At 56.2% G+C, this 805,820-nt stretch carries 801 protein-coding genes, 10 tRNA genes, 2 other RNA genes, 16 pseudogenes, 2 riboswitches and 2 other annotated features (2 of these 833 running past the window's edge); of the genes and pseudogenes, 530 read left to right on the forward strand and 299 right to left on the reverse strand.

The features are described 5' to 3' along the window. The 6 genes in view from DBQ51_RS09810 to DBQ51_RS09835 are tightly spaced (at most 16 nt apart) and all read left to right on the forward strand, a layout consistent with a single transcriptional unit that may run on beyond the window. Positions 1-830, forward strand: partial view of a replicative DNA helicase gene (locus DBQ51_RS09810; protein WP_107631441.1) — the 3' portion only. It extends 460 nt beyond the left edge of the window; only the last 830 of its 1,290 coding nucleotides appear in the window; the start codon falls outside the window, past its left edge; its stop codon occupies positions 828-830. Between the two features lie 16 nt (positions 831-846). Further along, positions 847-1,188 carry a hypothetical protein gene (locus tag DBQ51_RS09815; RefSeq protein ID WP_107631442.1) on the forward strand — a complete coding sequence of 114 codons (342 nt, stop codon included), beginning with the start codon at positions 847-849 and terminating at the stop codon, positions 1,186-1,188. After that, a complete protein-coding gene (locus tag DBQ51_RS09820; protein ID WP_107631443.1) occupies positions 1,175-1,360 on the forward strand; it encodes a hypothetical protein in 186 nt (61 codons plus the stop codon). Before DBQ51_RS09815 ends, DBQ51_RS09820 begins: the two co-directional genes overlap by 14 nt. Beyond that, a complete protein-coding gene (locus DBQ51_RS09825; protein WP_107631444.1) occupies positions 1,353-1,622 on the forward strand; it encodes a hypothetical protein in 270 nt (89 codons plus the stop codon). Before DBQ51_RS09820 ends, DBQ51_RS09825 begins: the two co-directional genes overlap by 8 nt. After that, a complete protein-coding gene (locus DBQ51_RS09830) occupies positions 1,619-2,422 on the forward strand; it encodes a ParA family protein (RefSeq protein WP_107631445.1) in 804 nt (267 codons plus the stop codon). The genes DBQ51_RS09825 and DBQ51_RS09830 overlap by 4 nt, the downstream gene beginning before the upstream one ends. Continuing rightward, positions 2,406-3,959 carry a ParB/RepB/Spo0J family partition protein gene (locus tag DBQ51_RS09835; RefSeq protein ID WP_107631446.1) on the forward strand — a complete coding sequence of 518 codons (1,554 nt, stop codon included), beginning with the start codon at positions 2,406-2,408 and terminating at the stop codon, positions 3,957-3,959. The genes DBQ51_RS09830 and DBQ51_RS09835 overlap by 17 nt, the downstream gene beginning before the upstream one ends. Positions 3,960-4,132: 173 nt before the next feature. Here the strand turns inward: DBQ51_RS09835 and DBQ51_RS09840 are convergent, their stop codons facing one another. Next, positions 4,133-5,029 carry a DUF2806 domain-containing protein gene (locus tag DBQ51_RS09840; RefSeq protein ID WP_159068141.1) on the reverse strand — a complete coding sequence of 299 codons (897 nt, stop codon included), beginning with the start codon at positions 5,027-5,029 and terminating at the stop codon, positions 4,133-4,135. 173 nt (positions 5,030-5,202) lie between these two features. Between DBQ51_RS09840 and DBQ51_RS09845 the strand changes: the two genes are divergently transcribed. The 22 genes from DBQ51_RS09845 (at position 5,203) to DBQ51_RS09930 (ending at position 19,785) form a co-directional block, all read left to right on the forward strand. After that, positions 5,203-6,039: a rolling circle replication-associated protein gene (locus tag DBQ51_RS09845; protein ID WP_107631448.1), complete on the forward strand. Its 837-nt coding sequence runs from the start codon at positions 5,203-5,205 to the stop codon at positions 6,037-6,039. Between the two features lie 8 nt (positions 6,040-6,047). Further along, positions 6,048-6,200 (forward strand): hypothetical protein, encoded by a 153-nt coding sequence (locus DBQ51_RS16580; RefSeq protein WP_159068142.1) that lies wholly within the window; start codon positions 6,048-6,050, stop codon positions 6,198-6,200. 67 nt (positions 6,201-6,267) lie between these two features. Continuing rightward, on the forward strand, positions 6,268-6,477 hold the full coding sequence (locus tag DBQ51_RS09850) for a hypothetical protein (protein ID WP_107631449.1): 210 nt from the start codon (positions 6,268-6,270) through the stop codon (positions 6,475-6,477). Continuing rightward, positions 6,467-6,841, forward strand: coding sequence for an HNH endonuclease signature motif containing protein (locus DBQ51_RS09855; RefSeq protein ID WP_107631450.1), 375 nt, complete (start codon positions 6,467-6,469; stop codon positions 6,839-6,841). The genes DBQ51_RS09850 and DBQ51_RS09855 overlap by 11 nt, the downstream gene beginning before the upstream one ends. A 212-nt stretch (positions 6,842-7,053) precedes the next feature. Beyond that, the gene (locus tag DBQ51_RS09860; protein ID WP_242977974.1) at positions 7,054-8,310 is read left to right on the forward strand and encodes a site-specific DNA-methyltransferase; all 1,257 of its coding nucleotides are present in this window, start codon (positions 7,054-7,056) and stop codon (positions 8,308-8,310) included. Then, the gene (locus DBQ51_RS09865) at positions 8,285-8,785 is read left to right on the forward strand and encodes a phage terminase small subunit P27 family (RefSeq protein ID WP_107631452.1); all 501 of its coding nucleotides are present in this window, start codon (positions 8,285-8,287) and stop codon (positions 8,783-8,785) included. The genes DBQ51_RS09860 and DBQ51_RS09865 overlap by 26 nt, the downstream gene beginning before the upstream one ends. Further along, a complete protein-coding gene (locus DBQ51_RS16585; protein WP_159068144.1) occupies positions 8,782-8,937 on the forward strand; it encodes a hypothetical protein in 156 nt (51 codons plus the stop codon). The genes DBQ51_RS09865 and DBQ51_RS16585 overlap by 4 nt, the downstream gene beginning before the upstream one ends. 45 nt (positions 8,938-8,982) lie before the next feature. Then, positions 8,983-10,716 carry a terminase large subunit gene (locus DBQ51_RS09870; protein WP_242977889.1) on the forward strand — a complete coding sequence of 578 codons (1,734 nt, stop codon included), beginning with the start codon at positions 8,983-8,985 and terminating at the stop codon, positions 10,714-10,716. 17 nt (positions 10,717-10,733) lie between these two features. Further along, positions 10,734-10,952: a hypothetical protein gene (locus DBQ51_RS09875; RefSeq protein WP_107631454.1), complete on the forward strand. Its 219-nt coding sequence runs from the start codon at positions 10,734-10,736 to the stop codon at positions 10,950-10,952. A gap of 2 nt (positions 10,953-10,954) precedes the next feature. Next, the gene (locus tag DBQ51_RS16590) at positions 10,955-11,122 is read left to right on the forward strand and encodes a hypothetical protein (protein ID WP_159068145.1); all 168 of its coding nucleotides are present in this window, start codon (positions 10,955-10,957) and stop codon (positions 11,120-11,122) included. Next, positions 11,119-12,384 (forward strand): phage portal protein, encoded by a 1,266-nt coding sequence (locus DBQ51_RS09880; RefSeq protein ID WP_107631455.1) that lies wholly within the window; start codon positions 11,119-11,121, stop codon positions 12,382-12,384. The genes DBQ51_RS16590 and DBQ51_RS09880 overlap by 4 nt, the downstream gene beginning before the upstream one ends. Beyond that, on the forward strand, positions 12,381-13,127 hold the full coding sequence (locus DBQ51_RS09885) for a Clp protease ClpP (RefSeq protein WP_107631456.1): 747 nt from the start codon (positions 12,381-12,383) through the stop codon (positions 13,125-13,127). Before DBQ51_RS09880 ends, DBQ51_RS09885 begins: the two co-directional genes overlap by 4 nt. Before the next feature lie 14 nt (positions 13,128-13,141). Continuing rightward, positions 13,142-14,359, forward strand: a complete 1,218-nt coding sequence (locus tag DBQ51_RS09890) for a phage major capsid protein (RefSeq protein WP_107631457.1) — start codon at positions 13,142-13,144, stop codon at positions 14,357-14,359. Beyond that, a complete protein-coding gene (locus DBQ51_RS09895; RefSeq protein WP_107631458.1) occupies positions 14,356-14,694 on the forward strand; it encodes a head-tail connector protein in 339 nt (112 codons plus the stop codon). Before DBQ51_RS09890 ends, DBQ51_RS09895 begins: the two co-directional genes overlap by 4 nt. Beyond that, positions 14,675-15,031: a head-tail adaptor protein gene (locus DBQ51_RS09900; RefSeq protein WP_107631459.1), complete on the forward strand. Its 357-nt coding sequence runs from the start codon at positions 14,675-14,677 to the stop codon at positions 15,029-15,031. Before DBQ51_RS09895 ends, DBQ51_RS09900 begins: the two co-directional genes overlap by 20 nt. Then, positions 15,021-15,443 (forward strand): HK97 gp10 family phage protein, encoded by a 423-nt coding sequence (locus DBQ51_RS09905; protein ID WP_107631460.1) that lies wholly within the window; start codon positions 15,021-15,023, stop codon positions 15,441-15,443. The genes DBQ51_RS09900 and DBQ51_RS09905 overlap by 11 nt, the downstream gene beginning before the upstream one ends. Further along, the gene (locus tag DBQ51_RS09910; protein WP_107631461.1) at positions 15,434-15,868 is read left to right on the forward strand and encodes a phage tail terminator family protein; all 435 of its coding nucleotides are present in this window, start codon (positions 15,434-15,436) and stop codon (positions 15,866-15,868) included. Before DBQ51_RS09905 ends, DBQ51_RS09910 begins: the two co-directional genes overlap by 10 nt. Position 15,869: 1 nt before the next feature. Continuing rightward, entirely contained in the window at positions 15,870-16,967 is a 1,098-nt protein-coding gene (locus DBQ51_RS09915; RefSeq protein ID WP_107631462.1) for a phage tail sheath C-terminal domain-containing protein, read from the forward strand. 13 nt (positions 16,968-16,980) lie between these two features. Further along, positions 16,981-17,409 carry a phage tail tube protein gene (locus DBQ51_RS09920; protein ID WP_107631463.1) on the forward strand — a complete coding sequence of 143 codons (429 nt, stop codon included), beginning with the start codon at positions 16,981-16,983 and terminating at the stop codon, positions 17,407-17,409. Between the two features lie 9 nt (positions 17,410-17,418). Beyond that, positions 17,419-17,823, forward strand: a complete 405-nt coding sequence (locus tag DBQ51_RS09925) for a hypothetical protein (RefSeq protein WP_107631464.1) — start codon at positions 17,419-17,421, stop codon at positions 17,821-17,823. A gap of 74 nt (positions 17,824-17,897) precedes the next feature. After that, entirely contained in the window at positions 17,898-18,035 is a 138-nt protein-coding gene (locus DBQ51_RS16595; protein WP_159068146.1) for a hypothetical protein, read from the forward strand. Continuing rightward, complete coding sequence (locus tag DBQ51_RS09930) at positions 18,022-19,785, forward strand: phage tail tape measure protein (RefSeq protein ID WP_107631465.1); 1,764 nt, start codon at positions 18,022-18,024, stop codon at positions 19,783-19,785. Before DBQ51_RS16595 ends, DBQ51_RS09930 begins: the two co-directional genes overlap by 14 nt. Before the next feature lie 42 nt (positions 19,786-19,827). On the opposite strand, the gene DBQ51_RS09935 is transcribed toward DBQ51_RS09930, so the two are convergent. Both DBQ51_RS09935 and DBQ51_RS09940 read right to left on the reverse strand, forming a co-directional pair. Further along, positions 19,828-20,220, reverse strand: a complete 393-nt coding sequence (locus DBQ51_RS09935; protein ID WP_107631466.1) for a type II toxin-antitoxin system HicB family antitoxin — start codon at positions 20,218-20,220, stop codon at positions 19,828-19,830. A gap of 47 nt (positions 20,221-20,267) precedes the next feature. Next, positions 20,268-20,441, reverse strand: coding sequence for a type II toxin-antitoxin system HicA family toxin (locus DBQ51_RS09940; protein ID WP_107631467.1), 174 nt, complete (start codon positions 20,439-20,441; stop codon positions 20,268-20,270). 119 nt (positions 20,442-20,560) lie between these two features. On the opposite strand from DBQ51_RS09940, the gene DBQ51_RS09945 reads away from it, so the two are divergent. The 12 genes from DBQ51_RS09945 to DBQ51_RS10000 all read left to right on the forward strand — a co-directional run bounded on the left by DBQ51_RS09945 (position 20,561) and on the right by DBQ51_RS10000 (position 28,871). After that, positions 20,561-20,938, forward strand: coding sequence for a hypothetical protein (locus DBQ51_RS09945; RefSeq protein WP_107631468.1), 378 nt, complete (start codon positions 20,561-20,563; stop codon positions 20,936-20,938). A gap of 12 nt (positions 20,939-20,950) precedes the next feature. Beyond that, a complete protein-coding gene (locus tag DBQ51_RS09950) occupies positions 20,951-22,465 on the forward strand; it encodes a CHAP domain-containing protein (RefSeq protein ID WP_107631469.1) in 1,515 nt (504 codons plus the stop codon). Positions 22,466-22,471: 6 nt separating this feature from the next. Next, positions 22,472-22,723 carry a hypothetical protein gene (locus tag DBQ51_RS09955; protein WP_107631470.1) on the forward strand — a complete coding sequence of 84 codons (252 nt, stop codon included), beginning with the start codon at positions 22,472-22,474 and terminating at the stop codon, positions 22,721-22,723. A gap of 667 nt (positions 22,724-23,390) precedes the next feature. Then, positions 23,391-23,849 (forward strand): DUF2634 domain-containing protein, encoded by a 459-nt coding sequence (locus DBQ51_RS09960; protein ID WP_107631471.1) that lies wholly within the window; start codon positions 23,391-23,393, stop codon positions 23,847-23,849. After that, positions 23,833-24,897, forward strand: coding sequence for a baseplate J/gp47 family protein (locus DBQ51_RS09965; RefSeq protein ID WP_107631472.1), 1,065 nt, complete (start codon positions 23,833-23,835; stop codon positions 24,895-24,897). Before DBQ51_RS09960 ends, DBQ51_RS09965 begins: the two co-directional genes overlap by 17 nt. Beyond that, positions 24,890-25,435 (forward strand): putative phage tail protein, encoded by a 546-nt coding sequence (locus DBQ51_RS09970; protein WP_107631473.1) that lies wholly within the window; start codon positions 24,890-24,892, stop codon positions 25,433-25,435. Before DBQ51_RS09965 ends, DBQ51_RS09970 begins: the two co-directional genes overlap by 8 nt. After that, on the forward strand, positions 25,432-26,349 hold the full coding sequence (locus tag DBQ51_RS09975) for a hypothetical protein (RefSeq protein WP_107631474.1): 918 nt from the start codon (positions 25,432-25,434) through the stop codon (positions 26,347-26,349). Before DBQ51_RS09970 ends, DBQ51_RS09975 begins: the two co-directional genes overlap by 4 nt. After that, the gene (locus tag DBQ51_RS09980; RefSeq protein ID WP_107631475.1) at positions 26,349-26,651 is read left to right on the forward strand and encodes a hypothetical protein; all 303 of its coding nucleotides are present in this window, start codon (positions 26,349-26,351) and stop codon (positions 26,649-26,651) included. The genes DBQ51_RS09975 and DBQ51_RS09980 overlap by 1 nt, the downstream gene beginning before the upstream one ends. 12 nt (positions 26,652-26,663) lie before the next feature. Then, positions 26,664-27,284 carry a hypothetical protein gene (locus DBQ51_RS09985; RefSeq protein WP_107631476.1) on the forward strand — a complete coding sequence of 207 codons (621 nt, stop codon included), beginning with the start codon at positions 26,664-26,666 and terminating at the stop codon, positions 27,282-27,284. After that, complete coding sequence (locus DBQ51_RS09990) at positions 27,241-27,675, forward strand: putative ABC transporter permease (protein WP_107631477.1); 435 nt, start codon at positions 27,241-27,243, stop codon at positions 27,673-27,675. The genes DBQ51_RS09985 and DBQ51_RS09990 overlap by 44 nt, the downstream gene beginning before the upstream one ends. Positions 27,676-28,074: 399 nt before the next feature. Continuing rightward, positions 28,075-28,413, forward strand: a complete 339-nt coding sequence (locus DBQ51_RS09995) for a hypothetical protein (RefSeq protein ID WP_159068147.1) — start codon at positions 28,075-28,077, stop codon at positions 28,411-28,413. Between the two features lie 143 nt (positions 28,414-28,556). After that, a complete protein-coding gene (locus DBQ51_RS10000) occupies positions 28,557-28,871 on the forward strand; it encodes a hypothetical protein (protein ID WP_107631479.1) in 315 nt (104 codons plus the stop codon). Between the two features lie 391 nt (positions 28,872-29,262). Here the strand turns inward: DBQ51_RS10000 and DBQ51_RS10005 are convergent, their stop codons facing one another. Then, positions 29,263-29,544 (reverse strand): hypothetical protein, encoded by a 282-nt coding sequence (locus DBQ51_RS10005; RefSeq protein ID WP_107631480.1) that lies wholly within the window; start codon positions 29,542-29,544, stop codon positions 29,263-29,265. A 183-nt stretch (positions 29,545-29,727) separates the two neighbouring features. Here DBQ51_RS10005 and DBQ51_RS10010 point away from each other — a divergent pair, with 183 nt between their 5' ends. From DBQ51_RS10010 to DBQ51_RS10035, 6 genes are all read left to right on the forward strand, one after another. Next, entirely contained in the window at positions 29,728-29,922 is a 195-nt protein-coding gene (locus DBQ51_RS10010) for a hypothetical protein (RefSeq protein ID WP_107631481.1), read from the forward strand. Between the two features lie 42 nt (positions 29,923-29,964). Then, positions 29,965-30,207 (forward strand): hypothetical protein, encoded by a 243-nt coding sequence (locus DBQ51_RS10015; protein ID WP_107631482.1) that lies wholly within the window; start codon positions 29,965-29,967, stop codon positions 30,205-30,207. Further along, complete coding sequence (locus DBQ51_RS10020; RefSeq protein ID WP_107631483.1) at positions 30,185-30,508, forward strand: phage holin family protein; 324 nt, start codon at positions 30,185-30,187, stop codon at positions 30,506-30,508. Before DBQ51_RS10015 ends, DBQ51_RS10020 begins: the two co-directional genes overlap by 23 nt. A 301-nt stretch (positions 30,509-30,809) precedes the next feature. After that, positions 30,810-31,598, forward strand: coding sequence for an N-acetylmuramoyl-L-alanine amidase (locus tag DBQ51_RS10025; protein WP_159068148.1), 789 nt, complete (start codon positions 30,810-30,812; stop codon positions 31,596-31,598). 253 nt (positions 31,599-31,851) lie between these two features. After that, complete coding sequence (locus DBQ51_RS10030) at positions 31,852-32,289, forward strand: Panacea domain-containing protein (RefSeq protein WP_159068149.1); 438 nt, start codon at positions 31,852-31,854, stop codon at positions 32,287-32,289. A gap of 372 nt (positions 32,290-32,661) precedes the next feature. Then, on the forward strand, positions 32,662-33,249 hold the full coding sequence (locus tag DBQ51_RS10035; protein ID WP_107631486.1) for a hypothetical protein: 588 nt from the start codon (positions 32,662-32,664) through the stop codon (positions 33,247-33,249). Between the two features lie 243 nt (positions 33,250-33,492). Here the strand turns inward: DBQ51_RS10035 and DBQ51_RS10040 are convergent, their stop codons facing one another. Further along, positions 33,493-33,792 carry a helix-turn-helix domain-containing protein gene (locus DBQ51_RS10040; protein ID WP_054327386.1) on the reverse strand — a complete coding sequence of 100 codons (300 nt, stop codon included), beginning with the start codon at positions 33,790-33,792 and terminating at the stop codon, positions 33,493-33,495. A gap of 124 nt (positions 33,793-33,916) precedes the next feature. Between DBQ51_RS10040 and DBQ51_RS10045 the strand changes: the two genes are divergently transcribed. After that, positions 33,917-34,198: an AbrB/MazE/SpoVT family DNA-binding domain-containing protein gene (locus tag DBQ51_RS10045; RefSeq protein ID WP_107631487.1), complete on the forward strand. Its 282-nt coding sequence runs from the start codon at positions 33,917-33,919 to the stop codon at positions 34,196-34,198. 33 nt (positions 34,199-34,231) lie between these two features. Here DBQ51_RS10045 and DBQ51_RS10050 read toward each other — a convergent pair whose 3' ends face one another. The 3 genes from DBQ51_RS10050 to DBQ51_RS16870 all read right to left on the reverse strand — a co-directional run bounded on the left by DBQ51_RS10050 (position 34,232) and on the right by DBQ51_RS16870 (position 35,586). Further along, entirely contained in the window at positions 34,232-34,741 is a 510-nt protein-coding gene (locus tag DBQ51_RS10050) for a CarD family transcriptional regulator (RefSeq protein WP_054327388.1), read from the reverse strand. 126 nt (positions 34,742-34,867) lie between these two features. Next, positions 34,868-35,407, reverse strand: coding sequence for a GNAT family N-acetyltransferase (locus DBQ51_RS10055; RefSeq protein WP_107631488.1), 540 nt, complete (start codon positions 35,405-35,407; stop codon positions 34,868-34,870). 11 nt (positions 35,408-35,418) lie between these two features. Further along, on the reverse strand, positions 35,419-35,586 hold the full coding sequence (locus tag DBQ51_RS16870) for a hypothetical protein (protein WP_162838363.1): 168 nt from the start codon (positions 35,584-35,586) through the stop codon (positions 35,419-35,421). A gap of 146 nt (positions 35,587-35,732) precedes the next feature. Here DBQ51_RS16870 and DBQ51_RS10060 point away from each other — a divergent pair, with 146 nt between their 5' ends. Next, the gene (locus tag DBQ51_RS10060) at positions 35,733-36,047 is read left to right on the forward strand and encodes a hypothetical protein (protein ID WP_107631489.1); all 315 of its coding nucleotides are present in this window, start codon (positions 35,733-35,735) and stop codon (positions 36,045-36,047) included. A gap of 46 nt (positions 36,048-36,093) precedes the next feature. On the opposite strand, the gene DBQ51_RS10065 is transcribed toward DBQ51_RS10060, so the two are convergent. Continuing rightward, on the reverse strand, positions 36,094-37,377 hold the full coding sequence (locus tag DBQ51_RS10065) for an adenylosuccinate synthase (RefSeq protein WP_054327390.1): 1,284 nt from the start codon (positions 37,375-37,377) through the stop codon (positions 36,094-36,096). Between the two features lie 169 nt (positions 37,378-37,546). On the opposite strand from DBQ51_RS10065, the gene DBQ51_RS10070 reads away from it, so the two are divergent. The 21 genes from DBQ51_RS10070 to DBQ51_RS10170 all read left to right on the forward strand — a co-directional run bounded on the left by DBQ51_RS10070 (position 37,547) and on the right by DBQ51_RS10170 (position 63,228). Beyond that, positions 37,547-38,674: a cysteine desulfurase family protein gene (locus DBQ51_RS10070; RefSeq protein ID WP_054327391.1), complete on the forward strand. Its 1,128-nt coding sequence runs from the start codon at positions 37,547-37,549 to the stop codon at positions 38,672-38,674. 33 nt (positions 38,675-38,707) lie between these two features. Then, positions 38,708-39,409, forward strand: a complete 702-nt coding sequence (locus tag DBQ51_RS10075) for a hypothetical protein (protein ID WP_107631490.1) — start codon at positions 38,708-38,710, stop codon at positions 39,407-39,409. Between the two features lie 33 nt (positions 39,410-39,442). Further along, the gene (locus DBQ51_RS10080; RefSeq protein ID WP_159068150.1) at positions 39,443-39,730 is read left to right on the forward strand and encodes a hypothetical protein; all 288 of its coding nucleotides are present in this window, start codon (positions 39,443-39,445) and stop codon (positions 39,728-39,730) included. A gap of 70 nt (positions 39,731-39,800) precedes the next feature. After that, complete coding sequence (gene thiI, locus DBQ51_RS10085; RefSeq protein ID WP_054327394.1) at positions 39,801-40,970, forward strand: tRNA uracil 4-sulfurtransferase ThiI; 1,170 nt, start codon at positions 39,801-39,803, stop codon at positions 40,968-40,970. Positions 40,971-41,126: 156 nt separating this feature from the next. Further along, entirely contained in the window at positions 41,127-42,356 is a 1,230-nt protein-coding gene (locus tag DBQ51_RS10090; RefSeq protein ID WP_107631492.1) for a competence/damage-inducible protein A, read from the forward strand. A 245-nt stretch (positions 42,357-42,601) separates the two neighbouring features. Then, positions 42,602-44,719: a 1,4-alpha-glucan branching protein GlgB gene (gene glgB / locus DBQ51_RS10095; protein WP_107631493.1), complete on the forward strand. Its 2,118-nt coding sequence runs from the start codon at positions 42,602-42,604 to the stop codon at positions 44,717-44,719. A 58-nt stretch (positions 44,720-44,777) separates the two neighbouring features. Next, entirely contained in the window at positions 44,778-45,989 is a 1,212-nt protein-coding gene (locus tag DBQ51_RS10100; protein ID WP_054327396.1) for a glucose-1-phosphate adenylyltransferase, read from the forward strand. Positions 45,990-45,999: 10 nt separating this feature from the next. Continuing rightward, the gene (gene glgD, locus DBQ51_RS10105; protein WP_107631494.1) at positions 46,000-47,130 is read left to right on the forward strand and encodes a glucose-1-phosphate adenylyltransferase subunit GlgD; all 1,131 of its coding nucleotides are present in this window, start codon (positions 46,000-46,002) and stop codon (positions 47,128-47,130) included. A gap of 176 nt (positions 47,131-47,306) precedes the next feature. Next, complete coding sequence (gene glgA / locus DBQ51_RS10110) at positions 47,307-48,743, forward strand: glycogen synthase GlgA (protein WP_107631495.1); 1,437 nt, start codon at positions 47,307-47,309, stop codon at positions 48,741-48,743. A 39-nt stretch (positions 48,744-48,782) separates the two neighbouring features. Next, positions 48,783-51,230, forward strand: a complete 2,448-nt coding sequence (locus tag DBQ51_RS10115) for a glycogen/starch/alpha-glucan phosphorylase (protein WP_054327399.1) — start codon at positions 48,783-48,785, stop codon at positions 51,228-51,230. Positions 51,231-51,416: 186 nt separating this feature from the next. Continuing rightward, the gene (locus DBQ51_RS10120) at positions 51,417-53,321 is read left to right on the forward strand and encodes a glycoside hydrolase family 13 protein (protein ID WP_147573794.1); all 1,905 of its coding nucleotides are present in this window, start codon (positions 51,417-51,419) and stop codon (positions 53,319-53,321) included. Between the two features lie 17 nt (positions 53,322-53,338). Further along, positions 53,339-53,878, forward strand: a complete 540-nt coding sequence (locus DBQ51_RS10125) for an NUDIX domain-containing protein (protein WP_107631497.1) — start codon at positions 53,339-53,341, stop codon at positions 53,876-53,878. A gap of 61 nt (positions 53,879-53,939) precedes the next feature. Beyond that, entirely contained in the window at positions 53,940-54,638 is a 699-nt protein-coding gene (locus DBQ51_RS10130; protein WP_054327402.1) for a response regulator, read from the forward strand. Between the two features lie 3 nt (positions 54,639-54,641). Next, positions 54,642-56,423 carry an ATP-binding protein gene (locus tag DBQ51_RS10135; protein WP_107631498.1) on the forward strand — a complete coding sequence of 594 codons (1,782 nt, stop codon included), beginning with the start codon at positions 54,642-54,644 and terminating at the stop codon, positions 56,421-56,423. After that, the gene (locus tag DBQ51_RS10140) at positions 56,420-57,712 is read left to right on the forward strand and encodes a hypothetical protein (RefSeq protein ID WP_107631499.1); all 1,293 of its coding nucleotides are present in this window, start codon (positions 56,420-56,422) and stop codon (positions 57,710-57,712) included. Before DBQ51_RS10135 ends, DBQ51_RS10140 begins: the two co-directional genes overlap by 4 nt. Before the next feature lie 36 nt (positions 57,713-57,748). Continuing rightward, positions 57,749-58,573: a hypothetical protein gene (locus DBQ51_RS10145; RefSeq protein WP_107631500.1), complete on the forward strand. Its 825-nt coding sequence runs from the start codon at positions 57,749-57,751 to the stop codon at positions 58,571-58,573. A 157-nt stretch (positions 58,574-58,730) separates the two neighbouring features. After that, complete coding sequence (locus DBQ51_RS10150; protein ID WP_054327406.1) at positions 58,731-60,026, forward strand: UDP-N-acetylglucosamine 1-carboxyvinyltransferase; 1,296 nt, start codon at positions 58,731-58,733, stop codon at positions 60,024-60,026. 69 nt (positions 60,027-60,095) lie between these two features. Next, positions 60,096-60,905, forward strand: a complete 810-nt coding sequence (locus DBQ51_RS10155) for an MBL fold metallo-hydrolase (RefSeq protein ID WP_054327407.1) — start codon at positions 60,096-60,098, stop codon at positions 60,903-60,905. Beyond that, positions 60,887-61,369: a 23S rRNA (pseudouridine(1915)-N(3))-methyltransferase RlmH gene (rlmH, locus tag DBQ51_RS10160; protein WP_107631501.1), complete on the forward strand. Its 483-nt coding sequence runs from the start codon at positions 60,887-60,889 to the stop codon at positions 61,367-61,369. The genes DBQ51_RS10155 and rlmH overlap by 19 nt, the downstream gene beginning before the upstream one ends. Before the next feature lie 14 nt (positions 61,370-61,383). Further along, positions 61,384-62,154: an esterase/lipase family protein gene (locus DBQ51_RS10165; protein ID WP_054327408.1), complete on the forward strand. Its 771-nt coding sequence runs from the start codon at positions 61,384-61,386 to the stop codon at positions 62,152-62,154. A gap of 132 nt (positions 62,155-62,286) precedes the next feature. Next, the gene (locus DBQ51_RS10170; RefSeq protein WP_107631502.1) at positions 62,287-63,228 is read left to right on the forward strand and encodes a 1-phosphofructokinase family hexose kinase; all 942 of its coding nucleotides are present in this window, start codon (positions 62,287-62,289) and stop codon (positions 63,226-63,228) included. A 670-nt stretch (positions 63,229-63,898) separates the two neighbouring features. Here DBQ51_RS10170 and folD read toward each other — a convergent pair. Genes folD through yfmF form a run of 4 tightly spaced genes read right to left on the reverse strand, consistent with a single transcriptional unit; the run spans position 63,899 to position 68,304 of the window. Further along, positions 63,899-64,750: a bifunctional methylenetetrahydrofolate dehydrogenase/methenyltetrahydrofolate cyclohydrolase FolD gene (gene folD / locus DBQ51_RS10180; protein WP_054327411.1), complete on the reverse strand. Its 852-nt coding sequence runs from the start codon at positions 64,748-64,750 to the stop codon at positions 63,899-63,901. A gap of 30 nt (positions 64,751-64,780) precedes the next feature. Beyond that, on the reverse strand, positions 64,781-65,728 hold the full coding sequence (lgt, locus tag DBQ51_RS10185; RefSeq protein ID WP_107631503.1) for a prolipoprotein diacylglyceryl transferase: 948 nt from the start codon (positions 65,726-65,728) through the stop codon (positions 64,781-64,783). Positions 65,729-65,758: 30 nt separating this feature from the next. Further along, positions 65,759-67,024 carry an EF-P 5-aminopentanol modification-associated protein YfmH gene (gene yfmH, locus DBQ51_RS10190; RefSeq protein ID WP_107631504.1) on the reverse strand — a complete coding sequence of 422 codons (1,266 nt, stop codon included), beginning with the start codon at positions 67,022-67,024 and terminating at the stop codon, positions 65,759-65,761. Beyond that, complete coding sequence (gene yfmF / locus DBQ51_RS10195; protein WP_054327414.1) at positions 67,021-68,304, reverse strand: EF-P 5-aminopentanol modification-associated protein YfmF; 1,284 nt, start codon at positions 68,302-68,304, stop codon at positions 67,021-67,023. The genes yfmH and yfmF overlap by 4 nt, the downstream gene beginning before the upstream one ends. A 196-nt stretch (positions 68,305-68,500) precedes the next feature. Here yfmF and ylxM point away from each other — a divergent pair, with 196 nt between their 5' ends. From ylxM to obgE, 12 genes are all read left to right on the forward strand, one after another. Beyond that, positions 68,501-68,872: a YlxM family DNA-binding protein gene (gene ylxM / locus DBQ51_RS10200; protein ID WP_054327415.1), complete on the forward strand. Its 372-nt coding sequence runs from the start codon at positions 68,501-68,503 to the stop codon at positions 68,870-68,872. A 1-nt stretch (position 68,873) separates the two neighbouring features. Continuing rightward, positions 68,874-70,247: a signal recognition particle protein gene (gene ffh, locus DBQ51_RS10205; RefSeq protein WP_054327416.1), complete on the forward strand. Its 1,374-nt coding sequence runs from the start codon at positions 68,874-68,876 to the stop codon at positions 70,245-70,247. A gap of 71 nt (positions 70,248-70,318) precedes the next feature. Continuing rightward, positions 70,319-70,561 (forward strand): 30S ribosomal protein S16, encoded by a 243-nt coding sequence (rpsP, locus tag DBQ51_RS10210; protein WP_054327417.1) that lies wholly within the window; start codon positions 70,319-70,321, stop codon positions 70,559-70,561. A gap of 14 nt (positions 70,562-70,575) precedes the next feature. Beyond that, a complete protein-coding gene (locus tag DBQ51_RS10215; protein WP_054327418.1) occupies positions 70,576-70,806 on the forward strand; it encodes a KH domain-containing protein in 231 nt (76 codons plus the stop codon). 289 nt (positions 70,807-71,095) lie between these two features. Continuing rightward, a complete protein-coding gene (rimM, locus tag DBQ51_RS10220) occupies positions 71,096-71,602 on the forward strand; it encodes a ribosome maturation factor RimM (RefSeq protein WP_054327419.1) in 507 nt (168 codons plus the stop codon). After that, complete coding sequence (gene trmD, locus DBQ51_RS10225; protein ID WP_054327420.1) at positions 71,599-72,345, forward strand: tRNA (guanosine(37)-N1)-methyltransferase TrmD; 747 nt, start codon at positions 71,599-71,601, stop codon at positions 72,343-72,345. Before rimM ends, trmD begins: the two co-directional genes overlap by 4 nt. Before the next feature lie 109 nt (positions 72,346-72,454). Continuing rightward, positions 72,455-73,132 carry a ribose-5-phosphate isomerase RpiA gene (gene rpiA / locus DBQ51_RS10230; RefSeq protein WP_054327421.1) on the forward strand — a complete coding sequence of 226 codons (678 nt, stop codon included), beginning with the start codon at positions 72,455-72,457 and terminating at the stop codon, positions 73,130-73,132. A gap of 38 nt (positions 73,133-73,170) precedes the next feature. Next, positions 73,171-73,758 carry a hypothetical protein gene (locus tag DBQ51_RS10235; protein ID WP_054327422.1) on the forward strand — a complete coding sequence of 196 codons (588 nt, stop codon included), beginning with the start codon at positions 73,171-73,173 and terminating at the stop codon, positions 73,756-73,758. 185 nt (positions 73,759-73,943) lie between these two features. Next, a complete protein-coding gene (rplU, locus tag DBQ51_RS10240; RefSeq protein WP_054327423.1) occupies positions 73,944-74,255 on the forward strand; it encodes a 50S ribosomal protein L21 in 312 nt (103 codons plus the stop codon). Between the two features lie 4 nt (positions 74,256-74,259). Next, positions 74,260-74,598, forward strand: coding sequence for a ribosomal-processing cysteine protease Prp (locus DBQ51_RS10245; RefSeq protein ID WP_107631505.1), 339 nt, complete (start codon positions 74,260-74,262; stop codon positions 74,596-74,598). Then, a complete protein-coding gene (rpmA, locus tag DBQ51_RS10250) occupies positions 74,585-74,863 on the forward strand; it encodes a 50S ribosomal protein L27 (protein WP_031476960.1) in 279 nt (92 codons plus the stop codon). Before DBQ51_RS10245 ends, rpmA begins: the two co-directional genes overlap by 14 nt. A gap of 347 nt (positions 74,864-75,210) precedes the next feature. Next, positions 75,211-76,485 carry a GTPase ObgE gene (gene obgE / locus DBQ51_RS10255; RefSeq protein ID WP_107631506.1) on the forward strand — a complete coding sequence of 425 codons (1,275 nt, stop codon included), beginning with the start codon at positions 75,211-75,213 and terminating at the stop codon, positions 76,483-76,485. A 38-nt stretch (positions 76,486-76,523) separates the two neighbouring features. On the opposite strand, the gene DBQ51_RS10260 is transcribed toward obgE, so the two are convergent. The 6 genes from DBQ51_RS10260 to DBQ51_RS10285 all read right to left on the reverse strand — a co-directional run bounded on the left by DBQ51_RS10260 (position 76,524) and on the right by DBQ51_RS10285 (position 80,657). Continuing rightward, on the reverse strand, positions 76,524-77,105 hold the full coding sequence (locus tag DBQ51_RS10260) for a hypothetical protein (protein WP_107631507.1): 582 nt from the start codon (positions 77,103-77,105) through the stop codon (positions 76,524-76,526). Beyond that, entirely contained in the window at positions 77,102-77,587 is a 486-nt protein-coding gene (locus DBQ51_RS10265) for an RNA polymerase sigma factor (RefSeq protein ID WP_107631508.1), read from the reverse strand. Before DBQ51_RS10265 ends, DBQ51_RS10260 begins: the two co-directional genes overlap by 4 nt. Before the next feature lie 109 nt (positions 77,588-77,696). Then, the gene (locus DBQ51_RS10270; RefSeq protein WP_054327427.1) at positions 77,697-78,083 is read right to left on the reverse strand and encodes a hypothetical protein; all 387 of its coding nucleotides are present in this window, start codon (positions 78,081-78,083) and stop codon (positions 77,697-77,699) included. Further along, positions 78,067-78,555, reverse strand: coding sequence for a sigma-70 family RNA polymerase sigma factor (locus DBQ51_RS10275; RefSeq protein WP_107631509.1), 489 nt, complete (start codon positions 78,553-78,555; stop codon positions 78,067-78,069). Before DBQ51_RS10275 ends, DBQ51_RS10270 begins: the two co-directional genes overlap by 17 nt. 104 nt (positions 78,556-78,659) lie before the next feature. Next, entirely contained in the window at positions 78,660-79,403 is a 744-nt protein-coding gene (locus DBQ51_RS10280) for a DUF554 domain-containing protein (RefSeq protein WP_107631510.1), read from the reverse strand. 57 nt (positions 79,404-79,460) lie between these two features. Beyond that, positions 79,461-80,657 carry a tRNA(Met) cytidine acetate ligase gene (locus tag DBQ51_RS10285; RefSeq protein ID WP_159068151.1) on the reverse strand — a complete coding sequence of 399 codons (1,197 nt, stop codon included), beginning with the start codon at positions 80,655-80,657 and terminating at the stop codon, positions 79,461-79,463. Positions 80,658-80,813: 156 nt separating this feature from the next. Here DBQ51_RS10285 and DBQ51_RS10290 point away from each other — a divergent pair, with 156 nt between their 5' ends. From DBQ51_RS10290 to DBQ51_RS10355, 14 genes are all read left to right on the forward strand, one after another. Continuing rightward, positions 80,814-82,022, forward strand: a complete 1,209-nt coding sequence (locus tag DBQ51_RS10290; RefSeq protein ID WP_054327431.1) for an acetate/propionate family kinase — start codon at positions 80,814-80,816, stop codon at positions 82,020-82,022. Between the two features lie 63 nt (positions 82,023-82,085). Continuing rightward, complete coding sequence (locus DBQ51_RS10295) at positions 82,086-82,985, forward strand: type II CAAX endopeptidase family protein (RefSeq protein ID WP_107631512.1); 900 nt, start codon at positions 82,086-82,088, stop codon at positions 82,983-82,985. A gap of 10 nt (positions 82,986-82,995) precedes the next feature. After that, positions 82,996-83,793, forward strand: coding sequence for a histidinol-phosphatase HisJ family protein (locus DBQ51_RS10300; protein ID WP_054327433.1), 798 nt, complete (start codon positions 82,996-82,998; stop codon positions 83,791-83,793). 23 nt (positions 83,794-83,816) lie between these two features. Next, on the forward strand, positions 83,817-84,716 hold the full coding sequence (gene ispE / locus DBQ51_RS10305) for a 4-(cytidine 5'-diphospho)-2-C-methyl-D-erythritol kinase (RefSeq protein ID WP_107631513.1): 900 nt from the start codon (positions 83,817-83,819) through the stop codon (positions 84,714-84,716). A 55-nt stretch (positions 84,717-84,771) separates the two neighbouring features. After that, the gene (locus DBQ51_RS10310) at positions 84,772-84,990 is read left to right on the forward strand and encodes a hypothetical protein (protein WP_054327435.1); all 219 of its coding nucleotides are present in this window, start codon (positions 84,772-84,774) and stop codon (positions 84,988-84,990) included. Between the two features lie 77 nt (positions 84,991-85,067). Then, the gene (locus tag DBQ51_RS10315; protein ID WP_054327436.1) at positions 85,068-85,580 is read left to right on the forward strand and encodes a DUF4330 domain-containing protein; all 513 of its coding nucleotides are present in this window, start codon (positions 85,068-85,070) and stop codon (positions 85,578-85,580) included. 4 nt (positions 85,581-85,584) lie between these two features. Then, on the forward strand, positions 85,585-87,189 hold the full coding sequence (locus tag DBQ51_RS10320; protein WP_107631514.1) for an O-antigen ligase family protein: 1,605 nt from the start codon (positions 85,585-85,587) through the stop codon (positions 87,187-87,189). Between the two features lie 266 nt (positions 87,190-87,455). Then, positions 87,456-88,373 carry a substrate-binding domain-containing protein gene (locus tag DBQ51_RS10325; protein ID WP_054327438.1) on the forward strand — a complete coding sequence of 306 codons (918 nt, stop codon included), beginning with the start codon at positions 87,456-87,458 and terminating at the stop codon, positions 88,371-88,373. A gap of 70 nt (positions 88,374-88,443) precedes the next feature. Beyond that, a complete protein-coding gene (gene pstC, locus DBQ51_RS10330) occupies positions 88,444-89,343 on the forward strand; it encodes a phosphate ABC transporter permease subunit PstC (RefSeq protein ID WP_054327439.1) in 900 nt (299 codons plus the stop codon). After that, positions 89,340-90,218 (forward strand): phosphate ABC transporter permease PstA, encoded by an 879-nt coding sequence (gene pstA / locus DBQ51_RS10335; protein ID WP_054327440.1) that lies wholly within the window; start codon positions 89,340-89,342, stop codon positions 90,216-90,218. The genes pstC and pstA overlap by 4 nt, the downstream gene beginning before the upstream one ends. A 12-nt stretch (positions 90,219-90,230) precedes the next feature. Beyond that, positions 90,231-90,986 carry a phosphate ABC transporter ATP-binding protein PstB gene (pstB, locus tag DBQ51_RS10340; RefSeq protein ID WP_107631515.1) on the forward strand — a complete coding sequence of 252 codons (756 nt, stop codon included), beginning with the start codon at positions 90,231-90,233 and terminating at the stop codon, positions 90,984-90,986. After that, complete coding sequence (gene phoU / locus DBQ51_RS10345; protein WP_054327441.1) at positions 90,986-91,633, forward strand: phosphate signaling complex protein PhoU; 648 nt, start codon at positions 90,986-90,988, stop codon at positions 91,631-91,633. Before pstB ends, phoU begins: the two co-directional genes overlap by 1 nt. A gap of 64 nt (positions 91,634-91,697) precedes the next feature. Beyond that, the gene (locus DBQ51_RS10350; protein WP_054327442.1) at positions 91,698-92,384 is read left to right on the forward strand and encodes a response regulator transcription factor; all 687 of its coding nucleotides are present in this window, start codon (positions 91,698-91,700) and stop codon (positions 92,382-92,384) included. After that, positions 92,381-94,036 (forward strand): sensor histidine kinase, encoded by a 1,656-nt coding sequence (locus DBQ51_RS10355; RefSeq protein WP_054327443.1) that lies wholly within the window; start codon positions 92,381-92,383, stop codon positions 94,034-94,036. Before DBQ51_RS10350 ends, DBQ51_RS10355 begins: the two co-directional genes overlap by 4 nt. 34 nt (positions 94,037-94,070) lie before the next feature. Here the strand turns inward: DBQ51_RS10355 and DBQ51_RS10360 are convergent, their stop codons facing one another. Continuing rightward, positions 94,071-94,292 carry a helix-turn-helix domain-containing protein gene (locus DBQ51_RS10360; protein WP_082397158.1) on the reverse strand — a complete coding sequence of 74 codons (222 nt, stop codon included), beginning with the start codon at positions 94,290-94,292 and terminating at the stop codon, positions 94,071-94,073. A gap of 107 nt (positions 94,293-94,399) precedes the next feature. On the opposite strand from DBQ51_RS10360, the gene DBQ51_RS10365 reads away from it, so the two are divergent. After that, on the forward strand, positions 94,400-94,594 hold the full coding sequence (locus tag DBQ51_RS10365; protein ID WP_054327444.1) for a hypothetical protein: 195 nt from the start codon (positions 94,400-94,402) through the stop codon (positions 94,592-94,594). Here DBQ51_RS10365 and nspC read toward each other — a convergent pair. Genes nspC through speD form a run of 5 tightly spaced genes read right to left on the reverse strand, consistent with a single transcriptional unit; the run spans position 94,589 to position 100,149 of the window. Next, entirely contained in the window at positions 94,589-95,719 is a 1,131-nt protein-coding gene (nspC, locus tag DBQ51_RS10370; protein ID WP_054327445.1) for a carboxynorspermidine decarboxylase, read from the reverse strand. The two genes, DBQ51_RS10365 and nspC, sit on opposite strands and share 6 nt — an antisense overlap. A 1-nt stretch (position 95,720) precedes the next feature. Next, positions 95,721-96,980 carry a saccharopine dehydrogenase family protein gene (locus DBQ51_RS10375; RefSeq protein WP_054327446.1) on the reverse strand — a complete coding sequence of 420 codons (1,260 nt, stop codon included), beginning with the start codon at positions 96,978-96,980 and terminating at the stop codon, positions 95,721-95,723. A 23-nt stretch (positions 96,981-97,003) separates the two neighbouring features. After that, entirely contained in the window at positions 97,004-97,861 is an 858-nt protein-coding gene (gene speE, locus DBQ51_RS10380) for a polyamine aminopropyltransferase (RefSeq protein WP_107631516.1), read from the reverse strand. Positions 97,862-97,873: 12 nt separating this feature from the next. Further along, a complete protein-coding gene (locus DBQ51_RS10385) occupies positions 97,874-99,337 on the reverse strand; it encodes an aminotransferase class I/II-fold pyridoxal phosphate-dependent enzyme (RefSeq protein ID WP_107631517.1) in 1,464 nt (487 codons plus the stop codon). Positions 99,338-99,384: 47 nt separating this feature from the next. After that, positions 99,385-100,149 (reverse strand): adenosylmethionine decarboxylase, encoded by a 765-nt coding sequence (gene speD / locus DBQ51_RS10390; protein ID WP_054327448.1) that lies wholly within the window; start codon positions 100,147-100,149, stop codon positions 99,385-99,387. Between the two features lie 526 nt (positions 100,150-100,675). Between speD and DBQ51_RS10395 the strand changes: the two genes are divergently transcribed. The 3 genes from DBQ51_RS10395 (at position 100,676) to DBQ51_RS10405 (ending at position 102,852) form a co-directional block, all read left to right on the forward strand. Then, positions 100,676-101,359, forward strand: a complete 684-nt coding sequence (locus DBQ51_RS10395; RefSeq protein ID WP_159068152.1) for a peptidoglycan recognition protein family protein — start codon at positions 100,676-100,678, stop codon at positions 101,357-101,359. 138 nt (positions 101,360-101,497) lie between these two features. Further along, on the forward strand, positions 101,498-102,517 hold the full coding sequence (gene aroF, locus DBQ51_RS10400; RefSeq protein WP_107631519.1) for a 3-deoxy-7-phosphoheptulonate synthase: 1,020 nt from the start codon (positions 101,498-101,500) through the stop codon (positions 102,515-102,517). After that, positions 102,514-102,852, forward strand: a complete 339-nt coding sequence (locus DBQ51_RS10405) for a hypothetical protein (RefSeq protein WP_054327451.1) — start codon at positions 102,514-102,516, stop codon at positions 102,850-102,852. Before aroF ends, DBQ51_RS10405 begins: the two co-directional genes overlap by 4 nt. Before the next feature lie 43 nt (positions 102,853-102,895). Here DBQ51_RS10405 and DBQ51_RS10410 read toward each other — a convergent pair whose 3' ends face one another. The 4 genes from DBQ51_RS10410 to DBQ51_RS10420 all read right to left on the reverse strand — a co-directional run bounded on the left by DBQ51_RS10410 (position 102,896) and on the right by DBQ51_RS10420 (position 106,178). Further along, positions 102,896-104,017 carry a DUF362 domain-containing protein gene (locus DBQ51_RS10410; RefSeq protein WP_107631520.1) on the reverse strand — a complete coding sequence of 374 codons (1,122 nt, stop codon included), beginning with the start codon at positions 104,015-104,017 and terminating at the stop codon, positions 102,896-102,898. A 134-nt stretch (positions 104,018-104,151) separates the two neighbouring features. Continuing rightward, a complete protein-coding gene (locus DBQ51_RS16600; protein WP_159068153.1) occupies positions 104,152-104,328 on the reverse strand; it encodes a hypothetical protein in 177 nt (58 codons plus the stop codon). Positions 104,329-104,400: 72 nt separating this feature from the next. Continuing rightward, positions 104,401-105,234 (reverse strand): delta-lactam-biosynthetic de-N-acetylase, encoded by an 834-nt coding sequence (gene pdaA / locus DBQ51_RS10415; RefSeq protein WP_054327452.1) that lies wholly within the window; start codon positions 105,232-105,234, stop codon positions 104,401-104,403. Positions 105,235-105,278: 44 nt separating this feature from the next. Next, complete coding sequence (locus DBQ51_RS10420; RefSeq protein WP_159068154.1) at positions 105,279-106,178, reverse strand: DMT family transporter; 900 nt, start codon at positions 106,176-106,178, stop codon at positions 105,279-105,281. Positions 106,179-106,284: 106 nt separating this feature from the next. On the opposite strand from DBQ51_RS10420, the gene DBQ51_RS10425 reads away from it, so the two are divergent. Next, on the forward strand, positions 106,285-108,114 hold the full coding sequence (locus DBQ51_RS10425; protein WP_159068155.1) for a copper amine oxidase N-terminal domain-containing protein: 1,830 nt from the start codon (positions 106,285-106,287) through the stop codon (positions 108,112-108,114). Positions 108,115-108,152: 38 nt separating this feature from the next. Here the strand turns inward: DBQ51_RS10425 and DBQ51_RS10430 are convergent, their stop codons facing one another. Further along, positions 108,153-108,485, reverse strand: a complete 333-nt coding sequence (locus DBQ51_RS10430; protein ID WP_107631523.1) for a hypothetical protein — start codon at positions 108,483-108,485, stop codon at positions 108,153-108,155. Between the two features lie 207 nt (positions 108,486-108,692). On the opposite strand from DBQ51_RS10430, the gene DBQ51_RS10435 reads away from it, so the two are divergent. From DBQ51_RS10435 to DBQ51_RS10460, 6 genes are all read left to right on the forward strand, one after another. Continuing rightward, complete coding sequence (locus tag DBQ51_RS10435; protein ID WP_159068156.1) at positions 108,693-111,161, forward strand: transglycosylase domain-containing protein; 2,469 nt, start codon at positions 108,693-108,695, stop codon at positions 111,159-111,161. Positions 111,162-111,220: 59 nt separating this feature from the next. Continuing rightward, positions 111,221-111,486, forward strand: an RNA gene (gene ffs, locus DBQ51_RS10440) — signal recognition particle sRNA large type. Positions 111,487-111,794: 308 nt separating this feature from the next. Next, on the forward strand, positions 111,795-113,420 hold the full coding sequence (gene dnaX, locus DBQ51_RS10445; RefSeq protein ID WP_107631525.1) for a DNA polymerase III subunit gamma/tau: 1,626 nt from the start codon (positions 111,795-111,797) through the stop codon (positions 113,418-113,420). 14 nt (positions 113,421-113,434) lie between these two features. Then, entirely contained in the window at positions 113,435-113,785 is a 351-nt protein-coding gene (locus DBQ51_RS10450) for a YbaB/EbfC family nucleoid-associated protein (protein WP_054327458.1), read from the forward strand. Beyond that, the gene (recR, locus tag DBQ51_RS10455) at positions 113,785-114,384 is read left to right on the forward strand and encodes a recombination mediator RecR (RefSeq protein ID WP_107631526.1); all 600 of its coding nucleotides are present in this window, start codon (positions 113,785-113,787) and stop codon (positions 114,382-114,384) included. Before DBQ51_RS10450 ends, recR begins: the two co-directional genes overlap by 1 nt. A gap of 281 nt (positions 114,385-114,665) precedes the next feature. Beyond that, on the forward strand, positions 114,666-116,261 hold the full coding sequence (locus DBQ51_RS10460) for a peptide chain release factor 3 (RefSeq protein WP_054327460.1): 1,596 nt from the start codon (positions 114,666-114,668) through the stop codon (positions 116,259-116,261). A gap of 50 nt (positions 116,262-116,311) precedes the next feature. Here DBQ51_RS10460 and DBQ51_RS10465 read toward each other — a convergent pair whose 3' ends face one another. Continuing rightward, on the reverse strand, positions 116,312-116,884 hold the full coding sequence (locus tag DBQ51_RS10465) for a hypothetical protein (protein WP_107631527.1): 573 nt from the start codon (positions 116,882-116,884) through the stop codon (positions 116,312-116,314). Positions 116,885-117,049: 165 nt separating this feature from the next. Between DBQ51_RS10465 and DBQ51_RS10470 the strand changes: the two genes are divergently transcribed. The 5 genes from DBQ51_RS10470 to DBQ51_RS10490 all read left to right on the forward strand — a co-directional run bounded on the left by DBQ51_RS10470 (position 117,050) and on the right by DBQ51_RS10490 (position 120,581). Next, positions 117,050-117,436 (forward strand): GntR family transcriptional regulator, encoded by a 387-nt coding sequence (locus tag DBQ51_RS10470; RefSeq protein WP_054327462.1) that lies wholly within the window; start codon positions 117,050-117,052, stop codon positions 117,434-117,436. Further along, entirely contained in the window at positions 117,420-118,127 is a 708-nt protein-coding gene (locus tag DBQ51_RS10475) for an ABC transporter ATP-binding protein (RefSeq protein ID WP_054327463.1), read from the forward strand. The genes DBQ51_RS10470 and DBQ51_RS10475 overlap by 17 nt, the downstream gene beginning before the upstream one ends. Further along, positions 118,121-118,927, forward strand: coding sequence for a hypothetical protein (locus tag DBQ51_RS10480; protein WP_107631528.1), 807 nt, complete (start codon positions 118,121-118,123; stop codon positions 118,925-118,927). Before DBQ51_RS10475 ends, DBQ51_RS10480 begins: the two co-directional genes overlap by 7 nt. Before the next feature lie 152 nt (positions 118,928-119,079). After that, a complete protein-coding gene (locus DBQ51_RS10485) occupies positions 119,080-119,721 on the forward strand; it encodes a putative ABC transporter permease (protein WP_107631529.1) in 642 nt (213 codons plus the stop codon). 59 nt (positions 119,722-119,780) lie between these two features. Next, on the forward strand, positions 119,781-120,581 hold the full coding sequence (locus DBQ51_RS10490; protein WP_054327466.1) for a zinc ribbon domain-containing protein: 801 nt from the start codon (positions 119,781-119,783) through the stop codon (positions 120,579-120,581). A gap of 485 nt (positions 120,582-121,066) precedes the next feature. Here DBQ51_RS10490 and DBQ51_RS10495 read toward each other — a convergent pair whose 3' ends face one another. The 5 genes from DBQ51_RS10495 to DBQ51_RS10515 form a co-directional block, all read right to left on the reverse strand. After that, positions 121,067-122,350: a TRAP transporter large permease gene (locus DBQ51_RS10495; protein ID WP_107631530.1), complete on the reverse strand. Its 1,284-nt coding sequence runs from the start codon at positions 122,348-122,350 to the stop codon at positions 121,067-121,069. Further along, a complete protein-coding gene (locus tag DBQ51_RS10500; protein WP_107631531.1) occupies positions 122,347-122,871 on the reverse strand; it encodes a TRAP transporter small permease in 525 nt (174 codons plus the stop codon). Before DBQ51_RS10500 ends, DBQ51_RS10495 begins: the two co-directional genes overlap by 4 nt. A gap of 102 nt (positions 122,872-122,973) precedes the next feature. After that, complete coding sequence (gene dctP, locus DBQ51_RS10505) at positions 122,974-124,044, reverse strand: C4-dicarboxylate TRAP transporter substrate-binding protein (protein ID WP_242977892.1); 1,071 nt, start codon at positions 124,042-124,044, stop codon at positions 122,974-122,976. A gap of 52 nt (positions 124,045-124,096) precedes the next feature. Next, positions 124,097-125,122, reverse strand: coding sequence for a zinc-binding alcohol dehydrogenase family protein (locus DBQ51_RS10510; RefSeq protein ID WP_107631532.1), 1,026 nt, complete (start codon positions 125,120-125,122; stop codon positions 124,097-124,099). 46 nt (positions 125,123-125,168) lie between these two features. Then, complete coding sequence (locus tag DBQ51_RS10515) at positions 125,169-126,242, reverse strand: substrate-binding domain-containing protein (protein WP_159068157.1); 1,074 nt, start codon at positions 126,240-126,242, stop codon at positions 125,169-125,171. A 398-nt stretch (positions 126,243-126,640) separates the two neighbouring features. Between DBQ51_RS10515 and DBQ51_RS10520 the strand changes: the two genes are divergently transcribed. From DBQ51_RS10520 to DBQ51_RS10535, 4 genes are read left to right on the forward strand one after another with little or no spacing between them, the layout of a single operon-like run. Beyond that, positions 126,641-127,267 carry an RraA family protein gene (locus DBQ51_RS10520; protein WP_407923250.1) on the forward strand — a complete coding sequence of 209 codons (627 nt, stop codon included), beginning with the start codon at positions 126,641-126,643 and terminating at the stop codon, positions 127,265-127,267. A gap of 29 nt (positions 127,268-127,296) precedes the next feature. Further along, positions 127,297-127,629, forward strand: a complete 333-nt coding sequence (locus DBQ51_RS10525) for a UxaA family hydrolase (RefSeq protein ID WP_107631535.1) — start codon at positions 127,297-127,299, stop codon at positions 127,627-127,629. Between the two features lie 13 nt (positions 127,630-127,642). Further along, entirely contained in the window at positions 127,643-128,860 is a 1,218-nt protein-coding gene (locus DBQ51_RS10530) for a UxaA family hydrolase (RefSeq protein ID WP_107631536.1), read from the forward strand. Between the two features lie 35 nt (positions 128,861-128,895). Beyond that, the gene (locus DBQ51_RS10535) at positions 128,896-129,666 is read left to right on the forward strand and encodes an SDR family NAD(P)-dependent oxidoreductase (protein ID WP_107632170.1); all 771 of its coding nucleotides are present in this window, start codon (positions 128,896-128,898) and stop codon (positions 129,664-129,666) included. A 134-nt stretch (positions 129,667-129,800) separates the two neighbouring features. Here the strand turns inward: DBQ51_RS10535 and DBQ51_RS17625 are convergent. Continuing rightward, positions 129,801-130,705 (reverse strand): annotated as a pseudogene (locus tag DBQ51_RS17625) (IS110 family transposase). Between the two features lie 270 nt (positions 130,706-130,975). Here DBQ51_RS17625 and DBQ51_RS10545 point away from each other — a divergent pair. Beyond that, positions 130,976-132,271 (forward strand): nickel pincer cofactor-dependent isomerase, group 22, encoded by a 1,296-nt coding sequence (locus DBQ51_RS10545; RefSeq protein WP_107631537.1) that lies wholly within the window; start codon positions 130,976-130,978, stop codon positions 132,269-132,271. Between the two features lie 1,217 nt (positions 132,272-133,488). On the opposite strand, the gene DBQ51_RS10555 is transcribed toward DBQ51_RS10545, so the two are convergent. The 4 genes from DBQ51_RS10555 to DBQ51_RS10570 all read right to left on the reverse strand — a co-directional run bounded on the left by DBQ51_RS10555 (position 133,489) and on the right by DBQ51_RS10570 (position 136,779). Further along, positions 133,489-134,142, reverse strand: coding sequence for a YczE/YyaS/YitT family protein (locus tag DBQ51_RS10555; protein ID WP_107631539.1), 654 nt, complete (start codon positions 134,140-134,142; stop codon positions 133,489-133,491). A 1-nt stretch (position 134,143) separates the two neighbouring features. Continuing rightward, positions 134,144-135,181: a threonine aldolase family protein gene (locus tag DBQ51_RS10560; protein ID WP_107631540.1), complete on the reverse strand. Its 1,038-nt coding sequence runs from the start codon at positions 135,179-135,181 to the stop codon at positions 134,144-134,146. Positions 135,182-135,228: 47 nt separating this feature from the next. Beyond that, positions 135,229-135,999, reverse strand: a complete 771-nt coding sequence (locus tag DBQ51_RS10565; RefSeq protein WP_107631541.1) for a GNAT family N-acetyltransferase — start codon at positions 135,997-135,999, stop codon at positions 135,229-135,231. A gap of 69 nt (positions 136,000-136,068) precedes the next feature. After that, positions 136,069-136,779, reverse strand: coding sequence for a helix-turn-helix transcriptional regulator (locus tag DBQ51_RS10570; RefSeq protein ID WP_054327470.1), 711 nt, complete (start codon positions 136,777-136,779; stop codon positions 136,069-136,071). A gap of 273 nt (positions 136,780-137,052) precedes the next feature. Between DBQ51_RS10570 and DBQ51_RS10575 the strand changes: the two genes are divergently transcribed. The 4 genes from DBQ51_RS10575 to DBQ51_RS10590 all read left to right on the forward strand — a co-directional run bounded on the left by DBQ51_RS10575 (position 137,053) and on the right by DBQ51_RS10590 (position 141,395). Beyond that, on the forward strand, positions 137,053-137,430 hold the full coding sequence (locus DBQ51_RS10575) for a RidA family protein (RefSeq protein WP_054328573.1): 378 nt from the start codon (positions 137,053-137,055) through the stop codon (positions 137,428-137,430). A 135-nt stretch (positions 137,431-137,565) separates the two neighbouring features. Next, positions 137,566-139,221, forward strand: a complete 1,656-nt coding sequence (locus DBQ51_RS10580; protein WP_242977896.1) for a tryptophanase — start codon at positions 137,566-137,568, stop codon at positions 139,219-139,221. A 144-nt stretch (positions 139,222-139,365) separates the two neighbouring features. Beyond that, positions 139,366-140,790 (forward strand): sodium-dependent transporter, encoded by a 1,425-nt coding sequence (locus DBQ51_RS10585; RefSeq protein ID WP_107631542.1) that lies wholly within the window; start codon positions 139,366-139,368, stop codon positions 140,788-140,790. Positions 140,791-140,948: 158 nt separating this feature from the next. Then, on the forward strand, positions 140,949-141,395 hold the full coding sequence (locus DBQ51_RS10590) for a phosphate-starvation-inducible PsiE family protein (protein WP_107631543.1): 447 nt from the start codon (positions 140,949-140,951) through the stop codon (positions 141,393-141,395). A 122-nt stretch (positions 141,396-141,517) separates the two neighbouring features. Here DBQ51_RS10590 and DBQ51_RS10595 read toward each other — a convergent pair whose 3' ends face one another. The 7 genes from DBQ51_RS10595 to DBQ51_RS17195 form a co-directional block, all read right to left on the reverse strand. After that, positions 141,518-143,047 (reverse strand): recombinase family protein, encoded by a 1,530-nt coding sequence (locus tag DBQ51_RS10595; protein ID WP_277997741.1) that lies wholly within the window; start codon positions 143,045-143,047, stop codon positions 141,518-141,520. 15 nt (positions 143,048-143,062) lie between these two features. Further along, positions 143,063-143,266, reverse strand: coding sequence for a recombinase family protein (locus DBQ51_RS17185; RefSeq protein WP_242977899.1), 204 nt, complete (start codon positions 143,264-143,266; stop codon positions 143,063-143,065). A 70-nt stretch (positions 143,267-143,336) separates the two neighbouring features. Continuing rightward, positions 143,337-143,459 carry a hypothetical protein gene (locus DBQ51_RS17370; RefSeq protein ID WP_277997734.1) on the reverse strand — a complete coding sequence of 41 codons (123 nt, stop codon included), beginning with the start codon at positions 143,457-143,459 and terminating at the stop codon, positions 143,337-143,339. Further along, positions 143,456-143,614 (reverse strand): hypothetical protein, encoded by a 159-nt coding sequence (locus DBQ51_RS16605; RefSeq protein WP_159068158.1) that lies wholly within the window; start codon positions 143,612-143,614, stop codon positions 143,456-143,458. Before DBQ51_RS16605 ends, DBQ51_RS17370 begins: the two co-directional genes overlap by 4 nt. Before the next feature lie 49 nt (positions 143,615-143,663). Next, positions 143,664-145,028, reverse strand: a complete 1,365-nt coding sequence (locus DBQ51_RS10600; protein ID WP_107631544.1) for a relaxase/mobilization nuclease domain-containing protein — start codon at positions 145,026-145,028, stop codon at positions 143,664-143,666. Between the two features lie 3 nt (positions 145,029-145,031). After that, a complete protein-coding gene (locus tag DBQ51_RS17190; protein WP_407923252.1) occupies positions 145,032-145,313 on the reverse strand; it encodes a plasmid mobilization protein in 282 nt (93 codons plus the stop codon). Beyond that, a complete protein-coding gene (locus tag DBQ51_RS17195) occupies positions 145,204-146,781 on the reverse strand; it encodes an AAA family ATPase (RefSeq protein ID WP_242977902.1) in 1,578 nt (525 codons plus the stop codon). The genes DBQ51_RS17190 and DBQ51_RS17195 overlap by 110 nt, the downstream gene beginning before the upstream one ends. A gap of 101 nt (positions 146,782-146,882) precedes the next feature. Here DBQ51_RS17195 and DBQ51_RS10615 point away from each other — a divergent pair, with 101 nt between their 5' ends. Continuing rightward, complete coding sequence (locus DBQ51_RS10615) at positions 146,883-148,007, forward strand: DUF6076 domain-containing protein (RefSeq protein ID WP_107631546.1); 1,125 nt, start codon at positions 146,883-146,885, stop codon at positions 148,005-148,007. Beyond that, on the forward strand, positions 148,004-148,972 hold the full coding sequence (locus DBQ51_RS10620; RefSeq protein ID WP_107631547.1) for a sigma-70 family RNA polymerase sigma factor: 969 nt from the start codon (positions 148,004-148,006) through the stop codon (positions 148,970-148,972). Before DBQ51_RS10615 ends, DBQ51_RS10620 begins: the two co-directional genes overlap by 4 nt. A 45-nt stretch (positions 148,973-149,017) precedes the next feature. On the opposite strand, the gene DBQ51_RS10625 is transcribed toward DBQ51_RS10620, so the two are convergent. Further along, positions 149,018-149,476: a DUF6550 family protein gene (locus tag DBQ51_RS10625; RefSeq protein ID WP_107631548.1), complete on the reverse strand. Its 459-nt coding sequence runs from the start codon at positions 149,474-149,476 to the stop codon at positions 149,018-149,020. Then, positions 149,473-149,796, reverse strand: coding sequence for a DUF6809 family protein (locus tag DBQ51_RS10630; protein ID WP_107631549.1), 324 nt, complete (start codon positions 149,794-149,796; stop codon positions 149,473-149,475). The genes DBQ51_RS10625 and DBQ51_RS10630 overlap by 4 nt, the downstream gene beginning before the upstream one ends. Positions 149,797-149,976: 180 nt before the next feature. Here DBQ51_RS10630 and DBQ51_RS10635 point away from each other — a divergent pair, with 180 nt between their 5' ends. Next, positions 149,977-152,019 (forward strand): N-6 DNA methylase, encoded by a 2,043-nt coding sequence (locus DBQ51_RS10635; protein WP_107631550.1) that lies wholly within the window; start codon positions 149,977-149,979, stop codon positions 152,017-152,019. A 42-nt stretch (positions 152,020-152,061) separates the two neighbouring features. Here the strand turns inward: DBQ51_RS10635 and DBQ51_RS10640 are convergent, their stop codons facing one another. From DBQ51_RS10640 to DBQ51_RS10650, 3 genes are all read right to left on the reverse strand, one after another. Next, positions 152,062-152,883 (reverse strand): MamI family restriction endonuclease, encoded by an 822-nt coding sequence (locus DBQ51_RS10640; RefSeq protein WP_107631551.1) that lies wholly within the window; start codon positions 152,881-152,883, stop codon positions 152,062-152,064. A gap of 29 nt (positions 152,884-152,912) precedes the next feature. Next, positions 152,913-153,539 carry a MamI family restriction endonuclease gene (locus tag DBQ51_RS10645; protein ID WP_107631552.1) on the reverse strand — a complete coding sequence of 209 codons (627 nt, stop codon included), beginning with the start codon at positions 153,537-153,539 and terminating at the stop codon, positions 152,913-152,915. Between the two features lie 304 nt (positions 153,540-153,843). Continuing rightward, positions 153,844-154,635, reverse strand: a complete 792-nt coding sequence (locus DBQ51_RS10650; protein WP_107632171.1) for an HAD-IIA family hydrolase — start codon at positions 154,633-154,635, stop codon at positions 153,844-153,846. A gap of 176 nt (positions 154,636-154,811) precedes the next feature. Between DBQ51_RS10650 and DBQ51_RS10655 the strand changes: the two genes are divergently transcribed. The 3 genes from DBQ51_RS10655 to DBQ51_RS10665 are packed head-to-tail and all read left to right on the forward strand — an operon-like array spanning position 154,812 to position 157,685. Further along, positions 154,812-155,750 (forward strand): alpha/beta hydrolase, encoded by a 939-nt coding sequence (locus tag DBQ51_RS10655; RefSeq protein WP_107631553.1) that lies wholly within the window; start codon positions 154,812-154,814, stop codon positions 155,748-155,750. Continuing rightward, a complete protein-coding gene (locus DBQ51_RS10660; protein WP_107631554.1) occupies positions 155,740-157,047 on the forward strand; it encodes a hypothetical protein in 1,308 nt (435 codons plus the stop codon). The genes DBQ51_RS10655 and DBQ51_RS10660 overlap by 11 nt, the downstream gene beginning before the upstream one ends. Further along, a complete protein-coding gene (locus tag DBQ51_RS10665; protein ID WP_054327817.1) occupies positions 157,020-157,685 on the forward strand; it encodes a DUF6320 domain-containing protein in 666 nt (221 codons plus the stop codon). Before DBQ51_RS10660 ends, DBQ51_RS10665 begins: the two co-directional genes overlap by 28 nt. Before the next feature lie 36 nt (positions 157,686-157,721). Here DBQ51_RS10665 and DBQ51_RS10670 read toward each other — a convergent pair whose 3' ends face one another. Then, positions 157,722-158,198, reverse strand: a complete 477-nt coding sequence (locus DBQ51_RS10670) for a MarR family winged helix-turn-helix transcriptional regulator (RefSeq protein WP_054327818.1) — start codon at positions 158,196-158,198, stop codon at positions 157,722-157,724. A 224-nt stretch (positions 158,199-158,422) separates the two neighbouring features. Here DBQ51_RS10670 and DBQ51_RS10675 point away from each other — a divergent pair, with 224 nt between their 5' ends. Further along, positions 158,423-159,145, forward strand: coding sequence for an ABC transporter ATP-binding protein (locus tag DBQ51_RS10675; protein WP_054327819.1), 723 nt, complete (start codon positions 158,423-158,425; stop codon positions 159,143-159,145). Beyond that, complete coding sequence (locus tag DBQ51_RS10680) at positions 159,145-160,065, forward strand: SufB/SufD family protein (RefSeq protein WP_107631555.1); 921 nt, start codon at positions 159,145-159,147, stop codon at positions 160,063-160,065. The genes DBQ51_RS10675 and DBQ51_RS10680 overlap by 1 nt, the downstream gene beginning before the upstream one ends. 56 nt (positions 160,066-160,121) lie before the next feature. Here the strand turns inward: DBQ51_RS10680 and DBQ51_RS10685 are convergent, their stop codons facing one another. The 11 genes from DBQ51_RS10685 to DBQ51_RS10735 form a co-directional block, all read right to left on the reverse strand. After that, positions 160,122-161,216, reverse strand: a complete 1,095-nt coding sequence (locus DBQ51_RS10685; protein WP_054327820.1) for a galactose/methyl galactoside ABC transporter permease MglC — start codon at positions 161,214-161,216, stop codon at positions 160,122-160,124. A 15-nt stretch (positions 161,217-161,231) separates the two neighbouring features. Further along, the gene (locus tag DBQ51_RS10690; protein WP_107631556.1) at positions 161,232-162,728 is read right to left on the reverse strand and encodes a sugar ABC transporter ATP-binding protein; all 1,497 of its coding nucleotides are present in this window, start codon (positions 162,726-162,728) and stop codon (positions 161,232-161,234) included. 102 nt (positions 162,729-162,830) lie between these two features. Continuing rightward, positions 162,831-163,946: a galactose ABC transporter substrate-binding protein gene (locus DBQ51_RS10695; RefSeq protein WP_307718892.1), complete on the reverse strand. Its 1,116-nt coding sequence runs from the start codon at positions 163,944-163,946 to the stop codon at positions 162,831-162,833. A 189-nt stretch (positions 163,947-164,135) separates the two neighbouring features. Further along, positions 164,136-165,110, reverse strand: a complete 975-nt coding sequence (locus tag DBQ51_RS10700) for a substrate-binding domain-containing protein (RefSeq protein ID WP_159068159.1) — start codon at positions 165,108-165,110, stop codon at positions 164,136-164,138. After that, positions 165,097-166,809 carry a sensor histidine kinase gene (locus DBQ51_RS10705; RefSeq protein ID WP_107631558.1) on the reverse strand — a complete coding sequence of 571 codons (1,713 nt, stop codon included), beginning with the start codon at positions 166,807-166,809 and terminating at the stop codon, positions 165,097-165,099. Before DBQ51_RS10705 ends, DBQ51_RS10700 begins: the two co-directional genes overlap by 14 nt. Further along, positions 166,806-168,401 carry a response regulator gene (locus DBQ51_RS10710; protein ID WP_107631559.1) on the reverse strand — a complete coding sequence of 532 codons (1,596 nt, stop codon included), beginning with the start codon at positions 168,399-168,401 and terminating at the stop codon, positions 166,806-166,808. The genes DBQ51_RS10705 and DBQ51_RS10710 overlap by 4 nt, the downstream gene beginning before the upstream one ends. Before the next feature lie 123 nt (positions 168,402-168,524). Further along, the gene (locus tag DBQ51_RS10715; RefSeq protein ID WP_107631560.1) at positions 168,525-169,568 is read right to left on the reverse strand and encodes an aldose epimerase family protein; all 1,044 of its coding nucleotides are present in this window, start codon (positions 169,566-169,568) and stop codon (positions 168,525-168,527) included. A gap of 1 nt (position 169,569) precedes the next feature. Beyond that, a complete protein-coding gene (galT, locus tag DBQ51_RS10720) occupies positions 169,570-171,063 on the reverse strand; it encodes a UDP-glucose--hexose-1-phosphate uridylyltransferase (protein ID WP_107631561.1) in 1,494 nt (497 codons plus the stop codon). Between the two features lie 12 nt (positions 171,064-171,075). Further along, positions 171,076-172,065, reverse strand: a complete 990-nt coding sequence (galE, locus tag DBQ51_RS10725; RefSeq protein WP_107631562.1) for a UDP-glucose 4-epimerase GalE — start codon at positions 172,063-172,065, stop codon at positions 171,076-171,078. A gap of 47 nt (positions 172,066-172,112) precedes the next feature. After that, a complete protein-coding gene (locus tag DBQ51_RS10730) occupies positions 172,113-173,399 on the reverse strand; it encodes a galactokinase (protein WP_054327827.1) in 1,287 nt (428 codons plus the stop codon). 167 nt (positions 173,400-173,566) lie between these two features. Beyond that, on the reverse strand, positions 173,567-174,592 hold the full coding sequence (locus DBQ51_RS10735; RefSeq protein ID WP_054327828.1) for a LacI family DNA-binding transcriptional regulator: 1,026 nt from the start codon (positions 174,590-174,592) through the stop codon (positions 173,567-173,569). Between the two features lie 179 nt (positions 174,593-174,771). On the opposite strand from DBQ51_RS10735, the gene DBQ51_RS10740 reads away from it, so the two are divergent. The 4 genes from DBQ51_RS10740 to DBQ51_RS10755 all read left to right on the forward strand — a co-directional run bounded on the left by DBQ51_RS10740 (position 174,772) and on the right by DBQ51_RS10755 (position 178,741). Continuing rightward, positions 174,772-175,533: a GntR family transcriptional regulator gene (locus DBQ51_RS10740; protein ID WP_242977904.1), complete on the forward strand. Its 762-nt coding sequence runs from the start codon at positions 174,772-174,774 to the stop codon at positions 175,531-175,533. A gap of 143 nt (positions 175,534-175,676) precedes the next feature. Beyond that, positions 175,677-177,134, forward strand: a complete 1,458-nt coding sequence (locus tag DBQ51_RS10745) for an NAD(P)/FAD-dependent oxidoreductase (RefSeq protein WP_107631563.1) — start codon at positions 175,677-175,679, stop codon at positions 177,132-177,134. A gap of 3 nt (positions 177,135-177,137) precedes the next feature. Next, on the forward strand, positions 177,138-178,370 hold the full coding sequence (locus tag DBQ51_RS10750) for an NAD(P)/FAD-dependent oxidoreductase (protein ID WP_054327829.1): 1,233 nt from the start codon (positions 177,138-177,140) through the stop codon (positions 178,368-178,370). Continuing rightward, a complete protein-coding gene (locus DBQ51_RS10755) occupies positions 178,367-178,741 on the forward strand; it encodes a DUF1667 domain-containing protein (protein ID WP_107631564.1) in 375 nt (124 codons plus the stop codon). The genes DBQ51_RS10750 and DBQ51_RS10755 overlap by 4 nt, the downstream gene beginning before the upstream one ends. Positions 178,742-179,000: 259 nt before the next feature. Here DBQ51_RS10755 and DBQ51_RS10760 read toward each other — a convergent pair whose 3' ends face one another. From DBQ51_RS10760 to DBQ51_RS10810, 11 genes are all read right to left on the reverse strand, one after another. Next, a complete protein-coding gene (locus tag DBQ51_RS10760; protein WP_107631565.1) occupies positions 179,001-180,041 on the reverse strand; it encodes an Ldh family oxidoreductase in 1,041 nt (346 codons plus the stop codon). Between the two features lie 16 nt (positions 180,042-180,057). Beyond that, entirely contained in the window at positions 180,058-181,356 is a 1,299-nt protein-coding gene (gene rpoN / locus DBQ51_RS10765) for an RNA polymerase factor sigma-54 (protein WP_107631566.1), read from the reverse strand. Between the two features lie 28 nt (positions 181,357-181,384). Next, entirely contained in the window at positions 181,385-182,329 is a 945-nt protein-coding gene (locus tag DBQ51_RS10770; protein WP_054327833.1) for a transketolase family protein, read from the reverse strand. Further along, positions 182,326-183,150 (reverse strand): transketolase, encoded by an 825-nt coding sequence (locus tag DBQ51_RS10775; RefSeq protein ID WP_054327834.1) that lies wholly within the window; start codon positions 183,148-183,150, stop codon positions 182,326-182,328. The genes DBQ51_RS10770 and DBQ51_RS10775 overlap by 4 nt, the downstream gene beginning before the upstream one ends. Positions 183,151-183,160: 10 nt before the next feature. Beyond that, complete coding sequence (locus DBQ51_RS10780) at positions 183,161-183,886, reverse strand: RraA family protein (protein WP_054327835.1); 726 nt, start codon at positions 183,884-183,886, stop codon at positions 183,161-183,163. 28 nt (positions 183,887-183,914) lie between these two features. Continuing rightward, complete coding sequence (locus tag DBQ51_RS10785; protein ID WP_107631567.1) at positions 183,915-184,718, reverse strand: HpcH/HpaI aldolase family protein; 804 nt, start codon at positions 184,716-184,718, stop codon at positions 183,915-183,917. 59 nt (positions 184,719-184,777) lie between these two features. After that, on the reverse strand, positions 184,778-186,061 hold the full coding sequence (locus tag DBQ51_RS10790; protein WP_054327838.1) for a TRAP transporter large permease: 1,284 nt from the start codon (positions 186,059-186,061) through the stop codon (positions 184,778-184,780). Next, on the reverse strand, positions 186,058-186,615 hold the full coding sequence (locus tag DBQ51_RS10795) for a TRAP transporter small permease (protein WP_054327839.1): 558 nt from the start codon (positions 186,613-186,615) through the stop codon (positions 186,058-186,060). The genes DBQ51_RS10790 and DBQ51_RS10795 overlap by 4 nt, the downstream gene beginning before the upstream one ends. 81 nt (positions 186,616-186,696) lie before the next feature. Continuing rightward, the gene (locus DBQ51_RS10800) at positions 186,697-187,761 is read right to left on the reverse strand and encodes a TRAP transporter substrate-binding protein (RefSeq protein WP_054327840.1); all 1,065 of its coding nucleotides are present in this window, start codon (positions 187,759-187,761) and stop codon (positions 186,697-186,699) included. Between the two features lie 20 nt (positions 187,762-187,781). Further along, positions 187,782-189,005 carry an amidohydrolase family protein gene (locus DBQ51_RS10805; protein WP_147573722.1) on the reverse strand — a complete coding sequence of 408 codons (1,224 nt, stop codon included), beginning with the start codon at positions 189,003-189,005 and terminating at the stop codon, positions 187,782-187,784. Further along, the gene (locus DBQ51_RS10810; RefSeq protein ID WP_054327843.1) at positions 188,972-189,937 is read right to left on the reverse strand and encodes a hydroxyacid dehydrogenase; all 966 of its coding nucleotides are present in this window, start codon (positions 189,935-189,937) and stop codon (positions 188,972-188,974) included. Before DBQ51_RS10810 ends, DBQ51_RS10805 begins: the two co-directional genes overlap by 34 nt. Positions 189,938-190,191: 254 nt before the next feature. Between DBQ51_RS10810 and DBQ51_RS10815 the strand changes: the two genes are divergently transcribed. Next, positions 190,192-192,111, forward strand: a complete 1,920-nt coding sequence (locus tag DBQ51_RS10815) for a sigma 54-interacting transcriptional regulator (protein ID WP_107631569.1) — start codon at positions 190,192-190,194, stop codon at positions 192,109-192,111. Positions 192,112-192,390: 279 nt separating this feature from the next. Beyond that, complete coding sequence (locus DBQ51_RS10820) at positions 192,391-193,329, forward strand: 3-hydroxyacyl-CoA dehydrogenase family protein (RefSeq protein WP_054327845.1); 939 nt, start codon at positions 192,391-192,393, stop codon at positions 193,327-193,329. 171 nt (positions 193,330-193,500) lie between these two features. Here the strand turns inward: DBQ51_RS10820 and DBQ51_RS10825 are convergent, their stop codons facing one another. The 7 genes from DBQ51_RS10825 to DBQ51_RS10860 all read right to left on the reverse strand — a co-directional run bounded on the left by DBQ51_RS10825 (position 193,501) and on the right by DBQ51_RS10860 (position 199,464). Next, complete coding sequence (locus DBQ51_RS10825) at positions 193,501-193,719, reverse strand: hypothetical protein (protein ID WP_054327846.1); 219 nt, start codon at positions 193,717-193,719, stop codon at positions 193,501-193,503. Between the two features lie 21 nt (positions 193,720-193,740). Next, positions 193,741-194,265, reverse strand: a complete 525-nt coding sequence (locus tag DBQ51_RS10830; RefSeq protein ID WP_186950023.1) for a nucleoside recognition domain-containing protein — start codon at positions 194,263-194,265, stop codon at positions 193,741-193,743. Then, a complete protein-coding gene (locus DBQ51_RS10835) occupies positions 194,262-194,921 on the reverse strand; it encodes a nucleoside recognition domain-containing protein (RefSeq protein WP_107631570.1) in 660 nt (219 codons plus the stop codon). Before DBQ51_RS10835 ends, DBQ51_RS10830 begins: the two co-directional genes overlap by 4 nt. Next, a complete protein-coding gene (locus DBQ51_RS10840) occupies positions 194,918-196,117 on the reverse strand; it encodes a M20/M25/M40 family metallo-hydrolase (RefSeq protein WP_107631571.1) in 1,200 nt (399 codons plus the stop codon). The genes DBQ51_RS10835 and DBQ51_RS10840 overlap by 4 nt, the downstream gene beginning before the upstream one ends. Positions 196,118-196,150: 33 nt before the next feature. Then, positions 196,151-197,320, reverse strand: coding sequence for a hypothetical protein (locus DBQ51_RS10845; protein WP_107631572.1), 1,170 nt, complete (start codon positions 197,318-197,320; stop codon positions 196,151-196,153). Between the two features lie 279 nt (positions 197,321-197,599). Continuing rightward, entirely contained in the window at positions 197,600-198,520 is a 921-nt protein-coding gene (locus tag DBQ51_RS10850; RefSeq protein WP_107631573.1) for a LysR family transcriptional regulator, read from the reverse strand. A gap of 470 nt (positions 198,521-198,990) precedes the next feature. Then, the gene (locus DBQ51_RS10860) at positions 198,991-199,464 is read right to left on the reverse strand and encodes a GNAT family N-acetyltransferase (RefSeq protein ID WP_107631575.1); all 474 of its coding nucleotides are present in this window, start codon (positions 199,462-199,464) and stop codon (positions 198,991-198,993) included. 381 nt (positions 199,465-199,845) lie between these two features. Between DBQ51_RS10860 and DBQ51_RS10865 the strand changes: the two genes are divergently transcribed. The 13 genes and pseudogenes from DBQ51_RS10865 to DBQ51_RS10920 form a co-directional block, all read left to right on the forward strand. Further along, positions 199,846-200,574 (forward strand): GntR family transcriptional regulator, encoded by a 729-nt coding sequence (locus DBQ51_RS10865; protein WP_054327850.1) that lies wholly within the window; start codon positions 199,846-199,848, stop codon positions 200,572-200,574. A gap of 252 nt (positions 200,575-200,826) precedes the next feature. Next, positions 200,827-202,197, forward strand: a complete 1,371-nt coding sequence (locus DBQ51_RS10870; RefSeq protein WP_107631576.1) for an acyclic terpene utilization AtuA family protein — start codon at positions 200,827-200,829, stop codon at positions 202,195-202,197. Between the two features lie 12 nt (positions 202,198-202,209). Next, positions 202,210-202,536, forward strand: a complete 327-nt coding sequence (locus DBQ51_RS10875; RefSeq protein ID WP_054327852.1) for a DUF4387 domain-containing protein — start codon at positions 202,210-202,212, stop codon at positions 202,534-202,536. Positions 202,537-202,605: 69 nt separating this feature from the next. Then, positions 202,606-203,967, forward strand: coding sequence for a TRAP transporter large permease subunit (locus DBQ51_RS10880; RefSeq protein WP_054327853.1), 1,362 nt, complete (start codon positions 202,606-202,608; stop codon positions 203,965-203,967). 12 nt (positions 203,968-203,979) lie between these two features. Next, positions 203,980-204,300, forward strand: coding sequence for a hypothetical protein (locus DBQ51_RS10885; protein ID WP_054327854.1), 321 nt, complete (start codon positions 203,980-203,982; stop codon positions 204,298-204,300). Positions 204,301-204,360: 60 nt separating this feature from the next. Beyond that, positions 204,361-205,740 carry a sodium:solute symporter family protein gene (locus tag DBQ51_RS10890; RefSeq protein WP_054327855.1) on the forward strand — a complete coding sequence of 460 codons (1,380 nt, stop codon included), beginning with the start codon at positions 204,361-204,363 and terminating at the stop codon, positions 205,738-205,740. Positions 205,741-206,208: 468 nt separating this feature from the next. Continuing rightward, positions 206,209-206,391: a hypothetical protein gene (locus DBQ51_RS10895; protein ID WP_054327857.1), complete on the forward strand. Its 183-nt coding sequence runs from the start codon at positions 206,209-206,211 to the stop codon at positions 206,389-206,391. A gap of 32 nt (positions 206,392-206,423) precedes the next feature. Then, positions 206,424-206,576, forward strand: coding sequence for a hypothetical protein (locus tag DBQ51_RS16610; RefSeq protein WP_159068160.1), 153 nt, complete (start codon positions 206,424-206,426; stop codon positions 206,574-206,576). Positions 206,577-206,796: 220 nt separating this feature from the next. Beyond that, the gene (locus DBQ51_RS10900; RefSeq protein ID WP_107632173.1) at positions 206,797-207,894 is read left to right on the forward strand and encodes an HD-GYP domain-containing protein; all 1,098 of its coding nucleotides are present in this window, start codon (positions 206,797-206,799) and stop codon (positions 207,892-207,894) included. A gap of 37 nt (positions 207,895-207,931) precedes the next feature. After that, positions 207,932-209,281 carry a GGDEF domain-containing protein gene (locus tag DBQ51_RS10905; protein WP_107631577.1) on the forward strand — a complete coding sequence of 450 codons (1,350 nt, stop codon included), beginning with the start codon at positions 207,932-207,934 and terminating at the stop codon, positions 209,279-209,281. A gap of 707 nt (positions 209,282-209,988) precedes the next feature. Next, positions 209,989-210,189, forward strand: coding sequence for a helix-turn-helix domain-containing protein (locus tag DBQ51_RS10910; RefSeq protein WP_054327036.1), 201 nt, complete (start codon positions 209,989-209,991; stop codon positions 210,187-210,189). A gap of 249 nt (positions 210,190-210,438) precedes the next feature. Beyond that, positions 210,439-211,212: a tyrosine-type recombinase/integrase gene (locus DBQ51_RS10915; protein ID WP_107631578.1), complete on the forward strand. Its 774-nt coding sequence runs from the start codon at positions 210,439-210,441 to the stop codon at positions 211,210-211,212. A 12-nt stretch (positions 211,213-211,224) separates the two neighbouring features. Beyond that, a pseudogene (locus tag DBQ51_RS10920) lies at positions 211,225-211,599 on the forward strand (hypothetical protein); the annotation flags it as partial. 160 nt (positions 211,600-211,759) lie between these two features. Here the strand turns inward: DBQ51_RS10920 and DBQ51_RS10925 are convergent. Next, positions 211,760-211,836 (reverse strand) — tRNA-Arg (locus DBQ51_RS10925). A gap of 272 nt (positions 211,837-212,108) precedes the next feature. Here DBQ51_RS10925 and DBQ51_RS10930 point away from each other — a divergent pair. Then, entirely contained in the window at positions 212,109-213,494 is a 1,386-nt protein-coding gene (locus tag DBQ51_RS10930; RefSeq protein WP_407923256.1) for an alanine/glycine:cation symporter family protein, read from the forward strand. 34 nt (positions 213,495-213,528) lie between these two features. On the opposite strand, the gene DBQ51_RS10935 is transcribed toward DBQ51_RS10930, so the two are convergent. From DBQ51_RS10935 to pyk, 4 genes are all read right to left on the reverse strand, one after another. Then, positions 213,529-214,191, reverse strand: coding sequence for a hypothetical protein (locus DBQ51_RS10935; RefSeq protein WP_159068161.1), 663 nt, complete (start codon positions 214,189-214,191; stop codon positions 213,529-213,531). 99 nt (positions 214,192-214,290) lie between these two features. Next, positions 214,291-215,538 (reverse strand): M16 family metallopeptidase, encoded by a 1,248-nt coding sequence (locus tag DBQ51_RS10940; RefSeq protein WP_107631582.1) that lies wholly within the window; start codon positions 215,536-215,538, stop codon positions 214,291-214,293. A gap of 84 nt (positions 215,539-215,622) precedes the next feature. After that, positions 215,623-216,846, reverse strand: coding sequence for an LCP family protein (locus tag DBQ51_RS10945; RefSeq protein WP_054327031.1), 1,224 nt, complete (start codon positions 216,844-216,846; stop codon positions 215,623-215,625). 7 nt (positions 216,847-216,853) lie between these two features. After that, entirely contained in the window at positions 216,854-218,317 is a 1,464-nt protein-coding gene (gene pyk, locus DBQ51_RS10950; protein ID WP_054327030.1) for a pyruvate kinase, read from the reverse strand. Positions 218,318-218,601: 284 nt separating this feature from the next. Here pyk and DBQ51_RS10955 point away from each other — a divergent pair, with 284 nt between their 5' ends. The 4 genes from DBQ51_RS10955 to DBQ51_RS10970 all read left to right on the forward strand — a co-directional run bounded on the left by DBQ51_RS10955 (position 218,602) and on the right by DBQ51_RS10970 (position 220,606). Beyond that, positions 218,602-219,522 carry a sugar phosphate nucleotidyltransferase gene (locus DBQ51_RS10955; protein WP_107631583.1) on the forward strand — a complete coding sequence of 307 codons (921 nt, stop codon included), beginning with the start codon at positions 218,602-218,604 and terminating at the stop codon, positions 219,520-219,522. Positions 219,523-219,539: 17 nt separating this feature from the next. Beyond that, positions 219,540-220,049, forward strand: coding sequence for a hypothetical protein (locus tag DBQ51_RS10960; protein WP_107631584.1), 510 nt, complete (start codon positions 219,540-219,542; stop codon positions 220,047-220,049). Between the two features lie 97 nt (positions 220,050-220,146). Next, entirely contained in the window at positions 220,147-220,383 is a 237-nt protein-coding gene (gene secG, locus DBQ51_RS10965) for a preprotein translocase subunit SecG (RefSeq protein WP_054327026.1), read from the forward strand. 1 nt (position 220,384) lies between these two features. Next, on the forward strand, positions 220,385-220,606 hold the full coding sequence (locus tag DBQ51_RS10970) for a hypothetical protein (protein WP_054327025.1): 222 nt from the start codon (positions 220,385-220,387) through the stop codon (positions 220,604-220,606). 33 nt (positions 220,607-220,639) lie between these two features. Here DBQ51_RS10970 and DBQ51_RS17450 read toward each other — a convergent pair whose 3' ends face one another. The 7 genes from DBQ51_RS17450 to DBQ51_RS11005 form a co-directional block, all read right to left on the reverse strand. Next, positions 220,640-221,497, reverse strand: a complete 858-nt coding sequence (locus tag DBQ51_RS17450) for a GIY-YIG nuclease family protein (protein WP_107631585.1) — start codon at positions 221,495-221,497, stop codon at positions 220,640-220,642. Beyond that, positions 221,494-221,910, reverse strand: coding sequence for a hypothetical protein (locus tag DBQ51_RS10980; RefSeq protein ID WP_054327024.1), 417 nt, complete (start codon positions 221,908-221,910; stop codon positions 221,494-221,496). The genes DBQ51_RS17450 and DBQ51_RS10980 overlap by 4 nt, the downstream gene beginning before the upstream one ends. Before the next feature lie 83 nt (positions 221,911-221,993). After that, positions 221,994-222,323, reverse strand: a complete 330-nt coding sequence (locus DBQ51_RS10985; RefSeq protein ID WP_107631586.1) for a hypothetical protein — start codon at positions 222,321-222,323, stop codon at positions 221,994-221,996. A gap of 29 nt (positions 222,324-222,352) precedes the next feature. Further along, positions 222,353-222,553 (reverse strand): PspC domain-containing protein, encoded by a 201-nt coding sequence (locus DBQ51_RS10990; RefSeq protein ID WP_054327022.1) that lies wholly within the window; start codon positions 222,551-222,553, stop codon positions 222,353-222,355. A gap of 46 nt (positions 222,554-222,599) precedes the next feature. Next, complete coding sequence (locus DBQ51_RS10995) at positions 222,600-223,688, reverse strand: DUF4097 family beta strand repeat-containing protein (RefSeq protein WP_107631587.1); 1,089 nt, start codon at positions 223,686-223,688, stop codon at positions 222,600-222,602. Beyond that, positions 223,685-224,344 (reverse strand): DUF1700 domain-containing protein, encoded by a 660-nt coding sequence (locus DBQ51_RS11000; RefSeq protein ID WP_054327020.1) that lies wholly within the window; start codon positions 224,342-224,344, stop codon positions 223,685-223,687. The genes DBQ51_RS10995 and DBQ51_RS11000 overlap by 4 nt, the downstream gene beginning before the upstream one ends. 4 nt (positions 224,345-224,348) lie before the next feature. After that, on the reverse strand, positions 224,349-224,657 hold the full coding sequence (locus DBQ51_RS11005; RefSeq protein ID WP_054327019.1) for a PadR family transcriptional regulator: 309 nt from the start codon (positions 224,655-224,657) through the stop codon (positions 224,349-224,351). Positions 224,658-224,876: 219 nt separating this feature from the next. Here DBQ51_RS11005 and DBQ51_RS11010 point away from each other — a divergent pair, with 219 nt between their 5' ends. The 101 genes from DBQ51_RS11010 to eno all read left to right on the forward strand — a co-directional run bounded on the left by DBQ51_RS11010 (position 224,877) and on the right by eno (position 306,532). Continuing rightward, a complete protein-coding gene (locus DBQ51_RS11010; protein ID WP_054327018.1) occupies positions 224,877-225,947 on the forward strand; it encodes a D-alanine--D-alanine ligase family protein in 1,071 nt (356 codons plus the stop codon). Next, positions 225,940-226,734: a glutamate racemase gene (murI, locus tag DBQ51_RS11015; RefSeq protein WP_054327017.1), complete on the forward strand. Its 795-nt coding sequence runs from the start codon at positions 225,940-225,942 to the stop codon at positions 226,732-226,734. The genes DBQ51_RS11010 and murI overlap by 8 nt, the downstream gene beginning before the upstream one ends. A 52-nt stretch (positions 226,735-226,786) precedes the next feature. Then, complete coding sequence (locus DBQ51_RS11020; RefSeq protein ID WP_159068162.1) at positions 226,787-227,218, forward strand: DUF1934 domain-containing protein; 432 nt, start codon at positions 226,787-226,789, stop codon at positions 227,216-227,218. Positions 227,219-227,246: 28 nt separating this feature from the next. After that, a complete protein-coding gene (gene argS / locus DBQ51_RS11025) occupies positions 227,247-228,944 on the forward strand; it encodes an arginine--tRNA ligase (protein WP_107631588.1) in 1,698 nt (565 codons plus the stop codon). A 45-nt stretch (positions 228,945-228,989) separates the two neighbouring features. Next, positions 228,990-230,474: a S41 family peptidase gene (locus DBQ51_RS11030; protein ID WP_159068163.1), complete on the forward strand. Its 1,485-nt coding sequence runs from the start codon at positions 228,990-228,992 to the stop codon at positions 230,472-230,474. Between the two features lie 31 nt (positions 230,475-230,505). Continuing rightward, positions 230,506-231,546 (forward strand): hypothetical protein, encoded by a 1,041-nt coding sequence (locus DBQ51_RS11035; protein WP_107631590.1) that lies wholly within the window; start codon positions 230,506-230,508, stop codon positions 231,544-231,546. 75 nt (positions 231,547-231,621) lie between these two features. Then, the gene (prmA, locus tag DBQ51_RS11040; RefSeq protein WP_107631591.1) at positions 231,622-232,584 is read left to right on the forward strand and encodes a 50S ribosomal protein L11 methyltransferase; all 963 of its coding nucleotides are present in this window, start codon (positions 231,622-231,624) and stop codon (positions 232,582-232,584) included. Positions 232,585-232,650: 66 nt separating this feature from the next. Further along, entirely contained in the window at positions 232,651-233,376 is a 726-nt protein-coding gene (locus DBQ51_RS11045) for a 16S rRNA (uracil(1498)-N(3))-methyltransferase (RefSeq protein WP_107632174.1), read from the forward strand. A gap of 25 nt (positions 233,377-233,401) precedes the next feature. Continuing rightward, entirely contained in the window at positions 233,402-234,184 is a 783-nt protein-coding gene (locus tag DBQ51_RS11050; protein WP_054327010.1) for a hypothetical protein, read from the forward strand. Between the two features lie 69 nt (positions 234,185-234,253). Then, the gene (locus DBQ51_RS11055) at positions 234,254-235,033 is read left to right on the forward strand and encodes a transglutaminase domain-containing protein (RefSeq protein ID WP_054327009.1); all 780 of its coding nucleotides are present in this window, start codon (positions 234,254-234,256) and stop codon (positions 235,031-235,033) included. A gap of 91 nt (positions 235,034-235,124) precedes the next feature. Beyond that, positions 235,125-235,201: transfer RNA gene (locus tag DBQ51_RS11060), tRNA-Met, on the forward strand. Positions 235,202-235,209: 8 nt separating this feature from the next. Next, positions 235,210-235,284: transfer RNA gene (locus DBQ51_RS11065), tRNA-Glu, on the forward strand. 3 nt (positions 235,285-235,287) lie between these two features. Beyond that, a tRNA-Val gene (locus tag DBQ51_RS11070) sits at positions 235,288-235,363 on the forward strand. A gap of 80 nt (positions 235,364-235,443) precedes the next feature. After that, a complete protein-coding gene (locus DBQ51_RS11075; protein ID WP_107631592.1) occupies positions 235,444-236,361 on the forward strand; it encodes a magnesium transporter CorA family protein in 918 nt (305 codons plus the stop codon). Positions 236,362-236,710: 349 nt separating this feature from the next. Then, positions 236,711-237,556, forward strand: a complete 846-nt coding sequence (locus DBQ51_RS11080) for a transporter substrate-binding domain-containing protein (RefSeq protein WP_054327007.1) — start codon at positions 236,711-236,713, stop codon at positions 237,554-237,556. 28 nt (positions 237,557-237,584) lie between these two features. Beyond that, positions 237,585-238,337, forward strand: coding sequence for an amino acid ABC transporter permease (locus tag DBQ51_RS11085; RefSeq protein ID WP_107631593.1), 753 nt, complete (start codon positions 237,585-237,587; stop codon positions 238,335-238,337). A gap of 109 nt (positions 238,338-238,446) precedes the next feature. Then, entirely contained in the window at positions 238,447-239,238 is a 792-nt protein-coding gene (locus DBQ51_RS11090; RefSeq protein WP_054327056.1) for an amino acid ABC transporter ATP-binding protein, read from the forward strand. Between the two features lie 65 nt (positions 239,239-239,303). Next, a complete protein-coding gene (locus tag DBQ51_RS11095; protein WP_107631594.1) occupies positions 239,304-240,188 on the forward strand; it encodes a YitT family protein in 885 nt (294 codons plus the stop codon). 117 nt (positions 240,189-240,305) lie between these two features. Next, positions 240,306-241,094, forward strand: coding sequence for a cobalt ECF transporter T component CbiQ (cbiQ, locus tag DBQ51_RS11100; RefSeq protein WP_054327005.1), 789 nt, complete (start codon positions 240,306-240,308; stop codon positions 241,092-241,094). Positions 241,095-241,106: 12 nt separating this feature from the next. After that, positions 241,107-241,940, forward strand: a complete 834-nt coding sequence (locus tag DBQ51_RS11105) for an energy-coupling factor ABC transporter ATP-binding protein (protein WP_107631596.1) — start codon at positions 241,107-241,109, stop codon at positions 241,938-241,940. Between the two features lie 73 nt (positions 241,941-242,013). Next, a riboswitch (cobalamin riboswitch) is annotated at positions 242,014-242,207 on the forward strand. A 155-nt stretch (positions 242,208-242,362) separates the two neighbouring features. After that, the gene (locus DBQ51_RS11110; RefSeq protein ID WP_054327003.1) at positions 242,363-243,106 is read left to right on the forward strand and encodes an energy-coupling factor ABC transporter permease; all 744 of its coding nucleotides are present in this window, start codon (positions 242,363-242,365) and stop codon (positions 243,104-243,106) included. A 3-nt stretch (positions 243,107-243,109) separates the two neighbouring features. Then, entirely contained in the window at positions 243,110-243,442 is a 333-nt protein-coding gene (locus tag DBQ51_RS11115; RefSeq protein WP_107631597.1) for an energy-coupling factor ABC transporter substrate-binding protein, read from the forward strand. An 82-nt stretch (positions 243,443-243,524) separates the two neighbouring features. Then, positions 243,525-244,661 (forward strand): cobalt-precorrin-5B (C(1))-methyltransferase CbiD, encoded by a 1,137-nt coding sequence (cbiD, locus tag DBQ51_RS11120; protein ID WP_242977907.1) that lies wholly within the window; start codon positions 243,525-243,527, stop codon positions 244,659-244,661. Beyond that, on the forward strand, positions 244,658-245,350 hold the full coding sequence (gene cobI, locus DBQ51_RS11125) for a precorrin-2 C(20)-methyltransferase (RefSeq protein ID WP_054327000.1): 693 nt from the start codon (positions 244,658-244,660) through the stop codon (positions 245,348-245,350). The genes cbiD and cobI overlap by 4 nt, the downstream gene beginning before the upstream one ends. Beyond that, positions 245,347-246,102 carry a precorrin-4 C(11)-methyltransferase gene (gene cobM / locus DBQ51_RS11130; protein WP_054326999.1) on the forward strand — a complete coding sequence of 252 codons (756 nt, stop codon included), beginning with the start codon at positions 245,347-245,349 and terminating at the stop codon, positions 246,100-246,102. Before cobI ends, cobM begins: the two co-directional genes overlap by 4 nt. Continuing rightward, complete coding sequence (locus DBQ51_RS11135; RefSeq protein ID WP_107631598.1) at positions 246,099-247,124, forward strand: cobalt-precorrin 5A hydrolase; 1,026 nt, start codon at positions 246,099-246,101, stop codon at positions 247,122-247,124. Before cobM ends, DBQ51_RS11135 begins: the two co-directional genes overlap by 4 nt. Positions 247,125-247,148: 24 nt before the next feature. After that, positions 247,149-248,351, forward strand: coding sequence for a glutamyl-tRNA reductase (gene hemA, locus DBQ51_RS11140; RefSeq protein WP_054326997.1), 1,203 nt, complete (start codon positions 247,149-247,151; stop codon positions 248,349-248,351). Then, positions 248,348-249,076, forward strand: coding sequence for a precorrin-3B C(17)-methyltransferase (cobJ, locus tag DBQ51_RS11145; protein ID WP_054326996.1), 729 nt, complete (start codon positions 248,348-248,350; stop codon positions 249,074-249,076). Before hemA ends, cobJ begins: the two co-directional genes overlap by 4 nt. Continuing rightward, entirely contained in the window at positions 249,073-250,281 is a 1,209-nt protein-coding gene (gene cobK, locus DBQ51_RS11150) for a precorrin-6A reductase (RefSeq protein ID WP_107631599.1), read from the forward strand. The genes cobJ and cobK overlap by 4 nt, the downstream gene beginning before the upstream one ends. Next, complete coding sequence (gene hemC / locus DBQ51_RS11155; RefSeq protein ID WP_107631600.1) at positions 250,274-251,137, forward strand: hydroxymethylbilane synthase; 864 nt, start codon at positions 250,274-250,276, stop codon at positions 251,135-251,137. The genes cobK and hemC overlap by 8 nt, the downstream gene beginning before the upstream one ends. After that, positions 251,134-252,621 (forward strand): uroporphyrinogen-III C-methyltransferase, encoded by a 1,488-nt coding sequence (gene cobA / locus DBQ51_RS11160; protein ID WP_054326993.1) that lies wholly within the window; start codon positions 251,134-251,136, stop codon positions 252,619-252,621. Before hemC ends, cobA begins: the two co-directional genes overlap by 4 nt. 4 nt (positions 252,622-252,625) lie before the next feature. Then, entirely contained in the window at positions 252,626-253,612 is a 987-nt protein-coding gene (hemB, locus tag DBQ51_RS11165) for a porphobilinogen synthase (RefSeq protein WP_054326992.1), read from the forward strand. Next, the gene (hemL, locus tag DBQ51_RS11170; protein ID WP_107631601.1) at positions 253,612-254,895 is read left to right on the forward strand and encodes a glutamate-1-semialdehyde 2,1-aminomutase; all 1,284 of its coding nucleotides are present in this window, start codon (positions 253,612-253,614) and stop codon (positions 254,893-254,895) included. Before hemB ends, hemL begins: the two co-directional genes overlap by 1 nt. A gap of 63 nt (positions 254,896-254,958) precedes the next feature. Further along, the gene (gene cbiT / locus DBQ51_RS11175) at positions 254,959-256,155 is read left to right on the forward strand and encodes a precorrin-6Y C5,15-methyltransferase (decarboxylating) subunit CbiT (protein WP_107631602.1); all 1,197 of its coding nucleotides are present in this window, start codon (positions 254,959-254,961) and stop codon (positions 256,153-256,155) included. Beyond that, entirely contained in the window at positions 256,145-257,503 is a 1,359-nt protein-coding gene (locus tag DBQ51_RS11180) for a cobyrinate a,c-diamide synthase (protein WP_107631603.1), read from the forward strand. The genes cbiT and DBQ51_RS11180 overlap by 11 nt, the downstream gene beginning before the upstream one ends. Beyond that, the gene (cobT, locus tag DBQ51_RS11185) at positions 257,500-258,558 is read left to right on the forward strand and encodes a nicotinate-nucleotide--dimethylbenzimidazole phosphoribosyltransferase (RefSeq protein WP_107631604.1); all 1,059 of its coding nucleotides are present in this window, start codon (positions 257,500-257,502) and stop codon (positions 258,556-258,558) included. The genes DBQ51_RS11180 and cobT overlap by 4 nt, the downstream gene beginning before the upstream one ends. 44 nt (positions 258,559-258,602) lie before the next feature. Next, complete coding sequence (locus tag DBQ51_RS11190; protein ID WP_054326989.1) at positions 258,603-259,133, forward strand: bifunctional adenosylcobinamide kinase/adenosylcobinamide-phosphate guanylyltransferase; 531 nt, start codon at positions 258,603-258,605, stop codon at positions 259,131-259,133. Further along, complete coding sequence (locus DBQ51_RS11195; RefSeq protein ID WP_159068164.1) at positions 259,130-259,915, forward strand: adenosylcobinamide-GDP ribazoletransferase; 786 nt, start codon at positions 259,130-259,132, stop codon at positions 259,913-259,915. Before DBQ51_RS11190 ends, DBQ51_RS11195 begins: the two co-directional genes overlap by 4 nt. Then, positions 259,912-260,247 carry a bifunctional adenosylcobinamide kinase/adenosylcobinamide-phosphate guanylyltransferase gene (locus DBQ51_RS17210; protein ID WP_242977909.1) on the forward strand — a complete coding sequence of 112 codons (336 nt, stop codon included), beginning with the start codon at positions 259,912-259,914 and terminating at the stop codon, positions 260,245-260,247. The genes DBQ51_RS11195 and DBQ51_RS17210 overlap by 4 nt, the downstream gene beginning before the upstream one ends. Continuing rightward, positions 260,238-261,206, forward strand: coding sequence for an adenosylcobinamide-phosphate synthase CbiB (gene cbiB / locus DBQ51_RS11205; RefSeq protein WP_107631606.1), 969 nt, complete (start codon positions 260,238-260,240; stop codon positions 261,204-261,206). Before DBQ51_RS17210 ends, cbiB begins: the two co-directional genes overlap by 10 nt. A 17-nt stretch (positions 261,207-261,223) precedes the next feature. Continuing rightward, complete coding sequence (locus DBQ51_RS11210; protein WP_054326985.1) at positions 261,224-262,285, forward strand: pyridoxal phosphate-dependent aminotransferase; 1,062 nt, start codon at positions 261,224-261,226, stop codon at positions 262,283-262,285. After that, a complete protein-coding gene (locus DBQ51_RS11215; protein WP_107631607.1) occupies positions 262,285-263,787 on the forward strand; it encodes a cobyric acid synthase in 1,503 nt (500 codons plus the stop codon). Before DBQ51_RS11210 ends, DBQ51_RS11215 begins: the two co-directional genes overlap by 1 nt. Next, positions 263,784-264,308 (forward strand): cob(I)yrinic acid a,c-diamide adenosyltransferase, encoded by a 525-nt coding sequence (locus tag DBQ51_RS11220; protein ID WP_054326983.1) that lies wholly within the window; start codon positions 263,784-263,786, stop codon positions 264,306-264,308. The genes DBQ51_RS11215 and DBQ51_RS11220 overlap by 4 nt, the downstream gene beginning before the upstream one ends. Positions 264,309-264,316: 8 nt before the next feature. Further along, the gene (locus DBQ51_RS11225; RefSeq protein ID WP_107631608.1) at positions 264,317-264,940 is read left to right on the forward strand and encodes a precorrin-8X methylmutase; all 624 of its coding nucleotides are present in this window, start codon (positions 264,317-264,319) and stop codon (positions 264,938-264,940) included. Positions 264,941-264,942: 2 nt separating this feature from the next. Further along, the gene (locus DBQ51_RS11230) at positions 264,943-265,722 is read left to right on the forward strand and encodes a sirohydrochlorin cobaltochelatase (protein WP_107631609.1); all 780 of its coding nucleotides are present in this window, start codon (positions 264,943-264,945) and stop codon (positions 265,720-265,722) included. A 174-nt stretch (positions 265,723-265,896) separates the two neighbouring features. Beyond that, complete coding sequence (locus tag DBQ51_RS11235; protein ID WP_107631610.1) at positions 265,897-268,242, forward strand: SpoIIE family protein phosphatase; 2,346 nt, start codon at positions 265,897-265,899, stop codon at positions 268,240-268,242. A 91-nt stretch (positions 268,243-268,333) separates the two neighbouring features. Continuing rightward, positions 268,334-268,597, forward strand: coding sequence for a hypothetical protein (locus DBQ51_RS11240; protein WP_107631611.1), 264 nt, complete (start codon positions 268,334-268,336; stop codon positions 268,595-268,597). A 117-nt stretch (positions 268,598-268,714) separates the two neighbouring features. Further along, positions 268,715-268,873, forward strand: coding sequence for a rubredoxin (gene rd / locus DBQ51_RS11245; RefSeq protein WP_107631612.1), 159 nt, complete (start codon positions 268,715-268,717; stop codon positions 268,871-268,873). 135 nt (positions 268,874-269,008) lie between these two features. Next, positions 269,009-269,515, forward strand: a complete 507-nt coding sequence (locus tag DBQ51_RS11250; RefSeq protein ID WP_054326978.1) for a DedA family protein — start codon at positions 269,009-269,011, stop codon at positions 269,513-269,515. A 107-nt stretch (positions 269,516-269,622) separates the two neighbouring features. Beyond that, entirely contained in the window at positions 269,623-270,594 is a 972-nt protein-coding gene (gene dusB, locus DBQ51_RS11255) for a tRNA dihydrouridine synthase DusB (protein WP_107631613.1), read from the forward strand. A gap of 33 nt (positions 270,595-270,627) precedes the next feature. Next, on the forward strand, positions 270,628-271,230 hold the full coding sequence (locus DBQ51_RS11260) for an RNA polymerase sigma factor (protein WP_054326976.1): 603 nt from the start codon (positions 270,628-270,630) through the stop codon (positions 271,228-271,230). Continuing rightward, entirely contained in the window at positions 271,227-272,183 is a 957-nt protein-coding gene (locus DBQ51_RS11265; RefSeq protein WP_107631614.1) for an anti-sigma factor family protein, read from the forward strand. Before DBQ51_RS11260 ends, DBQ51_RS11265 begins: the two co-directional genes overlap by 4 nt. A 522-nt stretch (positions 272,184-272,705) precedes the next feature. Beyond that, positions 272,706-273,017 carry a 30S ribosomal protein S10 gene (gene rpsJ / locus DBQ51_RS11270; protein WP_054326972.1) on the forward strand — a complete coding sequence of 104 codons (312 nt, stop codon included), beginning with the start codon at positions 272,706-272,708 and terminating at the stop codon, positions 273,015-273,017. 296 nt (positions 273,018-273,313) lie between these two features. Further along, entirely contained in the window at positions 273,314-274,009 is a 696-nt protein-coding gene (gene rplC, locus DBQ51_RS11275; RefSeq protein ID WP_054327053.1) for a 50S ribosomal protein L3, read from the forward strand. An 18-nt stretch (positions 274,010-274,027) separates the two neighbouring features. Further along, positions 274,028-274,651, forward strand: a complete 624-nt coding sequence (gene rplD / locus DBQ51_RS11280; protein WP_054326971.1) for a 50S ribosomal protein L4 — start codon at positions 274,028-274,030, stop codon at positions 274,649-274,651. Continuing rightward, the gene (gene rplW / locus DBQ51_RS11285; protein ID WP_054326970.1) at positions 274,651-274,944 is read left to right on the forward strand and encodes a 50S ribosomal protein L23; all 294 of its coding nucleotides are present in this window, start codon (positions 274,651-274,653) and stop codon (positions 274,942-274,944) included. Before rplD ends, rplW begins: the two co-directional genes overlap by 1 nt. Positions 274,945-275,140: 196 nt before the next feature. Then, positions 275,141-275,974, forward strand: coding sequence for a 50S ribosomal protein L2 (gene rplB / locus DBQ51_RS11290; RefSeq protein WP_054326969.1), 834 nt, complete (start codon positions 275,141-275,143; stop codon positions 275,972-275,974). A gap of 18 nt (positions 275,975-275,992) precedes the next feature. After that, positions 275,993-276,274 (forward strand): 30S ribosomal protein S19, encoded by a 282-nt coding sequence (gene rpsS, locus DBQ51_RS11295; protein WP_054326968.1) that lies wholly within the window; start codon positions 275,993-275,995, stop codon positions 276,272-276,274. A 17-nt stretch (positions 276,275-276,291) separates the two neighbouring features. Beyond that, positions 276,292-276,627 carry a 50S ribosomal protein L22 gene (rplV, locus tag DBQ51_RS11300; RefSeq protein WP_107631615.1) on the forward strand — a complete coding sequence of 112 codons (336 nt, stop codon included), beginning with the start codon at positions 276,292-276,294 and terminating at the stop codon, positions 276,625-276,627. Positions 276,628-276,640: 13 nt separating this feature from the next. Next, on the forward strand, positions 276,641-277,426 hold the full coding sequence (rpsC, locus tag DBQ51_RS11305) for a 30S ribosomal protein S3 (protein ID WP_054326966.1): 786 nt from the start codon (positions 276,641-276,643) through the stop codon (positions 277,424-277,426). Then, positions 277,426-277,854 (forward strand): 50S ribosomal protein L16, encoded by a 429-nt coding sequence (rplP, locus tag DBQ51_RS11310; protein WP_054326965.1) that lies wholly within the window; start codon positions 277,426-277,428, stop codon positions 277,852-277,854. Before rpsC ends, rplP begins: the two co-directional genes overlap by 1 nt. Continuing rightward, positions 277,854-278,054: a 50S ribosomal protein L29 gene (gene rpmC, locus DBQ51_RS11315; protein ID WP_054326964.1), complete on the forward strand. Its 201-nt coding sequence runs from the start codon at positions 277,854-277,856 to the stop codon at positions 278,052-278,054. Before rplP ends, rpmC begins: the two co-directional genes overlap by 1 nt. A 15-nt stretch (positions 278,055-278,069) precedes the next feature. Next, a complete protein-coding gene (gene rpsQ, locus DBQ51_RS11320) occupies positions 278,070-278,327 on the forward strand; it encodes a 30S ribosomal protein S17 (protein WP_054326963.1) in 258 nt (85 codons plus the stop codon). A gap of 12 nt (positions 278,328-278,339) precedes the next feature. Continuing rightward, positions 278,340-278,708, forward strand: a complete 369-nt coding sequence (gene rplN, locus DBQ51_RS11325) for a 50S ribosomal protein L14 (protein WP_054326962.1) — start codon at positions 278,340-278,342, stop codon at positions 278,706-278,708. A gap of 15 nt (positions 278,709-278,723) precedes the next feature. After that, positions 278,724-279,041, forward strand: coding sequence for a 50S ribosomal protein L24 (rplX, locus tag DBQ51_RS11330; RefSeq protein WP_054326961.1), 318 nt, complete (start codon positions 278,724-278,726; stop codon positions 279,039-279,041). A 19-nt stretch (positions 279,042-279,060) separates the two neighbouring features. Then, positions 279,061-279,606, forward strand: coding sequence for a 50S ribosomal protein L5 (gene rplE / locus DBQ51_RS11335; RefSeq protein WP_054326960.1), 546 nt, complete (start codon positions 279,061-279,063; stop codon positions 279,604-279,606). Positions 279,607-279,622: 16 nt separating this feature from the next. After that, positions 279,623-279,808, forward strand: a complete 186-nt coding sequence (locus DBQ51_RS11340; RefSeq protein WP_031475639.1) for a type Z 30S ribosomal protein S14 — start codon at positions 279,623-279,625, stop codon at positions 279,806-279,808. A gap of 449 nt (positions 279,809-280,257) precedes the next feature. Then, entirely contained in the window at positions 280,258-280,656 is a 399-nt protein-coding gene (gene rpsH / locus DBQ51_RS11345; RefSeq protein WP_054326959.1) for a 30S ribosomal protein S8, read from the forward strand. A gap of 15 nt (positions 280,657-280,671) precedes the next feature. After that, entirely contained in the window at positions 280,672-281,217 is a 546-nt protein-coding gene (gene rplF / locus DBQ51_RS11350) for a 50S ribosomal protein L6 (RefSeq protein WP_054326958.1), read from the forward strand. Between the two features lie 18 nt (positions 281,218-281,235). After that, positions 281,236-281,595 carry a 50S ribosomal protein L18 gene (gene rplR / locus DBQ51_RS11355; protein ID WP_054326957.1) on the forward strand — a complete coding sequence of 120 codons (360 nt, stop codon included), beginning with the start codon at positions 281,236-281,238 and terminating at the stop codon, positions 281,593-281,595. Positions 281,596-281,613: 18 nt separating this feature from the next. Beyond that, positions 281,614-282,117, forward strand: coding sequence for a 30S ribosomal protein S5 (rpsE, locus tag DBQ51_RS11360; protein WP_054326956.1), 504 nt, complete (start codon positions 281,614-281,616; stop codon positions 282,115-282,117). 17 nt (positions 282,118-282,134) lie between these two features. Then, positions 282,135-282,317 carry a 50S ribosomal protein L30 gene (rpmD, locus tag DBQ51_RS11365; protein ID WP_031472218.1) on the forward strand — a complete coding sequence of 61 codons (183 nt, stop codon included), beginning with the start codon at positions 282,135-282,137 and terminating at the stop codon, positions 282,315-282,317. Positions 282,318-282,320: 3 nt separating this feature from the next. Continuing rightward, positions 282,321-282,761, forward strand: coding sequence for a 50S ribosomal protein L15 (gene rplO / locus DBQ51_RS11370; RefSeq protein WP_054326955.1), 441 nt, complete (start codon positions 282,321-282,323; stop codon positions 282,759-282,761). Position 282,762: 1 nt separating this feature from the next. Next, a complete protein-coding gene (gene secY / locus DBQ51_RS11375; RefSeq protein WP_054326954.1) occupies positions 282,763-284,052 on the forward strand; it encodes a preprotein translocase subunit SecY in 1,290 nt (429 codons plus the stop codon). A gap of 18 nt (positions 284,053-284,070) precedes the next feature. Continuing rightward, positions 284,071-284,700: an adenylate kinase gene (locus DBQ51_RS11380; RefSeq protein WP_054326953.1), complete on the forward strand. Its 630-nt coding sequence runs from the start codon at positions 284,071-284,073 to the stop codon at positions 284,698-284,700. A gap of 3 nt (positions 284,701-284,703) precedes the next feature. Beyond that, complete coding sequence (gene map, locus DBQ51_RS11385) at positions 284,704-285,468, forward strand: type I methionyl aminopeptidase (protein ID WP_107631616.1); 765 nt, start codon at positions 284,704-284,706, stop codon at positions 285,466-285,468. Next, a complete protein-coding gene (locus tag DBQ51_RS11390; protein ID WP_054326951.1) occupies positions 285,468-285,746 on the forward strand; it encodes a KOW domain-containing RNA-binding protein in 279 nt (92 codons plus the stop codon). The genes map and DBQ51_RS11390 overlap by 1 nt, the downstream gene beginning before the upstream one ends. Before the next feature lie 22 nt (positions 285,747-285,768). Next, positions 285,769-285,987 (forward strand): translation initiation factor IF-1, encoded by a 219-nt coding sequence (gene infA / locus DBQ51_RS11395; RefSeq protein WP_016148769.1) that lies wholly within the window; start codon positions 285,769-285,771, stop codon positions 285,985-285,987. A gap of 99 nt (positions 285,988-286,086) precedes the next feature. Then, the gene (rpmJ, locus tag DBQ51_RS11400; RefSeq protein WP_031472205.1) at positions 286,087-286,200 is read left to right on the forward strand and encodes a 50S ribosomal protein L36; all 114 of its coding nucleotides are present in this window, start codon (positions 286,087-286,089) and stop codon (positions 286,198-286,200) included. A 364-nt stretch (positions 286,201-286,564) separates the two neighbouring features. Continuing rightward, positions 286,565-286,933 carry a 30S ribosomal protein S13 gene (gene rpsM, locus DBQ51_RS11405; protein ID WP_054326950.1) on the forward strand — a complete coding sequence of 123 codons (369 nt, stop codon included), beginning with the start codon at positions 286,565-286,567 and terminating at the stop codon, positions 286,931-286,933. 16 nt (positions 286,934-286,949) lie between these two features. Beyond that, positions 286,950-287,357: a 30S ribosomal protein S11 gene (gene rpsK, locus DBQ51_RS11410; protein ID WP_054326949.1), complete on the forward strand. Its 408-nt coding sequence runs from the start codon at positions 286,950-286,952 to the stop codon at positions 287,355-287,357. 18 nt (positions 287,358-287,375) lie between these two features. Then, on the forward strand, positions 287,376-287,969 hold the full coding sequence (gene rpsD, locus DBQ51_RS11415) for a 30S ribosomal protein S4 (protein ID WP_054326948.1): 594 nt from the start codon (positions 287,376-287,378) through the stop codon (positions 287,967-287,969). An 84-nt stretch (positions 287,970-288,053) separates the two neighbouring features. Further along, entirely contained in the window at positions 288,054-289,001 is a 948-nt protein-coding gene (locus tag DBQ51_RS11420; RefSeq protein WP_107631617.1) for a DNA-directed RNA polymerase subunit alpha, read from the forward strand. Positions 289,002-289,071: 70 nt separating this feature from the next. Continuing rightward, a complete protein-coding gene (gene rplQ, locus DBQ51_RS11425; RefSeq protein ID WP_054326946.1) occupies positions 289,072-289,416 on the forward strand; it encodes a 50S ribosomal protein L17 in 345 nt (114 codons plus the stop codon). A gap of 261 nt (positions 289,417-289,677) precedes the next feature. Continuing rightward, on the forward strand, positions 289,678-290,142 hold the full coding sequence (locus DBQ51_RS11430; RefSeq protein WP_054326945.1) for a ribosome maturation factor RimP: 465 nt from the start codon (positions 289,678-289,680) through the stop codon (positions 290,140-290,142). Positions 290,143-290,160: 18 nt separating this feature from the next. Next, a complete protein-coding gene (nusA, locus tag DBQ51_RS11435; protein WP_107631618.1) occupies positions 290,161-291,225 on the forward strand; it encodes a transcription termination factor NusA in 1,065 nt (354 codons plus the stop codon). 22 nt (positions 291,226-291,247) lie between these two features. Next, positions 291,248-291,526: an RNase P modulator RnpM gene (rnpM, locus tag DBQ51_RS11440; protein WP_054326944.1), complete on the forward strand. Its 279-nt coding sequence runs from the start codon at positions 291,248-291,250 to the stop codon at positions 291,524-291,526. Beyond that, complete coding sequence (locus tag DBQ51_RS11445; protein WP_107631619.1) at positions 291,516-292,001, forward strand: L7Ae/L30e/S12e/Gadd45 family ribosomal protein; 486 nt, start codon at positions 291,516-291,518, stop codon at positions 291,999-292,001. Before rnpM ends, DBQ51_RS11445 begins: the two co-directional genes overlap by 11 nt. A 195-nt stretch (positions 292,002-292,196) precedes the next feature. Further along, positions 292,197-294,560, forward strand: coding sequence for a translation initiation factor IF-2 (gene infB / locus DBQ51_RS11450; RefSeq protein WP_082396991.1), 2,364 nt, complete (start codon positions 292,197-292,199; stop codon positions 294,558-294,560). 108 nt (positions 294,561-294,668) lie between these two features. Continuing rightward, entirely contained in the window at positions 294,669-295,040 is a 372-nt protein-coding gene (gene rbfA / locus DBQ51_RS11455; protein WP_054326942.1) for a 30S ribosome-binding factor RbfA, read from the forward strand. Continuing rightward, positions 295,037-295,996, forward strand: a complete 960-nt coding sequence (locus tag DBQ51_RS11460; RefSeq protein WP_107631620.1) for a DHH family phosphoesterase — start codon at positions 295,037-295,039, stop codon at positions 295,994-295,996. Before rbfA ends, DBQ51_RS11460 begins: the two co-directional genes overlap by 4 nt. Then, a complete protein-coding gene (truB, locus tag DBQ51_RS11465) occupies positions 295,983-296,900 on the forward strand; it encodes a tRNA pseudouridine(55) synthase TruB (RefSeq protein WP_107631621.1) in 918 nt (305 codons plus the stop codon). Before DBQ51_RS11460 ends, truB begins: the two co-directional genes overlap by 14 nt. Before the next feature lie 45 nt (positions 296,901-296,945). Next, positions 296,946-297,851 (forward strand): riboflavin biosynthesis protein RibF, encoded by a 906-nt coding sequence (gene ribF / locus DBQ51_RS11470; RefSeq protein ID WP_054326938.1) that lies wholly within the window; start codon positions 296,946-296,948, stop codon positions 297,849-297,851. A gap of 165 nt (positions 297,852-298,016) precedes the next feature. Then, complete coding sequence (locus tag DBQ51_RS11475; protein WP_054326937.1) at positions 298,017-298,595, forward strand: RNA polymerase sigma factor; 579 nt, start codon at positions 298,017-298,019, stop codon at positions 298,593-298,595. Further along, positions 298,504-299,442 carry an anti-sigma factor gene (locus DBQ51_RS11480; RefSeq protein ID WP_159068165.1) on the forward strand — a complete coding sequence of 313 codons (939 nt, stop codon included), beginning with the start codon at positions 298,504-298,506 and terminating at the stop codon, positions 299,440-299,442. The genes DBQ51_RS11475 and DBQ51_RS11480 overlap by 92 nt, the downstream gene beginning before the upstream one ends. Positions 299,443-299,569: 127 nt before the next feature. Continuing rightward, entirely contained in the window at positions 299,570-300,055 is a 486-nt protein-coding gene (trmL, locus tag DBQ51_RS11485; RefSeq protein WP_054326934.1) for a tRNA (uridine(34)/cytosine(34)/5-carboxymethylaminomethyluridine(34)-2'-O)-methyltransferase TrmL, read from the forward strand. Between the two features lie 10 nt (positions 300,056-300,065). Further along, positions 300,066-300,941, forward strand: coding sequence for a DegV family protein (locus tag DBQ51_RS11490; protein WP_054326933.1), 876 nt, complete (start codon positions 300,066-300,068; stop codon positions 300,939-300,941). A 215-nt stretch (positions 300,942-301,156) separates the two neighbouring features. Further along, on the forward strand, positions 301,157-302,347 hold the full coding sequence (locus DBQ51_RS11495; RefSeq protein WP_107631623.1) for a phosphoglycerate kinase: 1,191 nt from the start codon (positions 301,157-301,159) through the stop codon (positions 302,345-302,347). A gap of 224 nt (positions 302,348-302,571) precedes the next feature. Then, positions 302,572-303,342, forward strand: coding sequence for a triose-phosphate isomerase (gene tpiA / locus DBQ51_RS11500; protein WP_054326931.1), 771 nt, complete (start codon positions 302,572-302,574; stop codon positions 303,340-303,342). 115 nt (positions 303,343-303,457) lie between these two features. Next, complete coding sequence (gene gpmI, locus DBQ51_RS11505; protein WP_107631624.1) at positions 303,458-305,170, forward strand: 2,3-bisphosphoglycerate-independent phosphoglycerate mutase; 1,713 nt, start codon at positions 303,458-303,460, stop codon at positions 305,168-305,170. 42 nt (positions 305,171-305,212) lie between these two features. Beyond that, positions 305,213-306,532 carry a phosphopyruvate hydratase gene (gene eno, locus DBQ51_RS11510; protein ID WP_054326928.1) on the forward strand — a complete coding sequence of 440 codons (1,320 nt, stop codon included), beginning with the start codon at positions 305,213-305,215 and terminating at the stop codon, positions 306,530-306,532. A gap of 341 nt (positions 306,533-306,873) precedes the next feature. Here eno and DBQ51_RS11515 read toward each other — a convergent pair whose 3' ends face one another. Genes DBQ51_RS11515 through DBQ51_RS11525 form a run of 3 tightly spaced genes read right to left on the reverse strand, consistent with a single transcriptional unit; the run spans position 306,874 to position 310,026 of the window. After that, entirely contained in the window at positions 306,874-307,821 is a 948-nt protein-coding gene (locus tag DBQ51_RS11515; protein ID WP_107631625.1) for a hypothetical protein, read from the reverse strand. A 16-nt stretch (positions 307,822-307,837) separates the two neighbouring features. Next, complete coding sequence (locus DBQ51_RS11520; protein WP_054326926.1) at positions 307,838-309,658, reverse strand: hypothetical protein; 1,821 nt, start codon at positions 309,656-309,658, stop codon at positions 307,838-307,840. Beyond that, the gene (locus DBQ51_RS11525; protein WP_107631626.1) at positions 309,658-310,026 is read right to left on the reverse strand and encodes a hypothetical protein; all 369 of its coding nucleotides are present in this window, start codon (positions 310,024-310,026) and stop codon (positions 309,658-309,660) included. Before DBQ51_RS11525 ends, DBQ51_RS11520 begins: the two co-directional genes overlap by 1 nt. Positions 310,027-310,175: 149 nt before the next feature. Here DBQ51_RS11525 and DBQ51_RS11530 point away from each other — a divergent pair, with 149 nt between their 5' ends. Next, complete coding sequence (locus tag DBQ51_RS11530; protein WP_107631627.1) at positions 310,176-310,457, forward strand: hypothetical protein; 282 nt, start codon at positions 310,176-310,178, stop codon at positions 310,455-310,457. Positions 310,458-310,523: 66 nt separating this feature from the next. On the opposite strand, the gene DBQ51_RS11535 is transcribed toward DBQ51_RS11530, so the two are convergent. Genes DBQ51_RS11535 through DBQ51_RS17215 form a run of 6 tightly spaced genes read right to left on the reverse strand, consistent with a single transcriptional unit; the run spans position 310,524 to position 315,395 of the window. Further along, complete coding sequence (locus tag DBQ51_RS11535; protein ID WP_107631628.1) at positions 310,524-311,564, reverse strand: FN3 associated domain-containing protein; 1,041 nt, start codon at positions 311,562-311,564, stop codon at positions 310,524-310,526. 31 nt (positions 311,565-311,595) lie between these two features. Next, positions 311,596-312,108 carry a hypothetical protein gene (locus DBQ51_RS11540; protein WP_054326922.1) on the reverse strand — a complete coding sequence of 171 codons (513 nt, stop codon included), beginning with the start codon at positions 312,106-312,108 and terminating at the stop codon, positions 311,596-311,598. After that, positions 312,086-313,639: a portal protein gene (locus DBQ51_RS11545; protein ID WP_054326921.1), complete on the reverse strand. Its 1,554-nt coding sequence runs from the start codon at positions 313,637-313,639 to the stop codon at positions 312,086-312,088. The genes DBQ51_RS11540 and DBQ51_RS11545 overlap by 23 nt, the downstream gene beginning before the upstream one ends. Beyond that, positions 313,629-313,838: a hypothetical protein gene (locus DBQ51_RS11550; RefSeq protein ID WP_054326920.1), complete on the reverse strand. Its 210-nt coding sequence runs from the start codon at positions 313,836-313,838 to the stop codon at positions 313,629-313,631. Before DBQ51_RS11550 ends, DBQ51_RS11545 begins: the two co-directional genes overlap by 11 nt. A gap of 46 nt (positions 313,839-313,884) precedes the next feature. Then, on the reverse strand, positions 313,885-315,195 hold the full coding sequence (locus tag DBQ51_RS11555; RefSeq protein ID WP_277997743.1) for a phage terminase large subunit: 1,311 nt from the start codon (positions 315,193-315,195) through the stop codon (positions 313,885-313,887). Further along, complete coding sequence (locus DBQ51_RS17215; RefSeq protein ID WP_054326918.1) at positions 315,180-315,395, reverse strand: hypothetical protein; 216 nt, start codon at positions 315,393-315,395, stop codon at positions 315,180-315,182. Before DBQ51_RS17215 ends, DBQ51_RS11555 begins: the two co-directional genes overlap by 16 nt. A gap of 280 nt (positions 315,396-315,675) precedes the next feature. Here DBQ51_RS17215 and DBQ51_RS11560 point away from each other — a divergent pair, with 280 nt between their 5' ends. From DBQ51_RS11560 to ppdK, 5 genes are all read left to right on the forward strand, one after another. Beyond that, the gene (locus tag DBQ51_RS11560) at positions 315,676-316,509 is read left to right on the forward strand and encodes an undecaprenyl-diphosphate phosphatase (RefSeq protein WP_107631630.1); all 834 of its coding nucleotides are present in this window, start codon (positions 315,676-315,678) and stop codon (positions 316,507-316,509) included. 61 nt (positions 316,510-316,570) lie between these two features. Next, positions 316,571-319,078 (forward strand): DNA translocase FtsK, encoded by a 2,508-nt coding sequence (locus DBQ51_RS11565; protein ID WP_147574490.1) that lies wholly within the window; start codon positions 316,571-316,573, stop codon positions 319,076-319,078. 78 nt (positions 319,079-319,156) lie between these two features. Beyond that, a complete protein-coding gene (locus DBQ51_RS11570) occupies positions 319,157-319,660 on the forward strand; it encodes a flavin reductase family protein (RefSeq protein ID WP_054326914.1) in 504 nt (167 codons plus the stop codon). A gap of 87 nt (positions 319,661-319,747) precedes the next feature. After that, complete coding sequence (locus DBQ51_RS11575) at positions 319,748-321,442, forward strand: trypsin-like peptidase domain-containing protein (protein WP_107631631.1); 1,695 nt, start codon at positions 319,748-319,750, stop codon at positions 321,440-321,442. A gap of 243 nt (positions 321,443-321,685) precedes the next feature. Beyond that, positions 321,686-324,319 carry a pyruvate, phosphate dikinase gene (gene ppdK, locus DBQ51_RS11580; protein ID WP_054326912.1) on the forward strand — a complete coding sequence of 878 codons (2,634 nt, stop codon included), beginning with the start codon at positions 321,686-321,688 and terminating at the stop codon, positions 324,317-324,319. Positions 324,320-324,405: 86 nt separating this feature from the next. Here the strand turns inward: ppdK and DBQ51_RS11585 are convergent, their stop codons facing one another. Beyond that, positions 324,406-324,651 (reverse strand): hypothetical protein, encoded by a 246-nt coding sequence (locus DBQ51_RS11585; protein WP_054326911.1) that lies wholly within the window; start codon positions 324,649-324,651, stop codon positions 324,406-324,408. Positions 324,652-324,724: 73 nt separating this feature from the next. Between DBQ51_RS11585 and DBQ51_RS11590 the strand changes: the two genes are divergently transcribed. From DBQ51_RS11590 to glgX, 3 genes are all read left to right on the forward strand, one after another. Further along, positions 324,725-324,925 (forward strand): helix-turn-helix domain-containing protein, encoded by a 201-nt coding sequence (locus DBQ51_RS11590; protein ID WP_159068166.1) that lies wholly within the window; start codon positions 324,725-324,727, stop codon positions 324,923-324,925. 78 nt (positions 324,926-325,003) lie between these two features. After that, positions 325,004-325,861 carry a glucose-1-phosphate thymidylyltransferase RfbA gene (gene rfbA, locus DBQ51_RS11595; protein WP_107631633.1) on the forward strand — a complete coding sequence of 286 codons (858 nt, stop codon included), beginning with the start codon at positions 325,004-325,006 and terminating at the stop codon, positions 325,859-325,861. A 131-nt stretch (positions 325,862-325,992) separates the two neighbouring features. Beyond that, positions 325,993-328,095 (forward strand): glycogen debranching protein GlgX, encoded by a 2,103-nt coding sequence (gene glgX / locus DBQ51_RS11600; RefSeq protein ID WP_107631634.1) that lies wholly within the window; start codon positions 325,993-325,995, stop codon positions 328,093-328,095. Between the two features lie 173 nt (positions 328,096-328,268). On the opposite strand, the gene acrA is transcribed toward glgX, so the two are convergent. The 3 genes from acrA to DBQ51_RS11615 are packed head-to-tail and all read right to left on the reverse strand — an operon-like array spanning position 328,269 to position 331,364. Beyond that, entirely contained in the window at positions 328,269-329,378 is a 1,110-nt protein-coding gene (acrA, locus tag DBQ51_RS11605) for an acryloyl-CoA reductase electron transfer subunit beta (RefSeq protein ID WP_054328584.1), read from the reverse strand. 21 nt (positions 329,379-329,399) lie between these two features. Then, positions 329,400-330,200, reverse strand: coding sequence for an acryloyl-CoA reductase electron transfer subunit gamma (gene acrB / locus DBQ51_RS11610; RefSeq protein ID WP_107631635.1), 801 nt, complete (start codon positions 330,198-330,200; stop codon positions 329,400-329,402). Between the two features lie 21 nt (positions 330,201-330,221). Continuing rightward, positions 330,222-331,364 (reverse strand): acyl-CoA dehydrogenase, encoded by a 1,143-nt coding sequence (locus tag DBQ51_RS11615; protein ID WP_107631636.1) that lies wholly within the window; start codon positions 331,362-331,364, stop codon positions 330,222-330,224. A 571-nt stretch (positions 331,365-331,935) separates the two neighbouring features. Between DBQ51_RS11615 and DBQ51_RS11620 the strand changes: the two genes are divergently transcribed. Continuing rightward, positions 331,936-333,357, forward strand: a complete 1,422-nt coding sequence (locus DBQ51_RS11620) for an MATE family efflux transporter (RefSeq protein ID WP_107631637.1) — start codon at positions 331,936-331,938, stop codon at positions 333,355-333,357. A gap of 175 nt (positions 333,358-333,532) precedes the next feature. Here the strand turns inward: DBQ51_RS11620 and DBQ51_RS11625 are convergent, their stop codons facing one another. Then, on the reverse strand, positions 333,533-334,276 hold the full coding sequence (locus DBQ51_RS11625; protein ID WP_107631638.1) for an SDR family NAD(P)-dependent oxidoreductase: 744 nt from the start codon (positions 334,274-334,276) through the stop codon (positions 333,533-333,535). Positions 334,277-334,291: 15 nt separating this feature from the next. Then, complete coding sequence (locus DBQ51_RS11630) at positions 334,292-335,407, reverse strand: enolase C-terminal domain-like protein (protein ID WP_054328205.1); 1,116 nt, start codon at positions 335,405-335,407, stop codon at positions 334,292-334,294. 135 nt (positions 335,408-335,542) lie between these two features. Between DBQ51_RS11630 and DBQ51_RS11635 the strand changes: the two genes are divergently transcribed. Continuing rightward, positions 335,543-336,205 (forward strand): RraA family protein, encoded by a 663-nt coding sequence (locus DBQ51_RS11635; RefSeq protein ID WP_054328206.1) that lies wholly within the window; start codon positions 335,543-335,545, stop codon positions 336,203-336,205. Positions 336,206-336,260: 55 nt separating this feature from the next. Here the strand turns inward: DBQ51_RS11635 and DBQ51_RS11640 are convergent, their stop codons facing one another. Continuing rightward, positions 336,261-336,905, reverse strand: coding sequence for a GntR family transcriptional regulator (locus DBQ51_RS11640; protein WP_242977913.1), 645 nt, complete (start codon positions 336,903-336,905; stop codon positions 336,261-336,263). Positions 336,906-337,114: 209 nt separating this feature from the next. Between DBQ51_RS11640 and DBQ51_RS11645 the strand changes: the two genes are divergently transcribed. The 15 genes from DBQ51_RS11645 to DBQ51_RS11715 all read left to right on the forward strand — a co-directional run bounded on the left by DBQ51_RS11645 (position 337,115) and on the right by DBQ51_RS11715 (position 353,576). Continuing rightward, positions 337,115-338,209: a mandelate racemase/muconate lactonizing enzyme family protein gene (locus DBQ51_RS11645; protein ID WP_054328208.1), complete on the forward strand. Its 1,095-nt coding sequence runs from the start codon at positions 337,115-337,117 to the stop codon at positions 338,207-338,209. Positions 338,210-338,243: 34 nt separating this feature from the next. After that, complete coding sequence (locus DBQ51_RS11650) at positions 338,244-339,272, forward strand: zinc-binding alcohol dehydrogenase family protein (protein WP_107631639.1); 1,029 nt, start codon at positions 338,244-338,246, stop codon at positions 339,270-339,272. A gap of 31 nt (positions 339,273-339,303) precedes the next feature. Beyond that, complete coding sequence (locus DBQ51_RS11655; RefSeq protein WP_107631640.1) at positions 339,304-340,359, forward strand: C4-dicarboxylate TRAP transporter substrate-binding protein; 1,056 nt, start codon at positions 339,304-339,306, stop codon at positions 340,357-340,359. 35 nt (positions 340,360-340,394) lie between these two features. Then, on the forward strand, positions 340,395-340,892 hold the full coding sequence (locus DBQ51_RS11660) for a TRAP transporter small permease (protein WP_054328211.1): 498 nt from the start codon (positions 340,395-340,397) through the stop codon (positions 340,890-340,892). Positions 340,893-340,894: 2 nt separating this feature from the next. Next, positions 340,895-342,181 (forward strand): TRAP transporter large permease, encoded by a 1,287-nt coding sequence (locus DBQ51_RS11665; protein WP_107631641.1) that lies wholly within the window; start codon positions 340,895-340,897, stop codon positions 342,179-342,181. Between the two features lie 160 nt (positions 342,182-342,341). Further along, positions 342,342-344,486, forward strand: coding sequence for a methyl-accepting chemotaxis protein (locus DBQ51_RS11670; RefSeq protein ID WP_242977915.1), 2,145 nt, complete (start codon positions 342,342-342,344; stop codon positions 344,484-344,486). Positions 344,487-344,757: 271 nt separating this feature from the next. Next, positions 344,758-345,207: a MarR family transcriptional regulator gene (locus DBQ51_RS11675; RefSeq protein ID WP_054328213.1), complete on the forward strand. Its 450-nt coding sequence runs from the start codon at positions 344,758-344,760 to the stop codon at positions 345,205-345,207. Positions 345,208-345,243: 36 nt separating this feature from the next. After that, positions 345,244-345,969 carry an L-2-amino-thiazoline-4-carboxylic acid hydrolase gene (locus DBQ51_RS11680; protein WP_107631642.1) on the forward strand — a complete coding sequence of 242 codons (726 nt, stop codon included), beginning with the start codon at positions 345,244-345,246 and terminating at the stop codon, positions 345,967-345,969. Positions 345,970-345,980: 11 nt separating this feature from the next. Continuing rightward, positions 345,981-347,789 (forward strand): FAD-dependent oxidoreductase, encoded by a 1,809-nt coding sequence (locus DBQ51_RS11685; RefSeq protein ID WP_107631643.1) that lies wholly within the window; start codon positions 345,981-345,983, stop codon positions 347,787-347,789. A 16-nt stretch (positions 347,790-347,805) separates the two neighbouring features. Beyond that, the gene (locus DBQ51_RS11690; RefSeq protein WP_082397373.1) at positions 347,806-348,114 is read left to right on the forward strand and encodes a 2Fe-2S iron-sulfur cluster-binding protein; all 309 of its coding nucleotides are present in this window, start codon (positions 347,806-347,808) and stop codon (positions 348,112-348,114) included. A gap of 46 nt (positions 348,115-348,160) precedes the next feature. Then, positions 348,161-349,423 (forward strand): Nramp family divalent metal transporter, encoded by a 1,263-nt coding sequence (locus DBQ51_RS11695; protein WP_054328216.1) that lies wholly within the window; start codon positions 348,161-348,163, stop codon positions 349,421-349,423. A gap of 78 nt (positions 349,424-349,501) precedes the next feature. Next, on the forward strand, positions 349,502-350,245 hold the full coding sequence (locus DBQ51_RS11700; RefSeq protein ID WP_107631644.1) for an SDR family NAD(P)-dependent oxidoreductase: 744 nt from the start codon (positions 349,502-349,504) through the stop codon (positions 350,243-350,245). A 14-nt stretch (positions 350,246-350,259) separates the two neighbouring features. Continuing rightward, positions 350,260-351,438: a M20 metallopeptidase family protein gene (locus DBQ51_RS11705; protein WP_054328218.1), complete on the forward strand. Its 1,179-nt coding sequence runs from the start codon at positions 350,260-350,262 to the stop codon at positions 351,436-351,438. Continuing rightward, positions 351,435-352,280, forward strand: coding sequence for a nitroreductase family protein (locus DBQ51_RS11710; protein WP_054328219.1), 846 nt, complete (start codon positions 351,435-351,437; stop codon positions 352,278-352,280). Before DBQ51_RS11705 ends, DBQ51_RS11710 begins: the two co-directional genes overlap by 4 nt. Positions 352,281-352,301: 21 nt before the next feature. Continuing rightward, positions 352,302-353,576 (forward strand): L-cysteine desulfidase family protein, encoded by a 1,275-nt coding sequence (locus DBQ51_RS11715; RefSeq protein ID WP_107631645.1) that lies wholly within the window; start codon positions 352,302-352,304, stop codon positions 353,574-353,576. Between the two features lie 708 nt (positions 353,577-354,284). On the opposite strand, the gene DBQ51_RS11720 is transcribed toward DBQ51_RS11715, so the two are convergent. Next, complete coding sequence (locus DBQ51_RS11720; RefSeq protein ID WP_107631646.1) at positions 354,285-354,572, reverse strand: IS66 family transposase; 288 nt, start codon at positions 354,570-354,572, stop codon at positions 354,285-354,287. A gap of 102 nt (positions 354,573-354,674) precedes the next feature. Beyond that, positions 354,675-357,329, reverse strand: coding sequence for a cation-translocating P-type ATPase (locus DBQ51_RS11725; RefSeq protein ID WP_107631647.1), 2,655 nt, complete (start codon positions 357,327-357,329; stop codon positions 354,675-354,677). Between the two features lie 491 nt (positions 357,330-357,820). Between DBQ51_RS11725 and DBQ51_RS11730 the strand changes: the two are divergent. The 6 genes and pseudogenes from DBQ51_RS11730 to DBQ51_RS11750 all read left to right on the forward strand — a co-directional run bounded on the left by DBQ51_RS11730 (position 357,821) and on the right by DBQ51_RS11750 (position 366,233). Continuing rightward, positions 357,821-358,982: pseudogene (locus DBQ51_RS11730) on the forward strand (IS110 family RNA-guided transposase). 310 nt (positions 358,983-359,292) lie between these two features. Next, positions 359,293-359,952 carry a hypothetical protein gene (locus tag DBQ51_RS11735; RefSeq protein WP_107631648.1) on the forward strand — a complete coding sequence of 220 codons (660 nt, stop codon included), beginning with the start codon at positions 359,293-359,295 and terminating at the stop codon, positions 359,950-359,952. A 144-nt stretch (positions 359,953-360,096) separates the two neighbouring features. Further along, positions 360,097-360,219, forward strand: a complete 123-nt coding sequence (locus tag DBQ51_RS17375; protein WP_256435243.1) for a hypothetical protein — start codon at positions 360,097-360,099, stop codon at positions 360,217-360,219. Positions 360,220-360,409: 190 nt separating this feature from the next. Then, a complete protein-coding gene (locus DBQ51_RS11740; protein WP_242977917.1) occupies positions 360,410-360,670 on the forward strand; it encodes a hypothetical protein in 261 nt (86 codons plus the stop codon). Between the two features lie 13 nt (positions 360,671-360,683). Next, positions 360,684-360,947, forward strand: a complete 264-nt coding sequence (locus DBQ51_RS11745) for a phage holin family protein (protein ID WP_054326343.1) — start codon at positions 360,684-360,686, stop codon at positions 360,945-360,947. Between the two features lie 330 nt (positions 360,948-361,277). Further along, on the forward strand, positions 361,278-366,233 hold the full coding sequence (locus DBQ51_RS11750) for an LPD3 domain-containing protein (protein ID WP_159068167.1): 4,956 nt from the start codon (positions 361,278-361,280) through the stop codon (positions 366,231-366,233). 187 nt (positions 366,234-366,420) lie between these two features. Here the strand turns inward: DBQ51_RS11750 and DBQ51_RS11760 are convergent. Continuing rightward, positions 366,421-367,026, reverse strand: a pseudogene (locus DBQ51_RS11760) (site-specific integrase); the annotation flags it as partial. A gap of 508 nt (positions 367,027-367,534) precedes the next feature. On the opposite strand from DBQ51_RS11760, the gene DBQ51_RS11770 reads away from it, so the two are divergent. The 5 genes from DBQ51_RS11770 to panD all read left to right on the forward strand — a co-directional run bounded on the left by DBQ51_RS11770 (position 367,535) and on the right by panD (position 371,593). Next, a complete protein-coding gene (locus DBQ51_RS11770; protein WP_107631652.1) occupies positions 367,535-368,206 on the forward strand; it encodes a helix-turn-helix domain-containing protein in 672 nt (223 codons plus the stop codon). Positions 368,207-368,646: 440 nt separating this feature from the next. Next, a complete protein-coding gene (locus DBQ51_RS11780) occupies positions 368,647-369,540 on the forward strand; it encodes a Rossmann-like and DUF2520 domain-containing protein (RefSeq protein ID WP_009306604.1) in 894 nt (297 codons plus the stop codon). Continuing rightward, complete coding sequence (gene panB / locus DBQ51_RS11785) at positions 369,515-370,342, forward strand: 3-methyl-2-oxobutanoate hydroxymethyltransferase (RefSeq protein ID WP_004847068.1); 828 nt, start codon at positions 369,515-369,517, stop codon at positions 370,340-370,342. The genes DBQ51_RS11780 and panB overlap by 26 nt, the downstream gene beginning before the upstream one ends. An 11-nt stretch (positions 370,343-370,353) precedes the next feature. Continuing rightward, on the forward strand, positions 370,354-371,199 hold the full coding sequence (panC, locus tag DBQ51_RS11790) for a pantoate--beta-alanine ligase (RefSeq protein ID WP_004847070.1): 846 nt from the start codon (positions 370,354-370,356) through the stop codon (positions 371,197-371,199). A gap of 13 nt (positions 371,200-371,212) precedes the next feature. Next, positions 371,213-371,593 (forward strand): aspartate 1-decarboxylase, encoded by a 381-nt coding sequence (gene panD, locus DBQ51_RS11795; RefSeq protein ID WP_004847071.1) that lies wholly within the window; start codon positions 371,213-371,215, stop codon positions 371,591-371,593. A gap of 577 nt (positions 371,594-372,170) precedes the next feature. On the opposite strand, the gene DBQ51_RS11800 is transcribed toward panD, so the two are convergent. Beyond that, entirely contained in the window at positions 372,171-373,229 is a 1,059-nt protein-coding gene (locus DBQ51_RS11800; protein ID WP_054327258.1) for an IS30 family transposase, read from the reverse strand. Positions 373,230-373,463: 234 nt separating this feature from the next. On the opposite strand from DBQ51_RS11800, the gene DBQ51_RS11805 reads away from it, so the two are divergent. From DBQ51_RS11805 to DBQ51_RS17690, 17 genes are all read left to right on the forward strand, one after another. After that, complete coding sequence (locus DBQ51_RS11805; RefSeq protein ID WP_152959444.1) at positions 373,464-373,808, forward strand: hypothetical protein; 345 nt, start codon at positions 373,464-373,466, stop codon at positions 373,806-373,808. A gap of 364 nt (positions 373,809-374,172) precedes the next feature. Further along, positions 374,173-374,448 carry a hypothetical protein gene (locus DBQ51_RS16615; protein ID WP_054327203.1) on the forward strand — a complete coding sequence of 92 codons (276 nt, stop codon included), beginning with the start codon at positions 374,173-374,175 and terminating at the stop codon, positions 374,446-374,448. Next, the gene (locus DBQ51_RS11810) at positions 374,417-375,397 is read left to right on the forward strand and encodes a DUF3991 and toprim domain-containing protein (RefSeq protein ID WP_054327204.1); all 981 of its coding nucleotides are present in this window, start codon (positions 374,417-374,419) and stop codon (positions 375,395-375,397) included. The genes DBQ51_RS16615 and DBQ51_RS11810 overlap by 32 nt, the downstream gene beginning before the upstream one ends. Before the next feature lie 105 nt (positions 375,398-375,502). Continuing rightward, a complete protein-coding gene (locus DBQ51_RS16620; protein WP_390124405.1) occupies positions 375,503-375,811 on the forward strand; it encodes a plasmid mobilization protein in 309 nt (102 codons plus the stop codon). Then, the gene (locus DBQ51_RS11820) at positions 375,811-377,295 is read left to right on the forward strand and encodes a relaxase/mobilization nuclease domain-containing protein (protein WP_054327206.1); all 1,485 of its coding nucleotides are present in this window, start codon (positions 375,811-375,813) and stop codon (positions 377,293-377,295) included. The genes DBQ51_RS16620 and DBQ51_RS11820 overlap by 1 nt, the downstream gene beginning before the upstream one ends. Then, positions 377,189-377,977 carry a PcfB family protein gene (locus DBQ51_RS17220; RefSeq protein ID WP_242977978.1) on the forward strand — a complete coding sequence of 263 codons (789 nt, stop codon included), beginning with the start codon at positions 377,189-377,191 and terminating at the stop codon, positions 377,975-377,977. The genes DBQ51_RS11820 and DBQ51_RS17220 overlap by 107 nt, the downstream gene beginning before the upstream one ends. Positions 377,978-377,995: 18 nt before the next feature. Then, on the forward strand, positions 377,996-379,423 hold the full coding sequence (locus DBQ51_RS11830) for a hypothetical protein (RefSeq protein WP_107631655.1): 1,428 nt from the start codon (positions 377,996-377,998) through the stop codon (positions 379,421-379,423). Beyond that, a complete protein-coding gene (locus tag DBQ51_RS11835) occupies positions 379,344-380,240 on the forward strand; it encodes a class D sortase (RefSeq protein ID WP_242977921.1) in 897 nt (298 codons plus the stop codon). The genes DBQ51_RS11830 and DBQ51_RS11835 overlap by 80 nt, the downstream gene beginning before the upstream one ends. Positions 380,241-380,456: 216 nt before the next feature. Further along, the gene (locus DBQ51_RS11840) at positions 380,457-381,683 is read left to right on the forward strand and encodes a CAP domain-containing protein (protein ID WP_054327209.1); all 1,227 of its coding nucleotides are present in this window, start codon (positions 380,457-380,459) and stop codon (positions 381,681-381,683) included. A gap of 139 nt (positions 381,684-381,822) precedes the next feature. Continuing rightward, on the forward strand, positions 381,823-386,904 hold the full coding sequence (locus DBQ51_RS11845) for a SpaA isopeptide-forming pilin-related protein (RefSeq protein ID WP_054327210.1): 5,082 nt from the start codon (positions 381,823-381,825) through the stop codon (positions 386,902-386,904). 23 nt (positions 386,905-386,927) lie between these two features. Beyond that, entirely contained in the window at positions 386,928-389,156 is a 2,229-nt protein-coding gene (locus DBQ51_RS11850; RefSeq protein WP_107631656.1) for an S-layer homology domain-containing protein, read from the forward strand. Between the two features lie 6 nt (positions 389,157-389,162). Further along, a complete protein-coding gene (locus DBQ51_RS11855) occupies positions 389,163-391,061 on the forward strand; it encodes a VirD4-like conjugal transfer protein, CD1115 family (protein ID WP_107631657.1) in 1,899 nt (632 codons plus the stop codon). A 19-nt stretch (positions 391,062-391,080) separates the two neighbouring features. Further along, positions 391,081-391,428, forward strand: coding sequence for a formate hydrogenlyase (locus tag DBQ51_RS11860; protein WP_242977923.1), 348 nt, complete (start codon positions 391,081-391,083; stop codon positions 391,426-391,428). 27 nt (positions 391,429-391,455) lie between these two features. Continuing rightward, the gene (locus tag DBQ51_RS11865; protein ID WP_054327214.1) at positions 391,456-392,289 is read left to right on the forward strand and encodes a hypothetical protein; all 834 of its coding nucleotides are present in this window, start codon (positions 391,456-391,458) and stop codon (positions 392,287-392,289) included. 26 nt (positions 392,290-392,315) lie between these two features. Beyond that, positions 392,316-392,729, forward strand: coding sequence for a PrgI family protein (locus tag DBQ51_RS11870; RefSeq protein ID WP_054327215.1), 414 nt, complete (start codon positions 392,316-392,318; stop codon positions 392,727-392,729). Further along, complete coding sequence (locus tag DBQ51_RS11875) at positions 392,704-395,037, forward strand: VirB4-like conjugal transfer ATPase, CD1110 family (protein ID WP_107631658.1); 2,334 nt, start codon at positions 392,704-392,706, stop codon at positions 395,035-395,037. The genes DBQ51_RS11870 and DBQ51_RS11875 overlap by 26 nt, the downstream gene beginning before the upstream one ends. A gap of 7 nt (positions 395,038-395,044) precedes the next feature. Further along, positions 395,045-397,456 carry a lysozyme family protein gene (locus DBQ51_RS17690; RefSeq protein ID WP_452039158.1) on the forward strand — a complete coding sequence of 804 codons (2,412 nt, stop codon included), beginning with the start codon at positions 395,045-395,047 and terminating at the stop codon, positions 397,454-397,456. 314 nt (positions 397,457-397,770) lie between these two features. On the opposite strand, the gene DBQ51_RS11885 is transcribed toward DBQ51_RS17690, so the two are convergent. The 3 genes from DBQ51_RS11885 to DBQ51_RS11900 all read right to left on the reverse strand — a co-directional run bounded on the left by DBQ51_RS11885 (position 397,771) and on the right by DBQ51_RS11900 (position 401,250). After that, positions 397,771-398,409, reverse strand: coding sequence for a stalk domain-containing protein (locus DBQ51_RS11885; RefSeq protein ID WP_107631659.1), 639 nt, complete (start codon positions 398,407-398,409; stop codon positions 397,771-397,773). An 18-nt stretch (positions 398,410-398,427) separates the two neighbouring features. Beyond that, positions 398,428-399,615, reverse strand: a complete 1,188-nt coding sequence (locus DBQ51_RS11890; protein WP_054327222.1) for an amidase domain-containing protein — start codon at positions 399,613-399,615, stop codon at positions 398,428-398,430. Positions 399,616-400,119: 504 nt separating this feature from the next. Then, positions 400,120-401,250 (reverse strand): hypothetical protein, encoded by a 1,131-nt coding sequence (locus DBQ51_RS11900; protein WP_054327223.1) that lies wholly within the window; start codon positions 401,248-401,250, stop codon positions 400,120-400,122. Between the two features lie 134 nt (positions 401,251-401,384). Between DBQ51_RS11900 and DBQ51_RS11905 the strand changes: the two genes are divergently transcribed. From DBQ51_RS11905 to rfbC, 5 genes are all read left to right on the forward strand, one after another. After that, positions 401,385-402,656 (forward strand): RecQ family ATP-dependent DNA helicase, encoded by a 1,272-nt coding sequence (locus DBQ51_RS11905; RefSeq protein ID WP_107631660.1) that lies wholly within the window; start codon positions 401,385-401,387, stop codon positions 402,654-402,656. Then, on the forward strand, positions 402,617-403,645 hold the full coding sequence (locus DBQ51_RS11910) for a hypothetical protein (RefSeq protein WP_152959447.1): 1,029 nt from the start codon (positions 402,617-402,619) through the stop codon (positions 403,643-403,645). Before DBQ51_RS11905 ends, DBQ51_RS11910 begins: the two co-directional genes overlap by 40 nt. A 278-nt stretch (positions 403,646-403,923) precedes the next feature. Next, positions 403,924-404,520 (forward strand): recombinase family protein, encoded by a 597-nt coding sequence (locus tag DBQ51_RS11915; RefSeq protein ID WP_082397081.1) that lies wholly within the window; start codon positions 403,924-403,926, stop codon positions 404,518-404,520. 48 nt (positions 404,521-404,568) lie between these two features. Further along, on the forward strand, positions 404,569-405,447 hold the full coding sequence (gene rfbA / locus DBQ51_RS11920) for a glucose-1-phosphate thymidylyltransferase RfbA (protein WP_054327228.1): 879 nt from the start codon (positions 404,569-404,571) through the stop codon (positions 405,445-405,447). Positions 405,448-405,459: 12 nt separating this feature from the next. Then, the gene (rfbC, locus tag DBQ51_RS11925; RefSeq protein WP_107631661.1) at positions 405,460-406,005 is read left to right on the forward strand and encodes a dTDP-4-dehydrorhamnose 3,5-epimerase; all 546 of its coding nucleotides are present in this window, start codon (positions 405,460-405,462) and stop codon (positions 406,003-406,005) included. 212 nt (positions 406,006-406,217) lie between these two features. On the opposite strand, the gene DBQ51_RS11930 is transcribed toward rfbC, so the two are convergent. After that, positions 406,218-407,186 (reverse strand): LacI family DNA-binding transcriptional regulator, encoded by a 969-nt coding sequence (locus tag DBQ51_RS11930; protein WP_107631662.1) that lies wholly within the window; start codon positions 407,184-407,186, stop codon positions 406,218-406,220. A gap of 234 nt (positions 407,187-407,420) precedes the next feature. On the opposite strand from DBQ51_RS11930, the gene DBQ51_RS11935 reads away from it, so the two are divergent. From DBQ51_RS11935 to DBQ51_RS11980, 11 genes are all read left to right on the forward strand, one after another. Beyond that, entirely contained in the window at positions 407,421-408,431 is a 1,011-nt protein-coding gene (locus DBQ51_RS11935) for a sugar ABC transporter substrate-binding protein (RefSeq protein ID WP_054327231.1), read from the forward strand. A 274-nt stretch (positions 408,432-408,705) separates the two neighbouring features. Then, positions 408,706-410,247, forward strand: coding sequence for a sugar ABC transporter ATP-binding protein (locus DBQ51_RS11940; protein WP_054327232.1), 1,542 nt, complete (start codon positions 408,706-408,708; stop codon positions 410,245-410,247). Further along, positions 410,237-411,220 carry an ABC transporter permease gene (locus DBQ51_RS11945; RefSeq protein ID WP_054327233.1) on the forward strand — a complete coding sequence of 328 codons (984 nt, stop codon included), beginning with the start codon at positions 410,237-410,239 and terminating at the stop codon, positions 411,218-411,220. The genes DBQ51_RS11940 and DBQ51_RS11945 overlap by 11 nt, the downstream gene beginning before the upstream one ends. Positions 411,221-411,234: 14 nt before the next feature. Next, positions 411,235-412,059: an SDR family NAD(P)-dependent oxidoreductase gene (locus DBQ51_RS11950; protein ID WP_054327234.1), complete on the forward strand. Its 825-nt coding sequence runs from the start codon at positions 411,235-411,237 to the stop codon at positions 412,057-412,059. Positions 412,060-412,068: 9 nt separating this feature from the next. Beyond that, positions 412,069-413,214, forward strand: coding sequence for a sialidase family protein (locus DBQ51_RS11955; protein ID WP_082397091.1), 1,146 nt, complete (start codon positions 412,069-412,071; stop codon positions 413,212-413,214). 10 nt (positions 413,215-413,224) lie between these two features. Next, positions 413,225-414,196: an aldo/keto reductase gene (locus tag DBQ51_RS11960; protein ID WP_082397093.1), complete on the forward strand. Its 972-nt coding sequence runs from the start codon at positions 413,225-413,227 to the stop codon at positions 414,194-414,196. A gap of 103 nt (positions 414,197-414,299) precedes the next feature. Beyond that, positions 414,300-415,778: a hypothetical protein gene (locus tag DBQ51_RS16630; protein WP_152959448.1), complete on the forward strand. Its 1,479-nt coding sequence runs from the start codon at positions 414,300-414,302 to the stop codon at positions 415,776-415,778. Continuing rightward, positions 415,768-416,859, forward strand: a complete 1,092-nt coding sequence (locus DBQ51_RS11965; protein WP_054327236.1) for a lactonase family protein — start codon at positions 415,768-415,770, stop codon at positions 416,857-416,859. Before DBQ51_RS16630 ends, DBQ51_RS11965 begins: the two co-directional genes overlap by 11 nt. A gap of 1 nt (position 416,860) precedes the next feature. Then, the gene (locus tag DBQ51_RS11970; protein WP_054327237.1) at positions 416,861-417,244 is read left to right on the forward strand and encodes a VOC family protein; all 384 of its coding nucleotides are present in this window, start codon (positions 416,861-416,863) and stop codon (positions 417,242-417,244) included. 14 nt (positions 417,245-417,258) lie between these two features. Continuing rightward, positions 417,259-418,248, forward strand: a complete 990-nt coding sequence (locus tag DBQ51_RS11975; RefSeq protein ID WP_054327238.1) for a carbohydrate kinase family protein — start codon at positions 417,259-417,261, stop codon at positions 418,246-418,248. After that, a complete protein-coding gene (locus DBQ51_RS11980; RefSeq protein WP_054327239.1) occupies positions 418,235-418,660 on the forward strand; it encodes a cupin domain-containing protein in 426 nt (141 codons plus the stop codon). The genes DBQ51_RS11975 and DBQ51_RS11980 overlap by 14 nt, the downstream gene beginning before the upstream one ends. A 135-nt stretch (positions 418,661-418,795) precedes the next feature. Here DBQ51_RS11980 and DBQ51_RS11985 read toward each other — a convergent pair. Continuing rightward, a pseudogene (locus tag DBQ51_RS11985) lies at positions 418,796-419,005 on the reverse strand (IS110 family transposase); the annotation flags it as partial. Positions 419,006-419,260: 255 nt separating this feature from the next. Here DBQ51_RS11985 and DBQ51_RS16635 point away from each other — a divergent pair. The 5 genes from DBQ51_RS16635 to DBQ51_RS16640 all read left to right on the forward strand — a co-directional run bounded on the left by DBQ51_RS16635 (position 419,261) and on the right by DBQ51_RS16640 (position 422,082). Then, complete coding sequence (locus DBQ51_RS16635; protein ID WP_159068169.1) at positions 419,261-419,629, forward strand: hypothetical protein; 369 nt, start codon at positions 419,261-419,263, stop codon at positions 419,627-419,629. Positions 419,630-419,641: 12 nt separating this feature from the next. Continuing rightward, positions 419,642-420,022: a hypothetical protein gene (locus DBQ51_RS11990; RefSeq protein ID WP_054327241.1), complete on the forward strand. Its 381-nt coding sequence runs from the start codon at positions 419,642-419,644 to the stop codon at positions 420,020-420,022. Between the two features lie 323 nt (positions 420,023-420,345). Continuing rightward, positions 420,346-420,900, forward strand: a complete 555-nt coding sequence (locus DBQ51_RS11995) for an RNA polymerase sigma factor (protein ID WP_107631663.1) — start codon at positions 420,346-420,348, stop codon at positions 420,898-420,900. Beyond that, positions 420,887-421,588 carry a DUF4367 domain-containing protein gene (locus DBQ51_RS12000; RefSeq protein ID WP_054327243.1) on the forward strand — a complete coding sequence of 234 codons (702 nt, stop codon included), beginning with the start codon at positions 420,887-420,889 and terminating at the stop codon, positions 421,586-421,588. Before DBQ51_RS11995 ends, DBQ51_RS12000 begins: the two co-directional genes overlap by 14 nt. A 68-nt stretch (positions 421,589-421,656) precedes the next feature. Then, complete coding sequence (locus DBQ51_RS16640; protein ID WP_159068170.1) at positions 421,657-422,082, forward strand: hypothetical protein; 426 nt, start codon at positions 421,657-421,659, stop codon at positions 422,080-422,082. 164 nt (positions 422,083-422,246) lie between these two features. Here DBQ51_RS16640 and DBQ51_RS12005 read toward each other — a convergent pair whose 3' ends face one another. Both DBQ51_RS12005 and DBQ51_RS12010 read right to left on the reverse strand, forming a co-directional pair. Continuing rightward, on the reverse strand, positions 422,247-430,205 hold the full coding sequence (locus tag DBQ51_RS12005) for an LPD25 domain-containing protein (RefSeq protein WP_159068171.1): 7,959 nt from the start codon (positions 430,203-430,205) through the stop codon (positions 422,247-422,249). A gap of 29 nt (positions 430,206-430,234) precedes the next feature. Then, entirely contained in the window at positions 430,235-430,615 is a 381-nt protein-coding gene (locus DBQ51_RS12010; RefSeq protein ID WP_054327897.1) for a TnpV protein, read from the reverse strand. Positions 430,616-431,181: 566 nt separating this feature from the next. Here DBQ51_RS12010 and DBQ51_RS12020 point away from each other — a divergent pair. After that, positions 431,182-431,460 (forward strand): hypothetical protein, encoded by a 279-nt coding sequence (locus DBQ51_RS12020; RefSeq protein WP_054327895.1) that lies wholly within the window; start codon positions 431,182-431,184, stop codon positions 431,458-431,460. 34 nt (positions 431,461-431,494) lie between these two features. Here DBQ51_RS12020 and DBQ51_RS12025 read toward each other — a convergent pair whose 3' ends face one another. The 23 genes and pseudogenes from DBQ51_RS12025 to DBQ51_RS12130 form a co-directional block, all read right to left on the reverse strand. Further along, positions 431,495-431,989, reverse strand: coding sequence for a hypothetical protein (locus DBQ51_RS12025; RefSeq protein ID WP_107631666.1), 495 nt, complete (start codon positions 431,987-431,989; stop codon positions 431,495-431,497). A gap of 440 nt (positions 431,990-432,429) precedes the next feature. Continuing rightward, positions 432,430-433,671, reverse strand: a complete 1,242-nt coding sequence (locus tag DBQ51_RS12030; protein ID WP_107631667.1) for a hypothetical protein — start codon at positions 433,669-433,671, stop codon at positions 432,430-432,432. Positions 433,672-433,685: 14 nt separating this feature from the next. Next, positions 433,686-434,120: a hypothetical protein gene (locus tag DBQ51_RS12035; RefSeq protein ID WP_054327892.1), complete on the reverse strand. Its 435-nt coding sequence runs from the start codon at positions 434,118-434,120 to the stop codon at positions 433,686-433,688. A 50-nt stretch (positions 434,121-434,170) separates the two neighbouring features. Next, positions 434,171-434,902, reverse strand: coding sequence for a single-stranded DNA-binding protein (ssb, locus tag DBQ51_RS12040; RefSeq protein ID WP_054327891.1), 732 nt, complete (start codon positions 434,900-434,902; stop codon positions 434,171-434,173). Positions 434,903-435,046: 144 nt separating this feature from the next. Beyond that, a complete protein-coding gene (locus tag DBQ51_RS12045) occupies positions 435,047-435,439 on the reverse strand; it encodes a hypothetical protein (RefSeq protein WP_054327890.1) in 393 nt (130 codons plus the stop codon). Positions 435,440-435,496: 57 nt separating this feature from the next. Beyond that, positions 435,497-435,655 (reverse strand): hypothetical protein, encoded by a 159-nt coding sequence (locus tag DBQ51_RS16645; RefSeq protein ID WP_153802395.1) that lies wholly within the window; start codon positions 435,653-435,655, stop codon positions 435,497-435,499. Positions 435,656-435,901: 246 nt separating this feature from the next. Then, positions 435,902-436,063 (reverse strand): annotated as a pseudogene (gene nrdD / locus DBQ51_RS12055) (anaerobic ribonucleoside-triphosphate reductase); the annotation flags it as partial. Positions 436,064-436,100: 37 nt separating this feature from the next. Further along, positions 436,101-436,343 carry a hypothetical protein gene (locus DBQ51_RS16650; protein ID WP_159068172.1) on the reverse strand — a complete coding sequence of 81 codons (243 nt, stop codon included), beginning with the start codon at positions 436,341-436,343 and terminating at the stop codon, positions 436,101-436,103. After that, positions 436,336-436,527, reverse strand: coding sequence for a hypothetical protein (locus tag DBQ51_RS16655; protein WP_054327888.1), 192 nt, complete (start codon positions 436,525-436,527; stop codon positions 436,336-436,338). Before DBQ51_RS16655 ends, DBQ51_RS16650 begins: the two co-directional genes overlap by 8 nt. 174 nt (positions 436,528-436,701) lie before the next feature. Continuing rightward, positions 436,702-437,562: a DNA-methyltransferase gene (locus tag DBQ51_RS12065; protein WP_054327887.1), complete on the reverse strand. Its 861-nt coding sequence runs from the start codon at positions 437,560-437,562 to the stop codon at positions 436,702-436,704. 68 nt (positions 437,563-437,630) lie between these two features. Next, a complete protein-coding gene (locus tag DBQ51_RS12070) occupies positions 437,631-438,506 on the reverse strand; it encodes a phosphoadenosine phosphosulfate reductase family protein (RefSeq protein WP_107631669.1) in 876 nt (291 codons plus the stop codon). Then, complete coding sequence (locus tag DBQ51_RS12075; RefSeq protein WP_054327885.1) at positions 438,481-438,762, reverse strand: hypothetical protein; 282 nt, start codon at positions 438,760-438,762, stop codon at positions 438,481-438,483. The genes DBQ51_RS12070 and DBQ51_RS12075 overlap by 26 nt, the downstream gene beginning before the upstream one ends. Beyond that, a complete protein-coding gene (locus DBQ51_RS12080; protein ID WP_107631670.1) occupies positions 438,737-439,315 on the reverse strand; it encodes a hypothetical protein in 579 nt (192 codons plus the stop codon). The genes DBQ51_RS12075 and DBQ51_RS12080 overlap by 26 nt, the downstream gene beginning before the upstream one ends. Before the next feature lie 549 nt (positions 439,316-439,864). Beyond that, a complete protein-coding gene (locus tag DBQ51_RS12090; protein ID WP_174887862.1) occupies positions 439,865-440,767 on the reverse strand; it encodes a radical SAM protein in 903 nt (300 codons plus the stop codon). Positions 440,768-440,878: 111 nt separating this feature from the next. After that, positions 440,879-442,066 carry a ParB N-terminal domain-containing protein gene (locus DBQ51_RS12095; protein ID WP_159068173.1) on the reverse strand — a complete coding sequence of 396 codons (1,188 nt, stop codon included), beginning with the start codon at positions 442,064-442,066 and terminating at the stop codon, positions 440,879-440,881. A gap of 1 nt (position 442,067) precedes the next feature. Continuing rightward, the gene (locus DBQ51_RS12100) at positions 442,068-442,841 is read right to left on the reverse strand and encodes a ParA family protein (protein WP_054328581.1); all 774 of its coding nucleotides are present in this window, start codon (positions 442,839-442,841) and stop codon (positions 442,068-442,070) included. 91 nt (positions 442,842-442,932) lie between these two features. Beyond that, positions 442,933-443,238: a hypothetical protein gene (locus DBQ51_RS12105; RefSeq protein WP_054328580.1), complete on the reverse strand. Its 306-nt coding sequence runs from the start codon at positions 443,236-443,238 to the stop codon at positions 442,933-442,935. A gap of 245 nt (positions 443,239-443,483) precedes the next feature. Next, entirely contained in the window at positions 443,484-443,828 is a 345-nt protein-coding gene (locus tag DBQ51_RS16660; RefSeq protein ID WP_159068174.1) for a hypothetical protein, read from the reverse strand. A 58-nt stretch (positions 443,829-443,886) separates the two neighbouring features. Continuing rightward, positions 443,887-443,962, reverse strand: a tRNA-Lys gene (locus DBQ51_RS12110). A 14-nt stretch (positions 443,963-443,976) separates the two neighbouring features. Then, positions 443,977-444,051 (reverse strand) — tRNA-Gln (locus DBQ51_RS12115). A gap of 78 nt (positions 444,052-444,129) precedes the next feature. After that, positions 444,130-444,206: transfer RNA gene (locus DBQ51_RS12120), tRNA-His, on the reverse strand. A gap of 27 nt (positions 444,207-444,233) precedes the next feature. Continuing rightward, positions 444,234-444,310, reverse strand: a tRNA-Arg gene (locus DBQ51_RS12125). Positions 444,311-444,343: 33 nt separating this feature from the next. Further along, positions 444,344-444,417 (reverse strand) — tRNA-Gly (locus tag DBQ51_RS12130). A gap of 227 nt (positions 444,418-444,644) precedes the next feature. Between DBQ51_RS12130 and DBQ51_RS12135 the strand changes: the two genes are divergently transcribed. From DBQ51_RS12135 to DBQ51_RS12175, 9 genes are all read left to right on the forward strand, one after another. Beyond that, on the forward strand, positions 444,645-445,382 hold the full coding sequence (locus DBQ51_RS12135) for a cyclase family protein (protein WP_054326347.1): 738 nt from the start codon (positions 444,645-444,647) through the stop codon (positions 445,380-445,382). Positions 445,383-445,458: 76 nt separating this feature from the next. Continuing rightward, positions 445,459-447,198, forward strand: coding sequence for a cache domain-containing sensor histidine kinase (locus DBQ51_RS12140; RefSeq protein ID WP_107631673.1), 1,740 nt, complete (start codon positions 445,459-445,461; stop codon positions 447,196-447,198). Further along, the gene (locus DBQ51_RS12145) at positions 447,195-448,793 is read left to right on the forward strand and encodes a response regulator transcription factor (RefSeq protein ID WP_107631674.1); all 1,599 of its coding nucleotides are present in this window, start codon (positions 447,195-447,197) and stop codon (positions 448,791-448,793) included. The genes DBQ51_RS12140 and DBQ51_RS12145 overlap by 4 nt, the downstream gene beginning before the upstream one ends. 97 nt (positions 448,794-448,890) lie before the next feature. Next, positions 448,891-449,895: an ABC transporter substrate-binding protein gene (locus tag DBQ51_RS12150; RefSeq protein ID WP_082396816.1), complete on the forward strand. Its 1,005-nt coding sequence runs from the start codon at positions 448,891-448,893 to the stop codon at positions 449,893-449,895. Positions 449,896-449,971: 76 nt separating this feature from the next. Continuing rightward, positions 449,972-451,498, forward strand: a complete 1,527-nt coding sequence (locus DBQ51_RS12155; RefSeq protein ID WP_107631675.1) for a sugar ABC transporter ATP-binding protein — start codon at positions 449,972-449,974, stop codon at positions 451,496-451,498. Then, positions 451,495-452,481, forward strand: coding sequence for an ABC transporter permease (locus DBQ51_RS12160; RefSeq protein ID WP_054326351.1), 987 nt, complete (start codon positions 451,495-451,497; stop codon positions 452,479-452,481). The genes DBQ51_RS12155 and DBQ51_RS12160 overlap by 4 nt, the downstream gene beginning before the upstream one ends. Positions 452,482-452,491: 10 nt before the next feature. Then, complete coding sequence (locus DBQ51_RS12165; RefSeq protein WP_107631676.1) at positions 452,492-453,472, forward strand: ABC transporter permease; 981 nt, start codon at positions 452,492-452,494, stop codon at positions 453,470-453,472. 15 nt (positions 453,473-453,487) lie between these two features. Continuing rightward, positions 453,488-454,309, forward strand: coding sequence for a sugar phosphate isomerase/epimerase family protein (locus DBQ51_RS12170; protein WP_107631677.1), 822 nt, complete (start codon positions 453,488-453,490; stop codon positions 454,307-454,309). A gap of 17 nt (positions 454,310-454,326) precedes the next feature. Then, complete coding sequence (locus DBQ51_RS12175) at positions 454,327-455,361, forward strand: galactitol-1-phosphate 5-dehydrogenase (RefSeq protein WP_107631678.1); 1,035 nt, start codon at positions 454,327-454,329, stop codon at positions 455,359-455,361. 103 nt (positions 455,362-455,464) lie between these two features. On the opposite strand, the gene DBQ51_RS12180 is transcribed toward DBQ51_RS12175, so the two are convergent. The 17 genes from DBQ51_RS12180 to pheS form a co-directional block, all read right to left on the reverse strand. Further along, entirely contained in the window at positions 455,465-456,859 is a 1,395-nt protein-coding gene (locus DBQ51_RS12180) for a DUF4179 domain-containing protein (RefSeq protein WP_107631679.1), read from the reverse strand. Positions 456,860-456,862: 3 nt separating this feature from the next. Beyond that, the gene (locus DBQ51_RS12185; RefSeq protein ID WP_054326362.1) at positions 456,863-457,360 is read right to left on the reverse strand and encodes an RNA polymerase sigma factor; all 498 of its coding nucleotides are present in this window, start codon (positions 457,358-457,360) and stop codon (positions 456,863-456,865) included. Between the two features lie 173 nt (positions 457,361-457,533). Continuing rightward, positions 457,534-458,088 (reverse strand): hypothetical protein, encoded by a 555-nt coding sequence (locus tag DBQ51_RS12190; RefSeq protein ID WP_054326363.1) that lies wholly within the window; start codon positions 458,086-458,088, stop codon positions 457,534-457,536. A 154-nt stretch (positions 458,089-458,242) separates the two neighbouring features. Then, on the reverse strand, positions 458,243-460,543 hold the full coding sequence (locus tag DBQ51_RS12195; protein WP_107631680.1) for an ATP-dependent Clp protease ATP-binding subunit: 2,301 nt from the start codon (positions 460,541-460,543) through the stop codon (positions 458,243-458,245). A 37-nt stretch (positions 460,544-460,580) separates the two neighbouring features. Next, positions 460,581-461,186, reverse strand: coding sequence for a CvpA family protein (locus tag DBQ51_RS12200; RefSeq protein WP_159068175.1), 606 nt, complete (start codon positions 461,184-461,186; stop codon positions 460,581-460,583). Continuing rightward, a complete protein-coding gene (locus DBQ51_RS12205; protein WP_054326365.1) occupies positions 461,176-462,438 on the reverse strand; it encodes a DUF5711 family protein in 1,263 nt (420 codons plus the stop codon). The genes DBQ51_RS12200 and DBQ51_RS12205 overlap by 11 nt, the downstream gene beginning before the upstream one ends. 98 nt (positions 462,439-462,536) lie before the next feature. Beyond that, a complete protein-coding gene (gene truA, locus DBQ51_RS12210) occupies positions 462,537-463,307 on the reverse strand; it encodes a tRNA pseudouridine(38-40) synthase TruA (RefSeq protein WP_107631682.1) in 771 nt (256 codons plus the stop codon). Beyond that, positions 463,304-464,116: an energy-coupling factor transporter transmembrane component T family protein gene (locus DBQ51_RS12215; protein WP_107631683.1), complete on the reverse strand. Its 813-nt coding sequence runs from the start codon at positions 464,114-464,116 to the stop codon at positions 463,304-463,306. The genes truA and DBQ51_RS12215 overlap by 4 nt, the downstream gene beginning before the upstream one ends. After that, positions 464,116-464,985: an energy-coupling factor transporter ATPase gene (locus DBQ51_RS12220; RefSeq protein WP_054326368.1), complete on the reverse strand. Its 870-nt coding sequence runs from the start codon at positions 464,983-464,985 to the stop codon at positions 464,116-464,118. Before DBQ51_RS12220 ends, DBQ51_RS12215 begins: the two co-directional genes overlap by 1 nt. A gap of 60 nt (positions 464,986-465,045) precedes the next feature. Further along, positions 465,046-465,894 (reverse strand): energy-coupling factor transporter ATPase, encoded by an 849-nt coding sequence (locus DBQ51_RS12225; RefSeq protein WP_054326369.1) that lies wholly within the window; start codon positions 465,892-465,894, stop codon positions 465,046-465,048. 22 nt (positions 465,895-465,916) lie between these two features. Continuing rightward, entirely contained in the window at positions 465,917-466,045 is a 129-nt protein-coding gene (locus DBQ51_RS17380; RefSeq protein ID WP_256435195.1) for a hypothetical protein, read from the reverse strand. Between the two features lie 78 nt (positions 466,046-466,123). Next, positions 466,124-466,990 (reverse strand): class I SAM-dependent methyltransferase, encoded by an 867-nt coding sequence (locus DBQ51_RS12230; protein WP_054326370.1) that lies wholly within the window; start codon positions 466,988-466,990, stop codon positions 466,124-466,126. A gap of 213 nt (positions 466,991-467,203) precedes the next feature. Continuing rightward, positions 467,204-467,701, reverse strand: coding sequence for an MATE family efflux transporter (locus DBQ51_RS12235; RefSeq protein WP_107631684.1), 498 nt, complete (start codon positions 467,699-467,701; stop codon positions 467,204-467,206). 63 nt (positions 467,702-467,764) lie between these two features. Further along, complete coding sequence (locus DBQ51_RS12240; RefSeq protein ID WP_107631685.1) at positions 467,765-469,705, reverse strand: YgiQ family radical SAM protein; 1,941 nt, start codon at positions 469,703-469,705, stop codon at positions 467,765-467,767. Between the two features lie 301 nt (positions 469,706-470,006). Next, on the reverse strand, positions 470,007-470,252 hold the full coding sequence (locus DBQ51_RS12245) for an IreB family regulatory phosphoprotein (protein ID WP_031475480.1): 246 nt from the start codon (positions 470,250-470,252) through the stop codon (positions 470,007-470,009). Between the two features lie 264 nt (positions 470,253-470,516). Beyond that, positions 470,517-472,925 carry a phenylalanine--tRNA ligase subunit beta gene (gene pheT, locus DBQ51_RS12250; RefSeq protein WP_107631686.1) on the reverse strand — a complete coding sequence of 803 codons (2,409 nt, stop codon included), beginning with the start codon at positions 472,923-472,925 and terminating at the stop codon, positions 470,517-470,519. A gap of 328 nt (positions 472,926-473,253) precedes the next feature. Next, positions 473,254-474,273 carry a phenylalanine--tRNA ligase subunit alpha gene (pheS, locus tag DBQ51_RS12255; protein ID WP_107631687.1) on the reverse strand — a complete coding sequence of 340 codons (1,020 nt, stop codon included), beginning with the start codon at positions 474,271-474,273 and terminating at the stop codon, positions 473,254-473,256. A 66-nt stretch (positions 474,274-474,339) separates the two neighbouring features. Further along, positions 474,340-474,579 (reverse strand) — a binding site (T-box leader). Between the two features lie 142 nt (positions 474,580-474,721). After that, positions 474,722-474,935 (forward strand) — a binding site (T-box leader). Between the two features lie 52 nt (positions 474,936-474,987). Here pheS and DBQ51_RS12260 point away from each other — a divergent pair. The 7 genes from DBQ51_RS12260 (at position 474,988) to DBQ51_RS12290 (ending at position 481,659) form a co-directional block, all read left to right on the forward strand. Further along, complete coding sequence (locus DBQ51_RS12260; protein WP_107631688.1) at positions 474,988-477,609, forward strand: valine--tRNA ligase; 2,622 nt, start codon at positions 474,988-474,990, stop codon at positions 477,607-477,609. Between the two features lie 97 nt (positions 477,610-477,706). Further along, positions 477,707-478,168: a hypothetical protein gene (locus tag DBQ51_RS12265; RefSeq protein WP_054326374.1), complete on the forward strand. Its 462-nt coding sequence runs from the start codon at positions 477,707-477,709 to the stop codon at positions 478,166-478,168. Beyond that, positions 478,149-478,844 carry a CatA-like O-acetyltransferase gene (locus tag DBQ51_RS12270; protein ID WP_054326375.1) on the forward strand — a complete coding sequence of 232 codons (696 nt, stop codon included), beginning with the start codon at positions 478,149-478,151 and terminating at the stop codon, positions 478,842-478,844. Before DBQ51_RS12265 ends, DBQ51_RS12270 begins: the two co-directional genes overlap by 20 nt. Then, positions 478,810-480,117, forward strand: coding sequence for a bifunctional folylpolyglutamate synthase/dihydrofolate synthase (locus DBQ51_RS12275; protein WP_159068176.1), 1,308 nt, complete (start codon positions 478,810-478,812; stop codon positions 480,115-480,117). Before DBQ51_RS12270 ends, DBQ51_RS12275 begins: the two co-directional genes overlap by 35 nt. Before the next feature lie 81 nt (positions 480,118-480,198). Next, the gene (locus DBQ51_RS12280) at positions 480,199-480,516 is read left to right on the forward strand and encodes an anti-sigma factor antagonist (RefSeq protein WP_054326377.1); all 318 of its coding nucleotides are present in this window, start codon (positions 480,199-480,201) and stop codon (positions 480,514-480,516) included. 1 nt (position 480,517) lies between these two features. After that, entirely contained in the window at positions 480,518-480,955 is a 438-nt protein-coding gene (spoIIAB, locus tag DBQ51_RS12285; protein ID WP_054326378.1) for an anti-sigma F factor, read from the forward strand. Continuing rightward, positions 480,952-481,659 (forward strand): sigma-70 family RNA polymerase sigma factor, encoded by a 708-nt coding sequence (locus DBQ51_RS12290; protein ID WP_242977925.1) that lies wholly within the window; start codon positions 480,952-480,954, stop codon positions 481,657-481,659. The genes spoIIAB and DBQ51_RS12290 overlap by 4 nt, the downstream gene beginning before the upstream one ends. Before the next feature lie 33 nt (positions 481,660-481,692). Here DBQ51_RS12290 and DBQ51_RS16665 read toward each other — a convergent pair whose 3' ends face one another. Continuing rightward, a complete protein-coding gene (locus DBQ51_RS16665) occupies positions 481,693-482,232 on the reverse strand; it encodes a hypothetical protein (RefSeq protein ID WP_159068177.1) in 540 nt (179 codons plus the stop codon). A gap of 131 nt (positions 482,233-482,363) precedes the next feature. Here DBQ51_RS16665 and DBQ51_RS12300 point away from each other — a divergent pair, with 131 nt between their 5' ends. Next, positions 482,364-482,606 (forward strand): helix-turn-helix domain-containing protein, encoded by a 243-nt coding sequence (locus DBQ51_RS12300; RefSeq protein WP_082396823.1) that lies wholly within the window; start codon positions 482,364-482,366, stop codon positions 482,604-482,606. A gap of 47 nt (positions 482,607-482,653) precedes the next feature. On the opposite strand, the gene DBQ51_RS12305 is transcribed toward DBQ51_RS12300, so the two are convergent. Then, positions 482,654-485,074 (reverse strand): ATP-dependent helicase, encoded by a 2,421-nt coding sequence (locus tag DBQ51_RS12305; protein WP_107631691.1) that lies wholly within the window; start codon positions 485,072-485,074, stop codon positions 482,654-482,656. A gap of 255 nt (positions 485,075-485,329) precedes the next feature. Here DBQ51_RS12305 and DBQ51_RS12310 point away from each other — a divergent pair, with 255 nt between their 5' ends. Further along, on the forward strand, positions 485,330-485,557 hold the full coding sequence (locus DBQ51_RS12310; RefSeq protein WP_054326381.1) for a helix-turn-helix transcriptional regulator: 228 nt from the start codon (positions 485,330-485,332) through the stop codon (positions 485,555-485,557). Positions 485,558-485,615: 58 nt separating this feature from the next. On the opposite strand, the pseudogene DBQ51_RS12315 reads toward DBQ51_RS12310, so the two are convergent. Continuing rightward, a pseudogene (locus DBQ51_RS12315) lies at positions 485,616-486,452 on the reverse strand (nucleoside recognition domain-containing protein); the annotation flags it as partial. 426 nt (positions 486,453-486,878) lie between these two features. Here DBQ51_RS12315 and DBQ51_RS12320 point away from each other — a divergent pair. Beyond that, positions 486,879-488,501, forward strand: a complete 1,623-nt coding sequence (locus DBQ51_RS12320) for a recombinase family protein (protein WP_107631692.1) — start codon at positions 486,879-486,881, stop codon at positions 488,499-488,501. A 109-nt stretch (positions 488,502-488,610) separates the two neighbouring features. Here DBQ51_RS12320 and DBQ51_RS12325 read toward each other — a convergent pair whose 3' ends face one another. The 3 genes from DBQ51_RS12325 to DBQ51_RS12335 form a co-directional block, all read right to left on the reverse strand. After that, on the reverse strand, positions 488,611-489,972 hold the full coding sequence (locus DBQ51_RS12325; RefSeq protein ID WP_054326385.1) for an NCS2 family permease: 1,362 nt from the start codon (positions 489,970-489,972) through the stop codon (positions 488,611-488,613). 40 nt (positions 489,973-490,012) lie between these two features. Further along, entirely contained in the window at positions 490,013-490,537 is a 525-nt protein-coding gene (locus tag DBQ51_RS12330; RefSeq protein WP_054326386.1) for an adenine phosphoribosyltransferase, read from the reverse strand. A gap of 264 nt (positions 490,538-490,801) precedes the next feature. Next, entirely contained in the window at positions 490,802-491,608 is an 807-nt protein-coding gene (locus DBQ51_RS12335; RefSeq protein ID WP_054326387.1) for a MerR family transcriptional regulator, read from the reverse strand. Between the two features lie 87 nt (positions 491,609-491,695). Here DBQ51_RS12335 and DBQ51_RS12340 point away from each other — a divergent pair, with 87 nt between their 5' ends. Further along, positions 491,696-492,322 (forward strand): GNAT family N-acetyltransferase, encoded by a 627-nt coding sequence (locus DBQ51_RS12340; protein ID WP_107631693.1) that lies wholly within the window; start codon positions 491,696-491,698, stop codon positions 492,320-492,322. Between the two features lie 89 nt (positions 492,323-492,411). Next, entirely contained in the window at positions 492,412-493,074 is a 663-nt protein-coding gene (locus DBQ51_RS12345; RefSeq protein WP_107631694.1) for a formate/nitrite transporter family protein, read from the forward strand. Between the two features lie 357 nt (positions 493,075-493,431). Here DBQ51_RS12345 and ilvD read toward each other — a convergent pair whose 3' ends face one another. Next, positions 493,432-495,147 (reverse strand): dihydroxy-acid dehydratase, encoded by a 1,716-nt coding sequence (ilvD, locus tag DBQ51_RS12350; protein ID WP_107631695.1) that lies wholly within the window; start codon positions 495,145-495,147, stop codon positions 493,432-493,434. Between the two features lie 258 nt (positions 495,148-495,405). Here ilvD and DBQ51_RS12355 point away from each other — a divergent pair, with 258 nt between their 5' ends. After that, positions 495,406-496,122: a FadR/GntR family transcriptional regulator gene (locus tag DBQ51_RS12355; RefSeq protein ID WP_054326391.1), complete on the forward strand. Its 717-nt coding sequence runs from the start codon at positions 495,406-495,408 to the stop codon at positions 496,120-496,122. A 36-nt stretch (positions 496,123-496,158) separates the two neighbouring features. Here DBQ51_RS12355 and DBQ51_RS12360 read toward each other — a convergent pair whose 3' ends face one another. From DBQ51_RS12360 to DBQ51_RS12380, 5 genes are all read right to left on the reverse strand, one after another. Continuing rightward, complete coding sequence (locus DBQ51_RS12360) at positions 496,159-496,629, reverse strand: low molecular weight protein-tyrosine-phosphatase (protein WP_054326392.1); 471 nt, start codon at positions 496,627-496,629, stop codon at positions 496,159-496,161. A gap of 78 nt (positions 496,630-496,707) precedes the next feature. Continuing rightward, on the reverse strand, positions 496,708-497,886 hold the full coding sequence (locus tag DBQ51_RS17230; protein WP_242977927.1) for a FeoB small GTPase domain-containing protein: 1,179 nt from the start codon (positions 497,884-497,886) through the stop codon (positions 496,708-496,710). Next, entirely contained in the window at positions 497,883-498,128 is a 246-nt protein-coding gene (locus DBQ51_RS12370) for a FeoA family protein (protein WP_107631696.1), read from the reverse strand. Before DBQ51_RS12370 ends, DBQ51_RS17230 begins: the two co-directional genes overlap by 4 nt. A gap of 173 nt (positions 498,129-498,301) precedes the next feature. Further along, on the reverse strand, positions 498,302-499,570 hold the full coding sequence (locus DBQ51_RS12375) for a 2-hydroxyacyl-CoA dehydratase (RefSeq protein WP_242977929.1): 1,269 nt from the start codon (positions 499,568-499,570) through the stop codon (positions 498,302-498,304). Then, complete coding sequence (locus tag DBQ51_RS12380) at positions 499,545-502,508, reverse strand: acyl-CoA dehydratase activase (protein WP_082396829.1); 2,964 nt, start codon at positions 502,506-502,508, stop codon at positions 499,545-499,547. Before DBQ51_RS12380 ends, DBQ51_RS12375 begins: the two co-directional genes overlap by 26 nt. Positions 502,509-502,791: 283 nt before the next feature. After that, positions 502,792-502,895: riboswitch (SAM riboswitch) on the forward strand. A 79-nt stretch (positions 502,896-502,974) separates the two neighbouring features. Here DBQ51_RS12380 and metK point away from each other — a divergent pair. Then, positions 502,975-504,159: a methionine adenosyltransferase gene (gene metK / locus DBQ51_RS12385; protein WP_107631697.1), complete on the forward strand. Its 1,185-nt coding sequence runs from the start codon at positions 502,975-502,977 to the stop codon at positions 504,157-504,159. Between the two features lie 44 nt (positions 504,160-504,203). Further along, on the forward strand, positions 504,204-504,809 hold the full coding sequence (locus DBQ51_RS12390) for a sugar O-acetyltransferase (protein WP_054326396.1): 606 nt from the start codon (positions 504,204-504,206) through the stop codon (positions 504,807-504,809). An 87-nt stretch (positions 504,810-504,896) separates the two neighbouring features. Here the strand turns inward: DBQ51_RS12390 and DBQ51_RS12395 are convergent, their stop codons facing one another. After that, positions 504,897-506,219 carry a collagen-like protein gene (locus DBQ51_RS12395; protein WP_242977986.1) on the reverse strand — a complete coding sequence of 441 codons (1,323 nt, stop codon included), beginning with the start codon at positions 506,217-506,219 and terminating at the stop codon, positions 504,897-504,899. 748 nt (positions 506,220-506,967) lie between these two features. On the opposite strand from DBQ51_RS12395, the gene DBQ51_RS12410 reads away from it, so the two are divergent. From DBQ51_RS12410 to DBQ51_RS12430, 5 genes are all read left to right on the forward strand, one after another. Next, positions 506,968-507,849 (forward strand): aldose 1-epimerase family protein, encoded by an 882-nt coding sequence (locus DBQ51_RS12410; RefSeq protein WP_159068178.1) that lies wholly within the window; start codon positions 506,968-506,970, stop codon positions 507,847-507,849. Between the two features lie 98 nt (positions 507,850-507,947). Further along, positions 507,948-508,538: a hypothetical protein gene (locus DBQ51_RS12415; RefSeq protein WP_107631699.1), complete on the forward strand. Its 591-nt coding sequence runs from the start codon at positions 507,948-507,950 to the stop codon at positions 508,536-508,538. 208 nt (positions 508,539-508,746) lie between these two features. Further along, on the forward strand, positions 508,747-511,269 hold the full coding sequence (locus tag DBQ51_RS12420) for a heavy metal translocating P-type ATPase (RefSeq protein ID WP_107631700.1): 2,523 nt from the start codon (positions 508,747-508,749) through the stop codon (positions 511,267-511,269). Next, a complete protein-coding gene (locus DBQ51_RS12425) occupies positions 511,266-511,532 on the forward strand; it encodes a metal-sensing transcriptional repressor (RefSeq protein WP_107631701.1) in 267 nt (88 codons plus the stop codon). Before DBQ51_RS12420 ends, DBQ51_RS12425 begins: the two co-directional genes overlap by 4 nt. Beyond that, entirely contained in the window at positions 511,529-512,173 is a 645-nt protein-coding gene (locus DBQ51_RS12430) for a pentapeptide repeat-containing protein (RefSeq protein ID WP_054326402.1), read from the forward strand. The genes DBQ51_RS12425 and DBQ51_RS12430 overlap by 4 nt, the downstream gene beginning before the upstream one ends. A gap of 74 nt (positions 512,174-512,247) precedes the next feature. On the opposite strand, the gene hisC is transcribed toward DBQ51_RS12430, so the two are convergent. Next, a complete protein-coding gene (hisC, locus tag DBQ51_RS12435) occupies positions 512,248-513,303 on the reverse strand; it encodes a histidinol-phosphate transaminase (protein ID WP_107631702.1) in 1,056 nt (351 codons plus the stop codon). A gap of 168 nt (positions 513,304-513,471) precedes the next feature. Here hisC and DBQ51_RS12440 point away from each other — a divergent pair, with 168 nt between their 5' ends. Further along, entirely contained in the window at positions 513,472-514,716 is a 1,245-nt protein-coding gene (locus DBQ51_RS12440; protein WP_107631703.1) for a replication-associated recombination protein A, read from the forward strand. Positions 514,717-514,759: 43 nt separating this feature from the next. Here the strand turns inward: DBQ51_RS12440 and DBQ51_RS12445 are convergent, their stop codons facing one another. Continuing rightward, positions 514,760-515,698, reverse strand: a complete 939-nt coding sequence (locus DBQ51_RS12445) for a S1 RNA-binding domain-containing protein (protein ID WP_054326405.1) — start codon at positions 515,696-515,698, stop codon at positions 514,760-514,762. Positions 515,699-515,840: 142 nt separating this feature from the next. Here DBQ51_RS12445 and DBQ51_RS12450 point away from each other — a divergent pair, with 142 nt between their 5' ends. From DBQ51_RS12450 to DBQ51_RS12460, 3 genes are read left to right on the forward strand one after another with little or no spacing between them, the layout of a single operon-like run. Beyond that, complete coding sequence (locus DBQ51_RS12450) at positions 515,841-516,035, forward strand: DUF951 domain-containing protein (protein ID WP_107631704.1); 195 nt, start codon at positions 515,841-515,843, stop codon at positions 516,033-516,035. After that, positions 516,029-516,793 carry a uridine phosphorylase gene (udp, locus tag DBQ51_RS12455; protein ID WP_054326406.1) on the forward strand — a complete coding sequence of 255 codons (765 nt, stop codon included), beginning with the start codon at positions 516,029-516,031 and terminating at the stop codon, positions 516,791-516,793. The genes DBQ51_RS12450 and udp overlap by 7 nt, the downstream gene beginning before the upstream one ends. Then, a complete protein-coding gene (locus DBQ51_RS12460; RefSeq protein ID WP_107631705.1) occupies positions 516,790-518,181 on the forward strand; it encodes an MATE family efflux transporter in 1,392 nt (463 codons plus the stop codon). Before udp ends, DBQ51_RS12460 begins: the two co-directional genes overlap by 4 nt. A 12-nt stretch (positions 518,182-518,193) precedes the next feature. Here the strand turns inward: DBQ51_RS12460 and ispF are convergent, their stop codons facing one another. The 10 genes from ispF to DBQ51_RS12510 all read right to left on the reverse strand — a co-directional run bounded on the left by ispF (position 518,194) and on the right by DBQ51_RS12510 (position 527,224). Further along, positions 518,194-518,667, reverse strand: a complete 474-nt coding sequence (gene ispF / locus DBQ51_RS12465) for a 2-C-methyl-D-erythritol 2,4-cyclodiphosphate synthase (RefSeq protein WP_054326407.1) — start codon at positions 518,665-518,667, stop codon at positions 518,194-518,196. Positions 518,668-518,669: 2 nt separating this feature from the next. Next, positions 518,670-519,386, reverse strand: a complete 717-nt coding sequence (gene ispD, locus DBQ51_RS12470; protein WP_054326408.1) for a 2-C-methyl-D-erythritol 4-phosphate cytidylyltransferase — start codon at positions 519,384-519,386, stop codon at positions 518,670-518,672. A gap of 47 nt (positions 519,387-519,433) precedes the next feature. Further along, a complete protein-coding gene (locus DBQ51_RS12475) occupies positions 519,434-519,913 on the reverse strand; it encodes a CarD family transcriptional regulator (protein WP_054326409.1) in 480 nt (159 codons plus the stop codon). Between the two features lie 46 nt (positions 519,914-519,959). Continuing rightward, the gene (locus DBQ51_RS12480; protein ID WP_107631706.1) at positions 519,960-520,511 is read right to left on the reverse strand and encodes a zinc metalloprotease; all 552 of its coding nucleotides are present in this window, start codon (positions 520,509-520,511) and stop codon (positions 519,960-519,962) included. Beyond that, a complete protein-coding gene (locus DBQ51_RS12485; protein WP_107631707.1) occupies positions 520,512-521,252 on the reverse strand; it encodes a M23 family metallopeptidase in 741 nt (246 codons plus the stop codon). It abuts the gene before it with no gap. A gap of 161 nt (positions 521,253-521,413) precedes the next feature. Next, a complete protein-coding gene (locus tag DBQ51_RS12490; protein ID WP_159068179.1) occupies positions 521,414-522,433 on the reverse strand; it encodes a zinc-dependent alcohol dehydrogenase in 1,020 nt (339 codons plus the stop codon). Positions 522,434-522,473: 40 nt separating this feature from the next. After that, complete coding sequence (locus DBQ51_RS12495; RefSeq protein ID WP_054326414.1) at positions 522,474-523,874, reverse strand: MFS transporter; 1,401 nt, start codon at positions 523,872-523,874, stop codon at positions 522,474-522,476. 104 nt (positions 523,875-523,978) lie between these two features. Next, the gene (locus DBQ51_RS12500; protein ID WP_107631709.1) at positions 523,979-524,932 is read right to left on the reverse strand and encodes a transketolase family protein; all 954 of its coding nucleotides are present in this window, start codon (positions 524,930-524,932) and stop codon (positions 523,979-523,981) included. Between the two features lie 2 nt (positions 524,933-524,934). After that, entirely contained in the window at positions 524,935-525,786 is an 852-nt protein-coding gene (locus DBQ51_RS12505) for a transketolase (protein ID WP_054326416.1), read from the reverse strand. A gap of 370 nt (positions 525,787-526,156) precedes the next feature. Beyond that, positions 526,157-527,224 (reverse strand): zinc-dependent alcohol dehydrogenase, encoded by a 1,068-nt coding sequence (locus DBQ51_RS12510; RefSeq protein WP_054326417.1) that lies wholly within the window; start codon positions 527,222-527,224, stop codon positions 526,157-526,159. 236 nt (positions 527,225-527,460) lie between these two features. Here DBQ51_RS12510 and DBQ51_RS12515 point away from each other — a divergent pair, with 236 nt between their 5' ends. Then, positions 527,461-527,910 carry a hypothetical protein gene (locus tag DBQ51_RS12515; RefSeq protein ID WP_107631710.1) on the forward strand — a complete coding sequence of 150 codons (450 nt, stop codon included), beginning with the start codon at positions 527,461-527,463 and terminating at the stop codon, positions 527,908-527,910. A gap of 96 nt (positions 527,911-528,006) precedes the next feature. After that, positions 528,007-528,894: an AraC family transcriptional regulator gene (locus tag DBQ51_RS12520; protein WP_054326419.1), complete on the forward strand. Its 888-nt coding sequence runs from the start codon at positions 528,007-528,009 to the stop codon at positions 528,892-528,894. 72 nt (positions 528,895-528,966) lie between these two features. Here the strand turns inward: DBQ51_RS12520 and DBQ51_RS12525 are convergent, their stop codons facing one another. From DBQ51_RS12525 to gdhA, 6 genes are all read right to left on the reverse strand, one after another. After that, entirely contained in the window at positions 528,967-529,389 is a 423-nt protein-coding gene (locus tag DBQ51_RS12525) for a DUF2000 domain-containing protein (RefSeq protein ID WP_107631711.1), read from the reverse strand. A 2-nt stretch (positions 529,390-529,391) separates the two neighbouring features. Next, entirely contained in the window at positions 529,392-530,231 is an 840-nt protein-coding gene (locus tag DBQ51_RS12530; RefSeq protein WP_107631712.1) for an AraC family ligand binding domain-containing protein, read from the reverse strand. 115 nt (positions 530,232-530,346) lie between these two features. Then, positions 530,347-530,697, reverse strand: a complete 351-nt coding sequence (locus DBQ51_RS12535; protein ID WP_054326421.1) for a VOC family protein — start codon at positions 530,695-530,697, stop codon at positions 530,347-530,349. Next, positions 530,697-531,386: a zinc ribbon domain-containing protein gene (locus DBQ51_RS17240; RefSeq protein WP_242977931.1), complete on the reverse strand. Its 690-nt coding sequence runs from the start codon at positions 531,384-531,386 to the stop codon at positions 530,697-530,699. The genes DBQ51_RS12535 and DBQ51_RS17240 overlap by 1 nt, the downstream gene beginning before the upstream one ends. Before the next feature lie 5 nt (positions 531,387-531,391). Next, positions 531,392-532,354, reverse strand: a complete 963-nt coding sequence (locus DBQ51_RS12545) for a helix-turn-helix transcriptional regulator (protein WP_054326423.1) — start codon at positions 532,352-532,354, stop codon at positions 531,392-531,394. A gap of 153 nt (positions 532,355-532,507) precedes the next feature. Further along, positions 532,508-533,851 carry an NADP-specific glutamate dehydrogenase gene (gene gdhA / locus DBQ51_RS12550; RefSeq protein ID WP_107631713.1) on the reverse strand — a complete coding sequence of 448 codons (1,344 nt, stop codon included), beginning with the start codon at positions 533,849-533,851 and terminating at the stop codon, positions 532,508-532,510. 225 nt (positions 533,852-534,076) lie between these two features. Between gdhA and DBQ51_RS12555 the strand changes: the two genes are divergently transcribed. The 12 genes from DBQ51_RS12555 (at position 534,077) to DBQ51_RS12610 (ending at position 545,370) form a co-directional block, all read left to right on the forward strand. Beyond that, positions 534,077-534,385: an MGMT family protein gene (locus tag DBQ51_RS12555; protein ID WP_054326425.1), complete on the forward strand. Its 309-nt coding sequence runs from the start codon at positions 534,077-534,079 to the stop codon at positions 534,383-534,385. 2 nt (positions 534,386-534,387) lie between these two features. Next, the gene (locus DBQ51_RS12560; RefSeq protein ID WP_054326426.1) at positions 534,388-534,894 is read left to right on the forward strand and encodes an HD domain-containing protein; all 507 of its coding nucleotides are present in this window, start codon (positions 534,388-534,390) and stop codon (positions 534,892-534,894) included. A 142-nt stretch (positions 534,895-535,036) separates the two neighbouring features. Next, positions 535,037-535,495, forward strand: a complete 459-nt coding sequence (locus tag DBQ51_RS12565; RefSeq protein WP_054326427.1) for a MarR family winged helix-turn-helix transcriptional regulator — start codon at positions 535,037-535,039, stop codon at positions 535,493-535,495. Further along, the gene (locus DBQ51_RS12570; protein WP_054326428.1) at positions 535,492-537,222 is read left to right on the forward strand and encodes an ABC transporter ATP-binding protein; all 1,731 of its coding nucleotides are present in this window, start codon (positions 535,492-535,494) and stop codon (positions 537,220-537,222) included. The genes DBQ51_RS12565 and DBQ51_RS12570 overlap by 4 nt, the downstream gene beginning before the upstream one ends. Next, complete coding sequence (locus DBQ51_RS12575) at positions 537,222-539,147, forward strand: ABC transporter ATP-binding protein (protein WP_082396845.1); 1,926 nt, start codon at positions 537,222-537,224, stop codon at positions 539,145-539,147. The genes DBQ51_RS12570 and DBQ51_RS12575 overlap by 1 nt, the downstream gene beginning before the upstream one ends. Positions 539,148-539,519: 372 nt before the next feature. Beyond that, positions 539,520-540,707, forward strand: a complete 1,188-nt coding sequence (locus DBQ51_RS12580) for an ABC transporter substrate-binding protein (RefSeq protein WP_054326429.1) — start codon at positions 539,520-539,522, stop codon at positions 540,705-540,707. A 216-nt stretch (positions 540,708-540,923) separates the two neighbouring features. Then, entirely contained in the window at positions 540,924-541,805 is an 882-nt protein-coding gene (locus tag DBQ51_RS12585; RefSeq protein ID WP_054326506.1) for a branched-chain amino acid ABC transporter permease, read from the forward strand. 15 nt (positions 541,806-541,820) lie between these two features. After that, positions 541,821-542,897 (forward strand): branched-chain amino acid ABC transporter permease, encoded by a 1,077-nt coding sequence (locus DBQ51_RS12590; protein ID WP_054326430.1) that lies wholly within the window; start codon positions 541,821-541,823, stop codon positions 542,895-542,897. A 1-nt stretch (position 542,898) separates the two neighbouring features. Next, complete coding sequence (locus DBQ51_RS12595) at positions 542,899-543,657, forward strand: ABC transporter ATP-binding protein (protein ID WP_107631714.1); 759 nt, start codon at positions 542,899-542,901, stop codon at positions 543,655-543,657. Positions 543,658-543,672: 15 nt separating this feature from the next. Further along, on the forward strand, positions 543,673-544,380 hold the full coding sequence (locus DBQ51_RS12600) for an ABC transporter ATP-binding protein (RefSeq protein ID WP_054326431.1): 708 nt from the start codon (positions 543,673-543,675) through the stop codon (positions 544,378-544,380). A 13-nt stretch (positions 544,381-544,393) separates the two neighbouring features. Beyond that, positions 544,394-545,020 (forward strand): cytidylate kinase-like family protein, encoded by a 627-nt coding sequence (locus DBQ51_RS12605; protein WP_054326432.1) that lies wholly within the window; start codon positions 544,394-544,396, stop codon positions 545,018-545,020. Between the two features lie 259 nt (positions 545,021-545,279). Then, a tRNA-Ser gene (locus DBQ51_RS12610) sits at positions 545,280-545,370 on the forward strand. Positions 545,371-545,486: 116 nt separating this feature from the next. Here DBQ51_RS12610 and DBQ51_RS12615 read toward each other — a convergent pair. Then, a complete protein-coding gene (locus DBQ51_RS12615; protein ID WP_107631715.1) occupies positions 545,487-546,674 on the reverse strand; it encodes a tyrosine-type recombinase/integrase in 1,188 nt (395 codons plus the stop codon). Between the two features lie 58 nt (positions 546,675-546,732). Next, entirely contained in the window at positions 546,733-547,731 is a 999-nt protein-coding gene (locus tag DBQ51_RS12620) for a DUF6076 domain-containing protein (protein WP_107631716.1), read from the reverse strand. 158 nt (positions 547,732-547,889) lie between these two features. Here DBQ51_RS12620 and DBQ51_RS12625 point away from each other — a divergent pair, with 158 nt between their 5' ends. The 4 genes from DBQ51_RS12625 to DBQ51_RS12640 all read left to right on the forward strand — a co-directional run bounded on the left by DBQ51_RS12625 (position 547,890) and on the right by DBQ51_RS12640 (position 550,873). Next, the gene (locus DBQ51_RS12625) at positions 547,890-548,084 is read left to right on the forward strand and encodes a helix-turn-helix transcriptional regulator (RefSeq protein WP_107631717.1); all 195 of its coding nucleotides are present in this window, start codon (positions 547,890-547,892) and stop codon (positions 548,082-548,084) included. Positions 548,085-548,423: 339 nt separating this feature from the next. Then, complete coding sequence (locus DBQ51_RS12630; RefSeq protein ID WP_107631718.1) at positions 548,424-549,074, forward strand: DUF6100 family protein; 651 nt, start codon at positions 548,424-548,426, stop codon at positions 549,072-549,074. After that, positions 549,061-550,083, forward strand: a complete 1,023-nt coding sequence (locus tag DBQ51_RS12635) for a hypothetical protein (RefSeq protein ID WP_107631719.1) — start codon at positions 549,061-549,063, stop codon at positions 550,081-550,083. The genes DBQ51_RS12630 and DBQ51_RS12635 overlap by 14 nt, the downstream gene beginning before the upstream one ends. Before the next feature lie 139 nt (positions 550,084-550,222). Continuing rightward, on the forward strand, positions 550,223-550,873 hold the full coding sequence (locus DBQ51_RS12640) for a TetR/AcrR family transcriptional regulator (RefSeq protein WP_159068181.1): 651 nt from the start codon (positions 550,223-550,225) through the stop codon (positions 550,871-550,873). Positions 550,874-551,049: 176 nt separating this feature from the next. On the opposite strand, the gene DBQ51_RS12645 is transcribed toward DBQ51_RS12640, so the two are convergent. Continuing rightward, complete coding sequence (locus tag DBQ51_RS12645; protein WP_159068182.1) at positions 551,050-551,934, reverse strand: LysR family transcriptional regulator; 885 nt, start codon at positions 551,932-551,934, stop codon at positions 551,050-551,052. 340 nt (positions 551,935-552,274) lie between these two features. Here DBQ51_RS12645 and DBQ51_RS12650 point away from each other — a divergent pair, with 340 nt between their 5' ends. The 9 genes from DBQ51_RS12650 (at position 552,275) to DBQ51_RS12690 (ending at position 560,867) form a co-directional block, all read left to right on the forward strand. Next, entirely contained in the window at positions 552,275-553,177 is a 903-nt protein-coding gene (locus DBQ51_RS12650; RefSeq protein WP_107631722.1) for a dihydrodipicolinate synthase family protein, read from the forward strand. A 36-nt stretch (positions 553,178-553,213) separates the two neighbouring features. Beyond that, positions 553,214-554,272, forward strand: a complete 1,059-nt coding sequence (locus DBQ51_RS12655; RefSeq protein ID WP_107631723.1) for an NAD(P)/FAD-dependent oxidoreductase — start codon at positions 553,214-553,216, stop codon at positions 554,270-554,272. A 36-nt stretch (positions 554,273-554,308) separates the two neighbouring features. Continuing rightward, positions 554,309-554,623, forward strand: coding sequence for a (2Fe-2S)-binding protein (locus DBQ51_RS12660; protein ID WP_107631724.1), 315 nt, complete (start codon positions 554,309-554,311; stop codon positions 554,621-554,623). A gap of 3 nt (positions 554,624-554,626) precedes the next feature. Beyond that, positions 554,627-555,754 (forward strand): NAD(P)/FAD-dependent oxidoreductase, encoded by a 1,128-nt coding sequence (locus DBQ51_RS17245; protein WP_107631725.1) that lies wholly within the window; start codon positions 554,627-554,629, stop codon positions 555,752-555,754. Beyond that, complete coding sequence (locus DBQ51_RS17250; protein ID WP_107631726.1) at positions 555,747-556,598, forward strand: (2Fe-2S)-binding protein; 852 nt, start codon at positions 555,747-555,749, stop codon at positions 556,596-556,598. Before DBQ51_RS17245 ends, DBQ51_RS17250 begins: the two co-directional genes overlap by 8 nt. A 133-nt stretch (positions 556,599-556,731) precedes the next feature. Beyond that, positions 556,732-557,061 carry a cupin domain-containing protein gene (locus DBQ51_RS12675; RefSeq protein WP_107631727.1) on the forward strand — a complete coding sequence of 110 codons (330 nt, stop codon included), beginning with the start codon at positions 556,732-556,734 and terminating at the stop codon, positions 557,059-557,061. A 30-nt stretch (positions 557,062-557,091) separates the two neighbouring features. Next, positions 557,092-557,769, forward strand: a complete 678-nt coding sequence (locus DBQ51_RS12680) for a hypothetical protein (RefSeq protein ID WP_107631728.1) — start codon at positions 557,092-557,094, stop codon at positions 557,767-557,769. Between the two features lie 3 nt (positions 557,770-557,772). Then, positions 557,773-559,266, forward strand: coding sequence for a xylulokinase (locus DBQ51_RS12685; RefSeq protein ID WP_107631729.1), 1,494 nt, complete (start codon positions 557,773-557,775; stop codon positions 559,264-559,266). An 80-nt stretch (positions 559,267-559,346) separates the two neighbouring features. Next, positions 559,347-560,867 (forward strand): alanine/glycine:cation symporter family protein, encoded by a 1,521-nt coding sequence (locus DBQ51_RS12690; RefSeq protein ID WP_107631730.1) that lies wholly within the window; start codon positions 559,347-559,349, stop codon positions 560,865-560,867. A 99-nt stretch (positions 560,868-560,966) separates the two neighbouring features. On the opposite strand, the gene DBQ51_RS12695 is transcribed toward DBQ51_RS12690, so the two are convergent. From DBQ51_RS12695 to DBQ51_RS12710, 4 genes are all read right to left on the reverse strand, one after another. Next, positions 560,967-562,652, reverse strand: coding sequence for a cyclic-di-AMP receptor (locus DBQ51_RS12695; protein ID WP_107631731.1), 1,686 nt, complete (start codon positions 562,650-562,652; stop codon positions 560,967-560,969). Between the two features lie 4 nt (positions 562,653-562,656). Then, entirely contained in the window at positions 562,657-563,100 is a 444-nt protein-coding gene (locus DBQ51_RS12700; RefSeq protein ID WP_107631732.1) for a MarR family winged helix-turn-helix transcriptional regulator, read from the reverse strand. Positions 563,101-564,533: 1,433 nt separating this feature from the next. Next, entirely contained in the window at positions 564,534-564,722 is a 189-nt protein-coding gene (locus tag DBQ51_RS12705; RefSeq protein ID WP_107631733.1) for a hypothetical protein, read from the reverse strand. Between the two features lie 140 nt (positions 564,723-564,862). Further along, positions 564,863-565,387, reverse strand: a complete 525-nt coding sequence (locus DBQ51_RS12710; protein ID WP_107631734.1) for a hypothetical protein — start codon at positions 565,385-565,387, stop codon at positions 564,863-564,865. 439 nt (positions 565,388-565,826) lie between these two features. Here DBQ51_RS12710 and DBQ51_RS12715 point away from each other — a divergent pair, with 439 nt between their 5' ends. The 12 genes from DBQ51_RS12715 (at position 565,827) to DBQ51_RS12770 (ending at position 578,566) form a co-directional block, all read left to right on the forward strand. After that, entirely contained in the window at positions 565,827-566,879 is a 1,053-nt protein-coding gene (locus DBQ51_RS12715) for a hypothetical protein (protein WP_107631735.1), read from the forward strand. Positions 566,880-566,908: 29 nt separating this feature from the next. Next, positions 566,909-567,541 (forward strand): hypothetical protein, encoded by a 633-nt coding sequence (locus tag DBQ51_RS12720; RefSeq protein WP_199855200.1) that lies wholly within the window; start codon positions 566,909-566,911, stop codon positions 567,539-567,541. A 10-nt stretch (positions 567,542-567,551) separates the two neighbouring features. Beyond that, the gene (locus DBQ51_RS12725) at positions 567,552-569,834 is read left to right on the forward strand and encodes an AAA family ATPase (protein ID WP_107631736.1); all 2,283 of its coding nucleotides are present in this window, start codon (positions 567,552-567,554) and stop codon (positions 569,832-569,834) included. A 14-nt stretch (positions 569,835-569,848) separates the two neighbouring features. After that, on the forward strand, positions 569,849-570,052 hold the full coding sequence (locus DBQ51_RS12730) for a helix-turn-helix domain-containing protein (RefSeq protein WP_107631737.1): 204 nt from the start codon (positions 569,849-569,851) through the stop codon (positions 570,050-570,052). After that, complete coding sequence (locus tag DBQ51_RS12735; protein WP_159068183.1) at positions 570,045-571,370, forward strand: DNA cytosine methyltransferase; 1,326 nt, start codon at positions 570,045-570,047, stop codon at positions 571,368-571,370. The genes DBQ51_RS12730 and DBQ51_RS12735 overlap by 8 nt, the downstream gene beginning before the upstream one ends. Beyond that, positions 571,367-572,431, forward strand: a complete 1,065-nt coding sequence (locus DBQ51_RS12740) for a DNA cytosine methyltransferase (RefSeq protein ID WP_107631739.1) — start codon at positions 571,367-571,369, stop codon at positions 572,429-572,431. The genes DBQ51_RS12735 and DBQ51_RS12740 overlap by 4 nt, the downstream gene beginning before the upstream one ends. After that, positions 572,421-575,669, forward strand: a complete 3,249-nt coding sequence (locus DBQ51_RS12745; RefSeq protein WP_107631740.1) for an HsdM family class I SAM-dependent methyltransferase — start codon at positions 572,421-572,423, stop codon at positions 575,667-575,669. The genes DBQ51_RS12740 and DBQ51_RS12745 overlap by 11 nt, the downstream gene beginning before the upstream one ends. Positions 575,670-575,726: 57 nt before the next feature. After that, entirely contained in the window at positions 575,727-576,137 is a 411-nt protein-coding gene (locus tag DBQ51_RS12750; RefSeq protein WP_242977934.1) for a very short patch repair endonuclease, read from the forward strand. 321 nt (positions 576,138-576,458) lie between these two features. Next, a complete protein-coding gene (locus tag DBQ51_RS12755) occupies positions 576,459-576,995 on the forward strand; it encodes an SGNH/GDSL hydrolase family protein (RefSeq protein WP_242977936.1) in 537 nt (178 codons plus the stop codon). Further along, positions 576,992-577,438 carry a flavodoxin domain-containing protein gene (locus DBQ51_RS12760; RefSeq protein ID WP_107631742.1) on the forward strand — a complete coding sequence of 149 codons (447 nt, stop codon included), beginning with the start codon at positions 576,992-576,994 and terminating at the stop codon, positions 577,436-577,438. The genes DBQ51_RS12755 and DBQ51_RS12760 overlap by 4 nt, the downstream gene beginning before the upstream one ends. A gap of 12 nt (positions 577,439-577,450) precedes the next feature. Continuing rightward, a complete protein-coding gene (locus DBQ51_RS12765) occupies positions 577,451-578,089 on the forward strand; it encodes a Vat family streptogramin A O-acetyltransferase (protein ID WP_107631743.1) in 639 nt (212 codons plus the stop codon). 15 nt (positions 578,090-578,104) lie between these two features. Beyond that, positions 578,105-578,566 (forward strand): metallophosphoesterase family protein, encoded by a 462-nt coding sequence (locus DBQ51_RS12770; protein ID WP_107631744.1) that lies wholly within the window; start codon positions 578,105-578,107, stop codon positions 578,564-578,566. A gap of 102 nt (positions 578,567-578,668) precedes the next feature. Here DBQ51_RS12770 and DBQ51_RS12775 read toward each other — a convergent pair whose 3' ends face one another. Beyond that, positions 578,669-579,808 (reverse strand): leucine-rich repeat domain-containing protein, encoded by a 1,140-nt coding sequence (locus DBQ51_RS12775; RefSeq protein ID WP_107631745.1) that lies wholly within the window; start codon positions 579,806-579,808, stop codon positions 578,669-578,671. A 59-nt stretch (positions 579,809-579,867) separates the two neighbouring features. Continuing rightward, the gene (locus DBQ51_RS12780; protein ID WP_107631746.1) at positions 579,868-580,200 is read right to left on the reverse strand and encodes a MerR family transcriptional regulator; all 333 of its coding nucleotides are present in this window, start codon (positions 580,198-580,200) and stop codon (positions 579,868-579,870) included. 255 nt (positions 580,201-580,455) lie between these two features. Here DBQ51_RS12780 and DBQ51_RS12785 point away from each other — a divergent pair, with 255 nt between their 5' ends. From DBQ51_RS12785 to DBQ51_RS12795, 3 genes are all read left to right on the forward strand, one after another. Next, on the forward strand, positions 580,456-581,484 hold the full coding sequence (locus DBQ51_RS12785; protein WP_159068184.1) for an SHOCT domain-containing protein: 1,029 nt from the start codon (positions 580,456-580,458) through the stop codon (positions 581,482-581,484). Between the two features lie 94 nt (positions 581,485-581,578). Next, on the forward strand, positions 581,579-583,660 hold the full coding sequence (locus tag DBQ51_RS12790; RefSeq protein WP_107631747.1) for an McrB family protein: 2,082 nt from the start codon (positions 581,579-581,581) through the stop codon (positions 583,658-583,660). Continuing rightward, positions 583,641-584,966, forward strand: coding sequence for a 5-methylcytosine restriction system specificity protein McrC (locus DBQ51_RS12795; RefSeq protein WP_107631748.1), 1,326 nt, complete (start codon positions 583,641-583,643; stop codon positions 584,964-584,966). The genes DBQ51_RS12790 and DBQ51_RS12795 overlap by 20 nt, the downstream gene beginning before the upstream one ends. Positions 584,967-585,284: 318 nt before the next feature. Here DBQ51_RS12795 and DBQ51_RS12800 read toward each other — a convergent pair whose 3' ends face one another. The 4 genes and pseudogenes from DBQ51_RS12800 to DBQ51_RS12810 form a co-directional block, all read right to left on the reverse strand. After that, positions 585,285-586,028, reverse strand: coding sequence for a tyrosine-type recombinase/integrase (locus tag DBQ51_RS12800; protein WP_107631749.1), 744 nt, complete (start codon positions 586,026-586,028; stop codon positions 585,285-585,287). A gap of 214 nt (positions 586,029-586,242) precedes the next feature. Next, positions 586,243-586,389: pseudogene (locus tag DBQ51_RS17630) on the reverse strand (hypothetical protein); the annotation flags it as partial. A gap of 3 nt (positions 586,390-586,392) precedes the next feature. Next, the gene (locus DBQ51_RS12805) at positions 586,393-586,905 is read right to left on the reverse strand and encodes a hypothetical protein (RefSeq protein WP_107631750.1); all 513 of its coding nucleotides are present in this window, start codon (positions 586,903-586,905) and stop codon (positions 586,393-586,395) included. 173 nt (positions 586,906-587,078) lie between these two features. Continuing rightward, positions 587,079-587,393, reverse strand: a complete 315-nt coding sequence (locus tag DBQ51_RS12810) for a hypothetical protein (protein ID WP_159068185.1) — start codon at positions 587,391-587,393, stop codon at positions 587,079-587,081. 98 nt (positions 587,394-587,491) lie between these two features. On the opposite strand from DBQ51_RS12810, the gene DBQ51_RS12815 reads away from it, so the two are divergent. Further along, positions 587,492-587,941 (forward strand): hypothetical protein, encoded by a 450-nt coding sequence (locus DBQ51_RS12815; RefSeq protein WP_107631752.1) that lies wholly within the window; start codon positions 587,492-587,494, stop codon positions 587,939-587,941. Here the strand turns inward: DBQ51_RS12815 and DBQ51_RS12820 are convergent. Further along, positions 587,932-588,471 (reverse strand): helix-turn-helix domain-containing protein, encoded by a 540-nt coding sequence (locus DBQ51_RS12820; protein ID WP_107631753.1) that lies wholly within the window; start codon positions 588,469-588,471, stop codon positions 587,932-587,934. The genes DBQ51_RS12815 and DBQ51_RS12820 overlap by 10 nt on opposite strands. Positions 588,472-588,537: 66 nt before the next feature. Here DBQ51_RS12820 and DBQ51_RS17385 point away from each other — a divergent pair, with 66 nt between their 5' ends. Beyond that, a complete protein-coding gene (locus DBQ51_RS17385) occupies positions 588,538-588,891 on the forward strand; it encodes a branched-chain amino acid transporter permease (protein ID WP_107631754.1) in 354 nt (117 codons plus the stop codon). Between the two features lie 205 nt (positions 588,892-589,096). Here DBQ51_RS17385 and DBQ51_RS12830 read toward each other — a convergent pair whose 3' ends face one another. Continuing rightward, positions 589,097-589,342, reverse strand: a complete 246-nt coding sequence (locus DBQ51_RS12830) for a heavy-metal-associated domain-containing protein (protein ID WP_107631755.1) — start codon at positions 589,340-589,342, stop codon at positions 589,097-589,099. Between the two features lie 211 nt (positions 589,343-589,553). Here DBQ51_RS12830 and DBQ51_RS12835 point away from each other — a divergent pair, with 211 nt between their 5' ends. The 5 genes from DBQ51_RS12835 to DBQ51_RS12855 all read left to right on the forward strand — a co-directional run bounded on the left by DBQ51_RS12835 (position 589,554) and on the right by DBQ51_RS12855 (position 597,436). Further along, positions 589,554-590,180: a TetR/AcrR family transcriptional regulator gene (locus DBQ51_RS12835; protein WP_107631756.1), complete on the forward strand. Its 627-nt coding sequence runs from the start codon at positions 589,554-589,556 to the stop codon at positions 590,178-590,180. Between the two features lie 81 nt (positions 590,181-590,261). Further along, entirely contained in the window at positions 590,262-592,064 is a 1,803-nt protein-coding gene (locus DBQ51_RS12840) for an ABC transporter ATP-binding protein (protein WP_107631757.1), read from the forward strand. Between the two features lies 1 nt (position 592,065). Beyond that, entirely contained in the window at positions 592,066-593,808 is a 1,743-nt protein-coding gene (locus tag DBQ51_RS12845) for an ABC transporter ATP-binding protein (RefSeq protein ID WP_054326438.1), read from the forward strand. A gap of 478 nt (positions 593,809-594,286) precedes the next feature. Next, entirely contained in the window at positions 594,287-596,197 is a 1,911-nt protein-coding gene (locus tag DBQ51_RS12850; RefSeq protein ID WP_107631758.1) for an acyl-CoA dehydrogenase family protein, read from the forward strand. Between the two features lie 24 nt (positions 596,198-596,221). Continuing rightward, a complete protein-coding gene (locus DBQ51_RS12855; RefSeq protein ID WP_107631759.1) occupies positions 596,222-597,436 on the forward strand; it encodes an FprA family A-type flavoprotein in 1,215 nt (404 codons plus the stop codon). Positions 597,437-597,534: 98 nt separating this feature from the next. Here the strand turns inward: DBQ51_RS12855 and DBQ51_RS12860 are convergent, their stop codons facing one another. Beyond that, complete coding sequence (locus tag DBQ51_RS12860; RefSeq protein ID WP_107631760.1) at positions 597,535-598,446, reverse strand: LysR family transcriptional regulator; 912 nt, start codon at positions 598,444-598,446, stop codon at positions 597,535-597,537. Positions 598,447-598,846: 400 nt separating this feature from the next. Between DBQ51_RS12860 and DBQ51_RS12865 the strand changes: the two genes are divergently transcribed. The 16 genes from DBQ51_RS12865 to rbsK all read left to right on the forward strand — a co-directional run bounded on the left by DBQ51_RS12865 (position 598,847) and on the right by rbsK (position 613,729). After that, positions 598,847-599,680 carry a sugar phosphate isomerase/epimerase family protein gene (locus tag DBQ51_RS12865; protein ID WP_054326441.1) on the forward strand — a complete coding sequence of 278 codons (834 nt, stop codon included), beginning with the start codon at positions 598,847-598,849 and terminating at the stop codon, positions 599,678-599,680. A 17-nt stretch (positions 599,681-599,697) separates the two neighbouring features. Continuing rightward, positions 599,698-600,732 carry a zinc-dependent alcohol dehydrogenase gene (locus DBQ51_RS12870; protein ID WP_054326442.1) on the forward strand — a complete coding sequence of 345 codons (1,035 nt, stop codon included), beginning with the start codon at positions 599,698-599,700 and terminating at the stop codon, positions 600,730-600,732. A gap of 14 nt (positions 600,733-600,746) precedes the next feature. Then, a complete protein-coding gene (locus DBQ51_RS12875) occupies positions 600,747-601,190 on the forward strand; it encodes a cupin domain-containing protein (protein ID WP_107631761.1) in 444 nt (147 codons plus the stop codon). Between the two features lie 16 nt (positions 601,191-601,206). Beyond that, positions 601,207-601,773 (forward strand): SIS domain-containing protein, encoded by a 567-nt coding sequence (locus DBQ51_RS12880; protein ID WP_054326444.1) that lies wholly within the window; start codon positions 601,207-601,209, stop codon positions 601,771-601,773. Positions 601,774-601,777: 4 nt separating this feature from the next. Further along, the gene (locus DBQ51_RS12885) at positions 601,778-602,716 is read left to right on the forward strand and encodes an ROK family protein (protein ID WP_107631762.1); all 939 of its coding nucleotides are present in this window, start codon (positions 601,778-601,780) and stop codon (positions 602,714-602,716) included. 24 nt (positions 602,717-602,740) lie between these two features. Then, positions 602,741-603,841, forward strand: coding sequence for a Gfo/Idh/MocA family protein (locus DBQ51_RS12890; protein WP_054326445.1), 1,101 nt, complete (start codon positions 602,741-602,743; stop codon positions 603,839-603,841). Positions 603,842-603,877: 36 nt separating this feature from the next. Continuing rightward, the gene (locus DBQ51_RS12895; protein WP_054326446.1) at positions 603,878-604,843 is read left to right on the forward strand and encodes a sugar phosphate isomerase/epimerase family protein; all 966 of its coding nucleotides are present in this window, start codon (positions 603,878-603,880) and stop codon (positions 604,841-604,843) included. 27 nt (positions 604,844-604,870) lie between these two features. Next, positions 604,871-605,365: a TRAP transporter small permease gene (locus DBQ51_RS12900; RefSeq protein ID WP_107631763.1), complete on the forward strand. Its 495-nt coding sequence runs from the start codon at positions 604,871-604,873 to the stop codon at positions 605,363-605,365. A 15-nt stretch (positions 605,366-605,380) separates the two neighbouring features. Then, positions 605,381-606,697: a TRAP transporter large permease gene (locus DBQ51_RS12905; protein ID WP_054326448.1), complete on the forward strand. Its 1,317-nt coding sequence runs from the start codon at positions 605,381-605,383 to the stop codon at positions 606,695-606,697. An 86-nt stretch (positions 606,698-606,783) separates the two neighbouring features. Then, positions 606,784-607,818, forward strand: a complete 1,035-nt coding sequence (locus DBQ51_RS12910; protein ID WP_054326449.1) for a TRAP transporter substrate-binding protein — start codon at positions 606,784-606,786, stop codon at positions 607,816-607,818. A gap of 190 nt (positions 607,819-608,008) precedes the next feature. After that, entirely contained in the window at positions 608,009-608,776 is a 768-nt protein-coding gene (locus DBQ51_RS12915; RefSeq protein WP_107631764.1) for a sugar phosphate isomerase/epimerase family protein, read from the forward strand. A gap of 107 nt (positions 608,777-608,883) precedes the next feature. Continuing rightward, entirely contained in the window at positions 608,884-609,801 is a 918-nt protein-coding gene (locus DBQ51_RS12920) for a dihydrodipicolinate synthase family protein (protein WP_242977938.1), read from the forward strand. After that, on the forward strand, positions 609,794-610,741 hold the full coding sequence (locus DBQ51_RS12925) for a Gfo/Idh/MocA family protein (protein ID WP_107631766.1): 948 nt from the start codon (positions 609,794-609,796) through the stop codon (positions 610,739-610,741). The genes DBQ51_RS12920 and DBQ51_RS12925 overlap by 8 nt, the downstream gene beginning before the upstream one ends. Before the next feature lie 14 nt (positions 610,742-610,755). Then, on the forward strand, positions 610,756-611,637 hold the full coding sequence (locus tag DBQ51_RS12930) for a sugar phosphate isomerase/epimerase family protein (RefSeq protein ID WP_242977939.1): 882 nt from the start codon (positions 610,756-610,758) through the stop codon (positions 611,635-611,637). A gap of 43 nt (positions 611,638-611,680) precedes the next feature. Beyond that, positions 611,681-612,688 (forward strand): Gfo/Idh/MocA family protein, encoded by a 1,008-nt coding sequence (locus DBQ51_RS12935; protein ID WP_242977940.1) that lies wholly within the window; start codon positions 611,681-611,683, stop codon positions 612,686-612,688. A gap of 24 nt (positions 612,689-612,712) precedes the next feature. Beyond that, on the forward strand, positions 612,713-613,729 hold the full coding sequence (rbsK, locus tag DBQ51_RS12940; RefSeq protein WP_107631767.1) for a ribokinase: 1,017 nt from the start codon (positions 612,713-612,715) through the stop codon (positions 613,727-613,729). Positions 613,730-613,794: 65 nt separating this feature from the next. Here rbsK and DBQ51_RS12945 read toward each other — a convergent pair whose 3' ends face one another. From DBQ51_RS12945 to DBQ51_RS12975, 7 genes are all read right to left on the reverse strand, one after another. Beyond that, entirely contained in the window at positions 613,795-615,714 is a 1,920-nt protein-coding gene (locus DBQ51_RS12945) for a sensor histidine kinase (protein WP_159068186.1), read from the reverse strand. Positions 615,715-615,871: 157 nt separating this feature from the next. Continuing rightward, the gene (locus DBQ51_RS12950; RefSeq protein WP_107631769.1) at positions 615,872-616,282 is read right to left on the reverse strand and encodes an ATP-binding protein; all 411 of its coding nucleotides are present in this window, start codon (positions 616,280-616,282) and stop codon (positions 615,872-615,874) included. Beyond that, entirely contained in the window at positions 616,279-617,754 is a 1,476-nt protein-coding gene (locus DBQ51_RS12955) for a PP2C family protein-serine/threonine phosphatase (protein WP_054326456.1), read from the reverse strand. Before DBQ51_RS12955 ends, DBQ51_RS12950 begins: the two co-directional genes overlap by 4 nt. Before the next feature lie 29 nt (positions 617,755-617,783). After that, positions 617,784-622,049 carry a non-ribosomal peptide synthetase gene (locus DBQ51_RS12960; RefSeq protein ID WP_107631770.1) on the reverse strand — a complete coding sequence of 1,422 codons (4,266 nt, stop codon included), beginning with the start codon at positions 622,047-622,049 and terminating at the stop codon, positions 617,784-617,786. 94 nt (positions 622,050-622,143) lie between these two features. Continuing rightward, positions 622,144-622,449, reverse strand: a complete 306-nt coding sequence (locus DBQ51_RS12965; protein WP_054326459.1) for an STAS domain-containing protein — start codon at positions 622,447-622,449, stop codon at positions 622,144-622,146. A gap of 32 nt (positions 622,450-622,481) precedes the next feature. Then, positions 622,482-622,928 carry a LytR/AlgR family response regulator transcription factor gene (locus DBQ51_RS12970; RefSeq protein WP_107631771.1) on the reverse strand — a complete coding sequence of 149 codons (447 nt, stop codon included), beginning with the start codon at positions 622,926-622,928 and terminating at the stop codon, positions 622,482-622,484. A 66-nt stretch (positions 622,929-622,994) separates the two neighbouring features. Continuing rightward, complete coding sequence (locus tag DBQ51_RS12975) at positions 622,995-623,777, reverse strand: response regulator (protein WP_107631772.1); 783 nt, start codon at positions 623,775-623,777, stop codon at positions 622,995-622,997. A gap of 151 nt (positions 623,778-623,928) precedes the next feature. Between DBQ51_RS12975 and DBQ51_RS12980 the strand changes: the two genes are divergently transcribed. Together DBQ51_RS12980 and DBQ51_RS12985 are read left to right on the forward strand one after the other, a co-directional pair. Further along, positions 623,929-624,642 carry a LytR/AlgR family response regulator transcription factor gene (locus DBQ51_RS12980; protein WP_159068187.1) on the forward strand — a complete coding sequence of 238 codons (714 nt, stop codon included), beginning with the start codon at positions 623,929-623,931 and terminating at the stop codon, positions 624,640-624,642. A 1-nt stretch (position 624,643) separates the two neighbouring features. Beyond that, on the forward strand, positions 624,644-625,387 hold the full coding sequence (locus DBQ51_RS12985; protein WP_107631774.1) for a LytR/AlgR family response regulator transcription factor: 744 nt from the start codon (positions 624,644-624,646) through the stop codon (positions 625,385-625,387). Between the two features lie 66 nt (positions 625,388-625,453). On the opposite strand, the gene DBQ51_RS12990 is transcribed toward DBQ51_RS12985, so the two are convergent. Together DBQ51_RS12990 and DBQ51_RS12995 are read right to left on the reverse strand one after the other, a co-directional pair. Then, positions 625,454-625,939 (reverse strand): hypothetical protein, encoded by a 486-nt coding sequence (locus DBQ51_RS12990; RefSeq protein WP_054326464.1) that lies wholly within the window; start codon positions 625,937-625,939, stop codon positions 625,454-625,456. A 91-nt stretch (positions 625,940-626,030) separates the two neighbouring features. Next, positions 626,031-629,063 (reverse strand): eCIS core domain-containing protein, encoded by a 3,033-nt coding sequence (locus tag DBQ51_RS12995; protein WP_159068188.1) that lies wholly within the window; start codon positions 629,061-629,063, stop codon positions 626,031-626,033. 286 nt (positions 629,064-629,349) lie between these two features. Between DBQ51_RS12995 and DBQ51_RS13000 the strand changes: the two genes are divergently transcribed. The 28 genes from DBQ51_RS13000 to DBQ51_RS16675 all read left to right on the forward strand — a co-directional run bounded on the left by DBQ51_RS13000 (position 629,350) and on the right by DBQ51_RS16675 (position 662,365). After that, positions 629,350-629,712: a response regulator gene (locus DBQ51_RS13000; RefSeq protein ID WP_107631776.1), complete on the forward strand. Its 363-nt coding sequence runs from the start codon at positions 629,350-629,352 to the stop codon at positions 629,710-629,712. 24 nt (positions 629,713-629,736) lie between these two features. Continuing rightward, positions 629,737-630,783, forward strand: a complete 1,047-nt coding sequence (locus tag DBQ51_RS13005) for a hypothetical protein (protein ID WP_054326470.1) — start codon at positions 629,737-629,739, stop codon at positions 630,781-630,783. Then, positions 630,770-631,189, forward strand: coding sequence for a hypothetical protein (locus tag DBQ51_RS13010; protein ID WP_107631777.1), 420 nt, complete (start codon positions 630,770-630,772; stop codon positions 631,187-631,189). The genes DBQ51_RS13005 and DBQ51_RS13010 overlap by 14 nt, the downstream gene beginning before the upstream one ends. Next, on the forward strand, positions 631,176-631,571 hold the full coding sequence (locus DBQ51_RS13015) for a hypothetical protein (RefSeq protein ID WP_107631778.1): 396 nt from the start codon (positions 631,176-631,178) through the stop codon (positions 631,569-631,571). The genes DBQ51_RS13010 and DBQ51_RS13015 overlap by 14 nt, the downstream gene beginning before the upstream one ends. A gap of 166 nt (positions 631,572-631,737) precedes the next feature. Beyond that, positions 631,738-633,510: a phage tail sheath family protein gene (locus tag DBQ51_RS13020; protein WP_107631779.1), complete on the forward strand. Its 1,773-nt coding sequence runs from the start codon at positions 631,738-631,740 to the stop codon at positions 633,508-633,510. A gap of 35 nt (positions 633,511-633,545) precedes the next feature. Continuing rightward, complete coding sequence (locus DBQ51_RS13025; RefSeq protein WP_054326473.1) at positions 633,546-634,025, forward strand: phage tail protein; 480 nt, start codon at positions 633,546-633,548, stop codon at positions 634,023-634,025. Between the two features lie 125 nt (positions 634,026-634,150). Continuing rightward, positions 634,151-634,510, forward strand: a complete 360-nt coding sequence (locus tag DBQ51_RS13030) for a hypothetical protein (protein ID WP_107631780.1) — start codon at positions 634,151-634,153, stop codon at positions 634,508-634,510. A gap of 5 nt (positions 634,511-634,515) precedes the next feature. Further along, entirely contained in the window at positions 634,516-634,695 is a 180-nt protein-coding gene (locus tag DBQ51_RS13035; RefSeq protein ID WP_054326475.1) for a DUF6760 family protein, read from the forward strand. 20 nt (positions 634,696-634,715) lie between these two features. Continuing rightward, positions 634,716-635,201 (forward strand): phage tail protein, encoded by a 486-nt coding sequence (locus DBQ51_RS13040; RefSeq protein WP_054326476.1) that lies wholly within the window; start codon positions 634,716-634,718, stop codon positions 635,199-635,201. 1 nt (position 635,202) lies between these two features. Beyond that, positions 635,203-635,658, forward strand: a complete 456-nt coding sequence (locus DBQ51_RS13045) for a phage tail protein (RefSeq protein WP_107631781.1) — start codon at positions 635,203-635,205, stop codon at positions 635,656-635,658. Beyond that, positions 635,658-638,918, forward strand: coding sequence for a hypothetical protein (locus DBQ51_RS13050; RefSeq protein ID WP_107631782.1), 3,261 nt, complete (start codon positions 635,658-635,660; stop codon positions 638,916-638,918). Before DBQ51_RS13045 ends, DBQ51_RS13050 begins: the two co-directional genes overlap by 1 nt. Before the next feature lie 18 nt (positions 638,919-638,936). Continuing rightward, complete coding sequence (locus DBQ51_RS13055; protein WP_054326480.1) at positions 638,937-639,674, forward strand: CIS tube protein; 738 nt, start codon at positions 638,937-638,939, stop codon at positions 639,672-639,674. A gap of 23 nt (positions 639,675-639,697) precedes the next feature. Then, complete coding sequence (locus DBQ51_RS13060; protein WP_107631783.1) at positions 639,698-640,807, forward strand: phage late control D family protein; 1,110 nt, start codon at positions 639,698-639,700, stop codon at positions 640,805-640,807. Further along, entirely contained in the window at positions 640,804-641,592 is a 789-nt protein-coding gene (locus DBQ51_RS13065; RefSeq protein WP_054326482.1) for a phage baseplate assembly protein V, read from the forward strand. Before DBQ51_RS13060 ends, DBQ51_RS13065 begins: the two co-directional genes overlap by 4 nt. Positions 641,593-641,644: 52 nt before the next feature. Then, positions 641,645-642,064, forward strand: coding sequence for a GPW/gp25 family protein (locus tag DBQ51_RS13070; RefSeq protein ID WP_054326483.1), 420 nt, complete (start codon positions 641,645-641,647; stop codon positions 642,062-642,064). Continuing rightward, entirely contained in the window at positions 642,061-644,952 is a 2,892-nt protein-coding gene (locus DBQ51_RS13075) for a baseplate J/gp47 family protein (protein WP_107631784.1), read from the forward strand. Before DBQ51_RS13070 ends, DBQ51_RS13075 begins: the two co-directional genes overlap by 4 nt. A 30-nt stretch (positions 644,953-644,982) precedes the next feature. Then, on the forward strand, positions 644,983-647,040 hold the full coding sequence (locus DBQ51_RS13080; RefSeq protein WP_107631785.1) for a baseplate J/gp47 family protein: 2,058 nt from the start codon (positions 644,983-644,985) through the stop codon (positions 647,038-647,040). Between the two features lie 29 nt (positions 647,041-647,069). Then, a complete protein-coding gene (locus tag DBQ51_RS13085) occupies positions 647,070-648,167 on the forward strand; it encodes a hypothetical protein (protein ID WP_054326486.1) in 1,098 nt (365 codons plus the stop codon). After that, positions 648,164-649,945 (forward strand): Ig-like domain-containing protein, encoded by a 1,782-nt coding sequence (locus DBQ51_RS13090; protein ID WP_107631786.1) that lies wholly within the window; start codon positions 648,164-648,166, stop codon positions 649,943-649,945. Before DBQ51_RS13085 ends, DBQ51_RS13090 begins: the two co-directional genes overlap by 4 nt. A 28-nt stretch (positions 649,946-649,973) precedes the next feature. Then, entirely contained in the window at positions 649,974-650,702 is a 729-nt protein-coding gene (locus tag DBQ51_RS13095) for a hypothetical protein (RefSeq protein WP_107631787.1), read from the forward strand. A 4-nt stretch (positions 650,703-650,706) separates the two neighbouring features. Further along, positions 650,707-653,289 (forward strand): HAMP domain-containing protein, encoded by a 2,583-nt coding sequence (locus tag DBQ51_RS13100; RefSeq protein ID WP_107631788.1) that lies wholly within the window; start codon positions 650,707-650,709, stop codon positions 653,287-653,289. 15 nt (positions 653,290-653,304) lie between these two features. Then, on the forward strand, positions 653,305-653,721 hold the full coding sequence (locus tag DBQ51_RS13105) for a hypothetical protein (RefSeq protein WP_054326493.1): 417 nt from the start codon (positions 653,305-653,307) through the stop codon (positions 653,719-653,721). 47 nt (positions 653,722-653,768) lie between these two features. After that, entirely contained in the window at positions 653,769-656,099 is a 2,331-nt protein-coding gene (locus DBQ51_RS13110; RefSeq protein ID WP_107631789.1) for an MORN repeat-containing protein, read from the forward strand. A gap of 20 nt (positions 656,100-656,119) precedes the next feature. Then, positions 656,120-657,436 (forward strand): DUF4255 domain-containing protein, encoded by a 1,317-nt coding sequence (locus DBQ51_RS13115; RefSeq protein WP_054326495.1) that lies wholly within the window; start codon positions 656,120-656,122, stop codon positions 657,434-657,436. An 11-nt stretch (positions 657,437-657,447) separates the two neighbouring features. Next, complete coding sequence (locus tag DBQ51_RS13120) at positions 657,448-657,825, forward strand: DUF4280 domain-containing protein (protein ID WP_054326496.1); 378 nt, start codon at positions 657,448-657,450, stop codon at positions 657,823-657,825. A gap of 14 nt (positions 657,826-657,839) precedes the next feature. Continuing rightward, positions 657,840-660,005: an ATP-binding protein gene (locus DBQ51_RS17265; protein ID WP_107631790.1), complete on the forward strand. Its 2,166-nt coding sequence runs from the start codon at positions 657,840-657,842 to the stop codon at positions 660,003-660,005. 15 nt (positions 660,006-660,020) lie between these two features. Then, positions 660,021-661,511, forward strand: coding sequence for a PP2C family protein-serine/threonine phosphatase (locus tag DBQ51_RS13130; RefSeq protein ID WP_107631791.1), 1,491 nt, complete (start codon positions 660,021-660,023; stop codon positions 661,509-661,511). 713 nt (positions 661,512-662,224) lie between these two features. Continuing rightward, positions 662,225-662,365, forward strand: coding sequence for a hypothetical protein (locus tag DBQ51_RS16675; protein ID WP_159068189.1), 141 nt, complete (start codon positions 662,225-662,227; stop codon positions 662,363-662,365). A 150-nt stretch (positions 662,366-662,515) separates the two neighbouring features. Here DBQ51_RS16675 and DBQ51_RS13135 read toward each other — a convergent pair whose 3' ends face one another. The 3 genes from DBQ51_RS13135 to iolN all read right to left on the reverse strand — a co-directional run bounded on the left by DBQ51_RS13135 (position 662,516) and on the right by iolN (position 665,404). Next, positions 662,516-662,740 carry a hypothetical protein gene (locus DBQ51_RS13135; RefSeq protein WP_107631792.1) on the reverse strand — a complete coding sequence of 75 codons (225 nt, stop codon included), beginning with the start codon at positions 662,738-662,740 and terminating at the stop codon, positions 662,516-662,518. Positions 662,741-662,768: 28 nt separating this feature from the next. Beyond that, entirely contained in the window at positions 662,769-663,404 is a 636-nt protein-coding gene (locus DBQ51_RS13140) for a hypothetical protein (RefSeq protein ID WP_159068190.1), read from the reverse strand. An 881-nt stretch (positions 663,405-664,285) separates the two neighbouring features. Further along, positions 664,286-665,404 (reverse strand): 3-dehydro-scyllo-inosose hydrolase, encoded by a 1,119-nt coding sequence (iolN, locus tag DBQ51_RS13150; protein WP_054328598.1) that lies wholly within the window; start codon positions 665,402-665,404, stop codon positions 664,286-664,288. Between the two features lie 317 nt (positions 665,405-665,721). On the opposite strand from iolN, the gene DBQ51_RS13155 reads away from it, so the two are divergent. From DBQ51_RS13155 to DBQ51_RS13200, 10 genes are all read left to right on the forward strand, one after another. Further along, positions 665,722-666,780: a zinc-dependent alcohol dehydrogenase gene (locus DBQ51_RS13155; RefSeq protein WP_107631795.1), complete on the forward strand. Its 1,059-nt coding sequence runs from the start codon at positions 665,722-665,724 to the stop codon at positions 666,778-666,780. Between the two features lie 10 nt (positions 666,781-666,790). Continuing rightward, positions 666,791-667,804, forward strand: coding sequence for an inositol 2-dehydrogenase (gene iolG, locus DBQ51_RS13160; RefSeq protein WP_054328097.1), 1,014 nt, complete (start codon positions 666,791-666,793; stop codon positions 667,802-667,804). Between the two features lie 71 nt (positions 667,805-667,875). Next, on the forward strand, positions 667,876-668,847 hold the full coding sequence (locus tag DBQ51_RS13165) for a substrate-binding domain-containing protein (protein ID WP_107631796.1): 972 nt from the start codon (positions 667,876-667,878) through the stop codon (positions 668,845-668,847). Between the two features lie 124 nt (positions 668,848-668,971). Beyond that, on the forward strand, positions 668,972-670,492 hold the full coding sequence (locus DBQ51_RS13170) for a sugar ABC transporter ATP-binding protein (protein WP_390124573.1): 1,521 nt from the start codon (positions 668,972-668,974) through the stop codon (positions 670,490-670,492). 17 nt (positions 670,493-670,509) lie between these two features. Beyond that, positions 670,510-671,466 (forward strand): ABC transporter permease, encoded by a 957-nt coding sequence (locus tag DBQ51_RS13175; RefSeq protein WP_107631797.1) that lies wholly within the window; start codon positions 670,510-670,512, stop codon positions 671,464-671,466. A 131-nt stretch (positions 671,467-671,597) separates the two neighbouring features. Then, on the forward strand, positions 671,598-672,668 hold the full coding sequence (locus DBQ51_RS13180) for a LacI family DNA-binding transcriptional regulator (protein ID WP_054328092.1): 1,071 nt from the start codon (positions 671,598-671,600) through the stop codon (positions 672,666-672,668). Positions 672,669-672,917: 249 nt separating this feature from the next. Beyond that, positions 672,918-673,148, forward strand: coding sequence for a helix-turn-helix transcriptional regulator (locus DBQ51_RS13185; RefSeq protein WP_054328091.1), 231 nt, complete (start codon positions 672,918-672,920; stop codon positions 673,146-673,148). Next, positions 673,135-673,548: a DUF2178 domain-containing protein gene (locus DBQ51_RS13190; RefSeq protein WP_107631798.1), complete on the forward strand. Its 414-nt coding sequence runs from the start codon at positions 673,135-673,137 to the stop codon at positions 673,546-673,548. The genes DBQ51_RS13185 and DBQ51_RS13190 overlap by 14 nt, the downstream gene beginning before the upstream one ends. A 106-nt stretch (positions 673,549-673,654) precedes the next feature. Further along, positions 673,655-674,323, forward strand: coding sequence for a GTP pyrophosphokinase (locus DBQ51_RS13195; RefSeq protein ID WP_054328089.1), 669 nt, complete (start codon positions 673,655-673,657; stop codon positions 674,321-674,323). Positions 674,324-674,351: 28 nt separating this feature from the next. Continuing rightward, entirely contained in the window at positions 674,352-675,614 is a 1,263-nt protein-coding gene (locus tag DBQ51_RS13200; protein ID WP_107631799.1) for a DNA recombination protein RmuC, read from the forward strand. 332 nt (positions 675,615-675,946) lie between these two features. Here DBQ51_RS13200 and DBQ51_RS13205 read toward each other — a convergent pair whose 3' ends face one another. After that, the gene (locus DBQ51_RS13205) at positions 675,947-676,630 is read right to left on the reverse strand and encodes a response regulator transcription factor (protein ID WP_107631800.1); all 684 of its coding nucleotides are present in this window, start codon (positions 676,628-676,630) and stop codon (positions 675,947-675,949) included. 281 nt (positions 676,631-676,911) lie between these two features. Between DBQ51_RS13205 and DBQ51_RS13210 the strand changes: the two genes are divergently transcribed. From DBQ51_RS13210 to ybaK, 5 genes are all read left to right on the forward strand, one after another. Next, on the forward strand, positions 676,912-678,630 hold the full coding sequence (locus DBQ51_RS13210) for an efflux RND transporter periplasmic adaptor subunit (protein WP_159068191.1): 1,719 nt from the start codon (positions 676,912-676,914) through the stop codon (positions 678,628-678,630). Continuing rightward, positions 678,630-679,352, forward strand: coding sequence for an ABC transporter ATP-binding protein (locus DBQ51_RS13215; protein WP_054328085.1), 723 nt, complete (start codon positions 678,630-678,632; stop codon positions 679,350-679,352). Before DBQ51_RS13210 ends, DBQ51_RS13215 begins: the two co-directional genes overlap by 1 nt. A gap of 2 nt (positions 679,353-679,354) precedes the next feature. Then, positions 679,355-680,530, forward strand: coding sequence for an ABC transporter permease (locus tag DBQ51_RS13220; protein ID WP_242977941.1), 1,176 nt, complete (start codon positions 679,355-679,357; stop codon positions 680,528-680,530). Between the two features lie 117 nt (positions 680,531-680,647). Next, on the forward strand, positions 680,648-682,498 hold the full coding sequence (locus DBQ51_RS13225) for an S-layer homology domain-containing protein (protein WP_107631802.1): 1,851 nt from the start codon (positions 680,648-680,650) through the stop codon (positions 682,496-682,498). A gap of 115 nt (positions 682,499-682,613) precedes the next feature. Beyond that, positions 682,614-683,093: a Cys-tRNA(Pro) deacylase gene (gene ybaK, locus DBQ51_RS13230; protein ID WP_107631803.1), complete on the forward strand. Its 480-nt coding sequence runs from the start codon at positions 682,614-682,616 to the stop codon at positions 683,091-683,093. On the opposite strand, the gene DBQ51_RS13235 is transcribed toward ybaK, so the two are convergent. Continuing rightward, complete coding sequence (locus tag DBQ51_RS13235; RefSeq protein WP_054328082.1) at positions 683,080-683,850, reverse strand: glycoside hydrolase family 18 protein; 771 nt, start codon at positions 683,848-683,850, stop codon at positions 683,080-683,082. The genes ybaK and DBQ51_RS13235 overlap by 14 nt on opposite strands. A gap of 90 nt (positions 683,851-683,940) precedes the next feature. Here DBQ51_RS13235 and DBQ51_RS13240 point away from each other — a divergent pair, with 90 nt between their 5' ends. Genes DBQ51_RS13240 through DBQ51_RS13260 form a run of 5 tightly spaced genes read left to right on the forward strand, consistent with a single transcriptional unit; the run spans position 683,941 to position 687,555 of the window. Continuing rightward, on the forward strand, positions 683,941-684,453 hold the full coding sequence (locus tag DBQ51_RS13240; RefSeq protein ID WP_107631804.1) for a YqeG family HAD IIIA-type phosphatase: 513 nt from the start codon (positions 683,941-683,943) through the stop codon (positions 684,451-684,453). After that, on the forward strand, positions 684,446-685,306 hold the full coding sequence (locus DBQ51_RS13245; RefSeq protein WP_207724505.1) for a TIM barrel protein: 861 nt from the start codon (positions 684,446-684,448) through the stop codon (positions 685,304-685,306). The genes DBQ51_RS13240 and DBQ51_RS13245 overlap by 8 nt, the downstream gene beginning before the upstream one ends. Next, positions 685,303-685,737 carry a type II 3-dehydroquinate dehydratase gene (gene aroQ, locus DBQ51_RS13250; RefSeq protein ID WP_054328078.1) on the forward strand — a complete coding sequence of 145 codons (435 nt, stop codon included), beginning with the start codon at positions 685,303-685,305 and terminating at the stop codon, positions 685,735-685,737. Before DBQ51_RS13245 ends, aroQ begins: the two co-directional genes overlap by 4 nt. A 7-nt stretch (positions 685,738-685,744) precedes the next feature. Further along, positions 685,745-686,809 carry an aminopeptidase P family protein gene (locus DBQ51_RS13255; RefSeq protein ID WP_107631805.1) on the forward strand — a complete coding sequence of 355 codons (1,065 nt, stop codon included), beginning with the start codon at positions 685,745-685,747 and terminating at the stop codon, positions 686,807-686,809. After that, the gene (locus DBQ51_RS13260; protein ID WP_107631806.1) at positions 686,806-687,555 is read left to right on the forward strand and encodes a GNAT family N-acetyltransferase; all 750 of its coding nucleotides are present in this window, start codon (positions 686,806-686,808) and stop codon (positions 687,553-687,555) included. The genes DBQ51_RS13255 and DBQ51_RS13260 overlap by 4 nt, the downstream gene beginning before the upstream one ends. Positions 687,556-687,593: 38 nt before the next feature. Here DBQ51_RS13260 and DBQ51_RS13265 read toward each other — a convergent pair whose 3' ends face one another. The 3 genes from DBQ51_RS13265 to DBQ51_RS13275 form a co-directional block, all read right to left on the reverse strand. Next, positions 687,594-687,851: a hypothetical protein gene (locus DBQ51_RS13265; protein WP_054328076.1), complete on the reverse strand. Its 258-nt coding sequence runs from the start codon at positions 687,849-687,851 to the stop codon at positions 687,594-687,596. 274 nt (positions 687,852-688,125) lie between these two features. Beyond that, positions 688,126-689,508 (reverse strand): hypothetical protein, encoded by a 1,383-nt coding sequence (locus tag DBQ51_RS13270; RefSeq protein WP_054328075.1) that lies wholly within the window; start codon positions 689,506-689,508, stop codon positions 688,126-688,128. Then, entirely contained in the window at positions 689,489-690,028 is a 540-nt protein-coding gene (locus DBQ51_RS13275) for an RNA polymerase sigma factor (protein ID WP_054328074.1), read from the reverse strand. Before DBQ51_RS13275 ends, DBQ51_RS13270 begins: the two co-directional genes overlap by 20 nt. 221 nt (positions 690,029-690,249) lie before the next feature. Between DBQ51_RS13275 and DBQ51_RS13280 the strand changes: the two genes are divergently transcribed. Together DBQ51_RS13280 and DBQ51_RS13285 are read left to right on the forward strand one after the other, a co-directional pair. Further along, complete coding sequence (locus tag DBQ51_RS13280) at positions 690,250-690,852, forward strand: DUF2975 domain-containing protein (RefSeq protein WP_159068192.1); 603 nt, start codon at positions 690,250-690,252, stop codon at positions 690,850-690,852. A gap of 11 nt (positions 690,853-690,863) precedes the next feature. Then, positions 690,864-691,085 carry a helix-turn-helix domain-containing protein gene (locus DBQ51_RS13285; protein ID WP_054328072.1) on the forward strand — a complete coding sequence of 74 codons (222 nt, stop codon included), beginning with the start codon at positions 690,864-690,866 and terminating at the stop codon, positions 691,083-691,085. Between the two features lie 102 nt (positions 691,086-691,187). On the opposite strand, the gene DBQ51_RS13290 is transcribed toward DBQ51_RS13285, so the two are convergent. Together DBQ51_RS13290 and aspS are read right to left on the reverse strand one after the other, a co-directional pair. After that, a complete protein-coding gene (locus DBQ51_RS13290) occupies positions 691,188-693,398 on the reverse strand; it encodes an S-layer homology domain-containing protein (RefSeq protein ID WP_159068193.1) in 2,211 nt (736 codons plus the stop codon). 301 nt (positions 693,399-693,699) lie between these two features. Beyond that, positions 693,700-695,025 (reverse strand): aspartate--tRNA(Asn) ligase, encoded by a 1,326-nt coding sequence (gene aspS / locus DBQ51_RS13295; RefSeq protein ID WP_107631809.1) that lies wholly within the window; start codon positions 695,023-695,025, stop codon positions 693,700-693,702. 188 nt (positions 695,026-695,213) lie between these two features. Between aspS and DBQ51_RS13300 the strand changes: the two are divergent. From DBQ51_RS13300 to DBQ51_RS13345, 9 genes and pseudogenes are all read left to right on the forward strand, one after another. Next, a pseudogene (locus DBQ51_RS13300) lies at positions 695,214-695,330 on the forward strand (helix-turn-helix transcriptional regulator); the annotation flags it as partial. Between the two features lie 189 nt (positions 695,331-695,519). Next, positions 695,520-695,987, forward strand: a complete 468-nt coding sequence (locus DBQ51_RS13305; RefSeq protein WP_107631810.1) for an Rrf2 family transcriptional regulator — start codon at positions 695,520-695,522, stop codon at positions 695,985-695,987. 114 nt (positions 695,988-696,101) lie between these two features. Beyond that, positions 696,102-696,503: a pyridoxamine 5'-phosphate oxidase family protein gene (locus tag DBQ51_RS13310; RefSeq protein ID WP_107631811.1), complete on the forward strand. Its 402-nt coding sequence runs from the start codon at positions 696,102-696,104 to the stop codon at positions 696,501-696,503. Positions 696,504-696,561: 58 nt separating this feature from the next. After that, a complete protein-coding gene (locus DBQ51_RS13315) occupies positions 696,562-697,182 on the forward strand; it encodes a 4Fe-4S binding protein (RefSeq protein WP_107631812.1) in 621 nt (206 codons plus the stop codon). A gap of 4 nt (positions 697,183-697,186) precedes the next feature. Beyond that, the gene (locus tag DBQ51_RS13320; protein WP_107631813.1) at positions 697,187-697,960 is read left to right on the forward strand and encodes a protein-ADP-ribose hydrolase; all 774 of its coding nucleotides are present in this window, start codon (positions 697,187-697,189) and stop codon (positions 697,958-697,960) included. Beyond that, positions 697,911-698,795: an SIR2 family NAD-dependent protein deacylase gene (locus tag DBQ51_RS13325; RefSeq protein WP_107631814.1), complete on the forward strand. Its 885-nt coding sequence runs from the start codon at positions 697,911-697,913 to the stop codon at positions 698,793-698,795. The genes DBQ51_RS13320 and DBQ51_RS13325 overlap by 50 nt, the downstream gene beginning before the upstream one ends. A gap of 437 nt (positions 698,796-699,232) precedes the next feature. Beyond that, a complete protein-coding gene (locus DBQ51_RS13330; RefSeq protein WP_107631815.1) occupies positions 699,233-700,399 on the forward strand; it encodes an XRE family transcriptional regulator in 1,167 nt (388 codons plus the stop codon). A gap of 607 nt (positions 700,400-701,006) precedes the next feature. Further along, positions 701,007-701,279, forward strand: coding sequence for a hypothetical protein (locus DBQ51_RS13340; protein ID WP_431833315.1), 273 nt, complete (start codon positions 701,007-701,009; stop codon positions 701,277-701,279). A 111-nt stretch (positions 701,280-701,390) separates the two neighbouring features. Further along, on the forward strand, positions 701,391-701,582 hold the full coding sequence (locus DBQ51_RS13345) for a recombinase family protein (protein WP_434470607.1): 192 nt from the start codon (positions 701,391-701,393) through the stop codon (positions 701,580-701,582). A gap of 48 nt (positions 701,583-701,630) precedes the next feature. Here the strand turns inward: DBQ51_RS13345 and DBQ51_RS13350 are convergent, their stop codons facing one another. The 7 genes from DBQ51_RS13350 to DBQ51_RS13390 form a co-directional block, all read right to left on the reverse strand. Further along, positions 701,631-703,307, reverse strand: a complete 1,677-nt coding sequence (locus DBQ51_RS13350) for a recombinase family protein (RefSeq protein ID WP_002569190.1) — start codon at positions 703,305-703,307, stop codon at positions 701,631-701,633. A gap of 100 nt (positions 703,308-703,407) precedes the next feature. Then, positions 703,408-703,635 (reverse strand): transposon-encoded TnpW family protein, encoded by a 228-nt coding sequence (locus DBQ51_RS17390; RefSeq protein ID WP_004613661.1) that lies wholly within the window; start codon positions 703,633-703,635, stop codon positions 703,408-703,410. 417 nt (positions 703,636-704,052) lie between these two features. Then, the gene (locus DBQ51_RS13370) at positions 704,053-704,313 is read right to left on the reverse strand and encodes a helix-turn-helix domain-containing protein (protein ID WP_002569189.1); all 261 of its coding nucleotides are present in this window, start codon (positions 704,311-704,313) and stop codon (positions 704,053-704,055) included. Further along, positions 704,294-704,734: an RNA polymerase sigma factor gene (locus DBQ51_RS13375; RefSeq protein ID WP_002569188.1), complete on the reverse strand. Its 441-nt coding sequence runs from the start codon at positions 704,732-704,734 to the stop codon at positions 704,294-704,296. The genes DBQ51_RS13370 and DBQ51_RS13375 overlap by 20 nt, the downstream gene beginning before the upstream one ends. A gap of 101 nt (positions 704,735-704,835) precedes the next feature. Beyond that, positions 704,836-705,021, reverse strand: coding sequence for a hypothetical protein (locus DBQ51_RS13380; RefSeq protein ID WP_009243795.1), 186 nt, complete (start codon positions 705,019-705,021; stop codon positions 704,836-704,838). A gap of 250 nt (positions 705,022-705,271) precedes the next feature. After that, entirely contained in the window at positions 705,272-706,261 is a 990-nt protein-coding gene (rlmN, locus tag DBQ51_RS13385) for a 23S rRNA (adenine(2503)-C(2))-methyltransferase RlmN (RefSeq protein WP_002569187.1), read from the reverse strand. Between the two features lie 23 nt (positions 706,262-706,284). Continuing rightward, a complete protein-coding gene (locus DBQ51_RS13390) occupies positions 706,285-706,464 on the reverse strand; it encodes a cysteine-rich KTR domain-containing protein (protein ID WP_002588768.1) in 180 nt (59 codons plus the stop codon). Between the two features lie 384 nt (positions 706,465-706,848). Here DBQ51_RS13390 and DBQ51_RS13395 point away from each other — a divergent pair, with 384 nt between their 5' ends. The 4 genes from DBQ51_RS13395 to DBQ51_RS13410 all read left to right on the forward strand — a co-directional run bounded on the left by DBQ51_RS13395 (position 706,849) and on the right by DBQ51_RS13410 (position 709,421). Then, the gene (locus DBQ51_RS13395) at positions 706,849-707,202 is read left to right on the forward strand and encodes a helix-turn-helix transcriptional regulator (RefSeq protein WP_002569186.1); all 354 of its coding nucleotides are present in this window, start codon (positions 706,849-706,851) and stop codon (positions 707,200-707,202) included. 267 nt (positions 707,203-707,469) lie between these two features. Continuing rightward, complete coding sequence (locus DBQ51_RS13400) at positions 707,470-707,799, forward strand: plasmid mobilization protein (RefSeq protein WP_002569185.1); 330 nt, start codon at positions 707,470-707,472, stop codon at positions 707,797-707,799. Then, entirely contained in the window at positions 707,760-709,106 is a 1,347-nt protein-coding gene (locus DBQ51_RS13405; protein ID WP_002569184.1) for a relaxase/mobilization nuclease domain-containing protein, read from the forward strand. The genes DBQ51_RS13400 and DBQ51_RS13405 overlap by 40 nt, the downstream gene beginning before the upstream one ends. Before the next feature lie 63 nt (positions 709,107-709,169). Continuing rightward, positions 709,170-709,421 carry a helix-turn-helix domain-containing protein gene (locus tag DBQ51_RS13410; protein ID WP_002569183.1) on the forward strand — a complete coding sequence of 84 codons (252 nt, stop codon included), beginning with the start codon at positions 709,170-709,172 and terminating at the stop codon, positions 709,419-709,421. Between the two features lie 177 nt (positions 709,422-709,598). On the opposite strand, the gene DBQ51_RS13415 is transcribed toward DBQ51_RS13410, so the two are convergent. The 41 genes and pseudogenes from DBQ51_RS13415 to DBQ51_RS13615 all read right to left on the reverse strand — a co-directional run bounded on the left by DBQ51_RS13415 (position 709,599) and on the right by DBQ51_RS13615 (position 748,548). After that, positions 709,599-709,964 (reverse strand): cysteine-rich VLP domain-containing protein, encoded by a 366-nt coding sequence (locus tag DBQ51_RS13415; RefSeq protein ID WP_002569182.1) that lies wholly within the window; start codon positions 709,962-709,964, stop codon positions 709,599-709,601. Further along, positions 709,961-710,167, reverse strand: a complete 207-nt coding sequence (locus DBQ51_RS13420) for a transposon-transfer assisting family protein (protein ID WP_002569181.1) — start codon at positions 710,165-710,167, stop codon at positions 709,961-709,963. Before DBQ51_RS13420 ends, DBQ51_RS13415 begins: the two co-directional genes overlap by 4 nt. Positions 710,168-710,169: 2 nt before the next feature. After that, positions 710,170-711,123, reverse strand: a complete 954-nt coding sequence (locus DBQ51_RS13425; protein WP_002569180.1) for a hypothetical protein — start codon at positions 711,121-711,123, stop codon at positions 710,170-710,172. 3 nt (positions 711,124-711,126) lie between these two features. Beyond that, a complete protein-coding gene (locus tag DBQ51_RS13430; RefSeq protein ID WP_002569179.1) occupies positions 711,127-714,690 on the reverse strand; it encodes a YodL domain-containing protein in 3,564 nt (1,187 codons plus the stop codon). Positions 714,691-714,902: 212 nt separating this feature from the next. Then, the gene (locus tag DBQ51_RS13435) at positions 714,903-716,993 is read right to left on the reverse strand and encodes a DNA topoisomerase 3 (protein ID WP_002569178.1); all 2,091 of its coding nucleotides are present in this window, start codon (positions 716,991-716,993) and stop codon (positions 714,903-714,905) included. Positions 716,994-717,008: 15 nt separating this feature from the next. After that, positions 717,009-717,197 (reverse strand): hypothetical protein, encoded by a 189-nt coding sequence (locus DBQ51_RS13440; protein WP_002569177.1) that lies wholly within the window; start codon positions 717,195-717,197, stop codon positions 717,009-717,011. Next, the gene (locus DBQ51_RS13445; RefSeq protein ID WP_002569176.1) at positions 717,194-717,895 is read right to left on the reverse strand and encodes a DUF4366 domain-containing protein; all 702 of its coding nucleotides are present in this window, start codon (positions 717,893-717,895) and stop codon (positions 717,194-717,196) included. The genes DBQ51_RS13440 and DBQ51_RS13445 overlap by 4 nt, the downstream gene beginning before the upstream one ends. Continuing rightward, positions 717,888-718,166, reverse strand: coding sequence for a DUF4315 family protein (locus DBQ51_RS13450; RefSeq protein WP_002569175.1), 279 nt, complete (start codon positions 718,164-718,166; stop codon positions 717,888-717,890). The genes DBQ51_RS13445 and DBQ51_RS13450 overlap by 8 nt, the downstream gene beginning before the upstream one ends. A 34-nt stretch (positions 718,167-718,200) precedes the next feature. Next, on the reverse strand, positions 718,201-720,270 hold the full coding sequence (locus DBQ51_RS13455; protein ID WP_002569174.1) for a C40 family peptidase: 2,070 nt from the start codon (positions 720,268-720,270) through the stop codon (positions 718,201-718,203). Positions 720,271-720,305: 35 nt separating this feature from the next. Further along, entirely contained in the window at positions 720,306-721,265 is a 960-nt protein-coding gene (locus DBQ51_RS13460; RefSeq protein WP_002569173.1) for a DNA-methyltransferase, read from the reverse strand. Further along, positions 721,262-723,700, reverse strand: coding sequence for a VirB4-like conjugal transfer ATPase, CD1110 family (locus tag DBQ51_RS13465; protein WP_107631817.1), 2,439 nt, complete (start codon positions 723,698-723,700; stop codon positions 721,262-721,264). The genes DBQ51_RS13460 and DBQ51_RS13465 overlap by 4 nt, the downstream gene beginning before the upstream one ends. After that, positions 723,651-724,052, reverse strand: a complete 402-nt coding sequence (locus DBQ51_RS13470; protein ID WP_002569171.1) for a PrgI family protein — start codon at positions 724,050-724,052, stop codon at positions 723,651-723,653. The genes DBQ51_RS13465 and DBQ51_RS13470 overlap by 50 nt, the downstream gene beginning before the upstream one ends. Before the next feature lie 177 nt (positions 724,053-724,229). Then, on the reverse strand, positions 724,230-725,099 hold the full coding sequence (locus DBQ51_RS13475) for a VirB6/TrbL-like conjugal transfer protein, CD1112 family (protein ID WP_002595174.1): 870 nt from the start codon (positions 725,097-725,099) through the stop codon (positions 724,230-724,232). A gap of 19 nt (positions 725,100-725,118) precedes the next feature. Next, positions 725,119-725,214 (reverse strand): annotated as a pseudogene (locus DBQ51_RS17455) (Maff2 family mobile element protein); the annotation flags it as partial. A gap of 86 nt (positions 725,215-725,300) precedes the next feature. Then, complete coding sequence (locus DBQ51_RS13485; protein WP_009255332.1) at positions 725,301-726,914, reverse strand: recombinase family protein; 1,614 nt, start codon at positions 726,912-726,914, stop codon at positions 725,301-725,303. Between the two features lie 110 nt (positions 726,915-727,024). Then, positions 727,025-727,186 (reverse strand): transposon-encoded TnpW family protein, encoded by a 162-nt coding sequence (locus tag DBQ51_RS13490; protein ID WP_286161366.1) that lies wholly within the window; start codon positions 727,184-727,186, stop codon positions 727,025-727,027. Between the two features lie 46 nt (positions 727,187-727,232). Next, positions 727,233-728,075 (reverse strand): ATP-binding protein, encoded by an 843-nt coding sequence (locus tag DBQ51_RS13495; protein ID WP_009255334.1) that lies wholly within the window; start codon positions 728,073-728,075, stop codon positions 727,233-727,235. Continuing rightward, a complete protein-coding gene (locus tag DBQ51_RS13500) occupies positions 728,072-728,818 on the reverse strand; it encodes a phage replisome organizer N-terminal domain-containing protein (RefSeq protein WP_107631818.1) in 747 nt (248 codons plus the stop codon). Before DBQ51_RS13500 ends, DBQ51_RS13495 begins: the two co-directional genes overlap by 4 nt. Continuing rightward, positions 728,808-729,014, reverse strand: a complete 207-nt coding sequence (locus DBQ51_RS17270) for a hypothetical protein (RefSeq protein ID WP_009255336.1) — start codon at positions 729,012-729,014, stop codon at positions 728,808-728,810. Before DBQ51_RS17270 ends, DBQ51_RS13500 begins: the two co-directional genes overlap by 11 nt. Before the next feature lie 188 nt (positions 729,015-729,202). Continuing rightward, entirely contained in the window at positions 729,203-730,825 is a 1,623-nt protein-coding gene (locus DBQ51_RS13510; RefSeq protein ID WP_107631819.1) for a relaxase/mobilization nuclease domain-containing protein, read from the reverse strand. Further along, complete coding sequence (locus DBQ51_RS13515; protein WP_009255338.1) at positions 730,797-731,192, reverse strand: plasmid mobilization protein; 396 nt, start codon at positions 731,190-731,192, stop codon at positions 730,797-730,799. The genes DBQ51_RS13510 and DBQ51_RS13515 overlap by 29 nt, the downstream gene beginning before the upstream one ends. After that, the gene (locus DBQ51_RS16885) at positions 731,179-731,658 is read right to left on the reverse strand and encodes a hypothetical protein (protein ID WP_199855201.1); all 480 of its coding nucleotides are present in this window, start codon (positions 731,656-731,658) and stop codon (positions 731,179-731,181) included. Before DBQ51_RS16885 ends, DBQ51_RS13515 begins: the two co-directional genes overlap by 14 nt. 68 nt (positions 731,659-731,726) lie before the next feature. After that, positions 731,727-732,152, reverse strand: coding sequence for a hypothetical protein (locus DBQ51_RS13525; RefSeq protein ID WP_107631820.1), 426 nt, complete (start codon positions 732,150-732,152; stop codon positions 731,727-731,729). A gap of 42 nt (positions 732,153-732,194) precedes the next feature. After that, complete coding sequence (locus DBQ51_RS13530) at positions 732,195-732,392, reverse strand: helix-turn-helix domain-containing protein (RefSeq protein WP_005946132.1); 198 nt, start codon at positions 732,390-732,392, stop codon at positions 732,195-732,197. Continuing rightward, entirely contained in the window at positions 732,370-732,828 is a 459-nt protein-coding gene (locus DBQ51_RS13535) for an RNA polymerase sigma factor (protein WP_023921375.1), read from the reverse strand. The genes DBQ51_RS13530 and DBQ51_RS13535 overlap by 23 nt, the downstream gene beginning before the upstream one ends. A gap of 158 nt (positions 732,829-732,986) precedes the next feature. Next, on the reverse strand, positions 732,987-733,691 hold the full coding sequence (locus DBQ51_RS13540) for a zf-HC2 domain-containing protein (RefSeq protein WP_054324686.1): 705 nt from the start codon (positions 733,689-733,691) through the stop codon (positions 732,987-732,989). Further along, complete coding sequence (locus tag DBQ51_RS13545) at positions 733,684-734,196, reverse strand: RNA polymerase sigma factor (protein WP_003533443.1); 513 nt, start codon at positions 734,194-734,196, stop codon at positions 733,684-733,686. Before DBQ51_RS13545 ends, DBQ51_RS13540 begins: the two co-directional genes overlap by 8 nt. A 257-nt stretch (positions 734,197-734,453) precedes the next feature. Beyond that, positions 734,454-734,582, reverse strand: a pseudogene (locus tag DBQ51_RS13550) (Maff2 family mobile element protein); the annotation flags it as partial. A gap of 417 nt (positions 734,583-734,999) precedes the next feature. Then, a complete protein-coding gene (locus DBQ51_RS16890; RefSeq protein ID WP_002569167.1) occupies positions 735,000-735,170 on the reverse strand; it encodes a hypothetical protein in 171 nt (56 codons plus the stop codon). After that, positions 735,157-736,002, reverse strand: a pseudogene (locus DBQ51_RS13555) (VirD4-like conjugal transfer protein, CD1115 family); the annotation flags it as partial. The pseudogene DBQ51_RS13555 and the gene DBQ51_RS16890, both read right to left, overlap by 14 nt. Positions 736,003-736,043: 41 nt before the next feature. Next, positions 736,044-736,202, reverse strand: coding sequence for a transposon-encoded TnpW family protein (locus tag DBQ51_RS13560; protein ID WP_081731980.1), 159 nt, complete (start codon positions 736,200-736,202; stop codon positions 736,044-736,046). A 142-nt stretch (positions 736,203-736,344) separates the two neighbouring features. Then, positions 736,345-738,216, reverse strand: a complete 1,872-nt coding sequence (locus DBQ51_RS13565; RefSeq protein WP_107631821.1) for an AAA family ATPase — start codon at positions 738,214-738,216, stop codon at positions 736,345-736,347. An 11-nt stretch (positions 738,217-738,227) separates the two neighbouring features. After that, positions 738,228-738,530 carry a hypothetical protein gene (locus DBQ51_RS13570; protein WP_107631822.1) on the reverse strand — a complete coding sequence of 101 codons (303 nt, stop codon included), beginning with the start codon at positions 738,528-738,530 and terminating at the stop codon, positions 738,228-738,230. Beyond that, positions 738,527-740,023 (reverse strand): MobQ family relaxase, encoded by a 1,497-nt coding sequence (gene mobQ / locus DBQ51_RS13575; RefSeq protein WP_107631823.1) that lies wholly within the window; start codon positions 740,021-740,023, stop codon positions 738,527-738,529. The genes DBQ51_RS13570 and mobQ (DBQ51_RS13575) overlap by 4 nt, the downstream gene beginning before the upstream one ends. Continuing rightward, positions 739,989-740,348 carry a DUF3847 domain-containing protein gene (locus tag DBQ51_RS13580; protein ID WP_002593329.1) on the reverse strand — a complete coding sequence of 120 codons (360 nt, stop codon included), beginning with the start codon at positions 740,346-740,348 and terminating at the stop codon, positions 739,989-739,991. Before DBQ51_RS13580 ends, mobQ (DBQ51_RS13575) begins: the two co-directional genes overlap by 35 nt. A gap of 382 nt (positions 740,349-740,730) precedes the next feature. Beyond that, positions 740,731-741,339 carry an ATP-binding cassette domain-containing protein gene (locus tag DBQ51_RS13590; protein WP_002593328.1) on the reverse strand — a complete coding sequence of 203 codons (609 nt, stop codon included), beginning with the start codon at positions 741,337-741,339 and terminating at the stop codon, positions 740,731-740,733. Continuing rightward, positions 741,336-743,300 carry a hypothetical protein gene (locus DBQ51_RS13595; RefSeq protein WP_102287168.1) on the reverse strand — a complete coding sequence of 655 codons (1,965 nt, stop codon included), beginning with the start codon at positions 743,298-743,300 and terminating at the stop codon, positions 741,336-741,338. The genes DBQ51_RS13590 and DBQ51_RS13595 overlap by 4 nt, the downstream gene beginning before the upstream one ends. Before the next feature lie 215 nt (positions 743,301-743,515). Further along, positions 743,516-743,860: a TnpV protein gene (locus tag DBQ51_RS13605; RefSeq protein ID WP_107631824.1), complete on the reverse strand. Its 345-nt coding sequence runs from the start codon at positions 743,858-743,860 to the stop codon at positions 743,516-743,518. Then, on the reverse strand, positions 743,857-745,743 hold the full coding sequence (locus DBQ51_RS13610) for a DUF4368 domain-containing protein (RefSeq protein ID WP_407923282.1): 1,887 nt from the start codon (positions 745,741-745,743) through the stop codon (positions 743,857-743,859). The genes DBQ51_RS13605 and DBQ51_RS13610 overlap by 4 nt, the downstream gene beginning before the upstream one ends. 174 nt (positions 745,744-745,917) lie before the next feature. Then, a pseudogene (locus DBQ51_RS17635) lies at positions 745,918-746,421 on the reverse strand (type IV secretory system conjugative DNA transfer family protein); the annotation flags it as partial. 249 nt (positions 746,422-746,670) lie between these two features. Continuing rightward, positions 746,671-748,548 (reverse strand): AAA family ATPase, encoded by a 1,878-nt coding sequence (locus DBQ51_RS13615; RefSeq protein WP_107631825.1) that lies wholly within the window; start codon positions 748,546-748,548, stop codon positions 746,671-746,673. An 89-nt stretch (positions 748,549-748,637) separates the two neighbouring features. Between DBQ51_RS13615 and DBQ51_RS13620 the strand changes: the two genes are divergently transcribed. Next, the gene (locus DBQ51_RS13620; protein ID WP_107630382.1) at positions 748,638-749,057 is read left to right on the forward strand and encodes a nuclear transport factor 2 family protein; all 420 of its coding nucleotides are present in this window, start codon (positions 748,638-748,640) and stop codon (positions 749,055-749,057) included. Positions 749,058-749,134: 77 nt separating this feature from the next. Here DBQ51_RS13620 and mobQ (DBQ51_RS13625) read toward each other — a convergent pair whose 3' ends face one another. The 10 genes and pseudogenes from mobQ (DBQ51_RS13625) to DBQ51_RS13675 form a co-directional block, all read right to left on the reverse strand. Continuing rightward, positions 749,135-750,652, reverse strand: coding sequence for a MobQ family relaxase (gene mobQ, locus DBQ51_RS13625; RefSeq protein ID WP_107630381.1), 1,518 nt, complete (start codon positions 750,650-750,652; stop codon positions 749,135-749,137). A 242-nt stretch (positions 750,653-750,894) separates the two neighbouring features. Next, positions 750,895-751,191: a DUF3847 domain-containing protein gene (locus DBQ51_RS13635; protein ID WP_107631826.1), complete on the reverse strand. Its 297-nt coding sequence runs from the start codon at positions 751,189-751,191 to the stop codon at positions 750,895-750,897. A 122-nt stretch (positions 751,192-751,313) separates the two neighbouring features. Next, a complete protein-coding gene (locus tag DBQ51_RS13640) occupies positions 751,314-751,937 on the reverse strand; it encodes a VanZ family protein (protein WP_006861283.1) in 624 nt (207 codons plus the stop codon). Between the two features lie 130 nt (positions 751,938-752,067). Beyond that, entirely contained in the window at positions 752,068-752,364 is a 297-nt protein-coding gene (locus tag DBQ51_RS13645; RefSeq protein WP_107631827.1) for a hypothetical protein, read from the reverse strand. Between the two features lie 134 nt (positions 752,365-752,498). Continuing rightward, complete coding sequence (locus tag DBQ51_RS13650) at positions 752,499-752,714, reverse strand: transposon-encoded TnpW family protein (protein ID WP_107631828.1); 216 nt, start codon at positions 752,712-752,714, stop codon at positions 752,499-752,501. Between the two features lie 79 nt (positions 752,715-752,793). After that, a complete protein-coding gene (locus tag DBQ51_RS13655) occupies positions 752,794-754,668 on the reverse strand; it encodes a recombinase family protein (RefSeq protein WP_107631829.1) in 1,875 nt (624 codons plus the stop codon). A 29-nt stretch (positions 754,669-754,697) separates the two neighbouring features. Then, a pseudogene (locus DBQ51_RS13660) lies at positions 754,698-754,997 on the reverse strand (recombinase); the annotation flags it as partial. Beyond that, the gene (locus DBQ51_RS13665; RefSeq protein ID WP_002569165.1) at positions 754,994-755,470 is read right to left on the reverse strand and encodes a PcfB family protein; all 477 of its coding nucleotides are present in this window, start codon (positions 755,468-755,470) and stop codon (positions 754,994-754,996) included. The gene DBQ51_RS13665 and the pseudogene DBQ51_RS13660, both read right to left, overlap by 4 nt. A gap of 41 nt (positions 755,471-755,511) precedes the next feature. Beyond that, the gene (locus DBQ51_RS13670) at positions 755,512-755,733 is read right to left on the reverse strand and encodes a DUF5348 domain-containing protein (RefSeq protein WP_002569164.1); all 222 of its coding nucleotides are present in this window, start codon (positions 755,731-755,733) and stop codon (positions 755,512-755,514) included. Between the two features lie 23 nt (positions 755,734-755,756). Further along, positions 755,757-756,740, reverse strand: a complete 984-nt coding sequence (locus DBQ51_RS13675; RefSeq protein WP_002569163.1) for a DUF6017 domain-containing protein — start codon at positions 756,738-756,740, stop codon at positions 755,757-755,759. Between the two features lie 255 nt (positions 756,741-756,995). Between DBQ51_RS13675 and DBQ51_RS13680 the strand changes: the two genes are divergently transcribed. Further along, positions 756,996-758,480, forward strand: a complete 1,485-nt coding sequence (locus tag DBQ51_RS13680; RefSeq protein ID WP_456236517.1) for a recombinase family protein — start codon at positions 756,996-756,998, stop codon at positions 758,478-758,480. A gap of 28 nt (positions 758,481-758,508) precedes the next feature. After that, positions 758,509-758,913 (forward strand): annotated as a pseudogene (locus DBQ51_RS13685) (helix-turn-helix domain-containing protein); the annotation flags it as partial. Between the two features lie 48 nt (positions 758,914-758,961). Here DBQ51_RS13685 and DBQ51_RS13690 read toward each other — a convergent pair. Beyond that, entirely contained in the window at positions 758,962-760,407 is a 1,446-nt protein-coding gene (locus tag DBQ51_RS13690; RefSeq protein ID WP_159068194.1) for a lipopolysaccharide biosynthesis protein, read from the reverse strand. A 163-nt stretch (positions 760,408-760,570) separates the two neighbouring features. Between DBQ51_RS13690 and DBQ51_RS13695 the strand changes: the two genes are divergently transcribed. The 17 genes from DBQ51_RS13695 (at position 760,571) to DBQ51_RS13775 (ending at position 779,569) form a co-directional block, all read left to right on the forward strand. Beyond that, positions 760,571-761,062, forward strand: coding sequence for a hypothetical protein (locus tag DBQ51_RS13695; RefSeq protein ID WP_054328067.1), 492 nt, complete (start codon positions 760,571-760,573; stop codon positions 761,060-761,062). Positions 761,063-761,181: 119 nt separating this feature from the next. Continuing rightward, positions 761,182-763,425, forward strand: a complete 2,244-nt coding sequence (gene csaB / locus DBQ51_RS13700; protein ID WP_242977981.1) for a polysaccharide pyruvyl transferase CsaB — start codon at positions 761,182-761,184, stop codon at positions 763,423-763,425. Further along, positions 763,422-764,600 carry a glycosyltransferase gene (locus DBQ51_RS13705; RefSeq protein ID WP_107631832.1) on the forward strand — a complete coding sequence of 393 codons (1,179 nt, stop codon included), beginning with the start codon at positions 763,422-763,424 and terminating at the stop codon, positions 764,598-764,600. Before csaB ends, DBQ51_RS13705 begins: the two co-directional genes overlap by 4 nt. A gap of 309 nt (positions 764,601-764,909) precedes the next feature. Continuing rightward, positions 764,910-765,401 (forward strand): 5-(carboxyamino)imidazole ribonucleotide mutase, encoded by a 492-nt coding sequence (purE, locus tag DBQ51_RS13710; protein ID WP_107631833.1) that lies wholly within the window; start codon positions 764,910-764,912, stop codon positions 765,399-765,401. Between the two features lie 80 nt (positions 765,402-765,481). After that, entirely contained in the window at positions 765,482-766,192 is a 711-nt protein-coding gene (gene purC, locus DBQ51_RS13715) for a phosphoribosylaminoimidazolesuccinocarboxamide synthase (RefSeq protein ID WP_054328062.1), read from the forward strand. Between the two features lie 61 nt (positions 766,193-766,253). Next, positions 766,254-767,675: an amidophosphoribosyltransferase gene (locus DBQ51_RS13720; RefSeq protein WP_107631834.1), complete on the forward strand. Its 1,422-nt coding sequence runs from the start codon at positions 766,254-766,256 to the stop codon at positions 767,673-767,675. A gap of 35 nt (positions 767,676-767,710) precedes the next feature. Beyond that, positions 767,711-768,748, forward strand: coding sequence for a phosphoribosylformylglycinamidine cyclo-ligase (gene purM / locus DBQ51_RS13725; RefSeq protein WP_054328061.1), 1,038 nt, complete (start codon positions 767,711-767,713; stop codon positions 768,746-768,748). A gap of 64 nt (positions 768,749-768,812) precedes the next feature. Then, complete coding sequence (gene purN, locus DBQ51_RS13730; RefSeq protein WP_054328060.1) at positions 768,813-769,436, forward strand: phosphoribosylglycinamide formyltransferase; 624 nt, start codon at positions 768,813-768,815, stop codon at positions 769,434-769,436. 20 nt (positions 769,437-769,456) lie between these two features. Then, complete coding sequence (locus DBQ51_RS13735) at positions 769,457-770,170, forward strand: IMP cyclohydrolase (protein ID WP_107631835.1); 714 nt, start codon at positions 769,457-769,459, stop codon at positions 770,168-770,170. Between the two features lie 10 nt (positions 770,171-770,180). After that, the gene (locus DBQ51_RS13740) at positions 770,181-771,356 is read left to right on the forward strand and encodes a phosphoribosylaminoimidazolecarboxamide formyltransferase (RefSeq protein ID WP_054328058.1); all 1,176 of its coding nucleotides are present in this window, start codon (positions 770,181-770,183) and stop codon (positions 771,354-771,356) included. Beyond that, complete coding sequence (locus tag DBQ51_RS13745) at positions 771,353-771,937, forward strand: hypothetical protein (protein WP_054328057.1); 585 nt, start codon at positions 771,353-771,355, stop codon at positions 771,935-771,937. Before DBQ51_RS13740 ends, DBQ51_RS13745 begins: the two co-directional genes overlap by 4 nt. Further along, positions 771,934-772,488 (forward strand): hypothetical protein, encoded by a 555-nt coding sequence (locus DBQ51_RS13750; RefSeq protein ID WP_107631836.1) that lies wholly within the window; start codon positions 771,934-771,936, stop codon positions 772,486-772,488. Before DBQ51_RS13745 ends, DBQ51_RS13750 begins: the two co-directional genes overlap by 4 nt. Beyond that, positions 772,485-773,735: a phosphoribosylamine--glycine ligase gene (gene purD, locus DBQ51_RS13755; RefSeq protein ID WP_054328055.1), complete on the forward strand. Its 1,251-nt coding sequence runs from the start codon at positions 772,485-772,487 to the stop codon at positions 773,733-773,735. Before DBQ51_RS13750 ends, purD begins: the two co-directional genes overlap by 4 nt. Positions 773,736-773,793: 58 nt before the next feature. Next, on the forward strand, positions 773,794-774,318 hold the full coding sequence (locus DBQ51_RS13760) for a hypothetical protein (protein ID WP_107631837.1): 525 nt from the start codon (positions 773,794-773,796) through the stop codon (positions 774,316-774,318). A 486-nt stretch (positions 774,319-774,804) separates the two neighbouring features. Beyond that, positions 774,805-775,362 (forward strand): RNA polymerase sigma factor, encoded by a 558-nt coding sequence (locus DBQ51_RS13765; RefSeq protein ID WP_107631838.1) that lies wholly within the window; start codon positions 774,805-774,807, stop codon positions 775,360-775,362. Further along, a complete protein-coding gene (locus DBQ51_RS13770) occupies positions 775,355-776,137 on the forward strand; it encodes a hypothetical protein (protein ID WP_107631839.1) in 783 nt (260 codons plus the stop codon). The genes DBQ51_RS13765 and DBQ51_RS13770 overlap by 8 nt, the downstream gene beginning before the upstream one ends. 102 nt (positions 776,138-776,239) lie before the next feature. Beyond that, positions 776,240-779,569 (forward strand): S-layer homology domain-containing protein, encoded by a 3,330-nt coding sequence (locus DBQ51_RS13775; RefSeq protein WP_107631840.1) that lies wholly within the window; start codon positions 776,240-776,242, stop codon positions 779,567-779,569. A gap of 55 nt (positions 779,570-779,624) precedes the next feature. On the opposite strand, the gene DBQ51_RS13780 is transcribed toward DBQ51_RS13775, so the two are convergent. After that, positions 779,625-779,852, reverse strand: coding sequence for a hypothetical protein (locus DBQ51_RS13780; RefSeq protein WP_054328049.1), 228 nt, complete (start codon positions 779,850-779,852; stop codon positions 779,625-779,627). An 83-nt stretch (positions 779,853-779,935) separates the two neighbouring features. Here DBQ51_RS13780 and rlmD point away from each other — a divergent pair, with 83 nt between their 5' ends. Continuing rightward, on the forward strand, positions 779,936-781,288 hold the full coding sequence (rlmD, locus tag DBQ51_RS13785) for a 23S rRNA (uracil(1939)-C(5))-methyltransferase RlmD (protein WP_107631841.1): 1,353 nt from the start codon (positions 779,936-779,938) through the stop codon (positions 781,286-781,288). Beyond that, complete coding sequence (locus DBQ51_RS13790; protein WP_159068195.1) at positions 781,270-781,815, forward strand: hypothetical protein; 546 nt, start codon at positions 781,270-781,272, stop codon at positions 781,813-781,815. Before rlmD ends, DBQ51_RS13790 begins: the two co-directional genes overlap by 19 nt. A 340-nt stretch (positions 781,816-782,155) precedes the next feature. On the opposite strand, the gene DBQ51_RS13800 is transcribed toward DBQ51_RS13790, so the two are convergent. Continuing rightward, positions 782,156-782,584, reverse strand: coding sequence for an RNHCP domain-containing protein (locus DBQ51_RS13800; protein ID WP_107631844.1), 429 nt, complete (start codon positions 782,582-782,584; stop codon positions 782,156-782,158). 377 nt (positions 782,585-782,961) lie between these two features. Then, positions 782,962-783,756: a ZIP family metal transporter gene (locus DBQ51_RS13805; RefSeq protein WP_107631845.1), complete on the reverse strand. Its 795-nt coding sequence runs from the start codon at positions 783,754-783,756 to the stop codon at positions 782,962-782,964. Between the two features lie 335 nt (positions 783,757-784,091). Here DBQ51_RS13805 and DBQ51_RS13810 point away from each other — a divergent pair, with 335 nt between their 5' ends. Genes DBQ51_RS13810 through trxA form a run of 3 tightly spaced genes read left to right on the forward strand, consistent with a single transcriptional unit; the run spans position 784,092 to position 785,600 of the window. Continuing rightward, the gene (locus DBQ51_RS13810) at positions 784,092-784,469 is read left to right on the forward strand and encodes a DUF3783 domain-containing protein (RefSeq protein WP_054328044.1); all 378 of its coding nucleotides are present in this window, start codon (positions 784,092-784,094) and stop codon (positions 784,467-784,469) included. Next, a complete protein-coding gene (locus DBQ51_RS13815) occupies positions 784,466-785,275 on the forward strand; it encodes a DNA-3-methyladenine glycosylase family protein (RefSeq protein WP_107631846.1) in 810 nt (269 codons plus the stop codon). The genes DBQ51_RS13810 and DBQ51_RS13815 overlap by 4 nt, the downstream gene beginning before the upstream one ends. A 19-nt stretch (positions 785,276-785,294) precedes the next feature. Then, positions 785,295-785,600 carry a thioredoxin gene (gene trxA / locus DBQ51_RS13820; RefSeq protein WP_107631847.1) on the forward strand — a complete coding sequence of 102 codons (306 nt, stop codon included), beginning with the start codon at positions 785,295-785,297 and terminating at the stop codon, positions 785,598-785,600. A gap of 74 nt (positions 785,601-785,674) precedes the next feature. On the opposite strand, the gene DBQ51_RS13825 is transcribed toward trxA, so the two are convergent. The 3 genes from DBQ51_RS13825 to DBQ51_RS13835 all read right to left on the reverse strand — a co-directional run bounded on the left by DBQ51_RS13825 (position 785,675) and on the right by DBQ51_RS13835 (position 788,675). Beyond that, on the reverse strand, positions 785,675-787,120 hold the full coding sequence (locus DBQ51_RS13825) for a collagen-like protein (protein WP_159068227.1): 1,446 nt from the start codon (positions 787,118-787,120) through the stop codon (positions 785,675-785,677). 135 nt (positions 787,121-787,255) lie between these two features. Then, positions 787,256-788,338, reverse strand: a complete 1,083-nt coding sequence (locus DBQ51_RS13830; RefSeq protein ID WP_107631849.1) for a glycosyltransferase family 2 protein — start codon at positions 788,336-788,338, stop codon at positions 787,256-787,258. A 79-nt stretch (positions 788,339-788,417) separates the two neighbouring features. Then, positions 788,418-788,675, reverse strand: coding sequence for a hypothetical protein (locus DBQ51_RS13835; protein WP_054328521.1), 258 nt, complete (start codon positions 788,673-788,675; stop codon positions 788,418-788,420). 90 nt (positions 788,676-788,765) lie between these two features. Here DBQ51_RS13835 and DBQ51_RS13840 point away from each other — a divergent pair, with 90 nt between their 5' ends. Both DBQ51_RS13840 and DBQ51_RS13845 read left to right on the forward strand, forming a co-directional pair. After that, entirely contained in the window at positions 788,766-788,990 is a 225-nt protein-coding gene (locus DBQ51_RS13840; protein ID WP_107631850.1) for a helix-turn-helix domain-containing protein, read from the forward strand. A gap of 1,018 nt (positions 788,991-790,008) precedes the next feature. Then, positions 790,009-790,260: a hypothetical protein gene (locus DBQ51_RS13845; RefSeq protein WP_107631851.1), complete on the forward strand. Its 252-nt coding sequence runs from the start codon at positions 790,009-790,011 to the stop codon at positions 790,258-790,260. A gap of 58 nt (positions 790,261-790,318) precedes the next feature. Here the strand turns inward: DBQ51_RS13845 and DBQ51_RS17640 are convergent, their stop codons facing one another. Then, complete coding sequence (locus DBQ51_RS17640) at positions 790,319-790,522, reverse strand: helix-turn-helix domain-containing protein (RefSeq protein WP_082397429.1); 204 nt, start codon at positions 790,520-790,522, stop codon at positions 790,319-790,321. A 1,012-nt stretch (positions 790,523-791,534) separates the two neighbouring features. Here DBQ51_RS17640 and DBQ51_RS17275 point away from each other — a divergent pair. The 11 genes from DBQ51_RS17275 to DBQ51_RS13900 all read left to right on the forward strand — a co-directional run bounded on the left by DBQ51_RS17275 (position 791,535) and on the right by DBQ51_RS13900 (position 801,818). Next, positions 791,535-791,957 carry a hypothetical protein gene (locus DBQ51_RS17275; RefSeq protein ID WP_242977942.1) on the forward strand — a complete coding sequence of 141 codons (423 nt, stop codon included), beginning with the start codon at positions 791,535-791,537 and terminating at the stop codon, positions 791,955-791,957. 271 nt (positions 791,958-792,228) lie between these two features. Continuing rightward, on the forward strand, positions 792,229-792,474 hold the full coding sequence (locus tag DBQ51_RS17280; protein ID WP_242977943.1) for an integrase core domain-containing protein: 246 nt from the start codon (positions 792,229-792,231) through the stop codon (positions 792,472-792,474). Positions 792,475-792,586: 112 nt separating this feature from the next. Continuing rightward, complete coding sequence (locus DBQ51_RS13865) at positions 792,587-793,339, forward strand: sugar phosphate isomerase/epimerase family protein (RefSeq protein ID WP_107631852.1); 753 nt, start codon at positions 792,587-792,589, stop codon at positions 793,337-793,339. Beyond that, positions 793,336-793,806: an alcohol dehydrogenase catalytic domain-containing protein gene (locus DBQ51_RS13870; protein WP_107631853.1), complete on the forward strand. Its 471-nt coding sequence runs from the start codon at positions 793,336-793,338 to the stop codon at positions 793,804-793,806. The genes DBQ51_RS13865 and DBQ51_RS13870 overlap by 4 nt, the downstream gene beginning before the upstream one ends. Before the next feature lie 591 nt (positions 793,807-794,397). Then, the gene (locus DBQ51_RS16680) at positions 794,398-794,550 is read left to right on the forward strand and encodes a hypothetical protein (protein WP_153802410.1); all 153 of its coding nucleotides are present in this window, start codon (positions 794,398-794,400) and stop codon (positions 794,548-794,550) included. Positions 794,551-794,987: 437 nt separating this feature from the next. Beyond that, positions 794,988-795,590 carry a recombinase family protein gene (locus tag DBQ51_RS13875; protein ID WP_054328579.1) on the forward strand — a complete coding sequence of 201 codons (603 nt, stop codon included), beginning with the start codon at positions 794,988-794,990 and terminating at the stop codon, positions 795,588-795,590. Between the two features lie 173 nt (positions 795,591-795,763). Continuing rightward, the gene (locus DBQ51_RS13880; protein ID WP_054328512.1) at positions 795,764-795,964 is read left to right on the forward strand and encodes a carbon storage regulator; all 201 of its coding nucleotides are present in this window, start codon (positions 795,764-795,766) and stop codon (positions 795,962-795,964) included. Between the two features lie 110 nt (positions 795,965-796,074). Next, on the forward strand, positions 796,075-797,775 hold the full coding sequence (locus DBQ51_RS13885; RefSeq protein WP_107631854.1) for a flagellin N-terminal helical domain-containing protein: 1,701 nt from the start codon (positions 796,075-796,077) through the stop codon (positions 797,773-797,775). Positions 797,776-797,873: 98 nt separating this feature from the next. Then, positions 797,874-799,841, forward strand: coding sequence for a hypothetical protein (locus DBQ51_RS13890; RefSeq protein ID WP_107631855.1), 1,968 nt, complete (start codon positions 797,874-797,876; stop codon positions 799,839-799,841). Positions 799,842-799,855: 14 nt separating this feature from the next. Then, on the forward strand, positions 799,856-801,004 hold the full coding sequence (locus tag DBQ51_RS13895; protein ID WP_107631856.1) for an adenylyl-sulfate kinase: 1,149 nt from the start codon (positions 799,856-799,858) through the stop codon (positions 801,002-801,004). 1 nt (position 801,005) lies between these two features. After that, on the forward strand, positions 801,006-801,818 hold the full coding sequence (locus tag DBQ51_RS13900; protein WP_107631857.1) for a PHP domain-containing protein: 813 nt from the start codon (positions 801,006-801,008) through the stop codon (positions 801,816-801,818). A 256-nt stretch (positions 801,819-802,074) separates the two neighbouring features. On the opposite strand, the pseudogene DBQ51_RS13905 reads toward DBQ51_RS13900, so the two are convergent. From DBQ51_RS13905 to DBQ51_RS17285, 5 genes and pseudogenes are all read right to left on the reverse strand, one after another. Next, positions 802,075-803,314, reverse strand: a pseudogene (locus tag DBQ51_RS13905) (IS110 family RNA-guided transposase). Between the two features lie 866 nt (positions 803,315-804,180). Then, positions 804,181-804,537: a transfer-messenger RNA gene (gene ssrA, locus DBQ51_RS13910) on the reverse strand. A gap of 28 nt (positions 804,538-804,565) precedes the next feature. After that, entirely contained in the window at positions 804,566-805,033 is a 468-nt protein-coding gene (gene smpB, locus DBQ51_RS13915; RefSeq protein ID WP_054327199.1) for an SsrA-binding protein SmpB, read from the reverse strand. 132 nt (positions 805,034-805,165) lie between these two features. Then, positions 805,166-805,339, reverse strand: a complete 174-nt coding sequence (locus DBQ51_RS16685; protein ID WP_153802385.1) for a hypothetical protein — start codon at positions 805,337-805,339, stop codon at positions 805,166-805,168. 29 nt (positions 805,340-805,368) lie between these two features. After that, positions 805,369-805,820: the end of a glucosaminidase domain-containing protein gene (locus DBQ51_RS17285; protein ID WP_242977944.1), read on the reverse strand. It continues 1,492 nt past the right edge of the window; 452 of the gene's 1,944 nt are visible here — the last part of the coding sequence; its start codon lies off the right edge, out of view — the gene reads right to left on this strand; it ends in the stop codon at positions 805,369-805,371.

The following is an 805,820-nucleotide window of genomic DNA, read 5'->3' on the forward strand; positions in this document are numbered from 1 at the left end:
GGGAAAAGCGGAAATTTATCAGCTACGGGCTGGACAAGCTGGACCGGCGGCTGTACTCGGATCACGGGGATTTTGTGGTGCTGGCGGGGCGGCCCTCGGCGGGCAAAACCGCGCTGGCGCTGCAGATGGCGGCGCACATGGGGCAGCAGGAGCGGGTCGGCTTTTACAGTCTGGAGACCAGCCCCGCAAAGCTGACCAACCGCCTGGTGGCGAACCGCTGCATCATCGATTTCGCGCGCATCAACCGGCGCGAAATGACCGACGAGGAATGGCAGCGGGCGGCGACGTGGAAAAAGGAGGTCACTGCGACCGATCTGGAGCTGGTCCATGCGCCGGGCTGGGGCGTGCAGGATATCCTGACCACCGCGCTGGCGCGGCGGCAGCGGATCGTGTTCATCGACTACCTGCAGGAGCTGCGCGGGCGCGGGCGCGACCGGTTCGAGCAGGTGACCAATATTTCGCTCGACCTGCACACGATGGCGCAGGAGCACGGCATCCTGGTTGTGGCGCTCAGCCAGTTTTCCCGCGCCGCGGCCAGCCGCGCGGATGCCGCGCCCACGCTGACCGACCTGCGCGAATCCGGCCAGATCGAGCAGGACGCGGACGCAGTGCTGGCGCTGTATCTCGATCCGGACGAGGACGCGCCTGCGGACGACCGCAAACTGCGTGTGCTGAAAAACAAAGAGGGGCGGCTGGGCGAGTTTTCGCTGTCGTTTGACGGCCAGCACCAGCTTTTTGCCGAGTATATGGACGGGCAGCTCGCCGCCGCGCGCCATGTGGCGCGCGTGGAGAAAAGCCACCGCGGGCAGCAGGAAATAGAAAGCGCATAGGAAACGGAGGAGCAAAATGGGACGACTGACATGGAAAACCCCAGACGGGGTATGGGGCGTTAAGGGCGTAGAATGGGGCGAGGTGCCGCAGGCACTGTACGGCCCGCTGTGCAAGCTCAAGGACTACGAGGATGTATGCGATTCGCCGCGTGTGGCGGCATCGTATCTGGACGGCGATCTCGGGCCGGTGCAGTACAGGCTGATTGACAGGGAGCACAATGTTTACCAGTGCGGGGAATGCGGACATATCGCGCGGTTTGAGGCGGACGGACCGCATGAAAACGGCTGGAACACCTGCCCGAGCTGCGCCCGCATGATCGCGGACGCGCCGGAGGAGGACGACGATGAACCTGCGTGAAGTAATCAAAATCCTGCGCTTTGAGCGCCGCCGCGTGCTGGCAATGAGCAGGGTATGCGAGCCGGAATTTGCAGGGGACTACCTGCGCACCGCCCGCGCGCTCGGTATCGCGGCGGAGATCGTCGAGAAGTTCGCGGGAACGCACCGAAGAAAGGATGGTCGGAATGGGTAAGAAAGTTCGGATTTGTCTTGAAATACAGGGACTTTGCATGGATGAAAATGGAAAACCATGTCCCGCAGGCATCTGCCTGACGCTGGGCGATGAGGACGGTGAGGAAATGACCGGCGCGTCATACGAGAGCCTGCTGGAACAGGTAAAGATTGAGGAAGTCCTGGGGCTGACCTGTCTGGATAAGCTGTATAAACCGGCAGACTGCCGCCTGATCACACCGGACGAGTATGATCGAAAATATGGGGAGGATGGGGAAGCGTGAACACTATCTCTATTGTCAATCTGAAAGGCGGCGTCGGCAAGACCGTGACCGCCGTGAATCTGGCGGCGATCCTGGCGACCGAATACGGCGCGCGGGTGCTGCTGATCGACGCGGACCATCAGGGCAACGCGTCGAAATTTTACCGGATACCGGCCGAGCCAGGCAGCCTCGCGGACCTGTTTGAGGGCATGGCGGCCTGTTACACAGAACTGATCCAGCACACGATTTACCGCGGGCTGGATGTGATCCCCGCGGACATGTCGCTGGCGGCGCTCGACCTCGACGGCAGCCTGCCGGACGACGTGCATGGCGGGACGCCGCGCGAGCGTGCGCTGCGTGCGCTCACCGATCTGCGCGACGCGGTGATCGAGGACGACGCATATGATTATATCATTATAGACTGCCCGCCCGCGTTCTCGCTCGCGTCCATCTCAGCGATCGCGGCGAGCACGGATATTGTGATCCCGCTCAAGCCGGGCGGCTTTGAGATCGACGGCATGGCCGAGCTGACGCGGCAGGTGGAAAGCGTGCGGCGCGTCAGCCCGTCGGTACGGATCGCGGGCGTACTGCTGACCATGTGGTACAACGATCCGGACATAATCGGGGTGGAGGACTGGCTGCGGAAAAACAGCGGACAGCGTGTGTTTAACAGCCATATCCGGCTGTCGCGGCCGGTAGATAAGTCGGTTTTGGGAGGCGAGCCGATCTGCCAATGGTCGCCCACCTCGGGCGCGGCACGGGATTACCGCGCATGGGTGCGGGAGTACCTGGGAGGTGTGGACGATGGCGAAACGGCTTGACGTAGGCGCGCTGCTGGGCGCGGCGGTGTCCGATTCGAACCCCATGCAGGTGCATGACATCCCGCTGGCCGAGATTGACGAGAATGAGGACAACCGCTACGACCAGCGGAACATTGACGAGCTGGCAGAGAGCATCCAGGTGGTCGGCCTGCAGCAGCCGCTGGTCGTGCAGGCAAATGGCGAGCGGTATCTGCTGATTGCAGGGCATCGCCGCCGGAATGCGCTGGCCCTGCTGGGCCGCAAAACCGCGCCCTGCATCGTGCTGGCCGCAGACCTCGACCCGTCGCGGCGCACGCTGATCCTGCACTGGACGAATACGTTGGCCCGCGGCGGCGCGGGCCTGACCGGCAGTGAGGTCGCAGGCGCGGCAAGGGAGATCGAGGCGGCGCTGGTTGATCTCAAACAGCGCGGCGTGCTCGAGTTGCCGGGCAAGCTGCGCGCCTACGTTGCGGACGTGCTCAAGGTCAGCGAGGCCGCGATCGCGCGGGCGGATGCGATCAACGCGCACCTGTCCAAGCCGTGGAAAGGCGACTACAAAAAAGGCCGCATCAACGATTCGGTCGCCTACGAGCTGAGCAAGTGCAGCGAGGAACTGCAGCGCGAGTTGTACGACTTATATAAGGGCGATTTCTGGCAGTTGGATGCTAAGGACGTGAAAGCGCATAAAAAGGCTGCGGCTGCCGGATTCGCACCGCTGAAATGCCCCGAGGAAACGTATGGCGTGGAGCCATGCGTCGGTATAGATAAGCGCGCGGCGGCGGTGAAGCACGGGGTATGTCCTGGCTGCTGCCATGACTGTGATAAGGCAGACGGCTGCGAATGGGTGTGCGGCAGGGTGAGCAGGAAGAACCGCACCCGCGCCGAGGCCGAGGAGCAGGAAGCAAAGCGCAGAAAGGAAAACGACGATTTCGAGGCATCGACGCTTGGTAAGCTGCGCCGCCAGCTGCAAGAACGGCTGGCAGCATATGGCGTGCATAGTGCGCGCGACCTTTCGAACGTTGTGTTTTGCGATTGGATATGGACGGACAATCCGGCAGCATATTACAGCGATCTTTCCCTGTCGGCGCTGCTCAAAATCACAGATCAGATTGGCATCGATCTGCAGGAGCTGCTGTTCGGCAATCCGGCGGGTGCGCCGTTGCGGGAGCTGGCGCAGGGGATAGAGCAGGCGGTGGCCGAGCCGCCGCAGGTCAATGTAAACAGCCATGTGTGCGTGACGGGGCTGAGCAAATACGGCGTATGCGGAGCAGCGCAGTGCTGCGATGAGTCTTACGCGTGCTGCATCGCCTGTCCAAAGGATTGTAACGGCCGTTGTGGTTGGCTACCGAAAGCTACGCCGCAGCCCGCGCCGGTCTGGCACCCGTATCCGGCCGAGCAGCCGGACGAGGGGCAGTCCGTGCTGGTTCTCAAAGATAACGGGTATTATGCGGTGCTTTTATATAGGGATGGCACATGGTATGTGCCTGAAATACCGGACTGTCAGATAGCCGTGCGGGCAGAGTGGTGGTCTGCAGAACTTCCGACGGAGGAGAAATAAAAAATCCCTCATCATCTTTAATGCGGGAATGTGATATCGCAGCATTGCATAGGGAATAAAAGGGGGTGATGTAATGAAAATGGTATTTGCATATCTGTTTGCGACTGCGTTATTGGGGCTGGTTGGTTTTTTGTGCTGGCTATTTCATTCTGGATGGCCGTGTTTGCTTTTGCTTATTCTGTTGGGGCTACGCATACCTCGTGGATAGAAATATTGTTTTGGGCTTTCCAAAAGCGCCTACATTCTTCTAAAAAGCCTTCTGGTGGAGTGCGGTCAATAATTGAACATAGGGCTCTACCGTCAGTTGTCAGTAAAACATTTCCCAAACATAGTTCTGAGGAATTTGAGGGGTTCAATATTTTATATTGCTTCTTCCCGATAGAAATCATCGGTGTGGATGGGAATTGATCGAATTGTAGGTTGTGATAATTTGTTGAATAACGAAGTAGTCCCAGTGAGTCTAACTCCAGCAAATCAAAATAACTTAGACCAGCACGAAAGTATATGTTTGATTCATCAAACTCAAAAGAAGTAATGATAGGCATAAAGGGGTATGGGGTATCTTCATCAATAATATAGATTGTAAATTGACATAAAATTCTAAAAGCATTGGCCTGTTCTGGAGAAATAAATGACAAAATATTGAGCAATCGCTTGGGGATACATCCGGCCTCATTGCACTCTTGCGCAAGAACGCGAGACCAAATGATTTGCAACGATTCCGAGTTAACAAGGCGGGCTTTATCTATGAATAGGGCAAGCCAGTCATCGTCAATTTTGGAAGGATCAGCTGTACTATTAAGTTGTGAAATGGCATCAAAAACGATTTTGGATTGGTTGCAGTAATCCTTAATATCACGTTTGGCATGGGATATTTTCACTGCTTTAATGAGCGGATCAAGATCAGAGTTTTGAATATCCTCAATATAATTTTGTATCGCGATACGGTTCGGAGTATTATGTGTCGCGATCCATCCAACAGCTTGAGAGATTTTTTCGATTAAAAGACAGCCTAAGTTTCCCAAAGCATCAGTATTGATTAAACTGTAGCTATTTCCACTTTCAGACATGATTTCCCTCCGCTCGATTTTTTCTCCATTATATACCATAATGAGAAATGAGACAAGGCGTGACTTGACAAACCCGAAATTTGCGGATATTCTGAAAAATCATAAAAACGAGGGGCGGGAGGCTACGGCCTCCCTGAACCCGTTTTAGTGTCCGATTTGAACACGGAGGGCAAATGAAACGACGCAAAACAACGCGCGCGGGTCGGCTGGTGTGGGACATCGCCTACACAGTGCCGCGGCCGAACGCCAGCAAAGAGGAGCGCAAGCGTATCCGCGAGGTGACAGCGGAGCAGATCGCGCGCACCAACTGCAATAACGCCCAGCGCAAATTGGAAATGCTGATGGCTGCCAATTTCGAGCCGGAGGACCTGATGATCACCGCGACATACCGTGACGCAGATCTGCCAGAGAGCGCAGAGGTCACGCGGCGGCGGCTCGGCAAGGTGTTTGCGCAGCTCCGCGCCTACCGGAAAGCGCGCGGCCTGCCGGACCTGAAATATATCTATGTGCTGGAGGGGCGGCACGGGGACCACCGGCCGCACGCACATATTATCCTGAATGCGGTCGGCGGCGACCTCGAACTGTTTAAGTCGCTCTGGATATGGGGAGACGACGTCCAACTGAGTTACATCCGCGAACGCGGGTACGATGGCTGGGCGGGATACCTCACCAAGGAGCGGCGGGAGGCCAGCCTCAATGGCAAAAAGCAGTTCGTCGGCTCGCGGGGCCTCGAGCAGCCTGTCACCACTTATGAATGGGTGGACGACGGCGCAAGCGTGGATGCGCCGCCTGGCGCGCAGGTGCTGGACGAGGGCGGCGGCCGGAATGAGACGGCGAGCTGCCGGTACATTAAATACCTGCTCCCAAGGCGGGAGCCGAAACCATATAAACAACGCGCACGCACGCGCGTTGTTGCTGGCTTGGAATGCCCATTAACATCTCACACAGGCATGGAGAAAAAGCCGCGACCACCTCGACAAACCCGAAAAACAGCGTATACTGGAAGATAGGAGCAACTATGATAAAGAACGGTTGGTACTGTTGCCCTAAGTGCGGGCGCAAGCTGTTTCCGGTCAGCGACAAGACGCTGATCCGCAATCTGGAATACCAGTGCAAGCACTGCAAGGAAAAATTCAACATCGAAATCGAGCCACGAGCCTTGGAGCCATGAGCCTAACACGACACGGAATGTCCGGTCGAGTTAGGCTCTTTTTGTTTGCCCGGAAGGAGGGCGCGCCATGAAAACCATCGCCGAGATCGCGGACGAATACGAGCGCAACCTCGTCCCGCTGCGTCAGCGGCGCGACGCGCTCCGGGAACAGGCCAAGGCCGAGCCGAGCGCCGAGGTGCGCATCCGGCTGTGGCGGCGCGTCGGCGTGCTGGACGGTATGCTCTACGAGGGCGCGTCAGCGATCCGCGCTATGCGGGGTGACCGGCGTGGCAAATAAGCCCCTGCGGCCTTGCCTGCATCCGGGCTGCACGGCGCTGGTGCGCAGCGGCTACTGCGAGCGGCACCGGCCGCCGCGCGTGGAGCGGCGCAGCGAGGACAGCCGCCGCTGGCGGCGCTGGTACAGCCTGCCGGTCTGGACTGATGACCTGCGGCCGGAGCAGCTTGCCCGCGAGCCGTTCTGCCGAGAGTGCGCTGCTCACGGCCTGCGGGTGTACGCCACCGACGTGGACCATGTCGTGCCGCACGATGGCGACTGGTCGAAGTTTATCGACCCAGAGAACCTGCAAAGCCTTTGTCACTCGTGCCACGGCCGCAAAACCGCCGCCGAAAGCAGGGCAAAGGCGAGGACGAAACGCCGGTGACCGGCCGGACGCTCGGACAGGCGCGGCGCGGGCCTGACGCGCCCGAACCCTGGCGGGAAATCCGTGGATTTCCCGTATATCCCCCACCCTGGAAAAGTTTCGGGGCGGGGTGCGTAAGACCGCAGGCCCCCCTCCGCGTGGGATTTTCTCCCCACGGCGGGAAAACGATGGTCAACTGTGTCCCTATAGCGGGAGGAAACGAGGTGAATCGAATGGAAACGACAACAAAACTGGAGCTGCTCGACCCCGCGGCGCTGATCCCGTCCGCGGCAAACCCGCGGGTGCATAGCCAGCGGCAGATCCGCGAGCTGCGCGCCAGCCTGCGCGAGTACGGCGTGGTGTCGCCGGTGCTGGTGGATCAGGAGCGGAACATCATCGCGGGGCATGCGGTGGTGGAGGCGGCGCTCGCGGAGTGCGTGCCTGCCGTGCCGTGCGTGTATGTGGAGCATCTGACGCCCACCCAGCGTAAGGCCTACATGATCGCATCAAACCGCCTTGCTGAGAAATCCCATTGGGACGACGGCCTGCTGGACGCCTGCCTGCAGGAGCTGTTCGACGCGGGCTTTGACCTGCGGCTGACGGGCTTCGGGGAGTACCGGCTGTCCGACGCGCTGGCGCGGGACGCCGCGCCCGACCTGCCCGACGGGGGTCAAGAAATTGACCAGTGCAGGAGGGGCGACCTGTGGGAGCTGGGGAGCCACCGCCTGCTGTGCGGCGACGCGACCAGACCGGAGGACATGCGGCGGCTGATGCGGGACGAGCGGGCGTGGCTGCTGCTGACCGACCCGCCATATAACGTGGACTACCACGGCGGCACGGCCGAGCATCTGACGATCGCAAACGACAACCTGCCCGCGGACCGTTTCCAGGCGTTCCTCACCGACGCGCTGACGGCGGCACGCGGGGCGCTGATGCCCGGCGCGGCGTTTTACATCTGGTACGGCGCGTCCAGCACGATGCAGTTCCTTGCGGCCTGCCAGGCGGCAAAGCTGCCCGTCCACGCTTACCTTGTATGGGTCAAAAACCAGTTTGTGCTGGGGCGGCAGGACTACAACTGGCAGCACGAGCCGTGCCTTGCGGGCGGGCTTGCGCCTGCGGATTACGACGGGTGCCTGTACGGCTGGGACGCGCGGGCGGGCCACCGCTGGTTCGGCGGGGACGGGCAGGGTACGGTGTATTTATGCGACAAGCCGCAGGAGAGCACGGAGCATCCGACGATGAAGCCGGTGGAGTTGTTCGCGCGGCAGATACGGAACAGTACGAAAAAGGGCGAGCTTGTGCTGGACCCGTTCTGCGGCTCGGGTACAGCGGTGCTTGCCGCCGAGACCTATGGCCGCAGGTGCAGGGCGATGGAGCTGTCCCCGCATAACTGCGATGTGATCATCCGGCGGTGGGAGGAAATGACCGGCCGCAAGGCCGTGCTGCTGGAGGGAGGTGCGGCCGATGGCGGGACCGAGACAGCCGATTGACCTGCTGGAATACAAGGGAAACAAGCACCTGACCAAAGCCGAGGCCGAGGCGCGGCGCGCGGCCGAGGTGAAAGCGCCGCCGCCCAAAAGCAAGCGGGTGAAGCCTCCGGCCTACCTGCCGGAGAGCCTGCACAAAAAGTTCCGCACGCTGGCAAAGCAGCTCATCGAGATCGGCATTTTAGCGGAAATCGATTACGACTGCCTGGCGCGCTACCTGCTGGCCGAGCAGGCGTACCTGGCGGTCACCGAGCAGGTCAACCGCGCGATCGCGAATCAGGCGATCTCGCTGCTGGAGGACCTGTCCAAAACGCAGACGCGGTATTTCAACCAGTGCGACCGCGCGGCGGCCGCGCTGGGCCTGACGATCTCCAGCCGGTGCCGTCTGGTGGTGCCGAAGCCGCCCGAGGACGATGCGGCGGGCGACCCGATGGCCGAAATGCTGCGCGAGCGGGCGGAAAGGCGGCGCAGGGCATGAAAAACGGAATCATGTGCAGCCTGCTTTGCCCAATGATCAACAAGTACGGCTTTTGCGAGAGCGCGCTGCGCCGCGTCGAGCGGGTACGGGAGTGTCCACACCGTAAAATGCGCGATCAGATGTCCAAATTGAACACCAGAAAAAAGCAATGATTTTCCGGCGCTGTGACGGGCGGCGAGAGCTGCCTGGAATGTGCTATGGCGGCAGGCGGTGTTCCGACCACCGCCCGTCCGTCACAGCGCCGGAGCGGAGAGGAGGTGCGCCGGATGTTTGACGCCGAGGCGGCGTCGTTTGTATGTGATTTTATCGAGTGTTTGACCTGCTCGAACGGCGCGCCGTTCCGGCTCATGGACTGGCAGCGCGACGCTGTCACCGAGTTCTACGGCCAGCTGATCGAGGCCGAGGGCGTCGGGGCGGACCCCGCCGGACTGTACATCCGGCGGTACCAGTACCTCTATCTGGAGATCGCCAAGAAAAACGGCAAGTCCGAGCTTGCCGCCGCGCTGGGCGTGTACCACCTGTACGCGGACGGGGAAATCAACGGCGAGGTGTATGTCGTCGCGGCGGACCGCGATAACGCGGGCATCGTGTACGCGGCCGCGAAATGGATGGTGGAGCATTCGCCCGCGCTGAAAAAGCGCAGCCGTATTGTGGACAGCACCAGGACCATCTGCGACACGGTGAGCGGCTCCCAGCTCAAGGTTTTGTCCTCGGAGGCATACAGCAAGCACGGCTACAAGCCGTCCTGCGTCATTTTTGACGAGCTGCACGCGCAGCCGAACCGCGACCTGTGGGACGTTATGACGTTCGGCGCAGGCGACGCGCGCGAGCAGCCTGTGTGGATCGTGCTGACGACGGCGGGCGACGATCCGGACCGGAAGAGCATCGGCTGGGAGGTCCACGAAAAGGCGCTGTCCATCCTGCGGTGCCGCGAGGGGCGCGCCCGCGAGGGCGATATGGACGACCCGCGCTGGCTGCCGATCGTGTACGGCCTTGGCCTGATTGAGGACGAAGACGAGCTGAAGAATATCAACATCTACGACGAGGAATTGTGGCGGCGCTGCAACCCCTCGATCGGCAGGACGGTGAAGCTCAGTACCATCCGCGCGGAGGCGCAGGAGGCCAAGCGCAGCGAGGCGGCGGAGCGGCTGTTCCGCTGGCTGCGGCTCAACCAGTGGATTGCCACGCATACGGTGGGCTGGATACCGGTCACGATCTACGACAAAACCCAGTGGAACCCCGAGGGGTGCGCGCACTGGCGCGACGCGGTGAAGCTGCTGCGCGGTAAGCGCTGCTTCGGCGGCGGGGACCTTTCCAAGAGTACGGACCTTACCGCGTTTACGCTGCTGTTCCCGCCCCAGGAGGGGCTGGACAAGTGGGTGGCGCTGTTCACAGGCTGGATACCGCTGGACGACATCGAGGCGCGCGAGCGCGCGGACCACGCGCCCTACCGCGACTGGATACGGGCGGGCTTTCTCCGCGGCTGCGAGGGCGACGTGATCGATTATGAGGACGTGATCGACACCATCATGCAGGCCGCCAAAGACTACGACCTGCGGATTGTTGGCTTTGACCCGTGGCTTTCCACCACGATCACCCAGCGGCTCATGTCGCTGATCGCGGGGGCGGGCAGGCCGACGCAGATCGTGGAGATTCCGCAGAGCATGAAAAGCATCAGCCCACCCATGAAAGAAATGGAACACCTCATCCGCACGCACGAGATGCTGCACGTCCACAACACGGCCGCGCGGCAGTGCTTTGCAAACGTGCGGTGCGATACGGACAGTAATGAGAATATACACCCCAACAAGAAGCGCTCACGCGGGCGCATCGACATTACCGTGAGCTGGATCATCGCGTTTGCGGCGAGCAAGCTCGCGCCGAAGCCAGACCTTGCCGACGCGGTTGCGACCGGCAAATGGACGCTGTGACAGACAGGAGGGAGACAATGGCCGGAAAACGACCGGACTACATCGCCGCGCTGGAGGACATCCGCGCGATCACACAGGGGCGCGGCCGCGAGCCGCGCCTGATGACCTGGCGCGAGGCGGTGGAGGTGTGGGAACAGGAGCACGGCCGCGACGAACGGGCGCGCGCCCGGTTTTTTGTGCATATCGGCATCGCTACGACCGGCGAATGCGTGCTGCTGGATGGCATGGAGGAATAGAAATGAAAAGCATATTGAAGTACCTGCCCGATGCGCTTGCCGCCTGCGGCGCGGTGTGCATCGTGGTGGCGCTGTGGCTGGTGTCGCCGGTGGCCGGACTGCTGGCGACAGGCGCGGCGCTGATCGGCGGCGCGGTGCTGCTCGTCCGGTTGGGGGGTGACAGCGAGTGATTTTGGAAAAGCTGGTGCGCCACGTCAAAAACGAGGGGCGCAGGCTGACGCTGGACGACCCCTCGGGCTGGAACACGGGCGGCCCGCTGTTCGGCGGCAGAGAGCTGCAGGCCATGAAGCTGCCCGCGGTGAACGCTTGCATCGAGATCATCTCGGACAGCGTGGCGAAAATGCCCATCTACCTGATGGACAGCGGCACGCGCGAGCGGCAGACCGATCACCCCGCGCTGCGCCTGCTGACCAGCCGGCCGACCGAGGCGATGACGGCCTTTGACTACCACAAGCTGATGGAAAGCCGCCGCATCGCCTACGGCAACGCCTATGCGCTGATCTGGCGGGACCGCTGGGGCGCACCGGCCGAGCTGCTCCCGATTGCGCCTGGCTATATGCAGCCCTATCTGGATGATAACGGGCGGCTGTGGTACGTCGGCACCAACCCGCGCACGGGCGAGTACCGCAAGTTCTGGCCCGCCGATGTGCTGCATTACAAGGCGTTCTCGACCGACGGGCTGGAGGGCGTGAGCTATCTGCGGCGCGGCGCGGAGACCATCGAGGCCGCGCTGCAGGCGCAGAAATACGAGGTCGGCTTTTATAAAAACGGCGCGAAGCTGACCGGCATTCTGTACACGGAAACCGACCTGACAAACAAGCCGGATATCAAACAGGCGGACGGAACGACGATCTCCATTAAGGACGCGATCCGGCGCGAGTGGGAGAACCTGTACACGGGCGCGGACAATGCTTTCCGCACGGCGGTCATGGATTTCGGCATGAAATACACGCCGGTCACGGCCTCCAACCGCGACGCGCAGTTTATTGAGAGCAAGGCGGCGTCCATTGAGGACGTGGGGCGGCTGTTTAATATCCCGCTGTACAAGCTGGGCGTGGGTAAGCAGACCTACGCGAGCAACGTGCAGGCGGCGATCGAGTACATGCAGCGGACGCTCTCCCCAATCGTGGCCGAGCATGAGCAGGAGGACACCTACAAGCTGCTGCTTGCCAGCGAGCAGCAGCGCGGCCTGCAGCTCCGGCGCAACATGATGGGCGAGCTGCGCGGGGATTGGGCGGCGCGCGCCGCATGGTTCAAGAGCATGCGCGAGATTGGCGCATACAGCATTAACAATATCCTCGCGCTGGAGGATATGCCGGACATTGCGGGCGGCGATGAGCATTACGCTTCGCTCAACTATATTCCGGCTGATCTGTTCCGAGAATTATCGATTAACCGCAACGAACCAAAGGAGGGCGGTGAGAACAAATGAGATACAACCTGAAAGGCACGATCTGTGCGGACGAGGACGCGCCCATCTACCGCTGGTTCGGGCTGGCGGCGGTCAGCCCGTCCGATATCCGGCAGGCGCTTGCGGACAATCCCGCGGGCGAGGAGTTTGTGCTGGAAATCAACTCGGGCGGCGGCTCGGTGTACGCGGGATTCGAAATGTACTCCCTGCTGCGCGGCGCGACAGTGCCGACGCGCGCCGAGGTGCAGAGCCTTGCCGGATCGGCGGCGTCCGTCGTGCTGGCGGGTGCGGATGTGGCCGCGGCCAGTCCGGTAGGGCAGGTGATGATCCACCTGCCGAGCACATGGACCGAGGGCAATCAGATCGTACACCGCGAGAGCGTGCAGATGCTGGAGGCCGTGACCGGCTCGATCATCGCGGCCTATGAGACCAAGGTCAAGGGCAAGACCAGCCGCGACGCGCTGCGCCGCATGATGGACCGCGAGACGTTCCTAACCGCGCAGGAGGCGCTGGACGCCGGACTGCTGGACGAGATCATCGGCGCGGACGCGGGAGCGCCGGTAAACCCGATGAACGTATTTAACGCTGTGGGCGGCGCGCCGGATATTGAGAAGCTGCGCGCGGCCTACCGTGAGGCGCACGCGGACGGCGGCACGCCGCCCGCCCCCGAGGAGATGGACAAACCGGTGTCCAATTGGAACACCGCCCGCGCCCGCGCGATCGCGCTGGCCGAGGCTGAAATGGATTTAACCGAACTGCTGTAAGGAGGATTTACGGAATGAAAAAGAAACTGCTGGACCTGCTGGCCAAGAAAAAGGCCGTGCTGGATAAAATGAAAGCCGCTGACACCGCAAACGACCAGACTGCTTTCGATGCGGCGCAGGCCGAGCTTGCGCCCATCGACGCGGAGATCGCGCGCGTTAAGGCAATCATGCACGCTGAAGAGGGGCTGCCGGAGGGCAACGCAGGCATGGACCCGACGGGCGCGCCGCGCACGCCGGTCAACTCGAACGAGTGCCTCCATGCGTTCTGCGAGTGCATCCGCGCCCAGGCGCGCGGCGACCGTACCCGCTTTCTCGAAAACGCGGAGATCGTGACGCGCGCGGTGCTAAACGAGGGCGCGCTGACCGAGGGTACCCCTGCGGACGGCGGCCTGATCGTGCCGCAGGACATCCAGACCGCGATCAACGAGCGCAAGCGCGCGCTGAACCCGCTTTCCGCGCTGTTCCACGTTGAGACCGTGTCCACCAACACCGGCTCGCGCGTGTACGACACCCAGCCGACCAAGGGATTTACCAAAGTCGCGGAAATGAGTACCATCTCCCGCGACGACAAGCCCTCGTTCGAGCAGGTGAAGTATACAGTGGAGGACTACGCGCTGATCGTGCCGGTATCCAACGACCTGCTGAACGACACCGACCAGAACCTGATCGCGTACCTGTCCCGCTGGCTGGCGAAAAAGGACGTAATCACGGAAAACAATCTGCTGCTGGCGCTGCTGAAGGAGCTGGACGCTGGCGCGACCGCGGTTGCCCCGACCGGCGCGCTCAAATCTATCAAGACCATCGTCAACACGCTGCTCGACCCGATGATCGCGTCCGGTGCGTCGTTCCTGACCAACCAGACCGGCTTTAATTTCCTCGACACGTTGGAGGACGCGCAGGGCCGCCCGCTGCTGCAGCCCAACCCCGTGCAGCCGAGCCAGTACATGATCGGCGGGCGTGCGGTGCATGTGGTGTCCGACGCGGTGCTGCCGAACGCGGACACGCCGACCACGCCGCTCTATGTGGGCGATTTCGCGAGCTTCGGCACGCTGTTCCGCCGCCAGACCATGCAGCTTGACTCCACCACGGTGGGCGGCAACGCCTGGAACACCAACTCGACCGAGGTACGCGCGATCACGCGTCTGGACGCGGTGACGACCGACGAGGATGCGGTGGCGGCGGCGAAAATCTCGCTGACCGACCCCGCCAGTGAAGAGGAGGAAAGCCCGTGATTGACAGGGATACTGTGCTGCAGGAGGCGGACGAGCGCCTCGCCGCCTGCAAAAAATACATGAAGGTGGACTATGACGAGGACGACGAGCTGATCGCCGGTCTGATGCAGGCGAACGACGCCTATCTGAGCGGCGCGGGCGTGCGGCGGGAGGTAAATCCCGCCCAGCACGACCTGATCGTGCAGGCCATGACCTTGCAGATGTACGACGCGCGCGGCGTGGACACGCCCCAGCAGGCGCTGGAAACCGTGCCGCCCGTGGTGCGGCAGATGCTTAACCAGCTTAAAATCCGGTGCAATTACGGAGGTGCGGACGATGGCGGTACAAGCGGGTGACCTGCGGGAACGGGCGGCCGTGTATCGGGCCGCACCCGTGACCGACGAGAACAACGAGACCGATTATGCGTACCAGACTCTGCGCACGATATGGGCGAATGTGACGCCCACAAGCGGCCGCACGGAGAACTTGCCGGGCGAGGCCGAGCGCGCGGAGATCACCCACAAGGTGACCATCCGCGAGGCGTCGCTGCCGGAGATTTGCCGCGGGATGTATTTCGTCGTGCGCGGCCTGCGGCTGGACGTGTTGTACTGGTATCCCATCTACAACCGGCGCGGCTGGCTGGAGATCTTCTGCCGCATGGTGCAGGGCGAGGTGCAGGCGGATGGCGCGTGATGGCATCGACCTGTCCGAGCTGGACGACTACGCGGACTGGGTAGCGAAAATGTCGCGCAACTGGCCGAAAAAAGTCAAAAAAACGATGCAAAAATCTGGCACGGAATTGAAACGCCGCACGCTGAGGCAGATACGGCTGGTCAATCTGCGCACGATCACCGGCAACTACAAAGCAGGTATTCAGCGGGGTAAGTATTACCAGAAACAGGGTCAACATTACATTCGCGTTTACTCCAATGCGCCGCATGCCCATCTGATCGAGCAAGGTCATGATGTGGTTAGGGGAGGCAGGAAAGTAGGCTTTGCGCCTGGCAGAGAAGTATTTGCGAAAGCAGAGGAAGCTTATGAGGACAAGTTCTATCAAAATTGCGAAGAACTGGCGGACGAGGTGATTGACGAGCTATGCAAATAAAAACCGTTCGCAAGGCATTAGCCGCGCTGGTGAGCAATCTCGCGCCAGGTGTGCAGATCACCAAAACGGATAAAGAAAAGCCGATTAAACGGCCGTCCTTTAAGATCGACGTGCTGCCGGTGGGCGGCGGCGCGGCCTGCGGCGGGGCGCGCGAGCGCGAGGTGGACGTGGACATCTGGTATTATCCCAAAGACACGGACCACCCGCGCGACGAGTGCGACGCGGTGGCGGATCAGCTGCTCGCCGCGCTGGACGGGGGCTTTGAGGCGGGCGGCATCTGGCTGCCGCTGGACGAGGACGCGAGCTGCGATACCTCGCAGGACGTGCTGGCGTGCCAGTTCAGCGTCTCGTGGGTCGAGACCGCCGCAGAGGAGGGCGAGCCGATGGAGGAACTTATTTACAACGGGGAGGAGCTGACAACCTGATATGGCAATTACCATGCCGAAAATCGAGGTCACGTTCCGGCAGCAGGCAACGAGCCTGATCGCGCGCAGCGCGCGCGGCGTGGCGGTGCTGATCGTCCGAGACGATACCAACAAGACCTTTACCCATAAACAGTACGCAGACCTGTCTGCGCTGCAGGCGGACGAGGCGCTGTACACGGAGGACAACTACGCGGCGATCGGCGACATGCTGGCGTTCGCGCCGTACCAGAGCCATGTGTTCCGTTTGGACACCACCGGCACGCTGGCGGACACGCTGGCCGAGATCGGCCGCACGGTCAAGACGGGATGGCTTGCGGTAGCGGGCCAGTCTGCTGAGGACGGCGCGGCGCTGGCGAGCTGGGTCAAGGCGCAGGCCGCCAGGAGCCGGAGCTACAAGTGCATCGTACACAACGTGACGCCCCTGCCGGACGATATGCACGTCGTCCATTTTGTCAACGAGAGCGTCACCTTTGCGGACGCGCGTGGCGAGCAGGACGGCGAGGCATACCTGCCGAGCCTGCTGGCGATCATGGCTGTGTGCAACGTCGAGCGCGGCTGCACGGGCTACCACTGCTCCAACCTTGCGGCGGTGGAGGAGGTTGCGGACAACGACGCGGCGGTCGGCGCGGGCAAGTTTATCCTGTTTAACGACGAGGAGGGCGCGGTGCGCATCGGCCAGGGCATCAACAGCCTGACGACGCTGGACGGCAAAACCAAAACCGAGGACATGCAGTTTATCGAGACCGTTGAGGCGATGGACCTGATGCGGGACGATATTACCTCGACTTTCCGCGGCACCTACCTCGGCAGCTACCGCAACACGCGGGATAGCCAGATGCTGTTCATCGCGGCGCTCAACAGCTCGTATTTCCGGCAGCTCGCGGCCGAGAATATCCTCGACCCCGACCACGCCAACGCCGCCGGTATCGACGTGGAAGCGCAGCGCGCCGCGTGGGTGGCGAGCGGCAAGGCCGAGGCAGCGGACTGGGACGACGATACCGTCAAGGCAACGCCGTTCAAGCGCACGGTGTATCTGGCGGGCGACGTGAAAATCCTCGGTAGCATGACCGACCTGATTTTCCCGATCAACCTGTTTTGAGGAGGTGTAAGACATGCCTGATTTTAACCCCAACCGTGTGATGCACGGAAACGGCGGCACGGCCTGGTGGAACGGCAAAAAGCTGACCACCCTGCAGAGCGTGGAGGCAAAGGTCACCGGCGATTTTGAGGACATAAACGTATGCGGCGACCCCGCGACCTACCGCATCTATAACGGCTACTCGGGCGAGGGGACGCTCGTGTGGCTCAAGATCGACAGCGACGTGCTGGTGCAGATGGCCGAGGCGTTCCGCACGGGCATCATGCCGGAGATCACGGTTATCACGGCGCAAACACAGAAAGGCACGAACAAGGTCGAGCGCGTGGCGTACAGCGATATCACGGTGGATGAGTTTATGCTCGCCAAGTTCGAGAAAAAGGCCAAGACCGAGCAGGAGGTGCCGTTCAAGTTCGGCAACTTTGAAGTTTTGGAGACATTGTAAGGAGGACATATGGACAAGAAACTGCTGGAGCAGCTCGCGGCGCGGGCCGAGCAGAAAGAAAAGGACCGGCTGGAGGTCAAGGCGTTTTCGGTAGGCGGCGTGGACATGCTGTTCCACAAGCCCGCGCAGGCCGACCAGCTGGACTATGTCGAGGCGATCAACGAGGCCAGCGGCGCGCGTGATTCGGTTGCGGTGAGCGTTTCCCTGATTTATGACTGCTGCCGCGATCTGCAGGACCCAGCGCTGCACGAGGCGCTCGGCGTGACCGACCCTTACGACACGGTGCGCCGCCTGATGGATATCAGGGAGATCGACAAGCTGGGCGCGGCGCTGGCGCGGTGGATCGGCCTGCTGCCGGACAGCGGCGAGGAGCAAAGCCGCGCCGAGCAACTGGAGGCCGCCGCAAAAAACTGATCGAGCGCGACCCGCTGCTTGACCTTGCGGCGTTTTACGCGCCGCGCGGCATCACGCCCGAGGAGGTTCGGCGCATGAGCCTGGCCGATCGGGCGGTGCTGCGGGTCGGGCGGGCGCGCTATTACGAGGAAACGCGGCTGGTGACCGCATGGGGCATCGCAACGGCATTCCCCGCGGAGGAGAAAAAGGAGGGCGCGCATGGCGAAAAATAAGGTCATCAACACCGTCCTCAACCTGCGCGACAACATGTCCGGCGGGCTGCTCAAGGCCGCGCAGAACGCGAAAAAGAGCGGCGCGAAAATCGATGACAGCATGATCCAGTCCACGCGGAAAGTGATTGCGTTCAAGAACAAGGCGGTTTCCGCGATGCAGGAGTTTGCGAAAAAGTCCGCGCTTGCGGCGGGCGCGGCGGTGGGCGGCCTTGCCGCCGCCTTTGTGGCGTTGGACGGCGCGACCGAGGAATACCGCGTGGCGCAGGGCAAACTGAACACCGCCTTTGACGCGGCGGGCTTCTCGGCCGACGCGGCGCGCAAAAGCTACCGCAATTTTTACGCGATCCTGGGCGACACGGACACCGCGGCCGAGGCGAGCCAGCTGCTCGCCAAGCTCGCGCAGAACGAGCGGGACGTCGGCACCTGGACGCGGATCGCAGCGGGCGTTTCCGGCACATTTGGCGACAGCCTGCCGATCGAGGGGCTGATCGAGGCGGCCAACGAGACCGCCAAGGTCGGGCAGGTGACCGGCACGCTGGCCGACGCGCTCAACTGGGCGGGCATCCTGGAGGACGATTTTAACGAGCGTCTCTCCACCTGCGGCTCGGAAGCGGGGCGCAACAAACTGATTATGGACACGCTGGCGCGCACCTACGAGGGCGCGGCGGAGGCGTTCTACCAGAACAACCGGCAGGTCGTGGACGCGCGGCGCAATCAGGCGACGCTGAGCGAGATAACCGCAAAGCTGGGCGACGCCTCCGCGACGGCTAAAAACAAGCTGTGGGAAATGCTCGGCGCGCAGGCGGACGGCAGCATCCGCGCAGGCTCGGCGCTGGAATGGCTGACCGAGAAAGCAGCCGCCTTTTCCGGCTGGGTCGCGGGACTGGACATGGACGGGCTGGCGGCACAGTTTGACCAGCGGTTCGCAGGTGCAATAGAACGCGCAGGCGATGCGATTGCGTGGTGCAAGGAGAACGGCGATCTGCTGATCGGCGGGCTGAAACTGCTTGCGGGCGCGTTTGTGCTGGTCAAGGTTGGGCAGTTCAATTCAAGTCTGAAAAACGGCATTTCAACGATCGGCGGCTTTATTGGCACGATCGCGGGAATGACTACCGCGACTACGGCGCAAGCTGCCGCAACCGGTACGGCCACGGCAGCGCAGCGCGGATTGAATGCGGCATTCAAAGCTAATCCCATCGGGTTTGTGATCACGTTAGTTGAGGGTTTGATCGCGGTCGGTGTTCTGCTGTACAAGAATTGGGACACGCTTACAAAATGGGCTGGTAGGCTGTGGGACACGGTGAAAAAGGCGTTTGGCGGCATCCGTGACGCCATTGTCGGCGCGTTTGACAGCGCAAAGGACGCGGTCGGCTCGTTTTTCTCCTGGTTGGACGATAAGATCGAGAGCGTGCCGCTGCTGGGGCAGCTATATAAGGGCGCGAAAGGCATCGGCTCCTCCTTCCTGAATTGGTTGGACGGCGCGACACGCATCCAGCCGCGCGGCAACGCGCTCGGCACGAGCTACTGGCGCGGCGGCCTGACGCGGGTCAACGAACGCGGCGGCGAGATCATCAGCCTGCCGAACGGCACGCAGATCATCCCGCACGACGTATCCGTGCGCAGGGCGGGCGGGCCGCAGGTGACGGTAAACGTCACCGTGGCGGGCAACGTGATCGGCAACCGCCAGTATGCGGACGAGCTGGGAGAAACCATTGTGCGGAATATCATCCGCGCGTGGGATAACGTATAAAGCAAAAGCCGCCCCGGGGAGGGGCGGCAGGGGCTTGCAGGATTATTCGACCTGCAGCTCGCGTTTGAGCGCGGCCTGCAGGACGGCGCTGACGTTCAGATCGGACTGGCGCGCCTTTTCGTCCAGCCAGGCGGGCAAGGTGACGTTGCGGCGCACCGTGCGGTTATCGTGCGCGCGGCGGTAGGCGTCGAAGTCTACATCGACCAGCGAGGCGATCTCGCCCGGGGCGCATTCCACTGCGGACAATGCGGACGGTTCAGGGAGCGGCTGTCCGTCGTCCTGCAGGGTAATGCCCATCAGTCCAATTGCGTCGCGCGCCATGAAGATGGCTTCGGCCATGTCCTCCCCCTGCGTATTGAGCGGGAAGTCCGGCACGGTGACCATATAGCCGCCCTCTTCGCAAGGCGTGAAGATCACAGGATAGACCTTTTTCATGTGAAAATTCTCCTTTCAGTATTGCTTCCGGCATATGCGGCGGGGCTTTATTTCAGCCCCCGCCGCCTGATGATCGCTTTTGCAACGGCTTCTTTGATTTCGCGTTGTCGGGAAACCGGCTCGTTATCGGTGCCGTTTGTGTAAATGTCGTGGTTGCCGCCGTCCCGTTTCAGCCACCAGCCGTTACGTTCCAGTAGTTTTATCAAATCCCGTCTTTTCATAAGGTGTCCTCCTTATGATTCTATTATACACATTTAGTGTGTATAAGTCAAGGGATTTTTGAAAGAAGGCGGTAAATATTTATAAGGTTATCCTATCATTCAACAACAACGAGGAGGTCATGGTGCTGCCGCATGTGCCGCCGGACTTTCCGCTGCCCGAGCCGGAGCAGCACAACGAAACCTATGAGGGCCTGAGCCGCGACTACCGCCGGATCGGCACGCTGGGGCTGCGGCCGTATACATGGGAGAGCATTTTCCCCGTGGGCCGCCGTTACCCGTTCATGCCGCCGGAGGCGAGCGACAACGGCTGGGACTATGTGGCGTTCTTCCAGCGGGGGCGCGAGCGTAAAATCCCGTTCCGCATGATCGTGCTGGACAGCGGCGGCGCGTGCCGCCTGAATACGCCTGTCACGGTCGATGCGCTCGACCTCAGCGTGCGGCGCAATGGGGACATTGCGTACAGCATCCGCTGCACCGAGTACCGGTTTGTCGTGTAAGGGAGGGACGGCATGGCACAGGAATATGCAGACGAGCATCGTCTGATCCGCTACCGCGGCGGGCGGGCGCGCGACATCACCGCCTTTGCGGGCAACCTGCAGGCCGTGGACGAGCTGAACGCGCTCAGCGTGGAGCTGTCCTTTGACGTGATCACCGCGCCGTGGGACGGCTATGTGGAGAAAAACCTCGTGACGCCGGGCGACAAGCTGCGCCTGGTCAACCACGACAGGACCGTGTTTGCCGGACAGGTGGAGCGCGTCGGGCTGGACGGCAGCGCGACCGCTTACGACCGCGGCTGGTACCTCAATAAGAGTACGATCATCCTGCAGGCGTCCGGCATAGCGGCGGACGAGGCGATCCGGCGCGCCTGCGCCAAGGCGGGCGTGGGCGTGGCCGAGGTGTGCAGCCTGCCTGCCAAAGTCACACAGGTCTGGACGGGCGACACGCCCGCGGACATCATCAGCGAGATACTGGAGGCGTGCGCGGCCGAGACCGGCAGGCAGTACCAGTATTTTGTGTCGGACGAGGGGCTGACCGTGCGGGAGCTGCCCACGGCGGCGGTCAAGGCGTACCACAAGCCCGCGGACAATCTCGCGGCGTTTGACATCACCTGGGCGCTGGGGCAGGTTTCGGGCGAGGACAGCATCGCGGAGCTGCGCAACGCGGTGGTGATCGCCGCCGAGCAGGACGGCAGGGCGTACATTGGTGCGCAGGCGTCGAACGGCGCGAGCGTGGAGCGGTTCGGCTTTTTGCAGCATGTGGAGACCGTGACAAGCGACCCGGGCGACGCGCGGCTCCGGCAGATAGCAGGCAACCTGCTCGCGCGGCTCGACCGCGTGGGGCGCACGCGCACCATCAGCGAGATATGGGGCTGCGACGAGGTGACGAGCGGCGTGGTGCTGGATTTCAACAGCCCCGCGTTCGGCGTGTCCGGCCGGAACAGGGTGACGCGCGTCACCCACCACTACGGCGGCGCGGGACACACGATGGAGCTGGAACTCGAGGCGCTGGACGAGCCGCGCGCGGCGGGTACAACGGACACGGTGAGCGTATACGGCCTGCCGGACGATATTGGCAGCGCGGGCGGCGCGGACGGTGTGACGGTAGGCGGTGGGGACGGCTCGGCCGCAGCCTTTGTGTCGGCCGCGCAGGGAGAAGTCGGCTACCGCGAGGGCGCGGGCAACCGGAACAAATACGGCCAGTGGGCCGGTATGGACGGCGTTGCCTGGTGCGTGATCTTTGTCTGCTGGTGCGCGGCGCAGGCGGGCGCGCCCATCCCGACCGGATACAGCTATGTCGGGGACATGTCGAGCTATTTCCAGTCGCGCGGGATGTACCGCACGGTGGCGAGCGGCTACATCCCCAAGGCGGGCGACCTGATGATACAGGGCGACCGGCACATCGGCATCGTGCGCAGCGCGTCCCGCGCGGGCGTGCAGACCGTGGAAGGCAACTATTCGGACAGCGTGGCAAATGTGACGCGGTATTACAGCGAGATCAGCGGCTTTTGCACGCCGTGGGGGTAAACAGGCATGGCATATGATTATGAAATGGCGCAGCGGCTCCGGCGGCTCGGCCGGTATCAGCCGCCGCCCGCGTGGCATGAGGCGGTATGCGCGGCGGTTTCGCCGCCGACCTTTTCCGTGATGGAGGGGAACGCCCTCTTTACTGCGGAAAACGGCCTGACCATGACGGCGACCGCCGCCGCGCGGGAGTGGCACAGCGGCGACAAGGCCGCGGCGGTCCTGTCCGGCGGCTTGCTGCTGGTGATCGACAAAATATGAAAAAGCCGCCCCGAGGGGCGGCGAGGATGGACAAGGAACGACGGCGTGTGCTATAATACAGGCGGACGCTGTTACATATGGCGGTCAGCCCACTCCCCATGAAGGGGGTGATGCTTTATGAGACGATTCGTAAGAATTGTGATATGGGCAATCCTGTTGCTACATATTTTGCTTATAAAAGCGCGTTGACCGCTCGGTGGCACCCGAAACGGTCAACTTGTGTTGAGTGTAAGTAGGGGCTGACCGCTGTAACAGCGTCCCTTTGTATCTGTATTATAACGCGCGCGCCCCGTCTTTGTCAAGCCGCCCACAAGGGACGGCAGGCGTAGACAAAGAACGACGGCGTGTGCTATAATACAGGTGGACGCTGTTACATATGGCGGTCAGGCTCATTTTCCCCCGTTCGTCTCGGGCGGAGGGAGGTGAGGCGAATGTGGAGAAAAGCCTTTCGGCTTCTGATATGCGCAAGCGTGCTGCTGCGTATTTTATCCATAAAAGCGTTCTGACCGCTCGGCTGGTACCCAAGCGGTCAGAGGTTTAACTTTGATTGCATAAGGGCCTGATCGTTGTAACAGCGTCCCTTTGTATCTGTATTATAACGCGCGCGCCCCGTCTTTGTCAAGCACGGCAAGGACGGGGCGCTTTTGTTTTGCAGGGAGGTGTATCAATGACGCAGACCATCTTTCCGGTGATCCCGACCGACATCCCCGCGCAGGCGGCGGCCGGCATCGGCCGCGCGCCCGCGTTCCAGTGGGAGGAGGATGGCCGGAGCGGGGCGTTTCAGCTGGTGGACGGGGCGCTGAAAGAGCGGACGGGCGTGGAGGCGGTCAAACAGTGGTTTGAGCTGATGCTGCGGCAGACGCCGGGCGCTGTACCGGTTTACCGTACGGACAGCTCGACCCTGCCGGGCGTGGACCGCACGCTGCTCGACCGCCGCATGCCGGAGGGCTGGGTGCAGGCCGAAATCGAGCGGAACGTCCGCGAGACGGCGGCGTTCTGCCCGGCGGTGCGCACGGTGGACAGCTTCGCGTTTACGCGGCTGCGGCGCGGCCTGCAGGTGGCGTTCACCGCGCGCCTGCACACGGAGGAAACAGTGGAGGTGAGCGCCTATGTCGGCGGCGAGTGATATCCTGCAGGAGTTGCTGGCGGCAATGCCGGACAGCTATCAGAAAACCATCGGCTTCCCCACCTACGACCTGCTGGCGGCCGCCGCGCTGCGCATGGAGGGGACGGACGCCGAGCTTGAGGCGGCGAAAGCCAAGCTCGACCCTGAAAACCTGACGGGGGACGAGCTGGACCGCTATATCTTCCCGCGCACCGGCCTGGAGCGCCGTCAGGCGACGTTCGCGCACGGCGTGGTGCATGTGACCGGCACGGGGACCGTGAGCGAGGGCGACCTGTTTGAGAGCGGGGGCGGCGTGCAGTTTTACGCCACGCAGGCCGTCCAGATCACCGGCGAGGGCGATGTACCCGTGACCTGCCGTCAGGACGGGGCGGCGGGCAACCTGCCCGCGCACAGCGTGACGCAGATGCCGGTGACGATCGCGGGCATATCGGCCTGCGACAACCCCGCACCCATGACCGGTGGCTACGACGAGGAGGACGACGCGGCCTATTACGAGCGGCATCTGCTCAAGGTGCGCACGCCGCCCACGTCGGGCAACATCTACCAGTACCAGAGCTGGGCGCTGGAGGTCGCGGGCGTGGGCCGTGTGAAGGTGTTCCCGCTGGGCCACGGGGACAACACGGTGGACGTGGTGCTGGTGGACAGCACGGGCCAGCCCGCGGCTGAGGAGCTGGTAAAGTCGGTGCAGGACTACATCGATCCGGACAGCACGGGCGAGGGCTACGGGCAGGCTCCGATCGGGGCGCGGTGCTATGTCAGCGCGGCGACGGGAAAGGCCGGTGCCGTCTCCTGCACGGTGTCCAAACTGAACACCGGAGACGAGGACGGGGCAGTGACCGCAGCGGTCAAGGCGGCGATTGCGGACTATCTGGCCGAGATCGCGTTTGAGCAGGATTTTGTCAGCTACGGCCAGATCGCGGCGGCGATCCTGAGCGCGGAGGGCGTACTGGATTTTGAAAACCTTGCGGTAAACGGCGGCACGGCCAACGTTGCCATAGGGGAGCGGGAGTGCGCCGTACTCGGGGAGGTGGCAATTACCTATGCCTGAATATGACGACATGCTGCGCAGCCTGCCGTCCGCATACCGGCGCGACCCGTGGGTGACCGGCCTGCTGGGCGCGGTGGCGGGCGTGGACAGCGCCCAGCGCGCGGACGCTGCCGAGACCGCGGACCAGATGTTTCTGGACAGCATGACCTGGCTGCTGCCTGTTGAGGAGCGCGAGGCGGGGCTGACGCCCGAAAAGGGCGCGTCCATCGAGGACCGGCGCGCGGCGCTGGCCGCGAAATGGCGCAGCCTGTCCGGCAAGTGCGACATTGAGCTGATCCGCACCATCTGCGGGAGCTGGAACGGCATCGCGGCCGAGGTGACCTATGACGGGGTATCGTGCGTTACGATCCTGTTCCGCTCCACGGCAGGCATGCCAGGCAACATGGAGAGTGTGCGGCGCGCGCTGCGCGAGGTCATCCCCGCACACCTGCGGTATGAGATCACCGCGGCGCTGCTGCGCCAGGGCGGGAGCCGGACGTACAGCGCGGCCGCAGGGACGCGGGCCAAACATTACGGAGAACACGAGGTGATGCTATGAGTTGGACAAATGCGGCGGTCACGGCCGCGGGACACGCCCTGCAGGCGGCGCTCGTCGGCACGGGCAAGGGGCTGGTATTCACGCGCGCGGCAAGCGGCGCGGGGCTGGCCGCCGGAACGCTGGAGGAGCAGACCGCAGTCACGGACGAGCGGCAGGCGCTCTCCCTGCAGCCCGCGCAGGTGCTGGAGGGCGCAAAGGTACGGGTGCGGGCGGTACTGGTCAACACCGGCCTTTCGGCGGGCTACACCATGCGCCAGCTTGGCTTTTACGCGCGCGCCGAGGACAGCGGGGACGAGGTGCTGTATGCGCTGGTGCAGGACGAGGCGGGCGACCCCATCCCAGCCGCAGCGGAAAGCCCGGGCTTTTCGGTGGACTGGACGTATGTTTTTAGTTTTGGCAACGCGGCCAAAGTGACGGTGGAGCTGGACCCTGCGGGTGTGATCGGCTGGGGCGCGGTCGGCCAGCCGGACGGCGTGGCGGGGCTTGGGCCGGACGGCAAGGTGCCGGAGGAGCAGCTGCCGGATATGACGGTCGATTTGTCCGGCGACAAGGCGGCCGGTATCCTGCCGCTGGCAAAGGGCGGCACGGGCGCGTCAGCGGCGCAGGGCGCGCGGACTAATTTAGAGGTGGCAAAGCCGGTGCGGACGACGGTGTCGTTCCCCACGGCCGGCTGGACGCTGTCCGGCAGCGTATACACGCAGACGGTGAGCTGCAGCGTGGCGAAAGCGGCCATGAAATACGCCAACATCGGCCCGCAGTACTCCACGGATGCGTCCGCGCGCAAACTGGAGCAGGAGGCGTATGCCCTGATCGCCTATGTCGATACCGCGGACGGGCAGCTTGTGGCTACCTGCTGGGGCAACGAGAAGCCCGCGGTCAACCTGACGCTGATATTCGAGGGAGGGGTGGACTGATGCGGACAATAGCGGGCGGGGGCGGCGTGAAAGAGCCGTCGTTCAAGGTATCCTCTATAAAAAAGGTCGAAGTCCCCAGTGGAGGAAGCCTGTATGTGGGGGACTACCGCATGGTTGCGGCAGCGGCGAGCAGTAACCGGTATCAGGTGCTTTTCCCTGACTATGGATTCTATATTGATGTGGATTATAACAACGGCAGTATTATTTCATCGAGTCAGTTTAATAAGAACCACTATAACCAGAACACCAAAACGCTGACATGGCAATACGGCGATCAATCCCCGATGTATGGCTTCAAATAGGGAGGTGCATCAATGAAGCTGCTTACAAACGATAAGACCTATGAGGGCGTCACGTTCCGGCCGACGGCGGACGGGTGCGTGATCACGGCGCGGGAGGCCATAGAGCCGGGCGGGGTACTGGTGATAGAGGCGGACGACGGCGCGGAGCTGTGCCGCTACACGGTGGCGGACTGGCTGCGGTGCGAGACGGACGGGGGTACGCTGACGCTATCCAACAGCCCGGCGCCGGAGCCGCCGCCCGCGCCAGGGCTGGACACGCTGCGCGAGGCGCGGCAGGAGGCAAACAAGCAGGCGCTCGCGGACTGGCTGGCTGCGCATCCGCTCGCCTGGACGGACGGCCAGACCTACGGCGTGACGCAGGAGGATCAGGATGAGCTGGCGCTCAACCTGATGCAGTACCAGCTTGCGGTGCAGGCGCGGCAGGAGGCGGTGCTGGAGTGGCATGCGCAGAAGCAGGCGTGCAGGGTATTCACGGCGGAGGAGTACACGGCGCTCTCGCTGGCGATTGCCGCGTATGTTTACCCGTACCGGCGGTATCAGGAAACGGTCAAGGCCGCGATCTGGGCGGCGGAGAGTGAGGAGGAGATCAATGCGGTGCAGATCGATTACAGCACGGTCGCTGGCGCTGCATAGCGGCATGGCCGTGCTCGGCGGGCTGGCGTACATGGGCATAGAGCTGCTCTGGCGAGGGCGCACCCATTGGACGATGGGCGTGCTGGGCGGCGTGTGCTTTGTGCTGATCGGCCTGCTGGACGAGGTGCAGGAGCACCCGCCGCTGCCGCTGCAGATGCTGCAGGGCGCGGCGATCGTGACAGGGCTGGAGCTGCTCGTGGGGCTGGTGGTCAACCGCTGGCTCGGCTGGGGCGTGTGGGACTACTCGGACATGCCCTGCAACCTTTGGGGGCAGGTATGCCCGCAGTTTTCGGCGGCGTGGTTCGGGCTGAGCTTTGTTGCCGTAAAGGTGGAAAACCTGCTGCATTGGCTTCTAAAAGGAGGAAAAAGTTGTGAAAACAGCGAAAAATAATCGTGGGGGGTGCTTAAAGCACGGTTTAAGTGCGGATTTTCCCAAAACGGCACAGAGGGGCGGTGCCGCGTATGAGATGCAACATGACGCGGGAGACCGCGCAAGCGGTTTCGCCAATACAATACTTCAAAACAGCGACCGTGGAAATTCCGAATTACAGTACTTCTTATACAATAAACATGGGGTTCACACCAAAAGCTGTGCTTCTGATAACAGACAAACATGTAGCCTTTGGATGCGCGCTGACAGGGTTTTCTGTTACAGTACAAGGTCAAAATCATTGGGACGATATGCTGGAAATCGTATCGAATGGGATCCGGTTGAGCGGCAGCCTTTATCCAAGCTCAAATCTCTGCTATGTCGCCTTTGGATAGCAGGCCGCCGGAAGGCGGTGGCCGTATGAGGTGTATCATGGCGGGGCAGGCTGGCGTTGAGGAGATGCAGTGCTACACATACACAAAGGAGATCTCGACCGCTAACTACACCGAGCCGCTGCGCATCCCGAATCAATTTACGATAGAGGGGGAGCTGAGGCTGTACGGGCATGTACCGCTGTACAATTACGGCGGCAAAATGTCCGGCACGTTTGAAAACACGGTTTACGCTGGTGACGAGATGCCTGGCTCCGCAACGCTGACTATATCAGAAAGCGCGCAGTATATCACAGTGGCCGCGCCCTATGGCTTTATGCATGGGAACACAGTGCGGGTGCTGCTGATGAAAACGCGCAACAGTTAGCGGAAAATGCCGATATGCTGCTGGAAAGGAGTTAAAATGCTTCAAAAAGTTCTGAAAAAGCTCAAAAAATGCGGGGGGGGGGTATCTAAACAGCGATTTAGATACACATATCCCGACATTGGCACCGAAAGGCGGTGCCGGAAATGAGGTGCATCATGCACGGACAGACGGCGGCCGCTGCGCCGCAGATCGTGGAATATGTAAAGGAGAGCTTTGCCGATCAGGAAACCTGGGAGGTGTGCGGCGCACCCAAAAACGATACGCTGATCTCTACTTATTATTCGTACCGGACAGGGACGTATATTTCAGTGTACGCCTACCACGCTGGTACGCAGACCGTATCCAAACTGTTCTCAACATCCACCTATGTCGCAATAAGCGTTCAGAGCGGAAAGATCATTGCAACGCAAAATGCCAACAATTCGGCCGAACGCGGGCGAGTGGTGCTGACCGTATAATCGGCCGCCGAAAGGCGGTGCGGGGATGAGGTGTATCATGCAACAGGCAGGGGTTACCGCAGGGACGGGAGGATGGATGCGGTTTCAGGCGCGGGTGAGCTATACCGGCTCCCAGCTGCGCGGGAAATCGATCACAATTTCCCCGGAGGCAGGGGAGATGATTCGGGTGGAGGACAAAAATGGGATTGTACAGCTCGTAAATCCCGTTGAGGTCGGGAGCAATACGCTGTCGATCGGGGGTAACGTCGCCTCAATACGGGCAAGCCCTGATGATGTATACCGCATCTTATCTGGGTATACCAACGGCGTCTGCGATGAGCGCGTACCTCAGCGCTGTCCAGCTCGGCACGCTGGAAGCGTAGGCAAAACAAAACCGCCCCATAGGGACGGTTTAACGCGGCTGGACAAACCAGCGGCCATCCGCGTGCCAGATCAGAGTCCGGTGCTTGCCGATGAATATGCCGTGTTCGGTGGCGCACAGGTTGGGATCATACCGGCAGCCGAGGTATTTGGTAACAGTATAGGTTTTCCCGTGCATGGTGATGCGGTACGGCTCGACCGCCCCGCCAACGGTGCACGTCTCGACGATCACGCCGGTAAAGTTGCGCGCCCTGCGCGAGATCAGCGCGGGGTTGATCGTGGCGTTGCCGCTGGCCGGATCATCATAAAACATGGCGATCACCTCTCTGCCTTATTATAACGCCGCAGAAAGGGACACGACAACATGCAACTTATGGAAAGGGGGCGGTGCCTATGGGCATTTGACCGGAGCGCGTCAAGATAAGACGCTGCACACCCATAGGGTGAGGACATAAATCAACCACGGACAGGCCGTAAGGCCGGAAAGGATACTGTTATGAACATCTACATTAAAAACGACGCGGAGATTCAGGCCATCGCAGCGGAGGGCAAGGTACACGGCATCGGGAACATCCTCGACGTATATGACAACCGTCACGGCCTCGCGCGCGACTTCAAGGCGCGCAAGGCGTATTACGAGCATAAGGGCTATCCGGTGAACGAACTGCTGGAGGCCGAGGCCGCAAAATAACAGGGAGGAGGTGACGGGGCGGGTAGAACCGCCCCACCATCTATGCCAATAGAGGTAATCGTGGCGGGCATGAGCCTGATCGGGACGCTGGCGGGTACGTTCGGCGGTATCCTGATATCCTCCAACCTGACGGGCTATCGTATCGAGCAGCTGGAGAAAAAGGTGGCCGAACACAACAAAATCGTCGAGCGCACCTATAAACTGGAGGGGCGCATGCTGGAGGCGGAGCATGATATCCGCGACATGAAAGGGAGTTTTGTCTATGAACCTGAAAGTAAGAATTAAGAACCCCGTGTTTTGGGTGCAGATCATCCTCGGCGCGTTTGCGACGGCGCTGGCCTATGCGGGCCTGACCGCCGCCGATATGACGACCTGGGCGGGCGTGTGGGAGATCATCAAAGGCACGGTGAGCAATCCCTACTGCCTGTTCCTGGTCGCGTGCAATGTCTGGAGCGCGCTCAACGACCCGACCACCAGCGGCGTGACCGACAGTGATCGGGCGAAAACCTATAAGCGCCTTTGCAGAAATAAAAAAAGCCGCCCGATGGCGGCAAATATAGACAAAGGGCGGCGCACGATGGTATAATATGTCGGGCGCTGTCGTTCCCAGCGGCGGGCGGTTATAGCCACTCCCTTGCGAAAGGGGGTGATAGCTTGTGTGGTGGAAACTGTTTCGTTTCACTGTATGCACGGCATGTTTGCTTTACATACTGACCATATACGCAAAATGACCGCCCTACCCTTCCAAAAGTAAGCGGTCATTTCACCATTTGCTTTAAGGGCTAAACCGTCTGCCGGCAGCGCCTCTTTGTATAGATATTATACCACAAGCCCCTCCTGTGTCAAGGCGGGGCTTTTTATTGTAGATTGAAACTGAGGTGATTTTTTTGAAAATCCTTTTGATTGCCGGACACGGCGGCACGCCATATGACAGCGGCGCGGTTGGCTGCGGCTATACGGAGGCGGTGGAGACACGGCGCATGGCGAACGCGGTTGCGCCACTGCTGCGGAGTTACGGCTTTGAGGTCGCACTGTACGACCAGAGCAGGGACGCTTACAAGGTAGTGACGCAGGGCGGCAGCCTGCCGCTTTCCGGCATCTCCTATGTGCTGGAGTTCCACCTGAACAGCGCGGCAAACGACCCGAAAGGCAACGGCCGCACGACGGGTACGGAGATCTTCGTGCATACAAACGAGCAGGGCGTGGGCGTGGAGCAGGCGATCCTGCGGCGCGTCTGTGCGCTGGGATTTACCAATCGCGGCATCAAGCGCTCAAGTGGGCTTGCCGTGCTTAAGCATGTGTTTAAGCGCGGCGTGAGCCATGCGCTCGTCGAGACGTGTTTTATCGACGATAAGGACGACATGGAACTGTATGGAGCAAAATTTGACGCTATCGCAAAGGCCATTGCAGACGGCGTGGCCGAGGGCTTCGGCAAAACGGTACAGGATGAGGAGGACGATACCGTGACACAAGCAGAATTTGAGGCGATGTACGACAAGATAAACCCGCTGTACAAGACGATTAGCGACGTGCCGGACTACTGGAAGCAGAAGGTACGGGAGATGCTGGACAGCGGCGCGATCAACGGCGGCACGGCGGATAATCCGGACGACATCAACATGCGCCATGAGGCGCTGCAGGCGGCGATCGTTGCGTATCGTGCGGCGAATAAATAACGGTGTTCATCTTGGACACAGGAAAGCCCCGGCCGGGAGGTCGGGGCTTATTTTTACCAACTTGATCATTTTAAGTCAATAATGGAAATAGATATTAGTATGAGTGATAGATAGGCATTATCTAAAGAGGAAACTGCTGTTTGAGCTTTAATTGATGGGGGAAAGATTCTTTTATAAAATGCATAGAATTTTACAGAGAGTTATTGAAAATTATAGGATTCATGATAAAATAGGGGTGAAAGGAGGTGAGCGCATGTATTCTGCGAAGCAAGTTGCTCAATATATCATCAACAAGTGCTCTATTGAGAAAAGACCGGTAAGCAACCTAAAACTTCAAAAATTGCTTTACTTTGTTTGGATCGAGTATCGCAAGCGCACAGGCAAGAATTTATTTGATGATAAGATCTATGCGTGGCAGTTTGGTCCGGTAGTTCCTGAAGTATATTATGATTACTGCGCTTATGGCGGCATGGATATCGATAGGCGGTATGAAGATGATGAAATAGAAATTAGGGCGGAGGACAAGGCGATTTTGGATGCATCGCTCGCCGGATATCTGAACTGTTCGGTCAGCCGACTGGTCAACATGACGCATGAACAAGGAAAACCGTGGTATAAAGTATATGTCGAACAGGAAGGCGTCAAACAGGAAATTCCTTTCAGCTTAATTGAGCAGATGGAGTGCCAGTAATGCTATCTGAACAAACAAGAGAGCGAGAAAACCAATTAAAGGATCTTATTCGAGAATTGTCAAATAAAGCGATAGATGAGTAAAGCTGTGAAGAAATCACGAGGCGATTCGCGGCAATATACGAGGGTGGTTTTCGGCATCGCTATTCTGTGTTTCACCCGCTGTTACAAGAAATCATGGCTTCATCAGATGCAGAACAAGGAGTTTCGGAGTTTCTTACTGTAAATTTGAATACGATAAGCGCATATATTGAGAACAAATATATCAATAACGGCCAAGGTGAGCACACCAAGATATATCGACCAATCTATAAGCTGTGTGATCATATCAATCTTGAGATGACTAAATGAGCAGCGGACTCAAGAAAGTCGATTGCAGGAGTTGTATGCCAGGATTGGCGCTGCGCAGACCAAGTTAAAGCGCGCTAAGGTAGACGCAGAGAAAGCCCGTAAAAAGGTAAGTAAGGCGCAAACAGATATGCTGGCCATTTTAAGTGTTTTTTCAGCAGTTATACTGGCGTTTATGGGTGGCATGACCTTCTTGGGTGGTGCAATGAGCAGCATCAGCGAAACACGCATATACAAGTTTGTTATCGCATGTTGCATCTGCGGCTTCATCATTTTCAACACAATCTTTTTGTTGCTGTACATTATATCAAAAATTATCGAGAAGCCAATTTACGCACGATGTGAAAGCCTTGATTGCACCTGTGATCATGGTAAGCCAAAGTGTGGTGCATTGAACAGGGTTCGGAAAAGATTGCCCTATGTGTTCTATTTCAATGTTTGTACATTGGCCCTGCTGTTGTCGGTTGTTTTTGTCCAATATGGAATTCCTGCGCTGAAATCGTGGGATGACACGCAAGCAGCAACGGATGTGCCGATGTCAGAGGCTGTTTCCGATAATGGTACAAGCGATGATAGTGGAGTGTGTCCTGAGAATATAAAGGCATCAGAATAAAATAACAGTGTTCAAGTTGGACACGGGGAAATACGGTGATGTACAACTGTTGCAAAATCGTTGCAAGGAGAGTTTTTGCGATGTTGTATATGTGCAGATATATCTGCGTAAAACGGCATAATCTATGCTACTACTCACACGCGAGAGGTCGTGGGTTCGAGCCCCGCCAACCCCACCAGTGAAAAACCGTCACGAAAGTGACGGTTTTTTCGTTTTTTGAGGACGGGGAGCCGCGTCCGGCGTTCATTCGGGACGCTGGTTTTTGCGCCGGAGGTGCGTGACGAGCTGGTGGACCAGGGCGATATCATCGCCCGTCAGGCCATCGATGGAGATGGTCTGCGTTTGCGGTACGCAGAGAATAAAATCGGTCGACACCCCAAAAAGCTGCGCCAGTTCGACGATATACTGCGTGCTGGGGACACTGATGCCCATTTCCCAGGCGTTCACGCTGGAGCGCGTGATATCCAGGCGGCCCGCAAGCTCGGCTTGCGACAGGCCGAAATTTTCACGCAGCGTCTTGATGCGTTCGGCTGTTGCTATCATTTTCATCACCCTTTTAGTATAGGGTAATGTAATCGAATTGATACTGCATTATCAAATAGATGTTTGCAATTGACATATAAAGCCGCGGGCAGTATACTGATACTGGGTGATAAAGGTGATAAATATGAAAGCTACGGGGATTGTGAGAAAAGTGGACAATCTGGGGCGGATCGTACTGCCGATGGAGCTGCGCCGGACTATGGATATCGCGCGCGACGACCTGCTGCAGATCAGTATGGCGGGCGGTGAGATCCGCCTGACCAAATTCCAGCCGGCATGCCTGTTCTGCGGCGAGTCGCTGGAGGTCGTCGATTTCAGGGGCAAACGGGTGTGCAGAGAGTGCATCCGCAAGCTCCAAAAAAGCCTGAAAGTGAACAAACGCCGTCCTGTTCGGGGGCGGCGCTGAAAAAACCCTGCCGCGGCTGCGGCAGGGTTTCTGTTATGCGTGAACGCATGTCTTGTGCGATGCGATTGAGCGGGCGATATAGGGCTGCACCTCCTTGAGCGGGATACCGAGAGCGACCGCCAGTTCGCTATGCAGCAGATCTTCCGCGCGCTTGCGGTAGCGCTGGTCGATCTGGCTGACGCGCCGGCCGTTGCGCCGGGATTTGGCGTACACCGTCTTAATCAGCTGCACCAGCTCATGACAGTCGTGGCTCTGCAGCGCGGCCTGGTAGTGCTCGCTCGCCAGCCGGAGGCTGTGGGTGGTGAAGCTATCCTCCTCAATAGCGGGGATGGATTCGATCAGCGCTTCGGCCTGCTCCCTGGAAATGACCGGACGCATGAACACCGGGGAATCGACCGGTATATAGATGGTTTCCGTGCCGTATACGGGCGTGAGGGTGTAGTAAAGGCGGCCCTCGTCCCTGGCGAAAGCAGGCTGTCCCACCGCGGTCACCTCACAGACGCCGCTGGTCCCGTAAACGATGAATTCGCCCGTGTGATACATTTTATTCCTCCTCGCAAATATGGCTGATGCGGAAGCGTTCCGCACTTCTGCGTTATAAAACTCGGCTGTTCTATATAAGATTATAGCATATTTTGTGGGGAAATGTAAGCGAAAATTATTTTTTGTTCACAGGCCGGCCCGTGCGGCCGCTTCGTGCGTCAGGTAAAAGTGCAGGTGGTCCTTGATCTCGCCGTTATAGAGCAGCTCCGCGCGGTGCAGCGTCCCCTCGTATGCAAAGCCGCATTTTTCCAGCACGCGGCGGGAGGCTGGGTTGTCCGGATAGCAGGTGGCCGAGATCAGGTCGAGCGCCATCTGCTCAAAGCCGAAGCGGAGGACCGCCCGCACCGCCTCGGTCATATAGCCCTGCCCCCAATAATCCACACCGAGCGCGTAGCCGAGCGAGCGGGCCGAGCCGTACTGCCGCGCGGAGTCTGCAATCAGGCCCACCGAACCCATCAGGCGGCGGTCGCCCCTGCGTTCGACCGCCCACACGCTCGGCTGGTCAAGAAAGACAAGGTGCAGGATGTCGCTCGATTCCAGCAGGCTTTCGTGCGGCTTCCAGCCCGCATTCCGGCCGACCGGCTCGTCCTTGGAATAGGCGTAGAGGGCCTCGGTATCGTCCTCACGGAAGGGGCGCAGCGTCAGACGTTCGGTGATCAGCTCCATAAAAACTCTCCTCAGGTTTCATCGGTATCCAGATGGTCAAGCGCGTATTGGCAGCATTGGGTGACGAGCTGGTTGAGGGACACGTCCTTCTGCTGCGCGACCGATTCCAGCTCCTGCACCAGCTCGCGCGGCATGCGAAAGGTTTTGTTGACATATTCCGTCTTTTTGACTTGAAACATTTTTTCACCGCCTTACTCCCTTACTCCATATTATAAGTGCAATGAAGCGGTGAATATACGCGCGCATTTTACATGATTATTTATCTTGCAAAATATCTTGTAAAAATAATTGCAGCATGCTATACTGAAAAAAAGGAGGGGCGCGGATGAACGGCGAAAAGCGGCGTACGCCATGCGGCGGAGCGTTAAAGAGGATACTGGCGGCGGCGCTGCTGGCGGTTTTTGCGTTTTTTGCGGGCCGCTCCTGCGAGCGGGACCATCTTTCCCCAGAGCAGGGCGCGGGCATGCGGGTCACCCTGACCCTGTATGACGGGGCCGGGCGTCCGGTCTGCCGCGCAGACCGCGTGGTGAGGCAGGACGGGCGGCAGGGCCGGTGGGAGTGCCGGGGCAGCATCGCGCCGGAGGAGCGGGACGGCTCGTATGTGCTGACGGTGCAGGAGGAAACGGGCGAAAAACGGTAGGATAAAGAAAACGGCTGCGAAAGCAGCCGTTTTTATTATGCGTCCGTCAGGCCAGCTCGATGACCTGGTCGCGCGCCGGTCCAACGCCCAGCATGGTGATCGGGCAGCCGATCAGGCGCTCCAGCTCGCGGATGTAGCTCTGCACGGTCTGCGGCAGCTCGGCAAACGAGCGGCAGTCCGTGATATCCTCGTCAAAGCCGTCGAACTCCTCGTACACAGGCTCGCAGCCGTCCAGCGCCAGGAAATTGGCGGGCAGCTCGGTGACGGTTTCGCCGTTCTTCAGCCGGTAGGCCACGCACACCTTGAGCTTGGGCAGGCCGCGCAGCGGGTCGATCTTGTTGATTACGGCCTCAGTCATGCCGTTGACACGCACCGCGTAGCGCGCCACAACCGCGTCGAACCAGCCGGTGCGGCGCGGGCGGCCGGTGACCGTGCCGAATTCGCCGCCGGCATTCCGGATGTAATCACCGGTGTCGTCGAACAGCTCGGTCGGGAACGGACCCTCGCCCACGCGGGTTGTGTAGGACTTGAATATGCCCATGATGCTGCGCACCGCGGTCGGGCCGACGCCCGAGCCGATGCAGCAGCCGCCCGCTACCGGATGCGACGAGGTGACGAACGGATAGGTACCCATATCCAGGTCGAGCAGCGTACCCTGCGCGCCCTCGAACAGCACCTCCTTGCCAGCCTGAACCGCTTCCCAGGTCAGGAGCGAGGTGTCGGTCACATAGGGGCGCAGGCGCTCGGCGTAGGCGCGGTATTCCGCGACGACCGCGTCCGCGTCGATCGGCTCGCCGCCGTACACGCCCGTAATCACGCGGTTTTTGTACGCGCACGCCTCGCGGACGACGGTTTCGAACCGGTCCGGATCGACAAAATCATGCATGCGTACGCCGCTGCGCTCGGATTTATCCATATAGGTCGGGCCGATGCCCTTTTTGGTCGTGCCGATGGCGGTGCCATCCTTGGCCTTTTCGGCCTCGCTCAGCGCGTCCAGTTCCAGGTGCCACGGCAGGATACAATGGCAGCGGGCGTCGATGAACAGCTTGTCAGTCGAAACGCCCTTTTCGTGCAGGCCGTCGATTTCGCCCAAGACCGCCTTGGGGTTGACGACCACGCCCGGCCCGATCACATTGACGCACGCCGGATACAGGATGCCCGAGGGGATGAGCTGCAGCTTGTATTTTTCGCCGCCCGCGACGACCGTGTGGCCCGCGTTGTTGCCGCCCTGGCTGCGTACGACCAGATCGGCCCTGCCCGCGAAAATATCGATAAATTTACCCTTGCCCTCGTCGCCCCACTGCGCGCCGAGGATCACCTTACCTGGCATAGGAGTTCATTCCTTTCTTGCACTTGCGCATGCTTTCCGCATGTCATACAGATAAAGTATAGCATAGGGGAGCACGCTTTTCAATCCTGATTTTGCGGGTTTTGGCTTGTAAAAGGCCGGCCGGCGATGTAAAATAATTGCGTAAAGCAATCATAAGGAGTTAACGAGCATGCATTATCTGGACAACGCGGCGACGACGCGCGTGCTGCCCGAGGCGGCTGACGCCGCGCTGCGCGCCATGTGCGAAGCGTTCGGCAATCCGTCGAGCCTGCACAGGATGGGGATAGAAGCGTCGCGTCTGCTGGAGGACAGCCGCAGGACGGTCGCTTCAGCGCTGGGCTGCCTGCCGGAGGAGACGTACTTTACCTCCTGCGGCACGGAGAGCACCAATATCAGCTTGCGCGGTGTTTCCCACCTCAACCGCCACAAAAAGGGGCGTGTCATCACCACCGAAATCGAGCACGCGGCCACCCTTAACACCTGCAGACAGCTTGCGGCCGAGGGGTTTGACGTGGCGTTCCTCGCGCCGGACGCGACCGGCCATATTACGGCTGCGGCGCTGGAAGCGGCGCTGACCGAGGACACGGTCCTGCTGTCCTGCCAACTGGTCAACAATGAGATCGGCACGGTGCAGCCCGTGGCCGAGCTGGGGGCGCTGCTCAAGGTCAAGGCGCCGCAGGCGCTGTTTCACATCGACGCGGTACAGGGGCTGTGCCGCGTACCCCTCGCGCCTAAAAAGTGGAAGTGCGATTTGATGAGCGTTTCCGGACACAAGATTGGCGCGCCCAAGGGTATCGGCGCGCTGTATGTCAGGAAGGGGCTGCGCCTGCCGCCGCTGATGTTCGGCGGCGGGCAGGAAAAGGGGCTGCGTCCGGGGACCGAGGCGCTGCCAAATATCGCGGCGTTCGCCAGGGCGTGTGAGATCCGCATGGCGCGTTTTGACGAGGATTATGCGTATGTGGCAGCGCTCGCGGCTTATCTCAGGGAACAGGTGGCGGCGTCCCTGCCGGACGCGGCGTTCAACGGCGCGGGGGATATCCCGCATGTGGTCAACCTGTCGCTGCCGGGCTGCAAAAGCGAGGTTATGCTGCGCGTACTCGAAAGCGACGACGTGTACGTTTCGAGTGGGTCCGCCTGCTCCAAGGGCAGGCAGAGCGGGGTGCTGCGCGCGCTCGGCCTGCCGAAAGAGCGCACGGACAGCGCTCTGCGCGTCTCGTTCGCGCCGTGCAATACAACCGAAGATGTGGACGCGTTTATCCGCGCGGCGCAGAAGGGTGTGCGGATGCTGCGCCGGTAAGCGCGTCGCCTGGGGAAAAGGGGGAGGACAGCCGTGGCAAAGAAAGGGAAGCTACTTTCCGCGGTCAGTGTGGCGCTGCTGGCCGCGCTGTGTGTTGCGCTTCCGGTGGCGGACCGTGTGTGGTATGGCGGCGCGCTGCTCGGCGGGGGACAGATCGCTTTTGCGATCCTTGTGATATGGGGGGCGGCGCTGCTTGCGGTTGAGCTTCGGAAAAAGCCGGAAAATCGCCGGTGGTCGGCCGCGGTATCGCCCAGAGCCCACATCGCGGGCGCCGTAATCGACGTCGCGGTGATCCTGCTCCAGATCCATGGGGGGATGCATGGCCTGCTGCTGGGCTGCTTGACGATCGGCCTGTTCGCCGCTGCGGGGTTGGAATCGCTGTTGTCCATCCGGAACAGCTCGCGCGTCGGGCGGGGGCTGTTCCTGATTGCACTGAGCATGCTGCTCTGCACAGCGGGCTACTTCCTCGCCGTGCGGCCCATCCCACTGGCGCAGGCGGAGCAGCTCGCGTGCGGGATGGGGTATGAGCAGCTCGCGCACGAGGGCATTTCGCACGGCAACAGTCTGTGGGAGGAGGACGGCCGCGGCCGCATGGGGTTCTACGAGAATGCGACGGTGGCGGACCGAGCGCTTGGCCACTACGCATTTTCCGCGGAGAAGGACGGGCGTCGCTTCATGGTCTATGTGCCGGTCGCCTCGTCCGGCGCGGTCGTACAGTCCGAGGTGGGCGCATGAAAGCGGGGCGGTATCCGGCGCGGCAGTACGGCCTTGCGGCGGTACTGTGGCTCGCCTGCGTGGTTCGGCTGGCTGACATTTGGCGGGCATTACGGCGGCAGGGTTGGATGCAGGGTGCTGTTTCCGATCGTGCTGGGTTCTGGGATCGGCGGGGCGCTGGTGTTGGCGTGCTTTTTTGCGGAGTACCCCTGGCTGCTGGACGCTTGGCTCTGCGTGGGTTACCTGAGCTATATCCTGCTGATGGACCGGAACGGGCGGGAGTATACCCCCAGCGGGATGACAGGGCTTTACGGCGTGTTGCTCCTCATTGCGTTTGTCTAGTTCGCGGCGCTGCGGCCGTTTCCGGTGGACCAGTAGCGGGTTTGATACATAAAAAATAAAAGGAGATCGTATGAAGGAAGTATTATTGCTTAAATGCGGGGAGATCGTCCTCAAGGGCCTCAACCGCAAAACCTTTGAGGACCGGCTGCTCAAAAACCTGTCGCGGCGCATGAAGCACGTCGCGGACTGTGGGATTTCCATGCGGCAGTCGGTCGTGTACGTCGAGGTGCCGGAGGAGGCCGACGCGGACGCGGTCATGGACTGCGCGCGGCATGTATTCGGCTTCGCGACTATCTCGCGCGCAGCCGTGTGTCCGGAAAAGACGCTCGAAAGCGTGATCGAGACCGCGCAGTCCTATCTGGCGCCGCGCTTTGCGCAGGCAGGGACTTTTAAGGTGGAAACCAAGCGCGGGGACAAAAAATTCCCTATGACCTCGACCGAGATCAGCCAGCGGGTCGGGGGCGAGCTGGCCGACCGTTTTCCGGCGGTCAAACCGGATATGCACTGCCCCGACCTGACCGTGCATGTCGAAATGCGTGAAAAGTACGCCTTTGTGCATGCCGGCCCCGAGCCGGGCGCGGGCGGTATGCCGATCGGCTCGAATGGCAGGGCCGCGCTGCTGCTGTCCGGCGGCATCGACAGTCCGGTTGCGGGCTGGATGATGGCCAAGCGCGGCCTGGAGCTGGTGGGCATCCATTTCTTCAGCTATCCCTACACCTCGGAGCGCGCCAAGGAGAAGGTACTCGAGCTGGGGCGCAAGCTGACCGTGTGGTGCGGCCGCATGAGCGTGATGGTGGTGCCGTTCACCAGGATCCAGGAGGAGATCCGCGAAAAGTGCCATGAGGAGCTGTTTACGCTCATCATGCGGCGCTTCATGATGCGCATTGCGGAAAGGGTCGCCGTGGAATATGGCTGCGGCGCGCTGATCACGGGCGAGTCGCTCGGCCAGGTGGCCAGCCAGACCATGCCCGCGATGGCCGTGACCGGCGCGGTGTGCGGGCTGCCCGTGTTCCGCCCGTGCATCGGCATGGACAAGGAGGAGATCGTGACCATCGCGCGTAAGATCGACACCTTTGAAACCTCCATCCTGCCCTATGAGGACTGCTGTACGGTGTTCACCCCCAAGCACCCGAACACCAAGCCCAAAATGCCGAAAATACTCGAGGCGGAAAGCCGCCTGGAGGTGGACGCGCTGGTGGAAGAGGCGGTCGCGGGGGTGGAGATCATCCATCTGCCGTGAGTATAGGGGGCTTCAAAAGCCCCCTATATACGAAAGACGCCGCCCAAGGCGGCTAAGTCGAGGTATCAAAACCCACGCACATGTCGCGGGTTTTGATGGTTTGCGCATGGCGCAAACCGATTTTATGCGCGCTACGGCGCGAAAGGAGAAGCAGTTATGAATGCAGAACTGATCGCCGTCGGAACCGAGATCCTGCTCGGCGACATTGTCAACACGGATGCGCAGCTCATCTCGCAGGGACTGAGCGAGCTTGGCATCAACGTATTTTACCAGACCGTGGTCGGAGACAATCCGGCTCGCCTGCGCCATGTGGTCGAAACGGCGCGCGACCGCGCGGACATCATCATCACCACCGGCGGCCTCGGCCCCACGCTCGACGACCTGACAAAGGAAACGCTAGCCTCGGTCTTCGGGAAAAAGATGGCGTTGCACCAGCCCTCGCTCGACCGCATCAAGGGCTTTTTCCAGACCATTGGCCGAGAGATGACGCCGAACAACGAAAAACAGGCCTGGCTGCCCGAGGGCTGCACCGTGTTCGTCAACGAATGGGGGACCGCCCCGGGCTGCGCGTTCGAGGCGTATGGCAAGCATGTCATCATGCTGCCCGGCCCCCTGCGCGAGTGCAACCCCATGTGGAAGGAATGCGCGATGCCCTACCTGTACAAGTTCGCGGGCGGCTGCATCGTCTCGCGCAATATCCGCGTGTTCGGCCTGGGTGAGAGCAATATGGAAACCATTCTGCACGACATGATGGCCGAGAGCAAAAACCCAACTATCGCGCCCTACGCCAAGACCTCGGAGTGCTTCGCGCGCGTGACCGCCAAGGCGGACACGCCGGAGGAATGCGAAAAGCTGCTCGCGCCGGTTGTGGAAAAGATCTGCGGCCTGCTGGGCGAGGATGTGTACGGCGTGGATGTGGATTCGCTGGAGCAGGTCGTGGGCGACGGACTGCGGGCGCGCGGCCTGACGCTCGCCGTGGCGGAAAGCTGCACGGGCGGGCTGCTGTCCAAGCGCATCACGGACGTGCCGGGCTGCTCGGTGTATTATCTGGGCGGCGTATGCTCCTATGCTAACGAGGTCAAGACGCGCCTGCTGGGCGTCCGGAAGGAGACGCTGGATACGGTCGGTGCGGTGTCGCCCGAGGTGGCCGAGCAGATGGCCGCGGGCGTGGCGCAGGCGCTGGGCGCGGATGTGGGCGTGGGCATCACGGGCGTGGCCGGACCGGGCGGCGGGACTGACGACAAGCCGGTCGGCCTGGTGTACATCAGCGTATGGCACAAGGGGCGGAACTACACCCGTAAGATGAAGTCCATGAACGGGCGCGACCGTGTGCGCATGCAGGCGGCCTCCACCGCGCTGGATATGATACGCCGGAACATTTTCTGAACAGAACATAGGGATATTGTGCATTATCTCAACATTTCCCGACAAAAGCTGTTGAAACCGAACAAAATTTTCATTAAAAAAGTCTGGTAATTGTGTAAAATTGCTGGACTTTTTTTCTCTGTTGATGTATACTATATCCAACTAAAGCCAGGCTTGCTGCGGAAAAACAAGCGAAATAGACAAAAAATCGTAAAAAAATGGAAAAAGGCTTGTTTTAGCGGTTTATAAGAGGGAGAGGATGCAATATGAAGAAGAAAAGCGCATCGCCGGCCGGCGGGAAGCGGAGTAAGCTCTTCTATTCGGGAAGAGACTGCCGCGCGTATGACTATATGGGCGCGCACCCGCTGGTGCAGGACGGCGAACCAGGATACCTGTTCCGTGTTTACGCGCCGGAGGCCGAAAAGGTTTCGGTCATGGGCGAATTCAACGGCTGGGACCGTGAAGTGGATTACATGGAGCGGGACGAGCAGGGCATCTGGGAAAAATTTATCCCGCATGTTCCGGAATATGCCGCATATAAGTATAGCGTATGGGCAAAATCGGGCGATGTGTTCGATAAATCCGATCCCTACGGCTTCCACGCCGAAACCCGCCCGGGCAACGCCTCCAAGGTGTTCGACATCGAGGGCTACGAATGGAGCGACACCTCCTGGATGGAATGGCGCAAAAGCCATCTGCCCTACTCCAGTCCGGTGAATATTTACGAATGCCATCTCGGCTCCTGGAAGCTGCATGAGGACGGGAACTTCTATTCCTACCGCCAGCTTGCGGACGAGCTGGTACCCTATGTCAAGGAAATGGGCTATACCCATATCGAATTCATGCCCCTGACCGAATACCCGTTCGACGGTTCGTGGGGGTATCAGGTCATCGGCTATTTCGCGGCGACAAGCCGCTACGGTACGCCCAAGGATCTGATGTACCTGATCGACAAGGCGCACCAGGCCGGCATCGGCGTCATCATGGACTGGGTGCCGGCGCATTTCCCCAAGGATGGATGCGGGCTGGTCGAGTTTGACGGCTCGTATCTGTACGAATACGCCGACCCGCTCAAGATGGAGCACAAGGAATGGGGGACGCGCGTGTTCGATTACGGCAAGGTGTCCACGCGCAACCTGCTGTTCTCCTCCGCGATGTTCTGGATCGAAAAATTCCATATGGACGGCCTTCGCGTGGACGCGGTCGCCTCCATGCTGTATCTGGATTACAACCGCCAGCATGAATGGCGCCCCAATATCCACGGCGGCCGCGAGAACCTGGAAGCCATCGATTTCCTGCGCCTGCTCAACGAGTATATCCTGACCGACCATCCGGACGTCATGATGATCGCGGAGGAATCCACCGCCTGGCCGATGGTCACCAAGCCGGGCTACGACGGCGGCCTGGGCTTCAATTTCAAGTGGAACATGGGCTGGATGAACGACATGCTGTGCTACTGCTCGGCGGATCCGTTCTTCCGCAAGGATATGCACGACAAGATCACGTTCTCGTTCATGTACGCGTTTTCGGAGAATTATATCCTCCCGCTGTCGCATGACGAGGTGGTGCATGGAAAGTCCTCGCTGATCGGCAAGATGCCCGACCCGTATGAGAATAAATTCGGCGGCCTGCGTGCGCTGTACGGCTACATGGCCGCGCACCCGGGCAAGAAGATGCTGTTCATGGGCGGCGAATTCGCGCAGTTCTCCGAATGGGCCTATCAGCGCGGGCTGGATTGGATGCTGCTGGATTATCCGGCGCATAAGCAGATGCAGACCTATGTTAAGGCGCTCAACCATTTCTATCTGGAAACGCCGCAGCTCTGGGAGCAGGATACCGACTGGCGCGGCTTTGAATGGATCAGTCATGAGGACAACCGCAATAACATCATTGCGTTCCGGCGGATCGCGGCAGATGGAAGCGATATCGTGATCGTGGTCAACTTCTCGCCGGAGATGCAGGAGGTCTACCGCATCGGCGTGCCGTTCGCGGGCAGCTATGAGGAAATCTTTACCTCGGACAGGACGGAATTCGGCGGCAGCGGCCTGTCCAACGGCAGGGTGAGGAGCGAAAACAAGCCGCTGCACGGGCAGGAGCAGTCCATCAGGATCCAGATTCCGCGGTTCGGCGTGCTGTTCTTCAAGGGCAAGCCGCGCGCCAAGCGCCGCACCAAGGCCGAGATCGAAGCGGCCAAGAAAGCCGCGGAAGCCCAAAAGGGCAAAACGTCCAAGGCGGTCGCCAAGACGGGGACGCGCGCAGTGCGGGCAACCGGCACCAGGGCAGTGGCGAAAACGGGCGAAAAAGCCGTTGCCAAGACCGGCACGCGGGCGGTCGCCAAACCGGCGGAAAAGGCGCCGGCTGTCCGTCCGGACGGGGAAAAGTAGGAAAAATGCCGTTCCCACGGCATATATAGAGTAAACCGCAGAAAAAGGAGAGTCATCAATGTATCGGAAAAAAGAATGCGTGGCCATGCTGCTCGCAGGTGGACAGGGCAGCCGCCTGTATGTGCTGACGAAGAACGTCGCCAAGCCCGCGGTACCGTTTGGGGGCAAGTACCGCATTATCGACTTCCCGCTGTCCAACTGCACCAATTCGGGCATTGATACGGTGGGCGTACTCACGCAGTACGAGCCGCATGTGCTCAACGCCTATATCGGTTCGGGCCAGACCTGGGACCTCGACCGCCTGCGCGGCGGCGTGTACGTCCTGCCGCCGTACCAGAAGGGCAAGGCCTCCGAGTGGTACAAGGGTACGGCGAACGCGATCTACCAGAATATCGCATTTATCGACGAGTACGACCCCGAATATGTGCTGATCCTTTCAGGCGACCATATCTACAAGATGAACTACAACAAGATGCTGCAGCAGCACAAGCAGACCGGCGCGGACGCGACCATCGCGGTGCTGGACGTGCCGCTGGCCGAGGCGTCCCGCTTCGGCATCATGAACTGCAAGCCGGACGGCACGATCTATGAATTCGAGGAAAAGCCCAAGAACCCGAAGTCCACGCTGGCGTCCATGGGCATTTATATCTTCTCCTGGAAAAAGCTGCGCCAGTATCTGATCGAGGACGAGGAGAACAAGAAGTCCTCCAACGACTTCGGCAAGGATATCATTCCGACCATGCTGGGCAACGGGGAGAAGATGGTCTCCTATCGGTTCGAGGGCTACTGGAAGGACGTCGGCACGATCGAATCCCTGTGGGAAGCCAACATGGACCTGCTCTCGCCGAATTCCGGACTCAACCTCAAGGACGATAGCTGGAAGATCTACGGCCGCACCACGGGCTCGCCCCCGCACTTTACGGCCAAGGACGCGGTCGTCAAGCACACGCTGCTTTCCGAGGGCTGTGAGATCGCGGGCGACGTTTCCGAATCCGTGCTGTTCTCGGATGTGAAGATCGCAAGGGGGGCAAAGGTCGAGTACTCCATCCTTATGCCGGGCGCGGTTGTGGAAGAGGGCGCGACCGTGCAGTATTCGATCGTGGCGGAGAACGCCGTGATCGCCAAGGACGCGGTCGTCGGAGGCAGCCCGTCGGATGGCGACGTGGAAAAATGGGGCGTTGCCGTTGTCGCAGAGGGCGTGCGCATCGGACGCGGCGCCAAGCTGGCAGCGAAGGAAATGGCAGACGAAGACCTGCCGGACATGATTTAAGGGGGCGGACATGATGAACAGTGTTTTAGGCATCATCATTGCGTTTGACAATGACAACGATCTGCGTGAGATCACCGAGCACCGCACGGTGGGCGCGGTGCAGTGGGGCGGCCGGTACCGCATCATCGATTTTATGCTGTCCAATATGGTCAATTCCGGGATTTACCGCATCGGCGTGCTGATGAAGGACAAGTATCAGTCCCTGATCGACCACATCAGCAACGCAAAGGACTGGGACCTGTCCCGCAAGAACTCGGGCGTCACCCTGCTGCCGCCGTATTCGTATGCGCGCAAGGCCTCGCCGCTCGTCACCGGCGAGTACCGCGGCAAGATCGACGCGCTGGCCGGCGCGGTCGATTTCCTGCAGAAAAACAAGGCGGATTACGTTGTGGTCGCGGACGGCGATATCGTCGCCAACGTCCCGCTGGACGACGTACTCGACCGGCATATCAAATCCGGCGCGGACCTGACCATGGTCTGCACCAAGAAGCAGAAGGATTCCCCGTATGCGACCTATGTTGAGCTGAACCGCAAAAAGGAAGCGGTCGATATCCGCGTGGGCGATTCCAACGAGGGCAAGTGCAAGCACACCTCGCTCGGCATCTATGTGATGAGCCGCCAGTACCTCATCCACATGCTCTCCGACTGCGTTACACACAACTGCATCCACTTCGAGCGCGAGTTCCTGACCCGCGCGCAGATGGACGGCACGGTCGCCGGCTACCTGTTCAACGAATACGCGGTCAAGATCGAGGATACGTTCGATTATTTCCGCTCGAACATGGATATGCTCGATAAGGAGGTGCGGGACGAGGTGTTTCTGCGCACCCGCCCGATCCTGACCCGCATCAAGGACGAGGCGCCCGCGTATTATGGCGACAAGGCCGAGGTGGAGGACAGCCTGATCGCGGACGGCTGTACGATCGAGGGCTATGTGAAAAACTGCATCCTGTTCCGCGACGTGGTGATCGAAAAGGGCGCAAAGGTCGAGGACTGCATCATCATGGAGGGCGGGCGTATCCTGTCCGACGCGTCGCTGCGCCATGTGATCACGGATCGCAACGTCATCGTCCGCAACGGACGCACCATGATGGGCCATGAGAACTACCCGATCACGATTGCCAAAAACGCTACAGTTTGATCAAGAAATTGTTAAAACCATGACAAAAAGGCCAAAATGAGGCTGTAAAGCGAGAAATGTTCGTTGAATTTCCCTATATTGCAGGGAGACAGAATTTAGTATAATGAAAATACCGAGGTACGGAAGCGGGGGCCTCTCCCCGCTTTCGCGCCGCCTATTGGGGAGGCTCGGCTCTTATGAAAATCATGTACGTTACCAGCGAATGCGCCCCGTTTGTAAAAACCGGCGGCTTGGGCGATGTCGCGGGCTCTCTGCCCAAGGCCCTCGCGGCAAAGGGACACGACGTGCGCGTGTTCTGCCCCCTGTATTCGTCGATCGGCCAGGAATGGCGGGAAAAGTTTTATTACCTGAAAAACGCCTATGTGCGTTTGGGCTGGCGTAACCAGTACTGCGGTGTGTTCCGCTATGAGTTGGATGGCGTGACTTTCTATTTCATCGACAACGAGTACTATTTCGCCCGTGGCCAAGTCTATGGCGAGTATGACGACGCGGAGCGCTTCGCCTATTTTTCCAAGGCGGTACTCGAGGTACTGCCCGACCTGGAATGGAAGCCGGATGTCATCAACTGCAACGACTGGCAATCCGCGCTGGTGCCGGTGTACTATAACCTGATGTTCTCCGCGCGCCCCTTCTATGAGAATATCAAGACCGTGTTCACCATCCACAATATCCAGTACCAGGGCCGCTACGGCCGCGAGATCCTCGAGTATGTGCTTGGCATCGACGACGCGCATTTCCGCTCCGGCTTCATGGCGATGGACGGGGACGTCAACCTGATGAAGGCCGCGATCGTGGCCTCCACCGCGGTCACAACGGTTTCGCCTACCTACGCGGCCGAGATACAGACCGAGTATTATGGCTACCGCCTGGATTCCGTGCTGCGCATGAACAGCTACAAGCTGCACGGAATCCTCAACGGCATCGATATGGATGCGTTCAATCCGGAAACCGACCCCAAGCTGTTCAAAAACTACGGGCCGCGCAATCCGGAGGACAAGACGGTCAACAAGCTCGAGCTGCTCAAGCTCTGCGGCCTGGAGGGCGACGAGAACACGCCGGTCATCGGCATGGTCACCCGTTTTGTGGACCAGAAGGGCCTGGACCTGATCGAAGCCGTGCTGCACGATATCCTGTCCGACGACCTGCGGCTGATCGTGCTGGGCAAAGGCGACTGGCGGTACGAGCAGATGTTCCTGGAGGCCAAGCGCCGCTATCCGGCCAAGATCTCCGCGTCCATCATGTTCTCGGGCGACTTGGCCAACCGCATTTACGGCGGCTGCGACATGTTCCTGATGCCGTCCAAATTCGAACCGTGCGGGCTGGCGCAGATGATCTCGCTGCGCTACGGCACCATCCCGATCGTGCGTGAGACCGGCGGCCTGAAGGACACCGTGCAGGCGTTTGTCGATTACGCCGGCACGGGCAACGGCTTCACCTTCGCCAGCTATAACGCGCATGACATGCTGCATGTGATCCGCGAGGCCTGCGGCGTGTTCCGCTATAACAAGCCCGCGTGGAACAAATTGATGCTCCAGGGCATGAAGAGCGACTTCAGCTGGGGCAGCTCGGCTGATAAATACATAGAGGTTTACCACTCTGCCCTGGGGTGGTAAAACCCGCAAAGCAAATTAAGTGAGGAGACAAGAGATACCATGCCAAAGAACCTGTACACCAAGAATGCGCTGAAAGAGGCCATCGCCGGCAAGCTGCAGCGGCATTTTGCCTGCGAAGTGGCGGACGCCACCAAGGATCAGATTTATGAGGCCTGCGCGCTCGTTGTCCGCGACGCGCTGACCGAGCATATGATCCAGACCCAGAACGAGGTCGAAAAATATGGGGAGCGGCAGGTGCATTACCTGTGCATGGAATTTCTTGTCGGCCGCAGCCTGCGCAACAACGCTTATAATCTGGGCATGCTGGACGAATTGACCGCGGCGCTCAAGGAAATGGGCTACGAGATGGCCGATATCTTCGAGCAGGAGGCCGACCCCGGCCTCGGCAACGGCGGCCTGGGCCGCCTGGCCGCCTGCTATATGGACGGTATGGCCACTACGGGCGTGCGCGGCACAGGCTACTCCATCCGCTATGAGCACGGCATCTTCAAGCAGAAGATCGAGGACGGGCAGCAGGTGGAGCTGCCGGATTCCTGGCTCGCTTCCGGCGACGTATGGCAGATACCGGCCATGGACGATACCCGCGAGGTCAGGATCGGCGGTACGATCGATACCCATTTTGACGAAAACGGAAAGCTGGTCGTGGAATACCACGATTACACGCCGGTGCTGGCGGTGCCGTATGATATGCCGATCTCGGGCTATGATACGGGCAACATCGCGCGCCTGCGCCTGTGGGAGGCAAAAAGCCCGATTGCGCTGGATATGAAGCTGTTCTCCTCCGGCGAATACCTCAAGGCGCTGGAAAAGCACGCCATGGCGGAGACGATCTCCATGGTCCTGTATCCGGAGGATAACCATCGCGAGGGCCAGTCCCTGCGCCTGAAGCAGCAGTATTTTCTGGTTTCGGCGACGCTGCAGGATATCTGTGCCAAGCACAAGGCCAAGTACGGCACGCTCGCCAACTTTGCGCACAAGCATGTGCTGCACATCAACGACACCCATCCGACGCTGGTCATCCCCGAGCTGATGCGTATTCTGATGGACGATAACGATATGTCCTGGGAAAATGCGTGGAACATCACCAGCCAGTCGGTCGCCTATACCAACCATACGGTCATGCCCGAGGCGCTGGAGTGCTGGCCGGTATCGCTCGTGCAGGAGCTGATGCCGCGCATCATGCAGATCATCCACGAGATCAACGAGCGCTTCTGTCGGGACCTGTGGAACTACTTCCCGAACGATTTCCAGAAGATCTCCAGGCTCGCCATCGTGTCGGACGGGATCGTCCGCATGGCGCATCTGGCCATCGCCGGCTCGTTCTCGATCAACGGCGTGTCCGCGCTGCATTCAGACATCCTCAAGGAGCGCGTGTTCAAGGATTTCTACACGATCTATCCGGCGAAGTTCCGCAACGTTACCAACGGCATTGCGCACCGCCGCTGGCTGTGCGAGGCCAACCCGAAGCTGGCCGCGCTGATCGAGAGCAAGATCGGCAAGGGCTACCGCAAGCACCCCTCCGAGCTACAGGTACTCGCCAACTATGGCGAGGATAAGGCGCTGCTCGCCCAGCTCGGCCAGATCAAGCGCGACAACAAGCTGCGCCTGGCGGAGTATATTAAGGAGCATAACGGCATCGAGGTCAACATGGACTCGATTTTCGACGTGCAGGTCAAGCGCCTGCATGAGTACAAGCGCCAGATGCTCAACATTCTGCATATTATCTCGCTGTACCACAAGCTCAAGGATAACCCGGGCATGGACTTCGTGCCGCGCACGTTTGTTTTCGGCTCCAAGGCCGCGCCGGGCTATGCGGTGGCGAAAAAGACCATCCAGCTCATCCATTCGATCGCCAATATGATTAACAACGATCCGGATATCGGGGATAAGCTCAAGGTTGTGTTCATCGAGGATTACAAGGTCTCCTTGGCGGAAATGATCATGCCGGCCGCGGAGATCTCCGAGCAGATCTCGATCGCGGGCAAGGAAGCCTCCGGCACGGGCAACATGAAGTTCATGATGAACGGCGCGCTGACCATCGGCACGATGGACGGCGCCAACGTGGAGATCTGCGAGGCCGTGGGCCGCGAGAATATCTTCATTTTCGGCATGGAAACGCCCGAGGCCGAGGCGCTCGCCGCTTCCGGCAACTATGAGCCTATGCTGATCTACCAGAACGATCCGGTCATCAAGCGCGTGATGGATCATATGATCCACGGCTTTGGCGATGGGGTGGATTATACCGACCTGGCGAACCTGCTGCTGCACGGCGGCAACGGCGGGCCGGCCGACCGGTATATGAGCCTGAAGGACTTCTCCTCCTACGCGGTCGCGCAGGAGCGCGTGGGCGAGATGTACCGCCGGCCGGAGAACTGGAACTATATGTCCCTGATGAATATTGCCAATTCCGGCCGTTTCGCCGCGGACCGCTCGGTCGCGGAATATGCGCAGAATATCTGGCGCGTCAAAACAAACTTTGCATTTTAAAAAAACACAACAAGGGAAAGGGGTTGCCTGCGGGCAGCCCTTTTTTCTGTGGGGGAGAGCGCCGCACCTGCGGCAAAACAGTGAAGAGATTGTGAACAAAACGACCGTACAGGCCGTTTTTTGTTTACCGGCAGGCCGTTTTGTGCTATACTATATAAAGAGTTTTTATGTTTGGGGGAACTGTTTTTGAAAGCCATTCCCGATTGTATGTTCCACTCCCGTGAGCTTGCCTGCAAGAAGCCCTACGGCGCGGTAAAGGCAGGGGAAACGGTCGAGTTTTCTGTTTATCCCAGGCGCGAGCGCGGCATCCAGTATGTGACACTGTGGGTCGAGGAGGATGGCGGTCAGCCGGAAGCGTTCCCGATGCGCTGGTATGGGCTGGCTGGCGCGCGGGACCGGTACAGCACGTCGTTCACGCCCGATCACGCGGGGCTGTACTGGTACTACTTCACGGTAGACGGCTCGGACGGTCCGGTGTACGCCATGCGTGGCTATGGCGGCCGCTGCGAGATTCTGGACACCCTGGGGGACAAATATCAGCTCACGGTCTACGATCCGGCGTACCGGCCTCCCTCCTGGTTTGGGGAAGGCATTACCTACAATATCTTTCCGGACCGCTTCTGTCGGGACAGAATGCCCGTCCAGCCCGAGGGCGAGGGCGTCGCGCCGCGCGTGCTGCATGAGAACTGGGACGACATTCCGGTTTATCAGCCGGATGGGAACGGCGAGATCCTCAATAACGATTTTTTCGGCGGCACGCTGCGCGGTGTGATCGAAAAGCTGGATTACCTCGAGAGCCTGCATGTGCGCACGATTTATTTCAATCCGATCTTCCAGGCGTATTCCAACCACCGCTATGACACAGGCGACTACAAGCGCGTCGATCCCCTGCTCGGCAGCGAGGAGGACTTCCAGACGCTGTGCGTGGAGGCGGCGGCGCGCGGCATGCGCGTCGTATTGGACGGTGTGTTCAACCACACGGGCTACGACAGCCGCTATTTCAACGGCCGCGGCCGGTATGACAGCGTAGGCGCGCACCAGTCGCAAGAATCGCCCTATTACCGCTGGTTTGATTTTCAACAGTGGCCGGACCAATACGGCTCCTGGTGGGGCATTTATACGCTGCCGCAGGTGCGCGAGATGGACGAGAGTTATCTCGACTATATCATTGACAACGAGGACAGCGTCATCCGCCGCTGGCTGCGCTTGGGCGCCTCCGGCTGGCGGCTCGACGTGGCCGACGAGCTGCCGGACGCCTTTATCCGGCGCCTGAACGCGGCGGCCAAGCAGGAAAAGCCGGATGCGCTCATCATCGGCGAGGTGTGGGAGGACGCCTCCAACAAAATCGCCTATTCCGAACGCCGCCGGTATTTCCAGGGCGGCGAGCTGGACTCGGTCATGAACTACCCGTTGCGCGACGCGATCCTGGCGTTCCTGAACGGCGGAACGGCCGAGCATTTCGCGGAAACCATGGAGTGCATTCGCGAAAATTATCCGCGCGATGTGTTTTATAACCTGATGAATGTGATCGGCACGCACGATACCGCGCGTGCGCTTACCATCCTCGGTGTGTCCGAAGAGGAGTGGCACATGGACCGCGACGGACGCGCGCATTATGCGCTCCCACCAGACCGGCTGGAAAGCGCGCAGCGGCGGCTGCGGCTGGCCGCGGTCATCCAGTTCACCATGCCCGGCTCGCCCACCATTTACTATGGGGACGAGGCAGGGCGGCAGGGCTTTGAGGACCCATTCAACCGCCGTACCTATCCATGGGGCGCGGAGGACCGCGCGCTGCTGGGCTTTTACCGCAAGCTGTGCGCGCTGCGCGCGGACAGCGACACGCTCGCGCGCGGCGGGCTGCGCTTCCTTCGCTGCGAGGGCGCGCTGCTGCAGTACGAGCGGGAAACCGAGCATTCCCGCCTGCTGATCCTGGTCAACCGCGGCCACCATGCGGTGCGCACCCATGCGCGCGCAGTCTATGCGGTTGATATGCTGGACGGGGCGGAATTCGACCGCGCGGACAGCCGCGGCATCCATGTCACGGTGCCGCCGGAAACCGCCTATATTCTGCGCTGCTTCGGCACGCCGTGAGAAAGGGAGCATAAGAGATGGATATGAGAGAGAAACAGCTTTCCCACCAGTATTTTTTTGAAGGGAAGATCATGAAAGCGCGGCTGGACGAGGTCCTGCTGCCAAACGGCAGGAGGGCGCGGCGCGAGGTGTGCGAGCATGTCGGCGGCGTGGGCGTGCTGCCGGTCGACCGGTCGGGCAACATCATTCTGGTGAGGCAGTTCCGCTATCCGTATGATACCGAGCTGCTGGAGATACCGGCCGGCAAGCTCGACCACGGGGCGGAGGACTTCACCGCGTGCGGCGCGCGGGAGCTGAAGGAGGAGACTGGCTGCACGGCCGGCCGCATCGTGCCGCTTGGCGCGCAGTACCCCTCGCCCGGTTTCCTGACCGAGGTGGTGCATCTGTTCGCGGCGCTCGACCTGACCGAGGGAGAGATGCAGCCGGACGAGGACGAATTCGTCGAGGTGGTGCGCCTGCCCATCGCCGAGGTGGAGGCCATGATCGCGCGGGATGAGATACGCGACGCGAAAACCATTGTTGCGATGTACCGCGCAAGGCTAAAGGGCCTGCTGTAAGAACGGAAACCGGCGGACCGGCGGTTTCCCGCGTAACCCACCCTCTGAAAAGGAGGAATCTATGGAAAAGAAAACGATCCTCGTGGTGGAGGATGAAAAGGCCATCGCGGATATTTTGGTGTTCAACCTGCAGCGCGAGGGCTATGATACCATCGTGGCATACGACGGGACGGAGGGCCTGCGGCACGCGCTGGAGGACGCGCCCGACCTGATCCTGCTCGACGTGATGCTGCCTGGCATGGACGGCTTCGAGGTCTGCAAGCGTGTACGCGAAAAATTCCACAACACGCCGATCATCATGCTGACCGCGCGCGAGGAGGAGACCGACAAGGTCATGGGGCTTGAACTGGGGGCGGACGATTATATCACCAAGCCGTTCTCCATGCGCGAGCTGATGGCGCGCGTCAAAACCAATATGCGCCGCACGGTGTCGGGCGAGGAACGGGAAAAAGCGCCCTTGCCGTCCGGCGGTGGGCTGCGTATTTCCAAGGACAACGGCATGGTGTACAAAAACGGGCGTCCGCTGGAGCTGTCGGCGCGTGAATTCGACATCCTGTGCTTTCTTTCCGCGGCGCCGGGGCGCGTTTTTTCGCGCGAGGAGCTGATGGAGCAGGTATGGGGCTATGAATATTACGGAGACCTGCGCGCGGTGGACGTTGCGATCCGGCGCCTGCGCGAAAAGGTGGAGGATCAGCCCGCAAGCCCGCGGCACATTATGACCAAGCGGGGCATGGGCTACTATTTTGCCGACGGGGAGTAAGCTATGTTTCGATCCTTACACATGAAGCTTGTGCTGATCCTGGTTCTGATGATCGTTTCGGTCATGGCCGTGGTGGGTACGTTCCTGATCAACAGCGTCAGCACGTTCTATATTGACAGCTTTTACGAGGATATGCAGAACGTGTTTAACCAGACGGATGTGATGCAGTCGCTCGAAAACGCGGCCCAGGCAGGAACAACGGATATCCAGACTGTCGTGGACAGCTACGAGGGGCAGCTTGGCATCGATAATTACCGGACCTATTATATTCTGGACAGCCAGGGGCGCGTGCTGGCAAGCTCAAACGCGCTCCGCGAAGCCTCGTTCACGCGGACAAGCAACGTCATCGCGGCGATGGCGGGAGAGACGGGTACCCGCTCGTCGGTCGCGGACAGCGTGATGGACGTTGCGGTCCCGATCCGCGCGGGGGACGGCGACCAGGTCGATTATATTGTGTACATTGCGGATGACAAGCGCGAGGTGTCGGACATGTCCTGGCGGTTCTTCCAGATCGTCATGCAGGCGATGATGTTCGGCCTGCTCGCGGCCATCCTGCTTTCCTTTCTGCTTTCCAAAACCATCACCACCCCGATCGAGCGCATCACCGAGGGCGCCCGTTCGATTGCGAAGGGCAACTTTGATCAGGAGCTGGGCGTGCAGTCCTCGGACGAGATCGGCGAGCTGACACGCTCGTTCAACTACATGGCGGGTCAGCTCAAGAACACGGTCGGCGAGGTGCAGGGCGAACGAGACAAGCTGAACACCCTGTTCCTGCATATGACGGACGGCGTAGCAGCGTTCACGACCGCGGGCCGGCTCATCCATATGAATCCGGCGACCGAAAGCCTGCTGGGCGTGCGGGTGGAGGACGGCCTGACATTCGACGAAATGTTCGCCGACCTGGATATGCCCAATTCGGACGAGACCGCCATGCGGTCGTTCCTGACCAGTGAGATTACGCGCTTCGGCCGCGTGCTTTCGGTCACACTCGCGCCGTACGGCGCGCTGGACGGGGAGGGCGGCGTGATCGCGGTTATCCACGATATTACCGAGCAGCGCCGGCTGGACGACGCGCGCCGTGAGTTCGTGGCGAACGTATCGCACGAGCTGCGCACGCCGCTGACTAATATCCGCTCGTATACCGAAACGCTGCTGGACGCGGCGGGCGACATCCCGATCGATACGGAAAAGCAGTTCCTCGGCGTTATCTCCAGCGAGTCCGAGCGCATGGCGCGCATCGTGACCGACCTGCTGACACTGTCCAAGCTGGACTATGGCCGGATGGAGTTGCGTATGACGCGCTTCCCGCTGGGGGATATGCTGAAAAACGTGGCCAACGCCATGAAATTCACGGCGGAGGACAGCGGGCATGAGCTGACTGTGGATACGCCGGACGACCTGCCGCAGATCGTGGGCGACCGCGAGAGGATCGAGCAGGTTGTGGTGAACATCCTGTCCAACGCGGTCAAATACACGCCGGCGGGCGGCCATGTGCGTCTGTCCGCGCGCATGGCCGGAGCCAACCGCGTGCGTATCACAGTGGAGGACGACGGCGTGGGTATTCCGGCGGCGGACGTGCCGCGCCTGTTCGAGCGCTTCTACCGCGTGGATAAGGCGAGGAGCCGCGAGGCGGGCGGCACCGGTCTGGGCCTGGCGATCGCCAAGGAGATCGTGGAGCAGCACGAGGGCAAGATCGCGCTGGCCAGCGAATATGGCAAGGGTACGACTGTGACCATCACCCTGCCGACCGACCTCATCCCGAATCGGGAGGAGGGGCCGGTATGAACCAGGCCGGACATTCGGTGAAAAACACCGCGAAAAACGTTTCCCTGATCGTGCTGGTTCTACTGCTGGGCGTGCTTTGCGCGGCCAACTGGCTGGCGGGCATGAACATCGACCAGATGCCGGCGGACAACCTGCTGCGGCGCGCGTACGACCATGTGTTCGGCGGCGCGGTCGGGTACGAGCTGCGCTCGTCCGGCGTGGCGGCGGCCGAGCCCGCGCAGCTCGCGCTGACCACGGACGGACAGCTTTACGGCGTGCAGTACAGCCTGACCGACATCGACGCAGGCCTGGAAGCGGTCCGTCCGCTGTGGGCGGCGGTACTGTCGGACGGGGAGCTGGAGCAGGCGGAAGAGGCGGAGCTGGTCGCAGCCCTGCGGGCCGGGGACTGCGCGCTGCTGCGCTATCACGGCGCGATCCCGCTGAGCGTTGCAGCCGGCTGGATGGGCGGCTCCTGGCAGAGCGACCTGGCGGTTGAGACGCTGGTTTATACGGCGGGCAGCGGCCAGCTGTTTGTGCGCACGGATACGGGCGCGCTGTACGCCGCCGCGGCGGACGCGGACGAAAGCGTGCTGCGCGCCGCGCAGCAGGGCTTCCGCGGCCTGTCCTGCCAGTTTTCCGGCGAGGCGTATGCGGTTTATCCGGAAACGCTGCTGTTTGATCGGGAAACGCTGTCGCTCCCCCTGCTCAAAGCGGGGAGCATCGACCTGTTCGACCCGCAGAGCGGCACCGGATTGGAGGACCTGCTCGATGCGTTCGGCTTTACGCCGTATGCGAACTATTATTCCGAGCAGAACGACCGCGTTCGGGTGTTTGTAGACGATGTGAGTACGCTGCGCGTGAACGCGGCCGGCCTGATCCAGTACGCGGCGGGCGCGGACAGCACGGTGCGCGCCTACGACGCGGGGGAGGCCGCCGGCCGTGCCGCGCTGGACGCCCAGCTTGACTGCGCGCGGACGATCCTGGACACGGCGGTGCGCGCGGGGGAAACCGACACCCACGCCTCGCTCTACGCGGTGCAGCACAACGGCAACCGCACGACGCTGGTGTTCCTGCAGATGTACGGCGGCGTCCCTGTGCTGGGGGACAACGATTTCGCAACCTTTGTGTTTGAAAACGGCTCGCTCACCTCCGCGACCATCCGGCTGCAGCGCTTCCACGCGGACGAGGTGCGCCGCACTGTGCTTCCCGCGCGGCAGGCGGCGGCGGGCGCGCAGGGGGAAACGCGCAGTCTGATGGTCGCCTACCGCAGCGACGGAGACTATTTTGCGCCCGGCCGGTTTTATCTGTGATGCGGTGCGCACGGCGGGAGAGGAGGAACGGACGCTTTGCAATGGGGTAAGGTAAAAAATATACTGATCGTCATTCTGGTGGCGGTCAATGCGTTCCTTTTATGTAATCTGGGCGTGAAGCAGTGGCAGGACTGGGAGCGTGTCCGCGAGTTGCAGGCCAATCTGGGCGAACTGCTTTCCGGCTACGGGATAGAGCTGGATGCGTCGTTTCGCCTGCCCGGGGACACGGTGCTGCCCACGCTGTCGGTCGACCGCAGCCGCACCAGCGAGGAGGCGGTCGCCGCGGCCGCGCTCGGCGGCGAGCTGGAGCGTACGGAGCGCGAGGACGGCGCGGTGCTGCTGGAGGGCGCGTCCGGTTCGTTGGAATGGCAGGCGGACGGGAGGCTGCAGGGCGAGTGCGCGACCGGAGAGCCTGCGCCGGAGGAGGAAAAGCAGGCGCAGCGTCTGGCACAGCGGCTGCTGGAAAAATGGGGCCTTGCGTCGGACGACGCGGCGTATACAGCGGATGGCCTGTCCGTGACCATGACAGGCACCGCGGCCGGATTGCCGGTTTTCAACCGGCAGATATCCCTGCGGTTCGACGGGCAGGGCGGCGTCGCCGTTTCCGGCCTGTGGAGCTTTGGCACGCCCTATACGACCGTGCAGGCGAGCGGCACGGTCTGCGTCGCCTCGGACGCGCTGCTTGCATTCGCGGCAAACGGGCAGGACTGCACCCGCATCACCAGCATGACCATCGGCTACCGCCTGCAGTCGGACAGCGGCAGGCGCCTGCAGTTGATGCCCACTTGGAAGATCGGAACGGATTCGGGGGATTATTTGGTGGATTGTGCTAAAAAAACGATACTCGAGCAGGAAAATTGAAAAAGGGCTTTCCTTTATCGGAAATTGTGGTAAAATATATAGGTGAAATTTTGCGCGGATGCACCACGGGGGCGTCCGTTTTCATAAAATAGAGTATGGTATTTGACAGCTGCGGCCGACCGGCCGCGCGGACCAAAGAGTGAGGAGTAGGTGGATTTTGACCAAGTATGTAATCAACGGCGGTAAAACGCTCAACGGCGAGGTTACGATTTCGGGCGCAAAAAACGCGGCGGTCGCGATCGTGCCGGCGGCGTTGCTGGCGGATGGGCCGGTGCGGATTGAAAATGTGCCGAAGATCATTGACGTAACGCTGCAGCTCGAGATCATGCGGGAGCTTGGCGCGCAGATCCGCCTTGTGAACGCGACGACGGTCGAGATCCGCAATTCCCAGCACCCGAGCCTCAAGCCGCATGAGCTGGAGCGCAAGCTGCGCGCCTCGTACTATCTGCTCGGCGTGCTGCTCGGCAAATACGGCTTTGCGGAAGTCGCGATGCCAGGCGGCTGCAACTTCGGCGGTGTGCGCCCGATCGACCAGCATATCAAGGGCTTCGAGGCGCTCGGCGCCAAGGTTACGCTGCCCAAGGGCGGCTATATCCGCGCGGAGGCTCCCGAAGAGGGTCTGCACGGCGCGCACATCTATTTTGACGTGGTTTCGGTGGGCGCGACCATGAATATCATGCTCGCCGCGGTTCTCGCCAAAGGCCAGACCATTATGGAGAACTGCGCCAAGGAGCCGCATATCGTCGATCTGGCGAACTTCCTCAACGCGATGGGGGCAGACGTCAAGGGCGCGGGTACGGACGTGATTAAGATCCGCGGCGTGGAGCGGCTACAGGGCGGCAGCTATTCCATCATACCGGACCAGATCGAGGCCGGCACATTTATGGCCGCGGTCGCGGCGTGCGGCGGCTCGGTGTTGGTAAAAAACGTTATCCCCAAGCATCTGGAGTGCATCACCGCCAAGCTCAAGGAGATGGGCGTGGAGGTCACGGAATTCGACGATTCGGTGCTGGTGCGGAGGGAGAACCGCCTGACGCGCACCAACATCAAGACCATGCCGTACCCAGGCTTCCCGACCGACATGCAGCCGCAGATGACAACCGCGCTTTGCCTTGCGGAAGGCACGAGCATCGTCACCGAGGGCGTGTGGGACAGCCGCTACCGCTATACTGAGGAGTTGGCGCGCATGGGTGCGAGCATCCATGTGGACGGCAAGATCGCGGTTATTGAGGGCGTCGAGGAGTTCAAGGGCGCGCCGGTGCGCGCGCACGACCTGCGCGCGGGCGCGGCCATGGTTATCGCGGGGTTGGCGGCCAAGGGTGTGACCGAGGTTGAGCAGGTGCAGAACATCGAGCGCGGCTACGAAACGCTGGTGGAGAAATTTGTGGCGCTTGGCGCGGATATGTACCGTTCGGAGATACCGGATTCCATGGGCATGGCGGAGCGCGCGTAACACAAGCAGGATGCAGACAGCGGAGGGGGCAACCTCTCCGCTGTTTTGGAAAGCAAAGGGGTTTAGTCAGTGGCGGAACGGTATTATTACAGCATTGCAAGCGGCTCGACCGGCAACTGCGGCCTGTATGTGGCCGGAGGCGCCGCAATTCTGATTGATCTGGGGGTGTCCCTGCGCAAGATCACGGCCGCGCTCACGGCGGTCGGACTGGGGCTGGACGACCTGTCGGCCGTGCTGCTTACGCACGAGCATATCGACCATGTGAAGGGCCTGCCGATGTTCCTGAAGAAAGCGGGCGCGCCGGTGTTTGCCTCGCGCGGCACGGCGGAGGCGCTTGCGCAAAAGGAGCCGCTCTGCCGCGACCGGCTGAACGTATTTGAAAGCGGCGAGGCGTTCTGGGTGCGGGACGTGGATGTTGAGACCTTTGAAACGCCGCACGACGCGGCGGACAGTGTCGGCTACATATTGTCCCACGGTGAAAGCCGGTTCGGGTTTGCGACCGATCTCGGCTTTGTGCCGCGCGATGTGGCGGACAGGCTGCGCGGCTGCGGGACGGTCGTACTGGAAAGCAACCACGACCCGCATATGCTGCAGGCGGGGCCGTACCCGTACCCGCTCAAGATGCGCGTGGCAGGGCCGGCTGGTCACCTGTCCAATCCGGACTGCGCGGCATTTGCCGCCGATCTGGTCAAAAACGGGACAAGGACGCTGATCCTTGCCCATCTGAGCGAGAAAAACAATATACCGGAGCTGGCGTTCCAACAGACCAGGGCTGCGCTGCGCGGTCTGCCCGCCTGTGCGGTCCATATCGCGCCGCGCGAGCGCATGGAGGAGCCGGTCCTGTTCGGGGAGGAAGAAGCATGCTCTCTGTCCGGCTGATTTGCGTCGGCAAGCTGGGCGAAAAGTTCTGGGCGGACGCGGTAAAGGAATATGAGAAACGCCTTGGCGCGTACTGTAGGCTGGAAATCGTCGAGCTGCCGGAGGCACGGCTGCCGCAGGCGCCTTCGGCGGGAGAGGTGCGGCAGGCGCTTGAGAAAGAGGCCGGTCTGATCGAGGAAAAGATCCCGCAGGGGGCGGCGGTGGTTGCATTGTGTGTGGAGGGACGGACGATGTCGTCCGAACAGCTTGCCGACTATCTGGGGCGGCTGACGGTTTCCGGAACCAGCAGGGTGTGCCTGGTGATCGGCGGCTCCTGCGGGCTGTCGGAGCGCATCAAGCAGCGCGCGGCGCTGCGCCTGTCCATGTCTCCCATGACGTTCCCGCATCATTTGGCGCGCGTGATGGTGCTGGAGCAGGTATACCGCGCGCTGAATATTGCCGCAGGCGGCAAATACCACAAATGACAGGAAAAGACGCTATGACGAGATATCCGATTATCCTGGCGCACGGGCTGGGGGTGACCGATCAGGGCGGCCTTTACACGCCGTGGGGGCGTGTGCCGGATCTGCTGCGCGCCCGAGGCGCCGTCGTTTACCTCGGCGGGCAGGACGCTTGGGGCAGCATCGAGACCGGCGCGGCGCAGCTCGCGCGCACGGTGCGCCGCGTCCTCAGGGAGCAGGGCTGCCGACGGGTGAATATCATCGCTCATTCCAAGGGCGGGCTGGAGGCGCGGTATCTGATCTCCAACATGGGATACGGGCGGTATATTGCTTCGCTTTCCATGCTGTCCACGCCTAACCGCGGCTCGCGTGTGGCCGAGCTGCTGCTGTACGCCCGTCCGGGCGTTGCGCTGTGGGCGTGTGGGAACGACGCCTACTGGTCGCGGCACGGCGATGAAAAGCCGGATTCCCTGCGCGCGGGCGAGCAGCTTACGCCGGCATATCTCGTGCGTTTCAATCGGGACAACCCGGATGCGAACTGCGTGTTTTACCAAAGCTGGGGGACACGGATCGGCACGGTGCATCCGGATGGCGCTATGATGCTGACGCGCGGTTTGTTTTACCCCGCGCACGGGGCGAGCGACGGGCTGGTCACGCCGGCCTCCGCGCGGTGGGGCCTGTACCGCGGCACGCTGGACGGGGTTTCCCACCAGCAGGTGGTGGACGTGTTCCGAAAGGACGCGCCGGGCTTTTCCGTGAAGCGGTTTTATATCAGCCTGGCGCGCGGGCTGGCGGAAAAAGGATTATAGGGGCGGCGGCTATCGTTTTTGGATACGTTGCCGCTTTTTGTTTTGCCTCGAATATTTCGAAAAAGCATTTACATTGTCCGTCCGATTCGGTAAAATAGAAAGAAGAGAGAAATTGTTTCAGGAGGGGCTCCTATGATTATCACGATAACGCTCAATGCCGCGCTCGACCGCACGCTGCGCATCGAACAGCCGTTGGTCGTGGGCAAGCTCAACCGGGCGGTGTCCAGTTATCTGGAACCGGGCGGCAAGGGTATCAATGTTTCCCGCGCCGTCAAAGCGCTGGGCGGGGACAGCGTGGCGTTGGGTTTCTCTGCGGGTACAAACGGCCGTATGATGAAAGATATGCTGACTTCTGCGGATATTCACCATGATTTTGTCGATGTTTCGGGACAGATGCGTGTCAACACACAGATCATCGACGCGCAGGGCGGGCATACGGAGGTCAACGAACCGGGCAACAAGCTGGAAGATGCGGATTTCCTCCGTCTGCTGGACCGTATGGATAATTACCTAGATAAGGGCAATATTTTTGTCCTGGCCGGCTCCACGCCGCCGGGCTTTTCTATGCAGAATTACCGTAAGCTGTGCCAGACGATCAAAAAACGCGGCTGCAGGCTGATTATCGACGCGCAGGGCGAGCTGCTGCTCGAAGCGCTTCAGTGCGAACCTGATGTGGTCAAGCCGAATATCTTCGAGTTGGCGGAGGCGGTCGGTGATAAGCCCTCGACCGATCCAGAGGTTGTCTTGGTTTCCGCGCGCAAGATGCTGGATATGGGCGCGGGTACGGTCTGTGTTTCCATGAGTCAGGAGGGCGCGGTGTTCGTTTCCAAAAGCGAGGACGAAGCGCTGTACGTCAACACCAACCCGCGCATCTACGACGAAGGCGCGGTCGGTACGGGCGACGCAATGGTTGGCGCGATCGCCAATTCGATGAACAAGGGCCTGCGGTTTGACGAAATGGCGCGTCTTGCGGTCGCTACCGCGCGGGCGAGCAGCCGGCTGGCCGGAACCGAGATGGCGACGCTCAAAAAGGTCTACGAGGTCTACGAGACGACGCAGGTCTACATACTGTAAATATATAAAAAACGGGGAGGAAGTGGTTTTCCTCTCCGTTTGCGTTTCCGCTTTGGCGAAAGCGGGGAAGCTGCGCCTGCGCGGCGCGGGCGGACAAGAGGGGAGAAACCGACGGTTTCTCCCCTCTTGCCAATCCCCCCTTTTCCCTGATGCGCAGGCCGGAGGCGGGAACGGCTGCGCCGTTCCTATTTCTGACCAGGACCGCTCCGAAAAAATACGGGGGCTGTTGCGGGAGCTCTGTTCGCGCGGAGGTTAGAACGGGACAGCGGGAAAACGGATGCCGCCTGTCCGAAACGGTTCATGCGCGCGTAACAGCGCGCGGGAGGGGGGAGCCGCCGCCCACCCCACCCACCATCCCCTTGGGGTGGAAGCCGTTGCGCTTACCGTGATACAGCAAATGGGCGGCAGATGGAACGCGCGACCTACCTTGCGCGCGGAGCGCGCTCTTATTTGCGGGAGCAAATGCCGTAAACTGGCCCTGTGGAAGCGCCAAAACCTTGTAGCCGTGAAAAAAGGAAAGCAGGGAATTCAAAAGGGGAGGACAACCCATGCGAGTTGTCCTCCCCTTTTGCCCCCGCGCCGGGCGGCGCACTGTCCCCGCACGGAGGGGCGGCATCGTGTTGTATCCACGGATAAAACGTCGTACGCTGGCACGCCTTCTGTTTCCAGCTCAAAGACTGTGCTGAAGCTTTGCGGCCTTGAGCGTGTTCTTCATCAGCATGGTGATGGTCATTGGTCCCGCGCCGCCCGGCACCGGCGTCATATAGGACGCCTTTTCCATGACCTCCGGCGCAACATCGCCGCAGACCTTGCCCTCGGCGTTGCGGTTGATGCCGACATCGATCACAACCGCGCCGTCCTTTACCATGTCCGGCGTGATAAAGCCGGCCTTGCCCACGGCGGCGACCAGGATGTCCGCGCGGCGGCACACCGCCGCAAGGCCGCTGGTGCGGCTGTGACAGATCGTGACCGTGCCGTGCCGGTGCAGCAGCAGCATGCTCATAGGCTTGCCGACGATGTTCGACCGACCGACCACAACGCACTCCTTGCCCTTGGGGTCGATTCCATATTCATCGAGCAGCTCCATCACGCCCGCGGGGGTGCAGGGGACAAAGTCGAAGTTGCCCACCATAATTTTGCCCACGTTGACCGGATGGAACGCATCCACGTCCTTTTTCGGGTCGATCGCGTCGATCACCGCCTGCTCGGAGATATGCTCCGGCACCGGCATCTGGCACAGGATGCCCGAAATCTGGGGGCTTTGGTTGAGCTGCGCGATCAGGCCGAGCAGCTCCTCCTGGGAGGTTTCCGCGGGAAGCGCATACTTCTCGCTATAAAAGCCGCATTCGGCGCAGGCTTTCTCTTTATTGCGGACGTAAATCTCGCTGGCAGGGTCGTTGCCCACGATGATAACCGCAAGGCCGGGCGTAACGCCTTTTTCTTTCAGCGCCTTGGTCTCCGCCAGGATGCTGCCGCGCACCTTTGCGGAAAGCGCTTTTCCGTCCATTCTTACTGCACTCATGTCATATCCTCCTCTTATGATGGAAACGGGTCACTTTTGTTCCGGCGCGCTTTCCGCGGCCGGGCTGCCGTTCGCCGCAGGCTCCTGCGCGGGCGCGGCGCTCTCCTGCGCCGTTTTCGGCTTTTCACTGCCTGCGGGTTGCTCCAACGGCACAGGGGCTTCCGCCGGTACGGGCGCCGGCGGCTGGTAGAATTTTTTGCTGACCGCAATGCGGTTGTATTTGCGAACCAGAATGACGATGGCTGCGGCGCAGCTGATCACGGCCAGGATCTGGGACACGCGCATCGGCCCGAGGTACAGGCTGTCCGTGCGCAGGCCCTCGATCCAGGCGCGCCCCAGGCCGTACCAGGCGACGTACAGAAGTGCGATCTCGCCCTCGAATTTGCGCTTTTTGGAGATGAAATGCAGGGCGATAAAGCCAACCAGGTTCCATAGGGACTCATACAGGAACGTCGGGTGTACCGGACTGCCCGCGTCGATCGTCATGCGCCAGGGGAGCAGCGTTGTGCCGCCGTGCGCCTCGCCGTTGATGAAGTTGCCCCAGCGGCCGATGCACTGGCCGATCAGCAGGCCGAGCGCGGCCATGTCGCACAGGCCGGCAAACGACAGCTTTTTGAAGCGGCTGTAAGCGAACAGGGCGATCAATACGCCGATCACTGCGCCGTAGATCGCGATGCCGCCGTTCCAAACGGCGACGATCTCGGCCGGATGCTGGCTGTAATACTCCCACTCAAAGACAACGTAGTACAGGCGGGCGCAGACCACGCCCACCGGCACACAGATGATCATGCAGTCGATCAGGTTATCCGAGGTGAAGCCGAATTTTTTGACGCGGAAATTCAGGTAGAGCGCGGCCAGGATAAAGCCGACGCAGATGATGATGCCGTACCAGTAGATTTCCTTGCCGAATACCGTGAATGCGACGCGGTTGATGGTGAATTCCAGGCCAAGCCCTGGGAATGCGATGACGTGTTCCATGATGATTGCTTCCTTTGCTGTTTTGTTGATTTACTGCTGCGGCTCGACGACCGAAAGGGAGGAACGGTCGCGCCGCGCCCAGCGGGCGAACATGGCCTGGACGTCGTCCGGACTGATGGTGTCGAATAGGGCCGCGAAATCGAGGTAGTGCTCGCCCGCGAAGAGCGCGCCTACCTCCTGCCGCGCATAGCTTTCGGGCGCGTCCAGCACGCGCAGGTGCAGGCCGTACACGGCTTTTTTCATGCGGGAGAAAAGCGCGTGGTCCGCCCCCTCGTGCGCCAGGCGCGCGACCTCCTGCTCGACCGCGGCACGGACCGCCTCCGGATCGCGGCTCTCGCCGCCGAGAATGGCGGCCGCGCCCTCCGGAATGACCGTATAGTCGGTATCAAAATCCCGTCCGATCAGGCGTTTCTCGTAAAGCGAGGCATACAGCGGGGAATTGTCGCCGCACAGGATGCGCACGGCCAGTTCGCCGAGCAGGCTGCGGCGTAGGCGGCTTTCGTCCGGCTCCAGAGGGATATCCTTGAAGCCGAGCAGGAACTGCGGCTGCGATACCTGCATGCAGCGGGTCACGGTCAGCTCGTTTACCGTCTCGCGGCGCGTGCCGTAGTGCCGCCGGCCGATCTCGGGCGCGTCCTGCGGGGAGAACTGTGCGGCAATCCGGCAGGCTTCGTCAAAATCCGCGGTGCCGCAAATGACGAGCGCCATGTTTTTCGGGCTGTAAAACGCCCGGTGGCAGGCGTACAGCGTTTCCGGCGTGATCTGTGCGATGCTCTCCGTGCTGCCCGCGATGGACACACGGACCGGATGCGTGCGGTACAGCCCCTGGAACAGGCCGACGAATGCCTGCCAGCCAGGGGTGTCGTCCATCATGCCGATCTCCTGCCCGATGATGCCCCGCTCCTTTTGCACGTTTTCCTCGGTGAAATACGGCGTGAACACAAATTTCAGCAGGATCTCGAGGTTTTCTTCAAACCGGTCGGTGCAGGAAAAATGATAGGCGGTCATGGTCTGGCTGGTGAAGGCGTTCGGGCTCGCGCCCGTGCGCGCGAATTTCTGCAGGGCGTTGCCGTCCTGGTCTTCAAACATCTTGTGCTCCAGAAAGTGCGCCACGCCCGCGGGCGTATCGTAGCGCCGGCCCTCGCAGGTGAACGAGGCGTCCACAGAGCCGAAATTGGTAGCCAGGATGGCGAAGGTTTTGCTGAAGCCCTCCTTAGGCAGATAGCAGATGCGCAGGCCGTTGTCCAGCGTGCGCGTTTCCATGCGCTCGCGCAGGGCGGAATATTGCTTGCTCATTGCGCCGCCCCCTTCATAAAGTATACCATGTCGAGCGTGGTCGCTTGCGCCGCGGCGACCACCTGCCCGAGCGTAACAGCTTCGGTTTGCTGGATGCGGTCCTCGGGCGCGGTCAGCGTACCGGCCGCCGCCTGGCCGAGCCAGTAGCGCTCGAGCGCGAGCGGGTCGTCCAGCATGGCGCGCCAGTTGGTCACCAGGGTTTTTCGGGCGGATTCCAGCTCCGGCTCGGTGATATCGCCCTGCCGGCAGGCGTCGAGCTGGCGCAGGATCTCATCCCGCGCGGTCGCGAAATCCCTGTTTTCAATGCCGGAATTGACCTGCATGATACCCTTGGAGGCGATGAACTGCGCACTCGCGTAGTAGCAAAGCGAGTGCTTCTCGCGCACGTTGACAAACAGCTTGGAGCTGGTCGAGCCGCCGTAAATGGTCTGGAACATCCAGTAGGCCGCGGGGTCGCCGCCGGTCAGGCAGCTCCCGCCCGTGCGGAAGCCGAGCGACAGCTTGCCCTGCGTCACCGGCTCCTCCTCCACGACCTCGCGCGCGTCCCCTGCGGGCTGCGCGGCGACCGTGGTGTGCGGCAGATAAAACGGCCGTTCGGTCCGGCGGGCGAGGGGCGTATCCAGGAAAAGATGCGCCACTGCCTCCGGAGCGAGCGTGCCGCAGTAAAACAGCTCGACCTGAGCCTCCTCCAGCGCGCGGAGATACGCGGTATACAGCTTGTTCTCCGTGATGCGGCCGGCCTGCTCCGCGGTGCCGAGCGCGGGCTGTCCGTAGGCCTCCTGCGCGCACATCAGCTCGGTCAGTCGCTTGGGCGCCCAGGTGCGGGGATCGTTTTTCTGCGCGGCGATCCGGTCGATCAGGTTGTCCCGTTCGCCCGTGGTGTAATCCGGACAGAACACGCCGTCCTGCAGATACGGGTCGAACATCAGGTCGGCCAGCAGGCGGACGACACGTCCGGTCAGTCCGGCCGCGCCGGGGGCGTAGGCCTCGTCGATGCAGTCGGACAGAAAGCCGATGACCAGGGTTTCGCCCTCCTTGCGCACGATGGCTTCTATGCGCGCGCCGTACAGCTCGTCGAGCGTCGTGCCGAGCGCGCGCAGGTCGGGAAGCTGCGCCGTACCGCGCCGCAGAACCTGCGGCAGACAGGCGCGCAACGCGGCATCCGGCCCGCCGAGGGGCAGCAGCAAGGCCGCGCGCAGCACCGCCCGTTTGAATTTCGGCGTGGTCACGCAGGTAAGGTTTACCCCCGCGCCCAGCTTTTTTCGGGTCACTTGTTGCATATTTTGCCTCATTTCCGGAAAAAATTTTCTATCGTGTTTTATTATAGCATCATTCATAGTGTGAATCAAACGTAGATTATGTGAACAAATCCGTGCCGGTTGCTATTTTACCCTTGACAGGCCGGCAATTATACGGTAGAATAAGCGTGTTCGATGTAAAGGGATAACGCTTTACAGCTTCAAGGGAGGCCCGCCGATGAAAGGCAAACCGCTCGAAATGAGCCTGCTGTTCGACTTTTACGGCGAGACGCTCACGGAAAAACAGCGCGAGCTGTTCGACTTGTATTATAATGAAGATCTTTCGCTTTCCGAGATCGCGGAGCACGCGGGCATCACCCGTCAGGGTGTGCGCGACGCTGTCAAGCGCGCGGAGCATGCGCTGCAGGAGATGGAGGACCGCCTCGGTCTGGTCAGCCGCTACGGCGATACGGAAAAACGCGCGGAAGCGCTGGCGCGCGAGGTCGGGCGCTTACGCAGCCTGAACGCTGAAAAACTGCACAGCAGCGAGGCGGAGGAGATCGCCTCCCGCATGGCGCTGCTGCTCGCCCAGCTTAGGCAGGAGGCTTAATATGGCTTTTGAAGGCCTTACCGAAAAAATTTCATCCGCATTCAAGGGCCTGCGCAGCAAGGGCCGGCTGACTGAGGCGGACGTCAAGGACGCGATGCGCGAGATCCGCATGGCGCTGCTCGAAGCGGACGTCAACTTCAAGGTCGCCAAGGATTTCATCAAGGCGGTCACGGAAAAAGCGACCGACGCGGAGATCCTGGATAGCCTGTCCCCTGCGCAGCAGGTCATCAAGATCGTCAACGAGGAGCTGATCGCGCTTCTGGGCGGGCAGACCACCCGCCTGACGATCGCGCCCAACCCGCCCACCATTGTGATGATGGTCGGTCTGCAGGGCGCGGGCAAAACCACCAACTGCGCCAAGCTGGCGGGTTTGCTGCGCAAGCAGCAGCAGCGCCGGCCACTGCTCGTCGCGTGCGACGTATACCGCCCTGCGGCGATCGACCAGCTCAAGGTCGTCGGCCGGCAGCTTGACATCACCGTGTTCGACGAGGGCCAGGGCGATCCGGTCGAAATCGCAAAGCACGGCATCGACCACGCCAAACGCAACGGTTATGATCTGGTGTTCCTCGACACCGCGGGCCGTCTGCACATCGATGAAAAGCTCATGGACGAGCTGAAAAATATCAAAGCGGCCGTCACGCCGACCGAGATCATCCTCGTCGTTGACGCGATGACCGGTCAGGACGCGGTGACCGTTTCCCAGACCTTTGACCAGGCGCTCGGCATCAACGGCGTACTGATGAGTAAAATGGACGGCGACGCCCGCGGCGGCGCGGCGCTTTCGGTCAAGGCGGTCACGGGCAAGCCGATCAAATTTATCGGTACAGGGGAAAAGCTCGGCGATATTGAGCCGTTCCATCCCGACCGCATGGCCTCCCGCATCCTCGGCATGGGCGACGTGCTGACGCTGATCGAAAAGGCGCAGCAGACGTTCGACCAGAAGCAGGCGGCGGAAACCGCAAAGAAAATGGCGTCCGGCAAGCTGACGCTGACCGATTTCCTCGGCCAGCTCCAGCAGATGAAAAGCATGGGCTCGATGGAGGAAATGCTCGGCATGCTGCCGGGCGTGGACGCGAAGGCCCTTGCCGGCGCAAAGATAGACGAAAAGCAGATGGCGCATACCGAGGCCATCATCCAATCCATGACGCCCAAGGAGCGGGATAACCCCTCCATCATCAATTTTTCCCGCAAAAAGCGCATCGCGGCTGGCTGCGGCCTGAGCGTGGAGGCGGTCAACAAGCTGCTCAAACAGTTTGAGGCCATGCAGAAGATGACCCGCCAGCTCACCAGCATGGCGCGCGGCGGCAAGGGAAAGAAAAAACGCCGCGGCTTTCCGAGCCTCGGCGGGCTGGGCAACATGAAGCTGCCGTTTTGATTGATAACGGCCCATCCCTTTGTTTGTAAAGAAATTTACAATAGATCAAATTCTATTGAGGAGGTGAAACCATGGTAAAGATCAGACTTCGCCGCCTGGGCGCGAAGAAGGCCCCGTTCTACCGCATCGTTGTCGCTGATTCCCGTTACCCGCGTGACGGCCGATTCATCGAGGAGATCGGTACCTACAACCCCCTGACCGATCCGGCCACCGTCAATGTTGACGCGGATCGCGCGCAGGAGTGGATCAAGAAGGGCGCGCAGCCGACCGATACGGTTCGCGGCATCCTGAAGAAAGCCGGTGTGCTGAATTGAGTGAGGCTAACGAAATGAAAGAGTTATTGACCTATATTGTCAAAAATCTGGTTTCCGAGCCGGATGCGATTGCCATTACCGAGGAGATCGACGGTGATAACGTCACCTATTCCCTGCGCGTAGCGCCGGGGGATATGGGCCGCGTCATCGGCCGGCACGGCCGCATCGCAAAGGAAATCCGCACACTCATGAAAGCGGCAGGCAATCGTGAAAACAAACGCGTGACAGTCGATATCCTCGACTGACGGACTTCGTTTGAAACGGGCGCCGCCCGTTCCAAACGAGGCATGCCCTTGTCAGGCTGCGCCTGAAAGGGCTGCCGCGCCGAAGCTCTGTGAAAGTTTTGGTTTTCGCAGCGCTTCGTCTTGGTATCAAAAGCACGGGAAGCGCCCGCGCTTTTGCGGAAAACCGCAGACGCGGTTTTCTGTTTCATGCGCCTGACGGCGTTTTGAGCTGAAAATCGCCGCGGCGCGGCGATTTTTTGTTATGCGTGTGAGACGCGCGCGGCACACCACCACCAAAGAGGAGAACGTTATGCCGAAACAATTTTTAGAGGCTGGTAAGATCGTCGGCACGCATGGCGTGCGCGGCGACCTCAGGGTGCAGAGCTGGTGCGACAGCCCCGAGGTGCTTTGCGACTTTGACCTGCTGTATCTGGATGAAAACACGCCGGTAACCGTGGAAAAGGCGCAGGTACACAAAAACGTGGTGCTGATGCACCTGAAAGGCGTGGACACGGTTGAGGCGGCGGAAGCGCTGCGCGGGCGCGTGCTGCACCTGGACAGGAACGACGTGGAACTGCCGGATGACCTGGTGTTCATCCAGGATATTCTGGGCTTTCGCGTCCATGACCTGCGGACCGATCGTGCGGTCGGTCGTGTCCGCGATGTGCTGACCTCCAATCCGGCGCACGATATGTATGAGATACAGGGAGAGGATGGGCGGCTGGTCTATGTCCCCGCCGCAAAGCCCTTTTTGAAAGAGATCGATATGGAGGCCGGCGTGATCTACATTGAAAGCATCGAGGGTCTGCTCGAATGAAGATCGATATTATGACGCTGTTTCCGGAAATGGTCAATGCGGTCATGGGGGAGAGCATGATCGGCCGCGCGCAGGAAAAGGGCCTCGTGGAGATACGCGCGGTCAATATCCGCGATTATGCGACCGACAAGCACCATAAGGCGGACGACGCGCCCTATGGCGGCGGGCGCGGGCAGGTCATGCTGGCCGAGCCGCTTTACCTGTGCCATCAGGCGCTTTGCGCCGGGGAACGGGTGCATACGGTGTTCCTGTCCGCGCAGGGCAGGCCCTTCGATCAGGACAAAGCGCGTGAGCTGCTCGCGCGGGAGCATATCATCCTGGTATGCGGCCATTATGAGGGGGTAGACCAGCGCTTCATCGATGCGTGCGTGGACGAGGAAATCTCGATCGGCGACTTTGTGCTGACCGGCGGCGAGCTCCCCGCGATGGCGGTCGCGGACGCGGTGTGCCGCATGGTGCCGGGCGTGTTGCCGGACGAAGAGGCGTTTACCGCCGAAAGCCACTGGGACGGGCTGCTCGAACACCCGCAGTATACCCGACCGGAAAACTGGCGTGGCCGGCCGGTGCCGGAGGTGCTGCTGAGCGGACACCATGCAAATATCGCGCTGTGGCGGCGCGAAATGAGCCTGCGCCGCACCCGTGCCGACCGGCCCGACCTGTTCGCCCGCTTTGCGCCGCGGGACAAGCAGGACCGGCATCTCCTGGCGCGCCTCGAACAGCCGGAGGAAAACGGGGACCGTTAAGAGACGTCAATTTCCTCCGTCTGTGGGACGGAAAACATTGACCTTTCCCAGCAATCATCCTATAATAAAGATACCTGTATAGGTACCATTGCCAGGGGAGGAAAACAAAATGGATATGAAAAAAATGGCCGGCGACAAAGCGGCCGAATATGTCAAGGACGGCATGGTGGTCGGACTCGGCACCGGTTCCACCGCTTACCACATGGTAAACGCCATCGGTGAGCGCGTGAAAAACGGGCTGAAGATCCAGGCTATCCCGACCTCCAAGGCCACGGAGGCGCAGGCGCGCGAGCTGGGCATCCCGCTGCTCACGATCGACGAGGTCGACCACGTCGATCTGGATATCGATGGCGTGGATGAAATCGACCCGCAGTTCAACGCCATCAAGGGCGGCGGCGGCGCGCTCTACCGTGAAAAGGTCGTCGCGACGCTCGCCAAGGAAGTCATCTGGATCATGGACGAAAGCAAGCTGGTCGACCACATCGGCGCGTTCCACCTGCCGGTTGAGATCGCGCAGTACGGCTCCAAGCAGGCGATGGCCAGGATGGAGGAATACGGCTGGAAGCCGGTCCTCCGCGTGCGCGACGGAAAAACTTTCGTTACGGACAACGGCAATTACATCGCGGACCTGCATCTCGGCGCGGGTTTTGACATTGAGGACGTCAGGGAAAAGCTCGGCACGATTGTCGGCGTTCTGGAGCATGGCCTGTTCCTGAATATGTGCAAGCGGATGATCGTCGGCACCTCGTCCGAGGGCGTTCGGGTCATCGAGAACCCGTCCAAGTGACAGGATGCGCGCCGCGCGGAAAGAGTGAGGGATAGGGAATGAACCAGACCAGAAGACCGCACGCCAAACAGCCGAATTACCGGCTGTTGCTCTGCATAGGGCTGCTGGTGTGCCTGGTGCTCGATATATTGTTTTTCGTGCTGTTCCTGAGCCAGTGCAGTCGGGCCGGCGGGCTGGAGGACGAGGTCAAGAAGCTGACCGAGGCCAACCAGGCGCTCACCAGCCAGAACACCATGCTGCAGCAGCAGAGCGACGCGGCGCTGACCACGGCGGTCGCGGCGCTGCCCGACCCGACGACAGCGCAGACGACCAACCTGCCTGATTTGATCCCGCAGCTCACCGATGCCGTTTATGTGGTGCGCACAACGGGAGAAGGCTACCAGTACCTCAAGATCGCGGAAGGCGCGGTGCTGGATAAGCTGAACGCCTACCGCGACGATGCTTCCGGCTATACCGCCGCGGAGGGCGACGCGCCCACCTGCAGCTATTGGGTGCTGTTTTCCGACCGCGTGATCGGCCTGACCGATGGCGGCAACGGCTTTGTCAGCACCGACCGAACCGCAACCGGCAGCGCGACCACGGTCCCGTCCGGCTTCTACGATTTCGTGGTATCGTTGTTCGCATAAAAACGGACGTAAGGGTGCATTTTACCGAAAAAAGGATAAAACACAAGCGGGGGCGCTTGACAAGCGCCCCCGCTTGTGTTATGCTACTAAAAGCCGCATTGTGCATTGGCTTCTGTTAAGCGCGTCCCAAAACGGGCCGCCGCCGTGCCAAGCGTGACTCTACAACGAAAGAGAGGGAAAACCACATGTATGCCATTCTGAAAACTGGCGGCAAGCAGTACAAGGTATCTGAGGGCGACGTGATCTACGTCGAGAAGCTCGGCGTAGAGGACGGCGCGACCGTTACTTTTGACGAGGTTCTGGCCGTAGGCGAGGGCGATTCCATCACCGTCGGCGCTCCTTACGTTTCCGGCGCAGCCGTGACCGGCACGGTCGAAAAGACCGGCAAGGGCAAGAAGATCAACATCTTCAAGATGAAGCCCAAGAAGGGTTACCGCAAGCGTCAGGGCCATCGCCAGCCGTACACCAAGGTGACTATCGCGTCCATCAAGGCGTAAGGCGGTGACAAAGGTCACGTTTTCGTCGCAGGGGGGCAAGCTCCTTTCGGTGGACATCCTCGGCCACGCGGGCTACGCGGAGGAAGGGGAGGACATCGTTTGTGCGGCGGTATCCAGCGCGGTCATGCTGACCCATGCGCTGCTGCTTGACGTGCAGGGTATCCCGATCGACACACTGGTCGAGGATGACGGCGCCCATATCCGCATCACGCTGCCGCAGGGCAGCGGCCTGCTGCGGGGACAGGACGCGCTCAAGGCGCTCAAGCTGCATTTTACCGAGCTGGAGCAGAATTATTCCGATTTTTTGAACGTAATGGAGGTGTACGCAAATGCTGAAGATTAGCTTACAGTTTTTCGCGCATAAAAAGGGCGTAGGTTCGACCAAGAACGGCCGTGATTCCGAGGCCAAGCGCTTGGGCGTCAAGCGTGCGGACGGTCAGACCGTTCCGGCGGGCAACATCCTTGTCCGTCAGCGCGGCACGAAGATCCATCCGGGCCTGAACGTCGGCCGCGGCAAGGACGACACCCTGTTCGCCAAGGTTGAGGGCGTTGTTCGTTTCGAGCGCTTGGGTAAGGACCGCAAGCAGGTTTCCGTTTACCCGCAGTAAGAAAAAACGATGAAATCCCAGACGTTCGTCTGGGATTTTGTTATAATGCCCCATGAAGCGGACGGAGGACGCATGGACTGGCTGACAGAGGCGGAGCGCAAGCTCCGGCATGGGAACCGGATATTGTTTACGCGGGAAAGTCTGCTCTTGCAGGACCTGCGGCCGGCCTTCCTGTGTATGAGCTGACCGCGATCGTGCTGGAGCACGGGCCGGCACATTGCCGCGGGCCGGTGGGGCGCGGAAACAGGAATATATGGAACGGTTGCTGTATTGGCGGGACAATGCTTCGGGGCTAGCGGAGAAATGGGCGCCGTTCCTGTAAACAAAGAAGAAAGGAGGAGCTTCCCATGTTTATTGATATTGCAAAGATCAAAATTGTGTCCGGCAAGGGCGGGGACGGCAAGGTGGGATTCCATCGGGAAAAGTACGTCGCCTCCGGCGGACCGGACGGCGGAGACGGTGGACGCGGCGGTTCGGTCATTTTCCAGGTGGACGACAACCTCTCCACCCTGCTGGATTTCCGCTATAAAAAGAAATACGTTGCCGCGGCGGGAGAAAACGGCGGCAGCAAGCGCTGCAAGGGCAAGGACGGGGCGGATCTTGTCATCCGCGTGCCGCGCGGCACCATCATCCGCGACCAGAAGACCGGACAGGTGATCCGCGACCTGTCGGACGACGAGCCGTTCGTGGCGGCCAAGGGCGGCAACGGCGGCTGGGGCAACACGCATTTCGCAACCCCGACCCGACAGGCGCCGCGCTTTGCCAAGCCCGGACAACCGGGCGTGGAGCGGGACATCATCCTGGAGCTTAAGCTGCTGGCCGACGTGGGGCTGGTCGGCTTCCCGAACGTGGGCAAATCCACGCTGCTGAGCATGGTTTCGGCGGCGCGGCCCAAGATCGCCAATTACCATTTTACGACGCTGGTTCCCAACCTGGGCGTGGTCTCGGTGGGGGAGGAGCAGTCGTTTGTTATGGCGGATATCCCGGGCATTATCGAGGGCGCGAGCGAGGGCGCGGGACTGGGGCATGATTTCCTGCGCCATATCGACCGCTGCCGCCTGCTGCTGCATCTGGTGGACGCGGCGGGCAGCGAGGGGCGCGATCCGCTGGAGGATATCGAGAAGATCAACGCTGAGCTGGCCGGATACAGCGAATTCCTCGCCGCGCGGCCGCAGATCATTGTCGCCAACAAGGTGGACCTGCTGGGCGAAGACCGCGCGCCGGTCGAAGCGCTTAAAGCCTATGCGGACGAGCACGGCTTTCGGTTTGCCGAGCTGTCCGCGGCGACAAATCAGGGCGTAGCCGAGCTGATGCGCATGACGTGGAACGTGCTGCAGGAGCTGCCGCCGGTGTTCATCTACGAGCCGGAATTCGTCGAGGCTGTGGAGGATACAGGAGGAACGCGCGACTGGACGGTGGAAAAGGTGGAGGACTACTATGTTGTTTCGGGCGCATGGGTGGATAAGATAATGGGCTCGGTCAATGTAGACGACTACGAATCCCGCCAGTATATGGACCGCATGCTCAAAAGCGCGGGCGTATACGAAAAGCTGGAGGAAATGGGCGTGCAGGAGGGCGATTTTGTCGTCATCGGGGACCTGGAGTTCGAGTACGTCTATTGAGGAAAAACGGTGCAGGCATCCGTACCTGCACCGTTTTTTTATTCCACCGTATAGTCCTCGACCGTGCCGGAGATGGTCGCGCTTTGCTGCAAACCGTTCTCATCCGTGTAACGGAAGGTGTAGCCAGCGCCGATCCGGTCGGTCACGTCCAGCGGGATGCGCTCATTGACGAACAGCCATAGCCGTCCCTCCTCCACAGACAGCGCGTAGGGCATGCCGTCCAGACGAGTGACAGTGAAGCCCGCGTCCGTTTCGCCGCTCAGCAGGGCCTCGGTGGTCGCGGGCGGGGCGGTGATCACGGTGGGGGCTTCGCCCTCCGCGCCGCTGACCGTAATGGTCGCGGAACCGTCCGCATGCAGCACCATGCGCGCCTCGCTGGGGAGCGGCTGGCCGCTGATGGCCAGGGACGCGCCGGCCTGATCGTACAGCGGCGTGCGGAACAGCCGGCCGCTGGCCGCTCCCGCAGCCGCAACCATCAGCACGGCCGCGGCGCATACGGCAATCAGGCGGCGGGGGAGATGGCGCTTTCCCGCGCGGCGTTTCACGCGGGCCGCCTGCCGCAGCCGGACGGCCAACGCCTGCTTTTCGGTTTCGGTAAACATCATGGGGTTCTCGCTCATATGAAAGCTCCTTTCAGGTCGTTTTTCAGCATGCCGCGCGCCCGCTCCAGGCGTTTGCGCACTGCGTCGGGGGAGATACCGAGCAGACGGGCGGCTTCCTCGGCCGAGTAGCCCTCCCAGCAGCAGAGGGCGACGGCGTCTCGGTACCGGTGCGGCAGGGCGCGTATGGCTTCCAGTATGGCATGGTCCGAGGCTTCCGGTGCAGCGACCGTATGCGCCTGTTCCAGCAAGGCCCGCCGGCTGTGGTGCGGGGCGCGCAGCAGGTTTTTGCAGGCGTTGCCCGCCGCGCGGATCACCCAGGCCTTTTCGTGCTCCTCGCTGGTGAAGGTGCGCTGTGCGGCAAGCAGCTTGAGGAACAGCTCCTGGCAGATGTCCTGTGCGTCCGCCCTGCTGAGACCGTGCGACAGGCACAGGCGGAGAATCAGGTCGGCATAGGTGCGGACAAAGCGCTCCGCGTCCGCTTCATCGTTCCAATCGTACATGGGCTGTCAACTCCTTTCATACGGAATACACACTGGCAGGCGGCTTTGTGACAAAATCATGCTGCGGCAGTAACAAAAAGGAAGCCGGTTTCCCAGCTTCCTTTTCAGACTATTCTGCAGATCTGCTTCTGTTTTTTTCTGCCGCGGCGATTTCATCCTCTGTTGCGTCCTCGAAATACAGCTCTGCGTGATCGGTATCTTTGTTTCCCGTCACAGTATAGTAGGCGCCGTCCTCGACCTGAAATGTGATCGTGCCATCGTCGTTGTAGCTTACATTATCCACTCCACCAGGGATGGTAAAGCTGAGAATGTGCGCGAAAAAAGCGCCGTCTGTCGCGGCGTTGGCCGCGCTGGCCGCCGTTGCCATAAGCGCCGCTGCCGCCGCGCCGATCACCAGACTTTTGCGGATACGTCCTGTTTTCATCTGTCCAGCCTCCTGAAAAGCGTTGCCGGAGGCATGCAGATGGGAAAATGTCTGCTTATAAAGTTCCTTCATCACGAAAACCCTCCAGCGTTTGTTTGAGCTTCTGTCTCGCCCGCAGCAGGCGGGTCTGCACGGCGCTTTCCCGCAGGCCGAGGATCTGCGCGACCTCGCGCACCGAATATTCCTCGTAGTAATACAGGTGGATGGGGACGCGGTATTTCTGCGGCAGCGCCATGACCGCCAGGAAAAGCGAGGACTGCTCCGGCGTTTCAAAGCCGAGCGTCTCCGCGTAGTCCTCGATCGGCGCGGTATACCGCCGCCAGGGGGATACCAGGTAGCGCTTGCATTCGTTCACGGTCACGCGGATCAGCCAGTTGCGGATGTGCTGCTCATTTTCAAAGGGCTTTTCCGCGTGGTAGCATTTGATCAGCGCGATCTGCGCCATGTCGTCCGCGTCAGCCGCGCTTTTGGTATACTGGAATGCAATTGCGAACAGACGGTCCCTGTACCGCTTTGCGATGTCCTCAAACTGTGCCTCGTCCAAGCTGCAACCTCCCTGCTGCAAGATTTGAAAGGCCTTTCATAGATAATACCCTTGGACGGGGGCGGATATCACAAAAATTTTTCCCGCGCGGGCTGGGCGCATGTCTACAGCGTACCCAGCGCGGGGAAGAAACGGGAAAGCAGGAAAAACACGGCCGGCAGGAAGATGGCGGGCAGCAGGTTGCCGACCTTGACCTTTTTATCGAACATCAGGTTGAAGCCAATGGCAAAGATAAGCACCGAACCGATGCAGGACATCTGGCTGATGAGCGCGTCGGTCAGCCAGGGGCGGATGAAACGGGCGAGCAGGGTGATGCCGCCCTCGTATACCAGCAGCGGCAGCACGGACAGGTAAACGCCTTTGCCAAGCGAGGCCGCGAATACGATGGCGGCCACGCCGTCCAGCACGGCCTTGGCGATTAGGATGGAGGGGTCGCCGTTCAGCCCGTCCTCCAGCGCGCCGACAATCGCCATTGCGCCCACGCAGAACAGCAGGGAGGAGGCGACAAAGCCCTCGACGAACTTTCCGTCCTCGCCGCCCGCGAAGCGGGCCTGGCACCAGGCGCCAAAGCCGTTGAGCCGCGTTTCGATATCGAGCGCCTCGCCGATCAGTGCGCCCAGCACCATGCTCAGCACCAGCAGCATGGTGTGCTGGGTAGCGATCGAACCGTCCGCAATGGTCAGCAGGCCGCTCACCGCGCCGCCGATGCCGATGAAAAACGTACACAGGCCGAGCGCCTGCATGATAGTGGTTTCAAACCGGCGTGGCAGGCCGCCCTTGAGGAAAACGCCGAGGGAGGAGCCGGCGGCGATAGCGATACAGTTGATAATGGTACCCAGCCCGATCATAACCTAAAACCTCTTTTGCTTTACTAAACTAAATTGTAAAGCATACGCGGGATAAAGTCAATGCCCGCTGTCGTGCGATGGCGGCGGGCTGAGGATAAACGGCGTCCTGCGGTAATGGGAGCCGCCCGCGCGCAGGGCGGGGGAAGGGCAGGCGAGGGCGTACAGGTCGTCCGCGAAGCAGTCGAGCGTCAGCGCGGGCTGCAGCGCCGCGGGCAGGCGCTTTTCCGAAACCGGCCGGATGATGACCGGCGGGCGGTCAGGCAGGCCGCGGAGCAGCCCGCGGCCCTTCGGTCCGAGGGCGAGGACGCGCAGGTACTGCGGCCGGACGGGCGCGTCCGCGGGCAGCCCGATCGCCGTGCGCAGCAGGGCGCGCCGCACCCTGGCGGCGGGGAAGCGGCGCGTGCGGGCCTGTTCGACCGCGTCGGTGAACGAAACCGCCGCATAGACCGCCCTTTGCAGGCGCTCATCAAAGCCGTCGTCCGCCCCAGTGGACAGCCGCCCTGAGAACAGCGCCGCGCGCAGCAGGGCGAGTAGCATATCCTCCGGCAGATTGACCGGCGCAGCGCCGGCCCGTACCGCACGCTGCCATATCGCCAGCGTGTCCAACGGCAGATAGGGCGCGCAGCGGGCGGTTTCGCCCGCGCGGAGCTGCGCACGCAGCAGGCTGGCGGAAGCGAAGCCCGCGCAGGGCGCGTCCGCATCGTGCGCCGCGCCGCGCCGCGCCACCGCGAGCGGGCGCATGCCATAGGGAAGCATGGCACGGCAGTATTCGATCGCGAGCGTATTGTTGGGCGTATCCAGCAGGGCAGCGGCCCGCTCATCCAGCCGGCGCAGCTCGTCCTGCCGCCGCGCCGCGTAAGACAGCGGGGAAGCGCCGCCGCCCGTGGGAGGGAGCGCGTCGAGTGCCCGCGCCGCCCGCTCGATCAGTGCGGTATCCGGCGTTTCCGCGCCGAACGACACCACGTTGCAGCCAAGCGCCCGCAGTACGCCGATGGCGCCGCGCGCAAAGCCCTCTGCCGAGGAGAGCGCCGCTGCGAGGGGAAGCTCAACCACCAGGTCCGCTCCGCCGCGCACCGCCATCTCGGCACGCGCGTATTTGTCCAGCACGGCGAAGTCCCCACGCTGGACGAAGTTGCCGCTCATCGCGCACACGATGGCCGCCTCCCCGCCGAGCGCGCGTTGCGTTTGGGCGATATGGTGCGCGTGGCCGGTGTGGAACGGGTTGTATTCCGCGACGATGCCGCAAACAGTCATAGAAATCTCCTGAAAATAATACAAAGTTTGGTACATCCTGTGCAAATTATGGCTTGTACAATTGTAAGAAATCGTGTAGAATAGGCTTGTAGAATCATTATATCGATTAATGCGGGTTTGTGCAAGCCGCTAAAAAACTTAAGGGAGTAATGGCAAATGAAAGTTCTGGTCATCAACGCCGGCAGTTCCTCGCTGAAGTATCAGTTGCTCGACACTGCGCAGAACGCGGTCATGGCAAAGGGCCTTTGCGAGCGCATCGGTATCGACGGTGTGCTGACGCATACGGGAAATAAATCCGAGGAGAAATACCGCATCGAAACGCCGATGGCGACCCATTCCGAGGCGATCAAGGCGGTCATCGATATTCTGCTCGATTCGGAAAAGGGCGTGATCGCCTCGATGAGCGAGATCGACGCGGTCGGTCACCGCGTGGTGCATGGCGGCGAGTTCTTCTCGGACAGCGTGATTATCACGGAAAAGGTACTCAAGGCGATTGAGGACTGCGTGCCGCTCGCGCCGCTCCACAACCCGCCCAACCTGATCGGCATTCAGGCATGCCGCGAGGTCATGGGGCCGGATGTGCCGATGGTCGCCGTGTTCGACACCGCGTTCCATCAGACCATGCCGCAGTCGCATTACATGTATGCGATCCCCTATGAATATTATGAGAAGTATAAGATCCGCCGCTACGGCTTCCACGGCACGAGCCACAAGTACGTTTCCCAGCAGGCTGCGGAAATGCTCGGACGCCCGATGGAGGAGCTGCGCCTGATCACCTGCCACCTGGGCAACGGTTCGTCGATCTGCGCGATCAACCGCGGCAAGAGCTACGATACCTCGATGGGCTTCACGCCGCTGGACGGCCTGCCGATGGGTACCCGTGCAGGCAACATCGACCCCGCAATCATCGAGTTTCTGTCCGAGCATGAAAAGCTGTCCGCGCATGAGGTCATCAACATCCTGAACAAAAAGTCCGGTATGCTGGGCATTTCGGGCGTATCGTCCGACTTCCGCGATCTGGACGCGGCGGTAGAGGAGGGCAATTCCCGCGCGGCGCTGGCCAAGGATATGTTCAACCTTTCGGTCAAGAAGATCATCGGCTCCTATATTGCGGAAATGGGCGGCGTGGACGCGATCATCTTCACCGCGGGCGTGGGCGAAAACGACCGCTCGGTCCGCTGGGACGTGTGCGAGCACATGGAGTACCTCGGCATCAAGATCGATCCGGAGAAGAACAAATACCGCGGCCGCCAGATGGATATTTCCATCGATTGGGCGCGCGTGCGCGTGCTGGTCATCCCCACCAACGAGGAACTCATGATCGCAAAGGACACCGAGCGGCTGGTAAACGAAGCGAACCACTAAGATCGGCATAAAACAGGGCGGGGCGATGGCTTTGCCCTGTTTTTTTGCCATGAGGGAGGGCATATGGAGCAAAATCAGGAAAAAAAGCACTGTGCGCGGCTCGGCTGGGCGCTGCTGGCGGTCGTGGTCTGGGCGGCCGTGTGGCAGTTCGCGCTGGCGTTTGCCGACCAGGCGCTCGCCTGGGGGCTTGGTGTCGTGATGCCTTACGGGCTGTACTACCTGCTCGCGCTGGTGGGGCATTATCTCGTGTCCCTGCCCGCGGCGTTCGCGCTTTGCCGCAGCGTACCCCGCACGCCGCTGGCACCCGTGCCCGTCGGCGCGCGCCGGATGGGACGGTGGTTCGTGATCGGCGCGGCGCTGATGTGGCTCTGCTCGCTGCTGGGTTCGTCGCTCAACGACCTGGCCTACCGGCTGTCCGGCCGCGCGCCGGTCGATCTGGTGAGCGAGGCATTCAGCCTGTACCCGACCACGGTCGTGCTGGTGGGGGCGTGTCTGATCGGCCCAGTGTGCGAGGAGCTGCTGTTCCGCGGTCTGCTGGCGGGGCGGCTCGCGCGGTACGGCGAGAAGCCGGCCGCATTTGTGTCCGCGCTGCTGTTCGGGCTGTACCATGCCAATCTGGGGCAGTTCTTTTATGCGTTTGCGCTTGGCCTGCTGCTCGCTTATGCGTATTTCCGGTCCGGACGGCTGAGGGTACCGGTTGCGCTGCACATGCTGTTCAACCTGTATGGTTCGGGCGTCCCGTTGCTGCTACCGGACAGCCTGGGACTGCTGGTGCTGTACGGCCTGAGCTGGCTGGTGCTGACAATCGCCGGCGTCATTCTGCTGGCGCGCGGCTGGAAACGGCAGGCATGGGCGCACGGCCCCTGCGCGCCCTCGATGCGCGCGGTGTTTGGGAACGCCGGCATGACGCTGGCAATCGTCGCGTGCTTTGTCCAGCTCGCGCTGAATTTTGTCTTGGTATAGGAGGAAAACCATGCGTGTAGATTTGCATATGCACACGGAGTACTCGGTGGACGCGGCGCAGGCACAAACGCCGCTGCAGAAGGCGCAGGCCTGTCTGGACGCGGGGCTGGAGATCATCGGCATCACGGACCACCTGGAATATTACCACCGCCGCGGCCCGTCGGAAAACCGCGATGTGGAGGCCTGCCTGCGCGACATTCGGGCGGCAAAGCAGACATTTGCAGGCAAGCTCGAGGTGCTGGTCGGCATCGAAGTCGGGCAGATCTATGCGGATCCCTCGGCGGACGCGTTCCTCCGATCGCACGCGCTCGACATGGTGATCGGCTCGCTACACGTCATGCCGAACGATCTGGATATTTATTTCCATGATTTTGCGCGCATGGACTGCGATGCGTTCCTCAAGGATTATTTCAGCGAGCTGCTCAGGGTGTCCGAGCATGGCGGGTTTGATGTGCTGGCGCATATCGATTATCCGCTGCGCGTCATGCGCCATGGGGAGTATATCCCCTCGTTCGATCAGTACATGGATCGGGTGGAGGATGTTCTGCGCTCCTGCATCTCGCATGGCTATGCGTTCGAGCTGAACGCGGCGGGGCTGGGGAGCTGGCAGAAAAAGGTCGGCCCGCCGCAGAACATCCTGTATGAATACCGGCGGCTGGGCGGCGAACGCATCTCGATCGGCTCGGACTCGCATACGCTGGACACGGTCGGGCGCGGCGTTGCCGACTGCGTGCGGAACGCGCGTGACGCAGGCTTTACCTCCGTGACCGTGTTTCGGGGGCGCAGGCCCGAACAGGTGCAACTATAATATGACATAAGCTGGGAGAAAACATGCTTTTTGGAAAAAAACAAGAGATCACAAACACGGAAACCACGGTATACGCGCGGGCCAAGATCAACCTGGCGCTGGACGTGACCGGTAAACGGGAGGACGGCTACCATACGGTCAAAATGGTGATGCAGTCGGTCGCCCTGCACGACGAGGTGCGGGTCACGGTGACGCACGGGGAAAAAAAGCCGCGCGGCATCGTGGTGCGCTGCAACCTGCCCTACCTGCCGGTGGACGAGCGCAACCTGGCGTATCGGGCGGCGGAGCTGTTCTACGAATCGACCGGTATCCTGCTGGAGACCTGCGAAATCCACATTGAAAAGCGCATTCCGGTGGCGGCGGGGCTGGCCGGCGGCTCGGCCGACGCGGCGGCTGTGCTGCGCGCGCTCGCTTCGCTGCACGCGGCGGGGCTGACCGACGAAGAGCTGTGCGCGATGGGGCTGAAGCTGGGCGCGGACGTGCCGTTCTGCCTGCGCGGCGGCACTATGCTGGCCGAGGGCATTGGGGAGGAGCTGAGCGCGCTTCCGGACATGCCCCATTGCTGGGTTGTGCTGTGCAAGCCGCCGTTCGCGGTTTCTACCAAAGAGGTGTATCAGGCGATCGATGCGGTTGATATCCGGCAGCGGCCGGATACGGCGGGCATGCTCAAGGCGCTGGACAGGGGCGACTTTGCCGGCGTGTGCAGGCGGCTGTCCAACGTGATGGAACTGGTCACAGCGGCAAAACGCCGCCAGATCGGTGAAATCAAGGAGTTCCTTGCGGAAAATGGGGCGAACGGGACGCTGATGAGCGGCTCCGGTCCGACGGTTTACGGGCTGTTTTCCGACGAGGGGCGCGCAAAAACCGCTGCGAAGATGCTCGGCCGGCGCTTTGCGGATACATTTTTGACCGAGACGGTATAACCACGCCGCCTGCCGGACATACTGGGAACACCAGATGACGGGAGGCGGTTTTATTATGAAAAAACAGGGCAGGGAAACGCTGGCGGCGCTGCTGGCCGCGGCCTGCGTGCTGTTTTCCGGCGCATTCTGGCCGGATGCGCCGCGCGGGGCCTGGTGGTGTACGGCGTTTTCGATCGCGGGCAGCGAAACCGTCGCCCGGCAGGAGGACGGGGACGACGGCGCGCTCGAATTCCGCTGGGGGGTCGTGGACTGGCTGCGGGCGCTGCTGGGATAAAGTGCTTGTCCGCCCCGTGCCGCTGTGGTATAATGATGCAGTAAATTGTATCGAAAACATACCAACGGAGGAAACATATGAAGCTGATTAACGAAAAAGGGAAGCTGTTTGGCGTGATCAACGTCGTTGACCTGCTGGTTCTGCTGGCAGTGATCGCCGTGGCAGCGGGCGTGGGCTACAAGCTGTTTGCACCGCAGATCGCGGAAGCGGCGGCGAAGCAGGTCGATATGACCATGATCGTGCGTGTGCGCGGCGCGACGCCGTTCCTTGTTGAGGAGGTTGAGCGTAACAGCCAGGTCGGCAAGCAGATTGTCAGCGGCAATTCGTACACCAGCGCGGTCATCACGGATATGCAGATCGAGCCGTACGACCAGCAGGTGACCACGGCAGACGGCCGCATTGTCACCACGCGCGATCCGGATAAGCGCGATCTGGTGTTCACGATCGAGACGACCGTACCCGAGGGGACCGCCTCCCCGTCGATTGGCACGCAGGAGGTGCGCGCGGGCCGCACCTTTATCGTAAAGACCAACGATTTTGAGACGACCGGCAACATCGACTCGGTCGATATCGCGGCGGACGCGGAATAAGCCTATGAAAGCGATTTTACAAAACAGTCTGCTGGCGCGGGCGCTGCTCCGCCTGCGCGAATGGTACCATGAGGGTGCGATCGCGGGCTTTTTCGGGAAGATCCGCGCGGCGTACCCGAATTCGCGCTTCCGGCGGATGTGGGAAGGCTTTTGCAGCGCGCCAAGCTGTACGGCGGCGAACAGCGGCTATGCGCGTCTGCTCGCGGCGCTGCGGCGCGTGGTCGAGCGTCTGGGCGACGCGGCCGCGCAAAGCCTGGTCTACCGGCTGTGCCTTGCGGTCTGGAATCCGATCGCGCGGGCGGCTTCGGGCGGCGTTGTGGGAAAAGCGTTTCGCTTTGTCGGCATGCGCGGCCTGCTGCTGATTTGCCTGGCGCTGTATCTGCCAATCGACTATTTCCTGCGGTCGGTGCTGCTGGGCTATATCAATATCCCGCTGCTCGCTTCGATTTGGGACGAATGTCTGATGCTCGCGGCGGCAGGCTATCTGCTGTGGCACACGGCGATGCGCCGCGCGCCGCTTGCCTCGCGCGCCACGCCAGTGGACGCCTACCTGCTGCTGTTTATCGGCGTGGGCTTTTTCCTGATGTGCGCGGTGTCGCCCTATCCCTCGATCGCGCTGGACGGATACCGTGCGGTCGTGCAATACCTGTTCTGGTTCTTTCTGGTTACGCGCCTGATTGAAGACGACCGCGACTTCGCGCTTTTTTACGGCGCGCTGGTGGCGATGGCGGTCGTGATCGCGCTGCACGGCATCTACCAGTATATCGTTGCCGCACCGATACCGGCGTCCTGGGTGTCGCAGACCGAAGAGGGTGTGCGCACGCGCGTCTATTCGATCACGGGCAGCCCGAACATCATGGGCAGTCTGTTGGTGCTGTTCGCGCCGCTGGTGGCGGGCATCGCCTATTACAGCAAAAAGCCATGGGTCAAGGCGCTGGCAATCAGCACGACCGGCATGATGTGCCTGTCCATCATCTTCACCTTTTCCAAGGGCGCGTGGGGCGGCCTTGCGGTGGCGGTGCTCGTATTCGCGGTATTTCTGGACCGCCGCCTGATCGCGCTGATGGGCGTAGCGGGTGCAGGTGCGCTGCTTGCGATCCCCTCTATTGCCAGCCGCATCACCTATCTGTTTACTGCGGATTATATGGAGGCCAGCCAGCGCGCGGGTCGTATGGTGCGCTGGGAGACCGGACTCGACCTGCTGCAGGAATCCAACCCGCTGCTGGGCTTTGGCCTGGGACGGTTTGGCGGCGCGGTTGCGATGCAGAACAAGATCATTGAGGAATCGGACACGTTCTCTTACTTCTATATGGACAACTATTACCTCAAAACGCTGGTTGAAATGGGGTATCTGGGGCTGATCTTCTTTATTATCCTGCTGATCGGTATGATTCTGTGGAGCCTGCGCGCGATCGGCCGCACAAAGTTCAATGAAACCGACCGGACGCGGGTGCTGGTGGTATCCATGTTCGCAGGCATGTGCGGGGTTCTGACGCACTGTTATTTTGAAAATATTTTTGAGGTGCCGTACATGATGGCCTATTTCTGGTCGCTGGCGGCGGCGATCCTGTACCTGGGATATTTCCGGAGGAAACGGGTCGGGACGTGACAAACAGCGGACCGCTTTTCGGCGGTCCGCTGTTTTATTGAGGAAAAGGGAAAATATATCCACAGTGCAAAATATAGCGGCGTGCGGGTGGAAACAAGTGAAAAGGACGGCGAAACAGGCGTTTCACCGTCCTTTTTTGCACACTTTACACAAGGATTTTCACTTTACGCGGATTTTACAAACCTTGTCTTTTGGATTTAACATAACTTTTTTAATATGGTCTTGTACCAAAAACCAGAACAAAAACAAAAGGAGAAATAGCAGTTATGAAAAAGAGTATATCCCTGTTGCTCGTCGGCCTGATGCTGTGCGGCGCTCTGGCAGGCTGCGGTGGCAGCAACGATTCCTACGGCGCGGACGGCGCGGCCCAGGCGGACAACGGCGGCGAGGCGTCCGGCGTATCCGGCGCGATCACCGTGATTTCCCGCGAGGATGGCTCTGGCACGCGCGGCGCGTTCGTTGAGCTGACCGGCGTGGAGGAAAAGAATGATGCCGGCGAGAAGGTCGATAACACAACCGCCGAGGCGGAGATCGCCAACAAGACCGACGTTGTACTGACGAGCGTTGCCGGCAACGAGAGTGCGATCGGCTATGTTTCGCTCGGTGCGCTGAACGAAACCGTTAAGGCGGTTCAGGTGGACGGCGTGGAAGCCACGGTGGAAAACGTCAAGAGCGGCGATTACACCCTGTCCCGTCCGTTCAACATCGCAACCAAGGGCGAGCCGACCGGCGTTGCCAAGGATTTTATCAACTTCATCATGAGTGCGGAGGGCCAGGCCATCGTTGAGGAAGAGGGCTACATTAAGATCGACGACGCGGCCGCGGCGTTCACTTCGGACGGTTCCTCCGGCCAGATCGCGGTCGGCGGCTCGTCCTCGGTTTCTCCGGTCATGGAAAAGCTGATCGAAGCGTATAAGGCGCTCAACCCGAACGCGCAGATCGAGCTGCAGACCTCGGACTCCACCTCCGGCATGACCGGCGCGATTGACGGCACGTTTGCCATCGGCATGGCGTCCCGCGAGCTGAAGGACGAGGAGACTGCGGAACTGACTGGCACGGCAATCGCGCTGGACGGTATCGCCGTGGTGGTAAATCCGGCGAATACGGTGGAAGACCTGACCATGGATCAGATCAAGGGCATTTACACCGGCGAGATCACCGACTGGTCCGAAGTCGCGGCGTAAAAGATAACCAAACAAGGGAAAACAGGGCGAAATCCGTTTCGCCCTTTCCCACTGTCTATGGGGTGAAAACATGAACGAATCTGCAATCCGCCGGAAGGGCGGCGCGAACCTGCGCGAAACAGTGATGCACGGCGTGTTCTTCCTCTGCGCGCTGGCCTCCATCCTGGCAGTCGCCCTGATCTGTATATTCCTGTTTGCCAACGGCATTCCGGCCATCAAGGAGATTGGCCTGCTGGACTTCCTGACAGGGACGACCTGGAAGCCGGGCAACGATATTTACGGAATCCTGCCGATGATTGTCGGCAGCATTTACATCACGGCGGGCGCGATCATCATTGGCGTGCCGATCGGCCTGCTGACCGCTATTTTCATGGCGTTCTACTGCCCGAAGCGCATCTACGGTATCCTCAAGCCCTGCACCGAGCTGCTGGCCGGCATCCCCTCCATCGTATATGGCTTTTTCGGCATGGTGGTCATCGTGCCGACTGTGCTGGAGGTGGCGAAGCTGTTCGGCTCGAAGATCTCCTCCGGCTCGACCATCCTGTCGGCGTCCATCCTGCTCGGCATCATGATCCTGCCCACCATCATCGGCGTGTCCGAGGCCGCGCTGCGCGCGGTACCCAGCTCGTATTACGAGGGCGCGGTCGCCATGGGCGCGCGGCATGAGCGGGCGGTATTCTCGGTCATGCTGCCAGCGGCAAAATCCGGCGTGCTGGCCGGTATTGTGCTGGGCGTCGGCCGCGCGATCGGCGAAACCATGGCGGTTATCATGGTGGCGGGCAATCAGCCGCGTCTGACCGGCGATTTCCTCAAGGGCATCCGCACGATGACCGCGAATATCGTCATGGAAATGGGCTACGCGAGCGGCCTGCACCGCGAGGCGCTGATTGCGACCGGCGTTGTGCTGTTCGTGTTTATCCTGCTGATTAATCTGGCGTTCTCTGTACTGAAAAGGAGGAAGGACACATGACTACCGTGAAAACGGCCGCCAAGCCGGCCGTAAAGAGCAAGCCGCAGCCGGAGCGTGTGTATGGCAGGGGCAGGGCAGCGGTGCAGAAAGGGCTGGTATACGGCGCGGCGGTGATTACGTTCGCCATGCTGCTGTTCCTGATCGCCTATATCCTGTGGAGGGGCATCCCGAACCTCAAGCCCTCCCTGTTCGCATGGACCTATAATTCGGACAACGTTTCCATGGTGCCGGCCATGATTACAACGGTGGAGATCACGCTGCTCGCGCTGCTGATCGCAGTGCCGTTCGGCCTGTTTACGGCGATTTACCTAAACGAATACGCAAAGCGCGGCAACAAACTGGTAAACGTCATCCGCATCACGACCGAAACGCTTTCCGGCATCCCGTCCATCGTGTACGGCCTGTTTGGCATGCTGTTTTTCGTCACTTACCTGCACTGGGGCTACTCGCTGCTCGCGGGCGCGATGACGCTGGCCATCATGATCCTGCCGCTCATTATGCGCACCGCGGAGGAAGCGCTGATGGCCGTACCGGATTCCTTCCGCGAAGGTTCGTTCGGCCTGGGCGCCGGACGGCTGCGCACAGTGTTCCGCATCGTGCTGCCGAGCGCCATGCCCGGCATCCTGTCGGGCGTTATCCTGGGGATCGGCCGCATCGTGGGCGAAACGGCGGCGCTCATTTTCACCGCGGGTACGATGGCGCAGATCCCCGGCCTGCTGCAGTCCGGACGCACGCTTGCAATCCATATGTACGTCCTATCGGGCGAGGGACTGCACATGAACGAGGCCTATGCGACCGCGGTCGTGCTGCTGGTGGTTGTGCTGCTGATGAACAGCCTGTCCGCGCTGGTAGCAAAAAAGCTGACCAAGAAGTAATCGGAGGATAGCATGAGCGAAAATAAAATTGAAATACGCGGCATGAATCTGCATTACGGCGATTTCCATGCGCTGCATGATATTGACCTGGACATCAAGTCCAATGAGATCACGGCGTTTATCGGCCCGTCCGGCTGCGGCAAATCGACGCTGCTCCGCTCGCTTAACCGGATGAACGATCTGGTCGAGGGCTGCAGGATCACAGGCGATATCCGCCTGGACGGGGAGGACATTTATCACGACTGCGATGTGAACCTGCTGCGTAAGCGCGTGGGCATGGTGTTCCAGAAACCCAACCCGTTCCCCATGTCCATTTACGACAACATCGCCTACGGCCCGCGCACGCATGGCGTCAAAAGCCGCGTGCAGCTGGACGAGATCGTGGAGCGCTCGCTGCGCGGCGCCGCGATCTGGGAGGAGACAAAGGACTGCCTGAAGAAATCCGCGCTGTCCATGTCGGGTGGCCAGCAACAGCGCATCTGTATTGCACGCGCGCTCGCGGCGGAGCCGGAGGTGCTGCTCATGGACGAGCCGACCTCCGCTCTCGATCCGATCTCCACCTCCAAGATCGAGGACCTTGTATTGGAACTGAAAAAGGATTATACTATCGTTATGGTGACGCATAATATGCAGCAGGCCACCCGCGTATCGGATACGACCGCGTTTTTCCTGCTCGGCGAGATCGTCGAGGTCGGAGACACGGAGCAGCTTTTCTCCATGCCTAAGGACAAGCGCACCGAGGACTACATTACGGGGAGGTTCGGCTGATGAGAAACCGTTTCGACACACAGCTCGTCGAACTGAACAACGAGCTGATCGCCATGGGGGCACTGTGCGAGAACACGATTGCCAGCGCGGTCAAGTCGCTGCTGACGGGCGACGCCAAGCTCGCCGCCTCCGCCATCCGCATTGACCAGGAGATCGACCGCAAGGAGCGCGAGATTGAATCCATGTGCCTCAAGCTCCTGTTGCAGCAGCAGCCGGTGGCAAGCGACCTGCGCCTGATCTCCGCGGTACTGAAAATGATCACGGATATCGAGCGCATCGGCGACCAGGCGAGCGATATCGCCGAAATCGTCACCTACCTGTCCGGTGCGTGCAGCCATAACGAGCATATCGAGCAGATGGCGCAGGCCACCATCAAAATGGTGACGGACAGCCTGGATGCGTTCGTGCGCCGCGACCTGACGCTGGCGTGGAGCGTGATAGAATACGACGACGTGGTTGACGACCTGTTCGCACAGTGCAAGCAGGACCTGATCGCGGATATTGCCAAAAATCCGGAGGAGGGCGAGCGCGTGCTCGATATCCTGATGATCGCCAAGTATCTGGAGCGTATCGGCGACCACGCGACCAATATCGCCGAGTGGGTGGAATTCTCCATCACCGGCGCGCACAAGTCCGCGCACGACTGAGGTCTGCCGGCGCAAGAATCTGTTGGAAATGCGGCCGCGGGCGCGGCCGACAAGGAGGAAACGCATGATTTACTGCGTGGAGGACGACGCCGGCATACGGGAGCTGGTCGTCTATACGCTGCAGAATACGGGGCTGGAGGCGCGGGGCTTCGCCGATGGCGAAGCCCTGTTCGCCGCTTTGCGGGAGCAGAAGCCCGACCTGCTGCTGCTCGACATCATGCTGCCCGGCGAGGACGGCATCTCCATCCTGCGCCGCCTGCGGGCGGTGCGGGAAACCGCAAAGCTTCCCGTAATCCTGCTTACGGCGAAAAATACCGAATACGATAAGGTGGTTGGCCTGGACAGCGGCGCGGACGACTACGTCGCCAAGCCCTTCGGCATGATGGAGCTGGTCGCGCGCATCCGCGCAGTGCTGCGCCGCACCCAGGACAGCCCGCCCGGCGAGGGCGGCGGCCGTCCGCTGGTGGCGGGGAGCATTTGCGTGGACGAGCGGGCGCACAGCGTCCATGTAGGCGCGGACGAGGTGCAGCTTACGCTGAAGGAATACCAGCTCCTCTGCCTGCTGATGAAAAACCAGGGCGCGGTGCTGACGCGCGACGTGCTGCTGGAAAACATCTGGGGATACGGGAATGAGAGCGAGACGCGCACGGTAGACGTGCATATCCGAACGCTGCGGCAGAAGCTGGGCGCGGGCGGCGCGCTGATCGAAACCGTGCGCGGCGTGGGCTACCGGATGGGGGAAACCCGATGAGAAAGCGCGTCTTTGGAAGCATTTTTCTGACCGCGCTGGTCACGCTGCTGCTGACCGCGTCGCTGCTGCTGGCGGCGGTGCATTCCGGCCTGTCGGGTAACGCGCGCGAGCGGCTCGCGGGCGAGTGCGGCTACATCGCGCGCATTGCCGAGCGCGGGGACCGCGCCGCGCTGGAGGAGATCGGCCAAAGCTATACCGACCGCATCACGCTGGTCAGCGCGGACGGCGCGGTGCTTTATGATAACCAGGGCGACGAGGACAGCATGGAGAACCATCGGGAGCGGCCGGAGATCGAACAGGCCCTGCGGGACGGCGTCGGGGCGTCCAGCCGCCTGTCGGACACGCTCTCCCAACAGACCTATTATTACGCGCAGCGCCTGCAGGACGGCACGGTGCTGCGCGTGGCCTCGACTGCGGACAGCGCGTTCGGCGCGCTGTCCGCGGCGTCGCCGTGGATCGTGCTGATCGTGCTGCTGGCGCTGCTGGTGGCGGCGTTGCTCGCAAGCTGGCTGACTCATGTGTTCCTCGCGCCGATCGTGGCGCTCGACCTGCACGACCCGCTCAAGAACGACGCATACGACGAGCTTTCCCCCCTGCTGCAGCGCATGGCCAAGCAGAACCGCAGGATAGAAGCGCAGATGTCCGAACTCAAGCGCCGGCAGGCCGAATTTGACGACGTTACGGCGCGCATGGACGAGGGGCTGGTGCTGTTTTCCGCGATGGGCGACATCCTGTTCGCAAACCGCGCGGTGCGCGCCCTGTTTCCCAAGGACAGCGCCTCCGGCGGCTATCTGACACTGTGCCGCGATCCGGAATACGTCCGTGTGGTTGAGGAAGCGCTCGGCGGCGAGAGCGCGCACGGGCGGATGGAAAAGGACGGCCGCGTGTACTCGCTGACCGCCAGCTCGGTCGCAGGGGAGGGGCAGAGCCATGCGGCGGTGCTGTTCGTGGTGGACAGCACCGAGCGCGACCAGGCTGAGCGCCAGCGGCAGGAATTCACCGCCAACGTGTCGCATGAGCTGAAAACCCCGCTGACCAGCATCATGGGCTATGCGGAGATCATGGAGAACGGCATCGTCAAGCCGGAGGATGTCGCGCCCTTTGCGGGCAAGATACGCGCCGAGGCGGTGCGCCTGCTGACGCTGATCGAGGATATTATCCGCCTGTCCCAGCTTGACGAGGGCGGCGCGCCGGCCCCGTTTGAGCCGGTGGAGCTGCTGGCGCTCTGCGGCACGGTGCGCGACCGGCTGCAGCACAAGGCGGCGGCGCACAAGGTTACGCTGGCCGTGACGGGGAAGCCGGTCACGGCGCAGGCGCAGCGCCGCACGCTCGAACAGATGGTATTCAACCTTGCGGACAACGCGGTTGCGTATAACAGGGCGGGCGGCAGCGTGACGATAGAAGCCGGAGCGGAGGGCGGCGCGCCCTTTATTCGGGTGTCGGATACCGGCATTGGCATTGCGCCCGCGGACCAGGCGCGGGTGTTTGAGCGGTTTTACCGCGTGGACAAGAGCCACAGCAAGATGACCGGCGGCACCGGCCTGGGGCTGTCGATCGTCAAGCACGGCGCGGCGCTGCACCATGCGAAAATTGAACTGCAGAGCGCGCTGGGTGTGGGGACAACCATCACCCTGCGTTTCCCGAAAGCATAAAAAAAGAGCTGCCATGCGGCAGCTCTTTTTTTGGTTATTCAGGAGGGAGCGGCTCGGAATAATCAGTTAAACCGAGCAGGTATTCCAGATTGACATGGTAAAACCGCGATAATTTGATTAGGATAGGAAGCGGAATTTTTCTTACATCATTTTCATAATTGCTGTAAGTGTTTTGCGATATATTTAAATATGTTGCAATTTCGTCTTGCGTGAGGCTACGGATTTTTCGCAATTCTTTAATTCGGTAAAAATACATTTAGAAACTTCTTTCATATGTAATTTATCTCGTGATGAGATATTGACATTTATCTCAATATGAGATAAAATTATATCAGATTCCAAAACAAGAGGGGGTGCCGCAATTTGGAAGCTCCACGGACACCCGATATCTTTTCGTCCTATTCGGAAAAGCAGCGGCAGGAATCCATATACCGGACCATCTATATCAGAAAAGAATATGCCGCCCAAATTGAAAAGCTCGCGGTACGGCACGGCATTAGCTGGAACCGCGCCGCCGTCCTGATCCTGCAAAGCTATCTGGACGGTATAGCCTTATGACAGGCGCCCCTTGAAATCCTCATAATCAAACATCCGTATTACCTCGTCCGTGCCGTCCGCGCGGCGCATGGCGATCAGCGGCAGCGGCACACCGTTGAAAGTGTTGGTTTTGACCATCGTGTACAGCGCCATATCCTCAAATACCACTTGGTCGCCCGGGCGCAGCGTGTTATCGAACGAGTATTCGCCGATCACATCGCCCGCCAGACAGGAACGGCCGGTGAGCAGATAGGTGAACGCCTTTTTGCCCGGCTCGCCCGAACGCCATACCGGCGGGCGGTAGGGCATTTCCAGCACATCCGGCATGTGGCAGGCCGCGGAGGTATCCAGTATTGCGATTTCGGCATGGTTGTGCATGACCTCAAGCACGGTTGAGATCAGCCAGCCCGCATTCAGCACCACCGCTTCGCCCGGCTCCAGATAAATCTGCACGCCGTATTTTTCGCGCAGGCGGTTGACGCACTGGACGAGCGTTTCCACGTCGTAATCGTCGCGCGTAATATGGTGGCCGCCACCGAGGTTGAGCCACTTCATGCCCTCCATGTATTTCCCGAAGCGTTCCTCGAACGCATCAACCGTGCGGACGAGGTCGTCCGCGTTCTGCTCACACAGGGTGTGGAAGTGGAAGCCCTCGATGCCGTCCAGCAGCTCGGGCTGGAAGTTTTCCAGCGTGACGCCGAGCCGCGAGGTCGGGCCGCAGGGGTCGTACATCGCGTGCGCCGCGGGCTGGGTCGAGCATTCGGGGTTGAGCCGCAGGCCGCAGCTTTTGCCCGCCGCGCGCGCTAAATTGCCGTAAGCCTTCCACTGGTGGAAGGAGTTGAACACAATATGGTCGGCGTACTGCAAAAGCTCCTGAAATTCGCCCTCCGCGTAGGCGGGGGAGTAGACGTGCGTTTCGCCGCCGAATTCCTCCCTGCCGAGGCGGGCTTCAAACAGGCCGGAGGCGGTCGTACCCGCGAGATACTCGCGCAGCAGCGGGTACGCCGAAAACATGGAAAATGCCTTCTGCGCGAGCAGGATCTTCGCGCCCGTGCGGTCGGCCACGTCGCGCAGCACGGCAAGGTTCTGCACGAGCCGGTTTTCATCCACAAGGAAGCAGGGCGTGGGCAGTTCAGTAAATCTCATGTCAGTCCACCAAAACGGGGTTGCCGTTTACCTGCCACGGCAGGCCCCACTTGTTCAGGGCCTCCATATACGGGTCGGGGTCAAACTCCTCGACCGTGTATACGCCGGGCTTGGACCACTTGCCGGTCATCAGCATGGCCGCGCCGATCATGGCCGGCACGCCGGTGGTGTAGCTGATGGCCTGCGAGCCGACCTCGCGGTAGCAGGCCTCGTGGTCGCACACGTTATAGATATAGGCGGTCTTTTCCTTGCCGTCCTTCTTGCCGGTGAAGATGCAGCCGATGTTGGTCTTGCCCTTGGTGCGCGGGCCGAGGGTCGCAGGGTCGGGCAGCAGCGCCTTGAGGAACTGGATCGGCACGATCTGATGCCCCTCGAACTCGATCGGTGTGGTGGACAGCATGCCGACGTTCTCCAGGCACTTCATGTGGGTCAGGTAGGACTGGCCGAAGGTCATGAAAAAGCGGATGCGCTTGACATTCGGGATGTTTTTGGCCAGCGACTCGATTTCCTCATGGTGGAGCAGGTACATGTCCTTGCGGCCGACCTGGTCGAAGTCGTACTCGCGCTTGATGGACATGGCGGGGATTTCGACCCAGTGGCCGTCCTCCCAGTAGGAGCCGGGCGCGGAAACCTCGCGCAGGTTGATCTCGGGATTGAAGTTGGTGGCGAACGGGTAGCCGTGGTCGCCGCCGTTGCAGTCCAGAATGTCAATGGTGTCGATCTGGTCGAACAGGTGCTTCTGAGCATAGGCGCAGTAGGCCTGCGTCACGCCCGGGTCGAAGCCCGAGCCTAACAGCGCGGTCAGGCCGGCCTTTTCGAACTTCTCCTTGTACGCCCACTGCCAGGAGTAGTCGAAATAGGCGGTGAAGCCCGCCTCCCTGCAGCGCTTCTCGTAGATCGCGCGCCACGCGGGATCGTCGGTGTCCTCCGGCTCGTAGTTGGCGGTGTCCATATAGTTGACGCCGCACTTGAGGCACGCGTCCATGATGGTCAAATCCTGATAGGGCAGGGCAATGTTCATCACGATGTCCGGCTTGTATTCGTCGATCAGCGCGCACAGCTCGTCCACGTTGTCCGCGTCCACCTTGGCGGTGCGGATTTTGGTGGGGGTGCGCCCCTCAAGCTGTTCCTTGATCGCGTCGCACTTGGATTTGGTGCGCGAGGCGATCATGATTTCTTCAAAAACGTCGCTGTTCTGGCAGCATTTGTGGATGACCACGCCGGCCACGCCGCCGCAGCCGATGATAAGGGCTTTTCCCATGGTGTTGTCCTCCTTGTGAGTCGTTATTCTTCTACTTTTTCCAAAAGCCGTTGCACATAATTGGGCAGGTAGAACGCGCCCTTGTGCAGGTTGGTGTTGTAATAGCGGGTTTCGATGCCGCGGGCGTTCCAGTCGTCCGCCTTGAGGTCGCGCACCGGATGAACCCCGCGCGAGGAAAACCCAAACAGCCAGTGGCCGGAGGGGTAGGTGGGGATGTGCGCCTGGAAAAGGCGCGACAGCTCGAACGAATGCACAATGTTGCGGTGCGCGCGCTGGCAGGCGAGCGCGTCGCCCTTGTAGAACGGGCTTTCGTGCTGGTTGACCAGCACGCCGTGCGCCCTGAGCGCCTTGTAGCAGTTGCCGTAGAACTCCATCGTAAACAGGCCCTCGCCCGGGCCGAAAGGGTCGGTCGAGTCGATGATGATGAGGTCGTACTCGTCCTCGATGCGGCGGATGTACTTCAGCCCGTCCTGATAGAGGATGTGTACGCGCGGATCGTCCAGACTGCACGCCACGGTCGGCAGGTATTCCCTGCACACCGCGACCACGCGCTCGTCGATCTCGACCAGGTCGATATGCTCGATGTGTGGATATCGGCACAGCTCACGCACGCAGCCGCCGTCGCCCCCGCCGATGACGAGCACCTTTCTGACCGTCTCGCCCAGCACGGCAAGCGGGACATGCACCATCATCTCGTGGTAGATGAATTCGTCGCGCTCGGTCAGCATCATATAGCCGTCGAGCGTCAAAAAACGGCCGAACTCCTCGCATTCGAACACGTCGATGCGCTGGAAGTCGCTCTGCTCGGTGTAAAGCTGCCGGTCGACCTGGATTGCCAGACCGACGGTCGGCGCGTGCATTTCGGTAAAGGTCAATTGCATAACACAGACTCCTTAATTGGCTGCGGGGCTGATAATACCGCGGATGACCTGCAGGCTGTCCACATTCGGGTCCTCGGTGCCGAGCAGCATACAGTTTTTCTCCTTGGCGTAGCGGATGTAGTCGAGGATCTCGCGGGTGATGCGCTCGCCCGGGGCGAGGATGGGAATGCCCGGCGGGTAGCACATGACGAACTCCGCGCAGATGCGGCCGACGCTTTCCGCCAGCGGGACGCCCTGCTTTTCCGCATAGAAAGCCTCCTGCGGCGCGGCCACCACCTGCGGGGAGATGTACTCCTGCCGCATGAGCGTGGCCTTGTCGCGCTTGTAGCGGCGGCGGATGTCGGACAGAGCGGCCACAAAGCGCTCGAGGTCGCGCTCGCGGTCGCCGACCGAAACATAGGCCAGCAGGTTGCCAAGGTCGCCGAATTCGGTCTGGATGTCGTAAAAGTCGCGCAGGATATCATATACTTCAATGCCGGCAAGCCCCACGTCCAGCGTGTTGACCGCGAGCTTGGTCACATCGAAATCGAAAACCGTGTCGCCGTTGATCAGCTCGCGGCCGTAGGCGTAGTAGTCGCCGATCTGATTGATCTCATCGCGGGCGTACTCGGTCAGGCGGGTGACCTTGCGGAAGATATCCTTTCCGTACAGCGCCAGGTTCTTGCGCGAGATATCCAGGCTGACCATCAGCAGGTAGGAACCCGAGGTGGTCTGCGTCAGGTTGATGATCTGGCGCACATATTCCGCGTTCACCGACGGGCCGCACAGCAGGAAGCTCGACTGTGTCAGCGAGCCGCCCGACTTGTGCATGGAAACCGAGGCGAGGTCCGCGCCCGCGGCCATCGCGGAGACGGGCATGTCCTCGCCAAAGTAGAAATGCGTGCCGTGCGCCTCATCCGCGAGCACCTTCATGCCCCTGGCGTGCGCCAGACGGACGATCTCACGGATATCCGAGCAGATACCGTAGTAGGTGGGGTTGTTGACCAGCACCGCCTTGGCGGAGGGGTGCTTTTCGATCGCGGCCGCGACGTCCGCGACCGACATGCCCAGCGAGATGCCCAGCCGCTCGTTGGTCTGCGGGTTGACGTACACCGGCACCGCGCCGGTAAGCACGAGCGCGTTGATGACCGAACGGTGGACGTTGCGGGGCAGGATGATCTCGTCCCCGCGCCCCACGACCGAAAGGATCATCGACTGCACGCTCGAGGTCGTGCCGCCGACCATCAGGAACGCATGAGCCGCGCCGAAAGCCTCGGCGGCCAGCTCCTCCGCCTCACGGATGACGCTGACCGGATGGCACAGGTTGTCCAGCGGCTTCATGGAGTTGACGTCCACGGTCATGCACTGTTCCCCGAGGAATTTTGTCAGCTCGGGATTGCCGCGTCCGCGTTTATGCCCGGGGACATCAAACGGGACGATACGCATATCCTTAAAATGTTCGAGCGCCTCCTTGATGGGCGCGCGGGACTGGTCCATAGCTTTGCCTTCTTTCACATACGGAAGCGCGGAAAGCCTCCGGTACGTCAGTAGATGTTTTTGCCGCTAAAGATCTCGATCATCTCGCGGCGCAGGTCGGAATGGATTTTGAGCCGCGTCTTGGGCGGCAGCTCGTAGATATCGGTGTTGAACAGGTAGTTCTGCAGGTCAACCTCCTTGAGCAGCATGCGGGTGTGGAACAGGTTGGCCTGGTACACGTTCACATCGTAAGCGTCGTACAGGTCGAGTGTGTGCGGGTCGATGAAATCCTGGATCGAGGTCATCTGGTGGTCCATGAACAGCTTTTTCCCCTCGATATCGCGGGTAAAGCCACGTACGCGGTAGTCCATGGTGATGATATCCGAATCGAACGAGTCGATCAGGTAATCGAGCGTGGACAACGGCGTGATCTCGCCGCAGGTCGCCACGTCGATATCCACGCGGAACGTGGCAAGGCAGGTGTCCGGATGGTATTCCGGATAGGTATGCACGGTGACATGGCTTTTGTCCAGATGCGCCACGATGGTATCCGGCTCGGGCGCGGGCTTCATATGCTCCTCCGCGATCAGGAAGGTGACGGAGGCGCCCTGCGGGTCGTAATCCTGTTTGGAGATATGCAGCACATGCGCGCCGATCATCTCGGTCACGCGCTCCAGAATGCCGGTCAGCCGCTCGGAGTTGTACTGCTGGTCGATGTAGGCGATATAGTCGCGCTGCTCGCGCTCGGTTTTGGCATAGCATACGTCGTAAATGTTGAACGACAGCGCCTTGGTCAGGTTGTTGAACCCGTACAGTTTCAGCTTGTTTTGCATACCGGTAATCCTCACAATTAAAAAATCCTCAAGCGAGGTGTCCGCGCGCGGCCATCTCAGCTTGAGGAATGCAATCTCTCTTCCGTTCGGGCAAATGCCCGCAACGGCTCTGTCTGTGGAAGAGGAAAGAGTCTATATAGCAAGAATTTACTTTTACTACTCTTATTGATTGTTTCACAAGTGTGATGCGCCCACGGCACACGGCTTTTAAGCAGCCAACTTATAAAATTCAATAAGGCAACAAAGTTGCCATGTTCGGCATTTGACCCGGCTGTCCGTATGGCCTTGGCTCCCCTTTGGGAGAAAGGGGGCGGTCAAAGAATTCTGCTGGTAAAGGCTTTGCCTCTCCGAGTAAATATAATTATATCGCACGAAACGCCGGAATGCAAGTTTTTCTTACAGGAATTCCGCGGGGGAAAGCGAGGTTTTTTATGGGAATAAAAAGTTTACATCCATGCCTTTGAAAAAGCTGTCGAAACGTAGTACAATAGAACCACTGGAACGAGGGATAGGGAGAGCGGACGGATTGAAGATTGCAGGGTTTTACAGTGGGAAAAAAGGGAAAAAGCGGCCGAACCGCCGGCCGCTGCTGCTGGCGGTGCTGCTGCTGGCGTCGTTTGCCGCCGGTATGCTGACGCATCGGGCGATCAGCCGGCCGCCGCAGCCGGACGCGGGGCTCAGCTATATTGAGGACATACCGGTCTATACGGACTTCCTGCCGGAGGGGAGCCGCGCGCGGCCCGGGGAAAAACGCGAGATCAAATACCTCGTCATCCACGAAACGGATAATTTTTCCGCGGGCGCGACCGCTGCCGCGCATAACTCATTCATCCACCAGAACGCCGACGCGCAGGAAAATATCGTTTCCTGGCATTACACCGTGGACGACCACGAAATATACCATCACCTGCCGGACGACGAAACCGCGTACCATGCGGGCGACCAGATGAAAAGGAACGGCGGCAACAAAAACGGCGTCGGGATCGAAATGTGCGTCAACGAGGACGGCAACTATGAGCAGACGTTAATCAACACCGAAAAACTGTGCGCGCGCCTGCTGCTCGAATACGGTCTGGGTCCGAAGGCGCTGCGCAAGCATGAGGACTTTTCCGGAAAAGTCTGTCCGGCCCGTTTGATTGAAGACGGACGCTGGGAGGAATTCTGCACGGCGGTGGAACAGCGCTATGAGGAGCTGAAAGCCGCGCGGTAAAGGTTAGCATTTTACAACCTCGTGCAAAACCCGACCAAAGAAACAGGGCGATTTGTAGTAAATCGCCCTTTCTTTTTGGGCATTTTGGTGGTATACTGCAAAGGCTTATAATTTTAACTGATAAAGGAGTGAACCAAAATGATCGTTATACTCAAGCAGAATAGCGATAAGGAACGTGTAGACCGTTTGATGCAGCATTTTAAGGATATGGGGCTTACGATCCACTATTCTCAGGGCGAGAACACCACGATCTTTGGCCTGGTCGGCGACACCACCAAACTGGACGAAGGGGACATCATGGCCTATGACGTGGTCGAGCGCGTGCAGCGTGTGACCGAGCCGTTCAAGGCCGTCAACCGCAAATTCCACCATGAGGATACGGTCATTGAGGTTGCGGGGCGCAGGATCGGCGCGGGATACTTCAACGTGATGGCGGGACCCTGCTCGGTCGAGAGCGAGGCGCAGATCGTGGAGGTGGCCGAAGCGGTCAAGCGGGCGGGCGCGTCCTTCCTGCGTGGCGGCGCGTTCAAGCCGCGCACCTCGCCGTACTCCTTCCAGGGGCTTGAGGACGAGGGCCTGAAGCTCCTTTTGGAGGCCAAGCGCCAGACCGGCCTGCCGGTTGTAACCGAGATCATGAGCGAAAAGCACCTCGACCTGTTCGCGGATGTGGACATCATCCAGCTCGGCGCACGCAATATGCAGAATTTCATGTTGCTCAAGGAGCTGGGCCGGTCGGATAAGCCTATCCTGCTCAAGCGCGGCCTGTCCGCGACGATGGAGGAATTCCTGATGGCGGCGGAGTACATCTTCGCGGGCGGCAACACCAACGTCATCCTGTGCGAGCGCGGCATCCGCACGTTTGAAAAGATGATCCGCAACAATCTGGACATCTCCGCGGTGCCGCTGGTCAAGATATTCAGCCACCTGCCGGTGATCGTCGACCCGTCGCACGCCGCGGGCCGCCGCGATATGGTACAGCCGCTCTCGCGCGCCGCAATCGCCGCCGGCGCGGATGGCCTGATTATCGAGGCGCATAACGACCCAAAAAACGCGCTGTGCGACGGGGCGCAGTCGCTCGACCTGCCGCAGTTCGACGCGGTCATGCAGGACATCAGATGCCGCGCCGCGTTCGAAGGGCGGGAGATGATGCCGCAGTGAAGGACTTTGTGCGGTTCGGTGTCATTTTAAACCGAATGGCAAGCATGACGGGCTGGGTGCTGTGTCTGGCGTTGCTCCGCGACCCGCGGGAGCGGTCGGCCGTCGGCTTCGTACTGCTGCTCGGCTGGACGTTTTTACAGACCATTGGGGTGCTCGGGTTTGCGGCGCGCTGGCTACTCGGCCGCCTGGACGAAAGCGAGGAAAAAGTGTGGGGTACGGCAGATAAGCTGCGTGCGCATCTGGGTGAGCGCAAAGCCAAAGGCGTATACGCCGCGATATACGCTGCCATGCTGGCGGTAAAGCTCGCGCTGCCCGTCGGATTGAATCAAATATGAAAAAAGCGAGGCGGATGCCTCGCTTTTTGCTTGATGTTTGCGTTTAGATTTTGATGAGTTCATATTCCCGCGTGCCGAGGACGAGCTTCTCGCCATGCTCGAGCGCGGACTGCCAGTTCGTATCCGGATGGGCGGCGTGGAAGTGGTCGTGCGCGTCGTCAATATGGTGCCGCTCGTGCGCGTCGCGGAGCAGGCTGTCCGGATTGACCGGCGCGGCGTTGACCGCGTCCACGCAGGCCTGGTCGAGCGCGATCGGGTCAAAGGACGCAAACATGCCGACATTCGGCACGATCGGCACGTCGTTCTCCGCGTGGCAGTCGCAGTTGGGCGACACGTCGATAACAAGCGAGATATGGAAGCAGGGGCGCCCGTCCACGACCGCCTTGGTGTACTCCGCGATCTTGCGGTTCAGGACGATGTTGGATTCATCATAGCCGCAGCCGATCGCGTCGGTCGGGCAGACGCCGATGCAGCGGCCGCAGCCCACGCATTTGTCATGATCGATATGCGCCTTTTTATCCGTGATGGTAATAGCGTCGTGCGCGCAGATGCGCGTACACATGCCGCAGCCCACGCAGGGGGACGGATCGACCTGCGGCTTGCCCGCGTTGTGCTGCTCCATTTTGCCCGCGCGTGAGCCGCAGCCCATGCCGATGTTCTTCAGACAGCCGCCGAAGCCCGAAGACTCGTGGCCCTTGAAGTGGGTCAGCGAAATAAATACGTCAGCGTCCATAATGGCCTGTCCGATCTTGGCTTCCTTGACGTATTCTCCGCCCTCGACCGGCACATACGCCTCGTCCGTGCCTTTCAGCCCGTCCGCAATGATGACGTGGCAGCCGGTCGTGAACGGGCTGAAGCCGTTGAGGTAAGCGGAGTCCAGATGGTCGAGCGCGTTCTTGCGCCCGCCGACGTACAGGGTGTTGCAGTCGGTCAGGAACGGCTTGCCGCCGCGCTCACGGACAAAATCCGCGACGGTTTTGGCCCAGTTCGGCCGGAGATAGGCGAGGTTGCCCGGCTCGCCGAAATGGATCTTGATGGCGGTGAATTTCTTGTCGAAATCAATGGTTCCCATGCCCGCGGTTTTGAGCAGGCGGGTCAGCTTTTGCTGAAGGTTTTCGGTCAGCGTGGCGCGGAAGTCCGCGAAATAGACCTTGGCCTTTTCCATGATGGAATCATCCTTTCTTGTCTTACTTGCCCATGATGATAGTATAGCACAAAAAGGGGGGCAAAACAAGCGGATGGGGCGCATAGAGGGGAGAATATGGCAGAAAAAGGCGCGCGGCGCGCGCCTTTTTCTGCCTACCGCCCGCCCGAATGCTCCAGACAGCTTTTGAGCAGGGCTGTGACAACATGGTTCCAGCTCGTATTATTTTGAATGGCGATTTGTTCAATCTGGTTCGCAAGGGATTTTTCGATGTAAATGGTTTTATAAATTGATTCTGGGCGGGACGGTAAAGGAGGGATAATAACTTTCAAAGCACTCACCTCAGTCAAGTATAACGCAAAATTGTTGGAGAAGTGCTTTTTGTGTCAAAATGACACCAAAAATCAGGTTAAGTCGGCCAGGCTCCCGAACGTGTACCCCTCGCCCTCCCATTTGGTGAGCAGCTCGTCAAGGATGCGCGCATTCGTCTCGCTCGTCGAGTGCAGCAGGACGATCGCGCCGTTGTGGATGCGCGGCAGCAGCTTAGAGAACGCCTGTTCGTCGGTCGGCTGGTTGTCGGTATACCAGTCAACATAGGCCAGCGACCAGAACACAGTCGTATAGCCCAGCTCCTGCGCCTGCCTGAGGTTCTCCTCGCTGAATTTGCCCTGCGGGGGACGGTAGAACCGCTGCATCGGCTGGCCGGTCAGGGCGGTGAACTTTTCCTCAAGGCCGGTGATCTCCGCCTGGAATGAATCCATATCTGCAATCTTTGACATATCGGGATGGTGCAGCGTGTGGTTGCCCACGATATGCCCCTCGTCCACCATGCGCTTTACCAGATCGGGCGCGGTGTCGATAAAATTGCCCACCACGAAAAAGCACGCCGGCGCGTTGTGCTTCTTCAGCGCGTCCAGAATGGCGGGCGTGTTGCCGTTTTCGTAGCCCGCGTCAAAGGTCAGGTAGATCGTCTTTTGGGAGGTGTCGCCCACATAGTAGGCGTCCCACTGGCGGAGCGTATCCGCGGATACGTTACCGACGGGCGGCTGCCCCTCGGTTTGGAACGACAGACCCCAGTCGCTGACCGACGCGGGAACCGCGGCCTCGGTTTCAGCGTTTGCCTGCGCGGCGGGCGCATCGGCCTGTGGCAGCAGGAAGAACAGCACGGCAAGCGTAACGCATACGCCGGCCGCCGCGCCGATGCGGCAAAGCGTGTCGCGGGTAATGGTAATGAACATAAATAAACGCCCCCTCGGTGTAAAGTATGCCGGGGGGACGCGGCTTATTCCGAATTCTGCGGCCGGAGGCGGCGCACAAAGGCGAACTGCGTTTCGCCCGCGAGAATGCCGGTAAAAATGAGCAGGAAGCCCGTCAGCATGCGGCCAGTGACCGTTTCGCCGTAAAAGACAACCGAGCAGGCCACACCGAACACGGATTCGAGCGAAAGCAGCAGGGAGGCCTGCGGGGGATCGACATGCTGCTGGCCATAGGCCTGCAGGGACAGGCAGAGCGCCGAAGCGGTCAGGCCGAGGACGACCAGGCTCGCCCACGCGCCTGCGGTCGGCGGCGCATAGGGGGCGGCGCCGGTCAGTGCGCACACGCCCCAGCACATCAGCGCCGCCGCGCCGAGCTGGCCGATGGTCAGCGGCACAGGCTCGCAGCCCTGCTCCACCATATAGCCGACGGAAAGGATGTTGAGCGCGAACGCCGCCGCGCTGAGCAGGGTGGCGAAGTCCCCGGGCGAGATGGTCATGGCCTCGGTGACCGAAAGCAGTCCGATGCCGAGGATGCACAGGCCGGCGGCGGCGAACTGCCAGCCGGTCGGCCGGCGGCGCAGCGCGGCCCAGCCGAGGAACGGCACCAGCACGCAGTAAGCCGCGGTCAGGAAAGCGGACTTGCCGGGCGAGGTGTCCCAGTGCAGGCCAAGGGTCTGCAGCAGATAGGCAGCGGTCTGCGTCGCGCCGGTGATAAGGGAGGCGGCCAGATATCTGCGGCCGCGCAGCACGCCCAGCCGCCCGCGGAACAGCAGCGCGAGCGCCGCCGCGCCTACCGTGAACCGCACGGCCATGAGCAGGGCGGGCGGGAAGACGGCGGCGGCTTCCTTCATAACGAAAAACGTGCTGCCCCAGATGAACGCGGTGAGCAGCAGCGCGGATTTTGCTTTGGCCTGTGTGGAGTGCATGGGCATATCGCCTACTTTCGATCGTGAAAAATGGATAAAACGGAAATGGACGCTGCATCGGTTTTGGGGTACAATAAAAATAATAAAAACGCAAGGGGGCTTTCTTTTGAAACGGATCAGGCATTTGCTGAGGCGGCTGCTTGCCGCGGGCTTGGCGGCGGTGCTGTGCGGCGCGCTGCCCGCGGCGCTGGCGGCGGACGGGGAGCCGCCGCTGTATGAGGTTTACGGCTATGCGTCGCCCGAGGAATTCATGGAGCTGTTTTTGGGCGGGGATGAGGGGCTGACCTATGATATGGTCAGCAGCAAATATGCGCTTTATATCCAGGCGCTCGAAGCGGACGAAAGCCTGGCCTGCAATTATTACGGCACGGATTCGGTCGGGGAAGCGGCGGAAGAGTGGGGGACGACGCGGGAAGCGCTGATCGCGGAGTTGGCGGCGTACCTGGCGATCGAGGACGTGTCCGCCATGGAGACGGACGGCGTCTGGGATCCGGACGGGCTGGACGCACTGGTTGCGTTCGGCCTGGTGCCGCGCACGCCACCGGCGGTGAGCGTGCAGTTGAACGGGAAAGCGATCGTGTTCCCAGATGCGCAGCCCGAGAGCCGGAACGACCGGACCATGGTGCCGTTCCGCGCGATTGCGGAGACATTGGGCGCGGCGGTCGGCTATGCGGACGGCGCCGTAACAGCCGAGCTGGCGGGGCGGACGTATGCTTTCGCGGCCGGCAGAGATACGCTGGCGATTTCGGATGCGGAGAGCGGCGCGGTGCTGGAGACGGTCGCGCTCGATGCCGTGCCGTACGAGAAGGAGGGCCGTACCTACGTTCCGGTGCGCTTTTTCGCGGAGGCGTTCGGCCTGACCGTCCGGTGGGACGAGTATGAGCAGGTCGCGGTGCTGTACGACAGGGACGCGCTGCTCGACGCGCTGAACGCGGATTTCTCCATTGTCAACCAGTGGATCGCGGCCCAGCCGGAAATCGATCCGGAGCAGGCGCTGCGCACGGCGGCGGCCATCGAGGTGGCCTATACGGCGTTCAACTCGATCGATGGGGACGAGCATTACCCCATGGAGGGTACGCTGGAGGTCATCAGCCAGGGCGGGAGCGTGCAGCTTGACCTGCGGCTCGACCTGTACGCGCTGGCGGCGCTGTATGCGCAGGAAAGCGGCTGGCTGCTCGGCATGGGTATGGAGGATTTGGCGGAGAAATACCGGACGGAGCTGGAAAACGCCCGCTTTGAAATGATCTATAACGCGGATACCGATATGCTGTACCTGCGCTGTCCGCTGTTGTTCGGGCTGCTCGCGGAGGATGCGCCGGAGGGCGCTGCTGCCGCCGCGGACACGGATAAATGGTTCAGCGTGAGTGGCCTGGCCGAATCCGGCGGCGTTGGTATGATGGATATGAACCCCGTCGTACTGGTCACCGGCAGCTTCCTGCCCCTGGCTGCGGATGCGGAAACCGCCGGCGAGTATATCGTCAGCCGGACCGAGCAGAATTGCGAAACATGGGGCAACTACAGCGAGCTGTGGTACCGCACACACAGCATGGCGCAGAACTGTGCGCTCAAGGCCGGCGACAGCCTGTTCGCCCGCAGCGGGTCGCGCTACACCGCGCCGGTCGGAAGCGAAGAGGTGTGGGAGGACGGCAGCTACTTCAAGGGCTGGTTCACGCTGGACGTGCAGACCGGCGGGATCACGGGCGAGGGTGAGCGCCGCGAAAGAGACTGGTTCAGCGACATGCTGATAACCTACAGCTATCAGGCGGAGGCCTCGTCCGCACGGGTGGAACAAACAATCCACATCAAGAACCAGGGCATTCTCACGATGGCGGTCGAGATGGAGCAGCAGCCCCATGACAGTTCGCCTGCGGCGCAGCCGCCGCAGGAAGAGGAGGTCGTCGACTTCGAACAGTGGGTCGAGGGTCTGTGGGACTGAAGAAAACAGGAAAAGCGGGCGCGTATGCGTCCGCTTTTTTACGAGCTGTAGTCCTCCAGCAGTTTGGCGAGCGCTTCGGCATCCGGCAGGACGACGCCGGCCCCGAGCGCCTCACGGTCGGCCTGCGGCAGCGAACGGGTGTCGATCTCCGTATAGAAGACCGTTTCGCCGCCGCGGGACACGGCGAGCGTCCCGCCCGCATCGTAGGCGACATAAGGCTCGAGCGGCGCGTTTGCCGCAACCGCAGACGGGGCAAAATAGGCGCGCGCGGCAAAAAAAGCGCAGGCCAGCGCGAGGATACAGGCCGCCAGGGCGATGCGCCTTTGGCGGCGCGCCCGCTGCAGGGCGAGCATGTAAAAACCTTGCATCATAGAAAAAACATCCTTTGAAAAAGGGATTTGCTTTGAGTATTCCCGTAAATTTGTAAAATATTCGGGAACGAATGTAAAATTTGTTTGGAATTTGGCGCGCGGTGTGGTATAATACCACCGTATGCTGGGAACAAATCGGACGCCGCCAGCGTCCGACTGGAAAAGACCCTGCGGCGCCCGTCGCCGCCGGGTAAGGAGGAAACCGAATTGTCGACTGGCAAAAGAAAAGGATACGGCGTTGGGTATTTCATATCCCGCGTGCTGCTGACGCTGCTGCTGATCGGCGTGCTCTGCGCCAGCTTCTGCGGCATTGCGTTCGCATATTATGTGCACGCTTATATCAACCCCTCCGCGCAGGAAACGGCAAAGGGAATCAGCCAGGGCCTGGGCCTTGACCTGAATTCTTTCATTTACAACTATGATCCGGAAACCGGCGCGGAACAGCTTTACGAAACAATCAAGGGTACGGAAAACCGCATCTGGGTTGACAGCGAGGAGATTCCGGAGGACCTGAAAAACGCTGCGGTCGCGATCGAGGACGAGCGCTTTTACAAGCACCACGGCGTAGACTGGAGGCGTACGCTGGGCGCGGTCAGGGGCTGGCTGCTCGGCGGCGACCAGTACGGCGGCTCGACCATCACCCAGCAGCTCATAAAGAACGTGACGGAGGACAAGGATTACTCGGTCAAACGTAAGGTCAACGAGATATTCCGTGCGCTGGCGCTGGAAAAGGAGATCGACGACAAGGACCGCATCCTGACTATGTACCTGAACACGATCTACCTCGGCCACACCTGCTATGGCGTAAAAACCGCGGCCACGACCTATTTCGGCAAGGATGTCTCGCAGCTCGACCTCGCGGAATGCGCGGCTCTGGTCGGCCTGACGAACAACCCCTCCATTTACGATCCCTATAACCATCCGGATCGTGTGAAGGAGCGCCAGGAGGCGACGCTCGGCAAGATGCTGGAGCTGGGCATGATTACCCAGGAGGAGCATGACGCGGCCGTTGCGAAAGAACTGGTGTACCGCCCCTATGAGAAATACCAGGAGGAGATCGGCGACCCGTACACCTACTTTACCGACGCGGTCATCCAGGACGTTAAAAAGGACCTGATGGAGCAGAAAGGCTACTCCGAGCAGGTCGCAAGCAATATGATCAACTCCGGCGGCCTCAAGATCTATGCTACGATCGACACCAATGTCCAGAATATCCTGGATACGGTCTGGGCGGACGATTCGGTGTTCCCCAATACGGAGAAGTATGGTGAACGGCCGCAGAGCGCTATGGTCATTACGGACAAGCAGGGCAATATCAAGGGCATTGCAGGCGGCCGCGGGGAAAAGAATGGCAAGTTGGATTTCTCCTACGCGACCGACGCGCACCGCCAGCCCGGCTCGTCTTTCAAGCCGCTGTCCACCTATGGCCCGGCCATGGACAAGGGCATCATCGTACCCACCTCCACCGTGTATGACAAGGCGCTCCGCATGGGCGACGACGGGCGCCCTTGGCCGATGAACGACGGCAAAATGCCGACCGGCAAGGCGATGTCTATCAAAAGCGGTATCACCAGCTCGGTCAATACGATTGCCGTGCAGGTGATGAACATGCTCACGCCGCAGGCGTCCTATGATTTCCTGACGCAGCGCTTGGGCTTTGAAGATTCCCTGGTCGGCACCCGCACCAATGCGGATGGCACCGTGCAGTCCGATATCGACCTTGCGCCGCTGGCTCTCGGCGGCCTGACCGACGGCGTGACCGTGCGCGAAATGGCGGGCGGCTTCTCGACCTTTATCAACGACGGTGTGTTCGCCGGCACGCGGACCTATACCAAGGTGCTCGATTCCGAGGGCAACGTGGTGCTGGAGAACAACCCAGGCACCGAGCTTGGCTTTGAGAACGTGCGCACCGCGTATTATATGCTGGACTGCATGCAGGCGGTTACCGCATACGGCACCGCCTCGGGGACGACGATTTCGGGCGTGGAGACCGCGGGCAAAACGGGTACCACGACCTCGAATACGGATATCTGGTTCTGCGGTGTGACGCCTGAATATTCCGCCGCGGTCTGGGTTGGCTACGAGCATAACTACACGCTTGACGGGCTGTACGGCCGCACGGCGGCGGGCATCTGGAAAACGGTCATGACCCGTGTGCATGAGGGCGATTCCGGCTTGGTCTTTGATTCGCACCCGCAGGATTTCGAGACCGCCTCCTACTGCATGGACAGCGGGCTTGCCCCGTCCGGCGCGTGCCGCGCGGCGGGCCGTGTGGCGACCGGACGCTTCTGGAAAGGACAGACGCCAACCGAGCTTTGCCCGCACCAGGGCTTCAAGACCTATGATTACGGCAAGACGACCGGCATCGAGGTTGAGGAGGAAGAGGAAGAAAAGCCGGAGGAGCAAAAGCCGGAGGACCAGCCGACCAATCCGTCGGTTGATCCGGAAACCGGACTGCCGGTAACGCCGACCGACCCGGAGGGCGGCGGTACGAATTCGGGCGGCACGACCGATCCGGGCGGCAGCACGAACCCGGGCGGCACAACCGATCCCGATGGTACGACCGACCCGGGCGGGACAACCGACCCCGGCGGTACGACGGACCCGGGCGGCACGACCGATCCGGACACATCAACCGAGCCGGAAACGCCGCCGCCGGACGATCCGGAGGCATAAAACGCGGCCGGCCGGTGTAAACTAACAATCGAATACCTTTTGTTCAGCGCCGCACAAGGCCGCACACATCGGGGCGTTAGCGGTGCTCTGTACCCGCAATCCGCTACAGCGGGGATGATGCGGGCAAGGAGGGACGGGCTTTCGGCAAGGTGGTCGCCCACAGAGTGATGAGAGACCGGTACTGCGCAACGGAGGACTGTGAACCATGTCAGGCGGGGAACCGAGCAGCATTAAGCAGAAACCATCGTGTGCCGCAGAGCTGCCGATCTTGAGCTTAAAGTGCGAAGAACGGCCGGGCGTTCGCTTTCGAATTGTCCGCGTGCGGTCTTGTGGGGCGCTGAACGAGAGTGTATGGGACTTCAAAAGTCCCCTATATACGAAAGCAGGTTCCAGCAGAAACCTGCTTTCGATACCCGAACGACGCCGCCCAAGGCGGCTGAGTCGGGGTATCAAAAGTCAGGCGCATGTCCTGACTTTTGATGAAAACCGCGTGGCGGTTTTCTGTGCAAATGGCGCGCATGGCGCGCAGGAGAGACGCTTGGAGGCGGGCTTGCGCCCGCCTCTTTGTGGTGTGTGTGCGGGGCGTTTGCCCACAGGCGCAGCAGAAATTGAGGAAAGGGGTTGCGATAGGACGTGTATCAGGCATTATACCGCAAGTGGCGGCCGCAGACATTCGCGGACGTAATTGGGCAGCAGCATATCACGGATACGCTCCGCGCGCAGTTCCAGTCCGGACGGCTGAGCCATGCCTACCTGTTTACCGGTACGCGAGGCACGGGCAAGACGACCTGCGCAAAAATCCTTGCCCGGGCGGTCAACTGCGAAAATCCGGTCAACGGCGACCCGTGCAACGAATGCGCGGCCTGCCGGGGGATATTGGACGGGTCCGTACTGGATGTGACCGAGATCGACGCGGCCTCCAACAACGGCGTGGACAATATCCGCGACCTGCGTGACGAGACGCGCTACACGCCCGCGCAGGTAAAAAAGCGGGTGTTCATCATCGACGAGGTGCATATGCTCTCGATCGGCGCGTTCAACGCGCTGCTCAAAACCCTGGAGGAACCGCCCGAGCATGTGCTGTTCATTCTGGCGACCACAGAGCTGCATAAGGTACCCGCAACCATCCTGTCGCGCTGCCAGCGGTTTGATTTCCGACGCATCGGTGCGGAGGATATTGCGCGCCGCCTGCTCGATGTGGCGGGGGGCGAGGGCATCGGGCTGACCGAGGGGGCCGCGCGCCTGATCGCGCGCCTGGCCGACGGTGCGATGCGCGATGCGCTGTCCATGCTGGACCGCGCGGCCGCGGCGGGCGCGGTGGATGAACAAACGGTCACCGCAGCACTGGGCGTGATGGGGCAGGATGACAGCCTGCGGCTGGCCGGCAGCCTGAAAGCGGGCGATCTGGCCGCGGCAGTCGGCCTGTTGGATGAATATTATAACGCGGGCCGCGATTTGGCCTCGGTTTACGACCAAATGCTCGGCCTGATACGGGACGCGCTTCTGGTGAAAACCAGCAAAACTGATGTTTCCGCGCTGATTTCCCCCGCCTACAGCGTGCAGACCCTGCAGAAGCTGTGCGACGGACTGGCGGCTTCGACCCTGATCGCGTGGAGCCGTGTGATCGGCGACGCGCTCGACCGGATGCGCAGCGCGGCAAACCGCCGTGTGGAGGCCGAGCTGTGCGCGGTGCGGCTGTGCAGCCTGGACGCGGACAGCTATGATACCTTGGGCGGCCGCGTGGAAGCGCTGGAGGAAAAGCTGAAAAACGGCGTGCCGGTACAGGCCGCGCAGCCGATGCCTGCGGCCGTTCCGGACGCGGGCATCGGCGATGAGCCGCCCCCGCCGGACGACAGCGACGCGCCGGATTGGGCCGGAGGGCAGGAGGATACCCGCGCGCCGGGAAAAAACGAGGCGGCGGCTCCGGCAGCAGCTGACTGGCCGCACTGGCCCGCGCTGCTCGAAGCGTTGACCGGCAAGATCAACACGGGCGCGCATACCAATCTCAAGCTGTCCGCGCGCGGCATCGAGGAGGACGGCGCGCTCGTTATCCTCTGCGAGGATGGGATTACGGCCATGCTCGCCAAGGCGGAGCCGACCATGAAGGTCATCCGCGCGCAGGCGGCGGCGCTTGCCGGCGCGCCAGTTAAGGTTAAGGTGCGGGAGGCAGGGGACGAGCCGGTCCACAAAAAAAATACTGCGGTCGATGAGCTGATTGGCCGCGCGAAAGCGTTTGATATACAAGTGAAAGAGCTTTAAGGAGGACATAACAGATGGCAAAGGGTAAATTTGGCGGTTTTGGCGGCGGCATGAATATGCAGGCCATGATGAAGCAGGCGCAGAAAATGCAGGAAAACATGCTTAAGGCGCAAGAGGAAATCGCCCAGATGGAGACCATCGGCACGGCGGGCGGCGGCATGGTGACCGTGACCGTGACCGGCACGTCGGCGCTGAAAAGCATTGAGATCAAGCCCGACGTGGTTGATCCGGACGATATCGAAATGCTGCAGGACCTGGTGGTGGCGGCGGTGAACGAAGCGCTCAAGGCGGCAACCGAAAAATCCCAGAGCCAGATGTCCGCAGTGACGGGCGGCATGGGCGGTCTGGGCGGCGGCCTGTTCTGATGGACTTTTTCGCGCCGCCGGTCGAAAAGCTGATCGAGGAATTCGCGCGGCTCCCCGGCATTGGACAAAAGACCGCGCAGCGCCTGGCGTTCTATGTGCTCGACCTGCCCAAAGAGGATGCGGAGCGCTTCGCGGATGCGATACGGGATGCCAAGGCAAAAACGTTCACCTGCAAACGCTGCCAGAACCTGACGGACACCGAAACCTGCCCGATCTGCGCCGACCAGGCGCGAGACCAGAAGACCATCTGCGTGGTGACCGACCCGCGCGATGTGATCGCGTTTGAACGGACCAGGGAATATAAAGGGCTGTACCATGTGCTGCACGGCACGCTGTCGCCGATGAACCACATCGGGCCGGACGATATTCGCATTCGCGAACTGGTGCAGCGTGTGGCGGACGAGGAAACCGAGGAGGTCATCCTCGCCACCAATCCGGATACCGAGGGGGAAGCGACCGCAATGTACATTTCCCGCCTGCTGCAGCCGTTCGGTATCAAAATCACCCGCCTGGGCTACGGGATGCCGGTCGGCGGCCATCTGGAACTGGTGGACGAGGTTACGCTGCTCCGCGCGCTGGAGGGTAGGCGGGAGCTGTAACCCGCCGCCTGACGCGGCCGCTGTTCTACACTGTGTTCCTGCCTGCCCGCGTGAAAAGGGGCATAGGCGCGTCCTGTGATGCGCACAGCGCGAAAAAACAGGAACGGCCGGACTTTCGTCCGGCCGTTCCCGCAATAAAAGGTAGGATAGAGAGTAGAAAGCAAGAACATGTGGGGGGATCTTACGCTTTCCACATTTATACTATATCCGGCAATTGTGAAGATTCTGTGTACATTTCGCAAAAATTTATAAGTTTTGCATGATCGGGAGGAAATAAGCCTGTGGCAGACCTGAAGAAAGAAATCGAAAACCGGCGCACATTTGCGATCATATCGCACCCTGACGCTGGCAAAACCACCATAACCGAGAAATTTTTGCTCTACGGCGGCGCCATTCAGGAGGCCGGCATGGTCAAGGGCAAGAAAAACAGCCGCCACGCGGTTTCCGACTGGATGGAGATCGAAAAGCAGCGCGGTATTTCGGTCACCTCGTCGGTGCTACAGTTCCGGTACGAGGGCAAGTGCATCAACATCCTGGATACCCCGGGCCACCAGGACTTTTCCGAGGATACCTACCGCACGCTGATGGCGGCGGATTCGGCGGTCATGGTTATCGACGCGTCCAAAGGCGTGGAGGCGCAGACGCGCAAGCTGTTCAAGGTGTGCGCCATGCGCGGCGTGCCGATCTTCACGTTCATCAACAAGATGGACCGTGAGGCGCGCGACCCCTACGAGCTGCTTGAGGATATTGAAAACGAGCTGGGCATCGGCACCTACGCGGTCAACTGGCCAATCGGCTCGGGCAAGCGCTTCAAAGGCGTGTACGACCGCATGGACGACCAGGTCATCGCGTTCGAGGGTGCGGACTTCCGCCACGAGGTCAAGGCGCAGCGCCTGTCGATCGACGACCCGATCCTGGAGGGAATGCTGCCCGAGGACCAGTACCAGACCCTGATCGACGACGTGGAGCTGCTCTCCGGCGCGGGGGATGAATTCGACCTGAAAGCCGTGCATGAGGGAAAGCTGTCGCCGGTGTTCTTTGGCTCGGCGCTGACCAACTTTGGCGTGGAGCCTTTCCTCAAGAAGTTTTTGCAGATGACCCCGCCGCCGACTGCGCGCACTGCGGATATCGGCGTGATCGACCCATTTGAGGATCATTTTTCCGCGTTCGTGTTCAAGATTCAGGCGAACATGAACAAGGCGCACCGCGACCGCGTGGCATTCATGCGCATCTGCTCGGGCAAGTTTGAGCGCGGGCAGGAGGTGCTGCATGTGCGGACCGGCAAAAAGATGGCGCTCGCCGCGCCGCAGCAGCTCATGGCGCAGGACCGTTCGATCGTGGACGAGGCCTATGCGGGCGATATCATCGGCATCTTTGACCCGGGCGTGTTCGCGATTGGGGACACGGTATGCGACCCCAAGCGCAAATGCGTCTTTTCCGGCATACCGACCTTTGCGCCCGAGCTGTTCGCAACGGTGCGGCAAAAGGATACCTTAAAGCGCAAGCAGTTCGTCAAGGGCGTGGAGCAGATTGCGCAGGAGGGTGCGATTCAAATATTCCGCGAGCCGGGCTCGGGCATGGAGGCGGTCATTGTGGGCGTGGTTGGCGTGCTACAGTTCGAGGTGCTCGAATACCGCTTGAAAAACGAGTATAACGTGGAGATCATCCGCGAGAACCTGCCCTATGAGCATGTGCGCTGGGTGGAGAACGACGAGGAGGATTTCGACATCAAGCGCCTACAGCTTACGAGCGACACCAAAATCGTCGAGGATCTCAAGGGCAACAGCCTGCTGCTGTTCACCTCGCCGTGGAATATCACCTATGCGCTCGACCATAACGAAGACCTCCGCCTGGCGGAGTTTTCGGAAAACGCATAAAAAACGCGCGTCGGAACAAAGCGTTCCGGCGCGCGTTTTTTGGTGTGCCACTACATATGAAGCGGATCGTCCTCGCGGTTTTTGACTGCCCGCAGGTATTGCCAGAGCAGAACAAGCGGTGCAAGCTGGCAGACGAGCTGCACGACCAGCGCGGCCGGGTTTTGATAAAACAGGGTTTGTATGAAAGAGGCGGCCACCGCGCCGATCAGCGGCGTGTAAAAGCACCAGCGGATGCGGCGGGCGGGGTAGGCGTAGCCGCAGGGGATGACACGCTCATCCAGCGCCCAGTACATATGATACTGGCTGATCAGGCTGAACAGCGAGCCGGTCACCATCAGCAGCACCATGAAATGCACCATCATATCCGACGTACCCATAAACGTGCAGGCCAGAGCCAGGATGGAGAGGACCAGCGAGATGAGTTGGCAGGAAAAGGCGCGGCCGAACCTTGCCGATTCCTCCGAAAGACGGTGCAGAATATACAGCACCACGCCGTATGCCGCAAGGTTGAGGATGCTGGCGGCCAGGCTAACGCCGTTTTCAGGAAAGAGGCTGCCGAGGCTCGTGACCGCGGATACCACAAGCGCGGCCCAGAGCAGACGCAGGCTGGGATAGATCTTCATAAAAATTACCCTCCAGTGTACCTGTAATTATAGCATATCACGCGGGATTTTTCAGCAATAATTTAGCGGTCGCGGGGCTGGATAAAAAATTTTTGAAAAAGGTATTGACAATTATGCATTACTGTACTATTATCATAGTACAAAGAAACAGAGAGGAGCGAGCCTATGCAATGGCAACTGCGGGGCGACCGCCCGATCTACCAGCAGCTCATGGAGCAGCTGACCGAGCAGATCGTAAGCGGGCAGCTCGGCGCGGGCGATAAGGTGCCGCCCGTGCGGGAGCTGGCGGCGGAGGCGGGCGTGAACCCGAACACAATGCAGCGCGCGCTGGCAGATTTGGAGCGCGAAGGGCTGATGTACACCAACCGCACCAGTGGACGATATGTTACGGAGGATAAAGAGATGATAGCAAAAATTCGGGAGCAGATCGCAAGCGACCGTATTTCAGAATTTTTAGCCGGCATGAGTCAGCTCGGCTTTACCGAGAAGGAGATCGTGGCGCTTTTGGAAAAGCGCAGGGGGGAGGAGAAGAAGAATGGAACAGAGGAATGATCTGGTTGTATGCGAAGGGCTGACCAAGATTTACGGCAGTATCAGGGCGCTTGACAGCCTGAGCCTAACGCTCGAGCGCGGCCGCTTTATTGGCCTGCTGGGGCCGAACGGATCGGGCAAAACGACAGCGATCAAGCTGCTTAACGGCCTGCTGCAGCCGACCAGCGGCACGGTGCTGATCGACGGGGAAAAGCCGGGCGTGCATACGCACAGCGTGGTCAGCTATCTGCCCGACCGTGCTTACCTGAACGACTGGATGCGCGTGTGCGACCTGTTTGACTTTTTCGCGGACTTCTATGCGGATTTTGACAAGATCAAGGCGAACGATATGCTGAAAACGCTGGATATCAGCCCGTTGGCGCGTCTCAAAACGCTGTCCAAGGGGACGAAAGAAAAGGTGCAGCTCATCCTGACCATGAGCCGCAAGGCCCAGCTCTTCCTGCTTGACGAGCCGATCGGCGGCGTGGATCCCGCGGCGCGCGACTACATCCTCAACACCATCCTGTCCAATTACAGCGAGGACGCCACCGTGCTGCTCTCCACCCACCTGATCGCGGATATTGAGCGCGTGCTGGACGAGGTCATCTTTTTGAAAAACGGCGTGATGACCCTGCACGAGAGCGTGGATACCATCCGCGAGGAGCATGGGAAATCGGTCGATATGCTGTTCAGGGAGGTGTTTGCATGCTGAAACTGCTGAAATATGAGTGGAAAGCGTGCGCGCGCATCTGCCTTCCGATGTACGCGGCGGTGCTGCTGTTGGCCGTGGTCAACCGCCTGACCATGACTGACCAGGTGCAGAACCTGCTGTACGGCATCCCTACGGTGCTAATGGCAATGTTGTATTTCGCTGTGATGGTAGCGGTGTTCGTTGTAACCGCGGTTATCCTGATCCAACGGTTTTACAAAAACCTGCTGGGGGACGAGGGGTACCTGATGTTCACTCTGCCGGTGACGGTTTCTCAGCATATCTGGAGTAAGGTCATTGTTGCGACCGTTATGAGTATTATTGCTACAGTTGCGGCAGTGCTGAGCATAGGCATCATCGGTTCAGGTTCGGGCCTGCTCGTGGGGCTGGGCGATGTGCTGGCCGCCATATGGAAATCTTTTACGAGCGACCCTAATACGCTGTTCTATACTCTGGAGACGTTCGCTTGGCTGCTGATCTGTGCGGTTGTCGGTATGCTGTTCATCTACCTGTGTATCGCGCTGGGACATCTGGCGAAAAAGCACCGCGTGCTGATGGCGGTGGTTTGGTACTTTGTATTGTCCACTGTGTTCCAGTTCCTTTTCATGTTCTTTATCATGGGTGTGGGTAACCTGCCCTTTGACAGCGTATGGATGGCACTGGCAAACTTCTTCCGCGGCATCGGGCCGACTGCGACCATCCATATTGGCATGATAACGCTGTGCGTTGCAACGGCGGTGCCGGGCGCGGCGTTCTTCCTGGCGGTCCGCCATATTCTGAAGAACCGGCTCAATCTGGAATAAACCACATCTGTTTTTCACCACGGGGGACGCGCGGCGCCGCGCGTCCCTTTTTGCACCCCAAAGACGGGAAAATTGCAAAGTCTTAAGAAATTTGCGTATAAAATGAAAAGAAATTTCGGCTACAATGGAATTATGCAAAGGAGGCGGACGTCATGACGGGAAAAATACGGCAGTCCATCGGCCGGCAGTATGCGCCGGCTGAGCTGGCAGGGCTGTTCTTCGCTTTTTCCGCGGCGGGCTGGCTATGGGAGGTTGCGCTCCACCTCGTATTCAACGGTGAGCTGGTCAAGCGCGGCACGATGTTGGGGCCGTGGCTGCCGATCTACGGCGCGGGCGGCGTGTTGGCTGTTTTGCTGCTGCGCCGCTTCGCGGACAAACCGCTGCGGGTGTTTGCGTTGGGTGTCGCGCTCTGCACGGTGATCGAATACGTCACGGGCAGGTATCTGGATAGCCTGTACGGCCTGCGCTGGTGGGACTATTCCATGCTCCCGCTCAATATCGACGGATTGGTCAGCCCGCTGACCTCGCTGGTGTTCGGCGCAGGCTGCTGCGCTGCGGTATATTGGGCGGGTCCCATGGCCGCGGGATGGATGCGGCGGTTGCCTAGGCCGCAGGCGCGGCAGTGCTGCGCGTTGCTGGCGGTGGTGTTCCTGCTGGACTTTGGATGGTCTGCGTTGCATCCCAATACCGGCGCGGGCGTCACCACCAGCCTGCCGTCCGCCCAGGCGGCGGAAGGGCTGACCGTGATCGATCCCGCCCAGGTTCATTTGCTTTTGTGCAGCATGGCAAAATAATCTTGCGCGTGCCCCCTCGCTCTGGTATGATAAAAGCAGGAGAGAGGGGAGGCGTTTTTATGAAATGCCAGCATTGTGGGATCAATTTTGACGACGGCGACCGAGAGTGTCCGATCTGCGGCGCCAGGGCGGGCAGCCGGGGGCGGCTGTCGGTGCGGCGCGGCGCGTCGTTCCGGCCGCACGGAAGCGCCGCGCCCAAAACAACGGAGCCGACCATCCTGAACGGCAAGGTGAAAAAGGACCGCGCGGCCCAGAAAAAGAAAGGGCGCGTCATCGCGCTGGTTTCCGCGGCGGTGGTGCTTTTGCAGTTGGTGCCGGCCGTATTCGGCCTGATCGGTGATTTTGTGGGTGATATCCGCTTCGGGGAGCCGTATGTGGAGCCGGAACCCCCGTATTCGGAGGCGGACGACTGGTATGAGGACGACGGGGGCGCGTACAACGTCATATCCCTTGCGGATCTGCTGGGTCTGCGGTCGGTCGTGGAGTTGCCGGACGGCAGTCTACTGGAGCTGTACGCGGAGGGTGACGAACACTATTCGCTGTATATCGAGGGGCGGTATTCGGAAAGCGGCGACGTATGGATCATGTACAATGCGCCGGACGACGAGTTGTATCCCGACATTGCGCAATACCCGCCGGAGGAATACGACAGCTTTACCATCTGCCTGACGTACGATTCGCTGGAGTGGGAGGAGCCGGCGGTGGATATTTCCTACCATCAGGAGATGGGCGATATGTGGCTGCTGGCGCATATTAGCCGCGATGGGAGCGAGATCGTGCTGGACGACTGGTTCGGCGACGCCGCGTTCCTGTTCGGCGAGGAGCAGTTCCTGCCGGTCAAAGCGGTGGAGACTGCATGAAGAGTGAAAAAAGGAAGCCCTAGCCGTGTATCTACATAAGGATAACAAGACAAACCTGTTTCAGAGCATATACCATATATAAGAATGTCACAGAGCGGTTACTCTGTGACATTTTTTTGTATCCCGTCATACTTTAGCTAAGCTTTGGGGACTGTTCAACTGTTAACAGCCCCATTGTCCCAAAGCTGCAGATGCCCATGTTTCCTATCTATATAAAGTCCCGCTTTTCGTCCGCATCTCCATGAATTTCTGCGAGGCACGGTGCATAAAAGTCATGTTCTGCATGCGGATGCAATCCATATCGGGGGCAGAGGTGGTGGTGTTAGCGCCGCAAGTAATACCCCGTTCAACCGCACACGGCATAGCATCATTGGAGGCAGGCATAGTAAAGGTGTACCCTGCCACCGCCCTTGCTGATGAGTCCAGTTCATTATCATCCTTGTCAATGATGGTAAACTCGTCCAGTTAATAATAGCTGTCCGGCGTCAGTAGATCAGATTAACCAAGAACGTAGACAGTGGCGGGAAGTATGTCAGCAGCAGGATATCGGCCGCGAACAGGATATAAAACGGTACCGCTTCCCTGATAAAGTCCTTGGTCGGACACTTGGTAATACCGCAGGTGACGAACATCAGCGTACCCATCGGCGGGGTGAACGCACCGATTGTGCAGTTGAAGATATAAACCATTGCAAAGTGGACCGGATCAATGCCGAACGCCAGCGCAACCGGATGCAGCAGCGGCCCGAGCACGATCATCGACGCATTACCTTCTACGAACATGCCCACGATGATCAGGAAGATGTTGACAACCAGCAGGAATATGTATTTGTTGTCGATGGCGTTGGTCATCCAGTTGGCAAACGTCTGTGGAATCTGCTCGCGGGTCAGCACCCAGGAAAAGCAGGACGCCGCCGCGACGATCAGCATGATCGAGCTGGTGGTGGTGACCGTTTCCTTGCAGCCCTTGGCAAAGTTCTTGAGCTTCATCTCATGGTACAGCACGCCGAGCGCCAGCGCATAAACGATCGCGACCGTGCCGGCCTCGTTCGCGGTGAACACGCCGATACGCACGCCGCCGATAATGATGATCGGCAGCAGCATGGGCAGGATCGCCGGACGGATCGCATCCCACTTTTCATGCGCTGATATCTTTTCCGTCTGCATCGGCTTGTAGCCTCGCCTTTTGGATACAAAGTGCGTGAAGATCATCAGCGTGGCGGTCAGGAACAGGCCGGGGCCAATGCCAGCGACGAACAACTGGCCGACCGAGATGTTATTGATGCAGGCGTAAATAATCAGGCCGGTTCCGGGCGGAATCAGCGGCACGACCATGCCGGAGGCCGCGGTGATAACGGTCGAGAACGCCTTGGAGAAGCCGTGCGCCTCCATAGAGGGAACGAGCATCTTGGCTTCCATCGCCGCGTCCGCGAGCGAGGAGCCGGACAGGCCGCCCATCAGCGTGGACAGCAGGATGTTAACCTGCGCCAGACCGCCGGGCATGCGCGCGGTCAGAACGGCGCAGCAGTCCATGATGCGGCGCGTAACGCCCGTATAGTTCATGAATACGCCCGCCATGACGAAGAACGGGATCGCCAGCAGGGACAGACCCTGTGCGCCGGCCAGCGTCTGCTGGGCGAAAATCGTTGCGTTGGTTGCCGGATTGCCGAGGAAATAGATCGCCGAGGCCGCCAGCACCGAGATATACACCGGTACTTTCAGGAAAAGCATGACCAGCAAAAGGATGCAGGAGATACCAATGATATTCATTCTTTCTTCGCCTCCTCGAACTCTTCCTCCGTAATCGCTTCAATGGTTTCCTGCTCGGAATAATGGAAGAAATTCACCAGCACAAAGTTGAAGATCTGCCAGATGCAGGATACCGGTACAATGCAGTAAATTAAAATATAGGAAATGTGCAGCACCGCGGTGGTGCGGCCGCTGTTTGCGAACACCATCATGTACTGTATGGACAGGTAGCCCAGGAACAGCAGCGTGACAATGGTCACGAGCAGGATCAGGATGTTGATTATGTTCTTTACCGCTTTGGGGAAAAACTCAAAAAACACCTCGATCGCCGCATGGTTGCCGGTGCGGAACGCAGCGCCGGCCGCACCAAAAATCACCCAGACGATCATGGCCGCCTGAATCTCCTCAATCCAAGTAAAGGGGGAGCCTAAAATATAGCGTGCAACTACGCCGGCAAAGGTAAGACCTACCAGCACGCACATCGCAATGGACGCGATCGCTACATCGATGTTGAGCAGTATTATTTTCCATTTTTGCTTCATGTTTGGTCCTCCGGTTTCCCGCGTTTTATGATGAAAGAGGGGAGGCGGAGAACTCCGCTTCCCCTCTTTTTCAGCAGTATTGCAAAGCTCGCCGGCTCAGCATTATGCAGCGGTACAGATTTCCTTAACAGTGTCGTACAGGCCCTCTGTCCAACCCAGCGCAGCGGTGGATTCGTTGAAGAATTTCTGTGCGGCTTCTATCCACTGCTCCTTTTCCTCGGGAGTCAGCTCGATGAACGTCACGCCGACCTTTTTCATCTCTGCCTCGGCATTGGCATTGGCCTCGTCGATCATCTCGTTGTTGTACAGGCCCGCCTCGTCCGCGCACTCCATCAGGATCTGCTGCTGCTCTTCGGTCAGGGTGCTGAAGAAGGATTCGCCGCAAATCCACATCGAGGTGGCAAGGATATGCTCGTTCTTTACCACATGCTTGGCAACCTCGTGGAACGAACGATTGTACATACAATAAATCGGATTTTCGAATGCATCGATCGTTTTGCCGCTCATCGCCTGATACACATCGGCCAGATCCATGCCGACCGGCGTTGCACCCAGGTCCTCAAAGCTTCTGACCGACAGGTCGTTGGAGGATACACGCAGCTTCAGGCCGGTCAGATCGGACGGAGTACGGATCTCTTTCGTGGAAAGGATGTCGCGCGCGCCATACATCCAGTTGGAGGTCAGGACGCGCAGACCACCGGTAGCGGCCAGCTTGTCGCACAGCTCCTTGTACCAGTCGCTCTCTACCAGCGTCCATACCTCGTCCCAGCTCTCAAACGCATAGGGCGCGTAGAAAATACCGAAATCCGGTACGCCGTAATCGGCAAGGAAAGCGCCGTCCGCGATGGTGATGACGTTTTCGCCCATCAGCATCTGGTCGATCAGGTCGTTTTTCTTACCTAACGTAGAGTTCGGGAACAACTCCATCTGGATCGAGCCGCCCGATTTTTCCTCTACCAGCTGTTCCCACTTTTCCACTGCCATCGCAACCGGCTCTGTGGTCGCGTTTTCAAAGCCCACATTAATAGTAACAACATTATCCACGGACGCAACCTCCGGCGGGGCGGTTTCTTCCTTGGTCTGTGTGTCGCTGTTGCCGCAGGCGGTCAAACTCAATGCGGTCGCGCCGCAAAGCAGCATGGCCAGCAGCCTCTTCTTCATCGTCTGTTTCATTGTAGCAGTCCTCTTTTCTTTTATATATTGTCAACTTCACCCTCACGGTCGTTCAGGTAAAGTCGAGTACAACTTTCAGCATTTTTCCTGCGTTAGCGGAAAACTCCTCAAACGCCTGCGGCGCGTCCGTCCACTTGTAGGTGTTGGTGACGATCTTCTCCAAATCGATGCCGCCCGATTTCACCAGATCAATCAACTCCACAAAGTCCTTTTTCATCGCGTTGCGCGAGCCGTAAATGTTCAGCTCTTTTTTCTGGATGATCGTAAAAAAGAAATTGTCTAAGTTGCGCTTGGATACGCCGATCAGCACCACGCGCGCGCCGAAGCAGGCCGCGTCAATACAGTTCATGAACGTCTCCGGCATGCCGACCGCCTCGATCGTCACATCGAACCCATTCCCGTCGGTCAGCGCGGCGACATCCTTTGTGAACGCCTCCGGCGATTCGTTGAGCAGCTTGTGGTCCAGGCCGAATGTCCGGCAGGCATACTCGAGCTTGTCCGGTGCCACATCGCAGATCGTGACCTCGGCCCCCTTCGCCTTGGCCGCGACTGCGGCCAGCACGCCAATCGTGCCAGCGCCGACCACCAGCACCTTTTCGCCCGCCTTGACGTTTGCCCGCTGCACGCCGTGGTAGCTGATGCAGAATGGCTCGATCAGCGTCAGCACCTTGGGGTCCAGCCCCTTGCCGTCGTAAATGCGCTCGACCGGCATGGTGATGTATTCGGCAAACGCCCCCTCGCGCTGCACCCCCATCGTCTCGTTGCCCGTGCAGGCATTGACCAAGCCTCTCCTGCACGAATAACATGTCCCGCAGTTGAAATACGGATTACAGGTTACGATCATGCCCGGCTTAAGCCCTTCCTCGTTTTCGTCGATCTCCACGATCTCCGCCGAAAACTCGTGTCCTGGTATACGCGGATACGATACATATGCGTTCGCACCCCGATAGGAGCCGAGGTCGCTTCCGCAGATACCCCCGTACAGAAGCTTGAGCAACGCTTCCCCCGGCTTCCTCTCTGGTTTCGCAATTTCTTGGATTTCTACCTTGCCCGGTTCCTTGATGCAGATGGCTTTCATACGCTTTTATTCTACCTCCTGTGTTCCGCAGCAAAATTATACTTTCTTACAGCAGCAGTCCGTTCAGGCCGCCCTGTTCGCCCTCATACATCGGCAGGCTGCTCTGGAAAATGATCTCGCTGCCAACATATACAATTTCGCTTACGGGCTTTTGCTCGCGCAGCAGATATTCTGTCAGATACTTTGCTGCCATATATGATTGTGCATAGGGATTTTTTAAAAACAGATTGGAGAATACACCGTTTTTCAGGAATTCGATGTTCTCAAGGAACAGATCGCTGCCGACAGCCACAATGCTGCCTGCTTTCCCGCTTTGTTCAATTGCCCGTCCCAGCCGCACGCTGCCACGTGTGTTAGCGCTGAAGCAACCTCCGATATCCTCCTTCTGCTGTAACAGCCGAAGCAGTTTTTCAAAGCTCTCCTCGTTGCCATTTTCACTGTCATGCACCTTGTAGACAACACGCTCGGCACGTTTTTCCTTCAGGTAGTTCTCAAAGCCCTCAACAATCAGATAGTGCGATGGGATCATCATATCGCCAGCTGATATCAAAATTGCCCTATCTGCCGGCACTCGGCCGAGCATCAGTTCAGCCAGCACCCGCCCGATCACATCATAATTGGGCTGTACACAGCAAATGCGGCCGGACTGCGGCTGGTCATTGCCAACCAGTACCATGGGGATATGCTTTTGCGTAAACCGTTGAAGTGAGATTTTGCCGCGCATATCCATATAACCAACGGTGATCAGTCCATCGATTTGGTAGTTCTCGAGCAGGTCGATCAGTTCATCATGCTGGTCATTGCCGCTGTCCTCATAATACGGCGCTTCGATCAACTGGATGTTAAAATCCTTCATGCCTCCGATATAATCACGCACGCCCTTCCAAGCGCCTGTATAGTAGTAACGGTTATCTGCTGTTGGACCTGGGAAAGCCACCGCGATCTTGACTGCCTTGCGCTTGAGCGACACAGCAACTGAATTAGGACGGTAGCCCATCCGCTGTGCAGTTTCTCTGATGTACTGACGCGCTTCTTCGCTCACACCCGGCTTGCCGTTCAACGCACAATGAATTGATGCAATAGAATACTGCGTTTCCCGTGCAATATCCTTGATCGTCACTCTTTTTTCCTCTGTCCGGTTCAAGCTGTCACCTCAATCTATTTACAAAACGTTTTTGTTTTTTGTTTGTGCTTAGTCTAAATCTTTCTATCATTTTTGTCAATTATTTTTATAATTTTTGTTTTTTTTCGTTCATTTTTCACTTTTTTTCTTGTTTTATTTTATTTATTATACATAACGTTTTGGTAATTTTGGCTATGCTCTTGCTCTTTGTATATTTATTTTTCACATTTTTTTAGTGATTTTATTGATGAATTATCCAAAATAAAATTATTTTTTTAATTATTATTGACATTTTCTATTTTGTTTCATAAACTTGTTACAACCAAATCGTTTTATATGGAAGGGATTGAGACTTTATGCAGCATCAGGAGAATGAAGCAACACTTTTTCAATTGATGAAAGACAAATTGTATACGCCTGTTGTTGGCGATATTTTGGACGGCATGGGTTATTACCATCAGTTTCTGCCCCAGAGCATCCGTCCGCTGCGTGACGATATGAAGCTGGCAGGCAAGGCGATGACCGTGTTGATGATTGATGTATTCGGCCCACAAAAAAAGCCGTTTGGCCTGTTGACCGAAGCGCTTGATCAACTACAGGAGAACGAGATCTACATCGCCACAGGCGGTACGCAGCGCTGCGCCTACTGGGGCGAGCTGCTCACCGCAACCGCCCGTACCCGCGGCGCAGCCGGCGCCGTGGTAAACGGCTGGCACCGCGATACGCCGCAGGTGCTGGAGCAGAACTGGCCGGTATTTAGCCAGGGCTGCTATGCCCAAGACTCCAGTGTGCGGACGCAGGTCGTTGATTTCCGCTGCCCGATTGAGATCGGACAAGCAACCATCCACGACGGCGACTTGCTCTTCGGCGATGTGGACGGCGTGCTGGTCATCCCGCAGCAGATAGCGGACGAGGTAATCGAAAAGTCACTTGAAAAGGCGGCAGGCGAAAAGGTTGTCCGCAAGGCAATCGAGGCCGGTATGAGCGCGACTGATGCCTTTGCCAAATTCGGCATTTTATAACCCGCTGTCAGCAGAAAGGAGAAGACCCTATGGACGAAGCAATCGCATTCCGTATCGCGCAAAATGATAATGTTGCTACCGCACTTTGTCCGATCGAACCTGGCACAGTTCGCCTCACCGGCGCAGATGGACTGCCCGCCGTGCAGGCGCTCGAGTCCATTCCGATGGGACATAAGCTGGCACTGCGCGATATTGCCGCCAACGAGCCGATCGTCAAATACGGCGTTACGATTGGGCAGGCAACGCAGCCCATCACCACTGGTAGCTGGGTACATCTGCACTGCATGAAAAGCAATTACGACGAGCGCTCGAGCCACCTTGACCCTGTAACCGGCGCGCCGCAGGATATCCGCTATGAATAAGGGGAAAACAACCATGAACTGGAAGGAAACAACATGGCAGGGCTATGGCCGTCAAAACGGCGCAGCCGGTATCCGCAACAAAGTTCTTGTTATCTACACCGTCGAGTGCGCCTCTTTTGTCGCACAGGAGGTTGTGCGACAGACTGGCCGCAGCAATGTCGAGGTGGTCGGCTTTTCCGGTTGCACGGACAACGAATACGCCGTACGTCTGCTAATCGCACTCATCCGGCACCCCAACGTGGGCGCAGTGCTGTCCATCGGGCTGGGCTGCGAGTATGTGCAACCCGAATGGCTGTCCCGCATCGCCACCGAAGAAGGCAAGCCGACCCGCTGGTTTTTCATCCAGAACGAAGGTGGTACGCTGCCCTCGGTGCAGAAAGGCCTGCGGTGTGTGGACGAGCTATGCGCCGCGCTGACGCACACGCCCCGCGTCCCCATGCGCTTTTGCGACCTTGTGATCGGCGCGGAATGTGGAGGCAGCGATTATACGAGCGGTCTTGCCGGCAACGTAGTTGTCGGCCGCCTGTTCGACCAGCTGGTCGACGCAGGCGGCACTGCGATCTTCGAGGAGATCGTCGAAGCTGTCGGTCTGATCGATGTTCTGGCTGCCCGCGCCGCCACGGCGGAGGCGTGCCAGCAACTGGTAGATACCTATGATAAAGCACTTGATTACTGCAAATCCGTCCGCCAGTATTCGGTAAGTCCGGGTAACTTTACAGGCGGCCTGTCTACTATCGAGGAAAAAAGCATGGGCGCTATTGTCAAAAGCGGCACAAAGCCCATCGAGGGGGTAGTCAAGGTCAGCCAGCAGCCAGACCACGCCGGACTGTGGCTGCTCGATTCTACGCCCGATCCCTACTGGATGCAGTTCGGTATTACTAATCCCAACGACAACGAAGGCCTGATGGACCTGATTTCTGCCGGTTGCCATCTGACATTTTTGGTCACAGGCCGCGGCAACGTGGTGGGAAGCGCGGTTGCACCTGTCCTCAAAATCACCGGCAACCATCAGACCTATACGCGCATGGAGGGCGATATGGACTTTGACGCCAGTCCCATGCTGACCGGCCACTGCTCGCAGGACGAACTGACAGGTCAGCTTGCCGGACTGGTCTGTGCAGTCGCTGCCGGACAGCCTAGCAAAAGCGAAGCCCTCGGCCACAAGGAATACTTTATCCCTTACAAATATCAGGAGTGCATTGCACAAAAACGCTGCGCGCAACAAGCTTGACCGCACATTATACCAAACAGAAAGGCATGAATAAAATGATCGATACACAGACACTGTTTTCTCTGGCAGGCCGCACGGCCGTTATCACCGGCGGCGCGTCCGGCCTTGGCCTTGCCATCACCGAATGCATGGTGGCCGCAGGCGCGCACGTTGTCGTGCTGGGCTCGCGCACTCCCGCGCAGGCGGCCGTGTCTTTGGCTGTCTTCGGAGAGCAGGTATCTTTCTGCCAGTTTGACGTGTGCGACACCGACCGCGCCCCGCAAATGGCAGAGCAGATCATCGCCGAGCACGGACCGGTCAGCATCCTGGTAAACAATGCGGGAAACCATTGCAAAAAGCCGATCGAGGAAATGACTGTCGCTGACTACACCCGTGTGCTTGATCTGCACCTGGTTGGTGCCTTCGCGCTGACCAAGGCTTTTGTGCCGCACATGAAAACGAACGGCAGGGGCAGTATTATTTTTCAGGCAAGCATGACCAGTTACATTGGTCAGCCCAATGTATGCGGTTACGCCACAGCCAAGGCCGGCTACCTAGGTCTTGTACATACGTTGACCGCTGAGTGCGCCGCGAGCGGTGTGCGCGTCAATGCGATCGCCCCTGGCTGGATCGACACGCCGATGTTCCATCAGGCCACTGATAACGACCCCGAGCGTCTCGGCAAGATCATGAGCCGCATCCCTATGAAGAAGACCGGCCTGCCCATCGACATCGGCATGGCCGCCGTGTTTTTGAGCAGCGACGCCGCGCAGTATATCTCCGGCGTGTGCCTGCCAGTCGACGGTGGCGCGCTGATCGGTTTCTAAGCCCCAAGCCTGCAAATAAAAAATCAAGCCCTTAGTAGGACTTGGCAGAAGAAAATTTGCAGAGAGAGGCCGGATAGAAATGAGCAACACAAAAAGGCTGCCGTCCAGCGTCGGCCTGAAAAAACAGGAAGAATTTATTGAGGTTTTTGCAACCCGGTGGAGTCCATATCCATCGGCGGCGGCAGATCCTCCAGAGTGGAAAAGCACTCCATGACCTTGCTGAAGTAACGACGGAGGAACTTGTTGGCCCCGCAGTCATGTAGACATAGTAGGGCTTTCCCTCCGTGCGCTTGCGATCCAGAAATTGGAGTACAGGTTCGTCCGCTGGCGCTTTCTGTAAATAGCAGGCCATTACATTGAACAACGCTTTTCGCAGGTAGGGCGAACCTCGCTTGGAGGATTTGTTGCTAAGGACATTTTTCTCCCCAGACTGTGGGCATGAAGTCAACTTCTGCAAAGGCCGCCAGAGATTGTTTCCGCTCAAACCGGCGCACGTCCCCAATCTCCGCCATGAGTTGAGGACCAAGGGAGTCTCCCGCACCGTACATCCCCATCACCACGGGGTATTCCGGCAGTTGGGAAGCAGGGCGATCAGATTGTTGGAAGTGGCGGTTTTCTGTTTGGAGGCTAGATGGAATTAAGGGTTTTCAAGTCATAACGAATTCTGTCCATAGGAGTACAATCCCGTAGATCAGCCCTGCTGTTAAGGGAGTACCGGGTAATTTTCATAGCGTCAGCTTTATCCGTTTTGACTTTGCGAAAAGGAATTGCCGCCATACTCCTTAATGAGCAGTGGATTGACGGCGCTGACAAAGAAACCGGCCTCATACAGCACATTAGCTACTGCTTCGTAGTAACGCCCTGTGTATTCCATGACCACTCGGGTTTCCCCTTTAATAGTTTTCAACTGCTGGACTAAGTGGGCGAGCCCCTCAGCGCTGTGGCTAACCTCAAAAGGGACACGAACCACTTCGCCAAAAGGACGGAGTACTGCCACGGTACTTTTTCTGCTGGAAACATCCATACCTGCTGCGTTCATGTTCAACACTCCCAGAATGAATTTGCAATGGACTAAGGACATCTTTTCCCACTGCCGATTCCATCTGTTTGCCTTAGGCTCAACCTGCACAAATCGAACGCTGCGAACGGGAGGGTAGCTAACTGACTTTGGGACGGGCGTGAAAGCCCTTGGAGGTTTAAGCCAGACCATTACCTCTTCATTCTACAGCTTAGGCAACGAGATGCCTCTTGCCTATGGCTGGCTGCCATATCTTAGGGACAAATTTATTGTAACAGGAGGTTTTGCACCATGTTCATCAATTTTCCTGAAGTTAGCGGTATAATCATGCAGGAAAAAGAGGTCTCTCTGCCACGCATGGTAACCGTTCAACAAAAATATGCCACGCAGAAAATCGAGGATATCACCGTTCACATCCGCAGGGAGATGGAGATTCTCGCGCCAAAGGCACAGCAGTTTTGTGGCAAGCGCATCGCTATCACCTCAGGCTCCCGCGGCATTCCTCATATCGACGAGATCACCTGTGCCGTATGTGACGTACTGCTCGAATGGGGGGCTAAGCCATTTATCGTGCCTGCGATGGGCAGCCACGGCGGCGCAACAGCCAAAGGGCAGGCTGAAGTATTAGCCAGCTATGGTGTGACCGAGGAGCGGGTACACGCACCTATCTTGTCCAGTATGGAGGTCGTGAAGTATGGTACGCTCCCCAATGGCCTGCCACTGTACTGCGACAAGTTGGCTTTCGAGTCGGATGGCATCGTGCTGCTACACAAGGTAAAGCCGCACACCGATTTTCAAAGCAACCATGAGAGCGGTCTGGTCAAAATGATTGGCATTGGTCTGGGCAAGCATAAGGGCGCGACCGCGCTGCACTCACAGGGCTTTGCCGAGTTCGGCAGCTTTCTCAACATGGCAGCCGAACAGTTTATGCAGAAAGCGCCGGTAGCGTTCGGCGTAGGTATTGTGCAGAATGCCTATGACGAGCTGCGTACTATCCGCGTCATCCCGCGAGAGCAAATTTTGGAAGCAGACGAGCAGTTGCTGCAGGAGGCCCGTCAGCAGATCGCGGGCTTCAAGTTTGATGACATCGACGTACTAATCATCGACCAGATCGGCAAGAACATCAGCGGCTACGGCTTCGATCCCAATGTAATCGGCCGCTCAAACAGCAAGTGCTATGGGTTTAAGGACCCGGTACAGATCAAACGGCTGTTTGTCCGCGGCCTGACACCGCAGAGCCATCACAACGGTAGCGGACTGGCCGATGTGGATATCACCACCCGGCGCTGTCTGAATGATGTGGATTGGGCCGAGACCTGGACCAATTTGATCACCTGCACAGAGATCCAAGGTGCCAAGATACCGATGTATATGAACAACGACCGTGACGCTTTGCTTGTCGCTCTGCGTTGCTGCGGCGGTACACCACGGCCGCACCGCGTGGTCCGCATCCGCGATACGCTTTCGCTGTATGAAATTCAGGTATCCGAGGCACTGTACGACTCGATCAAGGACCAGCCTGATATTGAGTATGTGTGCGGCCCTGTAGACCTGTGTTTTGATGGTGAGGGTTTTCTGCTCGACTGAGCCACTGTTCTAATACTGCTTATCTTTCTTTTTTTCTTTCTCCGGCGCTGTTGCGTCAATAGAAGCGGGGATATTCCATCCGGAATATCCCCGCTTTTTCTCTTCTGCCGACCTGCAACGCAAAAAAAGAGCGCCGAAAACCGCATCTTCCCGTGTGACTGGCTGCCCATCAATCGGTACTGCGCCGATATCCGTTTAAGGTACAGATGGTGCTTTCTCCTAGTATTCTTTTCGTGCTCCTCTTTTCCGTGTCCTTGAGCCGTAGACCTTTCGAAGATCTCAAATTATTGCTTGACCTTCTCGGCAGAACTGCAAAATTTCTTTGATGGAGGTGAAACCAGACAGATGTTGAAAATGCAGTTCCGTCTGTATGAGTGGACACAAAAACCGGCGCTGAACTGCGCAACCGTCAGATCTCACTGTTAGATCAGACTTTTTCTGGAATCAACAGGGTATTGCCTTTGAAGAATCCTTAAACACAAAGACTGTGTAAAAAAATCTTATTAAAAGTCTTTTTTGCAGGCTTGCCCTACCGCTGCCAGAGGCGGCGGTGGCTCGCCCTGCTGTTGGTTTTTTCCTTATAAAGCGGATTTCCACTAAATTCTTCTGTTGAATACAAATTTATCTTGTGCCATGCTAAGAGCATGTCATTAAACGTGCAAACTACAAAAGTGCGGAGGGTGTCATTGCGCGTATTCTTACACTATGGGGACGCCTCGCTGGGAAATCTGCGGACTGAAGCTGGAACTGTTCCACATACAAAAGCGCGTTGCGGAATCGGAGTCCATCCTTAAGCGCCTGTATGAGAACTCAGTGTTGGGAGATATATTACGGCTAAACAGCTCCAGCCGTATTCTTCAAGATATGTGGCCGAACAGGAGTATCTGAAAGCTGTAATTCCGTAGAAAGAACAGGTGGTTGCAAAACCGAAAGCAACGGTATCCAACATGGGCAGCTTTATTACCAAGCCAAAGCATTATACCGATATCTCGGAACTGATGCGGTTGCTTTGTTGAGAATACTATGGCATGCAAAAGAAGTAAAGTGGCCCAAGTGCGCGAGACAGATCATGGAGATCACTACATCAATGTTGGCGAGATTGACTCACTGGTTGTTGTAAAAAGTGCATCAGAGCGGGCAGGTATTTCTGCCATAATACCTGCCCATTTCTACGATTCGCGAATATCCTTCTGCGGACACACCCTACGGCTTCCTTTTTATTTTTTTTGCTGCCGGATGAATCGGAGGGTCTCCGCGATGTTTTCCTGATGCAGCTCCGCGGCGCGGAAGCCGAGCAGGTGGAAATTCAGGTTGAACAGCGAGCCAAGGCCGAGCGCGGAAATGACCGTGCCGATGCCCACCTGTCCGCCGAGGAAATAACCAGTCAGGATGACGAGGATCTCGACGGATATGCGGCACAGGCCGACCGAGCGGCCGGTCCGGCGCGCCAGCGCGACCATCAGGGCATCGCGCGGGCCGGCGCCGAGCGCGCTTTTCATGTACATCCAGGTGCCGAGCACCAGCAGCTCCAGGCCGGCGAGCAGCATCAGGACGCCGGAGAGCGTGCCGGACATCTGCGGGACCCAGCCGAGCCACAGCAGCGCGTCGATAAACACGGCGCACAAAACAATATTGATGACCGTGCCGAACCCGAAGCTCTCGCCGAACAGGATGGCAACGCCGATTGCGGCCGCGCCCACGATGACCGAAGCTGTGCCGTAGGTGATGCCAAAGCTCTGCGCCATGCCCTGTTGCAGCACGCTCCATGGCTCGAGACCGATGTTTGCCTGCAGCATCATCACGATGCCGATTGCGCTGACCAGCATGCCGAGCGCAAGCCAGAGCAGGCGGCGGACGTAATTCCGGATCATATCATCCCTCCGCGGCAAAAGCGCGTATGGCTTCGGCGGCGGTCTGGCAGGCGGCGCGCGTAATGTCATGGTGGCAGACCATACGGTATTCGCCGTCCATGCAGCCGGTCACCTTGATGCCGCGGCCGAGCATCCAGGCAGGATACCGCGAGACCTTTTCCGCGTCCCAGTCCGTGGTGAAAAAGACCATATCGATCTGGGTGCGCTCAGCGAACACATGGACGCCGTCCACCGCGCTCAGCAATTCGCCCAGATATTTGGCGTTTTCGTGGTCCTCTGACAGGCGTCCGGTCATATCGCGCAGGGCGACCATGCCGGCCGCCGCAAGGAAACCGACCTGGCGCAGGCCGCCGCCCAGGATGCGGCGGGCGCGGCGGGCGCGCCAGATCACATCCTTTGGGCCGGCGAGTATCGAGCCGACTGGTGCGCACAGGCCCTTGGACAGACAGCACATGACGGTATCGCAGTACTGCGTCAGCTCCCGAACGTCCGCGATGCCGAGCGCGGCCGCTGCGTTGAACAGGCGTGCGCCGTCCAGATGGACGGGGATGCCCTGCGTATGCGCGATCTCGAACACGGCGCGCATGTTGTCGAGCGGTAGCACCGAGCCGGTGGAATGGGCGTTTTCCATGACGACCAGGCCGGCGGGTGCGACCTGCACATCGCTGTCATCCGTCAGGCAGGCGCGCACGGATGCAGGGTCCATCACGCCGTTCACGCTTTCTGGAAAACGGAGGGAGACTCCGGCGAGCTGGCCGTAAGAGCCGGCCTCATGCGCGGCGATATGCGCGGTCGGTGCGATTACGACGCAGTCGCCGCGGCGGGTGTGCGCGAGCAGCGCGCAGGTGTTGCCCTGCATGCCGGAAGTGACGAACAGAGCCGCCTCCTTGCCGAGCCGCTGGGCGGCATAGGCTTCCAGCTCCTTTACGGTCGGGTCATCCTCGAAGACATCGTCGCCCACAACCGCGCGGCACATCGCATCCCGCATGGCCTGGGTGGGCTGTGTGACCGTATCGCTGCGCAAATCAATAAACTGCATAAAATCAAGACCTTTCTCAAAAGAATTATCAGGTGCGCTGTGTCGGGTTAAGGGTAAAGCTCGCCCCACCGTCCGCACGGCGCGAAGCCGATCTCGCAATACAGCTCCGCGACCTGGTCGTAGCCGGCGATCAGGCGCGGCGTTTTGCCTTTCTGCTGAATGCGCTGCACCAGAAAACGGCTGATGCGGCCGCCCAGCCCCTTGTGGCGGTGTTCGGGTACCACGGCGATCGCGCCCAGCACGCCGCATTCGTCGTCCTCGGATATGATGCAGCCCGTGCCGACCGCCTCTCCGTCAAGCTCAAGGTGGTAAAGCTCGGCCAGGCCGCAGGTGATCCTGCGCTGCAGATCCGCCGACCAGGTATCAAACGACAGATGGGTCTGGTAGTATTCGTGGCTGCGCTGCAGGATATTGAACACGGTATGGAAATCCCCGCGGACAAAACCCTCCGTGCTTTGCTCCAGCGGAAGGCCGCGGTACACCATATAATAGGAGCTTTCGGTCGCGCCGCCGAGCAGCTTTTGCAGCGCCGCGCACTGGGGCCAGTTCGTATCGATTTCCCGCACGTTTTCCCGTTTTGCCAGCTCGGCGATGGGAAGCGGGTCGGCGCGCTCGTCGGACGAGATGCTGAGCACGCCGTTGGCTAAGTACAGGGCGGCCGCGGGCTCCCGCCCCTTCCGGCACAGGAAAAACCGTGCGTTTGCGTCGCCTAACCCGTAGGCGCGGAGCGCGGTCAGCGCTCGGGAACCGAACACATGCTCATAGGAGCAGGCAAGGGTAAAATCAGGCACGTCGGCCGCGGTCAATTGGATCAGCATAATAAGAGAAACCTCCGTTCAAATAGTGAAAAAATGAGCGCCCCGCGCTCATTTTTTCACTTGCTTTTTTTACTCTTCCACTTCTTGCGTGGGATCCTCTTTTTTGATCTGCGACAGGTAACGGTAAACGCTTGCCTGCGAGCAGTGCAGGGCGTCGGCAACATCCTTGACCGCGCCCTTGAGCAGGAAAATGCCGCCCGCTTCCAGCGCACCAATGATCTGCACGCGCTCGTCGGGCGTCAGCCGGTCAGCCGTTACGCCGAGGCGGAGCAGCTCGCGACCGACAGCGTCGCCCGCCACGGCGCCGATCGAGTTGTGGAAGCTTTCTGTGGTGGGGGGGATGCTGCGCACGGCGTTCGCCGGCGTTTCCTCGGTCTGGAAGTTGGTTTCGATAAAATTGTCGGGATGGCAGAGTCGCAGAATATCCTCGCTGACGGACTGGTAGCGGCTGTCGTCAAAGTTGATGCAGAGCATCCCGATCAGCTTGCCGTGCTGCTTGATAAACAGCGTGGAGGAGCGCAGTGTTTTGCCAGCGGCGGAAACGCCTGGATAATGCAGCCGGTAATCCTGCGTTTCATAGCTTCTGTCCATCAGGATCTTGAGCGCAACATTGGTCAGCGGTGCGCCGATCTCCCGACCGCTCACATGGTTGTTGGCAATCGCGATGATCGAACGGTTTTTGTCGGTCAGGTCATGCAGTGCAACCTCATAGTCAGGGCCGAGAGCTTGCCCAAGAAACTCGGTCAGTTTGATGTAATGCTGCAATAAGGGATTCGCCATACGCTCACCTCGTTTCTGATAATGAAAGACAGGAATGCAGTGTTATTATTTTTATTATACCGTATTTTCACGCGGATTGTCAAAGAAGATCTAAAGAAATAATCACAATAAAAATAAAAATTTATTATAAATGTTTGCCAATGATTATGTAAAATAGAAACAAATAAGTAGGAAGGAATGTATACAAATATACAAAATAGACAAAAACACCTTGACAAATAATTCTCCTCATAATAAAATAATCTCAGAAAAAACGAAGGAGGAGGGTGAAAGATGAAAAAGGAGATAAATACGGAACGGGCGCCGGCGGCGATCGGGCCGTATGCACAGGCGGTAGCGGTGGATGGGCTGGTGATCACATCGGGCCAGCTGCCGATCGACCCGTCGACAGGAAGCTTTCCGGAAGGGATCGCAGAGCAGACGAGACAGTCTCTGACGAACGTCAAGGCGATACTTGCGGAAGCGGGGGTCGGGATGGACCGCGTGATTAAGACCACGGTGTTCCTGAGCGACATGAACAACTTCGGTGCCATGAACGAGGTATACGCCACCTTCTTTGGTGAAGGCGGTTACCCAGCCCGTTCGGCGGTCGAGGTGGCGCGCCTGCCGAAGGACGCCCTGGTAGAGATCGAAGTCATCGCGGCCCTGTAAGCGTTTTCCCCCTGTTCCCCTTGTAAGGTACTGTCCGCCAGTCGCGACGCCGGAGACGCAGGCCGGCATACGATGACCGGGGTATCCTCTAACAAAAGGCGCATACCGCGCCGTGATCAATTGGAGGTAATAAATATGGACAAAAAAATGGCTCACTATCCGCTGGATGTACCTGCGCCGCATCACTATACGTTCGCTGTTCGTGACATCCCCGAAGTCACGATCGAGCAGCGCGAGCGCGCGCTGAACGCGACGCACTGGAACGAGTTCGCGTTTCCGGCCGCTATGCTGACGGTCGATATGCTGTCCGACTCGGGTACCACCGCGATGACCAACCACCAGTGGGCGTCGCTGTTTCTGGGCGACGAGGCGTACGGCCGCAACACGGGGTATTATGTACTGCTGGATACCTTCCGCGACATTTTTGAGCGCGGGGGCGAGAAGAACTGGAAGAAGATCATCGACCTGGTGCGCACGGACTGCCGCGACGTAGAGAAGATGATGAACGAGGTATACCTGTGCGAGTACGAGGGCGGGCTGTTCAACGGCGGCGCCAAGCAAATGGAGCGTCCGAACGCCTTTATCATCCAGCAGGGCCGCGCGGCGGAGTCCGTGCTGATGGAGATTGTCCGCAATATTCTGGCCCGCCGATACCCGGGCAAGAAGTTCACCATCCCGTCCAACGGCCACTTTGACACGACCGAGGGCAACATCAAGCAGATGGGCTCGATCCCGCGCAACCTGTACAACAAGGAGCTGCTGTACGAAGTACCCGAAGGCGGCCGCTACGAGAAGAACCCCTTCAAGGGCAATATGGACATCGAGAAGCTCGAGCAGCTCATCCAAGGCGTCGGTCCGGAAAACGTGCCGCTGGTATTCTGCTGCATCACGAACAATCCGGTATGCGGCCAGGCGGTTTCCATGGCGAACATCAAGGAGATCAACCGCGTTGCGCATAAGTACAATATCCCGCTGGTATTCGACGTAGCGCGCTGGGCGGAGAACTGCTACTTCATCAAGATGAACGAAGAGGGCTACGCCGACAAGTCCATCGCGGAGATCGCGACCGAGATGTTCCAGTACTGCGACGCGTTCACCATGTCTGCCAAGAAGGACGGCCACGCCAACATGGGCGGCATGCTGGCGTTCCGCGACAAGGGCCTGTTCTGGAAGAACTTCTCCGACTTTGACGAGAACGGCAACATCATCACCGATGTCGGCGTTACGCTGAAGGTCAAGCAGATCTCCTGCTACGGCAACGATTCGTACGGCGGCATGTCGGGCCGTGATATCATGGCGCTGGCGGTCGGCCTGTACGAGAGCTGCGACTTCAACTACCTGAACGAGCGCGTTGCACAGTGCAACTACTTGGCCGAGGGCTTTTACAAGGCGGGCGTCAAGGGCGTCGTGCTGCCGGCCGGCGGCCACGCGGTGTACATCAACATGGATGAGTTCTTCGACGGCAAGCGCGGCCACGATACCTTCGCGGGCGAGGGCTTCTCGCTGGAGTTGATCCGCCGCTACGGCATCCGTGTTTCCGAACTGGGCGACTACTCCATGGAATACGACCTCAAGACCCCTGAGCAGCAGGCTGAGCTGGCGAACGTGGTCCGCTTCGCGATCGACCGCAGCCGTCTGACCCAAGAGCATCTGGATTACGTCATCGCGGCGGTCAAGGCGCTGTATGAGGATCGCGAGTCCATCCCGAACATGCGCATCGTTTGGGGCCACAAGCTGCCGATGCGTCACTTCCATGCCTTCCTCGAGCCCTACCCCAACGAAGAGAAGTAAGCTCATCCGTATGAAAATCTGGGCGTAACCTGCGCCGCGTGGAAAGCGCGCAGGGCAAGTGTGATGAATCGGGCCGCGGATAACTGAATAGTTTCCGCGGCCTTGTTCTTTGGGGGCAACCGAAAAAGAAAAGGGGTGCAAATTATGAGTAATGAAGAGACCAAACGCGATGGCTTTTCAAGCAAATGGGGATTTATTTTAGCTTGTATCGGTTCTGCGGTCGGTATGGGAAACATTTGGCGCTTCCCGATCATGGTGCAGAAATACGGCGGCATGACCTTTTTGATCCCATACTTTATTTTTGTGATCCTGATCGCCTCCTCCGGCGTTATGGAGGAATTCGCGCTTGGCCGCCGCGCGGCGGCCGGACCGGTAGGCGCTTTCGGCATGTGTACCGAGGAGCGCACCGGTAAACGGCGTTCTGGTGAGTTGATCGGTGCGATTCCGATTATCGGCGCTTTGATGCTGGCCATTGGCTATACGGTTGTGCTTGGCTGGATCTTTAAGTATACTTGGCTTGCTATCTCGGGCGGCCTGTTTGCGATGGGGCAGGACATGAGCATCATCGGCCCTGCGTTTGACGCAACCTCGGCCACGCTGACGAACGCAAACGGAGAAGCGTTCTCGTTTGTGCAGTCTGTCGGTGCGATGTTCTCGAGCGGCCTGTTTGGAATCGGTAACGGCGTGTGGCAGCTCATTGGTCTGGTCGTCTCCATGGCGATCATGGCGATGGGCGTTGCGGGCGGCATTGAAAAGGCCAACAAGGTCATGATGCCGGTGCTGTTTTTCCTGTTCCTTGGCTTAGGCATTTACATCGCCACGCTGGATGGCTCGTCCGAGGGCTACAAATACATATTCACGATCAATCCCGCAGGGTTGGCGAGTGTTGAGGTATGGGTGTTCGCATTCGGCCAAGCGTTCTTCTCGCTCTCCGTCGCGGGTAACGGCTCGGTGATTTACGGCTCGTATTTGAGCAAAAAGGAGGATATCCCGGGTTCCGCGCGCAATGTGGCGGTGTTCGATACACTGGCGGCGCTGCTGGCCGCGTTTGTCATCATTCCGGCCATGGCGGTCGTGCTGGGTGCTGGGATCAACGATGTGAATGGCGGCCCTGGCCTGATGTTCGTCTACCTTGTCAACGTGTTCAATGCGATGCCCGGCGGCCGCATCATCGGCCTGATCTTCTTCATCTGCGTGCTGTTCGCGGGTGTGTCCTCGATCGTTAACCTATATGAAGCGCCAGTTGCGTTCCTGCAGGAGAAGTTCAAGTTCAACCGCGTCGCGGCCGTGGCTGCGATCGGTGTGATCGGCGCGCTGGTATCGCTTTCTATCCAGCCGTGGACTTCTCAGTGGATGGACGTTGTTTCGATCTACATCTGCCCGCTTGGCGCGATGCTGGCCGGCATTATGTTCTTCTGGGTACTCAAGAAAGAGACCGCGATGGACGCGGTCAGCGAGGGCGCGAAGAAGCGCGTAGGCGACTGGTTCCACACACTCGGCAAATTTGTTTATGTGCCGTTGGCACTGCTCGCCCTGATTCTGGGCGCATTCTATGGCGGTATCGGCTGATTCACGCCAGCCTTGTTAATCGTTGTTCCCCCCTTTTCCCACGCGAAATCAACCGCCGCCTGTTGCAGACGGCGGTTGATTCATGTTATAATTAAAATGCCGGAACAAAAAAACCAGCCGGAAATGAGGAAAAAGAGAAAAAAGAAAAGGAGAGAAACATGGGATCTGACGTTCGAGACAAGATATCAAATGCGGCAACCGTAATCGAAATCACGCTTGGGCTGATCATCCTGATCGCCTGTGTAGTATCCAGCCTGGGCATTGTTTTCACAACGGACATTCAACTGCTGTTTTCCGTGCCGGATTACTTACAGGCCCGCTTGAGCGACGCCTGCCTGATTATTATTGGCATCGAGTTGATCAAGATGATCACGAGCTATACGATTGATTCGGTGGTTGATGTGATGCTGCTGGCGGTCGCGCGCCAGATGGTGGTGGAGCATACCTCCCCGCTGGAAAATATGCTGGCGGTTCTGGCGGTAGGCGCGCTGTTCGTGATTCGGAAATACCTGTATATTTCCCACCTGGACGGCCCTAAGAAAAAGCGCGACGAAAAAAAAGCAAAGGAAAAAGAACAGGAACACGAAATCGAATATCATATTTGAATTCAAAAATGCCGCGGCCTTGGGGAACCGTTCCATAGGGACAATTTATGAACCTACCCGTATAACTTAATATTTGTTCCTGTGGAGGGAGGCTGTGTTTCGGCACAGCCTCCCTTTTCTGCTCATGCGACCTCATTCGGGATTTCTTCTGACACAGAATCCGCCATACTCTTAGGCAGTTCGTCCACCAGGCCGATGTCACGATAGTAGATGCGTACCTCCTGCGGTGCTGTGCGGGAGTATTTCTCCGCACGCTCACTGACCTCCACTCGCTTGATGAAGATGCGCAGGATCTCAGCAGTCAGCTCCGGGATCTCGCTGTATCGCTTGGCATTCTCAATGAACCGGGCAATATTGGAGCTGGAGTCTTTCAGTTCCTGAAGTCTTCCTTCCGTGGCAGGGAGCTGTTCCTGGATCTCTTTCTGCTCGGCGGTGTACTCCTGAGACAGGATGCGATACTGCTCGTCCGGGATGCGTCCAAGTACACTGTCCTCGTAGAGCCGTTTGAACAGCTTCGTCAGCTCGGCCTGGCGCTTCTGCATGGTGTCGATCTTCTTTTGGAGCATAGCGATCTCCTGCTGTGCCTCCTTGCCCTGCTTCTTGCGGATATGCTCCGCAAACCGCAGCTCATTCTGACGAGCGAAGTGCGTGACACGGCGTATGTCATCCAACAGGATAGCATTGAGTTCCTGTTCCCGGATGTAATGAGCGGAGCAGATGTCTTTGCCTTTCTTCTTGTAGGTGGAGCACATAAAGTTGTTTTTCACCGCATCCATGGTGTGCGCCCGGTGCAGTACCATGGTGCCTCCACAGTCCAGGCAGTAGACCAGTCCAGAAAAGATATTCTGCTCAGCCATATTGGCTCTACGCCGTTTGTGCTTGCGGATATCCTGTACGATCTCCCAGGTCTGTTGTGTAACCAGTGCCTCGTGCGTATTCTCAAAGCGGAGCTGCTCAGTCTCGGGACGCTCAATGCGCTTCTTATTCTTGAAGGACAGGGTGGTGGACTTCAAGTTGATGGTGTGGCCCAGATAAGTCTCATCCTCCAGAATGCCAGCGACAGTGTTGGTGGACCAGTTGTACGGCTGGGTGATATCCACTCCGGTCAGCTCTACTCCGTGCTTCTGGTAGTAGGAATATCCAGGCGTTGGGATTTTATCTTTCTTGAGCTGCTTTGCGATCTGGGCAGGACCCTTCCCAGAAACGCAGAGGTCAAAGATGTACCGCACCACCGGAGCAGTCTCAGGATCAGGTACCATGTGCCGTTTGGGATCTGCCGGGTCCTTCATATACCCATAGCGGGGACGGGAAGAAACTCTGGCGCCAGTCTCTGCCTTGAGACGAACCACGGAGCGGCCCTTTTTGCTGCAGTCTTTGGCATAGAACTCGTTCATCAGATTCCGAAAGGGCGTGAAGTCATTGGTAGACTCGTACAGGCTGTCCACGCCGTCGTTGACGGCGATAAAGCGCACACCATAGCTTGGGAAGATGAGTTCCGTATACTGACCTACCTGAAGGTACTCACGGCCCAGCCGGGACATGTCCTTGACGATCAGTGTTTCCACCTGACCGTTTTCCATCAGCTCCATGACCTGCTGCCAGCCTGGGCGGTTGAATGTCGGCGTGTGATATCCATTATTTTTTCTAAACAGGCAAGTGTGGTTACGTTATCTCACGCTGACTAAGTTCGTTCCAGAGTAACCGTCGTCATACAGGAAAAGCGTATTGGTAAAGCCTTTTTCAGCTGAGTACTTCTCCAACAGAAGTTTTTGATTCTGGATACTGTTCGAGTCATCCGTCTTATTTGTTTTCTGCGTGTCCTCCTGACTCAGTCGGCCATAGAGGACGGTATATTTTTCATTGCTTGCCATTATTACTCCTTTCTGGGCAAGCCGATACGGTAACAACAAACATACCGTATATCCTGCCCAATGTCTATCCTCAAATCGAACCCTTTTCTAAATCACTGTCGATGATTTGGAGCATCTGCTCTGTAGGCGTTTTTGCTTTCTCTGCAGTTGAAAAGATGGAGCGGACAAAGAATTTTCGTCCGACCACGATCATCTACGACGCAGCTCCATACCACGTTCCGTTTCGTGATAAGATGTATCCCGGTAGATTGGCGTGATCGTATTTTCATCCCGGTAGCCGATCGCTCGCTCCGGCATATAACCACCCAGAATCCCCGTCTCCATATACACTTCGAATTCACTTTTCATAGCGTTCCTTTCCCCCGAAACCAATTCGGGCAATAAAAACAGCAGACCTTCACATGGTCTGCTGCCAAGTTTGTTCTTCTTCGTGATCGTCCTGGGCGTGGCCTTGGGCGATTTTCTTTTGTCGTTCTTTCCGGAGGGCCTTGCTGTCTGCGTGGTAGTGCGTGGTGGTGGCATCCTTCACGGGAGCAGGCCCCTCGCCGCGCTCCAGAGCGTGTCCAAGCTGGACCACACCACCCACAGTACCAGCCCAGTCAGCGCCAGGGCCGCCAGTCCCAACAGCAGACTGGTCCATGGAATGTCCGGCAGACTCAGTCTGGGCAGCCTGATGCTGGGCAGAGAAAAACGCTTCTCGTTCCGCTTCCCAGCCTGTTCGCTCATTTGCTCCAGATGCTTCACCGCTTTCAGCAGTTGGTCCATCTGCGTCCGGGTCGGGAGCTGCGCCAGCAGTTCGCCGATCTTCTTCAGATAGCCAGTCTGTCTCTCGGTGTGGTACCCCAGTGTGCAGAGGCTGCTCAGCAGTTCCTCCCACTCCGCTTTCGTAGGATGCATTTCGGGAGGCGGTGTCAGCTCCTGCGCCGGAGACTGCGGCATGGTCTGTACCATCTGCGCGGGACGGTTCTTTTCCAACAGCTCGTCCATGGATAATTTCTTTTCTGATCCTGAATTCATATTCCATATTCTCCTTTAGATATTTGTCCCCGAACAGCAGGCGGTCACGGCACTGCCAGCCGCTTGGTGTAGTGTAGGTGATGTTCCGCCGGGCCGCTTCCCAGCGCACCTTGTAGCCCTCGCTCTCCATCAGCGCAATAAACTCCTCACGGCTGGAGGCGTGGCGCATACAGTCGTTGATGATATTCATGAGCTGCAGCTTCTTGCTCTGGCCACGGGCGGCCGTGTGATACTCGCCAACCGTCATGGTCTTGGTTTTCTTCCTATCCTTGGGCTGGAACACAGGAAGAGAAAATTCCATGCAGACCTGGTCGTTGCGCTGCCGCAGTTCCTGGAGCTGTTCCTTTGCGATGTGCAGCTTCTTTCCTGTATCGAAGTTAACCGAGTTGATGAGGAAGTGAGAATGGATGTGTTCCCGGTCTGTGTGAGTACAAACCAGAACTTCATATTCCTCATAGTACTCAGCCAGCTTTAATGCCGCCGCATGGGCGGTGACAGGGTCGACCACTTCGCCTTTCGGAAAGCTCTGCACCATGTGGTAGAAAAGTACGCCCTCGGTTTTGTGATACAGCCGCTTGGTGGTCATGAAGTCTGCGTAGACAGATTCCGGCTGGCAGTTGATGCCTGTAACCAACCGTTGCCCCTCGAACTCAGTTTTCTTGTTCTGCATGGTGTACCGCATCACGGCTCCCATGCATCCGGTGGTCTGTCCCCGCTTGTAGTTGGTGAAGCTGATAATAGCCATCCCTCACCCCCGCTTTCGTTCGAGGATCAACCGAACAGTTGCGCAGAGTTCAGAGAACGCCTGGCGTACGCTGTCCAGATTGACCACCGTGACGCGCCCCATGTGCGCCAGGGTGACAAGCTGATTCAGATTTCTGCCGATGGACTTCAGCTCCTTCAGCACTTCTTTTAGCCCATCAATGACCACTACCTGCTTTCCCAAACAGCAGGCGGTCACATAATCGCTCATGGACATCCCAGAGCGTTTCGCCAATTCCTTGATGGCCTCCCGGTCTGCGTACGCCATCCGGGTGCTGAATTTGATATCTTTTTTCATGTCGTTTCCTCCAAAATAATCGTGTTCTAAAACCAAACGAAAGCCCAGCGTCAGCGGGTTTCGTTTGGAGAGGAGGCGCAAGGGAGCGTAGTTCGGAATACCTGATCCGTAAGGTGTTCCGAACGGTGCGGACTTTGCGCCGACGAGGGGTGTGGGGCAGCGCCCCGCAAACAAGCGGAAGGCGGACGGCGGCTTTGCCGACGACCAGACAAACGCGATGCTGGCCACCTCCAAGGAGGTGATTCTCCCGCGCCGAACACCTGCGCTCCTCCTTCGGCCACAAACGGCCCAACACGGCGTTTCTTTTGCCTTGCGGGAGTTTCTCGCCGCATCCGGAAACTGCCCGCAAATCGCCGCACAGCGCCTCGACAGGGTCGATAGGGACGATTTCTCCGGCACCCTCCAAATCGACACTATCGGCACGGCGCAGCTCAATTACTCGTTTTCCATTGCTGCGGCGAACCGTCGCCTGAATGCCGTTCTTCCTTAGGGCCTCAACGCTTTGCAGGATCAGTCTTGAGATCTTTTTGGGCGTTACCCCTTCGATTCTATCAGGGTCGATCTTTTCGGAGAGCTCCGTGGGAGTGCCGATAAATGTTGTTCTGTTGCTCATAAATGCAGAGAGGAGGACAACAATTTTCCCCTCCAATAGCTCCGGCTGTGTCCGGCTGTCCGACACCAGTTCCCACACATTTTCACCGTTGCGCTCCAGCGTCAGCTCCCGGTATTCAATGTCGCGACCGATGCAGGAGAGTTTGGCTTTGCCGCTGCCCCGCCGTTCCTCCACCAGCGTGAAGCTGGAATCCACCGCACCGCTGATAGCGGTGGTCCCGGAGATCCGGTGGAACACATCGTCAGCGGTTTCCTTGCGCAGATGATGAATCAGCAGGATAGCGATGCCGTGTTTGTCCGCCAACCGTTTCAGCACAGAAAGGTCGCGGTAGTCGTTGGCGTAGGTTGCGTCGCGAGCCGGACGAACCATCTGCAGGGTGTCGATGATGACCAGCATGGTATCGGGGTGGGCGGTGAGGAACACTTCTACCTGTTCCTCCAGCCCCTGGCCGATGAGGGCGCACTCCGTGCAGAAGTGGACGCTGTCCGGCGCGTCCTCGGTGATCTCAAAGAGCCGATTCTGGATACGGAGGACGGAGTCCTCCAGGCAGAGATAGAGAGTGGTGCCTTGCTTCACGGACATCCCCCAAACCGGTTCGCCCTTGGCTACCATGACGGACAGCCACAGAGCCAACCAGGACTTTCCCACCTTGGGAGAGCCGGCGAGAATGTGCAGTCCCTGGGACAGCAGCGTGTCCACTACGAAGTTGAGCGGCGTCAGCGGCAGGCTCATCAGGCTCTCACCGTCGATGGTTTGCAGTCGTTTTGTTTTACTCATCAGGATCATCCCCTTGTAAAAAAGATAAGGACAGAACCACGTGGCCACCGTGGCTCTTGTCCTTTCACTTGATTATTGGGGGGATTTTGATAAAATGAGAATATCGCAAGACAGGCAGAAAACAGATATAGGACAGAGGATGTAGACCTATGCCGCTGGGAATCCAACAGAACAACAATTTCCTGCACCTGACAATGGATGTCTGGCGGGATCAGATCTTTTTCAACGAGACCGTCTATCCGGCCGGCCACTTTGCCGCCGAACTGTTGAATGTTCCCGAGGAGAACATGCGGGAACTGGTCACCCACGGCGGTGCCATCAGCCATCAGGTGGAGGCCCTGGCCTTGGCCGGGCGGGGTGAATTTATCAAACTGCTGGATGGGACCCGCCCCTCTCTGGAGAAGCTGCTGGATGCCCTGTGGCACTTCCCGCCGTACAGTCTGATGGATAAAGGGCAGGAGTTACACACTTTGGAGGTGCTGTTTTCCCCGGCATCCCACAACGACCTGCTGAAGCCGGATTCGCCTGCTCGGGAATTTTTCTTCCGCTATCTGGTGGCTGCTTTCAGTATCCCCTTGGGCATTCAGCACTTCGCCGTGGCGGCACGATATTTTGAGGAGGGCTATCTGCGGCGGCTGAAGAAGCGAACGGAGACCTACTTCGCCATGGCCTCCCAGGACTGCTTCAACAGTGAATGGTTCTGGGATATGATGCGTGATCTACCGGTACCGGATGTTGAGCCATTCACCATCACACCGGATCTGAGATCCTCCTACGTCTTTGCCCGACACCCGAAACAGGAAAAGGAAACCGTATTTGTGAACCGGTATTTCTTTGACCGCGCCATCAGCTTCTACATCTTTGACCTGATGAACGGACTGCAGCACGGCCATGCGCCCAGTCGGTGCTGTGGCTGTGGAACATACTTTCTCACCACCAACGGCCATATGCCGAAATACTGCGATGGCATTGCGCCTCAGGATCCTCGCATGACCTGCCGGCAGTACGGTGCCATGATGCGTCAGAAGGAGCAGAATAAACAACACCCGGTCTACCGCCTGCTCACCACCCGCACCAACACCATCCGCAAGCATCACCAGAGAGGAAAGATCTCCGACGAGCTGCGCAATGAAGCGCTGTATGTGGCGGAGAGCCTGCGGGATAAGGCACTCATGGATAACGACTATGCCGCCAACAGCTATGCAAAGGACATGGAGCAGGAATCGATCTATGCTCAGGCGAGAGCGCGCATTGCCCGGGAGAACCGGCCATGAGCATGTACCACTGTGACACTCCCTGCCCCAGCAACGAGCATCTGGCCCAACGCATACAGGAAGGCGATCCGCAGGCTGCTCCACTCCTGCTTTCCCAGAACGAGGGATATCTGACCATGCTGGCCGCAAGCTACTGCGAGCAATTTTCTCAGGACTTTCTGGTGGACGACCTCAAGCAAGAGGGGGCGCTGGCGCTGCTGGACGCGGCGCGGCGGTTTGACCCATCCATGGGGACTAAGCTGCTGACCTATGCGACCTCCGCTATTGAGACGGCCATGCGGGACTGCGCCGCCCAGGGTTCTTTCTCCTTGTCGCTCCCGCTGGACCGTTACCGCCAGCTGCGCCAGGTGGCGTTCCTCTATGCCACACACGAGCAGGAGGGTGCCGAAGAAGATTTGCTGACTGCCATTCAAGAGAAGTTGGAAGTCTCCGTCAAAGTAGCCAAGCGTCTGCTGGAAGAATACCACACTGTGTTTCAGATCGAGGCTCTGGGCGAGCGTGTCTTTGACTTGGGGTGTGGAGGTGATCCGGCCAGAGCCTATGACCGCTTCGTGCGGCGGACGCTGCTCCTCCAGCGTATGGAGGAAGTGCTGAGCCCCAGAGAGCTGAATTTGGTGCGCTGTTATCTGGGGATCGGCCAGCCCAACGAGCAGGGCATGACCTTTCAGGAACTGGCCATCCGACTCAACTACAACGGACCCAGCGGCGCGGAGAAAGCGTATAAGAGCGCTATCCGGAAACTGAGAAAACAGTTGAACGCTGGTGCTTACGGTCAGTGGCTCTCCATCCAGAAAGCTATTCGCAAGTCCAGAGCGCAGGCAGAGGCTGATTCCGGTTACTATGTGCCGCCGCAGACCACCTGGATGGACGAAAAAGAATTGGCAGACAGGTTTCTCTGTGAAGTTATTTCGCTGATCCATGTCCATGAGATCTTCAGCGACGCTTTGGAGCAGGAAACAAAATAAGCAGTGCGGCACCAGGCTTTGTCCTGATACCGTACTGCTTTTCATTTATCCCATGCTTCCGATTTTGTTGCCGTTCTCATACATATCTTCGGCGTATTCCACATGGTTGGGTCCCAGGCTTTCTATCCAGCCGAAGCCCGGCACATAGACCATGTTGTCCGGTGCGCTGTCAGGTGCCGGGGCAGGCTCCGGTTCTTGTCGTGGTTCGGCATCCTGTTCCAGTGGGACTGGTACTTCACTCGCTGGGGGCGTTTGGGCAGGCGATGGCTCCGGGACAATATCAGCTTCCTCGACCAGTTCCGGCAGTATTGCTTCCGTCTTTTCTTCCTTTGGTGAGATGACTTCTTCCGTTCCTGGTATCTCCGGAACTTCTGGCTGTGTGGCGATTACAGCAGCTGGCGTGGTCGGTGTGGGTGTTTCCCCGGCTGGCTCGTCCTGCGGCCACACAGCGGCCCACAGGGCCAGACAGGCGGCGACTGCGGCAGTGATGATTCGTTTCTTCATGGTTCTTCCTCCTCTCCAGACATGGAAAGAGCGCCCGATCTCCTCGATGATGTACAGCGAGAGACTGAGCGCTCTTTTTTAAATTGATTCAGTTCCATGGAGAGCTGCCATGCCAGCTCAAATCCAGAGATAAAGCTGTCCATGGAGCGTTCCTCCGCCATCAGGCTCTGGGCATCCATGATTCGCAGTACCAGCCGTCGTTCCGGCTTCTCCAGCACTTGAATTAGTGCCTGGTGGCATTCTTCCACTTCCTGCTTCTGCTCCGAAAATTCTGGCGGGGTATAGAAGCAGTCGTAGAGGCATTTCAGTAGTTTGTTCATGCGTTGCACCTCCTGGTAGCAACACACAATATCATTGATAGCTGCGGAAGTCTATCGTTTTGAAAAATAGTTTTTAAAAATCAAGATTGCTATCTAAAATCAAGATAGGCATCTTGAAGACGGTTGTGTTTTATGGTATACTCCCAAAAGCTATAGACCACAATCAGGAGGTTTTAGATTATGAACAAGGGCGTTAACTACTCTATGTTCTATGATATTCTTCTTAATCTCAGAGAAGATTTTCATAGTTATGGTCGAATTGATGATTCAAACGCTAAGCTTGATGAAATGATTAAGCTCATCTGCACGAGCTATTCAATGGCCTTGTCGGGTATGCAGTTCAGCTTAGAGCACATACGGCAAGTTGCTTTAAGTCACTTTGGGAATCAAGATATGGTGGCAGCGGCATTGCGTTATGTTTGTGAAAATGAAATGCAGAAAGAATTGTTTCGCAATGCAGACGGTACTAATATTTTTGGAAGTAACCCTACGCTTGCTATTCAGCCAACAGAAAATGATTTTGCCCAAAAATTAATTATTGAAATTGAAAAAATCGATTTTGTTTATTTGATTCAAAATAGAAGCTATTCAGATTTTGATTTGGTGAACGAGTGCTTCGGACATTTTGTTCGCGATAATTTCCGAAATAATAAAGAAGATGCTCAGTACATGACCCCGTATGAGATTTCCAAAGCCATACTCGACATTATCTTCGATGATATGCAGCGCCAGCAATATTTTGATGAGCATACATTGAGAACGTTTACTGTAATGGATCCAACATGCGGAGTAGGTACACTGCTTATTGAAAGTTCCTCCCATTTCACAAAGTATGTTGAAAACAATATTCACGACGAAAATAAGCGAACAGAAATAATTGGCCAATTCAGGTTAACCGGTATATTAGGTCAAGATAAAGTGGATCGCATGGTGCGTTTATCAAAAATTAATGCCTTGTTGCTCGGTAGTAACGCCTCAAATATCAGCGAAGGCAATAGTATCGTTGGACATAGCAACTTAAATCAATATATCGGGGCGGTAGACTTAATTTTTACAAATCCGCCATTTGGAGCTGAATATAGCATTCAGGATCTTGAATTGAGTGAATTCCCAATTTTAAGTAACGCAAAGCCTACAGCAAAGATATTATCCTCTGAGCTATTGATGCTTGATAAATGCATTAATATTTTAAAGCCTGGTGGCTACCTTGCAATTGTTTTGCCGGATTCTGTGTTTGCCTCTAAAGGTATTTACTCTATTTACCGCGATAGTCTAATGAAAGAATACAATATTCTTGGGGTTATTGGACTACCAACGGTGACATTTGCGCAAGCAGGCACAAGGACAAATACCTGTGTTTTAATTCTCAGAAAAATGAAACCGGATGTAACGGGTAAAATGTTCATGGCAGACTGCAAGGACATCGGTTATATTGTAAAAGAACGCGCTGGTGTTCCAATTAAGATTGAGCAGGGAACCAATGAAATGGTTTCAATTGCAAAAAGCATTATTGATAGTACGAATTCTTCTACAAAAATATTAAGTGAAAGTCCATCAGTTACCATGATCGACTCGAGTGATTATGTCGGAAACAATCTAAAGCCAAGTTTTTATGCTGCTGAACGATTTAAGACTATTAAGAATTTAAGGAATTCCGTAGCAGAAGGATTTAGAATTGCAAAACTCGGAGATATCGTTGAATTTACAGCAAAAAGCAGAAAAAGTTACATGGTTTCTGACACCATTAAACATATTAGTGTGTTACATATAAACGCTGACTGCACAATTGCTTTTGATGAGGTAGAAAAATTCAATCCCGTTTCAAAAGGAAGAAAATGTTATCCTGAAGAGTTGATTTTTTCGAAAATAAACCCCAGGATTCCGCGCATGGCGGTTATTCCATATAGAAACACAGATTTGGTTTGCTCAAATGAATTCGAGATTATGAGATCAAGAGGAGTAATTGGCATGTATGCATTGTGTTTTTTGCTGAAAACAAAAAATGTAATGAGCCAAATCGAAAACCTGACATCTGGTACATCATCCTCACACAACAGAATAAAACGGGAACAATTGGCAGATATTTTAATTCCCATACCGGTAAGTGAAGAAGCAAAAAAACTGGTTGCAGAGGTTGATAGAGAGCTTGAAGCAGCAGTCAAACTTATTTACACAGCCGAAAGTAAGATTTCGGATAAGTTTGCTGTTTTAAATAACATTTAATAAAAAATAGGAGCAACGCTGATTATAGCGCTGCTCCTATTTTTAAAACACGCTAATTACCGGAACATCATCTACAATGTCTGCCCTGAAAATAAGGTTCGCTCCTTCTGTGTTTTCAAGTGGAATGTTTAGCTTGGAAAAACCGTTTTCTCTTCCGTTCCCATGTCGAGCATAATTATCATCAGTTCCATTCCTTGGCGGAAACAACTGAAAATTAATGCTCTTATGAGTAGGATCTGCAAATTTTGGATAACCGAGCTTTTGCATCCACTCTTTATAGCGATTACGCAACAGAGTATGTTTGTGAATATCTACTTTCCAAATTCTAATGCGATACTGGCGTTTTGGGTTGAAATCAATAGAAAGCAAAAAAATAGCTTTATAGTCGAGAAAACGCTCCATAATGTCCACAGATACAGAGTTAAAGTTCCACCTGGGAGCAGTAGCACCATTTTTGTCCAGTGAATCAATGAAATTGGCGCCTTTTACTTCGGAACCATCACAAAGGTCATCTCCCTTTCCGCGCATTCCTTGCCCGGCGATTTGTGTTTGAAGGGAGACAAGATGTTGGGCTATGTAGCCTGTATCGATCATAGAAGATTGCGCAGTAACAAGGCTCCAATGAGATAGTTTGTTCTTTTGATCAACAATCTGCTCTTGAATCAGCGCCTGTGCAAGTTGTATACGATGTTCGCGTGAAAGGCTTTTTAGGATATGGTTGGATAGAACCACTCTGTCAACAACAGGAATGGCATCTATATTTATAGTTCTGGTTACAGATTTTAGGTTTTCATTAATACTCTCAGGAGAGCTTTCGCCTATTACTGCGCTAAAAAGATCACAGTATTCATGTATATTGAGCAAAAATATCACCTTCTATCATCTAAAATTAACTATGCCCATTCACACACTCCAGTATCAAGAACATTGGGGTCATAATGGACAGGATCATATTCTTGACCATTCCACTCTGCAGACAATAAAAGAGGATATGACAAATTACCGCATCGATTGGTGAATACATCGTTGTTTTCATTAACTGGCGGATGCAACTGAAAATTGTTGCTTTTAATGGTTCCAGTTGCAAGTTGATCATACCAGTTCTGCGCTATTGCTCTAAATAAAACATCATGCTGCGGACGAACGACCCAAACGCGAGCACGTTCCTTATCATTGACTGGATTACAGTCCCACATAACGAAAAACAGAAAGGGCATTTGATCCAAGTAAGCCATTGATCCTGCCAAATGGCTTTGGGTTCCAGCTTTGATGACTCCATTAAACCGAACTTTATCAATTGAATACCAAGCATTGGCTGATTTCACATCTGAGCCATCTGCAAGATCTTGACCTTTATGTCGAGCCATTCCATCTATGCCTGTGAGCATGCTAATTAGTATTTGTGACCACGCTCTTGAGTCTTCTGGAGCAGGCTGCGATGTAATTGATGCATAACGTTGTCCTGCAAAAAAATGAATATGGTGAGTGTTAAGTACATCCAAAGCATCCTTTAATGCCATATTATCACCTCGACTATTATGTTTTTTTGTCGAATACTTTTTTCATATTATAACATCTGATGCTATGTTGCACAATTCAAATTTCAATCGATAGGATTTCTTTTTTACCATGAAGCATTTTTTCGTTGATTATTTGTGTCATAGTTAAAATTTGTTAGCCACACATAAAAAAGATAGCCGCAAGTCATCAAAATGGCTTGTGGCTATCTTTTTTATGCCGTATCGATGTTGCCTCAGAGGGGTAGGTTCACTTCATATCCCTATGACATGGAGCCCTGCACCGCGGTATTTTTTTCTTCAGAGGTTATTCTTGCGGCGGGATACAGCCGACGCCGTCCAGAATATAGTGCGGACGGTATGCATAGTTTTCCACATCCCCGCGCGTGGTGCAGCCGGAAAGCACCAGCACGGTATCCAGGCCGGTTTCGATGCCGGCAACAATGTCGGTATCCATGCGGTCGCCGACCATGACCGCCTCATGCGAATGCACGCCTAGCAGACGCAGGCCGGTGCGCATCATCAGCGGGTTGGGCTTGCCGACATAATAGGCCTGTTTGCCAGTGGCCAGCTCGATCGGAGAAACCAGCGCGCGGCACGCGGGGATAATACCCTGTTCGGATGGACCGGTCAGGTCGGAGTTGGTCGCAATCAGGCGTGCGCCCTTGTTCACCAGATCGACCGCCTTGAGGATGGTCTGATAGTTGTAGGTATTGGTTTCGCCCGCGATGACATAGTCCGGATCCACGTCGTTCATCACGATGCCGGCCTCGTACAGCGCGCCGACCAGGCCGGGCGCGCCGATCACATACGCCGAAGCGCCGGGCTTCTGGCTGGCGACAAATTTCGCGGTCGCGAGCGCGGAGGTATAGAAATGCTCCTCCCCGATTTCCAGCCCCATACGGGCGAGCTTTTGCTGCAGCTCGAGCGGCGAGCGCTCGGAAGAGTTGGTCAGGAACAAGAAGCTCTTATTTTCCTTTTGCAGCCACTCGACGAATGAGGGAACCCCGTCGAGCAGGCGGTTGCCGTGATAGATGACACCGTCCATATCGCAGATAAAGCCTTTTTTGTAGCGGAGCAGCGAAAGCGTATCGTTCATAAAGATCACCTTTCCGGAAAGCATGCTTTCCACGTTCTATTATGCCTAACGGACGGCGGCCGCGTCAAGGGGAAACGCAGGGGAAACTGTTAATTCCGTGTAAAAAAACAAGGGGCTTTGCGCGTATCGGAAAGCGTGGTATACTGATACTATGGAAAACGGGAGGGGGAAGCCGAATGGCGATCAGCAAGGCGATGCGCGCGGCGCTGCATACCCTCAGCTATGCCGCGAATATCGATGTGGGCAGGACCTATAAGGTAGAGCGCGTGTTGCGCGGGCTGCGGACGCCGCTTTCGCCGGTGTACCAGCTGTGGGACCGCAGGGTCGAGCGGGACGGGCATGAGGTGCGCGTGCGCATCTACTCTCCCAAAAAACAGACGGACAGCCGCCTGTTGCTGTTTTTTCACGGCGGCGGCTGGGTGCTGGAAAGCGTGGACACCTATAACAGCGTGTGCCGCAGCCTTGCGCGGAAAACGGGCTGCCGCGTGGCGTCGGTGGAATATGGCCTGGCGCCCGAGCATACGTTCCCAGAGGGGCTGGAGGACTGCTACGCCGCTGCGCGCGAGGTATACCGGCATCCGGAGCTGTTCGGCGTACGGTCGCAGGAGATTACCCTGATCGGCGATTCGGCGGGGGGCAATCTCGCGGCCGCCGTTTCGCTCATGGCGCGCGATCGGGGGGAGTTTACGGTCGCGCAGCAGATATTGATTTACCCCGCGACGTACAACGACCATTCCCCGCACACGCGCTTCGACTCGGTGCGGGAAAACGGGACGGATTACCTGCTCACCGCCAAGCGGGTGAGCGACTATATGGAACTGTACGCGGGCGGCGACCCCCAAAAGCTCAACGACCCGTATTTCGCACCGCTTTTGGCGGCGGACCTGTCCCGCCAGCCGCGCACGCTGGTGATCACCGCGCAGTATGACCCGCTGCGCGACGAGGGCGAGGCGTATGCCCGCGCGCTGCGGGACGCAGGCAATACAGTCATGCTTTACCGCATGCCGGGCGCGCTGCACGGGTATTTTTCGCTTCCCATGCGGTTCAAGCTGGTGCGGCGTACCTATGATATGATCGATCATTTCCTGAATGGAGACAGCGCTCATGCCGGATAACAGACAAAACCGAAAAACACTAAGCTGGAGCCGTTTGGACAACGCGGCCAAGATATTCCCGCCCACCTCGCATGGGTCGGATACCGGTGTGTTCCGCCTTTCCTGCGAATTCACCGAGCCGGTCGCGCCAGACGTGCTGCAGGAGGCGCTCGACCGCACGCTGATGCAGTACCCGCACCTGCTGATGGTCATGCGGCGCGGCGTTTTCTGGTACTACCTAGAGCAGACGCCGCTGCGTCCGTCAGTAGAGCCGGAGCATGCGCCGCCCTGCGCGCCGCTGTATAACGGCAGCAAGTCGCTGCTGTTCCGCGTCAGCTATTGGCGGCGCAAGGCCAGTCTGGATATGTACCATGTGCTTGCGGACGGGGCGGGGGCGATCGGCTTTTTTGAGGCGCTGGTGACCGCGTACCTGGCGCTGCGCCATCCGGAGGCCGGTGTGGACGGACAGCCTCAGGCCTCGGTCTTCCAGCGCGGGTCGGACAGCTTCCAGAAGTATTACAGGCCGCACGGCGGCAGCACGGCCGAGCGTTCCGCGGGTAAGGCGTACCGCCTGCGGGGCGCAAAGCGGCCGGATGGTGCGCTTATGATCCTGGAGGGCGTTGCGGATGTGCGGCAGGTGCTGGACGCGGCGCACCGATATGGCGCCACGCTGACCGTTTACCTGGCCGCGGCGCTGTTTGCCGCCATTCACGGGGAGATGTATGTACGGCATGAAAAGCGGCCGGTCGTGCTGACCATCCCAGTCGACCTGCGCGGCTTTTTCCCCTCGCACACAACGCGCAACTTTTTCGGCACGATACGGGTGGGGTACGACTTTTCCCGTCGGGACGGCACGCTGCCGGATATTATCGCGTGCGTGGCGCAGTCGTTCCGCGACGAGCTGACGCCTGAACGGCTGGGCGCACGCATGAATAAGCTGGCGGCGCTGGAACATAATCCGGTGCTGCGGCCGATCCCGCTGGTACTGAAAAATCCGGTACTCCGCATTTCCGGCGATATTGCGGAACGGGGCGAGACCGCGGTTTTGTCCAACGTGGGAAAATTCCGGCTGCCCGAGGCGCTGCACCCGTTCGTGCGCGGGTTCGGCGTGTTCATGTCCACCCACGCAACCCAGCTCTGCACCTGCTCCTTTGGGAACAGCCTGCATTTCGGCTTTACCTCCGCGTTTGAGAATACCGAGGTTCAGCGCCGTTTTTTCGAGCTGCTGGTCGGCGAGGGGATCGATGTGGAGATCCGCAGCAACGAGTATCACGAGGAGGAGGATGCGCTATGCAGCGATGCCCCAACTGCAAGGTAACGGTTGCCGGACACAAAGCCTGCTGCCCACTGTGCGGCGGCCGGCTTTCCGGTACGCCCGAACCGGATACCGAGGTGTTCCCATCGCTCGAGAAGCCGCGGTTCACCGGCAGCTTTGCGCTGCGGCTGCTGGGTCTGCTGGCGATCGCCGTGACCGTGGTGTGCCTGCTGGTCAACCTGGCTCTGGGCATGGATGACTGGTGGTGGATATTCGTCGCGGTGGGCGCGGCGTGCGTGTGGTCGGCCGCGGCGGTTGGCATTGCCTACCGGCGGGATATTGCGCAGAATATCGGCTGGCAGGTGCTGTTGATCCCAGCGTTGAGCGTGCTTTGGGACATTTGGACCGGCTGGCGCGGCTGGTCGGCCGATTTTGTCCTGCCCTGCGTATGCGCGGTCGGCCTGCTGGCAATGCTGCTGTTTGCCGTGCTGTTCAAAATGCCGGTGCGCGCGTTTGCAGGACCGTTTATCGGGGCGTGCGTGCTGGGCATCGTACCTGCAGTGCTGGTGGCGTGTGGCGTGGCGAAGGTCAAGCTGCCCTCCTTAGTCTGTACGGGGCTGGCGGTTGTGCTGCTGGCTGCGCTGCTGCTGTTCCAGTGGCAGACGATCAAGGCCGAGCTGCAGCGCCGGTTCCACCTGTAACGCGGGAAAAGAAAAAAGACGGCGTAAGCCGTCTTTTTATGACAGGGGAAAGGCGGGATCGGTTTCCCCTCCGCTCAGCGCTTCCAGCATGGCGGAGGAGCGCTCCGCCATATCCCGTAGCGCGCCCAAGAGACGCTGCTTCTCCTCCTCCCGCAGGCCGCGGGTGAGCGCCTCGGTCCAGTAATCGCGGATCTGGTAAACATGGTCGATCAGGGGACGCGCCCGTTCGGTCAGGTAGATATGCCGCACGCGCTTGTCCTGCGGGTCGGCTTCCGTGCGGACGTAGCCCTCGATGACCAGCTTTTGCACCGCGCGCGTTACCGTACCCTTGTCAAAGCTGCCAAGACGGGCAAGATCCTGCATGCTGATTCCGTCATTCTCAAAAATACGGAGCAGGAAAAACTGCTGCCCGCTGCCGATCTGGTCCTGTTCGAGCATGAGATCGAAATAGCGGCGCGTGTTGCGCTGTAGCAGGGAAATATAGCGGAGAATGGTGATGGCCTGGTGCTCCATTGAGGGGCGCTCCTTTCGGACGGCTGCGCATGCAACAGCGGTACTGAATGTATTGTACTGCAAAGCCTGTTTCTTGTCAATTCGGCTGCAGCCGCGCAGCGGTAATTCTTTCCGCCAATGCCGCTGCGGTTGTTGACACCGCGCGGAAAAGTGATAAAATTGGTATAGGTTAGAGAAACCCATACAGAACACAGCATTGGACGTTGAAAGGACGGAGCCATAAAATGTTGGTACTAAAAGATATTTGCTGGCGCGTGCCGGAGAAGGAGATTCTGGACAGCGTGAGCCTGACCGTGCCAGACGGGAAATGCGTGGTTGTGACCGGACCGAACGGCGGCGGCAAGACCAGCCTTGCTAAGATTATTGCTGGCATTGAGCAGCCGGACAGTGGGAAACTCCTGCTCGATGGCCGCATCATCAACCGCATGAGCGTGACCGAGCGGGCGCGGAACGGGATCGCCTATGCTTTCCAGCAGCCGGTGCGTTTCAAGGGATTGACCGTGCGTGACCTGATGGAGCTTGCGGTGGGGGAGGCCATGGATGAGGACGCGCTGTGCGACAGCTTATCCCAGGTGGGTCTGTGCGCCAGGGAGTATATCGACCGCGAGGTGAGCGGAAGCCTGTCCGGCGGTGAGATCAAGCGCATCGAGATTGCGACCGTACTCGCGCGCCGCGCGCGTCTCTCGGTGTTCGACGAGCCGGAGGCGGGCATCGACCTGTGGAGCTTCAACAATCTGATCGATGTGTTCCGCAAGCTGCGCAGCGAGGTGGACGGCTCAATCCTCGTTATTTCGCATCAGCGGCGTATTCTGGAGATCGCGGACGAAATTGTGATTATTTCGGGCGGCAGGGTGTCCGCGCAGGGAAGCAGGGAGGAGATGCTACCCCGTCTGTTTGACGGACAGACGCAGGGACGCCCCTGCCCGCTGGAAAGGGGGGGCGCCTGATGAACCGGATCACGGAAAAGCTGCTCGCGGCCGTATCGAACTGGACGGGCGTACCCAGGAACGCGGCCTATAATATCCGCGAGGACGGACAGTGCGCGGGCCGTCAGTCGACTGCGCATATCCGGATCACCTCCAAAACCGATAAGCCGGGCATCGATATCACCGTGGCGCCCGGCACCAGGGGGGAGCAGGTGTATATTCCGGCATGCGTGACGCACAGCGCGGAAAACGACTTGGTGTACAATGATTTTTATATTGGGGAGGATGCGGACGTGACCATCGTGGCGGGCTGCGGCGTCCATTCGGATGGCGAGGGCGAGGCGCGGCACAACGGCGTCCACCGCTTTTTTCTGAAAAAGGGCGCGCGGGTGCGGTACCTGGAAAAGCACATCGGCACGGGCGGCGGAACAGGGGCGCGGGTCATCGATCCGGTCACCGAGGTGGAGCAGGCTGAGGGAAGCACGATGGAAATGGAAACCACCCAGATCGGCGGCGTGGATTCCACCCGCCGGACCATGAAAGCCGTATTGGCGGCGGGCGCAAAGCTGCGCGTGCGGGAACGCATCCTCACGGATGGGGAGCAACGCGCGGAAACCGATTTCGTCGTGGAGCTGAACGGGAATGATTGCGGCTGCGATCTGATTTCACGCTCGGTCGCCAAGGGGCAGTCGCATCAGGCGTTCCGCTCCCTGATACGCGGCAACTGCCGCTGCACCGGACACAGCGAGTGCGACGCCATTATTATCGGGAACGGCACGGTGAACGCTGCGCCGGAGCTGGGCGCGAACCATGCGGACGCGGCGCTGATCCATGAGGCCGCGATCGGCAAGATCGCAGGGGAGCAGATCCTCAAGCTGTGTACCCTGGGGCTGACGGAGGAGGAGGCTGAGGCCAAGATTGTCGAGGGCTTCCTGCGCTGAGGAATAGCAATAAAGAGAGGGGCTGCCGGGCAGCCCCTCTCTTTAGTTTATGCGGTTTATTTACGAGCCAGGTACTTGCGCATGTCGATCGCGCAGGCGATCAGGATAATCAGGCCCTTGATGATATACTGCCAGTTCGCGCTGACCGAAAGCACGGTCAGGCCGACAAAGATGATGCGGAGCAGCAGCACGCCGACGATGATACCGCCGATCGAACCGATGCCGCCGACAAAGGACACGCCGCCGATAACGCAGGCCGCGATTGCGTCCAATTCATAGTTCTGGCCGGTGGACGGGCTGTTCGAGCCGATACGCGCGGCTTCGATAAAGCCGGTGATCGAGTACATGATGCCCGCGAGGATAAATACCATCATGGTGTTTTTAGCCACGTTGACGCCGGATACGTTGGCCGCTTCTGGATTGGAGCCGCAGGCGAACATGTTTTTGCCGAAGCAGGTCTTGTTCCAGATGAACCACATCACAACGGTCAGGACTAGCGCATACCAGACGAAGTTCGGAATCGGGATCTGATCCTTGCCGATCTTGACAACCGAACCGTTGACGAACTGCTTGAACGGCTCGGACAGGCCGGAGATCGGCGCGCCGCTGTTGCCGTTCATATTGGTGAACAGGAGCAGGACGCCGTAGGTGATTAACTGGGTCGCCAGGGTGACGATAAACGGATGCAGGCCGAACTTCGCGACCGAGAAGCCGTTGACCAGGCCGATCACGGCGCCGACAATCATTACGATGACCAGCGTACCCGCGATCATGATTGCGGGATGGAACTGCGGGATGCCGGGGAACATCTTGCTCGGATAATCCGCCGCCTGCAGCAGCGCGGCGGACATACAGGCCGTCAGGCCGACGACGCGGCCGGCGGACAGGTCGGTGCCGGTCAATACGATCGTACCCGCAATGCCGAGCGCGATCGGCAGGTTGGCCGCGGTCAGCGAAAGCATATTGATCAGGGAGCGCGGCGCGATAAAGGACGGCTTATAGATGGCGATGCCGATGATCGCAATAATCAGAAAGATGTACAGGGAATAGCTGATCAGCCATTCTTTCCAGTAATTGCGCTTTTCGGAAGCGCTCATCGCCTTGTAATCGGCGTACTTGCGCTTCATATTATCGATAAAACGGATGTTCATGCTCTTTTCCTCCCCTTAAGCATACTTGGCGGCCAGTGTCATGATCTCTTCCTGCGAGGTGTTGGCAGCGTCCACCTCGCCGGCCAGCCGGCCTCCCGACATGACCAGGATGCGGTCGCACACGCCGAGCAGCTCGGGCATTTCCGAGGACACCATGATGACCGCCTTGCCGCGGCAGGCCAAGTCGATGATCAGCTGGTAGATCTCGTATTTTGCGCCGACGTCGATGCCGCGGGTAGGTTCGTCCAGCAACAGGACCTCCGGATCGGTCAGCAGCCAGCGGCCGAGGATGACCTTTTGCTGGTTGCCGCCGGAGAGTGAGCGGATTTTGGTTTCCTGCGTCGGGGTCTTGATACGCATGGCCTGGATGGCCCAGTCGGTATCCTTTTTCATTTCCTTTTCGCTGAGAAGGCCGCCCTTCAAATATTTCTTCAGGCTGGAAATGACGGTGTTTTCACGGATGTTCAGGATGCCGAAAATACCGGTCGCACGGCGTTCCTCGGTCAGCAGCGCGAAGCCGTTTTTGATGCTTTCGGTCGCGCGGCGGTTATGTACCTCTCGCCCGTCCAAGCGGAGGGTGCCGGATTTACGGGTGGCGATGCCGAAGATGTTTTCCAGAACCTCGGTACGGCCGGACCCGTCCAGGCCGGCAATGCCGAGGATCTCGCCCTTGCGCAGGCGGAAGGAGACGTCGCAGACGTGAGAATACATCGCGGTAAGGCCCTCGACCTCGAGCGCGACCTCGCCGGGGGTATTGGTCTTGGGCGGGAAGCGGTTGGTCAGCTCGCGGCCGACCATGAGCTTGATGATCTTTTCCATCGTCAGCTGGCTGGCCGGCTCGGTGGCGATCCACTGGCCGTCGCGCATGATGGTAACGTCGTCCGAGATGCGGAGGATCTCCTCCATCTTGTGCGAAATATAGATGATGCCGCAGCCCTGGTCGCGCAGCATGTTGATGATGCGGAACAGGTGCTCGACCTCGGTTTCTGTCAAAGAAGACGTCGGTTCGTCAAAAACGATGACCTTTGCGTCGTAGGAGACCGCCTTGGCGATCTCGACCATCTGGCGCTGGGAAACTGGCATGGTGCTCATCACCGTGCGGGGGTTGACGTGTACGCCGAGCTTTTCAAACAGCGCCAGCGAGTCCTTGTACATTTTCTTTTCGTCGATGCAGTTTGCGAATTTTAACGGATACCGGCCGAGCCACAGGTTTTCCATAACCGTCCGTTTGAGAGCCTGGTTCAGCTCCTGATGCACCATTGCGACGCCGTTTTCCAGCGCTTCCTTAGAGGTTTTGAAGTTGACCTCCTTGCCCTCCAGTTCAATGGTGCCGCTGTTTTTTTCATAAATGCCGAACAGGCATTTCATGAGCGTTGATTTTCCGGCGCCGTTTTCGCCCATCAGCGCGTGGACCGTGCCGCGCCGCACGGTCAGTGATACGCCGTCCAGCGCCTTGACGCCGGGAAACTGCTTACAGATATCAGTCATTTGCAGCAGGACGTCGTTTGCCATATGGATTGCTCCTCCCCTTTGTTTTGGATGAAAAGACGGCCGCCGCCGCTTGTGCGCGGTAGCGGCCGTTGGTTGCATGAAGTGCAGCGTTAGCGGAAAGGCTTATTCGCCGAGGTAGATCTGATAGGGGATGCGGATCTTGTTAACGCTGTCGTCAACCGTGTACTTGTCGGCAATACCGTCCATCATGTCCTTGCCGGCTGCGACGTTGGAGATGATATCGGTGATGCACTGCGCCATACCGTCGGCATCCTGCTTGATGGAGCCGGCCATCTGGCCCTTGGAGATCAGAGACTTTGCCGCGTCGGTCGCGTCAACGCCGAACACGGGGATGGTCTTATCTCCGCCGTCCTGATTGTAGCCGATGGTGTTGAGCGCGGTGATCGCGCCCTCCGCCATGGAGTCATTGTTGCAGATAACAAGCTCGATCATGTTGTTGTTGCTGTCATTGTTGGTGGAAAGGGCGGTGGTCATGTATTCCTGCGCGGCTGCGGCGGACCAGGAGCCGTTGCGGTCGACCAGGTACTTGTCGGAGTTGTTCGGATCGTAGAACTCAAGCTCCGGCTTGCCGGCCTCGGTCAGAAGGGCGTTGGCGTCTTCCACCGCGTACTGGGTGCGGTATTCCGCCTCGGCGTTGCCCTGCTCGCCCTTGAACAGGATATAGGAGATCTTGCCGTCACCGTTGAGGTCATATGCGTCATAGTTTTCCAGCAGGTATTCGCCGATCATCTGGCCCTGCAGGTGGCCGGCTTCGGGTGCGTCCGTGCCGACAAACGCGGCCTTGTCATAACCGCTGATTACAGCGTCGGAAACCTCGCGGTTGAAGAACAGGACAGGCAGGTTGCTTTCCTTGCCCTTATCAATAATGCCGTTCGCGGCGTCATCCGAGGACGTGTTGACCAGGTTGACGACCAGCATTTCCGCGCCGGCGGTGAGAACGGTCTGCACCTGCTCGGTCTGTGTGGTCTGGTTGTTGTTGCCGTCCTGGTCGTTGTGCTCGATGCCCGCGGCATCCAGCTTTTCGGACAGAGCGGCGCGGACGGAAGCGATATAGGTGTCCGCGTAGTTATAATACAGAACGCCTACGTTCAGGTCGTTGGAAGCCGCGTCCCCGCCGCCGCCGTTGTCGGAAGCGTTGTTGTCGCCGCTGCCGCACGCGGTAAGGGACAGTGCCATCGTTGCCGCCAGACCGGCCGCCCAGAATCTCTTCATGTTCATGGTAGGTTACCTCCTTCAGGACTCTCTTTTCTTCTCTTCGGCAGATTGCCTTTCGTTGTGCTTTCATTATAGTAGTAAAACAGCGCAAATAAAATAGAATTCTTTACTGATAAAGTTTGAATTTTTACTAAAAAAAGAAAACGGATGTCGAAAAAATCGACATCCGTTGGTTAAAATATACAATTCAAATCATTGATTTTGTGTGAAGCTAAATAGGAATTTCTGATTTTGTTCGGTATACATATCCTCGCGGCCGATGGCGCGCACCTCAGTATCGATGTGATCGGCGTCCGGCTGCTGGCCGTTAATCAGCCGGAAAGCGGCTTCCAGGCCCAAATATCCCATGGCAAACGGGTTTTGGACGATCAACACGTCGATCTCGCCGGTTTCGAGCATGCCGACCGAAACCACATTATTGTCAAACCCTACGACGCGCACCGTGTCCTGCAGGCCAAGCTCCTCGATGGCGTGTCCGACGCCGAGGGTGGTTAGCTCGTTGAAGGTCACGATCGCGTTGATCTCCGGATGGCGGAGCAGCAGGCTGCGTGTTTCTGCCTGCACAGTTTCGCTCTGCGAGGAGCAGTTGATCTTTTCCACAATATGCGCACGGCTTTCCCGCGCGGCAGCGGCCTCAAAGCCCTGCTCCCGCTTCTGGCCGTTTTCACTGTGGATATCGAAGCCGACAATGCCGATATACAGCTCGTCCCCGCCGCCGTCGAACAGCGCGCGCGCCGCCGCCTCGCCCGCCCTGTAATTGTCCGTCCCGATGCGGATAGCGGCGCGGTCGGTCTGGATATCCGAATCGATGATAATGATATGGACGCCCTGGTCGGCCGCCTGGTCGATCAGCTCGGCGGGCGCCGTGTAGTCGATCGCGGAGATCACGATGGCCTGTGCGCCGTTATCGATCGCATTTTGGATCAGCACATTCTGATCCTCCCAAGCTTCCTCGTTCGCTGGCCCCTCAAACGTGTAGTCCAGATTATATTCGCTGGCGGCGGCCTTCACGCCGGACTGGACGGATTTCCAAAAGGCCGAGCTGGTGGATTTGGTGATTACGGCGACATAGGGCTTCTGCGTCTGCACGCTGCCGGACGGGATGGAACAGCCGGCCAGCAGGAACAGCAGCGCGCCGGCAGCGCCGATCAAATTACGGATTTTCATGCGCATTCCCCCCAGACTGCGGCAGGCGGATGATGACGCGCGTTCCCTGATCGGGCTCGCTCTGGATGGACAGGCCGTAGGGCGCGCCGAAGTAGATGCGGATGCGGTCGCTGACGTTTTTGATGCCGATGCCGCCCGGGCCGCTGCGGTCATGTGACAGGATCGCCCTGCACTGGCTCTGCTCCATGCCCACGCCGTTGTCGGTTACGGTCATCAGGATATCCGTCCCGCCCGGCCGGACGGAAACGGTGATCTCCCCATCCTCGACAAATTCGCCGAAGCCGTGCAGGATCGCGTTTTCCAAGATGGGCTGTAGCGTAATCTTGCTGCACAGGCAGTCAAGAAGCGACTCGTCCACGTCGAAGCGGTAGGAGAACTGGTCCTTATAGCGGAATTTCTGGATAATCAGATAGCATTCCGCATGCTCCAGTTCCTTGCGGATGGGGATCAGGTCCTCGCCGCGGGAGGTGCTGATGCGGAACAGGCGGGCGAGCGCGCTGACCATTTTGACTGCGTCCTGTGTGCGGCCAAGCTCGCACATCCACTGGATAGAGTCCAGCGTGTTATACAGGAAGTGCGGGTTGATCTGCGCCTGCAGGGCTTTGAGCTCGGTTTTGCGCAACGTTTCCTCCTCGCTCTTCACCTCGTCCACGAGCTTCTGGATGCGGCCGACCATATGCTCAAAGGAATCGGACAGCACGCAGATCTCCCGTGTGCCGCTGACCGGCGTATAGACAAAGTCGGGCGCGGCGGTTTCAAAATCGCGCATCTCCCCTACCAGGCGCAGGATGGGGCGCGAAACCAGCCGCGCGATCAGAAGCGCCACGCCGAGCAGGATGAACAGGGCGATGGGAACGGCGAACAGGAGCATTTGCAGCGCGGTCTGCTGCGGCTGGCGGACCAACTCGTCCAGATAGCTGACGCCCACAATGCGCCAGCCGCCCTGCGGCAGGGATTTGATGACCCGAATGAGATCCTGATCCGCATGCACCCCGTCGCCCAGCGCCGCGAGCGGCGCGGTATCCTCGGTTTTGAGGCCGGAATAGATGAGCTGCTGCTGCGGATGGTAGACCAGGCGGCCGTCGCTGTCGATGATAAAACTGTAGCCGTGCTGGCCGATGCCGACCGCGTCCATATAAGCGGCGATGGAGGAAAACTGCAGGTCCATGGACACAAAAACCTCCCCGCCGTAGCGGTCGAGCGCGGCGGGACGGGCGATGGTGACCACCCAGGGATAATAATCCGCATACAGGTTCTGTACATGCGGAGGGGTATAGTACAGGCCGGAGGGGTCGGGCTCGACGCCGGTAAGGTCGAGCGAGCCGGCCTGCGGCTTGCGCGTGCGGCCCGAGGTCCAGCAGGAAAGCAGCCGGCCGGAGCTGGTGTAAACGCCGATGCTGGTCAGGTCGTCGCGCATCTGCACCATGGTGCTGAAGGTTTCCGCAAGCGTCAGGTCGTCCGCCTCGCTTTGCAGCTCGCCGGTGATGCGGCGGATCAAGGTGCTGGCATCCGAGGTGTAATCGGATATCGCACCCGCCGCCTGTGCGACCGACTGCTCCGAGCTTGCGGCTGCGTTGGAGCGGAGCGCGTTCGCGTACAGCGTCGTATACACCAAGGTAGAAATCAGCACGGTGATGGCGGCCACGCCGCTGACCAGCAGCACCATCAGGCTGGACAGGGAAAGCGGCTGCTGTTTCATGCGCCATCCTCCGCGTTCTGCCGCCGCAGGGCGAGCGGCGAGATGTCGAACCGCTTTTTGAAGCAATAGCTGAAATAGTGCTGGTCCGCATAGCCGCAGCGCGCGGCGATTTCCATGACCTTGAGCGAGGTGCATTGCAGAAGCTCCTTCGCCGCGTCCAGACGCTGGGCGGTGAGCAGGTTGACAAAGGTTTCGCCGGTGTTTTTGCGGATCAGCGCGGACAGGTAGTTCGGGCTGATATGCAGCGCCTCGCTGATCGAGGCGAGGGAAAGCGTTTCGTCCCCATACTGGGCGCGGATCATGCCCAGCGCCTGGTCGCACAGCAGCTTGCCGCTTTCCCGACACTGCTGGGAGATCGCGTCGTTGACCTGTAGGCAGAAGTCGGTCATTTTCGCGCGCAGCTCGTCAAAGGAGCGGTAGGAGAGCGAGAGGCCGGCGAGCGGGGAAGCGCGCCAAAGTTCGTCCACCGTGGACGGGTCCACGATCGCGCCCGCGGCCCAGCAAAGCGCACTAAGGAGCTGGATCATCATCAGGTCGGTTTCCAGCGCGGAGCGGCGGGCGGAAAGCAGGCTGTCGAACAGATTGTCCAGATACGCGGTGAGCTGCGCGCGGCTGCCGCTTTTGACAACGCTTTCCAGCCTAGCCGCCGCGTCCGTAAAATCCGAGCGGATGGAGCCGCGCGCCTCCAGGTCATCGACAAAACGGGAGCTGCCGTCCCCCAGCCCAGCGGGATAGGCAAGCACGCCGATCGCCTCGCGGTAAGCCGTATGGCAGTCTGACAGCGCACCGACCGTGCGGCTGACGCCGACCGTGCAGCGCGCCTGCATCACGCGTTCGATCGACTGCACGATTTCGCTGACCGCGATATGCAGGTATTTATTCAAATCGAATTCGCTTGCCATCACAAGCGAGACGATGCGGCCGCCAATAAAGCAGGAGGCGCTGTGAAGGTATTTTTGCAGCACCAGCTCGACCGCATGAACATGCGCGCGCGAGGTGAGCGGCGTGCCGTCCCGTCCGGCGATCGCTGTGACAAGCACAACGTAGCCGGGCGGGATATCCTGTGCGGTGAGCAGGCCGCACTCCACAGCCTGCCCGTGCAGGTATTGCTCGAGCGCGGCGTCTGCCAGCGGCGGGTTGGCGCCGAAAAACAGCGGCATCAGAAAATCGGCCGGCCGCGGCTGTCCGGCGCGGCCCTGCGCAATCTCCTGATAGCGCAGGGAAATCTTTTCTCTAATGACGCAAAGCTCTTTTTTCAGCTCCTCGAGCGTGATCGGCTTGAGCATGTAGCTGATGATATTATACTGGATGGCCTGCTGCGCGTAGGTGAAATCGTCATACCCGCTGAGAAAGGCGATGTGCATGGCGGGCCGGATCTCGCGCACCGCGCGCGCCAGCGCGATGCCGGACAGGAACGGCATGCGGATATCGGTCAGCAGCAGGTCGGGCTCGAGCTTTTCGACCAGCTCAAGCGCCTCCATGCCGTTTTCCGCTTCGCCGACCACGGTAAAGCCGCATTCGGCCCAGGGGGTGCGCTCGACCAGCGAGCGGCGCAGCTCGGGCTCGTCGTCCGCGACGATCACAGTATACATGGCAGGGCCTCCTTTTTTTGTAAATCGGGTTGCTTTTAGTTTAGCGGGTTTGCGGCCGCTTGTCTATAGAAAACCGCCGAAAGCAAGCGTTAGCCTGTTTCCGGCGGTTTTCCGCAGAGGGCGTTAACAATGGGAAGAAAAGCAGAATTGCGTGAGGCGCCGGTATTCCCCGCCCGCGCGGAGGACGGGCTGCGGGAAATGCGGCAGGGCGGGCGCGTTCGGCCAGAACTGGGTTTCCAGGCAGAAGCCATGACGCCGGCCGTACCGCACGCCGCCTTTCCCAACGGGTAGGTCCGCGCGCAGGTAATTGCCCGAATAAAGCTGCATGCCGGGCATATCGGAACGCACGGAGAGCGCGATGCCGGTCGCGGGGCAGTATGCCTCGGCAAACGGCCGCAGTCCCGTGCCATCGATGATATAATTGTGGTCGTAGCCGCCCGCGCGCGCGATCTGCGGGCAGGCGCTGTCCCAGCCCGCGCCGAGCGGGGCGGGCTGACGCAGGTCGAGCGCCGTGCCGGCGACCGGTGCGATCTCGCCCGTGGGCGCGCTGGTCCCGCCGAGCGGGGTGAAGCGCTCCGCGTGGACGCAAACGGTCTGTGCGCCCACTTCGCCGGAGGCATGCCCGCCCAGGTTGAAATAGCTGTGGTTCGACAAATTGCAGAGGGTATCCGCGTCGCTTTCCGCCGTATATGCGATAGACAGCGTGCCGCCGGACAGACGATACGCGACGCTTGCGCGCAGCCGGCCGGGATAGTTTTCCTCTCCGGCGGGGCTGTCATAGCGCAGCAGCAGGCCGTCCGACAGGACGGAGGCGCGCCAGATGCGCCGGTCGAAGCCGGCCGTGCCGCCGTGCAGATGGTTGATGCCGCTGTCGTTGCAGGCGAGCTGGTACTGCCTGCCGCCAAGGGTGACGCGCCCCTCCGCGATGCGGTTGGCGCAGCGGCCGAGCAGCGCGCCGATGTAGCAGTCCTGCGCCTGGTAGTCCGCGGCCGTGTCGAAGCCAAGGACTACGTCGGTCGGGACGCCGTTCCGGTCAGGCACGATGAGCGACTGCAGGACGCCGCCGAGCGTCAGGACAGCGGCCGAGAACGCGCCGTCCGTCAGCGTATAGCGCTCGACCGGCCGCCCGTCATGGGTGGTTCCGAATGGGGTGCAGCGGATATCCATGTCACTTCACACTTTCCGCGAACCGCAGGAACGCGGCCCGTCCCTCGGCGGTGCGCTTGTACACGCCCGCGTGCTCCAGCACGGTTGCAAACACGAGGCCGACTTCCTTTTGGATAATCTGCATGGCGTTGTCCGCGGTGATGGTATAGCGCGGGGCGAAGCCCTCCGCCCAGTCCGCGTGGGACGCGGTCAGCGGGTCGGCGCGCAGGTCACGGCTCGCCGCGAGCGCTTCGCCCAGCGCCGTCAGCTCGGTTTTGAGCCGCGCGGGCAGCACGGCGAGGCCCATCACTTCGATCAGGCCGATATTTTCCTTTTTGATGTGGTGCAGCTCGGCGTGAGGGTGGTACAGGCCGAGCGGATGCTCCGCGGTGGTCAGGTTGTTGCGCAGTACCAGGTCCAGCTCATAATCCGCGCCGCGCCGCCGCGCGATCGGGGTGATCGTGTTGTGTGGCACGCCCTCGGTCTCGGCAAGGATCATCGTGTCCTTGTCCGTGTAGCCGCGCCACGCGGCCAGAATACGGTCGGCCAGCGCGGCAAGGCGCGCGGGGTCGCCACCCGTCAGACGGATGACCGACATCGGCCACTTGACGATACCAGCGCGGATATCGGCAAAGCCGGGGAAAGCCAGCGCGGTCTCGACCGGCGCCTTGGCCATGGCGAATTCATAGCGCCCGCCCTGAAAGTGGTCGTGCGCGAGGATCGACCCGCCCACGATGGGCAGGTCGGCGTTCGAGCCGACAAAATAGTGCGGGAACTGGCCGACAAAGTCGAGTAGCTTGCGGAAGCAGGCGTGGTCGATCTTCATGGGCGTATGCGCCGCGTTCAGGCAGATGCAGTGCTCGTTATAATACACATAGGGGGAATACTGCAGGAACCACGGCTGGCCGTCGATCGTGATAGGGATGATCCGGTGGTTCTGCCGCGCGGGGTGATTGACGCGGCCCGCATAGCCCTCGTTTTCCGCACATAGCTGACATTTGGGATAGGCCGAGGCGGGCAGGTCGCGCGCGGCGGCGATGGCCTTGGGGTCTTTCTCCGGCTTGGACAGGTTGATCGTGATATCCAGCTCGCCATATTCGGTGGGCGCTTTCCATTGCATATCCTTTGCGATGCGGTCGCGCCGGATATAATTGGTGTCTTGGCTGAACTGGTAATACCAGTCGGTCGCGCGGGACGGGCTTTCGTCATACAGCGCGCGGAAGCGCGCGGCGACCTCGCGCGGCGGCGGGGTCAGGCGGCCCATCAGCGCGGTGTCGAACAGGTCGCGGTAGACGATGGAGTTGTTTTCCAGCACGCCGCGTGCGTGCGCGTCGTCCAGCAGCGCGTCCAGCACGGCGGGCAGGTCGATGGGCGTGTCGGAGAGGGCGGGTTCCGTATAGCTGTCCAGCCGCAGCATTTCCAGCAGGCTGTTAACCGCCCAGACATGGTCCTCAGGCGCTATCAGGCCGGTTTGCTCGGCATAGCGGACGAGCTGCGCCACTGCGTTATCGATCATAGCCGCGCCTCCTTACGCTCCGTAGCCATGCGGGTGGGCCTTGTGCCAATCCCACGCGGTCTGGATGATGGTATGCAGGTCGTTGTACTGCGGCTTCCAGCCGAGCACGGCCTTGGCTTTTTCGCTCGAGGCGATCAACTGGGCGGGGTCGCCCGCGCGGCGAGCCTCCACCCGCGCGGGGATTGGGTGGCCGGTCACACGGCGAGCCTCCTCGATGACCTCCCTGACCGAAAAGCCGACGCCGTTGCCCAGATTGAACACGTTGTTTTCCCGTCCCGCAAGCAGATAGTCGAGCGCAAGGATGTGCGCCTGTGCGAGATCACAGACGTGGATATAGTCGCGGATGCAGGTTCCGTCCGGCGTGGGGTAATCGTCGCCGAAGATCGAGATGGCCTCGCGCTGGCCGTTCGGCACCTGCAGGATGAGCGGAAGGAGATGGGTTTCCGGATTGTGCGCTTCGCCGATCGAAGCGTCCGGCTGCGCGCCGCAGGCGTTGAAATAGCGCAGCGCGACAAAGCGCAGGCCATGCGCGGCCGAAACCCATTTCATCATTTTTTCCATCGAGAGCTTGGTCTCGCCGTAGCAGTTGGTCGGCTCGGTGCGGTCGTTTTCCAGGATCGGAACGCGTTCGGGTTCACCGTAGGTCGCGGCGGTGGAAGAAAAGACGATAGTGAGCACGCCGTGGGCGACCATGCTTTCGAGCAGCGTTTTGGTGCCGCACAGGTTGTTGTCGTAATACTTGAGCGGCTTTGCCATGCTTTCGCCGACCTGGGAATTGGCGGCGAAGTGGATCACGCCCTCGATCCGCTCGTTTTCAAACAGGCGGTCGACAAAGGCGCGGTCGTGGATATCGCCCTCGTAAAAGCGCGCGCCCGCGGGAACCGCGGCGCGGAAGCCGGTTTCCAGGTTATCCGCGACAACCACTTCGCGTCCGGCCTCAACCAGCGCGCGCGCGGTGTGCGAGCCGATATAGCCCGCGCCGCCCAGAACAAGAATAGACATAAAATACCCTCCCAGTAAGTTAGATATGGGGAACGCTCCGGACGCCGTTACGCAATCACGGCGCCGCCCTCCGGACGGATGTGCAGGAAGTGGCAGCAGCCCTTCCCCAGCACAGCCTCCATGCCGGCGCGGAACTGCTCCTTCCTGCCATTCGGCACAAAGGCCTGCACGGTACCGGCAAAGCCGCCCCCGTGGACGCGGGCCGCGCCCTCCCCAGCGAGAAGCTGCTTGGCGAGCGCGATGGTGACGCATACTGCCTGCTCCTGCGGACGGGCCGTGCAGTAGAGGTTCTGCAGCAGCAGGCCGGAGGAGATGCCGGATTGGTTCACAAGGGAGAGGAAGCGGAAGAAATCGTCGCTTTCGAGCGCCTGCGCCTGCTTGACGGCGGTCAGGTTATCCATAAAGAAGTGCATGGCGCGCAGCGCAGCGCGGTCACCGGCCTGTCGGCGGACAAGGGCGAGGTTGTTCCAGAATTCATGGTAGTCCACGTCGCGCAGCACGGACTTGCCGAAGCATGCGGCGGCCGCGCCCATCTCCGCGGGGATTGCGGCGTATTCGTCGGTCAGGTCCGCGTGGTCCGCGCCGGAATCAATGATGCAGAGTGCATGGCCGGAAGAGAGCAGGTCGTAATCCAGCTTGCGGACCGCAGGCGACGCGGGGTTCTGGAAATCGATGGACACAATGCCGCCGACCGCGCTGGCGAGCTGGTCCATCAGGCCGCAGGGCTTGCCGAAAAACGTGTTTTCCGCATACTGGCCGATTTGCGCGATCTGGACCAGGCTGACCGCGTCCCCGCAGAACAGATGGTTGAGGATCACGCCGATCAGCACTTCATACGCCGCCGAGGAGGACAGGCCCGAGCCGCCGAGAACAACGGAATCGATGCAGGCGTTGAAGCCGCGCACCGGATACCCGAGGAAAATGAAGCGGCTGGCGATTCCGCGTACCAGCGCGGCCGAGGTACCCGCTTCCGCAGGCTGTGGCGCGAGCATGGTCAGGTCAATGTCAATGTCGGGATAGCCCGTCGAGCGGATGCGCGCGGTCATGCTGCCGTTGGGGCCGGCGCAGGCGAGCGCGTCCAGATCGATTGCAGCGGCCAGCACGCAGCCGTGCTGGTGGTCGGTGTGGTTGCCGCCCAGCTCGGTGCGGCCCGGGCCGGAAAACAGACCGACCCGTCCCTCTTTGCCGAAAGCAGCGCCGTAATTGTGCAACAGGCCGGACAGGCGGGCGCGTTTGTGTGCAAGTCCCTCGGCGCCGCAGCCGCAGACATCGGACAGACGGGCGTCGAGCGCGCCGCTGTCGATCGCCTGAAGAAGGATCGATTGCTCTTCCATACGGCTCATCTCCTTTTTGATCGCAATTTCAGGATGATATCCTGGTGATTTAAGCATACTCAATTTTTAGTAAAACTTCAAGTATTGTTTTACTAAAAATATGAACAAAAATCCAGGGGACGTTTTGGGTAAAAAAGCGGCCGGTCTGGTAGACCGGCCGCCTGGGATCAGCGAATGGGGGCGTATACGCTTTCCCGCTCGATCAGCGAGGGGGGGACAACGATTTTTACAGGCAGTGCGTCCGCATCGCGGCGGCTGCGTGCAAGCAGGTCGACCGCCGTGGCGCTCATGGCGGCGACATGGGTGCTGACGCTGGTGAGCGGCGGGTCGGTGAGGGTGGAGAGCGGGGTGTCGTTAAAGCTGATGATGGACATATCGCGCGGAACGTGCAGGTCGTTTTCCCGCAGCGCGGCGCACGCGCCGATTGCGGCTTCCTCGTTGGCGGCCAGCAGGGCGGTCGGCAAAGCGCCGCCGGACTGAATGCGGGCGGACAACGCGGCGCGGGCGTCCGAGGAAGTCATTTTCGCTTCAAACAGGAATGCGGGGTCGAACAGACCCTTGCGCGTCATATAATCGATGAAAAACTGGCGGCGCACCTCGGGCGCGGGACGTTTCTTCTGATCGAGCTTGCGGTCCGGACCCAGGAAGCCGATATACCGGTGGCCACGTGCGAGCAGGTAATCGAGCGCCTGCTCCACCCCTAACTGGAAATTCAGCACGACCGAGGGGAACTTCAGCTCATCCGGCGCGGAATCCAGGAACACAAGGTTGGACGACAGGGCGGACAGGTTTTGTATCTGCGCCTCGGAAAAAATGCCGATGGCCAACAGGCCGTCAAACGAGGTGGGGACGGGCGCGCGATAGGCACCGGCCTGCTCGGACAGGTGGATGACCGAATAGCCGCAGTCGCAGCAGCGCTGCTCTGCGTAGTTTTTGAGATAGAGGTAATAAGGATCCACCAACTGCTCCGCCGGAGAGAGCATCTCCGCGATGGCGATGCGCAGCGAGGAGGGCGCGCCCGTCCGGATCCGGCGCGGGCGGGTGGAGGAGCGGTAATGCAGCTTGCCCGCGGCCTCCAGGATCTTGGCGCGGGTGGCGTCGCTGACGCTCATGGTCGGGTCGTTATTGAGCACACGGGAGATGGTTGTGATGGAAAAACCGGTGTATTCAGCTAATTCTTTAAGCGTTGACATCTCGATCCCCTGTTTTTAGTAAAATAAGTTGCTTTCATTATATCCAATGCGGGGAAAGGTTGCAAGCGTTAAATCAGCGAAAAAGAAACTGGAAAAAATTTCTTTACTAAAAACCATGCCGGCGGGATGCGGGAAGCATGAAATTGTTGCCGAACAGACAAAGCTGACTGGATGGCAAATTGACGCGGGCTGATGAACTGTCGTATAATAAAAAGCAGAATATCATTGATCTGGAGGGGGAGCAAGACAAGGTGATAACGATACCAGAGAGGAAGGAGCGCGAGTCGGCAAAGGAATATGTCGTTCGCGTATTGGTGGACAATATCGTCAACACAGGACTGGAGCCGGGGGAGAAACTGATCGAGCAGGAGCTGTGCGAAAAGCTGGGCGTCAGCCGCACGCCGTTCCGCGAAGCGGAGCTGGAGCTGGCACAGCGTAAGCTGATCGATATCCGCCCGAAAATCGGTACCTATGTCGCTTATATCGACGCGGAGTTGGTTGAGGAAGTGCGGCACCTGCGCAGTGTACTTGAGGCAGAGATTGCAGGGATGGCATGCCGTCTGCTTTCCGCACAGGATATTGACCGGCTGTGGGAAAATATCGCACTGTGGCAGCTTTATATCAAGCGGAAGCAGGAGGATAAGATATTCCTGCTGGACAAGCAGTTTCACAGTATGCTCTACCATCTGTGTGGACGGAGACACTGGTATGAACTGGTAGAAAGCATTGCGCCGCATTTTGACAGGACTACTATCCTCAGCTTCCGCTGCCGGCCGGCGCAGATGATCCTACAGGATCACGAAAATCTGATACGAGCCGTGGAAGCGCGTGATGAAGCACATGCTCGCATGATAGCGGACCAGCACATGAACCGCTATACGGAGAATATCGCAGCCATCCGCGCGGCATTCCCTAAATATTTTAAGGTTGAAAATAGATGAGACAGAAGCCGCTGTGCCGGAGTGTTTCCCACCGGATACGGTGGCTTTATTTTTTTTTCAATAAGTGCTTGACAAATGAAAACGAATGTTATATATTTTGATCAATGAAATATATAACATTCGTTGTGTGTGAGGCGAATACTATGCAAGAGCAATATGATGTAATTGTGATTGGCGCAGGCGTTGTCGGGAGTGCGATTGCGAGGGAGCTTTCCCGATACCGGCTGCGTATAGCGGTACTGGAAAAAAATCTGGATGTATGCAATGAGACGAGCGGGCGCAATTCCGCTGTGGTACACGGCGGCTTCGCCAATCCGGTCGGGAGCCTGAAGGCGCGCTTCTGCGTATCAGGAAATAAGATGATGGATAAGCTGGCGGCAGAACTGGATTTTCCTTTTAAGCGGTGTGGCAAGGTGCTGGTCGGTAATACACCGGCGGATATGGAACAGCTCCAGCGCACGATGGAGCAAGGTGCGATAAACGGTATGGACGGACTGGAACTGGTAGACGAGGCGCGTCTGCATGAGCTGGTGCCGGCGGTTGTGGGAAAATTTGCAATGTGGTCGAAAAACAGTGGTATCATGGACCCGTTTTTGTATACGATTGCGCTGGCGGAAAACGCTCATGCTAACGGGGTATCCTACTTTTTCGATCACGAGGTGACCGGCATCCACAGAGAAACAGACGTCTATGTCCTGCAGACCGGTAAGGGAGATTTCCGGACACGTTGGGTGGTCAATGCTGCGGGGCTGGGCTGCAAACGGATATCCGATATGCTGGGAATTACGGGTTACCGCGTGGTTGGTTCGCGCAGCAATTATATTATCCTGCATAAGCGGATGGGGAGACTGCTGCCTATGCCGGTTTATCCGGTACCGAATAACGTCTACATGGGAATCCATGTGACGCCGACAGTGGACGGGAACGTTACGGTTGGGCCAGATGCCGAGAATACGGATAAGCTTGATGACTACACTGTCCCACAGAAGAATATAGAGGAGCTGGCCGCCAGTGGTACGGTGCTGTGGCCGCATATCCACAAAAAGGATCAGATTCGCACGTTCGCCGGCATCCAGCCTAAGCTGGTGGATGAGAACGGTACGGTACAGGACTACAAAATCGAGATCAGGGACGATATTGCGCCGCAGGCGGTCAACCTGGTGGGGATCGAATCGCCCGGCCTGACTGCATCCGTGCCGATCGCACAGTATGTCGTTGAACTGATGCGCGAGCGCGAGGCGTTTGCGGAAAATCCGGCGTTTAACCCTTGTCGAAAGGGAATCGTCCGGTTCGCGGACTGCACTCCTGCGGAGCAGGCGCGCCTGATTGCCAGCGATCAGGATTATGGTGAACTGGTGTGCGGTTGTGAGGGGGTTACCAAAGCCGAACTCCTTGCAGCGATTCACAACCCGCTGGGCGTTGTAACTATGACGGGTATCAAGTACCGCACCCGTGCCATGATGGGCGGCTGTCAGGGCGGCTTCTGCCAAATGAAGATCGAGCAGATGATTGAGCAGGAGCTGGGTTGCAGGCCGCAGGAGGTCTGCTACAGCCGGAAAGGCTCGTGGGTGCTGACCGGCAATATGAGAGGGGAGGCGTGATAAATGGAACGGAAAGAGGTTGTAATCATAGGCGGCGGCCCCGCCGGATTAGCGGCGGCAGTCGAGCTGCATAAGCAGGGCGTGCGGGATATGGTAATACTGGAGCGTGAGGACAGACTTGGCGGTATTCTGCGGCAGTGCATCCATGATGGCTTTGGACTGGGGCGGTTCGGGGAAAGCCTGTCCGGACCCGAATACGCGCAGGCGTTTATCGACGAGGTTCAGGCGCGCGGCATCCCGTATGAGACTGGAGCGGCCGTACTGGAGCTGACATGTGACCGGAAGGTTACTGCGGCTACACGCAGCGGGCTTCGGCAATATGAGGCCAAAGCGGTCGTGCTTGCCATGGGGTGCAAGGAGCGTAGTCGCGGCTCGCTTGGCATACCAGGCGAGCGCCCTTCCGGCGTGTTCACCGCAGGGTCGGCACAGGCGTACATGAACCTGTATAACCGCATGCCGGGCAGGGAGGTCGTTATTCTTGGCTCAGGTGATATTGGCATGATCATGGCGCGCCGACTGACGCTGGAAGGTGCGCATGTGCAGGCAGTATTCGAGCTGCTGCCGCATCCGAGCGGCCTGCCGCGCAATATCGTGCAATGCTTGGACGATTACGACATCCCGCTGTATCTCAGCCATACAGTCACGGAGATCCACGGCCGGACGCGGTTGACCGGTGTCACGGTAGCTGAAGTTGACGTGGACAGACGCCCGATCCCAGGCACAGAACAGGAGTATACATGCGATACGCTAATTCTGTCGGTCGGATTGATCCCAGAGAATCAACTTCTGGAGGGCGCGGGTATTGTAATAGATCCTCGCACGAACGGAGCAGCCGTGGATGAAGCGCTGCAGACCAGCGTGCCGGGGATCTTTTCAGCGGGTAACGTGTTACATGTGCATGACCTGGTCGATTTTGTGTCGCTGGAAGCGGAGACGCTGGCGCGTAGCGTGGCGGCGTATGTCGCGGGAACTCCGCCCGTACCCTGCAACCTGGCGGTCGAAGCCGGCCGTGGAGTGGGACATACCGTGCCGCAGCGGGTGAGTGGAACGGCGGATTTCACACTTTCGCTGCGCGTGACAGGGCATTATCGGGACTGCCGCCTGGTCGTGCGGCAGGACGGGCGTGAGGTCGTGTCGAAACGTATGAAAAAGGCGATCCCCGCAGAGATGGTCCAGCTTGCGGTTAAAGCGGGAAACCTGCGCCGGATAGGCGCGCTGGAGGTGTCAGTGGAATGAAAAAACAGTATACTTGTATCATTTGCCCGAACGGCTGTGAGATCGAGGCTGAATGGGACAATGGAAAAATTTTGTCGGTCGTGGGACACACCTGCCCGAAAGGGGAACAGTATGTGCGGCAGGAGTTGACTGCTCCTAAGCGGACGATTGCGAGTTCGATTCTGGTGGAAAATGGCGTCCTGCCGCTTGCGAGTGTGAGACTGACCGCACCTATCCCCAAGGAGATGATCTTTCCGGTGATGGAGCAAATCAGGCAGATCACGCTGCGGGCGCCCGTTAAGGCGGGGACGGTGGTGTGCCGGCATGTCTGCGGCCTGGAGAGCGACGTGGTGGTCACAAAGAACGTGGAAGAACGAAAACAGGAAGAATAGCAATCGAAACATCGGAAAAGGGTAAGCGCTTCAGGATATATGAGAGCGTGACAGGGGGAAAAAGCTTTTATTTCCCGCGGTAAGGAAATTATTCCACTATAAACTATAAAAATTCAATTTTGCTTTTCGTAGCGTTACGATTCCGTATCAAAGGTAAGATAGAATTGGTTAAAAGCGCAAAGCAAAGGGTACCGCAAACGCGGTACCCTTTGCTTTGCGCTGTCGCGCGATATTGAAAAAGAGGTTAAGTGATATGGTCTTAAAATGGGTAGTCCACCTGATATTTTTCAGAAAGTTCGCGGAACTCCTTTAGGACTGGCTCGGAGAGTTCGATACCATCCTCCCTGTTTTTTTGCGCTGCGGCATATTCGATTTCACCAGGGATGAGCACGCCGGTCGAACCCTCGGCGGGCGGACAGGCTTTGATACTGTCGAACAGATCGTCTACGCTCTGCTGGAACTCCGCGAGTGGGAGGAACTTGCTAATATCAATTACGCACATGCAATAGCCGATGTTGGAAGGTTCCTCCAGGTTTTCAAATACGCGCGGGATATGCTGGCTGTCGTTTGCACCGGCAAGACTGTGGCACAGCACATCGATAATCAGTGCAAGCGCATATCCCTTGGGTCCCCCGAAAGGAAGAAGCACGCCGGTGTTTGCCGCAACGGGATCGGTCGTTTTGCGGCCCTCGGCATCCAAGGCCCAGGTATCAGGGATCGAACGGCCTTCCTTTATAGCCAGCGCGATTTTTCCTTTTGCCACAACACTGGTTGCCATGTCGCAGACCAGCATGGGGCGCCGGCCGGCGGGAATAGCGATCGACATCGGGTTTGTACCCAGCAGGGGCTTTGCGCCGCCGAACGGGGCGACCAGTTTGGGCGAGTTGCAAACCTCAAAAGCGATCATACCCTGCTCGGCGGCATGCATGACATAGTAACCGCCGAAGCCGTGGTGGGAAGCATTTTTAATTGTGGCGAAGGCTACGCCGTTTTCACGGGCGGTTTCGATACAGGCTTCCATCGCTTTCCAGGCGATCGTGGTACCCATGCCGTTGTTCCCGTCTACAGCAAGTGCGGCGGGTGCGGTTCGGACGATAGTCGGCTCGGCCCTGATATCAGATACGCCGTGCTCGACGCGGGATAGATAACCGCGGAATTTGGTGATACCGTGCGAGCGCACATTGCGCAGGTCGGCATTGATCATATTATCGATAAAGATTTTCGCGTTTTCCGGAGACATACCGGCCTTGACCGACACGGCTTCTCCGAATGTGCGGATGGTTTCAACAGGGAATTTCATAGGGCAGGACTCCTTTTCAACGTTTTCGCTGGGCTGCGGATGGGATCCCAAGCGATTCACGGTATTTTGCAATTGTGCGGCGGGCAAGCGGGATACCCGCCGCCTTCAGCCGTTCCATCAGCGCCTGATCGCTCAGCGGCGTGTGTTTATCTTCCTCCTCAATCAGCTTTCGCAATGCCTGCATAGCCTGCGCCTGACTGATGCCCTGTTCTGCATCAAGAGACACGGTGAACAGGTCGCGCAGCGGCAGGGTTTTACGCGGGGTCTGGATATATTTGTCCCGCACACCGCGGCTGACGGTAGATTCATGCACACCCATCGCTGCCGCCAGCTGATGAAAGGTAAGAGTTTTCAGCGGCTTGCCATATAGCAGATAATCACTTTGCCAGACCACAACGCGGCTGGCGATTTCGGTAAGGGTTGCGCGGCGTTTTTCGATGCAGGTAAGCACAAATTTGGCCTGTGCGAGCCGTTCGGCATAGTAAGCCTTGACCTCCGGCCGGTCGTCCGAACGGAGCAGCCTGTCATACAGCGTGGATATGCCAACCGAACCCATCCAGCGGTCATTGATATGTATATTCCATTCTCCATCGGTGTAGCTGCACACCAGATCCGGAACGATGTATTGCGTCTGGCCACCGGTAAAGGCTGCGGCGGGATGCGGGTCAAGATGGCGGACCGCCTCCAGGCAGCGCCGCTGGACAAGCTTGGAAATACCGGCTTCCTGTGTGATTTTGGAAAAGCGCCCGGCTGCGAGATCCTCCAGGTAGGAGTGCAGCAAGGTATCAAAGGCGGTATTCCCGAGACCCAGCCGCTCCAGTTGCAGAAACAGACAGTCGCCGATGTCGTGCGCGCCGATGCCTGGCGGTTCCAGAGAGCGGAGACGCGCCATGCAGCGCGATACCTGCTCAGGATGCAGATGCAGGAGTTGGGAAACCTCTTGTGTGGAAACGTCCAGAAAGCCCTGCGCGCTGAGCGAATCAATCAAAAACTGCATGCAGCCCCATTCGGCAGACGACATGGAGCGCTCGTTGAGCTGGCTGAGCAGATGGTCGCGAAGGGACGGACGATCGGGGAGCGGGATGTCTCCGTGTTCTGGAGCTTCGGAGGGTGCGCCGTGTCCCGAAAGGGAAAATAGTTCGGAAAAAGAGCTGTCGGTGTATTCGGGCGGTTCGAGTAACGGGTTATCCTCCAGCTCGCGCTGGAGGAACCGCTCGAGTTCGTCTCCGGTCATGGCAAGCACGTTCAGAGATTGTACCTGTGCGTGGGACAGGGTTTGCTTTTGCGAAAGGCTTTGTTTTGCATGGATATCCATGACAACTCCTGTTCTTAAGGGGAAATTTTTAACGGGACGTTTTGCGCTGCACGGCCCGCCGCGCTGCTGCGCACAGGGAATCTACGCCGAGGCCGTACTTGTCGATCAGCTCCTCCGGAGTGCCGGATTCGCCAAAGCTGTCCTGCACGCCGATACGCTCGACCGGTACGCAGACGCTCTCCGAAAGCGTCTCGCATACCGCGCTGCCCAGCCCACCGATGACCTGATGCTCCTCGCAGGTAACAACAGCGCCGGTTTCCGAGGCGTGCCGGATGACATCCTCACGGTCAAGAGGCTTGACGGTATGCACGTTGACGACGCGGGCAGAAATGCCTTCGGCAGAGAGCTGCTCCGCAGCCCGCATCGCCTGATGGACAAGGTAACCGTTTGCGAGGAATACCATATCGCTGCCGTCGCATACCAGACGGTTTTTACCGAGTACAAAAGGAGTGTCCTCATCCGTTATGACAGGGACCGCTTCGCGGCCGAAGCGGATAAAGCACGGCCCGGGGTGGTCATACAGGGCAAGCGTCGCCTTGCGGGTCTCGATTGCGTCGCAGGGGACGACAACCGTCATACCCGGCAAAGTGCGCATCAGCGCCACGTCCTCAAGCGCCTGATGTGTGGCACCATCCGGCCCGACCGAGATGCCGCCATGCGCCCCCGCGAGCTTAACGTTCAGGTGGTTATAGCAGACGGTGTTGCGGATCTGATCCCAGGCGCGGCCCGCAAGGAACACGCCGTAGGTTGATACAAAGGGGGTAAGCCCGGCAAGGGCCATGCCGGCGGCTGTGCCGACCATATCCTGTTCGGAAATGCCGCAATCCAAAAAGTATGAGGGGTTTTCCTGCTTGACCCATTCCGAACGGGTGGATTTAGCCACGTCCGCATCCAGAACCATCACATCCTCATGCAGACGGCTGAGTTCAAGGAGCGCTTTGCCGTATCCGTCGCGCATAGGCGTATCCTTCATGCTTCCACCTCCAGCTCTGCCATCGCCTGTGCATATTCTTCATCATTTGGCGCGGTTCCATGCCATTTTGCGCTGTTTTCCATATAGGAAACGCCCTTGCCCTTTACGCATTGGGCGAGTATAACGGTCGGCCTGCCCTTACAGGCGCGTGCGGCCTGATAGGCGGAGTAAATCGCGCTGACGTCGTGCCCGTCCGTTTCTATCACGTTCCAGCGGAAAGCCTCCCACTTTTCGCGGAGCGGCTGTACCTCCTTGATCTCATCGACGCGGCCGTCAAGCTGAACGTTGTTGTAGTCGACGAGGGCGCATATATTGTCCAGCCCGTGCTGGGGGGCAAACATTGCCGCCTCCCATACCTGGCCTTCCTGTAGCTCTCCATCACCCATCAGGCAGTAGACGCGCGCGTCCGAACCGCGCCGCTGCAACGCAAAGGCAATACCGTTTGCAATGCTGAGCCCCTGACCGAGCGAACCGGAGGAACAGTCCAAGCCGGGCGTCGCATCCTTTTTGGGGTGTCCCTGAAGGCGGGAGCCGAAGCGGCGCAGCGTGAGCAGCTCCTCAGGAGGGAAAAAGCCACGGCGTGCGAGCACACTGTAAATTACCGGCGCGGTATGCCCCTTGGAAAGGATGAACCGGTCGCGCTCTGCCCAATTCGGGGAGGAAGGGTCGCAGCGGAACTGGTCCGTGAAATACAGCGTCGCGAGCAGATCGGCGGCAGAAAGAGAGCCGCCCGGATGACCGGAGCCGGCTGCGTGTATCATGGTAACGATATCGCGGCGGATCTGCCGGGCGATTTCCTTAATTTTTTGTTCCTGAAACATACGGCCTCCTTTACTTGCCGATTGCGGCGCGGCGGCGGGTCATTTCCGCACGCCATGCCATGACTTCATCCGCAGTGACGCGGCGGCCCTCCGACAGCGCTTTCCGGCAGGGGAGCAGAAGGGCGTCCTCTGCCTCTACCGCCTGCCGGCACGCGGCGGCCAGACGGGGGGCGATCTCGTGAGGAATTACGATCGCGCCATGACAATCCGCGTGGATCAGGTCGCCGGGATGGACCTCCATGCCGCAGACCTCCACCGTTCCACCGGCCTCGACCATATGGATGTACGCGTGGGAGATCAGGATCTCCCGGGAGAACAGGTAGAAGCCAACCTTCGCGACCTCCGCCACATCGCGGACGCCGCCCGAGGTGACCGTACCAACGCAGCCGAGCGCCCGATGGACGGTCGCCTGCACGTCGCCCCAGAACGAGCCGACCGGCTGCGGGTCGAGATCCTGAATCACCGCGACCTGCGGCTGATCGAAGCCTTCATACTGCTTGTAGTATGCCCGCATCACCTCATTGTGCCGGGTGTCCGCCGGATACCGTGCGGAAATGATGCCCGTTCGGGCATAGCCGACCATCGGCTTATCCTCCATGCTGACGCGCAGGCGCAGACTGGTATCGGTATAGCCTGTGGTTTTGGCGCGCACGCCGAAGCCTTCGATGGCGTTGCAGATGGTCGGGGTGTCAAATTCGCGCAGCGCTTCCAGCTGTGCATTTGTCAGACATTCCATTTTCGGAGCCCCCTTGCTGTGTTCTGGCTCAATAGGCCTGTCCAAGCGCGTCCAGAGTCTCATGTGTGCCTTTCAGGACCGCCTTGCCGCCGTTAACGATGTAGTTAAAGTCGAAGTTCATGCACAGCCAGTTGGCACCTCGGCCGAGCCAATCCTTGACAAACTGTTCGCTGTATGCGCCGGAAACACCGAAAGGCTTGCCGGTCTTACGTAGGATTTCACCGATCCTGTCAAATTCAGACTTGGCTTCAGGGGAAGCGGCTGTATAGCGGTGCTCCTGCGTGTTCATGCTCATGGCATAGTCGTTCGGGCCGATGACAAAGCCAGAGATGCCGGGCAGTGCCGCGATAGCCTCCAGATCCTTGACCACGTCAACATGCTCGATTTGCACGATCGTCCAGATGTGCTTATCCTCATTGGCGGTGTACTCTGCCTTGTCCCACATCGAGTAGTTGACCGCACGGCGTGTTCCCATGCCGCGTACACCGTTCGGAGGATAGTGCGTTGCTGCGGCGGCTGTTCGGGCCTCCTCCAGCGAGCGCACCATCGGCACGATGATACCGTCTGCACCCATGTCGAGAACGCTTTTGATAAAAACATGATCGTTCCACGGGACACGGACGATACCGGCCACACCTGCTGCGCGGCATGCGAGCAGATGGTTTTGGATATCTTTCTTGTCGATGGCGGAATGCTCCGCATCGATCCAGATGAAATCGAAGCCGCAGCCTGCGAGAGCTTCGGTAAGAAACGGGCTGTCAAAGCCAACGTGGGAGCCAACCGGAACCTTTCCGGCAGCGATTTTATCGGTGATTTTTTGAAGATTAAACATTAAAGAACCTCTTTCCAAGTCTTATTGTCAGTTGATGGAATATAGAAAGGATGGGGCAATCATCCGCCCACAAGGGATGGCAGGAATGTAATTAAACCAGGGATATAGGCACACAGGATGCAGATGATAACACAACATATAATCATAGGCGCTGCACCCTTGGTAGCCTGTTCAAAAGATACGCCCGACGTGGACGATATTGTAAACAGGTTCAGCCCGAATGGCGGTGTGATCAGGCCGCAGATCATAACGATACACATCAATACGCCGAGATGGAGTTCGCTCAGTCCGAACTCTACGCCGATAGGGACCAGGATAGGCGCCAGAATAAGCAGTGCTGGCGCAGTATCCATTAGTGCGCCTGCAATCAGGAATATAATGATTACAACTGCCAGATAAATGTATGCATTACCTAACATGGGAACAACGGCCGATGTCAGTTTGGACGGGATACGTTCCTTGGTCAGCAGGAAAGAAAATGCGTTGGAAAGTGCAACAATTAGCATAATAACGCCGGTTGTGCTTGCTGTACGCTTCATAACCTGCAGGTACCGCTTGAAAGTGAAGCGGCCGTACGCGATCATTAGAGCTGTAGTATAAGCGATTGCAACTGCAGCTGCTTCAGTGGGGGTGAAAAGGCCGGAATATATACCTCCGAGAATAATAACTGGTAGCATCAGAACGCCCAAGCTGTGCCATGTTGCTTTCAGAATGTCGTATAGAGAATATTTTGTTGTGCTGCGTGGTAACTGATGCTTAATCGCATACCAAGTGTTGTACAGCAGGAAAGAGCCTGCCATAAGAACTCCAGGAATAACGCCGCCAAGGAACATGTCCGAAATGGATACGCCCATGGCAGAACCGTAAATAATCATCGGGATACTGGGAGGAATAACTGGGCCGAGTACCGCGCCGGAGGCGATAATACCGGCAGATGCGTCTTTGCTGTACTGTGCCTTGATCATCAGCGGGAACATGATAGCGCCAACGGCTGCTGTCGTTGCAGCGCCCGAGCCGGTTAATGCTGCGAAAATCGCACAGGTGATAATCGCGACCGCACCCATACTGCCAGGAAGACGGCCGAATACCTTGTTGACCCAGTCGACCAGACGCTCAGTGATATTGCCGGCTTCCATCAGGTATCCTGCAAAGGTGAACATCGGGACCGCTAAAAAAATAAAGGAATCGTTGCCGGTAATCATCTTGGCCGGGATCATGGATAAGTCGCAGGTTCCGGTAAATAACGCAAGGCCGCAGCATGCCAAACCAATGGCATATCCTACCGGCACACAGAGTGCAAGCAGGAGGAACAACAAACCAAACAGGATAAGAGCCGATGTCATTTGTTTTTCCCTCCTTCTGCCTGCTGTGCAGCAACAATCTGAACTTCTTCGATTTCTGTGCTGCGCTTGTCATCGCCGCATACGATTAGCTGGATCACGTTATTGATCGTGTTCCCAGTAATAAAAATGCCGCCCAGCACCGCTGAAAAATAGATAATCGGCATTGGAATGCGCCAAGACGTAGAAATTAGCTTGCTGACGCCCATAGCAGCCTGATAACCGCAAACGATGAAAATAACACCAAACAGTGCGATTAGCAAATAAACGATCAGATCCAAGGCAAACCGGCCTTTTTTCGGTAGTGCGTCACGCAAAAGAGTCAAACCTGGGTGTGCGTTACTTCCAGTTCCGGCACCCGCTGCAAAGAAGGTAAGGAAAATAAAAGCATATCGAGCAATTTCCTCCAGACCGGTCAGGGTAAAATTCGGGATAAAGCGGGTGAGAACCATCATGATACAGGTAACGACTAGGATGCCGAGGAATATACAGGCGAGAACCATCAGCGCTGCATTGATTTTTTGAACGCTATGGTCCAGACGCTTCGCCCACTGCATACATATTCATCTCCTTTCGCAGACTATAAGGGGGGGGGCTGCCCGGTGCAGCCTTCAGCACACACCGGGCAGCAATGTGGTTTACTTGCCTGCGCGATACTCTTCCACCAGATTTACGCACATGGTGTAAAAGTCTTCGCCGATTTCAGGCTTGAACTGATCGCGTACACTGGCAGTTGCTTCTTTGAACGGAGTAAGGTCGGGCTCAAAGAATTCAATGCCTGCTTCCTCTTCCATTTCCGTAAAAGAAACCTCCATCTCACGCTGATGGGTGCGCTGGGCCATTGCGGCATCATAACCAGCCTCGGTGATCCAGCCCTGCTCCTCTTCGGTCAGGGAGTTCCAGACATCCATGTTGATCATCGGCCAGCACAGGATCGGGAACGGATTGACGCGCGTGCAGTAATCGGATACTTCGTAGAAGCCCATGGTAGCGGCGATCGGAACACCAACGTCCAGGCCGTCGATAACACCCTGCTGGAAGGCGGTATAGCATTCGTTCCATGCGATAACCGAGGGGATGGTTCCCAGAGCTTTGTAAGCGGCCTCATGCACGCGGTTGGTAGTAACACGGACCTTGAGATCCTTCATATCCTCAAATGTTTTAACAGCCTTACCCTTGGTGAACAAAGTACGCCAAGAAGCATCGAGTACCGGTGCAAACTGGTGCATGTTCCAGGTGCCTTCATAAATCGGGGTGATTTCATTTAGGAAGTCTTCGTTATCAACCAGGAACTGATACTCATCTTCGCTATCGAAGAAATATGGCAGGTCAAGCACCTGTAACTGCGGAATGCTACCGGAAACGATATTGTTGGAAATGCAGACCGCATCCAGCGAGCCGTCACTGACTGCTTGAAACATCTCAGTTTCAGTACCGAACTGGCTATCTGAGAAGATTTCAAACTGAATAGCACCATCGCAGATCTCTTGCAGATTTTTATTGAGCTGCTCACAGAAATAATGATATTGGTCATCTGGATCCGCAGGGTTGGAATGACCTATGGTGAATACCTTGGCTTCGGTGTTTGCGGATGTTTCACCGCCGTCATTGTTACTTTCCACAGTCGTATTCGGCGCACAGGCTGCGACCGAAAGTAAAAGGCTTGAAGCCAGAAACAGTGCGCAGATTTTTCTCAGTTTCATTCTCTTTCTCCTTTGTTTTGTTAAGCAAATTTCTGATATTTATCTTCCAGCTGATCGAACAAAATTTCACCGTTGCAAATGGTCATCTTGTTTTCGATCAGTTGATCACCGTGAACCAGATTGCCGTAGTGATCCCAGAAAGTGACCGGACGTTCCGCGATTTTTAATATGGCAAGGTCCGCTGCTTCGCCAAGTGCAAGGAAAGGGGCTGAGCGCCCGTACAAAAGCTTTGCTGGATTTTCGGTGCAGCATCGCAGGACTTCGGTGAAAGACATACCGAGGTTGAGATATTCTGACAGCATCATTGTGAAAGGATAGCGTGCGGAGAGTGAGATTTTGGTATAATCCGAGCTAATGATATCCGGCAAAAAACCTTGATCAATTGCTTTCTTTGCACAGGAAAGGGAAAAGTTATTGGTTTTCCCGTGTGCTGCGTCGAATAAAACACCGCGTTCACGCGCATGGCGGATACTGCTTCGTACGTTTCCAGACTCATCCAGAATGCCCTCGCCGGTTTCATGGAACATGTGACAGTAAATATCTCCAGGACGGAATAGGTCAATGAACTCGTCAACAGGAACGATGGGATCCGTGGCATGAGCAGAGATGCGAAGCCCTGTTTCCTCGCCCAGACGTATGGCCTCGCAGAGAGGCTCAATGCCATATGGTGCCAGATGATCCTTATCAATCTTAATTTTTATACCAACTATCTCATTTGGATACTTCTGACAAAGCTCCACAATGCCGTCCCGATTAATATGATCTGGATTTTCATCCTCCACACAACCCAGACCTACTTGACCGCCTGTTCCGACAAAGATATATGCCTTTACATTCACTAAGCTGCGTGCTGCTACACTATTCCAAAATATCGGGAAGCCACCACAGCCCGCCGAGCCGGCATCCACTAATGTAGTCACTCCATTTGGCAATGCATAAGCCTCGGCGGAGCAGCTCGCCCAATCGCCACCGTGGAATACATGACAATGGTAATCGATCAGCCCGGCAGAAACATAACATCCCTCTGCGTTGATGCACATTTTGGCATCGTTTGTTGAGATGGTGCCAATAGCGGCAATCTTACCGGCGACGACGGCAAGATCTTCTTTTTTTTCAAAATCGCCAATTGTATCAATTAAAGTGCCGTTTTTTATGACGATATCGTATTTTTTACTCCTAAGCTGATACATATTTCCTCCTTTTGAAAAGGCTACCTCGGCTTCTTCGGCGTAACGCACGGCCATGTCGGGGCGCCGCCGGAGAGCACTTCGTCGATACCCTGCGCGGCGTGCAGGCCCATGCGATCGGTGGTTTCATGCGTCAGGGAGGCGTTATGCGGCGTCACTGTGATGTTGGGAAGCGTAAACAGCGGATTGTCGGCAGCGGGGGGTTCCTGTGCATATACATCCAGACCGGCGCCGGCGATCCGACCGCTGTGCAGCGCTTCGTACAGATCGGCTTCATTGACAATTGTGCCGCGCGCGGCATTGAGCAGGTATGCCGTAGGCTTCATCAAAGAGAGCATATCCTTGTTGACAAAGCCCGCATTATCCTTGGTGGCTGGGACATGGAGGGAAACAAAATCGGCCCTGCGGAAAACCTCTTCCATCGTATCGACATACTCGATCTCTGGCAGGCGCGCTTCCGCTGGAACGAAGGGATCATAGCCGACCGCCTTCATATCAAAACCATGCACGCATTTCTTTGCAACCATGGAACCGATCTTACCGCAGCCGATGATACCGATGGTTTTCCCCTCTACATCCATACCTTTCATGGTATTGCGGATGTTGTAGTCGCCCGAACGGATCGCCAAATCGAACCGTACCAGCTTTTTGGCACAGGCCAGAAGCAGCATCATGGTATGCTCCGCCACGGCGATTGCATTGGAAAGGGGACCGTTTGTTACCCAAATGTTCTGCTCGGCGGCAGCCTCCAGGTCAATTTTGTCCAGCCCTACACCGTGCTTGCTGATCACCTTTACGGAAGGGATGTTCTCCAGGATCCGGCGGGTGATGGGCTCATTCCGCACCAGCATCGCATCGCAGCCCTGTGCATCGGCGATGATGGTGTCCTCGTCCAGCCCGCGCCCCATCTTGATTTCATAACCCCGGTCGCGCAGATACTGCTTGCCGGCTTCTGAAATGTCGGAAGGGATCAGGACTTGAAGTTTCATAAGCAAAGACCTCCTTTATTTATGGATACGCTGTTTTGCGTTCGCCCTGTTAAAGAGCAGGAAGCATGCCAAAAAGCAGGACAGACAAAATAATTCCTTCTCCGACAAAGTAAAACTTTTCTGGTTGTTCAAAATAAACAGAAAGGGCTTGATAATGGGCGGAACATATGGTATGGTTGTTGCAACGTGCTGTAACGAGACGTAACGAAACGTGAAACGATGTTGCATCGCCGGAAAGAGTAGAGGAGAAAGAAATGATTCGTATCGTATTATTAGCGCCGTTTGAGGAGCTAAAGGAACAGGCGGAAGAGGTTTTTGCCGAGGGGATGGAAACCGGACGCGCGGGGAATGGGCGGGAATATGATTTCTGCGCGGTTTTAGCGCCGACGACAGCGCAGGCGCTGTCACAGAATCTGGACGCCGATGTGATCATTGCACGGGGGGCGCTGGCGTTCGATCTGAAGCGCCGGGGAGGGCCGATCCCAATTGTTGAGCTGGTGATTTCCGGCGAAGATATATTGAACGTATTGTATAAGCTGAAAGAGCTGTATGGCGCTGCGCCTGCCGGAATCATAGGCTCTACCAATATGATTCTTGGGATCGAGGAAACCGCCCAGCGTATCGGCGTGGATGTAACGCCCTATTATCTGGAAGAAAATACAGACGAGGAGGTATACCGAGCGGTTGTGCGTGCGGTTGAGGATGGAAAAAAGGTCATTCTGGGCGGTATGCGCGGATGCATCTATGCCCGGAACCTTGATGCCCAGACGATGCTGCTCACATCAGGAAGAAGCTCGATCTGGAATGCGATCACAGCCGCCAAGCAGCTCGGTGCAGCGAGCAGGGAGGCGCGGGAGCAGAATCTGCTGCGCACCGCAATGGTGGACAACGCGTTCGAGGGGCTGATTGCCCTGGACCAGAACCGGAATATTTCGGCGATGAATCGAGCGGCACAGCGTATCCTGAATATCACGCCGGGGGACTGGTTCCTTGGCATGCCGGTACGGGAAGTGCTGCGGTCACCGCAGATCGCTCGTCTGGTCAACCGGCCTAACGATTATATTGATGAAATTATCGAATACCACCAGACTCACCTTTCATTTAAGAAAATCACAATTAATCTGCGCGACGAAGTGATCGGCTATGTGCTGACCTTCCTGAACGCCAATCAGATTCAGGAAACCGAGGGCAAGCTGCGCGGAAAGCTTTACCATAAGGGTCATACGGCGAAATACACCTTTGACAGTATCATCGGGGAAAGCACGGCGATTCGGGAGTGCATCCGCAGGGCGGATGCGTTTGCGCAAACCAATTCCAATATTGTGATCTTTGGCGAGAGCGGTACAGGCAAGGAGCTGTTCAGCCAGTCGATCCATAATGCCAGTATGCGTTGCGGGCAGCCTTTTGTAGCAATCAACTGTGCGGCGATTCCGGAAAGCCTGCTGGAAAGCGAGCTGTTCGGCTATGTCAACGGCGCGTTCACCGGTGCGAGCAAGGAGGGGAAAGCCGGCCTGTTTGAAATCGCACATAACGGAACGATTTTCCTGGATGAGATTTCTGAAATGCCGCTTGCGCTGCAAAGCCGGCTGCTGCGTGTAATACAGGAACGTGAGATCATGCGGATCGGGCATGATAAGGTAATCCCGATCGATGTCCGTATTATCGCGGCGAGCAACCGCAACCTGTATGAGCAGGTGCGGAAGGGGGAGTTCCGCGAGGATCTCTACTACCGCCTGAATGTCTTGGATCTGACACTGCCGCCACTGCGTGAACGCGGCGGGGATATCGCCCTGCTGGCGCAGGCTTTTCTGGATGAATTTCAGATCGGGCAGGGCAAGCCGAAAATCTGCTTCAGTGAAGAGGCAAAGGGGCTGCTGGAGCAGCAGATCTGGCAGGGGAACATTAGAGAACTGCGTAATTTCTGTGAGCGCCTGTCGGTTTTGTGTGGGGGTATTGATCTGATCGATGCGCGGGCGCTGAAAAGGTTCCTGCCGGGCGGCGCGCTTCCTGCACAGTCGGAAGAGGGCATGCGGGAGGAGTTGCTGCCTGGGCGGGAAAAGATTTGTGCCGCCCTGAAGGCGGCGAACGGAAATAAGACTGCCGCTGCACAGATGTTGGGGATTAGCCGCGTGACTCTGTGGCGGCAGCTGAAAAAGATGGAGCAGGAGAATTGAGGGTTAACAAAACGGCGCGTCCCCATGAACGAAGTTGCTCGATGGGAACGCGCCGCTATGCGCGGAGGAGTGTTTCACTGTTTCATGAAACAGCGCCCGCGCCGTGAAACGGGCGACGGGACAAGGTATGAGATAGGAACGGTTTTTGTCAGAATAATGTAAATCCAGCAGTTTTTTTGTGCGAATCGCTTCTTTTTGAGAAGGTATTTTGACTTGGCAAGCTTCTTGCTATATAATTAAAGCAGAAAGTCTTTGACACGATGGAAAGGAGCAAACAAAATGCTGGATTACAAAACTGGTGTGGTCGGTGCAGGGCGCGTTGGCGCGGGGATGGCGACGCTGATGGCGGGACACGGATGCTGGGTGACCATTGTCGGGCTGGATGAGGAAGATCTGAAGCGGTGCCGCGCAATTCTGGAGGGGAATCTGGAGGAGCTGGTGCAGCAGGGGCTTGCGACGGAGCAGAACCGTGCGGCGATCCGCAAACGCTTTATCCTGACGACCGATCCGGCTGATCTGAGGGATTGCGTGTTTGTGCTTGAGGCTGCGTTTGAAAATCTGGAAGTAAAGCGTGGGATTTATCGTGAGGTGGAGGAGATCGTTTCGCCTGAAACCCTGATGGCGTCTACGACATCCGCGATTTCGGCCGAACTGTTGACGGCGGAAATGAGGCATCCGGAGCGCTTCGTGGTTACCCATCCGTTCCAGCCGGCGCATATGCTGCCATTGGTGGAGCTGGTCGGCGGCCCGAAAACTACGCCGGAAACCATTGGGCGCGCCCGCAGGCTTTTGGAAGAGCTGGATCGCGAGGTTGTGACGCTGCATAAGAGCGTACCCGGCTTTATCATCAACCGATTCGCACAAGCGCTGTTCCGCGAGTCGCTTTATCTGGTCGAGCAGGGCGTGGTTTCGGTCGAGGACGTGGATAAGGCAATCAAATATGCAGTTGGTATGCGGTACGCATCGATCGGCCTGTTGGAATACTTTGATGATGTAGGTTTTAACCTGGAGTGCGATATTGCCAAAAGCGTATACCCCGACCTGTGCGGTACGCGGGCTATCCAGCAGATTGTACTGGATGGGATTGCAGCGGGAAAAACCGGCCGAAGTGCCGGACAGGGGCTCTATGATTGGGGCAAAAAGGATGACGCGGATTATCTGAAACGGAAAGCGGCGCCGTACTACGCGTGCTTTCATTGGGAAATGCCAGAAGACTGAAATAGCATGGATATCATCATAATAAGATGAGGGCCAGGGGCAGAACCCGTGAAGATCAGCCATCCCATGCAATGCCTATGGGATAAATATGGATAAAAGAGCCCCCCTGAGGAATTTCTTCCTCAGGGGGGCTCTCTCGGGAGGTGGGGCAAATAAAGGGAGCAGCGAGGCTTATTCCGGCGCTTGATCGCCGTTCTGTGCCTGTTCATCTGCGCGCTTTACCACGCGTATGCCAGCAGTTAAAAACAATGCGGAGACGATCGCTGCAGATAAGACGAACCCGTCCCGCAGAGTAAACAGAAAGCGGTCGGCCAGCATGACGGTAGAGATCAATACGCTGCCAAGGGCTTCCAATTGCAGACCGCGCCGGCGGGACAGCTTGGAAAGCATGGTTATCGCTCCTTTCCGCATTTACTGTACGCCCATCATCGAAAGGATGATGCGCATGATAATCAGGCTGATGGCTGCATCGAGCAGGCAGATGCCGATCAGCAGGGGATGCCATTTTTTGTTCGCGCCGGTCACCAAAACGATACGCGCATAGTGGCCAATCAGCGTACCCATCAGGATACAGGCAGGCAGCATCATGGAGGCCTGACCAAGCGTCAGGGTTCCAGCCTGATACATGGATGCCGCGGTTGCACAGCCGGATGCCTTGGCGAAAAATGCCGAGATCAAAACTGCGAACGCCTCACCCGGCAGGCCGAACAGCCCCATCACTGGACTCATAACCGTGCCGAGAAGGTCCATGAGTCCGGTTTCCTGCAGTATGTAAACCAGAACATATCCGAGAATCATTGCGGGGGTGATGTTTTCAATACCGACCTTGAAGCCCTTGGCACATCCTTTCAGGAATGTATCGACGACCGAAGGCTTTTTGGCTTTTTCGGGGGCTGCCTGCTGAGGGGCTGCTGCTATTTTTACTTCTGCATTCATAGTTTGCCCTCCTTATGCTTTTTGCCCTTCATGCGAAGGATCAACCGGACGATATTCGCACCGATCAGCTTACACACGACCATAATTACAATACAGGGACCGAGCGCAACCGGGCAGATCGCTACAAGCGGCGCACCGCCAGTAATCGTGTTATTGATACACGCAGAGCCGGCGTATTGATAGGCGACAAAAACCGTCCGTTCGTCATCGGTAATGTCGCCTTCCTCATACAGCTCACGGGTCATAACAGCTGCAACGTCCGAGCCGGTGAAGCTGGAGATAAAGGCGATGCCGCATTTGCCCGGAATACCCATCAGCGGACGAAGCAGCGGACGGAACACAATGTCAGACGCCTTGAAAGCGCCGAGCTGCTCAAATACGCCAAGCAAGCCGCAAAAAAACATAACTGCTGGGATCAGGTTAAAGCCGGCCATGAAGCCGTCCTTCGCGCCGGTGCCGCCCGAACCGATCAGATTGGCACCCGTTTCCCCGATCGTGCCAAACGCGCCGGAGAGGTTGGTAAAGTCTAGCACCTTGAGAGGGCCGTCCACCGTGCGAAAGGCACCAGACAGCACAAGAATCAGGATGACCAGTGAAATCCACGCGCCAATACCGATTTTTTCTTTCTGCGCCTCATTTTTCTCTTTTTCGTTCATTTGTTTACCTCCTTTCCTTTATCCCTGAAATCATCCTGTAATGTGTAGGCCGCGCAGGCGGCAAGCATACAGCGCTGGAACAGGGATTCCACTTCGGCACGCTCCTCTGGTGTATGGCTTTTTTCGCCGCGCGCCCCCATGCCGCATACTGTGGGTACTCCACAGGCGACAGTAATGCCGGAATCTGAAAGGCTGCCGACACGGAAACAGTCCACGTCTCCAAAGCCGCAATCCGCTGCGGTTTTTTTCACATGTCCGAACAAGGCCATAACACCATCCGTCGTATCCATGCAGTTCATCAGGCGGCTGGTATCCAGTTCGGCATATGTGTTGGGCACGGTATGGTGCTCCACAATGCTCTGGAGGGCGGTGAGGATCTCACCTTTGATCTCGGAAGTTGGGAAGCGGATCCCAAGGTTGATCGTACATGTGTCCGGAATGGTATTTTCGCCAATACCGCCGGATACCTTGCCGCAGTTGATCAGCTTTCCGCGTGGGATATCGTTGAGCGCTTCTATGGCGGCGATCTTATGTGCCGCCTCCAAAATAGCGGACCTTCCCTTCTCCGGCGCCAGGCCGGAGTGAGCGGCTACGCCATGCACCGTAATTTGGGCGGGGCCACCGCCGTTGCGTCCGACGACAAAGTGGTTGTCCAGATAGCCTGTTTCAAAATTGAATGCTGCCAGAGCGCCGCTTGCTTCTGCCTCCATAACCGCCTTAGCGTTTGAAAACATATGCAGGTTTTCCTCATCGCCGGCAAAGACGCACTTAATTGGACGCTCATGAAAGCCGAGCTCTGCCAGGGCTTTGATTGCATAGACTGCAATCACCAGCCCAGCTTTCATATCCACGACGCCGGGGCCATGTGCAAAGTTCTCCTCATCAACACGGAACGGATTCTCCTTTACTGCGCCTTCCTTAAATACGGTATCCATATGCCCGATAAACAGAAGCGGCGCTTTGGTGCTTCCGTTATCCCATTCGCCAACCAGAACGCTGCCCGCATTGTCCATGGGAATCGTGCGCGTTTTTACGCCTGCCCCCTCCAGTTCGCGGCGCAGGATATTGCATACTGCTTCCACGCCCTCCAACTGCCGTGAGCCGCTTTCCGTGTTGACCAGTTCTTCCCATAGGGAGAGCATCGGCTTTCGGTGTTTGTCGATATAGCGGCGGATCTGGTCAAAGGCTTGTTCCATACTTTACTCCTCCTTTTTCTTCATCTTATATACTCACAACAGCTGCACCGCCACGCCCGCAAGCAGGACGGAGGCGATCGTAACGGTGACAAAGCCCGCTGTCAGCATTTTAGGTAACAGATAGTTGAGAATAGCGGCTTTTTCCTCCTCGGTCCGCCCAAAGGCCTCGGAAACCTCCCGGGGGATGAGCATCGTGGTCGGGAAACCGAACGTACAGCTGATGCCGTAGGCTACAGCAAGCCCAAAGGGAATGTGCATCAGCCTCGCGCAGATGAAACCGGTCAGCACGGTGCCTGCCACACCGCACGTAGCGCAGAGTACCAGAGATGGAAAAACCGATATTACCTGCTGCGGCGTGACTGCCGCCAGGTTGGAAAATATCAGGATGGTGACAAAAAATGTAATCAGGCTGTCTGCCTGCGTCTTTGCTAAAATACCCTTTTCCAGAAAGCCCAGTGCGAAGAATATCACGCCCATGACCAGGCACATGACAAAGTAATGAACAGTGCCGCCGGTCAGGTCGGACGCATAGTGCGCCGCCAGTGCAACTAGGCCCAGCTTTGACAGATATACGGATGGGCGGGCGAACGCCTGAGGAAGTTGCAGCGGGCCGCTTGCTTTGGTGCCACGGCACTCCTGTGTAGGTCCGCTGTATTCAGCAACCAGCGCTTGGTTCTCGCGGAACTGCCTGGCGGTGCGCCGAAGCAAAAATGAGGCGATGGGGATGCCGATAAATTTTTGTGTTACATAAAGCGCGATGCAGAGTGTGCTGGCCGCAGTCAGCCCCTTTTCATCCAGTGCGGTCGTCATGATCAGTGTTGCCGCGCTACCTCCGGCGAAAATCGGCGCGCTGGAAATTGCCATGTTGCGCCCGACAAGCGGTATGCCGATCCCGATAATTGCAGCTACCGCACCGCTTACACAGAGGAGCGAGATGACAACGACCTTCCACTGCCGCCGCAGCTCGGGGAAGTCGATCGTCGTGCCGAGGGATACGATCAGCAGACCTGCGATAATATTGCCGAATCCGGTAACCTGTGCATCCTCGATGATAGTCTGCGGCAGGATGCCGCTCCAAAAACTGAGGAGCAGCAGGATTGCAATGCTTAATACTGTCGAAAACACTGCTCTGGTCTTCTGCGCGATCAGCTCGCCAGCGGCATAGATGCACAGCAGAATGGTAAGTGCCAAAACCGGTGTCATAGGACCCCCCCTTTCTTTGCCTGGTAAAAGAATAGCATGCAGATTTTTTGTTTGTCCAAGTCGAAATAGTTATAATGCAGTTATAAATACAACATCATGATAAGAAAATATAAAAAGCCGGAATAAAATTATGCAATTCGAATAATAAAAAGGCACTGTGTACAAACACAGTGCCTGTATTTTTCTGTTTTGACGAAAGGATTCTGTTAAAATGCTTCTCATTAAAAATAGTTATAACTCGGCTATAATTATTTTTCATAGCTGGTTATAACTATCTTTTCAATTTTCAATAGTTCCCAACGGATATAACCCTTCCAGCAGGCGGACAAAATCCCGAGCCTCCGGGCTGAGAAGCTCCCGTTTACGCTGCACCCAGCCGACGTTGATCCTTACGTCACAGTTGCGTATGGGGATGCTTTGGATATCGTATGCTGCAAAATCCGGCGCGCTCAGCCCTGGCCCAAACCGGAAAATATCGGTCTTGCTGAGCAGCGCAAGGATGGCTGCGCTGTCATTAACATAAACGACCTTTTTATGCTCGGTCAGCCGGATACCGTCGATTTGCAAATAAAAGGTAAGGTTGGAAAAGTAATCATCCGGCAGCCGCACGATGGGGAAATGCAGCAGTTCTGCCATTGTGACCTCATCCCGTCCATATAACGGGCTATTGGGGCCAACATTGGCATACCAGGTATCCTCCCCCAGGGGATTAAATACCAGGTTTTTGAAGTGGAGCATGTGCTTGAGTTCCTTGACCTGCACATTGTTGCTCATTACAAACCCGATCTCCGCCTCACCGCTTTCTACGCTTTCAATTACCTGCTGCATGCGCTGCTCCACCAGCTTCAGCGCGATTTCCTCCTGCTTATGATTGTTGTAGAATTTACTGATCAGCCGCCCCATGGTAATGATTGGATAAGAGGCAATTGAAAGAAGACGCGGCCGCTCCTTGGAGGAAAGCCCTTGGATCAGTTCCATCTGACTCAGGATGGTGCGTGCATACTGATAAAGCTTTTTACCGTCATCGGTCAGAACGACGCCTTTATTCGTACGGTCGAAAATATGTACATTGAGTTCGCTCTCAAGATTGCTGATCGCCTTGCTCAGATTAGGCTGGGTGACAAACAGCCTTTCTGCCGCCTTGTTGATGCTGCCCTGCTCCGCGACGGTTACGAAATAGGTCAGCTGTTGGATCTGCATACCAAATCCCTCACTTTCTATCCCTTGATTTTACCATATTCCTCTGAAATTTCAAGAATTACAGCCTAAGCTGGGAGAGCGCAGGCGCTGGCAGGCAAGCTGTGTGAAAAGGGAGTGAGCAACGTCTGGCTGTACGATGTATCCAACCCCCATGTTTCACCAAGGTACGCCGTTTGTCCGCTGGGATGGAGAGCCCTGTACTTGACTACTGTGGCGCTCCTGTTTGACGACGGTAAACGGATTGGGGCTGGTTTTATGGAGGACGGGGATGTTACGGGGCTGACTGCACATATAATTCTATCCCGCTTTACATGATCATGGCCCAAATCGCATCAGCCATGCCGAGTACAGAATTCAAGAGGATTTTCGCTATAGACGGAATATGGTATTAATAAAGAAAACTATCATTGCAAAAGAAAGCACCGAACTGCGGCAGAGCCGCGCAGTTCGGTGCTTCTCCGTGCAGCGGTTTATCTTTTTTCATAAGAATAAACCATAATTCTTTCGCCTTTGGCATCATATTCCCCGTTGAAACGGAAGCCAAGCTGCTGATAAAGCTGGATCGCGTGACGGTTATTCTCATATACACTGAGGTATACGGTATTGCTCGAATACTCCATGTACAGTTTGGAAAGCAGGGCAAGCACTGCCTGCTTTCCGTATCCTTTCCCCTGGTATTTTCTGTCAATAAGCAGCCGGTCCAGCCATAGTTGGCCGGGAGCTGGTTCCGGAAAATAACCGTACATGGAAAAGCCAACCAGTGTGTTGCCATCGTAAATACCGACAGGCCGCCATAGCTCCAATTCGTCTGCTTCCTGCAAACAGTCCTTTACGCTCTCAATAAAGCTGGCTTGTTCTGAAAAAACCGTCAGAGCTTCAATCTCTTTCCGGTTTTCCTTGTTTACCAGCTCGAAATGTAATGGTATGTGAGTATTGAAAGCCATAATATTGTTCTCCTTCAAGGTTTTTTGGATTAAAGTGGAAGAAATCATAGGAGTATAATAATGTGTGTGGGAGGAGTTGAAAAAATGGGGAATGAGAGGGTGTACGGTGCCGTCTATTTACGGGCCCAGAAACGCGCCCTTCAGAGCATAAAAGCACAGGTAATAGGATAATACCACAATATATCATATCGAATCAAGAAAATACAGTGGATTAAGACGCCGCTCTGCCGTTTGTGAAATGTTGAAAATGAATGAAGAATGGCCTGCTGTTTTCCGTGTCGCAGCCCTTGACCTGGTTTTTCCAAATACCTATAATGGAAGTACAGACCAGTTGATCAGGAAAACGGCTGGACTGCAATAAAAAAGATAGAGGAAAAACTAATGCTTGTTCATGATTCTGTTGTTGCATTGTATGTGCAGCTTGCCAATTGCCTCTCGGATGCGATCTATCAGGGAGAATATAAGCCGGGTGATAAGCTTCCCTCGGAGAACAGCCTGTGTAAGCAGTATGGAGTCAGCCGGATCACCGTGCGACAGGCTTTGAACCTGTTGATTCAGCAAAACCTGGCGTTTGCGGTGCATGGTAAAGGCACCTTTGTTAAGGCACCGGATATCAGCCATGAGCTGAACCGCATCATCAGTTTTAGCCGCGTGCTCCAGCTAAAAGGGTTGACGGGCTATACCAGGGTGCGCGGCTTCCAAGCGGAGGCAGGCGATGCCGCAGCGCGGGAACGCCTTGGCAGTGCTTGCGCTGCGCTGGATCTGGTTGGGTATGCGGCGCAGACACCAGTCGTTTACTATCGATCTTTTTTCCCGACAGCGTTGGGCGAACGGATGTGGGAAGCTGCAAGGCAGGCAGAGGCTGCCGGACAGGCATTCTCAACATTCGACCTGTACGCAAGGCTTGGAATTAGATTAAAGGATGTAGAGCAGACATTAGGAGCGGTTAATGCAGATGCGGGGCTGGAAAAGATACTTTCGTTGCCGCACGGAAAAGCGTTGATTGTTTTGCGATCACTGTATTCCTCTCATGAAAATCATCCATTGGAGTATAAGCTGGGCTATTACCGTTCGGATATTTATTCCTTCCATTTGCAACGTCAGGTATGAGCAGGTGCGGTTGAGTGGGAACTGGAACGGTTGCTGCTCATACAGTTCGGCAACTTGTCATAACAATTTTTGATTATTGCTTTGGATTGTCATGAAAATGGATATAATGCACAAAAATATACGGAGAAAATTGGGGATGAATTGATTAAAATAGCCATAAAATATATTGACTTCCTAAGAGATTTATCTTAAAATCAGCATAACTTGTAATAGCAAGTTATACTGATTTTAATTTTTGTTAGGAGGATCATCATGGGAAAGGAAACGCTGCGAATCATCTCTCCGAATGGACATCTTGGCTTTGCACCGACAAAAGAGGGGAGCTTCTATATCGGTGCGGCAACGCATCCGGATTATTATTGCTGCGATTCCGGCAGCGATGATATCGGCCCAGTGCCGCTGGGTATGGATAAGTGCGCCAGCCACCCCGACTGGCAGTACCATGACTTGGAACTGATGCTTTTGGCCGCGCGTGAGCAGGGCGTACCGATGATCATAGGTTCAGCGGGCGATACGGGTACGAACAGCCGCGTTGATATGTATGTAGATATGATTCGGGATATGGCCAAAAAACATGGGCTCAAGAAATTTAAGCTCGCGTATTTCTATTCCGAGGTTGATAAGGAGTACCTGCGCCGCAAAATGCTGGCAGGTGAAAAGATAGAGGGCCTGAACAGCAGGAGCGATCTGACGATCGAGGAGCTTGACGCTACGACTCGCATCGTTGCTGTTGCCGGTGTACATCCGTTCATCAAGGCGCTGGAAATGGGCGCGGATGTAATCATCGGAGGCCGCACAAGTGACGCCTGCGTATTTGCCTCGGCCGCGATTTATGAAGGCTTCCCGGAAAACATCGCATATTACACCGGCAAGGTGCTGGAATGCGCTTCCTTCTGCTGCGAGCCCTACGGCGCGAAAGAATCGGTTATCGGAACAATTACCAAGGATGACGTTAAGGTTACGGCTATGGCGCCGTTCCAGCGCTGTACGATCGCTTCAGTAGCGGGCCATGCAATGTATGAACGCACGAATCCATATTATGAATATGTTGCAGGCGGCTGCTTGGATATGAGCGAGTGCAAATACGAGCAGTTTGACGAAAAGACCTGCCGTATCACCAACCCCAAATTTATCCCCATTGATGGCCGTATCAAGGTCAAGCTGGAGGGCTCCGGCTTTGTGGGCAAGCGGTATATGGGTCTTGCGGGTATTCGTGATCCTTATACCATTCAAAATATCGACAAGGTGATCGACTGGGCACGTTCACAGGTCGCGGAACGTCATCCGAACGATAAATACGAACTGAGCTACCGTATTTTTGGCAAGAACGGCGTCATGGGCGACCTGGAACCGATCAAGGAAACCAAATCACACGAGCTGCTGGTCGTTGTAGAAGGCGTGGCCGACGATGATAAGCTGGCTGAGGAGGTTACGCTGATCGGCATGCGGCAGATTTTCTACGCCCGCCTGCCCGAGGTTAAGGGTACGGCTGGCACGGCAGCCTTTATTCTGGATGAAGTAACCAAGATATCGGATGCGTATACCTGGACCATGGACCACACTGTTGAGGTGGACGATCCGCTCGAGCTGTTCCCAGTTTCCATGATTGAAATCGGCGAATGAGGAGGAGAAAACATGAAAACCATGAGACTTGTTGATCTGGCAAAGACGATCCGCAGCAAAAATGCGGGTACCGACAGAATTACGTTTGATATCATTTTCCGCGATCCGGCCAACTATGAAATGGTCAAAAAAAGCGGCGTGCTCAACCGCCAGTTTGTTGCCGAGCTGTACGGCATACCCGAGAGCCGCATTGCGGACTTTGTTGAGTTCGATCCGGGCTATGCCATTAAATTTACAATCAACCGCCTGAAGCCGTCCGGCTCCTTCGGTGAAGGCGATGTGTTCGGCTGCCAGCAGTACCCGCCTCTGCTTGACGTAGAGATACCTGTTGAAGACTGACAGCTATAGTTCAACGTGAGCAACCGTCGGAAGCCGAAGAAACGACCAGAGTCTTAAAGGAGGGGGATTATGCCTGTTGAACTGATCTATCTGGTTGTCCTGCTGATTACAATCTGCATCTTTTTCATTGTGCTCAAACGCCCGATTTATGAAGGGATGCTGGCCGGGTATATTGTAATGGTTGCTATGACCGGACAATGGGGCCATATCTGGGACCATGTTTATGCAACGTCCACGAATACACTGTTTTACGCGATCGTCGCATTTATGGTCGTGGCGCAGATATTTACGGGGACAAAGGTCATTGATTCCTGTATCGAGGTCGTTTTATCCATCTTTGGGCGAATCAAGGGCGGTACGGGCTATGTAGCGCTTTTGGTGTCCAGCTTTATGGGCGCGCTGTCCGGAAGCGCCGCAGGGAATGTTGCTGCGACCGGCGTTTTTACGATTCCCGCGATGAAGCGCAGCGGCTTCCCAGATTACCTGGCCTCCAATATCTGCATGGCTTCCAGTACGATGGGGAATATGATTCCGCCCTCCGGCATCATTGTCGCTTCATTCGGCGTTCTGGCGACGTTATACGGTGAGGACACCTATACCATGTCACAGTTCTGGATGTTGATGTGGGGGATATGTCTGTGGTTCATCCTGCAGCGCGCAGTAACGATCTTTGTGTTCTGCCGCTATCACCACATTGAGGCTCTGCCGGCCAGCGAGGTTCCGCGCTTCGGGGAGGCTGTGCGTAAGGGGTGGCGGTCGCTACTTATCCCAGTGGTCATCCTGCTGCCGTTCTTTCTGGATGCGCAGCTCAAGAGTACATTTTTCACCTCTCGCCTGACGGCAGAGGGAGCATCGGCGTTGTCAAGCTGCGTGCTGCTGTTTACGCCTGGCATCGCAGCGGTCTACGCTCTGTTCATTATCCGCAAAAGCATGAAAGTCGGGCCGCGTCAGATAGCAGGGCTTCTGGCAAAGGGAACAAAGTCCATCGTGCCGGTTTCGGCTACCATTTTCTTTGCTTACTGTATCAGTAACCTGTTTGAATCCATACATGTTGGCGAGAATATCGGTAATCTGATATCGAGCTGGGGCTTTGGCCTGGTGCCACTTGCATTTATCCTGCCACTGTTTACCGCGATCCTTGGCATGATATTGCCCGGCTCCTCACAAGTGGCGATATTTGGCACGGCGATTGTATCAGTCATGGCCGCCGCCGGTGCCAATCCGTTCCTTGTAGCCGGAATGCTGCCGGTCATCTGCGGTGCGATGGAAGGGATGACGCCACCGCTGGCGCTGTGCATGTATACGGCAATGGGTATTTCAGGTTCTGAAATGAAGCAGACAACACAAAACTGTGTGATATGGTGCGTGTTGCATTATCTGCTCAGCGTAGTGTTCCTGATTGGCATAGTACCTCTATTCGGAATGGTGTAAGGAGGGATGGATATGAAAAAGGTTTCCGGCTTTTTATATCAGGTTTTCGGCTGGGGGGCGTATGTGTCCATCTTTGCTGGTGCGGCTGGATTTGTCGGGTTTGTTGTTGCACTGATTATTGGGGGCGATACGGGCGCGGCGATTGCCATAGCGGTAAAAGCCCAATGGTTCCCTCTGGTTATTAAGGTTGCCAGCGTTTCGGTGGGGCTGGGCCTGATCGGCATGTACTGCGGAAAGGAAGAGGCGCTTTCCATGGCGGCAGATAAAAAGGAAGCCGAAGAAGACCTCAAACGCAACCTTGAGGAAGCAAGAGAGAACAAGGAGCAGAAATGAAACGCAGCGAAAGGGCCTTGCCGTTTGGCAGGGCTCTTTCTGATAAAGGAGTGAAATGCAATGGGGACGATGCACTGGCTTGGCGCGCTGCTGACGCTGGGATTGATTGCAGTGATAGGTGTTCGGGCTGGACGGAAGGTCACAAGCGCCCGCGATTTTGCAATTGGCGGCGGTAAATCTACCGCCGCGATGGTCGCAGGCGCAGTGATCGGCACGCTGGTGGGCGGTTCATCAACGGTCGCAACCTCGCAGCTGGCGTTTGAATACGGCTTTTCGGCGATCTGGTTCAGCTTGGGCGGTGGGATTGGCTGCCTGTTCTTGGCACTGTTTTTTGCGCGGCCTATGCGGAAAAACGGCTACCTGACACTACAGCAAATGATTCAGAGCGAATACGGGCCGCGCGCTGGCTTCCTGTCATCCGTGCTTGGGGCTATCGGTATTTTCCTGAATATAGTCGCTCAGCTGTTGTCGGCAATGGCGCTCCTGTCCGCTGTGGTCGCCTGCCCTCCTTTCGTTACTGCGCTACTGTCCGCCGGCCTGATGATCTGCTATGTATTCTTTGGAGGCATGCGAGGCGCTGGCACAATTGGGCTGATCAAAACAGTGATGCTATACATTTGTGCGATTATATGTGTGGGACTGGTTTTCCGTGAAAGCGGAGGATTGTACGCATTGTATGAAGCGCTGCCGGCCGGGCAGTATTTCAACCTGTTTGCCCGCGGTCTTGGAACAGATGGCGGCGCAGCGCTGTCGCTTGTGCTGGGGGTGCTTTCTACACAGACGTATGCGCAAAGCGTGCTGTCCGCCAAAAGCGACCGCACCGCGGTTCAAGGTGCATTGGCCAGTGCGGTGCTCATCCCGCCTATCGGGCTTGGTGGTGTGCTGATTGGCATGTACATGAAAACCGCGTTCCCTTCAATGGACGCAGCGCAGACTTTTCCGGAGTTTATCCTGCTTTACTTCCCTGGATTTTGGGCAGGGGTATTCCTTGCGGTGCTTCTGGTCGCAATTATTGGCTGTGGCGCTGGCCTGACACTGGGCATCAGTAGCATCGTAACGAATAACCTGTATGCGCGCATTGTGCCTGACAGTACGGACCGGCAGCGGCTATGGGCGGATCGCGTTGCAATAATTGCCGCGCTGCTGCTGGCGGTATTGTTTACCATAGGCGATCTGCAATCGGTCATCCTGCAGTGGAGCTTTATGTCGATGGGCCTGCGGGGCGCGGTGATCTTTCTGCCACTGTGCGGCGCTCTCTTTCTGCCCGGCCGGATCAAGGCGCGGTATGCGGAGCTGTCTATCGTTGCAGGACCGTTATGCGTACTGCTGGGCGAGGTAGTATGCAGGGTGCCGTTTGATCCCCTGTTCATCGGCATGGCAGTCAACTTGTGTATTATGCTGGCTGGATGGGCAGAGGGAAAACGCGGGCTGCGCACCTGATATAGGGGGCAGGTGGCGCTCTTTCCGGTTTCTTTTGTCTGGACGGAATGCGCTGGATAAAAAGAGGCCCCGTTCCCTGCTAACCGGGAACGGGGCCTCTGCTGCGAAAGGAGACAGGTAGGTAACCAATGACAGGAAAGCAACCGTATCCAAAGCGCGGATGCAGCTGATACACTAATGACATTCTTAATCCGATAAAAAGCAGGCAACGCTATTTCAATTGAAACAATGACTTAATCTGGCACGCCATAAGGAATTCGAACCCTCGACCTTTTGGCTTGTAGCCGTTGAGCACACGCGTATTCTACGCAAAGAGTGCTTTAAGACGACGGTTACGAGCGGAAAGGTCTGGGGGTTTCTGCTTTTCTGTGCAATGTTTGCAAGCAGAGCCTTACAGTGCGCACAGTTCATGTTAGCAGTTGCGCACAAAAGTATGTTGAAGTATAAAAATGGAAAGGAAGAAGCCTGATGGCAACCACGGTCTCTCATAAAAAGACGGAACAGGAAAACCGACCGCTACCTACCACCTTCGGTTTGCTACAATACAATAATGATACCTCACTTTTAAAAAGGATACCGCTCGATGTGGCGCTGTCCCAAGGCAGGGTGTACGCTTCGGGTGATACAGTGAGCATCGCGGCCGAACGATAACCTTGGACGATGCTGGCGTCGGAGAGGGTACGATGCAGTCCACGCAGAATGTGACATGGGATACCAAAAACCAATACCTGATGCAGAGAATCACCGATCCTGTGACAGGCTACAGCTTCACCGGCCGGGCGACTACCCCTTCGGGCAAGGTAGTCAAGGAGGACAACGCGCTTGCAGACGACTGATCGACAAGGATGGCAAGACTGTACCGCCTGCATGCCGCCTGAAAGCAGACCTCTTCAGGTTTGAGGTATGAGACTTCAGGATATGATTGGGGGAATTTAATATAATATTAATATGCAAAGCTGTAAAATTATAAAAGGATTTGCCGATTTATATATAAAAGTGGTTGAACGAACCGGCCTTGAAGCTGAAGCAGTTACTGTACAGAAGGGAATATCTCCTATGAAAAAATTGATAGAAAAATGTGATTCCCCACGTGATACTATATTAATTGTGGATGATTCGATAGTAAGCAGGGCAAGCCTGAAGAGCATTTTTGTAAAAGATTACCGTGTGTTGGAAGCAGACGATGGTCTATCTGGTCTCGACATGCTCAAGAACGCAGCGGAAAGACTTGCCGCTGTGATTTTGGATATTGTGATGCCGAGAGCCGATGGCATTCAGGTGCTTCGCATTATGGGACAGATGGGAGTGCTGGACCAGCTTCCGGTATTTCTGATCACAGGAGAGCATAAGGATGAAGTCCTGCGGGAGGCATATGAGCTTGGAGCCATGGACATTATCCCCAAACCTGTAATTCCATACGTTGTGGAAAGACGTGTGAAATCCGTTATCGAGCTGTTCCATTCGCGAAATAACCTGAATGATATTATTGCTGAACAGAGGCAAGCGCTGATGGCTCAGGCGGAACAGCTGTATGAATACGGAGTCGGAATGATAGAAACGCTTTCCACGGTGATTGAGTTTAAGCATGATGAGTCCGGAGGGCATGTCCGACGGCTGCGCGCCATCACAACACATCTCCTGCGTCATACCGCGTTTGGGGAAGGGTTAGAGAATAAGGAAATCGACCTTATCGGTATGGCGGCGATCACACATGATGTGGGGAAGATTGCCATACCGGATCATATTTTGACCAAGCCCGGCCGGTTGACAGAGGAAGAATTTGAAATTATGAAGACGCATACAAGCAAGGGCGCGGATCTGCTCTCCAGCATTACCCCGTTGCGCGATCAGGCGTTTTATGCTTATGCGTATGATGTTGCGTTGCACCACCATGAGAGATGGGATGGGAAAGGCTACCCAGACAGGCTGATGGGTGACGAAATTTCTACCGGCGCACAGACTGTAGCGCTTGCGGATGTGTATGATGCTCTGGTAAGCAAGCGATGCTATAAAAATCCTTACAGCTTTGACGAAGCGGTCAAGATGATCATAAGCGGGCAGTGCGGTGCGTTTAACCCCCAACTGCTCCGATGCTTTCTGGATATTGAAGGGGACTTGCGCAGACTTTACAGCAATCTTGCAAGCGTATCATAAATAAAGTTAAAACACAGTAAAGAGGGTGACAGGCTAAATGAATAGATACTTTGCGGAAAACAGCTATCTGCTGGATGTGCAAAGCGAAATGCAAATCGGCATCTGGACAATAGAACTGCTGGAGGACGGGACATATGTGATGTATGCAGACCATATCATGCAGAAAATTCTCAGTGTGGACAGCACAATCCCACCCAGGGCATGTTATGAGGAGTGGTCAAACCGGATATTTATGACACACACCGAGCTTGTACATCAGGAGATGCAGCGGGCAATGGCAGGGGAAGAGGTGGAGGTTGTTTATCCGTGGGTCAGCCCTGAAAAAGGGCTGATATACGTTCGCGTTGGTGCAAGAAGGGACAGTATGCATTCGGGGAACAGGATATACGGATACTGCCATGATATAACAAAGAAAATAACCAGTGACGAGAGGAATTCCTACTTTTCACGGCTATACCAAAATATTATCCAGACATTCGGCATTCTTTATCAGGGAATATATGTAGTCAACTATATCAGCCGTGATGTGCTGCCGATACGCAGCGCATTACATTGTAATATCAGCGAGCATCATATGCTAACAGTGGAAAAATTTATTTCAGAAATGGCGGAGGTATTTGGAGCTGAAACTGCTGAGGAGATCAAAGAAAATATAGCATCATATAAACTTGCTGATAGTTCGCAAACAAAGGGGAAATTATACAGCAAAGAGTGCTGCATGAAATCCGGTAAAGAAGGCGCATGGTTTGAATTGATAATATGCAGAGATGCCATATCGGACAACGAAAACATTATATTGGCATTCAGAGATATTAGCACCAGCAAGAAGCAGGAAGTGTACACCCAGTCGGCTATGGAACAACTGAAAGCACAGAGTAATACGGATATGCTGACGGGTATACATAACCGCCGCTTTTTTGAAAAACGCATAAACCTGTTTTTGGAGGATGGATGCTGTTCAGGCGCATTTTTGATGCTGGATCTCGATAATTTCAAAAGTGTAAACGACACATTTGGCCACACGCAGGGAGACCTGTTGCTCATGCAGACGGCTGATATTCTGCGGCACACTTGCCGGAACGATGACGTAGTAGCAAGGTTTGGTGGAGACGAGTTTGCGATTTTTCTGCAAAATGTAAGCAGTGAGGGGGTCATCCATTTTTGTAACCGCCTTATGCACCGGCTGAGGCACACCTATGACCGTGATGGAAAAACAATAACTGTGAGCGCTTCTATAGGGGTAGCTCTGTGTGTACAGCCGGGAATATCATTCAAAGAGCTATATCGACGTGCTGATAAAGCACTGTACTGCTCTAAAGCCGCAGGAAAGGGCAGGGCTACTTTTTATGAGGATGAGGACTGTCGCCATGCGGAACGGATAGGTTAGCATATAAAAAGACAGACGTTTGAGATAGGGCACGGTATAGTAATGTATGAATTTTAAAAATAGGTTCAAAAGTATGTAAATATGGAAATAACATCACCAAACTCCAACTATTCAATGGATTTGGTGTTTTTTGTAGCATAGTTTTTTTGTTCTAAAAAAGTATACTTTTTCGAATTACTAAGCCATGCGTTGTAAACTTCAAAAAGTGGAGGCGAGCATTCTCGACGTGCATCTTTTTGCGCGACTACACTTTTTTATTTCTCAGGTTGCTTTCAATGAGCGTGTCCCTCCAGGCATAAGCGTAAAATAAATAATTAGAAAAGACATACAGTTGGAACAACCTCCAACCCTATGTGCTAATTAAGTTATGCACTTCTTTTCGATTACCAAGATAGACGACCCTGAGCCTTTTGTAATCTCTTCAACTTAGGGTGCTGGCCGCAGTGGTCAAAATAGGGCGTGAATTCCCACTCCAGCGTTAGCTGCACCGGGGACAAACATAGTAATCATAACCATTCGGTAATACCATCACTTATTTAAAAAAATCGTATTAAAATTAAGTATAAATTTTGAACCCCGAACCGAGCGTCTTTGCATTTACTGCCCTTATTGTTATAATAGACCTGCCAACGTATCAAAATTCTGCTTAAAGGAGGCGTGTTACGGTAAGGGCGGTGCATCGGGCGCTGTCTACAGGAGGGACACATATGGAAGAAAACATATTGCAGGAACAGGACGTAGAGAAGAAAACCTATTCCGTACCGGAAATGGCGAAGATCCTTGCGATTAGCAAGCGGAGCGCATATCAGCTATGCAGCCGCACCAGCGACTTCCGCGTGCTGCACGTCGGCCGAACGGTCCGGATCCATAAAGAGTCGTTTGACCGCTGGTTTTCATCATGTTTCTGACCTGCCTATTCTGTGGAGGCAATCATGGCAACGTTAAAAAAGAGGCAACAAATATGCTGTCATTTATGATTATTATGACGCAGATGGGAAAAGGCGCCAAAAGTGGGAAGCCTTTGGCCGAAAAGAAGATGCAGAAAAATTCAGGAAGAAAATCGAGTATCAAAAGGTCCGTAATACATTCCTGACACCATCGGATCAAACGGTAGAGGAATGCCTGATGTCATGGGCGAGCTTGTATGACAAATCGAAATGGTCATGCAGCATTGTGCATCTCTCCTGGCTTTGCTCCGCAATCATATTATTCCGGAAATCGGACGGATACCTGTACAGAAACTACAGCCGATACATGTTGAAATGCTTTACAACACTCTGCGAACGAAAAAATGTGGCGGCGCAAAGGGACACGCCGAAGACAAGGGCAGGATTCCTTGTCTTTCGGCAACTACCTTGCGGCACATCCATACGCTGCTCAAAACCGCTTTTGACAAAGCAGTGGATTGGAAAATCATTGAAGAAAATCCGGTCACCTGCGATGCACCTAAAAAAGCAAAAACTGAGCGCCACATCTGGACAGCGGAAATGGTAAAGCAGGCACTTGATGGCATTGAAAATCCGCAGCTTCATCTTGCGGTACACCTTGCGTTCATTTGCTCGCTCCGGATCGGCGAAACAGTTGGTCTGACATGGGACGATATTGATTTTGACAAAAATCTGATTCATGTCCACCGCACACTTCAACGTGTAAGCAGAGAATCGCTGCAATTTATACCGCAGGATGACATTATCCACATTTTCCCCAGTAAAATCGCGAACACCAATTCCACGCTTGTACTCAAGCTTCCGAAAACTGCAAACAGCAACCGTATCATTTACCTGACGCCGGCCCTCCGGCGGGAGCTTATGCTGCGCAAGGCAATGGCTGCAAAGCAGCGAGCTTTTGCCGGAGAGGAATACTACGATATCAATTTAGTGTTTGCATTGGAGGACGGTTTCACAGTGGAACCGAAGCTGTGCGAGAAATAGTTCAAACTTTGGCAGAAGCGAAGTGAACTGGATCTGCCGCCTTTGATCTTTCATGAACTCCGGCATTCCAGCGCGACCTATAAGCTGCTTGAAAGCGGCGGTGATGTAAAATTGGTACAGGGCGATATGGGACATGCCTCTGCAATAGTATCGCTTAATACTTATGCGCTTACTCAGGACAATCGCCGGCGGGCTTTGGCCGAAAAAATTGCGCAAGAGTTTTATGGTGACCATACAGAAAATGAGCGTCAGGATCAGTTAATGCAGATTCTCGATGAAGATCCTGAAATGAAGAAAAAGTTGCTGGAAGCACTGCTTGCAGAGCGTGCACAAAAAAGCGATGTTAGCAATCTGTTAGCAGTTCGCCCGCAGGCAAGGAGAAAATGAACGAAAGGAAGTATCCATCAAAAGGGTAGCCAAACACCTTTGCTAACAAACTGCTAACAGGATAGAGGCGGTTTTATGCTGGCACCCAAATTTGTAAGCTTCTAAAAAGTTAAAAAACAAGCGATTTCCGAAGAAACCGCTTGTTTTCCACAAGAAAAAGTGGTACGCCAGAAGGGATTCGAACCCCCGACCTTTTGGTTCGTAGCCAAACACTCTATCCAGCTGAGCTACTGGCGCAAATTATTAACTTGTGGCACCCCCGAGGGATACAACGCAGTTTCGACTGCCTAAATAGGATACCATAATTCGGTGGGGGTGTCAATTGTTTTTTTCAAAAAACAGAACAAAATTTATGAACCGCTTTCCTCGTCGCCCGGCAGCTTACAGGAGAAAGGCTGCGCGGGGATTCTTGCCAATTCGTAAAAAATGCGATATAATACAAAGCATACTGCGGGGCTGCACGATTCCGTGCGTACGTGGCTTCGTGGAAGTGAAAAAGGGGATCGGCTGTGGAGAAATTTTCTAACCTTGTGTCGGCGATAGACAATTGGATCTGGGGGCTGCCCATGATCGTCCTGCTGCTTGGCACACATCTGTTCATGACGGTGCGCACAGGCTTTATCCAACGCAAGACATTGACCGGCATCCGTCTGTCGCTGACGAAGGATCCGGATTCGCCGGGTGACGTGAGCCAATTCCAGGCGCTGACGACCGCGCTGGCCTCGACCATCGGCACGGGCAATATCGTGGGCGTGGGGACGGCGGTATTCCTCGGCGGGCCGGGCGCGGTGCTGTGGTGCTGGCTGACCGGTGTGTTTGGCATTGCGACCAAATACGCGGAAAGCCTGATTGCCGTCAAATACCGTGTGCAGACAAAGGATGGACGGATGCAGGGTGGCGCCATGTATGCGCTGGAGCGCGGCCTGCATATGAAGTGGCTGGGCGTGGTGTTCGCCGCGTTTGCCATGCTGGCCTCATTCGGCATCGGCTGCGGCACGCAGATCAACGCAATTTCCGAGATCATTCAGGGCAACAGCCCGATCTACATCCCGCCGCTGGCCATTGGTATCGTATTCGCGGCAATCACGGCGGTGGTCATCATCGGCGGCATCAAATCGATCGCGGTCGTGTGTGAAAGGCTGGTTCCACTTATGGCCGCGTTCTATGTGGTGGGCTGCGTTGTTATCCTGTGCATCAACTGGGATTTTATCCTGCCAGCGCTGCAGGCGATCTTTACGCTGGCGTTCCAGCCCGGCGCCGTGGCCGGCGGACTGACCGGCGGAGGCATCCGCCTGGCGATGCAGTACGGCGTGGCGCGCGGACTGTTCTCCAACGAATCCGGCATGGGCTCCGCGCCTCTGGTCGCCTCGGCCGCACAGACGCGCAATCCGGTGCGGCAGGCGCTGGTTTCCTCAACTGGCACGTTTTGGGACACGGTGGTGGTGTGTCTGATGACCGGCCTGGTGCTGGTAACGACCGTGATGAAAAACCCGGGCATCAACATGGACCAGTTTGCGGATGGCGGCCAGATGACAACGGCGGCGTTTTCCCAGATTCCGGTGCTTGGGCCGCTGATTCTGGTGGTTGGCATCATCACATTTGCCTATTCCACGATTCTGGGCTGGTCGTATTACGGCGAGCGCTGCTGTGAATACCTGTTTGGGGCCAAGGGCATGCTGCCCTATAAGCTGGCGTTCATCTTGGTCATCGTGATCGGGCCGGTGCTTTCCCTCGACCTTGCTTGGACGGTAGCGAACATTCTGAACGCGCTTATGGCGGTACCCAACCTGATTGCGGTATTGCTGCTGTCTGGCGTGATTGCGCGAGAGACCAGGCATTACCTGAACCATCTGGATGAAAAAGACGAAGCCGAAATACCGGTCGTTGACCGGTAAAGAAAAAGCCGTCCGCACCTGCGGACGGCTTTTGTCATATCTGTGGGATCTGGTCGAAAAACGTAACGGTGTAGGCTTCGGTAAAGGCAGCGCTGCGGAACCGCTCAAGCTGCTCGGGATCGTTCTCCAGCGTCTCGCCCAGCGCAAACAGCGCCAGCGAGTCATCGTCCCGTATCGTGCGGATGAGCAGAGGGATTTCCTGGCCGTAAGTGATGGTAAGCGGTTCTGTCTGACTGCTTGCGCCGACTGCGGCGGATCCGGGCAGGCCCTCCGGAAGCTGGGGCGCCGGATGGCTGTAGCCAAGCCCGCCCTCCGCGCGGACATAAAACGTGTAGGCGCCGTCCTCCCCTAGGGTCAGGGAGAGACGCCCCGCGGCATCAAGCGGCGTTTCGTCAAAGGCGCCCGGGGAGAAAGAATCGTCCTTTTCCCATTCGAGCGCATCGTTTAACAGGTAACGTGAGAAAAAGATCGCGTGCAGGTTTCCGTCCGTCTGGTAGTCATACAGGGTGAATGAGGCGCTGCTCGGTACATCCACACCCGCGAGCCAAAGCAGTTCGGTTTCTTCTTCCGTCAGGCTGACCGGTGACAGGCGCATGTCAGCCCCAGCCCTGTCATCATCAGACGGTACCGAGCTGCAGCCGGAAAGCGGGCAGCACAGCAGGCAGGCGGCTGCCAATATGGATAAAAGTCTCCTCATTTTCATTCTCTCCCCACAAAACAACGCTTCCGTTTACTCTCTGTGTGTATAGTATACCAGAACAGGGGGGATGTCAAGAGACGGGGAGGAGGCTGGCCGTTACTGCAGCAGCGCGCGGTAGGTCTCCTGCTTTTCTGGCTGCCCGACCACGGCGAGCGAGGCCTGCGAAAAGTCGAACACACGGCGCGCGAGCGCAAGCAGGTCGTCGGCCGTGACCCGATCATAAGCGCCGAGCACCTGCTCGATCGCGGAAACCTCTCCGCGCAGCAGCTCGCTGCGGCCAATGGTCATCATGCGGGTGCCGGTGCTTTCCAGCCCCATGAGCAGGTTGGTCTTGACCTGCTCACGGCAGCGGGACAGCTCATCCGGCTCCGGACCGTTATCGCAGAATTCATGCAGCTCGCGCACGATCAGCGCAAGCGCTTTCTGCTCGGTTTCCGGACCGAGGCCGGTGTAGATCGAGAACAGGCCGGTATCCAGATGCGGGGTGGTGAAGGTATAGACCGAATAGCAGAGGCCGTTCTGCTCGCGCACGCTTTGGAACAGGCGGGAGGACATGCCGCCGCCCAAGATGGAGCTTAACAGGTTCATGGCGAAGCGCTCCTCGGACAGAAGCGAAACGCCGGGGAAGGACAGGCACAGGTGGTTCTGCTCGATCTCCTTTTCGCGCAGCACCAGGCTGGGCTGGTAAGCGGCGGGCGTGATCTGGTTGCGGCCCTCGCCCTCCATATGGGAGAATAACTCCGCGATGTAATCCAGGTCCTCCTCCGTGAAGTGGCCGGAAACGGATACCACGGTGTCCGCGGGGCGGTAATAGCGGCGCATGTAGTCGTGCATGGCTTCCGAGTTGATCGTCTGCAGCGTTTCGGCCGTGCCGAGGATGGGCCGGCCGAGCGCCGAGCCGGCGTAGCAGGCCTCAAATAGCTTGTCGATCGCCACGTCCTCCGGCGAGTCCTCGTACATATCGATCTCCTCCAGCACGACGCCCCGCTCCAGGTCGATATCCTCCTGCGCGAAGCGGGAGTGCATGAACATATCGGCCAGGATGGAAACGCCGGTCTGCAGGCGCTTGTCCAGCACCTTCATGTAGTAGCAGGTGCATTCCTTGTCTGTGAATGCGTTGGCCTGTCCGCCAAGCGCGTCGATCGCGATGGCGATATGCCGGGCGGAGCGCTTGTCCGTACCCTTGAAGATCATGTGCTCGATAAAGTGCGAGATGCCGCCGAGCGCGGCCGGCTCATAGCGGCTGCCGTTGCCGACCCAGATGCCGACGGACGCGGTGCGCACAGTGTCGATCCGCTCGGTAATCAGGCGCACGCCGTTGGGGAGAACACGTTTCACATACATAGCAGAGGTCTTCCTTTTTTCTCAGAATTCTGAAATAAGGGGGTATGATCGTGTGTCATACCCCCTTGCATCGATCATATTGACTTAATAATACACCCGTTTTCCGCTTTCGTCCAGATAATAGCGGTCTCCGTCGGAATCGTAATAATCGCCGGTTTCCTCGTCGTACCAGCCGCCCTCCTCCGCGAGGGAGGCTGGGTCCTCGGCGCTGCCGGACGAAAGCGAATCGTCCGTGGTCATGGGGCCGGTCGGCGGCTCATCAAAATCGATGCCGCCCATGGGGCCGGCACCGTCCGTGCCGGAACCGTTGCCTGCATCCGTGCCGTTGGCGGCGTGGGAGCCTGAGGTATCGCCGGGGAAAACGTCGTTATAAATATACTCGTGGATATGGTCCGCGGCGACATCCAGGTCGTACAGGATATATTCGCCGGACGAGCCGTAGTAGTTCCACTCCCCGTCCAGCGGGACGCGGGTGTGCTCCAGTGCAGGCATGCCGTTCCTGACCGCGCCGACGATGAGCGGCGCGATCTCGGTCGGGGAAAGCGAGGTCGTCACATAGGGCATCAACTTCTGCATCAGGCCGATCAACCTGCTGGCGCTCAGGGACTGGACCTTGTCAAACAGCGCGTTCAGCACGATTGACTGTCGCTCCACGCGCCCCCAGTCGTCGCCGGTTCCGCCCTTGCGGATACGCCCGTAGCACAGCGCCTGCACGCCGTCCAGCGTCTGCAGGCCGGCGCTTTGCACGCTCTGGAAGGTCTGCCCCTGTTCCAGGCCGTAATCACGGATGACGCGGTTCAGCTCGTCCAGCTCATAATCCTGCACGTCGATCTCAACGCCTTCCATCGCGTTGATGATCTCGACGAGCTGGTTGAAGTTGACCGCGATATAGTCCGTAATATCCGTGCCGAAGCTCTCGTTTATGGTGCGTATAGCAAGGCTCGGCCCGCCGTAGAAGTAGGCCTCATTGAGTTTGGTCTCGCCGTATCCGTCGATCGAGACAAGCGAATCGCGCATGAGCGAGATCAGCTTGATCTTGCCGCGCGTGTTGTCCACCGTGACGATCATCATGGTGTCCGAGCGGCAGTTCTCCTCCTCCGGACGGACGTCCAAGCCGAACAGGGCGATATTGGTGATGTTCTCGTCCGCCTTAACGCCGGCGGCGAGGTCCGCCTCAAACAGGGAGGAATCGCGGTTGTAGCCGAAAAACATCCGGTACAGGTACAGGCCCAGACAGGCCAAGATGGAAATGACCACAAGCACGGTGAGCACGCGCACGAGGCTGCGCTGGAAGCGTTTTACCGACATGGGAAGATCAGTCCTGGAAGCCGTGTGCGAGAAGCTCCTCCGTGAGCTGCAGCACACGCAGACTGTTGGTGTAGTTGACCTTGCCGATCGGCACACCGGCGGTGACCGTCATAATATCGCCGGCCTCGAGTCCGCAGGACGCGACCGCCGCCTTGGCGGAAAGCTCGAACAGCTCCGCGTCCGAGGACGGGCGGTTGGGGACGAGCACCGGCGTGACGCCCCAGGACATGGTCAGGCGGTGGTAGGTCTTTTCGGACGGGGTGGCGCCGATGATGGCCGCGCCCGGGCGGTAGGTCGATACGGCGCGCGCGCTCATGCCGGAGTCGGTGAAGGCGACGATGCACTTCGCGCCGAGGTCGTGCGTGGTCGAGCAGGTCGCGTGCGCGATGGCGTTGGTTTTGGGGTCGCCGCCGACGTTCATGTTCTGGAATTCCAAGCGGGTGGTGCGGCGGCGGTCGTAGTGGATGGTGCGCTCCGCGTTCTCCGCGATGCGGCTCATGGTGGCGACCGTCTCGACCGGATACTTGCCGACCGAAGTTTCGCCGGACAGCATGATGGCGCTGGTGCCGTCGTAAACGGCGTTGGCAACGTCGGAAACCTCGGCGCGGGTCGGGCGCGGGTTTTTGGCCATGGATTCGAGCATCTGGGTCGCGGTCACGACGCGCTTGCCGCGCGAGATACAGGTTTTGATGATGTTCTTCTGGATCTCGGGCAGCTCCTCGAACGGGACCTCAACGCCCAGGTCGCCGCGGGCGACCATGACGCCGTTGGCCTCGTCCAGGATCTCCTGGATGTTGTTGACGCCTTCCATATTCTCGATCTTGCAGATGATCTCGACATCCTCCTTACCGTGCGCCTTGAGGATGGCCTTGAGGTCGCGCACGTCCTGCGCGCTGCGGGTAAAGGAGGCGGCGATGAAATCAATGCCCTGGGTCAGGCCGAACTCAATATCCTCGCGGTCCTTGTCGGAGACGAACTTCATGTTCAGCTTGATGCCGGGTACGTTGATGGACTTGCGGTTGGACAGCGGGCCGCCGTTGAGCGCCTTACACACAATGTCGGTGCCGTTTTTGATCTCCACCACGTCGAACGCCACCAAGCCGTCGTCGATCAGGATGCGGGTGCCGGGCTTGACGTCGTTCGGCAGGCCGTCATAGGTGATGGAAACGATCGTATTGTCGCCTTCGATATCGCGGGTGGTCAGGGTGAATTCCTGCCCCTCCACGATTTCGATTTTGCCGTCCTGGTATGTCTTGGTCCGGATCTCCGGCCCCTTGGTATCGAGCATGATGCCGACCGGCATGCCAAGCGCCGCGCGCGCGGCCTTTACGGCGTCCATGCGCGCCTTGTGCTCCTCGTGGGAGCCGTGGCTGAAGTTCATACGGGCAACGTTCATGCCCGCCTTAATCATTTCGGGCAGGACCGCGTCGGTCGCGGGGCCGAGCGTGCAAATAATCTTTGTTTTACGCATCGAAACAAAATCCTCTCTCTACAGATCGCGTTTTACACTCTGATATATTTTTAACGGCAATATTTTAACAGTTTTCCCCTGATTTTGCAATCGTCCGCAAGGCCTTTTGCGGATTTTCATGTTTTTCTACAAAAAACCCGAAGCGGTGTGCAAACATCTTGTGTTTTCTGATACGGTCTTGTATAATAATAAAGTATGCCAAAAGGATGGCAAATTAAACGCGGAAAAGCGGGACGATGCGGCGCGGGAAAGGGCCGTGCCTGTCAGGGAAGAGGGAGCAAGCGATGCAAAAACCGGTTTTGGTGATCATGGCCGCGGGCATGGGGTCGCGCTACGGCGGACTCAAGCAGATCGATCCGGTCGGCCCGGGCGGGCAGATCATTCTGGATTATTCGATTTACGACGCGCACCGGGTGGGCTTTGAACGGGTGGTGTTCATCATCCGGCCGGAGCTGCACGAGGCGTTTGAGCGTGCGATCGGACAAAAGGCGCGCCGTTTCATGCAGGTGGAGTATGCCTATCAGACGCTCGACCGCTTGCCCGCGGGGCTGGCGGCGCCGGCGGGCAGGGAAAAGCCGCTCGGCACGGCGCACGCGGTCTGGTGCGCGAAGGAGCTGGCCGGCGGCTGCCCGATCGCGGTCATTAACGCGGATGATTTTTATGGGGCGGACGCGTTTCGGCAGATTTATGCCTATCTCTCGTCGGCGGCGGACGACGAAAAATACCGCTACTGCATGGTCGGTTATCGGGTGGAGAATACGCTGACGGAAAACGGCACGGTTTCCCGTGGTGTCTGCACGGCGGACGGGGACGGGTTCCTGACCAGCATCGTCGAGCGCACCGCGATCGCGCGCGCCGCGGACGGTGCGATCGTCTATGCCGCGGACGGGGACGCGCCGGCCGGCGCCATTCCGGAGGGGACGCCGGTTTCCATGAACCTTTGGGGCTTTACCCCCTCGTTTCTGCCCGCGCTCGACCAGGGGCTGCGCCGCTTTTTTGCGGAAAAGCTGCCGCTCAACCCGATGAAAGGCGAATACTACCTGCCGTTTGCCGTGGACGAGCTGATCGAAGCGGGGCGCGCCTCGGCCAAGGTGCTGACGACGGACGCGCGCTGGTTCGGCGTGACCTATCGGGAGGATAAGCCGGTGGTCAGCGCCGCGATCGCGGATATGACAAGGCGGGGTGAATACCCGCCCGACCTGTGAGCGGAAGAAGGATGGATATGGATTTTTCAACCGAATTTGTTGCGTTCCGCGACAGACTGCAAGAAGGACAGGACGAGGCGTTCGTTTCGCGGCGGAACGTCGAGGTCGCGGGCCGCACGGCAGCGCTGCTGAGCAGCTTCAGCGTCAGCAGCGAGCGCAAGATCCTCGGCATTATGCCGACCGGCAGCACCACCCATGCGCATGAGTACCGGCTGCTGTTCGCCGCGCCCGATCTGGAGGAAGCGGCGCTGGACGGGTGGTGGACATACGCCGCGGAGGCCGAGGACGCGCTGGTGCAGGCGGACGCACAGCACAGCTTTTCCCTGGTTTCGCTGATACTGGTTACCGGTCCCGCCGATAAGGCGCTGCAGAAAAAAATTAAAAAGCTGTCCGCGGAGCGGCATTACGAGGGGGAGCAGGGCGGCTGGTCGACGATCCGGCTCGCGGTGGTGGACCTTGTCGGCCGCAAGGTGTATGCAAACGTGGCCGGAGACCCCTTGAAAGGCATTTTGAAGCCTTTTTTGTAAAAAAACACTTGAAAAACCGGCGTTCGTGTGATATAGTACCATGTACGCAAGTAAAACGCGCGGCACCGCGCGATAAAATAATGGAGGAATAAAAGCCATGACTACTGCACAAATCGCTCTTTCAATCGTAATGATTGTCGCCAGCCTGTTCCTGATTGTCGTTGTACTGCTCCAGAATGGCGCGCAGCAGGGCCTGGGTGCGATCTCCGGCGGCGCGGAAACGTTCTTCGGCTCCGGCAAGGCGACCGCGGCGGATAAGATCTTCGCGCGCCTGACCTCGGTTGTCGGCGTGATCTTCGTGATCGCGGCGCTCGTACTCAACCTGATCCACTGAGATGGAAACCGTGCAGCGTGTGCTGCTCGTCATGTTCGCCGCATTCGCGGGGCTGACGATCTTTCAGCAGCTTCGGTACGGCATGATCTGCGGCCGCACCGAACAGGCGGACAAGCAGGAGGATCCCAAGGCGAGGGCGTGCCGCCAGCGGGCGGTCGTGTATGCGGTCTGCGCCGCGGCCTGCCTGGGGTGCAATATTGTGCTTGGCGCAATGGGCAAATGAATGGAAAAAGGGCTGTCCGAGGGATAGCCCTTTTTATTTTGCGCTTTCGGGGGCGAGTAGCGTCTGCAGCGCGCTGCGGACACCCTCCCACTCCGCGTCGTGCAGGCAGCACAAGTTTTCGTGCGGGATGGTCAGGCGGCTCCCGTCCGCGCGCCGCCCCATGAGCGGCGCGGCGCCTTCATACGCGGCGGCGAAGACGTCCAGCGGGACAAAAGCCATGCCCACGACCTCGCTGCCCGGCGAGAAAGCCGGTATGCCGTCCAAACGGGTCAGGAAAGCGAACGCCAACTCATCGTCAAAGCCGCCGCTCTCGCCGCGCGGGTAGCGCTGGCGGTAGCTGCCGCCCGAAACCAGACTGTCGGGGGACAGGTCCAGCCCAATCTCCTCGCGCGCCTCGCGCAGAACGGCGGCTTCGGGCGTTTCGCCGGGGTCGATGTGTCCGGTCGAGGAGAGATCGTACCCGCCGGGATAGAGCGGGCGGTCAAACGCCCGCTGCTGCAGCCACAACCCGGGCGTGCCGTCCCACCGGCCGGCCGTCCACAGGTGGCAGACGTGATGGAACAACCCCTGTGCATGTACGACCGCGCGCGGCCGGTCGCCGCAGGGCCGTCCGTCGGCGTCGTAAATGGTGAGCAGCTCTCCGTCCGCCTGGCTCTGGATGAGCGCGAGCTTCTGCGGGCGCGGCAGCCGCTTGAGCGCCGCTTCGCGGCGCATGGCCTCCCCTTGCGTGCCGAACAGCTCGCTGTAGGCCAGGGTGACCGGCCCGCGGCCGCGCGTGTATTTCGCACCCCTTCCGCTGTTGTGCGCGGCGAGGCGGGCGGTCAGATCGTTGGTCCAGCCGCAGTACAGTGTGCCGTCCGCGCAGCGCAGGATATAGGTGTACGCCCTCATCGGTGCGAGCGGATGTCGCGCTGGGCGACGACCCGACAGCCCCGGGCTTCCAGCAGCGCGCGCACCTTGGCGCGGCTTTTTTCACTGCTTCCGCTGGCGGAAACGAGCAGCGCCTCCACCTCCGCGCCGCGCGGGAGCAGGCCGGCGATGCTGTTGAACGGCGGCGCGGGGAAGCCGCCCCAGACCGGCGCCATCAGGACGATGTGCCCGTAGCCGGTCAGGTCGGGCGCTTCCGACAGCGGCACGCTTTTCTGGCGCATGGCGGCGTGGCAGCCGCGGACAAGCGCGGAAAACGGGTTGTATTTTTTCTCCGGCACGGCTTCGAACAGGTCCGCGCCGCGCGCATTCGCTTCCGCACGGGCGAACGAGCGCGTCGCACCGCCGAGGGAGAAATAAACGACAGCGGTTTTCATGGAAAGATTTCCTCCTTTGCTTTGGGGACAAGGGAATATCGCGCAAAAAAGCAGCAGGCAGGGCTCGCCGGCTGCTTTTTGCGTTATTTACTGTTCTGGGATGCGTCCGTCTCGCGCTTTTTGTACACCATGCGGGAGATCAGGTAGCCGGCTGCGGCGCATACGATCACGCACATAGTGGAGTCCAACTGGACATCAAACAGGATGCCGGCAAAGCCGCACAGGAGAAAACCGAATGCGACGCCCAGCGCCGTGCCGCGGAAGCAGGTGCGCGGCATGCCGAATACGCGGTCCTCGGCGGGGCTTTCTGGTTGCTCCGGCTCGCCGGTTTCCGCGGCTTCGGCGGGTGCGGCCGCCTGGTTTTCTTTGGCGGTGTTTTCCTCGTCCTGCAGGGGCTGCTGGTTTTCATTCATAAGGGGGACACATCCTCTCGTTGGTAGGCTTATTGAACCGCGCTTTGGGTCGGAATGATGATCGCTGCGATGATATAGGCAACTACGCCAGGAAACACGCCGAAGCAGCAAAGGAATACCCAGGCGAGGCGGATCAGTGTCGCATCGATCTGGAAATACTCCGCAATGCCTGCGCACACGCCGCACAGCATGCGGTCGGATTCGCTGCGGTACAGCTTTTTACCATTCATAGTAAAGACTCCTTTTCATCTATCATACGTTGTTTTGAGGGGTTCGTCAAGAGGGAAAGCTTGCGGTATGGCGCGTTGCAGAAACGTCTGATGGATCGGTGGCCAATTCGATATAGCCGCCCGCAACGTTCAGCCGGAGCATGGGGTCGCTGCCCTTTTGGAAAGCGCGATGCGCGCCGGCCATATCTCCGGCGATCTCCGTGCCGTTCAGATAGACCGAGCCTGCCGAAGCGACGGCCTGATAGCCGAAATGGTCGGAAACCGCGACACCGGCATCCAGACTGCCTGTGCCGACCTCTGCTTCAATGACGGGGGCGGAGAGCAGATCGACAGAAGCCGTGCCGCTTTCAATGGTAAGGTCCAGGGTATCGTTTGCAGCCAGGCTTTCGCAGTCCAGATCGCCGCTTTCGACCTCGATATCCAGCTCCGCCGCGGAGAGCCGTTCCGCATAGACGCCCCCGCTTCCGATGGACAGGTCGAGCGCGCCGGATGCGAAAAGCTCGCCGCAGCTCAGCGTGCCGTCCGCCAGCTCGATATCGATTTCGCTGGCAGCGATGGAGCCGTTAAAATCCAGGCTGCAGCCCTGCGAATGGATGCCGACCGAGCGCAGCATGGCAAGCGCGGGGAGCGTGACCGTGACCTGCTCTCCCTCACGGCAGAACAGGGCCAGCGACCATGCTTCGCCGTCAAAATGGTCGGTCAGGACGGTGGCGCCGCCGGAGACGGTATAATCCGTTCCAGCTTTCACCAGGACGGAACCGCTATTTCCGTCAACCGACAGGTCAAGCTCCTGAAGGAGCGTGTCGGACTTTCCGTAAAAAACAGTATAGCCAGCGCGGCCGCTGGGATACAGGGAAGTGTCGGAATCCGGCCGGCCCTCCTCCGGCGCATTGTCGATATGGCCGCGCACCTCGTCCTGGATCTCGTCTAGCGCGCCATGGAAAAAGCCGGAATGACGGACGCCGTCCTCGTCCCACCACTCCCGCCAGTGCGGGATGTGCAGAGTCTCGCGCAGGGAGTGGAACGCGCCGCTGTAATAAGAACTGTACAGCTCGCCGCCTGCCGCCCAGCCGCCCGCGGCAAGCCCGCCGCCCAGCACGAACAGCGCGCAGCAGGCAAGGATCAGCTTTTTCATTGCACCCCACCTCCCTGATTACGGCTTCTCAGTTTATCGAACGGCCAACGCAGCAGCGCGACAAAGGCGCGGAACACTGGCGGCACAAACAGCGTACACAGCTTGATCGCCAACAGTGACACCAGCACGCCGAGCGCGAACAGCATCAGACCGCAGCCCAGCGTGACGAGCGCGTTCGCGGGTGCGCCCCAGAGGACAAAGGAAATGCCGCACAGCACGATGCCCGCGGCCAGCAGGCAGAGCGGGATCACCACCACGAACGCCAGCACGGACAGGAGTACGGCGGCCAGCACGCCCAGCACAGCGGCGCATACACCAATGAAAGCGCCGGCGAGCGGAACCCCAATGGGAATCGCCAACACGACGAGGAGGAGCAGCAGCCAGGGGTTGATGCCGCGCCAGCCGCGCCTGGGCGCGGCTGGCGCGCCCGAAGCGGCGGCGCCCTGGCGAGGGACGGTGGTCAGCTCGCGGTAGTCGGCAAGGATCTGCCCTGCAACCGTTTCCGGCGCGCCAAGGTCCTCGATCACCCGGCGTTCGTTTTCCGGACCGGCATCGTCAAAATATTCCTCATAATAGCGCAGCGCGCTGGCGCGCTCCTCCTCGGGCAGGACGGAGAGCGCGCGGCGCAGCGCGGCCATATACTCGCTTCTGTTCATGGGTTTACCCTCCAAAAAAGATCGCGTCGATCCCGTTTCGGTAATTCTGCCAGTCGATCCGGTGCTGCCGGAGCTGGGCGCGGCCGTGGTCGGTGATCTTATAGTAGCGCCGGTTCCGTCCGGCGAAGGCCTCGTCATAGGTCGTCAGGCAACCGTCTTTCTGTAGGCGGCGCAGCACCGGATACAGCGTGGATTCCGATATTTCCAGCACTTTCTGCACATCCTGCGTGATACGGTAGCCGTAGGTGCTCTCCCGCTCGACCACCGCAAGGACGATACCGTCAAGCAGGGAGGAGGCGATGGGATAAGACATGGAAGCCACCTCTTTCTGTGTTTGCAATAATATTATATGATATATAATATGCGCTGTCAACGGGCATCTCAAAAAAAGGTGTGAAGCAAATGTAAATTTTGTAAGAACGATGCGCGGAAACGCATAGTTTTTCATTGTATTTATGCGCTATATGGCGTATAATGTTATCCGTATACGAATGAAAAGAAGTAAAGAGCAAGAAGGGGCGAATTCCATAAAATGAAATTGGCGGTATTGTTCGGCGGTATTTCAAGCGAGCATGAGATATCCTGCCTGTCCGCGGCGTCCATCCTGCGCAATCTGGACAGGACGAAATACGAAATCTACGCGGTCGGCATCACGCGCGACGGGGCATGGCGCTACTGCCCGACTTGCGATGTCGAGCGGATCGAGAACGGCTCGTGGGAGCGCATGGCGGATCTGGTGCCGGCGCTGCTCCCGCCCGACCGCGGCGTGCATGGCCTGGTTCTCCTGCGGGAGGGCGCGGCCGAAACCGTCCGGCTGGACTGCGTATTTCCGGTCCTGCACGGCGCGGGCGGCGAGGACGGCACGGTCCAGGGCCTTCTGGAGCTGGCGGGCATCCCCTATGTGGGCTGTGGCGTCGCGGCAAGCGCGAATTCCATGGATAAATCCATCACCAAGGTGCTGGTGGAGACCGCGGGTGTGCGGCAGGCGAAATACTATCTGGCGCTGCGCCATGACTTTGAGCGGGGCGCCGAGGGCGTGGTCCGCGCAGCGGCCGAACAGCTCGGTTCGTTCCCTGTGTTCGTCAAGCCCTGTTCCCAGGGGTCGTCCGTGGGCGTGGCCAAGGCGAACAACATGCTCGAGCTGGCAGCGGGGCTGACCGAGGCGTTTGCGCTGGACGACAAGGTGCTGGTCGAGGAGTTTATTGACGGGCATGAGGTCGAGTGCGCGGTGCTTGGCAACCGCGAGCCGGTCGCTTCCACGGTCGGCGAGATCGCGCCGACCCAGGAATTTTATACGTTTGACGCAAAATATAAGGATGAAAGCTCCAAGCTGTACATTCCGGCGCATATCACCGAGCGGCAGATCGAAACCGTGCGGCGCAACGCGCTGCGCGTGTATCGGGCGCTGGGCTGCCGCGGCTTGGCCCGCGTGGACTTTTTTGTCACCCATGCGGATGGGGAGGTCGTGTTCAACGAGCTGAATTCCATCCCGGGCTTTACCTCGATCAGCATGTACCCCAAGCTGTTCGATTATGAGGGCGTGCGGTATCCAGAGCTGCTCGACCGGCTGATCTCTTTCGCGTGGGAGGAGCGCCATGGATAACCGGGCCATCGGCGTGTTCGACTCCGGCTTGGGCGGGCTGACCGCGGTGCGCCGCCTGCAGGAGATCATGCCGCAGGAGCGGATCATCTATTTTGGGGACACCGGCCGCGTGCCGTACGGTACGCGCGGCCGCGATATTATCATCAAATACGCGCGGCAGGATGTTGCTTTCCTCCGGCAGTTCGACCTGAAGGCGATCATCGTCGCCTGCAATACGGTTTCTTCGGTTGCGCTCGACCTGCTCGGCGAGGAAAACGATATCCCAATCATCGGCACGGTCGAGCCTGCGTGCCGCCGCGCGCTGCGGGAAACAAAAAACGGGCGCATCGGTGTGATCGGCACGGTGGCGACCGTGCGGTCGGGCGCGTATGAGCGCCGCCTGACCGCGGAGCGTTCCCCGCTCGCGCTGACGGTGTGCGCATGTCCGCTGTTCGTGCCGCTGGTGGAAAACGGTCGTGTGTCGCGCGGCGACATCGTGATCGAAACGGTCGTGCGCGAATACTTAACGCCGCTGCGGGAGGCGGGCGTGGATACGCTGATCCTGGGCTGCACGCATTACCCACTGCTGGCGGATGTGATTGGGGACTTCATGCAAGGAGTGACGCTGATCGACTCCGGCGCGGAAGCGGCGAATGCCGCGCGCACGCAGGTTGAGCAGGGCGCAGGACCGGGGGGCACGCAGTATTTCGTTTCGGACGACCCGCAGGGCTTTACCCAGCTTGCCGGCCTATTTTTGCAGCAGCCGGCCGCAGGGGAGGCGGAGCTTGTCGAGATTTCACGGTACTGACCGGATAGTTCAGCGCCGGCGGTGCGCCGCCGGACGGAAAATGGGGAATGATATGAAGAAGGATGTTTGGCTGTCGATCTGCTCCACGCAGCAGTTTGCGGACTGCGAGGAGGAACAGATCGACCTGGTCACGGCGGCCACGCTGTATGAGCGCGGCGGCAAATATTACATCGCCTATGAGGAGAGCGAGCTGACCGGACTGGAAGGGACGCGGACCACCGTCAAGCTGGATGGAAAGACGGTTTCGCTCATCCGGACGGGGACCTACCCCTCCCATATGCTGTTCTCCGAGGATGAGCGGCATATCGGGCTGTATCAGACACCGGTCGGTACGGAAATGGCGATTGCGACGCATACCTCCCACATCCGCAACACGGTGGGTGAAAATGGCGGCGAGCTGGTGATTGATTATACGATAGAGGTGGATCATTCGGTCATGGGGGAGCATCATTTTGAAATGATCGTTTCCACAACGCCGGCATAAGGACGAAAAAGTAACGGAGAGTGAATAAATGAACGCATATGAATTTGCACGCGCCGAGGCGACGCGGGTCGTCGAGGCGGCTTACCACAAGGCGGTCGCCGCAGGCGTTTTGCCGGAAGGCGACATCCCGCCCGTTGCGGTGGAAACGCCCAAGGACGCCGCGAACGGCGACTGGGCTTCCACGTTCGCCATGCAGTGCGCTAAGCCGCTGCGCACGGCGCCGCGCAAGATCGCGGAGGCGATTGTGGAAAACCTCGACCTGGCGGACAGCTGCTTTGACACGGTGGAGATCGCCGGCCCGGGCTTCATGAATTTTACGCTGAACCAGGGTTGGTATGAAAAGGCGGTCAAAAACGTGTTCGAGATGGGGGCGGACTACGGCCGCACCCAGACCCCTGCGCCGGAAAAGGTGATGGTGGAGTTCGTATCCGCCAACCCCACCGGCCCGATGCACATGGGCAACGCGCGCGGCGGCGTGCTGGGCGACTGCCTGGCCGCTGTGCTGGACTGGTCGGGCAACACCGTGACCCGCGAGTTCTACATCAACGACGCGGGCAACCAGGTGGATAAGTTTGCCCACTCGGTCGAGGGCCGCTACATCCAAGAGGTGCGCGGCGAGGACGCGATCGAATTCGACCCGTCCTGGTACCAGGGTGACGATATCAAAGCGCTCGCGCACGACCTGGTCGGGCAGTACGGCGACAGCCTGCTGGACAAGACTCCCGAGGAGCGCTTCGCCATCATCGAGGGCTACGGCCTGCCCACCAACATTGCGCGCATGGAGCGCGACCTGGGCCGCTATAAGATCAATTACGACGTATGGTTCCGCGAGAGCGAGCTGCATGAGAGCGGCTACGTCAAGGAAACCATAGATATGCTGACCGAGAAGGGTGCGACCTACGAAACCACGGACGGCGCGCTCTGGCTGCGCTCGACCGACTTCGGCTGCGATAAGGACGACGTGCTGCGCCGTGCGAACGGGTTTTACACCTATTTCGCGGCGGATATCGCCTACCACCGCAACAAGTTTGAAAAGCGCGGCTTCGACCGCGTCATCAATATCTGGGGCGCGGATCACCACGGCCACGTCAAGCGTCTGCAGTGCGCGCTGGACGCGCTCGGTCTGGACGGCTCGCACCGCCTGGAGATCGTGCTCATGCAGCTCGTGCGCATGATGCAGGGCGGCGAGGTCGTGCGCATGTCGAAGCGCACGGGCAAAAGCCTGACCCTGACCGACCTGCTCGATGAGATTCCTGTGGACGCGGCGCGGTTCTTCTTCAATTCCCGCGCGGCCGAAACCCAGATGGAGTTCGACCTGGACCTTGCGGTCAAGCAGGATTCGGACAACCCGCTGTATTATGTGCAGTACGCGCACGCGCGCATCTGCTCGGTCATCAAAAACTGCGTGGAGGGCGGCGTACCCATGCCGGATACGGCGGCCGTCGATCTGTCCGTACTGACCGGCGCGGACGAGCGCCAGCTCGTCAAGGCGATCGCGCTGCTGCCCGAGGAGATCGCGCAGGCGGCGCAGAGCCGCGACCCCTCGCGCCTGAACAAGTACGCGGTGGCGCTCGCGCAGCAGTTCCACCACTTCTATAATGCGTGCCGCATCAAGTGCGAGGATGAAAAGCTGTGCGCGGCGCGCCTGGCGCTGTGCCTGGCGGCGCGGCAGGCGATTGCGAACACGCTCGGCCTGATCGGCGTGGAAGCGCCCGAAACGATGTGACCCGACTGCCGCATGCGCGCGCAGGACACGGAAATGGAGAAGCAAATGAAAAAATTCGTAAAAAGGCTGGTGTCGCTCGCCCTGGCGGGCGCGCTGCTGGTCGTGCCGGCGGGTGCGGTGACGCAGGATGGGGAAAGCGAGACTTGGTTTGACGGAGTGTGGGCGCTGATCGACGCGTTCGGCCTGAAGGCGGAGAACGACCCCTATATTCTGCAGAATTATATCAATAAATACTTGGAAGAGCATCCAGAGGAGCTGTACCATGTCGTCAACGATATTCTGTCCCTGCTGGATACCCATTCCATGTACCTGTCGAGCGAGGAGTACACGCAGGGCTTTTCGACTCTGGAGGGCTTTATCGGCATCGGCGTGGGCCTGCAGGAGACTGCGGGCGGCGTGCAGATCGGCGAGGTGCTGCGGTATTCCGCGGCTGAGGAGGCCGGCCTGGAGATCGGCGACCTGATTGTCCGGATCGACGGGGAGGACGCGTCCGGCCTGACCAGCGCCGAGGCGGCCGAGCGGCTGCGCGGCGAGGAGGGTACGCGCGTTTCGCTCACCGTGCGCCGTCAGGGACGCGAGATCGAGGTCGACTGCGTGCGCCGTCAGGTCAACCAGGTTTATGTTTCGAGCAAAACCATGGCCGACGGCGTGGAATACATCAAGGTCAGCGCGATCGGGTCGCAAAACGACTGGGCCGCCTTCTCCGAGATCTGGGAGGGGCTGGATGAGAAAAACACCCGCGCGGTCATCCTCGACCTGCGCGGCAACGGCGGCGGCGTGATCGATATCGCGCTCAGGATGGCCGATGCCATGACGCAGGAGGCGGAGGTCTATCTGGCGGGCGTGCGCTGGCGCAGCGATATGGGCGGTCTGGAACAGACGTTCTCCACGGGCGGCGGTCTGCCGCTCAACCAGATTATCGTGCTGGTGGACGGCGGCACGGCCTCGGCGGCCGAGTTGCTCGCGGGCAGCCTGCAGGACACCGGTGCCGCGCTCCTGATCGGGGAAAAGACCTACGGCAAGGGGCAGGGGCAGTACCATTTCCCGCTGGTCAACGGCGACAAGCTGGTGATCACCACGCTTGAGCTTGAGTTGCCAAAGCAGGGCTGCTACGAGGGCGTCGGCCTGACGCCGGATATCCAGATCGGCAACCGAGAGGTTACGGTCAACGGCGCCGGCCTGTCCCCGCTGGACACCACCAGGACCCTGCGCTTCGGCGACCAGTCGGACGATGTGTACGCCATGACCGAACGCCTCGCACTGCTCGGGCTGATCGACGAGGCGACCAGCACCTTTGACGGAAACGTGCTGGACGCGGTGGCCGCGTTTTGCGAGAGCTATGAACTGGCGCCCGACCTGTATGCCTCGCCTGAGCTGCTGCAGGCGCTGGACGGGGCGATGCAGACGCTGGATGGGCAGACCTTTGTGCTGGACCAGCAGCTGCAGACCGCTTTGGAGCTGTGCAAGCTGGCGGCGGAAGAGCCGCAACAATATACCGCGCTGCCCGACGGCAGCTGGAAGAAAAACTGAGTTACCGTCTTTCTTGGGAGGAAGATAGATTTTGGACATTCCTTTGTGCCAGAACAGCCATAAACCGCAGCTCATGCTGACAGGACCGGAGGCGCTGCCGCTTTACCGGTCGCGTCCGGAATGCTTCGCCGGCGCGCTCGCGCCCGATGGGGCGACCTGTGCGAAGTGGGCGGAGGCGCTCGACGGCCTGCCGGTCGGGCTGCCGCTCGATTGCCCGCCCGTGCCGGACAGGGAAACGTGTGAGCGCCCGCTCACGATGCGCTACATCAGCCTGTGCAAGCAGGCGTTCCGGCCTTTGCTGCATGACGGCGCCGCGTTTTATTACCTGCGGGGGGCGCAGACGTTCGCTGCTCTGCGCGCGGCCGTGCTGGCGCTGGGCGACCTGACCGGCCGCACGGTGATTGCCGAGCTACTGATCGAGGACGACGAAGGGCATATGGTGGATGGCACGGACGTACGCGCGGCGGTCGGCGTGCTGCAGCGCATCGGTGTGACCACTGTTATCCTGACCGCGCACGAGCCGGAATCCATCACGGAGGCGCTGGATATGGCCGCACCGTATGCGCGGCTCTCGCTTGGCGTATCCGTACATTCTGCATGGCTGCGCGCCCAGACCACGCTGTACAATACCGAGGTATTTCTGCCGGTCGAGCATGACGACGAGGCGCGTCTGTTGCAGGCGATCGACGCGCATACCGGCGGGCGGTTGGTGCCGCGCGACCACGATGACTTCATCCTGGCGCCGGATGGCACGAACGTACACTTTATCGACCCGACGATCGATATTTCGGATGAGATCGAATGCGGGCCGCGCCTGGAGGAAGCGCTGCTGGACGCGGAAGAGGACGCGGGCGCGTTCAAGCTGGTGCTGGAATGCGAGGATGATGTGATCGCGCTGGAGAAGTATCAGTATATGATCGCGCGGCCGCTTTGCCTGTGCGCGGAATCCGCGGACCTGCTCGAGCAGGGGCTGCGCGTATACGCAGGGCTGGCCCTGTACGACGGCACCTGGGAGCAGCCGGAGGACGTCCTGCATTATCTGGAACAGAAGTACGGCCTGATACGGCTATAAGGGGCAAAAGCCCGCTGTATCTGCGCCGCGCGTTTCATGCGCGGCATACGGAGAAAAATGACAGGGAGGCTTTGGATGGACTGGAAAGAAGTCACAATCTATACCACAACGGCCGGTATCGGGCCGGTGGAAGCGCTCTTGGAGGAGCATGGCGTGGAAGGCTATGTGCTGGAGGACGCTGCGGATTTTGAGGAATTTTTGAAGGATACCGAGATATACTGGGATTATGTAGACGAGGATCTGGTGCGCGAAAAGCGCGCGCAGGAGACCTGCCTGAAAATATACCTGCCGGACAGCGGCGAGGGCGCGAAGCAGTACGCCGGCATCCGCGCATCGCTCGAAAGCCTGAAGGCGCGGGATGAAGCGCACGCCTGGGGCCGCCTGTGTACGGAAACCGCGCTGACCCGTCAGGAGGACTGGGAATGGGGCTGGAAGCAGTATTTCAAGCCCTTTCCGGTCGGCGGGAGCTTTCTCATCAAGCCCTCGTGGGAGAGGGTGGACGACGCGCAGGGGCGCCGTATTCTGGAAATCGATCCGGCTTCGAGCTTCGGTACGGGCAGCCATGACACGACCCAGCTCTGCATGGCCGCGCTGGAGCGGTACGTCAGGCCCGGGGACGCGCTGCTCGATATGGGGACCGGCTCGGGCATTCTGGCCATCGCGGCCGCGATGCTGGGCGCGGATGTGCGGACGGTGGTCGATATTGATGAAAACTGCCTGAAAACCGCGCGGGAGAACGCGGAAAAGAACCATGTCTCAATCGGCCGCGGCCTCTGCGGCGACGCACTGCGCGACGCGGGTCTTGCGGAGGAGATCGGCGCGGGCTACCGGATTATCGTGGCGAATATCGTGGCGGACGTGATCATCGGCATGGCGCCGATGTTTGCGGGCAAGCTCGCGGCGGGCGGCGTGCTGATCTGCTCGGGTATCCTGAACGAACGCGCGTCCGAAGTGGCCGCGGCGCTGGAACAAACCGGCTTTGTGATTTTATCGCGGGAGGAAAGCAAGGATTGGAGCGCTTTTGCCGCGAAAAAATGATTCACGGAATGTTCACTTGCCAAACGGAGGTTTTTTTGTTAGAATAGGAAAGGTTATTTGATTACCATGCCAAGATTCTTTGTTGACCGGCAGCCGGAAAACGGCCTGCTGGTTCTGTGGGGCGAGGATGCGCACCACGCGGGGCGCGTGCTGCGGCTGCGGCAGGGCGAGGCGCTCACGCTATGCGACGGCGAAGGGATAGACTATGACTGCACGGTGGAGCAGATCGAAAAAGACGCGGTTCTGTGCCATGTGCGGGACCGCCATCCGGCGGCGACCGAGCCAGGGCAGCGGCTGACGCTGTTTATGGCGCTGCCCAAGGGCGATAAAATGGAATTTATCGTGCAGAAGGCGGTCGAGCTGGGTGTGAGCGAGATCGTACCCTACCTTTCACAGAACTGTGTCTCGCGGCCGGACAAGACCGAAAAAAAGGTGGAGCGCTGGCAGAAGATCGCCGCGGAGGCCGCCAAGCAGTGCGGAAGAGGACGGCTGCCCCGCGTGCGCGCGGTGGTAACAGTGGAGCAGGCGGTCGCACAGGCGGCGGAGAGCGAGACTGCGCTGTTCTTTTATGAAAATGAGAAAAAGACCGGCCTGCGGGACGCGCTCGCGGACGGTGTTGGCAGGACCGTATCGCTGATGATCGGACCGGAGGGGGGCTTCACCTTGGAAGAGGCCGAGGCCGCCGTCAGGGCGGGGCTGAGAAGCGTATCGCTCGGCACGCGAATCCTGCGGTGTGAAACCGCGCCGGTTGCGGCGCTGGCCGCCGTTTTATATGCGGGCGGCAATATGTGAGTACAAAAAAGAGGGAGTGTAAGCATTGGCCAAAAGCAATGTGGGCAAAAAGCCAATCAGTGAGGAAGAATACACAACAAATAAGGTGTTAACCGTGTTCAGCATCTGCCTGCTCGGCGTTCTGGTGCTGATGGTGCTGCAGCGCCTGCTCAATTATGGAAGTACGGTCATGGCAGGGTTCCTGATGATCAAGATCCTGCTGGGAATCGGCATCGTTGGGGCGCTGTGGGGCATCTGGTTGCTGGCACGCGAGCTTTCAGGCAAACGCTCCGGTGCACGCCGGCTGATTTGCGGGCGCAATGTGCTGATTGTGAGCATTGTGATCATCCTTTCCATGTCGGTCATCAACTATCTGGGCATCCAGCCGATCAAGGTGCTTTATGTGGTGCTTCCGGTGCTGGCGGTATATTATCTGGTATATCATTCCTACGCGCCGGAATTTTTCCTGATCGCGGTGGATTCGGGCGTCGCGCTTGGACTGATGTGGGTGGTACACCGTGCGCTCGCTTCGTCCAATTTTGGTTCGCTGGCCTATGTGGCGCTCGGCGCTATGGCCGTGCTGACGGTGATCCAGTTGATCTGCGTCTGGTCGCTGCACGGGAAAAAGGGCAAATTCAAGTTCCGCGGCGAGACGGTTGATTCGCAGTTCAGCCGCAATGCGTACACTATGCTCACGGTGACTCCACTGCTGATGACCGTTTTGGTGGCGGTTACCTTGTTCGTTCCCGCCTGCATGCTGGTTGCGCTGGGCGTGGGCGCGGCATATCTGTTCATTACAGCGGTATACTATACCGTTAAGCTGATGTGATTTTATATCCGGAATAAATTGCGGACGGCTGGGCCGTCCGCTTTGTTTTCTGGAAAGGGGGCGCGCAAATTGACACGTTTCGGTAAGCTGCTGGCAGGCGCTGCGCTGTTTTGCGGTATCGCAGGCACGCTGCTGTATCCGCGGCTTTCAGCGCCGCGGGTGCAGAGCCCGTTCGAGGCAGCGGCGCTGCTGGAGCAGGCGGTCAGGGACGGCGGAGAGAGCGTGACGTTCCGCACGGAGGAGATCGACTTGGATGCGGTGTACAGCGCGCTGGAGGCGCGGTATCCCTATGCGTTTGCGCTGCACGCGACCACGCGTCCTAACCAGACGATCGAACTGCGGGTTGAGCTTTCTCGCCCCGCACGGCAGGAGCAGGCCTGGTCGTACGCAAGGGCGCTGGCGGCGGAAACGGTGGACAGCGGCATGTCTGAGGAGCAGAAGCTGCGCGCCCTGCACGACGCCCTGGTTCGGTTATGTCAATATGATACGGATACAGCGGGTAAAGCGGCGCCTGACGGCGCGGCAGCGCCTTTTGCGGCGGACGGTGCATTACTCGACCATAAGGCTGTATGTGCGGGCTATGGCCGCGCATACGGTATGCTGTGCGAAGCCGCTGGGCTGCGTGCGGTCTATATCGCCTCGGAGGAGATGAATCATGGATGGAATGCGGTCCGGCTGGACGGGGAAACCTATTATATTGACTGCACCTTTGATGATCCTGTGCCGGATCGGGGAGAATATGTGTCCGATCAGTATTTCCTGCTGACGGCAGAGGAGCTTTCCAACACACACCAATGGGACAGGACGTTTTATGAGCAGGTGTTGGATGGTCTGGAAAAAGAAAGTTGAGGAAAAAAGCAAAAAACACTTGACAATACGACATATTTGCAATATAATATTTATCGTCGCCAACGAACGGGCGACGCAGGGAAAAGCATATGGCGGTATAGCTTAGTTGGCTAGAGCGTTCGGTTCATACCCGAAAGGTCATTGGTTCAAGTCCAATTACCGCTACCATTTCCCTTGGCCCGTTGGTCAAGCGGTTAAGACACCGCCCTTTCACGGCGGTAACGCGGGTTCGAGTCCCGCACGGGTCACCATATGGAAGTTTAGCTCAGCTGGGAGAGCATCTGCCTTACAAGCAGAGGGTCAGCGGTTCGATCCCGTTAACTTCCACCACTATAAAACCTGAGCCGTATGGCTCAGGTTTTTTGTTTCAGGTAGGCCCATGGAAATAAGACAGCAGAGGAGGGGATGGGATGTCCTGCTATTACCGGATGGAAGAGAGGGTGCGCCTTTTGGGAAAGGAGCCGCCTGAGGTTTGGGAGAATATACTGGCCGTCATCCCGCACGAGGAGCTGTCTGTCGCGCCGCTGCCAATGGGGCTGCGCCCCCCGCCGCATATTATGCGCGGCAAGGAACAGCGGTACTGCCGTATTACTTTTGAAGCAGGCCAGGTTGCCGGCTTCTTCCATGTGCCGGCGCACACCAGACAGGCTACGCATAACTGTGCGTTCACTTGGTGCGGCAGCAATGTGTTGCTGGTCGCCTATGATGATTTTGTGCAGGTGTGCCTGCACAGGGTAGGCCAGTTGAGCGCACACAAAAACGCTGGCTCCGCAGATTTTATTGTAGATTTCCTGTCTGTTCTGATACAGGACGAGCTTCCCCATATTCAGCGGCTGGAAGAGAGCCTTTCCAGTCTGGAGCAGGATGTGCTTCAGGGGAAAGTCAGCCGTTTCATCCACCAAATGAGCGCTCTGCGGCAGGAGCTTAACCGCTTCAACCGTTACTATGCACAGCTCAACGATATGGCGGATTCGGTTTTGGAGAATGTGCCGGAATGGTTTGACTCAACCAGCCTGCAGCGCTTGGGATATTTTGCGCGCAGGGTGGACAGCCTGCGGGATGAAACGCAGATGCTGCGCGAGTATGCCAGCCAGATCAGTACGGAATATCAGGCGCAGATCGATATTGCACAGAACCGGATTATGAAAACGCTGACGATCGTCACAACGGTTTTCCTTCCTTTATCACTGATTGCAGGGTGGTATGGGATGAATTTTGCCTATATGCCGGAGCTGCACTGGACATTCGGCTATCCGGCTGTAATTCTGTTGAGCGCGGTGGTTGTTTGTATCTGTCTGTATTTTTTTAAACGTCGTCATTTTTGGTAAATCAATGGAAATGAAAAGCAGCAGACCGGTTTGCGGTCTGCTGCTTTTTTGACAGAAAGGTGTTTTAAGCGATGCGTCTGCCGTGTTGGCGGCTGTCCACAAAACAAAGCCGGAAGGTACATATGAAACCGTGTAAGTCTATTGTCAAGGAAAAATATAGAGGGATTTTGCGGTGCTGGGAGTTGGAGGCGCGCAGCGGCATTAAAACGGAATGAAAATTAAAGCTGCGCTGTTAATGCGGGATTAAGTTATGCAAACAATGGTTGCAATTTCAAAATCGCGGCTTAAAATATAGGTATTCGTAGAGGCGGACGCCTGTATGAAATAAATAACGAGAGAAGAATGACTTATGATAAGAAAAAAGCTTGTAGCCACGTTCCTTACCGCAACGCTGTGTACCAGTCTGCTGGCCGGCTGCGGCGGGGGCAACGAAGCCTCGGACACAGCGGACAGCAGTGTACTCCGCGTAGGGTTTGAGGGTATGACCGTGCCGACAAACTGGACGCAGGATACGGATGCGCACGGCGCGATCCAGATAACGGGGACGGAGCAGTACCTGTGCGGCTTTGAGGTGGACCTTATGAAACGTGTCTGCGAGGAAGCTGGCCTGACGCTGGAGCCGTATAAATATGAATGGGATGGCCTGATGATGGCGGTGCAGTCCAACAAGGTGGACTGCGCGATCTCCATGATTACCCCGACGGAAGAGCGCCGCGCACAAATGGATTTCACAGAGCCATATTATTCGCCTGATCTGGTGATGGTCGTTAAAAAAGACAGCCCGTATGCTTCGGCAAAGTCGCTCGACGAACTGTCCGGCATCAAGGCGACGTCGATGCTCAATACCTTGTGGTATGATGTAATTGACCAGATTCCCAGTGCCTCCAAGGAGGCGGCCATGGAGAGCGTGCCGGTGCTGGTGGTTGCGGTCAACGCGGGTACGGTGGACGGGATACTGCTCGACCGTCCGACTGCGGAGGGTACGCTGATCTCCAATCCGGAATTAGCAATTGTCGAGCTGGACGAGGAGAGCGGGTTTGAGGTGCCGGCTGAGCAGCTCGATGTCGCGATCGCCGTAACCAAGGGTAATGAAGAACTGGTCGGTAAACTGAATGACGCGCTGGAAAAGATCACCGATGAGGAGAAAAACAAGATGATGGACGCGGCCTGTCAGAACCAGCCGCTGAACCAGTGACCAAACGGAAAGGCGGCTTTTACTTACCATGGACATAGGTAGTATGGACTTCTTTGAAAGGGTTCTGTATTTTATCCAGAATTATGGATCTTCGTTTTTGGAGGGCGCGGAAATTGCCGCGTTTCTCGCGGTAGCGGGAACGGCGCTCGGTTGCCTGATTGGCTTTCTGGCCGGCGCGGTTTCCGCTCTTGAAATCGAACCGGATGATAGTACTCTGCGCAAAGCAGTGCTGCGCGTCGCGCGCGCAGTGATTGCGTTTTACGTCTGGCTGTTTCGCGGTACGCCGATGATGGTGCAGGCCATGGTTATTTTTTACGGCTCAGCCTATTTCGGCGCGGATATGGACCCTGTCACCTGCGGCCTGTTTATCGTTTCGATCAATACAGGCGCTTACATGGCTGAGACGGTGCGCGGTGGCATTCAGTCGATTGATCCGGGGCAGAACGAGGGCGCGGAAGCCATTGGCATGACGCGCGGTCAGACGATGCGTCTGGTCATCCTGCCGCAGGCATTCCGCAATGTGGTGCCGCAGATTGGAAACTACCTGATCAGTAATGTCAAGGACACCTCGGTGCTGAGTGTAATCACGGTCGGTGAGCTGTTTTATGTGGGCCGATCGGTTGCCGGACAGTTTTTTACCTATTTTGAAGTGTTCACCGTGATCTGTATGATCTATCTGGTGCTGACAACGGTAACGACTGCGCTGGTGCGCTTGGTGGAGAAACGCCTGGCGGGTCCCAAAGATTATGTTCTGGAAGAAGCGGAGGAGACGCCGGCATGACAGGTGCTGTCCGCGGCTATGATCCGTATGAAAGATTTAAGTTGAAACGAGAAAAGGAGCTGCATGAAACATGGAGGTTACCCGAACTATGCCCTTGAACCGCCATACGATGGCACTGTCTGCAAAGAGTGTGGATGCCGTGAAAGGGCGTGCCGGCGTAAAGACGGATACTGTCCTGCGTATCGAACATTTGAGCAAGAATTTCGGTTCGCATATCGTATTGCGGGACATTGATTTTTCGGTTCGTTCGGGAGAGGTCGTCTGCATCATCGGCGCTTCCGGATCGGGGAAGTCAACGATGCTGCGCTGTATCAACCATTTGGAAACACCAACGTCCGGCGAGATTACCTATGAGGGGAAAGCGGTCGGCGGCGTGCATTTTGACCTGTCGCAATATCGCGCCAAGGTCGGCATGGTGTTCCAGTCGTTTAACCTGTTCAACAATATGACGGTTTTGCAGAACTGCATGGCGGGACCGGTGCATGTGCTGCACAAAAAGAAAGCGGAGGCGAAACAGGACGCTCTGTTTTACCTGAAAAAGGTAGGTATGGCACCGTATATCAACGCGCGCCCCTCACAGCTTTCGGGCGGCCAGAAGCAGCGCGTTGCGATCGCCCGTGCGCTGGCCATGCACCCGAAAATGCTGCTGTTCGATGAACCGACGAGCGCGCTCGACCCGCAGATGGTGGGCGAGGTGCTGGCGGTCATGCGTCAGCTTGCAAAAGAGGGCATGACCATGGTTGTGGTTACGCATGAGATGCAATTTGCGCGCGAGGTTTCCAACCGGACCGTATTTATGTGCGATGGCGTGATCGCGGAAAGCGGCACGCCGGAGCAGATCTTCGAGCATCCGCAGAACCCGAAAACACAGCAGTTCCTCAGCCGCTTCCAGGCAAGCTGAGGCTGGAAGGCGCGGCACGGAAAGGGCCGCGCCTTGCTTTGCGCAGACAGAAAGGAGAGATAAAAATGGAGCTTCGGACCCGTCTGGCAGAATATATGTCCTTGCGCTCTCTGGGACTGATTGTTGCAGGTACGTTTTTATTTTCGTTTGGCATGAACGTATTTATCACCCCGTTGGGACTGTTCAGCGGCGGTTTTCTGGGCATTGCACAGCTGGTGCGGGCATTTCTGGTTAATGTGCTGGGGCTCAGCCTTGGAAACGCGGATATAGCGGGCATCCTGTATTTCTTGATGAGCGTCCCGCTGCTGATACTGGCGTACAGCCAGCTGGGAAGGCCGTTTTTTATCAAAACGCTGGTCTGTACCGGACTGTACAGCTTTTTCCTGACCGTGATCACGGGGCCAGAGCAGCCGATTTTTTCGGATACGCTGACCTCCTGTATCGTTGGAGGGCTGGTTGCGGGCGTTGGCGCAGGGCTTACGCTGGTTTCGGGCGGCTGCGGCGGTGGGGAGGAAATATTGTGCGTGTATCTGGCGCAGAAAAACCCGTCATTCAGTGTGGGACGTGTATGTATCCTGATTAACGTGCTCGTATTCGGCTGCTGCGCGGTATTCTTCAATCTGCCTGCGGCGATCTATTCGGTTATCTATTCCGTGACCGCCAACCTGACGCTTGACAGGGTGCATTTCCAGCGTATTACGATGGATGTCATGATTATCACCAAGCTGGATAATATGGAACAGCTGGTATTTGATACGGTGCAGCGCGGTGTGACAAGGCTGCATGGAGAGGGCGGCTATACTCGGGAATCGACCAATGTGCTGCTGACGGTAGTATCCAAGGACGAGGCATTTGCACTTAAACGTGCGGTGCGCAAGCGCGATCCGGATGCTTTCATCATTGTACATGATGATATCGGCGTTGCAGGGAATTTCGAGATGCGTCTGTAAACAATCAAACAGGAGGCTGGTGCGGCAATGTGCCGCACCAGCCTTTCTGTGCTGTTGACAAATGGCGGGGTTGGCTCTACAATAAGCACAATATCGGACGGGAAAGGAGAGGGGGATATGCGCCATAACGGACACGGCGTGCGCTCGGTCGATCATCTGGCATACTGCTCCGGCATGAACGACTGGAACCCTGGGTTCAAAGTCGTGCTGTCGCTGGGGACGCTGGCGATCTGTCTGGCGGCAGACCGCGCGGTGGTATCCCTTGCGGTGATCGCCGTGCTGGCGTGGCTGCAAAACGTCAGGGGCGGGGTGCGGCTGTCCGCCTATATCGGACTTTTACGGGCGCCGCTGGTCTTCCTGTTGCTGGGCGGGCTGGCGGTGGCGTGCGATATTTCCCGCGTGCCGGCCGGTGACTGGAGCCTGCCGTTGCCCGGGTTTTATCTCTGTACCGACTGGGACCGCGCGCGCTTTGCGTGCGGCCTGGTTCTCAAAGCGCTTGGCGCGGTGAGCGCCATGTATCTGCTCGCGCTCACGACAACGGCCTGCGAGCTGGTGTCGGTGCTGCATCGGGTCCGTTTGCCTAGCCTGCTGACCGAGCTGATGTATCTGACCTACCGGTTTATTTTTGTGCTGCTGGATACATATGGCCGTATGTATGACGCGGCGGCGGCACGACTGGGCTGGCGGGATTTCCGCACCTCCTGCCGCTCGTTCGGCGGCACGGCGGCCAACCTGCTCGTCGTGGCGCTGCGGCGGTCGAGGAATTATTCGAATGCGATGGCGGCGCGAGGCTATGACGGCGCGCTGCACTTTTTGGAAGAGAAAAAGCCCCTGCGGCGCGCGCAGGTGGCTTGGACGCTGGTATTCTGGACAGCGCTGCTGGCCATGCGGCTGGCGGCAGGATAGAAAGGAGCCGCGATGCGGGAAATCGTTTTTCGGGCAAAGGACCTGTATTTTTCCTACGACGGGAAAAAGAACGCGCTCGATGGCGCTTCGCTCGACCTGTACGCGGGGGAGCGGCTGGCGGTTTTGGGGGCCAACGGAGCGGGAAAGTCAACGTTTTTCCTGTGTCTGAACGGCGTGCTGGCGCCCGACCGCGGCACGATGCTGCTGGATGGGGAACTGATCGGGAAAAAGGAGCGCGGGCGGCTGTGTCGACGGGCGGGCATTGTGTTTCAGAACGCGGACGACCAGATCATTGCGTCCACCGTTGCGGCCGAGGTTTCGTTCGGCCCGATGAACCTGCGGCTGCCGGAGGCGGAGGTTGCCTGCCGCGTGGAGCACGCGCTCGACTACATGGAGCTGCAGCCGTTCCGCGCCCGTCCGCCACACGAGCTGTCTGGAGGGGAGAAAAAACGCGTGACGATCGCGGACATCCTGGCGATGGAAAATGACATCCTGCTGTTCGACGAGCCGGGTGCGTCGCTCGATCCGGCGGGAGAGGAGCGGTTGGAGGCTGTGCTGGACCGCCTGCATGCGGACGGCAGAACGCTGGTCATTTCCACACATGATATGGATTTCGCCTACCGCTGGGCGGACCGGATCGCAGTGTTCTGTGCGGGCCGCGTTTTGGCGGCGGGCGCACCGGAGACGGTGTTTCGGGATACGCGCCTGATGGCGCGCACGCATCTGCGCCCCCCGCTGCTGCTGGATGTGTTCGACCGACTGGCGGCGCGCGGCTTTGTGCCGGCGGGTGCCGCCTGCCCCAAAACGCCGGATGGGCTGGAGGCTCTGCTCGGTAGAGAAAAATAGCAAAGCCGCCGGCGCGGCCTTGAACAGCGCGCGCGGCTATGCTATAATACAACCAGCTTCTTCCGGCCGGATCGCGGTACGGATACAAAAAGGTGCCTGCCATTTCTCCGGCAGGATAATAGGGAAAGAGGTGTGATTCCTCTGCGGTCCCGCCGCTGTAAGGGCAGAGTCCGCCGCCAGACGAGAGCCACTGGGTCATCCCGGGAAGGCCGGCGGAACGGATGATGACGCCCAAGCCAGAATACCTGCCCTTTTGGATGGAAGCGCATAGCGGTTACGAGTGATAGCCGGTGTGCGGAAAGCCTGCTTTTACCAAGGGGGAAGTGGGCGTTCGATGCCGGTCCGATGCGTGGGAAGCATTTGGATGCGGTGTTTTTTTTACGGCGGCCCCAACGGGGCCGGTCAGGAAAGGAGAAAATAAAATGACAGGTAAACAACGAAAGCTGGTTCGTATCACGGCATGCGCGGCATTGCTCGGCTGCGTTCTGCCCACCGCGGGCGCCATGCATATCATGGAGGGTTTTCTGCCGCCGGCGATGTGCGTTCTCTGGGGCGTGGCCGCGCTGCCCTTCCTGCTGGCAGGGTACTTTTCCCTCCAGCGGGCGGTCGTGCGCGACCGGCGCTCGGTCACGCTGATCGCAATGGCGGGGGCGTTTATTTTTGTGATCTCGTCGCTGAAGATCCCGTCGGTCACCGGCTCCTGCTCGCATATGACGGGTACTGGTCTGGGCGCGATCCTGTTCGGCCCAAGCGCGGTGTCCATTCTTGGCGTGATCGTGCTGCTGTTTCAGGCCATTCTGCTGGCGCACGGCGGCTTGACGACGCTGGGGGCGAATACCTTTTCCATGGCGGTCGCGGGGCCGTTTGTTTCGTTCGGCATATACAAGCTGTGTCAGAAGCTGAGAGTTAATAAAATGGTATCGGTTTTTCTGGCGGCAGCACTGGGTGACCTGCTCACCTACTGCGTGACCAGCCTGCAGCTCGCGGTGGCGTACCCGTCTGTCGTGGGTGGCGTTTCAGGCTCGGCGGTGGAGTTTCTGGGGGTTTTTGCGCCGACGCAGCTTCCGCTCGCCATCCTGGAGGGTGTGCTGACCGTGGCCGTCATGATTATGCTGGAATCCTATGCGCGTCCAGAACTGTGTGCCGTCGGCTTTGAGGAGGGATAAGGAATGACCAGAAAAAACAAATCGTTGCTGATTGTCCTGCTCCTGCTGTGTGTGGTGCTGGTTGCCGGTCCCGTGTTCGCGCTGCGCGGCGCGGAGTTCGGCGGCTCGGATGACGCGGGGAGTATCAAGGTGGCGGAGATCACGGGCGAGGATTATGAGCCGTGGTTCACACCGGTGTTTGAGCAGTTGCTCGGTGGTGAACTGCCGGGCGAGCTGGAAAGCCTGCTGTTCTGCGTGCAAACCGGCATAGGCGTGGGTGTGATCGCCTTTTTCCTTGGCCGGTTCGTGGAGCGGAAGAAGCAGGAGACCGCGCGCGGACAGGAAAAAGAAAAATAAAAGGAGAGCAGAGCGGGAGAAATGGACCGCTCTGCTTTTCTTACCTTTCATCAAGGATGCTTTGCGGAAAGGAGGGCCGTCTGTGCGGGGAAATACCATAGCGTACAGCGGTGGGCAGGCGTTGCGGCGCGGCTGGACGACCGGCTCCTGCGCAGCGGCGGCCGCGCAGGCGGCTGCGCTGCTGCTGCTGACAGGGCGGGCGCCCGCTGTGATCCGGCTGGAAACGCCGGGGGGAGTGTTGTTTTCCCTGCCGGTAGAGGGGCCGCATCTGGAAGGTGGCGCGGCGGTCTGCACGGTGCGCAAGGACGCGGGCGACGACCCTGACGTTACCAATGGCGTGCGTATTTCAGCGGCGGTGCGCCGCGCGGCTGGCGGCGTCACGATTGACGGCGGCGCGGGCGTGGGACGGGTGACAAAGCCCGGCCTTTCCGTGCCGGTAGGCGAGGCGGCGATCAACCCGGGGCCGCGCGCGCAGATCGCGGCGGCGGTCGCCCGAGCTGCGCGGGAAGCGGGTTATGCGGGCGGCTTTTCGGTTATCCTTTCTGCAGAAAACGGCGCGGCGCTAGCAGAACAGACCTACAACAGGCATCTGGGCGTGGTGGGTGGCATCTCCATTCTGGGTACGAGTGGCATCGTGGAACCCATGAGCGAAAAGGCGCTGGTCGATACCATCCGGCTTGAGCTGGACAGCCTGTACGCGCAGGGACAGCGCATCGCGTTCCTGTGTCCGGGAAACTACGGCGCGGATTTCGCGCGGGACACGTTGGGCCTGGAGCTGGGGCGCGCGGTCAAATGCTCAAATTTTATCGGGGAGGCGCTCGACCACGCGGTTTACCGCGGCTATCCGGATATCCTGCTGGTCGGCCATGCGGGAAAGCTGGTCAAGCTGGCGGCCGGAGGGATGAACACCCACTCCTCGGTCGCGGACGGGCGGCAGGAGATCTTCACCGCGCACGCGGCGCTGTGCGGGGCGGGACAGGATACGCTCGCGGCGCTGATGGAGGCGGTCTCGGTGGATGCGTGCGTTGCGGCGCTGGACAAGGCCGGCCTGCGAGAGCCGGTGCTCGCCCGCATTGGAAAAGCGATGGAGGAACGGCTCGCGCGTCGGCTGAAACAGCGGGCGCATGGGGCGTTTATCATGTTTACAGGACAGTACGGCGTGCTGGCGGAATCGCCGGACGCGCGGCGCCTGTGCGGGAAGCTGAGGGAGGATGTATGAGCAAAGGAAAGCTGTACGGCGTGGGTGTGGGGCCGGGGAACCCCGAACTGCTGACTGTCAAAGCGGTGCGCGTGATTCAGGAAAGCGACGTGGTGGCTGTGCCGCAGGCGGGTGCGGGCGAGCAGGCCGCGCTGGCGATCGCGGCAGAGTATATCGGGGACAAGCCGGTGCTTCACTGCGATATGCCGATGACGCGCGACCGCGCGGCTCGGGACGCCAGCCATGATCGTGCCGCGGACACCATCTGCGCTTTGCTGGATGAGGGAAAAACGGTTGCGTTCCTCACCTTGGGCGACCCGTCTGTGTACTCAACCTGCTGGTATGTCCACCGGCGCGTCGCCGCGCGGGGGTACGCGGTGGAAATGGTACCCGGCGTCCCCTCGTTCTGTGCGGCGGCGGCCGCGCTCGGCCGCGCGCTGTGCGAGGACGACGAGATGCTGCACATCATTCCCGCGTCGCACGGCGCGTTGGACGCGGCGCTCGACCTGCCGGGCGGCAAAGTGCTGATGAAGGCGGGAAAGGCTATACTCGAGGTGCGCGACAGGCTGGCCGAGCGCGGCGTGCTACAGAACGCCGCGCTCGTTGAGCGGTGCGGCATGAAAGGCGAACGCATCGTGTCCGAGCTGGATACGCTGGACGACCCGACCGGATATTTTTCCATTATTCTGGTCAAGGAGGATAAGGCATGATCTATTTTGTCGGCGCGGGCGCGGGCGCGCCCGACCTGATCACCGTGCGCGGCGCGCGCCTGCTGGGCGAGGCGGATGTCATCGTTTATGCCGGCTCGCTGGTCAACCCCGCGCTGCTGGACTATAAAAAGCGGGGCTGCGCGGTGTACGACAGCGCGAGGATGACGCTCGAGGAGGTAATCGCGGTGATGGCGCCCGCGGCGCGGGCGGGCCAGACCGTCGTGCGTCTGCACACGGGCGACCCGTGCGTGTACGGCGCGCACCGCGAGCAGATGGACGCGCTCGACCGCCTGGGGCTGGACTATGAAGTCTGCCCAGGCGTATCCTCGTTCTGCGGCGCGGCGGCGGCGCTCCGCGCCGAGTACACCCTGCCGAACGTCAGCCAGACGGTTATCCTGACCCGCATGGAAGGGCGCACGCCCGTGCCGGAAAGCGAGCGGATCGAAGCCCTTGCCGCGCATGGCGCGACCATGGTGGTTTTCCTATCGGCGGGGCAGCTCGAAAAGCTGTCCCAGCGGCTGCTCGCGGGCGGCTACGCGCCCGACACGCCGGCGGCGATCGTCTACAAGGCGACCTGGCCGGATGAGAGGATCGTCCACACCACGGTGGCGGGGCTGGCCGAGGCCGGCGCGCGCGCGGGCATCACCAAAACCGCGCTCATCACGGTCGGCGGCTTTCTGGGGGAGGAGTACGATCGCTCTCGGCTGTACGATCCGTCGTTCGCCACCGGCTTCCGCGAGGCGAGCCGATGAAGCACGCGAAGCTGGTGTCCTTTACCGCCGCCGGGGCGCAGACCGCGGCGCGGTGCGCGGCGTTCCTGCCGGATTTCCGCTGCGAGCGGTATGCCCGCACGGTAGACCTTTCGCTGTCCGGCACGAGCCTTGCGCGCTTTGCGCAGCAGGCGATGGTGGACTGCGACCTGATTGTATTCGTGGGCGCGGCGGGCATCGCGGTGCGCGCGGTCGCGCCGTATCTGATGGGAAAAGCGTACGATCCGGCGGTCATCGTGATCGACGAGGCGGGAAGGTTCGTCATCCCGCTCCTGTCCGGCCACCTCGGCGGTGCGAACGCGATAGCAGAGCGCCTGGCGGACGGCCTTGGCGCGCAGGCGGTCATCACCACCGCGACCGACGGGCGCGAGGTGTTCGCGGTGGATACCTGGGCCAGGGCGCACGGCTGTGTGGTGGTGGACCCGCAGCAAATTAAATATGTGTCCGGCGCGCTGCTGCGCGGCGAGACGGTGGGCGTGCGGTCGGATTTTCCGGTGGACGGGCGGCTGCCCGCGCACATCAGCCTGCAGGCCGACGCGGAGAGCGGCTTCGCGATCAGCTACGACACAAAGGCCGCGCCGTTCGCGCATACCCTGCACTTGGTACCGCGCCTTGTGCATATCGGCATCGGCTGCCGGCGGGGGACGCCCGTGGAACGGATCGAGGCGGCGGTGCGGGCGGCGCTGGGCGCGGCGGGCGTGCCGCGCGGCGCGGTATGCGGCGCGGCGAGCATCGACGTGAAACGGGACGAGCCGGGACTGCTGCTGTTCGGCGTACAGAACGGCCTGTCGCTTGCGTTCTTTTCCGCAGAAAAGCTGCGGCGGACGACGGGGGACTTTACCCCGTCCGCCTTTGTCGAGCAGGCCGTGGGTGTGGATAACGTGTGCGAGCGGGCGGCGGTGTGCGCGACAGGCGGCGGACGACTGCTGTGCCGCAAGACCGCGCGGGACGGCGTGGCTGTGGCGCTTGCGGAGCGGTCGTGGCGCGCGCGGTTTGACGGATAAGACGAGATGGGGAGGACTGCTGTTGTGGAGCTGAGGATGGCGGGCATTGACTTTGTTCATGCGCCGATCGAAAAACGGGAGAGGGTGTCGTTTGTACGCGGTCGGGTGCAGGCGCTTTTGCCATGCATCGCGGCGGCGGAGGGCGTAGCGGGCTGCGTGCTGCTCGCGACCTGCAACCGCACCGAGCTGTACCTGCACGGGGCGGCCGGCACCCCGCCCGACCCGCTGGCGGTGCTGGCGCGCGCGGCGGGCTTTGACGCGGCGGCGTACCGTCCGCTGAGCGTTTCCCGCACGGGACGGGATGCGGCGCGCCACCTGTTTTCGGTCGCGGCGGGGCTGGAAAGCCAGATCTTCGGCGACGATCAGATTATCTCCCAGGTGCGGGATGCGGCGGCGCTCGCGCGCGAAGCGCGAACCGCGGACAGCGTGCTGGACACCCTGTTCCGGCACGCTGTCACGGCGGGCAAGCGTGTGCGCGCGGAGACACGGCTCACCGGCGTACCCGTGTCCGCGGCAGAGGCCGGCGCGCGGTGCGCGGAAGGTTTTTTCGGCTCGCTCGCGGGCCGGCGCGCGGTCGTGATCGGCAATGGGGAGATCGGCCGGCTGGCCGCGGCCGCGCTGCGTGCGCGCGGCTGCGCGGTGACGGTGACGCTGCGCAGCTACCGCCACGGCGAAACCGTCGTCCCCGCGGGTTGCGACACCTGGCCGTATGACGCGCGGTGCGAGGCGCTCGAGGGCACGGACCTCGCAGTGAGCGCAACGGCAAGCCCGCATTTCACCCTGACCGCCGTGCAGGTGGCGGCGATGGCTCAGCCGCCGCGCCTGCTGCTCGACTTGGCCATGCCGCGCGATATCGAGCAGGCGGTGGGACAGGACGGGCGCGTGACGCTGCTCAATCTGGATGATTTGGGCGACTTGGGAGACCATAACGCGGCGGCACGTGCTGCTGCCGCGCGTATCCTGGAGGAAGAGGAGCGGGCGTTTTACGAGTGGCATGCCTACCGGCAGGCGCTGCCCCTGATTGCCGCGGTCAAGGATACCGCGCTCGACCGCCTGCGCTTCGACCACGCCTACGGCGCCCTGTACGCGGACGGAGATATGGACGGCTTGGCCGAGCTGGCGGTGAACAAGACCGTCGACCTGATGCTGGGCGGTATGAAGGATAAGGTGGACGCCGAAGCCATGCGGGCGTGCCTAGCGCATATCAGAAAGGGGAGCGGCAGATGAAGCTGTATTGTATCGGGATTGGGCCGGGCGGCGTGGAGCAGATGACGCTGCGCGCTGCGCGCGCGCTGGAGAAGTGCGACTGCGTGGCGGGCTATGGGCTGTACCTCGACCTGATTGCGGAGTTGATCGAGGGCAAGGAGCGCATCCAGACCGGCATGACAAAGGAGGTCGACCGCTGCACTGCGGCGCGCGACGCGGCGCGGGCGGGCAGGACGGTCGCGGTCGTCTCGTCCGGAGACGCGGGCGTGTATGGGATGGCCGGCCTGTTGCTCGAGGTGTGCGGGGACGATCCGGCGATCGAGGTCGAGATTATCCCCGGCGTCACGGCGGCCTGCGCGGGCGGCGCGGCGCTGGGCGCGCCGCTGACCGGCGACTTTGCATGCGTGTCGCTCTCCGACCTGCTCACCCCGTGGGAGGTCATTGAAAAGCGGCTGCGCGGCGCGGCGGCGGGCGATTTTTGCATCGCGCTTTATAACCCCGGCAGCAAAACGCGCACCAGCCATCTGCGCCGCGCCTGCGATATCCTGCTCGAGACCCTGCCGCCGGAAACCGTGTGCGGGCTGGCGCGCAGCGTCGGCCGCGTGGGCGAAAGCCATACGCTGACCACGCTGGGCGCGCTGCGGGACACCGCGGCCGATATGCTGACCACGGTGCTCATCGGCAACAGCCGCACGCGCGTGGTGAACGGCCGTATGGTCACACCGCGGGGGTATCGGGGCGTATGAGGCTGGTCGTTTTTTCCGGCACGAGCGAGGGGCATGCGCTCTGCCGTTTCCTGTCTGCGCGCGGCGCGGTGGCGGACGTATACGTTGCCACCGAATACGGCGCGGCGGTCATGGAGCCGATGCCCGGCGTTGCCGTGCACGAGGGGCGGCTGGACGCGGACGGGATCGCGGCGCTGGTGGACGCGGAAACGCTGCTGGTGGACGCGACGCACCCTTACGCCGCCGCCGTGACCGATAATCTGCGTGCGGCGTGCGCCAGGACCGGCGCGCAGTATGAGCGCCTGCTCCGCCCCGCGCTGGACGCGGCGGGCGTGGCCGCCGTACCCGATACGGCGGCGGCGGTCGCTTGGCTGAACGCGCACCCGGGCAAGGTGCTGCTGACCACCGGCAGCAAGGAGCTGGAAGCGTACACTGCGGTCGAGGGCTGGCGGGAGCGCCTGTATCCGCGCGTGCTGCCCAGCGTGCCGGTGCTGGAAAAATGCGCGGCGCTCGGCTTTGCGGGCGCGCACATCATCGCCATGCAGGGGCCGTTTTCGCGGGAGATGAACGCCGCCCTGCTGCGGCAGACCGGCGCGACCATCCTGGTCACCAAGGATACCGGCGCGTCCGGCGGGTTCGCGGAAAAGCTGTCTGCCGCGCGCGAAACCGGTGTGACTGTGCTGGTCGTGGCGCGCCCGTGCGCGGAAAACGGCCGTACGCTGGAGGAGATGCAGGCGTATCTGGCGGGCAAGCTCGGGCTGGCAGGACCAGCTCGGGCGCAGAGGGAGAGCCTGCCTCGCTTTCCGCTGTTCGTATCGCTTGCGGGCAAAACCTGCGTGGTGTTCGGCGCGGGCAGGATCGCCGCGCGGCGCATCGGCGTCCTCAGGCGGTTCGGCGCGCGGGTCGTCACCGTCGCGCCCGAGGACAGGGCGTGCGTGGGCCTGACCCACTGCCGCGGCTATGAGAAAAGCGATCTTTCGGGGGCTTTTCTGGCAGTCGCGGCGACGGACGACCGGACGGTCAACCGCCGCATCGCGCGGGACTGCGCTGCACGGGATATCCCGTGCAGCGTGGCCGACTGCGCGGCGGCGTCCACCTTTTTCTTTCCCGCCGTCTGCGAGGGCGGCGGGCTGACCGTGGGCGTGGTGTCGGACGGCTCGGCGCACGGCAAAACGGCTGCGGCGGCAAAGCGCATCCGCGCGGTATTGGAGGAATTTGATGATTAAAGTAGGAAGCCGTGACAGCCGCCTCGCGGTCGTGCAGGCCGAGGAGGTCTGCCGTGCGCTTGGGGACTGCAAGCTGATTACCATGAAGACCACGGGCGACAGGATCATGGATAAAACGCTCGACCAGGTGGGCGGCAAGGGGCTGTTCGTCAAGGAGCTTGACTGCGCGCTGGCCCAGGGGCGCATCGACCTGGCGGTACACAGCCTGAAGGATGTGCCGATGGAACAGCCGGCGGGGTTACCGCTGGTCGCGTATACCCGCCGCGCGGACGCGCGGGACGCGCTGGTGCTGCCGCAGAGCGGCGCGTGGGACAAAACAAAGCCCATCGGCTGTGCATCGGCGCGGCGGCGCGTGCAGCTTGCGGCGCTGTTTCCAGAGATCGCGGTCAGGCCGGTGCGCGGCAACGTGCAAACGCGGCTGCAAAAGCTCGACAGCGGCGAATACGGCGCGCTCGTGCTTGCTGCGGCGGGGCTGCATCGTCTGGGGCTGCAGGACCGCATCACGCGGTATTTTTCACCGGACGAGCTGCTGCCCGCGGCAGGGCAGGGTATTCTGGCCGTGCAGGGCCGCGCGGGGGAGTTGGAGGGCGCGGCGCGCCTGCTGGACGACGCGGACGCGCGCGTTTGCGCGCTGGCCGAACGGGCGTTCATCCGCACGCTCGGCGGGGGATGCTTCGCGCCGGTGGCGGCATATGCCGAGGCCGAAGGGGCGTATCTCCATCTGCACGGGCTGTATGTCACTGCGGACGAGCGGACCGTGGTGCGCGGTGCGGTCACAGGGCGGCGGGAGCAGGCCGCGTCGCTCGGCCGCTCTCTCGCCCTGCAGCTTCGGACACAGGCGGAGGGAGCGCTATGACAGGAACAGTAACGCTGGTTGGCGCGGGTCCGGGCGGGCGTGGGCTGCTCACGCTTGCGGGCGCGGAAGCGATCGCCCAGGCGGACGCGGTCGTATACGACCGGCTGGTGGACGGGAGCGTGCTCGACCTGCTCCCGCTGCACGCCGTGCGCGTGGACGTGGGCAAGGAGAGCGGGCGGCATCCCGTGCCGCAGGATCAGATCAACGAGATACTGGTATGTCTGGCGCGGCAGGGCAAAACCGTTGTGCGGCTCAAGGGCGGGGATTGCTACCTGTTCGGCCGCGGCGGCGAGGAGTGCGAATACCTGCGGGAAAACGGCGTGCCGTTCCGTGTGATTCCAGGGGTGACGAGCGCGTTCGCCGCGCCCGCGTTTGCAGGCATTCCGGTCACGCACCGCGATTGCTGCTCGTCCGTGCATATCGTCACCGCGCATGCGCGCGCGGGCAGGGCGCTCAAAATTGACTTTGCGAGCCTGGTGCGGCTGGACGGTACGCTGGTCTTTCTCATGGGACTGTCCGCGCTCGAACAGGTGACGGATGGCCTGCTGACCGCCGGCATCGCGCCTGATATGCCCGCCGCCGTAATTGAAAATGGCGCGCGCGGCACCCAGCGTAAGGTGGTGGCGACGATCGCCGGCTTGGCGGACCGAGTGCGCGCGGCGGGGCTTCGCAGCCCAGCGCTCATCGTCGTGGGCAGGGTGTGCGGCCTGAGCGATACGCTCGACTGGTTCACGTCCCTGCCGCTGCACGGGAAGACCGTGGTCGTGACTCGGCCGCGCGGGCGGGCGGGAACGCTCGCCGCGCGCCTGCGCGCGCTAGGGGCGGAGGTGACCGAAGCGCCGTGCATCGAGACGGTCGAGCGCACGGACACGCGGCCGCTGGCGGATGCGCTCGACCAGCGCCACGACTGGGCGGTGTTCACCAGTCCGGCGGGCGTGCAGGCGGCGGTACACGCGCTGCGCGCGCTCGGACGCGACCTGCGCGCGCTGTACGGGATGAAGCTGGCCGCTATCGGCCGCGGCACGGCGGACGCGCTCGCGGACTGTGGTCTGACCGCTGACCTCCTCCCCAGGCAGTACGACGGGGCGCATCTCGCGGACGCGTTGATCAGTGCGATGCCGCAGGGCGGCGCGGCGCTGCTGCTACGCGCGGCGCAGGGCGGGCGTCTGCTGCCCGAAAAGCTCGCCGCCGCGGGCGTGCGCGTGACCGACGTGCCGCTGTACGACACCGTGTACCGCTGTGAGAAGGCGGATGCCATACGCGCCCTGCTGGAACAGGGCGCGGCGGACGTTGTGACCTTTACCAGCGCGTCCACGGTCGAGGGCTTCGTGCAGGCGGTGGGTGCGGCGGGCTGCGCCGGCTTTACCGCGCTGTGCATCGGCGGGCAGACCGCACAGGCCGCCCGCCGATATGGGATGAACGTAAAAGTCGCGGCAAACGCGACGATAGAGGATATGATCGCCTGTTTATTGGAGGGAGTATAAGAATATGTTTGACCAAACCATCCGCCCTCGCCGCCTGCGCGCGTCGGATAACCTGCGCCGGCTGGTGCGCGAAACGCGCATTTCCCCCGAAAGCCTGATCTGGCCGGTGTTCGTGATCGAAGGGGAGGGCGTTTATGAGGAGATCCCATCCCTGCCCGGCCAGTACCACTATTCGCCCGACCAGCTTGGGCGCATGGTCGAGCGGGCGCACGCGCACGGCGTGTCCCGCGTCATCCTGTTCGGCCTGCCCGCGCATAAGGATGAGCGCGGCTCGTCCGCGTGGGATGAAAACGGCGTGGTCCAGCAGGGCATTCGCAAAATCAAGGCGCTCGCCCCTGAAATGTATATCGTCACCGACGTGTGCATGTGCGAGTATACCTCGCACGGGCATTGCGGCATCCTGTGCGGTCATGACGTGGACAATGACAAAACGCTCGAGGTATTGGCGAAAACAGCGGTCAGCCATGTGCGCGCGGGCGCGGACATGGTCGCGCCGAGCGACATGATGGACGGCCGCGTCGCGGCCATCCGCAGGGCGCTGGATGAGAACGGCTTTATCCATGTACCCATCATGTCCTATGCCGCCAAATACGCGTCGTCCTTTTACGGGCCGTTTCGGGAGGCGGCAGGCTCCGCGCCTGCGTTCGGCGACCGGCGCTCCTACCAGATGGACCCGCACAACGGCCGCGAGGCCATGCGCGAATGCGCGCTCGATGCGGCCGAGGGCGCGGATATCCTGATGATCAAGCCCGCCATGCCTTATCTCGACCTGATGTACCGGTGCAGGCAGCGGTTCGACCTGCCGGTTGCGGCGTATCAGGTGTCCGGCGAATACGCGATGATAAAAGCGGCGGCAAAGGCCGACCTGATCGACGAATACGGCGTGATGTGCGAGAGCGCGGTGTGCATCTACCGCGCGGGCGCGGACATCCTGATCACCTACTATGCGCCCGAGCTGGCGGACGCGATCCGGAAAGGGGATATCGGCTGATGACCAGATCGGAGGAATGGTTTGAACGCGCGCAAAAGGTGCTGCCCGGCGGGGTCAACTCGCCTGTGCGCGCGTTCCGCGCGGTGGGCGGCAGGCCGCGCTTTATCGTCAAGGGCCTGGGCAGTCACGTGCTGGACGAGGACGGGCTGGAATATATTGACTATGTCGGCTCCTGGGGGCCGATGGTGCTCGGCCACAGCCATCCGGATATTTTGAAAGCGGTGTACGACCGCATGGTGTGCGGACTGTCCTTCGGCGCGCCGACCGCCCTCGAGGTAGAGATGGCCGAAAAGATGATTGGGATGGTGCCGCACATCGAGATGGTGCGCATGGTCAACAGCGGCACCGAGGCGGTGATGAGCGCGGTGCGTCTGGCGCGCGGCGCGACTGGACGGGACAAGCTGATCAAGTTTGAGGGCTGCTACCACGGCCATTCAGACGCGATGCTGGTCGGCGCGGGCAGCGGCGCGCTCACGCAGGGCGAGCCGGATTCCAGGGGAGTCACGCGCGGCGCGGCGCAGGATACGCTGATGGCGCAGTACAACGACCTTGCCTCGGTCGAGCGCCTGCTGGATGCCAACCCGAATCAGGTCGCGGCGGTGATTGTCGAGCCGGTCGCGGCGAATATGGGCGTCGTCCCGCCGAAGGACGGCTTTTTGCAGGGACTGCGCCGCCTGTGCGACAAGCACGGCAGCCTGCTCATTTTTGACGAGGTCATCACCGGCTTCCGACTGGCGGCGGGCGGCGCGCAGGAATATTTTGGCGTGCGCGCCGACTTGGTTACGTTCGGCAAGATTATCGGCGGCGGCATGCCGGTCGGCGCATACGCGGGCAGCCGCGCGCTGATGGAGCAGGTCGCGCCCTGCGGGCCGGTGTATCAGGCGGGTACGCTGTCCGGCAATCCTGTCGCGATGGCGGCGGGGCTGGCGCAGCTTACGATATTGGCCGACCATCCCGAGGTGTACACGGTGATGGAGACCGGGGCACGGTATATCGCCAACCACCTGCGCGAGAGCGCGAAAAGGCATGGCGTGGCTCTGCAGGTCAACCAGATCGGTTCGCTGTTGTGTCCGTATTTTACAGAACAGCCGGTGGACTGCTTTGCCGCCGCTCAGGAAAGCAACACAAAATTATACGCAAAGTATTTTAATGAGATGTTATTGCGAGGGGTGTATCTTGCGCCCAGCCAGTTCGAAGCCATGTTCGTTTCCTCGGCGCACACACAGAACGACCTGGCCTGCACGGTGCAGGCGGTGGAGGAGAGTATTGCTGCGCTCGCATAGAGGGCTTCAAAAGCATCCTATACGAAAAGACGTTCCAACACTCCGGTTGCAAAGAGGTGTTTTATGTCCCGCACATTCTATATTGTCGGCGTGGGGATGGGCGCGCCGGACGGGCTGACCGGCGAAGCCCGACGCGTGCTTGACGCATCCGATACGGTGTTCGCTACCGCACGGCTGGCGGCGGTGTGCGGCCGCGCGGCGGTCTGTCCATTCGACCGGCTGGCGGCGCAGGCTGTTGCGGCGGGTGCGCAGACCGCTGCCGTGCTGGTGTCGGGCGACGTGGGCTTTTTCAGCGCAGCCGCACGGCTGCGCGGACAGCTTGCGCCGCACGGCACGGTGCAGCTGGTACCCGGCCTGTCCAGCCTGCAGTATTTCTGCGCAAAGCTGGGCGCGCCGTATGACAATGTGTGTGTGCGCAGCCTGCACGGCCGCGCGGGCAGCATCCTCGGCGCGGTGAGCTACCACAAAAGGACCTTTGTGCTTACGGGAGGCGCGCAGGCCGCGCCTATCGTGTGCCAGACGCTCGCGGACGCGGATCTGGGCGGCCTGACCGTACACCTGGGCGAAAACCTCGGCGCGGCGGACGAGCGCATCGAGACCGGCGCGGCGGCGGTGCTGGCGGGCAAGCCCTGCGGCGGCCTGGCCGTGCTGCTGATCGAGCATCCGGACGCGGCAAACGCCCGCGAGCCGGTGCGTGACGCGATGCTGGCACGCGGGGACGTACCCATGACCAAGGAGGAGGTGCGCTGGGTGTCCGTATCCAAGCTCGCGGTGCAGCCGCGCGACACCGTGTGGGACGTGGGCGCAGGCACGGGCGCGGTAACGCTTGAGCTGGCGCGGCGTGCGTCCGACGGGCTGGTGTATGCGGTCGAGCGGAGCGCGGACGCGGTAAAGCTGCTCGGGGAAAACCGCCGCAGGCTCGGCGGGTATAATGTGCGCATTATCGATGGCGCGGCGCCGGCGGCGCTCGAAGCCTTGCCCGCGCCTGACTGCGTGTTCGTCGGCGGGAGCGGCGGCGCGATGCGGTGCATTTTGCAAGCCGCAAAGCGTAAGAATCCAGCCGTGCGCGTGGCAGTCAACGCCATCGCGCTGGAAACGCTGCACGCGGCGCAGGCCGCGCTGGCGGAGCTGGGTTTCGCGGAGATCGAGGTCGTCCAGCTTGCCGCCGCGCGCGGCCGGGTGGTCGGACCGTATACCATGATGACTGCGAACAATCCGGTGTTTATCCTGTCGGGGAAAGGGGACGGCCATGCAGAGTAATGCGCCCCGCCTGCTGCTGGCGGGTACCGGCTCGGGCTGCGGCAAGACCACCGTGACCAGCGCGCTGCTGCGCGCGTTCCAGCGGCGCGGCGTGCCGCTCGCGGCCTTCAAGTGCGGGCCGGATTACATCGACCCCATGTTCCACACCGCCGCTCTCGGCGTGCCGAGCCGCAACCTCGACCTGTTTTTTGCAGAGGCGGCGGCGGTGCGTGGCCAGCTTGCGCGGCACACCCCGCCGGACGGGCTGGGAGTGATCGAGGGTGTCATGGGCTTTTATGACGGCGTGCTGGACGGATCGGGCGCGACCGACCGCGCCTCGGCGGCGCACCTCGCGCGCGCGACCGATACGCCCGCCGTGCTCATCGTGCGGCCGGGGGGGCAGTCGCTTTCCCTGGCCGCGGTGCTGCGGGGCTTTCGGGACTTTGCGCCCAACACCCTGCGCGGCGTGCTGCTGAACGGGATATCACAGGCGATGTACCCGTTTTACAGGGCGGTTGCGGAGCAGGCGGGCCTGCGGGTCTATGGCTTTCTGCCGCCCGTGCCGGAAGCGGTGGTTCCGAGCCGCCATCTCGGTCTGCTGGCCGCGGACGAGGTCAGCGGGCTGCAAGGCAAGCTCGACCGCCTCGCGGACGCGGCCGAACAGGGGGTTGACCTCGACGGGCTGCTGGCCCTCGCGCGTTCTGCGCCGCCGCTCACTGGGGAAAGCGCGCGGCCTGTCCCAGCCGTGGATAGGCCGGTGCGCATCGCGGTCGCGCGCGACCGGGCGTTCTGCTTTTATTATGCGGAAAATCTGGACATCCTGCGCACGCTCGGTGCGGAGCTCATCGAATTCTCGCCGCTCACGGATGAAAAGCTGCCCCGGGCGGTCGACGGCCTGTACCTCGGCGGGGGTTACCCCGAGCTGCACGCGGCAAAGCTCGCCGCCAACTGCACCATGCGGGATAGCGTCCGCGCGGCGGTGCAGGGCGGCCTGCCCACGGTGGCGGAGTGCGGTGGCTTTTTGTACCTGCACCGCACGCTGAACGGATGTCCAATGGCCGGCGTGCTGGATGCGGACGCGCGCATGACGGAGAAGCTCCAGCCGTTCGGCTATGTGACGCTGACCGCCCAGCGGGACAACCTGCTGTGCTGCGCGGGGGAGACCCTGCGCGCGCACGAGTTCCACTATGCGCAGTCGGACGATGCAGGGTACGCGTTCCGAGCGGAAAAGCCGAACGGCCGCGCGTGGGACTGCATCCATGCGTCGGAGACGCTGTACGCGGGCTTTCCGCATCTGTATTTCGGGGCGGCCGCCCCAGTCGCGGAAAATTTTGTGCGCAAATGTGCAGAATGGAGGGACAGGAGATGACGCTGGAACAAACAATCGCTTTGGTCAGGCCGCTGTGCGGGGAGAGCATGGACGCGGCGCGCCGCCGCTTTTCCGATATCGCTATGCCGCTCGGCAGCCTCGGGCTGCTGCAGGAGGCGGTGGTGCAGCTGGCGGGCATCCAGCGCACGGCACGGCCAGAAATCGGCCGGCGCGCCGTGGTGGTGTTCTGCGCGGATAACGGCGTGGTCGCGGAGGGCGTGACCCAGTGCGGGCAGGAGGTCACGGCCGTGGTGGCCGAAAACATGGGGCGCGGGCAGTCCACCGTCTGCCTGATGGCGCGGCGGATCGGCATGGATGCGTTTCCCGTCGATATCGGCGTGGCGCGCGATGTGCAGGGCGACCGCATCCTGCGGCGCAAGGTGCGGTACGGCACGGCGGACCTGCTGGAACAGCCTGCCATGACGCGGGAGGAGGCGGTGCGCGCGGTGGAGACCGGCATCAGCCTGGCGGAGCAGTGCGCGGCGGACGGATACCGCCTGCTGTGCGGCGGTGAAATGGGCATCGGCAATACCACGACCAGCGCGGCCGTGACCGCCGCGCTCACCGGTGCGGATGTGTATACGGTCACCGGACGTGGCGCGGGTCTGTCCTCCGCGGGCCTGTCGCGCAAGGTGTGCGTGATCCAGACCGCGCTCGCCCTGCACCGGCCGGATTCGGACGACCCGATGGACGTGCTGCACAAGGTCGGCGGGCTGGATATCGCGGGGCTGGCGGGGCTGTACCTCGGCGCGGCGGCCTGCGGCCTGCCCGCTGTGCTGGACGGTGTGATTTCGTGTGCGGCGGCGCTGCTCGCCGTGCGGCTGTGTCCCGCGGCGGGCGATTACCTGATCGCAGCGCACCGGCCGGAGGAGCCGGCGGGAAAGCTCCTGCTGGAGCGGCTGGGGAAAACGCCGATGATCGCGGCCGGCCTGCGGCTGGGCGAGGGGACGGGCGCGGTCGCAGCGGTCAGCCTGCTCGACCTGACGCTGGCGGCGTACGATGGCATGGTCAGCTTCGCGGAAACCGGCATCGAAGCCTATACGCCGCAGGCATGAGGGCGGCGGGCTGGTCCATCCGGCAGGGAGAAAGGAGCGTTTTTATGCTGATATTGGTCACCGGCGGCGCGGCGAGCGGCAAATCCGCACACGCGGAGCGGCTGCTGTGCGCGTCCGCGGCGGGCGCGCGCCTATATCTGGCGACCATGCAGCCGTTTGGCGCGGCGGCGGAGACGCGTATCGCCCGTCACCGCGCCCTGCGGCGGGACAAGGGCTTTGAAACGGTCGAACGCCCGCTCGGCCTCGCGGGGCTGGAGCTGCCCCGGCGGTACGACGGCATCCTGCTTGAGGACCTGGGCAACCTGCTCGCTAACGAGCTGTTCGATCCCGCGGGCGCGGGCGAGGCAGCGTTCGGCAGCACCCTTGCAGGCATCGCGCGCCTGCAAGACTGCTGCGAAACGCTGGTCGTCGTATCGAACGAGGTGTTTTCAGACGGGCTGGCCTACCCGCCCGAGACCGCGGCCTATATCCGCACGCTCGGGCGGCTGCACGCCGCGCTTGCCGCGCGTGCGGACGCGGTATACGAATCGGTCTGCGGCATCCTGCTGCCGCTGAAAGGGGAGAAAGGGATTTGAAAAGCGCCTGGAGCGGCCTGCTGGTCGCGTTTTCGCTGTATTCCGCCGTACCCGTGCCGCAGGTGCGGTGGGAAAAACGGACCATGCGCTGGGCGCTGTCCTTTCTGCCGCTTGTCGGCGTGCTGATCGGCGTGCTGGAGGGGGTATGGCATGCGTTCTGTACGCGATACGGCGCGGCGGGACTGTTTTACGCGGTGGGCGCGGCGCTTATTCCGCTTGCAGTGTCAGGCGGCATCCATCTGGACGGGCTGTGCGATACCTGCGACGCGCTCTGCTCCTACGGCGACCGCGAAAAGCGGCTGGCGATCTTGAAGGACCCGCATGTGGGCGCGTTCGGGCCGCTGTGGCTGACGGCGTTCCTGCTGGCCGAGACCGCGTGCTTCGCGCAGATCTATCAAACGCCGCAGTTTTTGCCGGTGGTATTTGTTGGGTTTGCCGTGGCGCGTGCCGACGGGGGACGCAAGATCGTGACCATACCCTGCGCCAAAGATACCGGCCTTGCGCATATCTTTGCGGAAAACAGCGATAAAAAGGCGGTCGATATGACGCTTAAGCTGGAGGAAGCAGCGCTGGAGGTGCTGCTGCTGGTGTGGCTGTATTGTACAGGGAACGGCATATTCGCTATGCACTATTTGGTGCTGATCGGACTGTGGTATATACTGCATAGCCGTTTGACAGTGCATGTTTTCGGCGGCATCACAGGCGATCTTGCCGGTTTTTATATTTCACTTGCGGAGCTGCTGGCGCTGGTGTGCGCCGCGTTTGGAGGGATGGTGCTGTGACGGTTTTACTCATCGGCGGCGCGCATCAGGGAAAGGCCGCGCTGGCCGCGCGGCTGTATCCGAACCTGCCGTTGGTCACCGGCCTGCACGCGCGCGTGCGGGACGAGCTGGACGCGGGACGCGACCCCATGGCGCTGCTCGGCGGGCTGCGCGGCTGCGCCGTAACCTGCGACGAGGTTGGCTGCGGCATCGTGCCGATGGACCGCGCGGACGAAACCTGGCGCGAGGCGGCCGGCCGGCTGTGCTGCGCGCTCGCGGCGGAGGCGGACGCGGTTGTGCGCGTGACCGCGGGCCTGCCGCAATATATTAAAGGAGAGAGACCATGTATTTGACCTGCGCCGTGCTGCTCGGCTTCGTGCTCGACTGGGTGCTGGGCGACCCGAACAGCGCCCTGCATCCCGTGTGTCTGATTGGGCGGCTGATTACGCGGTGCGAGCGCGTGCTGCGGCGGGTGTTCCCCAAAACGCCGCGCGGCGAGACCGTAGCGGGCGTGCTGCTGTGGCTCGTGGTGTGCGGCGTGAGCTTTGCCGCGCCGCTCTTCCTGCTGCGCTGGCTGCGGGGTGTACACTTCTGGCTGGGCTTCGGCGCGGAGACGCTGCTCTGCTGGCTGATTTTTGCGCGCAAAAGCCTAGCGGACGCGGGGCGGCACGTTTATACCGCGCTCGATGCCTCGCTGGACGAGGGGCGCAAGGCGGTCGCTATGTATGTCGGCCGCGACACCGGCGCGCTCGATCGGGAGGGCGTCATCAAGGCTGCGGTCGAGACCATCGCGGAAAACACCACCGACGGCGTGGTTGCGCCGCTGGCCTATATGCTGCTCGGCGGCGCGTCGCTCGGCCTGCTGTATAAGGCAGTGAACACGCTGGACTCCATGGTCGGCTACCACAGCGACCAATACGAGTATCTGGGCAAGTTTTCCGCCCGCATGGACGATATATTCAATTTTATCCCTGCGCGGCTGGCGGCAGTATGCCTGATCGCGGGTACGGGCATGCTCGGCATGGACAACCGCAACGCGCTGCGCATCTTCCGTCGCGACCGGAACCACCACAAAAGCCCGAACGCCGGACAGACCGAGGCGGCCTGCGCGGGCGCGCTGCATATCCGGCTGGGCGGGGACGCGAGCTATTTTGGCAAAACGGTCAAAAAGGCGGCGTTCGGCGATCCGGATAAGGAGATAAGCCGCAGCGATATCCTGCGCGCGGCGGATCTGATGACAGCGGCGTCAGCACTGGCGCTGGCGCTTGGAGCAGCGGTGCGACTGACCACCGGCTGGCCGCCGTTCGGATAAGGGAAAGGAGGCTGACGATGCCGGAATATGTACACGGCGGTGATGTGTATTCCTATGCCGAGCGGTACGGCGGCGAACCGCTTGACCTGTCCGCGAATATCAGCTCGTTCGGCATTCCGGAGCGGGTCAGGCAGGCGATGCACAGGGCGATAGAGGACTGCGCGCGCTACCCCGACCCGTTCTGCCGCGCGGCGCGGCGCGCCATCGGCGCGGCCGAGGCCGTCCCCGACGGCTTCCTGTACTGCGGCAATGGCGCGGCGGACGTGCTCGACCGCTTGGCGGCGGCGCTGCGCCCCCGCAGGGCGCTGCTCACCGCGCCGGCGTTCGCCGAGTATGAGCGCACGCTCGCGGGCGCGGATATCCGCTTCCATTATCTGCGTGAAGACGAGGGCTTTGCGGTCACGGAGCGCATTTTATCCGATATCACGCCCGAAACCGACGTGGTCTACCTGTGCAACCCCAATAACCCGACCGGCCGCACGGTCGAGCCGGCTCTGCTGCGCGCCGTCGCGGCGCGGTGCGCGGACGCCGGCGCGCGCCTGATCGTGGACGAGTGCTTTGTAGACTTCCTGCAGGACGCGGCGCGGCACACGCTGAAAGGTCTGCTGGCGGGCAGCCCGCATCTGATTCTGCTGCGGGCGTATACCAAGCTGTTCGCGGTGCCGGGCGTGCGCTTCGGCTGGTGTATGACTGCGGACGTTGGTCTGATCGAAGCGCTGTATCGTGCGGGACAGCCGTGGAACGTATCGGTGGTCGCGCAGGCGTGTGCCGCGGCGGCGGCGGGCGAACGGGAATGGGCCGCGCGGGTCGCGGCGCGTATCGCGGAGGAACGCGCGCGGCTCTCCGGCGGGCTTGCGGCGCGCGGGCTGGCCGTCTGCCCGGGCGAAGCGAACTTCCTGTTGTTCCGGTCAGGGGACGCGGCGCTGCACGAAAAGCTCGCGGCGCGCGGCGTTTTGATCCGGAACTGCGCCAATTACCGCGGCCTGGGCGCGGGCTATTACCGCACGGCGGTCAGGAGCGGGGACGATACCGCGCGCCTGTTCGCCGCGCTGGACGCAATACGAAAGGAGGGGTGCTGATGGCAAGGTGCATCATGGTGCAGGGGACCTGCTCGAACGCGGGTAAAAGCCTGCTGTGCGCGGCGCTGTGCCGCATCTTCCGGCAGGACGGGTACCGCGTCGCGCCGTTCAAATCGCAGAACATGGCGCTCAACTCCTTTATCACCGCAGGTGGGAAAGAGATGGGCCGCGCGCAGGTTGTGCAGGCCGAGGCGGCGGGTATCCCGCCCGATGTGCGGATGAACCCCATCCTGCTCAAGCCGACGAGCGACACCGGCTCGCAGGTGGTTGTCATGGGGGAGGCGTGCGGCAACCGCACGGCGCGCGAGTACTGGGGCGGAAAAAAGGCGCTGCTTCCGATCGTCAGGGACGCTTACGACAGCTTGGCGGCGGAGTACGATATCATTGTGATCGAGGGCGCGGGCAGTCCGGCGGAGATCAACCTCAAGCAGGACGACATCGTCAACATGGGGCTGGCGAAGCTGGTGGACGCGCCGGTGCTGCTGGTGGGCGACATCGACCGCGGCGGCGTGTTCGCGTCGCTGTACGGCACGGTGGCGTTGCTTGAAGCGGAGGAACAGGCGCGCGTCAGGGGCCTGATCGTCAACAAATTTCGGGGCGACGTAGAGCTCCTGCGCCCGGGCCTGACACAACTGGAACGGCTGACCGGCAAGCCGGTCGTCGGCGTGGTACCCTATGGCCGGTTCGACATCGACGATGAGGACAGCCTTTCCGCGCGGCTGGACGCGTGCGGCGCGCCCGCGCTCGTGGATATCGCGGTCGTGCGGCTGCCAAGGCTGTCCAACTTTACGGATTTCTCCCCGCTCGAACGGATTGAGGGAGTGGGCGTGCGCTATGCCGGCGCGCCGGAGCAGCTCGAGGGCGCGGACCTGATCCTGCTGCCCGGCACCAAATCCACGCTCGCGGACCTGAAATGGCTGCGTGAAAGCGGCATGGAAGCTCAGCTTCTCAAACGGCACGCGGCGGGCGTGCCGGTGTTCGGCGTGTGCGGCGGCTATCAGATGATGGGGCGCGCCGTATCCGATCCGGAAAACACCGAGGGCGGCGGAGTCATGCGTGGCTTGGGGCTGCTGCCGGTGGAAACCGTGTTCCGTCCGGTCAAGACCACGGCGCAGGCAAGCGGCGCGTTCGGTACGGTCGGGGGCGTGCTGCGCGGCTTATCGGGCGCGGGCGCGTCCGGTTATGAGATCCATATGGGCGAAACCGCGCGGGACGCGGGCGCCCTGCCGCTGATCCGGCTGACGCGCGCGGACGGAACGTCGTTCTGGGACGGGTGCCAGGCGGACAGCGCTTACGGCACCTATCTGCACGGCCTGTTCGACATGCCGGACGCGGCGCAGGCGCTGGTGCAGGCGCTGGCCGCGCGCAGGGGCGTGACGCTGGCAGACACGGCTTGCGACACGGCGCGATATAAGGAAAGACAGTACGACCTGCTGGCGGATACCGTGCGGCGGGCGCTGGATATGGGGTATATTTACCGGATACTGGAGGGAAACGGATGAAAGGGCTGATTCATTTGTATTGCGGCGAAGGGAAAGGAAAAACGACCGCCGCGGTCGGGCTGGCTGTGCGGTGCGCGGGGCATGGCGGCAGGGTGGTGTTCGCGCAGTTTTTGAAGGACGGGACGTCGGGCGAGTGCCGCGCGCTGGCGGGGCTGAAAAACGTGACCGTGCTGGCGGCCAATCCGGTGGGTAAGTTCTCCTTCCAGATGACGGAGGAGGAGAAGCGCCGGACCGCCGACGCGGTATCCCGCATGTTTGAGGCGGCGGCGGGCTTTGCCGTGCGCGAGGGCGCGCGCCTGCTCGTGCTGGACGAGGTGTGCGCGGCAGTATCCTGCGGCTTCCTGGAGGAGCGGGCAGTGCTGGCGTTCCTGGACGGACGGCCGGAAACATTAGAGGTGGTGATGACTGGCCGCGGCCCCTCGGAAGCGCTGTGCGCGCGCGCCGATTATATCACGGAAATGGCCGCCCGCCGCCATCCGTTCGACCGCGGCGTGGCCGCGCGGGAGGGGATCGAATTTTGAATGGACACATGCGGCCGCAGGATATCGAAAAACGCTCCTTTGCCATTATCACGGCCGAGCTGGGGGAGCGGACGTTTCCGGATGGGGAGTCCGAAGTGGTCAAGCGGGTCATCCACACAACGGCGGATTTCGACTACGCGGACAGCCTCGCGTTTTCGCCCGGCGCGGTTGGACAGGCCAGGGAAGCGCTGGCTTCGGGCGCGACCGTCGTGACCGATACGAATATGGCGCTGGCGGGCGTGAATAAGGGCGCTCTGCAGGCGCTCGGCGGGCGGGCGGTCTGCTATATGGCGGATGGGGCCGTGGCGCGCGCGGCAGGGGCGCGCGGCGTGACGCGCGCGGCGGTTTCGATGGAGTATGCCGCGCTGCTGGACGGCCCGCTCATTTTCGCCGTTGGGAACGCGCCGACCGCGCTGATCCGGCTGCACGAGCTGATCGCGGAGGGGGCGGTGTCGCCCGCGCTTGTGATTGGCGTGCCGGTCGGTTTTGTCAACGTGGTCGAGGCAAAGGAGCTTTTTATCGGCGGGCAGACGCCGTATATCATCGCGCGGGGAAGGAAGGGCGGCTCGAACGTCGCGGCGGCCATCGTCAACGCGCTGCTGTACCAGTTGATTGAACGGGAGGGATTTTAAATATGGGAAAAAAAGCGCTGGTGGTCGTCAGCTTCGGCACGGCCTGGCCGGAGGCGCGCCGTGCGATTGAAAAGCTGGAGGAGCGGCTGCGGTGCGCGTTCCCGACGCATGATTTTTACCGGTCGTTTACCTCGGAGATGGTAGCGCGCAGGATCGAGCGGGAGGAGGGCGTGCATATCCCGCAGCCGGAGGAGCTGCTGGAGCGGCTCGCGGCGGCGGGCTACGATGAGGTGCGGTGCCAAAGCCTGCATGTCATTTTCGGACAGGAGTATGAAAAGATGCTGCGCCAACTTCGGCCGTTCTGCGGCCGTTTTGAGAAGCTGCTGGCGGGCGACCCGCTGCTGTGGGGGACGGGCGACTATCTGCGCCTGACCGAAGCCCTGCTCGCCCGCATGCCCCGGCTCGACAGGGACGAGGCCTATCTCTTTATGGGGCATGGCTCTGCGCATCCGGCAAACGCGGCGTACGCGCTGGTGGAAAACACGTTCCGCTACCACGGCGCGGAGCGTGTGTATGTCGGCACGGTCGAGGGATTTCCGCATCTTGACTATGTGCTGTCCCGCCTGCACCAGCGCGAGATCGCGCAGGTTCACCTTGCGCCGCTGATGATCGTTGCAGGCGACCATGCGCACAACGACCTGGCGGGGGAGGGAGAGGATAGTTGGAAGAGCCGCCTGGAGAGCGAGGGCTATCAGGTGCAGACCCATCTGTATGGCCTGGGCGAATTGGACGCGGTAGGGGATATCTTTGTCGACCACTGCAGGCGCGCTGCGGCGCTGTAATGACTGACAGCAGAGGGAGGAAAGACCGAAACGGTCTTTCCTCCCTCTTTTTTGCGCCCTGTTTTCCGCCCCACAGGGATAAAATACGCAAAAATACTATTCCCCCTCTTATTTTCCGGCAAAGCCTGCAAATTGTTTGGGATATACTGGAAAAACAAGGGAGGCATAACGAAAATGGACAAGCAGAAAACAAAAAGAGCGGCGCCGCAGCTCATCGGGCGCGCCGCGGCGCGGGCGGCGCAGCTTTGGAACGAGGAGCACCTGCATACGCTGTTGACTGGCGTGCAGCGGTTTGTGCTGTGCGCGGTGCTGACGCGCGGCGCGGTGCTCGGAGGTTATGCCCCTTTTGGTTTGGCGATGGCCTCCGCGCTGATGGCGCGTGGGGCGGGGCTGAGCGCGATCGGCGGCATGTTTTTCGGCGCGATGCTGCTCGGCGGCGGGATCAAAAGCGGGCTGTATGCCGCCGCGGCCCTGCTCGTGCTATGTGTGATGAGCGTGTGCGCGGGGCTGCGTGTCATGGAGCGGAGGTGGTTTGCGCCCACGGTAGCAACTCTGTCCGGAGCGGCGTGTACCTTTGTGTTCCTGCCTGCGGGCGCGGCGCTCGACACGGCGGCGCTCCTGACCTTTATCGCCGTTCAGGGGCTGACCTTCGCTGCCTGCTGGATCTATGGCGGGGCGCTTGCCCCGCCGCGTGAGGAGAACGACTGGAAACGGCCGGCCACCCTGCTGGCGGTAACGGCAACCGTCCTGCTGTCACTTTCCGATCTGACGGTGTTCGGGCTGTTCGCGCCCGCGCGGGTCGTGGCGCTGCTGCTGGCGCTGGCTGCGGCTTACCTCGGCGGGTCCACAACGGGCGCGGCGGCGGGCGTGGCGTTTGGCGCGGCCATGGATCTCGCGGTCGGGTACGGTGCGCTGTTCACCTGCTGCTACGGTCTGTGCGCACTGATTGCCGGTCTGTTCCGCGACCAGGGGCGGCTGTGGTTCGCGGTCTGCGCGCTCGCCTCCGGCGTCTGTGCGGCGATGCTGGGCGTGGAACATGCGCTGTTTATCCCGCTGGTCATCGAGCAGGTCTGCTCGGTGGGGCTGTTCGCCGCGATGCCGCCGCTGGTGTGGAACGCGCTCCGGCAGACGCTCCTGCCCGACACGCTGATGGGAGAATCCGCGCGGCAGCAGGTGCGGCAGACCGCGGGCAAGTGCGCGACCGAGGCCGCGCAGGCGTTTTACGAAATGTATCTGGCCATGCTCAACGGCGTGACCGAGGGGAAGGCGGCGGGGGATCAGAATGTACGGGCGGTATTCGACCGCGCGAGCGATAGGGTGTGCAAAAACTGCGTCCTCTGCTCGCAGTGCTGGCAGCGGGACTATGTGACCACGCTTTCCGCGCTCAACGACGTGACTCAGCCCATGCTCAAGCGGGGCAGGGCCGAGCTGTCCGACTTCCCGTACCATTTTGCGTCGCGCTGCGTGCATTTGCCCGAGCTGATGCGCGCGATCAACAGCGCGCTGTTTGCGCTCCGCGAGCGCCAGAGCCTTCGGCGGCAGCAGGAGGAAAACCAAAGCCTGCTGGCCCGGCAGTACGCGGGCATTACGGATATCCTCCGTCAGCTTGGCGCGGAGGCGACGCGGGACGTTGCCGCGCAGCCGGTGATGGAGAAGCAGGTGCGCCGGTACGCAGCCGCGTTCGGATGGATCGAGCGGGTCTGTGTGGTGCGGGACGCGCAAGGTAGGCTGGTGGTGGAGCTGTACGGCGATGGTATTCGGGATGTGCTGGAGCAGGGCGAGGGGTTTTCCGCGGGTCTGTCCGCGCTGCTGGGCGTCGGGCTGACAAAGCCCAAACGGCTGGAGGACGAGCTGGGGCCGCATCTGGTGCTGCGTGAGCGCGCGCCGTTCCGCGCGGTCGTCGGTATCGGGCGGCAGCAAAAGGAGGACGCGGCGGTTTCCGGAGACAGCGGATGCTATTTCCTGACCGACGCGGGCGTGGCCTGCCTGCTGCTCGCGGACGGGATGGGCTCGGGCGCGGCCGCGGCGCAGGACAGCCGGATGCTGGTCACCTCGATGGAGCGGTTCCTGCGTGCGGGGATTACGCCGGCGGACGCGCTGAAAGCGGTGTCGCCCGCGCTGCGGCTGCGGTCGGATGGGACGCGGTTTGTCACGCTTGACGTGCTGACCGTCGACCTGTTCAGCGGAAAGGCGGAAAGTCTCAAATGCGGGGCCGCGCCCTCCTATCTGCGCGCGGGCGGTCAGTGGACCATGCTTTCCGGCAAGGCGCTGCCTGTCGGCCTGGCGGAAGAGGACGCGCTGGGCGAGCCGGTGCCGCTGCGCCTGGGACATGGCGACCTGTACATCATGCTGTCCGACGGGATTTCGGATGGTCTGGACGACGGCTGGGTACGCGAGCTGCTGGTCCGACATGCGGGGGAAAGCCCGAAAGAACTGGCAGCCCGCCTGGTGACCGAAGCGAAAGGGCGCGGGCATGACGACGACCGGACCGCGCTGGTGATGCGCATAGAACGGCTGTGAGGTAAAAGCGGGCGCAGCTGTAAAAATACGGCGGGATATGGTTAAATCCCTCCCTTTTGGGCATACTTGCTGCAAAAGGGAGGGATTTACCATGGTCAAGGGCGTGAGCCGGCGCGTGGTGGTCGTGCAGCCGGATGCGCACGGCTTATTCGAACAGGCGATTTTTCTGGTGCGGGATTACACGGTTCCGCGCGGCGATGTGGTGCGCGAAGCGTGCAGGATTGCAAACGGGTATGTGGCGGGACGTTCCGCGCGGTACAAACGGCGTTTTGCGTTCTGGCAGATCGCCTGCGCTTTTGCAGCGGGCTGCATGCTTGCGAGCGCGGCTTGGTCGGTGATTTGGCTGCTGGCTTGACAAATCGGTCAAAACTGCTGGAAAATACGCCGGATTATTGTATATTTTTACGGTAGACAATAGATAGCATAAAGATTATATTAATAATAGATATTAAAAGATAAAGGAGATCAAAAAATGATAAAGTATGTTTGCAAGATCTGCGGTTATATATATGACCCCGCCGAGGGCGATCCGGATAACGGCGTTGCGCCGGGTACCGCGTTCGCGGACCTGCCGGAGGACTGGGTATGCCCGCTGTGCGCGGTCGGCAAGGATGAATTTGAGCCGGCATAAGCGGACGGGCGCGGAAACGGGCCGCTTCGGCGGTCCGTTTGTAAATAGATTGAAAATTGCGGCCTCTGTCACTTGTTTTGGCAGGGGCCGCTTGTTATACTATGCTTAATCAAGCGTTGGAGAGTGAGCGGACGTATGACGGCCGAGGTATTTTTTGACCTTTTCCACCAGTACGGGTTGATCCTGATCTGTGCGGTAATCTTTTGCGAATATATGAATCTGCCCGGCTTTCCAGCGGGGGTAATCATGCCATCCATCGGGGTGCTGATCGCGCAGAGCGAGTTGTCTCTGGTGCTGACGATCGTGCTGAGCGTGGTGTTCGGCCTCCTCGGCAGCTTGGTGATTTACGGCCTGTGCTATTGGGGTGGCGAGCCGATCATGGAAAAGCTGTTCGGCAAAAGCGAGAAATTCCGCTCCTTCGTCAAAAGATGCCATGCGTATATTGATGCGCAGCATGGGCGCGGCCTGGCGTTCTGCCGTATCATTCCGGTTTTGCGCACCATTGTTTCCATTCCGGCGGGGTTGATTCGGATGCCGGTCAAGTGGTTCGTCGGCTGGTCCGCAATCGGCATCGCGGCGTGGAACACCGTGCTGATCTCGTTCGGCTATTTCTTTAGCGAAAAAATATTATCCATGCTGTAAAAACTCCCGAAAGGGGGTTTTTGTTTTGTCACCACTTTGCAATTTGCATTTAGTGGGGGCTTGTGATAAAATATACTGTGTCAAATTATACGCAGTGGGGGAGAGACATGCAAATCGGTTCTGTTATGCTCGCCGGGCGCCTGGTCCTGGCGCCGATGGCCGGAGTGACCGACCGCGCATTCCGGCAAATCTGTCGGGAACATGGCGCGGCGCTTACCGTGACCGAGATGGTTTCCACCAAGGCGCTTTGCTATCAGGATAAGAAAACGCCTGCGCTTTTGTCGCTGGCGGCAGACGAGCATCCGGCCGCGGCGCAGATATTCGGGCATGAGCCGGAAACCATGGCCGAGGGAGCGCGGATTGCGCGCGCGGTGTCCGGCTGCGATATCATCGATATCAATATGGGCTGCCCCGCGCCCAAGATCGCAAACAACGGGGACGGGGCTGCGCTCATGCGCGACCCCGCGCTGGCGGCGCGCGTAATCGAAGCGGTCGTCAGCGCGGTCGATGTGCCGGTCACGGTCAAGTTCCGCAAGGGATGGGACGAGAAGAGCGTGTGCTGCGTGGACTTTGCCCGCATGGCCGAGCGGTGTGGCGCGGCGGCGGTCACGGTACACGGGCGAACGCGCGCGCAGCAGTACAGCGGCACGGCGGATTGGGACGCGATCCGCGCGGTTCGGGAGGCGGTTTCCATACCGGTCATCGCCAACGGTGATGTGGCCGAGCCGGAGGATGCGGTCCGCATTCTCCGGCATACCGGCGCGGATATGGTGATGATCGGCCGCGGCGCGTTGGGCGACCCGTGGCTTTTCGAGCGCGCGAACGCGCTGCTGGAAACCGGCGTCTGCCCGCCGCTGCCTCCGTTTGCGGAGCGGATCGATACTGCGGTGCGGCAGATCGAGCTGGCGGCGGAGCAAAAGGGGGAGCGCGTCGCCATGCTGGAGGCGCGCCGCCATGTAAACTGCTATCTAAAACGGCAGAGCGGGCTCAAGGCCTTCAAAACACGCATTTGCGCGCTGGAACGGCTGGAAGAGCTTTATCCGCTGGCCGAGGAGCTCAAGCGCGCTGTGCAGGCGTGACGGGGCCTGACATCAGGAAGGGGGCGGGAGCCCATGGACGAAAAACATTTGCTGGCGAGAGCGCGCCGCGGCGAGGTGGCGGCGTTTGAAGAACTGGTGCGGCTGTATGAAAAGCGCGTTTACGCGGTCGCCCTGCGTTCGGCCGGCTCGCCGGAGGACGCGGCGGACATCGTGCAGGAGGTGTTCCTGCGCGCGTGGCGGTCGATCGAGTCCTTTCGGGGGGACAGCGGGTTTTCCACCTGGCTGTTCCGGATCACGATGAACCTGTGCGTCGATTTTGCGCGACACAAGCATGCGCAGCCGCAGACCCAGCCGCTTGTGGGAGAGGACGACGCGGAGCGCCCGATACCGGATACCGCCCCCACGCCGGAGGAGCATCTGGAGAACAGCGAGCTTGGGCGCGAGCTGGCCGCCGCGTTGGACGAAGTGAGCGGCGAGCATCGCCAGATCGTATTGCTGCGCGATGTATCCGGCTTGAGCTACACCGAGATCGCAGAGGTGCTGGAGATCAGCGAGGGAACGGTCAAGTCGCGCCTGTCGCGCGCGCGGCTTGCGCTGCGCACGGTTTTGCTGCGGCGGGGGAACCTTTTGCCGTCTACCGCGTCTAATGAATCGAAAGGAGGCGGGGACGCATGAGCGATAAGGAATATTATGAGCAGCTCTGCTCAAACAGCATTGACGGTACGCTGACTGATTCCGAACGGGAAAAGCTGGAGGCGCATCTGGCGGAATGTCCCTCGTGCGCCGCGCTGAAACAGGATTTGGAGCAGATGCACGCGCTGTTTTCGACCGAAGCGGCGCTTCCGGACGGGCTGCACGAAAAGATTATGCAGTGTGTGGAGCAGGAGGCGAAGTTGCGGGTCGTGCAGCCGGAAAAGCCGGCGCGCAGGCTGCCAGTATTCACTATGGTCGCGGCAGCGGCGGTCGTCGTGCTGGCGGTTCTGGGCGGCGGCGTGGGACAGGTGTTCGGCATGGTGAACATGGGCGCGGGCGTCAGCGCCTCGAACGCCTCCACGGCGGCAGGCGCTACGGAGGGCTTGGACATGAACGGCGGCGTGCGTGCGGCCGTAGAGGATGCTGCGGACCAGGCGGCGCTGGCGAAGGAGGAGAAGGCGGCGGATGCGTCGGCAGACGCCGGCGAAGCGCCGCCAGCGGAACCGGCGGCGCCGGAATCGTACAGCGTTCCGGAAAGCGGAGCGGAGAATCCGGCCGGAGAGGACGGCGGGGACCATGCGGACACGGCCGTGCCGGCTGGCGGCGGCGCGGTCGAGCCGCGGGATTCGGGGCCGGCGGTGATGCAGGCCGGCGGTGAGACGGAAGCATTTTCGTTGCCGGAAGCGTTGAGCGGCGTAAGTGTGGCGCACTGCTATCTGGCAAGCGGCACGGGCGAGCTGCCGGACATAGGCGGGGAACTGCTCTCCACGGATGAAACGGTATCTTATTTCCTGCTGGACAACAGCATGGCTACGATCCAAGACACCTTTAAGGCGCTGGAGGAAGCGGGCTTTGAAGTTTCCGCGTACGAAGGGCTGGGGCTGACGCTGGACAGCAAAGCGGAAAGCTGGCTCCTGATCGTGACCGTCGGATAAGGCGGCTGCGGAAAAGGGGGGATACGGAAAAATGGCGGTGCGGCCGCCATTTTTTTGTGCCTGCGGCCGCAGGGAATTAAATTTTGGAGGCTTTCACAAAAAAATTGCAGAAATTTTGTTCAAACGCTTGACTTTGGGAAATGCTTGTAGTAATCTATAAAGGCACCTGCAAAAGCAGGTAAAACGCGATGATGCCGGAGATTGCTGCCCTGTGCAGGTAACTTCGGCGGAGTAGGTCCGACAATCGGGCGGTTGAGATAACTGCTATCAGCCGAGAGGACAGAGTGCCTCCAGGCAAAAACGCAATGTTCCTGCGTAAATTCGGGACTTGCGGCGCGTGCGCCGCAAAGCCGATGGCCTGAACCACTTACGTTTCTTATTGTGACCGGATCGTTACACTATCAGTGCGCCCCGGTTATTTTCATGCCCGACCGTGATACGCACGGCGGGGTTGCAGTTTCTCTCCGTAGCGAGTCAAAACATTATTTAATGTATGGCACACATACGAGGAGGAAAACCAAAATGGCAAACGCACAGAAGATCCGCATTCGTCTCAAGGCGTACGACCACGAGTTGATCGACCAGTCCGCGGAGAAGATCATCGAGACCGCCAAGCGCAACGGCGCGAAGGTCTCCGGCCCGATCCCGCTGCCGACCGAGAAGCAGATCGTCACCATCCTGCGCGCGGTACACAAGTACAAGGATTCCCGCGAGCAGTTCGAGCGCCGCACCCACAAGCGCCTGATTGACATCATCAACCCGAATCAGGCCACCATCGAGGCGCTGACCACCCTCGACCTGCCGGCGGGCGTGGAGTTTGAGGTCAAACTCTAAACCCCTATAGGGGGCTTCAAAAGCCCCCTATATACGAAGGTCGGTTCCGGAAGAAACCGATCTTCGTTACCCGAATGACGCCGTCCAGGGCGGCTGGGTCGGGGTGTAAAAAGTCCGGCAAAGCTGGACTTTTTACGGGAAACCGCATGGCGGTTTCATCTTATGATTCCTTTTGTCAACAGGCAGACGGACTAACCCAACCGGCTGCTTGAAGCCCTGCCGCGATACGCGCGGCGAGGTCATGTTGGCGGCCAAATGCCGTCAACCAATAACCTTTAAGGAGGAAAAACACTATGCTGCAGAAAGCAATCATCGGCAAGAAGGTCGGCATGACCCAGATCTTCAACGCTGACGGCAAGGTCATCCCCTGCACGGTGATCGAGGCGGGCCCCTGCGTCGTCACCCAGCTCAAGACCGAGGAAAAGGACGGCTATAACGCGGTTCAGTTCGGTTTTGAGGATATCAAGGAGCGCAAGCTCAACAAGCCGGAGAAAGGCCACCTGAAGAAGGCGGGCGAGTCTCTGAAGAAGTATCTCAAGGAGTTCCGCTTCGCGGACTGCTCCACTTTCCAGCTTGGCGATGTGGTCAAGGCCGACATGTTCGTGGAAGGCGACTACGTCGACGTGACCGGCACTTCCAAGGGTAAGGGCTACGCAGGCGTTATCAAGCGCTTTAACGCGGGCCGCTCCCCGATGAGCCACGGCGCCGGCCCGATGCACCGTCATCAGGGTTCGATGGGCGCGTGTTCCGACCCGTCCAAGATCATGAAGGGCAAAATGATGCCCGGCCACTTGGGTGCCGAGCAGGTCACTGTTCAGAACCTGGACGTTGTCAAGGTTGACGCGGAGCTTAACCTGATCGCCGTTTGCGGCGCGGTTCCGGGTCCCAAGGGCGGCATCGTAGTGCTCAAGAACACCGTCAAGAATAACAAGGTTGCCAAGGGCGAGGCTGGCATCAGCAAGAACCCGCAAAAGGCTTCCGCGAGAAAGTAAGGGAAGGAGGAGCAACGAATGCCTACAGTAGCAGTTTTTGATATGACCGGCAAGAAGACCGGCGAGATGGAGCTTAACGAGGCCGTATTCGGCATCGAGCCCAACATGGCGGTTGTACACGCAGCGGTCAAGAATTACCTGGCCAACCAGCGCCAGGGTACGCAGTCCACGCTGACCCGCGCTGAGGTCCGCGGCGGCGGCATCAAGCCGTGGCGCCAGAAGGGCACCGGCCGCGCGCGTCAGGGCTCGATCCGCTCTCCGCAGTGGACGCACGGCGGTATCGCGCTCGGTCCCAAGCCGCGTTCCTACAATTACAGCCTGACCAAGAAGACCAAGCGCCTGGCCATGCTCTCCGCCCTGTCCGCCAAGGCGGCTGCCGGCGAGATCATTGTGATCGACGGACTGGATATGGGCGAGATCAAGACCAAGAGCTTCGCGGGCTTCCTCAAGTCTGTCGAGGCTACCGGCAAGAGCCTGGTCGTCACCCCCGAGGTCCGCACGAACGTCGTCAAGTCCGCGGCCAACATCCCGGGCGTCCGCACGACGATCGCGTCCACCCTCAACGTATATGAAATCCTCAACGCCGACAAGTTCATCATCGACAAGGCGGCTGTCGAGAAGCTCCAGGAGGTGTACGCATAATGAAGTTCGCTTACGACATTATCAAGAAGCCGGTTATCACCGAGCGTTCGATGGAAGGCCTGCAGGACAACAAGTACACCTTTGAGGTCGCTGCCGACGCAGGAAAGATTGAGATCAAAAAGGCCGTAGAGCAGATCTTCGGCGTCAAGGTCATGAAGGTCAACACCATTAAGCTGCCGGGCAAGTGGAAGCGCATGGGCGTCCACGTCGGTAAGCGTCCGGACGTCAAGAAGGCGGTCGTCACCCTGACCCCTGACTCCAAGAAGATTGAGATCTTCGAGAACATGATGTAAAAGCGTATAGGAGGGACTCCGTCCCCCTTATATAAGTAAAAAGTTTCGAAGAAACTTTTTACGATACTCCCTCTCGTCTGCACAGCGGACGAGGACGCGCCGCCGCGGCGCGATGAAATGACGCGGACATGGTTCGCGTGTGTATGGGGATGCCACCCCGATAAGATACAGAGTTATTAAGGAGTTGAAAATCCAAATGGCTATCAAGACTTTCAACCCGACGACGCCCTCACGCAGAAATATGACTGTGCTGTCCTACAAGGGCCTGTCCAAGGTGAAGCCCGAGAAGAGCCTTCTCGAAAAGGTCAAGAAGACCGCCGGCCGCAACAGCTATGGCCGCATCACCGTCCGCCACATCGGCGGCGGCAACAAGAAAAAGTACCGCATCATTGACTTCAAGCGCCAGAAGCTGGATATGCCGGCGACCGTCATGACGCTTGAGTACGACCCGAACCGCTCGGCCAATATCGCGCTCGTCCAGTATGAGGATGGCGAAAAGGCCTATATCCTCGCGCCGGACGGCCTCTCGATCGGCGACAAGGTCGTTTCCTCCAAGGATGCCGACATCAAGCCCGGCAACTGCCTGCCGGTTGAGTTCATTCCGGTCGGTACCATGATCCACAACATCGAGCTGTATCCTGGCAAGGGCGCGCAGCTGGTCCGTTCCGCTGGCGTTGGCGCGCAGCTGATGGCGAAGGAGAATGGCAAGGCGATGGTCCGTCTGCCCTCCGGCGAGCTGCGCTACGTCCGCCTCGAGTGCAAGGCGACGATCGGCGTTGTGGGCAACTCCGACCATGCCAACGTGCAGATCGGCAAGGCCGGCCGCACCCGCCACATGGGCATCCGCCCGACCGTCCGCGGTTCTGTTATGAACCCGTGCGATCACCCGCACGGCGGCGGCGAGGGTAAGAGCCCGATCGGCCGTCCGTCTCCGGTTACCCCGTGGGGCAAGCCGGCGATGGGCTACAAGACCCGCAAGAAGAACCACCGCACGGATAAGCAGATCGTGCGTCGTCGTAACGGCAAGTAAGAAAGGAGTTAACGTAATATGGGCAGAAGTGTCAAGAAAGGCCCTTTTGTGGCTCCTGAGCTTATCAAAAGAGTCGTTGAAATGAATGAAAAGGGCGAGAAGAAGGTCCTCAAGACTTGGTCCCGCGCTTCCACGATCTTCCCCGAGTTCGTCGGCCACACCTTCGCGGTGCATGACGGCCGCAAGCATGTTCCGGTGTATGTCACCGAGGACATGGTTGGTCACAAGCTGGGCGAGTTTGCTCCCACCCGTACCTACAAGGGTCACGCGGGCAGCAAGACCTCCAATAACGGCAAGTAAGGAGGAGTTAAGGAAACATGGAAGCAAGAGCTATTGTACGCAACGTGCGCATGACCCCGCGTAAGGTCAAGCTGATCTGCGACCTGATCCGCGGCAAGGATGCGGGCGAGGCGATGGCCATTATCATGAATACCCCCAAGGCGGCCTGCGAGCCGATGGAGAAGCTCCTCAAGAGCGCGGTTGCCAACGCGGAGAACAACCATCACATGAACACCGACAAGCTGTACGTCAAGGAAGTACACGTCGGTCCCAGCCCGATCATGAAGCGCGTGATGCCGCGCGCCCAGGGCCGTGCGTTCAGAATCCTCAAGAGAACCTCGCACATCACGCTGGTTCTTGGCGAGAAAGAATAAGGGAGGGTAATCAATGGGCCAGAAAGTAAATCCGAACGGTCTCCGTGTCGGCGTTATCAAGAATTGGGATTCCCGTTGGTTCGCTAAGGACAATGTGTTCGGCGACCTCCTCGTGGAAGACTACAACATTCGTAAGGAACTGAAGAAGCGTCTGTACGACGCAGGCGTTCCGGCGATCGAAATCGAGCGTAAGAACGACGAGATCAAAATCATGATCCAGTGCGCGCGTCCCGGCATGGTTGTCGGCCGCGGTGGCGAGGATATCAAGAAGCTCGAGGAAGAGCTGACCCGCAAGTACGGCAAGAAGGTCCGCTGCTCGATCATCGAGATCAAGAATCCGGACACCAACGCGACCCTGGTCGCTGAGAACATCGCCGCGCAGCTTGAGAAGCGCATTGGCTTCCGCCGCGCGATGAAGCAGTCCATGGGCCGTGCGATGCGCATGGGCGCCAAGGGTATCAAGGTTTCCTGCGGCGGCCGTCTGGGCGGCGCGGAAATCGCCCGCACCGAGCACTATCATGAAGGCACCATCCCGCTGCAGACCCTGCGCGCGGATATCGACTATGGCTTTGCCGAGGCCGCGACCACCTATGGCCGCATCGGCGTAAAGGTTTGGATCTACAAGGGCGAGGTCCTCCACGGCGGTCCGCGTTTGGGCCGTTCGATCGAGGCTCCCAAGCCCGCTTTCGAGCGCCGCGAGCGTCGCGGTGGCCGTGACGACCGCCGTGGCGGCCGCCGCGACTTCAACCGTGGTAACGGCGAGCGCCGCGCGCCCCGCCAGGAAGGAGGCAACCGCTAATGCTGCTCCCCAAGAGAGTGAAATACCGTCGCGTGCATCGTGGCCGCCTCAAGGGCAAGGCCATGCGCGGCAACTTTGTATCCAACGGTGAGTACGGCCTGCAGGCCACTGAGCCGTGCTGGATCACCTCGAACCAGATCGAGGCCGCCCGTATCGCCATGACCCGCTACACCAAGCGCGGCGGTCAGGTATGGATCAAGATTTTCCCCGACAAGCCCGTGACCGAGAAGCCGGCCGAGACCCGAATGGGTTCCGGTAAGGGTTCGCCCGAGTACTGGGTCGCTGTCGTCAAGCCCGGCCGCGTGCTGTTCGAGATCGCCGGCGTTTCCGAGGAAGTTGCCCGCGAAGCGCTGCGTCTGGCCAGCCACAAGCTGCCGTGCAAGACCAAGTTCGTTGCCCGTGAGACCAAGAATGGCGGTGAAGCATGATGAAGGCATCTGAGATCAGAGAACTGACGGCCGAGGAGCTCGCCGCAAAGCTTGGCGACCTGAAGAAGGACCTCTTCAACCTCCGTCTTCAGCTCGCTACCAACCAGTTGGACAATACCAACAAGATCACCGAGGTCAAGCGCGACATTGCGCGCGTCAACACCGTAATCCGTGAGAAGCAGCTCGCGGAGAAGGCGTAAAGGGAGGGAAACGAATTGAGCGAAAGAGCATTACGCAAAACGCGAGTCGGCAAGGTCGTTTCCGACAAGATGGACAAGACCATTGTCGTCGCGATCGAGGATCGCGTAGCGCATCCTCTGTATAAGAAGGTTATTCCGCACACCTATAAGCTGAAGGCGCACGACGAGAACAACGAGTGCGGCATCGGCGACAAGGTAAAGGTGATGGAGACCCGCCCGCTGTCCAAGGATAAGCGCTGGCGCCTGGTCGAGATCATCGAGAAGGCAAAGTAAGGAGGAGAGCACATGGTTCAGCAGGAAACTTTTCTGCGCGCGGCTGACAACAGCGGCGCGAAGGAACTGAAGGTAATCCGTGTTCTCGGCGGCTCCGCACGCAAGTACGGCAATATCGGTGACGTGGTCGTCTGCTCGGTGCGTAAATGCACTCCGGGCGGCGGCGTGAAGAAGGGCGACGTGGTCAAAGCTGTGATCGTCCGCACCGTAAAGGGCCTGCGCCGCGCGGATGGCAGCTACATCCGCTTTGACGAGAACGCCGGCGTTATCATCCGTGACGATAAAAACCCCCGCGGCACCCGTATCTTCGGGCCTGTCGCGCGTGAGCTGCGTGACAAGGACTATATGAAGATCCTGTCGCTTGCTCCGGAAGTACTGTAAGGAGGTCGCCAACAAATGAATAATTTGCATGTAAAGACGGGCGACACCGCAGTCGTTCTTTCCGGCAAGGAAAAGGGCAAGCGCGGCAAGGTCCTGTCCGTAAACCCGAAGAAGGGGATGGTCGTGATCGAGGGTGTGAACATGATCAAGTGCCACACCAAGCCCCGCCGCCAGGGCGAGACCGGCGGTATCATCGAGCGCGAGGGCGCGCTGCGTGCCTGCAAGGTCATGCGCGTGTGTCCGAAGTGCAACAAGCCGACCCGTGTTGCGCACAAGTTTGCCGAGAACGGCGCGAAGCTGACGGTGTGCAAGCACTGTGGCGAGACGCTGTAAGAAGAGGAGGTTGCAATAAATGGTTCCGAATATGAAAGCGAAGTATACTGCGGACGTTGCGCCTGCTCTGATGAAGAAGTTCCAGTACAAGAGCACGATGCAGATCCCGACGATCGACAAGGTCGTCGTCAACGTCGGCTGCGGCAAGGAGGCCAACGGTAACGCCAAGGTCATCGAGTCCGTTGTTCGCGACATCGCTGCGATCACCGGCCAGAAGCCGGTCGTGACTCACGCCAAGAAGTCGGTCGCGAATTTCAAGCTCCGCGAGGGCATGCCGGTAGGCGTCAAGGTCACCCTGCGCCATGATCGTATGTGGGAGTTTTTGGATCGTCTGTTCAATGTTGCGCTGCCGCGCGTGCGCGACTTCCGCGGCATCAATGGCGACGCGTTCGACGGCCGCGGCAACTATGCCCTGGGCCTCAAGGAACAGCTGATCTTCCCGGAGATCTCCTACGACCAGATCGATAAGGTCCGCGGCATGGACATCGTTATCTGCACCACCGCGCAGACCGATGAAGAAGCGAAAGAGCTGCTCACGCTGATGGGCGCTCCGTTTGAGAAGTAAGGGAGGAGAATGATAAATGGCTAAGAAGTCGATGATCCTCAAGCAGCAGGCGAAGCCGAAGTTCTCTACCCGTGCTTACAACCGCTGCAAGATCTGCGGCCGCCCTCACGCGTACCTGCGTGATTTCGGCATCTGCCGTATCTGCTTCCGCGAGCTGGCCTACAAAGGCCAGATCCCGGGCGTGCGCAAGGCTTCCTGGTAAGCTTTGCGTCGATCAAAGGTTAGGCATATGCCCTGACTTTTGATGAAAACAGAAGCCTGCTTCTGTTTTCTATCCTAACTGCGCGCTTTCGCGCGAGAAGATTGCGAAAGCGGGCGCGCTATGCGCCCGCTTTTTTGCAGACTTTGCCGTATTTTGTCGGCAAAGACACTTTTATTGCGTTTTGACGGGAACGAAAGCCGAAAGTTTGATAAAAATATGCACTTTGTTGCTTGTCAGAACGTTCAAAAACATGCTATAATTAGTCGATAGCCCGCTCTGCGGGCTTATCGGCTGTTATAAAAAAACAGTTTCCCCGGCCGCTGTCTGTGGAAGGGCCACAGGCAGTGTAAAGAAAAGTGGGAGGCAAACAGGCCAATCAAGAGGGGACCCAACCCAGCCCCGCTCCGATTGCTGCACTACCCCCAAACTTCTTGAAAAGGAGAGCATTTATGCAGATCACTGATCCCATCGCGGATATGCTGACCCGTATCCGCAACGCCGGCAATGCTCGTCATGCCAGCGTGGACGTACCCGCGTCCAAAATGAAGAAGGCAATTGCCCAGATCCTGCTCGACGAAGGCTATATCAAGTCTTTTGAGACGCTCGAGGGCAACACGCAGGGCATCATCCGCATCACGCTCAAGTATGTGGACGGCCGCCAGAAGGCTATCTCCGGCCTTAAGCGCGTATCCAAGCCCGGCCTGCGTGTCTATGCCGGCGCACAGGAGCTTCCCAAGGTGCTCCGCGGCCTCGGCATTGCCATCATTTCCACGTCGAGAGGCGTCATGACCGACAAAAAGGCCCGCGAGCTGAACGTCGGCGGCGAAGTTCTCGCATTTGTATGGTAAGGGGAGGTATAAAATATGTCTCGAATTGGTAGAATGCCGATTGCCATCCCGTCCGGTGTGGAGGTCAAGATCGACGGCCACGTCGTAACGGTGAAGGGCGCAAAGGCAACCCTTACCCGCGAAATCCATCCGAACATGAATGTTGCGGTGGAGGGAAATGAAATCCTCGTCACCCGTCCGAACGACGACAAGCAGAACCGCGCGCTGCACGGCCTGACCCGCAGCCTGATCCACAACATGGTGGTGGGCGTGACCGACGGCTTCAAAAAGGAGTTGAGCGTGCAGGGTGTTGGCTACCGTGTCGCCAAGCAGGGCAAGGATCTGGTTATGAACCTCGGCTACTCGCATCAGGTTACGATGAGCGAAACCGACGGTATCACGATCGACGTTCCGAACCCGAACACGATCATCATCTCCGGTCCTGACAAGCAGAAGGTCGGCCAGTTTGCTGCGGAAGTCCGCGAAAAGCGCCCGCCGGAGCCCTACAAGGGCAAGGGCATCCGCTACGCTGACGAGTATGTCCGCCGCAAGGAAGGCAAGACCGGCGCGAAGAAGAAGTAAGGAAAGGAGAGGCGAAAAATGGTTTCGAAGAAGGATTCCAACAAGGCGCGTCTGCAGCGCCACAAGCGCGTGCGCGCAAAGATCAGCGGCACGGCCGAGCGTCCGCGTCTGGACGTTTACCGTTCTGCCAAGAATATTTATGCACAGGTCATCGACGATGTCGCCGGTGTCACCTTAGTCTCCGCCTCGACTGCCGAGAAGGACTTCACCGAGTACGGCGGCAACAAGGAAGCGGCCAAGAAGATTGGCATGCTGGTTGCCGAGCGCTGCAAGGCCAAGGGTATTGAGAACGTCGTGTTCGACCGCGGCGGCTATCTGTACCACGGCCGCGTGAAGGAGCTCGCGGAGGGCGCCCGTGAGGGCGGCCTGCAGTTTTAAGTCGGGAGGAGGTAAAACATGGCTCAGTTTAATAGAAACGATAAGCGCGAGGACGAGTTCTCCGAGAACGTCGTAGCGCTCAACCGCGTTGCCAAGACCGTAAAGGGCGGCCGTATCTTCAAGTTTGCGGCGCTGGTCGTCGTTGGCGATGGCAAGGGTACGGTCGGCTTCGGCTTGGGCAAGGCATCCGAAGTTCCGGACGCGATCCGCAAGGGCATCGAGGACGCCAAGAAGAACCTCGTCAAGATTTCCCTGAAGGGTACCACCATCCCGCACGAGGTTATCGGCGAGTTCGGGGCGGGCCGCGTTCTGCTCAAGCCCGCTGCCCCCGGTACCGGCGTTATCGCCGGCGGCGCGGTCCGTGCGGTCGTTGAGGCTGCCGGCATCAAGGACATCCGTACCAAGTGCCTGCGCTCCAACAACCCGCAGAACGTCGTTACGGCGACGATGGAAGGCCTGAAGAGCCTGCGCGACGCTGCCCAGGTGGCGGCGGTTCGCGGCAAAGCCGTAGAAGAACTGTAAGAAAGGGGTAACTCACAATGGCTAACATGAAGATTACCCTGAAAAAGAGCCTGGTCGGCCGCTTGGATAAGCACATTGCGACCGCTCATTCTTTGGGGCTTAAGAAGATCAACGATGTAACCGTTCAGCCGGACAACGCGCAGACGCGCGGCAAGGTTAAGCAGATCGGTTACCTGCTCGAAGTTGTAGAGGAGGCGTAACCCATGAAGCTTCACGAATTATCGCCTGCCGCAGGTTCCGTAAAGCCCGCTTACCGCAAGGGCCGCGGCGCCGGTTCCGGCAACGGCAAGACCGCGGGCCGCGGTCACAAGGGCCAGTGGGCTCGTTCCGGCGGCGGCGTCCGCCCGGGCTTTGAAGGCGGCCAGATGCCTCTGGCGCGCCGCCTGCCGAAGCGTGGTTTCAACAATATTTTCGGCACCACCTACGCACCGGTCAATGTTTCCGCTCTGGAGAAGTTTGAAGATGGCACCGAGGTCACCGCAGAAGCGCTGCGCGAGGCCGGTATCGTCAAGAATGCTCTCGACGGCATCAAGATCCTTGGCAACGGTACGCTCACCAAGAAGCTGACGGTTAAGGCCGCGGCGTTCTCGGCGTCCGCAAAGGAGAAGATCGAAGCCGCAGGCGGAAAGGCCGAGGTGATTTAAGGTGTTTCAAACCCTTAAAAACGCCTGGAACATGCCGGAGCTGCGCAAGAAGATCCTGTATACGCTGTTTATCCTGCTGATCTTCCGCTTTGGCTCCTGCATCCCCGTGCCGTTCATCAACACCGAGCTGCTGGCGACCTACTTTGAGCAGTCGCAGGTGGCGGGGTCGATGCTCGGTTACCTTGATATGTTCACCGGCGGCGGTCTGTCCAACGCGACGATCTTCGCCATGTCCATCACGCCGTATATCAACGCGTCCATTATCCTGCAGCTGCTGACCGTTGCCATCCCCGCGCTTGAGCGTATGGTCAAAGAAGGCGGCGAGGAGGGGCGCAAGAGGATCGCTTCCTGGACCCGCTATGTCGCGGTTGTCCTCGGCCTTCTGCAGGGCTTCTCCTACTATGCGCTGCTGCGCAGCAACGGATTCCTGTCCAACACGAGCGTCCTTGCCGCGGCCGCGATCATCCTGACGTTCACCGCGGGTACCGCGCTGATCATGTGGCTGGGCGAGCACATCACCCAGAACGGCATCGGCAACGGTATCTCGATCATCCTGTTCGCGGGCATCGTTTCCCGCGGCCCGTCGCTGATCCGGACGCTGTACAACCTGTTCAAGCAGGGCGGCGGCAGCATTATTTCCGCGTTGCTGATGATCGTCATCGGCTTGGCCGTTGTCGTGTTCATCGTGTTCATGTCCAACGCGGAGCGCCGCATTCCAGTGCAGTACGCCAAGCGCGTGGTCGGCCGCAAGATGTACGGCGGCCAGTCCACCCACCTGCCGATCAAGGTCAACGCGTCCGGCGTTATGCCGATCATTTTCGCGTCGTCCATCCTGTCGCTGCCCCAGACCGTTTCGATGTTCTGGCAGCCGGCGGCCGGCACGGTCGGCTGGCATGTATTGAACCTGTTCTCGCAGTCCAACCCGTTCTATATTATTGTATACGGACTGCTGATCCTTGCGTTCGCGTATTTCTACGCTTCCATCCAGTTCAACCCGATCGAGATTTCCAACAACCTCAAGAAGAACGGCGGCTTCATTCCGGGCTTTCGTCCGGGCAAGCCGACGAGCGACTTTATCACCAAGGCGCTCGGCAAGGTTACCTTTGTGGGCGCGATCTTCCTGGGAATTGTTGCGATTCTGCCGTTGATCGTCGGCGCAATCTCCCCGAACCTCTCCAATGTGGCTCTGGGCGGCACGTCGGTCATCATCGTCGTCGGCGTTGCGCTTGATACCGTCAAGCAGCTGGAGGCACAGATGCTCATGCGCCACCACAAGGGCTTCTTGGAATAATGCTGGAGGCATACTGAAGTGAATCTGATTTTACTGGGCGCTCCGGGCGCCGGCAAAGGCACGCTTGCGTCCTATCTTGTGGAAAAGATGGGGGTGCCGAGCGTATCGACCGGCAATATTCTGCGCGAAGCGATCAAGAACAACACACCGCTCGGCCAGTCGGCCAAGCAGTTTATGGATGCAGGGCAGCTTGTACCGGACGGAGTCGTGATCGGCATGCTCAAGGAGCGCATTGCCGAGCCGGATTGTAAAAATGGCTTCATCCTGGACGGGTTCCCGCGTACCATCCCGCAGGCGGAGGCGCTGGATACGATCGCAACGATCGACTGCGCGCTTTCGCTGGAAGTGCCGGACGAGGTGATCGAGGGCCGTATGACCGGCCGCCGTGTCTGCCTCAAGTGCGGCGCGTCCTACCACATCAAGGCCAACCCGCCCAGACAGGCGGACACCTGCGATGTGTGCGGCGACAAGCTGCACATCCGCAAGGATGACAAGCCGGATGTGGTGCAGCACCGTTTGGCAACCTACCATGAGCAGACCGAGCCGCTCAAGGATTACTATGGTAAGCAGGGCAAGCTCAAAAGCATCGATGGTACGCAGGGTATCCGCCAGACGGAGCAGATCGCCGTTCAGGCGTTGGGTCTGTAAGCTATGATCCATTTGAAGTCAGAAAAAGAGCTCGAACGGATGCGTGTCGCCGGCCGCATTACCGCGCTTGCGCGGAAAGCGGCGGCGGACGCGGTCCGTCCCGGCGTCACGACAGGCGAAATCGACCGGATCGTCCGCAAGACGATCGAGGACGCGGGCGCGAAGCCCTCGTTCCTCGGTTACGGCGGCTTTCCCGGCAGCGCCTGCGTATCGGTCAACGACGAGGTCATCCACGGCATCCCCTCAAAGCATCATGTGGTGCGGGAGGGGGATATCGTCAAAGTGGACGTTGGCGCCTATATTGGCGGCTACCACGGCGACTGCGCCTGCACCGTACCCTGCGGTGAGGTGTCCGAGGAGGCCAGGCGTCTGATCGAAGTGACCCGGCAGAGCTTCTATGAGGGTATCAAATTTGCCCGCGAGGGCTACCGCGTTTCCGATATCTCCGCAGCCGTGCAGGCCTATGTGGAGAAAAACGGCTTTTCGGTGGTGCGCGCTTACGTCGGCCACGGCGTAGGGGAGAACCTGCACGAATCACCCGAAGTACCGAATTTCGGCCATCCGGGCCATGGAATCCGGCTGCAGCGTGGTATGACTATCGCAGTGGAACCCATGGTCAATGTGGGTGTGTATGACGTCAAGGTCCTGCCGGACGGCTGGACCGTCAAAACCAGGGACGGGAAGCTGTCCGCCCACTATGAGAACACGATCGCCATTACAGATGGCGAGCCGGAGATACTAACCAGCATCGACGGTGAGGTGTTGTAATGGTGGAGGCCCACACAGCCGATATCGTGCTGTCGCTGACCGGCAGGGACAAGGGCAGGCTCATGCTTGTCATGGCGGAAGAGGGGGATTTTCTTCTGCTGGCAAACGGGCGCGCGCGCAGAGCGGAAAGTCCCAAGCGCAAGCGCCGCAAGCATGTGAGCTACCAGGGGCCGAGTGACGGGCGTACGGCGCGCAAGCTGCTGGAGTCCGGCCGCCTGACCAACAGCGACATACGCAAGGCCCTTTCCCTTTGGACAGGGGACGAGGACGCAAATTGACCGAGGAGGGTAATACACATATATGGCAAAAGATGATGTAATCGAACTCGAAGGTACCGTCATAGAGGCGCTGCCTAACGCGATGTTTCAGGTGGAACTGCCCAACGGCCATAAGATACTGGCTCATATTTCAGGCAAGCTCCGCATGAACTTTATCCGCATTCTTCCCGGCGACAAGGTCACCGTTCAGATGTCGCCCTACGACCTGACCCGCGGTCGTATCACTTGGCGTTCCAAGTGACCCAAAAGCGGGCGGAGGCGCGTATGTGACCCGAGCGCCAGCGGTCGCCGGTTTTCCGGTGTCCCATCCCACCAAAATTTTTGATGGAGGTAAAATGTCATGAAGGTAAGACCATCTGTTAAGCCGATCTGCGAGAAGTGCAAGATCATCCGCCGCAAGGGCAAGGTCATGGTTATCTGCCAGAACCCGAAGCATAAGCAGAAGCAGGGCTAAAAATCTTATAGGGGACTTCAAAAGTCCCCTATATACGAAAACAAGTTCGGGAGAAACTTGTTTTCGATACCCGAGCAGCGCGGCCCAAGGCCGCTGGGTCGGGGAGTCAAAAGCACGGGCGAGGCTCGCGCTTTTGATGAAAACGGCATGGCCGTTTTCTGATTGCATGCGCCGGACGGCGCGAATGTGTGAAGCGGTTTTTCTACCGTTTCCAGATAAATTGCCGCGCGTCATGGCGCGGGATGATGGTTTACGCGAACACGACAAGCACGCGCGGGCGCGCGGCGCTGCAGGGGCGGAGGCGGTCCCTACACTGTGTTTGCCAACACGCCTCAGTGTAAACAAATCGGAGGTTTTATAAAGTATGGCACGTATTGCCGGTGTTGACCTTCCCCGCGAGAAGCGCGTGGAGATCGGCCTGACCTACGTCTTCGGCATTGGCCGCAAGACGTCCAACGAAATCCTTGCCAAGACCGGTATCAATCCCGATACCCGCGTCAAGGACCTGACCGAAGAAGAAGCCGCCAAGCTGCGTGAAGTAATCGACCGCGACTACAACGTCGAGGGCGACCTGCGCCGCGAGATCGGCCTGAATATCAAGCGTTTGGTTGAAATCGGCTGCTACCGCGGCCTGCGCCACCGCCGCGGCCTGCCGGTACGCGGCCAGCGCACCAAGACCAACGCCCGTACCCGCAAGGGTCCCAAGAAGACCATTGCGAACAAGAAGAAGTAAGGAGGGGAACGTATAAATGGCTAAGGTACAGCAGAAAAAGGGCGCGGCGACCCGTACGCGCCGCCGCGAGCGCAAGAACATTGAAAAGGGCGCGGCTCACATCCGTTCCTCTTTCAACAACACCATCGTTACCATTACCGACCTGAACGGCAACGCAATTTCCTGGGCTTCCTCTGGCGAAATGGGCTTCCGCGGCTCGCGTAAGTCCACCCCGTTCGCCGCGCAGACCGCGGCTGAAACCGCCGCGGCCGCCGCGATGGAGCACGGCCTGAAGACGGTTGAGGTTTACGTTAAGGGACCGGGTTCCGGCCGCGAGGCTGCGATCCGCGCGCTGCAGGCCGCGGGGCTTGAGGTCACCATGATTAAGGACGTGACCCCGATCCCGCACAATGGCTGCCGTCCGCCCAAGCGCAGAAGAGTATAATAAGGAGGAAACCAATCAATGGCTAAGAATACACAGCCCGTTCTCAAGCGCTGCAAGACGCTTGGTCTCTCCCCCGCGGTACTTGGTTACTCCAAGTCCACCAAGCGCCAGCCCAAGCAGTCCCGCCGCAAGCAGTCCGAATACGGCATGCAGCTCAACGAGAAGCAGAAGGTAAAATTCATCTATGGCGTGCTCGAGAAGCAGTTCCATGCTTACTATGAGAAGGCCGAACGTAAGCAGGGCATCACCGGTGAGATCCTGCTTCAGGAGCTTGAGCGCCGCCTGGACAACGTCGTATTCCGCATGGGCTTTGCGAACACCCGCCGCGAGGCGCGCCAGCTCGTCAACCATGCGCACTTCACCGTAAATGGCAAGCGCGTCAATATCCCGTCCTATCAGGTCAAGCCGGGCGATGTTGTCGCGGTCTGCGAGAAATCCCGCAGCTCCGCCAAGTTCAAGACCCTGCTGGAGGAGAACGGCAAGAAGCAATGCCCCAAGTGGATCGACAAGGCCAAGGATTCCTTTGAGGGCAGGATCGCCTCGATGCCGGCGCGTGATGACATCGATTATGATGTATCCGAGCACCTCATCGTCGAGTTGTACTCGAAGTAACAGACCCTCGCTTTTGGAGCCTGCGCGGCGCCTGCGCCGCCTGCTCCGCTTAGAGTTTCCAACCAACGTGAAGGAGGGTACCAAATGATCGAAATCGAAAAGCCGCGTATTGACTGTGAACAGCTCGCTGAAGACGGCTCTTACGGCAAATTCGTCGTGGAACCGCTGGAGCGCGGATATGGCACCACGCTGGGCAACTCCCTGCGCCGCATTCTGCTTTCGTCGCTGCCGGGTACGGCCGCGTCGAGCATCAAGATCGCCGGCGTGCAGCATGAGTTCTCCACCATCCCGGGCGTTAAGGAAGACGTGACCGAGATCGTACTGAACATCAAGGGCATCATCGCCAAGCTGCACTGCGACGGCCCCAAGACGGTCTACATCGAGGCCGCCGGCGAGGGCGAGGTAAAGGCTGGCGACATCCACGCTGACGGCGAGGTCGAGATCCTCAATCCCGACCTGCACATCGCTACCCTGATGAGCGATGCGCGCCTGTCCATGGAGATCACGCTGACTTCGGGCCGCGGCTACGTTCCGGCCGAGAAGAATAAGCAGCACCAGACCTCCATCGGCGTCATTCCGGTGGATTCGATCTACACACCAGTTTACAAGGTCAACTATACGGTGGAGAACACCCGTGTGCGCGACCTGACCGACTATGATAAGCTTACGCTCGAGATCTGGACCGACGGCACCATCACCGCGCGCGACGCGGTTTCGCTTGGCGCAAAGGTGCTGCGAGACCATCTCGACCTGTTCGTCGACCTGTCCGACGAGATCGGCTCCAAATCCACGGTTGTTGAAAAGGCCGAAGCGCAGCACGATAAGGTGCTTGAGATGACCATTGAGGAGCTTGACTTCTCGGTGCGCTCGTTCAACTGCCTCAAGCGCGCGGGTATCAACACAGTGGAGGATCTGATCAACACCTCGGAAGAGGACATGATGAAGGTCCGCAACCTGGGCCGCAAATCGCTGGAAGAGGTCATCGGCAAGCTGGAGGCCATGGGCCTGTCGCTTGCCAAGTCCGACGAATAAGAAAGACCGATAATGCGGCGGCACGAAAAGCCGCGCCGCCGCCTTTACTTTATTTTGGAGGTAAACACGAATGGCTAACAATCGCAAGCTCGGCCGTCCTACCGATCACCGTATGGCCATGCTGCGCGCGATGGTGACCTATCTGCTGGAAAACGGCAGGGTCGAGACCACCGTTGCCCGCGCCAAGGAAGTCGGCCCGCTGACCGAAAAGATGATTACTCTCGGCAAGAAGAACACGCTCGCTTCCCGCCGTCAGGCGATGGCTTTCATCACCAAGGAAGCTGTTGTTGCAAAGCTGTTCTCTGAAATCGCGCCGGAGTATGCAAGCCGTAACGGCGGTTACACCCGCATCATCAAGACCGGCCCGCGCCGCGGCGACGCAGCGGAAATGGCGATCATCGAGCTGGTTAAGTAAGATAACGGCTCACTTGGAAGCAGGAAGATGACGCAAAAAGGTTATCCAGTAGCGTGCTTACTGGATAACCTTTTTCTTTTTGCTTTCGTGCGGAATGTATCGCCGAAATATCTTCAAACAGAAAAGAAAAACACAGAAACCCCTTGCAATGTGCGGGATTTCGTGCTATACTACTGTCGTTAAGTAAGAAGTAACCGTAAGGAGTGGCGAAAGCCACTCCTTACGCTTTGCTTGAGAGAAATCGGAAAAGGAGGGACGGCTTTGCAGGCAAAGCAGATCGTCGCCCGTGTGGAAGAGTTGGTAAAGCCCTTGTGCGAGCAGGCCGGCGTTTCCCTGTGGGACGTGGAATTTGAAAAGGAGGGCGGCCGGTATATGCTGACCGTGACCGTCGATCATCCGGAGGGCGTGCAGATCGACCAGTGCGAGCAGGTTTCGCGCGCGCTCGACCCCATGCTGGATGAAAAGGAATTCGACGATATGCCGTCCTATACGCTGTGCGTTTCCTCGGCGGGGTTGTCGAGACGACTCAAGCGGCCGGAGCATTTCGCGGCGTTTATCGGCCATCCGGTCGAACTCGGCTTTTATAAGCCTGTAAACGGCGCAAAGCAGACGGAAGGCACCCTCGTTGCCTATGATAACGGCTGCGTGACGCTGGAGAGCGGCGGGCAGCAGACTGTTTATGAACCCAAAGATATAGCCGCGGTGCGACTTGCGGTTGAAATTTAAGGAGATGAACCGGAAAAAATGGTGAACGCAGAATTTTTTGACGCGCTGGAGCAGCTCGAAAAGGAAAAGGGGATACCGGTCGATTACATGCTCGACCGCGTGGGCCAGGCTTTGATTACTGCTTACAAGCGCGACAACGACGGGATGACGGACAATGTGTTCGTTGAACCGGATCGGGATAAAAAGACCATCCGCATGTATGTGCGCAAAACGGTCGTCAAGGCGGAGGACCTCTATGAGCCGTATGAGGAGATCACACTCGAGGAGGCGGCCGAGTATAAGAACAATCCCATGGTGGGCGATATCATAGATATTGACATCCCGACCAAGTCGTTCGGCCGCATCGCGGCGCAGACCGCCAAGCAGGTCATTATCCAGGGCATCCGTGAAGCGGAGCGCGGCATGGTGATCTCGGAGTTTGAGAGCAAGGAGCATGAGATCCTGACCGGCGTGATCGCCCGTATCGACCCCCGCTCGGGCAACGCGTATCTGGACGTGGTTTCGGGCGGCGAAAAGAGCGAAGCAGTCCTAGCCGCTTCTGAGCAGGTGCGCGGGGAGCAGCTTGCCGAAGGGCAGCGCGTCAAGGTATACCTGATCGAAGTGCGCCGCGGCACGCGCGGTCCGCAGGTCGTGGTATCGCGCACGCACCCGGGCCTGGTCAAGCGCCTGTTTGAGCTTGAGGTGCCGGAAATCCATTCCGGCGTGGTTGAGGTCAAGTCGATCGCGCGTGAAGCGGGCAACCGCACCAAGATCGCGGTTACATCGCACGACGAGAACGTCGATCCGATCGGCGCATGCGTGGGTACGCGCGGCGCGCGCGTCGCCAACATCACCGGCGAGCTGAACGGTGAAAAAATCGATATCATCAAGTGGAGTGAGGATACGGCGCAGTTCGTTTCCGCAGCGCTCGCCCCCGCTGACGTGATCTCCGCGTCTGTGCAGGCGGACAACAAGTCCTGCCGCGTGATTGTACCGGACGACCAGCTTTCGCTCGCCATCGGCAAGGAGGGGCAGAACGCCCGCCTTGCCGCCAAGCTGACCGGCTGCAAAATTGACATCGCTCCGGAATCACAGGGCGAATAACAAAACGGGGGTGCGGCAGAATATGGTACAGAAAAAGGTTCCCATGCGGCAATGCCTCGGCTGCCGCGAAATGTTTCCCAAGCGCGAGCTGATCCGCGTGGTGCGTTCACCGGAGGGTGCGCTTTCGCTGGACTTCAGGGGGAAAGCGCCGGGGCGCGGCGCCTATCTGTGCAGCAGGCCGGAGTGCCTGAAAAAAGCGCGCAAGAGCCGCGCGATCGAACGTGCGCTTTCGGTCGAGGTGCCGGAGGACGTGTACAGCGCGCTGGAAAAGCAGATGGAGGAGGGCGCGCATGATGAATGATCCCGTCCTCCGGATGCTGGGGCTGGCGCGGCGCGCCGGCAAGCTGGCGTTCGGCGACGAGCTGGTGCGCGAGGCCTGCATGGAGAAAAAGGCCCGCTGCGTGATGGCTGCATCAGATGCCGGCGAGAGTACGGCGAAGAAGGCCGCGTTTTATGCCGAACGCGCAAACGTACCGTTTCTCGTCCTGCCGGTGGATAAGCAGACGCTGGGCGCTGCGATCGGCAAGGGCGGCTGCGCGGTATGCGCAGTGACCGATATCGGCCTGGCGTCCGCGGCGGTGCAGCGGCTCGCGGCGCAGGACAGCGGCTATGCGGACGTATCCGCGCAGCTTGCGGAAAAAAACGCGCGCATCCAGTCGCGCCGGGGCAAAAAGAAGCCCCGCGCTTCGCAGTCTCAGGCGGCGCAGCCGCCGCGCCGCGCAGGCAGCGCCCCGCGCAAAGCGAACAAAAGCCCACGCGCAAAGCGCGTATTCTAATAGGCAACCCCCGCAAAGCGGCGTTTGCCATCAAAATCGGGAGCCTGTATCACGATTTTGATATCAGAAAGCTGTTTTGTGTGCCGTGTGGCGGCGCGTAAAACAGCGCATAAGAGGTGTTCGCGCCATGCGCGGCACATCTTACTCGATTGAAAACGTGTTTTCAACCGAAATTTCTTTTAGGAGGAGTTGCCCATGGCAATAGAGAATAAATATCGGGTGCATGAGGTTGCAAAGGATTTTGGCGCCGCCACAAAGGAGATTACCGAGATCCTGACCCAATACTGCACCACCCCGAAAAACCATATGCAGGTGCTGAGCGATCAGGAGCTGTCCGTCATTTTCGAGTATATGACGCAGCACCATCAGGTAAACAACATGGAGGAGACCCTGAACGCGCAGATGGCGGCGCGGCAGACCGCCGCAGCCCCGTCCGGCGACCGGCCGAAAGCGGAGGAGAAGCTCGCCAGACAGCCGCAGGCAGCCCAGCAGCCGGTGTCTGCCAAGCCGGAGGCAGGAAAGAAAGAGGAAAGCAAGGCCGCGCCCGCTGCTTCGACCAAGGTCAAGCAGGTACACCGCATCGATACCCGCGGCGCGGGAGACGTCAACCTGGATAAATATGACGAGCGTATCGACAAGCTGGTGGATGCCAAGGCGGAGCGTATGGAGTCCCGCGGCCAGAAGAAGCAGAAGCTGACCAAAAAGGCTGACCAGCGCGCCAAGCCGTTCGGCAATAAGCGCCGGCAGGAGGAGCAGGAGAAGATGAAGCGCCTCCAGCGCCAGCAGCAGATGGCGGCTCTCAAGAAGATACCGGTCAAGGTTATGATACCGGACGAGATCTCGGTCGGCGAGCTGGCCAGCCGCATGAAGCGCACCGCGGCGGATGTAATCAAGGGTCTGATCAAGCTGGGCGTGATGGCATCTATTTCGGAGATTATCGACTTTGACACCGCGGCGATCGTGGCGGAGGAAATGGGCTGCAAGGTCGAAAAAGAGGTCCATATTACCATCGAGGAGCGACTGTTTGACGAGAGCGAGGACCGCGAGGAGGATCTCGTGCCGCGCGATCCGGTTGTGGTCGTGATGGGTCACGTTGACCACGGCAAGACCTCGCTGCTCGACGCCATCCGCAAGACCAAGGTGACTGAGGGCGAGGCCGGCGGCATCACCCAGCATATCGGCGCGTACCGTGTCGCGGTGGACGGCAAGCCGATCACCTTCCTGGACACCCCGGGCCACGCGGCGTTCACCTCCATGCGCGCCCGCGGCGCGCAGGTAACCGATATCGCCATTCTGGTCGTGGCGGCGGACGACGGCGTGATGCCGCAGACCATCGAGGCGATCAACCACGCCAAGGCGGCGAATGTGCCGATCATCGTGGCGGTCAACAAGATCGATAAGCAGGGCGCCAATCCGGACCGTGTACTCCAGCAGCTCACCGAATATGAGATCGTACCTGAGGAGTGGGGCGGCGATACGATCGTGTGCAATATTTCGGCCAAGTTCGGCCAGGGTATCGAGAACCTGCTCGAGATGGTGCTTCTGACCGCGGAGGTCGCGGATCTCAAGGCCAATCCCAACCGCAAAGCGCACGGCACGGTCATCGAAGCCAAGCTCGACAAGGGCCGCGGGCCGGTCGCAACGTTGCTTGTACAGAACGGCACGTTGCACACGGGCGATACGGTCATCGCGGGTAAGGCGGTCGGCCGTGTGCGCGCCATGACCAACGACGACGGGAAGCGGATTCAGGAGGCCGGCCCGTCCGTGCCGGTCGAGATCATCGGTCTGGCCGAGGTGCCGGGCGCGGGTGATATCTTCGATGCGGTGGACGACGAGAAGATGGCGCGTGAGTTGGTCGAGCAGCGTAAGGATAAGGAAAAGGAAGAACGCAACAAGCAGTTCCATAAGGTCACGCTCGACAACCTGTTCGCCTCCATCCAGGAGGGCGAGATGAAGGAGCTGAACATCATCGTCAAGGCTGACGTGCAGGGCTCGGTCGAGGCGATCCGCTCGTCGCTGGAGAAGCTGTCGAACGACGAGGTCCGCGTCAAGGTTATCCACGGCGCGGTCGGCGCGATCAACGAGTCCGACGTGATGCTGGCCGCGGCGTCCGGCGCGATCATCGTCGGCTTCAACGTGCGTCCGGATCGCACGGCAACCGATTCCGCCGCGCAGCAGGGCGTGGATATGCGCATGTACCGCGTTATTTACGACGCGATCGAGGAGATGGAGCAGGCCATGAAGGGCATGCTCGAACCCAAGTTCAAGGAAGTCGTGCTCGGCCATGCCGAGGTGCGCCAAGTGTTCAAGATTACGGGCGCGGGCGCTGTTGCGGGCTGCTATGTGCAGGATGGCAAGATCCAGCGCAACGCTGAGGTGCGTGTGGTGCGTGACGGCATCGTATTCCACGAGGGCCATCTGAACACCCTCAAGCGCTTCAAGGACGACGTCAAGGAAGTTGCTTCCGGGTATGAATGCGGCATGAGCATCGAAAACTATAACGACATCAAGGAAAATGACGTAATTGAATGCTTCGTCATGGAAGAGGTCAAACCGTAAGATAATTGAAAAGGGACGATGGAGAATGGAGCCGAAGCCGTAAGGGGCAGCTTCATTTTCCGCGCGCCATTTTTCCATTCATCCTCAGGCAAAGGAGGACGTTACACCATGTCTACACGAATCGACCGCATTTCGGAAGAGGTGCGCAAGGCGCTGGCCGAGGCGATTCGCTCGGTCAAGGACCCGCGGGTGCAGAACGGGCTGGTTTCGGTCGTACACTGTGAGGTCACAAACGACCTGCGCTATGCCAAGTGCTTTATTTCCGTGCTTGGCAGCGAGCAGCAGGCGAAAGAGGTCATGAAAGGCCTGAAATCCGCTGCGGGTTGGCTGCGGCGCGAGGTTGGGCATAAGGTACAGCTCCGTTACGCGCCCGAGCTGGTGTTTGAACTGGACAACTCGATCACGCATGGCGCGCATATCTCGGAATTGCTGCACGAGCTGAAAAGCGAGGGCAAGCTCGGGGAGGAGGACCGCGCATGACCGTGGACGTTGCGGGCGCCGCCGCGGCGCTGCAGGGCGCGGACAACATCCTGATCCTGACGCACCGCCGCCCGGACGGCGATACCGCCGGTTGCGCGGGGGCGCTGTGCCGCGGGCTGCGGCAGCTCGGCAAGACCGCGTATATTCTGGAGAATCCGGAGATCACCAAGCGGTATGCACCGCTGATTACACCTTGTTATCCGACGAGCGATTTTAACTCTGCGTATATTGTATCCGTCGATATCGCGGAGGAAAAGCTGTTTCCGGATACGGCGGAGCAGTATAAGGGAAAGGTCGATCTAGTGATCGACCATCACCGCTCGAATTCGGGCTTTGGCGCCAAAAACCTGATCCGTCCGGACGCGGGCGGCTGCGCCGAGGTGCTGTATGATGTGCTGGCCGCGCTGGGCGTGCGGTTCACCAGGGATATCGCGGAATGCATCTACATCGGCGTGTCCACGGATACAGGCTGCTTCAAGTTTTCCAACACGACCGCGCATACCCATGCGGTAGCGGCGGCTTGCCTGACTGCGGGGATCGATGGGGGCGAGATCAACCGCGTGCTGTTTGAGACCAAATCCATGCCGCGCTTCCAGATGGAGCGCATCGTGTTCGACACGATGGAGTTCTTTGAGGACGGCGCGGTCGCGGTTGCGCTGCTGTGGCGCACGGATATCGACCGCACGGGCGCGGATATGGACGACCTGGATTCGATTGCTTCGCTCACGCGGCAGATTGAGGGCGTGCAGATCGGCATTACACTGACTGAAAACCGAGACGGGACGGTCAAGGCGTCCGTCCGCACGACCAAAGAGATGGACGCCGCAGCGATCTGCAAAAAGTGCGGCGGCGGCGGCCACATCCGCGCGGCCGGCGCAAGCTTGGACTGTGGAATGGAGGAGGCGAAAGCCGCCATCCTGACCGCCGCGAGGGAGCAGTTCCATGCCAAACAGTGAGCTGAACGGCATCCTGCTGATGGATAAGCCGCAGGGCTTTACCTCGCACGACGTGGTGGCCAAGCTGCGCGGCATCCTGCACACGCGCAGGATCGGCCACGGCGGCACGCTCGACCCACTGGCGACCGGCGTGCTGCCGGTATTTGTCGGCGGTGCGACCAAGGCGGCGGATTTCGCGGCCGCGCAGGATAAGGAATATATCGCGGGCTTTACGCTCGGCTACAATACGGACACGCAGGATGTGACCGGCGGGACGCTGCAGGTCAGCGGCCGCTGCGCCGCACGGGATGCGGTCGAGCAGGCGGCAGGCCGCTTCCTTGGGTCGCAGAAGCAGGTGCCGCCCATGTATTCGGCGGTCAAGGTGAACGGGCAGAAGCTGTATGACCTGGCCCGCAGGGGGAAGGCGGTCGAGCGTCCGGCGCGCGACATCACCGTCCACGCGATCGATCTGCTGGAGTTTGACGAGCACGCCCAGAAGGGCATGCTGCGGCTGACGGTCAGCAAGGGTACTTATGTGCGCACGCTCATCAACGACCTGGGCGAAGCGCTTGGTACGCTGGCGGTCATGCACAGCCTGACGCGCACCCGATCGGGCGCCTATACGCTGCGGGAGTGCCACGGCTTCAGCCAGGTCGAGCGCGCGGCGGCGGATGGCGCGGCGCAAACGCTTTTGCTACCGACCGACAGCCTGTTCCCCCTGCATCCGGCTGTGCGGCTGACGGACGAGGGCGCGGAACGCATCGCGCGCGGCGCGGTGGTATTCCCGCGCATGGCGCAGGGGATGCCCGAAACAGCGGGCGCGCTGTGCCGCGTGTACCACGGGGCGCGTTTTTTGATGCTCGGCCAGGTAAGGACACTCGATAAAGGCGGGCTGGGCCTGTTTGTCTATAAAAATTTTGGATGAAAAAACGCGGGCCGGCAGCGGCCGCTTTTTCAGGGAGGGTTTCCCATGCAAGAATTTCAAAAGCCGCGCGCGATCGCGCTGGGTTATTTCGACGGGGTGCATCTGGGGCATCGGGCGTTGATGGAGCGCGCGGTGGAGCGCGCCAGACAGATCGGCGGCGTGAGCGCGGTATGCACGTTCGACGTCCATCCGGATTCGGTTGTGCTGGGGCGCCAGGTGCCGCTGATCACGGCGGACGCTTACCGGCGGGAGGAGATCAAAAAGCTCGGCGGCGTGGACGAGGTAATCTTCATTCATTTTGACGAGAAGATGCAGCATATGGACTGGCGCGACTTTATCCATAAGGTGCTGATCGAGCAGTTCCACGCGGCTTGGATCATTTCCGGCCGGAACAACCGCTTTGGTTATAAGGGGCGGGGCAACGCCGCCGGTATGGCGGAGGAATGTGAAAAGGCCGGCATCGGCTACGACTGCGTCGACGATGTCAAGATGGACGGGATCGTGGTGTCCTCCACCTATATCCGTCAGCTCATTTCCCAGGGCGATATGGAAACGGCCGCGCGTTTCCTTGGCCATCCGTATACAGTGACCGGCGTGGTCGAGCATGGCCGCAAGGTGGGGACGAGCGTGTTGGGCGTGCCGACCGTTAACCTGCGTCTGCCGGGCGAGATGGCGCTGCCGCCGTACGGCGTTTATGCGACGCGCGTGCTGGTGGGCGGGGAAAGCCACATCGCGGCGACCAATATCGGCGTCAAGCCCACGTTCCTGGATAGCGGTACGCCGACCATCGAGCCGCACCTGCTGGATTTCGCGGGCGACCTGTACGGCCGGATGATCCATGTCGAGCTGCATAAGTTCCTGCGGCCGGAAAAGCAGTTTGCGTCGGCGGAAGAGCTGCGCGCGGCGATCGAGGAGAATGTGCGGCAGACGCGCGCCTACTTCGCGGAATAAGCGGGCGCCAGGAGACGGAAGCATGGCATAAAATTGCCCGCCGCGCGGCGGGTGGAAAAGACGGGATGGATTTGCCATCCCGTCTTTTTTTGAAATCTGTTATAATGGTAGAGAACAATTCCCTGCCTGGGGACGTGTTGTTTACAGAAAGGAGGAGAGGACGCCATGCAAACAAAGCTGCGCTCCGACGCATTCCTGTGCGAGGCGATGGAAGCCTGCGGCGACGCCGTTTACCGGCTGGCGCTGTGCCGCATGGGAAGCCGCGCGGATGCGGAGGACGTTTATCAGGAGGTGTTTCTCCGGCTGCTGCGCGACACGACTGATTTTCGGGATGAGGAGCATTTGAAGGCCTGGCTGATTCGGGTCACGCTCAACCGGTGCAGCGACCTGCGTCGTTCGGCGTGGTTCCGCCGCACCGCGCCGCTCGAAGCCGCGCCGGACGCGGCTGCGCCGGAGGATACCGACCAGGCCGACCTGTGGCATGCGGTCGCGCGGCTGCCGGATGAACTGCGGACCGTGATACACCTGCACTATGTAGAGGGCTACAGGACGGAAGAAATCGCGCCGCTGGTCGGATGCAGGCCGGCAACCGTGCGCACGCGGCTCCATCGGGCGCGTAAACAACTCAAACTGGATCTGGAGGGAATGGACGATGAAGAAGAACAACCGGAACGAATGGGAGCAGATGAAAAGCATAAAAGCGCCGGAGGCGCTGAAGCAGCGTACCCTGGCGGCCGCGCGTGAGGAGCGCCGCGGGGAGGGGCAGGCCGCGCCGCAGCACCTGGCGCCGGCGCCGCGCCGCAGCTTCGGCATGGTAAAACGCATTTTGGCAGCGGCGTGTGCGTTCGGCGTGGTTCTGGGCGGCTCGGCCCTGTGGCGAATACAGGGCGGGCAGAGCGCGGACGAGGCGGTCGCCGGAGTGGTGGCCAACTCGTTCGGCATCGTGGCTTATGCCGCGGACACGGGCGAGACTATCGCGCCGAAAGACAGCAAGATTGCGTTTGATTTCGCTGGCGGAGGTGCGGACAGCCCGACCAAGGGTTTTTTCAGCGGTTGCCTGTTCCGGGTGACGGGCGACAATATCGAAACGGTCAGCGCGTCGGTTGACAAGGGCGGTCTGTACCGGACCGAGCGGCTGGAAATCAACGAGGCCGACGTACAGGCGATCATGATGGGCACCTATGCGCCCACAGCGGATGCGGACGATATCATGGTGCAGTCAGAACCGGAAAAAAAACGGTGGTGGGTGGACGCCAGCTACCGCATGGAGAACGGCTTTGTCGCGGACTATGACGCGAACGTGAGCTACGGCTTCTGGGGCGAGCCTCAGCCGGTCGATATGGCGGACGATACCGACCTGCGTGACGCGTGGCACGCCCGTATAGACGAGTTCGACGGCGCGACCCTGACGGTCACCGTCACCTTTGCCGACGGCACGAGCGATACCCAGACGCTCACGCTGCACACCGGCAAGCTGGGCGTATGGTATCCGGACGATGAGAGTGGCCCGCAGCCCACCGGCGAGGTACTCACCGACGAGCAGGCCAAAGAGCAGGGCTATCTCTACGGCGTATACGCGGAAATGGAATAACGTGGCGGTTTATCCCCCGATCTTTCGGATCGGGGGATAATTTTTGCAGAAAAACAGGTAAACTGCTTGAAAAAAAACGGTGCATCCCATACAATAAAAAAGTAGTTTGTTTTTATGAGGGAGTGCCATGCTGCATATTGTTCTGGTTGAGCCGGAGATCCCGCAGAACACGGGCAACATCGCCCGCACCTGCGCGGCGACGGGCTGCGTGCTGCACCTGGTCGAGCCGCTCGGCTTTGCGATTGACGATAAGCGGATGAAGCGTGCGGGCCTGGATTACTGGCATCTGCTCGACGTCCGCATGTATAAAAACCTGGATGAGTTCTTTGCCCGAAACCCGGGCGGGCGTTATTTTTACGCCACGACCAAAGCGCCGCACGCCTATCACGAGGCGGCGTATCGGGACGGGGATTACCTGCTGTTCGGCAAGGAGACAAAGGGGCTGCCGGAAAGCCTGCTCGTCGCGCATCCGGAGCGGTGCGTGCGCATTCCCATGCGCGAGGGCGCGCGAAGCCTAAACCTGTCCAACTCGGTCGCCGTGATCGTGTTCGAGGCGCTGCGGCAGACCGGCTTTGAAAACCTGAGGCTGGCGGGGCCTTTCCCGCAGGAGTGAGGGAGCGTTTATGGAAAAGATACACATTCTGACCGATTCTTCCGCGGATATCCCGCAGGCGCAGGTGGATGCCTATGGGATAGAGGTCGTCCCGATCACGCTGACGCATGAGGGGCGCGCGTTCCGCGAGTATTACGACATCACCGCCGAGGAGTACTGGAAGCTGCTGCAAACCAGCCGTGAGGTTCCGGCAACCTCGATGGTCACGCCCGCGCAGTTCCTGGATTCCTACCGGCGCGCGTTTGAACGCGGCTGCACTCATGTGCTGGGCGTTCTGATCAACGGGAAAGGGTCGGGTACCTGTCAGGCCGCCTGTCTCGCCCGTTCGATGTTTGAGGAGGAATATGGAAGTGGCATGCGGATCGAGATCATCGACTCCGCGACCTACACCTATATTTACGGGCATATCGTCGTGCTGGCCGCCCGCCTGCGCGACCAGGGAGACAGCTTTGAGGCGATCGCGGGCGTGGTGCGCAGCCGGCTCAAGCGGGTGGAGGCTTATCTGGGCGTGTATAGCCTGGCGCACCTCAAGCGGTCGGGCCGCATTTCGGGCGGCGCGGCGTTTGTCGGGGAAGCGCTCGGGCTCAAGCCAATCAGCCATGTGTACGGCGGCGCGGTTACGGTATGCGACAAGGTGCGCGGGGAAAAGGCGCTGGTGTCGGGCCTGATTAAAAAGGTGTCCGGCCGTGTGCAGCAGCCGGAAAAGCAGACCGCGCTCCTGCTGTACGGTGATGTACCCGCGGAGCGCATCGACGAGCTGGAAAAGCGTCTGCTGACGGAAATCGGCTTCAAACAGGTCTGCCGCAGCCCGATCGGCCCCTCGGTTATCACGAATACCGGCCCGCAGGCCCTGGCGGTCGCGTTTTACGGACAGGCCCGAAACTGAACCGGATTGGGCATATTGTTTAATATTTCACAATATTTTGAGGAAAAACGCAAAAATCCTCTAAAAGATTGCCAAAATGTAAGGTTTTTCGTAAATTTGCTTGCGGGATACCGGAAAAACGAGTATAATTTGGTCTTGGAAGCGGAATTCTTTTAGAGAACGCCGCGATTTTGATCCGTGTCGCAATATTTATATCTTAAGGAGAGGTATATTTTATGCAGTACAACAAAAAGAGTGTCGAAGACATCGACGTAAATGGCAAAAAGGTCATCGTTCGCTGCGATTTCAACGTCCCGCAGGACGAAAACGGCAATATCACCGATGACAAGCGTATCCGTGCGTCCCTGGAGACGATCAAGTACCTGCTGGACCACAACGCGGCTGTTATCCTTTGCTCGCACCTCGGCCGTCCGAAGGGCGAGGTCAATATGAAGTATTCGCTGGCGCCGGTCGCGGCGCGCCTGAGCGAACTGCTCAGCATTGACATCAAGCTGGCGAAGGACGTTGTCGGCGAGGACGCCAATCGGCTTGCCGCGGCGGTCAAGCCCGGAGAAGCCATCCTGCTGGAGAACGTCCGCTTTGAAAAGGGCGAAACCAAGAATGATCCGGCGCTTGCCAAGGCGTTTGCCGATATGGCCGAGATCTACGTCAACGACGCGTTCGGCACCTCGCACCGCGCCCATGCCTCCACCGCCGGCATCGCGGATTACCTGCCGGCCGTGTGCGGCTTCCTGATCAACAAGGAAATCTCCATCATGGGCAAAGCGCTTTCCGATCCGGCCCGTCCGTTCGTCGCCATCCTGGGCGGCGCGAAGGTTTCCGACAAGATCAACGTTATCAACAACCTGATCGATAAGTGCGATACCGTCATTATCGGCGGCGGCATGGCCTATACATTCTCCAAGGCGCAGGGCGGCAAGATCGGCACCTCGCTGTGCGAGGAGGATAAGCTCGATCTCGCGCTCGGCCTGATCAAGAAGGCGGAGGATAAGGGTGTCAAGCTCCTGCTGCCGATCGACACCGTTTGCGGCGATCACTTTGGCGCGGACGCGGAGCCGGTTGTTTACGAGGCAGGCCAACTGCCGGACAACATGATGGGCATGGACATCGGCCCCAAGACCGTTGAGTTGTTCTCGGACGCGGTCAAGAACGCTGGCACGGTTGTTTGGAACGGCCCGATGGGCGTATTCGAGTTCGACACCTTTGCGGCCGGCACCAAGGCGGTTGCGGCGGCGATCGCTGCGTCCGGCGCGGTTTCCATCATCGGCGGCGGCGACTCCGCGGCGGCGGTTGAAAAGCTTGGCTTTGCGGACAAGATGACCCACATCTCCACCGGCGGCGGCGCTTCGCTGGAGTTCCTGGAGGGGCTGGAGCTGCCGGGCATCGCCTGCCTGCTGGATAAGTAAGCTCCCTCAGCCGAAAGGGGTAATGTGAAAACCCACGCGCCTGCCGCGGGTTTTTGCGGAGGGCGCCGCGGGCCGGCGCTTTCCTGTGGAAAATGCGCGCTGCGCATGGGATGTGTGCGGTGCGGAAATGTGCTTATACCGGGGCGTTCGCGCGATGCCCCGTATAAATACATAACCGATCAGGACGGATCCGCCGTCCGAAATTTGAAAGGGGTAAAACCAACATGAATCGCAGATACCGTAAGACCATCATTGCCGGCAACTGGAAAATGAACAAGACGCCGGCGGAAGCCAAGGCGCTCATCGAGGAGATGAAGCCGCTGCTTTCCAAGACCAAGTGGTGTGAGATGGTTCTTTGCGTGCCGTTTACCGATATTCAGGTCGCAGTAAAGGCTGCCAAGGGCTCCAAGATCGCCATTGGCGCGGAGAATATGCATTTTGAGAAGTCCGGCGCGTTCACCGGCGAGATTTCTGCCGATATGCTCAAGGAGCTGGGCGTGAAGTATGTGATCATCGGGCACTCCGAGCGCCGCCAGTACTTCAACGAGACCGACGAAGCCTGCAACAAGAAAGTCCTCGTCGCGCTGGAGAACGGCCTGCGCCCGATCCTGTGCGTCGGCGAGTCGCTCACTGAGCGCGAGCAGGACGTGACCATGGAGGTTATCCGTAAGCAGATCAAGATCGCCCTGCAGGGCGTTGCTGTTGAGGATATCAAAAAGGTTGTCATCGCTTACGAGCCGATCTGGGCGATCGGCACCGGTAAGACCGCTACCGCCGAGCAGGCGGGCGAGGTCTGCGGCGCGATCCGCGACTGCCTGCGCGAGAAGTACGGCGCGCGGGCGGCCCGCGGCATCACCATCCAGTACGGCGGCTCGATGAACGCCAAGAACGCGGCCGAGCTGCTGGCCCAGCCCGACGTTGACGGCGGCCTGATCGGCGGCGCCTCCCTGAAGAGCGCTGATTTCGCGACCATCGTGGAAGCAGCCAATCAATAAGATAAGGAATACGGCGTGGGAAGCGGCTGCTTCCCCCCCGCCGTTACCGCGGAGGGGGGCATCGATATCGATCGTTGTCCCCTTTCATCCCACTTCTGCCAAAGGAGCTTTAGCTATGAAAAAAGAAGTTTCCTCCGCCAAGGAGGCTGCGGAAACGGCGCCTGTCGTGGAAAAGGCCGCAGCGAAAAAGCCGGCGGCGAGAAAGACGGCCGCTAAGCCAACCGCAGCCGCTGTGGAGAAGAAGACCCCGGCAAAAAAACCGGCGGCTAAGAAGCCCGCGGCCCGCAAAACGGCAGCAAAGAAAGCCTCCGGCCCGAAAAAGCCGACCGCGCTGATTATCATGGATGGTTTTGGCCACCGCGACGAAAAGAGCGGTAACGCGATCGAGGCTGCGAACACCCCCAACTTGGACAAGATCTTTGCAGAAAACCCGATGACGTATATCGGCGCCTCCGGCTTGGACGTCGGCCTGCCGGACGGGCAGATGGGCAACTCCGAGGTCGGCCACACCAACATCGGCGCGGGCCGTATCGTTTATCAGGAGCTGACCCGCATCACCAAGGCCATCCAGGACGGCGACTTTTTCACCAACGAAGCGCTCATGAGCGCAATCAACCAGTGCAAGTGGTTTAATTCCACCCTGCATATTTTCGGCCTGCTGTCCGATGGCGGCGTACACTCGCATATTGACCATATGTTCGCGCTGCTCGAGCTGGCGCGCCGCAACGGTCTGCGCAAGGTGTGCTTCCATTGCTTCATGGACGGCCGCGACACGCCCCCGCAGTCCGGTATCGAATATATCGACCGTCTGCAGGCGAAGATCGACGCGGTTGAGGTCGGCTGTATTGCTACGATTTCCGGCCGCTATTATGCGATGGATCGCGACAACCGCTGGGAGCGTGTCGAGAAAGCCTATAGCGCCATTGCCGAGGGCGTCGGAGAGCATGCAGCCTCCGCGCACGAAGCCATGCAGGCTTCCTATGATGCGGGCGTGACCGACGAGTTCGTGGTTCCGGTCATCGTAACCGAGGGCGCGACCGTCCGAGACGACGACGCGATTATCTTTGCCAACTTCCGTCCCGATCGCGCGCGTGAGATCACCCGTGCGTTTGTGGATCATGAGTTCCAGGGCTTCCCGCGCCACCGCCGCAACATTCACTACGTCTGCATGACGCAGTATGACGCGACGATCGTAGGCGTTGAGGTGGCGTTCAAGCCGCAGAGCCTCAAGAATACCTTCGGCGAATATATCTCCGACTTGGGCCTGACCCAGTTGCGCATCGCCGAAACCGAGAAGTATGCGCATGTCACGTTCTTCTTCAACGGCGGCGTGGAAAAGGAATATGCGGGCGAGGACCGCGCGCTTATCCCGTCCCCCAAGGTTGCGACCTATGACCTCCAGCCGGAAATGAGCGAGCCTGCCGTAACCGAGGAGTGCGTAAAGCGCATCCTGTCCGGCAAGTATGATATGATCGTCCTGAACTTTGCCAACTGCGACATGGTCGGCCATACCGGCGTGTTCGAGGCTGCGGTCAAGGCGGTCGAGGCGACGGACGACGGCGTGGGCAAGGTTGTCGCCGCGATCCAGCAGATGGGCGGCCAGTGCCTGATCACGGCCGACCACGGCAACGTGGATCAGATGCTCGACGCGGACGGTACGACCCCGTTCACCGCGCATTCCACCAATCCGGTGCCGCTCGTGATGATCGGCCATGCGGGCAAGCTGATGGAGGGCGGCGTGCTGGCTGACCTTGCGCCCACCCTGCTCGAAATGATGGGTCTCAAGCAGCCGGAAGAAATGACCGGCCACAGCCTGATCGCCAAATAAATCTGCGTATCCCCAAAATTGATATAAAAAGGAGAATGAATTATGAAAGGCTACATTGAAATCGTTGATGTGCTTGGCCGTGAGGTAATGGACTCCCGCGGCAATCCGACCGTTGAGGTCGAGGTTTATGTTGAGGGCGACACCGGTGCCTATATGGGCCGCGCGGCCGTTCCGTCCGGCGCTTCCACCGGCATCTTCGAGGCTTGCGAGCTGCGCGACGGCGACAAGTCCCGCTATAACGGCAAGGGCGTCCTCAAGGCGGTTGACGCTGTCAACGGCGAGATCGCGGAAACCATCATCGGCATGAATGCGCTCGACCAGCAGGCCATCGACAAGGCCATGATCGAGGCGGATGGCACCCCGAACAAGACCAAGTTCGGCGCCAACGCGATTCTGGGCGTTTCCATGGCGGTTGCCAAGGCGGCGGCCGAGGCGCTTTCCCTGCCGCTGTACAACTACATCGGCGGCTGCAACGCCAAGACCCTGCCGATGCCCATGATGAACATTCTTAACGGCGGCGCGCATGCGACCAACAACGTTGAGATCCAGGAATTCATGATTATGCCGGTTTCCGCTCCCTCTTTCCGCGAGGCGCTGCGCCGCTGCGCTGAGGTGTTCCATCAGCTCAAGAGCACCCTCAAGGAGAACGGCACTCCGGCTGCGGGCGTAGGCGACGAGGGCGGCTATGCGCCCAACCTGAAGAAGGACGAGGACGCGCTCAAGGTGATCGTCAAGGCGATCGAAGAGGCTGGCTACAAGCCGGGCGAGGACTTCATGATCGCGATCGACGCGGCTTCCTCCGAGTGGTGGAACGACGAGGAGAAGTGCTATATCCAGCCGAAGTCCGGTAAGAAGATGACCCAGCAGCAGCTCGTTAAGATGTGGAAGAACTTCGCGGAGAAATACCCGATCATCTCCCTTGAGGACGGTATGGCCGAAGAGGACTGGGAAGGCTGGGAGATGCTGACCAAGGCGCTGGGCGATAAGATCCAACTTGTCGGCGACGACCTGTTTGTAACCAATACCACCCGTCTCAAGAAGGGCATCGACATGGGCGTTGCCAACTCCATCCTCATCAAGGTCAACCAGATCGGCTCCCTGACCGAAACCCTGGACGCCATCCAGATGGCGAACCGCGCGGGCTACACCGCCGTTGTTTCCCACCGTTCGGGCGAAACCGAGGACGCGACCATCGCGGACATCGCTGTGGCGCTCAACGCGGGTCAGATCAAGACCGGCGCGCCGAGCCGCACCGACCGTGTTGCCAAGTACAACCAGCTGCTCCGTATCGAAGAGGAGCTGGGCGAGGATGTCGCGCAGTACCTGGGCAAGGATGCTTTCTTCAACTTGAAGAACAAGTAAGAATGGCTTAATAGCAGGCCGTCCGCAACAAGCGGACGGCCTGCTTATTTTTATATGGAACGGTTTCTTCTCCCTATAAGAAGAAAGACACTATAATTTTCCAGTAAATTACAGAAAATACGGAAAATTGGCAACATATAAGAAATTTTTCAAGTATTTGTAAACCAAAACGGTTGACGAGCGTGGAGGAATGTGTTATCATATTCACAGTAAAAATTTGATAATCTAATCAATTGGCGGCGGCAGCAGGACTGTCGGTTTGTCCAATCCATAAATTCGCGCACTTCTTCATTCCTAAAAAGCCGCGCCCTTGGCAAAGGGTGCGGCTTTTTTACTGGATATCAATACCAATAGCCTGCTTTCCATTTCTGGAGGGCGAGGCTCGCGTTTTGGTAGCTTACGTCGGAGGTCGGCGTCCCCGCGGGTACACCCAGGATCGCCGCGTCGCGCTGCAGCACATAGCCGTTGGTTTTCCAGCGGCTGAGCGCCTGCTCAAAGGCCTGCGTCTGTGCGCTGTCCGCCGCGTCGTCCACGCTGAGCTGGTAATTGCGCCAGTTCAGCGTGGGGGTGCCGTTTAAAAAGCCGGTCAGACCGGCAACCGACAGGCTGTAATCCCGATCCGCGTTGAACTGCGCGAGCTGCGCCTGTGCCTGGGAGAGCGCGGCGCTTTCCGCAGCGGCATAGTAGTCGATTTCGAGCGCGGCTTCCTGCCCGGCGGCGCTGTCCTGCGCGGCCGCGCGCGCCTTGAGACGCGCCTGCCCCAGCGCGTTGAGATCGCTGCGGTACTGGTTGTCGATCGAAATACGGCTGGTTTCGGCCGCACCCGAAGTAGCGGCGGAGTCCCGCGCGCCCATGTTTAAGCCGAGCGCGGCCAGCTTTTCTTCGTTGGAGAGTACGGATTGCCGCGCGTTGATATCGGTCTGCGCCATGCCGGCCGTATAGTCGCTCTCGATCGAAGCCAGATTTCGTTCAAGCTGCTGCGCGATGCGCTCGCGTGCGGCTTCAAAGCGTTTCAGTCGGGCCTGTTCGGCGGCTTCATAAAGCCGGTTGAGCGCGCTGGCGCCGGCAGAGGCGCCGCCCCCGCCTCCGCTGCTGCCGGACGAAACCGAATAGGGGCGGTAGTCCCCGTTCCAGGTCGATACCGCTTCGTTGGATGCGACCTTGCCCGCCAGCCCTTCCGTATCAATCTTGTTCTGGCGTTCGGCGAGCAGCTCCTGACGTTTGCCCGCGTCCTGTGTATTTGCGATAGCCTCCGAGTAGTCAAAATCCTCTTTGTAGTTTTTCGCCATATGTTTCCCTCCTTTCTCAGATCACGGTCTGCCCCTGCGTCCAGCGGATCGTGAGCGCGAGCAGGCCGAACGGCTCGTCCGGCCGGTCGTTGCCGATGCGCACCGCGAACAGCGGCATGCGGTGCTGCCGGCGGCGGGTGCGGTAGCTGACCGCGCCAGGGATGCAGCGGAACGAGAACCGCGAAAAATCCAGCGTTTTGAACGAAAACAGGTCCATGTTGCGCGAAAGCGCGAGCAGCGCGCCATTCTCGTTTTCATACTGTACGGTCGCGCCCGACCGTGAGTAGGGCATGAGCGTCGGGATGACATCGCGCACGGTTTTGACCCGCCCCCAGTCCGCGAGCGGCAAGGTGGGCGTGCGCCAGTATGCGTCGATCGCCGCGTCATCGTCACAGTAGGCGCCATCCTCGTCGGCGCGGGCGAAGCGGCACAGCCGGCCGTCCGCGGTGCCAAACCAAAGCCGACCGTCCAGCACGGCAAGGCATTGGGCGGGGACCTCGGTCCAGTAAAACCATGCGGGGTCGCCGTTCTCCTCGGTCAGCGTACTGTCCGCGATATACATATGCCCATTCACGGCAAGGTAATATTTTCCTTCGAACACGGCCGCGCAGGCGTTCTCCAATCCGGCTTCCGTCTCCAGCTTGGGTACGATCGCGTCCGATACCGAGCGGATGGTCCGCTGCTCCGCGACCGCAGTGCCGAACGCGCCCTGCACCCCGCGCGCGGACAGGAACAGCGGCAGATCGCCCAGCGTGGCGAAGCTGCGCGGCGCGGTCGCGCCCGCGCCCTGCGCCCCCTGCTTGAGCGGATAAAGCGCCGTCCCGTCGTCCGCCATCAAGTAGGAGCGCAGATAGCTGGTCGCCTCCTGCGCGCCGCCGGACTTGATGACGAGCTGGCTCTCATACTGCTTGAGATAGCCTACAATCGCGGACGCGTCCGTCCCCATGCGGGTGTAGCCGGTATCGGGGAAATAGGTGGGATCATACAGCCCGCTCTGCCAATCACAGTCCGGCTCGTCCGGATTGCCGGCAACGAACGCGCGCGTATCGTTTTTGCCGCCGTACAGTCCGGCAAACCGGCACTGGTTGATTTTATCCGCATAGCCGGTCACGGTTTTGGAGAACGTGATGGATACGTTGGCCAGCCCGTTGGCGTTTGCGGGCGCGCTGGCCAATGTGATCAGGCCGGTCGTGCGGTTGACCGAGGACACGGTCACGGATGCGCCGTTTACCGCTGCGGTTACCTCGGTGTCGTCCAGATTTTTTGCGTCCACCTGGAACTGGGTCGCCGAGCCGTTGCCAATGAAGGTGTTGATGCGTTTGGGGGTGAGCAAGTTAACTGCTTCATAGCTGGTGCCGCCGCCGGTCGGCTGCGCGGAGATCGTGGTGGTCGGAACATAGGCGACGTCTTGTACCTTGACAGCCTCCCACGCGGTTCCGGCGCTGTTTTTGCGCACCGCGCGGTAGGTCTGTCCATCAAGTAAGTATAATACGCCGTTCATCACGAACGATTGCGAGAACGCCTCGTTCATGTCCGTGCACAGCTCGGCCTGCGTACCCGTGGCGGGACGGGCGTACAGCTTGGTACCCGCATGCACGGCCAGGCCGGATCCGTCGGGCAGGGGGAACAGGCCGAAAAGAGGCGCGTTGTAGTTTTGCTGGGTTTTCCAGCCAGTGCGCTTGACCAGGAAATCGTTCTGGTCGCAGATCAGGTTCTGCAGGTCGGGCGAGCGGGACAGGGATACCTTGGTGGGGTGCGTGCGAAAGTCCGCGCCGCCGAAACGGCTGACCACGGTTTCGCGCTCGGTCTCGGGATAAGGAAACTGGTAAGCGCGCATCAGACCATCTCCTGTATGCCGGTGAACTGCGCCGGACAGTGGCGCAGCAGGCGGTCAGCGTATTCCGCGGCCGCCCAGTTGAATTTGGCCTTGTCGTCGTCGGCCACGAGCAGAGCCGCCAGCCCATAGGGGAAGCACTCGCGCGCGAGCCAGTCGCCTGTGGGGATATCCTCGTCCAACGCGTCCATGCGCGGCGGCGCGGCGTGCGGCTGCTCGGCGCAGAATACCCGCTCCGCGTTGATCTCGCGCAGGCTGTTGACGAGCAACTGGTTGAGCGCGCCTAGCGCGAACGGTTCGTAATACGCGCCGCTGTCCGGCGTTTCGGAAAGCAAGTTCAGCGCCGCACGGAAGCATTCGGTTCCGGTCATGAGATTCCTCCTTTTGCAATATATGGCTCCCAGCCTGGCACAAAGGCGGATGCCCCGATCTGAAGATTATTTACATGCTGTTTAAACTTGCCACTGGCCCCGATGCTATAATATAAAATAATATGAAGATAGATGGGGGTAAAGGTAATATGGCATATCTTTTGATCTCCATGCTGACCGTACTGCTTTTGGCGCTATACCTGCGGCAGCAGACTTTGCAGCAGCAGGTCTACAGGCTGAAAGAGCGACTGGACAGCTTGGCAGATATTACCGGACATGTAGAATACAAATCGGATTATATCAGTGAAAAATTACAAAATGAACTGAAACGACTCAAGAAAAGCGGTCAGCCGGTGCAGGCGGTCAAACACCTGCGGGAGCAGACAGGGATGAATTTGGTGCAGGCAAAGCAGTTTGTTGATAAGCTTTGATAGAATATCCGCACTTGTGCCAGGCTGAGAGCCTGTCTCATGCCGCCCTATGGGCGGCCTTTTTCTTTAGCCCGCCGCCACAGGGGACGGATACTTGCCGGTTTCGACCGCATAGGCGCGGATCTGGCAGCCCTCGTCCGCGGTCAGTGCGGTATCGGCAATATAATCCTTGGCCGAATCCGAGTAGCGCGGGTCGGAGCCGTCCAGCGTGTAGCGGATGGCCGCGCCGCTGCCTGCGGTGATCTTGCCCGAGGCGACCACCGGCGCGTCGGATACCGTATCCGCCGCCACCAGCGCGTATACGCCGCCGCATTTCGCCCCCAGCACATAGGCGTCATAGTAATGGCGGCCTTCGATCAGCGCGCCGGATACGCCTACCGGATCCTCGTGAACCTTGGCGTCCGCGATCTTATAGGGCATAAGCACCGCGTCCTTGTGCGCGACGAGGAAATACACATCCTCGGGCAGATAGCTCTTGGGTACGCGCACCACATGCATGCCGAACACCTCGCCGCAGACGCCCTTGGCAATGGACTGACGCGCAAGTACGTCCACGCCCGCGAACTCGTCCGAGGTGCAGACCAGCTTGTACATCTCGCTTGTCAGGTAGAGATAGCGGTTGTCGTCCGGCACCAGCGCGTCGTCGAGCGCCTGCGACGCGTCCGCGATCTTGCTGATGATGTCGGCCTTGGTCGGCTTGGCCGCGCTTTCCGCGATCGTGCCAGCCATGGTCACAAAGCGGCGGAAGGCGTATTTGTCCGCGGCGGGCGTGGACTTTTCGTTCAGCTGCAGACGCAGCATGTCGGCCGCATTTTTGACCAGATTCTGGTCGAGGTTGTTGCCCTTGTCAATGGTGAGCGTGAATGCCTTGTCCTGCGTCATGGTCAGTTCCTGCACCACGTCCTGCATCTCGGCCACGTCGCCGTAGCGGGCAAGGCCGCCGTCGCGGTCGTAGTCCACCTCCTCGACCGTGATCGGCGTGTACACCTTGAGCGTCTTGACACCGGTCAGGTCAAAGGTTTCCGCGGTCTTGCCCTTGATGAAGGACGCGCGGGTGAATACCTCGGCGATCTGGTCGGAATATTTGCTTGCAAGATTGATAGCCATAAGTATAATACCTCCTGTTTATACGATATGTTTATTTCCCCAACAGTGCTAAGGTCACGGGATCGACGCCTGCGGGCTCGCCGTCCGACTGTGCCGGACCGACCGCCGCGCGGCGGTTCTTTTGGTTCACCTCCAGCGCCGCCAGCTCGTCCTTGAGTTCAAGGATCTCCCACTTGCGGTAGGCGGAAACCAGCGAGCCTTCCTGCTGCGCCCATTCCCACACCTGCTGCGGGATGTCCTCGGGCTTGACCTCGGGATATTCCTCCACGAACGCCGCATAGATCTGCCCGTTGGGCATACCGTTCGCAGCGCGGTTGCGGCGCACATAGGCGTTCTGTTTGGACAGCCCCAAGCTTGCCGCATGGATCAGCTCCTCCAGCGTCAGCTCCACGGTTTGCCCGTCTACCGGCACCGGAAAGGTTTGTGCGGCGGGGGGCGCGGACTGCCCAGCGGTATCAGGGGAGAATGGGTTGGATGCAACTGCTCCCGTCTCCTGCGGGAGCGGCTGCGCCGGACTGCTGTTAGGTCTGGTCTTGTTCTGCATTTGCATTTGCCTCCTTTTGCTGCTGCCGCTGCATGCGCAGCGCGTGCAGCAGGTCGTGTTTGCCGCGCACCTGATAGTCAGGCACGTTTTCCAGATAAACGAGCGGGTCGGTGATGACCCCGCTTTCGAGCAGGTGGTCGTTGGTCATGGTCTGCATGGTCTCTGACCAGTAGCTCGCCGCGCCCACGTCCACCTGAAGGCGCATATCCTGCCCGGCGAGCGTGGAAAAATCGAAAGACTGACGCTGCGGTTCGCCTCCGTCCTCATCCGGCACGACGACCGTGCGTATCCCGTAATGCGCGCCCATCAGGTCGAGGAAGATGCGCGCCCAGTCCTCGGTGAAGCGGTAGAACTCCATTTTGGTCAGCTCAAGCGGGGCGGCGGTCGCGTTCTGCACCGCGACGATAGCCGAGGTGTTGTCCGGTTTGACCGTGCCGAGCGCGGCCTCGCTCGCGCCCATCAGCTCGGCGGTGTCGGTCATCATCTGCTTCAGCAGCCCGAGCACCTGGCTGGAGATATCGGGCGCTTTGAACGCAGCCGCAATCGCGGTGTTCGGGTCGCCGCGCATACCGACCGCCTTGCCCACGTCGTTCGACCACCCGTTCGGGAAGCGGGTCATGTCGTAGATGATCTTGGGGAAGGCCACCTGCTTGATGCACTGTACATACATCGAGTACAGCTTGTTAATGGCAATCTGGTTGGGGATGGCCTCGGTCAGCGGACTTTCGCCGTGGCACGAGCCGCGCACACGGTTCCAGCACAGATGGGTCACCGGATAGTAGCGGTAGGGTAGCTCCTTTTCACGCATCACGGTCGCGGTGCGCGTGGTTTTGCAGAACGCGACGCCGTGCTCGGTCCGGCGCATGTGCAGCAGCACGGTTACGCGGTTGTTTTCGCCGTGCAGGCGGCGCAGGTGGTCTGCGTCGCCGTCCGGCCGGATGGCCTCGGCTTCGTCTGCGCCCATGCCGTTTTCCCGCACCTCCTTTTTGACCTCGTCCACATCGCGCCGCATGGCGAGGATGAGGTAGGGCTGGCGCTGTACCTCGTCGCAGGCAGGGTTGCCGAAGCAGATATTGGTCGAGTCGATCAGCTCTGCCGCGATATCGCCCTTGATTGCCTGGCCGGTCTCAAGCGTGGGATCGAAGTGGAGATAGAAGCACGCGTCGCCGTCCACACAGGCGTTTTTGAGCAGCGGCCGTCCGAGCGCCTTGACGCCCGACCGCTCGATCGCGGACGCGAACGAGCGCTCCAGGATACGGGCGGTCCGGCGGCCTGCGCTGTCCATGTCGAACGGCTGCGCGCGTACCGCCACATCGTCCGATACCAGCATGGATACGAACAGGTTGACGCAGCGCCGCAGCACATTGAAGATCAGCGGGTCGAGCGACTGGACGCGCAGCCCCTCCCATTGGCGGCCGAGGTAGAAGGCCTCGTTGCGGCGCACGCGGTCGTACAGGCCGATCGAGCGTTTGTAGTCGCGGTCGCGCTCGTACTTTTGCCAGATCGCAGCAGGCGAGGGGTCAAACCGCATGGTCGTCCTCCTCCCGTCCGTAGGCCATCAGCGCGGCCAGGTCGCGGCTGAGTGCGTCTCCGGCCGTGTCCGGCGCATCGCCGCTGCGGCCGCGCCCGCCCTCCCGCCAGAGCGGGGTGGGCAGCGTCAGCCCGCCGGATATGACCGCGCCGGTCAGCACCAGCAGGGCGGCGCCGATGCAGTAGCATAATAGTTCCATAGTGTCCTCCTTTTCTGGAATGGGGACGGTGATTCCCCATTTTGGCTCAGTACCGCAAAAACTCTCCCACCTCGCAGTCATACAGGGTCGGCGGCGCGGGCTGGGACGGCTCGTACACGGTCGCTGCATAGCCGCGCAGCGCGTCCGGCGCGTGGGTCAGTTCGTGCGGCGTGTTCGCCGTGTCGGACGGATTGCGCTTGTCGTGCTGCAGGGCGGGCAGGGTGCGGATCAGGTTGCGGCAGGTGTCGAAGATGGTCAGGCGGGGGCGCATCCCACCCTGCGCGTCCCGACGCGGGGCGAGCAGCTCGTGCAGCGCCAGCCAGCCGGCGACGCGCTCGTTGCTGCTTTTGTCGAAGTCCAGCCCGCAGTCCGCGAACAGCTCCACCGCACTTTTGCCGGTCTCCTGCCGCCGGTTCCACAGGTCGGGCGGAGCCAGCCGGCAGTCGATGCGTTCGCCCGCCGGCTCGCAGTCCAGAATGGCCGCCGCCGCTTCTGAGATAATCAAACCAGATTGATATAACTCTCTGTATACTATGCTGTATCCATCCGGACTTTGTGCGATCCACAGCGCGGCGAGCATATCCAGCCCGTAGTCGATCGTCAGATAACGCCGCCAGCTCTTGGGGATGGGGTGCGGCGGCGTGACGTGCCGCTCGGCGGAAAACTCGCTGAAATACCGCCCCTCGTCCAGCTCCCACGCTCCGTCGAGCAGCGCCCTGCGGTCGTACGGGGCGAGCAGCCGCAGCCGTTTTTCATATCCCGCGTCCGCCTGCTGCAGAAATGGGTTGTCCGCCAGTCGCGCAGGCAGGAACAGTCGCGTGCCGCCATCGCATTCGCACACGGTGTCGGGCGGCATGGGGTCGATGTACCGCGCCTTGACCCAGTGATGCCCCACGCCACCCGGGTTGGTGGTGGATTTGATCTGCTTGGGATAGCCGTTCGCGCCCCGCACGCGGGAGATCAGGTAGGTGAACTGGCTTTCCGTGAAGTGGGTCAGCTCGTCGAAGCGGATCACATCGTACTCGGCGGACTGATAACGGGTCACGTCGTTCTCTGCATCGCAGTAGCCGAATTCCAGAACTGAGCCGTTAACGAACTGCCACAGGTGCTCGCTCACCTTGTAGGACGCGACCGCCTGCGGGAACAGCCGCAGCGACGCAGGCACGAGCGAGCGGTCCAGCTCGGGCAGGGTGCGCCGCAGCATGAGCTGCCGCGAGGCCGGATACTGCACCGCGAACCGCAATGCGTCCAAAAGCTGGCCGTGGCTTTTGCCGCCGCCTGCCGCGCCGCCGAACAGCGTTTCAAATGCCTCCGAGCGGATGAACGCCGCCTGCCGCGGGGTTACTTCGTATTCGATCGCACGTCCACGATTTGGAACACGATCTCGACCGGCGCGGGCGGTTCGGCCTCCGCACCGTCCAGCAGCACTCCCTTGCCGACCGTCCGGTCGAGAATCTCGCGGATCGCGGTCAGACGGCTGTTCGCGGGCGCTTCCGCGTCGTCCGCGATCTCGTACAGCATCCGGATCAGCTCGTCCGGATGGTTCTTTTTTCGCACAATGGCATCGCCTCCTTTGGGGATAGAGTCGCTTACTTTCCCGCAGGGCATAGAATAGGAGAATCCTCCGCAAAAGTCAAGAACAAATGTTCGGTTTTGCGAGGCGTGAAAAAAATAACCCTTTTGCGGGCGTGGCGGCGGAAAGCGGAGCAGCCCTTGCGCAAAGGCGGCGGGCCTGCGAATACACGGCGGTATTTTGCTAAATTTGGTGGTATCTGACACGGAGATATGCTATAATAAAACTGTATGTAAAATTCGCCCCACCGAGAGGAGAAAAAGAATGAGTTTATGGTTCGCCGTTCTGCTGGGTCTGGTACAGGGCCTGACCGAGTTTTTACCCGTTTCCTCGTCCGGCCATTTGGTGCTCGCCCAGACGATTTTTGGGGACGGGATAGAAACGAATTACATGCTGTTTAATGTGCTGTTGCACTTTGGCACGCTGCTGTCGGTTGTCGTTGCGTTCTGGAGCGATATCAAGGAGCTGTTCCTCGAATTTTTCGCCTGGATCAAGGACGGCTTCCGGATCAACGGCCATCCTTACCGCCGTTTTATCATCATGCTGCTGATTACGATTCTGCCGATGTTCGCCATCCTGCCGATCAAAAGCAAGATTGAGGGCGCGTTCTCCTCGTCCCTGATCGTCGGGCTGATGCTTCTGGTCACGGCGGCGATCCTGTTCCTGTCGGAAAAGGCGCCGAAAAAGCATAAGACGGAAAAGGACGCGACCTGGCTGGATGCGTTGATCGTCGGCATCGGCCAGTGCTTCGCGGTGCTGCCCGGCCTGTCGCGCTCGGGTACCACTATGTGTACCGGCCTGTTCCGCGGCTTTTCGCGCGAGTTTTCCGTGCGGTTCGCGTTTATCATGTCGCTGCCCGTCATTCTGGGCGCGAATATTCTGGAACTGGTCGACGTGATCCGCGATCCGTCGACGATTGGCGAGGTTTCGCTCGCCTGCTACATCGTAGGCATCCTGGTGGCGATGGTATCCGGCTTGGCGGCGATCCGCATGGTGCGGTTTGTGTCCAAGCGGGGCAACTTCCGCCCGTTCGTGGTCTACTGTACGCTGATTGGTACAATCACGATCGTCGTCAGCCTGATCCGGATGGTGGTCTGACCGTTCCGCTGCGGGGTCTGCCGCGGTATGGAAAAGAGAACGGAAGAGAGGTTTCAATAATTTGGCTGCAAGAAAAACCACAACCAAAAAAAGCGCGCCTCGCGGGAAAGCGGCCGCGCGCCGCGCGCCCGAGCCGGAGACGCTTCTGCCGCGCGCGGCCTGGGGCGCGATCTGGGGCGTGGCGGGGCTGCTGTGCCTGTTGTCGCTGCTGCCGATCGACGGGGTCGTGCTGGACGCCCTGCATCGGGGGATTGGCGCGCTGATCGGGACAGGCAGCTATGTGCTGCCGTTCGCCCTGCTGGGGCTGGCGGCGCTGCTGATCGCGCGGCGCAAAGGGCCGGTGCGCCTGCGGGGCTGCTGCATCGCCCTGCTGCCCGTGCTGGCGGGCGGCGTCGTGCATGCGATCACCTGCGCCAATGAATATGCGTTCTCCATGAGCACCCTGTCCGGCCTGCTGAAGTCCGGCATGGAGATGAAATCAGGCGGCCTGCTGTCCGGCGGCCTGTACATGGTGTTTGAGTGGGCGCTGTCCTCGATCGGCGCGCTGCTGGTTTTGCTGCTGCTGCTGGTTGCGGCGCTGCTGGCCGCCTGCCGCATCACGCCGCAGGCGTTGATGGATATGTTCCGCCCCCCAGCGTATGAATATGAGGACGAAGAGGAGCGCGAGCGCTATGAGGCGCCAGCCAAGCTGCCCAATGTGCATGAGGTGGCCGCTGTCCATGCGCAGAAACGGGAGGAGCGCCGCGCCGCACGCCGCAAGGTGAATATCGATATCCCGCTGGACGCCGAGCCGCCGGGCGAGGACAAGCCGGGCGAGGCTCCGGACGCGCCGCCGCGCCGCATGCACGGTGGTAAGCCGATCGCACCGGATGAATACCTGCGTTCGCTCAAAGAGGAAACGACGGGCGAGCAGGTCAGCATCATGGACCTAGTGGAGAATAAACCGGAGGAAGAGGAAGCGCCGGCGGAGCTGGAGCAGGCGCCGAAGAAAGCGGAAAAGATCGGGGAACAGGAGCAGGCGGCGCTGAGCGAGCAGATGGACGAGAGCCAGAAAGCGCCAGTTCCGGTTTACGACTATCCGCCGATTGAGCTGCTGGTGCAGGGCAAACGGGCATCGGCGGCGGGCGCGGAAGCTGAGCTGCGGGAAAATTCCGAATGCCTGATCGACACCCTGCAGTCGTTCAATATCGACGCGCAGATCATCGGCATTGTGCGCGGCCCCTCGGTCACGCGGTTCGAGCTGACCATCCCGCGCGGCATTAAGATCTCCCGCATCACCGCGCTGTCGGATGATATTGCGCTGTCGCTCGGCGCGGTATCCGTCCGCATCGCGCCCATACCGGATAAGATCGCAGTCGGCATCGAGGTGCCGAACAAAGCGGTCAATACAGTGTTCATCCGCGAGTGTATCGCTTCGCCGGCGTTCACCAACGCGCGCAGCCGCCTGTCCTTTGCCGTGGGCAAGGACATCACCGGCAAGCCGGTGATTGGCGATATTGCGAAAATGCCGCATATGCTGATTGCGGGTACTACCGGATCGGGCAAATCCGTGTGCATCAATTCCATGCTGATCTCGCTGCTGTACAAGTCCACGCCCGAGGAGGTCCGGCTGATCATGGTCGATCCTAAAATGGTTGAGCTGGGCAATTACAACGGCATCCCGCATCTGCTGATTCCGGTCGTGACCGACCCCAAGAAGGCGGCGGGCGCACTCAACTGGGCGGTGGGCGAGATGGAGCGCCGCTATAAGCTGTTCGCGGACCATCAGGTGCGCAACCTGGTCGGCTATAACGACCTGATGCGCGCCGAACGGGCGAAGGCGGAGCAGGAGGAGGGCGGCGCGCCCGAGCAGTATCAGGTCCTCCCGCAGATCGTCATTGTCATCGATGAGCTGGCAGACCTGATGATGGTCGCGGCCAAGGAGGTCGAGACTTCGATCTGCCGCATCGCGCAGAAGGCGCGCGCGGCGGGCATGCATCTGGTGGTGGCGACCCAGCGCCCGTCGGCCGACGTCATTACCGGCATTATGAAAGCCAATATCCCGTCCCGCATCGCGTTCGCGGTGGCCAGCCAGATTGAATCCCGCATTATTCTGGATACGACTGGCGCGGAAAAGCTGATTGGCAAGGGCGATATGCTGTACGCCCCGCTGGGGGAGGGCAAGCCTACGCGCGTGCAGGGCTGCTTTATTTCGTCGGATGAGATCGAAGCGGTGATCGCGCATATCAAGGAGACAAGCACAGCCGAATATAATGAGGAGATACTCGAACACATCGAGCGCCAGGCGGAGCAGGCGGAGGGCAAGGGCGGCGCCTCCGGCGACCCGGGCGAGGAAGAGGACGACATGATCGAGGAGGCGATCGATGTGATTATGGATTGCCGCCAAGCGTCCACCTCCATGCTGCAGCGCCGTCTGAAGCTCGGCTATTCCCGCGCCGCGCGCATCATCGACCAGATCGAAGAGCGCGGCATCATCGGTCCGTTCGAGGGCTCCAAGCCACGCCAAATCCTGATTTCCAAAGAGGAGTGGCAGGAAATGAAGCTGCGGCGGCACACGCCGCTCGATTGAAGCCTCGGTTTCCATCAAAAGGGGACTGCCGCGTATTTCCCCGTCGTTCATTTTTAATTTCCAACAGGAGGGTTTATTATGTCTTTGACCAAGATCAATATTGCAGAGCAGTCGTTTAACCCGTTCGAGATGATTGGCAAGCAGTGGATGCTGATTTCCGCGGGAACGGAAGACAAGTGGAACACCATGACCGCAAGCTGGGGCGGCGTGGGTGTGATATGGGGCAAGCCCTCCGCAACCTGTTATATCCGCCACAGCCGGTATACAAAGGAATTTGTTGATGACAGTGAGTATTTTACACTGACATTTTTACAAGATGGAAACCGCGAAGCCCTGAACCTGATGGGTACCAAGTCCGGACGGGACATGGATAAAATGCACGACAGCGGCCTGACGCCGGTGTTTGTGGAGGGGCAGCCGACGTTTGCGGAGGCGGCGCTCGTGCTTGTCTGCCGTAAGCGCTGCCGGAGCGAGATCGCGCCGGAGGATATTCTGCAGCAGGAGATTCTGGATAAGAACTATGCGGACCGCGATTTCCATGCCATGTATATCGGCGAGATCGTTGCGGCGTACAAAGGGTAATCAAATCTCTACAGACTGTTCACAAAATCGACAGGGTGCCGGGCGTATACTGAAAAAGAAAACAACCGGAACCGGAGGAAACCATCTGTGAAAAGAAAACTGCTCAGCCTGCTTCTGTGCGCTGTGCTGGCGTTGGGCGTACTGCCCGCGCCGGCGTTCGCAGGCTATGAGAACTTTACCGAACAGCAGCCCTATACCGGCCAGTTTGCGGATGTGCCGCCTGACGCCTGGTATGCGGAAAACGTGGAGCTGGCCTATGAATACGGCCTGATCAACGGCGTTTCGCAAACGTCCTTTGCGCCGGACAACAGCCTCACGATGGCGGAAGCGGTCAAGCTGGCGGCCTGCCTGCATAGCATTTACCAGAACGGCGCGACGGACTTTGCGGCATCCTCTCCGTGGTATACGGTTTATGCGGCGTATGCGTTGGAAAACGGCATCCTGTCCGCGCCGCTGGAAAGCTATGAAGCGGCGGCGACCCGCGGCGCGTTCGCGGATGTGCTGGCGAAAGCCTTTCCGGAGGAGGCGCTCGAGCAAGTCAATTCCGTGGAGGACGGGGCGATCCCCGATGTGCCGGAGGGGGCGTATTACGCCGACGCGGCATATCTGTTGTACCGAGCGGGCGTCCTGACTGGTTCGGACGCATCCGGCCGGCTTTTGCCGGACAGCACCATCAAGCGCAGTGAAGCTGCCGCGATCGTGACGCGCATGGTGGAGCCGGCGCTGCGGCAGACAGTTACGCTTGAGGTAAGGGAGACGCTGACCGCGGACGAGGCGATAACGTACTGCATGCCCGCGGTATTCAAGCTGTACTCCTATGATGCAAAAGGCAGCCTGCTCGGTATGGGCAGCGGCGTGCTGATCGGGCCGGACGGAGATGCGGTCACCTGCGGGCATGTGGTAAACGGCGTGTACCGCCTAGTCGCGGAGCTGACGGACGGCACACGCCATGAGGTCAGCATATACGACCTGAACGCGGATATGGACATCGCGCATATCCAGCTCGAGGGGAGCGGCCTGCCATACCTACAGACTGCGGAAACGGTGCAGGCGGGCGATACGGTGTATGCGCTCGGTTATCCTGGCGGCGGGAGGGCGAAACTGACGCAGGGAACGGTGATCGACCCATATAATACGGATTACACAACGCCCATGATCGAGAGCAGCGCCTCGGTTATCAGCGGCAATTCCGGCGGCGCGCTGGTGGACAGCGCCGGAAGGCTGGTCGGCATCACGGTCAGCAGTCAGTCCGGCGGCAAGCCGTCGTTCTCTGTGCCGATTACCGCTCTGAAGGAACTGGACGGCAGCGAGGCGGTAAGCGTCGCCGCCTATACGGACGCGCACCGTCCGGCGGCTTCCCGCTGCTACGCGGGGCTGTATCCGGTGCCGGATTTCGGCAAAGTGACCGGCGTGCCCCTGTTCGCGTGGTCGCGCGATCGGAACCCATCCTTTGGGGGAAGCTATTTTTATTATAAGATGTCCGACATGCCGGACGAGCAGCAAAAGCTGCTGCAGTACTATGCGGCGCTGAACGAAAATACATTTTACCTGTTTTCCGGAGATGCGTTCACCTCCTCGGCCGGATATCTGTATTCCGTGCAGCTTTATCAAACGACCTATCAGGGGTACGATGTTCTCGCGGTGGTCGTAACCGGACTTCATTCCAACTTGATCGGCGGTCTGCCTCAGACCGCCGGTTTTTTTTGCAGGCATTTGCGCAGGATGTGGGCGGATATGAATTTTCTGCGTCAATACTGTATCATTTCACAAAAAGGGAAATAAAAACGGGAAACCGACGAAAAAGCAAAATAATTTGTTGGAAAAAGAATGGATTATACGAAAAATGGAGAAATAAAAAACCGCGGCATGGAGAAACTCTCATGTTTTGCCGTCATTTTGCACAATATAGCTTTAGCAAATCGGTGAAATCCCACAATAGAACACGAAGCGCCCTGCATGATATAATATCTTTGCGTGAGTGAAGTGTGTGGAGAGCACAGAAACGAAATGGAGGAGAAGACCCAAATGAAGAAGTATGTTTACATGTTCCCGGAAGGCAACGGCAAAATGCGTGAACTGCTCGGCGGAAAGGGCGCCAATCTGGCGGAGATGACCGGACTGGGTATGCCTGTTCCTCAGGGTTTCACCATCACGACCGAGGCCTGCACCCGGTATTATGAGGACGGAAAAACGATCTATCCGGATATTCAGGAGCAGATCATGGAGTACCTCGATAAACTGGAAAAGGTAACGGGCAAAACGCTCGGCGATCCCGACCGCCCGCTGCTGGTATCCGTCCGTTCGGGCGCGCGCGCTTCTATGCCCGGCATGATGGACACCATCCTCAACCTCGGTATGAACGACGAGATCTGCGAAGCGGTTGCAAAGCTGACCAATAACCCGCGTTTCGCACGCGATTCCTATCGCCGTTTCATCCAGATGTTCTCGGACGTTGTGATGGAGCTGCCCAAGTCCACCTTTGAGACCTTTATCGACCAGGTTAAGGATAAAAAGGGCGTTAAGATGGACAACGAGCTGGACGCGGACGATATGAGCGAGCTGATCGTCCTGTTCAAGGACCACTACAAGAAGTCGCTCGGCGAGGATTTCCCGCAGGATCCTAAAAAGCAGCTTATGGAAGCGGTCCGCGCGGTATTCCGTTCGTGGGATAACCCGCGCGCGAATACCTACCGCCGCATGAACGATATTCCGCATTCCTGGGGTACCGCGGTCAATGTGCAGTCTATGGTGTTCGGTAACATGGGCGACACCTCCGGTACGGGCGTTGCGTTCACCCGCAATCCGGCGACCGGCGAAAAGAAGCTGTACGGCGAATTCCTGATGAACGCGCAGGGCGAGGACGTCGTGGCCGGCATCCGCACCCCGCAGCCGATCTCCGCGCTGGCCGATACCATGCCGGAGGTTTACCAGCAGTTTGTGGACATCTCCTCTCGCCTGGAGCAGCACTACGGCGATATGCAGGATATGGAGTTCACCATTGAAAACGGCAAGCTCTACATGCTCCAGACCCGTAACGGCAAACGCACCGCGCAGGCGGCGCTCAAGGTCGCGGTCGACTTGGTGGACGAAGGCGTCTGCACCAAGGAGCAGGCCATCATGAAGGTCGAGCCTAAGCAGCTCGACGCTCTGCTGCACCCGACGTTTGTTCCCGCTGCGCTTCAGGCGGCGACCCCGATCACAACCGGCCTGCCGGCGTCTCCCGGCGCGGCCTGCGGCGCGGTCTATTTCACGGCGGAGGAAGCGGCGAAAGCGCATAAGACCGGTCTCAAGGTCGTCCTGGTGCGTCAGGAAACCTCGCCGGAGGATATCGATGGCATGGCGGTTTCCGAGGGCATCATGACCGCACGCGGCGGCATGACCTCGCACGCGGCGGTTGTTGCACGCGGCATGGGTACGTGCTGTGTCGCCGGCGTTAACGGCATCAAGGTTTCCGAGGCGGACAAGACACTCACCTTTGCCGATGGGACGGTCGTACACGAGGGCGATTTCATCTCGCTTGACGGCTCGACCGGCAACGTATACCTCGGCAAAATCGAAACACAGGACGCGGAGCTGACCGGCGATTTCGGCCGCTTCATGGGCTGGGCGGATGAGATCCGCACTCTGAACGTCCGTACGAACGGCGATACCCCGCGCGATGCAACGCAGGCGCGCAAGTTTGGCGCCGAGGGCATCGGCCTCTGCCGCACCGAGCATATGTTCTTCGAGCCGGAGCGTATCAAGGCGGTCCGTGAGATGATTGTGTCCGATACGGTCGAACAGCGCAAGGCGGCGCTCGCCAAGATTCTGCCCATGCAGCGCGGCGACTTTGAGGGGATTTACCGTGCGATGGGCGGCCTGCCGGTAACCATCCGCCTGCTCGATCCTCCGCTGCATGAGTTCCTGCCGCAGGAGAACGACGATATCCGCGAGCTGGCGGGCGAAATGGGCATTACCTTTGAAAAGCTCAAGGCCAAGGTGGAAGACCTGCATGAGTTCAACCCCATGCTCGGTACCCGTGGCTGCCGTCTGGACGTGCTGTATCCGGAAATCGCCGAGATGCAGACCGAGGCGATCATTTCCGCCGCGATCAATGTCTGGAAGGAAGACGGCCTGCACATCACGCCCGAAATCATGGTGCCGCTGGTATCCGAGATCAACGAGCTGCGCTTTGTCAAGAAGATCATCAAGGCCAAGGCTGACGAGTTGATCGAGGCTTCCGGCCTGAAGATGAAGTATATGGTCGGCACGATGATAGAAACGCCGCGCGCGGCTGTGACTGCGGACGAGATCGCGGAGGAAGCCGAGTTCTTCTCGTTCGGCACCAATGACCTGACCCAGATGACATACGGCTTCTCGCGCGACGACGTGGGCCGCATCCTGGAGACGTATTTTGACAAGAAGATTCTGGAATCCGACCCGTTTGCCCGTCTGGACCAGCATGGCGTGGGTCGTCTGGTAAAAATGGCGGTCGAAAACGGCAAGAAGGTACGTCCGGAGATCAAGCTCGGTATCTGCGGCGAACACGGCGGCGACCTGTCCTCGGTCGAGTTCTGCCACAATGTGGGCCTGAACTATGTTTCCTGCTCGCCGTTCCGTGTTCCGATCGCCCGCCTGGCGGCGGCGCAGGCGCGCGTCAAGGAGCTTGGAAAGGCGTAAAAGCTGATAAAAAAAGCCCCTCCATCTGGAGGGGCTTTTTTCGTTGCATATATGGACGGGCTTTGCTATAATAAATAAAAGTATGCCTATTCCGGCGGGTAGAGCTGCTGCATCAGGGAGAGGGCAAACCGGATGCCCTGTTGGAAGCATTGATAGGCATAGTCGCAGAAAGTAAGCGCCTGTTCATCCAATAATGCGGACAACTGCCGCGTTTGTTCGGAAGAAAGCTGATTTTTGAGTATCAGAAAAGCAGGCGCTTTGGTAAAGTCGTCTGGCATGGTCAAACCGTGTGTGCAGTAGTGGGCAAAGAGGTCTTCCGTATTTGGTATCATAATAATCGCCTTATTTCATGTATCGTGAGATTATTATAAATCATAAAACATGATTTATCAAGAGGGAGAAGCTATGGATTATTTGGACAGGTTTCGCAAAAGGCGTAAGGAAATTGGGCTGCGTCAAACAGATGTAAGCGCGGCGCTGGGATTGGGGAAATCAACCTATAGCATGTACGAGACACGAAAAAACAAAATGGATGTGGAAACGTTCGCCGCAATCTGCCGCCTGCTGTGCATCACGCCCGATGAAGCACTGGGATTTGATGAATAAAGAGATTCGGGTGGAAATCTCCATGCGGAGATGCTATAATATTCCTGCAATATCAGAACAAAGATAGAGGAACGCCATATGAAAGGAATTATTCTTGCCGCGGGCAAAGGCTCGCGCCTTTACCCCATGACGCGGCCGGTTTGTAAGCCGCTGCTGCCCGTCTATGATAAGCCGATGGTTTATTATCCGCTGGCCGTGCTGCTACAGGCTGGCATACGCGATATCCTGATTATCATTCCGCCCGGAGAGGAAGGGCCGTTTTACCGCCTGCTGGGTTCGGGTGGGCGCTTCGGCGTCAATATCACCTATGAGGTGCAGGAGGTCGCGCGCGGCATCGCGGACGCGCTGTTGATCGGCGAGCAGTTCATCGGAAAGGACGATGTCTGCCTGGTGCTGGGGGATAATATTTTCTATTCCCCGTTTTTTGAGGATTACCTGAACCGTGCGCTCGCATTGGGGGAGGGCGCTTGTGTGTTCGGACACTATGTGAACGACCCGCGCGCGTTTGGCGTGGTGGAATTTGACGAGGCGGGCAATGCAGTTTCCATTGAGGAGAAGCCGCGCTATCCCAAATCCAATTATATCATCCCGGGCCTGTACTTCTATGATAACGACGTGATGGAGATCGCCCACGCCCTCAAGCCCTCCGCGCGCGGCGAGCTGGAAATCACGGACGTTAATCTGGAATACCTGCGCCGCGGCAAGCTGCATGTGGTCAAATTTGACCGCGATTTTGTCTGGCTGGACGCGGGTACCGCGGAAAACCTGCTGGGCTCCGCGCAGGAGGTCAAGCGCGTGCAGGATGAAACTGGCCGCTATATCGCCTGCCTGGAGGAGATCGCGTACCAGCGCGGCTACATTTCCCACCAGGCGCTCATGCGCCTTGCGTCTGATTTGGATAAGACGCTGTACGGGCAATACCTGCAATGCCTGTGAGCGCCGCTCTGAAACAAAGCCGCCGGAATTTTTCCGGCGGCTTTTTGTTTGCCCTGTGCGGTGGACAAAAGCGTTCCGTCGGGGTATACTGAACCCATAAGCATCCGTCCGTCAGCACAAGGAGGGAACCCATGTCCGAGAAAACCATACTGCCCGTGCAGCCGGCGTCTGTCCAGCCCCTGCGCGCGACCGGAACCGTGTGCGGCTTCGCCGTGCGGCCCGGCCTGTTCCTGCTTAACGGCGCAACGCCCGTGCCGGGCGGCGTCAGCTTCACCATCCATTCGATTGGCGCGGTCCGCTGCGAGCTGTGTCTGTTCCGGCGTACTGAACAGCAGCCGTATGCGGTTTTGCCGTTTCCGGATAGCTGCCGCATCGGAAACACCTGGTCGATGATCGTGTTTGGTCTGGAGATCACGGAGTTTGAATACGCCTACCGGATGGATGGGCCATATGACCCCGCCCGTGGGCTGCTGTTTGACAGGACGCGCTTCCTGCTCGACCCCTATGCCCGCGCCGTCACCGGACAAAGCCGGTGGGGGGAGAAGCCGGCGGCGGAAACGGCGTATCATGCCCGCGTGGTTGAGGATGCGTTCGATTGGGGCGCTTTCAGCGACCCGCATATCCCGTTTCAGGATATGGTGATTTATGAGACGCATGTGCGTGGTTTTACGCGCCATCCATCGTCAGGTGTGGCGCACCCGGGGACCTTCGCCGGCCTGATGGAAAAGATACCCTACCTGAAAGCGCTCGGCATAAACGCGGTCGAGCTGATGCCGGTGTTTGAATTCGACGAGTTGGCCGAGGAACGCGTGGTGGACGGCCGGACGCTGCTCAACTACTGGGGCTATAATACCGTGTGCTTTTTTGCGCCCAACACGGGTTATACGGCGGCGGTCGAGTTCAACCGCGAGGGGACCGAGCTGAAAACGCTGATCCGCACGCTGAATGCAAACGGCATTGAGGTCATTCTGGACGTGGTGTTTAACCATACTGCGGAGGGCGACGAGCGGGGGCCGTTTTTCTCATTCAAGGGGATGGACAATAATGTGTATTACATGCTTACGCCGGATGGGCGGTACTATAATTTTTCCGGCGTCGGTAATACGCTCAACTGCAACCACCCGACTGTGCGGCAGTTTATTCTGGACTGCCTGCGCTACTGGGTGGTCGAATATCGTGTGGACGGGTTCCGCTTCGACCTGGCGAGTATCCTGGGGCGCGATGAGGATGGCGGCCCGCTGTCCGAGCCGCCGCTGCTCGAAAGCCTGGCGTTCGATCCGATTCTGGGGCGCGTCAAGCTGATTGCAGAGGCCTGGGACGCGGGCGGCATGTATCAGGTTGGCTCGTTCCCCTCCTGGAACCGCTGGGCGGAATGGAACGGGAAATACCGCGACGATTTGCGCCGCTTCCTTAAGGGCGACGCCGGACTGGCGCAGGCGGCGGTACAGCGTATCTGCGGCTCGCCCGACCTGTATCCGCCGGATAAGCGGCAGAACGCCTCGGTCAATTTCCTGACCTGCCATGACGGCTTTACCCTGTACGACCTGTATGCCTATAACCAGAAGCATAATGAGGCGAACGGCTGGGGGAATACGGACGGCGCGAATGACAACAATAGCTGGAACTGCGGCGCGGAGGGGGAGACGGACGAGCCGGCAGTACTGGAGCTGCGCGACCGCCTGCGCAAAAACGCGTTTGCCGTGCTGCTCTGCAGCCGCGGCGCGGCGATGTTCCTAGCTGGCGACGAGTTCGGCAATACGCAGTTCGGCAATAACAACGCCTATTGCCAGGATAACGAAGTCTCCTGGCTGGATTGGGAACGGCTGGAACAGAACCAGGGCCTGTTCCGGTTTGTGCAGCAGATGATCGCGCTACGGAAAGTGCATCCGGTGCTGCGCGACGCGACCAGCCCCGCGGCCTGCGGCTGGCCGGACGTATCCCTGCATAATGGAGAGGCATGGAACGGTCGGATGGAGGGGGAAACCAGGCAGATTGGCGTGCTGTTCGCAGGCCGGAACGAGGAAAATACGGCGGACGACCTTGTACTGCTTGCGGTCAACGCGCATTGGGAGGCGCGGGAGCAGCAGATTCCCGCGGCGCCGGAGGGGCTTCGCTGGCGGCTTGTCCTGCACACGTCCTGCGCGGAGCCGTTCGCGCCGGATATCCCATTTGACGGCGCGCGCTTTACGCTGGGGCCGCGCTCGGTGGCGGTGGTGGCCGCGGAGCGCCGGTGAACAACAGGAAAAAGCCCGTAGAGCAAATGCTCTGCGGGCTTTTTGTCAATTTCACACGGCAGAAAGCCGCAGCCGGGCTTGCCGTTAGGCGGCGGCAGGCCATGCGGCGCGGATCATATCCCGTACTGCATGAGAGGTACAGCGGCGGCGGTTTTCCGCAGGTGGTCTGTTTTTTACTTAGCAGCTTTAGCAGCCTTGATAGCGTCGATCATCATGGGAACGACCTTGAACAGGTCGCCGCAGATGCCGTAGTCGGCAACGTCAAAGATCGGCGCGCCATCAGCCTTGTTCACCGCGATAATGCACTCGGAATCCTGCATGCCGGCCTTGTGCTGGATCGCTCCCGAAATGCCCAGCGCAATGTACAGCTTCGGATGTACCGTCTTGCCCGTCTGGCCTACCTGGTGGTCCGCCGTCAGCCAGCCCGAGTCGATCGCCGCACGGCTGCCGCCTACTACGCCGCCAAACTCCGACGCCAGCTCTTCCGCCAGCTTGATGCCCGTCTCTACATCCTTCGAGATGCCGCGGCCTACCGATACCACTACCTCTGCACCCGTCAGGTCTACCAGCTCCTTGGCTTCCTTTACGACCTCAAGCACCTTGGTCTCGATGTCCGCTTCGCTCAGGCTGATGCTCAGCTTCTCTACCACTACCGCATTCGCCTTCGCTTCGTCGTACTCGCTCTTCTTCAGCACGCCCGGGCGAACCGTCGCCATCTGCGGACGGAAACGCGGGCAGATGATCGTCGCCATCAGGTGTCCGCCGAACGCGGGACGCGTCATCTTCAGGTTGCGGTCAGAGCGGTCCAGCGCGTCGATCTGCGCCTCCGGCAGCGTCGACGCTTCCTTCAGGAACGCCGCGTACTTCTCCACATCTACGTCCAGATGCGTGCAGTCTGCGGTCAGGCCCGTGTGCAGACGCGCAGCGCAGCGCGGACCCAGGTCTCGGCCGATGTTCGTCGCCGCGATCAGCATGATCTCCGGCTTCTTCTCCATTACCGTGTCGCAGATTACTTTCGCGTATGCGTCCGTCGTGTAGGTCTCCAGCAGCGGCGAATCCGCGATGTATACCTTGTCCGCTCCGTATGCGCCAAGCTCCTTGGCCATTCCGTCTACGTCCTTGCCCAGCAGCAGGCCGCACAGCTCTACGCCCATGTCGTCCGCCAGTTTGCGCCCCTCGCTCATCAGCTCAAGCACCGTCGGCTGCAGCTTGCCCTGGCGCTGCTCACAGAATACCCAAACCCCGCTGAAATCGGCCAGATTGGTGTTGTTAAATTCAGCCATTGTTCATTATTCCCCTTTCCTTCAGATGATGTGCTTCTTCAGAAGCTCCGCCGCGAGGGTCTCGCACGTCGCCTTGTCCGCGCCCTCAAGCATCTTGCCCTTGCCCTTCTGCGGCGGCGTAAACGACTTGAAGATGTTCGTCGGCGACCCCCTCAGTCCGATCGTGGGGGGATCGATCAGCGGATCATCCTGCAGGGGGTTGTACTCATATACCGCCACCGGCTTGGCGTAGCAGTCCATGATCCCGCTCAGCGACATATAGCGCGGTGCGTTCAGCTCCTTGATGCACGTCAGCAGGCACGGCGTCTTCGCCTGGATGGTCATGTACCCGTCCTCCAGCATGCGCTTGACGGTTACCGTGTTGCCTTCCTTCTTGATGTCCGCCGCGTACGAAATCTGGGGTACGCCCAGCTTCTCCGCGATCTGCGAGCCTACCTGCGCCGTATCGCCGTCGATCGCCTGCCGTCCGCAGAATACGATATCGTCGTCCTCTAGGCCCACCTTCTTCACTGCCGCCGCGAGGATCTGCGAGGTCGCGAAGGTGTCCGATCCGCCGAACTCACGGGCCGATACCAGCACCGCCTCGTCCGCGCCGCGCGCCAGCAGCTCACGCAGCATGCCTTCCGCCGGCGGGGGACCCATCGTGATTACAACTACCTTGCAGCCCGTCTCATCCTTCAGCTTCAGCGCCGCTTCTACCGCGTTCAGGTCGTCCGGATTCGTGATCGTTTCCATCGACGCTCGGTTCAGCGTCCCGTCCGGATTCACCGCTACCTTGCCGGAGGTATCCGGAACCTGCTTTACACATACGATTGCTTTCATAGTTCTGTTCTCCTCCTTTTCTTACTTGCCGAGAATGTTGCCAGAGATTACGACGCGCTGGATCTCGCTCGTTCCCTCGTAAATTTCGGTGATCTTGGCGTCGCGCATCATGCGCTCGACAGGGTAATCCTTGGTATAGCCGTAGCCGCCATGGATTTGGACCGCCTTGGTGGTGATCTTCATTGCCGCTTCCGAGGCGAACAGCTTGGCGGTCGCCGCCTCCAGCGTGAAGCGCGCGCCCGATGCCTTGACCGCAGCCGCCTTGTAGGTGAGGAGACGGGCGGCTTCAATGGCGACGTGCATGTCGGCAAAAACAAACTGGGTATTCTGGAATTTGGCGATCGGGCGCCCGAACTGCTCGCGCGTCTTGGCAAACTTGATGGATTCCTCCATGGCCCCCTCCGCAATGCCGAGCGCCTGTGCAGCGATGCCGATACGGCCGCCGTCCAGCGTCTGCATCGCGATCTTGAAGCCCTTACCCTCTGCACCGAGCAGGTTTTCCTTAGGGACGATGCAGTCGGTGAACACGATCTCCGCCGTGGGCGAACCGTGCAGGCCGAGCTTTTCCTCATGCTTGCCGACGGAGAAGCCGGGGAACGAGCTTTCCACAATAAAAGCGGAGATACCCTTTGTTCCCTTACTCCGGTCGGTCATGGCGAAAACGACAAACACATCCGCTACATAGCCGTTGGTGATAAAGATTTTGGAGCCGTTGAGTACATAGTGATCCCCCTGCAGTTCGGCAACACAGGTACCCTTGGCGGCATCCGAACCGGCATCTGGCTCGGTAAGTGCGAACGCGCCGACCTTGTGGCCCTTGGTCAGCATGCGGAGGTACTTCTGCTTCTGCTCCTCAGTGCCGTTCGCCATGATCGGGCCGCAGCACAGACCGTTGTGGGTGGCCAGGATATCGCCGGTCGAAGCACACTGCTTGGATAACTCCTCAATCGCGATAGCGGAGCAGGTGTCGTCCGCACCGGCGCCGCCGTACTGTTCGGGAACGATCATACCCATTACGCCGATATCGAAAAGCTTTTCGATGGTGTCGCGCGGATAGGTGCTGGTTTTATCGGTTTCGGCGGCGATGGGCTTTACTTCGTTTTCAGTGAAGTCACGCATCATCTGGCGAACCAATTGCTGCTCACGGGTCAACTGGAAATCCATGTTCAAGTCTCCTTCTGGTTTGATGTTTATTGCCATGCCGACGGAGCGCCGGCGTTCAGCCTGTGTCTATACCGAACAGCAGGACAAGGGTCGATCTTCCGGCCGGTTCGGGGATCGGGAACGGTTTGTCTGCACGTTCGGGCAAGCGGAAAACAAAATAGTTGCGGGTTAAAATGTGTAATATCTTGGTTATATGATTGTTATTTCTTGCTTGCAAAAACCAATATACCATACCCAATATGCCGCGTCAATCAGCAAAATAACCGGAATAAAACAATAAAAGAACCATAATATATGTAAAATTGGTTGAAGTTTTTGTTGTGGCTGATAAGTGGTTGTGAAAGTGACGAAAAAACAAAAGGAAATATAGAGATAATCACCAATCACTACATGAGAAGCCCCTTTTGTGCGCTTGACAGAATAGAAAAAGATTGCTATAATTATATCAATCGAGTGGCTGCAAAGTGTAAATCCGGATCGGGTTTACACTTTTTTTGTGCGGTGCAATCAAAAAAAACGGGTTATGGCAGCTTTCCCCCAAAAGTCTCCCTTGGAAGAAAAAGGAGGAACCATGAAAACAACAGAAAACGTGAGTAACAAAATGGGGAGCGTTCCGATGAACCGCCTGGTGTTCACGATGGGGGTGCCGATGATCCTGTCCATGGTGCTACAGGCCTTTTATAACATTGTGGACAGCTATTTCGTAAGCTGCATGACCGATCCGGCGGTGCCGAACCTGGGCGATTACGCGGTCAATGCGCTGACGCTGGCGTTCCCGATCCAAATGCTGATCGTGGCGATCGGCGTCGGTACTGGCGTCGGCACCAATGCGCTGCTCTCCCGTAACCTGGGGGAGGGGAACCGCGAGAAAAGCAGCCGTATATCCGGCAATTCCATTTTCCTGAGCTGCTGTACCTATGCGGTGTTCCTGCTGTTCGGACTGCTCGGCGTGGGGGTCTATATCCGGTCGCAAACGTCAGATGCGCTGGTGATAGAACTGGCAAGCAGCTATCTGCGCATCTGCTCGGTTCTGTCGTTCGGCTGCGTGGTCTACATGATTTATGAAAAGCTGCTACAGGCGACCGGCTGCACCATGTTAGCCACGATTGCACAGATGTCCGGTGTGGTCGTTAATATCATCCTTGATCCGATTATGATCTTCGGTTGGTTCGGCTGTCCGGCCATGGGTGTGGATGGCGCCGCGTATGCGACGGTTATCGGGCAGTTCGTATCGCTTATGCTGGGCTTCCTCTTTCACACCGCGGCGAACCGGAAGTATTTTGACACCAGCTTGCGGTATCTGGCGCCGCAGCGTTCCATTATTCAGGAGATCTATAAAATCGGCATTCCGGCCATTATCATGCAGGCTTTGATGTCTTTTATGACCTACGGAGTGAATATTGTCCTGGGGTCGCTTTCGACCGCCGCGGTGACTGCCTATGGAATTTATTATAAGATCCAGCAGTTTGTCTTTTTTGCGGCGTTCGGTATGAACAACGCGATGATCCCGATCATCAGCTACAACTTTGGTCGGCGGGACAAAATGCGGGTGGACAGTGGGATACGGTACGGCATGCTGTATACACTGGTGATTCTGGGCGCGGGCGCTGTCGCGTTGCAGGTGTTCGCGCATCAACTGATCGGGATTTTTGCGGTATCCGAGGAGGCGCGGCAGCTTTGTATTTATGCCATCCGCATTATCACGCCCGGCTATCTGTTTGCGGGGGCGAACATCGCGTTCCAAGGGATATTCCAGGCGTTTGGCTGCGGCGTGCAGTCGCTTGTGCTGTCGCTCATCCGCCTGATCGTGGTCGCGCTTCCTCTTGCGTGGCTGCTCACTCGCTTGCCGAACGCGGAGTTGCTGGTATGGTCTGCGTTTCCAATCGCCGAGGGCGCAGCGCTGGTCTGCGCATTGGTGCTGATGCGGCGGGTCGGCCGGCGGGTCGCAGCGTTTCTGGCCAGCGGCGCGGAGCAAACCGCCGCGATGGAATGAACGGCTGGCAAGATGTTGCCGTCCGGCTGCACATGCACATGGCTTTTGACCTGCTCTGCCTTGGAAACTTACGCAAATATAAAAAGCGCCGCTCCAGTTCTAAGGGCTGGAGCGGCGCTCTCATTTATTTTTGCGGAGGATAAAGACACAGATAGATGGCAACCTGTGCCTTGCATCAGAATCCGTATGCCAGCGCGCCGCCATCCACAGCAAAATCCTGTCCTGTGATATATTTTGCGCCATCACTCAGCAGGAATTTTGTCATTTCGCCTAAATCTCTGGTATCGCCAAACGCATGCACCGGCATTCGGCCCAGGATGGCGGCTTTCCGTTCCGGTGTCATGACCTGCTTGCTCATTTCGCTGGGGAACCAGCCCGGGGCAATGCTGTTCACACAGAGGTTGTCATTCGCCCATTCTACCGCGAGACCGCGGGTCATGCCGCATACTGCTGCCTTACTTGTGCAGTAAGGGACCACTTCGGTAAAGCCAAGATGCGCGGCCATGCTGCTGATGCTCACGATGCGCCCCTTATGCCGGCTGTTTTTCAAATACGGGTAGCATAACTGGCAGAGACGGAAGACGCTGTGGATGTTCACCTGCAGGATATGTGCAAAATCCTCTGCTGGGAAATCCTCGGCCCGGCATTTTTTTGTGATGCCTGCGTTGTTGACCAGAAAATCCAACGACTGTTTTCCGCTGGCTTGCTCGACGATCTCGCGCATGCGCGCATCGTTCGTGACATCACCCTGCACATGGATTACCCCCAGCGCGCTGGCAGGCATTCCGTCCTTTACTTTTCCGGTACGGCTTACCGCATACACGGTTGCGCCCGCCTCTGCCAGTACATTGGATATGGCATACCCAATTCCGCTGCTTCCTCCGGTAACGATGCCGATACGTCCTTCCAAGGCTTTCATGATAAATCTCCTTTCTTAAATTTCCTGAAAGCGGTAGCTGTGGCAGCTTTTTTCAATCAACTCCCAATCTAGTTCAGTGCCGATTCCGGGCTTTTCCGGCACGGTGATGACACCGTTGTGGATGGGAAGGTTGCCTTTCATGGGCAGGCGGTAATTATCTTCTGGTACAAAATACTCAAAATACTCGCAATTGCGGATCGCGCAGCTTACATGCACATTGACCAGATCCATATAGTTCATCGTTGTCGTGTGCAGCTCGCAATTCATGCCGAAAGCTTCCGCCATGTGGGCGATCTTCAGTGTCCCCGTAACGCCGTCTTTCCAGCTCACATCTGCGCGCACAATATCCGCCGCGCGCTGCGCAATCACCTGCGCAACCCCCCAATGACAGCCGCGTGTGGTTTCCGTAGCTGCAATCGGGATATCCAGGGCGCGGCACAGCTCGGTGTATTTGTACAGCTCAAAATCGCGGAAGGGTTCCTCAAACCATTTATAGCCCAGGTGCTCGAGCTGGCGCCCCACCAGGATGGCATCTCCCATGGTGTATTCGCCCACAGGGTCGCTCATGAGCACATAATCCGGTCCTACCGCATCGCGGATCGCCTGATGCACCTGCATATCAAATGATACCGGACCGCCCGGATGGGCCTTATAGCCGGGGATGCCTTGGCTTTTGTAGTAAACCGCTTCGTCCACATATTCCTGTACAGTCCCGTGGAAGTTTCCGCTGGCGTAAACCGGCAGGCTCGTCCGATATGCCCCGATGTATTGGTAAAGCGGCAGCCCCGCAGCTTTCGCGCAGATATCCCACAGGGCCACATCTACCGGTCCCGGGAGAAATACAGGGAAAAAGGCCTCATGACGGTCGATGTTCCACAGATCGTGGAAAATAGCCTCTCTGTCATGCGGGTCCCGTCCCAATACAACAGGCGCGATGCTGTCGTGGAGATAGCTTTCACTGACGCCGCCGCTACGCGCCGCCATACAGGTGGAGATGCCTTCAATGCCCGTATCGGTGGTAAGCCGGATTGCAATGACATCCCAGCCCATTTTGGCGCCGCCCTGGCGCTTTTCATCAAACAGGCACTTTCCCCGGTCGATCCACCATGTTTCAAATTTTGCAATAACCATAAATCAAGCCTCCTGTCAAAGAAATTAAAACACCTTCGAAAAAACTGCTTGAATTATATCACAACAGATATTATAATACAAGTGATATATCAGAATTCTTTTCGCAACATTTTTTCTGTAAAAGGAGCATGCTTCATGAAACATTTTCAAAATGACGACGAGATGTTCTCCCTGATGAAAGACAAGCTGTATACGCCGGTTGTAGGGGATATTCTGGATGCGATGGGCTTTGCCCATCAATTTCTTCCTCCTTATCTGCATCCGCTCCGGCCGGATATGAAAATTGCTGGACGAGCCTGCACCGTGTTAGAGCAGGACGTATTTTGCCCACAGAAAAAGCCGTTCGGTTACCTTACCGAAGCGCTCGACCAGCTGAGGCCAAACGACGTGTATTTGGCTACTGGCGCGCATAACAGTGCGCTCTGGGGGGAGCTGCTGACCGCAACAGCCAAAGCGCGCCACGCCGCCGGCGCAGTCGTAGATGGCTATACGCGGGATACGCCGCAAGTCCTCAGCCAAAATTTTCCTGTATTTGCCAAGGACCGGTGGGCGCAGGATTCCAGCATTCGCACCAATGTAGTGGACTTCCGCTGCCCGATTGAAATCGGACAGGTCACGATTCACGATGGGGACGTCGTATTCGCGGATATCGACGGTGTGCTGATTATCCCGCGCGAGGCCGCGGCCGAGTGCATCGGAAAAGCAATCGAAAAGGCGTCCGGTGAAAAGCTTGTACGAAAAGCGATCGAAGAAGGGATGTCCGCCACGGAAGCGTTCGCGAAATTCGGCATTTTATAAATGGACAAAAAGGACGGGAAGCATATTTGGATATGCTCCCCGTCCTTTTCTGTTTTCATGTGTCCCGAATCGCGTTCAGTGAGCGAATCATGGAGTGATTGATGTGTACGATGATCGCGTCACGCACATCCTCCTCGTTTTCGCGCAGCAACGCGTCGATGATGGCGACGTGCTGCTTCAAATCGTCCGAGCGGGTGGCCGATGATCGGGTCACGGCATACATGCCCAGACGCACCTGCTGCACCATGAGGGACTGGTACATATTGATCAATATGGAGTTGCCCGTAATAGCTATCAGGTAAGAGTGGAAATCAGCATCTAGGTTGAACCGTGCTAGGTCGGTCAGCGTGTCGGAGTGCTGGAACTGTGTTTGAAAATCCAGCAGCTTGTCTTTGGAATAAAGCGTTTTATATTCGGTTGTTATGTTTGGTTCCATAAGCTTCCGTGCCTGATACAGCTCGACGACTGACTTTTCGGTATAGGGGGCGATCCGCATCCCCTTGCGCGGGAAAATCTCCACCAGGCCTTCCTTTTGTAATGCCAGAAGCGCTTCGCGCAGAGGCGTCCGGCCAAAGCCAGTCTCATCCAACAGCTCCTTTTCGTTGATCGCCTGTCCCGGCAAATATTGACAGGAAACGATTTTTTCATAAAGATATCTATGCGCCTCGGCAACCATAGATTTCGCTCGTTTTCCCGACACAAAAATACCCCTTTTCCTATTTTTTACCGTCGGAAGCGCTGCCCCAGTCTTCTGACAGAACTTACAATTATCATACAAAAACTTTGGTAAAAAAGCAAGTGGTTAATTTGATATTTTACGGTTGAAATATATTTATTTCTGTTTTATAATATATGTGATATATCAATAAGGCCATTATTCACTCTAAGATCAGAAAGGAATATCTATCTATGGATGCTTCGAAAACTCTTATCAAGGACATACATATTTACCAGGCGGTCAGCAGAATCAGTAAGCCGATCGCGGATGCGACGCACGACATCAGCAAGATCGCGTTCTATGTGCTGGAGGTAGAGAGCGCCAGCGGAGAAATCGGTCAGGGCTACCTGTTAAGCTTCCATTACAGCCCCAATGCTATTGAGGGTGCGCTGAAAGACCTGAGACGCTTTGTTTTGGAGCGCGACTACCGCGTATATGAAACCGCGCAGATACAGAAAGATTACGAGATCGAGAGCGAGTATTTCGGCATCGTCGGCCTACAGCGCTGGGCGCTGGCCACGCTCAATGTCGCCTTGTGGGACGTTTGGAGCCGTATGAACAAACAGCCGATCTACCGCATGTTTGGCTGTCACAGGAAGCCCATTCCGGTATACGGCAGCGGCGGCTGGCTCAGTTATAGCGATGAGGAGCTGGTCGAAGAGGTTGTGGACTATAAGAAGCGAGGCTTTACTGCCGTCAAGATCAAAGTTGGCAGTCCGGATATGGAACGTGATATCCGTCGCCTGCATCTGGTCCGCGAAGCGGTGGGTCCCGAACTGAAGATCATGATGGACGCGAATCAGGGGATGGACGTACCCAGTGCGATCAAGCTGATCAGCCTGGTGGAGGACATCGGTATCTTCTGGTTCGAGGAGCCGGTCGTCAACACGGATTTTGAGGGCTACGCGACCATTCACGCGAAAACGCATATCAGCCTTGCCATGGGAGAGCGGGAATACAGTACCGTGGCGCTGCGCGAGCTGATCGGCCGGCGCGCGCTTGACCTTTGGCAGCCGGACCTGATCCGCCTGGGCGGCGTAGAAGCCTGGCGGGACAGCGCGGCGCTCGCCAACGCCTACAACATTCCGGTGCTGCCGCACTACTACAAGGACTATGATGTGCCGCTGCTGGCTACGGTCTCCAACCCCTATGGTGCGGAGAGCTTTGACTGGATCGACGCCATTATTGACGAGCCGATGACCATTCAAAACGGCTTTGCCCTGCAGCGTGAGGGGGACGGCTGGGGCTTCCGTTTCCTGCCCCAATTCATGACAGAAGTAAAGTAACCCCTATGCTTTGATTGAAAAGAGGTCGATTTACTTGAAAGCCATTGTAATCACCGAGCCCGGGAAGGCAGTAACGGATGAACAGGAGCGCCCAGAAGCGGCAAAAGGAGAGGCGCTTTTGAAAATGCTGGTCGGCGGCGTGTGCGGGAGTGACCTGGCCTCGTTTCGGGGTGCGTCTGCCTATGTCAGCTATCCACGCACGATTGGGCATGAGTTCGCGGCTGAGGTCGTTGCGGTTGAGGATAATCCGTATGGTATCCGGCCGGGCATGGTCGTGACGGGCAATCCCTATTTCAATTGCGGCAAATGCTATAGCTGCCGCCGCGGCTTTGTAAACTGCTGCGTTAATAACCAGACAATGGGTGTGCAGCGTGAAGGCGCATTCAGCGAATACTTTACCATGCCGGTAGAACGCCTGTATGACGGGCAGGGGATCGCGCCGGAGTCTCTTGCGCTGATCGAGCCGTTTTGCATCAGCTATCACGGTGTGAGCCGCGCGGACGTACAGCCAGGCGATAAGGTACTGGTGATCGGTGCGGGTGCGATTGGTATTTTGGCCGGCGTGGCCGCGCGGAGCTTTGGGGCAGAGGTCCACATCACGGATATTGCAAAGGATAAGCTCGAATTGGCAGAGCGCGAGTTCGGTTTCAGCGGGAGCTTCGTGAACGACAGCCCCGACGCCCTACGGGCGTATGTGCAGAAGATCACAAACGGCGACGGCTTTGACGTCACCATTGAAGCGGTTGGAGCCCCGTCGACCTTCTTGGGCTGTGTGGAAGCTGCGGCAAGCCAGGGGCGGATGGTGGTCATCGGTGTCGCGAAGCATAACGCCGATTTCAATTTTTTGGAGCTGCAGCGCAAGGAGCTTAATGTGTTCGGGAGCCGCGGCGCGACAAAAGCGGATTTTGCCGCGACCATGAAGCTGGTAAAGGACGGCTTTGTCGATTTGACCAAGCTGATTTCCCGCGCCTACCCGATCGCAGACGCCGGTGCCGCATTTCAGGACATGGATCAACATTCCGCAGAAATCGTGAAAGCGGAATTTGATTTTAGAAGAGAATAAACCAAGAGGAAAAGAAAGTGAGGAATTACCTATGAAAAGACGTTTTGCAGCTTTGCTTGCCTTGGCGATGTGCCTTGGATCGTTAACGGCTTGCTCCAGCAGCACCCCAAACACGGACACTGCGGATGGCACGGGTAGCGCGGGCGCCGCGAATGCGGCGTCTCCGGTTACGATTCAGGTGGGCTTTGAAAACACCAATGAAGAGCCGATCGGCCAGGCGGTGGAAAAGTGGGCCGAGTTGGTAGAGGAGCAGAGCGGCGGTACCATGAAGCTGGAGCTGTTCGCAAACAGCGCGCTCGGCAGTAAGAGTGAGCTGATCGACCAGATGGTAATGGGCGAAAACATCATCACCATTGCCGATGGCGCGTTCTACGCAGATTACGGCCTGCCGGATATGGGCATCCTGTACGGCCCGTTCTTCTTCGATACCTGGGAGGATGTCTGGACCCTGCTGGACAGCGACTGGTATGCGGACGAATGTGAAAAGCTGAAGGAAAAAGGCTTGACCATCCTTGCGTCCAACTGGATCTATGGTGAGCGTGAGCTGATGACCAAGAGCAAGGTGGTGACGCCTGCTGATATCAAGGGCAAGAAGATCCGTCTGGCGAGCAGCCAGATCTATGTGGAGGGTTTCAATGCGTTGGGTGCCACCGCGGTGCCGATGGCGCTGGGCGATGTGTACACCTCGCTTCAGAATGGCACGCTCGATGGCGTTGAGAACCCGCTCAGCACGCTGTACGGCCAGAGCTTCCAGGAGGTCGCCAAGTACATCCTGATGACCGGCCATATCAAGAACTTTACGACCTGGTGCATTGGAACGGATTTCCTGAACACGCTCTCTGCGGAGCAGCAGGAGCTGCTCTACAGCACTGCCGAGGAAGCCGGCCTTTATAACAACGAACTGCAGGAGCAGGCTGATGAGGAATACCGTCAGATGCTGGTGGACGCAGGCGTCGAGATCACCGAACTGACCGACGACCAGCTTGCCGAGTGGAAAGAAGCCGCGCAGCCCTTCTATGAAATGGGCGACACCTTTGGCTGGAGCGAAGGCCTGTACGACACGGTACAAGCGGCAATGGGCAAATAAACCTTTGGATCGCACAGAAGCAGGAGGGCAATATAATGAAAAAAGTGCTGGACGCACTGGTCAAGGTGGAGGCTGTATTGGCTGCGGCGATCCTAGTAATCCTGATTGCATGTACATTTTTCGGCGTGCTTGCGCGGTATTTGTTCAACAGTCCGTTTACCTGGGAGGAAGAAGTGCAGGTTGCGTGCATGGTATGGATCACCTTCCTGGCCGCGCCCGTCGCGTTCCACACCAAGAGCCATGTCGCGATCGAAATATTGGTGGATGCATTTCCGCAAAAGGTGCAGCGTGTGATAGAAGTGCTGATCATGATCCTGATGTATGCGATCCTGATTTATTTCTTCTTCCGCAGCCTGGAATTTATCAGCGTACTGGCCCGCACGGGTCGCAAAACGCCGATTTTGATGGCGCCCTATTCCGTGATTTACGGAGTAGCGCCGGTATCCATCATCCTCATGCTGATCAGCTATACTTATGAAACCGTAAAGAAAGTATTCCTTACCCCGGCTCAAAACGAAAAGGAGGAAGCATAATCATGAATACTCCTGTCGTTATGATGGTCATTGCGCTGCTTGTTCTTTTATTTATGAAAGTACCGGTGTTTGCATCGGTTTTGGGTGCGTCAATCGTGTATTTCGTCATGAGCCCGGGCATTAACTCGGCCGTGTTCGCGCAGCAGGCGATCACGGGCGCGGAAAGCGTTACTCTTTTGGCGATCCCGTTCTTTGTATGCGCGGGTGTCCTGATGAACTATACGGGTGTCACCAAGCGCATCATGGATTTCTGCTCGGTACTGACCGGCCGCATGTACGGCGGTCTAAGCCAGGTCAATATCCTGCTCTCCACGCTGATGGGCGGACTGTCCGGATCCGCGCTGGCTGATGCCGCAATGGAGGCGAAAATGCTTGTCCCAGAAATGGAGAAAAAAGGGATCAGCAAGTCTTTCTCCACGGTTGTGACCGCAGCGTCTTCTATGATCACCCCGCTGATCCCGCCCGGAATCGGCCTGATCCTGTACGGCTGTATTGCCAACGTATCGATCGGTAAGCTGTTCGTCGCCGGAATCGGACCCGGTTTGTTGCTGTGCATTACGATGATGTTCATGGTATCCCTGATCTCGAGGAAGCGTAAGTACCTGCCGCTCCGCACCACGAAAATGACCGGCGATATGTTCTGGTCTTCTTCCAAACCTGCGATTTTGCCGCTGTGCCTGCCTATCATTATTATCGGCGGCGTGCGTCTGGGCATTTTCACCGCGACTGAGGCCGGTGCGGTGGCTATCGCGTATTCGCTTCTGCTGGGCATCCTTTACCATGACCTGAGCGCAAAGCAATTTGCACAGGGGCTTCAGGAAACGTTGACGACGACATCTTCTATCATGCTGATCGTTGCCGCCGCGTCCACGTTCTCATGGATTCTGACCAAGGAGATGATCCCTCAGCAATTTACCGAGTGGATGATCAATGTGATCGACAATAAGTGGGTTTTCTTGGTTGCGGTGGATGTATTCCTGATTATTGTAGGCATGTTTGTCGAGGGCAATGCCAGCATGATTGTCCTGGTTCCGTTGTTCGCGCCTGCAGCGGCAGCGTATGGGCTGGATCCCATCCATTTTGCGATGGTATTTATTTTCGCCAATGCGATCGGCGCGTTTACGCCGCCGATGGGAACGCTGATGTTCGTAGCCTGCGGCGTCACAGAATGTAAAACAAAGGATTTTATCAAGGAGGCAGTGCCGTTTTATCTGTTGCTGGCCGGATGCTTGCTCGCCTTGACCTTTGTTCCAGTTTTCTCGACCGGCTTGGTAAACCTGATTTATTGATTGGATAGTTCGCTTGTTACAACTTTTTTCATATCCGCAAAGCGGCCGTATTTCAATGATACGGCCGCTTTGCTTTTTTGCTCAAAGGCCGATTAAGAAAACTAAACTTTTTTGACAAATTGACGATATTATCTATATATCTTGATAGGGGGAGAACATATTGAAAAAACTGAAGCTGGCGTCCAAGCTGGCAATCTGGATTGGCATGGCACTTTTTGTTGCTTTGGGGGCGCTGGTAGCGGTAACGGTCTTTACGACGCAGTCGGCTATTCAAAAAGGGATTTCTGGCGAACTGTCCTCATTGGCAGAAGCAAACGGAGAAGCAGTTCAGAATATTTTCAATTCGGTAGAAAATGCGGCGCAGGGAATGCAGAACTATATGGAGGACGCCTTTGAAAAAGCGGTGCAGAAGCCGGAGGAAAATACCGTGCCGCAATCACCGGAAGCGGCGGCGTTGTTTCAGAGTGAATTGTATAGCGGGAAAAACCTGACGCCTATCTCGCACAGTGCGGAGCAGTTTATTGTGCAAACGGCGCGCAATCTGGTAAAAGAGAACAATGGCATCATCGGTGTTGGCGTTATGTTTGAACCGTATGCGTTTGAAAGCGATATACGGGATTATGGCTTTTATATTGATACCAATACCGTGGATTCTTCGTTTACCCCCTATCAGTCTTATGAAGATTATGCGAAGGAAGCTTCCTACATGATACCAGTGCAGGAAAAACGATCCTATATTTCACAGCCATATTCGTATGGGGAGGGGCTGGTCGTATCCTATGGAACGCCGATCCTGCATAACAATAAGGTGCTGGGTACGGTAATAGCCAGCGTGGACCTCAATGCTTTTGCGGAAACTAAAACATCGAGCGATAACTATTCCTCAATGTGGGTAACGATATGCAACGGCAGCGGCAGCATTGTCTGGGACAGTGAGACGCTGGATGATGTGGGCAAAAATATTGTGACGGATTTTACGGTGGATGAGAAGCAAAAGCAGGAATTGTCCGATCGTATGGCCGCACAGACTGCGTTCTCGATGGAGAAAGAACGTCCGGACGGTACAGAAACGACGGTGTTCTATTGCCCTGTTAAAGTAGGGGGCGAAACATGGTGGTCCTCGACCGGACTGTATACGTCAGATGCACAGCGGGCTGTCCGTAGTACCACCATGCTTCTTCTCCTTCTTTCCGCACTGGCGCTCGTATTGATCCTGCTGACGGTTACCATGGTGCTGAAACGTATGCTGGCACCGGTGCAGCATGTGGTTCAGGCCGCAAGAGGGATTGCCGAAGGCGATCTGGATATCCACCTTGATGCATCATCTCAGGATGAGATAGGAAGCCTGTCAAAAGCCTTTCAGGATATGGTGGAAAGTCTGAAAGCAATCATTGGGGACATCAATTATCTTCTGAATGAGATGAGCGCCGGCAATTTCCGTATTCACACACGGGAAGAAGCACACTATGTAGGCGCGTACCAAAGCATTTTGCTGGCGGTACGGCAGATTAACCGTACGCTGAGCGATACGTTGAACCGCATTAATGGAGCGGCCGATCAGGTGGCGGCTGGTTCTGCGCAGGTATCCAACGGCGCACAGGCGCTTGCGCAGGGAGCAACCGAACAGGCGAGCGCGGTACAGGAGCTGTCTGCCACGATCGACGATATTTCGAATGGTAGTCGGCATACGGCTGCCATGGCGCTGAAGGCTAAGGATGCGGTCGATCATGCAGGCGAGGAACTGAAGTTGAGCAATGAATCCATTGCGAAAATGAGCGAAGCTATGCAGAATATATCCGAAGCTTCACAGGAAATCGGGAAGATTATCGCCACAATTGAAAACATTGCATTCCAGACGAATATACTTGCCCTGAACGCGGCGGTGGAAGCCGCACGCGCTGGTTCGGCAGGGAAAGGCTTTGCAGTCGTTGCAGACGAAGTGCGGAACCTTGCTTCCAAATCCGACCAAGCGGCAAAAGCGACAAAGGAGCTGGTGGAAAGATCGATTTGCGCGGTAGATGATGGCGTAGAAATAATGCAGAGTGTGACGGAAGCCGTCTCCCGTGTGCTGGACTCTGCAGGAAGCGCGGTATCTGGTATGGATGAGGTGGCTGTAGCTGTGGAGAAGCAGAGTGATTCGATCGTGCAGATCCAGCAGGGGATTGACCAGATATCCAGTGTTGTGCAGACTAATTCCGCAACTGCAGAGCAATCGGCTGCGGCAAGTGAGGAATTGTCGGGGCAGGCGCAGATGCTGAAAGGACTGATCGACAGGTTTAAACTGCGTGATCAGGGAGAACGATGAATAGGAAGGAAAATACCACAGGCATATGGCCTGTGGTATTTTTTGTGTGATGTGAGAGGGTACGCCTCCTGAAAAAATTTCTTGAGAAAAAATAAATAATAAATAAGAATATGCATATACAAAAATAAAACGAAATATGTTACTTTATCACAAATAAACAAATGAAAAGTTGTCATAATATATGAAAAATATAATAGGATAGAAAAGAGATTGACAGATCAAGCGGGTGGTGTTATATTTTGTTTAACAGGAAACAAAAAGAGGTGGAAATGTGGAAAACTTTTACCAGGAAACAGAAACAATTATGGTTCGCCTCTTTAACTGCTATACCAATTTGCAGCGCTCTAAACATGAATACTGCCCAGGGGTGGAGTTGTATCCGTCCGAGATTCATGCGATAGAATGCATTGCGGCGACCCGAGCGCTCAATCTGACGGAGCTCTCTAATCAGCTGGGATTGACGAAAGGTGCTGTGTCCAAAAGCGTTGGAAAGCTCGAGAAAATTGGACTACTGCGCCGCTACAAATATGTAAGTAATCAAAAGGAAGTATACTTCCATCTGACAGAGCTTGGAGTACAGGCGTATGAAGGGCATAAGCGCTACCATGAGGCGATGGATCGCGTGATGGAACAGTATGGGGAAGCGGTATCAAAAGAAAAGGGGGAGGAAATATTGCACTTTCTGCAGCTTTATCTGGAACAGATGCAAACATTGGGATGAAGAAGTGTGTTTGATTTTCAAAAGGGAGGTTTTTCTATGGATGTTATTCTTTCGTCGGCATCCCATCACGCAATGCTGTTTGCCTATTTGGCAAAACGGACGATAGATGCTTTTGGAGAGGCGGGCAAGGCTGCGGTAACGGCTGGTGTAAGGCATTATGGTGAGCAGCGGGGGCGCCGCATGGCGCTGCGCACGCAGGCGGATGGAAATCCGCTCGATGTGGAAAACTATCTGGTTTATGGCGAATGGGAGGCTTTCCCAGGGCAAATGGATCTTCGTTTCCCGCAATATGCACCGGAGGTACATATGGAAAACCATTGCTGCCCGTGGTATACCGAATGGAGTAAGCGTGGACTGCTGGAGTACGGAAGCTATTACTGCAAGGATGTAGACGCAGCGCTGGCACGCGGTTATAACGGAATGGAACTGAAGCTGCTGGCGAACCGGACACTGGGGGATGAGTTCTGCGATTTTATTTTTGACGGTTGCGGTGTGTCGACAGAACGGATGGAGGCGTTTGCAGAAAAACGGAACAAAATTGGCGGAAAAGCAAAAATGCCGTGGGAATATCATGTAGGCCATCTGTATAGTGCGATGCGGCAGGCGATTGTCTCCGCATTTGGCAAAGACGGAGAAAATGCCGTTGCGTTGGCAATGGAAGACTACAAAGAGGAATACGGCAAGGCAGCGCATGACTTGGTGCTCGAGTATGCGGATATTGATTATGACGCGATGCCTGCTTATGAGGGCATCGGAGACTGAGGAGTGTTTTTATGCTGCAGGATTTTGGGCGTATTATAGAGACTGATGTCGTTGCGGTCGGCGGCTCTGGTGCAGGCATCACAGCTGCAGTTTATGCTGCGCGTGCTGGCGCGCGAGTTGCCTTGGTTTCCAAGGGGAAAATTGGAGTGAGCGGCAATGCGATCATGGCCGGAGGCGGCTTTGGTGTGGATGGAGAGAGCGGCAAAAACCTGCTGCACCTGGATTTTGCTGACCCCTCTTTTACGAAGGAACGACTGTTCGACTGTATTGTGAAAGAATCATTTTATCTGGCAGACCAAAATATGGTGCGGCAGTATGTCGACGACGGGCCGATCGTGATGAAAGATTATCTGGGATGGGCCGAGCGAGCGGGACAGGACTTCTTCTGCTGTCCGCCAGCCAACTGGATTGCCTCCGGACTGAGCTTTACCAAAGCATTGGTACAAGGGTTGAAAGAAACCGCAGGCATTCAGACGTTTGAAGACATGATGATCGTTGAAGTGCTCACAAATGAAAAAACGGTCTGCGGCGCAGTTGGTATAGACATATATACTGGCGAGGCGGTTCTGTTCCGCACAAAGGCTGTTGTAATTGGAACCGGCGGCTATATGCCGTTTTCGATGAACAACACCGTGACTGATATGACTGGGGATGGGCCGGCAATGGCGTACAGGGCCGGCGCCCGGCTGACAGATATGGAATTTATCCTTTCGTTCCCGACTGCGGTGGTGCCGCAGGAGATGAGAGGCTCGATCTATCCTTATGTGTTTGAGTATAACATGCGCAATCTCAAATACACGATCAGGGACAAAAACGGCGATCCGTTGCCTATACCGGAGGAGGTCGTTAAGTTGTCTCGTGGAGGAAAGCTGAGTAAACTGGTCACCTCCTATTATTTCGGTTATGCGGCGGATCAAGGATTGGCGGGGCCGAATGGGGGATTCTTCTACGACTATTCTGCCAATAGCCGCGAAGAGAAAGAGGCAGGACTAAAGATTTTCTATGACCGGTTTGACCGGTGGCACAGGCATGGGTACTACAAGGGTGAGAGTCTGGCAACGGTCGAGCGGATGCTATTTGCAGACGAACCGATTGAGGTTGGTATTGGCGCGGAGTACTGCATGGGCGGCGTTGAAATTGACGACCAGATGCAGACAGGCGTAGATGGTCTGTACGTCGCGGGAGAAGCAGGCAGCGGCGTGTTCGGAGCCTGCCGAGTAGGGGATGGCCTTGTGGAGATGATGTGCCAAGGAATGCGTGCGGGCCGGAATGCTGCGGCATATGCGGAGCAAAGCAAGCTCCATGCTCTGGATGAAGCACAGTCAGCACAATGCTTAAACAAAATATTTGGTATTTTTGAACATCGAGGCGGAATGAACGCCTTGACGCTCTATGAGGAAATACAGAAAGCATGTGATGAGGGCTTCGGGCTGATTCGCAGTGAGGAAAGACTGAAAAAGGCGCTGCGGCGCATAGAAGAACTGGAGGCAGAGTGGAAAAACGTAACGCTGGTCAGCCAGAGCAGAGCGTACAATCTGGAATGGCTCGGCGCACTGCAGACACAGAATCTTCTGACCTGTTGTAAGGCAGGTATTTTGGCAGCAATCGAGCGTAAGGAAAGCCGCGGATGTCACATCCGCAAGGATTATCCGCAGGTGGATCATGATAATTATCTGATAAAATATGTTCACCATGACGAGGGCGGCGAAATGAAAACCGAAATACGCAGGCCGATTGTGGATCGCATGCCGCTGCCGACGGGCAAACGGGAAAACGTGATCGAATATTTCCTGGATCCCGCCCTGAAATATAAACGATGAGAAAGGGGCGTATCGAATGAAAGTGTTAATCGACCGGTATGATCCGGATACCGGACTGCGGCGGACGGATACCTTTGAAGTCGAGAATTCAGCCTGTGAGGGTATGACGGTAATGGGGCTGCTTAACCATATTTCGCTTCATTGTGATTCGACCCTGGCGTATTACCATCACAGCGTATGCGATCATGGTATTTGCGGACGGTGTACGCTGTCGGTAAATGGTAAGGTACGGCTTGCCTGTCTTACACCGGTAACCGGATATCAGGAACTCCATTTGGCACCGGCTGCAGGGCGTGTCGTAATACGGGATTTGGTGACAAAATAGATCATTTCACAAAAAGATTAAGTGGGTATTAAAGGAGGAAAGTAGCATGGCGAACCAGACACCGCAGAAAAACGTAGATGACTTTCAACTTCCAAAAGGCGGACTGATTAAAAAGCTGTTGTATATCATGGCGTTTGTTGGACCGGCTTCCATGATTTGCTCCACTTCAATGGGACCTGGCACAGCAACATCCTGTATTCAGGCAGGCTCCTTGTTTGGTTATGACTTGTTGTGGGTGGTTGTTTTAAGTGGTATCATGTGCGGCGGCGTGGCGTATATCGGCGCAAAAGTAACAGCGATCTCCGGACAGAATGTGTTCGACTTTATCCGGGGGAAAATCGGCAAGGTAGCCTCTACCATCCTGTTCATCGTTGTGCTGTGTACATGGTATATGGTTATTTATAGCCAGGGTTCCACAATGCGCCATTTAAACGATATCATGTTTGGCGAGCAGGCAGCATCCATCGTGTATGTGGTGACTATCCTGATTATCGCGTATTTGTATGTGGCCAGCTCAAATAACCGGATTATAAAAATCGCATCGGTCATGTGTACCCTGATGGCAATTATATTCTTTATCAATGTGTTTTTTGTCCGGCCGGATGCAGGACAGCTTGCGACCGGCATTATCCCCAAGCTGCCGTCCGGTGTAGAGCAGGCCGTCATTATCGCGGGTATAATCGGTGGTTCTGCGCCAGGCACCTCGGCGCTTTGGTATTCGTACTCGGTGAAAAATCAGAAATGGGATAAGCCCTCGGCGCTGGGCTTCATCAAATATGACCAGATCGTTTTTGCAACCATGTTTACGATCTTCAGCCTTGGTATCTTCCTCTCCGGTGCAGCAGTGCTGCATCCTGCGGGGATTCAGGTGGATTCTGCTCTTGACGCAGCGAAAGCGATCGAACCGCTGGCAGGCTCCTTTGGTACTTATATTTTTGTTGCCGGCTTCTGGGGCGCGGTCTTTACTACAATCGGCGGTATGAGCACGTTGGCGTCTTACTGCATTAACTCATTGTGCCATATCAGTGAGGATAACTCGGATATCAAGGTCCGCCGGCTGATTCTGATCGGTATTGTTATTAGCCTGATCGGCGGCCTTTCGGGCGGCAATGCCATGAACCTGTTGGTCAATGTAATGGGCCTGCTGAATGTGGGTGGATTGGTGATCATCTGCATCCTGACATTCTTCACGAGCAGTAAAAAGTTTGCAGGTGAGTATAAGAACAAATGGTATACCACGCTGATGGGTATTATCATTCTGGCTTTTAATGTATATTCTGCCTGGACATATGTCGCGCGTTTCCTGTAATAATGTGTTTTGGGGATATCCTCATAGGACCCTCCTGTGAGGATATCCTTATCTGGAACAAAGAGAGGAAGATGAGGCTTGGAATTAGAAAAGCGGGTAGCAATTGTAACAGGGGCCAGCTCCGGCATTGGTGCGGTGATAGCCCGATTTTACCTGAACGAGGGTGCGTTCGTATATGGATGTGGTCTGGAGACGTGTGCGGATATCACAGATGAGAATTTTGCCTACCAGAAAGCGAATATTTGTGACGAGGTACAGGCCGCCGCGGTGGTAAAGGGTTGTCAGGAGAAATTTGGGCATGTCGATATTCTGGTTAATTGTGCAGGTGTGACGGGGATTGGCACAATCGATAATACATCGGTCGAAGAATTTCGACGCCAGTTTGAGATCAATGTATTCGGTGTGTACACCATGACTAAAGCGGCGATCGACGCGATACGCTGCTCAGAGTATGCGGTAATTATCAATATCGTCTCCGAGCTGGGTGTGAAATGTATCCCGGAACGGGTTGCATATTGCCCGTCCAAAGCGGCGGTGGAGATGCTGACCCGCTGCTTGGCAGTCGACTGTGGACCGAGGGTGCGCGTCAATGGTATTCTGCCCGGCCTGACAGAGACGCCGATGACAAAAATGCGCTATGAAAATGCTCCCGATCCGGAGGCGGAAAGGCAAAAAACACGTAACCGCTATATCCTGAAGCGGATGTGTACGCCGGAGGACGTGGCGAATGGCGCGGTATTCCTTGCCTCCGACCGTGCTTCGTTTATCACGGGCGATATGCTGGCGGTTTGCGGCGGCGGACAGTTTATAACTACCCAGTAAACAGGAGAAATGGTATGAATATTTTGGAAGAGGCTGGGCGGCATCAGGAACGCCTGATTAGCCTGCGGCGTGATATCCACCGGCATCCAGAATTGAGTTGGAAAGAAACCCGTACACAGGGCGTCATCTGCCGCGAGCTGGATGAGCTGGGAATTCCTTATGAAAAGGTGTGTGGTACGGGTGTGATCGCAGTGCTGCGGGGCGAGCGGTCTGGCCCAGTGGTAGGGCTTCGTGCGGATATGGATGCGCTGCCAATTACGGAAAAGGGAAAGGCAGAATATTCGTCTGAAAATCAGGGTGTCATGCATGCCTGTGGACACGATTGCCATGTTGCCATGCTCTTGGTGGCTGCACGGATTTTGAAAGCGCACGAAAATGAGCTTTGCGGCACGATCAAGTTAATCTTTCAGCCGGCAGAGGAGGTAATAGAAGGGGCTCATGCGATGTATACGTTACCCCAGCTTGCAGATGTCGAGCAGATTTTTGGGGCTCATGTATGGATCGACCTTCCGGTCGGCATGATTTCGGCGGAGGTTGGCCCCCGCATGGCGAGCGCGGACAACATTTACCTGACGGTGGAAGGAAAAAGCGCACATGGTGCGCAGCCGCACCAGTCAGCCGATGCGATCGTGGCCGCCTGTGCAATTGTAAACGCCTTGCAGACCGTTGTGAGCCGTACCGTGGATCCGCTTGAGCCAGCCGTCGTGACGATCGGAACGATCGCCGGTGGAACCTCGTCGAATATTATTGCCAACGAGGTTAAGCTTTCGGGAACGGTAAGATCGTTCCAGCCAGCGGTGCGCGACGCAGTGGAGCGGAGGCTGGAGCAAATCGCCTGCACGACCGCACAGGCCTATGGAACCACCTGCCGTTTTGAATACCGCCGCTGCACTCCTGCAACGATCAATGAAGCGGCATCGACCGAGATCGCGCGCAAAGCAGTCAAAACATTGTTCGGCGACAGCGCGCTTGCACATTTGAAAGAAACCACAGGTGGAGAGGATTTCGCATGGTTCCTGGAGCGGATACCGGGATGTTATGTATTCGTTGGCGCACGCAATGAGGAAACAGGAAAATGCTGGCCCCATCATCATGAATGCTTTGATGTCGACGAACAGGCCTTGGTCAACGGCGCGGCCGTTCTGGCACAGGTCGGCTTGGATGCAGGTATGAAAAGGAGTGTGCAGAAATGAGTGATAAGATCAACTTCTCGGCTGCGTTCAATAAAACCAAAGAAGAGCTTTTGTCGATGGATGAAACCGAATTTCGCGCCCGATTCCGAGAACGCTGCCATCATACCATGGAGATACAGGTGTATGCGGCTGCATACCGGGGACGGACGCTGTCGGCGGATCAACCAAAAACCGCACGACTGTTTATGGAAGTCTGGCGGGAAAGAGGGTTGCCTGAAACTCTGCCTGAGTATGTATTTGCATCCAAGCTGTTATCGTTTGCTGAGGAATTGATACAAGGAGGAAACCTTGATTTGACGCCTTACGCGCCTGCTCCCCTATCTGAGGAGGCACGGCAAGGATTTGAGCGTGTCCTGTATGAGCGCCGTTCGGTGCGGGAATGGAGTGAGGAAAAAGTACCGGACGAGTTGATTAAGAAGGTGCTGAAAGCAGGGTTGTGGGCAGCACATGCATGCAATTTGCAGTCAATACGGTATCTTGTAATTCGTGAAGAAAACTGTCCAGGCCTGTTCCGCGGAAGCGATATCCCAGGGGGGCCGGTACATATCGTGCTTTTACAGGATATGCGCGTGTACCGTGCCAATCCAGTCATGCCAGAGAGCAACCAGCTTTTGGATGCCGGGGCCGCAGGGCAGAATCTTGTACTTGCCGCACATGCCTATGGGCTGGGCGGATGCTGGCTCACTTTCACAAGCGAGCAGATGAAACAGCGCATCAGGGAACATGTGGGATTGCCGGAGGAGATTCGAATGACGACCTATGTGGATGTAGGATTCCCAGACCAATCACCATATCCGCCGCAGAGGATATCGGTAGAGGAAGCAGTTTTCCACTGGGAATGAGAAATATTGGAGGAAGACGCTATGGAGCGTAAGCTTTACGACAACTACCTGGCGATATTGAAAAGCGAGTTGATGGTCGCGCTGGGCTGCACCGAACCAATCGCAATCGCCTATGCCGCAGCACGGGCACGTGAAACGCTGGGGAGTGAGCCGGCAGAATGCGTTGTGCGCTGCAGTGGAAATATTGTCAAGAACGTGATGGGCGTGACGGTCCCGAATTCAGGGGGGATGCGCGGGATAGACGTAGCGGCTGTGCTGGGTGTCGTAGGTGGGGATGCATCGCGTGAATTGCAGGTGCTGGAATCCGTGCGGCCAGAGCATATTGAAAGGACAAAGGCTTTGCTGCGGGCGGGTTTTTGCACCTGTACACTGGCCGAAGGGGTAGAAAATCTATATGTTGAAGTCCGGTTGACTGATACGGAGGGACATTGGGCGTCGGTGGAAGTAAAAGACCGGCATAATCATATCACGCAAATCTGCAAGGACGGTGACATCTTATTTTCTGATGGAGCGCTTCAACAAGATAGCGAACAGGCCGGAGATAAATCGCTTCTTACCGTAAAAAATATTCTGGAGTTTGCGGACACAGTCCGATTTGCAGATATCGAGGAGATAATCGGAAGGCAGGTGGAATGCAACACCGCGATTTCTCAAGAGGGGCTTAAAGGAAGCTATGGTGCACAAACTGGCCGTGTGCTGCTGGAGACGGGAAGAGCGGACCTACATACGAGAGCGAAAGCGGCAGCGGCAGCGGGTAGCGATGCACGCATGAGTGGATGTCCCTTACCAGTAGTAATTAACTCTGGGAGCGGAAACCAAGGTATCACAATTACTATGCCGCTGGTGGAATATGCCAAAGCCTATAGTATTGGTAAGGAGCGCCTGTACCGCTCTCTGGCGGCGGCTAATTTGATTGCAATCCATCAGAAAAAGTATATTGGAAGTCTATCCGCCTATTGTGGAGCGGTCAGTGCAGCCTGTGGAGCAGGGGCTGGGATTGCTTATATGCTTGGTGGGTCATATGAACTGGTATCGTGGACGATCACAAATACGATTGCAACGATTGGCGGCATGGTGTGTGACGGTGCGAAATCCTCCTGTGCGACAAAAATCGCCTCTGCGGTAGAGTGTGCGCTGCTTGGCCTTGATATGGCCAAAAAGGGGCATGTATTTCAACCGGGAGAAGGTATTGTAAAAGATACAGTTGAGAAAACAATAGAGAGTATGGGACGTGTAGGACGCGTGGGTATGCACGAAACCGACATTGAAATACTCCATATTATGATGGGGAAATAAATACAACAGATATATGGAAAAGACCGGATGCTTGCGCTTCCGGTCTTTTCCATGTGTAAGTATTGTCGGTAAAAAAGGTGCGCAAAAGTTTGAAATAGGTCGGGGAAAAAAGAGACGTTATCAACACCAGAAAAACAGGTGCCCTTAGTTTGGCGAAGACTAAAGGCGGTAGCGGAAATTAAGAAGGGTTCAGGTAGATTATATCAAAGACTAAGTCTGCGAGAAATATCACGGAGGGCGGGATAAAGTTTTCAGACGGTACAGAAATATTGCATATCAGGAAAACTTGAGCGTAAAGGAACTGTATGGACAAAAGGCTGGGAGGGGACAGAAAGCTGACTCGAAAACATCGTCACACAGTGATGCAGATCTATTGCCGTCTGGTGGATGAGTGAGGAATACAGAGCCAAAGCTCGCAACTCGTGCAGATCGAACATCTAAAATACGTCCTGAGGTGGCGAGACTGCAGCCCATGCGATTGGTATGGCGTATGGATGCAGGGCTGGTATTTTCATCAGCACAGGGTCTCCATACAGGGGGGAATATTATTGTGTGGATAGCCCTCTTCAGATATCAGTGCGGCAAGTAAAACGCCATGTTTCACCGCGGGATATGCCAGTGAGTCTGCTTGTGGATGGTTAAGTATCCATTCAAAGTTATCATTGAAATATCCTGCTCTTGTGTGAACTCCTGAAATTTGCTCCTTTTTTAGTCTTTTTTCAGAATCTGAAGAGTAGTTTTATCCGCATACAGGACTTCCGCCTGCATAAGTCTGCGGTGCATTTCATCGCAGATTGGTGCCCACCGGTCATCCGTTGCGCGAAGTATCCAGATGGTCATGGTTTGCCGCGAAAAACTAATATTAGAACTATTTGGATCCTGCTCTTGGCGATAAAGAGGGGATGCCCTTACAAACTTCTGCACCATGATATGATCAATCGCTTCCGGCGAAGAAAAGCGGCTCAGTATCACGGCTGAAATCTTCTTCTTTTTCATGCTCGGCGTTTCCGTTGACTCAACCCTATATTCCTAGAAAGCGTTTGTAGACAAAATATTGGTGTTCTAAGAAAAGCAGAGACGCCTCCTCTGCCTTTTTGCTTATTTATGGTTGCTTTTTTTTATTATTTTCGCAATTTCCACTTGAAGAATTGACATAAGGGACAGGCACGCCACAATTAACCATTGAGTGCCATCCAACCTGGTCAGTTGGAACGAACTTTGAAGCGTAGGCACAAATAGAATACACGCCATCAGAATTGCAGAGGCAACAAAGGAAAGGATCAGCCAGGGATTGATTCCCTCGTCTCGCACCCAAATCGGCTCTGTGTTTGAGCGCTGGTTAAAAGCTCGCAGCATCTGTGAAAATGCCAGCACAGAGAAAGCCATTGTCTGGCCGGTCACATGACTACCTATGCTTGCACCAATCCAGTAAGCACAGATGGTCATAGCCGCCACAAAGATACCCTGTGTAATAACACGGCGCACCAGATCTTTTTCAAACAAAGTGCCTGATTTTACCGGCTTATGATTCATAATATTTTTGCTGGCCGGATCAATGCCCAGTGCCAATGCAGGCAATGTAGCTGTGGCGAGGTTTACCCACAAAATGTGTACGGCCAGAAGCGGTGCAGCCCAGTTAAACAGGGTTGCAATAAACAAAGTCAGGATTTCCGCTATATTACCGACCAGTAGGAACTGAATCACCTTTTGGATATTGCGGTAAACACGACGACCTTCCTTGATGGCACAAGCGATGGTGGTAAAGCTGTCATCCAGCAAGATCATGTCAGCGGCATCTTTTGCCACGTCTGTGCCGGTGACACCCATTGCTACTCCTATATCTGCTGCTTTCAGGGCAGGAGAATCGTTGACGCCATCGCCTGTCATAGCCACTACTTCACCGGAGCGTTTCAAACTCTGGATGATACGGAGTTTATCCGAAGGGGATACACGGGCGAATACAGTTGTTGTTTTCACCGCATCGTCTAATTCATCATCCGTCATCGCATCCAGATCCTCAACGGATATGACCGTATTACCTTTCCGGTAAATATCTAATTCCTTTGCAATGGTAAGAGCAGTCGCCTTGTGGTCGCCGGTGATCATAATTGTTCGGATACCTGCTCGTCGGCAGATGCGCACAGAGTCGGCTACCTCTTTGCGAGGGGGGTCAATCATTCCGGCCACGCCGATAAAGGTCATGTCAAACTCTACACTTTCGTCGTCATCAGACGGCAGTATTGGGAGTATTCGCATGGCAAAACCAAGCACACGCAGTGCATTTTTCGACATGGAAAGACAAAGTCCTGCTATGTTATCCCGATCGGCTTCTGTAATAAAACGTACACCCTCTGATGTGAGAATATGTGTGCATAGTGGGAGCATTTCATCCACTGCGCCCTTAGTATAAGAGGTCCACTTTCCATTGATGCGGTGAACCGTGGTCATTCTTTTTCGTTCTGAATCAAACGGTTGCTCAAATACACGAGGATATTTATCCTCAAGCTCTTCATGATCGATTCCGAATGCCCGCGCCATATAAATCAGCGCACCTTCGGTAGGGTCGCCGATGACCGCTCCCTTTCTGCCCGGGTCAATACTGGCATCGTTGCAGAGCGCTGATGCATAAACCAATTCCCTATATACTTCGGGATGCTGTTTTGCAACACTTTCAACTGGAGTGGTTGTGCCGGTTTCAAAATCCCCGTTGACTGCAATATGAGTTACCGTCATTTTATTGAGGGTAAGAGTACCGGTTTTATCAGAACAAATGACAGTGGCGTTGCCAAGAGTTTCTACTGCGGGTAATTTGCGAATCAATGCATTTTGCTTCGCCATACGTTGTACGCCTAAAGCCATCACAATAGTAGCTGTGGCAGGCAAGCCTTCTGGAATGATGGAAATCGCCAATGAAATTGCAAGAAGAAACTGTGGAATCAACGGACGGTGATAAAAAGTGCCGATAGCGAAAATCAGGGTGCAGATAATTAGGCCAACAACAGTCAAGGTCTTACCAACCGCATTTAGCTTGCGTTTTAAGGGCGTATCCATATCGTCCTGATTGTCCAGCAGACCGGCAATATTACCCACCTCAGTATCCATGCCGGTGGCTACTACAACTCCAGCCGCTCGCCCGTATGTGACAATGGAGGAGGCGTACGCCATATTGCTGCGGTCCCCCAAGGGACAGACTTCTGGCAGTATGTTTTCCGCATCCTTCTCGGAGGGTACAGACTCCCCTGTCAAAGAAGCCTCCTGAACCTTTAAGTTTGCAGAATCAATCAAGCGCAGATCCGCCGGAACCATATCTCCATCGCCAAGTATTACAATGTCACCCACTACCAGTTCGCTGGCGGAAATGACGCTCTCTTCGCCTTGACGTAATACACGGGCTGTGGGGGTGCTCATATTGCGCAGTGCTTCCAGAGAGGATTGCGCTTTCTTTTCCTGCACAATGCCGATGATGGCGTTGAAAATAACAATGGTAAAGATTACAGCCGCCTCCGTCCACTCCTGTAAGATTGCGGAAAAAGCAGCCGCGCCGATGAGGATAAGTACCATCGGGTCAAGGATTTGCGCTTTCAGCATTTGCGGGATTGTTTTTGGCGGTTTCGAGCACAGCTCATTGCGCCCATTTTTTCTTAACCTTTCGACAGCCTCGGCATCAGCCAATCCCTTCTCGGAGGTATGTAGAGCCTGATAGACCTCCGTAAGTTTCAGTGTGTGCCAAGGTGTCTGCCTGTGTCGATCCATAAAGGATCAATCACTCCTTTCTTTGATAAAATTGATATTCTGACCGCCTTTCAGCGGTGATCAGCAAACAGAAATACAAAAAGGCATAGCCTGCTATCTAACGATTAGACGCAGGTTATGCCTATATTAACGATATTCAGTTTACAGCAAATATTACTTCGGTCAGCGTCGCTACTGTCGGCGTCGTCCATGATAGTTCTTTCAATCCTTTTTTTCAATCTTTCAAAAGTATACAAGAGGATATTCAATAAGTCAAGAGCTGAATTGATGATTTGCTGTAAATACTTTCCACCTCGAAAATAAAACATTTCAATATATAGCGCACAAAGAAATTTTCAGAGGATTTGAAATTAAAAATACCACAGGGGATATTAAAATGCCGACACTGCCAGCGCTTACAGAATCAATGGCCTAACATTCATTATCTTCCTTTGCCTCTGCCTGTAATCCGATGCTTTATTTGCCGCTACTACAATATTGCCGGCAAAAGCATGATCGCCGTCATGCGGGCTTTGTGAGAGATGGTGCCCCCTCCCTTTGAGGTGGGACACACAGATGTTGAGTTGTACGAACTGTCCGAACTGCTGTGGGAACTGGACGGCGAAAATCGCATACTGATGGAGACTGCGGGGAACTGCCATTTGCCGGTTGCCAGCCTCCTTTACCATTCCGAGTTTTACGGTTCCGTGGTGAACGCCATGCTGATGCATGGCTACGGGAGTAACAGTCTACGGCGGGCCAAGACCGACAAGAAAGACGCGATCAAGCTGGCCAATTACGGTCTTGACCACTGGCTGGCGATGCCCAGTACATCCCAGAGGATGAGATACGGCTCATGCTGAAAACCACATACCGACAGTACCAGCAATGTGCCAAGGTGCAGACCATGCTCAAAAACAACCGGATTTCCTTGCTCGCCACCGCTTTCCCTGATGCAAACCGCCTGTTTATCAGCCCTGTCAGGGCGAATGGCAGCGAGAAATGGATAGGCTTTGTAGCTGCTTTCCCGCATTGTGAGTGTGTCTGTGGGTTAACCAAAAAGGCTTTTACAGCCAAGTACCAGAGGTGGTGCAACAAACACGGTTACAACTTCAGCCAGGATAAGGCGCTGGACAGTTATACCTCCGCCTGTGGACATTTCAGTGTCATGCCCAAGGCCAATACGACCAGGCTCCTGATAGAGCAGGCGGTGTTCCAACTCTGGGCTGTATCCACTGCACTGGCTGCGCTCAGAAATGCAGTCTCTGGCGGCATCGCTGCCGGAGTACTCCATTGTGATGGGGATGTTCGGTGTTGTGATCCGGCTCTCGGCTCCAGCTTATGGCGGAGATCGGCGCTGTGCGCCGTTTCCACTCCAAGAAAGCGTTGGTGGCCTTCGCGGGCATCGACGCCCCTCCATACCAGTCCGGCCAGATGGAAGTCCGTAGCCGCAGCATCTCCAAACGGGGTTCCTCCGCTCTGCGCAGAACATTGTTCCTGGTGATGAGCGTGATTTTCCAGCGTTCCTCCGCCGATGAGCCGGTGTACCAATTCATGGATAAGAAACGTGCTGAGGGAAAGCCCTATCGTGTTTACATGATGGCCTCCGCCAACAAATTCCTGCGCATTTACTACGCCACTGTGAAAAAGCATCTGGATAGTCTCGAAGCCTGATCTTATCCTGAACCTGTCCATTCTGGGCCAGAGTCAAAATTTCCGGTGGCTTGGTTTTCTGTGTCCTTTTTGCCGCACCTAAAAATAGCGGTTCATTTCAATTCGGTTCTTGACATTCGTGCCCATATAGAATCAACAGGTGCTGCCTGCTTTAACTTTTTCGTGCTCATTTGCTTAACTTTCTATTTAACAAACACAGTATATGGCGGGGCAAATACAACTGGCGAAGTATTAGCGGCAAATGCAGATAAAAATAAAGTCGTCTTTGTATGGTCATCAAACAGTTTAGAAAGTTCTGCAACCGTCATTAATGGAACAGCCGAAACAACCATTAAAAATGCTGAATATGCTTCGGGCATACATCGCTGTTACTGATAATAAAGTTCTTATCGCATACGCCAATAATAATAATTCCTTCTATGGCACAACCACCATCCTTGAAGTATTCGGCAACCAAATCGCAGGCTCGTTCCTGAACAACTCCAAAGACGCAATAGCCCTTGAATCCGGCGAGGACGGCGAAACCATCAAAACCGGCTTTGGCGGGTACTGCACATGCGAGGGCATAACCGCAGGACAGATGATCGATTCAGAGGGAGTAACAGCGTATAGCCCGCTGGATGAGTGGCTGGAAATCAAAGACCCGTGGGCGAGAGGGTATGTGACGGGAGAATATACAGGCGACGGTACAACAAAAGCAACTATTGATGTAGGATTTAAGCCCGCGATGGTTGCGATTTATAGCGCTTATAACGAAACTTCGGATTTGGCTAAATTGTCCCAATTCGTGATTTTCCCAGAGCAAACAGCAATTCGATCACCGTTTAGTGCGAGCGTTAGCTATTCGATTAGTTTGGCCTGGTCTGATACAGGCGTTACTCTTACTGGCACACTCAATGGCACTACGATGCCAAATGCAAACGAAAAGCTATACAAATACATTGCAATGAAGAAATGGGGTGTTGAATGATGCTCATTGTAAATGAAGTTACCAGACAGATGCGCACCCTCCACCACGGACAAGCACCGAATGGGTGGCTGTCCCTGTCAGTCTTGAACCCTGTGCGCGTATTACTGCCCGTACTGCGAGTTGGCGATTGAGGACGGCGCGCTGGTGGATATTACGCCGACCGCCCGACCTCCTGAACCGGAGCCGGAACCGACGCAGGAAGAGCAACTCCGCGCGGACGTGGATTTTATCGCGGCTATGACGGGGTGGAGCTATGACAGTATTTGAAATGGCGTGACAATATAAAAACACAGGCGAAAGCTGAAAAGGAAAGTATGATGTACAAGAACCTGCTGATTGAAAACGGGTTCCTGCAGGGCTGACCAGGAAGGAGGTGACGGGGCGGGTCAAACCGCCCCACTTGCCTATGGAAAACCAATGAACAAACAATCCGCACGAGTGCATCACGCTTGCCCGCGTGGAAGCGTTGGAAAAGCGGATGGACAGGGCGGGCGACACGCACAAGGAGTTCTTTGACCGTATCCGCGCATTGGAGCAGGACAGCGCGGTACAGGAGGAACGGTATAACACCATTATTGAGAAACTGGATAGCCTGACCGCTACCGTCGCGGAGGTTACAAGTAAGCCTGCAAGACGGTGGGAAAGCATTGTGGACAAGTCGGTACGGGCAGTTCTGGCGGCAGTAATCGCATTCCTGCTTGCAAGAATTGGACTTTGAAAGGAGCGTACTTATGGAAAGTTTGGGATTTACGGCGATTCCGGCAATCATGGTAATTTGCTATCTGATCGCACAGACCGTAAAGGCTACGGCGCTTGACAACAAGTGGCTGCCGATTATCTGCGGCATTTCCGGCGCGGTGCTGGGAATTGCAGCGATGCGGATTATGCCGGAGTATGGCGCAAACGACCCGCTGACGGCAATTGCAATCGGCATTGTGTCCGGCCTTGCGGCGACGGGTGTAAACCAGATTGTCAAACAGCTCGGACAGAAATAAAAAAGCCGCCCGATGGCGGCAAATTGACATAGCGCGGCGTGCGATGGTATAATATGTCGGGCGCTGTCGTTCCCAGCGGCGGGCGGTTGGCCACTCTCCTGTAAAAGGGAGGTGGTGCTTATGGGCATAAAACTCTTCCGAGTTTTGATATGTGCAATCTTATTGCTACATATTTTGACCATAAACGCGAAATAACCGCCCCATCGACCAAAATGTAGCGGTTATTTCATAACTTCCTCATTCAGGGTCAACCGCTCGTCGGCAACGCCCCTTTTATAGATATTATACCATAAGCCCCGCCAGTGTCAAGGTGGGGCTTTTTATTGTACATTGAAACTGAGGGGGAGCGGCACGGGCAGAACGAGCGGAGGGTTCAGCGGGGGAGGCGGAGCGATTTCCCCGCTGCCCGCGGTTCGGGGGACGACGAGGGCGCAGCGGCAGGCAGATTTGGACCAGCTGACCGCAAACAGCGTCGCATGGCATTTCGCGGACGACGCGCAGAAACAGGCGCTTTTTGAAGCGAACAACGCAATCCGTCAAAAATACAACCTTGCCTATCTGCCTGGAACTGGCGAAACCTATAATAACGCCGGCGTGAACCTCTCCGCTCCGGTCGCGGAGGAGGTGCGGACGCAGCAGAGCTATAACGCGCAAACCCCGCTTTCGGTATTAGGGCATAACACCATGGCGGGCGTTGCGGGAATCAACAGGGGATTTTACTCTACGCTTGATTTCCTGCTTCCGGATGTAATCACGCCGGAATTTGTGCAGGACAAGATTGATGCGGCAAAGCAGACGAACGAGGATATTCAGGAAAAGGTGCGCCGGTACAACTACGAGCGCGGCGGGAAAATCGGAGGCGCGATAGGCGACCTGTACCAGAGCGCGCTCGGGATGATCCCGCAGGCGGTCATCGCGGTAATGTCGGGCGGCACAAGCGCGGCGGCGCAGGGAGGCAGCACGCTGGCCGGAGCTGCGGACGACATTGTTTCCAACATCACGCGGCAGCTTACGAAGAACGCGGGATACATGAGCAGCTTTGCGTCCACGGTGGGGACGGACTACGAGAGGGCGAAAGCGGCCGGAGCATCGGACGCGGAGGCCGCGTTTTCGGCCATCCTCTCTTCGGCCGCTACCGCCGGAATAGAAACCATGGGTGGCATTGACGTTCCGCAGGGCAGCGCGTCCAGACTGCGGAATGCGCTGAATACAGCGCTTGAGGAGGGCTCCGAGGAAGTCCTGCAGGACCTGGCACAGTCGATTGTTGAGAAAGGGACGTACAGTCCGGACAAGGCATGGGCGGGAGAAAACGGCGTGTTTGATCTGGGGCGCGCGCTCCAGAATTTCGGCGCGGGCGCTATCCTTGGCGGCGGCTTTGGCGCGGTGAGAACGCCGGTGCGCCCGCAAATACAAGGCGCACAAGCCGCGATCCGGCCGAACATCCAGCAGGCACCCGTGGATGCAAGCGCGGCTCCGGTAAGGGCGGGTAAGGCGACAACGATACAAAGCCCGTACACAGGGAAAATGCCGCAGAACGCCGGCGCGGAAGCGCAGACGCGCCCGCTGCAGATCGGCAAAGCCGACGTGGAGGGCGCACAGCAGGCGATCTTTGCCAGCCAGCAGGGCGGCACGTTTGCACGGACGATGAAAAGCGTTTTGCAGAACATATTCCAGCAGAACGGCGGCGCGCGGACGGTAACGGTAAAAGGCGTGACGTTCGACGGACAGCCGTATGATGTAACATTAAATCCGAATATTGCCGGAAAAGTGGCCTCTGATCCGCGAATGACATCTGAAAAATTGGCCGTTTTCAATATGATAGATCAGTTGGTGGCAAATGGTAAATATGTCGGAAGCGGAAATTATAATAAAAACAGGTCAAAAGCAGGGGATGTCACTCGGTACGACTATTTTGAAACGCCATTAACTATCGATAATCAACCTTTTATTACAACTTTTGATGTGGAGGTTCATCGAGATAGAAACAATTTCCGAACTTATCGAGTAATAGACGAAATAGACCTGAAACAAGTGGATGCTGTACACCAGTCATTCCCTGGCAGCGGAGTCCAAACAAGTTCAGGTCTATCTGATAATAGTATATCCCAAACAAACGGAAATAGCAATACCCCCGCTGCACAAAATGACCCTATCCGTCCCATCATCCAGCCCGCGCAGGGCGTATCACCTGATTCGTCGGTGGGGGCGGCTGCGGCAAACTTTGACCCATATACCCGCATGGCAAACGAATACGGGACGATAGCGCAGGGCGAAGCGCCGCGGGCGCGCGAGGTCGATGTTCCCCAATCGACGGACGGGAGCGACCGAGTGCGCCGGTTCGCGCGCACGGCGATGGAGGCGCAGGCCACGCCGGAGCAGATGATACCGGAGTTTGAAAAGAACGTGGCAAACGGCCTGTTCTCCTACAATCCGCGCAGCGATAAGAGCAGCCTGGACGCTGCGGCGCGCACCATCGCCCAAAAAGGCTACGACGGCGCGCTGGCGCAATGGGAGGATGTAACGAGCGGGCGGCGCACGGCGGGAAAGGACGACATTGTTCTGGCGCAGGTGCTGTATTCCGAAGCGGCGGCGGCAGGCGATACGCGGCTTGCCATGCAGCTTGCGGCAGAGATCGCGGCCGAGGGAACGAGGGCAGGACAGAGCGTGCAGGCGCTCCGCCTGCTCAAGCGCACCACAAGCGAGGGGAAGCTGTACTACATCCAGAAAGCGGTCAACAACATTCAGGAGGGGCTGAACCAGAAACGGGGCGGCAAAGCGCCGCAGATCACCATTGACGAAGCGCTTGCACAAGGGCTTCTGGATGCGAAAACAGACGCAGATGCAAACGCGGCGATGGACGCGATATACAACGACGTTGCCGCACAGATACCGGCGACCCTTGGGGACCGGCTGAATGCATGGCGGTATTTTGCGATGCTGGGCAACCCGCGCACGCACATCCGAAATGTAGTCGGGAACATTGTCTATCAAATCCCGACCCGCGCCAGCAACAAGGTCAGCGCAACGCTCCAAAAGGCTTTTGTAAAGGACCCGAACCAGCGCACGCGCTCCCTGACGCGGAACAGCGCGGCAAAGGAATTTGCGAAAGCGGACTATGCGGAAATGAAAGGCGTGATCTCGGGGGACGCTTATACCTCCGAAATGTCCGAGGTACAGCGCAGGCAAAAGATATTCCCCAAGCCCCTGCAGGCGGTAATGGACACGGCAAACAAAGCGCTGGACGTGGAGGATCAGATTTTCAAGCGCATGACCTACATCAACAGCATGGCCGATTTTCTGACCGCGCGCGGCATCGACCCGAGCAGGGGGAATGTGCCGGCCGATATTTTGGAGCAGGCGCGGACGCACGCAATACAGGACGCGAAGCGGGCGACCTTTCAGGACGCTTCCGCGCTGGCCGACGCGATTGCGCGCATCGAAAACAAAAACAAGGCGACCAGGCTGGCGATCGGCGGCCTGCTCCCGTTCAAGCGCACGCCGATCAATATTGCAAAGCGCGGCTTCGAGCTTTCTCCGGCTGGGTTGATAAAGGGACTGACCTATGACCTTGGGCAGGTGAGAAAGGGGACCATGACCGCGACGGATGCGATCGACCATATTTCGCAGGGGCTGACGGGTACGTCGCTGGCGCTGGTGGGTTACTTCCTTGCGTCCAACGGCCTGCTTTCCGCGAGCAGTCCGGAGAACGATAAGGAGCGCAATTTTGAGGCGGCGCAGGGCTCGCAGGAATATGCGCTGAATATCGGGCCGTATTCCTATACGATCGACTGGGCGGCCCCCGCGGCGCTCCCGATGTTTGTCGGCGCGGAATTTTACAACGCACTGACACAGAAGTACGACGACGGGGAGCAGGTGTTCAAGCAGGCGACCGATGCGCTTTCCCGTCTGTTCGAGCCGATGATCAACATGACGATGCTTTCCGGCATCAGCAGCACGATCGAAAGCGCAACCTACAGCCAGACAAACCCGCTCTTTGCGATTGCCGGAAACATAGCGCAGAACTATGCGGGGCAGGTCGTCCCGACGCTGTCCGGCCAGATCGCGCGCACGATAGACGACACGCGGCGCACGACCTATGCGGATAAAGACAACTGGGTTCCTGACAGCGTGCAGACGTTTTTGCAGCGCCAGGCGAATAAAATCCCCGGCCTGTCACAGAACCAGCCGGCGTATACGGATGTATGGGGCAGGCCGGACAAGACGGAAAACTGGGTGCTGCGGGCGTTCGAGAACTTCCTTTCGCCTGGGTACATCGGGAACAGGTCCGCTTCCGGCGCAGAAAACGCGCTGCGGGAACTGTACAATGCGACAGGGGATTCCGCAGTGCTGCCGAGCAAGCCGCAAAAGAGCTATAAGGTCAATGGCGAGGAGCATAATTTTACTGCCGAACAGTGGCTGAAATATTCCAACCGTCGGGGACAGGCATCATTCGATATGTTGAACAAGATTGTTGATACGGATGCATACCAGAATATGAGCAATCAGGATAAAAAGGATCTGGTATCGAAAGTATATGACTATGCCGATGCGATGGGCAGGATGGATACGATCGACGGCTATCAGCTTGAGGGCTGGATCGCAGGCGCGAAAGATGCGGAGCAGAATGGCGTGCCATCATGGGCGTATACCCTTTACCAAACGCAAAAATCTATTTCGGACGCAAAGGCAGAAACCGACAAGAGTATCAAAAAATATGACTATATGACGGATATTGTCAGCGAGATCATGTCGGACGATAATCTGAACGACAGTCAGAAGCAGAAAACCATACAGAACCTTGTGATAAACGGCATCAGCGACAATCAGGAAGAAAAGTATGCCGCAATTGCGGACAAAGTACCGGCAGCGGATTATGCGCGCGCTTATTATGAGTTCCAACGGATAGAGGACAACAATCCCGATCTGGGGGCAGGCGAACAGAATGCCCTGAAGCGTGACTACCTGATGCAGAGCGGGCTTTCCGCAGAGCAGAAACACCTGATCGATGAGAACATCATTAACGACGGGATGTATATTCCGAAAGACCTCGATGTGGACTACTCCAACCCGACGAGTTTTATCCTTACGCAAATGAGCGACGCGGCGCAGCGGAAATTCAGCCGATTCGGCATGTCCGCAGAAGATTACCGGAAGGTTTACCCGATCGCAACAGCGCAAGGGAAAAAGGCGCAGGTGATTGCAAATTTGCAGGCGGCAGGGATGACATACTCCGAGGCGGCCAGATTTTACCGGCTTGTAAAAAAGAAACGTAAATTTCAAGGTTAAAGTTACCAAAGTTTCAAAAAAATTATATATATCTTTTTGACTATCTTTTTATATCTTCTTAAATGTCCGCAAAGCCTTATTTTATCGGCTCTACGGGCATTTTACTTTTGTGGTAAACCTCACATATCTAGGTCTATCTTCTTATATTTCCGCTATCAAACGTGGTTAAAATCGTGGTAAATACTTCTTATGCAATTAGACGCTGAACCTCTGATTTTGCAGTATCTATGGACGCATGAGCGTACCAGTTCATTGTGATACTGATGTTTGAGTGCCCCATGATATACTGTAAATCTTTTGGGTTCATGTTCTTGCTTGCCAACCTTGTGCAGAACGTATGTCGTAGCGTATGCGGTGTGATATGTGGCAAAGGATTGTCCTTGTGGTGTTTGTTGTATTTCTTTACCATACGGACAAATAAGGCATTATAATCAATGGCAACTTTCGGCTTGCCTTTGTGATTGACAAATAAGAAGTTGCTCCGTCCGTCTATCACAAATGGTTCTGCCTTTGGGCGTTTCTTCATAACCCGTTGAAAAGCCTGTATCGTTTCTCTGCTTAATGGCACTTGCCTTATTCCGCTTTTCGTCTTAGGCGTTTTAATGTAATAGCCTTGTTCCTTGCTCTTTAGTAACTGGTGGTCGATAATCACAACTTCATTCTTGAAATCAATATCGGCTACTGTCAATCCGCACAGTTCCGAGATACGAAGTCCTGTTTTTAACAGTATCAGCACATCATCATAATACTTATGATACACGTTGTCCGTCTTGATGAATGATAATAAGGATTGATGTAATCAATCTTAACGGATAAATTTTTGTGTGTAGTTATAGTGCATTGCTCCTTTCGTATGCCCCCGTTTTTTTGCGGGGTAAAAATCGTGTTTTGTCCTTTATTTATCACAGTTTCTAGGTACTATGACATGTATGCGCAGTGCGGTGTTACATATACGCCCTTTACGAGCGCCTAAAGGCGTTCCCTTTCTTCCTGTGTCTGTTCCGTTCTTAACGCTCACGAGCCTTGAGAGGCTCGTGGCTAAACGAAACAGCCCCAGTCAGAAACCCTATTTTTAGTCTGATAGTCCATGCTCATTCATGCTATCAAAGTGAAAACATCTCTTATATATGCTTACTCAAGTGTGTGATTGACCCTAGCGTGCTTAATCACTCTGTCTGATAAGATAATAACGCCACTAGAATTACTTGTCAAGAAGTTTCGATTGACTTTTCGATATATATTAAGTATGATATGCTTATAAATGACAATAAAAGCAACGAAAGGAGCGGTTATACTAAGTTATGGAGTATTATGAAAAGAAAATCAGTTTCTTAGGAGAAAACATACAAATCATAAGAAAACACAGGGGAATGAAACAACAGGAACTTGCCAATAAAATCGGTATCAATATGCAGAGCCTTTCCAAGATTGAACGAGGTGTGAATTATCCTACCTTTGATACATTGGAAAAGATAATGGACGTGCTGGGAGTAACACCGAATGAATTATTGTCGGGGGAATGGAAATATATTGACCACACCGAGCCATATATCATGGACGTTATCAAACGAGAACAGGATTTTAATGTTTCCTTAGATTATTTGTCTGAAAATGAATTTTTCAATGACGAAAAAGAATGTAGATTTTACATGGAAACTACATTGATTAGATACATTAGCAATTATCTTTCTAGTGAGGTAGTAGAGTTGGAAAAACTTATGGAAATCAAGCAGTTGATACAGCGTCAGAAATTGGAACGCATGATGAAAGTACATAAGGAAATGCGAGGGTTAGACCGATACAGAGAACAGCCCAAAGAGTATAAATATCACGACCCTTATGATGATTGGATATTCCGTCAGCTTGCAGATATAGACAACAGAAACAACATTCCCAACACTTCGCCACAATTAGATTTTAATGAAACGGACTATGAAGATTATCTAAAAGAGAAATGGAATAGAGGACTTTAATTTTCCTCTTGCATGAAAGATACAGCAAACAAAAAGCCCAATCAAGAGTGCAAAGCACCACCAATGGTGGTAAGGCTCTTTACAGGGTTCTTTCTTTTCTGTGGTGGGTAATCAAGCGAAAAATGAAGAAGTGTTTTGTCATGCTTTATATTTTTATCCCGACTTTGATAATTCAGATTGTGAAAATGATTAAATACAGAAAAGCTAAATAACACGATTTATATTAGCATCACTTTAATGATAAATTAGTTAGAGTGGTGCCTTATTTTTTTCTCTGTACAATCACTTAAATAGGTGCTATAGTAATGGGTAGATAGTATTCGAACAGAAACTATACCACATATTTTTTATTTTTAAACCATGAGGATTATATCAGTTTGAACGAGACCTCATCCATGCAGATTTTCATGATTGTCACTTCCCAGAAAGGAGTGATCGATATGAGAGCAGGATTTATCGGAGCGGGGAAAGTAGGATTTTCCCTTGGAAAATACCTGAAGGAAAACGGCGTAGAGATTACGGGTTACTTCAGCAAATCACCGGAATCAGCTAAATCAGCAGCAGATTTTACTAACACAAAACTATATAAGAGTATAGAGAATATCTTAAGTGACAGTGATACCCTGTTTATTACTGTGCCTGATGGACAGATAAGCAAAGTATGGGATTATATGAAGAATCTGGATATTAAAAATAAAAATATTTGTCATTGCAGCGGTTCGATTTCATCAACCGTTTTTTTTGATGGTGAAAACCTCGGTGCAAATATCTATTCGGTACATCCCCTATATGCAATAAGTGATAAGTGCGAATCATGGAAACACTTGAATAAGGCTTATTTTACTGTGGAGGGTTCGGCAGAGAATCTAGATGAGATTAAGAGTATCTTTGAGCGAGCAGGAAATAAGGTAATCGCAATGGGAGCGGAAAATAAATCTCTTTACCACTGCGGTGCAGTAGTTGTAAGCAATCTCGTAAACGGACTTTTTCAAGTGGGGGCTGAAATGCTTGTAAAATGCGGCTTTGATAAAAAAGATGCAAAGAAAGCCTTAGTGCCTTTGTTTACTGGAAATGCCGACACATTGGCAGAAAAAGGGGTTGCGGCTGCCCTCACAGGTCCTGTTGAGCGAAATGATTTGTCGACTATCACAAAACACATTGAAGCTATTAAGGCAGCATGGATAAACGAGTCTGAGGAAAAGGTGGGATATGAGATGATATATCTTTTGCTTTCAGAAAAGCTTCTCAGTATTGCACAGGAAAAACATTTAGACAGTGACTATTTGAAGATGACGGAGGTAATTAAAAATGAAAAACACAGTATCCACTTTTAAAGAACAGAAGGTTAAGGGCGATAAGATTACAATGCTGACAGCCTATGACTATTCGACAGCTAAATTGATGGATCAGTCAGGTATTAACGGTATTCTCGTTGGAGATTCTCTTGGCATGGTTATGCTCGGATACGAAAATACTTTGCCGGTAACAATGGAAGATATGATTCACCATACAAGAGCAGTTACAAGAGGTGCCAAAGATGCCTTAGTAGTTGGAGATATGCCGTTTATGTCATATCAAGTTTCAGTTGAAGAGGCCATGTATAACGCAGGAAGACTTATGAAAGAAGGAAGATGTCAAGCAGTAAAGCTAGAAGGTGGAGCCTCTGTTTGTCCACAGATTAAAGCTATTACAGCTGCTTCAATTCCTGTTATGGCACATATTGGACTTACACCTCAGTCAGTGAACGTTTTTGGAGGCTTTAAAGTTCAGGGAAAAAGTGAAGAGGGAGCAAAGAAACTCATTGAAGAGGCAAAAGCTGTTGAAGAAGCAGGAGCATTTGCGATTGTTTTGGAATGCGTACCTGCAAAATTAGCGGAAATTATTTCTGAAAGCATTAATATTCCTACAATAGGAATAGGTGCAGGATCTGGCTGCGATGGACAGATTCTCGTTTATCAGGACATGCTTGGAATGGTCTCTGACTTTACACCTAAATTCGTAAAACAATTCGCAAAGGTAGGAGATGTAATGAAAGAAGCCTTTGCTGCATATATAGAAGAAACTAAACAGGGAAGCTTTCCAGCACCTGAACACACATTTAAAATTTCAGAAGATGTAATTAACAAGTTATATTAGGAGATAGAACGATGAAAATAGTAAAAACCGTAGATGAAGTGAGAGTTATAGTCAAAGAATGGAAGAAAGAAGGTCTTACAGTAGGTCTTGTTCCTACTATGGGATTTTTGCACGAAGGACATAAGAGTTTAATTACAAGGGCTGTTTCAGAAAACGATAGAGTTGTTGTCAGTGATTTTGTAAATCCGACTCAATTTGGAGTAGGGGAAGATTTGGAAAGCTATCCGAGGGATTTGGAAAGGGATACTATGCTATGTGAGGAGGCAGGTGCTAATTTAATATTTAATCCTGAGCCGGAAAATATGTATTTTGACGATTTTTCAACATATGTAAACATAGAAAGTCTTTCAGAGGAACTTTGTGGAAAATCACGACCAATACATTTCAGGGGTGTAGGCACAGTAGTATCTAAACTTTTTAATATTGTAAATCCCGACAGAGCTTACTTTGGTCAAAAGGATGCACAGCAGCTTGCGATTATAAAAAGAATGGTTAGAGATTTGAACTTTGATATCGAAATTGTGGGCTGCCCTATAGTTAGAGAAGAGGATGGTCTTGCAAAGAGTTCAAGAAATACATATCTAAGCAAAGATGAGAGAAAGGCGGCACTAATTTTAAGCAAAGCAGTTAAGCTCGGAGAAGATATGGCAAAAGCAGGAGAAAAAGATACAGATAAAATTGTATCAGAAATGATTAAGCTTATTGAAACTGAGCCTATGGCGAAAATAGATTATGTTCAGGCTGTAGACGCTGTTTCAGTTAAACCGGTCAAGGAGATGACAGCACCAGTACTAGTTGCCATGGCAGTTTATATCGGCAAAACCAGATTGATTGACAACTTTATTTACGAAGGTTAAACGGGGGTTAAATATGACATTTGAAATGTTAAAGGGGAAGATACACAGAGCTACAGTAGTTCAAGCAGAACTTGATTATGTAGGAAGCATCACTGTAGACGAAGACTTACTTGACAGTGCCGGAATTTTGGAGTATGAAAAGGTAAGTATCGTAGATATAAATAATGGGAACAGATTTGAGACATACACAATTGCAGGAGAAAGAGGCAGCGGAATGATATGTCTCAATGGAGCTGCTGCAAGATGTGTTCAGACAGGTGATAAGATAATCATAATGTGCTATGCACAGATGACTCCAGAAGAGGTAAAGAAAAATCCACCTAAAGTAGTATTTGTAGATGAGGATAACAAAATATCAAGAGTCGCAAGATACGAAAAACATGGTAAGCTATAAGACATGTAATTTGCAAATAAAAAAGGGCATTTCGGTAATTAAAAAATGTAAAAGGTGAAGAATATGTCATCTGCCCTCGTTGTGAGCAAGAAGTTTATAAAGAAGTAATAATTTATCCATTTTGTAACTTTGGCATAATGGCATGGCTTGAAGGAGAAAATGATGAAAATAGCAAACCAGTGAAAGATAAATCTAAGTAAAATCTCAGCTTAACAATTTAATATCTATATTTACAAAGCAGTTGGTCTTATGATTGACTGCTTTTAAAAAGACACCGTTTAGGTGTGAGGTCTTTTTAGTGTTATTTATAGTCATATCAAGGCTCGTTTAATTATGGTAAATTCGTGGTAAAATGAGTGCTTTTCTATACTTCAAAATATTTGAAAGTATAGTGTTTATACGGATAATCAAAAATTAGATATAAAATTTATCTGAAATAATTATTTATTTTGCATGATACTATCATGCTGAAAAAACGCGGGTGCAGATGAAAACCAGACGCTATGATAGAAATGCAGGCATGGGAAACAGGGGCAGCCCTCCCAGACTGTCCCTAACGCCAATATAGGCCGTTATATCAAAGCCGGTCCATGAAGAACCGGAACAGCATATTCGCTGTTTTCCAGTTCAGAATCCTGCGCGGATAGTTGTTAATCCACTCCTCAATCTCCGCTACCTGCTTCTGCGTCACCTTGGACAGGTCTGTCCCCTTGGGCAGATGGCGGCGGATCAGCTTATTTGCGTTCTCGTTGCTGCCGCGCTCGCAACTGCGATGGGCGTGACAGTAGTAGACCTTAGTCCGTGCCTTGCGCTTGCGCAGCGCGGACTTTTCCATGCCGAGAAAGTCGGAAAATTCCATGCCATTGTCCACCGTGATCGTCCGGAACACCTTGGAGAATTTCTCAGCCCCCATGCTGCGCTCCAACACATTCAGGGCACGGACTACGCTGGCGGCGGTGCGGTCGCGCATGAGCATGATGATCTCCTTGCGGGTCAGCCGTTCGGTCAGCACAAGCAGCGTCGGCGTGAGCTTTGCCTTTTTGGACTTCGAGGTATAGACCGTATCCATTTCCCAATGCCCGAAAGAGTTGCGGAGGTCAACTTCCGCAGGACGGTGCTCAATGCTGGTGCCAGCAGACGCGCGCTTCTGCTTCTTGTTTTTCTTGCCGCCCCTTATCCGGTAGCCTTTCTGGAACGGCAGATGCTTTGGCAAAATATTCAGTACGCTGCCCTTGATGTAACTGTAAAGCGTGACCGTGGAAATGGAAGCCGTGTACGGCTTGCCGCTTGCGCGGACCGCTGCAAGTGCCGCAGCGGGAGAAAAGTGCTTTTTCACGATCAGCGTTTCAAGGTCATTTGCGAGCTTGAAGTCGTTTCCAATTTTCAGCTGGGGGCCTTTTGCCGCCAGATTTTCACGGCAGCGGCGCTCCGCCTGCTCAGGCGAGTACCGCACTTCCGTGGTGAGGTCGGAGTTGGTATGGACATACTGCCCGCGCTTCAGTTCCTTCACAATGGTCACATGGCTGCACCCAATGACGCCCGCAATTTCCCGCGTTGTTGCGCCGCGCAGCCGCATCCGTTCTATAATCAGCCGGTGGTCCCATTTCAGGTGCTGCCCCTTATGCCACCGCCGCATTGAATTCCCCTTTTTGTTGTGCTTCACTATGTATCCCTCCACGGTATGTTGCGTATTCAGGATTATAGCATAAAAACAACAAAAACGCTTTATCGCTTTAATAGATTATATTGCGAAAATACAATGAAATTCTTGTGAAGAATTACAAAAGGAAAAAAACGGCCGCTACCTTGACAGCCCCTGTATTATCTGATGTAATAGCAGCAGGAACTAAAAAAAGAACAAGGGAATGTGATGATGATGCAGAAAAAAAGGAACATACCGGAGATGCTGCCCGGATACTATTTTGTGTATGAGCTGCGCCCAGATCAGGCATACGGCGTCAGCGGGATAGAGGTCGCTGTGCAGTATGTAAAAGACCCCGCAAACGGGAATATGCTCGGGGACGTTTGGATCAGGAACCTGGACACGCGCCCAGACATGAAAATCCTTGCCGCATATATCAGCACGGAGCGCGGCAGCACGCGCAGGGAGACAGAACTGAAACTGCTGCGTGAAGTGGAGCAGTCTGAGGAGTTTGCCGAAGCATTGGAAACCTATACGCAGATGCTTGGGGCGCTGCCGCTGTATGACGGGTAAGCCCCCTCCAGAATACCAGTTGAATACCGTCAACGCACCGGAAAACCGGTGCGTTTCTTTTTTGCCCGCAGGCTGGAAGTTATCACACACTGTGTATGATAACGCCGTAATTTTGTGAACATTTTGTAAACAATGAAGAAAACCACCCTGACACACCCCCCTTATAGAGCTATATATAGAGGCTTTTTTACCGGCGCACTTTTTGGAAGCCTCTGCTGCACCTTGAAAACCGAACAGCATGGGCGTGCTCCTGAGAAGCAAGCACCGGGTAGTTGCAGACCGTTAGAGGATAGGAAGAGCAACAGCGGGCGATGGCGGCTGAACACCATCGCAAAAAAATCCAAAGACAACGGAGGTGAACAGGGTGACAACCAATGAACAGCTGCACCGGATAGACAGCGATATTGCCCGGTATCAGGGGAAGGTCAAAGCGCTGCAAAATAAAATCGTGCAGCTTGGGGAAAAGAAAAAGAAACTGCAGGAGCGTGCGCTGTTGGAGCAGCTGAGCGAGCTTGCGCCGGACTATGCACAGGCGGAGCAGCTGCTGGTGCGGCTGAAAGCGGAGCAGAAAAGGAACAGCATGACAGACAGGGACGGCGGTGAGAGCCATGACGGCGTCGGACAGCAGGATCACAGATGAGCAGCTGGAGCAGGCGCGCGGCGTGGACCTGTTATCGTTTTTGCAGCAGTACCAGCCCGGCGAACTGAAACGGGTCGGGCAGTCCTGGACGCTGCGTTCGCATGACAGTATGCGCATCTCAGCGGACGGGCGGTGGAACTGGTTTTCACAGGGCGTCGGCGGCGGCGACGCGATCAGCTATCTTGAAAAAGTGCATGGCATGACCTTTCAGGAAGCGGTGCGGACGCTGGCGGGCAATGCATACCATACGCATCCCGGGACAGCCCCGGCAGCGCGCGAACCGCCGCCGCGTACACCGTTCGAACTGCCGCAGAAAAACAGGGACAGCCGCCGTGCGTTTGCATATTTGTGTGCGCGCGGCATAGACCCAGGGATCATCAGCCACTGCATGAAGCACGGGCTGATCTACGAGGACGCAGCGCATCACAACGCTGTGTTCGTAGGGCATGACGAAGCAGGCACAGCGCGGTATGCAATGCTGCGCAGCACAGCATCAAACTCCGGTTTCAAAATTGAACAGGCCGGCAGTGATAAAAGCTGCGGTTTCTGCATGAAAGGCAGCGGGCAGACACTCTATGTCTGCGAAGCCGCGATAGACGCGCTCTCGGTCGCAACGCTGCGTAAGCTGGGCGGCAGGGACTGGCAGAAAGATAGCTATCTGTCTTTGGGCGGCGTTACCGCATCCGAAGAAATACTGCCGCCCGCGTTGGAACGGCAGCTGAAGAATTTCCCTTTTAAGTGGGTCGTCCTTGCGCTGGACAACGACGATAAGGGGCGGCAGGCGTCGCAGAATATTTTCAGGCTGCTCAAAGAGCGGCGTCCGGAAATTGAACTGAAAGTCTGCGTGCCGCAGGAAAAGGATTTCAACGACCAGCTCCGCATTAAGCGCCAGCAGAACGAACAGCCGCCGCCTTCGCGCGCGGAGCGCGAAATTGCTTTACCTAACTAAAAACTTGTGCATTCGCAAGCATAGCATTTGGCTATCCAAATGCAGCTTGTTAAGGGGCAAAGCCCCCTAAAACCCCCGGACGGACGGAACGGAGAGAAAAACAAAATGCGAAAGCGGTCAAATCAAATCATTATCCGTTTGGATAGTGAGGAACGTGCTTTGTTAAAAGAAAAAATTGCAGGATGTCACCTGTCAATGTCGGAGTATTTTCGCCGGATGCTCACCAGCTCCGAGGTGAAAACTATCCCGCTGGAAGTACTGCGGGATGTGCAGAAACAGGTGCGCGGCGTTGGCCGGAATGTAAACCAGATCGCCAAGCTGGCGCATATCTCCGGCAACGTGCCAAGGGAAGCGTTGGCGCAGCTCGCGGCAGAACAGGAAAAAATAGAAGAGCAGCTGGAGCGCCTGATGTAATGGCAGTGCTGAAGGTATACGCGATCCGTTCGCGTTTGGACGACCGAATTAAATATGCGCTCAATCCGCAGAAAACCTCCTGCATGGGATTCCCCAACCTCAACGGCCTGCCTGATACATTGACAGACGCTGTAAACTGCTTTTGCGATGACGCCTATGAGCAAATGACCCGCACAAAACAATATTTTGGGAAAGAAGATAACGTGCTGGGTTATCTTTTTATCCAGTCCTTCAAACCGGGAGAAGTAACGCCGCAGCAGGCGCATGAGATCGGGCTGCAATTCGCGGAGCGGTGCTTTGGCGAACGGTTTGAAGTAGTGATCGGGACGCATACGGATAAAGCCCATCTGCATAATCACATCATAGTCAATTCCGTGTCGTTTGTGGATGGCCGCAAGTACCGTTCCACGCCGCAGACGTTCTATGAACTGCGCGGCATATCGGACGAAATCTGCCGCGCGCATGAATTGTCCGTAATCGATGCGCCCCGCGTCAAAGCCGGGAAGCATTATGCGGAGTGGCGCGCGGAACAGGAGAACCGCCCCACAGTCCGTGGGATGATACGGGAGGACATTGATATTGTCATCGCGCAGGCGCATACGCTGAACGAATTTTGGGATATGCTGCGCGCACGCGGGTATGAGATCCGCATCAACGACCGGCGGAAATACATCACAGTCCGCCACCCGCAGGCGGCGCGGTTTATCCGCCTACGGTCGCTGGGGGAAGAATACATCCCCCGGCGCATTGCAGAGCGCATCGAGGCGCAGCGCGGCGTGGTAGACCGGAATATCCGGCAGCTCCGCACGCAGTGGCAGGACGGGCGGCAGCGGAAAAAATACCGCGTGCAGCCGCATACCCCCGCGCCCAGGAGCAGGAAAAAGCTGCGCGGTTTCCGGGCGCTGTACTGGCGGTACCTCTACATGCTGGGCAAAGTGAAAAAACGCAAAGCGCCGCGCTATGTACGCGGTGAGCTGATGGCGGAACTCAAAAAGCTGAACCGGTATGCCGCGCAGTACTATTTCCTGCGGGACAATAAACTGCAAACTGCAAAAGAGGTGTCCATGTATGCGGATGCACTGGCAAACGAAGTGGATATCCTGACAGACCGGCGCGCACGGCTGTATGCAGACCTGCGCAGGCCGGGGGCGGAGGAAAAGCAGATCCGCAGCATGGCCGGGCAGATCACAAATACGCTGCGCGACCTGAGAAAGCAGCAGCGTATTTGTACCGCAATACAGAATGCCGCCCCGGCAATGGAAGCAAAGCTGGCGGCAGCGTTAAAAGAAGAAAAAACAATCCACGCGAAAACGATGGGAGGAAAGCAATATGAATCCAGAAAGCGCGGCGGCGGACCAGATGCTCCGCATGGAACTCATGGTGACCGAATTCGCAGTGAAACTCGCAGCGAAGGGCGCGGTCAATCTCGCGGCACTGCTCGTGGCGGTGCTCCGCAACGAGAAACAGATTGCAGGGAAAAGTGATATTACCAAGCTGCTGCAGTCCGGCGCTGCTTTGACCACATTCCCCTTGCCTGCGGAAAAAATGAAAGCGTTTTCCGATCTGGCAAAAGAATATGGCGTAATGTTCTCCATTGTCCGGGACAAAGACCACCCGGAAACTGTGGACATTATTGTCCGGCAAGATGATGTACCAAATGTAAACCTGATTCGCGAGAAGATTGGTGCAGAAGTGAGTGTGAGTGAAAAAAACGCGGAAACCGGTCCGTCCGAAAGCGCATTGCCGACATCCGGCAGTGGGACGCAGCACGGACCGGAATCAACGATGACGCAGATGATGCAGGGGACGCCGGCTCAGGCCGCGCCCCGGACGAGTACAGCTGCTACAATTGACCGCGCGCAGGCGGAGCGGATGCTGTCCAGCCTTACCGGCATCCGCTCCGCGATGGAGCAGGGTGCAAACACGGAAGAATGCCGGGCGGTGCTCCGCGCGGTGCAGGACGAGCTTGCCCGGGCGCTCGGCATGCCGGAGCGCAGCGGGGACAAAACAGCGGACAGGCAGGCTGCGCCGCGCCGCGAAGGCAGGCAGTCTGTAAAAGAAAAAATCGCGGGGATCAGGGAGCGCGCCGCCCACGAACCGCAGCACTTAAAGCAGCCCGGCAAACACATTGCGAAGCCAAAACTGCCAAAGACACCGGACAGATAACAGTAGGAGATGATGAAAATGAAGTTCAGGATATTTTGCGCGTCCGCCGCCTTGCTGCTTGCCTGCGCATCGCCGGTGCAGGCGCTCGCGGCAGACGCCGCCCCCGCTGCACAGCCGGCAACGGTCGCTGCTGCCGAAAAAGGCATGGAAAAAACGGATGCAAAAACCGCCGAGGAAAAAACCACGGCGGAAATACAAACGGAGCCGGCTTACTATCCGGTAGACGTGCAGATGAGTTCGGACGGCCTTACCTGCAAGAAGATCTACGATGTGCCGAAAACCGTATCACCGGACCAGATCCCGCAGGAGGAATTTGACCGCGGCGGGATGCACTATGTGCTGGAGGATATCCTGCGCATTGAAATGCCGGATATAGACCGTAAGATGCACTCGGAAAACGTGACAGTATCCTCTACCTCGGATAACTCCAACGATGTTATAGCGCTGCTGCCCAAAAGCAAGACGGTGACAACGGAGGACGGGTACAGCGGCACGGCCTATCTGGATGTTTCCAGTATTTCCACAAAAGCGGCGGGGACGGAAAGCGTGTCCGAGCCGTTATCCGCAACACGGGAATATCCCAATATGCCGGAAATGGATATGACGGATATCCCCAAAACGATTGAGGACAACGGGCATACGCTGACATTCAGTGATATCGAATGGACGCCTGAAACCGAGGAAACAGACAATCTCGGTACAATGGAAACTACCTATACAGCAGTTGTGACCTATACCGGCACTGCTACCTCCAGCCGCACGACGGGCTATACTGTGACGGCCACCTATGCGGGCGAGGTATCGCACCGGAACAACGACTGTATGCGGTATATCGCGGTTTTCCGCGGCGAACCCATTGTGATTGAGCCGGAAGAGGATCTCACGCCGCCTGACCTGACCGGCATTCTGCCGCAGGGACAGGATACGCAGCCGATGGAGGAAGGCGCAGGAAGCGTGCCGGTCAGCTGGGTGCTGTGCGCCGTGTTTGGCGTATTGATGATCATTTTTGCGCTCCGTCCCCCTGCGTGCAGGCGCATGATGGCGCAGATGCAGGCCATGGCGGCGCAGGCGCGGGACAAAGCGCAGCAGACGATGAAGGAAACGGAGATGAAATTGCGTGAAAGGCAAAAACAGAAACGGACCGAAGAGGAAGAATTGCGGCAGGCACAGTACCTCTTTGGACCTTTGGAGAAGATCAAAGCCGCGATCCGCAGCCGCAGGCAGCGGAAAGCAGAGCAGGCTGCCATGCTTCTGGCTGCACCGCCGGAAGAGGAATGGGCTGATGCGGAGGAATGGGCGGGAGAGCCGGACGCCGCTGAACAGGCCGGACAAACCCAGCCGCCTTCGGAACCCGTGCAGGACGGGGATGCTGCACCCGCCGGTCCGCCGCGCGCTGTGCGGGATGATGGCGATGGCGATGATGAGTACCCCGGCCTGGGCGGCTAATCTTTCGTATACATACGATGCGCCATCCAGTGGCAACTTTGGCAAGCCGACATCAACCGAGCCAGTCACGGTGGTCGGTGATGATGAGGTCAATGTTAACATCAGCAAAGACAGCGCGTTTGTACCGCCCGCATTTGGATCGGCGTCTGCCGATGTGCTGGGAACAGGAGAGTTGCTGACGCCGGACATCTCCGGTGTGGAGCCGATGTTCCCGCACAGCACACAGGCCGGTTTTGCGCCGGGCGTGACGGAAAACGGCACAGTGGCAGGCGGCAGCGGCACGATCGTCATGCCGCCTGACGTTGAAGGCAACGCCGTGAGCAGCGAGCCGATTTACGACAATACCACAACCAGCGGTATGGGTGGCTATACGGGCGGCGGCGCGGATGCTGCCATTGGGTCGGGCTACACCCCAGTGGACGGTATGGCCTATGCAGACGGCAGTATCGGCACGCTGTCCATCCCTGCGCTCGGTGTGACAAAGAAAGTGTACGACGGCGAAACGGTAAGCAACCTGCGGCTGGGTGTGGCGCACTTTGAAGGCACCAGCGCATGGGATGGCAATGTTGGTTTTTGTAGCCACAACAGAGGTAGCTACGGTTATTTCGCTGGAATTTGGAACCTGTCTGCCGGTTCAAAAATCACCTATACGACCGTGTATGGCACCCGCACCTACGAGGTTTACAGCGTGCGCAAGATCTCCAAGTACGAGGTCGACGTCCTCAACCCCACGAATGAAAACATCCTGACGCTTGTCACCTGCGTACCCGATCAGGCGCAGACCTACCGCTGGTGCGTACAGGCGGCTGCGATGTGACCGTGCGGCCGTGACGGGCAAAACCGCATCGGATTTTCAAAGTTATCAACAACCTGTGATTTGTTCAATATATCTGATAAAACACGCAAAAACAATTGTTAAAGCATAAATTTTGTTTTGATTAAGTGTGCTTCCATTGACGGTTTCGCAAGCGTCTGCTATAATAAAAATATCAAAAGAGAGATAAAAGCCAGACCGGAATGGAGGGCATCAGATATGAAAAAGAACATTATTGCAGCGACGCTCAGCGCGGCTATGGTAGCCGGCTTAGTACCGTTTGCTGGTGCTGCCTATGCGGTAGCAGCTGTTCCCACCCGTGATAAGGGGCAAATAGTTTACGTCGATAACACCCGCGTCTATCCTACGGGCTACAATATAGCGGACAACAATTATTTCAAACTGCGCGATATTGGCAAGCTTGTAGGCTTTGGCGTGGATTACGATGAAGCTACGCAGACCGTTGAGATCAGCACGACGCGCACTGCACCCAGCACGGAGGGCATCACAGATACCTCGGTAAGCGGTGCGGTGGCCAAGGTCAGCAATCAGCGCATTGCGGTGGACGGCATTTATGTCAACATGAAAGCCTACCAGATCGACGGCAACAACTATGTGAAGCTGCGCGATATCGGCAAGCAGGTGGACTTTGGTGTGGGCTATGACAATGCGACGGCAAGCGTCCGCATCGATACGGATGCGCCGTACACCGAAAGCACAACGTCTGCCAACGGCAGCGCCATCACGAAGTGGAACAAAACCATGGCGGAGTTTAATCAGGCCATGATTAAATGCAACTGGGATAAGAGCAAATACCTCACGACCGCTAAGCAGTATGCGCCGGTCATCACGGGCAAAGCAGACGGCACGGTAGAGGATGTTATCGCTGCGCTGGATGCCATGAAAGGCGCGCCGGTGGACGCGGTTTCGTTCGAAGATGACCGCACGGTAAACCATTTCTGGGCAGATGAGCTGCGCAAGGCGCTGGGACAAGACATTAGCGGTGAAAACAGTGATACTGGTAACGAAACTAACATCTCCAGTGTAAGCGATGAAACCCTGCGTGCATGGGAAGATGAGATGCTGAACTTGGTCAATGAAGAACGAACAGTACGCGGACTGGAGTCTGTGGTTTTTAATGAAAAACTTCAAGAAATGGCACGAGTTCGTGCAGAAGAAATAACAGTAAGGTTTTCGCATGATCGTCCTTCAGGAACCCCATATGATTTATTAGACGAAGTTGGAATACCTGTGAAAAACTTCAAGACAGAAAATATCATTCAAGGTACAACATCTTCTACGCCAAGTTCACTTATGAACACCTTTATGCAATCACAGGGACATCGTGCATGGATTTTAAGCGACGAGGTTAATGCTATTGGAATTGCATTAACCCAAAATCAGTATGGACAAATATATGGTGTCCAAATCTTTGGTATGTTCTAAACATATAAAGTTTACGAGCGGTTAGTTGATCAACCTAATCGCTCTTTTCTTTTACCTGTAGAAAATGAATACTTTACAGAGAGCGCCGCCTTCCTTTCCCGAAGGCGGCTTTTTTATTCCAGACAAAAGGAGAGGAAAAATGCTAAAGAATATTTTCAAACGGACAACGGCGGGCGTTTTGTCCGCGCTCACATTGGCTGCAAGCGTGCCGCTTGCCGGTGCGGCAGACGGCATTATGCCGCTGGCAGAGGAGGACAACGAAGCGTCCAGCATTGAAATTAACGTGGGTGAGGTATATAACATTGCGGATAAGGGCGTGCAAAAGGCTTGGTTCCAGCAAAACGGCGCGCCGCGCAACGTCTGGCCTATGTTCACCAAAGCGTCAGACGGCACAGAGATCCGCGCATACTGCGCGGACCACAGCAAGGGCAACCCCGGCACATCGGGAATGCCGTACACGGTGACAAGCCGCGTATCGGATATGCATGTGTATGGCGTCGCGGCGCGCAGCGATGCGCGTATGACGCTCAATGAATTTATTTCCAGTGTAGGAAGCCCGCTTTCCAAAGAAAATTTTACAGAAGATATGTACTTCAGCGCCAGTCAGGCCGCGATCTGGTGTGCGCTGGGCGATGCGCAGATTGCTGCAAACAGCAGCTATGGCGTAAGCTATGGCAGCTCCACGTCGCTCGGTTATCGCACTGCCGGCAAGACGCTTAGCGCCAGTTCCACGTCGGAAGCGCTGACGTTGTTTGCCGCTATAAAAATGCTGGAGTATGGCAATGAGTTCTATAACACTTGGGGGCCAAGCGGCAAAGGCCATGCGCCGTGGGTAGGCGCTACCATCAATTACACGCCCGGCAACACCGAGTACACTCCCGCAGCGCAAAAGACCGGTACGATCGATGTAGGCGGCAGTATCGTATCCGGCGGCACCTTTGCGGAGAAGCAGATAGAGGGGCAGCAGTACATGGTACTGCCTATGGCGGCGGCAAGCGCAACCTTTGTGCGCGGCGAGGGCGAATATGGGCAGATTTTTGTCCGTGCAGACAATGTCCCGGACGGTGCTTTCCTCATGGACAGCGAGGGCAACAAGAGCTATGATGACGATGGTTCGCAGCGGCTTGCGCTGGCCCATGTGGACAAAAACAATGACCTGTACAAAAACGGCAACGGTATGGCTTATGGTGAAACCTTCCTGTTCTGTATCCCCAAGGCCACAGCGGAGCAGATGGATGAAGCCAGCACACCCTTGAAAACCCAATTCTTTGCCAGCATGAATGTAGACCGTTACAACGTATATGCAGCCAGCACAACCAGTTCGGGCGTACAGCCGGTTATCATGGTGGAGCCTGCTGTAAGGAAGATGAGTGTAAATGTCGGCTTCTCTACAAATGAGACGCCGGAAGATCTTACTCAGCTTAAAGTATTGAAGACTGATGAAAATGGTGCGCCGTTGGAGGGCTGCACATTCCAGATCAGTTACCAAAAAGACGGTACCCCTAAAACAGATGAGCAAACTACGGACGGCAACGGTGAAGCACTTTTTATTTACTTGCCCCTTAACACCGACGTCACCATCAAGGAAACCGCAGCGCCAGAGGGCTATACCCTGCTGCCGGATAAGGTTGTGAACACTGGCACGGGCGGCAAGACCGTTGAAGTCAAGCTGGCAAACTCGGATGACCACGTTTTCAAGATGCATAAGACCTCCAGCGCGGACGGGCGCAACCTGATGGGCGCGAAGTTCGAGGTCAAGGGCATAGACAACGACTTTGTCAACACTTATGTAACGGACGCGCTGGGCGAGTTCACGATCCAGGGCCGCGACCTGCCCACCGGTTCTTTTGAAGTATACGAGATCGCCGCACCGGAGGGGTATGCAATAGACGGCAGTGATATCCAGACCTTCAGCTGGGATAATACCCGTGATGTGACGCTTACTTTCAAGAATGCGCCGCTGCCCGGTATCCAGATCTACAAGTACGACAAGGACAGCAAGGAGCCGCTGGCGGGCGCGACCTTTGAGATCCGCCGCGACGGTCAGGTGCTGCAGACGGTCAAGACCGACGTCAACGGCTATGCCAAGGTCTACAATCTTCCCAAGGGCTTCTATCAGGTGGTCGAGGTAGAACCGCCGCAGGGCTACTTAAAGGACGAAGTAGAGCATGAGGTTTACATTGACCCGTCCGCAGACCCCACGCAGATCATCCGCGAAGTCAATGTACCGAACACGAAGAAGCTGTCCATCCGTATCATCAAGCAGGACAAGGACACCAGGATCCCCCTGCAGGGCTGGAAATTCGATGTGTACTACAACGACGCGAAACTTACCTCCGTCACCACGGATCAGGACGGCGAAGCGATGATCGAAAACCTGCAGCCCGGTACATACCGCGTTGTTGAGGTAGACGGTGATAAAGAACACTACAATCTGGATGCTCCGGAGCAGACTGTAGAGCTGATCAAAGATCAGGCCGAGATCCCGACCCTGATTTTCCAGAACACCATCAAGAAACACTTCGGTATCTACAAGATCGATGAGGAAACACGGGAGCCGATCCAAGGCGTCACCTTTGAGATCTGGAAGGACGGCAGGCTGCTGGGCAACTACACCACGGACGAGCATGGCCGCATCTGGCTGCCCTATGCAGAGCCGGGTACTTATCAGGCAAAGGAAGTCGTAACCGATCCGCGGTATGTCATCAACGAAAAGACATTTACGATTGAGAACAATTCGGAGTACCCCACGTTCTTCACTATCCCCAATACCCGCAAAAAGGATATTATCGTAAAGAAAATAGACCTTGACACCGGCAGACCAATGCAGGGCGTTGTATTTGAGGGCTTCAAGGACGGCAGGAGCATCGGTATGTTCACGACCGGACCGGACGGCACGTTCACCATTGACTATGCAGACCCCGGCACCTATAAATTTGTGGAACGACACACCCTTGCGGGTTATGAACTGAGTACACAGGTGCTGGAGGGCGAGCACACGACAGACCGCGATCTGGTGCTGACGCTGGATAACGTCGAGCAGAAATCTTTCATTGTGAAAAAGATCGACAGCGAAACGAAAGAGCCGCTGGCAGGCGTACAATTCAAAATCTGGCGGGATGGCGTACTGCTGGGCGATTACACGACCGATGAAAATGGCCGCATTGAGATCAAAAATGCGCCTGCGGGTACTTATAAGGTGCAGGAGATTGCCACCCTCAAGGAGTACATCCTGAACGATGAGGTGCTGGAGATCGAGCACACCACGGTCAAGGACACCGAGCTTACCGTGGAGAACACCAAAAAGCCCGGTCTGCTTATCAAAAAGATAGACAGCCAGACGAAGAAGCCGCTGCAGGGCGCTACCTTCAAAATCACCCGCGGGGACGGCTCGGTCGTGCGTGAGAGCGTCACGACCGATGCGGACGGTGTAATCCATCTGCCGGAGTTGGATACCGGCACATACATCATCACAGAGATCTCCGCGCCGGACGGCTATGCCATCGACGAGACGCCTAAGACCGTGGAAATCCGCGCGGGGCAGACCTATGAGGTGACCTTTACCAATACGAAAAAGGGCGGTTTCACCATTAAGAAGATAGACGAGGATACCCGCCAGCCGCTGAAAAACGCGGTATTCAAGATCACTAAGTCTAATGGCGAGTTCGTGAAGGAGGCCGAAAGCGACGCAAACGGCGTTATCACACTGGACGGCCTGCCGGAGGGCAGCTACATCGTAACCGAGGTAAAAGCCCCAACAGGCTATATCCTGCAGGATACGCCCAAAACCTTTGAGATCAAGGACGGCGGCAGCATGGAACTGGTATTCACCAATAAAAAGGCATACGGTTTGCAGATCCGCAAAATTGTAAAGGACACCGGTGAAGCCTTGCCGGGCGCGAAATTCCGTGTGGAAAAAGCCACGGGCGAATTGGTCGGCGAATATACGAGCAATTCCTCCGGTCTGGTCAACATTTCCGGTCTGGAGGACGGCGTGTATGTTGTGACCGAGATCAAAGCGCCGGACGGCTACCGGTTAGACAGCACATCCAAAAATGTTATTGTGAAAGCCGGGGAGCTGGCCACGGTTGAATTTGAGAATGCGAAGATGTCCAGTGTGCGCATTAAGAAAATTGATGCGGTGACGAAAAAAGGCATCCCCGACGTGCGGTTTATCATCAAAGACGCGCACAAGAACCTGATCGGCGAGTACACCACGGATGCAGACGGCTATATCGAACTGGAAAAGGAGCTGGAGGAAGGAAAATACTACGCCGAAGAGGTGCAGGCGGCTCCCGGTTACATCCGCGATGAGCAGGAACGCACATTCCGTGTGACCAAGGGCGAAACGACGGAAATCGTGTGGGAAAATACGCCGCAGCAAGGTCAGATTCAGATCACAAAGAAGTCCAAGGACGATAACCCGATCAACGGCCTGCCTGCCGGCACGCTCCTGCAGGGCGCGACCTTTGAAATCTATGATAAAGCAGGCAACGTCGTGGATACCATCGTAAGTAATGAACGCGGCGTCGCAGTATCGGGGCTGCTGCCGCTGGGGCGTTACACAATTCGTGAAACGAAAGCCCCCGTGTATTACGGGGCGTCCGGTGAAACCTTTGAAGCCGAGATCGAGTTCTCCGGCCAGATCGTGCGCCTTGAGGTATTGAACGAGAGCGTATACACCAATGTTTCTATTGCCAAGTCCGGCCCGAAACAGGTCGTACCCGGCCAGCCGATCCGGTGGACGGTATCGCACATCGCCAACAACTCCACCGTTCCGCTCCAGTCGTTCTACTGGCGCGATACGTTACCGTATCAGGCGGTGACGCTGGACAAGATCGTGACCGGCACATACAATGCGCGGCTGAGTTACAAGATCGTATACCGCACCAATTATAACCAGAACTACCGCACGCTCGCGGATAACCTGTCCACGGCGCAGAACCGCACCATTCAGGCCAATCCCACCGCGCTCGGCCTCAAGTCCGGCGAGGTTGTCACCGACTTTATGTTCGTGTTTGGTAATGTTCCCGCAGGCTTCCGCTGCGTAGAAACCCCGTATGTATACGGCAATGTGCGTTCGTCTGTCGCAGGCACAGCATTTGTCAATAAGGCAGATGTGGGCGGCTTGCATAACCAGCAGTGGATCATGTCCAACGATGCGTGGACAACGACCATTTACCGCGTAACAAAGCCGGTTCTGCCGCAGACGGGCTGGTAAACAACAATGGAGGTTGAGATATTATGAAAGCACGGCGAATTATCAGCGCGGCCATGGCCGCAATGCTGGCGCTCGGCTCCACCGCATTTGCGGCGGACGGGCAGCCCAAGACTGAGAGAATCGTCACCACACAGAACGGCACGGGTTACACCGTGTCGTCCGTGGGGCGGCATGTGATTGCAGTGGATGACAGCAGCCAGTCCTTTGCCTTTGCACCAACGGATGGATACGATCTGAGCCAGCTCATGATTACAGACGGTCAGTTTACAGATCGGGCCGACGTGGCCAGTCTGGATAAAGACCTGACCATGAACGGCACAACCTATCCCATCCGCTATGAATCCAAGATCGATGCACAGGGAACAAGCGTGATCCGCGCGACGGTTTCCATTCCTGCAGCACAGGATGACATTACCTTGTCTGCGGAAGCCGTCAGCTCGGAATACACGGTTACGGCCACATCACAGAGCGGCGCAGCCTTATCGTCTGGTTTGACCAAGCTGGGCAAGGGCGAAGCCTACACCATGACGGCCAAGCCGGACGGCAATCTGTATTGCATTACCAGAGCAGACCTGACGATTGGCCAAAACAAGACCAGCGTCGCGCTTTCCAAAGGCTGCGATGAGATCTCACAGGGATACCGCTTCACAATGGACGCTGAGGGTGTGCTGACTGTGTACTGCGGCGGCGTCACCAGCTCGGCTACAATCGAGCTGAAAACAGCCGAACGTGAGCCGGGCAGTGATGAAGTGCTGGTTACGGTTCACACCGGACGTGGAATCAGCAGCGAGGTGTCCAAGGATATTGTGAAAAAAGGGAGCAATTACACGGTGTCTTTTTCCGCAAACCGGGGCTATGCCATCGACGCGCTGACCCTTGAAGCGGATGGAAAGACAGCATACAGCACTCCGAATACCAACACGGTATTTATCGGCACAAACGCATACCGCGTATCCGGGAATGACAGCGGCTGCACGGTATACCTGACCGATCTGCAGAGCAACATCACCGTGAGCGCAGAGAGCGTCTATGACAGTGATAATCTGCTGGTGACAACCTCTGCGGGTACTGGGGTGAAGATCGACAAGAATTGCGGCAGCAGCGTAGAGGTTGGCACGGATGTAGATTTTGATATCTACGTCACGGATGAAGATAAATACGAGCTTGACCGTATCACACTGCAGATTGGCGATAGCAGCCAAACCGTAGATGCAGACGAGACTTCGATCCGTGTCAGCGGCGAAACATACCGTATGACCACCGATCAGGATGGCGTTACGCATCTGTATGTGACGGATATTGATAAGCCGGTGCGCGTATCTGCGACGGCAAGTCGTGTAAGTACCAGCCACAGTGTAACAATCCAAAAGTCGAACAATTTGACAATCAGCAAAAATACCGGCTCGACCGTATCTCATGGCAAGGATGTGAAATTTACAATCAAGCCGGATAGCGGTTATACGGTTGATACTGTGACGCTGAAAATCGGCTCCAAATCCGAAACGGCCTATGCGGGCGCATCTATCATCGCCGTTGATGGAACCAGTTATGACATGGAGCGCAGCAGCGACGGCACGGTGACTGTCTATGTAAACAATGTTCGTGCAAATGTTTCTATCTCGGCAGAAGCGGAAAAAATCGCAACCGGAAGTGGCTCGAATGGGAAAATCTATATTGATCGTTCTGTAAAATCTCCATTCTTCGTTGGGTACAATTCGCAATTCTATCCAGAGGATAATATGACACGCGCAGAAGCCGTGCAGATGCTTGTCCGTATGACAAATGCAGATCCGAACGCAAGTTATCCGATGGCTGGGTTCAGCGATGTGCAGTCAGATGCTTATTATGCAAATGCACTGGATGCCTTTGCGTATGGCGGCGTCGTTGACGTGGATACCTCGTACTTCCGGCCTTATGCGCCGATCACCCGTGCGGAGTTTGTGGAAATGATGTATCGGCTCGACACGACCGGCAGTTATACCGGCTCGACACGGTTTTACGACGTATCCTCTGTGATGCGTGAAGCGAGTGCCATTGCATACTGCGCAGATCGTGGATGGGTGAATGGATACCCGGATGGCAGCTTCCAGCCCAGTGCGTATATTACCCGCGCGGAAGCGGCAGCAGTAGTCAACCGGACGATGGGACGCACACTTTCGTCCAGTAATGTTTCCGGCGTCAATTATACGGATGTACCGCAGAGCCATTGGGCATACAATGACATACTCATCGCGTCCAGCTATCAGTGGTGAGTTCCTATGAGGCCAGACAAAAATAATATGCCAAGCGCCGCCCTCTGGGCGGCGCTTGCTATCCCTGTGATATGGTTCGGCCTGCTGTGCGGTGGTGCAGCTGCACCGGGCAGGACAGTTTCGGAATGGTTTGACACCGTATCCCTGTCCATGGAATATCCCCTGCACATTACGATAACGGAATACAGCGTCAAGGCAGTGCTGATCATCCTGCTGGTTTATGTGCTTTGTGTCATGCTGTTTATTGACAGCCAAGGTAAGCGCCGTCCGGGCGAAGAACATGGCTCGGCAAGATGGGGCAAGGCAAAACAGGTTTGCGCAAAGTACCGGTATCAGCCCAAATTCATGGAGCGGTTGAAAGCACGGATATCGAAGATCGCCGCTTTCTTCCGGTCGCTCCCTGTGCATTTGCATATAAAACGGCTGACGCCGGAGGAACAGGAAAAGATGCAGGCGGAAAAGGCACTGCGTCTGCCGTGCGATATGAATTTCCCCTTGACGCAGAATGTCTGCATCGGGCTGGATGTTTACCGCCATCAACGCAATTTGAACATCTGTGTAGTGGGCGGTTCGGGCGCGGGCAAGTCGCGTTCGCTCGCAAAGCCAGGACTGATGCAGGCAAACTGTTCTTACATCGTGTGCGACCCTGCGGGCGAACTGCTGCGGGACTGTGCGCCGCTGCTCTTGAAGCGCGGATATGACGTTAAGGTGTTCAACCTCTCAGACAGGCGGCGCTCGGATTGTTATAACCCGTTTGATTATATCCATTCCGATGCGGACGTGATCCGGCTCGTGACGCTGCTGGTGCGGAACACAACGCCGAAAAACGCAAACAGCAGCGACCCCTTCTGGGAGAAGGCGGAGACTGCGCTTGTTACGGCGCTGATCCTGTACCTGTATCATGAGGGCGCGGAGGAAGATAAAAACTTCGGTACGGTCATGTACCTGCTCAACAATGCGGAAGCTGTGGAAAACGGGCCGAAAAGCCCCACAGACCAGCTGTTCCTGCAGCTGGAAGCAGAAAAAGGTGACAGTCATATTGCGGTGCAGTACTATAAATCGTTCCTTACCAGCCCGGAAAAGACGCGCGATACGATCCGGCAGATGGCAACGTCCCGCCTGGCATATTTCCTGCTGGACGAAATGCAGGACATTACGGGTACAGACGAAATGGATTTCGCATCCCTTGGCGAACGCAAGCGCGCGATCTTTGTTATCACGCCGGTCAACGACAAGTCCTTTAATTATCTGGTGAGCATGATGTATATGCAGGCGTTCCAAGAGTTGTACGACTGTGCAGAGCGGAAACACCACGGCACGCTGCCTGTCCATGTGCGTTTTCTCATGGATGAATATGCGAATGTGCCGCTGCCGGAGGATTTTGAGCAGACGCTTTCCACCTGCCGGAAATACAACATTTCCTGCACGATCATCCTGCAAAACATCGCGCAGCTCAAGGGGATGTATAAGGACACATGGGAGAACATCACAGGCAACTGTGACACGTTCCTTTATTTGGGCGGCAACGAACAGGTGACCCACAAGTATGTCTCGGAGCTGCTGGGCAAGGCCACCATCGACACGCGGACAAGTGGACAGACCAGGGGCAGCCATGGCTCTTACACGCGAAATTTTCAACAGACGGGCCGCGAACTGCTGACGCCGGATGAGGTGCGGGAACTGGACAACAAGTTTGCACTGCTGTTTATCCGCGGCGAACATCCCGTGTGCGATCTGAAATACGACCTGCTGCGCCACCCCGCGCTGGCGCTCACCGCGGACGGCAAGGCGGAGCCGTATACGCCGCCGCTGCGTCACCCGATCCGTCCATCTGCACGGGCAGAGGAATGGAAAGCAATGAAGGAAATGATAGACGGCATCGAATTTGAATATTTTTCTATCTGAAACAAAGGAGAAAACTGTTATGAAAAACCGTATGAAGAAACTAACCATGCTCCTCACAAACAAAAAGGCATATGAGCGTACGCGCAGCCTGTACCGAAAAGGGGTTTTGGCTGCGTCTGTTGCCTGTTTCGCCGTAGTCCCCGCGTTCGCCGCCGATCCGCTGAGCGCGATCACGCAGCTTTCGGATTTCATCTTTGCCCTCATCAAGGCGGTTGGCCTGATGGTATCCGGCTGGGGCGTGCTGCAGGTCGGTATGTCGATCCAGTCGCACGACCCGTCCCAGCGCACACAGGGTATCCTGTGTCTGGTAGGCGGGCTGCTGATCATGTTCGCAAAGGACATCCTGGACCTTATCACCGGCGGCTGACAGCAGGAATGGAGTTGAAGAAAAACTATGTGGGCGTTAGATGTACTGGAGGGCGCGCTGGGAACATGGAACAGCTACATGGCACAAATCTGGGATATTGTCACGCAGTCGCCCAAAGAATTTATGGGCGGCGCGATATGGCCTGCTATCGAGCAGATTTTTTCTGTGCTGCAGGGCATCGGATATGGCCTGCTCATCCTGTTCTTTGCGATGTCCTTCTTTAAGCAGTCCACCTCGTTCCGGGAGCTCCGGCACCCGGAACAGGTGTTCCGCCTGTTCCTGCGCTTTGTCCTCGCGCAGGCGGCAATCACCTATGGGCTGGAAATTATCAATTTTATATTCGAGGTCACCGGCGGGATCACTTCTTCCATAGCAACAAGCCTTGGCAGCCTGCATGAAGTAGCCGCTACGCTGCCGGATGAAATACGGACGGCGGCGGAAGACGCCAACATCATCCAGAGTGTGATTTCAGGGGTCGTAGGGCTGGTTTTTACCGGCATTGTTATCTGCCTGTCCATGATGATGCTGACAAAGGTATACGGGCGGTTTTTCCGCGTATACCTGTATGTCGCGCTGGCGCCCTTGCCGCTTTCCGCGTTTGGCGGCGAACTGACCAGCCGGCACGGGCGCACCTTTATCCAGAGCTTTATCGGTGTTTGCCTGGAAGCTGCTGTTGTTGTGCTGGCGTGTATCGTGTATTCCGCTTTTATATCAAGCAACGAACTGCCATCGGTCGATTTTGGTGAGGGCAGCATCGGTATGATGGTGGGTTACATGGCCGGCGTGATATTCCAGATGCTGATTTTGCTGGGTATTGTCAGCACGGCGGACCGTGTTGTGAAAGATATGCTGGCATTGTAAAGAAAAGAAAAGGAGGTTGAAACGGCATGGAATGCCCGGTTAATAAAGAAATACGGAACTACCGCGAGGGCGTGTTCATGGGGCTGAGCATGCGCCAGACGATATGGGGCTTTGTAGCTTTGGTGGTTGCAGGCGCAGCGAATTTTGGGCTGCGCCCATTCATTGGCAAGGAAACGGCAAGCGTGCTGTGCATACTGCTCGCCGCGCTGCCGGCAGCAGTTGGCTTTATGAGTTATCATGGGCTGAATTTTGAACAAATTGCGCGGGCGTGGCTCCGTACCATGTTTAGACATAACGGCTGGTATGTATACCGCGCAGTGTGCCTCTATGACACACTGCACTGCGCCGCTATTAAGGAGCGCCAGCGCGCAACGAAAACGAGGAAAAAACATATGGGAAAGGGGCAGAAAAGCAATGCTCAAAAGAAAAAAACAGTCTAAAGCGCAGCCGCCTGTCCGGCCGGTGCGCCTGCCGCGCAGCGTGCAGCAGATCGTACCGGTGCAGCGCGTTTATCCGGACGCAGTCTGGCAGGTAGGCGCAACCGAATACAGCAAGACATGGTCTTTTACGGATATCAACTATGCGGTGGCAAGCCCGGAGGATCAGACCTCTATTTTGGATTCCTGGGGGCGCGTCCTCAACGGCCTTGCTGCGGACAGCCGGCTGAAGATCACACTGGCAAACAGGCTGTTTAACAAGGACAGCCTGAGCGGCTCGGTTTTCTACAAAAAGAAGGACGATGGGCTGGACAGGTACCGGGGCGAGATGAACCGTGTATTGATGGATAAGGCGAAGGGCAGCAACGGCATTGTGCAGGAGAAATTCCTGACGCTGACCGCAAACCGCAAAAACGAGAACGAAGCGCGGATGTTTTTCAGCCGCGCCGGGAAAAGCCTGTCGTTTGGGATGCAGCGGCTTTCCTCTACGGTAAAGCCGCTGAACAACACGGAACGGTTCCGCGTGCTGCATGACTTTTTCCGTCCGGACCATCGTATGAAAAACGCCGACGTCGCGGCTATGATGCGCAGCGGCAAGCATTTTGCAGATGTGTTCTGCCCGCTGGCAATGCGCTACCATGCAGATTATATCGAACTGGACCGAGGCTTCGCCCGTGTGCTGTTCATTGAAGAGTATGCGTCCATGCTGCCCGATAAAATGGTGCATGACCTGATGGAGCTGCCGCGCCAGATGATGCTCTCCATTGACATCACGCCGGTACACCCGCAGGAAGCGGTAAAGATGCTCAACCGGCTGGATATGCGCGTGGAATCCGATATCACCCGCTGGCAGCAGCGCCAGAACAACAATAATAACTTTTCCGCCGAAATCCCCTATGAGTACAAGCAGATGCGCGAAGTGGTAGAGAATTATAAGGATGAAACCACGCAGAACGACCAGCGGATCATGATGACTACAACGACGGTCGTGCATATGGCGGATACGCTGGAGCAGCTGAACGCGGATACCGAGACGCTGAAAACAACGGCAAGCGGATATGGCTGCGAGCTGGCGGCGCTGAAATGGCAGCAGGATATCGGGCTGGACACGGTGCTGCCGTATGGGCTGCGCCGCGTGGTACAGCAGCGCACGCTGCTTACCAAATCCGCGAGCATTTTGACGCCGTTTTCCGCGCAGGAAATCCAGCAGACAGGCGGTATCTGCTATGGCAACAACGCGGTATCCGGCAATATGATTCTGGCAAACCGCGCGCTGCTCAAAAACGGCAACTGCATCCGTCTGGGCGTGCCGGGCGCAGGAAAGTCCATGAGCGCAAAGTGGGAGATAGGCCAAGTCCTCCTGTCTACGAACGATGATGTGCTCATCCTTGACCCCGAAAATGAGTTTACGCCCATGGTGGGCGCGTTCGGCGGAACGATGATCGACGTATCCGGCTCGTCCGCAGTGCGGATCAATGCAATGGACATGGAAAAAGGCTATGCGGATAATGATAAAAACCCGCTGGCGGATAAGTCCGAATTTATCATGTCCCTGTTCGAACAGATCATGGGGGACGACGTCAATGCCAGACACCGGTCTATCATAGACCGGTGCATCAAGGATTTGTATGCAGGCTATATTGCCGGAGGCTATCACGGGAAGTCCCCGACCTTAACCGATTTGTACAATATGCTGCGGGAGCAGGACGAGGACGAAGCAAGGGAGCTGGCGCTTTCCGCAGAACTGTTTATCACCGGTTCGCTCGGCATTTTTTCTCAGGAAACGAATGTAGACCAGCACAACCGCCTGACCTCGTACAACATCCTCGATCTGGGCGAGCAGCTCATGCCGCTGGGCATGCTGGTCATTCTGGAATCCGTCTACAACCGCGTGCTGCAGAACTGGCGGGCCGGAAAGCGGACATGGGTATTTGTGGACGAGTTTTCAATCTTTTTCCGATATCCGTTTGCAACCAGTTACTTCCTGCGTATGTGGAAACGGCTGCGCAAGCGCAACGCCTATATGACAGGCATCACGCAGAATGTGGGCGAAATGCTGCGGAGCAAGGATGCGCGATGGCTGTTCGCCAACAGTGAATTTATTATCATGCTGTCCCAGTCCGCGTCCGACCGCGCCGATCTGGCGGAACTGTTGCACATTTCCGACGCCCAGCTTTCTTATGTGGAAAACGCGGACCCCGGCTGCGGGCTGATGAAGTTCGGCAGCGCATTCATCCCTTTCCAGAACGATATCCCGAAGCACACCGAGTTATACCGCCTGATGACCACCAAGGCTGGCGAATGGGAGTGATATCCCTATGGCTACATACAGATACAAAACGCCGGAGGACAGGAAAAAGTTGTCGTATGGCGCTGCGCGGGCGCAGTGCGGAAAAGCGGTAAGCGGCGCGGCCAGCACGCAGTACGGCAGCAGGACGCGGCAGGGCGCGGAGCAGCAGGTATACGCGGCGAAAAGCGCGCCGCCGCAGGCAAAGCACAAAAAGCGGACCATGAAAGCATACATGGTTCGCATAGCTGTGCGGAAAATGCAGGAGCGCAGGGATGGGAAACGCCGTGCGGAACAGGATGGCCAGCGTGCGGATGCTGCGGCGGTAAACAGGGCGTCTGACCGGATGGCGGACAGCGCAAAACGCGTGGCAGGCGTCACCACGCGCACCACTGCAAAATACGGCGGCATTGCAGCGAAAAAGGTTTACGGCGCGGCGCGGGACAAGGCGCGGCAATACGCGGTAAAAAAGTCCGTCCGGCGTGTGGCGCGCCGTTACCGCGGCGCGGATGGGAAAGCACGGTACGCATTCCGCTATGCCGCGGAACAGAAAAATCGTGCGGTACGCAGCGTCCGGTTAAAAAAAGGGCAGCGGTACCGGCTTGCCCGCGGGCGTTTGCTGGCGCTGCGCCGGCAGGGAATCCAGAAGGGCCGGCGCAGCGCGGCGGCGGTATACGGTACGGCGCGCGACCGCGCGGCAAAAAACGCAGTGTCTACCGTATATGGCAAAGCGGCAAAGGGCGCGGAAAGCGTTTATGGCGGTACGGTAAGGCAGGGCGCGCTGATGCGCCGTGCGCACGCGCAGAAGGCGGCGGATATGGCATACCAAAGCAGCGCTGCCGCACAGCGCAGCCGGACGGCTGCGCACGGCTTGAAAAAATACCAGCTGCGCGCACGGAAAGCCGGCGTCCGCAAATTGAAGCTGCGTCTTGGGGAAAAAGGCGGTGCTGGCGGGGCGGCGAAAAAGGGCGTGCGCAAGATCGTCACGGAGCTGATGCATAAGGCTGCCGCTGCGGCAAAGAGCAAAATTTTGTTGGCCGGTGTGGCGGTGGTTCTGGTGGTAAGCCTTGTTGCCGCGCCGCTTACCATTATTGCATCGCCGCTTGGGCTATTGTTTGCGGACGAGAATATTGGTGTGGACGGGCAGAGCGTCCAGCAGGCGTACATGGCGGCGCAGACGGCATGGACGTCCGCAGCGTTGGCAGGTGAAAGCTATGACCGCGTGGAATATGAAGGTACTTATGCAGACAGCGTGGAAGTATTAGCTGTGTTTGCGGTAAAGGTGACAGAGCAGGACGGCTTCGACGCGATGACGATGGGACCCGACCAGCGTGAGATTTTAGCTGGGGTGTATATGGATATGAACCCGTATACAAAATGGTACACGAAAACAGAGGACGGGGACAGAATCCTGCATATACGGGTGGACGGTTTATCCGCCGACCAGGCGGCGGACAAGTACCATTTCACGAAATCCCAGCGCGTGATGCTGCACGAACTGCTGGAGGATTACCGCGATGAACTGGTCCAGCTGCTGGGCAGTGCGACCGGCGGCAAGGGCTTTTCCACTGCGGTACTGGCGCTCCGGGAACTGGTGGAAAAATACGCCGCAATGTACGGCATATCCCACTATGTGGACACGCTGCTTGCGATCATTGAGGTAGAAAGCGGCGGGCGGCTGGAAGATGTAATGCAGTCCTCCGAATCTATGGGTCTGCCGCCGAACTCGCTCAGCAAGGAAGCGTCTATCAATCAGGGCTGCAAATATTTCTCCCAGCTGGTGCGCAAGGCGAAAAATCTCGGCTGCGATGAGGATTCCGTGATTCAGGCGTATAACTACGGCAGCGGGTTCCTTGATTTTGTTGCATCGCACGGGAAGAAATACAGCTTCGAACTGGCGGAGGAATTTTCGCGGCAGCATTCCGGCGGCGTGAAGGTGACGTACAAGAACGAGATATCCATCCCGAAAAACGGCGGCTGGCGCTATAACTACGGCAATATGTTTTATGTCCTGTTGGTGCGGCAGTACCATGCCGCGCTGGGCAGCGATGTACAGAACCGCATTGTGCTGATCGCGCAGAACTACCAGAATTACGGCATCACGGCCCCTGCCGGGTATTGCGAAATGTGGGCGGAGCAGGTATACCGTGCTGCAGGCGTGCAGGTGGCCAACTGGTGCTGTGCCGGACGAAACAGGGTAACGAACGTTGTAAGCACGGATAGCTCCAATATCCCAGTGGGTGCGATGGTTTATAACGACCCTGCGGTATATAATTCGCGCACTACATGCGGCTGCGGGCTGAATGCCGGCCATGTCGGCGTCTACCTTGGCAACGGGCAGATCATGTCCAACATAGGCGGCAGCGCGATAGATACGCTGGAATCCTGGACCAGCTACTACGGCTTCGGCGGCTGGGGCTGGGGCGGCGCTGCGGTTAACTGATAATTATACGAAGCTATAAAATGTGTTCCAATGGAACATGTATACCCCAAGAGGAAAACCGGCCTGAACGTAGTGCGTTCAGGCCGGTTTCTTTATTTTTTTGTTTATCATTAAAAGTTGTAGTTGCCAACAGAAATATTCACATTGCCCCAGCCTTCATGTAAGGCGCTTCCCACAGATGGAATCCCGGCTGATGTCGGGAGAAATCAGCTTTAGTCGGGGTAATTCATACTTTGCAAAAATGCTGGAGGAAAAAAGAAAAAGCAATTGCAAAAGCAATTGCTTTTTCAGAATGATTATTTACGTTGGATGGTTTAAAGCCCCGAGAATATGTCACTCAAGTAATATTTGCCATTGATTTCTTTGCATATCACGAAATAAGATGTCTGCCGCTGATCCGGTCCAAAGGTGCTCATTTCTGCTGGGATCATATCGAATGTACATTGAAACACCAGCCTCCCCTCTTGCTGAGAATTTTCAGCATCATATTCACATGAAACAACGGTCGCCTCTGCCATTCCGGCCACACCCTGTACGCCGCTGTAATCATATTGGATCGTTCCTTCAGTTGTTAAAGCATACATGGCATCATAGTCTTTTTTCGAAAAACTCTCAAAGAACTGGTAAATTGTATCTTTTGCGCCTGCCACATCTTCATCACTGAAAATCGGATCGTTAATCAAAACGGTGTTGGTGTCTCCATCCCAATCGACAAATTTACCATTTAACTCTTCTATGGCCCGTAGAGGGACATAAGTTGTTCCATTGTAGAGAATGGGCTGCACCACGACACCATCCTCATCCTTGGCTATAAATTCTTCTCCGTTCACCAAAATTGTGATATCCGGCAGATCTATCGTAATTCGATTGTTGACTGCAAGAGCGCCAATACAACATATAATTGAGCTTATCACAACACAAATTAAAGTCTTACTCCATTTGGGCTTATTCATGATAAGACTCCTTCCTGTTTACTGTGGGGTCCAACGATTATCATAAGAGTCCCAGCATGGAATAAGGAAATCGCAGTTTTCACTAAACCATTCTTGATTCATGGTCTCATCACAATGATCATTGGTATGAGCACTATATTTCATTGTACGTCCATCATTACTTGTAACGATTCCGACATGCCCTTCCGGTGTCCCGCTCTGATAATAGATAATGCTGCCCGCAATAGCTCGATCAATATCGGTATCTCCCTTTACCCAAAAGACAATGTCGTACTCCTGCATGTAGTCAGACAAACCATAATATGTGGAGCGAGAACCACCGGTATTTATCCAAGGAATAGTATATCTCTTCCATATGTTATCTTCTGACAATCCACCCTCATAATAGCACTGAGAAACAAAATTTGCACAATCTTCGGACGTGTAATAATTATAATCGGGATTACGAGGGAAGTTGGCAGGATCTTGTGCATAATCACGGGCTGCTACACGATCCAATTCTTGCGCACGGGATGATCCAGATGCCTTTGTTCCGTTGTTTACAAGGCGTATAACGGTGTTATAGGCTTTTTCATACACTTCAGAATCTGTCTCTAATTCAAAAGCGTCAATAGGCTTATCAGTAAATTCCTGTTCTGTGTCAGCAATTCCGTTATTCAACGTTGTTACATTGTCATTTGTGATAAAGTTATAATCACGATACATTATGCTGGAATTCGCTAAAAGTTGATCAACAGATACAGACTGCTTTGCATTTATGAGTGATGGTTGAATTGAAAATGCAATATTGAATGTCGCTTCATTAGAAATTGTTTTGTTGATATGATTCCGATTTAATTCATTTTTCCACATTTCAAGATAATCGGTTGCTTCACTGATTTGAGCTTCATCTGTCAAATCTTCAATTGCCCCCTCAATTCCTTGAATGTATGGAGAATCTTCCGGAGTAGATGCTTTTATTATGGTATCATATTCGACACGAGCAATAACATTTACTTTATTTGATGCATATTCGATGCTTTCAATTTGCGTAGACAGATTGGAAACATCATAATAATCTTCACGGTATTCCTTAACCGTGTCTTCAGCAAGAGTTACGGCTCCATCTGCTACAACCGTATCTAAAGAATTATATGAGGCAGATGCACATACTGCACATACACTACAGGCTAAAAATGCTGTAATCAATAGTTTACTCTTTTTCATTTTTCTCCTCCAGTTCTTTAAAACAGTTTCGGGATCTTACGACAACATCATAGTATTATATCGTAACGAATTCAATTAGAATTTTAAACAGGAAAAATTTATATTCTTGTGGAATTAACTTGTAACATAAAGAACATTTTTTTCGTACAAACGCATATTTGATTTTCACTAAATTTCTGATTACCTTTTCATAAGCTGGCATTTGCCAGCATGAAAATGCAACAAAAAGTAGTAAATGAGTAGTACAACCACCGATTTAAGAAGCAAGAGCCAGTCTTTCAAGTTCCGCTTTCGCTGAATTGAAAGTACCGTGTGCATAGTACCCTAATGTCATGGTAATGCTTGAATGTCCCATGATGTATTGCAAGGCTGGCTTTCATGGGCTGTATGCAGCAAAAGATGGTACTGTGATCAATTCGGATCCATGAATGAGCCATTAAAGCTGCGACTGTAGAAGGAAATCCCGACTGGTGTCGTGGGAAACCGGCATCAGTCGGGGGTAATTCATTGAATAATTATCTGCATGGTTGTGGGAGTTACAGATTTGTTGCCTGAAAAGTCTTTTAATACTTCGTTTATATCAAAAAGTTTTTTCAATTCTTGTGTTTGTATATTATATGAAAATACACCCTGCGTTCCATCCTGCAGTTGAAGATTTGCAAAGATGGTCTGTTGATCGGGACTAACAACAAATGAATAATAGGTTGCCACTCCGGGGATTTGAATTTCACTGGTGGTTTTATCGGTGATATTTAGCATCATAAGTTTTGCCTGCTGGTCAAGGACGCTTTCACGACCAATGAAAAGAAGTATGTCATCATTTAGGCGGGAAACATTCGATACTTCAAGATTATTTGCTGTCTCCCATACTTCGGAGCTGTCGGCATCTGCACCATAGTTGTCAAATAGCGATGAATATGGCGTATCCGAGAAAGTATATATCACTGACTGCAGGCTGAAATCCGATGTATCGACAGACGAAATAAAAAATGGACATGGGGTTATTTTTCCGTTTTCTTGATTTACGTCCATGCGTCGCCGAGCAAAGTCAGAATACCAAGTCGTAATAATCTCACCAGTATTGTGATCGATTGAAAAGTCGAGATAAACTGAATCTGTATTATTAGAGAAAATTGGTTGTATCTCACCTGTTGTTGGGTCTATCTTCGCCAGCTGGACGACACCATTGCTTTCTTTTCCGCCCACAATTCCATACAGCGCATTGTTATACCAATCCAGTTCATTGAATACATGGTGATAATTAGTTATGTCATTGATTTTCCCTGTTTTGATGTCGTAGACCTGCAGCTTGTCACCGGCAGAAGCATCTGAGGGATCACCCCAGACTGAATAATATACTTTTGCATTTTTATAATCCACGACGCCTACAGGATATTCACAGGCACCAACATACGTGTATATCTCTTTGAGTTTGTTTGTCTTGAGATCATACAAATAAAACGATGTTGTGCGCTGCTCGTTGAAGTTCGTCGCCTCGGAATTTAGACTCGTATAGGTTAATGAAAGATAAGCGTAGTCGGACTCATCCATAATTGACTTATCATTTGTTTGTATTTCTGACGAAGTCGTAGCGCCTAAAGAAAGCATAAGCAGCCAGACAATAATTTTTTTCATGATGATACCTTCTTGATATACAGTAAGACCTATCATGTTTTGATAGGTCTTACTGTTAAAAGATAAATTGATTTACTGATACAAAACCTTATACGAGATACCTAAATTTAAAATGCTGTAGGGGGTATCTCTTTATGAAAATGAATGATAGTTGGAAGCCGGTTATAAAAAGTCTTGGGATCGAGCATTTAAGACGACATCAGATTTTGCCCATCCAGTCGGTTTTAAACGGGTATGATACGATGGTTATGGCTGCTACCGGGTCTGGTAAATCAAATATGTTTTGTATTCCTGCATTGCTGCATCGTACAAAACTGACGCTGGTGATTGAGCCGACCTTATCGCTGCTGTATAGTCAGGTACACGAGCTGCAAGTTTGCGGTGTTGCAGCGGATTACATCGATCATTACCGTACAAAAAAGGAGACCGAAGCGATCCTGCACAAAGTGCGGAAGGCGAAGCTGACGTTTTTGTATGTCACACCGGAGCGGCTGCAAAGTGAGAAGTTTCAGCAAGCGATTCGGCAAACAGGGCTGTATATGCTGGTTGTGGATGAGTGTCACTGCGTAACGGAGTGGGGATATTCTTTCCGGGAGAGCTATCTACAAATAGGAACCTTTATTGATTGCTTACCGGAACGTCCTGTGATATTTGCCTGCTCCGCCACGATATTGGAGGACAGGGAAAAGGAAATTGCCAAGTTGCTTCATATGAGACAACCTCAGCTATTTCAAAGCGATTTGAAGCGGAAGAATTTGATTCTATTAAAAAAAGACGTGACAAGCGAAAAGCGTTCGTTGGATGGACGTTTGGCGGATCGCTTTCAAGCGTTGGAGCGGTGCATAAGGAAATATCATGGGACAGGTTCCGTGTTGATTTACGCGCTGACAACGGGGTGTGTGGACGCAATCTATAATGCTTTATCGGAACGATATCCGGGACAGGTGAGCCGCTTTCATGCGAAGATGAAATCAGACAAGCTCCGTCATCGTATGGAACTCGACTTCCTGCAGGGAAAAACAAAAATCATGGTAGCGACATCGGCGTTCGGCATGGGCATTGATGTACCGAATGTGGAACTTATCATTCATTTTAATATGCCGATCAGCATGACGGATTATATTCAGCAGATCGGCCGAGCGGGACGGAATGGCCAAAAGGCGCATTGCGTCTTATTTTTTGACCAAAATGGCGATGACGAAAAAATAGCAATTGTCTTTCAGAAAAAAGCGAAGACGGATTCGCCGATGGCAGGGAAACTGCTCAAAGCAAACGCGCAGGAAATGCGCCGATTTGCAGGCAGTGAAGATTGTATGGTACGCGAAATCCTACGGTTTCAGGGACAACAGGAAGTGAAAAACTGCAAATGCTGCACCAATTGCGCGAAAAAGAGAAGGGGGGAATGAATGTGAAATCACAATATGGGATTCATACCTTTTCCATCATGGCGAAAAGCAGTTATCACGAGATTCAGGAACTGTGGGAGGAAAACTGCTGTCAAGTCATGAACAGAGATCCGTATTTTCTGAATACTACCCTGCAAATAACAGAATACAAGGAACGCGGCGTCGAAATCGTACTGAACCAGTCGCTGACACATCCTTCATGGATCACGGTGATTGTCAATCCGTCGTCCCTTCTGGCAGGTAAGTATTGTCCGACCGCGCTTTTTATTGGGGAGAAAACGCAGATTAATGCCGTATCAAAGGTCTTGCAGAAGACTTTAGCGAAAATAGGCATCGAACAAAAGAAATTCATTTTGTCGCGGGTGGATTTGACCTGCAACCAGTATTATGAAAGCAAACGGGAGCTGCTAAACCAGTTGTATATTTGGAAGAAAACACGGCTGCCGTCTCGATACGAGGTAAGCCCGTTTGGGAAAGGGAAGGGCAGTGCGAAGCAATACAGGGAAGTGAATGAACACGCTTGGACGATTGAATCCAAAAGCTGCGCCTTTTCTGTGTATGACAAAACCTATGAACTGAAGAAGCGTCACAAAATGCAGATCGCAGAGCAAATTTTGCGACTGGAGCTGCGGCTCAAAAGGAAACGCATCCATCGGCTGACAGATGCGAAGACTTGGGAAAAGCAATTACAGGTGCTTGCTAAACGACACAACGAGCTGTTCTGCAAATTTCTGCACCGCCTGTATCAGGACTTTCCGGAAGCAGTAACCATGCAGCAAGCTGAGCAGTGGATTGAAGCATCGGGTTTTCAGAAAAAGGCCAAAAATACAATGCGGAAGCTGATCAAGACAACTCGCCGCTGTAAATCATTAACTGCGGCACAAAAGAAACTGGAGCTCAGCAATCAAGCGATGGCACGTCTATATAAAAAGTTTCAGAAGCTGAAACTCAACCCGATTGTCCTTCCCGAGAATGGTAAGCATCATTGAATTTTTCAGTGTCAGAAAACCAGTATCCATACAATAAATGATAAAAAGCTGTCAAAAGGTGTACCTTTTGACAGCTTTTTTGCCTTATCAAGTATATCGCAAAAACAGCCTAAAAGCAATAGTTAATTGCCACAACATTTCCAAATATCGAAAGCGGTGTATATCTGCTGGAAGTTTTTGCGCACATTCAGAAGGTACACCTTTTGAAGGTGAAAGAGCGGATTTGAGGATAAAGCTTCGAAACGATGCGAGCAGGATGAGATGGTATGGAGTGACGGATGATGACACACAAAACATTTTATTATGCGCGTATACCGGAAGGGAAACAGAGCTTTTATAGCCAATTGGATGCGTTTCAGCAGCTTGGCGCGCAGGAGCATGAGGTCTTTATCGACCAGCAATCGGAAAAGAATGCTGGTCAAAACAGCTATCAACTGCTGAAAAAAGTAGCGCTGCGTGAAGGCGACACACTGGTTATTCCGTCGTTGGATCATTTGAGCGATCACAAGGAAACCGTACAAAAAGAACTCCAGTGGCTGCGGGACAGCGATATTCGCTTGAAAGTGCTCGATATGCCGACTACTATGGTCGATTTCCCAGAGGATCAGGCGTGGGCCGCCCGTTTGATAAACGACGTGCTCATTGAGACCTTCAACGCGACCGTAGCCCAGGAATACACCGAGCACAAGCAAAAGCAGCGGGAAGGCATCGACGCGGCCAAAGCAAAAGGCATCCGCTTCGGTCGCCCGCCAATCGAAAAGAACCAAAAGTTCTACGAGCTCAAGGGCCGCTGGGAGACCGGAGAAATCTCAACCCGGGAAGCCGCAAAGATTTTGGGCGTTTCGCATCAGACGTTTTGGAAGTGGGTTCGGTGAGGACACTGACCTTCCTTATATAAAGAGAACAACCAGGAGGAGCGGTACATGAAGGGAATTGTACTGGCAGGCGGAAGCGGAACGAGATTGTATCCGCTGACCATGGTGACGAGCAAGCTGCTGCTGCCGATTTATGACAAGCCAATGATCTATTATCCGCTGTCCACGCTGATGCTGGCGGGTATTCGCGACATTATGATCATTTCCACGCCGCAGGACCTGCCGAATTTTGAGCGCTTGCTCGGTAACGGCAGCCGGTACGGCATTTATCTGTCCTATAAAGTGCAGCCTTCGCCGGACGGCTTGGCGCAGGCGTTTATTTTAGGTGAAGAATTTATTGCGGGTGATCGCTGCGCGATGATTTTGGGCGACAACATCTTTTACGGCGCCGGCTTGAGTGCGCATTTAAGGGAAGCGGCGGGCCGAGAGCATGGTGCTACTGTGTTTGGCTATTATGTCGATGATCCAGAACGGTTTGGCGTTGTTGAGTTTAATAAAGAAGGTCAAGCGGTGTCGATTGAGGAAAAACCCTTGTCACCACACTCCAACTATGCGGTTACTGGTCTATATTTTTATGATGAAAAAGTGTGTGCTTACGCTAAAATATTGAAACCTTCTTCACGCGGTGAATTGGAGATCACGGATTTAAACCGTATTTATTTAGAAGATAACGCTTTAAATGTTGTAACTCTTGGCCGCGGCTATGCCTGGCTGGACACCGGCACGGTGGATTCGATGAACGAAGCGACCGACTTTGTCCGCGTGGTAGAAGGCCGCACCGGCATTCAAATCGCTTCCTTGGAAGAGATCGCATATCGAAACGGCTGGATCACTTGTGAGGAACTAAATGCAGCAGCCAATACATATGGAAAAGCGCCCTATGGCGCCTATCTGCGCAAGGTGGCCGAAGGAAAGATACAGTATTAAGGAGTCATCCACATGAAATTGACAGAAACAAAGCTGGCGGGCGTTGTGATTCTGGAACCGGATGTATTCGGTGACCACCGCGGCTTTTTTATGGAGAGCTGGTCCAAGCGGAAAATGGATGAGCTGGGGCTGCACTATGACTTTGTGCAGGACAACCATTCCTCTTCGACCGTCAAAGGCACCCTTCGCGGCATCCACTTTCAGCGCGGGGACAAGGCGCAGGCCAAGCTGGTACGGTGCACACGCGGCGCGGTGTATGATGTGGCGGTCGATTTGCGGCCGTACAGCCCGACCTACAAGCAATGGGTAGGCGTCGAGCTGTCAGCGGAGAACAAGAAGCAGTTTTTGATCCCGCGCGGCTTTGGCCATGGGGTTGTGACGCTGACCGACGACGTGGAGTTCCTTTATAAAGCGGATAACTATTATGCGCCCGAAGCGGACGGCGGCATCCGGTGGAACGATCCGGAGCTTGCCATCGATTGGGGTGTGGACGAGCCGGTCTTATCGGATAAAGACGACAAATCGCCATTTTTGTGTGATGCCGTGACCGGATTTTGAGGAGGACGGATATGAAGCTACTCATAACGGGCGGCGCCGGGTTTATCGGCGGCAATTTCGTCCACTACATGATGAACAAATACCCGGATTATCAGCTTGTCTTACACTGTAAATGCAGGGACGATTTGCCGATAAAGGGGGCGGCGTCTTTTACAAATAGAAACAAATGTTGAAAAACACATAAGACATTCTATTAAATCTCTTAAGTTCTCTTATTTGAATCGATTATATGTACCAGATAGAATGATATGGTAGTTTTGCTGATTAGGATTGTCAATTAAACACATAATCTGTTCTGCTGCGGTTTTTCCGAGTTCATAAGAAGGTTGCGAAATAGTAGCAAAACAAGGAGCCATATCCAATTTATAATCATCATCGAAGTATACAGCAGGAACTGTTTTTTTCATACGGTACAAATAGTTAGCCACATCCAAAGACATTACACCATTCGAGATAATAAGTGCAGTACAGTTTTCTTGAAGCAATTTTTGAACACAGCCCTCCGCGCTGGTTTTCATAGAATTACCGTAAGTAATCCAAGATTCCTGAACTTCAATACCGGCATCGCGCATTGCGCTAAGATACCCATTGATACGCCCTTTTGTAGTAGACAAATGAGGAATGCCCGCAACATATCCAATTTTTGTGTGCCCACTTTGAATTAAATCACTGGTTGCACAATAGGTAGCGTCTGTGTTGGTAATCGTAGCAGAACACCAAGGCATGTTATCAAATTTGCGGTCAACAAAAAGAACTGGTAGATTGGGATTTAAGTATTTACTGATATCACTATAATTTTTAAATGTGGATGCGATCAATAACCCATCTACAACACCAGAGCAAAAATAAGAAAGGTGTTCCAACTCTCGAGTTCCAGTTTCTTTTGTATTTGCAACAATCAACTTGTAATTATATTGAGATAACGTTGTTTCTACTGCCTCAATAATGGTAGCAAAAAATCTGTTGGAAATATCAGGCACAATAAATCCGATCAGATTTTTTTTGCCTGTACGAAAGCTTTTTGCGTAGGCGTTTGGAGTATAATTAAGCTCCTTTGCCGCTTTTAACACTTGTTCGGTTTTTTCTGGTGAAACAAAACGAGTTTTATTAAAAACATGTGAAACTGTTGCAGAAGAAACATTTGCAAGTCGCGCCACATCCCGAATTGTCACGGTACCCATCCAAGAAACCTCCAATTACATTTACATATTCATTAGGATAATATCATAAATGAAAATAAAAGTCACCAGCTAATTTAATCGATTACGCGAAACCAAAAAAAAAGGTGTTTTGTACAAATAACACTTTAATATTTCTGTTAAACGGCTAATTGTCAAGCGAACTTTTTGTAGATATAATAACACCATCATTTAATCGATTACGCAATCGATTAAAAATAAAGGAGGAACATATCAATGAAGAAGCTCTTAGCACTTGTCGCAATTTTTGCAATGGTCTTGAGTTTGGTCGCCTGTGGCGGCAACACAAGCACTAGCAATGCCGGCACCGACACCAGCAACAACAGTAATAATCAGCAGGACGACCAGGGTACCGAATCATTTAAAGTTGGTTTCGTTTGCCCTGAGGCTACTAATGAGGGTTGGCAGGTGACTGCAGCTGCCATCGAAGATACCGCGAAGGATCTTGATATCGAGATCTCTAAGCTTTATCTTGATCCTAGTGATTACGAAGGTTCTTTCGCCCTTGCCGTGGATACTTTTATTCAGCAGAAGGTTGATGCCATCATTTATGGCGGTGCAGATGAATCATATGCTGCGTCTGTCCATAAGGCACAGGACGAAGGCATCAAGTGTGTAGAAATCGACAATCCTACCAACGCTGGCAACCTGTGGCATATTGCTGTTGATTCCTATGCTGCTGCCGCTGTCGCTGGCGAATGGATGGCAGAAGAGCTTGAGAGTGGCGTTGTTTTGGTGATTAATGGCGATATGGCAAGAACTAATGCACAGCAGCGCCATGATGGTTTTGTTGATACAATCAAAAAGTCGCGTAATGACATTGAAATTCATGAGATTTACGCCAACTGGGATTCCACAACTGCTCTTTCCGGTGTTGAGGATGCCATTACTCGGTATGGGGACAAAATTGTAGGCGCTTTCTCCGCGTGGGATGGTGGTGCATTGTCCGCAGTTTCTGCTCTGGAAGTTGCTGGTCTTACTGAGAATGTTGTTGTTTGTGGTTTTGACGGCACCCCCACTTCTATGACTTATGTCCGTGAAGGTAAGCTCCAGGCTGTAGTTGGCCAGCCCCTGTATGAACTTGGCAAGGTTGGTATGCAGACCGTACATACTGTTTTGACTGGTGGTACTGCAGAGGAAGAGACTCTTCTTGATTGCTCCATTGTTATGGCTGACAATGTTGAGGAGTTTATCAAGAGTGCCGGTCTCGAAAAGTTTGTGAACTAACATTTGTGCTGTAGGTTTTAAAGTAAACAATATATCGCTGCCCCATTTTGCCAATATATATTAGCGGAAAGGAGCGATATCTAAGGCAATACCGCACAATTAAAGCTGCGGCGCTTTACGGAAATTTTGCGCCCTAACTTCGTTGTGATTTTGCGGTGATACATCAAGTATTACCGCAAAACCACTCCTCGTCAGTATGCAAAATTTACTCGTAAATCGCTCTTGTTCAATTATGCGGTATTACCCTAACATAAGTGGGGAGGGACATCCCAAATTGAAGCAGAACATTAAAATGAATGATATTGCGTTAGAAGTAACTGGCGCCACAAAAATGTTTGGCGGCGTTACAGTGTTAGACCATGTCGATTTCACGCTGCGTAAAGGCGAAGTTCATATTCTCATGGGTGAGAATGGCGCTGGTAAATCAACATTGATTAAAATTATTGCAGGCGCTTATATCCCGAATGCAGGAAGTATTAAGTTGAATGGTGAACCCATCTTGACGAACAGCCCCATAGAAGCACTGGAAAAAGGAATCAGTGTTGTATATCAGGAACTGAACTTAGTGGAACCGTTGAGTGCGTATGAAAATATTTTTGCTGTCAATCAAATTGTAAAAAAACACGGCCCATTGCAAATACTGGATCGCCAAGCAATGATTCAACGTAGCAGAGAGCTGTTGGAAATGATCGGTGCGAATATTGATGTTACCGTTCCTGTAAATGAACTTAGTGTCGCACAGAGACAAATGGTTGAAATAGCGAAAGCTCTTCGCATGAATTCTAAGGTCATTATTTTTGATGAACCTTCAGCTGTTCTAACTGATATTGAAGTGGAAAAACTATTTACAGTTATTCGCAAACTTAAGGAAAATGGGATGGCAATCTGTTACATCTCACACCGTATGGATGAAATTATGCAGATTGGTGATCGAGTAACGGTGTTGAGAGATGGCAAGCTTGTTGGTTGCAGGGATTTCCATGAAGAAGAAATAACCATTGATGACATCATCAGCATGATGGTTGGACATCCAATGGATCAGCAATTCCCGAAACAGTTTTTTGAGCGCGGTGAAGAAATTTTACGCGTTGAAAACCTTTCTTGTGGCAAGTATTTTCAAAATGTGAGTTTCTCTTTGCACAAAGGAGAGGTTTTGGGTTTTTCAGGACTTGTAGGTGCGGGTCGTACGGAAGTGGCAAAGACAATATTTGGAGCACTTCCTAAAACAGAAGGTAAGATTTATTTCTTTGGCAAAGAAATTTCAGTAAAAAACCCATCCGATGCTATCAAATTGGGCATATCTTTGGTGCCAGAGGACCGAAAAGAAGAGGGACTGTTTCTCTCTCACTCGCTATATTCTAATTTGATGATTGCTGCTGTAGACAACTTTACAAAGCATGGTGTCTTTGAGAAGTCTAAAATTGAAACCATTTGCCACAATATTAGTCGCAAACTTCATCTGAATACAGACAACTTAGATTTGAATGCCGAGAATCTATCTGGCGGAAATCAACAAAAAATATCCTTAGGAAAATGGTTGGTTGCGAATTCCAAACTGGTTATTTTTGATGAGCCGACTCGCGGCGTTGATGTAGGAGCGAAAGTTGAAGTCTATAATCTAATTAACAAATTGATTGAGGATGGTATAGGCGTCATTATGATTTCTTCGGATTTGCCAGAGGTTCTTGGCATGAGCGACCGAATTTTGGTAATGCACGAAGGCAGACCGACCGGCGAGCTGCTTCGTGCGGACGCAACACAAGAGAAAATAATGAAATTGGCAACACAGCGAGGAGAAAAGGAATATGAACAATAAAGCACAAGGGTTGAAACTTACAAACAAATATAGTTCCCAAATTAGCGCTTTTTTAGCACTGATTATTCTTTGCGTCGTTCTGTCTTTCCTTTCGAAAGACTTTATGACAGTTGGGAATTTACTGACAGTGACAAACCAAGTTGTATATATTGCGCTCATGGCCATCGGCATGACGGTTCTCTTCATGCTTGGCGCGATAGATCTTTCAGTAGGTGCCATTTTGGCGTTAAGCGCATGTGTTATGGGATTGCTTACAAATAAATATGGAATGGCGCCTATGCCGGCTATTTTGATTGCCCTGGCAATAGCCCTTCTTTGCGGGATAATCAACGGCCTGCTTGTCACAAAGGTTATGTTACCTCCGTTTGTTGCGACTCTTGGCACTAGCTACATTTTCCGAGGTATGGCAGCTATCATTACAGATGCGAAAAACTCCTTGATTATGCCAGACGGCCTCCGTTGGATTGCTGCTGGAAAAATCAAGAATGTTTTTCCTATTGGTATTATCGTATTGCTTGCTCTGTTTGCAATGGCATGGTTTCTGCTAGAAAAAACTCCTTTTGGAATCAAGATCAAGTGCATTGGTGGTAACGAAAAAGCAGCGCGGCTTTCAGGCGTTGAAATCGACAAAATGAAGCTTAAGGCCTATGCTATGACCGGCATTCTGTGCGGCATTTCCGCTATGATGCTCGCCGGTAGATTGAATTTCACAAATTCTACCATGGCAACTGGTGCCGAACTTAACTGCATCGTTGCGGGCGTTGTCGGTGGCACTTCCATGAATGGCGGCTCCGGTAGCATCTGGGGTACCCTGATCGGATCTCTACTCATGGGTGTGATAAACAATGGCTTGAATCTGTTGCATGTCAGTCAGTTCTGGCAGGATGTTGCTATGGGCGCGCTCGTGATTTTGGCAGTTACAATTGATTGTTTCCGTCAGGCAAGCAAAGATAGAGTTAAAAAGGTTGCATAATAGGAGGTGGTTTTGTGAATAGACCTGCTGCGATCGTCACTGGTGGAAATAGAGGTGTCGGTGAAGGAATCTGTAATGCACTCGCCAGCAAAGGATATAACATCTTTATGGCGCACTGCGGGGAGGGCGACAAAGCTATACGTGTTGCACAGCGACTGCAAGACAACTACGGTGTCAGGGTCGAAACATTTGATTGCGACCAGCGAGATCACAATATTGGTGAAAGCCTTATGGCACATGCTTTAGACGCATTTCCTTCTATATCTCTTGTGATGTGCAATGCTGGTGTTGGTCTTGAAAAATACATGCGTCTTATCCATCCGGAAGAAATTGATTTTGTTTATGAGGTCAATTTTCGCGGAAGCCTTTTAATTGCTAATGCCGCGGCCAAATATATGATGAAAAGCGGTATTAAAGGCACGATTTTATTTACTTCGTCTATCCGTTCCAAAACACCCACTCCGATGGACGCAATTTATGGCGGACTGAAAGCGGGACTCAATCGAGCCGCCCAATCTATGGCTCGTGAATACGGAAGATACGGTATCCGTGTTTCTACTATTTCTCCTGGGTGTATGTGTGTATATCCGGAAGGCTATGAAGATCGAGACTATACGGAGGAAATTTCACGAATCCCGCTGCGAATTGGTGGAGATGGTAACGATATTGGTTACACAGCGGCTTTTCTTGCTTCGGACGAAGCAAAATTTATCACTGGCGTGAATATATTTGTAGATGGTGGTGTTAATTGCGGCGAGGACTACTGGTCAGAAGCTGATGAATACACCGCTAGCCACGGACGTGGAACATTTGTAATCCGTGAACAGACATGCGAATGAGGTGGAAAAATGATATCACTGGAAGCAAATGAAGTAACATTGAAAGAAAAGGATATGGCGCTTATGCCAGTCCGGATTAACACAAATCCCGGCGAGAAGTATCATCGCAAAAACCGGCTTTGGCAAGGCATACCTGGAATTGATAGAACTCGGGGCGGCCGTTTTTGGAGATGTTTTTTCAGCGGAGGCAATGATGAAGGTCCAGACAACTATGTCGCAATTGAAATCAGCGATGACAACTGTGAAACATGGTCTGAGCCCATTATGGTAGTTGACCCAGCTGGTAATGTTCGAGCATTTGATCCTTGTCTATGGCGCACTCCTACTAATGAATTGTTTTTCTTCTGGTCGCAGAGTTATGGTGGCTTTGATGGTCGAGCTGGTTGTTGGTATTCAGTATGCCGAAATCCTGATGAGTCTCCTCTTATTTGGACGGAGCCACATAGAATTGCAGATGGTGTGATGCTCAACAAACCAACGGTACTGTCCAATGGGGATTGGGCTCTTCCGATTTGCCTGTGGGGGCATGTTAAATCGGATTTGAATCCTGATGTCCCTGATTGTCTCGCAAAAATGTATGTATCTAAGGATAACGGTGAGACATTTGAATATCGTGGTGGAGTCGATATGCCGAATCGATGGTTCGACGAGAGTATGATCATTGAGAAGAATGATGGTACTATTCAAATGCTGACACGCAGAAAAGATGGCATTGGTGAAGCTTTTTCCAATGATGGGGGGCGAACTTGGGAGAATGTTGGAAAATTCTGCTTTGGCGGTCCTAATTCCAGATTCCATATTCGAAAAATCCATTCCGGTAATATCCTGTTGATCAATCACTGGAGTCCTGATAACTGTTTTGACAAGCCACGTGGGGACGACCCGGACTATATGGCAAGAAATAACTTAGCTGCATTTTTGTCAACAGATGATGGAGAGACTTGGAGTGGTCCTCTTTTGTTGGACGAGCGGGAACTTGTGTCTTACCCAGATGCAGTGCAAACACCGGATGACCAAATTTATATTATCTATGATCGCGAGCGTAATGTAGAAAAGGAACTTTTGTTAGCTCGGATTACCGAGGAAGACATTTTGCAGGGCCGTTTTGTTTCTGACGGTTCCTTTACCAAGCGTGTTATCAGTAAATTGGATTGAGGTGTCGACTATGAAATATAGAAAACTTGAAGGAACAGATCTTACTGTGCCGCAGTATGTGCTGGGCACAGGTGATTATGCAAGCAATGTTCCAGAGCATATTTCCCGAGAATTGCTCAAATCTTATATCGATTACGGTGGGACAATGATTGATACATCCCATTATTACGGGAGCTTCATTGTAGGCGGACGTTCCTTGAGTGAATGTCTTGTAGGTGATTTTCTTAAAGAGAATCATTTGCGCGATAAAGTGCTGATTAGCACAAAAGGTTGCTGCTATGCTACGAATAAACCTTATGAAAAGCGGATGACTCCAAAGTATTTGCGCGAAGATCTGAACGACAGCTTGAAGAACCTACACACAGACTATATAGACTTCTATTGGCTACACCAGGATGACCCTAGTCAGCCAGTCATTCCTATTATCGAGGAATTAAATAAGTGCGTTGATGAAGGGAAAATCCGTTATTTTGGTTGTTCTAATTGGAAAATCGAGCGAATACTGGAAGCAGATTCCTATGCAAAGGCACACGGTTTGCGTACATTCAGCGCAAATCAGGTCATGTTTAATATGGCTTTCCCCAATATGACAGCTGTCGATGAGCTGATTCAAACATGGCTCACTAACGGTATGCGAAAGTATCATATTGAAACCCAGCGACCAGTGTTCGCCTATTGTTCACAGGCTAGTGGATTCTTTTATAATTGCTTCAAAGAAGATTATATGGAGAATCTGGGCTACGCATATTCTCGCAAATATTTCTATAATAGCGAATCCCTTCGACGAGCACGCCAAGCAGTAAAGCTTGCGAAGGAGACTAATATGACTTTGCAAGATATTGTTTTAGGATACACTCTCTCCCAGCCTTTCCCGGTTGTATCTATCGTTGGCCCGCAGCGGCCAAATGAGATGAAAACAACTCTGGAAAGTGCACAGATTCCTCTTACACAAGAACAGATTGATTTTATTTTCGATATATAATATTTAAATGATATTACATAATGGAATTGTATCCCCTGACAATGTCGAAACTTTACTCCCGACTTCTCATGTACATCACCCTTCCTTTCAGGTAAAGCCGCAAATGCCGGATTACCTGAAAAGAAGGCCCGATGTTATTCCTATCGATTGCGGCAGACAGCTTTTTGTGGACGATTTTTTAATAGAAGAATGTGATATGCAGCGGGAGTTCTATTCTCCTCAGATCAAGGGGCCAGTGTTGCTTCCCACAACTCCTTTGGAAATGGATAATGGTAATTGCCCAGTTGCTGCACCGTTTAAAGATGGCGCATTTTATGATCCTTTTGACGGTAAATTCAAATTGTGGTATCAAGCCGGTTGGTTTGGAGCGACTGCTTATGCTGAAAGTAGTGATGGATTTCATTGGGAAAGGATAAACACCAGAGCAGGTAACGGCACAAATCGAGTGTTACCCTATTCCGAAGGACGTATACGAGATGGATGTAGCGTTTGGTTGGATCTTAATAGCATAGATGAGCGATATAAAATGTTTCTCTTTACTCGAGATCCCCAAAAACGCGAGTATGCAGAACTACGAACATCCGCAGACGGAATGACTTGGAGTACACCAACGCCTATTATGCGATGCGGAGATACTACATCGTTGTTCTATAACCCATTTAGAGACAAATGGGTGCTGAGTGTTCGCAGTTTATATAATAGAGAACAATACTTATATCGATACCGTTCTTATCGGGAAGCAAGTACTTTTTATGAACTTGCAGCTTGTCAAAAGGAATACTTTTGGCAGACTGCAGATGTAGATGATGCTCGCGATGACATATATGATTGTGACACACAGTTATATAGCTTGGATTGTGTGGCGTACGAAAGCATTGTCATCGGCCTATATCAAATTTTTAAAGGCCCCCATAATACGATTGCAGAAAAACTGAAAACCCCCAAAAAATGTGATCTATACATTGGCTTTAGTCGTGATGGCTTACAATTTTCCAGATTGAATAGAAATGAATTTATTGCTGGAACCGGAGCTTGTGGAGCGTGGAACGAAGGTTACATTCATCCTGCAACTGGCATCTGTATTATAAACGGTCACGAGCTTCTCTTCTATTTTGGTGCCTGGTCTGGGAATTCGCCTCATCTTGGGCGGCATATGTATGCTGGTGGTAGTACAGGAGTTGCTGCACTCCGTAGAGACGGATTTGCGGCACTGGTAACGGATAATGTCGGTCGAATTGTAACGCCGTTAGTGTGTTTTGAAGGTGAAGGTCTTTGGGTTAATGCACAATGCAAGTCATTGAAGGCAGAATTGCGCGACATTAACAATCGTCCTATTAAAGGTCTTACATTTAATGATTGCGTTTGTAGAAACATCGATTCTACAAAGCAACAAATTATATGGAAAAACCCTTCACGGCTAAAAGAACTTACACATGTACCAGTCCACATCGTATTTGAGATAGAACAAGGCAAATTGTTTGCTTTTTGGATTTCAAAAAGCAAATCCGGTGCAAGTGGCGGCTATCTGGCGGCCGGCAGTGTGCAACATCGTGGAATAAAGGATGACCCGTATGAATACTAATATGATTTGGTTATATGCTTGTATCAGAAATTACGAAGGAAAGTTGATCCGTTATACCTTTGATCCTACATCTTGTGTACTAAATAAAAAAGGTACTGAGGACATATTGAGAGACGTAGCCTGCATTACGATCGACGATGGAGTTCTGTATACTTCTTCTTTGGACAGCGGAAGAAACAATCTTTTTAGTTCTTATTCAATTCAAAGTGATGGCACATTACGATTGATTAACCGAGAATCTGCATTTGGTTTTGATGCAACGCATATTTCTGTAAATCATGAGAAAAAAGTCTTTATTGCCTCGGACTTCCTAGCCAACTCATTGTTGCTGTATAACATTCGAGAGGACGGCGGAATAGGAAGATGTCTTCAAATTCAGCAATTTAATGACACTGGCACCAATATCGGTCCTAGACAGGATTCTCCCCATCCACATGGCACTATAGTTGTTGCTGATGGTGATTATATGGTAACAGCTGATTTGGGTTGTGACAAATTGCGACTGTTCGACGGCAATATTCCATCAAAAAGCTTGTTTGAATTAAATCTGTCTCCAGGCGCTGGTCCACGGCACCTCGTTGCTCATCCTACTCTGGATTACATTTATGTAGTTTCAGAAATAAGTTCTGAGGTTTTTTCTTGCTATTTAGATCGCAACAGAAACTTCTTGGTGCTGAAGCAAATACTAAACAATCTTAAATATAGCGAGAAAGATGAAAGTATAGGCGGCGATATTGCCATTTCCCCTGACGGGAAATGGTTAACAGTATCAAATCGTGGAGAGAACACCATCGTTGTATACCAGGTGGATCATCATGGATTATTAAAATTCCATAGTACGGTTAAAACAGACGGGTGGGCAAGAGTTCTCCGATTTGACTCTACATCAAAGTTTCTCTTTGCTGCATTGGAGGAATTCTTGGATGTTGGTGCTTACAAAATACCCAAGGAACGTTGTTCCAGCGTTGGCGGGATACAGATTTTCTATTTAGATGAAACTCATCAGTATTTTAAAGATACCGGAGTAAGAGAGAAGATCCCCCAAACTTATGCATTTGCAATTTTTGAAGGGAGGCAATAAATTGGAGGCAAAAAATTTAATTTTAGGATTACAACATTTAGGGCTCCCAACAAACTGTTATGAGGAAACGCTCAAATTTTATCAACTTCTTGGGTTTGGAGTTCAAACTCAAGAAGACAACCGTGGTAAACGGGTTTGCTTTTTGAAGTTGCAAGACATGGTTCTTGAAGTATATGAGAGTGAGGATTGCACACTACAAACAGGTGCATGGGACCACATTGCAATTAATGTCAATGATGTCGAAGCCACATTTCGGTTTATAACTTCAACAATGTCGATAGAAAACGTAACGATCCAAACTTTGCCATTTTTCGAAAAAGGTGTACGCTTCTTCACGATTACGGGTCCAAATGGAGAACGTGTGGAATTCAATCAGTATTTATAATAGGGAGAAGAACTGTGTTTGATATTGTTGCGCTTGGAGAGTTGTTGATTGATTTTACTGATGGTGGGTATTCTCAATCCGGGATGAAACTGTTTGAACGGAATGCTGGCGGAGCGCCTTGTAACATGCTAACTGCTGCAACTCGAATGGGACGGTCAACTGCATTTATTGGCAAGGTCGGAAACGATATGCATGGTCAATTTCTGAGACAGGTGATTGAATCTGAAGGGATATGTACCAAGGGCCTCGTTATGGATTCGAATGTATTTACCACGCTTGCATTCGTGGCATTAGACGCAAGGGGAGAACGAGAATTTTCTTTTGCTAGAAAGCCAGGTGCGGATATTTGCCTTAAGAGTGATGAAGTTTCCCGTGAGTTGCTTCAAAATTGCAAAGTTTTTCACTTTGGATCACTCTCTCTTACTAACGAACCAACGAGGACGGCTTCTTTTGTGGCGGTAAACACAGCAAAAGAAGCCGGCGCCGTGATTTCATACGATCCAAATTATCGAGAAAAATTATGGCCCGATCAAGAATCGGCTAGATTTCACATGCAATCAGTGTTGCAGTACGTGGACATGATAAAGGTCTCTGATGAAGAACTAGAGATTGTCACCGGTGAACAAAGTTTAGAGAATGCATGCGCATTTCTTCATAGCAAAGGAGTTACATGCGTAGCTATTACTCTTGGTAAAAAGGGGGCATATGTTAGTCTCAACGAAAAAGGCGGAGGCTTTTCAGACAGCGTAGAACTCGGAAAAACCATTGACAAAACTGGAGCTGGAGATGCTTTCTGGGGCGCCTTCATTTCATACTTTATAAAAGAGGGGAAGTCGCTTGTACAATTGTCCATTGCTGATGTCATTAGGTATGCAGATCAAGCAAATATCGTTGCAGCACTTAGTATTTCAAAGCGTGGAGGAATTCCGTCAATGCCTTATTTGAAAGAAGTAGAACACATTTTACAGCATCAAGAAAAGGAGAGCAACTATGAATCGCAGTGAATTCAAGATTGCAGAAACCCAAGATAGAGAACAATACATTGTTCGTCCAACAGAGAGTGTCCCCATGACATTGCTAGTCCCTGGTTCAGAAAGTCATCTTATTTCAACAAAAGAACTTACCGTGAGTTTTCTTACTATGAAGGCAAACTCTGTTTTTGATGTTCATACTCATGAAAATGCACAATGTATGATTGTGACTGAAGGATATTGTGACGAAATTATCGACGGAAAGATTTACCGTGTTGAAGCAGGAGATGTGATTTATCTTCCCGCTAATATACCTCATGGTGCGTTTATTCTTGATGTCGACTGCAAGGCGATTGATATTTTCTGTCCAGTTCGTGAAGATTACATGGAGAAATTCCGAACACAAAATCCTGATTGTAACGAAAAATTTCCAATTGCGCCTTAAACTATAATCTCAAGTTTGGTTTAGATCAAATAAATATTTCAATTGAAGTGTGCCTGTTTATCCAGTCAGCATGCACCATCCAGGTCGGTGCAGTCAGCAGTCTTGCTGTTGACATTTACCAAAGAACAATTTAGAAAGGTTGTAGCTGTAATGCCCGGTTGCCTCAAGCCCTACTTTCATTTTGTCTTGCGGTGTGGTGCAGTCTTGGATTCTCTGCAACAGGTAGTTAAACCCATCCATCGTATTGGGGATAGTGAACGCATCTGCCAGGACTTCGCCCTCCGAACTGAGAATGAAGCAATCATGCTTATCCTTTGAGACATCAATACCAACAGAAATTACCATAACCAATCCCTCCAACGGTAAATATGTGATGCTGCATCCACAGTGCGCCTTACTTTTGTAGCCTTGTTCCACATAAACCGTCTGGCGGTATTTAACTGATTAACAAAATTGTAAGGGGCTGTGGTTGGAACCTTTCTAAAACCATCTTCTGGTAGGGTCGAAACACCAATCCACAGCATCCCCTACAGTGTAGCACAGCCCTTGGAGAGGGGCTTTAATAACTACTAACTTTATAATACAAGGGCGGGAAGTTCAATGCAGCTGTGTCATACTCTCAAAAAAAAGACGATATTTTTGTTAATCATGCTTGCATGTTGCATAGTAATCATATTTGCCATCCGCTTTGTTTACTTAAATTATTTGAGAGAAGGCACGACATATAGCTATGGTATAGTAGTTGAATCAAATTACAACAGCTTTGTTATGAAAGACGATTCGGATAATTATTATGTTTTTTCCGCAGATTCGGGAACACAAATTACCGATCCTGCGGGAGAAGAGATATCATTACACGAACTCAAAGCTGGAATGGAGGTGGTAGTAGAATGTGACATTCGTGGACGATACCAGCCATATGAATTTGCTGTACCGTCTGACCGAATCCATGTATCAGCCGTTTCGTGAGGAGGAAAGAAAATGAATATCAAGAAGCTGTTTAAACGAATTGTTCCACTTGTGCTGTGTGTGGCAACACTATCGATTACGCCGGCTTTCGCCGCCGACATCACTGCTGATGCATCGGTAGGAGTAGAAGATCGCATGACCCTTTATTTCGAAGAAGATGTTACTTTTAACTGTGGTGCAGAGGTTCATGTAAAGTATACCATTCTGGACAGCACGGGAGATATAACTGGGGTGCAAAGTCTCAAAGTAACATACTATCCGAACACGATACATTCTGTCACAGCATTTGTCTCGGCGATTCGTGATAACGAAATCGTCATTACTGTGTCATACTATAATAAAGTGACAGAAAAATGGGAGAGTGAAGTCGGTTCGTTCGGACATGAATGGTAAACTCATAACCCCGGAGGTCGTTGGTTCAAAACAAGTATATATACCAGAGCAGGGTTGGAGCATAACTGCTCCAACCCTGTTGTTTTGTAAATAATTCATGTAATATCAAGCTATTTAAATTCGTTATATAAAGTACACAAGTTCCCCAAACAAATAATTTTACATCTTATTTTAACACTATTTTTTAAATTAAATATGTATTCTGATAATTACATATATGTGCTTATTTTTTGTGCAATGTTATTCTTTTCCCTCTTGATTACTTTGTGATATACTGGTTTTGCCTTTCACAAAGATATTAGCGGCATTGGAGGGGGATAACCATGCTGTCTTATACGGTTTTGATTGATGATAAAGATAATGAAATCTTATTCGATCAAATATATAATAGTTACCGTCAAGGTATGTATCAGATCGCATACAGTATATTGCATGATGTACAGTTGGCTGAAGACATGACTGCTGAGACTTTCGTCAGAGTTGCAGCTAACATGAAAAAAATCTCAACAATGACAGAACAGAAGCGCCGTGACTACATTGCCATTATCATCAGGAATATCAGTATTGACGAATACAGAAAAAGACGTAAAAATCCTGAGGTCTTTTTTGATAATGAAAATTTTGTGATAGATCAGAATAATCCTGAAGATTCTGCTATTGGAAAGGTTCGATATATGGATCTCGTCACGACAATTGATCAATTACCGGATATATATCGGGATGCTTTAAAACTCCGGTTTTTATATCAGTTAACGGCGGAAGAAACGGGAAAACTTCTCGGTATTTCGGCAAACAACGTCAACCAGAGATTGCTTCGTGCCAAATCGAAGCTGGAAAAACTTTTGAGAGAGGAGCATTACTTTGATGAAAAACGATGATAAGTATATCGAACAGCTCCTTGGCGTTGCGCTGGATGATTCCGTTGAATCTTCGCCTCCGGAATTAAAAACCGAGGAAGAATTGGCGGCAGAGGGTATTGAGCCGCATGAATTTTCAAAGGGATTCGAGCAGAGAATGAACCGTGTCAGGCGGAAAGAACGCCGCAAAGAATGGATATCTGCGTATAAGAAGACAATGAAACATATAGCAGCAGGATTTGCCGTATTCATTGGAATCGGTGGAATTCTGATAGGTTCTGTTGACGCTATTCGGGTCCCTGTGTTATCCTTTATCCTTAACATTGGAAAGGAAAGCTCCCAGATACTGACTCATGATGACCTCAATGTTCCTATTTCCGATTTCATGTCGAAATATCTGCCAACTTATTCTCCAGACGGCTTTGTAGTAACATCATTTTCAGAATTCGAAAATGGATATAGTATTGCATATCAGCGGGAGGATGGAAGCTCGTATCAAATTGAATTTAATATGAATACGGATACCTTTTACTTCAACTCAGAAGACAGTGTTTTGAGTGAAATTGAAGTTGATGGCTCTCCTGCTGTGGTTTCATCACATGAAGACTACATTATCGTTTCGTGGCCTACAAATGGACATATGTATTGTATTACTGGGACGATCACACAAGAAGAATGTGTAAAGATACTGGAAAGTGTAGATATTTAAAATATTTGTAATATATCCTCCTTTGATTTCGTTATATTATCTGAACGACTTTTCAAAGGAGGATTTTTGTGAAAAAAATTAAATTGATGAAAACTGTTGTTGCTATCACCCTTGTTTTCTCCGCTCTCTTTTGTTCGTCCGGGGCAACAGATCTTCAAGCTCAACCAAGATGGACCCATATCGTTTACATTACTGGAAATCTTGATATTTCAAGTTCAGGAATAGCAACAGCTTATGGTTCTGGTTCGGCACTATCTACGCAAGTCAACAAATGTAAAATAACCGTAGAGTTGCAACAGTTTAAAAACAATAAATGGAATACCTTATACACATGGGATACGACATCATCTTCATTTTCTGTTGCAACCCCCACAAAAAGTTATGCTGTTTATCATGGATATTCATACCAATTAAAGATAACATTAGAAGTTTATAAAAATAATACCTTATTGGAAACTGGCACAAAAATGATATCATATGGATATTTTGCTTGACGAGTGATACAAATTATAAACTCTCAAAAGATTACGAACTGGTCTTTTGGGAGTTTTTTGTAAAAACGCGCAATTAAAATGTTTTTGTTAAGAATAAAGGCGTGCCTAAACCACGAGGTTCAAGCACGCCTTTCCTAATTTCCCGCGTAAACGTACGGCTCATGTTATAGGGTCAACTCCGGCTGAGGCTGGTCTAAGCCAAACTGAGGCTGGTCATTTTTTTTGCTTAAAAGGAAATTCAGCTCGCCCAGCCGCGCTACCTTGATCTGGTACTCATCCTCCTGCGGCCACGGTTTATCCAGTTCCGCTTTCGCTGTTTTAAGCTGCTCTTTCAAGAGAGATATCCGCTTTTCACAGTCGGGAATATGTTCTTCAATGCCGGACAGGGCATTTCCCAGCCGCTGCATCATGCCCTGCGGCGTCATGCCGGCATCCACCTGACGCTTGGTCTCCCCCCGTCCCCACAGGATACAGTTTTGCAGCGGGTCGCGCGTCAGGTATAGTTCAAAACCGCAGTAATGCCCGATAGAAAGGGACTTTTCCCACGCCAGGGCATCGTCCGCCCCAGCCTTGATCTTTGCCGTTTCGCTTTCGATGCGCTGCAGCAAAGCGTTTCCGGCGTCCTCTTTCTGCGTGTATACCGTACCGGAGATCTCCGCGCGGAATGTATCGCCCACGCTTTCTGCATGGTGCGCTGCAAAGGTCCTGCCGTCCTGCTGCAATGCGGCAAGCAGGCGCTCCTTATCCGTTATTTTGTCCGGTATTATGCGTATTTCATCCTGCAGATGGTACTGCTCGTTCTTGTATGCGGTGCGAAGCACATTCAGCTTGTTGACCTCAACCTCCAGTTCCATTCGCTCTTTGATGCGCGGATCGCTGGCAGACAGCGCCTTGATCTCTGCATAGGACAGTGCGGCGGCGTCTACATCCTCACAAGTACGCGCAGGGGATTTCCCAGTCACAATTTGCGCGATAAACTTCTGCTTATTCTCCACAGTCTGCCAGTTATAGCTGTCAAAGGTGCTTTTGGTCGCATAACGGTAAATGTCAACATGGTCATACATATTGCCCTGACGCAGGATGCGCCCCTCGCGCTGTTCAATATCGCGCGGACGCCACGGGCAGTCTATCTCGTGTTCCGCGGCTAAGCGTTTCTGCACATTGAATCCGGCGCCCATTTTGCTGGTGGAGCCGATCAGGATGCGGACTTTGCCTGCGTTCATCTGCTGCCGCAGCGTGCGCTTTTTCGGTGTAGTATCCGCATGATGGATATACGCAATTTCCTCCGCAGGCACGCCGCGCGCGATCAGCTTGTCCCGTATATCGTCATAGGCGCAAAAGCTGTTTTTACGCGCGCCTTTGCCGCCGGGTGTCGCAAGGTCGCAGAAAATGAGCTGCGTGCCTTTTTCCGGCGCGGTACGCTCCCAGATTTCAAAAACGTTCTGCACAACCTTGTTCAGCTTGCTTTCCGGCGTATCGGGCAGCGAGGGGTCGGAAAGCCGCTGGTCCAGCGCCAGCTTGCGCCCGTCGTTTGTGATCGCAAGCATGTTGTCCTCATACGGCGCGACAGCGCCGGCACGCACCGCGTCCGCGCGTTTTCCCAGCTGCTGCACCATTGCCTCCTGCTCTGGGGTGGGCGCGGTGAGTTCATTATGATACGTCCCTTCCGGGCGCGGCAGATGCAGCATATCCGCCGTTTGGATGTCTGCGGCAAGCTTCCACATCGTAACCAGCTCAGGCAGGTTGACAAACTTTGCAAAGCGGGTTTTGCTGCGGTAGCCGCTGCCCTCGGGGGACAGTTCCATAGCGGTCACGGTTTCGCCGAAGGCGGATGCCCAGCTGTCAAAATCGGATAAGCCCGCCTGCTCCAGTACATCATGTTGCAGATAGCGCATCATGGTATATAATTCCGTCATACTGTTTGAGATCGGCGTACCCGTGGCAAATACCACGCTGTTATAGCCGCTGCGCCCATTCAGGTATTCACATTTTGCTGCCATATCCTCGCTTTTCTGCGCAGCCGTGGTCTGGATGCCTGCAACATTCCGCATTTTTGTAAACAGGCCGAGGTTCTTAAATTCGTCCGCTTCGTCTACAAAAATACGGTCCACGCCAAGCTGTTCAAAGCTTACGGCAGTATCCTTTTCCTTGGCGTTCATCAGCTGCTCCAGCCGCGCTTCCAGCTTCTTTTTCGAGCTTTCCAGCTGCTTGATCGTAAAACTCTGCCCTTTATCTTTTTTCGCTTCGGACAGGCTGAGTTCCAGCGTGTCAAGCTGCTTTTCGATATGCGCCCGGGCGTGCTCCGGGGAAAGCGGGATTTTTTCAAACTGGCTATGCCCGATGATCACCGCGTCATAATCCCCTGTGGCGATCCGCGCACAAAATGCAGGGCGGTTCTGTTTGGACAGGTCATCTTCCCGCGCCACAAGGATATGTGCGCCGGGATATAATTGCTGGAATTCCGCGCCCCACTGCTCGGTCAGGCTGTTTGGCACAACGAACATCGGCTTGTGGGCAAGCCCCAGCCGCCGCAGTTCCATCGCGCCCGCTGCCATCGTCCATGTTTTCCCCGCGCCAACACAATGCGCCAGCAGGGTATTGCCGCCGTAGAGGATGCGGGCAACCGCGTTGCGCTGGTGTTCTTTCAAGGTAATGTTCGGGTTCATGCCGGGGAAAGAGAGGTAATCCCCGTTATAGGTGCGCGGGCGGGTGTGGTTAAAATGCTCGTTGTAGTAGCGGACCAGACGCTCGCGCCGTTCCGGGTCTGCAAAAATCCAGTCTTTGAACGCCTGCCGCAGCGCGTCCTGCTTCCCGCGCGCCTTGATGGTCTCCTGTTGGTTGGGGATACGCTTTTCCTTGCCGTCTACGATTTTCACATCGAATATCTGCACATCCCGCAGGTTGAGCGCCCGTTCCAGCAGTTCATAGCCGTTCGCGCGGCTTGTCCCGAATTTGGTGTGGGCAAAGGAATTGCGGTCGTTGTCCGCGCCCTTGTTGGATACATACCAGCTTTTGATTGCATCCGAGTAAGATACGGTTATCTTATTTGCAGCATAGAACGGCGGGTGCAGGACTTCACGCACAAACTGCGTAATATCTTCGGGCGGAATCCACGCAGTGCCGAGCCGCACGCTGATATCCGAAGCGGTGAGCGGTTCGGGCAGGACGCTTTCCAGCATTTTCACGTTAAATGAGAAAGCGGGGTCTTTTTCCGCGTATGCCTGCGCGGTTTTCAGCTTTGCGCGGATATTGCCGGAAAGGTACTCGTCCGCCGGCTGCCAGACGCCGCTTACCGGTTCGCGGAAAATCTGCCCGTGCAGCGCGGAAATGATCTGCCCCTCCGGCGTCCCGCCCAGCAGGCGGGACATATAAGCAAAGTCGATTTCCCCGCGTTCCGCAAGGGATAAACCCAGCGCATCCTGCGGCGTATCCGCGCTGGTCACGGCAATATGCGGCCGGATCGTGCGCAGGGTGAAGATATCGCTTTTGCCTTTGACGTTCTGCTCATCGTCCAGCTCCTCCAATGCCAGCAGCAGCGGATAGCCTGCGTCCCGTGAAAAGGCGCGGCGGTTGGCGGTATCGTGGAGATAGCCGTGCTTTTTGACAAAGGCGTCGTACTGCCCGTTCAGCGTACGCTGCAGCCCGTGCAGCGTGTCATCATCACAACCTTCGGTCTGTGCTATGATCAAATCGCGCACGGTTTTTCGCAGGCCGATCATGCCGCGGGCGCGCTGCGATGCGGTTTCCTTATATCCTGTAGGCTCATCCCTGCCAGCGGCGCGGAAAAACACCGCCCCGTCCTTGATGAAATAGCTATAATCTTCAACCTCTTCATCCGGGGTACTTCCTGTATTTTGCGATGTGTTCCACTGGAACACATCCGCAGCGCCGCGCACCGGCAGCTTCTCCAGCGCCCCGATATGCCGTACCGCTTCTGCAAGCTGCCCCTTCAGGTCTGCACCCGGAATCGGCGCGCAGGTGGTATCATAGCCGTATCTGGTGCTTTCCATCTTCATTTCACCCAAGACCATTTCCGGGTGGGAGATGAAATAACGGTTCATGGAAAGCCCGTCTGGATTTTGCCCCAGCTGTACCCACTCAGTCTCGGTCTCCGGCGGCGTTTCCCGCTTTTGCAGGAACAGGATATCCGTTGTCACCTCTGCGCCGGCATTGGCTTTGAACGCATTGTTTGGCAGACGGATAGCGCCCAGCAAATCCGCCTTCTGCGCAAGCAGGCGGCGAACGTGTGTGTCTTTCTTATCCATTGTGCCTTTGGAGGTGATGAAAGCAGCGACGCCGTTCGGCTTTACTTTATCCAGTGATTTCATAAAGAAATAGTCGTGTATGAGCAGATGGTCTTTGTTATATGCCTTATCGTTCACGCGATAATCACCGAACGGGACGTTGCCGATGGCAAGGTCGAAAGTGTTGTCCGGAAATGCGGTATTTTCAAAACCGGATACAGTGATATCCGCACTGGGATAGAGCTTTTGGGCAATGCGGCCCGTGATGCTGTCCAGCTCCACGCCGTACAAACGGCTGTTTCTCATTCCCTCCGGCAGCATACCGAAGAAGTTACCAGTACCGCAGGACGGCTCCAGAATGCTTTCCGGTGCAAGCCCCATGTGCTCTACGGCGTCATAGATAGCACGGATCACCGTGGGGCTGGTGTAATGCGCGTTTAAGGTGGAAGCGCGCGCGGCTTTATATTCATCGTCTGTCAGCAGCGCTTTAAGCTCGGTATATTCATCAGCCCACGCCGGATTCCCCGCATCAAACGCCTGCGGGATCGCGCCCCAGCCGGTATAACGGGCGAGCGCCGCCTGTTCGTCCGGCGCAGCCGGGCGGTTCTCCTGCTCCAGCGTGTGCAGCAGACGGAGTGCGGCAATGTTGTCACGATACCGTTCGCGCGGACGGGATACGCCGAGCAGTTCATCCGTAATATGATAATTGCCCGCGTTCCGCGCCGCCCCTTCCGGTGTGTTCGGCTGGAACACATCCGCGCTTGCAGCAGGTTCGGGGACAGCGTGACGGAAGCCGTCCAACTCCTGTTGATACAGGCTGCGGCAGAGCCGCGCGACTTCGGTCCATGAATACGACAGTTCCGTACCGAACCTGTCCTGAATCTCAACGGAAAAACCGGATGGTGTGGCGATATACTCGGCTTCATCCCCTGTTAAAAGGGTGAAATTGCCGGTTGTACCCGCGTGGGCGTCCGAGAGATGCTGCGCAATTTCCGCATTGCCCAGACCGTCCCGCAGGAGGCGGGCGATGGCGTCCTTGTCCGCCTGTGACAGCAGGCCGTGCTCGCTGGTGAGCGTTTCCCGCAGATCGTCGTTTGTATTTTCGATATCCATAGTCAGGGTGTCTATGACGGGTGTATTTCGGGCGTCCTGAGACAACCGGCCCTCGAATACAGCTTTGGCGATGGGCGACAGTTCCGTACCCTCCGCGCCGACTTCTTTCAGCGTGATTCCTGCGGGGCTGACGCCGGAAATGATGTGCGCCGCTTTGTTCCAGTAAACCACTGTCCCAACCTGATAGGCGGGTGCAAGTGGGTCATACGGCGCTGGTATTGCCTGCGTGGTTTCCTCCAGTGTGTTCCCCTGGAACACATCGTGGGAGAGGGCTGCGGCAGCAGCCTGTACGGCTTCCTCAAGTGTGTTCCCGTGGAACACATCGTCGGCAGAAGGCTGCGTGTTCCGATGGAACACATCTTCGGCAGCGGTCTGCGTGTTCGACTGGAACACATCGTGAGCGGCGGGCTGTGTGTTCGACTGGAACACATCGTCAGCGACAGGCTGCGTGTTCGGTTGGAACACATCGTCAGCGGCGGGTTGCGTGTTCCCTTGGAACACATCGCGCGAGGGGTCTGCGGTAGCGGCCTGTACAGCTTCCTCCAGTGTGTTCCCTTGGAACACATCACGTGAAGGGTCTGTGGCAGCAGCCTGCACGGCTTCCTCCAATGTGTTCCCTTGGAACACATCATCAGATGAAACGGGCTGTTCTGCGCTTGCGTGCAGGGCAGGATAGGTTTCATCAAATACCACTTTATGCAAATGGTTATGGAAAGAACTGAGGTCATAATAAAGCCGGAGGAACTCGGTATCCCCGATACTCACCGCCGCGCGCCGTGTAGCAGCATCCGCTTCTATACGGGCATTTTCCTCGTCTGAATTCATGCAGGCATTTTGATAGGCAGCGTCAGCCATGACCTTTTCTTTAATCACTGGCAGGTATTGTTCATAAATCTCTTTTACCGTCCGCACCGTCCGTTTGGGCGCGGCGCTTTTCGATGTGTTCCGTCGGAACACATCGTCAGCGACAGGCTGCGTGTCCGACTGGAACACATCGTGGGAGGGGTCTGTGGCAGCGGCCTGCCCAATGGTTGCTTCATCCGGTGTAGGGGATACAATGGACGCCTCGCGCAGCTGCGGCAGGATGCTTTGATATTGGGGATACCGACTCAGGAAATCCAGCACCCCGCCATCACCATCGCCAATATCCTGCCGCTCCGTATAGGTCTGCCCATCAGGCATAACGATAGTAAATTTGGTTTTATCATAGCCAAGAAACCGCTCGTTTTCAGGATCGTCCGCTTCGTACCAGTCCTCCCATGTGCCATGTTTTTTCAAAGCGGCGTTTTTCCCTGCAACCTGTTCGTCATCCGCCTGCTTCATCAGGCGGTCAAACTCATAGATGGAATACCGTTTCCCATCTTCAAATAGGGGGCTTTCACTCCATTCGCAGAAGATATAGGGTGTGCTGTCCGGTTCATATGGATTTTCCCCCGTGGTTTGGGGCATGACAGGCGGGACTGCATGGCCTGTCTTGCCCTCCGGCACAGAAGGCGCAGCCATTTCCTCCTGTTCCGCCAGCGCGTTCCCCTCGCGCACCTTATCAGCCGCCGCCTGTGCCTCTGCAGGCAGGTATCGGTTGTTCTGCACCAGCGCGGCAACACGTTTCGCGGCATGTTCCCATGTAAGGTGGATATCCGGACAGCCATTTTTTCTATAATGAATCCCTTTCCCGTCATAATCTTCCCAACTGTGGGAAGAGCCGGACAGCGCGTGGGATCGCCCGCCGATGCCATATTCCTCCTGCAGGAAGTCTTTCTGCTCTTTCGCAGAGTGTCCCTGCTGGAAGAAAGCGTAGATACGGTTTTTCCCGCCTGCGACGTTTCCGCCGTCCGAAAGGGAAACATCAATTTCATCGTCTGTGATAAACCGGCCGATCTCCGGGATTTTCGTCATTCCCGAAGCAAAAGTCCTGCGGGGAAGGGATAGATCATGCAGGCCATCCATGATGTCCCTGGTTTTATGATGCCGAAACCGCAGCAGGTCATGGTTTCGGTCATAGGCGGACAGGAACGCGGCATATTCCTCTGTGAACGTCCGGAGAAATTCCGGATTTTTCAGCTGTCCCGCGAGCCATGCTGTTTCTTCCGGATAATTGTTTCGCCGTACCCCGGACAGGCTGGGCAGATAGCCTTGCGCCTCTTCACCGAAGTCATGGTAAAGGAACCAGATTTTTTCCGAAAGCTGGCGGCGTTCGTATCCCTCGGCTTCCGCGACCTCGACATTGGTGGCAAACTGTCCGGTTCCTATAAGATGCCCGATCCGTCCTGCCGCCTGTTCCCATGGGATGAGATACGCCCCGGCGTCATACCGTGTGGAGCGCCCGCGGGAAAGATGGACGCCGTCCCTGTCATACCACGCGGCGAACATTTCCGCGCCGATGGAAAAGCCATTGCCGCCGTGGTAGATGGTTTGCAGATCGGCTGCAATCCCGCCGATGGGTTTCTGCTTTTCAAAGGCTGCGACGATACATTCGCGGTGGCGGTCTGTGTTGCTGCCGAGCCGCAGCACATGGTCTATTTCCGCCTGCGTAAATTCATGCCGGCCGAGCCGTGTGTTCCGATGGAACACATCTTCGGCGGCGGTCTGCGTGTTCGGTTGGAACACATCTTCGGCGGCTGGTTGCGTGTTCGACTGGAACATATCCGCAGCGGCGGGCTGCGTGTTCGACTGGAACACATCCCGCGCAGGGATTTCCTCCGGCATCAGCGAAAGCTGAACCGCGGGCGGTTCGTCAGAAAAAGGGAAAGCAGCAGGTTTTTTCAACTCTGCCGCTTTCCCTTTTTCATTATTACTTAACAGTAAATCCAGTCCCGCCGCACGATCTCCAGCGCGCAGTGGCGGTAGTTGTTCATCAGCCCCACCCATTTCATGGGGTCTGTCCGTTTCAGGTTTTCGTCCGTCCCGTCCTGCGCCGCCTGCGCCCGGATGAGCCGCTCCATATCCTCTTCCGCGCTCTCCGCGACCTCGTTGAGGTACTGGGTCAGCGTCCCTTTCACCACCATATCCTGATAGGATTCCGGATCGTTCTTCATGAGGTATCTCAGATGCTCCTGCCCGAACGGCCCGTACTCCTTCGGCGTCTTGTCTGGGTATTCCTTCCCGTCCGTCCCTGTGTAGTAGGTGATCTCCTCCGTTTCGGCCTGCGCGGTCTGGCCCTGCATTCCTTCGGTCATTTTGCCCATCTCCTTCCGTAAGCTGCCGGTCTTTTTCCGTATCCTTATTATACACCCCCGCGCCCTGTCCCGCAATACGGTTTCGCGTTGTAAATCGAAAAAGTTTACACCCATCCAAGTGTTTCATTGTCCGCTCAATGGATGATAATACGGTTTTAACGGACTGTTGGGTTACAGAACCCAAGCGGTGCAGGTCCGCTGTGGAAAGCCCTCCGGTTGGGATAAAGCGGACATAAGGCGCGGGGTCTATGCCGCACCGGCGCAGCACGCAGTAGGCGGCGGACGCCACTGCCGCACGGATAAAATCAAGGTCCTGCGTGATGCTGTCCGCGTCATGGAACGCCTGATTCTGCGCCGCGATAAACAGGTTATCAGAAAAGCTGTCCAGTAAACGGGTATCTTCACCGGACTGCGCGGAAAGGTTATCCAGTACGGCGTCCTGCGCGTCTGCGCGCATCTCCCAAATGTACGGCGGCGGGATGTTATCCCGCCGGGGGAGGGTATCTGAAATATCAAACAGGTACTGCACCTGTTCATGCCCATCCGCATGGCGCTGCACGACGCCGATGCCGGATGAATCGCGCGCTATCCTGCGCAGCGTGCGGTTGTTCCAAAACGGCAGGCCGGCGCAGGCGGTGGCGTCCGGCCGCTGGTTGAAGATCATGACCTGCGAGGGGAAATCGTACTTGTACAGCCTTGCCGCTGTGTCGAGGAACTGCATCCAGCTTTCCGGTGATTCGCGGAAACGGCGGACCGTCTGCTCCATCTGCTCTTTGAGCTGGTCTGGTGTGAATTTTGCCATATCAATTTTCCTTTCTGCCAGTTTCGCACTGGCGGCATATTAAAATAAAAACATACTGCGGACAATATGCTTTATTTTCAGATGGCGGTGCCGGAGGATAACAGTTCGCCCAGCCTGTGAACGCTTTCCCAAGCGCTTTGCCGATGTATATGATGTTTGCGGGCGATTTCCGCAATGGATTTCCCGCGCAGGAAATAATCTATGAACCGTTCTTTCTGCGCCGGGGTCAGCCCGCCGCTGTGCAGCAGCAGGAGCGCCGCACGGACTGCGAGCCGGCGCTGTTCCCACTGCAGCAGCGCTGTACACGGCTCGGGGTCTGACGCCGGCAGCGCGGCGGCTACATCGTCAAAATCTGCATCGGTTTTCATGTAGCCGTAGCGATAATCTGTTTGATGTTGTTCAAAGAACATGCCGTCCGAGAGTTCCTTGATCTGCCGGAAGTCCTCGGCGGTGTATTCCGGGTTTTCACGCAGGTAGTCCTCCAGACGGACCACCTGTGTTGTGCCGTCTGCGAAGCAGTATACAATCCCGTCGCTTTCCCTGTTGACCGCCCATTCGTTTACTCTGCCCATGGCGCTGCAACCTCCTTTTTTAGCACAAAAAAAGAGCATCCAGCCATTTGGATGCTCTTTGCGGGCGTTGCCCGTGGGCTTCCGCCCAGTATACAGATTATCACAGGCAGGGTGGACAAAGCGGACAAGTTGCAGGGAAAAAGAAAGTTTTTTCGCCTTGCCGTTCATACCGGTATTGTTATCAGAAATATAATTAAACAGGTATAAATGAAGGGTATTTTATTATTTTAAGACAAATTACATCCTGCCTGAACCGCATACAGCCCTAATACCATTGCCCCTCTTTTCTACCACCCCCCGAAAACAGGCGTATGGTGTGTCAAGGGCGCGTGCGGGGCTGTGTAAACCGCAGATCCCGCGCCGTGACGGCGGCATTCCCCGGTTTTGGGCAGAAAAAAAGCACGGCCATAAGCCGTACTGCATAAACGCTGGTACGGCTGTCAGGTCGTGCTTGTATTTTTTTGTCCGGCTTCCTCGGCAAGACGCCGGCAGCGTACATCTTTGATCCGCTCCAGCCACTCCTGCTCCCAGTCGCTGAGCGGCTTGGCGCGCTGATTTCCCGCGGACGCGCGCTCCTGCATCCATTTCAATAGCACCGCGCGCAGATAGGCGGCAGGGTTGCCGGCGCGGGACAGGTCTATTTTCGTGCGGAGGAACGATGACATATCGTCATATGTGAAAGCGGACGCCAGCGGCGCACGCTCATCAAGGGGGACGGTACGTTTGCTGACCGTAAGCTCCGGCGCGTTTTCGATCTCCGCCAGCGCGCCCGCTGCCATATCTACAAGCTTGGCGTCATACTGCCATTCCAGACGGCCTGCGTCAATGCGCCGCCGCACTGCTTCTATTTCCGCCTGAGACGGTGCATACGGCGCTTTTCTCGCAGGGGCAGAGGAGGGCACGGAAGCATTGGAACCGCGCCTGTGCGCCGTTTTGGAGCAGGAGGGGCGCAGTGCGCGCAGCTTCTTCCCAGCATGGCTTAAATACCCCGCTATCGTTTTTACCGTGGATACCGTACCGTCCGCGTGATGGTTTGTAAGGTATGGGGTTTCCTGATCCGGTTCTGCCAGCAGCTCATACTGATAGGAAAAGCCGTCCTCCTGCCCCGTGGGGTAACGGTGCTGTTTAAGCAGGCCGCTGATCTTCAGCGCGCGCCATACCGAGGAAAAGCGTTTAAGGCGCTCCGCACAAAACGCACGCACGCCCTCCGGGTTCAGGTGGAAATGCGGGATCAATGTCAGGTGTAAGACCACGCCGAAAAGCCCTTTGACTGCCAAAGGGATGGTTTTGCTGCGCAGCACGGCATTGGGGATACGGGTAAAATCGCGCATGGTATCGCCGGCGGGGCGGAAACGGCAGTCCCCGCCCGTGCGCCCGGACGGCGCGGCATACTGATATGCAGGGGAATCCTCCGGCAGCTGCAGCAGGTCGTATGTATGGACAAATGCGCCGCTATTGCCCGTCTGGGAAAAGCGGTGCTTCAGATATCCGGCTTCCAGCAGGTCATGCCACGCTTTTTCCAGCGCATAACGGCTTTCGCAGAACTGCACCAGCTGGGACTTGGAGAGCCGCCATCCCGGCATGCCGCAGAACGACGATATGACAAGGTACAGCCCCTTGGCTGCAAGGGACAGGCCTTTGCTGCGCAGGGCATGGCTGCACCCCATTGTAAATCCGGACATTTGAAACACCTCCTTCATGTCTTTTGTGCTGTGCCTTGCGGCAATGTTTTCAAGTATCGTTCCGCGATCTTGCGGACGCTGCTGGCGGTATTGTCCCCGCCGACCTGTGCTGCGATCTGACGCCACTGCAGGTCGTCTACATAGCGGTAAAGCAATATCTGCCGCAGCAGGGGGTCTTCTATCCCATTGATAAATGCGTTGAGCTTGGCATACTCCAGAATACTTTCGAGCACGCGGTCCATGATGACCCGTTTCAGTTCGTCTATAATGGATATGTACAGGCTGACATTATCCTGCAAAACGCCGATATGCGGCAGACCGGATATGGAAGAAGTGCGGCCGGAAACGGCGGATTCCAGTTCGTGCAGCCGCCGCAGGTCATGCTCCAGTTCACGGTTCAGGCTCCTCAGATGTTCCAATTCCTCTTTGCTCATGATTACCTCTGTCATACAAGGGTATCCGTGTGTTCCATTGGAACACACGGATATGGGCGCGGCGGTCAGATGGGGGAATCTGTATCATCGTCCGAAATCCCCTCGGGGATGCTGTACGCAGCGGCGGGCGCAGGCTCCGCCGCAGGGGGCGCTGCCTGTGTGGTATGCGGGATTTTGATCACACAGTCCTCGCCCGGTCTGATAGACGCTGTGACCGAGCGCGCTGCAGGGGCGTAATGCGCAGGGACAGCGACCTCCGTGATGGTGTACTCACCGGCAGGCAGGCCGACGATATGCGCGCCGCTGTCCGTCCCTGCCATGTTGCGCTGGACGGGCGTGCCGTCCGCGCGGTACAGGTCATAGGCTGCGCCGGACAAAAGCATGCCGGTTTCAGCATCCAGCGCCAGGATCTGCAAACTGCCGCGCGCGGCGTCCCCCTGCTTGTCCGCAGATTCACGGTCCAGCCGTTGACGCTTGGTTTCCCCGAACTGGATCTGGTCGCACAGGATTTCAAATGCAATATGGTTGCTGCCCTGGTCATCCGCCCATATGCGGGAGGTGACCTGCCCGATCACGACAGCCAGTGTGCCTTTGGAAAACCATTGGGATACAAACTTCGCTTTTTCACGCCATGCCACGCAAGGGATGAAGTCTGTTTTCTCTTCGCCGGAGGTCTGCCGTGCGACTGCCAGCTTAAAAAAGCAAACGGGGATGTCCCCGCTGACATACCGCAGCTCCGGATCGCGGGTGAGCCGTCCCATAAGGACGGTGTTGTTGATGGAAATTGCGTTGCTCATGTGATGGTTCCTCCTCTGTTATTATGGTTAATAGACTTTTATATGGAAACAGGGTATTATGATAATAAGCTTTAAGTAATATCTGAACAGCAAGAGAAATTAGATGGATTTGCAATTTTGCTATAAAATTGCAAAAAATCGCAGCTAAAATAGCAAAATATCATTCTTGTGTAGCGTTGACAAAACTTTGTCTGTGCTGGCTCGGATAAAATTATCTTTTTCTTGCTCCGTATCGCATCTCGCAATTGCTTCAGACAGATAATCCTTCAGAGCAGCGTCAGCTATGCTGTCCAGTAAATCTAATGTGAATGGTACAAAGATACCTTCAGACTTTATAATCCGGGAGCTATCCCAGCTATCATCATGCGCCATCCCCCACAGTACAGTGCAATTCCAATCACCGCCGTAACATTCCAGTTGGTAAATATGATCTGCACGAAAGAATAAAAAACTGATCAGATCCTGATCTGGCGAACAGGCCGTGATTGTATAGCCCAAAGCCGAAAGCAGCTCCTTTATACGTTCTATATGGTTCATGTGCCACCTCAGTCTAAGGAGAATAACGCGGAATAAAGTTTTTGCTTTACTGCGAGATTACTCGCCGGTGTAATAGGGGATGCAGCGATCCTCGATAATTTGTGTCAATAGCCGTTCTTTCAAAGCCAGTTTCTCGACTTTCTTGTTGAGATAAGCGATCCGCAGTATTTGAATGACTATTATGCAGATCAGCCCGACACAGATCAGAATGAGCACGCTAATCCCCCTTGTCTGGCTCAGATGGATCATGCAGGAGCTGGATGTTCCTGATGATAACAGAAATGTTCGAAGAATCCCGATGATAATGTGCTTTTTTTATTGCTTTGACCAAATCTTCATAATCACCCGGAGTTGTTATTTTCCGCTGAAGTTCACAGCAACAAGCCGCCTCATTCTGTTCTCCGTAGCCGTCATAGTAAAAATACCAAACATGATACAAGTAATTCATAGTAGTTTCTCCGCTCACAATCCTGCTTCTTTCTTAATTGGAGGGCATGCCGTGGGTCTGGATGCAGCGTGCGCTACACGGTCATTTACCTCGGCGCGTTTGGCGTTGTTAAACCGATCCAGATCGCCTACCAGATAGCCGGTGATACGGCGGATGCGCTCAAAGCCCACGCCTTCACCAATCAGCGGTTCAGATCCGCTGCATAATATAGCGTTATTTGCGGATTGTTGTGTATTTTTCGACATGGCGCTGTCTCCTTTGTAATTTTTTTCGAAACCGGCTGGAAAAAATAGCATTGTAATCGGGATCATATGCAGAAATATGTGTGAGGGCAAACCGTGCTTCGCGCTCTTGGCCGATACGGAAGCGCAGCTCCACAAGTTCATTATCCTGCTCATGATAGCGAATGACGGCAATTTCACACGGTCTAAGGTGCAGATGCAATGCGTCAGGCATTATCAAGACCTCCTATCCGTATTTGCCGGGCTTGTGCCTTTTGGGCTTCAAGATCCTCCAGCAGCAGAGAGCGGCGCGCTGATTGAATATAACGCTGAACCTGTTTGGGCGGCGCGCCTTCCGGCAGCTTTTTGTCTGTTTTCATCGTTTGGAAGGCCGCATCAATTTCAAATGTGAATTTCAAAGGTCGTTCACCTGCCTTGTCTTGATTGCTGCGCATCGCGCATGGTCATACACCGGAAGTTTGAGGAGGAAACATGCAGGGGGATAATCTGCGTAAGCGTTTCACCTTCCGGTGCATGACCACAGGCGATAGGCCCGTGGTTATTTTGCTTGTACGGTTGGCGGTTTCTTTATGTTACATATATCCTGCTTTGGATGTGCCGGATAGCCGTTCTTGTGCCAGTTTGCAGAAATCGGGGTTTAGCTCTATGCCGATATAGTGCCTCTCCATTTTTTTAGCAACAAGACCAGTGGTTCCGCTGCCGAAAAAGGGGTCAAGCACGATGCCGGCAGGAGGGCATCCGGCCACAATGCAGGTTTCTGCCAGTTTGGGAGGGAAAGTAGCAAAGTGTGTGCCCTTATAGGGGACTTTATTGATCTGCCATACGTCCCTGAGATTTCGGACTGTGGATGCTGCCGTAGGCTCCGCCACACTTTCTGCATCGTAAAAATAGCGGCGGGATTTTGAAAACAAAAAAACGTGTTCATAGCATCGGGTGGGACGGTCTTTTACGCTTTCCGGCATGGGATTGTTTTTCATCCAGATAATGTCCGAACGCCAATACCACCCATCTTGCCGCAGTGCGAACGCCAGCATCCACGGAATGCCCATCAGGTCTTTCGGCTTACAGCCGACTGAAGAGGGTGCTTTGTGCAGCACACCGGCTATTGTCCCGCGATTCGTACCCTGCTTGCCATCGGGACGATGGCTACCATCTGCGTTCCGACCTTTTCCACTCCCTGCATAACTGTCTGCTATATTAAGCCATAGTGTACCGTCTGCCCGCAGTACGCGCCGCACTTCGCGGAATATTTCCACCAGACGGACTATGTACTGCTCCGGTATCGGTTCCCGTCCGATTTGTCCCGCCATGCCGTAATCCCGCAAACCATAATACGGCGGCGATGTCACACAGCAATGTACACTGTTGTCGGGCAGGGTCTTTAGGATTTTTAGACTATCGCCGCATAGAATCGTATTAAGGGATAATTTCATATTGTATTTCCTTTGTCCTTCGGACTATCGTTATTTGGGGGTCTGCACTTAAAAAGAGGGAGCATAACTCAGGCGTCTGAGAACGTGAGCTGTCCCGGCAATACCCCGTCCTCCATCCACCAGTGGAACACGTCCTTGCCGGTTGTTCCGGTACGCCACGAACCGTCCAGCTTGCCGCGCACTACGCGCATTTTCAGCATCCTGTCAAACGCATGGATATAAGCTCGTTCAAATGTTGGGTATCGCGCAAATTCAAACTGCCTGCCTTTTCTCCCGGCCATCGGGCAGCCGACACATCCCACGCGGTCAAATCCACACGCATACAGCGGATTTGTTTCAATACGTTCGCTGCGGATGTAATCCCAAATGTCATCATCTGTCCAGTCTACAATCGGATTGCAGATGCGTTTTGCCTGCAATCTGCAGTTCTCGAACAACTGACGTTTATCATCATTGTCATTGTTGATAATGATTTTCTTGCTGAGGTCGTGCGGCATACTCTCGTAAATACCGCGCTTATTTTTACGTGCCGCGCTCTCTGCCCAGCGCACACCCGTTGTAATCATGCGTCCGGCACCGCCGCCCTCTTTCAATACCGAGCAGCAGTAGCGTACTACCCGTGTCGGTGGCATCAGCTTTTGCGGGATCAGGCTCCACATCGTCACCGGCGCACCTTTGTACGTCGGCCAGTTTACCGTGCATTTGATTCCTTTGGCTTCCAGCCTTCGGAATGTGTCCCGCACATGATATACCGTTTCCGGCGCGTCTGCCGTGGTGTGGTTATGCTGCACCTCAAAGTCAATCCCCGCCGCCACCGCCAGAGCAATGCAGACATCGCTGTCCTTGCCGCCGCTCGTGGTTACGATCAGCGGCTTTTGGTAGTAGGTCTCGCTCATCTGCGCCGCCAGCCGCATCCGTTCAATCGCTTTCTGTTCCTTGTCCATTTTGCTCTCCGTTTGCCAGATCGTACTCTTCCGGCATCATCAACCGGCAGTCTGCTGGGCTGAATTGCTGATCCAACCAGCACAGTCGTAAGACATCTTCAATCTTGATCTGTTCCAAGAATGCTTTGTACTCCGCGCCGGTTAATTCCTCGGCATCGTCATCGCCCAGCGTCACACAAACGACATTTGAACATGGCGTGCCGTACTCGTCCTGTCCAAGCCCCTGCACCTCAAGGCAAATCCGAATTTTTTTCATCGTTTTCGTCAAGCCCCCAGTATGCTTTATAAGAGTAACCGCATTGCGCCAACCGTTCAAAGGCAGAAGGGTATTTGCTGACCATGTGTGGAATATAGCAGATGTCGGTTTCCTTCAACAAATCTGTTGTTTCTCGAGAAAAATACAGCAACGGTGCGTAATAACAATCGTCATTGCTGATAACTGTCCACGACTGACCGAGTTCGTATGATATTTCTTCCAGAAACACACATACAGAATGTATAAACGCACTGACATAAAGCTGTCCGATTGCCAACCGCCGCGCAACCCGATTGCTCCAGCAGCCGCCAATAATCGGAGGATGCTTAATCAGTATATCAATGATAGGATCTGGATTTTCTGTATCCTTGATAAGTATGCACGCTGTACATGCGTCCCGATTAAGGTGATAAGATACAGTTAATGTAGAATCACATTTTACGTTGCGTTGTTGACAGTACTCGATGATTGTATCCCTGAGCAGTATATCGTAGAAATCACAGAAGCCGTCATTTATGCAATTTATAACCACATGATTATCGTTTATTTCCATGACGCAGCCCTCCCTATTGCTTTTCGCAGTCTGCTTCATTGGTTTGGTATACCTTTTACCGGTTGCTTCTGAGCCTTTTTATTAGCCAACCTATAAAGTGAAAGCAGATCCACACTGCATCAATGACCGCGCTTATAAAAAGGAAGTGTATCCAAACGGGAACTGTATCTCCAGCTATTGCGTAAGTTATAGTAAATAATGTCTCAAGTGAAATTCCATACAGGAAGAACGATAGCATTATTTTCAAGTTCGTCCTTAACCGCACAAAGATCCATGGCAGCATAATCAACCCGATCCAGACAGCGAATATAGCAGTCTCCACAACCGGCGATCCTACATAGGACGGCAGCGAAGTAATCGCCTGCTCTCGGCTATCATAGGACGCTATCCAAGCTGACATTATCGCATCCCAATAGGCATAGATGACATGGTTAAGCCAGAAGCCTATTGGGGTGCCGATAACCAGAGACGATATTCCTGTAACGATTTCCCATCGTAATGTCTTGCTTTTTAGAAGTTTATTCATTGCTTTTGCAGCCAGCCTACCTTTCAGCTTCTCCGTGGATCATACCTTGCAAAATCCGGTTCGCTTCGAAAGATCGGCTTGTTATTGCACCAACGCTGCAAGAGCCTGATCTCCCGTGGCGCATTTGGTTTGTCATAGATCATGACATAGGGGGTATATCCCATATCGCGCAGCGTATAGATCCGAAAGAGGTTTTCGTCCATAGTGGTATTAAAATTCGTCAGCACATACACCGTCCCATATTCTCCATGACGGTTTTTTCGCCCGCTTTCCACATACAACCGAAGTCCCCGCAGTACAGCGTCGGTTTCACGCAAAGAATCCCACGCAAAATGAATTTCTTTGATCCGCATCAAATTAAGTAAAGAAATGTTTTCTGCACAGAGCAGCCGCGCGTCCAGCCCTTGCGTAAAATCAATCTGCGCGCCGCTGCTTGCTAACTGGCTGAGTAAGTCGGTATGCTCAGGGCAAGCCAGCAGGTTAGGATCAAGCAGTTTGATGTTCTTTTGCCCGTTCCAGAATTCCGCAAGGTCTGCGACCTTTACACTTCTGCGGCCTTCTTTATGGGAAACAATGCAAAACTCACACCCACGGGGACAACCCCGCGACAAAAATCCATAGGCCGTATCCTGTGGCATCCAGTGATAAAGACCGTAATCAGGCATTATGTGCTCTATTTCATCCGGCAATGTATTATCTAACCCATATCCCGTACCGCCTTTGATAATTTCCGATGCGTTGCACGGCTCGGGTTCATCCTCGGAATATGTGTTATCAAATACACGCGACATATACACGCGGTCATATTGTGCAAATCCGTCCCACCACTCCACATCATCACCAATGGATTTGTGATATGCGGATATTTTCATCAGCGCGAGGTTTGGCCAATTATGGCTGTCTACATCAATCAATCCGATTCTCAAATGTGTACGTCCTCCTGCCACAGGCAACATCTATCACTCGCTTACTCATACTTCACCCCCGGCGGGCATTTCCCATCTCCGATCTCGAATTTGATTTTCATCGGACAGACCTCAAGCATCGGTGTTTTCCTTGGGAGGGCATCGGTAAACCGTGTATTTTCCGCTTGAATTGTCGAGGGTATCGCCACCTGTCGCGTCAAGCAGAAGATCTTCAAGACCTGCGCCGTCGAGCACATCAATGGAATACAGTTTCCCATATAGCACGACGCCTTCTTCACCAAATCTTTCGCCATCCTCATCCATTCCGTAATCGATCCAGACGCGATCAAAGTGCATTTTATCGATTTCTGCTTGTGTCAGCGGCTTGTATGGTGCATTTGCATGGAATATCTGTTGGGGAGTTTGCTGTGTGTTCGGATGGAACACATCGGACGGAGCCGGTTCGCTCGACGCAGGGGCAGAGGGCTGCGTGTTCGGATGGAACACATCGGACGGAGCCGGTTCGCTTGACGCAGGGGCAGAGGGCTGCGTGTTCGGATGGAACACATCGGACGGAGCCGGTTCGCTTGACGCAGGGGCAGAGGGCTGTGTGTTCGACTGGAACACACCAGACGGAGCCGATTCGCTCGGTAGCTTGCCGTGGTTAAGATAAAAATCATAGCTTGCCTGCTGCCTGTCCGCAGGCAGGCCGCTGAGGTCATAGGCCGTAGAAATTGATAGGCGGTTCGCCTTAATTTCCTCCATTAAAGAGGGGATCAGGTTGTTCAAAATGGAATCGTACTTGGCAATGCGGCTGGAGCTGATGTGCAGGCTTTGTGCCACAAGGTCACGGACGCGCCCGGCAATGCCGCGCTCCTGTTTCGTGCGGCGTGCAATATCCCGCATCTGACGGACTTCCTCCAGTTTGTCCCATGCCGTTTTTTCGCGCTGGCTGTTGGCTGTAATGAGCAGCACCTGTTCGCGGACGTCACGATCTTCATCCGTCAGCTCTTCAACCGCACAGGGCAGAAATTCGTACTCATCCTTCCCAGCGGCCAGAAGCCGCCCCACCGCTGCATGACGGCGATGACCGGACAGAATCTTGTACTTGCCGTCCGGCAGCGGTGTTACAATAAGGTTGCTTAAGATGTGTCCCGCAAGCTCAATCGCAGTCTGAAGCTCTTCCAGCTCCTGCATGGAGTAAAAGTTATCTTCCGATGGAACGAGATCATAGTAGCTGATCCTGCGGATCGGCTGATCTTTTGCCGGTGCAGAAGAGAGGGAGGACTGCATCAGCATATCTGTAATAGCAAATCCCATATCAGCAGCCCCTCTCATCATCCAGATACTCGGCAACAAAGTCGCAGTAGTCATGCGCTGCACCGCTGCGGCGGCTGTATTCCAAGATGGGGGTAGCTTCAAACGAGCTTTCCACTACTTTGCCGCTGTAACGTATGTGCGTTTTGTATACAGGGCAATCCATGTTGGCACGCAGCCATTCCTCGCCCTGCCGCTCGCCCTCTACGTGCTGGAAGCAGGTGATCAGGCACCCAGCCAGACGCAGCGCCGGGTTGAGTTCTTCCCGTGTGATAGCGATCTGATCTTTCAGCTCCTGCAGGCCGTCAAAGGCGTAGCGGTCTATCTTCACTGGGATGATTGCTTCATTCGATGCGACCAGCGCATTGATGGTGCTGATGTTGATATCCGGGGCGTTGTCGATCAGGCAGTAGTCATACTGATCCTGTACCTTGCGCAGAGCTGCGCGCAGGCGGGTTTGCTGCGGACGGCTGCTGTCCATCATCACCTGCATATTGGCGGTGAGCAGCTTCATGTTTGCAGGGATCACGTCGATCCGTTGATAGCGGGTATGGCAGATGGTATCAGCCAGGTCGGCGTTGCGATCCAGCATCAGCTCCGCGACGCTGCCGCGCTCATAGCTATGTACGCCAAATGTTTTGCTGGTATTGCCTTGCTTGTCGTTGTCCACGACAAGCACGCGCTTTCCGTGCCGTTCTGACAGGATATGTGCCATGCTGATAGTAGTGAGCGTCTTTGCGACACCGCCTTTCAGGTTGATGATGGAAATTGTTTTCATTTTGATTATCCCCTTGAAAATGTCTTTGGTTGAAGCAAATACTGCAGCATATCCTCCACCATGCCACAGGTCTGCGATGTATCATGTGGCTTTAATCATCCTGGGCAGATGCTTCGCCCATATCATCGCCCGGGCAGATGCTGGGCGGTGCGGACACCATACGCATCATCTGCTCCCGGTGCGCCTGCCTTCCGTGGCTATTGCTGCATCGCTCCGCAAGCTCCGGATCGTAGACCGGTCTGCCGCCTGAGTAGATCTGCCCGTTGTATCCTTTACACAGCTCGTTCCTGATGGTGTTTACATTCAGCTTCAGGTGTTCACTAATGTCTTTTTTGCTTGCGCCGGTACGCCACATTTCGTAGATAGTTTTTCGCATTTCATGCGTCACTTTTGCCATCCTTAGCCTCTCCTTTCCGTTCTGTTTTTCGGGGAATCACACTGGTATTCCTGCCCTTTTACGGCAAAAAATAAAGTTACCAGAGTGCTGTCCTCTTGGTAACTTTAATTATAAAATTTTCGCTTGTAAAAAAGAAATAACCCTTTTCTTGACAACTCCGCTTAAGGCAGGTATACTAAACATAGAAAAGGGCGCAGCCGGTTGACGGTTACTCCCAAACTACTTGATCAAAGAATTTGACCGCTTCATTTGGACGTGAGGGCGGTCATTTTCTTTTGCATATCTGAAAAATCAGACTGGAAAATGCCACGAGCAACATAAGAAGCTGAAAAAGCTCCGAGTATGTAACCATAGCACCACCTCCCCTCTATGGGTTCGGTGGGAATAACCGCCAACCGCGGACACGGCTGCGCCTTAATCAAATTATACCAAAGAACGACAATGTACGCAAGCAGCCAATGCGGCGAGCAAGTGAAAGGGGAGGCTTCGGCCTCCCCTTTTTCGTGTTGCATTTCGTGTTGCATGACTTGGTTTTTTGGCGTTTTTGATGCTTGTTTAGAAAAATAAAAATACGTTTCAAAAACACTCAAAACCCGCGCCACGTCTTGATGAAATGAAAAAACCCGCGCAGGGCGGGCTTTTCGTAATTGGTGATCCAGCGGGGATTCGAACCCCGGACACCCTGCTTAAAAGGCAGGTGCTCTGCCGACTGAGCTACTGGATCGTGTTAAGTTGAAATGGCAGGGACGGCTGGATTCGAACCAGCGAATGTCGGCGTCAAAGGCCGATGCCTTACCGCTTGGCGACGCCCCTGTATTCGGCTGGATTGCATGGAGCCGGTCCTTATATTTATAACGCGCTGCATCAAGCAGCGCGTCACATGGTTTCATATGGGGTGGGTAAAGGGACTCGAACCCTCGACCCTCGGAACCACAATCCGATGCTCTAACCAACTGAGCTATACCCACCATATAAACTGTAGTCAACTGGAGAGATGGCACGCCAGGAGGGATTCGAACCCCCGGCCTACTGCTTAGAAGGCAGTTGCTCTATCCGGCTGAGCTACTGGCGCATATCAATTCCAGCCCGCGCATGGGAAAGAAAATGGAGCGGGTGATGGGAATCGAACCCACGTGTTCAGCTTGGAAGGCTGACATTCTACCATTGAACTACACCCGCGGGTTTTTCTGACGCTTAAACAGTATACCAATAATCAGCGATTTTGTCAATACTATTTTCTGCATCTTTTCCAACTAATGTACTTGTGTCAGGAAAGGCTTTCCATGGAAAAGAAAAAATAGGGTATGTTATAATAAATTAAAATTATTTGAAAGAACTCAAAAAATATCGGATTCTTTTCCACAACACACAAGGTATAATTAGTGCTATAAAAAGGAGGAATGGTTATGTCAGATATTCTATATACAATTCGTGAAGCGGTTTCAGCCTGTAATGTAGTTGATTTGTCGCCAGTATTGGAAAATGATATCCCGCGCTGGCCGACGCATCCCCCGCTGGTCATCCATCCGACAGTCACACATGCGCATGATGGATATTACTGCCAGACAATGTTTTTGGGAGAGCATACTGGAGCGCATGTTGATGCTCCCGCCCATCAGGTATCCGCAATGATGGAAAGTACGATTGAAACCTATCCGCCGGACTATCTGTGCGGCGTGGCGGTTACATACCCTTTGTATCAACTGGATGCCAAGCCTGGTCAGAGGATCACAGCGGATCAGATATTGTCACTTGAGGCGAAAATGGGAACGGCAGCGGGGGAAGATGAGATCGTTCTGCTGGATTTCCATTGGTTCCGCTACTGGTCGGCCGGAGCCGATTGGAAGTACTATGCCAAAAATGAACCCGGGCTTTCAGAAGATGCAGTCCGGCTATTCGCGGAGCGCAGGGTTCGGGCGGTAGGAAGCGATACGATCGCCTGTGATACTCCTGTAATTGCTGGGGAGGAAATGGAATCCTATGGACACCATATGCACTGGCTCCCCAATCATATCCTGATCATGGAGGAACTGCAGAATCTGGATAAATTGCCGGTGCGGTCTTACTTCATAGCTGTACCGCTGAAGATCAGAAACGGTTCAGGATCTCCAATCCGCCCGTTTGCATTCGTGCCGAGGAATTGAACAATGAGAAGCTGCCTGACATAAGAAGATGCTCTTTTGACAGGCAGTTTTTATTTTCTGCGGGGAGGAGTCTGAAATGCATGAACAATCCATGAAAAAACGTCTGTTCCGATTCTTTGGTGCTTTCTCCCTTATTTCTGTCGTAACAGTTGCCGCGGCAGCCTGCATTGTGTCCTATCGCCATGTGATGGAAATGGCGGTCACGACAAGCGAACAGATCGTAGAAAAAACAGCGGATGAAGTTGATAACCTATTGGAAGATATGATATCCATGTCGCGGATTATCAGTCGGTCAGCCGGTGTCCAGTCGGTCATGCGTACAGAATATCCACAATATAAAGCGCAGTTCAGCGATCGCTTTGAGCTGGACGCATACCTTTCGGAGCTGAACCAGTATAACAGCAGTATATTTGCTATGTATTTTTTTGCAGATAATGGTATAGCGGCAAAATCACAGTATTACTCTTTTATAAATGAAAAAGCAATGGACAACCCGTATTGCCAAAAAGCCCTGCAATCAGAACACACTATTTGGCTGCCGCCTGAACAAGGTTCGCAATTTGCCGTAACAACAGGAGAAACGCTGTTGACTACGGTCACGCCGGTAAAGGAGTTGGGGAGCGGAGAGTACCGCGGGATTGTGGTGGTGGAACTGGAAGCGGCAAAAGTCAGTTCTTTTCTGAATACCAGAGTCAGCGAAAGTGGTTTTTTATATATACAGGATACGTATGGACGGCCTATTATTGGCCCTGCGGATATGACCGCTGCCCAATTGTCGGAAAGGGTCCGGCAAAATGCGTCCTATTCCTGGAAAGATGCCATATTTCATGATCTGCGGATTGAACAACCGGTTTTACAGACGGGATGGAAGCTGGTATGTACCGTGCCGGGCAGAGAACTGGCGCAAAACGTTCTTTTGATTATCAAAATCGTGAGCCTGGTTTCAATTGGCGTTATGGGAATTGCGCTGCTGCTGGCCTATCGAGTCGCCGCGTATATTGTTTGCCCTATCACAAAATTGGATGAAAAAATGCGTTTGGTGGAACAGGGGGACTTGAATGTGCATGCCGTTCCAGAACGGGACGATGAGATCGGCGCGTTAACCAACCGCTTTAACATGATGCTCAATACTATACATATTCTTATGGAACATGAGGTGGAAAATCAGAAGAAACTTCGCCTGACCGAACTAAAGGCATTACAGGCGCAGATCAAGCCGCATTTCCTCTATAATACACTGGATTCTATTATCTGGATGGTGCGGTCGGGAGACAAGGATGGTGCGGTCCGCATGGTAATGGCCTTGACGCAGTTCCTAAAAATTGGGTTGAACAGGGGGCGGGAGGTTATTACACTGCGTGAGGAGCTGGCGCATGCCGGCAATTACCTGATTATACAGAATATACGGTATAAAGGAAAGTTCACGCATGAGATACATTTGAAAGAAGAGATCGCTTCCTGTCTGATTCCCAAGCTGGTCTTACAGCCGTTGATCGAAAATGCTATTTACCATGGCATGAAGCCTAAACGCGGGAGTTGTCATTTAAAAATTTGGGTACGGCCAATGGAAAAGAATATTGTGATAGATGTAACCGATAATGGCGTGGGCATGACAGAAGAGGCTTCTGCGGCACTGAATAATACGCTGCGGCACGGAAGCGGCCCGCGCGCAGAGAGTTATGGTGTGGTGAACGTAAACGAAAGGATTCGTATTCTGTTTGGAGAGCCGTACGGTGTGACGTTTGAAAGCCGGCAGGGGGAGGGAAGCTGCTTCCGCATTACCTTGCCGATGCGCTGGGAGGAGGAAACAGAGTGAAGGTATTGCTGGCAGACGACGAATATCTGATTCGAGAGGGACTGCGGGACAATGTGCCTTGGGCGGCTCATGGAATGGAGGTTATAGCAACAGCGGAGGATGGGGAACAGGCGCTGGAACTGGCGCGGCAATACCGGCCGGATCTTTTAATCACCGACATTTGTATGCCGTTTATGGATGGGTTAGAATTGGTGGAAAATGTATTGCGGGAGCAGGCGGATATCTGCGTGATATTGCTGACCTGCTATGATGAATTTGAATATGCTAAACGTGCGATTAAGCTGGGCGTAAAGGATTACATACTCAAGCCGATCGATTTGGCTTATATGGAGAGCCTGTTGGACGAGATTTTTGAAAAATATAAAGCAAGGCAGGAAGAAAATATAAAGCAGGAGCGCACGGAACTGCTTTCCTGCCTGCTGCACGCTGACTTGGATAAACAGCCTGAGGAAGCTGCGCTTGCGCAGGCAGGTATTCCTGTGGAGCGGTTCTATGCCTGTATTATGATCGATATTTTGGGCTATCGGTTTGCACGGGATACGTTCACTGAGCAGGAGCTACAGAAATATTTTAGCCGGTTCGCTGCGCAAGTAGAAGAATGTGCGGCAGAGCGCATGTTTTTTTATGAAGAATTTCAGACAGAGGGACGTGTCCTAATCGTTGTTTCGGGAAGAAATGCCCAGCAGGCAGCAGAGCATATGCAGGCTGTTTGCAGGGCGCTGCGCCAGGATGTGGATTTGAAAAATGAGTATCCCTTTCTTTGCGCTACAGATGGTGTGTCGGGAGACGTATGGGGGCTACAGGCGATGTACGGCCACTGTCAAAAAGTGCTGCAGTATGCTTTCCTTTATGATGAGACAAGCTTTTTGGATTACGCGGAGCTGAAGCGAATACGCCAGGATGACGGAACGCAGATTGCTGCTAATATAGCGCGTTTTGTCGACTGTATACGCACCTTTGATAAAGGTCTGATTGAGCAGAATATTTGTCTCATCACAGACAATATACGAGAAAGTGGACGATATTCCATTCTGTATGGCCAAATGTTTATTGCATCGGTGTACAGCCAGGTCACCGGCGCATTGAAAGAATTTGGGATCGATCTGTCCGAGGTGTTTGAAGATCCTGTGGAAGAATACCGCATGATCATTACGGCGGGCAGCCTGCAGAAGCAGATTAGCGGCCTCAGTGAACTGCTGGGGAAGGTGTGCGACTATGTACATGGAAAAAAAGGCGCGGCGCATCATACATTGATCGAAAAAGCGCGGCAGTATATCGAGCAGAATTATACCGACCATTCCATTTCTCTGCAAAGCGTTTCCGCTTCGGTCAATATGTCGTCATGTTACTTCAGTATTTTGTTTAAGCAGGAATGCGGCAAATCGTTTATCAGTTACCTGACTGACCTGCGCATGGAAAAGGCCAAGCAGCTTTTACGATATTCCGATCAGCGCTCCTATGAAATTGCACTGGCTGTTGGATATGACAACCCCAACTATTTTAGTACGCTCTTCAAGAAAAATACGGATTTTTCGCCCACGGAGTATCGACAGAGACAGAAAGAAAACGGGGCGGCAAAACAGAAAAAATCTTGAAATATTAAAAAAATATGTTGATTTACCACTATAGGAACAATCGGTATAATGAAAGCACATTCAGAAAAGAGAAAAATAGAAAACGGGAGGGTTTCGTATGAAAAAGACCAGATTATTCGCAATGCTTCTAACCAGTGTACTGCTAATTGGCTCAGGTACAGGTTGTTCAACCGATTCAGAGAACACGGCCGTACCAGATGCGGATGTGGGAGTGGACAGCGGCGAAAGCGAGGTGCTGACGGTAGCCTTTTCGCAGTGCGGCAACCAGAACAACTGGAAAGTCGTTCAAACAAATGATATGAAAGAAAAAATAGAGGCAAGAGGATACCAATATATTTATACGGACGCACAGGACGATACGGCAAAACAAATGTCCGATATTGAGGATATTATTTCTCAAAAGCCGGATTACCTGATCGTATCTCCGCGTGAGTCCGAGGGTTTGACGCCCGTGCTTAAATCCGCAATGGATGCCGGTATTCCGGTCATTCTGGTTGACCGCGGCATCAATGGTGAGGCAGGCGTGGATTATACAACACTGAACAGCGCCGATTTGATTTGGGAGGGGCAGACCTGCGCCCAGTATATGAAAGAGCAGTTTGGCGACGAACGCTGCAATGTTGTGGAACTGACCGGAACACCGGGCGCCACCAGTACGATCGACCGCAATAAAGGGTTCACCGAGGAGATCGCCAACTATGACAATATAAAGATTATCGCCTCCCAGGTTGGAAATTTCAACCGTGCGGAATCACAAAAAGCGATGGAAAACCTGATTCAGGCCTATGGGGATGAGATCGATGCGGTATTTGCGCATAATGACGATAACGCTATCGGTGCTTTACAGGCGATCAAGGCTGCGGGACTCAAACCGGGCGAGGACATCAAGATTTACAGCATGGATGGGCAGAAAGATGCTTTGCAGGCGATCATTGATGGGGATATGGAATTGAGCGTGCTCTGTCAACCGCGCTTTGGAGACAGTGTTTTAGCGATTATTGACCAATTGGAAGCGGGTGAAGAGGTACCGGCGTTCGTTAAAAATGAAGGTAAGCTATATACGATTGAAAATGCAGAGGAATGCTTGGACGAGGCGTATTGATGCGTTTATGCATCTTAAAATAGCGTTCGGGAGAGGGGCGAAACGCCCCTCTCCCCTATGAAAGGAGGGATAGTGAATGGAAGCCATGTATTTGTTGGAAATGAGACAGATTGACAAGCAGTTTCCGGGCGTTCATGCATTGGATCATGTGAATTTTCGAGTGCGCGCGGGCGAGATCCATGCGTTGATGGGTGAAAATGGCGCAGGGAAGTCCACCTTGATGAAAATTCTGACCGGCTTGTACCGGAAAGATACGGGCGAAATTATCTTGGACGGGCAGCAGGTTTCGTTCAACAGCCCGTTGGAGGCACAGCGAGCCGGTATCAGTACAATTTATCAGGAGATCAATCTGATTCCGTATTTGAGTATTGCGGAAAATATTCATCTTGGGCGGGAGCCTATGAACCGTACAGGAATTGACTGGAAACAGGTGAACCAGAGAGCGGAGCGGATACTGCGCGAAATGGGAGTGGAGGCAGATGTGACCCAGCCGCTTTGCAGCTATGGAACGGCAGTGCAGCAGATGGTGGCGATTGCTCGTGCTATTTCGGTGCAGGCCAAACTGATTGTAATGGATGAGCCGACTTCCTCTTTGGATGAAAAGGAAGTAGAGATTTTATTCCGGCAAATGCGTAAACTCAGAGAAAAAGGCATCGCAATTATTTTTATCAGCCATCGTCTGGATGAGGTGTTTGAGATATGTGATACGGTTACGATTCTGAAAGACGGAAAGCTTGTCAGCGAAAGTCCGGCGGCGGAATTGAGTAAGCTGGAGCTAGTGTCCCGCATGATTGGACGCGATGCGACTGACGTGTTGCGAAGGAAAAACGGGGTTTATCAGGGAACAGGAGGAGTACCTGTGCTGGAAGCCCATGGGATTACAGACAAGGAGAAGTTGCGGGGGGTGAGCCTGAGAATCCGGCAGGGAGAGATAGTGGGCTTGGCCGGACTGCTTGGCGCGGGGCGGACCGAGCTTGCCAAGGTGATTTTTGGAGATAACCCGGATTATACAGGGACGCTGGCGGTCAATGGGCAGGAGGTGCGCTGGAAAGCTCCACGGGATGCGATTGCAAAAGGATTTGCCTATTGCTCGGAAGATCGCAAAGCGGAAGGAATTTTTCCCCATATGTCCGTGCGGGAAAACATGACGATGGCGATTTTGCCGCGGATCGCACGGCGGGGGCTGGTAAACGTCGGCCGACAGAAGGACATTGTAGATCGTTATATCAAGAGCCTGTCCATCAAAACGCCAGGGCAGGAGCAGTTGATCCGAAACCTGTCAGGCGGTAATCAGCAGAAAGTTCTTTTAGCGCGCTGGCTGTGCATGGAGCCGCGGCTGATCATACTGGACGAGCCGACAAGGGGGATCGATATCGGCGCGAAAGCAGAAATCGAGGCGCTGATTCAGGATATCGCTGGGCAGGGCATCAGTGTATTGTTGATTTCTTCTGAGCTGGAGGAATTGGTACGCAACTGTCACCGTGTGATAGTTATACGGGATGGGAAAAATATCGGGGAGCTGGAAAGCGATATGCTATCAGAAGGAAACATCATGCGGACGATTGCACAAGACATCCTGCAGGAAGGGGGAGCCTGCATATGATGGACAGCATTGCTGCAAAAAACGGGCATACCTGTATTGACTGGGGACAGAACATACGAAAATATGGTACAATATATGCATTCCTGCTGCTGGTTATGTTCAATATCCTATTTACCCGCAATTTTGCTTCCATGGGAACCCTGTGGAACCTGACGATTCAGGTACTGCCAACTATGCTGACCTCGTTGGGGATGGTGCTGGTGATCTCCTCCGGAGGGATTGATATCTCGGTAGGGTCGGTCATGGCGATATCCGCCGTTACGAGCGGTTTGGTGCTGACTGGGAAAACACCGCTTTTGGGAACGGATACTGGCATGGCCGTGCTGGCCGCCCTTGTTGTGGCATTGGTGTTGGGATTGTTCAACGGTGTTCTGGTAGCATGCTTTAAAATACAGCCGATCATTGTAACCCTAATTCTTTATATTGCCGGACGAGGTATTGCACAATTGATGAATAACGGCGGCACAATCGTGTTTTATGGAAATACGTTTACGGAAATCGGCTTATACCGCGTTGGCGGCCTGGTACCGGTACAATTATTTGTATCCATACTGTTTGTCTGGATAATTGCATTCCTGCTTAAAAAGACGACATTTGGATATTATGTGCAGGGAATTGGAGAAAACGGGAAAGCCGCAAGATTATCGGGCATTCGTACGGCGCAGGTGTTGATCTCGGTGTATGTGATCAGTGCGCTGCTGGCGGGAATGGCAGGTCTGTTTGAATGCTCCCGTGCAAGCTGTGCAGATCCCAATGCGATTGGACAGCTTGCAGAAATGGATGCGATCGCGGCCGTTGCGATTGGGGGGACCTCCATGAACGGCGGCAAAGCGCGGATTATGGGGACGATATTCGGAGCCTTAATCATACAGCTGATTTCAATTATGGTCAATATGAACAACATCCCGTTTGCGTATTCCCGCATTTTTAAAGCCGCTATTATTATTCTCGCAGTTTATTTGCAGCGGGAAAAACGCCGTTAGGGGGGATCGTATGAAAAAAAAGAACTTGTTTTATGCGTTCTGTAAGAAGCACGGCGTAGTGTTTGCGCTGCTGGCCCTTATACTGGCTGCGGCTCTGCTGTTTCCGGAATTTGCATCGTACGGAAATGTGACGAATATCCTGAATCAGAACAGCATGATCGGCATTATTTCTCTTGGTATGACCTTTGTTATTTTGACGGGAGGCATAGACCTTTCAGTTGGTTCGCTTGCGGCGCTGTCCAGTGTTCTGGCGGCAGTCCTAAGCCCAAAGGGTAGTCTTGCAATAATGATCCTGGTGCCGTTGGCGGTCTGTACGGCGATGGGTCTGCTCAGCGGACTCATTATTGCGAAGCTGCAAATCGCCCCCTTTATCGCTACGCTGGGGATGATGATGGCGGCGCGCGGCATTGCTCTGGTAATGACAGACGGGGGCGTTTCGGTCAGTGTGGACACAGGTGTGGCAGAAACATTCCGATTGTTTGCCCGAAGCTATCTGTTGAGGGTGCCGGCGCCGGTATGGCTGTTTGTGTTGTTGCTGGTTACAGGGCTGTATATTGCGCGCCGGACACGGTCCGGACGGTATGTTTACGCAGTGGGCGGGAATGAAGAAGCAGCCCGCATGATGGGGCTGCAACCTGAAAAAATTAAGATCGCTGTTTATACGGTAAATGGCTTGCTGGCAGGGCTGGCAGGATTGATTTTGGCTTCCCGTTTAGGTGCGGGTCAGCCTGTGACATGTGACGGTTGGGAAATGACTGCGATTGCGGCGACCGCGATTGGTGGCACCCTGCTTTCGGGCGGCCGCGGCGGCCTTGGGGGGACGGCGATCGGCGTATTTATCATTGGTGTGATTTCGAACATGATTAATCTGCAAGGCAGCTTGAGTTCATGGTGGCAGTCGATCATTACCGGACTGCTGCTCTTGTTCGTCGTCATGCTGCAGTCCCACGCGCGGGCGAATGGTACCGGTAGTACAGAAATCGCTGGATAAGAAAAGGAGAACGGTATGAAAATCAGTTGTTTGCCTGTCTCGCTGTTTGATGAGATTTGTTCAGGGCGCATGAGTTTGCCTCAGTGGGCGCGCAAAGCAAAGGAAATCGGCTATGACGGCATTGATATCAGCATTATGTTCATCAAAAACCGAACACCGACCTATTTGAACGCCTTGAAACAGGAGCTGCAGGAAATCGGAATGCCGATTGTGATGATGACCACCTATCCGGATTTTACCAATCCAAATCCGGTGCAGCGGGAGCGCGAATTCCTATACCTGCAGGCGGATATTGCGCTTGCCTCAGAGCTGCATATTCGCTATCTGCGCATATTGGCGGGACAGGCACATCCGGAGCTGGATCGCGCGCAGGGTATCGCATGGGTATCGGATTATTTCCATCGCATTGCGCCAATAGGAAAAGAGTATGGCGTGGGCTTGGTGTTTGAGAACCATGGCAAGCCGGGCGCATGGCCGCGTGTGGACTTTACATATGATCCGGCGGTTTTCCTTGATATTTGCAGGCAGATAGAGGATACAGATATCCGGCTGAACTTTGATACAGGGAACATCACTGCTTTTGGGGGAGATCCACTCGAAGTAGTACCATCTGTCGTAAACCGCCTGGAAACCATTCATGTGACCGACATGGAGCAGCGCGGCCGCTTTTGCCCTGCGGCCATAGGAACGGGTGTGACGCCAAATCGGCCATTTTTCGAGTACATCAAGCGGCATGGCTTCGATAACTGGCTCTGTATTGAAGAAGCAAGCGGCTGTGGCTTGGCAGGAATCCGTGACGCCTATCATTTTGTCAAACAGGCTTGGGATGAGGCGTGAAAGGGGATGTATGGTAGATGAAAGCTCTGGTATTGACTGCTTATAATGAGCTTCAGCTCAAGGAGGTTCCGAAGCCGGTGCCTGCGGAAGATGAAGTGCTGGTACATATCAAAGCGTGTGCGATTTGTGGAAGCGATGTACACGGGTATGACGGGGGGAGCGGACGCCGGCAGCCTCCTATCATCATGGGACACGAAGCGGCCGGTGTGATCGAGCAGGTGGGGCGCGCGGTAAAAGGCTTTGCCGTGGGCGATCGCGTTACCTTTGATTCTACCGTGTTCTGCGGGAATTGCTGGTATTGCCGGCATGGTATGATCAACCTTTGTGAAAATCGGATGGTACTCGGTGTTTCCTGCGACGAATATACCAATGCGGGCGCAATGGCGGAATATGCGGCGATCAAGGCGAGAACCTTATTCCGGATACCGGATGCAGTCAGCTTTGAGCAGGCTGCGATGGTTGAGCCACTGTCCATTGCAGTACATGCCGTGTCCACTGTTGCGCCGATTCGTATGGGGGACAGAGCGGTGGTGATAGGCGCGGGGACAATCGGGCTTCTGCTTACGCAGGCGGTTAGGAACGCAGGCGTAACCGAACTGGTTGTCGTTGATTTGGATGACCGTAAGCTGGAACTGGCCAAAGCATTGGGGGCAACGCATGTTATTCACTCCGGGCGGGAGGATGCGGCTGCGGAAATCCGTGCGCTCTGCGGCGGCCGCGGGGCGGATATCGCTTTTGAGGCGGTTGGGATCTCACAAACGTTGAACACCGCGATCGACAGCGTGCGTCTGGGGGGAAGTGTGGTTATGGTCGGTAATGTAGCGCGTAAAGCAGAGCTGCCACTGCAGAAATGCGTTACACAGCAGATTACATTATATGGGAGCTGTGCGTCATCAGGGGAATACGATATCTGTCTTGATTTGATTGCACACCGGATGGTTGATGTAGACAGTCTGATCAGTGCGGCCGTGCCGCTTGCAGACGGTGCGGAATGGTTTGATAGGCTGCATGCGGCAGAACCTGGTCTGATTAAGGTGGTACTACAGCCTTAATGTGGGATACCGAATGCTTCTTCTTTTTCTTCTCTTTTTTTTCATATTGTGCGGCAGCAAAATAAAAGAGCCTCTTTTGAGGCTCTTTTATTACGTATGGATTTTATTGCAGATCGATCGTAACGGCCTGCTCTTCGAGCAGCTCCATATCGTCGTCCGGCTGCCAGAAGGACACGCCGGCGACCCTGGAAAGCTCTTCCTCGGCCGCGCAGGGGTAGTACAGGGTGGCGATGATATTCCCAGTCTCACGGTCGGTATAGCTGTCAAAGTAAGCGTCATTGTTCAACGACAGGCTGTTCCCAGCCGCGTCTGTCAGATTAAACTGGCCGTTTTCCATCCAGGTCGCGCCGTGAGTGGAGAAGATGGCAACAGCCTTGGCCGCGCCGACCTCCAGACTTTCGAGTGTCAGGCCGTTTTTGCCTTGGTCGGTCAGCGGAAGCGCATCGAGCGCACCCTTGACCTCGTGGGCATGGTAGCTGGACATGAACGGGATCAATGTGATAGATTTGGTGTCCTCGTCCGCACCGATAAATTCAAACTGATTCACCGACCGGCCTAAGCCGCTGGCGGTTAGTCCGACGCTGATGAGGGGCAGGTAATTGCCCTTGTCGTCACGCAGGACGAAGCTGTCCCATGGCATAGCATCGCCGGACACGCGCTCGCTGAGTGTGATGGACGAACTGAGCGGGGAGATAGATACGCGCTCGACGCGCGGCGTGCGGTCTACCGTATAGGCGTTGCCCCTCTCGTCCGTACCGGAGAAACGGACGGTAAAGTCCTGCTCCGGTTCGACTGTCAGGCTACCCACTGAGCTTTTATCGACCGAAAGCGCGAATTTAAAATCTGCGTCCTGCATGCCATTGATGCTGCCGCCGGTATATAGTAACAGGTTAAACTGGTCAGGGAGCGATTGCTTGAGCGGCAGCCGATGCAGGCCCTTGAGCGTGCAGTCGTCCTCAAAATAGGCCTCGTTCAAAATAGCGCCTGTTGTATCCAGTTCCTTGCCATCAACTGCCGCCCAGAATACAGGCGCAGACCAAGCGGCACGCCAGCTTTCGGGGTCGCTGCTGTCACCAATCTGTTCCAGCGGAGACTTGCTCGACATAGTATAGAAAATATTGATATAGCTGTCATCAGCCGCGATGTTATCAATAGTCAGCGTTATGCCGTCTATGGTCTGGCTTGTGTCGACCGCCGCGTTATAGGCCTTATATCGTTCCTGGTGGGCGGCGTATTCCGAAGTGCGGTTCCCGCTGAAGTAATCGATTGCGTTGCGTGTCATTTCCAGCATCGCGGGTGCAGCCGCTGAAGCCCCTACAACCAGCGCGGCCGCTGCGGCGATGCACACAGCCATGCGGAGCGGGCGGCGCTTTTTTGCGGGCTGTGCCGTCCGCGCGGGCAGAGTATCGAGCAGCGCGTCCATACGGCTGTCAAAGCCGTCGGGCGTAGGGCAGTCCTCCCGCGCGGCGCGCGCTTTCAGCTTTTCATCAAATGTCATACCCTATTCCTCCTTTAACAGCATGCGCAGACGGTTCCTCGCGCGGGAAAGGCGGCTGCGCACCGTGCCTTCGCGCACGCCGAGCGTTTTGGCAATCTCGGCGGTGGTCATATCCTCGTAATAGAACAGCACGGTCGCGATCCGATGATCCTCCGGCAGACGGCAGACCGCGTCCCACAGGCCGAGGTCGTGTTTATCCTCCGAGCCGCCCGCGAGCGGCTCGAGGTCGTCGGTATAGGTCACGCGCGCGCCCTTGCGGAGATGCTCGTAAGCGCAGTTGACCGTGATCTTGATGAGCCAGCCCTTGAACGCCCGTTCCTCGCGCAGCCGTCCGAATGCCTGCCACGCGCGTAAGGTCGCTTCGCTGACCGCGTCCTCAGCGTCCGCGTCACTGTCGAGCAGGGCGCGCGCCGCGCGGTACATAGCGTGCCGGTGTGCGGTCACTGCGGCGGCAAAACGCTCGCGCGCATCCTCCTGCATACCAGTCAATATCATTTCCATCGTTTCACCTCGTCTCCATTGTCCGGACATTATAAGGATGCGTGTGGGAGGGGGAATGTTCCCGATCAGGGGGATTTTTTATGGCGCGGTACTTGTGTGGGGAGAGCAAATAGGCCGGCCTGGTTTTTCCTGTGTCGGCTGACGGAAAAACCGCCCCAAAGAGGCGGTTTTGTTTATTGCGCACGACGGTAAAGGATAGGCTGGTCATACCCGAAAGTACGCTTGCCGTTCATCTCCATAACTTCAGATACCTCAAGTAATTCATCCGAAAAACGCTCGAACAGTTTGAATTTGAGCGTGGGGGTGAACATACTTTCACTGCCGCCCTCCCAAACGCCATCCTTCAGACGGTAGACCGCAGGCGTGAACTTTTCTGATGCGCGTAGCGCCGTATAGGCGACCGGCTGCATGCTTTCATAGGTGAAATTGGTTTTGCTGCAGCCTGAGGGGAGATCGAATGAAGTCAGGCAAATCCCGTGTGCCTCTTCGGTGAAAAGAAACAGGTGTGACGAAGCGTTGGTATGGCCGTTGATCGTATAATAACTTTCCTCAATGAGGAACACACCTGAAAAATCCTCAGGCAGGCCCGAAATCTTGTTGTTGCACGGGGTGTTGACATGCTCGGCATAGGGGAAGTCCGTCACACCCTGTTCCTGCAGCAGGTGGAACTGTTGTGCGTTGTTGAAGCGTCCGGAAAGGATATGAATAAAATCCTTTAATTGGCTCATATGCGTCCTCCTTATGGAATATGGTGTTTGAATGAACACTATTATACTCTATGAACGGCGGTTTGTCCCTGTCTGTATGCTGTAATTCATAAATGTTTTACAAAAAAACAGCCGGACGATATTCGTCCGGCTGTGGTAAAAGCAGAGGAGAAGGTTAGATCGTTTCCAGAATGATCCTCCCATTCCCAGCGTGCAGGTATGCGCCGGAAAGCGGGCGCTCGCCTGTGACGATCGCAGTTGCAAGCGGGTTCTCGATCTCCTTTTCGATCAGGCGGCGCAGGTTGCGCGCGCCGAACTTGATGGAGAACGACCTTTCGGTCAGGTAGTCAAGCAGCGTGTCGTCCCAGGTCAGGCGAAGCTGCTTGCCCGCCAGGGTATCGCGCAACTCGCCCAGCATGATGGTGGCGATGCGGCGGAAATCGGCGTTTGTGAGCTGGTTGAACGCAATGATCTCATCGATACGGTTGAGGAATTCAGGACGCATGATATCCTCCAGCGCCTTCATCGCGCGCTCCTTGCTCTGCTGGGAGACCGTGCGGCCGAAGCCCGCGGGCGTGCCGCCGGTCGCGGAGCCGGCGTTCGAGGTCATGACGATCACCGTGTTTTCAAAGCTCACCACGCGGCCATGCGCGTCGGTCAGGCGGCCGTCGTCAAGGATCTGCAGCAGGGCGTTGAGCACATCGGGGTGCGCTTTTTCGATCTCATCGAACAGCACGACCGAGTATGGGCGGCGGCGGATCTTTTCGGTCAGCTGCCCGGCCTCGTCATAGCCGACATAGCCCGGGGGCGAACCGATCAGGCGGGAAACCGTGTGCTTTTCCATATATTCCGACATATCCAGCCGCACCAGTGCGTCCGGCGAATCGAACAGGTCGAGCGCGAGCTGTTTGACCAGCTCGGTTTTGCCCACGCCGGTCGGTCCGACAAACAGGAAAGACGCGGGCTTGCGCTTGGGGCTGATGCCCGCGCGCGAGCGGCGGATGGACGCGCAGACCGCGTCCACGGCCTCGTCCTGGCCGATCACATGTGATTTGAGACGGCTCTCCATATCCCGCAGCCGCGCGGATTCCTGCGCCGCGACCTTGGAGGCTGGAATGCCGGTCCAGATCTCAATGACCGAGGCGAGGAGCTGCTCGTCAACCGCTGGGGCGGGCTGGGTCAGCAGCTCGTGCAGCCGGCCTTCCACCTGCAGCAGGCGCTGGCGGCAGGCGGCGATGCGGGCGTAAGTGTCCTCCTGATCGGTGCGCGCGCTGGACTGGGTCAGCAGGTCGAGCTGGGTCTGCAGGCTTTCCAGCTCCGCTTGGAGCGCGGGGATTTCGGAAAGCTGCGGGGAGTCCAGATTGAGACGCGAGCAGGCTTCGTCAATCAGGTCGATGGCCTTGTCGGGCAGGAAACGGTCGGTGATATAGCGCTCGCTCATCTCGGCGGCACGGCGGCACATCTCGTCGGACACGGTCACGCCGTGGAAGGTTTCGTAATAAGAGCGGATGCCCTTGAGGATTTCGGTGGTCTCCGCGACCGACGGCTCGCCGATATACACCGGCTGGAAGCGGCGCTCGAGCGCGGCGTCCTTTTCAATATACTTGCGGTATTCCTTGAGCGTGGTCGCGCCGATGACCTGGATATCGCCGCGCGCGAGCGCGGGCTTGAGGATGTTGGCCGCGTTCATCGAGCCTTCGGAATCCCCCGCGCCGACGATATTATGCACCTCGTCGATCACCAGGATGATGTTGCCGAGCTTTTTCACCTCGTCGATCAGGCCTTTCATGCGGCTCTCAAACTGCCCGCGGAACTGCGTACCCGCGACGAGCGCGGTCAGATCGAGCAGGTGGACCTCCTTGTTCCGCATCTTGAACGGCACCTTGCCCTCGTTGATGCGCACCGCCAGCCCTTCGGCCACGGCGGTCTTGCCCACGCCGGGCTCGCCGATCAGACAGGGGTTGTTCTTCTGGCGGCGGTTGAGGATCTGGATGACGCGGTCGGTTTCGCGGTCGCGGCCGACGATATGGTCGATGCGGCCCTCGGCGGCTTTGCGCGTCAGGTTTTCACAGTAGTTGTTCAGGTATTTGCGCTTTTTATCCTCGCGCGGGGGCGCCTGCGTGCGCGTGCGTGCGCTGTCGCGCAGTGGCGTCTGCGGCGGCAGGGGTGGGGCGGGGGAGGACGGGACCGGCGCCGCAGGGTCGGTTTCGTGAGGCGCGTCGTCGTCCGCCCCGTCCGAGCCGGCAGGCACTAGGTCGTTCAGGTCGGACAGCGAGCCGATCTCGCCTGAAAGGGCCTCGAGGTCGTCCTCGGTGATGCCCATTTGCTCCATGATATTGTCGAGCGGCTTGACGCCCAGCTCGCGCGCGCATTTCAGGCACAGGCCCTCCTGGGTCGTTTTGTCCGGCCCTTCGATCTTGGTGATGAAGACGACCGCGATATTTTTTTTGCATCGCGAGCACATTGGCATGTTCATAATGTGAAATCTCCTTTTCGGAAGTAGGGGGGCGCGGTTAGATCGCCACCGGCAGTATATCCATCAGTTTTGCCAGCAGTAGGGTATTTGACACTCGCTCAGGCGAAAGACAGCCGAGCGAGGAGTAGGTGATGGGGAAAAACCACTCAATGCCGAGCAGCAACAGGGCAACCAGAACAAGGCCGGTCGCGGCGCCAACGATACCGCCGGCGAGCGAATCCAGAATGCCGAGCGGCGTCAGGTGGGCGATAAAGTGCAGGCTTTTGGCCGCAAAGCTGATGATCCAGCCGAACAGGATCGCGCACAGCAGAAGCAGAAGCAGAAAAGCGATGCTTTCGGCCATGCTGGTCGCGGCCTCGGTCACGGTCTGGCGCAGCCCGTCAAGCAGGCCGGCGGCCTCGCCCAGCGCGGCCTGATTTTGAAAAATATCGCCCACAATGGGGGTTACGACCCACTTGGCAACAATAGGGGCGGCGGCGCGCGCGGCAAAGAACGCCGCCGCCAGGGCAATGAGCTTACCGACCAAGCCGTACAGCGAACCGAAGAAGCCGCGCCGGAAGCCCAGAACCATACAGATCAGCACCACCGCGAGAATGACGAGGTCCGGCAGGTTGAGCAGGTCTAATAATAGATCAGCTTGCATGGGAGATATCCTCGGATTGTTCAGAATGCGCGGTAAACAGCCGCGTGTTTTTTGCGTATAGGGCGAACAGAGTGCCGTCATCCGTCAGCAGCACGCTGCGCGCGCCGACAGCCTCGCTGTTGTGCCAGAGCGGGGCAGCGCTGCTGTCATATACCGATACGCCGGAGGAAGTGAGCACGGCAAAGCCCGCGTTTGACAGGGAAACCGCGGACGGCTCCTCGGACAGGAAGAAAGGACCGTTCAGCACGCCATCCTCCTGTACGGTATACAGGTCGCTGCGCGCGCCGCCGGAATAGGAGCGGGTGGCGAGTACGACCGCGCCGTTCTGCATGGAAAAGGCGAGCAGGTCGCTGGAAACAAAGGTCAGCACATGTTCAGTTCCACCCTTCCGGTCGGCCAGATAAAGCCCGTCATCCGCCAGGATGGCGGCTGTACCGTTGGACAGGAAGCGGACGTCAATGCCGAGCGTCCCTTCCAGCACCGCGTCCGCAGCCAGTTCGCCGCTGGAAACGGTATAAAGCAGCAGGTGGGAGTCGAGCATGACCCCGTCCTGCCGGAAGGCCAGCGCGGCGAGCGTTTTGCCATCTGGCGAGAGCGCGGCCGATACGATATAGTATTCCGAGGATTGGTATTTGAAAACCTCTTTGCCGCTGGTATCATATACGGCCGCCGCGGTGCGGTAGCCCTGCTCGTCTGTAACGAGCGCAAAATGGCCGTTTTCGGCAATGCTGCCGGTGATGATTGGGGAGGTCAGCTCCAGCTCCGCAGCGGCGGAGACCGAATTGGCCAGCACGGCTTTCGTGCCGCCGCAGTCAAAGGCGAGAACGTAATCGTCACAGGCTTCCACCACGGGGGCGGTATAGCCGAGCGTCTGCCGCAGCGTTACCAGGCCGCCGGGCTTGGCAAGGAACAGGGAATCGCTGTCCGCATAGGCCAGGCCGGATTCAAACAGCGCCGCATCGGAAAACGAGCCGTTTTCATAGGCGATTGTGGTCGCGTCGCCCCCATGCTCCCGCAGGCCCGCGATCGCATAGCTGGCAAGGCTTTGGATGGAAGCGGGCGTGAAAAGCCGGTAATTGGAAAGCAGGAACAGGAAAACCGCGATCACAAGCAGCCAGCCGCAGGCGGTTCGCAGCGTGGTGACAATGCGCACGCGGATATCCTTGCTTTCGAGCAGTAGCCTGCGCCGTTCTTTTTTGGAGGACGGGAAACGGATGATATTTTGTTTTGTTTTCCTGGTCTTTGTGGTCAAATGCTTCCGCCTCCTCATTGTATCGCGTTTTGGGGATAAAAATGTGAATAAAAATTAAATTATCGGGCGCATATGGAACAGGCCGCATAAAAACGGGTTCAGCTTCCGAGCTGGAACGGGTCGAGCGCGGGGGTATGCTCATACCACAGGCGGTTCATGAACAGCCCGTTCGCGGGCAGGGTGGGGCCGGCCTGCTCTCGGTCGCCCGACCGCAGGATCGCGGTGACGTCGTCCGGTGTCAGCTTCCCGCCGCCCACATAGGCCAGCGTGCCTGCGATGGCGCGCACCATGTTGTACAGGAACCCGTCGCCGCAGACGCGGATGCGGATGAGCCCGCCCACCGGCTCGACCTCGCACCAGAACACGGTGCGCACCGTGCTTTTGACTGGCGAACCCTGGCTGCGCACGGCAGCAAAGTCCTGCCTGCCGACAAAGCGCTGCGCGCCCTGCTGCATTTTCGCAAGGTCGAGCGGGTAGTGGTATCGGTAGGCGTAGCGGGCATGGAACGGGTCGCGCAGGGCCGAGGGATAGATATAGTACGCATATTCCTTTTTGGTGCAGTCAAAGCGGGCGTCGAACGACTCCGGAACGGCGGCAGCGCCGGAAACCGCGATATCATCGGGCAGGAAGCTGTTCAGCGCATAGGGCAGGCGCGCCATCGGGATGGTGCAGTTCGCCCGAAAGCTTGCGACATACCGGCGCGCATGCACGCCGGAGTCCGTGCGCCCCACGCCGGAAACATGCGCCTTCTGGCCGAGCAGACGGAAGACTGCGGTTTCCATGCTCTCCTGGATGGAGGGACCGTTTTTCTGTACCTGCCAGCCGTTGTAGTTCGTCCCGTCGTAAGAGAGGATAAGCGCGATGTTCATAGGCCGTACCGCCCCAGCGCGATCACCGCGCCGATTACAACCGCGAAAATAACGCACGCACAGATATCCACGCGTTCAATATGGAGCTGCTTCATGCGCGTGCGCCCCACGTCGCCGCGGTACAGGCGGCACTCCATCGCAGTGGCCAGCTCATCCGCGCGGCGGAACGCCGAGATGAACAGCGGCACCAGAATGGGGATCATTGCCTTGGCGCGCTGGATTAGATTGCCGGAGTCAAAATCCGCGCCGCGCGCTTTCTGGGCGGAAATGATCTTTTCGGTCTCCTCGATCAGCGTCGGGATGAAGCGCAGCGCGATCGACATCATCATGGAAAGCTCATGTACGGGCGCGTGCAGCTTTTTCAGCGGCGAGAGCAGGCGCTCCAGTCCGTCGGTCAACTGGATGGGGGAGGTGGTATAAGTCAGCATGGAGGTCGCGATGATGAGCAGCATCAGGCGCAGCACCATGAAGAACGCGACCTTGACGCCCTCCCAGGAGATATGCAGGAAGCCCCACTGCCACAGATATTCGCCCGTGGCGCTGGGCGTGTAGAACAGGTTTAGCACCGCGGTGAACGCGATGATGAACAGGACCGGCCGAAGCCCGCGCACGACAAGACGGAGGGAAATGCCGGAAATGCCGATGACCACGGCAAGGAAAGCAATCACGGCCGCATAGGAAACCGGACCGCCCGCCAGAAACAGCGCGATGATGAACACGATTGTCAATACGATCTTAACCCGTGGATCAAGCCGGTGTACCGCGCTGTCGCCGGGGAAAAACTGGCCGATGGTAATGTCCTTGAGCATCAGTGCGCCGCCTCCTTCCGCTTGCAGGCACGCAGCGCTTCCAAGGCCTGCGCGACGGTGAATACCGAGGTGTCCACGGCATGTCCGCGTTTTTTCAGCTCGAGCATGACCTTGGTAATCATGGGGATGTCGAGACCGGCCGCGACGATCTCCTCCGCGTGGGAGAATACCTCGCGCGGGGTGTCGCAGAACAGGATCTTCGCGTGGTTCATCACGAGCAGGCGGTTGGCCAGCCGGGCGATGTCCTCCATGGAGTGCGAAACGATTAGCACGGTCGCGCCGGACTGGTCGTGGTACCGCTTGACAAGGCTGAGGATCTCATCCCGTCCGGCAGGGTCGAGGCCGGCGGTCGGCTCGTCCAGCACAAGCACGTCCGGACGCATGGCAATTACGCCCGCGATGGCGACGCGGCGCTTCTGGCCGCCGGACAGCGCAAATGGAGACTGGCTGGCAAGGCTTGCGTCCAGTCCAACCGCATCCATGGATTCACGCACGCGTTCGTCGATCTCATCCTGCGGCAGTTTCATGTTGGTCGGGCCGTAAGCGATATCCCGGGCGATCGTCTCCTCGAAAAGCTGGTATTCCGGATACTGGAACACCAGGCCGACGCGGAAACGGGTTTCGCGCGCGCATTTGCCCTTTTCGTTCCAGATGGGCTGTCCATCCAGCAACACCTCGCCTGAGGCGGGCTTGAGAAGGCCGTTAAAATGCTGGATCAGAGTGGACTTGCCCGAACCGGTGTGGCCGATCACGCCAAGGATCTCGCCCTTTTGTATTTTCAGGTCAACATGGTCGAGCGCGGTGCGCTCAAAGGGGGTGCCTGCCCCGTAAACGTAGGTCAGGCCCCGTGTTTCAAGAATCGTTGACAATGGGTTCTCCTCCCATATGGATTGATGTGCGGGGTGAAAGGCGCGCGGCACTTCTGGCCGCTATGCCAGATACTGCTCCAGGATATCCGCGCATTCACCGATGGAAAGCGCGTCGATCGGCAAGGCTTCGCCGTCCTGCCGGTTGAGGCTGTGCAGCACCTCAATGGTCTGCGGCACGGTGAGCGACGCGGCGCGCAGCGTGTCCACCTGCGTAAATATCTCGCGCGGCGTACCGTCCATCAGCACGTTCCCCTGATGCATGACCACCACGCGCTGCGCCTGCACGGCCTCGTCCATGTGGTGCGTGATCAGGATGACCGTGATGCCGTACTGGCGGTTCAGCTCACGCACGACCGCCATGACCTCGCGCCGCCCCTGGGGGTCGAGCATGGCGGTGGGCTCGTCAAGCACCACGCAGCGCGGCATCATGGCGATCACGCCCGCGATGGCCACACGCTGCTTCTGTCCGCCGGACAGGCGGTGCGGCGCCTGCTTGCGGTATTCGTACATGCCGACCGCGCGGAGCGCTTCGTCCACCCGTTTGCGGATTTCGGCGGGCGGCACGCCCATGTTTTCGAGCGCGAACGCAACGTCCTCCTCCACGACCGTGGCGACAAGCTGGTTGTCCGGATTCTGGAACACCATGGAGACGGTCTTTCGCACCTCATAGGTGTTGCTCTCGTCCCGCGTGTCCATCATATCGACATAGCACACGCCGCCCGTCGGCAGACGGATGGCGTTGAAGCAGCCCGCGAGGGTGGACTTGCCCGAGCCGTTATGCCCCAGCACGGCGACGAATTCGCCGCGCTTGATCGAAAGGTCCACGCCCTTCAGAACAGGTACGGAAAGCTGTCCCTCCTCCGCGGGATAGGCGTATTGCAGGTTTTCTGTTTTGATGATCTCGGACATAGCTTTTTCATCCTTAAAACAATCAGAATTTCGGTCGGTTGGACTCGTCAATCGCGTCCTTGACCGCTTTTTTGACGACAAAATACAACAGAATCAGGAAAAGGATATCAGGGAGATACATAAACAAATTAAAAAGCAAACTTTGCAGCATTAGTTTTCCCACCTTCCTCCATCAGAAAGCAGTTCGTGCCGTACCCTGCGTTTTACACGCTGGATACAGCCGTATCCGTTATTCCGCCGCAATAAACCGCGCGCTCGACCCGCACGGCAATACCAGTCCGGTCGACTCGACCGGCAGGCCAAGCTCCTGCGCCTCGATGCGCCCCGCGGTGCGTTTGGCCGCCGTGATGCCGAGCAGATAGGCCATGACGGACGGAGCCAGTCCGGTGGAATAGCTGGAGATCAGTACGAACAGCGGCTTATCCGACAATACGTTCATCGTCATTGCGACAAACTCGGCCACGTCCTCCTCGATCTTCCAGGTCTCGCCCGAGGGGCCGCGTCCGTAACTCGGCGGGTCCATGATGACCGCGTCGTATTTGCGGCCGCGCCGGATCTCGCGCTGGACGAACTTTTTGCAGTCGTCCACGATCCAGCGGATCGGGCGGTCGGAAAGGCCAGAGGAGGCAGCGTTTTCGCGCGCCCACTGGACCATCCCCTTGGAAGCGTCCACATGGCAGACCGACGCGCCCGCTGCCGCTGCCGCGAGCGTTGCGCCGCCCGTGTAGGCGAACAGGTTGAGTACGCTTACCGGCCGGCCCGCGTTCCGCACCATGCGGTCAATGAAATCCCAGTTGGCGGCCTGCTCGGGGAACAGGCCGGTATGCTTGAAGCTCATGGGCTTGAGCTGGAACGTCAGCTCACGGTAGCGGATGGCCCACTGCTCGGGCAGGCTGCGGATTTCCCACCTGCCGCCGCCCGCGTTCGAACGGTGGTAGATGGCGTTGGGCCTGTCCCACGCGCGGCAGGACGCCTCGCGCGGCCAGATGGCCTGCGGGTCCGGCCGCACCAGCACTTGAGTGCCCCAGCGTTCGGCCTTTTCGCCGCCGCCGCAGTCAAGCACAGCGTAATCTTTCCAATTGTCCGCAATCCACATAAACACATTCCTCGTTCTGTGAGAGATTTACACAATTTATCAGTATCTATTCTAACACCAAAAAGCGGGCGGCGCAATGCAAAAGAAATCCCACCGAAGGGGCGGGTTTTTATGAAAAACGGCGAAAGCAGACTGTGTACGCCGTCCGAAGCGCCGGAAAAGCAAACCGGACTGCGGCCGCAGTCCGGTTTTGAGAAAGGCGGGGCGGCGGAGTCAGGCGGTCTGCGCCTGCCGCGTCAGCTTGCGAGTGATGGTTATGAACATCACCACCGACATGACCACGGAGAACAGGTCGGCGATCGGCTGGGTAAAGATAATGCCGTCCAGCCCGAACAGGGCGTTGAACAGGAACAGACAGGGGACGAATACGAAGCCTTGCCGGCTGCCTGCCAGCGCCAGCGACGCGGCCGCGCGTCCCATAGCCTGCAGCACGAACAGGATGCGGAGTACAGGCATGGACAGCATCAGCGCGCGCAACATGGGTACGCCCGCTTGGATCACGTCTGCGTCATTGATGAACACCGAGATGATGCGGTCCGCAGCGAAGTAGTAGGCCGCGGTCAGAACCGCGCGCCTCACCGTGGTGCAGACGACCAAGAAATTGACCACTCCGCGCAGGAAGTAGCACAGGTAAAAGACGCAGGCGCAGATGCTGCCGATCACGGTGGCGGTGGCGGCTCCGGCCACGCCCCAATCCAGCGAAAGGATCATGATGGGGTCGAGGATGATGTTTGCCAGGGAAACACCGGCCGTTTGTCAACGGCCGGTGTGGATTTATTTTTTGCGCTTGGCCTTGGCCCAGCCTTTCTTTTTGGGTGCGGAGGGGCGGCCCATCCCTGTGCGGGCCGGCGCGCGGCCGGCCGCGGCCTTCTTCGCCGGGGCGGATGGCTTTTTCGCCGCCGTGGGCGGCTGCTCGCCGCGGTGCGGGCGGATCAGACAGCCCTTGCCGTAGCCGATCAGATCCTCGCGCCCGGCCTTTTTGAGCGCCGCCAGCACGATCGGCCGCTTGTCCGGCCGCCGCCACTGGAGCAGCGCGCGCTGCATGGCCTTTTCCTCGGGTGTTTTGGCCACATAGACCGGCTGCATCGTGCGCGGGTCAAGTCCGGTGTAGTACATCGCGGTCGAGAGCGTACCCGGGGTGGGGTAGAAGTCCTGCACCTGCTCGGGCATATAGCCGACTCTGTTCAGGTATTCCGCCAGCAGGATCGCGTCGTCCAGTGTCGCGCCCGGGTGGGAGCTCATCAGATAGGGGACCAGATACTGCTTGCGGCCCAGCTTCTGGTTGATGCGGGCGTACCGCTCGCGGAACTGTTCGTATACAGAAAATGATGGTTTTCCCATATAATACAATGCGTTATCGCTCATGTGTTCGGGCGCAACCTTGAGCTGACCCGAGATATGGTGCTCAACCAGCTCGCGGAAAAACGCGTCGTTATGGTCGGCCATCATGTAGTCATAGCGCAGGCCGCTGCGCACGAATACCTTTTTAACGCCGTTGAGCTGGCGCAGCGCGCGCAGCAGACTCAGGTAATCCGTGTGGTCGGCTTCGAGGTTTTGGCACGCGGACGGAAAGAGGCAGCGCTTGTTTTTGCACAGGCCGTGTTCCTCCTGCTGCTTGCAAGCGGGGAAGCGGAAATTCGCGGTCGGCCCGCCGACGTCGTGGAGGTAGCCCTTGAAGCCGGGCATCTGCACGATCTGTTTGGCTTCCGCGATCACGCTTTCATGGCTGCGTGCCTGGATGTACCGTCCCTGATGGAAGGCGAGCGCGCAGAAATTGCACGCGCCGAAGCAGCCGCGGTTGTGGATGATGGAAAACTGCACCTCCTGAATCGCGGGTACGCCGCCCAGCGTCTCATAGGACGGGTGGTAGGCGCGCATATAGGGCAGGGCGTACACATGGTCCATCTCCGTGGTGGTCAGCGGGAGGGAGGGCGGGTTCTGGACCATCACGCGCCTGCCGTGGCGCTGTAAAATCGCCTTGCCGCGCACATGGTCCTGCTCGTCGTACTGCGTTTTGACCGAGCGGGCGTAGTCCGCCTTGCGTGCGCATACATCCTCGTAGGAGGGGCATTCGACCGCGTCGAACGCCAGTCCCTCCACATCGTGCGCCAGATAGGCCGTGCCGCGCACACCCACGCAGGCGTCCGCGCCCTTTTTGCCGTGCTTCAGGTTGCGCGCCAGCTCGAGCACCGAGCGCTCGCTCATGCCGTACATCAGCCCGTCCGCGCCCGTGGACTCCAAAATGGAGGGCATCACGCGGTCGGCCCAGTAGTCATAGTGTGCAAAGCGGCGCAGGCTGGCCTCGATGCCGCCGAGGTAGACCGGCACCTCCGGAAATGCGCGCCGCGCAAGCATGGCGTAAACGGTCACCGCGCGGTCGGGGCGCTTGCCCGCCCTGCCGCCGGGGGTGTAGGCGTCGTCCGAACGACGCTTTTTGGCTGCGGTGTAGTGCGCGACCATGGAGTCGATATTGCCGCCGTTGATAAGTACCGCGTAACGCGGCCGGCCCATGGCGAGGAAGTCGCGCTCGTCGCGGAAATCCGGCTGGCTGAGGATGGCGACTCTGTAGCCCGCGTCCTCGAGCACACGAGAAATGATCGCGGTGCCGAACGAGGGATGATCGACATAGGCATCGCCGGTGACGAGCAGGAAATCGCAGTAGAACCAGCCGCGATCCTGCATATCCTGTTTGGAAATCGGGAGAAAACCGTTCATAAATCCCCTTTCGCTTTGCAAAGCGTGAAAAGACGTATACCATAGAAGTAAGCGGTCCGGAAAGACGAAAAAGCGGTTGGCCACGCTCCTGCAGAGAAGGTGGTTTTATGGAGAGTGTGCGGCAGATTATTTTGATGCTGCGCCTTCTTGAAATCGTCAAGACCATAAAAAAATGACCGCCCACTTGCCCCGGGTACGGTCATTTTTTGAAATGATAGATACTTAGGGTCAACCGTCTTTGCCGGACTGCCCTTTGCTACTTTTCATTATAACGGTCCTGCGCCGTTTGTCAAGCCCCGCCTCAGTTATCGAGGTAGAACTGCACCAGCTCCTGCATCAGCTCGTCGCGGTCGATCTTGCAGATCAGGCTGCGCGCGTTATTGTGGTTGGTGATGTACGTCGGGTCCTCGGAGAGGAGATAGCCTACGATCTGGTTGATCGGGTTATAACCCTTCTCCTTCAGCGCGTCATATACTGCGGTCAGCGTGCGCTTCATCTCCTTGTTGGACTCGTCTACAAGGCTGAATTTTCTTGTGCCGTCAAGCATGTCTGTCTCCTTTCCGATCCTACCGGTTGGTTTTTGCTATAAACAGCATAATACAAAACAACGGAAAAGTAAAGCCCTTATCGGCCGAAATGGGGGCGAAATCTTTTTCCAACCCTGCCACAGTGCGGTTCGCAAGCCGTACTGTGGCAGGATTGGTTACCGTCAGGGAAGTCTGGGAAAAGCTCCCCCTGCACAGCGGGGGCATGCGAACCCAAACAGAAAGCGGGCGGTTATACCGCCCGCTTCTGGAAAACCGGTCTGTTATCAGCTGCGCAGGACCGCGCCGAACGACTTTTCGAGTGCCGCCAGCGCGTTCTTCATCGCCTTGTCGCACTCCTCGTCGGTCAGCGTGCGGTCGGGCGCGCGCATGGACAGCGAGTAGGCCACGGATTTTTTGCCCTCCGGGATGCCCTTGCCCTTATACACGTCGAACAGCTTGACCGACTCGAGGATCGTGCCGGCAGCCTTTTCGATCGCAGCCTGCATAGAGGCCGCTGGAATGGCATCGTCCACCAGCACCGCGATGTCACGGGTCGACGCAGGGAACTTGGGCAGCGGGTGGTACAGCTTGCTGGGATCAATGGATGCGAACAGCGCATCCATGCGCAGCTCAGCCGCCAGCACCTCGCCGGACAAGCCGTAGCGGTCTGCGACCGTGGGATGCACGGTGCCGAATACACCGACCTGCTCGCCGCCGATCAGCACGTTTGCGCAGCGGCCCGGGTGATAGGACGGGTTCGCCTTCTCCGGCACGAACTGCACGCCCTTAATGTTGAGCTCACGGCACAACGCCTCGATCACGCCCTTGAGCTGGAAGAAGGACAGACGGCCGTACGAGCCAAGCGTCAGCACCTTTTCCTCGTGCGGGAGCACGTCCGGATCGGCCTTGCCGTCCTTGATGGACGGGGTATAGATTGTGCCTAGCTCGTAGAGCGACGCAGTCGGGTTGCGGTGCGCGTGGTTGTGCGCAAGCGATTCCAGCATCGAGGGCAGCACGGTCGTGCGCATGACGCTGAAATCCTCACCGAGCGGGTTCAAAATCGTGGTAGAGATGCGGCGTGGGTCGTCCTCGGCCCAGCCAATCATGTCATAGAACTTCGGGGAGATGAACGAGTGGCTCATGGCTTCGTCAAAGCCCGCCTCGCGGCAGACCAGCGCCGCGGCGCGCTCGGCCTGCTGCCTGGGCGTGTATTCGCCCTGCACCATCTCGCCGGCATACAGCGTGGTCGGGATCTTGTCGTAGCCGTACATGCGCGCGACTTCCTCCGCGAGGTCGCACATGCGCGCGATGTCCGTGCGGAAGCTCGGCACGATGACCTCGCCGCTTTCGACTGTGAAGCCCAGCTTCTCGAGGTAAGCCTGCTGCTCCGCATCGGACAGGGACAGGCCGAGCAGGCCGTTCATTTTATCCGGTTCAAAGGGTAGACGCTTGGGGTTGGGGTCGGAGTTGTCCACGTCGATGATGCCGTCGATGACCTCGCCCGCGCCGAGCTGTTCGACCAGCTCGCAGGCGCGGTTGACCGCGTCGAGCGTCATGCGGGGGTCGAGGCCCTTTTCAAAGCGGCCGGACGCCTCGGTGCGCATGCCGAGCGCCTTGGCGGTCACGCGGACGGTCGCGCCGTGGAAGCACGCGGACTCGAACACAACGGTCTTGGTGTCGTCCTCGATCTCGGAGTTCGCGCCGCCCATCACGCCCGCGACCGCGACCGGCTTGTCGTTGTCGCAGATGGCGAGCATTTTGTCGGTCAGATCGTGGTCCTGGCCGTCCAGGGTCTGGATGGACTCGCCGTTACGCGCGCGGCGCACGACGATCTTGCCGTCCGACAGGCAGGAATAGTCGAACGCGTGCATGGGCTGGCCATACTCGAGCATGACGTAGTTGGTAATATCGACGATGTTGTTGATCGGCCGCACACCGGAGGCATGCAGGCGCTCGCGCATCCACACGGGCGAGGGCTCAATCTTGATGTTGCGCACCAGACGTGCGGTGTAGCGCGGACACAGGTCAGGATCCTTGACCTCGACCGACATATGCTTGTTGATATCATCGCCCACGCCCTTGACCAGGGGGGACTTGACTGCGAACGGGCGGTCAAAGGTAGCGGCGGTCTCACGCGCCAGGCCGATAACGCTCAGACAGTCCGGACGGTTGGAGGTGATCTCAAAATCCGCGACATATTCGTCCAGGCCGAGTACCTTTTTGATATCCTCGCCCACCGGAGTACCCGCGGGCAGAAACAGGATGCCGTTCTCGCACGCATAGGGTACGCAGCCGTGGGTCAGGCCCAGCTCCTGGAACGAGCACATCATGCCGTTGGAGACCTCGCCGCGCAGCTTGCCTCTGGTGATCTTGACCCCGCCGGGCAGGGTGGACTTGTGCAGCGCGACAGGGCAGACCTCACCCACCGAATCGGGGGTCACGTTGGGCGCGCCGGTGACGATCTGGACAGGCTCGCCCTGCCCCACGTCGAGCTGGCAGATTTTGAGATGGTCGGAGTCCGGATGGTCAATGACCGACAGCACCTTGCCGGTCACGACGTTTTCGATCTCCGCGCCGAGGTAGAAAACCTCCTCGACCTTGGAGCCGGACATGGTAAGCCGTGCGTCATACTCCTTGGGCGTGACGCCGGAAATATCGGTATAATCCGAAAGCCAGGAAAGCGACAGTTTCACAAAAATTCCTCCTTGAAATTTTTCGATTGAAACCACGGTTTCAATCGAGGGGGACGCGCCGAACCATGGTTCGGACGCGTTCTAGGCTGCGAAAGGTTCCGACGGGCGAAACTTTTCTCCGCTCTGGTATCAAAACCCTGATACATGCTCGCGGTTTTCTGTTTTATGCGCGCATGGCGCGCCCGTCAAAAGTGAGGACATGCCTGATCTTTGACACCCCGACCCAGCCGCCCTGGGCGGCGACGTTCGGGTGTCGAAGACCGGTTCCTTCGGGACCGGTTTTCGTATATAAGGGACTTGTGAAGTCCCTTATAAGCACGCGAGCGCGTTAAAATTGCTCCAAAAACCGCACGTCGTTTTCATAGAACAGGCGGATGTCGTCGATCTTGAAGCGGCCCATGACCATGCGCTCCAGGCCGATGCCGAACGCGTAGCCCGAGTATTCCTCCGGATCGATACCGCTCATCTCAAGTACCTTGGGGTGTACCATGCCGCAGCCGAGGATCTCGATCCAGCCCTCGCCTTTGCAGAGCGGGCAGCCTTCGCCGTGGCAGCGGTAGCACTGGATGTCCATTTCCGCCGACGGCTCGGTGAACGGGAAGTGGTGCGGGCGGAAACGGACGACCGTGTCCTCGCCGTACAGCTTTTTGGCGAACAGCTCGAGGATACCCTTGAGGTCCGACATGCGGATGCCCTTATCGACGACCAGCCCCTCGATCTGGTGGAACAGCGGGGAGTGGGTCGCGTCCACCGCATCCGAGCGGTACACACGGCCGGGCGCGATGATGCGGATGGGCGGCTTTTTCTTCTCCATCGTGCGCACCTGCATCGGGGAGGTCTGCGTGCGCAGCACCACGTTGTCCGAGATATAGAAGGTGTCCTGCGTGTCGCGCGCAGGATGGTCCTTGGGGATGTTGAGTGCTTCGAAATTGTAATGGTCAAGCTCGACCTCCGGACCTTCTGCGATCGAGAAGCCCAGGCCGAGGAAAATTTCCTTGAACTCATCCAGCACGATGTTGAGCGGATGCTTTTTGCCGATCACGACCTCCTCGCCCGGCAGGGTCACGTCGATTGTTTCGGCCTCCAGCTTGTGCGCGAGCGCGGCCTGCTCAATGACCAGCTTCTGCTTTTCGATTATGGTTTCGATCTCGGCGCGCACGTCGTTGATGAGCTGGCCTACGGCCGGGCGTTCCTCTGCGGCAACGTCCTTCATGCCCTTGAGGAGCGCGGTCAGCTCTCCTTTTTTGCCAAGGAACTTGACGCGCGCTTCGTCAAGCGCGCGCGGGTCCGCGGCGGCGGCAAGCTGTTCCTTTGCGGCCTGCAGGATGCCTTGCAGCTTTTCTTTCATGGTTGCCTCTCCTTTTTATATGAAAAATCAGCGTTTGGGACAAAATAAAAGCCTTTCGTCCCATGAATTAGGGACGAAAGGCATAAAAGCAGCTTCCGTGGTACCACCCTGATTCCCAGCCGGAGCCGGGCGCTCATTGAACGCCGGTAACGGGGCGTCAACCCGCCTGCGCCTACTGGAAAAGCCGTTCAGCGCCGGTGCTCGCAGGGGAACTTCGCGTCATGTCTCTTTGGGCGGCTTGCAGCCAAAGGCCGCCTTCTCTGAAAAGAGGGGGATGGCGTTACTTTCCCTGTTCATCGCAGTTTGGTATTCATAGACAGTAATATTAAACCACATCTTTCGGGGGATTGCAAGTGGAAGGCATGTTTTTTTTGACAGGCAGGAAAGAGGGGGTGCCGCGCCGCTTGACAAATCTGCGGTTTTTGGATATACTGTTAAAGTTGATATGCAAAATGCGATGAAAAAGAGGAGTATTCCCGCTTCGCGCGCTGCAGAGAGAGGGCGGTCGGTGCAAGCCCTTGGGCGGAGGGAAGAAAGTCGCTTTGGAGCAGGAGGCCGAATGCCAGTAGGCTGTCCCGTCCCGCCCACGTTACGGGCAAACGAGTGCGCGGCGGCATTGCCGCGAATTCAGGTGGTACCACGGAGCACGCTTCGTCCTGTACGGACAGCGTGCCTTTTTGTTTTCCGCAATCAAACCGAAAAGGAGACAGACCAATGAGCGAACTGCCAAAGACCTACGACCCGAAATCGGTCGAGGACAAGCTGTACAGCTTCTGGAACGATTCCGGCTTTTTCCACGCCGAGGTCAATCCGGACAAGAAACCCTACACCATCGTTATCCCGCCTCCGAACGTGACCGGCCAGCTCCACATGGGCCATGCGTTCGATGAAACGCTGCAGGACATTCTCATCCGCACCAAGCGTATGCAGGGCTATGAGGCGCTGTGGATGCCCGGCACCGACCACGCGGGCATCGCCACCCAGATCAAGGTGGAGGAGACGCTCCGCAAGGAGGAGGGCAAGACCCGCTATGACCTTGGCCGCGAGAAGTTCCTCGAGCGCGTGTGGGACTGGAAGCACCAGTACGGCAACCGCATCATCAGCCAGCTCAAAAAGCTCGGCTCCTCCTGCGACTGGGAACGCGAGCGCTTCACCATGGACGAGGGCTGCTCCAAGGCCGTGCGCGAGGTGTTCGTCAACCTGTATGATAAGGGCCTGATCTACAAGGGACACCGCATTATCAACTGGTGTCCGCACTGTGCGACCGCGCTTTCGGACGCCGAGGTTGAGTACGAAACCCAGCCGGGCAAGCTGTGGCACATCCGTTACCCGCTGGCGGACGGCTCAGGCGACCTGGTGGTCGCCACCACCCGTCCGGAAACCTTTATGGGCGACACCGGCGTGGCCGTCAACCCGAACGACGAGCGCTATCAGCATCTGATCGGCAAGACCTGCATCCTGCCAATCATGAACCGTGAGATCCCGATCTTCGGCGATGAGTACGTCGATATGGAATTCGGCACGGGCTGCGTCAAGGTCACGCCATGCCATGACCCGAACGACTTCGAGATGGGACAGCGCCACAACCTTGAGCAGATCCTCGTGTTCAACGAGGATGCGACCGTCAACGAAAACGGCGGCAAGTACGAGGGGATGGACCGCTACGAATGCCGCAAGGCGGTTATCCGTGACCTCGAGGAGGGCAGCTACCTTGTCAAAACCGAGGACCACGAGCACAACGTCGGCACCTGCTACCGCTGCGGCACGACCGTTGAGCCGATGACCTCCGCGCAGTGGTTCGTCAAGATGGCGCCGCTGGCGAAGCCCGCAATGGACGTGGTACACGAGGGCAAGACCAGGTTCGTGCCGGACCGCTTCGCCAAGACCTACCTGCGCTGGATGGAGAACGTGCATGACTGGTGCATCTCGCGTCAGCTCTGGTGGGGCCACCGCATTCCGGCGTTTTACTGCGACGACTGCGGCGAAATGACCGTCTCCAAGGAAGACGTCCACGTCTGCCCGAAGTGCGGCAGCAAAAACGTCCGCCAGGAGGAGGACGTGCTGGATACCTGGTTCTCGTCCGCGCTGTGGCCGTTCTCCACGCTCGGCTGGCCGGAAAAAACGCCGGAGCTTGACTACTTCTACCCGACTTCCACGCTGGTCACGGGGTACGATATCATCTTCTTCTGGGTGGCGCGCATGATCTTTTCGGGCGTCGAGCATATGGGCGAGACGCCGTTCGAGACCGTGTATATCCACGGTCTGGTGCGCGATGCGCAGGGCCGCAAGATGTCCAAATCGCTCGGTAATGGCATCGACCCGCTGGAGGTCATCGACCAGTATGGCGCGGACGCGCTGCGCTTCACGCTCGCGACCGGCAACAGCCCCGGCAATGACATGCGCTTCTCGACCGAGCGCGTCGAGGCGAGCCGCAACTTCTGCAACAAGATCTGGAATGCGTCCCGCTTCATCCAGATGAACCTGACGATTGGCAGGGACAAGGCGGCGTCGCTGCCCGCCGACCTCGCGCTTGAGGACAAGTGGATCGTCTCCAAATATAACACGCTGGTGGCCGAGGTCACCCGCAACATCGACCAGTATGAGTTGGGCCTGGCCGCCGCGAAGCTGAACGACTTCATCTGGGATAACTTCTGCGACTGGTATATTGAGATCGCCAAGACCCGCTTGCAGGCGGGCGACGAGAAAGTGCAGCAGGTGCTATGCTATGTGTTGTCGGGCGCGATGCAGCTGTTGCATCCGTTCATGCCGTTCATCACCGAAACCATCTGGCAGGCGCTGCCGCACGAGGGGCCGTCGGTGATGGTGTCTCAATGGCCGCAGTATGACGAAACATTGCGCTTTGCGGAAGAGGAAGCGCAGATGGAGACCCTGATGGACGCGGTGCGCGCGATCCGCAACCGCCGCAGCGAGATGAACGTGCCGCCCTCCAAAAAGGCCAAGGTGCTGATCCTGACCGAGAAGCGCGATACCTTCGCCGCCGGTGCGGGCTTCTTCCCCAAGCTGGCCTATGCCTCCGCGATCGAGTTGGTGGACGCAGTACCCGCGGACGCGGCCAAAATGGCAAGTGTCGTCACGGGCGACGCGCAGCTCTATATGCCGATGGGTGACCTGATCGACTTCGCCGCCGAGCGCGCGCGCCTCGAAAAGGAGAAGGCCAAGGTCGAGGATGACATCGCGTTTGTGATGAAAAAGCTGGATAATCCGAGCTTTACCCAAAAGGCGCCGGAAAAGATCGTCGCGGTCGAGCGGGAGAAGGCGGAAAAGCTGCGCGAGCACCTCGCCAAGCTCGAGGAGTCTATCGCCGCGCTGGGATAAAACGAACAGAGGAAAAAGGAGGAAGCCGCGCTTCCTCCTTTTCTTTTTGTAAAAGTGTGTTATAATACTGAATAAAACGGAGTCCGGAGACAAAGGCATGGAGCATACTTATTTTTTCCAAACAACAGTATGGAGGGCCAGCGGCACCTACTATGATGCGGAGGGGCGGTCGTTCCTGTTAATGGGAGAGGTGCAGGTGCGGCGCACGGCATCCGAATGGACGCTGGCAGGCACGCTCACCGTGCGGTCCGACCCGCCGGTTCAGTTTTCCAACAGCTACCGCATCGCGCGTACGGAAACGCCAGACACGCTTTGCTGGGAATCGTACAACCCCGCGCTGGGGACGCTGCGCGGCACATTTGAGATCGTCGGCCCGTGCATCGTATCAATATACCGCTCCACGGAGGACGGATACAGCGGTACGGAAACGCTGCGCCAGCTCGACGGGCAGACGTATGAAAACGTTGGGGTGTCGTTCCGAAACGGCAGGCGCATATCCTCGTGGACAGCGCGTATTCACAGAGAGGAGGCGGAAACGATTGGGCTACCGATGGATTGATATGGAGAACTATCCGCGCATCCAGCATTTTGCGTATTTCCGCGGCCTTGCCTATCCCTATGTAGGCTTGACGGCGGAGGTGGATATTACATTGCTGATGCAACGGATGGAGCGAGAGAGGATACCGTTTTTCCTAACGGTCTGCTATTGTGCGGCCCGTGCGGCAAACGCGGTGCCGCAGCTGCGCCAGCGGATTCGTGGGGACAAGATCATCGAATTTGACAGGTGTATGACATCGCATACTGTTGCGCTGGAAGATGGCACATACTGCTACTGTACACTGGACAGCGGGATGGCTTTTGGGGACTTCCTGTCCTATGCGGCGCGAGTGCAGGAGCGGGCGGCCACCGCCCGCTCGCTGGGCGAGAGCGAAGAGGATGCGGAGGCGTGCTTTTTTGTATCTACGCTGCCGTGGCTGACTTACACCGCGTTGGTGCAGCCGGTGCCGCAGCCTGCGGACAGCAATCCGCGCATCACATGGGGCAGATATTTCACACGGGAGCAGAGGACCCTGCTGCCGGTTTCTCTGTTGTGCCATCATGCATTGGTGGACGGAATACATATCGCCGCGTTTTACAGGGAGCTGGACAAACAGATCCGAATGGTAGCGGAAAACGGAAAGGATGGGAAACAGTACGGTTATGATGCAGAGCGGAACGCCCAAAACAGCAATTGACTACATCCACGCCCTCGGCCGCTTTACCGGCATGCCGGGGCTGCACCGCATCCGCGCGCTGTGCGCGGCGCTGGGGGACCCGCAGGACGGGCTGCGCTTCGTCCATATCGCAGGTACGAACGGCAAGGGCTCGACCGCGTGCATGACCGCGTCGATCCTGCAGGCTGCGGGCTATCGGGTGGGGCTGTATACTTCGCCATATCTGGTGCAGTTCCATGAGCGCATCCGTGTAAACGGCGCGCTGATATCGGACGGCGATCTCACACGGCTGTCCGGAGAGGTGGCGGCTGCGGCGAAAGGCCTGTCCCTGCCGGCTGGGGAAACGATCGGCGAATTTGAGTTCACCACCGCACTGGGGTTCCGGTATTTCGCGGAACAGGGCTGCGACATTGTGGTGCTGGAAACCGGGCTGGGCGGCCGGTGCGACGCAACCAATGTGGTGCGGACGACCGAGGTCAGCGTCATCACCCCGATTTCACGCGACCACATGGCGGTGCTGGGCGATACGGTGGCCGAGATCGCGGGGGAAAAGGCCGCGATCATCAAGCCGGCATCCGCTGTGGTGTGCGCAGACGGCCAGCCGGAGGAAGCGCAGGTCGTGATCCACCATGCGTGCGAAGCGCTGGGTGCGGTGTGGTATGAGGGAGAGCGCGAATGCCGCCTGCTGCGCTGCGGTATCGACGGTTCGGCCTTTGTCTGCCGGGGGCAGGGATACACTGTCGCCATGCCCGGCCGCCACCAACTACAGAACGCGATGACCGCGCTGCGCACTGTGGACGCTCTGCGGTTGCGCGGCTGGGAGATACCGGTGGAGGCCGCGGTGCGCGGCCTGGCGCGGGCGCGCATGCAGGGCCGCCTGGAGCGCGTGGTGGACCAGCCGCTCGTCCTGCTCGACGGGGCGCACAATGAGGCGGGGATAGAGGCGCTCTGCCGCACGGTGGACGAGCTTCTCAAAATGCGCCGCTTGCATGTGGTCATGGGCATGGTGCGGGATAAGGAGTACGAGGTCTGCGTCCGGCGGATGGCGCGGCGCGCGGACGTGTTCTATGCCTGCGCGCCGGATACGGAGGACCGTTCCCTGAACGAACAGACGGTTGCCGCGCTGGCGGAGCAGGGCTGCGCCGAGGTATATGACTGCCATACGGTAGAGCGTGCGCTGGCCGCGGCGCTGGGGAATGCCTCGCAGGAGGACTGCATTCTGGTGTGCGGCTCGCTGTTTCTGGTTGGAGAGGCCGAAAAAATCCTGCGGACGCGACAAAAAACGGCAGAATAAACAGTTAAATATTGGTAATATAAGGCTTGTACAAGGGTACAGGCCTTTTTCTTTTTGGGAGAACAAACGAGGTGAATATATATGCTGCATATCACACAGGCCGAGCGGGACGGTACGCTGATGATCTCGCTTTCCGGCGAGCTGGACCACCATGCGGCGCGTGCGGCTATCGAGCAGGCGGAGGACCTGCTTGTGCTTTACCCCTGCGAAAAGCTGATCCTCAACCTGTCCGGACTGACGTTCATGGACAGTTCGGGATTGGCGGTCGTGCTGCACCTGCACCGTACCTGCGCGCGCAGCGGCTATGAATTTATCGTGCGGGGCGCGCCGCCGCAGCCCATGCGCGTGTTCGAGGCTGCGGGACTGCCGCAGGTTATGATTTTTGAGAGGGGGGAATAAGATGCGCGCTGTCGTTAACAAAATGAGCCTGAAATTTGAAAGCCGCTCGGTCAATGAGGCGTTCGCGCGGCAGTCGGTAGGCGCGTTCGTGGCGCAGCTCGATCCCACGATGGAGGAGCTGGGCGATATCAAAACCGTGGTGAGCGAGGCGGTCACAAACGCGATCGTACACGGCTACGCGGATAAGGCCGGCTTTATCACGGTCGCGGTGCGCCTGCTGGAAGGGCGGGTGCTGGAGCTAAAGGTAAAGGACGCCGGCCGCGGCATAGAGAACGTCGAGCAGGCGCGCCAGCCCATGTTCACGACCGGCGACGATACGCGCAGCGGCATGGGCTTCACCATCATGGAAACCTTTACGGATAAGCTGCGCGTGCGCTCCACGCCCGGCAAGGGGACGATGGTGACCATGGTCAAGGTACTTAAGGAGCGCGGCGCGTGACGACCAGCATGCGCGGCCTGCTGGAACAGGCCGCCGCGGGCGACCGCGGCGCGGAAGCTCGGCTGATCGAGGAAAACAGCGGGTTGATTTGGTCGATCGCGCGGCGTTACTATGGGCGCGGCGCCGAACCGGACGATCTGTACCAGCTCGCCTGCGTGGGCTTTATCAAGGCGGTTCGCGGCTTTGACCCAGCGCTGGGCAACGAATTTTCCACCTATGCGGTACCCAAGATCGCGGGCGAGATCCGACGCTTCCTGCGGGACGACGGCGCGGTCAAGGTCAGCAGGTCGGTCAAGGAGCGGTCGGTGCGGGTGCGGCGCATCCAAAGCGAGCTGGAAAGCAGAACCGGTCGTTCGCCAACCGTGTCCGAGCTGGCGGAAGCCGCCGGTCTGACCGTGGAAGAGGTTGCTGCATGCGAGCAGGCGGACGTAGCCGTGGACTCCTTTGAACGCGAGCTATCCGGCGGCGGGCGGCTGGGCGATATTGTAGGCGACGAGGGCATGGAGGAGCGTGCCTGCCTGTATTTGTCCTTGGGCGAGGCGCTGAGGACGCTGCCGGATCGCGACCGGCAGGTGCTGGCGCTGCGTTTCTCGCGCGACCTAACACAGCAGCAGGTGTCCAGGATCATCGGAGTATCGCAGGTGCAGGTGTCGCGGATTGAAAAACGGGCGATCCAGGCGCTGCGGGAAAAGCTGATGGAATAGGCGGGCTGTCCGTTGAGGGACAGCCCGCTTGGGTTATTCTGATTCAGTTGCTTCCACAGAATCCGCAGATGTGTAAAAGGTCAGTTCGTTGAAAGCGGATTGGCATTCACCCTTCTTTTCGGAAATGGCGCTGGAGTAGGTCAGCTTGGAGTAGCCGCTGGGATAAGCAGAGATCAGGCTGTAATAATCGTTGACAGCTAGATAGTAGTTTTTTGCTGCATCATAAAAGTCGCCGGTGCCTTCTGTGCCAAGCAGTGTTTTGGCATCGTCCATAACATCTTTGGCGTAGCTGCGGAAATCATGGACGCTTTGGGCGCGGTCTTTGAGAGAACCGCTATTTAACTCTTCGTATGCGCTTTCATCAAAATAACAGTTCATGACACTTCCTGTTGTCGTCCAGTTCTCCAGTAGAAGTGATGCGGCAGAATCGATCGCCACCTCAGCCAGATAGAGGTTGCCAGCCGCATTGTTTAGATCCTCGTCTGTGGGGGAACCGCTGGAGTTCCCCTGTCCACATGCACACAGGGAAAACGTTATGACACCCGAGAATAACAGTGATAATACTTTTTTCATCTTTTTCGCCCTTTCTGTGTTTTGATTTTGGATTACTACCTAAACTATATCACAGTTTCTGGTTGAGGTCAACTGACCTCAGAAACAAAATGAGCCCTTGCTATTATGGAAAACAGTAGGAGGGTACATTCATGCTGGATACCAAGGCTGTTGGTAAAACAATACAGGGGCTGCGGCGGAAAAAAGGGTTGACGCAGGAACAACTGAGCGGTTTGGCTGCTCTTGACCGCACGCACTACAGTAAGATTGAGAGGGGGTTGCGCAGTCCGACGCTTGATACGATTTTTAAAATAGCATTTGCATTGGATATGGAGCCACACGAATTGATACAGGTGATCGAAAGGAACGTGGCATTTGACTTTATTGAATTTTAGTAAAAGAAAGAGGGCGGGCGCATCGCGTCCGTCCTCTTTTTCCAGCCTTATATCAGTTTTTCCATAAATTGCGCGGCCGATTTTGCCATTAACCGCTTGGTGCCTTTCTGGTCGAAGGCGATTTCGAGCAGCGCGTCGCCGCCCATGGGCTTGACCGAAACGACCATCCCATCGCCGAATGCCTTGTGGCGTACGCGGCAGCCGGCGGAGAAATCGGGCAGGGGGGAACCGGCCGGCTGTGCCGCGGGAGCGGCAAAGGAGGGGGCGGCCGCGGCAGGGGAAACATAACGCGCCCGCGCGACCTGCGCGCGGGACAGCCCGGGGTCGGGCTGGGTGACCTGCTGGAACATGCGGCGCTCCACAATGTTGCTGTCGAGCAGCTCGCGCGGCATCTCGTCGATAAAGCGGGAGGGATGCGCGTATTGAGTGCGGCCGTACAGCATGCGCCGTTCGGCACAAGTCAGGTACAACTGCTCCTTGGCGCGCGTCACCGCAACGTAGCACAGGCGGCGCTCCTCCTCCATATCCTCGTCGCGCTCCATCGCGCGGAAGCCGGGAAACAGGCCGTCCTCCATGCCCGCGAGGAATACGACCGGAAATTCCAGCCCCTTGGCCGAGTGCATGGTCATCATCAGGACCGCGTCCTCCTCCTCGCCGGACTGGTCGGCGTCTGTGTACAGCGCCATTTCCTCAAGGAAGCCCGCAAGAGAAGCGTCGTCATGGTCGTTTTCATAGCTGACGATGTAGGATTTAAGCTCTTCGATATGCTCGATACGGCTCTGCTCCTCCGCGCCGCCCCTGGCTTCCAACGCGGCGAGATAGCCGGTCTGGTCGAGCAGCCCGTCGTACAGCTCGGAAAGGGAGAGGAACTCCTTCTGCTTCCGCAGGTTTTCCATCATTTCGCCGAATTTTTCCATCGCCGCCGCGCCGCGGGACAGGGCGGGATAGTCCGACGCGTGGCACACCGTTTCGTACAGCGTCACGCCGTTTCCCACAGCGAGCTGTGCCGCCGTTTCAACCGATTTGTCGCCGATCTTGCGCGCGGGTACATTGATGATGCGGCGCAGGCGCAGCTCGTCCGCTGGATTTTCCAGCACCCACAGGTAAGCGAACATATCGCGCACCTCGGCGCGCGAGAAGAAGTCGCGTCCCTTGTACACACGGTAGGGGATGCCCGCGCGGATGAACGCGGCCGCGATATTGTCCGACAGGACGTTGTTGCGGTAAAGCACCGCGAAATCACCCCAGCGAAGTCCCTGCTCCACTCCCTCGCGGATGGTATCCGCGATGTAGGCGGCCTCGCCCTCCTGGCTGTCCGAGCGGTGCAGGTGGATCTTGGCGCCGTCGCCGTGGTCGGTCCACAGCTCCTTGCCCTTGCGGCCGACATTGTTGCGGATGACCTCGTTGGCGGCGTTCAGGATATTGCCGGTCGAACGGTAGTTCTGTTCCAGACGGATGGTTTTCGCGTCCTTGAACTGCTTTTCAAATTCGAGAATATTGGTAATGGTGGCTCCCCGGAATTTGTAAATGGATTGGTCGTCGTCCCCGACAACGCAGATGTTCTCGTAATAGCCCGCCAGCAGGCTGGTCAGCACATACTGGGCGTAGTTGGTGTCCTGATACTCGTCCACCAGCACATAGCGAAATTTGCGCTGGTAGTATTCCAGCACATCCGGATTGCTCTGCAGCAGGAGGACGGTTTTCATGATAATGTCGTCGAAATCAAGCGCACAGGCCTTTTTCATTTCTTTTTCGTAAAGCTGGTACACCTCCGCGACCTTTTCGCGGAAGTAGTCGCCCGCCCCGTCCGCGCGGAACTGCCTAGGGGTCATCAGCTTGTCCTTGGCGCGGCTGATCATACTCATGACGGTGCGCGGGTCGAACGTTTTGGTATCCAGGTTGAGCGATTTCATCACGTTCGTGACGACGCGCTTTTTATCGTCCTCGTCATAGATGGTGAAAGCGGTCTCAAAGCCGAGCAGGTCGACATGGCGCCGCAGGATGCGCAGGCAGGCGGTATGGAACGTATAGGCCCAGACGGCGGAGGCGGATTCTTCATCTCCCAGCGCGGCCTGCAGGCGCTCGCGCAGCTCGCGCGCGGCCTTGTTGGTGAACGTGATCGCGATGACCTCCCACGGCTTTGCCGGATGCATGGCGCACAGCCGCTCCGCGTGTTCCCGATTTTCCGGCTGAGGGGCGGTCAGGTATTCGGTGAGGAACAGCAGGTCCTCCTCGGTGGCGCCTGCAGGCGCATAGGAGCTGTCCAGCCCCTCGCCAAAGCGCAGGATATTGATGATGCGGTTGATGAGCACGGTGGTTTTGCCGCTACCCGCGCCCGCAAGGATAAGCAGCGGCCCCTCGGTGGCAAATACCGCCTCGCGCTGCTTTTCGTTCAGGGAAGAAAAGCGCCGCTCTATAATGGCGCGCCGTATGGACGCGTACTTCAGGTCGAATTTGGTCGGTTCCATAGGTTTCCTCGTTTCATGATGGAGATACAAAACCAGTATAGCATAAAAACAGAGGGAAAACAAATGTTCCCGTTCCGACCCTGCGGGAGTGCCGCAGGATGATAAAATCTCCTTTTTTGTATTTTTGTGGAATAAAAATAGGCATTTGTGGAGTTTAACTCAACAAATGGTGAGTGTAAACGCACAAAAGTAGAATAGCATGATATTTTTATCGGGGCATTACATGGGTAGACTTATTACCATGAGGTGATAAGAATGGATTTCAGGCATTCCGATAAATACAGGAAGCTCGGGCTTAATGTCGCATACTACCGGAAGGACCGGCATTTCACGCAGGAAGGACTGGCGGAGGTAATCGATGTGGACCGGTCCACGATCGCGAAAATCGAGGGCGCGACAGCAGGTGCGTCAATGGATACCCTGTTCGATATCGCGGACGCGCTGGAGCTCCCTGCGTATAAGCTGCTGGAATTCCGCGATTGATACGCTGGCGCGGACCAAAACGCCGATAAAAAAACCGCCCTGGACAGGGCGGTTTTTTTCAGGCAAAGCCCAGCAAAAGGCTCGCGGTATGCACGATAAAGCACAGCGCACAGCCGAAAACTGTGGGCAGGGCGATGGCGGCAAGCGTCCATTTGACGCTGCGGCATTCCTTCCAGATCGTCAGGCAGGTGGTGGAGCAAGGCCAGTGTGCAACGGCAAAGAACAGCGTGCAGAGCGCGGTTGTCAGCGTCCAGCCGTTGGCGAGCAACAGGGTATGGAACGAGGCAAGGTCTGCGATGTCCGCAAGCGTACCGGTTGCCAGATAGCCCATCACGATCAGCGGCATGACCAGCTCGTTGGCGGGGAAGCCCAGCACGAAAGCCAGCAGGATGACTCCATCCAGGCCGAGCAGCCGCGCAAAGGGGTCGAGGAAAGCAGTCAGATGGCTGAAAACCGGAATGCCGCCGACCGTGATATTGGCGAGCAGCCAGATCACCAGCCCAGCGGGCGCGGCGACCGCTGCCGCCCGACCCAGGACGAACAGGGTGCGGTCGAATATACTGCGCAGGATGACCCTGCCGATCTGCGGCGCACGGTAGGGGGGCAGCTCGAGGGTGAAGGAGGAGGGCACCCCTTTCAGTATTGTCGCGGAGAGCAGGCGGGAGGCGGCGAGCGTGAGCAGCACGCTGCCTGCGATGACCGTGGTCAGCAGCAGGGAGCCGCCGGCGGCGCTGCCGGCAAAAAAGACCGAGCAGAGGAAGATCAGCAGCGGGAAGCGCCCGTTGCAGGGGGCGAACGAGTTGGTGAGCATGGCGATCAGACGCTCGCGCGGGGAGTCGATGATGCGGCAGCCGACAACGCCGCAGGCGTTGCATCCAAACCCCATGCACATGCTTGGGGAAAAAGTGGATGCGAACTTTTTGTTCGTTTTTTTATATAGTGAAAAGGAGGAGCTTGACTCACTCCGGCAGGAAAAAGGCAGTCCGCCACAAGCTCAAGCGCCAGCATGCACGGCATCGAGCGTTATTTTGGGGAAAAGAGGCGGAGAAAGTGCGGGAAATGCTGTGTTTGCCGCGGAAAACCGTAATCAGGAAGGTGTTATATACATATTATAGATATGTAAGAACCTGTACGAGTAAAAGGATGCAAAAAGGAGGTATGCGCATGACTGACTCCAAGCCCAAAGCGCGTCCGGCACAGCACAGCAGTACCTTACTGGAGTTGCTGGAGAACGTGATCGCCGCACAATTTGAAATGGAGAAAACAGCTACATAAGCGGTCGTGACCGTTCGCAGGCGGAAAACGAAGGGAGGAGGCTCGCTTGCATGATCGTATTGCCGCCAACCGGGCGGTACTATATCTGCGGCTGAGCCGCGATGACGCCAACCGGGGTGAGAGCGAGAGCATCCATAACCAGCGTGCCCTGCTGCGGGAGTATGCCGCACGGCAAGGCTTCTCTATGGCGGACGAGTATGTAGACGACGGGTGGCCGGGGACGAACTTCGACCGCCCTCGCTTTCAGGACATGCTGCGCGATATGGAGCAGCACCGGTTCGACATCGTGCTGGTCAAGGACCTGTCCCGCTTGGGGCGCGATTATATCCAGATCGGACGATATATAGAGCTGGTGTTCCCAGAACACGGCGTGCGTCTGATCGCGGTCAATGACGGGCTCGATACCGCGCGGGCGGATACCGATATGGCGCCGTTCCGCAATGTTGTCAATGAGATGTATGCGCGCGATACCAGCCGGAAAATCCGCAGCGCCTTGCGCGCGAAAATGCAGGAAGGGAAATTCGTCGGGAATTTCGCACCCTATGGGTATCAAAAAGACCCCAGGGATAAAAACCATCTGATTCCGGACGGGTATGCGGCGCAGATCGTGCGGCAGATCTTTATTTGGGCGGCGGCGGGCTCCCGTCCGGCGGAGATCGCGCGGAGGCTGGGTGAGCGCGGGGAACCGCCGCCCGCATTATACCGCTGCCAGGCGCATCCTGAGCTGAATCCGGACTGCTACTCAAAGCACAAGGAATGGACTGCGGGCGGTGTCAGCCGGATCCTGCGGGATACGGTCTATCTGGGCTGTATCGTGCAGGGGAAGACGGATAAGATCAGCTTCAAGAGTAAGAAAACGCGGGAAAAGCAGCCGGAGGAATGGATCGTTGTACCGGAACGGCATGAGCCGCTGGTCTCGGTGCAGACCTTTGAGACGGTACAGCACCAGCGCGCGTCCCGCCGCTGTGGCCGGAAAGGGACGTTTGAAAATCTCTTTTCGGGCCTGGCGTTTTGTATGGACTGCGGCAAGGCCATGTCCACGGTCGGTACGCGGAAAAAGGGTTCGGCCGCGAATCTGGCCTGCGGCGCATACAAGCTGCACGGCACATCGGCCTGCTCTAATCATTTTATCGCGTATGAGAGCCTGTATCGCTGCGTGCTGGAGGCGGTGCGCCGGTATGCCTGTCTGTCCGAGAAGGAATGCGACGACCTGTTTGAACGCCTGAACCGCCGCCTGCGGTTGGCCGAGCGGGAACAGGAAGCCGGACGCGAGCGGGAGTGGCTGGATCAGGAACTGGCCCGTATGCAGCGCCTGGTCGCACAGCTTTATGAGGATCGTTCAGCGGGCAGGATAGGAGGGACAAATTTCTATCCGCTGCTCGAAAGATACGAACAGAAAACGGCCCAGCTGCAAAAACAGCGCGATGCGTTGCAGCCGGATGCCGGAGATGCGGGCCTGTGGCAGCAGCAGGAGCATCTGCGCGCCCTGATCCGCCAGTATAAGGATATCGACGAGTTGACGCCGCCGTTGCTCTTTGAACTGATCGGGCGGATCGAAGTAGGGCAAGGTACATACGAAAAAACAGAAAGGGGTAGGGCCAAACGGCAGAAGCTCTCGATCTCTTTCCGTTTTCTGCCCGAGCCCTGTGAAGTGGAATGGATTGAATAAGCGGGGCATGCCGATGAAGATCGGATGCGTCCCGCTTTCTATTGAATCGGGGATACGCAAAACGGGCGTCCGGCTCAACGCCGGACGCCCGTTCCATTTCCCGAATGTATCAGAGGAAAATATATTTGAGGATAAACAGGACCGCCAGTACATACATCAGCGGCGCGACCTTTTTCCCCTTGCCGGCCGCCAGGTTGAGCAGCACATAGGAGATAATGCCCATGGAGATGCCCTCGGAGATGCTGTAGAACAGCGGCATCGAAAGAATGGCGAGGTAAGCCGGAATGGCATCGGTCAGGTTGTCCAGATCGAAGCGGATTTCCGTCACCGTGCCAACCATCAGGAAGCCGACCATGATGAGCGCGGGCGCGGTGGCGAACGAGGGGATCGCGGTGAAAATCGGCGCGAACAGGGTGGATACCAGGAACAGGCCGGCGGTGACGAGGGCGGTCAGGCCGGTACGGCCGCCGACCGCAACGCCGGAGGCGGATTCGACGAACGTCGTCGTGGTCGAGGTGCCGAGCACCGCGCCGGCGGAGGTCGCAATTGCGTCGGACAGCAGGGCGGGCTTGATGCGGGGCAGCTTACCATCCTTATCCAGCATATCCGCCTTGGTGGCAACGCCGATCAGCGTACCCAGGGTATCGAAGATATCTACAAACAGGAACGAGAAGATCACAACGATAAAATTGATGATGCCGACCGTGCTGAAGTCCACGTTGAAGCACTGGCCGAACGTCAGGCCGAGCTTGGTGAAATCGGTCATGCCAAACGCGGGGAACAGGGAGTAGAAGCCCGCTTCCGCGTCTGGAACATACAGGCCGACCCCCTGACAGGCCATGCCAATGATCCAGGTCAGCAGGATGCCGAACAGGATAGCGCCCTTGACCTGATGGATATACAGCACGGCGGTGATAAACAGGCCGACCAGCGCGAGCAGCGCGCAGATGCCAGCGGTATGGAAGTTATCCGTAAAGCTGGTGATGGTAACGAGCGTGGAGGAATCCACGGACAGCCCCGCGTTCTGTAGGCCGATAAAGGCGATGAACAGGCCGATGCCCACGGAAACGCCGCGTTTGAGCGTCAGCGGGATCGCATTGAAGATCGCCTCGCGCACATTGGTCAGCGAGAGGACGACAAAGATCAGACCCTCGACAAAGACGGCGAGCAGCGCGACCTGCCAGCTGTAGCCGTAACCGGCGACGACCGTATACGCCATAAAAGCGTTCAAGCCCATGCCGGCGGACAGGGCAAACGGCAGGTTGGCCATCAGCGCCATGCACACCGTGCCGATGAACGAAGCCAGCGCGGTAGCGAGCAGGACGGCGGTCGGGTCCATGCCGGTCGAACCGAGAATGCTTGGATTGACCGCGAGGATATACGCCATGGTCATAAACGTGGTGACGCCGGCCATGACCTCGGTCCGGACGGTGGTCTTATTATCGGACAGCTTGAATACTCTTTCCAACATTTTGTTTTTCAGCCCCTTTTCTTTCTCTGGTTTCCCTTTCTTATTTGCCGTCGTAGGATACGACGGTCGCCAGCGGATAGTCTTTCAGACGGTCGCGCCCATGCAGGCCCTTCAGCTCCAGCAGGCAGACGATCTTGACGACCTTTGCGCCGAGCTGCTCCAACAGATGCGCCGCCGCCTCCAGCGTGCCGCCGGTCGCGATCAGGTCGTCGATCAGGACGACACGCATGCCGGGCTTGATATCGTCCTTATGGACCTCGATTGTGGCGGTGCCGTACTCTAGGCTGTAGGTCGCCCCGACTGTCTCGCGGGGCAGCTTGCCCTCCTTGCGGATGGGGATGAACGGCTTGTGCAGTTTGTACGCGATCGGCATACCGAACAGGAAGCCGCGGGATTCCAGACCCGCGACCACATCGAACGGCTCCCCCTCGAGCAGCGCGGCCATCTCGTCGACCGAAAGCTGCAGACCGTCCGCGCTGCCGATGGCGGTGGTGATGTCGCGGAAGATCACGCCCGGTTCGGGAAAATCCGGAATGCTGGTGATATACGGTTCTATTTTGCTCATGCTTCCTCCTTCTTTGGTGCGGGCGGTGCGGCCCGCGGTTTTTGTGGCTGGTTTCCCCCTGTCTGCGGCGGACGCGCGCCCGAATGCCACGACCGCGCCGCATACAAATTAATTGTAACAAATCTTTCGCACTTTACAAGAGCTTTATTTGCCGAAATACGACAAGATATCCGTTTTTATTTTTATATGTCAGATTGGGCGGCAGGGGTTGCACAGCGTATGGTTTGTCAGACACATTTTGATTTGATATAATATGTATCAAGTCTAATCTGCAATCTTAATCAGAACCTGCGTCATGTATTCTTTTTCGTTGGCAATCATATAGTCTGTAAGCTCGCGCTCAAAGGAATATCCTGTAAGCTGTAGATTGTGTTCGTTGGCATAATTTAGCATTTTTTTATATAATTCAGGAAGTCTGTCCCATCCACCTTTTAGATAGCCGCACAGATACGCTCCCTTTGGCCTTATCATAAAACCGCTTTGCTTTTTATGTTCCATTATCACCGTATATAAGCCGTCATATTTGTCAAATTGTCCCTCCTGAAGCTTATATAGAGAGATATAGCTCCCTACGCCTGAGCGATACTGTTCTGGCGGCCAGATACTTTGAACATATGTAAAGACTTTGATAAGGTTATCCTCCTCAAATTCATAAGGGACGGTCAACAGATATTCTTTTTTCAGATAAACTATTTCTATATGGATATCGCTGATTTGCTGGCAAAGTAAAAGATGTTCTTTTTTCTGGCTTAGAACAGACTTGACCGCTTTCAGCTTTCGGATTTCCGCATCAATTTCCCGTTGCTTGACAGAAACAATTTCAAGGAATTTCTGTTCGTCAAAGGAATGGATAAATGCTTTGATCTCCGCAATGCTCAGATTGAGTTCTTTCAGCATACGGATATATTCAAAATCTATGCTCTGTGAATAGTCATAATATCGATATCCGTTCTCCCCCTTGTAGCGTGGAGAAAACAAACCGATATAATCGTAATAATGCAACGTCCTTTTATTGACATTGTGTAATTCTGCGAACTGTGCGGTTGTAAGCCGTATGGTTTTATTTTCCATAAATTACCTCGTTGACATTACACTTACTGTATAGTTTATGATAAGTATATGCCAAATGAAAGCAAAAGGAAAGGGGTTTGACCGGATATGGAAAATAACATAAAATTAAGAGAGTTAAAGAAAGAAGATGTACCAGCATTGGAAGATGTGATAAGAAAAACATGGAATTATGACAGATTTGCAACCCCAAAGACAGCTCGTAAGCTTGCAAAAGTCTATCTTGCAACCTGTTTGACAAATCAGACCTATACGCGAGTTGCGGAAGTCAACGGTGTTCCTGTGGGACTGATTTTGGGAAAGGATATAGAAAAACATCACTGTCCGCCGAAATATCGCCTGCGCCAAATATCCGCATTATGCGGATTGCTGATTTCTAAAGAGGGGCGTGAAATACTGAATTTCTATAAGAATGTGGACGATATAGACAACCGGCTCTTAAGACAGTGCAGCAAAGACTATAAAGGGGAGCTTGCCCTGTTTGCCCTGTCCCCCGAATACAGAGGGCTTGGGATCGGGAAAATGCTGTTCCGCTGTTTATTAGCCTATATGGAAAGCCGGAGTATTAGCGATTTCTATCTTTATACCGATACAAGCTGTAATTTCGGATTTTATGAGCATCAGGGCATGGTACGCCAACAGCAGTACAAACACCTTGTCCATATGAAAGGACAAAAAGGCGAATTGGAATTTTATCTTTATGACATGGCGGTATAAAATCATAAATTTTGATTTTACCTGAATTTATTTGCTTTCGAAAAGGTTAGCATAAATAAAAAACGAAACAGAGAAAAGGGACGACGGATATGGATAAGAAAACAGGCGGTGCAAGGGCGTATATGGGGATACTGCTGTCCGGCGTTTTGGCCGGCATGATGATCTCGGTTGGCGGGACGGTATATTTATCGGTGGACAGCAAGGTGGTCGGCGCTTCGCTGTTCAGCATCGGATTGTTTTTTGTGGTTTCCATGCGGCTGTGGCTGTATACCGGCAAGATCGGGTATCTGTTCCGCGGCGGACACGGCTATGCCGCGAAGCTGCTGCTGACGCTTGCGGGAAATTTTGCGGGCGCATTCGGCACAGCGCTGCTGCTTCGGCAGACGCGCGCAGCGGCAAATCTGGTTGGACGCGCGGCTGAGCTGAGTGCGGTAAAGCTGCAGGACGAGCCGGTCAGCGTTTTTATCCTAGCGGTGTTCTGCGGCGTGCTGATGTACATTGGCGTGAATGGGTTTGGCGTTTTTGAGCTTGCACTGGGCAAATACGCTGCGGTATTTTTGGCCGTTGCAGTGTTCATCCTTTCCGGCTTTGAGCACTGTGTTGCCAATATGTTTTATTATTCGCTGGCCGGCGTGTGGGACAGCGGGCAGGCGTGGCTGTCCATGGCGGTCATGGTACTGGGTAATTCGGCAGGTTCGGTCGTTGTGGCGGAGGGATACCGCGCCGCACAGAAGCTGCAGGACGCGGCATAACTCCACATAATAACACGAAAAAGCGCTTCGACACGCAGGGACCGTGCCGGAGCGCTTTTAAGGATACTATATAGCAGGCCGGCCGTTTTTATAGGACGGAATCGGGACATTGCGGATTGTTTCGAGCGTGTATCAGACGAATAAGTAGGTATAATCACAGTAAGGCTTAAAGCACAAGCCTTGATCGCGATAGTTATAGATAAACTTTTTCAGCATAAATTTGCAGAGCATAGCACGCGGTTCAACGGCTCTTGCGAAGGCTTAGCGAACATTTTAAGCGTGCTTAACATTGCCGCGCGGACAGGAAAACCGCCTGCGGCTGGTCGCCGCAGGCGGTTGGGAAAGCCTGTTTGCGCGTTATTTCATGTAACCGCCCTGCATGGGGGATACCGCGTGCTCGGAGAAGATCTTGAGCACGCCGGAGGTGTATTTCGCCGGCTTCGGCTGCCACTTGGCGCGGCGCGTGGCCAGGATTGCCTCCATTTCGGCGGGCGTTTTTTCCTCGCCGTTCACACCGACGATCGCAAGCACGCGCGCGGGGATATCGATGCGGATAAGGTCGCCCTCCTCGACCAGCGCGATCGGGCCGCCGCTGGCCGCCTCGGGCGAAACGTGGCCGATGGACGGGCCGGTGGACGCGCCGGAGAAGCGTCCGTCCGTGATCAGGGCGATCGAGCGACCAAGCTCCTTGTCGGACGAAATCGCCTCCGAGGTGTAGAACATTTCAGGCATGCCGGAGCCCTTGGGGCCTTCGTAGCGGATGAACACCGCGTCTCCGGGCTGGATTTTGTGGGTCAGGACCGCGTCGATCGCCTCTTCCTCGCTGTCGAATGGGCGGGCGCGCAGCGTCGCCTGGAACATCTCCTTGGGGCAGGCCGTATGCTTGATGACCGCCCCTTCGGGCGCGAGGTTGCCCTTAAGAATCGCGATCGCGCCGTCCGTGCCGATCGCCTTGTCAAATGGGCGAATAACGTCGTCGCGGGTCACGCCGTGCGCGGCGCAGTATTCGTCGCACTTGTCATAGAAGCCGTTGGCGCGCAGCTCTTCCAGGTTTTCGCCCAGCGTTTTGCCGGTGACGGTCATCGCGTCGAGGTGCAGCATGGACTTGATCTCCTCCATGATGCGCGGCACGCCGCCCGCGTAATAGAAATACTGCGCCGGCCACTTGCCCGCCGGACGGATATCGAGCAGATAATGCGCGCCGCGGTGCATGCGGTCAAACAGCTCGGCATCCAGCTCGATGCCGAACTCATGCGCAATCGCAGGCATATGGATGAGCGAGTTGGTGGAGCCGGAGATCGCCGCATGCACCATGATGGCGTTCTCGAACGACTCGCGCGTGACGATATCGCGCGGCTTGAGACCGGCTTGCGCAAGACGCATGACCTGCTCGCCCGCGCGGCGCGCAACGTCGCGCAGGTCCTCGCAGGTGGCGGGCATGAGCGCCGAACCGGGCAGCATCAGGCCGAGCGCCTCGCCCATGACCTGCATGGTGGAGGCGGTACCCATGAACGAGCACGCGCCGCAGGAGGGGCAGGCGTGCTGCTTGTAATAGGTGAGCTGTTCCTCGGTGATCTCGCCGCGCTGGCACATGGCGCTGTATTTGCCGATCTGTTCGAGCGTCAGCAGGTCGGGACCCGCGTCCATGACGCCGCCCGTGACCAGGATGGAAGGCATATTGACGCGGCCGATCCCCATCAGGTGCGCGGGTACCGCCTTGTCACAGGAGGCCACAAAAATACCGCCGTCAAACGGCGTCGCGCCCGCGTGTATCTCGATCATGCTGCAGATCGTGTCACGCGAGGCGAGCGAATAGTTGATGCCGTCATGCCCCTGCGCCATACCGTCGCAGATATCCGTGGCAAAATAGCGGGCGGGCTGGCCGCCCGCCTGCTTGACGCCATCCGCCGCGCGGTCAACCAGCTCAAGCAGATGAGCGCTGCCCGGGTGGCTGTCGCCGAATGTGCTCTCGATCATGATCTGGGGCTTGGACAGATCCTCCACCGTCCAGCCCATGCCCATGCGCAGCGGGTCCTGCTCCGGCGCGAGCTTGCGAATCTCCTGACTTATCATACCAGTTCCGCTCCTTTTCTCTCAAACGTGTTTTGCCTGATTGTTTTACGCACCCATCAAATTCATCTGATGACTTTAAGCTTATTATAGACGCTTCCAGTAGGACAAGTCAATAATAAAACAAAAAATCGGGAAAATAACACAAACAAAAAATAAAGAAGATGGAATATATCTGATGATTTGGGGAGGAAATGCTGGGAAGTGCTTGCGCGCGCCGGTTGGTTGGGATACAATAGAGACAGGAAAGGAGGCGGCACCATGGCGGAGGATAACCGGTCGCTGGCCGGCCAGACAGCGGACGCGCTGATCGCATATATCGTGGACAGAGGGCTGGAGCAGGGGGACCGGCTGCCCAACGAAAGGGAACTGTCCGGCCTGCTGGGAGTGGGGCGCAGCACGCTGCGGGAAGCGGTGCGCATGCTGTCCTCGCGCAATATCCTGGAGGCGCGGCAGGGGGCGGGGGTGTTCGTCAGCGGGAACACCGGCGTATCGGACGATCCGCTGGGCTTCACTTTTATCCGTGATAAACAGAAGCTGGCTGCCGACTTGGTGGAGTTCCGCATGATGCTCGAGCCCCGTGTTGCCGCGTTGGCCGCGCTGCGCGCTACCCCCGCGCAGGCGGACGAGCTGGCCGCGCTGGCGCTGGCCGTCGAGCAGCGGTATGCTGCCGGCGCGCGGCACACGCAGGAGGACGCCGCGTTCCATGCCAAGCTCGGCGAGCTGAGCGGCAATGTGGTGATTCCGAATCTGGAGCCGATCATTCTGGGGGCGATCGATCTGTTTATCGACCTGACGGACGCACGCCTGAAGGAAGAAACGATCAGCTCGCATCGTGCCATCGTGGAGGCTGTCCGTGCAAACGACCCGATTGCCGCAGAGGATGCAATGACGCTGCACCTGGTCTATAACCGGAACCGCCTGCGCGGGCTGCTGGCACGGGATGGGCAAACAGGGGATACAAAAGAGCGGCGGTAAGTTTTTACCGCCGCTCTTTGGCTGGCGTGGGTGTGGTTATAGAGGTCCCGTCTGCGCGCTGAAGCATGTCTGGAGCAGGGCGGTGCAGCCGGCTGTGATATCCAGCCAGGTCTGCTCAAAGTCGCGGGTGTACCAGGGATCGGCAACATCGCGGGGCTGGGCGGTGAAATCAAGCAGCAGGCACAGTTTATGGTCAGGATCGCTGCCGCAGATGCGGCGCATCGCCTCGAGGTTGCGGCGGTCCATGCCGATCAGAAGGTCGTAGGTCTGGTAGTCCGCCGCCTGCAGCAGGCGGGCGGTTTTTCCGTCACATCGTATCCCGTGCTCGGCCAGCTTGCGGCGCGCTAGCGGGTAGACGGGATTGCCGAGCTCCTCCGCACTCACAGCGGCGGAAGCGACTTGCGCGCAGCCGGACAGGCCGGCGCGCTGCAGCAGGTCGTTCATTACGAACTCGGCCATGGGGCTGCGGCAGATATTGCCGTGGCACACGAATAATATTTTTGTCATTCTTTATAACTCCTGAGATCTGATTAAAGGCCTTGAACCTCTTTGTTAAGTGCAGATATTGCTAACTTTTTGTTATAATCAAATATACGCGATGGCGCCGCGCCTGTCAAGCGGCTGCGGCCGCATACACTTTTTCCATAAGCACATGCTTAGGCTTTGCTTGCCGCAGGCGTGCGCCCGCTGGAACGCATGGTCGAGCTGGAAGGCCACGCGCGGCAGATAGCCGGCATCCTCCAGCAGCGTGAACAATGGGAAGAAGATCGCCATGGGCGGCAGCATGACAGATACGACGGTCGCCAGCACGCGCCATACGCCATCGGCCAGCATGGAAACAACAAAGGGAGGAAGCCCGAGCGCGGACAAGCCGGCCGCGATCGGCGCGGTCAGGCCCAGCAGGTGCGTGCCGAGCCATTCGCTTGGCACATTTGCGCCGAACAGGGTGATATAAAAGACCAGGGCGAGCAGGAGGAGCATGAGCGGGATTCCCAGGCGGCGGCTCATCAGGATGCGGTCGAGCTGCCGGTCGCGGGCGCAGGCAGCCTCCGGTACCTGGACACAGGTGAGGGCGATCTCCTCCGCGCGCAGCGCGGCCGCGGCGGTTACCATGTCGTCGAATTGCTGTCCGGTCAGGCCGCCGGGCGGGTGCAGCGCGAGCGTGGCAAGCGCTTCGCCGCGTGTACCGCCCACCCGCTGCAGCGCGTTTTCGATCACATCCGGATAGCGGATCGCAGCGACCGGACCGGACGAATCGTTTTCCAGCACGCAGCATACCGCCTGCGTGAGCTGCGGCAGGCCGCGTCCGCGCCGCGCAGCGCAGGGGACGACTGGAATGCCCAGCTCGCGCTGCAGGGCTTCGGTGTTGATTCGGATACGCTTTTTGCGCGCTTCATCCATCAGATTGAGGCAGAGTACGGCGTTCGGCATGACCTCGAGTACCTGCAGGACCAAAATCAGATTGCGTTCCAGGCAGGTCGCGTCCGCAACAAGGATGGCTGCGTCCGCATCGCCGGAGGCGAGGAAATCGCGGGCAACGCGCTCCTCAGAGGAGCGGGCGCGCAGGGAATAAGTACCGGGCAGGTCGACCAGCGTCAGGCCTGTATCGCCGCAGCGCATCACGCCGTATGCGTTTGCAACGGTTTTGCCGCTCCAGTTCCCAGTGTGCTGGCGGCTGCCGGTGAGCGCGTTGAACACCGTCGATTTGCCTACGTTCGGGTTGCCGGCCAGCGCGACCACCGGCGCTCCGGTGCGCTGCCTCAAGGGACCACCCCGACTTCGATCTGTGCGGCGTCGCTTTTCCGCAGGGCGATGACCGCGCCGCGGATCAGGTAGGCGGTGGGATCACCCGCGGCGGCGCGCTGTATGCAGGTCACCCGCGTCCCGTCAACCAGGCCGAGATCCTGCAGGCGGCGGCGCATTCCGCCCGAGAGGTGTAACGTGCGCACGCGCGCGCCCATCCCTTCCGGCAGGTCGGGCAGCGGGAAAAAGGTTTCATGGTTCATGCTATCATTCCCTATTTAGGATTTGGCCGCGCTTTCCGCAGGGAAAGGGCGGTTACTTCATGCTATGCGGCGGGGGGGCGGCGTGACATCCGGAGCGCGGCAAAACCCCGCGCCGCAGCGGAGCGCAAAAAAGAAAAACGCCGCGTCAGCGGCATTTTTCGGTCGTATCAGGGTTATTCGGCGGAGGATAGCATCAGCTTGATGCGGTTCTCTTGGTTTATTTTTGACGCGCCGGGGTCGTAATCGACCGCGACGATGTTCGCCTGCGGATACAGTTCTCGGATTTTTCGGATCATCCCTTTGCCGGCAATGTGGTTGGGCAGGCAGCCGAACGGCTGGGTGCAAACGATATTGGTCACGCCCTCGGTAATCAACTCGACCATCTCGGCGGGCAGCAGCCAGCCTTCGCCCATTTTTACGCCCGGCCCGATGATGTCGAGCGCTTTTTTGCGCACCTCTTCAAACGGCATGGGCGGGCGGAAGTTGCCGTCCCGCTTCATCAGGCGGATGATATCCGCCTGCTTGCTGAGCAGGAACTGGTAAATCACCTTATAGGTCGCGGCGCGCGCCCCCGAGCGGCCGTATAGCTCATGGTCGATGACCGAGTTGTAGACTGAGTACATACAGAAGTCCATCAGACCGGGGAGGACAGGCTCGCAGCCCTCGGAGAGCAAAAACGCTTCCAATTGGTTGTTGCCGAGCGGGGAGAATTTGACATAAATCTCGCCCACGATGCCGACCATCTTCTTTTTTTGCGATTTGTCCAGCTTGATCTTGCCGAAAACCTGCAGCACATACCGGTACAGGTGCTTGACTTCGCCGTAGCGGATGATGCGGTCGCTGGTAAAGCGCGAGGTGACCGCGCTCATGCAGATGTCGATCGCCTTATCGGTCGAGCCGGGAACGCATTCATAAGGGCGGCACTGGTTGGCGACCATCATGATCAGATCGCCGATCAGCAGCGCGTAGGCGATCTGCATGACCATAGTTTTGGTCAGCTTGAAGCCGGGGTTGATGTCCGCCTCGAGTCCAGCGAAGTTGAGCGATATGACGGGAATAAACCCGTATCCGTTTTTATCCAGCGCCTTACGCAGCAAATGGATATAGTTGGAGGCGCGGCAGCCGCCGCCCGTCTGCGGTAGAATGAGCGCGACCTTATGGATGTCATACTTGCCGGATTCGATCGCGTCCAGCAGCTGGCCGATGACCAGCAGGGCCGGATAGCAGGTGTCGTTATGCACGTTGCGCAGACCCTGCTCCGCGATGTTCGGGCCTTCGGTATGCAGCAGCTCCATGTTGTAGCCGTAGTTTTTCATCAGGCGGCACATCAAGCCGAGCTGGACTGGCAGCATGTTGGGTACCAGGATGGTATAATCCTTGCGCATTTCCTCAGTGAACCGCGGCCGCTCCGGAGGGTTAGCTGATATGTTGTTGTTCTGCAAGCTTTCTGCCCTCCTCTACTGCGGCCAGCATGCTGCGGATGCGGATTTTGGCCGCGCCCAGGTTGCTGATCTCGTCAATTTTAAGCTGTGTATAGATTTTGCCGCCGTCTTCACAAATAGCGCGCATTTCGTCCGTTGTGATCGCATCGATGCCGCAGCCGAACGATACGAGCTGGATGAGCTGCGCGTTTTCCTTGCGTGTGACATACTTCGCCGCGCCGTACATGCGGGAATGGTAGGTCCACTGGTTGAGCACATGGACCTCCGGTACCTTGGCAAGCTGCCAGACCGCGTCCTCGGACACGATAACCATGTTGAATGAAGCAATGAGCTGGTCGATGCCGTGGTTGATCTCAGGATCGACGTGGTACGGCCGGCCTGCGATGACCGCGATATCCAGCCCGTGCGTGTCCGCGTAGGCGATGGCCTTCTGCCCCTCGATGCGGATCTGTGCATAATAGTCCGCCAGCGCCTGATACGCGGCCTGGGACGCAGCGGCCACCTGCTTTTTCTTCAGTCTGGGGTATTTCCCGCAAAAGTACTTGACCGCCTGCTGGACAAAGCGCTTGGGTTCGGTCAGTTCAAAATACGGCATCATAAAGTCAAAGTCCTGCAGCGCGCTCACGTTGGCCTTGAGCAGCTCGGGATAATAGGCCACAACCGGACAGTTGTAGCAGTTGGTGGCGCGGCCCTCGTCGATGTTATAGGTCATGCAGGGATAGAAAATCGCGTCCACACCCTTGTCGAGCAGGTTTTCGATATGCCCGTGCATCAGCTTGGCCGGATAGCAGACCGTGTCCGACGGGATGGAGTGCTGCCCGCGCATATACATATCGCGCGTGGATACGTCGGACAGTACGGTTTCAAAGCCGAGCGCGCGCAGGAACGTGGTCCAGAACGGCAGCAGCTCATACATATTCAGGCCGAACGGGATGCCGATTGTGCCATTCGGCATGGGCTTACCGCTCGGCTCGCCCATGCTCTTGAGCTTTTCGAGCTTCCATTTATACAGGTTGGGCAGCTCGGCCTTCTTTGTGCCGCCGAGCGGCCGTTCGCAGCGGTTGCCCGAGATGAACCGCCGCCCGCCGCCGAAATCGTTGACCGTCAGGCTGCAGTGGTTCTCGCACAGGCCGCAGCGCGCGGATTTGACCGTGTGGCGGAAATGGGAAAGCACGTCCATGCCAATCAGCGTGGTTTTAGCGGGACGGTTGTCCTTGGCGTGCAGCGCGGCGCCGTATGCGCCCATCAGGCCGGAGATCGCGGGACGGGTCACGTCGCGGCCGATCTCCTGCTCGAACGAGCGTAGGATGGCGTCGTTGAGGAAGGTGCCGCCCTGCACCACGATGTGCTGGCCGAGGTCATCCGGCGAGTGAGCGCGGATGACCTTGTACAGCGCGTTTTTGACGACCGAAACCGACAGGCCGGCCGAGATCGCGTCGATGCCCGCGCCGTCCTTCTGCGCCTGCTTGACCGACGAGTTCATGAATACCGTGCAGCGCGAGCCAAGGTCGATCGGGTGCTGGGCGAACAGGCCGAGCTTGCAGAATTCCTCGATTGAATAGCCCATCGAGCGGGCAAAGGTTTCGATGAACGAGCCGCAGCCGGACGAGCAGGCCTCGTTGAGCGAAATATTATCAATGCATTTGTTGCGGATCTTGAAGCATTTGATATCCTGCCCGCCGATATCGATGATGAAGTCCACGTCCGGACAGAAGTGGCGCGCCGCGCGGAAGTGCGCGACCGTTTCGACCAGGCCGAAATCCACGCCGAAGGCGTTCTGGATGAGCGCCTCGCCGTAGCCCGTGACTGCGCTGGACACGATATGCACGCGGTCGCCGCACAGCTCATAGAGCTTGGTGAGCTGCTCGCGGATCACGTCGGCCGGATTGCCCTTATTGGACTGGTAATGGTGGAACAGGATCTGATGGTCTTCACCGATTAATACCAATTTGGTAGTTGTTGAACCGCAATCGATGCCCAGATAAGCGTCGCCCTGATAAACGGTCACGTTTTCCGTCATTACGTCGTGTACCCCGTGGCGGCGCTTGAAGGCCTGGTATTGCTCGTCGTTTTCAAACAGCGGCGGCAAGTATTGGGCCACCAGAGGCGCGGCCGCGGCCTTTTCCAGCGCTTCCAGCAGGGAATCGACGGAATAGGTGGAGCGGGTGTCTTTGGCATATTCCGCCGCGCCCGCCGCGATAGCATAGGGGGCGAGCGCCGGAAAATGCGCATGGTCGTCGTCGAGCTGCAGGGTTTTCTGGAATTGTCGCTGCAGGCATTTGAAAAAAAACAGCGGACCGCCGAGGAAGAGGACGTCCCCCTTGATCTCGCGCCCCTGCGCAAGCCCCGCGACCGTCTGGTTAACGACCGCCTGGAAAATGGAGGCGGCAACATCCTCCTTGCGTGCGCCCTCATTGAGCAGCGGCTGGATATCCGACTTGGCGAACACACCGCAGCGGGAAGCGATAGTATAGATACGCTCCGCGCCCTGCGCCAGTTCGTCCAGTTCGGTGGGCGTCACGTCAAGCAGGATCGCCATTTGGTCGATGAAAGCGCCCGTGCCGCCGGCGCAGGAGCCGTTCATGCGCTCCTCCAGCTGGCCGGTCAGGAAAACGATCTTCGCATCCTCGCCGCCCAGCTCGATAACCACGTCGGCCTGCGGGACATGGACGCCGACCGCCTTGCGGGTGGCGAATACCTCCTGCACAAAGTCGATACCCGACGCCTTGGCAACGCCGAGGCCAGCCGAGCCGGTGATCGCGCAGTGGATAACGGCGTCCTCACCGATCAGGCTGCGGGCATTTGTCACAAGCTCGACAGCCTTTTCGCGCACCTTGGAAAAGTGGCGCTCATAATGTTTGTGGATAATCTCCCCATCGCGCACGACAACGATCTTAACGGTCGTCGAGCCGATGTCGATTCCTACGTTTACATTCATAAGTATCCTTTTTCTCCCGTGTAAAAAACAATGCGCCGCAAGACGCATGGAAAATTGCGGCAAGATGCGTTCTGCGTTGCAGAAAACAGGGGTTTTCGCTGGGAAATGCTTTCCTGAACTGGTATAAATGGGGGAAAGCCGCCGCAAGACCGCAATCTTACTTATTTAATATATACGCGCATGGGAGAAATGTCAATCCACTGTAAAGGTGCGGGGCTGCCGAAAATACGCCTTGACAAAGCGCGTATTTTTATATAAAATAGACTGCGTAAATGAATAAATTTCCTTATCGAGAGCGGTGGAGGGAACGGCCCTGTGAAACCCGGCAACCTGCGCAAATCCATGCGTAAGGTGCCAAATCCGGCGTATGAACACGAAAGATGAGGGGGCAAAACGCACTTTTCGCTCCCAAAAGGGAGCGTTTTTTGTTGCTCTCCCGAAAAATGCAGAAAGGAATAAAATCGCTATGGCACATCATTTTTTTACATCGGAATCCGTCACGGAGGGGCATCCGGACAAGATCTGCGACCAGATTTCGGACGCAATCCTTAACGAAATCTTAACGAGCGACCCGTACGCGCGCGTGGCCTGCGAAACGACCTGCACGACCGGCATGGTACAGGTCATGGGCGAGATCTCCACGACCTGCTATGTGGATATCCCCAGGGTCGTGCGCGACACGATTCGGGAGATCGGCTACGACCGCGCCAAGTACGGCTTTGACTGCGACACCTGCGCGGTGCTGACCTCGATCGATGAGCAGTCGCCCGACATCGCTCTGGGCGTGGATAGCTCGCTGGAGCGCAAAGCGGGCGCGGCTGACGCGGACCTCGCCATCGGCGCGGGCGACCAGGGCATGATGTTCGGCTACGCGTGCGATGAAACACCCGAGCTGATGCCGCTGCCCATCTCGCTGGCGCATAAGCTGGCCAAGCGTCTGGCCGAGGTGCGCAAGAACGGCATGTTCGACTACCTCCGGCCGGATGGCAAAAGCCAGGTCACGGTCGAATATGATGAAGATGGGCAGCCGGTGCGGGTCGATACCGTTGTGCTTTCCACCCAGCACAGCCCCGAGGTGTCCCTCCAGCAAATCCGCAAGGACATGGTTGAGCAGGTGATCCGTCCGGTCATCCCGAGTCATCTGCTGGATGAAAACACCAGATACTATATCAACCCGACTGGCCGCTTTGTCATCGGCGGCCCGCAGGGAGACTCCGGCCTGACCGGACGGAAGATCATCGTCGATACCTACGGCGGCATCGGCAGGCACGGCGGCGGCGCGTTCTCCGGCAAGGACCCGACCAAGGTGGACCGTTCCGCGGCGTATGCCGCGCGCTGGGTAGCGAAGAATATCGTCGCAGCGGGGCTGGCGCGGCGCTGCGAGCTACAGTTGGCCTATGCGATCGGCGTAGCGGAGCCGGTATCCATCATGGTGGAAACGTTCGGAACGGGTGTGGTTGACGAGGGCCGGCTGGCCGAGGCCGTGCGCCGCGTGTTCGACCTGCGTCCGGCGGCACTGATCGAAACGCTTGACCTGCGCCGGCCGATCTACAAGCAGCTCGCCGCCTATGGCCACATGGGGCGCGAGGAGCTGGGCGTCAAGTGGGAGCAGACCGATAAGGTGGAGGAGCTGAAAAAGGCGCTCGACTGAACGGGCGGCCGCAGACAAAAGGACTGTTTTGGAGGCGGTAACAGATGACGGAAGAGGAAAAGATTTTTGCGGGCAAGCTGTTCGACGCGCGTACTAGGGAACTGCGGGATATCAAGCATAAGGCGCATATCCTGTGCCAGCGGTTCAATCAGATGGACGAGTATGATGCGGCGCGGCTGCCAGTCGTGCGTGAGTTTATCGGCGCGATCGGGGAAAAATATTATTTTCAGGGGCCGATTCAGTTCAACTATGGTTCGCATACCTTTATTGGGGAAAACTTTTTCTGCAATTTTAACCTAACCGTGATGGATGACGCGCGCATTTATATCGGCGATAATGTGATGCTTGGACCGAACGTTTCACTCATGGCGACCAACCACCCGCTGATTGCAGCGGAACGTACCAGCATGCGCTATCCGGATGGGCATGTTTCCATGTCCGAATATGCAGAAGATATCCATATTGGAAACGATGTTTGGATCGCAGCGAACGCTGTGGTGCTGGGCGGTGTGACGATTGGTGATGGAGCGGTCATCGGCGCGGGCAGTGTGGTGACAAAGGATATTCCAGCGGGCTACCTTGCTGTCGGCGTGCCGTGCAGACCGCTGCGCCCCATCACCGAAGCGGACTCCAAGATGGAACTGCTTTAGTAGGAAAAACAAAAAGCTCTGCCAACATACTGGCAGAGCTTTTTGTTTCAACCAGTAGAGCCGCCTGATTTCACGGCTCTACTTGCCTTACTTAAAAGATACGCCTGTATATAGCCAGTCAACGCAAATCGAAGTGCGGCTTCCATTCAGCGAACAGAAGGTGCGTACTACACACATGGACCACAGGCCGGTAGATGGGTTCTGAATCCGAATGTTCATCCAGTGCATTTCGCGAGAGTGGCTGAAAAGCGTATCGTCCAGCACCATACGCGTAGTAATGGTCGTATTGTCATTCGTTTGAATATCAAATACACCTCCGTCGTAGATGCTGACGCGGCGTATATCTGCCAGCACTGAAGTGCCGGTCTCTTTTGGGCGGATCGATAACCGTATTGCATCGGCTGAAACATACTCCGCTGACAAAGTTAGCGCGTCAAGAGGAACTTCCGTCGTACTGCCGGCTTTGGACAGGTCGGCATTATACGTGATGGAGGTGCCACGCAAATTGGGGCTCACAATATCCTGCGCGGAGGTTTTAAAACGCAATTTATAAGAGGTGACGGTGTCCTCTGCTATTTCAATGGCTGGTGCAGGACCGGTATCGCCCTTTTCACCAGCCTCGCCCTTTGCGCCCTGCGGACCGGCAGGGCCGGCGGGGAGGACGAAATCCAGAGATATGCCGGTATCGGTTTCATTTGCCAAAACGCCCGCTGTATCACCGGCAGTTACCGTTCCAACGGTTACGGTGGGCGTAGCACCGGTTGCGCCTTGCGGACCGGTATCGCCCTTTTCACCAGCCTCACCTTTTACGCCCTGCGGACCGGCAGGGCCGGCGGGAAGGACGAAATCCAGAGATATGCCGGTGTCGGTCTCATTTGCCAAAACGCCCGCTGTATCACCGGCAGTTACCGTTCCAACGGTTACGGTGGGCGTAGCACCGGTTGCGCCTTGCGGACCGGTATCGCCCTTTTCACCAGCCTCACCCTTTGCGCCCTGTGGACCGGCAGGGCCGGCGGGGAGGACGAAATCCAGAGATATGCCGGTATCGGTCTCATTTGCCAAAACGCCCGCTGTATCACCGGCAGTTACCGTTCCAACGGTTACGGTGGGCGTAGCGCCGGTTGCGCCCTGCGGACCGGTATCGCCCTTTTCACCAGCCTCACCCTTTGCGCCCTGTGGACCGGCAGGGCCGGCGGGAAGGACGAAATCCAGAGATATGCCGGTGTCGGTCTCATTTGCCAAAACGCCCGCTGTATCACCGGCAGTTACCGTTCCAACGGTTACGGTGGGTGTAGCACCGGTTGCGCCCTGCGGACCGGTATCACCCTTTTCGCCCTGTAGCCCTCGCTCGCCCTGTGGACCCTGTTCACCTTGCGGCCCTTGTTCGCCTTGCGGACCGGGACAGCCCATATCCCCTTGCGGGCCTTGTGGGCCTCTTTCCCCAGCAAAGCCTTGTTCACCCATCGGGCCTTGTTCTCCGGCTGGCCCACGTTCGCCAGGTTCACCTTTATCCCCTTTGGGGCCTGCTGGCCCTACAGGACCGGCGTCTCCTTTCGGGCCGGCCGGACCCCTGTCACCCTGCGGGCCCATGGGACCCGGATTGCCGCGCGGCCCCTGCGGTCCGACAGCACCTGGATCACCCTTTGGCCCCATATCACCACGGACACCTTGTGGCCCTCGCGGCCCTTGAAGCCCCATCATTCCTCTTGGACCAACAGGACCAGGGCAGCCCATTTCACCCTTTTCACCGCGGGCTCCCTGAGGTCCGCGTTCCCCCCGTGGCCCCTGTGGTCCTTGCGGCCCCTGCGGACCTTGTGGCCCCGGAATGAAATGATCTTCGCTTGACATGGAGGGGCAGCAGGATTTATATCCATAACAATTCATAATAGTCAACCTTCGCTTGAATAGATTCTCAGACTTGGAGGTAACCATATTATGCGTACGGCATTTTATTCTGGAGAACAACGCGCCTCCAAGCATTATCATTCTATTCCGGCCCTGACAGCTTTGCTCTCCCATTCTGTTTGCTGATAACACCGCAATTCAGCCTATTCGGCCCATGGGCTCATAAATGTGCGGATACGCGCGGGTGCGTATTGACTTTCCTTCATAAAAGAGGTACGCTGATGGTATTCAACCATCGGGAAGGAGAATGAATATGCAGGTATTGGAAAACAAACGGTTCAAGGTGACGGTTAACGAAATGGGCGCGGAGCTGACCAGCTTTTATAGCAAAAAGGACGGTACGGAATATATCTGGCAGGCCGATCCGGCTGCATGGAAGCGCCATGCGCCGATCCTGTTCCCAATTGTGGGGCGGCTCAAGGATAAGACCTATACAGTCAGCGGTACGGCGTATGAAATCACACAGCATGGCTTTGGCCGCGATCTGGAATGGCGTGCGAACCGCGTGGGCGATACCTGCGTGGAGTTCCTGCTGCAACAGAGCGAATATACGAAAAAAATGTATCCGTGGGACTTTGCCTGTACGGTGCGCTATACGCTGGAGGGCGCGACGCTGAAAAAGGAGCATGCGGTCCGCAACCAAAGTGATACGCCGATGTACTACGAGGTCGGTGGGCATGACGCCTATACGTTGTGCTGGAAGACGGGGGAGCAGATCACGGATTACGCTGTGGAATTCGAAGGGGTGCAGGCGCTGCATCCGGTAATCACGGATGAAAACGTAATGCTGAGCAGGGAGCATGGCGACCTGCCGCTCGTGGACGGCTGTCTGCCAATCGGCAGGGAGACATTCCGCGCGGACGCGATGATCCTGGATGATTTGCCGGTACGGCGCGCCTCGATTGTTTGCCGGAAAAATGACAAGCGGGTGACCATGGACTTTTCGGACTTTCCGTACTTTGCACTATGGAGCCCTTATAAGGATTTTGACGTGCCGTTTGTCTGCCTTGAGCCCTGGAGTACCCTGCCGGATGGCGGCTATCTGGATCACGCGATCGAAAACAAGGTGGGCGTGCGCGTCCTGCAGCCCGGGCAGGAAGAAACGCTTTCGTTCTCCACAACAATAACCGACTGAGGCGGAGCGGCATGAGTGCTGCGCGTGCAGGCACAGCATACGGCGGTGCGGCTTGATAGGATCGTGATTGTGCTGCGGCAAAGCGAGGCGAGGGTTAGATGGGGAAAAGAAAAGGCTTGATAATAGGGGCGATAGCGGTTCTGCTTTTAGCAGTTGCCTGCAAAGTGGCAGACGCCTACCTCTCCTATCCGATTCAACCGGATATGGCCAACCTGACAGAACATATCTCAAAATTCTATAACAGAGGGAGAAAAACGGAGGTTTCCCCCTATATTGCGCTGTATGACAGCGTGAATATTGGCGATAAAACCTACTGCCTGATGGAGATTGGCGAAGATTTGGATTTCGGCAGCGTGGCTTTGGAAAAAAGTGTGTTTGGCCGGTATAGGATAGCCCGCATGTCGTATGGTGGCGGACATTTTAGGGACGGCATTATTGAAAGCGGTGGGAAAAAGTATTTTTTGTTTGCGGGCAGGGATATCACGGCCCGAATTTGCAAAGCCACAGCTTTAATCGGCGGTGAGCGCTATGAATTATATACGCCGGAACAAAAAGATCATTTTTTGCTTTGTACAGAGATCAGCGATCAGGCGCAGGAAAAACATGTGGATCGAAGCGAAATAACGTTTTATGATAAAAACAACAGGGATATAACCGACCAATATAATTTATCCGGCGGCGGTATCTAAACGCTCGGTTGCCCGCCTGCGGCGGATGCCCCGCGTTGCACTATCCGAATATATACGCTTTCAACCGGCTCCGGCTCATACCGGAGCCGGTTTGCATATCTGAATTTTCCATTGCGCAAACTACTTGACAAAATGGTCCGGTTGCCGTATACTGACCATAGAACACACCCCCTCCTGGGGGAGGGGAATAAGGATGGGAGATCCAGATATGAAGCAAAGATTCCGCGTCGGCGGCATGAGCTGCGCAGCTTGTTCGGCGCATGTGGAAAAAAGCGTTTCGGCGGTGCCGGGCGTTTCCGAGGTACAGGTCAACCTGCTCGCAGGCAGCATGGCCGTGCAGTATGACGAAACCGTATGCGATGCGCAGAAGATCATCCATGCGGTAGAGTCCGGCGGCTATACTGCGGCGGCGGACGACGGGAAGCAGCAGGCCGCGCCCGCGCAGGACCCGAAAGCGAACGACGAGCTCAGGGAAATGAAAACGCGTATCGTCGTTTCCGCGGTATTCCTGATTATTTTAATGGTGTTCTCCATGGGGCCGATGCTCGGCCTGCCGCTGCCCGCGTTCGTCAGCGGCACGGAGAATGCGTTCGCGCTTGCGCTGGTGCAGTTCCTCCTCACCCTGCCCATCGTTTTTATCAACCGCAAATACTACATCAACGGTTTTAAGACGCTGCTTCATCGCGCGCCGACCATGGACGCGCTGATCGCGGTTGGTTCGGGCGCGGCGCTGGTGTACGGCGTTTATGCTCTGTTTCAGATCGGCTATGCGTGCGCGGCGGGCGATATGCATACGGTACACACCTATGCGCACGACCTGTACTTTGAGTCCGCAGGCATGATCCTGACGCTTGTTACGCTTGGCAAATTCTTTGAAGCGCGTGCCAAGCGCAAGACCGGCGAGGCCATCGCCGCGCTCATGGACCTGCGGCCGCAGACGGCAAATGTGCTGCGCGGCGGGCAGGAGGTTTCCGTCCCGATCGAGGAGGTGTGCGTGGGCGATCTGGTGGTCGTGCGCGGCGGGCAGTCCGTTCCGGTGGATGGCGAGATCACGGAAGGGAACGCTTTCCTGGACGAAAGCGCGATCACCGGCGAGAGCATGCCGGTCGAAAAGCATACGGGAGACGCTGTTATCGGCGCGACGGTATCCAAGAGCGGCTATTTTGTGATGAAAGCCGCCCGCGTGGGCGATGACACCACGCTGTCGCAGATCATCCGGTTGGTCGAGGAGGCGGGCGCCTCCAAGGCGCCGATCGCCAAGCTGGCGGATAAGGTCGCGGGCGTGTTCGTGCCGGTCGTGATGGGGATTGCGCTGCTTACCGCCATCGTCTGGCTGATGTATGGCGAAACGCCCAGCTTCGCGCTCACCCGCGCGATCGCGGTGCTGGTTATATCCTGCCCCTGTGCGCTGGGGCTGGCAACGCCGGTCGCCATCATGGTCGGCACGGGCGTGGGTGCGAAGAACGGCGTGCTGTTCCAGTCGGCCGAGGCGCTGGAGAACCTGCATAACGTAAACAGTGTGATTCTGGACAAAACCGGCACGGTGACGCAGGGGCGTCCGGTCGTGACCGATGTCAAATCCTTTGGCGTGGAGCCGGACGACCTGCTCTCTCTCGCCTTATCGATCGAAGCGAAAAGCGACCATCCGCTTGCGGACGCGGTCGTGCGGTATGCGCGGGAGCGCAGGGTGCGGGAACGCACGGCGACGGACTTCGAGATGGTGGAAGGGCAGGGCGTGCGCGCCCGCATCGACGGGGTACCCTGCATGGCGGGCAACCGCCGCATGCTGCTGGCAAACGGGCTTGCGCTGTCTCGGTCCGCGCAGCAAATGGGCGAGGCGCTTGCCGCGGCGGGAAAAACACCGCTGTATTTTGCAGCAAACCGGCAGGTGGTTGGCATTTTTGCCGTGGCGGATGTCCTCAAGCCGACCAGCCGTGCGGCGGTCGAAGCGCTGCAGCGGCTGAATATCGAGGTCACGCTCCTGACGGGTGATAACCAGGCGACCGCTCGTTCGATTGCGGGCGAGCTGGGCGTCAGGGATGTTGTCGCCGAGGTGCTGCCGCAGGATAAGGAGCGCGTGGTACGCGAAAAGCAGGAACAGGGCCGCAAGGTCGCCATGATCGGCGACGGCATCAACGACGCACCGGCGCTCGCCCGCGCGGACGTGGGCATCGCGATCGGCGCGGGGACGGACGTTGCGATTTCCTCCGCAGATGTGGTGCTGATGAAAAGCGACCTGATGGACGCGGTCGATGCGATACGTTTGTCGCGCCGCACCATGCGGAATATCCGGCAGAACCTGTTCTGGGCGTTTTTCTATAACTGCATTGGCATCCCGATCGCGGCGGGCGTGCTGTGGCTGCCACTGCATATCGGCCTCAGCCCCATGATTGGCGCGGCGGCCATGAGCCTGAGTTCGGTCTGCGTGGTGTCCAACGCGCTGCGGCTCAAGTTTTTCCAAAGTACCCCTAAGCCGGCGGTCGAGCCGGATCAATATTTCGTATTGCCAAAGGAGGAAGCAAAAATGAAAAAGGTGATCAAGATCGAGGGAATGATGTGCGAGCATTGTGTCGCGCACGTCAAAAAGGCGCTGGAGGTGTTCCCAGGCGTGGCCGTCGAGGTGGACCTGAAGAACGGTACGGCTACCCTGCAGGGCGACGTGATACCGGACGAGGCCAAGCTGACCGAGGCGGTGGAACAGGCCGGCTATAAGGTGGTCGGCTTTGCATGAGGGCTGACAGAAAAAAGGTGGAGCCGCTCCTGCGTACCGCGCGGGGACAGCTCGACGGCGTGCTGAAAATGATCGAGTGCGACCGCTACTGCATGGATATCGTCACCCAACTGCAGGCGGTCGAATCACTGGTACACAAGGCGCAGCGTGAGGTGCTGCACGCGCACCTGTCCGGCTGCGTGCAGGAGGCGTTTGAAACGGGCGACGAGCAGGCGCGCGAGAAAAAGATCGACGAGATCATCAAGCTGCTCGACCGGTCATGACCGTGCGGCTGCCCGAATCGCTTGCACCTGTGCCGGACGCGGCGGAACGGTTCGCATGGGCCGAGCAGGAGGAGCGGACGGTTGAGGGGCTGCATCTCTGCGGCGCGGATCTGTCCGGCACATGCTATGAGGGGCTGCGGCTGCGCAGCGTGTTGTTTGAGAATTGCCGGCTGACCGGATGCCGCTGGGAGCGTGCGGATTTGGGCAACGTCGTGTTCCGGCGCTGCGAGCTGTCGAACAGCGGCTGGCGGGACGCTTTCTGGGAGCGCACGGTCTTTGAGGACTGCAAGGCGGTGGGGGCGGGCTTTGCCGAAACCGGATGGCGGCAGGCCGCGTTCGCGGCCTGTGCGCTCGCCTATGCGACGTTTGACCGCGCGCGCCTGCGCGAGGTGGCCTTTTCCGATTGCGACCTCAGCCATGCTGCGTTTCACGAATGCACCTGGAAGCGGCTGAGCCTGGACAAAACACGCCTGCGGGAAGCCAGCTTCCTGCACACGCCGCTCGCGGGGCTCGACCTGACCGGCTGTGAGCTGGACGGGCTTGTGGTTTCGGACACCAATGCCGAGCTGCGCGGCGCGATTGTGACAGCGGAGCAGGCGGCCATGCTGGCAAAGCGTTTGGGGCTGGTGATAAAAGAATAGGAAAACTCGTGCCGCGGGATTCCGCGGCACGAGTTTTTTGACAGCATGGATGAAGGCGGCATATCCGCGCCGCCTTACAGAAATGCTTGCAGCGCGTCGAGCAGCCGGTCCATCTGTTCGTCCGTGCCGATCGTAATGCGCAAATAATTTTCGATGCGCGGCAGCCTGAAATAGCGAATATAGATATTTTTTTGCCGCAGATATTCAAAAATGACCGGCGCTTCCTTTTTGGGATGCGTGACGAACAGGAAGTTGGTCAGGGAGGGGAGGACGGTAAAGCCCAGCCCGCGCAGCGCTGCGGCCGAACGGTCGCGCGTCTCCGCCACCCGCCGGCAGGTCTCCTGAAAATACCGCTCATCCTCGACCGAGGCTTGCCCCGCCGCGAGCGCGAGCACATCCATTGTATAGGAATTGTAGGAGTTTTTGACCGCTTCGAGCGTGGAGATCAGCACCTCTGAGCCAAGTGCGTAGCCGATGCGCATACCCGCGAGAGAGCGGGATTTGCTCATGGTCTGCACGACCAGCAGGTTTTCGTATTTGCCGAGCAGGGGTACGGCGCTTTGCGCGCCGAAGTCGACATAGGCCTCGTCGATGATAACCACGCAGTCCTGGTTATGCTGCAAAAGATCCTCAAGGAAATCCAGCGTTACGCCGCGTCCGGTCGGCGCGTTTGGATTGGGAAGGATAACGCCGCCGTTCGGCTGGTCGTAGTCGCGGACGCGCACACGGAAATCCCCGTCCAGCGGCACGGTTTCGTAAGGGATGCGGAACAGATTGCACCAGACCGGATAGAACGAATAGGTGATATCCGGATAAAGGACCGGCCGGTCCGAGCAGAAAAACGCCTGAAAGGCAAGCGCAAGCACATCGTCTGAGCCGTTTCCGAGGAACACCTGCGCGGGTTTTACGCCGAAGCGTCCGGCCAGCGTGGACTTGAGCGCCTTGCCGTTTGCGTCCGGATAGAGGGCGAGCTGGGCGGCGTCGAAGCGGCGCAGGATTTCCTGTACGCACGGCGCGGGCGGATACGGGTTCTCATTGGCGTTCAGCTTGATGATATCGGCGGCCTGTGGCTGCTCGCCCGGCACATAGGGGTCGATTTTGCGGAGCTTATCGAGAAAAGGCTTGTCCATAAGGCACTCTCCTGTTGCAGTTTGTTGACTGCGGATAGTTTATCACAGTAAAGCGAAAAAGTCAAGCCCTGTTTGTGTTGGACTGCCAGGTGTGGTATAATCAACACATATAGAAATGCATACGCCCGCATCCCCTGTAAACCTGACTGGATGGAGGAAAAGAACGCTATGTACCAACCCTTAGCCGATAAGCTGCGCCCGCAGACGCTGGACGACGTGGTCGGCCAGCGGCACCTGCTCGGTCCGAACGGCTTGCTGCGCCGCGTGATCGAGAGCGGAAATATCCCCAACCTGATCTTTTACGGCCCGTCCGGCGTGGGCAAGACCACGGTTGCGTCCATCATCGCAAAGCAGACCGACCGCAAGCTGTATCACCTGAACGCCACGACTGCGGGCATCGCGGATATCAAGGCCATCATCGACGAGCTGGACACCTTCCTCGCCCCCAATGGCGCGCTGGTTTATCTGGACGAGATCCAGTATTTCAACAAAAAGCAGCAGCAGAGCCTTCTTGAGTTCATAGAAACGGGTAAAATGACGCTGGTCGCGTCCACGACCGAGAATCCGTATTTTTATATTTACAACGCGATCCTCAGTCGCTGCACGGTATTCGAGTTCAAGCCGGTCGGTCCGACGGATATGAAGCGCGCGGTCGAGCGGGCGCTTGCGCTCGCCATCGGGGAGCGGGACATCCCTGTCGAGGACGGAGTAGCCGCGCACATCGCGCAGGCGGTCGGCGGCGATGTGCGCAAGGCACTGGGCGCGGTTGAACTGCTTGTTCTGGGCGCGGGGGAAAGCGGTGTCACCCTTGCAGATGCGGAGCAGGCCGCCCAGCGCTCGCATATGCGGTACGACCGCGATGGGGATAGCCACTATGATATCCTGTCCGCGCTACAGAAGTCCATCCGCGGGTCGGATCCGGACGCGGCGCTGCATTACCTCGCGCGTCTGCTGGAGGCAGGGGACATGATCTCCGCCGCGCGGCGCATGCTGGTCATCGCGAGCGAGGATGTGGGGCTGGCCTATCCGCAGTGCGTGGCCATCGTTAAGGCGTGTGTGGACAGCGCGTTCCAGCTTGGACTGCCGGAGGCGCGGATTCCGCTGGCTGAGGCGACTGTGCTTATGGCGACCGCGCCGAAATCGAACAGTGCGCTGATGGGGATGGAAGCGGCTCTTGCAGATGTCCGCGCAGGCCGGACCGGCGACATCCCCGCGCATATCAGGGACGCGCATTACGGCGGCGCGGCCAAGCTGGGACGCGGACTGACCTACCGGTATCCGCACGACTTCCCGCACCATTGGACCGCGCAGCAATATCTGCCGGACGAGCTGAAAGGCGCGCGGTATTATGAGTACGGACCCAACAAGACCGAGCAGGCGGCCAAGGCGTATTGGGAGAAAATAAAAGGGTAGCGGACAGAACCAGCGGGAGGGGCCGCCCCCCTCCCGCTGGCTGTTATTCAAATTCCGTCGCAATGTATTTCCGGTCGCAGCAGTCCGGCGTGTAGACCCACTGGCTGATATGCCCGTCGGTGATGAAATACCGCGGCGGCGGGGGCGGCTCGCGGCAGGCGAGCACATCGATCACGGTCAGCTTGATCTTCATGCGCTGGGGCAGGATGGATTTGATATACACGGAAACCACCGTGCCTGCGGACAGGTCGCCGCGCGGCTCCGCCAGGCCGGAAAGGTTGGGCGCAAGCTCGATGAACACGCCGTAAGGTTCCACCGACCGCACCACGCCGCGTACGGTTTCGCCGGGGGAGAAAAGGGCGGCGTTCTGCTCCCAGGTGCCAAGCAGCTCCCGATGGGTAAGCGAAATGCGCCGCGCGTCGCGGTCAACCGCGCGCACGGCTGCATAGATGTGCTGTCCCACCCGCAACCGGTCGTGCGGATGGAAAATGCGGGAAACCGAAAGGTTCTCTATGCCGATCAGCGAGGCCACGCCGCAGCCGATATCCACGAACGCGCCGAACGGCTCCAGGTGGGTCACCCTGGCGGGGATCACGTCGCCCGGCCGGAGCGATGCGAGCAAATGGTCCTGCGCCCGCTGCTGGGCGATCGTGCGGGAAAGCCAGACGGTCGGCGGCGCGGTGCTTTCGTCCAGCTCCGTGATGACAAAACAGGTGGGCTTGCCGACGCGGGACAGGATGGCGATTTCCCTGGTGTCCCCCTCCGCAACGCCGAGCGCGCAGCATGAGCGCGGCATGATGCCCTGCGCGAAGCCAAAATCGAACAACAGGTCGTGCGCGGCGGTGCATCGCTGTGTGACCGCCTCCAGGATCATGCCCTCGTCCTGTGCGCGGCGCAGTCCGTCGACCGATTCAAACGCCTGCCGCACAGCGGGAAGTGCGGCGTAACTGCCCTCGGGCAGATAGGATTCGCTTGTTTTCATAAAAGCCGAGCCTCCTTTGGGGTCTGCCTTACTATATGAAAAAACGGCTGGGAATAGCACCGCGGATGTGGTATGATTATAAAGAGGAATCGATAAGCCGCCGCGGAGGGATAGCCCCGCGGCATATGGGAGGAGTGATTGCGTGGATGTACAGGTCAATGATGTCCTGACCATGAAGAAGCCGCATCCCTGCGGCTCCAAGCAATGGAGGGTACTGCGCACCGGCATGGATTTCAAGCTCAAATGCCTGGGCTGCGGGCATGAGGTCATGCTGCCGCGCAGCAAGGCGGAAAAAAATATACGTACCATAGAACGGGAGGGGACGATTGTATGCTGATCGATGGAAAACAGATGCATATTCAGATTCAAAAGGGGGATATCGGCCGGTATGTCATCCTGCCGGGCGACCCGGGTCGCTGCGGCAAGATCGCGCGCTACTTTGAGGAGCCGAAGCAGATCGCGCAGAACCGCGAATATACGTTGTGGACGGGCAGACTGGACGGCGTATCCGTCGCGGTATGCTCGACCGGCATCGGCGGCCCGTCCGCCGCGATCGCGCTGGAGGAGCTGGTCGAGTGCGGCGCGGACACGTTCATCCGCGTGGGGACATCGGGCGGCATCGTGGACGAGGTGTGCGGCGGCGATATCGTGATCGCAACCGCGGCCATCCGGCAGGAGGGAACGAGCCGCGAATACCTGCCCATCGAGTTCCCAGCGGCGGCGGATTTCTCGGTTGTTGCCGCACTGCGGGAGGCGGCGGTGCGGCTCGGCCTCACCCATCATATCGGCGTGATCCAGTCCAAGGACAGCTTTTACGGTGAGATACGGCCCGCGCAGCAGCCTGTTGCGGAGGAACTGCTCGCCAAATGGAAGGCGTGGAAGGCCGCAGGCGCGCTGACGAGCGAAATGGAGACCGCGGCGCTGTTCATTGTGGCGCAGGTGCTGCATGTGCGATGCGGCGCGGTACTCAACGTCCTGTGGAACGCGGATAACGACGAGGCGCCCAATATTCCGCCCGATGCGTCCGAGCGCGGTGTCCGTGCGGCGGTCGAGGCGCTGCGTATCCTCATTCGGGAGGACGGAGCGCAGGCATGAACAAGAAAAAAAACGATACGCGCGAGGCCGACCTGGGACGAGATCCGGTCGGCCCGCTGCTCGTCCGCCTGGCGCTGCCGACGATCTGCGCGCAGGTGGTCAACCTTTTGTATAATATCGTGGACCGCATCTACATCGGCCGCATACCGGACGAGGGGGCGCTCGCGCTGACCGGCATGGGCGTGACCTTTCCGGTTATCACACTGATTGCGGCGTTTGCGGCGCTGATCGGCATGGGCGGCGCGCCGCGCGCCTCCATTGCCATGGGTGCGGGCGAGCACGAAAAAGCCGAGCGCACGCTCGGCACCTGTACGGCCGCGCTGTGGGCGCTCGCGGTCGTGCTGACGGCGGTGTTCCTGCTGTTCCAGGAGCCGCTCCTTGTATTGTTCGGCGCGTCCGCAGACACGCTGCCCTATGCGATGCAGTATCTCAACATTTACGTTCTGGGTACCATCTTCGTCATGACCGCGCTGGGGCTGAACGGCTTTATCACCGCGCAGGGCAAATCCGGCGTGGCGATGAAGACGGTGCTGATCGGTGCGGTGCTCAACGTTGTGCTCGATCCGGTGTTCATTTTCCTGTTCGGCATGGGGGTGCGCGGCGCGGCGGTCGCGACCGTGATTTCGCAGGCGGTGTCCGCGCTGTGGGTAGTCCGGTTTTTGGTCGGCTCTTCCAGCGAGCTGCGGCTGAAAAAGGCCTTTTTCCGGCTGGACAGGCGCCTGCTCTGGCCCGCGGTCGCACTGGGCGCGTCGCCCTTTGTCATGCAGTCGACAGAAAGCCTGCTGACGGTGACGTTCAACGTCTCCCTGCAAAAGTACGGCGGCGACCTCGCGGTCGGCGCCATGACCATCCTCACCTCGGTCATGCAGATGATGCAGATGCCGCTGCTGGGGCTGATGCAGGGCGCGCAGCCCATACTGAGCTTCAATTACGGCGCGGGGAACAGTAAGCGGATGAAGGAGGTTATCCGGTACAGCGTGCTGATCGGCGCGGTGTTTGTGTGCTGCGTCTGGGTGGTGGTACAGCTTTCCCCGCGGACGGTGGTATACCTGTTCAACCACAAGCCGGAACTGGTCGAGATGACCGCGTGGGCGCTGCGGATTTATATGGCGGTGGGCTTTACTGCGGCGTTCCAGTGGGGGTTCCAGCAGTCGTTCGTCGCTCTGGGGGAGGCGAAAATATCCTTGTTCCTCGCGCTGGAGCGCAAGATCATCCTTCTGATCCCACTGATCCTGATTCTGCCGCGCTTCTTTGAGGATAAGCTGTTCGCGGTGTTCCTTGCGGAGCCGGTGGCGGATTTCCTTGCCGCGGCGACGACCACGGTCCTGTTTTTCTTCCGTTTCCGTCGGATTACGCGCAATATGCAGCAAAAAAGCGTGGAGCCATAGGCTCCACGCTTTTTATTCCGGTTCCAGCAGGCATACACAGTGCGCGGCGATGCCCTGCTCCGTTCCGGTAAAGCCAAGCCCTTCCTCGGTTGTGGCCTTGACCGAGATCCGGTCCGTTTCGCAGCCAATGGCCGCGGCTAGGTTTTCACGCATCTGTGGGATGTGCGGCGCGAGCCGCGGGGCCTGGGCGAGTACAGTCGCGTCCAGGTTGCCCAGCTGCCAGCCGCGCTCCCGCAGCAACGCGGCTACCTGACGCAGCAGCGCGAGGCTGTCCGCGCCCGCGTAACGCGGGTCGGTATCCGGAAAATGCCTGCCGATATCGCCGAGCGCGAGCGCGCCGAGCAGCGCGTCCATCACCGCGTGGGTGAGGACATCCGCATCCGAATGCCCCGCGAGTCCCGTCCTGTGCGGGATATCCACGCCGCCGATGATGCACCTGCGCCCCTGTTCCAGCCGGTGTACGTCGTAACCGTGCCCGATCCGCATGTTCAGATTTCCTCCTTTTGCAGCAACGCCTCGGCGACCGCGATATCCTCGGGCGTCGTGATCTTGATGTTTTCATAGCTTCCGTGGGTGGCGTATACGGGCTGGCCGAGCGCTTCGACTGCGGCGCAGTCGTCGGTATAGGCCTGTCCCTGACGCGCAGCCTCGTTCAGCGCGCGCAGAAGCAGCGGGCGCGCGAATACCTGCGGTGTCTGCACGGCCGCAAGGGTGTCGCGCGGCACGTCGGCCGCGATGACGCCGTTCTCGATGCGCTTGATGCTGTCCTTGACCGGAACGACCGGCGCGGCCGCGCCGTGCGCAGCGGCCGCATAGACCGCCTCGGAGATGACCGCCTCGGAGACGAGCGGCCGCGCGCCGTCATGCACGGCCACAAGCGCCGTATCCTCCGGCGCGGCGTTGACGCCGGCCAAGACGGAGGCGGTCCTGCTACCCCCGCCGCGCGTGACCGTGCGCAGCTTGGAGATGCCGAACGTCCGCGCAAGCTCGGTATAGGGGACGATATCCTGCTCGCGGCACACCAGCACGATATCGCGCACATCGGCGCATTTTTCAAACGCGGCCAGCGTATGCGCCAGCACGGGGACGTCCCCGAGCGGCAGCAGCAACTTGTTTTCCCCGCCCATACGGCGGGACGAGCCGGCGGCGACAATCACCGCGCAGACCGCGGCGGGTACGGCTTTTTTCTTCCGTTTTCCAAACATGGCATACGCTCCTTAAAAAAGGCTTTGCAGCAATGCAAAGCCTTTGCTCAGATACATAATCTTTGACGGATGAGGTTCCCAGCCTCCTCGGGGGAAATGCCGAGCGAAAAAGCCAGCTCGGAGGCCAGGATCTGCTTGGCGGAAGCGAGCATCTTCTTTTCCCCAGTGGACAGGCCGCGTTCGCGGTCCCGCTCCGCAAGGTTTTTGACAACCTGCGCGACCTCGAGCAGGTCGCCCGAACGGATATGCAGCATATTTTCCCGATAGCGCTGGTTCCAACCCTTATCCTCGCTGCGCGCAACGTCGTCCAGCTTGTGCAGGAAAGCCTCGGCCTGCGCTCTGGAGCATACCGGACGTATCCCGAGCTTTTCGCAGGAATCGACCGGAATAAAGAGCTGCGTGTCGCCGAACGCGGGGCGGAGCGCATAATACTGCGCGGGCGTACCGTCAATGGTGCGCTCGACAATATCTTCGATTACGCCTGCGCCGTGCAGAGGGTGTACGATCTGATCGCCGATGTGAAACATGTAGCCTCCGTTCCAGCAAACCTCTGATGGTATTTTTATCTTACACCTATTCGGTGGTTTTGGCAAGGTTTTTCATTGTTTGGGCGCTGATCAGTGCGCCGATGAGCAGCAGCCAGGCACCGCCGCCCTGCCGCCACAGCCAGCAGCCTGTGGTGAGAAGTCCGGCCATGACAGCCAGCGAAAGCGCGCCGCGCGCGAATGGGAACCGGCCGCCGGCGAGGTGGCAAAGCGCCATGCCGCCGTCGAGCGGCGGCATGGGGAGCAGGTTAAACGCGCCGAGCAACATGCTTGCGCCCGCAAGGCGGTAAAGCCCAAGCTCTCCGGCGAAGGCGGTAAGCGCAAAGCTGGCCGCCGGACCGGCAAGACAGACTGCGGCGCGAGCGCAGCGGCCCTCTGGCAGGGTGCAGCGAAGCACGGCGCCGCAGGCGGTAAGCGTCAGCCGAAGCACCCGACCGCCCGCAAGGGACAGCACCAGCACATGCCCCAGCTCGTGTATGGCCGCGGCAAGCAGGAACAGCGGCAGGGTATTGGTTTCGTCCACACACCAGAGCGCGGCCAGCAGCACGAGGAACCCGTCGCGGACCTCAAGCCTTTTCACTTAAAACTCGGTCAGGTAATCGGATGGGTCAAGGGCGGCGCCATCCTTCCACAGCTCAAGGTGCAGGTGCGGGCCGGTCGCGTTGCCGGTCTGGCCGACGCGTGCGATTTCCTCCCCGCAGCTTACCGAATCGCCCACCTTGGCCGAGATGCTGCTGCAGTGCGCGTAAAGCGTGGAAAAGCCGTCGTCGTGGTCTACAATTAGATAATTGCCGTAGCTCGACTCCCCGATCTCGCGCACCGTCCCATCCGCAAAGGCGCCGATCCGGACGCCTTCATCCGCTGCGATGTCCAAGCCGTAATGAAAGCCCGGCTGTCCTGTGGTCGGGCTGAGACGGCTGCCGAAGTCCGAAGTCAATGTGCCTTCGGCGGGCAGGATGTGTTCGAATTCCATCGGATAGACGGTCTGGTCGACCGTATCGGGGAACAACGTTTTTTCCCGCCCCAGGATGTCGTCCGCGCCGCCGGAGGATACGGCATAGTCTGGCTCCTTCTCCTGGCTGTCCGGCTGTGCGCCGAATACCTCGCTGACATCCTGCACCGTATCATCCCCGCCGAACACGGCAAGGATACGGTCCGCGCCCGGCAGTCCGGCCAGCGCCGTCGCCGCTTTTTCGCGCGCGGAAACGGCGAGGGGCGCGTCCGCATATTTGATGATTCCCGCGGCGAGAACGAGTACCACCACGAGCAGCAGCCCTTTTCCGCTGCCGGCGCGTTTGCGCGCCGGACGTCTTCCTGTCATGTTCGCCGCCTCCTTTCCTCTGATGAAAGGGTATGAGAAAGGGGACAGGAATATGACTGCGCGGCCATATGCTATACAAAGAAAGTCCGGCAGCGGAGGCGCGTACGCTGGACGCACCTCCGCTGCCGGAAGCTTGTAGATTGTGAAAGAAAGAGGATGGCTTACGGTTTGCTGCAGTCGAGCAGGATTTTCGGGTATTTGGATGTTTTGAATACCTCGAAGCTCTCCACCGCCTCGCTCAGCGGCATAATCTTGCCGATGATCTTGTCGGTCTGCATGCGCTCGATCATGTTGATGGAGCGGTTCATGATCGTGGTCGTGGTGAATACGGTCTGGATGCGGCCCTCCTTCATGTACAGGTCATGCAGGTTAAGCGGCATCTCGAATTTGGGCGGGAATACCGCGAAGTAAACCGCGGTCCCGCAGCGGGCCAGGATCTTGAGCGGCGTTTCGGAAGCCTTGGGGGAGCCCGACATCTCGAACACATAGTCGAAGCCCAGTCCGTCGGTGATTTCCATGGCGCGGGCGACCGCGTCCTCGTTAAAGGGATCGATCGCGTACTGCGCGCCCATGGAGAGCGCCAGCTCGCGTTTTTCGGGTACCGGATCGATGACTGTGATGCGAGCCGCACCCGAGAGCAGGATCTGGTTGAGCATGATTGAGCCGATGCCGCCGACGCCGGCGACGCATACGGTCGCGCCGTGGCGGATGGGGGCAAGGTCCATGGCGCGCAGACAGCAGTTGGTCGGCTCCACGATCGCGTAATCACGCAGCTCAACGTTGTCCGGCAGCTTGTAGATCGTTTTGACATCCGTGACGACATATTCCGCGAAAGCGCCGGTGGGTTTGGAATTGATGCAGTACTGCGTCATGCCCTTTTTGCACCATTCGCATTCGCCGCAGTGGGAAACGGGGAACATCGTAACCTTGTCGCCCACCTTATAGCCGGCGGCGGCAGCTTGCTCGCCCAGTTCGACGATCGTGCCGGAGGCCTCGTGTCCGAGCGGGGCGGGGGGCTTGCTGTTCATGACGCCCATCGTCACCTGATGCACGTCGGTCGCGCAAAGCGCGGCGTATGCGACCTTGACCTTGACCTCGTTGGGCTTGACCTGCGGGATTTCGACCTCGCGCAGTTCGATCTGGTCCCAATCCACCCACCAGAGCTGCTTCATTGTTGCCATGATATAGACACTCCTTTCAGAAAATCCGTGTGACAGGTACTCAGTTCGCCATACCGCGCTCACGCAGGTCGGCGACAATTTTATCATAAGTGGCCTTATCCAGCTTGTATGCGAACAGTGCAATCGCACATACGATCGAGCAGAGGCCGATGAACATATGCGAGCCGAAGTTCATGGCGAACAGCACGGTTGCATTCTGCTGCGCGCCCGCCACATAGCCCAGTGCGTCGAGTAGGGCCGCAGCGCCCGCGATCGAAACCGCCTGGCCGACCTTGAGCATGAAGTTAATGAATGTGGACAGGAAGCCGGCGCAGTAAACGCCGCACTTGTGGTAGGTATACTCGGCGGTGTCGGGCATCATGCCGAACACATTGCCCAGCATCATGCCGGAGCCGAGACCCACGCCGCCCATCATCACATAATAGATGATCTGGCCGCCCGAGGTGGTGATCGGCAGGAACTGCGAGATGATCGAGCAGATGGCGATCAGCGTAAAGGAAACGCCGCCCAGTGTCCCCTTGTTCTTGACGCGGGTGACAAGATAGCTGACTGAGAACGCGCCCACCATGCCCATGACCGACCATAGGGTCTGTGTGTTCGCATAGAGCAGCTCGTCGCCGGCGTTATAGGTGCAGAAGTACAGGCGGAACGTCATGCCGCCCTGGATGATGCCCCAGCCGAGGTAGGCGATGGCAAGCTGGATAACCGGCCAGTTGCCTTTGAGCACCTTGAACTGCTTGATAAAGGAAACCTTTTCGGTCTTGGTGTCGTCGATTGTGACGACCTCCTTGGAGGAAGCGACCGTGATAATAAAGAATGGTACTGCGAGCAGGGAGAACACAATCGCCGCGTTGCGGTAACCGGTCGCGCCGCCGCCCATCGCGTTGACGACGCGGAGCGTCGCATAGGACAGTACGGTCATGGCGAGGAACGCGCCGGTCATGCGGTAGCTGGAAAGCGCGCTGCGCGTTTCGGTATCGCGGGTCATCATGGCGGGCATCGCGGAGTAAGTAACATTCACCATCGTATAGACCAGTACGAGGATGAAGTACATGCCGAGACCCCACCAAGTACGGGCGGTTTCCGACCATTCCAGATTGGTGGTGAACGTCAGCACGTTGAAAATCAGCATTGGGATAAAGGAGAACATGACCCAGGGACGGTACCGCCCCCAGCGGGTGCGCGTGTGGTCAGCCAGCGAGCCGACGATGGGGTCGTTGACCGCGTCCCAGAACTTCGAAATGAAAATCAGCAAACCGACCGTCGTTGCGTTAATCAGCGCAATATCGGTCAGGAAGAACACCAGGTAGGAGCCGACCAACGTCCAGCTCATATTGCAGGCAAAGTCGCCGCAGGCGTAGCCTATTTTGCGAGGGATATTCAGCTTGGTATACTCATTCACTGCGGCAGCGGATGAGGTTGCGGTCGTTTGTGTGCTCATGAAAAATCCCCTTTCTTATCTCCGTGTTGTTGGATAAACAGCCTGCCCCTGCGGAAACGGATTCCGGCCGGCTCCGCAGGAACAGGATGCGCCGAGGGACAGGGTTACTTCGCGGCCGAGCGGATATAGGCGGCGATGTCTTCCGCGGCGTAGCCGTATTTGCGGCGCAGCTCCTCCCCGCTGCCGAAGCCCGCGTAGACCTGCGGGATGCCGAACCGGCGGAACGACTTGGGCTGGATGTGGTTGTCCGTGAAGAAGTCGGACAGCGTGCTGGCCAGGCCGCCGCTCATCAGATGGTCCTCCCAGACGACTAGGTTGCCCGTCTCCTCAACCGCCTTGCGGACGGCCGCCTCGTCGAAGGGCTTGATGGAATACATGTCGATCACGCGGACGTCGATCCCCTCTTTCGCAAGCTCCTCCGCCACATCAAGCGCTTCGCCTACCATTTCGCCATGCGCAAGGATGGTGAAATCCTTGCCGTCGCGCGCGGTCACGCTGCCGCCGATCTTGTATTCAATCGTACCCGGCTCATAAAGCTGACGGTCCTTCTTGCCCTGCGCCAGACGGATGTACATTGGGCCGGCATAGTCCATGGACAGGTGCAGGATGTCGCGGATCATGTTCGGGTCGCCGATGGACAGCACAGTCATGTTGACCATGCTCTTGAGGATCGCGATATCCTCCATCGCGTTGTGGGTCGAGCCGCCACCCGAGGTCAGGCCGCCGCCCGTACCGATGATGCGGACCGGCAGGTTCTGATAGCAGACCGCGGTGCGGACCTGCTCGCATGAGCGCATGGACAGGAACGGGAGCATGCCCATGATGACCGGAATGTTGCCCTCGAGCGCAAGGCCGGCCGCAACGCCCACGCAGTTCTGCTCCGCGATGCCGACGTCGATATACCGGTCTGGATAATGCTCGCGGAAACGCTTGAGGTTCATGCCGACATCGGGCGTGCAGACGAACAGCTTTTCATTGGTTTTGCCGATCTCATCCAGGGTGTCCCCGATCACGCTGCGCGCGGAAATCCATTCTCCAAAGTTAAATGAGCCAGCCATCTTTATGCCTCCTTACCGTAGTTCTTTGCCAGATCCTTGAGCGCCTGGTCCCAGTCTTCCTTGTTCAGGCTGCCGGCATGCCAGCCGATCACCTTTTCCATGAAGTCCACGCCCTTGCCCTTGGTGGTGTGCGCCACAATCGCCGTCGGACGCAGGGAGGTCACGGGCGGAAGGCTGTCCAGCGCGTCGACGATGGCGTTCATGTCGTGTCCATCAATCTCGATCACGTTCCAGCCGAACGCTTTCCATTTGTCGGCATACGGCTCCATGCAGGTGATTTCCTCGGTATAGCTGCACATCATCTGCTTGTTGCGGTCAATGACCGCGACAAGGTTGCCCAGCTCGTAGGAGCGCGCCGACATCGCGGCCTCCCAGACCGAGCCCTCGCAACTCTCGCCATCCCCCAGCATGCAGACGACGCGGTGGCTTTCCTTTTTGACCTTGGCGGAGATGGCCATGCCGACCGCCATGGATAGGCCCTGTCCCAGCGAGCCGGAGGAGCATTCCACGCCCGGCAGATGTACCTTGCAGGGGTGCATGCCGTAGGCGCTGTCCATCTGGCCATAGGTGCGCACGATCTCGTCATAATCGAAAAAGCCGCGCAGCGCCATCGCGATATACATGCACACCGCGCCATGCCCCTTGGAAAGGACGAAGCGGTCGCGCCTCGGATTTTTGATGTCGGTCGGGTCAACGTTCAGCCCGTGGTGGAACAGACCGATCAGCAGGTCGGTCATCGACAGGTCGCCGCCAATATGTACGGCACCCTCGTATACGCCGCATAGATTGATCAGCTTTGTGCGCATTTCATACGCCAAGTCGTTTAAGCGCTTTACTTCCTGTTTGTCTGCCATCACAATACCTCCTTGAATGTTGAATACGCGCAGGGGAAGTGTGAACTTTTTCACAATTATATTGACAGAAAAATAACGATATGGTTGAGTTATCGTATTTTGCGACTGCGTTTTGTGAAAAATGACAATGCGGATTCGACGCTCCCCTTGTGTATAAGTATCATACGACGGTTTTTAGTGTCTGTCGTCTGGTTTTACGGACATGAAATTGCATTTTGTGTCCAAAATAAGCGGTATAGAGTTGGAATATTGTGAAATGTTTACAAAAAAACGGGTGTGCTTTTTGCACATATCGGATTTTGCGCTCCTGTCCTGAGAAGGCGAGAAAAAACGGCCGGAGGACGAGGCCTCCGGCCGTTTTCAGGAAAAATTACTCGAGGTCGGGATTGCACTTGATAAGGATTTTGGGGTATTTTCCGGTCAGCTGCGCATCAAACGCGGCCACGCCGTCATCCAGGTCGAACACCGTTTCAGTCAGGCACTTGAGGTTGAGGCGCGGCAGGAGCTGCAGCGCGCGCGGATACGCATAGGGGGCGACCATTACGCCGGTCACCGTTATCTCCTTGAAGTAGCAGTATTTCGAGATGTTGAAGGGCAGTTCGTACTCGTTCGGATACTGGGCGCCGTAGATCAGCATGCCGCAGTTGGCGGTGATATCAGGCAGCGAGGTGACCGCGCGCACCGAGCCGGAGCAGTCCAGAACAACGTCATAGCCCAGGCCGCCCGTCAGTTCCATCGCGGCCTGCACAACATCCTGGGAAGCGGGGTCGATCAAATGGTCCGCGCCAAGCTCGGAAGCCAGCGCGCGCCGGTCCGCGATCGGCTCGATCATGGTCAGGTCGGTCGCGCCGTACAGCTTGAAGGTCTGCAGGGCCAGCAGGCCGATCGGGCCGCCGCCACAGACACAGACGCGCATGCCGACCTTCATCTGCGCCTTGTCCATCATGCGCACGATGATCGACATGGGTTCGAGCAGGCAGCCTTCTTTCAGGCTGACCGAATCAGGCAGCTTGTAGACCTGGTCCTCGTGCCAGATCAGTTCGGGCGCGTAGCCGGGGCGGTTGTACTGCTGCGCGTTGACGCAGAACTGCTGCTGTCCGTTCTGGCAATAATAGCACCCGCCGCAGAACCGCAGGAAATTGCCCGCCACGCGGTCGCCGACCTTCAGGCCCTTGTGGTTGGCCTCCGGCCCTAATTCAACGACGACGCCGGAAATCTCGTGGCCGAGCGGGATCGGCTCGGTGGAGCCTTTCGGCTGGCCGAAACAGCCGGCAACACAGTGCGGGTCCGAGCCGCAGATCGCGCAATACGCGACCTTAATCCGGACATCCTGCGGTCCCATGGCAGGGAATGGGATATCCACCAGGGCTACCTTGCCGCGTGTTTCTGGGTTGGGATCTTTCATGTCGCCAACCAATACGCCGCATAATGTCTTCATCACAAACTGCCTCCTTTGCCTTATGTAAAGTATAGAATTCCGAACGCTGTACACAGCGCTATATTAATCAATACCAAGCATTTCAGTCAAAGTCAATTTATATTTCAGACATTTTCGCGGGAAACATGTCCCTTTTGGGGAATAGAAAATTTCGCGTTTTTTTCTATAGCAAACGCCCCTGACAAGTGTGGTATCCCATGTTATAATGAAAAAAACAGGAGAAACGGGTGTGTTATATGACGACGCGATACCGGAAGATGGTGGATGAGCTGGCTGACCAGTTGGAGCCTGGCGAGCAGGTGGAGGATGTGGCTTTGTTCAATTCCATCCCGACCATGTGCGGCTATTTTGCATTCGCCGCGGTTTCGTTTGCTGCGGGGCGGCTGTTTTCCGGCTATCACGCGGCGGTCCTGCTGTCGAGCGTGCTTTCCATGTGGATGATGGCGAGCGCAGCACATACCCTGTATCTGACGCAGAATTCGTGCGTTCTGGTCACCGACCGGCGCACGTTCGGCCATGTGGGCGAAAAGCGCTTCAGCCTGCCGCATGCCCAGCTCAAAAAAATGCTGCTCAGCCGCGTGCTGTTCCTGGATGGAGGGGACGCCCGTTCCAGCGTCCTGCTGCGCCATGTGTCCAACCGGCGTGAGCTGCATGCCGCTATTGCAAAGCACAGCGAAATCCTGTAAAATAAAATCACTATGCAAAAATAACAAATAACCTGTGTTTTTTGCATTATGAGAATGAGGGCTGATAACAGGAGAGAAAAAGGAGGAAAGATCGCTTTGCTGGCAGAGTACCGCAATCAACAGATATATCATAATCATATTACGACTATTCCTTTCGGCGCTTTTGATTTTGTTCTTTACTATGCGGAGCAGATGAGCCAGATCATACCGGTATTTGAACATCAGCACGACCTGTATGAGATTTTCTACGGCATAGAAGGGGAAGCCAATGTGGTTTGCGGACAGGACAGCCTGCCATTATATGAAAACAGCATGGTGCTGCTGGGCAAGAACCATCTGCACCGGCTGCGCTATATGCCGGAAAAGCCCGCGGTGTATTTCACAATGATCTTTGATATTATTCCGAAAAGCGGCAATTCGTCGATCGACGCGGAGCTTGAGTATCGGGAAATCGCCAAAGCGTTGGATAAAGCGGATACCAATAAATATATTTACCTGCCGCGCGCGGTTTCGCAGCAGGCGCTTCTTGCGGATATACACAAGCAGATACAGGACAGGAAGATCGGATGGGCCAGCCAGATCGGCATTTTATATTACCTGTTCGTCCTCAACCTGTTGCGGCAGACGACTTCGGTGGTTTCGGACGTGAAAACGCCGCTCGGCTATAAGAATATCGCGCTGGAAGCATCGAAGTACATACACTCCAATTATGCGGATGAGCTGACGATAGACATGGTAGCCCAGCAGTTAAACGTGACGCCGCGCCACGTCAACCGCCTGTTTCAGGAAATGTTCGGCCGCTCGTTTGCGCATACGGTCAGCGTGATCCGCATGGAATATGCGAAAAAGTACCTGCGGACGACAAACGATTCGCTGGAGCGAATCGCGATGCATGTCGGCCTGCCATCCGGCAAGGTGCTGATCCGGCTGTTCCATGAGCAGGAAGGGATGTCGCCGGGGGATTATCGGGCAAAATTCCATTAAAACAGAAAGCGGCCGCCCGCTGTTTCCTTGTCTTGTGCGGAAACGGCGGGCGGCGTTGTGTCATGGAGGGCTTCAGCGCAGTAGCGGCAGGTTGCCGGTCAGCCGGCCGACCAGCTTTTTCGCGCCGCAGATGCCGATGCCGAAATAGGACAGCTCCTCCTCGGGGGTAGCCGCGGCCTTACGGGTGAACTCGCTGTAGGTTCCGCAGCCTTGTGCGAGGTCGGAGAAATCCACGGCGGTCAAGCCGGCGAAGCACGGCTCGTACAGTTTCCGGCGAAGCGCGCGTAGCGTCTGCCGGTCTGCCCGCAGGATGGGTACGGGGAGGGCGGTGATGCCGAGGTGGGCGCGGCCGCTTTTGTCGCGAACATCCGGTCCCACCGCTTGCGGCAGATGCTTGCCCAGCGTGATGCCGAGTATGGCTGCCGTATTGGCGATCAGGCCCAGCGGCAGCGTCCCGTCGATCACCAGCACACATTTTTCTGTTTGCGTATCCATGATTACCGCTCCTTCTGCATATCGTTTCCGGTAAAGATTTTTTGGTATTGCCCGGGCGTAAGCCCGATGAACTCCTTAAAATAGTGCGTGAAATGGCTCTGGTCGGCGTAGCCGGTCAGACACGCGGCGTCGGCCGGAGGAACGCCCTGCTCGAGCAGCTCCTTGGCGCGGCTGAGCCGGATATTCTGCAGATACCGGTAGGGAGAAACGCCAACCTGCCGCGCGAACAGGCGCAGTAGGTAGGATTTGCCGAAATCTGTCATGGAAACCAGGCTGTCGAGCGTGATGCTGTCCGCGTAATGCTGCTCCATATAGGCGCAGAGCATCTGGATCTGGCTGTTCTGCGCGGGCGGCGGCTCCACTCCGGCTGGCGGCAGGGTGCAGCCGGACAGAAGCGGTTCGAGGAGATAATAGAACGCCTCCTGCTTTTCCAGCGCGGGCGCATCGCGCACAAGCGCGTCGTACAGGGCACGGAGGGCGTGCATGAGCTCGCTCTGCGGCAAAAGGTTGCGCGTGAAACGGGGCGGCTGCTCCCTGCCGGTGATCTCCCTTGCGGCACGGCACATAACGTCGGGTGGGATGTTGACCGCGCGGTAGTCCAGCGGTTCGCCGCTTACAGGGGCGCAGCAGTGGCAGTCGTGCGGATTGAAAAGCACAAGGTCGCCGGCCGATATATCGTATTCCTGTCCCCCGCACCACAGATGGCGCCCGCCGCTTTCGATGAAGCCGATGACATAATACTCGTGGAAGTGGTTGGGGAATTTCTGCACGACGCCCTGCAGGTGATAAGCTTCTATGCCGAGCACCTGGTCGTAGCAGACGGTACGGGATTCATCCGGCATGACGCGGCCTCCTTTCATAGTCTGCAGACAGTATAGCATACCGCGCGCCAAAATTCTTGCAGTATATTACACTCCGCCAAGCAAAGCGCGCCGCTGCTTGCAGCGGCGCGCTGTATTATTGCAGATAATTGGTGATGCCCAGTCGGTTGCCGAACGGGTCCTCAAATTCAGCGGTCCAGCCGGTCCGCATATGGAACGGTTCGGAAAGGAATGCGATGCCGTCCGCGCGCATCCGACGGTACTGTGCCTTGACATCGCTGACTTCAAACCAGGTCACGGGCTTCTGGACTGGGAAGCGGCACTTGTCCTTGAGGATAATGGCCGGCTCCTCCTGCCCGACACGGTAGGCGGACATCCCGCTGTCGGAAAAGTCGAATTTCAGATCCAACCCGAGCGCGCCGCCGTAAAACCGTTTCGCCGCGTCCAGATCATCGACGGGCAGGAAAAAGTTGTCATAGCCTTTCACTACTCCGTTTCCCCTTTCCAGCGCGTAAGAGTGGGGAAATATTCCCGCATCTGCTCTCTCGCGCGCTCGCGGTCGGTGTACAGCTCGGGTGCGCAGTTGAGGTTGTGCTTTATCTGCTCTTCCATGGTTGCGTCGTAGGTGAACGCGCCGTTCTGGTAGCAGTAGGTGCAGTAGGTGCGGCTTTGCGTGCCATCCGCTTCGGTGCCACGGTCGGCGGGCCTGGCCATCGGCATGCCGCAGGACTGGCAGATGTCCGCCAGACCGACGTAAATATCGATATCCGCCTGCCCGTCCTCGTAATTGCGGTATTCCTCAAAGTCCACGCCGTAGGCGCGCGGCAGGGGCAGGGACCAGATTTCGCCCCATGCCTGCATCGGCATCGCGCGGATATCGCCGTGAAAATGGAATTTAGCGTATTCGCCCGCCGGTATCTCGATTGGTACGCACCCCGCGAGGCAAGCTTCACTTTCGCAGGCCACGACCGCGTCGTAGCTCTCGTCGTCCCAGCCGTAATTGGTATATAGACCGTAGCAGGGCGCGCCTTCCCGTCCGGCCATCAGGCCGGCGCGCATGAACTGCTCCCACAGGCCGCTGATCTTCTGCGCGCAGGCGGGATCGGCGTTCCCTGTGCGGCATTTCAGCCCAACCAGCGTTCGGGCGGGCAGGGATACGGTTTCATATTGCAGCATAGCGTTCATCCTTTCGGTTTTGATGGCTCCATTGTAGCATCGGATACCGGACAGGGCGCGTCCGCATTTGGATAAAGCGCGGCGATTTTTTTTGCTTCCGCCGCGATGTGGCGGCGCAGTGCGGGCGGGGACAGGATTTCGGCATGCGAGCCATAGGACAGCAGATAACCGGCACCCCAGGCACCTACCGGCCATTCGGTCCGCACCAGCAGGGATCCGTCCGGCTGCGGGGAGATGCAGGCGCGTTCAAATTCATCATATACGCGGAATGCCACGGCGGGGGAAAAGCGGACGGCGATGCGGGTGGTCGGCACGGATACAGCCTGATTCCCGTCCAGCGGGGGCGGGTCTCCGTGCGGCGCGAAGCGCTCGTCCAGCAGTGCGATACGCTCCATGCGCGACAGCTTGAAGGTGCGGAAAGAGCGTCGATCCCGACACCATGCCTGTAGGTACCACGAAATTCCCTTGAACCGCAGCTTGACCGGTTCCACGGTGCGCCGCGCCGCAGCACCATTTTGCCCGTAATAGTCAAAGGCCAGCACCCGACGCTCCAGGATAGACGACTTGAGCAGCTCGAACAGCGCGCGCCGCTCGCCGGAGTCGCCCCAATCGGAGAAATCCGCGTCGATCCAGCTCACGGCCTCGCGCCGGAACAGGGCGGACAGGCGAGTGAGCAGAGCGCCATCCTGCACGGCTCCGGTGGCGCGAAGGGTTTGCAGGGCGTACAGGATTTCGTCCTGCTCGCGCGCGGACAGCAGGGATTTGGACAGCACGAAGCCGTCCATCAGGCGCACGCCGCCCCGCCGCCCGCGCGCCGCGTAAACCGGCACGCCCGCCGCGGAGAGCGCGTCAATATCGCGGCGGATGGTGCGCTCAGATACCTCCAACTGGCAGGCAAGATCAGGTATGGTCGCGCCACCGCGCTCCAAAAGGATATATAAGATCTCAAACAAGCGTCCGCTTTGCATGGCTTCACCCCTCACCAGTAGTATAGCACAAAAAGCGGACAAAGTATGGCCGGTTTTTGGAAAGAACACGTGGACAGGCTGGCAAAGAGAAAAAAGGCTTCGGAACGATGTTCCGAAGCCTTTTCTGTTCAGTTGGCAGAAGAAAGAGGAGATTTAGCAAACGCCCTGAGCGAGCATGGCGTCCGCGATCTTCTCAAAGCCGCCGATGTTCGCACCCATGACAAGGTTGTCCTTGTGGCCGTACTTTTCAGCGGACTGAATGCAGGTCTTGAAAATGTTGACCATAATATCGTGCAGACGCTGATCAACCTCCTCGAAGGTCCAGGACAGGCGCAGCGAGTTCTGGCTCATCTCCAGGCCGGAGGTGGCGACGCCGCCTGCGTTGGCCGCCTTGGCAGGACCGAAGAAGACGCCGTTTGCCAGGAACGCCTCCACAGCCTCCGGCGTGGACGGCATGTTCGCGCCCTCGGCCACGAATTTGCAGCCGTTCGCAATCAGGGCCTTGGCGTCGTCGCCGCTGATCTCATTCTGGGTTGCGCAGGGCAGCGCGACGTCGCACTTGACGCTCCACGGGCGCTGGCCCTCGGTGTAGGTGCTGCCCGGCACGCGGTCCGCGTATTCCTTGATGCGACCGCGCTTGACCTCCTTGATGTCCTTGACGACATCGAGGTTAATGCCGTTGGGGTCGTAGATGAAGCCATTGGAATCCGACACGGTAACGACCTTGGCGCCCAGCTCGGTCGCCTTCTGGCAGGCGTAGATCGCCACGTTGCCCGAGCCGGAGATGGCGACCGTCTTGCCCTCAAACGAGGTACCCTTGTAAGCGAGCATTTCCTTCATATAGTAGCACAGACCGTAGCCGGTCGCCTCGGTGCGCGCGAGCGAGCCGCCGTAGGACAGGCCCTTGCCGGTGAGTACGCCGGTGAACTCGTTGCGCAGGCGCTTGTACTGGCCGTACATAAAGCCGATCTCGCGGCCGCCGACGCCGATATCGCCCGCCGGTACGTCGGTGAACTGGCCGATGTGCTTGGACAGCTCGGTGATGAAGGACTGGCAGAAACGCATGACTTCCGCATCGGACTTGCCCTTGGGATCGAAGTCCGAGCCGCCCTTACCGCCGCCCATGGGCAGGCCGGTCAGGCTATTCTTGAAGCACTGCTCAAAGCCGAGGAACTTGATGACCGACGCGTTGACAGACGGATGGAAGCGCAGACCGCCCTTGTAGGGGCCGATTGCGGAGTTGAACTGCACGCGGAAGCCGCGGTTGACCTGAACCTTGCCCTCGTCATCCACCCACGGAACACGGAACATTACCATGCGCTCCGGCTCGACGATACGGTCGATGATGCCGTTCTTCTCCAACTCCGGACGCGCCTCTACGACCGGCTCGAAGCTTTCGAGTACTTCAAGAACCGCCTGCTGAAATTCCGGCTCGTTCGGGTTGCGCTTCTGCATGGTTTCGTATACGCGCTTGAGGTAAGTGTTGGTAAGTGCCATTTGATTTGTCCTCCTTACATTTCTGCCGCAGCCTCTTTCCAATAATCAGGGAAAAGTGCGGAATAACTTACATACATGCTGTAGTGTGTAATTATTATATAGTATTTTGCGAATGTGTGCAACAATTTAGCGTGTTAAAAATATACATTTTTTACTTGTGGAATGGGGATGGAAATTGTCAGATTTACCTGATATAATGAAGCGCGAGGGGGTGCGACTTGCAAAATGAACAGTTTTGACAAAATTTATGCGGTCGTCCGGCGCATCCCGCGCGGCACGGTCGCGACTTACGGCCAGATTGCGCTGCTGGCGGGCAATCCGCGCTGGGCGCGGGTGGTCGGCTATGCGCTGCACGCGAATCCGGATCCGGAAGGAATACCATGCTACCGCGTGGTGACCAAAGAGGGCCGTACCTCTCCAGCTTTTGCATTCGGCGGCGCGGATATACAGCGCGCAATGCTGGAGGCGGACGGGATAGAGTTTACCGCCGACGGGCGGGTGGATATGGAGCGGTTCCGCTGGGAGGGAGCTTGACGATGATCGATCTGGAAAAGCTGGCGGCGCTGGCAGTCGCCTATGATGCGGGGGACGCGCGTCGGGTGCAGCATTTTATGAAAGTATATGCGTTCTGCCGCCTGTTAGGACGAAGCGAGGGCCTGGGGGAGGAAGAACAGAATATTCTGGAGGCTGCGGCTCTCCTGCATGATATCGGCATTCACGAAGCGGAGCGCAAGCACGGCTCTTCCGGCGGGAAGTGGCAGGAGCTGGAGGGGCCGGCGGTCGCCGCGCCGCTGCTCGCGCAGGCCGGCGCTTCGGCGGCGCAGGCGGAGAAAATTGCTTGGCTGATCGCGCATCATCACAGTTTCGACGCTTCGGAGGATCTTGCCTTCCGCATCCTGCTTGAGGCGGATTTTCTGGTCAACGCATATGAAAGCGCCCTGCCGCCGGAGGCCTGTGGAACGGCGGGGGAACGGGTGTTCCGTACAGAGACTGGCCGTTCATTTTTACAGAAAATGTATCTAGAAAAGCCGTATAAGCCGTAAAAGTGCATAAATTACAGAGAAGAAAGGGCGTTCCGTTTGGCAGAGGGAACGCCCTTTTTGAACTTTTTGTGAAATCTGTTGACAACACAACGAATCGGTGTATACTGTGTTAGTAAGCTAACAGTAAGGAGGCTAACAATTGATGCAGGAGCAAACGATCTGCGGCGAGCTCGGCATGCTGAACAATCTGTTCAAGCGGCAGATGGCGTGCCAATCGGGCGAGGAATTCAGCAAGGTGACCGGTATGCAGGGGATGATTATTCATTACCTGCTGGTTGCAGACGGCGACCGCTTCCAAAAGGATGTGGAGACTCAGTTCCGCTTCCGGCGTTCGACTGCGACCGGCATTTTGCAGCTCATGGAGCAGCACGGGCTGCTGCGGCGCGAGCCGGTGCCGCAGGACGGGCGGCTCAAACGGCTGGTGCTGACTGACAAAGCGTTGGCGCTCGATGCGCGGATCAAAAAGAAGTTCCGCGACACAGAGACGCTGATGCGTGCCGGCATCAGCGAGGAGGACATGGACGCCTGGTTCCGCGTGTGCGGCAGGATCCGCGCGAATCTGGAAAACTATCAACGCAGGGCTTCGGAGGGACAAGAATGATAAAGAGGCTGTTACAAAGCGTGCGCGAGTTCAAAAAGGATGCGCTGCTCACGCCGTTTTTTGTGGTGCTCGAGGTTGTGATGGAGGTCGTTATCCCCGCAGTAATGGCGCTTCTGATTGATAAGGGCATTGATGCGCAAAATATGGGAGAGATCTGGAAATACGGAGCCATCCTCGTGGCGTGCGCGGCGCTGGCGCTGGTGTTCGGCGCGGCGGCAGGCACCTATGCGGCGCGCGCCTCCACCGGCTTCGCCCGCAACCTGCGGCACGACATGTATTATGCGGTGCAGGATTTTTCCTTTTCCAACATCGATAAGTTTTCGACCGGCTCGATCGTCACCCGCTTGACGACCGACGTGACCAATGTGCAGAACTCGTTCCAGATGTGTACGCGCATCGCGGTGCGCTGTCCGGTCATGCTGGTGTTCGCGCTGATCATGGCGTTTCAGATCAACGGCGAGCTGGCGCTGATTTTCCTGGGCGTGCTTCCTGTTTTGGCGGTGGGCATGGGCCTGCTGATGAAGTTTGTCGGGCCGATCTTCGAGCGTGTGTTCAAGATCTACGACCAGATGAACACGGTCGTGCAGGAAAACGTGCGCGGCATCCGTGTGGTCAAGGCCTATGTGCGTGAGGAATATGAAACCGAAAAGTTTCAAAACGTTTCCGGACGGCTTTACAAGGCGTTTTCCAAGGCGCAGAAGATTATGGCGGGCGTTTCGCCGCTCATGCAGTTCTGCATGTATGCCTGCATGCTGCTGATTTCCTGGTTCGGCGCGCGGCTGATCGTCGGCGGCAGCATGACGACCGGCGAGCTGACCAGCCTGTTTTCCTACGCGATGCAGATATTGATGAGCCTGATGATGGTCGCGATGGTATTCGTCATGATTACCATGTCTAAGGCGAGCGCGGAGCGCATCGTCGAAGTGCTGGAGGAGCAGCCTGACCTCCATAATCCGGCGCAGCCGGTGACCGAGGTAAAAAACGGGGATATCGATTTCGATAACGTCAATTTCAGCTACAAGGGCGATGCGCGTAAGCTTGCCCTGCGCGGCGTGGACCTCCACATCAAGGCGGGGCAGACCATCGGAGTCCTGGGCGGCACCGGCTCGGCCAAGTCTACGCTGGTACAGCTGATCCCGCGCCTGTACGATGTCACGACCGGCTCGGTTAAGGTGGGCGGCGTGGATGTGCGCGATTATGACATTGAAGCGCTGCGCGAGCAGGTCGCCATGGTGCTGCAGAAGAATGTGCTGTTCTCTGGCACGATCAAGGAGAACCTGCGCTGGGGCAACGAGCACGCGAGCGACGAGGAGCTTGAGCACGTGTGCCGCCTGGCGCAGGCGGATGAATTCATCCAGCAGATGCCGGGGAAATACGATACCTATATCGAGCAGGGTGGCACCAACGTATCTGGCGGCCAGAAGCAGCGTCTGTGCATTGCCCGCGCGCTGCTGAAAAAGCCCAAGGTACTCATTCTGGACGACTCGACCAGCGCGGTCGACACCAAGACCGACGCGCTGATCCGCAAGGCGTTCGCGGAGGAGCTCCCGGGTACGACCAAGCTGATTATCGCGCAGCGCGTCTCGTCCGTGCAGGACGCGGACCAGATCGTCATTCTGGACGGCGGCGCGATCCAGGCGGTCGGCACGCATGAGGAGCTGCTCGCGGGCAACCCGATTTACCAGGAGATCTATAAGCAGCAAATGAACAAAGGGGGCGAGGAATAATGGCAAGACCCGCAATGGGCGGCCCTGGCCGCCGGGGACAGATGGCCGGCGGTAAACGCAGCAAAAATCCGAAAAAGACGCTGGGCCGGCTGCTACACTATATCAGGGATGGCTACGCGGTTCAGTTCGGCGTGGTTCTGGTGTGCATTCTGATCTCCGCAGTTGTGAACGTAGCGGGTTCGATGTTCCTGCGCGTGCTGATCGACGATTATATCGCGCCGCTGCTGCTGGAAGCCGCGCCCGTATTCACCGGCCTGATACATGCCATCCTGCTGATGGGCCTGATCTATCTGACAGGCATTGTTTCCACCTTCCTGTATAACTGGCTGATGGTGGCCATTTCGCAGGGCATTTTGAAAAAGGTGCGCGACGAGATGTTCGGGCGTATGCAGACCCTGCCCATCCGCTATTTTGACACCCATACCCACGGCGACCTGATGAGCCATTTTACCAATGATACAGACACGCTGCAGCAGATGCTCAGCCAGTCCGTCCCGCAGATGTTCTCCTCCATAATGACGATCATCGCGGTGTTTATCGCCATGCTGGCGACCAATGTGTGGCTGACGTTGTTCGTGCTGGCAGGCGTCGCCGTGATGCTGGTGGTGGTCAAGCGGATCGGCGGGCAGTCGGCAAAATACTTTTTGGAGCAGCAGACCTCGCTTGGCAAGGTTAACGGCTATATCGAGGAAATGATCAACGGGCAGAAGGTTGTCAAGGTGTTCTGCCATGAGGATAAGTGCAAGGAGCAGTTCGACGCGCTCAACGATGAGCTGCGGGAAAATGCGAAGAACGCGAACACCTTTGCCAACATCCTCATGCCGATCATGATGAACATTGGCAACCTGCTGTATGTGCTGGTGGCCGTGGTCGGCGGCACGCTGGCGCTGTCCGGTGTGGTTGGAAGCAGCATCACCATCGGCGTGATCGCCAGCTTCCTGCAGCTGACCAAATCGTTTACCCAGCCGGTTACACAGATTTCGCAGCAGTTCAACTCCATTGTCATGGCGCTGGCCGGCGCAGAGCGTATTTTCGAGCTGATGGATGAGGCGCCGGAAACGGACGACGGATATGTCACCCTGGTCAACGCCAAGTACGATAAAAACGGCGAACTGGTGGAAACGCCGGAAAAAACCAACATTTGGGCGTGGAAGCATCCGCATGAGGACGGTACGACCACCTACCAGCAGGTACGGGGCGACGTTCGGTTTTTCGACGTGGATTTCGGCTATAATCCGGAGAAGATCGTGCTGCATGATATCACGCTGTACGCCGAGCCGGGGCAGAAGGTTGCTTTTGTCGGCGCGACCGGCGCGGGTAAGACCACGATTACCAACCTGATCAACCGCTTTTACGATCTGGCGGACGGCAAGATCCGGTACGATGGAATCAACATCAACAAAATCAAAAAGGCGGACCTGCGCCGCTCGCTTGGCATCGTTCTGCAGGACACTAACCTGTTTACCGGTACGATCCGCGACAACATCCGGTACGGCAATCTGGAGGCGACCGACCAGGAGATCGAAGCCGCGGCGCAGCTTGCGGGCGCGGACGACTTCATCCGTCGTCTGCCGGACGGCTATGATACGGTGATTGACGGGGACGGAGGCAGCCTGTCACAGGGTCAGCGCCAGCTTTTGTCCATTGCGCGCGCGGCGGTGGCTGATCCGCCGGTTATGATCCTGGACGAAGCGACCAGCAGCATCGATACCCGCACCGAGTCCATCGTGCAGGCGGGTATGGACGGCCTGATGTACGGCCGCACCGTGTTTGTGATCGCACACCGCCTGTCGACTGTGCAGAACGCGGACGTGATTATGGTGCTTGAGCTAGGCCATATCATCGAGCGCGGCAACCATGCGCAGCTGATTGCCGAGCGTGGAAAGTATTACCAGCTCTATACCGGCGCGTTCGAGCTGGAATAAACGGCGGCCCTGTTCCAGGGCGGCGGAGGGAGCGTCCGCCGGAGCCGGGCACCTTGGCAGGCAGGCCGCATTCGCGGCCTGCCTTTTTCTCTGCACTCGGGCAAAAGGGGGCCGAACATGAAGAAAGGGCTGCGCCACTGAAATCGGTTGCATGATTCCTTGCACCGCGGACAAATGTTTTTCGGAAGAAAGCACAAATTTTGCAATTCTTACGAAAAGATAATAGGTAGTTTGCCCGAAATTGCTCAAAAGGCGAAAAAAAGTCTGCCAAATCGTAGAAAGAGTAGTATAATAAGAAAAAATAATCCAAGCGCCCGAATGATTTCACATCGGAAAGGGCGAGGGATTAGGTTTGTAAAGGAGAAGATAACCATGAAGAAAAGTCTGAGCATGCTTCTGGTCGGCTCGATGCTGGTAACAGCGCTGGCGGGCTGCGGCGGCAATACCGATACGCAGGGCGCGGGCGACGGGCAGGATAACACGGATGCTGCAGCAACCGCGTTTTTGATCGGCGGCACCGCGCCGCTGACCGGAGAAGCGGCGATTTACGGCAACGCGGTCAAGAACGGCGCCGAGCTTGCGGCGGAGGAGATCAACGCGGAAGGCGGGGATATTCAGATCAAGGTCATTTTCGAGGATGATGAACACAACACGGAAAAGGCTGTCAGTGCGTACAACGCGCTCAAGGACGAGGGCATCCAGCTTTCCCTCGGCGCGGTAACCTCCAAGCCGGGCGAAGCGATCGCGCCGCTGCACGAGGAGGATCACATTTTCGCGCTGACCCCGTCGGCTTCCTCTCCGGCCAATATAGAGGGCAACGACGTTGTGTTCCAGATGTGTTTCTCCGACCCGAATCAGGGCATGGCTTCCGCGGAGTATATCGCGGATCAGCAGCTCGGCACCAAGATTGGCGTTATTTATAAGAGCGACGACGTGTATTCCACCGGTATTCTGGAGCAGTTCAAGGCTGAAGCAGAGTCAAAGGGCCTTGAGATAGTGACCGAACAGGCGTTTACGACGGAGACGCAGAACGACTTTTCGGTGCAGTTGAACGCGTGCAAGAGCGCCGGCGCTGACCTGCTGTTCCTGCCGATTTATTACACCCCGGCGTCCCTGATCCTGACCCAGGCGAACGCGATGGGCTATACGCCCAAGTTCTTTGGCGTGGACGGTATGGATGGCATCCTGACTGTCGAGAATTTCGATACCACGCTGGCAGAGGGCGTTATGCTGCTGACCCCGTTCAATGCGGATGCGACCGATGAAAAGACCGTAAACTTCGTGACCAAGTATAAGGAAAAGTACGGCGAGACCCCGAACCAGTTCGCGGCTGACGCATATGACTGCATCTACGCTTACAAGCAGGCGCTTGAGGAAGCGGAATGCACGCCGGATATGTCTGCTTCCGACCTTTGCGACAAGATGATCGAGACGTTCCCGACCATCACGTTCGAGGGCCTGACCGGCGACGGCGCGGGTATCACCTGGGATTCCAACGGTGCGGTATCCAAGAGCCCGAAGGGCATGATTATTGAAAACGGCGCGTATGTAGGCATGTAAAAGCCTTCGGCGCGTTCGGGTAACGGACCGCTGAAAACAGTTGAACGAAAGAACGAAGGAGGGCGCTGCAGCAGAACGCTACGGCCCTCCTTTGCGTCTATTCCACGGTATTCACCGCGTTATGGGGTGGGGCGACGGCTCGACGCCGCTTGCCGAGCCCTTGCCCCAACCCACAAGCAAAAAGAGAAATAAAAGAGATTTGAGGTGTTCCGAATGATGGGTTTCCTGAATCATCTGATCAACGGCGTGAGTCTGGGCAGCATCTATGCGATCATCGCGCTGGGCTATACCATGGTCTACGGTATTGCGAAGATGCTAAACTTTGCCCACGGCGATGTGATCATGGTGGGCGGATATATGTGCTTCTGCGCCACGACCTATCTGGGCTGGCCCGCTCCGGCGGGCGTACTGCTCGCGGTCGTTGTCTGCACAGCGCTTGGCGTTGTGATCGAACGGCTGGCCTATAAGCCGTTGCGCATGGCGCCGTCACTGGCGGTGCTGATTACGGCGATCGGCGTTTCCTATTTCCTGCAGAACGCGGCGCTGCTGATCTGGGGCTCGGGGCAGAAAAGCTTTACCTCGGTCGTAAAGGGCAGCCCGTTCCAGTTGTTTGACGGACAGCTTACGGTCACGCCGGTCACGCTGGTCACGGTGCTTGCTTGCATTGTTATCATGATCGTGCTGACCCTGTTTACCAACAAGAGCAAAATGGGTACGGCGATGCGTGCAGTTTCCGAGGACAAGGGCGCGGCGCAGCTGATGGGCATTAATGTGAACACGACGATCTCGCTGACGTTCGCCATCGGTTCCGGCCTGGCCGCGATCGCGGGTGTACTGCTGTGTTCGGCCTATCCGACGCTGATGCCGACGACCGGCTCGATGCCCGGCATTAAAGCGTTCACCGCGGCAGTGTTCGGCGGCATCGGCTCGATCCCGGGCGCGTTTGTCGGCGGCATCCTGCTGGGCGTGATCGAGATTTTCGCGGGCGCATATATTTCAACCCAGCTTTCCAACGCGATCGTATTCGCGGTGCTGATCCTCGTGCTGCTGGTCAAGCCGGACGGGCTGCTCGGCAAACGCGTGAGCGAAAAGGTTTAAGGGGGCGGCGCTGCGATGAAAAAGTTCAAGAAATATGCGGCCTCTAAGGCCGGACGCGATACGCTGCTGTCCTTCGGCATTGTGATCGCCGGCTACATCTACCTGCAGGTGATGGTGGCGACGGGCAATATCTCCAGCTTGCTGGAAAGCCTGCTTGTGCCGATCTGCGCGTATGTCATCATGGCGGTTTCGCTCAACCTGACTGTGGGTATCCTGGGCGAGTTGTCGCTCGGCCACGCGGGCTTTATGTCGGTCGGCGCGTTCGCGGGCGTCGTGACGACGACCTGCCTGGCGGAAGCGATCCCGTCCGCGCCGCTCCGGCTGGCGGTCGCGATCCTTGTGGGCGGTATCTGCGCTGCGGTCGCGGGCGTGATCGTGGGCGTGCCGGTGCTGCGTCTCAAGGGAGACTATCTGGCGATCGTCACACTCGCATTTGGCGAGATTATAAAAAATATCATCAATGTGCTGTATATCGGCCTGGACAGCACGGGACTGCACTTCAGCCTGCTCGAGCAGCGGTTTGAGCTGGCGGAAGGTGGGGAAATGATCATCAACGGGCCGATGGGCGTGTCCGGCGTATCCCGACTGTCGACCCTCACCACCGGCTTTGTGCTTGTGCTGATCACGCTGTTCCTGATTTTGAACCTGATTAACAGCCGCGCGGGCCGCGCGATCATGTCCGTGCGCGATAACAAGATTGCCGCGGATTCGATCGGCATTTCGACCACGCGGTATAAGCTGATGGCGTTCGTCATTTCGGCAGCATTCGCTGGTATGGCCGGCACGCTGTACGGCATGAACTACACTACCATTACCGCGGCTAAATTTGATTTCAACACCTCGATTCTGATTCTTGTTTTCGTCGTGCTCGGCGGGCTGGGCAATATCTGGGGCTCGATCATCGCCGCGTCGCTGCTGACGATCCTGCCCGAGGTGCTGCGTGAGGTCGGCGAATACCGCATGCTGATCTATGCGATCCTGTTGATTGTGATGATGCTGTTCAACAACTCGCCGCTTAAGGCGCGGCTGCTGGAAAAGCGCGGCATGAAGCAGATGAGCAAGCTGGAAAAGAACGGGAAGGAGGGCGCGTGATATGGCAATGCTTGAAGTGACTTCGCTGGGGATTTCGTTCGGCGGCCTGCGCGCTGTTGACGAGCTTTCCATGAAAATAGAGGAGGGCGGGCTGGTAGGCCTGATCGGTCCGAACGGCGCGGGCAAAACCACTGTGTTCAACATGCTGACCGGCGTGTACCGCCCGACGGATGGCGGCATCCGGCTGGACGGGCAGAACCTGATCGGGAAAAAGCCGCACGATATCTGCAAAATGGGCGTGGCGCGCACGTTCCAGAACATCCGCCTGTTTTCCAAGCTGACCGTGCTGGACAACGTAAAGACCGGCCTGCATAACGAGATCACCTATTCGTTAGCGGAAAGCCTGTTCCATGTCGGCTCCTACCGCAAAAAGGAACGCGCCATGAATGAACGCGCGATGGAGCTGCTGGGCGTGTTCGGGCTGGAAAGCGTGGCGGATTACCAGGCGGCGAACCTGCCGTACGGCAAACAGCGCAAGCTGGAGATCGCCCGCGCGCTGGCGACCAATCCCAAGCTGCTGCTGCTTGATGAGCCGGCGGCGGGCATGAACCCGAACGAGACCGCCGAGCTGATGGAGACGATCGAGGTCGTCCGTAAGCGCTTCGGCGTGACCGTGCTGCTGATCGAGCACGACATGAAGCTGGTTTCCGGCATCTGTGAATACCTGTATGTGCTCAACTTCGGCCGTTTGCTGGCCGAGGGGACGCCGGGCGAGGTGCTGAAAAATCCGGAGGTCGTCACGGCCTACCTTGGCGAATAAGGAGGGAAACGAAGTATGGCAATGCTGGAAGTAAAGGATATCAATGTGTACTACGGCCTGATCCACGCGCTGCGCGACGTTTCCTTTACGGTAAACGAGGGTGAGGTCGTCGCGCTGATCGGCGCGAACGGCGCGGGTAAAACTACGACGCTGCATACCGTCACCGGACTGTTGCCCGCCAAAAGCGGCACGGTGACGTTTGAGGGCAAAAACATCACCAGAAAGCCCGGGCATGAGATCGTCCGGCTGGGGATGAGCCATGTGCCGGAGGGCCGGCGGGTATTTGCGGGTCTGACCGTGCGTGAAAACCTGCGAATGGGCGCCTATACCCGACCGAAAGGCGAGGTTGAGGCATCTCTGGCGGAGGTGTACAAGCGCTTCCCGCGCTTGGAGGAGCGCAAAAACCAGGCGGCAGGCACGCTGTCCGGCGGCGAGCAGCAAATGCTTGCCATGGGCCGCGCGCTGATGGCAAAGCCGCGCATCCTGCTGCTCGACGAGCCATCCATGGGTCTGTCGCCGTTGTTTGTGGGCGAGGTGTTCAAAATCATTCAGGAGGTGTCTGCCGCGGGGACGACCGTCCTGCTTGTTGAGCAGAACGCGAAAAAAGCGCTCTCGATCGCGGACCGCGCCTATGTGCTGGAAACCGGAAGGATCGTAAAATCCGGCAAGGCGTCTGATCTGCTGAACGATGATTCCATCAAGAAAGCCTATTTGGGAGAGTAAGGGGGAAGCGCGAATGAAGCCGTATATTATCACGATCGCCCGCCAGTATGGGTCGGGCGGCAAAACGGTCGGCAAAATGCTGGCGAACAAGCTGGATATCCCGTACTATAATCGGGAGATTATCACGATGGCCTCCGAGGACAGCGGTATCAATGCCATGCTGTTTTCAGACGAACGACTCAAGCCCGACTTTTTGACCCGCCTGCGCAGCCGCTATAAAGGAGATACAAGCGTAATCAATGACTCCTCCAAGGCCTATCTGCGTGACAACGCGCTGTTCGACTATCAGGCGAAAATCATCTGCAAGCTGGCCGATCAGGGGCCGTGCGTGCTGATCGGGCGCTGCGCGGACTATATCCTCAAGGGGCGGCCGGACGTGGTTCGGGTGTTCGTCCACGCGGACGCGGCGTTCTGCCTGCAGGAGGCTATGAAAATAGATTCGATGCCGGAGGATGCGGTGGCCAGAAAAATCGCAGAGATCGACGAATACCGCGCCAAGTATTACAAGCACCACACGGGAAGCGACTGGTATGACGCGCGCAATTACGATCTGTCGCTCAACAGCGGTGTGCTGGGCTTCGACGGCGTGGTGGAAGAAATTGTGCAGTATATGCAGGTGCGTTCCCAATTCCAGAAATAAGGCTGCAGGTTGTGGCGGAATGACGCGGATTGCAAGCCACCCTGGGCGGTTCAGTATATCCGTTTTCGTGCAGCGTCGTGCGGCCGAATGCTATGAGATTCTAAAAAAGCCTTGTGCATCCGTGAAAAGATGCATAAGGCTTTTCTGTTGGGGGTACTGCTGTTGCGCATGACAATTGCAAAAAAAGAGAAAAAAGGCTTGACGAAAGCAAGGATATAGGATATAATATATCTCGTCCTCTGTGAGAGCAGCAGACTATGGAGAGTTGGCTGAGTGGTCGAAGGCGCACGATTGGAAATCGTGTAGGCGTGATGAGCGTCTCCAGGGTTCAAATCCCTGACTCTCCGCCAGAAATACGGCATTAAACTTTGGTTTAATGCCGTATTTTTTTGTATTTGAAGTCGTTTTCAGAACTTATTTTCAAGGTTAAAATCTATGCATATCAGATTGACCCTTATTTTGACCCTTATCGGGCGATTGTAGAACGGATAAAGCGCTCCATTCGCTCGGCGCTTTCGCGCCGCATACGGTCAGTGACATGTCCATAGACATCAAGGGTAAAGGCCGCGGAGTGGTGTCCCAAGTTCTCCTGCACTGTTTTGGGATCATCACCAGATTGAAATGATATTGTAGCAAATGTGTGACGCAGATCATGGAAACGAAGATTTGGTAGACCGATACCAACTGCAATCGCTTTGAAATTCTTATAAACAGTCCGTCTGCTCAGAGGCTGGCCCAGTTCATTAGTAAAAACCAGATCCTCATCATTATGCCATGCAGCACCAGCGCGTAGCCGCATTTCATTTTGTCTTCCGCGCTGCTCGCGCAGTATCTGCATAACAGTTGGGGCAGGGGTCACAGTACGAGATTTTCCGTTTTTGAGCGAGGTAAAATAATATCCGAAGTCTCCCTTGGTTTGCCGCTGCTGCAGCTGACGATACAGGAAAATCGTACCGCGTCGGAAGTCAACACAGTTCCAAGTCAATCCAAGGATCTCTCCCTGCCGCATACCGGTAAACAGATCGACCAGATATAAGGCTTCGAACCGGTGGCCTTTCACAGCATTCAGGAATAGCCCTACCTCTTCATCCTCCAAAGGGTGGATCGGCTGTCGCTCGCCGCGCGGACGGATGCAGGCATCTGCCGGATTGCTGCGGATCAGGCCGATATTGGCAGCCTGCTTGAGTGAACGATGCAGCACACCGTGGATGTTGATCGCCGTTTTGGGAGATAACCCTTTGCCGCCTTCTTCCTTGCTGCGCACCAACGAATTTATGAATGCCTGTATCATGACCGTGTTGAGTTCGGACAAACGGACATATCCAAATGCAGGCTTCAAATGGTTTTGAATAGTGATGCGATAAGAATACTTCGTATAGGGTTTCACGTTGTCTGTATATTCTTTCAGCCAAATATCCAACCATTGCCCCACTCTGCATCTGGAGGGCTCCAGATAACTCCCATCGTCTATTTCAGATGTGATTTTTCGTAAGCGCTCGCGCACCTCCTTTTGTGTTTTGCCATAGATGGACTTTTGAACCTGTTTTCCGGTACCCGGGTCGATGCCGACAGTATAGCGGCCTTCCCAGCGTCCATCTGAACGCTGACGGATGTTGCCGCTGCCCGCTGCACCGCGGGATTCCCGCGTGCTCATAAGCCGAACACTCCTTTCGTTTATATTTGAAAAACGGAAACAACTCCCGATTTTTCAGTTAAGTTTTCAGCCACGCTTCAAACGCTTCGAGAGAGATTTCCCCATTCTGGCACGCATCCCGGTGCTTTTTCGCCTCTGCCGTCCAGGCATTGAATTCTTCCCGCGTCATTGTCCCGTAGCGGATGCGGGCGTTATGGGTCTTGTAAGCGCGGTTATAGGCGCGGGTGATCGGGTTTCCAAGCAGCTTTTTCTGGTAGACACGCGCAGCTCCGACATCCCGGCAGGTCTTGCCCTTTTCATATTCACGGGAACAGTACTCTGTCCGGTCGCCGCCCGTTGCGGCAAACAGCTTGCCGCACAGCTGACAACGCTTGAAGCGAATCGCACGACGCAGATAGGTGGATTTGAGAAAAACGTACAGTTCCTGTACGGATTTGGGATAGCAGACTTCTGCCATTACCATCTGCTGCTCTGTGCTGTAAAGATACTCCGGATCCGTGTTCTCGGCCGGGGAGATCCAGCCGTTAAAGGCCGCACGTGTGCGGGCTGGAAGCAATTCCGTACGAACAGAGGGCAAGCGCATTGGCGTGCGTTTCCAGATCTCCCAATACCGGCGGTAAATATCCTCCGTTTCCGGGCTCAGGCAATCGAACAGAAGCGTGTGCGCATCTGCCCTGACTTTGTCCAGCTCATCGCGGAAATCGGTGACAATCGAAGGATCAATATTGTAGAAGCTTTTGAGCAGCAACGGCGCAAGCTGCATCACCAGCAGATAGAGAAAAGGATTATGCACATGCTGGAAGCGGAACAATATCTCGTTCCATTCCCCCATGTTTTCCTCTCCTACACGTTCTCTCTCTTTCAGATATTCGTAAGTTTCCTGTAAAATGGCTTCATCATCTTTCTGCCAGTTCTCCAGCAATTGGATCATGCTTTCTCCGTAAGAAAAGGTGTGCCGGTACTGCATGTGTATTGCATTGTCAAAGAACTCAACAACCTCCTGCTTTGCTGTAACATACACGCGAAGATGGCACTCGGACGGAATAATCTGCTTCACAGAAAATCATGCACCTCCATATAGAAATATTTATTTATAAAATGATTATAAACCTATTGACAAATCTTTTCAAGATGTTATTATAGTTCCATAGAACTATATTTCTATAATAGACTAAACACTCCGATTTGTCAACTGCAAAAGGGGGGGGGATAAATATGAAGCGGATGGCATATGAGGACTACCCTGACGTGCTGAATGCCGAGCAGCTTGCTGCGATGCTGGGCATCTCGCGCGCGGGCGCGTACCAGCTGATGAACCGCGCGGACTTTCCTACGCTCTGTATCGGCAAACGGAAATTGGCGCCCAAGGACAAGGTTCTTGCATGGATCGACCGCCAGACCGAGAACTGACATATTCGTAAGGTTTTCAGAAATTGGAACTTTTCCGGCCATTTCAGGCATACGGTACTTTTACAAAACCGGACGGTAATTTCACGGAAAGTGCACCTTTTCCTCAAAAAATGTAAACCGCCGAAAAGGTGCACTTTTGGAATTCTGTAATTCCGGACGGTAATTGCAAAAACACAGCTGAATCAGCCCGAGCTGGCATTCCAAGACCTTGGAGACGTTACAGGATTCCAGTGTTTGCAAACACACGCGGTTCCTCTTTACCGGTCCGTTTGCTGTACAACCGGGGCGGTACTGTTCTAATGTATCACGAACAAAAACGCAAGAAAGGAGGAGAGGCAAATGACCGATCCCACAAGGGCGGCATACGAATCCGCCCTGCATAAACTGAATGAATTATCCGAACGGCTTACAATCAGTAGAGAGAATGATGATTACCTGCACCGTCTCGCAAATACCGCACAAAATGTTGCCATTGCCGCACGCGAGGTATATGCAGAAGCCCGCGAAAAAGATCTCCTGTGCAGCAGGAAATCTTTTTCGCGGGCATGGGTGGGGGAAAGTATGGCACGGAGCAAACATGCATCCCTGCCGGACGGGTACTCGCTGGAAGTGAGGGAAGATGGTTCGGTGGTGATCCGGCTTCCGCTGCGGCTGTCCAAGCGGAGCCACGACAGTGCTTTCGTGTGCGAACCACTGGATACCCTGCTGGCCCGCCACGCATCTGCACTGCCCAGATTCCGGGAGTGCACGATAGAATTTCTCCATTGCTATTCTGCGTCGCATCATCCCGCCGATGTGCGCGACCATGATAATCTGGAAACACGCGCCGTGCTCAACGTCATTGAGCGGTATCTGCTCACCAGCGACAGCGGCATCTACTGCTCCAATATCCAGACAAGCTGCTGGGGAACGAAAGACCAGACGGTGATCCTGATCCGACCCGGCAAGATCCCGGTCTGTGAGGAGGCAGGGGATCATGCGGATTTTTAGAAACAGCGCCGCATGGATCCTGCTGCAAACCAGCGTCATCTTCGGGCAGCTGCCGTATCACGCTCTTAAATTAGTGATCAGCAACTACGAACTCATGCAGGATGCGTTTCAAAAGCTGTGCCGCGCAGGATACCTTGAGGTTGTCAAAGCGCCGGGGCACAAAAGTTTTTTCGCCACAGATGCCGGGGTTGAGACCTATTGCCGGATGCTGCATAAAGAGGGGCGCGCACCAATCAGGAAAAAGCCTGCGGGCACCCGCAATATCCAGAAAGCCATCCGGCTCAGCCGCATCAATGAAGCACGGATGTTTTTCGCCTTTCTCGGCCACGCATCATACCAGACCTCGCTGGAAATCAAGCGCGAGATGGAGAAAAAGGATGCCCGTAGCTCGGACAGTCTCAAATATTCCCGTTTCGTCGGCAAGATCAAGCGCGGCAAGCAGGTATCGCTGATCTACCATTTCGGAAACGGCAACCAGCGGCTCAACCCGAACGGCGAGAGCAATGCGTCGGTCTGGCTGCGCGAGCAGGACACGATCCCCTGTGAAAAGATCATCCTGACCGAGACGGAGAAAGGACTCGTGGACATTCTGGAATACTCCTTATGGGCGTTGAACAAAAGCAGCGACGCGCTCCGGCACATGCAGCTCAACTACTACATCTCATACGATGACAACGCAGTGCTGCTGCCGCTGACAATAGGTGCCGGATACTTCGCGCAGGCATTCGGCCGCGAGGACTGGCCGCAGATGCTGCGGTATCTGGAGGATAAGTCACGCCCTGCGGATGGCATATTCCTGTCTACGCTCGATGGCAGGTGGATGGATGTATTGGTTTACTTATCAAAGGAACTTACACCTGATGTACCCTTGACTTTTGCTGTGTGGGATTTCCAGATCCCGATCCTGCAGGAGCTGACTGACCGAGGGTTGCTGCCTAAAAACTGGCCGGGCATCTACTACCGCATAAAGGATTTTTGCCATGGAATGTCATATCGTCAAGATGCTTAGAGAAAATCTATATTTGAGAAGAAACATTTTTTCAATTATAAATATGTGGCTATCGTGCGAACGTATAGTTTGGTTGACGGAGGTCATAGAAGGATGATATAATGGAATCAATTCTAAAATAAAATGTTGTTAATATAATGTGAAATGGGGGATCGGTATGTCTCTGAAGCCCGGCAAACGCCAGCTCAAATCCGAGAAAAATAGGAACTTAATCTACAACTGTGCAATCAGGCTGTTTCGGGAGCACGGTTATCAAAAGGTATCCGTTGAGGATATTGTAGAGGCTTCTGGTACATCGGTCGGTACATTTTATCACTATTTCAAAAGCAAGGACGAACTGCCTGTCCTGTTTTTGACGACCTACCTGCAGCAATCATTTGATGAATATGAAGAGCGGGTGCTGGTTCCAAACCAGGAAAGCGATGTACCGGTTCTCCATCAGCTTTATGCATTCCTGATTTTTGCACAGGGGTTGCCACATGAGGGGGGCGAAGAATTCCTGCGAGCAGCAACCATTTATATGCTGCGCGAAGAGACTGGGCAAGTGGCGTATCACTATATACTCAATCCGGATCGATCCTATGCCCGCATCTGCCGTAAATTACTGGAGGAGGGCCAGAAAAAAGGGGAGATCCGCACGGACCGCACACCGGAGGAGTTATTCGAGATGATCAGCGTTTTTTCAAATGGCATTGACCAGCTTTGCTATTTGAATCACGATGAAATCTCTGTGACCGAGGTTTATGGTGGGATGTTGCAGGACTTTGTCGACCGGATGCTGGCGGCATAGAGGAACAAGACAAAAAACCAGAGGGAGCATTGCAAATATTTTGCAGTGCTCCCTCTTTGAATTGGTGCTCCAGTAGGAAAGTGCTTTTAGGTACTGGTGTAGATGGTGCGTCGCGCCCTATGTAATAAGTACAAAAGCACAAAGGGCAGACGCATTACAGCATCTGCCCTTTGTGGTTAAATGCTGGCATACAACTGACGCGCGAAGCGGATGAATAAATGACCGGCTGCAGCGAGCGGCTGATTTTTTTTGGCGAGAAACACACGGTTGGATGGATTTTGGCTGACAGTCAATGATTTACGATTCAATTCACGGGGAAGGTCATCCGTTTGGCTCAGGTAGAGCACCGTGACCGCCAGTCCGTGTTCTATCCAGAAGTACAACTGCGGCAGGCTACTGCTGACACAGCGGATCGTAGGCATAAAGCCTTCTTCCATGCAGAGCTGTGAAATCATATCACTGTCTCGATCAGTCAGGCAGAGCGGGACGTCACGCAGATCCGCAATGGAGATAGCCGCGCGGGTGGAGGGGAGCCATATATTGTCGGACGAGAAAACTACATGAGGATATTCCGGCACAGACAGAACTTCATCGAGCTCAGGCGGAGCTGAATGATGCAGGTCGGCAACGCCAATATCCACAAAGCCGTCCTGTACCATAGCTGCTACGTCACCAGCACTGCCAGTGTAGAGGGTATAACGCAAGCCGGGCGCATCCTGATTGCACAGCCGCAGGATGCGCTCGGTAAATTTCTGGGGCAGAGTTTGTGAAATTCCCAGCCGCAGCGTGCCACTTCCGTTTTGCGCACTGTCGAGGAGCTCGTGCTTCATATCCGTCTCCAATCGGCAAATTGCTTTACAGCGGGTGTACAGCACCCGCCCAGCCTCAGTGAGTTCTACACGGCGTGTGCTTCGTTTGAGCAACTGGACACCGAACTCTTCCTCCAGCATGCGGATCTGATTGCTGAGCGCAGGCTGGGCGATGCGCATCTGCCGGGCTGCGGCAGTGATCGTGCCGCACTCAACAACAGCAATGAAGTTCTGGAAGGTTTCAAGGCGCATGCAATCTACCTCCATTCGGTGGGTCTGTCAATTTTTATAGAATAATTATAGCATCCTTTGTGAAAAATGCAATCTAAAATCCATTCTATGTATGAAATATATAAGATAATATTATTAAATAGATCATTATAATAAGATTATTGTATTTGTTTATTTTAGAATTGATTCTATAATTTATATTAGAGTAAATAATTTGCTGCACACTTCATTCACACAAGGCAGCATGCTCACCATTCCACAAATCTGAGTTGCCGCGGCGGTGCGACAGCTCAAGACCGCTTCCCTGTCAGAGGGAAAAAGAAAACCCACACATCATGGCAAAAGGAAAAGGAGATTCGCTATGAACAAGTTTGCGCACGTTTATCCCGCAATGGTAACCCCGATGAATGAGGACGGCAGCTTTAACTTTACAGCTGCGAAAAAGCATGCGGACTGGATGATCAGCGAAGGTATTGATGGCTTGGGCATCCTGATGGCGGCCGGCGAATACCAGAGCATGTCGCTCGAAGAACACAAGGCCTATGTCCGTGAGATGGTGCCGTATGTCAAGGACCGTGTATCGGTCATTGTCGGTTGCTCGCGTGAGCGCCCTGAGGATGCAGTGGAGCTGATGGAAAATGCGCGCGAAGCAGGCGCTTCCGCCGCCATGGTGCTGCCCTCTTTCTACTATCACCCGACACAGCACGAGATCTACGAGCATTATAAATACATCAACGACCATTCCGGCCTGGACATCATGGTTTACAACAACGGCAATGTTACCACCGGCATCACCACCGAGACCATGCGCGAGCTGTATAAGCTGGAGCATGTCAAGATCGTTAAGGACGCTTCCATGATGATCGACGTGATGACCGATTACATTTTTGCAGGCGAAGAGGCAGAGGACGACATCGGCGTACTGTGCGGCTGCGACTATCTGCTGTATCAGGCATATGCGACCGGCGCGATCGGCTGGATCAGCATGACCGCAAACATCCTGCCCAAGCTGTCCATGCAGTTCCACAAGGCCATGCTGGAGGAGAAGGACTTTGAAAAGGGCCTGATGCTGTATAAAAAGCTCTATCCGGTGGTCAACATGACGGAACGTTTTGACCGGCCGACGCAGGCGGTCAAGTATATCCTGAAAGAGGTGTACGGCTTTGAAGAGGGCATCTGCCGCCGGCCGCGCCAGGGCCTGACCGAGGAGGATAAAAAGCTGGTGCTCGAGTGGAGCAACATCCGCGCGCTGTCCAAGGAATAAGCGGCGCGATCATTTGCGGACAAGGAGGGCTTCCCTGTGAAACAGACAGATTATTTGATTGTCGGCGCGGGCATTGTCGGATGCACCGCGGCCTATTTCCTGACCGAGCGCGGCAAAAAGGTAACGGTGGTCGACAAGGGCTATCCCTGTAACGAGGCCTCGGGCGTCAATGCGGGCGGCATCGAGCTGCTGCAGCAGCCGCCGAAATCACTGCCTTACCACAAGGAAGCCGCCGAGCTGTGGGATAAGTTTCAGAATCAGGACGGGATTGACGTCGGCTACCACCGCACGGGCGGCATCTATGCCATCCTGCTTGAGGAGGATCTGCACATGCTCGACGAGCAGGAAGAGAGATTCCGCGCCAATGGCCTGCCGGTCAAGCGGCTTGACCGGGAAACTATCCGCGAGATGGTTCCCGGCGTAGCGGACGACGTAATCGCTGCAAATTTCAGCCCGATTTCTGCCTATGCCAATCCGCTCAAGGCAGGACGGAACGTGCTCGAAGCGGCGAAGAAAAAGGGCGCGTGCTTTATGGATCACCAGCCGGTCAGCAAAATCGAACGCGCGGCAGACGGAAACGGCTACGATGTATTTACTGCAGACGATGTGATCCGTGCAGAGAAGGTGCTGGTCGCGTGCGGCATCCGCTCGCCTAAACTGCTCGACCCGCTTGGCGTACATATTGAATTCGCGGAGCAGCATAACATGATCACCGTCACCGAGAAGGCACCGCCCTTCCTGAACTATACGTTCACCACCCCGACGCTGACCATGAAGCAGACCGCGGAAGGTTCGATCCTGATCGGTGGCGGCCGCGAGGGCTACGGCGATATCAAGACCGGCGTTAAGGACGTATCGATTAACAATCTCTGCTTTAATGTCCGGGAGGCACAGGCGATTCTCCCTTCGATCAAAAAGCTCAACATCCTGCGCAGTTGGTCGGGCTTTGAGGGCTTTACGCCCGACCGCCTGCCCTGGATGGGTGAGGTGGAAAACTATCCCGGCGTGTACTATGCGGTCACCGGCTTCTGCGGCTTTGCACTTGGCCCCGCAGTCGGCATGCGCGCATGCAAAATGATGACCGGCGAGGCGTAAGCGCGGCGACGCAGCGAAGAAATAGGAGGAGTTCATATGTCCAGAATTGAACATCATGTTATTTTGGGTGATTTGGAGCCGGGTACCCAGGTCTGGATCACTGTAGACGGGAAAAAGATGCCCGCAAGGGCGGGCGAGCCCATCCTGTCCGCGCTGCTGGCAAACGGCGTGAAGGTTCAGAACATCAGCATCAAGAAGCATGAGCCGCGCGGCTATTTTTGCGGAATCGGTCGTTGTACGAACTGCGTGATGACAGTCAACGGCGATCCCAACGTCCGCACCTGCGTTACCCCGGTGGAGGACGGCATGGTAATCGAGACACAGGACGGCCTTGGCAAATGGGAGGGGTAAAGCATGAATAAGGAAGTTGAGATCCTGGTTGTCGGTGCAGGTCCCGCAGGGCTTTCCGCCGCAATCGAGGCCGCACGGTACGGCGCAGATGTGCTTGTGGTGGATGAAAACAGCAAGCCGGGCGGCCAGCTGTTCAAGCAGATCCACAAGTTCTTCGGTTCCCGCCGCCACCATGCAGGCGTGCGCGGCGTGGATATCGGCAACGAATTGCTGGACGAAGTGGAAAAGCTGGGCGTGGAGGTCATGCTGAACACGGTTGCCTACGGCATATACCCAAACGACGAGGGTGTGGCCCTTGCTGTGGATGGCGAGACCGGCATGATTGTACACCCTCAAAAAATCATTATGGCGACGGGCGCATCGGAAAATCCTCTGGCTTTCCCGGGCTGGACCCTGCCCGGCGTGGTCGGCGCAGGTGCAATCCAGACCATGATCAACGTCAATCGCGTGCCAGTCGGCGAGCGGGTGCTGATGATTGGCTCGGGCAACGTCGGCCTGATCGTTTCCTATCAGTTGCTGCAGTCGGGTGCTGAGGTAGCGGGCATTGTTGAGGCTGCGCCTCAACTGGGCGGCTATGGCGTACACTCGGCCAAAGTACGCCGTGCAGGTGTACCGATCTTTACCGGCCACACCGTGCTCGAAGCTGTTCCGAACGAGGACAAGAGCGGCATTGTCGGCGCAGTCATCGCAGAAGTGGACGACAAGTTCCAGCCTGTCAAGGGTACAGAGCAGTTCATTGCGTGCGACTGCATCGGCATCGCGGTGGGATTGACACCGGATATCGCGCTTCCCGCCATGGCGCATGTGGAGTTTATTAACGCAGGCCGTCTGGGCAGCCAGGTCCCGATGCACGACCGCGATATGATGACAACCCAGGATGGTATTTACGTTGCAGGTGATGCTTCCGGCGTGGAAGAAGCCTCCTCGGCGATCGAGGAAGGTAAGCTTGCCGGCATTGCTGCGGCGCAGTCGTTGGGCAAGATCAGCGAAGCAGAGGCGGCGGAGGCTAAAGCAAAGGTGTGGGAATCGCTGAACCAGCTTCGTACCGGTCCTTTCGGTGCAGGCCGCGCGCAGGCAAAGGAGCAGATCATCCGGCAGATGGAGGATTGGAAGGTGAAGCAGCATGCTTGAAAGAGACGGCTTTTTGGATATTGACGAAGTGAAGGATATACCGGGTTTCCCGGGGATGGAGGTCCTGTCGCAGAAAAAGTGCGTGGTCATTGAATGCGCGCAGAATATTCCGTGCAATCCATGTGAGGCGCTGTGCCCGCACCATGCAATCACAGTCGGTGAGCCGATCACCAATCTGCCGGTTGTGGATAAGGACAAATGCGTGGGCTGCGGCCTGTGCGTAGCCGGCTGCCCGGGACAGGCGATCTTCCTTGTGGATCAGACTGCGGAGGATTTTGACACGGTGACCCTGCCGTATGAATACTACCCGCTGCCCGAAAAAGGGCAGGAGGTATACGGCCTGAGCCGGGACGGCCGCTTCCTGACCAAGGGTGAGGTCATTCGCATGGTGATGAGCAAGGTCAACGACCGGACGGCTGTGGTTGAGGTCAAGGTACCCAAGGGATTTGGCATGCAGGTACGCGGCATCTCGGTTGACGGGAAGCGGATCGCCTCGGAGGAGGCGCTGCAAAAGCCCTCGGATGCCGTGCTGGCCGAGGCCAACGAGGATAATATGTATGTCTGCCGCTGTGAAGAGATCACTAAGGCAGAAGTGATCGAGGCAGTACGCAACGGCGCGACCAGCGTCAACGAGGTCAAGCGTGTGCTCCGCCCGGGCATGGGCTTGTGCCAGGGGCGCAACTGCCATAAGACGATCGAGCGTATTATTGCGCAGGAACTGCATGTTCCGCCCGCACAGGTGCCGCAGGCGACCAAGCGCGGCCCGGTACGTCCGGTCAAGGTGACGGCATATACTTCGCTCGACGTGCAGGCCAGTGAGCAGTTCTATGAGCACGACTGGTAATTTTCAAAACACAGGTTCCCTCATCTGTGCAAGGCGGGAGAAAACAGCGGGAAAGCACAGGCTTTTCAGATGGATCGCTGTTTCTCCCGCATGCATGAAATGAGGGGACGCACATAAAGGAAAGGAACAGCAGATGGAGACCAAAATCGTCAAAGCCGATGAGGCAAAAATCTTTCTGGAAGGCGTAGAGGTGTGCCGTGAGTATTTCCACACGGAGAAGATCACCTTCGGCACCTCTGAGCTGATGCCCGGGCAGACAGGAGCAGTAGATCTTGGGCATGCCGCCTCGCATGAGGTGTTCTATGTGGTGAAAGGCACCGTGCTGCTGCGTTGCGGCGAAAAACTCTACGAGCTGCATGAAGGCATGGCGCAGCTGATTCCGCCCGGTGAGCCGCACCAGCTGACCAATATCAGCGAAGAAAAGTGCATTGTAAGCTGGAGCCTCGCCCCGAGCGAGTTTTAATGATAGAATAGAAAGCGAGGATGCATTGCTTTGAAACCCGAACTGATTATTATGCTGACCAACAACGATATCACAGTCACCAATGCGGCGGATGTTTTTGACACATGCAAGGATCTGCCTGCGCAGCACTGGGGCTTCAAAGATGTTGGCCTGAGCAAGGATGAAATGATCGCGCTCAACCGAAAAATGAAGGATGCGGGTAAGACCACCTATCTGGAGGTTGTCACCTACACCGAGGAGGGCTGCGTGGAGGGCGCAAAGCTCGCCGGCGAATGCGGCTTTGACTATCTGACCGGTACGGTGTATTATCCGGCAGTCAAGCCGGTGCTCGAGCAGTACAGCATGAAATACCTGCCTTTTCCTGGCAAGGTCGGCGGCAGCCCGGTTGCGCTTACCGGTACGATCGATGAAATCGTGGCGGACAGCGTGCGGCTGATCGAAGCGGGGGCGGACGGTGTGGATCTGACCGCGTTCCGCTACACAGACGGCGATCCGATGGAATTGGCCTATGCGGTCGGCAATCGTATCGGTATGGATAAGCTGACCATAGCGGGCAGCATCAGCAATACCGCACGCATGGATCTGATGAACGAGCTGGGCTGCAAGGCGTATACCATGGGCAGCGCGCTGTTCGGCGCCAACTTCGTCAAGGGTGGCTCATTCCGCGAGAATCTGGAATTTGTGCTGCACTATCTGGAAGGGAAATAAGCTATGAAATATTATGTCGGTATCGATATGGGGACCCAGAGCATGCGCGGCTATCTGTTTGACCCGGAAAGGGAGTTGGTCGCGCAGGCCAGCAGCGAATATCTTCCCGTGTACCCGCAGGCCGGCTGGGCGGAATGCGATGCAAACCTTTGGCTGGATGCGTTGGGGCATATTCTCGCGCAGATCAAAGAGCAGGGCAGGATCACCGCAGAGGATATCGGCACAATCGCGTTTGCCTGCATTGACGCTTCCATCGTCCCTGTGGACGAAAACTGTGTTCCAATCGACAACTGCATCATCTGGATGGACAGCCGCACCGGCGAACAGGCCGACCGGCTGCGCCAACGGATTTCAGAGGAGGATGCACTGACGATCTCCGGCTCGCCCATCACACCATTTCAGGATGTTACCAAGATCATGTGGATCCGGGAGAACAAGCCGGAGATCTACCGCAAGGCGCGGTATTTCTGCGAAGCGACCGCGTTTTTCGTGGGCTATCTGACCGGTACGCCGGTCAACGGATACTGCGGCGCGTCCTATACACAGTTGTTTGATATCCGCTCGTGCACCTGGTCGGAAACGATATTTGAAGCAGCAGAACTCGACATGGACAAAATGTTTGAGGTCAGAAGCGCATATGAGGTTGCAGGTACCATACGTCCGCAGCGCGCAGTTGAATTCGGTTTAAGCGAGCATACACGGGTCGTCGTGGGTGACAGTGACCATCAGATCGCTATGCTGGGCTCGGGTATGAAGCAGCCCGGTCAAGTGATGGATATCAGCGGCACGTCCACCTCGATTTCCACCTACATCACCAAACCGATATATGACCCGGTTGGCACTATGCTGACGCATATTTCCGCGGATGGTAAGTACTGGACGCTGGAAAATGCATCGCTGATCACGGGCGGCAACCTTCGCTGGTATAAAGATACACTGGCGCGGTGCAGCTATGAGGAGATGGACGGCGCGGCGCTTTCGGTTGCGCCGGGCTCGGATGGCCTGCTGTTCCTGCCGTTTTTGCAGGGACAGATTACCCCGGCGGCGAACAGCAGTGCGCGCGGCGTGTTCTTCGGATTGACCATGAACCATGGCCTGCCGCAGATGACGCACGCGGTATATGAAGCAAATGTTTTCACCATCCGGGACTGCATCGAAGTGATCCGGGCATCGGTCGGCAACCCGGAAGTGATTATTGGCACGGGCGGCGGTACGCGCTCTGCGTTGTGCAACCAGATGAAGGCGGACTGCCTTGGCATCCCGTTCCAGGTGATGGAGTCGGAAAATGCGACCGGCATCGGCGCAGGTATGCTGGCGGGCGCGGCTGAAGGGCTGTTTTCCACGCCCGAAGACGCAATCGACCGGTATGTGAAGAAAGGCCAGCTGTACGAGCCGGACCCGGCGAAAAAGTCCGCTTATGATGAGGCGTATGGTGCATACCTGAACTGTCAGGCATCCTGCCAAAGCCTGTTTGCGCGGTATCAGAATGAAGCATGAGTAAATAGCGAAAGATATTTCCCCAATTCCCCGGCAAATAAGAGAGAGAGAAACAGGTATGTTCGACAAGGAGGGAAAACATGGAAGCAATCAGTAATGTTATCACGCAGCTAAACAATTTTGTATGGGCGGATCCCATTATTTTTCTGATCCTTTTGTCAAGCATTTATTTAACCATCCGGCTGGGCTTTGTGCAGGTGCGCAATATCCGGCATCAGGTCCACCTGCTGTTCAATACGAGCAGTTCGGACGCAGGTATTTCTCCGTTTGCCACCTTCTGCACGGTCGTCGGCTACCGCGTCGGCACAGCAAATGTGGCGGGCGTTGCGGTCGGCGTATGGAGCGGCGGCCCGGGCGCGATTTTCTGGATGATGGTCACCTCGATCCTCGGTACGGCGATCTCCTATGCGGAATGCAGTCTGGGACAGGTGTATAAGATCAAGCAGGACGGCGAATACCGCGGCGGCGCGTACTACTACATCCAAAATGGTCTGGGATGGAAGGTTCCAGCGCTGATCTATGCTATGCTGACGCTGGTATGCGTGCCAATCCTGACGGTTGCGCCGCATGCCAATTCGATTACGACCGGTTTCCAGAACAGCCTGGGTATCCCGCTGTGGGTTAGCGGCCTGATCGCTGCCATTCTACTGTTCATCGTCATCTCGGGTGGCATCAAGCGCATCGCAGCGACCGCAACCTATATCGTGCCGGTTATGACACTCGGCTTTGCGCTGATGACGCTGGTCATCCTTGTCTCCAATCTCGGAGAAATCCCCGGTGTATTGGGAACGATCATCACAAGCGCGTTCGGCACGAACGCCATCTACGGCGGTATGCTCGGCAGCGCGGTTTTGTGGGGCGTCAAGCGAAGCGTGAACTCCTCGGGCGCCGGCATGGGCGAGGCGGTTCCGGCCGCATCTGCCACCGAATGTGCGCATCCGGGCGTACAGGGGCTGGTCAATTCGTTCAGCGTGTTCATCGATTTGTCTGTGTGCCTGTGCACTGGCCTGATCATCCTGCTGACCGACTGCTTCAACGTCAAGTCGCCTGACGGTACCGTACTGCATATCGGCCAGGGTTCGGCCATCATGGCAGAGCAGGCCGCACAGGACGCGGCGGGTATCGTATGGACGCAGGAGGGCGTTGCGACCATTCTGCCGTCAATCGGCAGCATACTGATCGCCGTGTTCCTTTTCTTCTTCGCCTTCACCACGGTTCTCAATTACTATTATCAGGGCGAGACCGCAATTGCCTATCTGCTGCGCAAAAAAACGCTCAAAACCCGTCGCGTATGTATTTGGGCGCTGCGCTTCGTGATGCCGTTGGTATTCTTCTTCTTTGCGATCCAGACCTCGGCGAGCAGCTTTGCAGCAGGTGAGCTGGGCGTTGGCCTGATGGTATGGTTCAACGTTATTATCCTGCTGATCATGTCCAACACGGTTATCAAGGTCTATAAGGATTACCGGTCGCAGTACAAGTCTGGAAAGGAGCCGGTATTCAACCCGCAAAAGCTCGGCATCAAGAACGCTGATCTATGGATGGACATCAACAAGGATCGCTTGACTGAGACAGAGCAGGCGCAGGAAAGCAAGACAAGTTAAAACTCCATATACATCCCTTTCTGTGAAGAACCGCGGCGTACATTGCGCCGCGGTTCTTTTCTGCAAAAGGGTGTATTTGGAGGGGGAAATGTTGTTGGTTTAGATCTTTTCAAACCGGCTCACATCAGTCACAAATATTGTAGCGCCGCTAACTGTCACTTGTGTAGAACCGACGTCTGTGGGTACCGCAGGCTGTCCATCGGAGGGAATCGACTCGGCCCGGAGGGAACAGTGCGCACGGATGATTTGTATGGCAGGCTGTACCCGGTCTGCTACGGTGCCGATGAATAGCGTACAGCTGCCGCCGGAAAGGAAGGCGCCGATGGAAGCCGTGCGGGTGAAGGGATATCCGGCCGTCGTCAGAGCGGCGCAGACAGCGTCCTCATCCTTGTGGTGGATAATTGCAATGAGCATTTTCAGATGCTGTGTATTGCTGGCCTGCTGCGGCTGATACTTGCCGGCAATGTTCCAGTCACGCACGCAGCGGAAATACAGGATCAGGCTTAAAATACCGGTGATCGTTTCCGCAAGAGGGAATGCGGCCCAGGAGAACGTGAGGCCGATTTTGGACAGCAGCCAGAAAAGCGGGATCAGGCAGAAAATCTGCCGCGTCAGGGACAGCAGGACGCTGGAAAGCGATTTGCCAATCGCCTGAAAAAACACCGGGAAGATCAGCGACAGAACTGCAGGGATGAAGCTGATGCCGATGATGCGGAATGCAGGTACGCCGATCGTGAGCACTTGGGCGTTAGAGGTGAAAATGCGCAGAAGCGTTTGCGGGATCAGTTCAAAGCAGGCAACGCCGACCAGCATCAGGCTCATGGCCAGAAAGATGGAAAAACGGATGATCCCCTGACAGCGCCGGTAGGCCTTTTTGGCATAGGTATAGCTGAGGAACGGGACAATGCAGGTTTGCAGCCCCGCGAGCGGGATAAAGAAAAAGGACTGGATCTTGTAGTACAGACCCAGAACAGTTACCGCCTGATCAGAGAAACCGGCAAGGATCAGATTGAGCGCAATGATGTATACGGTGTAAAGCGTCTGCATCAGGATGGGCGGATAGCCCAGCTGGTAGATACGCCGGATGTAAAAGCGCGCCTCCCGCCAGACGGGCGGCCTGTGCAGCGCGGAGGCAGTGATCAACGCTGCGAGCATCTGTCCGGCGACCGTGGCATAGGCAGCGCCTGCGATCCCAAGCGCAGGAAATGGGCCAAGGCCAAAAATCAGCAGAGGATCAAGCACGATATTGGTCAGCGCGCCTGCAACCTGCGCTGCCATCGGAAGGCGCATGTTTCCCCGCGCCTGATGTACCTTGGTCCATGTGCCTTCAAGGAATACACCGATGCTGCCGATGCAGACAATATAGCCATATGTCATGGCTTCCTCGGCTACCCGTGCGGACTGGGTAGATGCGTGCACAAATGGTGCGAGCAGAAGCCCGCTGATGAGGGCGAACAGCAGCCAGCTGAGGAAAGCCAGCATGGTTCCGGTACCTGCGACAGATAGAGCACGGCTGTGGCGGCCCTGTCCGTCGTAGCGGGAGATCAAGGTGTTAACGCCTACACCGGTCCCGACCGCGATCGCAGTAATGACCAGCTGAATAGGGAAGAGTATGGAAAGCGCGGTCAGCCCCTCGGCAGAAAACTGACCAACAAAGTAGCTGTCCACAATATTATAAAGCGACTGGATCAGCTGTGCCGCCATGACAGGCGGTGCGATGCGCAGCAGCACAGACCCTATCCGATCGCTGTCAAAAAGATTGTTTTCCTGTTCTGTGTTTGCCATTGATTTACCCCTCGCAGTCTAATTGTTGTTCCAGAATCTTGTGATATTGCTTCATCAGGCCGACCATCTGCCGAGCCTGTTCCAGACCGAACGCATTAAGGGAGGCGGTTTCCCACTGCGTCAAAGGCTCAAGGAATGTTTCGGCATAGGCAAGGCCGGCTTCCGACAGGCGGAAAAATTTTTCACGCCCGCGTTTCATTTCGGACAACTCACATAAATACCCTTTTTGAAAGTATCGGGAAACAATATTGTGTACCGTCTGCTTGGGCAGCAAATAGGTTTCGCACAGCTCTTTCTGTGAGCAGAAGCCCTTTTCGCGCAGTTGGTACAGTACCAACAGTTCATGGTAGCCAAGGCCGTTGTCACGGCCCCAGATATCATAAATACCGCGCAGTTTGCTGATCGTTTGATTGATTTCCTGTAGTATGAGTAAGGCTTCGGCTATCATAACGTATCTCCCTCTTCCATATAAGTCCTAAATGGGACTGCAGCAAGCAGATTATACGCGGCAGAAAGGGGGGGTCAAGAGAAAATTTGTAAGGAATATTGGGATTACGAGCAATATATTTGTGGAGTATTCCAATGACACCAATTTAGACAGTTGGAAGTTCCATTTAATCACACGGATTGTAGAGGATATCGTTCACAACGGCATGATGAAATATTTAGCCACGCTTCAGGAGCCGCCGCGTACCTGCCGTAGAGATCGCACTATCTATGTCTTAGTTGAGATGGAAGCAAAGGGGAGTGTGAATCCGATTGTTAGGCTGACCAAACATGAAAATGTCCCTCATGTCAGAGTACCATCTGACACGAGGGACAAGAAGCGAAATGAATGTACTGCTTATTCATGTATAACTACAACACGATGATAGCGGCGTTTTGTACCCTTTATAATACCCTTGGCGGCTTGACACTACATAAACATAGTGCGTCTAATTGTTCTAAATAATAAAGATGATGGAACGAAGCGAACATAATAACACGAAATAAGTTCATAAAATCTATAAGAAGGCTCTTCAAATGCCTGTGCCAACTCGAAGCGGGAGCTTTTGCCTATATGAATGATAAGCCGTACCAGTTACATATTTAGTGTTACGCCACGGTTGTTAATAGTCTGATCGATGTGGTAATCGTCTTACACACTGCATAGAACGTGGTATTTTGCAAGTCGAGCCTAAAAAGATATATCGGCTTCCAAATTGTGGATATTGCACTTTTGAAGGATAGTTATCAGGAGTATAAGTTGGGAGATTGCATATGCGTCGTTCAATTTGAATTCGTGGGAATACAGGGTTGAGAGAAATTTTGATGGATTTCTTGCTTTTGGTCAACTTTTGCTTTTCAAGTTCAAACGCTGCGTCGATATTTTCCAAGGAGAGAAGCGGTCCTGTCATAACAACTCAGATCATAGAACGGAGTCAAGATTTTGATTAAGATAATCTTAGGTAAGCTACTCCAGATGCTGTGACAGACAGATGTGTTCAAAGATAGCATGAAAAGCCTGTTTGATAGTAGAAATATCCATCGGTGCCGAATGCTCTCGGTAGAGATGGTTTCACTACAGGCGAGGTCGACAAGTTGAACAAGGTTGTCATCCGTGTTATAGGAGAATAAAAGTATTTGGAATATAGAAGATTTCACATAGCGATACAAACTGACTATTGGTATGTTCTTATCACTGTAAGCTCCAATATCGGCTGTTGTGGTAACCGATGCTTTTGCATAGCCCAATAGGGCAGTAAATTGATTTACTGAACCGCCTCTGTTTGCGCGGATAGCACAAACAGAGGCGGTTCATAGTTTCTGTTTTTCTACGTCATGGGGTATTTGTCACTGTCCATTTTTACTGGATTGGTTCAACTCAAAGAGTGGAGTGGCTTACTTGTTCAGTAAGTTATCCGTATGTTTGCCATAATATTCTTTGCCGCATTCAGCCCGAGATAGCTCACGCTTTTCACGTCTCCGGTCATAGATACAGGACTGAATGGAAGTTACTAGAACATTGATGCTGATGCACAGTCGGATAAACAGGAGCGCGGTAATGAGAATGGTTTGCATCATTTCCATGGTGTTTCACCTCCTTTGATTTTGCTAAGTAAAGCGCCTTCGACAATCTTTTGCGTTCCGGAAGAAACACTCTTGGTGTTGCTCCTTACACTGCCAAATGGAAACTAAGTAGCTGTTTTGGAAAAAAGTAAGCAAACTTTTTAGAAAAAGTCCGGAAATTCCTTTTTGAGTACTTCTGCAGTTTTCTTAATGCGGTAAGCGAAGGTCTTTCTACCAGTGCCGATTTTGGTGGCAATAGCATCATCACTTACGCCTAGCTGACGGAGTCTCCAAATTTCAATGGCCTGAGGCAATAGCTCACACACTCGAGCGAGAAGCTGACGCATATAAAGGACATCAGTTACAAGATCCTCACTGGAGGGGACTTGAAGGTCGGGCATCTCTCTCTGCAATTGGTCGAGCCAGTTCATTTCCGTGCTCTCATTATCGGTATGACCCGAGTCCAGGGAACTCAGATCTCCTTGCGTGCAGTAAGGACAGGTCCAACAATCCATGTCGCACATCAGCCTCTTGGAAGGTGGGCATACACAACGACCATGATTCTGCTGAGTGCGACGGTATGCGTTTATGTCGCGGTAGTAGTCATCAAACTGTTCTTTAGTGCAGGGTACCCATTGTTTGGCAGAGCGTATGTAGATACGATTCTGCTTGTCATTGTTTGTCATAAAAATTCCTCCGATTTTCGATTTCTCGAAACGGAGGAATTGAAAGTAGCTGCATAATGGGGGAAAAAGTAACCGCAGTCCAAACGAATCTCTCCGTTTCGGATTGCAGCTAACCCGCTCAAAAGGCAGCTACGGTATTGAATTGTCTGCCGTGGCGGGTTGAGCCATCGGAGATCAAGCGATGCCGGCCACTACAGTTTGAAGTGAGAGTTTTCGTTCGCAGAATAAATGATGCGTATAGAAATAATTAATTTGCAAACGAAATTGCAAGACGCATATTCGCATGATATAATGATATAAAACTGTTTGCTGATTACTTCGATGCGAATTGTGATTAGGTCCCGCCTTCGAACTGATTATACATAATCATACCGGTAGACTTTGATAGCGTCGGATGGGCTTCGGTATATTTTGGTATGTTTAAGATAGGAGTTTGGCTATGGAATTTTCGACCTTTATGCAACTGCTCTTTCCAGTAATAGGTTTTGGCAGCAGTACCCGCGCCTTTACAAAATCGATGTTTGAAGAAATTCTTACTGACGATAGCGGTGATATTTTGGGCGGGTATAGCGAAAACACATATAAGGCGTACTACAATGGAACGACAAAAATCACAAGGATCGCACAGAAAATCGGACGGTTTGTTGAACCAGAGGAATTCGTTACGTATATTCAAGATTTGCCGGATGCAAATGTGCAGCGGCTGTGCGATAATTTTAAAAATTATCTTCCCGGGATAACCCAACATAATGCCGGGTATCTAATTGCGGAACTTTTTGAAAAAATCATCAAAGATGCCGCCTCTGTAAAGCGCAAGCAGAAAAGCACGGCAAGTGATGCTGAGCTTCCCTCACATGAAGCAGATACCCCTACCGAAGACCCCGACAGGGCTTGGAAATCATCGCTTTCAAATCACGATCAGGAGCTGCTGAGCCGTTTTCGGAAGCAAAGTAAGCCTATCCTTCGGTACTGCATAGACAATGATCCAACAGCTACCTGGACAGCAGGAGATCTGCCAGACTATATTGATGACTTGGTGTGTGGAGCGTGGCGGTATGATCTACGCGAAATATCAGACGACGAAGTAAGAAATCTAATTATTGAAATTATCGAAACTATGTCCAAATACCGTTGCTATATATCAGATAAGTATCTACGATATGTGGAAAGCATGGATAGGTTTTTGTTTAGAAATGAATCATGGGAAGAAGGACAGCGCCTGCGTAATGAATTTCAACCAGAGTCACTTAAATTACGGAAAAAGATGGCTGATTTATATCGAAGGCTATATCCTATTCCAGAAGATAGTGATTGGGATAGATCTGAAGGAACAGAGCAAGTTAAGGCAGAGGTTATGGATGATTATACGCCACCAAGTTCTGCCAAAGAAGATAAAAAAATAACCGTTATTCAGAATCAGACTAATGTTGTTCAAAACGGAGAGAACAACTTTAACCTGACGAATAACGGTACAATGAATTTTAACTTTTGAGGCGAAGCAATATGAGGAACGAGTTATATGTGAAGCAGAATAACTTGCCGCCTGCTTCCGAGACACAACAAACCGGCACGAATAATGTTTATGTAGATAATCAGCCGGGGGCTACAGTTAACTTTACATACAATATAAGTTATCCAAAATCGGCAGACTCTTCGGCAGAAATGATGATAGCTATTCAATCATTTAGTAAGGAATACTATCAGCTAATTGTTACCCCTGATGAGGATGTTTTCAAAGATGGGATTATATCTGTCACCACGAGTAGAGCTTTGACAAAACATAATGTTCCTCCTGAAATATTCGAGAGGTGCTCGACCCTTACAGAAGACGGCATTGCAGAACTGAAACGATTTCCTGCGATTATCTGTCAGGAAAACACGGCTATGAATGGTACGACTTCCCCTACTCAATATTGTATGCTTTGCTACATACAAAAAGTGATGGTCATCGGGAAAAATGTCAAAATAGCCTTCAAGCCTATCGCTCCAATCCAGCAAATAAAACTATGCAACAAACGCAATGCTATGTTCTTTGGACTAAATATGGATTGCGCAATTACTGACCTTAACTATAGCGCTTGGTCTGTTCGGAAGGTAAATGTATTTGAGGCTTTTAAAGAGGCTGGTATCCTAGGGATGCCTATGCCCGTATAGGGGGAGTTTGATGAATTCTAAGATCTCGTCTGAGATAACCCGGATCGATTTACAGGAGGCAAGTTATAAAGATACAGGTTGCCACATTGAACCGACCTTTGTCAATTTTTTCTTTGGTAATAATGGTACGGGTAAATCTACCATTGCGAAGGCTATACTCAGCGGCGTGGGGGTGACATATGCCTCAGGCAGAACAGCAGCCAATTATCTGCCACTGGTATATAACCAAGATTTTATTGATGCTAATTTCAGAAGCTATCGTAATATGAAAGGGGTTTTCACCCTCAATGCAAAAAATGTGAAAGCGCAACGGCAAATCGATGAAAAAAACGAAGAGCGTATTGCCGCTCGAAGGGCATTGACCACTGCAACTGAAAAACAAATGGAGCGAGTAGCTACACAAGAAAAATTAAAGAAGGCTTTCTATAAGGAATGCTGGGATAGAGAAAAGGCGTTTCGAGAGGAATTTGCAAAAACGCAGTCCGGTAAAGGAAAATCTGAACCATTTACCAGAGAGATATTAAAGCATATTCCAAAGCAGATCGACTTGGAGGAATTCCGCAGGTTGTATGACTCGGCATTCTCCGAGACAGCAAAGAGGTACCAGCGTTTTTCCACTATTGCCGATACGGCTATAATGGATACTATAGCAGGAAGCGATATATTGACTGTAGCCATTGTAAATAGTGCTGATACTGAGCTTGCTGGATTTTTGAGAAATATCGGAGCAACTGAGTGGATGCGTCAAGGTCACGATCTTTATGCCCATAACGCTAACGGAAAATGCCCATACTGTGGCAGAAATCTTTCGGAGGATTTTGAGCAGATAGTGATTGACAGTTTTGATACTAGATATCAAACTAACCTGCAAAAATTAATCGATTTTCTGGAAGTTTATAGGAAAACAGCAAACACCCTGTTTATACCTCTCCAGAACATTCCGAAAGATGTTTATCCCCAGATAGATGTGAAGCCGTACACAGAGAAGCTGGAGGTTCTCAAAGCAGCTATTCAGGAAAATATTGAGAAGATCAAGATAAAAACTGAGAATCCAGCATTGCCAGTAATCCTTTCTGACATTGCTCCAATTCTGGAGGAACTAGTATTTATTATAAATAGATTTAATGCGCTGATTGAGGCAAATAACGCCATTGTAGATGCAGGCCCAAAGAAAAGGACCGAATGTACTGAGCAAGCTTTCTCGCTGTTGGCGTTCCGGCTTAGAGATGTGATTGTTGCTTATCAGCAGAGTGATGCTCAAATAGAAGCTGAGCTGGCAACCCTTAATTCGGAAATCGAAGCACAAAAAAAGAGTTTGGAAGGTATCGAAAGGACGTTGAAATCCCTACGAGGGCAGACAGTTGAAACCGAGACTGCCAAGGAAAGTATTAACACTATGCTGCGTGATTCCGGATTGCAAGGTTTCAGCCTTCAGCCGAAAGCCGGCGTTGACCATGTTTACGAGGTTCGTCGACCGGATGGAAGCATTGCAGACAACTTGAGTGAGGGCGAAAAGAACTTCATTGCGTTTCTGTATTTCTACCATCTGGTATATGGCAGTGATTCGGCAGAAGATGAGACGAGAGACAAAATTGTGGTCATTGATGATCCCGTTTCCAGTATGGATAGCGGCTCACTCTTTATCGTCAGTACTCTGGTACGGCAGATGATCGAAATTTGCAGAAACAATGCCGATAATAGAAATCGAATAGTAGACGGTAACTTTATTAAGCAGATTTTTATTCTGACACACAACGCTTACTTTCACCGTGAAATTACTTACGGTTATATCTCCAAGTACGAGTATGTTTCGTACTATCTTATCCGGAAGTTGGATTCTAAGTCCACAATAAAGTTGTGTGATGATGTTAATCCAAACATCCCCACAGAGCGCATGAATGTCAACCCGGTTAAGAATTCCTATGCTGCCCTATGGGATGAGTATAAGGAGATACAGTCAGCGGTACCGTTAATGAATGTCATCCGGCGCATCTTGGAGTATTACTTTTTACAGCTTTGCGGTTATGAGGGTACAAGCCTTCGCCAAGTCGTTCTGGTTAGAGGTAAAGCCGAAGGAAAATTCAAAGATATGGACGGTAATGACGATGAGGAGAAGTTCCAGTTAGCTTCCTCTATGCTTGCCTATATCAATGCTAGTTCGATTGGCATGAACGAAGGAATCGATTATGTGGAAGAATGCCTCGATGCTACGGAATGCAGAAATATTTTTGAAATGATTTTTGAATCCATGAATCAAAAGCAACACTATGATATGATGATGGGGATTCATTGAGGAGGATAAGAATAATGCGTATCAGCTATAATAAACTTTGGAAAATGCTGATTGACAAAAATATGAAGAAAAGTGATCTTCGGGATAAGGCTGGCATTAGTTCGGCCTCTATTGCCAAGCTGGGAAAAGGTGACAATATCACCACGGATGTCCTGATGAAGATTTGCGAGGCTATGGACTGTCATTTAGATGATATTATGGAGACGGTCGATGAGTAAGGAAACCTGTGCAATGTGGATAGATCTTATGAAAGATGCGTTGTACAGTAACAGCGCATCAAATAATTTTAGACCATATATTAAAGAATTGATTTTAGCAGTACAGAATTACTTGAGTGATTTTCGCCCTATGGATAGCACATCATATGAAAACAATCCGATTCAGTTAATTGATTTCTTTTCTGGTGCCGGCGGGACTTCTCTGGGATTTGCAGCTCTTAATGGGGTAGTTCCTGCAATTAAAATACTTGGCGGGTGCGACATCAATGAGGTATCTGCTACAACCTATAGCCATAATTTTGGAACCCCTCTTATTCATAAGGATATTACTACTTTAGCATTTGAGGACGGAAAGCTTGATCAATTTCTTGAACAAATTGGATACGATAGTAGCAAAATTACAATTATGATTGGCTGCGCGCCTTGTCAGGGGTTTTCTTCGCACAGGAAAAAGCATTGGAACGAAGAGGACGATGTGCGAAACAGTCTTATTATGGCTTTTGCGGCAATTGTAAAAAAAGTACAGCCAGAAGTAATTATTATGGAAAATGTACCGGAGTTTTTATCTGCTCGTTATTGGAAATACTTTTCCGCTGCCAAAAAATGTTATGAGGAAAATGGTTATATTGTAAAAGGGGCTATCTATAATGCAGCCGCTTTTGGGGTTCCACAAGAAAGATTCCGGTCTATTATAATTGGAATGAAAAAAGAATTTGTATTGCCTAAAGGCTACTTGCAACCTTCGGAATATAGAACAGTTCGGGATGCGATTGCGAATTTGCCTGCTGTGGAGGCAGGGATTGCAGCACCAGGCGATCCAATGCACAAAAGCGCTTCACATAAGAAGAGTACGATTGAGGTTATTAAGCAGGTCCCACATGATGGCGGGAATAGACCTGTTGGTGTAGGTCCGAAGTGTTTGGATAAAATAAAAGGTTTTTCTGATGTGTATGGTCGTCTGTTCTGGGATAAGCCATCTATTACAATTACCCATTATGCAAGAAACCCTGCCAGTGGAAGATATACTCACCCTGATCAGGATCGAGGGCTCACAGCACGAGAAGCTGCAATTCTTCAAAGTTTCCCTCAGGGTTTCGAGTTTTGTGGCAAATCAGATGACATATATAGGCAGATTGGGGAGGCAGTTCCTCCGATGCTCTCTTCAGCTATAGCTGCAAGTGTTTTAATTGAATTGCTGTCTGAGACTCCTACAGAGGCTGAATTGACAGAGGGGCCTAAGTCGATTACCGAGCCGGTAAGCAGCTCATATTCCAGCGTTATTGCTGGCATTAAAACACGTGGGAGATCTAAAAAATGACGAAATATACTTGTGTTGATAGTTTCTGCGGTGCAGGTGGCCTTGGCCTTGGCCTTAAACGTGCAGGCTTTGACATTCTGGTAAGTTTTGATATTGATAAACTCTGTATTGATTCAATTAATAGTAATAAAAAGTATTTCAACCATCCAGCTGTTGTTGCAGATATTTCCAATATGCTTAATGGAGAACTACTTAGGCGTTGCAATCTTAATCGTGGCGATCTATTCCTATTGGCAGGAGGACCACCGTGTCAGGGCTTTTCGATCCAAAGAAGAGGCAGCGATATCGATTCAAGAAATGAATTGGTATTGATGTATGGAAAATTGATTGAGGAAGTTTACCCAAAATATTTTGTTATGGAAAACGTATCTGGTATTGCGGGAAAACGAGGAAAAACAATACTACAACACCTTGTTGAAGATGTTGAACAAATGGGGTATCATGTTCACATTAAACTTATAGATGCTCAGGACTTTGGGGTTCCGCAAAGGCGCAAAAGATATATAGTTGTCGGCGAAAGAAAAGATATTGGAAATCGCTATGTATATCCTACGCCTACCGGGGTCCACCATACCGTTCGTGATACGATAGGGGATCTTCCTGTTCCACCACAAGACGGAACAGATTATCCAGGATTATCCCTTCATCGGCGGGATCGTCTATCTGAACGAAATTTGCAGCGAATTCGTGCAATTAAAGAAGGTCAAGGGCGCGATGATCTTCCGGATGACTTGTTAGCAAACTGTCATAAAATCGATAGTTCAGTAATTGGCTTTCGGAGTGTGTATGGGCGTATGGCATGGGACGACGTTGCACCAACGATAACTGCCAGATTTGATAGTTTTACTAGGGGCAAGTTCGGACATCCTACTCAGGATCGTAGTATATCTTTGCGTGAGGGTGCGTTGTTACAGACATTTCCTATTGACTTTGAGTTTATCGGAAGTAAAGTTGACATTGCCAGACAGATAGGTAATGCTGTTCCTCCAGTAATGGCAGAATATATCGGAAAGAGTATTATTGAGTGTTACGAAAAGGCGGGTGAAAATAATGGCATTTGATGCTGATGTCAAAAGCTATTTGCGAGCATATCAACGAGAATATAATGCAGCAGTTCGTGGTGGACAGCATACCGCCGAACTTTCCTTTCGTGTACCTATGCATGCACTCTTTACCAGTATAGCACGGGATCTAAATCCACAAGGAAATTTTGATATTATCTTAGAACCCAGAAATCAAGGACACATGGGAAGACCTGACTGGAGAATACAAGATGCGGTATCACTTGGCGTGTATGGATATATCGAAGGCAAGGGTCCTTCTGTTGATCCATTCGATATTGCACCATATCAGAATCAGATTAATAAATATTTGACTTTAGGGCATAAATTGGTGATCACTGATGGCATAGACTTTGTCTTCTGCTTCACTGATACTCCTATAGTCGTTTCGATTATTGATAAAGAGAAAATGTCTGCCGCTGACTGGTCTCGTTTACCAGTAGAACCTAAGTTCCGTTTCTACATGGAGCAGTTCTTCTCAAATCCAACTCCTCAAAGAGTGGATGAAGAAAAATTGGTAGAGTTAGTAGCTATTCGCACAAGAAACCTTGCTGACGAAATTCTGGTACAGGCAGATTTAACAGCTGAAGAAGCTCTAAATGATGATGAACGCCAAGTCATTGCTTTGCTGCATGGATTAAAGGAACTTGTTTACAATCATAATGATTCGACGCTTCGCACAGGAGCAATTTTTTCTGATTTTACAGCGCAGGTTATTATGTTTTGCTTGTTGTACGCACATCGTGTGCTTTGTACAAGCGATGATTCTCCTACTGAGAAAGCAGAAAAAATTAGAGCGTATGCGTTTAACGATATTGTTGACGGTGAGGCGTTGCTTCCCTTCCGTAATCTGATGGTATATTTAAGAGATAATGCTGGTGATAGTACATTTATTGGGCAATGGGTTGATGAGTGTATATTGTTTCTCTCTTTTGTGCAAATGACAGACCAACAGCTTATGAATCCAGATTATCACCACCTTTTTGAAATGTTCTTAACAAAATTTGATGCACAATCACGATTTGACTATGGTGCCTTCTATACACCAAAAGTTCTTGCAGATTTTATAGTTCGGCTGACAAATCAGGTGGTTTATGACAATTTTGATGGGTCGTCTATCTATGAAACCGGAAACACTATTATTGATCCATGTTGCGGAACAGGGTCGTTCCTAGAGCGCATCGTTGCACACGATGATGGCGATGGTGCGTATAATTTGTGTGGATTTGAAATTTTACCGGCACCCTATATGCTCGCCAATTACCGCATGGCTATTGTAGAGCGTAAGTATAGACGGAGAAATTTAAGAACAAGTATTTTGTTAGCTAACACTCTGAGCAATTGCCTTCTTGGAGAAGATGCTAATCCTGCTTCTATTGAGGGCAGAGAGTTAATCCGTGCAAAAGAACTATCTTCAAGACCGATAAAGCTGATTATTGGTAACCCACCGTGTTCAGACTCCATTAGAAATAATACTTCCACTGATTTTTCTCGAATATCGGAACTGATGGATGATTTTCGTCCCCCAGTAGGAAATCGCCACAATCGCCAGAACACTCAAAAGCAAATTAACAACCCGTTTATGCAGTTTGTACGGTGGAGTTGTGAAAAATTGTTGAACTCCCAGTGCCATTCTGTCTTGGCATTTATTGTTCCACTATCTTTTTTAGAAACCGAGTCGTATAAATATGCCAGAAAATATTTAGTGGAGCATTTTTCTCATATATGGGCTGTTGCTATTGACACTGATGCGAGAACAGGTATTCGCGGGGATAGCCTTTTCTATACTATGCAAGGTCGAGCAGTAATACTGCTGACCAGAAAATATGGTGAAAATACACCTATAAGCAAAGTCAACTATCTCGATATGTCCAGAGGTCGTCGTATCGAAAAAATTGCGGCTCTTGAAGCAGATATTCGGGCCGTCCTGCCTTTATTTGAAACCTTCTCTGTTTCGGATATGATGTATTCGTTTATGCCATCAAAGCCCTTTAACCAAGAACTGTATGCCCGTTTTTGGCCTATTAGCAATGATAACGGCAGAGCAGTATTTCTAAATCAGTGTTCGGGCTCAAAAATGGCTCCTACAGCACTTTTGACACATATTAAGCAGCCGATGCTCAAAAGACGTAGCCGTGAAATAGCCAGCGGTGGAATAGATAAAGCGATGGAATGGATTGGACGTCAGGATAAAAAAGTTGTGAATGCAAAAATTACAGCATTTCAAAATGCATTAAACACTTGCGTTGATAGACAGCAATTGGACATTGTATTGAATGAGAATATTCGACCTTGCTCTTTCAGACCATTTGTTAATTCAAATGCTTTCTTGTGGGACACAGTGTTTGAATATCAGGCCGGTATCGGGGGTGGAGGCGCAAGAATTCGGCCAGAAATAAAAGCTATATATGAACGAGATGATACGGTCGGATTTTCTCTTGCACACGCTCCGAAGGATCTTGACGAAGCACTTGGTCAGTTTACATCTTTCTGCTGGTATTTTCCAGATAATGATCTTAGCCGAAGAGGTAATGGACATATTTACTTGAACCAGTATATTCCGAACACTAGAACAGGAGAAGTTGTAAATAATATACATGGGGCGATTATTGCCCATTTAGTTGCGATGACTGGATTAAGTGAACGTGAATGTGCCCGAAAAATGGTTTTCTACGCCTACGCAATTTTTTGTTCTCAAATCTATCTAGAGGAATTTTATGGCGCACTTTATGTAGTCAACCAATCCGAAAGTCGTGCACGAATTCCGATTGTATCTAATGCAGAGGAATTTTTGAAATTGGCTTCACTTGGAGAGTTACTTGCTAATATCGAGAAAAATAACTCTGCAGTTGAGAATGTGCTGGGGTTAGATTACGAAGCTCTTTCCAGACAGTTGCCTACAGGATTTCGATTGGAACATAGCAGATCAGCATCTAGAAATCCTTTTGATGAGGAACACGAGCAATGTATTGTTCGAGGAGAAAATTCCAATATAGAGATTAGAATTTATTGTCCCGTAGCAATTCAGAAATTTACTGTAGCGGGTTATAACGTAATCAAGGATTGTTGGCTTAAGTTTCATTCCTATAGATATACGCATTGTGAGTTTACGCGAGATGACTTTACGGAACTGCTCGATCTTTTTAATAAGATAGCAAAGCAGATGCAATATGTTACTGAGATTGATGACGTATTGCATGGCATAATAAACGGCGAAATACCACTTTTACCTTACTGAGAAAACGAATTCTCTATTTGAGGCCATACTTGTGGTATACCAAAGAAATGAGGTGAGATGATGGCTGATGTCTTTTCAAAAGAAAAACGCTCGCAAATAATGAAATCTGTAAAATCGTCCGGAAATGCGAGTACCGAGATGAAGCTTATTAGTTACTTTAACGACCATCATATCACTGGATGGAGGAGAAATTATAAGGTAAAAGGTCATCCGGATTTTGTTTTTCTTGAAAAACGAATAGCTATATTTGTCGATGGATGTTTTTGGCACGGACATGATTGCAGAAACACTCGCCCAAGCGAAAATTTCGAATATTGGGCTAAGAAACGAAAAAGAAATATGGATCACGATAGAGAAGTGACGGTGCTCTTTGAACATAGAGGATGGACGGTTATTCGAATTTGGGAGTGTGAGTTGAAAAAGAAAAATCTTCCCATATTAGAGAACAAACTGCAATTACTCCTCTGATAGAATGTATCAAAGGAAGTTACTAAAAAGGACTCTCATAAAATAAAATGGTGATGTGTAAAGCTGTATCAATTGTTTCTTCATTGCGGTATGCTCGCTCGGTTTAAAATTATTCTGCGAATGAGCGAACCGATCATAACGTAAAAAGAACATCTTTTCTCATGAGTTCGCGTGTCAGCGCTGAGAGGACAGCAGATAAGCGGCGCTTTCCCTCTTTTTCTCGGTTTTGTCTAACGAAAGAGAATAAAAACGAAAAGGTGGCATCGCGATGCGCATTCTCATGCTATGAAATAGCCTGAATTTTGCAAACGATATGCGCGGATGCTGGTGGAATTGACCGGCGCGGAGGTCGTACACCACACGCGCGGCGGCGCGCGGCTGTCTGAGCAGCTCAATCCCAAAACCAAGCTGGGCGCACGGACGCAGGCAGCGCTCACGCAGGAGCATTGGGACTATGTCGTTTTACAGGGGATGAGCCACGGGCCGGTTTCTTCACCGGAACGGTTTTTGTCCAGCGTGGAGCGGCTGTGTGCGATAATCCGAGAAAAGGGAGCGGTGCCGATCCTCTATGCCACTTGGGGTTACCTGCGGGGCAGTGTTGCGCTTGCGGCCAAGGGCTGGGGCTATGATAATATGGCGTGCGGACTTGCGGATGCTTACCGCAAAGCGGCAGAGAACAACCATGCGCTACTCGCAGAGGTTGGACGGCGGTTTTACGAATTGTCCGATGCCAAGAACCTTTATGCAGCCGACGGCGTTCATCCAAACGAAGAGGGCTCACGTCTTGCGGCAGAGATCATCGCGACGGTGATACAGGAGCAGGAGGAAAAGAAGCGGTTGAGAGAGGGCACACGATGAAAACTGCGATTTGTTACTACTCTCGTCATCATGGCAATACGTTAAAGGTATTGCAGACCATGACGGAGGAGGGAGATATTGACCTAATCGATGTTACGACGCGGCAGGCTGTGTCATTGGAGGACTACGATTGTGTCGGTTTTGCCTCCGGCGTGTATTTTGGCAAGTTTCATGAGGGAGTGACTGCATTCGCGCGGCAATACCTGCCGCTGGGAAAACCAGTGTTTTTCGTCTGCACCTATGGCGCGGCTAAAGGAAACGGCTTTAAGACACTGACGGTAATCGCAGGGGAGAAAGGATGCCCGGTGCTTGGCGCATTCGGCTGCCGGGGTTATGATACCTTTGGGCCATGGAAACTGGTGGGCGGTATTGCTAAGGGGCATCCGAGTGCGTGTGATCTGGATAAAGCCCGTGCGTTCTACCGGGAGATACAAAACGGATAAGGGGGACATGGTATGTTTGGACCCAACCCGGATGCGGTGCATCCAAATGAAAACCTCCCCAGTGTCTGCTACATCAAAAATGTCATCACCCGCCCCAATATCGAGGTGGGTGCCTACACCTATTACGATGACGCGGACACCGGCGGCGAGGATTTTGAGGCGCATGTGACGCACCATTATGAATTTCTCGGGGACAAACTGATCATCGGCAAGTTCTGCGCGATCGGCAAGGGCGTGGAGTTCGTGATGAACGGGGCAAACCATCGCATGGCCTCGGTCACGACCTATCCTTTCAATATTTTCGCGCACGGCTGGGAAAAATGTATACCCGCGCTGGACGAACTGCCCCTCAAAGGGGATACCGTTGTGGGAAACGATGTGTGGATTGGACAGCACGTCACGGTGCTGCCCGGCGTACACATCGGGGACGGTGCAATCATCGGCGCAAATGCTGTGGTGGCAAGCGATATTCTGCCTTACACCATCGCGGCGGGCAATCCTTGTCGCGTGATCCGTCCACGCTTTTCGCCGGAGTTGACAGAATATCTGCTCGCGCTTCGGTGGTGGGACTGGGAACCGGACAAGATATTCCGCAATTTGGAGGCGCTGTGCAGCGGCGATTTGGAGCAAATACGCCGTGTTGCGCCATAATGGGAGCAAAGCTATATGAAAATTGCCATTCTATCTGATACGCACGGCCTACTGCGGCCGCAGGTGGTGGAATATCTGAAAACCGTCGATGTCATTCTGCATGGCGGCGACATCAACAAGCAAAGCATCGTGGATGAACTGCGTCAGTACGCGCCGCTGTATGTTGTTCGCGGCAACAACGATCAGGATTGGGCAGAAGCCATCCCACACGACCTGACCGTTATGCTGGGCGGCGTGACCTTTTTCATGGTGCACAACAAAAAGGAAGTACCGAAAGACCTTTCGGGTGTGGATGTGGTCGTGTTCGGCCACTCGCATAAGTATGTGCAGCAGGAACAAGACGACGTGCTCTGGCTCAATCCCGGTTCCTGCGGCCCGCGGCGCTTTCATCAGGAGATCACCATGATGTTGGCGGAAGTCGCGGATGGCAGGATCACGGTTGACAAAATCACAATTCCGCACGAAGCAAAGTTATAGTATGGTATTCTGGCGGCATCATGATTTCTTGGTTTTAGCAAGCATGAATGCGCGATAACAGTAAACCCCGAAGGGATGCGTTCGCATTCCTTCGGGGTTTGCTTATGCCAAAGTCATATAGTCTTTTCCTGCGATGGAAACGCTCAGATCATCTGGGCATCCGGAAAAGAGGTATTCGCCGGTTTCCACCGTGCCGTTACCTACGGTAACCGAAGTGAGTTTGTTGTTATACTGGAACGCGTAGTTGTCGATGGTGATCGTGTTATCTTTTCTGCCATTGTCGCAGATCGATATGCTGGTGAGATCGTCGCATCCGGAAAACGCATATTCCCCCAGTGTTACAGTGGGACAGTCGATGGTTACGGCTGTCAGATCTTCACAGCTGCCGAATGCGGCATCGCCCAATTCCGCTTTGTCTCCAGTGATTGTCAGTGCGCTGAGTGAAGCATATTGGAATGCCCAGTTGTCGAGTGTCAGCGCGCAGTTATCTGCCTGTACGACAGCTTTGTCCCCTACACCGAAAAACGCGTACTCACCGGCTGTGAGTGTACTGTTTTGAAATGTGATCGCGGTCAACGCTTCGCAGGATGTAAATGCACTTTTCGCAATGTTCAAATCGCATTGGTCGATGGACAGGCTGGCAAGATCACTGTACTGGAACGCATATTTATCCACAGTTCCAGTGCAGTTCGTGAAAACCACTTCAGCGTCTTTGCCGCAGCCCAAAAACGCGTACTCGCCAAGCTGTACGTTGCAGTCCTGAAAAGTAATGCGCGTGAGATCTTCGCAGGTGGAGAAAGCGCTATCACCGATGATCGGCGTACCGCCAATGACGTGTACTTCGGTCATTTCGCCATACTGAAATGCACGATCTTCCACTTCGTAATTGCCGTTTAGCAAGGTGACGCTGCTGACATCTTCTAATCCCATAAAAGCATCTTCTTCGATCACGGTGAGGGTTTCACCATCTGGGCTTTCTGTCGGAATGACAAGGTCGGCGTCTTTGCAAATTCCGATCCCAACTAGCGTACAGGTGTCATCTCCGTTGCTTTCAAATTCCAGTCCTTCCGACGGCTTGAGGTCGGATGCAACAATCGGCTGTTCTGTTTGTGGATTACCTGTGGCGCTTTCGGATAAAGTGTCTGTAAGGGGTGTGTTGGCTGGTTGAGCAGAAGCCGTTTCGCAGGCGGCAAGTATACCGGCAAGGCATAAGGTCAACGTAAGTATGAGTGTTTTTTTCATTTTGGTTCCTCCTTGAATGAAGTGTGTAGGGTGTGATTGCGCATAGAGAATGGATTTACTTAAAGCGCAGCGATGTACTGCTTTGCTTGTTGGATTAGGTGCCGTAGTTGTATTTGTTCGGCTTCGAGCACGGCAATCCGATTGACAAGCGCCGCTTTTTGTATCTCTCTCGAAGCGTCTGCGATTGTTTGGATCTCCTTGATAGAGAACCCAAGCTGCTGATAGAAGTGAATGGTTTGTATCCGCTTTTGAGCTGTTGGGTTATAGAGTAAATAGCCGTATTTGTTCTTGCCGGAAGGGGAAACCAGACCGGCTTTTTCGTAACCCTGTATCGTTCTTCGGGAAATTTGGAGCGCCGCACAAACCTCGCGCAATGTCTTTTCCGCTTTCATTACCTCCTCACCATAAAACTGCACGCTGCGTGCAGTCAAGAACTTTTATTGCGAAATCACATCCCCATGACAGGGCTTGCAAATTTCGCGTGGCCGCGCTAGAACGCAAACGGTGAGGAGCAAAAACCGCCCAACTATTAGTCGGACGGTTGGGCTTATAGGGAGGCAACAAGAACAAAATATTTCCTGAAATGATAAATTGTGTTATAGTATGGGATAGATCAGGGTGTATCGAAATTTAGGAGGATGCAAAAGATGGAGGAAGTTTATAGCGCACAAACCAGCGAAGTCGCTCTTGAGGCAATTATCAACAACGCCGTTCAGATTCCGGGTGTGAAAGTCGATCGACAGAAGTTTTTGGGAGAATGCTTCGCCAAAGAGGATGTGGATACGCAGCAAATCATCGACCTTGGCCCGATCGGTGCCGGCTGCACCCGGGAGGATTTGGCACGAATTGCCAATAAGCTCATCTTGATACGGACAAGCACTTCGTCTGCGGCTTCCTTTGCTATGGGCATTCCGGGTGGTCTTGCCATGGGACTGACTGTTCCGGCAGATACCCTGCAGTTTTTTGGCATGTCGCTGCGGTTGGCGCAGGAACTGGCGTATTTATATGGTGCGCAGGACTTGTGGAAAGACGGGCAGATCGATGATGAGATCGTGCGTGGACAACTGATTCTGTACTGTGGCGTTATGTTTGGCGTATCCGGTGCAGCGGCTGGCGTTAGAATTCTGTCGTCACAACTGGCGAAAACGACGCTCAAAAAACTGCCGCAAAAGGCGCTCACCAAAACGCTTTGGTATCCGATCGTCAAGCAGGTTGGAAAGTTGGTCGGCGTTAAGGTGACAAAGGATACGGTAGCCAAAGGCATTTCTAAGGCGATCCCTGTGATCGGTGGTGTGGTGTCTGGCGGCCTGAACTTCGCTTCTATGCTGCCGATGGCAAAACGACTGGCCGTGTCCTTGGATAAAGCGAACTTCGATTATACCGAGGACGAGATCATGGCGGATTATCAAGCGATGCAGGACGTCACGGATGAGGATGTTCCGGCGGGGGAAGAGAAAAGCTCGATCAAGAACCGGGCAGCCAAGGGAATGCAGGATTTGAAAAGTGGCATCGGCAGTGTTTTTGCCAAGGGGAAGAAAAAGAAAGAGGACGCGGCAGAGGCGCCGGAAGAGGATGTTTTTGCCAAGATCGAAAAGTTAGCAAAGCTACAGGAAATGGGCGCCATTACGCAGGAGGAATTCGAAGCGAAAAAGACAGAGCTGCTGGCGAAAATATAAGTTGTTTCGTACAGGTGACGCTGATATGCATGGAAGTATGCTAAGTGTTGAGATATAATGCAGATGTAGAGATTCAACGAAAATGAGGTATAATATGGCCATTCCGAAGATAAAAAAACAGGATATCATAGCGGCATTGCAGTACATTGATGCCCATGGCGTACCAGCGCAAAATCAAAGCACAAGATATGAGCTTATCGCAGAAGATGGTAAGAGATATCCACCAAAATATGTGATTGCTGTGGCGGCGCATCTGGCAAACGGTATAGAAATTGCAGCAGATACGTTTAACGCCGTAGAAGCAAAAACATTTTTACAGCGCGAAGGGTTTGAGATTGAAGAAAAACAGCAGAAATATGAATTGACGATCACTGCTAATCAAATATCATCCACAGATGAGCGTTTTACAGTGGACGACTTGGGATTGGGAGACCATTATAAGCCGCTTGATACGTATTTTGAGAAAGTGGACGGAACAGTGATCCGGCGGAAATATGGCAGGGGTGAAAGGCGAAATACCAATCAGACCATGCCGCGAATAGCGTGTCAAATTTTTGAGAAACAGCTAGCGGCATTATCCGTAGAGGAAAAAGAAACGTTTCCGATCTGCCAGTATAAGCCGAGCAACCCGGTGATACGCGGCATATATTCAAGCGTCAATGAATATCGAAAATACCGCAATACGATTGAATATTTGACATATGGGTATGATAACGGCCGACAGTTTGTGCTGTACTGCTGGAATATTTTTTCGACAATCCTATTTGTGCAGGAATGCTTAAGGCGATTTGGAGAGACGGGAGACCGATTTGTTTTAGTATATCGTGATAAGAATGAGAGAGAGGAAAAAACAGAGAATAACATAGAAAATATACCTGTTAGGCCGGCACAGCGCGTCGAAGATGCGCCAAATCCATATTCGGCTCTGCTGCGAGCCTCAAAGAATATTATTTTCCGAGGAGCACCCGGCACAGGTAAAACCTATCTCGCGAGGGAAATTGCAGCGGATATTGTCAGCGATGGATACCATGATCGGTATGAGGATTTGTCGGATGAGCAAAAAAAGCAGGTGGAGTTTGTACAGTTTCATCCGAGCTATGATTATACGGATTTCGTTGAGGGGTTGCGGCCTAAGCTCAACGACGATGGCTCAATGGGCTTTGCATTACAGGACGGTATTTTCAAAAAGTTTATTGCCCACGCCAGAAAAAACTATGAGGATTCTTTAAAATCGCAGGAGATGATTGCAAAGGAAGTATCCGCGCAAGATGCGTTGGAGGCGTTCTTTGCGAGCGTGCAGCTGGGAGAAGACGAGTTTCATACCGTTACCGGCAACACGTTTTTCGTTACCGGCATTGATGATCAACACATTTCCATTCATATTCCGGGAAATGCATCTGTGGATACACTCAGCCTCAATATGGATGAAATCAGAAAAATGCTGGAAGCGGAGCAAAGATTCGATAAGATAAAGGATATTACCAGCTTCTTCGGCAAAAAATTTGCAACACAAGCATTTTCCTATGATTTTGCGCTGTATAAAGAAATAAAAGCCAGAATGAAGAAGGGTGTAAAGAAGAACATCAAACGCGAGAATCGGAAAAACTATGTCTTTATCATCGATGAGATCAACCGCGGTGAGATCTCGAAGATTTTCGGGGAGCTTTTCTTTGCGATAGATCCGGGTTATCGAGGGGAGACCGGTGCAGTATCGACGCAATATGCCAATATGCATGCGGATCCGGATGAAAAATTCTATATCCCGGAGAATGTCTATCTGATTGGAACCATGAACGACATTGACCACTCGGTGGATAGCTTCGATTTTGCGATACGCCGTCGTTTTCGATTCATCGAGATCAAAGAGAACGACCGGCTGGAGATGCTCGACCAGATCGGGGAGAAGAAAGAGGAAGCGATTCGCCGTATGACGGCACTGAATCAAGTGATTGCCAATACGGAAGAACTCAATGAAAACTATCAAATTGGCCCAGCATACTTTTTGAAGCTGCAAACTTTGAATTTTGATCAGCTCTGGACGGATTGCTTGCGTCCTTTGCTGCAGGAGTATGTCCACGGTATGTATGACGAATCTGGCATAATGCAGCGGTTCGAAAAAGCGTATGGCTATCCGGAGACGCGTGACGGAGATACAGATGAAGCAACTGAGAATTAGGGATAACGCTGTCGTGCCCAAAGCGTCCTTTTGTGAAATTTCAGGCATCACGCAAAAGGTCGCAAACAAAACGCTCAAACAGCTCGAAAGGGAGGGCGTTTTTGTGTTCCCGGAGCAGATGGACGAATCGGATGACCTTACAGCAGAGCAAATGATTTTGCAAAGCGTGAATGACTATTATCATTCCGGAAATGTAATGGGGTTTGTGGGGTATGGGAATGAGCGGCTCGTTATTACTTCGCGCTTCTCTGACGGTGAAAAAGACTATTTCTTTCAGTATTTGCTAGAGCAAGTGTTGAAATATCCAAACTTAGTCGATTTGATGACGGATGCAAATCAGGACAATGCGCTGTTTCACCTGTTGGTGTTTTTGTTTCCGCGTTATCTCAAGGCGGCGATGCGCAAGGGTGTTTACAAAACATATGTGAAGAGAAATTACAATGACAGCAATGTAAAAGGCGTTATTGATGTTGCCCGGCATATTACTAGGAACACGCCTTTTGTGGGAACTGTTGCGTATCATCAGAGAGAGTATTCCTATGACAATGCGTTGATGGAATTGGTGCGCCATACAATTGAGTACATCAAGCCAAAGGCATTCGGCAGAAAACTGCTTGCGGCAGTGCGAGATGAAGTGGCGCTGGTTGTGAGTGCAACGCCGGCATATCAACCCTATCATAGGGCTAAAATTGTTGCAGAAAATAGAAATGATCCGGTAAGGCATGCGTATTATCGCGAGTATCGGGCGCTACAACGGTTGTGTCTTTTGATTTTGCAGCACGAGCAGCATCAGATGGGGTCGGGGTCGCGTCAAGTTTTCGGACTGCTGTTTGATGGAGCATGGCTGTGGGAAGAGTATACCAATATCCTGATAGGCAAGCACTTTTATCATCCGATGAACAAGCGTCGTATAGGGGCACAGTGGTTGTTCGCGCAGCGCAAAGGTTTGATATATCCAGATTTTATTAGTGAAAATACTGCACAGCGTGTCATCGCAGACGCTAAATATAAGCCGATGCATAATATCGGCAACAGAGATTATCTGCAAATGCTTGCTTACATGTTCCGATTCGATGCAAAGAAAGGAATATTTTTCTATCCAGAAATAGGGGAAGATTGCATTTTACAGTTGAAGCTGAACAAGGGCTCTACTTTCGAAAACAATGTTGCACCAAGGGAGGATATCTGCGTTGTCAAATATGGACTGCAGATCCCGCGAAAAGTAGATTGCTATGAAAGCTTTGTGGCAGAAATAAAAAAACAGGAACAGGTTCTGATAAAAGCATTGCAGGTGATTGCAACGTAAAACATAGTGTCAAGCGTTGGGAAATGTCTATCGTTATACAAAATAAAAGCTGCCCCTCGCGTCGGTATGAGTGCCGACGCGAGGGGCAGGAAAACAATAGTGGATGGGTGTTTTGAGATCAAACCGCGGTGCAAAGCGGGGCTGTCCTGTACCCTTAAAAGTACCCTTTACAGCCTGAAAGCATAAAAACCAATTGTGTCTAAATGTTCAGGATTTCACGCTGTTTCGGATGAAACGGCATGTGGTAACACGAGAATAGTGTATAAGTTCCAAAAATCGGCTCTTCAAATCCCTGACTCTCCACCAGATTACCGAACTTTATCGAAAGATAAAGTTCGGTTTTTGCTGTTTTGTGCAAAAACATGGAACATTTTTGCGTGGGACAATTTTCCTGACGACAATCACGCATTTTTGGCGATCACAGTCGTTTGGAACAGCTTTTTCCATGCGTTCTGCACTGTCGCGGCGCATGGCTTGTATCAGATACCCGTAGGTGTTCAGGGTAAATGCAGCGGAATGATCCCCGAGGTTCTCCTTGACGGTTAGCACGTCGTCGCCGTTTTGCAGGGAAAGCGTCGCAAACGTATGACGAAGCGTGTGAAAATAACAGTCATCCAAGACAATGCTGGACAGAATCTTTTTCAGATGCTTGTAGACCGTCCGGCGGTTCAGTGATTTACTCAATTCGTTTGTAAACACAAGGCTATGGTAGTTGGGATTATTGACGAAAACGGAGTATAACTGGAAGTGGGAAGAACGGCTGAAAAAAGAGAGGTGCGGGGCATACAGCTGGGGGAGTCGCTGAAGCAAGCGGTAGAACGTCGCAGCGCGGATGGAAAGCTGTATCCTGCCGCTGCGACGGAGTGATCGTTGGATTCGGTTCTGTCCTGCATGAGCCGCACATAATGCTGCTTTGACAACGCACGCATGGAAAGCTTTTTCACGACTTTGAAGAAAGGCAGCTTCCCTGTTCCAGAAGTAGTCGCTGTGGACACTTCGCGCGTACAATTGCTTTGACCGATTGATTGGCACGATAAAAATAGTAGTGGAATGTGCTGACATATTCCGCTACTATTTTGGCATCTCTGCCTGTCCGTGTACCTGTTTTGACGGCTGCTCTCGAATGAAAGTAGGATCGCCTCACAAGAAAGCTCCTGTACACGGCGGCAGCGAGCGTTATTTCAGCCCTGTCCACTTTTCGCCGCCATCGTCTTTCTGTGAGTGTGAGGGGGGGCGGAATCCATGATGCCATAGTAGGTCCAATAGGCTGTGTCATCTACATCTGAGAACTGCCGCATTTCGTCCAAATGCGCGTCGATATGGCCTTGTCCGCGCTGCGGCCCAGCGTATTGTTGATGATGCTCGTGGCCTCGGCGCGGGCAACGGCGTTATGCGGCTGGAGGGTCCCATCGGGATAGCCGCCGACTCAGCCGTACCGCTCCGCCCCGATGATCTGCGCGTAGTACCAGGCTCTTTCGTTCCCACCATCAGGAAGCTGGGCGAAGCGCATGGCGGTGACGGTAAGGGTGACCGTTTCGCTTTCAAAGCTGCTGCCGGTAGCTTTTTCCCGCACCTGATAGCTGCCGAGGCCAGCTTTTCGCCGCCCGTGCAGGCGACCTAGGTGGGATCTCCATCGCTGCTGTACTCGTAGTCCGCCGGTAAAGACAAAGCCGCCATCCGCCCTTTCTTTTACAGTCTCGGCCGATGCGCGGACCTGCGTGGGAGCGGCTGGCCTGAACGGGATGGAGATAGTTACGACATTGCTGGAGAGACTGGTTTCCACGCCGTCCTCCATGACAGCGCTTTTCCGGATCGGGATGCTCCCACAGGTCGCGGCGGGCGTGTCCTGGGGCGCTTTGGTGGTTGTGAACATCCAGCCCGCATCCGATAGGCCGCTGGCTGCGGTGTAGTTAGCGCCCAGGGCAACGTCGATGGACACAGTGTAAGTTCCGGCGTTCGTGGGGAGGGGGCGGAATACTTCACTGTCGTCTCGTCCATACCCATGATCTCTGCATTGGCCGTCACGGCGGCGGCCTTGGCATTGCCGTCATAGGTCAGATTGGCCGGAGGTGAAGGTAAAATCTCTTGCTGTGGGCGCGACTCGGTTGACGGTCAGGGCGCTGGATAGGCAATCTGATAGTTTTTCGTCACGTCGGTGCCGCTTCTCGTGATCACAGCGGCAGAGGGTGGGATGGTCTTGTTCACCGTCGCCACATCGGTGGTGTTGGACGCGGAGGACCAGCCGGTCTGGGTGTAGCCTTCCTTGGTGTAGGGCTTGGCTGTGCTGACGATCACCGTTTCGCCGTTGAGATAAATGGCGCTGTCCGCCGAAGCAGTACCGGTGACGGCGGAGGGTTTGTCATAGGCCACGGTATAGCCCAGAATACCCTTCTGCCAACTGGGATCTGCTGAGCTATCAGGTAACATTCGGAAACCTCGGCGGCAACGCTGACAGTACATCCACGATCTCCGTCACCTCGGGCAACGGCGCATTCCCGCCCGCACCGTAGACACCGGAGGGAAAGGTGTTCCAGCAATGGCTGCTGACCAGCGATCCGGCTGCGACTAAGACGAAGTATTCCGACCAAGAACTTGCCGCGCTGAAAATCTCGGAGAACATGACTTTCCAGGCCGTGTTCGGTGAGGACAACTACGCCATCACCTTTATCACCACGGATGGTACGCTGGGCGAAACCGACAGCACAAGCCTGACTCTGAAAAAGGATGGCAAGGATCCCTTTTCCACCGACGACTTCCCAGAGGTGAAGAACGCCAGCGCAGTATTCAAGGGCTGGTTCTACGGCGGCGAGACCAAGACCGCACAAGACTGGGACGGGACAGAGGCCACTGGCAATATGCAGTTTGTGGCCGCTTTTGAAGGAAACGTGTCCCTGCACCGGATTGCCAACAACAGCACGTTTTACTCCAAGGCCGTGAAATTTGAAAAAACAGCGTCGGCGCCGTGTCAGGTATAGCAGATCATCAGAACCGCTTTGGCGTTCTGGTTTTTCCGGCTCGGGTATACATGGGGAACAGAGGCATTGAAGCAGAAACCGTCGTCGGGGGAGAGCAGGTAAACTTTCTCCCGCGCCTTTAATTCCATACGGCCTTCTATCATCATAATGTATTCGCTGCTGTCAACCGGATGGCCAATGGATTCGTGGCCGCCGGGCTCCAGTTCGATTTGATATAACTCAAAATCTCTGTCCGCATCCTTGGGATAGTAATTGAAAATGTGATACTTGCCCTCGACCAATGGCTGAATGTCCTGCTTGCGGATGTGGATGGTGTGATCCTGTGGTAGCGCCAAAAGGCTGGTGTATGGCTCGTGCAGGGCTCCGGTGATTTTCCAGACCGTATTGATGGTAGGGTTGGAAGCGCCTTTTTCCAACTGGGACAGCATTACCTTGCTAACCCCTGCCATCTCTGCCAGTTGGCTCAAACTCCAATTCCGTTCCTCCCGCAGCCGTTTCAGGTTGTATGCAATGATTTTTCCAATCTCCAAAGTTTTTCCTCGCTTAAAATAAGTTACATTTTGCACTATGTTTATTATAATTTCAAGAGGGTTGCCATGAGGGAACGCAATATCGTTTTAAACGTGCTAAAATGTGTATTCCCATATACCATCCCGATTTTTGCGGGATTTTGGTTTTGGGGATTGGCCTACGGCATCTACATGAACGTTTCGGGGTTCAGCTTTGTATATCCGATGGTCATGAGCCTGCTGGTTTTTGCCGGATCGGTAGAGCTTGTGGTGGTTTACTGCCTTAGAGATGTCTCTGTCTTTGGCGGGAACCACGGTTTGACGGAGCTGATTGCGGCGGCTGTGGTTGTGGGATTGCACCTTTGGAAAAAGCAGATGCTTCTCTCCCTCACGGGCGGGACCGTCTGCTATATGCTGCTTGTGCAGATGGTTTTTAAGTGATTTTCGAGTAAAACATACCGATAGCGGTTGATTCTAACGCCTGGATGGGCTGTGTAGTCGTCTGTCCGCTTGTTTTTGTGGTTTTTCCGCAAGACGCTTGAAAGGGACCTGACCCAAAAAGGTGAGACACGATGGAAGAGAACGTACGTATTTTAATTGGTATAGGGGATATTCCGCGGCCTGGCATAATCCTCATATATTGCGTTTAGCCAAACAGGCCCCGTTTTTTGTAGGGCTCTTTGCGGATTTCGCCCGCCTCATAACCCGTAGAGCAGATAGCGTTCCGCAGGGCTTGCTCGTCCAGTTCTTCCGGGGTGAGGATTTCCGTTTCTCCCTTGCTGTGAGAGGAACGCACTTTTTTTACGGGGCAGGCTTTGCGGACCGCATCGTTGACATGGGCCTCGCACATCCCGCACATCATCCCACTGACCTGTACCGTGTATTTCCACATATGGATGTCCTCCTCTTTATAATTGGTTAGCGTCAACTAACTAAAGGATACTATAAATTTGTCCGGAATGCAAGCACCAGTTGAGTCGCATATCGCCTCCCGTCGACTTTTTGGCCGGTGCGCCAAAAATATGGTTTTCCGGTTGACAAATGCAAAGCCGCGCAGTACAATAACGATGTTATATAACAGTGTTATTATGAGGTGCAGCGAAATGGAAGAGGGAGCCACCACCACATTGGAGAACATCGAACAGGCCGCGCTGGCTGAATTTCTGGACAAGGGGTTTCAGGGCGCTTCGCTGCGGCAGATTGTCAAGAACGCCGACGTGACCACCGGTGCCTTTTACGGTTACTTTTCCAGCAAGGAGGCACTGTTCGCTTCGATCGTGGAGCCGCACGCTGCCGCCCTGATGGGCCGGTTCATGGAGGCGCAGCTTTCCTTTGCCGAGTTGCCTGAGACCGAGCAGCCGGCGCATGTGGGGAAGGAATCCGGCGCCTATCTCACCTGGATGGTGGACTACATCTGCCAGCATCGGGAGCCGGTAAAGCTGCTGCTGTGCGGGGCGGAAGGCACCAGCTATGAGAACTTTGTCCATAACATGGTGGAGGTGGAGGTCGAGGCAACCCTCGAGTATATCGAGGTTCTGCGCCGCGCGGGGCAGGAGGTTCCGCCGTTGGATCGCTCCCTGTGCCATATCATTGCCAGCGGCATGTTCAACAGCATTTTTGAGGTGGTGGTCCACGATATGCCGCACGACCAGGCGCTGCGGGATGTGCAGCAGCTGCGGGCGTTTTACACCGGCGGATGGGAGCGTCTGTTTGAGCTTTCGTTTGGTTGAACACAGTAGGGAATGCGGCATCGTATTCCCTGTTGTTTTGACATAAAGTTAGCAAAAGCTAACCAAAAGGAGGTTATTTAGATGAAAAACAAAAAGAAGAGCGATCTGGCCATCCTGCTAGACTATGCGGGCAGCCGAAAGGGGCTGACCTTTCTGGGGCTGGCACTGTCGGCTGTATCCATGCTACTGAGCATGGCGCCGTACATCTGCATCTGGCTGGCCGCCCGCGATCTGATCGCCGCCGCACCGGACTGGACGCGGGCGCAAAACGTTACCCGCTGGGGCTGGCTGGCGTTTGCCTTTGCGGTGGGCGGCATCGTCCTGTATTTTGCGGGGCTGATGTGTACCCACCTGGCGGCGTTTCGCACCGCGGCCAACATCCGCAAGCGGGGCATGGCCCATATGATGAAAGCGCCGCTGGGCTTTTTCGACGCCAATGCGTCCGGTCTGATCCGCGGCCGGCTGGATGCGGCGGCGGCCGATACCGAAACGCTGCTGGCGCACAACCTGGCGGATATCATCGGAACGATCGTCCTGTTTGTGAGCATGCTGGCGCTGATGGTCGCCTTTGATTGGCGGATGGGAGCCGCCTGCCTGCTGGCCGCGGTGATCTCAGTGATCGCCATGTTTTCCATGATGGGCGGCAAAAACGCCAAAATTATGGCGGAGTATCAGGCCGCGCTGGACCGTATCAGCAAGGCGGGTACTGAGTATGTGCGCGGCATTCCGGTGGTCAAGATATTCCAGCAGACGGTCTATTCGTTCAAGGCTTTCCAGCAGGCGATCGAGGATTACAGCACCAAGGCCGAGTACTACCAGGCGGATGTGTGCCGAGTACCCCAGTCCGTAAACCTGACCTTCACCGAGGGCGCGTTCGTGTTTTTGGTACCCGCGGCGCTGTTCCTCGCGCCCAGCGCGCTGGCCGCAGGCAGTCTGGCCGGTTTTATCACCAATTTTGCCTTTTACGCGGTGTTTTCGGCTATCATCTCCACCGCGCTGGCCAAGATCATGTTTGCCGCCTCGGGGATGATGCTGGCGAGCGCTGCGCTGAGCCGTATCGATAAGGTCATGTGCGCCCCCAGCCTGCAGTCGCCACAGCATCCGCGGACGCCCTGCGGCAGTCGGGTGGCGTTTCGGGACGTCAGCTTTACCTATGATGGTGCGGAAACGCCCGCGCTGTCCCATGTTTCCTTCACAGTGGAGCCAGGGCAGACGGTCGCGCTGGTTGGTCCTTCGGGCGGGGGCAAGACCACAGCCGCCAGCCTGATCCCCCGCTTCTGGGATGCGTCGTCGGGCGTGGTGGAGGTCGGCGGTGTGGACGTGCGGCAGATTGACCCGCACACGTTGATGGAGCAGGTCGCGTTCGTTTTCCAGAACAGCCGCCTGTTTAAGACCTCCATTCTGGAAAATGTCCGCGCCGCCCGTCCGGAAGCCGCGCGGGAACAGGTGGAAGCCGCGCTTGCGGCAGCGCAATGCGGAGATATTCTGCAAAAGCTGCCGAACGGGCTGGATACCCGAATCGGTTCGGACGGGACCTATCTTTCGGGCGGCGAGGCCCAGCGCATTGCGCTGGCAAGGGCGATCCTGAAGGATGCGCCCATCGTGGTGCTGGATGAGGCCACCGCCTTTGCCGATCCCGAAAACGAGGTGCGGATCCAGAAGGCCCTCACCGCGCTGACCAGGGACCGGACCGTCATCATGATCGCCCATCGCCTGTCCACCGTCGTGGGGGCGGATAAGATCATTGTGCTGGAGGAAGGGCGCATCGCGGAGCAAGGCACGCATGAGGAGCTGGTCGCCGCCACGGGGCTGTACGCCAGAATGTGGGCGGACTATAACACGGCGGTCCAGTGGAAGATCACCAGCGAAAGGGAGGCAGAGTAACATGTTTGGCAAAAAGTTTCAGCGCAAATACGCCCTGACCGCTCAAGGTGTGCAAACTGTCAAAAAAGGCACCTTCTGGACGGTCATCGTCAACCTGATCGTTCTGGGAGGCATCAGCATCTTGTACCTGCTGATGGACGGCTTTATGGGGGCGCTGACCGAGGGGGAGCCGCTGCCCAACGCGGCGCTTTTCATCACGGGGGTGCTGCTGTTCCTCCTACTGTCCTTTGCGACCCATTTGCAGCAGTATCGCGCCACCTACGGCCTGGTGTACAACGAGGTCAAGGCCACCCGCCTCAGTCTGGCGGAGCGCCTGCGCAAGCTTCCGTTGGGCTATTTCGGCAAGCGGGATCTGGCCGACCTGACCGAGACCCTTATGGGGGACGTGAACCGCATGGAGCACGTCTGGTCGCATGTGCTGGGGTATCTGTACGGCGCGTACATCTCCACAGGGGTCGCGGCCGTATGCCTGTTTGTATATGACTGGCGGCTGGCGGCCGCCTGCCTGTGGGGGGTGCCGGCGGCGTTTGGCCTGCTGTTCGGCAGCCGCAGGCTCGCGGGACGCAGCGCCGAGCGGACGAAAAAAGCCGCCGTCCGCGTGGCGGATGGGATGCAGGAGGCGCTGGAGAACATCCGCGAGATCCGCGCCGCCAACCAGCAGGCGCGTTACCTCGCAGAATTGGGGCAGAAGATCGACGAACATGAGCGGGTCACGATCCGCGGCGAATTATCCACCGGCCTTTTGGTGAACGCGGCCAGCGTGATTATGCGCCTTGGTGTGGCGACGACCATCCTCGTGGGCGCGGAGCTGATTCTCTCCGGCCGCATCGACTTTATGCTGCTGTTCCTGTTCCTGCTGGTCATCACCCGCATCTATGCGCCGTTCGACCAGAGCTTGGCGCTGATCGCGGAGATGTTCGTTTCCCAGGTCTCCGCCGACCGCATGATGGAGATTCAGGACATGCCCGTGGCAGAAGGTGCGGCGGCGTTTCAGCCCAACGGACACGACATTGTATTCGAGCATGTGGAGTTTGCCTACGACGAGAAAAAGGTGCTGCACGACGTGTGCTTTACAGCAAAAGAGGGCGAGGTGACCGCGCTGGTGGGTCCCTCCGGCTCGGGCAAGAGCACCTGCGCACGGCTGGCTGCCCGTTTGTGGGACGCTGCCGAGGGCGCAGTCAAGGTGGGCGGCGTGGATATCGCCACCGTGGAGCCGGAGGTGCTGCTAACGGATTACTCGATGGTGTTTCAGGACGTGGTGCTGTTCGACGATACGGTGCTGGAAAATATCCGTCTCGGCCGGCGCGGTGCGACCGATAAGGAGGTGCTGGCCGCAGCCAGAGCCGCCAACTGCGATGAATTCGTCCGCAAAATGCCGAACGGATACCATACCCCCATCGGGGAGAACGGCGCCCGTCTCTCGGGCGGCGAGCGGCAGCGCATCTCGATCGCCCGGGCGCTGCTCAAGGACGCGCCCATCGTGCTGCTGGACGAGGCGACCGCCAGCCTGGACGTGGAAAACGAAACCAGGGTGCAGGGGGCGCTCTCCCGCCTGCTGGCCGGCAAGACCGTGCTGGTCATCGCCCACCGGATGCGCACCGTGGCCGGAGCCGACCATATCGTGGTGCTGGAAAACGGCCGCGTGGCGCAGCAGGGCTCGCCCGCGCAGCTGATGGCCGAGGGAGGCCTGTACCGGCGCATGGTGGAGCTGCAGCAGGAAAGCGCACAGTGGCGGCTCGCCTGAGCCGACCGGCTTTTTCCGGCACCAGGCGCTGGCGCAGGACCAGTCGAAAGACGCTTACCATTTCTCGGTGGGAATCCAGTGCGAGCGGGACGTCTCATCCATGCCGCTGCTGATAAAAGGCGCGGAGCGGAAAAGGTATGTCGAAAAAAAGAATATTACGAAAAACACGACCGGAGAAAAAAACCGGAAATGTAAGAGGGCAAACGGTCGATAAGGCTCCCAGCTTCTGGAACGGCAGTGGGGAGCAAGTTTTTGCCCGTAAAACGAATGGGATTGCGGGCGGGAGCCACAAATGCTAAAACACACATAAAAAGTATATTTTGTTTGGATATATTGCGCATATGATTGGATAGAAACGCAAAAAGAAGGCATTTGATTCGTACAAAAGTGGCATTGCAAGAAAAAATATGAAAATGGTATACTATATGCATAACAAAACATTTGCAACACAAGAAGGATCAAATAAGGAGGTTTCCCCATGTTGTTCCATACCACTGACGCGCATGAAAAGCTGCGCGCTGAGATCCGCGCTTTCGCGGAAAAAGAGGTCAAGCCGCAGGCCTTCCTCATGGACAAGGAGAATGAATTTCCGGCAGAAGCCGTCCGGAAAATGGGCAAGCTCGGATATATGGGGTTGCCTTATCCCAAGGAATACGGCGGCGCCGGACAGGATGTGCTGAGCTACGCAATCGCGGTTGAGGAACTGTCGCGCGTGGACGGCGGCACGGGCGTTATCCTGTCCGCCCATGTGTCGCTCGGCTCGTGGCCGATCTTCGCATTCGGCACCGAGGAGCAGAAGCAGAAATATCTGGTTCCGCTGGCAAAGGGCGAAAAGATCGCCGCGTTCGGCCTGACCGAACCGAATGCCGGTTCTGACGCGGGCGGCACCGAGACGACCGCGATCGATAAGGGCGACCATTATCTGCTCAACGGCGGCAAGATCTTCATCACTAACGCGCCCAAGGCGGATACCTATGTGGTGTTCGCGGTCACCACGCCGGATATCGGTACCCGCGGCATTTCGGCCTTTATCGTCGAAAAGGGGTGGGAAGGCTTTAGCTTTGGCGACCATTATGACAAAATGGGCATCCGCTCCTCGTCCACCGCAGAGCTGATCTTCAACGATGTGAAAGTACCCAAGGAGAACCTGCTCGGCAAGGAGGGGCAGGGCTTCAAGATTGCGATGGCGACGCTGGATGGTGGGCGCATCGGCATCGCATCGCAGGCGCTTGGCATCGCGCAGGGCGCGTATGAAGCGGCGGTGGATTACGCCAAGGAGCGCGTGCAGTTCGACAAGCCGATCGGCTTCCAGCAGGCGATCTCGTTCAAGATCGCGGATATGGCGACCAAGCTGCGCTGCGCGCGGATGCTGGTCTACTCCGCGGCTGAACTGAAGGAAGCGCACGAGCCGTATGCGATGGAGGCAGCGATGGCCAAGATGTATGCGTCCGACATCTCGCTCGAGGTCACCAACGACGCGCTGCAGATCTTCGGCGGCACGGGCTTCCTCAAGGGCATGGATGTGGAACGCATGTACCGCGACGCCAAGATCACCACCATCTATGAAGGCACCAACGAGATCCAGCGCGTCGTGATCGCGTCCAACATCCTGGGCAGGCCGCCCAAGAGCGAGGGCGGCACCTCCAGCCGGCCCAAGAAGCCCGCGCCGGTCACGGGCGTGCGCAAGCACAACATATTCAAGGAAGGCTCGCCGGAAGAGAAGGTGGCGGCGCTGGTGGCGGCGCTGCAGAAGGACGGACACGACTTCACCGTCGGCATTTCAATCGATACTCCGATCACGCAGGCGGAGCGTGTGGTTTCCGCCGGACAGGGCATTGGCAGCAGGGAGAACATGAAGCTGGTCGAGGATCTGGCGCGCGCCGCGGGCGCGGCGGTCGGCTCCTCACGCCCAGTGGCGGAGACGCTCAAATATGTACCGCTGGACCGCTATGTCGGCATGTCCGGCCAGAAATTCAAGGGCAACCTGTATATTGCCTGCGGTATCTCGGGCGCGATCCAGCACCTTAAGGGTATCAAGGATGCCTCGACCATTGTAGCAATCAACAAGAACGGCAATGCGCCGATCTTCAAAAACTGCGACTACGGTATCGTGGGCGATGTCAACGAGATCCTGCCGCTGCTGACCGCTGCGCTCGATACCGGCGAAAAGCAGCCCGCCCCGCCCATGGTCAAAATGAAACGCCCGCCTGTACCCAAGCCCGAGCCGATTGGCAAGCGCTATGTCTGCGGCGGCTGCGGCTACGAATACGTCCCCGAACTGGGCGACGAGGACGCGGAGGTCGCCCCCGGTACGCTGTTCGAAAAGCTGCCCGAGGAATGGGTGTGTCCGGAGTGCGGCGAAGGCAAGGATATGTTCATTGAAGCCTGACTGGAAGAATAAGGAGGAGAATATATGTACTGCGTGCGCAATGTAACGGACGATCTCTACTGGGTCGGTGCGAACGATCATCGTCTCGCCCTGTTTGAAAACATCTTTCCCATCCCGCGCGGCGTGTCCTACAACGCCTACCTGCTGCTGGATGAGAAGACCGTGCTGTTCGACACGGTAGACTGGTCGGCCTGCCGCCAGCTCCTTGAAAACGTGGAGCATCTGCTGGATGGGCGGCCGCTGGATTACCTGGTCGTCAACCACATGGAGCCCGACCACGGCGCTTCTGTCGAGGAGATCCTGCTCCGCTATCCGTCGGTTAAGGTGATCTCGACCGAAAAGGCGTTCATGTTCATGCGCCAGTTCGGCTTTGACATCGACGGCCATGAGCTGATCGAGGTCAAGGAAGGTGACACCCAGAGCTTCGGCAGGCATGTTGTGACCTTTGTCGCGGCGCCCATGGTGCATTGGCCCGAGGCCATGGTCACCTTTGACACCACAAACGGCGTGCTGTTCTCGGCGGATGCGTTCGGCTCGTTCGGCGCGCTGGACGGCAAGCTGTTCGCGGACGAGGTCAACTTCGACCGCGACTGGATCGACGACGCCCGCCGCTACCTGACCAACATCGTGGGAAAATACGGCCCGCATGTCCAGCTGCTGCTCAAAAAGGCGGCGGGCATCCTGGATCAGATCAAATTCATCTGCCCGCTGCACGGTCCGGTCTGGCGCAAGGACCTGATGTACTTTATCGACAAGTACGATCACTGGAGCCGCTACGAGCCGGAGGAAAAGGGCGTCATGATCGCTTACGCCTCGATGTACGGCAATACGGAAGCCGCGGCGCAGGCGCTGGCAGGCAAGCTGTGTGAAAAGGGCGTGAGCAACGTCTGGCTGTACGATGTATCCAACACCCATGTTTCACAGCTGATTTCCGAAACCTTCCGGCTGAGCCATATCGTGCTGGCCTCTGTGACCTATAATCTTGGTATCTATCCGGTCATGCACAACTACCTGATGGATATGAAGGCGCTTAACCTGCAGAACCGCACCTTTGCGATCATCGAAAACGGTTCGTGGGCGGTCAAGTCGGGCGACCTGATGCAGAAATTCATCGATGAGGAACTCAAGAATATGACCGTGCTCAACGAGCGGCTGTCCATGGCCTCCGCGCTGCTGCCGGATAAAGCGGCGGAGCTGGATGCCCTTGCGGATGCCATCGTGGAATCCGTCAATCAGTAAACGGGACGTGTGCCGCGGCCCAGCATACAGAAAAATATCAGCACATCCCCCTAAAAAGCGCCGTCCCATCGGTTATGACCGATGGGACGGCGCTTTTTTCACAGCAGGGCTCCGGTAAACGGAGCTTCCTGTTTGTCTGGTCCGGCCGACGCCATCAGATATTTCAGGAAGCGTTGGGCCGCGCCCACCGGTGGGCGGCTGGCCAGTTGGGTGACGTAAATCCGGCGCACCATTCCCTTATTAGGGAGGGGTAAGGGCGCGATTTGCACGTTGTAATTCTTTAGAAGGGACACGTGGGGACAAATGCCATAACCGAAGCCGTGGGCGACCAGACTGGCGATGCTTGCCTCATCGGGGGCGATATGGCCATAAACCGGCTCGATTCCATAGGGCTTGAGCATATCGTAAATTTCATAATACGCAGCGGTCTGTTTCTGAAAGCCGATCACACTGCAGGCAAACAGGTCTTCCCAGCTTTGCGGCACATAGGCGTCAGGCGGACAGAGCAGCACAAAGGGCTCCGCAATCAACTCGGTCTGACACAGACCGTCCTCGTCGGAAGCCGAGCAAATGAGAAAATCGCAATACCCATCCCGCAGCTTTGCAATCAGAGGAACTGTGTTGTCCGTGATGAATTCGACTTTCATTTTTCTGTTTTCCGGCCTGGACAGGAACGCGCGGACCATCCGCGGCAGGTGTTCCCATAAAACCGGTGAAATGCAGCCGATACGGATCAGGATATCCCGATTGGCGGAGAGCGACTGCATATGTAGCTGCGCGGCCTGTAAATCCGCTAAAATGGCTTCCGCATGCGCCAGAAGCTGCTCTCCTTCGGCGGAAAGCTCTAAATTGTGTCCGTTTCGATGAAACAGGGAGAGATTCAGCTCTTTTTCCAGGTTGGAGATGGAGACGCTCAAACTGGGCTGGGAAATGTGAAGCGCTTTTGCGGCTTTTCCCATATTGCCCATTGCGGCAATTTTCTGAAAATACAGCAGTTGGTTCAGCGTCATAGAGCATCCTCCCTATCATAAAAGTAAAACTTACGCAGGGCTTTTTGTTAGTTTTTTCTTATTATACATGCACTGTGCTGCAATGTCAATGGATGAGACACTAATAAAATGTTGAAAATCAACAAAGCGAACGATGGGGAATTGCGCGCTTTCCTCTGTTATAAGCGCAAACTATTAAAAAATAATTTGTTAGTATTTTACTTGTCCGCTATCACCATGCTACACTATTGGTGAAGATAAACAAAAGCTTTTGTTAGAAATCACGAATGTACTGTGAAAAAATCCAATCCATTCTTCGCATGTATTTCGATTCAAACGATCAACAATTTTTAATAGTTTTTTTCTATCGAAGCACAGACCCATACAGACGATACTGATGAGATCCCAAAGGAGCCTATTTATGAAGTTTAGCATGTGTACGGCGGTCTATGGCATGCATGACCTGCATGATACCATCAACAGAGCCGCAAAGATTGGGTTTGATGCAGTGGAGCTGACCGCAGCGCTGCATCTGCCCGTAGAGAGCACACCGGAACGCCGCCGCGAGGTTAAGGGCTGGATCCGTGACGCGGGCCTTGCATGCAGCGCCCTCCACTACATTTTTGATGGAAGCGTCAAGCTGGCCACAGCGGACCGGACGCTCAACGCCAAATGCGCGGATTATCTGTGCAAGGTGGTTGATGTCGCCGCTGATATGGAGGCCGCGACCGTCATCATCGGCAGCGGCGGCGCTACCCGCCATCTGGACGATGATACCGACCGCGAGGAAGCCGTCAAATGTATGGCGGAGGTGATCCGCCAGGCGGGCGAATACGCCGCAAGCAAGGAGGTTTACCTTGCGGTCGAGGCGATCAACCGCTACGAGACCAACTTCCTGAACACGATGCAGCAGGCGACCGAATTTGTGCAGCAGGTCGATCATCCTCATGTGCGCACCATGGCGGACACCTATCATCTGAACATTGAGGAAGCCGACCCTGTCGAGTCTGTGCGGAAATACGGATATGCGCTGCAGAATTTGCACTTGGCAGACTCCAACCGCCACGCGCCCGGCACCGGACACTTTGATTTCAAGGCTGTCGCGGGCGCTCTGCAGGAAGCGGGCTTTGACAAGTACTGCTCGTTCGAGGTGTTCGGCCTGTACCCATGGAAGCTATGGTTCGACACCGTGGAAGAAGCGGACCGACAGATGCAGATTGGCATCGAAACGGCTCGGGCTGCGTTTAATCGATGAAGAAAGGTACGATAGCAATGCGAACAATCAGATTACTGGCTCCCAGCCGGTTGGAAATGCGGGAAACCGATGAACGCCCGGCAATCACGGACAGCACCGTTCGGGTAGACATAAAGGCCTGCGGCATCTGTGGAAGCGACTTGGCACTGTATAACGGCAGGCGGGACCTCTCCGGTGAGCACTATTTTGGACATGAGTTTTCCGGCGTTATCACGGAGGTGGGCAACGGCGCCAACGGCCTGAAAAAAGGGATGCGCGTCGCCAGCGAGCTGGTCAAGGGCTGCGGCCGGTGCTGGTTCTGCCGCAACGGCATGCAGAACTACTGTAAGAGCCTGAATGACGCCCTTCTGCCCGGCGGCTTCACGGAGCAAACGCTGGTGACCAACACGGATGCGTACAGCTTCCTCAGCCCCATCCCTGACGAACTGGACGATATCACCGCTTCCATTCTGGAGCCGGCCAACTGTGCTTACCATGTGGCAATGAAAGCAAATATCCAGCCCGGCGACAGCGTGTTGGTGATCGGTCTGGGCGCCATCGGCCTGGTGGCCGCCATGATCCTCAAGACCATGGGCGCGGGTACGGTGATCGGCGCGGACCGCAGCAAGTTGCGCCTGGAGCAGGTGCGCAAGACCGGCCTGCTGGATGTGATAGACACATCCGAACCCGCCTGGATGGAGCAGGTTAAAGAGATGACCGCGAAGGATGGCGTCGATATCGTCATCGAAGCGACTGGAGCGCCTCCTGTTCTGAAAGACGCCATGGCCGCTGCCCGCACCGGTGGTAAGATTGTTGTTCCCAGTGTGTATTTCGGCGGCATTGATGGATTTGAGCCGCTGCCTATTATGCGAAAAGAATTGACCATTATCGGCTCCAAGGGTCCCGCGCCGCAGCTGAAAACGGATGGAACCTCGGCTGTGGTGGAAAAGGTGGTCCAGATGAAAGACGATCTGCGGAAGCTCATTTCGGTTTACGAGTATAAGGATGCCCTTCAGGCCTTTGCCGACGCCAGAAGCGGCGCGGCCATCAAAGCAGTGATTCAGTTTTCATAAAGGAGATATCGGAGATGACAAAGAAAGAATATGTTCAGAAGTATGGCGGCAAGTTCAGCATCAGCGGCGGCGAAACCTGGACCATGCCCAACGGCCATGTGGTTCACTTCGCGCTGAACCCCAAGATGGGATGCAAAAACACCAATATCGCGGTCGGCTTCCATGAGCCCGGCAAAGAGTTCGCACCGCATAAGCACCCTATTTCGGAAGAAATTTTGATTATTCATTCCGGCGAGGGCGAGTGCTATCTCTATGACAAGTGGATCCCCTGCAAGGCCGGCGATATTGTGTTCGCGCCTCCCAGCGTACTGCACGGCACCCGCAACCCCGCAGGAAACACAGAGCCTTTCGTAACGCTCGGTATCGCGACGCCGCCGCAGCTCGACCTGTACATGCGGGCGGGCTATGACGTTCTGGATGACGACAAGAGCGCATATGACGGCGAACATGCCGAATAAGCGGGGGTAAAGCAACATGTTTTTTGATAATTACAGCGATGAGCTCCAGCGCACGCTGGGAGCGATCGACCGGTCTGACATTGAAAAGCTGGAGGCCTGTCTGGAGGAGGCGCGCGAGAACGGCAGACGTGTGTTCGTGCTGGGCAACGGCGGCAGCGCGGCCGCGGCCTCTCACTGGGTCTGTGACTTTGGCAAGGGCATCAACATTGGGGACTCCAAGCGGCTGAAGATCTTTGCCCCCTCTGACCACTCCTCTATTTTCACCGCCTATGGCAACGACAACGCCTATGACCAGACCATGGTAGAGCAGTTGAAAAATTTTCTGGAAGAAGGCGACCTAGTGATTTCTCTGTCCGTCTCCGGCAGCTCCGGCAATCTGGTGGAGGCGCAAAAGTATGCAAAGGCGGCCGGCGCTAAAACGATTTGCATTGTAGGCGATTACAACGGCAGTCTGATCGGGCTGTCCGACCTTTCCATTGTGCTCCCCTCAAAGAACTACGGCGTGGTGGAGGACATCCACCTGATTTTGGAGCACGCCATCTCGCAGGATATGAAGCGTGCCATCCAGAACGCACAGGGATAAGCCTATGTACATTGGGGCTTTTGATATCGGCGGTACCAAAACCATTGTCGCCCTTGCGGACGACGCCGGAAAAATTTATGAAAAACAGCAGTTTCCCACCGAAACCGGAGACTGCCTGCGGCATCTGGATGTATGCTGCGAAATCCTCTGCCGGTTTGCAGAAAAACGCGGCCTGCGTATGGAACAGATTGCCGGCATCGGGGTCAACCTTCCCGGCATTGTGGAGCGCGGGGAAGGGGTTCTGCTTCGGGCGGTTTACGCGGGCTGGAGCCAGATACCCGTGAGGGCGTATCTTTCCAAAAAGCTCCGGATTGCCAGGGTTGTGTGCGAAAATGACGTAAACGCCTGCGCCGTGGGAGAGGTGCGCTTCGGGCTGGGGAAGCGGTTTTCCAGCTTCGGGTGGATGACCGTTTCCACTGGCGTAGGCGGTGCGGTCGTCAGCGATGGACGGCTGATTCGCGGCGCACATGGCTATGCCGGTGAGTTCGGCCATCTCAAGGTGGAATACCAAAAGCCCTGCGGCTGCCCCTGCGGAGAGCAGGGCTGTCTGGAAGCGCATGGTTCCGGAACGGCCCTGAACCGGCTGATCGAGGAGCGGACGCGGCAGGACGCGGCTTTCCGGGCGGCTTTCGACCGGCTGGGAGAGAGCCCTTCGGGCGCTTCCTGTGCGAAGCTGGCGAAAAACGGTAATGAGACCGCCGCAGCGATTTTCCAGCAGGTCGGCGAGTATCTCGGCAAGGGCATTTCCTATTACACGAATATTCTTGATCCGGAAGCGGTCATTATCGGCGGCGGGGTATCGGCTTCGCTGGACCTGCTCATGCCGGGCATTCGCCGGTCTATGGAACGGTATACCTTTGCACAGATGAAAGACGTGCCGATCCTGCCGACCGCCCTTGGCTATGAAGCCGCTCTGATGGGCGCGGTTGCAATCGCAGTATAAGTACGATAAACAGGGAGGAAGCATATGAAACGCTTAAAAGCAGCGGTAGTCGGCATGGGCTTTATCGGGTTTGCCCATGTGGAAGCGCTCAGGCGAATCCCCCATGTGGACGTTGTGGCCATTGCGGATTCGTTTGGCGCAAAGGAAAAGGCCGAACGGCTGGGCGTTCCCGCGGGCTACGCGGATTATGTGGAAATGATGGATGCCTGCAAGCCTGACTGCATTCACATCTGCACGCCCAACAGCACCCACATGGCGATTGCCATGGCAGCCATAGAGCGGGGTATTCATGTCGTCTGCGAGAAGCCCATGGCGCGAAACGCGGAAGAGGCGCAGAAAATGGTCGATGCGGTCCGCAAGAGCGGCGTGATCGGCGCATTGAACTTCCACAACCGCTATTACCCCATCCCCTACCGGATGCGGCGCATGGCGCTGGACGGAGAGCTCGGTGAAATTTATCATATCCAGGGCGGCTATCTGCAGGACTGGCTGCAGTACAAGACGGATTTCAGCTGGAAGCTGCTGTCCGACCAGTGCGGCAAGACACGGGCCACCGCAGACCTAGGCTCCCACTGGATTGATCTGGCCGAATACGTCACCGGCCAGCAGGTGACCGAGGTTTTCGCGGAATTTAAAACCGTTTATCCACAGCGCACGCAAATGACGGAGCAGGGTCCAAAAGATGTGGACATTGATACGGAGGATTTCTCCTGCGTCCTGCTCCGGTTCGACGGCGGGGCTGTCGGCACCGCCACGTTTTCTGCAGTATTCTCTGGCAAGAAGAATCAGACCGTGCTACAGGTGGCCGGCACCAGGCAGTCGCTGGAATGGGATAACGAGCGGGTCAACGATCTGCTGATCGGCCATCGGGACGGTCCCAACGGGCTGTTGACCAAGGACCCCTCCCTGGTAGACCGTGCGACGGCCGCTGTCATCGGATATCCGGGCGGCCACGCGGAGGGCTTCCCCGATGCTTTCAAGCAGAATTTCACAGCGATTTATGGGGCTATTCGCGGCGAAGCACCGGAAAACCCCTTTGCGACCTTTGAGGACGGTCTTCATATGATGAAGATCTGCGACGCATTGTATGAGAGCGCCCACAGCGGCAAGTGGGTTGTTGTCTGATAAGCATATGATGAACAAGGGAAGGAGGAATATGGATTGAAAATAGGCGTTGTGGCAAATGTACTGCAGGACAGGCCGCTGGAAGATGCGTTAAAAATATTTCGGGAAATGGGGATTGAGCAGATAGAACCCGGCTGTGGCGGATTCGCCGGCAAGGCGCATGTCGCGCCGGAACGCCTGCTTGCCTCTCCCGAGGCGCTGGAGGAATTTCAGCAGACCCTCCAAGCCTCCGGTCTGACGATCAGCGCGCTTTCCTGTCACGGCAATCCGGTGCATCCCGATCCGGCGAAGGCGGAAGAGTATCATGAGGATATGTGCAACACCGTCCGCCTGGCAGAAAAGCTGGGGGTCGATACCATCACCTGCTTTTCCGGCTGCCCCGGGGACTGCGAAGCGTCCCGATATCCCAACTGGGTGACCTGTGCGTGGCCGGACGATAATCTGGATATTCTCAAATATCAGTGGGACAAGGTCCTGATCCCGTATTGGAAAAGCTTCGCTCAGAGTGCAAAGGACTGCGGCGTAAGCAAAATCGCGCTGGAGCTGCATCCCGGCTTCAGTGTCTACAACGTGGATACGCTGAAACGTCTGCGGGAAGCGGTCGGGCCGGAGATCGGCGTCAACTTCGACCCCAGCCACCTGCTCTGGCAGGGGATGGAGCCGGTGGCCGTGATTCGGGCCTTTGCGGGAATGATCTACCATGTACACGCGAAGGATGTGTGCATCGACCGGTACAACACCGCGCGCAACGGCGTTCTGGACACAAAGCATTATAGCGACGAGACGCACCGCTCCTGGATCTTCCGAACGATAGGCTACGGGAATGACGCGAAGTACTGGAAAGATATTTTTTCCGAGCTGCGGAAGACCGGATATGACGGAACGATCAGCATTGAGCATGAGGACAGCCTGATCAACCGGCTGGAAGGTTTGCAGCACGCGGTGGACATGGTGAAAAGCTGCGCGATCTTTGCGGAAACATCCGGAATGTGGTGGGCATAACAAAACAGTGCCTATAGGAGAGAAAGTATGAAAAAGTTATTTAACAGCATCGATACGATTATCCGATGGCTTGAGAACATCGTCTGCGGTGCAACGCTGACCGCTATCGTCTGCATTGCAACGGCCACTGTTATTGCGCGTTATATTTTCCAAACCGGCTTCCTGTGGGCGGATGAGGTCAATCAGGCCCTGCTGGTGGCCATGGGCATGTTCGGCAGCGCCCGAGCGGTTCGCACCAACGGACATACCGAATTCACAATGCTGGTCAACAAACCAAAAAGCAAGGCGGTGCGCATTGCGCTGCGGTCGGTCTTCCTGGCGATTACCATTGTTTTCCTGGTGCTCTTGCTCATCTGGACCGCACAGTATACCGCCGCCGGTACCATGCTGAGTACCACGCTGCGCATTCCCAGAATGTACTATTATGTATCGATCCCGATAGGCTTTGCTCTGATGATCTACGAGTATCTGCGCACGATCAAGAGCCGCACCGTCGATGACCCCGCGACTGAACAAGAATAAAGGAGGCGAACCCCTGTGAGTGTAGGCTTAATTATCGCCCTGCTGGTCATCCTGACTTTTGTCTTTATTCTGGCAGGCATTCCGGTGTATGTTTCCCTGCTGTTTACCGGCACGCTCAGCCTGGTTGCGCTTGGCGTGACGACCAATACCCCCATCGCAACCCTTGCCGTTTCAAACTCCATATTTAATGGCATTGGCAGTCTGCCTCTGCTGGCAATCCCGTTCTTTATGCTTGCTGGCGAGATCATGAACCGAGGCGGCATCACGGAAAAGCTCATCCGCTTTGCCATGCTGCTGATCGGCCGGCTGCCCGGCAGCCTTGCCCACGCAGGCATCGTATCCAGCATGTTTTTCGGCGGCATTACCGGCTCCGCGCAGGCATGCTCGTCCTGCATGGGAGGTATCCTGATCCCTGCCATGGTCAAGGAGGGGTACTCGGCCCAGGAGGCCGCGGGCGTAATTGCCAGTGCCTCCACCTGCGGACCGATCATCCCGCCGAGCATTATCATGGTGGTCTACGCGACCGCGGTCGGCGTCTCGGTCGGCTCGATGTTTATGGGCGGCGTCGTGCCAGGCATCCTGTGCGGCCTGATCCTGATGCTTGTGGTGCTGCTGCGCGACCGTGTGGTCCATTTCCCGAAGCGCACGGAACACCTGTCCGCGGGCGAGATCAAGCGGACTATCATTGACGGACTGTTGCCGCTGGGTATGCCGCTGATCGTTGTTGGAGGCATTATGGGCGGTATCATGACCCCTACCGAGGCCGGCGCGATTTCGGTTGTATACGCGCTTCTGGTTAGCCTGTTCATCACCAAAACGCTCAAGATTCGTGAGATTGGACCGATCCTGTTGCAGGGTGTCAACAGCGCGGCCCCGCTGCTGCTGATCATCGCCTGCGCCAAGGTTTTCAGCTACGGCCTTACCGCGCTGCAGATGCCTGTGATTGTGAACGACCTGATCCTCTCAATTATCGATAACAAGTACATGTTCCTGCTTCTGGTCAACATCCTGCTGCTCATCATGGGCATGTTTATGGATGGCGGCGCTTCGGTTATCATCCTGGCTCCCATCCTGGCTCCGGTAGCGGCGTCCATGGGCATCAGCCTGATTCACTTCGGCATTATCATGGCCTTTAACCTGACCATCGGCAACATCACGCCGCCCTTGGGTTATTGCCTGTTCATCACCTCCAAGATTGCCGGTATTCCGGTTGAAAAAGCAATTAAGGGTACCATTCCCTATATGATAGCCGAAGTGCTCTGCCTGCTTCTGATTACATATATCCCGTTTCTGGTTCTTGGGCTCCCCTCCTTCCTCGGCATGGCGATTTAATCCTGCTCTCTGGCGGACGTAAACGCCGGGAAATATCTGTATGCTTACCAAACCAACCATACTATTGATTGAAAAGGAGATTTACCATGAAAAAGAAGTTCACTCTGGCCCTGGCCTGCGTTCTGGCAATGACGACAATGCTCACCGCCTGCGGCGGCTCCGGCCAAACCCCTGCCTCCGATGGTTCCAGCAGTGCAATTACGGTAAAATATTCCGTCACCTTTCCCGCTACCGGCACGCAGGCGGATGGTGCCAATGTGTTGGCTGAGCTGATCGAGGAGTGCTCGGAGGGCCGGCTGAAAATGGAGTTCTATCCCTCCTCCCAGTTGGGCGACAAGGCCGCGACTTTTGAGGGGCTGAAGGCAGGCACCATAGAGATGACCGAATGCGCCGCCACCGATCTGTCCGCTTTCAACGATATGTGGTCGGTGTTCTCCCTGCCGTATCTGTGGGAGGACGGAAGCCAGGCCGTGAACACCGTTATGGATGACGAGGTAAAAGCGGTGCTGGAGGCCAATGCGGAGGAAAACGGCTTCAAGATCATCGCATGGACGGACATCGGCAGCCGCAGCGTGCTGAACCAGAAACATGCCGTGAACACGGTTGACGACCTCAAAGGCCTGAAGCTGCGCTGCATGGAGGATGCTGTTCTGGCGGATACCGTAAACGCGATGGGCGCGATTGGCACCCCCATGGCTTCCAGCGAGATCTACACCGCCCTGCAGCAGGGTACCATCGACGGTCTGGATCACACACCCTCCGTCATCGCCGCCAATAGCTGGTATGAGCTGTGCAAGTACTTCACGCTGACCGAGCACTTTACCATTCCGGATCCGGTTTTCGTCAGCAAGGTATGGTTCGACAACCTTTCGGCAGAAAATCAGGAAGCGCTCCTCGAAGCCGGCGAGAAGTTTGCCGATCAGTGGAATAACGAGATCTGGCCGGCAGCCACCGAGGAAGGCCTGAAGGTCATGGAGGAAAATGGCGTTGAGATCCTGGAAGCAGACAAGGAAGCGTTCCAGGCAAAGACGCAGCCTGTTGTCGATGCGTTTTTATCCAAGGCGAGCGATGGCCAGAAAGCACTGTACGAGCTGCTCGTTGCGACCCGCGAAAAATACTAATTCGTGCCGCTGGATGGAATGTGGTAGCGGTTAACTGAATAGCGGCCCTCGTTTCGGCTCTGTACTCATCTTAAAAGCTGAGAAAAGAGAAGGAATGAGGGCCGTTTGAATAAAAATGATCTTTATGCCTGGGAAATGGCCGGAACGTCCGGCTTGGAGTTTCCAGGATGCGGAAAGGATAGGTGCTGCTATGAAAATAGGTGGGTTTGGCAAAATAAAAGACTATCTGCCGATTGCAGAGGCGGGATATGATTTCGCAGAATTGGATGTCCCCGAGATCGCGGATCTAAGCGGGGAAGCACTGGATGAATTGAAAAAGAGCATAAAAATCGGCGTGCCGATACAGATTGGTTCCCGCCTGCTGCCGGTGGCAGAGCCGCTGTTTTTCGAGGAGGGATTTAAACCCGAATCGCTGGAGCCATACCTGGAAGAGGCTTGCGGAAAAACGGCGAGGCTTGGTATCCGTACCCTTATCCTGGGGAACGGCAAGGCGCGCTGGATACGGACGGCGTCAGAACGGCCGAAAGAAGAGGCGTTCATAGAAGCGCTGCGCCTGATGGCGCGTAAAGCGGAGGAAAATCATCAGGAACTGATTCTGGAGCCGCTGGGACCGAAATATTCAAACTATATCAATACAGTTGTACAAGCGGTGCAGCTGATAGAAAAAGTAAAAATAAACAACCTTTTTACCATGGCGGATCTTCGGCATATGGTAGCGGCCGGAGAGCCGTTTCAGGATTTGCAAACCTATTTGCCGTATATTCATCATATCCACATGGATTATCCGCTTTCCTATCCGGAAAGAAACTATCCTTCTGTGAGGGACGGTTATGATTACCGTGTGTTTCTTGACAGCCTGGAGCGGGCGGGCTATGACGGCACGCTGACCATTGAAGCCGATATCCCCGAAAACTGGCATAAGGCATGCCGGCAGGTCATGGAGGTGCTGGAAAAATAGCAGGACTTGACAAAAGGCGGCCAGCGCACTGGGAAAGGCCTGGAAGCAGGCGGCGGAACGTAGCGGAGCTATGGGCTGAAGCGGTGCAGATAACGGAAAAGGAGAGTATGATGTACGAAAAAAGATTATCCGGCGTGGTTATTCCGACTATTACGCCGATGCACGAAGATGGATCAATGGATGAGCGCTCACTGGCGGGCTTTACGGAATATCTGGTGCAGGCGGGGGTGGACTGCCTGTATCCGAACGGCACCAACGGGGAGAGCCTTCTGCTCAGCAGGGAGGAGCGCGAAACGGCAGCGGAAATTATGGTGGAAACCGTGGCAAAGCGCATTCCGGTATTCATCCAGTGCGGCAGCATGACGACTGCGGAGACTATCTCTCATGTGCGGCACGCGGTCAGAATCGGCGCGGATGGCGTGGGCGTGATGTCGCCGGCATTCTTTCCTATGGACGAGGCATCCCTGCTTGGCTATTACAGCGCGGTGGTCGAGAGCGTACCGCCGGATTATCCGGTTTATATCTATAACATTCCCGGCTGCACAACGAGCGACGTCAAACCCGAACTGCTGGGCAGGCTGATGGAAAAATACGAAAATGTTGCGGGCATCAAATACAGTTGCCCTGACCTGATGCGCATTGAGGATTATCTGCTGTGCAGCGAGCGCATCCCAGACCTGCTGATCGGCTGCGACAGCCTGTTCCTCCCGTGCCTGATGACAGGCGGTGTCGGCACGGTGACCGGCCCGGGGGCGATCTTCCACGAACGGTTCAATCGCCTGTACCGCCAGTACCGTGAGGGCGATATGGAAGGCGCGCGCAGGACGCAGCAGCAGATTGTCAGGACCGACCGCGAACTGGCGGCAGTCCCGGGCATTCCGGCGCTTAAAGCGCTGCTCAAGCTGCGCGGCATCATTGAAAATGACACCTGCCGCGGGCCGCTGCGCAAGCTGACGGACGGAGAATACGCGTTGCTCGAGCGCGTGCTGGAAGAGTACTATAAGGAGGAGGGTATCAATGGCTGAGAAAAAGCTGCGAGTTGGTGTAATCGGCATCGGCTATGTTTCAAAGAACAACTTTCTTCCCGTACTGCCGCGGTTTGACGATGTGGAGTTTGTCGGGCTGATGGCAGGCAAGCTGGAAAACGCGCAGCATGCGCAACGTCTCTGCGGTGCGCAGCATGCGGTCGATACCCTGGAAGCGTTCGTGTCGCTCGGCCTGGACTGCGCCTTTGTGCTGACCCCCAAGCAATGCCACGCAGAGCAGATTGCTTTTCTGTTGGAGCATGGGGTTGACGTATACAGTGAAAAACCAATGGCAACCACATTGAAGGATGCGGCGTACATTGCAGACGTTGCGGAAAAGACCGGCAAAAAGCTGATGATCGGCTTTAACCGCCGTTACGCGCCAGTCTGCCAAAAAGCCAAGGCGGTTTATGGGGAAGGGTCTCCGGAGGTGATCATCGCACAGAAAAACCGTCCGGCGACCGAGTACCGCGCCACATTGGAAAACGCGATCCACATGGTCGATCTGATGCGCTACTACGGCGGTGAGGTCAAGGACGTCAATGCGCTGACCAAGTTCACGGATCCGTATTATGAGACGTTTACGACCGCTCAACTGGAATTCGAGAACGGCGCTTCGGGTATGCTGATCGCGGCCCGCTGCTCGGGCCAGTGGGAGGAAACCATTGAACTGCATGGGAATAACCGCTCGGCGTTTATTAAAATGCCGGACAGTGTGACAGTGACGGATGCGGAGGAACAGCATAAGACTGCAATGACCCCGCTCGCTATGGGCTGGGCCAAGTCCGAGGATAAACTGGGCTTTACGAATGCAATCCGTCATTTCCTCGATTGTGTGCGCGACGGCAAAACCCCGCTTACCGATGCGGCGGACGCCTACAAGACCCACGAATTGCTCGACCGCATCCTGCGTGCCGCCGGGCTGCCGGCGATGGATTAAAGGAGGGAGCCGCTATGTTCAAAATTGCCGGACATACCATGGGTACACCGGAATACACTGTTTGCGAGGCGCTCGAACTGCTGCATCGCATCGGCGCAGACGGTGTCGAGATTGTTGTACAGAATGATTACCGCTCTGGGCTACCATGTGACTGCAATGAAAATACTTTGGCCGAGGTCAGGCGGTGTGCAGAGCAGAACAACATCCAGATCATCTGCCTGACGCCATATAACTCCTATTTCAATTCGCTGGACGAACCGGTCCGCCAGCGCGAAATCGCCGCTATCAAAAAGGTGATGGGTTATTGCGATCAGTTGGGTACAAAGTACATCCGCATTTACGGCGGTAATCTGGCCGCTGGGGATACGGAGAAATTAGCGGAGCGCCGCGCCAGACTGATCGAATCCATGCGCGAGCTGGGCGATGCAGCAGCAGAAAAAGGCGTGACGCTGGTGATTGAGAACCATTTTAATACAATGGCGGTTTCGGCGAAAGAAAGCGCGTCGCTTATCAGGGAAATTGACCATCCGGCAGTCCGCATCCTGTACGATCAGGCAAACCTGACCTTTACCGGAAACGAAGGATATGAAGAAGCGCTTCCCCTACAGCAGCAGTATGTGGCATACATGCATGTGAAGGATCTGGTATTCAAAGAAGGTGTGGCGTTTTCCTCTTCCAATGTAGCGCGACCGGACGAATACGAACGCAATGTGTATACGCGCATCGTGGGCGAGGGGGTTATACCGTGGCCGGAGATCCTGCGCGCGGTCAAAGCGCGCGGTTATGACGGCTGGCTGTCCCTCGAATATGAGCGCCGGTGGCATCCGGATGATATTCCGGACGCATCCATCGGTATGAAGCGGTCGCTGGAATACCTGCGCGGCATCGAGCTGTGAAAATTTATCCCAAAACGCCCAACAGCATTGGAGGGAATGTGCTATGATTAATCAAACCATGAAGATCGCCCTCTTGGGCGTGAGCCACTGGCATGTACCGCTCTATCTGCCCGGCTTGCCGGAGAACTCGGTCGTGGGTGTGAGCGATGGTGACGCGGGCATTGCCGCCCGCATTGCCGCGCCCTACGGTTGTCCAGCCTACACCGATCACCGGCAGATGCTACATGAAGTGAAGCCGGACTTCGTCTTTGCCTTTGCCCCGCACTACCGGATGCATGCGGTCGCCTCCGAGCTGATCGAGGCGGGAATCCCGTTTACAATGGAGAAGCCCGCAGGGCTTGACCGCCGCGAGGTGGAGACACTGTACAATGCCGCCGAGCGCAAAAATGCGTTCTGCGCGATTCCATTCGTCTGGCGGTACAGCGACACGGTAAACGACTTGAAAAACCGGTATCTTTCCGGTAAAATTGTGCATATGTCCTACAAATTCGTGGCGGGACCACCGTCGCGCTACCTTGCGACCTCGCGCTGGATGCTGTCACAGGAGACTGCGGGAGGCGGCTGTATGACCAATCTCGGCGTGCATTTCATCGACATGGCGCTCTACCTGACTGGCAGCCAAGGCGCGGAGATGTTGTCCTCGGTCTACCAATACACCTCGGAATATGCTATCGAGACCTATGCCTCCTCCATGCTGCGGCTGGATACGGGCGCGTCCCTGCTGATCGAGAGCGGCTATGCCTATCCCATGTCGGACGGTGCCAAGCGTGAAAACCGCTGGACGATCGTGACTGAAAATGGTTACTACATCCTTGCGGACAACGATTTGGAGCTGCGTACCTTCGGTGCGGTGCCGGCGCATATCGCGTTGAACACGGACAGCGATCCCTATTACGCGATCTTCGCCCGTACTACGCTTGCGGACTATGCAAATAGCGCACGTCCGCGGGCCTCGCTGAAAGAGATGCTCGCGGCACGGACGATTCTGGACGAAATGAATGCCAAGGCGGCATACAGCGGCGCAAAGGAAACGCTGGGCGGACGATTCTGAAAAGCGGGAGACAAGGAGAAAGACATGGGAAAAATTCCTCATATTCTGGTGGTAGGCAGCATCATGATGGATCTGGTGGCGTCTACGAAACGTGCGCCGCGTGAGGGGGAAACCATCATCGGCATGAAATTCACCACCGCCCCGGGCGGCAAGGGCAGCAATCAGGCGGTCCAGTGCGCCCGATTGGGGGCGGAGGTCGCTATGGTCGGCAAGGTCGGTCGGGACGGCTTCGGCAAAACGCTGCTCGAAACGGCATCTGCTGCGGGTGTGGATGTTTCCAGGGTGCTGACCGATCCGGCCGAGGCGACGGGGGTTGCGCACATTACGCTTGAAGTGAGCGAAAACGACGCAAAAAACCGGATCACTGTCTGCCCCGGGGCGAACTTTACCTTGACTGTGGAGGAGATCACCTGGCTGAAAGCCCGCGTTGCGGACTATGACCTTGTGATGCTGCAGCTTGAACTGCCCATGGAGGTGGTAGAGTCCGTGGCCGCATGGGCCTATGAGGCCGGCGTACCCGTTATGCTCAACCCAGCGCCCGCTGCGGCGCTGTCGGATACGCTGCTTGGCCATGTGACCTATCTATCCCCCAATGAGCATGAGGCGACGCTGATGTCCGGACAGCAGATCGCTGTTGGCAATGGCATCAATCGGGAGGATATGCACAGGGCCGCACGCTATTTTATGCAGCGCGGGGTGAAAAACCTGATCGTTACGCTGGGCGCGAACGGCTCGGTCTGCGTCAACCAAAACGGCACGGTTTATACCCCGTCCGTCCATATGGATAAGATCATCGACACGACCGCGGCGGGGGATTCGTTTGTCGCCGCGTTCTGCACGGGGCTCACTGCGGGGCTGGATGAGCGGCAGGCGCTGGCATTTGCCAGCCATACGGCGGCGATCACGGTATCCCGCATGGGCGCGATGCCAAGCCTGCCGACAATCACAGAGGTGAAAGCGCTGATCGTGGAAAAGGGCTGCCGTGGGATCGATACGAATATACTGGACATGCTGGAACGGTCAGGAACCTCGACGAAATAGGGGAGGAAAGCGGAAAGGCCGGCAGTTTTTCACGCATCCGCGCGAAAAGCTGCCGGCCTTATCCGTTAGCCTTGCTGCATTTTATGCGCCGCCGTTTTTTCAGGGCAGCGCAAGGGAAGACCAAAGGTGAGCTGGAATTGGCCGCGGCCGGTCTCAATCCGGCAGAAACCGCCAGCCTGCTTGAGAATGCGGTCGATAATCTTCAGGCCATAGCCGTGGGAAGAGAGCGGACCGCTCTTTTTCGATCCCGCGGCGGGTTCGGACAGCGGCGCGCTGTTGCAGCAGCAGAAAACGAGGAAATTATCCTTGGTGCGGATATCGAGCCGGATGAAGCGCTCGCCGACCGGCGAGCTGCACGCGGCATGCACGGCGTTCTCCATCACGTTCATCACCAGCGAAGCAAGGTCGGGGTCGGACAGAGGGAGCGAGGCGGGCGCCGCCGCGTGAACGACTTCCACCCGAACCTTGTCGCGCAAGGCCGCCGCCAGCGTTCCGTTGAGGATGATATCCAGCATTTGATTGCCGCAGCGGACGACCGGTGTAATCGATCTGCTCTGGGAAATGAGGCCGTCCACATATTCCTGCGCCTGCGTATAATCCTGCTTTCGCAACAAGGCGCGCAGCACGGTCAGATGGTGGCGCATGTCGTGGCGCAGCTCCATGGTCTGCTCGGTCTGTGCGCGCAGGGTGTCGTAGCTGGCGCGGGCGAACTGCTCCTTGGCGAGCAGGATGGAGGTCTCCGACCGGCGGCGCACCAGGCCTTTGACAGTCTGGACGGCCAGAGCGATCAGGGCTGCAACAAAACACAGCGGCATCAGGACGAGCAGCAGGGAAAGCGCGGTGGCCTGCGCGCCGTCGGCCCGCTGTAGTTCTGGAAAAAAACGCGGGCCGAGCAGCAGGAACAGGGCGGCGATTGCGCCGCCGGTCAGTACGAGCAGGCAAAACTGCCGGTGGAAAGCCGAGCCGCGCCGCCAGGCCAGCAGCGCCAGAAGAAAGGCCAGCAAAAGGGCGAATACCGTCGCTTTGGCGCAAAGCAGCGCATGCACCGTCCCCTGATATTCGCAGACCGTATTATAGCAGACGACGCCGAACTGCAGCAGCGCGACGGTCAGCATCGTCCAGCGCAGCCAGCCGGAAAGCGGGCAGACGAGCAGGCCGAGCAGCAGGGAGGCCGACACATACAGACAAAGCGCGGTCAGGTCGATCGGCAGGACGCCGAAATAGTAGAAAAAGAACGGCGCCTGCACGATCTCGCGGAGCATCAGGGCAAAGGAAAGCTGTGCAAGCAGCGGCAGGCTGGCGTCCAGTCGGCCGGAGGAGGCGTTCCAAATGAAGATAATCAGCATGAAAACCCCTGCTGAGAAGAGCAGGGCCGCGGGGATTATATGGCGGGCGGTCTGGGCGATCAGCCCGCTTTCATAGGCGTAGCCGCAATAGAGTGTGATATCTGCGGGGAACACATCGGCGTCCGAGCCGGGGGCGTCGCTGCCCACGGCATAGGTGGACTGCGCGATGGTGAGCGTTTTTCCCGCATAGCCCGCGGGAAGGGACACAACCAGCGGTTCAAAGCGGTCCGCCTCCAGCATGGGGAGCGTAAGATAGCCGATGCGGTTGTCCAGTTCCGGACAGTCGGTGTAGATCAGCTCGTCGTCCAGGAACACGCTGAAGGTGCGGTTTGCTGCGCCGATGCGCAGGGTCGGGCTGTCGAGTTCCTCGGTCAGCCGGCGGGAAAAATAGAACGTCTGCCCCGGATAGTCCAGCCCATAATAGGCGCCGTAGCCAGTGGGCGTCAGCTCCTTCACCGCCCCCTCCGTACAGGTGTACACTGTCCAGCCCTTGTTGCCCTGCCACGGCTGGCCGTCCTCCCCGATGATCGAAAGATTATAGGAGGCGTCCTCCATGGGGGAGACATAGGTGAGCAGCACGGGGGAAAAGGCGGTCAGGATAATCAGCGTTGTCAATACGGCGAATACGATTCTTTTCAAGACGGGATACCTCCGGAAAAGCAGGATAAAGGAATACGCGGGGGACAGGCGCGCCGCATGCGTTCGGCTGGGAATAGCGGAATGCAGCGGCATATGCGGTCCATCCCCACATGGCGAGGCCTCCGCACGGTAAACCGGCGGAGGCTTCGCGGTAGTGCTATACGAGTTTTTGCAGGGTCAGGATGTTTTTTCCGTCCCTGTATTCATATTGGACGGTATCCATCAGCCGTTTGACCATGAAGATGCCCAGGCCGCCGATGCGGCGTTCCTCCGCGGGGAGGGTGGTGTCCGGCTCGTCGTTTTTCAGCGGGTCATAGGGTTTGCCGGAATCCAGAAATTCAATTGTGATCTGCGGCTGGCCCTGTGTGCTGACCTGGCAGCGGATGGTTGCGTCGCCCACGTCGGGCCGGTAGGCGTAGTGGGCGATGTTGACGAAAATTTCCTCTACCGCGATCGCAATCTGGTTGCAGATTTTGGTCGAACAATTGATCTGGTCAAGCTCGCCCTGTACAAATTCCAGCACCGTATCGAGCTGTTCGGTCAGTGCTGGTACGGTAATCGTTTTCATAGTGTCTCCTCCTTGGAATTGGACGGCATGTACTCACAGAACCGCAGCCCCAGCATGGTGATGTCATCCGCCTGCGGCGCGCCGGAGACGAACAGATCCACCTGGGATTTGGCGTAAGGCAGCAGCTGGTCGGGGACGAGCCCTTTCGCGGCGTCGGCGTTGAGCGCGGCCTCCAGCCGTTTTTCGCCGTACAGCTCAAGCGCGGCGTTGGTCGCCTCGGTCACACCGTCCGTATACAGGAACAGGCAGTCGCCCGGCTTCAGGGTGACCTGGAATTCCTTATAGCGCATGCCCTCCATGCCGGCGAGTACGAAGCCAGGGCGCAACCTGAGCCATTCAAAGCGGCCGCCCTCCTGCTGGATCAAGGGCGGGTTGTGGCCCGCGTTAGCATAGGTCAGCACGCCGGTGCGCAGGTCGAGGATGCCGAGATAGGCGGTGACGAACAGCCCCTCGCCGTTGTTTTCGCAAAGCTGCTCGTTGGCGCGGGTGAAGATCTCCGCCGGCGACAGGCTGGACTGCGCCTGGTTGCGGATGATGGTCTTGGCGATCACCATGAACAGCGCGGCCGGCACGCCCTTGCCCGACACATCCGCAATGACGATGGCAAGATGGGTCTGGTCGATCATAAAAAAGTCGTAAAAGTCGCCGCCGACCTCCTTGGCAGGATCCATAGTGGCGTAAACGTCAAACTCGTTCCGGTCCGGAAAGGCGGGGAAGATATTGGGCAGCATATCGCGCTGGATGTTGCTGGCAACGTTCAGCTCCGCCTCGGTCTTGAGCGCGCGGGAGGACCACAGCGCGGTGGAAAAAATCTCATAATACAGGATAACGAATACCGAGCAAATAATCAAATAAAAAATGATAAAATATACACGGGTATCCGGTAGGCCGGGCAGGATGCCGAGGGTGTTGGTCAGCCGGTTGACGATCGCAAACGCGACAAAGCAGTAGACTGGAATGGGTACATAGTTTTTCAGCTGCTTTCCCAGCACCGAGATGACCTGCTGCACGATCTTGCTGACAAAGCGGCGGTAGGCAAAGAACATCACCGTGAACCAGAACGCCTTGATGCAGAGGAAAATGCCGACCGTGCGCATATTGTACGGATTGGGGGTATTGTCGATAAAGCTAAGCGTGGTGCCGCAGAAGAAGAACGTGGTCACGTTGGCGATCAGTGCACCCATGACCGAGGTGAACACGCGTGCCGCGCGTTCGTCGGCATACAGCACCACCGCCGCTGCCGGCATGAGCACCAGCATGCTCAAAAAATTGATGTTGTCGTCCGTAATATTGATGGAGTAGCTGGCGACGCATGTGACAAGGTGCAGCGCCGCGAACAGGACCCAGCCGAGGAAGGTCTGTCCCGCGTTCCGGCGGCGGGTCAGCGTGCTGTTGGTGAGCAGAGCCGCCGCCCAAAAGGACAGATTGTTCGCCAGCGACCACAGCAGCGTCACGGAAAATTCAACTTGCATGGATGATTCCTCCTGTCATGGGGGGATTTTTACTGGAACGCGCCCAGTGTATCTAGTCCGGTCAGATATGCGGATAGGTATTCGTCCGAGATTTCGGGCCAGAGGAACCCCTCCTGCTCGAGCGCGCGGATGGAGAAGCCGCTTTCGCAGGGCGTTTCGATCAGATGGCGACCGCCGGTCACGCGGGTCAGGAAGCCGTCCAGCGCGCCGTTGAACGCAGGGTCCTCGGCGGCGTGCAGCATGAATTCGTCGAACTCCCTGTCGTCCACCGCGCGAACCGGATAGCCAAGCGCGGAAATGCGCGTGAGCAGTTTGCTGACCGGCAGGTCATTGCTGTCGAAGATATGGAACACGGTGTATTCCTCCGCGCTGCCCGCCAGACGGCAGATTGCGCGGGCGACCGCGTCCACCGGAGAGAAATTGATCCAGCTGCACGCCATGGACTGCGGGCAGAGTCCGGTGCGGACGATGGACTGCAGCAGCTTGGTAAAGCCGTTGGTGGCGCGGTTCATTTGGAACTCGCCGTCCGTGATGCGCCCCTGCAGGTTGCCCACGCGCATGATCTTGGCGCGCAGGCCGTTCGCGGTTTCGAGCAGGATGAGCTTTTCGGCCGTGAATTTGCTTTCCAGGTAGTCGTTGGACAGGTCTTGCCGCACCCACAGGCGTTGCTCGCTGAGGGATACGCCGATCTCGGCCATTTCACGCTCGATAAAGCCGCCCACGCTGAGCGTGGAGATGTGGATGAGCGCGGCGTCATGCTGTTTGCAGAACGCGATCACGTTGCGCACGCCGTCCACATTGGTCTGGCGGATGCGGTTGCCGACGCCGAAGTGGCTGACGTCCGCCGCGCAGTGGATGACCGTGTCGATCTTGACGCCGTCCGGCAGGCTGGCGATATTCTCGCGCATCAGGTCGCCGTCCACCGCGAACAGACGGTGGCCAAAGGCTTCGGCAAAGTTGTTTTCGAAATAGTAGAAAAGCGAGCCCTTGAGACGCTTTTCCGGCGTCAGGTTGTTTTTGGGGCGCACCATACAGTAGATCTTGTTATAGCCTGTAGTGAGCAGCTCGTACAGCACATGGATGCCGAGAAAGCCGGTCGCGCCGGTGAGCAGCACGGTGCCGAGCGGGTGCAGGCCTTTGCGGTAATTGCGGTTGCGGCAAAGCGCGTCGCGCAGGAGAGCTGCTTCCTGCTGGGTGCAGGGCAGGCTGCCCGCTTTCGAAAGGACAGGCTCGGGCAGGTCGCCGCCGTCCAGATCGCAGCACTGTACCAGATCGCGCACGGTGGGATGGTCAAACACCCGGCCGTATTCCAGCTCGAAGCCCTCATGCTTGGCCAGCAGCACGATCTGTGCCGCCTGCAGCGAGGTGCCGCCCAAATCGAAGAAGCTGTCGGTCGCGCCGATCTCTTCTTCGGGCAGGTTCAGCACCTGCGAAAAGATGCGGCACATGGTCCGCTCACGCGCGTTGCGCGGCGGGATGTAGGTGCGCTCCACATGGATCGCCTGATTGGCCAGCGCACGCTTGTCGATCTTGCCGTTTGAGGTATGCGGCAGATCGGGCAGATACACGAACAGGTCGGGTACCATGTAGCGTGTCAGGAAGCCGCCGGCGTATTGCTTCAGCTCGTCCACATCGCAGGGTTCGGCGGCGGAGTAGAAGCAGCAGAGGTGCTCCCGCCCGTCGATCGTGCGGACGAGCGCGGCGCACTGGCGGATGTAGGGGAAGGACTCGATGCAGCGCTCGACCTCCTTCAGCTCGATGCGCAGCCCGCGCAGCTTGACCTGTTCGTCGTTGCGGCCGCAGTAGGCGAGGCTGCCGTTGGGCAGGGCATAGCCATAGTCGCCGGTGAGGTATACCCGATCGTTGATCGGACCGTCGCGCAGCTCGATGAAGCGTTCCGCGGTCAGGTCGGGACGGCCGAGATAGCCGCGCGCCACGCCGTAGCCCGCCACGGCGATCTCGCCGGTTGCGCCGGGCGGTACGATGCGGCGGTCCTTATCCAGCAGGTAGATGCGCGCCCCGGCGATGGTCGAGCCGATGGTGATACGCTCCCGAATGCGGCCGACCGTCGCGCCGATGGTGATTTCGGTCGGGCCGTAGCCGTTATACAGGCGCGCGGGGGTGGCCCTGTGCAGCGCGTCCAGCAGGGGCTGGGTAAAGGCCTCGCCGGCCGCGAGCACGATATCCACGCTGCGCATGGCCTCGCGGAACGAGGGCTCCTCCAGATAGGCGAGCAGGCGGGAGGGCGTGCAGTGCAGAATGTTGGCGCCGTTCTCCGTTATGTACTGCGCGAGCGCATCCGGATTGTTCATCCCCTCCTCGTCCGCGAATACGACGGGTATGCCGTTGAGCAGGGTGGAGAACAGCTCGAACATGGAAATATCAAAGCAGACCGAGCCGACCGCCACGATGCCTTTGCCGTTCGCGCAGATATCGCGGTTGAATTCATTGTTGTCCGGCTGCATGAAGTTGACGATGCCGCGGTGCTCGATCATGACGCCCTTGGGCTTGCCGGTCGTACCCGAGGTATAGATGATATAGCACAGCCAGTCTTGGCCGACCGCGGGCAGCGGTGCGTCCGGCTGCTGCGGCGGGTCAAACAGCGGGCTGGGCGCAATAACCGGACAGCCGGCGCCCGTGATGTCCGCCTCCGTGACCAGCAGGCCGGCCTTACTGTCCGACAGGATAAAGCGGATGCGTTCTTCGGGATAGGAGCAGTCGATCGGCACATAGGCCGCGCCCGCCTTGAGAATACCCAGCAGCATCACGGGCAGCGCAGTGGTGCGCGGCAGCAGGAACGCCACATAGGACTGCGGCTGCACACCGGCGGCGATCAGGTTGCGCGCGACACGGTCAGAGGCCTCGTCCAGCTCGCGGAAGGTGTAGCTGGGGCCTTTGCCGGACAGGGCGCGCCGGTCCGGATGAAGCGCCGCCTGCGCGCGGAAGCGGGTGATGATGGTATCGTTCGGGTCAACCGGCAGCACTGGACCGGAGAGCAGCGCGCGCTGGCAGAATTTGTCCTCGTCGGTCAGCAGCTCGATGGAGCGGCAGGGCAGGGTGCAGTCCCCCATGCCTTGATCGAGAATGGCGCGCAGCATTTGCGCGATCTGTGTGATCTCATGCGGTGTGTAATAAGAGGCGCGGTAGTCGAGCCGGAATTGGTAATCGCCCATGCCGCTCCAGTCAAGGACGTGCAGGGTGAGCAGGTTGGTCATAGCGCCGCCGAAGTGCATCGCGCACCGCACGGGAAGCCCGTGCAGCGGCAGGGTAAAGTTTTGGTAGGATAGAGTAAAGTGCGACAGCGCGCCCGCCATGCCCGTGCGGGACAAGTCGCCCATGATTTCGGACAGGCCGTAGCCCTTGTGCGCCGCCGCCAGCCGGTTCTGCGCCTGCACCTCCTGACACAGCGCGGCAAAGCTGGCATCCGGCGCGATATGCAGGCGCACTGGAACCGCGAGCGTGTACATGCCCGCGGCATTACGGTCTTCATCCGTGCCGCGGTTGAGGCGGGGGGTGATGATGACGACATCCTCCGTACCCAGCATGCGCGACAGATAGACCGCATACGCGGCGAAAAATACGCAGTATGGCGTGACGTTCTGCTGCGCGGCAAAGGCGCGCAACCGGTCGGAGCGTTCCTTCCCGACCGTGTGCGACGACCACACGAGCCGGTGGCCGGACTGGTCGGGCGTGGGATGGGGCAGTCGGCCGGTCTCGGCTCCGCTGAGGTAATCCTGCCAGAAGCCGCGGTCTGCCAGGCGCTCCTCTTCCACATCCGCGCCGGCCGCCGCCGCGCGGGACAGGAAGGAGACGAACGGCTGGGGATCCTCGCCAGCGCAAATCGCCAGCAGGCGGCTGTACACAGCCGCCATGGCGTAACTGTCCGCCACAATATGGTGTACGCGCAGCAGCAGCGCGGTTTTGCCGGGCAGGGTGTAGATGACCGCGTTGAACAGCGCGCTGTCGTACAGGTCAAAGCAGTAGCGCGACTGCTCATTGAATACGGCGGTAAGCTCCTCCTCGCCGGAAAGTGGGATCACGCGGCAGGCGAAAGGCGTGTAGCCCGCGTCGTACTGTAGCGGCCCGTCCTTGCCGCGCGTCACGCGGAGGCGGAGGGTTTCGGTCGTCTGCACCAGGCGGTTGAGCGCGCGGTCAAGCTGCGCGGGGGCGGGAGCGTTGTCAAAGGTCAGCAGTACGGATTCGGTATACAGCGCCTTGTCCGGACAGCTTTCGCTTGCAAGCCAGATCTGATGCTGCGGTCGGGTCAATGGGATGCGGTTGTGGTGGATGTCCATAGATGCCAAATCTCCAATCTTTCGATACTCGGATAGCGGAACGGCTGTCCGTAGATGCAGACAGCCGCCAGTAAGCCCGACAGCATGCGTGCTGTCAGGCGGATTCAATTGTCAGGATATCGGAAAAGCCGGTCATATCGAACACCTCCATGATCTCGTCCGAAACATGGCGCAGGGTCATCGTCTGGCCGCCCGCGGCGACCGCCTTCTGTCCGGTGAGCAGGGAGCGCAGCCCAGCGCTGCTGACGTAGGCCAGCTCGGAAAAGTCCAGCAGGATGCTCTTGCCGGTCTTGATCTCACCGAGCAGGGTATCCTGGAAATCCGGAGCGGTGGTGGTGTCCAGGCGCCCATTCAGCTTGAGGACGGTCTGGCCGTTTTCGGTGCTTTTGCTGATGTTCATAATGATATAACTCCTTTTCCAAATGGTATCTGTCAGGGATGGGGGCGGCCTGCCCGCAGCCGGTAGGCGGCAAGCGCCCGTTGGATCAGCAGGTAATTTTGCTTGCTTACGGGGAGCGCTGCGCCGCCGGACAGGGTGATCCGGTACCGGCGCAGTCCGGCGACATAGGGCAGGTGTACCAGATAGCTCCGGTGGCAGCGCAGAAAATCGCAGCTGGAAAGCCGCTGCTCCAGCGCGGAAAGATGTCCCCTGCCGCAATAGGTGCTGCCGTCTGCGGTATGGATATGCAGCTCGTGGTCGAACACCTCCGCGTACACGATCTGTTCGACAGGAAGCACCTGCGCTTCACCGCAGCTGCGCAGCGTGATGGTGCGGGCTGCTTTCCGCGGGGATGGCCGCCCACCGCGCTGCCGGACAGGCGAGTCGGCATGCATGCACAACGGAACGGGCGAGCCGCGGACCGCGGCGGGGATATCCATGGCGTTTACCTCCTTTGTCAATTTACAGTATACTCCGATAAGGACAACAAAAGGACAACGGGCCAATCACAGGCCTTCCATTTTGCCTACGGAAAATTCCGCCCAGCTATAGCTCGGCAGATAGTTGTGGCGGTAGCTGTTGACCGCCTGCGGCTCCCCATCGAGAAAGCGGTAGCTGTCGCAGTCGATCTCGTCGGCGCGGACAGAGATGCTGTTGTGGCTTTTGACCAGGATATGCTCGATGCCGGCCTGCCTGAGCGTGCTGCGCAGGTCGTGTACAATGGTCTGGAAATAGTTTTTGCGCGCGATATTGTAAACGCCGTCCTCCCACAGCAGGCTGCACGCCTCCCGTGTGGTCAGCCCCGCGCCGCGGCGGTCGATCAGGCAGGCGAACAGTTCCTTGGCCTTGGCGCGGCTGAATGCGAGGGGGGCGCCGTTCACCCATACCTCAAACCCGCCGAAGGTCTGCACCCGTATGGCATGCGGGGCGGGGATATCGCCGTATAAAAAGGTCAGCTCCCGCTTCAGCTCGTCTGTATCCACCGGCTTGAGCAGATAGCCGCTGGCGTGCAGGGCAAAGGCGGATACCGCATATTTGTCATAGCCGGTCACGAAAATGATGTGCAGGTCAGGCTGCAGGTCCTTGAGCTGCTTGGCCAGCGCCAGCCCGCTCACATCGCTCATCTCAATATCCAGAAAAGCGGCGTCGATCGGATGGGTTTGGGCATACGCCAGCGCCTGTGCAGGGGAAGAAAAGCAGGCGCAGCAGCAGTCGGGTGCGGCTTCCGCCAAAGTGAGACGGAGGTCGTCCAGACACAGGGGTTCGTCGTCGATCGCTAAAAAATTCATGTGCGTTTCTCCTTGGGCATGCCGTGCGGGCGCGGAACAAGAAAAAATTCCTGTTCACGACAGAAATCGCCACTTCGCGTGCAAACTGTGGTAAGATAAACCCAACAGGGGGAAAACCAAAAACAGCGGGGTTGAATGCGGCATGGGGAAAATGGTACGATTTGCCGTTTATACGAATGAAGAGAAGACCGCCCAAAGGGTCAGCGCGTTCCTGCGCGCCTGGGCGGAGGAAATCTGCGTCGAGTTGCAGCTCGCGATGGAAAGCGGGTCGCCCGCCGCCCTGGATGCGGACGGGTGCGCGCTGCTCCTGGTGGACAGCGCAGGGCTTGCCCGGCAGGATATTGCCTGCCTGCAGGCGGTGCGCGCGGCGTATCCGGACTGCGGCTTGGTGTTGCTGGCTGAGGACGACCGCACGGCGATCGACGTATACCAGTGCCATCCGAACGCGCTTGTGCCTAAGCCGGTTACCTACAGCGGACTGGACGCCGCGATGGAACGCTGCTTCAGCTTTTGGCAGAAAGGGCTGGGCTGGCTCGACCTTCCCGCGCAGCACAGGCGCGTGCATATCCCGCTGTATCAGTTGTTCTATGCCGAGGCGGCCGGACGCAGCAGCGTCCTCTACCGTGCCGGCGGAGCGCTACAGGTGAACTGCGCGCTGTCCGCGCTGGAGGAGTCGCTGCCACAGCCGCCCTTCCTGCGGGTGCAGAAAAGCTTTGTGGTGCATCTGGGGGCGGTCCGACGGGTGTCCGGCGGGGAGCTTATCATGTACAACGACAAGGTGATATCGGTCGCGCGCGGCAGGCTCCGGCAGGTGCAGGAGGCGCTGGCCGTTTACCGGCGGGCGCGCGGCGCGGAGGAGGGATAACATGCGGATATCGGTCGCCATATGCGACGACTTGGAAGAAGAGCGCCTGCAGATGGCGCGTCTGCTGAAAAACTACGGCCGCCGCAAGGGCGTAGCGTGGGAGATCGAGTTGTTGGAAAGCGGCGCGGCATTCCTCGACCTGTTCCGGCCGGGCCGGTGGGACATCATCCTGATGGATATTTATATGGATGGTCCGGACGGGATGGAGGCCGCCCGCCGTCTGCGCGCGCAGGACAGCGAATGCGCCCTGCTGTTCGTCACCACCAGCGTGGAGCACGGTATCGCCAGCTATGAGCTGCAGGCTTCGGACTATCTGGTCAAGCCGGTGGCCCAGCGGGATCTGGACGCGGCGCTGGACTGGTGCCTACAGGAAAAGCGGGAATATTTCCGTACGATCAACGTGCGCTCGGAATGGGACGAAATAGAAATTTTGCTGCGGGATATTTTATACATAGAGATCAGGCGGCACACCGCGTTTATCCACACCGCCGGGCGCGTAGTCCAGACCCCGCGCGGCATGAACGCGTTGGAGGAGGAGATCGCAAGCGAAAACTTTCTGCGCTGCCACAGGAGCTTTCTGGTCAACCAGCGACACATCTTGCGCATGGAAAAACGAGATTTTGTGATGGATAACGGCGACCTGGTGCCGATCGGCTCCTCGGACGCGGCGGCGACGCGCCGGAAATTCATGGACTGGCTGTTCCTGCGCAACTGGAAAAACGGCGGCGCGGCCGGTATGTTCTGAATGGGAAAGATAGAGGGGGAACGGTCCGGCAGGGCCGTTCCCTTTTTCATGCCTGCGTGCGCGCGGTCAGTCCATCGCGCATAGCGCTTCAAAGGTGGTGCCGGAGGCGAGCAGCAGCGCGTCCCCGTGGTACTCGGCGATCTGGCCAAGGATGAACGAAAACGCGTCCAGCGCCAGCGCCGCCGCCTGCCCGGGGGCGAGCGAACGCGGCACGGTCAGGCAGTAGCGGTGGTAGAGCTGTCTGTCATCCCGCAAAGCGAAAGCGCCGAGCAGAAGATCCTGATTCCACACGGCGATGGCTTTGGCGGTCTCGGCCGCGGCCTGCGGCTGCAGCTCGCCCACCAGCGTGGTGTAGAGCTGAATCACATCAAAGCCCTGCGGGCCTGTGATGAAGTGCAGCTCGGCAAATACCAGTTCGGTGCCGTCCTCCTGCAATGGGATCAGCATGTTGACACCGGGATGTTCGTCCAGACGGCCGTCCGGCTGGACATCAAAGCCCTGCTCGCGCAGCAGCGCTTCGAGCGCATCCATGATCTGTTTGGATCGTTCCATAAGTCAGGTCCTTTCGGTATGAGGGTGGTGCTATTATAGCATGGTTTGCACGCAGGAGGGCGCGGTATCACGGGATAAGCGCCCCGCCTGCTTATTTTTTGGCCTTTTTGCGGTACCAGGGCGCAAGTTCCTCCTCGCGGACCGGCGCTTTCACGCCGTCCGGTGTGTTGTACCGCTTCACCTTAGCGGAAACAGACATCATATGCGGGTCATACTGCTCGGATGCGTCGGAGGGAGCCGCCTCCGGCGGCGCCTGTTCAGGGGCGGCGCTGCTTTCAGCCTGCTCCCGCGCCTGCCGGATCTCATCGATCGCGTGCGTTCCGCTGGTGATGCGGCGGCGCTTGTTGCTGGTGGAGAGCTGGGAGGCGTCCACTGGCTTCAGGTTGGCCTTGGCGGCTTGCAGCGCGTCCGCAGATACATTGGAATTGTGCGGCAGCGAAACCGAGCCGTCCTCACCGACAGAATCAGGGTTATTCATGAGCTGCTCCAGCATCTGACTGTCCGCCGCGGCCTCGGCGTTGCGTTTGGCGGTTGCCGCGCGGCCCTTTTGAGTTTTGGATTTCAGAAAGGCTAGCGGGTTTTGCACAATCAGCTTTGCCTTGCGCCAGCCGCTGAGTTGCTTGAAGTCCTCCTCTTCATTGACAAAGCTGTCGCGGGCGCGCTGATGCTTACGGCGCATGGAATACCATTTGTTCTTTATGTGATCGCCTGCACGCTTGTACCAGGGCTTATTGGCATTCGCGGTTGCACTGCCCTCAGGCGCATTGGCGTCCGGACGCTCCTTGGTACCCGTGGCGTAGTCGTATTCATTGTTGAATTCCTTTTTCTTTTTGAACTCGTACCACTTGATGCCGGCCAGCTTGCGCTGTTCGTCGCGTTGGCTCTGGTAAGCCTTATCCTCCTTGCGGGCTTCCTTGCGGGCGGCTTTTAACTGTTTTTTATTTTCCTTGCCGGCCTGCCTGGCTGCGCGCTGCTCGCGCAGCTCATTGAGCTGGGCTTCCTTTTCGGAGGTGTCGTGTCCGCCGTATTCATCGCCTACGCGGTGCGCGATGTCGTATTCCAGCCGGGCTTCTTTTTTCTTTTGAAAGTCATACCACTTGATGCCCTTGTCCTTAATCAGATTCTTTTTCTCCTCCTTGCGGCGCTTGTTGGCCGCGCGGATGTTCTGCCGGTTCTCCTCAGACAGACTGTTAAAGTGTTCGAGTGCGGCTTTTTTCTGCTCCTTTTTTGCCAGTTTAGCCGCCTTTTTCTGCTTTTTTGCCTCGGCGGATGCCTGTTGCCGCTTGAGTTCAGCCTGAACGGTATGTTCCTTTTCAAACTGGTGTGCGTCGGCCGCGCCGATCTGCTCCTCCACGGAGCCGCCCCGCGCAAAGTCCGCGTTGACCTGTGCGGAAGCCGCATCGGTATCGAGCATCTCGCCCTTGGAATTGGTGCCGATCCCCATGACGTTAACGATTTTGCGGGCGCGCTGACCTTCCTCGTTATCTTGGGAGGATAGCTGGTTAAGGGCCGTCACATCATTTTGCGTTTTGTGCATGCCTGCAACCTTGTTGGTCGTCGCACCGCGCTCTCCCGAGGTGATCTGGTTGGCGATATGCTTGGCGCGGTGGCGGATCTCGTTCTTTTTCTTTTCCGGCAGGTCGTCGCGCATGCCGAGCTTTTTCTCCAGCGATGCGCGCAGCGACAGGTTATCCAGGTTCTTTTCGCGTGCTTCCTTACGCTTTTGATCCACATGGGCCTCCATCCCAGTGTTGACAACCGTCTTCACGGCAGAGCCACCCATCGCAGCAAGATTGCCGACGCCGGGAATCAGGCCGAGCCCGCCGTTGACGATGTCCATGCCGGCGTTCACGCCCTCTTGCACGCTTTCCGCCTTGCGGACCTTGGCGGCGTTGCGGGCGTTGGTCGCCATGCTGCGCAGCAGCTTATCGTTTTTGATCTTTTCCGCGTCGCCGGAAGCGGCGCGCTGCGAGGAATCCGAGGCGAGTATGCGGCCCGCCCGCTCGGCGGCCAGGCGGTCGCCGGTGGCCTCGTGGCCGTGGATTGTGGCCTTTGCCGCATTCGCCGTGCCGGCGATCATCTGGAAGTAGCTGCCGTGCGCTTCGAGCTGGCTGCCGACGGCCTCTTTTACCGCCTCGTTCTGGATGATCTGACCGGTCAGGTTTTTGGCTGTGCCGAGCGCGTCCGAACCCCAGGAGGCGACGCTGCTGGTAAGCGACGCTGCTTTTTCTGCTGTCCCTGCATTCTGGTCGGTGATGGTATCCTTGATATCCTTGGCCGTATCGACCGTGTTTTTCGTCGTGCCGATTATACTGCCGATCGCTGCGGCATGCCCCATAAAATCGCTGTCATTGACAGCACCCGCTTTTGCACCGAACCTGCCAAGCACATAGCTGCCGTTATCCCGCTGGGAGGCAAGGGTTTCCACGGTCGAGCTGAATTCGTTGAATTGGTCAGTCGCCGCGAGACCGGCATCCAGCGCGTTGCCACCCAGAGAGTCCCCCTCGATGTCGTTTGCGCCCAGCCGGCGGTCGGTCGCGGAGGGGCGGTTTTCAGGGCCGTAAACGACAGGATCCTGCCGTTTGCGCCTGCGCCGCGCCTGCACTGGTCCTGTGGCCCCTGCCGCAGCGACTGCGGCTGACGCACCGGGGCTTGCTGTGGCGCCAGGATAGATGCTCTGGCCCATGGCCGCCATCATGCCCTCGCGGTCGGCGCGGGCTTCGAGCGCATGGTTTTCCAGCAGGCCGGAGCCGCGCACCTCGCCACGCGCCTGGCTGACAACGTGGCTCAGCTCATGTCCGAGCAGCGCCTGCCCGCGCATGGAAACCAGGTCGAGCTGGCCGGGCGCAAAGGCGATGTGGCTGCCCTGCGCCAGCGCGTCCGCACCCGCATCCGCGACCGCCTGGCTCTCATACAGCTTGACGCCGGACAGGTCCGCGCCGAAAGCGCTCTCCATTTTGGACTGGATCGCCGCGGGCAGGTCAACCGGCCGTCCGGCATGCTCGACCGGAAACAGGTCGCTCATCCCGCGCAGGGGGGGCTGCTGCGGCGCGTGGGCGGCCGCGGGGCGGCTGCGCGGCACGGTGCAAGCGGAAGGCTTGGCTTTCTTCTGATAGGTTTGCATAAACGTCACCCTTTTCTCGGTCGATGGGGTCTCATGCGGCGGTACTCCCGCCGCGTGGCATGGCACGGTGCGGGAACGGTCGAAACGTGCCGAACGGCGTATCATGCTATTGTCATTATAGCATAGCGGAATCTACGGGCGGTTTGCATGTTGTTACACTTTCGGGCCGTTTGTGCGCAATCGCTTAAAACCGGATTTCTTTTCAGGTACAATCAAAACAGCGGAGGCGGGAGCCTGCGCAAAACAGGTCAGGATATCAGACGACAACTGGTGGGGGCGTGCATCAATGAAGCTGGCGGTATGCACCGCACAGGCGGAGGAACAGGCCCGGCTGTGCGAATGGATCGAACAGTATTGCAGGCTGCGCAGCCTGCCAGCGGCCGTGGTGTGCATCAGCACGCCGCAGGAGCTGTCCCGACAGGCGCCTGGGGCAATACAGATCGCCTATATCGGTTTCGGCAGCAGTACGGGCTTTTTGGCCGCCCGCGCGCTGCAGGAACGCGACCGCGCCTGCCGTATCATCCTGATGGACGATACCACGCAGTATGCCATACAGGGGCTGCACCTGCATTTTGCGGATTTTATCCTGCGGCCGGTGGAGTTCCGCCACGTGGCGCGCAGCATGCGCCTGGCGCTGGAACGGTTTTGAGGAAAAGTACGGGGAGGGCTGGTCTTGCAGCACGCTTGGGTAAAACGCAGGCAGGCGCAGGCGGCCGTGCCGCCGGTTACGGAGAAAGACACGCGCCGCCAGCTCGCCTGGGCGGCGGGCAGCGAGTTTTTCTCCCACCGCGACCCGCTGTACCATATTACCGAAGACTTCCGGCAGACCTTTGACGAGATTGGCCGCCGCCACGCGGCGGCGCTGGCTGGGGAGAGCGCCGGCGGTTTTACCCGCACGGAGCAGGCCGCGCAGCCGCCGCAGTGGGCGGAACAGCAAACCGGACCAGTGCGGGACGCGCAGAAGCCCAACCCGACCAACGCTAAAGACCTGTATCAGATGCGCTGGTCGGATAACCAGGACATGGTGCGACGTTTTTCCGAAACGGCGTTCCAGCGCGGCACGCTGGCCGGCGCGGTGATGGCGGGGACGGGCAAGATGATGCTGGTTTCCTGCCTGAAGCGTACGGTCGGGCAGTCCCAGCCGGTCAGGGAGCAGCAGCGCCGCCTGTTCGAGGGCGGCTCGCAGCAGCGCGTCATCCCCGGACACGGGCCGGACAGCGTGGTGTTCAACCGCGGCTTTGCGGACAGCGCGGTCGGCTTGGTGGTCGATACGCTCGCGGACGCACGGCAGATGGTGGAATCCATGGCCGACCTCGCGGCCGGAAAAAGCGATATGGGCGCGGGCGGCGGCGCACAGGCGCTGCGCAGGATGTACCCGTTCCTGGACGACAGCCGCGAACGCGCGCTGGCAGGGCAGTACAGCGCCCGCCTGCGCGAGAGCGGCGACGACGGGGAGCGGCAGTTATTGCAAAACGCCTATGTGCGCGTGCAGGCGATGATCGGCAAAAAAGCACAGATGCGCAACGAATTTATCAACAAGCTGCGGCTGATCGCGGACCGCGCGACCGAAGCCCTTACCTTATTTGAAGCCCCCAGCTTTACCGACGAGTTGGTACAGGCGGTCGAACAGGCCGAAACGCCGCCCGAGCCACCGGATCAGCCGAACGGCAGCGCGCCCAGGCCACCGCAGGACGGGGAGGACGGCCATGCAGCAGAATGAACAGAACGCCGCCAGAACGTCGGCGCACCATTCCCAGCAGGTGCGGGAGGACAAGCAGCGCCGCCGCGCGGCGCAAAGCGAACAGCAGACTCTGCGAATCGCGCTGGAGGCCGTGCAGGCAGGCGTGCCGCTGACGCGCCTGCCCGCCGCGATGGTGCTGGCGCTCTCCGCACAGATGGGCAACAGCGCTCTGCTCGCCCTGCTGGCGGGACAGGACAGACGGATCGAGCCGGTCACGGCGCTACCGCCGCCCGACGCGGTGCGGACAGCGCCCAAGGATATCAAAACGGCGTCCGCCGCGGCGTCCGCTCCACCCGACTGGGCGGCGCTGCCCGCGGTGCAGGCCGCACCGGCCGCGCCCGACGGGCTGGCCGGACAGGGAGGTGTCTCCTTTGCAGGAGGATGAATGCCGCAGGCTGCTGGAAGCGCTGCTGCGCGACAGCGGCGTGCCGTGGGAGCAGAGCGGCGTATGGACGCGCTTCCGTTTTCGCGAGGGCGTGATGGTGTGGGAGCTTGCCTGCCGGTGCAGGCGGGGCGAGGTGTTGATCTACAGCCGTTATCCTATGGCCGCGCGCGAATGGGCGGCGGCGCTCGAAGCCTGTGGCGAAGCGAACGGCGCGCTGACGCGCGGCGCGATGTTCCTGCAGGGTGAAACACCGGTTTTCCGCATCCGCGCCGACTTGGGCGACCCTTACAGCGCGCGCGAGCGGCTGGCAGAGGCGCTCGAATACAGCGCGGCGGTGATGGCGCGCTATTGGGGCGCGTTCCAGAACGCCTGCCGCGGCTGACCGTTTTTTGTGCGGGATCGGGTTTGAGAAATAAACCGGGCGACCCGAGGCCTGGTTTATTTCTCAAACGTCCGCGAAAATAATAGAAGCAGACCCAGTACAATTTAGAAAGGAGGGGAGCTTCACGACCGGCCCCCAGCCAACTACAATGGCGTGAAGCAAAAACATGGCAGAATATTTATCCCCAGGTGTGTATGTGGAGGAGTATGACTCGGGTGCGACCCCGATGCAGGGCGTCAGCACCAGCACGGCGGGTTTTGTCGGCCTGGCGGAGCGCGGCCCTACGATCGGCCAGCCGCAGCTGGTTACCAGCTTTGCCGACTACACGCGCATATACGGCGGCTATCTGAGCAAGGCGGGCTATGGCGACGCACGCTATCTGCCTTATGCGGTCGAGCAGTTCTTCATGAACGGCGGCGCGCGCGCCTACATCATGCGCGCCGTGCCGGGCGACGCAAAAGCTGCTGCCCTGACGACCGGCGCGCTGCGCATCACTGCGGCTAACCCGGGCGCCTGGGCGGAAAAGATGCGCGTGACTGTCGCGGCCTCCAGCAAGGCCAAGACCCAGGTGCTCGCGGCGAGCGGCGCGGACCTGACGCTCAAGAACGCGGACGGGTTCAATACCGGAGACGTGGTCGAACTGTTCGACGGCAAGACCGCCGCCTACGCGACCATCAAGAGCGTGCTCGACAGGGTCGTCACCCTGGACGCGCCCTGTGCGCTGGCCGTGGCGGATACCAAGGTCGGCACGGACAAGTACATCCGTACCTGCGAAATCACCATCACCGCCCGCCTGGACGATACGGTGGAGGTCTTTGAAAACCTGTCCCTCAAGCCCGAGGCGCTTAACTATGCGCCGGTCAAGACCGCCAAGAGCGACCTGATCCGCGTGGAGGTCGTGCCGGTCAAGGCGGCGGCGCCCGCGCCGGCGGCCAAGGAAGAGGGCAAGGAGAAAAAGGAAGCGTCCGCAGCGCCAGCCAAGGCGGCCGGCATCACGCCGTATGAGCTATGCGGCGGCGCGGGGGACGAAATGGTGCTGACCCTACAGGGCGGCAGCGACGGATCGGTACAGAGCGTCACACCGGACGCGTACATCGGTGCGGACGACGGCCCGGGCCGCCGCACCGGCCTGCAGGCGTTCCAGGAGAACGGCGTGGTATCCGTGCTGGCGATCCCCGGCGTGACCGCGCCCGAGGTACAGGCGGCGCTGATCAGCTTCTGCGAGAACCGCAAGAGCTGCTTTGCCATCCTCGACGTGCCGATGGACCTGAAAAAGACGAACGACGTGGCTACCTTCCGCGATATGTACGACTCGACCTACGCAGCGATGTACCATCCATGGCTGCAGATGTTTGACGCGGGCGCCAAACGCGCGGATTACTTCCCGCCCTCCGGCGCGATGGCAGGCGTCTACGCCCGCAGCGACAACAGCCGCGGCGTGCATAAGGCCCCTGCGAACGAGGTCGTCCGCGGCTGCACTGGCCTGTCCTGCAATTACAACGTGGGTGAGCAGGATATCCTCAATCCGATCGGTGTCAACCTGATCCGCGCGCTGCCCGGCCAGGGCATCCGTGTATGGGGGGCGCGCACGATCAGCTCGAACGGGCTGTGGAAGTACCTCAACGTGCGCCGCCTGTTCATCTTCATCGAGGAGTCGATCAAGGCGAACACCAACTGGGTGGTATTCGAGCCCAACAGCGAAACGCTGTGGAGCCGCGTGACCCGCACGATCGAGACCTTCCTTGCGACCTGCTGGCGCGACGGCGCGCTGGCCGGCTCCAGTCCGGAGCAGGCGTTCTTCGTGGAGTGCGGCCCGACAACCATGACGCAGGATGATATCGACAACGGCCGCCTGATCTGCCAGATCGGTATCGCGCCGGTCAAGCCCGCTGAATTCGTGATCTTCCGCATCACGCAGAAGACCGCGACCGGCGAATAAATAAAGCCCACTGTTGGCAGAAAGGACGAACATAAATGGCAATCAACTATCCATATAGAGTATTCCGATACCAGGTCGAGATCGACGGCATCAGCCGCGCGGGCTTTTCCGAGGTTTCGGGCATGAGTTCCTCGGTCGATGCGGTCGAATACCGCGAGGGCGACGACCTGCGCAACACCCCGCGCAAGCTCGCGGGCCTGACCAAGTTCGGCAACGTCACCCTGCGCTGGGGCGTGTCCGATGATTCCGACTTCCTCGACTGGGTATACGCGGTCGCGCCGACCAACACCGCGCCCCCGACCGGCATGATACGCCACAACGTGACTATCACCCTGATCGACGACGCGGGCAACCCCGGCCCGTCCTGGAACCTGATCAACGCGTGGCCGGTGGGCTACACCGTGCCCGACCTGAACGGCATGGGCGGCGAGGTCGCCATCCAGTCGCTCGAGTTGTGCCATGAGGGCCTCGAGCACACGCCGGGCGGCGTAGCGGGCGAGCCCTCCACGATCTGATAGCAGCGCTCTGTTTTCGGCCTGCGCCCCGGCTTTCCGCCGGGGCGGCCGGAAGCGCACGGGAGGCCGCTTCCCGTCAAGCGCCCGTGCACTTCCGACCCCTTTGAAGCGAAAGGAGAAGCTACATGGAGACTGAATTTGAGTTTGAACTGCCGCGCGGCTATGTGGACCAGAACGGCGACGTACACCGGCGCGGCACCATGCGCCTGGCGACTGCGGCGGACGAGATCCTGCCCCTGCGCGACCCACGCGTGCAGCAGAATTCCGGCTACCTAACCATCATCCTGCTCTCGCGCGTCATCACGCGGCTGGGTACGCTCAGCAGCATCAACACGCGGGTGATCGAGAACCTGTTCACCATGGATCTCGCCTATCTGCAGGATCTGTACCAGCGCATCAATATGTCCGAGCTGCCGGTTTACAAGGTGACCTGCCCGCACTGCAACCAAGCGGTTGAGGTGCCGCTGGATTTTTTGTTGAGCTAGGACTGGTGCTGTACCCGCAGGAGCGCATATATCAGGAGATGACGTTCCTGTCGTACTACCTGCACTGGTCCCGAGACGAGGTCATGCGCCTGAACCATCTGGAACGCCGCCGGTGGTGCAGGGAGGTCTCGGCTGTGAACAAAAAGCTCAGTAATACCGAGCAGAATACCTTTGAATTCCGCTGAAAGCAGGGAGGGAAAGCAAGATGGGCGTCACCTATCAAGAACCCTTTAAGGCTTTCCGCTTCCTGGTGGAGGTGGAGAGCGGCGGCGTGGCCGTGGCGGCGTTCACGCATTTTTCCGGCGTGAAAATGACGGTTGACACCGTGCAGGCGCGCTCGGGTAACGACAACCGTGGCGTGCAGGACTATATCCCTGTGCTGACGCGCTTTGAGCCGGTCACGCTGACCAAGGGCGTGGTGGGGGATAACGACTTTCTGGACTGGCTTTTCTCCGCGGCCGCAGGGCCGGAGGCAGGGCCGAAGGGCGCGGGGCTGCGGCGCACGCTCAACATCGTGGCGCTGGACGACAAGGGCAACCGCGGCGTGACCTGGTCGCTCAGGGACGCGCTGCCCATCGGCTACGAGCTGACGCCGATGGACGGCGGGCGCAGCGAGGTGCTTTCGGAAAGCCTTACCTTTGCCATCACCGGCATGGAGCGCATCACGCACGAGCCACCCCAGTCGGGATGATATGACCAAACCGCCCAGCAAGGAGGTGTACTGCGGCATGGCGTATTTGTCGGGCGCTTATTTTGAGGTGATGCTGATTGGTACAGGCGCTGTGCTGGAAGGGAAGTTCACCTCGGTATCCGGCCTGGATATGGAGGTCGAGTATGAGATTTTCAACGAAGGCGGGCTGAATTACCCGCGGTTCTTTTTCAAGCAGAACAAGCCGCAGGTGCTCGTACTCGAGCAGGGTACGGTGACCAGCGTGGACTCGGTCTCGCTGCTGATGAACATGTGCAACCTGGGCGTGTCCATCCCGCTGGCGGGGACGGTCATCCTCAAGGACAGCTTCGGTACGCCCCAGCGCACCTGGTCGATCGTGGGCGCGTACCTGCAGAAGTATGTGGGGCCGTCGCTGGACAGCAACCAGGCCGCGCTGGCGGTCAGCCGGATTGAACTGATATACAATGGGTGCTGCTGATGGATTCAATTGCCGTAATAAAAACGGATATGGCGGTAGCGAAAAGGGACAGGCTGGGCCTGTCTCTATTTGGGCTGTTGTCGCTTGCGTTCGGTGACGAGATCCGCACCCGCAGCGCCTGGCAGACCGGACTGTACCGCGAGGAGCCGCTCGCGCTGCTGGAGGAGGGCGAGTCTGTCCTCGCCCATGCGCCGGAGCGGGAGCTGCATCTGGACGTAGACCTCAAGATTGTGCTGGAAACGCTCAAGAAGGAGCGGCGGCAGGCGGATAAACGGCAGGCGCAGGCGGTGGCGCGTATTTTGGAACGGGTCTACCTGCTCGAGCGTCGCGTCAGCGAGGCCGCGCCCGCGCAGGCGCATGTAAACGTGCGGCTTGAGCTGCCGCGGGAGGAAACGCACGCGGCACGGCACAGGGCGGCAGGAGCCGCACAGACGCACGCGGCGGATACCCTCCTGTCCACGCGGGAGAGGTCGCTGGCTGTTGCCGTTCAGGCGGTTGCGGCTGCGGAAAACGCGCGGCAGGCCGCGCGACCGGAGGGTAAATTGACAGATACGCCGCAGGCGGGCCGCACGGCCGCCGCCGGAAAGCCGTTCCGCGCGCCCATCGGCATGCAGGCCGCCGCCGCAGTGCGGCAGGCGCGCCGTGCAGGGGCGGGCCGCGCGCGGCAGACCGCAGCGTACGGACAGACCGGATGGGCGATTACCCCGCTCACGCCGGTTTCGTGGAGTACAGCCGCCCCAGCAGGGGAAGGTTGGTCGCCCCGCTGGCAGGCAGAGCATCCGGGCTTTACCGCCTCCAAAGGGGTAAGGGGCGCGGAGAAAGGACAGCCCCTCGGCGGGAGCATCCTGCTGCCGGACCAACTCCGCTTACGTAGACAGCGCGCGCTGGAGCAGGCGGAAGCCGAAGCGATCCCGAGCGGCGTGCTTGCACAAGAGCAGACGCTGACCCATCCGCATGCCGCCGCGCAGGAGACGGGCGGCGCTGTGCGCCGGATGGTGCAGCGGCTGGACCGCGCGGTCGAACAGGCCGTGCGGCGGTCGGTGCAGCGGGAAGAAAACGGTGCGGGCGGCGGCACAGAAGAGCGGGGGCATACGGCGTTGTCCGAAAAAATGGACAGCAAACCGGCGCGGACGGGCGTGGTACATAAGGAAAGCCGGGTAGCTGCGGAATCCGGTAAGCCGGATGCCGCTGTGGATACCGCCCGCGTGGCACGTCAAACGGATACGGCAGCGGCCCAGACGGAACAATCCGCTGCAGCATCGCCGCAAAACGCGGGTCTGCACCGCGCGGCAGACGGCGCGGATATTCTGTCGGACGCAAGGCCGTTCAAAGCGGGTACGGTCGCGGCTCAGGCAGTGCAATCCGACGCGGCGGCTCTGCCGCCGGAAGCGCTGCTGCACCGCGCCGAAGCGCAGGGGCAACGGAAATACGAAGTGTTTTCTGGAGAAAAGGATGCAAGGCCGGCGCAGGCTGGTCCGACGGCAGATGCAGATAACCGGACCGCCGCTCGCGGCGAACCGGATGCCGGCCGGAAAGCGCTCAAAACGGACAGGGGATCGGCCCAGACAGGGCAATCCGACGTGGCGGCGCTGCAAACAATGCTGGCAGGATACGCAGCCCATGACCTGACCGCGGCCGAAAAGGCCCTGCCGGGCGCAGAAGCGCCGCAGGCGGCTCTGCCGCAGGAAGCGCTGCTGCACCGCGTAGAGGGACGGGAACGTCCCCTGCTTTCGCGGGGAACGGATGACGGGCGTTTTGCGCGCGGAGGGGATGAACCGCACAGCATGGCCGTTCCCGACGCGCACCCATCACAGGGAAGGGATGCGCCGCCCCAGTCGGAAACAGAGACGTGGGTCGCGCAACAGGCGGCAGAGATTGCGATACCGGAGAAGGCCCAGCCCCCTGAAATGCAGACAGGGGAAGCACAGACGACTTCTGAAACTGATTTCACGGGACAGGACAGTACGCCGCGGGCAAGGGCAGCTCAGCACACGCCTGACACGTCGACAGAAGCGGCGGCGCTTCCTGCGGAGCCGCTGCTCTATCGGAAAGCTGCGGCAGATCCGGAAAAACCGCATATCCGGTCGGGACAGCAGGCGGCAAAGCAGAGGGAAGCGCGTTTCGCGTTAGACGAACAGACAGCTGGACAGGAAGCCGGAAAAGACCGTCGGGCCGAGTCGTCAGCCGTCGGGCGCAAGCCTGCCGGCGCGAATACCGCCGTACCGTCGAGCAACCGCACAGCAGAATGGCCGGCGCAGGCGGTACCACAAGCGGTCGGCGGGAAATCGCCGCAGGCCGTGCCTGACATCCTGCGGCCGGCGCCAATAACAGAGATGGATCTGCCTGAGCCGCTGACATGGCGGAAGGAACGGGCGCAGACGGTATGGGAATCGGCAGAGGCGGACGGAGAATGGACCGCCGTCGCATCCACCCGCGCCGCGCGCACGGAGGGACGGAATAATATAACGGCGGCGTCCCATACCGTACTGGCGGAAGCAACCGAGCCTTTCCAGATACCGGACGGACGCGGCAAAGCGGAGGAACGGCGGTCTGCGCGACCTGTCACGGGCGGCGCGGAGGGCGTTTTGCAGACGGATACCAATCTGATGTACAGGGCTGAGAGAGCGGCGCTGCCGGCCGCGGCGCAGGCCGCGTCACGCAGGACAGCCGCGCACAGGCAGGGGCGGACGGTGGAACGGCCGCGCACAGTACTGCGCCATCTGGCGAGCCGCCTGCCGGCACACCCTATACAGCTGCTACAGACCACGCTGGTGCGGACGCTGCCGGCGAATCAGATCGCGGCGGCGCGCCTGATGGCGCCGCTGTCCAACGCCTTGGTACAGCCGCAGGCTGCGTCTGTCCAGTCCGCGGCGGCGGACGGAAACGAGCTGTCCTACCTGCCCATACAGGCGGTGGAGCAGAAAACGGGTCGTGAAACGCCGCCCCAGACCGGCGCGCTGCCCGAATGGGCGCAGCGCTTCCTGCAGCAGCCGTCCCGCGCGGACAGCCAGAACACGCACCGCTTTTCAGCGGCGCAGCAGCAGACGGCGGGGACGCAGCCGGGGCAGATCGAATGGACCGCGCCGGGCGCGATGCCGAAAGCCGCGCCGGTCATATTCCGAGAGAACCGGCAGCTGGAAATGCAGCGTCCTGCAGCCCCCGCCCGCCTGAGCGACAGCGAGCTGCGCCGCGCGGCGGACAAGGTGTACCGCATGATCGAGGAGCGGCTGCGGCGCGAGCTGCGGCGCAGCGGAAAATAAGCAGAAAGGAGCCGGACGATGTTCGTTGGCGTACCCAACCCCAATATCCTGATGCCGTTGGAAAAAATGACGATCACAGTGACAGCAGGCGATGAAAAGGGGAAAAAAATCACCGTACTCTATAATCCGGAGCAATATGTGCAGTCGCGCAGCGTGAACATGACCAAGGAAAACGCGTTCGGCGCGAACGGGCAGGAATCGCAGGTGCCGTCTGGCGACTCCGAAACGCTGAGCTTTACGTTGTTTTTCGATACCATGTCCGCCGGGGCGGAGGTGGGCGGCTCGCCGATCGACAAGGCCAAGTTTGCCGGCAACAGCCTGCTGCCCTCCGCGGCGAAGATGCTTGACGTGCGCGATTACACCCAGGAAATCTACAACCTGATGCGCTTTGATACCTCCATCCATTCCATCCCGCCGCTCAAGCTGGAATGGTCGTCGCTGCAGTTTTACGGATACCTGGCGCAGTGTACGCAGACCTTTACCAAATTCAACGAAAAAGGCATGCCGGTGCGGGCGACGATGGAATGCGTGTTCCATCAGGTGACCAACCTGCTGGAAGACGCAAAAATGCACCCGTTTGAATCGCCGGACACCACCAAGTACCGCACGGTCGTGCAGGGGGACTCCCTGTGGGCGATGGCGGTCAAGGAATACGGGCAGCCCGAGCAGTGGCGCACGATCGCGTCGGCCAACGGCCTGGCCAACCCGCGCAGGCTGCGCTCGGGCGAGCGGCTGGTCCTGCCGGCGATCGACTGAGGGACGGAAGGAGGCGGACGGCTTTGGACAAAGCGACCTATACCTACGAGGCGCTTCAGCAGAAATACGTCAATTTCATAACGCCCGCCCTGGAGGTCACCATCGGCAGCACTACCTATTCCAGCCGCGAGATCCCTATCCTCAACCTTGAGGTGGAGCTGAACGCGGACGGAAGCGCGGGCGGCTGCTCTTTCACCGTGGACAGCCAGTACAGGGCCGAAGCGAGCAAGTGGAAGAACGACTTTGACAAGTCGGTCAAGGCCGGAGCCAAACTGGCCGTCAGGGGCGGCTATGTCAAGATGGAGGAGATCTTTTACGGCTATATCGACGAGTATTCCTTTGTGTATAACGGCAACGAAGGGCCGCGCATTGAGATCACCGGCATCGACGGCCTGGGGTACCTGATGAGTATGCGCGAGCCGCTGTACGCGGGCCAGCAGCAGGCCAAAAACCTGGTGGAGGACATTTTGGGCAAAAGCGTGGCCAAGGGCTATGCCAAAAGAGCGACGGTCGGGCTGCTCTCCGGTTTCCAGAAGCTGAAAACGCCCATCATCAAGGAGCAGATCGACGACTGGAGCTTTTTGAACCTGCTGGCACAGCGGTACGGGGCGAGTCTGTTTGCCGTGGACGGGGAACTGATTTTTGACGACGTGGCGTCGGACACCAAGCCGCTGATCAAGCTGGCGGTGGGCGCGGGTCTGCGCAGCTTTACCAAACGCGTTTCGCTGGCGCATCAGGTCGGCAGGGTCGAGGTCTGGGGACGGGACGTCAACCAGAAGCCTATCAAGGGTACGGCGGATACGGTCACGATCGGCGGCGCGGCGGAGCAGTCCGCGGCAAAGCTGGCGCCCGCCCTGCAGTCGGCCGTGCTGCGCGAATACAGCGAATACGCCCGCACCCAGGAGGAGTGCGAGCTGATAGCCCAGAACCGGCTTAACAGCATTGCGATGGGGCTGGTATCGGGCGAGGGGGCGTGCATCGGCATCCCCGAGCTTATCCCCGGCCGGTATATCGAGATCGACGGGCTGGACAGCAGCACGAACGGCGGCTATTTTATCAGCCGCGTCAAGCACCGGTTTGACAGCGAGGGGTATTCCACCACGTTTGAGGTGAAAGGAGCGAAAACCAAATGAGCATAGTGGAACAGTTGGATTCGCTCTTTCGGGAAAGCGGCGCGGGGCTGCGGCGGGAAATGGACCGCCGCGGGCCGACACTCGCCAAGGTGACCAATGTGACCGATCCGGAGAAATTCAACCGTGTTAAATGCCTGCCGGTCGGATCGGAAAACACCGAGGAAACCGACTGGTGCTATGTGACGGCGGCGGCGGGCGGCATGGAGTACGGCTTTTTCTGGTTCCCACGGGTGGACGACCTGGTTCTGCTGGATTATCTGGACGGGGATCCACACCGGCCGGTTGTGATCGGACGGCTGTGGACGACCGAGGTCAAGCCACCCTACACCATCGCGGACGGAAAGGTGCAGGACTACGCGCTGCGTACCCCCTCCGGAATTGAACTGCTGATGCACGATGAGGAGGAAAAGCACAAGGTCACGCTGACCATGCCCTCGGGCGCGACGCTGGTGCTGGACGACGAGGCGCAGAAGGTCGAACTACGGGACAAGGAGAGCCAAAACGCTCTGCTGATGGACCTGAAGGAAGGCGGTATCACCCTACAGGCGGCGAAAAAGATCGAGCTGTCTGCGGGGAAGGCCGCGCTCACGATAGAGGAGGCCGGCAACATCACGGCCAAGGGCGAGAGCAAGGTAGCTGTGCAGGGCGCGAACATCGAGGCCAAGGCCTCTGCCGGGCTGACGCTCGAGGGCGGCTCGCAGGCCGCGGTCAAGTCGAACGGCACGCTTGAGCTGACGGCCAGCGGCAACACGACCGTCAAGGGCCTGATGGTCAATATCAACTGAGAGTGGGCGGGAACCCCCGCACGGCGCGGGCTGCGGAAAGGAGTGGAAGCAAGTGAACGGCAAAGAGTTTTTGGGACGGGGCCTGAAATTCCCCCTGCAGGTGGACCCGCGCACAGGCAAATTCGCTATGGTCGGGCAGGAGGAGGATATTCGCGAGGCCATCGGCATCATCCTGAATACCGTGCAGGGCGAGCGCGTGATGCGGCCCGGCTTTGGTTCCAACGTGATCGAATATACCTTTGCCGCCGCCTCCAGTTCCATGATGCAGAGCATCTCCTATGAGGTGCGCGAGCAGCTTTTGCTGCAGGAGCCCCGCATTGTGGACGTGGAGGTGGCCTGCCGCGAGTTGAACCGGCTGACCGGCGCGATCGTGGTAGAGGTCAGCTATACGGTGCGCAGCACCAACAATCGCTATAACCATGTTTATCCGTTTTATCTGACGGAAGGATCGGAAGGGGGTAATGCGCTGTGAACACCCCCTTGCTGGACCCGCGCACGCTGGACACTCTGCGGCGGCAGGTCCGGTCGCTGGCTGCGGCTTACACGCCGGAGTGGCGCTTTGAGGACGCGCAGGACGACCCAGGCGCGGCGCTGGCCGAGCTGTTCTGCCGCATGTTCGAGCAGACGGTTGACCGTATGAATTCCGTACCGGAAAAGCTGTATACCGAATTCCTCAACCTGATCGGCTTCCGTCCGCCCGCGCCCGCGTCTGCCGCCGGCACGTTGCAGTTCACCGTGCATGAAACGGTGGAGGAGCCGGTGGCCGTGCCGGCGGGTACGCAGGTGTTCACGCCGGACGGACAGGGCGACAATATCGTTTATGAGACCGAGCGTGCCATCGAGGCCACCCCAGCGCGCCTGCTGGATATCTACTATGCGGATGGTGTGGCGGACTGGCTGGAAAAGACCGACCTGACGCGGCCGCAGCGGTTTTTCACCCCTTGTGGAGATAACCTGCAGCGCCACCGCTTCTGGCTCAGCCAGCCGGACATGCTGCGGCTGGACTGCCCGTGTACGGTGGAGCTGGAGCTGCGGCAGAGCGCGCGCTATCTGGAAGAGGAGAGCGCAAAGAAGCTGGCCGCGCTACAGTGGAGCTATATGCACGCGGGTGAAAGCCTGCCGTTCGACACGGTGCGCGCGGAAAACGGCAGGCTGGTGCTGGAAAAGCACAGCAGCCTGTCGATCGACGCGGACGAGGCGGGCAGGCGGTGCATCTGCTGCACCGGCCGGCCGGACGCGGCGTTGACTATCGAGGGCGCCCTCCTGCGCTCCGCACCGCTGGCGCGCTGCCGGGCGGATACGCTGTTTTGCGGCGACCTGCCCATCGCGCTGCCGGAGGGCGGCTATTGCTTCGGCCAGCGGCCCATGCCATACGCGTTGTTCTATATCCGGTCGGACACGGTGCTGACCAAGCGCGGCGCAACGGCCAACCTGCGGCTGGATATCGCGCCGATTGCGGAGGAACCGCCTGAGCAGCCGCCGCACTATAACTTTACGCAGGCGATCATTGATAAAAGGGGCGCGGTCGAGCGCAAGCCGGACAACGCCTATATCTCCGCCGTGGTGTGGGAGTATTACAACGGCGGCGGATGGCGGCGGCTGGAGACCGAGGGCGACAGGAATCCATTTTCCTGCAAGCGGGACGGCGTACTCGAGACCCGCTTCACCGTGCCGGACGACATCGCGCCGTGCGAGGTCAACGCCGAGACGGGTCTGTATATCCGCGCCCGCGTGGCCGAGGTGGAAAACCGCTTTTCCGATTATGCACGCTGGATCGTGCCGTTCGTGCGTGGAGCCGAACTGTCCTGGGCGTACGACGCGCTCGTACCCGCAGAACAGTGCGGTGCGGAGAACAACGGCCGCCGCACGGTAGCCGAGGGCGCGGACCGCATCACCGACCTGCACCTGCCCGCGCTCGAGCCGATGGAGTCGACGCCGCGCGCCATGTACCTGCGGTTTGACCATTCGCCACACGCGATGCCGCTTTCCCTGCTGTTCGAGGTCGTCGGCCGCGTGCCGCTGACCGACAAGCTGGTCTGGGAGTGCTGCACGGGCGAGCGGTTCGAGGCGGTCGCGGCCGTTGACCTGACGGGCAACCTGCACCACACCGGACAGGTGATGCTGTACTTGCCTGAGCGCCTGCCGCGCGTTTCCCTGTTCGGGGCGGAGGGCTGCTGGCTGCGCGTCAGCCGCAGCTCGGGCTTCCAGGGGCCGGAGCCGTGCATCGCCGCGGTGCGGCTGAACACGGTCACGGCGCGGCAGCTTCAGCGGGAGCAGGCTCTGTATTTCAACACCGCGCCCTATGACGCGGGCAAGACGATTACGCTCCTGCGCACGCCCGTGGCCACCTGCGAGGTATGGGTGGACGAGGCGGGCGCACTGCCGCTGGCGGATGCGCAGCGCCTCGCTGAGCAACAGCCCGAGGACGTGCGTCTGGAATGGGCGGACAGCGTGCTGACGCACTGCTGGGTGCGGTGGCGGCAGGTGGACGACTTGGCGCTGGCCGCACCGGACGCGCGCGCGTTCGTGCTTGATCCGTATGCGGGGACGGTGTCCTTCGGCGACGGGCGGCGCGGCCGCGTGCCTGCCCCGGGCGACCGCACGGTCTGCGTCCGCTATGTCAGCGGCGGCGGCGCGCGCGGCAATGTACCAGCGGGGCGGGTGAACGCGCTGGTCGGCGCGCTGCCCCGCATCAGCGGTGTAGTCAACATCACGCCGATGGGCGGCGGCACCGACCGCTTCCCACAGGAACGGATCGAGGCGGTCGGCAACAAGCGCCTGCGCCACCGCGGCCGCGCGGCAGGCGCGAGCGATTTTGAAGAGCTGGTACTCGAGGCTTTCCCGCAGGTGCTGCATGTGAAATGCTTTTCCGGACGGGACGAAAAGGGCGCCCGCGCGCCCGGGCATGTGACCGTGGTCGTGACCGGCGTGGACGACGGACCCGCCGCCGATCGGCTGTGCGACCGCATCTATGCCTTCCTTGCGGAGCGGTGCAGTTGTTGCCTGACCGCTGAGGGCAGGCTGCACGTCTGTCCGGCGACCGTGATTACCGTGAGCACGCGCATCGCGGTCGAACTGGAGGAGATAGACTGCGCGGCGGAGATCCAGCGGGAGATCATTCGCCGGATCGAAACGCTGATCGGCGATACCTGGCGGCAGCGCCGGATCGGCAGCCAGATCCGCACGGACGAGCTGTGGCGCGTGGTACGCGATACGCCGGGCGTGCATACGATCGACCGGATACTGGCCGAGGGCGCGTTTGACGAGGACGGCCGCGCGCGGCTCGTCCCATTAGAGCATGATGCGGATTTCCCGTATGCAGTAGTGCGCAGCGGTGTACATTATGTACGGGTGCGATAGAAAAACTGACCAGGAAAGGAGGGACGGCCTGTGCTGATCCCGCGCGAGCTGGACGACCAGCGCTTTGAGGATATCATGCACGAGGCGGTCGGCCGCCTGCCGTGGCTGTGTCCGCAGTGGACCGACCACAATGCGCACGACCCGGGCATCACGCTTTTGGAGCTGATGGCCTGGTATAAGGAGATGCAGCAATACCAGATGGACCAGCTCACGCCCTCCCTGCGGCGGGGGCTGCTGGCGCTGGCCGGGGTGTGCCCCACGCCGCCGCAGCCCGCGGTCTGCGCGCTGGAGGCGGCGGACACGCAGGCGCGGCCCGCGTTCAGCCGCCTGACCAGCCGGCAGGAGGTGTGCTTTGAACTGCTCGAGCCGATTATGGCGCGCCGTACGACGCTCGAGCGCGTGCAGATCGAGCAGGAGGGGCGCGCCACGGACGCGGCTGATCTGCTGTCCGGCAGCATGGAGCTGCGGCCCTTTCTGTTCAGCGGACAGAGCGGCAGCGCGCTGCGGCTGGGCTTTTCCGGCGAGACGGGCGGGACGCTGCGGCTGTGGTTCGACGTAACGCCGCCGCAGGGCGCGGCTCGCAACCCGTTCGACGCGGGGCAGGATCCGCCGCGGGACATCGCGTGGACCTTTGAGGGGGCGGCGCAGGTGCGGCCGCTCTCCGATGAAACCTATGCGTTCAGCCGGAGCGGTTATGTGCGCTTGGCCGCGCCCGTGGACTGGCCCGCGGATGCGGACGGCCTGCGCTGGCTGCGGCTGACGCTCATTCGTGCGGGCTGCGAGGAGCAGCCGCGCCTGTGCGGCGTGTCCGACCGCCGGTATCAGGCGGCGCAGCAGCAGACCCGCGCCCGTAGCCACTGGTTCACCGTGGAAGCGGGCGCGGGGCAGCGGGTCACGCTGGAGGACGCGCTCGCGCGCACGGCAGAGCTGGCCGTGTTCCTGCGCACGGCGCAGGGGCTGACCCAGCTCGAACAGTATGAGGAGGAGAATGTGGCGAAGGGACGTACCCTGCTGCTTGATGCTCAGGCCGCAGCCATGGATGGGGCGGACAATGTGTTAGTGGTCTGCCTGGATCCGGTTCGGGTACACGATCTGCTGTTCGATACCGTGGGCCGGCCGGGGGAGGAACTGTACCTGAATCTGGACGGCCAGACCGTGCTGCCGCAGCGCTTCCGCCTGCTGTGCCAGACGCTCGAACCGGACGGTGCGGTCCGTCCTGCGGTGTGGCACTGTGTGGATGACCTGTATGCCTGCGGCCCGCGCGACCGGGCGTTCACCTACGATCCGGTGCGGGAGACGGTTTCTTTCGGCAATGGGCGATACGGCGCGATGGTTGTGCCGGGCAAGGGCTCGGTGCTGGTGATGGATCTGACGGTGTCCCAGTGCGGCATGGGCAATATACCGGCGGACGCGGGCTTGTATTTCGAGGACGGCGGCCAGCCGGCCGGCAACACCGCCGCCTGCGGCGGGCGGGACGCGGAATCCTTGGCCAAGGCGGGGCAGCGGCTGCTGCGGCAGCTTTGCCATACAGGGAAATGCCTGTCTGCCGGCGATTATGAGGAGCAGGCGCGGCGCACACCAGGCCTGCGCGTCGCGGCGGCCAAGGCGCTGCCGGATTATGACCCGCAGGCGCCTGTGGGCGCGCGCGGGCGCGCGATGGTGACGGTGGTCGTGATTCCGGCCTCAGAGGAGAAGCGGCCCGCGCCGGACACGCGTTTTCTGGCGGCGGTGGCCCGTCGGCTGGGGCAGCGCCGGACGATCGGCGTGCGCACACAGGCGATCGGCCCGCGGTATGTGGACGTGGATGTCACGGTACAGTTGCGTACCAACGGCACGCTGGACCGCCGCACGGTGGAGGACGCGCTGGAAGCGCGTCTGTCGGCCGCGCGTGCGGATATCGGCGCACCGGTGCGGCGGAGCGACATGCTGGCACTGGTGCAGAAGCTGTCCGGCGTGCTGGAGGTGCAGAGGCTGGAGCTGCGCGGCGCGGGACCGGACGCGTACCAGACCGCGGCGGGCGATATCCGTGTGCCGCCAGACGGGGTTGCCGTGCTGCGGCGCGCGGAGGTGGAGATCGGCCGCATATAGCCGCCGGTCTCCCGTAAAGGAGGGAAAACATGAGCGCCATCAAGGATCTTATGACATTATGCTGCCGCGAGCAGTGGCAGAATGGGCTGTTCCGCCATGTGGCGTGCGAGGGCGACGCGCTGGTGCTGCCACCCCCGCACCACGCGGGTGCGTTCTGCCTGCCGCCCGTGGACAGCGGGGAGAAGGGCTTTGCCTGGAGCCGGCTGATCGTGGACGCCGTGCTGCCGCAGGACTGCGGGCTGCGCATCTATACCCGCTGCGCGGACGCGCCGGACTGGGCTGCGTGGGAGGCGCTGCAGGCCGCCTTTGACGCGCCCGGGGAGGACGATCCCCTGCCGCTGCTGCGGCGCTGCTACGGCGCGCCCGAGCCGCCTGGCACGGACTGCTGGCTTTCCGGCGCCGGCCGCTACCTGTGGGTCGCTTTCGAACTGACGGCGACCGGCGCGTGCGCGCCTTCTGTCACGGCGCTGCACCTGCGCATGGGCGGCGACCATATGATCGACTACCTGCCGTCGATCTATCGGGGGGACGACTTCACCCAGCGTTACCTTTCCATTTATAACAGCATGCTTCAGGATATGGAGGACGCGGTGGAGGCCCTGCCCCGGCAGCTCGACGCGGCGGGCGCTTCGGATGCGATGCTGGGCTGTCTGGCGCAGTGGGTGTGCGTGGAACAGGGGGAAAAGGACGCGCGCGCGCGCATCCGTACCGCGCTGGACGACTTTGAAGCCCTGTACACCGTGGCGGGCGTGCGGCGCAGCGTACACCGCCTGACCGGACGGGAGCCGCTCATCATCGAGCATTTCATGGTGGACCCCAATCGGGCAGAGTGCCGCAACCCCGTGCTGTACCGCAGGCTGTACGGCGACGATCCCTACCGCTTTTTCGTCCTGCTGAACGAGGACGCCTTTGCCAGCCGCGACCGGATGGAATGGTTTTTGGTGCGGATGCAGGGGCTGATCCCAGCGGGAATGTCGCTCGAACTGGTGCTGCTTAAGCAGTGCGTGCAGCTTGACTGGCATACCTACTTGGGCATCAACTCGCGCGTGGGCAGCTATGTCCCTGCGGTGATAGACGAAAACGTCACGATTCATTATGATACAACGATCGGAGGAGCGACAACATGAGCAATGCTGATTTTTTCCCCATGGAACGCAACCGGTATTTTTATGGAAAGCTGTTGACCGTGCGTGATTTTGAGATCGAGCAGCGCTATAACCGCAGCAAAACCCAGCTGTTCAACCGGCTGCGCTTCGGCGCGGGCGTGGTGTGCGGCCTCGGCGTGGCGGCGAGCGACGATACAACCCTGCTGATTGAGAGTGGCATGGCGCTGGACTATCAGGGGCGCATGATCATGCTCGAAGAACCCATGCTGCGCAAGCTGCAGATGATCGAGGGGCAGGAGTCGCTCCTCGGGCAGAGCACAGGATACCTCTGCATGGCCTATGACGAGACCGATATCGAGCCGGTCAACGCGGTGGGTGCAGATACAGGCGAGAGCCGGCAGTTCAATATGACGCGCGAGGGCTGCCGCGTGTACCTGACCGCCCAGCCGCCCGCCTACCAGGAGCTGCTGGAAGCCGCCGGCCGCGAAAATGTGACCGTGCTGTACGCCTCGAACGAATTGACGCTCGTGCTGAGCGTGCCGTCCAACGTGTGCGGCGGGCAGGAGTTCGAGGTACAGATGCTGGTGGTCAAGAACGAAAAAACGCCGCCCGTCCATTTCCGGCTGGACGGCGAGAGCGCGTTCGTCGAAAGCGAGAACGGCCGTGTGTGCATGGAATTCAGCGAAAGTCCGGAGGAAAAGCGCCGCGTATACACGGCAGCTTTCACACTCCGCGCCCGTCAGCTCCGCGATGTGGACAGCAAGCTGTTCCCCTCCGGCGGCGAGCTTGATCTCGAGCTGGGCAGCCACCGGTATAAGAACTACATCGAGGTCGAGGCCGGAGTACATCTGTGCAGTGACCAGGCGGACCTGGACGCGCGCGTGCGCACGGCAGACAATCTGGACCGTCGCCTGCTCGGCCGCGATATCCCGATCTACCTGGCAAAGCTCGAGCTGATCAACTCCGCGGGCGGCGTGTTTCTGAGCGGCGTGACTGATCTGCCGTTCGGGCAGGCGCTCGGCCGTCAGGCAGGGCAGACCGGCGGGGGAGGCGGGCCGCAGGCGGTCACGACCTCGGTGCGCAGCCTGGAATACTGGCAGAAGCCGGATGTGAAGGCGGTCTATCAGGCAGCGACCGGAGCGCTGCATTTTGACTTCGGCATCCCCTCTCCGGAGCAGTATGACTACGCGGTCGCGCACGGCACGGTGGACCTGACCCTACCGGGCGGCATCCGCGTCAACAGCCGCGTGTATTCGGACGAGATCGCGCACGGGCTGGGGCCGGGCGCGGTGGATATTCGCCTGAGCGTGGAATTTGAGGACAAGGCGAGCGGCGATGAAACCGTCCTGCTGTACGGCAGCAGCGAGGTATTCAAGGGTAAGAACGCGCCGGCCGCGCCGCCCTGGGCGGAGGCCGCGGCGCTGGTCTATCCGGAGCGCGGCACCATGCGCATCGGCCTGTGGCTCCACGACAGCGTGGACGGCAACCGCCTGACCGTGCATTACTTCGCACAGAAGCCCGAGCGGGACACCAGCCGTATCCTGGCGCAGCGCAAGGTGAGCATCAGCGTCACGCCGGAGTTCTCGCGCGTGAGCTGCCGCGGCACGCTGCGCTTCGAGGCCGACGTGGTAGGCAGCGAGGATAAAAGCGTGCGCTGGCAGGTGCGCGAGGAGAATGGCGGCGCGATCGACCGCAACGGCATCTATCAGGCGCCCGAACTGGCGGGTACCTATGAGATCATCGCCACCGCGGGCGTGGACGAGAGCGTGACGGCGAGCGCGTTCGTCATCGTGGAATAAAGCAGGATAACGGGAAAGGAGGGCGCGCATGGAAACGGTGATGGTGCGCGGGCGGTATAAGATCGTCCGCGTGTTGGAGGCGGGAGACGATTATGCCTTTGCAGAGGCTGTGGATATCACGGAGCGCGAAACCCCTGTGCGCCTGCTCAATATCTATGAGGGGGCGTGGCTGCCCATCTATGCGCGGCTTTTCTCCGAGATAAAGGACTGCCCGGCCTTTTGCGAGGCTTTTCTGGCGGAGGAGAGCCTGACCGCGGTATTCCGGCCCTGCGGCGGCGTGCCGATCGATCGGGTTTTTTACCGCGGCGCGGATTGGTCTTGGCGCGACCGGCTGGCCTTTGCCGAGCAGCTCCTGCACCAGGCGCTGCTGTTGGCGGACCTGCCGCCAGCGGTCGGCTGTGCGGCGCTGCTGGCGGATAACGTGCGGGTGGACGCGAGGGAAAAACGCATCGCCCTGCGCTTTCGCATACACCCGATGGAGGCGATGAACGCGCGCGAGCTGGCACTGCTGGCCTCCGACCACGCGCGCAAGATACTGGCGCCCCGCTTCCGGCAGGGGGACGCGGAGCGCGCGTTCTGCCGCCGGCTGGAACGGGGGGATTTCCCGTCCATCGTTCCGCTGTACGCAGGCTGGCATCGGGCGGTGGAGGAGATTACTGTGGAATACGAGGCGCTCGATCAAAAAAATGCGTTCAAGCGCTGGTTTGCGTTCCTGTGGAAAAACATAAAGAGGGCGTTCAGACGAAACCGGAGGTAAAACTGTGGGTGCGGCACGAAACAAGATATCATTCATCATCATCGGCATATTGACCGCGTTTGTGCTGGCGCTGTTCTTCCAGCCGCTCGCGGCGGACTGCCTGTCCGTGCTGGTCAACGGCTGGGGGACCGAACGGTATCTGGCTGCGTCGGCCGGGGAAGGATCGGCCGCGGTGGTCAGCCGGACGGACGACGCTTTCCGCCTGACGACCGGCACGCTGGACGGACGGCGGACGGGCGAGCGGACCGTACAGCTGCCGGTTTCAGCGGTGGACTGCACGGTCGCGGGCCTGTATCCGGCGGCGGACGGGGCGGTTTGGCTCGGCGTATATGAGCGGGCGGACAGCGCATCGCAGAACCTGTCCGTTTACCGCATCCCGACGGACGGAGAAGCGGAGCGCCTGCTCGTGTATCCCTGCACGGGCGCGGCGACAGGGCAGGGTACGTTCCTGTCCGGTTTCAGCGAGCAGGACGGCGCGGTGCAGTTTGTGCTGGTGGATGACGGCATGGCGCAGATATACCGCTGCGGCGCGGGAAGTGGCCTGCAGCAAGGCGAGCTTCTGCCCGCCCGCGGCGCGTCCGCGGCCGCGGTGCTGGCGGACGCGACGGCCGCGCTCGGCGGCGCGGGGTGGCTCGAGCTGGACGGGAGGAGCGTGGACTTTTCCCTGGACAACTGCATAGTGGCATATTTGACACAGGTTGGCACGGGTCTTTTTTACATAGACAGCGCCAGCCTAAAGGTGTTTTATTGCGACCTTGCCGGGACGGCGTGCGCGGAGGTGTTCGACCTTGGGCGCAGCGCGACGCTGGACGGGCTGAACAGTCTGTCGTTCGGCGGGGATGGCAGCGTGCTGCTGCTGCGGGACGGGCGCACGCTTGAACGGGTGACCGAGAGCCGCGTGGATTCGCTGAACGGCCTGCTGTACCGCTCGGACGCGGCCAGCATTGCGATACTGGCCGGCCTGCTGCTCGGCTGGCTGCTGGCAACGGCGCTGGTCTGGTACCTGCTGTGCGGCCGGCGGCACAGCTTCCTGCCGTTGGCGGTCGGCGCGGGCGGCGTACTGGCCGTGTGTGCGCTGGCGGCCGGCACGCTGGCCGGCGGCCTGATGGTCGGGCCGATGGTGCGCGGCAATCTGGTGCGAGAGGTGGAAAGCGTGCTGGCAGGCGCCGCGGTGATAGCGGCGGACAGCGGCGCGCCGGACGAAGAACTGCCCGCGCAGATCGAGAACAGCCTGAGCGCCCTGTCCTCGGGCGATTATGCGGCGGTAACGGCCGCGGTATACGAACAGAGCGGGGGCGGCTGGATAGTGTGCGGCGGCGCGCTGCCGGCGGGGAGCAGGGCGGCGCTTTCGCCGGGCTTTTCCGAAGCGCTGGCGCGGCAGGCTGTGTTAAACGGCAGCGCTTTCTCGCAGGAGGGGGAGGCGTTCTGCCTCTGCCTGTATCGGGAGGGGAAAGCGGTTTTCCTGACAGCGGCGGGCGGCGCGCTGGCCGCGCGGCTGGAGGATAACACAGCGCGTGTCATATCCGGCCTGTGGGCGGGTATCGCGCTGCTTTGGGCGGCGGCGGTGATCGTGCTGTTGTTGGTCGGCCGCGGGCTGGGCTGCGTCAGCCGTGCGATGGAGCGGTTGTCCGGCGGGAACACGGCCGCGCGGCTTTCGCTTTCCACCGGAGACGAGCTGGAAGGGCTGGCCGCGTCGTTCAACAGCATGGCGCGCGCCATGCAGCGGCAGGAGGACAACCTTGCGGGGGTGATCCGCGCCTATCTGCGGTTCGTACCCGAGCGCGTGCTCGCCCTGCTGGGCAAGGACTCGGTTTTGGAGGTTGACAAGCGCACGTTCGCATCGCGGCGCATGTCCGCGATGCAGGTATGGTTCGAGTTCCCAGGACGGGTATACGACAACGCCACACGCGCCTTGTTTGAAAGCATCAACGAGGTGATCGAGCGCACGGCCGCAATCGTGGCGCGCAAGGGTGGAACGGTGTTCAACTTCGCCTACAATGGCTATGACGTGGTGCTGGATGGCGGCGAGGCTGACGCGGTCAGCACGGCGGTAGCTGTGCAGCAGGAGGTGCTCTCGCTCAACGAGCAGCGCGCGATCGACGGCCTGCCGACGGTTACGCTGCGTATTGCGCTGGACGTGGGCGAGGTGATGATCGGCGTCGTCGGCGACGAGAACCAGATGGAGCCGGCCACGATCTCCGCCAGCTTTACCACCGCGCGCCACCTGATCGGCTTGGCAGGGCGGCTGGACGCGGGCATCCTGTGTACGGAGAACGTGATCGCCGGTGCGGCGGGCTATGGCAGCCGCTATATGGGCAAGAGCCGCCAGGGGGACGAGCTGCTCCGTGTTTACGAGATATTCGACGGCGACCCGTACGGCGTGCGCCGCGGCAAAGAGACGACCGGCCGGCAGTTTTCGCAGGGTGTGTTCGCGCTGTATAGCCATGATTTTGCCGCCGCCAAGCGCATCTTTCTCGAGCTGGTGCACGACCACCCGGGCGATGGCGGGGCGCGCTATTATCTCTATCTGGCTGACCGGCTGGCCAGCCGGCCGGAGCAGGAGGTCAGCCTGGAATATGGAATATGACGGGAGGGCTGCGCGATGGGCTTGACACAGCTTGACATCATCCGCAAACAGATCGAATCCACGGTCAAAAACCGCGCCGCGGGCGAGACGGCAAAGCTGCGGCGCAAGACCAGTCTGATCGGTGAAATCAGCCGGCTGGCCGGCAGGGCCAACAGCGCGATCGACGGAGCGGGACGCGATGCCGCGCGCCGTCGCGCGGGCAGGCAGCCGGAGGAGCTGGAGGACGACGCGGCATGGGACGCGCCGGACGAGGGCGCGCGGCCGTACATCTGCGCGGACGGCTATGTCCGCCGCTCGCCGGAGCAGACGCTTTACACCCCGCCGGATTACCGGCGCAGGCTGCTGTTGCGGGCGGCAGGGCTTGCGGCGGCGGTGGTACTGGCGCTGGCCGCGTTGTGGCTGCTGGTCCATTATTCCGTTTTGAGCATCTGAGAGAGTATGACGTGTAACAGGGGTACACGCCTGAGGAGGAACACATTTTGCTGAGCCATTTGCTGACACAACTGCTGCGGTCTTTCGGGATATTTTTCCGTACGATCCGTGCGTTTTTCACCCGCCGTCTGGTGGGGCTGTGGGCGCGTCTCAAACGGCTCACCAATTTTTCGCGGCAGGCGACCAAGGTGGCGGCGGACTCGCTGCAGTCCGCCGCTGCGATCGCCAAAAAGCCGACCTCGCGCGGCGATTATGTGGAGACCGGACGGCTGTTCATTTCCAAAAAGTTTTTGCTTACGCTGGCGGTCGGCGTGATCGTGCTGGCGCTGCTGGCGTATTTCGTGGCGTGGCCGTTCCTCCTGAGCCATTTCTTTACCGCGCATTTTTATGTGGGGGACAACCGCATCGAAAACTGGACCGGCCGTGTGGTCGTCTATTCGGATGCGGAGAAAACCCTCCCCCTGTATGAGGGACGGCTGGAGGACGGCCTGCTGCAGGGCCAGGGCAGGGAATACGACGAGGCGGGGCTGCTCCTTTACGAGGGCACGTTCGCGGACGGCCGCCGCGAGGGCAAAGGCACGGCCTATGAGGCGGGGCTCCTGCTGTACGAGGGCGAGTTTGCGGACGGCCTGTATGAGGGAGAAGGGACGCTGTATCAGGACGGCGTGCTGCTGTACGAGGGAGGCTTTGCCGGCGGCGTACAGTCCGGCGAGGGTATGGCGTATTACGCAAACGGCGGCGTGCAGTACAAAGGTGCGTTCGCGGACGGCCTGTATGAGGGCCAGGGGACGGCATACGACGAGCAGGGCGTCAAGCTATACGAGGGCGGCTTCGCGCAGGGACTGTATAGCGGCGAGGGCAGCCTGTATCCGGCGGAAAACGAGCGGATCGACGCGGTATTTGCGGACGGCGCGCCCGACGGCTCAATCCAATGGTACAAGGCGGGACGGCTGTATTACGACGGCGAGGCGGACGGCACGGTCCCCATGGGCTTCGGCACCCTGTACACCCAGAGCGGCAAGACCGCCTATGTCGGCCGGATGGCGAACGGCACCGTGGACGGCGCCTGGCTGGTGACGCTGACCGCGGAGGAGTTCCGCGAGGCGCTCGGCGAGAGCGGCACGGCCGACTACGACAAGGTAAGCGGCGGCTTTGTCATCAGCTCGCCCGCCATCGGCCTGTCCGCGCTGTGCAGCTACCAGACCGCGGACAGCGAGCCGGCGGTGCATACGGTCTACCTGTCCGCGCCGCGCGAATCCCGCTTTGCTCTGCTGCCGGGGCAGGCGAACGTGACGCTGGATGGATGGCCGGCTCCCGCGGTAAGCACGCGGCAGTACAGCAAGACCGACGGCGTGAACCTGTCCACAGGTTCGTATGCCAGCGAGGTCTATGCGCTGGACGGCTGCAACGCCGAGGTGCTGCGCAAAAACGACCAGGCCGTGCTGGTGCGCTGGGCGCTGGCCACCGCCCTGCCAGCCGCGTCGGATGCGGACGCTGCGGCGGAAGCGGAGGCCGCGGCCAAGGAGCAGGCACAACTCGAGGCGTTCCTGGCGTCGCTCGACCGGATGAACGGCACCGGCGCGGTGCAGCAGAGCGCGGAAAACCCGTATTACGGCCAGGCGGACGTGAGCGGCGCGTTTTCCGGCTGCGCGACCGCGTCCGACGCGGCGCGCGCGGTCGAGGCGATGCTGGACTATTGGGAGAATGCGGAGCAGCGCGCCGCGCTCGAGGGCAGTCTGACGCGCACGCAGGAGCTGCTGCGCGACGCGCAGAACGCGCAGGCGAGTGGCACGGGTAGTGCGGACGCGGTATCCGCGCTACAGAGCCGACAGACTGAGCTAAACGGTCAGATCAGCGTCTGCACCACCGAAATGGCCAAGGCCGCGATGGCGGCGGCCGCTGCGGGCGGCGGCGATCCCGCGTTGTACGACCTGAGCGAGCTATCCGTGCTGTTCGACCCGACGACGCTACAGGTCAACGATCTGGCGCTGGTGGCCGCCGCTTATGCGCAGGCCGGCGGCGATGCGGACAGTGCTGACAGCGCGGCGGACGACGCGCGCACGCTGGCGCTTAAAACGGCGCTGGCCGATCTTACGGCGGCATATAGCGGTGTAAACAGCGCGCGGTCCACCTATGAGCAGGCCGCGTCCGCGGCGTCGGACGCGGCGGGCGCCTATGCGATGGGTACGGGCAGCAAGGCGGGATGGTACGAAGCGCTCTCCGCGCGCGCGGACAGCCAGACCGCGCTCTATCAGGCGGTCGGCGTGTTCACCCGGCAGGCCAATACGCTCAACGAGCTGACCGGCGGCTGGGTATCGCGCACGCAGGACTGGCTGGCGGAGGCGCTGCTTCCGCTGTACGATACATCCGCACAATAACGGAAAGGAAGTGAACGGGCTTGGCTGATTATACTGCCATCGTCGAGGCGGGCAACGCAGTGGTGGAGCTGCTGCGCGACAGCCTGACCCCCGAGCCGCTGGGCAACCGCGAGCTAATCGCGCTGTGCTCTCCACATGAGAGCGAGAACAACCAGCTAACGCTGTACCTGTATCATATCGAGGAAGAAAATCAGAACATGACGAGCGGCTATTACCAGATGGACCAGAACACCCAGCGCCGCACGGCGGCGCAGTATACCCTGCGCTATCTGGCGACCGCCCATTCCAAAGCGCCGGCGCAGCTCCGGCAGGCCGACCAGCACCGCATTATCGGTGCGGCGATCCAGACCCTGCGGGACAATCCGGTCGTGCCGCAGCGGTACCTGGCCGGCTCGCTCGCGGAGGAGCGCGCGCAACTCCATCTGGCGGTGGAGAAGGTGCCGCTCGAACAGCTGCTCAAGATTTGGAACAACACCTCCAAGGAATACAAGCTGTCTTTCGTACTCATGGTCACCGGCGTGACGATCGCCTCCCGTCGGCAGCGCCGCATCGCGCGCGTCACCGATTTCAAGGTCGCGATCGATCCGGAGGCGCACGAGGGCCAGGTGCAGCGCCGCGTGAGCGCGGTGCTGCGGCTGCGGGACGGATTTTTGGGTACGCCGGTCGAAAACAGCGGCGCGCTGTTCCGCGTGGATGGCGCGCCCAGCCAGCCGCAGGCAAAGCAGGGCGGTTATCGGGTCTGGACCGATCTGCCGGCCGGTCGGCATACCCTGTCGGTCAGCCTGCGCGGCTTCCAGACCGAGGAGCTGGTCATGGAGATCCAGCCCGATGCGGTGTGGGAGGGCAGCGCCGACCTCAAGCCAGGGCTGGGCTATCCCTTTGGCAAGGACGCGGCCACGGTGCGCCTGACTGTCACGCGCGGCGGGAAGCCGCTGGCGGACCAGCCGGTCTGGCTGGCGGCGGCCGAGTCCGCGCCGCTCAAGCTGGCGCAGGATAAGGCGGAGCAGGGCGCGCAGACGCTGCGCCTGTTCTGCCGGGGCGGGGCGGACACGCTGCCCGTGCCGGGCGTATTCCTGCTTGAGGAGAAAGAGGCGCCCGAGCTGGTTCACCTGCAGGCGGTCGAGGGAGAGGAAGGCCGTCTGGCCGCGCCGTTGGCGCACGCGCACACGCGCGGCAGGGCGCTCCTGCCCGCGCAGCAGTATCGCACGGACGGGCAGGGCCGCCTCAGCATGATGCTGCGCGAGGCGGCACGGCTGGCCGTGTTCTGCGGCGGCAGCATACAGTACGCTGAGCCCGTCACGGACGGGGAGCAGGCGGTCATCCTGCGGTTTGAATAAGGAGAAAAAGCATGGCAAATCCAGTCGTCAATACAGCGGTATGCACCTGTTCGTTCGGCACCGTGCCGATGGTGCTGCCGGTCGTTTCTCAGCAGACGGTCATGATGGGCAGCATGCCCGCGGCGACCATTATGGACAACAAATGCACGACCTTCGGTATGTGTTCCTGCCCGGCCAATCCGGCGGTCGCGGCGGCGACCGCCGCTGCGCTGGGTGTGCTGACGCCCAGCGCCTGCATACCGGTAACCGTCGCGCCGTGGACGCCCGGCGCGCCGACCGTCGCGGTCTGCGGTAAAACACTGCTCAATAACGCGAGCAAGCTGATGTGCCAGTACGGCGGCGTGATTCAGGTGACGATGACGCCAGCGGTGACGGTCAAAACACCGTAAAAGGAGGAGACGCGATGCGGGCGGAGGAAATCCGGCCGGTCGACCTGACGACCGGCGCGGGGTATGACAGCCAATGGGCGCTGATGCACGACCTGTTCGTGTGGCTCGACCTGCGGCTGTACTATTTTTACGCACACCATCAATGGCTCGGCCCAGCGAGCGAGATGAAAAACATGCTCGGGCTGGTGGTGACGCGCGAGGAGTTCGAGCACCAGCTCGCCCGATCCGCCCAGATGGGGTTGGAGGAGGAACTGGAGCCGGAGGAGAGCGCTCAGATCGGGGAGGCGCAGGCGGCGATCGCCCTGCGGCTGGGGCGCAAGGGCGGGGCGGATATCCCGCTGCTGCGTCTGTTCGAGCGCTGCGGTCTGGATGCGTTCGAGCAGAACTGCGTGATATTGGCGTACGCGGCTGTGCTCGACCGCAAATATGAAAAGCTGCTCGCCTACTTGCAAGATGATATGACCCGCAAAAGCCCGGGTGTCGCGCTGGCGGTGCAGCTTTTCCTGCCTAAGGGCGGCGATATGGAGCAGTATCTGGCGCGATTCGCCTGGCAGGGGCGGTTTTCCCGCCTGTTCGAGCCGGACGCGCTGGCGCGGGGCGAGCTTGTGCTGCAGCCGCTGACGCTGGAATACCTTTCCGGTGGGACGATCGCGGGCCGGCAGGGATTGACGGTGTTCGACGGGGCGGCGGGCCGCCCGGACGGCCCGCTCATCGTGCAGGGGGAGGTCGCGCGGCGGCTGGACCGCATGATGGAGGAGCGCCTGCCCTGCGTACTCTGCCTGTCCGGCGGTGCGGGCAGCGGCAAGCGGTTCCAGATCGAGCACCTGCTGGCGCGGCACCGGCAGCGCGGCGTGTTCGCCGATCTGGAAGGGGAGGACTGGCGCGCGCGCGCCGGGGAGGCCGCGCTCGCGGCCTGCCTGCTGGACGCCTATCTGTGCTTTTACCATCTGGATCGGGAAAACGAGGCAGGCGACCGGATCGCCGCACCGCAGCAGTTAGTGGACGCGCTCTGCGCTATGGAAACCGGCAGGGAACGCCTGTTCCTGCTGTCGCGCCTGCCGGTGCGGGCGCGGGTGCAGCGGCTGACCGTCGATCTGGAACTGCCGCCGCTGACCGAGAGCGAGCGGCTCGAACTGTTCCGCACCCACCTGCGGGACAGCCGCCTGGCGCCCGACGTGACCGCCGAGGAGCTGGCGGCCAAGTTCCATTTCTCCCCACAGCAGATCCGACAGGCCTGCCGCCAGGCGGCGGGAATGGCGGCGCTGGACGGGCAGGAACTGCTGGACGGCGCGCGGCTGCATGCCGCCTGCTACCGGCAGGTGGTGCATAAGCTGGGCGATCTGGCGCACCGCGTGCCGGCGGCGTATACCTGGGACGACGTGGTGCTGCCCTCCGCGCAGAAGCGGCTGATACAGCAGGCCTGCGGGCATATCCGCTACCGCTACCGCGTGTATCATCAGTGGGGTTTTGAAAAAAAGGTCGCCTATGGCCGCGGACTGTCCATCCTGTTTGCGGGCGCGCCCGGCACGGGCAAGACCATGTGCGCGCAGATCATCGCGCGCCAGCTCAACATGGAGATGTACAAGATCAACATTTCGCAGATCGTCAGCAAATACATCGGCGAGACCGAGAAAAACCTGCAGGCGGTGTTCGCCGAGGCGAAGAACTCCAACTGCATCCTGTTTTTTGACGAATGCGACGCGCTGTTCGGCAAGCGCAGTGAGGTGAAGGACTCGCACGACCGCAACGCCAACGTCGAGGTTGCGTACCTGCTGCAGCAGATCGAGGAGTACGACGGGGTGTGCATCCTGGCGACCAACCTGATCGGCAACATCGACGAGGCGTTCATGCGCCGCATCACCTATGTGGTGAATTTCCCCTTTCCGGACCGCCGTATGCGCGAGGATATCTACCGGCGCATGATGCCCTCCGCCACCCCGCTGGCCGGGGATATCGACTGGGGCTTTCTGGCGGAGAAGTTCGAGCTGTCCGGCGGGCATATCAAGAATATCGTGCTGTCGGCCGCGTTCATGGCGGCGGGCGAGGACAGACCGATCGGCATGCGGCACCTGCTGCGCGCCGCGGTGGGCGAAATGAAGAAAAACGACATCGTCGTCGTGCGGGAGGAGCTGCGCGAGTATGCCGACCTGCTGACAGACGAGGGGGAACAGGCCCCGTAACGGAGAGGATGCAAGATGAACAAGCAACAACGCAACATACTGGCTGGCGTGCTGGCAGCGACCACCGTGGATATCCTGCTGCTGGCGGCGGTGCGGCCGTCTGCAGGGTTGGTCGCGGCCTGTGTCGGAATGGCGGCTGTGGGCGCTGTGCTGGCGGCGTGGGCTCTGCGTCTGCTGCGGGACGGGGCGGACGACGGTTTGGACGACCTGCGCGAAGCGGTCGAACGATGCGCCGCGGACGAGGAGGACGCGCTCCCGCCCGATCTGACCGGACGCGGCGGTGCAGTCGGCGCGCTGGCGCAGGCTGTGCAGCGACTGGCCGAGCGGGAGGATGACCGGCTGGAACAGGCCTGCCGCTCGGCTGCACAGGAGGCTGAGGAGCGCGCGCGCCGCAGCATGGCGGAGGAGATCTGCGCGTCCGCCCTGCCGCAGGTGCTGCCCGATATCCCCAGCCGCGCGCACTTTGAGGTGAGCGGCCTGATCGAGCAGGGCATGGGGCGGGACTGCCGCTTTTACGACTATTTCTTTATCGATCCCGGCCTGCTGTGCATCGTGCTGGGGCAGACGCCGGGCGGCGGCGTGGCGGAAGCGCTGTTCATGGTCATCGCACAGACGACCATCCGCAGCCGCCTGCGGCAGGGGCGCTCGCTGGAGGAAACGATGGCGGACGTGAACACCCAGCTGTACGACCTGGGCAGCCAGTTCAGCCTGAACGCGCTGGTGGCCACGCTCAGCACGGCGGACGGGCGCTTTACCTATGTCAACGCGGGGCAGCAACAGCCGCTGTTCATGCGCAACGAGGACCGCTATGAGTGGCTGGAGGCGCCGGTCTATGCGCCGCTGGGCATGAACGAGAACGTGTCTTACCGCTCGCAGGAGCTGCGCTTCAAGCAGGGGGACCGCATCTTCCTGAACACAGCGGGGCTGACCGACCTGCCTGACCGGACGGGCGAGGCCTATGGCGGGCAGCGCCTGCGCGCCGACCTCAATACCAGCCGCAGCAAAAATCTGGACAGCGGCGAACTGCTGCGCTTTGTGGCCGATCACGCGCTGGCGCACTGTAGCAGCGGACGGGACAACGGCGGCTTTGCCCTGCTTACCCTGCTGTTCTGCAAGGGCGATAAGGAGCTGGCGCACTGCGACGTACCCGCACGGCCGGAGTATGCAGGCGAGGTGACCGCGTTCCTCAAAAAGCAGTTCGAAGATAACGGCATCGACAAGCGGCACTATGCGCGCGAAGCGGTCGTGGTGGACGAGGTGTTCGCGCTCTGCTGCCGCAGGGCGGAGCCGGACAGCCATGTGATGGTGGAGTGCGGCGTAGCGCCGGATGCGCAGATGGTCAATATTCGTGTAACGGCGGTGCTGGACGGCGTGGATCCGATGGAGTCCGCGGACGCGGAGCCGGCGGGAAACGCGGTCAGCTTCATCCGAGACAATGCGGATTACATCACCTTCAAACCGGGGAAGGAGCGGGACACGATCACCATTGTGTGCTTCCTGAGCTGAACCGATATGGCGTGCAGGGCCTTGCGGCTTGAAGCCTTCCTATGGTGTGAAAGCACCGCCCGACAAAGGAGTCGGACGGTGCTTTTGCATGTGAGATAACAGGCGGGAGGGACAACGGCGGCAACGCGCCGGTACTGATCGCGTCCGCGCCCCGCAGATTGATGACTTTCTGAGCCGTAACGCCGTATCCGGCGCCGATATGCCGTCCATGCGGGCGGCCCCGCTTGAAATTTGCCGGACGGTAATGGTATAACAAAAATAACTTTACAGCGATAAATTTTTCAACATCCGGTGCAGCACGCCTCGCGTCCCCAGCAGAGCGGCGGCTGTAAGGCTCCATCCTGTGCTGGATGTCTGGAACAGGAGGAAACGCTACATGGAACGTATTAATCAGTTGTCTGCGTGTGCATCTGATATGAATACCATTCTGATTATTGACGATGACGAAATCAACTGAGGGATACTGCAGCATTTATTCTCCCAATAGTATGCCAGCGAGGAGGCGGACAACGGCCGCTCCGGACTGCAGGCCATCTTGCGGGGGCGTGGCCATTCGTGCGCGGTGCTGCTGCATGTGTTCAGGCCGGATAACAACGGCCTGGAAGCCCTGCGGGGGCTGAAAGAGGAGGATTGGCCCTGCTGGAAACGCTTCCTGTGTTCCTCATTACAGCCGAGCCGGACGCCTCCATGAAAGCCGCCTACGAGATGGGGGCATGGATATCATCAGCAAGCCAGTGGTCCCCTATATGGTGCTGTGTCGGGTGAACTCGGTGGTAGAACTGTTCCAGGCAAGACGGCGGCTGCAAAGCTGTGTGAATGATAGCTTTCGGGAACCGTGTATTCGATATCCATGACGCTTTCGTTGGTCAGGTACACATCCATGGCCAGCACGTCCCCCACCCTTCCAGATTGCGGGAGATGGTGAAATCGCATCTATGTATATGTCGCTGAATACGATCCCGGCGGCGGACAGAGTACTGCGGTACTAGTCGGCGGAGCCGTAATCATACGCCGCATCCCTCCACAGGGGGCGCAATAATCTTTCCGCCGATCACGGCGTAAGGGTCCACAATATAGCTTCCGAACAGTTCTTCCAGTTTGCCGCTGTAGCTCCGCAGCCATGCCGGCAGTGCGTCCTCCCGACACAGTTCGTCCATATATTTGCTCGCCATATCCAGCGCCTTGAGGTAATCATCCAGCCGCTGTTGCTTGGATACTGCGTGAAACAAAGCGTTTCTCCGCTGCTTGCTTTGTATTTTATGACAGCGTAAAGGGGACTTTGCAATATTGCCGCCGCATTTCGTTGTATGGTACGGCGGTCGCCCGCGGAGGCGCGGTAGCATGCGGCTGATTTTCCATCGCTCCCAGTGCTTTTTGCAGCGCGTTCACCGCGCCGCTGAGGCAATAGTGTCGGTAGCGGGAGGGTGGAATGGACTGCTCTATTCCCGCGATATAGGAAACGCTCCCCGCCATATCGCCATGGCTGCACAGGCCGCTCAAGACGTTGACATGGTGGCGTAAATCGTGAAGCCGGATGCGGTTTTCCTGCGGCTGGGTCGTAAGTTCGGCGTAATACCGTTCGGACATGGCCAGTTGGACCTCCTGTTCCTTGGCGTGGTCCGCAGAGGCCTTTACCCGACTCAGGCAAATCACCAGCATGAACAGCACCGCGCCGCTGACTGCGCATACGTGCAGCAGATTGATATGCTCGCCCCTGCGGTAGAAGATTAGCTCGGGATAGGTGGTCATGGCGAGGATCATCAGCTCCAGCATGAACACCGTCATGGCCAGCGGTGTCCAAGGTACCCTTTCGGCGCGCCACAGGTGCTGGAAGCGGGGAGTCAGGAAGCGCACCGCAAAGACTGTCCCCAGTATGATGCCCAGGTTGCGCACGCAAAGCATGCCGGGATTCGCGGTGTCAAAGGGGAAAACCAGGACCCGATCACATAGCCTGCGGTAGAACTCAGGATGGAAACCGCGTCGCAGGAAAAAGATGCACCAGAACTGTCCGTCCGGTCGCTGGGCAACAAAAAGCCCTGCAGCGATCTGGGGGGAACCAGTAGGCGGTGCCGAATATGGAGATGGCGGTATCCGGATCGAAAAGAGCCGCCAGCACACTGTAGCAGCCCGACAGAGCCAGCACTACGGCGTTAAAGAAGTCGAAATCGATATTTTGTTTTTCTATGTAAAATCATACAAATTATAGCGTTTTTTCGCCCGTCCCACAATAGGCAGGGAAAGTTAGACGGGAAACGGGCGCGTTCCGTTGTGCGCGGTGGAGAGGATTAGACGAAATATTGATTTTGCAAAGATGCGAGGGACGTATGGGGGCAGCCGGCAGCCGCAGGGATTTTCGCCCAGCGGAAGGAGCATGCCTTTTTCCGCGCTTTGCCAGATATAATTGATCAGCATGCTGAGGAAGATCAAAATACCCATGTAGCCGTATATGGGAAAAATTGATAATAGGTTTTTTCCCGATTTCAGTATAAAGCTCGTAAGCGGCTTATCTGTAATTATGGGAAAGCTGAATTTCAAAAACAACCGAGCCTTAACTGAGAATCAATAAAACAGTTGAGAGGAGGGTAACTAACGGTCGGAAAAGTATGATAGCATGTGGGTTGCAGGTCGGCAGTAAGACATAATAACTAAAAAGGGACGTTCTGCAGAACGTCCCTTTTTGCTGTTATCCACGGAGGGATATGAGGAGTATACCACCGTGTCGGCCAAGGCCAGTTACAGCGGCATATTGAGAAAAAAGAAGAAAAGAGAAAGGGTCAATCAATAAAGAGGCCGCGTCTGGGGAGCTCATGCACGCTCTTCCAGCCGTCGCTGAGGGGCTCGCGGAGGCAGGGCTCGATCTCCTCGTAAGGACGGAGGGAGAATTTGCGGGGATCGGGTACCTTGCCCGCGGGATAAGCTTCCAGGATGTCCTCGACCATGCAGTTCAGGTATTCACAGATCGCGGCAATCGGACGTTTTGCCTTTCTTGCTTCACCTCTTGACGGGTAGCCCACAACACCCTCAGGGGTACCGAAGCGCTCAATTACACGGTGGCCTTCCGCCTCGGACCACTTGTTCGGACGGTGGAATGAGTCCACGGAGCCATCATAGAAGCCTTCGTCCAGCATCCCCATTGACTTCGCCTGCGCGTCCACCACACAGCCCATATCCACCATGCCCGGGAACATGAGCAGCGCCGCAGAGGTTTCCGCTTCGTCCGCATGCACAAACGGCGTGCTGACGAAGTCCGGCCGCTCATCGCCCAGCGGATACCAAAATTCACGAATCGCACGATGCCACTCAACGACCGTTGCGAATGCCGGAAGCTCAAAGCGCTTAAAGAATTCCTGAATCGCGGACTCGAGCATCCAGTCCATGCCGTGGTTGTTGACAAGGATGATCTTGCGGAAACCATCGTCCCACAAGCCGACCATTACGTTAATCAGCGTATCAACGATGGACTTCTCACTCGTCATGACCGTGCCGGGCATACCGCAGTGATGGTAGGGATGGCCGCCGTAGTTGATCGGTGGAAGCGCCAACGCGACCTCGTGGCCCGCCTTAGCCGTCTTGCGTCGCACCGCCTCGCAGATCGAGGTACACATAAACGTGTCCAGGCCGGAGTTGTTATGGATGCCGTGATTCTCGGTGCAGCCGATTGGCACCAGGACGATATCGTTCTTATGGCGTTTCTCAATCACCATCTTGCGAGGCGAGGTCTGGATATAGCAGCCCGGCTTTCCGATCTCACTGTCGGACGGGATGCCGTAATCATCCAGAATGGCCTGGATCTCCTCCTCCGAGGCGTCCCACAGCCGTTTCTTCAGCCGTCCTACCTTGTTATCCTCAAAAAATATGTTCGGATACGCTGTCGTTAAGTACTTCTCTTGCATGAAATATTGCTCCTTTCATTGGTTTGGTCCACAAACAAAAAACGTTTTTAATCTTAAAGAAAAAATAACAAAAAGAAAAAAAAGAGTTGAAAATGTTTAAAAAACAGAAAAAAAAAAAGAGATATAGAGCTATATTTTGCAAAAAAGATGGGATTAAAAAAAATAAATATGGTTTTTTTGGGGGGGGGGGGTATAATGGCGACAACAAATAAAAACGTTTTTATCAAAACAGCCTGCATTTATGGTAAAGCATGTAATGATCTTTTTACTTAGGTATAACCGTATTGAATTTTACTCAACTGGAGGCGTGGAACACCATGAAAGCAATTATCTTCAAAAAACCGGGGGAATATGCTTATGAGGATCGTCCAGTACCACAGGTGGAAAAGCCGGATGACGTTCAGATTAAAGTGCTGGGCGTAGGTATTTGCGGTACGGATCTGCATGTTTTGATGGATCCGCCAATGCATCCGGCAAAGCCTGGTATTATTTTTGGCCATGAATACTGTGGTGAGGTTGCCGCGGTAGGGGAGGCAGTGGATTGGTTGAAGCCCGGGGACAGAGTTATTGTTGATCCGCACCCGCCATGCGGATGCTGTAAAAATTGCCGGAGCGACTGTCCGGGCCAGTGTACTACGCTATACAGCCAGCAGGATACGCCGTGGCCGGAGCATGGAGTTACGAGGGGGCTTTTTGCGGACGGTGCATTGACAAGCTATACCTGTGTTCCAGCACATTCCGTTTACAAGATCAGCAAAGATACCCCTTGGCAGCTTGCCGCCTTGGCTGAACCGCTTTCTTGTGTTGGTTATGCTATTGAAAAACTGGATATTCAAGCAGGGGATACGGCTTGTGTTCTGGGGGCAGGCCCTATGGGACTCCTTTTTGCGGCAATGGCAAAAGCAAATGGTGCGACAAAGGTTATCGTGTCGGAGCCGTATGAATACCGCAGAGAAAAAGCGTTAAAGTGTGGTGCCACCCGTGTGGTTGATCCTGCTAAGGAAGATTTGAAGGCAGTCTGCTTAGAGGAAACGGATGGACTGGGGGTGGACCATTGTATTGAAGCGGTAGGGCAACTGTTGCCCACAGCGATTGACATGATTCGCCCTGGAGGAAAAATCGTGATGTTCGGACATGACGAAACGGCTATGCCGCCGGTACGGCTGGCAGAGATTGTCCGCAAAGAGGCAGCGATTTTTGGTGGGTTCCTTGGAAAATATTATTTTGAAAAAACAGCTCGCATTATAGAAAGTGGAATACTGCCGTTGGAGGAGATTGTAACACATACCTTCCCGCTCAGCGAGTATGAAAAAGGGCTTGAGCTGCTGCGGGCAGGTAAGGCTTTGAAAGTAGTAATTTATCCGGAGGAATACTGAGGGGTATTTTATGAAAAATGTTGTTGCAATCCTGGGCGCTGGCCGTATCGCGAGAGTTCACGCTGAAGCATTGGTTCGGTTTCAACGGGATGTCCGAATTAAATACATTATTGATCCATACCTGACCGAAGAAGCTCGACAGTGGGCTGGTCGAATTGGCATAGAAAATACGGGTGTGGACGCAAACTGTGTTTTCGAGGACGCGGAAATAGATGCTGTATTTATTTGCTCACCGACACCAACGCACTGCACCTATATCATGAGGGCTTGCGAAACCGGTAAAAATATATATTGTGAAAAACCGCTGGATTCTGACATCGAAAAAATTTACCAGGCCATTGGAGCAATACAAAAATCCGGCATAAAATTTCTGATGGGCTTTATGCGCCGTTTCGATGTAAACCAACAAAAACTGAAAAATACAGTGTCCAGTGGAAAAATTGGGGTTCCTCAAATCATTAAACTCTGTTCAAGAGATCCCGCGCTGCCTCCTTATGAATATATTGCCTCGAGTGGAGGAATTTATTTTGATTCCATGATTCACGACTTTGATCTTGCCAGATTTTTTTCAGGTTCTGAAGTCTCTGAGGTATATGCCTGCGGTAACGCATTGATTGATCCTGTATTGACAGAGTATGGTGATATCGATACGGCTCTGGCTGTTTTGAAATTCGATAGTGGAGCGGTTGGACTGATTGATCTGAGCCGTCAGTCGAATTGCGGATATGACCAACGTACCGAGGTCCATGGCTCAAAAGGTTTTGCACAGGTAGGGAATGTGCCGGAGACAACAGTAAGCATACATAATGAAGACGGCGTTCATGAAGATAAGCCGGTATATTTCTTTCTGGAGCGCTATGCAGATGCTTTCGTGCATGCGCAAGCGACATTTTTTGATGTGGTGAATAATGGTGCGGAACCGCCGGTTACGGCCTATGACGGGCTGCAAGCAGTGCGGATAGCAAAAGCGGCGACACTTTCCTGGAGAGAAAACCGCGCTGTCAAACTTGATGAGATCCCCTGATCCGGAAAGCAGGGGATCAATAACAAAAGCAGTTCTACCATGAATGTAGGGACGAGAAGAGGAGGAAAATCATGAAAAAAAGAATCGCTTTGTTTGTGGTATTTGCAATGCTGATGAGCCTGTTTGCTGGATGTTCGTCAGATGGAGCATCCGGAAACGATGCTTCCGCTGATTTGCCGCAGGACGAGGCAGCAGAAGATAAAATCGTTATCGGCTACACAGTAAACGATTTGAATGATACCTGGGTTTCGTCTGTTATCGATTATGTTGAGCAATGGGCGGATGAACACCCGGATGTGGAAGTCATCATTGGCGATGGTAAATCTGATGTGTCCACACAAATGGCTGTCGTAGAAGGCTGGATTGAAATGGGAATTGACAGCGTTTGCCTTAAGCCTGTCGATTATGAAGCCTCGCTTTCTATTCTTGATTCCGTCAAAGCAGCGGGGATCAATTATGTAGCCATGCAGCAGGATGCGGAAGATGCGGATTGTTTTGTCGGTGCAAATGGTGTAGAGACTGGCGAAGCGCAGATGCAGGCGGTTATCGATGCCATTGGCGGCTCCGGTAAGATCGCATATCTGGCGGGTACGGAGGGTACGCTGGTTGCCTCTGAAAGAGAAGAAGGTTCAATGTCTGCCTTGGAAGCATCGCCTGAATGTGAACTGGTTGCACGCGAGGATGGAGATTGGTTGCGTGAAGACGCCATTTCGATCGTAGAAACCTGGATTACCTCTGGCATTGAATTTGATGCAATCTGCGCGGCCTGCGATGAAATGGCAATCGGCGCGATTTTGGCGCTGCAGGATGCAGGGATAGACGATGTTGTTGTCGCGGGTATTGATGGCCTTCAGATGGGCTGCGAATATGTAAAGAATGGCGATATGACGCTTACTTTTTATGCAGACGCGAAAGGTTTGGCCTATGAATCGCTGGATGCTGCGCTGGCACTGGCCAAAGGCGGGCAGCCGGAAGATGTCGTCCTGAAAGATCTGCTGGTTAATAGAGATAATGTGGATGAATATTTGGCATTGTGGAGTTAAACACACCTAAAAATACATAGGTCGGAACGCTGCTGCGCTTCCTGTATTAAGAATGGAAAAGCAGCACTGTCTCTTTCTGCGCAAATGGTTGTCCGCAAAAGCGGGCAACCATTTGTAAACTATCATGCGGCAAGGAGGAGTACTTTTGGGACAAGAGTATATTTTGGAGGCAAGCGGTATTTGTAAAGCGTTTCCCGGGGTGATCGCTCTGTCAGATGTGGATTTGCGCGTAAGAAAGGGAACCGTCCATGCTCTGATGGGGGAGAATGGCGCTGGCAAGTCCACAATGATGAAAATCTTGTTGGGAATTTATTCGCGGGACAGTGGGAAAATCATTTTTAACGGGAAAGAAGTACACTATAAAGGGCCAAGAGAAGCTCTGGATGACGGCCTGGCCATGATTCATCAGGAGCTAAGCACGGTGCAGGAACTCAAAGTATATGAAAACATTTTTTTAGGCAAGGAAATATGTTTGAAAGGACTCTGGATCAAAAACGATAAAGCGATGCATGAAGCGGCTCTTCAACTTTTTAATCGACTGGAGATTGATATAGATCCAGATGCAAAAATGAAAACCTTGAGTGTTGCCAAGCAGCAGCTTTGTGAGATTGCCAAAGCAATTTCATATAATGCAAAACTGATTATCATGGACGAGCCGACCTCCGCCATCACAGAAACAGAAGTCGCGCATCTATTCAAAATTATTCGCAAGCTCAGGGATGAGCAAGTCAGTATCATTTACATCACACATAAGATGGACGAGGTATTTGAAATCTCCGATGATATATCGGTGTTTCGTGACGGTCAATACATTGGAACAAAGCTGGCAAGCGATATTACTTATGATGAGTTGATTCAAATGATGGTTGGCCGTACAATTACCAATATTTTTCCCAAGGAAGAAGCGGAAATCGGAGAAGTTTATTTGAAGGTAGAAGGGCTAAGCCGTAATAACGAATTTCATGATGTCAGCTTTGAAGTTCGCAGGGGAGAAATATTTGGCTTGGCCGGCCTGATGGGCGCAGGGCGTACCGAGGTCGTTGAAACACTGTTTGGCGTTCGAAAAAAGTCTGCGGGTAAAATTTATGTGGATGGAAAAGAAGCGCGGATTAAATCGCCCAGTGATGCAATTCGATATGGGTTTTGCCTCCTTACGGAAGATAGAAAACAAAGCGGCTGTTTTTTATCGTTAAGCGTGCGTTTGAATACAGTGGCTGCCTCATTATCCAAACATGCAAAAGGGCCCTTTATCATGCGGAAAATGACCGTGCATTCTGCGGAAGAGATGAAAAAGCTCCTTTCGATAAAGACCCCCGGAATTAACACACCGATTTCAAATCTGTCAGGGGGAAATCAACAAAAGGTATTGGTCGGACGATGGCTGCTAACCAGCCCCGATATCCTTATTTTCGATGAGCCCACACGCGGTATCGATGTGGGAAGTAAATCCGAGATTCACAGGCTGCTGACAAACCTTGCCAAGCAAGGGAAATGCGTTATCATCGTTTCCTCAGAAATGCCGGAGGTCATGGGGATGAGCGATCGAATACTGGTAATGAGCGAGGGGAAAGCCGTCGGCATCATTGAGCGTAAGGATTTCTCTCAAGAAAAGATCATGCGCTACGCAACCGGTACAGCAGATTAAATGGGGAGGAATTCTTGATGAAAAAGTCGCTTGCAATGAAAGACAGACTGCAGGTCGTTATTAAAGAGTACAGCGCTATTTTAATTTTGTTGGCGCTGGTGTTGGCTATGAGTATCCTGAAAGGGGATTCGTTTTTAAAAAGCACGAATCTGGTTAATATCATTCGTCAACAGGCTGTGATCGGTATTATTGCCTTGGGCATTATGTTCCCCATTGTCAGTGGCGGTACTGACCTTTCCGGAGGTTCGGTGGTAGCGCTGTGCGGCGTTTTTGCAGCTTTGGCGGTTCGAGCGGAGCTTCCCATCCCGTTGGTGTTTTTGATTGCAATAGTTATTGGAGCCTTGACAGGAGTGATTAACGGATTTTTTATAGCGTATGGCAACGTTCCTGCTTTTATCGCAACGCTGGGAATGATGTCAGCAGCAAGAGGAGCGGCCTTGCTGATTACCGATAGCAAAAACATCAATGGGTTTTATGACGCATTTGAAAGCATCGGGACAGATTCTTTCTTGGGATTACCTATTGCAGCGTGGATATTTGTTTTGATGGCGATTATCATTTACATTATTTTGGAGCGCACAAAATACGGAACTTCGATATATGCAATTGGAGGAAACGCAACTGCTGCAAAGGTCTCGGGTATTAATGTTCGTCTATGTAATTTCATGGGGTATGTGATTGCCGGTATTTGCACGGGGGTAGCCGCTGTTGTGCTGACAGCCAGAATGCGCTCGGGGAATCCTTCTGTTGGCAACGCCTATGAAATGGATGCGATTACTTGCGTAATTTTAGGTGGCGCCAGTTTTTCCGGCGGTAGTGGAAAAGTTGTCAATACGGTATTTGGCGCTTTGATTTTGGGTATTTTGGTAAATGGCATGACCATGCTGCAGATCGACTCCAATTTGCAGAGTGTGGTCAAGGGTGCTGTTATTGTTATAGCGGTATTTCTCGATTCCCGCAAACGGACGGATTGAATTGGGGAATTATGTAAAGATGAAGATTGAATTTCAAAAAAAAATCAGATATAATAAAACAGCTATATTCAACCCTGAATTTGCAAGTAGCAGAACGGGGTAAGCTAATTTATTAGAAAGAAGCCCGAAATATGATACTTACGGAAAAGTCTGTTGGTATAAAGGATGTAGCGCGGCACGCCGGCGTGTCAATTTCTACTGTATCTAATGTGCTGAATGGGACCAGACCGGTTAGTCTCGCTCTGACAAAACGGGTTATGAAGGCGGTTAAAGAACTGAATTATGAAACTAATTTAGTTGGTCGCCAGCTGAAGACAGGAAAATCCCAGCAAATTGCCGTCGTTATTCCCTCTATCACCAGCATCTTTTTTCCGAATCTTTTAAAAAGTATTCAGGTCGCTGCGGATAAAGAGGATTACACGGTCAGTATCTTTAATACAAAAGGCGATATTAACCAGGAAAGACGAGTTATTAATCTGTTGCGCTCGCGTAATTATGATGGCGTTATGTTGTCGTCTTGCGCGGATGTGGATCAAATTGAAACCGCGGAATATTTGGATTTTCTTCACGCAATCAATTTTTCATCACAGCCGATGCATATTATCTGCCTTGAAGCAGCGATCAGTCCCAAATTAGACGCAGTGGTTGTTAACGATTTGGAAGGGACCATGAAAGCAACTAATTACCTCATTGAGAGCGGACGCAGGAACATCGCGCATATCGCAGCGCCAAACCAATACATGATGGGTAAAAACCGGCGCAGAGGCTTTATATCTTCCTTGTTGCTCAAGGGGCTGAGCGTGGATGACCATCTGATTGTTGAGGGACGTTATACCTGCGAAAGCGGCTATGAGGCCATGAAGCAGCTCTTAAATACAGGACGAACAATCGATGCGGTTGTTGCAGGCAACGACCAAATGGCGATTGGCGCGATTAACTATTTGAAGCAGCAACAGATCCGGATTCCGGAAGATATTGCAGTGGTGGGATTTAACGATAACACACCGGCTTCGCTGATTTCGCCGTCGTTGACCACCATTCATATACCGAAAGAAGAAATGGGAGCGCAGGCGTTCGAGCTTTTTATGCGTCGGGTCAATAATGACCAGTCCGCCAGAATGATGATTTGCTTGGAGGGAGAGTTGATAATACGCAATTCAACTGACCCCAGCGTAAAAGCGGAATGGGATATGAACTGGTAACTATAACCGTACGATGGACTTGAAATCATTTCATAACACGGATTGCAGGCTGCTTTTCGACGCCTGCAATCCGTGTTTTTGATGCTGATATGGATGGAGCGAATAGAAGAAATGATTCGTAAATGGGTTTGTAAAAAATTTTGTAGATCTGTAATATAGAGAATCGTTTTTTCTTGACAGTTTGGATAATTGTTATATAATATGAAGTATACTTCATGTGAAGCTTACTTCATATTCGGCGGTGGTATAGTGAAAAACCGAGTAAAAGAATTGCGTACGGCTGCTGGTATAACACAGCAGCAATTGGCGGAGCGGGTCCATGTGTCTGCCAGAACGATTATCTCGTTGGAAAAGGGGCAGTACAACCCCTCGTTGCTGCTGGCCTACCGTTTAGCGGAGCAGTTCGGCACATCGATCGAGGAGCTCTATTGTCTGAAAGAAAACAGGGAAGAGGAGGATAAGCGGTATGAAAATCTATAACAAAAAAACGTTCTGGTATGGAATTGGTTTTATAGTGCTTGGCACGCTCCAGCTGATGATCAGCATATGGAAAGGATTTGACCTGAAAGGAACGGTTATGATAATTTTATGCCTGCTGATCGGCGGCAGCGGACTGCTCCGCAGCTTTTCCCGGGAGATGTCGCGCGAGGACAAGATCGCGGAACTGGACGAGCGAAATCGTTTGGTCGAGTGGCGCGCTAAAAGCCGTGCGCTGGGTATCGCGGAACTGGTGTGCTTTGTTTGTATGCTGCTCAGTATTTTTGGGATGCAGGCAATGGAGGCGTTCTTTGGAGGCATGCTGGTAGCCTTTGGCCTCATTTTTACAACAATGCTGATTATCGAATGCATTACCTTGCTGTACTATAACAAAAAGCTCTGATTTTGCCTGCTTTTGCACGGGCGATGCCGGCTGGATTGCCCAGTTGGCGCTTTTATGCTATAATAGACACCGAAGGGATGTAATGCCTGTATGCAGGAGGAATGCAATGGAACTGACCGATTTTCTCGAAATGGATATGCTGGGTGAACACGACGCGGAGAAACTGATGGAATCCGCCATGCAGTTGCAGCAGATCATGCTGCTGTATGAGGCGGGAATCCGAGAGATCAAGACAAAGCTGGATATTTTGAGCGACGAATCGAATATCTCCGGCAAGCCAAGTCCGATTGATTCGATCAAAAGCCGTATCAAATCGCCGCGCAGCATTATCAAAAAGCTCAAGCGGCGCGGCTTCCCGATTTCTTTACAGTCCATGATGGATAACCTGAACGACATCGGCGGCATCCGCGTGATCTGCCCCTTTATCCAAGATATCTATACGGTGGCGGATATGCTGATGCGGCAAAGCGACCTGACACTGATCGAAAAGAAGGACTATATTGCCAACCCCAAGCCGAATGGTTACCGCAGCCTGCACCTGATCCTGGAGGTGCCGATTTTCCTGTCGGAAACAACCAAGCCGGTGCGGATCGAGCTGCAGCTGCGGACGATTGCCATGGATTTCTGGGCGAGTCTGGAGCATCAGCTTCGGTATAAATCCGATGTGCAGGTGCCGCCGCACATATCGGACGACCTGAAAGAGTGCGCGGATGTTATCGCGGCGACCGATGAGGAGATGCAGCGCATTGCTAAGGAGCTGCATGTCCTGCGGTAAAACACAAAGCTGAGAAAGGACCGAGACAATGCAATACCTATCTGTGGCCACGCTGGTACTGGTCATCATCCTGCTGGCGCTGGTCATCATCCTGCTGACGCGGAAACCCGCGGTCCAGGAACGGCAGGAGGACAGCGGCACCATCGCGGCGCTGGGGACGCTGGTCAGCCAAAATCTGAAGGAAGGCCGCGCGGCGCAGTTGGACCAGCTTTCCGCGATGGAGAAAAGCCTGTCCGGCAGGATGGGTGGCGTGACCGACCAGCTGGGGCAGTTTGAAAAGCGGCTGCACGGCTTTACGGCGGAAACGGCGCAAAGCCTGGAAAACATCCGCGCAGCCGTGGATAAAAACCTGCGCGCCCTGCAGGAGGATAACAATAGAAAGCTGGACGATATGCGGCGGATCGTGGACGAAAAGCTGCAGAAAACGCTATCCGACCGTATGAATGAATCGTTCAAGCTGGTCAATGAGCGGCTGGAACAGGTCTATAAGGGCCTCGGTGAGATGCAGACGCTGGCGCAGGGCGTGGGCGATTTGAAAAAGGTTCTCACCAATGTCAAGACCCGCGGCATTGTGGGCGAGATCCAGCTCGGCGCGATTCTGGAGGATATCCTTGCGCCCGAGCAGTATGGGGTGAACGTCGCCACACGGCCGGGGAGCCGCAACGTGGTTGAATACGCGGTCAAGCTGCCAGTGGAGGATGGGGGCTTTATCTGGCTGCCGATTGACTCCAAATTCCCCGGCGAGACGTATGGCGCGCTGCGCGACGCCTATGAGGACGGCGCGCGCGAACAGCTCGACGCCTGTGCCAAAACGCTGGTCAATACGCTGAAGGCGGAAGCGAAGGATATCCGCGACAAATATCTGGAGCCGCCATATACGACGGATTTCGGCATCCTGTTCCTGCCGTTCGAGGGGTTGTATGCGGAAGCGGTCAGCCGCGGCATGGTGGAGGTGCTGCAGCGCGATTACCATGTGAACATCGCGGGACCGAGTACGATGGCGGCGCTGCTCAATTCGCTGCAAATGTCGTTCCGCACGATTGCGATACAAAAGCGGTCTGGTGAGGTGTGGAGCGTGCTCGGGGCGGTCAAGACCGAGTTTGATAAATTTGAGGCCTGCCTGACGCAGACGCAGACCCGTTTGGACCAGGCCAGCCGCGAGCTGGACAAGCTGGTCGGCACGCGCACCCGCGCGATTCGGCGCAAGCTCAAAAGCGTGACCGAGCTGAGCGAAGTGGAGAGCGAAACCGTGCTCGCCTTGGGAGAGGACGCGGCGGAGCCGGAGGAGTAAAGGGGGAAAGGGGCTGTCCATGGGGGACAGCCCCTTTTTCAGAAGAAGATTAACAAAATCTTAAGAAAATTTTCATTATTTTGAGAGGGAAACAGCAAGAAAAAAGGGGTACAATACAATCAAGGACAAGCCTTGTGATACATAAGGCGCGGGACAGGAAGTGCGGACGGAGGAAGGGGCATGGCATGAAACACTATGGTTTGAGGTTCAGCGGGCTGTGGACCCTGCTGAAGCGCATCGCGGACAGTTGGTTCGGCCCGATCGAGCGCAGCAAGCACCGCGGCCTGTAAAAAGCAAGAACGCCGCAGCGGGATGACCGTTGCGGCGTTTTATTATGCCTGCATATGATTAGGCTGGACCTCCAGATAGTAGCCAACGCCGCGCTCGGCTTGGATTTGGACAACGGAATCGACCGCGCGCAGCTTGCGCCGCAGGAGGGACAGGTATACCTCAATATTGTTATAGCGCGCCTCGGTATCGCAGCCCCAGACCTTTTGCCGTAAGGTGTCGCGCGGCAGGATTTGGCCGGGATGGAGCAGAAACAGCTCCGCCAACTGCAGCTCCTTGCTGGAGAGGCGCACCTCGCCAGCGCGGCCGGAGAGGAGGAAATGTCCGCGGTCGAGCGTCAGGTCGCCCGCGCGCAGCAGCCGCGGCTGAAGGATGCGTCCGCGCCGCCCGAGCGCGCGTACCCGTGCCAGCAGCTCGGCGATCAGGAACGGCTCGGTCAGGAAATCGTCCGCACCGGCGTCCAGCGCGCGGATGCGGTCGCGCGCGGAGGAGCGCGGCGCGACAACAAGAATGGGAACTGAAACGCCGTCCTCCCGCACCATGCGGAGCCGGACGGGCAGGGCGGCGGCGTCCGTATCGGAAAAGAGGACGACCACGTCGTAAAGGTTTTCCGGAAAGCCGGTCTGCGTCTGCTCCGGCCGGGGCAGGCAGTCGGCAAGGATATGATCGCGCCGCAGCGCCGGCAGGATTTTTTCATTAGGGCTGGGGCCGATAAGCAGAACACGCATAGCCGGCGCCTCCTTTGGCAGATGATGCCTTTATTTTGCAGGCTGTGTATGGAGTTTTTGTGTATGAGCGGTGGAAAATTTGTTAAAGCCGGATTTCTTCAATGCTTTTTCAATATACTGCGCTTATGATAGAGCGCGAATTGATAAACCAGCACGGGAGGGAACAGGGTTTGAAATTGCCGTTTGAAAAACTGCGCGGGAAAGCCCCATGGAAAGGAAAATGGAAAGGAAAAAGGCTGTTTCAGGGAAAGAAAAAGCAAAATGAAGAAGCGGCTGCGGATATGGCACCGACTGGCGCGCACAGCAAAAAGAAAAAACGCAGGAAGCTGAAAAAGAAGGTGGTCATCCCCGTGGCGGTGGTGCTGCTTGCCGGAGGCTGGGGCGTGCATCATATTTTGACAGCCGGCGGTGCGGACGGAACGCAGACCTATACGGAAAGCGAGGCGGTCCGGCAGGACATCCAACTGACGCTGTCCGCGACGGGAACAATCGAGCCGGCCAACCAGTACAGCGTGACCGCATCGGTGCAGGGCGAGGTGCTGTCCTGCACATTTGAGGAGGGCGACGAGGTAAAAAAGGGCGATGTCATGTATGAGATCGACAGCTCAGACGCGGAAAGCTCGGTCGAGCAGGCGCAGCTTTCCCTACAGCAGAGCCAGAACAGCTACAGCCAGACGCTGGAAAGCCTGGACGACCTGAATGTAACCTCGAAAAAGTCGGGCATGATTACCGAACTGTATGTTGAGGTGGGCGACGAAGTGCAGGCGGGCGCGACGATTGCGGATGTGCGTGATTCTTCCGTGATGGAGCTGGTGGTGCCGTTCAATTCCGCGGAGGTGGAAAACTTCGGCGTCGGCGCGGCCGCAACCGTAACAATGGACAGCTCGTTCGAGACGCTGAGCGGCACGGTCACGGCGATCGACGCGGCCGAAACCGTGCTGGACGGTTACCAGATCGTCAAATATGTGACGATACAGGTCAGCAATCCGGGCGGGCTTTCAACGTCCTCAACCGCCTCTGCGACCGTGAACGGCATCGCCAGCAACCAGGGCGCGAGCTTTACATACCGGTCGGAATCCACGATCACCTCGGACGCTTCGGGTACGGTAACGAGCCTGAAAGTGAGCGAGGGTGCGCAGGTTTCGCCCGGCACGGTCATTGCGGTTTTGTCCTCTTCCTCGGTCGAACAGCAGGTGGAGAGCAGCCGCCTGTCGCTCGCACAGCAGCAGCTTTCCTATCAGAATACGGTAGATAAGCTGGACGACTACACGATCACCGCGCCGATTGACGGCACGGTCATCACCAAGAACACCAAGGTGGGCGATACGCTCGACACCACCAATGGGCAGACCACGCTCGCGGTCATTTACGACCTCTCCTACCTGACGTTCGATATCTCGCTCGACGAACTGGATGTGAACGAGGTAGAGGTCGGCCAGGCGGTCAATATCACCTGTGATTCGCTCACGGACACGGCGACGATCGAAGGCATTGTGACTAAGGTTTCGGTCGCGGGTACGACCTCTAACGGTGTGACCACCTATCCGGTGACCGTGCAGATCGATAACCCGCCGGAAGGCCTGCTGCCGGGCATGAACGTGGACGCTACCATCGTGGTGGACGAGGCGGCGGACGCGGTCGCCGTGCCGATCGCGTCTGTGCAGCGCGGGAACACGGTTTATGTCAAGGATGACAGCGCGAAAAACACGGAAAACGCCATGGTGGGCGGCGTGCTTCTGCCCGACGGATGGCGGGCGGTCGAGGTTGAAACCGGCCTGTCGGACGACAGTTATATTGAAATCACCTCCGGCATCGAGCCCGGCGATATCGTCTATGTACCCGAGGTGCAGCGCAACTCGTCCGGCGATGAGTTCGGCATGCTGCCAGGCGGCGATATGGGTAATATGCCCTCCGGCAGTGATATGGGCGGCATGGGCGGTATGCCCTCTGGCGGTGGTATGGCAGGCGGCGGCATGCCGGGCGGAGGCGGTATGCCGTGATGACAACCGAAACCAGGACGCCGCTGATTGAGCTGCGCGATATTTATAAGATATACCAGATGGGCGATACCGAGGTGCATGCCTCGGATGGCGTTTCGCTCAAGATATACAAGGGAGAATTTGTAGCCATCGTCGGACAGTCGGGGTCGGGCAAATCGACGCTGATGAACATTATTGGCTGTCTGGACGTGCCGACCAGCGGGCAGTACCTGCTCAATGGCGAGGACGTGTCCGAGCTGACCGACGACGAGCAGGCAGAGATCCGCAATAAGACGCTGGGCTTTATTTTCCAGCAGTACAACCTGATACCCAAGCTGAACGTGCAGGAAAACGTCGAGCTGTCGTTGCTTTACGCGGGCATACCCGCTGAGGAGCGCGCCGAGAGGGCGCGGCTCCAGATCGAACGCGTCGGACTCGCGGGCAAAGAGAAAAATCTGCCCACGCAGCTTTCCGGCGGCCAGCAGCAGCGCGTTTCCATCGCACGGGCGCTGGCAGGCGACCCTTCGGTCATCCTGGCCGACGAGCCGACCGGCGCGCTCGATTCGCGCACCAGCCGCGAGGTGCTGGATTTTTTGAAAAAGCTCAACGACGAGGGCAATACGATCGTGCTTATCACGCATGACAACGGCATCGCGCAGGAGGCCAAGCGCGTCGTGCGCGTGGCGGATGGCAAAATCATTTTTGACGGCGCGGCGCGCGACGCGTTTCCGAGGGGGGACTGACGATGGGGTTCACACAGGCGTTCAAGCTGGCGTTCAAGAGCCTGTCGGGCAGCAAGATGCGCGCGTTTCTGACCATGCTGGGCATTATCATCGGCGTGGCGTCGGTCATTATCTTGGTTTCGCTCATGCAGGGCATGACGGGAGAGGTGACCTCCATGTTCGAGGATATGGGTACCAATACGCTGACCGTGACCGTAACCGGACGCGGCTCCTCGCGCACGGTGGATACGGACGACATGTACGCGCTGTATGAGGAAAACACGGATACCTTTATGGGCATGAGTCCGACGGTATCGGTCATGGGTTCGGTGAAAACAGGAACGGATTCGGATTCTTTCAGCTCCACGGGCGTGACCGGCGTTTCCGAGCAGTACGCGGAGATATCCAAGCTGACGATGCGGGAGGGCCGCTTCATCAGCTATGCAGATTTGGATGCCCGCAATAAGGTGGCGGTCGTCGGGACCTATGTGGCGAATATGCTGGGCGGCGATGCGGTCGGGCAGACCATCAAGGTCAACGGTAACGCTCTGACCGTGGTCGGCGTGCTGGAGGAGCAGGACGATTCCTCCGAAGGCTCGGCGGACGACTGTGTATATCTGCCGTATACCACGGCCTCCAAGCTGACATTCGGCGCAATATCCAGCTTTCTGTTTGCCACCCGGGATGCGTCCCTCAACAGCGAAGGCACCACCCTGATCGATAACGCGCTGTATGCGGTGTTCCAGAACGACGATTATTACATGATCTCTGACATGCAGGAAATGGTGGATTCCATGACCGAGATGACCAATATGATGACCATGGTGCTGGTCGGCATCGCGGGCATCTCGCTGCTGGTCGGCGGCATCGGCATTATGAACATCATGTTGGTTTCGGTCACGGAGCGCACCCGCGAAATCGGCATCCGCAAGTCGCTCGGCGCGAAGAAAAAGGATATCATGCGGCAGTTCGTGATCGAAGCGGGTACGACCTCCGCCCTGGGCGGCGTGATCGGCATTGTGTTCGGCTCGGTGGTCGCGGTGATCGCCGGTCAGATCATTGGCATGACCACGACGCCGAGCGTGGGCGCGGTTGCAATCAGCTTCGGCGTTTCCGTGTTTATCGGCGTGTTCTTCGGCTTCATGCCCGCGAACAAGGCGGCGAAGCTCAACCCGATCGACGCGCTGCGGTACGACTGAAAAGCACGCGAGGGGGCAGGTTCCCCCTTGGATACCGAAAAAAGTTCCAGCGGAAACCATTTTCGGATAACTCGCCCTCGCCTCCGCGATGGGCGCACAAAAAAGGAGGAGTTACTCTTGAAGAAAAAACTGCTTTCGCTGCTGACGGCGGCGGCAGTGCTGCTGGGCGGCCTGCCCGCCGCGCTGGCCACGTCCGAGGTATCGGATAGTGTGATCGAGCAGGTGATCCGGTCCACGGAGATTATGGTGGGCGACCCAAACGGGGATATGAACCTAGACAAAACGGTCACCCGCGCGGAATACGCGAAGATGCTCGTTGCGGCCTCCACCTATCAGGACAAGGTGGCGGGGGCATCCAATTCTTCCCCGTTCAAGGATGTGCCATATACCCACTGGGCGGCAGGCTATATCAAGACCGCCGTGCAGCAGGGCTGGCTGACCGGCTATCTGGACGGCAGCTTCCGGCCGGACAAAACCGTCACGCTGGAGGAGGCCGCGACCGGCGTGCTCAAGCTGCTCGGTTACACGACCGAGGACTTTTCCGGCTCCTATCCGTATGGGCAGCTCGCCCTGTACGAATCGCTGGGGCTGGACAGCAAGGTCACCGCGTCGCAGGGTTCGGCCATGACACGGCGGAACATGATGTACCTGTTTTACAACCTGCTCAACGCGGATACCAAGGACGGACAGGTCTACGCGCAGATGCTGGGTTACACGCTGAACGAAAACGATGAGATCGATTACCTGAATATCGTTTCTGATACAATGAAGGGACCCTACATTGTGGAAAACGGCATATCCAGCATCGTTTCGACAGAGGGGAAAACCGTGTACCGCAACGGCTACACCTCCTCCGCGGATGCGATACAACGGTACGACGTGGTGTATTACACCGGCTCCGCGGTATGGGCGTATGCCAACGCGGTGACAGGCACCTACCAGTCCGCCTCGCCCTCGGCGGCGTCCCCGACCTCCGTGACGGTCGCGGGCAACACCTATGAGATCGAGACCAGCGACGCCGCTTGCGAGCTGTCCACGCTGGGCGGGCTGAATGTAGGCGATATCGTGACCCTGCTGCTCGGGCGCGACGGCAAGGTCGCCGCCGCGCTGCCGGCGGACGAATATGTGTCCGAGGTTGTCGGCATGGTGACCGCCACGGGGACCGGCACATACTACAATTCGGTCGGCAACGCCTATACCTCGCGCACCATTACGGTCACGGCTATGGATGGCAACAGCTATGTATATCCCTGCACACGGACCTCGATCAGCACAGGGGACCTGGTATCCATCGGTTTCGGCTCGTCCGAAACCGATGTTTCTATCCTGAAGTCCTCCACGGTGCGCGGGGCGGTGTCCGGCTACACGATCGGCAGCAAAACGATGGCAAAGGACGTGCGCATCCTGGATACCAACGCCTCAAGCGCCAAGCGGGTGTATTACTCCCGCTTAAACGGCGCAGCGCTGGACTCCACGGACGTGCGCTACTGCGCGACGAACGGCGCGGGCGAGATCACCGACCTGATCCTGCGCGATTTTACCGGCGACCTGTATGAATACGGCATCATCACCAGCGTCAAGGAGCAGTCGGACGATATGAGCGTTTCCGGCAGCTATACTTACCTGGTGAATGGAGAAAAACAGACGCTTTCCACCAACGGCAGGACGCTGGGCGCCTCCAACGGACCGGCCAGGCTGACGGTCGAGGACGGGCAGCTTTCCGCGGTGAGCGCGCTGAAGGAGATCAAGAATCCGGATACCATCACGCAGCTCGGAGTGTCCAAGGACGGGGACGGTTGGCTGTTTTCGGATGAGTGCGCGGTATACCGGTCCGAAAACGCGAGCTACAGCCTGCTCTCACTGACCGAACTGCGGAACAATTTCGATTCATACAGCATCACCTGCTATTATGATAAGGATACAGGGGACTGCGGGCGCATCCGCATCATCATCGCGCGCGAAAAATAAAACGGGCGGTGCGGGAAAAGGGGTTTCTCCTCAGAGAAACCCCTTTGATATTTCTTGCTTGTTGCACAAACAATAGCTATAATATCTGTATAAAACGCAGATAGGAGCGAGGACGATGGCTTCGGATAAAACCAATGTAATGCGGGTGCTGGAGCAGCACAGGATCCCCTATACGGCGCATGCGTATCCACACGGCAAGGAAGCGGTAGACGGCGCAACGGTCGCGCGGCTTTTGGGACAGGATGAGGCGCAGGTGTTCAAGACGCTGGTGGCGCGCGGCCGGTCGGGCAGCTGCCATGTGTTCGTCATTCCGGTGGCGAAGGAGCTTGACCTGAAAAAAGCGGCCAAGGCGGCGGGGGAAAAGGCGGTCGAACTGGTGCATGTCCGAGAACTGCTCGGCCTGACGGGGTATGTGCGCGGCGGCTGCTCGCCGGTCGGGATGAAAAAGGCGTTCCCGACCGTGTTTGACGAAAGTGTGAACCACCTGCCGTCTGTCATTGTCTCCGCAGGCAGGATCGGTTTCCAAATCGAGTGCGCGCCGGCGGACCTGCTCGGCCTGACGCGGGCCAGGACCGCGCCGGTCACGACGGACTGAGCAGTTGCTTTGCGTCCGGAAACAGGGCGAACACGGCCTGCACGCCGCAGCCGGACAGTTGCGCGAGCTTGGCCTCGAGCGTGGAGGCATCGTCGAACAGGACAAAGTGCGCGCGTCCCTCGCTGTCCGTATAGGTGAAATACTTGGCGCACAGCTCGCGGGAGAAAAAGGTCTGCGATCCGGTGCGGCCGAGCAGGGTTTCGCGCTCGGTGTTGGTGAGCGGTTTGCCGTTGGGCGAGTTGGACGGAAGCGTGAAATCCTGCGAGACCGGCTGCAGGAACGCCGCGATGCGGGCTGCACCGTAAATGCCCTGCAGGGAGGAGATGTAGTCGGTCAGGCTGCCGCCGGACAGCGCGGTCGGCGTGGTGAGGATCGCATGCGTCAGCGACCGACCGCAGGCGAGCGGGACGTAGAACGGGATTTCCGCCTCGTGCAGCGCCTTGTCGAACGCAGCGAGCAGCATCCGGCCGCGCGGGGTATCGTGCTCAAAATCCGCGAACACGCCGGGCGCGTCCGTGCGCTTTGCCTCGAACACCAGGTCGGCGGCAAGCCTGTCTGCATTGCAGTCGGCGAGCGAACGCGGCGGGTCGCACAGGCCCAGCAGGCAGCGCGCCTGCACAGTGGGAAGCTGCAGGCGCTGCAGCGCGCCGGTGGGCGTGATGCCAAGACAGAGGTGCAGCACGGGGATGCCGTGCTTCGCCGCATATACCGTGTCGCGGCCGGTGCATACCAGGATGAGATTTTTCGTATATACCATTGTGATCGACTCCCTTGCTCTGGACTTTTTGGACAAATTCCATTACACTATATGTGGCAATTCCCAAAGTGAGAACGCAGGAGTAAACGAATGAGCAAACTGATTCCCGACTATGTATTTGAGTCGATTTATGACATTACCCCGCAATTGCTGCGCGAGAACCATGTGCGCAGCGTGCTGATCGACCTGGACGGCACGATGGCCTCGCATAAGGCTGCGCTGCCGCCGGATTCTCTGGCGCCGTTTGTGCGCGCGCTGCGCGACGCGGGGATGAAGGTGCTGGTGTTTTCCAATAACAGGGCCGCGCGCGTGGGGAAATTCTGCGCCGCGCTCGGTGTGGATTTCATCAGTCGCGCGGGGAAGCCGTTTTCCGGCGGGTTCCAGCGCGCGGCTGAGCGGCTGGGCGTGCCGCTCTCCCAGACCGCCGTGGTGGGCGACCAGATCTTTACCGACGTGTTCGGCGGCAACCGTGTCGGCGCGCTGACCTGCTATGTGCAGACGCTGGACCGCCGCTTTTTCTGGGTGAATGTGCGCTACCAGCTCGAACGCGGTTTTATCGAGCGCGGCAGGCGCCGGATGGAAGCGAGGGCGCGGCATGATTGAAGCAAGGTTCGGACCCGCCGGCAATTCGGAATCCTTTGCCGCCGAGGGCTTTAAAAAAAGCGAGGACGCTCCCGCCTGGATTGCGGCCAGGGGGCTGACTGCGTTTGAATACCAGTGCGGCCGCGGTGTGCGATGCGGGGAAGATACCGCAAAAAGGATCGGCGCGGCCGCGCGTGCGCACGGCGTCCAGATGAGCATCCACGCGCCGTATTTCATCAACCTTTCCTCTGAGGAAAGCGAGCGGATGGAGAAAAACATTGGGTATGTGCTGGATACGGCGCGACTTGCCGTGCCGCTGGGCGCGGTGCGCATGGTGGTCCATTGCGGCGGCCAGGGAAAGCTGACGCGCGAGCGTGCAATGCGCAACACGCATGAAAATGTGAAAAACATCCTGCGTGCGCTGGAGGAGGAACACCTGACCGGCTGCGCGGTCTGTCTGGAAACCATGGGCAAAAAAAGCGTGCTCGGTTCAGCGGAGGAGGTCTGCGAGCTGGTGGCGGCAGACGAGCGCCTGCTGCCGTGCATCGATTTCGGACACCTGAACTGCCGCACAGGCGGCGGGATGTCCACGCGGGAGGATGTGGCGCGCCTGTTCGATCGGCTGGAAAACGGCATCGGTGCGGAGCGGACACGCATTCTGCACGCGCACTTTTCCCATATCGAATACAATGACAAAGGCGAGGTGCGCCACCTGACCTTTTCGGATACCGTATACGGGCCGGATTTCCTGCCGGTTGCGCAGGAAACGGCGGCGCGCGGCTATGCGCCGACCTTTATCTGCGAATCGGCCGGCACACAGGCCGAGGACGCGCGGATGATGATGGACTTATATAAAAAGGAGACGGAAAAATGAAAAAAGTGCTGCTGATTCATGGACCAAACCTCAACCTGACCGGCCAGCGCGAGCCGGGCATCTACGGCTCGGATACGCTTGCCGCGATCAACGCCGAGGTCGTGGCCAAGTGCGAGCGCCTTGGCATGAGCTGCGCGGTGTTCCAGTCCAACGTGGAAGGGGCGCTGATCGACCGCATCCACGCGGCGCGCGAGGACTGCGCGGCCATCATTATCAACGCGGGCGCGTATACGCATTACAGCTACGCGCTTCGGGATGCGATCGCGTCAGTGCGCCTGCCCTGTGTGGAGGTCCACATGTCCAACGTGCATGCGCGCGAGGAGTTCCGGCACAAATCGGTCATCGGGCCGGTGTGCGCGGGCGTGATCGCGGGCTTCGGTAAGCACAGCTACCTGCTGGCTGTGGACGCGGTCAAGGCGATCATCGGGTGAGGCGGCTATGAAACGGGAAGAATTGCGCGCACTGCTGCGCGAGGCGCCGTATGACGCGATGGTGCTGACCAGCGAAATCAGTCGGCGGTATGCGACCGGATTCCATTCGACCGCCGGCGCGGTCTACCTGTCGGCGGACCAGGCGGTGTTCTATACGGATTTCCGTTATGTCGAGGCGGCGCGCGCCGCGGTATCAGGGTTCGAGGTGCGCGAGATCGGCAGCGGGAGGAGTTATTCCGCTGTCATCAACGAGCTGATTGGGCAGGACGGCGTAAAGAAAATCGCACTGGAAGACAAGCAGATGACCTATGCGGAGTACATGTCCTGGTCCTCCGCGCTGCACGCTGCGGCGATGCGCCTGGAGGATGGTGTGGAGCGCCTGCGCATCACAAAAGGGGACGATGAGGTTGGCAGGATTGCCGCCGCACAGCGCATTGCCGAGCGGGCGCTCGAAGAGGTGCTGAACGATATCCGGATTGGCGTGACCGAAAAAGAGGTCGCCGCACGGCTGACCTACCTGATGTTGCATTACGGCGCGGAAAACATGTCGTTCGACCCTATCGTCGTATCGGGCGCGAACAGCTCCAAGCCGCACGGTGTGCCGACGGAAAAGGCGATCGCGGCGGGGGATTTCGTCACCATGGACTTCGGCTGCATCGTGGACGGATACTGCTCGGACATGACGCGCACAGTGGCGGTCGGTCATGTGACCGACGAGATGCAGACCGTATACGATACGGTGCTGAACGCGCAGCTTGCGGGAATCGCGTGCTGCAAGGCGGGCGTCACTGGACGGGCGGTGGATGCGGCGGCGCGTCAGGTCATTGCGGACGCGGGATACGGCGATGCGTTCGGCCACGGCTTTGGCCATGGCGTCGGCCTGGAGATCCATGAGGCGCCGACCGCGGGACCGCGCGGCGAGGCGCGGCTTCCGGCGGGGGCGGTCGTAACCGCCGAGCCGGGCATCTATCTGTCGGGACGCTTCGGCGTGCGCATCGAGGATATGCTGTATGTGATTGAGGACGGCTGTATCAACCTGACCGAAGCGCCCAAGGCGCTGGTGGTCCTGTGATCGGGCACGTTGCGTCGCCCCAATGCATCGGCCCGCTGCTAAACGGCTGGGAGGAGGGCATGCTGTACGCCTATCTTGCCGGACGAATGGGATATGCGGTCGCGGATGGGGCATACCGGTCGGCGCAGGTGCGCGTCGGGGATTTCTGCTTTTTCGCGGGAGAGCCGGACGCGCGTGTCGCGGCCTGGCAGCCGGAGAACACGCGGCCATATACCATACTGATCCCGCGCACACCGGACTGGCGGCCGCTGATCGAACAGTGCTATCCACAGGCGCGCCTGACGGAGCGGTATGCCTTTGCAAAAAAGAACGCCTTTCAGCGTGCGAAGCTGTCAGTGCTGGCCGCCCGCGTGCCGGATGAGTACGCCCTGCGCCGGATGGACGGGGCGCTGTTCCGCCAGGCGGGGCAGGAGGAATGGAGCAGGGATCTGACCTCGCAATACCCTGACTGGGAAGACTTTGCAGCGCATGGGCTGGGGATAGCGGCAGTAAGGGCGGGGCGGCTGCTGTGTGGCGCGTCCTGCTATGCGGACTGGCCGGGCGGCATCGAAGTGGAGATCGACACCCATCCGTCGCACCGGAGGCTGGGCTTGGCACGCGCCTGCGCGGCGGCGCTTATCCTCGCGTGCCTCGAACGGGGGCTGCATCCGTCCTGGGATGCAGCGCATCCGGTATCCGCACACCTGGCCGAAACGCTGGGCTATCTTCCGGCAGGCGCATATCCGGCGTATGAGCTATGGCAATAGAAAAAGCCGCTGCTAAAGCAGCGGCTTTTTGCGTGGAATCATTTCTTTTCGTCAACGTCCTCGTCGTCGATCTCAAGGTAATCGGCGAGATCCTTGAACAACGCGGTCGGGTCGACGCTGTCCTCCAGCACGATCTGCAGAGGCTCGTTGAGGGAGAGCAGGAACATGCCGAGCAGGCTCTTGGCGTCTACCATGCCGCTCTTGCCGTGGATCCAGATATCAAAGCCATACTTGGTGACGATCTTGTTGATCTTCTGAATGTCGTCCGTATTTTTTACGCGGATTCCTCTGGTCATAGTACTTACCTCCTGTGCAATGCTTTCCAAAATCTGATTTATGTTATCATTATAGCATAAAAGACAGGAAAATAAAGCGTTTTTTGCAGATTTCTGTATTTTCATCATTTTGAGCCGCTAAACCGGCGGCGGGTCATAATAATTGTAGGAGATGCACAAAATAAAAGGATTAATGTTGTGCAATAAGTGAAAGAGCAGCCTGATCCAACCGGCTGCTCTTTTTGCCGTGCAGCGGCCCCACACCGCCGCACGGCTATTCGCCCCCATGGGCTTTCTACTCTGCTATCGATATTGTCGTATCGCCGATGCGGATGCCCGTCACGTCGGAGACGGACAGGAAGCGCCGGCTGTCAGTGCCTGCCTGGTAAACATAAGTGACCTCGAACGTTTCGCGCGCGGACGATTCCTCCATGGAGAGGCCGCACTCGGAAACCGAGGCGCCAATTATACTGTTGTCCTGCAGGATCACGGCGATATGGGGCGCGCGGTCCAAGCCCCCATCCTCGTCCAGCGAGGCGGGACGCGTCCCTTCGATCCGGATGCCGAGCGGGGACAGGAACAGATGGTCAATATGGCTGCCATCCGAAAGATCCAGGCTGAGCGCGCGGGAATAGGTCTGCGCGCTTTTGGCGCGGAAAGAAACCTCCCAAGGCTTCTGCGTCAGCGGCACGCTGCGGGTGTAGATGATCTGCGGCTGCAGATACGGCAGGTCGTCCACGGTCAAGCCCTGGAAGCGCGCCTCACGGATTTCGCTGTCCTCCCCCTCCAGCGGGTAGGTGCCGCTGCCGGTATTGTCGATGATTTTTCCCGTTCGGGTGTCCAGCAGGGAAACAATATCACAGGAAACGCCTTGATACAGGTCATAGGGCGGTGTGATCAGCGCAAGGCATAATTCGTCCCCCATAAAACCAACGCCGGCAAACTGTACCTCCGAAGACTCCCAAGCCTGCGGAAGCGGGACGGAGGAAGTATCCTGCTCCAAATAGGCGGAGGTGCGGTAAGCGTCCTGCTGGTCGGTGGGAAACGCAATGGGATGCGCCTGATAAACCGCCGCAAGGTCAAGGCTGGCGGTAAGGACTTCACTGGTTTCCATGCTGGAGGCGGGGCCGATGGTCAGGGTAAGGTCACGGTCGCCGGGATCCTCGGCAAGGGAGAACTCCTGATAAAAATATTGGACGGCATCTCGAGAATCCGTAAAGATGCTCTGCCCGCGGCTGGAATAGGCGGTATCTGTCCCGTCAGTCAAAAGGGAAACCGTTTCAAAGTGAATTGGGTTGGAAAGGGGGGAGCCATCCGCATAACGGAAGGAATAGATGAGCGCGACGCCAGTGCGGGTGACGATGGCATCCTCCACCGTCAGCGTGCAGCCGTTCATGGTGGCGCCCTTCTGCAGAGGGATGGCGAGCTCGTCGGGAATTACAACATCCTGCCCGAAGATGGTTTTCCAGCCGACCGAAACCTGAAATACGGCGGCGGCCGTTACGGTCAGCAGGGCCGCCGCCAGCACGGCGGAGACAAGCCGCCGCGGGCTGCGCAGCGGCATACGCCTGCCGCGCCGGGCGCGCTGCTCCCTGACCGCCCCGGCGATGTCGTAAGCGGGTGTCTGGATGCGCTCAAGCGCTTCGCGGATGCGGATTTCATCGGGTGTTGGACTCATACGGCTGCTTCCTCCTCCTTTCTGCCGGCGTGCCTTCCAATGCCTGTGCGAGCTTTTTGCGGGCGCGTTCATAGCGCTTGCGCAGGGTGGCGGCGGGCTTTCCGTAAATGACGGCCAACGCATCGAAGCTGCGCTGCTCGATCACGCGGCCGAATACCAGCGCTCTCTGCTCCGGCGACAAGGCTTGCAGCGCACGCCGCAGGTCGTCCCCGATATAATCAGGGTCGGCGGCGGCAGGCGGCGGTGTGAGAAGCTGGAACTTCCGGCGGCGCAGCATGTCGATACAGGTGGTATAGGCAAGTCGGTAAAGCCAGGCGCTCAGGCTGGTGCCTGCCCGAAAACGGCTGCGGTTATCATAGGCCTTGATAAAGGTGGTCTGCACGGCGTCCTGCGCTTCGTGGTAATCGCAGAGGATGTGGTGGCAATACCGCAAAAGCGGCTGGCCGTACAGCTCGATCGCATCGGCGAGCGCCTGTTCTCCGCCCAGAGCGAAGCGCTCATCCAAGGTGCGGGCGTCCATCTGGCGCCCTCCTTTCTGAAAAGAACATGTTCATTTTCTATAACGTGCGGCGGCTTGGTTTTGTGACATGCCCGCGCGAGTTTTTTCCGTTTTGTTACCAAAGCAGTATAGGGAATGCAAATCGAAGATTAATGAAAATTATATATTATTTATTGATTATCATTAAATTATTATTGACAAAGATATACGCCTGTGATATTCTTCAGGAAGAGGTGAAATGTATGCTGGAGACGCAGAAGGATATCGTTCGGGCAAGATGCGCGGATATCGGGACGCTGCTGCGGGTTTTGTTCTGGATCACCGCGGCTTTGGTTGTGGTGCGCCTCGTCTACGGGACGTGGCTGCTGTTCCAGCCCGCGGAGATGTTGGTGGAGCATTTTTCCCTTGGCGTAAGCTGGACTGGTACGGAGGGCTGGCGGGGCGCGGTACGGTTTGTCTGTGGGGTTTCGTTCTGGTGGAGTACGCTGTTCTGGATCGTGATAGCAGGGATCCTGTGGTTGGGCTGTGCTATTTTCCGGGGAATCGACCGACAGGGGACGCCGTTCCTGCCGTGCCATGTTCGTGCGGTGCGCGGCATCGGCCTGCTGGTGATGGCGCTGGGACTGCTGCGCGGCAGCCTGCCCGAGCTGCTCTATACCGTCTGCGGTTTTGCGCTGGAGCGGCAGGAGACGCTGCTCCGCGGCGGTGTGCGCATCGTGATGGAAGCCGGCGGAGGTTCGCTGATCAACTGGAACTACCTGCTGCTTGGCGGTGTGGTTTTGTGCCTGTCCTATGCATTTGCTTATGGTGCGCATTTGCAGCAGGAAGCTGACGAGACACTGTAGGGCGGTGGCGTATGGCAATCATATTACGGCTTGACCGTGTGATGGCGGACCGGAAGATGTCGCTGGGCGAGCTGTCCGAGCGGGTGGGCATTTCCAACGTCAACCTGTCCAAAATCAAAACCGGAAAGATCAGCGCGATCCGTTTTTCCACGCTCAACGCGATCTGCAGTGCGCTGGACTGCCAGCCGGGAGATATCCTGGAGTACCGGCGCGAGGAAACGGAAGAAAAATAACAGGGGCGCTGGAAGCTTTGCTTCCAGCGCCCCTGCGCATGTCCGGAGCCGTGTCTGCCGGCAGCCGGCCGTGTTTGAGAACGGGATGGCGGCGCGCCTCGTTTACGGCGCGTATACGAGCGCCTCGCTCGATACCGTTTGGCCGTCCTTGCGGATGGTAACCACATAGGTCCCAGCGGCATCCTCCTGGTCAAAATAATCCCTGCCCTCGGAATCGGCGGGCTTGGTCAGGTGCCAGAGCTGGTAGCGGTCTGTGTTGACCGTGCTTTCCGCGTGTGATTTGCTACCGACCGGCGTGCCGTCCTTGGTCACCTGGATTTCCACCGCGCCGGTCACGTTGCTGTCATAGCTGACCGCCAACCACGGAAGCGCGGCCGCGTTTTCCGGCTGCAGGTAGGCATCGTCCCACGGATGCGCGCCCGTATAGTCTGCGGGGAGGCGCTCGTAGGAGGCCTGGTCGTTTACGACCCAAACCTGCATATTTTCCACCGCGGGTGCCAGCGTGACCTGGAAAGAGACGCGATAGGCTGCGGTGTCTTCACCGTTTTTGACGACGACATACGCGCCGTTTTCTAAATCCACGTCTTTCAAGCCGAAGTATACCGTATTATAGGTCTTGCCGTTTTCTTCATAGGTGCGGTCTGCGATGGAGTCCACGGGCGCGCCGAGCTCTTCCGGAACAGCGCCGTATCCGGCATAGTAGGTATTGCCCTCCTTAGCTGGAATACCGAAGCCAATCCAGTAGTCAGAAACGCCCTGAGCGTTCTGGTGCTTCATCAGGTGCTCGCCGCTGATGGTGACCTCGGTCACATCCCCTTTGACAGTGCTGGAAACCTGATAATCCCGCACAAGCGCATCGGCGTCAATGGTTCCCGACTGGTCGAGGAGCGGCGCCTTGACGATATCGGCCTGCTGGACAGTGTCCCCACCGCCCGAACCCGAGCCGCCGCTCGAAGGGCCGTCCTGCGTCGGCGCGCTGTTCTCGCCGTTCGAGGTGCCGGCATGGCCGGGCTGGATCGAGCCGGTTCCGGAGGATACCGCCTCGCTGCTGTTATTGTCGATTTTGGATCCGATGGTGTTGACTGTGACGCCGGAAGCGCCGTCGGAAACCGCAACATGGGACACCTTACCCGCGCCCTTGACAGTCGTACCCGTGCCCGCGGTCGATACCCGATCGATCTGCGCGCCGCTTTCCGCGGAAACCAGCGTATCCGCAGCTTGCCTGGTCACATCAACCGAAGCGATCGAGCCGTAAGCGGACAGCTCTGTTTGCGCTGCGGAGATGGCGACGGTTTCCACAGACGCGTCCGTGGCAACCATGACCGAAGCGGAGGCGGCGGTTTCGGCGATTTCAACGCGGTCTGCCGAACCGAAAACGGACAGCGACGCATCCGCGCCGTGAAGCGTGATCGCTCCAGCCTGGGAGGAAGCGCCGACGCTGACCGACGCGGCGGCATGGACGTTCACGCGGCCGGCGCTGGCAGCTCCGTCCAGCGAAACAGAGGTCCGCCCATCAATCCGGACGCTGCCGGCGGTAAGGCCGTCCGCCGTCACATCCGCCGCGGTACCCGCGGAAATGACAAGGCCCGCGGCCTTGCCGGAAAGGGTGACGCCCTCAGTATCGCGCGCGCTGGCGGCGGCATTGATAACGGTAAAGCCGTTTTCATTTTTCAGCGCAATCTCGCCGGACGAGGTTATGTATTCCTCGATCGCTTTGTCCAGAAGCGCCATGGTGGAAGCACGGTCGATATGCTCGTCCGGCGCGACACGCCCGCCGCCTACGCCGTCCAGGATACCCATTTCCGCAAGCGGCGCCATATAGCCCGCCGCCCAATCCGCGACCCGGCCCCCGTCGGTGAACTGGCTCAGGTCGGGGGAGGCGTCCGGCGTCATACCCATTGCGCGGGCGAACATGGTCATTGCCTCCTGACGGGTGACGGGGGCCGCTGCATTGGCGTTTTTTCCGTCGCCTTCAAGGATGCCGGCCGCAGTGCATTTCAGGATCGCGTCCGCGTACCACTCGCTGCCGGTCAGGTCGGCATACTTGTTTTCCGCCTTTTCGGTCAAGCCGAACATGCGGGTGAAAATAGCGGCAAGCTCGCCACGGGACAGGGAGCGGTACGGCTTGAAGGTGCCGTCGCTGTTGCCCTCTACGATGCCGTGCTGCACCCATCGGTCAATCGAACTGGCGGCCCAACTGTTTGCCGCGTCCTCCATAACGGGCTTTGCGTTGGCGGCTGCGGCCGAAACGGACAGCATGGACAGCGCCATCGTGGAGGACAGGATCGCGGCCAGTGATTTTTTCATTCGCATTTGCATTCTCCTCATTGGTCGTATAGCGGTGAGCCCGCGGCTATGCGGGCGGTAATGGTGCGCGGTACCGCGCTCTGGTGCTTACTATACGACAATTTCGACCGGAAAACAATGATAAAAAGCTGGTTTTAGAACAATGTGGATTCCATAACAAGAAGAAAATAGAAAAACAACAAAATAGCAGAACTTTTTGTGGTAAAACCATGTACAGGCTTGTTGAGGATGGGTAACAGAAAAAGGCCGCTGAAACGCATCGTTTCAGCGGCCCTTTTTCAGAACAAAGCAATTGATGGGGAGGAGGTTACGGCTCCAAGCGGTTCATGTCGCGCGGGAACATGGAAGCGTCGCGCACATTGTTTAGCCTCAGAAGCTGCATGGTCAGGCGCTCCAGGCCGATGCCCAGGCCGCCGTGCGGCGGCATGCCATACTTGTGCAGAATGGTGAACGACTCAAACAGCTCCGCGTTCATCTTGCGGGCCGCGAGCTTGTCCATCTGCTCCTGATAATCGTGGATGCGCTGGCCGCCCGTCGTGACCTCTAGCCCGCGGAACAGCAGGTCGAACGACAACGCCAGCTTGGGGTCCTCCGGATCGTCCATCGCGTAAAACGGACGCTTGGCGGACGGGAAGTGCGTAACGAATACGAACTCGCTGTCGTGCTGCTCCTTGGCCCACTGGCAGAGCAGAACCTCTTCGTCCGGATTGAGGTCGTAACGGTTTTTGGATTTATGGCCGTATTTTTCCTCCATGATCTGCTTGGCCTCATGGAAGCGGATGGTCGGGATCTCGCGGATCTCCGGCACGTCGGCCTTGAGAAGTGCCAGCTCCTCCGCGCAATGCTCCTTGACGTAAGCCATGACCGACTTTAACATGCCGGTTTCCATTGCCATCACGTCATACATGGAATCGATATAGGCCATCTCGAAATCAAGGCCGATATACTCATTCAAATGGCGCGAGGTATTATGCCGCTCGGCGCGGTAAACCGAGCCGATCTCGAACACGCGGCCGAACGCGCCCGCAAGGTACTGCTTGTGGAACTGGGGCGACTGCGCCAGGTAAGCGGGCTGGCCGAAGTAGTCCAGCTTGAACAGGTTCGCGCCGCCCTCTGCGCCCGCGACAACGATCTTGGGCGTGTGGATGTGGGTAAAGCCCTGCGCCTGCATATACTGGGCGAAGCCGTCCGCAATCGCGCCCTGTACGCGGAACACGGCCTGCTTGACCGGATGGCGCAGGGTGATCGGGCGCAGCGGCAGATCGACGTCGAGCGACAGGCCCATATATTTTTTGCCCAGCGGCACGGGAAGTTGCTCGTACGGGCGGCCGATGACCTTGACCGCGCTCAGCACAACCTCGATGCCGTGCTCGGCTCGGGGTTCCTCATGCACCTTGCCGGTGACCTCGAGCACCATGGCGTCCCGAATATCCGCGCGCTTGACGCCGCCGATCTCGTCCCCCTGGAACGTGCATTGGATCAGGCCGCGCTCGACACGCATGATGATGAACGAAAAATCGGACATATCACGGGCGCGGTGTACGGTGCCGCGGAACGTGACCTCGCTACCGACCGCGCCGCAGACGCGCTTGACGGTATCAACGTACTGTCCCGCTTCATGAATCATTTCCATAATTATAACGCCTCTCTATTCAGCATTCTCATACAGGAATACATTGTACCATGAAAAGAGAAGATAAACAAGTTTTTTACGGGAAAAAGCAGACGGGATTCGCTTAAATGTTAAAATGCGTTGCTTGCAGCAACGGGCAGCTCCTCATATAATTATGACAAAGACCAGAAGAATGGAGGCTATCCCCGATGCTCAAAGAAAACATAAAAGCAATCAGAAAATCAAAAGGTCTTTCGCAACAGGAGCTTGCTGTAAAGCTGAACGTGGTGCGACAAACAATTTCCAAGTGGGAGCAAGGAGTTTCCCAAACAAAAGGATATTAAGAAATAACCTGTGTTTACCTGCTTGCAAATAAGATATACAATTACAGCAAGTTTTCATGAAAAAGTCTAATGTGGCAAAGAAATTCAACCGGCTTTTGTTGTAATAATTGACATTACAATAAACAACTTCTATAATTAGCACATAAGATATTCAGAAAGCGAGGAGTAATTATGCAGATTTCGAGTCGATTTACGATTGCTGTTCACATATTTGCCTGTATTGACACATTTCAAGATGATTTTAAGATTACAAGTGATTTTTTAGCTTCTAGCGTTAATGTCAATCCTGTAATTATAAGAAAGATATTATCCCAGTTAAAAAATGCAGGACTTGTGGAAGTACAACGTGGAAGTGGTGGCACGTCTATCCCAAAGCCATTAGAAGAAATTAGTTTCCTTGATATCTATTTTGCAGTAGAATGTATCGACAATGGCGAACTTTTTCACTTTCATGAAAATCCAAACCATAAGTGCCCTGTGGGAAGAAATATCCATAATGTATTAGACAGCAAATTAGAGCAAGTACAAAAAGCACTTGAAAATGAACTACAAAAAATCACATTAGCTGATATTATCAGAGATATACAATATTATATTGGTAAAGAAAATAAAGAGAAAAAGAGAAACACGCTGTATTAATAGGCGTGTTTTCTTTTGAAAAAAATTAAATTTGTTGTAACTATTGACATTACATCTAAAATGCTGTATTATCCTTGTTGTAATAATTGATGTTACAACAAGGAGGAAATCAAAATGAATGATGTAGTAAAATTTTTACAAGAAAACCCTGTGCAGTATTTGGCAACAATCGGGCGTGATGGAAAAGCAAAGTGTCGTCCATTTATGTTCTGCTTTGAAAAAGACGGAAAATTATGGTTTTGTACAAACCATACAAAAGATGTTTATAAGGATATGCAGGAAAATCCTAATGTAGAGGTATCTGTTTCTAGCCCTAGCTATGCATGGATTCGATTAAACGGAAAAGCTGTTTTTGAAAATGATATGGAAGTAAAAGAACTTTGTATGAACAACCCTATCGTGAAAGGACAGTATAATACAGCAGATAATCCTATCTTTGAAGTATTCTATCTTGAAAATGCACACGCTGTGATTGCTGATTTTTCTGGCAATCCACCAAAAGAATATGTTTTATAATTTGAAAACAAAAAGCCTGACGTAAAAAGTTGGGCTTTCTTACTAGGGAGGTATGGACATGACAAGTATCGAGTGTCTAGCGTATATTGTAAACGAAATTCATTCTACTGTATTTGCGACAGTAGATAAACATGGCAATCCTATAACCTGTACGATTGATATTATGGACTATGATGAAAAAGGATTGTATTTTTTGACAGCAAGAGGAAAAAGTTTTTATGACCGCTTGAAAAACCATTCTCTTATTGCCTTTACGGGAATGAAAGGACAAGATACCCTTTCAAGCATTGCGGTTTCTGTGCAGGGAAAGGTACAGGAAATCGGTTCAGACAGATTGGTTTCTCTGTTTGAAAAAAATTCCTACATGTCAGAGATTTATCCTACTGTTGAGTCAAGAAATGCCTTAACTGTTTTTCAGATATATGAGGGTACGGGGGAATGGTTTGATTTATCAAAGAAGCCGATTGAAAGATTTTCTTTTTCAATCGGAAGTTGTGAAGAAAATATACATGGATATTTTGTCAATGAACAATGTATCAACTGTAAACTTTGTTACTCTAAATGTCCTCAAAAGTGTATCGACTATTCAACAACACCTGTCCAGATTATTCAAAAAAACTGTCTACATTGTGGGAACTGCTATGAAGTATGTCCTGTTCGTGCAATCGAAAAGAGGTAGTATTATGAAACAAAACGAGCGTTTAGATTATCTCATTCAATATTTAATAAATGAAAGTAAGCAATATGAACATTTATTATCTGTTCAATCACTAAACGAAAAGAAAAGGATATTACGTTCTCTTATGAATATTCGAGAACCCATGCCTATATCAAGGGAATTTCTAAAAATTCAAGACGAATATTTGCAAGAAGAATTGAAAAACCAACAAATAATTTCTATTCAAGATTTAGCACTATTAAAACCTCAATTATATTTATGGAAAGGCGATATAACAAAATTACAAGTAGACGCAATCGTCAATGCTGGGAATAACGCTTTATTAGGGTGCTTTATTCCCTGTCACAGCTGTATAGATAATGCAATTCATTCTTACGCTGGTATACAGCTTCGTTTAGAATGTCAAAAAATCATGGAACAGCAAAATAGTCCCGAACCAACAGGAAGAGCAAAAATCACAAAAGGATATAATCTGCCTGCAAAGTATGTACTTCACACAGTTGGACCGATTATTCATGGAGCATTGAGTAAGAAAGATTGCTTGTTACTTGCTTCCTGCTACCGTTCTTGTTTGGAATTGGCAGAAGCATATCATTTAAAATCAGTAGCTTTCTGTTGTATTTCAACAGGCGAATTTCATTTCCCAAATGATATTGCTGGGAAAATTGCAATTCAAACAGTAACAGAATATATACAAGAAACACATTCGGAAATAGAGGTGGTTTTTAATGTTTTCAAAGAAGAAGATTATCAAATCTACCAGCGATTATTGGAATAATTTAAAAAAGTTAAAAAAACAAATTGAAAATGCCGACGCTATCGTTATAGGTGCAGGTGCAGGATTATCTACATCAGCAGGGCTAGAATATGGCGGTAAATGTTTTTATGACAATTTTTCGGATTTTGCAGAAAAATATGGTTTGCAGGATATGTATTCGGCAGGTTTTTATCCTTTTGAAACACTAGAAGAATACTGGGCATATTGGAGCAGACATATTTATCTTAATCGTTATCAGACAATTCCTAATCGGGTTTATGCTGATTTATTGTCTTTAGTGAAAGACAAAGATTATTTTATTCTTACAACAAATGTTGACCACTGTTTTCAAAAAGCAGGGTTTGATAAGAAACGACTGTTTTACACGCAAGGTGATTATGGGTTATTTCAATGTTCTAATGCCTGTCAGCAGGAAACGTATGACAATGAAGTGCAAGTCAAACAAATGGTAGAACAGCAACAAGATATGAAAATACCAACAGACTTGATACCATATTGTCCTCATTGTAGTGCACCTATGACTGTAAATTTACGAATTGACGGAACTTTTGTACAGGATAAGGGATGGTATAAGGCGTCTGAAAGATATAGTGATTTTTTAAGAAGACATGAAAATCTTCATGTTCTGTATTTGGAGTTAGGTGTTGGAAATAATACACCAGTTATTATTAAATACCCATTTTGGAATATGACTTCAAAAAATAAAAATGCAGTCTATACCTGTATCAATTATCAAGAAGCCTATTGTCCACCACAAATTGAAAAACAATCTATTTGTATTCAAGCAGATATAGGAAAAGTAACACATGATTTATTAACATATACTGATGATTAAATTATGAAAAAAATATTGATTGTAAAACAATTATAAATTTCCGTAATCGTATTTTGAGAGATAAATTTGATGATAATTCTATTGAATGAAATATCTTATCAGATGGAGTGATCCAGACGTGGTGGCGGTCGAAGACATCAAGCCATGACAGCGAAGCTGTCAAACGTCTGGTTCACTTCATCTGTGAGCAAGTCTGTGGCGAGCGAATATCAAGCCCCCGCTATCTAACAGGGGGGTACTATTACAAAAGGCAAGAGCAAAAACAAATACAAAACTGCTGATATGCAACGATTTATAAGGTTATAAGAACTTATTTCACTTCACACCCTATTCTTTCTACCCGACAGGTCTAAAACAGCATATCAATAGAAAATAAATATAAGATACAAGGTGTATGCTCCCATGAGTATATGCCTTTTTTGATTGGAGGAATAAGCATGAATGATATAAAATTTATTGAAGCATTAAAGCAAAAGAGAAATGCCTGTGATTATTCGCAATCACGACTGGCACAGGAACTACAAATCAGCAGGCAGAACCTAAATGAAATTGAAAACGGAAAAACAAAAGCCAGTAAAGAAATGAAACATATACTTCTACATTATCTTGATTATTGTAATTGTACACAGCCTTTCACTTTAACGATTGACTATCTGCGTGTTCGTTTTCCTACCACAGACGCATTGGGAATTATAAAAAATGTACTGGCAATGAAAAGCGAATATTTTATACATGAAGATTACGGAATGTTTGGTTATGAAGAACAGTATATCTATGGGGATATTAGTGTAAATGCTTCTAAAGATAGTTCTATGGGTGTTTTATTGGAATTAAGAGGTATGGGGTGTCGGAACTTGGAATATGTTTTACGGGCAAGAGGGATAGACTGGTATTGCTTTTTAAGCTGTTGTATAGATTATCAAGGCGTTTTTAAACGGATAGATTTAGCAGTCAATGATATGGGCGGATTGCTGGATATAGAAATTTTAAGGGAACGTTATTATGCTAACAAGGTATGGAAACGTTCTAGAACCCATGAAGCAGTAGACAGCGGGAAATTATCGGGTACACATGGAGAAACTGCAAAAACTTTTTATATCGGTTCAAAGAATAGTTCTATCTACTTTTGCCTATATGAAAAAGAAAAGGAACAAGAAAGCAAGGGTATAAAAACAGACATTAAGAACCGCTTTGAAATTCGTTTGAAAAATGGAAAAGCAGGACAAACGATAGAACAACTTGTTTTTTCAAGAAATCCCGAAAAGACCATAGCAAGCCTTATCCTTACACAGATAGATTTTCCCGATTATATCTTATGGGATATATTTTTAGATAATGTAACGACCTCACTTCCGTTTATTATGACGCCTGTTGCTGTTAATATGGATAAAACAAAACGCTGGTTAGAAAGACAGGTCATGCCCTCTTTATTGATGATAAAAGAAATTGAAAAGAAAACAGGAGCAAATTATCTGGAAGAAATCGACAGACATACAAGACTAACAGAAAAGCAGGAATTAAAAATTAAACAAATGACAACAGACATAGCAGATATGATTGAGAATGATACCGCTGCTCCACAAGGGAGTGACGGTATTTTTTAATTTCTTCAAAAAATCTGCAACAAAACAGTTACTTGCGTACAGATATGGTGCGAGAAAAGGAAATCTAACTTTTTTTGAAAACAGGTCATTAAATCGGTAGTTGCTGTCCCTATATGGAGTAAAGAAAATCTTTCATTCCATTATTGGCAGTTACGGTGTTGCATGGGTAGTTAGGGTGTGAAAAGAAAATCAAATTTTTTCATCACCAACTTAGCAAACTAATATTTGCTTTCCCTATATGGTGCAGGAAAAAAGAGTTTAACTATTTTTCATTTCAACTTAACAAATAAGTGTTTGCTGTACAGATATGAAGTGAAAAGAAAAAAGTTTTGAGTATTGGTTACGCTTTTGCTCTTTTCCAACGCGGTATATAGGAAAGACGATTTTCTTCTTTCGTGTTCTTTGACAACTGAATAAAGCAATTCAATACCTTAGACAGACAGCAGCCATTGAAACAGATACGCCATGACCTTTCCCCTGCAAAAGCGAGCGACAACCTATCTGTGTTCTTGTAAAAGACTTGTCCTCTTTTATCGCCATGACCTGTGCTGTCAGATAATGATACTCCCGTACAGCCACAGCTTGAGCGTTAAAAGCGTCGCACGCAATGGGTACGGCTACATTGGATAATGCAGAGGTGGAACTCCTGTGGGCTATGACAAAAGCCGTTGAATTGCTTAAAAACTATTTTTACAGAAAGGGGGTATGTGTTATTGATAATGCTGTAAAAACAATTCAAAAGAAAAATAACAAGTGTGGCATTGGAAACAGAGGAAAGACAAAGATTGTTGTAAAAGAGCATTTTTCCGAAAAAGGAAAGACAATGGAAGAACTTCTGACTGATGTTATGCTTGAAAAAGCAAAGCAGACAATCGCATAAATTCGGTGCAGTTGTAAGAAATAGATTGAATGTGAAAAATAACCCATGTTATACTTTACTTGCAAGCAGGTATTGTAAACATGGGTTAGTTATAAAGGAGGATAACTGACAATGAAACAACAGATTTACAATACTGCACTTTATCTTAGGTTGAGCCGAGATGATGAATTACAAGGCGAAAGTTCCAGCATTACCACACAAAGAAGTATGTTGCGTCTATATGCAAAAGAACATCATTTGAATGTGATTGATGAATATATTGATGACGGCTGGTCGGGGACAAATTTTGTTGAGGTAAGATAACGATACCTTTTTTGCAGAGGGTGTTATCTTACCTCTTTTTGATGTATGTTAGATAGCATAACTCTTTACGTCGGCTCCTATCTGTCTGAAATAGGAGATACTTTCGGTAGGCTTGTCACCTGTATCAACTCTGCCGACAAAGCTATAAAAGATTTCGATTTTGCGGGTGTTCGTTTCCTTATCCAGTTCGTGAATAAGAATACGGTCAATAAATTCATGGACGTTTTCGTAGGTCAGTTCTTCAATCGCTGTGTATCTGCGTACCAGTGCGACAAACCTTTTTACGTCCGCGCTGCGCTCGGTGGCGTTGTCGATTTCCTGTGACAGCTCCGCAATCCTCCGGGTCAGCGTCTTTTTTTCTTCATCATAGCCGGAAGTCAGAAAAGCAAATTGTTCATCTGAAAGTTTCCCTAAAGCGTTGTCCTCGTAGAGCTTGCGGAATAAGATGTTCAGCTCGTTAATACGGTTCTGCGCCTTGTCAAGCTCTTTCCGCTGCTGTGTCAGCGTCTTTTGTACTGCCTTTGCGCTGCACTCGTTGGCTGTTTCGATAAACTCCTGTTCATGCTCTTTCACATAAGACGTTACTCGCTGCAAGTCTGCAAGGACAAGTTCTTTCAATACGCTTTTGCGGATATAATGCGTAGTGCAGAGCATATCATTTCTTGCCCGGTTGCGGTAGTTGCCGCAAGTGTAGGCGTGTTTCCGTTCAAGCGTCCCGGCTCCGCGTACTGCATACATTTTGTAGCCGCAGTCCCCGCAAAAGAGCAGCCCGGAAAACAGGTCAATTTCATCAACCTTTGTCGGGCGTTGCCGGGTGGCAATCCGCTTCTGTGCAAGTTCAAAGGTTTCTTCATCAATCAAAGGTTCGTGAGTGTTGGGGAAGAAATACCTTTTTTCCTCCGGGTTCTTTTTCGTCTTTTTCGACTTATAAGATACCTTGTAGGTTTTCCCGGTTATGGTATGCCCTAAATATTCTTTCCTTGTCAGAATGTCGTACAGCGTCTTATCCGGCCAGTTGTACCATGCGTTGAGCTGTGGGCGGGGGTGGCGTTTGCTCCCTGTCCTGCGGTAGCGCAGTTCCCCGACGGTCAGTATTTCATTGTCCCGCAGCCAGTTCTGGATTTCACACATACGGTCGCCCCGTACATACATTGCAAAAATCTGTTTTACGACGTGCGCCGTTTCCGGGTCGGGTATCAGATGATTGCGGTTATCCGGGTCGATAAGGTAGCCGTAAGGAGCTTCGCCGTTGACGCGCTCGCCTTTCTGCGCCTTTGCCTGTTTGACAGCCCGGATTTTCTTTGAGGTGTCGCGGGCGTAAAACTCGTTGAACCAGTTCCGCAGAGGGGTAAACTCGTTATCTTCCCTTGCTGTGTCTACACCGTCGTTAATGGCAATGTAGCGCACTTCATATTCGGGAAAGACAATCTCTATCAGCTCCCCGGTTTTCAGATAATTACGTCCCAGACGGGAAAGGTCTTTTGTTATGACGGTCGCCACGTTCCCGGCTTCAACCTCATGCAGCATGGCTTGAAGCCCCTCACGCTCAAAGCTCACGCCGGAAAATCCGTCGTCTACGAAAAAGCGCGTGTTGAAAAAGTGGTGTTCGTCAGCATACTTTTGTAAAATCAGTTTTTGGTTCTGTATGCTCTCGCTTTCCCCGGCTTGCATATCTTCCTGGCTCAATCTGCAATATAAAGCGGTAATCTTGTCTGTCTGTAACATTTTGTCCTCCTTTCCGACGACAGACAAGCATGGTATTTGTACTGTCTATATTATACCACATACCGCTGCCTGTGTCATGTATAAAATGTGAAGAAACGCCCTATTTCCGGGCGTTTGCGGGGTTCAGTTCCATGTCTTTGCGAATGAGTTTTTTTATCTTTTTATCCAGTGTGTCCGTTGCGCGTTCACTTGCGGACGAACATACAAGGTAAGTAACTTTTCCTATTTTATGCTCCGTTGTGGTAACGGGCGTTTGGTTTTGCGTCAAAGAAAATCCCCCTTTCTTTCGCAAACATATAATATAGTCTATGAATAGCAGCAAGTCCACTATTCAATAAAACAAAGGCTTTAATCGGACGGTTATTAGCATAACCTCATGGGAATTTCACCCCGGCATGGTTCTCATGCCGCCCTACCCATTGCCTGCGACGCTCTTAACGCTCGGACTGTGGCTGTAAGGAAGTATCATTGTATATTCTGCGTGTCGTCGCCCGCAAGCCGCTACACTTGCTTTCCGGCGCGGTGTTGGTCGCTCGGCTGTCCGGGCGGGGATAACCTCACCCGGATAGCGTCATGGCGCACCCGCCGTATGGCTCGGCGCAAAAGGAACGTATCCGATTTGCCCTATGCTGCGCCGCCGTTATCTTGCGCCGCTTTCTTTGTCAAGGTTCAGAATGGCTTTGCTGCCGCGTCAGCAGCGGAACGGAAAAGGGGGAGAGAGAAAGCGTCCCGCCGCCGCTGCGGTTTATTCCTCTGCCTTAAAGGTGAGGACAGCCATCATCAGTTTTGCTTGCAGCCGTTCCCGAATGTCGTGGTCTACGCCAAAATAGACGTTCCCGCGCTCGTCGTACAGCTTCCGCATGGAGAGGCGGGCTATGTAGCCGCTGAAATGCTGCAAGACAATCTTCATGGCGTCCGGGTCGCCCTTTGTCGCTGCCACAATGACAGGATAAGGAACAAGGGCATTTTCCGGGTAGCCGGGTTCGTTACCATTCGTCCCATTCATCAGCATTTTCCTCCAGATATTTTCTTAATTTCTCAAAAGAGCTTGTCCGCCTGTACTGTATCGTGCTTCTCGACGTGTTGAACAGCTCCGCAATCTCGGTATCGTTCATTCCCTCGAAGTAATACAGCAATATGGCTTTGCGCTTTTCTTCCGGCAAAGTACGGATTGCTTCAAGAAGCAGCTTTGGCGTGATTTTCTTCCCGGCTTTCTCAAAGACGGTTTCGGCGGCTTCACGTTTGAAATATTCATCAAACGTATGAAGCTGCCGCGCTTCGTCTAAGGTCATGTCGGAAAAGGTCACTTCCTTTGCCTTGTGTCTGCGAAGTTCTCTATGGGTGTCGCAAGCTTCATTGTGCAATACCGTATTACAAAACTTCTGAAAAGCACACTGTTTGTAAAACTCCCTGCTATTAGGTTCCACATTCTCACCTCCTTTCTCGTTGGAAAGTTGGTGGTGCTTCCCCCCTTTTCGCGGGGCAATACGGCGTTTTTCAAAAACGCCGAAGATTTTTTGAAATTTCTTCAAAAATTTTTTGAACGTACAAAATGCGCCCGTCCGAAAAGCCCGGACGGGCGCATAGGCATTGTAAGCAGTATCCAGATGATTAGACAGTTCATATATATAAGCGTAGTTTCCCCCGGTGGTGGGCGGGCTTTTTTTGATAAGTCAATAACTGTCGGATTTTGTCGATATGCTTTTTGCTTCATGGCGGCTACCTCCTTTAGCCGCCGATTTCAACAGTGATACCGCGTCATTTCATTAGAAGATAAAAAGAAACGGCGGCTTTGATTTTTCAAAGCTGCTGCGGAAATCAAAGAACGACAAGCAACAGTTCTGATTTTGCTCCAATATGGTTATTAGGGGCACAAATTAAAATCAAAAAAGAGCCGATAACAGCAGTATTTCAAACTGCATATTATCGGCTCTGCGTCTGTGCGTCTGGCTCTTTTAATTAAATTATTTCTGTTGTTTTTTGGCTTTATTATATGTATTAGCTAACTGTCCACAAGCTGCTTTAATCTCTCTACCATGAGAAACTCTCATGGTAACTTCAAGTCCTGTTTGCTCTAATTGATGTTTGAACGCAACCATTTCTTGTTTTTGTGGTGCTCTAATTTTTGAATTACTCGTCGGGTTGTATTGCAGCACGTTAATCATAACATTTTTGCCCTTAAACCATTTTGCAAGTTGCCTTATATCTGAGGAACGGTCATTTATACCTGGTAAAAGCAAATACGCAAATACCACTTTTCGATTATGCCTTTGAGAATAGGACAATGCTTGCTTAACAACATCTTCAATAGCGTACATGTGCATATGAGGAATGATACAGTTTCTCGCAGCCTGTGTTGCTGCATGTAAAGATATTGTCAACTGAATTTTTAGATGTTCTTCGCGCAATTTTTTTAATTGATTAACTGGACCAACTGTTGATACGGTAATGCCGTCGGTTGGAAAGTTAAGTCCATTTCTATCTCGAAGAATATGGATTGCTGCAATCAAGTTGTCGTAATTGAATAAAGGTTCTCCCATTCCCATAAAAACGATACGATTTACTTTTTGACGTATCAATACAACCTGCTGCACAATTTCAGACGGTGTTAGATTACGAACAAAACCATTGCGTCCGGACTCACAAAAAATACAGCCAACAGAACAACCAACTTGCGTACTTACGCAAACAGTCCCACCATCTCGCCGTTTAATAAAAACCGTTTCAATATACCTGTTATCTTTCAATTCATAAACATACTTTTCAGTATCGCTACTTTTATAGACTTTTTTTGTTGATATTGATAGATTTTCTTTGTGAAATGGCTGTTTATACAATTCCGTATATAAGGCTCTTGCTTTATCCTCTCCAATTACTTCCGACATTTCTTTGTAAGTAAATCCGTATGGGTCATTCAATATTTCCGTAGGTGTACTTTTAGGTAAGTGTTTCATTTAAATATCCTTCCTTTTCAAAATTAAAAAGTTTGTTTTTCAGAGTTTTTGATTATGATTTCTAGTTTTTCAACATCAACGATATGCGTTAATTTACATTTAGGGCAGAAAAGAGGAAAATTTCTTAATACCGTATTATAAAATACTTGAACCCTCGTCTTTCCGTTACAAATTGGACATTTTATCCAATATTTTTCAAGCATAATATTTCTCCTTTTGCGCAAAAAAATGCAGGTCAATTCTCAACATGAGCATTGACCTGCATTTATACATATAATACTACAACAAAATTAAGGCATAGTTTTTATACTATGTCTATACGTCGTTAGTTTTGTTGTATAGCATACGCAAAATAAGCATGACAAAAAAGCCCATATTGAAAATGGGAAAAATCTTTTTTGATTTCAATGCTTATCGAATACGCATGCTATGTAACATAAACATTCCCCCCCTTTTATATAATATTATATACAAAAGCAGCTTGTTGTCAACATATATATATATGAATTATTTTGGCTAACTGATAGAACTACGTAGACATATCCAAGAAGAAAGGGGAACAGTAAAATGTAATAGGGTGAATAACTATGGCAAAAAGACCAGTACCACGATACGACTTTAAGGCTTTTGGGGCAGCGATAAAGGCAGCGCGTGAGGGATGCAAGGAGAGCCGCAAGAAAGTAGGCGACGAAATGTTTATCTCGCCGCGCTACCTTGCGAACATTGAGAACAAGGGGCAGCACCCAAGTTTACAGATATTCTTTGAGCTGATACAGCGTTACCATATATCCGTAGACCAATTCCTTTTAGAAACGCCGCCGGAGAAGAACACGCAGCGGCGGCAGCTTGACGCGCTTCTTGACGGTATGAGCGATACAGGCATACGGATTGTAACCGCAACGGCAAAGGAGATTTCCGAAGTCGAAAAAGAGGGCGAATAGGAATGTCCGACTTAAAACTGAACAGGATTTAGAAAGCGTTGTAATCTTTTTTGAGGTTGCAGCGTTTTTCTTTTGCGTAAGTTTGGCAAAATCGCTTTTTCTCCGTAGTAGGTGATAAGAGCCTAAAGGATAAAAACATTCGTAGCAAGCATAGGAAGCGGGTACCACTTCCGTATTTTCGCCCTCCCGCGCTGCGGCGCGTCGGTTGAAAATTGCTTGTTGGGAAGTGTCCCAAACCCTCGGAACGGAAAGGAAAGGAGCGAACACATGGACGGACGCAAAAGGACAGTGCAAATCAAATTCAGAGTGACGGAAGCGGAACGGGATTTAATACTGGAAAAAATGAAGCTCGTACCCACCCGGAACATGGCGGCGTATCTGCGGAAGATTGCCATTGACGGGTATATCATTCAGATAGACCACGCCGATATAAAGGCTATGACCGCAGAGATACAGAAAATCGGTGTCAACGTCAACCAGATAGCACGCCGCGTAAACGCGACGGGGAACGCATACCAAGAGGACATAGAGGAAATAAAGGGGGTGCTTGCGGAGATATGGCGGTTACAAAGATTAAGCCTATTAAAAGCACTCTAAGCAAAGCCCTTGACTATATCGAAAACCCGGACAAGACGGACGGGAAAATGCTTGTGTCCTCTTTCGGTTGCTCCTATGAAACGGCAGATATTGAGTTTGAATATACCCTGTCGCAAGCACTCCAAAAGGGGAACAATTTAGCCTTTCATCTGATACAGTCCTTTGAGCCGGGGGAAGTCGATTATCAGAAAGCCCATGAAATCGGAAAGCAGCTTGCCGACGCGGTAACAAAGGGGCAGCATGAGTATGTACTCACGACGCACATTGACAAAGGACACGTCCATAACCATATCATTTTTTGCGCGGTGAACTTTGTAGACCACCATAAATACAATTCCAACAAAAGGAGCTATTACGGCATACGGAACATGAGCGACAAGCTGTGCCGGGAAAATGGCTTGTCCGTTGTCGTCCCCGGCAAGGGCAGCAAGGGAAAGAGCTATGCGGAGTACCAGGCAGAAAAGACGGGTACAAGTTGGAAAGGCAAGCTGAAAACCACTGTTGACGCGCTTATCCCCCAAGTTTCCAGTTTTGAGGAATTGCTAACGCGGTTACAGGCGGCGGGCTATGAGATAAAGCCGGGGAAATATGTATCATGCCGCGCCCCCGGACAGGAACGCTTCACCCGCCTTAAAACCCTCGGCGCAGACTATACAGAGGAAGCCGTAAGGGAACGGATAGCGGGCAGACGGACAAAGGTGGCGAAAGCTCCCAGAGAGCAGCGCGGCGTGTCGCTGCTTATCGACATTGAGAACAGTATCAAGGCAGCGCAGAGTAAGGGCTATGAACAGTGGGCGAAAATCCACAATCTGAAACAGGCAGCTAAAACAATGAATTTCTTGACGGAACATAAGATTGAGCAGTACGCGGATTTAGTCAGCCGGATTGAGGAAATGGCAGCGGAAAGCGGACAGGCGGCAGACGCATTGAAGAACGCCGAAAAGCGGCTTGCGGAAATGGCGGTGCTTATCAAGAATGTTTCCACCTATCAAAAGACAAAGCCTGTCTATGACGCATACCGCAAGGCAAGGAACAGGGAGAAGTACCGCGCCGGACAGGAACAGGCAATTATCCTCCATGAAGCCGCCGTAAGGTCACTGAAAGCGGCGGGCATTGCGAAGCTCCCGAACCTCGCCGCGCTGCAATCGGAGTATGAAGCCCTCCAAGCGCAGAAAGAAGCCCTTTACGCCGACTATGGAAAATTGAAAAAGAAAGTCCGGGAATATGATATTATCAAGCAGAACATTGACAGCATTTTACAGGCAGACAGACAGCCGGAACGGGAAAAGGAAACAGAACGCGGATAAGGATAGCAAAATCCCCGCCGCTGTGCTATGATAGGGCTATCAAAAAGCAGAGGAGCGTTGAGCATGGAAAACCAGAAAATGCCGGAATATGAAACCATACGCGCCGCCGTTGCCGGGGAGAAATGGGCGGTGGAGAAAGTCGTGGATTGCTACAAGGACGAAATCGACAGGCTATCGACGGTAGCGGTCAGACAGCCAGACGGAAGCACGAAACAGGAAATCAACGAAGATATGCGCCAGTCTATCACAAAGAAGCTGATAGAAGCCCTCCCGCAGTTCCCGCTTGAAGAAATGGAAAAGGGAAATGTCAGATAGGCAAAAAAAGAACAGGGCGCGGAAGCCAGTATATGACTTCCGCGCCCTGTCTTTTTATGGGTGCTGTTTTCGTGAATGTTACGCAGTAGAACGCCATTTTCGGGGGTAAAGGTATAAAGTATCGCCTATCCGATTTTCACGCCCGGAAAGCCCTGTAAATCAAGGGATTTTCCGCACCTACTGCGTAACAGGGGTGCGTCTTTTCCTCATGCGCTCGGCAGCTTGTCTGCGGGTGATACGCTTCCGGCAGACGGGGCAGTATTTGACACTGTTAGAGGTTGACGCAAAGAACGCGCCGCACTCGGTACACTTCTTCTTGTCCCCTGTCTGGTAAAGCTCCGCATAGAGTAGCCTGTCGGCGGGAAGCACCGCAGCCCGGAACCACTTGCAGAGAAGCGAATAGGAAATGAGCTGCGGACAAACGCACTCGTCCCCGTCGTCCAGTAAGATACAGTTCCCGTTATCATAATTGCAGCACGTCCGGCGCACAAGGGCGTTGACTTTCCGGCTCTGGGGCGGCGTCAGCCGCTTAACCCCGTTCATACTTCATCAGCGGCGTAAATGGGAAGCTCTGCAAATTCCGCTTCGGTCAAAGCGTCCACTTTGGAAAGGGTGCGCTTTGCAAGCTCCCGCATATCCGCGTCCATGTAGGGCAGCGCGGCGTTGACATTCTCAATCAAAGCCCGCTTGCCGCCCTCGTTGTAAATGCTCAAAAGGTTTGTTTCTTCAACAGTCAGTCTAATCATGCTCATACCTCCATATCGTGATTTTTTGTTTTTGCCGCCGCCTTTTTCGGGGCGGTCTTTGCCTTGTCTGCTTTAAGCTGCGCCCGGATAGAGGGGCGGGGCTTCCTTATCTTCCTGTCCCGGTTCTCCCCCTTGTCAATCAGCGCATACGTCCCATGTCTGCCCTCGATTTTGGAAAAGGCAAGGGTCTTGTAGGGCAGCATGGAGAAAAGGCGGTCAGTGTCCTTTGTGGCTGCAAGCTGCATGAACGCCGGGGAAAGCTCTACCATGAAATGGGTCTTGTTGGGGCTGTTCGGCGTGTCGTGCCGCTTCATTTCCCGTACAATGCGCCGCGCTTCCGTTTCAATCAGCCCGTCCCGCAATGCGGCGATATGCGCCTTGAAATCCCCCGGCGGAAGCTGCTCCCGGCTGCGCCGTTCTTCCTGTAAGAGCGATTGCAGCGCGTCCGGGTCGTTGGGTACGGCTTCAAAGCGTTCAAACTTTCCAAGCTCATAATCGGGATTGCCGTTGAAAAACTGTCCGGCGGGTATCTCCCGTTCCCCATGCTCATAAATCAGCTTCACCGTATCGGCGGGCAGCTCCTTTTCCTTGACGCGCTCATAATGTTTAGCGTAGTCCAGTTCGTACAGATTGCCCTTGATTTTCCCGCGCTCCGTCCCCGTTAGCTCGATTGCATAGGCAAGGACGCGGTCGCTCGTCTGCTCCATGTAGAAACGCCATGTGTTGTGGGGCGCGGTGTCTTTGAGGAAAACGTCGCGCTCCCGGAAGCAATGCGTCCCGGACGGGCGGCAGAACCACAAAAGGGTCTTGTCCTCCTTGCGGGGGCTTGCCGCCGCCTTTGCGATAATCTCCTTGTCAATCTCCAAGTCGCTCTGGTAAAAGCCTGTGTTCTGCTTCATAACCGCATTGAGGGAAGCGAACAAATCCACGTTCTCAAATTTACTCTGTTTCGGCATGGGTCAGCTCCTTTCCAAATCCTGTAATTTCTGCTTTGCGTTTTTCTTCTGCGCCTTTTCCTTGTCAGCCCTAAGCTGCGCCCGGATAGAGGGCTTCTTTTCCGGCTTCGCTTCCTTGCCGCGCTCTTTGTCGGCTTTGACCGCGTTAGCCAGGTCAACAAGGGAAATTGTTTCTCCCGCCTTAACCTTTGCTTCCAGTTCGTCAACGGTAGGGGTGTTGTTGATGATACCGTCAAAGTTGTTGTCGTTCTGCTCTACGGTGTCCTCGATATGCTTCAAGGGGTTTGCCTTTTCCGGCTGCTCTGCGGCAACAGCAAACGCCCGCGTCCCGTTCCCCATAATCAGATACTTTCCGTCGTCCGACTGGTGGTGAAAGCCATATCCGGCGGCTTCTATCTGCTCCCGGCTCATGGCGGTCACATGGAAAGTCCCCCTCGGTGTCTGGATTGTTTCGCCCGTTGTCAGCTCGTCCGGGGTAAGCTGCTTCTGCTCCTGTAAAAACTCCGGCACTTGCCGGAAGCCTACGCTGTCAACGTAATGCGCGGTGTCCTGTCCGTTCTGATGAAGCACTACCACGTCCGAAACGGAAAGGCTGTGTCCCTTAAAATCTTTTGGGTGGTCGATATTGAAGCGGGTATAAATATCTTCAAGGGAAGTTTCCGGCGCAAGGGGCGCGGAATAGACAAGCTCATAGTTCGCTTTATCAACCACATTTCCCGCCGCCTGCAGGCGGTCGTAAGGCTCAAAGCGGAAGTCCCTTGTTTCGTCCCCGCCCTTTATCTGGTAAATGGAAAAGGTGTCCTTGTCCTGTCCGGTGGTCTGCGCCGTTTCCTGTGCCTTTGCGTAAAGCTGCTTTACGTCGCCCTCGGTCAGCTCGCCGCTTTTGAGCTGCCCCATAAGCTCGCGGCATTTCTCCGGCGTTCCCGTATAAAGCACGTCGCCCATTTTCGCCCGCCCGTTCTCCTGTGTCACATAGGCTTGCAAGAGGTGGCTGTTTTCCCGGCTGTCGCTGTAAGGGTTCCGGCGCACTCTGTAAATCGTTTCCGGGGTAAAGGCTTCTTTCGGGGCTGCTTCCGGCTTTTCTTTCCCGGCTGTATCTGCTTTTTTCGGGGCTTCCGGCTGTGGCGCGGCTTCTTGTCCCTCTCTGGTGGGCTGCTCCTGTCCGGCGGTCTGCTCCTTGTCCTGTGCCTTTTGCAGCTCCGCAAAATTCGCGTCTATGGAATTGATAATCTCGGCGGCTGCGCTGCGTATCGTTTCAAGGGAGCTTTTCAGCTCGGACAGCTCCCGCCCGCTGCTCCACCCGGCGACATAGCCGAAAGAATAGTCCGACGTGTCAAGCCCGTAATGTTGGCAGACGGTATAGGCGACGCTTTCCGCTTCGACTTCGCGGGTGCGGCGGTCAACGCGGGGTTGCTCGTCCTTTGGCGCGTTGAGGTCAATGTCGTGCAGCTTCGCATGGGCGATTTCGTGAATGGCGGTCTTTAAGGTCTGTAATTCGCTCATGCCCTCGTTGATAGCAATGCGCTTGTCCTCCAAGTGGTAGTAGCCATGAGAGCCGCCCTCGATATTCTCAAAGGCGATAGGAACGGGGGAAGTCTTTTCAAGGGCTGCGAAAAAGTCCTTATAGCGGTCAACGTCGCCTGTCAGTTCGTCAACGGCAATGTCCGGCAGTTCCTTTCCCTCGGTCTGGGAAACGTCAAAGACGGATACCACCTTGTAGGCGGGTATGGTGATTTCCTTTTCCTCGGTGACGGGCTTTCCGTCCTTGCCGATTATGGGCTTCTGCGTGTGCGGGTCGATTTTCTGCATTTCCTGTTTGATTTTATAGGGCGACGGGGCAATGATTTTAATTCCCTTTTGCCCTCTCATCACATTTCGCTCAAAGTTGTTCTTCCAAGCGGAAAAGCCCGCCAAAAGGGAAGCGTCCGGCTTCTGCATGGCGATAAGGACGGTGTTTCGGAAGCTGTAATTATGGAATTTTGACATGACTTTCAGATATTCCTTGTAACGCTCGCTGTCAAAGAGTTCCGTAATGCCCTGTTCCAGACGGTCGGTAATCTCTTTTAATTTCTCGGCGGGCTTCCCGGCTGTCAGCACGATAGGGATAACCGGGTGCGGCTCCTGTGGCTGCTCTGCGGCGGTTCGGGCGGTCTGCTCTGTGGCGGCTGCGTCCATAAAGGTCTTGTCCTGTCCGCCGCGTTCCGGCTGTGGGAAGCTCATAACGCGGTATTCTTTGGGTATCTCGTTTTCCGTTCCCCGATACCATTCGGTAAAGGTGTTCTGATTGTTATAGATATAGCCCTGTTCGGTAAACTGCCCCTTATCCTTGCTAACTGCGTCCCGCCCGTATTCTTCATACTTGAAATATTTCTTTGCTTCTTCGGGAAGCTCCAGCTCGTCCAGTTCGTCGATAAGATAATAACCGTAATCTTCTTCGCTGCGGACAGTGGGATAGAGCCAGTAACAGTCAAGGTTTTGTGCAAGGTTGATAAGGTCTTTCATGCTTCCGGCATACTCGCCATGTGTAACCGCCGCCGCAAATTTATCCTTGTCCCCGTCACTCTGCATTTCCAGAAGTTTTCCAAAATAATTCAGCTCGTCCATGCTTGCGCTTTGGATAACGGAAAGCGGCAAGTCAAAGGGGCAGTCCTCCGTAGAAGAATACCCGTTGATGAAAAAATCCTGCGGATTGTCTGCGGTAATGCCGACGCTTTCCATAGCCGCATGAAGCTGCTCTGTTGTGGTCGGCATGGGAAGCCACACGCCGCCCGGTTTGCCTGTTTCAAAGCGGCTGCGGCTGTCGATAAGAATTGAAAACTGCTCGTTTATGGTTTCACGCTCCTTTCTCTGTTCGGTGTCCTGTGGCGGCTCTGCTGTGGTGGGGGCTGCTTTTTCAGCGGTAGGCTGCGCCCGTTCCTCGCCCTCGATAGCATAGCCCGGTAAAAGCTGCCCGTTTACTTTGAAATGCTCTGCATACTCTGGCGGGATAGGCGGCGATACCTCGGTGAATAAATGCTGATAGGCTTTGATACGCCCATTCAGATATTTTTCCATAGCTGCCTTGTCTGCAAAGACTTTCCTTTCCTGTCCGGCGATTTTTGCCTGTCCGTAATTGTGGGGGCTGTTGGTGTAAATACTCCATGAAAGCGTCCACGAATAGGGAATGGATTTCTCTTTTTCCCTGTCATACCGGGTATTCTCGGATATGTGGTAGCGCATTTGGTAGACGCGGTTGCTGATGTGCTTCCCGTAGTCCGTAGCTTCCCACTGGTTCGCGGTATGCGTAGCTTCGGGTGTCCTCACATACTCAATGGCTTTGTCAATGGCAAGGGTCTTTCCCGCCTGTTCGTCCCATGCCGCCGCCTGTTCTTGCAAGGCTTCAAAAGCTGCCTGTTCAGCCGCCGCGTATTCTTCCCGCAATGCCTGTAACTGTTCTAAGGGCAGGGCGGTAAGCCCGGAAAGGTCAGCGGTCTGTTCCTCAAAATAAATATTTCGCTCTATCCGCATACTGTCAGCCGGGTCTAACTTGTCACGCTCAAACATGGAGTAACCTTTTTTCTTTTCCATTCATTCGCTCCTTTCTGAAATGGCGGCGCACCGCCGCGCTTTTGGGGTTCGCCCCGTACTACGGTGGGCTGTGCGTTATGCCAACAATTTTTTCATTTTTTTAGAGGGTTTGGGAAACTTCCCAACAAGCAAAATCCCCGTCCGGCGCGTCAGCGGCAGGACAGGGATTTACGGAAGTGGGTACCCGCTTCCTATGCTTGCTATTCAAGTTTTTAGTTCTTCTGTACTTCGATACGGTAGTTGACGTATTTCCCGCCAGTGTCAGCCAGAACGATAGTTCCGTCATAGGTCTTGCCTGTTTTCGGGGAATAGAGCTTCTTCACATTCACTTTGCCGGATTTAAGGAGCGCGGCGGCAATCTTCGCGGAAAAAGCGGTCTTGCGTTCCTCGAAAAAGCGGTCATTCTTCCACATGACAAAGGCACATTCTTTGTTGCTGCAATAATAGTTTTTCTTCCCCTCATGGACGGGGGAACCGCAACGGGGGCATTTGCCGACAGAGGGCTTTTCCTCCCGGAACAAATCCTTTTTCCCGTCCAGTGCTGCGGCGTGTGTCTGCACAAGCTCCCGCGCCATAGCTTCAATGCCGGACAGAAATTCGCCGGGGTCTGCGGCTCCCTTTGCTATCTGCGTCAGATTGTTTTCCCATTCTGCGGTAAGCTGCGGGGAAGTGAGCATATCCGGCAAGACTGATATAAGGGCGGCTCCGTTCTGCGTGGGGATAAGCTGCTTCCCCTTGCGCTCTGCAAAGCCGCCCTTTACCAGTTTTTCAATGACGGCGGCGCGGGTGGCGGGAGTGCCAAGCCCCCGGCGTTCCGCGTCCGGGTCGGTGTCCCCGTTCCCGGCTCGCTCCATAGCAGAGAGAAGCGACGCTTCGCTGTGGGGCTTCGGCGGCGTTGTGGTATGCTCCGTTACTTTTGCGGCGGGGTTAGGAAAGTTCTGTCCCTCGGAAAGCTCCGGCAGCGTCACGCCCTCATTTTCCCCGTCCTCTGCTTCGGGCTTATCTTTCAGCGTCGCCCGGTATCTGCGTTCAAGCTCTTTCCAACCCTCCGCAAGTACGGTCTTTCCCCTTGCGGTGAAGTCTGTCCCGGCGCATGAGAAAACCGCCGTAACCGCTTCATAAATATGCGGCTCGGCGGTGGCAAAAAGCAGACGCGCCCCCGCAAGGGTAAGGATATTCTTCTCGCTTTCCGGCAGCGCGTCCGGGTCAGCCTTTGCAAGCTCCATAGTGGGAATGATTGCGTGGTGGTCTGATACTTTCTTGCTGTCTAATACCTTTGCAATCTCCGGCGTGAAGTCCGCGCCCGCCATAAAGGGGAGCTTTTCGCAAAGCAGCGCGATAATGTCCGCTGCGGTGCCGCCCATGTCGTCAGTAAGAAAGCTGCTGTCCGTCCTCGGATAAGTAAGGAGCCGCTTTTCATAAAGGGATTGTGCAAGGTCAAGGGTCTGCTTTGCGGTGTAACCGAAAATGCGGTTCGTTTCCCGCTGCAAAGAGGTAAGGTCAAAGAGCTTTGGCGGGGCTGCGGTTTTCTTCTCTCTGGTAAGGGAAACGCATACCGCCTTTCCCGCTTCGCAAGCCCCTTTCAGCGCGTCGGCTTCTGCCTTGTCCGAAATCCTTTCGCTTGCCGCGTCCGCGCCGGATAAATCAAGGCGAACATGATAATATTTTTCTTTCTGGAAATGGGAGATAGCCGCGTCCCGGTCGGTGAGCATTTTTAAGGTCGGGGTCTGGACGCGCCCCACGTTCAAGGTCTTTCCATACAGGCAGGAGAAAAGCCGGGTGGCGTTAATGCCGATAAGCCAGTCAGCCTTTGCGCGGCAGAGGGCGGACGCAAAGAGCGCGCCATAGTCCCGCCCGTCTTTGAGGGAAGCAAAGCCCGCCTTAATCGCCCCGTCCTCCATTGAAGAAATCCACAAGCGGCGCATGGGCTTCTTGCAGCCCGCCACTTCGTAGACAAAGCGGAAAATCAATTCACCCTCGCGCCCCGCGTCACACGCATTTACCACTTCGGAAACGTCGGCGCGGTGCATAAGCTCTTTAATGGTTTTGAATTGCTTCCCCTTGTCCGGGTCAACGGCGTACTGCCATTCCTCCGGCAGAATGGGTAAGCTGTCAAAACTCCATTTTTTATATTGCTCCCCGTAGGCGGCAGCTTCCGCAAGCTGTACCAAATGCCCGACGCACCATGAAATGAGGTAGCCGCCGCCCTCGATATACCCGTCCTGTTTCCCCTTAATGCCAAGCGCGGCGGCGATAGTCTGCGCCACGCTCGGCTTTTCTGCAATCACAAGTCTAAATGCCATGAAAAAATCCTCCTTTCAGCGTTCCGGCGCGGTGTGCTTCTTCTCCTGTGCCTGTTTCAGACAATAGCCGATACAGGGGGATTGCGCCTTATAAGGGCAACGCATACACGCCGGGGATTTTGGAACGGGCGGCGCACTGTCACGCCGCCCGGTGGGTCTTTGTACCATCATTTTTTCTAAAGGGTTTTCGGTAAAAAGCGTCATGCTTCCTCGTCCTCCTGTTCTTCATCAGAAAGCCCGTCCCCCTCGTCCTCGTCGTAATCGTCAAAATCGAAATCTTCAAGGTCGGTGTCGCCCTTGACGTTCTGCTTTGGCTTCATAAACTTAAAATAATAGAACGCGCCCCCGCCGCCAAGAAGTGCCACGACAAGGAAAAGCACAAGCCCGCCTGTATTGCCTTTCTCTTTGGGCTGCTCTGTTGGTTTCTCGGTTTCCGGCTCCGCTTCCTTGCCGCTGCAAGCGGTCATGTTGTCCTTGCAGACAGGGCAGCTCACATTTACCTTTCCGGCTTCGCATTTATCGGTGCAACTGCAAACGGCGGGCGGGGCTGCTTCGGTGCTTCCGTCCTCCATGAGTGCCATAAGGTCGGCTTCGTCCACTTGATTAAGGAAATGTACGGTGTCCTCGCCCTCGTCGTCCCGGTCGATAAGGATATAAAAGTAATTGCCGTTTTTGGTCGTCACTGTGATAAGCTGCTTGTTGCCGCCGAAATCGTCTACAAGGGTCGCGTTCCCGTCCGGGGTAAGGGGTTCTTCCTTTTCGGGTTCCTCATAGACAACGCCGCTGTCGTCGGTCGCGTCCTGTCCCTCCGGGGTCTGTGCAAAGGCGGTGACGGAAAAGCCGCCCGTCAGCATGAGGGCGGCGCAGAGTGCGGTCAAGGTTCTAAGGATTTTCTTATTCATTCTCGGTGTCCTCCATTTCTTCGGTGTCGTGGTCTGCGGGTTCTGCGGGGTAGCCCGGCGCGGCTTCCATGCCCGGAATACCGCCGCCGGAAAGCATAGCGGAAAGCTCATGCGGGGAAAGGCGCATGGAGCGCACAAGCTGTACGATTTGCAGGTTTTCCGCTTCGGTTTTCTGCGCTTCAAGCCCCCTTAATCTGTTCTGGTACTCGGTGATTTTCTCGCGGGTCTTTGCAATCTCTTTGTCGATACGTTCAATTTTGTTCATAGCCATCAATAAATTTCTCCTTTCTTTGCTCAAAAATATGTTAATTCCAGTTCATCAGCCCATAGCCTTTGATACAGGAGTAATTGACGGGGTAGCTCTTTATCTTGCAGGCGTCGCCGGAATTGCCCTCGACGGTATAGACGCGCTCCCCGTCCGTTCCGATAACAAGCCCCACATGGTCTGCGCTCCCGTCCCCGTCCCAGTCGAAAAAGATAGCGTCGCCGGGGGCGATATTCTCATAGCCCCTCGCGCCCCATTGCCCGCGTGACTGGAACCAGGGTACGCCCTGTGACTGGCACCCGGCAAAGCGCGGCTCGCTCTTTCCGGCTTGATTGTAGCACCATGAAACGAAACAGGCGCACCATTCCACGCGGCTGTTAAATCCGTACCAGCTCCAAAAGGGTCGCCCGCCCACGTTGCCGACTTGCCGCTTCGCAAGGTCTACAACGGCGGTGTTGCCGGGGCGTGTGCCGTTTACAAGCTGTACGCCGCTTAAATCCTCGGACGCGCCCATATCGGGGGAGCCGCCGCCGAAAATCAGCGGTTTGTTTCCGCTTGTTTCCAGATAGACGCGGTACATTTCAAGCTGCTGTGGCGTTAGAAGTTCCTCCGCAATCTCGGAAATGGGCTTGTTCGTCAGCTTCACGTTGAGGATATGGTACTCGTAGGGTACTTCCTCGGTGGTCGTTTCCCCTGTTTCCGGGTCTGTGCTTGTTTCTGTGCGGTAGCGGATTTCCGTTTCTTCTGTCAGCGTCAAAGTGTACTGCATGGCAAAGACGCGATTTAGCTCTGCCTGTGCGCTCTGCGGGGTGTAGGTCTGTAAAAGGGCGGTGAGGTAGGACGCTAACTCATGGGGGTTATGCCCGATACTGTCAAGGTCATAGCGGTATTCGTCATAGCCGGGGTGGGTGCTTTCGATATTGTCAATCTGCTGCTGAAGCTCGTTTTCCTTTGCGGCGTAATTGTTCTCCGTCGCCACAAGGTCGCTGTCCTCCGACGTGTAGGAAGTCCCAAGTATGCCGTTCATCAAGCCGGAGAACATGGAACCGCAAGAGGAAAGCCCCGCCGATACCATGATGAATAAGAGTAGCGCGGCAACGGCGATACATACGCCCGCCGGGTGCCGCCCTACAAAAGCGATTGCCTTTTTTGTTTCCTCGGCGGTCTTTTTTGCCGCCTTGCGGGTGTTCTCTGCGGCTTTCTGCGCCGTTTTTGCGCCGCCTTTCCTTGCCGACTTTGCATACTGCCGCTTGATTTGCTGCTTCTGCATGAAGCGGGAAAGGGGATTGCCCGCAATCTGCGGATTGTCATGCAGGGCTTTATGGTACTGAAAATCCACATTCGCCTTGAACGCCGCTTTCTCTGCCTTTGCCGCCGCCCGGTAGGGTTTGAGCTTGTGGCTGTGGTAGCCCTCCTTGACTTTCCGCGCCCCGTACTTTGCGCCGCGCTCTGCCAGTTCTTCGGATTTGTGCGCCCCCTCAACGCCGGAATTGTCCTTTTCAACGGAATGTATCTTGTTGTGGACGAAAATACCCGCTTCCTGTGCGGGGCGGGATAGCGGGTTATTGTGGGGCTTATTCTTTCCTATGGGCTTTTCCTGTTCCTCAAAATGTAGGCGGGTCTTGCCTTTCCCGGTGGCTTCATCAAAGGTGCGCTCCCGTACAAGTTTCTTTTCTTTGGGGATAGCCGCCTTTGCCGCGTCCAGACGGTCGGCTGCTTTGTCCGATTTTCGGATATACCTTTCAAGCTCCGGCGTTGCCCGTTCCTCGTCGGTAAACTGCAAGCGGGAAGATTTTTCTTTTGCTGTGGCTTCTGCCTGTGCTTTCCTCGCCGCCTTTTTGCTCGCCTTTCTGGTACGCGCCCCGTCGATACGTTCCAAGACGCGCTCGGCTGCTGCGGTGTCCTGTTCCCGTTCTGCCCCCGGCGCATGGGGAAGCGGCGGCGTGTCGGTTAAGGGCGGGGAAGTTGCGCCGCCCGGTAGGGGCTGCGCTGCCTGTTCCGGCTGCGGTGGGGCTTCGGTCTTTGCAAAGTCCGCGTCCCTTATCCGCTTGCTGATACGTTTCTTTTTCCCGGTAGCGGCGTTTACCTCGACAGCCCCCTCGCGGGTCATTTTCTGCGTGACTTTTTCACGCGCCTTATATTGTTTTATGTGTCTGTCCCTCCAATCCGCGCCCTTGCAAGGGCGCAATACTCGGCGTTTATCTCAATGCCTATATAATGCCTGTCAAGCTGCTTTGCGGCTGCCCCCGTCGTGCCGCTGCCGAAAAAGGGGTCAAGCACAACGCCGCCTTTCGGACAGCCCGCCTTGATACAGGTTTCGGCAAGTTTTGGCGGGAACGCGGCGAAATGCCCGCCCTTGTAGGGAACGGTATTGATAAGCCACACGTCCCGCCTGTTCCGCATGGTCGGCATGAGGGCTTCGTCGTAGTAGCTGCCGCTTCGCGCCCGGTTAAGCCCCTGTACGTTCCCCTGTCCGGGTACTTCGTCCGCATATTTCTGTCCCGCGCTGCGCCCGGTGCGGTACCGCGCCGCCGTTGTGGGGGCTAACGGCTCGGCTATGGCGGCTGCGTCATAAAAATACTTCTTTGACTTCGTAAGCAGAAAGATATGTTCATAGCAGCGGGTAGGGCGGTCTTTCACGCTCTCCGGCATGGGGTTTTCTTTCTGCCAGATAATGTCGCTCCGTAAATACCACCCGTCAGCGCGTAGGGCAAAGGCTAAAAGCCAAGGGATACCGATTAAGTCCTTTTGTTTGCAGCCGGAAACGCGGTTGTTTCTTGCAATCTGCTGTCCGTTTCTGCCTTTCGGGTTCTTCGGGTCTGCATGGTAGCCTTTATTTCCTGTGCCGCAGTAGGTGTCCGCGATATTCAGCCAGAGCGTACCGTCAGAACGCAGTACCCGGCGCAGCTCGCGGAAAACCTCGGTCAGCCTGTCAATGTACTGCTCCGGCGTGTCCTCCCGCCCAATCTGCATATCAAGCCCGTAATCCCTAAGCGCATAGTAGGGCGGGCTTGTGACGCAACAGTGTACGCTTTCCTCTGGAAGCTCCCGCAAGGCATAGAGCGCGTCCCGGTTGATGATTGTGTCAGTTTTCAGCCCGTTCATGCTTCGCCCACTTCCTCCGGCTTCGTCGTCATTACCCGGTAAAGCTCGGTGTCTTTCGGGAAGCGGTCTACAAAGGGCAGCACCACGTTCCCGTAGAAGATAAGCCCCTCGCCCGCTTCGGTGTGGGTGACATACTTCATCTGCTGCGGGGAGATGTTGAGCTGCTTTGCAAGGATAGCCCGGTCGCCCGCCGCCTGATTGAGCATGAGGACAAAATCAGAGTTTTCAAAGATATTCTCCACTTCGCGGGAAGCAAGCAAATCTTTGACGTTCTGCGTGATTGCTGTGGGTATGCCGCCCCATTTTCTGAAACGCTTCCAGATTTCAACGGAATAGGCGGCGGTCTGTTCCTCTTTCAAGAGAAGATGAAATTCGTCCATAAAATACCGGGTGGATTTCCTTTCTGCCCGGTTGACGGTGACGCGGTTCCATACCTGGTCCTGCACAATGAGCATACCTAATTTTTTGAGCTGCTTCCCAAGCTGCTTGATGTCAAAGCAGACAAGGCGGTTTGAAAGCTCTACATTCGTCCTGTGGTTAAAGACGTTAAGGCTCCCGGAAACATAAAGCTCCAACGCCGCCGCGATACGCGCCGCTTCCGGCTCCGGCTGCTTCAAAAGCTCGTTGTAGAGGTCGCCCAAGATAGGCATTTTCTCCGGGTCGGGGTCTGCAAGGAAAGGGCGGTACACGTTCCTAACAGCGCGGTCAATGACGGTCTTATCGACGGGCTGCAAGCCCTCCTTGCCGCCTATGACAAGCTCGCAGAGGGAGAGGATAAAGTCGGATTTCAGCGCAAGGGGGCTGTCGTCCTCGCTGTAATTGAGGTTAATATCCATAGGGTTCACATACTGGGGCTTCCCGTCAATGCCCTTGCCCGTAGGCGATAACTGTATCACTTGCCCGTCAAGCCGCTGCACAAGGGAAAAATACTCTGCTTCCGGGTCGCAGATAATTATGTCGTCGTCGGTAATGAGGAAAGCGTTTGTCATTTCCCGTTTGGCGGCAAAGGATTTCCCGCTTCCCGGCGTACCCAAGATTAAGCCGTTGGGGTTCTTTAGCTGCTTGCGGTCGCAGAGTATCATGTTGTTAGACAGGGCGTTTAAGCCGTAATACAAAGCCGCGCCCGTCTGAAAAAGCTCCTGCGTGATAAAGGGGATAAAGATAGCGGTGCTTGACGTGGTAAGCCCTCTTTGAATGGGGATAAGGTTCTCCCCAAGCGGTACAGAGGACATAAGCCCCGCTTCCTGTTGGTAGTCAAGGCGGGTTAAGGCGCAGTTGTTCTTCTGTGCAATGCCCGCCGCCGCGAATACGTCATTTTCCAGTTTCCTTTTTGTGTCTGCCATGTTCACCACAAGGAACGTCAAGAGGAACATTCTTTCATTCCGGCTCTGCAAGTCCTGTAAGAGGTTCTTCGCTTCGCTGCCGAAAGTGGCAAGGTCGGACGGGATTATATCCATGTCGTAGCCGCTGCGTACCGCTTTTTTCTGTTCTTCGATTTTCATTTTGTCAAGGTCGGTGATTTTCCGCTTGATTGTCTTTATGGCTTCGGTCTGGTCGATACTGTGGATATGCAGATTGACGATAACGCCCGTTTCCAAGTCCAGAATGTCAGATAAGATACGGTCGTTTAATTCCGGCGCAAGGATTTCAAGGAATGAAACCGCGCCGATTTTGCGCCCCATGCGGAAATACCGCCCCTCGCCAAAACGGAAAGAGGACGGGGCGATAAAGTCCTTTGTGGAAAGCCCGGACGGGGCAAGCCATGAAAAATCAAAGGCAAACTGCCCGCCCTCCGGGTGGAAAATGCCATGCAGCATTTTAAGGCGTTCATAGCCTGTCATGGGGCGGGCAGACACGCCCAAGAGCTTAAAGTTGTTGAGTACGTCCGTTTCGATACGGGCAAGGCGGGATTTCGCCGCGCCCAGACTGTCGGCTTCAATGGCAAAGGTGATATATTTTGCTTTGACAAGCCCGTTGTTGCCCTTTGCAAGCTGGTTTTTCAGCATATCCCGGTATTCTGTGCGGATAGAATTGAAAGCGTCCTCCTGTGCCGGGATATTGACCGCCTTTTCCGCTTCGCCGCGCTGCGTCCCCTGATTGATGAAAGAGAGCTGCACCGAAACGGAAGCGTCAAAGTAGTTGAGGAAGTCGCACCAGTTCTCAAAAATGGCGGTCTTGTCGTCTGCCTGTGCAAGCTGATAGTTAATATCTTCAAAGGCGACGGTCTTTGAGTATTTCCGTCCCGTAACCTTGCAGATACCGTCCGGGTACATCTGGATATAAGGGATTGTCTGCTGCGCGGTGTGCGCTTTCCCGTCGCCCTTTGCCTGTCTGATGATTTCCGCAATCTGCTTTTTCTCGGCGCGGGTGAGCTTGCGGGGCGGGTTAGGCTTTGCGCTTCCCGCCGCGCTGTTTCTTCGTGTTTCCTTTTGCAATCGCTGATACCTCCTTTTCAAGTTTTCTCTGCCGTTCTAAGACGGAATAAAAGTTGTCTGTCCTGTATGGTCGTTCTTTGGGGGCTATGAATTTCGTCTGAATGATGTTCTTCACCACCACTTCAAGGGGCTGTCCATGCTTCTCATACATGGCAAAGAGGAAACAGGGCAGCATGACGGCAATCATAGCCATAGACGCAAGGCTTGTGCCTGTGCTGTCTTTGAGCAGAAAGAAAAGCGGCAAGCCGAACAGGAGAGCCGCCGCAAAACATACAATCTGCCGTTTGGTAAGGTTGAACGCTACTTTTGTCTTGACTTTGGATAAGTCTTTGGGTACGGGTACATACGCCAAGTGAAAACCTCCTTTCTCTGGGTTTGGTGTTGCTGTAACTTCCCATAAGGGTAATCAAGGCAAAGGTCAATCTATGCCCTTTGCCCGCCCGTATTATATGGGGGTTATCCGCGTCAAGGTCGGGTCGTATTTTCGCCGCTTCGCTCTGAAAATCTCCACCCTGCCCTTGACACGCCGCTAATGCGCGGAGAATATCGACTTCGCCAGTGCGCCGGATTTGAACAGGGAGAAACAGAGGATAACGGTATAGGCTGCAAGGGAGAATATCGCGCTGTGCAGATTGTCCGCTATTATCATGTTGTTTACCAGAACCGCGTAAATGCCGACGCATATCATAATGAGGAAGCCTTGAAAACCGATAGCGAACAGGGATTTGAGGTAGTTGTTTCCTATCTGCCCCCATTCCCGGTTCGTCATTGTTGCAAACGGGATAGGCGATACCGAACAGTAAAGGTAAATCTCTATCATGCGCCCGTAGAGGATAACGGTTATCAGTACGGACATGATTTTCATGCACAAGCTCACAAGGCTTGTTTCCATGACAAGTAAGAGCAGTTCGGGGATTTCCATAGCGTCAAGCCCGTCCTGCATGGAAGCAAGGGCGGCGGCAACATCAATCTCTGTGCTGCCGCCGATTACCCCCGCCGCGCCGGAAACAACGTGCTGCGCCATATCGAACACCGCCATAGTGATGTCAAAGGTGTGCGTCACAAGGTAGACTGCCACAAACGCCTTGAACACCCACTTGAAGAACATGGAAGTGTCAACGTCGTGCATATTGTTCTTTTCCGTTACCATGCTGATAAGCTCATAGCATAGGACGTAGGTAATGACAAGCCCCGCAATGGGTACGATTACATTCTCACTAAGGGTCTGTATCATGGAGAATATATTTGCGTTCCACCCTTGCGGGGTCTGCCCTACCTCTGCGGCGATAGTGCCGACTTTCTCGTTTACGTCCCCGAACATAGTTGACAGATTACCGTTTATGGCTCCTATGAGGATTTCCTTTATCCATTCGTTAATCGCGTCAAGTATGCTCTGCATAAGCCTTTACCCGCGCTTCTTAACCGAACAAGCCGGAAAGCAGCGGTACAAGGGTCATGCCGATAAGGGCAACGCCGCCGCCCGCCATAAGCTGCTTCATGCCCTGGCTCTTTGCTTATGTGTGATAAAGAAGTAATAGAAGTGTAAAAAATTTTGCCGTTCCTATCCGGCACTTGCGCAGGGTGTCGGATAGGTCGGGCTTTATTCTTCGGGCAAGTCAATCTTGCCTACAAAGCTGTAATAAATATCAATGCGCTGGCGGCGTACTTCGTTCTCGTCATACTCACATTCATAAACAACGATTTTCTCCACCATTTCACGCAAAAGAGTGTGTGTCAGTTCTTCGATAGAAAGGTACTTGCGGACAACGCTCATAAACTTTTCAGCGTTTACCGTGGCTTCCTGTGCCTTGTCCAGCTCGCCCTGCAAAGCGGCGGCTCTGTCTTTCAGTTCCCGCTGCTCGGCTTCGTAGTCTGCGGACATTTCCATGAAACGCTCATCACTGATTTTCCCGTTTACATTGTCCTCATACAGACGCTTGATGTAGCGGGAAAGTTCTGCAATGCGGCTCTGCACCTGTTCAAGCTGCTTGGCTGCCGCCGCCAGCTTCCGCTTGCCGCCCATTTCATTCTGCTGGATAAGCAGCTTCACGAACCGGGCTTCGTGCTTCTGTGCATAGGCGGTCACTTTCCGCAGATTGTCCAGCACACCCGCCGTCAAAAGGTCGGTGCGAATGAAGTGCGCCGTACAGTCGGCGGTGCGCTTCTTATAGCTGCCGCAGATGTAGCAATCCTGCTTTCTCTTGTCGGTCTGATACCGCTGCTGGTACATCACATGACCGCAGTCGGCGCAGAACAGCAAGCCGGAGAACAAGCCCACATCATCGTAGCGGTTGGGGCGTTTGCGCTGCTTGCGTAACTCCTGCACCCGTTCCCATGTCTGCAAGTCGATGATTGGCTCATGGTGGTTCTCGAAAATCGCCTGTTTCTCAATGGGATTGTCTATGCTGTGCTTCATCTTGTAGGACGGTTTTTCCGTCTTGAAGTTCACAAGACAGCCTGTGTACTCCCGGTTTTCCAGAAGATGAACAACAGTATTGGTCGCCCACTTACATTCATAGCCGGGGTGGTAGCGGCGTGTGCTGCCTGTGCGCTGGTATTCCAGCGTCCCCGGCGTGGGGATTTGCTGCTCGGTCAGCATACGGGCTATCTTGGTAGGCCCGTTTCCGGCAAGGCAAAGCTGGTAAATCTGCTTGACTACCGGGGCGGCTTCCTCGTCAATGATGAAATTCTCGTCATCGTCCATGAGGTAGCCGTACACGGGCTTGCTGGTAACAGGCTTTCCGCTTAGACCTTTTGCTTTCTTAACTGCCTTGATTTTTTTGCTCGTATCTCTCACCATCCATTCGTTGAAAAGATTACGCAGCGGGGTAAAATCGTTGTCGCCCATTGCGCTGTCCACTCCGTCATTGATAGCGATAAAGCGGACGCCTTTCTGTGGGAAAAGCATTTCTGTGTACATTCCCACTTGGAGATAATTTCGCCCTAAACGTGACATATCCTTGACTATGACTGTGCCGACTTTTCCGGCTTCAATGTCTGCAAGCATGGCTTGAAACCCGGGTCTTTGGAAGTTCGCACCACTATAACCATCGTCCGTGTACCAGCAGAGATTGGTAAAGCCGTTCTGCTTGGCGTAGGTTTCTAAAATGCGCTTTTGGTTGGATATAGAGTTGCTCTCCCCCTGCAATTCATCTTCATGGGATAATCTCGGATAAAGGGCGGTAATAAGGTTTTGGGTTGTCTGTCTTAACATGGTTTCCTCCGTTTCTGACAGCCAGCCCCACTATTCCGTACTTCGATTGTACCACATGGCGGGGCGGCGTGTATAGCGGCAAAATGTGAAAAATGCTTCTTTACCGCCCGTCATATTGCCGATTTTTGTGTAGCAGCTTCCGCTTCCAGCACCTTAGCCATTTTGTCGGCTGCGGTTTCCGTGGCACTCTGCTTGAAAAAGCCGGACACCACAAGAACAGAGTTCCCTATGCGGATTTCCGTCACGCAGTCGGCGGGTGCGGTGCTTTTCATGCTGTGTTTGATATGCTCTTTTTTATCGGTCATAGGCAAACTCCTTTCAATCGTTCATCAGCTTTTTCAGCCGTTCCATTTTCTCCTGTGCCTTTTCCCTGCGGAAATTCACGCCGGAGCAGCAGACAGGGGTACACATCTCTGTTACCCGGTCATAAATCCGCTTGTGGGCTGTGTCCGGGGGATTGTTCAGCTCGTCAAGGCTTAGATTGGTTGTGACGATCAGCGGCTTTTCGCTTCGGTAACGACTGTCAATCACATTGTAGACCTGCTCTAAGCCGTACTCTGTTCCACGCTCCATTCCAAAATCATCAAGAATAAGCAGCGGATAGCGGCAGAGCTTGGAAATATATTCGTTCCTGCCCTCAAAGGTGGCGGCAAGGTCATTGAGGACAGCGGCGAAGTTCGTCATTTTTACGGAGATTTCCTGCTCCATGAGGGCGTTTGCAATGCACCCGGCAAGGTAGCTTTTGCCTGTGCCGACGCTGCCCCAGAGCAGATAGCCGATGTTCCCGGCTTTCATGTCCTCCCAATGCTCCACATAGAAACGGGCGGTTTTCATCTGCGGGTTTCTGCCGTTGTCATTGGCAAAAGTCCATTCCCGCATAGCCGGGTCGGTAAAGCCCAGGCGTTTCAGTTCTTCTACCTTGTCCCGGTGCTTTCTCTGCTGTTCGGCGGCTTCACGCTCCATGCGCTGCGCCCGCTGGCAGTCACACTCTGCCGGGTGTCGGTCACGCCCGAACAGGGCAACCTTATCAGCCGGAAAATAGGCTTCTTTCGGTGTCCGGCACTTGCCGCAGTAGAGTAGACCGTCCTCACCTGTGTAGTCCTCCGGCTCGGCGGTGGCTGCTGGTATCTGTAAACTCATATCTTCAAAAGCTGGTTTCATAGACTTTCTCCCTCCTTGTAGCTGTAATCGGGTATGCCCTTTTTCGGGGCAGCTTTAGCGGTATCGTCAGCCGCCCATCTGCGGATAGTGGCGGCATGGTTCTTGTATTTCCTCCCGGTAGAAGCGATATAGCCGGATAGCCGGTCAATGTAATACTCCCATTTGTCGGGCAGTTCTGCTTTCAGTTCAGAAAGCTCTGTATCTGTCAAAATCACATTTTTATATCTGCCGTAAGCTGCGGGGGCGGCTCGTCCCGGTTTTAACTCTCTCTCTTTTTCTATCTCTATATCTATCTCTTTCTTTATCTCTATCTCTGGTGGACAAATGTCCGCTTTTGCTTCGGACACTTGTCCACTAAGCCATTTTTGCTCTGAAATCTTCATTCTTGCCCTGCGCTTACGCTCCCCCTCGGTAGAGGACTGACCGATGAAAAGCTCGATATTGCTCATATACAAAGCCCCGTTGTCCAGCGGTTCAACAAGCCCCAGTTTCATAAAGATTTGCAAAGCCCTCTCGACTGTGCCGACCTGCTGGCGGGTAATGGTGGCTATCATTTGGGCGGTGTAGGGGATATTTTCGTCAAGCTGCAAAGTGCCGCCGTATTTCAGCGATTTTAAGTACAGCTTCAAGAGGATATTGGAATACAGCATACCGTCCTGCATACTTTCCAGCAGCACGATAGCGTCATCGTCAAAATAGCTTTCTTTCAGTTTGAGGTAATAATATTTGCGGTTATCTGACATAATCTTGGTTCTCCTTATCTGTGGGGCGGGCTTTCCATCTCTTTGAATAATACCGGGGGCAGAGTACCACGATAGCCCTAAAACTCTGCTTGCAGTCATGGGTACAGCCCCGGCAAAGGGCATTGAAAGTAATGCGGTTTCGCTCATTGAGGAAGAACGCCCATTCCAGCCGCCGCTTCTTGCTCATTCTCGGCATGAAAAAACGCTCCTTTCTTCGGTTTGGTCGGGTATGAGGGGACAGGGGCAAAATCTGTATGTTCCCGGTGCCATTTTCGGGAAAAATCTGCCCTGTAAGCCCCGTTGGAAAGGTCAGGGGTATTGCGGATAGGGTATGGCATACCCCCCTGCCTTTTGTATGGTTTCGGTATCATTTCGGGGCGGTTTTTAACGCTCCTGTTCATGCTTTTTCTGTCGGCTCGGTGTGCCGTGTAGTATCTGCTCTGCGTTCCGTTTGGCGGTGGCAAGCTGCTCATACTCGGCTTTTGCGGTGCGGTAGGTGTTGTAAGCTGCGTTTTTCTCGGAAATGAGGGCTTCAATCTCCGTATTCAGCTTGGAAGTGGCGGGCAGCTTCTTTCCCGGTGCAAGCACCTTTAGCTGGCGCAGGGCAGCTTCATAGATGATAAATTCCGCTTCGTGGGACTGGCGGTAGTTCTCCGCTTTTCTGCCGGACAGCTTTTTATGAGCGTCAATGGTGGGGCGGGTGCGGCGGTAATCGTTGACAACCTTTCGCAGACTTTTCTTGTCGGAAATGCTCTGCTCAATGCCCCGCAGACTTTCCCTTGCTTCGGAAAGAGCTTTCCGGCTGCTCTCCACGGCTGCGTCCAGCTTGTCAAGGTCAAGCAGTTCGTTCTCCATGAGGAAGTTGTGGGTAGCCGCCATCTGTTTGAGGTTGTGCAGGGAAGCCCAACGGTCATAGCCCACGCCCTTGCCCTCAGCTCGCTTGGCTTCCCGGTCAACCATGCGCTGCAAGGTGTTGTCTGCCGGGGCGGTTTTTGCGGTTTTTTCCTCTCGCAAGCGTTCCTTTTGGGTGTGGGGGTATTCGGGTATGGCTGTGGTCTGTTCGGCGGCTCTGTGGGCGTTCTGCGTGAGCAGGGCAAGGACAGCAGCCTTGTCAAAATCGTCCCCCAGCTTCCGGGCTGTGATAGGCTTTGTCCTGTCCGGCGTGAGGTAGGAAAGCCGCCCCCGGCTCTCCTTGACAGTTACGCCCTCCCGCAAAAGCAGGGAAGCAAACTCGTCAAAGCTGCCAGCTTGGGAAAGTGCCTGCCGTATCGTCCGGCGCAGCTTCGCCTTGTCCGTTTCAAACTTGGTGGGCTTGGTCGGCTGTCCGGTGGCTTCTCTGGCGGCGTTCTCTTTATCAAGGGCAAGCTGCCCTTTCTTCTGCGCCCAGTATTCACGCTCGGTCACTCGGTTCTTGCTGCCATGCAAAAGGTCAATCTGATACAGATTTTCCCGGTGGCACATCTCCATGACTTCGGACTTGAAATATTCCATAGCTGCGTCTGTGCAGCGGTGCTTGCAGCCGTCCTTCGTGTCCGCTGGTCTGTCCATGTAGGGCAGAAGCGGGACGGCTTCAATCCGCAAGCTGTTTATGACGATATGCACATGAATGTTGCCAGAGTGATTGTGCCCGTCCGGGTGGGTGCAGACAATGGCTTGGTGTCCGGGGAAATGCTCGTTGCAAAATTCCTCGCCCAGCGACTGCGCCTTATCAACGGTCAGACCGTTGTCCGTTCCGTCCCGTGGGTCAAAGCTGATGATATAGTGGTGGGATTTCACATCTTCCCGTTTTTGGTTCTTGCCATAGCGGAGATTGGAGCGCAGACAGGCAACAGCAAAATCTTCTTCGCCGCAGTTCAGCGTGGCAAGGCGGTAGCCCTCACGGGGAACAAGCCGCCCGTTTTCATCAAGGGTGGGTTTCATGATAAACTCGTCATGCTCAAAAGTGAGGTAGGCTTCCGCTGCTCCGTAGTCGGCATTTTTAGAGCTGATATGTTTGAATGTTGCCAACAGCTTCACCCACTTTCTGCAAGACTTCAAACTTCAAGGCTGCAAGGTCGGAAATGGCGGCTCGGACTTCGCCGGACAGGGCGTTATACGGTACGCCGTATTCGTTCAGATACCGGGCAATCTGATTGAGGTTGCCGCCGATCCTGCCGTATTCGGCGGTCAGCTTCCCGACAGCGGCAAGCAATTCATCATTGACCGGGGAAACGGTAACAATGGGGCGTATGGTTGCCCGTGTAATGGCTTGCCGGATAAATTCGGACTGGCTCATACCATAAGGGGCAAGCCGGGCGGTAAAGTCGGCGTATTCTTCATCGGTCAGCCGGGTCTTGACTACCCTGCTGCGGTGGGGCATGTTATATCGTTTCATAGGTGGTTGACCTCCTTTCTGTGCGTGGTGTCCTCTCACTAATAGGAGAAAAACGGGGTGTGTAGCGGAACTGTTTTTGAAATAATCCGAAAAGAATTTGCGGGAATTTTTCAAGCGGCGTAAGCCGCATAAGCAGGGTTTGGGGAAGGCACTCCCCAACAAGATTCCCGCAAGGACAAAATGAGCGATAAGCGAAATTTGGTACTGCGGTAGAATCTTGCTCTAAAAAACTACCGCTTTCCTCGGCGGCTCTGGTTTGCGGATATACTGGCTTGCTCCACCAATATAGCGATTGCGGCGGCGTGTTCTGCCCGCTGTTCACCACTACAACGGTGAAAAGGGGTCGTTTTGGCAAACGCAGCGGAAATTTTTTTGTTTTCCCTGTCTGCTCCCTACAACAATCCGGCGGTGTGGTTTGCCAAAGATTTTTGAAAATGGACGCAAAAAAAGCAGTAAACCTTTTCAAGATTTACTGCTTATCTGCCGCTGTGATGGGCGGCGGTATTAAATTGTCAGCCGTTTTTCAAATGGAATTTATCTGCAATCGCTTTCTTTCTGCTTTCCAATTCCTTTTCTGTAATCTTCCATAATCCTAACGCAATGATCTGCTATCTTTTGCATTCCGAGTTCTTCAAAAAAGGCAATTTGTATTTTCATCATTTCTTCACAAACAGTCAACTTCTGCTCATCCATATTGCTAATAGCAAGCCATGGGAACGCTTTATATTTCTTAGTGTCCCCAATGAGAAAATTGTACCCTATCAACTCATTTTCACGGAAAACGAAATAGAATTGTGGGCCTGAACCTGGAACTGACTTTTCCATAATTTGCTGCATTGTTCTCACGCCGCCGTATGCCGGAAAAAAACCTATTCGCTCAAGAGCATTTAATATGTCAATCCTTTTATCTGTGGGTATGTCTCTATAATTGATAATCTGTTCCATTTGCTCTACCCTCATTGAAGTTTAATTTGTCAGGCTCTAATTATACAACTTTTCTGTTTAGCGGTCAAAGCGGAACTTCAACAGGCTTTCTATCAGTTGCCTGACGATATGCTCCTGCATATCCGTGTTAATCTGTCCGTCCATTTTCGCACAAGAGCGGATATATCCCGCATAATGGGATAGGACGGCGGCAACAGCTTCCGGGTCGCCCTCGCTTGCCTTAACGATTGTCTCATAGGGAAGTAGCTGGCTCATAGGACAAACCCTCCAACTCTGCCCGTAGCCGCCGTAAAATCATCTGAATACGCCGCCCGGTTGTGTTGCCAGCCCGTCCATATCTCCGTCCAATCTCCCTATGCGTCAATCGTTGGAAGTAGTACAAGAAAATGATTTCCTGTTCCATCTGTGATAGTGCGGACAGGGCTGCGGCAAGCTCTGGACTTTCCAAAAGCACCATCTGACCACAGACGAAAAGCGGATAGCTGGTCATGCCGGATTGCTCCGCAAAGTATTTATCTGTGGTACTGAATGGATAGTGTTTTTCTTCTATCAGATATTCAAGCGAGATTTCCCGCTTGCGGCGGCTCCGTATGCTCCGGGCTGCGTCTATGGCAGCGTGGCGAATAACAGTCTTGCAAAAGGCATCGTGTGTATGCCGGATATGTTCTTGATACTTTTCGTGTTCGGTCATGGAAAATCCCCCTTTCTGAATAATGGCAGAGGGCGGCAGCATCTTGTGCTGTCGCCCTCTTGATTACCGAACAGCAAAGACGGGCGGGGCTGTCAACGGCGGCGCATTTGCGCCGTTCATCTTGACCGTTGACAGGCTCGGCTGGGTTTGCTATCTGCTCACGGCAATTCACTCTCATTGATAGGAATTGCCTCAAGTTCCGTATTCAAATTGTTCCAATAAGAGCCGATATCCGCACTTGTGAAATACTTAAAACCGCCTGCTGCTGACTTCAATTCGCCGTTTTTAACCCCATAGCAGGCGTAAATCAAATCGTAGCTTGTTCCATCTGAGAGGTTAAATCTAAAGCTGGTCACATCTGCTCCGGCAGTTTCCTCAGTCGTTTTGTCTTTTAGGGATAAGCCCTTGAACTTATCATACAGGGTCTTTATATCATTTTCAGCAACAACTACTTTCTTTTCTGCTGATGCAGGCACTCCGTCATAGTGGTACATTTCAACGTTTTCGACATCTTCAACCTCAAATGGGAAGTTGATTTTGACAGGCTCATAAGCAATGTTTATAGGTAACAGAAAGAGAGCTGTAAAAATTGCAATGATACAAAGAGCGATGGAAACGAGAACAGCAATCGTTATCTTTTTTCTGCCTCTCTGCTTTTCTTTTGCCTCATGGCGCATAATAACGCTTTCGCTTTCTTCGTGAAGAACATCTTCGCTCGTGTGAGAAAGCAATTTCTGATAAATTGCGTTACAGTCAGCACAGGCGTTCAAATGCTCTTTTACCATCTCTGCGCTTGCTTCGCTGCAAGCACCGTCAACATACAGCGGAAGAATATCTCGAACAATATCGCATTGTTTACTCATGCTTTTCATCCATCCTTTCTTGAATTTTTAGCTTTGCACGATGATAAGTAACTCTCGCCCATGATTCTGTTTTTCCAAAAATTGCAGCGATTTGTGAAAAAGATAGTTCCCCGAATACGCGAAGCTGAAAGACTTCTTTGTATGGTTCTTCCAAACGGTGAAGAACGAGGTGTATGCGGAACGCCATGTCAGAATCTGCAACTGAGTTCTCAACATTTTCATTTGATGGCAAGTCATTGATTTCACTCACATCAGCTACTCGCTGACGGCTTCGCATTTCATCATGGTAAAGGTTTTTTGCTATGGAGCAGAGCCATGTCAATTCATCTGACTTACCTTTGAATTGTGATGTTGTAGAAACAGCCTTATAGAATGTGTTCTGCGTGATTTCCTCTGCTATCTCACGATTTTTGGCAAGAGAAATAGTATACGAGTATACCTGTAAATAGTAGGCTTTATAGAGCTTTTCATAGTCCATACTTGTCATCACCTCCTTCAGCTTCATAGGTTAGACGGAGAAATCGGAATTTCGTTACAAAGAAGTTTGAAATTTTTATACCTTTACGCTACTCTTGCTTTGTGCGGACTATTGGTAGACGCGCATTAACGGCAAGTAAAGAGATTGCTGTGTCAGCTTGATATGTTCAAATGCTAATTAAGTATAGCATACAGCTATGAATTTTTCTATTGCGTTCCCCTGACTTCGGAATAGTGGCAGGGCTGGCTATCCTTGTTTTGCTTTGTGCTTCTCTACCGTACATGAGCATTCGCGCCCGGATTGTCGTTGCCGTAGCCCTCCATGAGATTGATAACGCCCCAGATACCAAGCCCGGCTCCAAGTGCTACAACAAGGGTCTGCAAAACGTCTACTGCGCTATTGAAAAATGCCATAAATAAATCCTTTCTGCCGCGTCTGCGGCTGTCCGGCAAGCGGACAAAAGGCGGTCAGCGTATGCCGCCGCATAAAAAAACCGCCCTCTGGTAAAGGCGGCTGTCCCCGCGCTGCGTAAGTTCTGCGGCGCGGCGGTATTCAGTTGTAGGGGGGTGCGGCTCCTGCCGCTGTGTGCTGCGCCGGAAAGTAGGGGCGCGTATCATGTAGCCGATATTGATATATGTGATTGCTTCGATTCCTCCTTTCGGTGTCCCGCTGTGCTGCCGGACGGGTATTATTCAGACTTGCGGGAAGTGAATAGCTTGCATAGCAAGGTGTTCGCTTCCCGCAAGTTCACAAAGGGGTAGCTGCCGCAAGGCAGCGTAGGGGAAGTGTAGCTTCCCCTGTCCCCCCCTCCCCGGCGGTCTGCCATGCTGTCACTGTTGAGGGATAAGCCCCCGGCGCGTGACATACTCCGTTGCAAAACGGCGGTGTTCCGCTTCCTTTTCCCGCCAATACTCCCATAATGCAGCGTCGGCGGCTTCCGCAACATTCATTAAAAACCGTTCAAGCTGCTTTTGTTTTTCCTCTGCGCTACGTTTCCTCATGGTCTGCGTCCTCCTGTAAGTCTGCTGCGTCAATCTCGTAATAGTCAAAAACCTCGTCGGGCTTGACAATGGCGGGGCGGCGTTTAAGGTGCTTTTCCATGTCAAAGGCGTTCTTCGGGTCTGCGTCGGATAGGTACTTGTATTTCGGGTGTTTCGTTATGTCGAATTTGTCCGAAAAGAACGGGCGCACCCCGCGTAGCTGCAAGATACATTTCCCTCCGTCCATGACTGCGATTTCATCTTCCGTCATAAGCTGCTTTCCCAATTTCTGATAGTTCAGCCCATGCGAAAGCTCCCGCCCCCTTGTTTCGGAAGTGTTGAAGCTGTCTATCGTTTCCTTGCCTAAAATCTCCGATATTTCTTTGAGCGTGGTTTTTTCCTTGCCGCCCAAGAAAAGCGTGGTGTCGCAGTTGCCGACTATGGTATCGGCGTTGTCCTTGTAGATTGCCTTTAGCTGTGACTGGCTCTGCAAGATGATTGACGCGGAGATTTCCCGGCTCCGTATGGTTGCGATTAGTTTCTCAAATTTGGGGATTTGCCCGATATTCGCAAATTCATCAAGTAAGCACCGTACATGGACGGGAAGCCGCCCGCCGTATTCATCATCTGCTTTGTCGCACAAGAGGTTGAATAGCTGTGTGTAGAGAATACTCACGACAAAGTTAAAGGTGTCGTCGGTGTCGCTGATAATCACGAAAAGGGCGGTCTTTCTGTCACCTATGGTGTCAAGCTCCATTTCGTCGGTTTCCATAAGCTCCCGCAGCTCCTTAATGTCGAATGGGGCTAACCTCGCGCCGCATGAGATAAGTATGCTTTTTGCGGTCTTGCCAGAGACGAAAAGTCAAGGACTTTTTCATCAAATTCAAAAAGAAGTCACATTTTGCGGACTTCTTCACGGAGCAGACGCTTGATTTTGTCCTCCATCGTCTCCTTTGCGGTCTGGCTGAAATGCACACGCACGATATAGGTTGTCTTGCCGATCTGCTTTCTCACAGTCGGGCAAGGGGTACTGTTGGTTGCGGTATTGTTCATTCAAAATCCTCCTGTAAATGAAAAATGCCCGGTGACTGTTCATCATCGGGCGGTGTCAGTATGAGGGAACAAGGCAAGGCGGCAACATTAAGGTATCTATAAAACCCTTGCCGTCTTTGCCACGCTTGCCGTGTTCCTGTTGTCAGTCTCGGAGATAGCAGACCCATGCTGTGCCGTCTTTCTCAGTCACAAGTCTGTCCCCGATACGGCTCTTTGCCGTTCTCATGGTGCGTGAGGAAATTCCACGCTCATTGACTGCCTTTTCCAACTCTGCGCTCGGCATACGCTTTCCGTCCGCAAGCAGTTCCAGAATGAGCATTTGCGCCTGTACGGTCTTGCTTTCGGTCTTGGCGGTGTCTGTCCCGGCAAGAAGCTCGTCAGCGGTAATGTCATAAGCTCCTATCCATTCAAAGCCTTTCTCGTCTCCCAGAGAAAAGGCAAGGGACTGTCCGGGCGGCGCAAGGGAGCTTTTCTCATGGATAAGCACCCTCGTTGTGGGGCTGTCCTTCAGCTTGCCGATAAAAAGCAGACTGCGGACTGCCGCCGTAATGTCGATAGACCCCAATCCCCGGTAGGTGCTTTGCGTTCCTGCGGCTTTGTTCAGGTGTCCGATCAGCACGATAGCGCACCCGGTAGCCTGTGCAATGTCTCCCAGACTGCGGAATATCGGGCGCACCTCGTTTGCCCGGTTCATGTCCACATCTGCGCCCAGAAACGCCTGTACCGGGTCAATGATAACAAGCCTTGCGTTGTTTTCCCGGATTGCCCTTGCTATGCGCTCATCGGCAAGGGTCAGCGGTGTGTCCCTATCGTCAATGACAAGCACTCTTTCAAGGTCTGCTTCCGCTTCCATCAGTCGGGGCTTGACGGTATCGCCCAGACCGTCCTCTGCGGTCTGGTAGATGATGTTGAAAGGCTCAAGGGTCTCCATACCGGGTAAAGGCTTTCGGTTGGTGCAAGCCGCCGCAAGACGCATGGCAAAGTAGGTCTTGCCCTCGCCGGGGTTGCCCTGTATAATCGTCAGCTTTCCAAAGGGGATATAGGGAAACCATAGCCAATCCACGCTCGTCAGCTCCACATCTGCCATACGGAGCATGGGGACAGGCTGGGCGGTGGGCAGCTCTCGCAGCGTGATTGTCTCGGCTATGAATTTGCGGCTGGGAATGTCCCCTTGCTGACGGAGGACATCGTTCCAGTCTTTCCTTGCCGGGACAAGGCGAATAACGACGATCTCGCCGGGAATGGACTGTGCCAGTCGGGTACAGGCTTCGCTTCCTGCGGTGTCGCTGTCAAGGCAGAGGAATATTTTTTGGGTGTCCTTGCGTTCAGAAAGAAAACGGTCAAGGGCTTTTCCCGAAACGCCGCCCAGCGCAAGATAGCTTCGGCTTTGCCAGTCCTGCGGATAAAGGCAGATGAACGATAACAGGTCTATCGGTGCTTCAAAGACAAAGAGCTGGTTGCCGTTTCCCTCATAGCGGAACGGATAGGACTTGTCAGACCCGGCAATGTCCTGTCTGAATGGGTCTGCCGTTCCTCGCACATGGGCGTATCTCGGCGTACCGCTTCGGTCTCTGCCGACAAACACAACATTGTGCCGCTTTGCGTCCTCGTAAATATCCCCGGAAAGAAGAAAATCCTCAACAAGTGTTTTGTTGAGACCTCGGCTTTCGCAAAGATATTGAATTGCTCTGTCGGCTGTTCTGTTGTGCAAGGGCAAGTGAAACGCTGTGGGCGGTGCTGTGCTGGCTTCGCTCTGCCCCTCGTCGCTTTCGCAGGTCAGGAGCTGGACAGCTTCGGGAAAGGACTTGCCGTAAAACTCCATGACAAAATCAATGGGATAGCCGCCCTTGCTCTGGCTGTGGCGAAACCATTTGTTTCCCCGGACGGTCAGGCTGTCATGTTCTTTCCAGCGGTATTCTCGTCCGCTTTTTATCAGTGTCTCTCCCTGTGTGCGGAGAAAATCTTCCAGACTGACGGCATTTGCCCGGTCAATCTGTGCTTGGGTGTACTGCATGAGCGTCCTCCTTACTTCTTGAAAACAGCGCATCGTCTGCAAATGCCATGCTCACGCTCGTCCAGCGTGTAGGGGCAGTTCGCACATTCCTCGCCGTTCTGTCTCATGATAACAGGCAGATAGCCCAGCTCCTGCAACATATCAATCTGGCGGTCGGTGAGGGTGGCTTCAAAGGCAAGGCATTTCCGGGTGTGTTCGTCCAGCTCGATCAGGTCGGAAAGCGGTCTGCCATCGGTCAAAGGTTCTCCGCTCAAAAGGCGTTTTGCCGTTCTGCGGATGGGGTTGTACTCGTTCTTCCAGTCGTATTTTTTCATCGTGTCATATCCTCCTTTTTGTGTCGTGTTTGGGGCCGATTTTGGAGCTTTTGTTCCTCTGTGCGCTCGTTAAATCGGGCGGCAGTATCTACACATGACTTGACCTTCCAAAGGCGGTGTAAATCGTCTCTGACGGTCTTGAACTCGCCGTAGGTGGTTTCATGCGCCTGTTCCAGCTCGTCATACTCTTCGGTCAGCTTTTTCATATTCACCTTGCCGTCCGGGAACTCTCCGGTCAGCTTGCGTCTGGCGGCGTAGAACTGTTTCAGTTCCGCTTCATGCTCTGCCTTGTACTTGGCTCTGGGCTTCTCAAACTTGATTTTCTGCAAGCCGTCATAGACAGGCTTCAAGTTCTGGAAAGCAGCGGAGCTGTCATAGAGCTGCTTAATTGCTTTCATTCGGGCGGTCTGTTCGCCCAGCGTTTTCTTCAAGCTCTCTGTGGCAGCACTGTGTTCGCTGACACGGCTTTCCAAATCTTCAAGGGAGTAAATGCCGTTTGCCCGGAGATAATTGAAAGTCTCGTTCATCTCCTTTAGGTTGCTGACCTTGCCTTTCTGCGAATATGCCCCGGCTCTGCGGCTGGTGTAATAGGCGTTCAGCAGAGAAACAAGGTCGGGTGCCTGCGGCTTGGCAAGCTCCGCTTTTGCTTCGGCAATCCAATCAAACAGGAGAGTGATTTTCTTCTTGATGTCACGAATAACGGCATTGGTGGCTTTGATCCAGCGGTTGAACTCGCCTTTCTCGGTGCGTATGCCTTTCATCTCCATGGCCCGGACGGTTGCGCCCTCGTGGACGGTGGGAAGAAGCTCCACGCCCTGACGCTCATAGCTCCGGTGGTCGATACGAACATCAATACCTTTTTCCGCAAACTTGGCATTGCATAGCTCCGCCCATGTCTGCCGCCAGTATTCCAGCGTTTCGGGACTGCCCCAGTCGGTAGTGGGAACGGCGTTGAATACAAACTTTCCGTCTGCGTCCCGGATACGGTTGCCGTCCTCGTCCAGCTCATACACCCGGCGTTGCTTTAGTCCCCATTTGCCGTTCTGCTCGATGGGGCGGATGGGGCAAAGCACATGAAAATGCGGGTTTGGTATGCCGCCGTCCTCCCGGTCTGGCTGGTGTACGGCGAAGTCAACCACCATGCCCCGGCTCACAAAGTTCTCCAACAAAAATTGCCTTGCAAGAGCGATGTTTTCCTCAAGGGAAAATTCATTCTGCAAGGCAATGTCAAAGCTGTATGCAAGCTGGGCGTTCTTTCCACGCTCGGCTTTTTCCACGGCGTTCCATAGGGTCTGGCGGTCTGCGTATTCGGGCGGTGCATGGGACGGCAGGAGAATGTCAGAGCAGATCACGCCGCCCTTGCGGGTGTAGTCGCTGTATTCGCCGTAATACTCGCTATACAATCGCTCCCCGGCACGGTAGGCGGCAGAAGCAATAGCGGACTGTCCTGCGCTTCGCTTAGTCTGCGTGACGCTCAGATGAAATAGTGCCATCGGCTTTCAACTCCTTTTCTCTGTTCGCTTGGTTGGTGTGAGTAATCGCCATGTGCCGGACGGCTCGCTGGACTTCGGACAGAGAAAAGATGTGTTCCATCAGCTCTGTCATTTCGGTGCGTGTGAGATCTTTGACCTCCGGGGCAAGGCTCTCAATCGTGCCGCCCAGATTGCAAAGGCGGTGGGTGCGCTTGGTGCGTTCGCCTTTCTCCAGATACTTCTTTCTGTTCTCCAGACGCTCCAGCTTGTGCTTCTCCTGTGCAAGCTGCGTCTCAGCTCGTTCCTTTTCGGCTCGAAGCTGATCGAGGGTTTTCGGTTTTGTCATTGTGATTGACCTCCTTTTTTGATTTTTGGGATAAAAAAAGACCGTCAACTTTTCGCACATTGCGACCAGTCAACGGTCTGATTTTCGGTATTTATTTTTCCAAACTTGCTGGCGGCGAACAGCATTTCATGCTGTTTGCGGACGGCAAGTCCACAAGGGATAGACGCACAAGCGTCGCAAGGGAGTGTAGCTCCCTTGACGGAACGAAGTGACGAAACATTTTCGGTCAAGCAGTTTTTCTCTGCTGACCGGGAATGAAGCTCCGCAGGACGCACATACTCCCGATAGGAGAGTATAGAAGTGCGCCCTTTAGTTCCTAAAGGGATTTTCTTCTGACCCAAATTACATAAAATGTAGATCAAGACATTTCTAAGAGGTACTCTCAGATTTTCACAACATAAGGTTCATCTTCAATAATACCCTGATCGTGGGTAACAATGATAACCGTTTTACCTTCTTCATTGAGTTCGTGCAATAACCTCATAACAATATCTCTATTTTTCTTGTCAAGTGAGCCAGTAGGTTCATCTGCCAAAACAACAGAACATTTTTTCATCATAAGACGAGCTAAAGCAACTCTCTGTTGTTCACCACCGGAAAGCTGATAAACTTTTTTGTTAACTTCCTTTGATAACCCCACACGATTAAGAGCTTCTTTAAGTGATACTTTAGTTCGGCTTGATTTTTTAATCAAACTTAAATTTTCTTTAACTGTCTTATTTTCAAGCAGTGCAAAATTCTGAAAAAGAAACCCCACTGTATCCGCAAAAAAACTGTTTTTATTTTTAAGCCGGGTAATATTCAGCCCTTCGATTATGATACTGCCGCTATCCGGCTTTTCGATACCACCAATCATATTGAGCAAAGTGCTTTTTCCACTGCCGCTATCCCCGCTGATTACTACAAAACTTCCATCCGGAATTTCCAAATTAAAGTTGGAGAAAATTATTTTCTCTCCAAATGCTTTATTTAAGCCACGAATTATAATCATAAACATCCACCTTTCAAGGACTTTGAGATATTTGTTTTTTCAACCCACATAACATTTGTGAAAATGATTGCCATTTCAATAATGGTGAGCAATGCTCCAACCAGTAAAGCAATCCCGACACTTGCGTTAGATATAAAAAGCGAAACAATGCAAATCAATATCACAACGGCTATATTTTCTATAAGATTAACGGAAATAAATCTTTTGTGCCTTTCATAAAAGCTATAACCTAAAACCTTTTTGAGGGAGATTTCCATAGAGCTAAGTCTAAATTCCATTTTCGCTTCAGATACGATGATAGCTATATCTAACAGCAATACTAATACGCAAAGAGAGCTTATAAAGCTAATCAATTTTACAAGGAAACTATGACTATAAATGTAATCCTCTCCGACATTCGTCAGCATAAAATAGTGTGAACCAAGCTGTTCTGAATATTTTTTCGCAACACTGCGAATTGTGCTTTCATCGCATCCGTAGATTACCTCACCATTATATGTTCCTGTTTCGATATAACTTCCATTTAAAGCAACAGCCTCATTTGCCTGATAAATCACAATCGGATTTGTTACTCTTGACAATCCGTCAATAGCCTCTTCTCTGTTCGAATTGAGATAATAAAATTGCTCTCTGCCAGAATATTCTTTATAAACAACACGCAGTTCTTCTGCATTTTGGGTAAGAGAGCCAATTTCCTCTCTTGCGATATCTTTGTATGATTCCGCATTTCTTCCCTTTGGCACGAAGACCACGATATCCTCTTTTTCATCATCTTCAGTAAGCATATCAGAAAACCCTTGTAGCATATCTCTGGCATTATGATTTACAAAAATATAATTATCCGTATCGCTTATCCGGCTGCCTATGCAGACCACCGGATTTATCGTGTTGTATTCATTTTCGTAAAGGTCATTCCAAAATTTGCTCTCTTTGGATTCCTCCTCATTTTCTTCAAAAGGAGGTTCAATCTGCATAACTCCAAAATAATAATCATTATAATGATTTTCTAAAAGAGTAGTGTTTGTAAGTAAATTACCTTGAATGCTACTGAGATTTGTAGTTATTGTAAAAATTGTCATAGCAGTAGCAAATACTTTAAGACCGTTCAGAAGATAAAACATACCTTTTTTATCTGAAGCATTGGCAAAGGCTTTTTTTACATCAAAGCGGACAAAAGCAGCATAAGGAATTACGGAAAGAACTGCTCCGGCACAATACACTGCCAAAATGAGATGATCTTCATACGCTCCCGATATAAATTGAGAAACAAGCAACTTTGCTAAGACGAATAATGCAGCATATGAAATCATATCAGCCACTACAGCTTTTAGAGCAATCACAGCAGCATTTTCGCCCAGAGAAGCTCGTACAACTACTTCCTTTTGTCTGCGTATCACCTCAATCATATTAAGTACAATCATCAATATGGCAACCAGGCCCCAAACAATGAACATCATATCAGTTTCGGTTGATTGCCAAAACTCTGGCTGCGATATAGAATATTCTTTTGCCAAATCTTGATATGTGGCAATAATGTCATCATCATCACCGATATAGCTGACCATTATTTCCTGTCCATTGCCTGTGTTTTTTGCTTCTCTAAAATCTTCAAATTCTATTACGGTGATTCCGCCTATCAAAGCCGTATATGTTTTTTCCTCAATATCCATTGTGCTTTTAAGACTATCCCGAACAACGGTATCATCACCATAAATATAAAGTCTTGTCTGATAATTAGAAACTCTCTGATTAAAAGTCGAAAAAATATGAACACCATGCTTCTCAGCTGTATCTTCTGCATTGGCTAAAAATGAATCCATATCGTCATTAGTAGTTGTGTATCTGGACGATAAATAATAAGCACCATTAAAGTTCCAGAGCATATTTTGATATACTTCAGCTTGCATAACAAAAGCAAAAATAATCGTAATCAACAGCAATATATTTCTTATATGTTTCATTTGAAATTCTTAAACCTCCTTTGAATAGGTAACAGACACACGATTGCCCAAAATACTAATATGGATTTTTTCATACAACCACATTCTCTTGTTAGATTCTAATTTTCCGTTTTCTTTATTCGCATAAATTGTACCATAAAACTCGTGAACAATTCTACCGCAACTTTGGACTACATGAGAAAAGTCCGAACAGTTTTCTGCCCGGACTTCCTCGCTCAATCATAAATCAATTCCGCTTTCACAATCTCCTCTGCCTGTGCCTTGCAAGTGTTCATCTGCCGCACCCATTCCATTTGGTTTTCGTCTTTCAGTTGCTCGGTCACGCCGTTTTGCTCTACCAGTGACCGCACGATCAGCTCCATGCGGTTTCGTGCCGCTTCGTCAATCTCGGCGCAATGCTCAAAGAGCTTGTCGGATAGCACCAGCTCATTGAACAGTATCGGACGGTGCATTTCCAGATACGCCTTGCGAAGTCTGCCGTAGTGTCCGAGGGGCTTGGTCTTGCGGATAACGATGTTCGGGATAAGATAATCGCCGTTCTGTGTATAAGTGATATTCATGCTGTTTGTACTCCTTTCATCGGCTCTCTCTGCGGTAAACTGCTGACAGGGACGAACACTCCCTTTGCAATATCCTCCGCACGAATAGCGGCTTTCTTGGCTTCGATTTCTGCCTTTTTTCTCCCCTTGATTTTGTCCTCGTATCGCTTCTGCGCTCCGCTGGCTTTCCGCTTCAAGTAGTTCTGATGAAGCCTGTCCTTGCGTTCCTCACGCTTGCGGATTTCCTCTAATTCCTCCGGGGTAAGCTCCGCTTCTCCAAACGCCGGGGGAACGAATCGCCCAACAAAATTGAAGTAAATCTCGACCTCCTGTGTGGTCTGTATACTGCCTTTACGGTCACGCTCATGCACAAGGATTTTCTCGATAAACTCGTTGAGCATAGCAATGGTCAGCTTGTCGAAGTTCTCATACTTGTCAATCAGAGCGATAAAACGATCAGCGTCCTTTTCGTGCTTCTCATAGCTCTTGACAGCCTTTTCCAGAACAGAGATTTCAGCGGTAAGCTCGGACTGTTCCTTTTCGTATTGAGCGTCCAGAGTGGCGTATCTGCTGTCGGACAGCTTGCCTAAAATGTTGTCCTCATAGATTTTGCAGAGCAGGACTTCCAGCTCGGAAACTCTCTGCTTTGCTGTGGCAAGGCGTGTACGCTGTTTCCTGACCTCTGTGGTCTGCTGGCTGGACTGCGCTTCCTGCACCACACGGACAAACTCGGCTCGGTCATGCTTGGCATACTCGGCAATGGCTTTCAGCATTTCAGAGACAAGGGACAGTACCACATCTTCATTGATACGGTGCTGGGTCTTGCAGAGCTTTCCAACTGGGACTTTGCTGTATTGGGAACAGGTATATTGAGAAATGCGCTTGCCGTTGTTGGTGCGGTGGACATACATCTTGCCGCCGCAATCGGCACAATAGAGCAAGCCCGTGAGGGGAGCTGCTTCGCCCCAGCCGTCCGGGTAGCGTCTGACATTTCCACGGATTTTCTGCACAAGGTCAAAGGTCTGCTGGTCAATGATAGGCTCATGGGTATTCTCAAAAATTGTCCATTCGTCCTCCGGGACATAATGGCTTTTCTTGTCCTTGAAGTGCTTTCGGGTCTTGAAATTGATGGTGTGTCCCAGATATTCACGCTTTTCAAGAATGTTGCAGATGGTGGAAGAACCCCAGCCGTACACATCTTTGAAAGTCTTGTTTTTGTTCACGCCCTCGCCGTGTTGGGCAAGGTAAGCAGACGGAATAAGCACCTTTTCCGATTTCAGTTTTCTGGCGATCTGATACGGACCGTAGCCCTCAATCGTCATGGCAAAGATGCGCTTGACCACCTCTGCGGCTTCGGGGTCAACCAACCATTGGTCTCTTGCTTCGTTCCAGAGATAGCCGTAAATGACCGTACCTGTAAGGTGCTTGCCGGACTTGCCTTTGGACTGGAAAGTGGAACGGATTTTACGGCTGGTGTCTCTGGCGTAATACTCGTTCATAATGTTGCGGAAAGGGGTAAAATCATCGTCACCTCTGGCGCTGTCCACGCCGTCATTGATGGCGATAAGGCGAACGCCACGCTGACGCAGGATTTCCATAATCTGACCGACTTTCAGATAGTCACGACCCATGCGGCTCATGTCCTTGATACACAGATACTCCACATTCCCGGCTTCAACCTCTTTCATCATTGCCAAAAATCCGGGACGGTCAAAGCAAGTGCCGCTAATGCCATCGTCCGTGAAATGGACAATGTTTGTAAAGCCCTGCCGTGCGGCGAACTCCTCCAACATAGCCTTTTGATTGGAAATGGAATTGCTCTCACGCTGTTGGTCATCATCTTTGCCAAAGTCATCACGGCTCAGTCGCTCGTACAGAGCTGTGATTTTCTCGTTTTTTCTCATAACTTGCGCTCCTTTCTTCGGTTTTAGGTTGTGTGTTCTAAGAGACTTCCCAACTGCTTGATTAAGAAGTCTTTTAGAGCATACAACACCCGCCGCCAGTTTGTATTTTTTGTACTGCTTGACTGCAAAATGTTCCGGGTCTTTTTCTTCCAGACGTTCAAACATGAGGTCAACCGGGTTCTGGAAATCCTCGTCGTCCTCGCGGGCTTCCGACGCATTTATCATTTCAAGCAGCGTCGTGAAGTTCTTCTCGTCCTCTGGGGCTTCATACCAGATATAGCCGATTAGTGCGGTGTAGTAGAGCTTTTCCGCTTTCACCCAGAAATCCTCGCCGGATTTTTCCCCGTCGCCTTTGGTGTTGGCGATAATGGTATTGACTAATTTCAAAATGTCCTTTTCGCTCCGCAGATAGGCAAAGGGATTGTATTTCATGGATTTTTTGAAGTTAATCGTATTTAGCACTTTGATACGGTATTTGTACCGCTGCAACATTTTCCCGGTTTCCAAAATCAGTGTTCCTTTCGGGTCAGTGACGATATACGACGTTGGAAAATCCTTTGACGTACATTGCATGAGCGACGGTTTCACAAAGAACCGGGTCTTGCCGCTGCCGGAACCGCCGATTACAAGAATATTTTTGTTTCTTGCGTATTTCGGCTGCTTCGGGCGGCTGTTCATGGTGAGCCGTTCCGTCTGCGTTAAGGGGATATTGTTCTCAAATACCGGGTCTGTGTACGGCTTTATGTCGTCAGCCCCGCCCCATGAAGCGTTTTGTCAAGTGCTTTTTTGAGTTATTGACGCAACATAGGCTCTTTTTTCCACGATAAAGCCCCACGCGGTCATACATGGGGCGGTGGAATTATGGTTGAAGTGGCGAAGTGGCAAAGTGGCAAGGTATCTGGATTTTGCCAGTTGGATTTTGCCAGTTCACTTTTTTAGGGCGTGATACCATGCTGCGCCGATACGCTTTGAAGTAATGCGCCCGTCAAGATTTTTCTTTGCCGCCCGGACAGTACGGGCAGAAATCCCTGCGTCGGCTGCGGCTTTCTCTATGTCCTCGCTGGCAAGCTCTTTCCCGTCTGCCAGTAGGTCAAGTATCAGCTTTTCAGCCTGTTCGGTTTTGGTGGCGTTATTGCCGCCCGCACCGGACAGCAACTCGTCGGCGGTTATATCATATTCGCCTATCCACTCAAAGCCTGTTTCCGGGTCAAGGCAAAAGGCAACGGGCTTTCCCTCCGGCGCAAGGGAAGATTTGTCGTGAATGATAACACGCACATTCGGCTCACGCTTCACGCGCCCGATTAAAAGGACGCTCCTTGCTGCGGCTCTAAAGTCGATAGAACCTAAGCCCCTGTATGCGCTCTGTCCTCCGGCAGCTTTGTTGAGGTGTCCGATAAGGATAACGGCGCACCCGGTACGCTCCGCAACTTCGGCAAGGCGACGAAAAATGGGGCGCACCTCGTTTGCCTTGTTCATGTCAGCTTTGTCGCCCATATACGCCTGTATGGGGTCAAGGATAATCAGACGCGCCCCGTTCTGTATGATTGCTTTCTCTATGCGCTCGTCGGACAGGGTAAGCTCCCGTTTTGCTTCATCAATCACAAGCACCCGGTCAAGGTCTGCGGCAGCTTCTATCAAGCGGGGCTTGACGGTATCGCCCAAACCGTCCTCGGCGGTCTGATAAATCACTTGAAACGGCTGCATGGGCTTCATGCCCGGAAGCGTCCCGCCAGTAGTACAGGCAGCGGCAAGGCGCAACGCAAAGGTGGTCTTTCCCTCGCCGGGGTTGCCCTGTACTATGGTTACTTTCCCAAAGGGGATATACGGTTTCCATAGCCATTCAACGGTCTGTGTGTCAACGTCGCTCATGCGGGTACTCCCAACGGTTGCTTCCTGTGGCGGCTCTTTCAAGCCATAGACAGCTTCCCGCAGATATTTCCCGTCTGTGATTTCATTCCGGCGCGTCTGCACCTCGTTCCAGTCTTTGAAAAGAGGAATAAGGCGGTGGACGGTCAAGCCCTCCGGCATAAGCTCCACAAGGCGGCTGCAAGCGTCGTTTCCGGCTTGGTCGCTGTCAAGGCAGAGATATACGGTCTTGATGTTCGGGCGGTCAGAGAGAAAGCGCATAAGGGCTTTATCTCCCACGCCACCCAGCGCAAGATAGCTTTGCTTCTGCCAGTCCTTTTTGAACAGACAGAGAAAAGATAACAGGTCAATAGGGGCTTCAAAGACAAACAATCTTTCGCCCTCGCCCCGATAGCAGAAGTTAAAGGCTTTGTCGCTGCCTTTCACATCAAGCCGGAAGTTCCTGGCTGTGCCGCGCTGGTGGGCGTAGCGTGGTACTCCGTCCTCGTCCCGCCCTACGAATACGGCGTTATGGTGGGCGGCTTCCTCGTAAATATCCCCGGTGGAAAAGAAAAAGCCCGACACATCTTCATCAATGCGGCGGACGGCTGTGAGGTAGTTCCTCGCTATGCGGTTGTCGGGATTGCGGGGCGGCAATCGGAAGTCAGAAAAGGACGCGGGGCTTGGTCTGTCCGGCGGCGGTGCTGCGCCTTTTTCTCCCGTCAGCAGTTCTACGGCTTCGGTAAAGCTCTTTCCGAAAAACTCCATGACAAAATCAATGGGTGCGCCGCCTTTGCTTTGGCTGTGCCTGTACCATTTGTTTCCCCGGATAGTCAAGCTGTCATGCCGTTTCCAACGGTATTCCTGTCCGGCGCGGGTAAGCTGCTCGCCCTGTCCTTGCAGAAAAGAAACAAGGTCGGCTTGGTTGGCGCGGTCTATTTGTTCTTGGGTGTAATACATAGTTGATACCTCTCTTTCTGTGGTTGAATTGTTCATAGTTTTGATGTAGAATGAAACCGAAAAATCGGAAGTTAGTGAGGTGCTGGATTGTGAATGAAAGAGAAAAAATTATTCACTTATGGTTTGAAATGTGGCTTACAAAACAGGATTTAGGTATTGATGATATTTTTGCAGAAGATGTAATTTATACTGAAAGTTGGAGTCCAAAATATAATAACCGTCAAATCGTAAAACACTGGTTTCAGGAATGGAATACTCGTGGCAAAGTCGTTGCTTGGGAAATCAAACAATTTTTCCACAAAGGAAATCAGACGATTGTGGAGTGGTATTTCAAAAATGAAATGAACAATGGGAGCATAGAGGAATTTGATGGAATTTCGCTGGTTGAATGGACAAAGGATAATAAAATAAAATCATTGAAAGAGTTTGGTTGCAATTTGAATAATTATAATCCTTATGAGCATAGTGACCAGCCCGAATTTAGGGACGAAAGAGCAAGTTGGTTTTAATATTAGGTATCAATAGCGTCCATTTTATCAGAAAACATTTAGGACGGACAGGCAAAATAGCTTGCCCGTCCTTTTCTTTATCTCTCCTGTTCCTGCCGCTTGGTGCGGTTCTGTGTCTGCTCCGGCTGCTCGGCTTTCAGCGCAATATCCACGCATTTGCGTATCTTCTGAAGCTCGGCAACTTCGGCGCGGGCAGCTTTCAGTTTGGTGTAGTCGGTATCTCTCTGCGCTTTGAGGTCAGCGTATTCCTGTTTCCATTCGGAGATAGGCAGCGTCTTTGTATCCGTCAGATTTGCATGGAGATAGCGGCTTGCTGCGTTCCATAGAGTCAGCTCGGCGCGGTGGGCTTCCTCATACTTATCTCGTTTGTTCGTCCAGCCATTTTTCAGCTTTTTCAGTTCGGCATGAATGGGCTTATACTGCAAATAATTCTCGCCGTTCTCTATCAGCTTTTGCAGCTCTTTCATGCGCTGCTCGGCGGTTTTCATTCCCTCCCGGATAGAAAAGGCTTCATCACTGACAGAGGAAAGAGAAGCGTCCAACTCGTCAAGAGTGGAGATACCATGCTCCGCAAGATAATTCGCTGCCTGTGATATGGTTTTCAGTTCGTCGGCTGCGTGTTGATGCTGCCAGTTCTGCGAATACTTCCGGCTCTTTTCCCTCTGAACGCTCAAATACTTCATCAAAAGATTTGCAAGGTTCGGGGACTTCGGCGGCTGTAGTTTTCTTGGGGCGGTTTCCCACGCCGCAAGCAGTCCGGCAATCCATTCTTTGAGGTTGCCGATCTGCGCCCGGATTTCCTTTATCAGTCTATTTGATTTTCGGATAGTCCGGTTCAGTTCGCCTTTCTCGGTGGCTATGCCTTTCTTCTCCATTTGGCAGGCGGCTACGCCCATGTGGACAGTAGGTATCTCGTCAATTCCTCTCTCGGCGTTGCTGCGGTGGTCGATACGCTCTGTGCTTCCGGCGCGTTCAAGATAGCTGTTTGAAATATCAGCCCACGCCTTACGCCACAAGAGGGCGTTGCCTTTGTCGTTCCAACCTGTGAGGTCAACTTTGTGGGTCTTGTATCTGCCGCTTGGCAAGCGTATGCGCTCGCCGTTCTCGTCAAGGTCATATTCCTTTTTAGATTTCGCCGCCCATGCGCCGCGCTCGTCAAGTGGTCGCATAGTTAGCATGATATGACAATGGGGGTTGCCGCTGTCGGTGTCATGGATAGCAAAATCCACGCACATTCCTTTGGAAACAAATTGAGAGGAACAGTATTCCCGGACAAGCCGTATCTGTTCCTCTCGTGATAATTCTATGGGGAGTGCTGCGTCAATCTCACGCGCAAGCTGGGCGTTCCCGGCTTTCTCATAAAGCTCCACGCTGTTCCATAGTGTAGAACGGTCAGAGAAAGAGGGCGGGGCATGGGGCGGCAGCATGATTTCGGTATGGACAACGCCGCCTTTGCGGGTGTAGTCGTGGGTCATTCCGTCCCACTCGTTTGTCAGCTTTTCGCCGCTTCGGTAGGCGGCTGCGGCAACGGCTGATTTACCTTTGCCCCGGCTGACTATGCTGATGTTACAATGGTAAATGGCTATGGGTATCACCTCCAGTATAGCGGATATAAAACTTGTGGAAAATGAATAGCTTGCGTAGCAAGGTGTTCGGTTTCCGCAAGTACACAAAAGGGTAGACAGCGCAAGCTGTCGCAGGGGAAGTGTAGCGTCCCCTGTCTGCGGCAAAGCCGCCAATCGTAGCGCGGAGTAAAATCCCTGTGCGAAGATAAAGCCCTCGGCAGAGCGCACACGCCCGTTAGGGTGTATAAGTGCGCCCTTAGTGTCTAAGGGATTTATTCAGCGTTTCCGCTTTCGGCTCGTTTTTTCAGATATTTCCGTACCGGCTCACTCGTCAATGCAAGCCTAAGAAGTGCTGCGGCTTCCTCGTCGCTCATGTTCTTTGCTTCCGGCACAATGCTTTCAAAGACTGCGCCCCGAACGATAAGGCGGTGGCTGCGCGTTCTGCGTTCCTCTTTGGATAACTTCTGACGCAACATCTTTTCCCGGTTCTCAATCTGCCGGATTTTCTTCTTTCCGTCCTCAATTTCCGCTTGCAGTTCCTCGCGGGTTTTCTCTTTTGGTTTTGTCATGGTTGGTTGCTCCTTTCTGCTCATAGGCATAGAAAAAGGACAGTCGATTTTCTCGGCTGCCCTTGTGAGTGGGTTATTTTATTTATGTTGTGTGCTGTTTATTGAAATATTTTCATAACACTTTATCCGATGTTCAATACATCATGGATTACCCAGGGTTGAACTGTAACCATAACCATATATATATAAATTACAAACAAAAGCACTTCGACCGTACCATTAACATTCTCGGATTGAAGTTTTTTTCTAAAATTATTCGGCAAAGCTTTTGATAACAGATAATAAATCCAATATCCCAAACAGGCTCCAGCCGTATTTATAATAAGGTCATTTATATCCGATGAACCCCAGCCAAACATCTGAACAATTTCAACAGATAAAGAGAATAGAAAGCCAGTTAATGCAACTGTCTTTATGTGATGATACTTTTTATACAGAAATGGCAGGAAAACTCCTAAAGGTACAAATAAAATTAAATTAAGTATAGTATCTATTGGTCCGGTTATCATACCGAGAAACGGAATCAGGGAAATCTTTGGACTAAATGATATTGTGCTTGTATAGCCAATACCTGCTACGGTTAAAATTCCAAATAGATAATAGCAAAACACAAATACAGCAGCAATATGAAGAAGGCTTTGCTCTCTTCCCGATTTTCTAAGATATAAAAAATACAATATGAGAATTGGAACTATAAACACATACCCGCTAATCGAACGGATAATAATGTCAGAAATTGGTAGCATTTTTTTCACTCCTTTACTTGCTATCAAAAATTGTTTTCAAGTATATTATACATAATCGTGAGCCAAAATTAAAGTCGCATATTATTAAGTTTTTCTTCAATTTATCTGAATACCTGTGCTTGTATCTACATCATTTTAGCCTGTCGGCGGCGTTGTTCTCTCTGGCGTACCGCCGTGCTGCTTCCCGGCGTTCCTCGCTGTATGGGGCGGTCAGACGGAAAGAGAAACGCCCCTTTGCAATATCAAACTCCATGCAGCCTGTTTCGGGGTCTGTGTCGGTCTTGCAGCACTCGTCTGGGTACTGCTCGGCATAAGCGGCAAGCCGCCTTTTGAGGTTGGTGTTGTGGGTTCGGATATGGACAAGGGGGTCTTTCTCGTCAAACCATATATCGGTGGTCTTTTCCTGTTTGGTAAGCCCTGTTCTCATGCAAACTCCTTTCTGCGTCCCTGTTACCGGGTAGGGGCATTTTTCGGGTGTTTTCCTCGGCTCTTGACTTGGGTAAAACGGCGTTTTTGACGATAAAAACCGCCCGGACGGGGAATGTATCGTTGAGGCGGCTGTTATCGCAAGATTTCTGTTTTTTCCGGCTCTTGACCGTCAGACGCAGAAAAACGCAGACTGTCGGCAAGTATCGTTTTCAGCAGCTTGTCGGAGAATGTTTCTGTACCATTGGGATTGAAAAACAGCTCCACAACAATGGTCTGCCCGTTCCTCTGTGTCGTGATAATTCCGTCCGGCTTGGTCGGCGGGGTGTGTGTTCCTTTCTTTTCTGTCAATAGGTTGCTCCTTTCTCCGGGCGTAAAAAAGGGACTTCCCGTAGTTCGGAAAATCCCTCTATGATGTTGCTATTCTGTTTTATGGTGCGGACAGTGCGGCGGCAGCCTGCGCCTTTTTCTTCGCCCGATATTCCCTCGCTTTGATACGGTCGTACTCCCGTTGCTTTTCAAGATTTCTCGCCCGGTATTCTCTTGAATAGTTGCGGTGGTAGGCTCGGCTCTTTTCCTTTCTTGCTTCTTCGATTTCCTCACGCATTTGCCGGATTTCCTGCTCTGTCGGCTCCGCAAGCTGTGTCAGTTCATTTTCAAATCTGCCGATATGGTTAAAATATATCCCGACATGCTGAATAGCCTGTTTTGCCCTTTTCTTGTCGCGCTCATGCACTTCAATCCGGCTGATAAACTCGTTGAGGATAGTCGGAGTAAGGTCGGTAAAATCAGCGTAACGGTCTATCAGCTTTACAAACTTCTGCGCCCGTCCTCCCGCGTTCTCATAAGCGGACAGCTGCTCTTGGAGCGTGGCAAGCTCCGCTTTCAGCGTGTAGTATTCTTCCGAATACTTCTGCGACATCTGCTCATAACGGTCTTGTGGGATCGTGCCGAGGGCATTGTCCTCATAGAGCTTATTCAGCACCTTGTCAATCTGTTCAAGGCGCGTCGTGATTTGCGGGATACGCTTCTGCTGCTTCTTGGTCTGGTCGGTCTGCTGCATGGCAAGGTTCTTTTTCACTAATGCTTCAAACTCCGCCCGATTGCTGATAGAATAGTCCTCGATTTTCTTCAGCACTTCCGCGATGGTCTGCATGAGCAAGTCCGCGTCCATGATGTGCGGGGAATGGCATTTGGGGTTCTTGGCTTTTCCCTTGTGGTACTCGCTGCAAAAAGCAACGTGCCGCTTGCCGCCGTTCCGGTAATCAATACGAATGTGCATTTTTGCGCCGCAGTCCTTACAGAAAAGTAAGCCGGACAGAGGGTGGATTTCCCCGTCCCCGTTGGGGCGTCTGACGGGTGCGTTTCCCAAAATCCGCTGTACGGTTTCAAAATCGCTGCGGCTGATAATCGGCTCATGCACATTTTCTGTGATGTGCCATTGGCTCCGGTCTACATAGTGGTTATGTTTATCCCGGAAATGCTTTGTAGTCTTGAAGTTGACTACATCGCCGCAATACTCCTGCCGTGTGAGGATATTGGTCAAGGTGGCTTTGTTCCACTTGCAGCGGTTATCCTCGTTGAGTGTCTTATTTTTACAGGTTCCCCGCCCGCGGTCTTTCATGTAGAAAGTGGGGGTAGGGATTTGCTCCTGTGTCAGATATACGGCGATTTGGTTGCGGTTCTTCCCACCGATAAACAGGCGGAAAATAAGGCGTACAACCTCGGCAGCTTCCTCGTCGATTATCCAAAAATCCTTGTTGTCCGGGTCTTTGACATAACCGTAAGGGGCTTCGGTGACAATCGGCTTTCCACTCATGCCTTTGGTCTTAATGCCCGTTTTCACTTTCTTGCTGATGTCCTTTGCATACCACTCCGACATGATATTGATAAAGGGCGCAAACTCCAATGTGTCGGGCTTCTCGCTGTCAATGCCGTTGTTGACCGCGATAAAGCGCACATTGTTCCGTCTGAATATCTCCATCGCGTTTCCGACTTGGAGATAGTCACGCCCCCAGCGGGTAAGGTCTTTCATAATGCAGACACCGATTTTCCCGTTTTCCACATCGTCCATCATGCGGGAGTAGGCAGAACGGTCAAAAAACCTGCCGCTTTCGTCATCGTCGATGTAGTGCCGGATATTGGTTAGGTGCTGCCCTCTGGCATAGTTCTCCAAAAATATTTTTTGGTTCTGTATGCTGTTGCTCTCGCCGCCGTCCCTGTCCTCGTCGCCCACGGAAAGGCGGGAGTAAAGGGCTGTAATTTTGCTATAATCAGTCATGTGCATAACCTCCTGTGCGTCCATATAGGTGTTGTTTACACTTAGGATTATGCACCACAACGCGCCGAACCGTATTCTGTCCCGCGGCGGTATTTCTTCGCGTTCTTGCCTTTGGTGTAGATAATCAGCCGGACAATGACCGCCCCCGCAATGCCGATAAGTAAGTCTGCCGGGTGGAAGCTCGGCGCGATACTGGAAAAGGCGGTGGTAAAACCGTCCCCAAGATGTAGCAGCTTTGCGCTTGCGTCCGCGCCGGGGGATAGACGGACAGCCGCGCCCACTTTATCAAAGAGCCAGACAAAGAGCAGATACGGGAGATTTAGGATAAGCAGCTTCTTGATTTCCGGCTTCATAGCGATACCTCCCTGTCCTTGTTCTTGACCTTTGCCCGTTCCGCGTTCTTGCCCTGTGCGGCTTCTTTGAGCGTAGAGAGCAGCTTTCGGATAGAGGGCTTTTTCTCCTGTGTCAGCTTCTTTGCGGAAAACTCCTTAAAGGCTGCGGTCAGCACGTCCGCGTCCCGCCCCTTGAAAAAAACCAGATAGCGGGGCGGGCTTTCCGTTGCGTCCTTTTTCAGCGCAAAGTCGATACCGTACTTTTTCGCCGTACTCTCAAAGGCTTTGATATTGCCCTCGGTAATCTCAATGTTGGAAACGCCCGCGTTCTGCTTCATAAGCTGCTTTAAGCTCTGCTTTCCCTGTGGCGGTTTTGCAAGCTGCTTTTTGCCCTTTGACAGTATGGCTTTCATTGCCTTTTGGAGCGTCTGGGCGGTCAGCTTCCCGGTCTTGATGTAAAGGGCTATGGTCTTTTCGTTTACTTCGTCCTGCAATTCCTCGCGTCCTCCTTTCGCGTTTCTTTATGGGGCGGCGGTCAGATACGCACCCGCAGCCCGTTCAAGTCCTCGGCTCTGATACCCACAAGATACCAGTTGTCGCCGTACTCAATCCGGGTCGGCTTCCACTTGCCCCGCACGAATACGTCAAAGCACTCACCGCAATGCAAGCCCCCGTAGTAGCTGTTTAAGTCAAAGCGAATGTCGTAACGGTCGGTGCGCTCGTCAAATACCAATGCTCCTGTCATTTTCTGTGCCATAATAAAATCCTCCTTTTGTTGTTTTACAGGCTTTCGCCCGGTTTGAATGAATAATAGTCCGGGTCGCCGTACTGCGGCTTCTTCGGTGACAGTGCGCCGCTTGCCATGTCATGGGCGACAAGGGAAGTGTAATAATTGCCGATAGTGGACGGGGCGTTGAAAAGGGCTGCTTTCAGATATTGCTTGATGTTGCGGATTTTCGTTGTGTTCTCCCGCATACAGTCAAGCACAAAGCGGATATGCTCGCCGTCCAGTTTCATAAACTTAGATTTCACAAGCTCTGCCGGGTAGTCGTCCCCCGCAATCCGTACCCGCTTTCTGGCGGTGCATACGGTTTCAAGCATGAGGTCTACAATCTCGTCCAGCCTGTCCCCGTCAAACTTCATGTCCTGTTTGAGAATGTGGTAGTCGATATTGTCCTTGATGATTTCCCGGTATATATCAACTGCGCTCTGTGCTGCCGCTTCCGTTCCTTTCCGTTCCGGCGGCGTAGCCGCTTCTCTGCAAGGAGAGGGGTTAGGGGAAAGGATAGGAATGGAATGGGTACTTGATAAATCTGTATTTGATTTTTCTTTTTTTGGTAAGTCAGTTCTTTGTATATCTTTATTTAATTGCGTTGGATTTTCCAACGTAGGTTTTTCCAATGTTGGTTTTTCCTGCGTTGGATTATCCAATGTTGGATTTTCCAATGTAGGTAAATCCGGCGTAGGCGGCTGCGGCTGCTCGAATATCACATAGTCCGCGCCCCGCAAGCGTCCTTTCTCGTCGCGCTCCCTTGACCGAACGATATACCCGGCGCGTTCAAGCTCCTTAATGGCTTCGCGGATAGCGTCTATCTTCTCCCGGTTGATAAGGGATAAGCCTTTCAAGGTGTAGTCCCAATCTTCGGGGAGTGACAGCATTTGCGACAACAGCCCTTTTGCCTTTAAGGAAAGCTCCTTGTTGCGTAGGTGGTGGTTGCTCATTACGGTGTAGCCCTTGTTCCGTTCCACTCTGAAAACTGCCATAGTAAATCACTCCTTTTGCTGTGGATTTGTTACGCAGTAGAAGCGCGGTTTCGGGGGATAAGGTATAAATCCCTTGCCGCGCCAGATACGCGCCCGCAAAATCGCTTGTAGCAAGGCTTTTTCTGCCCCTACTGCGTAACAAAGGGCATAAAAAAGCGGCGTTCCTGTTCTCCCATGTAGAGAGTAAGAAACGCCGCTTCTGCGTCGTATTCAGTTTTTAGTACAATACCCTGCTTGTCCGTCGCTCGAAAAACCTTGATTTTCCAGTGTTTTCAAAAGTATCGTTATCTAACGTCAGCTTTTGACAGACCGAGTTTTCAGAGAATGATTGAGGATATAGAGGCAGGAAAAATCAACTGTGTTGTAACAAAAGACCTTTCCCGACTTGGCAGAAATTATATTATGACAGGACAATATACAGAATTGTATTTTCCCAGCCATAATGTCCGTTACATAGCGATTGATGACGGTGTAGACAGCGAAAAAGGCGAAAGTGAGATTGCACCATTTAAGAACATTATCAATGAATGGGTGGCAAGAGATACGAGCCGTAAAGTGAAATCAGCGTTTAAGACAAAATTTGCAGAGGGTGCTCATTATGGGGCTTATGCTCCGTTAGGATATAAGAAACACCCTGATATCAAAGGAAAACTGCTGGTTGATGAGGAAACGAAATGGATTGTTGAAAAAATCTTCTCCCTAGCCTATCAAGGCTACGGTAGTGCAAAAATCACAAAGATACTGCGAGAAGAAAAAGTCCCGACAGCGTCTTGGCTGAATTTTACAAGGTATGGTACTTTTGCACATATCTTTGAGGGAAAGCCCGACAGCAAGCGTTATGAGTGGACGATTGCTCATGTCAAGGCAATCTTAAAAAGTGAAGTCTATATCGGGAACAGCGTTCACAATATGCAGTCTACGGTATCGTTTAAGAGCAAGAAGAAAGTACGAAAGCCTGAAAGTGAATGGTTTCGAGTAGAAAACACGCACGAGCCGATTATTGACAAGGAAGTGTTCTATCGTGTGCAGGAACAGATAAAATCAAGGCGTAGACAGACAAAGGAAAAGGCAACGCCGATATTTGCAGGGCTTGTCAAGTGTGCGGATTGTGGCTGGTCTATGAGGTTTGCGACAAATAAGGCGAATAAAACACCGTATAGTTATTATGCTTGCAGTTACTACGGGCAGTTTGGCAAAGGTAATTGTTCTATGCACTACATTCGTTATGATGTGCTGTATCAAGCCGTATTGGAACGATTGCAATATTGGGCTAAGGCAGTACAGCAGGACGAAGAAAAGGTATTGCATAAGATACAGAAAGTCGGTAATGCCGAGCGAATACGGGAAAAGAAGAAAAAGGCAAATGCCTTGAAGAAAGCCGAGAACCGACAAAATGAGATTGACCGATTATTTGCGAAAATGTATGAAGATAGAGCCTGTGAGAAGATAACAGAACGAAACTTCATTATGCTGTCGGGAAAATATCAAAAGGAACAGATAGAACTGGAACAGCAGATAACAAGCCTAAGAGAAGAATTAAGTAAAATGGAACAGGATATGATAGGTGCTGAAAAGTGGATTGAGTTAATCAAGGAGTATTCCGTACCAAAGGAACTGACAGCACCGTTATTAAATGCAATGATAGAAAAAATACTCATTCACGAAGCAACAACGAATGAGGAGAACGAAAGAATACAGGAAATAGAGATATACTACCGATTTATTGGAAAAGTAGACTGATAATGAGGCTTCATATCTTTAACTAAGGGAAAGCGGCTTGTCAGTTCCTGATTCTGATATGTTGATCTCCCTATCGGAAGCGCTTGCAACACCCGTGAGCACGCTGCTTGGAGAAAACGTCACGGAGCCGGAAGCTGATGACTTAAAGGCGATTTCCGCAAAGCTAGAGGTGATAAACTTGCAGCTCGCACAGAGAAAAGCCGCAGGAAAGAAAATGCTGCATTGGCTCCTTATCGCATTGTGCGCAGGCATAGCAGCAATTTTTGCATTCTTATTGGCGTTGGAAAGTCCTTACCTGGGCTGGGATTACAGTGATCCGGAAACGGCTGTTCTCGGCGTTGCGTTGCACGCATTTGAATGGCTGTTTGTCAGAGTGGCGCCGCTTATCTTGGTTGCTGCATTCCTTGGACTTTTCCTGACACGAAAGGACTAGATGATGAAACCCGAAAGGCAGATACAGTATGACCGTATCTGCCTTTTATTATCGCTTCAGCCTTTTCAGTACGGCTTGCGCTTCCGCACGTCCCTCGCCGCTGGCGATGATGGCTACTGCGTACACCGCCGCGCCCGCCGCGACCGCGCAGACCAGCCGCAGCAGGTTATTCGCGGGCAACAGCGTGCAGCCAAACGCCGCCGCGCCGCAGAGCAGCGCACAGACCAGGATGCGCGCCAGGCTTTTCGCGGGTACGCGGAAAATAAAGCGCTTGCGCACGCGCACCGCCGTAATGATAAAATACGAGGCGAACGCGACGACCGAGCCGAGCGCGCCGCCGGTGAACCCGAGCGTTTTGAGCAGCACAACGCTGCACACTACCTTGATGGCCGCCGCCGCTGCGCTGTTCTGCAGCACATGGATGGTGGACTGCTCCAGCTCATACGCCTTGTTGGCGTATTCGGTCAGCCCCATGAAAAGCATGGCGAGCGCGGTGTAGGCGATGACCGGCGCGCCCGCGTCGTACCCCGCCGCGAACAGGAAGCGGGACATGGGCAGCGCCACCGCGGACAGCCCTGCGACAGCCGGTACCGCGATCAGCAGATACAGCCGCACGCCCTGGTCGAGCAGCGGCTTGGCGGCGGCCTGTCCGCCGTCGCGCCAGGCGCGCAGCACGTTCGGGTATACGCCGCGCATGATGCCGACCGAGATCATCGTAAAAATACCAGAAGCGATCGAGTTGTTCTGGTTGTAGACCGCAAAGGCCTCCTTGCCGAAAAAACCCGTCACCAGATAGCGGTCGATCATGTTGAGCAGCGCGACCGCGATCGATACCCCCATGAGCGGCACGCCGTAGGCGAAAAACTTGTGCAGCAGGGGGCGGGAGAACCAGCGCAGGCGCGCGACCGTCGGGATGGACAGCGCGAAGACCGCGCCCAGGCCGGCCAGACCGTCCGCGAGGGTGTTGGCGATGAACGCGGGCGCGGCGGAGGGGTAATCGGATGCGCCGTGGACGATCGCATAAGCGATAGCCAGCTTGCCCGCCGCGGAAAACAGGCTGAGCGAGATGGAGGCGCGCATCCGGCCGAGCTGGATCAGCGCGGAGTTGAGGATCTGGAACACGGTATAGCTGAAGAACATGCACGCGCCGCCGAGCCAGACCGGATCGCGCGTGACCGCGGCCGCGCAGAGCGCGACGGCCGCGACGGCCGCGCAGATCAGCAGATAGATGGCTGAAACGGTCGAAAACAGCGCGCTGGCGCGGTCCCTGCGGAATTCCTCGCCCACATAGCGCGTGGCGGCGTTCGCCATCCAGCCCGCGACGACCAGATAACAGAACTGCACGGTCGTGTTGACAATGCCGAACGTGCCGACCGCGCCCTGTGTGAAAATATGCGTATACAAGGAAGAGCACGCGATGACGAGCAGCCCCTCGACCACCTTGGCGGGGAGGAACAGCATCGCGTCGCGCGTCATAGTGTTTTTACCGGACAAATGAGGAACCCTCGCTTTCGGTCAGATAACCATAGTATAGCATGATATGGCGGCAAAAACAAATACGGCTTTGCTGGAAACGCCTTTTCCTTGCGGCGGGCGCGGCGGTATGCTATGATAAAACCGGATGGAACAATACACAAGCTGTGAACGGAGGAATGCAATGTACAGCCAAAGAGGGAAGATCAGGATACCATCCTATGTTTTTATTTTGCTGTTGGCCGTTATTTTGGGCGGCTACCTGTTCAGCGGCGGGCTGGCCGGTGTGAATGCCCGCGCGCTTGAACACGCGGTGGAGGCAATACCGGAGGAGTCGACCCAGGTATCCCTGAACGAGCTGGTCCCGTTCGAGTGGGACGAGGTATATACATTTGGCCCATATACCTCGAAGGAGGAAATCCAAAGCATCATCCGGCTGGACAGTGACGCAGTCAAGGAGAGCGTCAGCGAGGGGATGGTGCAGCTTGTGTTTGTCGAGTGGGGGAAGGAAAGGGTCGTGGCGAGCGTTTGTGCGTATCCGGATAACCTTGGCTACGATATCCGCATCCCTTTCAATCACGGGGACGAGGGATACGGCGTGCTGCGCTATGAGGACAACGCCGTGTTCTCCAAAAGCACGGAAAACGGCGTGACCGTTCTTACCTATCTCCCGTGAGCGGGAGAGCCGCCCCTGACGGGCGGCTTTCTTTTGCATTTGCCGGTGTTCCGTGGTATACTATGGTATACTCATGCGAGTATTACCAGCCTTATCAGGAGGAGTTGCCCTTGCGAGTCATGCATGTTATGGGCGGCGGCGACGTGGGCGGCGCCAAAACCCACATTATGAATATGGTCACCGGCCTGAGCCGGCGGAACGAGGTTATGCTGCTTTCGTTTCGCGCAGGCCCGTTTGCGGATGAGGCGCGTGAGCGCGGCATCGACGTCCGCGTGATCGAGCGGCATAACCCGTTCCGCGCGGCGCGCGCGATGCGCGACCTGGTGGACGAGTTCCGGCCGGACATTATCCACTGCCACGGCGGTCGCGCCAATCTGATGGGGGCGATGGTACGCCGTTCGCGCCAGGTGCCGATCGTGACGACCGTGCATTCGGATTATAAGCTGGACTATCTCGGCAATCCGTTCAAGCAGCATACATTCGGCGCGGCGAACGCGGTCGCGCTGCGTTTTCTGGATTTTTACCAGCCGGTCGCGGACCGGATGGCGCGCACGCTGATCGAGCGCGGCTTCGATCCCGAACGGATTGTGAAGATTTACAACGGCATGGATTTCAAACGGCCGGAGGGCGAATTTGACCGTGCTGCCTATCTGCGGGATACCTACGGCGTGGAGGTGGAGGAGGGCGACGTGCTGTGCGGGATCGCCGCGCGTCTGACCGCGGTCAAGGATATTGCGACGACCGTGCGCGGCTTTGCCGCGGCGCTTGAGGAGGCGCCGCAGCTGCGCCTGTTCATCGCGGGCGACGGCGAGGATGAGGAGATGCTCCGCAGGCTGTGCGCCCAGCTCGGCGTGGCGGAGCGCGTGACGTTCTGCGGCTGGGTTTCCCCAGTCGGGCCGTTTTTCCGCGCAATGGACATCAACCTTTTGTCCTCGGTGTCCGAAACTTTCCCGTACTCCATCCTCGAAGGCGTCTGCGCGGGCTGCGCGACCATCTGCTCGGATGTGGGCGGCATGCCCGAACTGATCGACACGGGCGAAAACGGCTATATTTTCCCAGTTGGGGACGACCGCCAGCTTGCCAGATACATGGCGCGCCTGGCAAACGACCCCGCGCTGCGCTGCGCCTTTTCCGAGGCGCTGTACGACAAGGCCTCCCGCGAGTTTTCCCGCGAGAATATGTGCGCGCGGCAGGAGGCGAATTACCGCCATCTGCTCGCCCGCTTCCACCGGCCCAAACACGAGCGCGAGAGCATCGTGATCTGCGGCGCGTACGGGCGCGGCAATGCGGGCGACGACGCTATTTTGGAGGCGATCGTGCAGGAGATGCGTGCGCTCGATCCGGAGCGCACGATCTGCGTTATGTCCCGCCGCCCGAAAGAGACTCGCCTGGTCTACCGGACGAACGCGATTTATACGTTCAACGTGTTCGCCGTGCTGCGGCGGTTCCGGCGCGCGGCACTGTATATCAACGGCGGCGGCTCGCTGATGCAGGACGTCACCTCAACGCGGTCGATCTGGTATTACTGCTACACCCTGCGCGCGGCGAAAAAGCGCGGCTGCAAGGTGATGATGTACGGCTGCGGCATCGGCCCGATCAACCGCGCGGGCAACCGCGTCATGGCGGCCAAGACGATCGACCGGTCGGTCGACCGCATTACGCTGCGCGACGATAACTCCCGTTCGCTTCTGGCCGAGATGGGCGTGACCCGTCCGGACATCCGCGTATCCGCCGACCCGACGATTATCCTGGACCCCGCGCCGCGCGAGGTCGTGTCGCTCGCCATGGAGCAGAGCGGCATCGATCCTGAGGGGCGCTATATCGGCTTCGGCCTGCGAAACTGGAAAGGGCTGGACGCGGCGTTGCCCGAGATTGCGGCGGCGGCCAATTACGCCTATGAGAGACATGGGCTGACACCGGTGTTCGTCCCCATCGAATTCCCGAACGACCTGCTGCCCGCCGAGCGGGTGGGGGCGCTGCTCCGCTGCCCGTGGCACGCGGTGCGCACCCGCCAGCCGATCGAGGTGACCATCGGCATCCTGGCGCGCATGAAAACCGTGGTCGGCATCCGCCTGCACTCGCTGATGTTTTCCGCTGGACAAGGCGTGCCGGTCGTGGGCATGAGCTACGACATCAAGGTGGACGGTTTTCTCAAATATATCGGCAGCCGCACCTGTCTGCAGCTGCAGACCGTGCGCGCGGAGCCGCTGTGCCGCCTGATCGACGAGTGTGTGTCCGGCGCGCTGGATGGGGAGGTGCGCCGCACCGCCGGAATGCTGCGCGAGCGCGAGCAGGAGAACGTGCGCTGCGCTGCGCTGTTGCTGGGATTGAAGTGTGAAAAAAAGGACGGGGAAAACGCATGAAAAACCATATCGTCTGTCTGTCGACGACCAACTACCACCCGCTGCCGACCCGCAAGCAGAACGTGATGAGCCGCCTGCGGAACGCGGAGGTGCTGTATTTTGATCCGCCGGTGTCGGTGATTGCGCCGCTCAAGGCCAAAAAAGCGTCCGCGTATCTCTCGAAATACAAGCGGCCGGGGGAAAAGGTGGAGGGGCATGAAAACATCACGGTCTACGCGTTGCCGCCCGTCCTGCCGTTTTTCAACAAGTTCCGGTGGGTCAACCGCCTCAACCAGAAGCGCCAGGCCGCATTCGTGCGCCGGAAGATGTGCGAGCACGGCTTCGGGGAGGAAACGGTGCTCTGGTGCTACTCGCCGTCCTCCTGCGATATCGCGGCGCATGTGCCGCACCGCGCGCTGGTTTATGACTGCGTGGACCGCCATTCGGCTTACAAGGGGCATATCGATCCGGTGGTGGTGGACCGGATGGAGCGCGACCTTGCGGGGGTGGCGGATCAGGTGTTCGCGACTGCGGTCGGGCTGGCCGAAACGCTGGAAAAGGTGAACCCCACGACAAAAATGATCCCGAATGGCGCGGCGTATGAGATCTTTTCGCGCGTGCAGACCGAAAAAGGCAGCCTGCCTTGTCCGGAAGATATGAAAAGCCTGAAGCATCCAGTGTTCGGGTTTGTGGGCATGCTGCAGGAGTGCATCGATTACGCGCTGATCGAAAAGCTGGCAAAGGATCGGCCGGATGCGACTGTTTTCCTGATCGGCCGGACGCTGCCGGGCGTGGACCTGTCGCATTTGCGGCAGTATCCCAATATCGTGTTCCACGGCCTGGTGCCGCAGCCCGAGCTGCCTGCGTACCTGGCGCAGATGGATGTATGCCTGAATGTGTTTCGCGCGGGTGCGCTGAGCCGCGACGTATCCCCGCTCAAGTTTTACGAGTACCTTGCGACCGGCAAGCCGGTGGTTTCCACACGCGAGCCGCTGCAGGTCGAGGATTTCGCGGACGTGGTGTATATCGCGCACGACGCGGACGAGTTTATCGCTATGTGCGACGCGGCAGCGACGGAAAATGATCCGGAGAAAGTGGCCAAACGGTTGGCCTATGGCGCGCAGTGCTCCTGGAGCGAGCGCGTGCGCCAGATTGAGGCGGTGCTGTACGGAAAGGGCGTTCTGCACGAAAGCTGAGAGCCGCGGCCCCCATCTTTGGGCATTTGTACAAAACGAGAAAAAACGGCGTAAAACGCTTGCAATACACAGGCGCTTTGGATAAAATATTAATGTATCTCCACTGATAGCAGGACAAGCAGCGAAAGAGGTGTACACATGATCGGAAGCGTGTTTCTGGATAAGGCGGCGCAGTCTATCCGCATGCAGTTCTTCAATCTGGGTACCGGGCATTCGTGCATGCTTTCGGGCATCGGTGCAGCTAATTGAGCGCGTATATAGGACACGGGTCTATCCGTGTCCTCATTTGTTTTTGAGGAGGAATATGCGATGAAAAAGGTGCTCGTCGTCATGGGGTCGGACAGCGACCTGAAGGTTATGGAAAAATGCGTGGACCGGCTGAAATCGTTTGCCATACCGGCCGAGGTGCGGATCTGCTCCGCGCACCGCACGCCCGCGGCGGCGGAGCAGCTTGCGAAAAACGCGGCGGCAGAGGGCTTCGGCGTGATCATCGCAGCGGCGGGCAAGGCCGCGCATTTGGGCGGCGTGCTGGCAGCCTACACCACGCTGCCGGTCATCGGTGTGCCGATGGGAACCAGCGTGATGGGCGGCATGGACAGCTTGCTGTCCATGGTGCAGATGCCCAAGGGCATTCCGGTCGCGTGCGTGGCGATTGACGGCGCGGACAACGCAGCCATCCTAGCGGCGCAGATGCTCGCCCTGTCGGACGAAGCGCTTGCCGGAAAACTGCGGCAGTTTAAGCAGGAAATGGCCGACGAGGTCATGGCCAAGGATGAAAAGGTAAAGGCGCAGTTTGCGTAACCACCTGCGCGGACTGGGTAAAACCCAAAAACAAAGGTTTGTTTGTTTTTAAATTACACATATAAATGGAGGAAATGGACATGCAAAAGAAAGAGCAGATGTACGAAGGAAAGGCAAAGAAAGTGTTTGCGACCGACGACCCGAACCTGGTCATCGTCGATTACAAGGATGACGCGACCGCGTTCAACGGGGAGAAAAAGGGGACGATCGTCGGCAAGGGCGCGATCAACAACGTCATGTCCAACCACATGTTTCAGCTTCTGGAGCAGCAGGGGGTGCCGACCCATTTCGTCGAGCAGCTCTCTGAGCGCGAAACGGTTGTGAAAAAGGTTTCTATCGTACCGCTCGAGGTCATTATCCGCAACATTTCGGCCGGCTCCTTTGCCAAGCGCTACGGCGTGGAGGAGGGCATCGTGTTCGACGAGCCGACCGTCGAATTCTCCTATAAGAACGACGATCTGGGCGACCCGCTCATGAATGCGTACCACGCGATCGCATTGAAACTCGCCACCCGCGAGGAGATCGAGCAGATCAAGGGCATGGCGTTCAAGGTCAACGAGGTCATGAAGCAGTATTTCGATACGCTGAACGTACTCCTGGTCGATTTCAAGCTGGAGTTCGGCAAGACTGCGGACGGTAAAATCGTGCTGGCCGACGAGATCAGTCCGGACACCTGCCGCCTGTGGGACAAGACCACCAAGGAGAAGCTGGATAAGGACCGGTTCCGCCGCGACCTGGGCGGCGTCGAGGAAGCGTATCAGGAGATCATGAAGCGCGTGCTGGGCAAGTAACCGCCTGCGGGAACGCGCCTGATCGGGCAAACCCAAAACCGGAAAAAGATAAGGAGCAACTATGGGAGGATTTTTTGGCGCGGTCTGCAAGCAGGACTGCGTACTGGATATATTTTTCGGCGTGGACTATCATTCGCACCTGGGTACACGGCGGGGCGGCATGATCGTCTACGACAAGGAGGTCGGCTTTCAGCGCCAGATCCACAATATTGAAAATACCCCGTTCCGGACCAAATTTGAAAAGGATCTGCAGGATTTCCAGGGTTGCAGCGGCATCGGCTGCATCAGCGATACCGACCCGCAGCCGCTGCTCGTGCGGTCCCACCTTGGCCTGTACGCGCTGACCACGGTTGGTATCATCAACAACGCGGAGGAGCTGGTTTCCCGCTATTTTTCCGACCATGGCCATCAGTTCATGGCCATGAGTTCGGGCAAGGTCAACTCCACCGAGCTGGTTGCGGCGCTCATCAACCAGAAGGACGACCTGGTATCCGGCATCCTGCACGCGCAGGAGCTGATCGACGGCTCGCTCACCCTGCTCGCGCTGACGCGGGAGGGGATCATCGCCGCGCGCGACAGGCTGGGTCGCCTGCCGGTGCTGATTGGCAGAAGCGAGGACGGGCATTGCGTTTCGTTCGAGTCGTTCGCGTACCACAAGCTCGGCTATGAGGATGCCTATGAGCTTGGGCCGCGCGAGATCGTCAAGGTCACGGCGGATGGATTTGAAACGCTGTCGCCGGCCGGAAAGGAAATGAGAATATGCGCGTTCCTCTGGACGTATTATGGCTATCCCAATTCCAATTATGAGGGTGTCAACGTCGAGGTGATGCGCTACCGCAACGGTGAGATCATGGCGTGCGACGATAAAAAGCGCGGCCTGGCGGAAAATGTGGATTTTATTGCCGGCGTGCCGGATTCCGGCGTGCCGCATGCGATCGGCTACGCCAACGAATGCGGCAAACCGTTTGCGCGTCCGTTTGTCAAATATACCCCGACCTGGCCGCGCTCGTTCATGCCGGCCAACCAGAAGATCCGCAATCAGGTCGCCAAGATGAAGCAGATCCCAGTACCCGAGCTGATCGAGGGGAAAAAGCTGCTGTTCGTGGACGACTCGATTGTGCGCGGCACCCAGCTGCGTGAAACCGTTGAGTTCCTGTACGAATCCGGCGCAAAAGAGGTCCATATGCGGTCGGCCTGTCCGCCGATCATGTACGGCTGCAAATACCTGAATTTCTCCTCCAGTAATTCCGAGATGGAGTTGTTGGCCCGCCGCACCGTGCAGGAGCTGGAGGGCGATGAGGGGCAGAAGCACCTGGAGGAATACGCGGATGCGAATACCAAGCGCGGCCAGTGCATGCTCAAGACAATTTGCGAAAAATTTGGATTCAGTTCGCTCGGCTATCAGTCGCTTGACGGACTGCTGGAGGCCATCGGCCTGGACCACGATAAGGTCTGCACCTACTGCTGGAGCGGCAAAGAATAAGCCGCTCCCATATTAAACGACGAAGGAGTATTACTATGAGTGAAAGCCGTTCTGAAAGCTACAAGGCTGCCGGCGTTGACGTGACTGCGGGCTATGAAGCGGTCAAGCTGATGAAGCCGATGGTCGAATCGACCTTTACCAAGGGCGTGATGGGTACGCTGGGCGGTTTTGGTGGCCTGTTCCGTCCGGATTTCAAGGGCATGGCCGACCCCATCCTGGTTTCCGGTACGGACGGTGTGGGTACCAAGCTCAAGCTGGCCTTCCTGATGGATAAGCACGACACGGTGGGCATCGACTGCGTGGCCATGTGCGTCAATGACATCGCGTGCTGCGGCGCACAGCCGTTGTTTTTCCTGGATTATATCGCGGTCGGTAAGAACCATCCGGCCAAGATCGCGCAGATGGTTTCCGGCATCGCGGAGGGCTGCCGCCAGGCGGGCTGCGCGCTGATCGGCGGCGAAACCGCGGAGATGCCCGGCTTTTATCCGGAGGACGAGTACGACATGGCAGGGTTCTCGGTCGGCATGGTGGATAAGGAGAAAATGATCGACGGGACGACGATCCGGCAGGGCGACGCGCTGGTCGGCGTGGCTTCCTCGGGCGTACACTCGAACGGCTATTCGCTCGTGCGCAAGACGCTCGGCATCAATGAAAAGTCCGTGCGCCGCTATATCGACGAGTTTGGCAAAACCCTGGGCGAGGAGCTGCTCACCCCGACCAAAATCTACGTCAAGGCGATCCAATCCCTGATGGGCAAGGTGGATGTCAAGGGCATCAGTCATATCACCGGCGGCGGCTTTTACGAAAACGTGCCGCGTATGCTGCCCGAAGGCATTTGCGCGAAGATCGAAAAAAGCGCCATGCCGGTGCCGCCGGTGTTCGGCCTGATTGCCAAAACGGGCGGCATACCGGAGCGCGATATGTACAACACGTTCAATATGGGCGCGGGGTTGGTGCTTTCGGTTGCCGCGGAGGACGCGTCGCGCGCGGTCGCCGCGATCTCGGCCGCGGGAGAAAAGGCGTATATCATCGGCGAGTGCGTGAACGGCGAGAAGGGCGTGGAACTCGTCTGACGCCGGCGCGGCTACGCAGAGTTTGATTCAATGCGCGCTGCGGCGCAGAAAATGGAGATCCAATATGATAAACATTGCAGTTTTGGTTTCTGGCGGCGGTACGAACCTGCAGGCGCTCATCGATGCGCAGCAGGCGGGCAAGATCGAAAACGGGCGCATCGCGTTTGTCGTCTCCTCCAATCCGGACGCGTTTGCGCTGGAACGGGCGGCGAAGGCCGGTATCCCCTCCGCGGTGCTGCGGCGCAGGGAGTTCGCTTCTCCCGACGCATACGGCGCTGCGCTGGACGCGCTGCTGCGCGAACGGGAGATCGGGCTGGTTGTGCTCGCAGGCTTTATGACCGTGCTCAGCGCGGACTTCTGCCGCCGTTATGAGAACCGCATCATCAATATCCATCCCTCGCTGATCCCCGCGTTCTGCGGGGAGGGCTTCTACGGCTTGCGCGTCCATGAAGCGGCTTTGGCAAAAGGGGTGAAGGTGACCGGCGCAACCGTGCATTTTGTATCTGAAGTGGTGGACGGAGGCGCGATTATCTCGCAGAAAGCGATTGAAGTGGAGGACGATGACACGCCGGAGACGCTGCAGAAGCGCGTGATGGTTCAGGCGGAATGGCAGCTGCTTCCGCAAGCCGTGTCCGATTTCTGCGCGGGCAGGCTGACCGTCGACGGCGCGGCCGTCAAGAGAAAGTAACAAAGGAGTGTGTTTGCGTTATGAGCAAAAATGTGTTCAATATCGCGGATGAGTTGGTGTCCAACACCTATCCGGGCCGCGGCATCATTTTCGGCCGTACAAAGGATAACAAAAGGAACGTTGCGGCCTATTTCATCATGGGCCGGTCGGAGAACAGCCGGAACCGCGTGTTTGTGGAAACCGAGGATGGAATCCGCACGGAAGCGTTTGACCCGTCCCGAATGACCGACCCCTCCCTGATTATTTATCATCCGGTCCGTGTCTGCGCGGGTAGGACGGTCGTGACCAACGGCGACCAGACGGATACGATCTGCGACTATCTGCGGCAGGGAAAAAGCTATATCGACGCCCTGCGCACCCGCCAGTTTGAGCCGGACGCGCCCAACTATACCTCCCGCATTTCCGGCGTGATCAACGAGGACGGCTCGTACAGCCTGTCTATTCTCAAAAACTTTACCTCCGACCGGACCTCGAACAAGCGCTTTTTCTATGAATATGACAAACCGGTGCCTGGGCTGGGCCATTTTATCCATACCTACCTGTGCGACGGCAACCCGCTGCTCCCGTTCCGCGGCGAGCCGAAATGCGTCCGCATCGAGCTGCCGCTGCAGGAGTTCGCGGACATGATGTGGGACAGCCTGAACGAACAGAACAAGATTTCGCTCTTCGTGCGGTATATCGACCTGGAAACGGGTAAATACGAGCAGGTCATCAAAAACAAGCATGTGAAATGAGGGGAAACGAATGAAAGAACTGGCATTGAAATACGGCTGCAACCCCAACCAGAAGCCCGCGCGCATTTTTATGACCGAGGGCGAGCTGCCGATCGAGGTCCTGAACGGCAAGCCGGGGTATATCAATTTCTGCGACGCGTTCAACGCGTGGCAGCTGGTCAAGGCGTTGAAAAAGGCGACCGGCCTGCCGGCCGCGGCCTCCTTCAAGCATGTTTCGCCTGCGGGCGCGGCGCTGGGTAAGCCGCTGACCGACGTGGAAAAGCAGATCTATTTCGTGGAGGCTGACCACGAACTGTCGCCGATCGCATGCGCCTACATCCGCGCGCGCGGCGCGGACCGCCTGTGCTCCTACGGCGACTGGGCGGCGCTGTCGGATACCTGTGATGCGGATACCGCAGCTTATCTCGCGCGGGAGGTATCGGACGGTATTATCGCGCCGGACTACACTGCCGAGGCGCTTGAGATCCTCAAGACCAAGCGCAAGGGCGGCTACAATGTGGTTAAGATCGATCCGGACTATGCGCCGAAGCCGGTTGAGCAGCGCGATATCTTCGGCATCCGCTTTGAGCAGGGCTATAACGATTATGAGATCAATGAAAGCCTGCTCACCAATATCGTGACCGAGCAGAAGGAGCTGCCGGAAAGCGCCAGGCATGATATGATCCTCGCGCTGATCACGCTTAAGTATACGCAGTCCAATTCCGTGTGCTATGTGAAGGACGGTATGACCATCGGCGTGGGCGCGGGCCAGCAGAGTCGCATCCACTGCACGCGCCTTGCGGGCAATAAGGCGGATAACTGGTTCCTGCGCCAGCATCCCAAGGTGCTGGGCCTGCAGTTCAAGGAAGGTATCCGCCGTCCGGACCGCGACAACGCGATCGACGTATATATTTCGGACGAATACGAGGATGTGCTGGCGGAGGGCGTTTGGCAGAATACATTCGCGGTCAGGCCGGAGCCGCTCACCCGTGAGGAGCGCCTGGCCTGGATCAAGGGCAATGCCGGCGTCACGGTCGGTTCCGACGCATTTTTCCCGTTTGGGGATAATGTAGAGCGCGCGCGCAAGTCAGGCGTGCAGTATATCGTCCAGCCGGGCGGCTCGATCCGCGATGATAACGTGATTGAAACCGCGAACAAATATGGTATTGTGATGGCGTTCACCGGCATGCGCCTGTTCCATCATTGAGCCGGAGCAACGCTTCCGGTGCGGCGGTCTGGACGCTGGCTGCCTTTGCCGCGCAGATAGCGGCGTCCCTGTTCCTCAATGGGACGCTCCGGCCGGTCGGTATGCTGCTGATGGCGCTGTGCTATCTGATGAACGCATTTGCGGCATTCTGGCTGCGTTGCTGGGTCGCTTTGGGCGCGTCAGCGGTGGGTGCTCTGCTCACGGTGACGGTACCGAACGGTACGGATCCCGCATGGGTCGGCAATATGGCGGTCAACCTGCTGTTCCTGCTGTTCTACCTGCCGATGGAGCGCGATTTTGACCGCCGGCTGCGTGCGGCCGACGCCTCTGAGCAGACGCTGCGCCTGGGCCGCACCTGGGCGATGGCGACGCTTGTGCAGCGCGGCGCGTCCATGATGGGCTTTCTGCCGTATTTCGAAGGGCAGGCCGAGCTTTCGGTCCAGCAGGGCGCGTATACCGTGCTGTTCTGCGTGCAGATGGGGCTGGAGGTTGTGGCGCTGCTTGCGGCGGTGGTTTCCTATGCTTGGATGGTGCGGTATTTGTGGCGCGCGAAAACGCTGCTTGCGGAGGATAAAGTATGAATGTTCTCAAAAGCTATTACGCCTATCTGGGGATCGCGGCCGGCATTGTGATCAAGCTGGCGATGCTGGGCAGCACGGCACTGGCGGGCAACTGGATGCTGGAGCTGGTGGCGTATGCCGTGATCTCGGCGGGCGCGCTTTCCCAACAACAGGCGTCTCCGTGGTTCCGGCGGGCGAGTATCACAGCGGATGTGCTGATCGGCTTTACGGTGGTCTGCGGGCCAGCGGTCCTGCCGCCGTATTGGGGGAATATCCTGGAGTATGCTTCGCTTGTGCCGCTTATTCTGCTCGGCTGCATGCTGCTGCTTGCGGCGGCGGACCAGATGCGCGCGGCGGGGCGGCAGGTCGTTCTGGAATGGGTGCTGGTGGCTGTATGGAGCACAGGGTATATCCTGTGGCTTGTCATGGCGTTCGACTGGCTGGAGGAGCCGGTGGTCGCGCAGGGGATCCGGATCGCCAGCATGCTGCTGCCGTTGGCCCATGTCGCCCTACTGGTGGATATGTTCCGCGCCCAGCAGCAATACATCCGTATGGAGGTAGATAAATCATGAAAGTTTTGGTAATCGGCGGCGGCGGCCGTGAGCACGCGATCGTCCACGCTTTGAAAAAAAGCCCCAAGGTAGATCATATCTGGTGCGCGCCGGGCAACGGCGGCATCGCGCAGGAAGCGGAATGCGTGGAGATCAAGGCGACCGATATCGACGGTGTCGTTGCGTTTGCAAAGGCACAGCGACCGGATCTGGTGATGGTCGCGCCGGATGATCCGCTTGCGCTGGGCATGGTGGATGCGCTCGAAGAAGCGGGCATCCGCGCGTTCGGCCCGCGGAAAAACGCGGCAGTTATTGAGGGGAGCAAATCATTCGCCAAGGAATTGATGAAGAAATACGGCATCCCCACCGCGTCCTATGCGGTATTTGAGGATTCCACCGCCGCGATCGACTACATCAGGCGGAACGGCGCTCCGATTGTGGTCAAGGCGGACGGCCTGGCGCTGGGCAAAGGAGTAACGGTGGCAATGACAGAGGAAGAAGCGGTTGCCGCGGTCAGGGACGCGATCGACGGGCATGCGTTCGGCGGCGCGGGCGCGCGCGTGGTGATCGAGGAATACCTGACCGGTCCCGAAGTTAGTGTGCTGGCGTTTGTGGACGGGAAGCACCTGAAAACCATGCCGTCCGCGCAGGACCATAAGCGCGCCTACGACGGTGACGCGGGACCGAACACCGGCGGCATGGGGGCGTTTTCCCCTTCCCGTTTCTATACGGAGGAGATCGCGGCCGTTTGTATGGAAACGATCTTCCAGCCGACGGTCGCGGCGATGGCCAAGGAAGGGCGGCCGTTCAAGGGCGTGCTGTATTTCGGCCTGATGCTGACGCCCAAAGGGCCGAAGGTGATCGAGTATAACGCACGGTTTGGCGATCCGGAAACGCAAGCCGTGCTTTCGCGGCTGGAAACCGATCTGTTCGATATTTTCAATGCAGTGATCGACGAAAAACTGGATGAAATCGAAATCCATTGGGCCGACAACGCTGCGTGTTGCGTTTGCATGGCGTCCGGCGGATATCCCAAGGCGTATGAAAAGGGCAAGGAGATTACCGGCCTTGCGGATGTGAAGGATTCGTTCGTGTTCCACGCGGGTACGGCGGTCAGGGGTGGTACATTCGTCACCAGCGGCGGGCGTGTGCTGGGCGTGACCGCGGTCGCCCCCACGCTGGAGGAAGCAATCCGCAAAGCGTATGCGGATGTGGAAAAAATCCATTTTGAGGCGGCGCATTACCGCAGGGACATCGGCGTTAAATAAGCGATGCACGGCGCGGCAGGGAGTCCGCGCCGTGTTCCATAAGGAGAGATATAGGAATATGAAAATAGAGCAACAGGAACAGATATTGAGCTGTATGTCCGATGTGCTGAATCAGAACGGGTTCCGCGCGGAGGTAATGCGGCAGGAGGGCGCGCCGACGCTGCTGCGGTGCGAGGCTATGCGTCAGGGCAAAGTGGCCAAGGACGTTGTGATAGAATGCTGCTTTATCCCGATGCAGCTTCCGGCGGAGGATATGGGGCTGCTGCAGTTTTTCGTCACACTGTTCCAGGGCGCGCCGGATACGCATGAGACGCAGCTTCGCAAGGCGTGCGTCTACTGCAACGATTTCTGCGCGCTGGGTGCGTTCGGCTTTTTTGAGCAGGCGGGGCAGATCTACCTGAAGCACAATACCTTAGTGGATGGCTCGCTGGAGCTGGAAAAGATCATCCCGTTTATTGCGGATAATATTTCCGTGCTGCTGGCAGCGGTCACGCGGTTCATCGACGGGCTAGCCCAGATCGCTTACGCAGGTATGACGCTTGACGCGGTGATCGATCAGGAGCTGTTCCCTAAGCTGGGCTGAAACGGCTGCCGCAAAACATCGGATAAACGCGGAGAAACCGCGCGAAAAGAGAACCACAAAGCAAAAGCAGCCGGAAAGGCTGCTTTTTATTTGCGCACGGTTTGACGCTGAAAACGTAGAATAGAGATGTTTTTTGCGAATATCGGTCTTGTTTTTATAAAAATGAATAAATAGTCTTTTTAGAGTGCCGATATGATGCACGATAGAAAGCGGGAGCCGTGAAAAATATCCGCGTAGCGGGTGGCAGGGACTTTCCTCCGCGTCTGATTTCGGGTATAGTATAGTCATATCAGGGAAAGGGTCCGCGCCACACGGCCAGCGACCTGGCTCGCGTTTTTTTTGAACCAAACGGCAGGAGGTCGGCTCTTATTGACAGGTGTACCAAAACAGGCGGCGCATAAACCTAAAAAATTTTTTTGAACCGATTGCCGTTTTCGGTGCTCTTATTATCAGGTACACCGAAAACGGAGAAAGGACATTGCAAACATGACCGATGAAGAACTGGTTCGCCGGATGCAGCGGGGCGATATGCAGGCGTTTGACGAGTTGTATGCGCGCTATAAAAACGACGCCTACCGCGTCGCATGCCTGATTACGGGAAACCGTGCGGACGGTGAAGATTTGACGCAGGAGGCGTTCGTCATCTGCGCGCGGTCGATCGGATCGCTGAAAGACGGTGCGAAATTCCGACCGTGGCTGCTGAAAACGCTGTCGCGGGCAGCGTGGAAGTACTGCCGGAAAACCAAACGCGAGACACCGGTCGCGGAATTCTTTGAAACCGGAGAGGCGGAAAGCGCGCTGTCCGCCGTACTCCGCACCGACGAGCAGCGGCGGCTGTATGAAGCGCTGTATGCGCTGGATGAAAAGCGGCGCGTCGTGACGATTCTGTATTACTTTGACGACCTTCCGGTTAAGGAGATCGCATGCACGCTGGGCGTGACCGAAGGTACGGTAAAATCCCGCCTGTTTTCCGCCCGCCGCCATCTGCGGCAGGCGCTGACCGCAAAAGAGGGAAAGCCAAAGGAGGCTGCAACAAATGGATGAAATGAAGATGGACCGCACGATCAGAGAGACGATGAAGCAGTGTGCAGAGGGGCTGGAAGCGCCCGACAAGCTGAAGACACGGATTGATTTTGCGCTGAAGAGCGGAGCGCCCGCAGAACTGCGCCGCCGGCCCAAATGGGGCAAGCGTCTGGCAGCGGTATGCCTGGTGGCGGCAGTTGCCGTGACCGGCGCGGTCGCGGGCAGCGGCGTTGTAAGCTGGGGATCGAGTACCCGACTGGATAAGAACTGGACGGATTTCGAAAAAACAGCCGCCTATGTGCAGGAAAATATAGCGGGAGCGAAATATGTTGAGTCATTCTCGAATGGCTTCGTCTTTGAAAAGGGTAACGAGAGCATGACCGATAAACGGGACGAAAACAACCATACTCTGGGTTCGTTTACCGGTATTCAGCTCGATTATGAGCAGGATGGCGTAAAATTGACATTGGCTTTTGATCCGGTGCAGGAGGAAGGCGAGTATACCTCTCCCTACGATACGGTACGCACGGTGGCGGGTACCGAGGTACACTACCGCGAGATGAAGGGCATTTATTTGCCGGCTGATGGCAACAGCCAGCCCACGGCGGAGGAACAGGCGGCATTCGATCGCGGCGAGATCAATATTGCTTACGGTTCGGACGAGCGTGAGGAAAAGGTGTTTTACCGCGTATCGTGGATCGAGGGTGACATCGCTTATTCGATCTATACCTTTGACCCGGGCAGCCTGACGATGGATGATTTCTTCCAGATGGCGCAGGAGGTCATTGAGGCGTAAAAAAACAGGCAAACCGCTGTTGACAAGTCGGCAGCGGTTTGTTAATATATAGCTGTACTATTACATACAGTACAGATAATACACGAGGGTGAGGTGTATCCCATGAAAAAACGGTTGGCGGCATTCGCAACAGTGCTTGCGCTCCTGCTGCCGCTCGTGCCGGCGGAGGCGGCCGCGGCGGGCAGATACGGGCAGCACGGGTTTACCGAGGTAAAAACGCAGGGTACAGGCGAAGGAACATACCATCTGCTCCGGCATACGGATACGGGCGCACAGGTCGTCTGGCTGGAAAACGGCAGCGAAACGCGCGAGTTCGCGATCGGCTTCCGAACCCCGCCGGAGGACAGCAAGGGCGCGAACCATGTTCTGGAGCATTCCCTGCTCAACGGAAGCGAGCAATATCCTCTCAATGACCTGATGCATATTCTGCGCAACAGCTCGGTCGCGCAGGAACTGAACGCGTATACGAGCGAGGATTATACCACCTATGTTTTCCGCACCGAGGCGGAGCAAGACTTTTATAATCTCGCGGATATTTATACGACGTGTGTGCTGTTCCCGCTGCTGCGCAGCGAGCCGAATATTTTCAAGCAGCAGGGTATCCGCATCGAATATTCGGACGGAAAAGCGCGATATAACGGTATTGTGTACAGCGAGCTGCGGCTGAAAAGCCTGGATACAGACCAGAATTCGCTAGATTTTGTATCCGATAAGCTGTATGAAAACCTCTATGGCGACTCCCCAGCAACATTTGATTCCGGCGGCGCGATACCGGAGCTGCTTGACCTGACCTATGAGGACGTCATGTGGGTATACGACACCTATTACCGCCCATCCAATATGCTGGTATATACGGCGGGAAAGCAGGATATCGGTAAAACGCTCAAAATGCTGGATGGATATTTGAATAAAACAGACAAAGGTGAAACGCCGGCTGTGACCATCCAGGCACAGCCGATCGCGCAAGCACAGATCGTACAGGAGTATAATGTGACCGGTTCCACGCAGACGGTGGACATCGGCTTTATGGCGCATGGGCCGAGCATCCTGGATACAGGGAAGATGGAGGCCTGGGGCGCGATGCTGACCTGTCTGCAGCGGCAGCTTGGCGAGGCGTTCCCCGAGGCGCTGCCCTATACGGTGGGCGGCAATGCGGGCGGCATCTACAATGTCGGCGTGATACTGTCCGAGGTGCCGGTGGAGCAAAAGGATGAGGTGGTTTCGGTATTCCAAAAGCTGCTGGAGAATGCGGCGCAAAACGGCTTCCCAACCGCGTTACTGGACGAAGTGCTTGACCAGCAGCAGAAAGCGCAGCAGTTTGCACGGGAAGAGGTGTTTATGGGCTTCACCTATGCGGGGGACCCCTTCGCTTGCATCGACCGATCGGACGTTATTGCGGATTTGCGACAGGATATGTCATATTTTAAGTCGCTTGCGGCAGAATGGAGGGACAGCAAGTTCCAAACAATCGTCATCTCCGGCAATGGCGCGGCTAAGTACTCCATCCCCGAACCGCGGTTGGACGCGGCCGGATTGGAGCAGGTGAAGCGGGACACCGAGGCGTTTAATGCTTGGCTGGACCAGCCGGATGATCCAGCGGTACTCGCCAAACTTCCCACACTCGACCTGAACGCCTTTTCAGAGGACCCGTTTTCCATGGAACAGACGAGCCAAACCACGGATGGCGTGACCTGGTATTTCAATGAGGCGACGGATACGGAAGCGCCGGCATTTTCTCTTTATTTCCCAATCGAACTTCGGCAGGAGGAAGCCTCCGTATGGTGCCTGCTGTGCGAATATCTGAACGATCAGTTCGAGGAGGCAGGGCTGTCCCTTTATACTGGAATGTCTTCGGGCGAACGGTATGACGCACCGGATACGCTTCAGCCTGCATTCGCCCTCGGTGGCGGTGTGGAAGCCGGAAAGGCCGCGGATGCGGTACAGGCGGCGGCAGAGCTGCTGCGTGGGCAGCCGTTAGCGGATGCGGCTGCGTTACGTACCTTTCTGACCGAACGGAGAGACAGCCTGCGCGCACAATATCGGGATCCGTATTACTATGAATACAGCATGATGCTGCAATCCAGCACCCAAGCAAACCGCTTCATGGACCGCGTTCCGGCGGGGTTTGTCGGCTCGTCTATGTCTTATAAGGCGTTTATTGAGGAAGCGGCGGCAAACGAGGGCGGGGACGCCGCGCTGCTCGAACAGATGCGCACCCTGCTGGAGCGTGTACTTCAGCGCACAGGGGTGGTCGCGGAGTTTACCGGAAGCCGCGCGGATTTTGAAGCGTTCCGGCGCGCGGCTGCGGCATTTGTCGCGGCGCTGCCCGCGGGAACAGGCATATCCTCCTGCGAATGGATTTCCGGCGGATGGCCGAGCGCGCTTGTGGTATCCTCAAACACGCAGGACGCCAACCATGTCATGCTGACCGGCCAGTTCCGCACGCCGCCGGAAAATATGGCGGTTTACGATGTGCTGGGGCCGCTGCTGACTGCGAAATACATGCTGCCGGAGCTGCGCGACAAGCGCGGCGCCTATGGCGCGAGCCTGCTGTTCGATGCAAACGGCGTTACCATGGTTTCGTCAGGCGGCGTGAGCGTGGACGAGGCGGTGGCGGTGTTCCGCGGGGCGGCGGATTACCTGCGGTCGATGCAGCTTGCGCCGAGCGAGCTGGCGGGCTTTCAGGTAAATGCGGTCAACACCTTTGACATGGACGCGGAATGGTCGCGGGCAAGCGGCTTGGGCCTGGCACGGTCCGGACACACCCAGGCGGATTATGCGGCGGAACGCGCGGCGATCCTTTCCCTGACCGAGGACGACCTGAAGGCCTGCGCGGATGAGCTGGAAGCCATGGTCGCACAGAACCGCGTATTTGCGCAGACGACCAGGGCGGCGGGAAAAAACGTACAGTTTCCGTTTGCCGCGCGGGTGGATGCGGCCACAGGCAAGGTCACGCCGCTGCTCAAGACGAATATCCCAAGGTCGGATGATACGGCGCCGGTCACGCGCGGGGAGGCGGCGGTGCTGCTGGCGGACAGCCTGACCGATCAGACTGCGGTGGAGCAGCCCGAGCTGGCGCGGTTTGCAGATGTAAGCCCAGACAGTGCGCACGCGGCTGCGCTGGCGCGGCTGCACGACCGCGGCCTGCTGAACGGCTATGCGGATGGCAGCTATCAGCCGGACGCGCTCCTTACCCGCGCGGAATTCTGCGTGATCGCTTCCACGCTGTCCGACAGCGATTCCACAGCGGGGGCGCCCGTGTTTACCGATGTATATCAAGGCTATTGGGCGCAGGCGGCGATTGAAAAAATGGCGGCGCAAAACATCCTTCAAGGGGATGGGGACGGCTGTTTCCGGCCGGAGGAGCCGATCACCGCGCAGGAGATCACCTTGATTTTGCAGCGCCTTTCTGCGATCAATCAGGGAGAATAAGAGGAAAAACAGAACAAAAAGCAGAAAAGCGTCCGTATGGACGCTTTTCTGCTTTTTAAAACCGCTCGCAGTAGCCCTCGCCGCCGTTGGCCAAGGACTTGAGCGCCTGCTCGGATCGCTCGTTCGGGTCGTCCGCAATGGAAACCGCGTCGGTCAGCGTCTCCTGCGTTTCCCGCGGCAGATCGAAGAACCGCTCCATCGCGCGGGTGTTGTGTCCCATCTCATTGAGGAAAGAAAAGGGGATATCCGCGGAGACGCGCTTTTTCTTTTCATTTCGTTCCATTCGTACCGCTCCTTTCGATTGCAGTATGTGCCGGAAGCATGATATAATACGGATACAAACCGGAAAAAGGAGCGCCGTGAGGAATGGAGCTTATTAAAAATAAAATTTATCGCTGCCAGATCAGCGATTATACTGCGGATGGCACGGGGTTCGCCAAAATCGGGGGACGCGCGGTGTTTGTCCCGCGCACCGCCGTGGGCGACCAGTGTGACGTGCGGCTTGTCAAGGTGACGAAAAACGTTGCGTTTGGCCGTGTGGAAAAGCTGGTTGCGCCTTCCGGCGCGCGCATAGAACCTGCCTGTCCGGCGGCGGGACGGTGCGGGGGCTGCTGTTACCAGCACATCACCTACGAGGAGGAGCTGCGTGCGAAGGGGAAAAAGGTGCGCGACGCGCTGACTCGTATCGGCGGGCAGGACGGAAGCAAGCTGCTTGGCATTACCGGCGCGCCCGCTACCGTGCATTACCGGAACAAGGCGCAGTATCCGGTCGGACGGGATAAGGAGGGCGGTATCGTCACCGGCTTTTATCGGCCGCGCAGCCACGAAATCGTGCCGGTCGAGCGCTGCCTGATCCAGTCGGAAACAGCCGACCGCATTGCTGCGGTTGTACGCTCCTGGATGCAGGAGTTTGACGTGCCGCCGTATGATTACGGTGCAAACCGCGGTGCGGTGCGGCATATTTACGTCCGTGTAGGCGAAAAGAGCGGCGAGAGCCAGTTGACACTGATTACGGCGACACGCAAGATGCCCGCGCTGGAGGTACTCGTGAGCCGCCTGCGTGAAAGCGAGCCGGCGCTGACCGGTATTTTGCTTAACCACAACCAGCGCGGCGACAACGTAATACTCGGCGACCGGACCGATGTGCTGTGGGGGGAGGCCATGTTGGAGGACCGGCTTTGCGGACACTCCTTCCTGCTTTCGCCCGAGGCGTTTTATCAGGTTAACCATGCCCAGGCCGAGCGTCTGTACGCGTGTGCGGCGGACTTTGCGGGGTTGATGGGAGAGGAAACCGTGCTGGACCTGTACTGTGGCGCGGGGACGATCACGCTGACGCTGGCGGAACGGGCGAAAACCGTGATCGGTGTGGAGATCGTGCCGGAAGCGGTGGAGAATGCCAAAAGGAACGCGGCGCGGAACGGAATGGAAAACGTGGAATTCCTGTGTGCGGACGCAGGGCAGGCGGCGCGGCAGCTTGCCGGACGCGGCATCGATGTGCTGGTTGTCGACCCGCCTCGAAAGGGCTTGGACGAAGTAGCGCGAGACGCGATCCTGAAGATGCTGCCGCCGCGTGTGGTGTATGTATCCTGCGATCCGGCCACGCTCGCCCGCGACGTTGCGGAGCTGTGCGGCGCAGGTTATTGGCTGGAAAGGGCGCAGGCGTTTGACATGTTCCCGAGGACGAGCCATGTGGAGACGGTATGCCTGCTGCAACGATGAAAACGGAAAGAGGGGCTTTCGCTTTGCACCAAAAGGGAAAAGCTATGAAAGTTTATTTTGACAAAGAAGGGCTGATAGAAAGCCTAGAATTTTATCGTGATAACAATGCACGATATTTTTTGTTTTTTAGTGTCAGTTCGGTATATCCTTTTGTCAAATATGAAGAAGAACTGGCAGAAATAAATGATTACTGCCTGTTTGTATTATGCCAGCTTGAGAACAAATTAAAGGCGCTGATTGCTGAGTCGGAAGGCCGGTTTGAATTGGTAAAGGGTTACCGGCGCCAAAGGGAATACACGGTGGAAGAACTGGACGTTTTTTTTGATCCGGCATATATGTTTTCGCCAGTGACCACTTGGGAAAATCTTTCCCACGATATTAACAAAAATACAATGCTGCTGTTGCTTCTTTCATATTTGGAGTCCTCGCTCAATGAAATTGCACAATGGTTTTGTGAGGTATGTTCGATTCCTTCGGGAAAGAAACAGAAAGGAACCAACGAAATTGCGTTTTATATTCAAAAATAGGCGAGTGTTGTCAGTGCGATTTAACAGAAACGCTGCAGAAGGAATTGTTGTATTTGGGCAGAGTAAGAAAAATAAGAAATCGGTTTGTTCATAAAGCGTGGGAGCAGGAGGAGGAGCAATACGATCAGTTTTATCTGTGTGACGTATTTCGAGTCGTGTCGATGATTTTTACCCAAATAGAAAGGGCGGCGTGCCATAAAGGAATCATTGAGGAAGACCAACTGTTCTCCAAAGGATAGAAATTTGTCCGTGTTGGAGCAGGAAAGGCATATTGTCTTCCAGAGAAAAGCCCGAGACGCGCAGAAATCAGAAAAGGCATGGCTTCGCCATGCCTTTTCCGTTATCCATTTAAGCAGCCGTTGCCGCCCATAAGAGCAGTCATCTCCTCGATTCGCTCCAGCGGGAACGGTGGTTCACACAATGGCTTCATGGCAATCGACATCAACTTCATCGGATTGTCATCCGCAGCCACCCGGTTGGAATGGAGCGTGCCACACCGGCGGCAGCGATGGATAACCGCCCATTCCCTGTTTTTGCGCACCCACACTGCGACGGGGTCCATGATGCCGCCGCAGTCTGCGGTACGGTCGCCGGGTTCATCGTCCAGATGCAAGCTTGACAGGCAGTTCGGACAATGGTTGCGGTGACCGCTGCCTGCGCCGACGGAGACGACCGGCCGCCCGCATACGCGGCAGGTAAAGCTTTCGGCACAGGGATGGGTTTTATAATAACCCTTTTCATACATTTTTCGTTTGTTTTCTCGGTTCATGGTTTGTTTGTCCTTTGTTATAAAATGATGGTTTCGCTTTTAGGACAACAAAAAATGGCCCGGGACGACGGGCCATTAAACTGTTCTGCTGGATAGATGGGGACGACAACATGCAGCCGCCGAAAAACGGCGGCAACGAAAAGGTTGCCCAATGAAAGGCAGGCCCGACTCTGTATCCGTAAAATCAGCACAGCAAAAAGCCCATCGTCTTGCGATGAGGAATTTTTGTCATCCTGTTATTTACGGATAGCCGACATCAAGCCACCACCTCTACTTTAATATTCTATCATAAGTATAGCATAAACAAAGCCGTTCCGCAAGGTTTTTTGCGGCGCCTGCTTAGCAGGTTGGGGAGCGCTTGCAGAATCCTATGTAGGTCATCCGAGCGCAACGTCAAGGATCATCATTACCAGAAAGCCGGCCATTACACCAAGTGTTCCAGGGTGGGAATGCTCTCCAAGGTGTGCTTCCGGGATCAGTTCCTCGACTACAACATACAGCATCGCGCCCGCGGCTGCGGAGAGCAGCCAGGGCATGAAAGGCGTAAGCTGCGCTGCAGCCAAAACCACCAGCACGCCGAAAATCGGTTCCACTACACCGGACAGCGCGCCGTAGAGAAAAGCGCGCGGGCGCGACAGCCCCTCTTGCTGCAATGGCAGAGACACCGCCGCGCCCTCGGGAAAGTTTTGGATGCCAATGCCGAGCGCCAGCGCACCGGCGGCCGCGATCAGGCCGGCCTCTCCGTTGTGCTGTGCCGCGCGGGCGAACGACAGGCCGACCGCCATACCCTCCGGTATGTTATGCAGCGTTACGGCGAGCACGAGCAGCGTGGTGCGCCGGAAAGAGGAGGGCAGCCCCTCGGCTCGGACGGCACCGCTGTGCAGATGCGGGAGCAGGCCGTCCAGCGCGAGCATGAGCAGAATGCCGAGGATAAAGCCGCCGGCGGCAGGGATCCAGCCGATCCCGCCAGCCGCCTCGGCCTCTTCAATAGCGGGGATCAGCAGGCTCCAAACCGAAGCCGCGATCATAACGCCAGCCGCAAAGCCGAGGAAAATACGCTGCAGCAACGCGCTCGATTTGCGGCGCAGGAAAAATACCATAGCGGCCCCCAGCGAGGTCATCGCAAAAGTAAAACCAGTGCCGGCCGCCGCCCAAACCAATGCTTGTATCATAAAAAGGCCTCCTTTCCGGATGGAAGTATGATAAAAAGTCCGTTCTGATAATAGAAAAGTTTATTGACAATTATAGTTAGCGCAAACCAACTACAATTATAGATATCCATGCCAAGACTGTCAAGGCAAATGTCTGCCGCCTGAATATGGAGCGAATGCGTATACTTCATTATACATGCTTCGCGCACCCGCCGCAAGAGGGAGATATAGGGGATGGCGGGCATATTGGCGGAAAGGCGTCGCGGCTGCAGGGTCGTGCGGCAGGCGCCTTTTCCTTGCTGGTTTGCCGGTCGCTGTGGTATAATAAAAATAAATGCTATAAGGAGGAACCGAATATGCCGGTGTCACGGGAAAACGTTTTATATTTTGATCCCAACAGCGGGGAACAGGCCGCTGTTTTGAAATCCATCCTGGTACGGATGGGGGTGCGTATTCGAAATGTCGCGCCGGAGGCAGCAGGACAGACGATTGGCTGTCTGCTTGGCCGAAAGGGGTTCGATGCGCGCGAAGCGCCGGAGACGCCGGCGCTGGCTGAGCCCGTGCTGGTGCTGGATGGTTTTACGGATAAGCGTCTGGAGATCCTGCTGCGTGAAATGAAAAAGAACGGCGTATCCATCCCGTATAAAGCGGTCGTGACAGAGACGAATCTGGGCTGGCTGTTCCACCAACTGTATGACGAGCTGGCGGCGGAGCATGAGGCGATGAGCAAATGATCGAACGCGAGATAGCAGACTTTGATTTGGAGCAGATCGCTCGGTCGGGACAATGCTTCCGCTTTCGGGAGCTGGGGGAAAAAAGGTACTCGGTCGTTGCGGGAGGGAAGTATATCGAAGTCTGCCAGGAAGGGCGGCTGGTGCGGTTCGATTGTTCGGAGGAAACATTCGAGTCGGTCTGGCGAGGATATTTTGACCTGGATGCGGACTATGGCAGGTATAAGCGGGCGGTCGCTAAGCGGGACCAATACCTACAGCGTGCGGTTGCGGCGGGATGCGGGCTGCGCATCCTACGGCAGGAGCTGTGGGAGACCATCGTGTGCTTTATCATATCCCAACAGAACAATATCGGGCGCATCACGAAATGCGTCGAAAATTTATGTTCCCTTTTTGGGGAAATCTGCTATAATAGGAGTGGACAGGTATACAATGCTTTCCCGACGGTCGAACGCCTTGCCGCCTGCACGCTGGAGGAGCTTGCGCCCATCCGTCTGGGCTATCGGGCGAGATACATACTGTCCGCCGCGCGGCAGGTTGTATCGGGCGAAGTAGACCTGGAGGCTGTCCGGCATATGGACTATGCCCATGCCCGCACCGAGCTGATGCGACTGTCCGGAGTGGGGCGCAAGGTAGCGGAATGTATTTGCCTGTTTGCGCTGCATCATATCGATGCGTTCCCAATCGATACGCATATCCGGCAGGTATTGGATGCCCACTATCCCAAGGGCTTCCCGTTAAAGCGCTATCGGGGATTTGCGGGCGTTATGCAGCAGTATGCATTTTATTATGAACTTGTGACAAACTGAAGCAAAGGAGTGTAGGAATATGGCGGTTTTAACCATTACAAAGGATAATTTTGAACAGGAGGTACTGCAGTCGGACAAGCCGGTTCTGCTCGATTTCTGGGCGAGCTGGTGCGGCCCGTGCCGCATGGTTTCTCCAATTGTGGACGAGATCGCGGAAGAGCGCGCGGATATTAAAGTCGGCAAAATCAATGTGGACGAACAGGGCGCGCTCGCGCAGGAGTTCGGCGTAATGAGCATTCCGACACTGGCCGTAATCAAGGACGGCCAACTCGCGAATAAAGCGGTCGGCGCGATGCCCAAAGCCAATATTCTTGCGCTGCTGTAAAAAAGAAAACGGAAACGGGAATTTCCCGTTTCCGTTTTTTTTATCAGCCGTCCGGACGCGCGCCAGAAACAGTGTTAAGTGGGGATATCGCCGAGCCGGTAGATTGTCAGGGAAATGTTGCTGTAAAAATACGTGCTTCCGCTGCCAATGACCCGCAGCGTGGCCGGGGCGGAGGAAACCGCTACCGGCGATGTGAACGCAATGCTTACAGTTTCGGTCGAAGTGTGGAAGTTATGCGATGCGGAAGCGCCAGCGACAAAGGACCCGTTTAACTCAAGCGTAAAGCTGATATTATAGGGGAATGTCACACCGCTTCCAGGCGCCATGCCGCCGTCAAAGACCACGGCATAAACGCCGGGATGGTTGATGGTGAAAATTGCGCTGTTGAGCTCGTGCGAGATGGAAGTGCCGTAGGAAAGTGCGTTCCGGTCAAAAATCAGGGCGTTATTTTCTGTGCCGCCGGGGTGCGAGGGGATGGAATAGGCGGATAACAGGTTGACCGTCGCACCGCTTTGGCCATCCTGCCCTCTGGGAATCGTAAAATCGAGTACAGCGTCTTTTTCCGTACCCGAGTTGACGACGCTGGCTTCGGTGCCGGGATCTCCGGTGGTAACTGTGCCGACACGGACGGTGGCGGCATCGCCATCTTCACCGGTTGGGCCGGTTGCACCCGTGGGACCAGTGGGGCCGGTTGGTCCGGTTGGACCAGTTGCACCTGTGGGACCGGTGGGTCCAGTTGCTCCGGTGCCAGTTGCGCCTGTCGGGCCTGTGGGACCCGTTGCACCTGTGGGACCGGTCGGCCCAGTCGCACCGGTACCCGTCACGCCCGTAGGTCCGGTCGGTCCGGTCGCGCCAGTTGGACCGGTTGCACCCGTGGGACCAGTGGGTCCAGTTGCTCCGGTGCCAGTTGCGCCAGTCGGGCCTGTGGGACCTGTTGCACCTGTGGGACCGGTCGGCCCAGTCGCACCGGTACCCGTCACGCCCGTAGGTCCGGTCGGTCCGGTCGCGCCAGTTGGACCGGTTGCACCCGTGGGACCAGTGGGACCAGTTGCTCCGGTGCCAGTTGCGCCAGTCGGGCCTGTGGGACCCGTGGAACCCGCTGCACCTGTGGGACCGGTCGGCCCAGTCGCACCGGTACCCGTTATGCCCGTCGGTCCGGTCGGTCCGGTCGCACCAGTCGGCCCCGTGGGGCCAGTAGGTCCGATTGCGCCGAAGCCGGTAGCACCCGTGGGACCTGTCGGTCCGGTCGCACCGGTGGGGCCGGTCGGCCCTGTCGCGCCGGTGGGGCCGGTCGGGCCGCCGGCGGGCCCTGTTGCGCCTGTCGCGCCGGTGGCGCCTGTCGCACCCGTCGCGCCCGGGAAACCTCCCGGCCCCTGAGGACCGGTCGCACCCGTAAAGCCGCGCGGCCCCATCGGACCACGCTCGCCGCGATACCCGCGCGGGCCTTCAGGTCCTGTCGGGCCTGTGGGACCGGGCGGGCATTGCTGGCCGCCGCATGTGCCGCCGCAGATCTTATCCATCCACTTGTCGGAGGAGCAGCCGGAACCGTCCCGTCCAACAAATTGTGAGCGATCGTACATGTCTTTCTTCCTTTCGGGAAATTTGCCGGATGATATCATTCGGCACTGCATTCTATGCGTGGGGGCGGTCTCCGGTCACTCCGCACCGGAGGCGCGCTGCGCAAAATACCGGCGGTTGTAGGCGACTGCGGGGGAATCCGGCCAGAAAGCCGCGGCATGCTCGTTCCATGCGGCGGCTTCGTCATGCTGCCCCAAGTGGTCGCAGCACACGCACAGCCCCAGACAGGGGATATACCCATAGCAGGAAACCTGCACAAAACCGCCCCGTTCTGTCCTGCGCGGCGCACGCAAGGCGGTTTCGTACCAGAACCTGGCCAAGGCATAATGCTCCTCCTGCAATTCAAGCGCGGCGAGCGCACAGCAGGTTTCCCCGCGCGGTTCATCCATGGAAAAGGACAGAAGCAGGGCGGCTTTCGCTTCGTCCCGTTGCCCGAGCGTGCAGAGGCAGTCGGACAGGTTGCGGCAGGCCTCTATCCGGTTTTCGGTCCAACCGTCCGGACGGGATAGGAAATCACGGAACGCAGCCACAGCCGCGTCCCACTGCTGATGCGCCATCAGCTCGCGCGCATAATAAAACTGCTCGCGCGCGGTCAGTGTTCCTTTTTCGGCGCGCTGCTTTTCATAAATATCAAGATTGCGGCGGCTGTCTGTTTTCCGCTCCTTGCGGTGTTCGACAGCTGCGTCCGCATACAAAATGCGTCCTTGTGGGGTGATGCACTCATGCACTGCGCCCTGCCAGGTAAATCCGGCTGCCCGCCGGAGCAGGCGCTCCCGAAAATAAACAAACGTCGGCTTGCCCTGCGGGTCGAACGCCACATGATAGGGAAGCATGACAACGTCGGCGGCTGCTTCCGCAAGCTGTTGCTTGAGCGCGGCAAAGCCCGCGCGGCTCTCCGGCGGTATCACATCGTCCGCGTCCAGCCACAGGATATAATCGCAGCCCGCCTGCGCGAACGAATAATTGCGCGCAGCAGAAAAATCATTGCACCAGGCAAAGTCCAGCACCCTGCCGTATTGTGACGCGATGGCCCTGGTCTGGTCGGAGGAACCAGTATCGACAATAATGATCTCGTCTGCGATCCCCTGCACGCTGTCCAGACAGCGCGCCAGCACCGTCTCTTCATCCTTCACGATCATGCAAAGACTAATGGAAACCATAAAAAAACCCTCCCGCGCAGTCTATGCTGCGCGGGAGGCGGGGGACAGCGCACGGAGCGGAAAAGGGGAAGCGCGACGGTCAAAAATCGTGACGGAAGCCGCCGCTGCTGCCCAGATGCTCCAAAGTAGAAATGACAAGCTCGATCTGCTGAAAGCATTCCGGATCGGAAAGGCTGTCGTCGCGGATATAGCCCTTGATCCGGTTGAGCGCGCGGTAATAGATAGAATCCATCAGCTTATTGACGTCCACTCCGATGAGGGACGGGAATTCCACGCGGATATCCTGCTTGGAAAGGACCTCGCGGAATACCTCCAGAAATAATTCGTTTTTCTCCAAAGCAATCACCTCAAGACTATTATAAGGGAAATACCCTTCAAAATCAATAAGGAATATATCCTTGAGCCATACTTGCTTTGAGGTGATAGCATGTATGAGCATATGAGAGGGATGCGAAACGACAAGGATATGAGTCAGAAACAGGTGGCTGATTTGCTACAGGTGCATCAAACAACATATTCTGACTATGAGTTAGGCAATATCAGCATTCCAGCACAACAATTAAAACGTCTTGCTGAATTTTATGATACCAGTATTGACTATCTGCTGGATTTTACAGATGAGCGAAAACCCTATCCGCGCAGGAAAGAATAAAAGGAAACGGCACCACCCTCCCTTTTTTTCGTGTTGCATGACTTGGTTTTTTGGCGTTTTTGATGCTTGTTTAGAAAAATAAAAATGCGTTTCAAAAACACTCAAAACCCGCGCCACGTCTTGATGAAATGAAAAAAACCGCACAGCGCTGAACATCATTGCGCGGCACCTGCTGACCAGCGACAGCGGCATCTATTGTTCCAATGTCGAGACGAGCTGCTGGGGCGACAGGGATTAGACCGTGATCTGTATCCGGCCCGGCAAAATCCCGGTTTTCGATCTGGGAGCGGGATACGATGCGGATATGTAGGAACAGCGCCGCATGGATTTTGCTGCAAGTCAGTGTTGTCTGCGGACAGCTGCCATACCATGCGCTCAAATTGCTGGACAGCAATTATGCGCGCGCACAGGATGCGTTTCAGAAGCTATGCCGCGCGGGGTATCTGGAAGTTGTCAAGGCACCAGGGCACAAGAGCTTTTTCGTCACAGATTCCGGATTTGAAGCCTATTGCCGCTTGAGGCAAAAAGACCGTAGGAAGTCGAACGCTTTCATCTGGGACAAGCCGACGGGCACGCACAGCATCGAAAAGGCGGTTCGGCGCAGCCGCATCAACGAGGCGCGGCTGTTCTTCGTCCTGCTTTGCAGGCGCAAGTACCAGACACCCTTACAGATTAAGCGCGAACAGGAACGACAGGCTGTCCGCAGCACAGACAGCCTGAAATATTCCCGGTTTGTCGGCTGCATCTATGATGAAGAACGTTTTCTCCATCTGGTGTACCACTTCGGGAACGGCAACCAACGGCTCAATCCCAACGGCGAGAAAAACGCCGCCGTGCGGCTGGTCGGGGCAATGATGTCGTTTGAGAAAGTGATCCTCGTCGAAACGCCCGAAGCGATCGCAGACATTCTGGAATATTCGCTCTGGGCGCTGAAAAAGGCTCCACGTTCACTCCGGCATATGAAGATGAACTCCATATCACATGGGAGGACAACGCAATCCTGCTGCCGTTGGATGGGTTGGCACAAGCCCTTGTGCAGCACTTTGACCGGAAGGGCTGGTGCGTTACCATTGCGCAGATGGAAGAGCAGGAGGAAGAAAAGGCAGGCATTACACTATCCCTTCTTCATGGGCAATGGATGGAGCTGCTGGAGTATCTCGCGCAGGAGCCTGACCCGGAAGCGCCGGTGCGTATTATCGCGTGGGATTTTCAGCAGCCGGTGCTGCGGCAGCGTGGTACGCTACCGACAAAAGCGCGGGTCGGGGTGTGACTGTTACAAGCGAAATAACAAAGCGGTACGGAATGCTCCGTACCGCTTTGTTATGTATTTACTTTCGTTTGTTGCTACGGCCGAACAGATAGTCCAGCGATACCTGATAATAGTCGGCTAATTTGACTGCCAGATCGAACGGCAATACACGTTCCCCGCGCTCGTACTTGGAATAAAGGGATTGATCGCACAAAATAATTTCTGAGATCTGCTTTTGCGTCAGGTCAGCATCTTCACGCAAGTCTCGGATTCTGAGATTCATAACCATCACCAAGGTAACGATAACAAAGTTTTTTTCTTCTTCCGCAAACACACAATCAAGTTCTTTGCTGCTTTTTCCTCGTACATAGGCATCTCGCCAGAGCTGGCTTTTCAAGTAAAATCCACTTGAATTGTCTATACGAGTCTTTTGCGAAAGCGATCTGCTGCAGATAATTGATAGAAACTGGATTCGAGGAAAATATGCCTTGCCTTTATTCGCTGTCCCTGCTCCCGCATAGCCTATAAACAACATAGTTAACAACTTTGTGTACTTCGCTCTATTCAAGGAAAATAAAATGAAATCCTAAACGGTGTGCCTTTCCTTGATACGCTTGACAGCATAGCCCAATCGAACAATAGCCTCCACAAGCATCGCAGGGATAGACATGGAACAGAAATGTGTGAAATCATATCCCTCATAGTACATAGTTTGAACGACTTCGGCTATCGTTTGCTCGCCTTCCCCAATGCTTCCAAACTAAAGGGGGATTAAACAAGCGCTGTCCAGACCGGCACCAAGCTGAAGTGATGGCCTAATTTTATTCCAAGACAAAGGTGTGACCTCCGCCCTTCATTTGTCTTGACAACAGATCACTGCCGTCCTTTCTTCTGCCGATTGCGGAAGTCCTTTTCGATGTCATCCGTCCAGTGCTCATTCAGAGGCACGCTGCTGCTAGAATAAAAATAGTACAAGTCAAAATGAGCAAATTCCCAATAAGCAATAGATGATACAATAGAAGTATAGTCTTGAAAGAGGATCTCATTATGCAAAGCAGCATGACAAACGGTTTAAACTGGATTCAGGCCAGTACTATCTTGATCATAAATAACTTAGTGTTCGTGGCTGTACTCAGAATCTCGGTGTAGGTTACAGCACTCTGACGAAATGGCTGAAGAATTTCAGGGAGTCTGGAAATATCCCTATTCATGGCTCCGGTAATTACGCTTCTGATGAGCAGAAAGAGATTGCCCATTTGAAACGTGAGCTTCGTGATGCCTAGGACACACTCGATGTGCTAAAAAGTTATCAGCATTTTGGGAAAATAACAGAAGCCATTTATATAGAGGTTTCTGAAAAGACGGAAGCTGCCAGAAAACAGGATCGCCGGGTTTCCGTTTCCGGAATGCTGAACTATTTAGGCGTTTCGCGGTCTGGATACCGTTCATGGTTGAAACATACCCCTACCGATACGGAAAAGCGCAGGGAATACATAAAAGCCAAAATACAGGATATTCATGATGAATCCAAGCAAAACTACAGAACTCCCCAAATCACCAGAAAGTTGCGTCAGAATGGAGAGATCATCCCAGAACGTAGAACGTACTGTTGGGAAATATATGAAGGAAATGGGGATCAAGGCCAAATGGGTGAAACCGTGGACGATCACTACCATAGATTTCGATTTCAACAACGAACTTCAAAATATCCTGAATGAACAGTTTACTCCTGATCGTCCAAATGCGGTATGGTGCAGCGATATTACATATATCTTGACAAACAAAGGCTTTGTCTATCTGACAAGCATTATAGATCTGTTTTCCTGAAAGATTATTGCTTGGACACTCAGTCAGATTTGAGAGGTATCCTGTGTGATTGACACCATTGGTAAAGCGAAAGCCAGACGCAGCACAGAACTGTCGTTAATTATCCACAGTGACAGAGGAAGCCAGTATGTATCCCAGGCATAGCGAGAAGCTACTGCAAAAATGCAGCGCAGCTACTCGAAAAAGGCTTTTCCGTGGGATAATGCATGCATCGAATCGTTTCACGCGCTTGTCAAACGGGAATGGCTGAACCGGTTTAAAATACAGGATTACCGGCAGGCATATCGTCTGGTATTCGAGTACATCGAAGCTTTTTACAATACCAAACGTATCCACTCATGTCGCCAAATGACTTTGAATTACTTTATGAGCAAACACAGACAAACTGTTCTTAGTAAGTTAAGTTGAGGATTAACTTCTCTTTTTAACTGGTGCTAAATCTTGACATAGGACCATTAGTGTTTTACCTGTATCGTTGTATGAAAAAATAGTATCAGGTGAAATTACGCTTCATGATTGGATGAAAAACGCCAAGCGGATGGGGCTGGATGCGGCAGGTATCAGTACAGCTATGCTGAAAGAACACACGCCAGTTTATCTGAACCGTGTAAACAGGTTGATTGATGAAGTCGGTATTCCGATAGCGATGGCATCCGCCTACCCAGACTTCACACATCCGGACGCTTTGCAGCGCGAACGCGAACTGGAATACTTGAGGCGGGATATCGCAATGTGTTCAGAACTGAGGTTGCAATATGTTCGCGTGCTGGCGGGACAAGCTCATCTGGAAACTAGCCGCGAAGAAGGCATTCGTTGGGCAGTAGAAATGCTGCGCCGCGCCGCGGTTACGGCCGCTAAATTTGGCGTAACACTGGTTTATGAAAATCATTTCAAGCCAACGGCATGGGAGTATGCCGATTTCAGCTTTCCAATCGATATTTTCCTCGAAATTGCCCTGAAAATTAAAGGAAGCGGTGTAAAACTGAATTTTGACACTGGCAATGTGACGGCACTGGGCTTGGACCCAATTCCCATTCTAAAAAAAATATATCCCGATGTGGCGACAGTCCATATTTCAGATATGGCAGAGTTGGGTAAATTTGCTCCGGTTGTTATCGGTACTGGCGTGACCCCGAACAAAGAAATATTGGCGTATCTGAAACAGCAAGGCTTTAATGGGTTGGTCTGCATAGAAGAAGCAAGCGGAACAGGATATGATGGTATCCGTAAGGCCGTAGAATTTGTTCGAAGCGCATGGGAGGAGGCGTTATGAAAGCGTTAGTAGTAATAGAAAACGGATTGGCCGAGATGCGCGAAGTGAAAACACCGGACTATGGAGCGGATGAAGTGTTGGTTCGCGTAAAGGCCTGCGCAATCTGCGGTAGCGATGTTCATGGCTATGACGGGTCGAGTGGTCGCCGTCAACCACCGATCATTATGGGGCACGAGGCAGCTGGAATGATCGAATGTATTGGAGAGCGTGTGACACGGTACAAACCGGGCGACCGAGTCACGTTCGATTCAACAGAGTACTGTGGTTCATGTTATTATTGCCGTAAAGGCATGGTGAATCTGTGCATGCATCGTCGCGTACTCGGCGTCCATTGCGCGGAATATAGCCGCGACGGTGCTATGGCGCAATATATTGCAGTGCCAGAAAGGATTCTATATCATAGAGTAGTTATTAAAGCCCCTCTCCAAGGGTTGTGCTACACGGTAGGGGATGCTGCGGATCAGTAATTACTACCCACCACAAGATGGTTCAAGAAGGGTTACAACCACAGCCTCTATTACGGCACCGAAGTAAATTTCTGAACGCAAACAAAGCCATATTGGCTGTTTTGATGTGATTAGCTCCCCCTTGAAAACGACGTGATATGTTGCCGTTAGACAAGGGGGAGCTTTACTTATGCGGTATCGGCAGAGCGGGTGGATTAGCATATCGCCGAGCATACAAGGGAACTTAGTCGTCGGGCGCGATACGTCGCGCTTCCAAATAGTAACATTTTTCGATGCTCGTCCATTGAAAAAGTTTTGCGCGGTAGCACGCCTGCGCGCAGTATCTGTGGGAACAGGCCGGCTTTCGAGAGGTTCGGTAAAAGAAAGCCTATGATAGATAGCGGCGTAGTAGTGTTTCCGTTCCATGGATATAGTCGATTCCTGCTTCCGTGTTTTCTGCGAGTAACTCATCAAGTGCCTGCTTATACATAGCGCTTCCTCGAGTGCAAACGGAGTAAGAGATTGCGTTATCCCAGCAAGGTGACAGGATAGAGTGGTCTGCGCCATGCCGGACGGTACGGCGCGTTGCATCAGGAGGTGCAAGGCTGCGACATGATCGACATGGCACAGCAACCGGTACACAGCTTAAAAACAGATGCTATCTTCGTGCAGATAGACCAGTTCTGCCAGCATCCTGCGCGCATGGCAGACGACATGCTAGACTTGAGTCGTTCCCAGTACGCATTAGCAGCCGCCGTCGAGTGATTATCATCTCCGGTGGCGAATACGAGAGGGACGCGCTAACTGTATGCCTATATTGTCTGTGCAATGGGCGCAGCATGCTGCATAGGCCGCGTGTGCTGTTAGTCGCTAAAAAACGCAACAGTCTGCGCCACCTGTGGCAGCAGATGGTCGATCCGACATCCGCCATTCTACATCAGTGGAAAATCGTATATCGGTGCTATACTTTCGGTAATAAAGAATACGGTCACTTGGGAGAACGGATCTCCAAGGTGGCCGTATTTTTGGTAACACAGCATACTCAATGATGCTGAGCAGCCTATATCCAAGACAGAAAATCAACTCTGAAGCCCTTGCTGCTAAAAAACAGCCGCAGGGGGGATTTTTTATCCAAGTATTTTTCCCTTTTCTGTACAATAAATGCAGGATAACTGCCTATATGCAGAATGGAGGAATAACATTTGGGAAATATTTACGGTTATATCAGAGTATCCAGCACTGACCAGAACGAGGATCGGCAGCTTGCTGCGTTGCGGGCCAAAAGAGTGCAGAGCAATCGCATCTATATGGACAAACAGAGCGGCAAAGATTTTAATCGCCCGAAATATAAGCGCATGTTGAAAAAGTTAAAACAGGGCGACCTGCTCTATATTATGAGCATTGACCGGCTGGGGCGTAATTATAAAGAGATACAGGAACAGTGGCGCATTTTAACGAAAGAAAAGGGCATTGAGATCTGCGTGCTGGATATGCCGCTGCTGGACACCCGGCAGGGCAAGGACCTGATGGGAACATTTATTGCCGACCTTGTGCTGCAAATCCTGTCCTTTGTGGCGGAGAGCGAGCGCGCAAATATCCGCAAGCGGCAGGCCGAGGGCATTATCGCAGCCAAAGCGCGCGGCGTGAAGTTCGGCAGACCAGCTCTGCCCCTGCCCGATAACTTCTACGAAGTACATAAAGCGTGGCGCGACAAAAAGATACCCCTCCGGCTGGCAGCAGAAACCTGCGGCATGCCGAAAGGGACTTTCTATTATAAAGCTGTGAAATTTGAGAAAGAGAGATAAATATAGCGGCTGAAAACTCGAAAAGGTATACTTTTATAAACGCGACCGTAGGGGAAATTTTTTTATTTATTTCCTTATTTATAAAAGTATCCGACCGATATTATAAATAACATGGTAAGAGTAGGGTTTGTTTTGAAAAGTATAGTTTTTGAAAACGGAAGAAAGGTGAGAAGATGCTGGCGTTATCCGTTCAAGAAGGAGATTATATCACGATCGGCGATGATATTGTGATTCAGATATATGCGCAAAAGGGAAAGCTGACGCGTATTGCAATCGACGCGCCCAGAGAAATGCCGGTTGTTCGCTCCAAACTGGTAGAAGAGCAGGGAGCAACGCCGGAATGTATGAAGCGCTTCCGCAGCAGCAAACCGTAAAAATCAATTTGATTCAAACGGATTGACCCGTTTTGAATAGAAATTTATCAACTAAAGGGCCGCAGACGGATGGATTCGCTGCGGACGGATTCTGAAAAGGAGAATGATTTATGAGAATCCAGCACAACATTATGGCAATGAATGCCTACCGCAACTACAACAACAATACCTCAGCGCTGTCCAAGAACCTTGAAAAGCTGTCCTCGGGCTACAAGATCAACCGCGCGGGCGACGACGCGGCCGGTCTTGCGATTTCCGAGAAGATGCGCGCGCAGATCACTGGTCTGGAAACCGCACAGAAGAACGTAAAGGACGGCATCTCGCTGGTAAAGACCGGTGAGGGTGCAATGCAGGAAGTGCAGGACATGCTCAACCGTATGGTCGAGCTGGCCACCCAGTCCGCGAACGGCACCTACGACAACGAGGTTGACCGTGACAACCTGCAGAAGGAAGTAGACCAGCTCAAAACCGAAATCGACCGTATTGCAGATTCCGCGAACTTCAACGGCATTAAGCTGCTGGACGGAAGCCTGAGTGGCGGCTCCCAGGTTGATAATCTTGCAATTGATGCGACCACCGCGGTTAAGGGTACCTATACGACTGCCGCTGTAGCGGATACCGATGCGCTCGGCAAGCTGACTACGGATGATATTGGCAAGACGCTGGATTACACGGTTACCTGGAAGGACAGCAGCGGCAAGGAGCAATCCACAACCGTTTCCCTTACCTATCAGGGGGATGGCACGGGCGCCGTTGCAAAGAACAACACGAAAAATTATTTTACCGACGCAAATGGAAATAAGTATTATCTCGATGCAAGCGGTACTGGCGCTAAGCTTGCGGCATCCAAGGTTTTCAGTGGTATCGTGGCTGGTCTGAAGGCGGACAGCAATTTCTCCGCTAATTTTGATATTGCGGCCGGTACCGGCCGCAAGATTGTCTTTACCTCCAAGCAGGAGGGTTCTGCGGGTGCACAGGTAGTCGGCGTCGGTGTGAGTGAAAATACCAGTCTTGCTGCAGGTTTTGCAGCATCTATGGCAGGTGACGTTGTCCGTACGGAAGCCTATGATTCCATGCAGAAGTTTGATGCCAGCAAGATTACAGTCGCTGACGGCGCTGCGTCTGGCGTTACCTTGGAGCAGTTGAAGGCAAATATCTTTGAATTGGATGGACACAAGTTTCTGGTTGCTACCGGCCTGACCAACGATCAGATCAAGGCGCTGGGCGATGATGTAACCATCATCTCTCTTGCTTCTAAGAGTGCCCCAGATGCTGCGGATGCCAAGCAGATTGCCGCGGAAATCAGCCGTGTGACCGGCATGGAAACCAAGGTATATGACGCTGCGGTTACAAAGGCCAACATTAGTACGACAGACATCGTATTTACCAAGGATAAGCTGAGCCTGAATGGCAGCTCGCTCACCCTGCAGATCGGTGACACATCGGATAAGTACAACCAGCTGGATGTTAAAATCAAGGATATGCATACTGCCGCTCTTGGAATTGATTCATTGAGTGTTGCTACGCAGGAGGCGGCGCAGGCAGCAGTGGATACCATTAAAAATGCGATCAATACCGTATCCTCTGTGCGTGGTACGCTGGGTGCGACCCAGAACCGTCTGGAGCACACCCAGAACAACCTGTCCGTCATGACCGAGAACATTCAGGATGCTGAGTCCACCATCCGCGACACCGACGTGGCCGATGAGATGATGGCGTACACCAAGAACAACATTCTGGTACAGTCCGCGCAGGCAATGCTGGCGCAGGCCAACCAAGTGCCGCAGGGCGTTCTGCAGCTGCTCCAGTAAGCTGTATTTTCTCTGTATTTGCGGCACACACCAAGTTATAATCCGGATGGGGGCGGGCATTTTGTCCGCCCCCGTTTTTATGAGAAAGGACCGATCCTATGAACAGCGATGCCCTTGCACTGGCTCGCCGTCTGGCAGAGTTGGACCAAAAAGAAACTGCACAGCAGGCATATACGCTTGTGCTGCAACAGTCGGATGGATCAGACCCTGCTGCCGAGATGGAGGCTGCAAGCTACATCTTTTTTTCAGAGGGAGAGTATCAGACAGCCTATACGACCTTTGTTTCTCTGTACAACCGCGGATATTATCAAGCGGAATTGATGGATCTGATGATGCAGGCCTTTTATCTGCCCAATGTGGAAGCGCAGCAGAAATGTTATCAGGAAAACTGTGAGCTTCTTGGCGGGTATCCCTATTTGTTTTGTAAGGATTTCCTCCCATTTGACAGCCTTCCAATCTTATTTTTCCCTTTTAATGATAAGGGGTATATTCCTTTTTTCAAAACCCAAAACCGCTTTGGAGAATATATTGATTTTAATGATCCGGTAATAGACCGGAACTTCTTCCATGACCTTGAAAATCCCATCCTTGCAGAGGATGTTTTCTCTCAATATCAGTTGGAGTATTTAAATGACAATGTGCGCAAAAGCGAATGGGTAGCACGCGAGAACCATATCTATCTTCACTATACGGATTGGAATACCTTTTGTGCGTATTTAAGCTGCCTGCAATTCTCCCGGCTTTTACCACAACAAAAATTTGTTTTTCTGGTTGAAAAGGAGATTGCGCAATATCCCATTGATTTTGCTGAACGATTTGGCATTGATTACAGCAGGAACAGGGTCAGGCCGTTTTCCTATCAAGAGGTTACGCGCCTCATCTGGCATACGCAGTTGGCCACGCATAATGGGGGGGATTTCTTTAATGAAATCTTTCATAACCATCCGAATCTGCTCACCATGGAGTCCGTGATGTTCCATGAACTGAGCCAGAAAATCAAAACTGCAAAAAAGGAATTGCGCCGTCAGGCAGGCAAGACGCAAAAAGGTATGATGGCTCGTTTGACAGATAAGGATATGCTCGTTTCCTTATTACTGGGCCGTGAAGATGCCTGTGCAGGCTTGGATTACAAAGCGCGTATCGTTCCCGCCGTTTTTTTTCAGCCACACTTTCCAAATATGCTGTATCATATTATGTTGGCAGGGAAAAAAGGTGTATCCACGCTATATTCTGAACAGTATGAATCTATTCGCGAATCCCCGATTTTTCAGAATTTCAAGTATATCAAAACATTCACACCTATGCGCCGTATTACGACCAGCTATGCGGCAAGTGTTCGGTTTATGTATGCCCAGGCACAGATGGATCAGGGGAGAGAGGGGGGGAAAACCTTTAAGGTGGTTTCAGATGTTGTATCTGAGCGTATACAAAACCGAAGCTTTATGATTGACCCACAGGACCGGCTGTACAGAGACAGCGTACTTGTTCGCTTTGAGGATGGCAAGCTCAACCCAACGGCGACCTTTACTTCCTTGGCAGGATTTCTGGACATCCCGTATACCGAGAGTATGACCTATTGCTCAGGGCGGGATGGACTCAATCCGGAATCGCTTGAGGGAAATGTCAGGGGCTTTGATCTTGCCACGGTCTATAGAACCTATGATGAATATGCAAATGATGAAGAGCGAGCCTTTTTGGAATATTTTCTGAGAGATGCTTACGAAGAGTATGGATATGATTTCCATTACTACAAAGGTGAACCGGTTGATGAGCAATGGATAAGGGAAAAAATTGCGCGTTTTACTTGTATTGATGGATATATTATGAGAACGTATGGACGTATTTTGGAACATCGGCGAGACGGCAAAACAGGGGAACCTCTGGAAGAAGAAGATATTCGCCAAAGGTGTGCTGCAGTTATCATACCGGAAAAAGAAAAACGATTTAATTTGGCTTGCCGCCTGCTCGCGGGTTTGTCGTTTGTCAATCGACAGGGACAGCCCCTTCGGATGATGAAGAAACTCGAACTCGATCCTGCGCTGCTGGAGCAGCCGCTTTATCATTGATAAGGAGGGGCGTTATGGAACACAAAGGGACAGTTTATTTTTTCACCGGTTTGTCTGGTGCCGGCAAGACCACATTGGGTGGATTGTTTTATCAACGACTCAAGGCCACAAAGCCCAATGTGGTGTATTTGGATGGGGATGCAATCCGGCCCATATTCGGTGAGGACAGCGGCTACACGCAGGACGATCGCCTGCGCTGGGCAGGGCGGATCTTCCGTGTATGCAAGATGCTTGCCGACCAAGGCATTGATGTCATCTGCTGTTCGATCGCCATGTTCTCTTCTGTACGGCGGTGGAACCGCGAGAATATCAGCCAGTATAAGGAAATTTACATTCGGGTAAAAAAAGAGACTCTGTTGGCACGCAATCAAAAGGGATTGTATACGGCTGGATGTAACGTGGTAGGGGTGGATATTCCATTTGATGAACCGCAAAGCTCTGATCTGGTCGTGCAGAATGACGGCGAACAAACGCCGCAGGAGCTGGTCGAGCAGATCGAGCATATCTTATATCCTAATATCGTGGAAAACCCCATTGATAACCGCGATTATTGGAACCGTTATTATCAGGATCAGATTTGCACCATAGAACCTTCTCCATTTGCACGATATGTGGCGACGATGACCGGGGCGGGGGGGCGGCTGGTTGATCTAGGATGCGGTAACGGGCGGGATGCCTTGTTTTTTGCGGATATCGGATTAGATGTGGTTGCGATTGATCTGTCTGATGCTGCGATCCGTATGCTCCAGAAGTTGGAAAGAGGGAATCCGCACTTTATCTGTGGTGATTTTATCAACGAATCTGTTCATCAGTCGAAGAGTTATGATTACGCATATAGTCGATTCACGATTCATGCAATCAACAGCAAGCAGGAACAACTGTTGCTGCGCTCCATGTATCGTGCCCTTAAACCCGGTGGAAAGTTTTTCATCGAAGTGCGCGGGATACATGATCCTCTGTATGGCAAGGGGCAGCAGCAGGAACGCAACGCTTTTTTTTACAACAATCATTATCGCCGATTTATTGTGATGGATGAACTAGTAGCAGCTCTGAGAAAAATCGGTTTTCGTGTGGAGTATGCGCAGGAACGTACAGGATTTGCACCTTATGGAAATGATGATCCACCGGTAATCCGTATTGTAGCAATTCGCCAGGAGGGATGAGATGATGGTGTGGGCAGATCTCCATATGCACTCTGCGGCATCAGATGGGCAGCTTTCGCCAACTGACTTGGTGCGCAAAGCGCAAGCAGCGGGGATAGAACTGCTCGCTCTGACCGATCATGATACACTGAGCGGGACGGAGGAAGCGATCCGTGCAGGCAGAACATATGGTATTCAGGTTTTGCGAGGGATTGAGCTGGGAGCGAGTGAGCATCGCTATATGCACATTCTGGGACTTGGCATGTCTGATGTCGGGACTGCATTGCCTGCGCTTTGTGACACGCTACAACGCAGTCGTAACGAACGAAAATATCGTATCATTGCTTTTCTTCATGAAAAGGGCATCGATATTTCGATAGGCGACGTGGAACAGCTTGCCGGTGGCAAAGTAGTTGCAAGACCGCATTTTGCTCAGGTATTAGTCCAACAAGGCTATGTATCCTGCATGAGAGAAGCATTTGATCGGTATTTGGATACAGCGGAATATCAAAAAATTGAGCGCTTTAAAGCTTCGGCGGAGGAGTGCATACAGGCGATTCATGCAGACGGGGGAAAAGCCGTATTGGCGCATCCATATCAGTTGGGACTAAACGTAGAAAAACTCGATCAGGTGCTTAAAACATTAAAAAACGCCGGATTGGATGGCCTGGAATGCTGGTATTCGCGGCATACGCACCAAATGACAGAAGAATTTTTAGCTCTTGCTCAAAAATATGAGCTTTACATCAGTGCGGGAAGTGACTTTCACGGAGAAATGGTTAAGCCGGATATTCAGCTCCATCCGTGGAAGCTGGATTTGGATTGGCTGATTTAGGCTAAGCGATGCAATCAGGAATTTTTTATGAATTAACGCGATAAGATCAACAGATATCTAGATATCTGTTGATCTTATCGCTGCGTTTATATACACCATATGCGCCGGAAACGATGTTTTCATGTAAGACCAGCAAACAAATGTCAAGAACCGAATTGAAATGAACCGCTATTTTTAGGTGCGGCAAAAAGGACACAGAAAATCAAGCCACCGGAAATTTTGACTCTGGCCCAGAATGGACAGGTTCAGGATAAGATCAGGCTTCGAGACTATCCAGATGCTTTTTCACAGTGGCGTAGTAAATGCGCAGGAATTTGTTGGCGGAGGCCATCATGTAAACACGATAGGGCTTTCCCTCAGCACGTTTCTTATCCATGAATTGGTACACCGGCTCATCGGCGGAGGAACGCTGGAAAATCACGCTCATCACCAGGAACAATGTTCTGCGCAGAGCGGAGGAACCCCGTTTGGAGATGCTGCGGCTACGGACTTCCATCTGGCCGGACTGGTATGGAGGGGCGTCGATACCCGCGAAAGCCACCAACGCTTTCTGGGAGTGGAAACGGCGCACAGCGCCGATCTCTGCCATAAGCTGGGGCCGAGAGCCGGATCACAACACCGAACATCCCCATCACAATGGAGTACTCCGGCAGCGATGCCGCCAGAGACTGCATTTCTGAGCGCAGCCAGTGCAGTGGATACAGCCCAGAGTTGGAACACCGCCTGCTCTATCAGGAGCTTGGTCGTATTGGCCTTGGGCATAACACTGAAATGTCCACAGGCGGAGGTATAACTGTCCAGCGCCTTATCCTGGCTGAAGTTGTAACCGTGTTTGTTACACCACCTCTGGTACTTGGCTGTAAAAGCCTTTTCGGTTAACCCACAGACACACTCACAATGCAGGAAAGCAGCTACAAAGCCTATCCATTTCTCGCTGCCATTCGCCCTGACAGGGCTGGTAAACAGGCGGTTTGCATCAGGGAAAGCGGTGGCGAGCAAGGAAATCAGGTTGTTTTTGAGCATGGTCTGCACCTTGGCACATTGCTGGTACTGTCGGTATGTGGTTTTCAGCATGAGCCGTATCTCATCCTCTGGGATGTACTGGGCATCGCCAGCCAGTGGTCAAGACCGTAATTGGCCAGCTTGATCGCGTCTTTCTTGTCGGTCTTGGCCCGCCGTAGACTGTTACTCCCGCAGCCATGCATCAGCATGGCGTTCACCACGGAACCGTAAAACTCGGAATGGTAAAGGAGGCTGGCAACCGGCAAATGGCAGTTCCCCGCAGTCTCCATCAGTATGCGATTTTCGCCGTCCAGTTCCCACAGCAGTTCGGACAGTTCGTACAACTCAACATCTGTGTGTCCCACCTCAAAGGGAGGGGGCACCATCTCTCACAAAGCCCGCATGACGGCGATCATGCTTTTGCCTTTGGAAACATCAATGCCTACACAGTTTACGTTCACTCCCCCAATACAAAATTTGCAATCGGAAACCATCTTTCTCTCAATGTCGATTCAAGCTACTGCGTGACGCGGGCAACAAACCCAACCTGCTCAACCGAACGCTACAATGAGGGATGGGTAGCAGTATTGCATGCGGACACGAGAAGCCCAAGCATCAAAGCGCTACCCGATTACACCCTGAGGCATGAGAACGAATAAAGCACGCCAGCCAAGCGTGCTTTACCCAGCAATTATATTGTAGTAGCATCAAAACACTTGTTTTAGAGTTCAGCAGGTCAATATAGGCCGATGTTAATGTAGCGGCATTTAGAAGAAAGCGATATGTTGCTTTACGAAACCCTGAACATCGAAGACTGATCAAAAATTGCAAGTGCAAACCACAATAGGGATTCTTTTGGAAAGGCGGTAGCTGGTAATTAAAAGGCGTGTTTAACCATATGGTTTAAACACGCTTTTTCAATTAAAGCATGTAACCTATCTTTTGTCGCTGTTGGTCCTATGTCAAGATTTAGCACAAGTTAAGCCTTTAGCGCAATATATGTGCATCATTAACCTTGGTCTTTTAACCTCTTGTTATCGGCTGTTAATTTTTTTTGCCGTAGCTATATATCGCATCAATCACCTATTTATATCAGAAAATATTTCCGGATTGATGCTCTATATGATCCTGTTTTTATAATTATATGTTATTATCCGAAACAATTCCTGCCCCTTATTGCGCAAAATAATTCTACACAACATATAAAACAACGGCAGCAAGCATTACTGCTTGCTGCCGTTGTTGATTGTGACCGCAAATACGTTCCTAACAATGTGTATGATTCGTACCTGCGCGTTATGATGGAGCTGATGAGTCCAGTTGTCGAACCCAGCTCCTGGGGTTCGACCTGGGATCAAATTGGTGGAGCCGAGGGGAGTTGAACCCCTGTCCGAAAGCGCATTCACCGTGACTTCTCCGGGCGCAGTTTGTCTTTTGGGGATTCCCGCTGCGATACGCCGGCAAACAGGCTTACCGTTTTGGTAGAGTCATGTTACATGACGGGGGCAACTCTTACCCCGTACACGTTCACCACTAAATCGACGCCGGGTTTCAAAGCCGTGGTCCTCTTTGAGCCGACGGGCTAAGCCTTAATTAGGCAGCCTGAAGAGTATAATCGTTGTTGTTTAATTTATAAACAGTTGGAGCTTTTTACGCAGATCCCCGCTGCGGCCCGCTATCCCGGCTTCAACACCCCCGTCGAACCCGTTACGGCCCCATATAGGTGTATCCGCAGATGCGAATATTCAACGATTGCGCTCTTTCATTGCGCGGTCCATTTCGCGTTTGGCGTCGCGCGCGGCAATGCTGTCGCGCTTGTCGTGCAGCTTTTTGCCGCGGCACAGGCCAAGCTCGAGTTTCACCCGCGAACTTTTAAAATACACGGACAAAGGGATCAAGGAATAACCGTCCTGCTTGGTTTTGCCGAACAGGTTGGCGATTTCCTTTTTGTGCATCAGCAGCCTGCGCACACGCAGGGGATCCTTGTTGAAAATATTCCCTTTTTCATAAGGGGAAATATGCATGCCCCGCACAAAAAGTTCGCCGTCTTTAAAAGTGCAGTACGAATCCTTGAGGTTGATCTGCCCTTGGCGAATGGATTTGACCTCGGTGCCAAACAGCTCGATGCCCGCTTCGAATTTGTCCTCGACAAAGTAATCGTGCCATGCTTTTTTATTGGCAGTAACCTGCTTTGTCCCTTTTTTATCCGGCATTGCACGACCTCCTTTTCCCGTGGTACAGTTTATCATAGCATGCGCTTGGCGATTTGTAAAGGCACAAGTGTGTTACAGTCTTCGACGAAAATGGAAGACGGGAGTGTTAAAAACACTCCCGTCCCTTGCTGTTCAATCATCCCCGCGCAAAAGCTTTTCCGCGTAGCCGTGCAGCTCGTCGGGGGAATGGACGTTGTCGCCGCGCTTGACAATCATTTCGCGCACATAATCCGGCAGGTCGTCAAAGTATGCGTGGGCGGCGTGGTTGATCGCCAGCATTTCGGTCAGATTGTGATACCGTTCCATGCACATTCACCTCGCCGAAAGTATACCCGTTAATAGGTCAGGATATTCTCCAGGATGTTCAATATTTTTACGCCATAGTCCGCGCCTGCGGCCCAGCCGTAACCCTTGGGATTTTCCTGTATCCCCAGATACTGCACGGTCGGCGCGGCGCCGCGGGAAACGAGGGAAAAACGGGGATCAATGCAGGCGTTCCTGAGCGGTTCATGGTTCGCATAGGCTTTCAAATGCTGTATCTGGGCGCGAATGCCGAGCTGCGGGGTGTCGAACGACGCGCCTTTCATTCCGTTATCGATCACGCCGAGGCCGCAGAAGTTATTTTGACCGATTGTCACGGCGCTGTCGCGGAAAGTGAAATTACCGGTCTCAAGGCAGGACTGCGCAAACGCGATATCCCCGCGGATCCCTTCGGCCTGTCCTTCGGATATGTAGTAAGGAATCATATCGATCACAGACTGGGGGACGTTGGGATTGGCTTTTTTGA

Origin of the sequence: Agathobaculum massiliense, from assembly GCF_900291975.1 — a bacterium.
Classification (GTDB): Bacteria; Bacillota; Clostridia; order Oscillospirales; family Butyricicoccaceae; genus Agathobaculum; species Agathobaculum ammoniilyticum.

Bases quoted from the DNA above. Each gene is read 5' to 3' on its own strand.
- DBQ51_RS10900 (WP_107632173.1), top strand. From the start codon at position 206,797: ATGAAAAAATTGATAGAAAAATGTGATTCCCCACGTGATACTATATTA.
- DBQ51_RS10100 (WP_054327396.1), top strand. From the start codon at position 44,778: ATGTATCGGAAAAAAGAATGCGTGGCCATGCTGCTCGCAGGTGGACAG.
- DBQ51_RS12425 (WP_107631701.1), top strand. From the start codon at position 511,266: ATGAGGGCTGACAGAAAAAAGGTGGAGCCGCTCCTGCGTACCGCGCGG.
- DBQ51_RS11550 (WP_054326920.1), bottom strand. From the start codon at position 313,838: ATGGAACTATTATGCTACTGCATCGGCGCCGCCCTGCTGGTGCTGACC.
- DBQ51_RS13565 (WP_107631821.1), bottom strand. From the start codon at position 738,216: ATGCAGTACACCCAAGCACAGATTGACCGGGCAAATGCCGTCAGTCTG.
- DBQ51_RS11705 (WP_054328218.1), top strand. From the start codon at position 350,260: ATGAATATTTTGGAAGAGGCTGGGCGGCATCAGGAACGCCTGATTAGC.
- DBQ51_RS12630 (WP_107631718.1), top strand. From the start codon at position 548,424: ATGACCGATCCCACAAGGGCGGCATACGAATCCGCCCTGCATAAACTG.
- DBQ51_RS13345 (WP_434470607.1), top strand. From the start codon at position 701,391: ATGAAACAACAGATTTACAATACTGCACTTTATCTTAGGTTGAGCCGA.
- DBQ51_RS10960 (WP_107631584.1), top strand. From the start codon at position 219,540: ATGGATTTTTCAACCGAATTTGTTGCGTTCCGCGACAGACTGCAAGAA.
- DBQ51_RS13800 (WP_107631844.1), bottom strand. From the start codon at position 782,584: ATGAACCGAGAAAACAAACGAAAAATGTATGAAAAGGGTTATTATAAA.
- DBQ51_RS12925 (WP_107631766.1), top strand. From the start codon at position 609,794: ATGGCTGAGAAAAAGCTGCGAGTTGGTGTAATCGGCATCGGCTATGTT.
- ilvD (WP_107631695.1), bottom strand. From the start codon at position 495,147: ATGATAAGTCAGGAGATTCGCAAGCTCGCGCCGGAGCAGGACCCGCTG.
- map (WP_107631616.1), top strand. From the start codon at position 284,704: ATGATCCATTTGAAGTCAGAAAAAGAGCTCGAACGGATGCGTGTCGCC.
- purN (WP_054328060.1), top strand. From the start codon at position 768,813: ATGATAAACATTGCAGTTTTGGTTTCTGGCGGCGGTACGAACCTGCAG.
- DBQ51_RS10840 (WP_107631571.1), bottom strand. From the start codon at position 196,117: ATGGAACAAGCCTTTGACCAGATCCGCCGCTATATCGACAAACACCGA.
- DBQ51_RS10265 (WP_107631508.1), bottom strand. From the start codon at position 77,587: ATGTACGATTGGAACGATGAAGCGGACGCGGAGCGCTTTGTCCGCACC.
- rplQ (WP_054326946.1), top strand. From the start codon at position 289,072: ATGGCTAACAATCGCAAGCTCGGCCGTCCTACCGATCACCGTATGGCC.
- DBQ51_RS10850 (WP_107631573.1), bottom strand. From the start codon at position 198,520: ATGCAGATCCAACAGCTGACCTATTTCGTAACCGTCGCGGAGCAGGGC.
- DBQ51_RS12195 (WP_107631680.1), bottom strand. From the start codon at position 460,543: ATGAACATGCCAATGTGCTCGCGATGCAAAAAAAATATCGCGGTCGTC.
- DBQ51_RS12600 (WP_054326431.1), top strand. From the start codon at position 543,673: ATGGCAATGCTGGAAGTAAAGGATATCAATGTGTACTACGGCCTGATC.
- DBQ51_RS10935 (WP_159068161.1), bottom strand. From the start codon at position 214,191: ATGAGGAGACTTTTATCCATATTGGCAGCCGCCTGCCTGCTGTGCTGC.
- DBQ51_RS13475 (WP_002595174.1), bottom strand. From the start codon at position 725,099: ATGCAGAGCATACTTGACGCGATTAACGAATGGATAAAGGAAATCCTC.
- DBQ51_RS12870 (WP_054326442.1), top strand. From the start codon at position 599,698: ATGCGAACAATCAGATTACTGGCTCCCAGCCGGTTGGAAATGCGGGAA.
- DBQ51_RS13675 (WP_002569163.1), bottom strand. From the start codon at position 756,740: ATGGCAGTTTTCAGAGTGGAACGGAACAAGGGCTACACCGTAATGAGC.
- DBQ51_RS11230 (WP_107631609.1), top strand. From the start codon at position 264,943: ATGGGAAAAAAAGCGCTGGTGGTCGTCAGCTTCGGCACGGCCTGGCCG.
- DBQ51_RS13805 (WP_107631845.1), bottom strand. From the start codon at position 783,756: ATGATACAAGCATTGGTTTGGGCGGCGGCCGGCACTGGTTTTACTTTT.
- DBQ51_RS10635 (WP_107631550.1), top strand. From the start codon at position 149,977: ATGAACAAGGGCGTTAACTACTCTATGTTCTATGATATTCTTCTTAAT.
- DBQ51_RS12625 (WP_107631717.1), top strand. From the start codon at position 547,890: ATGAAGCGGATGGCATATGAGGACTACCCTGACGTGCTGAATGCCGAG.
- DBQ51_RS12750 (WP_242977934.1), top strand. From the start codon at position 575,727: ATGATGGCTGATGTCTTTTCAAAAGAAAAACGCTCGCAAATAATGAAA.
- DBQ51_RS16630 (WP_152959448.1), top strand. From the start codon at position 414,300: ATGCCGGATTACCTGAAAAGAAGGCCCGATGTTATTCCTATCGATTGC.
- DBQ51_RS11180 (WP_107631603.1), top strand. From the start codon at position 256,145: ATGCAGAGTAATGCGCCCCGCCTGCTGCTGGCGGGTACCGGCTCGGGC.
- DBQ51_RS12075 (WP_054327885.1), bottom strand. From the start codon at position 438,762: ATGAAAAAAATTCGGATTTGCCTTGAGGTGCAGGGGCTTGGACAGGAC.
- rpsJ (WP_054326972.1), top strand. From the start codon at position 272,706: ATGGCAAACGCACAGAAGATCCGCATTCGTCTCAAGGCGTACGACCAC.
- rnpM (WP_054326944.1), top strand. From the start codon at position 291,248: ATGGTACAGAAAAAGGTTCCCATGCGGCAATGCCTCGGCTGCCGCGAA.
- DBQ51_RS10565 (WP_107631541.1), bottom strand. From the start codon at position 135,999: ATGCTGATCCAATTGACCGCGGCCGACGTGCCTGATTTTACCCTTGCC.
- DBQ51_RS13095 (WP_107631787.1), top strand. From the start codon at position 649,974: ATGGAAACGGTGATGGTGCGCGGGCGGTATAAGATCGTCCGCGTGTTG.
- DBQ51_RS13175 (WP_107631797.1), top strand. From the start codon at position 670,510: ATGAAAAAGTCGCTTGCAATGAAAGACAGACTGCAGGTCGTTATTAAA.
- DBQ51_RS13490 (WP_286161366.1), bottom strand. From the start codon at position 727,186: ATGAAAAGCACCGCACCCGCCGACTGCGTGACGGAAATCCGCATAGGG.
- trmD (WP_054327420.1), top strand. From the start codon at position 71,599: ATGAAGATCGATATTATGACGCTGTTTCCGGAAATGGTCAATGCGGTC.
- aroF (WP_107631519.1), top strand. From the start codon at position 101,498: ATGATCGTTATACTCAAGCAGAATAGCGATAAGGAACGTGTAGACCGT.
- DBQ51_RS11780 (WP_009306604.1), top strand. From the start codon at position 368,647: ATGAGAGCAGGATTTATCGGAGCGGGGAAAGTAGGATTTTCCCTTGGA.
- rpoN (WP_107631566.1), bottom strand. From the start codon at position 181,356: ATGGATATCCATGCAAAACAAAGCCTTTCGCAAAAGCAAACCCTGTCC.
- DBQ51_RS12545 (WP_054326423.1), bottom strand. From the start codon at position 532,354: ATGCAAAGCGGACGCTTGTTTGAGATCTTATATATCCTTTTGGAGCGC.
- DBQ51_RS10535 (WP_107632170.1), top strand. From the start codon at position 128,896: ATGATCGATACACAGACACTGTTTTCTCTGGCAGGCCGCACGGCCGTT.
- DBQ51_RS13535 (WP_023921375.1), bottom strand. From the start codon at position 732,828: ATGACCGAACACGAAAAGTATCAAGAACATATCCGGCATACACACGAT.
- DBQ51_RS16870 (WP_162838363.1), bottom strand. From the start codon at position 35,586: ATGTTTCAAGTCAAAAAGACGGAATATGTCAACAAAACCTTTCGCATG.
- DBQ51_RS13170 (WP_390124573.1), top strand. From the start codon at position 668,972: ATGCGGCAAGGAGGAGTACTTTTGGGACAAGAGTATATTTTGGAGGCA.
- DBQ51_RS12240 (WP_107631685.1), bottom strand. From the start codon at position 469,705: ATGAACGGTTTTCTCCCGATTTCCAAACAGGATATGCAGGATCGCGGC.
- rpsD (WP_054326948.1), top strand. From the start codon at position 287,376: ATGGCTAAGAATACACAGCCCGTTCTCAAGCGCTGCAAGACGCTTGGT.
- DBQ51_RS09825 (WP_107631444.1), top strand. From the start codon at position 1,353: ATGGGTAAGAAAGTTCGGATTTGTCTTGAAATACAGGGACTTTGCATG.
- DBQ51_RS13290 (WP_159068193.1), bottom strand. From the start codon at position 693,398: ATGCGAATGAAAAAATCACTGGCCGCGATCCTGTCCTCCACGATGGCG.
- DBQ51_RS12515 (WP_107631710.1), top strand. From the start codon at position 527,461: ATGACGACGCGATACCGGAAGATGGTGGATGAGCTGGCTGACCAGTTG.
- DBQ51_RS09970 (WP_107631473.1), top strand. From the start codon at position 24,890: ATGCCTGAATATGACGACATGCTGCGCAGCCTGCCGTCCGCATACCGG.
- acrB (WP_107631635.1), bottom strand. From the start codon at position 330,200: ATGAAAGCAATCGTATGTGTAAAGCAGGTTCCGGATACCTCCGGCAAG.
- DBQ51_RS10135 (WP_107631498.1), top strand. From the start codon at position 54,642: ATGTTTCGATCCTTACACATGAAGCTTGTGCTGATCCTGGTTCTGATG.
- DBQ51_RS12330 (WP_054326386.1), bottom strand. From the start codon at position 490,537: ATGAGCAAAATAGAACCGTATATCACCAGCATTCCGGATTTTCCCGAA.
- rpmJ (WP_031472205.1), top strand. From the start codon at position 286,087: ATGAAGGTAAGACCATCTGTTAAGCCGATCTGCGAGAAGTGCAAGATC.
- secG (WP_054327026.1), top strand. From the start codon at position 220,147: ATGACTACTGCACAAATCGCTCTTTCAATCGTAATGATTGTCGCCAGC.
- iolN (WP_054328598.1), bottom strand. From the start codon at position 665,404: ATGCAAGAGAAGTACTTAACGACAGCGTATCCGAACATATTTTTTGAG.
- DBQ51_RS10045 (WP_107631487.1), top strand. From the start codon at position 33,917: ATGAAAGCTACGGGGATTGTGAGAAAAGTGGACAATCTGGGGCGGATC.
- DBQ51_RS10410 (WP_107631520.1), bottom strand. From the start codon at position 104,017: ATGGAAAAGGCCAAGGTCTATTTCGCGGACTTCCGCGCCACGCTGACC.
- DBQ51_RS13440 (WP_002569177.1), bottom strand. From the start codon at position 717,197: ATGACGCTTTTTACCGAAAACCCTTTAGAAAAAATGATGGTACAAAGA.
- DBQ51_RS17280 (WP_242977943.1), top strand. From the start codon at position 792,229: ATGCAGCGCAGCTACTCGAAAAAGGCTTTTCCGTGGGATAATGCATGC.
- DBQ51_RS13330 (WP_107631815.1), top strand. From the start codon at position 699,233: ATGAATGATATAAAATTTATTGAAGCATTAAAGCAAAAGAGAAATGCC.
- DBQ51_RS10500 (WP_107631531.1), bottom strand. From the start codon at position 122,871: ATGAAGCAAAAATGGAAAATAATACTGCTCAACATCGATGTAGCGATC.
- DBQ51_RS13235 (WP_054328082.1), bottom strand. From the start codon at position 683,850: ATGGTATATACGAAAAATCTCATCCTGGTATGCACCGGCCGCGACACG.
- DBQ51_RS12395 (WP_242977986.1), bottom strand. From the start codon at position 506,219: ATGGGCTGTCCCGGTCCGCAAGGCGAACAAGGGCCGCAAGGTGAACAG.
- DBQ51_RS12225 (WP_054326369.1), bottom strand. From the start codon at position 465,894: ATGTCCGAGATCATCAAAACAGAAAACCTGCAATACGCCTATCCCGCG.
- DBQ51_RS11875 (WP_107631658.1), top strand. From the start codon at position 392,704: ATGCTCAAAAGAAAAAAACAGTCTAAAGCGCAGCCGCCTGTCCGGCCG.
- DBQ51_RS12355 (WP_054326391.1), top strand. From the start codon at position 495,406: ATGGCGGAGGATAACCGGTCGCTGGCCGGCCAGACAGCGGACGCGCTG.
- DBQ51_RS11810 (WP_054327204.1), top strand. From the start codon at position 374,417: ATGACGGCGTCGGACAGCAGGATCACAGATGAGCAGCTGGAGCAGGCG.
- DBQ51_RS10615 (WP_107631546.1), top strand. From the start codon at position 146,883: ATGCCGCTGGGAATCCAACAGAACAACAATTTCCTGCACCTGACAATG.
- truA (WP_107631682.1), bottom strand. From the start codon at position 463,307: ATGAACATCGCGCTTATCCTCTCTTACGACGGGACGAACTACAACGGC.
- DBQ51_RS13880 (WP_054328512.1), top strand. From the start codon at position 795,764: ATGCTGGCGTTATCCGTTCAAGAAGGAGATTATATCACGATCGGCGAT.
- DBQ51_RS12555 (WP_054326425.1), top strand. From the start codon at position 534,077: ATGAACAGTTTTGACAAAATTTATGCGGTCGTCCGGCGCATCCCGCGC.
- DBQ51_RS10995 (WP_107631587.1), bottom strand. From the start codon at position 223,688: ATGAAAAAGCTGATCCTTGCCTGCTGCGCGCTGTTCGTGCTGGGCGGC.
- DBQ51_RS10420 (WP_159068154.1), bottom strand. From the start codon at position 106,178: ATGCACTCCACACAGGCCAAAGCAAAATCCGCGCTGCTGCTCACCGCG.
- speD (WP_054327448.1), bottom strand. From the start codon at position 100,149: ATGCAAAACAAGCTGAAACTGTACGGGTTCAACAACCTGACCAAGGCG.
- DBQ51_RS13000 (WP_107631776.1), top strand. From the start codon at position 629,350: ATGAAGCTGGCGGTATGCACCGCACAGGCGGAGGAACAGGCCCGGCTG.
- DBQ51_RS10945 (WP_054327031.1), bottom strand. From the start codon at position 216,846: ATGTCGGTAAAACGCTTCCAGCGCAGCCTCGTGCGCGTGCTCACCGTG.
- DBQ51_RS11515 (WP_107631625.1), bottom strand. From the start codon at position 307,821: ATGGCGAAAAACTACAAAGAGGATTTTGACTACTCGGAGGCTATCGCA.
- DBQ51_RS13180 (WP_054328092.1), top strand. From the start codon at position 671,598: ATGATACTTACGGAAAAGTCTGTTGGTATAAAGGATGTAGCGCGGCAC.
- DBQ51_RS13640 (WP_006861283.1), bottom strand. From the start codon at position 751,937: ATGCTACCAATTTCTGACATTATTATCCGTTCGATTAGCGGGTATGTG.
- DBQ51_RS10350 (WP_054327442.1), top strand. From the start codon at position 91,698: ATGATTTACTGCGTGGAGGACGACGCCGGCATACGGGAGCTGGTCGTC.
- DBQ51_RS13455 (WP_002569174.1), bottom strand. From the start codon at position 720,270: ATGACCCGCGAGGGGGCTGTCGAGGTAAACGCCGCTACCGGGAAAAAG.
- DBQ51_RS10580 (WP_242977896.1), top strand. From the start codon at position 137,566: ATGGACAAAAAAATGGCTCACTATCCGCTGGATGTACCTGCGCCGCAT.
- rplD (WP_054326971.1), top strand. From the start codon at position 274,028: ATGCCTACAGTAGCAGTTTTTGATATGACCGGCAAGAAGACCGGCGAG.
- DBQ51_RS10070 (WP_054327391.1), top strand. From the start codon at position 37,547: ATGCATTATCTGGACAACGCGGCGACGACGCGCGTGCTGCCCGAGGCG.
- yfmF (WP_054327414.1), bottom strand. From the start codon at position 68,304: ATGCAACAAGTGACCCGAAAAAAGCTGGGCGCGGGGGTAAACCTTACC.
- DBQ51_RS13810 (WP_054328044.1), top strand. From the start codon at position 784,092: ATGCCGGTGTCACGGGAAAACGTTTTATATTTTGATCCCAACAGCGGG.
- DBQ51_RS11420 (WP_107631617.1), top strand. From the start codon at position 288,054: ATGATCGAAATCGAAAAGCCGCGTATTGACTGTGAACAGCTCGCTGAA.
- murI (WP_054327017.1), top strand. From the start codon at position 225,940: ATGGATAACCGGGCCATCGGCGTGTTCGACTCCGGCTTGGGCGGGCTG.
- acrA (WP_054328584.1), bottom strand. From the start codon at position 329,378: ATGGCTGAATTTAACAACACCAATCTGGCCGATTTCAGCGGGGTTTGG.
- DBQ51_RS10450 (WP_054327458.1), top strand. From the start codon at position 113,435: ATGGCAAAGGGTAAATTTGGCGGTTTTGGCGGCGGCATGAATATGCAG.
- DBQ51_RS13090 (WP_107631786.1), top strand. From the start codon at position 648,164: ATGAGCAATGCTGATTTTTTCCCCATGGAACGCAACCGGTATTTTTAT.
- DBQ51_RS10600 (WP_107631544.1), bottom strand. From the start codon at position 145,028: ATGGCTATTATCAGCTTCACCAACTACAAGCGGGGACAGACCACCGGA.
- DBQ51_RS12010 (WP_054327897.1), bottom strand. From the start codon at position 430,615: ATGACCGAAGGAATGCAGGGCCAGACCGCGCAGGCCGAAACGGAGGAG.
- DBQ51_RS09960 (WP_107631471.1), top strand. From the start codon at position 23,391: ATGACGCAGACCATCTTTCCGGTGATCCCGACCGACATCCCCGCGCAG.
- DBQ51_RS11110 (WP_054327003.1), top strand. From the start codon at position 242,363: ATGACAGGTAAACAACGAAAGCTGGTTCGTATCACGGCATGCGCGGCA.
- DBQ51_RS12605 (WP_054326432.1), top strand. From the start codon at position 544,394: ATGAAGCCGTATATTATCACGATCGCCCGCCAGTATGGGTCGGGCGGC.
- DBQ51_RS09995 (WP_159068147.1), top strand. From the start codon at position 28,075: ATGAGGTGTATCATGGCGGGGCAGGCTGGCGTTGAGGAGATGCAGTGC.
- DBQ51_RS11725 (WP_107631647.1), bottom strand. From the start codon at position 357,329: ATGGATCGACACAGGCAGACACCTTGGCACACACTGAAACTTACGGAG.
- DBQ51_RS09930 (WP_107631465.1), top strand. From the start codon at position 18,022: ATGGCGAAAAATAAGGTCATCAACACCGTCCTCAACCTGCGCGACAAC.
- rplN (WP_054326962.1), top strand. From the start codon at position 278,340: ATGGTTCAGCAGGAAACTTTTCTGCGCGCGGCTGACAACAGCGGCGCG.
- DBQ51_RS10385 (WP_107631517.1), bottom strand. From the start codon at position 99,337: ATGGACCAGTCCCGCGCGCCCATCAAGGAGGCGCTCGAACATTTTAAG.
- DBQ51_RS11590 (WP_159068166.1), top strand. From the start codon at position 324,725: ATGGATTATTTGGACAGGTTTCGCAAAAGGCGTAAGGAAATTGGGCTG.
- DBQ51_RS09965 (WP_107631472.1), top strand. From the start codon at position 23,833: ATGTCGGCGGCGAGTGATATCCTGCAGGAGTTGCTGGCGGCAATGCCG.
- DBQ51_RS10315 (WP_054327436.1), top strand. From the start codon at position 85,068: ATGAAGCTGATTAACGAAAAAGGGAAGCTGTTTGGCGTGATCAACGTC.
- DBQ51_RS11890 (WP_054327222.1), bottom strand. From the start codon at position 399,615: ATGAAAAAGAGTAAACTATTGATTACAGCATTTTTAGCCTGTAGTGTA.
- DBQ51_RS10590 (WP_107631543.1), top strand. From the start codon at position 140,949: ATGGGATCTGACGTTCGAGACAAGATATCAAATGCGGCAACCGTAATC.
- gdhA (WP_107631713.1), bottom strand. From the start codon at position 533,851: ATGGCACTTACCAACACTTACCTCAAGCGCGTATACGAAACCATGCAG.
- DBQ51_RS17185 (WP_242977899.1), bottom strand. From the start codon at position 143,266: ATGGCAAGCAATGAAAAATATACCGTCCTCTATGGCCGACTGAGTCAG.
- DBQ51_RS13815 (WP_107631846.1), top strand. From the start codon at position 784,466: ATGATCGAACGCGAGATAGCAGACTTTGATTTGGAGCAGATCGCTCGG.
- purD (WP_054328055.1), top strand. From the start codon at position 772,485: ATGAAAGTTTTGGTAATCGGCGGCGGCGGCCGTGAGCACGCGATCGTC.
- DBQ51_RS12180 (WP_107631679.1), bottom strand. From the start codon at position 456,859: ATGACATTTGATGAAAAGCTGAAAGCGCGCGCCGCGCGGGAGGACTGC.
- DBQ51_RS13750 (WP_107631836.1), top strand. From the start codon at position 771,934: ATGAATGTTCTCAAAAGCTATTACGCCTATCTGGGGATCGCGGCCGGC.
- DBQ51_RS13430 (WP_002569179.1), bottom strand. From the start codon at position 714,690: ATGGAAAAGAAAAAAGGTTACTCCATGTTTGAGCGTGACAAGTTAGAC.
- DBQ51_RS10980 (WP_054327024.1), bottom strand. From the start codon at position 221,910: ATGAAAACCGCTGTCGTTTATTTCTCCCTCGGCGGTGCGACGCGCTCG.
- DBQ51_RS16685 (WP_153802385.1), bottom strand. From the start codon at position 805,339: ATGGAACGGTATCACAATCTGACCGAAATGCTGGCGATCAACCACGCC.
- ppdK (WP_054326912.1), top strand. From the start codon at position 321,686: ATGAAGAAGTATGTTTACATGTTCCCGGAAGGCAACGGCAAAATGCGT.
- DBQ51_RS12510 (WP_054326417.1), bottom strand. From the start codon at position 527,224: ATGAAGACATTATGCGGCGTATTGGTTGGCGACATGAAAGATCCCAAC.
- DBQ51_RS11115 (WP_107631597.1), top strand. From the start codon at position 243,110: ATGACCAGAAAAAACAAATCGTTGCTGATTGTCCTGCTCCTGCTGTGT.
- DBQ51_RS10775 (WP_054327834.1), bottom strand. From the start codon at position 183,150: ATGTTTCAGGAACAAAAAATTAAGGAAATCGCCCGGCAGATCCGCCGC.
- DBQ51_RS09985 (WP_107631476.1), top strand. From the start codon at position 26,664: ATGAAGCTGCTTACAAACGATAAGACCTATGAGGGCGTCACGTTCCGG.
- DBQ51_RS16665 (WP_159068177.1), bottom strand. From the start codon at position 482,232: ATGAAAAAAGTATTATCACTGTTATTCTCGGGTGTCATAACGTTTTCC.
- rplV (WP_107631615.1), top strand. From the start codon at position 276,292: ATGGAAGCAAGAGCTATTGTACGCAACGTGCGCATGACCCCGCGTAAG.
- DBQ51_RS13315 (WP_107631812.1), top strand. From the start codon at position 696,562: ATGACAAGTATCGAGTGTCTAGCGTATATTGTAAACGAAATTCATTCT.
- DBQ51_RS16605 (WP_159068158.1), bottom strand. From the start codon at position 143,614: ATGAAAAGTGAATTCGAAGTGTATATGGAGACGGGGATTCTGGGTGGT.
- DBQ51_RS12585 (WP_054326506.1), top strand. From the start codon at position 540,924: ATGGGTTTCCTGAATCATCTGATCAACGGCGTGAGTCTGGGCAGCATC.
- DBQ51_RS11260 (WP_054326976.1), top strand. From the start codon at position 270,628: ATGGACGAAAAACATTTGCTGGCGAGAGCGCGCCGCGGCGAGGTGGCG.
- DBQ51_RS10795 (WP_054327839.1), bottom strand. From the start codon at position 186,615: ATGCAGTGGGCGAAGCGTCTGGACCATAGCGTTCAAAAAATCAATGCA.
- DBQ51_RS10710 (WP_107631559.1), bottom strand. From the start codon at position 168,401: ATGTATACTGTGATCGTCGCGGACGACGAGCCCGAGCTGCGCCGCTCG.
- DBQ51_RS13120 (WP_054326496.1), top strand. From the start codon at position 657,448: ATGGCAAATCCAGTCGTCAATACAGCGGTATGCACCTGTTCGTTCGGC.
- cobI (WP_054327000.1), top strand. From the start codon at position 244,658: ATGAGCAAAGGAAAGCTGTACGGCGTGGGTGTGGGGCCGGGGAACCCC.
- DBQ51_RS11135 (WP_107631598.1), top strand. From the start codon at position 246,099: ATGAAGCACGCGAAGCTGGTGTCCTTTACCGCCGCCGGGGCGCAGACC.
- cbiT (WP_107631602.1), top strand. From the start codon at position 254,959: ATGTCCCGCACATTCTATATTGTCGGCGTGGGGATGGGCGCGCCGGAC.
- DBQ51_RS09920 (WP_107631463.1), top strand. From the start codon at position 16,981: ATGCCTGATTTTAACCCCAACCGTGTGATGCACGGAAACGGCGGCACG.
- DBQ51_RS10510 (WP_107631532.1), bottom strand. From the start codon at position 125,122: ATGAAAGCCATCTGCATCAAGGAACCGGGCAAGGTAGAAATCCAAGAA.
- DBQ51_RS13395 (WP_002569186.1), top strand. From the start codon at position 706,849: ATGGCAAAAAGACCAGTACCACGATACGACTTTAAGGCTTTTGGGGCA.
- DBQ51_RS12280 (WP_054326377.1), top strand. From the start codon at position 480,199: ATGCTGCATATCACACAGGCCGAGCGGGACGGTACGCTGATGATCTCG.
- DBQ51_RS12580 (WP_054326429.1), top strand. From the start codon at position 539,520: ATGAAGAAAAGTCTGAGCATGCTTCTGGTCGGCTCGATGCTGGTAACA.
- DBQ51_RS10295 (WP_107631512.1), top strand. From the start codon at position 82,086: ATGGAGCAAAATCAGGAAAAAAAGCACTGTGCGCGGCTCGGCTGGGCG.
- DBQ51_RS11960 (WP_082397093.1), top strand. From the start codon at position 413,225: ATGAAATATAGAAAACTTGAAGGAACAGATCTTACTGTGCCGCAGTAT.
- DBQ51_RS13190 (WP_107631798.1), top strand. From the start codon at position 673,135: ATGAAAATCTATAACAAAAAAACGTTCTGGTATGGAATTGGTTTTATA.
- DBQ51_RS11645 (WP_054328208.1), top strand. From the start codon at position 337,115: ATGGATGCTTCGAAAACTCTTATCAAGGACATACATATTTACCAGGCG.
- DBQ51_RS12565 (WP_054326427.1), top strand. From the start codon at position 535,037: ATGCAGGAGCAAACGATCTGCGGCGAGCTCGGCATGCTGAACAATCTG.
- DBQ51_RS10830 (WP_186950023.1), bottom strand. From the start codon at position 194,265: ATGAATGCAGAAGTAAAAATAGCAGCAGCCCCTCAGCAGGCAGCCCCC.
- DBQ51_RS13485 (WP_009255332.1), bottom strand. From the start codon at position 726,914: ATGTTAAGACAGACAACCCAAAACCTTATTACCGCCCTTTATCCGAGA.
- DBQ51_RS11635 (WP_054328206.1), top strand. From the start codon at position 335,543: ATGAAACATTTTCAAAATGACGACGAGATGTTCTCCCTGATGAAAGAC.
- DBQ51_RS13635 (WP_107631826.1), bottom strand. From the start codon at position 751,191: ATGACAAAACCAAAAGAGAAAACCCGCGAGGAACTGCAAGCGGAAATT.
- DBQ51_RS12855 (WP_107631759.1), top strand. From the start codon at position 596,222: ATGTACTGCGTGCGCAATGTAACGGACGATCTCTACTGGGTCGGTGCG.
- DBQ51_RS12900 (WP_107631763.1), top strand. From the start codon at position 604,871: ATGAAAAAGTTATTTAACAGCATCGATACGATTATCCGATGGCTTGAG.
- DBQ51_RS12660 (WP_107631724.1), top strand. From the start codon at position 554,309: ATGTCCAGAATTGAACATCATGTTATTTTGGGTGATTTGGAGCCGGGT.
- DBQ51_RS10260 (WP_107631507.1), bottom strand. From the start codon at position 77,105: ATGAGCGAGAACCCCATGATGTTTACCGAAACCGAAAAGCAGGCGTTG.
- DBQ51_RS13025 (WP_054326473.1), top strand. From the start codon at position 633,546: ATGGCAATCAACTATCCATATAGAGTATTCCGATACCAGGTCGAGATC.
- DBQ51_RS11085 (WP_107631593.1), top strand. From the start codon at position 237,585: ATGGACATAGGTAGTATGGACTTCTTTGAAAGGGTTCTGTATTTTATC.
- DBQ51_RS12305 (WP_107631691.1), bottom strand. From the start codon at position 485,074: ATGGAACCGACCAAATTCGACCTGAAGTACGCGTCCATACGGCGCGCC.
- rpsE (WP_054326956.1), top strand. From the start codon at position 281,614: ATGGCTCAGTTTAATAGAAACGATAAGCGCGAGGACGAGTTCTCCGAG.
- DBQ51_RS09885 (WP_107631456.1), top strand. From the start codon at position 12,381: ATGAGATACAACCTGAAAGGCACGATCTGTGCGGACGAGGACGCGCCC.
- DBQ51_RS13215 (WP_054328085.1), top strand. From the start codon at position 678,630: ATGACAACCGAAACCAGGACGCCGCTGATTGAGCTGCGCGATATTTAT.
- DBQ51_RS12740 (WP_107631739.1), top strand. From the start codon at position 571,367: ATGACGAAATATACTTGTGTTGATAGTTTCTGCGGTGCAGGTGGCCTT.
- DBQ51_RS10910 (WP_054327036.1), top strand. From the start codon at position 209,989: ATGGAAGAAAACATATTGCAGGAACAGGACGTAGAGAAGAAAACCTAT.
- DBQ51_RS10290 (WP_054327431.1), top strand. From the start codon at position 80,814: ATGAAAGTTCTGGTCATCAACGCCGGCAGTTCCTCGCTGAAGTATCAG.
- ispF (WP_054326407.1), bottom strand. From the start codon at position 518,667: ATGCGGATCGGGCACGGTTACGACGTACACCGGCTGGAACAGGGGCGC.
- DBQ51_RS13270 (WP_054328075.1), bottom strand. From the start codon at position 689,508: ATGAGTCCAACACCCGATGAAATCCGCATCCGCGAAGCGCTTGAGCGC.
- DBQ51_RS11080 (WP_054327007.1), top strand. From the start codon at position 236,711: ATGATAAGAAAAAAGCTTGTAGCCACGTTCCTTACCGCAACGCTGTGT.
- DBQ51_RS12975 (WP_107631772.1), bottom strand. From the start codon at position 623,777: ATGAATTTTTTAGCGATCGACGACGAACCCCTGTGTCTGGACGACCTC.
- DBQ51_RS13760 (WP_107631837.1), top strand. From the start codon at position 773,794: ATGAAAATAGAGCAACAGGAACAGATATTGAGCTGTATGTCCGATGTG.
- aspS (WP_107631809.1), bottom strand. From the start codon at position 695,025: ATGGAAATGATTCATGAAGCGGGACAGTACGTTGATACCGTCAAGCGC.
- hemC (WP_107631600.1), top strand. From the start codon at position 250,274: ATGATTAAAGTAGGAAGCCGTGACAGCCGCCTCGCGGTCGTGCAGGCC.
- DBQ51_RS13865 (WP_107631852.1), top strand. From the start codon at position 792,587: ATGAAAAACGCCAAGCGGATGGGGCTGGATGCGGCAGGTATCAGTACA.
- lgt (WP_107631503.1), bottom strand. From the start codon at position 65,728: ATGGAACACGTCATCGCATTCCCAGGGCTTGGCCTGGAATTCACCATC.
- DBQ51_RS13105 (WP_054326493.1), top strand. From the start codon at position 653,305: ATGGGCTTGACACAGCTTGACATCATCCGCAAACAGATCGAATCCACG.
- rplR (WP_054326957.1), top strand. From the start codon at position 281,236: ATGGTTTCGAAGAAGGATTCCAACAAGGCGCGTCTGCAGCGCCACAAG.
- rplX (WP_054326961.1), top strand. From the start codon at position 278,724: ATGAATAATTTGCATGTAAAGACGGGCGACACCGCAGTCGTTCTTTCC.
- DBQ51_RS09980 (WP_107631475.1), top strand. From the start codon at position 26,349: ATGCGGACAATAGCGGGCGGGGGCGGCGTGAAAGAGCCGTCGTTCAAG.
- DBQ51_RS10680 (WP_107631555.1), top strand. From the start codon at position 159,145: ATGAACCGGATCACGGAAAAGCTGCTCGCGGCCGTATCGAACTGGACG.
- DBQ51_RS10790 (WP_054327838.1), bottom strand. From the start codon at position 186,061: ATGACATCGGCTCTTATCCTGTTTGGTTTGTTGTTCCTCCTGCTTGCA.
- cobJ (WP_054326996.1), top strand. From the start codon at position 248,348: ATGAAGCTGTATTGTATCGGGATTGGGCCGGGCGGCGTGGAGCAGATG.
- DBQ51_RS12230 (WP_054326370.1), bottom strand. From the start codon at position 466,990: ATGTGGATTGCGGACAATTGGAAAGATTACGCTGTGCTTGACTGCGGC.
- DBQ51_RS11850 (WP_107631656.1), top strand. From the start codon at position 386,928: ATGAAAGCACGGCGAATTATCAGCGCGGCCATGGCCGCAATGCTGGCG.
- DBQ51_RS10625 (WP_107631548.1), bottom strand. From the start codon at position 149,476: ATGAAGAAACGAATCATCACTGCCGCAGTCGCCGCCTGTCTGGCCCTG.
- DBQ51_RS11445 (WP_107631619.1), top strand. From the start codon at position 291,516: ATGATGAATGATCCCGTCCTCCGGATGCTGGGGCTGGCGCGGCGCGCC.
- DBQ51_RS12170 (WP_107631677.1), top strand. From the start codon at position 453,488: ATGAAAATCAGTTGTTTGCCTGTCTCGCTGTTTGATGAGATTTGTTCA.
- glgB (WP_107631493.1), top strand. From the start codon at position 42,602: ATGAAGAAGAAAAGCGCATCGCCGGCCGGCGGGAAGCGGAGTAAGCTC.
- DBQ51_RS10065 (WP_054327390.1), bottom strand. From the start codon at position 37,377: ATGCCAGGTAAGGTGATCCTCGGCGCGCAGTGGGGCGACGAGGGCAAG.
- DBQ51_RS12105 (WP_054328580.1), bottom strand. From the start codon at position 443,238: ATGGCAAAAGTGACGCATGAAATGCGAAAAACTATCTACGAAATGTGG.
- DBQ51_RS11240 (WP_107631611.1), top strand. From the start codon at position 268,334: ATGGTCAAGGGCGTGAGCCGGCGCGTGGTGGTCGTGCAGCCGGATGCG.
- DBQ51_RS13500 (WP_107631818.1), bottom strand. From the start codon at position 728,818: ATGTCAGATAACCGCAAATATTATTACCTCAAACTGAAAGAAAGCTAT.
- DBQ51_RS09925 (WP_107631464.1), top strand. From the start codon at position 17,419: ATGGACAAGAAACTGCTGGAGCAGCTCGCGGCGCGGGCCGAGCAGAAA.
- DBQ51_RS12360 (WP_054326392.1), bottom strand. From the start codon at position 496,629: ATGACAAAAATATTATTCGTGTGCCACGGCAATATCTGCCGCAGCCCC.
- DBQ51_RS11680 (WP_107631642.1), top strand. From the start codon at position 345,244: ATGGATGTTATTCTTTCGTCGGCATCCCATCACGCAATGCTGTTTGCC.
- rpmA (WP_031476960.1), top strand. From the start codon at position 74,585: ATGCTGAAGATTAGCTTACAGTTTTTCGCGCATAAAAAGGGCGTAGGT.
- DBQ51_RS11655 (WP_107631640.1), top strand. From the start codon at position 339,304: ATGAAAAGACGTTTTGCAGCTTTGCTTGCCTTGGCGATGTGCCTTGGA.
- DBQ51_RS12000 (WP_054327243.1), top strand. From the start codon at position 420,887: ATGAAAAACGATGATAAGTATATCGAACAGCTCCTTGGCGTTGCGCTG.
- pstB (WP_107631515.1), top strand. From the start codon at position 90,231: ATGAGCGAAAATAAAATTGAAATACGCGGCATGAATCTGCATTACGGC.
- rpsH (WP_054326959.1), top strand. From the start codon at position 280,258: ATGCAGATCACTGATCCCATCGCGGATATGCTGACCCGTATCCGCAAC.
- DBQ51_RS11805 (WP_152959444.1), top strand. From the start codon at position 373,464: ATGATGATGCAGAAAAAAAGGAACATACCGGAGATGCTGCCCGGATAC.
- DBQ51_RS12430 (WP_054326402.1), top strand. From the start codon at position 511,529: ATGACCGTGCGGCTGCCCGAATCGCTTGCACCTGTGCCGGACGCGGCG.
- DBQ51_RS11710 (WP_054328219.1), top strand. From the start codon at position 351,435: ATGAGTGATAAGATCAACTTCTCGGCTGCGTTCAATAAAACCAAAGAA.
- DBQ51_RS10465 (WP_107631527.1), bottom strand. From the start codon at position 116,884: ATGAAGATCTATCCCAGCCTGCGTCTGCTCTGGGCCGCGCTTGTGGTA.
- yfmH (WP_107631504.1), bottom strand. From the start codon at position 67,024: ATGAGCAAGCAATATTCCGCCCTGCGCGAGCGCATGGAAACGCGCACG.
- rpsM (WP_054326950.1), top strand. From the start codon at position 286,565: ATGGCACGTATTGCCGGTGTTGACCTTCCCCGCGAGAAGCGCGTGGAG.
- DBQ51_RS10010 (WP_107631481.1), top strand. From the start codon at position 29,728: ATGAACATCTACATTAAAAACGACGCGGAGATTCAGGCCATCGCAGCG.
- DBQ51_RS13130 (WP_107631791.1), top strand. From the start codon at position 660,021: ATGAACAAGCAACAACGCAACATACTGGCTGGCGTGCTGGCAGCGACC.
- DBQ51_RS10475 (WP_054327463.1), top strand. From the start codon at position 117,420: ATGGAACAGAGGAATGATCTGGTTGTATGCGAAGGGCTGACCAAGATT.
- DBQ51_RS11570 (WP_054326914.1), top strand. From the start codon at position 319,157: ATGTCTTTGACCAAGATCAATATTGCAGAGCAGTCGTTTAACCCGTTC.
- prmA (WP_107631591.1), top strand. From the start codon at position 231,622: ATGGACTGGAAAGAAGTCACAATCTATACCACAACGGCCGGTATCGGG.
- DBQ51_RS13425 (WP_002569180.1), bottom strand. From the start codon at position 711,123: ATGCCGAAACAGAGTAAATTTGAGAACGTGGATTTGTTCGCTTCCCTC.
- DBQ51_RS13320 (WP_107631813.1), top strand. From the start codon at position 697,187: ATGAAACAAAACGAGCGTTTAGATTATCTCATTCAATATTTAATAAAT.
- DBQ51_RS12335 (WP_054326387.1), bottom strand. From the start codon at position 491,608: ATGGAAAATAAAACCATACGGCTTACAACCGCACAGTTCGCAGAATTA.
- DBQ51_RS11585 (WP_054326911.1), bottom strand. From the start codon at position 324,651: ATGATACCAAATACGGAAGACCTCTTTGCCCACTACTGCACACACGGT.
- DBQ51_RS09820 (WP_107631443.1), top strand. From the start codon at position 1,175: ATGAACCTGCGTGAAGTAATCAAAATCCTGCGCTTTGAGCGCCGCCGC.
- DBQ51_RS10735 (WP_054327828.1), bottom strand. From the start codon at position 174,592: ATGTCAACGCTTAAAGAATTAGCTGAATACACCGGTTTTTCCATCACA.
- DBQ51_RS10020 (WP_107631483.1), top strand. From the start codon at position 30,185: ATGAACCTGAAAGTAAGAATTAAGAACCCCGTGTTTTGGGTGCAGATC.
- DBQ51_RS12095 (WP_159068173.1), bottom strand. From the start codon at position 442,066: ATGGGATTTGCTATTACAGATATGCTGATGCAGTCCTCCCTCTCTTCT.
- DBQ51_RS12960 (WP_107631770.1), bottom strand. From the start codon at position 622,049: ATGGACATCCACCACAACCGCATCCCATTGACCCGACCGCAGCATCAG.
- DBQ51_RS11210 (WP_054326985.1), top strand. From the start codon at position 261,224: ATGCCGGAATATGTACACGGCGGTGATGTGTATTCCTATGCCGAGCGG.
- DBQ51_RS11630 (WP_054328205.1), bottom strand. From the start codon at position 335,407: ATGGTTATTGCAAAATTTGAAACATGGTGGATCGACCGGGGAAAGTGC.
- DBQ51_RS13410 (WP_002569183.1), top strand. From the start codon at position 709,170: ATGGAAAACCAGAAAATGCCGGAATATGAAACCATACGCGCCGCCGTT.
- DBQ51_RS12245 (WP_031475480.1), bottom strand. From the start codon at position 470,252: ATGCTTGACGGCACAAGAAAATTCAGCCTTGTAGACGAGTCCAACAAG.
- rpmC (WP_054326964.1), top strand. From the start codon at position 277,854: ATGAAGGCATCTGAGATCAGAGAACTGACGGCCGAGGAGCTCGCCGCA.
- argS (WP_107631588.1), top strand. From the start codon at position 227,247: ATGAACGCATATGAATTTGCACGCGCCGAGGCGACGCGGGTCGTCGAG.
- panD (WP_004847071.1), top strand. From the start codon at position 371,213: ATGACATTTGAAATGTTAAAGGGGAAGATACACAGAGCTACAGTAGTT.
- DBQ51_RS12370 (WP_107631696.1), bottom strand. From the start codon at position 498,128: ATGAACCATGAAACCTTTTTCCCGCTGCCCGACCTGCCGGAAGGGATG.
- purC (WP_054328062.1), top strand. From the start codon at position 765,482: ATGCAAAAGAAAGAGCAGATGTACGAAGGAAAGGCAAAGAAAGTGTTT.
- DBQ51_RS11495 (WP_107631623.1), top strand. From the start codon at position 301,157: ATGCAGTACAACAAAAAGAGTGTCGAAGACATCGACGTAAATGGCAAA.
- DBQ51_RS12325 (WP_054326385.1), bottom strand. From the start codon at position 489,972: ATGTTGGAAAGAGTATTCAAGCTGTCCGATAATAAGACCACCGTCCGG.
- DBQ51_RS12755 (WP_242977936.1), top strand. From the start codon at position 576,459: ATGCTGGTGGAATTGACCGGCGCGGAGGTCGTACACCACACGCGCGGC.
- DBQ51_RS10285 (WP_159068151.1), bottom strand. From the start codon at position 80,657: ATGACTGTTTGCGGCATCGTCGCGGAATACAACCCGTTCCACACCGGC.
- rlmN (WP_002569187.1), bottom strand. From the start codon at position 706,261: ATGAAACACTTACCTAAAAGTACACCTACGGAAATATTGAATGACCCA.
- DBQ51_RS10115 (WP_054327399.1), top strand. From the start codon at position 48,783: ATGCCAAAGAACCTGTACACCAAGAATGCGCTGAAAGAGGCCATCGCC.
- DBQ51_RS12415 (WP_107631699.1), top strand. From the start codon at position 507,948: ATGGGGAAAAGAAAAGGCTTGATAATAGGGGCGATAGCGGTTCTGCTT.
- aroQ (WP_054328078.1), top strand. From the start codon at position 685,303: ATGAAAAAAGTGCTGCTGATTCATGGACCAAACCTCAACCTGACCGGC.
- DBQ51_RS17370 (WP_277997734.1), bottom strand. From the start codon at position 143,459: ATGATCGTGGTCGGACGAAAATTCTTTGTCCGCTCCATCTTTTCAACT.
- DBQ51_RS11660 (WP_054328211.1), top strand. From the start codon at position 340,395: ATGAAAAAAGTGCTGGACGCACTGGTCAAGGTGGAGGCTGTATTGGCT.
- mobQ (WP_107631823.1), bottom strand. From the start codon at position 740,023: ATGGCACTATTTCATCTGAGCGTCACGCAGACTAAGCGAAGCGCAGGA.
- DBQ51_RS10955 (WP_107631583.1), top strand. From the start codon at position 218,602: ATGCAAAAACCGGTTTTGGTGATCATGGCCGCGGGCATGGGGTCGCGC.
- DBQ51_RS10940 (WP_107631582.1), bottom strand. From the start codon at position 215,538: ATGTATGTGAAACGTGTTCTCCCCAACGGCGTGCGCCTGATTACCGAG.
- DBQ51_RS10800 (WP_054327840.1), bottom strand. From the start codon at position 187,761: ATGAAACTGAGAAAAATCTGCGCACTGTTTCTGGCTTCAAGCCTTTTA.
- DBQ51_RS12730 (WP_107631737.1), top strand. From the start codon at position 569,849: ATGCGTATCAGCTATAATAAACTTTGGAAAATGCTGATTGACAAAAAT.
- ribF (WP_054326938.1), top strand. From the start codon at position 296,946: ATGCAAGAATTTCAAAAGCCGCGCGCGATCGCGCTGGGTTATTTCGAC.
- DBQ51_RS13560 (WP_081731980.1), bottom strand. From the start codon at position 736,202: ATGAACAATACCGCAACCAACAGTACCCCTTGCCCGACTGTGAGAAAG.
- DBQ51_RS12070 (WP_107631669.1), bottom strand. From the start codon at position 438,506: ATGGACAAGGAACAGAAAGCGATTGAACGGATGCGGCTGGCGGCGCAG.
- DBQ51_RS10820 (WP_054327845.1), top strand. From the start codon at position 192,391: ATGCTGGATTACAAAACTGGTGTGGTCGGTGCAGGGCGCGTTGGCGCG.
- DBQ51_RS13890 (WP_107631855.1), top strand. From the start codon at position 797,874: ATGAACAGCGATGCCCTTGCACTGGCTCGCCGTCTGGCAGAGTTGGAC.
- rplU (WP_054327423.1), top strand. From the start codon at position 73,944: ATGTATGCCATTCTGAAAACTGGCGGCAAGCAGTACAAGGTATCTGAG.
- phoU (WP_054327441.1), top strand. From the start codon at position 90,986: ATGAGAAACCGTTTCGACACACAGCTCGTCGAACTGAACAACGAGCTG.
- DBQ51_RS13305 (WP_107631810.1), top strand. From the start codon at position 695,520: ATGCAGATTTCGAGTCGATTTACGATTGCTGTTCACATATTTGCCTGT.
- pheS (WP_107631687.1), bottom strand. From the start codon at position 474,273: ATGAAAGAAAAGCTGCAAGGCATCCTGCAGGCCGCAAAGGAACAGCTT.
- cbiQ (WP_054327005.1), top strand. From the start codon at position 240,306: ATGCGCCATAACGGACACGGCGTGCGCTCGGTCGATCATCTGGCATAC.
- DBQ51_RS13340 (WP_431833315.1), top strand. From the start codon at position 701,007: ATGGGTACGGCTACATTGGATAATGCAGAGGTGGAACTCCTGTGGGCT.
- DBQ51_RS11665 (WP_107631641.1), top strand. From the start codon at position 340,895: ATGAATACTCCTGTCGTTATGATGGTCATTGCGCTGCTTGTTCTTTTA.
- DBQ51_RS12850 (WP_107631758.1), top strand. From the start codon at position 594,287: ATGTTGTTCCATACCACTGACGCGCATGAAAAGCTGCGCGCTGAGATC.
- cobT (WP_107631604.1), top strand. From the start codon at position 257,500: ATGACGCTGGAACAAACAATCGCTTTGGTCAGGCCGCTGTGCGGGGAG.
- hemL (WP_107631601.1), top strand. From the start codon at position 253,612: ATGACCAGATCGGAGGAATGGTTTGAACGCGCGCAAAAGGTGCTGCCC.
- gpmI (WP_107631624.1), top strand. From the start codon at position 303,458: ATGAAAAAAGAAGTTTCCTCCGCCAAGGAGGCTGCGGAAACGGCGCCT.
- DBQ51_RS10360 (WP_082397158.1), bottom strand. From the start codon at position 94,292: ATGTATTTTTACCGAATTAAAGAATTGCGAAAAATCCGTAGCCTCACG.
- DBQ51_RS12635 (WP_107631719.1), top strand. From the start codon at position 549,061: ATGCGGATTTTTAGAAACAGCGCCGCATGGATCCTGCTGCAAACCAGC.
- DBQ51_RS17450 (WP_107631585.1), bottom strand. From the start codon at position 221,497: ATGAGGGCGTACACCTATATCCTGCGCTGCGCGGACGGCACACTGTAC.
- DBQ51_RS12460 (WP_107631705.1), top strand. From the start codon at position 516,790: ATGAACAAGAAAAAAAACGATACGCGCGAGGCCGACCTGGGACGAGAT.
- DBQ51_RS09950 (WP_107631469.1), top strand. From the start codon at position 20,951: ATGGCACAGGAATATGCAGACGAGCATCGTCTGATCCGCTACCGCGGC.
- rplW (WP_054326970.1), top strand. From the start codon at position 274,651: ATGAAGTTCGCTTACGACATTATCAAGAAGCCGGTTATCACCGAGCGT.
- DBQ51_RS11745 (WP_054326343.1), top strand. From the start codon at position 360,684: ATGGAAAGTTTGGGATTTACGGCGATTCCGGCAATCATGGTAATTTGC.
- DBQ51_RS12500 (WP_107631709.1), bottom strand. From the start codon at position 524,932: ATGGCTGGCTCATTTAACTTTGGAGAATGGATTTCCGCGCGCAGCGTG.
- pstC (WP_054327439.1), top strand. From the start codon at position 88,444: ATGAACGAATCTGCAATCCGCCGGAAGGGCGGCGCGAACCTGCGCGAA.
- rpsK (WP_054326949.1), top strand. From the start codon at position 286,950: ATGGCTAAGGTACAGCAGAAAAAGGGCGCGGCGACCCGTACGCGCCGC.
- DBQ51_RS11615 (WP_107631636.1), bottom strand. From the start codon at position 331,364: ATGGATTTCCAGTTGACCCGTGAGCAGCAATTGGTTCGCCAGATGATG.
- DBQ51_RS17380 (WP_256435195.1), bottom strand. From the start codon at position 466,045: ATGCTGCAAAGTTTGCTTTTTAATTTGTTTATGTATCTCCCTGATATC.
- DBQ51_RS11915 (WP_082397081.1), top strand. From the start codon at position 403,924: ATGATGACACACAAAACATTTTATTATGCGCGTATACCGGAAGGGAAA.
- DBQ51_RS13380 (WP_009243795.1), bottom strand. From the start codon at position 705,021: ATGAAGCAAAAAGCATATCGACAAAATCCGACAGTTATTGACTTATCA.
- DBQ51_RS10560 (WP_107631540.1), bottom strand. From the start codon at position 135,181: ATGCAGTTTATTGATTTGCGCAGCGATACGGTCACACAGCCCACCCAG.
- DBQ51_RS13040 (WP_054326476.1), top strand. From the start codon at position 634,716: ATGGGCGTCACCTATCAAGAACCCTTTAAGGCTTTCCGCTTCCTGGTG.
- hisC (WP_107631702.1), bottom strand. From the start codon at position 513,303: ATGGACAAGCCTTTTCTCGATAAGCTCCGCAAAATCGACCCCTATGTG.
- DBQ51_RS16890 (WP_002569167.1), bottom strand. From the start codon at position 735,170: ATGAGGAAACGTAGCGCAGAGGAAAAACAAAAGCAGCTTGAACGGTTT.
- DBQ51_RS10870 (WP_107631576.1), top strand. From the start codon at position 200,827: ATGGGAAAGGAAACGCTGCGAATCATCTCTCCGAATGGACATCTTGGC.
- DBQ51_RS13900 (WP_107631857.1), top strand. From the start codon at position 801,006: ATGATGGTGTGGGCAGATCTCCATATGCACTCTGCGGCATCAGATGGG.
- ispE (WP_107631513.1), top strand. From the start codon at position 83,817: ATGCTTTTTGGAAAAAAACAAGAGATCACAAACACGGAAACCACGGTA.
- DBQ51_RS12780 (WP_107631746.1), bottom strand. From the start codon at position 580,200: ATGAAAGCGGAAAAGACATTGCGCGAGGTTTGTGCGGCGCTCCAAATT.
- DBQ51_RS13420 (WP_002569181.1), bottom strand. From the start codon at position 710,167: ATGATTAGACTGACTGTTGAAGAAACAAACCTTTTGAGCATTTACAAC.
- DBQ51_RS11475 (WP_054326937.1), top strand. From the start codon at position 298,017: ATGCAAACAAAGCTGCGCTCCGACGCATTCCTGTGCGAGGCGATGGAA.
- DBQ51_RS12595 (WP_107631714.1), top strand. From the start codon at position 542,899: ATGGCAATGCTTGAAGTGACTTCGCTGGGGATTTCGTTCGGCGGCCTG.
- DBQ51_RS13405 (WP_002569184.1), top strand. From the start codon at position 707,760: ATGGCGGTTACAAAGATTAAGCCTATTAAAAGCACTCTAAGCAAAGCC.
- DBQ51_RS12890 (WP_054326445.1), top strand. From the start codon at position 602,741: ATGAAACGCTTAAAAGCAGCGGTAGTCGGCATGGGCTTTATCGGGTTT.
- rplE (WP_054326960.1), top strand. From the start codon at position 279,061: ATGGTTCCGAATATGAAAGCGAAGTATACTGCGGACGTTGCGCCTGCT.
- DBQ51_RS12840 (WP_107631757.1), top strand. From the start codon at position 590,262: ATGAAAAACAAAAAGAAGAGCGATCTGGCCATCCTGCTAGACTATGCG.
- DBQ51_RS10520 (WP_407923250.1), top strand. From the start codon at position 126,641: ATGAAAGACAAATTGTATACGCCTGTTGTTGGCGATATTTTGGACGGC.
- DBQ51_RS17690 (WP_452039158.1), top strand. From the start codon at position 395,045: ATGGCTACATACAGATACAAAACGCCGGAGGACAGGAAAAAGTTGTCG.
- DBQ51_RS12165 (WP_107631676.1), top strand. From the start codon at position 452,492: ATGAAAAAAAAGAACTTGTTTTATGCGTTCTGTAAGAAGCACGGCGTA.
- DBQ51_RS13200 (WP_107631799.1), top strand. From the start codon at position 674,352: ATGCAATACCTATCTGTGGCCACGCTGGTACTGGTCATCATCCTGCTG.
- DBQ51_RS09945 (WP_107631468.1), top strand. From the start codon at position 20,561: ATGGTGCTGCCGCATGTGCCGCCGGACTTTCCGCTGCCCGAGCCGGAG.
- DBQ51_RS12590 (WP_054326430.1), top strand. From the start codon at position 541,821: ATGAAAAAGTTCAAGAAATATGCGGCCTCTAAGGCCGGACGCGATACG.
- DBQ51_RS09835 (WP_107631446.1), top strand. From the start codon at position 2,406: ATGGCGAAACGGCTTGACGTAGGCGCGCTGCTGGGCGCGGCGGTGTCC.
- DBQ51_RS12795 (WP_107631748.1), top strand. From the start codon at position 583,641: ATGAAGCAACTGAGAATTAGGGATAACGCTGTCGTGCCCAAAGCGTCC.
- DBQ51_RS09890 (WP_107631457.1), top strand. From the start codon at position 13,142: ATGAAAAAGAAACTGCTGGACCTGCTGGCCAAGAAAAAGGCCGTGCTG.
- DBQ51_RS11250 (WP_054326978.1), top strand. From the start codon at position 269,009: ATGACGGCCGAGGTATTTTTTGACCTTTTCCACCAGTACGGGTTGATC.
- DBQ51_RS13350 (WP_002569190.1), bottom strand. From the start codon at position 703,307: ATGTTACAGACAGACAAGATTACCGCTTTATATTGCAGATTGAGCCAG.
- DBQ51_RS11995 (WP_107631663.1), top strand. From the start codon at position 420,346: ATGCTGTCTTATACGGTTTTGATTGATGATAAAGATAATGAAATCTTA.
- DBQ51_RS10915 (WP_107631578.1), top strand. From the start codon at position 210,439: ATGGTCATGCAGCATTGTGCATCTCTCCTGGCTTTGCTCCGCAATCAT.
- rfbC (WP_107631661.1), top strand. From the start codon at position 405,460: ATGAAATTGACAGAAACAAAGCTGGCGGGCGTTGTGATTCTGGAACCG.
- DBQ51_RS13645 (WP_107631827.1), bottom strand. From the start codon at position 752,364: ATGAGAACAGGGCTTACCAAACAGGAAAAGACCACCGATATATGGTTT.
- DBQ51_RS11010 (WP_054327018.1), top strand. From the start codon at position 224,877: ATGAAATTGGCGGTATTGTTCGGCGGTATTTCAAGCGAGCATGAGATA.
- DBQ51_RS12685 (WP_107631729.1), top strand. From the start codon at position 557,773: ATGAAATATTATGTCGGTATCGATATGGGGACCCAGAGCATGCGCGGC.
- DBQ51_RS10585 (WP_107631542.1), top strand. From the start codon at position 139,366: ATGAGTAATGAAGAGACCAAACGCGATGGCTTTTCAAGCAAATGGGGA.
- hemB (WP_054326992.1), top strand. From the start codon at position 252,626: ATGTTTGACCAAACCATCCGCCCTCGCCGCCTGCGCGCGTCGGATAAC.
- DBQ51_RS11955 (WP_082397091.1), top strand. From the start codon at position 412,069: ATGATATCACTGGAAGCAAATGAAGTAACATTGAAAGAAAAGGATATG.
- DBQ51_RS10030 (WP_159068149.1), top strand. From the start codon at position 31,852: ATGTATTCTGCGAAGCAAGTTGCTCAATATATCATCAACAAGTGCTCT.
- DBQ51_RS12310 (WP_054326381.1), top strand. From the start codon at position 485,330: ATGGATTTCAGGCATTCCGATAAATACAGGAAGCTCGGGCTTAATGTC.
- DBQ51_RS13840 (WP_107631850.1), top strand. From the start codon at position 788,766: ATGTATGAGCATATGAGAGGGATGCGAAACGACAAGGATATGAGTCAG.
- csaB (WP_242977981.1), top strand. From the start codon at position 761,182: ATGCATGTTATGGGCGGCGGCGACGTGGGCGGCGCCAAAACCCACATT.
- DBQ51_RS11520 (WP_054326926.1), bottom strand. From the start codon at position 309,658: ATGCGCGCTTACCAGTTTCCTTATCCCGAGACCGAGCGCGAAACCGTG.
- DBQ51_RS11540 (WP_054326922.1), bottom strand. From the start codon at position 312,108: ATGCAGAACAAGACCAGACCTAACAGCAGTCCGGCGCAGCCGCTCCCG.
- DBQ51_RS12830 (WP_107631755.1), bottom strand. From the start codon at position 589,342: ATGTGGAAATACACGGTACAGGTCAGTGGGATGATGTGCGGGATGTGC.
- DBQ51_RS13220 (WP_242977941.1), top strand. From the start codon at position 679,355: ATGGGGTTCACACAGGCGTTCAAGCTGGCGTTCAAGAGCCTGTCGGGC.
- DBQ51_RS09875 (WP_107631454.1), top strand. From the start codon at position 10,734: ATGGCCGGAAAACGACCGGACTACATCGCCGCGCTGGAGGACATCCGC.
- DBQ51_RS12920 (WP_242977938.1), top strand. From the start codon at position 608,884: ATGATGTACGAAAAAAGATTATCCGGCGTGGTTATTCCGACTATTACG.
- DBQ51_RS12410 (WP_159068178.1), top strand. From the start codon at position 506,968: ATGCAGGTATTGGAAAACAAACGGTTCAAGGTGACGGTTAACGAAATG.
- DBQ51_RS13370 (WP_002569189.1), bottom strand. From the start codon at position 704,313: ATGAATGGGACGAATGGTAACGAACCCGGCTACCCGGAAAATGCCCTT.
- DBQ51_RS12100 (WP_054328581.1), bottom strand. From the start codon at position 442,841: ATGAAAACAATTTCCATCATCAACCTGAAAGGCGGTGTCGCAAAGACG.
- DBQ51_RS11735 (WP_107631648.1), top strand. From the start codon at position 359,293: ATGGAACAGCCGAAACAACCATTAAAAATGCTGAATATGCTTCGGGCA.
- DBQ51_RS12955 (WP_054326456.1), bottom strand. From the start codon at position 617,754: ATGCAAGTTGAATTTTCCGTGACGCTGCTGTGGTCGCTGGCGAACAAT.
- DBQ51_RS12140 (WP_107631673.1), top strand. From the start codon at position 445,459: ATGCATGAACAATCCATGAAAAAACGTCTGTTCCGATTCTTTGGTGCT.
- spoIIAB (WP_054326378.1), top strand. From the start codon at position 480,518: ATGCGCGCTGTCGTTAACAAAATGAGCCTGAAATTTGAAAGCCGCTCG.
- DBQ51_RS11535 (WP_107631628.1), bottom strand. From the start codon at position 311,564: ATGGCTATCAATCTTGCAAGCAAATATTCCGACCAGATCGCCGAGGTA.
- DBQ51_RS12875 (WP_107631761.1), top strand. From the start codon at position 600,747: ATGACAAAGAAAGAATATGTTCAGAAGTATGGCGGCAAGTTCAGCATC.
- DBQ51_RS10650 (WP_107632171.1), bottom strand. From the start codon at position 154,635: ATGAACGATACGCTTTCGCTGCTCCGCTACAAAAAAGGCTTTATCTGC.
- DBQ51_RS11845 (WP_054327210.1), top strand. From the start codon at position 381,823: ATGCTAAAGAATATTTTCAAACGGACAACGGCGGGCGTTTTGTCCGCG.
- rpsP (WP_054327417.1), top strand. From the start codon at position 70,319: ATGGTAAAGATCAGACTTCGCCGCCTGGGCGCGAAGAAGGCCCCGTTC.
- cobK (WP_107631599.1), top strand. From the start codon at position 249,073: ATGAGGCTGGTCGTTTTTTCCGGCACGAGCGAGGGGCATGCGCTCTGC.
- DBQ51_RS11460 (WP_107631620.1), top strand. From the start codon at position 295,037: ATGACCGTGGACGTTGCGGGCGCCGCCGCGGCGCTGCAGGGCGCGGAC.
- DBQ51_RS12990 (WP_054326464.1), bottom strand. From the start codon at position 625,939: ATGGAACGATCCAAACAGATCATGGATGCGCTCGAAGCGCTGCTGCGC.
- DBQ51_RS13460 (WP_002569173.1), bottom strand. From the start codon at position 721,265: ATGAACGGGCTGAAAACTGACACAATCATCAACCGGGACGCGCTCTAT.
- DBQ51_RS12485 (WP_107631707.1), bottom strand. From the start codon at position 521,252: ATGACAGGAAGACGTCCGGCGCGCAAACGCGCCGGCAGCGGAAAAGGG.
- DBQ51_RS11490 (WP_054326933.1), top strand. From the start codon at position 300,066: ATGGAAAAGATACACATTCTGACCGATTCTTCCGCGGATATCCCGCAG.
- DBQ51_RS12045 (WP_054327890.1), bottom strand. From the start codon at position 435,439: ATGAACCATATAGAACGTATAAAGGAGCTGCTTTCGGCTTTGGGCTAT.
- DBQ51_RS10670 (WP_054327818.1), bottom strand. From the start codon at position 158,198: ATGGAGCACCAGGCCATCACCATTCTCCGCTATATTTCCCTGCTACAG.
- DBQ51_RS12965 (WP_054326459.1), bottom strand. From the start codon at position 622,449: ATGAACATCAGCAAAAGCACCGAAAACGGCCAGACCGTCCTCAAGCTG.
- panB (WP_004847068.1), top strand. From the start codon at position 369,515: ATGAAAAACACAGTATCCACTTTTAAAGAACAGAAGGTTAAGGGCGAT.
- DBQ51_RS13895 (WP_107631856.1), top strand. From the start codon at position 799,856: ATGGAACACAAAGGGACAGTTTATTTTTTCACCGGTTTGTCTGGTGCC.
- DBQ51_RS11525 (WP_107631626.1), bottom strand. From the start codon at position 310,026: ATGACCGGAACCGAATGCTTCCGTGCGGCGCTGAACTTGCTTTCCGAA.
- DBQ51_RS13210 (WP_159068191.1), top strand. From the start codon at position 676,912: ATGGCACCGACTGGCGCGCACAGCAAAAAGAAAAAACGCAGGAAGCTG.
- DBQ51_RS12690 (WP_107631730.1), top strand. From the start codon at position 559,347: ATGGAAGCAATCAGTAATGTTATCACGCAGCTAAACAATTTTGTATGG.
- DBQ51_RS11215 (WP_107631607.1), top strand. From the start codon at position 262,285: ATGGCAAGGTGCATCATGGTGCAGGGGACCTGCTCGAACGCGGGTAAA.
- DBQ51_RS10845 (WP_107631572.1), bottom strand. From the start codon at position 197,320: ATGACACCGGTTTTGGCACTTACCATTCTGCTGTGCATCTATGCCGCT.
- DBQ51_RS12345 (WP_107631694.1), top strand. From the start codon at position 492,412: ATGGATAAGAAAACAGGCGGTGCAAGGGCGTATATGGGGATACTGCTG.
- DBQ51_RS13050 (WP_107631782.1), top strand. From the start codon at position 635,658: ATGGATTCAATTGCCGTAATAAAAACGGATATGGCGGTAGCGAAAAGG.
- DBQ51_RS13830 (WP_107631849.1), bottom strand. From the start codon at position 788,338: ATGGTTTCCATTAGTCTTTGCATGATCGTGAAGGATGAAGAGACGGTG.
- DBQ51_RS11030 (WP_159068163.1), top strand. From the start codon at position 228,990: ATGAAAAAATTCGTAAAAAGGCTGGTGTCGCTCGCCCTGGCGGGCGCG.
- DBQ51_RS13030 (WP_107631780.1), top strand. From the start codon at position 634,151: ATGGAGACTGAATTTGAGTTTGAACTGCCGCGCGGCTATGTGGACCAG.
- DBQ51_RS12020 (WP_054327895.1), top strand. From the start codon at position 431,182: ATGCCGGATGAATCGCGCGCTATCCTGCGCAGCGTGCGGTTGTTCCAA.
- rplP (WP_054326965.1), top strand. From the start codon at position 277,426: ATGCTGCTCCCCAAGAGAGTGAAATACCGTCGCGTGCATCGTGGCCGC.
- DBQ51_RS10060 (WP_107631489.1), top strand. From the start codon at position 35,733: ATGAACGGCGAAAAGCGGCGTACGCCATGCGGCGGAGCGTTAAAGAGG.
- DBQ51_RS10760 (WP_107631565.1), bottom strand. From the start codon at position 180,041: ATGAAATTCCCTGTTGAAACCATCCGCACATTCGGAGAAGCCGTGTCG.
- DBQ51_RS12215 (WP_107631683.1), bottom strand. From the start codon at position 464,116: ATGCTCAAGGACATTACCATCGGCCAGTTTTTCCCCGGCGACAGCGCG.
- DBQ51_RS09935 (WP_107631466.1), bottom strand. From the start codon at position 20,220: ATGAAAAAGGTCTATCCTGTGATCTTCACGCCTTGCGAAGAGGGCGGC.
- DBQ51_RS10545 (WP_107631537.1), top strand. From the start codon at position 130,976: ATGTTCATCAATTTTCCTGAAGTTAGCGGTATAATCATGCAGGAAAAA.
- DBQ51_RS10860 (WP_107631575.1), bottom strand. From the start codon at position 199,464: ATGGCTTTCAATACTCACATACCATTACATTTCGAGCTGGTAAACAAG.
- DBQ51_RS12475 (WP_054326409.1), bottom strand. From the start codon at position 519,913: ATGTTTCACATCGGCGATCAGATCGTACACCCTCTGCACGGCGCAGGC.
- DBQ51_RS11235 (WP_107631610.1), top strand. From the start codon at position 265,897: ATGGACAAGCAGAAAACAAAAAGAGCGGCGCCGCAGCTCATCGGGCGC.
- DBQ51_RS12930 (WP_242977939.1), top strand. From the start codon at position 610,756: ATGTTCAAAATTGCCGGACATACCATGGGTACACCGGAATACACTGTT.
- purE (WP_107631833.1), top strand. From the start codon at position 764,910: ATGAAAAAGGTGCTCGTCGTCATGGGGTCGGACAGCGACCTGAAGGTT.
- smpB (WP_054327199.1), bottom strand. From the start codon at position 805,033: ATGCCGGATAAAAAAGGGACAAAGCAGGTTACTGCCAATAAAAAAGCA.
- DBQ51_RS12705 (WP_107631733.1), bottom strand. From the start codon at position 564,722: ATGGAAATGATGCAAACCATTCTCATTACCGCGCTCCTGTTTATCCGA.
- tpiA (WP_054326931.1), top strand. From the start codon at position 302,572: ATGAATCGCAGATACCGTAAGACCATCATTGCCGGCAACTGGAAAATG.
- DBQ51_RS10000 (WP_107631479.1), top strand. From the start codon at position 28,557: ATGAGGTGCATCATGCACGGACAGACGGCGGCCGCTGCGCCGCAGATC.
- DBQ51_RS11820 (WP_054327206.1), top strand. From the start codon at position 375,811: ATGGCAGTGCTGAAGGTATACGCGATCCGTTCGCGTTTGGACGACCGA.
- DBQ51_RS11545 (WP_054326921.1), bottom strand. From the start codon at position 313,639: ATGCGGTTTGACCCCTCGCCTGCTGCGATCTGGCAAAAGTACGAGCGC.
- ylxM (WP_054327415.1), top strand. From the start codon at position 68,501: ATGAAAGGCAAACCGCTCGAAATGAGCCTGCTGTTCGACTTTTACGGC.
- nusA (WP_107631618.1), top strand. From the start codon at position 290,161: ATGGTGAACGCAGAATTTTTTGACGCGCTGGAGCAGCTCGAAAAGGAA.
- thiI (WP_054327394.1), top strand. From the start codon at position 39,801: ATGAAGGAAGTATTATTGCTTAAATGCGGGGAGATCGTCCTCAAGGGC.
- DBQ51_RS12710 (WP_107631734.1), bottom strand. From the start codon at position 565,387: ATGACAAACAATGACAAGCAGAATCGTATCTACATACGCTCTGCCAAA.
- DBQ51_RS16635 (WP_159068169.1), top strand. From the start codon at position 419,261: ATGCAGCTGTGTCATACTCTCAAAAAAAAGACGATATTTTTGTTAATC.
- DBQ51_RS13205 (WP_107631800.1), bottom strand. From the start codon at position 676,630: ATGCGTGTTCTGCTTATCGGCCCCAGCCCTAATGAAAAAATCCTGCCG.
- DBQ51_RS13445 (WP_002569176.1), bottom strand. From the start codon at position 717,895: ATGAATAAGAAAATCCTTAGAACCTTGACCGCACTCTGCGCCGCCCTC.
- DBQ51_RS10490 (WP_054327466.1), top strand. From the start codon at position 119,781: ATGAAATGCCAGCATTGTGGGATCAATTTTGACGACGGCGACCGAGAG.
- DBQ51_RS10780 (WP_054327835.1), bottom strand. From the start codon at position 183,886: ATGGAATGTCTGACAAATGCACAGCTGGAAGCGCTGCGCGAATTTGAC.
- DBQ51_RS09860 (WP_242977974.1), top strand. From the start codon at position 7,054: ATGGAAACGACAACAAAACTGGAGCTGCTCGACCCCGCGGCGCTGATC.
- DBQ51_RS11480 (WP_159068165.1), top strand. From the start codon at position 298,504: ATGAAGAAGAACAACCGGAACGAATGGGAGCAGATGAAAAGCATAAAA.
- DBQ51_RS10665 (WP_054327817.1), top strand. From the start codon at position 157,020: ATGCAGCGATGCCCCAACTGCAAGGTAACGGTTGCCGGACACAAAGCC.
- DBQ51_RS12235 (WP_107631684.1), bottom strand. From the start codon at position 467,701: ATGATCCTTTCGCTGGATTGGGGCGTGGCCGGAGCCGCCACCGCCACC.
- DBQ51_RS10745 (WP_107631563.1), top strand. From the start codon at position 175,677: ATGCAAGAGCAATATGATGTAATTGTGATTGGCGCAGGCGTTGTCGGG.
- DBQ51_RS11900 (WP_054327223.1), bottom strand. From the start codon at position 401,250: ATGAAAAAAATTATTGTCTGGCTGCTTATGCTTTCTTTAGGCGCTACG.
- DBQ51_RS10835 (WP_107631570.1), bottom strand. From the start codon at position 194,921: ATGAACGAAAAAGAGAAAAATGAGGCGCAGAAAGAAAAAATCGGTATT.
- DBQ51_RS13705 (WP_107631832.1), top strand. From the start codon at position 763,422: ATGAAAAACCATATCGTCTGTCTGTCGACGACCAACTACCACCCGCTG.
- DBQ51_RS16680 (WP_153802410.1), top strand. From the start codon at position 794,398: ATGATCGACATGGCACAGCAACCGGTACACAGCTTAAAAACAGATGCT.
- DBQ51_RS12835 (WP_107631756.1), top strand. From the start codon at position 589,554: ATGGAAGAGGGAGCCACCACCACATTGGAGAACATCGAACAGGCCGCG.
- DBQ51_RS12760 (WP_107631742.1), top strand. From the start codon at position 576,992: ATGAAAACTGCGATTTGTTACTACTCTCGTCATCATGGCAATACGTTA.
- DBQ51_RS10480 (WP_107631528.1), top strand. From the start codon at position 118,121: ATGCTGAAACTGCTGAAATATGAGTGGAAAGCGTGCGCGCGCATCTGC.
- DBQ51_RS13515 (WP_009255338.1), bottom strand. From the start codon at position 731,192: ATGAAACGATATAACATGCCCCACCGCAGCAGGGTAGTCAAGACCCGG.
- DBQ51_RS13595 (WP_102287168.1), bottom strand. From the start codon at position 743,300: ATGAAACATATAAGAAATATATTGCTGTTGATTACGATTATTTTTGCT.
- DBQ51_RS12860 (WP_107631760.1), bottom strand. From the start codon at position 598,446: ATGACGCTGAACCAACTGCTGTATTTTCAGAAAATTGCCGCAATGGGC.
- DBQ51_RS10530 (WP_107631536.1), top strand. From the start codon at position 127,643: ATGAACTGGAAGGAAACAACATGGCAGGGCTATGGCCGTCAAAACGGC.
- DBQ51_RS12340 (WP_107631693.1), top strand. From the start codon at position 491,696: ATGGAAAATAACATAAAATTAAGAGAGTTAAAGAAAGAAGATGTACCA.
- DBQ51_RS11945 (WP_054327233.1), top strand. From the start codon at position 410,237: ATGAACAATAAAGCACAAGGGTTGAAACTTACAAACAAATATAGTTCC.
- DBQ51_RS09865 (WP_107631452.1), top strand. From the start codon at position 8,285: ATGGCGGGACCGAGACAGCCGATTGACCTGCTGGAATACAAGGGAAAC.
- glgD (WP_107631494.1), top strand. From the start codon at position 46,000: ATGATGAACAGTGTTTTAGGCATCATCATTGCGTTTGACAATGACAAC.
- rplB (WP_054326969.1), top strand. From the start codon at position 275,141: ATGGCTATCAAGACTTTCAACCCGACGACGCCCTCACGCAGAAATATG.
- DBQ51_RS13020 (WP_107631779.1), top strand. From the start codon at position 631,738: ATGGCAGAATATTTATCCCCAGGTGTGTATGTGGAGGAGTATGACTCG.
- DBQ51_RS12530 (WP_107631712.1), bottom strand. From the start codon at position 530,231: ATGCCGGATGAATCCCGTACCGTCTGCTACGACCAGGTGCTCGGCATA.
- DBQ51_RS13055 (WP_054326480.1), top strand. From the start codon at position 638,937: ATGTTCGTTGGCGTACCCAACCCCAATATCCTGATGCCGTTGGAAAAA.
- DBQ51_RS11865 (WP_054327214.1), top strand. From the start codon at position 391,456: ATGTGGGCGTTAGATGTACTGGAGGGCGCGCTGGGAACATGGAACAGC.
- DBQ51_RS13670 (WP_002569164.1), bottom strand. From the start codon at position 755,733: ATGGCACAGAAAATGACAGGAGCATTGGTATTTGACGAGCGCACCGAC.
- DBQ51_RS10125 (WP_107631497.1), top strand. From the start codon at position 53,339: ATGGATATGAGAGAGAAACAGCTTTCCCACCAGTATTTTTTTGAAGGG.
- ffh (WP_054327416.1), top strand. From the start codon at position 68,874: ATGGCTTTTGAAGGCCTTACCGAAAAAATTTCATCCGCATTCAAGGGC.
- DBQ51_RS17270 (WP_009255336.1), bottom strand. From the start codon at position 729,014: ATGCCGAGAATGAGCAAGAAGCGGCGGCTGGAATGGGCGTTCTTCCTC.
- DBQ51_RS10320 (WP_107631514.1), top strand. From the start codon at position 85,585: ATGAAAGCGATTTTACAAAACAGTCTGCTGGCGCGGGCGCTGCTCCGC.
- DBQ51_RS12080 (WP_107631670.1), bottom strand. From the start codon at position 439,315: ATGGAAATAAACGATAATCATGTGGTTATAAATTGCATAAATGACGGC.
- DBQ51_RS12190 (WP_054326363.1), bottom strand. From the start codon at position 458,088: ATGAGCCAATTAAAGGATTTTATTCATATCCTTTCCGGACGCTTCAAC.
- DBQ51_RS13245 (WP_207724505.1), top strand. From the start codon at position 684,446: ATGATTGAAGCAAGGTTCGGACCCGCCGGCAATTCGGAATCCTTTGCC.
- DBQ51_RS12770 (WP_107631744.1), top strand. From the start codon at position 578,105: ATGAAAATTGCCATTCTATCTGATACGCACGGCCTACTGCGGCCGCAG.
- DBQ51_RS17190 (WP_407923252.1), bottom strand. From the start codon at position 145,313: ATGGCGTACGCAGACCGGGAGGCCATCAAGGAATTGGCGAAACGCTCT.
- DBQ51_RS12420 (WP_107631700.1), top strand. From the start codon at position 508,747: ATGAAGCAAAGATTCCGCGTCGGCGGCATGAGCTGCGCAGCTTGTTCG.
- DBQ51_RS13285 (WP_054328072.1), top strand. From the start codon at position 690,864: ATGGCAATCATATTACGGCTTGACCGTGTGATGGCGGACCGGAAGATG.
- DBQ51_RS10685 (WP_054327820.1), bottom strand. From the start codon at position 161,216: ATGAACATCCGTTTTATCGATAATATGAAGCGCAAGTACGCCGATTAC.
- galT (WP_107631561.1), bottom strand. From the start codon at position 171,063: ATGATCGATAACGCAGTGGCGCAGCTCGTCCGCTATGCCGAGCAAACC.
- DBQ51_RS13580 (WP_002593329.1), bottom strand. From the start codon at position 740,348: ATGACAAAACCGAAAACCCTCGATCAGCTTCGAGCCGAAAAGGAACGA.
- DBQ51_RS11090 (WP_054327056.1), top strand. From the start codon at position 238,447: ATGGCACTGTCTGCAAAGAGTGTGGATGCCGTGAAAGGGCGTGCCGGC.
- nspC (WP_054327445.1), bottom strand. From the start codon at position 95,719: ATGAGATTTACTGAACTGCCCACGCCCTGCTTCCTTGTGGATGAAAAC.
- DBQ51_RS12505 (WP_054326416.1), bottom strand. From the start codon at position 525,786: ATGGCAGACAAACAGGAAGTAAAGCGCTTAAACGACTTGGCGTATGAA.
- DBQ51_RS13275 (WP_054328074.1), bottom strand. From the start codon at position 690,028: ATGGACGCCCGCACCTTGGATGAGCGCTTCGCTCTGGGCGGAGAACAG.
- DBQ51_RS10905 (WP_107631577.1), top strand. From the start codon at position 207,932: ATGAATAGATACTTTGCGGAAAACAGCTATCTGCTGGATGTGCAAAGC.
- DBQ51_RS13165 (WP_107631796.1), top strand. From the start codon at position 667,876: ATGAAAAAAAGAATCGCTTTGTTTGTGGTATTTGCAATGCTGATGAGC.
- DBQ51_RS11770 (WP_107631652.1), top strand. From the start codon at position 367,535: ATGGAGTATTATGAAAAGAAAATCAGTTTCTTAGGAGAAAACATACAA.
- DBQ51_RS12695 (WP_107631731.1), bottom strand. From the start codon at position 562,652: ATGGCAAACACAGAACAGGAAAACAATCTTTTTGACAGCGATCGGATA.
- DBQ51_RS13655 (WP_107631829.1), bottom strand. From the start codon at position 754,668: ATGGACGCACAGGAGGTTATGCACATGACTGATTATAGCAAAATTACA.
- DBQ51_RS10985 (WP_107631586.1), bottom strand. From the start codon at position 222,323: ATGAATGAAAACCAGCAGCCCCTGCAGGACGAGGAAAACACCGCCAAA.
- rd (WP_107631612.1), top strand. From the start codon at position 268,715: ATGATAAAGTATGTTTGCAAGATCTGCGGTTATATATATGACCCCGCC.
- DBQ51_RS10040 (WP_054327386.1), bottom strand. From the start codon at position 33,792: ATGATAGCAACAGCCGAACGCATCAAGACGCTGCGTGAAAATTTCGGC.
- DBQ51_RS13605 (WP_107631824.1), bottom strand. From the start codon at position 743,860: ATGAATATCACTTATACACAGAACGGCGATTATCTTATCCCGAACATC.
- DBQ51_RS12995 (WP_159068188.1), bottom strand. From the start codon at position 629,063: ATGCAAACCTATCAGAAGAAAGCCAAGCCTTCCGCTTGCACCGTGCCG.
- DBQ51_RS12615 (WP_107631715.1), bottom strand. From the start codon at position 546,674: ATGAGCACGCGGGAATCCCGCGGTGCAGCGGGCAGCGGCAACATCCGT.
- DBQ51_RS11625 (WP_107631638.1), bottom strand. From the start codon at position 334,276: ATGAAAGCCTTGGAAGGACGTATCGGCATCGTTACCGGAGGAAGCAGC.
- DBQ51_RS11005 (WP_054327019.1), bottom strand. From the start codon at position 224,657: ATGTCTTATCCCATCGCCTCCTCCCTGCTTGACGGTATCGTCCTTGCG.
- rbsK (WP_107631767.1), top strand. From the start codon at position 612,713: ATGGGAAAAATTCCTCATATTCTGGTGGTAGGCAGCATCATGATGGAT.
- panC (WP_004847070.1), top strand. From the start codon at position 370,354: ATGAAAATAGTAAAAACCGTAGATGAAGTGAGAGTTATAGTCAAAGAA.
- trxA (WP_107631847.1), top strand. From the start codon at position 785,295: ATGGCGGTTTTAACCATTACAAAGGATAATTTTGAACAGGAGGTACTG.
- DBQ51_RS12025 (WP_107631666.1), bottom strand. From the start codon at position 431,989: ATGGGCAGAGTAAACGAATGGGCGGTCAACAGGGAAAGCGACGGGATT.
- DBQ51_RS13590 (WP_002593328.1), bottom strand. From the start codon at position 741,339: ATGATTATAATTCGTGGCTTAAATAAAGCATTTGGAGAGAAAATAATT.
- DBQ51_RS13325 (WP_107631814.1), top strand. From the start codon at position 697,911: ATGTTTTCAAAGAAGAAGATTATCAAATCTACCAGCGATTATTGGAAT.
- DBQ51_RS17240 (WP_242977931.1), bottom strand. From the start codon at position 531,386: ATGCTGCAATATGAAACCGTATCCCTGCCCGCCCGAACGCTGGTTGGG.
- ssb (WP_054327891.1), bottom strand. From the start codon at position 434,902: ATGAGCAACGCAATTTCCATCAACAACACCGTCCTTATGGGACGGCTC.
- DBQ51_RS11855 (WP_107631657.1), top strand. From the start codon at position 389,163: ATGAGGCCAGACAAAAATAATATGCCAAGCGCCGCCCTCTGGGCGGCG.
- rpiA (WP_054327421.1), top strand. From the start codon at position 72,455: ATGGATATGAAAAAAATGGCCGGCGACAAAGCGGCCGAATATGTCAAG.
- DBQ51_RS10750 (WP_054327829.1), top strand. From the start codon at position 177,138: ATGGAACGGAAAGAGGTTGTAATCATAGGCGGCGGCCCCGCCGGATTA.
- DBQ51_RS11990 (WP_054327241.1), top strand. From the start codon at position 419,642: ATGAATATCAAGAAGCTGTTTAAACGAATTGTTCCACTTGTGCTGTGT.
- DBQ51_RS11020 (WP_159068162.1), top strand. From the start codon at position 226,787: ATGAAGAAGGATGTTTGGCTGTCGATCTGCTCCACGCAGCAGTTTGCG.
- DBQ51_RS13525 (WP_107631820.1), bottom strand. From the start codon at position 732,152: ATGAGGGTAGAGCAAATGGAACAGATTATCAATTATAGAGACATACCC.
- DBQ51_RS13770 (WP_107631839.1), top strand. From the start codon at position 775,355: ATGGATGAAATGAAGATGGACCGCACGATCAGAGAGACGATGAAGCAG.
- DBQ51_RS12845 (WP_054326438.1), top strand. From the start codon at position 592,066: ATGTTTGGCAAAAAGTTTCAGCGCAAATACGCCCTGACCGCTCAAGGT.
- DBQ51_RS12030 (WP_107631667.1), bottom strand. From the start codon at position 433,671: ATGTCCGGATTTACAATGGGGTGCAGCCATGCCCTGCGCAGCAAAGGC.
- DBQ51_RS12155 (WP_107631675.1), top strand. From the start codon at position 449,972: ATGGAAGCCATGTATTTGTTGGAAATGAGACAGATTGACAAGCAGTTT.
- DBQ51_RS12725 (WP_107631736.1), top strand. From the start codon at position 567,552: ATGAATTCTAAGATCTCGTCTGAGATAACCCGGATCGATTTACAGGAG.
- DBQ51_RS11560 (WP_107631630.1), top strand. From the start codon at position 315,676: ATGAGTTTATGGTTCGCCGTTCTGCTGGGTCTGGTACAGGGCCTGACC.
- DBQ51_RS12445 (WP_054326405.1), bottom strand. From the start codon at position 515,698: ATGAAAACAAGCGAATCCTATCTGCCCGAGGGCAGTTACGCCGCACTT.
- DBQ51_RS13450 (WP_002569175.1), bottom strand. From the start codon at position 718,166: ATGGCTATGAACAAAATTGAACGTATCGACAAAGAGATTGCAAAGACC.
- DBQ51_RS13870 (WP_107631853.1), top strand. From the start codon at position 793,336: ATGAAAGCGTTAGTAGTAATAGAAAACGGATTGGCCGAGATGCGCGAA.
- DBQ51_RS11690 (WP_082397373.1), top strand. From the start codon at position 347,806: ATGAAAGTGTTAATCGACCGGTATGATCCGGATACCGGACTGCGGCGG.
- infA (WP_016148769.1), top strand. From the start codon at position 285,769: ATGGCAAAAGATGATGTAATCGAACTCGAAGGTACCGTCATAGAGGCG.
- DBQ51_RS10165 (WP_054327408.1), top strand. From the start codon at position 61,384: ATGACGAGATATCCGATTATCCTGGCGCACGGGCTGGGGGTGACCGAT.
- DBQ51_RS11265 (WP_107631614.1), top strand. From the start codon at position 271,227: ATGAGCGATAAGGAATATTATGAGCAGCTCTGCTCAAACAGCATTGAC.
- DBQ51_RS11105 (WP_107631596.1), top strand. From the start codon at position 241,107: ATGCGGGAAATCGTTTTTCGGGCAAAGGACCTGTATTTTTCCTACGAC.
- DBQ51_RS10090 (WP_107631492.1), top strand. From the start codon at position 41,127: ATGAATGCAGAACTGATCGCCGTCGGAACCGAGATCCTGCTCGGCGAC.
- DBQ51_RS09940 (WP_107631467.1), bottom strand. From the start codon at position 20,441: ATGAAAAGACGGGATTTGATAAAACTACTGGAACGTAACGGCTGGTGG.
- DBQ51_RS12790 (WP_107631747.1), top strand. From the start codon at position 581,579: ATGGCCATTCCGAAGATAAAAAAACAGGATATCATAGCGGCATTGCAG.
- DBQ51_RS12575 (WP_082396845.1), top strand. From the start codon at position 537,222: ATGGCAAGACCCGCAATGGGCGGCCCTGGCCGCCGGGGACAGATGGCC.
- DBQ51_RS10675 (WP_054327819.1), top strand. From the start codon at position 158,423: ATGTTGGTACTAAAAGATATTTGCTGGCGCGTGCCGGAGAAGGAGATT.
- DBQ51_RS09915 (WP_107631462.1), top strand. From the start codon at position 15,870: ATGGCAATTACCATGCCGAAAATCGAGGTCACGTTCCGGCAGCAGGCA.
- DBQ51_RS11075 (WP_107631592.1), top strand. From the start codon at position 235,444: ATGTCCTGCTATTACCGGATGGAAGAGAGGGTGCGCCTTTTGGGAAAG.
- DBQ51_RS10570 (WP_054327470.1), bottom strand. From the start codon at position 136,779: ATGGCGAATCCCTTATTGCAGCATTACATCAAACTGACCGAGTTTCTT.
- DBQ51_RS12650 (WP_107631722.1), top strand. From the start codon at position 552,275: ATGAACAAGTTTGCGCACGTTTATCCCGCAATGGTAACCCCGATGAAT.
- DBQ51_RS10865 (WP_054327850.1), top strand. From the start codon at position 199,846: ATGCTTGTTCATGATTCTGTTGTTGCATTGTATGTGCAGCTTGCCAAT.
- DBQ51_RS13045 (WP_107631781.1), top strand. From the start codon at position 635,203: ATGACCAAACCGCCCAGCAAGGAGGTGTACTGCGGCATGGCGTATTTG.
- DBQ51_RS13065 (WP_054326482.1), top strand. From the start codon at position 640,804: ATGAGCATAGTGGAACAGTTGGATTCGCTCTTTCGGGAAAGCGGCGCG.
- DBQ51_RS10270 (WP_054327427.1), bottom strand. From the start codon at position 78,083: ATGAAGGAACTTTATAAGCAGACATTTTCCCATCTGCATGCCTCCGGC.
- DBQ51_RS11835 (WP_242977921.1), top strand. From the start codon at position 379,344: ATGCTGCACCCGCCGGTCCGCCGCGCGCTGTGCGGGATGATGGCGATG.
- ybaK (WP_107631803.1), top strand. From the start codon at position 682,614: ATGGCTTCGGATAAAACCAATGTAATGCGGGTGCTGGAGCAGCACAGG.
- DBQ51_RS10005 (WP_107631480.1), bottom strand. From the start codon at position 29,544: ATGTTTTATGATGATCCGGCCAGCGGCAACGCCACGATCAACCCCGCG.
- DBQ51_RS10660 (WP_107631554.1), top strand. From the start codon at position 155,740: ATGCCGGATAACAGACAAAACCGAAAAACACTAAGCTGGAGCCGTTTG.
- rimM (WP_054327419.1), top strand. From the start codon at position 71,096: ATGCCGAAACAATTTTTAGAGGCTGGTAAGATCGTCGGCACGCATGGC.
- DBQ51_RS12950 (WP_107631769.1), bottom strand. From the start codon at position 616,282: ATGAAAACGATTACCGTACCAGCACTGACCGAACAGCTCGATACGGTG.
- DBQ51_RS12300 (WP_082396823.1), top strand. From the start codon at position 482,364: ATGCTGGATACCAAGGCTGTTGGTAAAACAATACAGGGGCTGCGGCGG.
- DBQ51_RS11840 (WP_054327209.1), top strand. From the start codon at position 380,457: ATGAAAAAGAACATTATTGCAGCGACGCTCAGCGCGGCTATGGTAGCC.
- DBQ51_RS10700 (WP_159068159.1), bottom strand. From the start codon at position 165,110: ATGAAAATCCGTAATTTGATCGGCGCTGCCGGCGCGCTGCTGTTCCTG.
- DBQ51_RS11885 (WP_107631659.1), bottom strand. From the start codon at position 398,409: ATGAATAAGCCCAAATGGAGTAAGACTTTAATTTGTGTTGTGATAAGC.
- DBQ51_RS12970 (WP_107631771.1), bottom strand. From the start codon at position 622,928: ATGGATATCCCCGCCGCGGTCCGCGGCTCGCCCGTTCCGTTGTGCATG.
- DBQ51_RS16585 (WP_159068144.1), top strand. From the start codon at position 8,782: ATGAAAAACGGAATCATGTGCAGCCTGCTTTGCCCAATGATCAACAAG.
- rpsS (WP_054326968.1), top strand. From the start codon at position 275,993: ATGGGCAGAAGTGTCAAGAAAGGCCCTTTTGTGGCTCCTGAGCTTATC.
- cobA (WP_054326993.1), top strand. From the start codon at position 251,134: ATGACAGGAACAGTAACGCTGGTTGGCGCGGGTCCGGGCGGGCGTGGG.
- DBQ51_RS11830 (WP_107631655.1), top strand. From the start codon at position 377,996: ATGAAGTTCAGGATATTTTGCGCGTCCGCCGCCTTGCTGCTTGCCTGC.
- DBQ51_RS11935 (WP_054327231.1), top strand. From the start codon at position 407,421: ATGAAGAAGCTCTTAGCACTTGTCGCAATTTTTGCAATGGTCTTGAGT.
- DBQ51_RS11930 (WP_107631662.1), bottom strand. From the start codon at position 407,186: ATGGGTACCGTGACAATTCGGGATGTGGCGCGACTTGCAAATGTTTCT.
- DBQ51_RS13310 (WP_107631811.1), top strand. From the start codon at position 696,102: ATGAATGATGTAGTAAAATTTTTACAAGAAAACCCTGTGCAGTATTTG.
- DBQ51_RS16590 (WP_159068145.1), top strand. From the start codon at position 10,955: ATGAAAAGCATATTGAAGTACCTGCCCGATGCGCTTGCCGCCTGCGGC.
- DBQ51_RS10630 (WP_107631549.1), bottom strand. From the start codon at position 149,796: ATGAACAAACTACTGAAATGCCTCTACGACTGCTTCTATACCCCGCCA.
- DBQ51_RS13280 (WP_159068192.1), top strand. From the start codon at position 690,250: ATGCTGGAGACGCAGAAGGATATCGTTCGGGCAAGATGCGCGGATATC.
- DBQ51_RS11390 (WP_054326951.1), top strand. From the start codon at position 285,468: ATGGTGGAGGCCCACACAGCCGATATCGTGCTGTCGCTGACCGGCAGG.
- DBQ51_RS12715 (WP_107631735.1), top strand. From the start codon at position 565,827: ATGGAATTTTCGACCTTTATGCAACTGCTCTTTCCAGTAATAGGTTTT.
- DBQ51_RS13825 (WP_159068227.1), bottom strand. From the start codon at position 787,120: ATGGATAAGATCTGCGGCGGCACATGCGGCGGCCAGCAATGCCCGCCC.
- DBQ51_RS09905 (WP_107631460.1), top strand. From the start codon at position 15,021: ATGGCGCGTGATGGCATCGACCTGTCCGAGCTGGACGACTACGCGGAC.
- purM (WP_054328061.1), top strand. From the start codon at position 767,711: ATGAGTGAAAGCCGTTCTGAAAGCTACAAGGCTGCCGGCGTTGACGTG.
- obgE (WP_107631506.1), top strand. From the start codon at position 75,211: ATGTTTATTGATATTGCAAAGATCAAAATTGTGTCCGGCAAGGGCGGG.
- DBQ51_RS13780 (WP_054328049.1), bottom strand. From the start codon at position 779,852: ATGGAACGAAATGAAAAGAAAAAGCGCGTCTCCGCGGATATCCCCTTT.
- DBQ51_RS11720 (WP_107631646.1), bottom strand. From the start codon at position 354,572: ATGAAAAAGAAGAAGATTTCAGCCGTGATACTGAGCCGCTTTTCTTCG.
- DBQ51_RS16675 (WP_159068189.1), top strand. From the start codon at position 662,225: ATGGATATCATCAGCAAGCCAGTGGTCCCCTATATGGTGCTGTGTCGG.
- DBQ51_RS10690 (WP_107631556.1), bottom strand. From the start codon at position 162,728: ATGGCAAACGACGTCCTGCTGCAAATGACTGATATCTGTAAGCAGTTT.
- DBQ51_RS11045 (WP_107632174.1), top strand. From the start codon at position 232,651: ATGCCAAGATTCTTTGTTGACCGGCAGCCGGAAAACGGCCTGCTGGTT.
- DBQ51_RS12700 (WP_107631732.1), bottom strand. From the start codon at position 563,100: ATGATAGCCGAAGCCTTACTCATACTACAGGAAATCAATCAAACGATC.
- DBQ51_RS10055 (WP_107631488.1), bottom strand. From the start codon at position 35,407: ATGGAGCTGATCACCGAACGTCTGACGCTGCGCCCCTTCCGTGAGGAC.
- DBQ51_RS11800 (WP_054327258.1), bottom strand. From the start codon at position 373,229: ATGCGGCGGTGGCATAAGGGGCAGCACCTGAAATGGGACCACCGGCTG.
- galE (WP_107631562.1), bottom strand. From the start codon at position 172,065: ATGTCTATTCTTGTTCTGGGCGGCGCGGGCTATATCGGCTCGCACACC.
- DBQ51_RS09845 (WP_107631448.1), top strand. From the start codon at position 5,203: ATGAAACGACGCAAAACAACGCGCGCGGGTCGGCTGGTGTGGGACATC.
- DBQ51_RS17385 (WP_107631754.1), top strand. From the start codon at position 588,538: ATGAGGGAACGCAATATCGTTTTAAACGTGCTAAAATGTGTATTCCCA.
- DBQ51_RS13435 (WP_002569178.1), bottom strand. From the start codon at position 716,993: ATGGCATTTAGACTTGTGATTGCAGAAAAGCCGAGCGTGGCGCAGACT.
- DBQ51_RS10620 (WP_107631547.1), top strand. From the start codon at position 148,004: ATGAGCATGTACCACTGTGACACTCCCTGCCCCAGCAACGAGCATCTG.
- DBQ51_RS11340 (WP_031475639.1), top strand. From the start codon at position 279,623: ATGGCTAAGAAGTCGATGATCCTCAAGCAGCAGGCGAAGCCGAAGTTC.
- DBQ51_RS10755 (WP_107631564.1), top strand. From the start codon at position 178,367: ATGAAAAAACAGTATACTTGTATCATTTGCCCGAACGGCTGTGAGATC.
- DBQ51_RS11695 (WP_054328216.1), top strand. From the start codon at position 348,161: ATGGCGAACCAGACACCGCAGAAAAACGTAGATGACTTTCAACTTCCA.
- DBQ51_RS13735 (WP_107631835.1), top strand. From the start codon at position 769,457: ATGAGCAAAAATGTGTTCAATATCGCGGATGAGTTGGTGTCCAACACC.
- DBQ51_RS13765 (WP_107631838.1), top strand. From the start codon at position 774,805: ATGACCGATGAAGAACTGGTTCGCCGGATGCAGCGGGGCGATATGCAG.
- DBQ51_RS13570 (WP_107631822.1), bottom strand. From the start codon at position 738,530: ATGAAAAAATACGACTGGAAGAACGAGTACAACCCCATCCGCAGAACG.
- DBQ51_RS13545 (WP_003533443.1), bottom strand. From the start codon at position 734,196: ATGAAGCTGAAGGAGGTGATGACAAGTATGGACTATGAAAAGCTCTAT.
- DBQ51_RS10525 (WP_107631535.1), top strand. From the start codon at position 127,297: ATGGACGAAGCAATCGCATTCCGTATCGCGCAAAATGATAATGTTGCT.
- rpsC (WP_054326966.1), top strand. From the start codon at position 276,641: ATGGGCCAGAAAGTAAATCCGAACGGTCTCCGTGTCGGCGTTATCAAG.
- DBQ51_RS13740 (WP_054328058.1), top strand. From the start codon at position 770,181: ATGAAAGAACTGGCATTGAAATACGGCTGCAACCCCAACCAGAAGCCC.
- DBQ51_RS10470 (WP_054327462.1), top strand. From the start codon at position 117,050: ATGCAATGGCAACTGCGGGGCGACCGCCCGATCTACCAGCAGCTCATG.
- DBQ51_RS12980 (WP_159068187.1), top strand. From the start codon at position 623,929: ATGGTACGATTTGCCGTTTATACGAATGAAGAGAAGACCGCCCAAAGG.
- DBQ51_RS16595 (WP_159068146.1), top strand. From the start codon at position 17,898: ATGAGCCTGGCCGATCGGGCGGTGCTGCGGGTCGGGCGGGCGCGCTAT.
- glgX (WP_107631634.1), top strand. From the start codon at position 325,993: ATGTCCGAGAAAACCATACTGCCCGTGCAGCCGGCGTCTGTCCAGCCC.
- DBQ51_RS09850 (WP_107631449.1), top strand. From the start codon at position 6,268: ATGAAAACCATCGCCGAGATCGCGGACGAATACGAGCGCAACCTCGTC.
- DBQ51_RS10810 (WP_054327843.1), bottom strand. From the start codon at position 189,937: ATGAAACTTCAAGTCCTGATCCCTTCCGACATTTCAGAAGCCGGCAAG.
- iolG (WP_054328097.1), top strand. From the start codon at position 666,791: ATGAAAAATGTTGTTGCAATCCTGGGCGCTGGCCGTATCGCGAGAGTT.
- DBQ51_RS09955 (WP_107631470.1), top strand. From the start codon at position 22,472: ATGGCATATGATTATGAAATGGCGCAGCGGCTCCGGCGGCTCGGCCGG.
- DBQ51_RS13010 (WP_107631777.1), top strand. From the start codon at position 630,770: ATGCAGCAGAATGAACAGAACGCCGCCAGAACGTCGGCGCACCATTCC.
- DBQ51_RS13390 (WP_002588768.1), bottom strand. From the start codon at position 706,464: ATGCTTGAAAAATATTGGATAAAATGTCCAATTTGTAACGGAAAGACG.
- DBQ51_RS10785 (WP_107631567.1), bottom strand. From the start codon at position 184,718: ATGTTTAATCTTCAAAAAATCACCGATAAAATCGCTGCCGGAAAGGTT.
- DBQ51_RS10885 (WP_054327854.1), top strand. From the start codon at position 203,980: ATGAAAAAGGTTTCCGGCTTTTTATATCAGGTTTTCGGCTGGGGGGCG.
- DBQ51_RS13195 (WP_054328089.1), top strand. From the start codon at position 673,655: ATGGAACTGACCGATTTTCTCGAAATGGATATGCTGGGTGAACACGAC.
- DBQ51_RS11000 (WP_054327020.1), bottom strand. From the start codon at position 224,344: ATGAACAGAAGCGAGTATATGGCCGCGCTGCGCCGCGCGCTCTCCGTC.
- recR (WP_107631526.1), top strand. From the start codon at position 113,785: ATGGACTTTTTCGCGCCGCCGGTCGAAAAGCTGATCGAGGAATTCGCG.
- DBQ51_RS10015 (WP_107631482.1), top strand. From the start codon at position 29,965: ATGCCAATAGAGGTAATCGTGGCGGGCATGAGCCTGATCGGGACGCTG.
- DBQ51_RS13610 (WP_407923282.1), bottom strand. From the start codon at position 745,743: ATGAGAAAAAACGAGAAAATCACAGCTCTGTACGAGCGACTGAGCCGT.
- DBQ51_RS11095 (WP_107631594.1), top strand. From the start codon at position 239,304: ATGGAGCTTCGGACCCGTCTGGCAGAATATATGTCCTTGCGCTCTCTG.
- rplO (WP_054326955.1), top strand. From the start codon at position 282,321: ATGAAGCTTCACGAATTATCGCCTGCCGCAGGTTCCGTAAAGCCCGCT.
- DBQ51_RS16580 (WP_159068142.1), top strand. From the start codon at position 6,048: ATGATAAAGAACGGTTGGTACTGTTGCCCTAAGTGCGGGCGCAAGCTG.
- DBQ51_RS12185 (WP_054326362.1), bottom strand. From the start codon at position 457,360: ATGGAAATGATATTGACTGGTATGCAGGAGGATGCGCGCGAGCGTTTT.
- rfbA (WP_107631633.1), top strand. From the start codon at position 325,004: ATGAAAGGAATTATTCTTGCCGCGGGCAAAGGCTCGCGCCTTTACCCC.
- DBQ51_RS16650 (WP_159068172.1), bottom strand. From the start codon at position 436,343: ATGCCTGACGCATTGCATCTGCACCTTAGACCGTGTGAAATTGCCGTC.
- DBQ51_RS10430 (WP_107631523.1), bottom strand. From the start codon at position 108,485: ATGATGCAAGGTTTTTACATGCTCGCCCTGCAGCGGGCGCGCCGCCAA.
- DBQ51_RS10990 (WP_054327022.1), bottom strand. From the start codon at position 222,553: ATGAATGGTAAAAAGCTGTACCGCAGCGAATCCGACCGCATGCTGTGC.
- DBQ51_RS13790 (WP_159068195.1), top strand. From the start codon at position 781,270: ATGCCTGCTGCAACGATGAAAACGGAAAGAGGGGCTTTCGCTTTGCAC.
- DBQ51_RS12150 (WP_082396816.1), top strand. From the start codon at position 448,891: ATGAAAAAGACCAGATTATTCGCAATGCTTCTAACCAGTGTACTGCTA.
- dusB (WP_107631613.1), top strand. From the start codon at position 269,623: ATGCAAATCGGTTCTGTTATGCTCGCCGGGCGCCTGGTCCTGGCGCCG.
- DBQ51_RS11715 (WP_107631645.1), top strand. From the start codon at position 352,302: ATGGAGCGTAAGCTTTACGACAACTACCTGGCGATATTGAAAAGCGAG.
- DBQ51_RS12175 (WP_107631678.1), top strand. From the start codon at position 454,327: ATGAAAGCTCTGGTATTGACTGCTTATAATGAGCTTCAGCTCAAGGAG.
- DBQ51_RS13530 (WP_005946132.1), bottom strand. From the start codon at position 732,392: ATGAGCCAGCTACTTCCCTATGAGACAATCGTTAAGGCAAGCGAGGGC.
- DBQ51_RS13155 (WP_107631795.1), top strand. From the start codon at position 665,722: ATGAAAGCAATTATCTTCAAAAAACCGGGGGAATATGCTTATGAGGAT.
- DBQ51_RS12495 (WP_054326414.1), bottom strand. From the start codon at position 523,874: ATGAGCACACAAACGACCGCAACCTCATCCGCTGCCGCAGTGAATGAG.
- DBQ51_RS16620 (WP_390124405.1), top strand. From the start codon at position 375,503: ATGCGAAAGCGGTCAAATCAAATCATTATCCGTTTGGATAGTGAGGAA.
- DBQ51_RS12645 (WP_159068182.1), bottom strand. From the start codon at position 551,934: ATGCGCCTTGAAACCTTCCAGAACTTCATTGCTGTTGTTGAGTGCGGC.
- DBQ51_RS10715 (WP_107631560.1), bottom strand. From the start codon at position 169,568: ATGGATATCCGCTGCACCCCATTCGGAACCACCCATGACGGGCGGCCG.
- DBQ51_RS12810 (WP_159068185.1), bottom strand. From the start codon at position 587,393: ATGTTACCTGATAGCTCAGCAGATCCCAGTTGGCAGAAGGGTATTCTG.
- DBQ51_RS09975 (WP_107631474.1), top strand. From the start codon at position 25,432: ATGAGTTGGACAAATGCGGCGGTCACGGCCGCGGGACACGCCCTGCAG.
- DBQ51_RS10555 (WP_107631539.1), bottom strand. From the start codon at position 134,142: ATGATCCGGAATTACGTCCGCCGCCTGCTCTGGCTTGCGCTCGGCATG.
- DBQ51_RS17640 (WP_082397429.1), bottom strand. From the start codon at position 790,522: ATGAATCTCAGAATCCGAGACTTGCGTGAAGATGCTGACCTGACGCAA.
- infB (WP_082396991.1), top strand. From the start codon at position 292,197: ATGGCAATAGAGAATAAATATCGGGTGCATGAGGTTGCAAAGGATTTT.
- DBQ51_RS10130 (WP_054327402.1), top strand. From the start codon at position 53,940: ATGGAAAAGAAAACGATCCTCGTGGTGGAGGATGAAAAGGCCATCGCG.
- DBQ51_RS10355 (WP_054327443.1), top strand. From the start codon at position 92,381: ATGAGAAAGCGCGTCTTTGGAAGCATTTTTCTGACCGCGCTGGTCACG.
- DBQ51_RS10170 (WP_107631502.1), top strand. From the start codon at position 62,287: ATGATTATCACGATAACGCTCAATGCCGCGCTCGACCGCACGCTGCGC.
- DBQ51_RS12985 (WP_107631774.1), top strand. From the start codon at position 624,644: ATGCGGATATCGGTCGCCATATGCGACGACTTGGAAGAAGAGCGCCTG.
- eno (WP_054326928.1), top strand. From the start codon at position 305,213: ATGAAAGGCTACATTGAAATCGTTGATGTGCTTGGCCGTGAGGTAATG.
- DBQ51_RS10310 (WP_054327435.1), top strand. From the start codon at position 84,772: ATGAAAAAACAGGGCAGGGAAACGCTGGCGGCGCTGCTGGCCGCGGCC.
- DBQ51_RS10880 (WP_054327853.1), top strand. From the start codon at position 202,606: ATGCCTGTTGAACTGATCTATCTGGTTGTCCTGCTGATTACAATCTGC.
- dctP (WP_242977892.1), bottom strand. From the start codon at position 124,044: ATGAAACAGACGATGAAGAAGAGGCTGCTGGCCATGCTGCTTTGCGGC.
- DBQ51_RS11870 (WP_054327215.1), top strand. From the start codon at position 392,316: ATGGAATGCCCGGTTAATAAAGAAATACGGAACTACCGCGAGGGCGTG.
- DBQ51_RS10375 (WP_054327446.1), bottom strand. From the start codon at position 96,980: ATGGGAAAAGCCCTTATCATCGGCTGCGGCGGCGTGGCCGGCGTGGTC.
- DBQ51_RS10895 (WP_054327857.1), top strand. From the start codon at position 206,209: ATGGCAACCACGGTCTCTCATAAAAAGACGGAACAGGAAAACCGACCG.
- DBQ51_RS12490 (WP_159068179.1), bottom strand. From the start codon at position 522,433: ATGGCAACAATGAAGCAGCTCTGGTGGGTGGATTGGGACCAGATCGAA.
- DBQ51_RS11530 (WP_107631627.1), top strand. From the start codon at position 310,176: ATGGCATATCTTTTGATCTCCATGCTGACCGTACTGCTTTTGGCGCTA.
- DBQ51_RS13240 (WP_107631804.1), top strand. From the start codon at position 683,941: ATGAGCAAACTGATTCCCGACTATGTATTTGAGTCGATTTATGACATT.
- DBQ51_RS10140 (WP_107631499.1), top strand. From the start codon at position 56,420: ATGAACCAGGCCGGACATTCGGTGAAAAACACCGCGAAAAACGTTTCC.
- DBQ51_RS11980 (WP_054327239.1), top strand. From the start codon at position 418,235: ATGAATCGCAGTGAATTCAAGATTGCAGAAACCCAAGATAGAGAACAA.
- DBQ51_RS10730 (WP_054327827.1), bottom strand. From the start codon at position 173,399: ATGGAAGAGCAATCGATCCTTCTTCAGGCGATCGACAGCGGCGCGCTC.
- rfbA (WP_054327228.1), top strand. From the start codon at position 404,569: ATGAAGGGAATTGTACTGGCAGGCGGAAGCGGAACGAGATTGTATCCG.
- DBQ51_RS12865 (WP_054326441.1), top strand. From the start codon at position 598,847: ATGAAGTTTAGCATGTGTACGGCGGTCTATGGCATGCATGACCTGCAT.
- DBQ51_RS12785 (WP_159068184.1), top strand. From the start codon at position 580,456: ATGGAGGAAGTTTATAGCGCACAAACCAGCGAAGTCGCTCTTGAGGCA.
- folD (WP_054327411.1), bottom strand. From the start codon at position 64,750: ATGAGTGCAGTAAGAATGGACGGAAAAGCGCTTTCCGCAAAGGTGCGC.
- DBQ51_RS13265 (WP_054328076.1), bottom strand. From the start codon at position 687,851: ATGACCAGAGGAATCCGCGTAAAAAATACGGACGACATTCAGAAGATC.
- DBQ51_RS11860 (WP_242977923.1), top strand. From the start codon at position 391,081: ATGAAAAACCGTATGAAGAAACTAACCATGCTCCTCACAAACAAAAAG.
- DBQ51_RS16610 (WP_159068160.1), top strand. From the start codon at position 206,424: ATGCAGTCCACGCAGAATGTGACATGGGATACCAAAAACCAATACCTG.
- DBQ51_RS12380 (WP_082396829.1), bottom strand. From the start codon at position 502,508: ATGAATGTAAACGTAGGAATCGACATCGGCTCGACGACCGTTAAGATC.
- DBQ51_RS10050 (WP_054327388.1), bottom strand. From the start codon at position 34,741: ATGTATCACACGGGCGAATTCATCGTTTACGGGACCAGCGGCGTCTGT.
- DBQ51_RS10575 (WP_054328573.1), top strand. From the start codon at position 137,053: ATGAAAAAGGAGATAAATACGGAACGGGCGCCGGCGGCGATCGGGCCG.
- DBQ51_RS11190 (WP_054326989.1), top strand. From the start codon at position 258,603: ATGCTGATATTGGTCACCGGCGGCGCGGCGAGCGGCAAATCCGCACAC.
- udp (WP_054326406.1), top strand. From the start codon at position 516,029: ATGCTGATCGATGGAAAACAGATGCATATTCAGATTCAAAAGGGGGAT.
- glgA (WP_107631495.1), top strand. From the start codon at position 47,307: ATGAAAATCATGTACGTTACCAGCGAATGCGCCCCGTTTGTAAAAACC.
- DBQ51_RS09815 (WP_107631442.1), top strand. From the start codon at position 847: ATGGGACGACTGACATGGAAAACCCCAGACGGGGTATGGGGCGTTAAG.
- DBQ51_RS10705 (WP_107631558.1), bottom strand. From the start codon at position 166,809: ATGAAACAGCAGCCGCTTTCCCTGTCCAGCCTGATGGTGCTGCTGGTC.
- DBQ51_RS13495 (WP_009255334.1), bottom strand. From the start codon at position 728,075: ATGAAACCAGCTTTTGAAGATATGAGTTTACAGATACCAGCAGCCACC.
- DBQ51_RS13885 (WP_107631854.1), top strand. From the start codon at position 796,075: ATGAGAATCCAGCACAACATTATGGCAATGAATGCCTACCGCAACTAC.
- pstA (WP_054327440.1), top strand. From the start codon at position 89,340: ATGACTACCGTGAAAACGGCCGCCAAGCCGGCCGTAAAGAGCAAGCCG.
- DBQ51_RS17250 (WP_107631726.1), top strand. From the start codon at position 555,747: ATGCTTGAAAGAGACGGCTTTTTGGATATTGACGAAGTGAAGGATATA.
- DBQ51_RS11620 (WP_107631637.1), top strand. From the start codon at position 331,936: ATGAAAACAACAGAAAACGTGAGTAACAAAATGGGGAGCGTTCCGATG.
- truB (WP_107631621.1), top strand. From the start codon at position 295,983: ATGCCAAACAGTGAGCTGAACGGCATCCTGCTGATGGATAAGCCGCAG.
- DBQ51_RS13085 (WP_054326486.1), top strand. From the start codon at position 647,070: ATGAGCGCCATCAAGGATCTTATGACATTATGCTGCCGCGAGCAGTGG.
- trmL (WP_054326934.1), top strand. From the start codon at position 299,570: ATGCTGCATATTGTTCTGGTTGAGCCGGAGATCCCGCAGAACACGGGC.
- DBQ51_RS09900 (WP_107631459.1), top strand. From the start codon at position 14,675: ATGGCGGTACAAGCGGGTGACCTGCGGGAACGGGCGGCCGTGTATCGG.
- DBQ51_RS10655 (WP_107631553.1), top strand. From the start codon at position 154,812: ATGGCGATCAGCAAGGCGATGCGCGCGGCGCTGCATACCCTCAGCTAT.
- DBQ51_RS17265 (WP_107631790.1), top strand. From the start codon at position 657,840: ATGCGGGCGGAGGAAATCCGGCCGGTCGACCTGACGACCGGCGCGGGG.
- speE (WP_107631516.1), bottom strand. From the start codon at position 97,861: ATGCAATTGACCTTTACCGAAATGCACGCGCCGACCGTCGGTCTGGCA.
- DBQ51_RS13695 (WP_054328067.1), top strand. From the start codon at position 760,571: ATGTACAGCCAAAGAGGGAAGATCAGGATACCATCCTATGTTTTTATT.
- DBQ51_RS13415 (WP_002569182.1), bottom strand. From the start codon at position 709,964: ATGAACGGGGTTAAGCGGCTGACGCCGCCCCAGAGCCGGAAAGTCAAC.
- DBQ51_RS12265 (WP_054326374.1), top strand. From the start codon at position 477,707: ATGGAGCATACTTATTTTTTCCAAACAACAGTATGGAGGGCCAGCGGC.
- DBQ51_RS11965 (WP_054327236.1), top strand. From the start codon at position 415,768: ATGAATACTAATATGATTTGGTTATATGCTTGTATCAGAAATTACGAA.
- DBQ51_RS11905 (WP_107631660.1), top strand. From the start codon at position 401,385: ATGAAAATGAATGATAGTTGGAAGCCGGTTATAAAAAGTCTTGGGATC.
- rlmD (WP_107631841.1), top strand. From the start codon at position 779,936: ATGGAGCTTATTAAAAATAAAATTTATCGCTGCCAGATCAGCGATTAT.
- DBQ51_RS12160 (WP_054326351.1), top strand. From the start codon at position 451,495: ATGATGGACAGCATTGCTGCAAAAAACGGGCATACCTGTATTGACTGG.
- DBQ51_RS10695 (WP_307718892.1), bottom strand. From the start codon at position 163,946: ATGAACATGAAGAGATTCTGGGCGGCCGGTCTGGCGGCAACGATGGCA.
- rpmD (WP_031472218.1), top strand. From the start codon at position 282,135: ATGGCTAACATGAAGATTACCCTGAAAAAGAGCCTGGTCGGCCGCTTG.
- DBQ51_RS10485 (WP_107631529.1), top strand. From the start codon at position 119,080: ATGACGGGAAAAATACGGCAGTCCATCGGCCGGCAGTATGCGCCGGCT.
- DBQ51_RS10215 (WP_054327418.1), top strand. From the start codon at position 70,576: ATGAAAGAGTTATTGACCTATATTGTCAAAAATCTGGTTTCCGAGCCG.
- DBQ51_RS13615 (WP_107631825.1), bottom strand. From the start codon at position 748,548: ATGTATTACACCCAAGAACAAATAGACCGCGCCAACCAAGCCGACCTT.
- DBQ51_RS12775 (WP_107631745.1), bottom strand. From the start codon at position 579,808: ATGAAAAAAACACTCATACTTACGTTGACCTTATGCCTTGCCGGTATA.
- DBQ51_RS13775 (WP_107631840.1), top strand. From the start codon at position 776,240: ATGAAAAAACGGTTGGCGGCATTCGCAACAGTGCTTGCGCTCCTGCTG.
- DBQ51_RS13400 (WP_002569185.1), top strand. From the start codon at position 707,470: ATGGACGGACGCAAAAGGACAGTGCAAATCAAATTCAGAGTGACGGAA.
- DBQ51_RS09910 (WP_107631461.1), top strand. From the start codon at position 15,434: ATGCAAATAAAAACCGTTCGCAAGGCATTAGCCGCGCTGGTGAGCAAT.
- DBQ51_RS10815 (WP_107631569.1), top strand. From the start codon at position 190,192: ATGATTCGTATCGTATTATTAGCGCCGTTTGAGGAGCTAAAGGAACAG.
- DBQ51_RS12885 (WP_107631762.1), top strand. From the start codon at position 601,778: ATGTACATTGGGGCTTTTGATATCGGCGGTACCAAAACCATTGTCGCC.
- DBQ51_RS13255 (WP_107631805.1), top strand. From the start codon at position 685,745: ATGAAACGGGAAGAATTGCGCGCACTGCTGCGCGAGGCGCCGTATGAC.
- DBQ51_RS11910 (WP_152959447.1), top strand. From the start codon at position 402,617: ATGCTGCACCAATTGCGCGAAAAAGAGAAGGGGGGAATGAATGTGAAA.
- rbfA (WP_054326942.1), top strand. From the start codon at position 294,669: ATGTCTACACGAATCGACCGCATTTCGGAAGAGGTGCGCAAGGCGCTG.
- DBQ51_RS12440 (WP_107631703.1), top strand. From the start codon at position 513,472: ATGTACCAACCCTTAGCCGATAAGCTGCGCCCGCAGACGCTGGACGAC.
- DBQ51_RS09990 (WP_107631477.1), top strand. From the start codon at position 27,241: ATGCGGTGCAGATCGATTACAGCACGGTCGCTGGCGCTGCATAGCGGC.
- DBQ51_RS13720 (WP_107631834.1), top strand. From the start codon at position 766,254: ATGGGAGGATTTTTTGGCGCGGTCTGCAAGCAGGACTGCGTACTGGAT.
- DBQ51_RS12745 (WP_107631740.1), top strand. From the start codon at position 572,421: ATGGCATTTGATGCTGATGTCAAAAGCTATTTGCGAGCATATCAACGA.
- DBQ51_RS10770 (WP_054327833.1), bottom strand. From the start codon at position 182,329: ATGAAGGATACGCCTATGCGCGACGGATACGGCAAAGCGCTCCTTGAA.
- DBQ51_RS12260 (WP_107631688.1), top strand. From the start codon at position 474,988: ATGAGCGAACTGCCAAAGACCTACGACCCGAAATCGGTCGAGGACAAG.
- DBQ51_RS10495 (WP_107631530.1), bottom strand. From the start codon at position 122,350: ATGAATATCATTGGTATCTCCTGCATCCTTTTGCTGGTCATGCTTTTC.
- DBQ51_RS10875 (WP_054327852.1), top strand. From the start codon at position 202,210: ATGAAAACCATGAGACTTGTTGATCTGGCAAAGACGATCCGCAGCAAA.
- DBQ51_RS10235 (WP_054327422.1), top strand. From the start codon at position 73,171: ATGAACCAGACCAGAAGACCGCACGCCAAACAGCCGAATTACCGGCTG.
- DBQ51_RS12560 (WP_054326426.1), top strand. From the start codon at position 534,388: ATGATCGATCTGGAAAAGCTGGCGGCGCTGGCAGTCGCCTATGATGCG.
- DBQ51_RS13540 (WP_054324686.1), bottom strand. From the start codon at position 733,691: ATGAGTAAACAATGCGATATTGTTCGAGATATTCTTCCGCTGTATGTT.
- DBQ51_RS10300 (WP_054327433.1), top strand. From the start codon at position 82,996: ATGCGTGTAGATTTGCATATGCACACGGAGTACTCGGTGGACGCGGCG.
- pyk (WP_054327030.1), bottom strand. From the start codon at position 218,317: ATGCGTAAAACAAAGATTATTTGCACGCTCGGCCCCGCGACCGACGCG.
- ispD (WP_054326408.1), bottom strand. From the start codon at position 519,386: ATGTTTGGAAAACGGAAGAAAAAAGCCGTACCCGCCGCGGTCTGCGCG.
- DBQ51_RS12935 (WP_242977940.1), top strand. From the start codon at position 611,681: ATGATTAATCAAACCATGAAGATCGCCCTCTTGGGCGTGAGCCACTGG.
- DBQ51_RS10825 (WP_054327846.1), bottom strand. From the start codon at position 193,719: ATGCTTTCCAAGCTGTCCCGCCGGCGCGGTCTGCAATTGGAAGCCCTT.
- DBQ51_RS12735 (WP_159068183.1), top strand. From the start codon at position 570,045: ATGAGTAAGGAAACCTGTGCAATGTGGATAGATCTTATGAAAGATGCG.
- cobM (WP_054326999.1), top strand. From the start codon at position 245,347: ATGATCTATTTTGTCGGCGCGGGCGCGGGCGCGCCCGACCTGATCACC.
- rlmH (WP_107631501.1), top strand. From the start codon at position 60,887: ATGCTCTCTGTCCGGCTGATTTGCGTCGGCAAGCTGGGCGAAAAGTTC.
- DBQ51_RS10890 (WP_054327855.1), top strand. From the start codon at position 204,361: ATGGGGACGATGCACTGGCTTGGCGCGCTGCTGACGCTGGGATTGATT.
- metK (WP_107631697.1), top strand. From the start codon at position 502,975: ATGGCACATCATTTTTTTACATCGGAATCCGTCACGGAGGGGCATCCG.
- DBQ51_RS10645 (WP_107631552.1), bottom strand. From the start codon at position 153,539: ATGGCATTAAAGGATGCTTTGGATGTACTTAACACTCACCATATTCAT.
- DBQ51_RS12880 (WP_054326444.1), top strand. From the start codon at position 601,207: ATGTTTTTTGATAATTACAGCGATGAGCTCCAGCGCACGCTGGGAGCG.
- cbiB (WP_107631606.1), top strand. From the start codon at position 260,238: ATGTATTTGACCTGCGCCGTGCTGCTCGGCTTCGTGCTCGACTGGGTG.
- DBQ51_RS11220 (WP_054326983.1), top strand. From the start codon at position 263,784: ATGAAAGGGCTGATTCATTTGTATTGCGGCGAAGGGAAAGGAAAAACG.
- DBQ51_RS12675 (WP_107631727.1), top strand. From the start codon at position 556,732: ATGGAGACCAAAATCGTCAAAGCCGATGAGGCAAAAATCTTTCTGGAA.
- DBQ51_RS12915 (WP_107631764.1), top strand. From the start codon at position 608,009: ATGAAAATAGGTGGGTTTGGCAAAATAAAAGACTATCTGCCGATTGCA.
- DBQ51_RS12275 (WP_159068176.1), top strand. From the start codon at position 478,810: ATGATGCAGAGCGGAACGCCCAAAACAGCAATTGACTACATCCACGCC.
- DBQ51_RS12200 (WP_159068175.1), bottom strand. From the start codon at position 461,186: ATGCAAGCTGATCTATTATTAGACCTGCTCAACCTGCCGGACCTCGTC.
- DBQ51_RS12525 (WP_107631711.1), bottom strand. From the start codon at position 529,389: ATGGATACGCAAACAGAAAAATGTGTGCTGGTGATCGACGGGACGCTG.
- rplF (WP_054326958.1), top strand. From the start codon at position 280,672: ATGTCTCGAATTGGTAGAATGCCGATTGCCATCCCGTCCGGTGTGGAG.
- DBQ51_RS10805 (WP_147573722.1), bottom strand. From the start codon at position 189,005: ATGGCCGTGCGTTACGCCGAAGAAGCCGAGGTAGCCTTTTCAAAAGGA.
- DBQ51_RS12035 (WP_054327892.1), bottom strand. From the start codon at position 434,120: ATGACAGAGGTAATCATGAGCAAAGAGGAATTGGAACATCTGAGGAGC.
- DBQ51_RS17245 (WP_107631725.1), top strand. From the start codon at position 554,627: ATGAATAAGGAAGTTGAGATCCTGGTTGTCGGTGCAGGTCCCGCAGGG.
- DBQ51_RS09870 (WP_242977889.1), top strand. From the start codon at position 8,983: ATGGCGGCAGGCGGTGTTCCGACCACCGCCCGTCCGTCACAGCGCCGG.
- DBQ51_RS12065 (WP_054327887.1), bottom strand. From the start codon at position 437,562: ATGAAATTATCCCTTAATACGATTCTATGCGGCGATAGTCTAAAAATC.
- DBQ51_RS12910 (WP_054326449.1), top strand. From the start codon at position 606,784: ATGAAAAAGAAGTTCACTCTGGCCCTGGCCTGCGTTCTGGCAATGACG.
- DBQ51_RS12570 (WP_054326428.1), top strand. From the start codon at position 535,492: ATGATAAAGAGGCTGTTACAAAGCGTGCGCGAGTTCAAAAAGGATGCG.
- DBQ51_RS11685 (WP_107631643.1), top strand. From the start codon at position 345,981: ATGCTGCAGGATTTTGGGCGTATTATAGAGACTGATGTCGTTGCGGTC.
- DBQ51_RS12800 (WP_107631749.1), bottom strand. From the start codon at position 586,028: ATGTCAGCACATTCCACTACTATTTTTATCGTGCCAATCAATCGGTCA.
- pdaA (WP_054327452.1), bottom strand. From the start codon at position 105,234: ATGTTCATTACCATTACCCGCGACACGCTTTGCCGCATCGGCGCGGCG.
- DBQ51_RS12390 (WP_054326396.1), top strand. From the start codon at position 504,204: ATGACGGAAGAGGAAAAGATTTTTGCGGGCAAGCTGTTCGACGCGCGT.
- DBQ51_RS10970 (WP_054327025.1), top strand. From the start codon at position 220,385: ATGGAAACCGTGCAGCGTGTGCTGCTCGTCATGTTCGCCGCATTCGCG.
- DBQ51_RS09840 (WP_159068141.1), bottom strand. From the start codon at position 5,029: ATGTCTGAAAGTGGAAATAGCTACAGTTTAATCAATACTGATGCTTTG.
- DBQ51_RS10280 (WP_107631510.1), bottom strand. From the start codon at position 79,403: ATGATCGGGCTGGGTACCATTATCAACTGTATCGCTATCGCCGCCGGC.
- DBQ51_RS17220 (WP_242977978.1), top strand. From the start codon at position 377,189: ATGGTGACCGAATTCGCAGTGAAACTCGCAGCGAAGGGCGCGGTCAAT.
- DBQ51_RS12765 (WP_107631743.1), top strand. From the start codon at position 577,451: ATGTTTGGACCCAACCCGGATGCGGTGCATCCAAATGAAAACCTCCCC.
- DBQ51_RS10325 (WP_054327438.1), top strand. From the start codon at position 87,456: ATGAAAAAGAGTATATCCCTGTTGCTCGTCGGCCTGATGCTGTGCGGC.
- DBQ51_RS12135 (WP_054326347.1), top strand. From the start codon at position 444,645: ATGTCAGATATTCTATATACAATTCGTGAAGCGGTTTCAGCCTGTAAT.
- DBQ51_RS11225 (WP_107631608.1), top strand. From the start codon at position 264,317: ATGCGGCCGCAGGATATCGAAAAACGCTCCTTTGCCATTATCACGGCC.